Origin of the sequence: Limnohabitans sp. 103DPR2, from assembly GCF_001412575.1 — a bacterium.
Classification (GTDB): domain Bacteria; phylum Pseudomonadota; class Gammaproteobacteria; order Burkholderiales; family Burkholderiaceae_C; genus Limnohabitans_A.
Genome location: NZ_CP011834.1, coordinates 1,641,622 through 2,564,367, shown reverse-complemented (window position 1 = coordinate 2,564,367; position 922,746 = coordinate 1,641,622). Strand labels below are relative to the sequence as shown.

Annotated in this window: 853 protein-coding genes, 19 tRNA genes, 1 other RNA gene, 1 pseudogene and 5 riboswitches (1 of these 879 only partly in view); of the genes and pseudogenes, 483 read left to right on the top strand and 391 right to left on the bottom strand. The window is 52.3% G+C overall.

All coding sequences use genetic code 11. The features are described 5' to 3' along the window. The 6 genes in view from lolA to L103DPR2_RS12340 are tightly spaced (at most 19 nt apart) and all read left to right on the top strand, a layout consistent with a single transcriptional unit that may run on beyond the window. Positions 1-99, top strand: partial view of an outer membrane lipoprotein chaperone LolA gene (gene lolA / locus L103DPR2_RS12365; RefSeq protein ID WP_055362033.1) — the 3' portion only. It extends 531 nt beyond the left edge of the window; 99 of the gene's 630 nt are visible here — the last part of the coding sequence; its start codon lies off the left edge, out of view; the stop codon is at positions 97-99. After that, complete coding sequence (locus L103DPR2_RS12360; protein ID WP_055361353.1) at positions 96-1,397, top strand: replication-associated recombination protein A; 1,302 nt, start codon at positions 96-98, stop codon at positions 1,395-1,397. The genes lolA and L103DPR2_RS12360 overlap by 4 nt, the downstream gene beginning before the upstream one ends. A gap of 13 nt (positions 1,398-1,410) precedes the next feature. Further along, complete coding sequence (locus L103DPR2_RS12355) at positions 1,411-2,340, top strand: branched-chain amino acid ABC transporter permease (protein WP_055361352.1); 930 nt, start codon at positions 1,411-1,413, stop codon at positions 2,338-2,340. Between the two features lie 15 nt (positions 2,341-2,355). Further along, a complete protein-coding gene (locus L103DPR2_RS12350) occupies positions 2,356-3,441 on the top strand; it encodes a branched-chain amino acid ABC transporter permease (RefSeq protein WP_055361351.1) in 1,086 nt (361 codons plus the stop codon). 19 nt (positions 3,442-3,460) lie between these two features. Then, positions 3,461-4,231, top strand: coding sequence for an ABC transporter ATP-binding protein (locus tag L103DPR2_RS12345; RefSeq protein ID WP_156339960.1), 771 nt, complete (start codon positions 3,461-3,463; stop codon positions 4,229-4,231). Position 4,232: 1 nt separating this feature from the next. Then, positions 4,233-4,949, top strand: a complete 717-nt coding sequence (locus L103DPR2_RS12340; protein WP_055361349.1) for an ABC transporter ATP-binding protein — start codon at positions 4,233-4,235, stop codon at positions 4,947-4,949. A gap of 47 nt (positions 4,950-4,996) precedes the next feature. Here L103DPR2_RS12340 and L103DPR2_RS12335 read toward each other — a convergent pair whose 3' ends face one another. Together L103DPR2_RS12335 and L103DPR2_RS12330 are read right to left on the bottom strand one after the other, a co-directional pair. After that, positions 4,997-6,046, bottom strand: a complete 1,050-nt coding sequence (locus L103DPR2_RS12335) for a Bug family tripartite tricarboxylate transporter substrate binding protein (RefSeq protein WP_082466815.1) — start codon at positions 6,044-6,046, stop codon at positions 4,997-4,999. After that, on the bottom strand, positions 6,046-7,092 hold the full coding sequence (locus L103DPR2_RS12330; RefSeq protein WP_055361348.1) for a CDP-6-deoxy-delta-3,4-glucoseen reductase: 1,047 nt from the start codon (positions 7,090-7,092) through the stop codon (positions 6,046-6,048). Before L103DPR2_RS12330 ends, L103DPR2_RS12335 begins: the two co-directional genes overlap by 1 nt. Positions 7,093-7,137: 45 nt before the next feature. On the opposite strand from L103DPR2_RS12330, the gene L103DPR2_RS12325 reads away from it, so the two are divergent. Further along, positions 7,138-8,088: an SDR family oxidoreductase gene (locus L103DPR2_RS12325; RefSeq protein ID WP_055361347.1), complete on the top strand. Its 951-nt coding sequence runs from the start codon at positions 7,138-7,140 to the stop codon at positions 8,086-8,088. 10 nt (positions 8,089-8,098) lie between these two features. Continuing rightward, complete coding sequence (locus L103DPR2_RS12320) at positions 8,099-9,265, top strand: MFS transporter (RefSeq protein WP_055361346.1); 1,167 nt, start codon at positions 8,099-8,101, stop codon at positions 9,263-9,265. Here L103DPR2_RS12320 and L103DPR2_RS12315 read toward each other — a convergent pair. Beyond that, positions 9,231-9,785, bottom strand: coding sequence for a hypothetical protein (locus L103DPR2_RS12315; protein WP_156339909.1), 555 nt, complete (start codon positions 9,783-9,785; stop codon positions 9,231-9,233). The two genes, L103DPR2_RS12320 and L103DPR2_RS12315, sit on opposite strands and share 35 nt — an antisense overlap. Positions 9,786-9,821: 36 nt before the next feature. Next, a tRNA-Leu gene (locus L103DPR2_RS12310) sits at positions 9,822-9,906 on the bottom strand. Between the two features lie 419 nt (positions 9,907-10,325). Between L103DPR2_RS12310 and L103DPR2_RS12305 the strand changes: the two genes are divergently transcribed. Beyond that, complete coding sequence (locus L103DPR2_RS12305; RefSeq protein WP_055361344.1) at positions 10,326-11,207, top strand: LysR family transcriptional regulator; 882 nt, start codon at positions 10,326-10,328, stop codon at positions 11,205-11,207. A gap of 20 nt (positions 11,208-11,227) precedes the next feature. Here L103DPR2_RS12305 and L103DPR2_RS12300 read toward each other — a convergent pair whose 3' ends face one another. Both L103DPR2_RS12300 and L103DPR2_RS12295 read right to left on the bottom strand, forming a co-directional pair. Beyond that, positions 11,228-12,190 (bottom strand): TerC family protein, encoded by a 963-nt coding sequence (locus tag L103DPR2_RS12300; RefSeq protein WP_055361343.1) that lies wholly within the window; start codon positions 12,188-12,190, stop codon positions 11,228-11,230. A gap of 174 nt (positions 12,191-12,364) precedes the next feature. Then, positions 12,365-12,571, bottom strand: coding sequence for a hypothetical protein (locus L103DPR2_RS12295; RefSeq protein WP_055361342.1), 207 nt, complete (start codon positions 12,569-12,571; stop codon positions 12,365-12,367). Positions 12,572-12,667: 96 nt separating this feature from the next. On the opposite strand from L103DPR2_RS12295, the gene L103DPR2_RS12290 reads away from it, so the two are divergent. Beyond that, positions 12,668-14,422, top strand: a complete 1,755-nt coding sequence (locus L103DPR2_RS12290; protein WP_082466814.1) for a cation:proton antiporter — start codon at positions 12,668-12,670, stop codon at positions 14,420-14,422. Between the two features lie 37 nt (positions 14,423-14,459). Here the strand turns inward: L103DPR2_RS12290 and L103DPR2_RS12285 are convergent, their stop codons facing one another. The 3 genes from L103DPR2_RS12285 to L103DPR2_RS12275 form a co-directional block, all read right to left on the bottom strand. After that, complete coding sequence (locus L103DPR2_RS12285) at positions 14,460-15,272, bottom strand: DUF6671 family protein (RefSeq protein ID WP_156339908.1); 813 nt, start codon at positions 15,270-15,272, stop codon at positions 14,460-14,462. Between the two features lie 11 nt (positions 15,273-15,283). Then, positions 15,284-16,249, bottom strand: coding sequence for a sodium-dependent bicarbonate transport family permease (locus L103DPR2_RS12280; RefSeq protein ID WP_055362031.1), 966 nt, complete (start codon positions 16,247-16,249; stop codon positions 15,284-15,286). Between the two features lie 106 nt (positions 16,250-16,355). Further along, complete coding sequence (locus L103DPR2_RS12275; RefSeq protein ID WP_055361340.1) at positions 16,356-16,709, bottom strand: glutaredoxin domain-containing protein; 354 nt, start codon at positions 16,707-16,709, stop codon at positions 16,356-16,358. Between the two features lie 87 nt (positions 16,710-16,796). Between L103DPR2_RS12275 and cysM the strand changes: the two genes are divergently transcribed. The 3 genes from cysM to L103DPR2_RS12260 are packed head-to-tail and all read left to right on the top strand — an operon-like array spanning position 16,797 to position 18,510. After that, a complete protein-coding gene (gene cysM, locus L103DPR2_RS12270; RefSeq protein ID WP_055361339.1) occupies positions 16,797-17,699 on the top strand; it encodes a cysteine synthase CysM in 903 nt (300 codons plus the stop codon). Continuing rightward, on the top strand, positions 17,696-18,244 hold the full coding sequence (locus tag L103DPR2_RS12265; RefSeq protein ID WP_055361338.1) for an NUDIX domain-containing protein: 549 nt from the start codon (positions 17,696-17,698) through the stop codon (positions 18,242-18,244). The genes cysM and L103DPR2_RS12265 overlap by 4 nt, the downstream gene beginning before the upstream one ends. Positions 18,245-18,282: 38 nt before the next feature. Further along, the gene (locus L103DPR2_RS12260; protein WP_197274952.1) at positions 18,283-18,510 is read left to right on the top strand and encodes a sulfurtransferase TusA family protein; all 228 of its coding nucleotides are present in this window, start codon (positions 18,283-18,285) and stop codon (positions 18,508-18,510) included. 45 nt (positions 18,511-18,555) lie between these two features. On the opposite strand, the gene galU is transcribed toward L103DPR2_RS12260, so the two are convergent. From galU to L103DPR2_RS12240, 4 genes are all read right to left on the bottom strand, one after another. Then, positions 18,556-19,443 carry a UTP--glucose-1-phosphate uridylyltransferase GalU gene (gene galU / locus L103DPR2_RS12255; RefSeq protein ID WP_055362030.1) on the bottom strand — a complete coding sequence of 296 codons (888 nt, stop codon included), beginning with the start codon at positions 19,441-19,443 and terminating at the stop codon, positions 18,556-18,558. Between the two features lie 16 nt (positions 19,444-19,459). Then, complete coding sequence (locus tag L103DPR2_RS12250; protein WP_055361336.1) at positions 19,460-22,426, bottom strand: valine--tRNA ligase; 2,967 nt, start codon at positions 22,424-22,426, stop codon at positions 19,460-19,462. A 136-nt stretch (positions 22,427-22,562) separates the two neighbouring features. Next, a complete protein-coding gene (locus L103DPR2_RS12245) occupies positions 22,563-22,742 on the bottom strand; it encodes a DUF2783 domain-containing protein (RefSeq protein ID WP_082466905.1) in 180 nt (59 codons plus the stop codon). 18 nt (positions 22,743-22,760) lie between these two features. Beyond that, positions 22,761-24,470: an FAD-dependent oxidoreductase gene (locus L103DPR2_RS12240; RefSeq protein WP_055361335.1), complete on the bottom strand. Its 1,710-nt coding sequence runs from the start codon at positions 24,468-24,470 to the stop codon at positions 22,761-22,763. 137 nt (positions 24,471-24,607) lie between these two features. Here L103DPR2_RS12240 and L103DPR2_RS12235 point away from each other — a divergent pair, with 137 nt between their 5' ends. The 3 genes from L103DPR2_RS12235 (at position 24,608) to queF (ending at position 26,717) form a co-directional block, all read left to right on the top strand. Further along, on the top strand, positions 24,608-25,030 hold the full coding sequence (locus L103DPR2_RS12235; protein WP_055361334.1) for a rubrerythrin family protein: 423 nt from the start codon (positions 24,608-24,610) through the stop codon (positions 25,028-25,030). A gap of 62 nt (positions 25,031-25,092) precedes the next feature. Further along, a complete protein-coding gene (yaaA, locus tag L103DPR2_RS12230) occupies positions 25,093-25,875 on the top strand; it encodes a peroxide stress protein YaaA (RefSeq protein ID WP_055361333.1) in 783 nt (260 codons plus the stop codon). Next, complete coding sequence (queF, locus tag L103DPR2_RS12225; RefSeq protein WP_055361332.1) at positions 25,872-26,717, top strand: NADPH-dependent 7-cyano-7-deazaguanine reductase QueF; 846 nt, start codon at positions 25,872-25,874, stop codon at positions 26,715-26,717. Before yaaA ends, queF begins: the two co-directional genes overlap by 4 nt. 5 nt (positions 26,718-26,722) lie before the next feature. Here queF and L103DPR2_RS12220 read toward each other — a convergent pair whose 3' ends face one another. From L103DPR2_RS12220 to ppc, 6 genes are all read right to left on the bottom strand, one after another. After that, the gene (locus L103DPR2_RS12220; RefSeq protein WP_055361331.1) at positions 26,723-27,565 is read right to left on the bottom strand and encodes an enoyl-CoA hydratase-related protein; all 843 of its coding nucleotides are present in this window, start codon (positions 27,563-27,565) and stop codon (positions 26,723-26,725) included. Beyond that, positions 27,528-28,772 carry a DNA polymerase IV gene (dinB, locus tag L103DPR2_RS12215; protein ID WP_082466904.1) on the bottom strand — a complete coding sequence of 415 codons (1,245 nt, stop codon included), beginning with the start codon at positions 28,770-28,772 and terminating at the stop codon, positions 27,528-27,530. The genes L103DPR2_RS12220 and dinB overlap by 38 nt, the downstream gene beginning before the upstream one ends. Before the next feature lie 81 nt (positions 28,773-28,853). Then, positions 28,854-30,008 (bottom strand): alpha-hydroxy acid oxidase, encoded by a 1,155-nt coding sequence (locus L103DPR2_RS12210; protein ID WP_055361329.1) that lies wholly within the window; start codon positions 30,006-30,008, stop codon positions 28,854-28,856. A gap of 52 nt (positions 30,009-30,060) precedes the next feature. Further along, positions 30,061-30,576 (bottom strand): hemerythrin domain-containing protein, encoded by a 516-nt coding sequence (locus L103DPR2_RS12205; RefSeq protein ID WP_231717640.1) that lies wholly within the window; start codon positions 30,574-30,576, stop codon positions 30,061-30,063. 9 nt (positions 30,577-30,585) lie between these two features. Beyond that, on the bottom strand, positions 30,586-32,040 hold the full coding sequence (argH, locus tag L103DPR2_RS12200) for an argininosuccinate lyase (protein ID WP_055361328.1): 1,455 nt from the start codon (positions 32,038-32,040) through the stop codon (positions 30,586-30,588). 90 nt (positions 32,041-32,130) lie between these two features. Beyond that, positions 32,131-34,953 (bottom strand): phosphoenolpyruvate carboxylase, encoded by a 2,823-nt coding sequence (gene ppc, locus L103DPR2_RS12195; RefSeq protein ID WP_197274876.1) that lies wholly within the window; start codon positions 34,951-34,953, stop codon positions 32,131-32,133. Positions 34,954-35,029: 76 nt separating this feature from the next. Here ppc and hemC point away from each other — a divergent pair, with 76 nt between their 5' ends. Genes hemC through L103DPR2_RS12175 form a run of 4 tightly spaced genes read left to right on the top strand, consistent with a single transcriptional unit; the run spans position 35,030 to position 39,113 of the window. Further along, positions 35,030-35,959 carry a hydroxymethylbilane synthase gene (hemC, locus tag L103DPR2_RS12190; RefSeq protein WP_082466813.1) on the top strand — a complete coding sequence of 310 codons (930 nt, stop codon included), beginning with the start codon at positions 35,030-35,032 and terminating at the stop codon, positions 35,957-35,959. Further along, positions 35,956-36,759, top strand: coding sequence for a uroporphyrinogen-III synthase (locus L103DPR2_RS12185; RefSeq protein ID WP_055361327.1), 804 nt, complete (start codon positions 35,956-35,958; stop codon positions 36,757-36,759). The genes hemC and L103DPR2_RS12185 overlap by 4 nt, the downstream gene beginning before the upstream one ends. Then, on the top strand, positions 36,756-37,820 hold the full coding sequence (locus L103DPR2_RS12180) for a uroporphyrinogen-III C-methyltransferase (protein ID WP_055361326.1): 1,065 nt from the start codon (positions 36,756-36,758) through the stop codon (positions 37,818-37,820). Before L103DPR2_RS12185 ends, L103DPR2_RS12180 begins: the two co-directional genes overlap by 4 nt. Before the next feature lie 6 nt (positions 37,821-37,826). Beyond that, positions 37,827-39,113 carry a heme biosynthesis protein HemY gene (locus L103DPR2_RS12175; RefSeq protein WP_055361325.1) on the top strand — a complete coding sequence of 429 codons (1,287 nt, stop codon included), beginning with the start codon at positions 37,827-37,829 and terminating at the stop codon, positions 39,111-39,113. 46 nt (positions 39,114-39,159) lie between these two features. Here the strand turns inward: L103DPR2_RS12175 and L103DPR2_RS12170 are convergent, their stop codons facing one another. Continuing rightward, positions 39,160-42,057: an Rne/Rng family ribonuclease gene (locus tag L103DPR2_RS12170; protein ID WP_055361324.1), complete on the bottom strand. Its 2,898-nt coding sequence runs from the start codon at positions 42,055-42,057 to the stop codon at positions 39,160-39,162. A gap of 527 nt (positions 42,058-42,584) precedes the next feature. Here L103DPR2_RS12170 and L103DPR2_RS12160 point away from each other — a divergent pair. From L103DPR2_RS12160 to L103DPR2_RS12145, 4 genes are read left to right on the top strand one after another with little or no spacing between them, the layout of a single operon-like run. Further along, positions 42,585-43,604: an RluA family pseudouridine synthase gene (locus L103DPR2_RS12160; RefSeq protein WP_055361322.1), complete on the top strand. Its 1,020-nt coding sequence runs from the start codon at positions 42,585-42,587 to the stop codon at positions 43,602-43,604. Further along, a complete protein-coding gene (locus L103DPR2_RS12155) occupies positions 43,570-44,244 on the top strand; it encodes an HAD family hydrolase (RefSeq protein WP_055362025.1) in 675 nt (224 codons plus the stop codon). Before L103DPR2_RS12160 ends, L103DPR2_RS12155 begins: the two co-directional genes overlap by 35 nt. Before the next feature lie 40 nt (positions 44,245-44,284). Further along, a complete protein-coding gene (locus L103DPR2_RS12150; protein ID WP_055361321.1) occupies positions 44,285-44,653 on the top strand; it encodes a Rieske (2Fe-2S) protein in 369 nt (122 codons plus the stop codon). Beyond that, positions 44,650-45,669 (top strand): S49 family peptidase, encoded by a 1,020-nt coding sequence (locus L103DPR2_RS12145; protein WP_055361320.1) that lies wholly within the window; start codon positions 44,650-44,652, stop codon positions 45,667-45,669. Before L103DPR2_RS12150 ends, L103DPR2_RS12145 begins: the two co-directional genes overlap by 4 nt. A 19-nt stretch (positions 45,670-45,688) precedes the next feature. Here L103DPR2_RS12145 and L103DPR2_RS12140 read toward each other — a convergent pair whose 3' ends face one another. Both L103DPR2_RS12140 and L103DPR2_RS12135 read right to left on the bottom strand, forming a co-directional pair. After that, the gene (locus L103DPR2_RS12140; protein ID WP_055361319.1) at positions 45,689-46,477 is read right to left on the bottom strand and encodes an SAM-dependent methyltransferase; all 789 of its coding nucleotides are present in this window, start codon (positions 46,475-46,477) and stop codon (positions 45,689-45,691) included. Further along, positions 46,474-47,091: a Maf family nucleotide pyrophosphatase gene (locus L103DPR2_RS12135; protein WP_055361318.1), complete on the bottom strand. Its 618-nt coding sequence runs from the start codon at positions 47,089-47,091 to the stop codon at positions 46,474-46,476. The genes L103DPR2_RS12140 and L103DPR2_RS12135 overlap by 4 nt, the downstream gene beginning before the upstream one ends. Before the next feature lie 25 nt (positions 47,092-47,116). Here L103DPR2_RS12135 and L103DPR2_RS12130 point away from each other — a divergent pair, with 25 nt between their 5' ends. The 19 genes from L103DPR2_RS12130 to L103DPR2_RS12035 all read left to right on the top strand — a co-directional run bounded on the left by L103DPR2_RS12130 (position 47,117) and on the right by L103DPR2_RS12035 (position 63,528). After that, on the top strand, positions 47,117-47,674 hold the full coding sequence (locus L103DPR2_RS12130; protein WP_055362024.1) for a YceD family protein: 558 nt from the start codon (positions 47,117-47,119) through the stop codon (positions 47,672-47,674). A gap of 130 nt (positions 47,675-47,804) precedes the next feature. Further along, entirely contained in the window at positions 47,805-47,987 is a 183-nt protein-coding gene (rpmF, locus tag L103DPR2_RS12125; RefSeq protein WP_005794249.1) for a 50S ribosomal protein L32, read from the top strand. Between the two features lie 89 nt (positions 47,988-48,076). Further along, a complete protein-coding gene (gene plsX / locus L103DPR2_RS12120; protein WP_055362023.1) occupies positions 48,077-49,132 on the top strand; it encodes a phosphate acyltransferase PlsX in 1,056 nt (351 codons plus the stop codon). Next, positions 49,129-50,106: a beta-ketoacyl-ACP synthase III gene (locus L103DPR2_RS12115; RefSeq protein ID WP_055361317.1), complete on the top strand. Its 978-nt coding sequence runs from the start codon at positions 49,129-49,131 to the stop codon at positions 50,104-50,106. The genes plsX and L103DPR2_RS12115 overlap by 4 nt, the downstream gene beginning before the upstream one ends. A gap of 19 nt (positions 50,107-50,125) precedes the next feature. Continuing rightward, positions 50,126-51,076 carry an ACP S-malonyltransferase gene (fabD, locus tag L103DPR2_RS12110; protein ID WP_055361316.1) on the top strand — a complete coding sequence of 317 codons (951 nt, stop codon included), beginning with the start codon at positions 50,126-50,128 and terminating at the stop codon, positions 51,074-51,076. Continuing rightward, entirely contained in the window at positions 51,073-51,828 is a 756-nt protein-coding gene (gene fabG, locus L103DPR2_RS12105; protein WP_197274875.1) for a 3-oxoacyl-ACP reductase FabG, read from the top strand. The genes fabD and fabG overlap by 4 nt, the downstream gene beginning before the upstream one ends. A gap of 36 nt (positions 51,829-51,864) precedes the next feature. Then, on the top strand, positions 51,865-52,101 hold the full coding sequence (acpP, locus tag L103DPR2_RS12100) for an acyl carrier protein (RefSeq protein WP_055361315.1): 237 nt from the start codon (positions 51,865-51,867) through the stop codon (positions 52,099-52,101). A gap of 6 nt (positions 52,102-52,107) precedes the next feature. Further along, positions 52,108-53,352, top strand: a complete 1,245-nt coding sequence (gene fabF, locus L103DPR2_RS12095) for a beta-ketoacyl-ACP synthase II (protein ID WP_055361314.1) — start codon at positions 52,108-52,110, stop codon at positions 53,350-53,352. A gap of 5 nt (positions 53,353-53,357) precedes the next feature. Further along, positions 53,358-53,804: a hypothetical protein gene (locus L103DPR2_RS12090; protein WP_156339906.1), complete on the top strand. Its 447-nt coding sequence runs from the start codon at positions 53,358-53,360 to the stop codon at positions 53,802-53,804. A gap of 38 nt (positions 53,805-53,842) precedes the next feature. Further along, positions 53,843-55,336, top strand: coding sequence for a DegQ family serine endoprotease (locus L103DPR2_RS12085; RefSeq protein WP_055361312.1), 1,494 nt, complete (start codon positions 53,843-53,845; stop codon positions 55,334-55,336). A 454-nt stretch (positions 55,337-55,790) separates the two neighbouring features. Further along, on the top strand, positions 55,791-57,599 hold the full coding sequence (gene lepA, locus L103DPR2_RS12075) for a translation elongation factor 4 (RefSeq protein ID WP_055361310.1): 1,809 nt from the start codon (positions 55,791-55,793) through the stop codon (positions 57,597-57,599). Further along, positions 57,599-58,564 (top strand): signal peptidase I, encoded by a 966-nt coding sequence (lepB, locus tag L103DPR2_RS12070; RefSeq protein ID WP_055361309.1) that lies wholly within the window; start codon positions 57,599-57,601, stop codon positions 58,562-58,564. The genes lepA and lepB overlap by 1 nt, the downstream gene beginning before the upstream one ends. Before the next feature lie 91 nt (positions 58,565-58,655). Next, entirely contained in the window at positions 58,656-59,309 is a 654-nt protein-coding gene (gene rnc, locus L103DPR2_RS12065; RefSeq protein WP_055361308.1) for a ribonuclease III, read from the top strand. After that, positions 59,306-60,220 (top strand): GTPase Era, encoded by a 915-nt coding sequence (era, locus tag L103DPR2_RS12060; RefSeq protein ID WP_055361307.1) that lies wholly within the window; start codon positions 59,306-59,308, stop codon positions 60,218-60,220. The genes rnc and era overlap by 4 nt, the downstream gene beginning before the upstream one ends. Positions 60,221-60,232: 12 nt before the next feature. After that, entirely contained in the window at positions 60,233-60,988 is a 756-nt protein-coding gene (recO, locus tag L103DPR2_RS12055) for a DNA repair protein RecO (protein ID WP_055361306.1), read from the top strand. 7 nt (positions 60,989-60,995) lie between these two features. Further along, positions 60,996-61,742, top strand: coding sequence for a pyridoxine 5'-phosphate synthase (locus L103DPR2_RS12050; protein WP_055361305.1), 747 nt, complete (start codon positions 60,996-60,998; stop codon positions 61,740-61,742). Positions 61,743-61,755: 13 nt separating this feature from the next. Next, positions 61,756-62,151 carry a holo-ACP synthase gene (gene acpS / locus L103DPR2_RS12045; protein WP_055361304.1) on the top strand — a complete coding sequence of 132 codons (396 nt, stop codon included), beginning with the start codon at positions 61,756-61,758 and terminating at the stop codon, positions 62,149-62,151. After that, positions 62,148-63,230 carry a beta-N-acetylhexosaminidase gene (gene nagZ / locus L103DPR2_RS12040; protein ID WP_055361303.1) on the top strand — a complete coding sequence of 361 codons (1,083 nt, stop codon included), beginning with the start codon at positions 62,148-62,150 and terminating at the stop codon, positions 63,228-63,230. Before acpS ends, nagZ begins: the two co-directional genes overlap by 4 nt. Position 63,231: 1 nt before the next feature. Beyond that, the gene (locus tag L103DPR2_RS12035; protein ID WP_055361302.1) at positions 63,232-63,528 is read left to right on the top strand and encodes a hypothetical protein; all 297 of its coding nucleotides are present in this window, start codon (positions 63,232-63,234) and stop codon (positions 63,526-63,528) included. Positions 63,529-63,562: 34 nt separating this feature from the next. On the opposite strand, the gene lysS is transcribed toward L103DPR2_RS12035, so the two are convergent. Next, positions 63,563-65,113, bottom strand: a complete 1,551-nt coding sequence (gene lysS / locus L103DPR2_RS12030) for a lysine--tRNA ligase (RefSeq protein WP_055361301.1) — start codon at positions 65,111-65,113, stop codon at positions 63,563-63,565. Between the two features lie 117 nt (positions 65,114-65,230). Here lysS and L103DPR2_RS12025 point away from each other — a divergent pair, with 117 nt between their 5' ends. Further along, entirely contained in the window at positions 65,231-65,776 is a 546-nt protein-coding gene (locus L103DPR2_RS12025; RefSeq protein WP_055361300.1) for a YggT family protein, read from the top strand. A 35-nt stretch (positions 65,777-65,811) separates the two neighbouring features. On the opposite strand, the gene accD is transcribed toward L103DPR2_RS12025, so the two are convergent. The 10 genes from accD to leuC all read right to left on the bottom strand — a co-directional run bounded on the left by accD (position 65,812) and on the right by leuC (position 76,064). Beyond that, entirely contained in the window at positions 65,812-66,684 is an 873-nt protein-coding gene (gene accD / locus L103DPR2_RS12020; RefSeq protein ID WP_055361299.1) for an acetyl-CoA carboxylase, carboxyltransferase subunit beta, read from the bottom strand. 22 nt (positions 66,685-66,706) lie between these two features. Beyond that, positions 66,707-67,516 carry a tryptophan synthase subunit alpha gene (gene trpA / locus L103DPR2_RS12015; protein WP_055361298.1) on the bottom strand — a complete coding sequence of 270 codons (810 nt, stop codon included), beginning with the start codon at positions 67,514-67,516 and terminating at the stop codon, positions 66,707-66,709. Then, positions 67,513-68,808 carry a tryptophan synthase subunit beta gene (gene trpB, locus L103DPR2_RS12010; RefSeq protein WP_055362021.1) on the bottom strand — a complete coding sequence of 432 codons (1,296 nt, stop codon included), beginning with the start codon at positions 68,806-68,808 and terminating at the stop codon, positions 67,513-67,515. The genes trpA and trpB overlap by 4 nt, the downstream gene beginning before the upstream one ends. Positions 68,809-68,812: 4 nt before the next feature. Then, on the bottom strand, positions 68,813-69,496 hold the full coding sequence (locus L103DPR2_RS12005) for a phosphoribosylanthranilate isomerase (protein WP_082466903.1): 684 nt from the start codon (positions 69,494-69,496) through the stop codon (positions 68,813-68,815). After that, on the bottom strand, positions 69,493-70,275 hold the full coding sequence (truA, locus tag L103DPR2_RS12000; RefSeq protein ID WP_055361296.1) for a tRNA pseudouridine(38-40) synthase TruA: 783 nt from the start codon (positions 70,273-70,275) through the stop codon (positions 69,493-69,495). The genes L103DPR2_RS12005 and truA overlap by 4 nt, the downstream gene beginning before the upstream one ends. Then, positions 70,272-71,618, bottom strand: a complete 1,347-nt coding sequence (locus tag L103DPR2_RS11995) for a type IV pilus assembly protein FimV (protein ID WP_055361295.1) — start codon at positions 71,616-71,618, stop codon at positions 70,272-70,274. Before L103DPR2_RS11995 ends, truA begins: the two co-directional genes overlap by 4 nt. Positions 71,619-71,628: 10 nt before the next feature. Continuing rightward, positions 71,629-72,756, bottom strand: coding sequence for an aspartate-semialdehyde dehydrogenase (gene asd / locus L103DPR2_RS11990; protein WP_055361294.1), 1,128 nt, complete (start codon positions 72,754-72,756; stop codon positions 71,629-71,631). A gap of 72 nt (positions 72,757-72,828) precedes the next feature. Further along, a complete protein-coding gene (gene leuB, locus L103DPR2_RS11985) occupies positions 72,829-73,914 on the bottom strand; it encodes a 3-isopropylmalate dehydrogenase (RefSeq protein ID WP_055361293.1) in 1,086 nt (361 codons plus the stop codon). 37 nt (positions 73,915-73,951) lie between these two features. Then, positions 73,952-74,596: a 3-isopropylmalate dehydratase small subunit gene (gene leuD / locus L103DPR2_RS11980; protein WP_055361292.1), complete on the bottom strand. Its 645-nt coding sequence runs from the start codon at positions 74,594-74,596 to the stop codon at positions 73,952-73,954. 46 nt (positions 74,597-74,642) lie between these two features. Next, positions 74,643-76,064: a 3-isopropylmalate dehydratase large subunit gene (gene leuC, locus L103DPR2_RS11975; protein ID WP_055362020.1), complete on the bottom strand. Its 1,422-nt coding sequence runs from the start codon at positions 76,062-76,064 to the stop codon at positions 74,643-74,645. 169 nt (positions 76,065-76,233) lie between these two features. On the opposite strand from leuC, the gene L103DPR2_RS11970 reads away from it, so the two are divergent. Both L103DPR2_RS11970 and pntB read left to right on the top strand, forming a co-directional pair. Then, positions 76,234-77,865 (top strand): Re/Si-specific NAD(P)(+) transhydrogenase subunit alpha, encoded by a 1,632-nt coding sequence (locus L103DPR2_RS11970; RefSeq protein ID WP_055361291.1) that lies wholly within the window; start codon positions 76,234-76,236, stop codon positions 77,863-77,865. Between the two features lie 17 nt (positions 77,866-77,882). Then, complete coding sequence (pntB, locus tag L103DPR2_RS11965; RefSeq protein WP_055361290.1) at positions 77,883-79,304, top strand: Re/Si-specific NAD(P)(+) transhydrogenase subunit beta; 1,422 nt, start codon at positions 77,883-77,885, stop codon at positions 79,302-79,304. Between the two features lie 76 nt (positions 79,305-79,380). Here the strand turns inward: pntB and gltA are convergent, their stop codons facing one another. The 7 genes from gltA to L103DPR2_RS11930 form a co-directional block, all read right to left on the bottom strand. After that, complete coding sequence (gltA, locus tag L103DPR2_RS11960; RefSeq protein WP_055361289.1) at positions 79,381-80,685, bottom strand: citrate synthase; 1,305 nt, start codon at positions 80,683-80,685, stop codon at positions 79,381-79,383. A gap of 65 nt (positions 80,686-80,750) precedes the next feature. Beyond that, positions 80,751-81,041 (bottom strand): FAD assembly factor SdhE, encoded by a 291-nt coding sequence (locus tag L103DPR2_RS11955; RefSeq protein WP_055361288.1) that lies wholly within the window; start codon positions 81,039-81,041, stop codon positions 80,751-80,753. 28 nt (positions 81,042-81,069) lie between these two features. Next, complete coding sequence (locus tag L103DPR2_RS11950) at positions 81,070-81,774, bottom strand: succinate dehydrogenase iron-sulfur subunit (protein ID WP_055361287.1); 705 nt, start codon at positions 81,772-81,774, stop codon at positions 81,070-81,072. A gap of 18 nt (positions 81,775-81,792) precedes the next feature. Then, entirely contained in the window at positions 81,793-83,598 is a 1,806-nt protein-coding gene (gene sdhA / locus L103DPR2_RS11945) for a succinate dehydrogenase flavoprotein subunit (RefSeq protein WP_055361286.1), read from the bottom strand. 60 nt (positions 83,599-83,658) lie between these two features. Beyond that, the gene (sdhD, locus tag L103DPR2_RS11940) at positions 83,659-84,024 is read right to left on the bottom strand and encodes a succinate dehydrogenase, hydrophobic membrane anchor protein (protein ID WP_055361285.1); all 366 of its coding nucleotides are present in this window, start codon (positions 84,022-84,024) and stop codon (positions 83,659-83,661) included. A gap of 15 nt (positions 84,025-84,039) precedes the next feature. After that, a complete protein-coding gene (gene sdhC / locus L103DPR2_RS11935; RefSeq protein WP_055361284.1) occupies positions 84,040-84,471 on the bottom strand; it encodes a succinate dehydrogenase, cytochrome b556 subunit in 432 nt (143 codons plus the stop codon). Between the two features lie 141 nt (positions 84,472-84,612). Continuing rightward, positions 84,613-85,395, bottom strand: a complete 783-nt coding sequence (locus L103DPR2_RS11930) for a GntR family transcriptional regulator (protein ID WP_055361283.1) — start codon at positions 85,393-85,395, stop codon at positions 84,613-84,615. A 229-nt stretch (positions 85,396-85,624) separates the two neighbouring features. Between L103DPR2_RS11930 and L103DPR2_RS11925 the strand changes: the two genes are divergently transcribed. From L103DPR2_RS11925 to L103DPR2_RS11905, 5 genes are all read left to right on the top strand, one after another. Beyond that, a complete protein-coding gene (locus tag L103DPR2_RS11925) occupies positions 85,625-86,611 on the top strand; it encodes a malate dehydrogenase (RefSeq protein WP_055361282.1) in 987 nt (328 codons plus the stop codon). Between the two features lie 60 nt (positions 86,612-86,671). Next, positions 86,672-87,622, top strand: a complete 951-nt coding sequence (locus L103DPR2_RS11920) for an HpcH/HpaI aldolase/citrate lyase family protein (protein WP_231717733.1) — start codon at positions 86,672-86,674, stop codon at positions 87,620-87,622. After that, entirely contained in the window at positions 87,610-88,182 is a 573-nt protein-coding gene (locus L103DPR2_RS11915) for a hypothetical protein (protein ID WP_055361280.1), read from the top strand. The genes L103DPR2_RS11920 and L103DPR2_RS11915 overlap by 13 nt, the downstream gene beginning before the upstream one ends. Before the next feature lie 54 nt (positions 88,183-88,236). Beyond that, positions 88,237-90,828, top strand: a complete 2,592-nt coding sequence (gene acnB, locus L103DPR2_RS11910; protein WP_055361279.1) for a bifunctional aconitate hydratase 2/2-methylisocitrate dehydratase — start codon at positions 88,237-88,239, stop codon at positions 90,826-90,828. Between the two features lie 104 nt (positions 90,829-90,932). Further along, positions 90,933-92,123: an FAD-dependent monooxygenase gene (locus L103DPR2_RS11905; protein ID WP_055362019.1), complete on the top strand. Its 1,191-nt coding sequence runs from the start codon at positions 90,933-90,935 to the stop codon at positions 92,121-92,123. 44 nt (positions 92,124-92,167) lie between these two features. On the opposite strand, the gene argF is transcribed toward L103DPR2_RS11905, so the two are convergent. Both argF and L103DPR2_RS11895 read right to left on the bottom strand, forming a co-directional pair. Next, positions 92,168-93,103 carry an ornithine carbamoyltransferase gene (gene argF / locus L103DPR2_RS11900; RefSeq protein ID WP_055361278.1) on the bottom strand — a complete coding sequence of 312 codons (936 nt, stop codon included), beginning with the start codon at positions 93,101-93,103 and terminating at the stop codon, positions 92,168-92,170. 5 nt (positions 93,104-93,108) lie between these two features. After that, positions 93,109-94,305 carry an aspartate aminotransferase family protein gene (locus L103DPR2_RS11895; RefSeq protein ID WP_055361277.1) on the bottom strand — a complete coding sequence of 399 codons (1,197 nt, stop codon included), beginning with the start codon at positions 94,303-94,305 and terminating at the stop codon, positions 93,109-93,111. 167 nt (positions 94,306-94,472) lie between these two features. On the opposite strand from L103DPR2_RS11895, the gene L103DPR2_RS11890 reads away from it, so the two are divergent. Further along, complete coding sequence (locus tag L103DPR2_RS11890; protein WP_055361276.1) at positions 94,473-94,787, top strand: DUF3579 domain-containing protein; 315 nt, start codon at positions 94,473-94,475, stop codon at positions 94,785-94,787. Positions 94,788-94,904: 117 nt separating this feature from the next. On the opposite strand, the gene rpsT is transcribed toward L103DPR2_RS11890, so the two are convergent. Then, the gene (gene rpsT / locus L103DPR2_RS11885; RefSeq protein ID WP_055361275.1) at positions 94,905-95,201 is read right to left on the bottom strand and encodes a 30S ribosomal protein S20; all 297 of its coding nucleotides are present in this window, start codon (positions 95,199-95,201) and stop codon (positions 94,905-94,907) included. Between the two features lie 117 nt (positions 95,202-95,318). Between rpsT and murJ the strand changes: the two genes are divergently transcribed. Both murJ and L103DPR2_RS11875 read left to right on the top strand, forming a co-directional pair. Further along, on the top strand, positions 95,319-96,884 hold the full coding sequence (murJ, locus tag L103DPR2_RS11880) for a murein biosynthesis integral membrane protein MurJ (RefSeq protein WP_055361274.1): 1,566 nt from the start codon (positions 95,319-95,321) through the stop codon (positions 96,882-96,884). Positions 96,885-96,899: 15 nt separating this feature from the next. Further along, positions 96,900-97,751 carry a SirB1 family protein gene (locus L103DPR2_RS11875; RefSeq protein WP_055361273.1) on the top strand — a complete coding sequence of 284 codons (852 nt, stop codon included), beginning with the start codon at positions 96,900-96,902 and terminating at the stop codon, positions 97,749-97,751. Positions 97,752-97,755: 4 nt separating this feature from the next. Here L103DPR2_RS11875 and purM read toward each other — a convergent pair whose 3' ends face one another. Further along, the gene (gene purM, locus L103DPR2_RS11870; protein WP_055361272.1) at positions 97,756-98,787 is read right to left on the bottom strand and encodes a phosphoribosylformylglycinamidine cyclo-ligase; all 1,032 of its coding nucleotides are present in this window, start codon (positions 98,785-98,787) and stop codon (positions 97,756-97,758) included. A gap of 133 nt (positions 98,788-98,920) precedes the next feature. Here purM and L103DPR2_RS11865 point away from each other — a divergent pair, with 133 nt between their 5' ends. The 7 genes from L103DPR2_RS11865 (at position 98,921) to L103DPR2_RS11835 (ending at position 105,191) form a co-directional block, all read left to right on the top strand. After that, a complete protein-coding gene (locus L103DPR2_RS11865) occupies positions 98,921-99,997 on the top strand; it encodes an AI-2E family transporter (RefSeq protein ID WP_055361271.1) in 1,077 nt (358 codons plus the stop codon). Next, on the top strand, positions 99,994-100,680 hold the full coding sequence (gene hda, locus L103DPR2_RS11860) for a DnaA regulatory inactivator Hda (protein ID WP_055361270.1): 687 nt from the start codon (positions 99,994-99,996) through the stop codon (positions 100,678-100,680). Before L103DPR2_RS11865 ends, hda begins: the two co-directional genes overlap by 4 nt. Then, complete coding sequence (locus L103DPR2_RS11855) at positions 100,677-101,342, top strand: HAD family hydrolase (RefSeq protein ID WP_055361269.1); 666 nt, start codon at positions 100,677-100,679, stop codon at positions 101,340-101,342. Before hda ends, L103DPR2_RS11855 begins: the two co-directional genes overlap by 4 nt. Further along, on the top strand, positions 101,339-102,829 hold the full coding sequence (gene pcnB / locus L103DPR2_RS11850) for a polynucleotide adenylyltransferase PcnB (protein WP_055361268.1): 1,491 nt from the start codon (positions 101,339-101,341) through the stop codon (positions 102,827-102,829). Before L103DPR2_RS11855 ends, pcnB begins: the two co-directional genes overlap by 4 nt. 20 nt (positions 102,830-102,849) lie before the next feature. Further along, positions 102,850-103,341, top strand: a complete 492-nt coding sequence (gene folK, locus L103DPR2_RS11845; RefSeq protein WP_055361267.1) for a 2-amino-4-hydroxy-6-hydroxymethyldihydropteridine diphosphokinase — start codon at positions 102,850-102,852, stop codon at positions 103,339-103,341. A gap of 177 nt (positions 103,342-103,518) precedes the next feature. Then, positions 103,519-104,166, top strand: coding sequence for a DUF47 domain-containing protein (locus tag L103DPR2_RS11840; protein WP_055361266.1), 648 nt, complete (start codon positions 103,519-103,521; stop codon positions 104,164-104,166). 17 nt (positions 104,167-104,183) lie between these two features. After that, a complete protein-coding gene (locus L103DPR2_RS11835; RefSeq protein ID WP_055361265.1) occupies positions 104,184-105,191 on the top strand; it encodes an inorganic phosphate transporter in 1,008 nt (335 codons plus the stop codon). Between the two features lie 30 nt (positions 105,192-105,221). On the opposite strand, the gene L103DPR2_RS11830 is transcribed toward L103DPR2_RS11835, so the two are convergent. Then, a complete protein-coding gene (locus tag L103DPR2_RS11830; protein WP_055361264.1) occupies positions 105,222-105,743 on the bottom strand; it encodes a GNAT family N-acetyltransferase in 522 nt (173 codons plus the stop codon). A 150-nt stretch (positions 105,744-105,893) separates the two neighbouring features. Between L103DPR2_RS11830 and rpsP the strand changes: the two genes are divergently transcribed. From rpsP to rplS, 4 genes are all read left to right on the top strand, one after another. Then, a complete protein-coding gene (gene rpsP / locus L103DPR2_RS11825; RefSeq protein WP_055361263.1) occupies positions 105,894-106,145 on the top strand; it encodes a 30S ribosomal protein S16 in 252 nt (83 codons plus the stop codon). A 30-nt stretch (positions 106,146-106,175) separates the two neighbouring features. Beyond that, a complete protein-coding gene (gene rimM / locus L103DPR2_RS11820; protein WP_442915087.1) occupies positions 106,176-106,793 on the top strand; it encodes a ribosome maturation factor RimM in 618 nt (205 codons plus the stop codon). A gap of 17 nt (positions 106,794-106,810) precedes the next feature. After that, complete coding sequence (trmD, locus tag L103DPR2_RS11815) at positions 106,811-107,596, top strand: tRNA (guanosine(37)-N1)-methyltransferase TrmD (RefSeq protein WP_055361262.1); 786 nt, start codon at positions 106,811-106,813, stop codon at positions 107,594-107,596. A gap of 207 nt (positions 107,597-107,803) precedes the next feature. Further along, entirely contained in the window at positions 107,804-108,184 is a 381-nt protein-coding gene (gene rplS / locus L103DPR2_RS11810) for a 50S ribosomal protein L19 (protein WP_055362017.1), read from the top strand. Positions 108,185-108,287: 103 nt separating this feature from the next. Here the strand turns inward: rplS and L103DPR2_RS11805 are convergent, their stop codons facing one another. Together L103DPR2_RS11805 and orn are read right to left on the bottom strand one after the other, a co-directional pair. Beyond that, complete coding sequence (locus L103DPR2_RS11805) at positions 108,288-110,279, bottom strand: DEAD/DEAH box helicase (RefSeq protein ID WP_055361261.1); 1,992 nt, start codon at positions 110,277-110,279, stop codon at positions 108,288-108,290. A 280-nt stretch (positions 110,280-110,559) separates the two neighbouring features. Further along, a complete protein-coding gene (gene orn / locus L103DPR2_RS11800; protein ID WP_055361260.1) occupies positions 110,560-111,156 on the bottom strand; it encodes an oligoribonuclease in 597 nt (198 codons plus the stop codon). A 66-nt stretch (positions 111,157-111,222) separates the two neighbouring features. On the opposite strand from orn, the gene L103DPR2_RS11795 reads away from it, so the two are divergent. Continuing rightward, entirely contained in the window at positions 111,223-112,482 is a 1,260-nt protein-coding gene (locus L103DPR2_RS11795) for a M48 family metallopeptidase (RefSeq protein ID WP_055361259.1), read from the top strand. Further along, on the top strand, positions 112,475-113,494 hold the full coding sequence (rsgA, locus tag L103DPR2_RS11790; RefSeq protein ID WP_055361258.1) for a ribosome small subunit-dependent GTPase A: 1,020 nt from the start codon (positions 112,475-112,477) through the stop codon (positions 113,492-113,494). The genes L103DPR2_RS11795 and rsgA overlap by 8 nt, the downstream gene beginning before the upstream one ends. Before the next feature lie 13 nt (positions 113,495-113,507). Here rsgA and L103DPR2_RS11785 read toward each other — a convergent pair whose 3' ends face one another. Genes L103DPR2_RS11785 through L103DPR2_RS11775 form a run of 3 tightly spaced genes read right to left on the bottom strand, consistent with a single transcriptional unit; the run spans position 113,508 to position 116,069 of the window. Next, complete coding sequence (locus L103DPR2_RS11785) at positions 113,508-114,482, bottom strand: CobD/CbiB family protein (protein ID WP_055361257.1); 975 nt, start codon at positions 114,480-114,482, stop codon at positions 113,508-113,510. 7 nt (positions 114,483-114,489) lie between these two features. Continuing rightward, the gene (locus L103DPR2_RS11780; RefSeq protein ID WP_055361256.1) at positions 114,490-115,209 is read right to left on the bottom strand and encodes a CoA pyrophosphatase; all 720 of its coding nucleotides are present in this window, start codon (positions 115,207-115,209) and stop codon (positions 114,490-114,492) included. Positions 115,210-115,238: 29 nt separating this feature from the next. Beyond that, positions 115,239-116,069, bottom strand: a complete 831-nt coding sequence (locus L103DPR2_RS11775; protein ID WP_055361255.1) for a symmetrical bis(5'-nucleosyl)-tetraphosphatase — start codon at positions 116,067-116,069, stop codon at positions 115,239-115,241. A gap of 111 nt (positions 116,070-116,180) precedes the next feature. Between L103DPR2_RS11775 and L103DPR2_RS11770 the strand changes: the two genes are divergently transcribed. From L103DPR2_RS11770 to uppS, 3 genes are all read left to right on the top strand, one after another. Continuing rightward, positions 116,181-117,470, top strand: coding sequence for a hemolysin family protein (locus L103DPR2_RS11770; protein ID WP_055361254.1), 1,290 nt, complete (start codon positions 116,181-116,183; stop codon positions 117,468-117,470). A gap of 95 nt (positions 117,471-117,565) precedes the next feature. Continuing rightward, positions 117,566-117,868 (top strand): H-NS histone family protein, encoded by a 303-nt coding sequence (locus L103DPR2_RS14250; protein WP_082466811.1) that lies wholly within the window; start codon positions 117,566-117,568, stop codon positions 117,866-117,868. A 95-nt stretch (positions 117,869-117,963) separates the two neighbouring features. Continuing rightward, on the top strand, positions 117,964-118,674 hold the full coding sequence (gene uppS / locus L103DPR2_RS11765; RefSeq protein ID WP_335337950.1) for a polyprenyl diphosphate synthase: 711 nt from the start codon (positions 117,964-117,966) through the stop codon (positions 118,672-118,674). Here the strand turns inward: uppS and L103DPR2_RS11760 are convergent. Continuing rightward, entirely contained in the window at positions 118,671-119,933 is a 1,263-nt protein-coding gene (locus L103DPR2_RS11760; RefSeq protein ID WP_055361252.1) for a DEAD/DEAH box helicase, read from the bottom strand. The two genes, uppS and L103DPR2_RS11760, sit on opposite strands and share 4 nt — an antisense overlap. A gap of 62 nt (positions 119,934-119,995) precedes the next feature. Between L103DPR2_RS11760 and rfbA the strand changes: the two genes are divergently transcribed. Both rfbA and rfbC read left to right on the top strand, forming a co-directional pair. Further along, positions 119,996-120,874, top strand: a complete 879-nt coding sequence (gene rfbA, locus L103DPR2_RS11755) for a glucose-1-phosphate thymidylyltransferase RfbA (RefSeq protein WP_055361251.1) — start codon at positions 119,996-119,998, stop codon at positions 120,872-120,874. Further along, complete coding sequence (rfbC, locus tag L103DPR2_RS11750) at positions 120,874-121,431, top strand: dTDP-4-dehydrorhamnose 3,5-epimerase (RefSeq protein WP_055361250.1); 558 nt, start codon at positions 120,874-120,876, stop codon at positions 121,429-121,431. The genes rfbA and rfbC overlap by 1 nt, the downstream gene beginning before the upstream one ends. Before the next feature lie 26 nt (positions 121,432-121,457). Here rfbC and L103DPR2_RS11745 read toward each other — a convergent pair whose 3' ends face one another. Further along, on the bottom strand, positions 121,458-122,462 hold the full coding sequence (locus L103DPR2_RS11745; RefSeq protein WP_055361249.1) for an adenosine kinase: 1,005 nt from the start codon (positions 122,460-122,462) through the stop codon (positions 121,458-121,460). A 317-nt stretch (positions 122,463-122,779) separates the two neighbouring features. Here L103DPR2_RS11745 and L103DPR2_RS11740 point away from each other — a divergent pair, with 317 nt between their 5' ends. Together L103DPR2_RS11740 and L103DPR2_RS11735 are read left to right on the top strand one after the other, a co-directional pair. Further along, a complete protein-coding gene (locus L103DPR2_RS11740) occupies positions 122,780-123,532 on the top strand; it encodes a hypothetical protein (RefSeq protein WP_156339904.1) in 753 nt (250 codons plus the stop codon). A gap of 24 nt (positions 123,533-123,556) precedes the next feature. Then, a complete protein-coding gene (locus L103DPR2_RS11735) occupies positions 123,557-123,883 on the top strand; it encodes a hypothetical protein (RefSeq protein ID WP_055361247.1) in 327 nt (108 codons plus the stop codon). A gap of 56 nt (positions 123,884-123,939) precedes the next feature. On the opposite strand, the gene L103DPR2_RS14420 is transcribed toward L103DPR2_RS11735, so the two are convergent. From L103DPR2_RS14420 to L103DPR2_RS11715, 3 genes are all read right to left on the bottom strand, one after another. After that, a complete protein-coding gene (locus L103DPR2_RS14420; protein ID WP_197274874.1) occupies positions 123,940-124,305 on the bottom strand; it encodes a hypothetical protein in 366 nt (121 codons plus the stop codon). 99 nt (positions 124,306-124,404) lie between these two features. After that, positions 124,405-124,917 carry a lipocalin family protein gene (locus L103DPR2_RS11720; RefSeq protein ID WP_082466810.1) on the bottom strand — a complete coding sequence of 171 codons (513 nt, stop codon included), beginning with the start codon at positions 124,915-124,917 and terminating at the stop codon, positions 124,405-124,407. Positions 124,918-124,982: 65 nt separating this feature from the next. After that, on the bottom strand, positions 124,983-125,855 hold the full coding sequence (locus L103DPR2_RS11715) for a PIG-L deacetylase family protein (protein WP_055361246.1): 873 nt from the start codon (positions 125,853-125,855) through the stop codon (positions 124,983-124,985). A gap of 125 nt (positions 125,856-125,980) precedes the next feature. Between L103DPR2_RS11715 and L103DPR2_RS11710 the strand changes: the two genes are divergently transcribed. Next, positions 125,981-127,012: an ABC transporter substrate-binding protein gene (locus L103DPR2_RS11710; protein ID WP_055362014.1), complete on the top strand. Its 1,032-nt coding sequence runs from the start codon at positions 125,981-125,983 to the stop codon at positions 127,010-127,012. A gap of 42 nt (positions 127,013-127,054) precedes the next feature. Here L103DPR2_RS11710 and L103DPR2_RS11705 read toward each other — a convergent pair whose 3' ends face one another. From L103DPR2_RS11705 to L103DPR2_RS11690, 4 genes are all read right to left on the bottom strand, one after another. Continuing rightward, positions 127,055-128,062 carry a class 1 fructose-bisphosphatase gene (locus tag L103DPR2_RS11705; protein ID WP_055362013.1) on the bottom strand — a complete coding sequence of 336 codons (1,008 nt, stop codon included), beginning with the start codon at positions 128,060-128,062 and terminating at the stop codon, positions 127,055-127,057. Between the two features lie 24 nt (positions 128,063-128,086). Further along, entirely contained in the window at positions 128,087-130,798 is a 2,712-nt protein-coding gene (gene pepN / locus L103DPR2_RS11700) for an aminopeptidase N (RefSeq protein WP_055361245.1), read from the bottom strand. Between the two features lie 50 nt (positions 130,799-130,848). Further along, positions 130,849-131,953 (bottom strand): peptide chain release factor 2 gene (gene prfB / locus L103DPR2_RS14335; protein ID WP_156339903.1). Its coding sequence is split into 2 segments (ribosomal slippage): positions 130,849-131,871 and positions 131,873-131,953, totalling 1,104 coding nucleotides; the frame shifts between segments, so codons are not numbered across the junction. A 67-nt stretch (positions 131,954-132,020) separates the two neighbouring features. After that, positions 132,021-132,935: an alpha/beta fold hydrolase gene (locus tag L103DPR2_RS11690; RefSeq protein WP_055361244.1), complete on the bottom strand. Its 915-nt coding sequence runs from the start codon at positions 132,933-132,935 to the stop codon at positions 132,021-132,023. A gap of 26 nt (positions 132,936-132,961) precedes the next feature. Here L103DPR2_RS11690 and L103DPR2_RS11685 point away from each other — a divergent pair, with 26 nt between their 5' ends. Genes L103DPR2_RS11685 through plsY form a run of 3 tightly spaced genes read left to right on the top strand, consistent with a single transcriptional unit; the run spans position 132,962 to position 136,495 of the window. Continuing rightward, a complete protein-coding gene (locus tag L103DPR2_RS11685) occupies positions 132,962-134,695 on the top strand; it encodes an acyl-CoA synthetase (RefSeq protein WP_055361243.1) in 1,734 nt (577 codons plus the stop codon). Between the two features lie 49 nt (positions 134,696-134,744). Continuing rightward, positions 134,745-135,803 (top strand): aldo/keto reductase, encoded by a 1,059-nt coding sequence (locus L103DPR2_RS11680; protein ID WP_055361242.1) that lies wholly within the window; start codon positions 134,745-134,747, stop codon positions 135,801-135,803. 38 nt (positions 135,804-135,841) lie between these two features. Then, positions 135,842-136,495: a glycerol-3-phosphate 1-O-acyltransferase PlsY gene (gene plsY / locus L103DPR2_RS11675; RefSeq protein ID WP_156339902.1), complete on the top strand. Its 654-nt coding sequence runs from the start codon at positions 135,842-135,844 to the stop codon at positions 136,493-136,495. Positions 136,496-136,563: 68 nt separating this feature from the next. Here plsY and L103DPR2_RS11670 read toward each other — a convergent pair whose 3' ends face one another. Next, a complete protein-coding gene (locus L103DPR2_RS11670) occupies positions 136,564-137,049 on the bottom strand; it encodes a YajQ family cyclic di-GMP-binding protein (RefSeq protein WP_055361241.1) in 486 nt (161 codons plus the stop codon). 40 nt (positions 137,050-137,089) lie between these two features. Between L103DPR2_RS11670 and murB the strand changes: the two genes are divergently transcribed. After that, positions 137,090-138,130 carry a UDP-N-acetylmuramate dehydrogenase gene (murB, locus tag L103DPR2_RS11665; protein ID WP_055361240.1) on the top strand — a complete coding sequence of 347 codons (1,041 nt, stop codon included), beginning with the start codon at positions 137,090-137,092 and terminating at the stop codon, positions 138,128-138,130. Between the two features lie 73 nt (positions 138,131-138,203). On the opposite strand, the gene argG is transcribed toward murB, so the two are convergent. The 4 genes from argG to L103DPR2_RS11645 form a co-directional block, all read right to left on the bottom strand. Further along, complete coding sequence (gene argG, locus L103DPR2_RS11660) at positions 138,204-139,535, bottom strand: argininosuccinate synthase (protein WP_055361239.1); 1,332 nt, start codon at positions 139,533-139,535, stop codon at positions 138,204-138,206. A gap of 26 nt (positions 139,536-139,561) precedes the next feature. Then, on the bottom strand, positions 139,562-139,879 hold the full coding sequence (gene ppnP / locus L103DPR2_RS11655; protein WP_055361238.1) for a pyrimidine/purine nucleoside phosphorylase: 318 nt from the start codon (positions 139,877-139,879) through the stop codon (positions 139,562-139,564). 131 nt (positions 139,880-140,010) lie between these two features. After that, positions 140,011-140,505: a glycine zipper 2TM domain-containing protein gene (locus L103DPR2_RS11650; protein WP_082466901.1), complete on the bottom strand. Its 495-nt coding sequence runs from the start codon at positions 140,503-140,505 to the stop codon at positions 140,011-140,013. A 113-nt stretch (positions 140,506-140,618) separates the two neighbouring features. Then, positions 140,619-140,984, bottom strand: a complete 366-nt coding sequence (locus L103DPR2_RS11645) for an ArsC family reductase (protein WP_055361237.1) — start codon at positions 140,982-140,984, stop codon at positions 140,619-140,621. Positions 140,985-141,028: 44 nt separating this feature from the next. On the opposite strand from L103DPR2_RS11645, the gene folC reads away from it, so the two are divergent. From folC to L103DPR2_RS11600, 9 genes are all read left to right on the top strand, one after another. Further along, a complete protein-coding gene (gene folC, locus L103DPR2_RS11640) occupies positions 141,029-142,318 on the top strand; it encodes a bifunctional tetrahydrofolate synthase/dihydrofolate synthase (RefSeq protein ID WP_055361236.1) in 1,290 nt (429 codons plus the stop codon). Positions 142,319-142,329: 11 nt separating this feature from the next. Then, positions 142,330-143,214 carry an SPOR domain-containing protein gene (locus L103DPR2_RS11635; protein ID WP_055361235.1) on the top strand — a complete coding sequence of 295 codons (885 nt, stop codon included), beginning with the start codon at positions 142,330-142,332 and terminating at the stop codon, positions 143,212-143,214. A 13-nt stretch (positions 143,215-143,227) separates the two neighbouring features. Next, complete coding sequence (locus L103DPR2_RS11630; RefSeq protein ID WP_055361234.1) at positions 143,228-143,716, top strand: CvpA family protein; 489 nt, start codon at positions 143,228-143,230, stop codon at positions 143,714-143,716. Between the two features lie 12 nt (positions 143,717-143,728). Then, positions 143,729-145,249: an amidophosphoribosyltransferase gene (purF, locus tag L103DPR2_RS11625; protein WP_055361233.1), complete on the top strand. Its 1,521-nt coding sequence runs from the start codon at positions 143,729-143,731 to the stop codon at positions 145,247-145,249. 42 nt (positions 145,250-145,291) lie between these two features. Continuing rightward, the gene (locus L103DPR2_RS11620; protein ID WP_055361232.1) at positions 145,292-146,503 is read left to right on the top strand and encodes an O-succinylhomoserine sulfhydrylase; all 1,212 of its coding nucleotides are present in this window, start codon (positions 145,292-145,294) and stop codon (positions 146,501-146,503) included. Between the two features lie 17 nt (positions 146,504-146,520). After that, a complete protein-coding gene (gltX, locus tag L103DPR2_RS11615) occupies positions 146,521-147,918 on the top strand; it encodes a glutamate--tRNA ligase (RefSeq protein ID WP_055361231.1) in 1,398 nt (465 codons plus the stop codon). A gap of 58 nt (positions 147,919-147,976) precedes the next feature. Next, a tRNA-Ala gene (locus L103DPR2_RS11610) sits at positions 147,977-148,052 on the top strand. A 40-nt stretch (positions 148,053-148,092) separates the two neighbouring features. Continuing rightward, positions 148,093-148,168 (top strand) — tRNA-Glu (locus L103DPR2_RS11605). Positions 148,169-148,236: 68 nt separating this feature from the next. Further along, positions 148,237-148,313: transfer RNA gene (locus L103DPR2_RS11600), tRNA-Asp, on the top strand. A 711-nt stretch (positions 148,314-149,024) separates the two neighbouring features. Here L103DPR2_RS11600 and L103DPR2_RS14330 read toward each other — a convergent pair. Both L103DPR2_RS14330 and cadR read right to left on the bottom strand, forming a co-directional pair. Continuing rightward, positions 149,025-149,162, bottom strand: a complete 138-nt coding sequence (locus L103DPR2_RS14330; RefSeq protein ID WP_156339901.1) for a hypothetical protein — start codon at positions 149,160-149,162, stop codon at positions 149,025-149,027. Between the two features lie 97 nt (positions 149,163-149,259). Further along, entirely contained in the window at positions 149,260-149,721 is a 462-nt protein-coding gene (gene cadR, locus L103DPR2_RS14245; protein WP_082466809.1) for a Cd(II)/Pb(II)-responsive transcriptional regulator, read from the bottom strand. Positions 149,722-149,818: 97 nt separating this feature from the next. Between cadR and L103DPR2_RS11585 the strand changes: the two genes are divergently transcribed. The 7 genes from L103DPR2_RS11585 to L103DPR2_RS11555 all read left to right on the top strand — a co-directional run bounded on the left by L103DPR2_RS11585 (position 149,819) and on the right by L103DPR2_RS11555 (position 159,132). Further along, positions 149,819-152,053, top strand: coding sequence for a heavy metal translocating P-type ATPase (locus L103DPR2_RS11585; RefSeq protein ID WP_082466808.1), 2,235 nt, complete (start codon positions 149,819-149,821; stop codon positions 152,051-152,053). 61 nt (positions 152,054-152,114) lie between these two features. After that, the gene (gene czcI / locus L103DPR2_RS11580) at positions 152,115-152,486 is read left to right on the top strand and encodes a cation efflux protein, CzcI family (RefSeq protein ID WP_055361227.1); all 372 of its coding nucleotides are present in this window, start codon (positions 152,115-152,117) and stop codon (positions 152,484-152,486) included. 139 nt (positions 152,487-152,625) lie between these two features. Next, positions 152,626-153,888, top strand: coding sequence for a TolC family protein (locus tag L103DPR2_RS11575; protein ID WP_055361226.1), 1,263 nt, complete (start codon positions 152,626-152,628; stop codon positions 153,886-153,888). 8 nt (positions 153,889-153,896) lie between these two features. Beyond that, positions 153,897-154,484, top strand: a complete 588-nt coding sequence (locus tag L103DPR2_RS11570) for a hypothetical protein (protein ID WP_231717639.1) — start codon at positions 153,897-153,899, stop codon at positions 154,482-154,484. Next, the gene (locus L103DPR2_RS11565; RefSeq protein WP_055361224.1) at positions 154,481-155,605 is read left to right on the top strand and encodes an efflux RND transporter periplasmic adaptor subunit; all 1,125 of its coding nucleotides are present in this window, start codon (positions 154,481-154,483) and stop codon (positions 155,603-155,605) included. The genes L103DPR2_RS11570 and L103DPR2_RS11565 overlap by 4 nt, the downstream gene beginning before the upstream one ends. 1 nt (position 155,606) lies before the next feature. Next, on the top strand, positions 155,607-158,726 hold the full coding sequence (locus L103DPR2_RS11560) for an efflux RND transporter permease subunit (protein WP_055361223.1): 3,120 nt from the start codon (positions 155,607-155,609) through the stop codon (positions 158,724-158,726). A 22-nt stretch (positions 158,727-158,748) separates the two neighbouring features. Further along, the gene (locus L103DPR2_RS11555) at positions 158,749-159,132 is read left to right on the top strand and encodes a hypothetical protein (protein ID WP_055362010.1); all 384 of its coding nucleotides are present in this window, start codon (positions 158,749-158,751) and stop codon (positions 159,130-159,132) included. A 76-nt stretch (positions 159,133-159,208) separates the two neighbouring features. Here L103DPR2_RS11555 and L103DPR2_RS11550 read toward each other — a convergent pair whose 3' ends face one another. From L103DPR2_RS11550 to L103DPR2_RS11510, 10 genes and pseudogenes are all read right to left on the bottom strand, one after another. Further along, complete coding sequence (locus L103DPR2_RS11550) at positions 159,209-159,577, bottom strand: hypothetical protein (RefSeq protein ID WP_055361222.1); 369 nt, start codon at positions 159,575-159,577, stop codon at positions 159,209-159,211. A gap of 72 nt (positions 159,578-159,649) precedes the next feature. After that, entirely contained in the window at positions 159,650-160,453 is an 804-nt protein-coding gene (gene istB / locus L103DPR2_RS11545) for an IS21-like element helper ATPase IstB (protein ID WP_082466807.1), read from the bottom strand. Next, a complete protein-coding gene (istA, locus tag L103DPR2_RS11540; protein WP_082466900.1) occupies positions 160,450-161,952 on the bottom strand; it encodes an IS21 family transposase in 1,503 nt (500 codons plus the stop codon). Before istA ends, istB begins: the two co-directional genes overlap by 4 nt. Positions 161,953-162,201: 249 nt before the next feature. Beyond that, a pseudogene (locus L103DPR2_RS14505) lies at positions 162,202-162,297 on the bottom strand (DUF2789 family protein); the annotation flags it as partial. A 55-nt stretch (positions 162,298-162,352) separates the two neighbouring features. After that, complete coding sequence (locus L103DPR2_RS11530) at positions 162,353-162,712, bottom strand: copper-binding protein (RefSeq protein WP_055362009.1); 360 nt, start codon at positions 162,710-162,712, stop codon at positions 162,353-162,355. Further along, positions 162,699-163,226 (bottom strand): DUF411 domain-containing protein, encoded by a 528-nt coding sequence (locus L103DPR2_RS14235; RefSeq protein WP_231717638.1) that lies wholly within the window; start codon positions 163,224-163,226, stop codon positions 162,699-162,701. Before L103DPR2_RS14235 ends, L103DPR2_RS11530 begins: the two co-directional genes overlap by 14 nt. Before the next feature lies 1 nt (position 163,227). After that, positions 163,228-163,728, bottom strand: coding sequence for a cupredoxin domain-containing protein (locus tag L103DPR2_RS11525; RefSeq protein ID WP_055361218.1), 501 nt, complete (start codon positions 163,726-163,728; stop codon positions 163,228-163,230). A 23-nt stretch (positions 163,729-163,751) separates the two neighbouring features. Next, positions 163,752-165,164, bottom strand: coding sequence for a multicopper oxidase family protein (locus L103DPR2_RS11520; protein WP_055361217.1), 1,413 nt, complete (start codon positions 165,162-165,164; stop codon positions 163,752-163,754). 17 nt (positions 165,165-165,181) lie between these two features. After that, a complete protein-coding gene (locus L103DPR2_RS11515; protein WP_055361216.1) occupies positions 165,182-166,615 on the bottom strand; it encodes a TolC family protein in 1,434 nt (477 codons plus the stop codon). Further along, a complete protein-coding gene (locus tag L103DPR2_RS11510; protein WP_231717637.1) occupies positions 166,612-166,893 on the bottom strand; it encodes a hypothetical protein in 282 nt (93 codons plus the stop codon). The genes L103DPR2_RS11515 and L103DPR2_RS11510 overlap by 4 nt, the downstream gene beginning before the upstream one ends. Positions 166,894-167,075: 182 nt before the next feature. Between L103DPR2_RS11510 and L103DPR2_RS11505 the strand changes: the two genes are divergently transcribed. Continuing rightward, on the top strand, positions 167,076-167,762 hold the full coding sequence (locus tag L103DPR2_RS11505; protein WP_055361214.1) for a heavy metal response regulator transcription factor: 687 nt from the start codon (positions 167,076-167,078) through the stop codon (positions 167,760-167,762). Further along, positions 167,763-169,139: a heavy metal sensor histidine kinase gene (locus tag L103DPR2_RS11500; protein WP_055361213.1), complete on the top strand. Its 1,377-nt coding sequence runs from the start codon at positions 167,763-167,765 to the stop codon at positions 169,137-169,139. 31 nt (positions 169,140-169,170) lie between these two features. Here L103DPR2_RS11500 and L103DPR2_RS11495 read toward each other — a convergent pair whose 3' ends face one another. The 11 genes from L103DPR2_RS11495 to L103DPR2_RS11450 form a co-directional block, all read right to left on the bottom strand. Then, complete coding sequence (locus L103DPR2_RS11495; protein ID WP_055361212.1) at positions 169,171-169,596, bottom strand: hypothetical protein; 426 nt, start codon at positions 169,594-169,596, stop codon at positions 169,171-169,173. Continuing rightward, on the bottom strand, positions 169,593-170,939 hold the full coding sequence (locus L103DPR2_RS11490) for a recombinase family protein (protein WP_055361211.1): 1,347 nt from the start codon (positions 170,937-170,939) through the stop codon (positions 169,593-169,595). Before L103DPR2_RS11490 ends, L103DPR2_RS11495 begins: the two co-directional genes overlap by 4 nt. Beyond that, positions 170,936-171,382, bottom strand: a complete 447-nt coding sequence (locus L103DPR2_RS11485; RefSeq protein WP_055361210.1) for a DUF2924 domain-containing protein — start codon at positions 171,380-171,382, stop codon at positions 170,936-170,938. The genes L103DPR2_RS11490 and L103DPR2_RS11485 overlap by 4 nt, the downstream gene beginning before the upstream one ends. Before the next feature lie 77 nt (positions 171,383-171,459). Next, the gene (locus L103DPR2_RS14560) at positions 171,460-171,849 is read right to left on the bottom strand and encodes an HGGxSTG domain-containing protein (RefSeq protein WP_442915079.1); all 390 of its coding nucleotides are present in this window, start codon (positions 171,847-171,849) and stop codon (positions 171,460-171,462) included. Positions 171,850-171,927: 78 nt separating this feature from the next. Then, positions 171,928-172,305: a hypothetical protein gene (locus L103DPR2_RS14415; protein ID WP_055361209.1), complete on the bottom strand. Its 378-nt coding sequence runs from the start codon at positions 172,303-172,305 to the stop codon at positions 171,928-171,930. 51 nt (positions 172,306-172,356) lie between these two features. Continuing rightward, a complete protein-coding gene (locus tag L103DPR2_RS11475) occupies positions 172,357-174,117 on the bottom strand; it encodes a DNA polymerase (RefSeq protein ID WP_055361208.1) in 1,761 nt (586 codons plus the stop codon). After that, positions 174,114-174,683 (bottom strand): hypothetical protein, encoded by a 570-nt coding sequence (locus L103DPR2_RS11470; protein ID WP_055361207.1) that lies wholly within the window; start codon positions 174,681-174,683, stop codon positions 174,114-174,116. The genes L103DPR2_RS11475 and L103DPR2_RS11470 overlap by 4 nt, the downstream gene beginning before the upstream one ends. Further along, entirely contained in the window at positions 174,676-174,855 is a 180-nt protein-coding gene (locus L103DPR2_RS14555) for an AlpA family phage regulatory protein (RefSeq protein WP_055361206.1), read from the bottom strand. The genes L103DPR2_RS11470 and L103DPR2_RS14555 overlap by 8 nt, the downstream gene beginning before the upstream one ends. Before the next feature lie 94 nt (positions 174,856-174,949). Further along, entirely contained in the window at positions 174,950-175,537 is a 588-nt protein-coding gene (locus L103DPR2_RS11460; RefSeq protein ID WP_055361205.1) for a hypothetical protein, read from the bottom strand. Continuing rightward, entirely contained in the window at positions 175,534-176,778 is a 1,245-nt protein-coding gene (locus tag L103DPR2_RS11455; protein WP_055361204.1) for a tyrosine-type recombinase/integrase, read from the bottom strand. The genes L103DPR2_RS11460 and L103DPR2_RS11455 overlap by 4 nt, the downstream gene beginning before the upstream one ends. 273 nt (positions 176,779-177,051) lie before the next feature. Next, positions 177,052-177,648 (bottom strand): response regulator, encoded by a 597-nt coding sequence (locus L103DPR2_RS11450; protein WP_055361203.1) that lies wholly within the window; start codon positions 177,646-177,648, stop codon positions 177,052-177,054. Between the two features lie 233 nt (positions 177,649-177,881). Between L103DPR2_RS11450 and L103DPR2_RS11445 the strand changes: the two genes are divergently transcribed. The 3 genes from L103DPR2_RS11445 to L103DPR2_RS11435 are packed head-to-tail and all read left to right on the top strand — an operon-like array spanning position 177,882 to position 181,656. Beyond that, a complete protein-coding gene (locus tag L103DPR2_RS11445) occupies positions 177,882-179,576 on the top strand; it encodes a long-chain fatty acid--CoA ligase (RefSeq protein ID WP_055361202.1) in 1,695 nt (564 codons plus the stop codon). A gap of 40 nt (positions 179,577-179,616) precedes the next feature. Next, on the top strand, positions 179,617-180,618 hold the full coding sequence (locus L103DPR2_RS11440; RefSeq protein WP_055362008.1) for an LLM class flavin-dependent oxidoreductase: 1,002 nt from the start codon (positions 179,617-179,619) through the stop codon (positions 180,616-180,618). Between the two features lie 18 nt (positions 180,619-180,636). Beyond that, entirely contained in the window at positions 180,637-181,656 is a 1,020-nt protein-coding gene (locus tag L103DPR2_RS11435; RefSeq protein WP_055361201.1) for a methionine synthase, read from the top strand. A 71-nt stretch (positions 181,657-181,727) separates the two neighbouring features. Here the strand turns inward: L103DPR2_RS11435 and bktB are convergent, their stop codons facing one another. The 3 genes from bktB to L103DPR2_RS11420 form a co-directional block, all read right to left on the bottom strand. Further along, a complete protein-coding gene (bktB, locus tag L103DPR2_RS11430) occupies positions 181,728-182,912 on the bottom strand; it encodes a beta-ketothiolase BktB (protein ID WP_055361200.1) in 1,185 nt (394 codons plus the stop codon). 84 nt (positions 182,913-182,996) lie between these two features. Then, the gene (locus L103DPR2_RS11425) at positions 182,997-183,755 is read right to left on the bottom strand and encodes an SDR family NAD(P)-dependent oxidoreductase (RefSeq protein WP_055361199.1); all 759 of its coding nucleotides are present in this window, start codon (positions 183,753-183,755) and stop codon (positions 182,997-182,999) included. Positions 183,756-183,770: 15 nt separating this feature from the next. After that, positions 183,771-184,427, bottom strand: a complete 657-nt coding sequence (locus L103DPR2_RS11420; protein ID WP_055361198.1) for an RluA family pseudouridine synthase — start codon at positions 184,425-184,427, stop codon at positions 183,771-183,773. Between the two features lie 113 nt (positions 184,428-184,540). Here L103DPR2_RS11420 and L103DPR2_RS11415 point away from each other — a divergent pair, with 113 nt between their 5' ends. Both L103DPR2_RS11415 and L103DPR2_RS11410 read left to right on the top strand, forming a co-directional pair. Then, positions 184,541-185,059, top strand: coding sequence for a GNAT family N-acetyltransferase (locus L103DPR2_RS11415; protein WP_055361197.1), 519 nt, complete (start codon positions 184,541-184,543; stop codon positions 185,057-185,059). 47 nt (positions 185,060-185,106) lie between these two features. After that, positions 185,107-186,162: a tRNA dihydrouridine synthase gene (locus L103DPR2_RS11410; RefSeq protein WP_055361196.1), complete on the top strand. Its 1,056-nt coding sequence runs from the start codon at positions 185,107-185,109 to the stop codon at positions 186,160-186,162. Here the strand turns inward: L103DPR2_RS11410 and L103DPR2_RS11405 are convergent. Then, a complete protein-coding gene (locus L103DPR2_RS11405; protein ID WP_055361195.1) occupies positions 186,140-186,496 on the bottom strand; it encodes an Hpt domain-containing protein in 357 nt (118 codons plus the stop codon). The genes L103DPR2_RS11410 and L103DPR2_RS11405 overlap by 23 nt on opposite strands. After that, on the bottom strand, positions 186,493-187,344 hold the full coding sequence (locus tag L103DPR2_RS11400) for an NUDIX hydrolase (protein ID WP_231717636.1): 852 nt from the start codon (positions 187,342-187,344) through the stop codon (positions 186,493-186,495). Before L103DPR2_RS11400 ends, L103DPR2_RS11405 begins: the two co-directional genes overlap by 4 nt. A 55-nt stretch (positions 187,345-187,399) precedes the next feature. On the opposite strand from L103DPR2_RS11400, the gene L103DPR2_RS11395 reads away from it, so the two are divergent. Further along, positions 187,400-188,311: an SDR family NAD(P)-dependent oxidoreductase gene (locus L103DPR2_RS11395; RefSeq protein ID WP_055361194.1), complete on the top strand. Its 912-nt coding sequence runs from the start codon at positions 187,400-187,402 to the stop codon at positions 188,309-188,311. On the opposite strand, the gene xth is transcribed toward L103DPR2_RS11395, so the two are convergent. From xth to L103DPR2_RS11365, 6 genes are read right to left on the bottom strand one after another with little or no spacing between them, the layout of a single operon-like run. Next, positions 188,308-189,090 (bottom strand): exodeoxyribonuclease III, encoded by a 783-nt coding sequence (gene xth / locus L103DPR2_RS11390; protein ID WP_055361193.1) that lies wholly within the window; start codon positions 189,088-189,090, stop codon positions 188,308-188,310. The two genes, L103DPR2_RS11395 and xth, sit on opposite strands and share 4 nt — an antisense overlap. 4 nt (positions 189,091-189,094) lie before the next feature. Further along, complete coding sequence (locus tag L103DPR2_RS11385) at positions 189,095-189,679, bottom strand: DUF4337 domain-containing protein (protein WP_055362006.1); 585 nt, start codon at positions 189,677-189,679, stop codon at positions 189,095-189,097. A 19-nt stretch (positions 189,680-189,698) separates the two neighbouring features. Then, positions 189,699-190,199, bottom strand: coding sequence for a dihydrofolate reductase (locus tag L103DPR2_RS11380; RefSeq protein ID WP_055362005.1), 501 nt, complete (start codon positions 190,197-190,199; stop codon positions 189,699-189,701). Further along, positions 190,199-191,032: a thymidylate synthase gene (locus tag L103DPR2_RS11375; protein ID WP_055361192.1), complete on the bottom strand. Its 834-nt coding sequence runs from the start codon at positions 191,030-191,032 to the stop codon at positions 190,199-190,201. The genes L103DPR2_RS11380 and L103DPR2_RS11375 overlap by 1 nt, the downstream gene beginning before the upstream one ends. A gap of 52 nt (positions 191,033-191,084) precedes the next feature. Continuing rightward, on the bottom strand, positions 191,085-192,509 hold the full coding sequence (locus L103DPR2_RS11370; protein WP_055361191.1) for an FAD-binding oxidoreductase: 1,425 nt from the start codon (positions 192,507-192,509) through the stop codon (positions 191,085-191,087). Further along, on the bottom strand, positions 192,506-192,946 hold the full coding sequence (locus L103DPR2_RS11365) for a DUF2069 domain-containing protein (protein ID WP_055361190.1): 441 nt from the start codon (positions 192,944-192,946) through the stop codon (positions 192,506-192,508). The genes L103DPR2_RS11370 and L103DPR2_RS11365 overlap by 4 nt, the downstream gene beginning before the upstream one ends. A 21-nt stretch (positions 192,947-192,967) precedes the next feature. Between L103DPR2_RS11365 and L103DPR2_RS11360 the strand changes: the two genes are divergently transcribed. Continuing rightward, entirely contained in the window at positions 192,968-194,191 is a 1,224-nt protein-coding gene (locus L103DPR2_RS11360; RefSeq protein ID WP_055361189.1) for a YihY family inner membrane protein, read from the top strand. Here the strand turns inward: L103DPR2_RS11360 and L103DPR2_RS11355 are convergent. The 4 genes from L103DPR2_RS11355 to L103DPR2_RS11340 are packed head-to-tail and all read right to left on the bottom strand — an operon-like array spanning position 194,181 to position 198,005. Further along, a complete protein-coding gene (locus tag L103DPR2_RS11355) occupies positions 194,181-194,510 on the bottom strand; it encodes a DUF962 domain-containing protein (RefSeq protein WP_055362004.1) in 330 nt (109 codons plus the stop codon). The genes L103DPR2_RS11360 and L103DPR2_RS11355 overlap by 11 nt on opposite strands. 20 nt (positions 194,511-194,530) lie before the next feature. Next, positions 194,531-195,874: a cytochrome P450 gene (locus L103DPR2_RS11350; protein ID WP_055361188.1), complete on the bottom strand. Its 1,344-nt coding sequence runs from the start codon at positions 195,872-195,874 to the stop codon at positions 194,531-194,533. Then, a complete protein-coding gene (locus L103DPR2_RS11345; RefSeq protein WP_055361187.1) occupies positions 195,871-196,680 on the bottom strand; it encodes an alpha/beta fold hydrolase in 810 nt (269 codons plus the stop codon). The genes L103DPR2_RS11350 and L103DPR2_RS11345 overlap by 4 nt, the downstream gene beginning before the upstream one ends. Continuing rightward, positions 196,677-198,005, bottom strand: a complete 1,329-nt coding sequence (locus L103DPR2_RS11340; RefSeq protein WP_055361186.1) for an O-acetylhomoserine aminocarboxypropyltransferase — start codon at positions 198,003-198,005, stop codon at positions 196,677-196,679. The genes L103DPR2_RS11345 and L103DPR2_RS11340 overlap by 4 nt, the downstream gene beginning before the upstream one ends. 113 nt (positions 198,006-198,118) lie before the next feature. On the opposite strand from L103DPR2_RS11340, the gene L103DPR2_RS11335 reads away from it, so the two are divergent. The 4 genes from L103DPR2_RS11335 to L103DPR2_RS11320 are packed head-to-tail and all read left to right on the top strand — an operon-like array spanning position 198,119 to position 201,797. Further along, a complete protein-coding gene (locus L103DPR2_RS11335; RefSeq protein ID WP_055361185.1) occupies positions 198,119-198,589 on the top strand; it encodes a CBS domain-containing protein in 471 nt (156 codons plus the stop codon). Between the two features lie 14 nt (positions 198,590-198,603). After that, complete coding sequence (aroC, locus tag L103DPR2_RS11330) at positions 198,604-199,683, top strand: chorismate synthase (RefSeq protein ID WP_055361184.1); 1,080 nt, start codon at positions 198,604-198,606, stop codon at positions 199,681-199,683. A gap of 9 nt (positions 199,684-199,692) precedes the next feature. After that, entirely contained in the window at positions 199,693-200,895 is a 1,203-nt protein-coding gene (locus L103DPR2_RS11325) for an MFS transporter (protein ID WP_055361183.1), read from the top strand. After that, positions 200,892-201,797 (top strand): alpha/beta fold hydrolase, encoded by a 906-nt coding sequence (locus L103DPR2_RS11320; RefSeq protein ID WP_231717635.1) that lies wholly within the window; start codon positions 200,892-200,894, stop codon positions 201,795-201,797. Before L103DPR2_RS11325 ends, L103DPR2_RS11320 begins: the two co-directional genes overlap by 4 nt. Here L103DPR2_RS11320 and aroQ read toward each other — a convergent pair. After that, positions 201,740-202,189: a type II 3-dehydroquinate dehydratase gene (aroQ, locus tag L103DPR2_RS11315; RefSeq protein ID WP_055361182.1), complete on the bottom strand. Its 450-nt coding sequence runs from the start codon at positions 202,187-202,189 to the stop codon at positions 201,740-201,742. The two genes, L103DPR2_RS11320 and aroQ, sit on opposite strands and share 58 nt — an antisense overlap. Positions 202,190-202,308: 119 nt before the next feature. On the opposite strand from aroQ, the gene L103DPR2_RS11310 reads away from it, so the two are divergent. The 5 genes from L103DPR2_RS11310 to L103DPR2_RS11290 are packed head-to-tail and all read left to right on the top strand — an operon-like array spanning position 202,309 to position 204,849. Continuing rightward, positions 202,309-202,968: a DsbA family oxidoreductase gene (locus tag L103DPR2_RS11310; RefSeq protein WP_055361181.1), complete on the top strand. Its 660-nt coding sequence runs from the start codon at positions 202,309-202,311 to the stop codon at positions 202,966-202,968. A gap of 3 nt (positions 202,969-202,971) precedes the next feature. Then, on the top strand, positions 202,972-203,361 hold the full coding sequence (locus L103DPR2_RS11305) for a thiol-disulfide oxidoreductase DCC family protein (RefSeq protein WP_055361180.1): 390 nt from the start codon (positions 202,972-202,974) through the stop codon (positions 203,359-203,361). Continuing rightward, the gene (locus tag L103DPR2_RS11300) at positions 203,358-204,062 is read left to right on the top strand and encodes an SDR family NAD(P)-dependent oxidoreductase (protein WP_055361179.1); all 705 of its coding nucleotides are present in this window, start codon (positions 203,358-203,360) and stop codon (positions 204,060-204,062) included. Before L103DPR2_RS11305 ends, L103DPR2_RS11300 begins: the two co-directional genes overlap by 4 nt. 26 nt (positions 204,063-204,088) lie before the next feature. After that, positions 204,089-204,262, top strand: a complete 174-nt coding sequence (locus tag L103DPR2_RS14410) for a hypothetical protein (RefSeq protein WP_197274872.1) — start codon at positions 204,089-204,091, stop codon at positions 204,260-204,262. Next, on the top strand, positions 204,259-204,849 hold the full coding sequence (locus tag L103DPR2_RS11290; protein ID WP_082466803.1) for a SixA phosphatase family protein: 591 nt from the start codon (positions 204,259-204,261) through the stop codon (positions 204,847-204,849). Before L103DPR2_RS14410 ends, L103DPR2_RS11290 begins: the two co-directional genes overlap by 4 nt. A 36-nt stretch (positions 204,850-204,885) precedes the next feature. Here L103DPR2_RS11290 and L103DPR2_RS11285 read toward each other — a convergent pair whose 3' ends face one another. Genes L103DPR2_RS11285 through L103DPR2_RS11275 form a run of 3 tightly spaced genes read right to left on the bottom strand, consistent with a single transcriptional unit; the run spans position 204,886 to position 208,755 of the window. Beyond that, the gene (locus L103DPR2_RS11285; protein ID WP_055361177.1) at positions 204,886-206,229 is read right to left on the bottom strand and encodes a DASH family cryptochrome; all 1,344 of its coding nucleotides are present in this window, start codon (positions 206,227-206,229) and stop codon (positions 204,886-204,888) included. An 18-nt stretch (positions 206,230-206,247) separates the two neighbouring features. Continuing rightward, positions 206,248-207,777, bottom strand: a complete 1,530-nt coding sequence (locus L103DPR2_RS11280; protein WP_055361176.1) for a cryptochrome/deoxyribodipyrimidine photo-lyase family protein — start codon at positions 207,775-207,777, stop codon at positions 206,248-206,250. Positions 207,778-207,783: 6 nt separating this feature from the next. Further along, positions 207,784-208,755, bottom strand: coding sequence for a MerR family transcriptional regulator (locus tag L103DPR2_RS11275; protein ID WP_055361175.1), 972 nt, complete (start codon positions 208,753-208,755; stop codon positions 207,784-207,786). Between the two features lie 132 nt (positions 208,756-208,887). Between L103DPR2_RS11275 and L103DPR2_RS11270 the strand changes: the two genes are divergently transcribed. Then, positions 208,888-209,403, top strand: a complete 516-nt coding sequence (locus tag L103DPR2_RS11270; protein ID WP_055361174.1) for an RrF2 family transcriptional regulator — start codon at positions 208,888-208,890, stop codon at positions 209,401-209,403. 6 nt (positions 209,404-209,409) lie between these two features. Here the strand turns inward: L103DPR2_RS11270 and L103DPR2_RS11265 are convergent, their stop codons facing one another. The 6 genes from L103DPR2_RS11265 to L103DPR2_RS11240 all read right to left on the bottom strand — a co-directional run bounded on the left by L103DPR2_RS11265 (position 209,410) and on the right by L103DPR2_RS11240 (position 218,430). Further along, positions 209,410-211,314: a B12-binding domain-containing radical SAM protein gene (locus L103DPR2_RS11265; RefSeq protein WP_231717634.1), complete on the bottom strand. Its 1,905-nt coding sequence runs from the start codon at positions 211,312-211,314 to the stop codon at positions 209,410-209,412. A 66-nt stretch (positions 211,315-211,380) separates the two neighbouring features. Next, positions 211,381-211,866 carry a GNAT family N-acetyltransferase gene (locus tag L103DPR2_RS11260; protein ID WP_055361172.1) on the bottom strand — a complete coding sequence of 162 codons (486 nt, stop codon included), beginning with the start codon at positions 211,864-211,866 and terminating at the stop codon, positions 211,381-211,383. After that, positions 211,863-214,766 (bottom strand): aminomethyl-transferring glycine dehydrogenase, encoded by a 2,904-nt coding sequence (gcvP, locus tag L103DPR2_RS11255; protein WP_055361171.1) that lies wholly within the window; start codon positions 214,764-214,766, stop codon positions 211,863-211,865. The genes L103DPR2_RS11260 and gcvP overlap by 4 nt, the downstream gene beginning before the upstream one ends. Before the next feature lie 59 nt (positions 214,767-214,825). Continuing rightward, a complete protein-coding gene (gcvH, locus tag L103DPR2_RS11250; protein WP_055361170.1) occupies positions 214,826-215,197 on the bottom strand; it encodes a glycine cleavage system protein GcvH in 372 nt (123 codons plus the stop codon). 78 nt (positions 215,198-215,275) lie between these two features. Continuing rightward, positions 215,276-216,433 (bottom strand): glycine cleavage system aminomethyltransferase GcvT, encoded by a 1,158-nt coding sequence (gene gcvT / locus L103DPR2_RS11245; RefSeq protein ID WP_197274949.1) that lies wholly within the window; start codon positions 216,431-216,433, stop codon positions 215,276-215,278. Between the two features lie 14 nt (positions 216,434-216,447). After that, a riboswitch (glycine riboswitch) is annotated at positions 216,448-216,578 on the bottom strand. A 17-nt stretch (positions 216,579-216,595) separates the two neighbouring features. Then, positions 216,596-216,698, bottom strand: a riboswitch (glycine riboswitch). Between the two features lie 34 nt (positions 216,699-216,732). Continuing rightward, positions 216,733-218,430, bottom strand: a complete 1,698-nt coding sequence (locus tag L103DPR2_RS11240) for an electron transfer flavoprotein-ubiquinone oxidoreductase (RefSeq protein WP_055361168.1) — start codon at positions 218,428-218,430, stop codon at positions 216,733-216,735. Between the two features lie 136 nt (positions 218,431-218,566). Between L103DPR2_RS11240 and L103DPR2_RS11235 the strand changes: the two genes are divergently transcribed. Further along, positions 218,567-218,989 (top strand): acyl-CoA thioesterase, encoded by a 423-nt coding sequence (locus L103DPR2_RS11235; RefSeq protein ID WP_055361167.1) that lies wholly within the window; start codon positions 218,567-218,569, stop codon positions 218,987-218,989. 23 nt (positions 218,990-219,012) lie between these two features. Here L103DPR2_RS11235 and L103DPR2_RS11230 read toward each other — a convergent pair whose 3' ends face one another. Further along, entirely contained in the window at positions 219,013-219,615 is a 603-nt protein-coding gene (locus tag L103DPR2_RS11230; protein WP_055361166.1) for a peroxidase-related enzyme, read from the bottom strand. 80 nt (positions 219,616-219,695) lie between these two features. Here L103DPR2_RS11230 and L103DPR2_RS11225 point away from each other — a divergent pair, with 80 nt between their 5' ends. Both L103DPR2_RS11225 and L103DPR2_RS11220 read left to right on the top strand, forming a co-directional pair. Then, positions 219,696-220,403 carry a CoA transferase subunit A gene (locus tag L103DPR2_RS11225; protein ID WP_055361165.1) on the top strand — a complete coding sequence of 236 codons (708 nt, stop codon included), beginning with the start codon at positions 219,696-219,698 and terminating at the stop codon, positions 220,401-220,403. Positions 220,404-220,405: 2 nt separating this feature from the next. Further along, positions 220,406-221,047, top strand: a complete 642-nt coding sequence (locus L103DPR2_RS11220; protein ID WP_055361164.1) for a CoA transferase subunit B — start codon at positions 220,406-220,408, stop codon at positions 221,045-221,047. A 97-nt stretch (positions 221,048-221,144) separates the two neighbouring features. Here the strand turns inward: L103DPR2_RS11220 and L103DPR2_RS11215 are convergent, their stop codons facing one another. After that, a complete protein-coding gene (locus L103DPR2_RS11215) occupies positions 221,145-222,623 on the bottom strand; it encodes an NAD-dependent succinate-semialdehyde dehydrogenase (protein WP_055361163.1) in 1,479 nt (492 codons plus the stop codon). Between the two features lie 97 nt (positions 222,624-222,720). Here L103DPR2_RS11215 and alaS point away from each other — a divergent pair, with 97 nt between their 5' ends. The 3 genes from alaS to L103DPR2_RS11200 all read left to right on the top strand — a co-directional run bounded on the left by alaS (position 222,721) and on the right by L103DPR2_RS11200 (position 226,095). Next, positions 222,721-225,345, top strand: a complete 2,625-nt coding sequence (gene alaS / locus L103DPR2_RS11210; protein ID WP_055361162.1) for an alanine--tRNA ligase — start codon at positions 222,721-222,723, stop codon at positions 225,343-225,345. A gap of 190 nt (positions 225,346-225,535) precedes the next feature. After that, a complete protein-coding gene (locus L103DPR2_RS11205; RefSeq protein WP_055361161.1) occupies positions 225,536-225,802 on the top strand; it encodes a type II toxin-antitoxin system ParD family antitoxin in 267 nt (88 codons plus the stop codon). Beyond that, the gene (locus tag L103DPR2_RS11200) at positions 225,802-226,095 is read left to right on the top strand and encodes a type II toxin-antitoxin system RelE/ParE family toxin (RefSeq protein ID WP_055361160.1); all 294 of its coding nucleotides are present in this window, start codon (positions 225,802-225,804) and stop codon (positions 226,093-226,095) included. Before L103DPR2_RS11205 ends, L103DPR2_RS11200 begins: the two co-directional genes overlap by 1 nt. Positions 226,096-226,104: 9 nt before the next feature. Here the strand turns inward: L103DPR2_RS11200 and L103DPR2_RS11195 are convergent, their stop codons facing one another. Genes L103DPR2_RS11195 through L103DPR2_RS11175 form a run of 5 tightly spaced genes read right to left on the bottom strand, consistent with a single transcriptional unit; the run spans position 226,105 to position 230,757 of the window. Next, the gene (locus L103DPR2_RS11195; RefSeq protein WP_055361159.1) at positions 226,105-227,094 is read right to left on the bottom strand and encodes a pseudouridine synthase; all 990 of its coding nucleotides are present in this window, start codon (positions 227,092-227,094) and stop codon (positions 226,105-226,107) included. Further along, positions 227,072-227,809: a tRNA (guanosine(46)-N7)-methyltransferase TrmB gene (trmB, locus tag L103DPR2_RS11190; RefSeq protein ID WP_055361158.1), complete on the bottom strand. Its 738-nt coding sequence runs from the start codon at positions 227,807-227,809 to the stop codon at positions 227,072-227,074. The genes L103DPR2_RS11195 and trmB overlap by 23 nt, the downstream gene beginning before the upstream one ends. Continuing rightward, on the bottom strand, positions 227,806-228,732 hold the full coding sequence (gluQRS, locus tag L103DPR2_RS11185; RefSeq protein WP_055361157.1) for a tRNA glutamyl-Q(34) synthetase GluQRS: 927 nt from the start codon (positions 228,730-228,732) through the stop codon (positions 227,806-227,808). Before gluQRS ends, trmB begins: the two co-directional genes overlap by 4 nt. Before the next feature lie 6 nt (positions 228,733-228,738). Next, positions 228,739-229,803 carry an NAD(P)/FAD-dependent oxidoreductase gene (locus tag L103DPR2_RS11180; protein ID WP_156339899.1) on the bottom strand — a complete coding sequence of 355 codons (1,065 nt, stop codon included), beginning with the start codon at positions 229,801-229,803 and terminating at the stop codon, positions 228,739-228,741. Positions 229,804-229,812: 9 nt separating this feature from the next. Then, positions 229,813-230,757: a LysR family transcriptional regulator gene (locus tag L103DPR2_RS11175; RefSeq protein ID WP_055361156.1), complete on the bottom strand. Its 945-nt coding sequence runs from the start codon at positions 230,755-230,757 to the stop codon at positions 229,813-229,815. A gap of 108 nt (positions 230,758-230,865) precedes the next feature. Here L103DPR2_RS11175 and L103DPR2_RS11170 point away from each other — a divergent pair, with 108 nt between their 5' ends. Continuing rightward, the gene (locus L103DPR2_RS11170; RefSeq protein WP_055362000.1) at positions 230,866-231,567 is read left to right on the top strand and encodes a pirin family protein; all 702 of its coding nucleotides are present in this window, start codon (positions 230,866-230,868) and stop codon (positions 231,565-231,567) included. 42 nt (positions 231,568-231,609) lie between these two features. Beyond that, positions 231,610-232,143 carry a flavodoxin family protein gene (locus tag L103DPR2_RS11165; RefSeq protein WP_055361155.1) on the top strand — a complete coding sequence of 178 codons (534 nt, stop codon included), beginning with the start codon at positions 231,610-231,612 and terminating at the stop codon, positions 232,141-232,143. Between the two features lie 74 nt (positions 232,144-232,217). Here the strand turns inward: L103DPR2_RS11165 and L103DPR2_RS11160 are convergent, their stop codons facing one another. Next, the gene (locus L103DPR2_RS11160) at positions 232,218-232,973 is read right to left on the bottom strand and encodes a sulfurtransferase (protein ID WP_055361154.1); all 756 of its coding nucleotides are present in this window, start codon (positions 232,971-232,973) and stop codon (positions 232,218-232,220) included. A 45-nt stretch (positions 232,974-233,018) separates the two neighbouring features. On the opposite strand from L103DPR2_RS11160, the gene dnaE reads away from it, so the two are divergent. After that, entirely contained in the window at positions 233,019-236,507 is a 3,489-nt protein-coding gene (gene dnaE, locus L103DPR2_RS11155) for a DNA polymerase III subunit alpha (RefSeq protein ID WP_055361153.1), read from the top strand. A 207-nt stretch (positions 236,508-236,714) separates the two neighbouring features. Here dnaE and tolA read toward each other — a convergent pair whose 3' ends face one another. From tolA to L103DPR2_RS11090, 13 genes are read right to left on the bottom strand one after another with little or no spacing between them, the layout of a single operon-like run. After that, positions 236,715-237,656 carry a cell envelope integrity protein TolA gene (tolA, locus tag L103DPR2_RS11150; protein ID WP_055361152.1) on the bottom strand — a complete coding sequence of 314 codons (942 nt, stop codon included), beginning with the start codon at positions 237,654-237,656 and terminating at the stop codon, positions 236,715-236,717. 38 nt (positions 237,657-237,694) lie between these two features. Then, positions 237,695-238,114: a protein TolR gene (gene tolR, locus L103DPR2_RS11145; RefSeq protein WP_055361151.1), complete on the bottom strand. Its 420-nt coding sequence runs from the start codon at positions 238,112-238,114 to the stop codon at positions 237,695-237,697. 18 nt (positions 238,115-238,132) lie between these two features. Then, positions 238,133-238,864: a protein TolQ gene (tolQ, locus tag L103DPR2_RS11140; RefSeq protein WP_055361150.1), complete on the bottom strand. Its 732-nt coding sequence runs from the start codon at positions 238,862-238,864 to the stop codon at positions 238,133-238,135. After that, complete coding sequence (ybgC, locus tag L103DPR2_RS11135; protein ID WP_055361149.1) at positions 238,861-239,271, bottom strand: tol-pal system-associated acyl-CoA thioesterase; 411 nt, start codon at positions 239,269-239,271, stop codon at positions 238,861-238,863. The genes tolQ and ybgC overlap by 4 nt, the downstream gene beginning before the upstream one ends. After that, positions 239,268-239,801: a transcription antitermination factor NusB gene (nusB, locus tag L103DPR2_RS11130; RefSeq protein WP_055361148.1), complete on the bottom strand. Its 534-nt coding sequence runs from the start codon at positions 239,799-239,801 to the stop codon at positions 239,268-239,270. Before nusB ends, ybgC begins: the two co-directional genes overlap by 4 nt. After that, positions 239,798-240,292, bottom strand: a complete 495-nt coding sequence (ribH, locus tag L103DPR2_RS11125) for a 6,7-dimethyl-8-ribityllumazine synthase (protein ID WP_055361147.1) — start codon at positions 240,290-240,292, stop codon at positions 239,798-239,800. The genes nusB and ribH overlap by 4 nt, the downstream gene beginning before the upstream one ends. Positions 240,293-240,295: 3 nt before the next feature. Beyond that, entirely contained in the window at positions 240,296-241,429 is a 1,134-nt protein-coding gene (ribBA, locus tag L103DPR2_RS11120) for a bifunctional 3,4-dihydroxy-2-butanone-4-phosphate synthase/GTP cyclohydrolase II (RefSeq protein WP_055361146.1), read from the bottom strand. A gap of 10 nt (positions 241,430-241,439) precedes the next feature. Next, positions 241,440-242,105, bottom strand: coding sequence for a riboflavin synthase (locus tag L103DPR2_RS11115; RefSeq protein ID WP_055361145.1), 666 nt, complete (start codon positions 242,103-242,105; stop codon positions 241,440-241,442). Positions 242,106-242,135: 30 nt separating this feature from the next. Continuing rightward, a complete protein-coding gene (gene ribD, locus L103DPR2_RS11110) occupies positions 242,136-243,284 on the bottom strand; it encodes a bifunctional diaminohydroxyphosphoribosylaminopyrimidine deaminase/5-amino-6-(5-phosphoribosylamino)uracil reductase RibD (protein ID WP_055361144.1) in 1,149 nt (382 codons plus the stop codon). 30 nt (positions 243,285-243,314) lie between these two features. Next, positions 243,315-243,770: a hypothetical protein gene (locus tag L103DPR2_RS11105; protein ID WP_055361143.1), complete on the bottom strand. Its 456-nt coding sequence runs from the start codon at positions 243,768-243,770 to the stop codon at positions 243,315-243,317. Next, positions 243,757-244,830, bottom strand: coding sequence for a hypothetical protein (locus tag L103DPR2_RS11100; RefSeq protein WP_055361142.1), 1,074 nt, complete (start codon positions 244,828-244,830; stop codon positions 243,757-243,759). The genes L103DPR2_RS11105 and L103DPR2_RS11100 overlap by 14 nt, the downstream gene beginning before the upstream one ends. Next, a complete protein-coding gene (locus L103DPR2_RS11095; protein WP_055361141.1) occupies positions 244,812-245,360 on the bottom strand; it encodes a hypothetical protein in 549 nt (182 codons plus the stop codon). Before L103DPR2_RS11095 ends, L103DPR2_RS11100 begins: the two co-directional genes overlap by 19 nt. Then, positions 245,354-245,791: a type IV pilin protein gene (locus L103DPR2_RS11090; RefSeq protein ID WP_055361140.1), complete on the bottom strand. Its 438-nt coding sequence runs from the start codon at positions 245,789-245,791 to the stop codon at positions 245,354-245,356. Before L103DPR2_RS11090 ends, L103DPR2_RS11095 begins: the two co-directional genes overlap by 7 nt. A 110-nt stretch (positions 245,792-245,901) precedes the next feature. On the opposite strand from L103DPR2_RS11090, the gene L103DPR2_RS11085 reads away from it, so the two are divergent. Continuing rightward, positions 245,902-246,513 (top strand): GspH/FimT family pseudopilin, encoded by a 612-nt coding sequence (locus L103DPR2_RS11085; protein ID WP_156339898.1) that lies wholly within the window; start codon positions 245,902-245,904, stop codon positions 246,511-246,513. A 79-nt stretch (positions 246,514-246,592) separates the two neighbouring features. Here L103DPR2_RS11085 and nrdR read toward each other — a convergent pair whose 3' ends face one another. The 3 genes from nrdR to L103DPR2_RS11070 form a co-directional block, all read right to left on the bottom strand. Continuing rightward, positions 246,593-247,042, bottom strand: coding sequence for a transcriptional regulator NrdR (gene nrdR / locus L103DPR2_RS11080; RefSeq protein ID WP_055361138.1), 450 nt, complete (start codon positions 247,040-247,042; stop codon positions 246,593-246,595). Further along, entirely contained in the window at positions 247,039-248,283 is a 1,245-nt protein-coding gene (gene glyA / locus L103DPR2_RS11075; RefSeq protein ID WP_055361137.1) for a serine hydroxymethyltransferase, read from the bottom strand. Before glyA ends, nrdR begins: the two co-directional genes overlap by 4 nt. A gap of 56 nt (positions 248,284-248,339) precedes the next feature. After that, positions 248,340-248,503: riboswitch (ZMP/ZTP riboswitch) on the bottom strand. Positions 248,504-248,535: 32 nt separating this feature from the next. Continuing rightward, complete coding sequence (locus tag L103DPR2_RS11070) at positions 248,536-249,228, bottom strand: lytic transglycosylase domain-containing protein (RefSeq protein WP_156339897.1); 693 nt, start codon at positions 249,226-249,228, stop codon at positions 248,536-248,538. A gap of 216 nt (positions 249,229-249,444) precedes the next feature. On the opposite strand from L103DPR2_RS11070, the gene L103DPR2_RS11065 reads away from it, so the two are divergent. Further along, entirely contained in the window at positions 249,445-252,258 is a 2,814-nt protein-coding gene (locus L103DPR2_RS11065; RefSeq protein WP_231717633.1) for a DUF349 domain-containing protein, read from the top strand. 55 nt (positions 252,259-252,313) lie between these two features. On the opposite strand, the gene L103DPR2_RS11060 is transcribed toward L103DPR2_RS11065, so the two are convergent. From L103DPR2_RS11060 to L103DPR2_RS11045, 4 genes are read right to left on the bottom strand one after another with little or no spacing between them, the layout of a single operon-like run. After that, positions 252,314-253,114, bottom strand: a complete 801-nt coding sequence (locus tag L103DPR2_RS11060; RefSeq protein WP_055361135.1) for a UDP-2,3-diacylglucosamine diphosphatase — start codon at positions 253,112-253,114, stop codon at positions 252,314-252,316. Positions 253,115-253,132: 18 nt separating this feature from the next. After that, positions 253,133-253,639 carry a peptidylprolyl isomerase gene (locus tag L103DPR2_RS11055; RefSeq protein ID WP_055361134.1) on the bottom strand — a complete coding sequence of 169 codons (507 nt, stop codon included), beginning with the start codon at positions 253,637-253,639 and terminating at the stop codon, positions 253,133-253,135. 4 nt (positions 253,640-253,643) lie between these two features. Continuing rightward, on the bottom strand, positions 253,644-254,336 hold the full coding sequence (locus tag L103DPR2_RS11050) for a peptidylprolyl isomerase (protein WP_055361133.1): 693 nt from the start codon (positions 254,334-254,336) through the stop codon (positions 253,644-253,646). Positions 254,337-254,340: 4 nt separating this feature from the next. Beyond that, positions 254,341-254,817: a tetratricopeptide repeat protein gene (locus tag L103DPR2_RS11045; protein WP_197274871.1), complete on the bottom strand. Its 477-nt coding sequence runs from the start codon at positions 254,815-254,817 to the stop codon at positions 254,341-254,343. 241 nt (positions 254,818-255,058) lie between these two features. Between L103DPR2_RS11045 and cysS the strand changes: the two genes are divergently transcribed. The 14 genes from cysS (at position 255,059) to L103DPR2_RS10975 (ending at position 269,469) form a co-directional block, all read left to right on the top strand. Next, entirely contained in the window at positions 255,059-256,435 is a 1,377-nt protein-coding gene (gene cysS, locus L103DPR2_RS11040) for a cysteine--tRNA ligase (protein ID WP_055361131.1), read from the top strand. Next, positions 256,417-257,070, top strand: a complete 654-nt coding sequence (locus tag L103DPR2_RS11035) for a DNA-3-methyladenine glycosylase family protein (RefSeq protein ID WP_055361130.1) — start codon at positions 256,417-256,419, stop codon at positions 257,068-257,070. The genes cysS and L103DPR2_RS11035 overlap by 19 nt, the downstream gene beginning before the upstream one ends. A gap of 21 nt (positions 257,071-257,091) precedes the next feature. Continuing rightward, the gene (locus L103DPR2_RS11030) at positions 257,092-258,066 is read left to right on the top strand and encodes an acetyl-CoA carboxylase carboxyltransferase subunit alpha (protein ID WP_055361129.1); all 975 of its coding nucleotides are present in this window, start codon (positions 257,092-257,094) and stop codon (positions 258,064-258,066) included. Continuing rightward, positions 258,032-259,027 carry a tRNA lysidine(34) synthetase TilS gene (gene tilS, locus L103DPR2_RS11025; RefSeq protein WP_082466800.1) on the top strand — a complete coding sequence of 332 codons (996 nt, stop codon included), beginning with the start codon at positions 258,032-258,034 and terminating at the stop codon, positions 259,025-259,027. The genes L103DPR2_RS11030 and tilS overlap by 35 nt, the downstream gene beginning before the upstream one ends. An 83-nt stretch (positions 259,028-259,110) precedes the next feature. Further along, positions 259,111-260,373: an aspartate kinase gene (locus tag L103DPR2_RS11020; protein WP_055361128.1), complete on the top strand. Its 1,263-nt coding sequence runs from the start codon at positions 259,111-259,113 to the stop codon at positions 260,371-260,373. 17 nt (positions 260,374-260,390) lie between these two features. Next, positions 260,391-260,483, top strand: a tRNA-Ser gene (locus tag L103DPR2_RS11015). Positions 260,484-260,606: 123 nt separating this feature from the next. Continuing rightward, the gene (locus L103DPR2_RS11010) at positions 260,607-261,869 is read left to right on the top strand and encodes a D-alanyl-D-alanine carboxypeptidase family protein (protein WP_055361127.1); all 1,263 of its coding nucleotides are present in this window, start codon (positions 260,607-260,609) and stop codon (positions 261,867-261,869) included. A gap of 74 nt (positions 261,870-261,943) precedes the next feature. Beyond that, positions 261,944-263,998, top strand: a complete 2,055-nt coding sequence (locus tag L103DPR2_RS11005; RefSeq protein ID WP_231717632.1) for a prolyl oligopeptidase family serine peptidase — start codon at positions 261,944-261,946, stop codon at positions 263,996-263,998. Between the two features lie 29 nt (positions 263,999-264,027). Then, complete coding sequence (locus L103DPR2_RS11000) at positions 264,028-266,037, top strand: reprolysin-like metallopeptidase (protein WP_082466799.1); 2,010 nt, start codon at positions 264,028-264,030, stop codon at positions 266,035-266,037. A gap of 120 nt (positions 266,038-266,157) precedes the next feature. Next, the gene (locus L103DPR2_RS10995; protein ID WP_055361124.1) at positions 266,158-266,376 is read left to right on the top strand and encodes a DUF4266 domain-containing protein; all 219 of its coding nucleotides are present in this window, start codon (positions 266,158-266,160) and stop codon (positions 266,374-266,376) included. Continuing rightward, positions 266,363-267,562, top strand: a complete 1,200-nt coding sequence (locus tag L103DPR2_RS10990) for a DUF3570 domain-containing protein (RefSeq protein WP_231717631.1) — start codon at positions 266,363-266,365, stop codon at positions 267,560-267,562. Before L103DPR2_RS10995 ends, L103DPR2_RS10990 begins: the two co-directional genes overlap by 14 nt. Continuing rightward, the gene (locus tag L103DPR2_RS10985; RefSeq protein ID WP_082466798.1) at positions 267,562-268,470 is read left to right on the top strand and encodes an FAD:protein FMN transferase; all 909 of its coding nucleotides are present in this window, start codon (positions 267,562-267,564) and stop codon (positions 268,468-268,470) included. Before L103DPR2_RS10990 ends, L103DPR2_RS10985 begins: the two co-directional genes overlap by 1 nt. 67 nt (positions 268,471-268,537) lie before the next feature. Continuing rightward, a complete protein-coding gene (locus L103DPR2_RS10980; RefSeq protein ID WP_082466797.1) occupies positions 268,538-269,011 on the top strand; it encodes a TlpA family protein disulfide reductase in 474 nt (157 codons plus the stop codon). A gap of 47 nt (positions 269,012-269,058) precedes the next feature. Continuing rightward, on the top strand, positions 269,059-269,469 hold the full coding sequence (locus L103DPR2_RS10975) for a hypothetical protein (protein WP_146179235.1): 411 nt from the start codon (positions 269,059-269,061) through the stop codon (positions 269,467-269,469). A 17-nt stretch (positions 269,470-269,486) separates the two neighbouring features. Here the strand turns inward: L103DPR2_RS10975 and L103DPR2_RS10970 are convergent, their stop codons facing one another. After that, the gene (locus tag L103DPR2_RS10970) at positions 269,487-270,386 is read right to left on the bottom strand and encodes a diacylglycerol/lipid kinase family protein (RefSeq protein ID WP_197274870.1); all 900 of its coding nucleotides are present in this window, start codon (positions 270,384-270,386) and stop codon (positions 269,487-269,489) included. A gap of 173 nt (positions 270,387-270,559) precedes the next feature. Between L103DPR2_RS10970 and L103DPR2_RS10965 the strand changes: the two genes are divergently transcribed. Next, entirely contained in the window at positions 270,560-273,214 is a 2,655-nt protein-coding gene (locus tag L103DPR2_RS10965; protein WP_055361119.1) for a zinc-dependent metalloprotease, read from the top strand. A 33-nt stretch (positions 273,215-273,247) separates the two neighbouring features. On the opposite strand, the gene L103DPR2_RS10960 is transcribed toward L103DPR2_RS10965, so the two are convergent. From L103DPR2_RS10960 to L103DPR2_RS10945, 4 genes are read right to left on the bottom strand one after another with little or no spacing between them, the layout of a single operon-like run. Continuing rightward, positions 273,248-285,520 (bottom strand): Ig-like domain-containing protein, encoded by a 12,273-nt coding sequence (locus tag L103DPR2_RS10960; protein WP_055361118.1) that lies wholly within the window; start codon positions 285,518-285,520, stop codon positions 273,248-273,250. 6 nt (positions 285,521-285,526) lie between these two features. Continuing rightward, positions 285,527-286,771 (bottom strand): HlyD family efflux transporter periplasmic adaptor subunit, encoded by a 1,245-nt coding sequence (locus tag L103DPR2_RS10955; protein ID WP_055361117.1) that lies wholly within the window; start codon positions 286,769-286,771, stop codon positions 285,527-285,529. After that, on the bottom strand, positions 286,768-288,816 hold the full coding sequence (locus L103DPR2_RS10950) for an ATP-binding cassette domain-containing protein (RefSeq protein ID WP_082466796.1): 2,049 nt from the start codon (positions 288,814-288,816) through the stop codon (positions 286,768-286,770). Before L103DPR2_RS10950 ends, L103DPR2_RS10955 begins: the two co-directional genes overlap by 4 nt. Further along, a complete protein-coding gene (locus L103DPR2_RS10945; RefSeq protein ID WP_231717630.1) occupies positions 288,813-290,126 on the bottom strand; it encodes a TolC family protein in 1,314 nt (437 codons plus the stop codon). Before L103DPR2_RS10945 ends, L103DPR2_RS10950 begins: the two co-directional genes overlap by 4 nt. Positions 290,127-290,410: 284 nt before the next feature. Between L103DPR2_RS10945 and L103DPR2_RS10940 the strand changes: the two genes are divergently transcribed. The 9 genes from L103DPR2_RS10940 (at position 290,411) to L103DPR2_RS10900 (ending at position 300,295) form a co-directional block, all read left to right on the top strand. Next, positions 290,411-291,610, top strand: coding sequence for a substrate-binding domain-containing protein (locus tag L103DPR2_RS10940; protein ID WP_055361996.1), 1,200 nt, complete (start codon positions 290,411-290,413; stop codon positions 291,608-291,610). An 11-nt stretch (positions 291,611-291,621) separates the two neighbouring features. Beyond that, positions 291,622-292,434, top strand: coding sequence for an ABC transporter ATP-binding protein (locus tag L103DPR2_RS10935; protein ID WP_055361115.1), 813 nt, complete (start codon positions 291,622-291,624; stop codon positions 292,432-292,434). Beyond that, positions 292,434-293,162: an ABC transporter ATP-binding protein gene (locus L103DPR2_RS10930; RefSeq protein ID WP_055361114.1), complete on the top strand. Its 729-nt coding sequence runs from the start codon at positions 292,434-292,436 to the stop codon at positions 293,160-293,162. The genes L103DPR2_RS10935 and L103DPR2_RS10930 overlap by 1 nt, the downstream gene beginning before the upstream one ends. An 8-nt stretch (positions 293,163-293,170) precedes the next feature. Beyond that, entirely contained in the window at positions 293,171-294,151 is a 981-nt protein-coding gene (locus L103DPR2_RS10925; protein ID WP_156339895.1) for a branched-chain amino acid ABC transporter permease, read from the top strand. A 15-nt stretch (positions 294,152-294,166) separates the two neighbouring features. After that, positions 294,167-295,231: a branched-chain amino acid ABC transporter permease gene (locus L103DPR2_RS10920; protein WP_055361112.1), complete on the top strand. Its 1,065-nt coding sequence runs from the start codon at positions 294,167-294,169 to the stop codon at positions 295,229-295,231. Positions 295,232-295,336: 105 nt separating this feature from the next. Further along, positions 295,337-296,383, top strand: a complete 1,047-nt coding sequence (locus L103DPR2_RS10915) for an ABC transporter substrate-binding protein (RefSeq protein WP_055361111.1) — start codon at positions 295,337-295,339, stop codon at positions 296,381-296,383. Next, positions 296,383-298,587, top strand: a complete 2,205-nt coding sequence (locus L103DPR2_RS10910; RefSeq protein ID WP_055361110.1) for an ABC transporter permease — start codon at positions 296,383-296,385, stop codon at positions 298,585-298,587. The genes L103DPR2_RS10915 and L103DPR2_RS10910 overlap by 1 nt, the downstream gene beginning before the upstream one ends. Continuing rightward, positions 298,584-299,651, top strand: coding sequence for an ABC transporter ATP-binding protein (locus L103DPR2_RS10905; protein ID WP_082466794.1), 1,068 nt, complete (start codon positions 298,584-298,586; stop codon positions 299,649-299,651). Before L103DPR2_RS10910 ends, L103DPR2_RS10905 begins: the two co-directional genes overlap by 4 nt. Positions 299,652-299,668: 17 nt before the next feature. Continuing rightward, positions 299,669-300,295, top strand: a complete 627-nt coding sequence (locus L103DPR2_RS10900) for an HAD family hydrolase (RefSeq protein WP_055361108.1) — start codon at positions 299,669-299,671, stop codon at positions 300,293-300,295. A gap of 31 nt (positions 300,296-300,326) precedes the next feature. On the opposite strand, the gene hemH is transcribed toward L103DPR2_RS10900, so the two are convergent. Continuing rightward, positions 300,327-301,427: a ferrochelatase gene (hemH, locus tag L103DPR2_RS10895; protein ID WP_055361107.1), complete on the bottom strand. Its 1,101-nt coding sequence runs from the start codon at positions 301,425-301,427 to the stop codon at positions 300,327-300,329. An 18-nt stretch (positions 301,428-301,445) separates the two neighbouring features. Here hemH and L103DPR2_RS10890 point away from each other — a divergent pair, with 18 nt between their 5' ends. Next, positions 301,446-302,144 (top strand): HAD family hydrolase, encoded by a 699-nt coding sequence (locus tag L103DPR2_RS10890; RefSeq protein WP_055361106.1) that lies wholly within the window; start codon positions 301,446-301,448, stop codon positions 302,142-302,144. Positions 302,145-302,177: 33 nt separating this feature from the next. After that, complete coding sequence (locus L103DPR2_RS10885; protein WP_055361105.1) at positions 302,178-302,828, top strand: glutathione S-transferase family protein; 651 nt, start codon at positions 302,178-302,180, stop codon at positions 302,826-302,828. On the opposite strand, the gene hpnE is transcribed toward L103DPR2_RS10885, so the two are convergent. From hpnE to hpnC, 3 genes are read right to left on the bottom strand one after another with little or no spacing between them, the layout of a single operon-like run. After that, positions 302,825-304,147 carry a hydroxysqualene dehydroxylase HpnE gene (hpnE, locus tag L103DPR2_RS10880; protein WP_055361104.1) on the bottom strand — a complete coding sequence of 441 codons (1,323 nt, stop codon included), beginning with the start codon at positions 304,145-304,147 and terminating at the stop codon, positions 302,825-302,827. The two genes, L103DPR2_RS10885 and hpnE, sit on opposite strands and share 4 nt — an antisense overlap. After that, positions 304,144-304,983 (bottom strand): presqualene diphosphate synthase HpnD, encoded by an 840-nt coding sequence (gene hpnD / locus L103DPR2_RS10875; RefSeq protein ID WP_055361103.1) that lies wholly within the window; start codon positions 304,981-304,983, stop codon positions 304,144-304,146. The genes hpnE and hpnD overlap by 4 nt, the downstream gene beginning before the upstream one ends. A gap of 26 nt (positions 304,984-305,009) precedes the next feature. Further along, a complete protein-coding gene (gene hpnC, locus L103DPR2_RS10870; RefSeq protein ID WP_055361995.1) occupies positions 305,010-305,828 on the bottom strand; it encodes a squalene synthase HpnC in 819 nt (272 codons plus the stop codon). A gap of 79 nt (positions 305,829-305,907) precedes the next feature. Here hpnC and L103DPR2_RS10865 point away from each other — a divergent pair, with 79 nt between their 5' ends. The 9 genes from L103DPR2_RS10865 (at position 305,908) to L103DPR2_RS10825 (ending at position 316,623) form a co-directional block, all read left to right on the top strand. Further along, positions 305,908-307,065, top strand: a complete 1,158-nt coding sequence (locus L103DPR2_RS10865; RefSeq protein ID WP_055361102.1) for an efflux RND transporter periplasmic adaptor subunit — start codon at positions 305,908-305,910, stop codon at positions 307,063-307,065. A 3-nt stretch (positions 307,066-307,068) separates the two neighbouring features. Next, positions 307,069-310,221, top strand: coding sequence for an efflux RND transporter permease subunit (locus L103DPR2_RS10860; protein ID WP_055361101.1), 3,153 nt, complete (start codon positions 307,069-307,071; stop codon positions 310,219-310,221). Positions 310,222-310,314: 93 nt separating this feature from the next. Further along, positions 310,315-310,401: transfer RNA gene (locus L103DPR2_RS10855), tRNA-Leu, on the top strand. Between the two features lie 19 nt (positions 310,402-310,420). Beyond that, positions 310,421-311,734 (top strand): trigger factor, encoded by a 1,314-nt coding sequence (gene tig, locus L103DPR2_RS10850; RefSeq protein ID WP_055361100.1) that lies wholly within the window; start codon positions 310,421-310,423, stop codon positions 311,732-311,734. Between the two features lie 32 nt (positions 311,735-311,766). Further along, a complete protein-coding gene (clpP, locus tag L103DPR2_RS10845; protein ID WP_055361099.1) occupies positions 311,767-312,375 on the top strand; it encodes an ATP-dependent Clp endopeptidase proteolytic subunit ClpP in 609 nt (202 codons plus the stop codon). A gap of 125 nt (positions 312,376-312,500) precedes the next feature. Beyond that, positions 312,501-313,766, top strand: coding sequence for an ATP-dependent Clp protease ATP-binding subunit ClpX (clpX, locus tag L103DPR2_RS10840; protein WP_055361098.1), 1,266 nt, complete (start codon positions 312,501-312,503; stop codon positions 313,764-313,766). Positions 313,767-313,871: 105 nt separating this feature from the next. Continuing rightward, positions 313,872-316,304: an endopeptidase La gene (lon, locus tag L103DPR2_RS10835; RefSeq protein WP_055361097.1), complete on the top strand. Its 2,433-nt coding sequence runs from the start codon at positions 313,872-313,874 to the stop codon at positions 316,302-316,304. 96 nt (positions 316,305-316,400) lie between these two features. Continuing rightward, positions 316,401-316,476 (top strand) — tRNA-Gly (locus tag L103DPR2_RS10830). 73 nt (positions 316,477-316,549) lie between these two features. Continuing rightward, positions 316,550-316,623, top strand: a tRNA-Cys gene (locus L103DPR2_RS10825). An 85-nt stretch (positions 316,624-316,708) separates the two neighbouring features. On the opposite strand, the gene L103DPR2_RS10820 is transcribed toward L103DPR2_RS10825, so the two are convergent. Together L103DPR2_RS10820 and L103DPR2_RS14510 are read right to left on the bottom strand one after the other, a co-directional pair. After that, complete coding sequence (locus L103DPR2_RS10820; protein ID WP_055361096.1) at positions 316,709-317,752, bottom strand: 2-dehydropantoate 2-reductase; 1,044 nt, start codon at positions 317,750-317,752, stop codon at positions 316,709-316,711. A 24-nt stretch (positions 317,753-317,776) separates the two neighbouring features. Then, on the bottom strand, positions 317,777-317,902 hold the full coding sequence (locus L103DPR2_RS14510) for a hypothetical protein (RefSeq protein ID WP_255416920.1): 126 nt from the start codon (positions 317,900-317,902) through the stop codon (positions 317,777-317,779). Between the two features lie 192 nt (positions 317,903-318,094). On the opposite strand from L103DPR2_RS14510, the gene L103DPR2_RS10810 reads away from it, so the two are divergent. Further along, positions 318,095-318,997, top strand: coding sequence for a dienelactone hydrolase family protein (locus L103DPR2_RS10810; protein ID WP_231717629.1), 903 nt, complete (start codon positions 318,095-318,097; stop codon positions 318,995-318,997). Positions 318,998-319,084: 87 nt separating this feature from the next. Beyond that, entirely contained in the window at positions 319,085-319,498 is a 414-nt protein-coding gene (locus L103DPR2_RS10805; protein ID WP_055361094.1) for a VOC family protein, read from the top strand. Between the two features lie 32 nt (positions 319,499-319,530). On the opposite strand, the gene L103DPR2_RS10800 is transcribed toward L103DPR2_RS10805, so the two are convergent. Further along, a complete protein-coding gene (locus tag L103DPR2_RS10800; protein ID WP_055361093.1) occupies positions 319,531-320,580 on the bottom strand; it encodes a serine hydrolase domain-containing protein in 1,050 nt (349 codons plus the stop codon). A gap of 19 nt (positions 320,581-320,599) precedes the next feature. Further along, positions 320,600-321,181: a DUF4337 domain-containing protein gene (locus L103DPR2_RS10795; RefSeq protein ID WP_055361092.1), complete on the bottom strand. Its 582-nt coding sequence runs from the start codon at positions 321,179-321,181 to the stop codon at positions 320,600-320,602. Positions 321,182-321,379: 198 nt separating this feature from the next. Between L103DPR2_RS10795 and L103DPR2_RS10790 the strand changes: the two genes are divergently transcribed. The 3 genes from L103DPR2_RS10790 to L103DPR2_RS10780 all read left to right on the top strand — a co-directional run bounded on the left by L103DPR2_RS10790 (position 321,380) and on the right by L103DPR2_RS10780 (position 325,266). Beyond that, a complete protein-coding gene (locus L103DPR2_RS10790; RefSeq protein ID WP_055361091.1) occupies positions 321,380-322,486 on the top strand; it encodes a TRAP transporter substrate-binding protein in 1,107 nt (368 codons plus the stop codon). Between the two features lie 90 nt (positions 322,487-322,576). After that, positions 322,577-323,236 (top strand): TRAP transporter small permease subunit, encoded by a 660-nt coding sequence (locus L103DPR2_RS10785; RefSeq protein WP_055361090.1) that lies wholly within the window; start codon positions 322,577-322,579, stop codon positions 323,234-323,236. Then, complete coding sequence (locus tag L103DPR2_RS10780) at positions 323,233-325,266, top strand: TRAP transporter large permease subunit (protein ID WP_055361089.1); 2,034 nt, start codon at positions 323,233-323,235, stop codon at positions 325,264-325,266. Before L103DPR2_RS10785 ends, L103DPR2_RS10780 begins: the two co-directional genes overlap by 4 nt. 54 nt (positions 325,267-325,320) lie before the next feature. Here the strand turns inward: L103DPR2_RS10780 and L103DPR2_RS10775 are convergent, their stop codons facing one another. Then, the gene (locus L103DPR2_RS10775; RefSeq protein WP_055361088.1) at positions 325,321-325,785 is read right to left on the bottom strand and encodes a YbaK/EbsC family protein; all 465 of its coding nucleotides are present in this window, start codon (positions 325,783-325,785) and stop codon (positions 325,321-325,323) included. A gap of 72 nt (positions 325,786-325,857) precedes the next feature. Between L103DPR2_RS10775 and L103DPR2_RS10770 the strand changes: the two genes are divergently transcribed. From L103DPR2_RS10770 to L103DPR2_RS10750, 6 genes are all read left to right on the top strand, one after another. Further along, on the top strand, positions 325,858-327,108 hold the full coding sequence (locus L103DPR2_RS10770; RefSeq protein WP_055361993.1) for an MFS transporter: 1,251 nt from the start codon (positions 325,858-325,860) through the stop codon (positions 327,106-327,108). Between the two features lie 82 nt (positions 327,109-327,190). Further along, a complete protein-coding gene (locus L103DPR2_RS14405) occupies positions 327,191-327,361 on the top strand; it encodes a hypothetical protein (RefSeq protein ID WP_194942722.1) in 171 nt (56 codons plus the stop codon). A gap of 109 nt (positions 327,362-327,470) precedes the next feature. Beyond that, positions 327,471-327,563 (top strand) — tRNA-Leu (locus tag L103DPR2_RS10765). An 18-nt stretch (positions 327,564-327,581) separates the two neighbouring features. Next, positions 327,582-328,211, top strand: coding sequence for a DUF6806 family protein (locus L103DPR2_RS10760; RefSeq protein WP_055361087.1), 630 nt, complete (start codon positions 327,582-327,584; stop codon positions 328,209-328,211). Between the two features lie 33 nt (positions 328,212-328,244). Further along, complete coding sequence (locus L103DPR2_RS10755) at positions 328,245-329,516, top strand: MFS transporter (protein ID WP_055361086.1); 1,272 nt, start codon at positions 328,245-328,247, stop codon at positions 329,514-329,516. Then, the gene (locus L103DPR2_RS10750) at positions 329,513-330,031 is read left to right on the top strand and encodes a YgjP-like metallopeptidase domain-containing protein (protein ID WP_055361085.1); all 519 of its coding nucleotides are present in this window, start codon (positions 329,513-329,515) and stop codon (positions 330,029-330,031) included. Before L103DPR2_RS10755 ends, L103DPR2_RS10750 begins: the two co-directional genes overlap by 4 nt. Here the strand turns inward: L103DPR2_RS10750 and murI are convergent. The 3 genes from murI to L103DPR2_RS10735 all read right to left on the bottom strand — a co-directional run bounded on the left by murI (position 330,023) and on the right by L103DPR2_RS10735 (position 333,116). Further along, a complete protein-coding gene (gene murI / locus L103DPR2_RS10745; protein ID WP_231717628.1) occupies positions 330,023-330,901 on the bottom strand; it encodes a glutamate racemase in 879 nt (292 codons plus the stop codon). The genes L103DPR2_RS10750 and murI overlap by 9 nt on opposite strands. Next, positions 330,888-332,441 (bottom strand): fumarate hydratase, encoded by a 1,554-nt coding sequence (locus L103DPR2_RS10740; RefSeq protein ID WP_055361084.1) that lies wholly within the window; start codon positions 332,439-332,441, stop codon positions 330,888-330,890. Before L103DPR2_RS10740 ends, murI begins: the two co-directional genes overlap by 14 nt. Before the next feature lie 63 nt (positions 332,442-332,504). Beyond that, a complete protein-coding gene (locus tag L103DPR2_RS10735) occupies positions 332,505-333,116 on the bottom strand; it encodes a TIGR00645 family protein (RefSeq protein WP_055361991.1) in 612 nt (203 codons plus the stop codon). A gap of 164 nt (positions 333,117-333,280) precedes the next feature. Between L103DPR2_RS10735 and acs the strand changes: the two genes are divergently transcribed. Next, the gene (acs, locus tag L103DPR2_RS10730) at positions 333,281-335,242 is read left to right on the top strand and encodes an acetate--CoA ligase (RefSeq protein WP_055361083.1); all 1,962 of its coding nucleotides are present in this window, start codon (positions 333,281-333,283) and stop codon (positions 335,240-335,242) included. Here acs and ggt read toward each other — a convergent pair whose 3' ends face one another. Next, a complete protein-coding gene (ggt, locus tag L103DPR2_RS10725; protein WP_082466896.1) occupies positions 335,243-337,069 on the bottom strand; it encodes a gamma-glutamyltransferase in 1,827 nt (608 codons plus the stop codon). Positions 337,070-337,114: 45 nt separating this feature from the next. Then, the gene (locus tag L103DPR2_RS10720) at positions 337,115-337,873 is read right to left on the bottom strand and encodes a 3-hydroxyacyl-CoA dehydrogenase (RefSeq protein ID WP_055361081.1); all 759 of its coding nucleotides are present in this window, start codon (positions 337,871-337,873) and stop codon (positions 337,115-337,117) included. Between the two features lie 239 nt (positions 337,874-338,112). On the opposite strand from L103DPR2_RS10720, the gene ahpC reads away from it, so the two are divergent. Together ahpC and ahpF are read left to right on the top strand one after the other, a co-directional pair. Next, positions 338,113-338,676 carry an alkyl hydroperoxide reductase subunit C gene (ahpC, locus tag L103DPR2_RS10715; protein ID WP_055361990.1) on the top strand — a complete coding sequence of 188 codons (564 nt, stop codon included), beginning with the start codon at positions 338,113-338,115 and terminating at the stop codon, positions 338,674-338,676. A 178-nt stretch (positions 338,677-338,854) separates the two neighbouring features. After that, entirely contained in the window at positions 338,855-340,420 is a 1,566-nt protein-coding gene (ahpF, locus tag L103DPR2_RS10710) for an alkyl hydroperoxide reductase subunit F (protein WP_055361080.1), read from the top strand. On the opposite strand, the gene L103DPR2_RS10705 is transcribed toward ahpF, so the two are convergent. Further along, a complete protein-coding gene (locus L103DPR2_RS10705) occupies positions 340,377-340,823 on the bottom strand; it encodes a DUF423 domain-containing protein (protein ID WP_055361079.1) in 447 nt (148 codons plus the stop codon). The two genes, ahpF and L103DPR2_RS10705, sit on opposite strands and share 44 nt — an antisense overlap. Before the next feature lie 45 nt (positions 340,824-340,868). Here L103DPR2_RS10705 and L103DPR2_RS10700 point away from each other — a divergent pair, with 45 nt between their 5' ends. Then, complete coding sequence (locus L103DPR2_RS10700; protein ID WP_082466895.1) at positions 340,869-341,849, top strand: patatin-like phospholipase family protein; 981 nt, start codon at positions 340,869-340,871, stop codon at positions 341,847-341,849. Between the two features lie 105 nt (positions 341,850-341,954). Here L103DPR2_RS10700 and phaP read toward each other — a convergent pair whose 3' ends face one another. Continuing rightward, positions 341,955-342,500: a TIGR01841 family phasin gene (gene phaP / locus L103DPR2_RS10695; RefSeq protein ID WP_055361077.1), complete on the bottom strand. Its 546-nt coding sequence runs from the start codon at positions 342,498-342,500 to the stop codon at positions 341,955-341,957. Between the two features lie 192 nt (positions 342,501-342,692). Here phaP and L103DPR2_RS10690 point away from each other — a divergent pair, with 192 nt between their 5' ends. The 11 genes from L103DPR2_RS10690 (at position 342,693) to L103DPR2_RS10640 (ending at position 354,418) form a co-directional block, all read left to right on the top strand. Next, the gene (locus tag L103DPR2_RS10690) at positions 342,693-343,622 is read left to right on the top strand and encodes a histone deacetylase family protein (protein WP_055361076.1); all 930 of its coding nucleotides are present in this window, start codon (positions 342,693-342,695) and stop codon (positions 343,620-343,622) included. After that, a complete protein-coding gene (locus L103DPR2_RS10685; RefSeq protein WP_055361075.1) occupies positions 343,619-344,083 on the top strand; it encodes an acyl-CoA thioesterase in 465 nt (154 codons plus the stop codon). The genes L103DPR2_RS10690 and L103DPR2_RS10685 overlap by 4 nt, the downstream gene beginning before the upstream one ends. Next, positions 344,080-344,814, top strand: a complete 735-nt coding sequence (locus L103DPR2_RS10680) for a nitroreductase (protein ID WP_055361074.1) — start codon at positions 344,080-344,082, stop codon at positions 344,812-344,814. The genes L103DPR2_RS10685 and L103DPR2_RS10680 overlap by 4 nt, the downstream gene beginning before the upstream one ends. After that, complete coding sequence (locus tag L103DPR2_RS10675) at positions 344,811-346,664, top strand: ABC transporter permease (RefSeq protein ID WP_055361073.1); 1,854 nt, start codon at positions 344,811-344,813, stop codon at positions 346,662-346,664. The genes L103DPR2_RS10680 and L103DPR2_RS10675 overlap by 4 nt, the downstream gene beginning before the upstream one ends. Further along, complete coding sequence (locus L103DPR2_RS10670; RefSeq protein ID WP_082466894.1) at positions 346,661-347,449, top strand: ABC transporter ATP-binding protein; 789 nt, start codon at positions 346,661-346,663, stop codon at positions 347,447-347,449. The genes L103DPR2_RS10675 and L103DPR2_RS10670 overlap by 4 nt, the downstream gene beginning before the upstream one ends. Continuing rightward, a complete protein-coding gene (locus L103DPR2_RS10665; protein WP_055361072.1) occupies positions 347,442-348,125 on the top strand; it encodes an ABC transporter ATP-binding protein in 684 nt (227 codons plus the stop codon). The genes L103DPR2_RS10670 and L103DPR2_RS10665 overlap by 8 nt, the downstream gene beginning before the upstream one ends. 95 nt (positions 348,126-348,220) lie before the next feature. Next, positions 348,221-349,405 (top strand): nicotinate phosphoribosyltransferase, encoded by a 1,185-nt coding sequence (gene pncB, locus L103DPR2_RS10660; RefSeq protein WP_055361071.1) that lies wholly within the window; start codon positions 348,221-348,223, stop codon positions 349,403-349,405. 72 nt (positions 349,406-349,477) lie between these two features. Further along, positions 349,478-350,884 carry a sodium:proton antiporter gene (locus L103DPR2_RS10655; RefSeq protein ID WP_231717627.1) on the top strand — a complete coding sequence of 469 codons (1,407 nt, stop codon included), beginning with the start codon at positions 349,478-349,480 and terminating at the stop codon, positions 350,882-350,884. Next, on the top strand, positions 350,881-351,864 hold the full coding sequence (locus L103DPR2_RS10650; protein WP_055361069.1) for a 2-hydroxyacid dehydrogenase: 984 nt from the start codon (positions 350,881-350,883) through the stop codon (positions 351,862-351,864). The genes L103DPR2_RS10655 and L103DPR2_RS10650 overlap by 4 nt, the downstream gene beginning before the upstream one ends. Before the next feature lie 5 nt (positions 351,865-351,869). Continuing rightward, entirely contained in the window at positions 351,870-353,240 is a 1,371-nt protein-coding gene (rmuC, locus tag L103DPR2_RS10645; protein ID WP_055361068.1) for a DNA recombination protein RmuC, read from the top strand. Next, a complete protein-coding gene (locus L103DPR2_RS10640) occupies positions 353,237-354,418 on the top strand; it encodes an MFS transporter (protein ID WP_156339894.1) in 1,182 nt (393 codons plus the stop codon). Before rmuC ends, L103DPR2_RS10640 begins: the two co-directional genes overlap by 4 nt. Here the strand turns inward: L103DPR2_RS10640 and L103DPR2_RS10635 are convergent. From L103DPR2_RS10635 to earP, 3 genes are all read right to left on the bottom strand, one after another. Then, a complete protein-coding gene (locus L103DPR2_RS10635) occupies positions 354,415-355,239 on the bottom strand; it encodes a TIGR00730 family Rossman fold protein (RefSeq protein ID WP_082466893.1) in 825 nt (274 codons plus the stop codon). The genes L103DPR2_RS10640 and L103DPR2_RS10635 overlap by 4 nt on opposite strands. Positions 355,240-355,337: 98 nt before the next feature. Next, a complete protein-coding gene (gene efp / locus L103DPR2_RS10630) occupies positions 355,338-355,892 on the bottom strand; it encodes an elongation factor P (RefSeq protein WP_055361066.1) in 555 nt (184 codons plus the stop codon). A 113-nt stretch (positions 355,893-356,005) separates the two neighbouring features. After that, positions 356,006-357,085 (bottom strand): elongation factor P maturation arginine rhamnosyltransferase EarP, encoded by a 1,080-nt coding sequence (earP, locus tag L103DPR2_RS10625; RefSeq protein WP_055361065.1) that lies wholly within the window; start codon positions 357,083-357,085, stop codon positions 356,006-356,008. A 39-nt stretch (positions 357,086-357,124) separates the two neighbouring features. Between earP and uvrC the strand changes: the two genes are divergently transcribed. The 11 genes from uvrC (at position 357,125) to L103DPR2_RS10570 (ending at position 368,196) form a co-directional block, all read left to right on the top strand. Then, positions 357,125-359,071, top strand: a complete 1,947-nt coding sequence (uvrC, locus tag L103DPR2_RS10620; protein WP_055361064.1) for an excinuclease ABC subunit UvrC — start codon at positions 357,125-357,127, stop codon at positions 359,069-359,071. Between the two features lie 88 nt (positions 359,072-359,159). Continuing rightward, entirely contained in the window at positions 359,160-359,726 is a 567-nt protein-coding gene (gene pgsA / locus L103DPR2_RS10615; RefSeq protein ID WP_055361063.1) for a CDP-diacylglycerol--glycerol-3-phosphate 3-phosphatidyltransferase, read from the top strand. 26 nt (positions 359,727-359,752) lie between these two features. Further along, on the top strand, positions 359,753-360,676 hold the full coding sequence (locus tag L103DPR2_RS10610; protein ID WP_055361062.1) for a DMT family transporter: 924 nt from the start codon (positions 359,753-359,755) through the stop codon (positions 360,674-360,676). Then, positions 360,673-361,758, top strand: a complete 1,086-nt coding sequence (locus tag L103DPR2_RS10605) for a tartrate dehydrogenase (RefSeq protein WP_055361061.1) — start codon at positions 360,673-360,675, stop codon at positions 361,756-361,758. Before L103DPR2_RS10610 ends, L103DPR2_RS10605 begins: the two co-directional genes overlap by 4 nt. Before the next feature lie 274 nt (positions 361,759-362,032). Beyond that, complete coding sequence (locus L103DPR2_RS10600) at positions 362,033-362,305, top strand: HU family DNA-binding protein (RefSeq protein ID WP_055361060.1); 273 nt, start codon at positions 362,033-362,035, stop codon at positions 362,303-362,305. 13 nt (positions 362,306-362,318) lie between these two features. After that, positions 362,319-362,394, top strand: a tRNA-Val gene (locus L103DPR2_RS10595). An 80-nt stretch (positions 362,395-362,474) separates the two neighbouring features. Beyond that, a complete protein-coding gene (locus L103DPR2_RS10590; protein ID WP_055361059.1) occupies positions 362,475-364,418 on the top strand; it encodes a SurA N-terminal domain-containing protein in 1,944 nt (647 codons plus the stop codon). A 36-nt stretch (positions 364,419-364,454) separates the two neighbouring features. Next, a tRNA-His gene (locus tag L103DPR2_RS10585) sits at positions 364,455-364,530 on the top strand. 148 nt (positions 364,531-364,678) lie between these two features. Beyond that, a complete protein-coding gene (locus L103DPR2_RS10580) occupies positions 364,679-365,755 on the top strand; it encodes a Stealth CR1 domain-containing protein (protein ID WP_055361058.1) in 1,077 nt (358 codons plus the stop codon). Next, on the top strand, positions 365,667-366,071 hold the full coding sequence (locus tag L103DPR2_RS14400) for a 4a-hydroxytetrahydrobiopterin dehydratase (protein WP_082466792.1): 405 nt from the start codon (positions 365,667-365,669) through the stop codon (positions 366,069-366,071). The genes L103DPR2_RS10580 and L103DPR2_RS14400 overlap by 89 nt, the downstream gene beginning before the upstream one ends. Positions 366,072-366,099: 28 nt before the next feature. Beyond that, positions 366,100-368,196, top strand: a complete 2,097-nt coding sequence (locus L103DPR2_RS10570) for a S9 family peptidase (protein WP_055361056.1) — start codon at positions 366,100-366,102, stop codon at positions 368,194-368,196. 20 nt (positions 368,197-368,216) lie between these two features. On the opposite strand, the gene L103DPR2_RS10565 is transcribed toward L103DPR2_RS10570, so the two are convergent. Next, positions 368,217-369,191 (bottom strand): NADPH:quinone oxidoreductase family protein, encoded by a 975-nt coding sequence (locus tag L103DPR2_RS10565; protein WP_055361055.1) that lies wholly within the window; start codon positions 369,189-369,191, stop codon positions 368,217-368,219. A gap of 101 nt (positions 369,192-369,292) precedes the next feature. Between L103DPR2_RS10565 and surE the strand changes: the two genes are divergently transcribed. The 4 genes from surE (at position 369,293) to rlmD (ending at position 373,143) form a co-directional block, all read left to right on the top strand. Next, a complete protein-coding gene (gene surE / locus L103DPR2_RS10560; protein WP_055361054.1) occupies positions 369,293-370,057 on the top strand; it encodes a 5'/3'-nucleotidase SurE in 765 nt (254 codons plus the stop codon). Positions 370,058-370,173: 116 nt separating this feature from the next. Next, positions 370,174-370,836 (top strand): protein-L-isoaspartate(D-aspartate) O-methyltransferase, encoded by a 663-nt coding sequence (locus L103DPR2_RS10555; RefSeq protein WP_231717728.1) that lies wholly within the window; start codon positions 370,174-370,176, stop codon positions 370,834-370,836. 10 nt (positions 370,837-370,846) lie between these two features. Then, positions 370,847-371,707: a peptidoglycan DD-metalloendopeptidase family protein gene (locus L103DPR2_RS10550; protein ID WP_082466791.1), complete on the top strand. Its 861-nt coding sequence runs from the start codon at positions 370,847-370,849 to the stop codon at positions 371,705-371,707. Further along, complete coding sequence (gene rlmD / locus L103DPR2_RS10545; RefSeq protein ID WP_082466790.1) at positions 371,704-373,143, top strand: 23S rRNA (uracil(1939)-C(5))-methyltransferase RlmD; 1,440 nt, start codon at positions 371,704-371,706, stop codon at positions 373,141-373,143. Before L103DPR2_RS10550 ends, rlmD begins: the two co-directional genes overlap by 4 nt. 85 nt (positions 373,144-373,228) lie before the next feature. On the opposite strand, the gene L103DPR2_RS10540 is transcribed toward rlmD, so the two are convergent. After that, on the bottom strand, positions 373,229-373,927 hold the full coding sequence (locus L103DPR2_RS10540) for a Bax inhibitor-1/YccA family protein (RefSeq protein WP_055361052.1): 699 nt from the start codon (positions 373,925-373,927) through the stop codon (positions 373,229-373,231). A gap of 174 nt (positions 373,928-374,101) precedes the next feature. Here L103DPR2_RS10540 and L103DPR2_RS10535 point away from each other — a divergent pair, with 174 nt between their 5' ends. Continuing rightward, positions 374,102-374,509, top strand: a complete 408-nt coding sequence (locus L103DPR2_RS10535; protein WP_055361051.1) for a GlcG/HbpS family heme-binding protein — start codon at positions 374,102-374,104, stop codon at positions 374,507-374,509. Positions 374,510-374,512: 3 nt separating this feature from the next. Here L103DPR2_RS10535 and L103DPR2_RS10530 read toward each other — a convergent pair whose 3' ends face one another. Next, positions 374,513-374,851: a c-type cytochrome gene (locus L103DPR2_RS10530; RefSeq protein ID WP_055361050.1), complete on the bottom strand. Its 339-nt coding sequence runs from the start codon at positions 374,849-374,851 to the stop codon at positions 374,513-374,515. 7 nt (positions 374,852-374,858) lie between these two features. Continuing rightward, positions 374,859-376,571 carry a dihydroxy-acid dehydratase gene (gene ilvD, locus L103DPR2_RS10525; RefSeq protein ID WP_055361049.1) on the bottom strand — a complete coding sequence of 571 codons (1,713 nt, stop codon included), beginning with the start codon at positions 376,569-376,571 and terminating at the stop codon, positions 374,859-374,861. Between the two features lie 130 nt (positions 376,572-376,701). On the opposite strand from ilvD, the gene lgt reads away from it, so the two are divergent. Genes lgt through L103DPR2_RS10510 form a run of 3 tightly spaced genes read left to right on the top strand, consistent with a single transcriptional unit; the run spans position 376,702 to position 380,088 of the window. Further along, positions 376,702-377,502, top strand: coding sequence for a prolipoprotein diacylglyceryl transferase (gene lgt / locus L103DPR2_RS10520; RefSeq protein ID WP_055361048.1), 801 nt, complete (start codon positions 376,702-376,704; stop codon positions 377,500-377,502). Positions 377,503-377,545: 43 nt separating this feature from the next. Beyond that, on the top strand, positions 377,546-378,541 hold the full coding sequence (locus L103DPR2_RS10515; RefSeq protein WP_055361047.1) for a Bug family tripartite tricarboxylate transporter substrate binding protein: 996 nt from the start codon (positions 377,546-377,548) through the stop codon (positions 378,539-378,541). Between the two features lie 2 nt (positions 378,542-378,543). Next, on the top strand, positions 378,544-380,088 hold the full coding sequence (locus L103DPR2_RS10510; protein WP_055361985.1) for a malonate--CoA ligase: 1,545 nt from the start codon (positions 378,544-378,546) through the stop codon (positions 380,086-380,088). On the opposite strand, the gene L103DPR2_RS10505 is transcribed toward L103DPR2_RS10510, so the two are convergent. Further along, positions 380,080-380,523, bottom strand: a complete 444-nt coding sequence (locus L103DPR2_RS10505; RefSeq protein ID WP_055361046.1) for a universal stress protein — start codon at positions 380,521-380,523, stop codon at positions 380,080-380,082. The two genes, L103DPR2_RS10510 and L103DPR2_RS10505, sit on opposite strands and share 9 nt — an antisense overlap. Before the next feature lie 103 nt (positions 380,524-380,626). Between L103DPR2_RS10505 and L103DPR2_RS10500 the strand changes: the two genes are divergently transcribed. The 9 genes from L103DPR2_RS10500 (at position 380,627) to L103DPR2_RS10460 (ending at position 388,451) form a co-directional block, all read left to right on the top strand. Then, positions 380,627-382,936 carry a heavy metal translocating P-type ATPase gene (locus L103DPR2_RS10500; protein ID WP_055361045.1) on the top strand — a complete coding sequence of 770 codons (2,310 nt, stop codon included), beginning with the start codon at positions 380,627-380,629 and terminating at the stop codon, positions 382,934-382,936. Beyond that, positions 382,936-383,073: a cbb3-type cytochrome oxidase assembly protein CcoS gene (ccoS, locus tag L103DPR2_RS10495; RefSeq protein WP_055361044.1), complete on the top strand. Its 138-nt coding sequence runs from the start codon at positions 382,936-382,938 to the stop codon at positions 383,071-383,073. The genes L103DPR2_RS10500 and ccoS overlap by 1 nt, the downstream gene beginning before the upstream one ends. Before the next feature lie 65 nt (positions 383,074-383,138). Then, positions 383,139-384,572, top strand: a complete 1,434-nt coding sequence (ccoN, locus tag L103DPR2_RS10490) for a cytochrome-c oxidase, cbb3-type subunit I (RefSeq protein WP_055361043.1) — start codon at positions 383,139-383,141, stop codon at positions 384,570-384,572. 21 nt (positions 384,573-384,593) lie between these two features. Continuing rightward, positions 384,594-385,220: a cytochrome-c oxidase, cbb3-type subunit II gene (gene ccoO / locus L103DPR2_RS10485; protein WP_055361042.1), complete on the top strand. Its 627-nt coding sequence runs from the start codon at positions 384,594-384,596 to the stop codon at positions 385,218-385,220. Between the two features lie 14 nt (positions 385,221-385,234). After that, positions 385,235-385,375: a CcoQ/FixQ family Cbb3-type cytochrome c oxidase assembly chaperone gene (locus L103DPR2_RS10480; RefSeq protein ID WP_055361041.1), complete on the top strand. Its 141-nt coding sequence runs from the start codon at positions 385,235-385,237 to the stop codon at positions 385,373-385,375. Positions 385,376-385,410: 35 nt separating this feature from the next. After that, positions 385,411-386,322, top strand: a complete 912-nt coding sequence (gene ccoP / locus L103DPR2_RS10475) for a cytochrome-c oxidase, cbb3-type subunit III (RefSeq protein WP_055361040.1) — start codon at positions 385,411-385,413, stop codon at positions 386,320-386,322. A 14-nt stretch (positions 386,323-386,336) separates the two neighbouring features. Then, positions 386,337-387,809, top strand: a complete 1,473-nt coding sequence (ccoG, locus tag L103DPR2_RS10470; protein ID WP_055361039.1) for a cytochrome c oxidase accessory protein CcoG — start codon at positions 386,337-386,339, stop codon at positions 387,807-387,809. A gap of 37 nt (positions 387,810-387,846) precedes the next feature. After that, complete coding sequence (locus tag L103DPR2_RS10465; RefSeq protein WP_055361038.1) at positions 387,847-388,128, top strand: hypothetical protein; 282 nt, start codon at positions 387,847-387,849, stop codon at positions 388,126-388,128. A 17-nt stretch (positions 388,129-388,145) separates the two neighbouring features. Next, positions 388,146-388,451: a hypothetical protein gene (locus L103DPR2_RS10460; RefSeq protein WP_055361037.1), complete on the top strand. Its 306-nt coding sequence runs from the start codon at positions 388,146-388,148 to the stop codon at positions 388,449-388,451. 16 nt (positions 388,452-388,467) lie between these two features. Here L103DPR2_RS10460 and fnr read toward each other — a convergent pair whose 3' ends face one another. Further along, positions 388,468-389,190: a fumarate/nitrate reduction transcriptional regulator Fnr gene (fnr, locus tag L103DPR2_RS10455; protein ID WP_055361036.1), complete on the bottom strand. Its 723-nt coding sequence runs from the start codon at positions 389,188-389,190 to the stop codon at positions 388,468-388,470. Positions 389,191-389,395: 205 nt separating this feature from the next. Between fnr and hemN the strand changes: the two genes are divergently transcribed. Continuing rightward, positions 389,396-390,778 carry an oxygen-independent coproporphyrinogen III oxidase gene (gene hemN, locus L103DPR2_RS10450; RefSeq protein ID WP_055361035.1) on the top strand — a complete coding sequence of 461 codons (1,383 nt, stop codon included), beginning with the start codon at positions 389,396-389,398 and terminating at the stop codon, positions 390,776-390,778. Positions 390,779-390,784: 6 nt separating this feature from the next. Then, positions 390,785-391,459, top strand: coding sequence for a sulfite exporter TauE/SafE family protein (locus L103DPR2_RS10445; RefSeq protein ID WP_055361034.1), 675 nt, complete (start codon positions 390,785-390,787; stop codon positions 391,457-391,459). Between the two features lie 7 nt (positions 391,460-391,466). Here L103DPR2_RS10445 and L103DPR2_RS10440 read toward each other — a convergent pair whose 3' ends face one another. From L103DPR2_RS10440 to L103DPR2_RS10430, 4 genes are all read right to left on the bottom strand, one after another. Then, positions 391,467-392,282 carry a sulfite exporter TauE/SafE family protein gene (locus L103DPR2_RS10440; protein ID WP_055361033.1) on the bottom strand — a complete coding sequence of 272 codons (816 nt, stop codon included), beginning with the start codon at positions 392,280-392,282 and terminating at the stop codon, positions 391,467-391,469. Positions 392,283-392,309: 27 nt separating this feature from the next. Beyond that, a non-coding RNA gene (ssrS, locus tag L103DPR2_RS14550) (6S RNA) lies at positions 392,310-392,489 on the bottom strand. A gap of 36 nt (positions 392,490-392,525) precedes the next feature. Next, a complete protein-coding gene (locus L103DPR2_RS10435) occupies positions 392,526-392,870 on the bottom strand; it encodes a cell division protein ZapA (protein WP_055361032.1) in 345 nt (114 codons plus the stop codon). Beyond that, on the bottom strand, positions 392,867-393,088 hold the full coding sequence (locus tag L103DPR2_RS10430; protein WP_055361984.1) for a hypothetical protein: 222 nt from the start codon (positions 393,086-393,088) through the stop codon (positions 392,867-392,869). The genes L103DPR2_RS10435 and L103DPR2_RS10430 overlap by 4 nt, the downstream gene beginning before the upstream one ends. Positions 393,089-393,138: 50 nt before the next feature. Continuing rightward, positions 393,139-393,379, top strand: a riboswitch (cobalamin riboswitch). Positions 393,380-393,445: 66 nt separating this feature from the next. On the opposite strand from L103DPR2_RS10430, the gene L103DPR2_RS10425 reads away from it, so the two are divergent. Genes L103DPR2_RS10425 through L103DPR2_RS10400 form a run of 6 tightly spaced genes read left to right on the top strand, consistent with a single transcriptional unit; the run spans position 393,446 to position 400,342 of the window. Beyond that, complete coding sequence (locus L103DPR2_RS10425) at positions 393,446-395,329, top strand: TonB-dependent receptor domain-containing protein (RefSeq protein ID WP_055361031.1); 1,884 nt, start codon at positions 393,446-393,448, stop codon at positions 395,327-395,329. A 5-nt stretch (positions 395,330-395,334) separates the two neighbouring features. Next, the gene (locus tag L103DPR2_RS10420; RefSeq protein ID WP_055361030.1) at positions 395,335-396,138 is read left to right on the top strand and encodes an ABC transporter substrate-binding protein; all 804 of its coding nucleotides are present in this window, start codon (positions 395,335-395,337) and stop codon (positions 396,136-396,138) included. Then, positions 396,131-397,051 (top strand): ABC transporter substrate-binding protein, encoded by a 921-nt coding sequence (locus tag L103DPR2_RS10415; RefSeq protein WP_055361983.1) that lies wholly within the window; start codon positions 396,131-396,133, stop codon positions 397,049-397,051. The genes L103DPR2_RS10420 and L103DPR2_RS10415 overlap by 8 nt, the downstream gene beginning before the upstream one ends. Further along, positions 397,048-398,061 (top strand): FecCD family ABC transporter permease, encoded by a 1,014-nt coding sequence (locus tag L103DPR2_RS10410; RefSeq protein ID WP_055361029.1) that lies wholly within the window; start codon positions 397,048-397,050, stop codon positions 398,059-398,061. Before L103DPR2_RS10415 ends, L103DPR2_RS10410 begins: the two co-directional genes overlap by 4 nt. Next, positions 398,058-398,831 (top strand): ABC transporter ATP-binding protein, encoded by a 774-nt coding sequence (locus L103DPR2_RS10405; RefSeq protein WP_055361028.1) that lies wholly within the window; start codon positions 398,058-398,060, stop codon positions 398,829-398,831. The genes L103DPR2_RS10410 and L103DPR2_RS10405 overlap by 4 nt, the downstream gene beginning before the upstream one ends. A gap of 35 nt (positions 398,832-398,866) precedes the next feature. Next, entirely contained in the window at positions 398,867-400,342 is a 1,476-nt protein-coding gene (locus L103DPR2_RS10400) for a cobyric acid synthase (protein WP_055361027.1), read from the top strand. On the opposite strand, the gene nth is transcribed toward L103DPR2_RS10400, so the two are convergent. Next, the gene (nth, locus tag L103DPR2_RS10395) at positions 400,339-400,977 is read right to left on the bottom strand and encodes an endonuclease III (RefSeq protein ID WP_055361982.1); all 639 of its coding nucleotides are present in this window, start codon (positions 400,975-400,977) and stop codon (positions 400,339-400,341) included. The two genes, L103DPR2_RS10400 and nth, sit on opposite strands and share 4 nt — an antisense overlap. A gap of 109 nt (positions 400,978-401,086) precedes the next feature. On the opposite strand from nth, the gene L103DPR2_RS10390 reads away from it, so the two are divergent. From L103DPR2_RS10390 to L103DPR2_RS10380, 3 genes are read left to right on the top strand one after another with little or no spacing between them, the layout of a single operon-like run. Beyond that, entirely contained in the window at positions 401,087-402,289 is a 1,203-nt protein-coding gene (locus L103DPR2_RS10390) for an aminotransferase-like domain-containing protein (RefSeq protein ID WP_197274946.1), read from the top strand. 5 nt (positions 402,290-402,294) lie between these two features. Beyond that, positions 402,295-403,104, top strand: coding sequence for an alpha/beta fold hydrolase (locus L103DPR2_RS10385; protein ID WP_082466891.1), 810 nt, complete (start codon positions 402,295-402,297; stop codon positions 403,102-403,104). Between the two features lie 34 nt (positions 403,105-403,138). Continuing rightward, on the top strand, positions 403,139-404,725 hold the full coding sequence (locus L103DPR2_RS10380; RefSeq protein ID WP_055361981.1) for an alkaline phosphatase D family protein: 1,587 nt from the start codon (positions 403,139-403,141) through the stop codon (positions 404,723-404,725). A gap of 8 nt (positions 404,726-404,733) precedes the next feature. Here the strand turns inward: L103DPR2_RS10380 and serB are convergent, their stop codons facing one another. Further along, positions 404,734-405,453 carry a phosphoserine phosphatase SerB gene (serB, locus tag L103DPR2_RS10375; protein WP_055361024.1) on the bottom strand — a complete coding sequence of 240 codons (720 nt, stop codon included), beginning with the start codon at positions 405,451-405,453 and terminating at the stop codon, positions 404,734-404,736. Positions 405,454-405,456: 3 nt separating this feature from the next. Then, entirely contained in the window at positions 405,457-408,951 is a 3,495-nt protein-coding gene (gene mfd / locus L103DPR2_RS10370; protein WP_055361023.1) for a transcription-repair coupling factor, read from the bottom strand. 203 nt (positions 408,952-409,154) lie between these two features. Here mfd and ispD point away from each other — a divergent pair, with 203 nt between their 5' ends. Further along, positions 409,155-409,931, top strand: coding sequence for a 2-C-methyl-D-erythritol 4-phosphate cytidylyltransferase (ispD, locus tag L103DPR2_RS10365; protein ID WP_055361022.1), 777 nt, complete (start codon positions 409,155-409,157; stop codon positions 409,929-409,931). After that, entirely contained in the window at positions 409,928-410,407 is a 480-nt protein-coding gene (gene ispF, locus L103DPR2_RS10360; RefSeq protein ID WP_055361021.1) for a 2-C-methyl-D-erythritol 2,4-cyclodiphosphate synthase, read from the top strand. Before ispD ends, ispF begins: the two co-directional genes overlap by 4 nt. A gap of 40 nt (positions 410,408-410,447) precedes the next feature. On the opposite strand, the gene L103DPR2_RS10355 is transcribed toward ispF, so the two are convergent. Beyond that, a complete protein-coding gene (locus tag L103DPR2_RS10355) occupies positions 410,448-411,218 on the bottom strand; it encodes a 3-hydroxybutyrate dehydrogenase (protein ID WP_055361020.1) in 771 nt (256 codons plus the stop codon). A 95-nt stretch (positions 411,219-411,313) separates the two neighbouring features. On the opposite strand from L103DPR2_RS10355, the gene L103DPR2_RS10350 reads away from it, so the two are divergent. The 4 genes from L103DPR2_RS10350 (at position 411,314) to L103DPR2_RS10335 (ending at position 415,873) form a co-directional block, all read left to right on the top strand. Beyond that, complete coding sequence (locus L103DPR2_RS10350; protein ID WP_055361019.1) at positions 411,314-412,225, top strand: alpha/beta fold hydrolase; 912 nt, start codon at positions 411,314-411,316, stop codon at positions 412,223-412,225. Then, the gene (locus tag L103DPR2_RS10345) at positions 412,222-414,411 is read left to right on the top strand and encodes a RelA/SpoT family protein (RefSeq protein ID WP_055361018.1); all 2,190 of its coding nucleotides are present in this window, start codon (positions 412,222-412,224) and stop codon (positions 414,409-414,411) included. Before L103DPR2_RS10350 ends, L103DPR2_RS10345 begins: the two co-directional genes overlap by 4 nt. Before the next feature lie 77 nt (positions 414,412-414,488). Further along, positions 414,489-414,565: transfer RNA gene (locus L103DPR2_RS10340), tRNA-Val, on the top strand. An 84-nt stretch (positions 414,566-414,649) separates the two neighbouring features. After that, on the top strand, positions 414,650-415,873 hold the full coding sequence (locus L103DPR2_RS10335; RefSeq protein ID WP_055361980.1) for an MFS transporter: 1,224 nt from the start codon (positions 414,650-414,652) through the stop codon (positions 415,871-415,873). A 167-nt stretch (positions 415,874-416,040) separates the two neighbouring features. On the opposite strand, the gene L103DPR2_RS10330 is transcribed toward L103DPR2_RS10335, so the two are convergent. The 3 genes from L103DPR2_RS10330 to L103DPR2_RS10320 form a co-directional block, all read right to left on the bottom strand. Beyond that, entirely contained in the window at positions 416,041-416,808 is a 768-nt protein-coding gene (locus tag L103DPR2_RS10330) for a class II aldolase/adducin family protein (RefSeq protein WP_055361017.1), read from the bottom strand. A gap of 115 nt (positions 416,809-416,923) precedes the next feature. Next, positions 416,924-417,412: a thermonuclease family protein gene (locus tag L103DPR2_RS10325; RefSeq protein ID WP_055361016.1), complete on the bottom strand. Its 489-nt coding sequence runs from the start codon at positions 417,410-417,412 to the stop codon at positions 416,924-416,926. A 13-nt stretch (positions 417,413-417,425) separates the two neighbouring features. Beyond that, positions 417,426-419,690 carry a TonB-dependent receptor plug domain-containing protein gene (locus tag L103DPR2_RS10320; RefSeq protein WP_082466788.1) on the bottom strand — a complete coding sequence of 755 codons (2,265 nt, stop codon included), beginning with the start codon at positions 419,688-419,690 and terminating at the stop codon, positions 417,426-417,428. Between the two features lie 127 nt (positions 419,691-419,817). Between L103DPR2_RS10320 and L103DPR2_RS10315 the strand changes: the two genes are divergently transcribed. Both L103DPR2_RS10315 and L103DPR2_RS10310 read left to right on the top strand, forming a co-directional pair. Continuing rightward, positions 419,818-420,804 (top strand): Bug family tripartite tricarboxylate transporter substrate binding protein, encoded by a 987-nt coding sequence (locus tag L103DPR2_RS10315; protein ID WP_231717626.1) that lies wholly within the window; start codon positions 419,818-419,820, stop codon positions 420,802-420,804. Positions 420,805-420,809: 5 nt separating this feature from the next. Beyond that, positions 420,810-421,706, top strand: coding sequence for a DMT family transporter (locus L103DPR2_RS10310; protein WP_156339893.1), 897 nt, complete (start codon positions 420,810-420,812; stop codon positions 421,704-421,706). Positions 421,707-421,849: 143 nt separating this feature from the next. Here L103DPR2_RS10310 and L103DPR2_RS10305 read toward each other — a convergent pair whose 3' ends face one another. The 3 genes from L103DPR2_RS10305 to L103DPR2_RS10295 form a co-directional block, all read right to left on the bottom strand. Beyond that, on the bottom strand, positions 421,850-422,494 hold the full coding sequence (locus L103DPR2_RS10305) for an SOUL family heme-binding protein (RefSeq protein WP_231717625.1): 645 nt from the start codon (positions 422,492-422,494) through the stop codon (positions 421,850-421,852). A 75-nt stretch (positions 422,495-422,569) separates the two neighbouring features. Beyond that, on the bottom strand, positions 422,570-423,886 hold the full coding sequence (locus tag L103DPR2_RS10300) for a twin-arginine translocation pathway signal (RefSeq protein WP_231717624.1): 1,317 nt from the start codon (positions 423,884-423,886) through the stop codon (positions 422,570-422,572). A gap of 140 nt (positions 423,887-424,026) precedes the next feature. After that, positions 424,027-424,446, bottom strand: coding sequence for a hypothetical protein (locus tag L103DPR2_RS10295; RefSeq protein ID WP_055361011.1), 420 nt, complete (start codon positions 424,444-424,446; stop codon positions 424,027-424,029). Between the two features lie 127 nt (positions 424,447-424,573). Here L103DPR2_RS10295 and phaR point away from each other — a divergent pair, with 127 nt between their 5' ends. Both phaR and rimO read left to right on the top strand, forming a co-directional pair. Next, the gene (gene phaR / locus L103DPR2_RS10290; protein ID WP_082466787.1) at positions 424,574-425,116 is read left to right on the top strand and encodes a polyhydroxyalkanoate synthesis repressor PhaR; all 543 of its coding nucleotides are present in this window, start codon (positions 424,574-424,576) and stop codon (positions 425,114-425,116) included. Positions 425,117-425,169: 53 nt separating this feature from the next. Further along, positions 425,170-426,591, top strand: coding sequence for a 30S ribosomal protein S12 methylthiotransferase RimO (rimO, locus tag L103DPR2_RS10285; RefSeq protein WP_055361010.1), 1,422 nt, complete (start codon positions 425,170-425,172; stop codon positions 426,589-426,591). 102 nt (positions 426,592-426,693) lie between these two features. Here rimO and L103DPR2_RS10280 read toward each other — a convergent pair. Then, a tRNA-Leu gene (locus tag L103DPR2_RS10280) sits at positions 426,694-426,778 on the bottom strand. Positions 426,779-426,795: 17 nt separating this feature from the next. On the opposite strand from L103DPR2_RS10280, the gene rnr reads away from it, so the two are divergent. After that, positions 426,796-429,114 carry a ribonuclease R gene (gene rnr / locus L103DPR2_RS10275; protein WP_055361009.1) on the top strand — a complete coding sequence of 773 codons (2,319 nt, stop codon included), beginning with the start codon at positions 426,796-426,798 and terminating at the stop codon, positions 429,112-429,114. Between the two features lie 61 nt (positions 429,115-429,175). Next, positions 429,176-429,940, top strand: a complete 765-nt coding sequence (locus L103DPR2_RS10270; RefSeq protein WP_055361008.1) for an SDR family oxidoreductase — start codon at positions 429,176-429,178, stop codon at positions 429,938-429,940. Here the strand turns inward: L103DPR2_RS10270 and L103DPR2_RS10265 are convergent. After that, complete coding sequence (locus L103DPR2_RS10265; RefSeq protein ID WP_055361007.1) at positions 429,909-431,465, bottom strand: bifunctional ADP-dependent NAD(P)H-hydrate dehydratase/NAD(P)H-hydrate epimerase; 1,557 nt, start codon at positions 431,463-431,465, stop codon at positions 429,909-429,911. The genes L103DPR2_RS10270 and L103DPR2_RS10265 overlap by 32 nt on opposite strands. After that, positions 431,462-432,817, bottom strand: a complete 1,356-nt coding sequence (locus L103DPR2_RS10260) for an amidase (protein WP_055361006.1) — start codon at positions 432,815-432,817, stop codon at positions 431,462-431,464. The genes L103DPR2_RS10265 and L103DPR2_RS10260 overlap by 4 nt, the downstream gene beginning before the upstream one ends. Positions 432,818-433,027: 210 nt before the next feature. Between L103DPR2_RS10260 and rpsB the strand changes: the two genes are divergently transcribed. The 18 genes from rpsB to greA all read left to right on the top strand — a co-directional run bounded on the left by rpsB (position 433,028) and on the right by greA (position 452,246). After that, complete coding sequence (rpsB, locus tag L103DPR2_RS10255; protein WP_055361005.1) at positions 433,028-433,780, top strand: 30S ribosomal protein S2; 753 nt, start codon at positions 433,028-433,030, stop codon at positions 433,778-433,780. Between the two features lie 120 nt (positions 433,781-433,900). Next, on the top strand, positions 433,901-434,794 hold the full coding sequence (tsf, locus tag L103DPR2_RS10250) for a translation elongation factor Ts (protein WP_055361004.1): 894 nt from the start codon (positions 433,901-433,903) through the stop codon (positions 434,792-434,794). A gap of 94 nt (positions 434,795-434,888) precedes the next feature. Further along, entirely contained in the window at positions 434,889-435,611 is a 723-nt protein-coding gene (pyrH, locus tag L103DPR2_RS10245; protein ID WP_055361003.1) for a UMP kinase, read from the top strand. A 48-nt stretch (positions 435,612-435,659) separates the two neighbouring features. Further along, positions 435,660-436,220, top strand: coding sequence for a ribosome recycling factor (frr, locus tag L103DPR2_RS10240; RefSeq protein WP_055361002.1), 561 nt, complete (start codon positions 435,660-435,662; stop codon positions 436,218-436,220). Positions 436,221-436,282: 62 nt separating this feature from the next. Beyond that, positions 436,283-437,137, top strand: coding sequence for a phosphatidate cytidylyltransferase (locus L103DPR2_RS10235; RefSeq protein WP_055361001.1), 855 nt, complete (start codon positions 436,283-436,285; stop codon positions 437,135-437,137). A 14-nt stretch (positions 437,138-437,151) separates the two neighbouring features. Continuing rightward, positions 437,152-438,345 (top strand): 1-deoxy-D-xylulose-5-phosphate reductoisomerase, encoded by a 1,194-nt coding sequence (ispC, locus tag L103DPR2_RS10230; protein ID WP_055361000.1) that lies wholly within the window; start codon positions 437,152-437,154, stop codon positions 438,343-438,345. 25 nt (positions 438,346-438,370) lie between these two features. Then, positions 438,371-439,486, top strand: coding sequence for a M50 family metallopeptidase (locus L103DPR2_RS10225; protein ID WP_055360999.1), 1,116 nt, complete (start codon positions 438,371-438,373; stop codon positions 439,484-439,486). 9 nt (positions 439,487-439,495) lie between these two features. Then, on the top strand, positions 439,496-441,796 hold the full coding sequence (bamA, locus tag L103DPR2_RS10220) for an outer membrane protein assembly factor BamA (RefSeq protein ID WP_082466786.1): 2,301 nt from the start codon (positions 439,496-439,498) through the stop codon (positions 441,794-441,796). After that, positions 441,796-442,314, top strand: coding sequence for an OmpH family outer membrane protein (locus L103DPR2_RS10215; protein WP_055360998.1), 519 nt, complete (start codon positions 441,796-441,798; stop codon positions 442,312-442,314). Before bamA ends, L103DPR2_RS10215 begins: the two co-directional genes overlap by 1 nt. A 25-nt stretch (positions 442,315-442,339) precedes the next feature. Then, entirely contained in the window at positions 442,340-443,335 is a 996-nt protein-coding gene (gene lpxD, locus L103DPR2_RS10210) for a UDP-3-O-(3-hydroxymyristoyl)glucosamine N-acyltransferase (RefSeq protein WP_055360997.1), read from the top strand. After that, a complete protein-coding gene (fabZ, locus tag L103DPR2_RS10205) occupies positions 443,332-443,772 on the top strand; it encodes a 3-hydroxyacyl-ACP dehydratase FabZ (RefSeq protein ID WP_055360996.1) in 441 nt (146 codons plus the stop codon). The genes lpxD and fabZ overlap by 4 nt, the downstream gene beginning before the upstream one ends. Positions 443,773-443,784: 12 nt before the next feature. After that, positions 443,785-444,588, top strand: a complete 804-nt coding sequence (gene lpxA / locus L103DPR2_RS10200; protein WP_055360995.1) for an acyl-ACP--UDP-N-acetylglucosamine O-acyltransferase — start codon at positions 443,785-443,787, stop codon at positions 444,586-444,588. A 63-nt stretch (positions 444,589-444,651) separates the two neighbouring features. Continuing rightward, positions 444,652-445,767 carry a lipid-A-disaccharide synthase gene (gene lpxB, locus L103DPR2_RS10195; RefSeq protein ID WP_055361976.1) on the top strand — a complete coding sequence of 372 codons (1,116 nt, stop codon included), beginning with the start codon at positions 444,652-444,654 and terminating at the stop codon, positions 445,765-445,767. Next, positions 445,739-446,371: a ribonuclease HII gene (gene rnhB, locus L103DPR2_RS10190; protein ID WP_055360994.1), complete on the top strand. Its 633-nt coding sequence runs from the start codon at positions 445,739-445,741 to the stop codon at positions 446,369-446,371. The genes lpxB and rnhB overlap by 29 nt, the downstream gene beginning before the upstream one ends. Continuing rightward, on the top strand, positions 446,368-447,138 hold the full coding sequence (locus L103DPR2_RS10185) for a TrmH family RNA methyltransferase (RefSeq protein WP_055360993.1): 771 nt from the start codon (positions 446,368-446,370) through the stop codon (positions 447,136-447,138). Before rnhB ends, L103DPR2_RS10185 begins: the two co-directional genes overlap by 4 nt. A gap of 221 nt (positions 447,139-447,359) precedes the next feature. After that, positions 447,360-448,523 carry a glutamine-hydrolyzing carbamoyl-phosphate synthase small subunit gene (gene carA / locus L103DPR2_RS10180; RefSeq protein ID WP_197274868.1) on the top strand — a complete coding sequence of 388 codons (1,164 nt, stop codon included), beginning with the start codon at positions 447,360-447,362 and terminating at the stop codon, positions 448,521-448,523. A gap of 1 nt (position 448,524) precedes the next feature. Then, a complete protein-coding gene (gene carB, locus L103DPR2_RS10175; RefSeq protein WP_055360992.1) occupies positions 448,525-451,749 on the top strand; it encodes a carbamoyl-phosphate synthase large subunit in 3,225 nt (1,074 codons plus the stop codon). 20 nt (positions 451,750-451,769) lie between these two features. Next, the gene (greA, locus tag L103DPR2_RS10170) at positions 451,770-452,246 is read left to right on the top strand and encodes a transcription elongation factor GreA (protein WP_055360991.1); all 477 of its coding nucleotides are present in this window, start codon (positions 451,770-451,772) and stop codon (positions 452,244-452,246) included. Positions 452,247-452,295: 49 nt separating this feature from the next. Here the strand turns inward: greA and L103DPR2_RS10165 are convergent, their stop codons facing one another. Then, positions 452,296-453,036, bottom strand: a complete 741-nt coding sequence (locus tag L103DPR2_RS10165; protein WP_055360990.1) for a hypothetical protein — start codon at positions 453,034-453,036, stop codon at positions 452,296-452,298. Positions 453,037-453,039: 3 nt separating this feature from the next. Then, the gene (locus L103DPR2_RS10160) at positions 453,040-453,513 is read right to left on the bottom strand and encodes a YhbY family RNA-binding protein (protein WP_055360989.1); all 474 of its coding nucleotides are present in this window, start codon (positions 453,511-453,513) and stop codon (positions 453,040-453,042) included. Between the two features lie 31 nt (positions 453,514-453,544). On the opposite strand from L103DPR2_RS10160, the gene L103DPR2_RS10155 reads away from it, so the two are divergent. From L103DPR2_RS10155 to glmM, 4 genes are all read left to right on the top strand, one after another. Continuing rightward, positions 453,545-454,216: an RlmE family RNA methyltransferase gene (locus L103DPR2_RS10155; protein WP_055360988.1), complete on the top strand. Its 672-nt coding sequence runs from the start codon at positions 453,545-453,547 to the stop codon at positions 454,214-454,216. Positions 454,217-454,345: 129 nt separating this feature from the next. Beyond that, on the top strand, positions 454,346-456,262 hold the full coding sequence (gene ftsH, locus L103DPR2_RS10150; RefSeq protein ID WP_055360987.1) for an ATP-dependent zinc metalloprotease FtsH: 1,917 nt from the start codon (positions 454,346-454,348) through the stop codon (positions 456,260-456,262). A 59-nt stretch (positions 456,263-456,321) separates the two neighbouring features. Further along, a complete protein-coding gene (gene folP / locus L103DPR2_RS10145) occupies positions 456,322-457,170 on the top strand; it encodes a dihydropteroate synthase (protein ID WP_055360986.1) in 849 nt (282 codons plus the stop codon). Between the two features lie 48 nt (positions 457,171-457,218). Then, positions 457,219-458,547, top strand: coding sequence for a phosphoglucosamine mutase (gene glmM / locus L103DPR2_RS10140; RefSeq protein WP_055360985.1), 1,329 nt, complete (start codon positions 457,219-457,221; stop codon positions 458,545-458,547). Here the strand turns inward: glmM and ppsR are convergent. Beyond that, entirely contained in the window at positions 458,544-459,365 is an 822-nt protein-coding gene (gene ppsR, locus L103DPR2_RS10135; protein ID WP_055360984.1) for a posphoenolpyruvate synthetase regulatory kinase/phosphorylase PpsR, read from the bottom strand. The two genes, glmM and ppsR, sit on opposite strands and share 4 nt — an antisense overlap. A 154-nt stretch (positions 459,366-459,519) precedes the next feature. On the opposite strand from ppsR, the gene ppsA reads away from it, so the two are divergent. The 7 genes from ppsA (at position 459,520) to dnaB (ending at position 467,181) form a co-directional block, all read left to right on the top strand. Next, positions 459,520-461,916: a phosphoenolpyruvate synthase gene (gene ppsA, locus L103DPR2_RS10130; RefSeq protein WP_055360983.1), complete on the top strand. Its 2,397-nt coding sequence runs from the start codon at positions 459,520-459,522 to the stop codon at positions 461,914-461,916. Beyond that, complete coding sequence (locus tag L103DPR2_RS10125) at positions 461,913-464,030, top strand: VC_2705 family sodium/solute symporter (RefSeq protein WP_231717623.1); 2,118 nt, start codon at positions 461,913-461,915, stop codon at positions 464,028-464,030. The genes ppsA and L103DPR2_RS10125 overlap by 4 nt, the downstream gene beginning before the upstream one ends. Positions 464,031-464,130: 100 nt before the next feature. Beyond that, positions 464,131-464,496, top strand: a complete 366-nt coding sequence (gene rpsF / locus L103DPR2_RS10120; RefSeq protein WP_055360982.1) for a 30S ribosomal protein S6 — start codon at positions 464,131-464,133, stop codon at positions 464,494-464,496. Positions 464,497-464,514: 18 nt separating this feature from the next. Then, a complete protein-coding gene (priB, locus tag L103DPR2_RS10115) occupies positions 464,515-464,811 on the top strand; it encodes a primosomal replication protein N (RefSeq protein WP_231717622.1) in 297 nt (98 codons plus the stop codon). 15 nt (positions 464,812-464,826) lie between these two features. Beyond that, positions 464,827-465,108: a 30S ribosomal protein S18 gene (gene rpsR, locus L103DPR2_RS10110; RefSeq protein WP_055360980.1), complete on the top strand. Its 282-nt coding sequence runs from the start codon at positions 464,827-464,829 to the stop codon at positions 465,106-465,108. A gap of 11 nt (positions 465,109-465,119) precedes the next feature. Continuing rightward, positions 465,120-465,572 carry a 50S ribosomal protein L9 gene (gene rplI / locus L103DPR2_RS10105; protein ID WP_055360979.1) on the top strand — a complete coding sequence of 151 codons (453 nt, stop codon included), beginning with the start codon at positions 465,120-465,122 and terminating at the stop codon, positions 465,570-465,572. 175 nt (positions 465,573-465,747) lie between these two features. Next, positions 465,748-467,181 (top strand): replicative DNA helicase, encoded by a 1,434-nt coding sequence (gene dnaB / locus L103DPR2_RS10100; RefSeq protein WP_055360978.1) that lies wholly within the window; start codon positions 465,748-465,750, stop codon positions 467,179-467,181. 28 nt (positions 467,182-467,209) lie between these two features. On the opposite strand, the gene L103DPR2_RS10095 is transcribed toward dnaB, so the two are convergent. The 3 genes from L103DPR2_RS10095 to L103DPR2_RS10085 all read right to left on the bottom strand — a co-directional run bounded on the left by L103DPR2_RS10095 (position 467,210) and on the right by L103DPR2_RS10085 (position 469,951). After that, positions 467,210-468,841, bottom strand: coding sequence for a PhoH family protein (locus L103DPR2_RS10095; RefSeq protein WP_055360977.1), 1,632 nt, complete (start codon positions 468,839-468,841; stop codon positions 467,210-467,212). Positions 468,842-468,964: 123 nt separating this feature from the next. Then, the gene (locus tag L103DPR2_RS10090) at positions 468,965-469,441 is read right to left on the bottom strand and encodes a peroxiredoxin (protein ID WP_055360976.1); all 477 of its coding nucleotides are present in this window, start codon (positions 469,439-469,441) and stop codon (positions 468,965-468,967) included. Between the two features lie 132 nt (positions 469,442-469,573). Then, on the bottom strand, positions 469,574-469,951 hold the full coding sequence (locus tag L103DPR2_RS10085) for an Mth938-like domain-containing protein (RefSeq protein ID WP_082466888.1): 378 nt from the start codon (positions 469,949-469,951) through the stop codon (positions 469,574-469,576). An 80-nt stretch (positions 469,952-470,031) separates the two neighbouring features. Here L103DPR2_RS10085 and L103DPR2_RS10080 point away from each other — a divergent pair, with 80 nt between their 5' ends. From L103DPR2_RS10080 to L103DPR2_RS10055, 6 genes are read left to right on the top strand one after another with little or no spacing between them, the layout of a single operon-like run. Continuing rightward, positions 470,032-471,264, top strand: coding sequence for a pyridoxal phosphate-dependent aminotransferase (locus L103DPR2_RS10080; protein ID WP_055360974.1), 1,233 nt, complete (start codon positions 470,032-470,034; stop codon positions 471,262-471,264). Positions 471,265-471,275: 11 nt separating this feature from the next. Continuing rightward, positions 471,276-472,598 carry a homoserine dehydrogenase gene (locus L103DPR2_RS10075; RefSeq protein ID WP_055360973.1) on the top strand — a complete coding sequence of 441 codons (1,323 nt, stop codon included), beginning with the start codon at positions 471,276-471,278 and terminating at the stop codon, positions 472,596-472,598. Next, positions 472,598-474,043 carry a threonine synthase gene (thrC, locus tag L103DPR2_RS10070; RefSeq protein ID WP_055360972.1) on the top strand — a complete coding sequence of 482 codons (1,446 nt, stop codon included), beginning with the start codon at positions 472,598-472,600 and terminating at the stop codon, positions 474,041-474,043. Before L103DPR2_RS10075 ends, thrC begins: the two co-directional genes overlap by 1 nt. A 5-nt stretch (positions 474,044-474,048) precedes the next feature. Beyond that, complete coding sequence (locus L103DPR2_RS10065) at positions 474,049-475,323, top strand: molybdopterin molybdotransferase MoeA (RefSeq protein WP_055360971.1); 1,275 nt, start codon at positions 474,049-474,051, stop codon at positions 475,321-475,323. Beyond that, the gene (moaD, locus tag L103DPR2_RS10060; protein ID WP_055360970.1) at positions 475,320-475,568 is read left to right on the top strand and encodes a molybdopterin converting factor subunit 1; all 249 of its coding nucleotides are present in this window, start codon (positions 475,320-475,322) and stop codon (positions 475,566-475,568) included. Before L103DPR2_RS10065 ends, moaD begins: the two co-directional genes overlap by 4 nt. Positions 475,569-475,571: 3 nt before the next feature. After that, positions 475,572-476,060, top strand: coding sequence for a molybdenum cofactor biosynthesis protein MoaE (locus L103DPR2_RS10055; RefSeq protein WP_055360969.1), 489 nt, complete (start codon positions 475,572-475,574; stop codon positions 476,058-476,060). Between the two features lie 17 nt (positions 476,061-476,077). On the opposite strand, the gene L103DPR2_RS10050 is transcribed toward L103DPR2_RS10055, so the two are convergent. After that, on the bottom strand, positions 476,078-476,629 hold the full coding sequence (locus L103DPR2_RS10050) for a hypothetical protein (RefSeq protein ID WP_055361974.1): 552 nt from the start codon (positions 476,627-476,629) through the stop codon (positions 476,078-476,080). Positions 476,630-476,731: 102 nt separating this feature from the next. Here L103DPR2_RS10050 and clpB point away from each other — a divergent pair, with 102 nt between their 5' ends. Both clpB and L103DPR2_RS10040 read left to right on the top strand, forming a co-directional pair. Beyond that, on the top strand, positions 476,732-479,332 hold the full coding sequence (gene clpB, locus L103DPR2_RS10045) for an ATP-dependent chaperone ClpB (protein WP_055360968.1): 2,601 nt from the start codon (positions 476,732-476,734) through the stop codon (positions 479,330-479,332). Between the two features lie 79 nt (positions 479,333-479,411). Further along, positions 479,412-481,166, top strand: a complete 1,755-nt coding sequence (locus L103DPR2_RS10040) for a thiamine pyrophosphate-binding protein (protein ID WP_055360967.1) — start codon at positions 479,412-479,414, stop codon at positions 481,164-481,166. A gap of 45 nt (positions 481,167-481,211) precedes the next feature. On the opposite strand, the gene L103DPR2_RS10035 is transcribed toward L103DPR2_RS10040, so the two are convergent. Both L103DPR2_RS10035 and L103DPR2_RS14325 read right to left on the bottom strand, forming a co-directional pair. Then, a complete protein-coding gene (locus tag L103DPR2_RS10035) occupies positions 481,212-481,646 on the bottom strand; it encodes an SWIB/MDM2 domain-containing protein (RefSeq protein WP_055360966.1) in 435 nt (144 codons plus the stop codon). 221 nt (positions 481,647-481,867) lie between these two features. Then, positions 481,868-482,104, bottom strand: a complete 237-nt coding sequence (locus L103DPR2_RS14325) for a hypothetical protein (RefSeq protein ID WP_156339892.1) — start codon at positions 482,102-482,104, stop codon at positions 481,868-481,870. On the opposite strand from L103DPR2_RS14325, the gene aceA reads away from it, so the two are divergent. The 10 genes from aceA (at position 482,103) to L103DPR2_RS09985 (ending at position 491,487) form a co-directional block, all read left to right on the top strand. After that, positions 482,103-483,422, top strand: a complete 1,320-nt coding sequence (aceA, locus tag L103DPR2_RS10030; RefSeq protein ID WP_055360965.1) for an isocitrate lyase — start codon at positions 482,103-482,105, stop codon at positions 483,420-483,422. The two genes, L103DPR2_RS14325 and aceA, sit on opposite strands and share 2 nt — an antisense overlap. Positions 483,423-483,538: 116 nt before the next feature. Next, positions 483,539-485,458: a threonine--tRNA ligase gene (gene thrS, locus L103DPR2_RS10025; RefSeq protein ID WP_055360964.1), complete on the top strand. Its 1,920-nt coding sequence runs from the start codon at positions 483,539-483,541 to the stop codon at positions 485,456-485,458. Positions 485,459-485,541: 83 nt separating this feature from the next. After that, entirely contained in the window at positions 485,542-486,138 is a 597-nt protein-coding gene (gene infC / locus L103DPR2_RS10020; protein WP_082466785.1) for a translation initiation factor IF-3, read from the top strand. 157 nt (positions 486,139-486,295) lie between these two features. Next, positions 486,296-486,499: a 50S ribosomal protein L35 gene (rpmI, locus tag L103DPR2_RS10015; protein ID WP_055360962.1), complete on the top strand. Its 204-nt coding sequence runs from the start codon at positions 486,296-486,298 to the stop codon at positions 486,497-486,499. A gap of 24 nt (positions 486,500-486,523) precedes the next feature. After that, the gene (rplT, locus tag L103DPR2_RS10010; RefSeq protein WP_055360961.1) at positions 486,524-486,886 is read left to right on the top strand and encodes a 50S ribosomal protein L20; all 363 of its coding nucleotides are present in this window, start codon (positions 486,524-486,526) and stop codon (positions 486,884-486,886) included. A 91-nt stretch (positions 486,887-486,977) separates the two neighbouring features. Beyond that, a complete protein-coding gene (gene pheS / locus L103DPR2_RS10005) occupies positions 486,978-488,015 on the top strand; it encodes a phenylalanine--tRNA ligase subunit alpha (RefSeq protein WP_055360960.1) in 1,038 nt (345 codons plus the stop codon). Between the two features lie 10 nt (positions 488,016-488,025). Then, the gene (gene pheT / locus L103DPR2_RS10000; protein WP_055360959.1) at positions 488,026-490,440 is read left to right on the top strand and encodes a phenylalanine--tRNA ligase subunit beta; all 2,415 of its coding nucleotides are present in this window, start codon (positions 488,026-488,028) and stop codon (positions 490,438-490,440) included. A gap of 19 nt (positions 490,441-490,459) precedes the next feature. Continuing rightward, entirely contained in the window at positions 490,460-490,789 is a 330-nt protein-coding gene (locus tag L103DPR2_RS09995) for an integration host factor subunit alpha (protein ID WP_055360958.1), read from the top strand. 113 nt (positions 490,790-490,902) lie between these two features. After that, positions 490,903-491,379, top strand: a complete 477-nt coding sequence (locus L103DPR2_RS09990; RefSeq protein WP_055360957.1) for a MerR family transcriptional regulator — start codon at positions 490,903-490,905, stop codon at positions 491,377-491,379. Between the two features lie 31 nt (positions 491,380-491,410). After that, a tRNA-Pro gene (locus L103DPR2_RS09985) sits at positions 491,411-491,487 on the top strand. A gap of 50 nt (positions 491,488-491,537) precedes the next feature. Here L103DPR2_RS09985 and L103DPR2_RS09980 read toward each other — a convergent pair. Then, positions 491,538-491,762 carry a cold-shock protein gene (locus L103DPR2_RS09980; RefSeq protein ID WP_055360956.1) on the bottom strand — a complete coding sequence of 75 codons (225 nt, stop codon included), beginning with the start codon at positions 491,760-491,762 and terminating at the stop codon, positions 491,538-491,540. A gap of 161 nt (positions 491,763-491,923) precedes the next feature. Between L103DPR2_RS09980 and clpS the strand changes: the two genes are divergently transcribed. Next, the gene (gene clpS / locus L103DPR2_RS09975) at positions 491,924-492,301 is read left to right on the top strand and encodes an ATP-dependent Clp protease adapter ClpS (RefSeq protein WP_055360955.1); all 378 of its coding nucleotides are present in this window, start codon (positions 491,924-491,926) and stop codon (positions 492,299-492,301) included. Positions 492,302-492,404: 103 nt separating this feature from the next. Continuing rightward, positions 492,405-494,744 carry an ATP-dependent Clp protease ATP-binding subunit ClpA gene (clpA, locus tag L103DPR2_RS09970; protein ID WP_055360954.1) on the top strand — a complete coding sequence of 780 codons (2,340 nt, stop codon included), beginning with the start codon at positions 492,405-492,407 and terminating at the stop codon, positions 494,742-494,744. A gap of 86 nt (positions 494,745-494,830) precedes the next feature. Here clpA and L103DPR2_RS09965 read toward each other — a convergent pair whose 3' ends face one another. Beyond that, complete coding sequence (locus L103DPR2_RS09965) at positions 494,831-496,369, bottom strand: helicase HerA-like domain-containing protein (RefSeq protein ID WP_055361973.1); 1,539 nt, start codon at positions 496,367-496,369, stop codon at positions 494,831-494,833. Positions 496,370-496,440: 71 nt separating this feature from the next. On the opposite strand from L103DPR2_RS09965, the gene L103DPR2_RS09960 reads away from it, so the two are divergent. From L103DPR2_RS09960 to L103DPR2_RS09920, 9 genes are read left to right on the top strand one after another with little or no spacing between them, the layout of a single operon-like run. Then, complete coding sequence (locus L103DPR2_RS09960) at positions 496,441-497,166, top strand: YebC/PmpR family DNA-binding transcriptional regulator (RefSeq protein ID WP_055360953.1); 726 nt, start codon at positions 496,441-496,443, stop codon at positions 497,164-497,166. Between the two features lie 10 nt (positions 497,167-497,176). Then, entirely contained in the window at positions 497,177-498,472 is a 1,296-nt protein-coding gene (purD, locus tag L103DPR2_RS09955; protein WP_055360952.1) for a phosphoribosylamine--glycine ligase, read from the top strand. Next, positions 498,469-499,128, top strand: coding sequence for a 1-acyl-sn-glycerol-3-phosphate acyltransferase (locus L103DPR2_RS09950; protein ID WP_197274867.1), 660 nt, complete (start codon positions 498,469-498,471; stop codon positions 499,126-499,128). Before purD ends, L103DPR2_RS09950 begins: the two co-directional genes overlap by 4 nt. 33 nt (positions 499,129-499,161) lie before the next feature. After that, positions 499,162-500,079 (top strand): oxygen-dependent coproporphyrinogen oxidase, encoded by a 918-nt coding sequence (gene hemF, locus L103DPR2_RS09945; RefSeq protein WP_055360951.1) that lies wholly within the window; start codon positions 499,162-499,164, stop codon positions 500,077-500,079. Next, positions 500,070-500,672, top strand: a complete 603-nt coding sequence (gene nadD, locus L103DPR2_RS09940; protein ID WP_335337949.1) for a nicotinate-nucleotide adenylyltransferase — start codon at positions 500,070-500,072, stop codon at positions 500,670-500,672. Before hemF ends, nadD begins: the two co-directional genes overlap by 10 nt. Then, positions 500,669-501,352 (top strand): ribosome silencing factor, encoded by a 684-nt coding sequence (gene rsfS / locus L103DPR2_RS09935; RefSeq protein WP_156339890.1) that lies wholly within the window; start codon positions 500,669-500,671, stop codon positions 501,350-501,352. Before nadD ends, rsfS begins: the two co-directional genes overlap by 4 nt. Before the next feature lie 5 nt (positions 501,353-501,357). Beyond that, complete coding sequence (gene rlmH, locus L103DPR2_RS09930) at positions 501,358-501,825, top strand: 23S rRNA (pseudouridine(1915)-N(3))-methyltransferase RlmH (protein ID WP_055360950.1); 468 nt, start codon at positions 501,358-501,360, stop codon at positions 501,823-501,825. A 6-nt stretch (positions 501,826-501,831) separates the two neighbouring features. Further along, positions 501,832-502,422 carry a Maf family protein gene (locus L103DPR2_RS09925; RefSeq protein WP_055360949.1) on the top strand — a complete coding sequence of 197 codons (591 nt, stop codon included), beginning with the start codon at positions 501,832-501,834 and terminating at the stop codon, positions 502,420-502,422. A gap of 11 nt (positions 502,423-502,433) precedes the next feature. After that, positions 502,434-503,246 carry a phytanoyl-CoA dioxygenase family protein gene (locus L103DPR2_RS09920; protein WP_055360948.1) on the top strand — a complete coding sequence of 271 codons (813 nt, stop codon included), beginning with the start codon at positions 502,434-502,436 and terminating at the stop codon, positions 503,244-503,246. On the opposite strand, the gene L103DPR2_RS09915 is transcribed toward L103DPR2_RS09920, so the two are convergent. Continuing rightward, the gene (locus tag L103DPR2_RS09915; protein ID WP_055360947.1) at positions 503,230-505,026 is read right to left on the bottom strand and encodes a gamma-glutamyltransferase family protein; all 1,797 of its coding nucleotides are present in this window, start codon (positions 505,024-505,026) and stop codon (positions 503,230-503,232) included. The two genes, L103DPR2_RS09920 and L103DPR2_RS09915, sit on opposite strands and share 17 nt — an antisense overlap. A gap of 104 nt (positions 505,027-505,130) precedes the next feature. Here L103DPR2_RS09915 and trhO point away from each other — a divergent pair, with 104 nt between their 5' ends. Continuing rightward, on the top strand, positions 505,131-506,762 hold the full coding sequence (gene trhO, locus L103DPR2_RS14530; RefSeq protein WP_055360946.1) for an oxygen-dependent tRNA uridine(34) hydroxylase TrhO: 1,632 nt from the start codon (positions 505,131-505,133) through the stop codon (positions 506,760-506,762). Here the strand turns inward: trhO and L103DPR2_RS09905 are convergent. From L103DPR2_RS09905 to L103DPR2_RS09860, 10 genes are read right to left on the bottom strand one after another with little or no spacing between them, the layout of a single operon-like run. Beyond that, on the bottom strand, positions 506,714-507,664 hold the full coding sequence (locus L103DPR2_RS09905) for an alpha/beta fold hydrolase (RefSeq protein WP_082466784.1): 951 nt from the start codon (positions 507,662-507,664) through the stop codon (positions 506,714-506,716). The genes trhO and L103DPR2_RS09905 overlap by 49 nt on opposite strands. A gap of 23 nt (positions 507,665-507,687) precedes the next feature. Beyond that, the gene (locus L103DPR2_RS09900; protein WP_055360944.1) at positions 507,688-509,163 is read right to left on the bottom strand and encodes a flavin-containing monooxygenase; all 1,476 of its coding nucleotides are present in this window, start codon (positions 509,161-509,163) and stop codon (positions 507,688-507,690) included. A 3-nt stretch (positions 509,164-509,166) separates the two neighbouring features. After that, positions 509,167-509,874, bottom strand: a complete 708-nt coding sequence (locus L103DPR2_RS09895) for a VOC family protein (protein ID WP_055360943.1) — start codon at positions 509,872-509,874, stop codon at positions 509,167-509,169. After that, positions 509,874-510,914: an L-idonate 5-dehydrogenase gene (locus tag L103DPR2_RS09890; RefSeq protein WP_055360942.1), complete on the bottom strand. Its 1,041-nt coding sequence runs from the start codon at positions 510,912-510,914 to the stop codon at positions 509,874-509,876. The genes L103DPR2_RS09895 and L103DPR2_RS09890 overlap by 1 nt, the downstream gene beginning before the upstream one ends. A 34-nt stretch (positions 510,915-510,948) precedes the next feature. Beyond that, positions 510,949-511,719 carry a glucose 1-dehydrogenase gene (locus tag L103DPR2_RS09885; RefSeq protein ID WP_055360941.1) on the bottom strand — a complete coding sequence of 257 codons (771 nt, stop codon included), beginning with the start codon at positions 511,717-511,719 and terminating at the stop codon, positions 510,949-510,951. A 13-nt stretch (positions 511,720-511,732) separates the two neighbouring features. Next, a complete protein-coding gene (locus L103DPR2_RS09880; RefSeq protein WP_055360940.1) occupies positions 511,733-513,013 on the bottom strand; it encodes a TRAP transporter large permease in 1,281 nt (426 codons plus the stop codon). Then, positions 513,010-513,549 (bottom strand): TRAP transporter small permease, encoded by a 540-nt coding sequence (locus L103DPR2_RS09875; protein WP_055360939.1) that lies wholly within the window; start codon positions 513,547-513,549, stop codon positions 513,010-513,012. The genes L103DPR2_RS09880 and L103DPR2_RS09875 overlap by 4 nt, the downstream gene beginning before the upstream one ends. Positions 513,550-513,602: 53 nt before the next feature. After that, positions 513,603-514,577: a TRAP transporter substrate-binding protein gene (locus L103DPR2_RS09870; protein WP_055360938.1), complete on the bottom strand. Its 975-nt coding sequence runs from the start codon at positions 514,575-514,577 to the stop codon at positions 513,603-513,605. A gap of 38 nt (positions 514,578-514,615) precedes the next feature. Then, positions 514,616-514,954, bottom strand: a complete 339-nt coding sequence (locus L103DPR2_RS09865; protein ID WP_055360937.1) for a hypothetical protein — start codon at positions 514,952-514,954, stop codon at positions 514,616-514,618. Between the two features lie 23 nt (positions 514,955-514,977). Beyond that, positions 514,978-515,520 carry a gluconokinase gene (locus L103DPR2_RS09860; RefSeq protein WP_055360936.1) on the bottom strand — a complete coding sequence of 181 codons (543 nt, stop codon included), beginning with the start codon at positions 515,518-515,520 and terminating at the stop codon, positions 514,978-514,980. Between the two features lie 187 nt (positions 515,521-515,707). On the opposite strand from L103DPR2_RS09860, the gene L103DPR2_RS09855 reads away from it, so the two are divergent. Then, positions 515,708-516,787 carry a LacI family DNA-binding transcriptional regulator gene (locus tag L103DPR2_RS09855; protein WP_055360935.1) on the top strand — a complete coding sequence of 360 codons (1,080 nt, stop codon included), beginning with the start codon at positions 515,708-515,710 and terminating at the stop codon, positions 516,785-516,787. Positions 516,788-516,808: 21 nt separating this feature from the next. Here the strand turns inward: L103DPR2_RS09855 and L103DPR2_RS09850 are convergent, their stop codons facing one another. Next, complete coding sequence (locus tag L103DPR2_RS09850) at positions 516,809-517,774, bottom strand: 2-hydroxyacid dehydrogenase (protein ID WP_055360934.1); 966 nt, start codon at positions 517,772-517,774, stop codon at positions 516,809-516,811. Positions 517,775-517,819: 45 nt separating this feature from the next. After that, on the bottom strand, positions 517,820-518,728 hold the full coding sequence (locus L103DPR2_RS09845; protein ID WP_231717621.1) for a Bug family tripartite tricarboxylate transporter substrate binding protein: 909 nt from the start codon (positions 518,726-518,728) through the stop codon (positions 517,820-517,822). Between the two features lie 259 nt (positions 518,729-518,987). Between L103DPR2_RS09845 and L103DPR2_RS09840 the strand changes: the two genes are divergently transcribed. After that, a complete protein-coding gene (locus L103DPR2_RS09840; RefSeq protein ID WP_055360932.1) occupies positions 518,988-520,160 on the top strand; it encodes an MFS transporter in 1,173 nt (390 codons plus the stop codon). On the opposite strand, the gene L103DPR2_RS09835 is transcribed toward L103DPR2_RS09840, so the two are convergent. Then, complete coding sequence (locus tag L103DPR2_RS09835) at positions 520,157-520,501, bottom strand: RidA family protein (RefSeq protein ID WP_055360931.1); 345 nt, start codon at positions 520,499-520,501, stop codon at positions 520,157-520,159. The two genes, L103DPR2_RS09840 and L103DPR2_RS09835, sit on opposite strands and share 4 nt — an antisense overlap. Positions 520,502-520,606: 105 nt before the next feature. Between L103DPR2_RS09835 and L103DPR2_RS09830 the strand changes: the two genes are divergently transcribed. After that, complete coding sequence (locus L103DPR2_RS09830; RefSeq protein WP_055360930.1) at positions 520,607-521,866, top strand: MFS transporter; 1,260 nt, start codon at positions 520,607-520,609, stop codon at positions 521,864-521,866. A gap of 28 nt (positions 521,867-521,894) precedes the next feature. On the opposite strand, the gene L103DPR2_RS09825 is transcribed toward L103DPR2_RS09830, so the two are convergent. Both L103DPR2_RS09825 and L103DPR2_RS09820 read right to left on the bottom strand, forming a co-directional pair. Beyond that, on the bottom strand, positions 521,895-523,097 hold the full coding sequence (locus tag L103DPR2_RS09825) for a pyridoxal-phosphate-dependent aminotransferase family protein (RefSeq protein WP_055360929.1): 1,203 nt from the start codon (positions 523,095-523,097) through the stop codon (positions 521,895-521,897). Further along, complete coding sequence (locus L103DPR2_RS09820; RefSeq protein ID WP_055360928.1) at positions 523,094-525,058, bottom strand: aconitase family protein; 1,965 nt, start codon at positions 525,056-525,058, stop codon at positions 523,094-523,096. The genes L103DPR2_RS09825 and L103DPR2_RS09820 overlap by 4 nt, the downstream gene beginning before the upstream one ends. Positions 525,059-525,186: 128 nt before the next feature. On the opposite strand from L103DPR2_RS09820, the gene L103DPR2_RS09815 reads away from it, so the two are divergent. The 4 genes from L103DPR2_RS09815 (at position 525,187) to L103DPR2_RS09800 (ending at position 528,669) form a co-directional block, all read left to right on the top strand. Continuing rightward, positions 525,187-526,200: a Bug family tripartite tricarboxylate transporter substrate binding protein gene (locus tag L103DPR2_RS09815; protein ID WP_055360927.1), complete on the top strand. Its 1,014-nt coding sequence runs from the start codon at positions 525,187-525,189 to the stop codon at positions 526,198-526,200. A gap of 17 nt (positions 526,201-526,217) precedes the next feature. Further along, positions 526,218-527,399 (top strand): MFS transporter, encoded by a 1,182-nt coding sequence (locus L103DPR2_RS09810; RefSeq protein WP_055360926.1) that lies wholly within the window; start codon positions 526,218-526,220, stop codon positions 527,397-527,399. A 34-nt stretch (positions 527,400-527,433) separates the two neighbouring features. After that, positions 527,434-528,177 (top strand): sulfite exporter TauE/SafE family protein, encoded by a 744-nt coding sequence (locus L103DPR2_RS09805; protein WP_055360925.1) that lies wholly within the window; start codon positions 527,434-527,436, stop codon positions 528,175-528,177. Positions 528,178-528,327: 150 nt separating this feature from the next. Next, positions 528,328-528,669: a hypothetical protein gene (locus L103DPR2_RS09800; RefSeq protein ID WP_055360924.1), complete on the top strand. Its 342-nt coding sequence runs from the start codon at positions 528,328-528,330 to the stop codon at positions 528,667-528,669. Positions 528,670-528,765: 96 nt separating this feature from the next. On the opposite strand, the gene L103DPR2_RS09795 is transcribed toward L103DPR2_RS09800, so the two are convergent. The 5 genes from L103DPR2_RS09795 to L103DPR2_RS09775 form a co-directional block, all read right to left on the bottom strand. Then, positions 528,766-531,003 carry an NADP-dependent isocitrate dehydrogenase gene (locus L103DPR2_RS09795; protein WP_055360923.1) on the bottom strand — a complete coding sequence of 746 codons (2,238 nt, stop codon included), beginning with the start codon at positions 531,001-531,003 and terminating at the stop codon, positions 528,766-528,768. A 157-nt stretch (positions 531,004-531,160) separates the two neighbouring features. Further along, on the bottom strand, positions 531,161-531,595 hold the full coding sequence (locus L103DPR2_RS09790) for an FKBP-type peptidyl-prolyl cis-trans isomerase (protein ID WP_055360922.1): 435 nt from the start codon (positions 531,593-531,595) through the stop codon (positions 531,161-531,163). A gap of 36 nt (positions 531,596-531,631) precedes the next feature. Further along, positions 531,632-531,967 (bottom strand): zinc ribbon domain-containing protein YjdM, encoded by a 336-nt coding sequence (locus tag L103DPR2_RS09785; protein WP_055360921.1) that lies wholly within the window; start codon positions 531,965-531,967, stop codon positions 531,632-531,634. A gap of 81 nt (positions 531,968-532,048) precedes the next feature. Then, on the bottom strand, positions 532,049-533,635 hold the full coding sequence (locus L103DPR2_RS09780) for a glycoside hydrolase family 13 protein (RefSeq protein WP_055360920.1): 1,587 nt from the start codon (positions 533,633-533,635) through the stop codon (positions 532,049-532,051). Between the two features lie 89 nt (positions 533,636-533,724). Then, on the bottom strand, positions 533,725-534,576 hold the full coding sequence (locus tag L103DPR2_RS09775) for a helix-turn-helix domain-containing protein (RefSeq protein WP_231717620.1): 852 nt from the start codon (positions 534,574-534,576) through the stop codon (positions 533,725-533,727). A 114-nt stretch (positions 534,577-534,690) separates the two neighbouring features. Between L103DPR2_RS09775 and pobA the strand changes: the two genes are divergently transcribed. After that, on the top strand, positions 534,691-535,863 hold the full coding sequence (gene pobA / locus L103DPR2_RS09770; protein WP_055360918.1) for a 4-hydroxybenzoate 3-monooxygenase: 1,173 nt from the start codon (positions 534,691-534,693) through the stop codon (positions 535,861-535,863). 4 nt (positions 535,864-535,867) lie between these two features. Here pobA and L103DPR2_RS09765 read toward each other — a convergent pair whose 3' ends face one another. Beyond that, a complete protein-coding gene (locus L103DPR2_RS09765; RefSeq protein ID WP_055360917.1) occupies positions 535,868-536,803 on the bottom strand; it encodes a LysR family transcriptional regulator in 936 nt (311 codons plus the stop codon). A gap of 109 nt (positions 536,804-536,912) precedes the next feature. Here L103DPR2_RS09765 and L103DPR2_RS09760 point away from each other — a divergent pair, with 109 nt between their 5' ends. From L103DPR2_RS09760 to L103DPR2_RS09725, 8 genes are all read left to right on the top strand, one after another. Next, positions 536,913-538,166 (top strand): aromatic ring-hydroxylating dioxygenase subunit alpha, encoded by a 1,254-nt coding sequence (locus tag L103DPR2_RS09760; protein ID WP_055360916.1) that lies wholly within the window; start codon positions 536,913-536,915, stop codon positions 538,164-538,166. A gap of 2 nt (positions 538,167-538,168) precedes the next feature. After that, entirely contained in the window at positions 538,169-538,642 is a 474-nt protein-coding gene (locus L103DPR2_RS09755) for an aromatic-ring-hydroxylating dioxygenase subunit beta (protein ID WP_055360915.1), read from the top strand. Positions 538,643-538,644: 2 nt separating this feature from the next. Beyond that, entirely contained in the window at positions 538,645-538,959 is a 315-nt protein-coding gene (locus L103DPR2_RS09750; RefSeq protein ID WP_055360914.1) for a non-heme iron oxygenase ferredoxin subunit, read from the top strand. 85 nt (positions 538,960-539,044) lie between these two features. Then, positions 539,045-539,257 (top strand): acetyl-CoA carboxylase biotin carboxyl carrier protein subunit, encoded by a 213-nt coding sequence (locus tag L103DPR2_RS09745; protein WP_055360913.1) that lies wholly within the window; start codon positions 539,045-539,047, stop codon positions 539,255-539,257. 3 nt (positions 539,258-539,260) lie between these two features. Further along, positions 539,261-540,016, top strand: a complete 756-nt coding sequence (locus L103DPR2_RS09740; protein WP_055360912.1) for a GntR family transcriptional regulator — start codon at positions 539,261-539,263, stop codon at positions 540,014-540,016. Then, a complete protein-coding gene (locus L103DPR2_RS09735) occupies positions 540,013-541,191 on the top strand; it encodes a CaiB/BaiF CoA transferase family protein (protein ID WP_055360911.1) in 1,179 nt (392 codons plus the stop codon). Before L103DPR2_RS09740 ends, L103DPR2_RS09735 begins: the two co-directional genes overlap by 4 nt. A gap of 18 nt (positions 541,192-541,209) precedes the next feature. Then, complete coding sequence (locus L103DPR2_RS09730) at positions 541,210-542,202, top strand: Bug family tripartite tricarboxylate transporter substrate binding protein (RefSeq protein WP_082466783.1); 993 nt, start codon at positions 541,210-541,212, stop codon at positions 542,200-542,202. Further along, positions 542,199-543,776, top strand: coding sequence for an acyl-CoA carboxylase subunit beta (locus tag L103DPR2_RS09725; RefSeq protein ID WP_231717619.1), 1,578 nt, complete (start codon positions 542,199-542,201; stop codon positions 543,774-543,776). Before L103DPR2_RS09730 ends, L103DPR2_RS09725 begins: the two co-directional genes overlap by 4 nt. 88 nt (positions 543,777-543,864) lie before the next feature. On the opposite strand, the gene L103DPR2_RS09720 is transcribed toward L103DPR2_RS09725, so the two are convergent. Beyond that, a complete protein-coding gene (locus L103DPR2_RS09720) occupies positions 543,865-544,320 on the bottom strand; it encodes a thioredoxin family protein (protein ID WP_055360909.1) in 456 nt (151 codons plus the stop codon). 119 nt (positions 544,321-544,439) lie between these two features. Here L103DPR2_RS09720 and L103DPR2_RS09715 point away from each other — a divergent pair, with 119 nt between their 5' ends. Next, a complete protein-coding gene (locus L103DPR2_RS09715; RefSeq protein ID WP_082466782.1) occupies positions 544,440-546,086 on the top strand; it encodes a B12-binding domain-containing radical SAM protein in 1,647 nt (548 codons plus the stop codon). Here L103DPR2_RS09715 and L103DPR2_RS09710 read toward each other — a convergent pair. After that, entirely contained in the window at positions 546,075-547,703 is a 1,629-nt protein-coding gene (locus tag L103DPR2_RS09710; RefSeq protein WP_055360907.1) for an ABC transporter permease, read from the bottom strand. The genes L103DPR2_RS09715 and L103DPR2_RS09710 overlap by 12 nt on opposite strands. Positions 547,704-547,825: 122 nt before the next feature. Here L103DPR2_RS09710 and L103DPR2_RS09705 point away from each other — a divergent pair, with 122 nt between their 5' ends. From L103DPR2_RS09705 to L103DPR2_RS09695, 3 genes are all read left to right on the top strand, one after another. Further along, positions 547,826-548,884 carry an ABC transporter ATP-binding protein gene (locus L103DPR2_RS09705; RefSeq protein ID WP_055361969.1) on the top strand — a complete coding sequence of 353 codons (1,059 nt, stop codon included), beginning with the start codon at positions 547,826-547,828 and terminating at the stop codon, positions 548,882-548,884. A 77-nt stretch (positions 548,885-548,961) separates the two neighbouring features. Further along, a complete protein-coding gene (locus tag L103DPR2_RS09700; protein WP_055360906.1) occupies positions 548,962-550,041 on the top strand; it encodes an extracellular solute-binding protein in 1,080 nt (359 codons plus the stop codon). 147 nt (positions 550,042-550,188) lie between these two features. Next, positions 550,189-551,679 (top strand): nucleobase:cation symporter-2 family protein, encoded by a 1,491-nt coding sequence (locus tag L103DPR2_RS09695; protein WP_055360905.1) that lies wholly within the window; start codon positions 550,189-550,191, stop codon positions 551,677-551,679. Between the two features lie 65 nt (positions 551,680-551,744). Here L103DPR2_RS09695 and L103DPR2_RS09690 read toward each other — a convergent pair whose 3' ends face one another. The 3 genes from L103DPR2_RS09690 to L103DPR2_RS09680 all read right to left on the bottom strand — a co-directional run bounded on the left by L103DPR2_RS09690 (position 551,745) and on the right by L103DPR2_RS09680 (position 555,776). Beyond that, the gene (locus L103DPR2_RS09690) at positions 551,745-552,800 is read right to left on the bottom strand and encodes a histone deacetylase family protein (RefSeq protein WP_055360904.1); all 1,056 of its coding nucleotides are present in this window, start codon (positions 552,798-552,800) and stop codon (positions 551,745-551,747) included. 397 nt (positions 552,801-553,197) lie between these two features. Then, positions 553,198-554,994 carry an ATP-binding response regulator gene (locus L103DPR2_RS09685; RefSeq protein WP_082466781.1) on the bottom strand — a complete coding sequence of 599 codons (1,797 nt, stop codon included), beginning with the start codon at positions 554,992-554,994 and terminating at the stop codon, positions 553,198-553,200. Between the two features lie 32 nt (positions 554,995-555,026). Further along, positions 555,027-555,776, bottom strand: a complete 750-nt coding sequence (locus tag L103DPR2_RS09680) for a response regulator transcription factor (protein ID WP_156339889.1) — start codon at positions 555,774-555,776, stop codon at positions 555,027-555,029. 15 nt (positions 555,777-555,791) lie between these two features. Between L103DPR2_RS09680 and L103DPR2_RS09675 the strand changes: the two genes are divergently transcribed. After that, positions 555,792-556,433 carry an SOS response-associated peptidase gene (locus L103DPR2_RS09675; protein WP_055360901.1) on the top strand — a complete coding sequence of 214 codons (642 nt, stop codon included), beginning with the start codon at positions 555,792-555,794 and terminating at the stop codon, positions 556,431-556,433. A 15-nt stretch (positions 556,434-556,448) separates the two neighbouring features. Here the strand turns inward: L103DPR2_RS09675 and L103DPR2_RS09670 are convergent, their stop codons facing one another. Then, positions 556,449-556,979, bottom strand: a complete 531-nt coding sequence (locus tag L103DPR2_RS09670; RefSeq protein ID WP_156339888.1) for a hypothetical protein — start codon at positions 556,977-556,979, stop codon at positions 556,449-556,451. Between the two features lie 54 nt (positions 556,980-557,033). Here L103DPR2_RS09670 and L103DPR2_RS09665 point away from each other — a divergent pair, with 54 nt between their 5' ends. Beyond that, positions 557,034-557,213, top strand: coding sequence for a rubredoxin (locus L103DPR2_RS09665; protein ID WP_055360899.1), 180 nt, complete (start codon positions 557,034-557,036; stop codon positions 557,211-557,213). A 65-nt stretch (positions 557,214-557,278) separates the two neighbouring features. After that, a complete protein-coding gene (arsB, locus tag L103DPR2_RS09660; RefSeq protein WP_231717618.1) occupies positions 557,279-558,340 on the top strand; it encodes an ACR3 family arsenite efflux transporter in 1,062 nt (353 codons plus the stop codon). Positions 558,341-558,365: 25 nt separating this feature from the next. On the opposite strand, the gene L103DPR2_RS09655 is transcribed toward arsB, so the two are convergent. Together L103DPR2_RS09655 and L103DPR2_RS09650 are read right to left on the bottom strand one after the other, a co-directional pair. Then, positions 558,366-558,752, bottom strand: a complete 387-nt coding sequence (locus L103DPR2_RS09655; RefSeq protein WP_055360898.1) for a group II truncated hemoglobin — start codon at positions 558,750-558,752, stop codon at positions 558,366-558,368. 1 nt (position 558,753) lies between these two features. Next, complete coding sequence (locus L103DPR2_RS09650) at positions 558,754-559,713, bottom strand: tripartite tricarboxylate transporter substrate binding protein (RefSeq protein WP_197274866.1); 960 nt, start codon at positions 559,711-559,713, stop codon at positions 558,754-558,756. Between the two features lie 200 nt (positions 559,714-559,913). On the opposite strand from L103DPR2_RS09650, the gene L103DPR2_RS09645 reads away from it, so the two are divergent. The 13 genes from L103DPR2_RS09645 (at position 559,914) to L103DPR2_RS09585 (ending at position 574,400) form a co-directional block, all read left to right on the top strand. After that, positions 559,914-561,017: a TauD/TfdA family dioxygenase gene (locus L103DPR2_RS09645; RefSeq protein ID WP_231717617.1), complete on the top strand. Its 1,104-nt coding sequence runs from the start codon at positions 559,914-559,916 to the stop codon at positions 561,015-561,017. Between the two features lie 233 nt (positions 561,018-561,250). Further along, positions 561,251-561,520, top strand: coding sequence for an adenylate/guanylate cyclase domain-containing protein (locus L103DPR2_RS09640; protein WP_082466780.1), 270 nt, complete (start codon positions 561,251-561,253; stop codon positions 561,518-561,520). Between the two features lie 115 nt (positions 561,521-561,635). Beyond that, the gene (locus L103DPR2_RS09635) at positions 561,636-563,549 is read left to right on the top strand and encodes a PhoX family protein (protein WP_055360895.1); all 1,914 of its coding nucleotides are present in this window, start codon (positions 561,636-561,638) and stop codon (positions 563,547-563,549) included. A gap of 17 nt (positions 563,550-563,566) precedes the next feature. Beyond that, on the top strand, positions 563,567-564,574 hold the full coding sequence (locus L103DPR2_RS09630; RefSeq protein WP_082466779.1) for a Bug family tripartite tricarboxylate transporter substrate binding protein: 1,008 nt from the start codon (positions 563,567-563,569) through the stop codon (positions 564,572-564,574). A gap of 110 nt (positions 564,575-564,684) precedes the next feature. Continuing rightward, entirely contained in the window at positions 564,685-565,743 is a 1,059-nt protein-coding gene (gene phnD, locus L103DPR2_RS09625; RefSeq protein ID WP_082466778.1) for a phosphate/phosphite/phosphonate ABC transporter substrate-binding protein, read from the top strand. A gap of 2 nt (positions 565,744-565,745) precedes the next feature. Beyond that, positions 565,746-566,519 (top strand): phosphonate ABC transporter ATP-binding protein, encoded by a 774-nt coding sequence (gene phnC, locus L103DPR2_RS09620; protein WP_055360893.1) that lies wholly within the window; start codon positions 565,746-565,748, stop codon positions 566,517-566,519. 110 nt (positions 566,520-566,629) lie between these two features. Next, positions 566,630-567,319, top strand: a complete 690-nt coding sequence (gene phnE / locus L103DPR2_RS09615) for a phosphonate ABC transporter, permease protein PhnE (protein ID WP_231717724.1) — start codon at positions 566,630-566,632, stop codon at positions 567,317-567,319. Further along, the gene (phnE, locus tag L103DPR2_RS09610; protein ID WP_055360891.1) at positions 567,316-568,128 is read left to right on the top strand and encodes a phosphonate ABC transporter, permease protein PhnE; all 813 of its coding nucleotides are present in this window, start codon (positions 567,316-567,318) and stop codon (positions 568,126-568,128) included. The genes phnE (L103DPR2_RS09615) and phnE (L103DPR2_RS09610) overlap by 4 nt, the downstream gene beginning before the upstream one ends. Positions 568,129-568,229: 101 nt before the next feature. Continuing rightward, positions 568,230-569,573, top strand: coding sequence for an ABC transporter substrate-binding protein (locus L103DPR2_RS09605; protein ID WP_055360890.1), 1,344 nt, complete (start codon positions 568,230-568,232; stop codon positions 569,571-569,573). 16 nt (positions 569,574-569,589) lie between these two features. Then, positions 569,590-571,341 carry an ABC transporter permease gene (locus L103DPR2_RS09600; protein ID WP_055360889.1) on the top strand — a complete coding sequence of 584 codons (1,752 nt, stop codon included), beginning with the start codon at positions 569,590-569,592 and terminating at the stop codon, positions 571,339-571,341. After that, entirely contained in the window at positions 571,338-572,444 is a 1,107-nt protein-coding gene (locus L103DPR2_RS09595) for an ABC transporter ATP-binding protein (protein WP_055360888.1), read from the top strand. Before L103DPR2_RS09600 ends, L103DPR2_RS09595 begins: the two co-directional genes overlap by 4 nt. A 28-nt stretch (positions 572,445-572,472) precedes the next feature. After that, positions 572,473-573,165 carry a phosphoglycolate phosphatase gene (gene gph / locus L103DPR2_RS09590; RefSeq protein WP_055360887.1) on the top strand — a complete coding sequence of 231 codons (693 nt, stop codon included), beginning with the start codon at positions 572,473-572,475 and terminating at the stop codon, positions 573,163-573,165. A 35-nt stretch (positions 573,166-573,200) separates the two neighbouring features. Beyond that, a complete protein-coding gene (locus L103DPR2_RS09585; protein WP_082466777.1) occupies positions 573,201-574,400 on the top strand; it encodes a glycerophosphodiester phosphodiesterase family protein in 1,200 nt (399 codons plus the stop codon). Positions 574,401-574,470: 70 nt separating this feature from the next. Here L103DPR2_RS09585 and L103DPR2_RS09580 read toward each other — a convergent pair. Both L103DPR2_RS09580 and L103DPR2_RS09575 read right to left on the bottom strand, forming a co-directional pair. After that, positions 574,471-574,546, bottom strand: a tRNA-Asn gene (locus tag L103DPR2_RS09580). A gap of 341 nt (positions 574,547-574,887) precedes the next feature. Continuing rightward, a complete protein-coding gene (locus tag L103DPR2_RS09575) occupies positions 574,888-575,934 on the bottom strand; it encodes a ComEC/Rec2 family competence protein (RefSeq protein WP_156339886.1) in 1,047 nt (348 codons plus the stop codon). A 962-nt stretch (positions 575,935-576,896) separates the two neighbouring features. Here L103DPR2_RS09575 and L103DPR2_RS09565 point away from each other — a divergent pair. Then, positions 576,897-577,778 carry a hypothetical protein gene (locus L103DPR2_RS09565; RefSeq protein ID WP_231717616.1) on the top strand — a complete coding sequence of 294 codons (882 nt, stop codon included), beginning with the start codon at positions 576,897-576,899 and terminating at the stop codon, positions 577,776-577,778. A gap of 7 nt (positions 577,779-577,785) precedes the next feature. On the opposite strand, the gene L103DPR2_RS09560 is transcribed toward L103DPR2_RS09565, so the two are convergent. Next, the gene (locus L103DPR2_RS09560; protein ID WP_055360883.1) at positions 577,786-578,742 is read right to left on the bottom strand and encodes a LysR family transcriptional regulator; all 957 of its coding nucleotides are present in this window, start codon (positions 578,740-578,742) and stop codon (positions 577,786-577,788) included. 107 nt (positions 578,743-578,849) lie between these two features. Here L103DPR2_RS09560 and L103DPR2_RS09555 point away from each other — a divergent pair, with 107 nt between their 5' ends. Continuing rightward, positions 578,850-580,280 carry a sulfatase family protein gene (locus L103DPR2_RS09555; protein ID WP_055360882.1) on the top strand — a complete coding sequence of 477 codons (1,431 nt, stop codon included), beginning with the start codon at positions 578,850-578,852 and terminating at the stop codon, positions 580,278-580,280. 18 nt (positions 580,281-580,298) lie between these two features. Next, positions 580,299-581,273, top strand: coding sequence for a Bug family tripartite tricarboxylate transporter substrate binding protein (locus tag L103DPR2_RS09550; protein ID WP_055360881.1), 975 nt, complete (start codon positions 580,299-580,301; stop codon positions 581,271-581,273). 67 nt (positions 581,274-581,340) lie between these two features. Here the strand turns inward: L103DPR2_RS09550 and L103DPR2_RS09545 are convergent, their stop codons facing one another. From L103DPR2_RS09545 to L103DPR2_RS09530, 4 genes are all read right to left on the bottom strand, one after another. Then, a complete protein-coding gene (locus tag L103DPR2_RS09545) occupies positions 581,341-582,369 on the bottom strand; it encodes a tyrosine-type recombinase/integrase (RefSeq protein WP_082466776.1) in 1,029 nt (342 codons plus the stop codon). Positions 582,370-583,248: 879 nt separating this feature from the next. Further along, positions 583,249-583,749, bottom strand: coding sequence for a hypothetical protein (locus tag L103DPR2_RS09540; RefSeq protein ID WP_156339885.1), 501 nt, complete (start codon positions 583,747-583,749; stop codon positions 583,249-583,251). 399 nt (positions 583,750-584,148) lie between these two features. Further along, positions 584,149-584,517: a winged helix-turn-helix domain-containing protein gene (locus L103DPR2_RS14230; protein ID WP_082466775.1), complete on the bottom strand. Its 369-nt coding sequence runs from the start codon at positions 584,515-584,517 to the stop codon at positions 584,149-584,151. Positions 584,518-584,534: 17 nt separating this feature from the next. Next, a complete protein-coding gene (locus L103DPR2_RS09530) occupies positions 584,535-585,503 on the bottom strand; it encodes a GDSL-type esterase/lipase family protein (RefSeq protein ID WP_055360877.1) in 969 nt (322 codons plus the stop codon). 116 nt (positions 585,504-585,619) lie between these two features. Between L103DPR2_RS09530 and L103DPR2_RS09525 the strand changes: the two genes are divergently transcribed. From L103DPR2_RS09525 to L103DPR2_RS09485, 9 genes are all read left to right on the top strand, one after another. Beyond that, a complete protein-coding gene (locus L103DPR2_RS09525) occupies positions 585,620-587,017 on the top strand; it encodes an ATP-binding protein (protein WP_197274863.1) in 1,398 nt (465 codons plus the stop codon). Further along, positions 587,014-587,697 carry a response regulator gene (locus L103DPR2_RS09520; protein WP_055360875.1) on the top strand — a complete coding sequence of 228 codons (684 nt, stop codon included), beginning with the start codon at positions 587,014-587,016 and terminating at the stop codon, positions 587,695-587,697. The genes L103DPR2_RS09525 and L103DPR2_RS09520 overlap by 4 nt, the downstream gene beginning before the upstream one ends. Positions 587,698-587,699: 2 nt before the next feature. Beyond that, positions 587,700-588,974 carry a cytochrome-c peroxidase gene (locus tag L103DPR2_RS09515; protein ID WP_156339884.1) on the top strand — a complete coding sequence of 425 codons (1,275 nt, stop codon included), beginning with the start codon at positions 587,700-587,702 and terminating at the stop codon, positions 588,972-588,974. A 43-nt stretch (positions 588,975-589,017) separates the two neighbouring features. Further along, positions 589,018-589,563 (top strand): RNA polymerase sigma factor, encoded by a 546-nt coding sequence (locus L103DPR2_RS09510; protein WP_055360873.1) that lies wholly within the window; start codon positions 589,018-589,020, stop codon positions 589,561-589,563. Continuing rightward, positions 589,560-590,621, top strand: a complete 1,062-nt coding sequence (locus tag L103DPR2_RS09505; RefSeq protein WP_055360872.1) for a FecR family protein — start codon at positions 589,560-589,562, stop codon at positions 590,619-590,621. The genes L103DPR2_RS09510 and L103DPR2_RS09505 overlap by 4 nt, the downstream gene beginning before the upstream one ends. Before the next feature lie 124 nt (positions 590,622-590,745). Continuing rightward, positions 590,746-593,715 (top strand): TonB-dependent receptor, encoded by a 2,970-nt coding sequence (locus tag L103DPR2_RS09500; RefSeq protein WP_197274862.1) that lies wholly within the window; start codon positions 590,746-590,748, stop codon positions 593,713-593,715. A 94-nt stretch (positions 593,716-593,809) separates the two neighbouring features. Further along, positions 593,810-594,772 (top strand): alpha/beta hydrolase, encoded by a 963-nt coding sequence (locus tag L103DPR2_RS09495; RefSeq protein WP_055360870.1) that lies wholly within the window; start codon positions 593,810-593,812, stop codon positions 594,770-594,772. A gap of 157 nt (positions 594,773-594,929) precedes the next feature. Then, entirely contained in the window at positions 594,930-595,871 is a 942-nt protein-coding gene (locus L103DPR2_RS09490; protein ID WP_197274861.1) for a YHYH protein, read from the top strand. An 11-nt stretch (positions 595,872-595,882) separates the two neighbouring features. Then, entirely contained in the window at positions 595,883-597,034 is a 1,152-nt protein-coding gene (locus L103DPR2_RS09485; protein WP_156339883.1) for a HupE/UreJ family protein, read from the top strand. 19 nt (positions 597,035-597,053) lie between these two features. Here the strand turns inward: L103DPR2_RS09485 and L103DPR2_RS09480 are convergent, their stop codons facing one another. The 9 genes from L103DPR2_RS09480 to L103DPR2_RS09440 form a co-directional block, all read right to left on the bottom strand. Then, positions 597,054-597,320, bottom strand: coding sequence for a VF530 family DNA-binding protein (locus tag L103DPR2_RS09480; protein WP_055360867.1), 267 nt, complete (start codon positions 597,318-597,320; stop codon positions 597,054-597,056). 19 nt (positions 597,321-597,339) lie between these two features. Then, positions 597,340-599,454 carry a TonB-dependent siderophore receptor gene (locus L103DPR2_RS09475; RefSeq protein WP_055360866.1) on the bottom strand — a complete coding sequence of 705 codons (2,115 nt, stop codon included), beginning with the start codon at positions 599,452-599,454 and terminating at the stop codon, positions 597,340-597,342. A gap of 71 nt (positions 599,455-599,525) precedes the next feature. Further along, positions 599,526-599,626: riboswitch (TPP riboswitch) on the bottom strand. Between the two features lie 34 nt (positions 599,627-599,660). After that, positions 599,661-600,728: an NAD(P)/FAD-dependent oxidoreductase gene (locus tag L103DPR2_RS09470; protein ID WP_055361964.1), complete on the bottom strand. Its 1,068-nt coding sequence runs from the start codon at positions 600,726-600,728 to the stop codon at positions 599,661-599,663. Further along, on the bottom strand, positions 600,686-601,015 hold the full coding sequence (gene fdxA / locus L103DPR2_RS14500; protein ID WP_055360865.1) for a ferredoxin FdxA: 330 nt from the start codon (positions 601,013-601,015) through the stop codon (positions 600,686-600,688). Before fdxA ends, L103DPR2_RS09470 begins: the two co-directional genes overlap by 43 nt. An 86-nt stretch (positions 601,016-601,101) precedes the next feature. After that, on the bottom strand, positions 601,102-602,412 hold the full coding sequence (locus L103DPR2_RS09460) for a sulfate adenylyltransferase subunit 1 (RefSeq protein WP_055360864.1): 1,311 nt from the start codon (positions 602,410-602,412) through the stop codon (positions 601,102-601,104). Continuing rightward, positions 602,412-603,356: a sulfate adenylyltransferase subunit CysD gene (cysD, locus tag L103DPR2_RS09455; protein ID WP_055360863.1), complete on the bottom strand. Its 945-nt coding sequence runs from the start codon at positions 603,354-603,356 to the stop codon at positions 602,412-602,414. The genes L103DPR2_RS09460 and cysD overlap by 1 nt, the downstream gene beginning before the upstream one ends. A 16-nt stretch (positions 603,357-603,372) precedes the next feature. Continuing rightward, a complete protein-coding gene (locus L103DPR2_RS09450; protein ID WP_055360862.1) occupies positions 603,373-604,134 on the bottom strand; it encodes a phosphoadenylyl-sulfate reductase in 762 nt (253 codons plus the stop codon). Then, positions 604,131-604,511, bottom strand: coding sequence for a DUF934 domain-containing protein (locus tag L103DPR2_RS09445; protein ID WP_055360861.1), 381 nt, complete (start codon positions 604,509-604,511; stop codon positions 604,131-604,133). The genes L103DPR2_RS09450 and L103DPR2_RS09445 overlap by 4 nt, the downstream gene beginning before the upstream one ends. 17 nt (positions 604,512-604,528) lie before the next feature. Further along, positions 604,529-606,310, bottom strand: a complete 1,782-nt coding sequence (locus L103DPR2_RS09440) for a nitrite/sulfite reductase (protein ID WP_055360860.1) — start codon at positions 606,308-606,310, stop codon at positions 604,529-604,531. Positions 606,311-606,501: 191 nt separating this feature from the next. Here L103DPR2_RS09440 and L103DPR2_RS09435 point away from each other — a divergent pair, with 191 nt between their 5' ends. Further along, a complete protein-coding gene (locus L103DPR2_RS09435; RefSeq protein WP_055360859.1) occupies positions 606,502-607,707 on the top strand; it encodes an ABC transporter substrate-binding protein in 1,206 nt (401 codons plus the stop codon). Here the strand turns inward: L103DPR2_RS09435 and mnmC are convergent, their stop codons facing one another. Beyond that, the gene (mnmC, locus tag L103DPR2_RS09430; RefSeq protein ID WP_055360858.1) at positions 607,708-609,471 is read right to left on the bottom strand and encodes an FAD-dependent 5-carboxymethylaminomethyl-2-thiouridine(34) oxidoreductase MnmC; all 1,764 of its coding nucleotides are present in this window, start codon (positions 609,469-609,471) and stop codon (positions 607,708-607,710) included. Continuing rightward, positions 609,449-609,724: an oxidative damage protection protein gene (locus tag L103DPR2_RS09425; protein ID WP_055360857.1), complete on the bottom strand. Its 276-nt coding sequence runs from the start codon at positions 609,722-609,724 to the stop codon at positions 609,449-609,451. Before L103DPR2_RS09425 ends, mnmC begins: the two co-directional genes overlap by 23 nt. Positions 609,725-609,841: 117 nt before the next feature. Here L103DPR2_RS09425 and L103DPR2_RS09420 point away from each other — a divergent pair, with 117 nt between their 5' ends. Together L103DPR2_RS09420 and L103DPR2_RS09415 are read left to right on the top strand one after the other, a co-directional pair. Continuing rightward, positions 609,842-610,618, top strand: coding sequence for a ferredoxin--NADP reductase (locus tag L103DPR2_RS09420; protein ID WP_055360856.1), 777 nt, complete (start codon positions 609,842-609,844; stop codon positions 610,616-610,618). 30 nt (positions 610,619-610,648) lie between these two features. Beyond that, positions 610,649-611,200 carry a disulfide bond formation protein B gene (locus tag L103DPR2_RS09415; RefSeq protein WP_055360855.1) on the top strand — a complete coding sequence of 184 codons (552 nt, stop codon included), beginning with the start codon at positions 610,649-610,651 and terminating at the stop codon, positions 611,198-611,200. Between the two features lie 22 nt (positions 611,201-611,222). On the opposite strand, the gene argA is transcribed toward L103DPR2_RS09415, so the two are convergent. After that, a complete protein-coding gene (argA, locus tag L103DPR2_RS09410) occupies positions 611,223-612,572 on the bottom strand; it encodes an amino-acid N-acetyltransferase (protein WP_055360854.1) in 1,350 nt (449 codons plus the stop codon). A 163-nt stretch (positions 612,573-612,735) separates the two neighbouring features. Between argA and hrpA the strand changes: the two genes are divergently transcribed. Further along, complete coding sequence (gene hrpA, locus L103DPR2_RS09405) at positions 612,736-616,563, top strand: ATP-dependent RNA helicase HrpA (RefSeq protein WP_231717722.1); 3,828 nt, start codon at positions 612,736-612,738, stop codon at positions 616,561-616,563. A gap of 40 nt (positions 616,564-616,603) precedes the next feature. On the opposite strand, the gene L103DPR2_RS09400 is transcribed toward hrpA, so the two are convergent. The 16 genes from L103DPR2_RS09400 to lexA all read right to left on the bottom strand — a co-directional run bounded on the left by L103DPR2_RS09400 (position 616,604) and on the right by lexA (position 630,326). After that, positions 616,604-617,476: a CoA transferase gene (locus L103DPR2_RS09400; RefSeq protein ID WP_055360853.1), complete on the bottom strand. Its 873-nt coding sequence runs from the start codon at positions 617,474-617,476 to the stop codon at positions 616,604-616,606. Positions 617,477-617,502: 26 nt separating this feature from the next. After that, positions 617,503-618,216 carry an ABC transporter ATP-binding protein gene (locus tag L103DPR2_RS09395; protein ID WP_055360852.1) on the bottom strand — a complete coding sequence of 238 codons (714 nt, stop codon included), beginning with the start codon at positions 618,214-618,216 and terminating at the stop codon, positions 617,503-617,505. 1 nt (position 618,217) lies between these two features. Next, positions 618,218-618,997: an ABC transporter ATP-binding protein gene (locus L103DPR2_RS09390; RefSeq protein ID WP_055360851.1), complete on the bottom strand. Its 780-nt coding sequence runs from the start codon at positions 618,995-618,997 to the stop codon at positions 618,218-618,220. Further along, positions 618,990-619,988 (bottom strand): branched-chain amino acid ABC transporter permease, encoded by a 999-nt coding sequence (locus L103DPR2_RS09385; RefSeq protein ID WP_055361962.1) that lies wholly within the window; start codon positions 619,986-619,988, stop codon positions 618,990-618,992. The genes L103DPR2_RS09390 and L103DPR2_RS09385 overlap by 8 nt, the downstream gene beginning before the upstream one ends. 10 nt (positions 619,989-619,998) lie before the next feature. Beyond that, complete coding sequence (locus L103DPR2_RS09380; protein ID WP_055360850.1) at positions 619,999-620,862, bottom strand: branched-chain amino acid ABC transporter permease; 864 nt, start codon at positions 620,860-620,862, stop codon at positions 619,999-620,001. A gap of 100 nt (positions 620,863-620,962) precedes the next feature. Further along, the gene (locus tag L103DPR2_RS09375) at positions 620,963-622,159 is read right to left on the bottom strand and encodes an ABC transporter substrate-binding protein (protein WP_055360849.1); all 1,197 of its coding nucleotides are present in this window, start codon (positions 622,157-622,159) and stop codon (positions 620,963-620,965) included. Positions 622,160-622,272: 113 nt separating this feature from the next. Beyond that, positions 622,273-622,349: transfer RNA gene (locus L103DPR2_RS09370), tRNA-Arg, on the bottom strand. 49 nt (positions 622,350-622,398) lie between these two features. After that, positions 622,399-622,475 (bottom strand) — tRNA-Pro (locus tag L103DPR2_RS09365). A 126-nt stretch (positions 622,476-622,601) separates the two neighbouring features. Continuing rightward, positions 622,602-623,861, bottom strand: coding sequence for an acyl-CoA dehydrogenase family protein (locus L103DPR2_RS09360; protein ID WP_055360848.1), 1,260 nt, complete (start codon positions 623,859-623,861; stop codon positions 622,602-622,604). A 35-nt stretch (positions 623,862-623,896) separates the two neighbouring features. Continuing rightward, on the bottom strand, positions 623,897-624,982 hold the full coding sequence (locus L103DPR2_RS09355; RefSeq protein ID WP_055360847.1) for a phosphotransferase: 1,086 nt from the start codon (positions 624,980-624,982) through the stop codon (positions 623,897-623,899). 49 nt (positions 624,983-625,031) lie between these two features. Then, entirely contained in the window at positions 625,032-625,751 is a 720-nt protein-coding gene (locus L103DPR2_RS09350; protein WP_055360846.1) for a Crp/Fnr family transcriptional regulator, read from the bottom strand. A 55-nt stretch (positions 625,752-625,806) separates the two neighbouring features. Continuing rightward, entirely contained in the window at positions 625,807-626,586 is a 780-nt protein-coding gene (locus tag L103DPR2_RS09345) for an oxepin-CoA hydrolase, alternative type (RefSeq protein WP_055360845.1), read from the bottom strand. A gap of 4 nt (positions 626,587-626,590) precedes the next feature. Then, positions 626,591-628,111 carry a 3-hydroxyacyl-CoA dehydrogenase gene (locus L103DPR2_RS09340; RefSeq protein ID WP_055360844.1) on the bottom strand — a complete coding sequence of 507 codons (1,521 nt, stop codon included), beginning with the start codon at positions 628,109-628,111 and terminating at the stop codon, positions 626,591-626,593. A gap of 53 nt (positions 628,112-628,164) precedes the next feature. Then, positions 628,165-629,172, bottom strand: coding sequence for a D-2-hydroxyacid dehydrogenase family protein (locus tag L103DPR2_RS09335; protein ID WP_055360843.1), 1,008 nt, complete (start codon positions 629,170-629,172; stop codon positions 628,165-628,167). A gap of 100 nt (positions 629,173-629,272) precedes the next feature. After that, a complete protein-coding gene (locus L103DPR2_RS09330) occupies positions 629,273-629,593 on the bottom strand; it encodes a hypothetical protein (protein WP_055360842.1) in 321 nt (106 codons plus the stop codon). A 61-nt stretch (positions 629,594-629,654) separates the two neighbouring features. Beyond that, positions 629,655-630,326 carry a transcriptional repressor LexA gene (gene lexA, locus L103DPR2_RS09325; protein WP_055360841.1) on the bottom strand — a complete coding sequence of 224 codons (672 nt, stop codon included), beginning with the start codon at positions 630,324-630,326 and terminating at the stop codon, positions 629,655-629,657. 83 nt (positions 630,327-630,409) lie between these two features. On the opposite strand from lexA, the gene L103DPR2_RS09320 reads away from it, so the two are divergent. Beyond that, a complete protein-coding gene (locus L103DPR2_RS09320; RefSeq protein WP_055360840.1) occupies positions 630,410-631,387 on the top strand; it encodes an asparaginase in 978 nt (325 codons plus the stop codon). A 55-nt stretch (positions 631,388-631,442) separates the two neighbouring features. On the opposite strand, the gene adk is transcribed toward L103DPR2_RS09320, so the two are convergent. From adk to L103DPR2_RS09290, 6 genes are all read right to left on the bottom strand, one after another. Further along, complete coding sequence (gene adk / locus L103DPR2_RS09315; RefSeq protein WP_055360839.1) at positions 631,443-632,102, bottom strand: adenylate kinase; 660 nt, start codon at positions 632,100-632,102, stop codon at positions 631,443-631,445. A gap of 105 nt (positions 632,103-632,207) precedes the next feature. After that, the gene (gene kdsB, locus L103DPR2_RS09310) at positions 632,208-632,969 is read right to left on the bottom strand and encodes a 3-deoxy-manno-octulosonate cytidylyltransferase (protein ID WP_055360838.1); all 762 of its coding nucleotides are present in this window, start codon (positions 632,967-632,969) and stop codon (positions 632,208-632,210) included. A gap of 17 nt (positions 632,970-632,986) precedes the next feature. Next, positions 632,987-633,193, bottom strand: a complete 207-nt coding sequence (locus L103DPR2_RS09305) for a Trm112 family protein (RefSeq protein WP_055360837.1) — start codon at positions 633,191-633,193, stop codon at positions 632,987-632,989. 4 nt (positions 633,194-633,197) lie between these two features. Continuing rightward, a complete protein-coding gene (lpxK, locus tag L103DPR2_RS09300; protein ID WP_055360836.1) occupies positions 633,198-634,181 on the bottom strand; it encodes a tetraacyldisaccharide 4'-kinase in 984 nt (327 codons plus the stop codon). A 24-nt stretch (positions 634,182-634,205) separates the two neighbouring features. Then, positions 634,206-634,634, bottom strand: coding sequence for an ExbD/TolR family protein (locus L103DPR2_RS09295; protein ID WP_055360835.1), 429 nt, complete (start codon positions 634,632-634,634; stop codon positions 634,206-634,208). 18 nt (positions 634,635-634,652) lie between these two features. Next, complete coding sequence (locus L103DPR2_RS09290; protein ID WP_055361961.1) at positions 634,653-635,270, bottom strand: MotA/TolQ/ExbB proton channel family protein; 618 nt, start codon at positions 635,268-635,270, stop codon at positions 634,653-634,655. 318 nt (positions 635,271-635,588) lie between these two features. Here L103DPR2_RS09290 and xseA point away from each other — a divergent pair, with 318 nt between their 5' ends. Further along, positions 635,589-636,887 carry an exodeoxyribonuclease VII large subunit gene (gene xseA / locus L103DPR2_RS09285; protein ID WP_055360834.1) on the top strand — a complete coding sequence of 433 codons (1,299 nt, stop codon included), beginning with the start codon at positions 635,589-635,591 and terminating at the stop codon, positions 636,885-636,887. A gap of 117 nt (positions 636,888-637,004) precedes the next feature. After that, positions 637,005-637,586, top strand: a complete 582-nt coding sequence (locus L103DPR2_RS14495) for a superoxide dismutase (protein WP_055360833.1) — start codon at positions 637,005-637,007, stop codon at positions 637,584-637,586. A gap of 67 nt (positions 637,587-637,653) precedes the next feature. Here the strand turns inward: L103DPR2_RS14495 and L103DPR2_RS09275 are convergent, their stop codons facing one another. After that, positions 637,654-638,415, bottom strand: a complete 762-nt coding sequence (locus tag L103DPR2_RS09275; protein WP_055361960.1) for an SDR family NAD(P)-dependent oxidoreductase — start codon at positions 638,413-638,415, stop codon at positions 637,654-637,656. 139 nt (positions 638,416-638,554) lie between these two features. On the opposite strand from L103DPR2_RS09275, the gene L103DPR2_RS09270 reads away from it, so the two are divergent. Beyond that, positions 638,555-639,676, top strand: coding sequence for an NAD(P)/FAD-dependent oxidoreductase (locus tag L103DPR2_RS09270; protein WP_055361959.1), 1,122 nt, complete (start codon positions 638,555-638,557; stop codon positions 639,674-639,676). Between the two features lie 6 nt (positions 639,677-639,682). On the opposite strand, the gene L103DPR2_RS09265 is transcribed toward L103DPR2_RS09270, so the two are convergent. Then, complete coding sequence (locus L103DPR2_RS09265) at positions 639,683-640,729, bottom strand: quinone-dependent dihydroorotate dehydrogenase (RefSeq protein WP_055360832.1); 1,047 nt, start codon at positions 640,727-640,729, stop codon at positions 639,683-639,685. Positions 640,730-640,771: 42 nt separating this feature from the next. Between L103DPR2_RS09265 and rpiA the strand changes: the two genes are divergently transcribed. Then, a complete protein-coding gene (rpiA, locus tag L103DPR2_RS09260; RefSeq protein WP_055360831.1) occupies positions 640,772-641,443 on the top strand; it encodes a ribose-5-phosphate isomerase RpiA in 672 nt (223 codons plus the stop codon). Here the strand turns inward: rpiA and L103DPR2_RS09255 are convergent. The 4 genes from L103DPR2_RS09255 to L103DPR2_RS09240 all read right to left on the bottom strand — a co-directional run bounded on the left by L103DPR2_RS09255 (position 641,440) and on the right by L103DPR2_RS09240 (position 647,643). Next, positions 641,440-643,515 carry a M3 family metallopeptidase gene (locus L103DPR2_RS09255; RefSeq protein WP_055360830.1) on the bottom strand — a complete coding sequence of 692 codons (2,076 nt, stop codon included), beginning with the start codon at positions 643,513-643,515 and terminating at the stop codon, positions 641,440-641,442. The two genes, rpiA and L103DPR2_RS09255, sit on opposite strands and share 4 nt — an antisense overlap. Before the next feature lie 26 nt (positions 643,516-643,541). Next, positions 643,542-644,393 (bottom strand): bifunctional methylenetetrahydrofolate dehydrogenase/methenyltetrahydrofolate cyclohydrolase FolD, encoded by an 852-nt coding sequence (folD, locus tag L103DPR2_RS09250; RefSeq protein ID WP_055360829.1) that lies wholly within the window; start codon positions 644,391-644,393, stop codon positions 643,542-643,544. Between the two features lie 90 nt (positions 644,394-644,483). Then, positions 644,484-645,110: a response regulator transcription factor gene (locus tag L103DPR2_RS09245; protein WP_055360828.1), complete on the bottom strand. Its 627-nt coding sequence runs from the start codon at positions 645,108-645,110 to the stop codon at positions 644,484-644,486. A gap of 22 nt (positions 645,111-645,132) precedes the next feature. Further along, positions 645,133-647,643: a PAS domain-containing sensor histidine kinase gene (locus tag L103DPR2_RS09240; protein WP_442915078.1), complete on the bottom strand. Its 2,511-nt coding sequence runs from the start codon at positions 647,641-647,643 to the stop codon at positions 645,133-645,135. Positions 647,644-647,813: 170 nt separating this feature from the next. On the opposite strand from L103DPR2_RS09240, the gene aceE reads away from it, so the two are divergent. Genes aceE through lpdA (L103DPR2_RS09225) form a run of 3 tightly spaced genes read left to right on the top strand, consistent with a single transcriptional unit; the run spans position 647,814 to position 654,067 of the window. Continuing rightward, positions 647,814-650,510 carry a pyruvate dehydrogenase (acetyl-transferring), homodimeric type gene (gene aceE, locus L103DPR2_RS09235; RefSeq protein ID WP_055360826.1) on the top strand — a complete coding sequence of 899 codons (2,697 nt, stop codon included), beginning with the start codon at positions 647,814-647,816 and terminating at the stop codon, positions 650,508-650,510. Positions 650,511-650,531: 21 nt separating this feature from the next. Further along, the gene (gene aceF, locus L103DPR2_RS09230) at positions 650,532-652,205 is read left to right on the top strand and encodes a dihydrolipoyllysine-residue acetyltransferase (RefSeq protein ID WP_055360825.1); all 1,674 of its coding nucleotides are present in this window, start codon (positions 650,532-650,534) and stop codon (positions 652,203-652,205) included. Between the two features lie 11 nt (positions 652,206-652,216). Then, complete coding sequence (gene lpdA / locus L103DPR2_RS09225; RefSeq protein WP_055360824.1) at positions 652,217-654,067, top strand: dihydrolipoyl dehydrogenase; 1,851 nt, start codon at positions 652,217-652,219, stop codon at positions 654,065-654,067. A 61-nt stretch (positions 654,068-654,128) separates the two neighbouring features. On the opposite strand, the gene L103DPR2_RS09220 is transcribed toward lpdA (L103DPR2_RS09225), so the two are convergent. Beyond that, positions 654,129-654,719: a C40 family peptidase gene (locus tag L103DPR2_RS09220; protein WP_055360823.1), complete on the bottom strand. Its 591-nt coding sequence runs from the start codon at positions 654,717-654,719 to the stop codon at positions 654,129-654,131. Between the two features lie 68 nt (positions 654,720-654,787). On the opposite strand from L103DPR2_RS09220, the gene L103DPR2_RS09215 reads away from it, so the two are divergent. The 8 genes from L103DPR2_RS09215 (at position 654,788) to L103DPR2_RS09180 (ending at position 666,865) form a co-directional block, all read left to right on the top strand. Next, positions 654,788-655,399 carry an isochorismatase family protein gene (locus L103DPR2_RS09215; RefSeq protein ID WP_055360822.1) on the top strand — a complete coding sequence of 204 codons (612 nt, stop codon included), beginning with the start codon at positions 654,788-654,790 and terminating at the stop codon, positions 655,397-655,399. Positions 655,400-655,530: 131 nt separating this feature from the next. After that, on the top strand, positions 655,531-657,426 hold the full coding sequence (locus tag L103DPR2_RS09210) for a propionate--CoA ligase (protein WP_055360821.1): 1,896 nt from the start codon (positions 655,531-655,533) through the stop codon (positions 657,424-657,426). A gap of 223 nt (positions 657,427-657,649) precedes the next feature. Further along, complete coding sequence (locus L103DPR2_RS09205) at positions 657,650-660,520, top strand: 2-oxoglutarate dehydrogenase E1 component (protein ID WP_055360820.1); 2,871 nt, start codon at positions 657,650-657,652, stop codon at positions 660,518-660,520. Between the two features lie 44 nt (positions 660,521-660,564). Then, positions 660,565-661,818 (top strand): 2-oxoglutarate dehydrogenase complex dihydrolipoyllysine-residue succinyltransferase, encoded by a 1,254-nt coding sequence (odhB, locus tag L103DPR2_RS09200; RefSeq protein ID WP_055360819.1) that lies wholly within the window; start codon positions 660,565-660,567, stop codon positions 661,816-661,818. A 19-nt stretch (positions 661,819-661,837) separates the two neighbouring features. After that, positions 661,838-663,265 carry a dihydrolipoyl dehydrogenase gene (gene lpdA, locus L103DPR2_RS09195; protein WP_055360818.1) on the top strand — a complete coding sequence of 476 codons (1,428 nt, stop codon included), beginning with the start codon at positions 661,838-661,840 and terminating at the stop codon, positions 663,263-663,265. Positions 663,266-663,351: 86 nt separating this feature from the next. Beyond that, entirely contained in the window at positions 663,352-664,449 is a 1,098-nt protein-coding gene (gene zapE, locus L103DPR2_RS09190) for a cell division protein ZapE (RefSeq protein ID WP_055360817.1), read from the top strand. After that, positions 664,446-664,805, top strand: a complete 360-nt coding sequence (locus tag L103DPR2_RS09185) for a hypothetical protein (RefSeq protein ID WP_055360816.1) — start codon at positions 664,446-664,448, stop codon at positions 664,803-664,805. The genes zapE and L103DPR2_RS09185 overlap by 4 nt, the downstream gene beginning before the upstream one ends. Continuing rightward, the gene (locus L103DPR2_RS09180; protein ID WP_055361958.1) at positions 664,805-666,865 is read left to right on the top strand and encodes an ATP-dependent DNA helicase; all 2,061 of its coding nucleotides are present in this window, start codon (positions 664,805-664,807) and stop codon (positions 666,863-666,865) included. The genes L103DPR2_RS09185 and L103DPR2_RS09180 overlap by 1 nt, the downstream gene beginning before the upstream one ends. Here the strand turns inward: L103DPR2_RS09180 and L103DPR2_RS09175 are convergent. Next, positions 666,819-667,616, bottom strand: coding sequence for an outer membrane protein assembly factor BamD (locus L103DPR2_RS09175; RefSeq protein WP_055360815.1), 798 nt, complete (start codon positions 667,614-667,616; stop codon positions 666,819-666,821). The two genes, L103DPR2_RS09180 and L103DPR2_RS09175, sit on opposite strands and share 47 nt — an antisense overlap. 70 nt (positions 667,617-667,686) lie before the next feature. Here L103DPR2_RS09175 and L103DPR2_RS09170 point away from each other — a divergent pair, with 70 nt between their 5' ends. From L103DPR2_RS09170 to L103DPR2_RS09065, 22 genes are all read left to right on the top strand, one after another. Further along, positions 667,687-668,664, top strand: coding sequence for an RluA family pseudouridine synthase (locus L103DPR2_RS09170; protein ID WP_156339882.1), 978 nt, complete (start codon positions 667,687-667,689; stop codon positions 668,662-668,664). Between the two features lie 146 nt (positions 668,665-668,810). Then, on the top strand, positions 668,811-669,536 hold the full coding sequence (scpB, locus tag L103DPR2_RS09165) for an SMC-Scp complex subunit ScpB (RefSeq protein ID WP_055360814.1): 726 nt from the start codon (positions 668,811-668,813) through the stop codon (positions 669,534-669,536). Further along, positions 669,508-670,740 (top strand): pseudouridine synthase, encoded by a 1,233-nt coding sequence (locus tag L103DPR2_RS09160; RefSeq protein ID WP_442915077.1) that lies wholly within the window; start codon positions 669,508-669,510, stop codon positions 670,738-670,740. Before scpB ends, L103DPR2_RS09160 begins: the two co-directional genes overlap by 29 nt. Positions 670,741-670,911: 171 nt before the next feature. Beyond that, positions 670,912-671,337, top strand: a complete 426-nt coding sequence (ndk, locus tag L103DPR2_RS09155; protein WP_055360813.1) for a nucleoside-diphosphate kinase — start codon at positions 670,912-670,914, stop codon at positions 671,335-671,337. 57 nt (positions 671,338-671,394) lie between these two features. Beyond that, positions 671,395-672,546, top strand: coding sequence for a 23S rRNA (adenine(2503)-C(2))-methyltransferase RlmN (rlmN, locus tag L103DPR2_RS09150; RefSeq protein WP_055360812.1), 1,152 nt, complete (start codon positions 671,395-671,397; stop codon positions 672,544-672,546). An 89-nt stretch (positions 672,547-672,635) separates the two neighbouring features. Then, positions 672,636-673,343, top strand: a complete 708-nt coding sequence (locus L103DPR2_RS09145) for a hypothetical protein (protein WP_156339881.1) — start codon at positions 672,636-672,638, stop codon at positions 673,341-673,343. Then, positions 673,336-674,016: a helix-turn-helix domain-containing protein gene (locus L103DPR2_RS09140; protein ID WP_055360810.1), complete on the top strand. Its 681-nt coding sequence runs from the start codon at positions 673,336-673,338 to the stop codon at positions 674,014-674,016. The genes L103DPR2_RS09145 and L103DPR2_RS09140 overlap by 8 nt, the downstream gene beginning before the upstream one ends. Continuing rightward, the gene (ispG, locus tag L103DPR2_RS09135) at positions 674,013-675,284 is read left to right on the top strand and encodes a flavodoxin-dependent (E)-4-hydroxy-3-methylbut-2-enyl-diphosphate synthase (protein ID WP_055360809.1); all 1,272 of its coding nucleotides are present in this window, start codon (positions 674,013-674,015) and stop codon (positions 675,282-675,284) included. Before L103DPR2_RS09140 ends, ispG begins: the two co-directional genes overlap by 4 nt. A gap of 5 nt (positions 675,285-675,289) precedes the next feature. After that, a complete protein-coding gene (hisS, locus tag L103DPR2_RS09130) occupies positions 675,290-676,621 on the top strand; it encodes a histidine--tRNA ligase (RefSeq protein ID WP_055360808.1) in 1,332 nt (443 codons plus the stop codon). Between the two features lie 13 nt (positions 676,622-676,634). Continuing rightward, a complete protein-coding gene (locus L103DPR2_RS09125) occupies positions 676,635-677,300 on the top strand; it encodes a YfgM family protein (RefSeq protein ID WP_055360807.1) in 666 nt (221 codons plus the stop codon). Positions 677,301-677,302: 2 nt separating this feature from the next. After that, a complete protein-coding gene (gene bamB, locus L103DPR2_RS09120) occupies positions 677,303-678,433 on the top strand; it encodes an outer membrane protein assembly factor BamB (RefSeq protein WP_055361956.1) in 1,131 nt (376 codons plus the stop codon). A 20-nt stretch (positions 678,434-678,453) separates the two neighbouring features. Beyond that, positions 678,454-679,794, top strand: coding sequence for a ribosome biogenesis GTPase Der (der, locus tag L103DPR2_RS09115; RefSeq protein WP_055360806.1), 1,341 nt, complete (start codon positions 678,454-678,456; stop codon positions 679,792-679,794). 92 nt (positions 679,795-679,886) lie between these two features. After that, positions 679,887-680,135, top strand: a complete 249-nt coding sequence (hfq, locus tag L103DPR2_RS09110) for an RNA chaperone Hfq (RefSeq protein WP_055360805.1) — start codon at positions 679,887-679,889, stop codon at positions 680,133-680,135. A gap of 9 nt (positions 680,136-680,144) precedes the next feature. Continuing rightward, positions 680,145-681,335, top strand: a complete 1,191-nt coding sequence (hflX, locus tag L103DPR2_RS09105) for a GTPase HflX (RefSeq protein WP_055360804.1) — start codon at positions 680,145-680,147, stop codon at positions 681,333-681,335. A 56-nt stretch (positions 681,336-681,391) separates the two neighbouring features. Further along, on the top strand, positions 681,392-682,789 hold the full coding sequence (hflK, locus tag L103DPR2_RS09100) for an FtsH protease activity modulator HflK (protein ID WP_055360803.1): 1,398 nt from the start codon (positions 681,392-681,394) through the stop codon (positions 682,787-682,789). Between the two features lie 12 nt (positions 682,790-682,801). Continuing rightward, positions 682,802-683,713, top strand: a complete 912-nt coding sequence (gene hflC / locus L103DPR2_RS09095) for a protease modulator HflC (RefSeq protein ID WP_055360802.1) — start codon at positions 682,802-682,804, stop codon at positions 683,711-683,713. Beyond that, the gene (locus L103DPR2_RS09090) at positions 683,714-683,905 is read left to right on the top strand and encodes a DUF2065 domain-containing protein (RefSeq protein WP_055360801.1); all 192 of its coding nucleotides are present in this window, start codon (positions 683,714-683,716) and stop codon (positions 683,903-683,905) included. Between the two features lie 50 nt (positions 683,906-683,955). Continuing rightward, positions 683,956-685,131 carry an ATP phosphoribosyltransferase regulatory subunit gene (locus L103DPR2_RS09085; protein WP_055360800.1) on the top strand — a complete coding sequence of 392 codons (1,176 nt, stop codon included), beginning with the start codon at positions 683,956-683,958 and terminating at the stop codon, positions 685,129-685,131. After that, the gene (locus L103DPR2_RS09080; protein ID WP_055360799.1) at positions 685,128-686,507 is read left to right on the top strand and encodes an adenylosuccinate synthase; all 1,380 of its coding nucleotides are present in this window, start codon (positions 685,128-685,130) and stop codon (positions 686,505-686,507) included. The genes L103DPR2_RS09085 and L103DPR2_RS09080 overlap by 4 nt, the downstream gene beginning before the upstream one ends. Before the next feature lie 60 nt (positions 686,508-686,567). Then, positions 686,568-687,092 (top strand): phosphoribosyltransferase, encoded by a 525-nt coding sequence (locus L103DPR2_RS09075; RefSeq protein ID WP_055360798.1) that lies wholly within the window; start codon positions 686,568-686,570, stop codon positions 687,090-687,092. A 15-nt stretch (positions 687,093-687,107) separates the two neighbouring features. Then, positions 687,108-688,334, top strand: coding sequence for a PLP-dependent transferase (locus L103DPR2_RS09070; protein ID WP_055360797.1), 1,227 nt, complete (start codon positions 687,108-687,110; stop codon positions 688,332-688,334). Between the two features lie 64 nt (positions 688,335-688,398). After that, positions 688,399-688,596 (top strand): hypothetical protein, encoded by a 198-nt coding sequence (locus tag L103DPR2_RS09065; RefSeq protein ID WP_055360796.1) that lies wholly within the window; start codon positions 688,399-688,401, stop codon positions 688,594-688,596. Between the two features lie 12 nt (positions 688,597-688,608). Here L103DPR2_RS09065 and L103DPR2_RS09060 read toward each other — a convergent pair whose 3' ends face one another. Beyond that, positions 688,609-689,295, bottom strand: a complete 687-nt coding sequence (locus L103DPR2_RS09060; RefSeq protein ID WP_055361955.1) for an arylesterase — start codon at positions 689,293-689,295, stop codon at positions 688,609-688,611. Here L103DPR2_RS09060 and L103DPR2_RS09055 point away from each other — a divergent pair. Together L103DPR2_RS09055 and rlmB are read left to right on the top strand one after the other, a co-directional pair. Then, a complete protein-coding gene (locus L103DPR2_RS09055; protein WP_055360795.1) occupies positions 689,294-689,971 on the top strand; it encodes an ABC transporter ATP-binding protein in 678 nt (225 codons plus the stop codon). The genes L103DPR2_RS09060 and L103DPR2_RS09055 overlap by 2 nt on opposite strands. Positions 689,972-689,978: 7 nt before the next feature. Beyond that, complete coding sequence (gene rlmB / locus L103DPR2_RS09050) at positions 689,979-690,716, top strand: 23S rRNA (guanosine(2251)-2'-O)-methyltransferase RlmB (protein WP_055360794.1); 738 nt, start codon at positions 689,979-689,981, stop codon at positions 690,714-690,716. On the opposite strand, the gene L103DPR2_RS09045 is transcribed toward rlmB, so the two are convergent. The 3 genes from L103DPR2_RS09045 to L103DPR2_RS09035 are packed head-to-tail and all read right to left on the bottom strand — an operon-like array spanning position 690,713 to position 692,533. Beyond that, positions 690,713-691,315, bottom strand: a complete 603-nt coding sequence (locus tag L103DPR2_RS09045; RefSeq protein ID WP_055360793.1) for a chromate transporter — start codon at positions 691,313-691,315, stop codon at positions 690,713-690,715. The two genes, rlmB and L103DPR2_RS09045, sit on opposite strands and share 4 nt — an antisense overlap. Beyond that, the gene (locus L103DPR2_RS09040; RefSeq protein ID WP_055360792.1) at positions 691,312-691,914 is read right to left on the bottom strand and encodes a chromate transporter; all 603 of its coding nucleotides are present in this window, start codon (positions 691,912-691,914) and stop codon (positions 691,312-691,314) included. Before L103DPR2_RS09040 ends, L103DPR2_RS09045 begins: the two co-directional genes overlap by 4 nt. 7 nt (positions 691,915-691,921) lie before the next feature. After that, on the bottom strand, positions 691,922-692,533 hold the full coding sequence (locus L103DPR2_RS09035; protein WP_055360791.1) for an IMPACT family protein: 612 nt from the start codon (positions 692,531-692,533) through the stop codon (positions 691,922-691,924). 88 nt (positions 692,534-692,621) lie between these two features. On the opposite strand from L103DPR2_RS09035, the gene L103DPR2_RS09030 reads away from it, so the two are divergent. Then, complete coding sequence (locus tag L103DPR2_RS09030) at positions 692,622-694,922, top strand: YgiQ family radical SAM protein (protein ID WP_055360790.1); 2,301 nt, start codon at positions 692,622-692,624, stop codon at positions 694,920-694,922. Between the two features lie 34 nt (positions 694,923-694,956). Here the strand turns inward: L103DPR2_RS09030 and L103DPR2_RS09025 are convergent, their stop codons facing one another. Then, a complete protein-coding gene (locus tag L103DPR2_RS09025) occupies positions 694,957-697,590 on the bottom strand; it encodes a [protein-PII] uridylyltransferase (protein ID WP_055360789.1) in 2,634 nt (877 codons plus the stop codon). Between the two features lie 4 nt (positions 697,591-697,594). Further along, positions 697,595-698,398: a type I methionyl aminopeptidase gene (gene map / locus L103DPR2_RS09020; RefSeq protein ID WP_055360788.1), complete on the bottom strand. Its 804-nt coding sequence runs from the start codon at positions 698,396-698,398 to the stop codon at positions 697,595-697,597. Between the two features lie 131 nt (positions 698,399-698,529). Here map and purL point away from each other — a divergent pair, with 131 nt between their 5' ends. After that, positions 698,530-702,516, top strand: coding sequence for a phosphoribosylformylglycinamidine synthase (purL, locus tag L103DPR2_RS09015; protein ID WP_055360787.1), 3,987 nt, complete (start codon positions 698,530-698,532; stop codon positions 702,514-702,516). Positions 702,517-702,598: 82 nt separating this feature from the next. Here the strand turns inward: purL and L103DPR2_RS09010 are convergent, their stop codons facing one another. The 5 genes from L103DPR2_RS09010 to L103DPR2_RS08990 are packed head-to-tail and all read right to left on the bottom strand — an operon-like array spanning position 702,599 to position 706,159. Continuing rightward, on the bottom strand, positions 702,599-703,372 hold the full coding sequence (locus L103DPR2_RS09010; protein WP_055360786.1) for a peptidylprolyl isomerase: 774 nt from the start codon (positions 703,370-703,372) through the stop codon (positions 702,599-702,601). 24 nt (positions 703,373-703,396) lie between these two features. Continuing rightward, entirely contained in the window at positions 703,397-703,684 is a 288-nt protein-coding gene (locus tag L103DPR2_RS09005; RefSeq protein ID WP_055360785.1) for a BolA family protein, read from the bottom strand. Further along, a complete protein-coding gene (locus L103DPR2_RS09000) occupies positions 703,681-704,253 on the bottom strand; it encodes a septation protein A (RefSeq protein ID WP_055360784.1) in 573 nt (190 codons plus the stop codon). Before L103DPR2_RS09000 ends, L103DPR2_RS09005 begins: the two co-directional genes overlap by 4 nt. 1 nt (position 704,254) lies before the next feature. Beyond that, a complete protein-coding gene (gene msrB / locus L103DPR2_RS08995) occupies positions 704,255-704,668 on the bottom strand; it encodes a peptide-methionine (R)-S-oxide reductase MsrB (protein ID WP_055361954.1) in 414 nt (137 codons plus the stop codon). 21 nt (positions 704,669-704,689) lie between these two features. Continuing rightward, the gene (locus tag L103DPR2_RS08990; protein ID WP_231717615.1) at positions 704,690-706,159 is read right to left on the bottom strand and encodes a protein adenylyltransferase SelO; all 1,470 of its coding nucleotides are present in this window, start codon (positions 706,157-706,159) and stop codon (positions 704,690-704,692) included. Between the two features lie 114 nt (positions 706,160-706,273). Between L103DPR2_RS08990 and L103DPR2_RS08985 the strand changes: the two genes are divergently transcribed. The 17 genes from L103DPR2_RS08985 to L103DPR2_RS08905 all read left to right on the top strand — a co-directional run bounded on the left by L103DPR2_RS08985 (position 706,274) and on the right by L103DPR2_RS08905 (position 726,574). Next, positions 706,274-707,902, top strand: coding sequence for a 3-(methylthio)propionyl-CoA ligase (locus L103DPR2_RS08985; RefSeq protein WP_055360782.1), 1,629 nt, complete (start codon positions 706,274-706,276; stop codon positions 707,900-707,902). Between the two features lie 131 nt (positions 707,903-708,033). Then, positions 708,034-709,269 carry a branched-chain amino acid ABC transporter substrate-binding protein gene (locus tag L103DPR2_RS08980; protein WP_055360781.1) on the top strand — a complete coding sequence of 412 codons (1,236 nt, stop codon included), beginning with the start codon at positions 708,034-708,036 and terminating at the stop codon, positions 709,267-709,269. Between the two features lie 90 nt (positions 709,270-709,359). Then, positions 709,360-710,394 carry a branched-chain amino acid ABC transporter permease gene (locus tag L103DPR2_RS08975; RefSeq protein WP_055360780.1) on the top strand — a complete coding sequence of 345 codons (1,035 nt, stop codon included), beginning with the start codon at positions 709,360-709,362 and terminating at the stop codon, positions 710,392-710,394. A gap of 4 nt (positions 710,395-710,398) precedes the next feature. Next, entirely contained in the window at positions 710,399-711,688 is a 1,290-nt protein-coding gene (locus L103DPR2_RS08970; protein ID WP_055360779.1) for a branched-chain amino acid ABC transporter permease, read from the top strand. Next, positions 711,688-712,458, top strand: coding sequence for an ABC transporter ATP-binding protein (locus L103DPR2_RS08965; protein WP_055360778.1), 771 nt, complete (start codon positions 711,688-711,690; stop codon positions 712,456-712,458). The genes L103DPR2_RS08970 and L103DPR2_RS08965 overlap by 1 nt, the downstream gene beginning before the upstream one ends. Before the next feature lies 1 nt (position 712,459). After that, positions 712,460-713,155: an ABC transporter ATP-binding protein gene (locus L103DPR2_RS08960; RefSeq protein WP_055361953.1), complete on the top strand. Its 696-nt coding sequence runs from the start codon at positions 712,460-712,462 to the stop codon at positions 713,153-713,155. Positions 713,156-713,292: 137 nt separating this feature from the next. Next, entirely contained in the window at positions 713,293-715,404 is a 2,112-nt protein-coding gene (locus L103DPR2_RS08955) for a 3-hydroxyacyl-CoA dehydrogenase NAD-binding domain-containing protein (protein ID WP_055360777.1), read from the top strand. A gap of 15 nt (positions 715,405-715,419) precedes the next feature. Next, complete coding sequence (locus L103DPR2_RS08950) at positions 715,420-716,595, top strand: acetyl-CoA C-acyltransferase (protein WP_055360776.1); 1,176 nt, start codon at positions 715,420-715,422, stop codon at positions 716,593-716,595. A gap of 90 nt (positions 716,596-716,685) precedes the next feature. Then, positions 716,686-718,536 carry an acyl-CoA dehydrogenase gene (locus L103DPR2_RS08945; RefSeq protein ID WP_055360775.1) on the top strand — a complete coding sequence of 617 codons (1,851 nt, stop codon included), beginning with the start codon at positions 716,686-716,688 and terminating at the stop codon, positions 718,534-718,536. Then, positions 718,536-718,865 (top strand): Dabb family protein, encoded by a 330-nt coding sequence (locus L103DPR2_RS08940; protein ID WP_231717614.1) that lies wholly within the window; start codon positions 718,536-718,538, stop codon positions 718,863-718,865. Before L103DPR2_RS08945 ends, L103DPR2_RS08940 begins: the two co-directional genes overlap by 1 nt. Before the next feature lie 19 nt (positions 718,866-718,884). Then, entirely contained in the window at positions 718,885-719,676 is a 792-nt protein-coding gene (locus L103DPR2_RS08935; protein ID WP_055360774.1) for an SDR family oxidoreductase, read from the top strand. A 3-nt stretch (positions 719,677-719,679) separates the two neighbouring features. Then, positions 719,680-720,108 carry a PaaI family thioesterase gene (locus L103DPR2_RS08930; RefSeq protein WP_055360773.1) on the top strand — a complete coding sequence of 143 codons (429 nt, stop codon included), beginning with the start codon at positions 719,680-719,682 and terminating at the stop codon, positions 720,106-720,108. Positions 720,109-720,131: 23 nt separating this feature from the next. Further along, positions 720,132-721,148 (top strand): NADP-dependent oxidoreductase, encoded by a 1,017-nt coding sequence (locus tag L103DPR2_RS08925; protein WP_055360772.1) that lies wholly within the window; start codon positions 720,132-720,134, stop codon positions 721,146-721,148. Positions 721,149-721,176: 28 nt separating this feature from the next. Beyond that, positions 721,177-722,112 (top strand): glutathione S-transferase family protein, encoded by a 936-nt coding sequence (locus L103DPR2_RS08920; RefSeq protein WP_055360771.1) that lies wholly within the window; start codon positions 721,177-721,179, stop codon positions 722,110-722,112. Continuing rightward, a complete protein-coding gene (locus tag L103DPR2_RS08915; RefSeq protein WP_055360770.1) occupies positions 722,109-723,011 on the top strand; it encodes an SDR family oxidoreductase in 903 nt (300 codons plus the stop codon). The genes L103DPR2_RS08920 and L103DPR2_RS08915 overlap by 4 nt, the downstream gene beginning before the upstream one ends. A gap of 69 nt (positions 723,012-723,080) precedes the next feature. Continuing rightward, positions 723,081-725,480 (top strand): Tex family protein, encoded by a 2,400-nt coding sequence (locus tag L103DPR2_RS08910; protein WP_055360769.1) that lies wholly within the window; start codon positions 723,081-723,083, stop codon positions 725,478-725,480. Positions 725,481-725,488: 8 nt separating this feature from the next. Then, positions 725,489-726,574 carry a patatin-like phospholipase family protein gene (locus L103DPR2_RS08905; protein ID WP_055360768.1) on the top strand — a complete coding sequence of 362 codons (1,086 nt, stop codon included), beginning with the start codon at positions 725,489-725,491 and terminating at the stop codon, positions 726,572-726,574. Here the strand turns inward: L103DPR2_RS08905 and L103DPR2_RS08900 are convergent, their stop codons facing one another. Beyond that, positions 726,575-727,711: an iron-containing alcohol dehydrogenase gene (locus L103DPR2_RS08900; RefSeq protein ID WP_055360767.1), complete on the bottom strand. Its 1,137-nt coding sequence runs from the start codon at positions 727,709-727,711 to the stop codon at positions 726,575-726,577. It lies immediately after the preceding gene. 102 nt (positions 727,712-727,813) lie between these two features. Between L103DPR2_RS08900 and L103DPR2_RS08895 the strand changes: the two genes are divergently transcribed. After that, positions 727,814-728,785 (top strand): alpha/beta hydrolase, encoded by a 972-nt coding sequence (locus L103DPR2_RS08895; RefSeq protein ID WP_055360766.1) that lies wholly within the window; start codon positions 727,814-727,816, stop codon positions 728,783-728,785. A 27-nt stretch (positions 728,786-728,812) separates the two neighbouring features. Then, entirely contained in the window at positions 728,813-729,673 is an 861-nt protein-coding gene (locus L103DPR2_RS08890; RefSeq protein ID WP_055361951.1) for a YbgC/FadM family acyl-CoA thioesterase, read from the top strand. Here L103DPR2_RS08890 and ygfZ read toward each other — a convergent pair. Continuing rightward, positions 729,670-730,659: a CAF17-like 4Fe-4S cluster assembly/insertion protein YgfZ gene (ygfZ, locus tag L103DPR2_RS08885; RefSeq protein ID WP_055360765.1), complete on the bottom strand. Its 990-nt coding sequence runs from the start codon at positions 730,657-730,659 to the stop codon at positions 729,670-729,672. The genes L103DPR2_RS08890 and ygfZ overlap by 4 nt on opposite strands. A gap of 128 nt (positions 730,660-730,787) precedes the next feature. Between ygfZ and mltG the strand changes: the two genes are divergently transcribed. The 5 genes from mltG to L103DPR2_RS08860 are packed head-to-tail and all read left to right on the top strand — an operon-like array spanning position 730,788 to position 734,922. Continuing rightward, positions 730,788-731,786 carry an endolytic transglycosylase MltG gene (gene mltG / locus L103DPR2_RS08880; protein WP_231717613.1) on the top strand — a complete coding sequence of 333 codons (999 nt, stop codon included), beginning with the start codon at positions 730,788-730,790 and terminating at the stop codon, positions 731,784-731,786. A gap of 3 nt (positions 731,787-731,789) precedes the next feature. Further along, complete coding sequence (tmk, locus tag L103DPR2_RS08875; RefSeq protein ID WP_055360764.1) at positions 731,790-732,422, top strand: dTMP kinase; 633 nt, start codon at positions 731,790-731,792, stop codon at positions 732,420-732,422. Continuing rightward, positions 732,419-733,423, top strand: a complete 1,005-nt coding sequence (locus L103DPR2_RS08870; RefSeq protein ID WP_055360763.1) for a DNA polymerase — start codon at positions 732,419-732,421, stop codon at positions 733,421-733,423. The genes tmk and L103DPR2_RS08870 overlap by 4 nt, the downstream gene beginning before the upstream one ends. Further along, positions 733,424-734,236 (top strand): TatD family hydrolase, encoded by an 813-nt coding sequence (locus tag L103DPR2_RS08865; protein WP_055360762.1) that lies wholly within the window; start codon positions 733,424-733,426, stop codon positions 734,234-734,236. It abuts the gene before it with no gap. Next, positions 734,233-734,922 (top strand): ankyrin repeat domain-containing protein, encoded by a 690-nt coding sequence (locus L103DPR2_RS08860; RefSeq protein WP_055360761.1) that lies wholly within the window; start codon positions 734,233-734,235, stop codon positions 734,920-734,922. Before L103DPR2_RS08865 ends, L103DPR2_RS08860 begins: the two co-directional genes overlap by 4 nt. A gap of 182 nt (positions 734,923-735,104) precedes the next feature. Here L103DPR2_RS08860 and L103DPR2_RS08855 read toward each other — a convergent pair whose 3' ends face one another. Genes L103DPR2_RS08855 through L103DPR2_RS08835 form a run of 5 tightly spaced genes read right to left on the bottom strand, consistent with a single transcriptional unit; the run spans position 735,105 to position 741,430 of the window. Then, a complete protein-coding gene (locus L103DPR2_RS08855; protein ID WP_197274860.1) occupies positions 735,105-737,549 on the bottom strand; it encodes a penicillin acylase family protein in 2,445 nt (814 codons plus the stop codon). 32 nt (positions 737,550-737,581) lie between these two features. Beyond that, entirely contained in the window at positions 737,582-738,490 is a 909-nt protein-coding gene (locus L103DPR2_RS08850) for an LD-carboxypeptidase (RefSeq protein WP_055360759.1), read from the bottom strand. Beyond that, on the bottom strand, positions 738,487-739,869 hold the full coding sequence (tadA, locus tag L103DPR2_RS08845) for a tRNA adenosine(34) deaminase TadA (protein WP_055360758.1): 1,383 nt from the start codon (positions 739,867-739,869) through the stop codon (positions 738,487-738,489). Before tadA ends, L103DPR2_RS08850 begins: the two co-directional genes overlap by 4 nt. Continuing rightward, positions 739,866-740,495 carry an FMN-binding negative transcriptional regulator gene (locus L103DPR2_RS08840; protein WP_055360757.1) on the bottom strand — a complete coding sequence of 210 codons (630 nt, stop codon included), beginning with the start codon at positions 740,493-740,495 and terminating at the stop codon, positions 739,866-739,868. The genes tadA and L103DPR2_RS08840 overlap by 4 nt, the downstream gene beginning before the upstream one ends. A gap of 14 nt (positions 740,496-740,509) precedes the next feature. After that, positions 740,510-741,430 (bottom strand): GNAT family N-acetyltransferase, encoded by a 921-nt coding sequence (locus tag L103DPR2_RS08835; protein ID WP_055360756.1) that lies wholly within the window; start codon positions 741,428-741,430, stop codon positions 740,510-740,512. A gap of 371 nt (positions 741,431-741,801) precedes the next feature. On the opposite strand from L103DPR2_RS08835, the gene L103DPR2_RS08825 reads away from it, so the two are divergent. Continuing rightward, positions 741,802-743,538 carry a tannase/feruloyl esterase family alpha/beta hydrolase gene (locus tag L103DPR2_RS08825; RefSeq protein WP_082466772.1) on the top strand — a complete coding sequence of 579 codons (1,737 nt, stop codon included), beginning with the start codon at positions 741,802-741,804 and terminating at the stop codon, positions 743,536-743,538. Here L103DPR2_RS08825 and L103DPR2_RS08820 read toward each other — a convergent pair. The 6 genes from L103DPR2_RS08820 to L103DPR2_RS08795 form a co-directional block, all read right to left on the bottom strand. Next, the gene (locus L103DPR2_RS08820) at positions 743,535-744,770 is read right to left on the bottom strand and encodes a DUF1501 domain-containing protein (protein ID WP_055360754.1); all 1,236 of its coding nucleotides are present in this window, start codon (positions 744,768-744,770) and stop codon (positions 743,535-743,537) included. The two genes, L103DPR2_RS08825 and L103DPR2_RS08820, sit on opposite strands and share 4 nt — an antisense overlap. Positions 744,771-744,789: 19 nt before the next feature. Then, a complete protein-coding gene (locus L103DPR2_RS08815) occupies positions 744,790-746,271 on the bottom strand; it encodes a DUF1800 domain-containing protein (protein WP_055360753.1) in 1,482 nt (493 codons plus the stop codon). Between the two features lie 78 nt (positions 746,272-746,349). Then, positions 746,350-747,963 (bottom strand): glutamine-hydrolyzing GMP synthase, encoded by a 1,614-nt coding sequence (gene guaA, locus L103DPR2_RS08810; RefSeq protein ID WP_055360752.1) that lies wholly within the window; start codon positions 747,961-747,963, stop codon positions 746,350-746,352. Positions 747,964-748,012: 49 nt separating this feature from the next. Beyond that, positions 748,013-749,482: an IMP dehydrogenase gene (gene guaB / locus L103DPR2_RS08805; protein WP_055360751.1), complete on the bottom strand. Its 1,470-nt coding sequence runs from the start codon at positions 749,480-749,482 to the stop codon at positions 748,013-748,015. A 66-nt stretch (positions 749,483-749,548) separates the two neighbouring features. Then, complete coding sequence (locus tag L103DPR2_RS08800; protein WP_055360750.1) at positions 749,549-749,902, bottom strand: RnfH family protein; 354 nt, start codon at positions 749,900-749,902, stop codon at positions 749,549-749,551. Next, entirely contained in the window at positions 749,899-750,348 is a 450-nt protein-coding gene (locus tag L103DPR2_RS08795) for a type II toxin-antitoxin system RatA family toxin (protein ID WP_055360749.1), read from the bottom strand. The genes L103DPR2_RS08800 and L103DPR2_RS08795 overlap by 4 nt, the downstream gene beginning before the upstream one ends. A 112-nt stretch (positions 750,349-750,460) precedes the next feature. On the opposite strand from L103DPR2_RS08795, the gene smpB reads away from it, so the two are divergent. Continuing rightward, positions 750,461-750,952, top strand: a complete 492-nt coding sequence (gene smpB / locus L103DPR2_RS08790; RefSeq protein ID WP_055360748.1) for an SsrA-binding protein SmpB — start codon at positions 750,461-750,463, stop codon at positions 750,950-750,952. A gap of 15 nt (positions 750,953-750,967) precedes the next feature. Here the strand turns inward: smpB and L103DPR2_RS08785 are convergent, their stop codons facing one another. From L103DPR2_RS08785 to L103DPR2_RS08725, 13 genes are all read right to left on the bottom strand, one after another. Beyond that, positions 750,968-752,071, bottom strand: coding sequence for an enoyl-CoA hydratase/isomerase family protein (locus tag L103DPR2_RS08785; RefSeq protein ID WP_055360747.1), 1,104 nt, complete (start codon positions 752,069-752,071; stop codon positions 750,968-750,970). Further along, positions 752,064-752,915: a DMT family transporter gene (locus L103DPR2_RS08780; RefSeq protein WP_055361948.1), complete on the bottom strand. Its 852-nt coding sequence runs from the start codon at positions 752,913-752,915 to the stop codon at positions 752,064-752,066. The genes L103DPR2_RS08785 and L103DPR2_RS08780 overlap by 8 nt, the downstream gene beginning before the upstream one ends. A gap of 73 nt (positions 752,916-752,988) precedes the next feature. Further along, positions 752,989-754,812, bottom strand: coding sequence for a translational GTPase TypA (gene typA / locus L103DPR2_RS08775; protein ID WP_055360746.1), 1,824 nt, complete (start codon positions 754,810-754,812; stop codon positions 752,989-752,991). Further along, positions 754,809-755,762: a tRNA pseudouridine(55) synthase TruB gene (gene truB, locus L103DPR2_RS08770; RefSeq protein WP_055360745.1), complete on the bottom strand. Its 954-nt coding sequence runs from the start codon at positions 755,760-755,762 to the stop codon at positions 754,809-754,811. Before truB ends, typA begins: the two co-directional genes overlap by 4 nt. Before the next feature lies 1 nt (position 755,763). Then, positions 755,764-756,138, bottom strand: coding sequence for a 30S ribosome-binding factor RbfA (rbfA, locus tag L103DPR2_RS08765; RefSeq protein ID WP_055360744.1), 375 nt, complete (start codon positions 756,136-756,138; stop codon positions 755,764-755,766). A gap of 24 nt (positions 756,139-756,162) precedes the next feature. Further along, entirely contained in the window at positions 756,163-759,108 is a 2,946-nt protein-coding gene (infB, locus tag L103DPR2_RS08760; RefSeq protein WP_055360743.1) for a translation initiation factor IF-2, read from the bottom strand. A 23-nt stretch (positions 759,109-759,131) separates the two neighbouring features. After that, complete coding sequence (gene nusA, locus L103DPR2_RS08755; RefSeq protein WP_055360742.1) at positions 759,132-760,616, bottom strand: transcription termination factor NusA; 1,485 nt, start codon at positions 760,614-760,616, stop codon at positions 759,132-759,134. Between the two features lies 1 nt (position 760,617). Continuing rightward, positions 760,618-761,202, bottom strand: coding sequence for a ribosome maturation factor RimP (gene rimP / locus L103DPR2_RS08750; RefSeq protein WP_055360741.1), 585 nt, complete (start codon positions 761,200-761,202; stop codon positions 760,618-760,620). Positions 761,203-761,381: 179 nt separating this feature from the next. Then, entirely contained in the window at positions 761,382-763,217 is a 1,836-nt protein-coding gene (locus L103DPR2_RS08745; RefSeq protein ID WP_055360740.1) for an ABC transporter ATP-binding protein, read from the bottom strand. Beyond that, positions 763,214-764,659 (bottom strand): ABC transporter permease, encoded by a 1,446-nt coding sequence (locus tag L103DPR2_RS08740; protein WP_055360739.1) that lies wholly within the window; start codon positions 764,657-764,659, stop codon positions 763,214-763,216. Before L103DPR2_RS08740 ends, L103DPR2_RS08745 begins: the two co-directional genes overlap by 4 nt. A 7-nt stretch (positions 764,660-764,666) precedes the next feature. After that, complete coding sequence (locus tag L103DPR2_RS08735; RefSeq protein WP_055360738.1) at positions 764,667-765,644, bottom strand: ABC transporter permease; 978 nt, start codon at positions 765,642-765,644, stop codon at positions 764,667-764,669. Then, complete coding sequence (locus L103DPR2_RS08730) at positions 765,644-767,890, bottom strand: ABC transporter substrate-binding protein (RefSeq protein WP_055360737.1); 2,247 nt, start codon at positions 767,888-767,890, stop codon at positions 765,644-765,646. The genes L103DPR2_RS08735 and L103DPR2_RS08730 overlap by 1 nt, the downstream gene beginning before the upstream one ends. A 116-nt stretch (positions 767,891-768,006) precedes the next feature. Next, positions 768,007-770,844 carry a TonB-dependent receptor plug domain-containing protein gene (locus tag L103DPR2_RS08725; RefSeq protein WP_197274859.1) on the bottom strand — a complete coding sequence of 946 codons (2,838 nt, stop codon included), beginning with the start codon at positions 770,842-770,844 and terminating at the stop codon, positions 768,007-768,009. 332 nt (positions 770,845-771,176) lie between these two features. Between L103DPR2_RS08725 and fabI the strand changes: the two genes are divergently transcribed. Next, positions 771,177-771,962 (top strand): enoyl-ACP reductase FabI, encoded by a 786-nt coding sequence (fabI, locus tag L103DPR2_RS08720; RefSeq protein WP_055360735.1) that lies wholly within the window; start codon positions 771,177-771,179, stop codon positions 771,960-771,962. Between the two features lie 227 nt (positions 771,963-772,189). Further along, positions 772,190-774,925: a TonB-dependent receptor gene (locus tag L103DPR2_RS08715; protein WP_055360734.1), complete on the top strand. Its 2,736-nt coding sequence runs from the start codon at positions 772,190-772,192 to the stop codon at positions 774,923-774,925. Between the two features lie 63 nt (positions 774,926-774,988). Here the strand turns inward: L103DPR2_RS08715 and L103DPR2_RS08710 are convergent, their stop codons facing one another. From L103DPR2_RS08710 to L103DPR2_RS08700, 3 genes are read right to left on the bottom strand one after another with little or no spacing between them, the layout of a single operon-like run. Next, on the bottom strand, positions 774,989-778,075 hold the full coding sequence (locus L103DPR2_RS08710) for an efflux RND transporter permease subunit (RefSeq protein ID WP_055360733.1): 3,087 nt from the start codon (positions 778,073-778,075) through the stop codon (positions 774,989-774,991). After that, complete coding sequence (locus tag L103DPR2_RS08705; RefSeq protein WP_055360732.1) at positions 778,075-779,190, bottom strand: efflux RND transporter periplasmic adaptor subunit; 1,116 nt, start codon at positions 779,188-779,190, stop codon at positions 778,075-778,077. The genes L103DPR2_RS08710 and L103DPR2_RS08705 overlap by 1 nt, the downstream gene beginning before the upstream one ends. 16 nt (positions 779,191-779,206) lie before the next feature. Further along, positions 779,207-781,480 (bottom strand): arginine/lysine/ornithine decarboxylase, encoded by a 2,274-nt coding sequence (locus L103DPR2_RS08700; protein ID WP_055360731.1) that lies wholly within the window; start codon positions 781,478-781,480, stop codon positions 779,207-779,209. 118 nt (positions 781,481-781,598) lie between these two features. Between L103DPR2_RS08700 and L103DPR2_RS08695 the strand changes: the two genes are divergently transcribed. Both L103DPR2_RS08695 and L103DPR2_RS08690 read left to right on the top strand, forming a co-directional pair. Then, a tRNA-Ser gene (locus L103DPR2_RS08695) sits at positions 781,599-781,689 on the top strand. 44 nt (positions 781,690-781,733) lie between these two features. After that, positions 781,734-782,990: an MFS transporter gene (locus L103DPR2_RS08690; RefSeq protein ID WP_257719789.1), complete on the top strand. Its 1,257-nt coding sequence runs from the start codon at positions 781,734-781,736 to the stop codon at positions 782,988-782,990. Here the strand turns inward: L103DPR2_RS08690 and L103DPR2_RS08685 are convergent. The 4 genes from L103DPR2_RS08685 to L103DPR2_RS08670 are packed head-to-tail and all read right to left on the bottom strand — an operon-like array spanning position 782,987 to position 788,634. Then, entirely contained in the window at positions 782,987-784,759 is a 1,773-nt protein-coding gene (locus L103DPR2_RS08685) for an ABC transporter ATP-binding protein (protein WP_055360729.1), read from the bottom strand. The two genes, L103DPR2_RS08690 and L103DPR2_RS08685, sit on opposite strands and share 4 nt — an antisense overlap. A gap of 26 nt (positions 784,760-784,785) precedes the next feature. Further along, a complete protein-coding gene (locus L103DPR2_RS08680; RefSeq protein WP_055360728.1) occupies positions 784,786-785,844 on the bottom strand; it encodes an ABC transporter permease in 1,059 nt (352 codons plus the stop codon). Positions 785,845-785,868: 24 nt separating this feature from the next. Then, positions 785,869-786,807, bottom strand: coding sequence for an ABC transporter permease (locus tag L103DPR2_RS08675; RefSeq protein WP_055360727.1), 939 nt, complete (start codon positions 786,805-786,807; stop codon positions 785,869-785,871). A gap of 12 nt (positions 786,808-786,819) precedes the next feature. Next, the gene (locus tag L103DPR2_RS08670; protein WP_197274858.1) at positions 786,820-788,634 is read right to left on the bottom strand and encodes an ABC transporter substrate-binding protein; all 1,815 of its coding nucleotides are present in this window, start codon (positions 788,632-788,634) and stop codon (positions 786,820-786,822) included. A 241-nt stretch (positions 788,635-788,875) separates the two neighbouring features. Here L103DPR2_RS08670 and L103DPR2_RS08665 point away from each other — a divergent pair, with 241 nt between their 5' ends. Beyond that, positions 788,876-790,906 (top strand): M3 family metallopeptidase, encoded by a 2,031-nt coding sequence (locus L103DPR2_RS08665; protein ID WP_055360725.1) that lies wholly within the window; start codon positions 788,876-788,878, stop codon positions 790,904-790,906. A 100-nt stretch (positions 790,907-791,006) separates the two neighbouring features. Here the strand turns inward: L103DPR2_RS08665 and L103DPR2_RS08660 are convergent, their stop codons facing one another. The 3 genes from L103DPR2_RS08660 to L103DPR2_RS08650 form a co-directional block, all read right to left on the bottom strand. Further along, entirely contained in the window at positions 791,007-792,173 is a 1,167-nt protein-coding gene (locus L103DPR2_RS08660) for a branched-chain amino acid ABC transporter substrate-binding protein (protein WP_055360724.1), read from the bottom strand. 121 nt (positions 792,174-792,294) lie between these two features. After that, entirely contained in the window at positions 792,295-792,738 is a 444-nt protein-coding gene (locus L103DPR2_RS08655) for a DNA polymerase III subunit chi (protein ID WP_055360723.1), read from the bottom strand. Positions 792,739-792,755: 17 nt separating this feature from the next. Then, entirely contained in the window at positions 792,756-794,225 is a 1,470-nt protein-coding gene (locus tag L103DPR2_RS08650) for a leucyl aminopeptidase (RefSeq protein WP_055360722.1), read from the bottom strand. 23 nt (positions 794,226-794,248) lie between these two features. On the opposite strand from L103DPR2_RS08650, the gene lptF reads away from it, so the two are divergent. The 5 genes from lptF to L103DPR2_RS08625 all read left to right on the top strand — a co-directional run bounded on the left by lptF (position 794,249) and on the right by L103DPR2_RS08625 (position 799,044). Further along, positions 794,249-795,358 (top strand): LPS export ABC transporter permease LptF, encoded by a 1,110-nt coding sequence (gene lptF / locus L103DPR2_RS08645; RefSeq protein WP_055360721.1) that lies wholly within the window; start codon positions 794,249-794,251, stop codon positions 795,356-795,358. Continuing rightward, entirely contained in the window at positions 795,355-796,461 is a 1,107-nt protein-coding gene (gene lptG / locus L103DPR2_RS08640; protein ID WP_055360720.1) for an LPS export ABC transporter permease LptG, read from the top strand. Before lptF ends, lptG begins: the two co-directional genes overlap by 4 nt. A gap of 21 nt (positions 796,462-796,482) precedes the next feature. Next, positions 796,483-796,860 (top strand): sirohydrochlorin chelatase, encoded by a 378-nt coding sequence (locus L103DPR2_RS08635; protein WP_055360719.1) that lies wholly within the window; start codon positions 796,483-796,485, stop codon positions 796,858-796,860. Positions 796,861-796,931: 71 nt separating this feature from the next. Then, positions 796,932-797,873: a CysB family HTH-type transcriptional regulator gene (locus L103DPR2_RS08630; RefSeq protein ID WP_055360718.1), complete on the top strand. Its 942-nt coding sequence runs from the start codon at positions 796,932-796,934 to the stop codon at positions 797,871-797,873. Positions 797,874-797,883: 10 nt separating this feature from the next. Beyond that, positions 797,884-799,044 (top strand): pyridoxal phosphate-dependent aminotransferase, encoded by a 1,161-nt coding sequence (locus L103DPR2_RS08625; RefSeq protein ID WP_231717611.1) that lies wholly within the window; start codon positions 797,884-797,886, stop codon positions 799,042-799,044. On the opposite strand, the gene def is transcribed toward L103DPR2_RS08625, so the two are convergent. Genes def through smc form a run of 4 tightly spaced genes read right to left on the bottom strand, consistent with a single transcriptional unit; the run spans position 799,041 to position 806,346 of the window. Continuing rightward, positions 799,041-799,580 (bottom strand): peptide deformylase, encoded by a 540-nt coding sequence (def, locus tag L103DPR2_RS08620; RefSeq protein ID WP_055360716.1) that lies wholly within the window; start codon positions 799,578-799,580, stop codon positions 799,041-799,043. The two genes, L103DPR2_RS08625 and def, sit on opposite strands and share 4 nt — an antisense overlap. Then, positions 799,567-801,684: an NAD-dependent DNA ligase LigA gene (gene ligA, locus L103DPR2_RS08615; RefSeq protein WP_055360715.1), complete on the bottom strand. Its 2,118-nt coding sequence runs from the start codon at positions 801,682-801,684 to the stop codon at positions 799,567-799,569. The genes def and ligA overlap by 14 nt, the downstream gene beginning before the upstream one ends. 40 nt (positions 801,685-801,724) lie before the next feature. Next, entirely contained in the window at positions 801,725-802,771 is a 1,047-nt protein-coding gene (locus L103DPR2_RS08610) for a cell division protein ZipA C-terminal FtsZ-binding domain-containing protein (protein ID WP_055360714.1), read from the bottom strand. Between the two features lie 47 nt (positions 802,772-802,818). Then, on the bottom strand, positions 802,819-806,346 hold the full coding sequence (gene smc / locus L103DPR2_RS08605) for a chromosome segregation protein SMC (RefSeq protein WP_055361947.1): 3,528 nt from the start codon (positions 806,344-806,346) through the stop codon (positions 802,819-802,821). Between the two features lie 136 nt (positions 806,347-806,482). Between smc and dapC the strand changes: the two genes are divergently transcribed. From dapC to L103DPR2_RS08580, 5 genes are read left to right on the top strand one after another with little or no spacing between them, the layout of a single operon-like run. Further along, the gene (dapC, locus tag L103DPR2_RS08600) at positions 806,483-807,694 is read left to right on the top strand and encodes a succinyldiaminopimelate transaminase (protein ID WP_055360713.1); all 1,212 of its coding nucleotides are present in this window, start codon (positions 806,483-806,485) and stop codon (positions 807,692-807,694) included. Continuing rightward, entirely contained in the window at positions 807,691-808,863 is a 1,173-nt protein-coding gene (gene dapE, locus L103DPR2_RS08595; protein ID WP_055360712.1) for a succinyl-diaminopimelate desuccinylase, read from the top strand. Before dapC ends, dapE begins: the two co-directional genes overlap by 4 nt. Before the next feature lie 12 nt (positions 808,864-808,875). Continuing rightward, positions 808,876-809,802 (top strand): 50S ribosomal protein L3 N(5)-glutamine methyltransferase, encoded by a 927-nt coding sequence (gene prmB, locus L103DPR2_RS08590; RefSeq protein WP_055360711.1) that lies wholly within the window; start codon positions 808,876-808,878, stop codon positions 809,800-809,802. After that, a complete protein-coding gene (locus tag L103DPR2_RS08585) occupies positions 809,799-810,335 on the top strand; it encodes a GNAT family N-acetyltransferase (protein ID WP_055360710.1) in 537 nt (178 codons plus the stop codon). Before prmB ends, L103DPR2_RS08585 begins: the two co-directional genes overlap by 4 nt. Continuing rightward, the gene (locus tag L103DPR2_RS08580) at positions 810,332-812,317 is read left to right on the top strand and encodes an ABC-F family ATP-binding cassette domain-containing protein (RefSeq protein WP_055360709.1); all 1,986 of its coding nucleotides are present in this window, start codon (positions 810,332-810,334) and stop codon (positions 812,315-812,317) included. The genes L103DPR2_RS08585 and L103DPR2_RS08580 overlap by 4 nt, the downstream gene beginning before the upstream one ends. 106 nt (positions 812,318-812,423) lie before the next feature. Here L103DPR2_RS08580 and L103DPR2_RS08575 read toward each other — a convergent pair. From L103DPR2_RS08575 to tolB, 6 genes are all read right to left on the bottom strand, one after another. After that, positions 812,424-812,499: transfer RNA gene (locus L103DPR2_RS08575), tRNA-Lys, on the bottom strand. A gap of 26 nt (positions 812,500-812,525) precedes the next feature. Further along, positions 812,526-813,329, bottom strand: coding sequence for a tRNA threonylcarbamoyladenosine dehydratase (locus L103DPR2_RS08570; RefSeq protein WP_082466878.1), 804 nt, complete (start codon positions 813,327-813,329; stop codon positions 812,526-812,528). 13 nt (positions 813,330-813,342) lie between these two features. Then, positions 813,343-814,446 (bottom strand): YeeE/YedE family protein, encoded by a 1,104-nt coding sequence (locus L103DPR2_RS08565; protein WP_055360707.1) that lies wholly within the window; start codon positions 814,444-814,446, stop codon positions 813,343-813,345. Positions 814,447-814,449: 3 nt separating this feature from the next. Continuing rightward, on the bottom strand, positions 814,450-815,223 hold the full coding sequence (gene ybgF, locus L103DPR2_RS08560) for a tol-pal system protein YbgF (protein ID WP_055360706.1): 774 nt from the start codon (positions 815,221-815,223) through the stop codon (positions 814,450-814,452). A gap of 15 nt (positions 815,224-815,238) precedes the next feature. Continuing rightward, positions 815,239-815,742, bottom strand: coding sequence for a peptidoglycan-associated lipoprotein Pal (pal, locus tag L103DPR2_RS08555; RefSeq protein WP_055360705.1), 504 nt, complete (start codon positions 815,740-815,742; stop codon positions 815,239-815,241). 21 nt (positions 815,743-815,763) lie between these two features. Further along, positions 815,764-817,065: a Tol-Pal system beta propeller repeat protein TolB gene (gene tolB / locus L103DPR2_RS08550; RefSeq protein WP_055360704.1), complete on the bottom strand. Its 1,302-nt coding sequence runs from the start codon at positions 817,063-817,065 to the stop codon at positions 815,764-815,766. A gap of 60 nt (positions 817,066-817,125) precedes the next feature. On the opposite strand from tolB, the gene msbA reads away from it, so the two are divergent. Continuing rightward, entirely contained in the window at positions 817,126-818,943 is a 1,818-nt protein-coding gene (gene msbA / locus L103DPR2_RS08545) for a lipid A export permease/ATP-binding protein MsbA (protein ID WP_055360703.1), read from the top strand. Here msbA and rng read toward each other — a convergent pair. The 5 genes from rng to gcvA all read right to left on the bottom strand — a co-directional run bounded on the left by rng (position 818,940) and on the right by gcvA (position 824,008). Beyond that, positions 818,940-820,415: a ribonuclease G gene (gene rng, locus L103DPR2_RS08540; protein WP_055360702.1), complete on the bottom strand. Its 1,476-nt coding sequence runs from the start codon at positions 820,413-820,415 to the stop codon at positions 818,940-818,942. The two genes, msbA and rng, sit on opposite strands and share 4 nt — an antisense overlap. 20 nt (positions 820,416-820,435) lie before the next feature. Beyond that, on the bottom strand, positions 820,436-820,720 hold the full coding sequence (locus L103DPR2_RS08535; RefSeq protein ID WP_055360701.1) for a DUF4936 family protein: 285 nt from the start codon (positions 820,718-820,720) through the stop codon (positions 820,436-820,438). A 9-nt stretch (positions 820,721-820,729) separates the two neighbouring features. Continuing rightward, on the bottom strand, positions 820,730-821,329 hold the full coding sequence (locus L103DPR2_RS08530) for a UbiX family flavin prenyltransferase (protein ID WP_055360700.1): 600 nt from the start codon (positions 821,327-821,329) through the stop codon (positions 820,730-820,732). Between the two features lie 23 nt (positions 821,330-821,352). Then, positions 821,353-822,984 carry a UbiD family decarboxylase gene (locus tag L103DPR2_RS08525; RefSeq protein WP_055360699.1) on the bottom strand — a complete coding sequence of 544 codons (1,632 nt, stop codon included), beginning with the start codon at positions 822,982-822,984 and terminating at the stop codon, positions 821,353-821,355. A gap of 76 nt (positions 822,985-823,060) precedes the next feature. Further along, entirely contained in the window at positions 823,061-824,008 is a 948-nt protein-coding gene (gene gcvA, locus L103DPR2_RS08520) for a transcriptional regulator GcvA (protein ID WP_082466769.1), read from the bottom strand. Positions 824,009-824,174: 166 nt separating this feature from the next. On the opposite strand from gcvA, the gene L103DPR2_RS08515 reads away from it, so the two are divergent. The 12 genes from L103DPR2_RS08515 to L103DPR2_RS08460 are packed head-to-tail and all read left to right on the top strand — an operon-like array spanning position 824,175 to position 837,469. Continuing rightward, the gene (locus tag L103DPR2_RS08515) at positions 824,175-825,062 is read left to right on the top strand and encodes an FAD binding domain-containing protein (protein ID WP_197274857.1); all 888 of its coding nucleotides are present in this window, start codon (positions 824,175-824,177) and stop codon (positions 825,060-825,062) included. 12 nt (positions 825,063-825,074) lie between these two features. After that, positions 825,075-825,581 carry a (2Fe-2S)-binding protein gene (locus L103DPR2_RS08510; protein ID WP_269465063.1) on the top strand — a complete coding sequence of 169 codons (507 nt, stop codon included), beginning with the start codon at positions 825,075-825,077 and terminating at the stop codon, positions 825,579-825,581. 2 nt (positions 825,582-825,583) lie between these two features. Beyond that, a complete protein-coding gene (locus L103DPR2_RS08505) occupies positions 825,584-827,980 on the top strand; it encodes a xanthine dehydrogenase family protein molybdopterin-binding subunit (RefSeq protein WP_197274856.1) in 2,397 nt (798 codons plus the stop codon). A gap of 17 nt (positions 827,981-827,997) precedes the next feature. Continuing rightward, positions 827,998-828,825 (top strand): alpha/beta fold hydrolase, encoded by an 828-nt coding sequence (locus L103DPR2_RS08500; RefSeq protein WP_055360695.1) that lies wholly within the window; start codon positions 827,998-828,000, stop codon positions 828,823-828,825. Next, positions 828,822-829,553: an enoyl-CoA hydratase/isomerase family protein gene (locus L103DPR2_RS08495; RefSeq protein WP_055360694.1), complete on the top strand. Its 732-nt coding sequence runs from the start codon at positions 828,822-828,824 to the stop codon at positions 829,551-829,553. Before L103DPR2_RS08500 ends, L103DPR2_RS08495 begins: the two co-directional genes overlap by 4 nt. Before the next feature lie 24 nt (positions 829,554-829,577). Next, complete coding sequence (locus tag L103DPR2_RS08490) at positions 829,578-830,222, top strand: SRPBCC family protein (protein ID WP_082466767.1); 645 nt, start codon at positions 829,578-829,580, stop codon at positions 830,220-830,222. A 33-nt stretch (positions 830,223-830,255) separates the two neighbouring features. Next, positions 830,256-831,392 (top strand): ABC transporter substrate-binding protein, encoded by a 1,137-nt coding sequence (locus tag L103DPR2_RS08485; protein ID WP_055360693.1) that lies wholly within the window; start codon positions 830,256-830,258, stop codon positions 831,390-831,392. Positions 831,393-831,408: 16 nt separating this feature from the next. Then, complete coding sequence (locus tag L103DPR2_RS08480) at positions 831,409-833,241, top strand: UbiD family decarboxylase (protein ID WP_055360692.1); 1,833 nt, start codon at positions 831,409-831,411, stop codon at positions 833,239-833,241. Positions 833,242-833,257: 16 nt separating this feature from the next. After that, on the top strand, positions 833,258-834,523 hold the full coding sequence (locus tag L103DPR2_RS08475; RefSeq protein WP_055360691.1) for an aromatic ring-hydroxylating dioxygenase subunit alpha: 1,266 nt from the start codon (positions 833,258-833,260) through the stop codon (positions 834,521-834,523). After that, entirely contained in the window at positions 834,520-835,224 is a 705-nt protein-coding gene (locus L103DPR2_RS08470) for a class II aldolase/adducin family protein (RefSeq protein ID WP_055360690.1), read from the top strand. The genes L103DPR2_RS08475 and L103DPR2_RS08470 overlap by 4 nt, the downstream gene beginning before the upstream one ends. 20 nt (positions 835,225-835,244) lie before the next feature. Continuing rightward, positions 835,245-836,300: an ABC transporter substrate-binding protein gene (locus L103DPR2_RS08465; RefSeq protein WP_231717610.1), complete on the top strand. Its 1,056-nt coding sequence runs from the start codon at positions 835,245-835,247 to the stop codon at positions 836,298-836,300. A gap of 8 nt (positions 836,301-836,308) precedes the next feature. Continuing rightward, complete coding sequence (locus tag L103DPR2_RS08460; RefSeq protein WP_055360688.1) at positions 836,309-837,469, top strand: Gfo/Idh/MocA family protein; 1,161 nt, start codon at positions 836,309-836,311, stop codon at positions 837,467-837,469. Here the strand turns inward: L103DPR2_RS08460 and L103DPR2_RS08455 are convergent. Together L103DPR2_RS08455 and icd are read right to left on the bottom strand one after the other, a co-directional pair. Continuing rightward, positions 837,466-837,783, bottom strand: coding sequence for a hypothetical protein (locus tag L103DPR2_RS08455; protein WP_055360687.1), 318 nt, complete (start codon positions 837,781-837,783; stop codon positions 837,466-837,468). The genes L103DPR2_RS08460 and L103DPR2_RS08455 overlap by 4 nt on opposite strands. 30 nt (positions 837,784-837,813) lie before the next feature. After that, entirely contained in the window at positions 837,814-839,067 is a 1,254-nt protein-coding gene (gene icd, locus L103DPR2_RS08450) for an NADP-dependent isocitrate dehydrogenase (protein WP_055360686.1), read from the bottom strand. Between the two features lie 101 nt (positions 839,068-839,168). Between icd and L103DPR2_RS08445 the strand changes: the two genes are divergently transcribed. Beyond that, positions 839,169-839,654 carry a DUF192 domain-containing protein gene (locus tag L103DPR2_RS08445; RefSeq protein ID WP_055360685.1) on the top strand — a complete coding sequence of 162 codons (486 nt, stop codon included), beginning with the start codon at positions 839,169-839,171 and terminating at the stop codon, positions 839,652-839,654. Between the two features lie 15 nt (positions 839,655-839,669). Here the strand turns inward: L103DPR2_RS08445 and L103DPR2_RS08440 are convergent, their stop codons facing one another. Next, entirely contained in the window at positions 839,670-839,954 is a 285-nt protein-coding gene (locus L103DPR2_RS08440; RefSeq protein WP_055360684.1) for a DUF1840 domain-containing protein, read from the bottom strand. A 71-nt stretch (positions 839,955-840,025) separates the two neighbouring features. Here L103DPR2_RS08440 and L103DPR2_RS08435 point away from each other — a divergent pair, with 71 nt between their 5' ends. Further along, on the top strand, positions 840,026-840,871 hold the full coding sequence (locus L103DPR2_RS08435; RefSeq protein ID WP_055360683.1) for a shikimate dehydrogenase: 846 nt from the start codon (positions 840,026-840,028) through the stop codon (positions 840,869-840,871). 21 nt (positions 840,872-840,892) lie between these two features. Here L103DPR2_RS08435 and L103DPR2_RS08430 read toward each other — a convergent pair whose 3' ends face one another. The 8 genes from L103DPR2_RS08430 to L103DPR2_RS08395 all read right to left on the bottom strand — a co-directional run bounded on the left by L103DPR2_RS08430 (position 840,893) and on the right by L103DPR2_RS08395 (position 850,092). Then, entirely contained in the window at positions 840,893-841,567 is a 675-nt protein-coding gene (locus L103DPR2_RS08430) for a class II aldolase/adducin family protein (protein ID WP_055360682.1), read from the bottom strand. A 47-nt stretch (positions 841,568-841,614) separates the two neighbouring features. After that, positions 841,615-842,604: an ABC transporter substrate-binding protein gene (locus L103DPR2_RS08425; protein WP_055360681.1), complete on the bottom strand. Its 990-nt coding sequence runs from the start codon at positions 842,602-842,604 to the stop codon at positions 841,615-841,617. 142 nt (positions 842,605-842,746) lie between these two features. Beyond that, positions 842,747-844,378 (bottom strand): FMN-binding glutamate synthase family protein, encoded by a 1,632-nt coding sequence (locus L103DPR2_RS08420; protein ID WP_055360680.1) that lies wholly within the window; start codon positions 844,376-844,378, stop codon positions 842,747-842,749. Positions 844,379-844,436: 58 nt separating this feature from the next. After that, positions 844,437-845,435, bottom strand: a complete 999-nt coding sequence (locus L103DPR2_RS08415) for an ABC transporter ATP-binding protein (RefSeq protein ID WP_055360679.1) — start codon at positions 845,433-845,435, stop codon at positions 844,437-844,439. A 5-nt stretch (positions 845,436-845,440) separates the two neighbouring features. Beyond that, the gene (locus tag L103DPR2_RS08410; RefSeq protein WP_055360678.1) at positions 845,441-846,418 is read right to left on the bottom strand and encodes an ABC transporter ATP-binding protein; all 978 of its coding nucleotides are present in this window, start codon (positions 846,416-846,418) and stop codon (positions 845,441-845,443) included. Positions 846,419-846,430: 12 nt separating this feature from the next. Beyond that, the gene (locus L103DPR2_RS08405; RefSeq protein ID WP_055360677.1) at positions 846,431-847,369 is read right to left on the bottom strand and encodes an ABC transporter permease; all 939 of its coding nucleotides are present in this window, start codon (positions 847,367-847,369) and stop codon (positions 846,431-846,433) included. Further along, positions 847,335-848,294 (bottom strand): ABC transporter permease, encoded by a 960-nt coding sequence (locus L103DPR2_RS08400; RefSeq protein ID WP_055360676.1) that lies wholly within the window; start codon positions 848,292-848,294, stop codon positions 847,335-847,337. The genes L103DPR2_RS08405 and L103DPR2_RS08400 overlap by 35 nt, the downstream gene beginning before the upstream one ends. A gap of 10 nt (positions 848,295-848,304) precedes the next feature. After that, complete coding sequence (locus L103DPR2_RS08395) at positions 848,305-850,092, bottom strand: peptide ABC transporter substrate-binding protein (RefSeq protein ID WP_055360675.1); 1,788 nt, start codon at positions 850,090-850,092, stop codon at positions 848,305-848,307. A 133-nt stretch (positions 850,093-850,225) separates the two neighbouring features. On the opposite strand from L103DPR2_RS08395, the gene L103DPR2_RS08390 reads away from it, so the two are divergent. After that, the gene (locus L103DPR2_RS08390; RefSeq protein ID WP_055360674.1) at positions 850,226-851,407 is read left to right on the top strand and encodes a succinylglutamate desuccinylase/aspartoacylase family protein; all 1,182 of its coding nucleotides are present in this window, start codon (positions 850,226-850,228) and stop codon (positions 851,405-851,407) included. Between the two features lie 4 nt (positions 851,408-851,411). On the opposite strand, the gene L103DPR2_RS08385 is transcribed toward L103DPR2_RS08390, so the two are convergent. The 3 genes from L103DPR2_RS08385 to L103DPR2_RS08375 form a co-directional block, all read right to left on the bottom strand. Then, a complete protein-coding gene (locus L103DPR2_RS08385) occupies positions 851,412-851,918 on the bottom strand; it encodes a DUF1993 domain-containing protein (protein WP_055360673.1) in 507 nt (168 codons plus the stop codon). 63 nt (positions 851,919-851,981) lie between these two features. Continuing rightward, positions 851,982-853,169, bottom strand: a complete 1,188-nt coding sequence (locus tag L103DPR2_RS08380) for a M20 aminoacylase family protein (RefSeq protein WP_055360672.1) — start codon at positions 853,167-853,169, stop codon at positions 851,982-851,984. A 20-nt stretch (positions 853,170-853,189) separates the two neighbouring features. Further along, positions 853,190-854,590, bottom strand: a complete 1,401-nt coding sequence (locus L103DPR2_RS08375) for a M20 family metallopeptidase (protein ID WP_055360671.1) — start codon at positions 854,588-854,590, stop codon at positions 853,190-853,192. A 184-nt stretch (positions 854,591-854,774) separates the two neighbouring features. On the opposite strand from L103DPR2_RS08375, the gene L103DPR2_RS08370 reads away from it, so the two are divergent. After that, entirely contained in the window at positions 854,775-855,305 is a 531-nt protein-coding gene (locus tag L103DPR2_RS08370; RefSeq protein ID WP_055360670.1) for a cupin domain-containing protein, read from the top strand. A gap of 1 nt (position 855,306) precedes the next feature. Here L103DPR2_RS08370 and L103DPR2_RS08365 read toward each other — a convergent pair whose 3' ends face one another. Next, the gene (locus tag L103DPR2_RS08365) at positions 855,307-856,248 is read right to left on the bottom strand and encodes a Bug family tripartite tricarboxylate transporter substrate binding protein (protein ID WP_231717721.1); all 942 of its coding nucleotides are present in this window, start codon (positions 856,246-856,248) and stop codon (positions 855,307-855,309) included. A gap of 241 nt (positions 856,249-856,489) precedes the next feature. Here L103DPR2_RS08365 and selD point away from each other — a divergent pair, with 241 nt between their 5' ends. The 6 genes from selD to L103DPR2_RS08335 all read left to right on the top strand — a co-directional run bounded on the left by selD (position 856,490) and on the right by L103DPR2_RS08335 (position 862,215). After that, entirely contained in the window at positions 856,490-857,563 is a 1,074-nt protein-coding gene (gene selD / locus L103DPR2_RS08360; protein WP_055360668.1) for a selenide, water dikinase SelD, read from the top strand. Further along, entirely contained in the window at positions 857,560-858,636 is a 1,077-nt protein-coding gene (gene mnmH, locus L103DPR2_RS08355) for a tRNA 2-selenouridine(34) synthase MnmH (RefSeq protein WP_055360667.1), read from the top strand. The genes selD and mnmH overlap by 4 nt, the downstream gene beginning before the upstream one ends. Positions 858,637-858,658: 22 nt before the next feature. Next, positions 858,659-859,192 (top strand): TlpA family protein disulfide reductase, encoded by a 534-nt coding sequence (locus tag L103DPR2_RS08350; protein ID WP_055360666.1) that lies wholly within the window; start codon positions 858,659-858,661, stop codon positions 859,190-859,192. Positions 859,193-859,328: 136 nt separating this feature from the next. Further along, positions 859,329-860,453, top strand: a complete 1,125-nt coding sequence (locus tag L103DPR2_RS08345) for a transglutaminase-like domain-containing protein (protein WP_055360665.1) — start codon at positions 859,329-859,331, stop codon at positions 860,451-860,453. Between the two features lie 150 nt (positions 860,454-860,603). Further along, complete coding sequence (locus tag L103DPR2_RS08340) at positions 860,604-860,834, top strand: hypothetical protein (protein ID WP_055360664.1); 231 nt, start codon at positions 860,604-860,606, stop codon at positions 860,832-860,834. A gap of 163 nt (positions 860,835-860,997) precedes the next feature. Continuing rightward, entirely contained in the window at positions 860,998-862,215 is a 1,218-nt protein-coding gene (locus L103DPR2_RS08335; RefSeq protein WP_055360663.1) for an MFS transporter, read from the top strand. A 6-nt stretch (positions 862,216-862,221) separates the two neighbouring features. Here the strand turns inward: L103DPR2_RS08335 and L103DPR2_RS08330 are convergent, their stop codons facing one another. Continuing rightward, positions 862,222-863,544 carry a sulfatase family protein gene (locus L103DPR2_RS08330; RefSeq protein ID WP_055360662.1) on the bottom strand — a complete coding sequence of 441 codons (1,323 nt, stop codon included), beginning with the start codon at positions 863,542-863,544 and terminating at the stop codon, positions 862,222-862,224. A gap of 146 nt (positions 863,545-863,690) precedes the next feature. On the opposite strand from L103DPR2_RS08330, the gene L103DPR2_RS08325 reads away from it, so the two are divergent. Continuing rightward, a complete protein-coding gene (locus L103DPR2_RS08325; RefSeq protein WP_055360661.1) occupies positions 863,691-864,668 on the top strand; it encodes a Bug family tripartite tricarboxylate transporter substrate binding protein in 978 nt (325 codons plus the stop codon). Positions 864,669-864,681: 13 nt separating this feature from the next. Here L103DPR2_RS08325 and L103DPR2_RS08320 read toward each other — a convergent pair whose 3' ends face one another. From L103DPR2_RS08320 to L103DPR2_RS08310, 3 genes are all read right to left on the bottom strand, one after another. Further along, positions 864,682-865,671, bottom strand: coding sequence for a DUF1775 domain-containing protein (locus tag L103DPR2_RS08320; protein ID WP_055360660.1), 990 nt, complete (start codon positions 865,669-865,671; stop codon positions 864,682-864,684). A 12-nt stretch (positions 865,672-865,683) separates the two neighbouring features. After that, complete coding sequence (locus L103DPR2_RS08315; protein WP_055360659.1) at positions 865,684-867,987, bottom strand: TonB-dependent receptor; 2,304 nt, start codon at positions 867,985-867,987, stop codon at positions 865,684-865,686. Positions 867,988-868,123: 136 nt separating this feature from the next. Further along, complete coding sequence (locus tag L103DPR2_RS08310; protein ID WP_055360658.1) at positions 868,124-868,504, bottom strand: DUF2946 family protein; 381 nt, start codon at positions 868,502-868,504, stop codon at positions 868,124-868,126. A 23-nt stretch (positions 868,505-868,527) separates the two neighbouring features. Here L103DPR2_RS08310 and purT point away from each other — a divergent pair, with 23 nt between their 5' ends. Continuing rightward, positions 868,528-869,667 carry a formate-dependent phosphoribosylglycinamide formyltransferase gene (gene purT / locus L103DPR2_RS08305; protein ID WP_055360657.1) on the top strand — a complete coding sequence of 380 codons (1,140 nt, stop codon included), beginning with the start codon at positions 868,528-868,530 and terminating at the stop codon, positions 869,665-869,667. Positions 869,668-869,671: 4 nt separating this feature from the next. Here the strand turns inward: purT and L103DPR2_RS08300 are convergent, their stop codons facing one another. Beyond that, positions 869,672-870,307: an NAD(P)H-dependent oxidoreductase gene (locus tag L103DPR2_RS08300; RefSeq protein ID WP_055360656.1), complete on the bottom strand. Its 636-nt coding sequence runs from the start codon at positions 870,305-870,307 to the stop codon at positions 869,672-869,674. A 126-nt stretch (positions 870,308-870,433) separates the two neighbouring features. Here L103DPR2_RS08300 and L103DPR2_RS08295 point away from each other — a divergent pair, with 126 nt between their 5' ends. Continuing rightward, positions 870,434-871,630 (top strand): MFS transporter, encoded by a 1,197-nt coding sequence (locus L103DPR2_RS08295; protein WP_055360655.1) that lies wholly within the window; start codon positions 870,434-870,436, stop codon positions 871,628-871,630. Here the strand turns inward: L103DPR2_RS08295 and L103DPR2_RS08290 are convergent. Both L103DPR2_RS08290 and pcp read right to left on the bottom strand, forming a co-directional pair. Continuing rightward, positions 871,611-873,218: a GMC family oxidoreductase gene (locus tag L103DPR2_RS08290; RefSeq protein WP_055360654.1), complete on the bottom strand. Its 1,608-nt coding sequence runs from the start codon at positions 873,216-873,218 to the stop codon at positions 871,611-871,613. The two genes, L103DPR2_RS08295 and L103DPR2_RS08290, sit on opposite strands and share 20 nt — an antisense overlap. Positions 873,219-873,259: 41 nt before the next feature. Next, positions 873,260-873,916, bottom strand: a complete 657-nt coding sequence (gene pcp / locus L103DPR2_RS08285) for a pyroglutamyl-peptidase I (RefSeq protein WP_055360653.1) — start codon at positions 873,914-873,916, stop codon at positions 873,260-873,262. An 81-nt stretch (positions 873,917-873,997) separates the two neighbouring features. Between pcp and L103DPR2_RS08280 the strand changes: the two genes are divergently transcribed. Then, positions 873,998-874,930, top strand: coding sequence for an NAD(P)-dependent oxidoreductase (locus tag L103DPR2_RS08280; RefSeq protein WP_156339879.1), 933 nt, complete (start codon positions 873,998-874,000; stop codon positions 874,928-874,930). 1 nt (position 874,931) lies between these two features. Here the strand turns inward: L103DPR2_RS08280 and L103DPR2_RS08275 are convergent, their stop codons facing one another. Beyond that, positions 874,932-876,095: an aminotransferase class V-fold PLP-dependent enzyme gene (locus L103DPR2_RS08275; protein WP_055360651.1), complete on the bottom strand. Its 1,164-nt coding sequence runs from the start codon at positions 876,093-876,095 to the stop codon at positions 874,932-874,934. 79 nt (positions 876,096-876,174) lie between these two features. Then, positions 876,175-876,423: a DUF3297 family protein gene (locus L103DPR2_RS08270; protein ID WP_055360650.1), complete on the bottom strand. Its 249-nt coding sequence runs from the start codon at positions 876,421-876,423 to the stop codon at positions 876,175-876,177. A 63-nt stretch (positions 876,424-876,486) separates the two neighbouring features. On the opposite strand from L103DPR2_RS08270, the gene L103DPR2_RS08265 reads away from it, so the two are divergent. Next, positions 876,487-878,220 (top strand): DUF1800 domain-containing protein, encoded by a 1,734-nt coding sequence (locus L103DPR2_RS08265; RefSeq protein ID WP_197274855.1) that lies wholly within the window; start codon positions 876,487-876,489, stop codon positions 878,218-878,220. A gap of 9 nt (positions 878,221-878,229) precedes the next feature. Further along, complete coding sequence (locus tag L103DPR2_RS08260; RefSeq protein WP_055360648.1) at positions 878,230-879,666, top strand: DUF1501 domain-containing protein; 1,437 nt, start codon at positions 878,230-878,232, stop codon at positions 879,664-879,666. Here L103DPR2_RS08260 and L103DPR2_RS08255 read toward each other — a convergent pair. The 8 genes from L103DPR2_RS08255 to L103DPR2_RS08220 form a co-directional block, all read right to left on the bottom strand. Continuing rightward, positions 879,658-881,013 (bottom strand): FAD-dependent oxidoreductase, encoded by a 1,356-nt coding sequence (locus tag L103DPR2_RS08255; protein WP_055360647.1) that lies wholly within the window; start codon positions 881,011-881,013, stop codon positions 879,658-879,660. The two genes, L103DPR2_RS08260 and L103DPR2_RS08255, sit on opposite strands and share 9 nt — an antisense overlap. 7 nt (positions 881,014-881,020) lie before the next feature. Then, on the bottom strand, positions 881,021-881,995 hold the full coding sequence (locus L103DPR2_RS08250; protein ID WP_231717608.1) for a Bug family tripartite tricarboxylate transporter substrate binding protein: 975 nt from the start codon (positions 881,993-881,995) through the stop codon (positions 881,021-881,023). Further along, on the bottom strand, positions 881,992-882,369 hold the full coding sequence (locus tag L103DPR2_RS08245) for a chorismate mutase (protein ID WP_231717607.1): 378 nt from the start codon (positions 882,367-882,369) through the stop codon (positions 881,992-881,994). Before L103DPR2_RS08245 ends, L103DPR2_RS08250 begins: the two co-directional genes overlap by 4 nt. Positions 882,370-882,386: 17 nt before the next feature. After that, positions 882,387-883,406, bottom strand: coding sequence for a Bug family tripartite tricarboxylate transporter substrate binding protein (locus L103DPR2_RS08240; RefSeq protein WP_082466766.1), 1,020 nt, complete (start codon positions 883,404-883,406; stop codon positions 882,387-882,389). A 21-nt stretch (positions 883,407-883,427) separates the two neighbouring features. Beyond that, positions 883,428-884,486: an Ldh family oxidoreductase gene (locus tag L103DPR2_RS08235; protein WP_055360644.1), complete on the bottom strand. Its 1,059-nt coding sequence runs from the start codon at positions 884,484-884,486 to the stop codon at positions 883,428-883,430. Next, on the bottom strand, positions 884,479-885,171 hold the full coding sequence (locus L103DPR2_RS08230; RefSeq protein ID WP_055360642.1) for an aspartate/glutamate racemase family protein: 693 nt from the start codon (positions 885,169-885,171) through the stop codon (positions 884,479-884,481). The genes L103DPR2_RS08235 and L103DPR2_RS08230 overlap by 8 nt, the downstream gene beginning before the upstream one ends. After that, positions 885,171-886,169 carry a Bug family tripartite tricarboxylate transporter substrate binding protein gene (locus tag L103DPR2_RS08225; RefSeq protein ID WP_055360641.1) on the bottom strand — a complete coding sequence of 333 codons (999 nt, stop codon included), beginning with the start codon at positions 886,167-886,169 and terminating at the stop codon, positions 885,171-885,173. Before L103DPR2_RS08225 ends, L103DPR2_RS08230 begins: the two co-directional genes overlap by 1 nt. Positions 886,170-886,257: 88 nt before the next feature. Then, positions 886,258-886,746: a GlcG/HbpS family heme-binding protein gene (locus L103DPR2_RS08220; RefSeq protein WP_055360639.1), complete on the bottom strand. Its 489-nt coding sequence runs from the start codon at positions 886,744-886,746 to the stop codon at positions 886,258-886,260. Between the two features lie 170 nt (positions 886,747-886,916). Between L103DPR2_RS08220 and L103DPR2_RS08215 the strand changes: the two genes are divergently transcribed. From L103DPR2_RS08215 to L103DPR2_RS08195, 5 genes are all read left to right on the top strand, one after another. Then, on the top strand, positions 886,917-887,990 hold the full coding sequence (locus L103DPR2_RS08215) for an ABC transporter ATP-binding protein (protein WP_055360637.1): 1,074 nt from the start codon (positions 886,917-886,919) through the stop codon (positions 887,988-887,990). A 65-nt stretch (positions 887,991-888,055) separates the two neighbouring features. After that, complete coding sequence (locus tag L103DPR2_RS08210) at positions 888,056-889,387, top strand: ABC transporter substrate-binding protein (protein ID WP_055360635.1); 1,332 nt, start codon at positions 888,056-888,058, stop codon at positions 889,385-889,387. 35 nt (positions 889,388-889,422) lie between these two features. After that, on the top strand, positions 889,423-890,325 hold the full coding sequence (locus L103DPR2_RS08205; RefSeq protein ID WP_055361943.1) for a carbohydrate ABC transporter permease: 903 nt from the start codon (positions 889,423-889,425) through the stop codon (positions 890,323-890,325). A gap of 26 nt (positions 890,326-890,351) precedes the next feature. Beyond that, positions 890,352-891,194 carry a carbohydrate ABC transporter permease gene (locus L103DPR2_RS08200; RefSeq protein WP_442915086.1) on the top strand — a complete coding sequence of 281 codons (843 nt, stop codon included), beginning with the start codon at positions 890,352-890,354 and terminating at the stop codon, positions 891,192-891,194. Between the two features lie 58 nt (positions 891,195-891,252). After that, positions 891,253-892,230 carry a Bug family tripartite tricarboxylate transporter substrate binding protein gene (locus L103DPR2_RS08195; RefSeq protein ID WP_082466765.1) on the top strand — a complete coding sequence of 326 codons (978 nt, stop codon included), beginning with the start codon at positions 891,253-891,255 and terminating at the stop codon, positions 892,228-892,230. A gap of 43 nt (positions 892,231-892,273) precedes the next feature. Here the strand turns inward: L103DPR2_RS08195 and L103DPR2_RS08190 are convergent, their stop codons facing one another. Further along, complete coding sequence (locus L103DPR2_RS08190; protein ID WP_055360629.1) at positions 892,274-893,065, bottom strand: SDR family NAD(P)-dependent oxidoreductase; 792 nt, start codon at positions 893,063-893,065, stop codon at positions 892,274-892,276. Between the two features lie 90 nt (positions 893,066-893,155). Here L103DPR2_RS08190 and L103DPR2_RS08185 point away from each other — a divergent pair, with 90 nt between their 5' ends. Both L103DPR2_RS08185 and L103DPR2_RS08180 read left to right on the top strand, forming a co-directional pair. After that, positions 893,156-893,584 (top strand): universal stress protein, encoded by a 429-nt coding sequence (locus L103DPR2_RS08185; protein WP_055360627.1) that lies wholly within the window; start codon positions 893,156-893,158, stop codon positions 893,582-893,584. 79 nt (positions 893,585-893,663) lie between these two features. Continuing rightward, complete coding sequence (locus L103DPR2_RS08180; protein WP_055360625.1) at positions 893,664-893,861, top strand: hypothetical protein; 198 nt, start codon at positions 893,664-893,666, stop codon at positions 893,859-893,861. Here L103DPR2_RS08180 and ylqF read toward each other — a convergent pair. Together ylqF and L103DPR2_RS08170 are read right to left on the bottom strand one after the other, a co-directional pair. After that, positions 893,851-894,786, bottom strand: coding sequence for a ribosome biogenesis GTPase YlqF (gene ylqF / locus L103DPR2_RS08175; RefSeq protein WP_055360623.1), 936 nt, complete (start codon positions 894,784-894,786; stop codon positions 893,851-893,853). The two genes, L103DPR2_RS08180 and ylqF, sit on opposite strands and share 11 nt — an antisense overlap. Before the next feature lie 66 nt (positions 894,787-894,852). Next, positions 894,853-895,671 (bottom strand): endonuclease, encoded by an 819-nt coding sequence (locus tag L103DPR2_RS08170; protein ID WP_197274854.1) that lies wholly within the window; start codon positions 895,669-895,671, stop codon positions 894,853-894,855. A gap of 405 nt (positions 895,672-896,076) precedes the next feature. On the opposite strand from L103DPR2_RS08170, the gene L103DPR2_RS08160 reads away from it, so the two are divergent. The 5 genes from L103DPR2_RS08160 to L103DPR2_RS08140 are packed head-to-tail and all read left to right on the top strand — an operon-like array spanning position 896,077 to position 899,922. Next, on the top strand, positions 896,077-896,970 hold the full coding sequence (locus L103DPR2_RS08160) for an alpha/beta hydrolase (RefSeq protein ID WP_055360617.1): 894 nt from the start codon (positions 896,077-896,079) through the stop codon (positions 896,968-896,970). Between the two features lie 25 nt (positions 896,971-896,995). After that, on the top strand, positions 896,996-897,910 hold the full coding sequence (locus L103DPR2_RS08155) for an alpha/beta hydrolase (protein WP_055360615.1): 915 nt from the start codon (positions 896,996-896,998) through the stop codon (positions 897,908-897,910). 3 nt (positions 897,911-897,913) lie between these two features. Further along, a complete protein-coding gene (locus L103DPR2_RS08150) occupies positions 897,914-898,882 on the top strand; it encodes a Bug family tripartite tricarboxylate transporter substrate binding protein (RefSeq protein WP_055360613.1) in 969 nt (322 codons plus the stop codon). After that, entirely contained in the window at positions 898,840-899,499 is a 660-nt protein-coding gene (locus L103DPR2_RS08145) for an LON peptidase substrate-binding domain-containing protein (RefSeq protein ID WP_335337947.1), read from the top strand. Before L103DPR2_RS08150 ends, L103DPR2_RS08145 begins: the two co-directional genes overlap by 43 nt. Positions 899,500-899,544: 45 nt before the next feature. After that, entirely contained in the window at positions 899,545-899,922 is a 378-nt protein-coding gene (locus L103DPR2_RS08140; protein WP_055360609.1) for a hypothetical protein, read from the top strand. On the opposite strand, the gene L103DPR2_RS08135 is transcribed toward L103DPR2_RS08140, so the two are convergent. After that, positions 899,912-900,307, bottom strand: coding sequence for a hypothetical protein (locus L103DPR2_RS08135; RefSeq protein ID WP_055360607.1), 396 nt, complete (start codon positions 900,305-900,307; stop codon positions 899,912-899,914). The genes L103DPR2_RS08140 and L103DPR2_RS08135 overlap by 11 nt on opposite strands. 271 nt (positions 900,308-900,578) lie before the next feature. Further along, the gene (locus L103DPR2_RS14380) at positions 900,579-900,728 is read right to left on the bottom strand and encodes a hypothetical protein (protein WP_197274853.1); all 150 of its coding nucleotides are present in this window, start codon (positions 900,726-900,728) and stop codon (positions 900,579-900,581) included. 62 nt (positions 900,729-900,790) lie between these two features. Here L103DPR2_RS14380 and L103DPR2_RS08130 point away from each other — a divergent pair, with 62 nt between their 5' ends. Next, a complete protein-coding gene (locus L103DPR2_RS08130) occupies positions 900,791-901,201 on the top strand; it encodes a BLUF domain-containing protein (protein WP_231717605.1) in 411 nt (136 codons plus the stop codon). A gap of 17 nt (positions 901,202-901,218) precedes the next feature. Here the strand turns inward: L103DPR2_RS08130 and L103DPR2_RS08125 are convergent, their stop codons facing one another. Beyond that, a complete protein-coding gene (locus tag L103DPR2_RS08125; RefSeq protein WP_082466763.1) occupies positions 901,219-903,069 on the bottom strand; it encodes a DUF3857 domain-containing transglutaminase family protein in 1,851 nt (616 codons plus the stop codon). Next, positions 903,066-904,805, bottom strand: coding sequence for an SEL1-like repeat protein (locus L103DPR2_RS08120; RefSeq protein WP_055360601.1), 1,740 nt, complete (start codon positions 904,803-904,805; stop codon positions 903,066-903,068). The genes L103DPR2_RS08125 and L103DPR2_RS08120 overlap by 4 nt, the downstream gene beginning before the upstream one ends. Positions 904,806-905,161: 356 nt before the next feature. Here L103DPR2_RS08120 and L103DPR2_RS14545 point away from each other — a divergent pair, with 356 nt between their 5' ends. Further along, entirely contained in the window at positions 905,162-905,464 is a 303-nt protein-coding gene (locus tag L103DPR2_RS14545; protein WP_082466762.1) for a BrnT family toxin, read from the top strand. Next, positions 905,367-905,585: a hypothetical protein gene (locus tag L103DPR2_RS14375; RefSeq protein WP_197274957.1), complete on the top strand. Its 219-nt coding sequence runs from the start codon at positions 905,367-905,369 to the stop codon at positions 905,583-905,585. The genes L103DPR2_RS14545 and L103DPR2_RS14375 overlap by 98 nt, the downstream gene beginning before the upstream one ends. Here the strand turns inward: L103DPR2_RS14375 and L103DPR2_RS14315 are convergent. Beyond that, a complete protein-coding gene (locus tag L103DPR2_RS14315; protein ID WP_156339877.1) occupies positions 905,582-905,731 on the bottom strand; it encodes a hypothetical protein in 150 nt (49 codons plus the stop codon). The genes L103DPR2_RS14375 and L103DPR2_RS14315 overlap by 4 nt on opposite strands. A 221-nt stretch (positions 905,732-905,952) precedes the next feature. On the opposite strand from L103DPR2_RS14315, the gene L103DPR2_RS08110 reads away from it, so the two are divergent. Then, positions 905,953-906,531 (top strand): SprT-like domain-containing protein, encoded by a 579-nt coding sequence (locus L103DPR2_RS08110; protein ID WP_197274852.1) that lies wholly within the window; start codon positions 905,953-905,955, stop codon positions 906,529-906,531. Between the two features lie 149 nt (positions 906,532-906,680). On the opposite strand, the gene L103DPR2_RS08105 is transcribed toward L103DPR2_RS08110, so the two are convergent. Further along, the gene (locus L103DPR2_RS08105) at positions 906,681-907,007 is read right to left on the bottom strand and encodes a type II toxin-antitoxin system HicB family antitoxin (RefSeq protein ID WP_055360596.1); all 327 of its coding nucleotides are present in this window, start codon (positions 907,005-907,007) and stop codon (positions 906,681-906,683) included. Beyond that, positions 906,997-907,221, bottom strand: a complete 225-nt coding sequence (locus tag L103DPR2_RS08100) for a toxin HicA (protein ID WP_231717604.1) — start codon at positions 907,219-907,221, stop codon at positions 906,997-906,999. Before L103DPR2_RS08100 ends, L103DPR2_RS08105 begins: the two co-directional genes overlap by 11 nt. A gap of 266 nt (positions 907,222-907,487) precedes the next feature. Here L103DPR2_RS08100 and L103DPR2_RS08095 point away from each other — a divergent pair, with 266 nt between their 5' ends. Then, a complete protein-coding gene (locus tag L103DPR2_RS08095) occupies positions 907,488-907,724 on the top strand; it encodes a hypothetical protein (RefSeq protein WP_055360592.1) in 237 nt (78 codons plus the stop codon). Positions 907,725-907,726: 2 nt separating this feature from the next. Continuing rightward, positions 907,727-908,689 (top strand): helix-turn-helix transcriptional regulator, encoded by a 963-nt coding sequence (locus tag L103DPR2_RS08090; RefSeq protein ID WP_055360590.1) that lies wholly within the window; start codon positions 907,727-907,729, stop codon positions 908,687-908,689. Positions 908,690-908,846: 157 nt separating this feature from the next. Here L103DPR2_RS08090 and L103DPR2_RS08085 read toward each other — a convergent pair whose 3' ends face one another. Next, entirely contained in the window at positions 908,847-909,083 is a 237-nt protein-coding gene (locus L103DPR2_RS08085) for a hypothetical protein (protein ID WP_055360588.1), read from the bottom strand. Positions 909,084-909,299: 216 nt separating this feature from the next. Between L103DPR2_RS08085 and L103DPR2_RS08080 the strand changes: the two genes are divergently transcribed. Then, positions 909,300-910,277 carry a Bug family tripartite tricarboxylate transporter substrate binding protein gene (locus L103DPR2_RS08080; RefSeq protein WP_055360586.1) on the top strand — a complete coding sequence of 326 codons (978 nt, stop codon included), beginning with the start codon at positions 909,300-909,302 and terminating at the stop codon, positions 910,275-910,277. On the opposite strand, the gene L103DPR2_RS08075 is transcribed toward L103DPR2_RS08080, so the two are convergent. Continuing rightward, a complete protein-coding gene (locus tag L103DPR2_RS08075; protein WP_156339875.1) occupies positions 910,264-910,890 on the bottom strand; it encodes a hypothetical protein in 627 nt (208 codons plus the stop codon). The two genes, L103DPR2_RS08080 and L103DPR2_RS08075, sit on opposite strands and share 14 nt — an antisense overlap. 10 nt (positions 910,891-910,900) lie before the next feature. Next, entirely contained in the window at positions 910,901-912,301 is a 1,401-nt protein-coding gene (locus L103DPR2_RS08070) for a DUF2779 domain-containing protein (RefSeq protein WP_055360583.1), read from the bottom strand. 203 nt (positions 912,302-912,504) lie between these two features. Here L103DPR2_RS08070 and L103DPR2_RS08065 point away from each other — a divergent pair, with 203 nt between their 5' ends. After that, the gene (locus L103DPR2_RS08065; RefSeq protein WP_055360581.1) at positions 912,505-915,600 is read left to right on the top strand and encodes a DUF3427 domain-containing protein; all 3,096 of its coding nucleotides are present in this window, start codon (positions 912,505-912,507) and stop codon (positions 915,598-915,600) included. Positions 915,601-915,602: 2 nt separating this feature from the next. On the opposite strand, the gene L103DPR2_RS08060 is transcribed toward L103DPR2_RS08065, so the two are convergent. Together L103DPR2_RS08060 and L103DPR2_RS08055 are read right to left on the bottom strand one after the other, a co-directional pair. After that, a complete protein-coding gene (locus L103DPR2_RS08060; RefSeq protein WP_055360579.1) occupies positions 915,603-916,532 on the bottom strand; it encodes an endonuclease NucS domain-containing protein in 930 nt (309 codons plus the stop codon). A 34-nt stretch (positions 916,533-916,566) separates the two neighbouring features. Continuing rightward, positions 916,567-918,231: a class I SAM-dependent methyltransferase gene (locus tag L103DPR2_RS08055; RefSeq protein WP_055360577.1), complete on the bottom strand. Its 1,665-nt coding sequence runs from the start codon at positions 918,229-918,231 to the stop codon at positions 916,567-916,569. A 640-nt stretch (positions 918,232-918,871) separates the two neighbouring features. On the opposite strand from L103DPR2_RS08055, the gene L103DPR2_RS08050 reads away from it, so the two are divergent. Next, complete coding sequence (locus L103DPR2_RS08050; RefSeq protein WP_156339874.1) at positions 918,872-919,171, top strand: addiction module antidote protein; 300 nt, start codon at positions 918,872-918,874, stop codon at positions 919,169-919,171. 48 nt (positions 919,172-919,219) lie between these two features. Here L103DPR2_RS08050 and L103DPR2_RS14540 read toward each other — a convergent pair whose 3' ends face one another. From L103DPR2_RS14540 to L103DPR2_RS08035, 3 genes are all read right to left on the bottom strand, one after another. Continuing rightward, positions 919,220-919,519 (bottom strand): type II toxin-antitoxin system RelE/ParE family toxin, encoded by a 300-nt coding sequence (locus L103DPR2_RS14540; protein WP_055360572.1) that lies wholly within the window; start codon positions 919,517-919,519, stop codon positions 919,220-919,222. 4 nt (positions 919,520-919,523) lie between these two features. Continuing rightward, a complete protein-coding gene (locus L103DPR2_RS08040; protein ID WP_055361942.1) occupies positions 919,524-919,781 on the bottom strand; it encodes a type II toxin-antitoxin system ParD family antitoxin in 258 nt (85 codons plus the stop codon). Between the two features lie 132 nt (positions 919,782-919,913). Beyond that, a complete protein-coding gene (locus L103DPR2_RS08035; protein ID WP_231717603.1) occupies positions 919,914-920,513 on the bottom strand; it encodes a type IV toxin-antitoxin system AbiEi family antitoxin domain-containing protein in 600 nt (199 codons plus the stop codon). Between the two features lie 384 nt (positions 920,514-920,897). Between L103DPR2_RS08035 and L103DPR2_RS08030 the strand changes: the two genes are divergently transcribed. Both L103DPR2_RS08030 and L103DPR2_RS08025 read left to right on the top strand, forming a co-directional pair. Further along, positions 920,898-921,677 carry an XRE family transcriptional regulator gene (locus L103DPR2_RS08030; protein WP_055360568.1) on the top strand — a complete coding sequence of 260 codons (780 nt, stop codon included), beginning with the start codon at positions 920,898-920,900 and terminating at the stop codon, positions 921,675-921,677. A gap of 13 nt (positions 921,678-921,690) precedes the next feature. Further along, positions 921,691-921,993: a hypothetical protein gene (locus tag L103DPR2_RS08025; RefSeq protein ID WP_055360567.1), complete on the top strand. Its 303-nt coding sequence runs from the start codon at positions 921,691-921,693 to the stop codon at positions 921,991-921,993. 5 nt (positions 921,994-921,998) lie between these two features. Here the strand turns inward: L103DPR2_RS08025 and L103DPR2_RS08020 are convergent, their stop codons facing one another. Further along, complete coding sequence (locus L103DPR2_RS08020) at positions 921,999-922,322, bottom strand: helix-turn-helix domain-containing protein (protein ID WP_055360564.1); 324 nt, start codon at positions 922,320-922,322, stop codon at positions 921,999-922,001. An 87-nt stretch (positions 922,323-922,409) separates the two neighbouring features. Beyond that, positions 922,410-922,616, bottom strand: a complete 207-nt coding sequence (locus tag L103DPR2_RS14370) for a hypothetical protein (protein WP_197274851.1) — start codon at positions 922,614-922,616, stop codon at positions 922,410-922,412. Positions 922,617-922,746: the final 130 nt, after the last annotated feature.

The following is a 922,746-nucleotide window of genomic DNA, read 5'->3' as shown; positions in this document are numbered from 1 at the left end:
TCGCGCTTGAGTTTTCAAAACTTCGAGGTCAACGTCAAGTTGCCCAACGACAGCTTTCAATTTAAAACGCCTGCGGGTGCACAGGTGATTCGGCCATGAGCGTCAGCGTTCATTTGCAGCAACCTTTGGCAGAGCGACTGCGCCCCCGCAACTTGGGTGAAGTCATTGGCCAGCAACACCTGATTGGTGAAGGATTGGCGCTGCGCTTGGCCTTTGAGTCGGGTCAGCCTCACAGCTGCATTTTGTGGGGGCCGCCTGGCGTTGGCAAAACCACCATTGCACGTTTGATGGCCGATGCGTTTGATGCGCAGTTCATCAGCATCAGTGCGGTACTTGGCGGTGTGAAAGACATTCGCGAGGCGGTTGAAAAAGCGCAGGCCGCACTCGAAGGCCTCCAACCCCAACGCACCATCGTGTTTGTCGATGAGGTACACCGCTTCAACAAAAGTCAGCAAGATGCCTTTTTGCCCCATGTTGAAAGTGGCCTGTTCACCTTCATTGGTGCCACCACTGAAAACCCATCGTTTGAAGTCAACTCGGCTTTGTTGTCGCGTGCGGCGGTGTATGTGCTGCAAGCACTGAACGAGGCAGACCTGAAACAAATCGTTCAGCGGGCGCTAGAGATTGGCGCCATCGCGCCACTTGAAGCCGATGCTGAACAACGCCTCATTGCTTATGCCGACGGCGATGCGCGGCGTTTGCTCAACACCCTTGAAACCTTGGCGGTGGCCGCGCAACGCGAAAAGCTTGAAAGCATTTCGGACGCTTGGCTCTTGAAAGTATTGGGCGAGCGAATGCGCCGCTACGACAAAGGTGGTGAGCAGTTTTACGACACCATCAGCGCCTTGCACAAGTCGGTCAGAGGCTCTGATCCCGATGCCGCCTTGTATTGGTTCACTCGCATGCTCGATGGCGGTGCAGATCCAAGGTACATGGCCCGTCGCTTGATTCGCATGGCAGCTGAAGACATCGGTTTGGCCGATCCCAGGGCTTTGCGCTTGGCCTTGGACGCCGCTGAAGTCTATGAGCGCCTGGGCAGCCCAGAAGGGGAGTTGGCTCTGGCAGAATGCGTCATTTATTTGGCTGTAGCGGCCAAATCCAACGCGGTTTACAAAGCCTTCAACGAGGCCAAAGCCTGGGTCAAAAAAGACGGAACTCGTCCCGTGCCCATGCATTTGCGCAATGCGCCCACCCAATTGATGAAAACCTTGGACTATGGCAAGGGTTATCGATATGCGCACGATGAAGAAGGCGGCTTTGCGGCAGGAGAGAATTACCTCCCTGAAGGCATGCCAGCCCCGGGTTTTTATCGCCCAGTCGACCGCGGTTTGGAAATGAAAATTGCAGAAAAAATGGCCAACTTGCGTGAGATCAATCGCGCACGCGGCGCCAAATAACAGGAGTGACGGTATGGATGTATTTCTTCAACAAGTGATCAATGGACTGGTTCAAGGCAGCATGTACGCCTTGATTGCCTTGGGTTACACCATGGTCTACGGCATCATCAATTTGATCAACTTTGCGCACGGTGAAGTGCTCATGGTGGCTGCGCTCACCAGTTGGTCAGTGATTGGATTGATGCAAGAGTCCATGCCAGGTTTGCCGGGTTGGCTCATGTTGCTGATCTCTTTGATCATTGCCAGTGTGGTGGCCGCAACGCTCAACTTTGCGATTGAGAAAATTGCATACCGTCCTTTGCGCAACAGCCCCAAGTTGGCGCCCCTCATCACGGCCATTGGTGTCAGCATCTTGCTGCAAACCTTGGCGATGATCATCTGGAAGCCCAACTACAAACCCTATCCCACCTTGTTGTCTGCCACCCCCATTCAAGTGGGCGGCGCTGTGATCTCCACCACGCAAATCATGATCTTAGGCGTCACCGCCATTTCCTTGGCCTTGCTCATGTGGTTGGTCAATTCCACCAAGTTGGGCCGTGCCATGCGCGCCACCTCCGAGAATCCACGCGTTGCGGCTTTGATGGGTGTCAAGCCCGACATGGTCATCTCTGCCACCTTCATCATCGGTGCCGTCTTGGCGGCCATTGCAGGCGTGATGTTTGCCTCCAACTACGGCACTGTGCATCACAGCATGGGCTTCTTACCTGGCCTCAAGGCCTTTACAGCTGCGGTGTTTGGCGGCATTGGCAACTTAACGGGCGCTGTGGTAGGCGGTATCTTGCTGGGCCTCATAGAGTCCATTGGCTCGGGCTACATCGGTCACCTGACCGGTGGGGTGTTGGGCAGTCACTATGCCGATATTTTTGCGTTCATTGTGCTGATTGTGGTGTTGACCCTGCGTCCTTCGGGCTTGATGGGTGAACGCGTGGCCGATCGCGCTTAATTGGGAGTTCAAAACATGAATCTTTCTAAAAATACAAAAGCGATGGCCTTGGGTGCGGTGCTCTTGATCTTGCCCTTGGTGTTGCAGCAGTTTGGCAATGCTTGGGTGCGTATTGCCGACATGGCTTTGCTCTACGTCTTGTTGGCCGTAGGTCTGAACATTGTGGTGGGCTATGCAGGTTTGTTAGACCTTGGCTATGTGGCTTTCTTTGCCGTGGGTGCTTACATGTACGGCTTGTTGGCATCGCCCCATCTCTTTGAAACCTTCCCGGCCATTGCAGCCTTGTTTCCGGGTGGTTTGCACATGCCCTTGTGGGTGATTGTGCCGGTAGGTGCAGCGCTGGCCGGTTTGTTTGGCATGCTGTTGGGTGCACCCACCTTGAAGTTGCGCGGTGATTATTTGGCCATCGTCACCTTGGGTTTTGGTGAAATCATTCGTGTGTTCTTGAACAACTTGGACCAACCCGTCAACATCACCAACGGACCCAAGGGTTTGAACCAAATCGACCCCATCCATTTCTTTGGCATCAACTTGGGTAAGAAATTGGATGTGTTGGGTTTAGAAGTGGCCTCAGTCAGCTTGTACTACTACTTGTTCTTGGCCTTGGTGCTGGTCACCATTTTGATTTCCTATCGCTTGGAAATTTCGCGGATTGGTCGCGCATGGATGGCCATTCGTGAAGACGAAATTGCGGCCAAAGCCATGGGCTTGAATACGCGCAACTTGAAACTCATGGCTTTTGGCATGGGTGCCACATTCGGCGGAATTTCTGGCGCCATGTTCGCAGGCTTCCAAGGCTTCATCTCTCCCGAGTCTTTCAGCTTGATGGAGTCGGTCATGATTGTGGCCATGGTGGTGCTGGGTGGCTTGGGTCACTTGCCCGGCGTGGTCTTGGGCGCAGTGCTCTTGTCGGCCTTGCCCGAAATCTTGCGATACGTGGCGGGCCCTTTGCAGTCCATGACCGATGGCCGCATTGACGCTGCCATTTTGCGTCAGCTGCTGATTGCCTTGGCCATGATCATCATCATGTTGATGCGTCCCCGCGGTTTGTGGCCTTCCCACGAACACGGCAAAGCGCTCCAATCCAAAGAGGGAGCCTGACATGAACGCAGAAAATCAAATGAGCAAAACTGTTTTAAAAGTTGCAGGCATCTCCAAACGCTTTGGTGGCTTGCAAGCTTTGTCCGATGTCGACATGACCATTGAACGCGGTCAGGTGTATGGCTTGATTGGCCCTAACGGCGCCGGCAAAACCACGTTCTTCAACGTCATCACAGGCCTCTACACGCCTGACAGCGGCACGTTTGAATTGGCTGGTAAGCCTTATCAACCTACAGCCGTGCACGAAGTGGCACAGGCCGGTATTGCACGCACCTTCCAAAACATCCGCTTGTTTGCCGAAATGACGGCCTTGGAAAACGTGATGGTGGGCCGCCACGTGCGAACCTCTTCAGGCTTGCTAGGTGCTATTTTCAGAACTGCCAAATTCAAACAAGAAGAAGCTGAAATTGCACAGCGTGCACAAGAGTTGCTCGATTACGTGGGCATTGGCAAATATGCCGACTACCGCGCGCGCACTTTGTCCTATGGCGATCAGCGCCGTTTGGAAATTGCACGTGCTTTGGCTACAGACCCCCAACTCATTGCATTGGACGAACCTGCAGCCGGCATGAACGCCACCGAAAAAGTTCAGTTGCGCGAGTTGATTGATCAAATCCGCAAAGACAACCGCACCATCTTGTTGATTGAGCACGATGTGAAGTTGGTGATGGGTTTGTGCGACCGCGTCACAGTACTCGACTACGGCAAAAAGATTGCCGAAGGCACACCTGCTGACGTACAGAAAAATGAAAAAGTGATCGAAGCCTATTTGGGCACCGGAGGACATTGAAATGACAGCCACCTTATTGAAAGTCAAAGGCCTGCAAGTGGCCTACGGCGGCATTCAGGCTGTCAAGGGTGTGGACTTTGAAGTGCACGAAGGCGAGTTGGTATCCCTCATTGGCTCGAATGGGGCGGGCAAGACCACCACCATGAAAGCCATCACAGGCACCTTGCCCATCCACGGTGGCGACATCGAGTACTTGGGCAAGAGCATCGTGGGCCAAGGCCCCTGGGACTTGGTCAAGCAAGGCTTGGCCATGGTGCCAGAAGGCCGAGGCGTTTTCACGCGCATGACCATCATCGAGAATTTGCTGATGGGCGCCTACATTCGCACCGACACCGCCGCCATTCAAGACGACATCGAAAAAGTTTTTCACACCTTCCCGCGCTTGCGAGAACGCAAAGACCAATTGGCCGGCACCATGTCGGGTGGTGAGCAGCAAATGTTGGCCATGGGCCGTGCGCTCATGAGCCGTCCCAAAGTCTTGTTGCTCGACGAGCCTTCCATGGGTTTGTCGCCCATCATGGTTGACAAAATTTTTGAAGTGGTGCGCGATGTCTTTGCGCAAGGCGTCACGGTCTTGTTGGTTGAGCAAAATGCCAGCCGTGCCTTGGCCATTGCCAACCGTGGCTATGTGATGGAGTCGGGTTTGATTTCCATGACCGGCCCTGGCCAAGACTTGCTGAACGATCCCAAAGTTCGAGCCGCCTATTTGGGCGAATGAAAAAAAGGCGCTGAATTCAGCGCCTTTTTTTATCAGGTGTCAAAAGCTCAATCGACCTTGGCACCGCTGGCTTTCACCACCGGTTCGTACTTGGCCAGCTCGCGCTTCATGAACGCTGCAAATTGTTCAGGCGTACTGCTCACAGGCTCGGCCATCATCAAACCAAAACGTGTTTTGGTTTCTGGTGCATTCAAGGCAGCAGCAAAGGCTTGATGCAAACGCGCCACCACAGCAGAGGGCGTGTTGGCTGGGGCCACCAAGCCCCACCAAGTGTCCACTTCAAAACCTTTCAAAGTTTCGGCCATGGCGGGGATATCGGGCAGGGCGCTGCTGCGCTGTGCCGTGGTGACGGCCAGTGCTTTGAGCTTGCCTGCCTTGATGTTGGGCGCTGCGGTGGCCAAGTTGTCGAAGTTGAAATCGACTTGGCCTGACAACAAAGCCAGCTGTGCAGGGTTGCCGCCGTTGTAGGGAATGTGAACCGCAAAGATGCCTGCATCGCGCTTGAACATTTCGGCGGCCAAATGGCCTGCACTGCCATTGCCACCAGAGCCCACGTTCAGTTTGCCAGGATTGGCTTTGCCATACGCAATCAAATCGGCCACAGTGTTGATTTTGAGTCGCTGAGCTGTGTCGGCATTCATCACCAGCACATTGGGCACGCGGACCATTTGCGTGATGGCGGCAAAGTCGGTGGCCGCATTGAAGGGCATCTTGTTAAACAGCCAAGGATTGATGGCGTGCGTGGCCACGGCAGAAATGCCAATGGTGTAACCATCGGCAGGTGCTTTGGCCACAATGTCCACACCCAAGTTGCCACCGGCGCCTGGCTTGTTGTCAATGATCACAACACCCAGCGAGTCTTTGACGCGCTCAGCCAACGCACGTGCGGTGATGTCGATGGGACCTCCGGGTGCATAAGGCACCACCAAACGAATGGGCTTGTTCAACGCAGGCGCGGGTGCGGCCACGGGGGCGGGTGCAATCGCAGGTGCGCTGGGCTGTGTCTGAGCCGAAACAAGGCCGCTGAAAAACGATGAGGCAGCTAAGAAGCCAGCAGACAGCAGCCATGTGCGGCGATGGACAAATGTGTTGCGCATCAATTGGACTCCTTGGCCTTGTCGGCTTCCGTGGTGAATGAATCTGCAAAGAAAGCCTCTTCGGGCAGACCAGCTTTGCCAACGTAATCTGCGCGCGCTGAATCCACCACAATGGGTGCGCCGCAGGCATAAACTTGGTAGCCGCTTAAGTCGGCGTGATCTTGCAGCACAGCTTGGTGCACAAAGCCTGTTCGGCCGGTCCATGCATCTTCTGGCAAAGCATCGGACACCACAGGCACGTATGTGAGGTTGGGCATGGCTTTCACTTGCGCTTCCACCCAGTCGCTCATGTACAAATCGGAGGGACGCCGGCCGCCCCAATACAGGGTGGCTGGACGCGTGATGTTCTTGTGCTGCATGTGCTCGATCAAGGCTTTGATCGGTGCAAAGCCTGTACCCGATGCCAATAAGATGATGGGTGCTTGCGAGTCTTCACGCAAAAAGAAACTGCCGTATGGGCCTTCAATGCGCAAAATGTCTTTTTCTTTCATGGTGCTGAACACCACATCGGTGAACTTGCCGCCGGGCATGTGGCGAATGTGCAGTTCCACTTTGGGTGCTGCAGGGTCCAGGGTGTGGGGTGCATTGGCCATGCTGTAGCTGCGCCGTGCGCCATCGCGCAGCAAAAATTCCACGTACTGACCCGCATGGAATTTCATCACGTCGGTGGCAGGCAGTTGCATGATCACTGACATCACATCGTGAGACTTCTTCTCGAGGCTGACCACACGAACCGGCATTTTCTTGATGGGGAAACTGCCTTCTTCGGTCACTTGGCGGGACTCGAGCACCACATCGCTTTGTGCTTTGGAACAGCATGTCAAGATCAAGCCTTGCGCCTCCTCTTCAGCACTCAAGGCCTTGGCTTGGTGTTCGCCGTGAACCACGGTGCCAGAAATCTTCTTGCACTTGCAAGAACCACAAGCGCCGTCTTTGCAACCATAGGGCAGGCCAATGCCTTGGCGAATGCCTGCCGCCAGCAAAGTTTCGCTGCTGTCAGCACTGAAAGTACGGCCACTTGGCTCAACGGTGATTTGGAAGCTCATGTTTTCGTTATCCTAGGGGGGTCTGAAATTCTTGAACCCCTGATTTTGCCTTCAAACCAAACCCCTTTGGGCGCCTTGCCTGCTCGCTTTCGAAAAGAGCGCGTTTTGATCATCGGATGTGGTGATGTAGGTCAACGTTCGGCCAAACAATGGGTGGGTCGAACCAGGGTGGCCGCCTTGACCTCGAGCCCAGAAAAAGCTGCCAGTTTCAGGGCGCAGGGCATTGTTCCGCTGATCGGTAACTTAGATGCACCCGAAACCCTGCAGCGTTTGTCCGGCTGGGCAACGCGCATTCTTCATTTAGCGCCACCGCCCGCCGACAGAGTGGGCGGCTGGTCGACCGATCCGCGCACCCTGAACCTCGTCAGAGCACTTCAAAAGAGAAGCTTGCCCAAAAGCTTGGTGTATGGCTCAACCAGCGGTGTGTATGGCGATTGTGGTGGCGCCTGGGTGCCCGAAACGCAAACAGTTCAACCCCATACGCCTCGCGCGATTCGGCGTGTGGATGCTGAGCGCATCGTTCGATTTCTTGGCAAAACAGGTGTTCGAACCAGCATTTTGCGAATTCCAGGTATCTACGCAGCCGACCGGCCCAACGGCACACCACGCGAGCGCCTCCTGAAAGGGACCCCGGTGTTGGTCGCGCAGGACGATGTTTTTACCAATCACATCCATGCCGATGATTTAGCCCGGGCTTGTGTAGCCGCTGTGTGGCGTGGGAAACCGCAGCGCGTGGTGCATGTGACTGACGATACGCATTTGAAAATGGGTGATTACTTTGACATGGCAGCTGACCTGATGGGATTGCCTCGTCCACCCCGCGTGAAGCGAACACAGGCACAAGAAACCTTGCCACTGATGCTGTTGAGTTTCATGAGTGAATCACGCAGGTTGCAGAATCAACGGCTCAAATCTGAACTTAAGATTCGATTGCATTACCCGACGGTGAGAGAAGGTTTGCTGCCCTTGGCGGCCAAACTTCCGAAGACAATTTGAAAATCTGCGCATGAAATTTTTCCAAGTTATCGGTTGGAACATGTCTGCCGTTCAACGTGTCTATGCTGCATTTTTTCTTTATGCCTTGGCTTTGGGAGGTTTGTATCCCCGCATGGCAGAGGTGCAGAAAAGCATGGGTGTGGCCGAAGGTGCTTTGGGCTTGGGTCTCATCGGTACAGCGTCGGGCACTCTCATTTCTTTGACCTTTGGAGGCCGATGGATTGAGCGCTGGGGTGCTCAAAAAATTCTATGGGTGGGTCTGCCGCTCGTCACCGTTTTTTATGCTTTGGCTGCATTTGCCACCCATCCCTTTTGGATGTTCATGAGTTTGTTGCCTGCTGGCATTTGCATTGGCGCCATTGAGCAGGTGGTTAATTTAGAAGCTGATCGTGTTGAATTTGCGGTGGGTCGTCGCATCATGAACAGGGCTCATGCATTTTGGAGCATTGGCTTCGCATCTGCGGGTTTGTTAGGGGGTTTGGCTGCGCAAGGGGGCTTGTCACCGCAACTTCATTTGTTGGGCATGGTGGCTGTGGTCACCCTCATGGTGATGATGCTGTTGGGCAGGTTTGAGGCTGCACCTCACAGGCCACGTGTCAGTTCAGAAGACACTCAGGTAAGCGTTCAGTTCGCATGGCCAACGCCTGCTATTTTGATGTTGGTTGTGGCCACCTTTGCGGCCATGCTCATGGAAGGTGCGGGCATTGATTGGTCTGCCATTTACATGCGTGATGTTTTTTCAAGCAGTCCCTTTGTGTGTGGTCTGGCGGTTGCTGCAGGCGCCACAACCCAAGCAGTGACCCGTTTTTTTGCTGATCGTTTGGTGGAGCGATTTCAACCCGTTCGCGTTGCCAGAGGTTTGATTTTGGTTTTAGGTTTGGGTGTCTGCGCTGTCACTTGGGCTCAAGCTGCATGGTTGGCTTTGTTGGGTTTGGCGTTGATGGGTGTTGGCACCAGTGCCATTTTTCCGCTGGCCATGTCTGCCGCTGCACAGCGCACTGACAGACCTGCGGCCGTGAATGTGGCCGCTTTGGCGCAAACTTCATTTGTGATTTTTTTGATTGGCCCACCCTTGTTGGGTTGGGTGGCTGAGTACTTCGGCATTCGCGCCACCTTTGCGGTCAGCTTGCCATTGGTGGCGCTCAGTTTTTGGGCCGCGAAGAGCCTGAAAAATTGAAGCCCCGCTTTTCAAGCGCATCGACCAGCGCTTTTGTGAGGTAAGCGCCAAGCAAAGCACCGTTGAAGTCGCCAACGAACATCCAAGCGGCCTCTTGCAGATCAAAGTCACGCGTAGATTCCAAAATTTGCCAAGAAGTGTGGTGGATCAGTGAATTGCAAACGCAATAAATGAGCGTCAGCGTTATGAGGTCACGCAAATAAGTGAGCTCGACGCGTCTTTTAAAGTAGAGCCTGAAGCCAAAGAGGGCAAGCAATGGCCCGGTCGCTGAGCATGCAATGTTGAAAAGTGCAAAAGCCAGTGCCTCATTGAAGTTGCCCATAAGAAACAGGCCGCCCAGAATGGTTGTGAGCGTTCCGTAAACAGGCCCCAACACCAGCAGATTGAACAGCCGCAAAAAAGCAGGCAAATAGATCAACGAGATATGGTGGTTGATGGTGGCAAAGTCAAACAGCCAACCATTCAGGATGTGCACTGCGGGGTACAGTACAGCTAATGCAATTATTAGCAGGAATAGCATTTCGCAATTAATGTGATTCGATTTGAGAAAAATCGATGGTGCCCGAGGCCGGAATCGAACCGGCACGCCTTGCGGCGGGGGATTTTGAGTCCCCTGCGTCTACCAATTTCACCACCCGGGCAGGATTGCGAAGAACGCGATTATGACATATTTTTTTCGGGTTTTGCATCGGGTCTTTGGTTTTTTGTACTCTGACCGTTGACCGTCATTGCTCTTGATTTTATTTGGCTTATTTGCCCCTTGAGGGGCTTGGGTATTTCAACTTACAGGGCCATCATCATGAATGCGCTGCCACTCAAACTGAGCAGGCCGGTTGCGAGTAACAACTTGGCGTCTTGTTGATTTTCTTTCTGTACTCGTACCAGGCCGCGTACAGAACTGCGACGGCAATGATTAAAACGCCAATGGACATGTCAATTGTTTGGATGTCAGTCATATTCTCTCCATGAAATGCGGGGATTGCGAAGGAAGCTAAGGTAGTTCAGCAAGCGGTTCTGAAAAAGCAGAAAATTCAATAACAACCATCCTTAAAAAACTGTCATGAGCGTCCATTTCAATTACAAGCACCTTTACTATTTTTGGGTTGTGGCCAAGGAGGGCGGCATCACCAAAGCTGCAGACAAGTTGGACATGGCTGTCCAAACTGTCAGCGCACAAGTTCGTGAGCTGGAAAAGTCTTTGGGCTTTGCGCTTTTGAAACCTGCTGGTCGAGGATTGGTGTTAACGGAAGCTGGCACAGCGGCCATGAAACAAGCCGACCTTATTTTTCAAATAGGTGAAGCATTGCCGTCACATGTTAGAAATGCAGCCAGCAAACCAATGGCGCGATTGACGGTTGGCATTTGTGACAGCTTGCCCAAGATGGTGGCGCACCGTTTGTTGCTGCCCATCATGTCGGTGAAGAATCTAAAGCTCACATGTTACGAGGGTGAACTGGAAGACCTGCTTGGGGACTTGGCCTTGCATCGCCTTGATGTGGTGCTGTCAGATCGCGCTGCACCCAGTAACAGCAATCTCAAGTTGTACAGCCATGCGCTGGGCGCCAGTGACATTGCCTTGTACGGGACGAAATCATGGGTCAAGGCGGCGCGCCAACATTTTCCGCAAAGTTTGTCTTCTGTACCCATCCTGCTGCCGACAGCGCATACCGCAATGCGTGATCGATTAGACCGCTGGTTTGAACAGCAGCACATCACCCCCAACGTGGTGGGTGAGTTTGAGGACAGTGCCCTGCTGCAAACATTCGGTGCCAATGGCATGGGCATTTTCCCAGCTGCAGAATGGGTTCAAGAAGACTTGGTGTCGCAGTACGGCGTCAGCAGACTTGGCGCTTGTACCGGTGTTAAAGAGCATTTCTTTGCCATCGGCACAGAGCGAAAAGTACATCACCCCTTGGTTCAGTCGCTGTTGCAACACAAGTGAAAAGGGGGTTGGTTTGAATGTCAGTTGCTGTGACTCTCGGGCTTTGCCGTCTTCACGCTTAGCCACATGGTTGCTGCAAGGACGACCACCACCACAGCCAAAGATGCAACAACAGGTACTTTGTAGACATCCACCAAGCACATTTTGGTGCCAATGAACATCAAAATGACAGCCAAGCCATAGTTGAGTAAATGAAACTTGGAGGCGACATTGGCCAACAAAAAGTACATCGCGCGCAGACCTAAGATGGCAAAAACATTGCTGGTCAAAACGATGAACGCGTCGTCCGTGATGGCGAAGATGGCAGGGATGGAGTCCACGGCAAAAATGATGTCCGTGATGGCAATCAAACAGATGACCATGAACAGTGGGGTCGCTATCTTCTTGCCATTTTCGACTGTCCAAAACTTTTCACCGTCGTAAGACTTGCTGACAGGTATCAGTTTGTTCAGCAACTTGAGGGCAGGGTTGTCATCCAAGCTGGGTTCCTTGCCGGCAGCCCACCACATCTTGATGCCAGTGAGTACCAGGAATGCACCAAATACATAAAGAATCCAGTGAAACTGGGCCAGTAGCCAACCACCGATCAAGATCATGACGGTGCGCAACACAATGGCGCCCACAATGCCAATCATGAGCACCCTTTTTTGATAGTGCGAGGGAACAGCAAAGTAGGTGAAGATCATTAAGAAGACAAAAATGTTGTCAACAGCCAGAGACTTCTCAATCAGATAGCCTGTTAAAAATTCGAGGGCTTTGTCGTTGGCCATTTCAGTGGAGTTGGCAGTGTCTTTCACGGCCCACCACAACAGACCGTTGAACAAGAAGCTCATGACAATCCAAACCACGGACCAGCGCAGCGCATCTTTCATGCTCATGTCTTGAGAGCCTTGTTTTTTGAGCATCCAAAAGTCAATGAACAAGGAGACTAAAACAATGACCACAAAAGTGATCCAAAGCCAAAGAGGGGCAATTGTTTGCATGATGAGAGCGTCTATGTAGGTTGTAGATTCAATGAAATTACAAAAATGCTTTGAGGTTCACTCTGTTTTTTTTGTATTAAATCACAACAATACTTCGGATAATTGGGATGGTTGATTCCTGTTTTCCGGAGTGTTTTCAGTCCAACATCATGCGCGACGTTCTCTGGGGGCTGTTTATGGCAGCACGTTCCCAAACACAATCAACAAAACCACCGCTGCTATCAAAAAGAATTTCAAGATGAAGCCTGATTTGTCTTTGCCTTCGGGCTCATCAGCTTGACGCTTCTGAGTGCCTGCAGGGTTGTCTGTTGATGGCGGTGCTGGCAATGTCAACTTGGATTTCAAGCGACGAATGGCGTTTTGCATGACGACTTGAATCATGGTTGTTCCTTAAAGTTTCTTTGTCAAAGATAACTCTAACCTTGTCCGAATAATCTGATATTTGTCAGGTCTATATCAAAGGGTTAGCATAGGACCATGAGTTCCTTGGACTTAACCCTGCTTTACCTCCTTGCTGCAGTGCTTGGGGTGGCCGCATGTCGGGTTTTCAAATTGCCACCCATGCTTGGCTACCTGGCGGTGGGCGTGGTCATTGGGCCCAATGCGCTGGCACTGGCGCAAAATTCTGAAGGCATACGCCATTTGGCCGAGTTTGGCGTTGTGTTCTTGATGTTTGTCATTGGCTTAGAGTTCAACTTGCCCAAACTCAAAAGCATGCGGCGCCATGTCTTTGGCCTGGGCTCCATGCAGGTCATCCTCACCATGGCCTGTGTCACTGTGGGGTCGATGTTTTTGGCCAGCATGGCGCCATCGATTTGGCAAATGCGTTGGCAAACCGCCTTGGCTTTGTCGGGCGCCTTGGCCATGAGCAGCACGGCCATTGTGATCAAGCTCATGGTGGACCGTTTAGAGCTTGACTCGGAGCATGGCAAGCGCGTGGTGGGCGTCTTGTTGTTTCAGGATTTGGCCGTGGTGCCTTTGTTGGTTCTCATTCCCGCTTTGGGTTCTGCGCCCGAGCAAATGGCCATGTCCTTGTTGTTGGCTGGCATCAAGGCCGCCTTGCTGTTGACGCTTCTTCTCACGGGTGGGCAACGCGTGATGCATGCTTGGTTAACTTTGGTGGCCAGGCGTCAAAGCCAAGAGCTGTTTGTGCTGAACATTTTGCTCACCACATTGGGCTTGGCATGGCTCACTGAAATGGCGGGTTTGAGTTTGGCGCTGGGTGCTTTTGTGGCCGGCATGTTGATTTCTGAAACCGAATTCAAGCACCAAGTTGAAACCGACATCAAGCCTTTTCACGATGTATTGCTGGGCCTGTTCTTCATCACCATTGGCATGATGCTCGATTGGCGCATTGTTTGGGATCGTTGGGAATTCGTGTTGCTGCTGGTCACTGTGCCTGTAGCTTTCAAGTTTTTGCTGATTGCCGCGTTGACAAGGCTGAGTGGCGCCAGTGAAGGTGTTTCTTTAAGGACAGGTTTGTACTTGGCGCAAGCCGGTGAATTTGGCTTTGTCTTGTTGACCTTGGGCAACCAAAATCAACTCATTCCGGCGGATTGGTTCAATCCTGTGCTGGCCAGCATGGTGCTGTCGATGCTGGCAACACCTTTCATTGTGATGAATGCCAACCGCTGGGTCATGAAATGGGCCAACAGCGATTGGTTGCAGCAGTCTTTGCAAATGACCCAAATGGCGCAGCAAAGCATCAGCACGGAGCAGCATGTCATCATCTGCGGCTATGGCAGGTGTGGTCAAAACTTGGCCAGATTGCTGAAAGCGCAAAACATTCCCTACATGGCCCTTGACCTCGACCCCGATCGTGTCAACGGTGCCTTGGCGCAAGGGGATCATGTGGCATTTGGTGACGCCGCCAGATTGCAGTCTCTGATGGCGGTGGGTTTGGCCAGGGCCAGTGCTGTGGTGGTCACGTACCTCGACAATGCGTCATCCTTGCGCGTGGTTGCTTTAACTCGAGAGCACGCACCCAAGGTTCCTGTGGTGGTGCGGACCAAAGATGATCGAGATCTTGAGAAATTTCAAGCAGCCGGCGCGACAGAAGTGGTGCCTGAGTCCGTCGAGGGATCATTGATGCTGGCGACACACGCATTGGCTTTGATGGGCGTACCCATGAAACGGGTGATTCGCATGGTGCAAGCGCAAAGGCAGCAGCGCTATGAACTGCTTAGAGAGCAAACATTTTCTGATGAATCTGAAAACGCAAGTGCCCGTTAACGCATTGGGGAATCAGTACACCCCAGCCATTGGAGGCTTAGGGGTTGCAGACATCACACTGTGCTGCTGAAGCCCAAGTGTTGAGCTCTTTGATTTCCGCGTACCCGCAGTTGGCGCAGGACCATTGCTCGGCTTTGGGCAGTCGCGTAGGGGTGTGGCATGTTTTGCACAAGGCCCCTGCAATGAGTTGGGTCAGGCCGAATCCAGGCAATTGACATTGGGGGCAATGCGAGCCCAACAGCGCCTGAAGTTTTTCTGCAGTTTGCGCAATCACGTTCATGCGTGTGGGGTTCATGTGGGCGCGCATGTCGGTTTCAAGCCATAACGATGAATTGAGTGCCAAGGCGCTCTTCACCAGTTCTTGAAATGCATCCGGGTCTTGAACACCTTTTTGAAAATAAGAATCTGATGGACTTCCCACAATCAAAGCATGGCCAGGAAACCGCGATTGCTTTGCAAATTCTTCAGCCTCTTCAAGTGAGGTAATACGCTGCGAAGCAAAATTGGTGTCTGCCGTGCCGTGCACAGCGTAAATGGCATGCTGATGTGCGGCGTCCCAGAAGGCCAATACTTCGTAATTCCAAGGCAAAAGATGAACCTGAGGATGAGGTCCAAAGGCGCCTTCACTGCCCAATCCAAAAGCATGGCCTGTCAATTCACACGCCAGTTGCGCTTTCTTCAAAGCCGTTTGCATTTGGCTTAATTCGCGGGCTTTCTCGTTGGTGAACGTGCCCAAGCTGTCTGTGTTGAAAGTGTCATGCAGAACGACGTCGAAACCACTTTTCGCCATGGCTGTTTTGACAGCCACATCTTTGTGGTGACAAGTTAAGAATGCGAGGGTGTGCGCCATGTCATGACCGTTCAAGCGACATACTTTTGCGCTATTTGAAAATAGAAGGGAATGCCCAGAATGATGTTTAGCGGAAACGTCAGACCCAAGGACAGGCCAAGGTACAACGTGGGCGAGGCTTCCGGTATGGCCAGTTTCAAGGCGGCGGGCACAGCAATGTAGGAAGCGCTAGCGGCCAGCACCATGAGGAGGAATGAATCACCCAAGGACAGTTGAAGCGCCAGTGCAACCATGAGGGCAATGCCGCTGTGAATCAAAGGGCCCAAAGTGGCGTAGGCCATGAGCCAAGGTGACTGGCCCTTCAGGTTGGGAAAGTTTCTGGCAGTGGTCAAGCCCATGTCCAGTAAGAAAAAAGCCAGCATGCCCTTGAACAAGTCCACCGAAAACGGCGCCATCATTGCTTTGCCTTGGTCGCCCGACAAAATGCCCACCAACATGGCGCCAAGCAACAGAAGTTGCGCGCCATCCGTCAATGACTCGTGGAGGGTTTGACGCAAGCTGTGGACTTGCCCGGTTGAAGTGCTCGCTGCTTGCGTACGCACTGAATTCACCCAAAAAACTGCCAACAAAATAGCTGGCGATTCCATCACGGCCATGGCTGCGGACATGTGGCCTGAATAGGGCACATTTTGACCGTCTAAAAATTGCACACTGGTGATAAAGGTGACGGCGCTGACGGAGCCATATGTGGCGGCAATTGCCGCGGCGTCAAAGGGGCCAGTTAGTTTTTTGAGAACTTGGTAGCCCGCCAAAGGAATGATGATGGCAAGCAGCAGGCCTGCACCTAAACCCTTGACAACCTCGAGTGTCAAGCCAGACTGTGCCAAGGCAAATCCACCTTTGAGGCCCAGTGCCATGAGCAGGTAAAGCGATAAAAATTTGGAAATTGGGGCGGGTATTTCCAAATTCGACTTGACCAAGCCCGCACCAACCCCGAAAAGAAAAAACAAGATGGCTGGGTCCATGAAGTTGTTCAGCATGATCTTGTTTGTTTTTTTATCTTGAAGGCACGAGTGAGCAGATTTTTATGGAATCTCTTTAACCTTTCCTGATGTATGTGAATTGAGCAGGAAGCCGAGCCCTTTAACGCAGTTGGCCGGCTGCCAGCAAATCTTTGACATTGCTGTCGCCGCCGACCAAGACGCCTTCTACAAACACCATGGGGAAGGTGGGCCAGCCGGACCACAATTTGAGGGCATTGCGTTTGCGCCAGTCGCTGAAATAACTGCCGTATTCCAAATAATGATGCTGGATGTTGGCATCAGAAAGGCGTTTGCGAACCGCTTTGCAAACGGGATTTTGGCGCATGCCCACCACGACAACGCGATGTTGGGCGATGGCTGCTTGCACCTCTTCCACCACCTCACGGTGATGGTTGGCAATGAGGCCCTGAATGGCGGGATGAATGTGGGATTCGTTCAAAATGTGTCTTGGCATGGCGCGTCCTCAAAAAAATGAAATATTGGGGCAAAGCCTGATTCTGACGAAATGACAAGGCCTCGATGTTCGAAGGATAATGCGGAAATGACGTACCCAACCCTTGACGAATCCATTGGCAACACACCCCTGGTGAGGTTGCAACGCCTGTCCGCCGAGTTGATGGCCCCCAAAGGCAATGTCATTCTGGGCAAACTTGAAGGCAACAACCCAGCAGGCTCGGTCAAAGACCGCCCCGCGCTGTCCATGATCAAGCGCGCGGAAGAACGCGGCGAAATCAAGCCCGGTGACACCCTCATCGAAGCCACCTCCGGCAACACCGGCATTGCCTTGGCCATGGCCGCTGCCATCAAAGGCTATCGCATGATTTTGATCATGCCCGAAGACCTGTCGATTGAGCGCGCTCAAACCATGAAGGCCTTTGGTGCTGAACTCATTTTGACCCCCAAGAGCGGCGGCATGGAATACGCCCGCGATTTGGCGGACAACATGGCTGCGCAGGGCAAGGGCCGCATCCTGGATCAGTTTTCCAATCCAGACAATCCACGCATTCACTATGAAACCACAGGCCCCGAAATCTGGGCGCAAACCGAAGGTCGCATCACCCACTTCGTGAGTGCCATGGGCACCACCGGCACCATCACGGGGGTGTCGCAGTTTTTGAAAGAGAAGAATCCCAAGGTTCAAATTGTGGGCGCACAACCCAGCGAGGGTTCGCGCATTCCTGGCATTCGGAAGTGGCCTGAAGAGTATTTGCCCAAAATTTACAACCCAGCCAACGTCGATGAGCTGATCTACGTCAGCCAAGACGATGCAGAGGACACTTGCCGTCAGATGGCCCGTGAAGAAGGCTTGTTTGCTGGCATTTCAGCCTCGGGAGCATGCTGGGTGGCGCAGCAAATCGCTGCACGCGAAAGCAATGCCACCATCGTTTTCATTGTGTGCGATCGCGGTGATCGTTACCTTTCAACCGGAGTGTTCCCTGCATGACCGAATATCGCTTTTGCCCTTGTTGCGGTGCGCCGCTGTCGTGGTTGCCGCAAATGGAAGATGGCGGTGAAAAATTGCGCTTGCGTTGCACCGAATGCAGCTTCACGCATTGGAACAATCCCACGCCGGTGTTGGCTGGCATTGTGCAAGTGGGCAATCAAATTTTGTTGGCACGCAACGCCGCTTGGACTGGCCGTAAATTTGCGTTGATCACTGGCTTCATGGAAGCGGGTGAAACACCTGAAGAAGGCATCTCCCGTGAGATTGCAGAAGAAACCAACCTGCAAGTCAGTGCACTCAAACTCATTGGTGTGTACGACTTCCAGCGCATGAACCAAGTCATCATTGCTTATCACGCTTTGGCCTCTGGCAACGTTCGTTTGTCGCCCGAGTTGGCAGAATACAAGATGTTCAACTTTGATGAGTTGGTGTGCTGGCCTGCGGGTACAGGCTATGCGCTGGGCGATTGGCTGCGTACCATCGGCATTGAGCCTAAGTTCATGACTTGGGAAGAGCGAGATGCGCAAGGACGCACTTCGGAATAACAGCCTGAAAAGAAAAAAGAAGAGATTGCAAAATGAGCTTGTCGTTTGACGTTGAACTGGACACCTGTGGTTTGAATTGCCCCTTGCCTATTTTGAAGGCCAAGAAGTCATTGACGGCCATGACCTCAGGTCAAGTGCTGAAAGTGCTGTCCACCGATCCAGGCGCTTTGCGCGATTTTGAAGCCTTTGCCAGGCAAACGGGCAATGAGTTGTTGGCCCAAGAAACAGAAGGCGAACGTTTTTTGATTTGGTTGAAGCGTCGCTGAAAAAAAGCTTCACAGAGTGAGGCTTTTGAGATGTTCGATTTGAGTTCAAAGACTCAAAGTTTTCAGATAGGCTCTGAAAGCTTCACCTACTTGCGGGTGTTCCAAAGCCAATTCAACTGTGGCTTCTAAGAAACCCTCTTTGCTGCCGCAATCGTAGCGTTTGCCTTCGTATTGAAAGGCGTACACAGCCTCTTTGGATTTCAAACGTGCAATGGCATCGGTCAACTGAATCTCGCCGCCAACCCCTGTGGGTTGATTTCGGATCTCATCAAAAATACCTGGGGTGAGAATGTAGCGACCCGCAACACCCATGCGCGAGGGGGCTTGCTCGGGTGCAGGTTTCTCTACAATTTGTTCGACGCGAATCAATTGCTTGCCAGCGGATTCGCCCGCCACAATGCCATAGCGTTTGACGTGCGCTAGAGGTACCTCTTGCACCGCCAAAATAGAGCGACCTTGCTGCTCATACGCTTTGACCATTTGGGCCAATACAGAAGGCCCACCTTTGCGACCTACCATGAGGTCATCTGCCAACAACACTGCAAAAGGTTCGCGACCCACCATGGCTTCCGCACATAAAACAGCATGTCCTAGGCCAAGCGAGCGGGGCTGACGTACATAGGCGCAAACCATGTCGTCGGGCTGCACAGAGCGGACCAATTTCAACAACTCGTCCTTGTGGGCGCTTTCCAATTCGGTTTCGAGTTCGTAAGCGGTGTCAAAGTGATCTTCAATGGCGCGTTTGCTGCGGCCAGTGACGAAGATCATGTGGCGCACGCCTGCTGAGTATGCTTCTTCAACAGCGTACTGAATGAGCGGCTTGTCCACCACGGGCAACATTTCCTTGGGTGCCGCTTTGGTGGCTGGCAAGAAACGAGTGCCCAAACCAGCGACTGGAAAGACGGCTTTGCGAATGCTGGGTTGATTGCTCATGGCTGTGCTTTCATTGTCAAGATTTGGCAGGCGTCGCTTCAAGCTGGCCAAGCTGGGCTTTCACTTTCAGCAAGGTGGCCTCAAAGTCGGCCACGCGCTTTCGTTCTTGATCGATCACTGCGGGTGGGGCTTTGGCCACAAAGGCCTCATTGCTCAGCTTGCCATTGGCTTTGCCAATTTCGCCCTCTAAGCGGGCCACTTCTTTGCTGAGACGAATCTTCTCTGCGGCCACGTCCACTTCCATGAACAAGCACAGACGTGCTTCGCCCACCACGGCCACTGGCGCAGCGGCAGCTGCCTTGGTCCATTCAGCTTCATTGTCGAACACTTTGACTTCATTCAGCTTGGCCAGGGCTTGCAATACGGGTCCAGCAGACTTCATGAATTCTGAATCGCCCAAAACAAACAAAGGCAATTTGGTGGCAGGTGACACATTCATCTCACCGCGCAAATTGCGGCAGGCATCCACCAGCGTTTTGAGCTTGGCCACATGCGCCTCGGCTTGTTCGTCGATGCGCTCGGGTTGTGACACAGGGTAGGCCGCAATGCTCACCGATGGGCCTGCACGGCCCGCCACTGGGGCCACTTTTTGCCACAGTTCTTCAGAGATGAAAGGCGTGATGGGGTGCACCAAACGCAGAATGGTTTCCAAAACGCGAATGAGTGTGCGACGCGTTGCGCGTTGCTGAGAGGCATCGCCCGTGTTGATTTGCACTTTGGCAATTTCCAAATACCAGTCGCAAAACTCGTTCCACACAAAGTCGTAGATGGCGTTGGCCACGTTGTCCAAGCGATATTCTGCAAAGCCCTTAGCCACGTCGGCTTCGACGCGTTGAATTTTGGAAGAGATCCAACGATCGGCTTGGCTGAAAGTCAAATAACCATGTGCAGGTCCACCCACCGCGCATTCGGCTTTGGTGTGTTCCTTCAGACCACAATCTTGGCCTTCGCAGTTCATCAACACAAAGCGTGTGGCGTTCCACAGCTTGTTGCAGAAGTTGCGATAGCCTTCGCAGCGCTTGCTGTCAAAGTTGATGCTGCGGCCCAAGGAGGCCAAAGCGGCAAACGTAAAGCGCAGTGCATCTGCACCGTAGGCTGGAATGCCTTCGGGGAATTCTTTTTGCGTGTTCTTGCGCACTTGCGGTGCCGTCTCGGGCTTGCGCAAACCTTGTGAACGCTTTTCGAGCAAAGGCTCTAAAGAAATGCCGTCAATCAAGTCGACGGGGTCGAGCACATTGCCTTCTGACTTGCTCATCTTCTTGCCTTGTGCATCGCGCACCAAGCCGTGAATGTAGACATGTTTGAAAGGCACGCGACCTGTGAAGTGCGTGGTCATCATGATCATTCGGGCCACCCAGAAGAAAATGATGTCGTAGCCAGTGACCAGCACAGAGGAGGGCAGGTACAAGTCATAGTCTTGTGTTTTGTTGGTGCCTGATGTGGCCACGGCCTCTGGCCAACCCATGGTGGAGAAGGGCACCAAGGCTGAGGAATACCAAGTGTCGAGTACGTCTTCATCGCGCTTGAGTTTCTTGCCTGCACCAGCTTGCGCTTGAGCTTCAGCTTCCGACTTGGCAACGTACACATTGCCTTCTTCGTCGTACCAAGCGGGAATTTGATGGCCCCACCAGAGTTGACGTGAGATGCACCAGTCTTGAATGTTGTTCATCCACTGGTCGTAAGTGTTGACCCAGTTCTCGGGCACAAAGCTCACTTGGCCGGAGTGCACCGCATCAATGGCTTTTTGCGCAATGCTCTTACCTGTGGGGTCTTGGGGGCTGACTTTGTTCACAGCCACAAACCATTGGTCTGTGAGCATGGGTTCCACCACTTGTCCGGTGCGTGCACAAATCGGCAACATCAGTTTATGGGCTTTGATTTCAATCAGCAGACCTTGTGCTTCCAAGTCTTTGATCACAGCCTTGCGTGCCACAAAGCGGTCCATGCCTTGGTAGGCTTTGGGGCCGTTTTCGTTCACAGTGGCCGTCAATGTGAAGATGGTGATCAGCGGCAGGTTGTGTCGCATGGAACATGCGTAGTCGTTGGCGTCGTGAGCGCCGGTGATCTTCACGCAACCTGAGCCAAATTCGCGATCGACAAAGTCATCGGCAATGATGGGGATCTGGCGATCGCACAAAGGCAAATCGACTTTCTTGCCCACCAAATGTTTGTAACGTTCGTCTTCAGGGTGAACCGCCAACGCGCCGTCAGCCATCATGGTTTCGGGACGTGTGGTGGCAATGGTCATGCCTTTTTGCATCACGCCATCAATCAGTTGAGGGCCGTCTGCAAACGGGTACAAGATGTAATGCATCTTGCCGTCGGCTTCGGTGTTTTCCACTTCCAAGTCGGACACGGCGCTTTGCAACACAGGGTCCCAGCTGACCAGGCGCTTGCCGCGATAAATCAGACCTTGCTCGTACAACTTCACAAAGGTTTCGGACACCACTTTGGACAGCTTGTCGTCCATGGTGAAGTACTCGCGCGTCCAGTCCACGCTGTCGCCCATGCGGCGCATTTGCTGCGTGATGGTGTTGCCCGATTGTTCTTTCCATTCCCACACTTTGGATACAAAGTTTTTACGGGCTTCGGCAGGCGTTGGGCCCATGTCGTGGCGGCTGATGCCTTGGCCTTGCAGCTGGCGCTCCACCACAATTTGCGTGGCAATGCCGGCGTGGTCGGTGCCCGGAATCCAAGCGGTGTTGAAGCCCATCATGCGGTGATAGCGCGTGAGGCTGTCCATGATGGTTTGGTTAAATGCATGGCCCATGTGCAGGGTGCCTGTCACATTGGGGGGCGGCAATTGGATGGCGAAGTTGGGGGCGTCAGCCTTGGGCGCTTGGCTGCCGCGATGGCCAGCAATGCCGTAACCGCGTTTTTCCCATTCGGGGCCCCAGTGGGCTTCTAAGGCGGCGGGCTCAAAAGACGTGGACAGGCTTTCAAGGCCGGGTTGCTGAAGGGCGGGGGTGGACTCGTTGCTCATGGGCTGAATGGTTAGAAATTGCCCAAGGGCAATGTCATGAATGTTCTAAAGCCATGATTTTACTGGGCAAGAGCCCTGATTCCCGGCTAATTGCCCATTCCAGTACCCATGAAAGGCAATCCAGGTTGGTTCAGGATCAGTTCTTGGCCGATTCGATGCAATCCCGCAAGACAGCGGCATCGCCCACCTGATTGGCCAGCAGCAAAATCAGGCGCATGTTCAATTGCTCAGACTGCTCAGCGCTGAGGCCCTCATGGGCATTCAGCAGCTGCTCGTAAAAGGTGTCGGCGTCTTGCAGGTTCAGTTCTGTTTTCATGATGATGTCCAAATGTGATCAAAGACCCAAAGACCTGGCCACGGCGCCAACCAACTCACCATTGATCGCTTTGCCTGTGTCGGCCAAATAACCATCAGGTCGAATCAGAGCCCAGCCACCTGATGGCACTGCTGCACAGGCACTTTGCAGGCGGCCTTGCTTGTCCCAAACATGCTCCCGCGCTTGCACGTGATCACCTTGCGTCAAAACTTGCACGCAACGAACAGGGAGACCCGAGAGACTCAGTTCTTGGAGTCGTTTCAAAGACGCTTTGGTTTGCTTACCAAAAACCAAAATGAGCAAGCGGCCATCTGCCCACTGAAGCAGATCATTCAAAGCACCTGTTTTGCCAGGACGCCACTGAATTTTCACGTTTTGAACGGACACGCCGCCGTTGTCACCGCAAATGCGAGAGCCGCGATATGTGTTGGCCACGGCCATGCGGCCCGTGTTCACCAAAGAACGTGCAAAGGGATGCTGTTTGGCCAAGCTGATGGTGGCATTTCTAAACGCGCGCTCAATGCCATCGGCGGGTCGCAAAAATCGGGCTGTACGGCGTGTGACCTTGACGTTTTCTTGCGCCGCTTCAAGGCGTTCGTCGTTGTAGCTTTCAAGGAGGGCTTCATCGGCATGGCCGCGCAATACCGCGGCCAACTTCCAAGCTAAGTTGTCGGCATCTGCTACACCCGTGTTACCGCCGCGTGCGCCAAAGGGGTTCACAATTTTGGCGGTATCACCCATGAAAAATACGCGGCCCATGCGCAATGTGTTGAGGCATTGGCTCTTGTAGGCGTAGGGGCCCACCCACACGATGTCGACCTTCACGTTTTTGCCAAACTGGCGCTCCAAGCGTTCTCGAACAACGTCTTCGCGGCTGATGTAAGCGGCATCGGCATTGGGTTCCATTTGGTAGTCAATGCGCCACACATCATCGGCCATCAAGTGTTGCCACACTGCGCGGTTTTCGTTGAAAGGGGCTTCAATCCAAGTGTGGCGTTCTGTGGGCGGGCGCGTGTCAAAGCGAACGTCCGCAATGCACCAACGGTCATCGCCTTTTTTGCTTTCCATGGTGACACCTGTCCAAGCATGAAAGGGCGTGTGCGAGCCCGATGCGTCGATCACATGATCGGCTTGAATGTCGTAAGAGCCCTCTGGGGTTTCCACACTGAGCGTTGCGAAATCTTTGTTCTGTTTGAAAGCCTTCACACGCGACTGCCAACGCAAATCAACACTGCCCAGTTCTTGAATGCGTTCCACCAAAAAGCCCTCAATGTAGAACTGCTGGATGTTGATGAACGCAGGTTGTTCTGAGAGGCTGAAATTGCTTTGCTGCTTGAGGTCAAAGTTGTAGACCTCGTCATCACCCGCAAAAGTGCGGCCCACACTCCATTGAATGCCCTTCTTGGCGATGCGATCAAAAATGCCCAGTTTGTTAAAAATCTCGAGAGACTTTTGGGTGTAACAAATGCCGCGGGAGGACGCTCCTTTAACCCCCACTGTGTTGTCTTCGTCTAGCAGCACGGCCTTGATGCCCAAATTGGCCAAGGCGCACGCCAAGGTGAGGCCCGTGATGCCGCCACCCACAATGACCACTGCATGGCGCAAGGTTTTGTTGTTGACCAATTCAGGTGGCTTGACGAAGGGGTATTCGGGTAAGGTGTAACCGGTGCCTTCTGTAAATTCATACCCATTGGTGAATTGAACTTCTTTGAAAGTGGGCGTGTTCATCGCTGTCCTTTGGAATGGTGCCTGTCTCAGGTCGCACTTTAACAATTCTGCTGGCCTGATTTATTGACTAAACTACTTTTGTTTTCGTTTCTTTGTTAGAAATGAATTTTGCAGTGAAATCCTTTTAGGAAAATGACATGGCTGAACTCAAAGGCTCTCGCACCGAACAATGCCTCAAAGAGGCTTTTGCCATTGAATCGCAGGTGCAACTGCGTTACATGTACTTTGCCAACAAAGCAGACTTAGAAGGCAAAAGCGATGTGGCCGCCTTGTTTCGGTCCTCTGCCCAAGGCGAAACGGGGCATGCGCACGGCCATTTGGAGTTCCTCGAGCAATCTGGCGACCCCGCCACAGGCTTGCCCATGGGCAACACCCGCCAAAACCTCGCGGCCGCTGTGGCCAGTGAAACGCACGAGTCCACCCATGTCTATCCCGCCATGGCCAAGACGGCGCGGGAGGAAGGCTTTGATGACATTGCCGACTGGTTTGAAACCTTGGCCAAGGCTGAGCGATCGCACACCCTTCGTTATCAAAAAGCACTGAACGACTTGGTGGATTGAAAGACACAAACCTCGCCCGACGGTCACTTGCCAGATAATGGTGTCCTCAAAGGGCTCTGCGCATGTTGTTACTTTTATCACCCGCTAAATCGTTGGACTACGAGACACCCGTGGAAGGCGTGTCACACACCTTGCCTCAATTTGTCAGTCAGTCAGCCGAGTTGATTGAGGTGTTGAAACCCAAAACACCTGCGCAAATTGCAGAGTTGATGGACTTGAGCGACAACTTGGCGGCGCTCAATGTGGCGCGTTATGAAACATGGCGTCCCAAATTCACGGCCAAGAATTCCAAGCAAGCCGTCTTGGCATTCAATGGCGATGTCTACGATGGCTTAGACGCCAAGACACTCAAAGTCAAAGACCTTGAATGGGCGCAAGACCATGTGTGTATTTTGAGTGGCCTCTATGGCGTGTTGCGCCCCTTGGATTGGATGCAGCCTTACCGCTTGGAAATGGGGACTGCTTTGACCAATCCGCGTGGCAAAAACTTGTACCAATTTTGGGGCAGCAGCATTGCGGATTACCTGAATCAGCGACTGAGCAATGACAAAACACCCGTCATCATCAATTTGGCATCGCAAGAGTATTTCAAAGCGGTCGATCTCAAAACGCTGCAGGCCCGCGTGGTGGAATGTGTGTTTGAGGATTACAAAGGCGGTAAATACAAAGTGATCAGCTTTTTTGCCAAACGCGCACGCGGTTTGCTGGCACGCTACGCCATTCAAAAACAAATCAAAAATCCAGAGAAGCTTAAAGACTTTGATGCCGATGGCTACGGTTTTGTGGCTTCTGCGTCTGACGAAAACCGTTGGGTGTTTCGCCGCCGCGTAAAAGGTGTTGTATGAACCAGCCTGAACAATCCCAATTGGGAAAAAACAGCGCGTATGTTGATCAATACGACGCGTCGTTGTTGTTTCCCATTCCTCGATCCGTCAAGCGAGAAGAACTGGGCATTCAAGGTGCGCCCATTTTCTTTGGCGCCGATCTGTGGACAGCTTTTGAGCTGTCGTGGCTCAACTTAAAAGGCAAGCCCCAAGTGGCGCTGGCGCACATCACAGTGCCCGCAGAAAGCACACATATCATTGAAAGCAAATCGTTCAAGTTGTACTTGAACAGTTTCAATGCCACGAAATTTGTGGATGCGCAAGCAGTGCGCGATTGCATGCGCGAAGACTTGGACCAAGCCTTGTGGCATGGGGGCCAAATCAAAGCGCGCTGCGGTGTGAAGATCATCTTGCCCGAAGAATTTGACAAAGAGCCCGTGCACGAATTGGACGGCCTGAATTTAGACCGCATGGACATTGAGTGCACCCAGTATCAACCGGCTCCCGAGTTGCTCACGGCAGAACACAATGAAGCGCCCGTGACAGAAACTTTTGTGAGCCATCTGCTCAAAAGCAATTGTTTGGTGACGGGGCAACCCGACTGGGGCAGTGTGCAAATTTCTTATTCGGGCGCACAAATTGACCAAGCGGGCTTGCTTCAGTACATCGTGAGTTTCAGAAATCACAATGAATTCCATGAGCAATGTGTTGAGCGCATCTTCATGGACATCTGGACGCGCTGCAAACCTCTCAAGCTCACGGTGTATGCGCGGTACACGCGTCGCGGTGGGCTGGACATCAATCCTTGGCGCACCAGCCATCCACAATCGCCTCCGGCCAATATTCGCACGGCCAGGCAGTAAGCGCGTTAGCCGTAGGTTTTAAAACCTTTGAGAGGCGTCAACGGTGGAAAGTTGGCAGGGCGTTTTTCTTTGGCCGCCACAATGGCTTCGCGAATGTGTGGGTTGCTCCAGATGGCGCCTTGCAGCCAACCCATTTGTCGCAGGCTGTCTTCCACACTGTGATCGCGCGCGTAGTTGATGGCTTGCTTGGTGCCCCAAATGGCCACAGGTGGTTTGTTGGCCATCTCTTTAGCGCAGGCCAAGGCGCCTGCCACCATGGCTTCTTGCGTGTCGAACACTTGCGTCACCAAGCCGTGGTTCAAGGCATTTGCCGCGCTTAACCTGCGTCCGGTATAGGCCAACTCTTTGACCAAACCCATGGGCAACAATTTGGGAAGACGCTGCAGTGTGCCGACATCGGCCACCATGCCAATGTTGATTTCTTGAATGCAGAAAAACGCATCCTGCGTGGCGTAGCGAATGCAGCAGGCTGTGACCATGTCGACAGCACCGCCAATGCAGCCGCCATGAATGGCTGCAATGACGGGAATTCGCATGCTTTCCAACAAGGTGAAGGTCGATTGCATGTCGGTGAGCGAGTCATAAATGGCGGCTCGACCTTCAGGGCTGTCGGCATCCATCGAGATGGCGCCTGAAAATGTTTCCAAGGCCATGCCCGCCGAAAAATGTTTGCCGGTGCTGGAAATGACCAAGGCTCTGGCTTTGCCTTCGTTGTTCAGCTGATGCAGAACGGTATCAAGTTCGCGCCAAAACGTGGGATGCATGGTGTTGAGCGATTCGGGCTTGTTCAGTACCAAATGCGCAACGTGGTCATTCATCGTCAAAGAAAAGCAATTGAGTTTGTCCATGGGGATCGGCTTCGTGCAGAGCAGGGTGGGTGGGGTTTTGCGAACTGTAGCTTGCGTTGTTCTCAGGGACTGTCCCGTGTTTGACCAAGGACCCTACACGGACGCCCAGCAGGCGAAGTTTGCGGGTGAGGTCGACGCGCTTTAAGCACAGCCCCGCAAACTTGCGAATTTCTGCAGCATCTTGGGTGTAGAAGCTGAGGGTTTGATCCCGCGTCACGCTTTTGAAGTTGTCGTAGCGCAGCTTGATGCCTATGGTTTTGCCGTCATAGCCTTTGCGCTTTAAATCGGCCGCCAACTGTTGGCACAGACGCGTGAACACTTTGCCCAGTTCTTCTTTGTCGCGTACGGCATGCAGGTCGGTTTCGAAGGTGGTTTCACGGCTGATGCTGACAGGCTCGCTTTCGGTGCTGATGGGGCGGTCGTCTCGCCCCCATGCGGCTTCATGCAGCCAGGCGCCATAAACTTTGCCAAAGTGCATTTGCAACCAAGGCAATTCACAAGCGGCCAACTGGCCAATGGTTTCAATGCCGTGCAGCTTGAGTTTCTCATCGGCCTTGGGGCCCACACCGTTGATCTTGCGGCAACTGAGTGGCCAGATGGCTGTTTGCAAGTCTTCTTCATGAACGATGGAGATGCCGTTGGGCTTGTTGAACTCACTTGCCATTTTGGCAATCAGTTTGTTGGGTGCAACGCCTACCGAGCAGGTCAGCCCTGTGGCCTCAAAAATGCATTTTTGAATGAGACGTGCCAAGACCCTGCCGCCTTCGCGTTGCCCTCCAGGTACCTCTGTGAAATCGATGTAGACCTCGTCCACGCCCCGGTCTTCCATGAGGGGCGCGATGTCCGTGATGATGCCTTTGAAGACTCTGGAGTAGTGCCGGTATTGGTCAAAGTCCACAGGCAGCAAAATGGCTTGGGGGCACAGCTTGGCGGCCTTCATGAGACCCATGGCCGAGCCAATGCCAAATTGCCTAGCGGCGTAAGTGGCCGTGGTGATCACACCTCGGCCTGTGTAGCCTTCGATGCGTGGAAAAAAATCCAGAGGAATTTCAGACAGGTTGTCGGCGGTCCATTCGTAGTCTGGGTGCGCTGCCCGCAGGCGTCCTAGCAAGTCATCTTCCTTGCGCCTGCCGCCGCCAATCACCACCGGCAAGCCTTTGAGTTGTGGGTAACGCAACAACTCGACCGACGCGTAAAACGCGTCCATGTCGAGGTGGGCAATGCGCCGCTTCAGCGGCGATGCAGGTGCTTTGGGGTCGGTCACAAACTCAAAGCAGATTGGCGCGTTTTACTGGGGAAAAGTGCCTGGCAACAAGATGCTCTTGTCGACCGTGTCCATCTGCGTGCGACCGCAAAAGGCCATGGTCAAATCGAGTTCGTTGTGAATGATTTGCAGGGCTTTCTCAACACCCGGTTGGCCCATGGCGCCCAAGCCGTACAAAAATGCGCGGCCAATGTAGGTGCCTTGTGCACCCAGTGCGCGCGCCTTCAGTACATCTTGACCGCTGCGAATGCCGCCGTCCATGTGCACTTCAATTTGCTTGCCCACGGCATCCACAATGGCGGGAAGGGCTTCAATGCTGCTTTGTGCGCCGTCGAGTTGACGGCCACCATGGTTGCTCACAATCATGGCATCGGCACCGCTTTCAACGGCCAAACGCGCATCCTCAACGTCTTGAATGCCCTTCAAAATAATTTTGCCGCCCCAGCGTTTTTTGATCCATTCCACATCGCCCCAATTCAGGCGAGGGTCAAACTGTTGCGCTGTCCACGCGGACAAGGAGCCCATGTTTTCAACGCCCTTAACGTGACCCACGATGTTGCCAAACTCGCGGCGGGGTGTGCCCAACATGCCCAAAGCCCAGCGAGGCTTGGTGGCAATGTTGATCATGTTGGCCAGCGTTAATTTGGGCGGTGCAGACAAACCATTTTTCAAATCTTTGTGACGCTGACCCAAGATCTGCAAGTCCAAGGTGATGACCAACGCAGAGCAATTGGCAGCGCGTGCGCGTTCAATCAAGCGCTCAATGAAATCGCGGTCTCGCATGACGTACAACTGAAACCAGAAGGGGTGACCGTCGGTGCCTTTGGACACATCTTCAATCGAGCAAATGCTCATGGTGGACAGCGTGAAGGGAATGCCAAATTTTTTGGCGGCGCGAGCTGCCAAGATTTCGCCATCGGCGTGTTGCATGCCAGTCAAGCCAGTTGGCGCAATGGCCACTGGCATGGCCACTTTTTGGCCAATCATGGTGGTGGCGGTACTGCGACCTTCCATGTTGACAGCCACCCGCTGACGAAGCTTGATCTTCTGAAAATCGCTTTCGTTGGCGCGGTAGGTGCTCTCAGTCCATGAGCCACTGTCTGCATAGTCGTAGAACATGCGGGGTACACGTTTTTGGGCCAGGATGCGAAGTTCTTCAATGGTGGTGATCACGGACATCTTTAATTTCCAATGCGGATGGTTTTATTGCGGTTTGGGCGATTCAAGTGTATCAACTGCAACTGACGCTGCCACAGCCTGACATGGTGACATTCTTAATCACGGAGGGATCGGCCAGCGTTTCTGTCACGCTGTCAAAGTTCACAGATTTCAAGTGCTGCGCCAAACCTGCATCCATGCTGGCAGCGTGTTGCGGAAACCATTCTGCGAGCGCCTCTGCCAAGCGTGAAATGATCTCATGGTCGCCTTGAACATAATGAGTTTCAACAGCACGCATGGTTTCCAAAATGGTGGCGTGTTGACCTGCATGGCAGTTGTCTTCGCTGAAGCCTGTGGCCAGCATCCAGCGATCTTCTTGGGCGAAATGTTCTACCGTGTGGTTCAGAAATTCGCGGTACAAATTGAGCTGCTCTGTTTGCGGTGTTAGCAGCAAGGCATTCAGCATGGTCACAAACTCTTCGTGAGTGTGGTCCATGCGCTCATCACCTGTGTGCAACTCAGACGTCCAGTTCAGGCCTGCTGCATAGGGCGACACAGAAGTGGCTTTGGTTTGCGTGGCTTCCATCATCTCTACCTTTTAGAAATTCAAACGCGCATGATGACGCGCAATTTGTTGACGCACTTGATCTGGCGCAGTACCGCCTAAAGTTTTGCGGGCATTCAAGGAGCCCACCAAGCTGAGGCACTCAAACACATCGGCTTGAATGGCCGGGTTGAATTGCTGCAAGGTACTTAGTGGCAGTTCGCTCAAGTCCAAGTTTTGGGTTTGGGCTGTTTTGACGGCGTGTGCCACCACCTCGTGCGCATCGCGGAAGGGCAAGCCCTTTTTGACCAAGTAGTCGGCCAAATCGGTGGCCGTGGCATAGCCCTTTTTAGTCGCAGCTTCCATGGCCTCGGCATTGACGGTGATGCCGCCTTCTTTTTGGCCGGTCTGTGCATTGATTTGGCCGCCGATCATTTCGCTGAAGATGCGCAGCGTGTCTTTGAGCGTGTCCACGGTGTCAAACAAAGGCTCTTTGTCTTCTTGGTTGTCTTTGTTGTAGGCCAGGGGTTGGCCTTTCATCAATGTGATCAGGCCCATCAAGTGGCCCACCACACGACCTGTTTTGCCACGTGCCAATTCGGGCACGTCGGGGTTTTTCTTCTGCGGCATGATGGAGCTGCCGGTGGTGAAGCGGTCGGCAATTTTCACAAAGCCGAAGTTTTGGCTCATCCATAAAATGAGTTCTTCACTCAAGCGGCTGATGTGCACCATGCACAAAGACGCCGCTGCGGTAAATTCAATGGCGAAGTCGCGGTCGCTCACGCCATCTAAACTGTTTTGGCTGACGCACGCATTGCCATTTTCATCCACCATGCCAAGGCTCTTGGCAACACGTTCGCGATCGAGCGGGTAAGTTGTACCAGCCAAAGCTGCAGAGCCTAAGGGCAAGCGGTTGGTACGGCGACGCACATCGGCCATGCGTTCGGCATCGCGCGCAAACATTTCGACATAGGCCAACAGGTGATGTGCAAAGCTCACAGGCTGTGCCACTTGCAAGTGCGTGAAGCCGGGCAAGATGACATCGACATTGCGCTCGGCCACTTCGATCAATGACTTTTGCAGGTCGTTCAGCAAGCCGCCAATCAGATCGATTTCGCTGACCAACCAAAGGCGCACATCGGTGGCCACTTGGTCGTTGCGGCTGCGACCTGTGTGCAGCCGTTTGCCTGCATCGCCCACAATTTGCGTCAGGCGCGCTTCAATGTTCAGGTGCACATCTTCCAAGTCCAGCTTCCAGTCAAACTGACCCTTGGAGATTTCTTCGGTAATTTGGGCCATGCCGCGCTGAATGTCGGCAAAGTCTTGGGCGCTGATGATTTTTTGCGCAGACAGCATCTCGGCGTGCGCCAAACTACCCTGAATGTCCGACTGCCACAGTCGCTTGTCGAAAAAGACGCTGGAGGTGTAGCGCTTCACCAAGTCGCTCATGGGCTCGGAAAATAAGGCCGACCAGGCCTGGGACTTTTGATCGAATTGGTTTTTAGACATTCTCAGATTTTATCGGGTTGCCGGGCTTTTAAAACCGGTCACTGACCCTCAAAACAAGCTGAAAATGCCGAAAAACGGTCTCCCTAGGACTTAACCCGTATTTCTCAGTCCGGCGGCAATGCCGTTGATGGAGATGTGAATACCGCGTTGTACCCGTTCGTCGGCCTTGCCTTCGCGATAACGGCGAATCAGTTCCACCTGCAGGTGGTGCAGGGGATCGATGTAAGGGAATCGGTGGCGGATAGATCGTGCCAGGGCTGGATTGTTGGCCAATCGGTGCTTTTCGCCGGTGAGCAGTGTCATGACATCTGCGGTGCGATGCCATTCTGTTTCGATGGCTGCAAATATCTTTTTACGCAATTTAACGTCGCTGACCAATTCACTGTAACGGGAGGCCAAGGCCAAGTCGCTCTTGGCCAAGACCATGTCGATGTTGGACAACAAGGTTTTGAAAAACGGCCACTGCTTGACCATTTTTTGAAGCAAGGCCAAGGCTGCCTTGCGCTCTTTGTCTGTTGGGCGATCTAAGAACTTTTCAACCGCTGATCCAAAGCCAAACCAACCTGGCAAGGTGAGGCGACATTGGCCCCAGCTGAAGCCCCAAGGAATGGCCCGAAGGTCTTCTATTTTTTGATTGGCTTTGCGCGAAGCAGGGCGAGAGCCGATGTTGAGCTCCGCAATTTCTCGAATGGGTGTCGCGCCAAAAAAGTAATCATTGAAGCCGGTTGTTTCATAAACCAAGTGGCGGTAGGCTGCCATGCTGGCTTCAGAGAGTTGAGCCGCTGTTTCCAAAAAATTGCGGGGCGCAGTCTTGGTCGGTTGTAGCAAGGTGGCTTCCAAGGTGGCGGCCACCAAAGTTTCTAAATTGCGTCGACCAATTTCGGGGTTGGCATATTTAGAGCCAATCACTTCGCCTTGTTCTGTGAGTCGAATTTGACCCCGAACAGTGCCTGGTGGCTGCGCCAAAATGGCTTGGTAGCTGGGCCCGCCGCCTCGGCCTACTGTGCCGCCACGTCCGTGGAACATGCGCAACTGAATGTTGTGGCTGTTGGCCAGTCGGTCAAAGTCTTCCACCAGAGCGACTTCGGCGCGATACAGCTCCCAGTTGCTGGTGAAGATGCCGCCGTCTTTGTTGCTGTCGGAGTAGCCCAGCATGATGTCTTGCTCGGCGCCAGATCGTTTGACCAAATTGGCAATGCCTGGCAACGCATAAAACTCGCGCATGATGCTGGCCGAGTTACGCAAGTCTTCAATGGTTTCAAACAAGGGTACCACGATCAAATCGACCAAGGCTTTGTCGTCCAAAGTGCCACGCATCAAGCCCACTTCTTTTTGGAGCAGCAGGACTTCGAGCAAGTCACTCACTGTCTCTGTGTGACTGATGATGTAGTGGCGAATGGCTTCTGCGCCGTATGTGGCGCGGGCTGCAAGTGCGGCTTCAAAAATCGCCAATTCCGATTGGGTGTGTTCTGTGTAGACTGCACCAGGGATGCGCAAAGGTCTTGCGTCGTTCAACAGTTGCATCAGCACAGCGCGTTTGCTGGTTTCGTCGAGCGCGGCGTAATCTTTTTCAATGCGTGCTGTGTGAAGTAATTCATCAACTACTTTTTCGTGCTGGTCTGAACTTTGACGCAAATCCACGGTGGCCAAATGAAAGCCAAAGACCTCAACGGCGCGAATGAGGGGGTCTAAACGCTGAGCGGCCAAAGCCTGCGCATGATGGCTTTTCAATGAGGTTTGAATGATTTTCAAATCTGCCAAAAAACTGCTTGCATCGGCATAAGGATTTTGCGGTTCAACAGCATGCCTCGCTGCATCGCCGCCCGTCAAGGATTTGAGTGTGGCGGCCAAGCGGGCATACATGCCCGTCAGCGCGCGGCGGTAAGGCTCGTCCATGCGGTGTGCATTGGTGTCAGGGGATTTCTCGGCCAAGGCTTTCATCGCGGGCGGAAAATCCACCAACATGGCTGACAGTGACAACTCGCTGCCCAGGTAATGAACCTCGGTGAGGTAATGGCGCAAGGCAACTTCGGCTTGGCGTTTGAGCGCTTGCTGGAGGGTTTGCGCATTGACATTGGGATTGCCATCGCGATCGCCGCCAATCCATTGGCCCATGCGCAGGAACGGTGCAACGGGATGCGTGCCCAAGGCTTCTTCCAAAGACGCGTAAATTTTGGGGATTTCACGCAAAAAAGTGGACTCGTAGTAGCTCAATGAATTTTCAATTTCATCTGCCACAGTTAACTTGGAAAAACGCAGCAAACGGGTTTGCCAAAGTTGCATCACTCTTGCGCGCATGCGTTGTTCGTTGGCCGCCAATTCTTTGGGGGTCAATGCGTCCTTGGTGGCATTGACCACTGCAGCACGTGCTTTGATTTCGTCACGCTCATGCAGCAACTCTGCAATGTCGCGTTCTGCACTCAGAATACTTTGGCGTTGGACTTCAGTCGGGTGGGCTGTGAGCACAGGCGATACAAAACTGTGGGCCAAGGTTTGTGAAATGATTTTGGGCGTGATGCCTGCCCAGCGAAGCCTTTGCAGCGCGACTTCAATGCTGCCGTCTTGGGTGTCGCCTACGCGTTCGTGGATGGCACGTCTGCGAATGTGGTGACGGTCTTCTGCCAAGTTGGCCAAGTGACTGAAATAGGTAAAGCCACGGATGACGCTCACGGCGTGATCGCCTGGCAATCCTTTGAGGAGTTTCTTCAAAGCCTTGTCTGCCGCGTGATCGGCATCGCGCCTGAAAGCCACGGACAATTTGCGGATTTTTTCGATCAACTCGTAAATCTCGGCGCCTTCTTGTTCTCGAATCACATCACCCAAAATTCGTCCCAAAAGCCGAATGTCTTCGACCAAAGGGCGTTCGTTGTCGCGAGAATTGCGTTTCAGAGGGGGAATACTGGCGTTGGGCATGACAAGTCTGAGCGGTGATGGTCTGATGTCATGCTAGCATTTGATTTGATTGAAATATTACGAACAGGTTACCGGTTTGAACCCTTCTGCCCCCACACTGACAAAACGCCCCATCGTCATTGCCACCCGTGAAAGCCGTCTGGCCATGTGGCAGGCCGAGCATGTTCAGGCCATTTTGCAATCGCGTGGTTTTGAAGTGCAGTTGTTAGGCATGACGACGCAGGGTGATCAAATTTTGGATCGCAGCCTTAGCAAGGTTGGCGGCAAAGGCTTGTTTGTCAAAGAATTGGAAGTGGCCTTGTCCGAAGGCCGTGCCGACATTGCAGTGCACTCTCTCAAAGATGTGCCCATGGACATGCCCGAGGGCTTTGCCTTGGCTTGTGTCATGGAACGTGAAGATCCTCGTGATGCTTGGGTATCGAGCCAATACGCCAGTTTGATGGACTTACCCCAAGGAGCGGTGGTAGGCACCTCAAGCCTGCGCAGAACGGTGCTGCTGCGTGCTTTGCGCCCCGATTTGAAGATTGAGCCCTTGCGCGGCAACCTGGACACGCGCTTGCGAAAACTCGATGAAGGGCAATATGCCGGCATCATTTTGGCTGCAGCAGGCCTTAAGCGCTTAAAACTGTCTGATCGCATTCGACATATTTTTGACACGGACCAAATGCTGCCCGCAGCGGGGCAAGGTGCATTGGGTATTGAAATTTGCGAAGGCCGTTCCGATTTGGTGGACGCCCTGCAACCCTTGGTTCACAACACCTCCTGGCTGGCTGTGGCTGCAGAGCGTGCCGTTAGCCGTGCCATGGGCGGCAGTTGCTCGATGCCCTTGGCGGCGCATGCCACTTTGGCAGGCGATGTCTTGAGCTTGAGAGCGGCATGGGGCGATCCAGAGGGCTCTACCCAATTGGTCAATGCGACCCTCTCAGGGGCGGTGAGCAGTCTGCAAGATGCTGAAGCCTTGGGTCTTCAAGTGGCCCATGATCTGAAGCGAGGTGGGGCTCATTGAGCCTGCTCTCCACCGGCATGCAGCAGGTCATCATCACCCGGCCAGAACAAGATGCTGCATCTTGGGCGGGCTCTTTGGAAGAAGCGGGTTTCAAGGTCAGTCTGTTCCCCTTACTCGATTTGTCCGACTTCATGGCGGCACCAGAAGCCAAAAAAGCGGCTGAACTTGTGTTGCAAAGTCAGGCAGTGATGTTTGTCAGTGCCAATGCTGTGCGCTTTTTGGCCAAAGCCTTGGCCGAATCACCCGAATGGCTGACGCACTTTCAACAAGGGGCTCGCGCTTGGTGTACCGGCCCAGGCACTGCGGCAGCGCTCAAAGCTTGCGGTATTCCAGAAAGTCAAATCGATCAACCTTCGAGCCTTGCTGCGCAATTGGATTCGGAGTCGCTTTGGCAAGTGGTTTCTGGCCAAGTGACCCCGGGCATGTGCGTGCTGTTCATTCGGGGGGCCGACGAATCAGGCGCCATTGCAGGTCGTGATTGGTTGGCGCAACAACTTGAAAACGCTCAAGTGAATGTTCAAGCTGTTGCCGCATATCGGCGCTTGCCCACCTTGCTCTCGCCGGTGCTGCAGGCGCAGGCCTCGGCTTACGTGGCCCAGGGTGCGGTGTGGTTGTTCAGCAGCTCCGCAGCCATTGAGAGTCTGATGTCACAGTGCCCCGGCATTGACTGGTCCAAGGCCAAGGCGGTGGTGACACACCCTCGCATGGCCCAATTGGCCCAGAAATCTGGCTGGCAGCAAGTGTCAATTGCTGCGCCGGGTATCCGTTCCATGCTGGCATCTATAAAATCGCTGGCATGAGCACTGAACAACCTACCGCCTCGCCCGATTCTGCAGCCCCATTGCAGCCTGCCCCAAAGGCTGAGTTGCACGCCCGACGCCCAATGACATTTTGGGTGCCTTTGGTTTTAGCGGGTTTGGCCGTTGCCTTCAGTGCTTTGCTATGGGAAAAGTTATCCCGCATTCAAGGTCAGTTGGCAAGGCAAAGTGCCGATGCAGGTCAGCAATCCTTAGAAGCCAAAGCTTGGGCCAAACAAGCACAAGACAGTGTCAAAGACAGTGCGGCGCGAATGGCCTTGGTTGAGTCACGCTTGGGTGAGGCCGCTTTGCAACGTGCGCAATTGGAAGAATTGATTCAATCCTTGTCGCGCTCACGAGATGAAAATCTGGTGTTGGACATTGAATCGTCGCTGCGCTTGGCGCAACAACAAGCGCAATTGACCAGCAGCTTAGAGCCTTTGTTGGGCGCATTGAAAACAGCCCAACAGCGATTGCACCGCGCGTCCAATCCTCGCTTGATGACCATTCAGCGCGCCATTGACCGCGATTTAGAGACTGTTAAATCTGCCCAAATCACAGACTTGCCTGGCATGTTGCTGGTGCTGGACGATTTGGTGGCCATGGCCGATGAGTTGCCTTTGGCCATTGACAACAATCGCCCCCAAACCACGGCCATCAAACCTGTGGAAAACGCAACTGCGGGTATCCCTGTCAATGCCCCTTGGTGGAAACAGGCGTTGGAGCGTGTCTTGGTGGAAGCTCGCGGCTTGTTGCGCGTCAGCCGCATCGACAGCCCAGAAGCCGCATTGTTGGCGCCTGAGCAAGGCTTCTTTTTGCGTGAAAACCTCAAGTTGAAATTGCTCAATGCGCGCTTGAGTTTGCTGGCGCGTCAGGGCGATACAGCCAAGTCAGACTTGCAAGCCGTCTCGGTGTCCCTTAAAAAATACTTCGATCCCAGTGCGCGCAAAACGCAGCAAGCTTTGCAGTTGTTGGACAAAGCGCAAAGCCTCAGCAAGGGCAGCCCCATCCCCCGTTTGGATGGTTCGCTGGCAGCCTTGGCCACTGCGTCAGCTGGAAAGTAAACCACCATGCGTGCTGCTCTTTGGCTCATGAGTTTGTTTGCGGTGGCTGTGGCCTCCGCTTTGTTGGCGTCCAACAATGTGGGCACCGTGTCCATTTTTTGGACCCCCTACCGCGTTGACGTTTCCCTGAACCTGGTCTTGTTTGGACTGGTGCTGATTTTGCTCACCATGCACTGGGCCCAGCGCGCTTTGACGGCACTGTTTGAGCTGCCAAGGCAAGCCAAACGTTGGCGCATGCAACAAAAGGAGCGTGCAGCCCATGCCGCCTTGTTGGAGGGGATGGCGCAATTCATGGAGGGTCGGTTTTTGCGTGCCCGAAAATCCGCTGAATTGGTTTTAGTGCGCGAGAAGTCCTTGAGTGAAACCGGCGAAGTGTTGGAGCATGCCGGCGCACTTCGCAGCGTGGCGCACATCTTGGCTGCAGAATCAGCACACGCGCTGCAAGACAAGGCTGCAAGGCAGGGCCATCTCGATGCGGCCTTGCAAGAACCTATGTCGGGTCATGCAGGGCTGAGGCAATCTCTGATGGAGGGCGCCATGTTGCGCGCTGCGCGGTGGTCACTCGACGATCGCGATGCCGCCGAGAGCCTCCTCTGGTTAGACCGCTTGCCACAAGGCGTCTCACGCCGCACGTTGGCCATGCGTTTGCGTTTAAAGGCGGCGCGATTGGCGGGAGAACCTTCTCAAGCTTTGGACACTGCATTGTTGTTGATCAAACACAGGGCCTTTACAACAGAAGCGGCTGAAAGCATGGTCCGCAGTTTGGTCTTTGAGTTGATTGCCAAAACGCATGAATTGGGTCAGTTGCAAAGACTCTGGACACGCCTGGGTGAAGCGCAGCGGCAGTCCAGCGATTTGGCCATTCAAGCGGCGCAGCATTGGCTCCAATTGAAAGGTGATCCAGCCGTAGCAAGAACCTGGCTCAAACCGATTTGGAACAAACTGCAGCCCAACAACAAAGCATTGTCCAAGGCGCAGCAGCTGAAGCTGGTCCAAACGCTGGATTTGAGTTTCACGGGACAAGACACCCCAGAAGAGCGCGAATGGTTGGTGTCGATTGAGACAGCTCAAAAAGCCAATCCACGTGATGCCTTGCTTCAGTTCTTAGCGGGTCGCTTGTGTCAAAAGCGACAGCTGTGGGGCAAGGCGCAAGTCTTGTTGGCGCAAGCTGCGCCTGCATTGGAAGACCCACAATTGCGGCGCCAAGCTTGGCGTGCGGTTGCAGAATTGGCAGAGCAGCGAGAGGATGTCGCAGCTGCATTGCAAGCTTTGAAAAAAGCTGCGATGGATTGAAAAAAAGGGACCCGAAGGTCCCTTTTTTCATGCCTGTTCTTATGATTTAAAAGGGCAGGTTCAGGTTGTTCAGGTCTTTGCGTGTTTCCACCAAGACCAAGGGACCTTCGTCAATCACCACTGCAGGTGGGCGCTCGCGAGGAACGTGCACAGGCTTGGGTTCTGCGGCAATGGCTGCTTGCGCTTGCGCAATCTTCTCAGGATCTGAGTTGACCCACTTCAAGCCAGAGCCTTCTGCCACTTCAATCAAACTTGCAACGGGCAACACATAGGTTTGCACTTTGGGCAAACCTGCGGGTGCTGTTGTAGGCGAGGATGCAGATGTCGCAGTTGCAGGTGCAGCAGCGGGGGCTGCTGGTGTGATGCTTGTGGATTCTGCAGATTGCACTGAGGCAGGCGTCGTTGCCGCTGCAGGCGCAGACGCGCGATCAAAGTATGAACGCGTTGCAGGCGCTTCTGCTTCGTGTGCCTGATCCGCTGAAGTGTTTTCGGCGGGGGCTGCATGGGCTTCATCAGTTGCGGTGCTGTCAGCGCCGGTATTGCGCTCTCTGCGGTCGCGACCGTAACGATCACGTGATCGACGCTCTCTGCGTTCTGGCGTGCCTTGATTGCCGTCAGTGCGCTCTTCTTGCGAAGTTGCATCTGAGGTGTTGTCGTTGGTCAAGCCTTGGGCGGGTGCCAATGGGTCTGCATTGTCTGCAGATGCATTGGGGCGATTGCCATCTTGGTTGCGTCGCTCGCCGCGATCACCACGCTCACGGCGGCCTTCACCGCGTTCACGACGACCTTCACCGCGAGGTGCGCGTTCACCGCGCGACTCGTTGCGCTGTTCTGAATTGTTCAATTCAGAAGCATCCGCACTGACGTTGCTGGCATCTGCAGATTGGCCGGCAAGGTTGTTGCCGTTTTCACGGCGTTCGCCGCGTTGGCCACCACGCTCATTGCGTTCGCCGCCGCGGCGGTTGCCGCCGTTTTCGCGAGGTGCGCGTGTTTCCTGACCTTCAGTGCGCTCATTGTTGCGCTCACCTTTGTCGCTACGCTCTGCATCGCTGCGGTCGCCACGATCGTTGCGATCACCACGACGGCCGCCACGGCCACCTCGGCCGCCACGGCGTTCGCCGTTGCGCTCGCCACGTTCAGTGCGTTCGCCTTCTTTGCCAGCGCGATCGCCACGCTTGCCAACGTTTTTCGCAGGTTCAGTCTTGGCTTCAGTGTCGCCGCCAAACAAGCGCTTCAACCACCCAAAGAAACCGCCGCTGCTTTCAGCTTTGGCTTCAGCCTTGCCTGCATGAGGCTTGGCGGGTTTGGCCGTCTCAGCTTTTGGCAATGAGGCTGGCGCTGGTGCGTCAGGCAATACGCCTTTGATGACCGGTGTTTGACGGTTAGTGGGCTCTTGTGAGCGACGTGTCACCGTGGTTGGATCTTCGACTTCTTCAGCCATGGTGTAGCTGGCTTCGATGTTGTCCAAACGGGGGTCGTCGTGCTTCAAGCGCTCGAGTTTGTAGTGCGGTGTTTCCAAAGATTTATTGGGCACCAACAACACATTGATGCGTTGTTTCAATTCAATCTTGGCAATTTCAGGGCGCTTTTCGTTCAACAAGAAAGAGGCCACTTCGACAGGCACTTGGGCGTGCACTGCGGCGGTATTGTCCTTCATGGACTCTTCTTGGATGATGCGCAAAATTTGCAAAGCCGAGCTCTCGGTGTCGCGCACATGGCCAGAGCCACCGCAACGAGGGCAGGGGATTGAAGAGCCTTCTGACAAGGCGGGCTTCAAACGCTGTCGGCTCATTTCCATCAAGCCAAATTTGCTGATGGAACCAAACTGAACTCGGGCACGGTCTTGGCGCAATGCATCGCGCAAGCGGTTTTCCACTTCGCGGCGGTTGCGTGACTCTTCCATGTCAATGAAGTCGATCACGATCAGGCCGCCCAAGTCGCGCAAGCGCATTTGGCGTGCCACTTCGTCGGCAGCTTCAAGGTTGGTACGTGTAGCAGTTTCTTCAATGTCGCCGCCTTTGATGGCGCGTGCAGAGTTGACGTCCACTGAAACCAAAGCTTCAGTGTGGTCAATCACGATGGCGCCGCCAGATGGCAGCTGCACGGTACGTGCATAAGCCGATTCAATTTGATGCTCAATTTGGAAGCGGCTGAACAAGGGTGCATCGTCGCGGTAACGCTTCACACGCGGCGCGAACTCAGGCATCACGTGGCTCATGAATTGCTGAGCTTGTTCGTAGATGTCATCGGTGTCGATCAGAATGTCGCCGATGTCGCTGTTGAAGTAATCGCGAATGGCGCGAATCACCAAACTGGACTCTTGGTAAATCAGGAAGGCACCTTTGCCGCCTTGCGTTGCACCATCGATAGCAGACCACAATTTGAGCAAGTAGTTCAAGTCCCATTGGAGCTCTGGTGCGCTGCGACCAATGCCGGCGGTGCGGGCAATGATGGACATCCCTTTGGGATATTCCAACTGGTCCATGGCTTCTTTGAGTTCAGCGCGGTCGTCGCCCTCAATGCGTCGGCTGACACCGCCACCGCGGGGGTTGTTGGGCATCAAGACCACATAGCGGCCAGCCAAGCTGATGAAGGTGGTGAGGGCTGCGCCCTTGTTGCCACGTTCTTCTTTTTCAACTTGCACCAAGAGTTCTTGGCCTTCGCGAATCACATCGTTGATGCGGGCTTGGCTAACAGAAACACCTTCGGCGAAGTATTGGCGAGAGATTTCTTTGAAGGGCAAGAAGCCGTGACGCTCTTCACCGTAGTCAACGAAGCAAGCTTCGAGGGAGGGCTCGACGCGTGTGACAACTGCTTTGTAAATGTTGCCCTTGCGTTGTTCGCGGCCTTCAATTTCAATTTCGTAGTCGAGGAGTTTTTGTCCATCGACGATGGCCAAGCGGCGTTCTTCAGCCTGCGTGGCGTTGATCAGCATCCGTTTCATGATGCATCCCTTCTTTATGTGTCAGCAATACCCACCCCGCCATGCTTGGCGTTGGGGCCGGATCACCTGTTTAACAACCAGCTCTCAAGGAGCCAACGGTGCCGAGACTGACGTTCGAAACGAAGGGAATTGCCAAAAGAGTCCGACATTCATGTGCGCAAATGAGTCGCAGGAATGTGGACAGGGGCGCGTGGAAGCGTCGAGGCTGTGGGTGCGCGCAGGCAATGGTGTCTCCAGTGGCGCAAACAGCCACTGCAGAAAAGACAGCAAAGATCCAAACAACACACTCATTTCGACTCAATCCGTTCAGTAGCTGAAAAGCTACTGAATAAAAATATTCCGTATCTGGGTTTCAAAGCATCGGTCCAACCAAAAAGGTGGTCTGCCACTGTTGGCCCTGGCCTTCAGTCTGCAGATTTCGCTCATGGCGGCATCGAACTTACGGCGTATGTGGGTGGAGAGTGAACTAAACTCCTGTCATCAGGAATTCATTTCCATTCAAATCAACCACTTACAGCACAACGCCGGTGAATCACATTATAGGGCCCCAAGCCTCCCAATCGACCACTTCCCCGAGCACAAATCCGGCTTTGGAAGTGAAATGGTTGACCGTCGATGAAGAGTCGGCGGGCCAGCGGCTGGACAACTTTCTCATTCGTCACCTCAAAGGGGTTCCCAAAACCCACATTTACCGGATCATTCGCAGCGGCGAAGTGAGGATTAACAAGGGCCGCGCCTCGGCCGACACCCGAATTGAGAGCGGTGATGTGGTCAGACTTCCCCCTGTCCGGATTTCCGACAAAGTGGCAGAAAAGGCGGCCAGACCGGCGCCGGGACGTGAATTTCCACTGTTGTTAGAAGACGACGCTTTGATGGCCATCGATAAGCCCGCTGGCGTGGCGGTACATGGCGGATCGGGGGTTAGTTTTGGTGTGATTGAGCAATTGAGGCAGGCCCGGCCGCAGGCCAAGTTGCTGGAGTTGGTTCACCGCCTAGACCGTGAAACCAGTGGAATTTTGTTGGTTGCCAAGAAGCGAAGCGCCTTGAAACACGTTCAAGATCAGTTTCGGGAACGGGAAACTGGCAAGACCTATTTAGCTCTTGTTCAGGGAAGTTGGCCGGAAAAGCTGAAAGTTATCGACAGTTCGCTGCACAAGTACTTGCTTCCTGATGGCGAGCGGCGTGTTCGCGTGACCTCGAATGACGATCCTGATGGCATGCGCTCCATCACCTTGGTCAAGGTGGCGCAGCGCTTGGAAGGCTGTACCTTGCTAGAAGTCACCATCAAAACTGGACGAACTCACCAGATTCGAGTGCATCTGGCCTCGCAAGGTCATCCCATTGCGGGCGATGACAAGTACGGCGACTTTGAGTGGAACAAGAATTTAAACAAGCAAGGTTTGAAACGCATGTTCCTTCATGCCTGGCGTTTGGAATTTACGCACCCTGCCACGGGCAAGCGGGTGTCCTTGAAATCGCCGCTGCCTCCCGAATTACAACTCTATGCAAATCATGTCAAATCAAAATCAACGCCCACGGCAATTTGACCTGATCGCCTTCGATTGGGATGGCACGCTGTTTGACTCAACCGCCATCATCACCCGCTGCATCCAGCGCGCTGTGGTGGATGTAGGGGGCAAGGAGCCAACGAGGGAGGCGGCCTCCTATGTCATTGGCATGGCTTTGATGCAGGCTTTGGCCCATGCAGCCCCTGATGTGCCAGTTGAAAAATACCCCCAACTGGGGGAGCGCTACCGACACCATTACATGGCCCACCAAAATGATTTAATTTTGTTTGAGGGTGTTCTGGAGATGCTGGCCGCACTGAAAGAGCGTCATCATTGGCTCACGGTTGCTACGGGTAAAAGCCGCAAGGGCTTGAATGAAGCCTTGCATGCTGTTGAGTTGAAAGGCGCTTTTGATGGATCAAGAACAGCAGACGAAACGGCCGGCAAACCCAGTCCACTGATGCTGCAGGAGTTGATGCGTGAATTTGGCGTTGAGCCAGAGCGAACACTCATGATTGGCGACACGACGCATGATTTGCAAATGGCTTTGAATGCCGGTTGCGCCAGCGTGGGGGTGAGTTATGGCGCCCACGAACCCGCGGCGTTCCATGATTTGAAGCCGCTGTTTGTGGCGCATTCAGTGCCAGCCTTGCATGAATGGTTGTTGGCGAATGCATGAGGCCCCGGGTGTTTTGATTTGATTCGATAAGAGGTATTTCATGAGCGAAGCAATTCCTTTGTGCAATTCCAAGGACTTGGTTGACAGTGGTTTGGCCGTGCCTTTTGATGTCATTTACGGCGGTCAAACCTGCCGAGCTTTTGCCATTCGCTTCAAGGGGCAGGTGCACGCCTATTTAAATCGGTGCAGTCATGTCGCCATGGAAATGGATTACCAACCCAATCGCTTCTTCGATGCATCTGGACAGTTTTTGATGTGCGCAACCCATGGCGCCATGTACCGACCAGACTCTGGCGCGTGTGCGGGTGGGCCTTGCAATGGCGGCTTGATCCCAATTACCTTGTCCGAGCAAGGCGGTGTGGTTCACTGGCATACTGATTTCAATTTAAAACCTTTTGAGTTCTCATGAGTACTGAACATCCTGAATCTTTCGGTGCATCGGCCACTTCTCTAGAAAGCGGTCCTCATCCTGCAAGCGCTGCTTCGCCATCGCAGGCTGCAAACGCTTGGGAGCGCCAGATGCTTTCTGATTTGGTGCAAGCCAATTTGAAAGAGCAACAAGCCGCACGTCGCTGGAAGATGGGTTTGCGCTTGGCTTGGCTGTTGTTTTGGGTGGTCGTTTTGTGGCAAATTTTTTCGCACAATCAAACGTCAAGCAACATCACCACGCCGCATACCGCATTGGTCAACATCAAAGGTGAAATTGCCGATGGGTCAGACGCCAGTGCCGAGAATGTGGTGGCCGCAATGCGCGCAGCCCTCGAGGACACAGGCTCGCAAGGCTTGATTTTGTTGATCAACTCACCAGGTGGGAGTCCCGTGCAGGCGGGCATCATCAACGATGAAATTGCTCGCTTGAAGGCTTTGCACAAGAAGCCCATTTATGCCGTTGTCGAGGAGTCATGCGCTTCTGCGGCTTATTACATTGCGGCTGCAACCGACAAAATTTATGTCGACAAGGCCAGCATTGTGGGCAGCATTGGCGTCTTGATGGATGGTTTTGGATTCACGGGCTTGATGGACAAATTGGGCGTTGAAAGACGCCTCATGACAGCGGGTGAGAACAAAGGCTTTTTAGACCCCTTCAGTCCTCAAACAGATGCGCAAAGAAAGCACGCGCAGACCATGTTGAATCACATTCACGGTCAGTTCATTGCCGTGGTTAAAAAAGGCCGTGGCGATCGCTTGAAAGAAACACCTGACATGTTCAGTGGCCTGTTCTGGACAGGTCAACAAGCCGTTGAGTTGGGCTTGGCCGATGAGTTAGGAAGTCTTGATCAAGTTGCAAGAGACGTGGTCAAGGCTGAAGAGTTGGTTGACTACTCTCGCCGCGACAATGTGGCCGAGCGCCTGGTCAAACGCTTTGGTGCTGCGATGGGCGAGGGTGCTTGGCGTGCCATGCGCGCCAGTAGCCCCATTCGTTGAACATTTTGAACGCTAGCCTTCAATTGCCAATGGCAAATACGGCGGGCGTTTGATTGTTAAGGCCATCGGGCAATTGACCTGCGGCCAATTTTCGCCAATGCTGAACGGCTGCACTGCGATGCGCGGCATCGGGCAAGGTAATGCCGCTGCTGAATGCCAAGCGCGTATTGCCTTGAAGCGTTTGAACCAGCGCAGACCACAGCGGTGCGTTGCGATAAGGCGTCTCAATGAACAACTGCGTTTGCCCGGTCTTGTGTGCAAGCAGTTCTAATTCTTTGATGCGGCGGCTGCGTTCTTGTGCATCCTGAGGCAAGTACCCCACGAAAGCAAAGTTTTGGCCATTCATGCCGCTGCTGGCCAAAGCCAACAACAGAGACACAGGGCCCACCAAGGCCACGACTTGAATGCCAAGGTCGTGGGCGGCGCGCACCACAGAGCTGCCGGGGTCTGCAACTGCTGGCATGCCTGCTTCACTCACCAATCCCATGTCATGTCCCTGCATTGCCATGGCCAGCAATGGCTTGGCATCAAAGCCACCTTGGTGATCGCCTTTTTTATGAACTTCCCGTGGCAGCTCGGTGATCACTTGAGATTGAATGGGCGCTGAAAGCGGGCAGCTTGCGTCAATGCGTTTGAGATAAGCGCGCGTTGTTTTTGCGTTTTCACAAATCCAGTGGGTGATGTTGGCAGCAGCTTGGACCGTGCCCATTGGCATGACGCTTTCAAGCGCTGCTTCTTGCTTGCAGCCAAAATCCAAAGGCGCTGGCACCAAATAAAGTTTGCCCAAATTTTTACCAGCGTTTGTCATAGCAATTTCACCCCAGCGGCGCTGAGCATGTGACAAGTTCGGATCAAAGGAAGTCCCACTAAAGCGGTTGGATCGTCGTTGTCGATGGCGGCCAACAAGGCAATGCCAAGGCCTTCGCTTTTGGCGCTGCCGGCGCAATCGTAAGGTTCTTCTGCTCTCAGATAGGACTCAATTTCTGCGTCAGTCAAATCTCTGAAGGTCACTTTCACGGCGGCCAAGTCCGTTTGCTCAAAACCTGTGGCCAAACAAATTACCGAGAGCGCGGTTTGAAAAATGACGGTTTTGCCGCGCATGCGTTGCAATTGCTTCACTGCGTTGGCGTAATTGCCTGGTTTGCCCAGGGCTTGTCCTTCGAGGTCGGCCACTTGATCCGAGCCAATCACCACGGCCTCCGGGTTTTTGCTGGCAACCGCCCGTGCTTTGGCCAAGGCCAAACGCAGCGCCAAATCTCTGGGCTTTTCGTTGATGTGGGGTGTTTCGTCCACCTCGGGAGCTGCAACCTCAAAGGGAATGTTCAGCCGGGACAGCAATTCCTTGCGGTATCGTGAGCTTGAACCCAAGATCAAAGTGCGACTTGAAGCGGGGGATAGGTGGGTTGAATTGTCTTTGGACATGCCTCAATTCTCTTACACTGCAGCCATGGATAAAAAAATTGATTTGAAACACTTCAACGTCAAGGCCTTTGCCCGGGACGGCATGAATGCGCAAGGTCAGGAAAGTTTGGCGCATTTTGAGCGTTTGTCAGACTTGTCTTGGTCTGGCGAAGGACAAAAAGCGCCCAGTTCGCAAGTTTCTTGGTCACTGACTGGTGAAATGGTCCCCGTCACAGGGGGGGATGCGCAAATCTGGTTGCATTTGTCAGCCGAGGTCAGTCTGCCCATGCAGTGCCAGCGATGCATGGGGCCAGTGTTGGTAGATGTGTTTTCAGATCAATCCTTCCGCTTTGTGGCCGATGAAGCCACGGCTGAGGCGCAAGATGATGAATCTGAAGAGGATTTGTTGGTTTTAGCCCCTGAGTTGGATGTTGGGGCCTTGATTGAGGATGAGTTGATCATGTCGGCGCCCATCGTCCCCAAACATGAGATTTGTCCTGCTTCGGTAACGCTTTCGGTTGCTGACGAGGCTTTTGAGGAGGCTTTGGCAGCCAAGCCCAATCCTTTTGCCGCCCTTGCACAATTGAAACAAAAACCACACTAAAGCCCTAGAAGGGCTCAAAAGATTGGGCTATAATCAGCGGCTTCGCGTCTTTCAGGGATGTGAGTTCACCATTTAACCCAAAGCTGCGTTGCAAAAATTACGCTGCTTACAACGCCTCTAAGGAGCCATCATGGCTGTTCAACAAAATAAAAAGTCACCTTCCAAACGTGGCATGCACCGTTCACATAACGCACTGAATGTGCCTGGTATCGCTGTCGAGCCAACAACTGGCGAAACACATTTGCGTCACCACATCAGCCCCAACGGTTTCTACCGTGGTCGCCAAGTATTGAAGAACAAGTCAGAAGCCTAACTGACGCTAGACACAAAGGCCCGATGCTACATTCAAGGTAGCCTCGGGCCTTTGTTTTTGCGCTTTTAAGAAACATGTCCTCCAAAGAAATCTTCACGCTGTCTGTCGACTGCATGGGCGGGGATCATGGTCCTCGCATTACCCTGCCGGCGTGTCGTAACTTTTTAGCAAAACATCCTGCAGCCCGACTGTTGTTGGTGGGGCAGCCAGAGGCTTTGGCCGGATTTCAGCATGAGCGTGTTGAAGTCGTCGCAGCCTCCGAGGTGGTGGGAATGGACGACCCGGTTGAGGTTGCGTTGCGCCGTAAAAAAGACTCATCGATGCGCGTGGCCATCGAGCAGCTTAAGTCTGGCGCCGCTGATGCTGCTGTATCTGCTGGCAATACGGGTGCATTGATGGCGATCGCACGCTATGTTCTGAAAACAATGGACGGCATTGACAGACCGGCCATTGCGGGACAAATGCCCAATTTCAAAGGTGGTGGCACCACCATGCTGGATTTGGGAGCCAATGTCGATTGTGCGCCCGAGCACCTGCTTCAGTTTGCAGTCATGGGTTCAGCCTTGGTTTCGGTCTTGCAAGACAACGAAAGCCCCAGTGTGGGTTTGTTGAACATTGGTGAAGAAGCCATTAAAGGCAACGAAATCATCAAAAAAACAGGTGAACTGCTGCGATCTGCCGGCAACTCCGGCGATTTGAACTTTTATGGCAACGTCGAAGGCAATGATATTTTCAAGGGTACTGTCGACATCGTGGTGTGTGATGGGTTTGTGGGCAATGTCGCTCTAAAAACCAGCGAAGGCTTGGCCACCATGATGGGTGGCTTCTTGAAATCTGAGTTTTCTCGCAATATCTTCACCAAAATTGCTGCCATCTTTGCTTATCCTGTTCTAAATTCGTTTAAAAACAGGGTTGACCATCGCCGCTACAACGGCGCTGCTTTGTTGGGTTTGCGTGGATTGGTTTTTAAAAGTCACGGCTCAGCCGACGAGTTGGCCTTCGAAACTGCACTCAACCGAGCGTATGATGCGGCTAGACATCAACTGCTCAGCCGTGTTGCGGCCCGAATTGCCCATGCAGCCCCTTTGTTGGCCTTGCAAGGCGCCTCATCTGAGGATTCGGCTCACGCGGCCGCTACCGAATGACCATTTATTCACGTATTTCAGGCACAGGCAGCTATCTGCCCCCAAGGCGATTGACCAATGCCGATTTGGTGGCCGAATTGGCCGCACAAGGCATCGAAAGCTCTGACGAGTGGATCGTTGAGCGCACCGGCATCCGGGCTCGACATTTTGTTGACGCTGGCGTTGGCAGCAGTGATCTGGGTGCAGAGGCTGCACGCAGAGCCATCGCTGCAGCAGGCTGCCAAGCTTCTGACATTGATCTGATCATCGTTGCCACCTCCACGCCAGACATGGTGTTCCCATCGACGGCCGCATTGCTTCAAAACAAACTGGGCATTGCAGGCTGCCCCGTGTTTGATGTTCAAGCGGTTTGCAGCGGCTTTATCTATGCCATGACCGTGGCCGATGCCATGATTCAAACCGGTACTGCCAAACGCGCTTTGGTCATTGGTGCCGAAGTCTTCAGCCGCATCTTGGATTTCAAAGATCGCACCACTTGCGTCTTGTTTGGTGACGGCGCCGGTGCTGTTGTGCTGGAAGCTTCTGACACCCCGGGTATCTTGGCTACTGACATCCATGCCGATGGCAAATATTCCGACATCTTGTGTGTGCCTGGCCACGTGTCGGGCGGTGCCATTTTGGGTGATCCCGTTTTGAAAATGGACGGTCAGGCGGTCTTTAAGTTGGCTGTTGGCGTGTTGGAAGAAACCGCACGCGCATCCTTGGGTAAGGCGGGCTTGAACGATTCCGACATCGATTGGCTTATTCCGCACCAAGCCAACATTCGCATCATGCAAAGCACGGCTCGCAAACTCAAAATGCCGATGGAAAAAGTCATTGTCACGGTCGATCAGCACGGCAATACGTCTGCTGCATCCATTCCGCTGGCGCTGGACCACGGTGTTCGTTCTGGACAAATTTCCAAAGGTCAAACCTTGATGCTGGAAGGCGTCGGTGGTGGTTTTACTTGGGGATCTGTCCTCTTAAAATATTGAAAAATTCTGTACAGACATCATGAGTGCATTTGCTTTCGTTTTCCCTGGTCAAGGCTCACAATCCGTGGGCATGTTGGACGCATGGGGCGATCATCCTGCCGTCAAGGAAGCCCTCCAAGAGGCCTCCGATGCCATGGGTGAAGATTTGGGTGCGCTGATTCACAACGGGCCCAAGGAAGCACTGGGACTGACCACCAATACCCAGCCAGTGATGTTGGTTTCGGCCGTTGCGGCTTATCGTGCTTGGTTGGCAGAAGGTGGCGCCAAGCCCGTTGTGCTTGCTGGTCATTCTTTGGGTGAGTATTCGGCATTGGTCGCTTCTGGCGTTTTGACATTGGCACAAGCCGCGCCTTTGGTGCGGTTCCGTGCTGCTGCCATGCAAGATGCAGTGGCCGTAGGCGCTGGTGCGATGGCCGCCGTGTTGGGCATGGAAGCTGCCAAAGTCATTGAAGGTTGCGCCCAAGCCCAAGCCACTTTCCCTGCAGGCAGTGGCGAGGTGGTAGAAGCTGTGAACTTCAACGATCCCGGTCAAACCGTGATTGCGGGCAGCAAGGCTGCCGTCGAAAAAGCGTGTGAAGTTTTGAAAGCAATGGGTGCCAAGCGTGCACTCAATTTGCCAGTGTCAGCTCCTTTCCACTCCAGTCTCATGAAGCCTGCGGCAGAAAAGTTGAAAGAAAAGTTGGCGTCAACAACATTTGCCGCCCCCCAAATTCCGGTCGTGAACAACATTGATGTGACGGTGGAAACCGATGCGGATCGGATTCGCGATGCGCTCTATCGCCAAGCATTTGGCCCCGTTCGTTGGGTTGAATGCGTTCAAGCCATCAAGGCCAAAGGCATCACCCATGTGGTGGAGTGCGGTCCTGGCAAGGTCTTGGCGGGCATGGTCAAGCGCATTGACGCCGACATGACAGGCTTGCCTTTGTTCGATCCTGCCTCTTTGGGGGAAGTGAAAGGAGCCTTGGCATGAGTATCGCCACAACAGAATTCAAAGGCCAGGTGGCATTGGTCACAGGCGCTTCCCGCGGCATTGGCGCAGCCATTGCGTTGGAATTGGCCCAACAAGGCGTGCAAGTGGTTGGTACAGCCACCACAGACGAAGGCGCCGCACGCATTTCTGCCGCTTTGTCAGCCTTTCCTGGCTGTCGTGGGGCTAATTTGAATGTGAATGACGCAGCAGCAGGTGAGGCCCTGATCGACGACATCGTTAAATCACAAGGCGGCCTGCATGTTTTGGTCAACAACGCGGGCATTACCCGTGACACTTTGGCCATGCGCATGAAGGACGACGATTGGGATGCCGTGTTGGACACCAATTTAAAGGCTGTTTTTCGCATGAGTCGTGCAGCCATTCGCCCCATGATGAAGCAGCGTTACGGCCGAATCATCAGCATCACCAGCGTGGTAGGGGCTTCTGGCAACCCCGGACAAGCCAACTACGCCGCTGCCAAAGCCGGTGTGGCCGGCATGACGCGTGCCTTGGCCCGCGAGTTGGGCAGCCGCAACATCACGGTCAATTGCGTGGCGCCCGGCTTTATTGCCACCGATATGACGGCTGCGCTGCCAGAAGCACAGCATCAAGCCCTGATGGTTCAAATTCCATTGGGTAAACTAGGTACACCTGAGGACATTGCGCATGCAGTGTCCTATTTGGCCAGTCCGCTGGCAGGTTACGTTACGGGTCAGGAACTGCATGTCAATGGCGGCATGCACATGTCCTGATAAAATCTCCTTTTTCCACAACCCTCAGAGGGAACCATGAGCGATATCGAAGCACGTGTCAAAAAAATCATTGCTGAACAACTCGGCGTTGAAGAGTCACAAGTCACACCAGAGAAAGCATTCGTTGCTGACTTGGGCGCAGACTCACTGGACACAGTAGAGCTGGTAATGGCGTTAGAAGACGAATTTGGAATTGAAATTCCAGACGAAGACGCTGAAAAGATCACCACTGTCAAAGCGGCGATCGACTACGCCCAAAGCAAAAAGGCTTGATCTGAGATGACCCGTCGTCGCGTCGTTGTCACGGGCCTGGGATGTATCAGCCCCGTTGGGAATACGGTGGCGGACGCATGGGCTAATCTCTTGGCAGGCCAATCCGGTATTGGTCTGATCTCTAAATTTGATACCTCCGCTTTCTCTTGCCGCATCGCAGGAGAGGTGAAGGGCTTCAATTTGGAACAGTACATCAGCGCCAAAGAAGCGCGCACGATGGACACCTTCATTCATTTCGGCATTGCTGCAGCGGTTCAAGCTGTAGAAGATGCCGGCTTGCCTACGGGCGAGGCTTTGGACGACGAGTTGGCCACACGCATTGCTTGCGTGATTGGTTCTGGCATTGGTGGTTTGCCCATGATTGAGCAAACCCATGTCGAGTACACCGCTCGCGGCCCACGCCGTATTTCTCCTTTCTTTGTGCCAGCTTCCATCATCAACATGATTGCTGGCCATGTTTCCATGCGTTTTGGTTTCAAAGGTCCCAATTTGGCCGTTGTCACCGCCTGTACCACCGGACTCCACTGCATTGGCGAAGCCAGCCGCATGATTGAGTACGGTGATGCAGACGTCGTGGTGGCGGGTGGTTCCGAAGCCACCATTTCGCCTTTGGGCTTGGGTGGCTTTGCGGCCATGCGCGCCCTGTCTACTCGCAACGACGATCCAGCAGCTGCTTCTCGTCCTTGGGACAAAGACCGCGACGGTTTTGTCTTGGGCGAAGGCGCGGGTGTCATGGTGCTCGAAGAATACGAGCATGCCAAAGCCCGCGGTGCCAAAATTTATGCCGAAGTTTGCGGTTATGGCATGAGCGCCGATGCGGGTCACATGACTGCACCTAGCATGGACGGCCCACGTCGAGCCATGGTCTCGGCCATGCGCAATGCCGGCATCAATGCAGACCAAATCAATTACTTGAACGCACACGGTACGTCCACGCCCTTGGGTGATGTGAATGAAACCAATGCCATCAAGGCGGCTTTGGGTGACCATGCCAAGAAAACTTTGGTCAGTTCGACCAAGTCAATGACCGGCCACTTGCTGGGTGGTGCAGGTGGCATTGAAAGTATTTTCACGGTGTTGGCTTTGCATCACCAAACAGTGCCGCCCACCATCAACTTGGACAATCAAGATCCTGAGTGCGATTTGGATTACTGCGCCAACACCGCTCGCGATGTCAAAATTGACTACGCACTGAAAAACAACTTCGGTTTCGGTGGCACCAACGGCAGTTTGGTTTTCCGTCGGATCTAATTCAGTTGAATTCCAACGCCCCATCGGTTGACTTCCCGGTGGGGCGTTTTTTCATGGGCGTTTACATGGTGATGGCGTTCTCCGTTGTCACGGCTTGCGCTTTTGCCTACAGTTTCTTGTTTGGCGACTTTCAAGGGTGGCGCGCCAATTTGCTGCTGCTTGTTTGGGTTTTCGCCAGTGGACTGTCAATGTGGGCAGTGAGACAAGGTCAGTCACGCTGTTGGTTGTCTTGGAATGGCAATGTCTGGCATGAGTTGCCCATCAACGCGTCCAGCTTCTCGCCAGAAAATGTGTTGGACTGCGGCGTCACCGTTCATCTCGATATGCAGAGGCACATGCTGGTGTCGTTGTACAACACGAATGGTTTTCGCAAATGGTTTTGGGTCAGTCGAAAATCATTTCCTGAGCGTTGGCATGGCTTTCGTTGCGCTGTATATTCGCGTTCCGAATGAAGTCTCTTTCATTGAAAAATTTGGAGCGATCGTTTTCTATGAAATCATTGAATGTAAAAACATCGGGTTCTGGGGTGTCGTTTTTCTTGGCATTGGCATGTGCCTTCAGTCTGCAAATGCCTTTGATGGCCTCGGCGCAACAAGGCATGGTCAAAGGCTTGCCAGACTTCACAGAGTTGGTTGAGCAAGTGGGGCCATCGGTGGTCAACATCCGCACGCTAGAGAAAGTCCGTGCACAGCCGCAAAACGGCGGCGGGATGGACGACGAAACACAGGATTTACTGCGTCGTTTCTTTGGCATTCCTATTCCCAACGTGCCCAACACACCCAACGCGCCCAGACAGGCGCCTAGGCAGGGTCGCACACCCGTGCCTGAAGAATCACAACCCAGAGGCGTAGGTTCTGGTTTTGTACTGACCTCTGATGGTTTCATCATGACCAATGCCCATGTCGTCGATGGCGCCGATGAGGTGTTGGTGACCTTGACCGACAAGCGAGAGTTCAAGGCCAAATTGATTGGTGCAGACAAGCGCACAGACGTCGCTGTGGTGAAAATTCAGGCAACGGGTTTGCCCGCTGTCAAAGTCGGTGATGTGTCGCGACTCAAAGTAGGCGAGTGGGTGATGGCCATTGGCTCCCCATTTGGGTTAGACAACTCCGTGACGGCAGGTATTGTGAGTGCCAAGCAGCGCGATACGGGCGACTACTTGCCCTTCATTCAAACCGACGTGGCCATCAACCCAGGTAATTCGGGTGGCCCCTTGATCAACATGCGCGGTGAAGTGATTGGCATCAACAGTCAAATCTATTCCCGCTCAGGTGGTTTCATGGGCATTTCCTTCGCCATTCCGATGGACGAAGCAATGCGTGTCAGTGAGCAGTTGCGGTCCAACGGACGTGTCACGCGAGGTCGCATTGGTGTACAGATAGAGCCCGTCACCAAAGAGTTGGCCGAGTCAATCGGACTGGGCAAGGCGCAAGGCGCCTTGATCAACCGCATTGAACCAGGTGCGCCCGCAGACAAAGCGGGCTTGGAAGCGGGCGATGTGATCCTCAAAATTGATGGCAAGCAGATTGAGAAGTCGGCAGATCTGCCTCGCTTGGTGGGCAACACCAAACCCGGTACCAAAAGTACTTTAACGGTGTTCCGACGTGGCGCAACCAAAGAGATGAGCATCGTGATCGCTGAACTTGAACCTGAAAAGGTGGCCAAGCGCAGTTCGGAAATTGAAGAGAAGCCAAAGGCCAGCGCTTCTGCGCAAGGCTTGGGCTTGGTCGTGACGGAATTGACCGATGCTCAGAAAACAGAATTGAAAATCAAAGGCGGCGTGCGCGTTGAAAGTGTGCAAGATCAAGCCGCCAAAGCAGGATTGAGAGAGGGTGATGTGATTCTGGCCGTTGGCAATCACGAAGTGACGCAGATGAAAGAATTTGAAGCTGCGGTTGCCAAAATTGACAAGAATTTAGCGGTCAGTGTGTTGTTCCGTCGGGGTGAGCTCACGCGCTTTGCCTTGATTCGGCCGATTCGTTGATCTTTAGAATGTCAAGAGTCCCTTTTGAATCACAGGGTTTTCCAGAATTTAAAAATATTTTTTAGGTTTGTATTCACTAACTTTTTAAGGCTCTGTTTGTCAAAAATGGTTAAAATCTGAGCACTTGAACCAAGATTCATGGCGAAAAAAGCAGGAGTGTGTTCACGATGTGGGATGTCCCACATCAGTCCACCGGTGATCCACAGAACACCCACAAGTTATTCATAAAAGCCCAAGCTAAATTGTGAATAACTTGTTAATAAGTTTTCTGTTGCGAGCTTGCAACGACCTGCAAAGAGCGATTTTGAGGCTGTACGTGTCTGGCTTTTTGCCTACAATGAAGTCCCAACTATCGCAGTTGCCATTGATTGTTGGTTCAGGGCGCGTCCTCATTCGACGCGCCCTTTTTTCTTGTCTAGTCCTTTGAATCTCAAACACTTGTAGCTGGTCCTTGATGAATCACATCAGAAATTTCTCCATCATTGCGCACATCGATCATGGCAAATCGACGCTTGCCGATCGCCTGATTCAACGTTGCGGTGGTTTGCAAGAACGTGAAATGGAAGCGCAAGTTCTCGACTCCATGGACATCGAAAAAGAACGCGGCATTACCATCAAAGCGCAGACAGCTTCGCTGCAATACAAAGCCAAAGACGGCCAAATTTACAACCTCAATTTGATCGACACACCAGGTCACGTTGACTTCTCTTATGAGGTTTCACGCTCCTTGTCGGCCTGTGAAGGTGCATTGCTGGTGGTCGATGCCAGCCAAGGTGTGGAAGCTCAAACCGTTGCCAATTGCTACACCGCACTCGACCTGGGTGTCGAGGTGGTGCCTGTGCTCAACAAGATGGATTTGCCGCAAGCAGATCCAGAGAATGCCAAAGCGGAAGTCGAAGATGTGATCGGCATTGACGCCAGCGAGGCCATTCCGTGTTCTGCCAAAACGGGCATGGGCATCGAAGATATTTTGGAAGCCATCGTTGCCAAAATCCCAGCCCCCAAAGGCAATCCCAACGCGCCACTGCGCGCCATGATCGTCGACAGTTGGTTTGACACCTATGTGGGCGTGGTGATGTTGGTGCGCGTGGTCGACGGTCGTTTGGGCAAGGGCGAGCGTTTCAAGATGATGGCCACAGGGGCTGTGTATAACGCAGACACCATGGGTGTTTTCACGCCCGCCAATGAACCACGTGAGAGTCTCGAAGCAGGTCAAGTGGGTTACATCATTGCAGGCATCAAAGAATTGCAAGCGGCCAAAGTGGGTGACACCATCACACTTGAAAAGAAACTGCCCAACAATTTAGGACCTGCTGAACAAGCGCTTCCTGGTTTCAAAGAAATTCAGCCGCAAGTGTTTGCCGGTTTGTACCCCACCGAAGCCAATCAATACGATTCTTTGCGCGATGCCTTGGAGAAACTCAAACTCAACGATGCCTCTTTGCATTATGAGGCCGAGGTTTCTCAAGCCTTGGGATTTGGCTTCCGCTGCGGCTTCTTGGGTTTGTTGCACATGGAAATTGTGCAAGAGCGATTGGAGCGTGAATTTGACCAAGATCTGATTACCACGGCGCCCAGTGTGGTGTACGAAGTAGTCAAGGGCGATGGCGAAGTCATCATGGTCGAGAATCCCGCCAAAATGCCCGATCAGGGCAAGATGCAGGAGATCAGGGAGCCTATCGTCACGGTGCATTTGTACATGCCCCAAGACTATGTGGGCCCTGTCATGACATTGGCCAATCAAAAGCGTGGCGTGCAAATCAACATGGCTTACCACGGTCGCCAAGTCATGTTGACTTATGAAATGCCGTTGGGTGAGATCGTTTTGGACTTTTTCGACAAGCTGAAGTCCGTGTCGCGGGGCTACGCCTCCATGGACTATGAGTTCAAAGAGTACCGCGCCTCAGATGTTGTGAAGGTCGACATTTTGTTGAACGGCGACAAGGTGGACGCTTTGTCCATCATTGTGCACCGGACCCAAGCTGCCTACCGTGGCCGTGCGGTGGTCGCCAAAATGCGTGAAATCATTAGCCGCCAGATGTTCGATGTGGCCATTCAGGCGGCCATTGGTGCCAACATCATCGCTCGTGAAACCGTCAAGGCCTTGCGCAAAAACGTGTTGGCCAAGTGTTATGGTGGCGACATCACCCGCAAACGCAAATTGCTAGAGAAGCAAAAGGCAGGTAAAAAGCGGATGAAACAAATTGGCTCGGTTGAGGTGCCCCAAGAGGCATTCTTGGCCATCTTGCAGGTAGAAGATTGATGGAAGTTCTGACTGGATTTTTGCTGGCGGCTTTTTGTGGCTACGCTGGTTCTTGGTACTTTGGTTTGATCGAGGGCAATTTTGCTTTGCTCATGCTGATGGCGGTGGTCATCTCTGGCAGCTATTGGCTGGCTGAAAAATTCTATTTCTGGCCTCAGCGACTCAAAGCTGTCGAGCAACTTGACCGAGAAAAAGCAAAGCGCCACCAAGAACTTTCCAAGATGGGCATTGACCGTGTGGACACAGACACTGGAGAGGCACGCGACAGATTGCTCATGCAGCCTTGGTGGCTCGATTGGACAGCCGGTCTGTTTCCCGTCATTTTGGTTGTTTTTGTCCTGCGTTCCTTTTTGTTTGAGCCCTTCAAAATCCCATCGGGCTCCATGATTCCCACCTTATGGGTGGGCGACTTGATTTTGGTGAACAAGTTTCACTATGGCATTCGTTTGCCTGTGGCCAACATCAAAATCACTCAAGGTACCCCCGTGGCGAGAGGCGATGTGATGGTTTTCAGGTACCCACCACGCCCCAGCGTCGATTACATCAAGCGTGTCGTCGGTGTCCCAGGCGATGAAGTGGCTTATTTGAACAAGAAACTCAGCATCAATGGCAAGCCAGTGCCCACAGAAGCGCTTCCTGAGTTTTTTGATGAATCCGTCATGCGCTATTTCAAACAGTCTCAAGAAAAGCTGGGCGACAAAACGCACAATTTGATTGTGGACGACGATCGCCCTGCGTTCATTCCAGGTGCCGATGATTTTGCATTCCGAGACCGTTGCAATTACACCGTGGAGGGTGTTGTTTGCAAAGTACCCGAAGGCCATTACTTCATGATGGGCGACAATCGCGATAATTCTTTGGATTCTCGTTATTGGGGTTTTGTGCCCGATGCCAACATCGTGGGCAGGGCATTTTTTGTCTGGATGAATTTTGGCAATTTGGGCCGCATCGGCTCCTTCAATTGATTAAACCCTTGGGCAAGATCAGGTTTGCACATTTTTAAACATTGAACAGGTCAACAGTTTGAACGACGGTCTAATTCAGTTGCAAGTCCGCATGAACCACAACTTCAAAGACGTGGCTTTGCTTGAACGCGCAATTACGCATCGGAGTTTTTCAGCGGATCACAACGAACGTCTCGAATTTTTGGGCGATTCTGTCTTGAATTTGGCCGTGGCACACTTGCTGTTTGAGCAGTTGCGCGATTTGCCTGAAGGCGATTTGTCTCGTGTACGTGCCAATTTGGTCAAGCAAGAGACCTTGCACCAACTGGCGCTCAAACTCGAAATTCCGGCTTGCTTGAAGCTGGGTGAAGGTGAGTTGAAATCGGGTGGTCAACGCCGTCCTTCTATTCTGGCCGATGCCCTGGAAGCCTTGATTGGCGCCGTTTTCTTAGATGCTGGCTACGATGTGGCGGAAAAATGGGTACATGCTCTTTTTCAAAATGTCGAGATCACGCCGCAAATGCAAGCGGCAGCCAAAGACCCCAAAACAGAATTGCAAGAGTGGTTGCAAGGCCGTAAATTGCAGTTACCCCAATACAGTGTGGTGGCCACCTCAGGCGCCGCCCACCGTCAAATTTTCGATGTCGCTTGCGACATTCCCGAACTCAGTCTCTCACAACACGGCAGCGGTCCTTCGCGTCGTGCCGGTGAGCAAGCCGCGGCAGCTGCCATGCTTGAAATTTTGAAAGTCAAGGCACGCGGATGAACACTGAAACCAACCCCGCCCAACGTTGCGGTTTGGTGGCCATTGTGGGCAAGCCCAATGTGGGTAAATCCACTTTGCTCAATGCTTTGGTCGGTCAAAAAATCAGCATCACGTCACGCAAAGCGCAAACCACGCGCCACCGCATCACAGGCATTCGCACTGAAGGGGCGACGCAGTACGTGTTTGTCGACACACCCGGTTTTCAAACCCGTCACAACACGGCTTTGAATAAGTCTCTGAACAAAACTGTTCTCGGTGCTGTGGGCGATGTGGATTTGGTTTTGTTTGTGGTTGAAGCGGGCATGTTCAACACCGCCGATGCCAAAGTGTTGGCCTTGCTCAAGCCCAATGTGCCGGTTTTGTTGATTGCCAACAAGCTGGACGCCATCAATCGCCGCGAAGAATTGGCGCCTTGGCTCAAAGAAATGCAAGAGCGTCATCCGTTCACTGAGTTTGTGCCCATGTCGGCCAAAAACGCCAAGGACATTGAGCGTTTGATGGGCTACTGCGAGAAGTACCTACCCGAGCAAGCCTGGTGGTATGGCGAAGATGAACTGACTGACCGCAGCGAAAAGTTTTTGGCCAGCGAAATTGTTCGCGAAAAATTGTTCCGATTCACAGGTGATGAACTCCCTTACACCTCCACGGTGGTGATCGACAAGTTCGAAGAAGAACCCAGCCGCTCTGCCAATCGCATGATTCGCATTGCGGCCACCATTGTGGTCGAGCGCGAAGGCCACAAGGCCATGGTCATTGGCGACAAAGGCGAGCGTTTGAAGCGCATCGGAACCGAAGCGCGACAAGAGCTTGAAAAACTCATGGATGTCAAAGTGTTCATCGAGTTGTGGGTCAAGGTTCGCTCTGGCTGGGCCGACGACGAAGCGCGTGTTCGCTCCTTCGGTTACGAATAAAAAGCGCAGGCCATGGCCGCAGTCTTGAAACGAATTTCGGATGAGCCGGCCTATGTGCTGCACCGCTACGATTGGAGCGAGTCCAGTCTCATCCTCGAAGTATTCACGCGTCACCATGGACGTGTCGCTTTAGTGGCCAAGGGTGCCAAGAAGCCCAGTTCCTCGTTCAGGCCCGTCTTGCTGCCCCTTCAGGCCATTCAAGTGGCTTATGGCGGCGACGCAGACATTCGCACTTTGAAGTCGGCCGAGTGGGTGGGTGGTCATGTGATGCCCACTGGCGACGCCTTGCTCTCTGGGTATTACTTGAACGAGTTGCTTCTCAAATTGTTGGCGAGGGAAGATCCTCATCCTTTATTGTTCGACGCTTATGCAGCGACTGTGCGGGTCATGGCCACAGAGCCGGGCGAATTGCTTCAAGCCTCATTGCGCGTGTTTGAGCTTTTATTGCTGAGAGAAATTGGTTTGTTACCGAGTTTGAATTGCCAAACGCTCACCTTGGCCGACTTGGAAGAGACCCGTGACTATTGCTTGGTGCCAGAGGGTGGTTTGCGCTTGGCGCATCGCGATGACCGTCATGCATTGACGGGCGCTCAGTGGACAGCGCTTCAAACTGCCTTGGATGGGGCATCCGCTTTTACAAACACGCTACGTTTGAGTTTGGACATGCTGACGCCACTTCGCACCCAACTTCGCACCTTGCTCAATTACCATTGCGGTGTCGGCACTTTAAAGACCCGTCAAATGATGATCGACATTCAAAGTTTGTGAGCCCCTCATGACCCTTCATTCCAAAACGGCGCTGTCCGTCAACGTCAACAAAGTGGCCTTGCTTCGCAATTCGCGCCACTTGGGAATTCCCAGTGTCCTGAAAGCCGCACAAATGTGCTTAGAGGCTGGCGCACAAGGCATCACCATTCACCCGCGGCCCGACGAGCGCCACATTCGCGCAACAGACGTGGTGGAATTGGCAGAGTTGATGAAACGCTGGCCTGACCGGGAGTTCAACATTGAGGGCAATCCGTTTCATCAACTGATGGACTTTGTCAGAACGTATCGGCCTCACCAAGTGACCTTCGTGCCCGACAGCGAAGGCCAGTTCACCAGTGACCATGGGTGGTCCTTTCCGAAGGACGCAGCCCAGCTCAAACCTTTGATAGATGAATGCAAGTCCTTGGGTGTACGCGTCAGTTTGTTCATGGATCCTGAACCAGAGCAGATGCAAGCGGTGCAGCAAGTGGGTGCAGATCGCGTTGAACTTTATACGGAACCCTATGCCGCGACCTTTGGCTCATCCGCCAATGCAGCTTGTTTGGAAACGTATGTGGCCACAGCCAAAGCTGCCATGGCGCTGGGTTTGGGTGTCAATGCCGGCCATGATTTGAACCAGGACAACTTGCCAACATTTGCACAAGCAGTACCGGGCCTGTTGGAGGTTTCCATTGGTCACGCATTAATTGCTGATGCATTGGAAGTTGGCTATGGGGCCACTGTTCGCGGCTATTTGAAGGCCTTAGGCCGATAGCAGGAGCCAGGCCATGATTTACGGCATTGGGACCGACCTGTGTGACGTGAGGCGTATCCGAGCTAGCTTGGAGAAGCATGGTGATCGCTTTGCTCAAAAAGTCTTGAGTGACGCCGAATTTGTCACCTACAAAGCACGTGGCGCAAGGTGGCCAGAACGTGGCGTGCGCTATGTGGCAACTCGGTTTTCTGCCAAAGAGGCTTTTAGCAAAGCCATTGGCATGGGCATGAGAATGCCCATGACCTGGCGCTCTTGCGAAATTGGCAAACTGCCCTCTGGGCAACCCGTGATTATTTTGCATGGTGCCTTGAAAACGTGGTTTGAGTCCCAACATTTAAAAGCACACATCAGCGTGACGGACGAGGCGGATTACGCCGGTAGTTATTGCGTGGTGGAAAGAACGGCATGAACATTCAAGCACCACTCATCATTGACATTGAAGGTCACGCGCTCACAGCGCAAGACAAAAAGCGCCTGAAAAATCCTTTAACTGGCGGCATCATTTTGTTTGGCCGCAATTGGCAAAGTCGGCCGCAGCTCACAGCTTTGTGTGCTGAGATCAAAGCGGTACGAAAAGACTTGCTCATTTGCGTGGACCATGAGGGCGGCCGAGTGCAGCGCTTTAGAACTGATGGCTTTACGCATTTGCCAGCCATGCGTCGCTTGGGTGAGATGTGGTCACAAGATGGCAAGGGGCTTGAAGGCGAAGGCGTCTTGAAAGCCTGTCAGGCAGCCTCTGCTGTGGGTTACTTATTGGCAGCAGAGTTGCGTGCCTGTGGTGTGGATTTCAGTTTCACGCCGGTGCTCGATTTAGATTACAGCGAAAGCAGTGTCATTGGCGACCGCGCTTTCCACCGCGATCCCAGACATGTGAGCTTTTTGGCCAATAGCCTGATGCATGGTTTGCGGCGTGCTGGCATGGGCAACTGTGGCAAACACTTTCCGGGTCACGGCTATGTCAAGGCGGACTCCCATGTGGACATGCCCATCGACAAGCGCAGCCTCAAAGCCATTTTGAAAGGCGATGCCAAGCCTTATGAGTGGCTGACCAACGAATTGACGGCCGTGATGCCAGCCCATGTGATTTACCCCAAAATTGATTCACGACCTGCTGGTTTTTCTGCCACTTGGATTCAAGGTATTTTGCGAGAGCAGTTGGAATTTACAGGAGCTGTATTCAGTGATGATTTGTCCATGGCTGGGGCGCGAGTATTAGACGGTCAAGCCATCAGCTTCTCGCAAGGTGCCTTGGCTGCACTTCAGGCGGGTTGTGACTTGGCGTTGCTGTGCAATCAATCATTGAAGGGAAGCAAAGTCATCGACGAGGTCTTGGATGGCCTGGCAGAAGCCCAAGTGAAAGGCTGGTGGCAGCCTGATGAAGTCAGTGAAGCACGCCGTTTGGCACTGTTGCCTTCATCGCCTGCACTGGCTTGGGATGATTTGGTCCGCTCGGTCAATTACCAACAAGCCTTAGCCTGCTTGCCCTGATATGCAATTCGTTGCTTGGATTTTCAAAGTCTTCTTCAGTTTGCTGGGGCTGGTATTTGTGCTCGGCATGCTTTGCGTGTTGCTGTTCACTTTGTTGTTTGGCGCCCTGTGGTCCTTGGTGCGTGGCCGCAAGCCTGAAGTGGCTGTGGTGTGGCAACGTTACCAAGACATGGCCCGCAGCAAATCGCCATTTGGTGGCTGGGGCGTTGGCGCAAAAAATGATGCAGATGTGGTGGACGTAGAGGTCAAGGAAGTGCCAAATGTGGCACGCCCACAAGATCAGTTACCTAAGCATTGAAGTACATAAAAAATAGCGCCTGAGGCGCTATTTTTTATTCTTGTTCTCGCTTAAGTGCAGGGAATAAAATCACATCGCGAATGCTCGGGCTGTCAGTCAGCAGCATCATCAAGCGGTCAATGCCAATGCCGCAACCGCCAGCAGGTGGCATGCCGTATTCCAAGGCACGCACAAAGTCGTGGTCAAAGTACATGGCCTCATCGTCGCCGCTGTCTTTGGCATCCACTTGTGCTTGGAAGCGCGCCACTTGGTCTTCGGCGTCGTTCAACTCAGAGAAGCCGTTACCAAATTCACGGCCTGTGATGTAGAGCTCAAAACGCTCGGTCACTTCTGGGCGCTCATCGTTGGCGCGGGCCAAGGGGGAAATTTCGGTGGGGTGCTCCATGATGAACGTGGGCTCCCACAGTTTTTCTTCCACGGTTTCTTCGAAGTACAACACCTGCAAACCGGCCAATGATTTCTTAGACAGGTTGTTCTTGGCTTCACTCATGCCCAGCTTTTGCAGGGCTTGAGTGAGCCATGCCGCGTCGTCCACTTTGTCGCCAGCCTCAGTGTGTTTCACAATGGCTTCACGAATAGTGAGGCGTGCAAATGGCTTGGCCAAGTCGACCGGTTTGCCGGCATAGCTCAGTTGCAAATGGCCCACGGCATTCATGGCGGCATCGCGAATCAATTCTTCGGTAAAGCCCATCAAGTCTTGGTAGTTCCAATACGCCGCATAGAACTCCATCATGGTGAATTCGGGGTTGTGGCGAACGGAAATACCTTCGTTGCGGAAGTTGCGGTTGATTTCGAACACACGCTCAAAACCGCCCACCAGCAAACGCTTGAGATACAACTCTGGCGCAATGCGCAAGAACATTTCTTGGTCGAGTGCGTTGTGATGTGTGGCAAAGGGACGTGCATTGGCACCGCCAGGAATGGGGTGCAGCATGGGCGTTTCAACTTCTAGGAAGTTGTGCTTGACCATGAAGTCGCGAATGCCACTGACAGCTTTGCTGCGCGCCGTAAAGCGTTTGCGCGCGTCTTCGTCCATCATCAAGTCAACATAGCGTTGACGGTATTTGATTTCTTGATCGGCTACACCATGGAACTTGTCGGGCATAGGGCGCAAGCTCTTGGTGAGCATGCGAACACTGGAGGCATGCAATGACAGCTCGCCCATTTTGGTTTTGAACAAGTAGCCCTCAGCGGCCACGATGTCGCCCAAGTCCCAATGTTTGAAATCGTTGTAGGCTTCTTCACCAATGTCGTCGCGTGTGACATAAATTTGAAAACGACCGGTGGCATCTTGCAAGGTGGCAAAGCTGGCCTTGCCCATCACGCGCTTGAGCATCATGCGGCCAGCAATTTTGGCCTTCACAGGCGTGACGCCTTCGCCCTTTAAGGCCTCGGCTGCTTTCTCGCCGTGCGCCAGTGTGAGGGGCTCTGCACGGTCTTCAGGCTTGAAGTCATTGGGGAATGCCACGCCTTTGCCTTGGGCTTGCGCTTCACGCAGGGCTTTGAGTTTGCTGCGACGTTCTGCAATCAGCTGGTTCTCGTCAACGACGGGGGTGGTTTGATTTTCTGCTGGCGTGTCTGACATGAAGTGCACTTCGGTAGGGGGTGTTCAAAACCCGTAAAACGCTGAAGGTCAGCGCGAATCCGTTATTTTACGATTCCTTGGGGCTGCCGCTATCATCCACACACTCGGAGGACTTCTGTGTTTCTACAAATTGTCAATTTGATCTTGGATGTGGCCACTGGCTTGGTGGGCGGCGCATGTTTGATGCGCTTGGTGATGCAATGGCAGCGTTTGCCATTTCAGAACCCCATTGGACGCTTTGTCTTTGCGGTCACAGACTGGTTGGTCATGCCGCTACGGCGTGTACTGCCCGCTGTGGGGCGCTTGGATACTTCCAGTCTTGCGGCTGCATGGCTCATGAAACTCAGTCATGTCACCGCCATGTGGGTTCTGGGCGGCACCCAGGCCGCCTTTGTCGGGGTCTTGATTGCTAGCCTGTTTGGCGTGCTTCATTGGCTGGTTTCTGGCCTGAGCGCCATCATTTTGTTGTACGCCATCCTGTCTTGGGTGCAACCCAACAGTGGCAGCATGATGCTGTTGTCGCGCATCGTAGAGCCTTGGTTGGCACCCATCCGCAATGCCATTCCTCAACCGGGTGGCATCGACCTGTCGCCCTTGGTGCTGTTGGTCATTTTGCAAATTGCGGGCATGTTGCTCGCCGGCTTGCAATACGGCGGGTTTTAAGGGCAGCGGACGGCGTCCGCTGCTTCTGGGCAGGGTTAGCTGACCGCGTCGGCTGACTGGCGTGTCAGCATGGCCAAGGTGTTGGCCACAGTCATCTTCAATTCACGGCGATCGCAAATGAAGTCGATGGCACCTTTTTCTTGCAAAAACTCGGCGCGTTGGAAGCCTTCTGGCAGTGTTACTCGCACGGTGCTTTCAATCACGCGGGGACCAGCAAAGCCAATCAGGGCCTTGGGTTCGGCAATCACCACGTCGCCCATGAAGGCGAAGCCTGCAGACACGCCGCCCATGGTGGGGTCGGTCAATACGCTGATGTAAGGCAAGCCTTTTTTGGCCAAGCGAGTGAGGGCGGCATTGGTCTTGGCCATTTGCATCAAGGACAGCAAGCCCTCTTGCATGCGCGCACCACCCGTGGCCGTAAAACAGATGAAGGGAACTTTTTGTTCGATGGCGGTTTCAACACCGCGCACAAAACGCTCGCCAACGACGGAGCCCATGCTACCGCCCATGAAGTCAAATTCAAAACAAGCGGCCACCACGTTGATGCTGTGGATGGCGCCGCCCATGACCACCAAGGCGTCGGTTTCGCCGGTGTTGCTCATGGCTTCTTTGATGCGTTCGGGGTACTTGCGGCTGTCTTTGAATTTCAAAGCGTCGACGGGCACCACTTCTTGTCCAATTTCGTAGCGGCCTTCGTTGTCCAAAAAGTTGTTCAGACGGGCGCGGGCGCCAATGCGGTGGTGGTGACTGCAAGTGGGGCAAACGTTTTGGTTTTGCTCCAAGTCAGTTTTGTAAAGCACAGATTCGCACTGGGGGCACTTGATCCACAAGCCTTCTGGCACGCTGCGGCGGTCGGCCGGGTCGGTGTGCAGAATTTTGGGGGGAAGCAGTTTTTCGAGCCAACTCATGTCAAGGTCCTTATGGGTTGTTTCAGGCGTCCATGGCCTGACGAATGCCGCGCAAAAAGTCGCCAGCCACAGTGGCAACTTTATCGCGGGGTTCATTTTCTATCAATTGGATGATTTTGCTACCAATCACCACGGCATCGGCCACTTTGGCAATGGTTTGGGCTGTTTGGGCATCGCGAATGCCAAAACCAACGCCCACTGGGATGCTGACTTTTTGGCGAATGCGGGGCAACATGGCTTCCACTTCGTCCGTATTCAGTGCGCCGGAGCCTGTGACGCCTTTAAGCGACACGTAATACACGTAGCCACTGGCGACGTCGGCCACTTGCTGCATGCGCTGATCGGTGCTGGTAGGGGCCAACAAGAAAATCAGGTCCATGTTGTGGGCGCGCAGTTTGGCGGCAAATTCAACGCATTCTTCGGGCGGATAGTCCACTACCAAGACGCCGTCGATGCCAGCCGCTGAGGCGTCACGAATAAAGCCGTCTTTGCCGTGCTTCAGGTCATAGCGTTCAATGGGGTTGGCATAACCCATCAGCACCACGGGCGTGGAGGTGTTGGTTTGTCTAAAGGCTTTCACCATGTTAATGACATGGGTGGTGCCAATGCCAAATGCCAGGGCCTTGTCGCCTGCTTTTTGAATGACAGGGCCATCGGCGGAGGGGTCGCTAAAAGGCACGCCCAATTCGATCACGTCAGCGCCTGCTGCCACCATGGCATGCATCAATTCGGGTGTGACATCTGCAAAGGGAAAACCCGCTGTGACGTACGGAATGAGGGCCTGTCGACCCTTGGCTTTCAGTTGTTCGAAGGTGGCTTCAATGCGGCTCATTTGACGACTTTCACAAATTGCTCGCCCATGGGCAAACCACCTTTGACACCTTGGCCTTGGCAGCTGGGGCGGCAGTAGAAATCGGCTTGGCTCAGGTCGGCCACGGTGCCGATGTCTTTGTCGCCACGGCCTGATAAGTTGACCAAGATGGATTGATCGGGCTTCATGGTAGCGGCCAATTTTTTGGCATAGGCCACAGCATGACTGGACTCGAGGGCAGGGATGATGCCTTCGGTGCGGCACAAGTAATGGAACGCGTCCAGTGCTTCCTGGTCGGTGATGCCCACGTATTCAGCACGGCCAATGTCTTTCAGGAAGGCATGTTCTGGGCCCACGCCTGGATAGTCCAAGCCCGCGCTGATGCTGTGCGTTTCTGTAATTTGTCCGTTGTCGTCTTGCAAGATGTAGGTGCGGTTGCCGTGCAACACACCGGGGCTACCGCGCTGCAAAGAGGCAGAGTGTTTGCCGCTTTCTAAGCCTTCGCCCGCCGCTTCCACGCCAATGAGGCGTGTGTTCTTGTGGTTGATGTAGGGATAGAAAATACCCATGGCGTTGGAGCCGCCACCCACACACGCGATAACGGCATCGGGTTGTTGGCTGTGCAAACCGGTTTGCGCCAAAAGGGTCGGCATTTGCTCAAGGCATTCGTTACCAATCACGCTTTGGAAATCGCGAACCATCATGGGGTAGGGGTGTGGACCAGCCACGGTACCGATGATGTAGAAGGTGTTGTCGACATTGGCCACCCAGTCGCGCATGGCTTCGTTCAAGGCGTCTTTCAGGGTTTTGCTGCCTGATGTCACAGGCACCACAGTAGCGCCCAAGAGTTTCATGCGGTACACATTGGGGCTTTGACGTTTGACGTCTTCGGCACCCATGTACACCACGCACTCAAGTCCGTAGCGCGCGCAGATGGTGGCCGTTGCCACACCGTGTTGGCCAGCGCCGGTTTCGGCAATGATGCGCGGCTTGCCCATGCGCTTGGCCAACATGGCTTGACCTATGGTGTTGTTGATTTTGTGCGCGCCCGTGTGGTTCAGGTCTTCGCGCTTCAAATAGATTTGTGCACCACCCACTTCACGGCTCATGCGAGCAGCGTGATAGATGGGAGAGGGGCGGCCGACAAAGTGCGCCAATTCGTATTGGAACTCGGCCAAAAACGCAGGATCGTTTTGGTACTTGGCATAGGCCTCGCGCAATTCGAGGATGGCGTGTGTCAGAGTTTCGCTGACAAAACTGCCGCCAAAAATGCCAAAGTGGCCAGAGGCATCGGGTTGTTGGTAATTGGACATGGTGTTACTCAATGGCATCGGCTGCTTTGACTGCAGCCACAAATTCTTGGATTTTTCGGGCGTCTTTGAGGCCTTTCTGGCCATCAAGCTCGACACCCGAGCTGACATCAACGGCCAAAGACAGGGCTTTGGGCCGAAGCTGGCGAATGCCATCGGTCACATTTGCAGGCGTCAATCCACCACTCAAAACGAGGTGAGCGTTGACGTTTGGAGGAAGCTGTGACCAATTGAATGTTTTCCCGCCACCGCCATAACCGTCGACATGGGCGTCGAGCAGGATGGCCTGGGCATTTGAGTAATCTTGGCAGAATTTTACCAAGTCAAAGGAGGCGGTGTTGTCGGTGGGAATTCGGGCCGCGCGCCAGTAGGGGCGTTGCACAGCTTGGGCCAAACGGTCGCACTCAAAGGGGGATTCGTCTCCATGAAACTGAAGCAGAGCGTTGGGCACGGCCAGGCAGGCGGCCTCTACTTCCTCTAGGCTGGCATTCACAAACAACAGGACGGGCGTGACATCAGAAGGCAGTAATTTGGCCAACTGTCCTGCACGTTCGGGGGCAACATAGCGTGCACTTGGGGGGTACATCACAAATCCAACTGCATTGGCGCCCGCCGCCACGGAATCCAAAACATCGGCTTCGCGCGTGAGACCGCAAATTTTGACAAAAGTAGGGTGTGCGTCTGAGCTCATGGCAGCCAATGAAAAGGCGGTGTCTCGGTGGGCAAGCCCCATTGAGGGTCGTACACCGGTCCTTGAAAGTACAAACCATCTGGCGAGAAAGTGGGCGCTGCGGCATCGCGGCATTTGCTTTCAATCACTTGTGCCATCCATTCGGGGGGCTGAAAGCCTTGGCCAATGGTCACCATGCAACCCATGATGTTGCGAATCATGTGGTGCAAGAAGGCGTTGCCTTCAAATTCAAAGCGCCAGTAAGGGCCGTGCTTGTGTATGTCCACGCGCAGCATGGTTTTGATGGGCGACAAGGCCTGGCAACTGCTTGCCCTGAAAGAGGAGAAGTCGTGTTCACCCAGCAAGTATTGGGCGGCTTGGCGCATGGCCGTCTCGTCCAAAGCGCGGTAGACCCACCCTGCGCGACCAGACTCCAAGCTGGGCCGAACGGGCGACTCTAAAACGATGTAGGCATACCTTCGGGACAAAGCGCTGCCGCGCGCATGAAATTCAGCTGGAACTTCTTGCGCCCACTGAACTGAAATGTCATCTGGCAAGTAGCGGTTGGTGCCGCGCACCCAAGAACCCATGTCGCGCTCTAGTGGGGTATCAAAGTGAACCACTTGCATCAAGCCATGAACGCCTGCATCGGTTCGACCCGCACACAAGGTGGTGACTTTTTGAGTGGTGAATTCTTTGAGCGCCTTTTCCAATTTATCTTGGATGGTCAGGCCAGTGCTTTGGCTTTGCCAGCCCTGGTAGGGCTGCCCGTTGTAGGTGATGCCCAGCGCAACTCTCACTGAAGTGTCTCGGTGGTTGTGGGCGATCGAAAGTGCCCAGTTGATTGGCTTGCCTGAGTGCTTGGGTTCAGGTTTAAATCCAATGCCGTAATGTCTGCAGGCAATTCCAATTTGATGCCAGGTGTGATGCCGGTAGGCGCAGTGGCCATGTCAGCCGCGGGCATCAAAGTGCTGAGCGTGGGCGATGCACGGCGACCCTGAACACGCAAGCCTGCCCAAACTGCCAACACGCCAAGCAAAGTCAATGCAGCCCACAAGTAGGCGTTTTGATGGGGCGCGTCCAACAAGCGATTTAAGTTCAGCCAGCCCATGGCGGCATCGCTGGCAGCACGTTGGGGTGCGGCAGGGCCAACGGTGATGGGGGCAGGGGCTGTCAGTTGAACCAATTGATCCACATTGCTTTGCAAAGAGGCCAACTGCTTTTGTGCATCTTGTAAAGCACGTTGTGTTGCCAATCGTGTTTCAGCATTTTGCTTTTCAATTTTCGCCTGCGTCAGCTTCAACTGATCGATGGTGGCTTCAGCTGCTTTGAGCGCGGCTTCTTCTTGGCCCACTTTGCCAGACATTTGACGAGAAGGCGCTTGGCCTTTGATCAATTGCGTACTTTGTGCAGCGGCTTGCGAAAAGGCCAGAAACTCTTTTTGCTGCGTGACCAAAAATTGTCGCGCTTCATTGGCGTCAATGGCGTGAACAGCTGTCGCTGAGGGGGCTTTGAGTACAGCACCCGCGCGCAGCAAGTTGACGTTGCCCTCAATGAAGGCGTCGGGTTGACTTTTGAGCAAGGCCACCAGCATTTGCTGGGTGCTCATGTCTTCGGTCAGCCATTGCTGAATAATTTGGCTGGCGCTTTCTCCCTTTTGCACCACGTGCTCTGTGGGTGCGGCAGTGGCTGGTTTGGCCATTGCGCTTGCTGCCGTGGCCAGTTGTATGGGCGTTTCTAATTTGCTGGGCGCAGGCTTCAACATTAATGTGAAGGCCTTGATCCATTTTCCAGAAGCTGTTTGGGCTTCAATCAGAAGATCGACAAAGTTGTCCGAAAAACTTTGGGGACCTGTAATGCGAATGCGCTGCGTGCCATCGCGTGTTTCGTAGGGCTCAGCTTGCAATTGACCCACTGCAGGTGAGTAGATCAGTCCCAGTTGGGCAAACCGCTCTGCTGGCGCAATTTTGACACTCAGTTGGCCCCACTCTTCGGCAGTGGCACTGGCCACGCCGATTTCAGCACGCAAGGGCTCACCTTTGAACGATTGCACCTCAATGCCGGCCAGCGTCAGGGCATGCGCGCTCAAGCACACGCCCAAGGCGCTCATGAAGCCAGCAATAAGGGTGCGGGGACTTGGCATGGGGGCCTGATTAGGCGTCCAACAAAATGCGCAACATCCGACGCAGTGGCTCGGCAGCGCCCCACAGCAATTGATCGCCAATGGTGAAGGCGCCAACGTACTCTGGACCCATGGCCAGTTTGCGAATGCGGCCCACTGGAATGGTCATGGTGCCTGTCACAGCAACAGGTGTGAGGTCTTTCAATGTGGCTTCACGTGTGTTGGGAACCACTTTGACCCACTGGTTGTCGGCAGCGATCATGGCTTCGATGTCGGCCACGGGGACGTCTTTCTTCAGCTTGAAGGTGAGGGCTTGGCTGTGGCAACGCATAGCGCCCACACGAACGCAGAAGCCATCGACAGGAACTGCTGGCGCATTGAAGCCTTCGCCTTGACCCAAAATTTTGTTGGTCTCGGCCATGCCTTTCCACTCTTCTTTGGACATGCCGTTGCCCAGATCTTTGTCGATCCAAGGAATGAGGGAGCCACCCAGCGGCACGCCAAAGTTGGCAGTTTCTTCGCCAGTGAGTGCGCGTTGTTTGGCGATGACTTTGCGATCGATCTCCAAGATGGCGCTCTTGGGATCGTCGAGCAAAGCTTTGACTTCTGAATTCAAGGTGCCGTACTGCGTGAGCAACTCGCGCATGTGTTGCGCGCCGCCGCCCGAGGCTGCTTGATAAGTTTGGGTGCTCATCCACTCGACCAAACCGGCCTTGTACAAAGCGCCCACCCCCATCAACATACAGCTGACGGTGCAATTGCCGCCGACCCAATTCTTGCCACCGTTTTTCAGTGCAGATTGAATGACGGGCATGTTGACCGGATCCAAAATGATCACGGCGTCTTTTTCCATGCGCAATGTGGAGGCCGCATCGATCCAATGGCCGTTCCAGCCTGATGCGCGCAACTTGGGGAAAACTTCGGTGGTGTAGTCGCCGCCTTGAGCGGTGATGATGATGTCGCAACGCTTCAGCGCATCGATGTTGAAGGCATCTTGCAGCGTCGTTTCATTTTTGGCCATGGCGGGCGCTTTGCCGCCAGAGTTGGAGGTGGAGAAGAACAAAGGTTCAATCAAACCAAAGTCGCCCTCGGCTTGCATGCGGTCCATCAAGACGGAACCGACCATACCGCGCCAGCCTACAAGTCCTACCAATTTCATGTCATCACCCTTTCAATTTAATTTTGAGATTCCGACTCGTCGAGCCGGAAGGGCATGACGAGTTGTGAGCTGTTAGCTCTTTGTCGTTTTCGTGATGGCTTTCACAACGGCTTCGCCCATTTCGCGGGTGCTGACCTTTTGTGTGCCTTCGGACCAGATGTCCACTGTGCGCAAACCAGATGCCAAAACAGACTTCACAGCCGTTTCAATGCGATCGGCAGATTCGGCTTGGTTCAATGAAAAACGGAGCATCATGGCAGCAGACAGTATTGTAGCCAATGGGTTTGCAATACCCTGACCCGCAATGTCAGGGGCACTGCCGTGGCTTGGCTCATACAAGCCTTGGTTTTGGCTGTTCAGGCTGGCGGAGGGCAGCATGCCGATAGAACCGGTCAGCATGGAAGCTTCGTCGGACAAAATGTCGCCAAACATGTTGCCTGTGACCACCACGTCGAATTTCTTAGGCGCCTTGACCAATTGCATGGCCGCGTTGTCTACGTACATGTGCTCGAGTTCGACGTCAGGGTATTCTTTATGTACGTCGGTGACCACATCTTTCCAGAATTGGAAAGTCTCAAGCACGTTGGCTTTGTCGACGCTGGTGACTTTTTTGCTGCGTTTGCGAGCGGCTTGGAAGGCCACGTGGGCAATGCGTTCAATTTCGGGGCGCGAGTAGCGCATGGTGTCGAAGGCTTCTTCGGCACCTGGGAAGTGACCGTCTGTGGCAATACGGCGGCCGCGAGGCTGACCAAAGTAGATGTCGCCTGTGAGTTCGCGAATGATGAGGATGTCGAGGCCAGAAATGAGTTCGGGCTTGAGGCTAGAGGCACTGACCAATTCCTCGTAGCAAATGGCAGGACGGAAGTTGGCAAACAGGCCCAAGTTTTTGCGCAAGCCCAGGATGGCTTGTTCGGGGCGTAAAGGTCGGTCGAGTTTGTCGTATTTCCAGTCGCCCACCGCGCCAAACAAAACCGCATCGGATTCTTTGGCCAGTTTCAAGGTGGACTCTGGCAGAGGGTGGCCGTGGGCTTCGTAAGCAGCGCCGCCCACCAAGGCTTCTTCCATTTCGAATTTCAAGTCGAGGACGTTCAAAACCTTGACGGCTTCTGCCACGATTTCGGTACCAATGCCGTCACCCGGCAGAACTGCGATTTTCATGATGATTCTTTTCTCAAACGATGGAGTTGTGACGTTTTTAGGCGACGTGGGCTAACCAAGGCTTGGTGGCCAAGCGTTCGGCTTCATAGGCTTTGATTTTGTCTGCGTAGCGCAAGGTCAAGCCAATGTCGTCCAAGCCGTTCATCAGGCAGTATTTGCGGAAGGCTTGGACGTCAAAAGGGATTTCCTCGCCTTGGGGACGAAGCACCACTTGGCGCTCTAAATCAATGGTGAGTTGGTAGCCGGGGAAGGCAGCCACTTCGTCAAACAATTTGGCCACCACGTTTTCGGGCAAGACGATGGGCAACAAGCCATTTTTGAAACAGTTGTTGAAAAAGATGTCGGCGAAGCTAGGGGCAATGACCGCACGGAAGCCGTATTGGTCAATGGCCCAAGGGGCGTGCTCACGTGATGAGCCGCAGCCAAAGTTTTTGCGAGCCAACAAAATGGACGCACCTTGGTAGCGTGATTGGTTCAACACGAAATCGGGATTGGGTTTGCGGCTTGTGGGGTCTTGGCCAGGGTAGCCCGCATCCAGATATCGCCATTCATCAAACAAGTTGGGGCCGAAGCCAGTCTTGCGGATGGACTTGAGAAATTGTTTGGGAATGATGGCGTCGGTGTCGACGTTCTCACGGTCCATGGGTGCCACGAGACCTTTGTGAACTGTAAATTTTTGCATGTGTATTCCTTGATCGACTGTGTGAGTGCTTCGTTCTCAAATGCACTTAAGCAAATTGACGAATGTCCACAAAATGACCATGAATGGCAGCTGCAGCTGCCATGGCAGGGCTGACCAAGTGCGTGCGTCCGCCTGCACCTTGACGGCCTTCGAAGTTGCGATTGCTGGTGCTGGCGCAACGCTCGCCGGGCTCTAAGCGGTCGGCATTCATGGCCAAGCACATCGAACAACCTGGCTCACGCCATTCAAAACCAGCGGCTTTGAAAATCTCGTGCAGCCCTTCGCGCTCGGCCTGTTCTTTGACCAAACCAGAACCCGGCACCACCATGGCCAACTTGACGGTTTTGGAAACTTTTTGGCCCAAGTTTTTGACCACAGCTGCCGCTTCACGCATGTCTTCAATGCGGCTGTTGGTGCAAGAACCAATGAAAACTTTGTCAACAAAAATGTCGTTCAGCGCTTTGCCGGGTTCAAGGCCCATGTACGTGAGGGCGCGTTCAATGGCGCCGCGTTTGTTGGCGTCTTTTTCTTTGTCGGGATCGGGCACGGTGCCGTTGATGCCCAACACCATTTCGGGTGAGGTGCCCCAAGTGACTTGCGGCACGATTTCGGCAGCGTTGATTTCAACCACGGCATCAAAATGAGCGCCGGCGTCGGATTGCAAGGTTTTCCAATAAGTGACCGCATGATCCCATTCCACACCCGTGGGAGACAACAAGCGACCTTTGACGTACTCGATGGTTTTTTCGTCAACGGCCACCAAGCCAGCGCGTGCGCCAGCTTCAATGGCCATGTTGCAGACGGTCATGCGACCTTCCATGGACAACGCACGAATGGCCGAGCCACCAAACTCAATGGTGTAGCCCGTACCGCCGGCTGTGCCGATTTTGCCGATGATGGCCAGCACAATGTCTTTGCCCGTAATGCCTTTGGCAACCGTGCCTTCGACCTTTACCAGCATGTTTTTGGCTTTTTTGGCCAACAAAGTTTGAGTGGCCATGACGTGCTCCACTTCGCTGGTGCCAATGCCGTGGGCCAAGGCGCCAAAAGCGCCGTGTGTGGACGTATGGGAGTCGCCGCAAACCACGGTCATGCCGGGGAGGGTGGCACCATTTTCTGGGCCAATGACGTGCACAATGCCTTGGCGTTTGGACATGAAGGGGAAAAATGCCGCGGAACCAAATTCAGCAATGTTGCTGTCCAGGGTGGTAATTTGTTCTTTGCTGATGGGGTCGGTGATGCCGTCGTAGCCTAACTCCCAACCAGTTGTGGGGGTATTGTGGTCAGCCGTGGCAACAATGGAGCTGACGCGCCAGACTTTGCGGCCCGCTTGGCGTAAGCCTTCGAAGGCTTGGGGGCTGGTGACTTCGTGCACCAAGTGACGGTCGATGTACAAGACGGAGGTGCCGTCTTCTTCGGTGTGGACGACGTGTTCGTCCCAAATTTTGTCGTAAAGCGTGCGTGCCATGGTGCTTCCTAGGGTCAAGCCCAGCATTTTAAGCTGATAACGCATATTGCCCACGCTGTATTTGCAGGGTAGGATCGATGGAATTGCATCTTGAAAAGCTATAGTGTCGAACAGCCGGTCCTAGAAGCGCAAGCCAGCTACATCAGTTAACTTTTATTGAGACTTTTCCATGACGACTGTCCACCCAAGTGACAATGTTTTAGACGGCAAAGCGGCCTCTAGTCCCCAACGCATTGGCGTACCCAAAGAGGTATTTCCTGGCGAAAAGCGCGTTGCCACCGTACCTGATGTGGTCACCAAGCTGATCAAGCTGGGCTTTTCAGTCGTCGTCGAAAAAGGTGCAGGAGAACTGGCCGACCTGTCCGATCAAGCCTACGAGCAAGCTGGTGCAAGCATTGCGCCCAGCGCTGAGGCACTTTGGCGCGGCAGCGACATCGTCTTCAAAGTCCGCGCACCGACGGCCGAGGAAGTTGCCCTCATGCACGAAGGCCAGACCCTCATCGGTTTCTTGTGGCCTGCTCAAAACCCCGATTTGATGCAACAACTGGCGGTCAAAAAAGTCACTGCCTTGTCCATTGACGCGCTGCCCCGAACCCTCAGCCGTGCCCAAAAAATGGACGCACTGACCTCCATGGCCGGTGTGAGTGGCTACCGCGCTGTGGTCGAGGCGGCAGGTGCTTTTGGTCGCTTCTTTAACGGTCAAATTACGGCTGCGGGCAAAGTGCCGCCAGCCAAGGTGTTCATTGCCGGTGCTGGCGTTGCGGGTTTGGCAGCCATTGGTGCCGCGGCCAGCTTGGGCGCCATCGTTCGCGCCAACGACACGCGTGCTGAAGTGGCCGACCAAGTGGTATCGCTAGGCGGCGAGTTCGTCAAGGTGAACTTTGAGGAAGAAGGCTCTGGCGGCGGCGGTTATGCCAAAGTCATGAGCGAGGGCTTTCAAGCGGCGCAGCGCGAGATGTATGCGCAGCAAGCCAAAGAGTGCGACATCATCATCACCACCGCACTCATTCCTGGCAAACCGGCCCCTAAGCTGATCACGGCTGACATGGTGCGCAACATGAAGCCCGGCAGCGTGATTGTGGACATGGCCGCCGAGCAAGGCGGCAACTGCGAGCTGACCGAGCCAGGCAAAGCAGTGGTCAAGCACGGTGTCACCATTGTGGGTTACACCGACTTGGCATCTCGCATGGCGCGCCAGTCGTCTACGCTTTATGGCACCAACCTGTTTCGCTTAACTGAAGAGCTCTGCAAAACCAAAGATGGCGTGATCAACGTCAACATGGAAGACGATGCCATTCGCGGACTCACGGTCATCAAAGAGGGCACCATCACGTGGCCAGCACCGCCTTTGGTGGTTGCTGCCAAACCTGCGCCAAAACCAGTTGCAGCTCCCGTCGCCAAAAAAGGCCATGGCCATGGCGAACCTTCTGGCCCCATGCCTGCTGGTCAACTGGCCATCGTGGCGGGCATCGCTGCGGTCTTGTTTGTCCTGGTGGGCCTTTATGCGCCGACTGCGTTCCTGTCGCACTTTACGGTGTTTGTGTTGGCCTGCTTTGTGGGCTACATGGTGGTTTGGAATGTCAAGCCTGCCCTGCACACCCCCCTCATGAGCGTGACCAATGCCATCAGCTCCATCATTGCCATTGGCGCACTGGTGCAAATCTCACCCATGGCCAATGCAGCTGCACGCCCAAACACGCTGATCATTGTGTTGGCTTCGCTCGCCTTGGTGCTCACCGCCATCAACATGTTTGGCGGCTTTGCAGTCACTCAGCGCATGCTGGCGATGTTCAGAAAATAATCAGGAAGAAGTAATTCATGACCTCTAACTTGTCTACGGTTGCGTACATTGGCGCAACCATTCTCTTCATCCTCAGCTTGGGCGGATTGTCCAATCAAGAAACCGCTCGCCGTGGCAACCTCTACGGCATGGTCGGCATGACCTTGGCCGTGTTGGCCACTGTCTTGGGCCCTCAAGTGACAAGCGCGGGTACGCCTTGGATTGTGGGCAGTTTGGTGATTGGCGGTGCCATTGGTTTGTACGCTGCACGTGCAGTACAAATGACGCAAATGCCCGAGTTGGTCGCGCTCATGCACAGCATGGTCGGTATGGCCGCTGTATTGGTGGGCTATGCCACCTTCGTCGATCCCGAGGCCACCAAAGGTTTTGAGGGTGCAGCGCACACCATCCACGCCATGGAAATCTACATCGGCATCTTCATCGGTGCGGTCACATTCTCTGGCTCGGTGGCGGCATTTGGCAAGTTGTCAGGCCGCATCGGTGGCAGTCCTTTGCTGCTGCCCGCCCGTCATTGGATCAATTTGGCTGGTTTGCTGGCGGTGGTTTACTTTGGTCGCTTGTTCTTGCAAGCAGAGACCATCGAGCAAGGCATGATGCCGCTGTTTGTCATGAGCGCCATTGCACTTTTGTTTGGCATTCACATGGTGATGGCCATTGGTGGCGCCGACATGCCGGTGGTGGTTTCCATGTTGAACAGTTACTCAGGCTGGGCCGCTGCTGCCACAGGCTTCATGTTGAACAACGATTTGTTGATCGTAGTGGGTGCCTTGGTGGGCTCCAGCGGTGCCATCCTGTCTTACATCATGTGCAACGCCATGAACCGCAGTTTCATCAGTGTGATTGCCGGTGGTTTTGGTACCACCGCTGCAGCCCCCAAGCCTGCTGAAGGTGCAAGTGCCGAGCCGCAGGGTGAGGTGAGTCCCATCTTGGCGGCCGAGACGGCAGAGTTGTTGCGCGATGCCAAGAACGTGATCATTGTGCCGGGCTACGGCATGGCTGTGGCGCAAGCACAGCACACCGTCTTTGAAATCACCCGAACCCTGCGCGAAAAAGGCGTCAATGTTCGCTTCGGTATCCACCCTGTTGCGGGTCGTATGCCGGGGCACATGAACGTGCTGTTGGCTGAAGCCAAAGTGCCTTACGACATCGTCTTGGAAATGGACGAGCTGAACGAAGACTTCCCCGACACTGATGTGGCCATCGTGATTGGTGCCAATGACATCGTGAACCCGGCGGCTCAAGACGATCCAGCAAGCCCCATTGCGGGTATGCCAGTGCTTGAAGTTTGGAAAGCGCGCACCAGCATTGTGATGAAACGCTCAATGGCCAGTGGCTATGCGGGCGTTGACAATCCACTCTTCTACAAAGACAACAACCGCATGTTGTTTGGCGATGCGAAGAAGATGCTGGACGAAGTTCTGGTTTCTCTCAAGAGTTAAAACTTCATCATTCAACAGTTTGAGCAGATAAAAAAAAGCCCGCGGATCACGCGGGCTTTTTTGCGAGGCACTCGGCTTATTTAGCGCCAGGCACGTTACGGCGGGGTGAGCCTGTAAACAGTTGACGGGGACGGCCGATTTTGTACTCGGGGTCACCAATCATTTCATTCAGTTGTGCAATCCAGCCCACTGTGCGAGCCAGTGCGAACACGCCGGTGAACAAGTTCACTGGAATGCCGATGGCGCGTTGCACGATGCCAGAGTAGAAGTCGACGTTGGGGTACAACTTGCGAGACACAAAGTAGTCGTCTTCCAAAGCGATCTTTTCGACTTGCTTGGCCAACTTGAACAAGGGGTCGTTTTCCAAGCCCAGTTCTGCCAAGACTTCGTTGCAAGTCTCTTGCATCAATTTGGCGCGGGGGTCGTAGTTTTTGTAAACGCGGTGACCAAAGCCCATCAGCTTGACGCCAGAGTTTTTGTCTTTGACTTGTTCCATGAACTCGCCCACTTTGGAGATGCCGCCCATTTTTTGGATGTCATCGAGCATGTTCAAGCAAGCTTCGTTGGCGCCGCCGTGTGCAGGGCCCCAGAGGCAAGCCACGCCTGCTGCAATGGCAGCGAAGGGGTTCGTGCCAGAAGAGCCGCACAAACGCACTGTAGAAGTGGAGGCGTTTTGCTCGTGATCTGCGTGCAAGATGAAGATGCGGTCCAAAGCGCGTTCAAGCACGGGGTTCACTTTGTAGTCTTCGCAAGGCACACCAAACATCATGCGCAGGAAGTTGCCTGAGTAGGACAAGTTGTTTTGGGGGTACATGAAGGGCTGACCCACGCCGTATTTGTAAGCCATCGCCACCAAAGTTGGCATCTTGGCGATCAAGCGAATCGCCGCAATTTCGCGGTGCTCAGGGTTGTTGATGTCTGTGCTGTCATGATAGAAGGCAGACAAAGCGCCAACCAAGCCAGTCAAGACGGCCATGGGGTGCGCATCTCGGCGGAAACCGCGCAAGAAGAATTGCATCTGCTCGTTGACCATGGTGTGGTTGTTGACCAGCTTGTGGAAGTCGGTGCTCTGCTTGGCGTCTGGCAAGTCGCCTTTCAAAAGCAAATAGCAGGTGTCCAAATAGTCGCCATGGTTGGCCAATTGCTCGATGGGGTAGCCACGATAAAGCAATTCGCCCTTATCGCCGTCGATGTAGGTGATGCTAGATTGGCAAGAGGCGGTCGACAAGAAGCCGGGGTCGTAGGTGAACATGCCGCTTTGGCCATAAAGCTTGCGAATGTCGATCACATCAGGACCGATGTTGCCGCTGTAGACGGGCATCTCAATGCTGGGGCTGCCGTTACTGAACGACAGGGTTGCTTTGTTGTCAGCAAGTTTCATGATTCAATTTCCTCTAGTCATCATTCAATTCAAATTTGCGTGATTGCGATAATGCATAGCAATCTTTATGCCATCAGCATGTTCAGCGCTTCGCTGACTTCTTCTGTTGCCATTTCAGGCTCAAGGGACTTGCGCTTCATGAGCAAATCCATCAAGTCGTTGTCCGACAAGTCCATCAGTACATACATGCCCCTGGCTTGACCCACGGTCAAGTGGGAGGCATGGCGATTGAAGAATCGCTCAATGAAAAGATCGTTTTCCAACAAGCCACGTCGGCAGCGCCAACGAAGTTTGCTTAAAGCGCGCTCACCCAGAGGGGTGTGGCGATCTAATCCATCAAGCAGTTCATCTCCCATAAAGTTTGGACTCGTCTGTGCTCTCAAATTAGACGGCGCGGCGCACCATCATCTCTTTGATCTTGCCAATCGCTTTGGTGGGGTTGAGGCTCTTTGGGCACACATCCACGCAGTTCATGATGGTGTGGCATCGGAACAAGCGATAGGGGTCTTCTAAATTGTCCAGGCGCTCTGCAGTGCCTTGGTCGCGGCTATCAGCCAAGAAACGATAAGCCTGCAACAAGCCAGCGGGGCCGACAAATTTGTCCGGGTTCCACCAGAAGCTAGGGCAAGAAGTAGAGCAGCTGGCGCACAAAATGCATTCGTACAAGCCATTGAGTTCTTCGCGCTCTTCAGGGCTTTGCAGACGCTCTTTTTCAGGCGGAATGCTGTCGTTGATCAAGTAAGGCTTGATGGAGTTGTATTGCTTGAAGAACTGCGTCATGTCAACGATCAAGTCGCGCACAACGGGCAGGCCTGGCAGTGGTTTCAAAACAATCTTGCCGGGCAATGTCAACATGTTGGTGAGGCAAGCCAAACCATTTTTGCCATTGATGTTCATGGCGTCAGAGCCACACACACCTTCGCGGCATGAGCGGCGGAAGGACAAAGAAGGGTCTACTTTTTTCAGCTTCATCAAAGCGTCAAGCAACATGCGCTCGTGGCCATCCAATTCAACTTGAATGGTTTGCATGTAGGGCTTGGCATCCTTGTCAGGATCGTAACGATAGATTTCAAATGTACGTAGAGTCATGATTCAACCTTCAGTAATTTAGAACGTACGGACTTTGGGTGGCACAGAGTCCACAGTCAGCGGTTTCAAGTTGACGGGCTTGTAAGTCAGGCTGTTGCTTTCGCTGTGCCACAAGGTGTGTTTCATCCAATTGGCATCGTCGCGGCCCAAGGGTGCGATCGGATCATCGGCTGGACGCTCGTAATCGCTCACGGTGTGAGCGCCGCGGCATTCCTTGCGAGCGGCAGCAGACACCATGGTGGATTGAGCGCACTCGATCAAGTTGTCAACTTCCAAGGCTTCAATACGGGCTGTGTTGAAGACTTTGGAGTTGTCGGTCAAACCAATGGTATTGACGCGCTCGCGAATCTCGGCAATTTTTTGCACGCCTTCGTCCATGCTGGCCTGTGTGCGGAACACAGCAGCATGTTTTTGCATCGTTGCGCGCATGTCGTTGGCCACATCTTGGGCGTATTCGCCTTTGCGACCTTCGAGGCGGTTGAGGCGCGCCAGCGTGAAGTCGGCTGCGTCTTTCGGCAAATCTTTGTGCGCTTTGGTTTTGCTGGCAAAGTCAACAATGTGGTTGCCGGCTGCGCGACCAAACACCAACAAGTCGAGCAAAGAGTTGGTGCCCAAGCGGTTGGCGCCGTGAACGCTGACGCAAGAGCATTCGCCCACAGCGTACAAGCCATTGACCACGGCGTTGTGGCTGCTGGCCGTTTGCGTGACCACTTGGCCGTGGACGTTGGTGGGAATGCCGCCCATTTGATAGTGGATGGTCGGCACCACAGGAATGGGTTCTTTGGTGATGTCGACATTGGCGAAGTTGACGCCAATTTCGTACACAGAAGGCAAGCGCTTGTGAATGGTTTCTGCACCCAAGTGGTCCAGTTTCAACAGCACATAGTCTTTGTTGGGGCCGCAACCACGGCCTTCTTTGATCTCTTGGTCCATAGAGCGTGACACGAAGTCGCGAGGGGCCAAGTCTTTCAATGTAGGCGCATAGCGCTCCATGAAACGTTCGCCATTGCTGTTCAACAAAATGGCGCCTTCACCGCGGCAACCCTCTGTCAGCAACACACCGGCACCGGCCACGCCAGTGGGGTGGAACTGCCAGAATTCCATGTCTTCCAAAGGAATGCCAGCACGCGCTGCCATGCCCAATCCGTCGCCGGTATTGATGAAGGCATTGGTTGAAGCTGCAAAGATACGGCCTGCGCCGCCGGTGGCCAACAACACAGTCTTGGCATGCAAGATGTGCAAGTCGCCTGTTTCCATTTCGAGGGCAGTGACGCCCACCACATCGCCTTCGGCGTCGCGGATCAAGTCAAGGGCCATCCACTCCACGAAGAAGCTGGTTTTGGCTTTGACGTTTTGTTGGTACAAGGTGTGCAACATGGCGTGACCGGTACGGTCGGCCGCAGCGCAAGCACGCTGCACAGGCTTTTCGCCATAGTTGGCGGTGTGACCGCCAAAAGGACGTTGGTAAATGGTGCCGTCTGGGTTGCGGTCAAAGGGCATGCCCATGTGTTCAAGGTCGTACACCACCTTGGGTGCTTCGCGGCACATGAATTCGATGGCGTCTTGGTCGCCCAGCCAGTCAGAACCCTTGATGGTGTCGTAGAAGTGGTAGTGCCAGTTGTCATCGGACATGTTGCCCAATGAAGCGCCAATACCACCTTGTGCGGCCACAGTGTGTGAGCGTGTGGGGAATACTTTGGAGAGAACAGCAACGTTCAAACCGGCACGTGCCAGTTGCAATGAAGCGCGCATGCCGGAGCCGCCTGCGCCGACGATCACGACGTCAAATTTACGCGTGGCGATCTTGTCTTTGGTGTAAGTCATGGTGTTTGAATTCTTGTTGAATAAGGATGGGGTTCAGTCTTTAAGCGGATCTGAACGGCATCAAAGACGCCACAAGGCCTGAACAGCCCAGCCAGCGCAACCGATGAGCCAAGCCAATGAAGCAACGTGCAAGAAAAGACGCAAACCCAAGGGTTTGATGTAGTCCATCCAAATGTCACGAATGCCAACCCATGCGTGATAGAGCAAAGAGAGGATGGTGACAAAAGTTAAAAACTTCATCCATTGGGCTGAAAAAATGCCGGACCACTCTTCGTAGCCAATGGGGCCACTGGTGAAAATAACTTGCGCCAACACCACCAAGGTGAAAGAGGCCATCAGGGCTGCTGTAATGCGTTGGGCTAACCAGTCGCGCAGACCGTAGCGAGCGCCTGTTGTGACGCGTTTGGAACCGTAATTGACTGACATGAGTTCTGTTCCTAATTAGTAAAGGCCAAACAATTTGGCAGCGAGAACGACAGTGAGGCCAAGGCTTAAGACCAGCGTGGCCACGGCAGAAGACTTGCCGAATTCTTTGGTCACCGCATGGAAAGTGTCCATGTAGAGGTGACGAACACCCGCAATGAAGTGGTGCAAATAGGCCCAAATGAGGGCCAGAGCGACCAATTTCATGAACCAGCCTGGAATGAAACCAATGCCGACATTGAAAGCGGCCGCAAATGCGGCAAATGAAAACTCAGATGTGATTGAGTTGTCAAACATCCAAATGATGAAGGGCATCAGCAAAAACATCAAAGCGCCGCTGACGCGGTGCAGGATGGACACCCAACCCGCCGCAGGAAGGCGATAGGTAGGCAAATCGCTGATGGCGTTGATGTTGCGAAATTCAGGCCTTTGACGGGCGGTTTCGGTCATTTTTTATTCCTCTTTGGTAACGGCACTGTCATTTTTAAATTCAGTGTTCGCGGATTCTATTGCAACGCAACAAACTGACATGAGGATTTCAGAAAGAAATTACACATCGAGATGTCATTGCTTCAAAAAGTCGCCTGGGCGTCAATTGAGTTCGTTATGGTAATGATGGGTGTCGGTGACATAAAAGCCTCGACGCAATTCCATCGGCGTGTCGTTGTAGGTGTAGGCGATGCGCTCCACGCTTAACAGGGGTGTGTGAGATTTAATCTCGAGGAGCTTGCATTGCGCAGCATCCGGCACCACTGCTTTGATGCGTTCTTCTGCGCGGACCATGCGGACACCAAATTCGGTCTCGAACAGCGCATACATGGGGCCGTCATACTCACTGAGACGTTCTGCTGTGAGGCCTTTGAAGGGATTGCCGGGCAACCACAAGTCTTCCAAAATGGTTGGTGCGCCCGCGAACGAAAGTACACGTCTGACTTGCAAGACGGCGTCGCCGGTGCGCAATGCCAGCGCACGCCCAATGTCGGCATTGGCTCTTAGGCGCTTGCAGTCGATGATTTTGCGTTGCGCTGGACCTTCGCTTTTGGGATCTCCCTCATCGGGCAGTAGTTTGAGGAATCGGTATTGGACTTGTTGCTCGGCGTGGGTGGCCACAAAGGTCCCTTTGCCTTGCCGGCGAACCAAGAGATTTCCATTGGCCAATTCATCAATGGCTTTGCGAACCGTGCCTTGGCTGACGCGGTAGCGGGCCGCCAGGTCCATTTCGCTGGGTATTCCTTCGCCCGGTTTCCATTCGCCCGATTGCAGGCTTTGGAGAATCAGCCCCTTGATTTGCTGGTACAGAGGGCTGAAGGCTGGCGCTGCTGCTGATGCGTCTGGAAAACCGGCGGAATCATCAGAAAAAACTTGGGATGTCATGTCATTGGCCCTTGAAAAGGGCGGGCACAAAAGTGGGGCAATGATATCTTATATAAGACATAAGACAAATTGACTTTTGCGGGTTTTCGCGGGTACACTCGAAAGCTGTTTGCCCGTACTCAGATTTATTTGTGTACCTGTCTGGAAGACCCAGATGACCCGGTCGGCAGTGAATGCACAGATGGGGTCGGCGAAGTCCGTTTTCTTATCACTATCTGGAGTTCACACCATGAGCAAAAAGCCCGTTCGCGTCGCCGTCACAGGAGCCGCTGGTCAAATTGGATACGCATTGTTGTTCCGCATCGCTTCCGGCGAAATGTTGGGCAAAGATCAACCTGTGATCTTGCAATTGCTCGAAATCCCCGATGAAAAAGCCCAAAAAGCTTTGAAGGGCGTGATGATGGAGTTGGACGATTGCGCATTCCCCTTGCTGGCTGGCATGGAAGCCCACTCCGACCCCATGACCGCTTTCAAAGACACCGACTACGCCTTGTTGGTGGGTTCACGTCCTCGCGGCCCTGGCATGGAGCGCGCTGAGTTGCTCGCCATCAATGGCGCCATTTTCACAGCGCAAGGCAAGGCCTTGAACGCTGTGGCTTCACGCAATGTCAAAGTTTTGGTGGTCGGTAACCCCGCCAACACCAATGCCTACATCGCCATGAAGAGTGCCCCTGATCTCAAGCCTGGCAACTTCACTGCCATGCTGCGTTTGGACCACAACCGCGCTGCTTCACAAATCGCCGCCAAAACCGGCAAAGCCGTGGCCGACATTCAAAAGCTGTGCGTTTGGGGCAACCATTCGCCCACCATGTACGCTGACTACCGCTTTGCCACCATCAATGGCGAATCTGTCAAGACCATGATCAACGACCAAGAGTGGAACGCCAACGTGTTCTTGCCCACAGTGGGCAAGCGCGGTGCAGCCATCATCGAAGCACGTGGTTTGTCTTCAGCTGCTTCTGCTGCCAATGCTGCCATCGATCACATGCGCGACTGGGCCTTAGGCACCAACGGCCAGTGGGTCACCATGGGCATTCCTTCACAAGGTTGGTACGGCATTCCCAAAGACGTCATGTTCGGTTTCCCCGTCACATGCGAAAACGGTGAATACAAAGTGGTGGAAGGTTTGGAAATTGATGCGTTCAGCCAAGCTTGCATCGACAAAACTTTGAAAGAGCTGACAGACGAGCAAGCCGGCGTGGCGCACTTGGTCTAATCAGACGTCACTGTTGTGAAGCATCCGCGCGACATTCTGTTGGGCTCACAAGCGGCAAGCATGGTCTTGCCTGTTTGTGACCATTACAGCGGTGTCGAAGTGCGGATGCGCAAAAGCTTGCAACTGCAAGCAGAGATGACGCAAGAGTTCGGTGCTTGCGTCTTCGATGTCACCTTGGATTGCGAAGATGGCGCGCCTGTTGGCGGCGAAATTGAGCATGCCCATTTGGTGAAAGAAATGACAAGCAGCTCAGCGCCAGAAGCCAGGCTTGCTGTCCGCGTTCATCCGGTTGATCATCCTTCGTTTTTCGACGATGTGGACCTGATCTTAGGCCGTGTTCATTCACGCTTGCGACATGTGATGATCCCCAAGGTGGAATCTGTTGCAGATGTTGAGACGGCTGCCAGTGCACTGAACCAAGTGGGTGCATTGAATCTGCCATTGCATGTTTTGATTGAGTCCCCCGCTGCAGTTCACCGCGCGTTTGAAATTGCAGCCCATCCTCGGGTGCAATCTTTGAGTTTTGGATTGATGGATTTTGTTTCTGCCCATGGCGGCGCCATTCCCGCCAGCGGCATGGGCGTTCAGGGGCAATTTACACACCCCTTGGTGTTGCGCGCCAAACTGGAGATCGCCAGCGCATGCCATGCCAACGGCAAAGTGCCATCGCATTGTGTGGTGACTGAATTCAGTGATCTGAATGCCATCAAAGTGGCGGCCACCAAAGCGTCACGTGAGCTGGGCTTTACACGCATGTGGAGTATTCACCCCAGTCAAATCAGACCTGTGGTCGAGGCCCTCGCCCCTAGTGCACAAGAAATTGAACAAGCTGCAGAGTTGATATCGGCGGCCCAACGCGCTGAATGGGCGCCAGTAAGTCATGCAGGTCAATTGCATGATCGCGCCAGTTACAGATTTTTTTGGCAAGTGCTTGAGCGTGCCTATCAAACCGGAAGGCCCTTGCCAGCGTCAGTTCAATCCTATTTTGGAGAGACATCATGCGCAGCTTGAAAATCATCAGCTTGTTTATCTTGAGCTGTCTGCTCGGCGCTCACGTGGCGCAAGCTCAGTCCTCAAGTGCGACAAATGTGGCGAGTAAAAAAGAAGGCAAGGCCAAGCCTGCCGTACAAGCAAGCACTGCCAAATCTCAGAAGAAGAACGAAGCCTCGAAAGCAGTTGTTGCCGACACAGAACTCGCCTTGGCGCCGCAAGAGCTCAGCATTGCAGAGCGCGTGCACGTGGGGCAGCTGCCTTGCGAGTTGGGCGCTACTGTTCGCATGACAGCTGATGCCAATGCCCCTGGGTACTTCAACTTGCAAGGCAAAGGCTACAAATACAGAATGCGACCTGTGACCACAAGTACAGGTGCTATTCGTTTGGAAGATGAAAAAGCAGGCGCAGTGTGGCTGCAGCTTGCCAACAAATCCATGCTTATGGACCAAAAAAATGGACGTCGATTGGCAGATGAATGTGCGCACCCAGACCAGGTGGCCGTCGCCAACGACATGAAAGTCAATCCCCCGCCAGCCTTGATCGATGTCAGCAGTCCTGCGGCATCAGTGCAGCGCTGAATGGAGTCGTTTGAAAATTATTGATTTGTAAATTTATTTAGACAGGAGAAAACCATGTTGAAAGCCTACCGTGAACATGCCGCCGAACGCGCAGCGCTGGGTATCCCCCCGCTGCCTTTGGATGCAAAGCAAACCGCAGAATTGATTGATCTGATCAAGAATCCGCCACAAGGTGAAGATGCCTTCTTGTTAGACCTGCTGACACATCGTGTGCCCCCAGGTGTTGACGATGCCGCCAAAGTGAAAGCTTCTTTCTTGTCCGCAGTTGCGCACGGCGATCTGAATGTTGCATTGATCAGCAAAGCCAAGGCGACAGAGTTGTTGGGCACCATGGTGGGTGGCTACAACGTCAAGCCTTTGATCGATTTGCTCGACGACAAAGAAGTGGGCGCTGTAGCTGCAGAAGGTTTGAAGAAAACATTGTTGATGTTTGACTTTTTCCATGACGTTGCAGAAAAATCCAAAGCCGGCAATGCCAACGCCAGCGCTGTGATCAAGAGCTGGGCCGATGCGGAATGGTTTACATCACGTCCTGAAGTTGAGAAGAAAATCACGGTGACAGTTTTCAAGGTGCCTGGTGAAACCAACACCGACGACTTGTCTCCCGCGCCTGATGCATGGAGCCGCCCCGACATTCCATTGCACTACTTGGCCATGTTGAAAAACACACGCCCTGATGCCGCTTTCAAACCAGAAGAAGATGGCAAGCGTGGCCCCATGGCGTTCATTGAAGAACTCAAGAAAAAAGGTCACTTGGTAGCCTACGTGGGTGACGTGGTCGGTACGGGTTCTTCACGCAAATCTGCCACCAACAGCATCATCTGGGGCTTTGGTGAAGACATTCCTTTTGTGCCCAACAAGCGCTTTGGCGGTGTGACTTTGGGCGGCAAAATTGCACCCATTTTCTTCAACACACAAGAAGACTCTGGCGCATTGCCCATTGAAGTTGACGTTTCCAAATTGGAAATGGGCGATGTGATTGATGTCCTGCCCTACGACGGCAAGATCATGAAAAACGGCACTTTGATTGCAGAGTTTGAAGTGCGCAGCGAGATGTTATTTGATGAAGTCCGTGCGGGTGGTCGTATCAATTTGATCATTGGCCGCTCATTGACCGGCAAGGCACGCGAGTTCTTGGGTCTTCCCACTTCAACTTTGTTCCGTTTGCCTAAAGTGCCAGCTTCGACCCAAGCTGGTTTCACCTTGGCTCAAAAAATGGTGGGCCGTGCCTGCGGTTTGCCAGAAGGTCAGGGCGTTCGCCCCGGTACATATTGCGAACCCAAAATGACCACTGTGGGTTCACAAGACACCACAGGTACCATGACGCGTGACGAGTTGAAAGACTTGGCATGCTTGGGTTTCAGTGCTGACATGGTCATGCAATCTTTCTGCCACACAGCGGCTTATCCAAAGCCTGTTGACGTCAAGATGCACCATGAACTGCCTGCTTTCATGAGCAATCGTGGTGGTGTTTCTCTGAAGCCTGGTGACGGTGTGATTCACAGCTGGTTGAACCGTCTGTTGTTGCCCGACACAGTCGGCACGGGTGGCGACTCTCACACACGTTTCCCTATTGGTATTTCTTTCCCTGCAGGTTCTGGCTTGGTGGCTTTCGGTGCCGCTACTGGCGTGATGCCTTTGGACATGCCCGAGTCCATCTTGGTTCGTTTTAAAGGCAAGATGCAGCCTGGCATCACTTTGCGCGACTTGGTTCACGCCATTCCTTATTACGCCATCAAAGCAGGCTTGTTGACCGTTGCCAAGTCTGGCAAGATCAATGAATTCTCTGGCCGCATTTTGGAAATTGAAGGCCTGCCCGATTTGAAAGTGGAGCAAGCCTTTGAATTGTCAGATGCTTCTGCCGAGCGCTCTGCTGCTGGTTGCACCGTCAAGCTCAATCCTGAGCCGGTCAAAGAGTATCTCAACTCCAACATTGTTCTGATGAAGAACATGATTGCGCAAGGCTACAGTGACAAGCGCGCCCTTGAGCGTCGTATCAAGGCGGTCGAGGCCTGGTTGGCCAATCCCAACTTGCTCGAAGCCGATGCCAATGCGGAGTACGCTCACGTGCTCGAAATTGACATGGACCAGCTCAAAGAACCCGTCATGTGCTGCCCTAACGATCCTGATGATGCCAAGTTGTTGTCAGAAGTTGCGGGCACCAAGATTGACGAAGTTTTCATCGGCTCTTGCATGACCAACATTGGCCACTTCCGTGCTGCATCCAAGCTGCTTGAAGGTCGTCGTGACATTCCAGTGAAGTTGTGGGTTGCACCCCCAACCAAAATGGATGCCGCCGAATTGACCAAAGAAGGCCACTACGGTGTGTTCGGTGCTGCTGGTGCGCGCACAGAAATGCCAGGCTGCTCCTTGTGCATGGGCAACCAAGCTCAGGTGCGCGAAGGTGCGACGGTTGTTTCTACATCCACGCGCAACTTCCCCAACCGTTTGGGTAAAAACACCAACGTCTACTTGGGTTCTGCCGAAGTGGCTGCCATCAGCTCCAAGCTGGGCCGCATTCCAACGGTAGAAGAGTACCAAGCCAGCATGACTGAAATCAACAAAGACGGAAGTCAGATCTACAAGTACATGAACTTCGACAAGATCGAAGAGTACGCAGAAGTGGCCAAAGGTGTTGCTGCTTAATCCAAGCTTTTCAGCTTAGACCCAAAGCCCAAAAGATGTCAGTCTTTTGGGCTTTTTTGATGGCGCGCATGTTGGGCTGAAAACTTCACTGCAAAATGGACCTTGTGAAAAATTCAATACTCATTGTCGGCGGCGGTATCGGTGGCATGGCGGCCGCTTTGGCTTGTGCGCAGCAAGGTGCACAGCCACACGTCGTCGAGCGTGCCCAAGTTTTCAGTGAAGTGGGTGCGGGTATTCAGATGGGGCCCAATGTCACCCGAACCTTGTTCGCGTGGGGATTGGAAAAGTCCTTACAAGAAGTGGTTTTCTCGCCCCATCGTTTGCATGTGCGGGATGCCCATTCAGGCGCTTCCTTGGGTGTCCTGCGTTTGGGTCAAAGAAGTCTTGAGACTTATGGTGCGCCTTACTTCACGGTACATCGTGCAGACCTGCATCAAGTATTGTTGAATCATGTGCTTCGTTCTGGCACATGCCAATTAAGTCTCAACACCCCAATCGATTTGATTCGTGAGGAGACTGACCACCTCTCTGTCAGTGGCCGCGGCCTTCCAGATGGGCGCTTTGAACATGTCACGGCAGAGGCCGTTATAGGCGCGGATGGGCTTTGGAGTGCCACACGTCAATATGTTGTGCCCCAAACCTCGCCTCGCGTCACGGGATTGATAGCCTACCGTGCACTTTTGCCTATGCAAGCCTTGCCTGAAAGTTTGCGAACACAAGATGTCACGGTGTGGGTGGGGCCTCAGGTTCACGCAGTGCTTTATCCCGTCAGGCGTGGAGAATTTTTGAACTTGGTGGTCATTGTGCGGGCCCGTTCGCCAGAGTCACTTGAAGATTGGGATCACGCAGCCAACAAGCGAGATCTTGACTTGGCCATGGACTTTGCGCATGCCGATTTGAAAAAGATTTTGGAAACTGTGTCGGCTTGGCGCATGTGGCCCTTGTGCGATCGACCGCCCGTTGCGGGCTTTCATGAAATGGCCAAAGGCCGAATTGCTTTATTGGGCGATGCGGCGCATCCTATGCGTCCGTTTTTGGCGCAGGGTGCAGGCATGGCCATTGAGGATGCAGCGCAACTGGCCTCTTGTTGGGCAAGAAGCGATTTAAGTGTCGCCGAGCGCTGGCAGTTGTATGCGCAAGCCCGGTGGGCTCGAAATGCCAGGGTTCAACAAAGATCGATTCGAAACGGTGAGATCTTTCACATGCAAGGGCCGTTGCGCTGGGGCAGAAACATCGCCATGCGCATGATGGGGGAGTCCTTGATGGATTTGCCCTGGCTTTATGCGGGCCCCTGAATCAGCCTTGGTCACGGCTAATTCGTTGCTAAATCCACCGCGCTTTAAACTTGGCCCAAAAGTAAAAACTCCATCAGCGCTTTTTGCGCATGCATTCTGTTTTCTGCTTCGTCCCACACGACGGATTGGGGGCCATCAATGACCTCCGCACTGACTTCTTCGCCGCGGTGTGCAGGCAAGCAGTGCATGAACAAGGCATCTGGCTTGGCAACCTTCATCATGTCTTCGTCCACACACCAGTCGGCAAAGGCTTTTTTGCGCGCTTCGTTTTCGGCTTCGTAGCCCATGCTGGTCCAGACATCGGTGGTCACCAAGTCCGCACCTTCGCAGGCTTGCATAGGATCTTTGAAGAACTGTGTGCTGGCGGCGCTTCTGACGCCAACCACCGACGGGTCGACCTCATAACCGCTGGGGGTGCTGAGGTTTACTTTAAAGCCAAGCAAGTCGGCCGCTTGAAGCCAAGTGTTGGCCATGTTGTTGCCATCGCCTACCCACGCGACTGTTTTACCTTGGATGGATCCGCGGTGTTCAATGTAGGTAAAGATGTCTGCCAAGATTTGGCAAGGATGGAACTCATTGGTCAAGCCATTGATCACAGGCACACGTGAGTGTGCTGCAAACTTTTCAATCTTGTCTTGGCCATACGTGCGAATCATCACCAGGTCAACCATGCGGCTGATCACGCGCGCACTGTCTTCAATGGGCTCTGCGCGGCCCAATTGGCTGTCGCCCGTGGTGAGGTGAACCACAGATCCACCCAGTTGGTACATGCCGGCTTCAAAGCTCACACGAGTGCGCGTGGATGCTTTCTCAAAAATCATGGCCAAGGTGCGGTCTGTCAGTGGCTGGTATTTTTCGTAGGCTTTGAACTTGGCTTTGATGAAAGCAGCCCGCTTGAACAGATGCGCGTACTCATCGGCGGTGAGATCGGTGAATTGCAAATAATGCCGAAGTGGCAATGCCTGAGCATTTGTGGCCATTGAAATTACTCCGCTAGAAATGTTTTGATCAAAGGCAACAAAATGTCAGCAACCTGATCTGCTTCGGCTTGCGTCATGATGAGCGGTGGCACCATGCGAATGACGCTGTCTGCGGTGACACTGATCAGCAATCCAGCATCGGCCGCGCGTTGTGTCAAAGCGCCGCAAGCTTTGTCGAGTTCAATGCCCAACATCAGGCCTTGGCCGCGAATTTCTTTGACGCCTTTGACACCCGCCAAGCCTTGCTCAAGGCGCGCTTTGAGATGAGCACCTACATGTGCTGCGTTCTCAAGCAAACCGTCTTTTTCCATGATGCGAATGGTTTCAACACCCGCGCGCATGGCCAATGGATTGCCGCCGAAGGTGGTGCCATGACTTCCAGGTTGGAAAATGTTGGCGGCTTTAGGGCCCGCCACCACGGCTGCGATGGGCATGCCAGAGCCCAAGCCTTTGGCCAGTGGCATCACGTCGGCTTTGATGCCTGCCCATTGATGCGCAAACCATTTGCCTGTGCGGCCCATACCGCATTGAACTTCGTCAATCATCATGAGCCAATCTTTTTCGTCACACAGTGCGCGTACATCGCGCAGGTAGTCCATGTGCATGGGATTGACACCGCCTTCACCTTGAATGGTTTCAAAGAACACAGCCACGACATTGGGGTTGTTGGCGGTGGCTTTTTTCAAGGCTTCTATGTTGTTCACTGGCACACGAATGAAGCCTTCAACCAAAGGTCCAAAGCCTTGTTGAATCTTGGTGTTGCCAGTGGCGCTGAGTGTGGCAATGCTGCGACCATGAAAGGCTTTTTCGTAAACCACGATCTCGGGTTTCTCGATGCCTTTGTCGTGCCCGAACTTGCGTGCCAACTTGATGGCGGCTTCATTGGCTTCTAAGCCTGTGCAGCAAAAAAAGACATTGGTCATGCCAGACAACTCAACCAGTTTGGCGGCCAACTTTTCTTGGTTGGGCACATGGTAGTAGTTGCAACTGTGGATGATCTTGCTCACTTGATCCTGCAGGGCAGGGACCAACTCTGGATGGTTGTGGCCCAAGGTGTTCACCGCAATGCCGCCTAGCGCGTCCAAATATTCTTTGCCATTGACATCCCACAATCGGCAACCTTGACCATGGCTCATTGCGATGGGCAATCGGCCGTAGGTGTTCATGGTGTGCGGCGAAGTGGCTTCAATGAAAGCAGACATGCTGAGAACTCCTCTGAAAAGAAATCGGCCCAACGAAGAGGGCCGCTGAGATGAGATTTTAGAGCCAGAAATAAAGCTTTAAGTCTTATATAAGATACAATAGTTGTGCAATGCAACATTGAGGCGATCCCTGATGTCTGCCCGTCAAATTACCTAACCTCTGATCGATGGTTTCCAATAACGCCAAAGAAGTACTGATTCAAGGAGTGACCTTGGACGGCCGCACATTCAGACCGAGCGATTGGGCTGAGCGTTTGGCTGGCGTGATGGGGCAATTTCGGCCTGGAGGCGCTACACCTGGCAGCCACTTGAGTTACTCGCCATGGTGCATTCCCCAGACCTTGGGTGGCATCAAATGCGTTGTGGTCCACACCGATTTAAGAGACTATGAGCCCATGGCCTGGGACTTCCTCATGAACTTTGCCAAAGACAACAATTTGCAAGTTTCTGAGGCCTGCCTGCTTCCTGATCATCCCCGCTGAGTCGTCAAACGCCCACAAAAAAGCCGTCCTAAGACGGCTTTTTGCTTTTTCTTTGCTGACAGCGCACCCGTTTCAAACGGCGGCACCCTGGTGGGCGCCGGGCTGATGATCAATTGATCAGGCGAGGGCCAAGGCTTTCACCTTGGTTGACAAGCGGCTCTTATCGCGAGCTGCTTTGTTTTTGTGGAAGATGCCTTTGTCAGCAATCGTGTCCACAACGGCTTGCATTTTGGCAAACAGTTCAGTAGCTTTGGTTTTGTCACCAGCCAGAACAGCTTTTTCAACGTTCTTCACGGCGGTGCGGTATTTAGATCGCAGTGAGGTGTTCGCTGCGTTCAGTTTCACGTCTTGACGTGCGCGTTTACGGCCTGATGCCAGGCGGGGGTTCTTTTTCTTGGGTTTTCCAGAAGCCATTTTATTTATCCTAGTTGTCTGAGGATGTTGTCAGCAAAGCCGGCTATTGTAACAGGCTAAATCCCGCCAAGTCGAGTCCCCCTGACAGCCAACCCAATCAGTCGCTACACTCTCGCCGTGAGCCTTCTTAAATCAGCTTCTACTGTCTCTCTTTGGACCCTGGCCTCCCGCATTACGGGATTGGTCCGAGAGCTATTGATCGCCTCCGTTTTTGGGGCCAGTGCGCTCACCGATGCCTTTAATGTGGCCTTTCGTATTCCTAATTTGTTTCGGCGCTTCTTTGCTGAAGGTGCTTTCAGTCAAGCTTTTGTCCCTGTATTGGCAGCTAGCAAGGCTCAAAATGGTGAAGCAGCCACACGACAAGCGATCGACCATGTGGCCACCTTGCTGGCTTGGTCTTTGTTGCTCTTGAGCTTGTTGGGTGTAGCCATTGCACCATTTTTGGTGTGGGCCATGGCCAGTGGCTTGCAACAACAACCCGATTCCTATGCGGCGGCTGTGCTCATGACGCGTTGGATGTTCCCCTACATTGCGTTCATGTCCTTGGTCGCCTTGTCGGCAGGCATTTTGAACACTTGGAAACGCTTTGCGGTGCCCGCTGCAACGCCTGTGTTGTTGAATGTGGCCATGATTGGTGCGGCTTGGCTCTTGGCCCCCTGGTTCAAAAGTCAGGGCATTCAACCGGTTTATGCCTTGCCTGTTGGTGTGATGTTGGGTGGTTTGTTGCAACTGGCCATTCAAATTCCGGCACTTGCAAATTTGGGATTGCTGCCGCGTATCGGTGTGACTTGGCGAGCCATTCAACAAGCCTTGAACGATCCAGCTACACGCCAAATTACAAGCTTGATGTTGCCGGCATTGTTAGGCGTGGGGGTGGCTCAAATATCACTGCTCATCAACACACAGATTGCTTCTCACTTGGCGCCAGGCAGTGTCAGTTGGTTGACGTATGCCGATCGCTTGATGGAATTTCCAACGGCCATTTTGGGTGTAGCCTTGGGTGCTGTTTTGATGCCGCAGTTGGCTGCCGCAAGGGCCAAAGGTGATCAGCTTGAATACGCTGCCATGTTGGATTGGGGATTGCGCTTGGTTGTGTTGTTGGCCTTGCCTTGTGCAGCTGCATTGCTCACTTTCTCGCAAGCTTTGGTGTCCGTGCTGTATCACTACGGCGCATTCACCGACCACGATGTGAAGCAAACGACGATGGCGCTGACGGGCTATGGTGTTGGCTTGATAGGACTTGTGGCCATCAAAGTTCTGGCGCCGGGCTACTACGCCAGCCAGGACATTAAAACGCCGGTCAAAATTGCGGTGCTTGTTTTGTGCTTTACGCAAGCCTTGAATTTTGTGTTGGTTCCTTATTTAGCCCATGCAGGCTTGGCGCTGTCCATCGGTTTGGGTGCTTTGTTGAATGCAATGTGGCTTCTGGTGGGGCTGATTCGAAAAGGCAGCTACAAACCCTTGCCGGGGTGGGGCTGGTTTAGCGCCAAAGTCGCGCTTGCTACCTTGTTGTTAACTGGTTTTTTGATTGTGGCTTCAACCCAATTTGATTGGCTGGGTGGCCGTCAACAAGTGTTAGTGCGACTGGCTGCGATGGCCCTTGTTTTGATCACTTCAGCCCTTCTTTATTTTGGGTGCTTGCGTTTGTGTGGTTTGCGTTTGAAATCCTTTGTTCGTCGCTAAAAAGATGCTTGCACTATGAATTTACAAGCCACCACAGTGACCCCATTGACCTACTTCCAAAGTTTGGTGGCAGCGGACCAGAACTTTCCATTGCTAGAGTCTGCGGCGGCTATTGCGCAGGATGAAGAGCCTGCGTTGGACGTGCAAGAGGTCTTGGCCACTTGTGATGCTTTGTTGGTGCGGCTAAAGCGGCGATTGAAGCGCGAAGCAGAGCCCCTTCAGAAGTTGACGGTGTTGAACCAGTTTTTCTACAACGAACTGGGTTTCGGTGGCAACGCCAACAACTTTTATGCCCCCGAGAACAGTTACCTGAATGAGGTTTTCAGGACGCGTCGCGGCATTCCGATTTCGATTGCGGTCATTTGGTTGGAGTTGGCGCAGGCACTCGACTTGCAGGCTGAAGGCGTCTCTTTCCCGGGGCATTTCTTGGTCAAAGTCACTTTGCCTGAGGGCTTGGTTGTGATGGATCCCTTGACGGGTGATTCCTTGGGTTTGGAGCGCTTGGCAGAGAGACTGGCACCATATCGTCAGCGGGTTGACCTTGCGGATGACGTGGAAGACAGTGACACGCCACTTGGCTTGTATCTGCAGCCAGCCATGCCCCGTGACATCTTGACGCGCATGCTGCGCAATTTGAAAGAAATTTTCTCTAGCCAATCTGATTGGCAGCGCTTGAAGTGCGTCTTGGACCGGTTGATCGTCCTCAATCCCGATGCCATTTATGAGCGACGCGATCGCGGGCTGGCTTTGATGTCCTTGGGCTTGAATGCTGAGGCTCGCGATGACTTGCAGGCTTATGTGAGCCAGGCGACCGATGCCAGTGACGTCGACATCATTCGTTTCCGACTGGCATCCATCGATTCCTAAAAAATTACTTGACGGTCACTTGTGCACCATCAGCCTGCGCAGCAATAACACCAATTTCATAAACTTTTTCGCCAGCTTGGCGCAAAGTGTCTGCACAAGCTGCAGCATTCGCTGCATCGATGACAACGACCATGCCAATCCCGTTGTTAAAGGTGCGGTTCATTTCGATGTCGTCAATGCCTGCCGTGTTTTGAAGCCATGCAAATAATTCGGATTGAGGCCAGCTGCCCTTGACCAAATGCGCCGCAGTGCCTTCGGGCAAAACACGGGGAATGTTTTCCAACAAACCACCACCCGTGATGTGAGCCAAAGCTTTGATGGGGTGTTGTGCCAAGGCGCTCAAGACTGTTTTAACGTACAAACGTGTGGGCGCCATGATGGCTTGCTTGAAATCTTGACCATCGAGTTGGGCGGGCAATTGCGCGCCAGCCCGCTCAATGCATTTGCGAACCAAGCTGAAACCATTGGAATGCACGCCATTGGAGCCCAAGCCCAATACGATGTCGCCTGGTTTGACATCTCGTCCGGTAAGAATTTTTGATTTTTCAACAGCGCCTACTGCAAATCCGGCCAAATCGTATTCGCCTGCGGGGTACATGCCTGGCATTTCGGCCGTTTCACCGCCAATCAGAGCGCAACCGGACATTTCGCAGCCATTGGCAATGCCGCCCACCACGGCAGCTGCTGTGTCCACATCCAGCTTGCCGCATGCAAAGTAGTCCAAAAAGAACAGCGGCTCTGCCCCTTGAACCAAGACATCGTTGACGCTCATCGCGACAAGGTCGATGCCCACGGTGTCGTGCATGTTCCACTCAAATGCCAGTTTGAGTTTGGTACCCACACCGTCAGTGCCAGAGACCAAAACAGGCTCTTTGTAACGTTTGGGCACTTCAAACAAGGCGCCAAACCCACCAATGCCTGCTAAAACACCTTCGCGCATGGTCTTTTTGGCCAGAGGCTTGATGCGTTCGACCAAGGCGTCACCCGCGACGATGTCGACGCCAGCGTCTTTGTAGGAAAGGGGAGTTGAGCTCATGTGAAATATGGGGAAAATGTGGGGAAGAGGGCGAGGGGAGACTAAAATCTAAGCATATTTTAAGGGGCAGTGCTGCTTGCATCTGCCAATGCCGTCAGCTTCTTTTGATTTTCTTTAACCACGAATTGCCAACATGCCCATCCATATCGCCAACAAACGCCTGACTTTAGGGGTGGGCGTCGCTGTTGTGGTGGCCTTGATGCTGTGGGTCTTGGGACCTGTCTTGGTTCCCTTTGCAGTCGCGGGGGTGCTGGCATACGCCCTGCATCCAGCCGTGCTTCGAATGCACAAAGCCGCCCCTTGGTTGCCTCATGTTTTGTGTGTGATGTTGATTGAGTTGTTGGCGCTGCTGGCGGCGATGGGTGTTCTGTTTTTGTTGGTGCCCATTTTGACCCGCGAAATTCCATTGCTTCAGCAGCAATTGCCAACCCTGTTAGACCGATTGGCAGCCTTCTTGAATGCACTGCTGGACAAGTACGGCTGGCGATTGACTTTGGATGTGGCCTCCATCAAGGCACAACTGCTCACCTATTTGAGTGCCAACCGAGGCGATTGGATGGAGCCGTTGGTGGCCTCACTCAAACTGGGTGGCAGCTTTGCCCTGGCGGTCTTGGGTAATTTAATTTTGATTCCAGTGGTTCTTTTTTACCTGCTCAAGGACTGGGACCGTTGGGTCTCGCAAGTCGTTTTGTGGGTGCCCCTTCACTGGCGCCCTGCCTATGACAGTTTCATGCGTGAATGCGATGAAGTCTTAGGTCAGTATTTGCATGGACAAATTTTGGTCATGCTGGCTTTGTCAGTTTTCTACGCCGTCGGCCTGTATGCCTTCGGATTGGATTTGGCATTGCCCATTGGTGTCTTCACGGGTTTGGCCGTTTGCGTGCCTTACTTGGGCTTTGGGCTTGGCCTTATCTTGGCCTTGTTTGCTGGATTTTTACAATTTGCATCCCTCAAGGCTTTGTTGATGGTGGCGGTGGTGTTTGGTGCGGGGCAGTTGCTTGAAAGCTTTTGGCTCACACCCAAGTGGGTCGGTGAACGCATTGGCTTACATCCCTTGGCTGTCATATTTGCTTTGTTGGCATTGGGTCAATTGTTTGGCTTTGTGGGCGTGCTGGTGGCATTGCCAGCCAGTGCGGTGATTTTGGTGGCACTGCGCAGAGTGCGTGATCAATATTTTGAGAGCACCATTTACCAAGGTCCTGACGCATGAAGCAAATGGCCTTAGACATAGGCTTGCAAACAGCGCCCAGCTTGGACAGTTTTTTTGCAGGACCCAATGCCGCAGCACTGCAACATCTCAAACTCTGGACAGCTGGTCAAATGCCCAGTCCCGTCCCTACTTACCTTTGGGGGGAGAGTGGCTCAGGCAAAACGCATCTGCTCAAGGGGGTCTATGCGGCGCTCAAAGATCAAGGATTTTCTGTGGGCTGGCTGGATGCCTCAACCGAAGCGCATCTGAGTTTTGATGCATCTTGGGTTGCTGTGTTGATGGACGATGTGCATCTGTTCAATTTAGAGCAACAGGCCATGGGGTTTAATTGGTTTGTGAATGCACTCACGCCCAAGTCAGGTCAGCCGCGTTGGGTATTGGCGGCCGGCACATTGCCACCTGCAGACCTCAAGTTGCGTGATGATTTACGTTCTCGCTTGGGTTGGGGGCATGTTTATGCACTGCAGGTCTTAAGTGACAACGAGCGACGTGCAGTGTTGCGTCAAGAGGCAGACTCGCGAGGTTTGTTTTTGAGTGATGAGGTGATGTCTTACATGCTCACACGATTTTCACGCGACTTGAGCAGCTTGATGACTTTGCTCAATCACTTGGATCAATTTGCTTTACAAACGCAAAGGGCCATCACCATTCCGCTGATCAAATCCATGTTGGAGAGCACATGAAGTTGACCCTGTTTGATCTCGACAACACTTTGTTGCCAATTGACTCCGATTACGCGTGGGGTGAATTCAGTCAGCACATTGCTTGGACTGATCCAGTCTCTTTCAAAGCACGCAATGATCAGTTTTACGCAGACTATCAATCGGGTGTGTTGGACATTCATGAGTACGTGCGATTTGCAACGGATGCGGTGCGCCTGAAGGGGGCTGAGCAAGCGGAAATCGCGCATCGGCAATTCATGCGCGAAATTATCCTGCCTGCTGTGAAGCCCTCTGCAATCGAATTGGTGAAACAACATCAAGCGGCAGGTGATCATGTCATGATCGTCACTGCCACCAATGAATTCGTCACGCGACCCATTGCCACTGCTTTTGGTGTGTCTGAATTGATTGCTGTTGAATTGGCGCGCGACGCGCAAGGCTGGATCACGGGCGAGATTTCGGGTACGCCGTCATTCAAAGAAGGCAAGGTCACTCGAGTTGCACAATGGTTGGCGGCACGAAATCTGAAGTGGTCAGATGTGCACATTACCTTTTATTCGGATTCAATCAACGATTTGCCACTTCTAGAAATGGCACAAACACCCGTTGCGACCAATCCAGATGCGCGTTTGCGCCAACTTGCGACCGATCGAGGCTGGCGCACACTTCAACTTTTCTCATGATCAAAAAATTCATTCAAAAAATATTAGGCCAGCCCAAAGGCGGGCGAGGCGCTGTTGATTTTGGCAAGCGCGTCGAAATTCCTGCATCCGTTCATGGCATTAATCCAGCCCTGGTTGACGAGCGCGCTCTGAATGTGGTCAGAACTTTGCAAGATGCAGGCTATGAAGCTTATGTGGTGGGTGGCGCGGTGCGCGATTTGCTTTTAGGACTTCGCCCCAAAGACTTTGATGTGGCGACCGATGCCACGCCAGAAGAAGTGAAAAGCTTGTTTCGCCGAGCATTCATCATCGGACGACGCTTTCGCATTGTGCATGTGGTGTACGGTCGTGGCCGCGAGCATGAAGTGATTGAAGTGTCTACCTTCAGGGCCCATTTGGACAACCGCGCAGCAGAGCAGGTCAAGGGTAATGAAAAAACCAGCAAATCTGAACTTGCAGGTATGACGCACGCTGTCGATTCAAGCGGCCGGGTGCTGCGCGACAACGTTTGGGGCCCCCAAGACGAAGATGCAACACGTCGGGACTTCACGGTGAATGCCATGTACTACGACCCGGAGTCTCAGTATTTGGTTGACTACCACGGCGGTATGCAGGATGCCAAAAAGAAAGTCTTGCGCATGATTGGCGATCCCGTTGCACGTTATCGCGAAGATCCTGTGCGCATCATTCGTGCGGTGCGGTTTGCAGCAAAGCTCAGCCCCTTGGGTTTCAAGTTCGAGAGCAAAACTGCCAAGCCCTTGGCGACCATGCTGAACTTGCTGGCCGATGTACCGCAAAGCAGGTTGTTTGACGAGATGCTGAAGTTGCTTCAAACGGGCCATGCTTTGGCCTCTGTGGCGCAATTGCAATCCTTGGGTTTGCACAAAGGCATTTATCCTTTGTTGGATGTGGTGGTTGAGCGTGCTGATACGCCTTTTGTGAAAGCGGCATTGGCCGACACAGATCGCCGTGTAGGTGAAGAAAAACCCGTGGCGCCCAGCTTTTTGCTAGCATGTGTTTTATGGACCGATGTCAAGGCGGGTTGGGATCAGCGTGTTGCCAAACGCATTCCGCCATTTCCAGCCCTGCAAGAAGCCATCGATGAAGTCTTTGATGCGCGCATCGGTGACGTCTCGGGACGCGGTAAATTGGCGGCTGACATGCGCGAAATTTGGATGATGCAGCCCCGCTTTGAAAAACGCATTGGCAGTACGCCATTCAGTTTGGTAGAGCAGCCCCGATTCCGCGCTGGCTTCGACTTTTTACGTTTACGCGCTGAAGTGGCGGATGTCGATTTGACGTTGGCCGATTGGTGGCAAGAATTCAGCATGGCAGACGATGCCGCTCGCGAGGACTTGATGCAACAGGCGAAGTCTGAAAAGGGCAACGTTCCTGCTTCGGGAATTGGCAAAACACGACGTGCGCCGCGTCGCCGAAAGCCAGTGGCGAAAAATGCTTCGGGTGCATCCGGTAACGCCGAGCCAGGACAATCGCCGTCGGGTGAGTAAGGCGACATCAGGGGGCCTTCATGCATCGTGAATGGGTGTCAGTGTTTGTTGGCCTGGGTGCTAATTTGGGCGAAGCGCGCCAGACCCTAGATGCTGCTGTGAAGGCCATTGCCAAATTGCCGCATACCCGAGCCCTCAACTGCTCCTCTTTCTACCGGTCAGCCCCTGTGGATGCGACGGGGCCCGATTACATCAATGCGGTGCTTCATTTGGAAACGCGCCTCAATGCTTATGAAGCATTGAAGGCCTTTCAATCTTTGGAGAACATGGCGGGCCGTGTGCGACCCTATCGGAATGCGCCTCGAACTCTGGACATTGACTTGTTGTTGTTTGGTGATGCAAGCATCCAAAGCCCAGTGCTGACGGTGCCCCATCCAAGGATGCGGGAAAGAGCCTTTGTGTTGAAGCCTCTTTCAGAGCTATCGCCGCAACGGGTGAGCGTGCAAGACTTGCAAAGCGTTCAATCGCAAGCCATTGAAAAACTAGATGCTTCTAGTTCTGATGACGTTTAACCTTCGGTGACAAAGTGCCGAGTTGCAAAGGGCTACGATATCTGCCAATTTGCTGTTTTTGATTGTCTTTTTTCAGACATAAAAATGTCACCGCTTTGCAATATTTACAAGCTTAGGGTTTAAACTCCCGCATGCCTCAATGAGCGAATTTCTCGCTTTTTGTTCACGGAGAATCCTATGTTTTTTGGCAAGCTTTTGCCCAAAGAGGGCAACTTTTTTGAGTTGTTCAACCAGCATGCAGACCGAATCGTTGAAGCGGCACGTGCCTTTTCAAACTTGGTGCTCAATTACACAGACAGTCACCTGCGTGAAAAATACACGCAAGATGTTGACAATGCCGAGCGATCAGCCGATCGCGTGACGCACGAAGTCAATCGCTTGATTCACACCACTTTCATCACACCCATTGATCGCGAGCAAATTCATACGCTCATTAATTTGATGGACGATGTGGCCGACTTGATTCAAGACTCCGCAGAAACCATGGCGCTTTACGATGTGCGCGTCATGACGGAAGAAATTACCCGTTTAACCGATTTGTCCGTCAAATGTTGTGAGCGTTTGCGGGATGCCGTCAATATGCTGGGCAACATTGCAGATCCTGCAACGGCTGAAGCTGCATTGAAGACATGCGAAGAAATTGACCGACTAGAGTCCGATGCCGACCGCGTGATGCGCAGTGCCATGAGCAAGCTTTTCCGCGAAGAGCCTGATGTGCGTGAAGTGATCAAGTTGAAAGCCATTTACGAATTGCTTGAAACCATCACTGACAAATGTGAAGACGTTGCCAATCAAATCGAGGGCATCGTCCTCGAGAACTCCTGATACTTGGAACCTTGAGCATGGACACACAAGCCGCTTTGTGGGTGGTGATGTTGCTGGTGGCTTTGGCGCTGGCATTTGACTTCATGAATGGTTTTCATGATGCCGCCAACTCAATTGCCACGGTTGTTTCAACAGGCGTTTTGAAACCAACGCAGGCCGTTGTGTTTGCAGCTTTCTTCAATTTCGTCGCCATCTTTATCTTCCACCTCAGCGTGGCTGCCACCGTTGGCAAGGGCATTGTCCAACCCGGTGTGGTCGACGTTCACGTGGTCTTTGGTGCCTTGGTAGGCGCCATCACATGGAATGTGATCACTTGGTATTACGGCATACCCAGCAGTTCCTCACATGCCCTGATTGGCGGTATTGTGGGTGCGGTCATTGCCAAAGCAGGTGCGGGTGCTTTGTTGTCTGCGGGTGTTTTGAAAACGGTGACTTTTATCTTTGTTTCGCCGCTGCTGGGTTTCCTTTTGGGTTCCCTGATGATGGTCTTGGTGGCCAATTTGTTCAAGCGCAGCAGACCTTCCAAAGTCGACAAGTGGTTCCGCCGTCTGCAACTCGTTTCAGCAGGTGCCTACAGCTTGGGTCATGGTGGTAACGATGCACAAAAAACGATCGGCATCATTTGGATGTTGCTGGTGGCAACTGGTTACGTCTCGGCTGCAGAAACATCGCCCCCCACTTGGACCATTGTTTCTTGTTACTTGGCCATTGGCTTTGGCACCATGTTTGGCGGATGGCGCATTGTCAAAACCATGGGTCAGAAAATCACCAAACTCAAGCCAGTAGGTGGCTTCTGTGCTGAAACAGGCGGTGCTTTAACACTCTTCTTGGCCACCTCCTTGGGCATTCCTGTTTCCACGACACACACCATCACGGGTGCCATTGTGGGTGTTGGCTCTACCCAACGTGCAAGTGCCGTTCGATGGGGCGTAGCGGGCAACATTGTGTGGGCCTGGATCTTGACCATCCCAGCCAGTGGTTTTGTGGCGGCCATTGCTTACTGGCTGAGCTTGCAACTTTTCTAAACCCGAGAGGGCGGTGCCCTCTCGTCAAACTCAGGCGGGTGCTTGAGTTTGCCCCAGTCCTAGGGCTTTTTCCATCATGACGATGTCTAGCCAGCGTTCAAATTTCCAGCCGCAGCCAGACACAGTGCCGACGTGCTTAAAGCCTACCGACGTGTGGACGCCAATTGAGCCGGCATTGCCAGAGTCGCCAATGACTGCGATCAACTTTCGGATACCGACTTTTTCGGCGGCTTGGCACAGCTCAGCCAGTAGCATGCGTCCCCAGCCTTTGCCGGCGGTGTCTGCGGCCAGATAAATGGAATCTTCGGCTGAGAATCGATAGGCGGGGCGTGGTTTGAACCAGTTGCAATAGGCAAAACCGACCACTTGGCCTTCATTTTCAAGGACCAAATAGGGCAAACCTTTGCTCAAGACGTCCTCCCTGCGGGCCGTCATGTCCTCAAGGGAGGGTGGGTCAATTTCAAAAGTGCCCGTTCCATGAAGGACGTGGTGCTTGTAAATGGCCGTGATGGCGGCCATGTCTGAGGGTTGGCTGGGGCGAATGGTTGGCATTCTTGAACTCCGGGTTATAATCAGCGGCTTTTCAGTGTGTCACTGGCCGGGTGGCCAGTTGCGTGTCTCAAACGCTGGAAGAATTTGTGTCCTTGTTTCATTTCAAATTTTTTGAATTGTGCAATGTGTACACCACCCCTAGGATAAATCATGGTTGTCATTCGTCTTTCTCGTGGCGGTTCTAAAGCCCGTCCATTTTTCAACATTGTTGTGGCTGACAAGCGCGTTCGCCGCGATGGTCGTTTCATTGAGCGCATTGGTTTTTACAACCCTATCGCCAAGGATACAGAAGAAGGCCTGCGCGTTGTGCAAGACCGTTTGACATACTGGACAGGCGTTGGCGCTCAAGTGTCTCCAACCGTTCAGCGTTTGGTCAAACAAGCTGCTGCCAAAGCTGCTTAATTGCTTTTTGGCTTCGCCAAAGGCTTTGCTGTGCTACCCCATTTAGAGTTTGCCGACATGCCGGCAGACGCCATCGAAGTGGGGCGTATTGCAGATGCTTGGGGCATCAAAGGCTGGTTCAAAGTCTTGCCCCACAGCGCCTCACCCGAGGCGCTTTTTTCTTCTAAGCGCTGGTATTTGCTGCCTTCCGATCGCGCTGTCGGTGGTGCAAAGTCGCCAACTGCCAAGTCGGCAGCACCTGCTGCTGGTGGCCCTTCAAAGCCCGTACTGCTCAAAATCAAAGAAGCCAAAGACCATGCCGACACCGTCGTCGCATGTTCACTGGACGTGGCCGACAGAAACCAAGCTGAAGTCCTGAAAGGGGCACGCATTTTTGTACCGCGTTCAAGTTTTCCGACTGCCGGTGCAGACGAGTATTACTGGGTGGACTTGCTGGGCTTGGATGTTGTCAACCGCGAAGGTGTGGCCTTGGGTCAGGTGAAAGACTTGATGTCCACTGGGCCTCAAACTGTGCTGGTCTTGTCGCAAGCTTCAGCAGAAGCAGGCAAGCCACCGGTGGAGCGCATGATTCCCTTTGTCGCAGCCTTTGTCGACAACGTGGACCTGCCTGGTCGCAAGATCACGGTTGATTGGCAGCTTGACTACTGAGCGGGTGAAAGCAAGCCATGCGCTTTGATGTCATCACGCTGTTTCCCGAACTCTTCGCCCCCTTTTTAAGTTCTGGCATCAACCGCCGTGCGTTTGAATCTGGCGCTGTAGAGCTGAAGCTTTGGCAATTGCGAGATTTCTCCGAAGGAACTTATCGCCGTGTCGACGATCGACCCTTTGGCGGTGGGCCTGGCATGGTGATGATGGCTGAACCTTTGGAAAAGTGTTTGCTGGCCATTCGCCAAGACCGCATCGCCCAAAATCCCAAAGAAGCCAAAGTACCAGTCGTCCTTTTTTCGCCCATTGGCCAGACCTTGACCCACGCCGGCGTTGCGTCGTGGTCTCAAAGCGATGGCGCCATTTTGATTTGCGGTCGCTATGAGGGCCTTGACCAGCGCTTCATTGATGCCCATGTCGATGCCCAGATCAGTTTGGGTGACTTTGTTTTATCAGGCGGCGAAATCGCTGCCATTGCGCTCTTGGATGCCGTTGCGCGTTTGCAGCCTGGCGTTTTGAACGATGAGGGCAGTCATCAAATGGACAGCTTCAATCCAGCGCTGGATGGCTTGTTGGATTGTGGACATTACACGCGTCCTGAAATTTGGCATGGTGAAACCGTCCCGCCTATCTTGATGTCTGGCCACCATGCCGATATTGCCCAATGGCGACGTCAGCAAAGTTTGACCTTGACTCAAAAGCATCGGCCAGACCTGATTGAATGGGCCCGGAAGATGGGAAAGCTGAGCGCCAAAGATGAACACTTTTTGGCTCATTTTGAGGTGTCTGCACCTGATAAGACTTAAGCAAAACGCCGAAGTCAGAACATTGGCCTGATGTCAGCGCGAGACTGGCTTTCATTCAGCCATAAAACAAATATATAATCATGGGCTGTCGATCCTCTGCCCGCCGCGGCTGTTGCGCTTGTTCTCGTCTTCATGGTTGAGAGCTCGCAGCATAGAAGCCGCCTTTAGCGTAGCGTTGTGCATGATCGAACGTTGAAAGAGCTCAAAATGAATTTGATTCAAACTCTCGAGCAGGAAGAAATTGCCCGTTTGGGTAAAACAATTCCTGACTTCATGCCTGGTGACACCGTCATCGTTAGCGTCAATGTGGTTGAAGGTAACCGCAAGCGCGTTCAGGCTTATGAAGGTGTTGTGATTGCCAAGCGCAATCGCGGCTTGAACAGTGGTTTTACTGTTCGCAAAATTTCAAGTGGTGAAGGCGTGGAGCGTACGTTCCAAACATACAGCCCCTTGATTGCCAGCATTGAAGTGAAGCGTCGTGGTGATGTTCGCCGCGCCAAGCTGTACTACTTGCGTGATCGTAGCGGCAAGTCTGCACGTATCAAAGAAAAGTTGCCACAGCGCGCTGCCAAAACAGCAGCAGCTTAATCAGCTTCGCAGGTCTCACAAGGCCTGCATGAAAAAACCGCCAAGGCTTTCGCCAAGGCGGTTTTTTTACGCCCCTGTTTGACAGGGGCATGGGGTAGGGGAATTAACCGCGTGTAACTTTCAACACTTTAGCGCCCGTGCGCTTGGGTGCTGCGTGACCGCCAGCGTTGTGGGGTTTGAAGTTGCCTGCACCGATGACTTTGGGGCCACGGGGTGCAAAGCGATCGCCTGCGCCGCCGCGTGCATTGTCGCGACCACCCGGTGCGCGTGGTGCACGGCTGTCACGTGAATCAAAGCGGTCGCCACGGTTGTCAGGGCGCTGATCGCCACGGGGCTCAAATCGACCTTCGCCACTGCGAGGTGCGAAGCTGCGTTGTTCACCGCGGAAATCACCGCGTGGCTCAAAGCGGCCTTCGGGACGGAAATCACCGCGACCTTCAGGACGACCTTCAAAGCGGGGTGAAGGTGCGCCGCGGTTTTCAAAACGGTCGCCACGGCCTTCGAAGCGATCACCACCGCGGTTGCCTTCAAAACGAGGCGCGCCGCGTGATTCAAAACGGTCACCACCGCGATTGCCGCCAAAGCCGCCACCGCCACCACCAAATGAACGGCCACGGCCGCCTCGGTCATTGCCACCACGGCCTGAGCGAGTTTCTGGGAAGTTGAGTTTGGGCTCCATGCCTGGAATCACTTCAGCTTTGAAGGGCTGACGGCTGTAAGCCTCGATGTCCATGATTTTGCGACGGTCGCGAATTTCGGCAAAGGTGATGGCCAAGCCATCACGGCCGGCACGGCCTGTACGACCAATGCGGTGTGTGTAGTCTTCAGCTTTCATGGGCAAGCCAAAGTTGAAAACGTGTGTGATGGTGGGTACGTCAATGCCACGCGCAGCCACATCGGTGGCCACCAAGATTTGAACTTGGCCATTGCGCAAAGCCATCAAGCGACGATTGCGCAAACCTTGGCTTAAAGCGCCGTGCAGGGCAACGGCATCAAATCCATCTTGCTGCAAATCAGCGGCCAAACCGTCGCACTCAATTTGCGTGCTGGCAAACACAATGGCTTGGTTGATGGAGGCATCACGCAACCAATGGTCGAGCAATTTGCGTTTGTGCTGTGCGTTGTCGGCCCAGAACAAAACTTGCTTGATGTTGCTGTGTTTCTCTTGGGGTGAATCGATTTGGATTTTCTGAACAGAAGAACCACCATCGTGCATCACGCGCATGGCCAACTGTTGAATGCGCGGCGCAAACGTGGCGCTGAACATCATGGTTTGCTGGCGCTGGCTGGTGAGTTGGTTGATGTCAGCCAAGTCGTCAGAGAAGCCCAAATCCAACATGCGGTCGGCTTCGTCGACTACCAAGAATTTAACTTTGTCGAGTTTGATTTGCATCGAGCGTTGCAGGTCGAGCAAACGACCTGGTGTGGCCACCACCAAATTGGCATTTTGCAACTTGGCAATTTGCAACTGGTAAGGCATACCGCCCACAATATTAGCGACGCGCAGGCCGCGGCAATGTTTCACCAAATCAATGGCGTCGTGTGCAACTTGCTGTGCCAATTCGCGGGTGGGGCAAACAATCAAGGCACCGGGTGAGGGGGCCTTGAAATTGCGTGCGTTGGTGGGGTCTTTGCGCTTGGGGCGCTTGGGGGCTGGCTCGCCATTGGCGGCGGCGTCGGCACATGCTTTGGCAAATGCAGCGCGATCGGCTTCTTCTTCGGCGGCCAACTCTTGCAACAGGGTGTGCAACACGGGCAACAAGAAAGCGGCAGTTTTGCCTGAGCCTGTTTGACTGGACACCATCAGGTCAATGTATTTGTGGGCTTCGCCCAAGGTTTCTTTGGGGAGTGCCAAAGGAATGGCTTTGAGCTGCACAGAAGTGGGTTGTGTGTAGCCCAGGTCGGCCACAGCTTGAACCAGTTCAGGGGCCAAGCCCAACAGCACGAAACCATTGGGTTGCTCGGGTGTGATTTCAGTTTCTGTGGTTTCGTTCACATTGGCAGCATCAAGCGCCAAAGTTTCAGTCACGAAAGTTTCGTTCGTAGAGGATTGCGCAGACGACAAGTCGTCCTGCACTTCAAAAGCGTCAGTCATATTTTTTTCTCGCACGGACGTCCGCAAGATTTGCGGTGGCGCCGTTCATGGTTAAAAAACATCAACCATCAAACGGAGCTCGGTGCTGTTTGAAGAGAGTGGGCATGACGTGTTGTCATGGCGCCATCTTTTCCAGTCGAGTGACTCTTATCAGTGAGTCAAAGGCATGAAGGGTGATGCACAAGGGCTGCGGCACAAGGCCTGTTTGCAGCTCAGCCGGCGATTATGGCACAGTTTTTTCAGTTTGTGCGGGTTTTCCCTGAAATGATTTGAGCGAAGCTCAAAGCTTGATGAAATGCTCTCTGTAATGCACCAACTCTTCAATCGATTCGTGCACATCGGCCAGCGCCGTGTGCTTCTGTTGTTTCTTGAAGCTGTTGAAAACTTCGGGCTTCCAGCGTTTGGAGAGTTCTTTCAAAGTACTCACGTCCAAATTGCGGTAATGCAAATAGGCTTCCAGCTTGGGCATGAATTTGACTAAAAATCGTCGGTCTTGGCTGATGGTGTTGCCGCAAAGAGGCGATGCATTTTTTGACACGTACTTTTTGATGAATGCCAAAATCTGTTCTTCAGCGTCTTGCTCCGTCGTGGTGGAAGCTTTGACTTTGTCAATCAGGCCACTGCGACCATGCGTGCCCTTGTTCCAAGCATCCATTTTGTTGAGCAGCTCGTCACTTTGATGAATGACGCAGACAGGGCCCTCAACGCGGGGGGTGAGATTAGGGCCGGTGACAACAACAGCAATTTCCAACAGGCGTTCTTTTTCGGGATCTAGCCCGGTCATTTCACAGTCAATCCATACCAAGTTGTCATCTGACTTGGAAAGCGTTGCGTCATGACTTTCTGCTGGGTGATGGTCGGGTGTAGGGCTTGTCATTTCAAAATATGGCTTTTCGTGAAGGTTCTGATTGTCGCTGATGTCAGCTGATCTACACTTCGGTCTATGAATTCGACTCTGACCCTGACTTATTTATTGGTAGGCGCGTTACTGACCAATGTTTTATTGAAACTTTGGTTGAACGCCAGACAAGTGCGCCATGTGGCCAGTCATCGCAGTGAAGTCCCCAGCGCATTTGCCAGTCATATTTCTTTGGCGGAACATCAGAAGGCGGCTGACTACACCTTGGCCAAGGCCAAAGTGTCTCAACTTGATATTTTGATTGATGCCGCGGTATTGGTGGGCTGGACCCTGTTGGGTGGTTTAAGCGCCTTGAATGCCTTGGTGTTGACGTTCATGTCGCCTGGCATTTGGCAACAAGTCGTGTTGGTCTTGTGCTTCACCTTGATCGGTGGATTACTCGACTTGCCACTGTCCTTGTATCAAACATTTGTGCTGGAGCAAAAGTTTGGCTTTAACAAAATGACATGGTCTTTGTGGCTAAGTGATGCAGCAAAAGGTTTGGTGCTGGGGCTGGTACTCGGTGTGCCGCTCGTTGCATTGATTTTGTGGTTAATGCAAGTAGGCGGCGTTTATTGGTGGCTCTGGACTTGGTGTGCCTTGGTCTTCTGGCAATTGTTTTTAATGGCCATTGCCCCCAATGTGATCATGCCCTTGTTCAACAAGTTCACGCCGCTTGAAGATGATGTCTTGAAGGCACGTGTGAATGGCCTGATGCAGCGTGCAGGATTTACAGCAAAAGGTTTTTTTGTCATGGATGGCAGTAAGCGGTCAGCCCATTCCAATGCCTTCTTCACAGGCTTTGGTGCCAGCAAACGTGTGGTGTTTTTTGACACCTTGCTCAAGCAACTGTCGCCCTCTGAAATGGAGGCTGTGCTGGCGCATGAGTTGGGGCATTTCAAACACCGGCACATTGTGAAGATGATGGCCACCAGTTTTGTCACCACCCTGTTGGGACTGGCCGTTTTAGGTTTTGCGTCTCAGCAAGTTTGGTTTTACACAGGATTGGGTGTCATGCCGAATTTGAATTCAGGCAATGAAGCTGTGGCCCTTCTGCTCTTCATGTTGGTGGTTCCAGTCTTCACATTTTTACTGGCCCCGCTGTCTTCTTGGCGCTCAAGGGTGCAAGAGTACGAAGCGGATGCCTATGCGGTTTCACAAACACCTGCGGCTGATTTGAAGTCAGCCTTGCTCAAGCTCTATCAAGACAATGCCTCTACATTGACGCCAGACCCTCTTTATGTGACGTTTTATTACTCTCACCCGCCGGCCAGTTTGCGATTGGCTCGCATGCAAGATGCGTAAACTCCATCAGCGCACACACACCAAAACCAAGGTGGCACAAGCCTTGGCGGCTTCAACGCAAGATGCCCTCAACTTGGGCTTGGTGGTGGCAACACATGGCCGGCATTGTGTTGTGGAGTTGGACGATGGCACTCGCATCATTTGCCATCCGCGAGGTAAAAAAAGTCAGGCAGTCGTGGGGGATCATGTCAGGTGGCAAGTCGCGGGGGATGAAGGCACGATTGAAAGTGTCATGGAACGAAAGAATCTGTTCTATCGCAGGGATGAAGTGCGAACCAAATCCTTTGCAGCGAACCTTGATCAGGTCTTGATCTTGTTGGCGGCAGAACCTGAATTTTCTGAAACCCAATTGTCTAGAGCCTTGATTGCGGCCGAGGCTGAGCACATCAAGCCTTTGATTGTTCTGAATAAAAGTGATTTGGGTGAAGCTTTCACGCAAGCTTGGCAGAGATTGACGGCTTACCGCCAAATGGGTTACAACGTCATGCCTTTGCAGTTGAAGACATCCAACGAAACCAATGACTCATTGCAGCTTTTGCAAGCAGAGATGGCGGGCAAAACAAGCTTGATATTAGGCCCTTCTGGCGCTGGCAAAAGTACCTTGGTGAATGCCTTGGTTCCTAATGCACGTGCGTTGACCGGGGAGATTTCGCAAGCGCTGAATTCTGGCAAGCACACCACCACCAGCACCTCGCTTTACTGGGTGGGTGACAGACCCGCTAGCCTGCAAAAAGAGAATACCGGAACTGCCATCATTGACTCGCCAGGATTTCAAGAGTTTGGTTTGCAGCATATTCCTCAAAATCAATTGGCCTCTTGCATGCTTGATTTAAAGCCATTTATTTCGACTTGCAAGTTCTACAACTGCACGCATTTGCATGAGCCAGGTTGCGGTGTATTGGCTGCCTTGCAAAAGGATGAGTCGCTGGCGCTTCAGCCAACCGAGGTGAGTACCCGGCGTCACCGAATTTATGCCCAGCTGTTCGAAGAACTAGGTCAGCAGCGTTGGTAAAAGTTGGGGCAACTTAGCCCAGCAGGTTTGCCAATGACAGCAAGGCCACCAACACCAACCACATGATCACGGTACGCCAGACCAATCCGACAACCTGCGCAAAATGTGAAAGTTCGGGGGGGCGACCCGGCGTGCTGCTGCTCCCTGGCGAATCGGGTTGCAATGCGGCGCCGCCCAATTGCACATTGATAGCACCTGATGTGGCTGCCAAGATGACCCCATCGTTGTCATCTGGAAACTTTTCAGAATGGTGACGCCATCCGTCCATTGCATCCTCAAAACTGCCCATGATGGCAAAGCCCATGGCCGTCGCTCTGGAAGGAAGCCAATCGATGGCATGCCAAGCTTCGTGGGACACTGACTTCAAAGCGTCACTGATCCAATGGGTTTGGGCGGTATTGCCAGCGATGGACTGTTGCGACAAGCTGGCGGCTGACTCGCTGTAGCGTTTTGCAAATTCAGAAATGCGGTAGACCACTGCGCCTACTGGCCCCAAGCCTATGACCGATAGCAATGCATAGCTGAAGAAAACGCCAAAGACGTGACGGTGTGCAGACAAAATAGAGTGTTCAATGACATGCCGTACAATTTCATTGCGAGGCAGTTCATTGATTTCAACTTGTTGCCATTCAGCCAATAACTTTCGAGCAAGCGATTCGTCGCCGTCGTTTAACGCATCGCGGATGCCCGTGAAATGGTGACTGAACTGTCGGAACCCCAAGGTGACATAGAGCAATGCGACGTTCCAGACGATGGCAAAAAACCATCCTAGAAAAAACGCCAACAACCAGTGAATGAGGACGGCCAAGCCAGCAGGTGCGCCGATCATCAAACCCCAAGCAAGCCAAGCTTGAGGGCGCGTACCACCATCAACGTGCGAGGTGACCCAATCAGCCCACTTTCGCAGCCACTGGTGCAAAAAGTGAGTGGGGCTCATAGGCCTTGCTTGCTCGATGACGAGCGCCAAAAAGATGGAAAAAAAGCTCATAGCCGCATCATAAAGAATTCGCTGCCAATAAAAAGCGATAAAAGTTCCGAATCATGCCTGCCGTCGCGCCCCAAATGAAACGCTCAGTGGGGGGCTGTGTGGGCAAGCCGCTGGGTTCGTGGTACGGCATGGAATACCACCGTCGAGAAACCCCGTCGCGCTCCCACATATGCAAGCGGTGGTTGGCTGGATTCATGAGAAATGCCAGGGGCACTTCAAAAACGGCCTCGACTTCGAAAGCATTGGGCGTGATTTCGTGCTGGGGGGAGACCAGTCCCACCACCGGCGTGATGTGAAAAGCTGTGCCAGTGATGTATTCGGGCAAGGTTCCCAAGATCTCGACAAACTGAGGGGCCAAACCTACTTCTTCTTGGGCTTCTCGGAGCGCAGCAGCCTCAACCGATGAATCTTCTGCATCGACCTTGCCGCCAGGAAATGCAATTTGTCCGGCATGCGAAGACAGGTGCATGGTGCGCTGTGTCAGAAGGATGTGTGGCTCAGAGCCTTGATCGCCTCTGAGCACGATGGGAATGAGAACAGCGGCCGCTTTGGCCGGACGTTGTCCTAGCGCGGGTTCACGTTTAACTTCAGGTGACCAATCAGGCGGATTTTTGAAGACCGCTTTCAATCGATCGGCCACCAAGTGTTCTTGCGACAAGGCGGGCCATTCACCCAAAGGGCTTGTCCATGGTATGTCGCGAGGGTCAAATCCCAATGAGCTTTTCATATGGTGTGTTCAATGGGGTGGCGTGAATTTCAAAATGGTTTTTGATAACTGGGGCACTTGATCTCGATGCGCTTTGGTGGCGCACCGACGTGATCGCGTTGCAATGCTGTAAGGCATCCACCCCAGATGCAACCCGTGTCCAAGGCCCAGATGTCCTGACGCTCAACAGCGCCCAAGGTTGACCAATGACCGAAGGCGATGGTGGTGTTGGCGGTTAGGCGTTGCGGGACTTCAAACCAGGGCATGTAGCCCTGAGGTGCCTTGGCCGCATTCTCTTTGGTCGCAAATTCCATGGCGCCTGTGAGTGAGCAAAAGCGAAGGCGCGTGAAAGCATTAAGTGCACAGCGCCAGCGCGCCATGCCTTGGAGTTGAGCTTGCCATTGTGCGGGCTCGTTGCCGTACATGTTCATGAAAAACGCATCGGCCTCGTCACTTTGCAAAATGTTTTCCAGTTCTCGGGCCAATGACAAAGTTTCTTCCAAAGTCCATTGAGGCAAAACGCCTGCATGAACCATCAAAACATCTTCTTGGTAAATGGCAATGGACTGGTGCTTTAACCAATGCAGCAAGGTGCCCTTGTCTGGCGCTTGAAGAATGTCGTTGAGGGTGTCGGATGCACCAGGCGCTCGCGCACCCGCTGAAAGGGCCAGCAAATGCAAATCATGGTTGCCCAAGACGCATTGAACGCTTGAGCCCAGACTGTAGAGGCGGCGCAAGACCGCCAGAGAGCTGGGTCCACGGTTGACCAAGTCACCCAAGACATAGAGTCGATCGCGGCTGGCTGAAAACCCCACTTGGTCTAGCATTTGACCCAGTGGTTCATCGCAACCTTGAATATCGCCCACCCAAAAAACTGACATTGACTTCCAAAATCAAGCTGAATGCGACATTGTCGATGTATTTCTTGAAGAATTGACCCTTGAAAGAAGAAGTGTGTTTCTTTCGAGTTCGGGCCTTGGCACAATCAGGGGATGGATTTTTTACTGATTGCACTGTTAACCCTCATCAACGGGCTCTTTGCCATGTCCGAGTTGGCCTTGGCCTCCAGCCGCAAAGCCCGACTGGCGGCGATGGAAGAGGCCGGGGATAAAGGAGCAGCCACGGCGCTCAAACTGCTTGAAAACCCAACCCAATTTTTGTCGACCGTGCAGGTGGGCATTACCTCTATTGGCGTCCTGAATGGCATTGTGGGCGAGGCAGCTTTCAGTGGCGATGTTGCCGTTTGGCTGGTTGGCCTGGGAATTACAGAATCCGCTGCTGCCATCACGGCCACGGCCTTGGTGGTCACGGTCATCACGTTCACGACCATCATCTTCGGTGAACTGGTCCCCAAACGCATTGGCCAGCTGTACCCCGAGCCAGTGGCCAGGTTGGTTGCCAGGCCTATGGCATGGCTTGCCGGCATTGCCAAGCCGTTTGTAGGTTTGCTTTCACTGACCACCCATGCCGTTCTGAAAATGTTGCAAATCGACACCCGAGGCAACCGGGCAGTGACCGAAGAGGAAATCACGGCCAGCCTGGAGGAGGGAGTTGATGCGGGCTTGATTGAGGCCCATGAACATCAGATGGTTCGAAATGTATTTCACCTCGACGACCGCCCCCTAACCTCATTGATGGTGCCCCGTTTGGACATTGAATGGTTCGACGGCAGCTTAAGCGTGGCCCAATGTTTGGCAAAAGTCGGCCTTCAAGATGGGGCGCACGGACATTCTTGGTATCCCGTCTGCAAAAGTAGTTTGGACAATGTTTTGGGTGTTGTCAGTTTGGCTCGATTGGTTTCGATCGATTCTCAACAAGACCCTGTTGAAAAATATGCCATTCCCGCTACGTTTGTGCCTGAAACCCTCAGTGGCATGTCATTGCTTGAGCAACTGCGAGGCAAGTCAGGACGCATGGTGTTCGTCGTGGATGAATACGGGGTCGTGCAAGGTTTGTTAACCCCGCGTGATTTGTTAGAGGCCATTACAGGTGAATTGCAACCTTTGCAGCTTGCCGACGCTTGGGCCACTGCGCAAGAAGATGGTTCTTGGCTGTTAGACGGCTTAATGCCCATCAATGAGTTGAAGGCCAGATTGGAAATTAAGCAAATTAATGGCGAAGACCGAGGTTTGTTCAATACCTTGGGAGGATTTATATTGGCGGAATTGGGTTATTTACCTAAGGTTGGTGATACTCTAATTGCTGAAGATTGGCAATTTAAAGTTATTTTGTTAGATGGAAGAAGGATAGATAAGGTAATTGCTAAAAATAATCTAACTTGATTAATAATTTATGATTTTAATAATCAGATTATCGCCTTATTAAAATATAATAAAACATTATCTAACCCTCTAGCATCGATATATTAGGAAAATAAATGACCACTTCATACAAAGAATTGATTAAACAGCGAGATGCTCTGGAGCAAGCGATTGCGCAAGCGCGTGAAAATGAGTTGTCTGAAGCTGTTCGTCAAGTGCGCCAACTGGTTTCTGAATTCGGATTGACCGTTCATGATGTATTTCCATCAGGCCGCGGAGCTTCCAAGCAAAAAAGTAGCACAGGATCAAAGGTTGCCCCTAAATACCGCGATCCAGTTTCAGGTCAAACTTGGACAGGGCGTGGCAAGGCACCTAAATGGATTGACGGCAAAGAGCGCTCTCCCTACTTGATCGGGTAATTCAAACCCATTGATGTTACGAAGGCCACCCTGGGTGGCCTTTTTCATGTCGCCAAACTTGTAAAATCGAAATAAATATTTCAAGAGAAATTAATTTGACGACTCAATCGCCTCCAAGGCATATCGGCATCATCATGGATGGCAATCGACGCTGGGCCAAAAAGCGTTTTTTGCCGACTGCGATGGGGCATGCCGCAGGTGCAAAGCAAGTCCGTGACGTTGTCGAAGCTTGTATCAGGGCAGACATACCCCATTTGAGTCTTTTTGCTTTCAGCACAGAGAATTGGCGCAGGCCAAAAGAAGAGGTGTCCGTGTTGATGAGTCTGTTTGCGAGTTATTTGCAAAAAGAAGTCGATGCGATGGAGGCCAATGGCGTAAGGCTCAAGGTTGTTGGCGATAAAACCAAATTCAGTTCTGAGCTCCAAGAATTAATTCTGCACGCTGAATTGCAAACACAGCACAATGAAAAAATCACGCTGCGTGTTGCGGCCAACTATGGTGGACGCTGGGACATGGTGCAGGCTGCAAAGTCTTGGCAACTTCAAAACCCGGACTTGAACTTTGCGGCGCTGACGGAAGAGGGACTGGCGGCTCACTTGAGCACGGCGGAAGCGCCTGAAATGGACTTGCTCATCCGAACAGGGGGAGAGTCTCGCATCAGCAATTTCATGCTTTGGCAGGCCGCTTATGCCGAAATGTTTTTCATTGACGTTTTGTGGCCAGACTTTTCAGTGAAACAATTTAGCGAAGCGCTGGAATGGTTCTCCAAACGCGATCGTCGATTTGGGTCAGCTGCACCTTTTTAACTTGGTTTGGCACTGGCTGCCATTTGCCGTAATTTGTCTTTTTTGCTGGGGCGTTTACCTTTGATGCCGCCATTGGCAGAGCCTTGCTCTGGAACTGCCTGCGTTGCCTCGAACCCTTGAATGGTTTCAAGCGCGAGTTTCACGTTGTGTCTTTTCTCTATCAAATTCCAATGGTGCAGTGTTTCGGGGCATACAAAGCTGATGGCCAAACCTGCTTCACCCGCACGACCCGTGCGGCCAATTCTGTGTGTGTAGTCGACGGCCGACCGTGGCAGGTCGTAGTTCACCACGGCGGGTAATTTTTCAATGTCCAGGCCGCGCGCAGCCAGATCGGTTGCCAAGACGACTTTCACACGATGCGCTTTGAAGTCGGCCAACACTTGTTGACGTTTCCCTTGGCTTAATTGGCCATGAAAGGGTTCTGCAGCAATGCCAGCGACGCGAAGTTTGGCCGCCACAATTTCGCTGCTGTGTTGAGTGGCCACAAAAACCAACAGTTGTTTCAAATGGTCTGTTTTGATCAGGTGCTTCAACAACTGAGTACGCTGAGGGGTGTCGGTGTAAAAGGCGCGCTGTGCGATGACAGCGGGTTGGAGCGTAGTACTTTCAATTTGAATTTCAAGTGGGTTGTGCAACAAACTTTGCGCCAAGGATTCGATGCTATTGGGACGCGTGGCGGACAAAAATAAATTCTGTCGTTTGTGAGGCAACTTCGCCAATATCTGGCCCAACTCATCTTGAAAACCCAGTTCCAATAATTTGTCGGCTTCGTCCAATACAAGCGTTTGAACTTGTGAAAGTTTCAATGCATTGTGATCCAGCAGGTCCAGTAGACGACCTGGCGTGGCAATCAAAATGTCAGTGCCACCTCGCAAGCCCATCATTTGGGGGTTGATGGAAACACCACCAAAAACCACCGTGACTTTGCAAAGTTTGCCCAAATGTGCCGACAAACTCATGAAAGTTTGTCCAACTTGAATGGCCAATTCACGGGTTGGAACCAAAACCAAGGACTGAAGTGCTCTTTGATTTCTTCCCTCTTGGATGCTTTGGGAAGGGTCAGACCGGGTCAGCTTCTCAATCAGGGGCAAGGCATAGGCGACTGTTTTGCCAGAGCCTGTGGGCGCAGTGACCCAGATGTCCTGGCCGGTGAGCGCTGCAGGAATGAATTCCTGTTGAACCGGGGTTGGGGCTGGATAGGTTTTGGGTTTAAGTGCGCGAAGCAGCTCGGGCGAAAGGCCCAGATCGTTAAAAGACATAGAGCTCAAGCATAAGTGCATATGGCTTGATATACCAGCAGGGCGTGGCAAAATCATGCACTATGAATACACGCAAAGGCATTATTTTGGCAGGGGGGTCGGGTACCCGTCTGTATCCCGTGACACAAGCGGTCTCCAAGCAGTTGATGCCGGTGTACGACAAGCCTATGGTCTATTACCCCTTAACAACGCTGATGTTGGCTGGCATCAAGGATGTGCTGTTGATCAGTACACCGCAAGATACACCTCGGTTTACGGCGTTGTTGGGCGACGGCAGTCAATGGGGCATGAACATTCAATACGCAGTTCAGCCAAGTCCTGATGGCCTGGCACAGGCATTCATCATTGGCCGTGAATTTGTGGGCGCAAACCCGAGTGCTTTGGTATTGGGTGACAACATTTTTTATGGTCATGACTTGGTCAAACTGATGCAGCGCGCTGATGCACAAACCAAAGGAGCCAGTGTTTTTGCTTATCACGTTCACGATCCCGAACGCTATGGTGTGGTGGCGTTTGACGGTCAGCAACGAGCGCTGAGCATCGAAGAAAAACCCTTGAAGCCTAAAAGCAACTACGCGGTAACGGGTTTGTATTTTTACGATTCACAAGTCTGTGACATAGCAGCCAACATCAAGCCCTCTGCGCGCGGTGAATTGGAAATTACCGACGTCAACCGTTGGTACCTTGAACACCACCAACTCAGTGTGGAAATCATGGGCAGGGGGTATGCTTGGTTGGACACAGGTACGCACGACAGTCTGCTGGAAGCTGCAGGCTTTATTGCAACACTTCAAAAGCGCCAAGGTTTGATGGTCGCTTGCCCAGAAGAAATAGCATTTGCCCAAAAATGGATTGATGCTGCGCAGCTTCAAAAGTTGGCATCGCCTTTGGCTAAAAACAGCTACGGTCAGTATTTGTTGAATCTGATAAAGGCAAATTGATGCCCTATACCGTCACGCCCACCAATTTGCCGGAAGTTTTGATTTTGCAGCCTCAAGTATTTGGGGATGCACGTGGCTTTTTCTTTGAAAGTTTCAATGCGCGCGATTTCGCCAAAGTGACTGGCCTAGAAGTTCAATTTGTACAAGACAATCACAGCCGATCGGCGCAAGGTGTTTTGCGAGGCTTGCATTACCAAATTGAACATGCGCAAGGCAAACTGGTTCGTGTTACCCATGGAGAAGTTTTTGATGTCGCTGTTGACATGCGCAAGTCATCCGAAAATTTTGGAAAATGGACCGGCTGTCATTTAAGTGCCGCAAATGCAAAGCAAATGTGGGTGCCTCCCGGATTTGCGCATGGCTTCCTAGTACTGAGTGAGTCAGCCGAGTTTTTGTACAAAACTACGGATTACTGGTACCCAGAGCACGAGCGTAGCCTTTTGTGGAGTGACCCCGCGCTCGGCATTGAATGGCCTTTGCCAGAGGGGCTTCAAACGCCTTTGCTGGCTGCAAAAGATGTGGCAGCTGTGCCGCTATCACAAGCACAATCCTATTAACTCAAGCCGATGAAGCGAGAGTCTCTTTATTTGAGAGGCGGAAGCGCGTAAGCTTTGATGGCACTGAGTTGTCCCAGTGTTAAACGGTTGCCATGTTGGCTGGCCACAGCGGCTGCAGCGTGATTGCCCAGCGTGGCAGCTTGATTGGGGGCGTAGCCCCTCGTGACGGCATACAAGAATGCACCGGCAAACATGTCGCCAGCGCCGTTGGTGTCAATGGCTTTGACTTTTTCAGCTGGCACATGCCACGACTGATCGGCCGTCAATACTTCGGAACCTTCGGGACCGCGTGTGAGGCAAATTATTTTGGCCAATTTCTTCAAAGTGCTGCGAATAGTTTCCAGATCTTCGGTGCCGCACCACACCTGGGCTTCTTCTTGGTTGCAGAACAAATAATCAACACCATCACCTAGCATGGCATCTAAGCCAGCTTTGCAAAATTGAATCATGCTGACATCACTGAGGGTGAGCGCCAAGGCCACGCCTGCTTCGCGTGCAATCTGTCGCCCTTTGAGTGCTGCACTCAAACCTGTAGGTGATGCAGCTAAGTAGCCTTCCATGTAATAAATCTTGGATTTGACAATGTCTTGGGCGTGCAGGGCAGCGTCGTCCAGTTCTGCTGAAACCCCCAGAAATGTGCACATGCTTCTTTCAGCGTCGGGGGTGACCAAGACCATGCAGCTGCCGGTTTGTCCCTCCGAAGCGCGTGTGTGCGTGAGGTTGGTATCAACGCCTTGGGCTTGAAGGTCTTTGACGTAAAAATCGCCCAAATTGTCGTGCGCTACTTTGCAGGAATAGAAAGCTTTGCCACCCAATTGCGCCAAAGCCACCACCGTGTTGCCGGCAGAGCCGCCGCCAGTTTGCCTGGGTTGGAGGTGGGTGACATGGGCCAACAACTCTGCGCGACGGGGGGTGTCGATCAGTGTCATGTGGCGCTTGCTGATGCCCATCTTTTGAAGCAGCGCGTCAGAAACTTCGTATTCGGAGTCGACCAAGGCGTTGCCAATGGCGTAGAGATCGTAGTGGGACATGGAAGGGCGTAGATCTAAATCAAAGAATAGCCAAGTTTAATGCCTTTGTCTGCGCTCGCATCGTTAAAATAGACTCATGGGTTCGCAGACCCGCTACGTGTGGACAAGCTGATGCGCTTGTCCTTTTATGACTTATTTTAGGGATCAAGCCTGCGATGAAACGCGATTATTTTTCTCATGCTTCCAAAGAAGCCCATCGAAGACATCAAGATAACCCTGCGCAACGATGTATTGCACTCGTTGATGCACGCTATTTGTCATGGCTAGCGCAGCATGCCCAAACAAAATCCAAGCAGGAAAGTGTGAACAGGCAGGGCTTGTCCCAATTTTTGGGCGATGCGTTGTCACAAGCAGGTTTGGACCTCGATGTCCAAAGAATTTATTGGTACTCTGAAGATCAAGAGACATTGGATGTGGACGGTCAAATTGTTCGCAGAGTTCTGTCGCACGATGCCGATGGCGGCGTGTCACTGCTCCAAAGCATGGGCCAAGATTTGAGCCGTTTGGCCCAGCACGGTGCTTGTGATCATGTGCTGTTGGCGTCAGACGACGAACGCTTGTTGACTGCGATTGACAACGCACAGCTGACGGGGATGTTTGTCCACATTCTGGCGGATGATGCCGCTCGCAACATGCCTAAATTGCACCAAACTGATCCTGGATGGGGTCGCTTGTTGTCGCAGGCCGACCGGCGTATTGTGGTTCAACCCAAAGCACTGGCCGAAATTCTCCAGGGTGTGGTGTCCAAGGAGGGCAATGCAGTGCCTGAGGCCCCAGAAGTGATTCGCCAGACCATGACCGAGGTGATTCAGTCATGGTGGGCAGAAGAGCCAGAAGATAAGCGTGAAGAGTTGCGCGACGAGCTTCACATCAATCGCGGAATTCCGCAAGAGGTTGATCGCCAGTTGCTGCTCCGCATGCGCCATCGATTAACGCGAGCGCTTTCCTTGCCCGAGAAAAAAATGCTCCGTGAAATTTTCAGAGCCGTTGCATTTGACACTCTCTCTGCAGATTCAGTTCAAACGCCAAGCACGCAACCGGTTGTTCCATCGATTGAAGAGCCTATTTAACGAAGGCCCGAAAAGGAGTACACCATGTGGCAAAAGGTCTTTGGTATTGCGCTACTGATCGGTGGAGGGATTCCTGCTGTTGTAAATGCTACAGAAGAGCATCAACGCATCGCAGCTGAATTGTTGCCCATGTCCTTGCAAACGAGTTGGAACGCCAACAAGCCGCATCTAGGAAAGTTTGGACATTGTGCGGCTGCTTTTGATAGCCGAACGGACGACAGCAAAATGGCCTTTGCGTGCTCTATTTATGTCAAATTATCTGCGGTAGCGCAGCGCAAAGCCATCCAACATTGTGACGAGCAGCGTGAAGCCCGTCACATCAAGGCACCGTGCCAATTGATTGGCAACTAAGGCATCAGACCCAAAATGCTGCCATGCATGCGCACTAGATTTTCAATTGCCCCGCTTTATTTCTTGGGCAAGGTCCCGCCGCTCTTCACGCACTCGTCAAGTGATTTGAAGGGCGTGAATTTCTGAGTTTTTTCGTAGCTGGCGCTGCTTTTGTCGTGGCAGATGCCGCTGTCCGACTTTTTGACAACAACTTCGGCTACTGCGGCATTGGCAGGTGCACGGCCACCACTTTTCAAGCAAGCTTCCATGTTGGGAAAGGCTTCGAATTTCTTAGTGGTGCCATAACTGGTGCTAGATTTGTCATGACAAATGCCAGCCTCAGATTTTTTGACGGCAGGATCTGCTGCTTGGGCAAATACTGCACTGGCACTGAGCAGCGTCAGGCAAGAGGCGATCAATGTGAGGGTTGAACGAGTTTTCATTGAGGTCTCCTAAGTTGGATGGCGTAAGTTGCTGCAAGCGTGCAATCAATTGCAATCACTTTTCACGATTGGCATGCTATCGCATCTGGCAAAGTTTGCTTAGTTTTGCGTTGTTTTTTCGAGTCGACTGACGTCAAAACCCATCAAAGACAGCCGTTGCGTCAAAGCCTTGTAGGAAGCGTCTGAAATTTGAGGGGTGCGCGACAAAATCCAGAGGTATTTTTTACTGGGATCGCCCACTGCGGCAAGTTGGTACTGCGGGTCTAAGTCCAGCACCCAGTAATCTCCCCAGACCAGGGGCATCCATCCCAGCCAACTGGGCGCAAAGCGCACTTCAAGCTGCGCTGGCAAGCCATTGGCGCGGGGTCTGGCCATGCCCAAGGCTTGGATCATGTCACCATTGGCTGCTTGGCATTGATTGAGAACTTGAATTTCTGCTGGGTTGATCAGCTTGTATGTCGCTTTGGTGTTTTGAGCGCAATTGCGTTGAAACCAGTTGGGTAGTTTGGCAATTTCATACCAAGGCCCCATGTATTGGTTGATGTCGAGTTGGTCAATTGATTTCACTTGGGCCGCCTGTGTCGCAATGGGAATGGCTAGACTCAAACCCATCAAGCAACAACAGAAATGCTTGAAAAAAAGTACACCAATTTGTTTTGTCACATCAAGCCTCAAAGTCAATTAGGAGGATAAGTTGACGATAAAAAATCTGGCATGGTGTCGCCAATCTTCACCAAGGCCTTGGGCCCTTCTCGCAACGAACCATCCCAGATTAACCAGCCATACAAAGCAGCCATGGTCATGCCTGTTGCAGCTTGGCCAGGCAAGCCAACACGCTCTGCGCCTCTGCGAGCACCGTCGATGAGCCAAGCTGGAAGGCTTCGGTGGTAAGGGTTGCGCATCACTTCGCCGGTGTGCATCGCAGTTGCCGTCATCATTTGTCCCACTTCAGTGGGACTCAAGGCCAGCATCAGTCGAGGCGAGAGTTGCGTATTCCAATATTCAGAAAGCAACAAGTGACAGCTTTCTGTGAGTTTGGCCAAAGGCAAAGCCTGCATCAACAAATGATAGGTTGCGCAATGGGTGGTGTGGCCGTCCATGGCATGTGGAACAATGATCATGCGCGGCTTGAAGACTTGGAGTTGAATGGCCAGATTGGCAACGCAGTTGAGCCAATGCGGACTTTGTGCCTCAAATGCTTGGAGTGTGATGTTCTCAAAAGCATGCGCCTGAATTCCCAAGGGGCTGGCCAAATCAAACCCCAAATAGTTGCAAGCGGCTTGGGCTTCATGCCAGCGCGCTTGTCTGCGATCCGTTTGACTGCCTAGCGTGATGGACAAGTTGACCACTCGCCAAGCTTCTTGGTGTCGCATTCGAAGCGCCAAGCCACCCACCAGCGATTCGTCATCGGGGTGAGGGGCGCAAATCAGACAGCAAGGGGCGTCTTCTGCAGGTGCTTGAGATGAAATGGGCGCGATAGCAAGATTTGGCTCAGGTGAGCTCAAAGCTTGCAGATAAGCATTGACCATGTCATCAAAGGGTGTGCTCATGCTGAATGGTAATTCAAGTTCACAAAGAATGGATGACTGTATCTACGAGACAAACTCGTTTGGACGATTTTCTGGGTACCATTATGATGAAAAGTATCCTATCTGAGAGAGCCGATATGACATTGATGACTTCAGTTCGCAGTTTGTTTGCAGCCGCCGCATGCTTGCTGAGCGCTTATTCCCCCGTTGCAAATGCACAAGAGCAACAATTGAACATTCTGTGTTCTGTGCAATCTGATTGGTGTAATTTAATCCAAGTGACTTTTCCTCGGGTGACGGGCATCAAAGTGAATATTTTGCAGCGCAGTACGGGGGAGGCCTTGGCCCAAGTGAATGCAGAAAAAGCCAACCCGAAAATTGACATTTGGTTTGGGGGCACCGGCGATCCTCATTTGGCTGCTGCACAGTTGGACTTAACGGCGGTCTACCAGTCGCCTGCGCTGGCCCAATTGCACCCTTGGGCCAAGGCGCAATATGAGCAATCTGGGGGGAGGTCTGTCGGTTTGTACTTGGGGCCTTTGGGTATTTTTTACAACAAAGAAGTTTTGGCCAAGCGCAAGTTGCCAACACCCACCTCTTGGGCTGATTTGCTCAAACCAGAATACAAGGGTGAAATTCAAATGGCCAATCCAGGTTCGAGTGGCGCTGCCTACACGGCCTTGGCCACTTTGGTTCAATTGATGGGTGAGTCGCAAGCTTGGGACTACATGGCCAAACTGCACCGCAACATGAGCGGGTACCCCCGTTCAGGTGAAGCCCCTATCAAGGCTGTATCGCGTGGTGAAGCAGCCATTGCGATTGGCTTCATCGCTTTGGCGCCTGGAGAAAAGGCTGCAGGCTTTCCCATTGAAGCCTTCACGCCTGCGGAAGGAACTGGGGCAGAGATCGGCAGCATGTCCATCATCAAAGGTGCGCCTCATTTGGAGGCTGCAAAACGTTTTTATGAATGGGCTTTGACACCTCAGGCGCAACAATTTGCATTTGCTGCCAGGGGTTTCCAAGTGCCTTCGAACATGGCAACCGTTGTCGATCCACGCGTGCCAGACATTAAAAAAATCAGGCTCATTAAGTACGATTACAACAAATATGGGCAGGCGGCTGAACGCAAACGGTTGATTCAACTTTGGGAAGACAAAATCAAATCCTTGCCTCAATGAAAAAAGGGACTCAATGAGTCCCTTTTGCTGAGCCATGGTCGATTATTTTTCCAAGTGGTAGCGTGTGACACGCTCTACCTCATTTTTGGAGCCCAGGATCACGCTGACACGTTCGTGCAGTTGTTGAGGTTGAAGGTCCAAAATTCTTTCGCGGCCGTTGGTCGCGGCACCACCGGCTTGCTCGATGAGCCAACTCATCGGATTGGCTTCGTACATCAAGCGCAACTTGCCTGCTTTGTGGGGTTCACGCTTGTCCCAGGGGTACATGAAAATACCGCCGCGCGTGAGAATGCGGTGAACATCGGCCACCATGCTGGCAATCCAGCGCATGTTGAAGTCTTTGCCGCGAACACCCTCTTTGCCTTGCAAACACTCGTCCACATAGCGCTTGACTGGGGCATCCCAGTGGCGCATGTTGCTCATGTTGATGGCGAACTCTTTGGTGTCTTCGGGAACTCGAACGTTTTCTTGGGTGAGCACAAACGAGCCTTGCTCACGGTCTAAAGTGAACATGGCCACGCCATCTCCCACGGTAAGAACCAGCGTCGTTTGTGGACCGTAGATGCAGTAACCAGCAGCGACTTGTTGGTGGCCGGGTTGTAAGAAGTCTTCTTCGCTAAGAGCCTGTTGGCCTTCCGCTTTTTTAAGCACACTGAAAATAGTGCCAATGCTCACATTCACATCAATGTTGCTAGACCCATCCAAAGGGTCAAACATCAACAGGTATTCACCTTGGGGGTAACGGTTAGGGACCAAGTGAATGGTTTCCATTTCTTCGGACGCCATGGCCGCCAAATGACCACCCCATTCATTGGCTTCGATCAACACTTCATTGGCAATGATGTCCAGCTTTTTCTGAATTTCACCTTGAACGTTTTCAATGTCAGCACTGCCTAAGACGCCACCCAAGGCGCCTTTGTTGACCGCGTGGCTGATGCTTTTGCATGCCCGCGCAACCACTTCAAGCAAGAGACGCAACTGCGAAGGAATGTGACCCTTGCTTCGTTGTTGCTCCACCAAATAACGAGACAATGAAATTTTTTGGGACATGGACATGACTCCGGTAGAAGGGTGTTATTCGGCCAAAGCGCGGGTGACAACTTCGCGCACATCGTCGCTCAAGTCAGATTTTGCGGCAACGCGCTCAATGGCTGCTTTGGCTGCTTGGCGGTACGGTTCCGTCAGCTTTCTCCAGCGGTCCAAGGCACGAGCCAGGCGCGCTGCAACTTGTGGATTGATGGCATCCAATTCAATGACACGCTCGCTCCAGAAGACATAGCCTGCTGCATCGCTGCGATGGAAGCCGCCAGGGTTGGCGCTGCAATAGCTGAAAATCAAACTGCGTGCGCGGTTGGGGTTGCGCAAGTTGAAGTCTGGATGCTGCATGAGTTGGCGAACGATAGGCAAAATATTGCCGCCTCGGTCGGGCGTGCTGGCTTGCAATGCAAACCATTTGTCGATGACCAAATCCTCGTTCTTGAACAGCGCATGGAATTGCGCCAAGGCCGTTGATGCCAATTCATGTCCGCTGCCCACCAGTGCAGCTAAAGCATTGAAGCGGTCGGTCATGTTGTGGGCATCTTTGAACGCTTGGAGGGCTTTGCTTGGCCAAACGGATGTGTCTTGGTGCTGTGCAACCAAGCACAACATGTGGAGGGCCATGCCGCCGAGTGAGCGTTTGCCACTTGAAATGGCATCTGGGGAGTAAGCACCCAGGACGCGGTTTTGCTCGTAGCAGGTTTCCCATTGCGCAAACAAACTGGTCGCCAATTGCAATTTCATGGCTTCACGAACGGAGTGAACTTGTTGCGGATCAACCGATTCCAACTGTTCAGAAATGTAGGTTTCTGAGGGCAGTGTGAGTACCAATTCTTTGAAGGCGGCGTCCAAGTCAGGATGTTGAAGGACAGCACGCATGGCGTCAATGAAGTCAGCGCCCAACACCTTGTCTGTTTGCGTGTTGCCGCCGCTGCGAATGAATCGAAGCGCGGCTTGAACAGCCAAGCGTTGCCCCGCTTCCCAGCGATTGAAAGCATCAGGGTCGTGTGCCAGTAAAGTGAGCCATTGCGTGTCTGTCAATGCGCAGTCTAAGTTAACGGGTGCGCTGAAGTTGCGAAGCAATGAGGGGGTCGGCGCGCTTTCAATGTTTTCAAAAACAAAGCTTTGAGACGCTTGGTTAAGCACCAAGGTTTTGCTTTGGTTCGCCGTGCCGGATTCGCCTTGCAATTGAACATTCAAGGACTGTCCGGTTTCGCTCAAAAGACCCACAGTGACGGGGATGACAAAGGGTTCTTTCACAGCTTGATCGGGTGTTGGCGCGCAGCTTTGTGAAAGCGTCAAGGTGAAGGTTTTCGCTTCACTGTCATAGGAACTGTTGGCGTGAACACGCGGCGTACCAGCTTGGCTGTACCAGCGTTTGAACTGCGTCAATTGTTGCGCCAAGTGTGAGTGGGGGTTGGCATCTGCAATGGCTTGTGCAAAGTCATCGCAGGTCACTGCCTGACCATCGTGGCGCTCAAAATACAGCTTCATGCCCTTGGCAAAACCTTGCTTGCCATCTTCGTCTCCCGGTGCGCTGAGCAGGGTTTGCATCATGCGAACCACCTCGGCGCCTTTTTCATAAATGGTGACGGTGTAGAAATTGTTGATTTCTACGTAGGCATCTGGCCTGACTGGGTGCGCCATCGGACCTGCATCTTCCGGAAATTGAACCGTACGGAGAACGCGTACATCTTCAATGCGTTTGACGGCGCGGGCACTGGCAACGCCAGCCATGTCTTGGCTGAATTCTTGATCGCGGAAAACAGTTAAGCCTTCTTTGAGAGAGAGTTGGAACCAATCTTGGCACGTGATGCGATTGCCCGTCCAGTTGTGAAAATACTCATGACCCACAACGCTCTCGATACCTGCAAAGTCGGCATCCGTCGCCGTGGCAGGACTGGCTAGCACAAATTTCGTGTTGAAAATGTTCAGGCCTTTGTTTTCCATCGCGCCCATGTTGAAGTCGCTGGTGGCCACAATCATGAAGCGCTCTAAATCGAGAGGCAAACCAAAACGCGCCTCGTCCCAGGCCACACTGGCCATCAGTGAGTTCATGGCGTGTTCGGTCTTGTCCAAGTCGCCAGGGCGCACGAACACTTGCAGCAAGTGCTCCTTGCCTGAGCGCGACACGATGCGCTGTTCACGCGCCACCAATTTGCCTGCAACCAATGCAAACAAGTAGCAAGGCTTCTTGTGGGGGTCAACCCATCTGGCAAAGTGACGACCGTCGTCCAGGCTGCCTTGTTCCACCAAGTTGCCGTTGGACAACAAGACGGGGTATTGCTGTGCATCGGCACGCAAGGTGACGGTGTAGCTGGCCATCACATCAGGTCTGTCGAGAAAGTACGTGATGCGGCGAAAGCCCTCGGCTTCACATTGCGTGAAGAAAGAATCACGGCTGACGTACAGGCCAGACAGTTGTGTGTTTTTAAGCGGATTGCAAGTGGTGAAAATTTCCAAGTCAAAAGCGTCGTGGCCTTCGGGTAAATTTTCAAGGACCAGCTGGTTGCCGTCCATTTTGAAGGAGGTACCTCCGCCATTGACCATGACGCGCGCCAAGTTCAACTCTTCGCCATCGAGGCGCAGGGCTTGGGGTGCTACATCAGGGTTGCGGCGTACACGCATTTTGTTGAGCACGCGTGTTTTGGTGGGGTCTAAATCAAATGTCAAATCGACGGTGTCGATCCAAAACGCCGGCGCTGTGTAATCTACACGGCGGATGGCTTTTGCAGGGGCTTCAAGCATCACAAAAAATCTCCATGGGTCGGTGCAACACGCTGGCAGGGCCAGCTGTGTCAGACACCTTGTTTGAGCGAGGCTTCAATGAACGCGTCCAAGTCACCGTCCAACACTTTTTGGGTGTTGGACATTTCAACGTTGGTGCGTAAATCTTTGATGCGACTTTGGTCGAGCACGTAGCTGCGAATTTGGTGACCCCAACCTACATCGGTCTTGGTGTCTTCCAACTTTTGCTGTGCTTCCATGCGCTTGCGCATCTCAAAGTCGTACAAACGTGAGCGCAGGCGTTTCCAGGCGACATCACGGTTGCTGTGTTGGCTGCGGCCGTCCTGACACTGCACCACAATGCCTGTGGGAATGTGCGTCAAACGAACGGCAGAGTCGGTCTTGTTGATGTGCTGCCCCCCCGCGCCACTGGCACGGAAGGTGTCGGTGCGAACGTCGGCCGGATTGATGTCAATCTCGATGGAGTCGTCCACTTCGGGGTACACAAAAATACTGGCAAAGCTGGTGTGACGGCCGCCAGATGAGTCAAAGGGTGACTTGCGCACTAGACGGTGCACGCCTGTTTCTGTGCGCAGCAATCCAAAGGCGTATTCACCTTCAAACTTGAGTGTGGCGCCTTTGATGCCTGCTACGTCGCCAGGCGACTCGTCTTCAACGGTGACTTTGAAACCTTTGCGTTCTGCGTATTTCAAGTATTGGCGCATTAGCATGCTGGCCCAGTCGCAAGCTTCTGTGCCGCCTGCACCGGCTTGGATGTCCAAGAAGGCGTTGCAGGAATCTGCTTCATTGTTGAACATGCGACGGAATTCAAGCTCTTCCACAATGGTGGAAAGCTTGTTGGCCTCAACTTCAATGGTAAGCAAGCCAGCGTCATCACCTTCCTCTTTGCTCATCTCAAACAACTCGTTGTTGTCTGAAAGCTCGAAGGTGAGGGTGTTCAGTGTGACCACCACACCGTCAAGGGCTTTTTTTTCTTTGCCGAGCTCTTGGGCTTTTTTGGGGTCGTTCCAGACCGTGGGATCTTCGAGCGATGCGTTAACGGTTCTTAGGCGTTCTGATTTGGCATCGTAGTCAAAGATACCTCCGTAAATCTTCGGTGCGGGCGGCCAAGTCGACCAATTTCGCGCCAATTTGATTGATGTGTTCTGCGTCCATGAGGAAGGGTGTCCGAATCTATGAAAGATGGGATTTTCTCATGCCTAGAGGTCTCTTGCGAGTCAAATCAAGCCAAAAAGTCTTCAAGCAGCTTTGCCAGGGCCTCTGCTTGGTCGTGGTGCAGCATGTGACCTGCATCTTGCAGGGTGGCCATTTTCAAATTGGCCACCGATTTCAGGCGTTCGTGGAACTCTTCGAGCGTGAATTTGCCTTTCCACCATTGTGAAAGGGAGTCGTCGGATGCCTCGACCACCAGCGTTGGCGCGCTGATGCGTTTGTAGATTTCAAGTACCTCGTCAACCCTGTAGAGGTACGGGTTGACCACTTTGTGGGCCGCATCGCCCAAAATTCGCCATTGTCCTTGGTCGTCTGCTTTGGCCCAATGCTGGGCCAGCCAATCGGCTTTGTCTTGTGACAATCGGTGATTGGTCTTCATGAGTCGCTGCGCCACGGCCGCCACATCGGGGTAGGGCTTGAGGTCCAGATCACCTTTTTCGAGGGCATGAAGCTCGTCCAGCCATTGACCCAATCGCCCTGGTGCTTGGGAGGGTCGGGTGGCGGCCATGCCAAAGCCTTCTAAGTTCACCAGACGGCGAATGCGATCTGGCCGCGCGCCGGCATACATCATGACCACGTTGCCGCCCATGCTGTGACCCACCAAATCGATGGGCTGGTCTGGACACAACTGGCGAAGGAGGGCATCGAGGTCGCCAAGGTAGTCAGGCAGCCAGTAACTGTCGGTGGCGGGGCCTGTGGTCAAGCCATAGCCACGCCAATCGGCTGCCAAGATGCGCCGATTGTTGAAAAAAGTCTCTGTCAACGACTCCACCATGAATTGCCAGGAAGCAGCGACATCCATCCAACCGTGGGCCAAGACCACGGGGGGCAATGAAGACTGCGGATTGCCCCATTCGCGGACATGGTAGTGGTGCCCTCGCAATGGGACGAAATGGCTAGTAGAGTGGCGTTTAACTTGGTACATACTGCGAGATCATAAGGAGGCAGGGAATGAGTGTCAGTCACCGGAACGACGCTTACGAGACGGTTCATCGCCAATTCGCTTGGCAAGTGCCCGACAAGTTCAACATGGCCGAGGTGTGCTGTGGCCGATGGGCTCGGTCACCACAGCACCAAAACGCAACGGCTATTTTGGCGCATCAGCCAGATGGAAAGACCCCCATGGCCTGGACTTTTGCGCAATTGCAGGCTGCCGCAAATGTGCTCAGCCAGCAACTGAAAACTTTGGGTGTCAAACGAGGCGACCGTGTGGCCATCGTGATGCCGCAGCGATTTGAAACAGCGGTCTCTTACATGGCCGTGTTGCAAATGGGGGCTGTGGCCATGCCTTTGTCGATGTTGTTTGGGCCTGATGCTTTGGCCTTTCGGGTCGAGGACAGTGGTGCCGCCGTGGCCTTGTGTGATGAGGTGTCTGCACCTGTCTTGCAGGCTTTGAGAAAAGAATGTCCAGCCCTGACAAACATTTTGGAAGTACCTAGCGCCTTGCGTATGGCGCAGTCCCATGCGTCAGCTAAACATGACTACAAATCGGTTAGCACGCGAGCTGATGACCCCGCCATTTTGATTTACACCAGTGGCACGACGGGCAACCCCAAAGGCGCCCTGATTCCACACAGGGCCTTGGTCGGTAATTTGACGGGATTTGTGTGCAGCCAAAATTGGTTTGGTTTTGAGCCTACAAGGGCTGACTTTCATGGTGATCTGCCAACGGGCTCTGACGCTGTTTTTTGGTCACCTGCCGATTGGGCTTGGACGGGGGGCTTGATGGATGCCTTGCTGCCATCGCTTTATTTTGGAAGGCCGATCGTGGCCTATCAGGGGCGCTTCAGTCCAGAAATTGCTTTTGAAATTTTGCATGCACATGGCATTACCCACAGCTTTTTATTTCCGACGGCATTGAAGGCGATGATGAAAGCGCAGGCCCATCCGCGCAAACATTTCAAGTTGAAATTGAAGGGCTTGATGAGTGCAGGGGAGGCCGTGGGTGATGCGGTATTCGCTTATTGCCGAGACGAATTGGGTGTGGTCGTCAATGAGATGTTTGGTCAAACCGAAATCAACTACGTGGTGGGCAATTGCCAAGTATTTTGGCCCTCAAAGCCTGGCAGCATGGGACGAGGCTATCCTGGTCATCAAGTGGCGGTGATTGACGATCAGGGACAGATTTGTAAACCAGGCGAAGCCGGTGAAGTTGCTGTTAACCGATTTGATCGCCATGGTCATCTCGACCCTGTTTTCTTTTTGGGGTATTGGAAAAATCCTATGGCAACACAGGCCAAATACACAGGCAACTGGTGTCGAACAGGCGATGTGGCCATCCAAGATGAAGAGGGGTACCTGTGGTACCAAGGCCGCACAGATGACATGTTCAAAGCAGCGGGTTATCGCATTGGTCCTGGTGAAATTGAAAACTGTTTGGTGAAGCATCCCGCCGTGGTGAATGCGGCTGTGGTGCCGAAACCCGATGCGGATCGCGGTGCATTGGTCAAGGCCTATGTGGTGTTGTCACCAGACTATGTGGCCCAAAGGGCTTCAGCGCCCAACGTTCAGAAATTTGAAAAGACGCTCATTGAAGATTTGCAACGTCACGTTCGCGGATTGTTGGCGCCTTACGAATATCCCAAGGAAATAGAGTTCATTGACCAATTGCCCATGACAACCACTGGCAAGGTGCAGCGACGCTTCTTGCGTTTACAAGAGGAGGAGCGGGCGCGTCAGTGTTAAATAAGTTTTACACTCAGTGCCATCCATTTTTTAAAAGTTTTGAAACAAGATGAACAAAATCACGCTAGGTACATCCGACCTGCAAGTCACACCCATTTGTTTGGGCACCATGACGTTTGGAGAACAAGTTGCAGAAAAGGAAGCGCATCAAATCTTGGATCGCTCTTTGGCGTTAGGCGTCAACTTCCTGGACACGGCCGAAATGTACTCGGTGCCTGCAAAAGCAGAAACCTGCGGTTCAACAGAGCGCATTTTGGGCAATTGGTTTGCGAACAACCCAGGCGTGCGTCAAAAAGTGGTGTTGGCCACCAAAGTGGCAGGCCCCTCACGCGGCATGCCTTGGATTCGTGAAGGCGCTGGCATGACGCCACAGGATATTTTGAATTCGTGCGATGCCAGTTTGAAACGTTTGAAAACCGACGTGATCGATCTCTATCAAATTCATTGGCCTGAGCGCCATGTGCCCGCTTTTGGCATGATGTATTTTGATCAGACCAAAGCCAAAATTGAAACCTCATTGCATGCGCAATTGGAAGCCATGGCCAAGTTGGTCAAAGCAGGCAAAGTGCGCCATGTGGGTCTCTCTAACGAAACGCCTTACGGCACCCACGAGTTCATCCGCTTGGCTGAGCAACATGGTTTGCCACGGGTGCAAACCGTTCAAAACCCTTATTGCTTGGTCAATCGAACCTTTGACAATGCGATGGACGAAACGTGCCACCAATTGAATGTGTCCTTGTTGGCCTACTCGCCTTTGGGCTTTGGCTCATTGACAGGCAAATACGATCAGACAGGACTGGACGGTGAAGGCGCTCCCATGGGACGCTTGGCCAAATACGAGTCGATGCGCAAGCAACGCTGGGCACGTCAAACAACCTTGGATGCAGCCCGCTTGTACAACCAATTGGCGCGTGACCATGGCATGACGCCGACACAAATGGCCTTGGCTTTTTGTTACACACGTTGGTCGGTGGCCAGCACCATCATTGGCGTGACTTCGGTGGCGCAATTGGAAGAAGACGTGAAGGTTTGGGGTACGCAATTGTCTACAGAAGTATTGGCCGAGATTGATGCGATTCGCTTGGTGCACCGTGACCCTGCAACCTGATGCGCCATTTCAAGTCCAATCAAGTTTAAGATCGACGCATGTCTGAAAATTTGTTGAACGTTCTGCTGAGCCCTCTCAGTGTGGTGATCTTGGCCTACCTCTTGGGCTCTTTGAGTTTTGCTGTCATCGTCAGCCGTTTCATGGGGCTGTCTGACCCACGCTCTTATGGCAGCAAAAATCCAGGCGCCACCAATGTGCTCCGCTCGGGCAATAAAAAGGCGGCCGTTTTGACGCTCTTGTTTGATGCCCTCAAAGGCTGGTTGCCTGTGTTTGGGGTGGTGCAGTACGGTGCTGCTTTGGGCTTGGGTGAGGGCACGGCTGCGGCAGCAGGTGTTGCGGCTTTCTTGGGGCACTTGTACCCTGTGTTTTTCAGATTCCAAGGCGGTAAAGGTGTGGCCACAGCGCTGGGCGTGTTGATGGGTGTCAATCCATTGCTGGGTTTGGCCATTGCCTTGACCTGGATGGCTGTGGCTTGGTTCTTCAGGTATTCGTCCTTGGCTGCTTTGATGGCCGCCATACTTGCGCCTGTTTATTACACTTTGGCTGGTGACGTCTTGTGGCCCTTGCAAGGGCCCATGTTGGGCTTGTTGTGCCTCATGGGGATCTTCTTGGTGTGGCGACACCGAGACAATGTGAATCGCTTGTTGGCGGGCACTGAATCCAAATTGGGTGCCAAAAAAGAAGCCACCTAAGCTTGTGAAATGGGCGCAGATGCGCCATGAAAAAAGCGCCTGGATGTGAACCCAGGCGCTTTTTTGTTTCAGTCGCGGAAGTTGTTGAAGCTGATCGGGACTTCGGTGATGTCCTTCTTCAGCAGGGCCATGGCCGCTTGCAAATCATCGCGTTTGGCGCCGGTGACGCGAACCGCATCACCTTGAATGGAAGCTTGTACTTTGAGTTTGCTTTCTTTCAGTACTTTTTGGATTTTTTTGCCATCTTCGGTGGCAATGCCATTGCGGACCTTCAAGACTTGCTTGACTTTGTCGCCGCCCATTTTTTGCACGTCGCCTTTGTCTAGGAAACGCACATCGACGCCTCGCTTGGCCATTTTGTTCAAAAGTACTTCGTCAATTTGAGTGAGCTGAAAGTCGGCATCGCCATACAAAGTAATTTCTTTATCTTTCAGTTCGATGGCGGCCGAGGTGCCTTTGAAGTCAAAGCGGGTGGCAATTTCTTTGGCGGTGGTGTCGACTGCATTTTTCACTTCAACCAAGTTAGGTTCGCAAACGGTGTCAAAAGATGGCATGGGATTCAATAATCAAGTAAGAGAATGCGACAATTCTCCCATGAACGTGACCCAAAACGTAGCCCTTCAGACTTACAACAGCTTTGGCATTGTGGCCAAGGCCTATTCCTTGGTGCGAATTCGCTCTGTGGAGGAGGCCGTTGCGGTTCAGCAGGACCTGAAAAATCACCCTGAGGGCCACTGCGTGTTGGGCGGGGGGAGCAACATCGTCTTGACGGGTGATGTCAAGCCGCTGGTCCTCAAAATGGAAATCATGGGCAAGCGCTTGGTCGGTGAAACAGAAAAAGCATGGATTGTGGAGGCGGGTGCTGGAGAGAACTGGCATGAGCTGGTCACTTGGACGCTGGAACAAGGCTGGCCCGGGTTGGAGAACATGGCTTTGATCCCAGGTTCGGTGGGTGCCTCTCCCGTTCAAAACATTGGTGCTTATGGTGTCGAACTCCAAGACCGCTTTGAATCTCTGGATGCCCTCGACTTGTTGACGGGCCAAGTCTTTAGCCTCAATGCGGCACAGTGCGCCTTTGGCTATCGTGACTCCGTTTTCAAACACACCAGCAGCGGGCCCAATGGCATGGGCTTGGGCGGCCGCGCCTTGATTCTGCGTGTTCGTTTTAATTTGCCCAAACTCTGGAAACCTGTCCTGGGCTACTTGGACTTGGAAAGAAAAATGGCCGAGACCGGCATTGCAAATCCATCAGCCCAGCAAATTTACCAATGGGTGTGTGACATTCGTCGCCACAAGTTGCCCGACCCCAAGGTCTTGGGCAATGCTGGCAGCTTTTTCAAGAACCCAACCGTCACGCCTGAGCAATGTGCCGACATCATTGCGCGTGATCCCAAAGTGGTTCATTACCCCATGCCTGATGGCACCATCAAATTGGCAGCCGGCTGGCTGATCGATGCTTGCGGTTGGAAAGGGAAGAGCGTGGGCAATGCGGCTGTGTACGAAAAGCAAGCCTTGGTGTTGGTCAACCGCGGTGGCGCGACAGGCGGCGAAGTGGTCACCTTGGCCAAGGCCATTCAAACCAGTGTCTACGAGCGGTTCGGCATTCGTTTAGAGCCTGAGCCCGTTGTGATTTAAACCAAAGTACAGACGAAAAAAGAGCCACGCGAAGTGGCTCTTTTGCATTGAAGCAAATTGCTTCATGTGGCGTTTATTTGCCGCCTTCAAGTTTGAGCATCTCGGCGCCTTCGCCCAAAGACAACAAACCTGTTTGTGCATAGATGCCCAACTTGGCGCGTGTGTCGACAATGTCCAAATTGCGCATGGTGAGTTGACCAATGCGGTCCAAAGGTGTGAAGGTGGATTCGCCTTTTTCCATCGTCAAACGCTCTGGGTGGTAGGTGAGGTTAGGCGATGTGGTGTTCAAAATGGAGTAGTCGTTGCCACGGCGCAGTTCAATGGTGACCTCGCCTGTAACGGCACGCGCCACCCAACGCTGCGCTGTTTCGCGCAACATCAAAGCTTGTGAATCAAACCAACGACCTTGGTACAACAGGCGGCCCAGCTTGCGGCCGTTGTCGCGGTATTGTTCGATCGTGTCTTCGTTGTGAATGCCTGTGACCAAGCGCTCGTAAGCGATGAACAACAAAGCCAAGCCAGGGGCTTCGTAAATGCCACGGCTCTTGGCTTCAATGATGCGGTTTTCAATTTGATCGCTCATGCCCAAACCATGTCGGCCACCAATGCGATTGGCTTCCAAAATGAGTTCAACAGGATCTGAGTAACTCACGCCATTCAAAGCCACGGGCTGGCCTTCTTCAAAGCGCACAGTCACTTCTTCGTGTTTGACCACGCAGTCTTCGCGCCAGAAAGGCACACCCATGATGGGCTGCACAATTTTCATACCGCTGTTCAAGTGCTCCAGGTCTTTGGCTTCGTGTGTGGCGCCCAACATGTTGGAGTCGGTGGAGTAGGCCTTTTCAGCCGACATCTTGTAGCCAAAGCCGTGTTGCGTCATGAACGCAGACATTTCGGCGCGGCCACCCAGCTCGTCAATGAACAGCTGGTCTAACCATGGCTTGTAAATTTTGAGTGAGGGGTTGGTGAGCAAACCGTAGCGGTAGAAGCGCTCGATGTCATTGCCCTTGAAGGTGCTGCCGTCGCCCCAGATGTTGACGTCGTCTTCCTTCATGGCGGCCACCAACATGGTGCCTGTGACGGCGCGGCCAATGGGGGTGGTGTTGAAATAGGTGACGCCCGCTGTTGAGATGTGGAAGGCGCCACATTGCAAAGCGGCAATGCCCTCGTGCGCCAATTGCTTGCGGCAGTCGATCAGGCGCGCTTGCTCTGCGCCGTATTCTTTGGCCTTGCGAGGAATCTCTTCGTAGTCGGGTTCGTCTGGCTGACCCAAGTTGGCTGTGTAGGCGTAAGGCACAGCGCCTTTTTGGCGCATCCACAGCAAGGCTGCACTGGTGTCCAAGCCGCCAGAAAAGGCAATGCCTACTTTTTGACCAGCGGGAATGTGTTGAAGAATGGTGGCCATAGAAGTACTTTCAAATGCGTTACGAATCAACCAAAGTGGCAGATGTAGTGATAAGCCTCAGTGACGCGAATCTCAAAGCTGGATTGGCCTGGCACACTGAATTTTTCGCCAGCTTTGGAGCTGACCCAGTCTTGGCTGCCTGCCAATTTGTATTCGCAAGAACCCCCCACGCACTCCATGATTTCGGGCGCGCCAGTGTTGAATGTCAAAGTGGAGGGCAGGACCACGCCCACAGATTTTTTGGTGCCGTCTGCCAGCGTGATGTTGTGGCTGACGCATTTGCCATCAAAGTAAACGTTGGCTTGGGTGGTCACGGAGACGTGGTCGATTTTCTGGGTGGTCATGGTGAAATCTAGAGTGGGTTGTCCTGACCAACCCATCCGGGCAGCCATGTAGGACGAAACAAAACCCTAGATTTTAGGCGATTGCGGGGCGATCAGGGGCCTCATGAACCCCATGAGCCCATCGCTCGCACTTAATTGACTGGTGTGATTTGCAATTTGATTGTGGGGCCAGGGTCTTTGGGCCATTGAACGGTGTATTGCTTGCCTGCAAATTCGTAGACCACGTTGTAGCCCATCAAGCGATTTTCGTAAACCTGCTGTGTGGTGCAAGTTTGCTGAGTTTGGGTCTGACTTTGGGGCCCTTCCACTTTGTCGCCGGCAATGGCGCCGCCGATGACTCCAATCATGGTGGCGATGGCTCGGCCTTCACCTTTGCCCATGGCGTTGCCAATGGCCCCGCCCGCAATGGCGCCCATGGCGGCGCCTGCGCCCGACGTTTGGGCGGGAGAAGTCACTTGCGTTTGGGTGCAAACCTGACGCGGGACCGTGACTTGCTGATAAACCGGCGTGCGGCTGATGACCTGGCCCACTTCTTGGGCTTGCGCAGGGCTGATGGCCAAAAAGGCGAGCAGGCTGCCAGCCAAACAGGGGGTCCAACGGGTAACTGAAAGAGAGCGAACTGTCATGGATTGCATTTCTAGGGTTAAAAGCCAAGTTCAATTTTAGAGCGGCGCTAAAGCTGTACCGTGAAGCCTGCGTAAAGTTGCCGCTCTGAAGGCAGATGACTGCCTTGCAACACTTAACGCGTCAGCCACTGTTCTGGTTGATAGCCCACCGTGATGTCAGTGCCTTTGGCAGATTGCCACTCAATGACGGGTCTTTTGACCAAGCTCGGGTTGGCAAGCAAAAAGGGTTTGGCGGAAGCGGCACTTGTCACGCTGGCTTGGTCTTCAGGGCTGAGCTTGCGCCAACTGGTGCCTTTGCGGTTGACCACGGTTTCCCAGCCAAGCGCTTTCAGCCAGCTGTTCAGGGCATTTTCGGGCAAGCCTTGTTTTTTGAAGTCGTGGAAAACATACTCAAACCCTTGATCGGTCAGCCATGCACGGGCTTTTTTGACGGTATCGCAGTTGGGGATGCCGTAAAGGGTGATGCTGGTGTATTTCATGATGTCCTGTAAGTCGATGCAGTCTCAGCGACAATCTTACCCATATGAAAACATTGAGTGAATGGCTCGCCCATTGCGAGCAACTGCACCCCCAAGCCATTGACATGGGCCTAGACCGTGTGCGTCAAGTGGCCCAACGCATGAACTTGAGTCTGACCATGCCTGTGATCACCGTCGCAGGTACCAATGGCAAAGGTTCAACGTGTGCCTTGCTGGAGGCCATTTACCTTCAAGCGGGCTACAAAACGGGCGTTTACACATCCCCACATTTGGTTCATTTTGAAGAGCGTTGTCGCTTGGTGGGCGAGTCGCCTCAGGCAGAAGTCTTTGCCTCGGCCTTTGAATGTGTCGAGTCTGCGCGCCATGACACCAGCTTGACCTATTTTGAATTCAGCACTTTGGCCATTTTGAAAATGATGTCGGATGCCGAACTGGATGTGGTGATTTTGGAGGTGGGCTTGGGGGGGCGCTTGGATGCCGTGAACATCATTGATCCCGATTGCGCCATCATCACCAGCATTGATTTGGACCACACCGCCTTGTTAGGGGCAGACCGCGACAGCATTGGCCTTGAAAAAGCCGGCATCATGCGCGCCGGCCAACCCGTGGTGATCAGTGACCCGATGCCACCAGAGAGTGTGGTGAAACAAGCGCAAGCTTTGGGAGCGGATGCTTGGTTACTTGGCAAAGATTTCAATTTTTCAGGGGATCAGCTTCAATGGTCTTGGGCGGGGAGGGGGCGTCGGTACAGTGGGCTGGCTTACCCGGCGCTGCGTGGCGCCAATCAATTGCTCAATGCTTCTGGCGTGTTGGCTGCTTTGGAGGTCATGCGCCCGCAATTGCCCGTCACAGCACAGGCCATCCGAAATGGCTTGGCCATGGTGGAGTTGACAGGTCGTTTTCAAATTGTCCCAGGCGAGCCGGTTTTGGTCTTGGATGTGGCCCACAACCCGCATTCTGTGGCGGCTTTGGCTGCCAATTTGGACGCCATGGGGTTCTATCCCACCACCCATGCCGTTTTTGGCGCCATGGCCGACAAAGATTTGGAGAGCATGCTGAAAAAGCTACTGCCCTTGGTCGATGCTTGGTATTTCACCGATTTGCCGCTTCCCAGAGCCAGCACGGCCCAGCAATTGGCCACAGATTGGGCTGCCTTGAACACCCGCAAGGATGTTCGTTCCAGTGTGCATGAAACGCCTCAAAAAGCCTTGGATGCCGCCATCTTGGCTGCAGACCCCACTGATAGAATCTTGGTCTTTGGTTCGTTCTATACGGTGGGCGGCGTTTTGCAGCAGGGCATCCCCAAGCTGCACGCCAAGCACCTGCGTAATTGAGACTTCACCGCATGGCTTTTTTCAAGCTTCGATTTCCTGGCCGTCAGTCGGCCAACACCGGCGCAGATGCGCTGTCCAGTACGCCTGCTGAGAGCGTGGAGGTGATTCGCAAGCGCGCTCGTCATCGCTTGATGGGCTCTGTCGTTTTGGTGTTGGGTGCAGTTGTCGGCTTACCCTTGCTGTTTGACAGTCAGCCTCGTCCGGTCGCCATCGACACACCCATCGTCATTCCAGATCGTAACCAAGCAGCGCCATTGGCCACACCGGGCAACAGTTCCAAATCGACGCAAGCCAAAGAGCGTCCCGTGCTGGTGCCCTCAGCGCCTGAGCAGCCTGCTGTGACACCTGCCAAAAGTGCTGTTGCCAACGTGGCAGCTTTGGACCCTCACGAAGAGGTGGTCACCAAAGACACAAAGACTGAAATCAAGTCTGAAACCAAGACTGAAGCCAAGCCCGAGGTCAAAGCTGAATCCAAACCAGAAGCTAAGCATGAGGTGAAGCCTGAAGCAAAGCCGGAAGTCAAAGCGGATACCAAAGCTGACCCCAAGACTGATAAAAAACCCGATGTCAAATCCGACAAAAAGTCGGAGACCAAATCAGAGTCCAAAGATGGAGCCAAGGCCAAAGCCTTGTTGGATGGCAAAGACGCTGCCAAGTCATCTGAGGCTGTGAGGTCTGTGGTGCAGGTGGGTGCTTTTGCGGATGCAGCCAAAGCCAAGGAAGCGCGCACGAAGTTGGAACAAGCAGGCTTGAAAACCTACACGCAAGAAGTTGATACCAAAGAAGGCAAACGCATTCGCGTTCGTGTTGGACCCTTTGCGACCAAAGAAGAAGCTGACAAAGCCGCTGAAAAAATTCGCAAACTGAACCTACCCACTTCTGTCTTAAAGCTCTAAGCAAGGGCCAGACATGTCCTCCACCGATTGGATCCTACTGACCGTGCTTGTAGCATCTATGTTGGTAGGTGCATGGCGCGGCTTGGTCTATGAGGTCTTGTCGGTCATGGGCTGGATTGCTGCTTTCTTGTTGGCCCAATGGCTGGCGCCTGAAGTGGCCGAAAAATTACCCATGCAAAGCTCAGGCGAAACGCTGCGATATGCGGCGGCATTCGTTTTGGTTTTCATTGTCAGTGTCTTTGCGGCGGGACTCATCTCTGCCCTGATGAAGCGTTTGATTTCTGCCGTAGGTTTAAGACCTGTGGACCGTATTTTGGGGGCCGTGTTTGGCCTGTTTCGTGGTTTGATTTTGCTCTTGGCCTTGAGTGTGGTGGTTCACATGACGGCATTGCAAGAGAGTGATTGGTGGCTCGAGTCCAAGGGAGCCCCCATGCTGATCACGATGCTCAAAGGCTTGCGCCCCATGTTGCCTGAAAAGTTTGGGGCCTTTTTGCCCGTCTGAATGGATTGACTTATGTGTGGAATTGTTGGCGTTGCAAGCAACGCACCTGTGAACCAACTGATCTATGACGCGTTGCTGTTGTTGCAGCACCGTGGTCAAGATGCGGCAGGCATCGTGACGCAGATGGACCGCAAGTTTCACATGCACAAAGCCAAAGGCATGGTTCGTGACGTGTTCAGAACACGCAACATGCGCTCACTGCCAGGCAATTGTGGTCTGGGCCAAGTGCGCTATCCCACTGCAGGCAATGCTTTCAGTGAAGAAGAGGCGCAGCCGTTTTATGTGAATGCGCCATTTGGTTTGGTCTTGGTGCACAACGGCAACTTGACCAATGCCAAAGCACTCAAGGCAGAATTGTTTTCAACTGATCATCGTCATATCAACACAGAAAGTGATTCGGAAGTTTTGCTCAATGTGCTTGCACATGAGTTGGAAAAAACCACACGAGGTTTGCCACTGACCCCAGCTGATGTCTTCAAGGCAGTCCAGGGCGTTCATCGCCGCGTGAAGGGTTCTTACGCTGTCATTGCACTCATTGCCGGACATGGTTTGCTGGCATTTCGTGATCCCTTTGGCATTCGTCCTCTGTGCATTGGCAAAGGCAAGGACGGCACATACATGTTGGCCAGTGAATCGGTGGCACTTGAAGGCACACTGCATCAATTTGAGCGCAACATTGATCCGGGTGAAGCAGTGTTCATTGACATGCAAACCCAACTGCACAGTCAGCAATGTGCAGATACGCCCCAACTAAGTCCGTGCATTTTTGAATACGTTTATTTGGCCCGTCCAGACTCCACCCTGGACGGTATTTCTGTTTACCAAGCACGTTTGAACCTGGGTGAAACTTTGGCCAAGCGGGTCATCTCAACTGTTCCACCTAGCGACATTGATGTGGTCATTCCCATTCCAGAATCGAGTCGACCCAGCGCCGCACAATTGGCGCAGTTGTTGGGCTTGCCTTACCGTGAAGGCTTTGTGAAAAATCGCTATGTGGGCCGCACGTTCATCATGCCGGGCCAGGCAGTTCGCAAAAAATCAGTGCGTCAAAAACTCAATGTGATTGCCAGCGAATTCAAAGGCCGCAATGTTTTGTTGGTCGACGATTCCATTGTGCGCGGCACCACCAGCCGCGAAATTGTTCAGATGGCAAGAGAAGCTGGTGCGCGCAAGGTGTACATGGCCAGTGCTGCACCCCCTGTGCGGTATCCCAATGTTTACGGCATTGACATGCCCACCTCAGACGAGTTGGTTGCGCACAACCGCACGGTTGACGAAATTCGTCAAATCATCGATTGCGATGCTTTGATATACCAAGATGTCGACGCGATGAAATTGGCAGTGGCCAATGCTGTCTTGCCGGGATTCCCCAAAGTCAAAGGTTTTGACGCCTCTTGCTTTGACGGTATTTATGTCACGGGCGATGTCTCTGCAGAAGACATTGTGCGACTCAATGAAAACCGACCTTCGCAACAAGATGAATTGGAAGCCGACGCAGATCGCTCACGCTTGGCCTTGCCCAATGCCACCTAATTTCATTGCCTCCCTACTACCTGAAAAGCAGCTAAGACCGACATGAGTCAACATCCTTTGCCCGACAATTTGCACATCGACACTTTGGCCGTACGCGCTGCTGTAGACCGCAGCCAATATGGTGAAAATTCAGAGGCGATGTATCTGACCAGTGGCTATGTGCAGCCCGATGCCGAAACTGCAGCGCGCCGTTTTGCAGGCGAGGAGGAGGGCTACACCTACGCTCGATTGGGCAACCCCACTGTCAGCAGTTTTGAAATGCGCTTGGCGGCCTTGGAAGGCGCAGAGGCTTGCATTGCGACCTCGACAGGCATGTCCGCTATTTTGTTGATGTGTTTGGGCTTGCTCAAAAGTGGTGACCATGTCATCTGCTCGCATTCCTTGTTTGGCTCCACCATCAAATTGATTGGCAGCGAGTTTGCCAAATTTGGCGTGCAAACCAGCTATGTGTCACAAACCAATGTGGCTGAGTGGAAAGCGGCCATGCAGCCCAATACTCGCCTGTTGTTTGCTGAGACACCCACCAACCCCTTGACCGATGTGTGTGACATTCAGGCCTTGGCAGACATTGCGCATGCTGGCAATGCTTTGTTGGTGGTCGACAACTGTTTTGCAACCCCCATCTTGCAACGTCCTTTAGAGATGGGTGCCGATTTAATCGTGCATTCGGGGACCAAGTACTTGGATGGTCAAGGTCGCGTCATGGCGGGTGCTTTGTGCGGCTCAAAAGCATTGATCGACGATGTCTTTGGACCTGTGATGCGCAGTGCGGGTATGACCTTGTCGCCTTTCAATGCCTGGGTGGTTTTGAAAGGCTTGGAGACGCTTGGCATTCGCATGCATGCGCAATCTCAACAGGCAATTGCACTGGCGCAATGGCTAGAAGCACAGCCGCAAGTGGCCCGTGTTTACTATCCTGGTTTGAAAAGCCATGCGCAACACACGTTGGCCATGAAGCAGCAGTCGGGCTTGGGTGGCGCGGTGTTGTCCTTTGAGGTTAAGGCCAACTCGCCTGAGCAAGGCCGCGAGAACGCCTTCAAAGTCATGAATGCCACACGCACAGTTTCTCTCAGTACCAATTTGGGGGATGTGAAAACCTTGGTGGCCCATCCAGCCAGTACCTCGCATGGCCGTTTGTCCGAAGCACAACGGCAAGTGGCAGGTATTCAGCAAAGCTTGATCCGTGTGGCAGTGGGCCTGGAACATTTGGATGATTTGAAAGCTGATTTCATCCGCGGCTTTCAAGCCCTTTAATTTCGAAAACAACAACAATGTCGTCATCAAATCAACCGGTTCGCACACGCTTTGCGCCATCGCCTACGGGCTTCATTCACTTGGGCAACATTCGCTCTGCCTTGTACCCTTGGGCATTTGCCAAATCGCAAGGTGGTACGTTCATTTTGCGCATTGAAGACACTGACTTAGAGCGGTCTAACCAGGCTTCTGTGGATGTGATCTTGGAAGGCATGGCTTGGTTGGGCATGAACCCTGACGAAGGTCCCTTCTATCAGATGCAGCGCATGGACCGATACAAGCAAGTGTTGGCTGAATTGCAAGCCACAGGGCAGGTCTACCCTTGCTACATGAGCATTGAAGAGTTGGATGCCTTGCGTGAAAAGCAAATGGCGGCCAAGGAGAAACCCCGTTACGACGGTACATGGCGTCCTGAGCCAGGTAAGACCTTGCCACCTGTGCCTGAAGGTGTGAAGCCTGTGTTGCGTTTCAAGAATCCCATCGAGGGTGTTGTGGCTTGGGATGACAAGGTCAAGGGCCGCATTGAAATCAGCAATCAAGAGTTGGACGACTTGGTGATCGCACGTCCCGATGGCACGCCCACTTACAACTTTTGCGTGGTGGTGGATGACATTGACATGCAGATCACGCACGTGATTCGGGGCGATGACCATGTCAACAACACCCCACGACAAATCAACATCTTCAAAGCACTGGGCAAAGAAGTGCCGGTGTACGCACACTTGCCCACCGTGCTGAATGAGCAGGGCGAGAAGATGAGCAAACGCAATGGTGCCAAGCCCGTCACGCAGTACCGCGATGAAGGTTACTTGCCCGATGCCATGGTGAACTACTTGGCGCGTTTGGGTTGGAGTCACGGTGATGATGAAATTTTCAGTCGCCAGCAATTCTTGGACTGGTTCGATCTTGACCACTTGGGTCGCAGCGCCGCGCAGTTTGACGATGCCAAATTGCGATGGGTCAATGCCCAACATCTGAAAGCCACTGACGATGCCAAATTGGCAGCGTGGGTGAGTGACATCTTGCGTCAGCGCGGTATTGCGTCAGACGACCGCTTGGCGGCCATTTGCGGCTTGTTCAAAGACCGCTGTGACACCTTGTGTGTATTGGCCGATTGGGTCACAGCTTTCTATGGCGATGTGGTGCCGAAGGAAGAAGAGAAGACGCAACACGTGACAGACGCTGTGAAGCCCGCGCTGGCTACCTTGGTGGACAAGTTGTCTGGTGCTGACTGGGACAAGGCCAGTATTGCGGCTGTGATCAAAGAGGTCTTGGCGGCGCACGGCCTGAAAATGCCTCAATTGGCCATGCCTGTGCGCGTCTTGGTGATGGGAACAGCGCAGACCCCCTCCCTGGATGCTGTCTTGTCTTTGTGCGAAAAGCAAAAAGTTTTAGACCGCTTGAAAAAGGCCTGAAAATCTGTCTATAATCCATTTCTCGACACCAACGAGGGATGTTTAAAAGCATCACAAAGGGGGTATAGCTCAGCTGGGAGAGCGCTTGCATGGCATGCAAGAGGTCAGCGGTTCGATCCCGCTTACCTCCACCAAAGTGTCGAGAATGAGTTGTTAAAACTCAGTCCAGGTTATGACCCTATCGTCTAGAGGCCTAGGACATCACCCTTTCACGGTGAGTACCGGGGTTCGAATCCCCGTAGGGTCGCCAAGTTTTGTTGCACTTGGCTCTGTTGCTAGCGAAAGCTAAGACAGTAGAGCAGAAGCTTCAAGCTACCAGGAGTGGTAGTTCAGTTGGTTAGAATACCGGCCTGTCACGCCGGGGGTCGCGGGTTCGAGTCCCGTCCACTCCGCCATTAAGCTAGTAAACACGCGCCTTCGGGCGCGTTTTTCGTTTCTACCCGCCTATTCACCCACCATTAAAACTATGCTGGTACAGGCTGGACAATCAGCTCCTATGCGTTTCAGCAAAAACAAACATCTTGAAAATATGTATTTTGCCGATCTCTCGTTAGCAGCTGTGATTACGACTTTACCCACTTTGATGCTCAAGATAATTTTTGGTAATCCTGACACCATACCGTACCCCCACCCCCAGTTTATCGGTGAGGCCCCTCCAGACAGGTTAATCACTGTTCAGTAAACGCAATATAAAAATCCAAGAACCTTTGTCAAACGTTGGACAACAGGGCAGTATGAGCATGTAATCCGGCAAAGTCGGAAAGAGACTGACCTTTCATCCAGTCGATTGAAAAAATTTGAATTGCCTGATACATTGAATTCATGGTCTGGTTCGGCTCTATATTGAGTTGTGACTCGCGGTAAGGCTTGGCAGGTAGAACCTGTCGTTCATGAATAGGCACCAGACCAAATGTTCATGACGGCTTAATTTTTAAAAGGATTGAGCTATGAATGCCAAAAACAATCAAGCGTTGATGCAGCGAATCAACCGTCGCTTAGATGGTCTAAGAGTTAGAGTGTGTAGACACGATTCAAGGGATTTTCTGAACTTGGGACGTTATTACATTACTGACTCAAGCAAATTGCTGCGAGAACGTAACGTTGACTTAAACCAGTTGGCCAAGGAGCTTGGACTGACTTGACCTTAACGCCCCAATAACAATGGGGCGTTTTTGTTTGCGCGCGGCAAAGTAGGTTTTGCGGCGCAGCTTCAGCATAGTGCCGGCTATGAAAAATTCAGCCATGCTTGCCCCCTGCGTATTCCAGTGATGTTGACCAATCAGTCCAGCAACGTGACCAGCGCGTCCAGTTGTATTGACCAATTAATGTCCATCTCAGACATTACAAGCTTTTTGAGTGCAATCCACCAATGTGCCCTGAAACGCTTTTTGATTTCAAAGTTGCTTGGCGTGGATGTGCAGATAACTCAGCAAGAATGCCGCATTGGTTTGTTGCCCGCGCTTCCATACAAGTTTCGCGTAATTCTTTGAGTTGGCGCTCAAGTGTTCGCAACTCTTTTATCCTTGACGCAACGTCCGCCATGTGTGTATCGATCAGTTCATTCACACCATCGCAGTCACCTTGCTGTGCGTCCTTGAAAGCCAGTAAGGTTCGAATTTCGTTCAGTGTCATATCCAGACTTCTGCAGTTACGGATAAAAGACAGCCGAGCCGCATGTTCGGGGCCATAAATTCGATAGTTTCCTTCCGAGCGCAGCGGTGAAGGTAGCAACCCTTCTCGCTCGTAATACCGAATCGTCTCCACCTGTGTTTGGGTAGATTTAGCTAGTTCACCGATCTTCATGTGGCATCTTTTCGAACTGATTTGAAGGTCAAATTTTATGCGCTTGACACTGTAGTGACTATAGGGTTTCTAATCTACCCAACTAGGAGTAACAGTTATGTCAGTCACTGAGCAAGTACAACAAATTAAAACTCAATTGTCCTGCGGATGCGGGACGACCTGCGCTTCAACGCCCGTCACTGTTGAGCACCCCAGTGCAGTTGGTTTAAGCAACGATGATCAGCGTTTTCGCATTGCCAATATGGACTGCGCTTCTGAGGAGTCGGAAATTCGTCAAGCGTTGGTAGCGATTCAAGGCATTCGAAGTTTGCGCTTCGATCTGACTGCTCGCGAATTGACGATTGCCGCTGATCCACAAGTTGTGGCCGAATCTATCGATGCCATTCGCAGAGTGGGTTTTAAACCAGAGCCGTTGATCGACGAGCGTGACAAAGCAAATGCAAAAGGCGTTGCCTCGCATAGATTTTGGGACTCATGGGGCAAGTTGATTTGTGCTTTGATATTGTCTTTAGCCGCCGAGGGCTTGGCTTTTGCATTGCCCGATGACTTGGCTTCAAAAGGATTAGGCATGGCACTTGCCGCCTGTGCGATCGCCTTAGCGGGCTTTTCGGTCTACGGCAAAGGTCTTTCTGCTTTGGTTCGAGGGCGCTTGAATATGAACGCACTCATGACCGTCGCTGTCACAGGTGCATTCCTGATCGGACAATGGCCAGAGGCCGCTATGGTGATGGCACTGTATGCCATTGCTGAAGCGATTGAGGCCCGAGCAGTCGACCGTGCTCGCAACGCCATCAAAAGCCTGCTGGCACTTGCACCAGAACACGCCGAAGTTCTGCAAACTGATGGGCAGTGGGTGCCGTGCCCTGTGAAGACCGTTGAAATAGGCGCAACTGTGCGTGTGCGTCCGGGCGAACGCGTCGCCCTAGACGGCGTCGTCAAATCAGGTAGCAGTGCTGTCAATCAAGCCCCTGTCACTGGTGAAAGCTTGCCAGTCGATAAAACTGCTGGTGATGAAGTCTATGCAGGCACCATCAATCAATCAGGATCATTGGAAATTCAGGTCACGGCACTGGCCTCGGACAGTACCTTAACTCGCATCATCCACGCCGTCGAACAAGCGCAAGCATCACGTGCCCCAACCCAACGGTTTGTGGATAAATTCGCAACTATTTACACACCAGCCGTCTTTGTTTTAGCTGTTGCTGTGGCTGTACTGATGCCTTGGCTTGCAGACTGGACTTGGATTCAAGCGCTCTACAAAGCCTTGGTGCTTTTGGTCATTGCTTGCCCTTGTGCCTTGGTCATTTCCACCCCAGTCACGGTCGTCAGTGGTTTAGCTGCAGGGGCACGTCGAGGCATTTTGATCAAGGGGGGTGTTTATCTTGAAGAAGCCAGAAGCATCAAGGTGGTAGCCCTAGACAAAACAGGAACCATCACACAAGGTAAACCGAAATTAGTGGCGTTTGAACCCATCGATACAAGCTTAGATTTTGCAAACACTCAAAGCATTGCCAAAAGTCTTGCTGCTCGTTCAGACCATCCCGTGTCCAAAGCCATTGCCGAAGGTCTCACCGCAGACCTAAGAGATGTCACTGAATTTCAAGCAGTTGCAGGTCGTGGCGTACAAGGTGTCATTGAGGCGCATCCCTATGCGTTGGCCAATCATCGTTGGATCGAAGAGCGCCAACAATGCTCTGCCGAACTTGAGAATCGCCTCAAAGTTCATGAAGAAGCGGGAAGAACCGTCACCATTTTGACCAATGCCAATCGTGTGATGGCTTTGTGTGCTGTGGCCGACACCATCAAACCCTCGTCCACACAAGCGGTGGCTGAGTTGAAGTCCATGGGCGTGACACCCGTGATGTTGACGGGTGACAACATTGCCACAGCGCATACCGTAGCAGCGAAAGCAGGGATTGATGAAGTTAGAGGCAACCTGCTGCCAGAAGACAAACTAGATGCGATTGCTGAGCTTCAACAGCGGTTTGGCGTCACGGCCATGACAGGTGACGGCATCAATGATGCACCTGCCTTGGCAAAAGCTAATATTGGTTTTGCCATGGGAGGCGCTGGCACGCACACCGCAATGGAGGCGGCTGATGTGGTGGTGATGAATGATGACCTGCGCCGTCTGCCAGAAACCATTCGATTATCCAAACGAACCCATGCTGTGCTTTGGCAAAACATCAGCTTGGCGCTCGGTATCAAGGCCGTATTTTTAGCGCTGGCGATTTTTGGCGATGCAACCATGTGGATGGCAGTGTTTGCCGACATGGGTGCCAGTCTGATGGTCGTTTTCAATGGCTTGAGGCTTTTGAAAGCCCAGCATTGAAGATGGGGCATTCAACGAAACACCAACTTTGTCTTCCAACTTTGCTGATATACTTCCGCCCATGCGTCGCTTGATTGCCATTTTCTTGCTGGTCTTTATGCCATTGCAGCTCTCTTGGGCTGCAGTGAGCGGTTATTGCCAGCATGAAAGCGATGTCAGCTCGCAAGCGCAACACCCCGGTCATCATGAGCACGAGCACAAGTCTAGCGACTCCATGTCCGACACCAAAGCGCCTACCTCAAAGGTAAGTAATCTGGACGGTAGTGATACAGATTGCGCCAGTTGCCATGCCGGTTGCTGCGCTGCGTTGGTTACTCAGACGCAAATGCCTTCATCACAAGGCCCCGAGCACGTGACGGCTACTCAAGCCGAATTCCTTTTCCGTTCTGCAATAGAACGACCAGAACGACCTCAGTGGAACCACCTCGCCTGATCGGTGAGGTTAGTTCAATCCATCCCCGCTTCAGCCGACTTCTTGAGAACTGAGCTTCAGTTCTGAAGCGGCTGTGCGTGTCGATCCAGCTTCCTTACCGATCTCCATGTCATGGTTATTCACAACCTAGGAGAGTCGGATGTACCGAACCAAAAAATGGAATTTCAAATGGCGCCTGAGTGCAGTAGCTGCCATTTCAGTGTGCAGTGTCTTTCATGTATTTGCGCAAAATACCAACCAGCCACGGCCAGTTCAGAGCGTCAAAGATATTTTTGATGCCACCTGGGCGCGTCAACCAGAAGCACAAGCGTTAGAGACTCGTCAGCAAGCATTGCAAGCCCAAAAGCGTGCAGCTGCAGCATGGACACCAGAGCCAGCAGCCGTAGAGCTGAACTCAAAATCTGATCAGTGGGGCAGAAATTTGGGTGAACGAGAGCAGCAAATTGCAATCGCAGTTCCGATGTGGCTCCCCGGTCAACGAAGCAAAAGTTCTGCTCTCGCAGAAGCTGAGGTCAACGCTTTAGATCATCAAATTAAAGCAAATCAACTGCGTGTTGCCGGACAAATCCGAGAGGATTGGTGGAATTTGCACCGTGCTCGCATCGAAAAAGATGTCACCACGGATCAATTGAACAATGCGAAACGCTTAGCTGAAGATGTTTCTAAACGGGTGAAGGCGGGTGATTTAGCTCAATCGGATCAACACCAAGCTGAAGGTGCCGTTGCGGTGGCTGAGTCTGCGTATGCCATGGCGCAAGCAAATTTGGAACTTGCCATTCAGATGATCAAAGCATCGATTGGTGCGACAAGTTTTTCAACGCTGACTTTGTCAGATAGCCCAGAGTTACTCCCTTCAGCTGAATACCCACGCAACCATGCTGCATTGATGGAGCTGCAAGCGCGCTCAGATGTTGCCGAGCGCGCGATGGCACTGGCCGCAACCAGAACAAGGGCGAACCCAGAATTCACGATTGCCAAATCCAGAGATCGTGGCAATCTTGCAGATCCCTACAGCTCAAAAATAACGATAGGCATTCGACTTCCGTTTGGCGGTGGCCCTAGGTATGAGGCGGTTGTAGCTCACGCCCAAGCTGAAGCAACACAAGCCCAAGCGCAATTGACCTTGGAGCGCGATCGGACACAGTCCCTGTGGCACTTTGCTCAAGCAAAAGTCAATGCTGCACAGGCTCAACTCAAAGCGGCGGAGCGCAGAGCCAAATTGGCTTTGGAGTCCCGCACCTTCTTTGAGAAATCGTTTCAGCTTGGTGAATCCGATTTGCCAACCCGACTGCGCATCGAGGTAGAAGCCGTTGAGGCACAACGTCAAGCTGCTTTAAGTCGTATCGAGTTCTTTGCGTCTATCTCAGCGCTACGTCAAGCCGCTGGACTATTGCCGCAATAAGGTGTGCTATGAATCAATCAACATTACAGAAAATTTCAATGACTATTTCATCAGGAATCAGAACCATTGGACTGGCCATCGGCTTGGCTCTTTCCAGTCTGAGTTGGGCAGGGGAAGGGCACGATCATGGCGATGCCAAGGCAGCCACATCAGCCCCCTCCACCCCCCGTTTTACAGCAGTTTCAGATGCACTCGAATTGGTCGGTGTGCTGAACGGAAAGCAAATCACTCTCTATTTAGATCGCCTTGAAACCAATGCGCCTGTCAAAGATGCACAAATTGAGCTGGATTTATCTGGCGTTAAATTTGTAGCGCAAAAGCACGGTGAAGGTGAGTTTGAAATTGTGCTCCCCTCTGAGCCGAAACCCGGCGTTATCAGCGTGACTGCGACTGTCACGATCGACAAAGAAGTTGATTTGTTGGCTGGGGAGCTGGACATTCACTCAGATTTGAATGGACAAGGTAGCGCTTCAAAAAATGAATGGAAAAAGTGGCTCAGCTGGGCTTTGTTTTCTGCCGCTGCTCTCATGGCGCTGATTTTTATTCGCAAGCGCCTACAGACTCATCAAGCTAATCGCACCGGAGGTGCCGCATGACTTTCAAAACCACTCTTTCAACACTGACTGTCGTGATGGCCGCAGTGACTGCCCTATCTCCGGTGACCAGCACTTGGGCTGGTGAAGGCCATGACCATGGCGGTATATCTGCTACTCCCAACATGAACGGGCCTCAGCGCTTACCCGATGGCAGCGTCTTCTTACCAAAGCCAGCCCAACGTCAATTGGCTATTCGAACTATCAAAGTGGAAGTTACAGACTTGCCGAGGTCAATAGAACTCAACGGCAAGGTCAGCATGGACCCCAATGCTGGTGGCAAAGTTCAAGCCATCAATGCTGGTCGAATCGAAGCCGGTCCTAAAGGTCTGCCAAATCTCGGTACTGCAGTGCGCAAAGGGGATGTTCTTGCTTATCTTGTGTCTTCACTTGCGCCTATTGAGCAATCCAATCAGTTTGCACAGTTGGCAGAACTCAAAGCAGCTAAATCTCTTGCAGAAAAACGACTGGCACGATTTAAGGAACTTTCCGATACCGTGCCACGCAAAGACATCGAAGCAGCTGAGAGCGAGCTACAAAGCTTGACTGGCCGCGTCTCGGCAATTAGCACAGGACTGAACCACCGAGAACCTTTGGTGGCACCCGTTTCTGGTGTGATTGCCTCAGCAAATGTGGTGGCAGGACAAGTGATCGATGCGCGAGAGTTGGTGTTTGAAGTTGTGGACCCAGCACGCCTGCGAATTGAAGCCTTGGCCTTTGACACCTCTCTCATCGCCAGCGTGGACAAGGCGTTCATGGCAGTGAATGGCCAACAAATTTCGCTGCAGTTTTTAGGGGCAGCACGCAACCTACGGGAGCAAGCACTGCCCATGAATTTCAAGGCTCAGGGCGAAGAACTGAGCGCATTGGCTCTCGGCGAGCCAGTCAGGGTGGTGATTCAGACCAAAGACAAGGTGAAAGGCATGGCTGTTCCAGTTTCTGCGCTGATGAAGAACCCAGCCAATCAATCCATTGTTTGGGTCAAAACAGCTGCTGAGCGATTCACACCGCGCACCATCACTTTTGAACCCTTGGACGGTACACGGGTTGCTATTACATCGGGTCTTGAGGTGAGCGATTTGATCGCTACGCAAGGCGCAACATTGATTAACCAAGTGCGTTGATATGTTTAAGTGGTTACTTGAAAACAGTTTAGCCAATCGATTGCTGGTGATCATCGCCAGTGTCGTATTGATGACCTACGGCGCATTCACATTGACAAAAACACCAGTGGATGTTTTTCCTGATTTGAATAAACCCACGGTCACCATCATGACCGAATCAGGTGGCATGGCGCCAGAGGAAGTTGAGCAACTCATCACCTTCCCCCTAGAGACCGCCATGAACGGTTTGCCTAGCGTTGAATCCGTCCGGTCTATATCTTCAGCCGGGTTGTCATTTTTATATGTGACTTTCAAATGGGATACAGACATTTTCCGTGCAAGACAGTTGGTATCTGAGCGACTGTCAGCCATGGAAGACGGTATGCCTGCTGGCGTAATGCCGCGCATGGGACCAATCAGCTCGATCATGGGCGAGATCATGCAAATCGCTATTCCAGTCGATTCGCAGAAGATTTCGGCTATGGCTGTCCGAGAGTACGCAGACTGGGTTTTGCGTCCACGCCTTCTGTCGGTTTCTGGGGTTGCCCAAGTTATTCCAATTGGTGGCGAGGTGCGTCAGTTTCAGGTGCAACCCAACACGGCTCGTATGGCTGAGTTGGGCATCTTACACGATCAAATGGAAGCTGCGCTGAAAGGTTTTTCTGCCAATACCTCCGGTGGCTTTTTGGAACTCAATGGACGGGAATACCTGATCCGCAACCTCGGACGAACTTCCCGTTTAGATGATCTGAAAAATCTGGCACTGACCACAAAAAATGGGCAGCCAATCTTGTTGCGTCAAATTGCCGATGTTACTTTTGCTGCAGCGTTGAAGCGTGGTGATGCAGGGTTTGAGGGGAAACCGGCAGTTATTTTGGGTATTCAGAAACAACCCACAGCAGACACGATTGCTCTTACCCGTGCAATTGAGGATGCGTTGGTAGGTTTGAAATCATCCTTGCCAGCTGGCATGGATGCCCCTCGCGTCACATTCAGACAGGCCAGCTTCATCGAAGCATCCATCAATACGCTACAAGGCAAATTGATTGGTGCATCCGTCTTTGTCGCTGTGATTTTGTTCTTTTTCTTAGGTACGGTTCGACCCACCATCATCGCCTTGACAGCGATTCCCGTATCCATCTTCATCACCTCTTTGGTATTCAAGTACTTTGGCTTGTCTATCAACACCATGACTCTTGGAGGATTGGCCATTGCCATTGGCGGTCTGGTCGACGATGCGGTGGTCGACGTAGAGAACATTCTGCGACGGTTGAAGGAAGATCGCATAAAACATCCGCAGCATCGGCTTCATCCGTTGGAAGTTGTAGCGAAAGCCTCAATGGAGGTTAGATCTGCCATTTTGTATGCCACGGTGATCATCGTCCTCGTTTTCATTCCGTTGTTTGCATTGCCCGGCTTGGAGGGAAAGCTCTTTGTTCCGTTGGGCATTTCATTCATCGTTTCAACTCTGGCTTCATTGCTTGTTTCGGTCACCATCACCCCCGTGCTGAGTTACTACCTTCTGCCATCCATGAAAAACTTGGATCATGGGGATACCAAGGTCTTGATTTGGCTCAAAACACGCTATGCAAACAGTCTTCAAAGCGTTTTACAAAAACCGAAGATAGCATTGATTGCCTCTGGATTCGCCGTGCTGACGGCAATTGCAGCAGTACCATTTTTCCCGACGACTTTCTTGCCGCCATTCAGCGAAGGAACATTGTTGATCGGATTGCGCTTGAACCCCGGCGTGACTTTGTCCGAAACCACTACATTGGCCAGACAAGCCGAGGTCTTGGTCAAGCAAGTGCCAGAGGTCACACATGTCGGTCGTCGAAGCGGACGAGCTGAGCTTGATGAGCACGCAGAAGGGGTTCACGTGAGTGAGCTGGACGTGGGCCTCAAACCAACGGGTGAGCTGACGCGCAGTATGGATGAAATCAAAGCGGACATCCGTGCTCGTCTTGTCAATTTGCCTGCTGCCCTAGAAATTGGTCAACCCATTTCCCACCGCATCGATCACATGTTGTCTGGTGTGCGCTCGCAAATCGCCATCAAAATCTTTGGTGACGATTTGGATGGATTGCGTGGGCAAGCTGACTCGTTGAGGGCACGATTAGCGACTATTCCCGGCGTTGCTGATCTGCAAATCGAAAAGCAAGTGCTGGCACCGCAAATCAAGGTTCGTATTGACTATGCCGCAGCAGCTCAATACGGAATTGCTGCGCCACAAGTGCTCTCGACTTTGCAAAGCTTGGTCGAAGGCGAAAAAATCACCCAGATTGTGGAGGGCGGTCGTCGTTTTGCATTGGTCGTGCGCTTGCCTGAATCTGCTCGTTCGGTTGAGGGCTTGAATCAAATCTTGATTGAAACTCCCAACGGTCGAGTGCCATTGTCAAAGTTGGCGACGATTGAAGATGGAGATGGTCCGAACCAAATCAGCCGCGATGATGGCAAACGCCGCATCGTTTTGTCCGCAAACGCGTCCGGTCGAGCTTTGTCAGAGATTGTTGCGGATATTCGCGCTGTGGTGGCCGACACAAAACTCCCCGAGGGGTACTTCATCACGCTAGGCGGTCAGTTTCAAGCTCAAGAGGAAGCTTCACGACTTGTGGGGCTGCTCTCAATCGTGTCACTGGTCTTGATGTTTGTCGTTCTGTACAGCCGCTACAAGTCAACGCGTCTTTCCGCGTTGATCATGGTGAACATACCGCTGGCCTTGGTTGGTGCAGTTCTCGGACTGTGGTTGTCAGGACAGCCGTTGTCTGTGGCTGCTTTGGTGGGATTCATCACGCTAGCTGGAATTTCAGTCAGAAACGGCATCTTGAAAGTCAGTCATTACATCAACTTGATGCGATTTGAAGGCGAGAACTTTGATCACAAGATGATTCTTCGCGGTTCACTCGAACGATTAAGCCCTGTGTTGATGACCGCGTTGGTCACCGCATTTGCATTGGCTCCTTTGCTTTTTGAAGCAGAGCGCCCGGGGACTGAGGTTCTACACCCAGTTGCGGTGGTCATTTTTTCAGGGCTGATCAGCTCCACGTTGCTTGATACGTTCCTGACCCCTGTCATGTTTTGGCTCTTTGGTCGTCGAGATGCCGAACGCTTGTTAGAAGACAAAGACGCCGAAGCACTTTAATTTGATACTGAAAGGATTGGAAATGAAAATTCAAAAAATCGCTATTGCATTGAGTCTGCTTGTCAGCACAGCCGGATTTGCAGCTGGGGAAGGCCATAGTCATGGTAATGCCAAGCCAATGCACGGAGGTGTGGTGGCAGAGGTGAAGGACATTGAATATGAATTTGTAGCTAAGACCGATGTTCTACAACTTTATTTGCGAGATCACGGAAAGCCTGTCAATGTCAGCACGGCTACGGCCAAAGTCACGATGCTTTCAGGCTCTGAAAAACAAGAGGTTGAATTAAAACCGGTAGGTGAGAAGCTTGAAGCCACTGGAAAATTCAAAGCGCTTGCAGGAGCGAAAGTAGTCGCGCAAGTCAGCAACAACGCCAAAGTGGCGACAGTGCGATTTACACTCAAATAATTCGTTAACAAACCATTTGCATTGGCATCTGTTCAATGCGAATTGATGTTTATTCGTGGAGGTCATTTTTTTGAAGTTAAGGAAACTCTCTCGTAAAGATGACCACCTCCATTCGCCACTCTGGTGAAGGATAGATCCAGTGCTTGCAATTCAAATCAATTGCATGAAACAGCTCTTCTGCTATCGGTGCAATTTCCGGCACTTCTCGTAGCCATTGCTGGCAATGGTGATAGGCGTTGAGAACCATTGATCTCAACTCGTGCGATGAAATCAACTCCGATTTCTTGACCAGCAAGATGAGTGCGGTCAACGCTTCAAATGTCCCAATTTCAGCCAGACGATAGGCCGCTTCCTCGTCAAATTTTCGGAACCGCTCAGGGTCAGGATTCTCCTGAAGGAATGGAGGGGCAGATACATTAAGAATTTCTGCAATCTCAGGACTCATTGTTGAATTGCAACGCAAAGTGAGCCACTATTTGCAACCAATATTGAGCCACCAGTTTTTAAATAATTTGGCCTAGTCGGTTGTGGATAAGTTTAACTGTTCTGCATTTTTTGCTCCTTTCCCTTTTGATTTCTTTGACTGTTGAGTGCTCGCTTGGGACTGCTTGAAGCGCCAACTCTCATTGCCAGTTTCAACAATGTGGCAGCGATGTGTCAGTCGGTCTAGAAGTGCCGTGGTCATCTTGGCATCTCCAAACACATTGGCCCATTCAGAGAAGTTCAGGTTGGTTGTGATGACCACGCTGGTTCTCTCATAAAGCTTGGACAGCAAATGAAACAGCAGTGCGCCTCCAGACTGCGTAAACGGCAAGTACCCCATCTCATCCAGAATAACAAGATCCACGTACATCAAGCGGTGAGCCAGTTGGCCGTGTTTGCTTTGAGACTTCTCTAGCTCCAGCGCATTAACAAGCTCCACTGTTGAGAAGAAGCGAACCCGTTTACCTTTGGCCCGCACCGCTTGAATGCCAAGGCTTGTTGCAAGGTGCGTTTTGCCAGTGCCAGGGCCGCCCACAAACACCACGTTTTGCGCCGTGTCCATAAACTGTAAATCATGCAGCTGCTTCACAAGTGCTTCGTCCACATGCGCTTGCTCAAACTCAAAGCCCACCAGGTCCCGGTGCGCGGGGAACCTGGCCGCTTTCATTTGATACGCCATCGAGCGATCTTCCCGCTGCGCCGTCTCAGACTTAATGAGCTGGTGCAGCACCACCTCGTGATCTAGCGTCTTCATTCTGGCAGTGCCCAGAATCTCTGGCCAAGCACTGGCCATCCCATGCAAACTCAAAGACTTGAGTCCATCAATGACATCGCTCATGATCCAACCTCCTGCTCGTTCCTGAGCGCGTCGTAGCGCTCAAGGTTTGCCTGTGCGGGAGTGTTCAGATGTAGCGGTGTTTCAATTTGCAGCCGCTCGAGGGTTGGCTCCTTGAGTCTGCCCAGCACATTCAGAATGTGCTCGGCGCTGACGCGCCCAGCTTGCAGTGCCAACTCGGTTGCCACCAACACCGCCTCAAGTCCGTGTAAGTTAACAGCCCCCAACACCTGTGCCATCACGCGATCACCACCGGGGTGTTTGAGCAATTGGCGCTGGAGCTCCTGCAAGGCAGCAGGCATCTCTTTGAATGGCGCCCCATTGCGAAGAGCTCCGGGCTTACGCTGAATCAGCTCAATATAGTGCTGCCAGTCGTAGATGGTTTGATCACGCTCAAAGCTGCGGGTCAGCCTCACGAGGCTGCCGTCTTGGGCCACCACCAACAAAGTGTCTGGATACACACGCAAGCTCACCATCTGGTGGACCCACTCACACGGCACGCTGTAGCGATTGCGCTGGAATGTGATCAAAGACGTGGAGCTCACCCGCACCGGTTGCTCCACATAGCCGTCAAAGGGTCTCGGGCATGGCATTAACCGAGCAGCTTCGTCTTGCCACACATCGGCAATGGTGAGCTCTGGCCACTGAGGATGGGCCAGCTCGCTCCAAGCGGTTTTGCATGCGATTTGAAGCCAATCATTGAGCTCTGCCAAGCTGGTCCAGTGCCTCTCGGCCGCTTCTCGCAGAACGCCCCGGCGCCGGTCTTGCACGTTCTTCTCAACAATGCCTTTCTCCCAACCGGCGGCTCTGTTGCAGAACTCGTGCTCGAACAAGTAGTGGCCCGTCATCGCCTCAAAGCGGGCGTTAACGATACGATCTTTGCCTTGGCCCACTTTGTCGACAGCCGTTCTCATGTTGTCGTAGATGCCGCGCTTGGCCACACCGCCAAAGACGGCAAAGCCTCTGGCGTGTGCATCAAACAGCATCTCGTGGGTTTGGATGAAGTAGGCCACCAACAAGAATGCGCGGCTTGCCGCCAGTTTGATGTGGGCCACATCAAGGCGCCTTCTTAAGCCGTCAATGACCAGGTACTCACAGCTCCAGTCAAACTGGAACGCTTCGCCCAGCTCAAAGTGCATGGGCACAAAGCCAGCGCCCCGGGGCTTGCTTTGCTCCTCGCGCCAATCCTTTGCAAATCGGTAAACCATTGTGCTGCTGCCTGAATACCCCATGGCCTGCAGCGCTTCATACAAAGCTTTGACGCCGCGGCGCTCTCGCTTGTTTCGATAGCTGTCGGCTTTGAGCCAATTGCTCAATTGATCCTTGAAGGGATCCAGAACACCGAAGGTAGGTTGCCGCTTCGGGTATCTGGGCACCGTGACCTCTGCCGCCTGAAGCCACCGGGTTGCGGTGTTGCGAGAGATGCCAAGTTGACGGCTAGCTTGCCGGATGGAGACCTTGTCGCGAAGGACAAGTCTGCGTAATTTGCTCAAAGTTCCCACGTTGATCACTCCTTGCCCATCCTTGCTCAAAAATTAAGCAGGATAGGCGATTGGGGTGGCTCAAATTTGGATGCAAATTCTCTTCAAAATGGCTCAGTTTTGGATGCCATTCAACAACCTACGCCTATACAACACCATGACCGAACTTCCCGACAACATCCTTCACCTGCCGCAATACCAAGTACTGGGCTGCAAATCAACCGACGACGAAATGCACTTCCAGGTGGACGTGCCCGATCCCATCGCCTGCGAGTGGCGTTCAATGAAAGCCCTGATGGATGAAGCATCTGAGGCTAAGCCAAGCTGTGCAAACAACTCCGAAAATCGGTGATAAGGTTTTTCCATTGTGCTAAGACCCCTCAGTTAATGGTGATGCAGAGGAATGCGCTCGTGAAGCAGTTCATTGTGCGGGCGTAATGGCCGTTACGACCATCTTCCCGGCCTCATCAACCACCATGAACTTAATCTTATCCCCTGGCTTCACATCGGTGAGCAAGCCTTTTTCCTTGGCAGTGAAAACCATTGTCATGCTCGGCATGTCCAAATGCTTGATGTAGCCGTGCCGGATGGTGATCTTGCCTGTCTCTAAATCGACCCTTCTGACTTCGCCATCCGACATTGAAGGAATTGTTTGTGAGGTCTCGGGCTTAACGTGATCCATCTTGCTGTGGTCCATGCTGGACTGTGCATTGCCCGCGAAAGGAATGCTCAAGAGGGCAGAGGCGGTGCACACTGCAAAAGCCTGTTTAAGAACTTGCACGTTTTTCTCCTGGATAAGATTTAAAGACCTTTGATGTTCCGTCTTTCTGCACCAATAGAACATCAAAAGCATCCCGCCGATTGCCGTAAACCGATCCATCCATTCCTGGTGATCCGACTGGCATTCCTGGGACAGCTAGCCCTAGGGCGCTCGGTCTGACTTTGAGCAAATACAGAATTTCTGATGCTGGAACATGCCCTTCAATCACATAACCTTGAATCAAAGCAGTGTGACAAGACCCAAACTTCTGCGGCATGCCTAGCTTGCTACGTATGCCGTTGTTTCCCTGTTCGAGAATCGTTGCGGTGAACCCAGATTTTTCAAGGTGATCGACCCAGTCCTTACAGCATCCGCAATTTGGATCCTTCCAAATCTGAATCGCAAGTGACGGATTCTTTTGCGCAAAAATAATCGGCGTAAAGCCTGCTGCTGCCAGACCGATAACTAGCTTTCGTCTTGAAAAGTTCATAGCCTTGAGCCAGTCACTTTTCGTCGGATGAACGTTCGTACCCAACTTACTTCTTTGCGACATTTATCGTCCCCCGCATGCCTGCCTCGTAATGACCAGGCAATAGGCAGGCGAAATCAAATTCGCCCACTCTGTTGAACGTCCAGACAATCTCCCCCTTTTTTCCAGGTTCGACGTGAGCCATATATGGCTCGTCATGCTCCATATTGGGAAATTTCTTCATCAAGGCTGCGTGTTCATCCAACTCCCTCTTGGTGCCGAGAACGAACTCATGCATCACCTTTCCGGCGTTGACCACCACGAACCGAACCGTTTCGCCCAACTTGACATCAATTCGATTGGGCGCAAAGCGCATGTTGTCAGTCATTCGCACTTCAATGGTGCGGGTCGCTTTTGACGAGGGGGCGCCGATTCCCCAGTCTTTCTGCTCTAACTTGATTTCCCCCGCAGGTTTGCCGTGATTTTGATTCCCGTGAGCCCAGGTGGGAACGGCAACGACAGATGCAAGAGCCAGTACAACACCCGGAAAAAGTTTTGCTTTGATCATTAAAGTTCTCCGTTCAATGAATTTCAATGAGATCCGTGCGATGCAGGCTTTCGCACTCGAACCTCAGTTGCGGCTTCAGGCTTTTGAGTACGAGGCATCGATTGCCCCCCCTCAGCCTTAAATCTGGCTGGTTCGGCGAGTGGGCCTGTGTACTCATGCGCGACAGTGCCGTCTGGATGCTTGAACCAGCCTGGATCCTTATAGTCACCGGGCTTTTGGTCTTTGCGTACCTTCAGGACACTGAACATGCCGCCCATTTCGACTGATCCAAAGGGGCCGTCGCCAGTCATCATCGCTGCGGTGTTCTCAGGCAGAGGCATCTCCATTTCAGCCATATCAGCCATACCGCGCTCACCCATCACCATGTAGTCTGGAATTAACTTATTGATTTTTTTGGCGACCCCGGAGTGGTCGACACCTATCAATGTGGGCACGTTGTGACCCATAGCGTTCATGGTGTGATGGCTCTTGTGGCAATGGAAGGCCCAATCTCCCTCCTCATCTGCCAGGAACTCAATCTGGCGCATTTGGCCGACAGCCACATCTGTTGTTACTTCGTACCACCGAGTGCTTTTGGGCGTTGGCCCCCCATCGGTACCGGTAACAAGGAATTCATGTCCGTGCAAGTGAATCGGATGATTGGTCATCGTTAAATTACCGATCCGGATACGCACCTTGTCATTGAGTCGCACATTGAGCGAGTCAATGCCGGGGAAGATGCGACTGTTCCAACTCCACAAGTTGAAATCGAGCATCGTCATGATCTTTGGCGTGTAGCTGCCAGGATCGATGTCGTAGGCACTGAGCAAGAAACAAAAATCGCGGTTGACTTCATCAATCAATGGGTTCTTGGCTTTGGGATGCGTGACCCAAAAACCCATCATGCCCATGGCCATCTGTGTCATTTCATCGGCATGCGGGTGGTACATGAAGGTTCCCGGGCGTCTTGCAACAAACTCATAGACAAAGGTCTTTCCCGGTGAGATTGCGGGCTGATTCAACCCGGCCACCCCGTCCATTCCGTTGGGCAATCGCTGGCCATGCCAATGAATGCTGGTGTGTTCAGGCAACCTGTTGGTCACAAAGATACGAACTCGATCTCCTTCAACGACCTCGATCGTCGGACCGGGGCTTTGTCCGTTGTAACCCCAGAGATGAGCTTTAAAGCCCGGCGCCATTTCGCGAACCACTGGCTCAGCAACTAGATGGAACTCTTTCACTCCCTGGTTCATTCGCCATGGCAGCGTCCATCCGTTCAAAGTCACGACGGGGTTGTAGGGGCGTCCGGTATTTGGGATCAAAGGCGCCATGGTCTGAGCCGAAGTTTGAATCATCGGCTCTGGCAATGCCGCCATAGCGGCGCGGCTGACCGAACTCGCCGCAACGGCACCGCCAGCGATACCTGCAAACTTAAAAAACTCTCGTCTGGATGTCATTTGAGACCGTCCTTCAATCAATGGGGGGCCGCGGCAGTAGGTGCTGCTGCAGCCGCAGGTGCTATAGCCATAGTTGTAGGCCTGCCGATGACCGAGGCCTTCAAAGCAGCGTCTGCCAGCCAAAATTGCTGCTCAGCATTGATGGCTGCTATGACTGTGCTGACTTGATCTTTTGCATCAGCCAACAACTCAAATACGCCGATGATCATTCCGTTGTATCGGAGCTGGTTTTCTTCTGATATGACCTTCCGGATTGGCACCACCTCATCGCGGTGGTGTCGAGCGATGTCATAGGCAGTCCTATATGCCGAATAGCTCTCCCTGAGGTTGGACCCTGCTGAGCGTACAGCGGCCTCAAGGTTATGGGCTGCAGCAATCGTGCGTGCATTCCACGCACTTCGTTGCATGTCCCCCCAATCGAAAATCGGCAATCGGATATCGACTTCAAAACCTCGGGCAGTGCTTCTGCTACCGGACGCGTTGTCAAAGGTGGTGTTGCGTCGTGCAATCAGTTCAATATCAGTGAAGCTTGTGATCTTTGTGATCCCTTGTGCTTTCGCAGCCGAGTTGATGCCGTTGAGCGCCAGCTGAATGTCCAAGCGAGTTCTTGTGGCCATACTTCCGATCGCAGTGGCATCGAGAGCTTCTCTAGGCAAATCAGGCAAGCGCTGCGGGAGTTGCAGTATGTTTGCTTGAGCTTCATCCAGGCCGAGGAGTCGGACTAGTTCTTCTCTGGTTGAGGTCACCTGATGCTGGGCAGTCGCTAAACGGGTGGCAGCGTCTGCGTAAAAAGCCTGTTCGCGAGCGCGGTTTAGTCGATTGAAATTTCCAGCCGCCTGCATGCGCCGAGCCAACTCGGAACTTGCTTCTGCTGCCTCAACAATTTGCTGCGCGTAATTGAGAGTCTGCTGCGCTGCGACTGCGCGAACCCATGCCTGGCGTACGCGCGTAACGTGATCAATGACCTGACCAGACAGTTGCAATTGCGCCTGTTCAATTCGCTGTCGTGCCAGGTTTTGACGCACTGGCAGGGTCAGCACATCAAGAAGGCCAAACGATAAAGCGCGCCCCAACTCGAGCTCATCGCCTTTGACCATTCGCTCAAAGCTGAATGCAGGGTTAGAAATGCGCCCGCTTTGTGCGCCAGCAGCGGCGTCAGCCCATCCCTGAGCCAGCAATGCTTGTAGTGATGCACTATTCAATAAGGCCAGCTGTACGGCTTCCTTCTGCCCCAAGGGAGACCGAAGCAGTTGTGAGGCAGCCAGGTCCCGTTCTTTGCGTTCAGATGCATCCCGCGCAAGCTGAACCTGTCCGCCAGAAAAGGCGGCAGTTTCCTGGTTAACTCGATGCAAGTTCTGCTCGAGGCTGACGCTGGCACAACCGGACAGAACTCCGATGCCAACGAGCGCCGCTGTGAGTTTCAAGCCACGAGGAGAGGTCAGCCGCTTCATCGCTGGGTCCCTTTGTGGTGGCCGGCGTGCGGGTCGGCGGCAGGCTGAGCGTTCGAGGCGGGTTGCTCGGCTATTTCTTTGGCATAAGCTCGCCAGCCTCCGACTTGACCCACCCGGTCATTTGCACCACGCCAAGACTGCACAGCCTGGTCGGTGTAGCCTTTGTAGTTAGTCAGGCTGGACGTGTAGCGAAGTTCGCTGGGCAGTGGCTGGAGCTGGGTTTTTTCCTCAGGGGCAGCAACTGCTACGCCGGAAACGATCAAGCACGACCATGACACCAGGGCTCCGGAGATGTTGAATTTGGTGAGCATCAAGGGTTTTTCCGAGGGTGGTTAAGACTGCGTAGTGTTGGCTATCTCATCTGTCGAGAAGATGATCTGAAGATGACAAATTTGTCATCTGCGCGTCACTTCCCTGGTTTTCTGGCAGACTTCCCTTACGCGGGACATGGAGCTAACTCTTGAAAATACTCATCGTTGAAGACGAGCCGAAGACCGGCGAATATTTGCGCCAGGGACTGAATGAGGCTGGATTCGTCGCGGATTTGGCTGTCAACGGCACCGATGGGCTGCATCTGGCCCTGCATAGTGAATACAACTTAGTAGTTCTTGACGTGATGCTTCCCGAACTCGATGGCTGGCAAGTGTTGGCCTCATTGCGTCGGCGCGGGTTGGACATGCCGGTGCTATTTTTGACCGCACGCGACCAGGTCGAGGATCGCGTCAAGGGTCTTGAACTGGGGGCTGACGACTATCTGGTCAAGCCATTTTCTTTTGCGGAGCTTTTGGCACGGGTGAGAACAATTCTTCGCCGTGGGCGCGGAGGTGGAGTGGATAGCAACACCCTGCGCACGGCGGATTTAGAACTGGATTTGCTGCGACGTCGCGTTACGCGAGGTGGGCGCCGGATAGATCTGACCGCAAAGGAATTCGGTCTCCTCGAATTGCTGATGCGCCGACAAGGTGAGGTATTACCACGCTCCTTGATTGCGTCTCAAGTGTGGGATATGAACTTCGATTCCGACACGAATGTCATCGAAGTGGCAATGCGACGCTTGCGAATCAAAATCGACGATGGGCAAGCGGTCAAATTGATCCAGACAGTACGGGGCATGGGATACGTGCTTGAAGTGCCGCAGGAGCCCTGAGTGTTGCCTCGTCTATCGTTGACCCACCGGCTTACGCTTTTTTTTACCCTGGTGGCCTCCAGCGTGGTGCTGGGTTTGGGCGGGCTATTCATGGCTGCGGCGGATCAACACTTTGTTGACCTTGATCGCGGTGCACTGCAAGACAAGCAACATCTCATTGGCGAAATCATCGCAAGTAGCAGATCCTCCAAAGATTTGGATCGCCGGCTCGACGAATCGCTCAATCATCACCACGGACTTTTCGTGCGCGTCAGCAGTGGTGATGGGCGAATCCTCTTTCAGACCGAGGGTTATCCTGCGGCTGATCGTCTGCAGTTGCCTCCGGATGTGAATCCTTTAATGGCTTTGATGTGGTGGCGTCGCGGACAGCAGGAATTCCGACATCAGCAATTTCAGGCAGAGGCGCAGTACGCGCCAGGAATTCAACTCACGGTCAGCCTTGCCATGGATACGGCCCACCATCAGCATTTTCTAAATGAGCTTTTGAACGCACTAGGCTTGTATGCGCTAGCAGCAATCGTCGTCAGCGGTTTGCTTGGATGGGCAGCGGTCTATTACGGCCTCGCTCCACTAAGAGCCATTAAGGCGCATGCTGCTGCCGTAACCGCCCAGCGTTTGCAGCCTTGCATGCCGGTTCAGTCTGTGCCAATCGAGATGGCTGATTTGGCGAAGACGCTCAACCAGATGCTAGAGCGGCTCCAGGATGACTTTCAGCGATTGTCTGAGTTCTCTTCCGACTTGGCTCATGAACTTCGGACGCCAATCAGTAACCTGCTCACTCAGACTCAGGTTACTTTGACTTCCAAGCGTGAGAACGAGGTTTACAAGGATGTTCTTGCTTCAAACGCCGAGGAGTTGCAGCGACTGGCTCGCATGGTGTCTGACATGTTGCTGTTGGCTAAAACCGAACGCAGGGTGGACCTACCGCACAAAGAAGACTTCATGGCCGCAGATGAAGTCCAAGCGTTGATCGACTTCTACGAGGCTGTGGCAGACGACAAGAGTATTGCTCTAACCCTGGAGGGGAACGGCCCGGTGCAGGGCGACCGCCTTATGTTCCGGCGTGCATTGAGCAATCTCATGTCGAATGCGCTACGTTACGCGCCTTCAGGCAGTTGCGTAAAAATCACTGTTGCCAGTCGGACGAACTGCACCGACATCTCAGTTGAGAACAGCGGCGAAGACATTGATCCGCTCTTGATGCCACGATTATTTGACCGCTTCTATCGCGTGGACCAAGCGCGCTCGCATCTCGGCTCAGATGGGGTGGGGTTGGGACTTGCCATCACCAAGGCGATAGTGGAAGCACATGGCGGCAGCGTCTACGCCAGCTCTGCCCGCGGCATCACTCGATTTACCTTGACGTTTCCTCATTGAATGAACCCGCCGGAGTCGTTTGATTGACGTCTTAGTATTCGGAGGTTAGATTGCTTTCTTCGAACCGAGCAAGAAACTTTTTTTCCTGTAGTTGCCAGTCCATGGGGAACGGCTCCAGCAGATCCCTCATGGTCAACCAAGCTGGGTGTGATCCGTCAAGGATTGCCTGAACCACTTTGGGCGACAAGTAGGCCAGCCGCAGGATACGGCTGACGTAGGATGGGTTGATCTTCTCCGCGGCAGCCAGGTCTTCGATGGTGGCGTAGGTCCCGTCATAAAGCAGGCGCTGCCACCTGAACCCGCGTGCAATCACCTTGATCATGGTGTTGTCGATCGTTGCCTCGCGGCGCACCAAACCACGCGATCCATCGGGCAAGACGATGACCGTTTTGCCGCCCCGCGGTCGAAAGGTCATTGGGATGTGGGTCGTCTCCGGCATTTGCGCAGCTTGAGTCATGCAGCCTCCTTGTAGGCCTGTTGCATGACCGTGTCGCGAAGCAGTTTGGTCATGCCGGTGGACTTCCACTTGATGTCGATACCGTCCGTGCGAACCGTGATCCGCTCGATCAGCGCTTTAGCGATGCATGCCTGCTCAGCCGGAAACAAGTTATCCCAAACCTGGTCAATGGACTGGAGTGTCTGGATGGCATCGGCCTCACTGATGTCTGGCCGAGACAAGGTGACTTCCCGGACCGCTTCGGCCAGGATTTCTGGCGCTCTCAAAACGCCGCGCAACTGCTCGACCACAACCCCTTCGATTTCGCCAGCCGGCACACGTCGGACTTCGCAGGCTTCTTTACCAAGCTTGGTGGCGTCGGTGTTTATGTAGTAGCGGTACTGCTTGGGCCCCTTGCTGGTCCAGCCCGGCGTGAAGGCGCGGCCTTCCGGGGAAAAGATCAACCCGCGCAACATGGACGGCGCCTTGGTCTCGCGCATCCCGGCCCCGCCCTTGACATGCTTGTCGCCCGCTTTGAGCAGTTCTTGCACCGTATCCCAGACCTCTTGATCGATGATGGCGCTGTGTTCGCCCGGGTACTGCTGCCCCTTGTAGGCGGCCATACCGATGTAGACAGGGTTCTTGAACACCTTGTAGACGTAGCCCTTGGTGATCAGCTTGCCTTGGCGTTCGATCCCCTTGGCGGTAGTCCACGACTTGGATGTGACGCCCTTGGCGCGCATATCTCTCACGAGCGTGGCCATCGATGACATCGCGGCAAACCTCGTGAACATTTCCCGGACGATCTTCGCTTCTTGCGGGTTGGGAATCAGCTTGCGGTCTGAAACGTCATAGCCCAGGGGTGGCATTCCACCCATCCAGATACCGCGCTGGCGTGAGGCAGCAATCTTGTCGCGCACCCGCTCGCCAGCCAACTCGCGCTCGAACTGGGCAAAGGACAGCAGGATGTTCAACGTCAGCCGGCCCATGGAAGTGGTGGTGTTGAAGGCTTGCGTCACCGATACGAAGGTGACCTTGTGCTCATCAAAGATCTCGACCAGCTTGGCAAAGTCGGCGAGTGATCGCGACAGCCGGTCGATTTTGTAGACGACGATGATGTCGACCATGCCGCTGCGGACGTCGTCCAGCAGTTTTTTGAGGCCCGGGCGCTCCATGTTGCCGCCGGAGTAGCCCCCGTCGTCGTAGCGCTCCCGCGCCATGAGCCAGCCCTCTGATTTTTGGCTGGCGATGTAGTTCTCACAGGCATCACGCTGCGCGTCCAGCGAGTTGAAGTTCTGGTCGAGTCCCTCTTCTGTGGACTTGCGCGTGTAGATGGCGCAGATCAGGCGTCGCTCTGCCGTCATGCGGTGCTCCTTGCCGAGCTTAGCCCGAAGAAGGCCCACCCGTTGCGGTTGGTGCCAGTAATGGCGCGCGCGATGCTCGACAGAGATTTGTACCGCCGGCCCTGGTAGTCGAAGTGGTCGACACCCACCACGACCTCGCAAGGTGTGCCTTGCCATTCGCGGATCAGTCGAGTCCCGGCGATCGGGCGGTTGTCCAGCCGACGGCGCCGGACCTCCTGCTTGCCGCCATCGAGTTGTTCGCCCAGCAGTTCAAGGCGCTTTGCAGTCTCGCGCTTCAGGCCTCCGTAGGCCAACTCCTGGATGCGGTACGCCAGGCGTGTTTCAAGGAAGCGGCGGTTGAACGGGGGCGCGTCCTGGTGGAAGAGGTCCCGCCACATCTGCTTGAGCTCGGCGGTACTAGCGGTTTTGAGGGCGGCCACGCGGGCCACGACGGGTTCAGTCACTGGGGTTCTCCTTGGTGGCCAGCGTATGGCCTCAAACTTGCGCGTTCAGGCCGCTACAACAGGTCGTCCAAAACTTTCTATGGGTAATTTTTCGCGTATGTTCGAAGCAAGATTTGGCACACTGCTTGCTGAAGCTCTAACTCAACCTCATCCATACGGACGGGTTTCGGTCCTCGAGTACGGGGGCCATGCATGATCTGCAGCGAGTGACCGGCCCACTCTAGTACCGCCAATCGGGCGCTGGCGAGGCTGCGATTTTTTCGATTTCTGGCAGTTTCTTGCCCGTGTACCAGTCGTGCCTCAGCGCAACGCTGTCGGCCTTCCAGAGTCTTGGGACCCGTGGAATTACCGCCATGTAGTTTGCAAACACGCTTGCCACTAGTTGCAGGTCGTCGGCACTGTTGCTGGGTACTCTTGGCCAGCGCTTGACATTGAGTGCAGCGGATGCGCCCTCCAGCAGTTGTCATTGTCAAGTTCCTAGACATCGATTTGCATAGTAATAGGGGGGTCAAACGAGGCGACGAAAAATTAATTAACCAAGGACCTCAAGGACCGGGTTCAGTTGCTTGGGTAATGTGGTGAGCAATCTCGACTTGCGCACGCTGTCCCGGAGCACGCCAAACCTTGATTAACCCCGCCTCTTCCAATCTTGGCAGTGCGTCTCTGTAGGCGTCATCCGAGACGTTGAAAAGGTTCTGGGCCTGACGCGTCATCTTGACTTTGCCCTGTGGCTTCATGCCAGCAAGCCAGAAGAGCGCTAATGCCACATGGAACCCCTTACCCGGCAGCTTTGCTGCTGAAGAAAGCCATGACATCGGAATTGGCCCTTTGATAAACAGTCCCTCGCGTTTAGTAGCTTGGAACCCGTTAGCCGCTGAGTAATTCAACTTTACAGTCGGCACTAATCGGTCATTGGGGTACATATATATCTAAGACAAATAAATAGATTGGACGGGGAGGGGAGTAAGCCAGTGCTACCCTTGGCACTCAGCCAGTGGTTTCGTATTGGCGTGTTCGATTAAGCCCATCACCTTATTCCACATTAATTCGCCTCGCTCATCCATGAATCGGGCTGGGTACCGAATGATCTTCACATCGCTGTTTAATTCGAAGCCTCCGAGGACGGCAGCGCTTGCTTCGGCCATAAGTTTTTGAGCCTCGGCAACGGTTGCGTCGAGTACATCTAAGGTGGATTCGATCATTAATGCATCGTGCACCGGGGCGCATACTCGGATGCCGGCTTCAGTGAGGAAGATGCAAGCAAGCCGAAGCATCTCTGCGCCGTTTGCTTGCATGGGAAAGTTGCGCAAGCTTCTTGGGTTGAACGGGTGTGATGGGCGTATTTCCCAGCCAAACACAGTCCAGAGGCGACCGTTGAGCTGTGCCTCATCTACTGTTGCATCTGACCACCTCCAAAACTTTGGATAGGTGCGGCGGTGTAGTTCAAGTAATTGTCTAGCGCGGGCGACAGGTTGACCAATTCGCTGCGCCAGTGCCTCCGCCCCCATGCCATATTGAACGGCAAGAACACAAGCTTTGAACTGCTCTCGCTCAGAAGCATGTGTTTTCTTTGTTGCGTGCAACGGAACTGCACCAGCTTGCTTTGCAAATGCAAGATAAGGGTCACCACTTCTATATGCTTCTTGCATTGCAAAGTCGTCGGAAAGTGCCGCAGCTATCCCAAACTCTTGCTGGGCGTAGTCAATGTACGCTACCCCAAATCCAGGTCTTGGTTTGATGAGTGACCGCATCCAGACAGATGGGCCAAAAATAAACTTTGAGTTTGATGGTTGATTTCTGCCGGTACGCGAGGCGAAGGGTGAGAGCAAGCAGCGATTTCGGCCATCGCACCCAACGGTAAGGCTTGCAAGTCGCATTTCTGACAATGCCGACCGTAACTCTCGAATGGGTGCAACCTGTGGAAACGCCTTTGATTGCTGACGAAAAGTTTCATCATCTAGGGCGAGAGAGCCCGAATCCAATCGGGGCCACTGGATATTGTTACGTTCGAGATATGCGGCCCAAAGTGAAGCTTTGAAAGTTTGCCCATCAAACACACCGTAGTCAGAATCAATGCTCGCAATCAGCTTCTCTTTTATGACATCCCAGTTTTCTATGCATGCCCGCAAGGCCTCTGTATCAATAGGTACGCCGACTGACTGCATTCTTGCTACAGCTTTCATGTAACGACCTCGGTGTAGCGCGCGGGGCCAATCGATTTGCGAATAAAGAAATCTTAAAAGTGGGCGCATCGCATCGACATCGCTTTGGCAGTAGTCTTGGATCGCTTTTTTATCTTCAGCTTCCCAAGGCCCCCCACTCAGTACAAGCAAGCGCATTTCATCTTTTTGTGCAGACTCCATTGTGGGGAAACCATAGAACGTCAGCGCCCCCACCAAGCCGGCACCATATGGGGTCGGTTGCCCATTGGTTCGCGAGCGAAACTCTACATACAGGTCAAGTAGGTTGAGCGGCAATTCCCAACTTAGTGCTATGAAGCAATCCATCTCGGCACTAGCAAAGTAGGCAACTGTCAACGCCCCTTCCCTACAAGGGAAGGGGGCCTCTTTCATGACTTGTAATTCGTCGCCCCAATACCGCCAAACTCTCCCGGTGATGTACTCCCTGACAGCAAGACACACTGGTCTAGGTGGATTGCCTTCGCGATGATCCACGGGGTGAAACTCGAAGTCGATAAGGTAGATGCCTTTGGGGAATCGGTCAATCGCTTTCATACCTTACCCTGCAACGCTTGGATCACGGGGTGTTGGATGGTATCGATGATTTTTCCACCGAAAGCGATCTGCACGATTGCATCCATTTCCATATCTGGCCACTCGGGAGGGGGCAAATCTGCCGAAGCTACAAACAGGTCATATACGCCAGCAGTCATGTTGGCCGCAATCCGTACCCAATCCGTTTTCGACTTTTCAACGGCCATGGCTAAAGATTCGTGCCACGGGTACCTTGACCCGTTAGGACCGGGTAGCGGGACGGGAATCAAAAATGGGTTACCCCTTCTGTCCACGGCAAGATATAGAACGACCGGCTTAGCCAGTCGGCCGAGTGCATCGCCCAATGCTGGTAGAACAACATAAACGTCCCGTGAACTTTTATCTTCGTAGATCAAGCTTTCAAACTGCATTGACACGGAAGGGTGTGCCCGAAAAAATCGTTCTGCTCCGGGCTTACTCACAGGAATGTGGGTAATCAATTTCTTTACGCCCAGTGTTTCCCCAAAATTCTGGGGCAACCGTAAAGTGCTTACGTCAAATTTTGGGGTGGGTTGCAGGTCACTCATGCTGACCTCCCTTTTCTGTGCGAGAAATCAACCAGCCCTCAATGTCCCCAAGAAGCCAGCCAGCAGCTCGCCCTCCAGGGGTGATTTTGAAGGGAGCCGGAAATTTTCCGGTTTGAACCAGACCGTAAATGGTGCTGGGGGCAAGAGATACCCGTTCAGTTACCTCTTGCATACGAACTACGCGCAGTGAATTAGGTTTCGCATCCATGTTTCTTGCCCTCCTTTAAGGCTTAGCTAAACATGGGTGGGACTTTAGGTGTCCATTTCTACGGCGTCAGATTACTCTGCATATTTTTACGAAGATCAAATAAATCAAGCCACCACCTTTTTGTTCGGCGAAGACCAATCAGGTCTTCATAGGGAGTGCCGACGAGTTCGTTACAGAGAGGGCTGCTTTGGTTTTCGAGGTTGGTTTTTATCCAGTCGATTACGCGCGTAGTACTGAGCGCGGCCCTAGGGCCAAGATGTTGATTTGCTGACCAATATTCTTGGCCGATTACTGTTGATAACGCTTTGTCAGCAAGCTTAAGCAATGCTTGTGTGCGGTGCGTGCCCTGAAGAGTCGCATTCTTTGGCTTTACCTTCACTACTGTATTGTGCTTAAGCAGTCGCTGGACACGTTTTCGATTCATGTGATGCAGAATCCCGGGCAGTCCTGCGTTTGGTATCAAACGCATTTCGACAGCTACTGCAATGTCAATGAGCCCATCGGATGAGCTGGCCGTTTTTTGTCTGCCGGTTTTGGCGTTTATTTTTTTATTCACCAGAACATAGCGATCGTTTTCGGCAACTATTGGCACTTGCTTACTAGTGCCGTGCCCGAGTTGGTTTGGCCATCTGAAGTTAGTCGTCATCTTTTTTTAGTTTGCAGGGAAATGATCGATGGCGGTTGGTTGGCGGTTTCAATGTGCTGCTGCCACTGCTGCATTAATTTCGCCCGCTTTTCAAGTTGGTCCTGTCGCCTGTAAGCCGCCTCGGCCTTGTTTTTGATGGTGTGTGCAAGGGCTAATTCCAACGTTTCGTTATGAAACTGAGTGCGCTCAGAGGCCCAGTCACGGAAGCAGCTTCGCAGGCCATGTGGCGTGTAGCCCTTGAACTTCGGAAGCCGGTTGAAGACCGCCAAGAACGCACCCGTTGAAAGGTGAGGGTTCTTCTGGATCGAGTGTCCCGGGAACACGAAGTCGTTCTGCTGCGCGGCCTGCATGGTTTTCAGAATCTCTACCGCACGACTACAAAGCGGCACCCGGTGTTCTCTGCCCGCCTTCATGCGTTCAGCAGGCACCGTCCAGACCTTGGCTGCCATGTCAATTTCATCCCAGCGGGCACCGACCGCTTCGCCAGTTCTGGCTGCCGTCAGCAACATGAATTCCAGTGCCAGCGGGGCAGTGCCAGACATGGCATGCAATGCCGTAACAAACTCGTGCACTTGTGTGTAATGGATAGCAGCATGGTGTTCTACCTTCTTGATTTTCTGCGCCTTCGGGAGCAACTCGCCTAGGGCACCCTTCAGGCGCGCTGGATTCTCGCCATTGAAGTAGCCTCGGGCTTTGCACCAGTCCAACACAACTTCAATACGCTGACGCACACGCGTTGCTGTTTCCGTCTTGGTGACCCAAATAGGCTCCAAAACCTTGTATACCAAGTCAGTGGTAATCAGTTCAACCGGCTGCTTACCCAGTAACGGGCTTGCGTAGGTTGTAAGGGTATTGATCCACTGTTGCCCGTGCTTGACGTTTTTCCACTCCAGCGACTTGGTCTCTAGACATTTGCTCACGGCTTCATCAAAAGTGATACGGTGAGCGCGCGCAGCCACCGCCACAGCTCGTTGCTTGTCTCGCTCATCTTTGGGGTCTTGACCATTGAGCACCTGAAGACGGTAGTCATTTGCCAGCTTTCTGGCGTCTGCTAGTGAGCGCACTCGGGTTGAGCCCAGCCCAAGTTCCCGACGTTTTCTGGTGGTGGGAGATGTATACCGAAACACCCAGCTTCGTGTGATTCGGCTTTGACCTTTAGCCACTTGAAGGTTCAAGCCCGGACATGCGCCATCGGCGTAATAGCCGTCATGCTTTTCGCTCTCGACTTGCTTGGCAGTCAATGGTTTTGCGGCAATCCTACCCACCTATTTACCCTCCACTATGATCGAGATTTTATTGGAGCTTGCTGGATCCTGCAAGAGTTAATTACCAATGAAATGGCCTGTTTCAGAGGAAAAATAGAGCTTAATGGAGTTTGGTGAGTATGGATGCGTAAGACGTCCACTCCGCCAAAAAGCAAAAACGCACCTTCGGGTGCGTTTTTCATGGGCGTTTCATTTGCACTGTGTTTGCGACACCTTTGCAACGCCTTTGAAGTTTGGTTGCTCTAGGCTTCACACCCGCGTTTGGGGCGACATCATGCCCAGCAAATACCCCTTTAACCATCCCAGGTCGAGTGGCTTAGGCAAGAAACTTGCGTCTTTCGGAGGCCCACCTCGCTCTTGGAGTTCATCCGGACTGAGTGCCGAGTAGGTGAATATTTGAACATTCGAGTAATCTTCCTTGAGTTTGACTTGTCGAACCATTTCCCAACCATCAACCTGGGGCATCAGCAAGTCCAAAAAAAGGATGTGGGGTTTGAACAAGGGCAATTGAAGCAGGGCCTCAATGGCAGAGGCCCACGCACTGCAGTCGATTTGGGTGTGGACCGCTAGGCAAGTGTCTTGCAACATGTGCCGGGTAACGTCGTCGTCGTCGACCACCATGACCCTGAGGCGGTCGTTGATGAGCCGCTCGAGGGCGGGCAACTTTTGCTGCTGAACCTGATAGTTGTGAATGGATTCAAGTGAGATACGCCGATGGCCCCCTTCAGTGACCCAGGCGTTGAGGATGTTTTTGTCGACCAAGCTTTGGACCGTGCCGACCGAAAGCTGAAGCAGTTCAGCGGCTTTGCTGGTGCCGCAGCAAGCGGGTGTGGGGTGAGAGTCCATGCATGTCTTCTTTGGAAAGCCTCAATTTATCGCGAATGGAGTTCCTTGTCTCTTGCAGATGCATACATTGACTTTCATTTGCGCTCTTCTACGTGATGAAGCTTTCGTCTCCTTAGGGACTCTGGGGATGTTCCATTCACTCATACGGCATTAGGATGTCTTGTGCAAAATGGCGTAAGCCATTGCAAGAACAATGAATTGCCCTGTTTCGTATTCTGTTGGAGACGCACTGAATGCCCGCCCATCATGCTTTTTGGCCCAAACGTTTGCCCCATCAATTGACGGCACCGCAAACATCTTTGTGGATGAATTTGCAAATCAGTGCTTTGCGTTTTCCAAGCAAAGAGGCCTTGGTGTTCATGGGCCAAACATGGACCTATGCGCAATTCATGCACCAAGCCGAAAGCATTGCGTCCGCTCTGCGCAAGATAGGCGTCCAAAAGGGCGACCGCGTGGTGTTGGACATGCAAAACTGTCCTCAATTGGTCATCACGCACTTTGCAATTTTGCGACTCGACGCTGTTGTCGTGCCCGTCAACCCCATGAACCGCATGGAAGAGTTGAAGCATTACATTCTGGACCCTGATACCAAAGTGGCTGTGACCACGGCCGACCTGGCTTCAGAATTGGCGGCCGCCAGCAATGCCTTGGAGAAGGATCAACGACTTCATCATTTGTTGGTGACACAATTCACCGATGTTTTTGACCCTAAGGGAATGGGGCCGGACGACTTGCCCAACGCTTGGAAAGATTGGCTATGCACTGTGCATGCTTTACCAGTATTAGACGGCGGACAAGTCCATGCATGGACCGAGGCGTTGCAAACCGCCATCGACTTGGGGCCTGTGACCGCCAAGCCAGAAGATTTGGCTGTGTTGCCCTACACCAGTGGCACCACGGGTTTGCCTAAGGGTTGCATGCATACCCACGGCACCATCATGCACAACGCCATGGCCAGCGGCATTTGGGCGGCTGGTACGCCCGAGAACAAAACGCTTTGCGTGGTGCCGATGTTTCACATCACGGGCATGGTCAGTGTGATGCATTCATCGATTTACATTGGCGCCACCTTGGTCTTGATGCCTAGATGGGACCGTGATTTGGCCGGACGTCTCATTTCCAAATGGAAGATCACGCATTGGACCAACATTCCCACCATGGTGATTGATTTGTTGGGCAGCCCCAACATGGCGCAGTTTGATCTCAGCAGTTTGGTCAACATTGGCGGCGGCGGCGCCGCCATGCCCGAAGCGGTGGCGCAAAGATTGTTGGATCAGTTTGGCTTGAAATACATTGAAGGCTACGGTTTGACCGAGACCGCTGCACCTTCGCACACCAACCCTCCCGATGCGCCCAAGAAACAATGTTTGGGCATTCCTTTCATGAGTGTTGATGCGCGCGTGGTGGACCCCGAAACACTGAGGGAATTGCCGCAAGGTGAGTCGGGCGAGATTGTGATTTCGGGCCCGCAGGTTTTTAAAGGTTATTGGAAACGCCCCGAGGCCACAGCCAGTGCATTCTTTGAACGTGATGGCAAATCGTTTTTCCGATCGGGCGACATGGGCCGAATTGATGAAGAAGGTTATTTCTTCATGACCGACCGGTTGAAGCGCATGATCAATGCCAGTGGTTTCAAGGTGTGGCCTGCAGAAGTTGAAGCGCTGATGTTCAAGCATCCTGCCATCCAAGAGGCTTGCATCATTTCGACCAAGGATGCCTACCGCGGTGAGTCCGTCAAGGCCGTGGTGGTGCTGCGCAGCACGCACAAAGGGCAGGTGAGTGAGCAAGACATCATCGATTGGTGCCGTGAGACGATGGCGGTCTACAAAGTTCCGCGCGTGGTCGAGTTCATCGATGCGCTGCCCAAGAGTGGCAGTGGCAAAGTGATGTGGCGTGCCTTGCAAGAGGCTGAAATGGCCAAGGCCTGAATTTTATTTTGCCCATGTTGCGAGTCATTTTTCAATGAGTTTGAAGCTTTCTGTTTTGGATCAATCGGTGGCCATGGCGGGTCGTGGTCAAGATGCGTCCATTCGGCAAACACTGGCGTTGGCTCAGGCTGCCGAGCGTTTGGGGTACGCTCGCTTTTGGGTCAGTGAGCACCACGCGCACCCCAGCATTGTGGGCACTGCGCCTGAGATTTTGATGGCGGCCATCGCCACCCAAACGCAGCGTATTCGCATCGGCAGTGCCGGCGTCATGCTGCCGCACTACGCATCGCTCAAAGTTGCAGAACAGTTCAGGGTGCTCGATGCGTTGGCACCCGGCCGCATCGATTTGGGCGTTGGCCGTGCGCCAGGCAGTGATGGCAAAACCGCACAGTTGCTCAATCCCGATCGCTACGCCAGCGAAAATTTTCCGCAGCAAGTAATGGAACTCCAAGCCTGGGTGAAGGGGCAGCCCTTGCCTGTGGGTCATCCGGGGCATGGTGTCTTTGCCTATCCGCAATCGGCCACCTCGCCAGACATTTGGATGTTGGGCAGTTCGGATTACGGCGCGCAGTTGGCAGCTCATTTGGGTTTGCCATACGCATTTGCTTGGTTCATCACTGACGGGCAAGGTGCCGAGCAAGCTTTGCACATGTACCGTGAGACCTTCCGGCCCAGCGCCAGTTTGGACAAGCCCAAGGCCACTTTGTGTGTTTGGGCTTTGGCGGCGGATACCGATGAACAAGCTTGGCATTTGTTCAAAAGCCGTGCGCGCTGGCGCATGGACCGCAACTTGGGTCGCATTGGTCCTATGTTGCCCCCAGATCAAGCCGAGCGTGACTATTCGCCCGCTGAGCAGATGGCCTTGGACGCGTTGAAGGCCAATGCCTTGGTAGGCAGTGCCGCTACAGTCAGCAACAAGCTGCGTGCATTGGCCGACAGACTGGCATTGGACGAATTGGTGGTGATCACGTGGACCCACGACCCTCAAGCACAGCTGCACTCTTACGCGTTGTTGGCGCAAGAATTTAATTTAAAACCGTGAATTTTCAGGAGCACATGAATGTTTGAAACCGCAATTGCAGGCAGTTTGCCGAAACCCGAATGGTTGGCCGAAACCAACAAACTTTGGCCTAAATGGATGGCCGAAGGCGACAGCCTGAAGCAAGCCAAGGCCGATGCCACGCTGCTGTGGATCAAAGCGCAAGAAGACGCAGGTCTGGACGTTGTGGGCGATGGCGAGCAATCGCGACAACACTTTGTGCATGGCTTCTTGGAGCAGGTCGAAGGCATTGACTTTGAAAACAAAGTGACCATGGGCATTCGCAACAATCGCTATGACGCGCAAGTGCCGCAAGTGATTGCCCCGCTGAGATTGAAAGGCCGTGTGCACGCATTTGAAGCGCAACTGGCACGTGCCCACACCCAGAAAAAATTGAAGTTCACCTTGCCTGGCCCCATGACCATTGTGGACACCGTGGCCGATCGTTTTTACGGTGACAAAGTGAAGATGGCCATGGCCTTTGCAGAACTGTTGAACCAAGAAGCATTAGCCCTGCAAGCTGATGGCGTGGACATCGTTCAGTTTGACGAACCTGCTTTCAATGTGTACATGGAAGAAGCCGCCGATTGGGGTGTGAAAGCTTTGGAGCGCGCGGCGCAGGGCCTGACTTGCACCACGGCTGTTCACATTTGCTACGGCTATGGCATCCAGGCCAACATCGATTGGAAAAACTCATTGGGCCACGAGTGGCGTCAGTACGAAAAAGTTTTCCCCGCCTTGGCCAAGAGCAGCATTGATCAAGTGAGCTTGGAGTGCTTCCACTCGCATGTGCCTATGGATTTGATGGCTTTGCTGGAAGGCAAAGACGTCATGGTGGGTGTGATTGATGTGGCCAGCGATGTGGTGGAGACGCCGGAAGAAGTGGCAGACACCATTGGCCGCGCACTTCAGTTTGTGCCCAAAGCGCGCATTATTCCTTGCACCAATTGTGGCTTGGCACCCATGAGCCGTGAAGTGGCTGAGAAAAAATTGCAAGCCCTGGCCGAAGGGGCACGCATTGCGCGTGAGCGTTATCGCTGAAATTCAATCAGCATGCTGCAACAAAAAAGGCCATCTTTCGATGGCCTTTTTCTTGCGTGAACGCTTTGAAATTACATGCGTTCAAAAATAGCGGCAATGCCTTGACCGCCGCCAATGCACATGGTCACCAAGGCGTAGCGACCGTTGACGCGCTGCAACTCGTGTAAAGCTTTGACGGTAATCAGCGCGCCTGTGGCACCAATGGGGTGACCCAAAGAAATGCCAGAGCCATTGGGGTTGACCTTGGCAGGGTCCAAGCCCAAGTCGCGTGTGACGGCGCAGGCTTGCGCAGCAAAGGCTTCGTTGGCTTCAATCACGTCCAAATCATTGACTGTGAGGCCCGCTTTTTTCAAAGCCAACTGTGTTGCGGGTACAGGGCCAATGCCCATGTACTTGGGGTCAACGCCGGCGTGTGCGTAGGCCACCAAACGTGCCAACGGCTTGGCGCCGCGTGCTTTGGCAGCACCTGCCTCCATCAACACCACTGCCGCTGCAGCGTCGTTGATGCCCGATGCGTTGCCTGCAGTCACGGTACCGTTTTCTTTGACGAACACGGGCTTGAGTTTGGCCAACTCTTCCACGGTGCAGCCAGGTCGGAAGTGTTCGTCGGTGTCATAGGCCACTTCCCCTTTGCGTGTTTTGAGCATGACCGGCATGATTTGGTCTTTGAAGTAGCCCGCTTGCGTGGCGCGCTCTGCGCGGTTGTGACTTTCAACGGCCAACTTGTCTTGGTCTTCGCGGGTGATGCCCCACTTGGCGGCAATGTTCTCGGCCGTCACGCCCATGTGAATGGTGTGGAAAGGGTCGTGCAAGGCGCCAACCATCATGTCGATCATTTTGGTATCGCCCATGCGCGCACCAAAGCGTGTGGCCAGACTGGCATAAGGCGCACGGCTCATGTTTTCGGCGCCACCACCAATGGCCACATCGGCGTCGCCCAACAAAATGGACTGGCTGGCTGAAATGATGGCTTGCAAGCCAGAACCGCACAGGCGGTTCACATTGAATGCGGGGGTGCCTTCTGCGCAGCCACCGTTGATGGCCGCAACGCGCGACAAGTACATGTCTTTGGGCTCGGTGTTGACCACATGGCCGAACACCACATGACCCACATCTTTGCCATCGGTGTTGGCGCGCTTCAGCGCTTCGCGCACCACTTGTGCGCCCAATTCTGTGGGGGCAATGTCTTTCAGGCTGCCACCAAAAGTACCAATGGCGGTGCGAACACCGCTGACAACAACAACTTCACGACTCATCTCAGTCTCCTTTGAATTGAATGGGGATCAGCCTCAAAGTTTGCCCATTCAAGGCTACAGGGGGCTGACACGGGGGGTACGTGTTCAAGCGTCGCGCACGTCGCTAACAGGCTGGCTGCCAAAGTCGGGTCGCGCCATGTAATCGAGGATTCGCTTGGCGGCATCGGCTGGCGATGTGAGCATGCCCGTCGCTTTGAGCTGCTGGAAACCGTTTTGATCTGGGAAGTTTTCAGGGGCAGCGCCCCGCAATTGCACTTGCATATCCGTGTCAATCACGCCCGGGGCCAAAGAGGTGACTTTGGCGCCATTGGGCTTGAGGGCTTCGTCCAGCGCCAAGCAACGGGTGAAATGGTCCATGCCGGCCTTGGCAGCGCAGTAGCCGGCTTGCGAGGCCATGGCGCGGCGGCCAAGACCGGAGGAAATGTTGACCACCTTGCGGGGGACAGGCCAATTTTCAGTGGCGCCTAAAAACGCTGCACACAATTGCATCGGTGCTTCTAAACCCACGCGCAATGCCATGGCCAAATTGTGAGGATCGGCTTGACTGAGGGGCCCAATATGCGGAATGACTCCCGCATTGTTGATCAGTGTGGCACTTTGAAAAGCTTGAACGGTTTGTTTCTCAAGCCAAGCTTTCAGCGCCAAACTGGCCGTGGCGCCATCGGCCAAGTCATGGGTCCATTGCGCTAGGTGCGCGCCCGTCTGTTGGGCCTTGGCTGTCAAGCTGGCTTGTTGATTGCGAGAGATGCAAATGAGGGTGTTGCCAGCTTGCAGCAATTGTTCTGCAATGGCCAAGCCCATGCCGCGAGAGCCACCCGTGAGGATGTAGAGATGTTGTTTCATGTTGAAAAAGCCTTGTTAGAACGGAACGGCCATTTCAAATGATAGCCATTCTTGTGTGAGTGGGTGATGGAACTGCAATTGGCGTGCATGCAGCAGCAGCCTTGGGGCGCGTGCACAAACTTCGGGGCTGGCGTAAAGCGTATCCCCCAAAATGGCATGACCCAAGGCCATCATGTGCAAACGCAATTGATGTGTTCGACCGGTGATGGGATGAAGTTCGAGACGTGTTGCACCTTCGATCACCGGGCCGGCTTTGCGACGCCAATGGGTCTGACTGGGTTTGCCGTGCGTCCAATCGACTTTGCTTTTAGGGCGGTTGGGCCAATCGATCAAGAGGGGCAATTGAATGTCCTGCCAGCCTTCTGGTGAAGTTGCATTGGACAGATCCTCGGGTGGGCTGCCATCGACCACGGCTTCGTACATTTTGTGCACCTTGCGCTCTGCAAAGGCATGGCTAAGCATGCGCTGCACCTCGGGCCCGCGCGCCACCACCACCAGTCCTGAGGTGGCCATGTCCAGCCGGTGAACTGTAAGGGCATCGGGCCACACACTTTGAGCACGGGCGATCAGGCAGTCTTGCTTGTCGTCACCGCGTCCCGGCACGCTCAGAAGACCCGAGGGTTTGTTGAGCACCGCCAAATGCGCATCGGAATAGACCACATCGAGGTTCATGCCTCAAAGATAACGCCAAAAAGTGCCATTTGCAGCCGCGAAAGCCTTTGAATTTTGAAGGCGGGTCAGATCAGGCGACAATCTAGGGTTTTCTGACTCACCCATTGACCGCTATGTCTGATTTTGAAGTTCGATTTGCCACCAAGAATGAAGCCGCCGCCGTGGCGCAATTGCATTGGATTGCCAGCCGTGCAGCTTACGCTGGGCAGGTGCCCGAGGCACATTGGGACGCCACACCCATGGCCAAGCGTGTGTCCTATTGGAAGGAGGCGATCGAGTACGGCGAACCTCAAGTGATGGTGGCGCTGGAAGGCGGCAGCATTGTGGGCTTTGTCGGTTTTGACCGCTCGCGCGATCCCAAATCCAAAAACACCATGGGTGAGATTTGGGCTATTTACGCAGATCCTGATCGTTTGGGTGAGGGCGTCGGCTTGGCGCTTTGGGATGCCGCCCGCGAAGGGCTGCTGGACGAAGATTGTACCGATGTCAGCATCTGGGTGCCTTTGCTGAACGAGCGTACGGTGCGCTTCCATGAATTGGCCGGCTTCAAGCGCGAGATGAACACTGCACGTACCGTTCCGATTGGCGGCGTGAAGGTGGAAGAAGTGCGCATGAAGCGTTCTTTGGCTTAAACCAGCCATCGCGCTTGAGTTAAGTCACGTCAAAAGCAGCAAGCAGCATGAGAATCCTGTTGGCGCCGATGGAAGGGCTGTTGGACCACAGCCTTCGCGATACGCTGACGCGTGTGGGCGGCATTGACTTGTGCGTGTCTGAATTCATCCGTGTCACGGATGCCGTTCTCCCCAAGCGTGCGTTTTACCGAGTTGTGCCTGAACTGCTCAACAACGGAAAAACAGTGGCGGGTGTCCCCGTTAAAGCGCAACTGCTGGGCTCAGATCCACAGGTGTTGGCTGAGAACGCAGCGCGTTTGGCCAAACTTCATCCTGCGGGCATCGATTTGAATTTTGGTTGTCCTGCCAAAACAGTCAATCGGCATCGGGGTGGGGCGGTGTTGTTGGACGAGCCCGAACTGATTGGCCAAATTGTGGCTGCAGTGCGCCGCGCTGTGCCCGCCAATGTGCCGGTGTCTGCCAAGATGCGTTTGGGTTTCAACGACGATTCCCGCGCCGAAGATTGTGCACAAGCCATTGAAGGCGCAGGTGCGGATGAGTTGGTGGTGCATGCGCGGACCAAGGCCCATGGTTACAGGCCCCCTGCGTATTGGGATCGCATTGCGGATGTGCGTCAGTGCGTCAAATTGCCCATGGTGGCCAATGGTGAAATTTGGACCGTGGCTGATGCCGTGCGTTGCCGAGAAGTGACCGGTTGCCAAGATTTAATGATTGGTCGCGGCATGATCAACAACCCTGGCTTGGCGTTAGAGATCAAGTACCACGATGCGCAAACGAAGGGACTGACATTGGCCAACATGCCGCAGTCGTTTTCTTGGGAACAGCTGTGGCCTTTGCTCAGTGTTTTCTGGCATCGAATGAGTTTGCATGTGGCGCCGCGCCATCGCGCGGGCCGTTTAAAGCAGTGGCTCAATTATTTGCGCAGGCACTATCCAGAAGCACAACAAGCGTTTGACACACTTCGATTGGTTCATGATCCCAAAGTGATGCAGGCTTGGTTGCAGCAGTCGCCTGCGACCCACGCTTCAGTCAGTGCGGCTGCAAGTGAAGCCGCCATCTCGTATGAATCTGCTGAAGCGCTCAAGACGCTCGTTGCGCTTTAACTTCAGTCAACAATTCTTGTAAATGGATCAACAACTGCGCGCTGGCGTTCAGCGCGGCCGATTGTTCTTCCTGAAGTTGAATGCGTTTACAAAGTGTTTCGGTTTGGACAATTTCAGCCACCAACTGATCATGGCAAAACACAGGTGCAAAGCCTTTGAGTTGGTGCCAAATTTTTTGAAGATGTGAAAAATCCTGGCTTTCAATGGCGGCGGCGATGCTTGGCACTTCTGTTTCCAGCGTGCTTTCTAGCGTGCCTAGCAGTTGCTGGGCATTGCTGGGGTCCCCCAGATAGTCAATGGCCTTGGCCATGGACAAAAAAACAGCTTGGCTCATAGGGGGCCGTGCAACAAAGCTTCCAAACCACCATCGGGTTCAAAACGTTTGTTTCGATATTGCAGTCGGGTTGGACCCGGCAGGGCTTTGTGGGCAACAGGGTGCCGTGGGTCGCCTGGATAGCAGATCACGCGCATACCGTCTTGGTCAAATGGCTCGGGCATGATGACGGGCGGTTTGCGTTGGGCGGCCTCTGTCATGACATGCTCTACGGAGTTGAACAAGCACAAATGCGAGAGGCTCATGATTTGCGGGGGCGCCAACACAATCTCTCCTTGCCAATATTGAACAAGGGCATTGCGCGGTGTGGTCCACAAAATTTCAGTGGTTTCATGGTTGTCGTGAACAGCTGTTTGCGCAAGCGGTGCCCGCGCTAAAAAGAAGCGCGTATCAAAGCGCTTGGACATCAAGGAAGGCATGCGCGGTGTAATCCAACGTGACCAGGCTTGCAGGTCGGTTGCTTGAATTTGCAGTCCGCATTCCTCGCGGGCTTCACGCAGCGCAGCGACAAACAAACTGGCTGCATGATCCATGCTGATATCGGATTCTCCCAATTGCGCATGCAAGCTGGCTGCATCTTTTTGCAATGCGGCCAAAGCCGTTGGCGAGCCATCTGCTTCGTCACGTTTTCCACCTGGAAACACAAAGGCACCACCCAAGTCTTTGGAGTCTGTGTGCCTTTTCAGTAGCAAAACCTCCATGCCCTTCTCGCCTTCGCGCAGCATGAGCACAGTGGCTGCGTCGCGGGGTGGGGTGTCAACGATGTGCGAGGTGATTTCCATAGGGGTCCATACTTTGCGGTCCATTGTCTCCATGCGGACAACTGTCAATCTGGTAACACTTGCCATGGAGGCCATGGTTTAAAGTGACATCATCACAAGGCTATCAGATTGAGGAATCCAAATGAGCATTGATTTTCACGGACGTGTCGCCATTGTCACAGGTGCTGGCGGTGGATTGGGCAAACAACACGCTCTGGCTTTGGCCAAACGAGGTGCCAAGGTGCTGGTGAACGACCTGGGTGGCAACGTTCATGGCGAGGGTGGCTCGGTCAGTGCGGCGCAGGCCGTGGTGGACGAAATTATCAAAGCGGGAGGCGAGGCCATTGCCAATGGTGCTTCTGTGACCGACTACGAAGCCGTGCAGGGCATGGTCAAGCAGGCCATGGACAAGTGGGGGCGTGTGGACATTTTGGTCAACAACGCTGGCATCTTGCGGGACAAAAGCTTTTCCAAAATGGACATCGCCGATTTTCGGTTGGTGATGGAAGTGCACGTAATGGGCGCCGTGCATTGCACCAAAGCAGTTTGGCCCATCATGCAAGCGCAAAACTATGGCCGTGTCATCATGACCACGTCTTCCAGCGGTTTGTATGGCAACTTTGGCCAGTCCAATTATGGTGCTGCCAAGATGGCCTTGGCCGGCATGATGCAAACCTTGTCCATCGAGGGTGAGAAGTACAACATTCGTGTCAACTCCTTAGCGCCCACTGCGGCCACGCGCATGACAGAAGGTCTGATGCCAGAAGCCGTGCTCAAAGCCTTGGAGCCACAAGCCGTTGTGCCTGCCATGCTGGTGATGGCATGCGAAGATGCGCCCAATCGCACCATCATGTGTGCCGGTGCTGGCAGCTTTGAAGTGGCCAACATCACGCTCACGCAAGGCGTGCATTTGGGTGTGTCAGACGACACACCAGAACAATTGTTGGCGGCCATGTCTCAGGTGACTGACCGTACGGGTGAATTGGTGCCTGGTTCGGGTTCGGGGCAGGGATCATTGGAAGTGGGCAAGGCCATGGCCGCCCACAAAAGCTAAATCGTTAGCACCACGGGCGTGTGGTCACTGGGTCGCTCATTTTTGCGCGGCACTTTGTCGATCACACACGCAGTGGCTTGTGCTTTCAAAGCATCGGTCACCAAAATGTGATCGATTCGCAGGCCTCTGTTTCTGCGGAAACCAAAGTCGCGGTAGTCCCACCAGCTGTAGCTTTTCTCGGGTTGTTCAAACAACCTGAAGCTGTCGTGCAAGCCCAAGCCAATCAGGCCATTCAAGTGCGCACGCTCTTCGGGTGTGCAATGAATGGTGCCTGCCAAGGCCACAGGATCCCATACATCTAAATCGTCAAAGGTGATGTTGTAGTCGCCCATGAGTGCCAGCTTGGGGTGCCGGGCCATCTCTTGCTTGACCCATGTTTTGAGGGCCTCTAGCCAACGCATTTTGTAAACAAATTTGTCGCTGTCAGGTGCTTGGCCATTTGGAAAATAACCCCCAATCACGCGCACATCGCCAAAGGTGCCTGCAATGATGCGCGACATGTCATCTTCAAAGCCTGGAATGTTTTTGACCACATCCACCGCAGGTGTGCGAGAAATGAGTGCCACGCCGTTGTAGGTTTTTTGACCAAACCACTGTGCGTGATAGCCGGCATCGGTAAAGGCTTGATGCGGAAACTTGTCGTCCGTCATCTTCAACTCTTGCAAAGCCAACACATCAATGGCTTGGTCTGCGCCCAAGGCTTCTTGTGCTTTGAGCCAATCAATCACCTGCGGCAAGCGCACGGTGAGAGAGTTGACATTCCAGGTGGCAATTTTCATATTTTTAAATGTGCAGCATGGCCAATGCGCCAATGGCAACGCCCACTGCGCCCATGCCATACATCGCCACTTCGAGCCATTTTTTTCGCGTCATGAGAGCAATGGCGGCCATGGCAATGGCCACTTGCAGCGCGGTGGTGGCTTGGGCCCAGCGATGGTGCAAATGCATTTCGTTTTCAGACTTGTCGTCCCAAGCTTTGGCTTCGGCTTCTAATTTTTCTGCGCCTTGTTTGATCTCAGCTTTTTCAGATTTGTAGCGTTTGATTTCGTCTTGGTAAAACTCTTTTTTGGCAGCGGGTGCCAGTTCAATGGCCAGCTCGCTCAAGTTTTGTTTAGAGCTCTTGGCTTGGTAGTAGTTCCATTGATTAGAAGCTTCTGTCTTTTTGATGGCTGCATTGTTCTTGAACAGGCCTGCATTGGCTTGGGTGGCGCCGCCCATGTAAGAGAAGATGGCGCCCACGGTGGCAATGATGGCGGTGAACATGGCAATCGAGTTGGTGTGACTGCCGCCTTGCTCTGCATGACCTTGCGTAGCGTGTTCAATTTCGTGATCGTGAGGACCGTGGACGTGAAAGCCGTGACCTGACATGGGTGCTTGCTCCAAAAGTTCAGAGGGTTTGACGATAAGTGACAAAGCTGTATTTCAAGCCTGTCGTAGAAACATGAGATTCGCGTGACACTTCGTGCCAAGTGGCGCCGAGTGTGGGTGCAAAGGCATCGCCTTCGAAGGTAGCGTCAATTTCAGTGACCACCGCTTCTTCTGCGATGCTGGCAGCTTGTGCATAAATTTCTGCGCCGCCCATCACCCACAAATCTTTGCCTTCTGGGCAGTGCGCCAAAGCCAAGCTCAAACCTTCTTCCAAAGAATGAACCACCAAAGCGCCTTCAGCGTGCCAATTGAGTTGGCGTGTGATGACCAAGTTGGCGCGACCAGGCAGCGGTCTGAATTTGGCAGGGATGGATTCCCAAGTTTTGCGTCCCATCAACACGGGGCAGCCGAGTGTGGTGCGTTTGAAATGTGCCAAATCTTCTGGCAAGTGCCAAGGCATTTGGTTGTTGAGGCCAATGACACCGTTGGCCGCGCGCGCATAAATCAGCTTGAGTTTCATCAAACCGCCACGGGTGCTTTGATGGCTTCGTGACATTGATAGTCAAGCACTTCAAAGTCTTCGTATTGGTAGTCAAAAATCGAAGCCGGTTTGCGCTTGATGTTCAAGGAGGGGTAAGGGAATGGTTTGCGGCTCAGTTGCAAAGCCACTTGGTCTTTGTGATTGCTGTAAATGTGGCAATCGCCACCTGTCCAAATGAAATCGCCAACGTCCAAATCACATTGCTGCGCCACCATGTGCGTGAGCAACGCGTAACTGGCAATGTTGAAGGGCACACCCAAGAAGATGTCGGCGCTGCGTTGATACAACTGACAGCTCAGTTTGCCTTTGCCACCGGGTGTTTGCGCGGGGGCTACATAAAACTGAAAGAAGGCATGGCAAGGCATGAGCGCCATCTTGGACAACTCAGCCACGTTCCATGCGCTCACAATGATGCGGCGTGAATCGGGGTTGGTTTTGAGGGTGCGAATCACCTCTTCGATTTGGTCAATGTGGCCGCCATCGGGGGTGGGCCAACTGCGCCATTGCACGCCGTAAACGGGACCTAGATCGCCGTCTTCCCGTGCCCATTCATCCCAAATGGTGACACCGCGTTCGCGCAACCAATTGTTGTTGCTAGAGCCCGTGAGAAACCACAAGAGCTCTTGGATGATGGAGCGCAAGTGTACTTTTTTGGTGGTGACCAGTGGAAAGCCTTCGTTCAAATCAAAGCGCATTTGGTGGCCGAAGACACTGGTGGTCCCTGTGCCGGTGCGATCAGCCTTGAAAACGCCGTGCTCGTTCACATGGCGCATGAAATCTTCGTATTGCGAGCGGATAGGACGTGAGGTCATGGGCAGGTCATTTGAAATGAAGGAGGGCTTTGAGTTCAATCTCGGCTGAGGCCTAAATTTTAATCACTCTGCCGGGGTTCATGATGTTTTGAGGGTCCAAAGCTTGTTTGATCGCTTTCATCATGGCCAAAGCTGTTGGATCCTTGTAATGCGCCAGTTTGTCGGCTTTCAGGCTACCCACACCATGTTCTGCGCTGATGGAGCCTTCAAAGGCCTTGACCTGATCGAAGACCCAGGTGTTGACAGTGTCCTCGTAGTCACGCAAAAACGCTGCGCCATCCGTCCCATTGGGGGCTTGCACGTTGTAGTGCAAATTGCCGTCGCCCAAATGGCCGAAGTTGACAAGTCGTATGCCCGGAATTTTGGCTTGCAGTAACGCGTCGGTTTCAGCCACAAACTGAGGAATGCGAGACACGGGCACGCTGATGTCGTGTTTGATGTTCAAGCCTTCGTCGGCTTGTGCCAGCGGAATGGTTTCGCGAATTTGCCAAAGCACTTGGGCTTGGGTCAAACTTTCAGCCACGACCGCATCGGTGACCCAGCCTTTGTCCATGGCCGTTTCCATCAAGCCTTCAAAGCCATGGCGGGCGTGTTCTTCAGACTCGTGGTCGGAGTTTTCCAGCAGCACGCAGTAAGCTGTGTCCTTGTACAAAGGCACGCGCAATTGCGGGTGGTGTTTGTTCACCAAGCTCAATGCAAATTGGCCCATCACTTCAAAACCGGTCAGGCCTGCGCCAAGTCGTTCATGGGCCAAACCCAACAAGTCCACTGCCGCTTGCATGCTGGGCACGGCCGCCCACGTGGTCAATTGCGCTGCGGGTTTGGGGTAGAGCTTCATGCAGGCTGCGGTGATGATGCCCAAGGTGCCTTCACTGCCGATCATCAGATTGCGCAAGTCGTAGCCGGTGTTGTCTTTGCGAAGGCCCGACAAGCCGTGCCAAATTTCTCCTCGCGCCGTCACCACTTCAAGGCCTAAACAAAGCTCACGGGTGTTGCCAAAGCGAACCACTTGGGTGCCGCCTGCATTGGTGCCTAAATTGCCGCCTAAGGTGCAGCTGCCCTCGGCCGCCAAGCTGAGGGGGAATAGAAAACCGGCGCGGTCAACGTGCGCTTGCACATTTTGCAAAATGCAACCCGCTTCTGCGATGACGGTCAGGTTGGCTGCATCGACAGACCGAATTTGATTCATGCGCTGCAGACTCAACACCACTTGTTGGCCAGAAGCGTCGGGCACAGAACCCACCACCAAGCCTGTGTTGCCGCCTTGGGGCACGATGCTGGTGAAAGTGTTGGCGCAGGCCTTCACAACGGCTGCGACTTCTTGCACGTTGGCAGGACGAACCACCGCCAAGGCGCGACCTTGCGCGCGTTTGCGCCAGTCGCGCTCCCATGCACTTAAGTCTGTGCTGGGGTCGTCATGGGTGAGGACGTTGGCATCGCCACAGATGCGACGCAAATTTTCGATCAAAGCGCTCATGGGGTCTGCTCTGGAGGTGCTTGCGTTTCAGAAGGTTCTGGCAGGGCATTGGCCTTGGCCATTTGAAATCGCCAACGCACGTGAAGGGCGCATGCTGCAAACAAGCTGATGCACAAAAACGTTTGTGCGCCAGCCAGGCCAGCAGACCAGCCCTTGTCGCCCCAAGCGCGCACCACGCCCTCAATGAAATAAAGCCAAACCAACAAACTGACCCAGCGGTAGGTGTACATCCTGTTTTTCAGCAAACCCGCCAATGGCCAGCACAAAGGCACTACTTTCAGGGCCCACAAAGAGCCGCCTGGGCGCAGTGGGGCCAGCCAAAGTTCCCATGCCAAACCGACAAATATAAGGGCCACCAGGCTGCCAACGGCCACCCAACGGGTCAATTCGATGGTTTGAGGGCTTAGAAAAGAGGATTTTGTGTGTGAGTCGTTCATGGCGATGGCATCATACCGGTCATGAACCCGATTGAATCTCTTCGTGCCGCATTGAATGAATTGATGCAGTTTCCTTGGCAGCCCATGGGACGCACTTTATGGAGCCGTTTTCGCGAGGTTCGCTTGGGCATGACGGCCAGTTCATTGACTTTCACGACTGTCTTGGCGCTGGTGCCCCTGTTTACCTTGGGTCTGGCCATTTTTACGGCGTTTCCCATCTTTGCCAAAGTTCAGGACCAATTGCAACGTTGGTTGATTGACAGTTTGGTTCCCGAAAGCATTTCCCGCCAAGTTTTGGGGTCATTGACCCAGTTTTCCAAGAAAGCCAACCGATTGGGCTTGGTGGGCTTGATTGCCGTGGTCATGACATCTTTGGCATTGCTGGTCACCATTGATCGCACCCTGGGCCAAATTTGGCGTGTCAACCGCCCCAGACCCTGGGGGCAGCGTGTGTTGATTTATTGGGCTGGCTTGACGCTGGGGCCTTTGTTGCTGGGGGGGAGCCTGGCCATATCGTCCTACCTCTTCACAGGTTATTTGTCAGACTATGCCGATTGGTTACCCGTGACGGTTCGCAGTTTGCTTGACCTGGTTGAGTTTGGCTTGCTGGCCGCAACGGTCACAGGCCTTTATTACTATTTGCCCAATACGCGAGTGGATTGGCGCCATGCATTGACGGGCGGGTTGGCCGTGGCACTGGGCTTGGAATTGGCCAAAAATCTGCTGGCCATTTATTTGGCGCAAATGCCCACATATTCGGCCATTTACGGTGCCTTCTCTGCCGTGCCGATTTTGTTGGTCTGGATTTATGTGGCTTGGGTGGTGGTTTTATTGGGTGCGGTGTTAACGGCCAGCTTGCCAGAGATCGGTCGACAAGCCAAACGCCCCGTCGATGGGCCGGGGTGGTCGTTTCGATTGGCGCTGGAAACCCTGGGACTTTTGCGCGATGCGCGCGTCAATTCACCCCAAGGGCTTCGCCTCATTGAGATGGCCAGTCAGTTGAAAATTGAGCATCGCCATGCAATTCGTGTGATGGATGCCTTGCACGAGTTGGGCTGGGCAGGGCGCATTGAGCAAGCGGATGCCAAGACCGACAGCGCTTGGGTTTTGCTGATCGATTTGTCAACAACGCCCTTGGCACCTTTGGCAGAAAAACTCTGGCTGGCGCACCCAAGCGAGGCTGATGTGATTTGGCAAAAAACCCATTTGGACCAATTGACCGTGGCCGATGTGATCAAAACTTGATCTTGCCTGTCCACATGTCTTTGTACATCACCCAGTCGCCCATGAAACTGTAAAGCGGGCGTTTGAAACTGGCGGGTTTGTTTTTCTCAAACACGAAGTGGCCCACCCAAGCGCACCCATAGCCACAAAGCAAGCCGTATAAAAAATACTGCGGCTTGCCGGTGATGGCCAGCATGGCCAAACACACCAATGACAAACTAGAGCCGACAAAGTGCAAACGACGGCAAGTGCGGTTGCTGTGTTCGTTCAGGTAAAAAGGATAGAACGCTGCAAAGCTGTCAATGACGCTTGCATCTTGGATCTCGTTGGTGTTGTTCATGGTGTCTCCTGTTTTGAAGTTCACAGGCCCGTGGCAAAGGGCGCATGCAAAAAGCCACGAAACCTGGCGCGCCCACCGCGGGTGGGGGTGGCCGTTAAATGGTAATTGGGAAAGCGTTGCAGAAAACGACCCAAGGCAATGCGGCCTTCTAGGCGTGCCAAACTGAGTCCGGCACATTGATGCACGCCAAAACCAAATGACAAATGGCGATTGTCAGCGCGTTTTAAATCAAGCACTTCAGGGTTTGGAAATTGTGCGGGATCGCGATTGGCAGCGCCAATGCACAAGGTGACGAGTGCGCCTTCTGGCAGGTCAACGTTGCCGATGCGGGTGGCAACAGTGGCTCTGCGATTGCTCAGTTGATTGGAGGCTTCAAAACGCAAAAATTCATCGACGGCCGTGTTCAGAATGGGGGTTGCTGCATCTTCATGTGATCCGCTTCGGGTTGTTTGAAGGTCTGCCATCAAGGAGGCCTTTTGTGCAGGATGCTCAAGCAAACTCAGAAGTGCGTTGCCAATCAAGTTGGTGGTCGTTTCATGACCTGCGTTCAATAAAAAGATACAGTTTTGAAGCAACTCCGTTTCACTCAAAACGTCTGCACTGTGTTCGGAAGATTCGCCTTGAATCAAGCGCGTCAGGACATCTTGCTCGGGGTTGCCAGGATGCCGTCGGCGGTCGGCGACCAGATCACGCAGGTAGTTTGAAAATGCTTGCACACTGCGATGACCCAAAGTTTCTTGCTCAGCGGTAAGTCGTGGTTCCAAAGCGCCCAAGATGGCCAAGGACCAGCCTCGCAAGGGTCCGCGATCGGCATGCGGAACGTTGAGCAAATTGCCGATCACTTCGACGGGGATGGCCGATGCAAAGTCTTCAATCAAATCACCGTGTTGGCGTGCTTCGAGTTGATCGAGCAAGCTGTCCACCAACTGAATCAAACCCGTCTCCATGGCGTCAATGGAACGACGCGTCAGGGCGCCCATGATGAGCTTGCGCACACGTGTGTGGCGCGGCGCATCGTTGAAGACCAAGCTGTTGGTGTGGTGCTCGAACAGGGGTGCATCTTGGCCAGGCTTGGCAAAGGGGGCTTGGTTGAAAGGCTCGTGGTTGTACTTGGGCGCAAACTCTATGCGCTTGTCTGAACTGAACTTGGCGGCATCTTTGTAAACTGTCACCAAGTCTGCGTGACGGGTGAGAAAAAACGAACCATCCGGCATTTGCTTGATCGGCGTGGTTTCGCGCAAGGCTGCGTAGACGGGGTAAGGATTGGCCAAAAAATCTGCGGGTAAATTTCGCAAATCAAATTGGCTGCAGATGTCTTGCACACGCTGTGCACTAAGAGCAGGTGTTTGCCAAGTGATGCTCATGATTTTTTGCAAAAGGCCAGCATGGCGTCCAAGCATTCTTCAGGTGCTTCCACCATCATTTGATGTCCGGCATTGACCCATGCCACATGGCCGTCGCGTGCCTTTTGAATCAAACTTTGCGCCGCCTTGGGAGGGGTCATCTGATCTTTCTTGGCGAGCAGGAACAAGGTGGGGCACATGACCTTGTCAATGGCTATTTCGCCCTGATCGTATTGGTCGCAAGCTTTGAAACCGATGTTGAAAATGTTCTCGTGTAGGTTACTGGCCAAGACGCGCCGCATGAGCGCTTTGCTGCCGCCCAACAGCCATGTGCCTGGCCCCAAAGCGCTGGGTGGAGGGGCCAAGGTGGAATGGGAAAACACATTCACCATGTCGATGGCTTTGTTCGGATTGCTGATGGAATTTTCTAGCAACGCGGGGGAGACTCGCATGGGGTAAGCCGTGCCCACCATCACCAATTGGGAGACGCGTGTAGGGTGCTCAGCAGCAGCCTGCATGGCGATGAGGGAACCCAAACTGTGGCCCATCAAGATGGCCTTGTCGACACCCGCTGCGTCCAACAAGGCAATCACGCTCTGAGCCGCTTCTTGCACCGTTGTTGGCGCTTTGCCGCCACTGCGACCATGGCCTGGCAAGTCAATGGCCAGAACATTCCAGCCGTGGTTGGCAAAGTAGCGGGTTTGCAAAATCCAGACACTGTGATCGTTGAGCACGCCGTGAATGAACACCGCAGTCGGTTTGCTGGGGTCAAATTCTTTGCCGCCGGTGTAGGCATACAAAGGGGCGCCTTGAACTGTGTAAATCATGCGGCACCTCCAGATGTTGGTGATGCTTTTTCAGCGGCCCGCAGTGCACGTTTTAAATCGTCGATCAGATCCTCAGGGTCTTCAAGGCCAATCGACAAGCGCACCGTGCCTGGCCCAATGCCAGAAGCTTTCAAGGTTTCGTCATCCACTCGGAAATGCGTGGTGCTGGCAGGGTGAATCACCAAGGACCTGCAATCGCCCACGTTGGCCAAGTGACTGAAAACTTGCAGCGCTTCAATGAAGGCTTGTCCTTGTTGGCGTGTACCCCGAATGTCAAAACTGAAAACCGAGCCAGCGCCGCGGGGTAGCAACTGCTTGGCCAGTGCATGGCTGGGGTGACTTTCAAGCATAGGGTGACCTACGCGGCTTACCATGGCATGCGATGCCAAAAAGGCCACCACCTTCTCGGTGTTGCTCACATGCCTTGCCATGCGCAAAGGCAAGGTTTCGATGCCCTGCAAAATGAGCCATGCGGTGTGCGGACTCATGCATGCGCCAAAGTCGCGAAGTCCTTCACGGCGTGCGCGAAGTAAAAAAGCCCCAATGGTGCTTTCTTCGTTGAACACCATGTTGTGAAAGCCCGCATAGGCTTGGGTCAGCTCTTCAAATTTGCCTTGCGTATGCGGTCCTGACCAATCAAAACTGCCGCCATCGACCACCAGTCCGCCTATGACGGTGCCATGACCCGACAAGAATTTGGTGGCGGAATGAACCACCAAGTCTGCGCCATGTGCCAAGGGCTTCATAAGCCAAGGGGAGGTGAGGGTGGCATCGACCAGCAAGGGGACGCCTGCTTCATGGGCAATTTGACTGACCGCTGGCAAGTCCAGCACATCCATGCCTGGGTTACCGACGGTCTCGCCAAAAAATAATTTGGTGTTGGGTTGAACGGCTTGGCGCCAAGCCTGCAAATCACCCGGCGCAACGAAGGTGGTCTCAATGCCAAATCGACGCAGTGTGTAGTGCAACAAATTGTGCGAGCCACCATACAAGGCAGAAGACGCCACGATGTGAGAGCCCGCGCCCATGAGGGTGGTGATGGCCAGATGCAAGGCAGCTTGACCGCTGGCTGTGGCAATGGCGCCAATGCCGCCCTCTAGGGCCGCAATGCGTTGCTCTAGCACCGCATTGGTGGGATTGCTGATCCGACTGTAAACATGGCCTGCACGCTCCAAGTTGAAAAGCGAGGCGGCTTGGTCGCTCGACTCGAAAACAAACGAGGTGGTCAGGTGAATGGGCACAGCGCGCGCGCCTGTGGTGGGGTCGGGCGCCGCACCGGCGTGCAGGGCCAATGTGTCAAAACCAGGATCGGAGTAGCCGGGCATGAAATGTCTCCAAAGAGAAGCTGAAAGTTTCAGGCAAGAGCCTAAGGGTAAGCTTTTACTATTCTTAGTCAAGATTGTGGGCTATATTCAAACACCCACTAGGAGAACTTCTCATGAAAGTCAGTGACATCCTTCGCGTCAAGGGTCATAGCCTGATCACCGTCACACCCGATGAAACTTTGGCTGTTGCCATCCAAATCATGTCTGAAAAGGACTTGGGTTCATTGGTCGTGATGGAACATGGCGACTTGGTGGGCATGCTGACATTTCGTGAGGTGATGCAATGTTTGGCTAAGAACGGGGGCTCCATAGGCAGCGTCTCCGTGCGAAAAGCCATGGACGATGCGCCCATCACCTGCACCAGCGAAACCGACATGGACGAGGTTCGGCGCATGATGCTCAACAACCACGCCCGCTACATGCCTGTGATGGACAAACGCATGTTGATGGGGGTGATCAGCTTCTATGATGTGGCCAAAGCGGTGGTCGACAGTCAGAATTTTGAAAACAAAATGCTGAAAGCCTATATTCGCGATTGGCCAGAGGGCGATGACAAAGCCGGCAAAGAAGCGCCCACGCTCTGAGATAATGGGTGCCTATGAGCGGTAATACCTTCGGCACCCTATTTTCTGTCACCAACTTTGGTGAATCCCACGGCCCAGCCATTGGCTGCGTGATAGACGGGTGCCCACCGGGCATGCCGCTGTCAGAGGCTGACATTCAGCCAGACCTCGACCGCAGGCGGCCTGGCACTTCCAAATTCGTCACCCAGCGCAACGAGCCCGACACCGTGCAAATTCTGTCCGGTGTTTACCAAGGCTTGACCACGGGGACGCCCATTGCACTGCTGATTCAAAACACCGACCAGCGCAGCAAAGACTACGGCGACATTGTTCAAACCTTTCGCCCTGGCCATGCCGACTTTACCTACTGGCGCAAATATGGTTTGCGTGACCCTCGGGGTGGTGGCCGCTCTTCGGCACGTTTAACGGCCCCCATGGTGGCGGCTGGCGCTGTGGCCAAAAAATGGCTGGCGCTGCAATACGGCACCACCTTCAAAGGTTGCATGACCCAAATTGGCGAAGTGCCCATTGGCTTTGAGAGTTGGGACCATGTGCACACCAATCCCTTCTTTGCACCTGTGGCCGATGTCTCTGCACTCGAAGACTACATGAACGCTATGCGTAAATCTGGTGACTCCTGTGGCGCGCGTTTGCGCGTGGTGGCGCAGGGCATGCCTGTCGGTTTTGGTCAACCCCTGTTTGACAAACTCGATGCCGACATTGCTTACGCCATGATGGGCATCAACGCCGTCAAGGGTGTTGAGATTGGCGCTGGCTTTGCATCTGTCACACAAAAGGGCAGTGAGCATGGTGATCCCATCACACGTGATGGATTTGTGGGCAACAATGCCGGCGGTGTGTTGGGCGGTATCAGCACAGGCCAAGACTTGGAGGTCTCGATTGCTGTCAAACCCACCAGTTCTATCCTGATACCACGGCCTTCCATTGACACTCAGGGTCAAGCCGTGGAAGTGCTCACCAAAGGGCGTCACGATCCGTGTGTTGGCATTCGTGCCACACCCATTGCTGAAGCCATGTTGGCTTTGGTGGTGATCGAGCATGCCCTGCAACACCGCGCACAGTGCGGTGACGTGGTGCCGCCGGCCCACCTGTAAGGGGCCTTCATGCCCAATTCGTCCGCGGCCCAACGCCGTCAATTGATTCCGTTTGCCGCGGTTTCTGCCAGCTACTTTGCGCACATTGGATTTTTCAATCCTTACTTGCCTTTGTGGTTGAAGGAGCTGGGCTTTGGTTTGGTGGCCATCAGCATCTTGACCTCGGTGCAAGCCGCGACGCGTTTGTTTGCGCCCTACGGCTGGGGTTGGCTCAGTGATCACACCGGCGAGCGCGTCAAGTTGCTGCGCTACGGCGCCAGTATGGCCTTGATTTGCGCCTGCATTTTGTTTTTTGACCTCGGGCCTGTGGGCTTGGGCTTGGTGCTCTTGGTGATGTTCACGCACACCAGTTCCATGATGCCCATGAGCGAAGCAGCCATGGCCCATTTGGTGAGTCAAGGTGGCGCGTTTGATGCCAAACGTTATGGCCGTGTTCGCCTATTTGGCTCTTTGGGATTTTTGGTCACCGTATTTATGGCCGGTGCTTGGTTTGAACACTTTGGCATGAAACATTTTCCAGGCTGGACCGTGCTGAGCTTGGCGGCTGTCACGGCCAGTGTTTGGTGGTTGCCAGATTTGAAAGAAGCTGTGCCAAAGCACGAAGCCAAAGTGTCCGTCTGGCCAGTGCTCAGGCAACAACCCGTGATGTGGTTTTTCATCACCGCTTTTTTTCATGTGCTCTCGCACATTGGGGTCTACGTGTTTTTCTCCTTGTACCTCGACGCCTTGGGGTACAGCAAAGTTTGGATTGGCATGCTGTGGGCAGTGTCGGTCATTGTTGAAATTTTTTGGTTTTTCACGCAAGCCAAGTGGATGCCTAAGTTGCCCCTCACGGGATGGTTGGTGGTGTGTTCCGCTGCCATGACCTTGCGCATGGGCATGACGGCGCAATGGGCCGATGTGCTGTGGGTTTTGTTGCTGGCGCAAGCGCTACATGCTTTGACGTTTGCGGCCAATCACACGGTTTGCATTGCCTTGTTGTCACATCATTTTCCTGGGCGTTTGCGCGGTCGTGGCCAAGCTTTGTACACCGTCATTGCGTATGGCTTTCCTGGTGTGCTGGGTGGCTTGTTAGGCGGGTTGATGAGCGATCGTTGGGGCTTGCAAAGTGTCTATTGGGTGTCGATGTGCACAGCCGCCATCGCCACTGCAGCCGCTTACAAAGTATGGCGATTGCAGCACCCCAAGCAAAAGGTGGAAAGTCTGGCGTGAGCTATTCCACCGAGCCCATCGTCATAGAACCCTCGGTGCTGACCCTCTTGGATGCGGGTACCGTTGAGGTGTTGCGCACAGGTCAAAAATTGACTTTGCCAGGGCCTATGGTGTGGCACGCTTGGGGCCCGCTTGAGGGGCCTGTGATCTTGCTCTTGCATGGCGGCAGCGGCAGTTGGATGCATTGGATTCGCAACATTGCACCGTTGGTGGCGCAAGGCCATCGTGTGCTAGCGGTTGACTTGCCCGGCTTTGGTGATTCAGCAGCACCAGCGCAGGGGGGTGATGTGGACGCCTTGATTGAACCTTTGCATGCGGCTTGGCAGATGCTCAAAGGCCCAAACCTTGATGCTGCATTTGTTGGATTTTCATTTGGGGGAATGACAGCCGCTTTGTGGTTGGCCGCATATCCTGAAGACGCAAAACAATTGGTGATGGTGGGCTCGCCAGGTTTAGGTCTGACGGTGCCAGATCGCATGCCACTCAAAGGGTGGCGGCATTTGCCCACCGAAGCTTTGCAGGCCGAAGCGCATCGTCACAACCTGATGGCTTTGATGTTGAAGCACGAGCGCAGCTTAGACGATCTGGCCATGGCTGTGCACGCTGCCAACGTCAAACGTGATCGCATGCCGCGTCGACGCTTGTCATCAACGCCCATCGTGGCGGGCGCTTTGCCACAGATTCAGTGCCCACTGCATGTGATCTATGGCGAAGGGGATGCGCTGTACAAAGGGCGCTGGCTGGAAGTGCAGGCTCTGTTCAAAGCCCAAGCGCCTCATTTGACCTCATGGCATTTGGTGCCAGATTCAGGACATTGGGTTCAATACGAACGAACGGATGCGTTTCAGTTGGCTTTGTTGGCTTGCACCGCAGAAACAGCCGCTCTGAGTCCCAACAAATAACTGTCCACCCCAAAGCCTGCAATCTGACCTTTGGCAATTTCAGCAATCACAGAGTGATGGCGAAAAGCTTCGCGTGCATGAATGTTGGACATGTGCACTTCAATGATGGGGCACTTCAAAATGGCCAAGGCATCTCGTATGCCATAGCTGTAGTGGGTCCATGCACCCGCGTTGATCATGACGGCATCAATGCCGTCCGTGTGGGCCTGGTGAATTTTTTCTGCCATGGCACCTTCAAAGTTGGTTTGAAAGCACTCCACGCTGGCGCCCAATTCTTGGCCGAGCTTTTTCACTTGTGCATCAATTTCTGCCAAGGTGATGGTGCCGTATTGGGCGGGATCACGCTTGCCAAACATGTTCAAGTTGATGCCGTTCAAACACAAAATTTTCATGATCGTCCTCAAAGGTCGGGCTGGCAAAGATCCCTTGTGAAACCATGGAATCTGCGCCCTGAGCCCCGATTTTCCAATATTTGAGGCAATATCACGCTTTTATTTCAAAACTTTTTGCCATGGCCGCTACCTTGAAAATTGATTTCGTCTCTGACATTGCCTGCCCTTGGTGTGCTGTGGGTCTGGGCGCATTGGAGCAAGCCCTGGGTCAATTGAAGGGTGAGGTTGCGGCTGATTTGCACTTTCAGCCCTTTGAGTTGAACCCGCACATGGGGCCTGGCGGCCAAGACTTGGGCGAGCACTTGACCGAAAAATACGGTTCGACCCCAGAGCAACAAGCTCAAATTCGCGCCACCATTGCGGCCCGGGGCGAAGAAGTGGGATTCAAGTTCAATCCGGGTGGGCGCGGCCGCGTCTACAACACCTTCAATGCGCATCGTTTGTTGCATTGGGCGGGCGTGAAGGGGCCAGAGGGCAGTCAGCACGCTTTGAAGCGTGCGTTGCTCGAGTCTTACCAAGGCCGCGCTGAAGCCGTTGAATCGGATGAGGTGTTGTTGGCAGTGGTGGCCTCAGTGGGTTTGGATGTGTCTGAAGCGAAAGGCATTTTGGCCTCCGACGCCTATGCCCAAGAAGTTCGTGAGATTGAACAGTTCTACCAACAAGCAGGGATTCATTCTGTACCAGCCGTCATCATCAATGACAAGCACCTGATCTCTGGTGGCCAGCCTGCTGCGGTGTTTGAACAAGCGCTGCGACGCATTGCGGCCGGCGAAGTTTGACGCATGCCACCCCTGACCATTTACTACGACGGCAGCTGCCCCTTGTGCAGACGTGAGATTGCTTTTTACAAAAGCAATCCTGACGCTGCGCAGTTGGTGTGGCATGACGTCAGTGTGAATTTTCAAGCCAATGACGATGCCAGCTTGGGCGATGGGCTGAATTGCCAACGCGCCATGGCGTACTTTCATGTGCGAGATTCAGCAGGGCAATTGTTTGAGGGCGGTGCAGCCTTTGCACGCCTTTGGTTGGAGTTGCGAGGCTGGCGATTGGCTGGCCGCGTGTTTTCAGTGCGACCCTTTAGTTGGGCCATCAGCCTGGGTTACAAAATGTTTTTGCCCATTCGGCCCACCGTGCAAAAGTATTTGCTTAAATGGGACGCGCGACATTCATGAGTCGTTATCAAGCTTTGATTCTGGGTGCGAGTGGTGCCATTGGGCAGGCTTTTTTAACGCATTTTCAAAACGATGCGCAGTGTGCCTTGGCTGTGGGCTTGTCGCGACAAAGCGTGTTGCGCTTTGAATTGGAAGATGAAGATAGCATGGCGCATTGCGCAACTGCTTTGCGCCAAACATCAGGACCGTATGGAGTTTGTGAATTCAAATACATTGTGGATGCCACAGGTGCTTTAACGCTGGATGGGCAAGGTCCCGAAAAGCGTTTGCAAGCTTTGAATGCCAAGCAGCTGTTGCGTCAGTTCGAGGTGAATGCCGTTGGCCCTGCATTGCTCATCAAGCATTTCTCGCCTTTGCTGGTGACGCACGAGGCTGCTTGTTACGCCACCTTGTCTGCTCGGGTTGGCAGCATTGAAGACAACCACAAGGGTGGATGGTATGGCTATCGTGCAGCCAAAGCTGCTCGCAACATGCTTCTGCAAACAGCGGCCATTGAGGCCTTTCGACAAAAGCCTTTGGCCATTTTTGCAGCCTTACAGCCGGGTACCGTTCAATCGGGTTTGTCGGCCAAGTTTGTAGCAGCAGAAGATGCCATGACACCTGAAGATTCGGTGTCGCAGATGATGCGTGCTTTACAAAGCCTCAAGCCAACGGGTCGCGCACAATTTGTGGATTACGCAGGGCACACCATTCCATGGTGATGACCATTTTTTCTAAGGGGGTAGACATGAACGAAGATCCAAGGTGCTGTGGCACAGGAACCTGCATCATCGATCCTGAGGGCCGATGCTGGTGTGGTCAGCAATGGGATGGCGAAAAGATGGCAATGCCCAAACTCGACACTTCCACGGCTGAACGCCCAACAGACAACCCGGTTGCCGAAGGCAAGACCGCGAAATGAGTGACCGCAACTTGAAGATGCTCTTGAAATGGCTGTGTGCGGTGTTGTTAGGGATTGGCCTGACGCAGGTCAATGCCAATGCCAGCGAACTGTCCGATCTGCTCAAAAAGTCGGACCACGTGTTGCTGATGCGACATGCCTTGGCGCCGGGTGTGGGTGATCCCGCGGGTTACACACTGCAAGATTGCAAAACCCAACGCAACTTGGATGGCAAGGGGCGTGAGCAAGCGCAGCGCATCGGTCAATGGCTGAAAGCACAAGGTGTTAAAGAAGCAATGGTGTTCAGCAGCGCTTGGTGTCGTTGTAAAGAAACGGCAGAGAAGCTTGGCTATGACGCCCCCGTACACGAGCCGTCACTGAACTCGTTTTTTGACGACATGCGTCAGGGGCCTCAAAGCAATGTGCGTCTTCAGACCTTCATTGCCAAACAACTGAAATTGAAGTCCGACAAAGCTTTGATCTTGGTGACGCACCATGTGAACATTGCAGAATTCATGGGCGAAAACGTGGGCTCTGGCGACATGGTGTTGGCCAAGGTTAGTCCTCAAGGCAAACTCTTGTCCTACAAAATTTACCCCAGTCCTTGAACGCCTTGGGCAATTGACACCAGAGGTCTTAGGACCTCAGTGACGCCACAGCGCCCGGTAGCTGCCTTCAGGGTCATAGTCCTTGGCTTGCTTGTCCGGGTTGAACCTTCTGCCACCTCGCGGGTCAGTGCCGCAGCCACTGAGGTACAGCCAATTGCCCTGGTTGCTGTAAACATCAAAGTCAATCAAGTGCGTTTCAAACCAAGCGGCACCTGCGCGCCAATCGCAGCCCAAGTCATGGATCAAATAGCTCGCCAAGTTTTGGCGCATGCGGTTGGACAAGTAGGACGTGGTGGTGAGCTCGCGCATGCCGGCGTCGATGAAGGGGTGTCCGGTTTTAGCGGCGCACCAAGCTTCGAAATTTTCAGGTGAGTGTGCTTTGTGCACCTGTGTTTCTGTGGTCAGGCCATGACGTCGATAAAGCTTGTGTCCGTGTTTCAAATGCAGCCAGCGAAAGTGATCACGCCAAAGCAATTCGAATCCAATCCAGTAGGTGCTGTCATTGGCGCCGTGCATTGCTTCATAGGCTTTGACTGCAGCCCAGGCTTGCCGCGCTGAGAGCGCGCCATTCGCCAACCAAGGCGACCATTTGGTGGAGTAGTCAACGCCCATCAAACCATTTCGCGTGAGTTTATAGGTGCTAGGCAATCTGCTCTTGCAGTAATGATCTAGGTGCGCCAATGCCGATGTTTCGCCACCCTCGAAGCCGGAGGGGCCCCATGGAAATGCCGAGCGCGGGTCGATGCAGATAGCTTGCGCAGGGGAGGAGCATGTCGCTTCAATTTGAGTTTTCAGCTTCGTCTGCAATCCTGATACATCGGGCAAAGCTGGCATCGAAGCGATCACGGGCAATGGATCTTGGACAAGAATCGTGGGGCGCTCAATCAGTTGCCTGAACGTGGTGAATTGATCGGGTACTTTGCGCACGTCAAATGGCAAATCAGCAGGGCACATCAATGTGGACTGCCAAACTGTTTGAACTTTCAGCTTGGCATCCTTCAATTGTTGGATGTGCGCCTGTTCATAGGGTGCTGCAATGTCTTCACAGACGATCCATGACTCTTGGAAGTGATGGCTTAAAGCCTGCAAGATTTCAACAGGCTTGCCCTTGAGTTGAAACAGTTGGCTATTGAATGCGCTCAACTGTCGAGCCAAGTCCTGCGCAGCCATCTGTGTCCATGCGATTCTTTGAGGTGATGTTCTGGCAAAGCCCCATGGCGTCTGTGCCTCTAGCGCATCGTCGTGAATGTAGACGGGTAGAAGCCAAGTTTGCAATTTTGTGGCGAGTTCTATCGCGCTTTGCAATGCAGGCTGATCATGCAAGCGCAAATCGTTTCGAAACCAATAGATGACGCCTGCGCTTGAATGATGGGATGACATGTGATGGCGATTTCTATTTTAAAAATCAAAGCCCATTTGCGAACTGGCGGCTTGGGATTTGGTGCTGGTGCGGCGTGTTGAAAAAGTTTTGCGCGAAGCGTGTTTGTCGATCACAGCCTTTTTGCCGGCTCGAACTTTGTCATTCTTGCGAAGTGCGTGCAATCTTTCTTTCGCACTGCGGGTCGCCGAACTGAGGTCCACCAAGGGTGTGTGGATTTGAATGGATGATGCGGCGTCAGTGCCTTTAGGCTGACGAACGTTGTCCGGCATTTTCCAGGGCTCAAAAAGCCAGCTGTCTGGGACATTGCGCATGGCTGGTAGCCATCTCCGAACAAACAGCCCTTGCGGGTCGTGGTCTTGTGCTTGCTTGATGGGGTTGTAGACGCGCGTGGTGTTGATGCCTGTCGTGCCCGATTGCATTTGCAATTGACTCCAGTGAATGCCTGGTTCGTAATCTAAAAATTGAGTGGCCAGCCACTCTCCGACTGGCTGCCAGTGGAGCCAGAGGGGGTAGGCTGCTACTGACACCAGCATGGCCCGCATTCGAAAATTGAGCCAACCTGTCTCGCGCAGCATGACGACCGAAGCATCCACCATGGGCCACCCCGTTTGGGCGTTTTTGAGGGCTTCAAAAAATGCCTCGTTGAACGATTCTTCACGCAAGCCGTCATAGCCGCGGTGCATGTTTTGCCATTCAATCTCGGGCTCGCTTTCTAGCTTTTGAATGAAATGACAATGCCAGTAAAGGCGACTCATGAAGGCCTGCAGACCAGCCCGGTGCCGTGAGGCTTGCGGGGGTAATTCTTCAATGTGGGCGCGCGTCATTTGCACCACTTCGCGCATGCTGATGCAGCCATACGCCAGATAAGCCGAAAGTCGCGAGCAGGCATCCGGTGCAGACAAGGGCGATGAAATGCCGCCTCGGTAACCTAAGCTTCGGGCATTCAAGAAGCTACGCAAAACTGCCAGTGCCAAGGGTCGTCCGCCGCGTTGACGGTGGAGGGGATTGTGTTTTAAATGCGCAGGCGCATGCATTGAAAACGGCAAGCTGTTGACTTTGCTTGCAAAGTGAATGTCCTTGGGCTTTTCCTGCGGTGCTTGCATGTGTTGTTCCCATGCGGCTTGCCACTGGTTCCGATTTTTCAAGCGTCTCACCACACCAAATTGCGCATACTCGTGCCACGGGATGCGATGTGTTTCGCACCAAGCCTTAACGTGAAGGTCTCTGGCATAAGTCCATGCATTGCCCGTTTCTTCGTGCGAGTGAATTTCTGTGAAAGACGTCTCTTTCAGTAGGCGATCAAAAACGTCAACAGCTTCGCCTGTGTGAATTTCAACGCAACCGCCCAAGGTCTGCAAATGCGAATTCAAAGCCTGCAATGATTCACGAATGAATTCGAAGTGCTGCAGTGCTGTATCGTTGAGCTGCCAGTAGCCAGGTTCCACAATGTAAATGCAGCGAACGGGTCCACGCGCGGCAGCTTGTGCCAGTGCAGCGTGATCTTGCCAACGCAAGTCACGCTTGAACCAAACGATTTGGCAAGTCATGGGGCGTTAATTTCCCAGTGACTGGAGGTCAATGCCTTCGTGCTGTGCCACCATTTCCAGGGCGTCTTCAAACATGGCGCGCGCCGTACCCGAAATGGCGCTCAGATGGGCATGAATGCGTGCGTCTTCACTGGATTTGTTCAGGCAATCGAGGCTGTATTGTTCAAACCTGGCCAGTTGCATGATCAGCTCGGCCACGTGCTTAGGGCATTCGCACAAGACTTGCGTTGAGATGCCGGTGACGCGCATCAAGGCCATGTCGTCGTATTTGCGAGCTGGAATCGCCGCATGTTCAGCACCCCGGTTGATGGGGCTTGGCAAGTCAACCCTGAGTGTGGCCAATATCAACTCACTCAGCTCTGACTCTGGCAGCGGCTCTCTGCGAACAATCATGCCCCACTGCTTCAAGCTTTCAATCACAGGTGCTTGCCCAAAACTGTAAAGCACGATGACGTGTGAGGCTTGGCTTTTGTCGACCAAGCGACGGATGTCCACTTGCACGCCTGCGTGAAGTGAGTGGCACTGAATGAGCAGCAATTCAGGTTGTTCTTGAAGCTGAGCCTGCAGCATCTCTTCAGTCGAACCAAAGATGTCGGAGATACGCAGCTGAGTAGGGGCCATCTGTTCTGTGAATCTTTTGGATTCCACTCGACTGGCCAAAGGCAACCCCACGATGGCAACTGTGGCAAAAGGTGTTGACCTGTTGGCCGCGTTGGCCTGTTGTCCCAGACCTTGATGTTGTTGGACCAGTTGATTGAGTTCCTGCAAACTGCTCTGAGCAATTTGGCTCACGCTGTGCCCTTGCTCTGTGAGTCTTTTCATGAGCGTGGCTTTGAGAACGTCATCGTCTGAATACAAGCGATGTCGGCTGGCAGTTTTCAAAGGTGAGAAGCATTGGTAGCGCGCCTCCCAAATGCGCAGGGTTGGCGTGGGAACCCCGCTTAAACTTGAAACAGCACCAATTTTGTGGAGATTCATAGGAACTGACTGTTCAGAAAATATTTTATGAATAAGTATTGAGTAGGTAATATTGAATATTTTAAGCGTATTTCTGAGATATTGAATAGATATGCTAAATTAAAGCTGTTCAATAACTAAACAAGGTGTCCTATGCTCAGTCAACGCGCTCATCAAGGCATTTTGGCCATGGCCCATGTCGCTCAAACACCGGCCCATAGGTCGGTCACTGTGGCCAGCATTGCCCAATTTCTAGAATTGTCTGTGTCTTACACAGAAAGCTTGGTCAAAGTCTTGAAGCAAAACGACTTGTTGCAAGCTTCAAGGGGACCTGGCGGCGGTTACCAGTTGAAGAGAGATTTGCAAACCTTGACGGCATGGGACGTTGTGAAGTGCTTCGAAATCAATGACCCATCTGATCACGAAAAGAGACCCAGTACCGAGACAGTGGCAGTTGATCTCTTGTACGAAGAGTATTTGAGAATTGAACAGGACTTTTTGAAAAACTTCTCATTGAGTGCGCTGGTCAGTGCGGTGCCCGCTAATTCGCAGGTTCAAAAAGTGAACAATTTACCGTTCAACTTCAAGCCCTTGCCCAAAGGCTTGATGCCGGTTGCACCCAACTCGGTGTTCGACCTGTCGAAGTTCATGCAACTCACGCACGCTTGAATTTTTTCAGTGCCCTAAGGCTTGTTCAATTTTACGGCGTGAAACGGTGCTCTTGGGAATCTTGAAGGCGGGGGCTTTACCGCCTGCATGTTCCATCAGTGCATCTTGAAACCATGTGCGCACATCTTCTTCCAAGCCAATGCCATGCATGAAGTTGTAGATGGCTTTCTTCAAACCAAGGCCAAGTAGGTCATGGTCAACACCCGTGCGATCAATGAAGCCAATGTCGTTCTTGCCAAATGAAACAGGCGGCAAGGGAATCAATTCGATGCCGTAGTCTTCAGGATTCAAACCCACGGGGGAGTGAACGGTACAGGCAAAGCGATGGAAGAAGCCACTTTGGATACAGCCATTCTCAAAAAGCTGCCGCACGTACTCCAACGCATCCACCGTGTCTTGCACCGTTTGGGTTGGAAAGCCATACATGAGGTAGGCGTGGACCAAGATGCCTGCTTCTGAGAAGCCCTTCGTGACCTGCGCCACCTGTTCTACTGACACGCCTTTTTTCATCAACGTGAGCAAGCGGTCGGAGGCCACTTCCAGGCCACCCGACATGGCGATGCAGCCACTCTCGGCCAACAATTCTGCCAATTCAGGTGTGAAGGTTTTTTCAAATCGGATGTTGCCCCACCAAGAAATGTGCACCTTTCTGCGAATCAATTCTTCGGCCAAAGCTTTGAGGGCTTTGGGAGGTGCGGCTTCGTCGACAAAGTGAAAACCTGTTTGGCCGGTTTCTTTCACAATGGTTTCAATTCGATCCACCAGCAATTGGGCAGAAGCTGTTTCGTAGCGAGAGATGTAGTCGAGGCTGACATCACAGAAGCTGCATTTTTTCCAATAGCAACCATGCGCAACTGTGAGTTTGTTCCAACGACCATCGCTCCACAATCGGTGCATGGGGTTGAGCATGTCGAGCAAAGACAAGTAGTCGTTCAAAGGCAAGCCATCCCAAGTGGCGGTGCCCACTTCTTCGAAGGGCACATCGGGTTCTGACCAGTTCATCAATTGAACGGTGCCAGTGTCTGGTTTGCGAACAAAGGTTCTGACCAAACGTCCTGTAGCACGCTGACCTTGCAAATGTTCAAGCAAGGCCAACAAAGGACGTTCGCCAGAATCTAAGGTCACAAAGTCGACGAAGTCAAACACGCGAGGCTCTGTAAGTTCGCGCAGTTCGGTGTTCACAAAACCACCGCCCAGTGCAATGTGAATGTGCGGGTGATGCTGCTTGATGCACTGCGCAATTCGGAATGCGGCATAGACCGCGCCAGGAAAGGGCGCGGACAGCAGAACCAAAGACGGCTGATGCTGTTCAATGGCCTTCAGGGTGAGTGCTTGCAGTGTCTCGTCCATCAATGTCAACGGTGCGGCCAAGGCTTCAGCCAAAGGCTCAAACGTGGCCTGGCTGCCCGCCAAGGATTCACCATAACGCACAAATTCAAAACGGCTGTCGACGGCGTCGCGCAGCACATCGGCCAAGTCGTTCAAGTACAAAGTGGCCAAATGGCGTGCACGGTCTTGTTGACCTAGGGCGCCAAAGGCCCAGGCCAAGGGGTCGGCTGATTCGCCATCGTCGTAAGCGTCCAGCGCTGTAAAGCGTGGCCCTTCGGGCAAGAAGCCTCTGCCTGCAATGCGGTGGCTGAGGGTGCTGTCCTTGCCTTGCAAGAAAGCAATGGTGGGGGCGATGGTGTTTTCGTAGCGCTCAAAGAAATCCAAGAAAAAATTAACGCTGGCACTGCGCTTGGCTTCTGGCAGCAAGAGTGCTTTGTCGCGAATTTGCGCCATGCCATGTGGCGTGAACAAATTCAAGACCAGCTTGAGGGCCAAATCTTCTTGTGTTGCAGCCACCCCGCGCGAACGTAAAAAGCCCGTCAGATAGGCCGTCGACGGGTAGGGCGTGTTGAGCTGCGTCATCGGGGGGATGACGCTTAAGACGCTAAAAGGCTTTGAATTCGGTGAGGGGTTCATGCACCCGTGACTTTACAGCCACTTTTGCATGAATTGAGCTTGTCCGGCAGCTGGATCGAGTTCGTATTGTTCAAAACCAAAGCGTTTGTAGCTTTGCATGGCTGGTGCGTTGCCACTTAAAACCTCCAGGGTGAGCTTGCAGCAGCCTCGCGAAAGGGCATGGGCTTCGGCGGCTTGAAGCAGCGCTTGGCCAACACCCTGGCCACGGTGACCGTCCAAGACGGCAATGTCGTGCACGTTGAGCAAGGGCTTGGCTTTGAAGGTGGAGTAGCCTTCAAAGCAATTGATCAGGCCAATGGGTTGGCCGTCTAACCAAGCAATGAAACTGGCAGCGCCTGGAATTCGTGCCATGTCTGCGCACAAACGCTCAGTAGCCTCTTGCTTGAGTGCCTCGCCGCCGCCCATCGGATCTTGCGCATAGGCGTCGAGCAAAAAGACCAGTGCTTTTGCATCATTTTCGTTGAGGTAATCAACGCGTTGAACTTGTAAAGTGCTCATGAGGCGTAGTCGCTCATGGGCACGCAGTTGCAGAACAGGTTGCGATCACCGTAAACGTTGTCCACACGGCCCACTTGCGGCCAGTACTTCACGCTACTCAATGGGCGTCCTGCTTGCGCAGCACCCACTTCGCGCGAATAAGGACGGTTCCAATCTGCGGCCATCAAACTGGCGGCTGTGTGCGGTGCATGCTTGAGGGGGTTGTTGTCTTGTGGCCAATCGCCGTTTTCAATTTGGCGCACTTCGTTGCGAATCGCAATCATGGCGTCGATGAAGCGATCAAGCTCTTCCAGGGTTTCGCTTTCGGTTGGTTCCACCATGAGAGTGTTGGCCACTGGGAAGGAAAGTGTCGGTGCGTGGAAGCCATAGTCCATCAAGCGCTTGGCCACGTCTTCGGCCATCACGCCGCTGGTCTCTTTCAAGCCGCGCAAATCCAAAATGCACTCGTGGGCCACGTGACCCGCTTTGCCGTTGGCGCCGACGCTGGCATAAAGCGTTGGGTAGTGATCTGCCAGGCGTTGGCTGATGTAGTTGGCAGCCAAGATGGCGGCTTCTGTGGCGTGCTTCAAACCTTCTGCGCCCATCATGCGGCAATACATCCAGCTGATGGGCAGCACGGCAGCATTGCCCAAAGGCGCCGCAGACACAGCACCTACGCCGTTGACTTTCAAGCCGCCGGTGGCATGACCTGGCAGGTAAGGGACCAAATCTTCGACCACACAAACAGGGCCTACACCTGGGCCGCCACCGCCGTGCGGAATGCAGAATGTTTTGTGCAAGTTGAGGTGGCTCACATCGCCGCCAAATTCGCCAGGCGCTGCAACGCCCACCAGCGCATTCATGTTGGCGCCGTCCACATAAACGCGGCCGCCGTGTTGGTGTACCAGTTCGCACAGCGCTTTGACTTGCGTTTCAAAAACACCATGCGTGCTGGGGTAGGTGATCATGACCGCCGCCAAATTGGCGCTGTGCTGTTCACACTTGGCTTGGAGGTCCGCCATGTCGACATTGCCTTGCGCATCGCAAGCCGTCACGACCACTTGCATACCCGCCATTTGAGCGCTTGCGGGATTGGTGCCGTGGGCGCTGGAGGGGATGAGGCAGATGTTGCGATGGCCTTGGCCCTTGGCTTCGTGGAAAGCTTTGATGACCAACAAGCCAGCGTATTCACCTTGTGAGCCTGCGTTGGGTTGTAAGCTGATGCCTGCGTAGCCGGTGGCTTGGCACAACCACTCGCGTAGCTGTTCATCTAGCAGGGCATAGCCCTTGAGTTGATCGGCGGGTGCGAAGGGGTGCACGTTGGCAAACTCAGGCCACGTGATGGGAATCATCTCGCTGGTGGCATTGAGCTTCATGGTGCAAGAGCCCAGCGGAATCATGCTGCGATCGAGGGCCAAATCTTTGTCGCTCAACTGGCGGATGTAGCGCAGCATGCCTGTTTCGGAGTGATAACGATTGAACACAGGGTGCGTGAGGTACGCACTGGTGCGTCGCAAGCCAGTAGGAATGAGGCTGGCGCGACCCTTCTCAAAAGGTGTCCAGTCGGGCAGGGCTTGGCCACCTTCTGCAAAGCTAGACCAAAGGGCTTCAATATCGTTGCGCGTTGTGGTTTCGTCCAAAGACACGGCAATGCTGTCGGCTGAGAGCTTGCGAAGGTTCATGCCTTTGAGCAAGGCTTTTTGTAACACGGCATCTGTGCGTGCGCCGGTGATCACTTGCAAAGTGTCGAACGCAGATTTGTGCGCCAATTTGCAACCCAGTTGTTCTAAGCCCTCTGCCAAAACGGCTGTGTAACTGGCCACGCGTTGCGCGATGCGCTTCAAACCGACGGGACCGTGATACACAGCGTACATGCTGGCCACCACGGCGGGCAAGACCTGTGCCGTGCAAATGTTGGAGGTGGCTTTTTCGCGGCGAATGTGTTGCTCGCGGGTTTGCAAAGCCAAGCGATAGGCTGGGTTGCCATGTGCGTCGACACTCACGCCCACCAAGCGGCCAGGCATGGAGCGTTTGAAATCGTCACGACACGCAAGGTAAGCTGCGTGCGGGCCACCGGCGCCCATGGGCATGCCAAAACGTTGGGTGGTGCCCACCACAATGTCGGCATCCAATTCGCCGGGGGGTGTGACCAAGGTGAGGGCCAACAAATCTGCGGCAACGATAAAGGCGGCTTGCGCAGCGTGGGCCTGTGCAATGACATCTTTCAAATCGTGAATCATGCCCGCTGTGGAAGGGTACTGCGCGACCACTGCAAAGTAGTCGTGTTGCTTCATCAACTCAGGCGCAAAGCCCACCAACACATTCAAGCCCAATGGCGCAGCACGTGTTTGAATCACCTCAATCGTTTGCGGATGGCAATCGCCCGCCACAATGATGTTGTTGCTTTTGGATTTGACCGATCGTTTGGCCAGGGTCATGGCTTCGGCAGCTGCTGTGGCTTCGTCCAGCATGGAGGCATTGGCAATGGGCATGGCCGTTAAATCGCAGACCATGGTTTGGAAATTCACCAAAGCTTCCATGCGGCCTTGGCTGATCTCGGCTTGGTAGGGCGTGTAGGCCGTGTACCAGGCTGGGTTTTCCAAAATGTTGCGAAGGATCACGCCGGGTGTGTGATTGCCGTAATAGCCCTGGCCAATGAAACTTTTGAGAATCTTGTTTTGTTGCGCCATGGCTTTGAGCTCTGCCAATGCGCTGGCTTCAGTCACTGGCGCAGGCAACTTCATGGCTTGGCTGCGCGCAATCGAAGCTGGCACGATGCTTTCAATCAAAGCACGCCTAGATGCCACACCAATGACGGACAACATGTGATGCTCATCTGCTTCACTGATGCCAATGTGGCGTGCAATGAATTCACTGTCGTTTTCGAGTTGGCTTAAAGGGGTGGCAGATGACATCAACATGGTAGGGCTTTCAAACGCAAAGTTCGATCAATACAAGCAACAAAGTTTCAATTCAGATTTCAGTGGGATGCCGCAAACGCTGTGTACGCTGTTTCGTCCAACAACGCATTCACTTGAGATGCATCTGACAACTTCACTTTGAAGAACCAACCGGCACCCAGGGGATCGGTATTGGCCAAAGAGGGATCTTCACGCAGGGCTTCGTTCACTTCTGTAATTTCACCGCTGATGGGCATGTACACATCGGCTGCAGCCTTCACAGACTCGACCACGCCAGCCACAGCTTTCTGTTCAAAGCTACTGCCAACTTCTGGCAACTCCACAAACACCACATCACCCAAAGCGTCTTGCGCATGGTGCGTAATGCCCACAGTGGCCACATCGCCTTCAACCTTGATCCACTCGTGCTCTTCGGTGTACTTCAAACTCATTTTTCTCTCCTTGAATAAATTAATTGGGGTCAGATCAACATTAATTATCGGGGTCAGATCACAATTGTTGGGTGCTATTTAGCCGCGGTAATAACGATTGGGAACAAAAGGCATGGCACTGACCGTCATGGGCACAGCTTTGCCGCGCACCATGGCATTCACAACCGTGCCCATTGCAGCATTGGCTGCGTCCACATACCCCATGGCCACAGGCACATTGGCGGTGGGACCTAGCAAACCACTGGACACTTCACCGATCTTGACGCCCTGCAAGCTTTGCAGTTCCACATGTTCGCGAACGGGCACACGTTCTTGCGCAATCAAACCCACACGTTTGCGAGTCAGGGGATGCGTGCCATCCAATTGGCCCAACACGATGGTGGCACCAGGGAAACAGCCAGCGCGTGCGCCGCCTGTGCGACGTACTTTTTGAATGGCCCAGTTGAGACCTGCTTCGATGGGTGTGGTGGTGGTGTCGATGTCGTTGCCATACAAACACAATCCCGCTTCGAGGCGCAGGGAATTGCGAGCACCCAAACCAATGGGCTTCACTTCCACTTGCGCTAACAAAGCGCGGGCGAACGCATCCACTTCGGTGTTGCCGACAGAAATTTCAAAGCCATCTTCACCGGTATAGCCAGAGCGTGTGATGAACAGATCCGCACCTTGCCATTCAAACGCTGCGCCAGTCATGAACACCAACTTTTCAACGCCTGGCACCATGCGTGACAAAGCATCAACCGCTTTAGGACCTTGCAAAGCCAAGAGGGCGCGCTCGGGCATGGGAATGACTTTGCAACGCGAACCAATGCGCGCTTGAATGTGCGCAATGTCGCCCGCTTTGCATGCACCGTTCACAATCACAAAAATATCGGTGCCACGGTTCACAAACATCAAGTCGTCAATGATGGTGCCTTCGTCGGTGAGCAGCAAGCCATAGCGCTGCTTGCCCACTGGCAAATCGATTACATCGACAGGCATCAAGGATTCAAATGCCGCAGCAGCATCGGGACCGACCAAACGCAATTGACCCATGTGCGACACATCAAACAAGCCCGCTTCGGCGCGTGTGTGATGGTGCTCTGCCATCAAACCCATGGGGTATTGAACAGGCATGCTGTAGCCCGCAAAGGGCACCATGCGTGCGCCAAGTTCGATGTGCAAAGCATTAAGGGGGGTGTTGAGCAAAGCGGTGTCAGCGGACAATTCAATTCTCCAAGGGCAAAGTAAAACCATGACCGAAATCATGGGTTGCCCTCGCTGTCCGCTTTACCTGAGCGATTCGCCGGTTGTGTCTTTCGGGGGAAAGACTCACTGCGGGTTGCGCCTTCGGTGGAGGGTTCGACCGGATGGTCCGCCCTCTCTCTCCAGTGAGGATGCGTTGCTAAACAAAGTTAACAACGTTTGTCAGTCCTGGGTACCTGAGCGTTCAGAAATATAAAAATTTCCTGCGCCTTCGGTGGCAGTCTTTTACAAGCCTGCACTCTCCTGACGGCTCAAATTATAAACAGGTCTTTTGAACCTGCCAGCACTTTTTACATGCCTGAGTAGTTGGGTCCGCCACCGCCTTCTGGTGTGACCCAGACGATGTTTTGCGTAGGATCTTTGATGTCGCAGGTTTTGCAATGCACACAGTTTTGCGCATTGATTTGCAGGCGATCGGATTGGTCTTCGTTCTTGACGTACTCGTAAACGCCAGCAGGGCAATAACGCGCCTCGGGGCCTGCAAATTTGGCCAAGTTGATGCCCACCGGCACGCTGGCGTCCTTCAAGGTGAGGTGCGCTGGTTGATTCTCTTCGTGGTTGGTGTTGCTGATGAACACACTCGACAATCGATCAAACGTGAGCTTGCCATCGGGCTTGGGATATTGAATGGGTTGGCATTCGGCAGCAGGCTTGAGGTAAGTGTGGTCGGCCGCTGCACGGCGAAGCGTCCAGGGCACATGGCCGCGCAACACAAATTGCTCCACACCGGTCATGAGCGTGCCCACTGTGCGGCCTTTTTTGAACCACTGCTTGAAGTTGCGGGCCTTGTTCAACTCGGTGTGCAACCAGCTGTTCTCGAAAGCTTCTGGGTACGCGCTGAGTTCGTCATGCGCGCGTCCAGCTTGCAATGCGTCATAGGCCGCTTCGGCTGCCAACATGCCAGTCTTGATGGCTGCGTGGCTTCCTTTGATGCGGCTGGCATTGAGATACCCCGCATCGCAACCTACCAAGGCGCCACCTGGGAACACTGTTTTGGGCAAAGACAAGAGTCCGCCTGCCGTAATGGCACGCGCACCATAAGAAATGCGTTTGGCCGGCGCAATGCCTTTGGCCTCGTCGCCTTCAAAGTACCAACGGATGTTGGGGTGCGTTTTGAAGCGTTGGAACTCTTCAAAGGGGCTGAGCCAAGGGTTGGTGTAATCCAAGCCCACCACAAAACCCACCACCACTTTGTTGTCTTCCATGTGATACAAGAAAGAGCCGCCGTAAGTGTTTTCGTCTAAGGGCCAACCGGCGCTGTGCAAAGCCAAACCAGCTTTGTGACGTGCAGGGTCAATTTCCCAAAGTTCTTTGATGCCAATGCCGTAGCTTTGTGGATCTTTGCCATCGTCCAATTTGAATTTGGCAATCACTTGCTTGCCCAAATGGCCGCGTGCACCTTCGGCAAACACGGTGTACTTGGCGTGCAGTTCCATGCCCAATTGGAAATTGTCGGTGGGCTCGCCATCTTTGCCGATACCCATGTTGCCAGTGGCCACACCCTTGACGGAGCCGTCGGCGTTGTACAAAACTTCTGCCGCTGTAAAGCCAGGGAAAATTTCCACGCCCAAGGCTTCGGCTTGTTCGCCTAACCAGCGGGTGAGGTTGCCCAAGCTGATGATGTAGTTGCCATCGTTGTGAAAGCAGGGTGGCAGGGCGAAATTGGGGACGCGTGTGGCGCCGTTTTCAGTGGTCATCAAGAAGATGTCTTCCGTGACCGGTTGATTTAAAGGGGCGCCCATTTCTTTCCAGTTGGGAAAGAGTTCAGTCAGGGCAATGGGGTCCATGATGGCGCCCGACAAAATGTGCGCGCCGGGCTCGGAACCTTTTTCCAACACCACCACAGAAACTTCCGTGCCTTTTTCTTGGGCCAATTGCTTCAAGCGAATGGCCGTTGACAAACCTGCTGGGCCACCGCCCACAATCACCACGTCGTATTCCATGGATTCGCGGGGACCGTGTGTATTCAAAATCTCTTCGGGTGTCATGGTGGACTCACATCAAGTTGAAATTTAGGGGCCAAATATGGCAATCTGTCCATTTTAAGCGTGGAAGAGGCAGAATCTGCCTTCATCAAGTCACCTAAATGATGACTTAGGCCAATGCAATTAGTCGAGATGAACGATGAAATTTGAAATACCAGAGATCAAGAAAAAAGTTCACGAAATGATCATCCCCATTCGGTGGGGTGACATGGATGCCATGGGGCATGTCAACAACACGGTTTACTTTAGATATCTGGAAACCGTGCGCATTGATTATTTTCAGTCGATTGGCTGCGAGCCTAATCCGCAAGGGCAGGGGCCCGTCATCGTGAATGCCTTTTGCAATTTCTACAAACAGCTGGAATACCCAGGGAATGTGCTGGCCAAAATGTATGTTAGCGACCCTGCGCGCACCACTTTTGAGAGCTGGTGCACCTTGGAGCTGGTGGACAAGCCTGGTGTGATTTACGCGGCAGGCGGCGCCACCACAATTTGGGTGGATTTCCCTTTGCAAAAAGCCGTGAACTTGCCGGACGAAATCAGGGCTCGCGTGACGCCCTGAAAAAGCAAGCCGCCGAGAGCCTGTTATTTTTGTTTGGGCACGCGACCCATCAAGTAAAACTCAGGATTGGGCATCATGTTGCTGAAGCTGGCCATGCGGTTGGACAAACCAAAGAAGGCTGTAATGGCCGCAATGTCCCAAATGTCTTCGTCGTCTAAGCCATGCGCATGCAAAGGCGCAAAGTCGGCATCTTCAATTTGGTCGCTGTGCAAACACACCTTCATGGCGAAATCGAGCATGGCGCGCTGCCGCGGTGAGATGTCTGCTTTGCGATAGTTGACCGCCACTTGATCGGCCACCAAGGGCTTCTTTTCGTAAATGCGCAGGATGGCGCCATGGGCCACCACGCAATACAAACAGTTGTTGGCCGCACTGGTGGTGGTGACGATCATTTCGCGATCGCCTTTGGTCAGGTTGCTGGTGCGACCTACAGACTCGGGCACCATGAGGGCGTCATGGTAAGCAAAGAACGCGCGCCACTCTGCGGGTCTGCGCGCAAAAGCCAAAAAGACTTGCGGCACAAAACCAGCCTTTTCTTGCACCTCCAAAATCTTGGCGCGAATGTCTTCGGGAACATCTTTGAGCTCAGGTACGGGGTAGCGTTGGGCTTTGGCGGTGCTGGTCATGGTCAATCCTTGTCAGTTTTCCGATTCTATTCACCTATTACACTATGGGTTTTAAGTCTTTCCCCTCTTAGGAGTGCCCTGTGAACAAGATTTTCCCCTCTGCGGCCGAGGCGCTGAAAGGCGTCGTGGCAGATGGTCAACTGCTTGCTGTGGGTGGCTTTGGCCTCTGCGGTATCCCTGAAGCCCTGATTGATGCGCTGCGCGACTCTGGATGCAAAAACCTCACCGCCATTTCGAACAATGCGGGTGTCGACGGTTTTGGCTTGGGCAAGTTGCTTGAAACACGTCAGATTAAAAAAATGATTTCATCCTATGTGGGTGAGAACAAAGAATTTGAGCGTCAGTTTTTGGCGGGTGAATTGGAATTGGAATTCACCCCCCAAGGCACGCTGGCTGAAAAGCTGCGCGCCGGCGGTGCGGGCATTCCAGCCTTCTTCACCAAAACAGGCGTGGGCACAGTGGTGGCAGATGGCAAAGAGCTGCGTGAGTTTGATGGCGAAACTTACGTGATGGAGCGCGCTTTGGTGCCTGACGTGTCTTTGGTGAAAGCATGGCGCGCCGACAAATCAGGCAACTTGCAATTTCGCCTAACAGCGCGCAACTTCAATCCTGCGGTGGCCATGGCCGGCAAGGTGTGCATTGTGGAAGTTGAAGAGATTGTGGAAACCGGCGACATGGTGCCCGATCAAATTCACTTGCCTGGCATTTATGTTCATCGCTTGGTGCTCAACAAGCACCCCGAAAAGCGCATTGAAAAACGCACCATCACAGAGAAAGCAGGAGTCTGAGCATGAGCTGGAATCAAGACCAAATGGCGGCGCGTGCTGCCCACGAATTACAAGACGGCTTTTATGTGAACTTGGGCATTGGCATTCCCACTTTGGTGGCCAACCATGTGCCCAGCAACATTGAAGTGTGGCTGCAATCTGAAAACGGCATGCTGGGCATTGGCCCATTCCCCACAGAAGATGAAGTCGACGCCGACTTGATCAATGCGGGCAAACAAACAGTGACCACCATCAAAGGCTCTTCCATCTTTGGCAGTCATGACAGCTTCGCGATGATTCGCGGTGGCAAAATCAATTTGTCCATCCTGGGCGCCATGCAAGTGAGCGAAAAGGGCGACCTGGCCAACTGGATGATTCCAGGCAAGATGGTCAAGGGCATGGGCGGCGCCATGGACTTGGTGGCGGGCGTGAAGCGCGTCATCATCTTGATGGAACACGTGGCCAAGAAAAAAGACGGCACCGAAGATTTGAAAATCTTGCCCCAGTGCACATTGCCTTTAACGGGTGTGGGCGTTGTGGATCGCATCATCACTGATTTGGCTGTGATGGATGTTGTGCCTGAAGGTTTGAAGGTTGTGGAGATGGCCCCCGGTGTGACGCAAGAAGTTTTGCAAAGTAAAACGGGTGTGAAGCTAATTTTCTAAACCCCATTAGAAAATTCTCCCAACAAAAAAGCCGCTGTGAAGCGGCTTTTTTGTTGGTGTCACATCTCCTTGGTGGAGATGCGGTGATGCATTTCTATCACTTTAAAATATCGCCCATGCACAAGTACTTCATCTCGAGGTACTCTTCCATGCCATGGTGTGAGCCCTCGCGGCCCAAGCCCGATTGCTTCACGCCGCCAAAGGGCACATGCTCAGTGGCAATGATGCCCACATTGATGCCCACCATGCCGTATTCCAAACCTTCACTGACGCGGAAGATGCGGCCCACATCGCGGCTGTAGAAATAACTGGCCAAGCCAAACTCGGTGTTGTTGGCGGCAGCTATGGCTTCTTGCTCTGTTTTGAATTTGAAGACCGGTGCAAAGGGACCGAAGGTTTCTTCGCGCGCGCACAGCATGTCGGATGTGGCATTGCCAATGACGGTGGGTTCAAAGAACTGACCGTTCAAAGCTTTGCCACCTGCCAACACCACACCGCCTTTGGCTTTGGCATCTTCGACGTGACGTGTGACTTTTTCCAAAGCAGCGGGTTCGATGAGTGGGCCTTGCACCACACCCTCTTCAAAACCGTTGCCCACTTTCAAGGCTTTGACTTTGGCGGCAAACTTTTGCACAAAGGTGTCGTACACCGACTCTTGCACGTAGATGCGATTGGCACATACGCAGGTTTGTCCTGCATTGCGGTATTTGCTGGCCATAGCGCCTTCTACAGCGCTATCGATGTCGGCGTCATCAAACACGATGAAGGGCGCATTGCCGCCTAATTCCAATGAGAGTTTCTTCACAGTGGGTGCCGATTGCGCCATCAAAATACGACCCACTTCGGTGCTGCCTGTGAAGCTGATGTGGCGCACGATGTCGCTAGAGCAGAACACCTTGCCGGCTGCAATGCTGTTGTCTGAATCGGCGGTGAGCAAGTTGATCACACCAGCGGGAATGCCAGCACGCATGGCCAATTCACCAGCGGCCAAAGCCGTCAGAGGGGTGAGCTCTGCTGGCTTGATGACAACGGTGCAACCGGCGGCCAATGCAGGCGCCACCTTGCGAGTGATCATGGCCAATGGGAAGTTCCATGGCGTGATGGCAGCACAAACGCCGATGGGTTGTTTGATGACCAAGAGGCGACGTGTGTTGTCAAACTGGGGCAGTGTTTCGCCATTGACGCGTTTGGATTCTTCTGCATACCACTCTACAAAGCTGGCGCCGTACATCACTTCGCCCTTGGCTTCTGCAAAGGGCTTGCCTTGTTCTGCAGTCATGATGCGACCCAAATCTTCGACATTGGCCATCAGTAAGTCGTACCATTTGCGCAGCAAGATGCTGCGCTCTTTGCTGGTTTTGCCGCGCCAGGCGGGCAGGGCGGCATTGGCCGCTGCAATGGCGGCCTCTGCATCTTGGGCGCCCAGGTTGGCCACATCGGCCAATTTGGCACCTGTGGCGGGGTCATTGACATCAAAACGGCTGCTGCCTTTGACCCACTGGCCATTGACCAATGCGTCGGTTTTGAGCAGGGTGGGGTCCTTCAACAGGGCCAAAGGGGATGTTTTCATGTCCATAGGGGTCTCCAAGAGAGTTTTGAGGCGCGATTCGCAGCATCGGCAATCTTATAATGGAAAGTTAGGCCAAGTAAGGCTTTCATAAAGATACCCTGCCATGAGCACACCTGTTATTTCTGTTGCTGAGATTCGCAAAACCTTCCTCGACTTTTTTGCGTCAAAAGGTCACACCGTGGTGGCGTCCAGCCCCTTGGTTCCCGGCAACGACCCCACCTTGATGTTCACCAACTCTGGCATGGTGCAATTCAAGGACGTGTTCTTGGGCACCGACAAACGCAGCTATGTGCGCGCAGCGTCGGTGCAAGCTTGCTTGCGCGCGGGCGGCAAGCACAACGATTTGGAAAACGTGGGTTACACCGCACGTCATCACACCTTCTTTGAAATGTTGGGCAACTGGAGCTTTGGCGATTACTTCAAACGCGACAGTTTGAAGTGGGCCTGGGAACTGCTCACCCAAGTTTACAAATTGCCCGCTGAAAAACTGTGGGCCACGGTCTACATCGAAGACGACGAAGCCTACGACATTTGGACGAAAGAAATTGGCCTGCCACCCGAGCGCGTGGTGCGCATTGGTGACAACAAAGGCGGACGCTACATGTCCGACAATTTCTGGATGATGGCCGACACCGGCCCCTGCGGTCCTTGCTCTGAAATCTTCTACGACCACGGCCCCGAAATTCCAGGTGGTCCCCCCGGCAGCCCAGAGCAAGACGGCGACCGTTACATTGAAATTTGGAACAACGTGTTTATGCAATTTGACATGCAGCCCGATGGCAGCGTGAAGAACTTGCCTGCACCTTGCGTTGACACCGGCATGGGCCTTGAGCGCTTGGCAGCCATTCTCCAGCACGTGCACAGCAACTATGAAATCGACATATTTGATTCATTGATCAAAGCTGCGTCGCGTGAAACAGGCTGCAAAGATTTGGAAAATAAGTCATTGCGAGTCATTGCCGACCACATTCGCGCCACCGCATTCTTGGTGAGCGATGGCGTGGTGCCCAGCAACGAAGGCCGTGGTTATGTGCAGCGCCGCATTGTGCGCCGTGCTATTCGCCACGGTTACAAGCTGGGTCAAAAAACACCGTTCTTCCACAAGCTGGTGCCCGACCTGGTGAAGTTGATGGGCGCGGCTTATCCCAGTTTGGCCTCACAAGAAAAACGCATCACTGACATCTTGAAGGCTGAAGAAGAGCGCTTCTTTGAAACCTTGGAAGTGGGCATGCAAATTTTGGACGCAGCGCTGGAAGGCGGCGTTAAAGTGTTGCCCGGCGAAGTGGCTTTTAAATTGCACGATACCTATGGCTTCCCCTTGGACTTGTCGGCCGACGTTTGCCGCGAGCGCGATTTAAGCGTGGACGAGGCCGGCTTTACCGCGGCCATGGAACGTCAAAAAGCCCAAGCCCGTGCGGCCGGTAAATTCAAAATGGACCGTGCGTTGGAGTACACCGGCGCAGGCAACACCTTTGTGGGTTACGACGAACTGCAAGCCACCGCCAAAGTATTGGCTTTGTATGTGGAAGGCACGCCTGCTACAGAACTCAAAGCCGGTCAAAACGGCGTGGTGGTGTTGGACACCACACCTTTTTATGCAGAGTCGGGCGGCCAAGTGGGCGACCAGGGCTTGTTGCAAACAGCAGGCGCCAAGTTTGAAGTGGCCGACACCTTGAAGATCAAGGCGGATGTGTTTGGTCACCATGGCGTGTTGCTGGAAGGCAGCCTCAAAGTGGGCGACGCAGTACAAGCCCAAGTGAATACCGACGTGCGCGCCGCCACTGTGCGCAATCACTCGGCCACACACTTGATGCACAAAGCTTTGCGCGAAGTGCTGGGCGACCACGTCCAACAAAAGGGCTCCTTGGTGAATGCCGAGCGCACACGATTTGACTTTGCGCACAACGCCCCCATCACCGATGAACAAATCTTGGCCATCGAAGCCAAAGTGAACCAAGAAATTTGGGCCAACCCCGCTACGCAAGCGCGAGTGATGGACATTGAGTCGGCACAAAAAACCGGCGCCATGATGTTGTTCGGCGAGAAGTACGGCGAAACCGTGCGCGTGTTGGACATCGGCTCTAGCCGTGAACTGTGCGGCGGTACCCACGTGCACCGTACCGGTGACATTGGTTTGTTCAAAGTGGTTGCTGAGAGCGGTGTCGCCGCAGGCGTGCGCCGTATTGAAGCTGTGACCGGTGGCAATGCTTTGGCTTACTTGCAGTCTTTGGAAGCCACCGTTTCCAAAGCAGCTGGCAGCTTGAAAGCAGCGCCTTCAGAACTCAACAGCCGCATCGCCCAAGTCTTGGACCAAGTGAAATCCTTGGAAAAAGAAATGGCCGCGCTCAAAGGTAAATTGGCTTCGTCACAAGGCGATGAGCTCATAACGCAAGCGACTGATGTGAAAGGCGTGAAAGTCTTGGCCGCCTTGCTGCCAGGTGCTGATGCCAAAACATTGCGCGACACGATGGACAAATTGAAAGACAAACTGAAATCCGCTGCCATTGTGTTGGCTGCTGTGGACGGTGACAAAGTTCAATTGGCCGCAGGCGTGACCGCCGACACCACAGGCAAAGTGAAGGCTGGTGAGTTGGTGAACTTTGTGGCCCAGCAAGTGGGCGGCAAGGGCGGTGGTAAGCCCGACATGGCCATGGCGGGTGGCACGGATGCAACCCACCTCAATGCTGCATTGGCCAGTGTGCAGGCTTGGGTGACCGAGCGTTTGTGATATTTCAAATGCACTGACGATTTCGTCAGAAATTTGAGTTTGAAGAAAGCCCCGTTAGGGGCTTTTTTCATGGTCGATTGCAAGTGAATGGCAAAGTCTTTGTTGGGAGAATGTTTAAGCTCATGTGCATTCACTTGACTTGTCTGGGTGATTCAAAAATAATAACTGTTAATAATAGTTAGGATGTCAAATGCCAACCAGTGTCGCCCTCAGTCCTCATTTCGAATCCTTCATACGAGATCAAGTTGAAAGTGGTCGCTACAACAACGTCAGTGAAGTTGTTCGGGCAGGTTTGCGTTTGCTGGAAGATACAGAACGCCAGAAAGACATGCAGCTTCAGGCGCTAAAGGCTGAGTTGGAGGCTGGTAAGGTCAGCGGCCCAGCTCAGAATGCAGCCCCTGTTTTTGATCGATTAAAAAGCAAATACGCTAAACAAGCCAAATCAAAAAGTCATTGATGCTGTTAAGCATCACGCCTTTAGCGGCTCAAGATTTAGAGGAAATTGGCGACTACATTGCACAAGACAATCCATTGCGTGCTGTTGAATTTTTAACAGAGTTGCAATCGCACTGCGAAACGATTCTTCGCAATCCTGAGGGATATCGACTGCGACAAGAGTTATCAAAAACAATGCGTTCGTGTTCTCATGGCAACTACGTGATTTTTTATGAGTCTGACCAGCGAGGGGTCAGCATCGTACGTATTCTGCATGGTGGACGTGACTTACCAAAAATCTTCGATGTCACTTAACGGGGGTCGCTAAGGGCGTGTCAGTCTAAGAGTCCTACGACTTTCAAACCTTCGTTCAACACCCGTCAGTGGATCATGGAAAGCTATCGTTTTTGCCAGAAGCTGCAAAGGCGCTTCGAAATCATCCAGGGAATCCGCAGCGCGCTTGACCACCGGATAAAACTGATCGCCCAACAAGGGCAAGCCAAGCGCGTTCATATGCACACGCAATTGATGGCGTTGGCCTGTGATGGGTTTCAAAACATAACGCGCCAGGGCTGGCGGCGATGAGGTGACGGTTGGCATGGCTGAAGCGTTGCCATCCAATCGATCAACACAGTCAATCCAAGTTTCGCTGTTCGTTGTTTTGCCATCCTGTATTTCATCAGCGTCCAATTCACGCATCCTGAAAAACTGAACATCTTCCACCATCCTGCTTTTGTGTGTCAGTGGAAATTCAAGCCTCAAGGGAGAGGACTCGGGCGCTGCCGCAATCCCCTCGTATGTTTTATCAACTTCTCGAAGCCTGAACAAGGCTTGGTACGCATCACGGTCTTGCGCTCGAACACTGAACACCACAAGACCTGCAGTCTCTCGATCAATGCGGTGAATAGGTGAGAGCTCTGGCAAATTCAATTGCTGCTTGAGTTGCACCAGCAAACTTTGTTGCACATACTGACCGCCTGGCGTGACCGGCATGAAGTGCGGCTTGTCGGCCACCACCAAGTGCGCGTCTTGAAAAATGATCTGCGCTTTGAATGGTAAGGTGGGTTCATCCGACACCTCGCGAAAGTAGTGCAAGTGCGATTCGCTTAACAAACGCTGCCCGGGTTCAATGCGTTGCCCGATGGCATTCAGCACGCGGCCTTCGTCAAATCGCTTTAGCCACACTTCGCGTTGAACGGCCGGAAATCTTGCGCACAAAAAATCAAGAGCTGTCAGCTGCGTGTTGGCAGGCACGCCCACTTTGCTTGCGCTGACGCCATTGACGAGCAGCTTAGACGCGTTGGAAGACGACATCCCACACACCGTGCCCCAATTTCAAGCCGCGGTTTTCAAACTTGGTGAGCGGGCGGTAGTCTGGCTTTTGAGCGTAGCCGCCATTGGATGCATCTGCGGTGTTTTTCAGCAAAGGCTCTGCACTCAGCACTTCCAAAATTTGAACCGCATACGGCTCCCAATCGGTGGCGCAGTGAATGTAAGCGCCAGGTTTCAGGCGTGCCGCCAGTTTGGCAATCAAAGGTGTTTGAATCAGTCTGCGTTTGTTATGACGCGACTTGTGCCAAGGATCGGGAAAGAAAATGTGCACGCCGTCTAGCGACGACAAAGGCAACATGTTGTCGATCACTTCCACGGCATCGTGTTGCAAGATGCGGATGTTGTGAATGTCTTGTTCGCCAATGCGTTTGAGCAAGGCGCCCACACCGGGTTCATGGACTTCGCAGCACAAAAAATGGTCGTGTGGGCGAACTTTGGCAATGTGTGCGGTGGCCTCACCCATGCCAAAGCCAATTTCCAAAATGACAGGCGCTGGCGCGGCGTCTTGGCCGTTCAAGCCAAAGGCTTTTGTCATGTTCAATGGCTCGGGCGCGTACTGCAGCAAATACTGAGGACCCCACACTTCAAACGCTTTGGCTTGACCGGTGGTGGTGCGGCCGGCGCGCTTTACGTAGCTTTTGATGTTTTTGGGAAACGCCACATCTGCGGGCGCTTGGTTGGAGGTGTCTGAGGTCATGCCTCGATTTTAGTGGCTTCGCGACGTGCCCATTCATCTGTCCACTGCGCAAGCACTGAAGGCAGCTGGCTCATGGCCGTGAAGGTATCTGAAGCAGTATGAAGGTCCAAGCTCGATGCGGCCAGCCTCATGGTGTTGCATATCGCTGCCTCGGTGCTCAAGTCCAAAGCCTTGGCGCCATTTTGCTTCGACAGTTTTTCGCCATTGGGTCCCAACACCAAGGGGGTGTGCAAATAGTGGGGGCGCGCAAGCCCCAAGGCTTCTTGCAACATGATTTGTCTGGCCGTGTTGTCGGCTAGATCTTGACCGCGCACCACATGGCTGATGCCTTGCGCCGCATCGTCTACCACCACAGCCAGCTGGTAGGCCCATAAACCATCTGCACGTTTCAATACAAAATCGCCCACTTCGTCTAAAACGTTTTGCGTTTGTGCGCCTAAGCGTCTATCTGTCCAATGGACCCATGGGCTGCCGCGCTTTGCGCTCCAGGCTTGGGCATTGAATCGCCAAGCTCTGGCGGATTTGCCTTGCAGGCCATCGCGGCAGGAGCCTGGATAAACGGCCGCTTTGTGACGTTCTAAGTTCAACCCCATCAGGGCCTGACTTTCTTCAATTTCTTTGCGCGTGCAGCCGCAGGGGTAGACCAAACCTTGTGCCAACAATTGATCTAGCGCACCTTGATACAAGCTGTTTCGTTGGGATTGGTAGGCAATTTCGCCGTCCCATTGCAAGCCACATTGCTGCAGCTGTTGCATGATGGTTTGGTCGGCACCAGGTACACATCGAGGGCCATCGATGTCCTCCATGCGAACCCTCCATTCGCCCTGGTGAGCGCGCGCATCCAGGTAGCTGGCCAGTGCGGCCACCAATGAGCCGGCGTGCAATTCACCCGTGGGTGAGGGCGCGAATCTGCCGCGATACATTCAGACTTAAATGACAGCGAGGGCCAATTCCAAACCGGAGATGAACGCATCTTCGACGCGATGTCCTAAGCACCAATCGCCGCACACACCAATGCCTTGCTTGGGGCTGTGCATGTAGGGTGCACCCAAAGCTTGAAGTGTTTTGGCATAGCGCCAACGGTGCACTTCTGCGTGGGCAGGTGTGGCCCGGATGCCCGTGATTTCTGAAAATGCTTTGATCAATTTGGCTTGCACACGCTCTGGAGCATCTTCCAAATGTTCTTGTGACCATGCGGCACTGGCTTGGACGGTCCAGCGCTCAATGTGATCACGACCTGGTTTAGATGATTCACGTGCCAACCATGCCACGCGGTGGTGGACGCTGCGCGCAGCATTCCATTGGGGGCCCAAGGTGATCAAACCCGGTTGAGCCGCATTGGGGAAGGCCACCATCAAGGTCCAGCAGGGCGCCACTTGAACTTTGTTCAAGGCGGCGGCTTGTTCCATTTTGATGTTGGAATTGCGAAGTAAATCAATGGCTTGGTCTGAGGGGATGGCCAAGAGCACTTGGTCAAAACCACTGAACACCGATTGCGCACCTTCGGGCTCTTCGCTGTGCAGTTGCCAAAGTTCAGGATGCAAGGTGTCGCGCTCGATTTTGAAAACACGCGATTCAAAGTGCACGGCATCGGCTTGAATCAAAGGCTGCGCCCAGGCTTTGACCAAGGCGTTCATGCCGGGGGTGGCCACCCAGTGCTTGTCTTGTGTGTTGCGTGCGGCTTCGACCACGCGGCCCATGGCATCGAGCACGCGCACGGCATTGGCGCTCCAGGGCTTGCAAATTTGAGGGGTGGTGGCCAGCGCTTGTGCGAATCGATCATCGCGCACGGTGAAGTATTGCGCACCATGGTCGAAGCTGCCAAAGCTGGACGCGCGCGTCGACATGCGGCCGCTGGCGCCTTTGCTTTTTTCAAAGACGGTGACGCGATGGCCGGCTTGCACCAAGGTGCGCGCGCAGGCAATGCCTGCCATGCCGGCACCCACGATGGCGAAATTTTGAACGGACTTTGTCTGGGTATTTGTTTTTGTCATGGGGCTACTCTACACGCGATAGTGGGGTTGGAGCAATGCCTGTTTGGTGCGGCTTTGTTGTAACTGCGACAGCCACCAACTGAGCGCATGGCCCAGCGGCTTGCCGTGAGGATTGCGCCATGCAAATTCAACTTGGTTGATGCGTTGCAGTCGGCTGACTTTTTTGGCAACCAAGCGACCGCTGTCCAAATAAGGCTGGGCCATGCTTTCGGGCAAGAAACCACCGCCCAATCCGCGCAATTGGGCTTCCAATTTGCTGGGCATGTCTGGCACTGTCAAAACATCTTGGCCGCCCAAAAGGCCAATGGTGACGCCTTCGCCGCGTTGCACAGAGTCAGCGACGGCCACTGCACGATGTTCTTGCAGGACAGCGTCTGACAGGGGTTCGGGGGCGGTGGCCAAAGGATGGTGGGGCGCAACGGCGTAGACAAATCGCACTTCACCTAAGCTTTCGTGCATCAATTCTGCATGGCTGGCAGGCGTGATTAAAACGCCAATGGCCAGATCGGCTTGGCCTGATTTGAGCGCAGCCAAGGTACCCGACAAAGTTTCGTAACGAATGCGCAATTGAGTGGGCGGCTTGAGGGCTAAAAAAGTTTCGCTCAATTCCATCACTACCGATCTGGCAATGATGCTGTCCACGGCTACTGTGAAGACCGACTCCCAGCCAGTGGCCACGCGTCTCACGCGATTGGCGATGGCATCAACGTCCTGAAGCAAGCGCTGGGCTTCGCGCAACAAGGCTTTGCCTGCCTCGGTGGGCTTGGCTTGGCGGCTGCTGCGATCGAACAACAAGACGTCCAGCGCATCCTCGATTTGCCGAACTCGGTAAGTGAGGGCACTGGGAACCAAGCCTTTCTGCCTGGCTGCCGCTGCAAAGCTGCCAGTTTCCTCGATGGCCAGCAGCATGCTGAGGGCGTCGGGGGTAAGGAGGTCGCGTGCGTTGGCGCTCATGTTTGATGATTCAGTATTTTTGAATGATGACTGCAAATTATGCCAATCTTATTGAAATCATTGCAATTTAAAGTTGCGCTATCTAATTCTCTGAAAGTGAGTCACGCCATGATCCAAATCCGCCGTTCCGCTGAGCGTGGTTATGCCGACCATGGTTGGCTTAAGTCATTCCACAGCTTTTCATTTGCAGGCTACTACGACCCCAACTTCATGGGCTGGGGCAATTTGCGTGTGATCAACGAAGACCGCATTGCGCCTGGCACTGGCTTTGGCACCCACGGCCACAAAGACATGGAAATCATCAGCTATGTGTTGTCGGGCAACTTGGCGCACAAAGACAGCATGGGCAATGTCAAGGGCATTCCACCCGGCGATGTGCAGCGCATGAGTGCAGGCAGGGGCGTGATGCACAGCGAGTTCAATCACGCTGAAGGTGAAACGACGCACTTCTTTCAAATTTGGATTGAGCCCAACGTGATGGGTATCCAGCCAAGCTACGAGCAGAAAACTGTGCCACCCATTAGCAAACGCGGTGCCTTGAAAGTCGTGGCCTCGCCCCAAGGTGAGGGTGATGCGGTGAAGATTTCTGCAGACGCAAGTTTGTACGCGGGTTTGCTAGATGGGGACGAGAAGGCCTCGCTGGCTTTGGATCCCGCACGCAAAGCCTATGTTCACCTCATTCGCGGCGAACTGCAAGTGAATGGACAGGCATTGAAGGGCGGCGACGCAGCCCTCATCCAAGCCGAAACGAATCTTGAACTGACCTATGGCAAAGATGCCGAGGTCTTGGTTTTTGACTTGGCTTCTTAATTCAAGTGAAGCTCTATTTTTAATTTCTTTAGGAGAACTCTCATGGCTAAAACAGTCGTTATTTACCACTCAGGTTACGGTCACACACAGCGCGTTGCGCAATTCGTGGCACAAGGCGCCAATGCCGCATTGATCGCCATCGATGCCGACGGCAACATCACCGATGCCGATTGGGAAACTTTGGACGCAGCTGACGCGATCATCTTTGGCTCACCCACCTACATGGGCATGGCCTCTTGGCAGTTCAAGAAATTTGCAGATGCAACGTCTAAGCGTTGGTTCACCACAGCCTGGAAAGACAAAGTGGCCGGTGGTTTCACCATCTCTGCCAGCCCCAGCGGTGACAAGCTGTCAACCATTCAGTACTTCATCACCTTGGCCATGCAACAAGCCATGGTGTGGGTGGGTCAGCCCTCAATGAACGATGGCACGATCAACCGCATTGGTTCTAACTCGGGTGTGATGGCGCAAGTGGGTCCTACCAGTCCCGCAGAAGACATTCCACAAGGCGACTTGGACACAGCCAAGGCTTATGGCGCGCGTGTGGCGGCTGTGGCCGCCAAGTTGCGTGGGTAATTAAAAGTTAGCGCAAATTTTTGCGCTAACCTTCACGTTGAAAAGCAGTGCAGTCCTAGTGGCTGCACTGCTTTTTATTTGGGGTGCTTTTCAGTGGGCTGGACTGTTTTTAAAGCGACGTCCACCGCGCGTCTTTCATCAAACACAAAGCAGCCGCCGTCGTAGTGCGAGCCGTCGGTCTCTTCAAAGTATTTCAAAATACCACCCTCTAATTGGTAGGTGTGGGGCAGACCGTTTTGCTGCATGAAGATGGCCGCTTTTTCACAGCGAATGCCGCCGGTGCAAAAGCTGATGATGGTTTTGTCTTGCAGTTCTTCTTTGTGCGCCCGAAGGGCATCTGGGAATTCTGTGAACTTGGTCAGGCGCCAGTCAATGGCGCCTTTGAAAGTGCCTTCGTCCACTTCGTAATCATTGCGGGTGTCCAAAATGACCACCGGGCGACCGTTGTCGTCATAACCCTGGTCTAGCCAGCGTTTGGCCGTGGCCGGGGTGACCGCAGGGGCGCGGCCTTCGGCGGGGCGTATGGTGGGGTGGTTCATGCGAATGATCTCGCCTTTGACCTTCACCAGCATCTTTTTAAATGGAACGGTTTCCGACCAGCTTTCCTTGGGGGTGATGTCTGAAAACCTAGGATCTGTGTGCAGTTCCGAGACAAAACCTCTCACAGCCTCGGCAGGACCTGCCAAGAACATGTTGATGCCTTCTTCGGCCAGCAAAATCGTGCCTTTCAGGGCGCGAGCCAAGCAGCGCTCTAGCAGCACGGGGCGTAGTTCTTTGGCATCCAGCAGGGGGACGAACTTGTAGCAGGAAATGTTCAGAATATTGTTCACCCCCGTATTGTAGAAAACATCCGATGCAGCTTCTACAATGGGCCCATGTTTGTTCATTTGCGCCTTCATTCCGAGTTTTCCATTGTCGATTCCACCTGCCGCATTGACGATGTGGTGCAGGCTGCGGCAGACGACCATCAACCCGCTTTGGCCCTCACCGACCTGAGCAATTTGTTTGGTGCCATCAAGTTTTACAAGGCCGCGCGTGGCAAAGGCGTTCAGCCGATTTTGGGCGCCGAAATCTTCTTGGAAGGTTTGGGTGCAGATCCTTTGGCTTTGTCGCGCGTCATGGTGCTGGTGCAAAGTTCGCAAGGTTATTTGAACCTGTCCGAGTTGCTGGCGCGGGCGTGGACGCAGAACATGGTCAAAACCAATGCCGTGGTTAAACTGGCTTGGCTTCAAGAACTTTCTGAAGGTTTGATTCTGTTGTCGGGTGCGCAAGCTGGCCCGGTCGGTCAAGCCTTGGTGCAAGGCGATACATCACGCGCTGCTGAAATTGCGTTGCAGTTGGCCTCTATTTTTACGCACCGTTTTTATTTGGAAATTCAGAGAGCGGGACGACCAGAAGACAATGCCCACGTGGTGGCGGCCGTTAAGTTGGCGGCACGTTTGAGTTTGCCTGTGGTCGCCACCCATCCCGTTCAGTTTTTGGCGCAAGACGATTACGAATCGCACGAAGCACGGGTGTGCATTTCTGAAGGCGAAATTTTGGGCAACCAGCGCCGCGTGCGCAAGTTCACGCGCGATCAATATTTCAAGTCGTCTGCTGAAATGCAAGCCTTGTTTGCCGATGTACCCAGTGCCTTGGCCAATTCGGTTGAAATTGCCAAGCGCTGCAATTTGTCTTTGGTCTTGGGCAAGCCCCAGTTGCCCAATTACCCCACGCCCATCACCGATGGCAAGCCCATGCCCATCGAGGACTATTTCCGTTTGTTGTCGGTGGAAGGCTTGGAAGAGCGCTTGGTGCATCTGTACCCAGATCCTGCCAAACGAGAAGCAGAGCGTCCTCGCTACGCAGAGCGTTTGGAGTTTGAGATCAACACCATTTTGAACATGGGCTTCCCTGGTTACTTCCTGATTGTGGGTGACTTCATCAACTGGGCTAAGAAAAACGGCTGCCCAGTGGGACCCGGTCGTGGTTCAGGTGCAGGTTCTTTGGTCGCTTATTCTTTGAAGATTACCGACCTTGACCCGCTGCAATACAACTTGCTGTTCGAGCGTTTCTTGAACCCAGAGCGGGTGTCCATGCCCGACTTCGACATTGACTTTTGCCAAACCAATCGCGATCGCGTGATTGACTATGTGAAAGACAAATATGGCCGTGATGCCGTCAGTCAAATTGCCACCTTCGGCACCATGGCGGCGCGTGCCGCCATTCGGGACGTGGGTCGTGTGCTCGACATGAGTTACACCTTCTGCGACGGCATCAGCAAACTCATTCCCAACAAGCCAGGGCAGCACATCACCATCGATGGCGCCATCAAGGCCGAACCCATTTTGGCTGAACGCTTAGAAAAAGAAGACGAAGTCAAAACGCTGCTGGCGTTGGCACAAAAATTAGAAGGTATGACCCGCAACGTGGGCATGCACGCGGGTGGTGTTTTGATTGCGCCAGGCAAGCTCACCGATTTTTGTCCTCTTTATCAGCAACCCGGCAGCACGTCTGCTGTGAGTCAGTACGACAAAGACGACGTGGAAGCCATCGGCTTGGTGAAGTTCGACTTCTTGGGCTTGGCAACATTGACCATTTTGGAGTTGGCGCGCGAGATGATCGTCAAGCGCCACAAAGGCCAAGAAAACTTTGCCTTTGAAAACATTCCACTCGACGACACAGCCACCTACAAATTGTTTGCGGACGGTCGCACCGAATCCGTGTTCCAGTTTGAAAGCCGCGGCATGCAGGGCATGCTGAAAGATGCGCGGCCCTCACGCTTGGAAGATTTGATTGCGCTCAACGCCTTGTACCGTCCCGGTCCCATGGATTTGATTCCCAGTTTTGTGGCGCGTAAACACGGCCGTGAAGTGGTGGAGTATCCGCACCCCTTGGTTGAGAAAGTGCTGTCTGAAACCTACGGCATCATGGTGTACCAAGAGCAGGTGATGCAAACCGCGCAGGTCTTGGGTGGTTACAGCTTGGGCGGTGCCGACTTGTTACGCCGCGCCATGGGTAAGAAAAAAGCCGAAGAGATGGCCGAACACCGTGCCATCTTCCGCAAAGGCGCAGAAGCCAATGGTTTGTCGGAAGCCAAAGCCGACGAAGTCTTTGACTTGATGGAAAAGTTTGCGGGTTATGGTTTCAACAAATCACACGCCGCGGCGTATTCATTGTTGGCGTATCACACCGGTTGGTTGAAGGTCCATTTCACGGCGGAATTTTTCTGCGCCAACATGACCATCGAAATGGACGATACCGACAAGCTCAAAGTCTTGTTTGAAGATGCTTTGAAGTTTGGCATGAACTTCGATCCGCCCGATGTCAACCGCGGCACGCACCGTTTCGAGCCCGTGTCCGACAAAGTGATTCGCTATGGCTTGGGCGCCATCAAGGGCACCGGCCAGCAAGCCATTGAGGCCATTGTGAAAGCGCGCGAGGAGGGCGGCCCTTTCACCAGCTTGTTTGACTTCTGTGTGCGCGTTGACCGCAGCCGTTTGAACAAGCGCACCGTGGAAGCTTTGGTCAAGGCGGGTGCTTTTGATTCTTTGCAACGCAATCGTGCTGCACTGGCAGCGTCCATTGACCGTGCTTTCGAGTTCTCCAATGCCACTGTCGCCAATGCCAACCAAGGCGGCTTGTTTGACATGATGGGCGACGATGCGCATGGCTCCAGCACGCAAGAACCCGATTTGGTCGATGTATTGCCTTGGGGTGTCAAAGAGCAACTGACGAACGAAAAAACTGCCGTTGGCTTTTACTTGTCAGGCCATTTGTTTGATGCGGTTGAGCGTGAAGTGCGTTTGTTTGCGAAGCGCAAAATTGACGACCTGATTTACAGCCGCGAGCCGCAATTGTTGGCGGGCATTGTCAGTGACTTGCGCATCATCAATGGCCAACGCGGTAAACTGGCCATCTTTAAGTTGGACGACAAAAGCGCGGTGATGGAGGCAACAGCCGATGAAGCGATGATCAACGCCAATCGCCATTTGCTGAAAGACGACGAGTTGGTCATTGTGATGGCCAAGATGCAACCCGACCGTTTCTCGGGTGGTTACCGTTTGTCGATTCAGCAAGTGTGGGATTTGCCATCAGCCCGATGCCGCTTTGGCAAGTTTTTACGTGTAGCCGTCAATGGCCGCGCGCCTGAGGTGGCCAAGTTGGTGAAAGCCTTCCCGCCGCAACGGGAGATGACAGAGCAGGGCGAGTTGTTACGCGGTCTACCGGTGCGTTTGAAACTAGAGCGCAAAGTCGACAACGTGGCCGCCAGTGCTGAGTTGCTCTTGGGCGAGCAAGCCAAGTTTTTCCCAAGCGATGCAGCCCTTTCCAGCTGGATTGCCCAAGCCGATCAAGGCAAAGCAGAGATCGTCTACGAAATTTAATTGGGGTCAGATCAACATTAATTTCCAATCTAAAGGGCTAAAGGCTAAGGGGGGCTGACAATAAATGGGGTCAGATCAACATTAATTTTCTGCGGTTCAAAGTGAACAATGCGGCGAAAAAATTAATGTTGATCTGACCCCAATTATTGAGCCCCCCTTAGCCTTTAGCCCTTTAGATTGACCAAATTAATGTTGATCTGACCCCAATTAATCTTTGGGGCGGAAGCTGATTTCTAAGACAGGGGGGACCCGGCCGTCTTCGTCGCGGGGGAGGACGGCGGTTTTGTCGATGGCTTTGAGCACAGCTTCATCCCAAGCTTTGTTGCCGCTGCTGGACAACAACTTTCTGCTCAAAATGGTGCCATCTGGTGAGGTTTTGACCTCTACTTCCGCTTTGGGATTGCCCGCCACATCGTCCGTGAAGGTGATGTTTGGTTTGATGCGTGCACGAATGCGGCCTGCATAACTGGCAGAGGGGCCCGAAGATTTCAAGGCTGTGCCCTTGGCGTTTTCATCGCCTGACGCGCCTGCCATGCCTTGCATGCGTTTCAAGTTTTCGCTGCGAAGTGCGGCGGCACGTTTTTCTTCAGCAGCTGCCTTCTTCGCGTCTTCTTTCGCCTTTGCAGCAGCCTCTTCCTTCTTCAAAGCTTCTTCTTTTTTCTTTTTCTCAAGCTCCTTGGCCTTTTCCTTTTCTTTCTCTTTGGCCTTCTCTTTTTCCTTATCGAGCTTCTCTTTCTCAAGCTTCTTTTTCTTCTCTAAGTCGGCCGCTTTTTTCTCTTCGAGTTTCTTCTTTTCTTTTTCTTTTTTCAAGGCAATGTCGGCCGCTTCACGCTCAGCGGCAGCATTCACTTTGGGCGGCGCAGGGACCGGTTTGGGTTCAGGTTTTGGTTCTGCCTTTTGAACAGGCTCAGGCGGCTTGACGGGTTCAGGTGGTGTAGGTTCAGGCTCAATGGCTGCAGGGGCCGCTTCAGCCGGCACCGCCGACCACAATTCAGCCGAAGCCGACAAGGTGTTGGGTTCGGTCTTCCATTGAATGCCCCATGTCAAAGCAGCCAACAGCAGCAAGTGCATGAACAAGGCAAACGACAACGAACGTCCAAAGCCACCCACGGGTGGTGGCGCAAATTCGTTGTATGCAGTGGCGTTCATGGACTTCAAAAATCTAGCAGCTCAAAAGCAAAAGCCAGTTAAGGCGCTAATTGCACCGACAGGCCAACACGCTGAATACCTGCGCGCTGCAAAGTGTCCATCACCTTGACCACCGTTTCGTACTTCACGTTGCGATCGGCGCTGATGACCACGGCCGAGTTGGCCTGACCTGTTTGTGCCATTCGAACCGTATTGGCCAAATTGTCCATGTTGATCTTTTGCGTTTTGCTGTCGTTCACCATCTCCAAGCTGTCGTCCTTTTGAACCACAATTTGAATCACTTGATCGGGCTGCTTGGCCGCTTTGCCAACACTGGGTAAATCCACCATGCTGGGTGTGATCATGGGCGCGGTGACCATGAAAATAATCAGCAGCACCAACATCACATCGATGAAAGGCACCATGTTGATTTCATTGATGGTGCGCCGACCTCGGCCACGTGAAGAAACAGCAGGCATGTGGTAGCTCCCTGAATATCAGTGACCAGAGGCCGAAGGACCTGCACCCGTTGGAATGCTGCCAGAGGCGCCGGTAGAGCCGCCCAAACTTCTTTGCAGAATGTTGGAGAACTCTTCAATGAAGGTTTCGAGTTTGATGGCCACGCGGTCAATGTCGCGCGCAAATCGGTTGTAGGCCACCACGGCAGGGATGGCAGAGAACAAGCCGATGGCCGTCGCCACCAAAGCTTCGGCAATGCCGGGCGCCACAGTGGCCAAAGTTACTTGCTGCATGCTGGCCAAACCTGTGAAGGCATGCATGATGCCCCACACCGTTCCAAACAAACCGACATAGGGGGAAACAGAGCCTACGGAAGCCAAGAAAGCCAATTGAGATTCTGCAACGTCCATCTCTCGTTGGAAGCTGGCACGCATGGCGCGGCGTGCACCGTCGAGCAAAGTGCCAGCATCTGAAATGCGGCGCTCGCGAAGCTTTTGATACTCACGCATGCCACTGGCAAAAATGCGCTCCATCGGACCGGCCAGTTTGGAATTCTGAATGGCCGCTGCAAACAAATCATTCAGGCTGGTGCCCGACCAAAACTGTTGCTCGAATTCTTCGTTCAAAGTTTGGATGCGCTTGATGGCTGTGAGCTTGCGCACAATGGCGGCCCAACTGGCAATGGAGATGGCCATGAGAATGAGCATGACCAACTGCACCACAAAACTGGCATGCAACACGAGTTGGATGATGGACATGTCTTGGTTCATTGAAGTGCTTCCAAAATGGCGGCCGGAATGCGGCCAGGTTTCAAAGTGTTGCTGTCGACCCATCCAATGCGAATGGTGCCTTCGGCCAAAAGTTTGCGTTCGCCGTCAAGGGTCAGCCATGCTTGCTGGGCCAAGACCAAACTGGCGCGACCGGCTTCAGCGGTATGCGCTGTGACTTCTAACAAGTCATCCAAGCGAGCAGGCGAGAAGTATTTGATTTGCGTTTCACTCACCACAAACATGCCGCCGCTTTCTTCTTTCAAAACTTGCTGCTGAATGCCCAATGAGCGCAACCATTCAGTGCGCGCGCGTTCGAAAAACTTGAGATAATTGGCGTAGAAAACAATGCCACCGGCGTCGGTGTCTTCCCAGTAAATGCGAATGGGGAAAACAAAGGGTGTTGTCATGCGCGTGCGCGGCCGGCTTGTCGGTCGGCTTGTACTTCGTGGGGACGTAGCTGCGGTGCCAGACCCTCCAGCACCGCGTTCACATACTTGTGGCCATCGGTGCCGCCAAACTCTTTGGCCAACTCGATGCATTCGTTCAAGCTGACGCGCCAAGGCACATCAAGGCAATGCTTCATCTCGAACACGCCAATCCACATGGCGGCGCGTTCAATGGGTGAGATCTCGGCCATGCTGCGGTCTAGCAAGGGCAGAATTAACTTGTCCAATTCAAGGGCTTGTTCAGCGCAGCCGTACAACAAGGCATCGTAGTGCGCAGAGTCGGCTTTGTGAAAGCCAGACAAGTCTCGCGTGAAGACATCAATGTCAGCGGCTTCGTTTTTGCCCACGATGACTTGGTACAAAGCTTGTAGCGCAAACTCACGTGCGCGACTGCGTGCCGACTTGCTGGCCGATTTGCCAGGCTTGCGGCCAGCGGGTTTGGTGCTGCTCGGTTGCGCGTCGTCGCCAGGAGATGCGTGCTGCTCGCTCATGCCAATTCCTCGTCGTCCAAATCTTCTTCGCCAATCGACAAGTCTTCCATCAGCATCGCCATTTCGACGGCCACGCGCGCGGCATCACGGCCTTTTTCTGTTTGACGTGCAATGGCTTGTTCCAAGTTCTCGGTGGTGAGAATGGCGTTGGCAATTGGCACGTTGTAGTCCAGCGCAATACGGCTGACGCCTGCGCCCGATTCATTGGCCACCAATTCGAAGTGGTAGGTTTCACCGCGAATGATGCAACCTAAAGCGACCAAGGCGTCGTACTCGCCGCGCTCGGCCATGGCTTGCAATGCAATGGGCACTTCCAAAGCACCTGGCACCAACACGTGGTCGATGTCGTGGACGCCTAAGTCTTCCAATTCACGAATGCAGGCCACTGCCAATGCGTTCGTGATGCCTTCGTTGAAGCGCGCCTGCACGATGCCGATGTGCAGCCCCAAGCCGTCTAATTCTTGCTCAATACCTTTGTCTGCGCCTTGCATGATTTATTCCTTAGGGATGTATCCGGTAACTTCCACGCCATAACCCGCCATGCTGGGCATGCGTCGGGGTTGGCCCATCAATTTCATTTTGTGCACACCGCACTCGCGCACAATTTGGATGCCAACACCGTAGGTGCGCAAGTCCATTTTGCTTCGGTTAGGGGCTTGGGCGGAGCGGGCGCGACCTTCAAACTGCGCCAACAATTGCTCGGCGCTTTCGCCGCAGTTGAGCAGCACCGCAACGCCTTGACCTTGCTTGTTGATGTAGTCGAGGCTGTTCTCCAAACTCCAGGAGTGCATGCGGCGACCCACTTCCAATACGTCAAATACCGACAAAGGCTCGTGCACGCGAACGGGCACTTCGGTGTCGACAGACCAAGAACCTTTGACCAAGGCCAAGTGCAGGGACTGACTGGGTTTGTCTTTGAAGGCGTGAACCGTGAATTCGCCGTGCGCTGTTTGCATCACGCGGGAGCCGACGTTTTCAACCAAAGACTCTGTGCGATTGCGGTATTCGATGAGGTCGGCAATGGTTCCAATTTTCAAACCGTGTTCAGCAGCAAAGATTTGCAGATCAGGCAGACGGGCCATGGTGCCATCGTCTTTCATGATTTCGCAAATCACGGAAGAGGGGCTGCAACCGGCCATGGTGCCCAAGTCGCAACCGGCTTCGGTGTGACCTGCACGCATCAACACGCCACCGTCTACTGCTTGCAAAGGAAACACGTGACCGGGTTGAACCAAGTCGGTGGCCTTGGCATTGGCCGCCACGGCGGTTTTGACGGTCAGTGCTCGGTCGGCGGCAGAAATGCCGGTGGTCACACCTTCGGCCGCTTCAATGGACACGGTGAAAGCCGTGCTGTACACGGTGCCGTTGCTGGCTGCCATGGGGGGCAACTTGAGGTGTTCGCAACGCTCACGGGTAAGCGTGAGGCAAATGAGGCCACGGCCAAAGCGCGCCATAAAATTGATGGCCTCTGGCGTGACATGGTCGGAAGCAATCAGCAAATCGCCTTCGTTTTCGCGGTCTTCGTCGTCCACCATGATGACGATGCGACCTGCGCGCAAGTCGGCCACGATGTCTTCAACGGGAGAAATTTGGACAGGCGTCAAGGGTGCGCCAGAATTCGTGCTCATGTCTCTACTTTCAATGTTGCTGGCCAGCCTGAAAGGCAGAAGCCGCGGAGTTGGCTGAGGCGTCGTTGCTGAGCATGCGCTCAACATACCTTGCGATCAAATCGATTTCTAAATTCACAGCGCTGCCTTGTTGCAAAGTACCAAGGGCTGTGTTGTCCACGGTGTGGGGAATGAGGTTGATGCTGAACTCGCAGCCTGCATCTTTGTCAGTCACTTTGTTCACGGTCAGGCTAACGCCATTGACGGTGATCGAGCCTTTGTAGGCCAAGTACTTGCCCATGCCGACAGGGGCTTGAATGCGCAGTTCCCAGCTTTCGCCTACTTGTTCAAAGTGCGTGACGTGGCCAATGCCATCCACATGGCCAGACACGATGTGTCCGCCCAAACGGTCGTGCGCGCGCAAAGCTTTTTCCAAATTGACCTTGCCCATTTTGTCCAAGCCGCAAGTTTTGTCGAGCGATTCGGCGGAGATGTCGATGGTGAATTGGTTGGCCGCCAGATCGAAGGAGGTGACGGTCATGCAGGCGCCATTGATGGCAATGCTGTCACCCAGGCCAACGTCATCCAGGTAGCCCGGAGGCACCTCAAGAGTGAGTCGCTTGCCATGGCTTAAAGAGCTGCCCAGGTCGTGGAGGGCGGCGATACGCCCCACGCCGGTGATGATTCCGGTAAACATGGCGCGTATTTTCGCAGGGATTGGTGCTGTTTAGGGCAGGACCCTGGCCAAAACCCGTAAATCTTTGCCGATTAACTGGGTTTCTGTGAAGGTGAGGGCCACACCCTGTGACAAGTCCTCCAGAGGCCCCCATTGCGCCATGCCTTGGCCGATGCCCAGCATTTGGGGGGCCAGGTACACCAAAAACTCGTCAATGCAGCCTTCTCGAATGAGTGAGCCATTGAGCTTGTGTCCCGCTTCGACGTGAACTTCATTGACTTCGCGTCGCGCCAAATCGCTGATCAGCGCGGCTAAATCGACCTTGCCCTGCGCGTTCGGCAACAGGGTGACATGAGCACCCTGGGCCTCCAGTGCGGCTCTTTTGTCAGCGTTGTCGACCGCGCCATAAATCCAAATTTGACGGGGCGTTTGCGCCAATGGGCCTGTGTGCTGAAACAACTTGGCGTGCAGAGGCGTTTCTAGCCTGCTGTCCACGACGACCAAATGCGGCATTCGGGGCGGTTTTTCCAAATCCTTGCAAAGTCGCAGGTCCAACAGGGGATCGTCTTCTAGAACGGTGCCAATGCCAGTGAGGATGGCGCATGCGCGGGCGCGCCAAGCATGGCCATCGGCGCGTGCCTCGGGCCCGGTGATCCATTGACTTTGACCGTTGGTGAGGGCTGTTTGGCCGTCTAAGGAAGCTGCAATCTTCATTCTCACCCAAGGCTTTTGATGCGTCATTCGGCGCAGAAACCCCGGGTTTTGAACGGCCGCTTGCGCAGCCCCGTCGCCTATTTGGACTTCAATGCCTGCCGCTTGGAGGCGCTCAAAGCCTTTGCCAGCCACCGCGGGGTTGGGGTCGGAGAGTGCTGCCACCACTTTGCCCAATTGGGCATGCACCAGCGCGTCGCAACAAGGGCCGGTGCGGCCCTCGTGTGCACAAGGCTCTAGCGTGACATAGGCTGTGGCGCCTTTGACGGAATGTCCTTTGGACTGAGCGTCTTGCAGGGCCATGATTTCGGCATGCGGACCGCCGGCACGTTGGGTATGACCTTGTCCCAATACCTTGCCCTGCGCATCCACAATGACGCAGCCCACCCGCGGATTGGGCGAGGTGATGCGCATGGCTTGTGCGGCCAAATCGAGCGCCCATTGCATGGGCTGGCTGGGTGGCAGAGAGCTGTTGAGGTGGGCGTCCATGGTTGCAAGGATACGATAAGTTGCTGTCATTTAGCGGCCCACCCACAACGGCGTGCTGGCTCGGCGATGTCGCCACTCAATTTGCATGGCTTGCTGGTCTTCATGCCACGTGACGGCGATGCGCAATTCTTGCAAGTGCGCAGGCGGCATGTCGGCCATCGGAATGCTGATGACTTGCCAAGTACGCACGAAGGCCAAGTCGGGGTGGGTGGCGATGGGATAAAGCAGGTCCTTCGATTGAAACAGGTGTTGGCACGTGGGCGTTTGAACACCCCAGCATTCCGTCAAATCTTGCGCCAAGCCACTGGCCACATCCACATGGCGACTCAGTTGGCTTGCGTTCAATGTGGCCACGCTGAAGCGCACGGCGCCTGCCAAGCCAAACGCCAGCATGGCGCTGGCCATGACCGCTTCCAACACAGTGAAGCCCGCATGAACCTGCCGCGCTTGAATGCTTGGCGGAAGTTTGGCGTCAGTACCCCGCATTTTTCCAAGTTCCAGCCACGCGCTGCACACGCGATGCTTGAACACCCGCAGGCCAGTCGAAATTGAAGGCGGCATGTGCGTTGGTGGTGCCAGTGAGCCCAAGCTGGCCACTAAGCAAAGCCAACTTCAGGTTGGGTGCCAAGCTGGACTCCGCCCCCAACTGCCCCGCAATGATGCCGCTTTGCCAGTTCAACATCTTGCTGGCTTGGCATTGATTTTGAAAGAACACCGTGCCCACCACTTGCGTTGAACTGGCCAGAGAGGGGCAAAGAATGGCGCAGGCCTCTGAGGAAAAAACCAAGACCACGGGGGATGCGGCGGTGCCGATGCTTTGGGTCCAAAGTTGAGGACTGTCAATCCAGTACACGTTGCGCGAAACTTGGCTGTCGGCAGTTAAGCCATTGCGCAACTGAAGCGCAGACAAGGCTTTGACTTGCGACGGTGTCAGTTCGCCAAACACGGATTGCCATGCCAAAGGATTGCACTGTGGGGCATCAGCGCTCAGCACTTGTTCGTTCAAGACAAGGGAGGGGAGTAGGGCGTCAGGCGAGTTAGTCGAGGCATTGACTACCAGGGGTGCGCTGAGTGGAACGTAGACACTTTGCTGCACCGTGGCCCGACTGCCTGCGCCGGGATGCAGTTCATTCAGCTTGGCATCGACCATGACTTGAATGCGGTGGGGTGCATTGCGAACATCGCGGACCATGCGGACCTGCGATGCAGTCTGGTGCGTCCACTCAGGCAAAGGCAATTGGGTCAACGGCCACAGCGTGCACTGCCACTGAGGGGGTGCTTTGCCTGCAGGGCAGTGGATCGCCGCGCTGGACAACCAAATGCGTGCATCAGCTTCGAGGCTGTCTTTGCCGTAGGCTTGCTCTAGATGCGCCAAAGTTGTTTCTAAAAGGGCTTCCGAGTTGGCCAGTGCTTGGGCTGCATGCATTTGCTGATGACTGCGAAGCTTCTCGACATTAACCGCTTGCAAACAGAGCCAGCCCCACAAACCTGTGAGGATCAGCAGCACGGTGCTGGCCCAAAGTGTGGCTAAGCCGCGCTGGTGCATGACGCTGTTGTTGGGCGCGTGCGCGCATGCACATTGCGCATGCGAACATGTCGTTGCCAAGTGGCGGGTACGGGCTCTTGGGTGGCCTGACTCCTTATTTCAAGAGAGAGCAAGTCGCCTTGACTGTTGCTGTCAGCGTCACATTCCCATTGAAAATTAAGCGCCAAAATTTGCAAACTCCGGTTGTCATTCAAGCTGGTCCACACCGCGGGTTGACAAGAGGTTTGTGTTTGCAAAATGGTGCCGTTCAATCGAAAGCCACTGCATTCGTTGTTGTCGCGCAGGGCGTTGTCGTTGCGATTCACAGTGAACAATATTTGATGAGGGCTGATCTGCAGATCTTTGGCTTCACCTTGAAATTGTGCGCGCCGAAGGTCGTGCACCAAGGTGTCCATCAAGGCGCGAAGTTCTTGCTGGGTTTGGCTGCGCTGCACAATGTGCCGATCGCTGCGCCATTGCAATGCAGCCCAGGTACTGGCGGCTGCAAGCAGGCTCAAACCCAAAGTCAGGCCTAAGAGCAGGTTCACCATGGCCAGCACCGCCCTGGATCTGAATTTTGGAGCTTGCTAGTGCGTTGCACAATGCCCTCTGCGTCCCAACGCAAACTGATGACAAGACACGGTTCATCACGCGCTTGCAAGCCAACGGCAGTTGCCTGCAATTCAAAACTTTGTGCGTTGGCGTTTTGCACCTTGAGTGTGTAGTGTCCTGCCGTTGACGTAGCGTTGGGCCAAGACAATTCCGACAAGGTGCTGGCGTATTGCGTGTGCAAACCGCGCCACTGCAATTGACGCAGGTGCAATTGTTCCAATGCGTTGTGGGCATCTTGCCGCCGAGTTTTGAGCCATTGCTGTTCAAGGCTTGGCAATGCAATCCCTAACAAGATGGCCAGCAGCGCGATGCTCAAGACGGATTCAATCAGCGTGAAGCCTTGAAGCTGAGGTTTGTTGCTTGGATGCATGTGTGAAGCATCTCTCAAACGGAAGACGCAAGGCTCACAAGTGCTTGCAGACAACGCGTGATGTGGGGCGATGCAATGGCGCAGCCAACTGTGCAAAGCACCATCCTGCCATGTCACAATTTTCGAATCAAAGAGGCCACAGTTTGCTAGACACGCTGTTTGTACTTTTCATTGTGGTTTTATTGTGTGGTGTGGCGGCTTCCGCCCTGCAGGGCTTGCAAACCAGCGCCCACCTTCAAACCGCTGCACAAGATTTGCACAGTGCCGTTCTAACAAGCAGAACCCAAGCCTTGCGTTTGGAAAAGCGCGTCACGCTGTGTGCAGCGGCCAAAAGTACAACGAGCAACTCGGCACTTGGCAGTGGTAGCACTTTGCTGCGCTGTCATGTGAGCAGCGATGGCCCTTTTGCCAACGTGTGGCGCCAAGGTTGGTTGATGTTTGAGGATGACAACAACAACGGCATTTGGGATGAAGGGGAGCTGCGCTTGGCGCAGCACGAAACTTTGCATCGCACTGTTTCAGCCAGTGGCAATGCCACGGTCAATCGTTTTATCTCGTTTGGTGCGAGTGGCCGCAGTTTGGCTTTGAATAGCGCATTTCAAGCGGGCACCTTAACGGTCTGTGAGCGGCAAACAAAGAACAGCACTGGCTGGCGCGTGGTGGTCAATGCGGTGGGTCGTCCGCGCCTGGAGAAATTGTTGATCGAGGATTGCCCGGGCTAATGAGCCCCTGCACTGGCGCGGCAAGAAGCTTACGAACCTGCCAGTCTTGGCGATGACTGTGTAGAAAATTAAAGTGAAATTACTTGCTAACTTCGTCTACCAACAATTTGAAATCGTCGATGTCTTCGAAACTGCGGTACACGCTGGCAAATCGAACGTAGGCCACTTTGTCGAGTTTCTTCAGCTCGCGCATCACCAACTCACCAATTTTGTTGGATGCAATTTCGCGTTGCGCTAAGTTCAGTAGCTTTTCTTCAATGCGCTCAATGGCCGAGTCGACTTGTTCGGTACTGACGGGACGTTTGCGCAAGGCCAAGTTCATGCTGGCGCGCAACTTCACGCGTTCGTACTCAATTCGGCGACCATCTTTTTTAACGATGGCCGGAAAAGTAACTTCCGGGCGCTCGTAGGTGGTGAAGCGTTTTTCGCACGCCGCGCATTGGCGGCGGCGGCGAATCAGGTCGCCATCTTCAGCCAGCCGCGTCTCCACCACTTGGGTGTCGTTGTGGCTGCAGAAGGGGCACTTCATTTGTAAACAGGGAAACGGGCGGTCAAGGCGTTGACCTTGGCGCGAACGGCTTCAATGTTGGCGGGATCGTTTGGATTGTCGAGCACATCGGCAATGAGGTGAGCCGTGATGCGCGCTTCTTCATCCTTGAAGCCACGCGTGGTCATGGCGGGTGTGCCAATGCGCACGCCGCTGGTGACCATGGGTTTCTCGGGGTCGTTGGGAATCGAGTTTTTGTTGATGGTCATGTGCGCTTGGCCCAGGGCGGCCTCGGCCACTTTGCCGGTAATGCCTTTGGAGCGCAGGTCGACCAACATCACGTGGCTTTGTGTGCCGCCGCTCACAATGCGCAAGCCGCGTTGGGTGAGAACTTCTGCCACGATTTGGGCATTCTTCACCACTTGTGCTTGATACGCCTTGAACTCAGGTGCCATGGCTTCTTTGAAAGCCACAGCCTTGGCTGCAATGACGTGCATGAGCGGGCCGCCTTGCAGGCCAGGGAAGATGGCGCTGTTGATGGCTTTTTCGTGCTCGGCCTTCATCAAGATGATGCCGCCGCGAGGGCCGCGCAAGCTCTTGTGGGTGGTGGATGTGACCACGTCGGCGTGGGGCACAGGGTTGGGGTACACACCGGCGGCAATGAGGCCTGCGTAGTGCGCCATGTCGACCAAGAAAATGGCACCTACATCTTTGGCCACTTTGGCAAAGCGAGCAAAGTCAATGTGCAGGCTGTAGGCCGAAGCGCCGGCAATGATCAGCTTGGGTTTGGTTTCGTGCGCCTTCTTTTCCATGGCGTCGTAGTCAATGGCTTCGTTGGCATCGAGGCCGTAGCTCACCACGTTGAACCACTTGCCGCTCATGTTGAGGGGCATGCCGTGCGTGAGGTGACCGCCTTCTGCCAAGCTCATGCCCATGATGGTGTCGCCAGGCTTCAAGAAAGCCAAGAACACCGCTTCGTTGGCGGAGGCGCCGCAATGGGGTTGCACGTTGGCAGCTTCTGCGCCAAAAATTTGTTTGATGCGGTCGATGGCCAATTGCTCGGCGATGTCGACATATTCGCAGCCGCCGTAATAGCGCTTGCCTGGGTAGCCTTCAGCGTATTTGTTGGTGAGCTGAGAGCCTTGCGCGGCCATGACGGCGGGCGAAGCATAGTTCTCGCTGGCGATCAGCTCGATGTGGTGCTCTTGGCGAGCGTTTTCGGCTTGAATGGCCGCAAAAATTTCGGGATCGGTTTGTTCAATCAGAATGTTTCTTGAATACATGGCAGGCCTTCAAATGATGGTTCCTTGCTGCGCTGGAAGAAAAGTTCCAACATGGCATGGGCTGCCCAGGCGAACGGCTGAAACCTTGTGCCACAACACCTGCGCAAGGTGCACGCTCCCCAGTGGTTTTAAGAGGGGCAAAGCCCTTTCGTATCCACGTCAGAGGCTGGGGGCATTGAATGCCAACACCAGGCTCCTATCGCCAGTTGCGTACCCCTAGAGTGTAGCCTAGGAGAGGGCCTGGGGAGGGGCTTATTTGGCCGCTTTTGGCCCGCTCGATTTGACGGGGGCTGGGGGCTTTGGAAGGGCGTCTTTGAGGCGGTTTTGCTCGGCCTGGACCCGCGCAATGTAGTCTGTTTCAAGTGAAATTGACTCTTCCCCAGCCTTGTAAAGGCGCAGGCCTTCAACCAAACTGCCCGACTGGTTGATGCATTCCTTCAAAATTTTGACGCCAATGCGCAAATTGGTTTTGGGGTCAAAAATGGCCATCGGTCCGCCATAGGGCTCGAACTGATCAGAGTGCGTGTCGGGCGACACTTGCATCAAACCTTTGGCGCCGGTGGGGCTGTTGGCAAAAGGGTTGTAATTGGACTCGACGCCAATCACCGCCAATATGAGGGTGGGGTCGAGATTGCCGCGGTTGGCCAAGTCGAAAACTTCCAGGATCAAAGCGTTCAGCGGTTCGGGTGCAATGCGGTATTTGCTTCGGATGGCTTGAACCAAGGCCAATTGATCGGGATCCAGGTCGGTGGCCGGGGCCGCTAGGCTGCGCAGCAAAACCTGTTGTCGCTCATCTTCAGCATCTGAGATGTGCAGTCGGGTGTAAAGCCAGCCCTGGATGCTTTGAACCGTTTGAATTCTGATTTCAGGTCGCGCCAAGGCCAGCATGCTGATCAAAACAGCCATCAGTCCCAGCAGCGCAAAGCTGTGATGGGAAATGTTCACAAACCCCCGTGCAATGTCGCCCACAAATGTTTTCAGTCCGCGCCAAAAGCGGCCTGTCCAAAGACTGGCAGATTCCTGAAAGGTGAGGGAAGTCAAAGTACGTGTTGGAGTGGCGGAACCGAGAATTATAAAAAAAATCGAAAATAGATGCTTTTGGCATATTGCACCTAGCCAACCTCGGTGAAAATAGCTTCTTTATCTTTTTGTGTTCTGACTGTGACTCCTTCATCCCCCAAGACCCCCGATGTTCAAGCGCTTGATAACTTGACTGGCGGTGCTTTTGCCGCGCAAACCTCTGGCGAGCGTGCCGCCAAATTGCGTGATTGGTTGTTGACTGAGCCTTCGCAAGAAGATCTGCAGCACGTTTACAAAGAAATTTCAACGCGAGACAAAGGCGCCGCCAAAGTCTTGAAAGAAAAAATGGACGAGCTCAAGCGCTCCCAAGGTCAAGATGTGTTGGCCACTGAATGGGCCGAGCGCGCTACAGCCATGCTTCATGCCAGTCGTTTGAACATTGCCGATGCCATGGCCTGGCAACGTGATGCCGCTAAAGCTGGCGCACCCTTGTCACGCGAACCCTTGGCCAGCTTGAAAACGCAATTGGCAGAAAAAGTCAAAGCGGTTGAAGATTTGCAACACCAAGTGATGGTGCAACGTGAAACAGCCGTGTTGCTGGCCCAGCGCATTGAAGTGCTGTCCACCAAAAGTTTGAAAGAAGCCGATGCGGCCAACGAGGTTTTGCAAGCGGACGTGTCACAGTGGTTGCAGCAAGCCCATGCGCTCACTGAAGATGCCGCATGGCAAAGTGTTGATTTGAAATTCCCGCCCCAGTTAGACGCATCCCGTCATCAACTGAGCAGCGTATGGGAAGCCTTTGAGGGTGCCTTGTCACAAGCCAAAGCAGCACGTGATGATGAAGCACAAGCTTTGCCATCGGTGCCGGTCTGGGCTGAAGAAATTCGCGTTGCGCGCGGTGGTCAGCCTGTGGCTGTCGCACCTGCAGAAGGTGCAACGGCTGGCTCGCAAGAAGCCCATACCAGCCCATCGGGTGCCGACGCTAAACCCGCCAAAACGCCCAAAGTCAGCATCACCAAAATGGACCCCGCGCAGCGCCAAGCCTTGCGTGAAGCGGCCAATCAAGCCGTCACAGGTGCATTGACATTGTTGGCTGCAGAGTCCAATGAGGCCAATCTCTTGGCCTTGCGTCAAACGCTCAAGGACCATGGGCGAAACATGGACACCAACATGGATGCCAAAGTGCATGAGGCGCTGCTTGCGGCCGGCGATGCAGACGGCTGGCAGCGACATGTGGCCGATCAAAAGCGCTTGGCCTTGGTCTTGAAAGCGGAAGCCCTGTTCAAAAAAGTCCCTGTTAAAACAGAAGAGACCTCAGCAGAAACTGCCGAGGCACAAGAAGCGGCCGACGTTGAGGCTGCAGGTCAAGCCGAAGAAAAAGCGCCCCAAGAAGTTTTCCACCTCGAGCCCGTCTTGGGTGGTCGCAAGATGCAAGAAGCCTTGCGTCAATTGCGCGAGGAGTGGAAGCAAGCCGACCAAGGTGGCCTGCCCAACCATTCGCTTTGGAAACGTTTTGATACGGCGTGCAACAACGCCTACAAAGTGGTTCAAACTTGGTTAGACAAAATCAAGCACGAAGCCAGTGAGCACCGTGCTCAGCGTTTGGCCCTGATTGAAGAGGTCAAAGCTTGGGGCGAAGCCAATGCGCAAAACAACGACTGGCGCGCACACCTGCGTGCTTTGCATCAGTTCGGCGATCGCTGGCGCAATGCGGGCCACTTGAGTGAAAAGGCCTTCGCAGAATTACAACCTTTGTGGAAGCAAGCATTGCATGCGGCTGCCGCGCCCTTGGAGGCTGCACAAAAAGCCAGTACGGCCCGCCGTCAAGCCCTTATTGCAGAGGCCGAGCAATTGGGTGCTGCGCCTGTGCTGCGTGTGGATGCTGTCAAAGCTTTGCAACACAATTGGCAAACTGAAGCGCAAAGCGTGCCGATGGACCGCCGCATTGAGCAAAAAATGTGGGAAGCTTTCCGCAAGCCATTGGACGAAGCCTTCAGCCGCAAAACCAGTTCACGCGAACACACTTCTTCAGCGCCTCTTTCCGCCCACGATCGTCTGGTGCTGGATGCGTCCAATGCGTTGAAGGCGGCCAATGCCTCTGGCGATGTCCAAAAAATCAAAGTGGCCATGGCTGCTTTGGATGCGGCCATCAAAGGCCAAGCGCAAGCTGTTGCTGCCGAGGCAACATCGGCTACAAGTGATGCGCCTGCTGAAACTTCAGCTGAAGCTGAATCTTCGGATCAGCCAGCACCTGATGTCGAGGCTGTTGTCAGCAAAGCGCCAGAAGCGCCCAAACCCGTACGTCCCTTGGTGGCCATGCGAGGTGACGACCGACCCGGTCAAAAGAAAGCAGTGCCCGCAACGGCAGGTCGTCCTGGCGATCGCCGCGACGGCAAAGGCGGTCCGCGTGGTGACAAACCTGGCTTTGGTGACAAAGCAGGTGGCCGCTTTGACCGCGCCGACAAAGGCGACCGTTTTGAGCGCCAAGACCGTGGCCCACGTTTGAGCGATGCGGCCTTTAGAGCGCAACGCGATGCCAAAGAGCATGCCGAAATGGCACTGCGCAAATTGGCGGCACAAGCCCATGGCGAATCTTTGACGAACTTGCTGGCGGCATGGGAAAAACGTCAAGCTGATCTAGTGCCCACACCGCAAGAGTTGGGTCGCAATGTCAACGCAGCTGCGCGTGCGGCATGGTCGCAAGCGGTCAGCCAATCGCCCAAAGCCGATGCAGGCGAAGCCATCTTGCGTTTGGAAATGGCGGCTGAAGTGCCAACACCAGCTGAGAATTTGAACGAGCGTCGGGCTTTGCAATTGCAATTGTTAACCCGTAAAAACCAACCGGGTCCTCAAGACACATGGGCACTGGACGTGACGTCTGTTTTGTCGTCGGCCCACGATCCCAAAGTGGCGCGTCGTTTGCAAAACGCATTGAAAAATTTGCTGCGACGTTGAAGCTGGGTCTAAGCCTTAGGGTTCGTGATAGAACCCATCGAGTTGTGGATCCAAGTTATCGACTTGTTCGCTGATCCAACAGGTTCACGCGCTCAACCAGACCACTGGCATGCCAACGCAAAACCTCCGCGCGAGGTTTTGTGCTTTGAGCGTCCCAATCACTCAATACCCGACGTTGCAATTGTGCTGAGTCTTCCAGCAGATGGTCACCCGGCCGATGTGTGTGGCCATGCAGAAGGCAAGTGCAGTGAGATTGCTTCAATGCCTTTTCTGCCCATGCGTTGTCGACGTCTGCATAGACTGTGGCAGGGTCGTTTTTGTGCTGCTGGCTTTGCATGCGCAATTGACGGGCGATGTCTTCACGCTCTGTAAGGGGTTTGGCCAAGAAACTTTGTTGCCAAGCCGGTTGCCGCACGGTGCTTCGGAAGGCTTGGTAATCCACATCGCCCAAGCAACCTTCATCACCGTGGGACAGCAGCCAGCGCTGACCTGCAAAATTCAACACAGTGGGGTCAGTTAAATCGCGAACACCGCAAGACTTTAGAAATTCAGAACCCACCAGAAAATCGCGGTTGCCACGCATGAAGGCCACATGGCGCTTTGCGGCGCAGTGGCTTAACTCAGCGGCGCATTGCTGCAAAAAGGGGTGATGTTGTGCGGCATCGTCGCCCACCCACACTTCAAACAAATCCCCAAGAATCCACACCGCATCGGCTGTGGTGGTTTGCATGTAGTGCTGCCAAAGCTTGAAGGTGGCGAGGTCTTTTTCCTGCAAATGCAGATCTGAAATAAAGTCAACCGTGCGCCAATGTTCAGGTGCTTCAATCACCTGAAACGGCAACACGGTTGCTGTCATGGAAAGTGCAGGGCTGAATTAAAGCGCCACAGCCTTTTCAATGATCACAGCTTCTTTGGGCACGTCGTCGTGGAAACCATTGCGACCTGTTTTGACGCCTTCGATGGCATCCACAATCTCGGTGCCCGACACCACGTGGCCAAACACGGCGTAACCCCAGCCTTGCAAGGAAGGTGCTGTGTGGTTCAAAAATTCATTGTCAGCCGTGTTGATGAAAAACTGGGCAGTGGCTGAATGAGGCGCTTGTGTGCGCGCCATGGCCAAGGTGTACTTCTTGTTTTTCAAACCATTGTTGGCTTCATTTTGAATAGCAGCATCAGAATGCTTTTGTTCCATGTTGGGTTCAAAGCCACCGCCTTGAATCATGAAGCCTGGAATGACGCGGTGAAAAATGGTGTTGTCGTAATGACCTTTGTTCACGTAGTGCAAAAAATTCTCAGTGCTCAAGGGTGCTTTTTCGGCATCGAGTTCAATGAGGATGACGCCTTTGCCGGCGATGTGGAGTTCGACTTGAGGATTGCTCATGTTGTTATTGCACCAAAGTGATTGAAAGAATAGTGACAGGGGATTTGGGAACGTCTGTTCTGAAAGGTCCGCCCATGCCCGTCGGGGTTGTTCTGATTTTATTCACAACATCCATGCCAGAGGTGACTTTGCCAAAAACCGTATAACCGAAAAGTTGTAGGGCATTGAGCAAGTTCTCGCGAGGCACGTTTTCATAGACCTGACCGCGGTATTCAAAACGCTTCACAGGGTCGCCGTCCGGAATGGGCGTTGGGTCTAAGAATGCATTGTCGACCGTGTTGATGAAAAACTGGGCTGTGGCCGAGTGAGGGTCGTTGGTACGTGCCATGGCCAAGTAACCGGTTTGATTTTTCAAACCGGCCACAAATGCTTGACGGCCTTCGTGTTGCACGGGCGCTCGGGTGTTGCGCTCTTTGTATTGCGCGTCATAGCCACCCCCTTGGATCATGAAATTGGGAATGACGCGGTGAAAAATAGTGCCATCGTAGTGCTTGTCTTTCACGTACTGCAGAAAGTTGGCCACTGTTTTGGGCGCTTTGTCGGGGTAAACCTCCACCATGATGTCGCCCAAGTTGGTGGCAATTTTGAGCTTAGGGGCTTCTTGGGCATGGCCGAGGAGCGGTGTGACCAGCGCCAATATCATGGCCAGGGTGCTGGCCAGTTGCAAACTTTGACGACGCAAATGACTGAAGTTCATGGTGTTACCGCAAAGTGCGTGTGTTGGTTGAGGTGGTGGTGTGTGCCGCGGGCTTGGGCAAAGGGAGCAGCCCATTGCCATTGCTGGCATTTTTGGCTTGACCGTAGGCTTGCTGGGCCAGGGCGGTGTACAAGTCGCCTAGGTTCTGAAGCGCTACTTTGTAATTGGGACGGGCTTGAACAGCCGTCTGCAAGGCCGCGACGGCTTCCTCCAATTGGCCTTGGGCTGCCAGCAAAACGCCTAAGTTGTTGTAAGGCTCGGGCAGCTCGGGGAACTCTTGAATCAGGGCTTGAAGCACATCGATCGCTTCTTGGCGCTTGCCTTGCCCAGCCAGGACTTGGCTGTTCAGAATGCGCCATTGGGGAGATGCGGCTGTTTTGGGGTTTTGCTGCGCAGCGGACTGCAGGCGCTGCTGGGCTTGGGCCCACTGTTTGTTTTGGATCAGTTCTTCCAACTCGGCTGTGGCGTCAGCCCACGACAAACTGCAAAAAAAGCAGAGCACGAGGGGTAAAACGCGGGCAAGAACCCTTTGAATCGGCATATGGGGCAGCTTTTGGGGGGTAAAAAGGCGCCACCGACTGTGGGTCATCCAGCTTTGTCAGTGACTTATTTGGGCCTTATACTGGGGCAAATTGTAACGGAGGCCTTGCGTTCAGGCTGACCTTGCAATGTCTATGGGGCTGCGGCCCCTTTTTGCACCCGAACAACAAAAACAGTGATTCATGAGCTTGCGCATTTACAACACGCTCTCCCGCGCCGTCGCCGATTTTTCGCCTCTTGAGCCTGGCCACGTTCGCATGTACGTTTGCGGTATCACCGTTTACGACATGTGCCACGTCGGTCATGCGCGCTCCAATGTGGCCTTTGATGTGGTTCAGCGCTGGCTCAAAGCCAGTGGCTACAAAGTCACGCACATCCGCAACATCACCGACATTGACGACAAGATCATCAAGCGTGCGGTTGAAAACGGCGAAACCATTCGCGCCCTCACAGACCGCATGATCGATGCCATGCATGCCGACTTTGATGCTTTGGGCATTGCGCGTCCCACTGCCGAACCCCGTGCCACAGAGTTTGTGCCCCAAATGCTCAGCATGATTGGGACCTTGGAAGAAAAAGGCTTGGCCTACCGCACGCCCCAAGGTGACGTGAACTATGCCGTTCGCAAGTTTCCAGGCTACGGCAAGTTGTCTGGCAAGTCCTTGGACGAATTGCATGCCGGCGAACGTGTTGCAGTGTTGGATGGCAAAGACGACCCCTTGGACTTTGTGTTGTGGAAGGGTGCCAAAGCCACAGAGCCTTCTGAAGTGAAATGGGACAGTGCGTTTGGCTCGGGCCGACCCGGTTGGCACATTGAGTGCTCGGCCATGGCCTGCCAAATGTTGGGCAACAGCTTTGACATCCATGGCGGCGGCGCTGACCTTCAGTTTCCGCACCACGAAAACGAAATTGCCCAAAGCGAAGGCGCCACAGGCGAGCCATTTGCGAAGTTTTGGATGCACAACGGCTTCATCAATGTGGACAACGAGAAGATGTCCAAGAGCTTGGGCAATTTTTTCACCATTCGCGATGTGCTCAAGGCCTTCGATGCTGAGACAGTGCGTTTCTTCTTGGTTCGCAGTCACTACCGCACACCCTTGAATTATTCCGACGTGCATTTGAACGATGCGCGTGGTGGATTGAAGCGCCTGTACACCGCTTTGCAAGCGGCCATTCCTGCCGAGGTTCAAATCGATTGGACCAATCCTTATGCCGCACGCTTTAAAGCCGCCATGGACGAAGACTTTGGCACGCCAGAAGCTGTGGCTGTGTTGTTCGATTTGGCGGGTGAAGTCAATCGCAACAAATCTGCCGAACAGGCTGGTTTGTTGAAAGCCTTGGGCGGTATCTTGGGCTTGCTGCAATCCGATCCGGTGGCCTATTTGCAATCTGGCGCAGGGCTGGACGAGGCCGCCATTCAGGTACACATTCAAGCCAGGGCCGATGCCAAGGCGGCCAAGAACTTTGCCGAAGCCGATCGCATTCGCAAACTGTTGCTAGAGCAGGGCATTGTGCTCAAAGACTCTGCCACAGGAACCACATGGGAAGCGTCTCAATGACCAAAGCCGACGAGGTGATGACGCCAGCCTATTGGGCTGCTGCTTGCGCACATCTGTCTAAAAAAGACAGGGTGATGAAGCGTCTGATTCCTCAGTTTGGCGATGCGTGTTTGGTCTCACGCGGCGATGCGTTTGTCACGCTGGCACGTAGCATTGTGGGACAGCAAATATCTGTCAAGGCTGCGCAATCGGTTTGGAATAAATTCGCCGCTTTGAGTAAAAAAATCACACCAGCGGGTGTGCTGAAGCTTAAAGTGGACGACATGCGCGCGGCAGGTTTGTCGGCTCGCAAAGTAGAGTACCTGGTCGACTTGGCCTTGCACTTTCACGGCAAAACCGTGCACGTCAAAGAATGGCAAAGCATGGACGATGAGGCCATCATTGCCGAATTGGTGGCCATTCGCGGCATTGGCCGCTGGACGGCCGAGATGTTTTTGATCTTCCACCTCATGCGGCCCAACGTTTTGCCGCTAGACGATGTGGGCTTGATCAATGGCATCAGCAAGAACTATTTTTCAGGCGAACCGGTCAGCCGCAGCGATGCGCGTGAAGTGGCCCAAGCCTGGCAACCCTACAGTACCGTTGCAACTTGGTATATTTGGCGGTCGCTTGACCCCTTACCGGTTGAGTATTGAGATCGATAAAGGAGGCCCATTTTGGCCAAACGCACATTCCTAGACTTTGAGCAGCCCGTGGCTGAACTTGAAGGAAAAATTGAAGAACTGCGCTACGTGCAAAGCGAATCAGCCGTCGATATTTCGGAAGAAATTGACCAGCTCAGCAAAAAGAGCCACCAGCTGACCAAAGACATCTATTCGGACCTGACGCCTTGGCAAATTACCAAAATTGCCCGTCATCCGGAGCGTCCTTACACCATGGATTACATCCGTGAAATTTTCACAGACTTCGTGGAAATGCATGGCGACCGTCACTTTGCCGACGACTTGTCGATTGTGGGCGGCTTGGCCCGCTTCAATGGTTCGCCTTGCATGGTCATCGGCCATCAAAAAGGCCGCGACACCAAAGAACGCACCCTGCGCAACTTTGGCATGAGCAAGCCTGAGGGTTACCGCAAAGCTTTGCGCCTCATGAAGACGGCCGAGAAATTCAAATTGCCAGTGTTTACTTTTGTGGACACACCAGGTGCCTATCCCGGCATTGATGCCGAAGAGCGCAGCCAGTCTGAAGCCATTGGCCGCAACATTTTTGAAATGGCCCAACTCGAGGTGCCCATCATCACCACCATCATTGGTGAAGGCGGCTCTGGCGGTGCTTTGGCCATTTCCGTGGCCGATACGGTGCTCATGTTGCAGTACGCGGTTTACTCCGTGATCAGCCCTGAAGGCTGTGCTTCCATTTTGTGGAAAACATCTGAAAAAGCTGAGGAAGCTGCAGAAGCTTTGGGCATCACCGCCCATCGTTTGAAGGCGCTCAATTTGGTCGACAAAATTGTGAACGAACCCGTGGGCGGTGCCCACCGCGATCATGCCCAAATGGCTGCTTTCCTCAAGCGTGCCTTGGGCGATGCATGGCGCCAAGTGACCGATTTGAAACCCAAAGAATTGGTCGAGCGCCGCTACGAGCGTTTGCAAAGCTATGGCCGTTTCACCGACACCAAAGTCAGCAAATAATTCTGCAGGCGGCGCAGGTTTGTTGCCGCTCAGTTTTCAGCCTTCCTTGCCAATCGCCGTTGCGTTCAGCGGCGGTGCCGATTCAACCGCCTTGCTTTTGGCTTGTGTCCAAAAATGGCCAGGGCAGGTGAGGGCTGTTCACATTCACCATGGCCTGCAAGAGGCTGCTGACCAATTTGCAAAGCATTGCCAACAATTGTGCGACCAATGGCAAGTGCCCTTGGTTCAATGCAAGGTCAACGCCCAACATGTGCCAGGGCAGAGCCCGGAGGATGCGGCGCGCAAAGCGCGTTATGCGGCCCTTAGCGAGGCAGTGCATTCGCATCCAGATTTGAAGGGCGTGAAAGACGTGGCGCTGGCGCAGCATGCCGATGACCAGGTGGAGACCTTGTTGCTGGCGCTGTCGCGTGGCGCAGGCTTGCCCGGTTTGGCCAGCATGCCTGCGCAGTGGGCGCGTGGCGGTTTGAAGTGGCATCGCCCTTTGTTGAAGGTGCCAGGTGCGAAGTTGCGTGCGTACCTTGTTGATGCGCAAGTGGCATGGGTCGAAGACCCCACCAACCAAGACCAACAGTTCACCCGCAACCGCATTCGTGCGCAACTTCTGCCGGCACTGGACCGTGCTTTCCCTCAATTTCGTGACACCTTCGCGCGAAGTGCTGCCCATGCTGCCGAGGCGCAAGAAATTTTGGATGAGGTGGCTGAGGCTGACTTGCAAAGGGTGTTGGTGGGCGGTTTTCCCGGAATCAAGGCTTTGCAGTCCCTCAGTTCGGCCAGGCAGTCCTTGGTGCTGCGGCATTGGCTGAAAGCGGCGCATCAAACCACGCCCAGTACTGTGCAGTTGTCCGAGTTGCTGTCTCAAATTTCGGCTTGCACCACGCGCGGGCACCAATTGCATTTGAAGGTGGGGCGGGGCTTTGTACGGCGTGATCAGGGTGTTTTGGTGTGGTCGGCTGAGGGGTAGCCTTTTTGAAACCCTCAAAATCAGGGTTCTCCCGGGTACAATCGTCGGGTTTTGCTGAAATTTCCCTTTTATAACTTTTAAAAATGGCACTGATCGTTCACAAATACGGCGGCACTTCCATGGGCTCTACAGAGCGCATTCGAAATGTGGCCAAACGCGTCGCCAAATGGGCAAGGGCTGGCCACCAAATGGTGGTGGTGCCCAGCGCCATGAGCGGCGAAACCAATCGCTTGTTGGGCTTGGCCAAAGAATTGGCGCCTGCCAAAACAAACACGTCTTACGACCGCGAACTCGACATGTTGGCGGCCACGGGCGAGCAAGCTTCATCTGCTTTGTTGGCCATTGCTTTGCAATCGGAAGGCATGGAATCGGTCAGCTATGCCGGCTGGCAAGTGCCTATCAAAACCAACAGCGCATATACCAAAGCCCGTATCGAATCCATTGACGACGTTCGCGTGCGCAAAGATTTGGCCGCTGGCCGAGTGGTCATCGTGACCGGCTTCCAAGGCGTGGACCCTGATGGCAACATCACCACCCTGGGTCGCGGCGGTTCTGACACTTCTGCGGTGGCAGTGGCTGCAGCCATGAAAGCCGACGAGTGCTTGATCTACACCGACGTGGATGGTGTGTACACCACCGATCCCCGTGTAGTGCCTGAGGCCCGTCGCCTCACCACAGTGAGCTTTGAAGAGATGCTGGAAATGGCGTCGCTTGGCTCCAAGGTTTTGCAAATTCGCTCAGTTGAATTTGCCGGTAAATACAAAGTGCCTATGCGTGTGTTGTCTAGCTTCACACCTTGGGACATCGACATCAATGAAGAAGCCAAATCTGGCACGCTGATCACTTTTGAGGAAGACGAAAAAATGGAACAAGCCGTAGTCTCCGGCATTGCCTTTAACCGCGATGAAGCCAAAATTTCTGTGTTGGGCGTGCCTGACAAGCCAGGCATTGCATATCAAATTTTGGGTGCAGTGGCCGATGCCAACATTGAAGTTGACGTGATCATCCAAAACCTGAGCAAAGACGGCAAAACCGATTTCAGCTTCACCGTGCACCGCAATGACTTTGCTCGCACCATGGACTTGCTGAAAGAAAAAGTGGTGCCTGCTTTGGGCGCCACCGAAGTTAGCGGCGATGCCAAGATTTGCAAAGTGTCCATCGTGGGCATTGGCATGCGCAGCCACGTGGGCATTGCCAGCAAGATGTTCCGTTCTTTGAGCGAAGAGGGCATCAACATTCAGATGATTTCCACATCAGAAATTAAAACTTCTGTGGTGATCGACGAGAAATACATGGAATTGGCCGTTCGCGCATTGCACAAGGCTTTTGACCTCGACCAAGCCTGATATAATTTTCGAGTGCTGGAAACGTGACCGAGTGGCCGAAGGTGCTCCCCTGCTAAGGGAGTATGGGGTGTAGAGCCTCATCGAGGGTTCGAATCCCTCCGTTTCCGCCAGCACAACCTAAAGCCTCCAAAGAGGTTTTGCAACAAGCCCCGCAAGGGGCTTTTTTGTTGGGGGTGTCGCAGTGTTTTTGAAACCACTTCGGCGACAATTGGTGCACTGTTTTTAAAAGTGCCATGAAAACCTACACATCTTCCAAAATTTCCATCGCTTGTGCCATCACATTGGCATCTTTGTTCGTCACGCCCATCTCTTTCGCAGCCAAACAGCATGCTGCAAAACATGCGGCCACCAAAAAAGCCGAAGCTTCCAAAAAATCAGAGGCGTCTGCTAGCGCCGTACCCCCTTTGGCAGCTCAGGATTCATTGGCGCCCAATGCGCCTGCTATTGCCGCCAAAGCTTGGCTCTTGATGGATTTTGATTCCGGCGAGTTGTTGGCTTCGGCCAATGTAGACGAGCCCCTTCCACCCGCATCGCTCACCAAGATGATGACCAGTTACATCGTCGAGCAAGCATTGCGATCCGGCAAATTAAAGCCAACTGATTTGGTCTCGGTCAGTCAGAACGCTTGGTGCCGCGGCACCAACACCGAGTCGTGCATGTATTTGCCGTTGAACAGCCAGGCAACGGTGATCGATATCTTGCGCGGCATCATTGTTCAATCGGGCAATGACGCATCCAAGGCAATTGCAGAACATATGGCAGGCTCTGAAGAAGGCTTCGCCAAGTTGATGAATGCTGAAGCTCAGAAGCTGGGAATGACCAAGACAAACTTTGTGAACCCCACAGGTTTGCCTGATCCTGCGCACAAATCTTCTGCGCGCGATTTGGCCATTTTGGCGCGCGCCATCATTCGCAACAGTGCAGACTATTACGCTATTTATGCTGAGCGTGAATTCAAGTACAACGGCATTAAGCAAGGCAATCGCAATGCACTGCTTTACACCGATCCCACTGTGGATGGTTTGAAGACGGGCCACACACAAGAGGCTGGCTATTGCTTGGTGACTTCTTCGGTACGCAATGGCATGCGTTTGATCACTGTGGTGTTGAATGCGGGCAGTGCAAAGTCGCGTGCTGATGAGACCCGAACTTTGTTGGGTTGGGGTTTCAGCAGTTTTGAGAAAATCACGCCCATTCAACCCAATGCGGTGGTGAGTTCAGTCAAGGTCAGTTTTGGCAAAGCCGATACAGTGCCCGCAGTTCTTGGCGCACCGTGGTTGGTGACGGTGCCACGTGGTCAACAAATTCAGACTGCTGTTGAAGTCAAGGCAGGGCTTGAGGCGCCTTTGACCAAAGGTGCTGTGGTGGGCAAGGTGATTGCGACTTCAAATGGAAAGACGGTGAGTGAAGCGTTGTTGGTGGCGCAAGCCGATGTGGAGAGGTCTGGATTGTTGCTGCGTGGGTGGCAGCATGTGACCAAGTTGTTTGGGAAGTGAGTATGTCGTTCGGTCGTCGCTGTGCTATGGGCGCAGTCACGTTGTTGTGCGCATTTTTTGCAAAGGCCCAGCCTGTGAATTCAGCTTTAAATGATCCTTATCTTTGGCTAGAAGAAGTGCAGGGCGACAAAGCTTTGGCTTGGGTCCGCGAACGCAATGCGGTTTCTACATCGCTGCTTCAAGCGCAGCCCTTGTTTGCAGACAATAAGGCCAAAGTTTTAGCGATTCTCAATAACCGCGATCAAATTCCGGGTGTCACCCGCAGGGGAAATCACCTCTACAACTTCTGGCGAGACGACAAGAATCCAAGAGGGCTGTGGCGCCGCACCAGCTTGGAAGAATACCGAAAGCCTCAGCCGCTGTGGGATGTACTACTGGATCTCGATGCACTTGGTAAAACAGAAAACGAAAACTGGGTTTGGGCGGGCGCAGATTGCTTGGCGCCAGATTACAACCGGTGTCTGATTTCTTTGTCGCGCGGTGGTGCGGATGCCAAAGTGACGCGCGAGTTTGATGTTTCAAGGCGTGAATTTGTCAAGGATGGCTTTGTTTTACCTGAGGCAAAGTCGCAATTGGATTGGGTGGACATTGACACGTTGTTGGTGGGTACAGATTTCGGCCCTGGCAGCATGACAAAGAGTGGTTATGCGCGGGTCATCAAGCAATGGAAGCGGGGTACGCCTCTGTCCTCCTCTGTCATTATCTTTGAAGGGCAAGAAAGTGATGTGTCTGCTTTTGCTAGCGTAGACATGACACCTGGCTTCGAGCGAACCATCGTGGGTCGGTCCACAGATTTTTACAATACCGAAATCAGTTTGTGGGTCAATGGCCGCTTGGTCAAAATTGACAAACCAAGCGATGCGTCATTGTCTTGGCACCGTGAGTGGGCTTTCCTGCTTCTCAAACGTGACATGCAAGTTGACAATCGCACTTACAAAAATGGCAGTTTGTTGGCCATTAAATTTGATGAATTGATGGATGGCAAGCGCAGCTACCATCTGCTTTTTGAACCCACAGGCACACGTTCTTTGTCACGTGAAGGTTTCAGCACCACACGCGATCACGTGTTGCTGAATATTTTGGACAATGTGGCCGGACGAATTGAAGAGCTTCAATTCAAAGAGGGTCGATGGCAGCGGCGCGATGTGAAAGTGCCCTTAACAGGCACGCTCAGTGCCAGGGGCATGCACGATCCCTTTGTGAAAGATGATCCCCTGGCCAATCATTACCTGATGTCGTACCTCGACTTCTTAACCCCAGCCAGTTTGTATCTGGGTAATGCTGGCAGTGATGAGCGAGAGTTGTTGAAAAGCAATCCAGTGTTTTTTGATTCACAAGGCATGCGCACCGAGCAGCGCTTTGCAACTTCAAAGGACGGTATCCAAGTGCCGTACTTTGTGGTCTACCCCAAGAACTACAAAACAGATGGCGCCAACCCCACCGTGTTGTACGGCTATGGCGGTTATCAAATTTCCATGGCGCCGTTTTACAGTGGCGGCTGGGGCACCACGTGGTATCAGCGCGGTGGCGTTTTCGTGGTGGCCAACATCCGTGGTGGTGGCGAGTTTGGCCCTGCATGGCATCAAAGTGCCATCAAGCAGAACAAGCAAAAAAGTTACGATGACTTTGCTGCAGTGGCAGAGGATTTGATCAAGGCGAGCATTACCCAGCCGAAGCATTTAGGCATCATGGGTGGCAGTAATGGCGGCCTTTTGGTAGGTGCGGTGATGGTGCAGCGGCCCGAGTTGTTTGGCGCTGTGGTGTGCAGCGTGCCTTTGTTAGACATGCAGCGTTATCACAAACTGCTGGCAGGTAACAGTTGGATGGCGGAGTATGGAGACCCGGACAAGCCTGAGGAATGGGCCTACATCAGCAAATACAGTCCTTATCAGAATGTGAAGCAGGGTGTGAAGTATCCCAAGGTGCTCTTTGCAACTTCCACGCGAGATGATCGGGTGCACCCAGGGCACGCGCGCAAGATGGCTGCTCGCATGATCGAGCAAGGTCATGAAGTGCTGTATTTCGAGAACATCGAGGGTGGTCATGGCGGGGCTGCTGATAACGCGCAGCGGGCTAATTTGGTGGCGCTAGAAAATACCTTTTTGTGGCAAGCCTTAGGCGGAAAATAATGTTGATCTGACCCCAATTAAGAATTTCCATGCCGATCAAATACGGAACCAATGGCAATGACAACCCTCTAAGAGGGACGTCGGGAAATGATTCTCTGTACGGTTTGGCAGGTGATGACTTTATTTTGACTGAGGATGGTGAAGACTATGTTGAGGCGGGTGATGGCGACGATGAAGTCAACGGCTATGACGGCGTAGGCGGTTCCTACACCTACTATCCTGTGGCTGGTATCAAAACCATACACGGAGGCAACGGCAACGACTTTCTTGTGGGGGGCTCCGCTGGCGATGTTCTTTACGGCGATGAAGGCAACGATCAACTCTACGGCCGTGGTGGCAATGACATTTTGAGCGGTGGTCCGGGTGCCGATTACTTGAATGGCGGCCCTGGTGACGACACCTATTACGTGTCCGACATTCACGATGTGATCGAAGACGTTTCAGGCACTGACACGGCCTATGTGGCCACCAGTTTCGTCAAAATTCCAAGCAGTATCGAAAAAGTCATCTACACAGATGGTGCGCAATCTTTGCCTTATTGGGTAGATGCGTTGTTGCCAGACGAAGCTGCTGGCAATGCATTTGAAAGCTTGCTTGGTAGCGCACACACCTATTTCTACACCTTCCCAACATCGTTGCCCACCTACGACACCAACTACAGCCATGGTCTTGGCTTCAAGCCATTTACCAGCACGCAAATGGCCAGGGCCGAAGCAGCTTTAAGTATTGTGTCTTCTGTGATTGATGTGCATTTTCAGAAGACCAACAACCCTGGCGTTCTCAACACTTTTGTGTTCGCGAACAATGATCAACCCTCCTCCGCAGGTTCAGGCAATTTCCCGAGCGACTACATGATTGGCAGCGATCTGTACTTCGATAACTCATCGCTCAATGCCGCCTTCGCTGACCGCACTTACGGCGCCCTAACTCTGATTCATGAAATTGGTCATGGTCTGGGTTTAGAGCATCCTTTTTCACACGCGCAGGCGGGCAGTAGCAGCGTGTCGGATCCGCCTTATCTGACGGGTACAGAGGAGTCCACAGCTTGGACAGTGATGAGCTACAACGACGCTCCGGCGCAGTATTACCTCAGCTTCAGTCCACTTGACATTGCGGCATTGCAGTACATCTACGGACCCAGCAAAACCTCGCGCACTGGCAATGACACTTACAAAGTATCTGCGACAGAGCCCAACTTCATTTGGGATGGTGCGGGCGTGGACACCCTCGACGCGTCGAATTTGAACCAAGGCTCAACACTCTATTTGACACCGGGTTATTGGGGTTATGTCGGCAATAACAAAGCCACCAACATCACAGCGGCGGGACAAGTGACCGTGAATTTCGGATCAGCCATTGAAAACCTGACGGGCAGCTCATTTGCTGACAAGTTGTACGGCAACGAACTGGGCAACCAAATGTCAGGGGGCATGGGAAATGACTGGTTGGAAGGCTGGGCCGGCGATGACACTTTGGTGGGCGGGCAGGGCGATGATCAGTTGCAAGGCGGTAGCGGAATTGACACTGCGCTATTTGGCGGTGCCTATGCCAGTTACACCTTTGAAAACACTTCAAGCACTTTCAGTGTGAAAGACAAACGCGCCAATGCTGATGGCATCGATGTATTGACTTCTGTTGAGCGCTTGAAGTTTTCAGACAAGTCTGTGGCCATTGATTTGGATGGCAATGCAGGCATTGTTGTCAAAGTGATTGGGGCAGTGCTCGGTAGCGATGCCGTCAAGACCCCTGGCATTGTTGGAACAGGATTGCGTTACGTCGACAACGGCATGAGTTATGCCGACCTAGGTTTAACGGCCCTGAATGCTGTAGGTGCCATGACACCTGACGCCATTGTCTCCACCTTGTGGCGCAACGTGGTGGGTAGCATCGCATCAGCAACCGAGAAAGCGCCTTATTTAAAAATGCTGGCGGACGGCACCAAGCCCGGCGACCTGGTGGTATTGGCTGGAGACTTCTCTTTGAACATGAACAAAATCGGTTTGATGGGCCTAGCCCAAACAGGTATTGAGTTCAGTTAGCAACCTAAAGAGTGCCAAAGAGTTTCGCAAAGAAATGAAACTAGCCCCAGCTAAGCCCCCTTGAATTCCCTAAAATTAATGTTACTCTGACCCCAATTAAATTTAACAAGGACAAGCTGCATGTGTGCCAAAGTCTTGGCGTTAATGGCCCTGTTGGTCTTGCAAGCGTGCTCGCACATTCAGCCTGTGGCGGCATGGCAAAAGGGTAATTTGGCATTGCCAGAAATGACCTTTGATGACGACCCCCTAGAGCGCGGTTACAAAGAGCACATTTACAGCAGCAAAGAAGCATCGGCAGGCGGGTCGGGCGTAAGCGGAGGTGGCTGTGGCTGCAACTAAAACCCCTGTACAAAGCACAGAACTGGGCGCTGCATTGTTGAGCGCCGCCATGGCCTTGCCCTGCGTGATGGGTGTGGCCCATGCCGAAACGGCCCCAGAAAAAGGCAGTCTCACTTTCAAATACCTCAACTACCAAGAACGTCAACAAATTGCCAGTGAGGCCAGCGCAGGTGGTAGCAACTCGGGTTACAGCAAATCAGGTGCCTCGGCCTTCGACGATCGCATTCGCGTCAAAGCCAGTGCCACCAACCTGATGGTGCCACTCAACGCCGAATGGTCCGCATCGGGCACACTCATCACCGACAGCATTTCAGGTGCATCGCCTGCGTATCACACGCAAGCTTTGTCTGGCATGAAAGATTTTCGGCGTGCAGTTGACACTTCGCTCACACGTTACTTGCCGAACGGCACCTTCACAGTGGGGATGAGCCACTCAGGCGAAAATGACTACGTCTCGCGGGCTGTGTCTGTGTTGGCCACCCAAGTGTCAGAAGATAAAAATACCACTTGGACTGCGGGTCTGGGTTTAAACCGAGATGCAATTCAACCTGCCAACTACATTGTCGCCCACGAACAAAAGAAGGGTGCAGACCTTTTGCTGGGTGTGACGCAAGTGCTCAGCATGGACGACATCGTGCAAGTTAACCTGGGCCACTACAGCGGCCGTGGCTACTTTTCAGATCCCTACAAAATCTACGACGAGCGCCCCAGAGAGCGTCAACACCAAACGTTTCAGGCCCGATGGAACCACCATGTTTCAGAATGGCGCGGCACATCTCGCTTGGCCTATCGTTACTACACAGACACGTGGGGCATCCGATCACACACCTTAGATGCTGAATGGGTGCAACGCTTTGGCAGTGATTGGCGCGTTGCGCCTCAGTTGCGTTTGTATTCGCAAAATGCGGCCCGCTTTTATGTGGAAGTTGACCCGCGCATTGCACCTTTTCCACCAAGTCCATTGCCCAATGCTGTCCATTTTTCTGAAGACCAGCGACTCAGTGCCTTTGGTGCCATCACCATGGGCCTTAAATTGACGCGTCAATTGAGTTTAGACACCGCAGTCGATGTGAAGGTAGAGCAATACGGACAAAAGGCTGTCTGGAAGTTCACGGGCTCGGGTAGTCAGGGGTTAGCGCCGTTTTATGCGCGCAGTATTCAAGTGGGCATCACACATACATTTTGATGACGCGCACAGTTTCAAGTTGGTCTGTTCACAGGTGCCCCTTCAGGGCCATGGGCAGTGCTTGTGAGGTCGTGTTGGCGGCCAGCAGTGTGTATGATGCCCAACGCTTGGCGCAGATGGCCATCGATGAAGTGCTGCGCATAGAAAGAAAATACTCACGCTATACGACCGAATCATTGATTGCCAACATCAATCAGCAAGCTGGTCTGAGGCCCGTGGTATGCGACGATGAAACTTGGGCTTTGTTGCAATATGCATCTAAATTGCACGAACAAAGTCAGGGCTTGTTTGACATCACGTCGGGTGTGTTTCGGCAAGCTTGGAATTTTCAAGTGCCCGCAATACCTTCTACTGATACGTTAGATGCTTTGCGGGCCAAAGTAGGGTGGCATAAAGTGGTGCTGAAAGATCAAAGCATTGCCTTGCCTTCTGCTGGAATGGAAATTGACTTGGGCGGCTTTGGCAAAGAGTATGCTGCCGATAGAGCTGCACAAGTGCTGCAAGCACAGGGCGTGGTCAGTGGGTATGTGAACTTGGCAGGCGATATGCGATTTCTAGGGCCTAAACCAACGGGTGAGCCCTGGATGATTGGCATTCAAGACCCAAGGCATGCCAATCAAGTGGTGGCCACTTTGCCTATCATGCAGGGTGGTTTAGCCACCAGTGGTGACTATGAACGCTATTTTGAATTGAACGGCGAGCGCTACTGTCATGTGCTTAATCCTTTCACAGGGCAGCCTGTCAAGTATTGGCGTAGTGTGAGTGTGACGGCGCCTGCGGCCGTGGTGGCGGGATGTACCAGCACCATGACCATGCTGAAAGAAGAAGAAGGTCTGGCATTTTTGCAGGCTACTGGGTTTGACTTCTTTGCGATAGATCACGCTGGCAAAGTACACATGCGTCAGTAGGCGGCTTAGAGGGGATGCGTTTAAAAAATGTCGTGACCCTATGCCTTGCACCATTAAACTGCTTCATATGAAATTCAAATTGATTGCTACTCTGTTGCTGGGTCTGACTTTGCAGGCCGGTCGCGCCTTCGCCATTGAACCTGGAAAGAGTTTGCCTGCTCTGGGTTTGGCAGAAGTGCAATCTGCGCCAGGGCAGTTTGTGTACATTGACTATTGGGCCTCTTGGTGCGGTCCTTGCAGGCAATCCTTTCCTTGGATGAATGCCTTGCATGCCAAGTTAGGCCCCAAAGGTTTGAAGGTGGTGGCCGTCAATGTGGATGCCAAACGCGCCGATGCCGATAAGTTTTTGGTGCACACGCCAGCGCAGTTTACGGTGGCTTATGACCCACAGGGTTTGTCGGCCAAGACCTTGGCCATTAAGACCATGCCAACTTCCATGCTGGTGAGTCCGGAGGGGAAGGTGTTGTTTGTGCACTCAGGGTTCAGGACGGAAGAGACCGGGCAGTTGGAGGCTAAGATTTTGGCTTTGATGGGGCTCTGATAACCTGTCCAGTTATGATGCCAAGCAAATTCTGGAGAGCTTGCGTCATGCGCCGATTTGTCAGCTTGATTGGTTTGTTGGTAACGGTTTTTCTGTCTGTGAATTTGACTGGCTGTGCCAGCCAAACGCGCAACATGGCGGAGAGCATTAGCCCCCATGGCCCGCAATACAAAGACGCCGCATGCCAGCGCTCATTTGAGTTGGCGCCTTTGCACGACGACATCAAACTAACACGGTCCATTGCAACGCCCACCTTGTTGTTGCTGAGTGGGGGCAGCTATTTGTTGCCCCTGTTGGGTGTGAACATGGGCCTGGATGCGCTGGACCATTTGGATGCGTCCCATGTCTCAAAAGCTTGCGGTGGGTTGGGCACGCCTTCTGAGAACATTTTGGAGAAGGTGGTGCTGGGGGCTGGGTTCAGTTTGTTTACGGGCAATGTGAAGTTGGGTGCCAATTAATGTTGATCTGACCCCAATTAAGTCTTCTTGACGACTTGTAATGCACCGGGCAGCAACGTAATTTGAATGTGTGTTGCAAAGCCCAGGGTCTCGCCATCTGCTGCCACGGGCACAGGCGCAGGGCATGTGAGGGTGGCCTCAGTAAAGGCCACGCATTGAATGCGCGCATGGCCCAAGTGCTTGCCAATTAACAAACGCGGCAACATCAACAGCGTTTGCCAACGGTTAAAGCTGCCACCTACCAACAAGTTCAGCTGGCCATCGTTCACCATGGCATGCGGCACAGCCGGCATGCCGCCGCCATAGGTAGGGGTGTTCAAAGCAGACGCCAGCAAGCAATTGCCTTCATGCACCACATGACCATCAGCTTGAACCTTCAAAGGCCAGTTTTTTAAATGCAATAGTTCGCGCAATGTGGCCAACAAATACCTTGGCAGACCTCTTAAAAACTTAGGGCCCGCCAAAGCGCGATTGCCCACAGACGCATCAAATCCCACCGCCAAGCTGGAGTGGAAATAATGCGGATCGCGATGGTTCAATTGAATGCGCCCCACATCGATGGCACTCGCTGGACCACTCAATGCAAAGGACAGTGCGTCCTGCCAAGACAACTTGTGCAAACCCCATGCACGCGCGCAGTCATTGCCACTGCCATAAGGCACCAAGCCAATCACGTGCTTGCCGCTGATCAGGATGGGCAGCATTTGGTTCAGGGTGCCATCACCACCCACCACCACAATCATTGACCCTTGGGGGCGCTTGGCAATCGCATGGTGCGCCTCGTGCAAACTTTCGGGCATCACGATGTCGGGCTTCTGCGCAAGTCCAAGCGCAGTGAGCCAAACATCCAAAGGCAGCAACAGCCGCCGGGCCCGCCCGCCTGCCGCATGAGGGTTGATCATGATGAGTGTCGACATGCCTGGATTGTGCAAGTTTGTGAGCCAATGCATGAGACGTGCAAACCCTTTTTTTTCACGATGAGGTCACCACTGATGCAACTTAACCCTAAGCCCATCAGGGCTTGGTATTAACCCCAGTCAAGGTCTCTTTAGAATGCGCAAATCATTCAAATTTTGAACTTGGACTTCTCATGGCTCGCATTGCATGTCAATTAAACCGTTTTAAATATTCACTGTTGTCGGCAGCTTGTTTGAGTTTATGGGCCTGGTCTTCAGTGCAAGCGCAATCGCCTGCTGCGCCTGCAACACCGCCAGCCAACGCGTCGGCACCCACTGCCGCGTCTGCCACACCGCCAGCCGCTCCCGGTGCTCTAAGGCCTATGAAAGACATTTTGAAAGACGCTAAGTCCACGCCTGGTTTTTTCACATTGCACCAAAAGGACGACAAGGTTTGGATTGAAATCTTACCTTCTCAATTAGGCAAGCCTTTCTTCTTTTCCTACAACGTGCCACGCTCCATTGGCGAGCGTGGTTTGTATGGCAGCCAAATGGGCGGCTCCAAGTTGGTGGAGTTTCAAAAGGTGGGCAATCAGGTTCAGTTGATTGCCAAGAACACACAGTTTTTTGCCAAAGAGGGCACACCGCAAGCGCAGTTTGTGTCTGAGTCTTTCTCTGACAGTTTGATGAGCAGCGCGGCTGTCGTGTCAGCACCGAATCCTGAAACCAAATCTATTTTGATTGAGGCTAACGCGCTGTTGTTCTCGGACATTCCTGGTTATCAAACGGGCTTGGAATACGCGTTTCGCATGCCATTCAGTCTTGATACTCGAAACACCTCGTTCAGTTCTACCAAGAACACGCCATTACTAACAGGTTTGGAAGTAAGAGCCCATTTTGCAGTGCCTAAGTTATCGGCGCCACCGATGATGCCTTCGCCTGTGCCATCGCCGCCTCCGCCCACTGCCACGCCAGACCCTCGCAGCATGTTTGTATCTTTCTATTACAGCATGATGCCATTGCCTGATCCCATGGCTACAAGATTGGCAGATGAGCGAGTCGGCTTCTTTACTGTTGCTCGTTCTGACTTAACTTCAGATGCCAAAATTAAATCGAAAACGCATTACTTGAAACGTTGGCGATTGGAAAAGAAGGATCCTTCTGCGGTTGTTTCTGAGCCTAAAGAACCTATTGTTTATTGGCTTGATAAAAACATACCTTTGAAATATCGAGCAACTGTGACAGAAGGTGTTCTTGAATGGAACAAGGCTTTCGAAAAAGCAGGTTTTAAAAATGCGTTGGTTGTAAAACAACAGCAAGACAATGACGACTTCAATAACATGGATGCACGTCATGCATCCATTCGGTGGTTTACGGGTGCAGATGTAGGCTTTGCAATAGGACCTTCGCAAGCAGATCCGCGAACCGGTGAAATCTTAGATGCTGACATTGGCATGTCAGATGGTTTTACGCGCAGTGCACGACGGTGGGTCGTTGATGATTTGGCCAGACCTCGTGGGCAGGATGGTGAAATGTGTGAGGAGGCTGAGACTTCTGCGCAAGAGCTCAATTACGCTTTAGATTTGTTGGAGGCCAGAGGTGTTGACTTGGATGGTCCAGAGGCTGAAGCTTTGGCAAAAGCATATTTGAAGAGAACCATCATGCATGAGGTCGGCCACACCATCGGGTTACGCCATAACTTCAGGGCTTCTACATTGAATGACCTGAAAAAAGTTCACGACGCGGAGCATACAAAAATCCATGGCATTGCTGCATCTGTCATGGACTATTCGCCATTCAACATTGCGCCCAAAGGTGAAAAGCAGGGCGAATATGTCATGTCTACTTTAGGTGTTTATGACTATTGGGCTGTCGAATTTGGGTACAGACAATTTCCGCCTGGACAAGAGTCTGAAGGGCTTGCGCAGATTTTGGCAAAGTCAACTCAACCTGAATTACAGTTTGATACTGACGAAGACGCCGGTTACGGTAATGTGATTGGAATTGATCCCATGGTTAATCGTTTTGACCTAGGGTCTGATCCACTCGCCTATTACAAACTGCGCATGAAACTATCTAGAGAGTTGTGGGATCGTTTGCAAAATATGAATTTGGCTACCGGCGACAGTTACGAACGCCTTACGCGAAGCTTCCGAAGTGGGTTTGCACAAGTGGCGAATGTGGCCCCCCTCGCTGCAAAATACATTGGCGGTGTTCATACTAGACGTGTAAGAGCTGGCACTTCGAAGCCGATGTTTGAACCTGTAGCAGCCGCTAAGCAGCGAGAGGCTTTGAACTTGATTACCAAAGATTTTTTGGGTGTTGAAAGTTTTAAATTCAAACCTGAATTCATTGCACGGCTTGCAACAGACAGATTAGAGCGCATCGATAATCCAAGTAACTTGCAAACTTCGGTCGCCTCTTTGGTCGCTAACGTCCAAAAAGGCATCCTAGACCATGTGTACTCTCCCTCAGTCGCCAATCGTTTGGCAGAGGTCGGTATGAAGGTCAACGACCCTAAGGAAACTTTAGGCTTGGCCGACGTCTATGACACCTTGCAGGACGCCATTTGGTCTGAAGCCAAAACTGGCCAAGAGACCAGCCTCATTCGTCGTAACTTGCAACGCGAGCAGCTGCGCCGTATGACGGATGTCTTGGTCAAACCAGCCGGACCCTGGCCAGCAGATGCCCGCAGCATCATGCGAGAGAACGCGCGCCAATTGGTCAGCTTGTTGGAGAAGGCCATCGCTAAACCAGGCATTTCCAAAACAACGCGCGCGCATTATGCAGATGCACTGGATTCATTGAATGCCACCTTAAAGGCCTCGATGCAGCGCGCCGCACCTTGACCTTCTCAGAGCAAAGCCATTCAGCAGCAGTTCTTACAAAATGCTGCTGCGCTGAATGTCTGTTTGCACCAGCAGCATGGCCGGTGCGCCGTTGCTGGCGGTGTAAACGCTGTAGTAAATGCCAGATGAGCTGTCACGCACATTGCCCGTAGTGTCCAAGGTCCAGCCGGTGGTGCTCACTTTGTCGTTGGTGCCACCCGTCACGGCCACTTGGTGGTAGTTCATCACATTGGCATTGATGCCGGTCGAGCCGGCAGAGGTTTCCCAACCCCCCGCACCCTGGCTGTTCAATGCCGTCAAATTGGCCCAGTTGCTGCCGGCCATGTCGAGCACATCGGCCACGCGAATGGTCAATTCATTGGCGCCGGTGTTGGTGCTCATGTCAATGCGCTCGATGCTGTTGATGCGGCTGCTGCCTTCGATATTGCCCACAGAGGTGTTGCTGAACAAAGAAAGATTCAAGTTCAGGGTCGTTGTGCCGCCTAGGCGAAGGGTGTCAATGCCAGCACCGCCATCGATCTTGGCCAATTGTGTGGTGTTGCCACCTGCACCAAAATTACTTTGAAGGGCAGTGATGGTGCTTTGGTTCAAGATGAACGTATCTTTGCCCATGCCGCCCAGCAACACGTCAGCGCCACTGGAGGTGAAGGTGTCATTGCCCGTGCCAGCAGAATTGCTGCCGCCTGCCAATGTTTGCGCACCTGTTGAGGTGAGTGAGTCGTTGGCACTGGTGCCAGTGTTGTCCACCGCTGTGCCTGCCGCAAAGGCGCCTGTTTTGCTGCCAAAGATGACATATGAGCGACCCGTTTGAACACTGCCATGTGCGGCGTCATATCCCGGTGCACCCACAATCAAATCGGCCAAGCCGTCGCCATTCAAATCACCCGCAGCGCCAACGGAATAGCCGCTCAAATCTTGAGCGCCTTGGCCAATGATGGCAAAACCGCCAATGTTGTTGACCACATCATTCAGACTGACGTTGGTGTTACTCGCCTTGCCGTAAACCACAAAGCTGCGGCCGGTGCTGGCACCTGTGCCCACTGGGCTGAAAGGTGCGCCCAAAATGATGTCGGCCAGACCATCGCCGTTGATATCGCCCGCGCTGCTGACACTGTGGCCACTTTGCTCCACGGCCGTGGTAGACAGAATGGCGAAGCCGCCATTCCCTGCAACAATTTGACCTAAATCGATGGTGGCATTTGCCGTGGTTCGGCCAAAGACGACATAGGTCTTGCCGCTGTCGACATTGGCATTGCCACTGCCCCCAATGACGGCGCCAATCAAAATGTCACCCAAGCCATCGCCGTTGATGTCGCCGCCACTGCTCACCGACACGCCGCTCATGTCTTGGCCGTTTTCTCCCAAAATCACAAAGCCGCCAGTGTTGTTTTTGATATTGGCCAAGTCGACGGCGGTGTTGCCTGTTTTGCCCAAGATGACATAAGTGGCACCGGCTTGGCTACCTGCGGTGTCGTTGAAATAGGCACTCACCAGCAAGTCGGCTTTGCCGTCGCCATTGAAGTCGCCCGCGCTGCTGACTGAGGTGCCACTTTCTTCGCCGGCTTGCCAACCCGAAATCACAAAGCCTGGCACCGTACCACCCACATTGCCCAGTGAGATGGTTTGCAATGCCGACAAGGCCGCGCTGCCATAAACCACATAGCTCTTGCCAGTGTTACCCACAAGGCCACTCACTGTTTGAAAGTGCGCGCTGATGATCATGTCGATCCAGCCGTCTCCGTTGACATCGCCCGCACTGCTGACTGAAAAGCCTGCCGTGTCAAACGTACTGGTGATGCTGAGCGCATCAGGCGTGGTGCTCAACGCTGAAATATCTTTTTGATATTCCGCCAAACTGCCTGTCGTTGAGTTTGCCTTTCCATAGACCAAGAAAGCGCCGCCAGGATTGCTGCTGGCGGCATCTTGCGGCATGCCAATCAACAGATCGGCCAGACCGTCGTTGTTCATGTCGCCTAAACCTGCCACTGAGAAGCCCAACCAACCTTTGTTGACGCTGTAGGTGTAGTAGTGGCCATTGACCTGTCCTGTGCCGCTGTAACCTTTGGGCACCAGGCTGGTGTTCAGGCCGCCTTCGTACAACACGGCGCCACCGCCTTGAGTGCGCAAGGCCGTGTCGGTGAAGGTGTTGAGTGGTGCGCCCATCACCACATCGCCATACCCATCACCGTTAAAGTCGCCTGCCAAACTGACCGCAAAGCCAAAGTACGAACCGGTATTCGGGGCTTCAATGGCGTAACCCCCAATGTTGTTGGCAATGTCGTCCAAGTAGATGGCATTTTTGAAAGTGTTGACATTGAGGGTGGGGGTCGTGCCAGCAAGGCCAGCATTGCCTGCTGTGTCCGTGTAGTTGCCTGCAGCGACTGTGATGCTGGCGGCAACCAATGGTGTATCCGCAAAGGGTGTGAACACGGCCGTCCGCGTGAGGCCTGTGCCAGAAATAGCACTCAGCGTGCCTTGCGTCACCACCACATCGCCGGTAGTGCCATCCCAAGCAAAGGTGCTGCCAGGATCTTCGCTGAACGTGAACGTGATGTTGGCCGTTTGGCCCATGCCGACCGTTGTTAAATTGGACGTGATGGCCACCGTGGGCACGGCTGTGTCGTAACGGACCGTGACGGTACCGCTGGCAGACCCCAAATTGCCCGCTGCATCTTGATAGCTGGCATTCTTCACACTGATCGTGGTGGTGCCTGAATTGGTGTTGGCAGGGGGTGTGAAATCAAAGCCCCTTTCTACGCCCACTTGTTGACCTGGCACGCTGCTGATGACCAAGTTGCCCGCGCCAGTGAAAGTCAAATCTCCAACGCTGCCATCCCACGTGAAGCTGGTCCCTGGGTCTTCACTGAAAGTGAAATAAACTCGAGTGGTTTGTCCAGCAATGAGGCTGCCAGAATTGGCTCGACCTGCAACGGTGGGTGCCACCGTGTCAAACAACATATAAGGCGTGATTCCAGCTGTACCAAAATTACCCAAGGCATCCTGATAGCTGCCGGCTGCCACATTGAAGGTGGGATTGCCGCTGCTATTGGCGGTGGGTGTGTAAACAGCAGTTCGTGTGAGCCCAGTGCCACTGATTGCGCTCAAGGTGCCGCCTGTCACAGTCACATCACCTGATGTGCCATTCCAAGCAAAACTGGTATTGGGATCTTCACTGAACGTAAAAGTGATGGTGGCCGTGTCACCTGATTTCAAAGTTGTTTTGCTGCTCGAGATCACCACCGTCGGCGCAATCATGTCAATGTTGATCAAAGGTGTTAAGCCCGCAAGGCCATTGTTGCCGGCCAAATCTTGATAGCTGTTTGCTGTCACAGTGATACTGGCTGTGCCGCTGGACAAGTTGGCAGTCGGTGTGAAGGTGGCTGTGCGTGTGAGCCCGGTGCCGGCTAAATTGCTGAGCGTGCCATTGGTGATTGCCACATCGCCCAGCGAAAAACTGGTGCCAATGTCTTCACTGAATGTGAAGCTGATGGTGGCCGTTTGACCCACCAGAATAGCGCTGATGTTGGAAGTTATGCTAACCGTTGGAAGCGTGGTGTCGACTCGATAGCTGCCTACTGTCCAAGCGCTATATACGTTGCTTGCATTGTTACCATACTCATCTTTGAAAACTGAACCGTTGAAACTCAAGCCGTTGGCGTTGAACATCACGCCATCCGTGTCGTTTTGGCCAGCCAAAATGGTGTAGCTGAATTGCAGGGTTGAGTTGGTGTAAGACGCATAGCTGGCTTGTACCACTGTGCTACCAATGGTCAGTGCCAACGTGGGGGCGCCATTGGTGATGTCCAACACCATGGTGCTTTTATTCATGAAAACAGTTAGCGTGACCACATCACCCTCGTTCAAACGACTATTGAGGACACCGGGGCTGGTGATACTCAATGAATTGGGTGTGGGGGTGGTGCTGTCAATGCTGTAAAGGGGTCCTGTACCTGCTGTACCGTTGTTGCCGGCAGCATCAACATAACTGTTTGCCAAGACGGTAATGCTGGCATTAGAAGCAATGGTATTTGCAGAGGGTCTGAACGTTGCAGTGCGCGTCAGTCCCGTACCGCTGATGGCAGTCAAGGTGCCAGACGCCAAGGTCACGTCACCCGAGGTGCCATTCCATGTGAATGAATTGCCCGGATCTTCTGAAAATGTAAATGTGACCAAGCTGGTATCGGTGTTAGACAACAAAACATCACTCATGGTGATACTGACCGATGGGGCAGTGGTGTCCACTTTGTAGAGAGGGTTGTCAATGCGCGACGTTGAAGTGATGAGCGCGTTGTTGCCAGCACTGTCTTTGATCGTGCCGCCATTGAGCAGCAGTGCGTTGTCGGCATAACTCACGCCATTGGTGTCGTTTTCGCCGGATGACACGGTGTAATTGAACAGCAAGTCGGTGGTGCCTGAACCCGATATATAAGTGGCTGAGCTGCTACTTCCGCCCACATTCAAAACCACCTTGGGATTCCCGCCTGTGGCATTCACAATGACGGCTTCGCTGAACACAGCGGTGATTTGTAAGACATCGCCAGCATTCAAGGTGTTGCTCAGACTGCCGCTGGCACCAGTGATGTTCATGCTTGTCAGGGATGGCACATTGGTGTCTATGGCCACACTTGCACTAGCGCCCACTTGGCCCGAATTTCCTGCCAAGTCTGTATAGGCAGCAGAAGCGGTTGATACAACACCGAGCATAGTACTTCCCGCCGTAGGTGTGAAGGTGGCTGTGCTGACATAGTTGGCACCACTCAATACAAATGGGCTGAGTGAGCCGAGTGTTCCGCCGGTGACGGTTAAGTCGCCAGAGGAGCCATCCCAAGAAAAGCTGTTACCTGTTTTATCGTTGACAGTCACTGTCAAGGTTGCGGTTTCGCCGGCTTTAAGGGAAGCTACATTGAATGCCACAGACACTGAAGGCGTAAGCGTGTCGACCATGTAAGCGCTGTTGCTACTTACGGCAGCCGAGGCGGGTGTCGATGTGTTGCCGGCGGCATCTGTCAGTACGGCGCCATTCAAGCTCAAAGCATTCAGTGCAATGGCAATGCCATCGGCATCGTTTTGACCTACGGCAATGGTGGTGGTGAACACCAAGGTGTTGCTGCCAGCGCCTGATACATAGGTGGCCTGCACCGTGCTGCTGCCCACCAACAAGGCCACTGTGGGCGAGCCGCCCGCCAGACTCAAATTGACCACTTCGTTGAAGGTCACAGTGACGTTGGCGGTATCACCTTCATTCAAATAAGTGTTGAGAATACCGGTTGAACCGCTGAGTGCAATTGCAGAAATGGTGGGTGCCAGAGTGTCCAGGGTGAGGCTGGGTGTGCCGCCTGCGCTGCCGTTGTTGCCAGCAGTATCTTGGTAAGCACCTGCGCTGACAGAAATACTCGCGGTACCTGAGTTGACGCCAGCGGTTGGTGTGAAGACTGCCGTGCGGGTGGCGCCAGTGCCAGAGATGGCGCTTAAAGTGCCATTGCTAAGGGTTACATCGCCCGTGGTGCCATTCCACACAAACGTGTTGCCCGGATCTTCGCTGAAGGTGAAGGTGATGTTGGCAGTTTCACCCATTTTCACTTGACCCACATTGGAGGTAATGCTTAAAAATGGCGCCGTGGTATCAACGGTGAAGTTGCTGTTGTCAGCTGTTGCTGGCACGCTGAGTGTGGTGGTGTTGGTGCGCGGATCCTTTAAGGTACTGCCATTCAATGACAAGGCGTTGGCACCCAAAGCGATGCCATCGGCATCGGTTTGTCCTGCAAGGATGGTGTAGGTGAACAACAAGTCGGCAGTACCTGCGCCTGAGGCGTAAGTGGCATTGACCGTACTGCCGCCAATTTGCAAAGCCACAGTGGGCGAGCCCGCGGTGGCGTTGAGTGTTTGGGCTTCAGAAAAGTGGGCGGTGACAGTCACCACATCGCCTGCATTGAGGGCATTGTTTTGCACACCCACTGCGCTGGTAATTTGTACATCCATCAAAGTGGCAGGTGAGGTGTTGACCACCAAACTGCCTAGCGTGTTGCCCACGCCTAAATTGCCTGCGCTATCGGTGAACAGATCGTTGTTGACAGTGATGCTGGCACTGCCGCCCGTCAAACCTTGCGTGGGCAAAAACGTGGCGGTGCGGGTGAGGCCTGTACCGCTGATGGCCGACAAGGTGCCATTGACCAGCGTCACATCGCCCGCGCTGCCGTTCCATGTGAAAGTGCTGCCAGGGTCTTCGCTGAATATGAAAGTGATGAGCGCTGTTTCGCCACTCAAGAAGGTGCTGCGACTGCTGCTGATGCTGACCACGGTTGGCGCAGTGGTGTCAACCAAATAGTTAGCGTTGTCGGCCGCGGCTGCAAAGCTGAGCGTGGGCGTGTTGCCTGCTGTATCGGTGACTGCTTTGCCGTTTAAGCTGAAGCTGTTGGCATTGATGGCAATGCCATTGACATCGGTTTGGCCGTTCAGAATGGTGTAGATGAAAACCAGTTGCGCGGTGCCAGCGCCCGACACATATTGCGCGCTGACCACGGTGTTGCCAATGGTGAGGTCAACGCTGGGCGTACCAGCATTGGCATTCAAGAAAACAGCTTCCGTGAAATTGACCGCCACCGACACCACGTCGCCTTGGTTGAGTAAGCTGTTTTGAATGCCCGTGGCACTGAGCAAGGCCACACTGGCAACGGTGGTGGTGCTTGTGTTGACACTGATGTCAGCCGATTTGTCGGTGACGCCTGCCGAGGCTTCTTGACCGATGTTGCCAGCGGCGTCGGTGTAGCTGTTGAGTGAAATAGCCACATTCGCGGTGCCTGCACTCACACCAGACGTGGGCGTTAAAAGTGCGGTGCGCGTCAGCGGATTGCCCGTGGTGCTGAGCGCACCCAAGGTACCGCCTGTGACGACCAAGTTACCGCTGGTGCCGTTCCAAACAAAGCTAGTGCCCGGGTCTTCACTGAAGGTGAATGTGATGGTAGCGGTTTGGCCAGAAATCAATGCGCCGGTGCTGCTGGTGACAGTGGCCGTTGGACGGGTGGTGTCAACCAAATACTTGCCGTTGTCGGCCACAGCCAAGGACGTGATGCTGCTGTTGTTACCAGAGGCATCCTTCAAAGTGCCGCCATTCAGGCTGAGTGCATCTGCGTTAAGGGCCACACCATTGGTGTCGTTTTGTCCGTTGGCCACTGTGGCCGTGAAGACCAAGGCATTGCTGCCAGAACCGGATACGTAAGTGGCTTGAACCGCTGTGCCGCCCACATTGAGAGCCAAGGTGGGCGTGCCACCAGTCGCATTGACGGTGATCACATCATTGAAGGTGACGGTGGCACTGAGCGTATCGCCAGCGTTCAAATTGTTGACGGAGGCGTCTGACGCACTGGCCACGCCGTCTGTGGAACTGCTTAAAGCTAAGCTTGAGAGGGTGGGTGCCAGGGTGTCCAAATTGAGCGTGTGTGTGGTGCCTGCTGCGCCATTGTTGCCTGCAGCATCTTGGTAGCTGTTGCCCGCCACGGTGATGCTGGCCGTGCCATTGCCTTGGTTGGCAGCAGGTGTGAACACCGCTGTGCGCGTCAGGCCTGTGCCGCTGATGGCACCTAAGCTGCCGCCAGCTATGACCACATCACCTGTCGTGCCATCCCATGCAAAGCTGGTTCCTGGGTCTTCAGAAAATGTGAAGGTGACGGAGGCTGTGTCCGTTGAATTCAAACTTGATTTGTCAGAGGCGATGACCACGCTGGGTGCCGTGGTGTCCACCAAATAGTTGGCGTTGCTGCTGACGGCGGCAGACGTGATGCTGCTGGTGTTGCCATTGGCATCTTTGAGGGTGGCGCCGTTCAATGTGAGTGCATTGGCGGGCAGGGCAACGCCATCGGTATCGGTTTGTCCACTGACGATGGCGGTGGTGAAGACCAAGGCGTTGGTGCCTGAACCCGACACATAGGTGGCTTGCACGGTGCTAGCGCCTACAAGCAAGGCCAAAGTAGGCGATCCGCCATCGGTGTTGATTGTGATCACATCGTTGAAGGTGGCCGTGACATTCAAGGTGTCGCCTGTGTTCAAGGTGTTGTTCAAGCCGCCCGTTGAACCGCTCAAAGCCACGCTGCTGATCGTTGGTGCCAAGGTGTCCATGCTGATGCTGGGCGTGGTGCCCGCTGTGCCCAGATTGCCCGCCACGTCGGTGTAGCTTAAGTCGGCCACCGTGATGCTGGCCGAACCACTGGCCAAGTTGGCGGTTGGCGTGAAGGTGCTGCGGCGCACATTGCCAAAGCCTGTGAGTGCGCTGAGGGTGCCGCCGGTCACGGTGACATCTGCCAAAGAAAAACTGGTGCCTGGATCTTCTGTGAACGTGAAGCAAATGAGGCTGGTTTCACCTGTTTTCAAACTGGAGGCCGAGGAGGTGATGAGCACGCTGGGGGCTGTGGTGTCGACCGGGTACAAAATGTTGTCGGCTACGCTGACATTGCCCAAGGTCACGCTGTTGCCGGGCACGCTTTTCAAAGTGCTGCCGTTGAGGGTGATGGCCGCCGAGGGAATCGAGATGCCATTGGCATCCTCTTGCCCTGCCAGGATGCTGTAGCTGAACACAAAGTCGAAGGTGCCGCTGCCAGACGCATAGTCCGCCTGAACGACGCTGCTGCCGATCATCAGACTCAAAGTGGGTGAGCCCCCTGTGGCATTGAGCACAATGGCTTCGCTGAAAACCACCTTGGCGTAAATCACGTCGGCCGCATTGAGCAAGTTGCTCACAGCCCCCGTGGCGCTGCTCAGGCCCACCTGGCTGACGGTGGGTGTGGACGTTGAATAGGTAAGTGAAGGTGTGGTACCAGCGCTGCCTGTGTTGCCTGCGGCATCTGTGTAAGTACCTGAATTGACAGATATGTTGGCCGTGCCTGACACCACATTGGCGTTGGGGGTGAACGTGGCTGTGCGCGTTAAGCCGGTACCGCTGATGTTGCTTAAAGTGCCGCCACTTAAGACGACATCGCCCGTGTTGGAAGCCCAGACAAAACTGCTGCCGGGATCTTCGCTGAATGTAAAAGTGATGGCGGCAGTTTCACCCGATTTCAAAGTGGCCAAATCCGAGGTGATGCTGACGCTGGGTGCTGTGGTGTCGACCATATACAAAGGGTTGTTGGCTTCAGCGATTGACGTGATGACGCTGGTGTTCCCCGCACTGTCTTTCAAGGTGGCGCCGTTCAAGCTGAGCGCGTTGATGGAAATGGCCACACCATCGGTGTCTGTTTGGCCGCTGGCAATGGTGGTGATGAACACCAATTCGCTTGTGCCTGAGCCCGACACATAAGTGGCTTGCACCGTGCTGCTGCCAATCTCCAAGGCCAGCGTGGGCGATCCTGCGGTGGTGTTGAGCGTGACCGCTTCATTGAAGCTGACGGTGGCGCTGAGGGTGTCAGCGGCATTGAGCAGTTTGACGGTGGCATCCTGCGGGCTGGCCACAGCGCCAGTGGCACTGCTGAGGGCAAGACTTGCAATGCTGGGTGTAAGGGTATCAAGGTTGAGGTTTGATGAGACGCCGGTGCTACCGTTGTTGCCCGCAGCATCTTGGTAACTGTTGGCGGTGACGGTGATGCTGGCATTGCCAGAAGCCAAATTGGCTGTGGGGGTGAACACCGCTGTGCGCGTCAGTCCTGTACCGCTGATGGCACTCAAAGAACCACCCGTGACTGACAAGTCGCCTGCGCTGCCATCCCATGCAAAACTGGCAAGAGGTGCTTCTGAAAATGTGAAGGTGATGCTGGCAGTTTCGCCAGCTTTGAGTGCGCTTACCTCCGATGTGATGTTGACGCTTGGCGCGGTCGTGTCCACCAAATAGGCCGGATTGCTGGCCACCGCAGAAGATGTGATGGTCGCTGCATTGCCTGAAGCATCTTTCAAGCTGGCGCCGTTCAAGTGAAGGGCATTCAGTGCAATGGCCACACCATCGTTGTCGGTTTGGCCATTGACAATGGCCGTACTGAACACCAATGCGTTGGTGCCTGAGCCCGAGACATACGTGGCCTGCACAGTGCTGCTTCCCAAGGTCAATTCGAGGGTGGGTGAGCCCGCGGTGATGTTCAACACAATCACTTCGCTGAAGGTCATTGTTGCAAGTAGCGTGTCACCCGCATTGAGCAGGGACACAGTGGCATCACTGGGGCTGAGAATGGCGCCAATGGCGCTGGTCAGCAACACATTTGTCAAGCTAGGCGCCACGGTGTCCAGGCTGAACGAAGGCGATGCGCCCGCAGCCCCCAAATTGCCCGCTGCGTCCTCATAACTTTGTGCCGTGACGGTGATGCTGGCACTGCCGCTGGCCAAATTGGCGTCGGGTGTGAACACGGCCGTGCGCGTGAAACCCGTGCCTGTGAGTGCGCTCAACGTGCCGCCGGTCACAGCGACATCGCCGGTGCTGCCATCCCATGCAAAACTGCTGCCAGTTTCTTCTGACAATGTGAACGTGATGTTGGCCGTGTCACCCGCTTTCAATACGCTCGTGTCGGAAGTGATCACCACCGTGGGAACGGTGGTGTCCACCAAAAACAGCGGGTTGGAGAGAACCACCGCACTGGTGATCACACAAGCATTGCCGGCGGCATCGGACAAGATGGCACCGTTGAGGGTCAAGGCGTTGAGTGGCAATGACACGCCGTCGGTGTCGTTGAGGCCTGCCACGATGGCGGCAGTGAAAGTCCAAGTGTTGGTGCCTGTGCCCGACACATAGGAGGCCTGTACTACGCTGCTGCCAATTTGCAAAGCGAGGGTCGGTGAGCCACCCGCCGCATTCAGTGTGACCGCATCGTCAAAGCTGACGGTGGCGCTGAGTGTGTCGCCGGCATTCAAGATGCGGTTCACAGCACCTGTGGCGCTGCTTAGAACAATGCCTGTGAGATTGGGCGGCGTGGTATCTGAAGGCGGTGGCGGTGGCGCAGACGGCGGTGTTGGTGGCGGAGGAATTGGAGGAGGTGGCGGAGGTGCTGGATCTGGTGTTGGTGGCGTGGGTGTCGGTGGCGTGGGCGGCGGCGGCGTGGGTGTTGGGTCTGCTGTGACTTCAAAGGATTCAGCACTGCGCACCGAGACATTGCCCGCCAAGTCAACGGCGTAGAGATGGTACACAGCTGCAGGCAGGCCACTCAGAGAAATGGGGGTGTTGCTTTGGACGATGTCAATGGCCACACTTTTGGAAACAAGCGGGCTGAGATTTTCCAAATCACCCAAGTTGAGAATGATGCTGGTGCTAGGCACCACATAGGCTTTACCCAGTTCATTGCTTTGAACTTGGAGGGTGCCTGACTGTGTTTGTGTCAGCGTGAGCGAGCCAGCCTCAAGTTTGGAGATAGGGGCCGTGGTGTCCACCAAGTGCAAAGGGTTGCTCAGAATGGCACTGGCCGTGTTGAGGGTGGCTCTGCCTAAGGTGTCTTGAAGACTTGCACCATTCAACTGAAGAGCGTTGCTTGCAATGGCCACACCGTCCAGGTCGGTTTGACCATTCACGATGGTGGTAACAAAGACCAGCGCGTTGGTGCCCGATCCCGATTCATAGTGCGCTTCGACACTTTGAGTGCCAACGATCAATTGAAGCGAAGGACTGCCACTGCGTGTGTCTAAGTTGACAACCCCGCTGAATGTGACAATGGCTGTGAGCGTGTCATCAGCGTTCAAGCGATGGTTCATCTCACCCGTGGCGCTGGTCAGCGCCATCGACGTGATGGTGGTTGGAGGGATCACTGGCGGGGGTGCAGGTGGTGGTGGCGTTGGAGTTGGAGTGGGTGTGACAGGCGTGTCTTTGCCGCCACCACTCAAGGCAATCACGCCCAGTACAGCGCCAGAAATATCCGCCAAACCAATGCTTGCTGCAACAGGTGCGGCTGGCAACAGCGCCATCACAGTACCAGGATTGAGCAAAGCCACCTTGCAATCGAGCGCATCGTCGCGCTCGGTCCAAACTAAACTTTCAGGGACGTCCAGTGTTTCCTTGGGCAAATGCGCGGTGACCTGAACTTCTTCGCAGGCTTGGTTTTGCAGTTTGTAAACCGGTGCATTGGGTACAGGGACGCTGCTGGCCACAAAATAATCTTGCAACTCCACTGCCACTTGATCTTCTACTAACACTTGAAGGTTTTTTTGCGAGCGCAGCAGCTTTTGCCCTTTGAGGTGACCGCCTGCTTCTTTGTCGATCAGTTTGTATTCATAGCCGGGTTGTGTTTTCACAAGCAGAGGCTTGATGACCGTAGAGGGTGCATCAGGTGTTGTGTTCAACTTGGCCAGTTGAATGGTTTGAACGCGACCATCGGGTGTGGTGGCTTGAAGTTGAACGTCGTTGATCATGCTGATTTACCGCTCGTGAAGTGCGCCGGAGAAAGCTTTTTGGACAGGTTTGGCAAGGTACTGAAGGACCGACCTGGAGCGAGTTCGTATATCGAGTGTGGCCGTCATGCCAGGCTTGAGATCACTTAGCCGCAAGCGATGAGCGGCTTGGTTTGAATAAAGTGAAGCATTGCCAAGTGTTTGAGCCGACTCAGAAGGCGTGTTGGGATCGATTTGCACCTGAATACGGTAAAAGACTTGTGTGGCACCCGAGGCGGTGCTGTCGGTGAAGGTGTCTGAACTGATGTAGCTGAGGGTGCCGTTCAGCATGCCATACACGCTGTAATCGAATGCATCCAACTTCAAACTCACGGGCTGACCGATGCGAAGTTCACCAATGTCGCTCGGGTTGATTTTGGCTTCGACAATGTAGCCACCCGTGCTGGGTGAAATGTGCATCAACTCATCGCCTGCGCGCAAAACGCCCCCCACTGTGTTGATCCGCATGAATTTGACAACGCCATCCACCGGTGTTGTGAGTACGCTGTGGTCCAACAAACTTTGGCGTTCGTTCAGCTTGAATTGGTTGGTGGATATTTCTTCCTGCAAGCGAATCACATCTTGCTTGGCGTCTTGCAGATATTTGTTTTGAACGCCTGCGATGCGGCCTTGCGTTTCATGCACCTGACGTTGCGCGCGCATCATCTCCAGTTGACTGACATCGCCAGTTTTCAAAAGCGATTGGCTCATGCGCAACTCATCCTCAGAAAGTTCTAAGCCAGCGCGTAGAAGTTTCAATTCATCTAGGTGGCCCTGTTTTCTTTGCAGATAGACCTGCGCTTGGCCTGATTGAAAGGCGGTGTTCACAGCATCATTTTTGTGAAAAGCCAGAGCCTGACCTGAGGACTCTGCGTTAGCCCTGGCCAATGCAGCGTGCAAAGCACTCAGCTTGGATTTGACTTCTTGGTAACTGGCTTCAGTGCGCGTGGTCTCTAACATTGCAAGCGCTTGGCCAGCATGCACCTGTTGGCCTTCGGTCACCAGCAATTTGGTTAACACCCCACCATCAGCTGCTTGGATGATTTGATTGCGCGATGCGGCAATCACTTGGCCATTGCTTCGCACAGTTTGGTCCATGTGCGACAAGCTGGCCCAGCCTAAAAAGCTTAGCAAACCCAAAAGTAGCAACCGCGTGCCTGTGAGTTGTTGTTGACATCGCGTGAGCCACTCCTCAAAGAAGGGGCGGCCAGACTTGGAGGTTGGTATGTTCATGCTTGAAGTTGTCTGAGCACTTGCTCTTTAGGGCCATCCAGCAAAACCTCGTGTTTGGCGATGACGACCAAGCGATCGACCAGCGTCAGCATTTCTGGCTTGTGCGTGACCAACACCAAGGTGTCTTGCGGTCGAAGGGCTTGTTGAATGGCTTGCGTCACGTGATCGGCCAGTTGACGGTCCATCGCAGCTGTGGGTTCGTCCATTAGCCAAATGCGGGGTCGCCTTAAAAACACGCGCGTCAAATTAACCAGCTGGCGCTGTCCACCCGACAAGCCATGGCCACCTTCTTGGATGGGCAAGTCAAAGCCCATGGGGTGGTGGGCCAATACAGCATGCTGAAGTCCTGTTTGCTGTGCCACGCCATTCAAAATGTCGTCACCTGGATCGGTCATGCCCACCAGCAAGTTGTCGCGCAGCGTGCCCTCAAACAAGCGACCTTCTTGCTGCAGATAGCCCAGTTGTTCTGCCAGCAAAGGTTTGGCAATGAACGCCAAATCGACGCCATCGAGGGTGATGCCACCCACTTGCGGTTTGTACATGCCACTGAGCAATCGCAACAATGTGGTTTTGCCAGCACCGATCGGTCCTAAGACACCAATTTTTTCACCGTTGCGGATGTGCAGTGTGTTCACTTTAAAGGCCGCCTGCTGCCCGTACCCGTACCCGTACATCACTTCTTTGAGGGTGTAATTGCCTTGCACCGCATCCAAAACCACAGGTGTTTGACCATGATGGTCGTCAGGCAGTTGCCAGATTTGATCGAGGCCTTGAAGTGCCGATTGACAATGCCCCCATTGAATGAGTTGAGAAGGCAAGGCTGCAATTGGCTGCAGGATGCGGTTGGACAAAATGGAGCAGGCAATGAGGCTGCCCATGCTGAGCTCACCTCTGGAAATCATCAGTGCGCCCGATGCCACCAACACCACATAGGCAATTTGCTGCAGCGCTTGCAGATGGTGTAGGGCAGATTCGCTGATTCTTCGCAAGCGCAACTCTTCGCCGCGCGCGGTGTCCGAAATGTTCTGCCACAAACTGAGTTGGCGCCAACCCCCTTGGCCAGACTTCAAGGTTTCTGCGCCTTCAATGGCCTCTACCAGCAGGCCTGTTTTTCGCATGTTGGCCAACGCCACCTGGTGACTGCGTTTTTCAATTTCCCGCAGACCTTGCAAACCGACCATCAAGGACAACAACAAAAACACCGCAGGAATCAAGGCCAGCCAGCCCGCCATGGCCCACAAAGCGAAGGTGAATACCAAGGCAAAAGGGGCATCGATCAACATTTGCGTGGCCGACCCCGTTAAAAATGCGCGCACACTTTCATAGGCCTTGATTTGGCCAGCCAGGCTGCCCACGCTGGTGGGCAATTTGTCCATGCGAACTTGTAGCAGTCGCATGAACACGTCACGCCCCAAACGCTGATCGACAGCTTCAATGATTTTTTCGTTCAAATCAGAGCGCAAGCGCCGCGCCAACCATTCAAACGCAATGGCACCCAACACGCCCAAACTCAAAACCCACAAAGTGGCACTGGCACCTGTGGGCACCACGCGGTCGTAGATTTGCATGCTGTAAAAGGAAATGCCCAGCGCTACAAAATTCAACATGACGCCGTTCAGACTGGCATCGATCAAGGTACTTTGATGCTTTTGAATTTCCAGTTTGATCAAGCGCCAAACAGGACTGTTCGATCGCTCAAAGGGCATTCTGAAATCGACCTTGACCAAAGCCAAAGAACTTAAGTGGTGTTGCGTGGACTCGCCATCTGCCGACTCCAACACCCATTGCGATTGGCTGTTGTAGCTTTTAACAACACGCCAAGTGCCTTTATGGTCGACGGCGAGGCAGGGCAGTTGAGAGGGATCGATGCTGGCGTTGTTGAGCCATTGCACAGATTTCCAATTCAGCTGCGACTTTAAAAGTTGCAAAGTTTTTTTCGCTGAGTGAGCCTGCGCCTTGTCGATGGATGCGAGCAACGCATGCTTGTCCAAACTTTGGCGTTGCAGTTGCGCCAAGCGTTGCAGTGCAGCTTGCATTGAATTCATGGTGCAGACCCCGCATACGCCAAAGGGGTGCCATGTGCTTGAATGTGCAATCGTCCAATGCTTTGCAGCCAAGCCATCTCGTTTTCGATGACGGCCAATTCAGCCTGCGAAGTTTCTCGGGCAGCATTCATCACATCGATCCAAGTTTTCTTGCCATTGATAAATTGACGCTCCCAAGCAGCTTGAATTTCTTGGGAAGACTCTAGATTGAGAAGCAGCATCTCCGCCTTGCTTTGCCTTGCATTGGCATTCAAAAAATCGCTTTGAACGGCTTCCAACACACTTCTGCGAGCAGCCACAATTTCTTGCAGGGCGCCATCGTGTTTGTTTTGCAAGGCCGCCAGCTGGTATGACAAACCAAAGCCAGCACCGGTGCTGGCACTGAAACCTACAAACACCCGATTGGTGTTGGGCGTGTTGGCGTAGGTGTAGTTGCCACGTTGGTGTTCTGCGCGAACATAAACTTCAGGCTGCAAGGCTGCGCGTTTTTCGGCCACCTCGGCCAATTGCAGTTGAGCAACGTGTTCAAGTCGACGGATCAATGGCGAGTTGTCTAGGCTGATGGTTTCCCAGTGCGGCAAAGCTTGCTTCAATGCAAGTCCATCCAGCGTTAGCATTTGAATGTTGGGATGGATCAGTTTGAGATCCAGGCTTTTGGCCTCTGGCACCCATTGCGACAAACGAATCCAAGCTTGGTTTTCTTGCTGCAAGGCATTGAACCGATCTTGACGAACTTGCACCAAGCGCAAGTTGGCATAGTTGACTTCGTTCAGGGGCGACAGGCCTTGTTCAGCGCGGCGCGTGATTTTCAGAAGCAGTTGCGTTTGAACCGTTTCACTTTTTTCCAAGACTTGTTGCTGGCGCTGCGCCATGACCACCTCCATCCAGGCTTGAAGCGTTTTCAAAGCCAAGCCCTGTTGGATTTCAATCAGGCGTGCATGTTCGATGGCTTGTGTGGCGATCGCTTTGTCAGATTGCGCCGTCAGTCGGCCGCCTGTCCAGAGGGGCTGTTGGAGTCTGAAGCTGAGAACCTGGGGTGAGCCTGTGTAGGCAGGATCGGGTGATTGCGTTTGCACGCGTTCCATGGAGATGGAGGGGGTAGGCCAATACGCTTGCTGCGTGACCTTCAAATCCATGCCTGCAGCTTGCAAGTTCTGGATTTGACTTTGGACCTGGGGATGTTCGGCTGTGACCTTCTGCAAAAGAAGGGGTAGCAGGGGGGATACGGTAGAAAAAACAGACGGCTGTGCAACCAAGCCAAATTCAGGATCTTTTGCGTTGGAATAAAGCGGCTGTGCGCTTATCAACACAAAAATACATAGCAGGGGAAGCCTATATATTCTTTTGTATTTGTGAAAATTAATCAATAAAACTTTAAGTTGTATTTAATATTAGCATGTTTCAAGCGCTTGTCTTGGGGGTGCAGGTTCTATTTGCGAGTGAACATCTCGTTCAACTTTGTTTTTCGTCATTGGCCTTCTAAGAGGGTTATGATGGAAATTAGCCCTGTAATTTGCAGGACATTGTGTGAATCAAATGTGAATATTTTGGTATTCATTTTGATGATTTTATGCCAACTCTTTTGGAGATGCTGATGCAACGTCGTTTTGTTCTTCCCATCCTGGTTTCTGCTTTGACTGGTTTCGCCGCTTTGTCTGCAGCGCCTCTTGCCATGGCCCAGGCCAAAGATTTGAAAATTGCCCACATTTACAGCAAAACAGGTCCCTTAGAGGCTTACGGCAAGCAAACTCAAGTGGGTCTGATGATGGGCCTGGACTACGCCACCGGTGGCACCATGCAAGTGGGCGGTCGCAAGTTGGTTGTGATTGAAAAAGACGACCAAGGCAAACCTGACTTAGGCAAAAACCTGTTGGCAGCTGCTTACGGTGACGACAAAGTTGAGATTGCAGTGGGCCCAACGGCATCGCCTGTGGCCTTGGCCATGTTGCCTGTTGCCGAAGAGTACAAAAAGATTTTGCTGGTGGAGCCTGCCGTTGCCGACTCCATCACGGGTGACAAGTGGAATAAATACATCTTCCGAACAGGTCGCAACAGCAGCCAAGATGCCATCTCCAATGCTGTTGCGTTGGACAAAGCGGGTTACAGCATCGCCACCTTGGCACAAGACTCAGCGTTTGGTCGTGATGGTGTGAAGGCTTTCCGAGAGTCCTTGAAAACTGCGAAGCTGGTGCATGAAGAATACTTGCCACCCGCCACCACCGACTTCACAGCCGGTGCTCAACATTTGATCGACAAGCTCAAGTCGCAGCCCGGTCGCAAAATCATTTTCATCATTTGGGCGGGTGGCAATCCATTCAAAATTGCCGACATGGACTTGAAGCGCTACGGCATTGAAATTGCCACAGGCGGCAACATCCTGCCCGCCATGGTGGCTTACAAGCAGTTCCCTGGCATGGAAGGTGCGGCTTACTATTACTTCGGCATGCCCAAGAACACGGTCAACGATGCCATGGTGGCGCGTCATTACACGCAGTTCAAATCGCCCCCTGACTTCTTTACAGCGGGTGGCTTTGCATCGGCCATGGCCTTGGTCACTGCTTTGAAGAAAACCAATGGCAACACAGATGCCAACACGTTGATCAGCACCATGGAAGGCATGAGCTTTGACACCCCTAAAGGCAAGATGACCTTCCGCAAAGAAGACCATCAAGCCATGCAAAGCATGTACCACTTCAAAATTAAAGTAGACCCCGCGTTTGCGTGGGGTGTGCCAGAGTTGATTCGCGAAATCAAACCTGAAGAAATGAACGTGCCCATTCGCAACAAACGCTAAGGTGAGCTCCCTTGGGCGTTTTGCAAACGCATGACCTCACCATCCGCTTCGGCGGACACGTGGCGGTCAATGCGGTCTCTTGTCGTTTTGAGCCAGGCACCTTAACGGCCATCGTGGGTCCTAACGGTGCTGGCAAGACAACTTACTTTAATTTGATATCGGGTCAATTGCCGGCCAGTGAAGGGCGCGTCTTTTTAGAGGGCCAAGAGCTGACAGGCATGAGTGCCTCGGCCAGAACCCGTGCAGGTCTGGGCCGTGCGTTTCAGTTGACCAATTTATTTCCCAATTTGTCGGTGCTTGAAAATGTGCGCTTGGCTGTTCAGGCAACTGAATCGGGTGCGCATTTGCGGGGTCTCAATTTGTGGTCAATTTGGCAAGACCACGCGCAACTGACTCAGCAAGCGCAGGACATCTTGCAACAAGTGGCCATGATGCATCAGGCGCAAGCCACCGTGTCCAGTTTGCCGCACGGCGATCAGCGCAAATTGGAAGTGGCATTGCTCATGGCACTCAAACCCTCGGTGTACATGTTTGACGAACCCACGGCAGGCATGAGCCAAGATGAGGCGCCCGTGATCTTGAACCTCATTCGCCAATTGAAAAGTGACAAAACCAAAACCATTTTGTTGGTCGAGCACAAAATGGATGTGGTGCGCGAATTGGCCGATCGCATCATTGTGTTGCACAACGGCCAGTTGGTGGCCGATGGCGAGCCATCAGAAGTCATGGCCTCTGCCGTGGTGCAAGAAGCTTACTTGGGTGCCAAACCAGCGCAGACACATCCCCAACCCCATGTCAACGCCAGTGCAGAGGAGGGCGTGTGATGTCTTCCAATGTCTTGCTTGAATTGAATGAGGTGCACACACACATTGGGGCTTATCACATCTTGCATGGCGTCAATTTGCAAATCCCTCGGGGTGAACTCACGTTGTTGTTAGGTCGCAATGGCGCAGGCAAAACCACCACGCTCAGAACCATCATGGGTTTGTGGCAAGCCTCACAAGGCACAGTGAATTTCAATGGACATGACATCACGCACATGAGCACGCCCGACATTGCGTCGCTCAACATTGCTTACGTGCCTGAAAACATGGGCATTTTTTCAGACCTCACAGTTGAAGAAAACATGTTGTTGGCTGCACGCAAAGCCTCGCATGCGCAGCAAATGGACGCAGACCGCTTGGCCTGGATTTACGCCATGTTTCCTGCAGTTGAAAAATTTTGGCATCACCCCGCAGGCAAGTTGTCGGGCGGACAAAAGCAAATGCTTGCCGTGGCCCGTGCCATGGTCGAGCCCCGAGATTTGCTCATCGTCGATGAACCGAGCAAAGGCTTGGCACCAGCCATTGTGCAAAACATGATCGATGCCTTTCAAAAAATGAAAGCCAGTGGCGTGAGCATTTTGTTGGTGGAGCAAAACATTCATTTTGCGCAGCAGCTGGGTGACAGCGTGGCGGTGATGGACAACGGTCGTGTCATCCATGCAGGCAGCATGGCCGCGCTAAGTGCCGACCCGGCTTTGCAACAATCTTTGTTGGGCTTGGCATTGTGATGGTGAACATGAAAACAAGTTTAGACATCAAGCCTTTGCTCTTGGTTCCGGTTTTGGCTTTGTTGGCCTTGCCGCTCGTTGGCTCGGTCGATACTTGGCTGACCCTGAGTGTGGCGGGCTTGGCGATGGGCATGATCATCTTCATCATGGCCTCGGGCCTTACTTTGGTCTTTGGTTTGATGGACGTCCTCAATTTTGGTCACGGTGTGTTCATTGCATTGGGGGCTTTTGTGGCCACCAGCGTGATGTCGGGCATGGCCGATTGGACGCAGTCGCAAGAACTCTGGCGCAATTTGGTTGCGGTCGGCTCGGCCATGGCGCTGGCCATGGTGGCGTCTTCAGTCATTGGCTTGGCGTTTGAGCGATTCATCGTGCGGCCCGTTTATGGCCAGCATCTCAAACAAATTTTGATCACCATGGGTGGCATGATCATTGGTGAGGAAATCATCAAAGTTATTTGGGGCCCCTTGCAAATTGCCTTGCCATTGCCTGAAGCCATGCGCGGGTCATTGTTGTGGGGCGATGCCTCGCTTGAAAAATACCGTTTGATGGCGGTGGTGGTGGGGCTGCTGGTGTTCGCTTTGCAGGCCTGGACCTTGAGTCGCACCAAGGTGGGCTTGCTCATTCGCGCTGGCGTGCAAGACCGCGAAATGGTCGAGTCTTTGGGCTACAAAATTCGCCGATTGTTTGTGGGCGTGTTTGTGGTGGGCAGTGGCTTAGCGGGTTTGGGCGGTGTGATGTGGGGGCTGTACCAACAAAATGTGGTGCCGCAAATTGGCGCGCAAGTGAATGTGCTGATTTTCATTGTCATCATCATGGGCGGCTTGGGCTCGACTGGCGGTGCGCTGATCGGTGCCTTGATGGTGGGCCTGATGGCCAACTACACTGGGTTCTTGTTTCCTAAGCTGGCGTTGTTTTCCAACATCGCGCTCATGGCCGCCATTTTGTTGTGGCGCCCACAAGGGGTCTACCCCGTGGCCAATCGCTGAACGAAAGCGCACGACATGTTGAAACGCTTACTTTCTCATGACATGCCCCGCAGCACTTGGTTGGCCTGGATGCTGGCGGCGGTGCTGCTTGGCTTGGCCTTTGCGCCTTTTCTTTTTCCGGGTGTCAAAGCTTTGTCAGTGGCTGCCAAGATATTGGTCTTTATCGTCTTGGTGGCCAGTTTCGATTTGCTGTTGGGCTATACCGGCATTGTCAGTTTTGCCCACACCATGTTCTTTGGCATTGGTGCGTATGGCGTGGCCATGTCGTCTAACCATTGGGGGGCAACTTGGACGTCACTGGGTTTGGGCATTGCAATTGCGCTTATGCTCACGTTGGTATTGGCCTTACTGATTGGTCTTTTTTCTCTGCGCGTGAGGGCCATCTTTTTTGCCATGATCACTTTGGCCGTGGCGGCAGCATTCCAAACCTTGGCTTCTCAATTGTCTGAATGGACGGGGGGTGAAGACGGCTTGAGTTTCAAGTTGCCTGCCTTGTTATTGCCCAGTACCGAGTTCAGTGATACACCTTTCTGGGGGGTAAACTTGGACGGACGCTTGCTGTGCTACTACCTCTTGTTTGCGGCCGCGTTGCTTCAGTTCCTGATGTTGCTGCGCATTGTGAATTCGCCGTTTGGCCGTGTATTGCAAGCCATCCGAGAGAACGAATTCAGGGCGGAAGCCATTGGCTATCGCGTGGTGGTGTACCGCACGTTGTCCAGCGTGTTGTCGGCTTTGTTTGCTTGCATGGCAGGCGTGATGCTGGCGCTTTGGTTGCGCTACAACGGGCCTGATACGTCGCTCAGTTTTGAAATCATGATGGACGTGTTGTTGATTGTGGTGATTGGGGGCATGGGCACCATCTACGGCTCGGCCATTGGTGCGGTTCTCTTTTTATGGGCGCAAAGCTATCTGCAAGATTTGCTGCGCTGGGCCAGTGAAGCTGTCTCGGCTTGGCCAGTGCTTGCTGCGCTGCTGTCGCCCGATCGTTGGTTGCTGTGGTTAGGCCTGCTGTTTGTGTTGTCGGTTTATTATTTCCCAACAGGTATCGTGGGCCGACTGAGAGCCAAAGCCTTGCGCTGAAACGCATCCATCTGGTATTTAAACATCCCAAATGAGTGCTTTCCCTGTTGTTCCAAGCACTTTAATTGCGCAAGATATCGTCACTTGAATTTGAGAGTATTTCCAATGAAAAAATCATCCTCTACGCGCGCCAGTCAATTGGCCCTTGCCCTTGCTGCCACTGGCCTCATGGCCAGCAACTCTGCCTTAGCTCAAAGCGGTGAAGTCAACGTCATTTGTTCCGCGCAAGCTGCTTGGTGCAGCATGATTGCCGTCACCTTTGAAAAGAGCCAAGGCGTCAAGGTCAACATGACCATGAAGGGTTCTGGCGAAGCCATTGCCCAAATCTTGGCTGAAAAAGCCAACCCCAAAACGGACGTGTGGTTCGGTGGTACTGGCGACCCTCACCTGCAAGCCGCTGAGCAAAACCTCACCCTTGAGTACAAATCCCCCACTTTGCCCAAACTGCACGATTGGGCGCAGCAACAAGCTAAACAATCTGGCTACAAAACGGTCGGTATATATTCAGGCCCCTTAGGTTTTGGTTATAACACCGAGTTGTTAGCAAAGAAAAAACTGGCCATTCCCAAAACTTGGAATGACTTGCTCAAGCCCGAGTACAAAGGCGAAATTCAATCGGCCAATCCATCGTCTAGTGGTACGGCTTACACCATGATTGCCACCTTGGTGCAATTGATGGGCGAAGACCAAGCCTATGAGTACCTCAAGAAGCTCCACAAAAACATCAGTACCTACACACGTTCAGGCACTGGGCCCATCAAGGCAGTGGCGCGAGGCGAAACTTCTGTCTCTATCAGTTTCGTTCACGACGGCCCTGGTGAAAAAGCCCAAGGTTTCCCCATTGAAACCATCACACCTGCCGATGGCACGGGCGCCGAAATTGGCTCCATGTCCATTGTCAAAGGTTCACGCAACCTGACCGCAGCCAAGCAGTTTTACGAATGGGCATTGACGCCTTCGGCGCAAGCTTTGGGTGCTGCCACATTGCAGTTCCAGTTGCCTTCGCACAAAGAAACCAAAGTCGATCCACGTGTGCCTGATTTCAAAAAAATCAAGCTCATCAATTACGACTATGCCAAGTACGGTCAAACTGCAGAGCGCAAGCGTTTGATTCAGCGCTGGGAAAAAGAAGTTAACAGCCTGCCGCAATAATGACTGCCGCGCTGCGCACGCAGCGAGCCTTAACGATGTGGGCCCTGTTGGGCCTGCTCAGTTTTGGTTTTCTGCCTTGGTACTTTCTTCAGCAAGGCTCTTTGGCTGCTGTCATGCCCGCTGTCTGGGCTGGCCCAGAAACAGCCAGTGCCCTGATGCAAGCCCTCCAACACGGCCGTCCTTGGTTGTGGTTTGGTTTTGCAGGTTTGTTCACTTGTTTGATCGGTCTCATCGCGCCCGTGGCGGTGTATCCCAAACGCCAAGGGGTGTTGTTGGTGTGCGGTGCCATGTTGGGCTTGCTCGGTATCACCCTCAGTGGTTTTGCCATCGGTGCTGTGGGCTGGTCATTTGAATTCCTTGAGCAATCGTTTGGTCCCATCGCGCAGGGTCAGTACGGCATGGGGTGGGGCGCTGCAGGCGTCTTGTTGTCGCTGACCATTTTGCTGGGGGCAGGTTTGGCGCGTTTGGGCTATTGCAGAGGCGATGTGTTCATTGCCAGTGCCGTCACTTTGTGTGTGATGTTGTTGGCCTTGTTTGTGGTTTATCCCGTTTGCCGTTCCTTGGTCTCCGCTTTTTATACAGAAGCCAACGAGCTGAGCCTGATGGCCGTATGGGACCGCATTGGGACGCCACGCATTTGGAGTTTGAATTGTTTGAATGCGACGGGACGCTGTGGCGTGGCTTGGAACACTTTGGGCTTGGCCTTGGCGACTGCAGCGGGCACCACCTTTTTAGGAACACTCATTGCCTTGTGGGCCGAGCGCAGCGGCACGCGTTTGGGCAAGCCGCTCAACGCATTGGCCCTCATGCCCATCATCACGCCGCCCTTTGTGGTGGGTCTGGGCTTGATCTTGCTGTTTGGCCGATCAGGCTTGGTCAACCAAGCCTTGGAGTGGGCCTTTGGCATTCCGCCCACACGATGGTTCTATGGTGTCTTTGGCATTTGGTTGGCCCAAATGTTTGCCTTTACGCCCATCGCTTTCATGATCATGCGTGGGGTGGTGCAGGGTGTCAGTCCTTCTTTGGAAGAAGCGTCTCAAACTTTGCGCGCAACGCGCATGCAAACTTTTTGGCGCATCACTTTGCCACTTCTCAAACCGGGTTTGGCCAATGCCTTTTTGGTAGGCTTCATTGAAAGCATGGCCGACTTCGGCAACCCCATCATTTTGGGGGGACAGTTTTCTGTGCTATCGACTGAAATCTTCTTTGCCATTGTGGGCGCTGCCATCGACCCCGGCATGGCAGCAGCCTTGTCATTGGTCCTCACCGTATTTGCATTGGCCGTTTTTGTCATTCAACGTCAAGTGCTCAGTGGTGCGCAGTTCACCACCGTGTCGGGCAAAGGTGATGCGGGCATTCCCCTCAACTTGCCCCCTGCAGTTTTGAATGTGTGCCGCGGCATTGCAGGGCCTTGGTTGGCTTTCACTTTGGTGGTGTATGTCTTTGCCTTTGCCGGAGGGTTCGTGCAAACATGGGGCCGGGATTACACTTTCACCTTGAACCATTTCAAAACAGCCTTTGATGTGCAGTGGGGCGAATTCGGTTGGGTCTGGGCAGGCACAGCTTGGAACTCCTTGTTCAACACTTTGAGTTTGTCGGCCATGGCCGCGCCTGTGTGTGCAGGCCTGGGCTTGCTGATGGCGTGGCTGCTGGCGCGCACCGAGTTCAAAGGCAAGAATGCGTTTGAGTTTGCTGCGCTGCTCACCTTTGCCATTCCAGGCACGGTGCTGGGCGTGAGTTACATCTTGGCCTTCAATGTGCCGCCTGTGGAGCTCACAGGCACGGGCTTGGTCATTGTGCTGTGCTTTATTTTTCGCAATTTGCCAGTGGGTGTGCGTGCGGGCACCGCAGCTTTCAAGCAACTCGATCGCTCACTCGATGAAGCATCGGTCATGTTGCGCGCCAGTACGCTCACCACCCTTCGTGAAGTGGTGTTGCCATTGCTCAAACCTGCATTGGTTGCAGCACTCATCTACAGTTTTGTTCGTTCCATGACCACCGTCTCGGCCGTGATTTTTTTGGTGACGGCCAAGTACGAATTGGCCACCACCTACATCATTGGCCGCGTGGGCAATGGTGACTATGGTGTGGCCCTGGCGTATTGCACCGTGCTGATGGCGCTCATGGGATTCATCACGGTGCTCATTCAACGTTGGGTTGGCAGCCGCGAGTTAGGCCGCAGAGAAATGAAAGCAGGAACATGACCTCTAATTCAACACCCGCCGTGGCCGGCATTGAGTTTCGCCAAGTCACCAAACGCTATGGTGAGGGCAACGCGCCTTTGGTAGTCAAGGGCATTGATTTTGTGGTGCCCAAAGGCACACTCACAACCTTGCTGGGCCCTTCGGGTTGCGGCAAGACCACCACCTTGCGCATGATCGCAGGCTTGGAAACTGTCAGTGGCGGTCAAATTTTGATCGATGGGCAAGATGTCACCAACTTGGGTCCAGCCGAGCGCAATGTCAGCATGGTGTTTCAAAGTTATGCGCTATTTCCGCACATGACCGTCATTGACAATGTGCGATATGGTCTCAAGGTCAGTGGTGTTTCGGTATCTGAAGCAACAGCGCGTGCGCATGTGGCTTTAGAAAACGTGGGCCTCAAAGGCTTTGACAACCGTCTGCCCAGTGAACTCTCTGGAGGGCAACAACAGCGCGTTGCGGTGGCACGTGCCTTGGTGCTCGAGCCTTCTGTGTTGTTGTTTGATGAGCCGCTGTCTAATTTGGATGCACGTTTGCGCCGCTCGATGCGCGACGAAATTCGCAGCCTTCAACAGCGCTTGGGTTTAACGGTCGCTTATGTCACCCACGATCAAAGTGAAGCGCTGGCTGTCAGCGATCAAATCATTGTGATGGACGCGGGCACCATTGCGCAGGCTGGCTCTCCTGAAGATTTGTACGAACGACCTGTGTCCGAGTTTGTAGCTGGTTTCATGGGTGAAGCCATGCTGTTTCAGGGTGAAGTCAATGCGCAGGGGCAGGTCCGTGTGGGTCCTCTCACGTTTCAAGCGCGTCAGCAAGTTCAAGAAGGTGCAATTACCGCAGCCATACGGCCAGAAGCCTGGACCTTGGTGTCTGCGCAAGGCGCCGCACTGACCGGTGTATTGCAAAAGAAAGCCTACTTGGGCAGCACCTTGGAGCTCACCTTTGACACCGCCTTGGGCCCCTTGTTTGTTGTCACTTCTGATTTGTCGCAAGAGTGGCCGTTGCACATCACGCTGGGTTTGTCACTGACAGGCCGCGGTGTGTCGGTGGTCTCGCGTATTTAATTTTTTGAAAGTAATTCATGGCGATTGTGTTTGACCTTGGCGGCGTGGTTTTCAAATGGAAACCCCTTGAGCTGTTGCAAAATATATTCCCGGAACGTGCCCCCAATGAAGTGGCTGCCAAACAATGGGCCGATCAGATTTTTGAAAGTTTCAACCCGCTGAGCGATTGGGCGCAGTTTGATTTAGGCCTCATTGAGCCCGATGCTTTGGCTGCCAAAATTTCAAAACGTGTGGGCATTCCCGAAGCCGATATGCATTTATTGATTGCCAGCATTCCACCGCACATGGTGCCGCAAGTGGGCACCGTAGACATCATTTCCGATTTGAAAGCAGCGGGACATCCGCTTTACTTTTTGTCCAACATGCCAGCGACTTATGCGGATCATTTGGAACGTTCAAATGATTTTTTCCGACATTTTTCGGATGGCATTTTTTCGGCGCGCATTCAGCAAATCAAACCGCAATTGCCTATTTTTCAAAGCGCCAATGAGCGCTTTAAGGTGTCAGGCAAAGAGACTGTGTTCATTGACGATGTTCAGCACAACATCGACGCTGCGCATGCCCATGGTTGGACGGGCTTGCGCTTTGATGAGCCGGCCCAAGTGCGGCGTGACTTGGTGGCCATGGGCCTTTTGAAGGCCTAAGCCAAGCCACCAGATCGCTTGAAGGAAAGGCTTAGTCTTTGGCGCCTAGCGCCAAGGCCAGCTGGCGAGAATTCGCTGAAGCGGCGGCCTGCGCACTGACAGCTTGAGCTGATGTGGGCCAACCTTGCAAGTGTTGCTCGCTGATGTTGGCCAAGGCATCCATCCAAGTGGGCTCATCGTTCAAGCAAGGGATGTAGTTGAATGTTTTGCCGCCTGCATGCAAAAAGGCCTCTCGGGCTTCCATGCTGATTTCTTCCAGGGTCTCTAAACAATCACCTGTAAAGCCTGGGCACACCACATCGACACTTTGCATGCCGGCTTGTGCCATGGCAATGAGGGTTGGCTCGGTGTAGGGCTCCAACCACTTGGCCTTGCCAAAACGTGATTGGAAAGTCACTTTGTATTGTGTTTTGTCGAGACCTAATTTTTCAGCCAACAAGCGACCCGTTTTGTAACATTCGCAGTGGTAGGGGTCTCCCAATTGCAAGGTGCGTTCGGGCACGCCGTGGAAGCTCATCACCAGCTGATCTGCTTTGCCATGCGCTGCCCAGTGTTTTTGGATGCGTGTGGCCAAAGCCTGGATGTAGCCTGCGTCATCGTGGTAACGGTTCACAAACCGAAACTCGGGTAAATTGCGCGTGGTCAGGCCCCATCGATAAACCGCATCAAAAACGGGTGCCGTGGTGGTGCCGCTGTACTGAGGGTAAGCCGGAACGATCAAGATGCGTGTGACACCCTCAAGGCGGAGCGCGTCAATTTGCGAAGCCACACTGGGCTGACCATACGTCATGGCGTATTTCACCAGCACATCGTGGCCACGTTGCTTGAGTTTCTCAGCCAAGCCTTGTGCTTGTTTGTCTGTCCATACGCGAAGCGGGGAGCCTTCGGTGGTCCAGATGCTGGCATATTTGGCTGCTGATTTGGCGGGGCGCACACGCAAAATGATGCCGTGCAAGATGAGCCACCAAATGGCCTTGGGAATTTCGACAACGCGTGCATCACCCAAAAATTGGGCCAAATATTGGCGCAAAGCGGGTGCGGAGGGTTCAGCGGGTGTACCGAGGTTGCAGTACAACACGGCTGTTTTTGCAGATTGTCCGTGTTGAAAAGGGGGTTCTTTTTGGAAAGCCATGCGTTATTCTCTCCCACCATGATCGACTTTTCAAAAATTAAAGCTATCTCCCTTGATTTAGATGACACTTTATGGCCCGTTTGGCCCACGATTGGCCGGGCCGAGGAGACACTGGCCCAATGGTTAGCCGAAAAAGCCCCCCTCACAGTCCCCTTGTGCGCCATTCCGGGCTATCAGCGGCAAATTCGTGAAGAGATGCCATCCTTGCGGCCCGACCTTGGCAATGACCTGTCGGCATTGCGCCGCGAAGCCATTCGAGTGTTGTTGCAAAGGGCCGGCGAAGACCCCAACTTGGCCGAGCCAGCGTTTGAGGTGTTCTTTGAAGCACGTCAAAAGGTGGTTTTTTTTGACGATGCGCTTCCTGCGCTGCAGTTTTTGAATGCCAAGTTCCCCATGGTTGCATTGTCTAATGGCAATGCCGACATTCACAAAGTGGGACTGGCTTCTTTTTTTAAAGCGGCTTTCAATCCCATTAACTTGGGTGTTGGCAAGCCCGATCCCCACATGTTTCATACGGGTGCACAGGCTTTGGGCGTCTTGCCTGCGGAAGTGCTGCACATTGGCGATGATCCTCATTTGGACGTTTTGGCCGCCCAACGTGCGGGCCTGCAAGCCGTGTGGGTGAATCGGGAAGAAAAACCTTGGACTCACGACGTTCATCCTGCGCCGTTCACGGTGATCAGTTTGAAGGCTTTGTGCGAGTCTTGGCCCGTCTGAAAAACCAATTTCAAAAGACAACAGGAGCAATACATGACATTGAAGATTTATGGCATTGGCGCGTCACGCGCAGTGCGGCCTTTGTGGGCGGCAGCAGAATTGGGTTTGACCTTCGAACATGTGTCCGTGCCCTATCAAGGTGGTGCTACGCGCACACCCGAATTTTTGGCACTCAACCCCAACGGTCACATCCCCGTCATTGAAGACTTGCGACCTGAAGGCAAAGTCACCGTATGGGAAAGCATGGCGTGTGCTTTGTACCTTGCCAAGGTTCATGGCAAAGCCGATGGGCAGTCCATCACCCCAGCCAACGCACAAGAAGAAGCCGATGCCTTGCGCTGGAGTTTTTGGACCGTGACCGAAGTGGAGAAGGATGCGTTGACCGTCTTGATGCACCGCTTGGCCATGCCCGCCGAGCAACGCAAACCCGATTTGGCCGACGCTGCAGAGCAAAGGCTGCGTGTGCCTTGCCGAGTGCTGGAGGCGCATTTGAAATCACAAGCCAAGGCGGGGGCGCATTACGTGTCGGGTCAGCGTTTTACAGTAGCGGATTTGTGTATGGCCAGTGTGTTGGTTTGGGCCAAGTCATCCGAGCTGTTGATGACTGAATTTCCCACAGTCAAAACCTGGTTAGATGCTTGTGTGGGCAGGCCTGGATTTGCAGCGTCTCGAAAATTGGCTTAAGCCTCGCTAGGCTGCCCTGCCTGTTGGCCCGCGGCAATGCCAGACAAAATGGCGCCCTCCAGGGTTGCAGGGTAAGGGCCCGCCACGTAATCACCGCACACACTTAAACCTTGGACCGGATGAGCACTGGGCCTGCGCAACTGAGGTGTGCAGGCAAAGGTTGCCCGTTTTTCAATCACTGTTTGCAGCACTTGCATTGCGCTCAAGTTGTCTGGTCCTGGGCGCAATCGGTTGAGTAAACCCAGCGCTTGTTGCAACACTTTGGCTTCCAATGTTTGCTTGGACGTTTCTGCGGCGCTGACCACGAAGGCGAGCAATCCTGGCGTGTTGCCTTGCAACATCATTTGCCCACGATCAAAGACAAACTGCGCTGGCGCTTCTTTGCTAGATGGCAAAGACAGCATGGGCTGAGGCAATTTGAAATCGACTGGCATCTGAATGTAGACCGTGGCAATGGCTTCGTGCCTTAGTGCGCTGGCGGTTTGCGACCAAGCAGGGTTCAGGGAGGCCATCAAATGCGCTGCATCCCATGCAGGTGTTGCTAGCACCACATGATCAAAAATTTCATCCAAAATTTGCCAGCGTCCGTTGCCTGTCTTGTCGATTGAAAGCCCTTCAACGCGCGAGCCAAGTTGGCACTTGGCGTGACGCGCCTCAAGCCAGCGAATGGCTGCGTGCGGAAAGATCTGGCCTAAGTCTTGTCGAGGTAAAAGAAGGTCTGCGCTGCCAGGGGGGCCAAACACCGCGTCCTTCAAGACGCGCAAAAACACAGTGCCGCTGGCCTGGTGTGCTGGGGTGTTCAAAGCCGAGACACACAAGGGCTCAATCAAGTCACGCCAAATGGCAGGCGACAAACCTTGGCACACATCGTGCACAGAGAGAGCCTCGTTGCATTCAAATTTCATGCGTTGCCAACGCCATGCGATTGTCAACAATGAGAACTTGTCTGACAAGTCCCATCCCTTTGCATTGGCGATGCCCCACAAAAGATTCAAAGGGAATGGCGCATCGGGAAGTGACAAGCCATTGCCGTTCAAGTCTTGCAACTTGAGTGGCATTCGCCACAAGGCTTTCTCAATGTTGACGCCCACCGTTTGCATCAGTTTCAATGTTTGCTGGTAAGCGCCAATCAGAATGTGCTGGCCGTTGTCCAAAGTGGGCGCATCTGTTTGGACAGGGGGCAAAGCACGTGCACGGCCACCCCAATGGCGGCTGGCCTCTAACAAGCTGACCTGATGGCCTTGCTCTGTGGCCGTGATGGCCGCAGCCAATCCAGCCCAGCCTGCGCCAATGACCGCAATCTTGCGAGTGGTTTTCAAAGCCGTCCCAGCGCTTGGACTTTCCAAGCAAGCCAGAGCTTTCTCAAAGGGGTGAGTGAAACGCGCTGGTGCAACACTTGAAAGTTGTCGGCTTCGATCTCGCGCAACAAGGTGCGGTAAATGCTGGCCATCATGAGACCAGGTTTTTGCGCGCGTTTGTCTGCTTCTGGTAAGAGCTCAAAGGCTTCGTCGTACAAGCGGTGCGCACGGGCCGCTTGGAATTTCATGAGGGCTGTGAAACGCTCTGAGTATTGACGTTGCATCAGGTCTTGCGCCTTGACGTCAAACTGTTTGAGTTCATCGATGGGCAAATAAATGCGGCCGCGCAATGCGTCTTCGCCGACATCACGCAAGATGTTGGTCAATTGAAATGCCAAGCCCAAGGTGTGTGCATATTGCGTGGTCGCTGGGTCGGTTTGGCCAAAAATTTTGGCGGCCACTTCGCCCACCACACCCGCCACCAAGTGGCAATAGCGTTGCAAGCCCGGGTAGTCCAAATAGCGTGTTTGGGTCAGGTCCATTTGGCAACCTTCAATCACGGACAACAAATGATGCGATTCAATGCCATAGGCTTTCACGTGCGGCATCAAGGCATGCATGACAGGATGCGTTGGGTTGCCCTCGAAAGCCTGAACCACTTCTTTTTGCCACCATGCCAAGGTGCTTTGGGCTACGCTAGGGTCAGAGATTTCATCCACCACATCGTCTACTTCGCGGCAAAACGCATAGAAAGCCGTGATGGCAGCTCGACGTTCGGTGGGCAGGAAAAGAAAAGCGTAATAAAAACTGCTGCCCGAGCTGGCGGCTTTTTGTTGGACGTACTCTTGGGGTGTCATGGTTTTCGATTCTCCCACTGTCTGGCCTACATCCAGAGGCTGCGCCACAACATCAAGGGAAGATCCCAAGGGCGCAGACGCGGCCGCGAGTGCAGGGCACGGGGGCCAAGTTGCCTCACTTTTTCTAAGATGCGCATGCCGCCTTGTACGACCAAGCGAAGCTCCCAACCCGCGCGACCTGGTACCTTGTGGACCAAGGGTGTGCCCGACATCATCAGTTGATGTGCGTGCTGGCAAAGGAATTCAAGCAGTTCTGAGTTGGACAGTTTGGCGGCCAGATCTTGCGGCAAGTAATAGCGACCTCGCGGAACGTCTTCGCTTATGTCTTGCCAGAAATTGATCAATTGAAGTGCACTGCAAATGGCATCGCTCTGCGCAAGAGACGCCTCATCTTGAACGCCATACAAATGCAGAAGCAGGCGGCCAACGGGGTTGGCTGACAGTTTGCAATAGCTCAGCAAGTCATTCATGTCTGCATAGGTCGAAGCATTTGCACTGGCTGTCACATCTTGCTCAAAGGCTTTCAGCAAATCATCCAACAAGCCCACTGGCAAAGCCTTCAAGGCAATGACTTGATGAAGCGGTTCAAAAATTTCTGGGTGGAAGTGGGGGGCCTGCGCCGGATGCTGCAAGGCATGACGAAACGCTTGAAGCAGCGCCAGTCTCTCTGCGGCAGGCATCTCTCCCTCGTCGGCAATGTCATCGGCTGCACGCGCAAATGCATAAATGGCTGCAATGGCTGGACGCAGAGCAGGCGGACACAACCAAGACGCCACCGGAAAGTTTTCGGGGTGGGTCACCGGAAGCGCTTGGACAGTGGTTGGATGGCCTGGATGAGGTGTCATGAATCCAAGCATTTTCGCTTGACAAGCCTCATGGATTACCCTAAATTACTAACCAGTCAGTCATTAATTTTGGATCACCATGCCACATCTCTCTGTGCGCCACCTTTGGCCAGCGACATTCAAGACAGCTTTTCCGATGGGACGCCGTATTGGGCTCATTGGTGTTCTGAGCGCTTTATTGGTTCTGGCGGCTTGTTCTGGCAAAAAGGAAACGCCCGAACCCATTCGTTCTGTGAAATTGATCACGGTGGGCGCTTCTGACTTGAATGTCCAAGGTGAGTACGCGGCAGAGGTCAAGGCTCGCGTTGAAAGTCGCTTGAGCTTTCGCGTCGGAGGCAAAATTTTGGTCCGTCAAGCCGAGGCAGGACAACGCGTTCAAGCGGGCCAAGTTTTGGCTGAGGTTGATGTGCAAGATTACGCTTTGGCCGCACAGGCTGCTCAAGCACAAGTCATTGGCGCTCGGTCCCAACGCGATTTAGCGGCTGCAGACTTCAAGCGCTACGAAGCCTTGTTGGCGCAAAATTTCATCAGTGCGGCCGAATTAGAGCGTCGCTCTGCAACACTCAAGGCTGCACAAGCAACGCTTGATCAAGCCTTGGCCCAAGCACAGTCTCAAAGCAATCAAGCGAGCTATGCCAAATTGTTGGCCACTTCATCTGGCGTCATTACGGGGGTGGAAGCTGAACCCGGCCAAGTCGTCTCTGCTGGCCAGCCAGTGGTCCGCTTTGCACAAGATGGCCCCCGCGATGCCGTCTTTGCGGTGCCAGAACATGTGGTGGGGCGCTTGAAGTTGGGTCAAAAAATGACCGCGACTGTTGGCAACGGCAATCAAACCGTCCAAGGCCAAGTGCGTGAAATTGGTGCCAGTGCCGATCCTGCAACCCGCACTTTCACAGTCAAGTTGGGCTTGGAAAGAGCCGAAGCCTTGCCCTTGGGCATCACCTTGAATGTCCACGCGCCGCAATTGGCGGGTAGTCAAGCCAATGTTATCAAGGTACCCACCAGTGCCTTGCGTCAGGAAGGTCAGCAAACCACCGTGTGGTTGTTTGATTCAGCAAGCAGCACGGTCTCATCGCAAGTGGTTCAAGTGGCTACAGCCGATGGCAATGACGTGGTGATCGCCTCGGGCCTCAAGCCAGGTCAACAAATTGTGAGTGCCGGTGTGCATGTTTTGTCGCCGGGTCAAAAAGTCACGGTTTACAACCCCGAAGCCCTCACGCCACCTGCGAGCAAATAAACCATGCGTACCGAACCCAAAGCAGGTTTCAACCTGTCCAAATGGGCGCTGGACCATCCGGCGCTCACTCGTTATTTGATGTTGGTGTTGATGCTTTTGGGCGTCTTTGCTTTCTTCAACTTAGGTCAAGACGAAGATCCACCGTTCACCTTCCGCGTCATGGTCGTTCGCGCCTATTGGCCCGGTGCCACAGCGCAGCAAGTGGCTGAACAAGTCACTGACAAATTGGAGCGAACGCTTCAAGAAGTACCCTATGCCGACAAGATTCGCAGCTATTCCAAGCCGGGTGAATCGCAAATCATTTTTCAAATCAAAGACTATTCCAAGCCAGCCGAAGTGGCCAATGTTTGGTACACCGTCCGCAAGAAAATTGGCGACATGCGCGGCAGCTTGCCTTCGGGTGTGGTCGGGCCCTTCTTCGTGGATGATTTTGGCGATGTGTATGGCGTCATTTATGCATTGCAAGCCGAGGGCTTTACGCCCGCTGAAGTGAAAAAGTTTGCTGACGATGTGCGGCAAAAGATCTTGCGCGTTCAGGACGTTGCCAAGGTCGAATTGTTTGGCGTGCAGGACGAAAAAGTATTCGTTGAAATTTCGCAAAAGAAATTGGCAGCGATGGGCCTCGACATGGGCGCCGTCATCGCACAGTTGGGTCAACAAAACGCGGTGGAATCTGCAGGCACGTTGAATTTGCCTAAAGATGCCATTCAGTTGCGTGTCAATGGCCAGTTCAACAGCCTCGAGGCCTTAAGGCAAATGCCCATTCGCGGTGCTTCTGGCCAGCAAATCAAATTGTCTGATTTGGGCACAGTCAAACAAGACTACATCGATCCACCTTCCGTCAAAGTGCGACACAACGGCGAGCAGGTCATTGGCCTGGGTGTGTCGATGGCCAAAGGGGGCGACATCATTCAATTGGGCAAAGCACTCAAGGCCAGCGCACAAAACATTGAGGCCACCTTGCCCGCAGGTGTGAAGCTGATTCAAGTGCAAGACCAACCCAAAGCAGTGTCAAAGTCTGTGAATGAGTTCTTGCAAACTTTGGTGGAGGCCGTAGCCATTGTGTTGGCTGTGAGTTTCTTGTCACTGGGTTTGCACAAGCGTCCGGGCATTCATCCTTTGTGGCGCCGTTGGACTTTGGACATTCGACCCGGTTTGGTGGTGGGCATCACCATTCCCTTGGTGTTAGCGGTTACGTTTTTGGCCATGGACTACTTCAACATTGGCCTCCACAAAATTTCGCTGGGTTCGCTCATCATCGCCTTGGGTTTGTTGGTAGACGATGCCATCATTGCCGTTGAAATGATGGTTCGCAAAATGGAAGAGGGCTATGACAAAGTTCGCTCGGCCACCTTTGCATACGAGCTCACGGCCATGCCCATGCTCACGGGCACCTTGATCACGGCAGCCGGTTTCTTGCCCATCGGATTGGCCAAGTCCATGACGGGTGAATACACCTTTGCCATCTTTGCTGTCACGGTCATTGCCTTGCTGATCAGTTGGGTTGCCTCCGTTTACTTTGTGCCTTATTTGGGGACCTTGTTGTTGAAGGCGCCACCGCATGTGGCTGAATCTGGCGAAGCTGTCGTCCATGAAATGTTTGACACGCCTTTTTACAAAAAATTCCGAACTGCTGTCACTTGGTGTGTTTTCAACAAATGGAAAACCATCGCCATTACCTTGGCCTTGTTTGTGTTGGGCATTGTGGGCATGGGCAAAGTGCAGCAGCAGTTTTTCCCAGACTCAAGTCGCCCTGAAATCATGGTGGATGTTTGGTTGCCCGAGGGTTCCAGTTTTGCAGCCAGTGATGAAGTTTCAAAGCGCATTGAAAAGCGTTTGATGGCGGAGGAGGGTGTTACGTCCGTCAGTACATGGGTCGGTTCTGGTGTGCCGCGCTTTTACCTGCCCTTGGACCAGGTGTTCCCCCAGTCCAATGTGTCACAGTTGATTGTGCTGCCCAAAGATTTGAAAGTGCGTGAATCACTGCGCATCAAACTGCCAGCTTTGTTGGCCACCGAGTTCCCAGAGGTTCGCGGCCGCGTGAAGCTGTTGCCCAATGGACCGCCAGTGCCTTACCCCGTTCAATTCCGGGTGGTGGGTGCCGATCCTTTGGCCCTGCGCTTGAAGGCCGACGAAGTCAAGGCCACCATGCGCGCCAATCCCAACACGCGCGGCGTGAACGACAACTGGAACGAATCGATCAAGGTCATCCGTTTGGAAGTTGATCAAGCCAAAGCACGTGCATTGGGTGTGACCAGTCAATCCATTGCGCAAGCGTCGCGCACCATGGCTTCCGGATCTACGGTGGGTCAGTACCGTGATGGTGACAAATTGATCGACATCGTGTTGCGACAACCGCAGTCCGAGCGTGATGCCATCACCGATTTGGCTGGCGCTTATGTGCCGACTGCAACGGGCAAATCCATCCCCTTGATGCAAATCGCCAAGCCTGTGTTCAATTGGGAACCCGGCGTCATGTGGCGTGAAGGTCGCAACTACGCTATCACCGTCAATGCCGACCTGATTGAAGGCATTCAGGGTGCCACTGTTACCAACCAATTGCTGCCCGAACTCAAAAAGATTGAAGCCGCATGGCACGACGCAGGGTTCAATGACTATCGCATTGAGGTCGCGGGTGCTGTGGAGGAGAGTTCCAAAGGATCTGCTTCCATTGCTGCTGGCATGCCCTTGATGCTCTTTGTTACCTTCACGCTCTTGATGTTGCAGTTGCAAAGTTTCAGTCGTGCTTTGTTGGTGTTCCTCACCGGCCCCTTGGGTATGGCGGGCGTGGCGGGGGCCTTGCTGGTGCTTGATCGTCCTTTTGGCTTTGTTGCTTTGCTGGGCGTGATTGCCCTGATGGGCATGATTCAGCGCAATTCGGTCATCTTGATCGACCAAATTGAGCAGGACCGTGCCGCGGGCGTGCCAGCTTGGGAGGCCATCGTGGAATCCGCCGTCAGACGTTTGCGCCCCATCGTGCTTACCGCAGCGGCGGCTGTTTTGGCCATGATTCCCTTGTCCAGAAGCGTGTTTTGGGGGCCCATGGCCGTTGCCATCATGGGCGGCCTCATTGTGGCCACAGCCCTGACCTTGCTGGCTTTACCGGCCATGTATGCGGCTTGGTTCAAGGTTTCGCCCCCTGCCAAATCCGCCTAAAGCAGGCCTTGACTTGGGGGCTTCAACCTAGAAGCCCCCACTTCCATGGTTAAAATAGAAGGTTGACCGATTCAACCCATATCGATGGGACCCGCGCGGGTGGCGAAATTGGTAGACGCACCAGGTTTAGGTCCTGACGGTAGCAATACTGTGCGGGTTCGAGTCCCGCCCCGCGCACCACTTACTAAAAGAGAAGACCATGGCAGTTACTGTAGAAACATTGGAAAAATTGGAACGCAAAATTACCTTGTCACTGCCTGTGACTGCAATCCAATCTGAAGTCGATGCACGTTTGAAAAAATTGGCACGCACCGTCAAGATGGACGGTTTCCGTCCAGGCAAAGTGCCCATGAATGTGGTGGCACAACGTTACGGTTACTCAGTCCAGTACGAAGTGATGAACGACAAAGTGGGCGAGGCCTTTGCCATTGCCGCCAACGAAGCCAAAGTGCGCGTTGCTGGCCAGCCCCGCATTTCTGAAAAAGAAGGCGCACCAGAAGGTGAATTGTCTTTTGAAGCCATTTTCGAGGTGTATCCCGAAGTTAAATTGGGCGACCTGAGCACGGCCACCGTTGAAAAACTTAGCGCTGAAGTGACCGACGAAGCCATTGACAAAACCGTCGACATCTTGCGCAAGCAGCGCCGCACTTTCTCTCAACGTCCTGCTACTGAAGCAGCAGTCGACGGCGACCGTGTGACGGTTGACTTTGAAGGCAAAATTGACGGTGAGGTGTTCTCTGGCGGCAAAGCCGAAGACTTCCAATTCTTGGTTGGCGAAGGCCAAATGTTGAAAGAATTCGAAGAAGCTGTTCGCGGCATGAAAAATGGCGAAAGCAAAACCTTTCCATTGGCCTTCCCAGCCGACTACCACGGTCAAGACGTGGCCGGCAAAACAGCCGACTTCTTGGTCACTGTGAAGAAAATTGAAGCAGCCCACTTGCCCGAAGTGAACGAAGCCTTGGCCAAGTCTTTGGGCATTGCAGACGCCTCCGTTGAAGGCCTGCGCACTGACATTCGCAAAAACCTCGAGCGCGAAGTGAAATTCCGCTTGCAAGGTCGCAACAAACAAGCCGCCATGAATGCGCTGGTTGAAAAAGCCGAGCTCGACTTGCCCCAATCTGTGGTGCAAAACGAAATTGAGCGTTTGAAAGACGGCGCACGTGCCGATCTCAAGCAGCGCGGCATCAAAGACGCCGACAAAGCCCCAATCCCTGACGATATCTTCCGTCCTCAAGCCGAAAGCCGCGTGCGTTTGGGCTTGGTCGTGGCCGAGTTGGTCAAGGCCAACACCTTGAACGCAACAGAAGCGCAAATCAAAGCCCACATTGAAGAACTGGCTTCTAGCTACGAGCGTCCCGAAGACGTGGTGCGTTGGTACTATGGCGACAATCAGCGCATGGCTGAAATTGAAGCTGTGGTCATTGAGTCCAATGTCTCCGACTTCATTTTGTCTAAAGCCAAAGTGACTGAAAAAGCCATCACATTCGACGAATTGATGGGCCAACAAGCCTGATCACTTTGAACCCTTTGCAGTTTGGAAACACCATGAACTCACTCGATATTCAAGCCTTGGGCAATGTGCCCATGGTGATCGAAACGTCAGGACGCGGCGAACGCGCTTATGACATTTACTCCCGCTTGCTCAAAGAGCGTGTGATTTTCTTGGTGGGTGAGGTCAACGACTACACCGCCAATTCTGTGGTGGCTCAGTTGTTGTTTTTGGAGAGCGAAAATCCTGAAAAGGACATTTCGTTCTACATCAATTCGCCTGGCGGTTCAGTCAGTGCTGGCATGGCCATCTACGACACCATGAACTTCATCAAACCCGATGTGTCCACTTTGTGCACGGGCATGGCTGCCAGCATGGGCGCGTTCTTGTTGTCCGCTGGCGCTAAAGGCAAGCGTTTCTCCTTGCCCAATTCCAAAGTCATGATTCACCAGCCTTTGGGCGGTGCGCGGGGTCAGGCTACCGAAATTGAGATTCACGCCCGTGAAATCCTCAAAACCCGTGAGCAGTTGAACCGCATCCTGGCCGAAAATACGGGCCAACCCCTCGAAAAGATCCAATTGGACACTGAGCGTGACTACTATTTGTCCGCCGATGAGGCCAAAGATTACGGTCTGATCGACCAAGTGATCGCAAAACGTCCCTGAGACGCAACACAACAGGGTGGAAATTGAGGTTTCAGCCCTGTTTTTTGAAGACGGCGCCCCCATTCTGGGAGAGCGCCGTTTTTCTTTCGTTATCATTGGGAAAATAGAACCACAAGGCGTCGTTTATGGCCGATAAAAAAGGCTCGGTTACCGAAAAGAATTTGTATTGCTCCTTCTGCGGCAAAAGCCAGCACGAGGTCAAGAAGCTCATCGCAGGCCCTTCGGTCTTCATTTGCGACGAGTGCATCGACTTGTGCAATGACATTATCCGTGATGAATTGCCCGCTACCGAAATTGCCAAAGACACCAAAAACGGATTGCCCACACCTTTGGACATCAAGTCCAATTTGGACAACTACGTCATCGGTCAAGAAAAAGCCAAGCGAACTTTGGCGGTGGCTGTGTACAACCACTACAAGCGTTTGAAGCACAAAGAAGGCGCCAAAAAAGAAGACGTCGAATTGGCAAAGAGCAACATCTTGCTGATTGGCCCCACTGGGTCTGGCAAAACTTTGTTGGCCCAGACTTTGGCGCGCATGCTCGATGTGCCTTTTGTCATGGCCGATGCCACCACTTTGACTGAAGCCGGTTATGTGGGTGAAGACGTTGAGAACATTGTTTCCAAGTTGCTGCAAAGCTGCAACTACGACGTTGAGCGTGCACAGCGCGGCATTGTGTACATCGACGAGATCGACAAAATCACACGCAAGTCTGACAACCCCTCCATCACGCGCGACGTGTCAGGTGAGGGTGTTCAGCAAGCCTTGCTCAAGCTCATTGAAGGCACCATGGCCAGCGTGCCACCCCAAGGCGGCCGCAAGCATCCCAACCAAGACTTCTTGCAAATTGACACCACCAACATTTTGTTCATTTGCGGCGGTGCTTTTGCTGGCTTGGAAAAAGTCATTGAAAACCGCACTGAAGCCTCAGGCATTGGTTTTGGCGCCGTGGTGAAAAGCAAGAAGCAACGTTCACTCACAGAAGTCTTTACGGAAGTTGAGCCAGAAGACTTGATCAAGTTTGGTCTAATTCCCGAACTGGTGGGTCGTATGCCTGTGGTCGCCACGCTGGCCGAATTGACTGAAGAAGCGCTGGTTCAAATTTTGACCGAACCCAAAAATGCGTTGGTCAAACAGTTCGGCCAGTTGCTCAACATGGAAGGCGTCGAACTCGAGATTCGACCCGAAGCTTTGCACGCCATTGCCAAGAAGGCGCTGGCGCGTAAAACCGGTGCCCGTGGCTTGCGTTCCATTTTGGAGCAAGCCCTCATCGACACCATGTTCGAATTGCCCAATGCCAGCAATGTCGAAAAAGTGGTGGTGGATGCGTCCACCATCGAAGAAAACCATGTTCCTTTGTTGGTCTACCGAGAGTCGGCCAAACAAGCTTGAATTTTTTCCAGCCCACCCCCTGAAATCCAATGAATACCCCTACATCACTTGGGCTTGAAATTGAAAATTCAGGGGCCATCTATCCCCAATAATTTAGGGAATCTCATGTCTGGACATACACCACTCCCCGCCGAATTGCTCGACCTGCCGATGTTGCCATTGCGCGATGTCGTGGTCTTTCCGCACATGGTCATTCCACTTTTTGTGGGCCGTCCCAAAAGCATCAAGGCCCTTGAGAGCGCCATGCTCACCGACCGCCGCATCATGCTGGTGGCACAAAAAACAGCGGCCAAAGATGAGCCTGAAGCCACCGACATGTTTGAAGTCGGTTGTGTCTCCACCATCTTGCAAATGCTCAAGCTGCCAGATGGCACCGTGAAGGTGTTGGTAGAAGGTCAGCAGCGTGCCAAGGTGCAGTCCATCGCCGATGGTGAAGCGCATTTCGTGGCCACGGTCATGCCGGTTGAAGCCTCTGTTGAAAAGGCCGAGCAAAGCAGCGAAATTGAAGCCCTGCGCCGCGCGGTCATGCAGCAGTTTGACCAGTACGTCAAACTGAACAAAAAGATTCCGCCAGAAATTCTCACATCGATCTCTAGCATCGATGAGCCCGGTCGTCTGGCTGACACCATTGCGGCGCACTTGCCACTCAAGTTAGAAAACAAGCAAGTGGTGCTCGACTTGGCCAGCATCCGCGATCGTTTGGAAAATCTTTTCACACAACTTGAGCGTGAAGTTGACATCCTGAATGTTGATAAAAAAATTCGTGGCCGCGTGAAGCGCCAGATGGAAAAGAATCAGCGCGATTTCTATTTGAACGAGCAAGTCAAGGCCATTCAAAAAGAACTCGGTGAAGGCGAAGAGGGCGCCGACATCGAAGAGATCGAAAAGAAAATCAAAGCTGCCAAAATGCCCGCAGAAGCGCGCAAAAAGGCCGATGCCGAGTTGAAGAAACTCAAGCTGATGTCGCCCATGTCGGCTGAGGCCTCAGTGGTGCGCAACTACATTGAAGTGCTTACGGGATTGCCTTGGAGCAAGAAGACCAAAATCAAACACGACTTGGGCAATGCTGAAGTGGTGTTGAACGAAGACCATTACGGTCTGGAAAAAGTCAAAGACCGCATCATGGAATACCTGGCGGTTCAGCAGCGTGTTGACAAAGTCAAAGCACCTATTCTTTGCTTGGTTGGCCCTCCTGGCGTGGGTAAAACATCCTTGGGTCAGTCCATTGCCAAAGCGACGGGCCGTAAGTACGTGCGCATGGCCTTGGGTGGCATGCGAGACGAAGCCGAAATTCGCGGTCACCGTCGCACTTACATTGGCGCCATGCCAGGCAAAGTGCTTCAAAGCCTGAACAAGGTGGGCACACGAAATCCTTTGTTCTTGCTCGACGAGATCGACAAACTGGGCACAGATTTCCGCGGTGACCCTTCTAGCGCTTTGTTGGAAGTGTTGGACCCCGAGCAGAACCACACTTTTGGCGATCATTACGTTGAAGTCGATTTTGATTTGAGCGACGTCATGTTCGTGGCTACATCCAATTCGATGAACATTCCTTCTGCGTTGTTAGACCGCATGGAAGTGATCCGTTTGTCAGGCTACACCGAAGACGAAAAAACCAGCATCGCCATCAAATATTTGCTGCCTAAGCAAATGAAAAACAATGGTGTGAAGGCTGAAGAGCTGAGCGTCAGCGATGCCGCTGTGCGCGATGTGGTTCGTTATTACACACGTGAAGCAGGTGTGCGTTCTCTCGAGCGCGAGCTCTCCAAAATTTGCCGCAAGGTGGTCAAGAGTTTGTTGCTCAAACAAATGACTGCACCGGTGCTGGTCACCCCCGACAATCTGAACGATTTCTTGGGTGTGCAGAAATACACCTACGGCCGTGCAGAGGCGCAGAACCAAGTGGGCCAGGTGGTTGGCTTGGCCTGGACCGAAGTGGGTGGCGATTTGCTGACCATCGAGGCCGCACTCATGCCAGGTAAGGGTGTGATCACCCGCACGGGCTCTTTGGGTGACGTGATGAAAGAATCTGTCGAAGCAGCACGCACTGTGGTTCGAAGCCGTGCCCGCATGCTGGGTATCAAGGACGATGTCTTTGAGAAAAAAGACTTGCACATCCACGTACCCGATGGCGCAACGCCCAAAGATGGCCCCAGTGCTGGCGCTGCCATGACCACCGCCATGGTGTCTGCCATGACGGGCATTCCTGTGCGTGCCGATGTGGCCATGACGGGTGAAATTACGTTGCGCGGTGAAGTGACTGCCATTGGTGGTTTGAAAGAAAAACTGTTGGCTGCACTTCGCGGTGGTATCAAGACGGTTCTGATCCCCGAGGACAATGTCAAAGACTTGCAGGACATTCCTGAAAATGTCAAAAACGGCCTTGAAATCGTGCCCGTGAAATGGCTCGACAAAGTGCTGGAAGTAGCCCTGGAAAAGATGCCACAACCCCTCCCAGAAGAGGAGGCTGTGGCTGCCTCTGCGCCTGTCTCGGCCGATGCCAAAACAGACGCCAAAGAAGGGGCGGTCAAACATTGATAGATTTTTTTTGGGGACTTTAAAAATTCTCAAAAATTGCGCTACAATTCGTCCAACGCAAACAAATCGGCATACAATGCTGAGTTGATTGCAAATGCGGGATTAGCTCAGTTGGTAGAGCGATACCTTGCCAAGGTATAGGTCGAGAGTTCGAGCCTCTTATCCCGCTCCAAACATTGAAAGATGTACCAATATCTTTCAGCAATTTAGGGAAGCAACAGCTTCCCTTTTTTGTCGCAAAAAATGGCGCGGTAGCAAAGCGGTTATGCACCGGATTGCAAATCCGTGTAGGTCGGTTCGACTCCGGCCCGCGCCTCCAAATTTCTTTTTTGAAATTAACAAGACAGCCCCGCAAGGGGCTTTTTGTTTGGTGAGGCCAAAATTGAACCGTCAAGTTGCAAATGTCATGGGGGCGACGTCAAGTTTTGAAGTAAATCTTTTCCTGTGAGAGCTTTAACTTTGCCTTGCTCTGCTTGTTGGATCAAAGCCACCATCCGAGCATTGCGTGGTGCACTTATGCCAATTGACTTGGCCAAATCAACCACAGCCCCATTCAAGGCAGTGACTTCAGTTGTTCTTTGATTTTGCAAATCTTCCCACATTGAAGATCTGGCCATCTCATCAATTTTGAGCATGCTGGCGGCCAATCTTTTGAATACAAAGTCGGGCGTTCTCAAAATGTAGGGCAACAGCTGCGCTGATACTTTTGAAACTTTGGCTGGATGAATGCCTGCTTGCGACAAGACCGTTAAAGTTTCACTGATCAGGAGCGCTAAACATTTGCGATAGGCGTGTTGAGACAGCTCTTCTTTAAGAGGTAGATCTGATATTGCATTGACTGCATTGTTCAAATTTAAAATCAACTTGCCCCATTGAATTTCTTTGAAGTTTGTAAATTGCTGCAACGGTAATCCTGCTTTTTCAAAGAACGTGTTCAGTGGACTTAACACGGCGTTGCTTTCAGTGCAAAGTTGTCCCTCAGTGCCACAATGTAAATGTCCGTTTGGCAAGGTCACGACATTGAAAGGCACCATCCCCGCAACGACCTTGAATTGTGGCAAATGATTCGCCAATGCCTCTGCATTGCCAACACCATTTTGAAAGCTGATGATGGTCACATTCGGTTTGGCATGCATACGAAGCAACTCGGCTGCCGCAAGCGTGTCACGACTTTTGACAGCCACCAAAACAAAGTCTGCCAGCTTCAATACCTTGGCGTCGGTAGTGAAATGAATTTCAGAGGGCGCGAGCTTGGAATGACGTCCGTATAAATCTGTCAATCTGTACCCGTGGGTCTTCACGATGTCAAGCATCTTAGTGCGACCCAAGAAGCTGACGTTAGCGCCTGCAACTGCCAAGCAGCCTCCGATGTAACCGCCAATGGCACCAGCACCCAAGACAACAATGTGCGGAGTGCCTTGATCCAGAAAGCCTATGTTGGTGTTCATCAAGTTACAAGCGTAAAGCGCCAATTAGGTCTTGGCTGCATTGACTGGCTTGGGGTCGAAGCCAAAGCATGGGCGTCCGTCTGAGTTCATCACTTGAATGCTGGGCAAGACTTGTGACTTGAATCCCAACAACTTGCAGCTGTATGGCATTTTGGGATCCCAGCTGGTGGCAAAGTGTTTGCACTTCCAACAATTAACTGGACTGAGGGTTGTGGAACTTGGCAAGAGACGAAGGGGCTAAATCAAATGGATGTCTCATCATAATAAAAAGAAGCAGATGACGTCGACTTCAGCAAATTTGAGCCCCTTGAATTAACATGACTCAAACTTCAAGGAGTGATCGTGCATCAACCTCAAACAACTGTTCAGCCGGCCACCATTCATCCCAAAATTTATGCGCTTTACGATGAGTACTGTCATGGCGCCATGGACCGACGTGAATTTCTGGCCAAAGCCAGTGCCATCGCTGTGGGGGGCATGGCCATGGCGCAAGCCCTCTTTCCGCGGTATGCCAACGCCCAAACCATTTCGTTTACCGATCCACGGATCAAGGCCAGTTATGTGAAATATGCCTCACCGGGCGGCAGTTCTGGTGAGATGCGTGGCTATCTGGTTCAACCGACTTCGCCAACCGCCACGCAATTTCCAGCGGTCTTGGTGATTCATGAAAACCGCGGTTTGAACCCTTACATTGAGGATGTGGCACGTCGTTTGGCTGCCGCAGGCTTTTTGGCATTGGCGCCCGACGGGCTTTATCCAGTGGGTGGTTACCCAGGCAATGACGAAGAAGGCAAGTTGTTGCAAGACAAGCTCAACCCCTCGAAGCTTCAAACCGACATGTTGAACAGTGCCATTTTCTTGAAAAACCATGCGCTGTCGAATGGCAAATTGGGGGTGACTGGTTTTTGCTGGGGCGGTGGCATGACCAATGAAATTGCTGCGGCTTTAGGTGATGGCGTCAAAGCCGGTGCGCCTTATTACGGCATCGCCCCTTCTGCAGACAAGGTGAGCAAAATCAAAGCCGAAATGGTCTTGCATTTTGCAGAAAATGATCCGCGCATCAATGTCAGTTGGCCTGCCTTTGAAGCGGGCCTCAAGGCGCAGGGCACGGCCTATGCCGCACATCTCTATGCAGGCACGCAACACGGCTTTCACAACAACTCGACGCCCAGGCATCAACAGGCCGCAGCCGACTTGTCTTGGAGTCGTACCTTGGCCTTGTTTCAGAAAACTTTGAAAGCCTAAGCGGGTCACTTTGACTCACATCGCCCACTACACCGCTGGCTCAGCTTGAGGCAGAATGTGGTTTTATTTGTATCAACTTGAATCAACATGCAACCCTTTCACCTTGCTTTTCCAGTTACTTCTTTGGCCACAGCGCGCTCTTTCTATGGCGACTTGTTAGGTTGCCCAGAAGGTCGTTCCAGTGACGAGTGGGTTGACTTCAATTTTTACGGCCATCAAATCGTTGCCCATTTGTCGCCAGATGAGGCCGGCCATCGCAACACCAGCGCGGTCGATGGGGACAATGTGCCTGTTCGCCACTTTGGTTTGGTGATGGAAATGGGCCAGTGGGAAGCGCTGGCTGAGAAGCTGAAAAAAGCCGGCATCAAATTCGTCATTGAACCGCACATTCGCTTCAAAGGTCAGGTGGGCGAGCAGGCCACCATGTTCTTTTTAGACCCGTGCGGTAATGCGGTTGAATTCAAAGCCTTTGCAAATCCAGCCAGCTTGTTTGCCAAATGAAGACTTGCTGAAGGCTCCAAGCCTTCAGTGATTTACATCGACAACGACTGCATCACTTTGGCGATGCAGTCGTTTGTTTTTGGGGCATCAATCCAGCGCATCACGCAAACCAATTCAAGTTGCGGGTCGACCCATGTCACAGAGGAACCTGCGCCAATGGCAAACCAAGAAGTACGGGGTGCATCTTTGAACAACTGGCCATCTTGGTTGAGCCAAATCAAATAGCCGTAGTAGGGTGCAATGTCACAGGCCTGCTGCATCATCTCAAGCCATTGATGAGACAGTACTTGCTTTCCGTTCAATTGGCCATTGCCCATGAGCATGAGGCCTATTTTGGCCTGGTCCATGGCCGAGATGGACACGCCGCCACCCCAGTGGCTGCCGCCTGGTACAGACATCATTCGTTGACCTGCCACTTGGGTCCAGCCCTGTTCGTAACCTTGCCATTGAAAGGGGTCTTGGCATCCCACGGGTTGAAGGATGGATTCTTCAAAGACTTCAGGTAAAGGGCGCTTGAACAAATGCAAAAGTGCCAAAGACAACTGGTTGATGCGCACATCGTTGTACTCAAACCGCGATCCAGGTTCGCCAAGCGGTCTGGCGTCGCCTTTTTTACCGTCGGCCTGACCTGGTTGATAGGACACCCACCGGTACCGATCGACTTGCTCGGGAATTCCCAGACAGGTGCCTTCCCATTCGCTGGTTTGCTGTAGCAGATGGTGCCAGGTGATTCGTGATAAACGCTCGCCTTCAAAGCCGATGCCTGGACATTTTGCAATGACAGGTTCGTGCACATCGCTTAAAAGGTCGCGATCAAAAGCAACACCTGCCAACAAGGCCAAATAGGTTTTGGCCACGCTGAAAGTCAGGTCCGATTTTCGAGGCTCACCCCAAGCAGCCAGCAATTGGTGCTTGTGATAAATGATGCCAGAGACGGGGCCCCGGCCGTGTACAGGCCCATACAAACGGTTGTAGGGGGCCGGATCAACATCGTGAATGCCCCATGGCGCAGAGGTGTCTCGCGACCAAGGCGTTTCGCAAGATTGAATGAAGTCGATGGCCGATTGAAGAGAGGGCGTCATGCTTGTACGTCAGCAGGAATTAGAAAAGTAAAAAGTAGCCGTTGATTGTGCTGAGAAAGCCTAAGGCCCCTAAAACAGAACCCGCCCAATAAAGTGCTGGCACAGAGGCCACAATGGAAACCGACAGCAACACAATGGCGATTTGCAACATGCCTTCTGCATAGTCAAACCAGGGGTCTTGCCGCATCGCATGGTCTCTGCTTGCTTCATGTTCTTTGGCGCGAGCCATCAACTCCTTCTTGCCTTCCTTGGTGTCGGGTTCCGACTCATAACGCTCAACCGTTTTTTTGTAATCCTCTATCTTTTTATCAAACATGGCCTTGGCATTGGCATTCATGTTGGGCTCTCGCGCCATTTGCAGTTCTAAATCGGCAACTGCCAACTTGTATGTGGTTTGACGAATGTTTTTGGCTTGGTAAAAAGCATAGGCATTGGCTGCCAAGATGTTTTCTTGTGTGGCCTCTTTCATCGCATTGGAACCGCCCAAACTGGCAATGGCCAGAACCATGGCCAAGATGGAGATGGTGAGCGCAGATCGGTTTTGCGATTTGTCGCCGTGGCCCGTTTGTTCGATCAGTTCTGCGGTTTCTTGTGCTTCCATGGTGTCTCCATTGATGACCTGCCTATTGTGCCTAGCACGAGGGAAATTAACGGTGTATTACTTGGGATATTTTGTCTATTTTGATTGACACTTTGAGAAAATATTCTCATCAAATTCGGTACTAACCCTGAGTTGTGAAATCCATGTCCTGTGCATCATTTCTGGTGGATTTGATTTGGTCAACTTAAGGAAATAACCATGACAGAAAAGAAAACATCATCTTCTCGCCGCGGCCTTTTGAAAGGTGCTGTTGCAGCAGGCGCGTTAGCCGCTCCCATGATCTCTAAAGCAGACACGGTCAGCTTGCGCTTCCAAAGTACTTGGCCTGCCAAGGACATCTTCCATGAATACGCGAACGACTTTGCCAAAAAAGTCAACGACATGGCCAGCGGTCGCTTGAAGATTGAAGTGTTGCCTTCTGGCGCCGTGGTGCCAGCCTTCCAATTGTTGGACGCGGTGAACAAGGGCACACTCGATGGTGGCCACGGTGTGTTGGCTTACCACTATGGCAAAAGCTCTGCCTTGGCTTTGTGGGGTTCTGGCCCTGCCTTCGGTATGGACCCCAACATGGTTTTGTCATGGCACAACTACGGCGGCGGCAAGCAGTTGCTCGAAGAAATTTACAAGTCATTGAACATTGACGTGGCGTCTTATGTCTACGGCCCTATGCCAACGCAGCCTTTGGGCTGGTTCAAGAAGCCGATTGCCAAAGTGGCTGACTTGAAAGGCTTGAAGTACCGTACGGTTGGCTTGGCTGTCGACATCTTCACAGAACTGGGTGCTTCCGTGAACCCCTTGCCAGGTGGCGAAATTGTGCCTGCCTTGGACCGTGGATTGATTGACGCGGCCGAGTTCAACAATGCTTCTTCAGACCGTGTGTTGGGTTTCCCTGATGTGGTTAAAAACTGCATGTTGCAAAGCTTCCACCAAAGCGGTGAACAATTTGAAATCTTGTTCAACAAAGGCAAGCTCAATGCATTGCCCGCAGAGTTGAAGTCCATCATTGAATATGCCGTGCAAGCCTCTTCAGCAGAGATGAGCTGGAAAGCCATCGATCGCAACTCCAAAGATTACACAGAGATGAAGAAGCAGGGCATCAAGTTCTACAAAACGCCTGACGCCATCTTGAAGGCGCAGCTCGATGCGTGGGACAAAGTGGTTGCCAAGAAGTCTGCTGAAAACCCATTCTTCAAGAAAGTCATGGACTCACAAATGGCTTTTGCGCAGCGTGCAGGTCAGTGGCAGAACGACTACATGGTCGACTTCAAGATGGCGTACAACCGCTACTTCAACAAAAAAGCCTAAGATACTTTCGTTTTTTTAGAGCTTGCCCATCCTGGTTTGAGTCAGGATGGGTATTTTGCTTTTGGTTGTTAATTTTTTTATCGGTTTTATATGAATACGCAAACACTGCTACACACAGCTGACCAAATCAGCACGTGGGTAGGAAAAGCATTTGCCTGGCTGATCGTTGGGCTTATGTTGTTGGTGGTTGTGGAAGTTTTCAAGCGCTACGCATTGAATGCCCCCACAGCCTGGATTTTTGATGCCAGTAACATGATGTATGGGACGCTCTTCATGATGGGCGGCGCCTATACCTTATGTCAGGATGGTCATGTGCGCGGCGATTTTTTCTATGGCAGTGCCAAACCCAAAACACAAGCTTGGCTTGATTTGGTGTTGTACATCTTGTTCTTCATCCCCGGCGTGATTGCGCTCACCTGGGCAGGTTGGAACTATGCAGCCGACTCATGGGCCATCCATGAGCAAACATTCAACGCCGATCCATTGCCTTTGTATCCCTTCAAGTCGGTCATTCCGCTGGCGGGCCTCATTGTTTTCATGCAAGGTTTGGCTGAAATTCTGCGTTGTGCTGTCTGCATACGCACCGGCGAATGGACGCCACGACTGAAAGATGCAGACGAGATTGACGTTGTGGAGCAGCAGTTGGCAAGCAGCACATTGGTAGACCATGACGCGGCAATGGAAGCCATTGCCAATGCCAAAAACATTGAAGAATCTGCCCACCAACGCGCGAAAGGAGGCCAAGCATGAGCGATCCCGCACTCGGTCTCTTGATGCTCTCACTCATCGTGGTGGTGATCATGTTGGGCTTCCCAACAGCATTCACCTTGATGGGTTTGGGCATGGCCTTTGGCTTTGGCGCTTTCTACGATCCGTCGGCCCCATGGTTTGACAACAAAATTTTCAACCTCATGGTTCAGCGCACCTTTGGTGCCATGACCAATGACACCTTGCTTTCTATCCCGCTCTTTGTGCTGATGGGGTATGTGATGGAGCGGGGCGCCTTGGTTGACAAAATGTTCCACAGTGTTCAATTGGCCTTCCGCAAATTGCCAGGCTCATTGGCGGTGGCCACTTTGGTCATTTGCACCTTCTGGGGTATTGCCAGTGGTTTGGTGGGCGCTGTGGTGGTGTTGATGGGCGTGATTGCCATGCGTCCTATGCTCAACGCTGGGTATGACACTCGCTTGGCAGCAGGCGTCATCACCGCGGGCGGAACTTTGGGTATCTTGATTCCGCCTTCGGTGATGATCATTGTGTACGCGGCGGTTGCCGGACAGTCGGTGGTGAAGTTGTATGCGGCGGCTATGTTCCCAGGATTTTTCTTGGCAACCTTGTACCTCATCTACGTCATTGGCTGGGTATTGATCGATCCCAAAGTCGCGCCCAAACTGCCAGCTGAGCAAACACGCGCGAACATTTCGCCAGAAGTGCAAAAAATTGCGGACCATTACGCGCCCAAATATTTCTTGGCACTTTTTCAAGCGCTTTTGTCACCTGGCAAAGTTTTGAAGAAATCTGCTGACAGCGTGGTGGTGACATGGGGCTTCATCGCCAAAAGTTTTGTCATGAGTTTGGTTCCCATCTTGATGACGGTGGCCACCATGGGTGCTGTCTGGTGGTATGTGGTCATTCATTCTCAAGAAGAAAACAATGCGGCTGCGGCCCAAGTGGTGGCAACACAAACGGCTCAAGCGGAAGCCCCAACTGCTGCACCTGCAGGTGAGGCCAATGCCGCTCCTGCGCCCGTTGCAACGGAGCGCTCTGGGGTGCAAGAGCCACCAGGCGCTAGCGACTTGAAGGAGCCACCTGGTGCTGGTGGATTGCAAGAGCCTCCAGGTTCACAAGGTGTTCAAGAGCCCCCAGGGGCAGAAACTGTGAAGACAGCGTCATCTTCGCAAGGGGTTCAATTGCCGCCTGGCGCAGAAAGCACTTCAGCCAAGGCTGAAGAGTCAGATGCGCCGTTGCAGGCTTTGGGTGATGGCGACACATCTGATGCACCCAAAACAGAACCCGTTCCTGAAGGCTTTTACCTAGGCTTCTGGATTGCGTGTGGTTTGTGTGCTGCCATGCTGGCTTACTACTACTGGCACTTTGATGCTGAGCAGTATGAAATTCTGAACATGTTGGTTCGCTCTGTCATGCCTTTGGGCATTCTCACCTTCGTGGTGCTGGGCGTCATTTTGTTTGGTATCACCACAGCCACTGAATCGGCTGCGGTGGGTGCAGCAGGTGCATTCTTGATGGCGTGGTCTGCCGGGACGCTGGATTTTGAAAAAATCAAACAAGCAGTGTTCTTGACAGCCAAAACCACCTCCATGGTGTGCTGGTTGTTTGTGGGCTCAGCCTTGTTCTCTGCCGTGTTTGCTATTTTGGGTGGTCAGCGTTTGGTCGAGGAATGGGTGATGGCGTTGAACCTCACGCCCATTCAATTCCTGCTGCTTTCTCAAGCCATCATTTTTGTCTTGGGTTGGCCATTAGAGTGGACCGAGATCATTGTGATTTTTGTGCCCATCTTTTTGCCACTGCTGGCCCATTTCCAGATTGATCCCATGCTGTGGGGTGTGATGGTGTTTGTGAACTTGCAAGCCGCATTCTTGTCGCCACCGGTGGCCATGTCTGCGTTCTATCTGAAAGGGGTGTCGCCACCTCACGTCACCATCAATCAGATCTTTGCAGGCATGATGCCTTACATGTTCATCGTGATCTTGTGCTTGATCTTGATGTACATCTGGCCAGAGCTCACGCTGTGGTTGCCTAACTATTTGTACGGCAAATGATGTGTTTCAAATGAAGTGAACGCTTAATCTTTGAAGCCTGATCCCTTCAGGCGCTCATTGTGATTGGCAGACATCGACCCATTCTGCTTGGGTGATGTCTGCCATTTTTTCTGGGCTGATGCGAACGGCACTGTTGATGGAACCTGCAGCTGGGATGACTTCTTCGTAAATTTTCAAAGAAACGTCCAAGTAGACGGGCAGTGGGGACGTCAACCCAAAGGGGCAAACGCCGCCAACCGGATGGCCGGTGATCTCAGCCACTGCATCAAGGCCTAGCATTTTTCCCTTGCCCAACGCATCTTTGAATTTTTTGTTGTCAATCCGTGCATCACCCTTGGCAACGACCAAAGCCACACGGCCATCGCTTAACTGAAAGGCCAATGTTTTGGCAATCTGACCCGGTTCGACCCCATGGGCTTCAGCCGCCAGCGCAACCGTGGCTGTGCTGACCGGTAGCTCAATGATGTCAATGTCGATTTGACGATTGGAAAAGAAGTCTTTGACAGATTGAAGGCTCATGGCGTGTGTGGAAATCAAGGCAAAATGAAGGCCTGAAGATAGCAGACAAAAGCCCAGCCAAAAATGTCCTCGATGAACTCAAATTCAAACGCCTTGCCTTCCGCGTTTCACAAGCTGGCGTTCTCCAATCTCATGGCGCAATCGGCTGAGCAGTTGACCTTGGCTGCTGTGCCCATCGTGGCGGTGCTGATGCTCAAAGCAGGCCCTGGCGAAATTGGCGTCATTGCAGCGGTTCAATCGCTGCCTTTTTTATTGCTCTCTATTCCCTTGGGATTGCTTGCCGATCGCATGTCGCGCAAGAGGCTCATGTTGATGTCTGAGGTGCTGCGTGTTTGTGCCCTTTTGGTTCTCATTGTGGCGATGTTGCTAGAACAAATCAGCGTGCCCTTGTTGGCTTGCGTTGGATTTTTGGCGGCAGTGGGTACTGTGGGCTTCAGTGTGAGTGCGCCATCTTTGGTTCCTGCATTGGTGGGCAGTCAACAATTGGCACAAGCCAATGGTCGTTTGGAGTTGGCTCGAAGCATGGCGTTTGCGGGTGGTCCTGCCTTGGCGGGCGCTTTGATTGCTTGGATGGGCGCTTCAACTTCTTTCGTTTTGTCCTTGATGTTGTCTTTGGCCGCTGTTGGGTTTTTAAGGCAAATTCAAGAACCCGTTCGACAGGCTGCACCCGATCGTCACCCTTGGTTAGAGCTTAAAGATGGCGCGCATTTTGTGTGGTCTAGCCATTTGCTTCGACCTATTTTGTTGACCTCGATTGCCTGGAATATTTCGTGGTTTGTATTGCAAGCCATCTATGTACCCTATGCCATCCGCACACTGGGCATGGGTTCAAGTGAAGTGGGGCTGACCATGGCCTGTTATGGCGTGGGCATGATCGCAGGCTCCTTAATGGCATCGCGCATTGTCTCGTTGATGCCTTTTGGCCAAGCCATCTTGCTCGGTCCGTTTTTCTCGGTCGCGGCTGCCTGCGTGATGGCCTCAACGCATTGGTTGCCTTCGGTGCTGGTGGCATGTTTTGCTTATTTCCTGTTTGGTTTTGGTCCCATCATTTGGACCATCACGTCGACCACGCTGCGACAAAGCGTCACCCCCAATCCCATGATGGGCCGAGTGACGGCCATCAACATTGTGGCTGGCACAGGTGCCCGTCCACTGGGTGCCTTGTTGGGGGGCTTCGTGGGTGAAATGGGCTCCGATCTGGCCAGTTTGCTGGTTGTGGTGGCTGGCTTTGCGGTTCAAGCCATCGTGATCACGTTTTCGAGGGTGAGAAGCCTGAAATCGCTCAGTGAAGCCCAGGAAGCGTCGCAAGGTCGTGAAGATTGAAGGCTAATTTCGGGTGTTGAACCGGAGAGGCCTCGAATCTGTGGCTTAATATCGCCTTGAACTTTTTTTCCTGGAGCCATAGATGGGCAATAAGATCGTTACCGAAGCTGACCGTAAATTCACACCTCCTTTGAAGCCACTGCCTGGCGTCACTTTGCCCACCAGCGGCCGTGGTCAGCGCGTCAGCCTTGAGCGCGGTGTTGCAACTCGCAGCAAAAAGAACCCAGGCAAGCGTGCCAAAAAAGGCGGTTGATACCTCTTCTTCTTTGATTCTGAAGTTTTCACTTTAGACTCAAGAAAAGCCCTCTTTGGAGGGCTTTTTAATGCCAGAAAGCTCAACTTGAAGGCACAATAGAGCTTTAGCCCCGGTGGTGAAATTGGTAGACACATCGGACTTAAAATCCGCCGCTTCGTTCATAGCGGGCGTGCCGGTTCGATTCCGGCCCGGGGCACCACTGACCAAGTAGACAGCCATGACATCCTTCAGTACCCCCTTTGAAATTCATGTTCATGGTGAAGTCCTGTTGCGAGACGATGTCGACTTCAAAGCCTTGCAAGAAGCCACCAAGCCCCTTTGGAAATACGCGGGTGGCCGCTCTCTGACGGAGGGCGCTCAAAGTCTCTACGAAGAAGAACCCGGCATTCGCTTTGATGCAGAAGCGCACAAACTTCAGCTGTGTTGGACAGTTCGTGGCGACGACGATTTTCGGCAAGTCCTCGACGATTTGTGCATGAACATCAACGAAGTTTCGGCTGCAGGCGCACAGCTCGAGGTTACTTTCTACGATACTGAATTTGACGACGAAGAAGAAACACGCGGTACTGAATCACGCGATGATTTCGTTATCTTGTTTGTGGGTCCCGATCCTGCCGCCATCATGCAAGCTCAGCGCGACTTGCTGGTCCAAGATGTGGTGGGTCTCATGGAGCGTCACTTTGATGGTGCTGAATTGGGTGGGGTGGTCCACGAAATCGACAAACTGTTTTCTCAACGCTTTGACAACTTGGTCAGCTCTCTCGAGTTGGGCAAGCCACCCAAAGGCAACAGCGGTGGCCCTTCCGGCGGTCATGGTGGCGGCCGTAGACCGCGTCATTTGCATTAAATCAGTTCTTCATCAAGCACAGGCCCCATTGCCATGCTGAATTCAGGTGTCAAACGCAGAGAAGTCTTTGGCTGGGCCATGTACGACTTTGCCAACTCAGGTTACACCACCGTGGTCATTACGGCTGTGTTTGCCGCTTACTTCGTGGGTGCAGTGGCCGACAAAGCCGAATGGGCCACCCTGGCATGGACCAGCGCCCTGAGCTTTTCCTATGCCATCGTCATGTTCACCATGCCAGCCTTAGGTGAATGGGCTGACCGGCATGCAGCCAAGAAAAAACTTTTGATGCTGGTCACTGCGGCTTGCGTGCTCAGCACGGCTTCACTGTCGTGGGTTGGACCAGGGCAAGTGGCCTTGGCCATTGTCTGCATAATCGTCTCCAACACTTTTTATTCATACGGTGAGTCGTTGACGGCTGCCTTCCTGCCCGAGTTGGCCAAGCCGGAGGCCATGGGGCGCATCAGCTCTTGGGGCTGGGCTTGGGGCTATTTAGGAGGCATGCTGACCTTGGGCATTTGTTTGGCCTACGTGCTCTGGGCGCAAGGGCAGGGGCAAACTGCAGGGCAATTTGTGCCCGTCACCATGTGGGTGACTGCGGTCATTTACGCATTGGCTGCCTCGGTCACGTTTGCCTTGATGAAAGAGCACGCCAAACCTCAAATGCACCGCGTCAAGGCCAGCAGCCAATGGCAGCAGCTGCGCCAAACATTTCAAGAAGCCAAGGCCTACAAAGATTTCATGCAGTTGATGGCTTGCGCTGTGGCCTATCAGGGCGGCGTTGCCGTGGCCATCACGCTGGCAGCCATCTATGCCGAGCAAGTCATTGGTTTTCAGCCTCAAGAAACCATGGTGTTGATTTTTGTGTTGAACATCGCAGCCTTTGTCGGTGCTTTGGTCTTTGGTCATGCGCAAGATCGCATAGGGCACAAATTGACCTTGTCGCTGACCTTGGTGGGTTGGAGCATCACCTGTGTGATGGCAGCACTGACCAGCAGCAAGGAAGTCTTTTGGTGGGCGGCTGCTTTGGCCGGTATTTGCATGGGCTCCAGCCAGTCCACAGGCAGAGCCATGGCAGGTTTGTTCATTCCAGCGCATCGCTTGGCCGAATTTTTTGGCCTTTGGACTTTCGCCATCCGACTGGCCAGCATTGTGGGTCCCTTGGGCTATGGTTTGATCACTTGGGTAACAGACGGTAACCAACGCTTGGCCATCGCATCAACCACCGTTTTGTTTGTGGTGGGGTGGTTGTTGTTGCTGCCTGTGAATGTTCAGCGAGGCCAACGCCAAGCGGCCAGTCCATCGTGACCTCAAGGTTCAAATACCTTCAAGCCTATCCAGAGTCGCTGCTGCAGCAGGTGCAAAAAATCAGCGATGGCCCAGGCCTGGGTGCTTGGCTGTTGTCACGGCATCCGCAGGCGCATGGTGTTCGCACCGATAGCACGCTCTATGCCTATGTGATGGATTTGAAAAATGAATTCTTGCGCCAAGCCGATCCCATCAACAAAGTGACATTTGACAGCAAGCTGCACATCATTCAGCACGCATTGGGCTTGCACACCAGCACCTCCCGTATTCAGGGCAGCAAGCTCAAAGCCAAGCGTGACATCAAAGTGGCTGCTTTGTTCAAAGACACCCCCATGGCTTTTTTGCAGATGATTGCAGTGCATGAACTGGCGCATTTGAAAGTTCGCGAACATGACAAAGCTTTTTACAAACTGTGCCATCACATGGCGCCAGACTATGCGCAATCAGAGTTTGAACTTCGTGTTTACCTCACGCACCTAGACGCCGGTGGTGAGCGTTTATGGGCTTCAGCTTAACGGACTGTCCACCGGCGCAAGGTGACAGTGCGCGGCAGTTAAACCTAACCAGCGACTGGCTGCGGCTTCAAGCGCGTGCAATGAACCAGTGGTCCAAAGCTGAACATCGCCTGATTTGTTGTGAAGGGCTTGCATCCTGTTGACGTCGGGCAACAAGCGATGTGTTTGTTTGGCGACGGCTTCGCCCGTTGAAATGATTTGGACTGCGGGGCCAACCCACTTGCGCAAGATGTCTTCTACAAACACATAGTGTGTACAGCCCAAGACCAGCGTGTCCATTTGACCAGCGTTTTGTCCAAATGGCCCCATGGCCTGTAGATGCTGTTTGCACAAATTTTCAAGGGCCAGTGTGTTGCTGAGTGCTTTGACAGTTTGTTGTTCAATGGCCAATGCCAAGCCTTCACAAGCTTGCATCACAAATTCACACGATTTGGGAGAGGCCTCCGCCAGAACCATTTGCCTTAGCTTCTCAATGCGACTGCTGTTCAATGTGCCTTGTGTGCCCATCACGCCAACCCTGCCTGTGCGAGTCAGTGCAATGGCAGGTTTCAGCGCTGGCTCCACGCCTACAAATGGCACCTGAGGGTAGGCCGCTCTTAAATGCTCAATGGCTGCTGCTGTGGCCGTGTTGCACGCCACCACAATGGCTTTGACTGGGCCTTGTGCCATCAACTGTTGCGTGATGCGCATGCAGCGTTCAATCACAAACGCATCGCTGCGCTCACCGTAAGGCGCATGGCCACTGTCGGCCCAGTAAACAAAGCGCTCTTGCGGCATTTCTGCACGCAAGGCTTGCAACACACTCAGGCCGCCAATGCCGCTGTCAAAAACGCCAATGAAGCCCGAAGTGTTAGGTTCAGTTGCTGGCAACTTTGATGCCTTTGAATTCACCCGTTGCGATGCGTTTTTGCCACTCGGCGGGGCCTGTAATGTGCGCGCTGGTGCCACCAGAGTCCACCGCCACTGTGACGGGCATGTCGACCACATCGAATTCGTAAATGGCTTCCATGCCCAGGTCGGCAAAGCCCACCACCTTGGCATGTTTGATGGCTTTGGAGACCAAGTAAGCAGCACCGCCCACGGCCATCAAATAAGCAGACTTGTGCTTTTGAATGGCTTCAATGGCAACAGGGCCGCGCTCTGCTTTGCCCACCATGGCAATGAGGCCGGTTTGGGCCAGCATCATCTCTGTGAACTTGTCCATGCGCGTGGCGGTCGTTGGGCCTGCAGGACCCACAGCTTCGCCCTTGATGGGATCCACGGGGCCAACGTAGTAGATGACGCGGTTGGTGAAGTCGACCGGTAACTTCTCGCCCTTGGCCAACATGTCTTGAATGCGCTTGTGGGCAGCATCGCGGCCTGTCAGCATCTTGCCGTTGAGCAGCAGGGTTTGACCAGGTTTCCAGCTGGCCACTTCGGCAGGCGTGAGGGCGTTCAGGTCAACGCGCTTGCTCTTTTCTGTGTCAGGCGTCCAGTTCACATCTGGCCACAAATCGAGTGATGGCACATCCAAATAAACAGGACCAGAGCCGTCCATCACAAAGTGCGCGTGACGTGTAGCCGCGCAATTTGGAATCATGGCCACTGGCTTGCTGGCTGCGTGGGTAGGGTACATCTTGATCTTGACGTCGAGCACGGTGGTGAGGCCGCCCAAACCTTGCGCGCCAATGCCCAATGCATTGACCTTCTCGTAAATTTCCAAGCGCATGTTGTCGACTTGCGTCAGCTTCTCGCCCTTGCTTGATTTCTCAAGCAACTGGTACATGTCCAAATCGTCCATCAAACTTTCTTTGGCCATCAACACGGCTTTTTCAGCTGTGCCGCCAATGCCAATGCCCAACATGCCTGGCGGGCACCAGCCTGCACCCATGGTGGGCACTGTTTTCAAGACCCAATCAATCACGCTGTCACTGGGGTTGAGCATGACCATCTTCGACTTGTTCTCACTGCCGCCACCTTTGGCTGCCACTGTGATGTCCAATTTGTTGCCGGGAACGATTTGCGTGAAGATGACCGCGGGGGAGTTGTCTTGCGTGTTCTTACGGGCAAATTCGGGGTCGGCGACGACAGATGCGCGCAGCATGTTGTCAGCATAGTTGTAACCGCGTCGGACACCTTCGTTGATGGCGTCTTCCAGGCTGCCTGTGAAGTTGTCGAACTTGATGTCCATGCCGATTTTTAAAAACACATTGACAATGCCGGTGTCTTGGCAAATTGGGCGGTGACCAATGGCGCTCATTTTGCTGTTGGTCAAAATTTGCGCAATCGCGTCTTTGGCAGCTGGGCTTTGCTCGCGGTGATAGGCACTGGCCAAATGTGAAATGAAATCGGCAGGGTGGTAGTAGCTGATGTATTGCAGGGCCGCTGCAACGGATTCAACCAGGTCTTCTTGTTTGATCAAAGTCGTCATGTCAGTCTTTCACGAGGTCTATTTGAATTGGATAAGGAGTCTCGGCAAATTCAGCTTGCCGATTCAATGCGTTTCAACTTTGTCATGGTGCGACATCAGCTTGTCGGTGTATGCAATGGCGATGGCGCTGAGCAAAAAGGTGATGTGAATGATGGTTTGCCACATCAAAACTTTTTCGCTGTAGTTGGCCGCATTGATGAAGGTTTTGAGCAAATGAATGGAACTGATGCCAATGATGGCGGTTCCCAATTTGACTTTCAAAACGGAGGCATTCACATGGTCCAGCCATTCAGGCTGGTCGGGGTGCCCCTCTAAATTCATGCGGGACACAAAGGTTTCATAGCCGCCCACAATGACCATGATGAGCAAATTGGAAATCATGACCACGTCGATCAGGGCCAAAACCACCAACATGATGACGGTTTCATTGAGGTGGGTCACGGGTGCGTCGGCTTTGTAGCCGATGCTGGAAATCAGGGCTTCCAACGCGGCCTGACTGCCAAAGGCGGCCTCCAGCAAATGAACCAGCTCAACCCAAAAGTGAAAAGCGTAGACAGCTTGGGCTGCAATCAGGCCAAGGTACAAAGGCAGTTGTAACCAACGACTGGCGAAGATCAACTTGGGCAGAGGGCGAAGGGGCGTGGCTGCAGGGTTGAGTTTGGGTTTGTCGGCCATGGTGATGCTCATTGAGGGTAATTCCGGATTTTAAGGGGCGTTCCTACCCCTGAGGGCTATCTGTGGCCCGACCCTTGAAAGAATGGTGTCAGTCAGGGGTATGTAAGAGCCAAGACCGACATTCATGGTGATTATTTCGAACAAGTTCCCCTAGGAGACACAGAATGAGCGCCACCGTTTACCAACCCAGTGCTGACTTCGTCAAAAATGCCCATATTTCAGGCATGCCTGCTTACCTTGCCCTGTGCCAAGAGGCTGAAACCGACTACGAAGGCTACTGGGCACGTTTGGCCAAGGAGCTGATTACTTGGAAAACGCCTTTCACCAAAGTTCTGGACGAATCCAAGGCGCCATTTTTCAAGTGGTTTGAAGATGGCACATTGAATGCCTCCTACAACTGCTTGGACCGCAACATTGAAAAAGGCCTCGGCAACAAAACTGCCTTGATTTTTGAAGCCGACGGCGGCGAAGTCACGCGCATCACTTACAACGAATTGTTGGCCAAAACGTGCCAAATTGCCAACGGCCTCAAGTCCATTGGCATCCAAAAGGGTGACCGCGTTGTCATCTACATTTCCATGTCCATCGACGGCGTGGCAGCCATGCAAGCCTGCGCGCGCATTGGCGCGACACACTCTGTGGTGTTCGGTGGCTTCTCTGCCCAGTCATTGCGCGATCGCATTGAGGACACAGGCGCCAAAGCCGTGATCACAGCTGACCACCAAATTCGCGGTGGCAAGCAGTTGCCCCTCAAATCCATTGTGGACGAAGCTTTGTCATTGGGTGGTTGCGACAGCATCAAGAATGTCCTGGTCGTCAAACGCAGTGGCGCTGTTGTGGCCATGACTGCTGGCCGCGACACTTGGATGCACGACTTGATCGCCAAGCAAGCAACAACTTGCGAGCCAGAGTGGGTGAGCGCAGAGCATCCTTTGTTCTTGTTGTACACCTCTGGCTCAACGGGTAAACCTAAAGGCGTTCAGCACTCTACGGGTGGCTACTTGCTGCACGCAGCACTCACCACCAAATGGACTTTCGATTTGAAGCAAGACGATGTGTTCTGGTGCACGGCCGACATCGGTTGGGTCACGGGCCACACTTACATCACCTACGGCCCCTTGGCTTTGGGCGGCACTGAAATTGTGTTTGAAGGTGTGCCCACCTACCCAGACGCAGGTCGCTTCTGGAAAATGATTCAAGACCACAAGGTTTCCATTTTCTACACAGCACCAACTGCCATTCGTTCCTTGATCAAAGCCGCTGAAGCCAACGATGCAGTGCATCCAAAGAGCTACAACCTCAGCAGCTTGCGTTTGCTCGGTTCTGTGGGCGAGCCCATCAACCCCGCCGCGTGGGAGTGGTATCACCAGCACGTGGGCGGCGGTCGTTGCCCCATCGTCGACACCTTCTGGCAAACCGAAACCGGTGGTCACATGATCACGCCATTGCCTGGTGTGACACCCATGGTGCCCGGTTCCTGCACACTGCCTTTCCCAGGCATTCAAGCCGCCATCGTGGACGAAACGGGCAAAGACATGCCCAACGGCCAAGGTGGTATCTTGGTGGTTAAGCGCCCCTGGCCCTCCATGATTCGCACCATCTGGGGTGACCCAGATCGATTCGTGAAGAGCTACTACCCCGATGACTTTAAGGGCAAGTACTACTTGGCCGGCGACGGTGCCATTCGTGATGCCGAATCAGGCTACTTCACCATCACCGGTCGCATTGACGATGTGTTGAACGTGTCGGGTCACCGCATGGGCACCATGGAAATTGAATCTGCCTTGGTCAGCTGCACCGAGCTGGTGGCCGAAGCCGCTGTGGTGGGTCGTCCGGATGACACCACAGGTGAGGCCATCTGCGCGTTTGTGGTTCTCAAGCGCCCCTTGCCAACAGGCGACGAAGGCAAGGCCATTGCCAAACAACTGCGCGATCACATCGCCAAAGAAATTGGCCCGATTGCCAAGCCCAAAGACATTCGTTTTGGCGAGAACTTGCCCAAGACACGCTCCGGCAAAATCATGCGCCGTTTGCTGCGCAGCTTGGCCAAAGGCGAAGAAATTACGCAAGACATCAGTACCTTGGAAAACCCAGCGATCTTGGGACAACTGGGCCAAGCGTATTGATCAGGGCTTGGGGCCCATGACAACACCTTCGCGTCTTGGGTCAGCGCCGCCAAAGAAGCCTGTTGGCGTCACTTCAATCGCTTGAAGGCCACTGGGCAAGGGCGTTTCACGCACGTCATGCCCTTTGCCCTGCAGAGCCTTGATCGTGCTTTCTGGAAAACGTTTCTCTTCCAAAATGGTGGGGCCGTTCAATGAACTGAAGTTGGGCAAGCTGATGGCTTGCTGGGTGTTCAAGCCCCATTGCAAAGTGCCAATCAACAGCTTGCCGGTGTAGTGAATGATCACGGCGCCGCCTGGACTGCCCCCGGTCATTTTCAGTTTGCCTGAGTCCTTTTCAAACACCAACGTAGGCGACATAGAAGAGCGTGGACGCTTGCCAGCTTCCACGCGATTGGCAATGGGCAGGCCCTGCGCATCGGTGGGTGAAAAACTGAAGTCGGTCAGTTCGTTGTTGAGCAAGAAACCGCCATGGCGACCTTTTCCAGAATTGACCATCAACCTAGAACCAAATACCGCTTCAATGGTGGTGGTCATCGCAACTGCGTTGCCGTCCTTGTCGATCACACTGATGTGACTGGTGCCGTATTCTTCTTGCGCTGGCATGGGTCCAAAAGCGGTTCTGGTGCCAGCAGGATTGCCGGGCTTTGCCACCTTCATGCTTTGGTTCCCAATCAAGCTGCTGCGTTGTTTTAGATAAGTCGGATTCAGCATGTTTTTCCAATCGCCGCCTGGCGCTTGGACAAAGTCGGGGTCGGCCACAAATTGACCACGGTCTGCAAATGCCAATCGTGCAGCTTCTGTGTAGAAGTGCAACCAATCAGAGGACGGCAGTCCTTGTTCAAGCGGCATCTTGCCTGCGGGCGTATTGTTCAAAATCCCCAACATTTGACCGATGGCCAAGGTGCCTGAACTGGGAGGTGGAAAGCCGCAGAGCTGGTAGGTTTTGCCTGTGGTTTGCACTGCGTGATCAAAGCACAAGGGCTCGCGTTTTTTGGCTTTGTAATTTGCCAAGTCTTGCAGCGTCATGCTGCCCGGACGTGTGGGGTGCTGCCGGACTTTTTGCACCAAAGCCTCGGCCACTGGGCCTTGCTTTAGAGCTTGCGATCCTCGAGCTGCAATGTCACGAAAGACGGCTGCCAATTCTGGATTTTTCAGTACATAGCCGACAGGATGTGGCTTACCTTGATGATCATAAAAGTAACTTGCAGCCACCGGGTCTTTCATGAGGAAATTTTCAGAAAGCAGTGCTCTGTGCAAGTGCGGGCTCAACTTGAAGCCTTGCTCAGCCAGCTGAATGGCTGGTTGCATCAATGTGGCCCATGGTAATTTGCCATGTTCTTTGTGTGCCAATTCTAAAACGCTCAGGGTTCCTGGAACGCCAACAGACAAGCCACTGAGAACACCTTCGATGAAGGGGAGTGGCTTGCTTTGCGCATCTAAGAATAATTTGTCTGTGGCAGAAGCAGGCGCGCTTTCACGGCCGTCATAGGCCTCTACTTTTTGACCGTCGTGGTGCAATACAAATGAACCGCCGCCAATGCCACTGGATTGAGGTTCTACCAGTGTCAATACCATTTGAACCGCAATAGCAGCATCGATGGCCGAGCCACCTGCCTGCAATACTTGATATCCTGCATCAGTGGCCAATGGATTGGCTGCGGCGACAGCAAAGCTCTTGGTGGCCCAACCAGGTTTTTCTCGATATTCAAGCGAGCTAACTTCGATGTCTGGCGCGTTGTAGTTGAACGCGACTTGCTTAGAGGCGCAAGCGCTTAAACCTGACACCAAAATGGCAACAGCAGCCCAAAGGCTGCTACGGTACTTCATGGACTTCATACTGCACTCCGTTGATGGAAGTGCAGAGTGTATGACTTACTTCGGTGCGAGTCGAATGGCGCCGTCCAAGCGAATCACTTCGCCATTGAGCATGTCATTGACCAGTATGTGCTTGACCAATTTGGCGTAGTCGTTGGGGGTACCCAAACGGCTAGGGAAGGGGACAGAAGCTGCCAATGAGTCTTGTACTTCTTGCGGCATGCCGAACATCATGGGCGTGCCAAAAATCCCGGGTGCAATGGTCATGTTGCGAATGCCATTGCGGGCTAAGTCACGGGCAATCGGCAATGTCATGCCCACCACGCCACCTTTGGATGCGGAATAGGCCGCTTGACCAATCTGGCCGTCGTAAGCAGCCACAGAAGCCGTGGAGATCATCACGCCGCGCTCGCCAGTTGCTTCAGGTTCGTTTTTGCACATGGCTTCAGCGGCCAAACGAATCATGTTGAAACTGCCGATCAAATTGACAGTGATGGTTTTGCTGAACACGGCCAGGGAATGGGCGCCATTTTTCCCTACTGTTTTTTCTGCGGGTGCAATGCCTGCACAGTTCACCAAACCCACCAATTTGCCCATGGCGACAGCCTTGGCAACCACAGCTTGGCCATCGGCCTCGTTGCTCACATCGCATTTCACAAATGCGCCGCCCAATTCTTTGGCAATGGCTTCGCCTTTTTCGGCTTGCATGTCGGCAATGACCACTTTGCCGCCGTTGGCCGCTAGCATGCGGGCCGTGCCTTCGCCCAGACCTGATGCCCCGCCTGTCACGATGAAAACTTTGCCTTGAATGTCCATGGTTCACTCCTGTTTTTAGTTGACGTTACGTAAACGTCAATTATGCACTTTTGCCCTATTGAGAGGAAGCTTTTGGCCAGGTTGTCAGCTGATTTTTGTACGCTTTTTCAGGGCGTTTGTAACCTCAGGCTATCGAGGTCATAAAAACTACCAATCATGCGAGTCTTCATTCGCGTTTAGCATTGAGCCCAATGAGTTTTCTCATTAACCCTTTTGTTCAACCAACCTTAAGTAAAACCATGTCACTCATCAACACACAAGTTCAGCCCTTCAAAAACCAAGCTTTCCACAATGGCAAGTTCATTGAAGTTACAGAAGCCAGCCTCAAAGGCAAGTGGAACGTCTTCATTTTCATGCCAGCTGCTTTCACCTTCAACTGCCCCACAGAAATCGAAGACGCTGCTGAAAACTATGCAGCTTTCCAAAAGGCCGGTGCAGAGGTGTACATCGTGACCACCGACACACACTTCTCACACAAAGTGTGGCACGAGACATCCCCTGCAGTGGGCAAAGCCAAGTTCCCATTGATCGGCGACCCTACACACAAATTGACACGTGCATTTGGCGTGCACATTGAAGAAGACGGCCTGGCTTTGCGCGGTACCTTCGTGATCAATCCAGACGGCATCATCAAGACCATGGAAGTGCACTCCAATGAAATCGCACGTGACGTGTCTGAAACACTGCGCAAGTTGACAGCTGCTCAGTACACAGCCGCTAACCCCGGTCAAGTTTGCCCCGCTAAGTGGAAAGAAGGCGCTAAGACTTTGACACCTTCTTTGGACTTGGTCGGCAAGATCTAATTTCCAAACCTTCAATGCCCTGGTAACAGGGCGTTGTGGGAAGGGCATCTGGCCGTTGAATGGCTGTGTGTCCTCCCCTCAACCCATTCCCACATGAAGTCCCAGCTTTAAGACCTGCGTTCTAGCGTGGGTCTGGCAGCGCATCGACTTGAAACAGACACAGCATCAGGAGAAATACATGTTAGACGACACACTCAAATCGCAATTGCAAACCTACTTGGGCATGTTGCGAAACCCCATCCGATTGGTCGCTACTTTGGACGACAGCGAAACAGGTGTGGAAATGCGCAGCCTGCTCGAAACCATTGTGAGTTTGTCAGACAAAGTGTCATTGGACACCTCCGGCAGTGACGCTCGTAAACCATCCTTTGTGGTGGCGCGTGAAGGCGAAACACAGGGTGTGCGTTTTGCTGGCTTGCCATTGGGTCACGAGTTCACCTCTTTGGTCTTGGCTTTGCTCTGGACGGGTGGCCATCCACCCAAGGTTGAGCAAGACGTGCTCGATGCCATCAAAGCCTTGGATGGCGACTTCAATTTTGAGGTCTACATGTCTATGTCTTGCCACAACTGCCCAGACGTGGTGCAGGCTTTGTCGCTGATGGCCATCTTCAACCCTAAGGTCAAGACCGTTGTGATTGAAGGCGGTGCTTTTCAGCAAGAAGTCACCGAACGCGAAATCATGGCCGTTCCCATGGTGTTCTTGAACGGCAAAGTCTTTGGTTCAGGTCGCATGAGTGTGGAAGAGATCGTGGCCAAATTGGACACGGGCGCAGCAGACCGTGAAGCCGCCAAACTGAGTGCCAAAAAAGCCTTTGATGTGTTGATTGTGGGCGGCGGTCCTGCAGGCGCTGCTGCTGCAGTTTATGCTGCACGCAAAGGCATTCGCGTGGGTGTGGCGGCAGAGCGATTTGGCGGTCAAGTGAACGACACCATGGCCATTGAAAACTACATCTCTGTTTTGGAGACAGACGGTCCCAAATTTGGCGCGGCCTTAGAGCAACAAGTTCGCCACTACGGTGTCGATATCATGAATTTACAGAAGGCAGCCAAAGTGGTACCCGCCACAGAGCCTGGCGGCCTGATTCAAGTACAAATGGAAAATGGCGGCGCATTGAGTGCACGCACCGTGATTCTTTCAACCGGCGCTCGCTGGCGCAATGTCAATGTACCTGGCGAGCAAGAGTACAAAAACAAAGGCGTGGCGTACTGCCCACATTGCGATGGTCCTTTGTTCAAGGGCAAGCGTACTGCGGTCATTGGCGGTGGTAACTCTGGCATTGAAGCGGCCATTGATTTGGCTGGTATCGTGGCCCACGTCACCGTCATTGAGTTTGCCGATCAACTCAAGGCCGATGCGGTGCTGGTGAACAAGCTCAAGAGCTTGAATAACGTCACCATTCACACCAACGCGCAAACCACCGAAATTACCGGCGACGGCAGTGTTGTCAATGGCATTCGTTTCAAAGATCGTGTGTCTGGAGAAGAACACCACGTGGCCTTAGAAGGTGTGTTCGTTCAAATTGGTTTGATCCCCAACACCGAGTTTTTAAAGGACACTTTTGAGCTAAGCAAATTCGGTGAGATTGTGGTGGATGCCAAGGGTCATACCAACGTGCCAGGCGTGTTTGCCGCGGGCGATTGCACCACCGTGCCGTACAAACAAATTGTGATTGCGGCCGGTGAGGGTGCCAAAGCAGCCCTCAGTGCGTTTGATCACCTGATTCGGACCCCTGTGGCGGCTTGATGTTTTTTTCCTTGCGAACATAAGCCAAGACCAAAGCCAACCAGCCTAAGATGAAACAGGTGCCACCCCATGGCACCAAGGCCCGGAAAGTTTGAATGTCATGCCAGGCGCGAAGCAAAATGTTGCAAGAGAACAGAAGGATGCCCAGCATGAACAAAACGCCTGCCACCCGCAGGCGTTTTTCTTGAAGCCTGAATTGGCTTAAAACACCGACCATGATCAAACCCAGTGCGTGAAATTGCATCAATTGCAATGCCGATTGAACCATGGCAGGTGAGCTGCCGTATAAACTCTGACCATGCGCAGCGTATGCGGCACCAATCACTGAAATGGCGGCTGACAAAGCGCCGAAGACGATGAAGCCTGTTGTCCAGCGTGATGCTTGACCCGTGCTGTGTTCCATAGTTTGATTCCTCAATGTACTTTCATCATTATGCAAGTGAAGCTTATGTCTGAGTGGCGGTTGAACTCTTTAGGTGCTTGGCTGTTTCAGCGCTCGGCATGCTTGGGGCTTTTAAGCGCTATGTTGTTGGCGGGCTGCGCCAGTGTGAAAGCGCCAGATCTCAACGCGACCAAGGCACCTCAAAGCCAAACAGACAGCACCACTGTCTCGGCAGTGGGCGAGCCTCCCATAGCGCCTAAGGTATTGCACCTTGGCTTGGCTTTAGGCGGCGGCGCTGCGCGTGGTTTTGCACACGTGGGTGTGATTCAAGTTTTAGAAGAAGCAGGCATACAACCAGACTTGGTTGTGGGTACTTCTGCAGGCAGCTTGGTTGCTGCCTTGTATGCCAGCGGCAAAAACAGCGTCCAACTCAAGCGCGTTGCTGAGACCATGGAGGAGGCTGAAATTACCGATTGGATGATGCCCATTTTGAACCGCGGTGCATTGCGCGGCGAAGCTTTGGCGCGCTATGTGAACACCCAGGTGGGCGGTCGTTTGATTGAGCAAATGAAATTGCCTTTGGGCATTGTGGCGACCGATCTGCACAGTGGTGAACCTGTCTTGTTCAGACGCGGCAACACGGGTTCAGCGGTCCGTGCCTCTAGTGCGGTTCCCGCCGTGTTTCAACCCGTCAAGATTGGTGCCCGAGAATATGTGGATGGTGGTTTGGTCTCACCCGTGCCTGTTCGACAAGCCCGCGACATGGGCGCCAATGTGGTGATTGCGGTGGACATTTCAACGGACCCGGAGGGTAGCCCTGCCTCCGACACTTTTCAAATTTTGATGCAGACCTTCAACATCATGGGTAAAAGTTTGAACACTGTCTTGTTGAAAGATGCGGATGTGGTGGTCAAGCCTTCTTTGATGGGCGTTAAAAGCGCCGATTTTGCAGCGCGACGTCGATCGATCGAAGCGGGCAGGGAAGCCATGCTGAAACAGTTACCGCGCTTGAAGGAAATCTTGGCTGGTTATGCTGTGAAGCCATGAGCTGCAAACCTTGTTTGACGTGACCATGAAAAAAGCCGGTGAGTCACCGGCTTTTTTTTGTATCACACAGCCCCGACTCGAAAGTCAGGGTTGGCAATTGGCTGTTTAACGCTTTTTAGAAGCTGTCTTAGCTGTGTTCACAGCTGTGTTGGTCACAGCGGCGATGTTGGCTTCGGCCATGTCAGTGGCTTGCTTCACAGCTTTTTGAACTGATTCGTAAGCGTTGTTGGCAGCAGACACGGCGCTCTTCATCACGGCAACAGCAGTTTCGGAACCAGCAGGTGCGTTGGAAGTGGCAGAGTCCACCAAGTTAGCGAACTGCTTTTGTGCAGCAGCTGTTTGGGCTTCGAAAGCTTTGGTGAATTCGTTAGAAGTACCAGAAGCGATGTCATAGAGGTGACGGCTGTAAGCAGCTGTCTTCTCAGCCAAAGGCTGGAACAAGTTGGCTTGCAAAGCCAACAATTCTTGGGCGTCTTTCACGCTCAAAGCAGCTTTAGTGCTTTGTGCAGACTCGCTCAAGGCAGCTTTGGTGGCTGTCAAGTTCAATTCGACCAATTTTTCAACGCCTTCGAAGGCTTTGGATGTCAAACCGAAGAGGGTTTCAACATTGGCTTTGTGGGATGCAACGATTTGTTCAGTAGTCATCATGATTTCTCCATTAATTTAAAAAAGTTTCAAGGGACTGCGCCGAACCGGCTTTGCTTGACGCTTGGCCTAACTTCTTGTTGCAGTGCAGCATGGTTTGGATTTTAGGGACTCCAAAGCCAATTACAAGGGGTTTTTGTTGCGTTGCAGCATTTTAGAGTCGGCGTTCTAGAAATTGAAATTCGTCACAATTGGGTCATGAAGGCCTTTTATTCAGACCATTTTGTACTGCCGCTGCCAGAGGGACATCGCTTTCCCATGGCCAAGTACAGCATGCTCCGAGGGCGTGTTGCCCGAGAGCTTTTGGGGGTTCGGCTGCTGGAGGCGCCCGCGGCAACAGAGGGCGAGTTGGCATTGGCCCATGCACCAGACTATGTTTTGGCCGTCAAAACGGGGAGTCTGAGCGCCCAAGCTCAGCGCGAAATTGGGTTTCCTTGGACACCAGCCATGGCGGAGCGCTCATTTCGGTCTGCAGGGGCCTCGATCGCGGCGGGCAGAGTGGCCATGCGGGAAGGTATTGCAGGCAATTTGGCAGGGGGAACCCACCACGCCAGCGCTAACCAGGGTGGGGGCTTTTGTGTGTTCAATGACATCGCTGTCACGGCCCGCGTACTTCAAATGGAGCATTTCAGGGCGACCAAGCTGGGCTTGCAGGTTTTGGTCATTGATTTGGACGTCCATCAGGGCAACGGCACAGCCGACATTTTTGCGACGGATTCGAGTGTTTTCACCCTGTCGCTTCACGGCGAAAAGAACTTTCCCTTTCGCAAAGTCAACAGCGATTTGGATGTGGGTTTGCCTGATGGCTGTTCAGATGAGGCCTATTTAGAGGCATTGGACGACGCGCTGGCGCAAGTTTCGCAACGCTTTCAACCTCAATTTGTCATTTATTTGGCCGGAGCTGATGCCCATGAGGGAGATCGTTTGGGGCGACTTAAGCTCACGGAAGAGGGGATGAAGCGGCGAGATCAAAGGGTCTTTGACTGGGTTCGGGCGCAGGGTCTGCCCATGCTCATTTGCATGGGCGGCGGTTATGGGCATGATTTGTCCCAGACCGTTCAAGTGCAAATGAACACCTGGCAACTTGCGATGGACCATTGGCTTCACTGGCAAAATCGAGGCTTATGACTTCTAACGCCTCTCAGTTGCCCCAAGCCGATGCCAAACCGGCGCCCTTGCCACGCAGTGCCTATCGCGTCTTCCGTCCCATCACCACCCGATGGATGGACAACGATGTGTATGGCCACGTGAACAATGTTGTGTACTACAGCTGGTTTGACACGGCTGTGAATGCGCACCTGATTGAACAAGGTGTGTTGGACATTCATCAAGGTGACACCATTGGTTTGGTGGTTGAAACACAATGCAACTACTTTGCACCTTTGGCATTTCCCCAAACCATTGAGGCTGGCATTCGCGTCGCTCATCGCGGAACGTCCAGTGTGCGCTACGAAGTGGGCTTGTTTGCGCAAGGCGAGCCCTTGACCGCTGCACGTGGCCATTTTGTGCATGTGTATGTGAACAAAGCCTCGCGCCGTCCTCAGCCCTTAACTGAACCCTTTATTCAAGTCTTGGAGACCCTTTCATGAAAGAACTGACATCCTCTCAAGTGAGCACGGTGGTAGCAGATGCCGATAGCGTGGATGCTGCCATCTTGAGCCGCTTTTCTGCACGCGCATTTTTAGACAAGCCCGTTCAGAAATCGGTGCTGGAAGAATTGTTGCAAGTCGCAGCACGTGCCCCCAGTGGCACCAACACGCAACCTTGGAATGTGTATGTGGTGCAAGGCGCCACCAAGGACAAATTGGTGAACGAGGTCTGCGATGTGCACAACGCCATGGCAAGCAATCCTGCTTTGGCTGCCGAGCACGCAGAGGAATACGACTACTACCCCAGCAAATGGGTGAGTCCCTTCATTGACCGCCGACGTGAATGCGGTTTCGGTCTTTATGGCGTGCTGGGCATTGGAAAAGGCGACAAAGAAAAGATGCATTTGCAACATCAGCAAAACTACCGTTTCTTTGGCGCACCTGTGGGTTTGATTTTCACCATTGACAAGGTCATGGGCCGCGGCAGTTTGCTGGACTACGGCATGTTCTTGCAAAGCGTCATGGTGGCCGCCCGTGCGCGCGGTTTGCACACCTGCCCGCAAGCGGCTTGGAATAATTTTTCTAAAATTATTTTCAAGCACGTTGGCGCAGGTGACAACGAAATGATGGTGTGCGGTATGGCACTGGGTTATGCCGATGAAACGGCATTGGTCAACACGTTCAAGACAACGCGTGTGGATGCACGCGACTTCACGCATTGGGTTGAATGAGTTTTTGGTTCATTCAATGCTTGAATGGCCTCAGCCACGCAAGCACGCTGTTCATGATGGCGGCCGGCCTGACCTTGGTCTTTGGTGTCACCCGCATCGTGAATTTTGCGCACGGCAGTTTTTACATGCTTGGCGCCATGCTCGCGGGCCATTTGCTAACACAGTGGGTGCCGTCTTGGTCTGAACAAGCGCACCTGTATGTGTTGGCCATATTGACCGGTGCCTGCGCCGCCGCACTGTTGGGGGCGGCTGCAGAGTGGTGTTTGTTCAGACCCCTTCGAGCTTCTCCGCCCCTTTACCCCTTGGTGGCCACCTTTGGTTTGAGCCTGGTGGTTCACGACGTATTGCTTGCGTGGATGGGGCCTGCAGAAGTTTTTGCACCCCGTTTTCCTGGCCTCAAAGGCTCGATTCAAATCGGTGAAGACTTTTTTCCACAATGGCAACTGGTGACTTTGTTGTTAGGCCCTTTGGTTTGGCTGGCTTTGCATTTGTTGCTCACGCAAACGCGATGGGGTCGACAAGTTCGTGCGGCCACACAAGACCGTGACATGTTGGATGCCTTGGGCGTCAATCCTGCGCCTCTGATGATGGGCGTGGTGGTGTTGGGTTGTGGCTTGGCGGGCTTGGCTGGCGCTCTGCAATTGCCCCGTGAGCCCGCCAATTTGCAGATGGATTTGCAAATGGTGGTCGAAACTTTTGTGGTGGTTGTCATGGGCGGGCTGGGCAGCATCTCTGGTGCCTTATTTGCGGCTGTGCTGATCGGTTGTGTTCATGCCTTTGGCATTTATTTTTTCCCGCAAGCCACTTTGGTGTTGATCTTTCTCACCATGGCCATGGTCTTGGCATGGCGTCCGCAAGGCTTGATGGGCGAGTTGCCAGGCGCTGCACCCCGTGAAGAAGTGGCGGCTTTCAAGGGCTGGACTTCGCAGCGTGTTTTGATCTTGTCGACAGGCCTGGCTTGGCTGGTGCTGAGTGTGTTGATGGTGTGGGTCGATGATTACACGCAGCATGTGCTTGAAGATGTTTTCATCATGATGCTGTTTGGCATCAGCTTACAGGCCATGATGGCCTTGTCGGGTTGGGTCAGTTTTGGCCATGCCGCGTATTTTGGTTTAGGTGCCTACGCGGCGGCCTTGAGTCATTTGCATTGGGGTTTCAATGCGTGGCAGGCCGCCCTCAGTGGCATGTTGTGTGCGGGTTTGGCGGCCTATGCCATGTCGGGCTTGTTGCAAAGAAGTGCAGGGGTTTATTTGGCGATGTTGTCCTTGGCCTTTGCGCAGATGGTATGGGCAAGTGCAAGTCAGTGGATCAGCTTCACCGGAGGTGACAACGGACTGATTGGATTGCAGCTGTTGCCCAGGACATCACGTACGGCGTTTCAATGGGCCTTGATCACTCTGAGTGCGCTGTCTGTGCTGGGGCTGGCACGTTTGGTCCGATCCAGCATGGGGGCTGCGCTGCAGGCTGGCCGCGATGCACCTTTGCGTGCCACAGCGAGTGGTTTGAATGTGCGGACTTTGAACAATCGTGTGTTTTGGTTAAGTGCCAGCCTGGCAGGGTTGGCAGGCAGTTTATGGGCGATCAGCAAAGGGGCTGTTTTCCCATCGGTGGCATCGGTTGCAAACTCTGTGGATGCATTGATGATCGTGTTGCTTGGCGGGGTTCACCATTTGTTAGGCGCCTTGTCTGGCAGTGCTTTCTTGGTGGGTGTGGGATCCGAAATGGGCCGACACTTTGAATACTGGCGTGGCTTCCTGGGCTTGCTCATCATGTTGCTGATGGTGTTTGCGCCTGAGGGTATTTGGGGGTGGCGCCGTCGAAAGGATCCATGGCGCGGAGGCCACACATGAGCGCTGTGCTGTCAGTTCAAAATTTGCAACACCAGTATGCGGGCGTTCATGCCTTGCGAGGTGTCAGCTTCGAATTGCAACAGGGTGAATGCGTTGCTTTGATCGGCCCCAATGGTGCTGGCAAGTCAACCTGTTTTGCTTGCCTTGCGGGTCAACAAAACGCCACCTCAGGACAAGTTGTTTGGCGCCATCAAAATTTGAAACAGGTGTCTGTCACTGAGCGCCGTGCCTTGGGCATCGGCAGAACTTTCCAGGTTGCACAAGTCTTTGAAGCACTTACCGTCATTCAAAACCTGCAATTGGTCTTGAAGGCAAACAAGGCTGTGTCTGCTTTGGACAGCTTGGACGATTGTGAGCACGAGGCTGCACTTGCTTGGGCCCAGACCATGGGCTTGGAAGAATTGGGCTTGGAAGCGCTTCATGACGCTGCGGCGCATTTGTCTTATGGCAACAAAAAACGTTTGGAGTTGGCCATGGCCATGGCAGGTTTGCCCAATCCTGAACAAGGCTTGCTGCTGCTGGACGAGCCTGCAGCGGGCTTGTCGCCTGAGGAGCGACTTGACATGATGGCGCGTATTCGCAAGCTGACCCAACAAGGCACAACAGTGCTGTACACCGAGCACAACATGGACGCCGTGTTTGGTGTGGCCGATCGTGTTTTGGTGTTGATGGAAGGCCAGCTGCTTGCGCAAGGCTTGCCCGAAGACATGGCGGCACATCCTGAAGTTCGCGCTAGATACTTAGGCGCTGGTTTTGCCCTGACTGAAAGGGGGCGACATGCTTGAAGTCAAGCATCTGAATGCTTTTTACGGTGAAGCGCAGGCTTTGTTTGATGTCTCGTTTTCAGTGCCCAGTGGCAGTCTGGTCTTGATCCATGGCTTGAACGGTGCTGGCAAGTCAAGCTTGATGAAATCCATCATCGGACTCATGCCCAATGTGCAAGGCCATATCTCGTGGCAGGGTCAAGTGCTGATGAATTTGCCGCCTTACCAACGATCAGAATTTGGCTTGGGCTATGTGCCTGAAGATCGGCGCATTTTCACGGCACTCACGGTGCGACAGAACTTGGAGATTGCCGTGCCAAAGGGCAAGATGCGAAACAAGCCGCAAAAGGCTTCTGTCAATGTTCAAGACATTCTGGATTTGTTTCCTGCTTTGGCAGGCATGTTGGAGCGACCTGCTGCCCAAATGAGTGGCGGAGAACAGCAAATGTTGGCCTTGGCCAGAACCCTGATGACGCAGGCCAAGATGTTGTTGCTGGATGAACCTTGTGAGGGCATTGCACCTGTTCTGGTGCAGTCCATTTCGAATGCTTTGGCACGCTTGAAACAGGAGGGCTATACCCTGTTGATTGCTGAGCAAAATCGGACTCTGAACCCCCTGGCTGACCAGATCTTGAACTTGGCAGGCGGGGCCTTGAGTTCTCCTGAGGCGTCATTGGCGCTTTCTGAGCTTAAATAGGGCAGAAAAGCCGCGTTTATCCTGAGCCCCCAAGCCTCTGAAAGAGACTGGCTTCACGTACACTGCAGGGTCATCTTCTAAGCCCCATTTTCGACATGATCATTACCAGTTTGCTGGACACGGACCTCTACAAGTTCACCATGATGCAGGTGGTTCTGCATCAATTTCCCGGTGCACAAGTTGAGTACCGTTTCAAATGCCGAAATCCTGGCGTCGAACTGGCACCTTTCGTTGAAGAAATTCGAAGCGAAATTAAATCACTTTGCAGCTTGCATTTCAAAGAAGATGAGCTGGCTTATTTGCGCTCTTTGCGCTTCATCAAAAGCGACTTTGTTGATTTTTTAGGCTTGTTCAAGCTGAATGAAAAATACATTCAGGTCACGCCCAATTTGGCGGGTGAAATTGACATCGTCATTCAAGGACCTTGGCTGCACACCATCCTGTTTGAAATCCCCGTGTTGGCCATTGTCAACGAGGTGTACTTTAGAAACACTCAGCGATTGCCCGATTTGATGCAAGGCCGTAGCCGTCTCGACACCAAAATCAAACAACTGCAAGCGGACGATCTGAAATCATTGAAGATTGCCGATTACGGTACACGTCGCAGATTTTCTCGTGCCTGGCATGAAGAAGTGTTGCGTGTATTGATTGGCCGACTGGGTTCAGGTCCAAATGGCCAATTTGCAGGTACCAGCAATGTGCATTTTGCATACATGCTGGGCCTCACGCCTTTGGGCACCATGGCGCATGAGTACTTGCAGGCTTGTCAAGCTTTGGGCCCACGACTGCGCGACAGCCAAGTCTTTGCCTTTGAGTCTTGGGCCCGCGAGTACCGCGGCGACCTGGGCATTGCATTGAGCGACGTCTATGGCTTCAATGCCTTCCTGCGTGACTTTGACATGTACTTCTGCAAGTTGTTTGATGGTGCGCGTCACGACAGTGGGGACCCCTTCATTTGGGGGGAGCGCATGATTGCGCATTACCGTGCCAACCGTGTTGACCCGCTTACCAAAACGCTGATTTTCAGCGACGGCCTGACCGTGCCCAAAACCATTGACTTGTTCAGACAATTCAACGGCCGTTGTCTGCTGGCATTTGGCATTGGTACCAACCTCACCAATGATTTAGGTTATGAGCCTTTGCAAATTGTGATCAAGATGACTCGATGCAATGGGCAGCCAGTCGCTAAACTGTCAGATACACCCGGTAAAGGGATGTGTGACGACGAAAAATACTTGGCATATCTGGCGCAAGTTTTTGAAATTTCGCCCATCAATTGATACGACGCTATTCAGTACAAACAACTCTAAGTTTTATTTTTAGGTGCAAGATTTATGAATTTAAATAGACACATGCGCTTCATGTGCTTGTTGGGAAGTTTGCTGATCCTGCCGGGCATTGCGAATGCTGCCGAGATGAATGGCGCTGAACTGAGTCCTCTTTGGGGAATTCCATTTGCTGGGATCTTGTTGTCAATTGCACTTTTTCCGTTGATGGCGCCACAATTTTGGCATCACCATTTTGGTAAGGTGACTGTGGCGTGGTCTTTGGCTTTTTTGGTGCCATTTGCATTGCTTTATGGCGTCGAACTTGCTGGTGCTAACATGATTCACGCCCTGTTGGCGGAATACATTCCATTCATTATTTTGTTAACTGCCTTGTTCACAGTATCAGGTGGAATTTTCATTCGTGGAAATTTACATGGCAGCCCTGGACTGAATACCAGTATCCTGGGCATTGGTGCAGTTTTGTCCAGTTTCATGGGTACAACAGGGGCATCCATGTTGATGATCAGGCCACTTATACGTGCCAATGACAATCGAAAGCATGTTGCGCACGTGGTCGTTTTTTTCATTTTCATTGTGGCCAACGCAGGTGGTTCATTAACGCCCTTGGGTGACCCCCCCCTGTTCTTGGGGTTTTTAAAGGGTGTTGATTTTTTCTGGACAGTTAAAACACTGCTTCCAGAAACGCTTTTCTTGGTAGGTTCTTTGTTGTTAATTTTCTACCTGCTCGATTCCTGGTTTTATCACAGGCGAGAAGAATTGCTACCTGTCGATCCAACACCCGACTCGCGTCAAATCGGATTTGATGGAAAGGTTAATTTTGTATTGTTAGGTGGTGTTGTCTGCTTAGTGCTGATGAGTGGACTTTGGAAATCTCCTGTGGTTTTTACCATTGTGGGTGCTGAAGTGGCATTGCAAAGTATTGTTCGCGATCTTGGTTTGGTTTTGATCATCTTCTTGTCTCTAAAACTAACACCTTCCCAAGTTCATTCTGATAACCAATTTAGTTGGGGGCCAATTCAAGAAGTTGCGAAATTGTTTGCAGGTATTTTTCTCACCATCATTCCTGTCATTGCGATGTTGAAAGCCGGTGTCAGCGGTCCGTTTGGTCCTGTGGTTGCGGCCGTTACCCAACCAAACGGTTCACCTGATGTGATGATGTATTTTTGGATCACTGGTTTGTTGAGTTCATTTTTAGACAACGCTCCAACTTACTTGGTTTTTTTCAACACAGCCGGTGGCAATGCACAAGAATTGATGACCACCATGTCCAGCACTTTGGCGGCAATTTCTGCAGGTGCTGTGTTCATGGGGGCCAACAGCTACATTGGTAACGCACCCAACCTCATGGTCAAGGCTATTGCTGAGGATCGCGGCATCAAAATGCCCAGCTTCTTTGGCTACATGGCTTGGTCTCTGTGTGTGCTGATTCCCTTGTTTGTCGTTATGACTTTTATTTGGTTCCGTCAATGAAAAAACCCGCTATCTTGGTCGCTCGTGCCATATTCCCAGAGACATTGGCGTATTTGTCGCAGCACTTTGAAGTTGAAAGTAATCAAGCTGATGAAGTGTTAAGTCCTTCTGAACTCTCAATGCGTTTACAAGGCAAAGTTGGCGCACTTACCACTGGCAGCGAACGAATTGATGGCGCCGTCCTGAAAGTCAATCCTCAATTGAAAATCGTTGCCAATATGGCTGTGGGTTTTAATAACTTTGATGTGCCGGCTATGACGGCTTCTGGTGTCTTGGCCAGTAACACGCCTGATGTATTGACAGAAACAACCGCTGACTTTGGTTTTGCGTTGCTGATGGCAACAGCCCGCCGAGTGACAGAGAGCGAGCACTATTTGCGTGCTGGTCATTGGCAAAAATGGAGTTATGACATGTTTGCCGGCGCTGAAGTTCATGGCAGCACCTTGGGCATCATTGGCATGGGGCGCATTGGCCAAGGTATCGCGCGCCGTGGTGCTTTGGGCTTTGGCATGAAAGTCATTTATCACAACCGCACCCAGTTGTCGCCGCAATTAGAAGCTGAATGCGAAGCCACCTATGTGTCGAAAGAGGCCTTGCTCAAAACTGCTGACCATGTGATGTTGGTGGTACCTTACAGTGCGGCGTCACATCACACCATCGGTGCCGCCGAATTGGCTTTGATGAAACCCACCGCGACTTTGGTCAACATTGCCAGGGGCGGCATCGTGGACGATGCGGCATTGGCCAAGGCATTGGCTGCGCGTCAAATTGCGGCCGCCGGCTTGGATGTGTTTGAGGGTGAGCCCACAGTTCATCCCGATTTGCTCAAAGTACCCAATGTGGTTCTCACGCCGCACATTGCCAGTGCCACCACCAAAACGCGTCTGGCCATGGCGCAATTGGCGGCAGACAACTTGGTGTCGTATTTCACCAAGGGGCATGCTTTGACACCGCTCAATCAAGTTGCTAGCGCAAGCTAACTTCCATGGAATTCTCATTGTTCATGGCTGTGTTGTGTGCTGTCTTGCTGGCTGTGCTGGCGGGCGTTTTCTTGATTTGGCGCCAACTGAAGTTGCAAGCCCATGACAAGCAAGAGCTTGCGCAACTGACTGCCGCGTTCAATGCAGCCAACGAACGCCTTGAGCGTGAATTGCGCAATGCCATTTCAGAGTCTGCAAGGGGTGGTCGTCAAGAACTGATTCAAACGCTAGGTACTTTCCAGCAAAGTTTGGTTCAGCAAAGTGCTGAAGCCACCCGGACGCAAAACAGCCAAATGGATGCTTTTGCGCAGCAGTTGTCCTTGTTGCAAAAAACGCTGTCGGACACGCTCACTTTGCAAGTGCAGCAACTTTCAGAAGCCAATGCAAGGCGCTTGACGGAAATGCGTGGCACCTTGGAAACACAATTGGCGCAACTCCAACAAAGCAACACGGCCAAGTTGGATGAAATGCGCCAAACTGTGGATGAAAAATTGCAAACCACTTTGCAAGCTCGCTTGGGTGAAAGCTTCAAGCAGGTGGCGGATCGCTTGGAGCAGGTGCACAAAGGTTTAGGCGAGATGAACACCTTGGCGCAAGGTGTTGGCGATCTGAAGCATTTGCTGACCAACGTTAAAACTCGGGGCATGTTTGGTGAAGCGCAGTTGGCATCCTTGCTAGAACAGGTGATGGCGCCTGATCAGTATTCAGCGCAATGTGCGACCCGACCTGGCAGTAAAAATCGGGTCGACTTTGCCATTCGCTTACCAGGCAAGTCTGAGGATGGCCAGCCAGTCTGGTTGCCCATCGATGCCAAGTTTCCAAACGAAGACTACGAACGCTTGCTCGACGCACAATCTCGCGCCGATGCCATTCAGGCGGAGTTGTGCAGCAAAGCACTAGAAGCCCGGGTTCGCTTGGAAGCCAAATCGATCACCGAAAAGTACATCGAACCCCCGTTCACCACCGACTTTGCCATCTTGTTTTTACCCACTGAAGGTTTGTATGCAGAAGTTCTGCGTCGACCTGGCTTGATTGAGTCTTTGCAGCGCGATTACCGCGTGACGCTGGCTGGCCCCACCACCTTGATGGCCATGCTCAACTCCTTGCAGATGGGTTTTCGCACACTGGCTTTGGAAAAACGCTCCAGCGAAGTCTGGCAAGTGCTGGGTGCCGTCAAAACAGAGTTTGGGAAATTTGGCGATGTGCTGGCCAAAGTCAAAGAGCAGACCCAAACGGTGCTCAACACCTTAGACAAAGCGCAAACGCGTAGCAATGTGATGCACAGAGCACTGAGGCAAGTGGAAGCCATGCCGGAGGGGCAGGTGCCTGGCTTGTTGTCTCAGGCGGCAGAAGAAAGTGATGGCGAGTCTCTGTGAAGCGAGAACTTGCCAGACTGATCAGCGGCCAAATTTTTTTGCATGCCTGCATGACGGGCATGCGAATGGCCACGCCCCTGTTGGCATTGCAACAAGGCTACAGTGCCATGGCGGTCGGTGTGTTGCTGGCCTTGTTTTCATTGACGCAAGTGTTCATGGCCATTCCCGCAGGCCGCTTCACAGACCGCCATGGCTTGAAAAAGCCCGTACGCTTCAGTGTCGTGGTGGCATGTGTAGGTGCGGGCTTGGCCATTGTGTGGCCCATTTTCCCTGTGCTTTGCTTTGGAGCCTTGACAACTGGTGGTGCCACAGGCATTACCGTTATTGCACTGCAAAGACATGTGGGGCGCATGGCCAGTGACGCCAATCAACTCAAAGAGACCTTCAGCTGGTTGGCCATTGGGCCTGCCATCTCCAACTTCATGGGCCCCTTTTTTGCGGGCTTGCTGATTGACCATGCTGGTGCGACGCCTGCAGATGCAAGTGGTTTTAGAGCGGCTTTTGTCATGTTGTCCATCATGCCGTTGGTGGCATGGTTTTGGATCCGCAAAGTTCAAGAGAAACCCGTTGAGCCTGTGCTCCCAGAGCATGCCAACAACCGTGTGTGGGACTTGCTGCACGAGCCCCTCATGCGTCGTTTGTTGTTGGTCAATTGGTTATTGTCTTCTTGCTGGGATGTGCACACTTTTGTGGTGCCCGTTCTGGGCCACGAACGCGGCTTGAGTGCGTCAGTGGTGGGAACCATCTTGGGATCTTTTGCGGTGGCCTCAGCCATGATTCGGGTCGTGCTGCCATGGATTGCGAGGCGTTTGCAAGAGTATCGGTTGCTGACCGGTGCGATGGTTTGTGCCAGTTTGATCTTTGCCGTCTATCCCTTGTTTGATTCAGCCTTGGCCATGGGCATTTGTTCCGTTTGTTTGGGTGTGGTTTTGGGGGTGGTGCAGCCCATGATCATGAGCACCTTGCACCAAATCACGCCGGATCACCGGCAGGGCGAAGCGCTTGGCTTGCGCATCATGACGGTCAATGCGTCCAGCGTGATCATGCCTTTGATTTTTGGCGCAGCAGGGGCAGTGGCGGGCGTCTCTGTGGTGTTTTGGGTGGTGGGGACCTGCGTTGCCAGTGGCACACCTCAGGCCTGGCGGCTCAGGCCAAAGCACGCAAGTCACCCAAGTTAACAGGGCAGCAGCTTTTTAATTTCTTCGCAAGCTTCTTCTGGCGAATCAACATATTTGAAGCACGCCAAATCTTCTTTGGCGATGGTGCCCGACGAGACCAGCCAGTCGAAGTCAATCAAGCGTTTCCAAAAATCCGAGCCATAAAGCAAAACGGGCGTCGCTTGGACTTTGCGTGTTTGAACCAAGGTGAGGATTTCAAACAATTCGTCCAATGTGCCGAAGCCGCCTGGAAATGAAATCAGTGCTTTGGCACGCATTGCAAAATGCATTTTGCGCAAAGCAAAGTAGTGAAACTGAAAGCTCAAGCCGGGTGTGACATAGGGGTTGGGTGCCTGCTCGTGGGGCAGTGAAATGTTCATAGCGACCGACGGGGCGCCGGCTTCCATGGCGCCTCGGTTGGCGGCCTCCATGATGCCGGGGCCACCCCCCGTGCAAATGGTTAAACGGTCTTTTTTGGGGTGAGAGGCGCAAGCTTGAGACACCAAGTGCGCAAACTTTCTGGCCGCTTCGTAATAGCTGGCATTTTCTAAATCACGCAGTGCCAGTGCCAACAACTCTGTGTTGGGGGCGGATGTAGGCAACTGCATCACTTCTTGGTAACGCCGCTGCGCCTCCTCTAGGCTTTTGAAGCGCGCACTGCCGAAGACCACCACCGTGTTGTGTATGCCTTCCTCGGTTTGAATCAGTTCTGGCTTGAGCAATTCAAGCTGAAAACGGATGCCGCGAGTTTCAGGGCGTCTTAAGAACTCGGGGTCATTGAATGCCAAGCGGTAAGCATCGGCCACTTCTTTGGATTCGTTCAGGTCTTGGGTTGATTGCATGACACCATTGTGAAGCATGCATGCTGAATTTCAAGCAAAAAAAGACCTCCGAAGAGGTCTTGATGGGGCAAAACTGGACTTTCGTCACAGCCTTTGCATTAGACGCGCTTGCGGTATTCGCCAGTGCGTGTGTCAATTTCAATTTTGTCGCCTTGGTTCACAAACAGAGGCACAGGTACTTCAAAGCCTGTTGCAATTTTGGCGGGCTTGAGCACTTTGCCGGATGTGTCGCCTTTGACGGCGGGCTCTGTCCAAGTGATTTCACGCTCTACGCTGGTAGGCAACTCAACAGAGATGGCCTTGCCATCATAGAACACCACTTCAACAGCCATGCCGTCTTCGAGGTAGTTCATGGCATCGCCCATGTTTTCGGATTCAACTTCGTATTGGTTGTATTCGCTGTCCATGAAAACATACATGGGGTCGGCGAAATAAGAGTAGGTGCATTCTTTTTGGTCCAAGATGACTTGGTCCATTTTGTCATCGGCTTTGAAGACCACTTCAGAACCCATGTTGCTCAACAAAGCTTTGAGTTTCATACGGACGGTGGCTGCACCACGGCCGCCACGGCTGTATTCAGTGCGCAAGACGATCATGGGATCTTTGCCTTGCATGATCACGTTGCCAACGCGGATTTCTTGAGCGATTTTCATAAGGTGTCCAGTGGTGCCTTTGTCAGGCGTTGAGTTGCTTTGAGTAAGTTGCTAAAAAAGATTTGTAATTTGTTTAAGGGCAAAGGCTGAAACTTTGCCCAAAGCCCAAGATTTTAGCGCTTTTCGGCCACAAATTGAAGAATTTGGCTGACCAGGTCCATTTGGGCCATCAATCGAGTGCGTGCAGACAGGACGCAGGCTTGCCAGAGGGGCAAGTCGATGGGGGGCAGGGGGTCTTGCGTGAGGTCATTCCAGCGCAGATGGTATGAACGCAAACTAGCAGGCGCCTCCAGCCAGTCCAAGAAAGCCCGTAGCTTGGGGCCGTGTGCGCCGTCCTCTTGGGGGTAAATGTGCCAAATGAAAGCTTGACCGGCCCAGATGGCCCTGACCAAGGAGTCTTCACCGCGAACGAAATTCAGATCACTTTGTGCCAATTGCACATCAAAGCTTGGTTGCGGTATGGGTGGGAGGATTTGAAATTGGGGCCTTTTGTAAGGAGGCAACTTCGTTAACGCATTTTCAAACGCAAGAGCGCCTCTGCCGTGTGCAACATGCCAAACGTTGGCGGGAGAGTGGCCCACGAGTTGGTCAATGGCTTCATGGAGCGCATCGGGCTCGTAGCAAAACAGAAAAGTTTTTTGTGGGACCAACGGCGCAGCGGGCGCTTGAGCGGGGAGGCGGTTTGCGACATGGGGTTCCCGAAGCAGGCCGCCTGTTTTCTCAGTGAACCCTGGATAGAAGAACCACTTGGTTCGTCCTTTGAGCGGACCGCTCATCACAGGCGAGGGCAGTTTATGGCTTCTCTCGACATAGGATTCGGCACTCAGATACTCCAGGTTCAGCCAAACAGGCGCTTGGGCTTCGGGCATGACTTTCAACTGACTGGAGGCCCAATCGACAAAGTGCTCGGGCAGATCGCATCCAAAGGCTTCTATCCAAATCTGGGACGCAAGGGATTTGTCGTTCAAGGGGCTTGACCAAGGTCGAACTTCAATCTGCCCCTTTTCAGATGCCAGTTGCCCCCAGCCCTCGGCATTCAAGTTGGCTTCGGGCGCCATCCAGGTGAGGGCGCTGGCGTCATCTACCCACAGTCGAATTTGATGCCCGCGCGACGCCAGATCGACGCTCAGGCGCCAACTGACCCCCAAATCTCCATGGTTGTCGATGACGCGGCAAAATATGTCCCAAAGCATGCGTGATATTGTCGCGCGCTTCAAGACACAATAGCGAGCATGTCGAGCGTTCACCCAGAATCTTTGTTGGCCGAAGTGGCTGCACTCCCCAGTTTGCCGGGGGTCTATCGCTATTTCGATGCCGAAGACCAAGTGCTGTACGTGGGCAAAGCACGCAATTTGAAGAAGCGCGTCAGCAGCTATTTCCAAAAAGACCACGGCGGCACACGCATTGGTCACATGGTGAGCAAGATTCGGCGCATGCAAACCACCGTGGTGCGTTCAGAAGCAGAGGCCTTGCTGCTTGAAAACAACCTGATCAAAACGCTCAGTCCCAAGTTCAATATTTTGTTCAGGGATGACAAAAGTTACCCTTACCTCAAAGTTTCTGGAACCGGCAGCGTTCGCAGCAACAAGTCGGATGAGGGCGTCAAGCCAGACGCCTATTCACGCATTGCCTATTACCGTGGTGGGGTTGAGAAAAAGCACCGCTACTTTGGACCCTATCCCAGTGCCTGGGCTGTCAAAGAAACCATCCAGCTCTTGCAAAAAGTCTTCAGGCTAAGAACCTGCGAAGACACTGTCTTTGCCAACCGCACCCGACCTTGTTTGCTGTATCAAATCAAACGCTGCTCTGGCCCGTGCGTTGGTGTGATTTCCGTTGAGCAATATGCCGATGACGTAGCGCATGCAGAGGCTTTTTTACGCGGCGAAACGCAATCGGTTTTGAAGGCGATGGAAGCCCGCATGATGGCGCATTCCGACAAACTGGAATTTGAATTGGCAGCCGAGGTGCGCAATCAGATGACCGCGTTGTCGCGTGTGTTGCATCAACAATCAGTGGACACAGTGACCGACACCGATGTCGACATCTTGGCCGTCAAAGTGCAGGGCGGACGTGCCTGTGTCAATTTGGCCATGGTGCGTGGGGGGCGGCATTTGGGCGATCGGCCCTATTTTCCATCGCATGTTGAAGATGGACATGCCATTGGCGGCACTGCACTCGAAGATGATGAGGCAGCCGCCTTGCCCAGCTTGGAAGTCAAAGTGCTGGAAGCGTTCATTGCGCAGCATTACCTTCAAATTCCTGTACCCCCCGCACTCATCACCAGCGAAAAAATTGACGCCAAAGTGATAGAGGCCATTTCATCCCAGACGGGCATCAAAGTGACGGCGGTTCACAACCCGCGGGAGCAGCGACGTGCTTGGCTGGAAATGGCCGAAAAAAATGCGGCGATTCAACTGGCCAGATTGTTGGCAGAAGAGGGCTCGCAACAAGCGCGCACGCGTGCGTTGGTCGAAGCCTTGGACTTGGCGCCCGATGACATCGATGCCTTGCGAATGGAGTGCTTCGACATCTCCCACACCTCGGGTGAAGCCACCCAAGCCTCTTGTGTGGTGTTTCAAAATCACAAGATGCAAAACAGCGAATACCGTCGTTACAAAATCGAGGGCATCACGCCGGGCGATGATTACGCTGCGATGCGCCAGGTGCTGATGCGCCGCTATGGCAAGGTGGCTGAGGCGATGAAGTCGGGCGAAGCGGACAACAAAATTCGCATGCCCGATGTGGTCTTGATTGACGGCGGTAAAGGTCAAGTGTCGATGGCACGCGAGGTCTTTGAGAGTTTGGGACTCGACCTGTCACTGATTGTGGGCGTGGAAAAAGGCGAAGGCCGAAAAGTCGGCCTGGAAGAGTTGGTGTTTGCAGATGGCCGCGACAAGGTTTATTTGGGCAAAGATTCCGCTGCTTTGATGCTGGTGGCCCAAGTGCGAGACGAAGCACACCGATTTGCCATTACGGGTATGCGCGCCCAACGTGCAAAGGTCCGGGTGGGCGGTGGCCGATTAGAAGAAATTGGCGGCATTGGTCCTAAAAAACGGGCCAAACTTCTTCAGCGCTTTGGTGGGGTGCGAGGCGTCGAAGATGCCAGTGTTGAAGATTTAATGTCGGTGGATGGCATTTCCCGAGAATTGGCTGAAACCATTTACCAGGCTTTGCATTGACGAAAACCCTCGGGCGGTAGACGTTTTCTCGGGTGCTTTGAACGGCTGTGTCAGCGAAAAGTCGTCAAGGCATGCCACAATAAGGGCCATGTTTTTCACCATTCCCACGCTCATGACCTGGACACGCATTGTTGCGATTCCATTCATTGTGGGAGTGTTTTATTCTGACCTGCCGCTGGAATCGCGCAATTTCTTGGCCACCACCATGTTTGTGATTTTTGCCATCACCGACTGGTTGGATGGCTACTTGGCGCGCAAACTCAATCAAACGTCTTCCTTTGGCGCGTTCCTCGATCCGGTGGCCGACAAATTTTTGGTCTGTGCGTCCTTGTTGATGTTGGTTCATCTGCACCGTGCTCACGTGTTGGTGGCCCTGGTCATCATTGGCCGTGAAATTGCCATTTCCGCCTTGCGTGAATGGATGGCCCAAATTGGTGCCAGCAAAAGCGTTGCCGTGCATTTTGTGGGCAAGCTCAAGACCACTGTTCAAATGGTCGCCATTCCCTTTTTGCTGTACAACGGTCAACTGTTCGGTGTCATCGATACCCACTTGTGGGGAACGGTGCTCATTTGGGCCGCAGCCATCCTGACCATCTGGTCCATGATTTACTACATGCAAAAGGCTTTGCCTGAAATACGTGCTCGCGTGAAATGAACCTCATTGCGGCTGAATGAGCGTTCATGAATTCAAATGATTCAACAGCTTCCTGGGTGAAGCACATGCCAGCAGTGTTCGTGCTCATTTGGAGCACGGGTTTCATTGTGGCGCGCTTTGGCATGCCCAATTCCCCCCCATTCTCTTTTCTGTGGTTCAGGTACTTGTTTTCAATCACCTGTTTTTTGGCTTGGATTCAATGGGCGCGCGTGAAATGGCCGCAAGACAAACGCGAATGGCTGCATTTGTCGGTCACAGGCGTCTTGATGCATGCAGGCTATCTGGGTGGTGTTTGGGCTGCTGTGAAGGCAGGCATGGGGTCGGGTCTTTCGGCCTTGATTGTTGGCTTGCAACCCGTACTGACAGCCATCTGGTTGTCAACCCATGGTGGCGCAGCACACAGCGCTGTCAGCCGCCGTCAGTGGATGGGCTTGTTGTTGGGTTTTTGTGGCTTGCTGTTGGTGGTCTGGCGAAAGCTCACGCAGGGCAGCGCCTTGGACCATGTGACGGCAGTTAACTTGAGTTTTGCAGTGATGGCCTTGTTTGCCATCACCTTGGGCACCTTGTATCAAAAAAGTTTTGTCAAACCTTGTGATGTTCGAACAGCCAATACAGTGCAACTGATGGCCGCCATGCTGGTGACCACGCCGCTGGCCTTGTTGGAGACTGAACCCATGCAATGGAATCAAGAATTGATGGGCGCCATGGCTTGGTCGGTTTTGGGTCTGACGCTAGGCGGCAGCTCATTGCTTTACTTGTTGATTCAAAAAGGCGCAGCCGCCTCAGTTTCCAGCTTGATGTACCTGGTGCCCCCTTGCACAGCCATGATGGCTTGGGTATTGTTTGATGAGCCGATCACTGTGGTGACATTGATGGGCATCGCGCTGACGGCATGGGGTGTCAGTTGGGTGGTTCGACCTGCCAAAATTCCTGAAGGAGAAAGAACATGAGTCAAAAACGAATTGCTGTGATTGCCGGTGATGGCATTGGTAAAGAAGTGATGCCCGAAGGCTTGCGCGTGATGGAAGCAGCGGCCAGCAAGTTCAATCTGGATTTGAAGTTTGATCACTTCGATTTTTCCAGTTGGGATTACTTTGAAAAGCACGGTCAAATGCTGCCCGACAACTGGAAAGACCAAATAGGGGGTCACGACGCCATCTACTTTGGCGCTGTGGGTTGGCCAGAGAAAATCGCTGACCATGTCTCACTCTGGGGTTCGCTGTTGTTGTTCCGCCGCGAGTTTGATCAATACATCAATTTGCGTCCTGCGCGTTTGATGCCCGGCATCATTGCCCCCGTGGTGCGCCGCGATGGCTCGCCTCGTCAGCCCGGTGAAATTGACATGTACATCGTGCGCGAAAACACAGAAGGTGAGTATTCCAGCATCGGTGGCCGCATGTTCCCTGGCACGCAGCGCGAGATTGTGATGCAAGAAACAGTCATGTCACGCGTGGGTGTGGATCGGGTGCTGAAGTTTGCTTTTGAATTGGCGCAGTCGCGTCCTAAAAAGCATTTGACCAGTGCCACCAAATCCAACGGCATTGCCATCACCATGCCTTATTGGGATGAGCGTGTGGTTGAGATGGCCAAGAACTATCCCGGCGTCAATGTCGACAAGTTCCACATTGACATTTTGACGGCCCACTTTGTGCAACGCCCCGACTTTTTTGATGTGGTGGTGGCCAGTAATTTGTTTGGCGACATCTTGAGTGATTTGGGTCCGGCCTGCACGGGCACCATTGGCATTGCGCCCAGTGCCAATTTGAATCCCGATCGCACCCATCCTTCTTTGTTTGAACCTGTGCATGGATCAGCCCCTGACATTGCGGGCAAAAACATTGCCAACCCCATTGGCCAAATTTGGTGTGGCGCCATGATGCTGGAATTTTTAGGCTGCAAACCCGCGCACGATGCTGTGTTGGCTGCCATTGAAAAAGTTTTGGCGCCCAATAGCGGTGCACCCCGGACGGCGGATATTGGGGGAAGTGCTAATACGCAGGACGTTGGCAAAGCCATTGCGGCCGCATTGTGAGAACTTTTCGGAACTAGTTTATATATTTAAAAAAAATTTTTCAGTCAAGCCCTCATTGCCATTGAGTTTGCGTCTAGAATTCGTTTCGCTTTGCGGTTTGTAGACACAAATTCATTTGACAGACGCGGTTTGTCTGCCTAAATTGAAGTTGACAAATTGCATCGCGGAGACAATGCTTTGTCTAAGAAGTTTCAGAATCTTCAAAAAACAAATTTTTAACATGATGAGTCACTCATTCATTTGAGTGCTCAAATTTTTTTCTAAGGCTCTTTGTATGAACAAGACAGAATTGATCGAGCACATTGCTAAACAAGCAGACATTTCAAAAGCTGCTGCCGGCCGCGCATTGGAAGCCACCATCGGCGCCGTTCGCACCACATTGAAAAAGGGCGGCACAGTTGCCCTGGTTGGTTTCGGTACGTTCGCCGTCACCAAGCGTGCTGCTCGCACTGGCCGCAACCCACGTACTGGCGCTGCCATCAAGATCAAATCTGCCAAGGTGCCTAAATTCCGTCCAGGTAAGGCCTTGAAAGACGCCTTGAATTAATCTTTGATCAAGGGGGTGATTAGCTCAGTTGGTAGAGCGGCGCCCTTACAAGGCGTAGGTCGGCGGTTCGAGCCCGTCATCACCCACCACCCCTCAAGCAAAGGCGAACAAATTGTTCGCCTTTTGTCTTTCAAGACTTTGACCGCGAAACTTTACTGAGAGTTCTCACATGTTTGATTTTGTCCGTAACAACACCAAGATCATGATGGGCTTGTTGTTCTTGCTCATCATCCCGTCCTTTGTGATGTTTGGCATTGAGGGCTACAGCCGCTTCAATGACAAAGGTGCCGTGGTGGCCAAAGTCAATGGCAACAAAATTGTGCAAGCCGAGTGGGATGCAGCGCACAAGCGAGAGGTTGACCGTATTCGTGCTTCCATGCCCAACATCGATGTCAAAATGTTTGACACGCCAGAGGCCAAATACGCTACCTTGGAGCGATTGGTGCGTGAGCAAGTGATTGCCGCCGCTGCACAAAAACTGCAATTGGTCGCCAGCGACACACGCCTTGCCCGTGAGTTGCAGCAAAGTCCTGCAATTGCCGCACTTCGCGGACCCGATGGCAAGTTAGACATGGAGCGTTACAAGCAATTGGCCGCTTCACAAGGCATGACCCCCGAAATGTTCGAATTGCAAGTGCGCGCAGATTTGTCCAGCCGCCAAGTGATTCAAGGTGTTCAAGCTTCAGCCTATGCCACGCCAGCTCAAACGCAAACGGCCATGAATGCGTTCATGCAGCGCCGTGAAGTTCAAATTTTGAATTTCCCAGCTGCAGACTTTCTGAACAAAGTAAGCATCACCGATGCAGAGTTGCAGGCGTTTTACGAAAAAAACACAGCTCAATTTCAGTCTGCAGAAACTGCAGACATTGAATATGTGGTGCTGGACACCGACAGCTTGAAGCAACTTGTCACGGTCAATGAGCAAGATCTCAAAACATATTACGAACAAAACTTGCAGCGCTTGTCAGGCAAAGAAGAACGTCGTGCCAGTCACATTTTGATCACTGCAGCCAAAGACGCACCTGAAGCGGAGAAAAAAGCGGCCCGTGCAAAAGCAGAGGCTTTGTTAAAAACCGTCAAGGCCAAGCCTGCCAGCTTTGCCGAGCTGGCGCGCAAAAACTCGCAAGACCCCGGTTCTGCCGTCAAGGGTGGTGACCTCGATTTCTTTGGCCGTGGTGCCATGGTCAAAGCCTTTGAAGATGCTGCATTCAGCATGAAAAAAGCAGACATCAGCGATGTGGTCGAATCCGAATTTGGTTATCACATCATTCAATTGACAGACATCAAGGCGCCCAAAGCACCCAGTTTTGAGTCATTGCGTCCTTCGCTCGAAGCCGATTTGAAAAAGCAACAAGCACAGCGCAAATATGCTGAGCTGGCTGAAACATTTTCCAACACGGTTTATGAACAATCAGACAGTTTGAAGCCTGTTGCTGAGAAGTTGAAGCTCAGCATTCAACAGGCTTCTAAAGTGGGCCGCAACCCTGCGCCAGCAACTTCGCAAACCAAGAACCCCATCAACCATCCTGGTTTGTTGCAGGCTGTGTTCAGCGAAGCATCTTTGCAAAAGCAGCGCAACACAGAAGCCATTGAAGTGGCACCCAGCACCTTGGTGGCGGCGCGTGTTGTCAAATACCATCCTGCTGCAGTGTTGCCCTTTGCCGAAGTCAAAGACATCGTCAAGCGCAATGTGACGCAAGAAAAGGCCGCTTCGTTGGCCAAAGCGCAAGGTGAACAACGTTTGGCCGCATTAAAGAACAACACAGGGACAGATGGCCTGCCCAATGCCATTGTCTTGTCGCGTGAAAAAACGCAAAGACAATTGCCCCAAGTGGTTGACGCTGCTTTGAAGGTCGATCCTTCCAAGCTTCCTGTAGCGCAAGGGGTTGATTTGGGCACACAGGGTTACGCAGTCATTCGCGTCACCAAAGTCTTGCCACCAGAATCTGAGAACAAGGACTTGATGGTGCAAGCCCAGCAACAATTCACACAGCTTTGGGGTTCGGCCGAAACGCAAGCGTATTTGGCACAGCTCAAATCCATGTTGAAGGCCGAGATTTTGGTCACCAAACCAAGCCCTGAAAAAGCCAAATCGGAAGCGCAGGGCGCCTGAATTTGAAATTCTTTGGGCTATAATCCCGCTTCTACGGTGGCTGTAGCTCAGTTGGTAGAGTCCAGGATTGTGATTCCTGTTGTCGTGGGTTCGAGCCCCATCAGCCACCCCAAAGATTCAAAAGGCTTGCAAGTTTTCTTGCAGGCCTTTTTCTTTGTATCGACGCCGACCGATGTAAAACATGTGTTCAGTAACCCCCTTTGCAACAGTGCGTTTGAAATTTAGGTTTAATTGCAAACTCCGATTTTCATCATTCCATCTTGATTCAATTGTCAAACCAAATCAAAAGCCCAATTGACATCGTTTACCTGTGGGTCAACGGCAAAGATGATGAATGGCGCGCAAAGCGTGAGAAACATGCGCGTGATCTGGCCGCTGTAGACACTGCCAGCGTTGCCATCTTTGGCAATGTTGAAGGCCGGTACCGCGACAATGATGAATTGCGCTTCAGTTTGCGCGCACTTGAAAAATTTTTCCCGCAGCACGGTCACATCTACATCGTGACGGATGGGCAAGTGCCCGATTGGTTTCAGGCTTCCAATCACATCACTTTGGTTGATCACCATCAACTCATTCCCCATTCCGCATTGCCCACCTTCGACTCTGGCAACATTGAGTCCTACATTCACCACATTCCAGGCCTGTCTGAGCGCTATTTCTATTTGAACGATGACGTGTTCTTCGGTGCGCCGGTTTGTTTGGACGATTGGTTCTACGAAGATGGCTTTTATGTTTCTTGGTCTGACGAGCCTGAAGTTGAAGGCAGCCAATTGCAGCTTGAATCAACTTCTCTGGAAAATGCCAGTCGCTTGTCCAAAGAGTGGCTTCAAAGTAAAGTTGATCAATCGTCATCGAACAAGGCGCCAATGGCCCGTTCGCCAGACTTTGATTACCAGCACACACCCAGAACGTTTTCGCACTCTCCAAGGCCCATGTTGAAGTCCGTGCTCTTGGAGATCGAGCGCGATGCGCCAGAATTATTTGAGCAAGTGCGATCAACCGTGTTTCGGACTTGGAACAAGCCCACCATCGTTTCAGACTTCGTGCTGCGTTGGGCTCTGGCGCATGGTTTTGCGAAAACCATCGACCACTCGCACCTCTACATTGCAACCGGCGACGTGTTGCAAACGCAGACCCTCCAACAACTTCAAAGCCTGTTTGGCCGACTTCATTTCTTTTGCATCAACGACACGACAGACGATGCGCACGACGGCGATCCGCGGTTGAAGGCAGTTCGTGAAACTTTGAATGCGCTCTTGCCCATGCCATCGCGTTGCGAACTTGAATTCAAGGATGGCGCCATGCACAGAATGCAAACCCAATTCAGCAACGAATAAGGCATTGGCACACATGACACTCGAACGACTTGATCCTGACCAAATTGAAGCGTGCATGAAAAACCTCCATCAATGGCAGCATGCTGTATCGGAATCCTGCATCACCAAGGAGTGGCGCTTTGCAAACTTCAAAACAGCCATTGCGATGTTGGTCAAGGTGAGTGAGTTGGCTGAACAACACAATCACCATCCAGAAATGGTATCGGCCTATACGACCGTTCGCATCAAGTTGTGGACGCACGATGTGCAGGGCCTGAGCACCAAAGACTTTGAACTTGCACAGGCCATTGACAATTTGGTTGCGCAGGTTTTTTAACAGATTCACAAAAGGGGAGTTTTTGAACATGGCTGTTTCACAATCGACATCTACGACCAAGGTCTCTCGCTCACAACTCACCGTGGAGTTGATGTGGCAACTCAAGCGCCTTGGCGCACCCAGCATCAGCCCTGATGGTGCGCAAGCTGTCTGTGCGGTGGCGCAACCCTCCGTCAAAGAAAACAACATTCAAAGCGCCATTTGGCTGTTGTCCACATTGGGTGGGAAGCCGCGTCAGTTGACCCAATGTGGCGACAAAGACGGGCGGCCGCAGTTTTCTCCGAATGGGGACTGGATCGCTTTTGTGGCCAAACGTGAACAGAACGGTCAAAAAGACCAAGAGCCTCAGCTTTACCTCATCCCACCCGACGGGGGTGAGGCGCGCCGTGCGGGTCATGTGCCCACCGGGGTCAATGACTTCAAGTGGTTTCCAGATGGCCAACGCATTGCCTTTGTGACCTGGGTCTGGCCCCACTTGAAAGGTTTTAAAGCGCAAGCCGACAAACTCAAAGAAGTGTCGGCGGTCAAAGACACTGCTTTCGCCACGGAAGATGCGGTTTACAGACATTGGGATCACAACCTGCCCATGAACCGCGTGCCGCATTTGTGTGTTTTGGACATTGCAACAGGCAGTGTGCACGACTTGTTGGAGGGCAGCGATTTTGAATTGCAGCGCCGCGACACAGGTGCGAATGATTTTGTCATTGCACCCAACGGCAAAAGCATTGCCTTCGTGCACGATCCAGACCGCGGTCAAAATCCAGCCCCTCGCATGGCCTTGGCGCAAATTGAATTGCGCGGCAACAAAGCGCAACGCATTCAAAGTGTGTTGAATGACCGCGCCTGGGATTTTTCTGCACCTGTTTACAGTGCAGATGGTTTGCAATTGGCCTTCTTGGCCTCGCACCAGAAAATCAGCAACACGCAACCCAATCGCTTGGCTTGCATGAGGTTGCCAACAAGTTCGGGTGCAAGCCAGCGTGCACTGGCTTGGAATATTCTCAGCGACAAGTGGGACCGTGAACCCCAAGCGCCGTTGATGTGGACCAACGACGGCAGCGCCTTGCTGTGCAAGGCAGAAGACCAAGGTCGTCAGCATGTTTGGCGATTCGATGTGGCCAGCCACAAGGTCAGTCGCGTGGTTGAAGGCGGCACGGTGCATGCCTTTGACATGGCGGCGGGTCGTTTGGTGTCTTTGTGCGACAGGGCCATTCATCCTGGACGCATTCATGTTCAAGGTGTTGATGAGGCAGGCCATGCGGCAGCACCAGTCTCGGCCAGGATGGAGTCTTTCAATGACGATCTCTTGAATGGCGTTGCCATGGGTGATACCGAAGAGCACTGGTTCAAGGGCGCCCAAGGTGACGATGTTCAGGTGTGGCTGCACTTTCCACCTGGCTTCAAGAAGGACAAAAAATACCCCTTGCTGCATACCATCCATGGCGGTCCTCACACCGGACCGGGCGATGTTTGGCATTGGCGCTGGAACTACCATGTGTTTGCAGCGCAAGGTTATGTGGTGGCCAACGTCAACTACCACGGCTCATCGGGTTTTGGTTTCAAGTTCTTGGATGCCATCACGCACAAGTGGGGGCAACTCGAGTTGCAAGACATGGAAGCGTGTACCGATTGGTTGCGCAAAAAACCTTGGATTGCCAAAGAGCGGGTCTTTGCCACAGGTGGCAGCTACGGCGGCTACATGGTGGCCTGGATGAATGCACATGTGAAGCCTGGCCGTTACCAAGCCTACGTGTGCCATGCAGGTTGTTTTGACTGGGTGGGCATGTTCTCAGACGATGCCTACGGTTGGCATCCGCAAGAGCTGGGCGCATCCTATTGGGACAACATGAAGAAGATTCATGCGCAAAGTCCCCATGCGTTTGCCGCCACCATGAAAACGCCCACCTTGGTGATCCATGGCGCCAAAGATTACCGCGTGCCCGACGCGCAAGGCTTGGCCTACTACAACACGCTCAAAGCCAAAGGTGTGGACGCAAGGCTGCTTTGGTACCCTGACGAAAACCACTGGATTTTGAAGCCCGCCAACAACGTGGTGTGGTACCACGAGTTCTTCAATTGGCTTCGTCGCTACGACCCTGCTTTTCAAAAGAAAAAGCAGGGCTAAGCTGCTCGAAGGGTGAGGCCTTAGTTGACCATCACCAATTTGCCCATCACACCGCGTGAGCCCATGTGCGCATAAGCGGCCTTCAGGTCGCTCATGGGCATGGTGCGGTCAATGGCGGGTTTGACTTTGCCTTGGGCATACCACTGTGCCAATTCGGCCATCATGGCGGCATTGGCTTGGGGTTCGCGGCGCGCAAAGTCGCCCCAGAACACACCCACAATGGAGGCACCTTTGAGCAAGGCCAAGTTGAAGGGCACGGCAGGGATGGGGCCGGCTGCAAAGCCCACCACCAAGTAACGACCGCGCCAAGCAATGGAGCGGAAAGCCGGCTCTGCAAAGTCACCCCCCACAGGGTCGTAAATGACATCGGGGCCTTTGCCTTCCGTGAGGGTTTTCAAAACCTCACGCATGTTTTGTGTGGTGTAGTTAATGGTTTCATCGGCGCCTAAGGATTTGCAAAGCGCACATTTTTCATCGGTTGAGGCAGCTGCAATGACGCGCGCACCTGCGGCCTTGGCAATTTGAATGGCCGCTGTTCCCACGCCGCCCGCAGCTCCCAAGACCAACACTGTTTCGCCCGCTTTGAGGGCGGCTCGGTCGATCAGGGCGTGGTGCGAGGTGGCGTAAATCATAATGAAGGCTGCGGCGTCGACAGCGGGAAAACCAGCAGGGAGGGGCATGCACAACTTGGCCGGAGCCAAGGTGTGGGTGCCAAAGCCACCGGTGCCCGACAAACAGGCCACGGATTGACCGACCTTGAGGTGGGTCACGCCTTCGCCAACGGCTTCAATCACACCGGCATATTCCGACCCTGGCACAAAGGGCAGGTCGGGTTTCATTTGGTACTTGTTTTGAACGATCAAGAGGTCTGGAAAGTTCAGACTGGCCGCTTCAATGCGGATCAGGACTTGACCGGCCTGCGGACTTGGCGTGGGCAACTCTTTCCAAGTTAAAGCCTCAACGCCGACGGGATTTTCACAAAGCCAAGCGTGCACAGAAATTCTCCTCAAAAACACACAATTCCTTGAATATAAAGGCCCAGGTCGTCATCGGGATGTCTCGGTAGCGACCTACAATTGAGGGCTAGGACACCCCCATGAAAATTCTCATTTCCAACGACGACGGATACCGTGCTGACGGCATTGTGGCGCTTTACCACGCCCTCAAACAAGTGGCCGATGTTGAAGTGGTGGCGCCCGAGCACAACAACAGCGCCAAGTCCAACGCTTTGACCTTGCATTCCCCGCTTTATGTTCGGCAAGGCGAAAACGGTTTTCGATATGTCAACGGAACGCCTGCAGACTGTGTGCACATTGCATTGACGGGTTTGTTGGGCTATCGCCCTGACTTGGTTGTCTCTGGCATCAACAACGGTGCCAACATGGGCGACGACACCCTTTACTCTGGCACCGTAGGCGCAGCCATGGAAGGGTACTTGTTTGGCATCCCTGCGCTGGCGTTTTCACAAACTGAAAAGGGTTGGGCTCACTTAGACCAAGCGGCCGAGTTTGCCAAAAACATGGTGGCGCAATTTGAAGAAGCGCAGTTGATTGGCAAGTCACCGTGGCTCTTGAATGTCAACATCCCTAACACTTCGGCCCATTTGAAAAATGCCAAGCTGTGCCGTTTGGGCCGACGGCATGCTGCCGAACCCGTCATTACACAGCTCAGTCCGCGCGGCGAAACCATGTACTGGATTGGCAATGCGGGTGAAGCCATGGACGATGGCGAGGGCACCGATTTCCATGCTGCTAAAAATGGTCACGTCACCATCACGCCTTTGAAGGTCGATTTAACGGACCATGAGAACGTCGGCATGTGGTCGCAAAACTTGTCCAAGTTAAAGGTCTGGGGTGCTTGATGGCGCAACGACCTGGGTTTCCGCTTAAGTTAGAGAAGGCCTCGCCTGCGCCTCGCTCGCTGAAAACCAATGCGCCAGTGAAAACGGCACTTCAATCTGACATCAAGCCTGCGCCCATGCTGTCTCAAAACTTGGGCATGGACTCTAGCGCTGTGCGACAGCGCATGGTGCAAAAGTTGGCAGCGCAAGGACTGCAGGACCCCATGGTTTTGCAAGCCATGGGCACGGTTGAGCGTCATCGGTTTGTCGAAAGTGCCTTGGTCGCGCAAGCCTACGAAGACACGAGCTTGCCCATCGGTTTGGGGCAAACCATTTCCAAACCCAATGTGGTGGCTCGCATGATCGAGCTGTTGCGCGAAGGCGCCGATGGCAAGTTGGGTCGCGTGCTGGAAATTGGCACGGGTTGTGGTTATCAAGCGGCAGTCTTAAGTCATGTGGCCACCGAGGTCTATAGCATTGAGCGATTAAAAGGTTTGCACGAAAAAGCGCGTGCCAATTTAAGGCACTTTCGTTTGGCCAATGTGCACCTGTTGTTTGGCGACGGCATGCTGGGGTATCCCAAAGGTGCGCCCTATGCTGCGATCATTTCTGCAGCGGGAGGCGAGTCTGTGCCTCAAGCTTGGCTCGATCAATTGGCCGTTGGTGGCCGTTTGGTTGCGCCGACTGTGACTGCCAGTGGTCAGCAAGCTTTGATGGTGATCGACAAGACCCCCCAGGGCTTCAAGCAAAACGTGCTCGAAGCCGTTCACTTTGTCCCTCTAAAATCGGGTGTCTCCTGAAGGATTTGGCATGAAATTGATAGGTGTCCGTCACGTTTTGACGGTAGTTTGTTTTTCAGCATTGGCTACGTTGGTGGGCTGTAGTTCAAAGCCGCGTGGCCCTATTCCTGTAGAAGACCGTGTGGCTGGCCAAAGCAGTTCGCGCACTGCCAAAGCCCCTGCGCCTCAAGCCAATCCAAGCACGGGTGCTGTCAGCACGCCTATTTCGATGGGGGCATCCTTGCCCGGTTCTGAGAATGCAGGCAAGCCAGGCTACTACAGCGTTCGACCAGGTGACACCCTGACCAAAATTGCCCTGGACCATGGACAAGCTTGGCGCGACATTGCCAAATGGAATGGCCTAGACAACCCCAACGTGATTGAAGTTGACCAGGTCCTTCGTGTGGCACCTTTGCCTGTAGAGACCAAAGTGGCTGCTGCCCCAAAGCCTGCTGCCGCACCTCCCCAACAAAGCCCCCAGCCTGCACCCCAAGCGCCTTCAACATCCAACAATGCCGAGGATGGTTTGACTTTTGCATGGCCGCATTCGGGTCAAATCTTGGCTGGCTTTGATGAAGCCAAAAACAAGGGTCTAGACTTTGCAGGCAAGGCGGGCGACCCCGTGCTGGCAGCTGCCGACGGTAAGGTGGTGTATGCGGGTTCGGGCCTCAGAGGTTATGGCAACTTGGTGATCTTGAAGCACAACAACACCTACCTCACAGCCTACGCGCACAACCAAAGTTTGCTGGTTAAAGAAGATCAAGCCGTGGTCAAAGGTCAACGCATTGCAGAGATGGGAAGTTCGGATGCCGATCGTGTGAAGTTGCATTTTGAAATTCGCAAGCAAGGCAAACCTGTCGACCCTTCTAAATTTTTGCCTTCACGTCCATGAGCAAACAAAGCGATTCTTCGAGAGAAGAACAAACACAAGAGATCGTCTTTGGCCGCACTGATTTGCCTGAAGGTTGGTTGCACATTGATGCGCTCGACATGGAGGCCCAAGGCATTGCCAGGCGCCCTGATGGTAAAGTTGTTTTTGTAGAAGGCGCACTGCCGTTTGAGCAAGTGTCTGTCAATGTTCATCGCAAGAAAAACAATTGGGAGGCGGGTGTTGTCACTGCCGTTCATCATGAATCTTCACAACGTGTGAAGCCTGGCTGTCCGCATTTTGGATTGCATGCGGGTGCATGCGGTGGTTGCAAAATGCAGCACCTGGAAGCCAGTGCGCAAGTGGCGGTCAAGCAACGTGTCCTCGAAGACAACTTGTGGCACTTGGGCAAAGTCAAACCTGAAAATTTGCTGCGTCCTATGGAAGGGCCCAGCTGGGGTTACCGATACCGTGCCCGCATGTCGGTCCGATACGTTCACAAAAAAGGCGAAGTTTTGATCGGCTTTCACGAGCGCAAGAGTCGCTATGTGGCCGATATCAAAACCTGCCGCGTTTTACCGCCCAACATCAGCGCCATGCTGATGGCTTTGCGAGAACTTATTTTTGGCATGGATGCGCGTGAAACTGTGCCCCAAATTGAATTGGCCCAAGGCGACACGGTCACTGCCTTGGTGCTGCGACATCTCGAGCCACTCACACAGGCCGATCAAGAACGCTTGCGTGCGTTCGCAAAACAACATGACGTTCAATGGTGGTTGCAAATCAAAGGCCCGGACACCGTGAAGTTGATGGACGAGGGTGGTCCTGAATTGTCATACGACCTGCCCGATTTTGGCGTTCACATGCCTTTCAAGCCCACCGATTTCACGCAGGTCAATCCTCACATCAACCGAGTCTTGGTGACACGCGCTTTGCGTTTACTCAAGCCTGAAGCTCAGGAACGCGTGATCGATTGGTTTTGTGGCTTGGGTAATTTCACATTGCCGATTGCCACCACGGCCAAAGAAGTGGTGGGCATCGAAGGATCAGAAACCTTGGTGGCGCGCTCACGCGACAATTTTGCGCGCAATCAAGGCATGCGAGGTGCGGGCAAGCCGTTGGCACCAACCCAATTCATTGCGCGCAATTTGTTTGAAATGACGCCCGAGATGCTGATGGCCGATGGCATTGCTGACAAGTGGCTGATCGATCCGCCCCGAGAGGGTGCTTTTGCTTTGGCCAAGTCTTTGGCTGAGTTGCACGAAAACACCGAATTGCGCGGTCAATGGCAATTTCCAAAACGCATTGTGTATGTCAGCTGCAACCCCGCCACCTTGGCCCGTGATGCGGGCCTGTTGGTCCACAGAGCTGGCTACCGTTGCCTCAGTGCCGGCGTGATCAACATGTTTGCACACACCGCCCACGTGGAAAGCATGGCGGTATTTGAGCGAATTGATTGAAAAAAAGCATCTGAGCCTTTGACAACTCAGATGCTTTGACAGTGACCAAGCCCAAAGGCTTGGCGCTATGTGCCCTTAGTCGCTCTTAGTCGCGCTCGCCGCCCATGATGCCCAACAAGGCCAGCAGGCTTTGGAACACGTTGAACAAGTCCATGTAAAGCATGAGGGTGGCGCTGATGTAATTGGTTTCACCACCATCCAAAATTTGCTTCAGGTCGTACAACATGTAGGCGCTGAAAATACCGATGGCAGCCACCGACAAGGCCATCATGCCAGCTGTAGAGCCTACAAAGATGTTGACGATGCCACCGACCATCAAGACCAAGGCGCCGACAAACAACCACTTGCCCATGCCAGACAAGTCGCGCTTGATGACGCTGGCCAAAGTAGCCATCACAGCAAACACGCCTGCAGTGCCCGCAAAGGCCGTCATGATGAGGTCTGCGCCGTTTTTAAAGCCCAGCACCATGGCAATCATGCGAGAAAGCATGAGGCCCATGAAGAACGTAAAGCCCAGCAAGACAAACACGCCTGTGGAGGAGTCTTTGGTCTTCTCGATGGCAAACATAAAGCCAATGGCACCGCCCAAGAAGACGACCAAACCTAGGCCACCACCCAAAGACTGCGTGATGCCTGTGGCCACGCCAAGCCAAGCGCCCAAGACGGTTGGCAAGAGGCTCAGTGCCAACAACCAATAGGTGTTGCGCATGACCTTGTTGCGCTCTGCTGGCGTGCTGACTACGTCGCCCCAGCTGGGTTGTTCAATGTTTTGAAGATCGCTCATGTGTGAACTCCTAATAATCCACCCTGTATCGGGTATGCAAATTGTAGGGCTTGTAACCCAAAATGCCCTATTTGCCGAAGTATTCAGGGTCTTTTGTGTAGTGACCTGAGTGAATGCAATGAGATCCCTTGCCTGAGGTATCCTTGCGGATCATTTTTTCACCTCCACAGAACCATGAAAACTCAATCCAGCCTCGAACTGTCAGACATCCAAGCCATTGCAGCCGCTGCCCAAGCGGAAGCCCAAAAGAACAATTGGGCTGTGAGCATTGCCATTGTGGATGCGGGTGGCCATTTGTTCCATTTCCAACGTTTGGATGGCGCGCCGCCCATTTCCGCACACATTGCACCTGCCAAAGCCAAAACAGCAGCCTTGGGTCGCCGTGAAAGCAAAATTTACGAAGATGTGATCAATGGCGGTCGCGTGTCCTTTTTGTCAGCACCTGAAGTTGAAGGTTTGCTGGAAGGTGGCGTGCCGATCATGAAAGATGGCTTCTGCTTGGGTGCTGTGGGCGTCAGCGGCGTGAAGTCCAACGAAGATGCGCAAATTGCCAAAGCCGGCATTGCGGCCATCGGCCTTTGAAGATTACTTCAAGCTGAGAATCCAAGAGGCCAAAGTTTTGGCCTCTTTTTCATTGACTTGCGGATTGCTGGGCATGGGCACAGGCCCCCAAACACCGGCGCCACCTTGTTGAATTTTGAGCGCCAGTTTGTCAGACGCATTGGGGTCGGCTGCATATTTTTTAGCAACGTCTTTGTAAGACGGTCCGACCATTTTCCGTTCTAAAGCATGGCAACCCATGCAGTTCTTTTTGCTCGCCAAAGCTTGGTCTGCCCAAACGGGCAAGCACACTGTGCAGGCGAGGGCTGACGCTGTCAAACCCCACCGCACACTTTGAAAGCAAGACCTTGCAAAGTTCGCCATGTGCCGATCAATACAAATCAAGCACAGCGCCTTTGCTGGCGCTTGAAGCATTGAACGCAAACTTGGCTTGCACACCCCGTGTGTAACGCGGTGCGGGCGCAGTCCAGTTGGCACGGCGCTTGGCAATTTCTGCCTCAGGCACGTTCAATTCCAAAATCAGTTTGTGGGCGTCGATGGTGATGGAGTCGCCTTCGTTGACAAACGCAATGGTGCCGCCAGCTGCGGCTTCAGGGGCCACGTGACCTACCACCATGCCCCAGGTGCCGCCAGAGAAGCGGCCATCGGTAATCAGGCCCACGCTTTCGCCCAAACCGGCACCAATGAGCGCGCCTGTGGGGGCCAACATTTCGGGCATGCCGGGGCCGCCTTTGGGGCCAAGGTAACGCAAGACCATCACGTCACCAGCTTTGATCTTGCCGTCCAAAATGGCTTGCAATGCAGACTGCTCATCGTTGAACACGCGGGCAGGGCCTGTGATGACAGGGTTCTTTAAGCCGGTAATTTTGGCCACAGCACCTTCTGGTGATAAGTTGCCTTTCAGAATGGCCAAGTGGCCTTCTGCGTACATGGGCTTGTCGATGGGGCGAATGACATCTTGGTCGGCGCGAGGTGCGTCTGGAATGTCTTGCAAGTTTTCGGCCACTGTTTTGCCGGTGATGGTGATGCAATCGCCATGCAATAAACCTGCCTTCAGCAAGACCTTCATGACTTGCGGAATACCGCCGGCGCGGTGCAAGTCAACGGCCAAATATTGACCGCTTGGCTTCAAGTCGCAAATGACGGGAATCTTTTTACGCATGCGCTCAAAGTCGTCAATGGTCCACTCCACTCCGGCGGTGTGAGCGATGGCCAAGAAGTGCAACACCGCGTTGGTCGAACCACCAGTGGCCATGATCACTGCCACTGCATTTTCAATCGATTTTTTGGTGACGATATCGCGGGGCTTCAAGTCATTCTTGATGGCTTCAATCAGAACCTTGGCTGATGCTTTGGCCGAGTTTTTGGTCTCGTCATGGGGGTTGGCCATGGTGGAGGAGAATGGCAGTGACATGCCCAGTGCTTCAAACGCAGAAGACATGGTGTTGGCCGTGTACATGCCACCGCATGAGCCGGTGCCAGGAATGGCGCGCTTTTCGATTTCTTTCAAATCGAAGTCGCTCAAATTGCCCGCAGCGTTTTGACCCACAGCTTCAAACACGCTCACGATGTTGAGGTCTTTGTTTTGATAGCGGCCTGGCAGAATGGTGCCGCCATACACATAGATAGCTGGCACATTGGCGCGCAAGATGCCCATCATGCCGCCGGGCATGTTTTTGTCACAGCCACCCACCACCAAGACGCCGTCCATCCATTGGCCTTGCACGCAGGTTTCGATGCAGTCGGAAATCACTTCGCGGCTAACCAAGGAATACTTCATGCCTTCGGTGCCCATGGCCATACCATCAGAAATGGTGGGCGTACCAAAAATCTGAGCGTTGCCACCGGCTTCTTCAATGCCTGCCACTGCAGCGTCTGCCAGTTTTTGTAAACCGCTGTTGCAAGGGGTGATTGTGCTGTGACCGTTGGCCACGCCCACCATAGGTTTCACAAAATCACCTTCTTCGTAGCCCATGGCGTAGTACATCGAGCGATTGGGCGCCCGTGATTTGCCTTGCGTGATGTTGGCACTGCGGCGATTGATGGCGCCAGCGGGTTGGATGGGGATGATTTTTTCGCTCATGTTAGGTGTCTGATTGGGTCAAGAATTTAAGCCTAGGGTGGTCATTCTAAGGGAGAGTCAGGAAGAACCCCTAGAACTTAGGGCATATAAGGGTGCATCGGGGTCCATGAACAGGGCACAATCTCCCCCCATGTTGATTCACCCCCAAATTAACCCTGTGGCGCTGCAAGTGGGGCCCATTGCTGTTCACTGGTATGGCCTGACCTACCTTGCCGCATTTGGCTTGTTTTTCCTTTTGGCCAGCAAACGTCTTCAGCACGAGCCCTATTCGCGCTTACCCCAATGGACCCTGAGGGATGTGGAAGACATCTTGTTTGCGGGTGTTTTGGGCGTGGTGTTGGGTGGCCGCATTGGTTATTGCTTGTTTTATCAACCCGCCTACTATTTCTCGCACCCCCTCGAAGTGGCCTATGTTTGGCAAGGCGGTATGAGTTTTCATGGAGGCTTGTTGGGTGTGATGGCGTCCATGGTGTGGTTTGCCAAAACACGACAACGCCCTTTTTTCCAGGTGATGGACTTTGTGGCGCCCTGTGTTCCAACGGGTTTGGCAGCCGGACGCATCGGTAACTTCATCAATGGTGAGTTATGGGGGCGCCAAGCGGATGCCGACTTGCCTTGGGGCATGGTTTTTAGAGGGGCAGGAGACTTTCCCAGGCATCCTTCGCAAATTTACCAATTCTTGCTAGAAGGCCTGCTCCTGTTTGTGGTGATGTGGCTCTTTGCGCGCAAAGACAGGCCCATGGGTCAAGTATCGGCTGTGTTTTTGATGGGCTATGGCAGCCTTCGCTTCATTGCCGAGTTTTTCAGAGAGCCCGATGCGCACCTCGGCTTGTTGTCGATGGGGCTCAGCATGGGGCAGTGGTTGTGTGTGCCCATGATGTTGCTGGGTGTGATTTTGTACGTTGCGGTGAACAAGCCAAAGAATGCTTGACACTTATCGGTGGGTCGGTTTCATTTGATCAAAGGAGACAAACATGCAGTTTTCAAAAGACGGTATTCAAAGACGCTCGCTGTTGCAGTGGGCCGCGGCCACATCCGCAGCACCGCTGATGCCCGCATTGGCCCAATCTGCTTGGCCAACCAAACCGGTCAACATGATCGTGCCTTTCCCTGCAGGCGGCGGCACGGATGCATTTGCCAGGCCCTTGTCGGCCATTTTTTCAAAGCAAACCGGCAAGCAACTGATCATTGACAACCGAGGTGGTGCGGGCGGTACCTTGGGTGCAGGCATTGCAGCCAAGGCAGCCCCTGATGGCTACAACTACTTCATGGGTGCGGTTCACCATACCATCGCGCCTAGCATGTACCCCAAGCTTGATTACGACCTTGAACGTGATTTAGTGCCTTTGATTTTTGTGGCAGCCGTGCCGCAGGTTTTGGTGGTCAACCCTAAAAAAGTCGCCGCCAACAACATGAAAGAGTTTCTGGATTTCGTGAAGAAAAATCCAGGTCGACTCAATTATGGTTCTGCTGGTGGCGGTACCTCGCATCATTTGGCGGGGGAGCTGTTCAAGCTGCAAACGCAAACCTTCATCACCCACATTCCATACCGCGGTGCAGGCCCAGCTTTGCAAGATTTGATTTCTGGCAATGTCGACATGATGTTTGATGGTTTGGGTTCTTCGGCAGCTCACATCAAGGGTGGCAGAATCAAGGCGCTGATGGTCTCTGGTACCAAGCGCAATCCTGCATTTCCAGATGTACCCTGTTCATCTGAAGTCGGCTTGCCTGATTACACGGTGAGTACTTGGTACGGAATCTGGGCGCCCAAAGGGACGCCCTCAGAGGCGCAAGGGCGCATGATCGAAGAAGTGCGCAAAGCTTGTCAAAGTGATGATGCCAGGGCTGTTTGGGCAGCACAAGGCGCAGATTTCCCCAATTTGACGGGTGCACAATTTGACGCGTTCATCAAATCTGAATTACGTAAATGGAGCCAAGTGGTGAAAGCCTCTGGCGCAAAACTGGATTAAAAATGGCTCAAGAGAATTTGTTTGCGGCCCTGCGTGCGGCATTTCCATCCAACCTAGATGCCATCGCAGTTGAAACAGACCATGGCTTGAATTACAGCTGGCGCGACCTGGACCGTGCCAGTGCCATGATGGCCAATCTGTTGGAGGGCTTGAAGTTGCCCAAAGGCAGTCGCATTGCGGTACAGGTTGAGAAGTCAGTGGAAGCTATGATGCTGTACCTGGCCACACTGCGGGCAGGGTATGTCTTTTTACCATTGAACACAGCCTATCAAAGCGCTGAGATTGAATACTTCATTGGCAATGCCGAACCTGCTGTGGTGGTTTGCACCAGCGCCAATTTTGGATGGGTCAGCAAGATTGCTTTCAAGGCTGGCACGCAACACGTCTTCACCCTGAACGACGATCGCACGGGCAGCCTGCTTGAGCGCGCCGTTCACCAAAAAGACCAGCACAAGATTGCCGTCAAAGATGCTGATGATTTGGCCGCCATTTTGTACACCAGTGGCACCACGGGCCGCAGCAAAGGCGCCATGCTGACGCACGGCAACATGTTGAGCAACGCCCAAACACTCAAGACCTATTGGGGTTGGAAAAAGGGCGATGTGCTCATCCATGCATTGCCTATTTTTCATGTGCATGGCTTGTTTGTGGCCATTCATGGCGCGCTCATCAACGGCAGCAAAATGATTTGGATGGCCAAGTTTGACCCCAAATTTGTCATTGCCAAAATGCCCGAAGCCACTGTCTTCATGGGTGTGCCTACTTTGTATGTGCGCCTCTTGGCTGAGCCTGGTTTGACAAAGCAAGCTGCACGCAACATGCGCTTGTTCATTGCAGGCTCTGCACCTTTGTTGATTGAAACTTTCACTGAGTGGCAACAACGCACAGGGCACACCATTTTGGAGCGTTACGGCATGAGCGAAACCGTCATGCTCACCTCCAATCCTTATGCAGCAGACAAACGCCATGGCGGCCAAAGCGAGCGACGCGGCGGTACCGTAGGTTTCCCATTGCCTGGCGTGAAGTTACGGGTGCAAGGCGACGATGGCAAGGCTTTGCCTGTGGGTGAGATTGGCAACATTCAGGTCAAAGGCCCGAACGTGTTTCAAGCCTACTGGCGCATGCCCGAGAAAACCAAAGAAGAATTCACTTCAGATGGTTATTTCAAAACAGGTGATGTGGGCAAAATCGACGAGCGTGGCTATGTGACCATTGTGGGGCGCAGCAAAGACTTGATCATCAGTGGAGGCTACAACGTTTACCCGGCCGAGATTGAAGGCTACATCAATGAAATGCCAGGCGTGGCTGAAAGCGCCTTGGTGGGTGTGCCCCATCCAGACTTTGGCGAAGTGGGTGTGGCCATTGTGATTGCCAAGGCAGGTGCGCAATTGAATGCAGATCACATCATTGCCACTTTGAAATCGCAATTGGCCAATTTCAAGATCCCCAAAAAGTGTTTCGTGGTGCCGGAGCTGCCACGAAACACCATGGGCAAAGTGCAGAAAAATTTATTGCGCGATCAGCACAAAAATTTATTCTCAGCGTAAGACCAAGACTGGCACATGGCAGTGTGTCAGCACTTGTTGCGTCTCACTGCCCAGCAGCAAACGCTTGATGCCTTTGCGGCCATGTGAGGCCATCACCACCAAATCAGCTTTGTGTTTTTTGGCGGCTGCAATGATGGCGTCGGAGACGATGTCGGAGCGGCTGACCACGCCCTTGGCTTTGACGCCTTTGGCAGATGCCGCTTTTTGAACAGCATCGACTGCTGCTTGCGCCTCGTCTGTCCATTGGGCCTCAATGCGGGCCACATCTTTGGCATTCAGGGGGATGCTGCCTTCAAAGTAGGCCTGGGGATACCGGGGCACCACCTTCAGGGCAATCAGTTCTGCGCCGCAGGTGGCAGCCAAGCCAATGGCGTCGGCGACTGCTTTTTTGGACAAGGTTGAGCCATCGGTGGCAACAAGAATACGTGCATACATGTTGTGCTCCTTTTAAAGTGATGACCAAAGTCTAAAACTCTCAATTTCGCCCGCCTTGATGTAAATCAAGTTTCATGAAAGCTTGTGCCCTTATCTTCAAGGCATGGCTCAGCAAGCACTCCTTCCCGACTTAGAGGTTCTGACCTCTCAATGGTCCTTGCTAGATCATGCCCAGGAATGGTCCGATTTCAGTCAAGCCAGTGCCCAGGAACCCAGCCAATGGACTTCCAGTGTGGTGTTTGAAGGCATGCATTGCACCGCGTGTGCGATCAACATTGAAGAGGCATTGATGTCTGTGCCCGGTGTCAAGTCGGCGCAAATCAGTGCAGCGAGTCACAGGGGCCGGGTGGTCTGGTCGGCCGATCAAACCCAGCCTTCGCAGTGGATGAGGGCAGTTGCTCAGTTGGGCTATCGCACTGTCCCTGCCAATGATGCCTTGGCCAATGAAGCGCGCCGGGAAGACGCTCGCAAAATGCTGTGGCGCTGGGGTGTTGCGGGACTTTGCATGATGCAGGTCATGATGTACGCCACCCCTGTTTACATGAGTGAGCCCCAGGACATCGCACCTGACATGGTGCAGTTGTTACGCTGGGCTTCATGGGTGCTGTCGCTGCCTGTTTTGTTTTTTTCTTGCAAGCCTTTTTTCAAAACGGCATGGCTCGATTTGAAGCAGCGAAAAATCAGCATGGACCTGCCCGTGGCCATTGGCATGGGCGTGACCTTTGTGGTGAGCACCATGGGCACGTTCGAGCCACAGGGGCCTTTTGGTGCAGAAGTTTATTTTGACTCCTTCACCATGTTCGTTTTCTTTTTGCTCACGGGTCGTTGGTTAGAGCTCAGGTTGCGCGACAAAACGGCAGGAGCGTTAGAGGCCGTCATGAACAGACTGCCGGATGCCGTGCACCGAAAGTCCCTGAATGGCCTCTGGGAGTTAACGACCCTGCGACATTTGCGCGTGCAAGATGTCATTCAAGTCAGGCCTGGTGAAGCTTTTGCGGCGGATGCCAACATCGTGCAGGGTGAAACGCAAGTGGATGAAGCGCTTTTGACGGGAGAGTCAAAACCCTTGCCGCGATCGCCAGGAGAGCGCGTGTTGGCGGGCAGTTTGAATTTAACGGGTACGGTGGAAGTGCAAGTCTTGTCGGTGGGCAAGCAAACCCGATTCGGTCAAATGGTGACTTTGATGGAAGGTGCTGCGGTTTCAAAACCCAGCATGGCCTTGTTAGCGGATCGGGTGGCCAAACCCTTTTTGTGGGGCGTCTTGTTTGTGGCCGCACTGGCCGCAGCTTGGGGTTGGCAATACAGTCCTGCGCATGCGTTGATGGTGGCGGTCTCGGTGTTGATCGTGACATGTCCTTGTGCCTTGTCGCTGGCAACGCCGGCTGCCATGTTATCTGCTGCAGGTGCTTTGGCCCGCGCTGGGGTTATGTTGCGCGGCTTGCAAGCACTTCAATCCTTGTCCCAAGTTGATACGGTGATCTTTGATAAAACGGGTACCCTGACCGAGGAGGACTTTAGTCTCCAGCGCATTCTCACCCGAGACGGTGTGTCAGAACAGTATGCCTTGTTTTTGGCGGCTGGATTGGCGAAGCACTCCCTGCACCCTGTGTCCAGGTCTTTGGTGCGCGCTAATGTTCACACGTCGGATGTTCAGCCTCAGTTGGAGAACATTCAAGAATTTGCGGGGCAGGGCGTTCAAGCGACATGGCGTCAAAGCGACAACAGGGGCAGTGTCGACAATCGAAACGAGCTGCGTTTGGGCTCAGCAGCGTTCTGCGGCTTGCCATCCATGCAGGGTGATGTGTTGCTCGCCTGCCTCAGCGACCATGCGGGTTGGTTGGCCACCTTCGAGTTTGCCGAAACACCTCGCGAGGAAGCGTCAGCGACGTTGCAAGCTTTGATGCAAATGGGTTTGCGCGTTCGCGTGTTGTCCGGAGACGGTCAAGCGTCTGTATCGCATCTTGCTGCGCGCTTGAACATTGCCGATGCAATGGGTGCTTGTTCGCCTGAAGAAAAGCTCAAACAAGTGAAACTGGAACAGGCCCAAGGGCATCGGGTTGCGATGGTGGGCGATGGTCTGAATGACGGGCCTGTGTTGGCAGGGGCTGATGTGTCTTTTGCACTGGGTCAGGCGCTGCCATTGGCGCAATCCAAGGCTGACTTTGTGTTCATGGCCAGTGATTTGAAGCCCTTGGTGGCCACCTTTTTCTTGAGCCGAAAAACGCTCCAAATTGTGCGTCAAAACCTCATTTGGGCGGCGGTCTACAACTTCTCTTGTGTGCCGTTGGCGGTGTTGGGCTTTTTGCCGGCTTGGTTGGCAGGCCTAGGCATGGCATGCAGTTCTCTGGGTGTGGTGTTGAACGCCATGCGATTGTCCAAAACCCTTCAGTTTGATGTGAAAGGATTTGCCTGATGGACATCCTGTATTTGTTGATCCCTTTGTCGGTGGCCTTGGTTTTTTTCATCCTGGCAGGCCTCTGGTGGGCTGTGAACCGCGGTCAGTTTGAAGACATAGAAGCAGAAGGGGAGCGAATTCTTAGAAATGATTGACTTAAGTCAACCTAAGCGTTTGCCCTAACTGCGACACTAGATTCGTATTTTTAGAAGAGGTAAAAATGAAATTTGCCAACGAACAGGCAGGCGTCTACAGCGATACCGTTGTCAGACAATTTGCCATCATGACGGTGGTTTGGGGTGTAGTGGGCATGCTGGTTGGCGTGATCATTGCAGCTCAATTGACTTGGCCAGAGCTCAACTTTGGCATTCCATGGCTCAGTTACGGTCGTTTGCGTCCTTTGCACACCAATGCCGTGATTTTTGCGTTTGGCGGTTGCGGCTTGTTCGCTTCGGCCTATTACGTGGTTCAAAGAACCTGCCATGTTCGCTTGTTTGCCGAGAAGTTGGCTTCCTTCACCTTTTGGGGTTGGCAGCTGGTTATCTTGGCGGCAGCCATCACTTTACCTTTGGGTTACACCAGTGGCAAAGAATATGCCGAACTCGAGTGGCCCATTGACATCCTGATCACACTGGTCTGGGTGTCTTTTGCCATTGTGTTCTTTGGCACGGTTGGCACCCGCAAGGTGCGCCACATTTACGTGGCCAACTGGTTCTTTGGTGCCTTCATCATTGCCGTAGCCTTGTTGCACTTGGTCAACAGCGCGGCCATGCCTGTGGGTCTCATGAAGTCTTACTCTGCTTACGCCGGTGTGCAAGACGCCATGGTGCAATGGTGGTACGGTCACAATGCGGTGGGCTTCTTTTTGACCGCAGGCTTCTTGGGCATGATGTACTACTTCATTCCGAAGCAAGCAGAGCGCCCCGTCTACAGCTACCGCTTGTCGATTGTTCACTTCTGGGCACTCATCTTCACCTACATGTGGGCGGGCCCTCACCACTTGCACTACACCGCATTGCCCGACTGGACTCAGTCTTTGGGTATGGTGTTCTCGCTCATTTTGTTGGCACCCAGCTGGGGCGGCATGATCAATGGTGTCATGACCTTGTCTGGCGCATGGCACAAGTTGCGTGACGACCCTGTGCTCCGCTTCCTGATTGTGTCCTTGTCCTTCTATGGCATGTCCACCTTTGAAGGCCCCATGATGTCCATCAAAACAGTGAACGCTTTGTCGCACTACACAGACTGGACTGTGGGTCACGTGCACTCGGGCGCCTTGGGTTGGGTGGGCTTGGTCACCATGGGCACCATGTACTACCTGATTCCCCGTTTGTTCGGTCAGAAAAAGATGTACAGCGTGAAGGCCATTGAAGCGCACTTCTGGATTGCCACGATCGGCATCGTGATTTACATCGCGGCCATGTGGATTGCTGGGGTCATGCAAGGTTTGATGTGGCGTTCTGTCAATGCAGACGGTACCTTGACTTACACCTTTGTTGAGTCTGTCAAAGCCACTTATCCCTTCTACATGTTGCGTTTGTTGGGTGGTTTGTTGTACTTGGGCGGCATGTTGATCATGTTGTGGAACACGCTGAAAACAGCCACCAATGGCCGTGCCGTTGATGTGCAAATTCCAGCACCCGCACACGCCTAACAGCATCAGGAGAAAAATAAGATGTCCAATCCTTCAAATTCCGGTGGCATGTCCCACGAGAAAATTGAAACCAGCAACTTCCTGATGATCGTTCTGATCTTGGTGGTGTTGTTGTTCGGCGGTATGGTCGAAATCGTGCCGTTGTTTTTCCAAAAATCAACCACCGAGCCTGTGCCTGGTTTGAAACCCTACACAGCCTTGCAAGTGGCGGGTCGCGATATTTATGTGCGTGAAGGTTGCTACAACTGCCACTCCCAAATGATTCGACCCTTCCGCGCTGAAACATTGCGTTACGGTCCTTACTCCGTGGCGGGTGAGTTTGTGTACGACCATCCCTTCCAATGGGGCAGCAAGCGCACAGGTCCCGATCTAGCGCGTGTCGGCGGCAAATACTCAGACGACTGGCATCGCATCCACCTGATCAACCCACGTGATTTGGTGCCTGAATCCAACATGCCTGCGTACGCATGGTTGGAAAAAGCGCCCGTCGATGGTGACAGCTTGCCGGCTCACATGAACGGGCTTCGCAAGCTCGGTGCGCCTTACAGCGACGAAGAAATTGCCAAAGCCACGGAAGACGTGAAAGGTAAAACTGAATTGGATGCTGTGATTGCCTACCTGCAAGGCATGGGCATTCACCGCAAATAAAGGGAGCACAGAACATGGATGTCAACACACTTCGATCGGTTGTGACCGTGCTTACCTTCATCTTGTTCCTTGGAATTTTGGTGTGGACACTGTCTAAGCGTCGTTCAGCAGACTTTGAAGAGGCGGCCAAGCTGCCCTTCGGTCAAGACGACTGAAGACCCCAGATCAACGAATAGAAAGAGAATCTGAAATGAGTGACTTCACAAGCAATTTCTGGTCTTTGTATGTGGCCGGCATTGCGTTGGTCGGCATCGTGGCATGTTTGCTGTTGCTGTACTTCAGCGGCAAAGCCAAAGCCATGACCGCCCACGACAACACCACAGGGCACGTTTGGGATGGCGATTTGCGTGAAATGAACAATCCATTACCACGTTGGTGGGTGGGCCTGTTTTTAATCACCATCGCATTTGCGTTGGGGTATCTTGTGCTGTACCCAGGTTTGGGTAACAGTGCGGGCAAATTGGGCTGGTCATCAGCGGGGCAATACGATGCAGAAGTGGCCAAAGCCAATCAAGCGCTTGAACCTTTGTACGCCAAATTTGCTGGCATGCCGCCAGAAGACGTTGCCAAAGATCCCCAAGCCATGGCCATTGGCGATCGATTGTTCATGAACAATTGTGCGCAGTGCCACGGCTCTGATGCGCGAGGTGGCAAAGGCTTCCCCAATTTGACCGACAAAGATTGGTTGCACGGCGGTACCCACGAAAAAATCAAAGAAACATTGGTGAAGGGGCGCATTGGCAATATGCCTCCCATGGCTGCTGCTGTGGGATCCGCTGACGATGTTCGCAATGTGGCGCACTATGTCTTGAGTTTGTCCAACAGCCCGCACGATGCGTTACGCGCTTCTCTGGGTAAGCCTAAGTTTGTCGCCTGTGCGGCTTGTCACGGCCCAGATGGCAAAGGCAATCAAACCATTGGTGCCCCTAACTTGACCGACGACATCTGGTTGCATGGCTGGGGTGAGAACGCCATCATTGCCATGGTGAACAACGGCAAGGTCAATCAGATGCCTGCGCAAGCCGGCAAACTGACCGAAGCGCAATTGCATGTGCTGGCTTCGTATGTTTGGGGCCTCTCCAATCAGCCTGCTGCTAAATAATATTGAGGGTTGTTTTGGAATCCGCAGACCAGACGACGCGTAAAGTCATTCCCATCGTGCCCGCGCCAGTCGGCGCGGAAGATACCTCGGAAGAGGGCGCATGGGGAGAGCTTTACGCAGCCCATCAAAAAATTTACCCCCGAAGTGTCCAGGGCATTTTTGCCAAATGGCGCTGGGGGTTCGTTTTTTTAACGCAAATTATTTTTTACTGCTTGCCCTGGCTAGAGTGGGGGCAGCGCCAAGCGGTGCTCTTTGATTTGGGTGTCAGGCGCTTTTATATTTTTGGCATCGTTCTCTATCCACAAGACTTCATTTATTTGACAGGCTTGTTGGTCATCTCCGCATTTTCTTTGTTCTTATTCACCGCCATCGCGGGGCGTTTGTGGTGTGGCTATGCATGCCCTCAAACCGTCTACAGCGAAATTTTCATGTGGATAGAGCGCAAAGTGGAGGGCGATCGCACAGCGCGCATGCGCCTTGACTCTCAAGACATGTCTTTGGAGAAACTGGTCAAGAAATGGTACAAACATTTCCTTTGGATTGGTTTGTCCATTTGGACTGGCTTTACCTTTGTTGGTTACTTCACACCAATCCGTGAACTGGGCATGGAATTCTTTTTGGGCAACATGTCGTCCTGGGAAGTGTTTTGGGTCTTCTTCTACGGCTTTGCCACCTACGGCAATGCCGGCTTCATGCGCGAACAAGTTTGCAAGTACATGTGCCCCTATGCGCGCTTTCAAAGCGCCATGTTTGACAAAGACACCCTGATTGTCACGTACGACGCAGAGCGCGGTGAACCGCGGGGCGCACGTTCCAAAAAAGCAGATTTGGCCACCCTGAGTTTAGGTGCATGCGTTGATTGCACTTTGTGTGTGCAAGTTTGCCCCACAGGCATCGACATTCGCAATGGCTTGCAATACGAATGCATTGGCTGTGGCGCATGTGCCGATGTCTGTGACACCGTGATGGACAAGGTGGGATATCCACGGGGCTTGGTGAAATATTCCACCCAACATGCGATGCAAAACAAGTGGACTGCGTCGCAAACCTTGAAGCACATCTTCAGGCCTCGGGTGCTCATTTATACAGGTATTTTGTTGTTGGTCGTGGCCTTGTTGTTTGGCAGTTTGCTGACGCGAAAGTCCTTCAAAGTGGATGTGGTTCGCGACAGGGCAACATTGGCGCGGATCGTCAGCGGCGGCAACATTGAAAATGTGTACCGTTTGCAGATCATGAATGCCGCTGAAAAACGCCAACATTTCAAAGTGACGGCAGAGGGTATGTATGAACTGAAAGTGCTCACAGACTCCGAAGATTTGACGGTGGAGTCCACCCAATCACGTTGGGTTTCAGTTCGACTTCAAGTTCCTTATGATTCTGCCGTGCCTGGTTCATACCCTGTGCGATTTACCATTGAAGCTTCGGATGACAACGAAACAGGCCATACGCTGCTTGAAGAGAAGTCTGTCTTTTTAATTCCGCGATAAGCTTCATCCGACACACACATCAAGAAACGAGCGCTTCATGAATACAAACACTTTGACGCATTCAAAAGTGAGCCAAGCCAAGCCTTGGTGGTCGTTTGGCATGGTCTGGATGATCATTGCTGGCCCAGTTGTGGTGGTGGTGGCGGCTTTTGCGACGCTTTACTTGGCGATCACCATTCCCGACCCGGTCCTGCCAACTGAGGCACTGAACCCACGCAATGCCATTGAAAATCAAGAAAAATTAGACGCTGCCATGGCCCCTGCGCTGCAAGCTCGAAACCACGCAGCAACGGGCGTCGTTCCAGCCTCGAAAAAATAACAAAACTGGAGACAAACATGCTGGCTCAAAGACTGATGTGGATTGTGTGGCCCGCCTTTTTGGTGGCAGGCTTGCTAGAGTTGGTGGTGTTTGGCATGTTTGACCCCGAGGACATGCATTGGTTCGGTCAGCAAATGACCCTGTCAAGGCAAGGCGTGTACACCGTGTCATTTTTTGTGTTTTGGGCATTGGCCATGGTGTCGAGTAGCCTCACCACGCTGTTGTCCATGTCACCCTTCGAGGTCAATCGATGTCCTGTGCCGGTGGACAAACGCCCCCCCAATTGCACGCAAGGTGCAGAGGGCGACAAGGGTTGCTGCTAAGTCTTTGAGCTGTGCCTCAATGGCATTGAGGCTGCGTATTCACCATGCGCTGTAGCGCCTCGGTGTCCAAAATTTTCACGTGGCGTTGTTTCACTTCGACAATGCCATCCTCGACAAATTTGGAGAAAGTGCGGCTGACTGTTTCAAGTTTGAGACCCAAGTAACTGCCAATTTCTTCTCGTGTCATGCGCAGAACCAATTCTGACTGTGAAAAACCGCGTGAGTGCAAGCGCTGCACCAAGTTCAACAAAAAGGCCGCCAAACGTTCCTCAGCACGCATGCTGCCCAACAACAGCATGACGCCATGTTCGCGCACGATTTCTCGGCTCATGATTTTGTGGACATGGTGTTGCAAGGCGGTTACCTCGCGGGAAATTTCTTCAATGCGATCAAAGGGCATGACGCAAACTTCGGCATCTTCTAAGGCCACTGCATCGCAGCTGTGACGGTCGTTCACGATGCCATCCAGGCCAATGATTTCGCCGGCCATCTGAAAGCCTGTTACCTGGTCGCGGCCATCTTCAGAAGCCAAGCAGGTTTTGAAAAACCCGGTGCGAATGGCATAGAGCGAAGTGAACTTTTCGCCGTTGCTGAAGAGGGTGCTGCCGCGTTTGATTTTGCGGCGAGTGGCCACGACTTCATCCAAGCGTTCCAGGTCATGGTCAGACAGACCCATGGGCATGCAGAGTTCGCGCAAGTTGCAGTTGGAACATGCGACTTTGATCATTTCGGGTTTCATGGCGTTCTCAATTCAAAAAATTGACATTGCGACAAGTCAAGTCATTAGCTTATACCTACTTGACGCAATTGACGCATCTCAAGCTTTCATGAATCTTTTTTTCAGGCCCTGAATGGCAAAAATTTGATTTAAGTCAAGTTTAAATGGTGTCACAAAAGGCACATTAACTAAAACCTACAAATATGCCAGTCTTGGGAATTGCCGCATGTCCTTTTTGACACCAGAATTACTGACGCGCTTTGACGTGCCGGGCCCGCGCTATACCTCTTACCCGACAGCCGACCGTTTTGTCGAGGCTTTTTCTCAAGAAGATTTGATCCAAGCCCTTGCGCTTCGAAACCAGGGTGTGGGACAAAAAAACAGACCCCTGTCGATCTATGTTCACATTCCGTTTTGTGAATCGCTTTGCTATTACTGCGCATGCAACAAGATCATCACCAAGCATCACGAAAAAGCTGAACCTTATTTGCGCTATTTGGCCAAAGAAGTAGAGATGTACACCTCGGCCATGGGCCTTGGCCAGTCGGTCAGTCAGTTGCACCTAGGGGGCGGCACGCCCACATTTTTGAGCAATGAAGAGTTGCGTGAATTGATGGCTGTGCTCAAGCGCAGTTTCACATTCGTGGCGGGCGGAGAATATTCCGTCGAAGTGGACCCGCGCACTGTCAGCGATGAGCGCTTGGCTTTGTTGTTTGAATTGGGCTTCAACCGCTTGAGCTTTGGCGTTCAAGACTTTGACCCTGAGGTGCAAAAAGCAGTTCACCGAATTCAACCGGCTGAACAAGTTTTTGCATTGGTGGCCGCTGCACGCAAAATTGGTTTTGAATCGGTCAATGTTGATTTGATTTATGGCTTGCCCAAGCAAACACCTGAATCATTTGATCGAACGTTGCAGCAAGTGAACGAGCTGCGGCCAGACCGCATTGCGCTCTATGCCTATGCGCATTTGCCAGAACGTTTTAAACCACAGCGTCGCATCCTGGCGGCAGAGTTGCCTGTGGCTTCAAGCAAGATTGCCATGCTGTCAAGGTCTATGGATGCGTTGATGAATGCGGGCTATGTGTATGTCGGCATGGACCACTTTGCGTTGCCTGAAGATGCGTTGGCAGTGGCCAAACGGCAAGGCCGCTTGCATCGTAACTTTCAGGGTTACAGCACACAACCCGATTGCGACTTGATCGGCTTGGGCGTGTCGGCCATTGGCCGCATGGGGGGCACCTACAGCCAAAACGCCAAGACCATGGAAGAGTATGTGGACATGCTCGACACCGGCCAGTTGCCCATCGTGAAGGGCTTGGCCTTGTCACGCGATGACCTGATTCGCCGTGCCTGGATCATGGCCATCATGTGCCAGGGCCATGTTCAGTACGATGCCTTCAACGAAGCTTGGCTGATCGATGCCAAAAAATACTTTGCCAGTGAATTGAGCCAACTTGAAATCTTGCAGACGCAAGGTTTGGTAGAGTTGTCGGATGGCGGATTGCAAGTCACACCCATGGGCTGGTTTTTTGTTCGGGGTGTGGCCATGGTCTTTGACAAGTATTTGCAAGCTGACCGCAACCGAACTCGCTTTTCTAAAATCATCTAACGCTGCATGCAGAATTCCTTAGCCCTCACGGCTTTGATCATGGGATTGGCCGGTGGGCCACATTGCGTCGCCATGTGCGGCGCTGCCTGTGCAGGCATGGGGCAGGTGGCAGGCGCAAATCAAAACAGGGCGCTGTTGTCCTTCCAAATAGGACGCTGGCTGGGCTACAGCCTGATGGGCGGCTTGGCGGCCCTCAGTGTCCAAGCCTTGGGCTGGCTGACTGTTGAGTCAGCGGCCTTGAGGCCCGTCTGGAGCATGTTGCATGTGGCGGCCGTCGTCTTGGGCCTCTTGTTGATTTGGCAGGCCAAACAACCCGTTTGGCTCGATCAAAGTGCGCAGCAACTCTGGGCCAAAATTCGGCGCTTGAATGCCCATTGGGGAAAAATTGCACCTTTGGCCGTTGGTGTTTTGTGGGCCCTGATGCCCTGCGGCCTGCTTTATTCAGCCCTCATGGTGGCGGCCCTCACGGGCAATGTGCTTGACGGTGCACTCACCATGGCTTGTTTTGCGCTGGGCAGTGGCGTGAGCTTGGGATTGGCGCCCTGGTTGCTCTTGAAGCTGAAAACCCTTGGGGACGGTGCTTGGGGCATTCGCCTGGCGGGTCTGGCACTGGCCTGCACATCGGGCTGGGCCTTGTGGATGGGCTTGGCGCACAACCAAGCCCCTTGGTGCGTGACCTGACGGTGATTTAGGCCGTAAAACCTTTGTACAGCATGTAAGCGGCCAGCAAATACAGCACGAATGCAAATGTGCGCTTCAATTGTTTAACAGGAAGTTTGTGCGCCGCACTTGCACCCATGGGGGCCATGAACACGCTGCAGCTGGCAATGACCACCAAACCTGGCAGCCACAAATAACCAAAACTGTGCTCAGGCAAATTGGGAACGTCTTGTCCTGCAACCACATAGCCAATGACATTGGCCAAAGCAATGGGGAAGCCCAATGCTGAGCTGGTGGCCACGGCATTGTGAATGGCCACGTTGCACCAAGTCATGAAGGGCACGCTGACAAAACCGCCGCCGGCACCTACCATGCCCGACAAAAAGCCAATGACACCACCAGCGCCTAACAAGCCGGGCGTGCCTGGCACTTGGCGATTGGGGGCTGGTTTTTTGTCCAAGAACATTTGAGTGGCAGAGAAGCCGACAAACAGCGCAAAAAACAGCGCCAAATAAGAACCCTTGAGGGCAGCAAAAGCACCCATGCTGGCCAAGAAGCTGCCCATCACAATGCCCGGGGCCAGTCCTTTGACCAGATCCCAACGCACAGCACCTTTTTTGTTGTGCGCACGGACACTGGAGATGGAGGTGAAGATGATGGTGGCCATGGAGGTGGCAATGGCCATCTTGACGGCCAAATCGGCGCTAACCCCTTGGTTACCCAGCATGAGGGTGAGAAAGGGCACCATGACCATGCCGCCGCCAATGCCCAACAGCCCCGCCAAAAAGCCAGTGACCAGTCCCAATGCGGCCAGTTCTGCGATGAGGGTAGGTTCTAAAAACATAAGAAGGGCTTTGAGAAATGTTTGAATAAGGTGTCTGCAAGTGCCACTGGACCGGCATCCTGAACCGGGGTTCAGGTGGGCGAGGGCAGACTGGCGTTGGGTTCATCTGACGCGAGACGATCACGCTCACCAGACAATGTACCAAGCCCGGGCTCTAAGAGCATTGGTTCAAGGAAATATAAAGCCCAGCATGCACTGCAGACAGCGCGATTGTAGGCTTAACTCAAAGCAGGGCTTGTGAGACTAAATCAGTTGACCATCTTGGTGGAGGGCCTGATCCAGTTTTTTCAACAGCTGACCCAAGCGTTCGTGATCAGAGTCACTCAGGGCTGAGGTGGTTTCGGTGGTTTCAGGAGCGGTGGCTTGCTTGTCAGCTGGAGGCGGGGCTTCGGCTTGTTCAAAGGCCAGATTGAGGGCTGCCAAAACCGCGATGCGGTCACGCGCTTTGATTTTGCCGGCGTCGCGGACCTTGCACATGGCTTGGTCGACTTTGTCAACGGCAGCCAACAGGCGATCTTCTCCCCCCACTGGGCAGCCCAGCAGGTAGCTTTGGCCCATGATTTGAACTTCAAGCTGTTTGGTGCTCATGCGTCGGTGTCAGAAGAGGTGTTTTGGGGCAGTCGCTCAATCAGGGCGTCTACGCGAGAACGGGCAGCGGCCAACTTGGACTTGAGCAAGTCGCGCTCGTGGGAAATTGCCAGCACCTGCTGCTGTAGCAGTGCATTGGTCTTTTGCAATTCTTCGTGCCTGAGCAAGAGGTGCTCGACGCGTTCTGCAATCTGGTCGACGGTAGTGGGGTTCGTCATGTCAGAGCCATTGTAATTTCTAGCATTGTAGGCTTGGTGCAAGGTGACATCTTACAATGTACTTTGTTGGTGCTCGAGACTTGGTTCGCAAGTTTCAGTTCAACGGGAAGCAGGAGAGCCATCCCCCTCGGGGTTAACTCCACCTGCGCTGCCCCCGCAACGGTCAGCAGACGGGCTTTTTCAAAGCCCCGCTTTCATCAATCGCCACTGAGTGCCCTGAAACAGGCATTTGGGAAGGTGATGGAGGTCGATCTGCTTAGCCCGGATACCGGCCAACAAGGTGGTTCTCCCCTGGGGGAGCCTTACGTTCATGCACTGTCGGGGAAGGCGGTGAGAACATATTTCGAGCTTTTATTTATGAAAAATTCCAAATCTTTTGGCCGCATTGCCTCTGCGCCTGCTTTGTCCTTGATCGCTTTGGCCGTTGCCGTTCAAGTTCAAGCGCAAGTCCTAGAAATTAACCCCGTGGTGATCTCTGCCACACGAATGGCGCAGCCTTTGTCGGAGGTGCTTGCCTCGGTGTCTGTGATCACGCGTCAGGACATCGACAAGTCCCAAGCTGCAAGCTTGGCAGATTTGTTGCGCGGAGAAGCTGGCTTTGAGTTCGGTAGGTCGGGTGGACCTGGATCAACCACTTCGTTTTTCTTGCGCGGTCAAGAAAGCAAGAACGTCGTGCTCATGATTGACGGCGTTCGATCTCAGACCGATGGCATTGGTGCTTTGACGATGACCCATGTGCCCTTGTCTCAAATTGAGCGGGTAGAGATATTGCGTGGCAATGCAGGCGCTTTGTACGGCGAGGCAGCCATTGGCGGCGTGATCAATGTGACCACGCGTGCAGGTGCTGGCGAACCCAAAGCCTACGGGACAGCCATGATGGGTTCTCGCCAAACAAGTGAGTTGACTGCAGGCTATGGCGGTAAAGTGAACGACATTACGTTTGATGTGAATGCTGGCGCTTCTGAGTCTGTGGGCTTTTCAGCCATGAATCCCGCTAAAAATGCCACTGTGAACCCTGACCGCGACGGCACCCGTGACCAGTACGTCGCAGCCAGCGTGAGTCAAAAAATGGATGCAAGCTTGCGCCTTGGACTCAGAGCCAATGCCAAGACTTCTAGAACAGACTATGACACAGACAACAGCTGGTCGGGGCTCAAAACTGATACGAATCAGTTTCAGATTAAATCAGACTCGGTGGGTGTCTTTGCGAACAAGCGATTCTCTGATCAATGGACGATGGATGTTGATCTGGCGCAAACGCATTTTGCGTATGAAGCCATCAAGAACGGCACCGTGGCCACCAATGCACGGTATGAGGGGCGCCAAGATGTGCTGCGCTTGGCCAGTACCTATGCGTTGCAAGATACGACACTTTTGAATGTGGGCATTGACCGCGCCAATGAGGCTTTCAATCAGCGCACTGTGTATGACATGAAGCGTGACTCGCAAGCGGTGTTTGCTGGCGTCACCACACAAATCAACCGCTGGAATTTTCAGGCCAATGTGCGCCGCGATGAACTGACAGTGGACCGCAACAGCAGCGCATCAAGCTTGCAGAAAAACTATGTGAACCACAATCATTTGCTGGGTGCTGGCTACCAGTTGTCACCTGAATGGCGTTTGACTTCCACGCTGTCAACCGGCTTCAGAGCCCCCGCTGCAAATGATTTGGTAGGAGCCTACGGCAATCCTAATTTGCAGCCTGAGACTCACCGCGCCGAAGAGTTGGGTTTGGTCTACAACGTGAGCAATGCCTTGATGCGTGTGGTCTATTTTCAAACTCAGACGCAAAACACCATTGCCTACGACAGCCAATACAAGCCGCAAAATACGGGTGAAATGAGCAACAAAGGTCTGGAGTTGAGCACTCGCTCACAAATCTGGGGCAACCAAGTCAAAGGTGCTTTGGTGCTTCAAGATCCTTGGAATGTGACGGGTGGATTTTTGCCAGGCCGACGTGCCAAGCAGTATGGTTCTTTGGATGTGTCGCGCGGCTGGAACGCTTATGACATTGGTTTGAAAATGAATGCTTCTTCATCGCGTTCAGACTTCAGTTATGCAGGCTCGCCCATGTTGGCGGGATATGCCACACTGGATTTGTATGTCAGCCGTCGATTGAGCGAATCATTGATGCTGCGCGCCAAATTGGAAAATGCATTGGACAAGAAATATGAATTGGCGGGAGGTTACAACACACCCGGTCGAGGACTGTTTATCACTTTGCAATATCAACCCAAATAACGGCCATGCAGAACCTGTGCCCACAGCGAATTGTTTGCTTGACAGAGGAGGCCACCGAGTGGCTTTATATGCTGGGCGAAGAGGCGCGCATTGTGGGCATTTCAGGTTACACCGTGCGACCTCGTCGGGCCAGGGATGAGAAACCCAAGGTGAGTGCCTTCTTGAGTGCCAAGATCGATAAGATTTTGGCACTCAAACCAGATTGTGTGTTTGGTTTTTCTGATCTACAGGCAGACATTGCAGCTTTGTTAATTCGGCAAGGCATTCAGGTCACCATCTTCAATCAGAGAAGCGTTGATGAAATTTTTTCAATGCTGTACCAGGTCGCAGCCACGGTGGGACAAGCGGAGCGCGGTCTTCAAATCTTGCAGAAAATGCAAGATGATTTGATGCAAATTCAAGCGAATGCCAAATCCTTTAAACGGCGTCCTAAAGTTTATTTTGAAGAATGGGATGTCCCTCACATCAGTTGTATCCGTTGGGTTTCTGAACTGATTCAGTTAGCCGGAGGCGATGATTGTTTTCCCGAACTGGCCCTGATGCCCATGGGCAAGGACCGAATCATTGCTGAAAGTCAAACCATCATTGAGCGAGCACCTGACATCATCATTGGCTCTTTATGCGGCAAAAAATTTAGACCCGAAAAGGTCCTTGAACGGGAGGGCTGGCAATCTGTTCCCGCTGTTCTCAACCGCCAAATTTTTGAAATCAAGTCGGCTGATATTTTGCAACCGGGACCTGCTGCATTGACGGATGGTGTTGGCCAGCTGGTAAAAATTTTCCAGACTTGGGAGCATGCACATGCTTGAACTTCAGCTTGAACTTCATTCAAGGCGCCCCTCCAGCCTGGTGCTTGTATTGCTGTTGATGTGGGCCTTCGGGTTTCATGAAGCCAATGCCTTGACCGTTCGCGATGACCGCCAAATTGAAGTCACCATCGTCAAGCCGCCTCAACGCATTGTCAGCTTGTTACCTTCTTTGACAGAGACCGTTTGCGCTTTGGGCGAATGCCAAAAGTTGGTGGGCGTTGACCGTTACTCCAATTGGCCTCAAAGCATTGGCAAATTGCCGCGCATGGGCGGCGGCATTGATCCCAACATTGAAAGCGTGGTCGCTGCAAAACCCGATGTGGTGTTGATGGCCACCTCTGCCAGAGGCGCAGACCGCCTAACCGCTTTGGGGTTGACGGTCGTCTCATTGGAGCCCAAGTCGCATGCCGATGTGCAGCGTGTATTGGGTGTAGTTGCCAATGTGCTGGGTTTGCCGCCGCAAGAAAGTGATCGCGTATGGCGTCACATTGATGCGGCGGTGAGTGCTGCGGCGCAGGCCATGCCAGCACAATCCAAAGGTCAACGTGTTTATTTTGAGGTTAGCAGTGCGCCTTATGGTGCCAGCGAATCTTCCTTCATTGGCGAAACTTTGTTGCGCTTGGGCGCTCGCAACATCTTGCCTGGTCATTTGGGGCCTTTCCCCAAAATCAATCCGGAGTATGTGGTGCGTGCGCAGCCTGACATCATCATGGTGAGCGAGAATAATATTGCAGACATGGCGACGCGTCCAGGATGGCAGAATTTGCGTGCCATGCAAGGTAAACGCATCTGCAATTTCAAGAAAGAAGACGCCGACATGCTGGTGCGAGCGGGCCCAAGAATGGCAGAAGCTGCACGCTTAATGGCGCAATGCATGATGGATGTCAGCGCCAAAAAAGGCTCACCTTCATGAGTTCGCTCAAACCTCAATCTGCAGTGCAATGGTTGGCCTTGGTGTTGACCCTTTTGTGCCTGTTGGGCGTTGCCATCGGCAGCGCCATTGGTAGCACAGGGCTTGAAAGCTGGTTGAACATTTGGCAAGACCCCACGGCCTTCCAAATTGTGTGGGATATTCGCTTACCAAGATCCTTGGGCGCTTATGCCGCAGGCGCATTGCTTGGTTTGGCGGGCGCCTTGGCGCAAGGTTTGTTTCGCAACCCCTTGGCCGATCCTTATTTGTTGGGCAGTGCTGCAGGTGCTTCTCTTGGGGTGGCCGTGGCCATGGCTTTGTTTGGCAGCAATCCCTTCACCTCAGAATTTTTGGGGCGCTTGGGTCTAACAGGCGCTGCATTTTTGGGTGCTGTCTTTGCAGTGTTGTTGACGCTTTTGCTGGCTCGCGGCGTTCAACACACTTTGCGATTGCTGTTGGCGGGCGTCATTGTGGGGGTTGTGTTGGGCGCCATGGCATCTCTGATTACACTCATGCGACCGGATGTTCTGCAAGGCATGCAGGGCTTTCTGCTGGGCTCAACCAGTTTCATTGGTTGGAACGCTTGCTTGTTGATGCTGGCCATACTTGTGTTTTGCTTGGTGGTGGCCTTTGTGTTCAGTCGTGTCCTTGATGCCTTGAGTTTGGGCGAGGCCACTGCAATGAGTTTGGGTGTGCCTTTGGCCGTCACGCGCATGGGTTTGATTGCTGTCCTTGCATTGGCGACGGGCACCGCTGTGGCGCAAACTGGCTTGATTGCGTTTGTGGGTTTGGCTGCACCGCATTTGGTGCGCTCGGTTGTGAAAACGCCCTACAACTGGATGGTCTTGCTGTCTGCTTTGATGGGCGGCGTTTTGTTGTTGATGGCCGATTTGTTGGCGCGCATGCTGTTGTCCCCCCAAGAAATGCCCGTGGGCGTGTTGACGGCTGTTTTGGGCGGTGGTTATTTGTTGTGGCTGATGTACCGCCAACCGCAAAGAGGTGATGCGTCATGACCATTCAGTCGACCGCATTGCGAACCCGAGATTTGCATTTGAGCTTGTCGGGCCATCCCGTTCTCAGAGGCATTGAGTTAAGCATCCGAACCGGCCGATGGACCAGCATTGTGGGGCCCAATGGCGCTGGGAAATCCAGTTTGATGAAAGCGCTGGCGGGCTTGTTGCCTTATTCTGGTAAAGTGTTTTTGTCCGAGCGAGATCTGACATCGGTGCCGCACAAGCAGCGTGCGCAGCATTTGTCTTGGTTGGGTCAAAGCGAAGCAGCGTCGGACGACCTGTCCGTTTGGGACGTGGTCATGCTGGGACGCATACCTCATCAAGATTGGTTGGCTGCACCCAGTGCACAAGACCATGAGGTGGTCGAAACGGCCCTGCGTGCCACTCAGGCCTGGGACTGGCGCGCCCGATCATTGGGGCAACTTTCTGGAGGGGAGCGCCAACGCGTGTTGCTTGCGCGTGCGCTGGCAGTGCAGGCGAAAGTGTTGCTGATGGACGAGCCGCTGGCCAATTTAGATCCTCCGCATCAAGCCGATTGGTTAGAGCAAGTCCAATGTTTGACCTCCCAACATACAACCGTGGTCAGTGTGCTTCATGAAGTGGGCATGGCTTTGCATGCGGACGACATGGTGGTCATGCAAGCGGGGCGCGTGGTGCACCAAGGGGAATGCGCAGATCCTGCCACCCATCGTGCGGTAGAGGCGGTGTTCGAGCATCGAATTGCCATTCACAAGTTGGAAGGCCAATGGGTGGCCATCCCCAAGATTTGACGGGTGTAACAAGGATTAGGACTAGGAACAATGACATGACAGCACACTGCGTGATGGTCTTGGGAACGTCCAGCGGTGCTGGCAAAAGTTGGTTAACCACTGCACTGTGCCGGTGGTATGCACGACAGGGTCTGAAAGTAGCGCCTTTCAAGGCGCAAAATATGAGCAACAACGCGCGCGTGGTGGCCTCGGTCAATGGCCTGGGAGAGGTGGGCTCTGCGCAATACTTCCAGGCGTTGGCTGCCAAAGCTGTGCCTGATGTGCGCATGAACCCCTTGTTGCTCAAGCCTGAAGCTGACACGCACAGCCAGGTTGTGTTGTTGGGGGAGGTCAATCAAGCCCTGTCTCAAACACCATGGCGCGAACGCAGTGAAAAAGTATGGCCGCACATTGCTGCTTCATTGGATGCGCTGTGTGCTGAAAACGATGTGGTGGTCATTGAAGGTGCCGGCTCACCCGCTGAAATTAACCTCATGGACAGCGACATTGTGAACTTGCGTGTGGCGCGTCATGCCCAGGCCGCCTGCTTATTGGTAACCGACATCGACAAGGGCGGTGCCTTTGCACATTTGTATGGCACATGGGCCTTGTTGCCGCCAGATGATCAAGCTCGCATTCAAGGGTTTGTGCTGAACAAGTTTCGTGGCGATGCAAGCCTGTTGTCACCAGCGCCAGAGATGCTTCAAGCGTTAACAGGTGTACCTACTTTGGGCGTTTTACCCATGTGGTGGCAGCATGGCTTACCAGAAGAAGATGGTGTGTTTGATGATCGCAGTCGTGCCGTAGGCAAGATCACACAAACAGTGGCGGTCATTGCATATCCGCGCATCAGCAATTTGGACGAATTTCAAGCGCTCAAAAATGTGCCAGGTCTGCGATTACAGTGGGTTCGCAGTCCTGCCGATTTGGCTGCTTTGACATTGCACGACTGGATGGTTCTGCCTGGCTCTAAACATACCAGTAGCGATTTGAAATGGTTACGTCAACAAGGCTTGGATGCCGTTATCGTCAAGCACGCCCAGCAAGGCGGTGCAGTGCTTGGCATCTGTGGCGGCTTGCAAATGTTGGGCGAGGCCTTAATAGACGAACACGGCATCGACGGCAACGCACCGGGCCTTGGTTTGTTGCCCCTGGTCACTCAATTTGCAGCCCAAAAAACAGTCTTGCGTACGCAAGCTGAATTCACCAATGTGAGCGGTCTGTGGTCAGCCCTCTCGGGGGTTAAGGTTCGTGGGTATGAAATTCACCACGGCCAAACCAAAGCGCATACGGCCATGGCCGCTCAGGGTAATGTAGCGAATGAAGTCATGCACCAATTGGCCTGGCAAAACAGGGCAGGCAATATTTTGGGAACTTACTTGCATGGCATGTTGGAAGAGCCTGCCGTGATGCAGGCGCTGTTTGGCATGCAAGCCGCCACACTCGAAACGGTCTTCGAAGGCTTGGCGGATTACATCGAGCAGCACATTGGCGCGCCCACTTTGCGCAAGCTGTTGAGACCTTCAAATTAAGAAGCTGTTGTTTTGGGCTTGTAATCGCAATAAGCCGACACCGCGCATTGATGGCACAAAGGTTTGCGTGCTTGGCAGACGTAGCGGCCATGGAGAATGAGCCAGTGGTGTGCATCGACCAAATACTTTGGCGGAATGCGTTTCAATAATTTCAATTCCACGGCCAATGGGGTTTTGCCCGGCGCCAAGCCAGTTCGGTTGCCCAATCTGAAAATGTGCGTGTCAACGGCCATGGTGGGTTCACCAAAGGCCACATTCAGCACCACGTTGGCGGTTTTGCGGCCCACCCCTGGCAAGGACTCTAGTGCGTCGCGTGAACGGGGGATCTCGCCTTGGTACTGGTCCATCAAAATTTGGCAGGTTTTCAGCAAATTGCTGGCCTTGTTGCGATACAGGCCGATTGTCTTGATGTAACTTTCAAGGCCCTCCTGGCCCAGTGCCAAGATGGCTTGCGGGGTGTTGGCCACTGGAAACAATTTGCGCGTGGCTTTGTTCACGCTCACATCAGTGGCCTGTGCAGACAAAAGGACGGCTGTGAGCAACTCAAACACCGAGGTGTAGGCCAGCTCGGTGGTGGGCAGTGGATTGGCCTCTTTCAACGTATGAAAAAAGAGTTCGATGTTGTGTGCGTTCATGAGAGAAAATATCAGCTGAATGAGGCTGCTGACTTGTGATTTCAAGTCAGAATAGTCGCTTGCCAGCTGTTTTGTTATCAAAGAGTTTTGTGGAAGATACACCATGTCCTTGCAATTTGCCGATCGTTTGAACAATGTCGAGACCTCCGCCATTCGGGAGTTGTTCAAACTTCTGGGCAAGCCCGGCATCATCAGCTTTGCCGGTGGCTTCCCCGACAGCGCCATGTTTGACGTTGAAGGCATTCGCGAAGCTTCGTCGCAAGCCTTGTCTCAAGAACCCGGTGCTGCATTGCAATATGGCGCAACCGAAGGCTACGGCCCCCTGCGCGAGCAGTTGGCGCACTTCATGGCACAAAAGGGCGCGACTGGTTTGGCCGCCGATCAATTGATCGTGACCACTGGCAGCCAGCAAGCACTCGACTTGCTTGGCAAAACCATGATCAGCCCTGGCGACAAAGTGATTGTGGAAGGCCCCACATTTTTGGCCACCATTCAGTGCTTCAGGTTGTATGGTGCCGAGCTCGTTTCTGCACCGGTCGATGGCGAAGGTGTCGACACCGTTGCATTGGAAAAACTCATTGCCGAACATCGCCCGAAGTTTGTGTATGTCATCCCCACATTTGGCAACCCGACCGGTGCCTTGCTCAGTTTGGCGCGTCGCAAAAAGTTGTTAGAGCTGGCCGTCAAATACCAAACCCTGATGGTGGAAGACGACCCCTACGGCGATTTGTATTTCAACGAGGCACCACCGCCCAGTTTGTTGGCCCTAAGTGCACAGGTGCCTGGTAGCCGAGATTGGTTGGTGCACTGCGGCTCCTTGTCCAAAGTACTCAGCCCTGGCCTGCGCGTGGGTTGGATGATTGCGCCTTCTGAGCTTTTAAGTCGCGCGGTCATGTGCAAGCAATTCAGTGATGCGCATACCAGTACGTTTGCACAAGCCACAGCCGCGCACTACCTCAAAACAGGCCGCATGCCTGCCACCTTGGACAAAGTGCGCAAAGTGTATGCGGATCGCGCGCAAACCATGTGCGATGCACTTCGCAAAGATTTGGGCAACGCCATTTCATTTGTACAGCCACAAGGCGGCTTGTTTGTGTGGGCCCATCTCACGGGTGCCAATGGCAACGTGAATGATGGCAACACCTTTGCCAAAATGGCCATCGACCAAGGCGTGGCCTTTGTACCTGGCGCACCGTTCTATTGTCAAAACCCAGACCACAGCACCTTGCGTTTGAGTTTTGCCACCGTGGGCGAAGACAAAATCTTGGAAGGTGTGGCGCGTTTGAAACAAGCCATGGCGTCGTCCCATTGATGCCCATGAACATTCAAGGCGTCGACATTCACATTGAAGGCAATGGCCCCGACACATTGCTGATGTTGCATGGCTGGCCCGACACGCTGGCGCTTTGGAATGACACGGTTTTAGCCCTTCGCGACACACATCGCTGCGTGCGCTTCACATTGCCAGCATTTGATGCCAATGCGCCGGTGGCCCCCAAGTCGCTGATCGAAATGGTCAGCTTCATCAACGACGTTGTCAATGCTGTGAGCCCCGACCAGCCAGTCACCTTGGTCTTGCACGATTGGGGTTGTGTTTTTGGTTACGAGTACGCTGCCGTTCATCCCAACCGCGTCCATCGCATGGTGGCTGTGGATGTTGGCGACCACAACTCAAAAGCGCTTCATGCCTCTTTAAGTGGCAAGGCCAAGTGGGGCGTGTTCAGTTATCAAATTTGGTTGGCCTTGGCTTGGCAACTGGTCAACATCTTTGGTGCTATGGGACGCCCATTGGCGAATCGCATGACACGTTACATGGCCAAAGCTTTGCGTTGCCCCAGCCCATTAGGGGACATGCATGTGGGCATGAACGTCCCCTATGCCATGAAGTGGATGGGCACCTTGGAAGGTTTTGAGTTGGCTTGCAACGCGCTCAAAATTTTGCCAACAGCACGGCCCATGTTGTACATCTACGGCAAACGCAAGCCCTTCATGTTTCACTCAGAGCGGTGGCTTGAAAAAATTGCGGCACACCCCGGCTCCAGGGTTGAAGGCTTTGACACAGGTCACTGGGTGATGAGCAACAAGCCAGAACAATTCAATGAATTGCTGAAAGAATGGTTGGGTTGATTTGAAAAAATCCGATACATCTTCTGCATCCTTTTTGAATTCATATTCAAGGCGAGACTGGCTCAGGTGGTCGGTTGCCGCTGCTGCGCCACTCACCTATGCAGTGTCCTCTGCGCAGGCACCTCTCAAGCACAATCCATTCAGTTTAGGTGTGGCCAGCGGTTCCCCCAATCACCACTCGGTGGTGTTGTGGACACGCCTCATGCCCGAAGGCGGCAGCGGCACATTGCCTTTGGCGTTGGGGGATGTTTCGGTCACTTGGGAAGTGGCCGATGACGAACACTTCAAACTCAACCGCCGCACAGGGCAGGTGATGGCCTTGGCAGCATTGGCCCACTCGGTTCATCTAGAGTTAGAAGGCTTGCAGAGCGATCGTTGGTATTTCTACCGCTTTCAATTTGGCAATGCACAAAGCGCCATCGGACGCACCCGAACCTTGCCACACCCCGAAGCCATGGTGCCAAAACTCCGTGTGGCTTATGCGTCCTGCCAGCGTTGGGAGCACGGCTACTTCAGTGCTTACGAGCACATGGCCCAAGAAAACCTCGACATGGTCTTGTTCTTGGGTGACTATATCTACGAATACGCGGCAGCCGCCAATCCAGTGCGCTTGCCCACTGGCGGTTGGGTGACCAGTTTGTCGGATTACCGCAATCGGTATGCGCTGCACAAAAGTGAAAAGAGTTTGCAAGCCATGCACGCCCAATGCCCATGGCTTGTCACATGGGACGACCACGAAGTGTCCAACGACTACGCAGGTTTGGTGCGAGGTTTCAGTGGCAACATCACGATTGATTTTGAGGCGCAGCGTGCCCAAGCTTATCAAGCGTTTTACGAGCACATGCCGCTGCGTGCCAGTGCACTCACGCGCTCGCTTGAAGGTTTGGCGCGCGGGGCTGAAATGCGCATTTATGGTCAAGTGGCTTACGGCAAATTGGCCAACATTTATTTGCTCGACGATCGACAATACCGCGATCGGCAAGTCTGCAACAAAGGCTTGGGATTTGGCTCGGGTTGGGTCGATCCAGCCCAATGCGAAGAATGGCTCAACCCACAAAGAACCCTGCTGGGTTCCTCGCAAGAGCAGTGGCTCCATCAATCCTTTGCCAACGCGCGTAGCGATCAACGCGTATGGAATGTCCTTGCCCAACAGACGCTGTTTGGCCGGCGTGATTACAGGCAAGGCGCTGGACAGTATTTGTGGAACGATGGCTGGGATGGCTATGCAGCGGCCCGCCTACGCATGACGCAGTCCATGCAAAACAATGCTTTAAAGAATCCTGTTCTCATTGGCGGCGATGTGCACGAAAACTGGGTAGGTCATGTCATGGCTGATGCCAATAAGGACGACAGTGCCAAATTGGGGGTGGAGTTTTGTGGTGCTGGTATCACGGCGCGCTCTGCTGGCAACGCCAAATTGGCAGAGCGTTTGGCTGAAAATCCTCACTTCATTTTTGCCGACAGCGAGCGCAAAGGCTACGGTGTGGTGGAGTTCACGCCCAAGCAAATTCAAACCGAATTGCGCGTGGTCGACGATGTGCGTCAACCCCAAACTAAGATTGAAACCTTGGCCAAGTTTGAGGTAGAGGCGGGGGTGCCTCAGGTTCACCGCAAAGCTTAAGCCGCAGCTTACGCAGCTTTTTCAAACACTTCCAGCAAACGGTCCAAGCCGCCTTCTTCAATGGCCACCATGGCTTGCTCACGCACCTTGGGCTTGGCGTGATAGGCCACCGACAAGCCCGCCACACCCATCATGGGCAAGTCGTTGGCACCATCGCCCATGGCAATGGCTTGAGAAGGCGCAATGCCCATTTGCGCACAGGTTTGCAACAACATCTTGCGCTTTTCTTCGCCGTCGCAAATGTCGCCCCAGTCTTGGTCCACCATGCGGCCGGTCAACTCGCCATTCACCACTTCCAACACATTGGACCGTGTCCAGTTGATGCCAAGTCGGTCACGCACATGGTCAGTGAAGAACGTAAAGCCCCCTGAAACCAACAGCACTTTCATGCCTGCAGCTTGGCAAGCCTTCACCAGTTTTTCTGCACCAGGGTTCAATTGCAGTCGGTTGTTCAAAACCTCTTCCATGTGCGCCACGGTCACGCCTTTGAGCAAGGCCACCCGCTTGCGCAAACTGTCTTTGTAATCGGTAATTTCGCCGCGCATGGCGGCTTCGGTGATGGCCGCCACTTCTGCTTTGCGCCCTGCGGCATCGGCAATCTCGTCCACACATTCAATGTTGATGAGGGTGGAGTCCATGTCAAAGGCAATCAATTTGAAATGGCTCAGTTGCAAGGGCGGTGTGAAGCCCTTCAGAGTCATGCCCTGAAGTGATGGGGTGTTGCTCATTCTTTATCCTTCCACTGTCTCAATTTTAGGTTGTCCCAATGACCTCAAAATGTCTCGCACCATCTGGGCTCGTGCTTTTGGATCGGGCAGCTCACGTTCAATTCGCAACTTGTCGTTGCCGGCCAATTGAATGTGCTTGTTCTTTTGAATCAACTCAATGATGCGCATCGGCTCAATGGGTGGATTGGGTTTGAAGCTGATCACAATCACGTTGGGTGTGGCGTCTACCTTGACCACGCCATAAGGCACGCTCATGACGCGCAAACGATGCACATCCATCAGGGTTTGAGCTTGCGGTGGCAGCTTGCCAAAGCGATCGACAATTTCTTCCAACAGGCCATCGATTTGGTCGGTCGTTTTGGCTGTGGCCAATTTCTTGTAGAACGACAAACGCAAATGCACATCGCCGCAGTAGTCATTGGGTAGCAGGGCAGGGGCGTGCAAATTGATGTCGGTGGCGGCAGACAAGGGGCTGAGCAAATCGGGTTCCTTGCCAGCCTTCAAGCAACGAACCGCTTCGTTCAACATTTCGTTGTAAAGCTGAAAGCCAATCTCCATCATGTTGCCGCTTTGGTTTTCACCCAACACTTCACCGGCACCGCGAATTTCCAAATCGTGCATGGCCAAGTAAAAACCGCTGCCCAGCTCTTCCATTTGTTGGATGGCGTCTAAGCGCTGCGACGCCTGTTTGGTGAGGCCATCCATGTCAGGCACCATCAAATAAGCATAGGCCTGGTGGTGACTGCGTCCCACACGGCCGCGCAATTGGTGCAACTGCGCCAGGCCAAATTTGTCGGCGCGCGAAATCACAATGGTGTTGGCGGTGGGCACATCAATGCCGGTTTCAATGATGGTGGAGCAGAGCAAGATGTTGTAGCGCTGCGCCACAAAGTCGCGCATGACTTTTTCCAAGTCGCGCTCGGGCATTTGGCCGTGGGCCACTGCAATGCGTGCTTCCGGCAATATCTCTTCCAGCTTTTGACGGCGGTTCTCGATCGTCTCAACTTCGTTGTGCAAGAAGTAAACCTGACCACCGCGTTTCAATTCGCGCAAAACGGCCTCGCGGATCACCCCGGTGCCTTCATTGCGCACAAAGGTTTTGATGGCCAAGCGGCGTTGCGGCGCCGTGGCAATCACGCTCAAATCACGAATGCCTTCTAGTGCCATGCCCAAGGTGCGCGGAATGGGCGTAGCCGTCAGGGTCAGCACATCCACTTCAGCGCGCATGGCCTTCATGGCCTCTTTGTGACGCACACCAAAGCGGTGTTCTTCGTCAATCACCAGCAGCCCCAAGTTCTTGAACTTGGTCGATTCACTCAGCAGTTTGTGTGTGCCCACCACAATGTCCACGGTGCCATCGGCCAAACCTTTGAGCGCCTCATTCACCTCTTTGGTCGAGCGAAAGCGCGACACCTCGGCCACCTTCACGGGCCATTTTGAAAAGCGATCTTTCAGTGTCTGGAAATGTTGCTCGGCCAGCAAGGTGGTGGGCGCCAGAATTGCCACTTGCTTGCCACCCGTCACGGCCACAAAGGCTGCGCGCAAGGCCACCTCGGTTTTGCCAAAGCCCACATCGCCACAAACCAAACGGTCCATGGGGCGGGGGCTGATCATGTCTTGAATCACGGCATGAATTGCGGCGTTTTGGTCGGCTGTTTCGCTGAAACCAAAGTCATTGGCAAAGACTTCGTAGTCTTGTGGGCTGTATCTGAAGGGATGGCCTTCGCGCGCTGCGCGGCGCGCGTAGATGTTGAGCAGTTCTGCGGCGGAGTCTCGCACTTGCTCGGCCGCTTTTCGTTTGGCCTTTTCCCACTGACCACTGCCCAAACGGTGCAGCGGCGCTTCATCGGCACTCACACCGGTGTAACGGCCAATCAATTGCAATTGGCTGACGGGCACATACAGCGTGGCTTTGTCGGCGTATTCCAAATGCAAAAACTCTTGCAAGGCGGGCGTGCCGTCTGGGTTCTTCTCACCCAAGTCCATGTTCACCAAACCGCGGTAGCGGCCAATGCCGTGGGCGTTGTGCACCACAGGGTCGCCCACGTTGAGCTCGGACAAATCTTTGATCAGCGCTTCAACATCGCTGACTTGTTCTTGTTTTTTACGGCGACGCGTGGTGACACCTGCTGCAAACAATTCGGTCTCTGTGACCAAATCAATGCCTGCTTCAAACCAGTGGAAACCAGCATTCAAGGCGGCCGTGGCAATGCCTATTTTTTCGTCACTGGCTTGAAATTCTTGCAGATCATCAAAGGCCGGAGGGCTGACGCCGCCAGTTCGCAAAAAGTCGAGCAAACTTTCTCGTCTGCCAGCGCTCTCGGCCAGAATCAAGACGCGATGGGGTGTGCTTCGAATGTGCGCTTGAAGTTTGGCCAAAGGTTCTTCCGCACCGCGTACCACCGTGAGGTCGGGCAGGGCTTGCGCCAGTGTGTTGTCTGCGCCGGCATCTGCACCTTGCCTGAGCGCCAATTGCGCATGCTGGTGAGTGCCTGTGTAGAACTGCTCAGCCGATAAGAACAATGCTTCGGGTGGTAAGGCTGGCCGTTCTGGGTCGCCTTGCACCAATCGATAGCGGTCTTTGGTGTCTTGCCAAAAACGTTGAAAGGCAGGCTCTAAATCGCCGAGCAAGACCAAGGTGGCCGGCATGTCCGTGCCTGCACCCAGATAGTCAAATACCGTGGCGGTTTCTTCAAAGAACAGCGGCAAATAATATTCAATGCCGGCCGTGGCGACGCCATTGCCCATGTCTTTGTAGATGCGGCTTTTGGTGGGGTCGCCTTCTAGCAATTCGCGCCATCGGCTGCGAAACTTGGCGCGCGCGGCTTCGTCCATGGGGAACTCTCGACCCGGCAGCAAACGCACTTCGGGTACGGGGTACAAGCTGCGCTGTGTGTCGGGGTCGAAGGTGCGAATGGAGTCAATTTCGTTGTCAAACAAATCGACACGGTAGGGCACCTGAGAGCCCATGGGGAACAAATCAATCAGGCCACCGCGCACGGCATATTCGCCCGGGCTCACCACTTGGCTAACGTGGCTGTAACCGGCCAAAGTGAGCTGCGACTTGAGCTTGGCTTCGTCCAGCTTTTGTTTGGTTTTGAATTGAAAGGTGTAGCCCGCCAAAAACGAAGGTGGTGCCAAGCGGTACAAGGCTGTGGTGGCCGGGATGAACACCAAGTCGGCCCCTTCGGCTTTGTCGCGCTGACTGATGCGCCACAAGGTGGCCAAACGTTCGCTGATCAGATCTTGGTGGGGCGAGAAGGTGTCGTAGGGCAATGTTTCCCAGTCGGGAAAAATGGCAATGCGAAGGCCCGGTGCAAAGAAGGCCACCTCGTCCATCAGCCTTTGTGTGTCGGCCGCATCCGATGTCACCACGGCCGTCAGGCGGCCTTGTGCTTTCTCTCGTTCGGCCAGTTGGGCCAACAGCACAGCATCTGCCGAGCCGATGGGGCGGGGCAGGGTAAAGCGTTTTCCTAAGCTCAGCGCGGGTAATTGCATGAAACACCAATGGCAAACACCCCCCGCCGAGATGGAGGGGGGTGTGAATAAAACTTGGTTCGTATTTTAAGAGGGCTTGTTGTGTTGACGCAGCTTGCTGCTAAAAAGTCCTTGAAAGTCTCCAAATCTGCTTGAAGTCCTTCAAAATGTGGGCTTAGGCTTCCTGTGAAGTCACTATCTAGACATTGAAAAAGCAACAGGCCGTGAATTCCTCTGAAAAAGACAGTCCTCCCAGCACTGACAGTCGTTCGCCCGTTGCGCGCTGTTTTGCATTGGTGCCCTGTGCGGGCTCGGGCTCGCGCGCTGGCACACTCAAGCCGAAGCAGTACGAGCTGATTGCTGGTCAAAGCATGGTGATGCACACCTTGGCTGCTTTGGGATCCGTTGAACGCCTGCAGCAAGTGCTTGTGGTGGTGTCACCCAGCGATTCACATGTGTGGCCAGAAGGGCCAGAAGGACAACGGGGTCGCCGTCCTTTTGAGCGCATTGCCTGTGGTGGTGATACCCGCGCCGAATCAGTTTTCAATGGCTTGTCTTACTTGCTCAAAGAGGGTGAGCACAAGCCTGAGGGTGTTCAAGCGAACGACTGGATCTTGGTGCATGACGCAGCCCGCTGCCTCATCACTGAATTGGAAATCAACCGCCTGATCGATGCCTGCATCGACGACGACGTGGGCGGCCTGCTGGCTTTGCCTTTGCCCGACACCTTGAAAGCAGCGGTCAATGGCCGCGTCAGTCAAACCTTGCCGCGCCAAGACAAATGGTTGGCCCAAACGCCCCAAATGTTTCGAGCAGGTCAGTTGCATGCCGCATTAAAGGCCAAGCAAGCTGAGAATTTTGAAGGCATCACCGACGAAGCCAGCGCCATGGAAATGGCGGGCTTTGCGCCCAAGTTGGTGGTCGGTAGCCCCCACAATTTCAAAGTCACTTATCCACCCGATTTCGCTTTGGCGGAAGATTTGCTGGGGAGCAGAACATGAACATTCGAGTTGGCGAAGGTTGGGACACACACGCCTTGGTTGAAGGCCGACCCTTGATGCTGGGTGGCGTTCAAATTCCACACGACAAAGGCCTGCTGGGGCATTCCGATGCAGACGTCTTGTTGCATGCCATCACCGATGCCTTATTGGGCGCTGCAGGCTTGGGCGACATTGGTCAGCATTTCCCAGACACCGATGCCACCTACAAGGGTGCCAATTCTGTGGTGTTGTTGAAAAAAGCCTACGACCACGTCAAGCAACTGGGCTGGCACTTGGGCAATGTCGATTGCACCATCGTGGCCCAAGCACCCAAGTTGTCGCCACATCGCTCAGACATTCGATCGTCCATTGCCAAGGCTTTGGGTGTGCCCGAATCCCATGTCAACGTGAAAGCCAAAACGGCTGAAAAAATGGGGCCAGTGGGCGAGGGCCTCAGCATGGAGGCCAGGGCCGTGGTGTTGATTCACAAGTCCTGAAGAAAAATGCCACCTTGAAGGTGGCATTTGTTTGGGAGGCTTATTGCGCAGCCCAACCGCCGTCCATGTTCCAGGCCACGCCGCGAATGTTGTTGCCTGCAGCGGAGCAGAAAAACACCGCCAACTCACCCAGTTCTTCAGGCGTAGTGAATTGCTTGGAGGGTTCTTTTTCACCCAACAACAATTCGGTGGCGGCTTGGTTGCTCAAGCCCAAAGCCTCGGCTTTGGCATCCACTTGTTTTTGAACCAGAGGCGTGAGCACCCAGCCAGGGCAAATGGCGTTGCAGGTGACGCCCGATGTGGCGTTTTCCAGGGCTGTGACTTTGGTCAATCCCACGATGCCATGCTTGGCAGCCACATATGCTGATTTTTCGGCAGAGCCCACCAACCCGTGCACTGATGCCACGTTGATGATGCGACCCCAGTTGGCTTTTTGCATGGCGGGCAAGACTGCACGCGAAGCATGGAAGGCGCTGGACAGGTTGATGGCGATCACGGCATCCCAACGCTCAACGGGGAAGTTTTCAACACGCGCCACATGCTGAATGCCAGCGTTGTTGACCAAGATGTCAACACGTCCAAATTTGTCTTCAGCAAACTTCACCATGGCCTCGATTTCGGCGGGTTTGCTCATGTCTGCGCCGTGGTAGGCCACTTTGGCGCCCAAAGCCGCAATTTCGGCCTCTGGGCCCGCATGGTCGCCAAAGCCATTCAAAACGATGTTGGCGCCTTGTTTTGCCAAGGCTTTGGCAATGCCCAGGCCGATGCCACTGGTCGAGCCAGTTACGAGTGCGGTTTTGCCTTTCAGCATGGTGTTCTCCGAATGATTTACGATGTGGAAAAGTGAATTATGGCGCGGCCAGGCCACGTGGGCCTGACAGCGGTCAGTCAATCAAATGTTTTTGTATGTCCGAACCTGTTCTTGAGTATGTCAATTGCCCTGATGCAAAGGGCTCTCACCGCATGGCTTATGCCTCGTGGGGGCCTGCCACGGCCTCACATGTGGTGTTTTGCGTGCATGGACTAACCCGACAAGGACGCGACTTTGACTTGCTGGCCCAAGCCTTGGTAGGCGCTGCCGAAGCAGCCAAATTACCATCGGTTCGCGTCATTTGCCCCGATGTGGTGGGACGAGGCCGCAGCGATTGGCTGACGGACCCCATGGCTTACCAATTTCCGCAATATGCATCCGACATGGCTGTCTTGATTCAAAGCTTGAACAGCCAACACCCCATTCAAAGACTTGATTGGGTGGGAACCAGCATGGGGGGCGTCATTGGCATGTTGTTGGCCGCGCAAGAGTTGACCGTGCCAATTCGCAACTTGGTGCTGAACGACATTGGCCCCCCCGTGTCATGGAAGTCCATTCAAAACATGCAGACCTATGTGGGAGAGGTGGGCCGCTTTGCAACGGTGCAAGACGCCGCCAATGCCATGTGGGAGATTTCAAAATCTTTTGGTCCACATTCAGATGCCGAGTGGTTGGCCTTGTCGCAGCACATGGTGAGGCGCTTAGACGATGGCGCGTACTGTTTGCACTACGACCCGCAGTTGAGGGTGCCCATCAGCGCCGTCAGTGAAGAAGCTGCCAAGGCGGGTGAGGCAACACTGTGGCACATCTACGATGCCATTCGTTGCAAAACTTTGCTGATTCACGGCGCTGAATCAGAACTGTTAAGCAGGGATGCCGTGCAAGCCATGACCGAGCGCGGACCGCGCGTGCAAGTGGCCACTGTGCAAGGTGTCGGCCACGCGCCAACCCTTACGCACCCAGATCAAATCGACTTGGTGCTGGCGTTTTTGGGGCTGCTTGCATGAGCGAATCTTCTGAAGACATTCTGGTTCGTGCAAGGTCCTTTGCAGAACCCTTCTTGTCTGGTGAGTTGTTAGACACCGGCGAAAACCTGCTCGCGCACGCCGATGCTGTCGTAGCCATTTTGGACTCCATGAACAGCGGCAACGATGTGAAGGCGGCCAGTTATTTGGTCTACACCTGCCCACACCTCAGCCGCCCGCATGAGGTCATTGCCAAAACCTTTGGCGATGAGTTTGCATCGCTGGCCGTAGAAACCACCAAATTGGTGCAAGTGCAACGTCTGTCGCGCACGGCAACGTCGGCTGCGCAATTGCAAGATGATCCGCGCGCGCAAACAGAAAACGTGCGCAAAATGTTGCTGGCCTTTAGCAAAGATTTGCGCGTCATCATGTTGCGCTTGGCATCGCGTTTGCAAACGCTGCGCTACTTTGCCAGCAGCAAACAAGCGGTACCGGCCAGCCTGGCCAAAGAGTCTTTGCAGGTGTTTGCGCCTCTGGCGAATCGCTTGGGTATTTGGGAAATCAAATGGGAACTGGAAGATTTGTCATTCCGGTTCTTGGAGCCAGACACCTACAAACAAATTGCCAAACTGCTAGACGAAAAACGCGTGGAGCGCGAAAGCAACATGGAGCGTTTGCGCGAACAAGTACAAACCGAATTGGCAGCGCAAAACATCAAAGCCTCTGTGCAAGGCCGGCCCAAACACATCTACAGCATTGTGAAAAAAATGCGCGGCAAGTCACTCGACTTTTCGAAAGTGTTTGACATCCGTGCCATGCGCATCATTGTGTCCAATGTGGCCGATTGCTACGAGGCACTCAGCTGGGTGCATTCCAGCTTTGCCCCGATCACGTCCGAATTTGACGACTACATCGCCAAGCCCAAGCCCAATGGGTACCAGTCATTGCACACCGTGGTGCGTGATGCGTCAGGTCGACCCATTGAAATCCAAATTCGCACGCAAGCCATGCACGACCATGCAGAGCATGGCGTTGCGGCGCATTGGGCCTATAAAGAGGCGGGTGCCAAGGGTTATGTGGGCGTCAGTGCCAACAGTGATTACGACGCCAAAATTGCAGTCTTGCGGCAGCTCTTGGCTTGGGAACGCGAGATGTCTTCCGAGGTTTCTGGGCCTGCAGGTGCTTCAGAAAAAGCAGGTGCAGGACAATCTGCCGAAGAGACTGCGCTGTTTGACGATCGCATTTACGTGCTCACACCCAATGCCGCCATTGTGGAGTTGCCCAAAGGGGCAACGCCCATCGATTTTGCGTACACCGTGCACACCAACTTGGGCCACAGATGCAGAGGTGCCAAAGCCGATGGCGTGATGATTCCATTGAATACGCCTTTGCAGAACGGCCAGACCGTCGAAATCACCACCGTGAAGGAGGGTGGCCCTTCCCGCGATTGGATGAACACCGAGCTGGGCTTCTTGGCCAGCCACCGGGCGCGGGCCAAAGTGCGTGCTTGGTTCAATGCACAAATCACGCATGAGAACATTGCCAAGGGTCGCGAGGCTGTTGAGAAAATTTTGCAGCGTGAAGGCAAGACGTCGATCAAGTTAGAAGACCTGGCCTCAGATTTAGGATTCAAGTCGTCTGAGGCCTTGTTTGAAACAGTGGGCAAGGATGAATTTTCCTTGCGCAACATCGAGGTGTTCTTGCGGCCGCCAGAGCCCGTGATGCAGCCCGATGATTTTGTACTGCTTAAAAAATCACGCGTGGTGCCGCCCAAGTCGCAATCGGGTGTGTTGGTGGTGGGCGTGGATTCATTGCTGACGCAATTGTCCAAGTGCTGTAGGCCTGCACCGCCCGATGCCATCAGTGGCTTTGTGACCCGAGGCAAAGGGGTCAGCATTCACCGGGATGACTGCCGCAACTTTCAGTCTTTGTTGGCCAAACACAGCGAGCGGGTCATTGAAGTTCGATGGGGTGTTCAAAAACCAGGTCAGACGCTTTTGTATCCCGTAGAGGTTTCTGTAGAAGCTACCGACAGACAGGGCTTGCTTCGTGACATTTCAGAGGTCTTTGCCAAGGAAAAAATGAACGTTGTTGGCGTGCAGACCCAGTCGGTCAAGGGGACGGCTTGGATGACTTTTACGGTTGAAGTGGCCGATGCGTCGCTCTTGAAGCGGGTGATGCAAAGTGTGAAGTCGGTGGCTGGGGTGGGGCAGGTAAGGCGAAATTAGGGCTGGGACTTTGATTTAGCCTCCTCAGTGCTCAAAAAGTGCCTATTTTTTGATGCTACAATGCGGGCTGAATTTGTAGGCGCGTAGCTCAGCTGGTTAGAGCACCACCTTGACATGGTGGGGGTCGTTGGTTCGAGTCCAATCGCGCCTACCAACATTCTCAGAATATCAAGCACCTTGTCAGGGTGCTTTTTTTTCGCCCCTCAAGTACGGCTTGGCATTGAGAAATTGGAGCACCATGAAGAAAACAGATTTATCGCCCCTTCAAATTGGGAGCATTCTGGGTGGTGCAGCCATCATGTTGAGTTTGGCGATGGGCATGCGGCAAAGTTTTGGCTTGCTCCAGCCGCACATGATTCGAGACATTGGCATCACAGCCGCTGATTTTTCATTGGCCGTTGCCTTGCAAAACATTGTGTGGGGCGCAACGCAACCTTTTGTAGGCATATGGGCCGATAAATATGGCACACGACCTGTCGCTCTTTTGGGTGTGCTGATTTACATCATCGGTTTGGTGTTTTTACGATTTGCAGACGCCACTTGGATGGTCACCATGGGCGTTGGATTTTGTGTGGGCATTGCGCTGTCTTGCACGGCCTCTAACATCGCCATGAACATCACGGCGCGCACAGTCAGTGCCACCAAGCGCGGTGCTGCAATGGGCGCTGTCTCTGCCATTGGCTCCTTAGGCCTGAGCATTGCTTCGCCCATGACGCAGTCGCTCATTACCAATATGAATTGGCAAATGGCCGTGGTTGGATTCTTGGGTTTGGCCTGTGTGATGTTGCCGGCCGCATTCATCGGCACACGTGCTGACCGCATCGAGCCTGATGCAGTGGTCGGCATCCCTCAATCTGCCAAAGAAGCCATTGTTGAAGCACTGGGTCACAAAGGCTATCGCGTGTTGGCCATTGCGTTCTTTGTGTGTGGCTTGCAATTGGTTTTCATCACCACACATTTGCCTGCTTATCTTGACATTTGCGGCATCGACCCTTCAGTCGGTAGCACCACCTTGGCGTTGATCGGCTTGTTCAATGTGATCGGCTCCTATTTGTTCGGCTGGCTGGGCGACCGATACTCAAAGCGCATGCTGCTGGGTGGCATCTATGTGATGCGCTCGCTTGCATTGCTGATGTTCTTTGCGGTGCCACCTACACCCATTTCCACTTTGGTCTTTGGCGCGACCATGGGCACATTGTGGTTAGGCGTAGTGCCTTTGGTGTCCGGATTGATCGTTCACTTGTTCGGCTTGCGCTTCATGGCCACCTTGTCTGGCATTGCGTTCATGAGCCATCAAGTGGGATCGTTTTTGGGCGCCTGGGGTGGTGGTTACATCTTCAGTGCATTTGGCAATTACGACCTGGCCTGGAAATTGGCTGTGGCCATTGGCTTGGCTGCGGGCCTTTTCCAAATGACCATGAACATCCAGCCTTCTGAAAGAATTCGACTTCAGTCTGCATAGCCAAAAAATTTAATTGGGGTTAGATCAACATTAATTTCTAATCAGTGAGGGCAAAGGCCTATAGGGGGCTGAACGATTTCTGGTACTCCAGTATGAGGAAGCCCCCTATAGGCCTTTGCCCTCAATGATTAACAAAACTAATGTTGATCTGACCCCAATTAAATGACTTAGTCAGCGTAGCCGGGGTTGGTGCGGTCTAGGATGCGCATGTTGGCTTCGAAGTAGAGTCGTTCACGATCACCGCGTGGATGGCGATCGGCGCCAGACGGAGTGAGTACGCGTTGAATGACATCGTCGCTGAGGATGTTCAAAGCTTTGCCCGTGCTCATCGCCAACACTTGCGTTTGGCAAGCTTTTTCAAGTTTGTACAGTCGGCGATAGGCTTGTGCAACAGTATCACCAACAGTGACCACACCATGGTTCTTCATGAACAGCACTGTTTTGTCACCCATGAGGCGAGCCAGACGTTCACCTTCTTCCAACGACGAGGCCAGACCTGTGTAGGTATCGTCGTAGGCAATTCGACCGTGAAAGAAGGCCGCAGTTTGCGTTGCGGGTAGCAAGCGATTGTCTTGTAGCATGTTGAGGGCCGTGGCCCAAGGTTGATGCGTGTGCAGAACAACTTTGGCGCCCGTGATTCGGTGCAAGGGGGCATGAATGCTTTGCGCCGAGAGTTCAACAACGCCTTGGCCTTCCAGGGTTTGACCCGCCTCATTGAAAATCATCATGTCGCTGGCTTTGGCTTCAGACCAGTCCAAACCAAATGGCAACACAAAGTATTGGTCCGTACGGCCAGGTACGCAGGCAGTAAAGTGATTGTCGATGCCTTCTTCAAAACCATCCAAAACAGCCATGCGCAGTGCAGCGGCCAAGTGGACTTTGACTTGTTGAACAGCATCGATCGAGCTGGATGTGTGAAGTGCGTGGACAGTCATGGTGAACTTCAAAGTAAGGTTTTACGAGGATCTAAGACTAAGTCAACTGGCCAAAATTTCAATCGGCATTACCCTAGTGTTGGGCAATTCAATGGGCATGCCCAGGCCCGGGCACTTACTTGTTCTGCTGCCTGAACGACCAAGGCGGGGTGGGGAATTTGTCTTTCCACAAGCCAACGGATTGTGAGCGGGCTGTCAATTCTGCCTGTGCATAAATATCGCGGTCTTCTGGTGCTTGTTCATTGGCATATTGTTTGTAGTGCCAAGCCATGCCGCGTTTGACTTGTTCCAAACAAACATCGGTGTTGTTCACCAAAACCTTGCCAACGGTTCGGCCGTATTTGTCTTTTTTCTGAAAATCAACTGTGACTTCTTTGCCGTGAACCATCTCGTGCAAGGATTGTTTTGACTTGTTGCCAAAGGCCTGCGCTTTTTCAGGGGCGTCAATGCCCTGCAGTCTAATTTTGTGCTGATTCTTTTGCGCATCCAACAGCGTCACGGTGTCGCCGTCGGCAACGCCAATTACCTTGCCTTGAAGCGTGGCCGCATTCAAGGCTCCCCCTAAAAGCAGCAGTGCACAAATTGTCAGTTTGACCCAATGCATGCAGGCATCCAAATTAGAGGCGCATATCAAGCGATAGATTCAGTTGTGGTTTGGCGTAACGCTCATTGCGTGTGTAGTCGCCGTTGCTCAGCAAATTGAGGGTACTGCCATTGGGTGGTCCAAATTGCTGCACACCAGCGCTGGCGGCAGCCCTGAAGGACAGGGTGGGACTTAAAGGCATCATGGCAAAGACATCAATGCCACGAGAAATTGTGCGCCTCAGCAGCAGCTCTGAAGTCTGTCGGGTGTCGTACCCGGGTGTCAGGCTCAAGTTGCCGCCCACGCTCAGCGGCAGGCCGCTGATGCGCTGATCAAACCCAAGGTTGGCCGACCAAGGTTGCTGACCGTCCAGCCGATTGTCTGGGCCTGGCAGTGCAGCAATTCGAGATCTGTAAACGCTCAAGGAACTCCGAATGTTCAGTGCTTTCACGTTGCTAAACAATTGTGGCAAAAGATCTGCGGCACGGCCACGCAGTTCAAACTCAACGCCGCTGGTGACCGCATCGGAAAAGTTTTGTGGCTGTGAAATCCAACGCGGTGCGTTGGCCCAACTGACTTGGCGCAACTCAGTCAGATTCCTGACGACATTGTTCAAATTGCGGTGAAACAGGCCCACGCTGAAGATGCCATCGTTGGTCAAATAATTTTCGTAGGCAATGTCCAGACCTGTGGCCAGTTCAGGCGTGAGGGCAGGGTTGCCAAGCCGGTCTGGTGCCAAGTAAGTATTGGTGAGATTGGTGTTGGTGTAGGCGCCGTTGATCACTGGGCGAGCCAACAAGGCATTAAGGCCCGGTGCTTTGTAACTGCGCGTCAAACTGGCGCGCACCATGTCTCTGCTTTTGGGGTCAAACTTGTAAGTGACGTGTGCAAGGGGTGACAGCACACTGCTGACATTGGAAACGGGGGTTGATGCGTTGGTGCTTTCAGAAGCGATGCGTTCATTGCGCAATCCAATGTAGAGTTGCCATTGGGGCGACAAATCCCACTCATCTTGAATGTAAAAAGCCTGCCTGCGCATTTGCGCTTCGAAGGGCTGACCTTCAAAGCTTGGCAACAAGGCTTGACCCATTGAATCGGTGGTGGTGCGTTGCTCTCGTCTGTTTCTGTTCTCTAGGTCCCAGCCGGCTGTCAAGGTGTGTGCAGTGCCCAGCAGTTGGCTGTATTTACCGGCTTGCGTCACGGCGTCGTCTAGGTTGTTGCCTCTGGTTTGCAATTGCATGGAACCTGCGCGCAGATTGCGAAAATCAAAACCAGAACGAAATTGCTGCACACCTGCTTTGATCTCGATGCGCTGGTCTTCGCTGAACCGATTAATCCAAGTAATGTTGCCGCGGCGGTTTTCCCAGAAGCCGCCTTGCAGTGTGTCATCGTCAAAAACAGGCAAACCTGATACAGCGCGATTGACGTAGTCGGTGCGGTAATTCCAATAACCTTTTTGGAAAAAAGTCGCCAATGACAAGGTTTGTTCGTCGCTGATTTTGTAGTTCAAGCGCGGTGCCAGGTTGTAGCCCCATCCATCTGATCTGCTGGTGCCTAGTTGTTGCGACACGGAAGACAGGCCATCCGAGCCTGCCATCTTGCGATCAATGGTGTTGCGTACTTGTCGATCCCATTCAAACAGGGAAACAGGCAGGGACAAGTTGAAAGGCCCTGTCGATTCACTGAGTGAATAATTGAGGTTGCCTAAGGGTCTGTCACCACCTGAAGCCAAGCCCACTCGCAGCGTGCTGAGGGAGCGACGTGATGTTTCTTTCAAGATGACATTGATGGTGCCGGCAATGGCCTGGGCGCTTTGATCTGCCGTAGCGGCTTTGATGACTTCAATGCGCTCAATTTGTGAGGGACTCAGCTGGTCCAAATTGAAGCCCTGAGGCGCGGGGTCACCGTTGATCAAAATTTGTGTGTAGCCAGCGCCCAAGCCTCGCATGCGAGGGCCGCCTGTGTCTACGTTAACACCGGGCAGGCGTCTTAGGAAATCCAAGGTGTTGGTGTCGCCGTAGCGGTCCAAGTCATCACGGCCATAGATCTGTTTGGCCACACTGGCGGCACGCCTCAATTCGGTGGAGCCTTGACGCGCCACAATTTCAACGCGCTGAACGACGCTGGGTTGAGCGCCGCTGGTGGTTTCCGATTGCCCACCAATGGCGGCATCTTGCGCCAGGGTACTCAGTGGGGCGCTAGTCCAACACAACACCGCCAAATAAGTCGCACTGAGTTGAAGTGGGGTTCGGATTGGAAATGCCCGATGCCTAGGGCTGTGTTTGGAGGGGCATTTCATAGGTGGCCAAGTCTCAAAGATTGAGCCGTATCTTAGTCAGAATTTGAAAATGCCTGCCTGTGAAGGGCTGTTATCAGCGTTAATAGGGATAGGCTGTGGCGGCCATGTTGGCTAACATGGTCAGAACATGGAGAAAATGACTGTGAAGCCTCTGCAATTTGCCTGTTTAAAGTGGATGTGCGCTGCATCCTTCATTTTGGTGGGCAGTGCCGCCCTGGCTCAAAGTTGGCCCACCAAACCCATCAAAGTGATTGCACCTTATCCACCGGGTGGCCCTAGCGATTTGGTGATGCGTACGGCGTCTGAACGAATTCAGGCCATTTTGAAGCAGCCCATCGTCATTGAAAACCAGCCCGGTGCCGGTGGCAACATCGGCGCGGCTGCTGTGGCCCGTGCTGCGCCCGATGGCTATACGTTTCTCATTGCCACCGACACGCTGCTAACTGTCAATCCGCATGTCTACAAGTCGATGACCTTCAAATTGGACGATCTCAAGCCCATCAGTGTGTTGTCTTCTTTCAGTCAAACCTTGGTGTGCAACCCATCCTTGGGCGTGAAAAATTTGAATGAGTTGATCGCCAAATCAAAAACCACTCCCTTGAGCTACGCCTCGGGCGGTGCGGGTGTGCCCGGTCATTTGTCGACAGAGTTGTTATTGAACATGACGGGCATGCAGATGACGCACATCCCCTACAAGGGCCCAGCGCCCGCGATGCAGGATGTGCTGGCAGGCCAGGTGCCGTGTGGTTTGTTGGCGGGGCCAACTGTGTTGCCGCATGTGAAGTCTGGGAAATTAACGGCTTTGGCTGTCTCTGGGCATGGTCGTTCGCCTACGCTACCGGACGTGCCGACCATTGCCGAAGCCGGTGTGAAAGGGTATGAGGCCGATTTCAGTTTGATTTTGTTGGCACCTCGTCAAGTACCCGATGACGTGGTCAATAAATTTCGCATGGCGGTTGTCGAGGCTTTGCGCATGCCCGAAGCTGCTGAGCGCCTTAAAGCCACCGACCAAATTGTGATTGGCAGCACGCCAGAAGAGGCCGTTGTCAAAGTCAACAAAGACTTTGCCAAGTGGGGCGCTGTGGCCCGCAAAATTGGCCTCAGTCTGGATTGACGTCATTGGGGTCAGATCAACATTTAAGTGACACAGCGCGAAATCGTCAAATCGGCATTGCGCTGGTCACCGCCACCACCTTGATGTTTGCGGTGCTCGACACCAGTGCCAAGTGGTTGGTGCAAACGGTGCCTGTGTTGCAAGTGGTATGGCTCAGGTTTGTGTTTCACACCTTGTTGACCACTGCCATCTTCATGCCATCGATGGGTGTGGCGTTGTTCAAAATTCACAATCCGCGATTGCAATTGCTTCGGGGGGTGATGTTGGCCCTCATGACGGGGCTGAACTTTTTTGCATTGCAGTATTTGCAGTTGGCCGAAACTGGGGCTGTGCAGTTTTCAGTGCCTATTTTGATTGCGCTCATTTCTGCTTTGTGGCTGCATGAACGGCTGGACGCCAAAAAGTGGATGGCCATTTGCATGGGATTTGTTGGCGTGCTTGTGATCATTCGACCAGGAAGTCACGGCTTTCATCCGGCAATTTTGTTGAGCATTTTGAATGCTTTGCTTTATGCCGCCTTCAATTTAATGACCCGCCGACTGGCTGGCAGTGATCATCCCGTTTCGACCCAACTGGCTTCGGCCACGGTGCCTTCTGTGGTGCTGGCCCCGTTTGCAATTGGGTACTGGCAAACCCCCGACTCATGGCAAGTTTGGTGTGTTTTGGTTTTGGCGGGTTTAACGGGCGGCTTAGGTCACACAGCCTCTGCATTGGCTCATCGCTACGCGACAGCTGCCGTGCTCGGCCCCTTTTTGTATCAGCAAATTATTTACATGAGCTTAGGTGGCTGGCTTGTCTTTGGCCAAATTCCAGACGCCGCAGTTGTGCTGGGTGCTGGCATTGTCGTACTCAGCGGCCTGTACCTCTTGTGGCGAGAATTCAGCTTGGCACAAAAAAAATAATTGGGGTCAGATCCACATTAATTTCCATTCAAAGGGGCTGAAGGCTAAGGGGTGCTGAACGATTTCTGGTACTCCAGTATGAGGAAGCATTCCTTAGCCTTCAGCCCCTTTGAATGACCAAATTAATGTTGATCTGACCCCAATTATTTTTCTACCTCAACCATGATTTCATTGCGCCTGAACATGGGCAATGTCCAGGGCGGGTCGTAGCGCGAGAGTTGAGGGGCGCCAATGGCGTTGAAGTTTTTTTGCTGCAACCATGAGAGCAGTTCATCGGTTTTGCTTTGAACTTTAGCCATCGTATTGAACCCGGTGTAACTGTGAACAGCCATCAACTTTCCGGGCACTTCCTTGAGCTTCACATCAGGGTTGTTCGGTTGAGGGATGCTGCTCAGGGTGTATTGCGAAGGCATCACAAAATGCACACGCCAAAGTTTGGCTTCTCGCATGTCCTTGGTGGCTGCGCTCATCGTGACTGGCGCTGTCATGGCAATCTTTTCAGATTGCGGCTCTACCGTCACGGGAGCCGTCATGGCAATCTTGGCGCTGCTGCCAGACTGAGCAGCGCGATTGTTGCCAAAAATATAGTCTGCGATGCGTCGAAAACCTTTGTTAGACGCCTCGTCCATGTCGCCCTCAACCAAGGTTTCTGCAATCAGCGTGGGTGCATACTGACGGACCTCAAAGACGTCGGCCTTCAGGGTGACTTTGAACGCGGGTTCTTCAATGGCCATGGCAGATTGCCCCATCATGAAAGCGGTTAACAGAAACAAAGTTCGTATAGTCATGGTGCTCTCATTTGTGAAAAATACAATGGGCTGATGTCATCGAATTCAAATATTCTTGAATTGGCCTTGCCGCAATCAGTAGGTGAGTTCTAACACGGTGATGTGACCTTGTGAAGCGGGCCAAGTCAAACCCTTCAGTTGTTCACCGTTGAATTCAGCTGCAACAGACCGTTGTGGCGATTCATCCATCCGGATTCTGACGCTTGAAATGCCTGCACTCATACCTTTGGCGACACCAGGGATGTCGGTTTTTCCATCCAACATCATTGTGTCGCGGTTGGCATCAAAGTAGCCTCTGGGCCGAGTCCATATGACCAAGGATTGCGTCGTGCGATCCGATGCCGCCAATCGCTCGGGGCGCATGTGAACGATGTTGCTAGATCTTGCGAAGGGGCTGCGATAGATGTGGGTGGTTGCATAGCCGTCTGCAGTCAATTCAAATTCGTAGGCTGCGCGCGAGTTGGCTTTGAAGGGGCCCCAATGGCCATCTGTGGAAATGCTTGATTGGTGGACTGCTGCGCCTCGTCGTTGACCTGTGTGGGTGTGCGTTTCGTAGATGCTCAACTTGGCACCTTGCAATGGCAAATTGTTCACAAAGTTGCCGCTGTCTGCTTGAAGAGGGTTCACGCCCAAGCCAAATACTTTGCCATTCAGTTCAATCTGCGATTGCGTCGTCATGTTGTGCAAGGGGGCATGTCCCGTCAGGAATTGATAGCTGGCTTCAAAAGCCGCAGGCGAAAACGAAGTTTCGCGGTGATCAATTTTGGGGATCACGACATTCAAGGCGCCTTTGAGTTCGGGCCCATCAAAACCAACCAAGGTGGCGCGGCCCTTCATGCCAAGCCAAAGACCATCAGGCTGCGCATACTTGTCGTTGGTGTCCGAGCGAATGGTCATCCATTGAGTTGGGCCACATACCTCATCGCCTTTGTGATTTTTTGGGGCATTGAGTTGCCTGAGAAATGGGCCAGCGCCTGAAAATTCGCTGGCATCGTTCAAGCCTGGAATCGCCTGTACCCCGTGATGGGTTCCACCTCCAATGATGGCATGGCTAACCCGCTGAGCACCTCCGCCGTTGCAAATGTAGTTGCGAATGGCGTTACCACCTCTTGAATTGCCAATCAAGATGACTTGTTTGGCACCTGTTTGTGCCAATACAGCATCCACCTTGTCTTTGAGCACTTGCATGTGTTCGGCGGTCGAACTGCGCCCAGCTTGCGGTTTGTCGTCTGCTTCTCGTGCGAGGGGATAGGGGACATCTATGGTATGAAGCAAATTAGCAGGCCAACCGTTTGATTCAAAACGCCAAACTGTGGTTAGCCAAAGCGCTGCCGAATCTCCATTGCCATGAACAAAAACGACAGGCTTGTATTGCAAATTTTGTATAGACATTGGCGTTGTGCATGCACTCATCAAGAGTCCTGTAAAGGCTAAGAGCCAACGATGAATAGTTTGCAATGGTGTACTTTGTGAGGTGAAGAGTTACAAGTCTCTGTTCAGCATGCTTTTAATTGTGATCTGACCCCAATTAATTAAATTAAGCTGAGAGAACCCAGGACTGTGAAGAGTTGGGTGGCGTTGATCAAAATGGCGGTTTTGTGAATTTTTCTAAATTCAGGGATGGCCATCAGGTTGCTGTTGTCGCGTATTTCAAAGCCAATTTGTTCCATTTTGGGAATGAACTTGAAGCGGAGCAGCAAAGTCAGGGTTGCAATGATGGCGGCTTCTAGGGTCAGCATGGGTTTGGCGGCCAGTGCGTAACTGAGGGTCGCTGCAGTGGCCACCACAATCGCAAACTTGAAATAGGTGGTGTAGAAGGACTTGATGAACTTGGCGTCCATGGTGTTGTCGTGCTTCAAAATGAGCAGAGGGATGGACCCAAACAGGAAATAGGTGGTGACCGCCAGCATGGCCACAGTAAAAAACAGCGCTGCGTGATTGGCATTCAGCATGATTGAGGGTAACTCCTCGTAGAAGTCGGCAGGGTGGTAACTTTAGAATCTGTTGCGGTGCAGCATACTGTGGTTCATTGTTGCACCCCATTAAATTGCACCGTTACTTTTGTGAAGAGTCTAAATCATGGCCCGTCAATCAGCCAAATCTGCCGCCGACACCACCCGTGGCAATTCCGAAACCGAAAAGACCGCCAAGGCTGCCAAGTCGGCCAAGACAGCCCAAGCTGGCAATGCCGCCGATTCTTCTGAAGGCAAGCCACAACGGGTCATCAAAAAATACCCCAATCGCCGGCTTTATGACACCACAACCTCCAGCTACATCACTCTGACAGAAATCAAGCACTTAGTGATGGACGGGCAAACTTTCGCGGTCAGAGATGCCAAAACGGGGGATGACCTGACCCGCAGCATCCTGTTGCAGATCATTTTGGAAGAGGAGTCAGCCGGTGCGCCCATGTTCACAGAGGCTGTGCTGGCCAACATCATTCGCTTTTATGGCCACGCCATGCAAGGCTACATGGGGTCTTATTTAGAGAGCAATTTGCAGTCTTTGATGCAAATGCAATCAAAAATGGGCCATCAGTCGACCAACATCGTGAGCCAAATGCAAGAACAGATGCAAAAGCAAACCGCTCAATTCTTCTCTGCTTTGGGTCTGAAGCCCTGAAACTGTGAACCCGGGGCCGTCTGAGGCGATCGATTTACTGGGACAATAGCCCCATGAACGAAATTGCAAGCACCGGCCAAGGCGCCGCTACTGAAACCACCTCATCGGCCGCCCCTAAAGTAGGCTTTGTCAGCCTAGGCTGTCCCAAGGCGCTGACGGACTCAGAGCTGATCCTGACGCAGCTCAGTGCTGAGGGTTATCAAACTTCCAAAACTTTCGAAGGTGCCGATCTGGTGATCGTCAACACTTGCGGCTTCATTGACGATGCCGTGAAGGAAAGTCTGGACACCATTTCAGAAGCCTTGAACGTCAATGGCAAAGTCATTGTGACCGGTTGCCTGGGTGCCAAGGAAGCAGAAGGCGGTGGCAACATGGTGCGCGCCATGCACCCCAGTGTGCTGGCAGTCACAGGACCTCACGCCACCCAAGAGGTGATGGATGCCGTCCATGCGCATTTGCCCAAGCCGCACGATCCCTTCCTGGATTTGGTGCCCAATGCCTTTGGTGAAGCGGGTCTCAAGCTCACACCCCGTCACTATGCTTATTTGAAAATCAGTGAAGGCTGCAATCACCGCTGCACCTTCTGCATCATTCCCTCGATGCGTGGCGATCTCGTCTCACGTCCCATTGGCGATGTCTTGAAAGAAGCGCAAGCTTTGTTTGAAGGCGGCGTCAAAGAGTTGTTGGTGATCAGCCAAGACACTTCTGCCTATGGCGTGGATACCCAATATCGCATGGGTTTTTGGGAGGGTCGTCCCATCAAAACGCGCATGTTGGAATTGGTTCAGACACTGGGTGAAATGGCGCAAAAGCATGGCGCTTGGGTTCGCTTGCACTATGTGTACCCTTACCCCAGCGTCGACGACATCTTGCCGCTCATGGCCACCGGCTTGGTCTTGCCGTATTTGGATGTGCCATTGCAGCACAGCCACCCCGATGTGCTCAAGCGCATGAAGCGTCCCGCCAGCGGCGAGAAGAATTTAGAGCGCATTCAAAAGTGGCGCGAAATTTGTCCTCAACTGGTCATCCGCAGCACCTTCATTGCAGGATTCCCTGGCGAAACAGAAGAAGAGTTTGAGCACTTGCTCAACTTTGTGCGAGAAGCACAAATTGACCGTGCCGGTTGTTTTGCGTACAGCCCTGTCAAAGGTGCCACTGCCAATGACTTACCAGGCATGCTGCCGGAGGCCGTGCGCGAAGAACGCCGTTCACGCTTCATGGCTGTGGCCGAAGAGGTGTCCATCCAGCGTTTACATCAACGCGTGGGTGCCACCATGCAAGTCTTGGTTGATTCTGCTTCGGCCATGGGCAAAAAGGGAGGCATTGGCCGCTCCTATGCGGATGCGCCCGAGATTGACGGCTTGGTACGTTTGTTACCGCCAGAAAAGATCAGCAAAACCTACAAGGTGGGTGAATTCACTCGCGCACGGATTGTGGGCGTTGAAGGCCACGACCTGATCGCGGTGCCCATTTGATTTGCAATCGCCCTAGAAAAGCATGTGTGACGCCTCTTGGACTGTGAATTTGCAAATGATGCGCATAAAAAAAGCCGCATCACGTGCAGCTTTGTTTAAACTTGGTGCCCAGGAAGGGACTCGAACCCCCACGAAGTTACTCGCTAGTACCTGAAACTAGTGCGTCTACCAATTCCGCCACCTGGGCTTTCAGGAAAAAAAGGATTGTATATCAAAAAAATTAGCCACCCCTCAGGACTGCTCGATGAGATCGAAGGCAGTGTGCAAGGCCACCGCGATGGACATGGCTTTCTCATTCGTGACGATGGTGATGGCGATATTTTCTTGTCGCCCAACGAAATGCGTGCCGTGTTGCACAAAGACCGCGTCAAAGTTCGCATCGTCCGACAAGACCGAAAAGGCAGACCTGAAGGTCGTGTCGTTGAAATTTTGGAGCGTCCCGCTCAGCCCATCATCGGCCGCTTGCTCAATGAAGGCGGCATTTGGATTGTGGCCCCTGAAGACAAGCGCTATGGCCAAGACATTCTGATTCCCAAAGTAGGCATTGGCGCAGGTAAACCTGGGCAGGTGGTGGTGGTTGAATTGACGGAGCCACCTGCTTTGTTTGGTCAACCGGTTGGACGCGTCAAAGAAGTGCTGGGAGAGATTGACGACCCAGGCATGGAAATCGACATTGCTGTTCGCAAGTACAGCGTGCCGCACGAGTTCTCTGCCGCATGTTTGAATTTGGCGCGCGAGCTACCCGACAAGGTTCGCCCTCAAGATTCCAAAGATCGCATCGACCTTACTGACATTCCGTTGGTCACCATCGACGGTGAAGACGCTCGCGATTTTGACGATGCGGTGTATTGCGAACCCGCCAAGATTGGCAAAGCAAAAGGCTGGCGCTTGTTGGTGGCCATTGCCGACGTCAGCAATTATGTTGAAACAGGCAGTGCCATCGACATCGACGCTTACGACCGTGCAACCAGCGTTTACTTTCCGCGCCGTGTCATTCCGATGTTGCCGGAAAAACTCTCCAATGGTTTGTGTTCACTGAACCCCGAAGTAGAGCGCTTGTGCATGGTCTGCGACATGTTGATCACGGCCAAAGGCGAGATTCACGCGTACCAGTTTTATCCTGCCGTGATGTACAGCCATGCGCGCTTTACGTACACCGAAGTGGCCGCCATTTTGGCCAACACACGTGGCCCGGAAGCCATCAAGCGCAAAGCACGTGTCAACGATTTGCTCAACTTGCACGATGTGTACCGTGCGCTGTTGTCATCACGTGCTGTTCGTGGTGCAGTCGATTTTGAAACCACCGAAACGCAAATTATTTGTGACGACAACGGCCGCATCGAAAAAATCGTACCGCGTGTTCGCACTGAAGCACACCGCCTGATTGAAGAGGCTATGTTGGCAGCCAATGTCTGCAGCGCCGATTTCATTCAAAGCAGCAAGCATCCCGGCTTGTTCCGTGTGCACGAAGGCCCAACGCCCGAGAAGAAAGATTTGTTGCGCAATTACTTGAAGTCATTGGGCTTGCCTTACACCGTGAGTGATGAGCCCAAACCCAGCGAGTTTCAGCACATTGCACAGGCCACCAAAGACCGGCCCGATGCCCAGCAAATTCACACCATGCTGCTGCGCTCCATGCAGCAAGCCATCTACACGCCCATCAACAGTGGTCACTTTGGCTTGGCCTATGAGGCTTACACGCACTTCACCAGCCCCATTCGTCGCTACCCCGACTTGCTGGTGCACCGTGTCATCAAGGCCATCTTGGCGCACAAGAAGTATCAGCTGCCAGCATTGCCATTGCCCGGAGAGGCCCATGCCAAGCTCGCCAAGCGCTTGCAGAAAAACAAGGCTGGCGCACAAATGGATGACGCGCCGCGCATCAAAATGTCGCCTGCCGAACAACAAGCTTGGGAAGCCGCAGGTCTGCATTGCAGTGCCAACGAGCGCCGCGCCGATGAAGCCAGCCGCGATGTAGAGGCTTGGCTTAAATGCAAATACATGCGCGAGCATTTGGGCGAAGAATATTCAGGCGTGGTCACTTCGGCCACCAGCTTCGGAATTTTTGTGACCTTGGACAATTTGTACGTTGAAGGCTTGGTTCACATCACCGAGTTAGGCGGCGAGTATTTCCGTTTTGACGAAGCACGACAAGAATTGCGAGGCGAGCGAACTGGCATTCGATATGCCATTGGTACTCGCGTTCAAATTCAAGTCAGTCGCGTCGACTTAGACGGACGAAAAATTGACTTCCGTTTGGTGAATCCGGCTGAAGAATTCAGTGTTCGTCAGATGCGTGACAAAGGTCCTGGCAAACAAGGTGCCAGTCGCAATGACAACGGCAACACGCGGGGTTCAATGGGGGGCGCAGAGGGTGCTAAATCCAAGTCGCGTCCTTTCAATGCCCGCCAAGCGGAAGGCGGCAAACCCAGTACCCGGCATGGCAAGGTCAGTCCCAAAGGGGCGCCATCCAAGTCGTCGGGCGCTAAGAAGTCCAGTCAATCGCGAAAGAGTCGTCGCTGAAGCTAGGCCTTCGAGTCCCATCCCATTTTCCAATTCAACATTCAAGCAGGAGACAGAATTCATGACACACGCTTCAAAAATTGCCATCGTGACAGGCGCTGGTTCTGGCATTGGCAAAGCAACGGCGTTGGCTTTGCTGAAAGACGGCTGGTCCGTCGTTTTGGCGGGTCGTCGATTGGCCAACTTGGAAGAGGTGGCGGCAGAAGCCAAAGCGCTCAACGCCAATTACCAAGTGTTGGCAGTTCCGACCGATGTCACGCAAGAAGACTCTGTGGCCAATTTGTTTGCGCAATGCGTGAAAGCATTTGGCCGTGTCGATTTGCTGTTCAACAACGCGGGCGTGAGCACACCGGCCATCCCAATTCATGAACTGAGTTTGGACATGTGGAAAGGGGTGGTCGACACCAACCTGACCGGCATGTTCTTGTGCATTCGTGAGGCTTTCCGTGTGATGAAAGACCAGAAGCCCATGGGCGGTCGCATCATCAACAATGGTTCGATCTCGGCCACCACACCACGCCCGTTCTCCATTGCCTACACCTCCACCAAGCATGCCGTATCTGGCCTCACCAAAACCGCTTCACTCGACGGACGTCAGTACGACATCGCTGTGGGTCAAATTGATGTGGGCAACGCTGCAACCCCCATGGCCATGAAGATGGCCAAAGGTGTGCCACAAGCCAATTTGGAAATCAAAGCAGAGCCCTTGATGGATGTGGCTTTGGTAGGTACTTCCGTGGTGTACATGGCCAGCTTGCCATTGGAAGCCAACGTGATGTTTCACACCGTGATGGCTACCAAGATGCCATTTGCGGGCCGCGGATAAGCGCTGCCAGTTTGCCTGCTGTGAGGGTGGGCAAATTTATTTCATCGGCTACCAGGCCGTGTTCAAACACGGCCGCGCAAGCGGCTTCAAATTCGCTCAGGCCTTGGGCTATGCGCGCGCCCAGTAGGCCTGCCAATACATCGCCTGTGCCGCCAGTTGCCAGGCGCGCATTGCCTGTGAAGTTGACAACAGGTACTTCACCTGATTTGGCGATCACAGTGCCAGAGCCTTTCAGCACCACGGTGCACTTCAGATCATGGGCCAGCGTTTGCGCCGCACTCAGCCGATCGTATTGAACCGAGCCACTGTCTGAGCTTAGCAAGCGAGCGGCTTCAAGTGGGTGAGGTGTGATCACAGTGTGCTTGTTTTGCGTAGCGCGTTGACGCAGCAGTTCACGCAGCCAAGGGTCTTGTGAAATGGCATTCAAAGCATCGGCATCCAGAACCAAGTGCATGCTTTGCTGCAGAACTTGCGGCAACACTTTGCGCACAGTGGCACCGCCACCGCAGCCGCACACAATCACGCCTGAATGCAACTTCAATGCGGAAAATTCGCGCTGCATGATTTCTGCCAAACATGGCCTTGCTTGGTTTGACTTGAGATCGTCCGTCAAATAACAAGCCATCACGCGGCCAGCGCCCGCATGCAGTGCGGCGGAGGCGGCCAGATCGACTGCACCCGTCATGCCCATGCCGCGTACGTCAACTGCTTCACCGCCAATCACAGTCACGTCTCCGAAGCTGCCTTTGTGGCTGGCGTGTTGCCGCTTCACAGGCGTTTGCAAACGGCTGTTCAATTGGGCTGCGGGGTTGAGGCTTTGCTGCAAATCTTCGCAGCCCAAAGTGTCGAGCCAAAGCGTGCCGCATGCATCTCTGCCATGTGCTGTCATGCAACCTGGTTTTGCGGTCAGAAGCTGCAAGGTGTGTTGCGCTTGAATGTCTTGCGGCACCACCTTCGTGTTTTGAAACTGACCTGTGTTGGCATTCAATCCCGAGGGCGTGTCGACAGCCAAAACATCTGCGCCCAATTGGTAGATGCTGTGTATCCAAGAATGCAATGCTTGCTCGGCTTCTAACGTGGCGGCCTCATGTGCCTCCGTTGTGCTTGAACGCAAGCCAATGCCCAGCATGGCATCGATGCACAAGTCATGATGACTGACATCACCCTGTGCTGGCCGTGTTGCTTGAATGGAAATGCCCAATGCTTTGACTTTGCCTAAGGCCAGCGTTGCATCTGACGGTCGCTTTGCTGAAGGCTGCCAAAGCACGACTCGAACTTGTTGCCCCCATTGGTGCAAATGGGTGGCTGCTTCCAAGCCGTCGCCACCGTTGTTGCCGGGACCACAAAAAATCCAAAAGCAGGGCGCGCACGGCTTGATGGCCATGGCCAACTTGGCCACCGACAAGCCCGCTTGTGCCATCAAACTGGGACCGCTGCCAATCCTTGATATGGCCAAGTTTTCAAGCTGGCGTGTTTGCGCCACATCGAACAATGCCAGCGGTTCTTGCCAGTTGAGTTTTTTCAAGCCGTCCTCAATGCGCTTTCAATCGCCAATGAAATGTTCAGCACATCATCGTCTTTCATGGGGCCTTGCCACACCATCAAACTGGTTGGCAATTCGCCGGCATGGTGCATGGGCAGTGACAAGGCGCAACCATCGAGCATGTTGACCACGCTGGTGTTGCGCAGCAACAAGCCGTTGGCGGCAAAAAATGCGTCGTCCCGTTGGGCGCCGGGTGCCACACTGGCCAATGTGGGGCCTTCGATGGGGACAGTTGGGGAGAGCGCTGCATCGACACCGTGGAGTGCCGCTTGCATGCGTGCAATCCAGGTCGCACGGCCTGCTTGCAAATCCAAGTATTCGAAGGCCTTCATGTTGGCGCCTTTCAGAATTCGCGCAGCCACACGGGGGTCGTACTGCGCTTCGCCTTGGGCCAGCAAGTGTCTGTGCCAGGTGTAGCTCTCTGCCGCACTGAAACCGCCCGTGGCCAAAAGCCCAGCCAACTCTTTGATTTCAAGCAGAGGAATTTCAACAATTTGAGCACCCGCTTGAGACAACTTTTGCAAGCTTCGTTCCCAAGCTTTTTGCACGCCGGCTGTCATGCCGTCCAGCATGAGGCTGGTGGGAACGGCCAAACGATAGCTGGAGAGTCCTCGGGAAGCCCGGGCTACTTTGCGGGATGCCAAGATTTCATGCGCCAACACAGCATCTCGCACACTGCGCGTCATTGCGCAGGCAGTGTCCATGGTGGTTGACAAAGGAACGGCGCCCGCAGTGGGCACCAATCGGGCTGTATTTTTAAAACCCACAATGCCATTCAAAGCAGCAGGTATGCGAATGGAGCCGCCCGTGTCAGAGCCCAAACCAATGAAGGCGGCGCCAGTGGCCACAGAAACTGCGGCGCCTGATGACGAGCCGCCTGGCACATGACCTTGACCGTTACTCAGGACAGGCTTGTCTGAAATGGCGTCCCAAGCGGCTGGTGTGCCGAAATGGGGATTGTTGCCAATGCCAGAAAAGGCAAACTCCACCATGTTGGTGCGGCCTAAAAAAGCGCCCCCCGCGTGGTTCATCCGTGCCACAGCAGGGCAGTCAAATGGTGCCGCTGGCGTGCCTTGGAGGACCGTGGAGCCCGCCAAAGTAGGGCTGCCCGCCACATCAAACAGGTCTTTGACCGAGAAAGCCAAGCCTTTGAGTGGGGCATTGACCACGCTGGGTTCCTGCAAAAGCGCTGGAATGGGGCTTGTCTCTAGCGTCAAAAATACTTTGTCACATGCAGAACTTTGAGCCAAGGCTTGGCTTTTTTCCCATTCAGTCAGTGGCGTGGTCTTTTGAGCTGAGATGGCTTCTAGGGTGGCAATCAGGTCTGGGCGCATGGCGTGGGGAGGGTGTGTAAAGAGTGTGAAGGGGCTAGAAAAAGTGGGTTTTGGGATGCTATACTCGACAGGCTTAGCAGGAATTTCCCTGCAAGTAAATCGCAAACCGGCTCCTTCAAGGTGTTGGCTGTTTGCTCAAGGCCCTTTCAGGGTTTTCACAAACAACCGATGTGTGAGCCGGATTTTAGACCCAACCTTCGGAGAAACAATATGTCCGTTACCATGCGCGAAATGCTGGAAGCCGGTGTCCACTTTGGTCACCAAACTCGCTTCTGGAACCCCAAGATGTCCCCCTTCATCTTCGGTCACCGCAACAAAATCCACATCATCAACTTGGAAAAATCGCTGCCGATGTTCCAAGACGCATTGAAGTTCGTCAAACAACTCTCTGCAAACCGCGGTACCGTCCTCATGGTGGGTACAAAGCGTCAAGCCCGTGAAACCGTGGCTGCTGAAGCTCAGCGCGCTGGCGTTCCTTACGTTGACCAACGCTGGTTGGGCGGCATGCTCACGAACTTCAAAACCGTCAAGACTTCCATCAAGCGCTTGAAGGACATGAAAGCTCAACAAGAAGTCGGCCTCGACTCTTTGAGCAAAAAAGAACAACTCATGTTCAAGCGTGAAATCGAGAAGCTTGAAAAAGACATCGGTGGCATTCAAGACATGGCCACATTGCCTGACGCGATTTTCGTGATCGACGTGGGTTACCACAAGATTGCCATTTTGGAAGCCAAGAAATTGGGCATTCCATTGATCGGCGTGGTGGACTCCAACCACTCACCTGAAGGCATCGACTACATCATCCCAGGTAACGACGACTCTTCTAAAGCCGTTACTTTGTACGCTCGTGGCATTGCCGACGCGATCATTGAAGGCCGTGCAAACGCCGTTCAAGACGTGGTGAATGCTGTGGCTGCTGAAGGCGCAGACGAATTTATTGAAGTGCAAGAAGCTTCTGCTTAATGCCCTCTCAACCAGAGAAAAGGGGCTTCTTGCCCCTTTTTTTTAACCTGAGTCTCACTGAGTTTTTATCAATTTTTATTTAGTTCGAACCTTAATTCGAAGACGAAACGGAGAAATCAAATGGCTGCTATTACCGCAAGCATGGTCGCTGAACTGCGCGCTAAAACCGATGCCCCCATGATGGAATGCAAAAAAGCTTTGACCGAAGCCGAAGGCGACATGGCCAAAGCAGAAGAGTTGTTGCGCGTTAAATTGGGTACAAAAGCTGGCAAGGCCGCTTCCCGCGTGACCGCCGAAGGCGTGATCGTTGCCTACACAGAAGGCAACACGGGCGCCATGCTTGAAGTCAACTGCGAAACCGACTTCGTGACCAAAAACGACAGCTTCTTGGCCTTGGCCAATGCCGCTGCCAAGTTGGCCGCATTGCACAATCCAGCCGATGTGGCTGCTTTGGGCGAGTTGCCTTACAGTCAAGACGGCTTCGGTCCTACATTGGAAGAAGTTCGCAAAGGCCTGATCGGCAAGATCGGCGAGAACATGAGCTTCCGTCGCTTCAAGCGCGTGGCCGGTGGCGCCCAAATTGCAACCTACTTGCACGGCACCCGCATTGGTGTGTTGGTCGAGTACGAAGGTAAAGACACAGCCGCCAAAGACGTTGCCATGCACGTTGCCGCTATGAAGCCAGTGGCTTTGACCAGCAACGATGTCCCTGCTGACCTGATCGAAAAAGAGCGTTCAGTGGCAACAGCCAAGGCTGCCGAGTCTGGCAAGCCTGCCGACATCGCAGCCAAAATGATCGAAGGTTCCGTTCAGAAGTATCTGAAAGAAGTGTCTTTGAACAACCAAACTTTCGTGAAAAACGACAAGCAAACTGTTGAGCAAATGCTCAAAGCCGAAGCCACCCAAGTCAAAGCCTTCACTTTGTACGTGGTGGGCGAGGGCATTGAGAAGAAGGTCGACGACTTTGCTGCTGAAGTGGCTGCTCAAGTGGCTGCTGCTCAAAACGCAGGTTAATCTGCCGCTATCAGGGTTAAAACCCGGGTAAACAGGGTCGCCCGAAAGGGCGATTCAACGCTAAACTTAATTCTGTCTTTATGAGGAGCCCGTCATGACCATCGCCAAACCAGCCCATAAGCGTATTTTGCTCAAGCTGTCCGGCGAGGCGTTGATGGGTGATGATCAGTTTGGTATCAACCGCGCCACCATTGTGCGCATGGTTGAAGAAATTGCAGACGTCACGCGCCTGGGTGTCCAGGTCGCTGTGGTGATCGGCGGCGGCAACATCTTCAGGGGTGTGGCCGGTGGCTCTGTCGGTATGGACCGTGCCACTGCGGATTACATGGGCATGTTGGCCACCGTCATGAACGCGTTGGCCTTGGCCGACACCATGGACAAAGCGGGCCTCACTGCGCGCGTCATGTCGGCCATCGCCATTGAGCAGGTCGTCGAGCCCTATGTCCGTCCCAAAGCCCTTCAATATCTTGAAGAAGGCAAGGTGGTCATTTTTGCCGCAGGCACTGGCAATCCATTTTTTACCACCGACACAGCTGCAGCATTGCGCGGCGCAGAAATTGGTGCGGAGTTGGTCCTCAAGGCCACCAAAGTAGACGGTGTTTACACGGCTGATCCGAAAAAAGACGCTGCTGCCACGCGTTACAGCAAGCTTTCGTTTGACGAAGCCATCTCTCAAAACCTCGGCATCATGGACGCAACAGCGTTTGCACTGTGCCGTGACCAAAAATTACCTGTCAAAGTGTTTTCGATTTTCAAGCATGGGGCCCTCAAGCGAGTGGTCATGGGCGAAGACGAGGGCACTTTGGTGTATGCCTAATTCTTGTACCCGCCACTGAACCAGCTTCATTTGGCCCCGGAGAATCTCATGAGCTTAGAAGACATCAAGAAAACCACGCAAACCAAAATGGACCAGTCCATTGCGGCTTTCAAAAACAACCTCACCAAAATTCGCACAGGCCGTGCCAATCCCGCAATTTTGGACACCATCCAAGTGGATTACTACGGCTCTATGGTGCCTTTGTCCCAAGTGGCCAACGTGTCTTTGATTGACTCGCGCACCATCAGTGTTCAGCCCTGGGAAAAAAACATGGGCGCCAAGATTGAAAAAGCCATTCGCGAAAGCGATTTGGGTTTGAATCCTGCCGCCATGGGTGATTTGATTCGTGTACCTATGCCGCCCATGAGCGAAGAGCGTCGCAAGGAAATGACCAAGTTGGTTCGCACCGAAGGCGAAAACGCCAAAATTGCTGTGCGCAATTTGCGCCGCGACGCCAACGAATCCGTGAAAAAGTTGGTCAAAGACAAGCTGGCTTCTGAAGACGAACAAAAACGCTCAGAAGCCGAAGTGCAAAAAGTCACCGACAAGCACATTGCCGAAATCGACCAATTGGTCACAGGCAAAGAACAAGAGATCATGGCCGTTTAAGGCCTTGATAACTGTTCCGATGCATCGAATCATCCCATCTCTCAAGATCATCGGTTGATTCGATGCTCAAGCAACGCATCATCACTGCTTTGGCCTTGCTGGCCGTTTTGTTGCCAGCCTTGTTTGCCGACTCACCTCAGCCTTTTTTGCTTCTGTCCATCCTCATGATTGGGGCTGGCGCTTGGGAGTGGGGCAACATGAATGGCATGTCCAGTCGCCAGGCCATTCTCTCGGGCGTCATCTGTGTTGACCTGTGCGTTTTTGCATGGTGGGCCGGTTGGACCACCAGCACGGATGCGTGGGTATGGTGGATGGCGGGTGCCAGTTGGGTCGGCTTAACGGCTTGGATGCTTCAGCGGGGTGTTCAAGGTTGGGCCTTGTGGCATCGCGATTTGCGTTGGCTTCTGGGGCTGTTCATGCTTTGGTTAGCTTGGCTCGCCATGGCGCAAGCCCGCACAGCCAGTGTTCAATTGCTTTTGTCTATTTTTTGTGTGGTGTGGGCTGCGGATGTGTTCGCATATTTCTGCGGCAAAGCTTTAGGGGGACGCATCATCCATCGCAAATTGGCCCCGACGGTCAGCCCTGGCAAAAGTTGGGAAGGCGCCATCGGTGGTTTGTTGGGTGTATTTGTGCTGGCGTGGGTGTGGATGCAACTTGAGCAAACCTATCAATGGCCGGGTACCAGCTTGTTCACACACATGATGACGCACGGTGTTTTCTTGTGGGCACTCAGTTTGATTTTCATCACCACCATGAGTGTGGTGGGTGATCTTGTTGAGTCTCTGGTCAAGCGCAGTGCCGGTGTGAAAGACAGTTCCAATTTATTGCCTGGCCATGGTGGTGTCCTCGACCGCTTGGATGCCTTGCTGCCTAGCTTGCCCATTGCCCTCATGTTGCTTCACTGGCCAACTGCATAAACTGCACTCGCGTTATGAAACAAAACATCACCATCTTGGGTTCTACCGGTTCGATTGGCGCCAACACTTTAGATGTGTTGTCACGTCATCTTGATCGATACCAGGTTTTTGCGCTGACAGCTTCTGTTCAAGTAGATGCCATCCTTGCGCAATGCGTTCAATACAAACCGCGCTATGCCGTGATGGCGCAAGAAAGCGCGGGTCGCTTGCTTGCAGACCGCGTCAAGGCCGAAGGTTTGTCTGTTGAAGTTTTGTGGGGTGCGCAAGCGCTGGACACGGTGGCTTCGCATCCAGATGTCCATGCCGTCATGGCCGCCATTGTGGGCGCTGCAGGTTTGTCTCCCTGCTTGGCTGCAGCAAACGCAGGCAAGCGTCTGTTGCTGGCCAACAAAGAGGCGTTGGTGGTGGGGGGTGAAGTTTTCTTGAGCGCCGTCAAAAAAGGCGATGCTGTTTTGTTGCCCATTGACAGCGAGCACTCTGCCGTCTTTCAGTCCTTGCCCGAAAATCCTTCAACCTGGGCCGATCGGATTGAGCAAATTATTCTGACTGCGTCGGGTGGTCCCTTCAGAACCAGGGATGTCTCAAGCCTGCGCGATGTCACACCAGAAGAAGCTTGTGCCCACCCCAACTGGGTGATGGGTCGCAAAATATCGGTCGACTCTGCCACCATGATGAACAAGGCACTCGAAGTGATCGAGGCGCGCTATTTGTTTGGTGTAGCGCCCGAGCAATTGAATGTGGTGATTCATCCCCAAAGCATCATTCATTCGATGGTGAAGTACAAAGACACGTCCGTGGTGGCGCAATTGGGCACACCCGACATGCGCGTTCCCATTGCCTATGGCCTCAGTTGGCCAGAGCGCATCACATCAGGTGCGCAAGGTTTGGATTTTCACAACCTCAAGCCAATGACCTTTGAAGCCATTGATGACCATGGCCACGAAGCACGCTTTCCGGGTTTGAAATTGGCATGGCAATCTTTGAAGGCTGCTCCGGGCACCTGCGCTGTCCTCAATGCAGCCAATGAAATTGCGGTAGAGGCATTTCTCAACAAGCAAATCAGGTTTGATCAAATCCACCAAGTCAACATGGAAACATTGGCCAAGGTGGTGCCCTCATCGCCCCAAAGCTTGAGTGACCTTTTAGCGCTAGATGCGCTCAGCCGTGCGCAAGCCGTCGAGCTGGTTGGCCGCATCGGTGTAGCCTGAAAATCTTTTTGAATTTACGGCGCTCGTGCTCACGCTTTTAGCTTTTTTGTTTGCACTGACACTGCTCATTGCAGTGCATGAATATGGCCATTACCGCATGGCGGTGGCCTTTGGTGTGCCTGTACTGGTTTTCTCAATAGGCTTTGGCCACACCCTTTACCGCTGGCGTCCCCAAAATCAGAAGCCAGGTCAAAACACAGAATTTCGAATTGGCGCCTTGCCCTTGGGTGGTTTCGTTCAGATGTTGGACAGCAGAGAGGGTGATGTGCCTTCTTCACAACTTGCCTTGGCCTTTGATCGTCAGAGCGTCAAGGCGCGGGCATGCATCGTGGCGGCCGGGCCATTGGCCAATTTATTGTTGGCCGTTGTCTTGTTCAGTGCGTTGGCTTGGTGGGGTCACCCCAAAATTCTGCCCATCATCGGCCGAGTTGAGGCAGGTGCTCCCGCCGATTTGGCCGGTTTGCAGGCGGGTGATCGCGTCTTGAAGGTGGGTTTGCAAGAGGTCAAGGATGCCCAACATCTAAGGGCTTTGATTCGAGGGGACGCTGACCCGCAGGATGACGTCAAAGAAACCGAGAAAGGCTCAATCCAAGACGCAATCTGGGAAATTGACCGACAGGGGCAGCGCCTGTCCTTGGCCGTCAAACCCGTGCTGAAGGCATTGCCTGGTCAGCCTGAAGCCAGTGCGGTCAAACGAATTGGGGCGGTTGTCGGCGTTCCCTCCGACACAGAATGGGTCAAAGCTGGTTTTTGGGAGGGCTGGGTACAAGGTTTTGGGCAAGTTGCTCAAATTACGCAAATGACGGGCCAAATGATCGGTCAAATGCTCATCGGAGAGGCCTCTTCGAAGCATCTCAGCGGTCCTTTAACCATCGCCGAGCAGGCTGGGCAGTCGGCTCAAAGGGGGTGGCCTTCTTATGTGAGCTTTTTGGCCCTGATCAGTGTCAGTTTGGGTTTGCTCAATCTCCTGCCTTTGCCCATGTTGGACGGGGGTCACCTGATGTATTATCTTTGGGAGTCACTCACCGGCAAGCCGGTTTCCGTTGCTTGGCAGCGGGGTTTGCAGAAAGTGGGTTTGGCTTTATTGATTGGCGTCATGAGCTTGGCGTTTTTCAATGACCTGACACGACTCTTTACTTAATTCAAACGCATGAACTTTCTCCCTCAACAGTTTCGCTTGCAGCCTTTGTGTGTCCTCATTGCAGCGGCACTTGGCAGCATGTCCGCTTGGGCCATTGAGCCCTTCAAATTGAAAGACATTCGCGTCGAAGGTTTGCAGCGCATTGAGTCTGGTACCGTTTTCGCCTCGTTGCCTTTTCGTGTTGGCGATCTTTACAACGATGAGTCTGGTGCGGCTGCCATTCGCGCCTTGTTTGCTTTGGGGTTGTTCAAAGATGTGCGTCTCGATGCACAAGGCGATGTGCTGGTGGTCATTGTGGAAGAGCGTCCCTCTATTTCTGAAGTCGAGTGGGTGGGCCTCAAAGAGTTTGACAAAGACGTGTTGGTCAAAGCGCTGAAAGAAGTGGGCATTTCTGAAGGTCGTCCCTTTGACAAAGCACTTGCAGACAAAGCCGAACAAGAACTCAAGCGTCAGTACATTACTCGCAGTTTGTACGGCGCTGAGGTTGTCACCACGGTCACCCCTGTAGAGCGCAATCGCGTCAAGCTCACCTTCACAGTGACGGAAGGTGGACCTTCCAAGATCAAAGAAATTCGCATCACAGGCAACCAAGCTTTCACGGAAGACACGCTGAAAGACCAGTTCAATTTGGATGTCGGAGGGTGGCTGAGTTGGTACACCAAATCAGACCGTTACTCACGCACCAAGCTCAATGCCGATTTGGAAACCTTGCGCTCTTATTATTTAAGCCGCGGGTTTTTAGAATTTCGCATCGACTCGACGCAGGTCGCCATTTCGCCTGACAAGCAAGACATCTCCATTGCCATCAACGTCACTGAAGGTGAGCGTTTTGTCGTGTCTGGCGTGAAGCTTGAAGGCAACTACTTAGGCAAGGACGATGAGTTCAAGGCTCTGGTCAAAATTGGATTGGGTCAGCCCTACAACGCAGAAACAGTGGCTGAAACCACCAAAGCCTTTACCGATTATTTCGGTAAGTTTGGTTTTGCATTTGCACGCGTTGATGTGCGTCCTGAAATCGATCGACTCAACAACCGTGTCAGTTTCGTCTTGCAGGCAGAGCCTTCACGCCGTGCATATGTGCGCCGCATCAATGTGGCAGGCAACAACCGCACACGCGATGAAGTCATTCGCCGAGAGTTCCGTCAATTGGAGTCGGCTTGGTACGACGGTGACAAAATCAAGTTGTCGCGCGACCGTGTCGACCGCTTGGGCTTTTTCACCGAAGTCAACATTGACACACAAGAGGTGCCGGCCACCACCGATCAAGTTGATTTGACCATCAATGTGGTCGAGAAACCCACGGGCAGTGTGACGCTGGGTGCCGGCTTTTCCTCCACCGAAAAAGTGGCTTTGAGCTTCGGTATTCGCCAAGAAAATGCGTTTGGATCTGGTAATTATTTGGCCACAGAGATCAATACCAGCAAGTACAACCGAACCATTGTGATCAGTACCACCGACCCGTACTACACGCCTGAAGGTATATCAAGAACCATTGACGTTTTTCACCGCACCACGCGACCTTACTTGGGCGATTTGAACGCCTACAGTTTGGTCAGTTCTGGCGCTGGCATGCGCTTCGGTGTGCCGTTCAGTGAAATTGACACCGTGTACTTTGGCGCAAACCTAGAGCAGACGTCCATTCGTCCAGGAACCAACTTGCCCAATGCCTATGTGGAATACATGCAGCAGTTTGGCTACACCAGCAATTCCTTGCCATTGACCGTTGGTTGGGCAAGGGATGGCCGAGACAGTGCTTTGGTGCCAACGCGTGGCATGTTGCAGCGATTCAATTCTGATTTGAGCATGGCAGGCGATGCCCGTTATGTACGAACCAATTATCAAATTCAGCAGTACACGCCGCTGACTAAAAAGTATACTTTAGCACTCAATGCCGATTTGGGCTGGGGTCAAGGGCTGTCCAACAGACCTTATCCCTTGTTTAAAAACTACTTTGTAGGTGGCTTGGGCAGTGTCCGTGGCTTCCAGCAATCAACATTGGGACCTTCGGACAGCACCAACAGCTTGTATTTGGGCGGACCCAAGAAAATTGTCATGAATGCAGAATTGTTGGCACCATTCCCTGGTGCTGGCAACGACCGTACTTTGAGATTATTTGCCTTTACCGACGTCGGCCGAGCCTTTGGCGAGAATGAAAAAATCAGCCTTTCCGAGCTCAGATCCTCCTACGGCGTTGGCTTGAGCTGGATTTCGCCCATGGGTCCTCTGCGCTTTTCCTATGCCATGCCAATGCGACGCCAGGTTACGGATAAAATCCAGAGATTGCAATTCCAAATTGGAACTTCTTTTTAATGAAAACACTTCGCCATTTCTCACAAGTCTGTTTGTTGGCTCTCGGCGCTTTGGGCGCCACTGCCGCCAGCGCACAGGAATTCAAAATTGGTTTTGTGAACACCGATCGCATTTTCCGCGAAGCCAGCACGGCCAAAAATGCCCAAGCCAAGTTGGAGCAAGAATTTGCCAAGCGCGAAAAAGACTTGGTGGATTTGGGCAACACCATCAAAACAGCTTCAGACAAGTTTGAGCGCGAAGCCCCCACTTTGTCCGAAACGCAGCGCAACACGCGCCAAAAACAGTTGATGGACCAAGACCGAGAGTTCCAGCGCAAGCGTCGTGAGTTCCAAGAAGACTTGAACACGCGCAAGAACGAAGAGCAGCAAGTTGTGATTGAACGCGCTAACCGCGCTGTAAAGCAAGTTGCCGAAGCAGAAAAATACGATGTGATTTTTCAAGAGGCCGTTTACATCAATCCCAAGCACGACATCACTGACAAAGTCATCAAGTCACTCAACGCAACCGCTGGCAAGTAATTGCTGAGCGCATTGGACCTGTGTTGTGCTGCAGCTTGGTGAAATTGTTGAAGCTTTAGGCGGCAGCCTTCACGGCAGTCCACAAACTCCCATTGCGCAACTGGCCCCGCTAGAAACAGCGGGTCCTCGTGACCTGAGTTTCCTCAGTCACCCCAAATACCAATCCCATTTGAAGCAGTCCCAAGCGGCCTGTGTCATCGTCACACCTCAATTCAAGGAATTGGCCCTTGAGCGCGGTGCATGCATTGTTTCGGACGATCCATACTTTTACTTTGCACGATTGACGCAACTTTGGAAAAAGAAAACCAGGCCAGTCCCTGCGCATCGAATTCATCCCAGTGCCGTCATTGACCCCACAGCCTTTGTTCACGAGACGGCCATCATCGGTCCTTTGTGTGTTGTAGAGCAGGGCGCCAAAGTGGGCGCGCATACGCAACTCAAATCCAGAGTCACACTGGGCGAAAATTGCCAAATTGGTGAACGTTGCATTGTTCACGCTGGTGTGGTCATTGGCGCCGATGGTTTTGGTTTTGCCTTGCATCAAGGTGCTTGGGAAAAAATTGAACAGCTTGGTGCAGTCACGATTGGCAACGATGTCGAAATCGGTGCCAACACCTGCATTGACCGTGGTGCATTGCAAGACACGGTCATTGAAGACGGTGTCAAGCTCGACAACCTCATTCAAATTGGCCACAACGTTCACATTGGCAAACACACAGCCATGGCTGGCTGTGTGGGTGTGGCGGGCAGCGCGCGCATTGGTGCCCACTGCACCGTGGGTGGCGGTGCCATTATTTTGGGTCACTTGAGTTTGGCAGACGGTGTGCACATTTCTGCCGCTTCCGTCGTCACGCGCTCTATTCAAAAACCTGGTCAATACACCGGCCTGTTTCCCATCGATGACAATGCATCCTGGGAAAAAAATGCAGCCAGCCTCAAGCAATTGCATCAACTTCGCGACCGTATCAAAGCGCTTGAGGCGCATCGCCCTCAGCCTCCCATTTCAGGAAAATCATCATGATGGACATTTATCAAATTCTCAAACAATTGCCACACCGGTTTCCCATTTTGTTGGTTGATCGCGTCTTGGAAATTGAGAAGGGCGTGCGCATCAAGGCATTGAAAAATGTCTCCGTCAACGAGCCTTATTTCACGGGCCACTTTCCCTCACGCCCTGTCATGCCTGGCGTATTGATGCTGGAGGCCTTGGCGCAAGCCGCGGCTTTGTTGGCCTTTGACACCATGGGCGAAACACCTGACGAAAATACCGTGTACTACTTTGCGGGCATTGATGGCGCGCGTTTCAAGCGTCCCGTCGAGCCAGGCGATCAACTGATTTTGGAAGTCGAATTGGACCGCATGAAAGCGGGCATTTTCAAATTCAAAGCGCGCGCCAAAGTGGGTGAAGAGATTGCGGTAGAAGCCGAGTTGATGTGCACCATGCGCAAGGTTGCTTAATTTCAGAAGCCTATGACCACCGTGTCTCGCATTCACCCAACCGCCATCATTGACCCCTCGGCCCAACTGGACAGCAGTGTCACGGTAGGCCCTTACACGGTCATCGGTCCACATGTTCGCGTTGATGCTGGCACCACCATCGCCAGTCACTGCGTGATTGAAGGCCACACCACCATTGGCAAAGACAACAAAATTTTTCAGTTCAACTCTTTGGGCGCTGTGCCGCAAGATAAAAAATATGCGGGTGAGCCCTGTGAGTTGATCATCGGTGACCGCAATTCCATTCGGGAATTTTGCACCTTCAACATTGGGTCACCCGGCGATACAGGTGTCACCAAGTTGGGCAATGACAACTGGATCATGGCTTACGTGCATTTGGCACACGACTGTGTGGTGGGTAATCACACCATTTTTGCCAACAGCTCTCAACTGGCAGGCCATGTGCATGTTGACGATTGGGTGATCTTGGGCGGCTTTACGGTCGTGCATCAATTTTGCAGATTGGGTGCCCACAGTTTCACGGCCATGCATTCATTGCTCTTTGCCGACTTGCCGCCCTTTGTGATGGCGCAGGGTCAACCTGCACAAGCACGCTCCATGAACTTTGAAGGCTTGCGCCGTCGCGGTTTTTCTGCAGAGAGGATTTCTGCGGTCAAGGCCATGCACAAAAGCCTTTATCGGCAGCAACTCACTTTGTCGCAAGCACAAACAGAAATTGAGTTGCTCACTCAAAAATACCCAGAAGCCAAGGCCGACGTCGACATGATGCTCAGCTTCTTGCAAGCCACATCGCCCGAGCGCGGCATTGTGAGATAACAGGTGCAACACTTGCCAATTGTTTCGCTTTCAAAAGCCCCTGATGGGGCTTTTTCCATGGCCATGGTGGCCGGCGAAACTTCGGGCGATCTTTTGGCGGGCTTGATGATGCAGGGTATTCGCGCGCAATGGCCCGATGCCAACTTGTATGGCATTGGGGGACCCAGAATGCAAGCGCAAGGCTTTCATGCTTTGTGGCCTTCGGAGAAATTGGCAGTGCGCGGCTATGTCGAGGTGTTGCGTCACTATCGCGAAATTGTGGGCATTCGCAATCAACTCAAAGCACAACTTTTGGCCAAACCACCCGAAGTGTTTGTGGGTGTCGATGCACCCGATTTCAATCTCGACTTAGAGCGCGATTTGAAACAATCCGGCATTCCCACCGTGCATTTTGTCTGCCCCTCCATTTGGGCCTGGCGTGCCGAGCGGATTGAAAAAATCAAACAAAGCGTGGACCATGTGCTTTGCATATTTCCATTTGAAACGCAATTGCTGCATCAACATGGCATTGCGGCCACGTATGTCGGACATCCCTTGGCGCAGGCCATTCCCATGCATGTGGACATGCTCAAGGCCAGACGCGAATTGAACCTGGACCCAGAGCGTCCGGTTGTGGCCCTGTTGCCTGGCAGCCGTGAATCTGAAATTACGTACCTGGCCGAGCGGTTTTTTCTAACGGCCCAATTGCTGGCTCAGCAGCAACCGCAATTGCAATTTGTGCTGCCCGCGATGCCTTCTATGATGGCTCGCATTGAGAACCTGCGCGATCAAGTCGGTGCCTCACAGGTTCAGATCTTGAAGGGACAGTCGCATGCTGCATTGGCCGCTTGTGATGTCACGCTCATTGCCAGTGGAACCGCCACCCTTGAAGCGGCGCTCTTCAAAAAACCCATGGTCATTGCGTACAACATGAACTGGCTCAGTTGGCAAATGATGAAGCGCAAAAAGCTCCAGCCATGGGTGGGCTTGCCCAATATCTTGGCGCAAGAAATTTGTGTGCCTGAGCTTTTGCAAGAACAGGCCACACCCCTCAACATGTCGAATGCCGTATTGGATTGGCTGCGCTCGCCCGAGAAAGCCCAAGCCTTGGCACGTCGTTTTGAAACCCTGCACGCATCTTTGTTGCGTGACACCCCTACATTGGCCGCCCATGCGATCCAAACGCTTGTCAAAGCCTGAGCAAGTCAGCTTGGCTTGGGATGTCCCTGGCTTGTTGGCTGGCGTGGACGAGGCTGGGCGCGGTCCCTTGGCTGGCCCTGTGGTGGCTGCCGCGGTGATCTTGGATGAGCTCAAACCCATCAAAGGCTTGGCCGACTCCAAAAAATTAACGGCCAAGACACGGGAGCGCTTGTTCGATGAAATTCGAGCCAAGGCTTTGTGCTTTGCCATTGCTGAAGCCAGTGTCGAAGAAATTGACACCCTGAATATTTTGCAAGCGACGATGTTGGCCATGCAAAGGGCTGTAGAGGCATTGAGGTTAAAACCAACTCTGGTGTATGTAGATGGCAACCGCCTGCCTATTTTGGACGTACGCGCCGAGGCCATCGTGAAGGGTGATGAAAAGGTGCAAGAAATTTCTGCGGCCTCCATTTTGGCCAAGGTCCACCGCGATCGACTGTGCGACGACATGCACAGCCAGTTTCCAGAATACGGCTTTGATGCCCACAAGGGATACGGCACCGCGGTTCATTTGAAGGCACTCCAAACTTGGGGTGCAACCCCTTTTCACCGCAAAACTTTTGCACCCGTGACGCAAGTGCTGCAAGCATCGCCAAAATCATGAAACTGATTACTTCGCGGGACAATCCCCGTCTGAAAACCATTCGCCGTTTGGCACAAGACTCGCAAGCCTATCGCAAGCTGGGTTTGGTGTGGATGGAAGGCGACCATTTGTGCAGAGCTGCTTTGTCACGAGGTGTCAAACCCGAGCTGGCTGTTTTTTCAGAAGCCATCTGGCAAGCCTCAGAGTTTGAGTGGGCCCAGTGTGCAGAAGAAGTTTGGGTGGTACCTGACGATCTGTTTTCGGGCTTGAGTGCGCTGGAGTCGCCCTCCAAAATGGGCTTTTTAATGACGTTGCCATCAACTCCTGATTTAGACCCACAAGCCGCCACGGTGGTTTTGGATCGGCTTCAAGATGCGGGCAATGTGGGGGCCATTTTGCGCAGTGCCTCCGCTTTTGGCTTCAAACAAGTCGTGGCCATTAAAGGGTCGGCAGGTTTGTGGTCGTCTAAAGTACTGCGCGCAGGCATGGGCGCGCATTTTGGAATGGGGCTAATCGAATCAGCCAGTTTGGACGACTTGAAAGGTCTGCAGGTTCCTTTGTTGGGAACCGATGTGCATGAAGGTCCTTTTTTGCATGAATTGATTCAACAGGGCAAGCTGCCAAGGCGGTGTGCATGGGTGATGGGCCACGAGGGGCAGGGGGTTTCACCAGAGCTGATGGCGCTTGTTGCCCTAAAGGTTCGCATCGCACAGCCTGGCGGGGAAGAGTCCCTGAACGTGGCCACAGCGGCGGCCATTTGTTTGCATGCCAGTGCCACCTCTAATTGACGGATTTTGATCCGACCAGTTCAGCCGCCTAAATTGAAAAAATCGATGGTTGAGCCGGCGGTCTTGCAAAGAGACACGGCTATAATGAGAGGCTTTCCCGCATCAACCTGTACGCACCCGCTCACAACAAGCCATTTCCCTTCAAAAGCAGCCAAAAAGTGAACCTTTTAAGGTGAATCTTGCGCGTGCTGGGGCGTACCCGAACCATACCGGAGAACCCAGTGCTTTTGTCTCTTCAGGGAACCTTCCCCTTAGCCATTTTGGCGCTTGCAGACGGCACAGTCTTTGTCGGCAATTCCATTGGAGCTCCTGGCTCCACTGTTGGTGAGGTGGTTTTCAATACCTCCCTCACAGGCTATCAAGAAATCCTCACAGACCCCAGCTACTGCCAGCAGATCGTGACCCTCACGTATCCGCACATTGGCAACTACGGCGTCAACCCCGAGGATGTCGAATCCGACAAAGTCCATGCTGCTGGCCTGATCATCAAAGATCTGCCCATGGTCGCAAGCAATTTCCGCTCAACCGAAACGCTCTCGGCCTACTTGTCACGCAGTGGCACTGTGGCCATCGCCAACATTGATACCCGCAAACTCACGCGGCTCTTGCGCACCAAGGGTGCCCAAAATGGCGCCATTGTGGCTTTGGCTGCAGGTCAGGCTGTCACGCCCGAACTCACGGCTCAAGCTGTGCAAGCTGCCAAAGCAGCACCTGCCATGGCAGGCTTGGACTTGGCCCAAAAGGTCAGCGTTTCAGCTTCCTACGCTTGGACCGAGTCCGAGTGGAAGTTGGGCAGTGGTTATGGCCAACAAACTGCCCCGCGTTTCCACGTGGTGGCTTACGACTTTGGCGTCAAGAAAAACATCTTGCGCATGCTGGCCGAGCGTGGCTGCAAAGTCACTGTGGTGCCGGCCAAAACGCCCGCCGCTGAAGTGCTCAAGCACAAGCCCGATGGCATCTTCTTGTCCAACGGCCCAGGCGATCCAGAGCCTTGCGACTACGCCATTGCTGCAGCCAAAGAATTGATCGAAACCGGCATTCCTACTTTTGGAATTTGCTTGGGTCACCAAATCATGGCCTTGGCCAGCGGTGCCAAAACTTTCAAAATGAAGTTTGGTCACCACGGTGCTAACCATCCGGTCAAAGACCTCGACTCGGGTCGTGTGTCCATCACCAGCCAAAACCACGGCTTTGCCGTGGACGAAAAGTCTTTGCCCTCTAACTTGCGTGCGACGCACGTGTCTTTGTTCGACGGCACACTGCAAGGTTTGGCCCGCACCGACAAACCCGCGTTTTGTTTCCAAGGTCACCCCGAGGCCTCACCGGGTCCTCATGACATTGCTTATCTCTTCGATCGCTTCATCAACTTGATGGAGACCAAATAACATGCCAAAGCGCTCCGACCTTAAAAGCATTCTCATCATTGGCGCTGGCCCCATCATCATTGGCCAGGCCTGTGAGTTCGACTACTCTGGCGTGCAAGCTTGTAAAGCTTTGCGCGAAGAGGGCTACAAAGTCATCTTGATCAACAGCAACCCTGCCACGATCATGACCGACCCCGCCACTGCGGACGTTACCTACATTGAACCTATCACTTGGCAAACGGTTGAGAAGATCATTGCCAAAGAGCGACCCGACGCCATCCTGCCCACCATGGGCGGCCAAACAGCGCTTAACTGTGCGCTAGATCTATGGCACAACGGCGTGCTCGACAAGTACAAAGTCGAGCTGATTGGCGCCACACCCGAAGCCATTGACAAAGCTGAAGATCGCTTGAAGTTCAAAGACGCCATGACCAAAATTGGTTTGGGCTCTGCGCGCTCGGGCATTGCCCACAGCATGGAAGAGGCGTGGGATGTTCAGCGCAAAGTGGGTTTCCCCACCGTCATTCGCCCTAGCTTTACCTTGGGCGGCACAGGCGGCGGTATTGCCTACAACCCAGAAGAATTCGAGACCATTTGCAAACGCGGTTTGGAGGCTTCTCCCACCAATGAACTTCTCATTGAAGAGTCTTTGTTGGGTTGGAAAGAGTACGAGATGGAAGTGGTTCGCGACAAGGCGGACAACTGCATCATCATCTGCTCCATCGAAAACTTAGACCCCATGGGTGTGCACACCGGCGACTCCATCACGGTTGCGCCTGCACAAACATTGACGGACAAAGAATACCAAATCATGCGAAATGCCAGCTTGGCAGTGCTGCGTGAAATTGGTGTTGACACCGGTGGTTCCAACGTTCAGTTCTCCATCAATCCCAAAGACGGCCGCATGGTGGTCATTGAGATGAACCCACGTGTGTCACGTTCCTCTGCATTGGCTTCTAAAGCAACAGGCTTCCCCATTGCCAAAGTGGCAGCCAAGTTGGCTGTGGGTTACACACTCGATGAATTGCGCAATGAAATTACAGGCGGCGCAACACCCGCCAGTTTCGAGCCCAGCATCGATTACGTGGTGACCAAGATTCCACGTTTTGCCTTCGAAAAATTCCCCACAGCCGACAGCCGCCTGACCACTCAGATGAAGTCGGTGGGCGAGGTGATGGCCATGGGCCGCACTTTCCAAGAATCTTTCCAGAAAGCCTTGCGTGGTTTGGAAGTGGGCGTCGATGGCTTGAACGAAAAAACACAAGACCGCGAAGTTCTTGAAAAAGAATTGGGCGAGCCAGGACCCGACCGCATTTGGTATGTGGGCGATGCTTTCGCCATGGGCCTGACGGTGGATGAAGTGTTCAACCTGACCAAAATTGACCCTTGGTTCTTGGTGCAAATTGAAGACATCGTCAAGATCGAACTTGAACTCGAAACCACCAACTTGAAAGCCATCACGGCAGACGAACTGCGCGCTTTGAAGAAAAAAGGTTTCTCAGATCGCCGCTTGGCCAAGTTGCTCAAAACAACCGAGCACGAAGTGCGTGCGCAGCGCCACGCCATGAATGTCCGCCCCGTTTACAAACGTGTGGACACTTGCGCGGCCGAGTTCTCTACCGACACGGCTTACATGTATTCCACTTACGAAGATGAGTGCGAAGCAGAACCCACCACCAACAAAAAGATCATGGTCTTGGGTGGCGGACCTAACCGAATTGGTCAGGGCATTGAGTTTGACTATTGCTGCGTGCACGCCGCTTTGGCCATGCGCGAAGATGGTTATGAAACCATCATGGTCAATTGCAACCCGGAAACCGTTTCAACCGACTACGACACGTCAGACCGCTTGTATTTCGAACCGCTGACGCTAGAGGACGTGCTTGAAATTGTGGACAAAGAAAAGCCCACCGGCGTGATCGTTCAATACGGTGGTCAAACACCTTTGAAATTGGCCCTCGGTTTGGAAGCGGCGGGCGTGCCCATCATCGGTACCAGCCCCGATATGATTGACGCCGCAGAAGACCGCGAGCGTTTCCAAAAATTGTTGCACGAATTGGGCTTGCGTCAGCCGCCCAATGCCACAGCGCGAACAGAACCAGAAGCTTTGGAAAAAGCCGCTGCCTTGGGTTACCCCTTGGTGGTTCGCCCCAGCTACGTGCTGGGTGGCCGTGCCATGGAAATTGTTCACGAGCAACGCGACCTCGAGCGCTACATGCGTGAAGCGGTCAAGGTTAGCAACGATTCACCCGTGCTGCTCGATCGCTTCTTGAACGACGCCATTGAGTGCGACGTTGATTGCTTGCGCGACCCCGAAGGTAAAACCTTTATTGGTGGCGTGATGGAACACATCGAACAAGCTGGCGTACACAGCGGTGACTCTGCTTGCTCTTTGCCCCCTTACAGCTTGAGCGCTGCCACTGTGGATGAACTCAAACGTCAATCCGCCGCCATGGCCGGTGCTTTGAATGTGGTGGGTTTGATGAACGTTCAGTTTGCCATTCAGCACGTCGATGGCAAAGATGTCATCTATGTGCTCGAAGTGAACCCCCGTGCATCACGCACGGTGCCATATGTTTCGAAAGCCACGGGCATTCAGTTGGCCAAAGTGGCCGCACGTTGCATGGCCGGTCAATCATTGGCATCGCAAGGCATCACCAAAGAAGTCACGCCCCCTTATTTCAGCGTCAAAGAAGCGGTGTTCCCGTTTGTGAAGTTCCCTGGCGTCGACACCATCTTGGGCCCAGAAATGAAGTCCACCGGTGAAGTGATGGGTGTGGGCAAAACCTTTGGCGAAGCCTTTGTGAAAAGTCAAATGGGCGCAGGTACCAAATTACCCAGAGAAGGTAAGGTATTTTTGACGGTGAAGAATGGTGACAAACCTCGTGCCGTTAAAGTTGCCCGTGATTTGGTGGCTTTGGGTTTCCAGATCTTTGCAACCAAAGGCACGGCTGCGGCCATCTCTGCTGAAGGCGTTACTGTTCAGGCAGTCAACAAAGTCACGGAGGGTCGTCCTCACATTGTGGACATGATCAAGAACAATGAAATTGCTTTGGTCATCAATACGGTTGAAGAGCGCCGCAATGCCATTGCAGATTCGCGTGTCATTCGCACTTCTGCTTTGCTGGCGCGCGTGACCACATTCACGACCATTGCTGGCGCTGAGGCTGCTGTTGAAGGCATGAAGTACATGGACAAACTGGATGTCATTTCTGTTCAAGAAATGCATGCCATGTTGACCGCTTAAGAAAAACTCGGAGACATTACGTGGCTACTATTCCAATTACCCTGCGCGGTGCTGAAAAGCTGAAGGCAGAGCTTCACCAATTGAAAACGGTGGAGCGTCCTTCAGTGATCAATGCCATTGCAGAAGCGCGCGCTCAAGGCGACTTGAGTGAGAACGCTGAATACGAAGCTGCCAAAGACCGTCAAGGTTTTGTGGAAGGTCGAATTCAAGAGGTTGAAGGCAAACTGTCTGCTGCGCAAATCATCGACCCTGCATCTGTCGATGCGGGTGGCCGTGTGGTGTTTGGTGCGACTGTTGAGTTGGAAGAAGAAAGCACTGGCGAAGTGGTTAAGTACCAAATCGTGGGTGAAGACGAGGCTGACCTCAAATTGGGCTTGATCAACATCAGCAGTCCGATTGCCCGTGCACTCATTGGCAAAGAAGAGGGTGATGTGGCCGTGGTGCAAGCACCGGGTGGCGAGAAACGTTACGAAATTGTGGCGGTGTCTTACATCTAAGTTCAGACTGACATGAACCGAAAAAAGGCGCTCTGTGGAGCGCCTTTTTTTATTCCTTCCAGTGATCAGCCACCCAAAGGGCAGGCTTGATGAATCTGAACTTTCGATTGCGTTTGCCGGCCAGGGCATCTGGCGGGTTGCATTCGCCGTGGAAAATCACAATGCGGGCATCTTTGGGAATGAAGGGCGCTGTCCAGTAATTGGTGGGCCATGCAGGGATGCTGTGGTACTTGAAACTGGGGCACCACTCAGCGGGCCAGTAAGCCAGCTTGCCTTGACGGTGCAAAAAGTCCGACAGATAGGCTTGTTCGTTTCTGAACTGTTTGCGAATGCTGTCAAAGTTGTTGCGGAAATACGCCAGCACATCGGGGTGTGCACCTAACTCGTATCTGTAAACAGAAGAGTTGCCCGTGATGCGCCAAGGCCGTTTGTAGTCATGGATGATCATGAAGTCACCGGGTGCTTCAAAAAAGCCATCCATGTTGCCCACGATCACCACATCCACATCCAAAAACAAAGCGGTACCTCGCAAGCCGTGCAGGTCTTGTGCAAAGGATGCTAATTTTGTCCAACCGCGTTCAGGAATGCCGGGCGGCAAATCCAATGCAGGGATAGGCAAGCACTGCACCTCACTGCGAATGCCATGGGCATCGTCGGTGAGGCACACCATGTTGAAATCGCCGGTCAGGTGCCTGCGCACCATGGCGTACAAACGGTTGACGTACTCGGGGCCGTACTTGGTGCCCCATTTCATGCAGATGATGTGGCGTTGAGCAGACTGCGCGGTCATGACTTAGGCTTGATTGCGCTTTTTGATCGACTTTTGCTTGACCTTGGCGCGCTTGACTTGACCGCCCGATGTCAGGCGTTGATTGCCCAAGACGCGCAATGTTTTGACTTCAGGGCGTTGGCCGCCGCGGCTGCTGTACTTCAAGACCTTAAAATCGCGGGGTCCGGCCATGCGGTCTTCTGAAACGGTTTTTTCCTTTTCAGGCACAGGGCGCCACAACACCAGCAATTTGCCAATGTGTTGAATGGGCGCAGCGTTAAGGTCTTCGGCCAGCTGGTTGAACATGGCTTCGCGGGCGGCACGATCGTCGCCTAGAACACGAATTTTGATCAAGCCGTGCGCCTTGAGGGCTGCGTCGGTTTCTTTGACAACGGCTGGCGTGAGGCCATCGTTGCCAACCATGACAACGGGGTCGAGGTGGTGCGCTTCGGCTCGGTGAACCTTGCGTTGAGCGGGAGTCAATTGAATTTGAGGCATGGCGCTATTATCCCTGCTTGAACGGAAGAACATGAAAGTAAAAACCAAAAGTAAAAAAGTCAATAAGTCGTGGTTGAACGACCACGTCAATGACCCCTACGTCAAATTGGCCAAAAAAGAGGGCTACAGGGCGAGGGCTGCCTACAAATTGAAGGAAATTGACGAAACCTTTGGCTTGATCAAACCGGGTAACCTGGTGGTGGATTTGGGGTCTGCCCCAGGGGCGTGGAGTCAATACGTGCGCCGACGCTTATCGCCCCAGGGGGCTGCCGCTGGTGACTTGAATGGCACCATTTTGGCGGTCGATTTGTTGCCAATGGAGCCCGTAGAGGGCGTTCACTTCATTCAGGGCGACTTCACGGATGCAGAGGTGCTGGCGCAGTTGCAGGCCATTGTGGGTGACCGTCCCGTTGATGTGGTGGTCTCTGACATGGCGCCCAATTTGTCGGGCATTGACTCTGTGGATGCGGCCCGAATTTCGCACCTCATTGAGCTGGCCGTTGAATTTGCCCAAATGCACCTCAAGCCCCAGGGCGCCTTGGTGGTCAAGGTGTTTCACGGAAGCGGCTACAGCCAATTGGTGAAGCTTTTCAAGGATTCTTTCAAGGTGGTCAAACCCATCAAACCCAAGGCCTCTCGAGACAAATCATCCGAGCAGTTTTTGGTGGGAATCGAGCCTAAAAACAGACCTGTTCCCCTGTGACTGTTGCTTCCACGGTGCGAGAGAACCAATTTCCCTGCACTTTTAAGGCTTAGTCAAGTGAAATTAGATGTTCTGGGCTTTCAAAAGCCTAGAATGAAGACCAATTAGACGTTTTGATGGGAGCTCTTCTTGAACAACCCCTGGTTTTCCAAGATTGCCGTATGGCTGGTGATTGGCATGGTGCTTTTCACCGTATTCAAACAATTTGACAACCGCACCGGTGCGGGATCTGGCTATTTGGGCTACTCCGACTTCCTCGAAGAAGTTCGCAGTAACCGCATCAAAACGGCCACCATCCAAGAAGGTCAAGGCGGCACAGAAATTGTGGCCACCACCACCGATGATCGCCGCATCAAAACAACTGCGACGTACCTCGACCGCGGCTTGGTGGGTGACCTCATTGCCAATGGCGTCAAGTTTGATGTGAAACCTCGCGAAGAGGGTTCCTTGCTGATGAGCTTGCTGGTCAGCTGGGGCCCCATGCTGCTCCTCATTGGTGTTTGGATTTATTTCATGCGCCAAATGCAGGGCGGCGGCAAAGGCGGGGCTTTCAGCTTTGGAAAAAGCAAAGCGCGCATGCTGGATGAAAACGCAAATCAAGTGACCTTTGCCGATGTGGCGGGTTGTGACGAAGCCAAAGAAGAAGTGAAAGAGGTTGTGGACTTCTTGAAAGATCCTCAACGCTTCCAAAAACTGGGTGGACGCATTCCGCGCGGTTTGCTGTTGGTCGGCCCTCCGGGTACCGGTAAAACCTTGCTGGCCAAGAGCATTGCAGGCGAAGCCAAAGTGCCTTTCTTCAGCATCTCGGGTTCAGACTTCGTTGAAATGTTCGTTGGTGTGGGTGCTGCCCGTGTTCGCGACATGTTTGAGAACGCCAAGAAAAATGCACCTTGTATCATCTTCGTGGACGAAATTGATGCTGTCGGCCGTCAGCGCGGCGCTGGCCTTGGCGGTGGCAATGACGAACGCGAACAAACCCTCAACCAAATGTTGGTTGAGATGGACGGATTTGAAACCAACTTAGGTGTCATTGTGGTGGCCGCTACCAATCGCCCCGACATCTTGGATGCTGCCTTGTTGCGCCCAGGTCGTTTTGACCGCCAGGTGTATGTCACTTTGCCGGACATCCGTGGCCGCGAGCAAATCTTGGCTGTGCACATGCGCAAAATCCCAATCGGCCAAGACATGAACCCTGGCGTCATTGCCCGCGGAACACCTGGCATGAGCGGTGCCGATTTGGCCAACCTCTGCAACGAAGCCGCCCTCATGGCTGCTCGCCGCAACGCTCGCGTTGTGGAAATGCAAGACTTCGAAAAAGCCAAAGACAAAATTCTGATGGGCCCAGAGCGCAAGAGCATGGTCATGCCTGAAGAAGAGCGTCGCAACACGGCTTATCATGAGTCGGGACACGCCCTCATTGGCAAGCTCTTGCCCAAGTGCGATCCTGTGCACAAGGTCACCATCATTCCTCGCGGCCGTGCCTTGGGCGTCACCATGAGCCTGCCTGAAAAAGACCGCTACAGCTACGACAGCGAATACATGTTGAACCAAATCAGCATGTTGTTTGGTGGTCGTATTGCTGAAGAAGTGTTCATGAAGCAAATGACCACAGGTGCCAGCAACGACTTTGAGCGTGCCACCCAAATTGCACGCGACATGGTGATGCGTTATGGCATGACCACAGCCCTTGGCCCCATGGTCTATGCTGAAAACGAAGGTGAAGTGTTCTTGGGACGTTCCGTCACCAAAACCACCAACATGTCAGAGTCGACCATGCAAAAGGTTGATTCCGAAGTTCGTCGCATCATCGATGAGCAATACAACTTGGCGCGCCGCTTGATTGAAGAAAACAGCGACAAGATGCATGCCATGGCCAAGGCTCTGTTGGAATGGGAAACCATCGATGTCACGCAGCTTGACGACATCATGGCTGGCCGCGAACCCACCGCGCCCAAAGACTGGACACCGCGCATTCCGCCCTCGGGCAATGACGATGCCGGCGGCACGCCAGCTGTCAAAACGGATCCTGAGCCCAACGCGGCCTGATCGTTCTTGATTTTCTACGGGGCTTCGGCCCCGTTCTTATTTTGAATCAACCTTAGCGCATGACGACCCCAGTTTGGCAAACCGCTCGATTCAGCATTGACCTGACCCAGCCCAAAGTCATGGCCATTGTGAATCTCACGCCCGATTCCTTTTCGGATGGGGGGCAGCACACGAATGTGAAACATGCGTTGGACCACGCGCAAACGATGTTGGCGCAAGGTGCAGACATCTTGGACATTGGTGGTGAATCTTCAAGGCCTGGCGCGCAGGCCGTTAGCGTGGAAGAAGAGCTGGCCCGTATCGTGCCCTTCATCAAAGAAGCCGTGAAATGGCAAGTGCCTTTGTCAGTGGACACCGCCAAGCCCGACGTGATGAAGGTGGTGTTGGACATAGGCGTTGACATCATCAACGACATCTGGGCCCTGCGCCAAGCGGGTGCTTTAGATGTGGTCGCCCAGCATGCAGGTTGCGGTGTTTGCCTGATGCACATGCACCGCGATCCTCAAACCATGTTCGAGCAACCCATGCAAGGTGATGCACTTCAGGAGGTCAAAGATTTTCTATCTCAAAGGCTGCAGGTCTTGTTAGCGCAGGGTGTCGATCCAAGCCGCATTGTCTTGGACCCCGGCGTTGGGTTTGGCAAAACTTTAGACCAAAACCTCAGCTTATTGACCCGGCAAGCTGAACTCCTGAGCTTGGGCCGTCCGGTGTTGGCGGGCTGGTCGCGCAAAGGCACACTGGGCAAGTTAACGGCAGTCAATGGTGTGATGCCAGAGCCTCACAACAGGGTGGGTGCCAGCGTAGGCGCTGCACTGATGGCTGTTCAAAATGGCGCTTCGCTTGTGCGTGTGCACGATGTTCTAGAAACCGTGCAAGCCTTGCGATTTTGGCAAGCTGCAAAGGCCTAAAATAAAGGCCACACTGCGCTGACAAGCAGGCCTTTAAAGTAGACAAACATGACACGACGGTATTTTGGAACAGACGGTATCCGAGGCACGGTGGGTCAAGCGCCCATCACGCCAGACTTTGTGATGCGCTTGGCACACGCCGTAGGACGTGTCTTGCGTCAGACCGAAAAACATCCTGTGGTGCTCATTGGCAAGGACACACGCATCTCGGGCTACATGCTAGAGAGTGCACTCGAGTCGGGGTTCAATTCTGCTGGCGTTGATGTTGTGTTGTTGGGGCCGGTGCCGACGCCTGCGGTGGCATACCTCACACGAGCCCAACGTGCATCATTGGGTGTCGTGATCAGTGCAAGTCACAACCCCTACGAAGACAACGGCATCAAATTTTTCAGCGCCAAAGGTGCCAAACTCAGTGACGAGTGGGAAACCAAGGTGGAAGCCTTGGTAGAAGAGCCACCAGTTTGGGTCGCCTCCGCAGAATTGGGCAAGGCCAAGCGCCTAGACGACGCGGCGGGTCGTTACATTGAATTTTGTAAGAGCACTTTCAGCAATGACTTTACCCTCAAGGGCATGAAAATTGTGGTGGATGCAGCCAACGGGGCCGCCTATCAAATTGCACCCAAGGTGTTTCATGAATTGGGTGCAGATGTCGTTGCGATTGGCTGCTCTCCTGATGGCCTGAACATCAACAAAGGCGTGGGCGCAACGCACCCCGAAGCCTTGGTGGCAGCCGTGAAGCAGCACGGCGCAGATTACGGCATCGCTTTGGATGGCGATGCCGACCGCCTTCAAGTGGTTGACAACACAGGCCGCTTGTACAACGGCGATGAGTTGCTTTATTTGATGGTCAGCGATCGCATTGCACGCGATGAAGTTGTGCCTGGCGTGGTGGGCACCCTCATGACCAACATGGCCGTTGAAGTGGCATTGAAACGCAAGGGCATCGAATTCATTCGAAGCAAAGTCGGCGACCGATACGTCTTAGAAGCGCTGCTTGAAAAGTCTTGGTTACTGGGCGGTGAGGGTTCAGGTCACTTATTGGCATTGGACAAGCACACCACGGGCGATGGCCTGATCAGTGCGCTGCAAGTTTTGCAAGCCTGCGTCGCTACGGGGCAGACCATGTCGCAATTGTTGGCCGAAGTCACTTTGTTCCCTCAGGTGCTGATCAATGTGCGCATTGCCAAAGACCAGAACTGGAAAGACAGTCCTCAATTGGCTGCAGCCATTCAAACTGTGGAGGCTGAGTTGGCCGATACGGGGCGTGTGCTCATTCGTGCCAGTGGTACAGAGCCTTTGGTCCGTGTGATGGTGGAGGCCAAAGATCTCGACTTGGCGCAGCGCTGTGCAGAAAAAATAGCGGCAACCCTGCGTTAATAAATCAAGCGCTCGGGTTTGATTTCTTGCAGGATGGTGGTGGCGATTTCTTCAATCGATTTGTGCGTGGTTGAAAGCCACCGGATGCCAGACCTGCGCATCATGGATTCCGCATCGGCCACTTCTTGAATGCAGTTTTGCAAGCTGGCGTATTTGGAGTTAGGGCGTCTTTCACTCCGAATCTCTGACAAACGCTCAGGGTGAATGGTGAGTCCAAAAATCTTTTTCCGGTGGGGCACCAATGCAGGGGGCAATTGCTTGCGTTCAAAGTCTTCCGGAATGAGGGGGTAATTGGCTGCCTTCAGGCCGTGCTGCATGGCCAGGTAAAGGCTGGTTGGTGTTTTGCCACTGCGGCTGACGCCCACCAAGATCACTTCAGCAGACTCCAGGTCCCGGCTGGTTTGGCCATCGTCGTGAGACAAAGAGAAGTTGATGGCCTCGATGCGGTCGTGGTATTCCTTGCTTTTACTGACATCTGAAAAGCGCCCCACCCGGTGGTGCGACTTCAAGCCCAGTTCTTGCTCAAGTGGGTTCACAAAGGTGCCAAACATGTCCAAAAGCATGCCTTTGCAACCGGCCCGAATGACATCCAAGACCTCCATATTGACCAAAGTGGTGAACACAATGGGCTTGATGTTCTCAATTTCAGCCGTGTGATTGATTTGCCTGACGGCCTGGTGTGCCTTGTCTGCGGAGTCCACGAAAGGCAGTCTGACATGCCTTGTTTTCATCTCAAACTGGGCCAAGATGGCGTTGCCAAAGGTTTCGGCCGTGATTCCAGTGCCGTCGGAGATGAAAAATACGGTTCTATGGGGCATTGTTGAAATTCTAAGGTTGGAGGAGGGGCGTTGCGTCCTAAAATCACATCCATTATCTACCGCCTGCTGGCGCTCAAGAATCAAATCTAACAACAACCAAGATTCTGAGAGTTGGTTCAGGCTGCACTGCCGATTTTTTAACTTTGGAGCTTTTATGTCTAACCTTTTTGCAAAGGACGCCTTGGTCGTTCCCTTTGAGCAACTTCGAATGACGGACGTCGAGTCTGTGGGCGGTAAAAACGCCAGCTTGGGTGAGATGATTTCTCAGTTGCCAGGCGGTGTTCGCGTGCCTACAGGTTTTGCCACCACCGCTTTTGCTTTTCGTGCTTTTTTGAAGCACGACGGTTTGGTTGACCGCATCAACCAAAAACTGGACGCCTTGGACGTTGAGGACGTCCGCGCATTGGCAACGGTTGGCGCAGAAATTCGTGCCATGGTCGAAGCCCAGCCTTTTCCGGCCGATTTGGAAAAAGCCATTCGCGACCAATTTGCAGAGCTGAGCGCGGGCAATGCGCAAGCTTCTTTTGCGGTTCGTTCTTCAGCGACAGCAGAAGATTTGCCTGATGCTTCTTTTGCAGGTCAGCAAGAAACCTTCCTCAATGTGGTTGGTATTGAAGACGTGTTGCACAAAATGAAAGAGGTGTTTGCGTCCCTCTACAACGACCGCGCGATCAGTTATCGCGTGCACAAAGGATTTGCGCACGCCGAGGTGGCATTGTCAGCAGGTGTGCAGCGCATGGTTCGCTCCGACTTGGGCGCTGCCGGCGTGATGTTCACCATCGACACAGAAACTGGTTTTGAAGATGTTGTTTTCATCACGTCCAGTTACGGCTTGGGTGAGACGGTGGTGCAGGGTGCGGTGAACCCCGACGAGTTTTATGTTCACAAGCCCATGTTGGCCGCTGGAAAAAATGCTGTCATTCGTCGCAACCTTGGTTCTAAATTGATCCAGATGGTTTTCTCAACGCCTGAAGAAAAGGCCAGCTCAGGCAATTTGGTCAAAACGGTTGACGTTGGCATGGAGCTGCGCAACCGTTATTCCCTTAGCGATGCAGACATCACCCAGTTGGCGCAATACGCCATGGTCATTGAGAAACACTATGGCCGCCCAATGGACATTGAGTGGGGCAAAGATGGCACGGATGGCCTCTTGTACATCTTGCAAGCGCGTCCAGAGACTGTCAAAAGCCAGTCCAAAGGTACCGCAGAGTTGCGCTACAAACTCAAAGGCAAGGGCGCCGTATTGGCAGAAGGCCGTGCCATTGGTCAGAAAATTGGCACGGGCCCTGTTCGGTTGGTTCACAGCATTGCCGAAATGGACCAAGTTCAACCTGGCGATGTGCTGGTCACCGACATGACGGATCCCAATTGGGAGCCGGTCATGAAACGCGCCAGTGCCATTGTGACCAATCGCGGCGGCCGTACTTGCCACGCTGCCATCATTGCGCGCGAGTTGGGCATTCCTGCTGTGGTCGGTTGCGGTCACGCTACCGAGCAATTGAAAGATGGTACCTTGGTCACGGTCAGTTGCGCTGAGGGTGACACAGGACACATTTACGACGGACTGTTGGAGATGGAAGTGACCGAGGTGTCACGCGGTACCATGCCTGAGATTGCCACCAAAATCATGATGAACGTGGGCAACCCGCAATTGGCATTTGACTTTGCGCAATTGCCCAATCAGGGTGTGGGCTTGGCGCGTTTGGAGTTCATCATCAACAACAACATTGGTGTGCATCCCAAAGCCATTTTGGATTACCCCAACATTGATGCCGACTTGAAGAAGGCTGTTGAATCTGTGGCACGTGGCCATGCATCACCCAAAGCTTTTTACATCGACAAAGTGACAGAAGGCGTGGCCAGCATTGCTGCTGCGTTCTGGCCCAAGCCTGTGATTGTTCGCCTGTCCGATTTCAAGAGTAACGAATACAGAAAACTCATTGGTGGCAGCCGATACGAGCCAGAAGAAGAAAATCCCATGCTGGGTTTCCGAGGCGCAGCGCGTTACATCAGTGAAGATTTTGGAGAAGCCTTTGCGATGGAGTGCGAAGCCATCAAACGCGTTCGAGGCGAGATGGGTTTGACCAATGTGCAAGTGATGGTGCCCTTCGTGCGCACTTTGGGTCAAGCCGATCGCGTCACACAATTGTTGGCCAAGCATGGGCTCAAGCGGGGCCAAGACGATCTCAAAGTCATCATGATGTGTGAAGTACCCAGCAACGCCATCTTGGCCGACAAGTTCCTCGAGTACTTCGATGGCTTCTCCATTGGCTCCAACGACCTTACCCAACTCACTTTGGGCCTGGACCGTGATTCGGGCTTGGAGTTGTTAGCGCTTGACTTTGATGAACGTGACTTGGCCGTGCAAACGCTCATTGCGCAAGCCATCAAGGCTTGCTTGAGTCAAGGCAAGTACGTGGGCATTTGCGGTCAAGGACCTAGTGACCATCCCGACTTCGCTAAATGGTTGATGGCGCAAGGCATCAGTTCAATTTCTTTGAATCCTGATACGGTGGTTGAAACCTGGACGCAACTCGGAAAAGCCGATTGAATTCAATCACGTCCTTTCAGAAGAAGTACGCCATTTACAAATGGCGTTTGCATCGCAATGTTCTGTTGTTCCTTGCTTTGCTGCTGAGTCTGATTGGCGTGATGGGTTATGCGGAGCATGAGGGTCTTTCAAGGAATTTGATTGGCCCCATTTTTTTGTTCTCAACCGTGATGCTGTATGCGTTGATTGGTGTGGCGGGCCGCACCACCAACGCTGAAGAATATTACGTTGCGGGCCGCCGCATTCCCGCTTTCTACAACGGCATGGCCACTGCAGCTGATTGGATGAGCGCGGCTTCCTTCATTAGCTTGGCGGGTGCGTTGTATTTGCAGGGCTTTTCGGGTAGCGGTGGTCAAGCAGGTGGCTTGGCTTACGTGATGGGATGGACCGGCGGTTTTTGTTTGGTGGCTCTGTTGATCGCGCCGCATTTGCGCGCCATGAATTTGTACACCTTGCCTGATTTTTTCAGCCAACGCTATGGTGGAAGGTGGCCACGGTTGTTGGCGGCATGGGCTGCAATTTTGTGTTCCTTTACCTACGTTGTGGCGCAAATTTATGGCATTGGCTTGATCGCTTCGCGATTGACTGGCGTGCAGTTTGAAATAGGCATTTTGTTAGGTCTAGGCGGCGTCTTGTTGTGTTCGTTCTTAGGCGGCATGCGGGCCATCACTTGGACCCAAGTTGCGCAGTACATGATTTTGCTGATGGCATTTCTAATTCCAGTTTCATGGCTGGCTTATCAACAGTTGGGCACACCCCTGGCACCCCTTGCATACAGTGCACAGTTGTCAAAAATTACGGAGCTTGAACAACGCCTGATTTCTGATCCCGCTGAGGTTGCCGTTCGCCAAGAGTTCCAGCTTCGGGCTGAAGCCTACAAAGCACGTCTGGTCAATGTTGAGCAATCTTTGCTGCAAGAACGACAAGTCTTGACCCAAAGGGTGAGTGATTTGAAATTGCAAAATGCAGAGTTCTCACTGATTGCACAGGCTCGTCGCGAGCTCCAAGCGCTGCCGCAGAATGCAGTGACAGCCAAAGAAACATGGCAACGCGCCATGAATGAAAATGCCGAAAGAGCCAAACCGCTAGGCGGCATGCCTTTGCATGGTTCGGCATTTCAGGGTGATCCCCATGGCACGGCGCAAGAACAAAATGTGTTCAACCAATCGCGTCTCAATTTTGTGGCGCTTATCTTTTGCTTGATGGCTGGAACGGCTGGCTTGCCCCACCTGTTGACACGTTTCTATACAGTGCCCAACGAGGCTGAAGCCAGGCTGTCGGTGGCTTGGTCGCTTTTCTTCATTGCCATTTTGTACCTGAGTGCCCCCGCCTTGGCTGTGCTCGTCAAATTTGAAGTGATGAACAATTTGGTGGGCAGTCGTTTTTCAGAACTGCCGAATTGGCTTGCGCAATGGTCTCGCGTGGACAGCGCTTTGGTCGAGGTGGCCGATGTCAACCTCGATGGCATCTTGCAATTTGGTGAATTGAAGTTGGGTGCTGACGTGGTGATGCTGGCAAGTCCTGAAATGGCCGGCTTGCCCTATGTCATTTCTGGTCTTGTGGCAGCAGGCGGATTTGCCGCAGCCCTGTCCACCGCAGACGGTTTGTTGCTGACCATCAGCAATGCTTTTGTGCATGACATGCGCCTTGGCACCAAAAACGGCGTGGAAACTGCAGAGGGCAGGGTGATCTTGTCCAAATTTGCGCTGTTGGCGGTGGCCATGTCAGCCGCATTGGTGGCGGCGTGGAAGCCCGCTGAAATCCTTGCGCTGGTTTCAGCCTCCTTCTCGCTGGCTGCCTCTGCTTTCTTTCCCGGCATGGTGATGGGCATTTTTTGGAAGCGAACCAGCCGTCAAGCAGTTGTTTTGGGCATGTTGACGGGCTTGGGGGTGACCATGACTTACATGATCTTCAATGCCCCCTCGGTAAGGGTGTTATGGGGTTTGACACCTTTTGGGGGCATGGTTGGCGGTATTCAACCCATTTCAGCGGGAATTTTGGGGGTGCCTGTGGGTTTCTTGGTGATTTGGCTGGCAAGTTGGGTGTGGCCACATGTCGAGTCCTCTGGCGATACGTCTCCTGAGCGTTCAGATAACCCCTTTCCAGGGCTCTAAAACCTGGGCTATAATTGCGGACTGACCTTGCTGCACCCCGTCCGACGCTGGGGGTAGCTTTTTTCAAATACCTTCAAGGTAAAACCCAAAAGGAGTCTCAATGCGTCATTACGAAATCATTTTGCTGATTCATCCGGATCAGAGCGAACAAGTTCCAGCCATGCTGGAGCGTTACAAAGGCATGATCGTTGCCGGCGGTGGCAAGATTCACCGTGTCGAAGACTGGGGTCGCCGCCAGTTGGCCTACCAAATCAACAAGTTGGGCAAAGCCCACTACTTGTGCGTGAACATTGAAGCTGATCAGGCTGTGATGGCCGAACTCGAACACGCCTTCAAGTTCAACGATGCCGTTTTGCGTCACATGACTGTTCTGAAGAAGAAAGCCGAAACAGGCCCATCTTCCATGATGAAACAAGTCGAGCGCGAAGAAGCTCGTAAAGCCCAACAAGCCGAATTTGCAGGCTAATCACATTTGTCGTCGGGAGTGACAGAACAAAATCACGTTGAATTGACCGCTGGTATCGCAGAGCAAAAAGCAATTCGATACACACCGGCTGGCTTGCCAGTCATTGACTTGGTCCTAGAGCACAGCTCAAGCATTCAAGAAGCGGGAACTCTCAGACAGGTCAAAGCCACAGTCAAGGCTGTCGCCATCGGATCTGTTGCAGAGCGAATTCAAACCCAGCCTATTGGCAGCGTTTGGAGATTCAGCGGTTTTTTGGCCACCCCCAAAAACGGAAAAAATGTGATTCTGCATATTCAAGAATTCAAGACACTTTAATTTTCAGGAGGCCCCATGGCCACTTTCAAAAAATTCAACAAAGACAAGCGCCCTAAGCGCAACACCCAGTCATTGCTGTTCAAGCGCAAGCGTTTCTGCCGCTTCACAGTCACAGGCGTGGAAGAGATTGATTACAAAGACGTCGACACATTGCGCGACTTCATCGCCGAAAACGGCAAAATCATCCCCGCACGTTTGACAGGCACACGCGCTATTTATCAGCGCCAATTGAACACAGCCATCAAGCGCGCTCGCTTCTTGGCCATGTTGCCTTACAGCGACCAGCACAAAGTTTAAGGAGAACAACCATGCAAATTATTCTGCTCGATAAGGTTGTGAACCTTGGCAATTTGGGTGAAATCGTTAAAGTTAAAGACGGTTACGCTCGCAATTTCTTGATCCCCAGCGGTCGTGCACGTCGCGCCACTGAAGCCAACAAGGCCGAGTTCGAAGCACGCCGTGCCGAACTGGAAAAAGCAGCAGCTGCCAAATTGGCCGAAGCACAAGCTCAAGGCGAAAAATTGGCTGGCGCAGTGGTTAAGATCACTCAGAAAGCTGGCGTTGACGGTCGTTTGTTTGGCTCTGTCACCAACCACGACATCGCTGAAGAGTTGAACAAATCTGGCTATGGCTTGTCCAAAGCTCAGATCCGTATGCCTAACGGCCCGATCAAAACGGTGAGCGAATCTTCCGTGGCTGTGGCATTGCACACTGACGTGGTGGTGGAAGTGACTGTTTCTGTTTACGGCGAAACAGCTTAATTACCAAGCGCTTCAAAAAGCCGCCTGTCGCATGACTGGCGGCTTTTTTCTTTTCTGCCAGAATTTCTTATTTATTCACAAGACTTTCTGCACTTACCAACGACTTATCCACAGGCTTGTCCCATGACCAAGTGCCGATCCGTGCGTAAGATCGAGCATTCAATTTAGAACGTCCATGTCAGCACTTTTCCCTCCACAGTCGCACTCAGAATCCGAGTTGGGTTTTTCAGCCCCTACCCAAGATCAACAGATCGCGCAACTTCGAGTTCCACCCCATTCCATTGAAGCAGAGTCCAGCGTTTTAGGCGGCTTGCTGCTCGACAACAGCGCATGGGATCGCATGGGAGATTTGTTGTCGGAAAATGATTTTTATCGACATGAACACAAGCTGATCTTCAGTGCCATTTCGAGCTTGATCAATGGCTCCAAACCAGCAGATGTCATTACCGTCTTTGAGCAATTGCAAAATCAAGGCAAAGCCGAAGGCATGGGCGGTTTAGGTTATTTGAATTCTTTGGCGCAATACGTGCCCAGTGCCAGCAACATTCGGCGCTATGCAGAAATTGTTCGCGAGCGTTCCATCTTGCGTAAATTGGTCACTGCCAGCGATGAAATTGCCACCAATGCGTTCAGCCCACAGGGTCGTGCGGTTGAAAAAATCTTAGACGAGGCTGAGCAAAAAATCTTCAACATCGGTGAAGAGGGCTCACGCATGAAACAGGGCTTTCAGTCCATGGACACCTTGGTGGTGGACCTGATGGACCGTGTCCAAGAGATGGCTGACAACCCCAATGACATTACCGGTGTCCCCACAGGTTTCTACGATCTCGACCGCATGACTTCGGGCTTGCAAGCGGGCGATTTGGTGGTGTTGGCGGCGCGTCCCTCTATGGGTAAGACGGCTTTCGCGATCAACATTGCGGAGCATGTGGCTTTGAATGAAGGCTTGCCAGTTGCTGTCTTTTCAATGGAGATGGGCGCGGCTCAATTGGCTGTGCGTGTGGTCGGCTCGATTGGCCGGATTGACCAAGGTCACCTGCGTACAGGCAAATTGACCGATGAAGAGTGGCCTCGGCTGACAGATGCCATTGAGCGCTTGCGTACGGTGTCGTTGCACATCGATGAAACACCAGGCTTAACGCCTAGCGAACTTCGCGCCAATGCCAGGCGCCTGGCACGAAAGTGCGGCAAGCTAGGTTTGATTGTGGTGGATTATTTGCAACTCATGAGTGGTTCGTCCGGTGGTGATGGCGACAACCGTGCAACAGAGTTGGGTGAAATCTCACGCGGTTTGAAGATGCTTGCCAAAGAACTGCAGTGCCCAGTGATTGCTTTGTCGCAGTTGAATCGAGGCGTCGAGCAGCGAACCGACAAGCGGCCCATGATGAGTGACCTGCGCGAGTCGGGTGCCATTGAGCAAGATGCAGACATCATCATGTTCATTTACCGCGACGACTATTACAACAAAGACTCCAAAGACCCAGGGACTGCCGAAATCATCATCGGCAAGCAGCGAAACGGCCCAACAGGCGCCGTTCGCCTGACGTTCTTGAAACCGCTCACTCGCTTTGAGAGTTTGGCCTCAGGCGGTGACAGTGGCGATTATTAAAATCGCTGCCCTCATTCACCCATGAAGATCAAAGTACTTCGCTGGCAAAGTCGGCAAGTCGTGAACGCTCGCCGCGTGCCAATGTGATGTGGCCACCATGCGCCCATCCCTTGAAGCGATCAACCGCATAGGTCAAGCCTGATGAGCCTTCAGTGAGATAAGGTGTATCAATTTGGGCCAAGTTACCCATGCAAATGATCTTGGTGCCGGGGCCTGCACGGGTGATCAAAGTTTTCATTTGTTTGGGCGTTAAGTTCTGCGCCTCGTCAATGATCACGTATTTGTTCATGAAAGTGCGGCCGCGCATGAAGTTCATGCTCTTGATTTTGATGCGGCTGCGAATGAGTTCGTTGGTGGCTGCGCGGCCCCATTCGCCCGCATTGCCGCCATCGCCTTTGGCCAAGAACTCCAAGTTGTCGTCCAATGCACCCATCCAAGGGCCCATTTTTTCTTCTTCGGTGCCTGGCAAGAAACCAATGTCTTCGCCCACGCTGACGGTGGCACGCGTCATGATGATTTCGGTGTAGCGGCGATCGTCCAGGACTTGTGTCAAGCCTGCGGCCAGTGCCATCAAGGTTTTGCCGGTGCCAGCGGTGCCCGCCAAAGTGACAAAGTCAACTTCTGGGTCGGTCAACATGTTCATGGCAAAGTTTTGCTCGCGGTTTCGGGTGGTCACACCCCACACTGCATTTTTGGCATGGCCAAAATCTTTGAGTGTTTTCAGCACAGCGGTCTTGCCTCGAATTTCTGTCACCCGGGCGTAGAGGCTGGGTTCGCCCGGCGCTTCAAGGTACACAAATTGGTTGATCAAGAGGCTTGGCACCAAGGGGCCACTCAAGCGATAGAAGGTGTGACTGCCTTGTTGCCAGCTCTCGATGGCTTTGCCGTGGCGGTTCCAAAAGTCAGGGGGCAGGGCCATGGCGCCGGAGTACAGCAGATCGCCATCTTCCAGCACTTTGTCATTTTGGTAGTCCTCGGCTGCCAGGCCCAATGCGCGGGCTTTGACGCGCATGTTGATGTCTTTGGAAACCAAGACCACTTCCCTGGGGGCGTGCAATTTGCCCAAGGCTTGAACCACACCCAGAATTTGGTTGTCGGCTTTTCCCTGAGGCAAGCTCATGGGCAAGCTGACATCCATGATTTGGGTTTGGAAAAACAATTTGCCGCCAGAGTCGATGTGACCTGTGGCATTGAGTGGCAATCCCAGTTTGATGTCAGAGCCAGGGGTTGCAGCCAATGCATCCAAGAAACGACTGGTTTGACGTGCATTGCGCGCCACTTCTGTCATGCCTTTTTTGTGGCTGTCCAGTTCCTCTAAAACAATCATTGGCAGATAAACGTCGTGCTCTTCAAATTGAAAGAGGCACATGGGGTCGTGCATCAGAACGTTGGTGTCCAAGACGAACAATTTCGTGGGGCCTTGGTTCTTTTTAGACGCCTTGGTTTTCTTTGGCGCTTGCTGGGGAACAGGCTCACGCGAGTAAGAGGGTGTAACGCTTTGTTCTTGCAGCTCAGGTATTGCTTTTTTCGCAATGGGTTTCTTGGTCACGTTGTCATGCGGCATTGATTTGGCAGGTGCACTGATGGCACTTTCTGTTTTAGCGAGCGCTTTAGAGGAGATCAATGATGCGCGCTGTGTGGGAGCGGGGGGCAATGGCATGAAGTGTGGCCTCTGGTGAAAAGTTAAAAACTAGAATGCAAAGAAAAAGCCGCCTGGAGGCCAAGGCGGCTTTGCTTTAGGGGTGAATCTGGATGGGGCTGTAATTTCAGCGGCATGGTGCCATTATGCGGCTTTTTTCAGGGCCTTAACGGCTTTTAGAACTTCTTCAACGTGGCCTGGGACTTTCAGGCCACGCCATTCTTCTTTGACCAAACCGTCTGGGCCAATCAAGAAGGTGCTGCGCTCAATGCCTTTGACTTTCTTGCCGTACATGATTTTGTTTTTGACAACGCCAAACATGTGGCACATTTTTTCTTCTGTGTCGGCAATCAACTCGAATGGCAGTTCCAACTTGGCCTTGAAGTCGTCATGAGACTTCATGTTGTCGCGGGATACGCCAAAGACGGTAGCGCCAGCTTTGGCGAAGTCTTTGTATTTGTCGCGAAACTGCATCGCTTCGGTGGTGCAACCAGGGGTGTTGTCCTTCGGGTAGAAGTACAAAATCATGATTTTGCCGTTGTGAGATGTGTTTGAAACCTTCAGGCCGCCCGTTGCGTTTGCTTCAAATTCGGGAAGGGGTTTGTTAACAACGATCGCCATAGAACTAATCTCACGTGACAGAAATGAACCGCATAACCGATCAGGTGCTGAGTAGCAACATCACCGGACGGCAATCGCGTATTTTATCCTGAAACTCGAGGGGGTTTTGAAATAGTCCGCAAAACCACCCAATCAAGCCTCGTTCAGAGGCAGATAGGCCAAAACGACGTGCCGTCCCTCACCGGCCAACACGTTAAAGGTGCGGCAGGCAGCCCCGCTGTCCATGGTTTCAACCCCAATGCCCTGACGAATCAGGCCTTGGAGCAGCTTGGGGGAGGGGAACCGCAGCCGTTGACCGCTGCCAAAAATCACCAATTCCGGCCTAAAGGCCAGCAATTCATCAAAGGTGTCTTGTGTCAGGTCTGCAAAAGATGCTGCGGACCATGTTTGAGGGCCCTGGATGGCGCACAATTTAATGGGGCCAGTTTGCAGTTTGCCGTTGACGACAACACCTTCAGCGCCATAGCTTTGAATCGAATAAGCGTTGCTGGCATCAGGATGGAGTTTCATGCGGTATTGTTTCTTAAAAAGGGCCAGTTCTGTGGTCAAATTATAGGTTTTCCCCAGCGCCAACACCCCTCGGAGGGATTTTGAAAACTATCCAAAAATCAGCCAAGCTTGCCAACGTTTGTTACGACATCCGCGGCCCCATCATGGACCGCGCCAGACAAATGGAAGAAGAGGGCCACAAAATCATCAAATTGAACATCGGCAACTTGGCGGTGTTCGGCTTCGATGCGCCCGAAGAAATTCAGCAAGACATGATTCGCAATCTGCCCAATTCGGCGGGTTACTCGGACAGCAAGGGGATTTTTGCCGCTCGCAAGGCGGTGATGCATGAGACTCAAAAGCAGGGCATCAAAGGCGTCACATTGGACGACATTTATCTGGGCAATGGCGCCAGTGAATTGATTGTGATGGCCACCAATGCGTTGCTCGACAACGGCGACGAGCTGTTGTTGCCAGCGCCCGACTATCCCTTGTGGACAGCTGCGGCCAGCCTTTCAGGTGGAACCCCCGTTCACTACCTTTGCGATGAGAACAAGGGCTGGATGCCCGACCTGGCAGACATTCGCGCCAAAATCACAGCCAAAACCAAAGGCATCGTGGTGATCAATCCCAACAACCCAACGGGAGCGCTTTACTCCGACGAGTTGTTGTTGGGTATCGTGGCAATTGCACGTGATCACGGGTTGGTGATTTTTGCAGATGAAGTCTATGACAAGGTTTTGTACGATGGCGTGAAGCACACGCCTATCGCCAGCCTCAGCCAAGATGTCCTCACCATCACATTCAACTCATTGTCGAAAAGTTACAGATCGTGCGGATACCGCGCGGGTTGGATGTTTCTGACGGGTGACAAGCGTCCCGCCAAAGATTACATCGAGGGTTTGAACATGTTGTCCAACATGCGCCTGTGTGCCAATGTGCCGGGACAGTGGGCCATTCAAACAGCCTTGGGTGGTCATCAAAGTATCAATGAATTGGTGAACGAGGGTGGACGTCTGCGCAAGCAACGAGACCTTGCTTATGAGTTGATCACAGCCATTCCTGGCGTGACATGTGTGAAGCCCAGTGCGGCCCTTTACATGTTCCCCAAACTCGATCCCAAAATTTATCCGATTCAAGACGACCAACAGTTTTTCCTGGAAATGTTGCAAGAGACCAAAGTGATGTTGGTGCAAGGTACTGGTTTCAATTGGACCGAACCTGATCATTTCCGAATTGTGTTCTTGCCTCATTTGGATGATTTGCGTGAAGCCATTGCAAGAATGGCCAAGTTTTTAGAAAAAGCGCGTCTGCGTTTTGGTACTGCGGTTTAAGTGAGAGAGTTATGAATCCAATACAAGTCGGCCTGATGGGCATGGGCACAGTCGGTAGCGGCACATTCAATGTGCTCAAGCGCAATCAAGAAGAAATTAAACGACGCGCCGGTCGCGGCATTGCGATCACCATGGTGGCTGATCTGGATGTGGCCAAGGCCCAATCGCTGTGTGGTGATCATGTGAAAGTGGTGAACGATGCGCGCCAGATCATTGCCAACCCCGACATTGACATTGTGGTTGAACTGATCGGCGGCTATGGCATTGCAAAGACGTTGGTGCTTGAAGCCATTGCTGCGGGCAAACACGTGGTCACGGCCAACAAAGCATTGCTGGCCGTTCACGGCACAGAAATCTTTGCTGCTGCGCATGCCAAGGGCGTGATGGTGGCTTTTGAAGCAGCCGTAGCGGGCGGCATTCCCATCATCAAAGCGCTGCGCGAAGGTTTGACGGCCAATAGCATTCAGTGGGTGGCGGGCATCATCAACGGCACCACCAACTTCATCTTGTCTGAGATGCGTGAAAAGGGCTTGGACTTTGATGTGGTGCTCAAAGAGGCTCAGCGATTGGGCTACGCAGAAGCCGATCCGACCTTTGACATTGAAGGTGTTGACGCAGCACACAAAGCCACACTCATGAGTGCTTTGGCATTTGGCATCCCCGTTCAATTCGACAAAGCCTATGTTGAAGGCATTACCAAATTGGGTGCGGCCGATATCAAATACGCCGAGCAATTGGGTTACCGCATCAAGTTGTTGGGCATTACCAAGCGCACCGATGCAGGTGTTGAATTGCGTGTGCACCCTAGCTTGGTGCCCACACAACGCCTGATTGCCAACGTTGAAGGCGCTATGAATGCCGTGATGGTGCAGGGCGATGCCGTCGGCACCACGCTTTACTACGGCAAGGGTGCAGGGTCTGAGCCAACGGCCAGTGCTGTGATTGCTGATTTGGTCGACATCACGCGCTTGCACACAGCCGACCCTTTGAACCGCGTGCCCCATTTGGCTTTCCAACCCAATGCTATGAGCAATTTGAAAATTTTGCCCATGTCCGACGTTGTGACCAGTTACTACTTGCGCTTGCGCGTGGCAGATGAGGCGGGCGTTTTGGCCAAGTTGACGGGCCTGTTGGCAGAGGCCAACATCAGCATTGATGCGGTGCTTCAACGCGAAGCCGATCAGGTCAGCCAAGCGGGTGAAAACCAAACTGATGTGATCATCCTCACGCACGATACGGTTGAGGGCAAGATGAATGAAGTGTTGGCGCAAATGCAAGCATTGCCCACGGTGATGGCGCCCATTACCAAAATCCGTAAAGAAGAGCTGAACTGATGCGCTACTTGTCTACCCGCGGTCATGCTGATCGCAAACGTTTTTGTGAAATTTTGCTGGAAGGCCTGGCGCCCGACGGTGGTTTGTATTTGCCCGAAACGTACCCCCAAATTACAGCAGACACCTTGATGCACCTGCGCCAAGTTTGGCAAACCAAAGGCTATGCAGCGTTGGCGTTCGAAGTGCTTTCTCTGTACATTGATGACATTCCATCCAATGATCTGCAAGCCCTTTGCCAAAAGACCTACACAGAAGCCGCTTTCGGTACCCCCGAAATTGTGCCTTTGAAGTCCCTCAAAACCAAAGCGGCGCCTGGCGCACAAGTGAGTTTGGAAGCTTTGTCAAATGGTCCAACGTTGGCATTCAAAGACATGGCCATGCAACTGTTGGGCAATTTGTTTGAGTACGAGTTGGCGCGTCGCAATGCCGAGTTGAACATTTTTGGTGCAACTTCCGGTGACACGGGCAGTGCTGCAGAGTACGCCATGCGCGGCAAAAAAGGTGTGCGTGTGTTCATGACCAGCCCACAAGGCCGCATGAGCCCATTTCAACAAGCGCAAATGTTCAGCTTGCTCGATGAGAACATTCACAACATTGCCATCGAAGGAGTGTTCGACGATTGCCAAGACATTGTGAAAGCTGTCAGCAACGATTTGGATTTCAAACGCAAGTACAAAATTGGGACCGTCAATTCCATCAACTGGGCTCGTCTACTGGCGCAGGTGGTGTACTACTTTGCGGGTTACTTTCAGGCCACGCAAGACAACTCACAAAAGGTTAGCTTCAGCGTACCCAGTGGCAATTTTGGCAACGTGTGTGCCGGTCATGTGGCGCGCATGATGGGTTTGCCCATTGACCAATTGGTAGTGGCTACCAATGAAAATGACGTGCTCGACGAGTTCTTCAGAACGGGTGTCTATCGCGTTCGAGGCACAGCCGATACCCACGAAACATCCAGTCCTTCGATGGACATTTCCAAGGCCAGCAACTTTGAACGCTTTGTGTTTGACTTGCTTCAGCGCGATGCTGTTCGAACCAAAGATTTGTTCTATGACCAATTGAATCAAAAAGGTCAGTTTGATTTAGGTCACGACCCTTTGTTTGCTACGGCCAAAACCAAATTCGGTTTCATCAGCGGTAAGAGCACACATGCTGATCGACTCAAAACCATCCAAGAGGTTTTTGCAGACAATCACATCATGATCGACACGCACACAGCCGATGGCTTGAAAGTGGCTGTGCCGCTGGCCAAACCAGGCATTCACATGCTTGTATTGGAAACGGCTTTGCCCATCAAGTTTGCTGCCACCTTGGTGGAAGCCTTGGGACGTGAACCCGATCGGCCAGCCAAATTTGAGGGCATTGAGGCCTTGCCCAAGCGGGTTCAAGTGATGCCCAAGTCTGTCGACGCCGTTAAAAAGTACATTGCGCAGCACTGCGACTGATCCCGATGGCCACCGACAACACCCCCAAACGCCCACCCCTGATGTCCTTGGACGATGCCTTGGACCATGTGTTGAAAGGGGCCATCGTCATCCCTGAACACGAGTCAGTGCCCAGCTTTGAGGCTGACGGTCGTGTCTTGGCTGAAGACCTGGTGTCGCAACTCCAGGTGCCGCCGCAAGACAATTCTTCGATGGATGGTTATGCCATTCGCTTAGAAGATGTGCCAGTTGTGGGTGCAAGATTGAAAGTGACCCAACGCATTCCAGCGGGTCACAACGGTCAGGCGCTTCAAGCCGGTGAAGCCGCGCGCATCTTTACAGGTGCACCCATTCCGCCAGGTGCCAATGCAGTTGTGATGCAAGAGGATACCCAACTCGATTCATCCACTGAGGTCCCTGAAGTCGCTGTCCAAGTGATACCCAGCCAGGGTCAATGGATCCGGCGAAGTGGCGAAGATGTGACTCGCGGTGCAGTTGTGTTGCCTAAAGGCACGAGGCTAGATCCTGCCGCATTGGGTTTGGCCGCCAGCATTGGCGTTGCCAAAGTGAAAGTGGTCCGCCGTCCACGCGTGGCCTTGTTTTCGACGGGCGATGAGTTGGTGATGCCTGGCGACGTTGAGCCGCAGAACATGCGACCTGGCGCGATCTACAACTCCAACCGATTTTTCCTTCGCGCCTTGTTGGTTCGTGCTGGCTGCGACGTCACTGATTTGGGAATCGTGCCAGACAACTTGAGCTCAACCCTTCAAGCGATGAAGACTGCAGCTGCCAACCATGATTTGATTTTGACCAGTGGCGGCGTGTCTGTGGGTGAAGAAGATCATGTCAAGCCAGCGGTCGAAGCCTTGGGTGGTTTGAATTTGTGGCAAATTTCCATGAAGCCCGGTAAACCATTTGCCTTCGGTTTTCTCAATCCACAGGGCGCCTCCGCTTCCAATAAAACATATTTCATGGGACTGCCTGGTAATCCAGTTTCAAGCTTTGTGACTTTCCAATTGTTGGTTCGTCCCTTCTTGTTGGCTTTGCAAGGTGTGGCGGCAGTTCGCCCAACGCCCTATCGTCTGCAAGCTCATTTCGATCTTCCTAAACCTGATAAACGGCGCGAATTTTTGCGTGTCAAACGCAATGCCCAAGGCGGGGTAGAGTTATTCCCCAATCAAAGCTCTGGTGTTTTGACTTCCGTCGTTTGGGGTGATGGTGTGGTGGACAACCCAGGCGCGCAAGCCATTCAAGTGGGTGATTGGGTGTCGTTTTATCCCTTTGCGGAGTGGCTGCAATGAAACTCCGTTTGCGTTACTTTGCTTCATTGCGAGAGTCGCTTGGAAAGTCTCACGAAGACTTCCTGACCGATGCGCAAACAGTGGGCGAGTTGAGAGATCAACTGCTTGCGCAAGGCGGTGCGTATTTGTGTTTGGCGCGCGGCAAAGCTGTCCGAATGGCTTTGAACCAAGTCATGGTGGAGGAGGATGCGCCCATCACGGACAACGCCGAGTTGGCTTTTTTCCCGCCGGTGACAGGGGGCTGAAACATGCAGCCTCGTGTGGTCATTCAAACTGAAGACTTCAATGTGGCTGAAGTGCTGGCTGCGCTTCGCGCCAATGACCTGAGGGTGGGTGCAGTTTGTTCTTTTGTAGGTACGGTTCGCGATACGCGCATGCTCACTGGGCAAGCAGTAGATGAGGTTGTTTCAATGACCTTAGAGCACTATCCTGGCATGACCGAGTCTTCCATCGAGGCCATGATTGAAGAGGCGCATCAGCGTTTTGATTTTTACCAAGCCAAGGTCATTCACCGAGTGGGCGACTTGAAACCTGCCGATCAAATTGTGTTGGTTGCTGTCACCTCGGCACATCGCGGCGAAAGCTTCAAGGCCTGTGAGTTTTTAATGGACTACTTGAAAACGCAGGCGCCCTTTTGGAAAAAAGAGGAAACCCCCGAAGGTGCGCAATGGGTTGATGCGCGGGTCAGTGATGACCAAGCCCTGGCTCGCTGGGGTATCAAGTCAAGCAACGCTTAACGGATGGATAGATGCAGTCAGTGTTGGTAAGCTGGCCGCTCAGCACTGGCAGGGTCCAAGTTGTCGGGACGCTGCGAAAAATCAGGTTGCTGCCATTGCGCTTTTTTCAAAGCTTGTTCAATGAGGTGCAACAAGCCATGCAACAAAGCTGCCTGAAGATTGAATTCACAAGATGCACCACTGGCATTCTCGCCACTCTTGTCTTGAAATAACAAATTCAAACTGCCGCTGTTGTGCAAATTCAGTTGAACATCGGTCACCAGCATGGGGGTGGGGCCCAGCGGTAAGCTGAGGTTTTGCGATACAAAGGGCGTTGAAAAATCGGCTTGTGATAGAAAGTTCTCGCGCTTTAACTCAGCCAACATTTGTTGAGCCGTTGTGTCTGTCGCCATCACTTGGGGGTCGCGGGCTTCAAGTTGAACCACGGAGGCCTGCAGATGTGGCAGCAAGCGCAGTGTCATGGCCCTTGTGAGCCACAGCCTGAACTCCTGACTGTCTTGATTGCTGACCCGCAAGGCCAAGCGATCTTGACGTTCGTCATATTGGACCGACATTTGGTGAATGTTCATACTTGACATTCTAGAGGCTCTGGGCAGGGCAGTAGCTCAATTTGGTCGCCCTCTTGAAAAATAGCCACAACGGCCCAAAATGGATCTCAATAGGAGATTCAAATGCGAATTGACAAACTGACCACCAAATTTCAAGAAGCGCTTGGCGATGCCCAGAGCTTGGCCTTGGGCAAAGACCATGCATACATCGATCCTGCACACGTCTTGTTGGCCATGCTGCAACAACAGGATGGCCCCAAGGCTTTGTTACAACGGGCTGGCGTCAACCTGACAGCCTTGATGTCTACCGCCACATCGGCTGTCGAACGATTGCCCCAGGTCACGGGTCAAGATCAGGTTCAAGTGGGCCCAGATCTGGTCAAACTGTTGCAGGCTGCAGAAAAAGAATCACTGAAACGCGGTGACTCTTTTGTGGCCAGCGAACTTTTTTTGTTGGCCTTGGCAGACAGCAAGTCTGAGTTGGCTCGGAACGCCAAAGCGGCGGGCTTGAGCCGTCAAAGTTTAGAAACTGCAGTCGATGCAGTGCGTGGAGGACAAAACGTGAACAGTGCAGAAGCTGAAGGACAACGTGAGTCCTTGAAAAAATATTGCCTTGATCTAACCGAGCGGGCGCGCATGGGCAAGCTCGATCCCGTGATTGGCCGCGACGATGAAATTCGCAGAGCCATTCAGGTTTTGCAGCGACGCACCAAAAACAATCCCGTCTTGATCGGTGAACCTGGTGTTGGCAAAACGGCCATCGTGGAAGGTTTGGCGCAGCGCATTGTGGCCGGCGAGGTGCCCGATTCATTGAAGGGTAAGCGGGTCTTGTCTTTGGACATGGCCTCTTTGTTGGCGGGTGCCAAGTTCCGCGGTGAGTTTGAAGAGCGTCTTAAGTCCGTCCTTAACGAGCTTGCCAAGGACGAAGGCCAAACCATTGTGTTCATCGATGAACTGCACACCATGGTGGGCGCAGGCAAGGCCGAGGGTGCTATGGACGCAGGCAACATGCTCAAGCCTGCATTGGCACGCGGCGAATTGCATTGCGTGGGTGCCACCACCTTGGACGAATATCGCAAATACATTGAAAAAGACGCTGCACTAGAGCGTCGTTTTCAAAAGATCTTGGTGGGCGAGCCCAGCGTGGAGGCCACCATCGCCATCTTGCGGGGCTTGCAAGAGAAGTATGAAATCCACCATGGTGTGGACATTACCGACCCTGCCATTGTGGCGGCGGCAGAACTCAGTCACCGCTACATCACCGATCGATTTTTGCCCGACAAGGCCATCGATTTGATTGATGAAGCAGCTTCCAAAATCAAAATTGAAATTGATTCCAAACCTGAGGTGATCGACAAGCTTGATCGACGTTTGATCCAGTTGCAGATTGAACGTGAGGCTGTCAAAAAGGAAACCGATGAGGCCTCTCAAAAACGCTTGGGTCTGATTGAAGAAGAGATTGTGACGCTGAAAAAAGAAGCCGCCGATTTAGAAGAAATTTGGAAGACCGAAAAAGCGCAAGCACAGGGCAGTCAAAACGTTCGCGAAAAAATTGACCAATTGCGTCAACAAATTGAAGAACTCACCCGCAAAGGCGACTTCAACAAGGTTGCAGAGTTGCAATATGGAAAATTGCCTGAACTTGAAAAGCTCTTGTCTGAGACACAGGCTAAGGAATTGAATCCAGAAGCGGGTTCTGCGCCACGCTTGTTGCGCACGCAAGTGGGTGCTGAAGAAATTGCCGAAGTGGTCAGTCGTGCCACTGGCATACCCGTGTCCAAAATGATGCAGGGTGAGCGTGAAAAACTGTTGCAAATGGAAGTCAAGTTGCACGAGCGTGTGGTGGGTCAAGACGAAGCCATCGCTGCTGTCTCGCATGCCATTCGCCGTTCACGCTCGGGCTTGTCCGATCCGCAAAGACCCACAGGTTCCTTCTTGTTCTTGGGCCCAACAGGCGTTGGCAAAACAGAGTTGTGTAAAGCCTTGGCGGGCTTCTTGTTTGACAGCGAGGATCACCTGATTCGCATCGACATGAGTGAGTTCATGGAGAAGCATTCGGTTGCCCGTCTCATTGGCGCGCCACCTGGTTACGTCGGCTACGAAGAGGGCGGCTACCTCACGGAAGCCGTGCGCAGAAAGCCTTACTCGGTTTTGTTGCTTGATGAGGTTGAAAAAGCGCACCCTGATGTCTTTAACGTGTTGCTTCAAGTGTTGGACGATGGGCGCTTGACGGATGGTCAAGGCCGCACAGTCGACTTCAAAAACACAGTCATTGTGATGACGTCCAACATTGGCTCTCACTTGATTCAGTCCATGGTGGGAGAGTCCAATGACGACATCAAAGAGGCTGTTTGGGGTGAATTGAAGAATCACTTCCGTCCCGAGTTTTTGAACCGCATCGACGAGACGGTGGTCTTTCACAGTTTGGACGCCAAGCACATTGAATCGATTGCCAAAATTCAACTCCAAATTTTGGAAGCTCGTTTGTCGAAGATGGACTTGCACCTTGAGGTCTCGCCTGCGGCTTTGGCGGAACTGGCCAAGGTGGGCTTTGACCCTGTGTTTGGTGCCCGTCCCTTGAAGCGAGCCGTGCAGCAAAGGATTGAAAACCCGCTGTCCAAACTGCTCCTTGAGGGCAAGTTCTTGCCAAAGTCGGTGATCCCTGTGGATGTCGACCCAGTGAAGGACCCAGGCGTTTTTAAATTTGACCGTGTGGTGAGCTAAAGTGAATCACCAGGTGACCTTGCTTCGTCTGAAGAATTCGCTTTGAAAGTATCATGCGGCCTTGATCACAAGAGGCTGTATGAGCAATCTAAACGACAAACAAGCTGAAACTGGCTCCAAGACTCAAATGGGAGGTCACCTCCTGGTGGAGTGTTTGGTGGCGCAAGGCATTTCCCACGCCTTTGGTGTCCCTGGTGAAAGTTACTTGGCCGTCTTGGACGGTTTTCACAAATACAAAGATCAGATTCAGTTTGTGACTTGCCGGCAAGAGGGTGGCGCGGCCTTCATGGCGGATGCCCAAGGTCGTTTAACGGGCCGTCCTGGCGTTTGTTTCGTGACCCGAGGCCCCGGTGCCACCAATGCCTCCATTGGCGTTCATACGGCGTTTCAAGACTCTACGCCCATGGTTTTGTTTGTGGGCGATGTGGCCACCGATACACGTGACCGCGAAGCCTTCCAAGAAGTCGATTTCTGTTCTTTTTTTGGACCCAGCACCAAGGGCATGGCCAAACGCGTCGAGCGCATCGACGATGCCAAGCGTATACCTGAATACGTGGCACGCGCATTTGCCACCGCTATGAACGGCCGACCCGGTCCCGTGGTTCTGGTTTTACCTGAAGACATGTTGACCCACGAGGTGACGGCCCAACCCTTGCCAAAGCTAGAACCCGTGGAGGCTTGGAGTGATCCCGGTAGTTTGCGTCAACTGCGAGAAATGTTGTTGGCGGCCAAACGGCCATTTGTGATTGCCGGCGGCGGCGGTTGGACCCCGCAAGCCGCACAAGCGCTGCAAAGGTTCGCGGAAAATTGGCAATTGCCCGTTGGCAATGCCTTCCGATTTCAAGACACCTTTGACAACTTCCATCCTTTGTATGCGGGTGATGTCGGGATTGGCATCAATCCCAAACTGTCGCAGCGCATCAAAGACAGCGATTTGATTTTGGCCATTGGCCCCCGATTGGGAGAAATGACCACCAGTGGCTACACACTTTTGGAAGTTCCGAAACCCAAGCAAAAGCTCGTGCACATTCACGCAAGTGCTGAAGAGCTTCACCGTGTGTATTCGGCAGATTTGGCCATCTGTGCCACCATGAATGCCGCCGCACGAAGCCTTGAAGTGTTGACCGCGCCGCCGTCAGTGCCTTGGTCGGACTGGACGGCACAGGCCAATGCGGATTACCGGGCCAATATTCAGCCACAGTCTTTAGCCGGCCTGCCACACGACTCGGCCCAGGGCTTGGTGAACATGCCCGAGGTGGTTGCTGCATTGCAGCGGCATTTACCGGCAGATGCCGTGCTGACCAATGGTGCAGGTAATTTTGCAAGTTGGGTCCACCGTTATTACCAGCACCACGGCTTGAGCAAAGGCTTGAAGACGCAATTGGCGCCAACGGTGGGTGCCATGGGGTACGGCGTGCCTGCAGGTATCGCCGCTTCTATCGTGTCCAAGCGAGTGGCATTCACCATTGCAGGTGACGGTGATTTTTTAATGAATGGCCAAGAGTTGGCAACAGCCTGTCAGCATGGCGCCAAATCGATTGTGGTGCTATTGAACAATGGCATGTACGGCACCATTCGCATGCATCAAGAGCGCGATTTTCCGACCCACAACATGGGCTCCAACTTGAACAATCCGCACTTTGCCAATTTGGCCAAAGCATATGGGTATGAAGGCATTCGAATTTCCAAGACGGAAGAGTTTGAGCTTGCACTGATCGAGGCGCTTCAACGTGAGCAGGGTACCTTGATTGAAATCATGTTGGACCCGGAAGTCATTACCACCCGAGGCACGCTCTCGGCCATCACACAAAATGCTTTGAAATCGAAGTCATAAAAAAAGCCGGGATGCCCCGGCTTTTTTCATTCGAGAAGCATTGAATTACTTCAAGTGCTTGCCGATCAGGCCGGCCATCTCGAACATGCTGACTTGGGCTTTGCCAAAGACTGCTTTGAGTTTGTCATCAGCGTTGATGTTGCGCTTGTTGACTTTGTCTTGCAGGTTGTTTTTCTTGATGTAAACCCACAGCTTGCTCACGACTTCAGTACGTGGCAGTGGGGATGCACCCACCACAGCAGCCAAAGCGGCGCTAGGTGTCAAAGCCTTCATGAAAGCGGCATTAGGTGTGCGCTTTTTTGCGGGGGCTTTTTTGGCTGCAGGCTTTTTAGCTGGTGCAGCTTTCTTTGCAGGAGCAGCTTTTTTAGCGGGTGCTGCTTTTTTTGCAGGTGCCGCTTTTTTCGCTACGGGTTTTTTGGCGGGTGCTGCCTTCTTTGCAGGAGCAGCTTTTTTTGCCGGAGATTTTTTTGCAGTTGCCATTTTGAAATTCCTTAAGTCGGAAGTTGGTTCGCAGCCGGAAACTTATTTATCCGGCTGAGCGGATGCTACTGGAGAAAGTGCGTGTTTCCAAGGGGCAATTAAGTTTTTTTAAGCGTGATGTTGCAGATATCCCTCTTGCAAAAAAATCATTGTTTGACTTGGATGAGCCATTGATGTGGTGATTTGAGAAAAAGCGGCATTTGCAGTTTGGAAATTTAATTTCACAATACAAAATATAGTAGTGTTGCACCGCAATAATTTTTCTCAATATGAGAGATGATATTTTGCAATGAGAAATTAATTGCATAACGCATTGAATTTAAACATAAAAATAATTGTCTTATATAAGACATAAGATGTTTTTTTGGTCTTCTATAAGACTTAGAATTTTCCCCAGTGCCAAAGATTTCTGGGAATGAATTGGCCTCAACTTCAACCACACTTAAGGAAAACGTCATGCCACAAAATCTCGTTGAACAACTCAGCCGTGAACAACAAATTGCCGCTTTGGAAAAAGATTGGGCCACCAACCCCCGTTGGAAGGGCGTCAAACGCGGCTACTCAGCTGCCGATGTCGTGCGTTTGCGCGGTTCTTTCCCCATTGAGCACACATTGGCTCGCCGTGGTGCTGAAAAACTGTGGGATCTGCTTCACACAGAAGACTACATCAATTGCTTGGGCGCATTGACGGGTGGTCAAGCCATGCAGCAAGTGAAAGCTGGCATCAAAGCCATCTATTTGTCTGGCTGGCAAGTTGCAGCTGACAATAACTCTTATGCATCAATGTACCCCGATCAATCTTTGTATCCAGTGGACTCTGTGCCAAAGGTTGTGGAGCGCATCAACAACAGCTTCCGCCGTGCTGATGAAATTCAATGGTCTAAAGGCACCAACCCTGGCGACAAAGAGTACACAGATTACTTCGCGCCCATTGTTGCCGATGCTGAAGCCGGTTTTGGTGGCGTGTTAAATGCCTTCGAATTGATGAAAGCCATGATTGCGGCAGGTGCGGGTGGCGTTCACTTTGAAGATCAATTGGCTTCTGTGAAAAAGTGCGGTCACATGGGTGGCAAAGTTTTGGTGCCAACCACTGAGGCTTGCCAGAAATTGATCGCAGCCCGCATGGCAGCTGACGTTTGCGGCGTACCCACTTTGGTGATTGCACGTACCGATGCAGAAGCTGCTGACTTGCTCACCAGCGACTACGATGAAAACGACAAGCCTTTCCTGACAGGTGAACGCACAGCGGAAGGTTTCTACAAAACCAAGAAAGGCATGGAGCAAGCCATTAGCCGCGCAGTGGCCTATGCGGAATACGCCGACTTGGTGTGGTGTGAAACCGGTACCCCCGATTTGGAATTTGCCCGCAAGTTTGCTGAAGCTGTTCACAAGAAACACCCCGGTAAATTGTTGGCCTACAACTGCTCACCTTCTTTCAACTGGAAGAAAAACTTGGACGATGCGACCATCGCCAAATTCCAGAAAGAACTCGGCGCCATGGGTTACAAATACCAGTTCATCACTTTGGCTGGCATTCACTCCATGTGGTACAACATGTTTGACTTGGCACAAGCCTACGTTCAGCGCGGCATGTCTGCCTATGTTGAGAAGGTGCAAGAACCTGAGTTCGCAGCGCGCGATCGTGGCTATTCCTTCGTGTCGCACCAACAAGAAGTGGGCACCGGTTACTTCGACGAGGTGACCACTGTAATCCAAGGTGGCCGCTCTAGCGTCACAGCTTTGACCGGTTCAACCGAAGAAGAACAGTTCCACTGATCGAAAAAGACCTCGGGCACAGCGTAAAATCTGGCCTGAGCGTTTGAAAACGCGGCAAATGCCGCGTTTTTCATTTCTGGCGCCAAAAGGGCGCCTTTCCTTTTTTCAGTTCGAACATGGTTCAGATCACACTTCCAGACGGTTCATTGCGTGAGTTTCCCGGTCCCGTCACCGTGGCAGAGGTTGCAGCCTCCATTGGCGCTGGCTTGGCCAAAGCGGCTTTGGCAGGCAAAGTTGATGGCAAAGTGGTGGACACGAGTTTCACCATAGCGGCCAATGCGCAACTGGCCATCATCACGGGCAAAGATGCAGATGGCTTGGAAGTGGTTCGACATTCAACGGCGCACTTGTTGGCTTATGCCGTGAAGGATTTGTATCCTGATGCGCAAGTCACCATTGGCCCCGTGATTGAAAACGGTTTTTACTACGACTTTTCCTACAGCCGTCCGTTCGACTTGGACGACTTGGCCGCCATTGAAAAGCGCATGTCCGATTTGGCCAACAAAGACGAGCCTGTGGTTCGTCGTGTGCTACCTCGTGATGAGGCTGTTGCGTATTTCAAAGGCATGGGTGAGCACTACAAGGCCGAAATCATTGGCAGCATTCCCTCCAATGAAGATGTGAGCTTGTACAAAGAGGGCGCGTTCGAAGACTTGTGTCGCGGCCCCCACGTCCCCAGCACTGGCAAGCTCAAGCATTTCAAGCTAATGAAGGTGGCAGGTGCGTACTGGCGTGGCGACAGCAAAAACGAAATGCTGCAACGCATTTACGGCACGGCATGGACCAGCAAAGAAGATTTGCAAAACTACCTTACCCAATTGGAAGAGGCAGAAAAACGTGATCACCGTAAATTAGGTCGCGAGCTCGATTTATTCCATATTGATGAGCATGCACCCGGCTTGGTTTTTTGGCATCCTAAAGGTTGGTCTGTTTGGCAGAAGGTTGAGCAGTACATGCGTGCGGTCTACCAAGACAACGGTTACCAGGAAGTCAAAGGTCCGCAAATCATTGACAAGTCCTTGTGGGAAAAAACGGGCCACTGGGACAAGTACCGCGACAACATGTTCACCACAGAGTCTGAAAAGCGTGACTACGCTTTGAAGCCTATGAACTGTCCTGGCCACATCTTGATTTTCAAGCAAGGCATGAAGAGCTACCGCGATTTGCCTTTGCGCTACGGCGAATTTGGTCAATGCCACCGCAATGAACCTACTGGCGGCTTGCACGGCATCATGCGCGTGCGCGGCTTTACACAAGACGATGGCCACATTTTCTGTACCGAAGATCAAATCTTGGCTGAAAGCGTTAACTTCACAACGCTCTTGCAAAAGGTCTACAAAGATTTCGGCTTTACCGACATCATTTACAAAGTTGCGACGCGTCCTGCACAGCGCATTGGCTCCGATGAAATTTGGGACAAAGCCGAGCATGCCCTGATGGAGAGTTTGCGTGCCTCCAACTGTGACTTTGAAATTGCCCCTGGCGATGGCGCCTTCTATGGCCCCAAAATCGAATACACCCTGAAAGACGCTATTGGCCGTCAATGGCAGTGCGGCACCATTCAGGTTGACTTCTCTATGGCTGAACGACTCGATGCCGAGTACGTTGGAGAGGACGGCAACCGCCATCGTCCCGTCATGTTGCACCGCGCCATCGTGGGCAGCATGGAGCGATTCATCGGTATTTTGATCGAGCAGCACGCTGGTGCCTTGCCTGTTTGGCTGGCCCCAATCCAGGTGGTGGTGTGCAACATTACCGATTCCCAGGCCGATTACTGTCGTGAAATTGCCCAAAAAATGCAAAAACTGGCGGGAAATCAAGGCCTTAGGGTCGATTTAGACCTCCGGAACGAGAAAATCACGTATAAAATACGCGAGCATTCATTGCAGAAGCCGCCTTACATCCTTGTCGCTGGCGACAAAGAAAAGGCTGCGGGTACTGTCGCAGTACGCGCCCGAGGTAACAAAGACCTCGGTGTCATGTCTGTTGATGCGTTCATTGAACTCGTCCAATCAGACATTGAATCTAAAGTTTGAAGGTATTTTCCGATTGCTTTAGCTTGACGCTTGCTCGTCGGTTTGGGCTGCCTTGTGCAGTTTTTATTAAAAGGATTTGAACCATCGCTACCACCGAATTTCGTGACCGCCGTCAGCGCGAAGAGCGTAAGCATCGCCTGAACCGTGAAATCACTTTCCCTGAAGTCCGTTTGTCCGGACCCGAGAACGAGCCCTTGGGCATTGTTTCTTTAGCAGATGCTTTGCGCATGGCGGGAGAGTTGGATGTTGACTTGGTTGAAATTGCAGCCACCGCAACACCACCGGTTTGCCGATTGATGGACTACGGCAAGTTCAAATACCAAGAACAAAAGCGTGCTGCCGAAGCCAAAGCCAAGCAGACGGTCATTGAGATCAAGGAAATTAAATTCCGACCCGGTACCGATGACGGTGACTACAACATCAAGATGCGCAACATCCGCCGCTTTTTGGCAGATGGTGACAAGTGCAAAGTGACCTTGCGTTTTCGCGGTCGCGAAATTACCCACCAAGAGTTGGGCATGGCACTGTTGCAGCGTATTCGCGATGACTTGGGTGATCTGATTGTGGTTGAGCAGTTTCCAAAGTTGGAAGGCCGCCAAATGATCATGATGATTGCACCAGGTCGCAAAAAACCGGCTGGTAAAACAGCCAACGAAGGTGCTCCGGCAGCTTCAGAGTGAGTTTGAAGAGTTCCTTCGGGAGCTCTTACAAATGAGGTTGTCACCAACCTCAAACAGCAAAACACTTCGGTGAAGTGCTGATTAAAAGTGGCTCGGGGCCAACAAGGCTGCAAGGAGTTTGCAGACGCCTCACGAGCACAAAATAAGGAGCAGTCAAATGCCCAAAATGAAGACCAAAAGCAGCGCCAAAAAGCGCTTCCGTGTTCGTCCTGGTGGTACCGTTAAACGCGGTCAAGCCTTCAAGCGTCACATCTTGACGAAGAAGACAACCAAGAACAAACGTCACCTCCGTGGCCCAGTAGGTGTGCATGAGACCAACATGGGTCACATGGCACAAATGCTGCCATCGGCTGGCCTGTAATTCACTGACGAACAAGGAGAAAATATGCCTCGCGTAAAACGTGGTGTTACGGCACGAGCCCGTCACAAAAAAGTATTGGCCCTGGCCAAAGGTTTCCGCGGTCGCCGCGGTAATGTCTTCCGTATCGCTAAACAAGCGGTGATGAAGGCCGGTCAGTATGCATACCGTGACCGTCGTGCCAAGAAACGTGTGTTCCGTCAGTTGTGGATCGCGCGTATCAACGCAGCGGCCCGTGAATGCGGTCTGACATACAGCCAATTCGCAAATGGCCTGAAAAAGGCTGCCATTGAAATCGACCGTAAAGTGTTGGCGGACATCGCCGTGCACGACAAGGCCGCTTTTGCTGGCATCGTGAACCAAGTCAAGGCCAAGTTGGCCGCAGCTTAAGTACTCACGCAGTCAATCAAAGGGGTTGAGGCTTGCGAAGGCTTCAATCCTTTTTTCATTTTGAATTTAAGTTCCTTTTAAAGTTTCCACCATGACCGAGTTGGACAGTTTGGTTGAAGCGGCTCGCGCCAGTTTTGCGCAGGCCCAAACCCCCGCCGATCTTGAGAATGCCAAAGCCCTGTACTTGGGCAAGTCAGGCCGCATCACTGAAATGATGAAGGGCATGGCTGCTTTGAGCGTTGAAGAGAAAAAAACATTCGGCGCAGCGGTGAACGTTGCCAAGCAGGGCATTGAAGCAGCGCTCACGGCGCGCCGCCAAGCTTTGGCCGATGCCGAGTTGGCTGTTCAACTGAAAGCGGAAGCTTTTGATGTCACCTTGCCAGGTCGCCCCCTGACGCAAGGCGGTCTGCACCCTGTGTCACTTACCTTAGAGCGCATCGAGCAAATTTTTGGCTCCATGGGTTTTGAAGTGGCACAAGGCCCCGAAATTGAAACCGACTGGTTCAACTTCACGGCCCTCAACACACCCGAAGATCATCCCGCACGCTCGATGCACGACACCTTCTATGTCGAAGGCGGTCATTTGCTGCGTACCCACACCAGCCCCATGCAAATTCGCCATGCAGTCCAACACGTCAAGCGTTACAAAGCGCAATTGGATGCAGGGCAGGGCATGCCCGAAATTCGTGTCATTGCACCTGGCCGCACCTACCGCGTCGACAGCGATGCCACGCACTCACCCATGTTTCATCAGTGCGAAGGTTTGTGGATTGGCGAGAACGTCAGCTTCAAAGATTTGAAAGTGGTGTTCACCGATTTTTGCCGTACGTTTTTTGAAAGCGACGACTTGGTGTTGCGCTTCCGTCCCAGCTTTTTCCCCTTCACAGAACCCAGCGCCGAAATTGACATTCAATTTCAAACAGGCCCATTGGCGGGCCGTTGGTTGGAAGTGGCGGGCTCCGGTCAAGTGCACCCCAACGTGGTTCGCAACATGGGCCTCGACCCCGAAAAATTCATTGGCTTTGCCTTCGGCATGGGCCCCGACCGTCTCACCATGCTCCGATATGGCGTGAATGATTTGCGCTTGTTCTTCGACGGCGACGTTCGCTTCTTGAGTCAATTTCAATAATTAAAAGACCATGCAATTTCCTGAATCCTGGCTGCGTGAGTTTTGCAACCCACCCCTCAATACAGAACAACTCGCTGAAACGCTCACCATGGCGGGCTTGGAGGTTGAAGAACTTCAACCAGTGGCGCCGCCATTTTCGAATGTGGTGATTGGTGAAATCAAAAGTGCAGAGCAGCACCCCAATGCAGACCGCTTGCGCGTGTGCCAAGTGGATGTGGGGCAACCGACATTGCTCAACATTGTTTGCGGTGCGCCCAACGCACGCATTGGTATTCGCATTCCCTGCGCCATGGTCGGTGCAGAGTTGCCGCCTGGCGAAGATGGCAAGCCTTTCCTGATCAAAGTGGGCAAGCTGCGCGGCGTTGAAAGCCAGGGCATGTTGTGCTCCGCCAAAGAGTTGAAAATTGCGGATGACCATGGCGGCTTGCTTGAGTTGCCAGCAGATGCGCCCTTAGGCCAAAGCATTCGAACCTATTTGAAGTTGGACGATACCTTGTTCACATTGAAGCTGACGCCTAACTTGGCGCACTGCTTGAGTGTGTACGGCATTGCACGTGAAGTCTCGGCGCTCACTGGTACGCCTTTGCAGGCGCCGGTGTTCAATGCTTTGACAGCCCAAGTGCAAGACAAATTGGCCGTCAAGGTTGAAGCCACCGACTTGTGCGGCCGCTTCAGTGGCCGCGTGGTGAAAGGCGTGAATCCCAAAGCCCAAACACCCGCCTGGATGGTGGAACGCTTGGCACGTTGTGGCCAACGCAGTGTCAGCCCGTTGGTCGACATTTCAAACTACGTGATGTTTGAGTTTGGCCGTCCTTCACACATTTTTGACCTCGACAAAATTCATGGGGGCCTGCAAGTTCGATGGGGCCGTGCAGAAGAATCACTCAAGCTGCTCAACGGCAACACAGTGACCGTGGACGACAAAGTGGGTGTGATTGCCGATGACTCACAAGTGGAGTCTTTGGCGGGCATTATGGGCGGCGATGCCACCGCCGTTTCTGACGACACTCAAAACATTTACATCGAAGCTGCTTACTGGTGGCCTAAAGCCATTGCAGGTCGCTCACGTCGCTACAACTTCTCGACCGATGCCGGCCACCGATTTGAACGAGGAGTCGACCCAGAAGGCACAGTTGAGCACATTGAGCGCATTACGCAGTTGGTGATTGACATTTGCGGCACGCCAGCCACCCAAGTCGGCCCTGTGGACGACCAAAAACTGAACATGCCTGTGCGCAAACCTGTGACCTTGCGCGTGGCACGTGCAGTCAAGGTGATTGGCATGGCGTTGACACAAAAGCAGTGTGCCGATGCACTACGCGGTTTAGGTTTTGAAGTGAGCGAGGCGGAAGGCTTGGTCACGGTCAACCCACCCAGTTGGCGCTTCGATTTGGAAATTGAAGAAGACCTCATTGAAGAGGTTGCGCGCATGGTCGGTTATACCCAGTTGCCGACCACGCCGCCATTGGCACCTATTACGGCCAAGATTCGCAAAGAAAATGTGCGGGGTCCCTTTGCTGTTCGCCGCAGCATGGCGGCATTGGGCTACCAAGAAACCATCAACTTCAGTTTTGTTGAAGAACGCTGGGAGCATGAGTTGGCAGGCAACGCCAACCCGATCAAGTTGCTCAATCCCATTGCCAGTCAAATGAGTGTGATGCGAACCAGTTTGCTGGGCTCTTTGCTGCAAGTGGTGAAATTCAATACCGATCGCAAAGCGGATCGTGTCCGTGTCTTTGAACTGGGCCGTGTGTTTTTGCGTGATGCCTCGGTCAAAGACAGCGATAGCACCGTCGAAGGCTTGAATCAGCCCATGCGCGTTTCCGGGGTGGCTTATGGCCCGGTCAGCACCACCTCTTGGGGTGGCAAAGTTCGCAATGTTGATTTCTTTGATGTCAAAGGTGAGGTGGAGGCTTTGCTGTCACCGGCCAAGCCAGTGTTTGAAACGGCTGAACATCCTGCCATGCACCCTGGTCGCTGTGCGCAAGTTTTGCTCAACGGCCAAGTCATTGGCCATGTGGGCGAGTTGCATCCTCGCTGGCGCCAGACTTGGGACTTGCAACAAGCCCCCATCATGTTTGAGTTGGACTTGGATGCGGTGCTACAGCGCGAAGTGCCTGTGGCACAAGGCGTTGCGCGATTCCAGGCTGTAGAGCGTGACATTGCCGTCATCGTGGCTGAAAAAGTGACGCACGGCGAGCTCATGTCGGCCATTCATGCGGCGCCTACAGAAGGTCTGTTGAAAAATGCCGTGTTGTTTGATGTGTTCCGCCCACAGGCCACACAAGGCATTGAGAAAAGCTTGGCAGTCCGCTTGACTTTGTACAGTGACGAAGCAACATTGACCGACGTTCAGATTGAAGCCACAGTCAAAGCCGTGTTAGACCATTTGGCGACCAAGTTGTCAGCGCGCTTGCGCTCTTAATTGAAAGCAGAAAGTACCTATGGATTTTTCTGTTGAAAGTCTCGAAACACCTGCGCTGACCAAAGCGCATCTGGCCGATTTGTTGTTTGAACAAATTGGATTGAACAAGCGCGAGTCCAAAGACATGGTGGACTCTTTCTTTGATTTGATTGCAACGCAGTTGGTTCAAGGAACGGATGTCAAAATTTCCGGATTTGGTAATTTCCAAATCCGTGAAAAAGCACCACGTCCAGGCCGCAATCCCCGTACGGGTGAACTGATTCCCATTGAGGCGCGGCGCGTTGCCACCTTTCACGCCAGTCACAAGCTCAAAGATGTGATCCAAGGTGACGAATCTGGCAAGGCTTAACACTTGCTGACAATCAGCGATCAGAGATCTAACAAAATATTCAACTGAGGCCTTTACGGAGTGCCTCGGCTTAGAGTAAGCTAGTAAGTTCCCCTAGCAAGTTTGTGATTTCAATGGAGAACTCCCTCCCATCTATTCCCGCCAAGCGCTACTTCACCATTGGTGAAGTAGGCGAGCTCTGTGGCGTCAAGCCGCATGTGCTCCGTTATTGGGAGCAGGAGTTCACACAGCTTCGTCCTGTGAAGCGACGCGGTAATCGCCGCTATTACCAGCACCACGAGGTGCTCATGATTCGCCGCATTCGTGATTTGTTGTACGAGCAGGGCTTCACCATCAGTGGGGCTCGCAACAAAATGCAGGAGCTTGCGCAGTCTCAAAAAGGCTATCGCAAGGAGCAGCTTGCTGCTGCCGATGCGGACATCGATTTTCCTGAAGATCTTGACCTTGATGATGAGATGTCAGAGGAAGAAAGTGCGCTTCCCAAATTGGCCGTAGAGAGTGCACAAAGAGCGGGCGCACTTCAAGCCACCAGCAGCTTGCCTAGCTTGCGACGCGAATTGATGGATATTCGAGATTTGCTCTCAATTTGACCAAATTCTCGGGCTATAATTTAAAGCTTGTCGGCGTGTAGCGCAGCCTGGTAGCGCACTTGCATGGGGTGCAAGGGGTCGCGAGTTCGAATCCCGCCACGCCGACCATTCAAAAAGACCAAAGCCCTTGAGATGAACTCTCAGGGGCTTTTTTCTGTCTACTCTGCGGGTGTTGCTCTACCTTCTGATTGAATGTTGATGGCCATGGGGCCTTTGGGGCCCTCGGTCAGCTCAAAGCTCACTCGGGCGCCTTCTTTGAGGCTTTTGAAGCCCTCCATGGCAATGGCTGAGAAATGCGCAAATGCATCGGGCCCGCCCCCATCTGGCTGAATGAATCCAAATCCCTTCGCGTCATTGAACCATTTGACTGTTCCACTGGGCATGCTTGTCTCCATCATTTTAAAGCTGTATGGAACATTTAAATCAGGCTTTTTGCGCTTGTCAATTCAAGGTTTACCCGACTGATGCCGAATGTTGCAGTGCGGCATAAGGACTTTCCGCAAAGTGTTCGCAGAAGCGCCTCAGGCATCGATAGAATGAAAACATGGCAACAGAGAAACCAAAACAACCATTTCAGCCGAAAAGCCCAGGGTCAGAGGGCGACCTCACTCGTACACCAGCAAATGCCGATTCTGTGGTTTTAGAAAGACGCACAGCCAAAGTCGGTCCGCCCCAGATGTACCAAGTGGTGATGTTGAACGACGATTACACGCCCATGGAGTTTGTGGTTTTGGTGCTTCAGGAGTTTTTCAACAAAGACCGTGAAGCGGCCACCCAAATCATGTTGAAAATTCATTTGGACGGCAAAGGCGTTTGTGGTGTTTTCACCCGCGACGTCGCAGCCACCAAAGTGGACCAAGTCTTAGATGCCGCAAACCAGGCAGGTCATCCTTTGCAATGTGTCAGTGAACCTGTCGCATGAGTGTTGCAAACTTTGATCCAGAATGTGGCATAAAGCAGTTGAAATTCAACAAAACTACCCAACTTAATATTTTTCACCTCCGCAAGGCATTTAAGGAAATCACATGATTGCCCAAGAATTGGAAGTCAGTTTGCACATGGCCTTCGTTGAGGCGCGACAGCAGCGTCACGAGTTCATTACCGTGGAGCATTTGTTGTTGGCATTGCTAGACAACCCCAGCGCAGCAGAAGTGTTGCGTGCGTGTTCAGCGCAAGTCGACGATTTGCGTCAATCGCTGTCGTCGTTCATCAAAGACAACACGCCGCAAGTCGCAGGCACTGAAGAAGTGGACACACAACCCACGCTAGGTTTTCAGCGTGTCATTCAACGCGCCATCATGCATGTTCAATCGACGGGCAGTGGCAAAAAAGAAGTGACCGGCGCAAACGTGCTGGTGGCCATCTTTGGCGAAAAAGATTCTCACGCTGTTTACTATTTGCACCAGCAAGGCATTACGCGTTTGGATGTGGTGAATTTCATTGCACACGGCATTCGCAAGAGTGATCCGCCAGAAGCTAGCAAAGGCAGTGACGCTGCACCCGCACCCGAGAGCGAAGAGGGTGCAGGCGGTGGCGAGCGCAATGAAAAAGCCTCACCACTGGAGCAGTTCACTCAGAACCTGAATCAGATGGCCAAAGAAGGCAAGATTGATCCGCTCATCGGTCGTGAATACGAAGTTGAGCGCACCATTCAAATTTTGTGCCGTCGCCGCAAAAACAATCCTTTGTTGGTTGGCGAAGCTGGCGTTGGCAAGACCGCCATTGCTGAAGGTTTGGCATGGCGTATTACGCAAGGCAGCGTGCCCGAAATTTTGAACGAAGCGGTGGTCTATTCGCTCGACATGGGCGCACTGTTGGCAGGTACCAAATACCGTGGTGACTTTGAGCAACGTCTTAAAGGTGTTTTGAAAGCCTTGAAGGACAAGCCACACGCTGTGTTGTTCATCGATGAAATTCACACTTTGATTGGTGCCGGTGCTGCTTCCGGCGGTACGTTGGATGCGTCGAACTTGCTCAAGCCCGCATTGTCTAGCGGTCAGTTGAAATGCATCGGCGCCACCACCTTCACGGAATACCGCGGTATCTTCGAAAAAGACGCAGCTTTGTCACGCCGCTTCCAAAAGGTTGACGTGGTCGAGCCTACGGTGCCCGAAACTGTGGACATTTTGAAGGGCTTGAAGTCTCGTTTCGAAGAGCACCACAGCGTGAAATACGCCAACGCAGCGCTGCAAGCTGCTGCCGAGTTGTCTGCCAAGTTCATCAACGACCGTCAGTTGCCCGACAAAGCCATTGACGTGATTGACGAAGCCGGCGCTGCGCAGCGTATCTTGCCGCCTTCCAAGCGCAAGAAAACCATTGGCAAAGCCGAGATCGAAGACATCGTGGCGAAGATTGCGCGCATTCCGCCCGCCAATGTTTCGAATGACGACCGCAGCAAGCTGCAAACCATTGAGCGCGATTTGAAGAGCGTGGTGTTTGGTCAAGACAAAGCCTTGGAAGTGTTGTCATCGGCCGTCAAAATGGCGCGCTCCGGTTTGGGCAAAACAGACAAGCCCATTGGCGCCTTCTTGTTCAGCGGCCCCACAGGCGTCGGCAAAACAGAAGCGGCCAAACAATTGGCCTACATCATGGGCATTGACCTCATTCGCTTTGACATGTCGGAGTACATGGAGCGCCATGCGGTGAGTCGCCTGATTGGTGCGCCTCCAGGCTATGTGGGCTTTGACCAAGGTGGTTTGCTGACAGAAGCCGTCACCAAGAAACCGCATTGCGTGTTGCTGCTCGACGAAATTGAAAAAGCGCACCCCGACATTTTCAATGTCTTGTTGCAAGTGATGGACCACGGCACTTTGACAGACAACAACGGCCGCAAAGCCGACTTCCGCAACGTGATCATCATCATGACCACGAATGCGGGTGCCGAGACCATGAACAAAGCCACCATTGGCTTTACCAACCCGCGTCAAGCTGGTGATGAAATGGGCGACATCAAGCGCTTGTTCACCCCTGAGTTCCGCAACCGTTTGGACGCCATGGTCAGCTTCAAGGCTTTGGACGAGCAAATCATTATGCGCGTGGTCGACAAGTTCTTGCTGCAACTCGAAACACAGTTGTCAGAGAAGAAGGTGGATGTCACGTTCAGCGACAAGTTGCGCAAGTTCTTGGCCAAAAAAGGTTTCGACCCGCTCATGGGCGCTCGTCCTATGCAGCGTTTGATTCAAGACACCATTCGCAAGGCCTTGGCCGATGAGTTGCTGTTTGGTCGATTGATCGACGGCGGTCGTTTGAGTGTTGACTTGGACGACAAGGACGAAGTGCTTTTGGACATTACGCCTTTGCCTAAGAAAGAAGGGCGCAATTCCAAATCTGAGCCGCACGAGCCTGAAGAGGTCACGGCCAGCTAAAGCCTTCACAAAAAAGCCGGATGATCTCCGGCTTTTTTTTCGTCCCCCATTTGAATGAGGGACTGATGCTGCGCAACTGGCAGGGCTCAGCGTTTGCGGCCGCCCAAGATGCCGCCCAACACACCACGCACAATTTCACGCCCCACGCTAGACCCGATAGTTCGAACCGCAGACTTGACCATGGCCTGCGCCAAGCCATCGTGTTTAGCGCCCCTAGGACCTGTGCGACCGAATAAAACCTCGCCAAGGCCGTTTAACAGGGCGTTGCTGCCACTCTCTGCATCGGTCGAGCTTGCGCTGGTTCCGGCATTGGTCGGAGTTTGTGCTTTTGATTCTGAATTGGACGATGCGTGCGCGCCTTTGAGCACTTCGTAGGCAGACTCACGGTCGATGGTATTTTCATAGACACCCGCCACCAAAGAGTTCTCGAGCAGTGCCTTGCGTTGTTCTGGGGTAATGGGGCCCAGTTGGCTGCCAGGCATCATCACAAAAGCTTGTTCTGTGATGCCGGGGCGGCCTTTTTCATCGAGGAAACTGACCAAGGCTTCACCGACACCTAATTCGGTGATGGCTTTTTCGATGTCCAAATTGGGATTGGCTCGCATGGTTTGGGCGCTGGCTTTGACGGCTTTTTGATCGCGCGGTGTGAAAGCGCGAAGGGCGTGCTGAACCCGATTGCCCAGTTGTCCCAAAACCGTTTCTGGCACATCCAAGGGGTTTTGTGTGACGAAATAAACGCCTACACCTTTGGACCGAATCAGGCGTACCAACAACTCCATGCGTTCGATGAGCACCTTGGGCGCTTCGTTGAACAACAAGTGGGCTTCGTCAAAGAAGAACACCAGCTTGGGTTTTTCAGGATCACCAATTTCGGGCAATTGCTCAAACAATTCGGACAGTAACCACAGTAAGAAGGTGCCATAGAGGCGAGGTGCATTCATCAATTCACTGGCACACAGCAAATTGATGACGCCTTTGCCTTTGGCGTCGGTTTGCAAAAAGTCTTGGATGTTGAGCATGGGCTCGCCAAAGAACTTGTCGGCGCCTTGGCTTTCAATTTCTAGCAAACCCCGTTGAATGGCGCCCACGCTGGCGGCGCTGACGTTGCCGTACTCGGTGGTGAACTGACTGGCGTTTTCCCCCACGTGTTGCAGCATGGCGCGCAGATCCTTGAGGTCAAGCAGCAAAAGACCCTGGTCATCGGCAATTTTGAAGACCAAATTGAGCACACCGGCTTGTGTGTCGTTGAGGTTCAACATGCGGCCTAATAGCAAAGGGCCCATGTCTGAGACTGTGGCGCGAACGGGGTGGCCTTGTTTGCCAAAAACATCCCACAGGGTGGTTGGGCAGCTTTGGGGGCTGGGTTCGTCCAGCTGGCGTTCTTTCAGAATCCCCTTGATCTTGTCGCTGAGGTGGCCCGTTTGACTGATACCGACCAGATCGCCTTTGACATCGGCCATGAAGACCGGCACGCCCTGATTGGAGAAGTTTTCAGCCAGAGTCTGCAAACTCACCGTTTTGCCGGTGCCTGTGGCCCCTGTAATCAGGCCATGGCGGTTGGCCATGCCCATCAGAAGGTGGCAATCTGTGGTTTTATTGCGGGCAATCAAGAGCTGATTTGGCATGAAAAAGGGTCCCCCCATCTAGAAAAGTAAAATCTCACCCAGTAGATTAAATCAACATCAAGGAATTTGAGATGGCTGGCCACAGTAAATGGGCAAATATTCAGCACCGCAAGGGCAGACAAGACGAGAAACGCCAGCGCATTTGGACCCGAGTGGTTCGAGAAATCATGGTGGCAGCCAGAACGGGCGGCGGCGACCCTAGCGCCAACCCCCGTTTGCGCTTGGCCATTGAAAAAGCCAAGGCGGCCAATATGCCCGCCGATACCGTGAAGCGAAACATCGACAAAGCCACGGGCAATCTAGAAGGCGTGACTTACGAAGAAATTCGTTATGAAGGCTACGGCATAGGTGGCGCGGCCATCATTGTGGACACCATGACCGACAACCGTGTACGCACAGTTGCCGAGGTGCGCCATGCTTTTAGCAAGCATGGTGGCAACATGGGCACGGAAGGCTCTGTGGCCTTTCAATTCAAGCATTGTGGTCAATTGATTTTTGCACCGGGCACTTCTGAAGACAAAGTGATGGAAGTTGCTTTGGAGGCGGGTGCCGAAGATGTGATCACGGACGAGGAGGGCGCCATTGAAGTGCTAACGTCCCCTGCAGATTTTGAAGCGGTTAAAAATGCATTGGAAGGTGCAGGCTTCACGGCCGAAATGGCCGAGGTCACGATGCGCGCCGAGAATACCATTGACATGGTGGGCGACGATGCCGTCAAAATGCAAAAACTCTTGGACATCTTGGAAGATTTGGACGATGTGCAAAACGTTTTCCACAACGCAACCATTTCTGAATAAGGCTTGATCGATGAAAGTATTGGTAATTGGCGGTGGCGGACGAGAACATGCCCTGGCCTGGAAGTTGTCGCAATCTGAGCGCATTCAAAAAGTTTATGTGGCCCCTGGAAATGGCGGCACAGCCCGTGACCCTAATTTGGTCGATGTTCCCATCACTGATGTAAAAGCTTTGCGTGTATGGGCGCAACAAGAAAAAATTGAACTGACGGTGGTTGGCCCCGAGGCGCCATTGGCAGCAGGTGTCGTCGATGAATTTCGTGCGCATGGCATGCGCATTTTTGGCCCAACTCAGGCCGCTGCACAGTTGGAAAGTTCCAAGGCTTTTTCCAAAGCCTTCATGCATCGCCATGGCATCCCAACGGCCGTCTACGAAACCTTCACCGACCCCGTTCAAGCCCATGCCTACATCGACAAAATGGGTGCCCCCATTGTGGTGAAGGCTGACGGTTTGGCAGCAGGCAAGGGCGTGGTGGTAGCCATGACGGCTGCTGAGGCGCACGAAGCCATTGACTTCATGCTGCTTGACAACCAATTGGGCGTGGTTCACAACGCCGGCGCCGACGGTGCAGCAGTGCCACGCGTTGTCATTGAAGAATTCTTGCAAGGGGAAGAGGCCAGCTTCATCGTGTTGTGTGATGGCCAAAACGTGGTGGCCTTGGCCACCAGCCAAGATCACAAACGGTTACTAGACCATGATGAAGGTCCCAACACCGGCGGTATGGGCGCATACTCGCCAGCGCCCGTCGTGACTGCACAAGTCCATGCGCGCGCCATGCGTGAAGTCATCATGCCCTCCATCAAGGGCATGGAAAAAGATGGCATTCCCTACACAGGTTTCTTGTACGCAGGCTTGATGATCGATGCGCAAGGCATGCCCAAAACTTTGGAATTCAACTGCCGCATGGGAGATCCAGAAACACAACCGATCATGATGCGTTTGAAAACCGATTTGGTCGAGGTGATGTTGGCGGCAACGAGCGGTAAGCTCGACACCCTTGAGTTGGAGTGGGATCGCCGACCCGCTTTAGGTGTGGTGATGGCCGCTGCAGGTTACCCCATGAACCCGCGCAAAGGGGATGTAATCACGGGACTGCCCAAAGACGAGCCCGACGCGATGGTGTTCCATGCAGGCACGGCAGCAGTCAACGGTCAAACTGTCACTTCAGGTGGCCGTGTTTTGTGCGTCACTGTACTGGCCGATTCGGTCAAGCAAGCCCAGCAAAAAGCCTATGAGGTGGCCAAAGGTATTCACTTCGACGGACAACAGTACCGGAAGGACATTGGCTACAGGGCAATCAAATCGTGAGCGATTTAAATTCTCAAAATTTGCCTCAACCTGAAGTCATTTCAGGCCCTTATCCCATTCAGTTCAAGGGACATGCTTGGGCCGCATGGTTGTTAAAACTGATTGGTTGGAAGGTTGATTTTCAAGGTTTGCCTGGTTTGCAAGGTATTGCCATCGTCTATCCGCACACCAGCAATTGGGATTTCCTCACGGCGATGTTGTGCAAATGGACCATAGGCTTGCCTGTTCATTTTTGGGGCAAAGACTCATTGTTCAAATACCCTTTGTTTGGTCGCTGGTTAAAGTGGATTGGCGGTTTGCCCATTGACAGATCCTCCTCACGAGGCGTTGTGGGTGCCATGACAGAAGTGTTTGCGGAGCACCAACGCGCTGGAAAATTCTTGTGGTTAGGTCTTTCGCCAGAAGGTACTCGAAAGAAAACAGAGGGTTGGCGAAGTGGCTTTTATCAATTGGCCGTTGCCACGAATTTGCCGTTGGCTGTTGTGCGCTTTGATTACGGTAACAAAGTGTTGAAGTTTGAAGGCTTTATCAAACTCACAGGCAATGTCGAGGTGGATTACGCATGCCTTCAAAAAATGTACGAAGGTGTTGAAGGCTTTCACATTGACCAAGCGGCGCCCATTCGGCCATTGCCAACCAAAGAAGTTAAAAAGTAAAAGATGCCCCAGGCATTCAGAGAAAGTCACTCCATGGACCTGCATCAAGCTCAAACTGTTCGAGACTACTTGATTCAGTTGCAAGCCAACATCACGCGGGCCTTGCACGATGTGGACGGCACAGACTTTGTGGTGGACCCCTGGCGCAAGCCTGAAGGGGAAATGCTTCAAGGTGATGGCATCACTCAAATCCTAGAGGGTGGCCCGGTGTTTGAACGCGCCGGTTGTGGTTTTTCTCATGTGAGTGGCCCCAAGTTGCCACCATCCGCCACACAACATCGCCCAGAGCTGTCGGGTGCACCTTTTGAAGCCATGGGCGTTTCCTTGGTTTTTCACCCCCGCAATCCTTATGTGCCCACCGTGCACATGAACGTCCGCATGATTGTGGCCAAACCAGAAGGGAAAGAGCCCGTTGCGTGGTTTGGCGGTGGGATGGACCTCACGCCTTATTATGGTTTTGAAGAAGATGCCGTGCATTTTCATCAGGTTTGTAAAGACGCTGTTGCCCCCTATGGGGCTGATTTACATCCGCGCTTTAAAAAGTGGTGCGATGACTATTTCTTCTTGAAGCATCGCAATGAAGCTCGCGGTGTCGGTGGCATTTTTTACGATGATTTTTCCGAACTCGGTTTCGAAAAAGGCTTTGCGATGATGCAAGACGTGGGCAACGGGTTGCTTAAAGCCTACATGCCCCTTGTGATGCGTCGCAAAGATACGCCCTATGGTGAGCGAGAAAGAGCCTTCCAGTTGTATCGGCGCGGTCGGTATGTTGAGTTCAATTTGGTGTGGGACCGTGGCACACATTTTGGTTTGCAATCAGGCGGACGAACGGAATCAATTTTGTTGTCTATGCCTGCTTTGGTCAGTTGGTCATACAACCGGGTCGATGCCCCGGATTCTGACGAGGCCCAATTGACCGCTCACTTCTTGAAGCCAAGGGATTGGGTTTGAGGCCTCAACGCATTGGCATTCTGGGTGGGGCGTTTGACCCGCCCCATGTTGCCCATGTGGCCATGGCAGAGGCTGCCTTGGCGCAATTTCAGTTAGACGCACTGCTCATCATTCCAACCGGTGATGCATGGCACAAGGCGCGCGATTTAAGCAGTGGGTCGCACCGTGCCGAGATGGCGAAATTGGCGTTTGGCCATTTGCCGGGTGTCACCATCAATGACATGGAATTGGCGCGTCAAGGTCCCAGCTACACCGTCGACACACTTAGAAGCTTGGCTTTGCAATACCCCGGTGCAGAATTTTTCTTATTTATCGGGGAAGATCAGGGCAAAGCCTTGGGAACATGGCGTGAAATCGAAGAAATTTCGAGGCGGGCTATAATTTGCGTTGCTGAACGTGAGATGCCTAGCCCGCTAGGCCCAGACGTTCCCAGCCATGACATCCCCACACAAGTCTTGAAATTACCCCATTTGCCTCACAGTGCAACGGAAGTTCGAGCGCGGGTGGCCCATGGTCAACCCATCGACGCACTGGTTCCCAAGACCGTTGCGCTGTATATTTACCGCCATCACCTTTACCAGCCTGCACGATGACTGACACTTCTGCCAAAAAAGACACCCAAAAACTCCAGCGCGCCATTGTGGATGCGTTGGAAGATGTGAAAGCGCAAGAGATTGTGGTCTTTGACACAGAACACATGTCACCCTTGTTTGAACGCGTCATCATTGCGTCTGGTACCTCCAATCGCCAAACCAAAGCCCTTGCAGCCAGTGTTCGCGATAAAGTGCGCGAAGCTGGCTATCCCAAACCGCGCATTGAAGGTGAAGACAACGGCGAGTGGATCATTGTGGATTGCGGCAGCGCCGTTGCTCACATCATGCAGCCCACCATTCGTTCTTATTACAACCTCGAAGAAATTTGGGGTGACAAACCAGTGCGTTTGAAACTGGGCGCTCCCAAGCCTGCTGAACCTGTTCGCAAGCCTGTTGCCAAAAAGAAGGCCAACGTCAGCGCCGGTCGCACGCCAACACGCCGCGATTCAGTGCCTGTGGGTCCGATGGGCTCCGAAGCCCTTAAACCTACCCGCAAAGCGCCACCAAAAGCGCCCACCAAGGCCTCAACTAAGGTCCCAACTAAAGCGCCCAGCAAATCGGCAGCCAAGCCAGCTACAAAGTCAGCCAAACCTGCAGCAAAGACAAGTGCTAAGCCAGCAAGCAAATCTGTCGGCAAACCAGCCGCCAAAGCCGCAAGCAAGGCCAAGCCAAAGGCCTAAAGCCCATGAGGCTGCTGATTGTGGCAGTAGGGCAGCGTGTCCCTGATTGGGCTCAGTCTGCTTGGGATGATTACGTCAAGCGCTTTCCACCCGAAATCAAAGTGGAGCTCAAAGCGGTCAAAACTGAGCCTCGCGGCTCTAAGACCTACGAAACCTTGGTGGCTGCTGAACGCCAGCGCATTGAAGCTGTCATCCCTCGTGGCACTCGCATTGTGGTGCTAGACGAGCGAGGAACCTCGTTGCGGACTTTGGCCTTGGCCCAAAGACTGAAAGATTGGCAGTTAAGCGGTGACGATGTGGCGCTGATCATTGGCGGCCCCGATGGTCTTGAGCCTGCGTTTCGCGACGCGGCCCACGAGCGCATTCGTTTGTCCGATTTGACCTTGCCCCACGCAATGGCGCGTGTGTTGTTGATTGAGCAGTTGTACCGTGCATGGTCAGTGAACGCCAATCACCCTTATCACCGTGAGTAAGACGGCATGAACAATTTTGTCTATTTGGCCTCGCAAAGCCCACGCCGCAGGCAGTTGCTTGAGCAAATTGGCGTGCACTATGAATTGCTGTTGCCAACGCCTGAGGAGGATGCTGAAGCCTTGGAGCAGGTCTTGCCTGGCGAAGCACCTTTGACGTATGTGCAGCGAGTGACGCTTCTCAAGCTTGAAGCTGCCATGACCCGTTTGAAAACGCGTAGCTTGGCAAAAGCACCTGTGATCTGCGCTGACACCACCGTTGCCTTGGGGCGGGAGATATTGGGCAAACCAAACAACGCGCAAGATGCTCTGCGGATGTTGAAAAAACTTTCAGGCAAAACCCACCGCGTACTCACCGCCGTTGCGATTGGCAAGGGAACCCAAAGGGTGTCTGCGGTGTCTATTTCCAGTGTCACATTTGCACACATGTCTCTGACTGAAATGAAAGCCTATGTGGCCAGTGGCGAACCCATGGGCAAGGCCGGCGCGTATGGTGTACAAGGTTTGGCAGCCAAGCACATTGCGGTCATCAAGGGCTCGTACACAGGCATCATGGGATTGCCTGTGTTTGAGACTGCAGAACTGCTCAAACGAATTTAAGCGGGGTGGCCATGTCGCGTACTTTGATGCTCTCTTCTCAGACTGTTCAAGACTATGCCCAATTGGGTGCAGTGGTCTTAAGAGGTGTCTTGAATGCAGAGGAACTTCAAACGCTAGAACAGGGTATTGAGCACAACTTGTCACACCTCAGCCCCTTAGCTCAAGTGGCCAGTCGTGCAGACGATCCAGGCCGATTCATTGAAGACTTTTGTACTTGGCAATCCAATGCGGCTTACGAAAAAATTCTGCGCGATTCAGCCTTGCCGCACATCGCTGCCCAGTTGATGCAGTCGCAAACCGTGCGCGTTTATCACGACCATTTGTTGGTCAAAGAGCCTGGCACCAAGCAGCCCACACCCTGGCATCAAGACCAACCGTATTACAACGTCAGCGGCCGACAGAACGTGAGTTTTTGGATTCCTGTGGATCCTGTGTCAGAGGCCAGCACCTTGCGATTTGTCGCCAAGTCACACCTAGGAACCTGGTACATGCCTCGTACATTCCGTGACCAGCAGGCCAAATGGTTTCCTGAAGGTAGCTTGGCTGAATTACCACCGATCGATGCTGAACCGCATCACTACACACAGTTGGCTTGGTCTTTGGATCCCGGCGATTGTGTTGCATTCCAGATGCTGGCCTTGCATGCGTCCAATGGCGTGGGCCCAACTGAGCGACGCAGGGTTTTTTCGGCTCGTTACCTGGGTGACGACACGCGCCATGCAGTGCGCCATTGGCGCACTTCACCCCCTTTTGAAGGTTTGGCAGAGCGATTGCCCGAGGGGGCCGAAATGAACGATCCTTTGTTTCCTAAGGTGTGGGGTTAAAGCCCCAGGCCACACCATCGCGGCGAGGATCTGCCGCGCCGATCCAGCCAGTGCCTGAACGCTTGAGGAACCCCATGCCGCTGTTCATGGGAACGACTTCCACCTGATGTCCTTTGGCTTGCAATGCTTCGGCCAACTGAGCCGCTGCCGTGCCTTTTTCCAGTTGCACCCTTTGAGGGATGGCCGTGGACACATGCCCTTGTGAAAGCGCTTCCACAGGTGATTGGTCCAAGGCCAGCATGCGAATCAAATTGGCCGTGACATAGTCCACAATTTGACCGCCACCGGCAGAGCCACCCAGAGTGACCAACTGGCCTTTGTCGTCAAAAACCATCACAGGCGCCATGGACGTGACGGGTCGTTTGCCAGCTTCCATCTTGTTGGGCGAAATTTCACCTGGTTTGGGATTGGTGACGAAGTTGGTCATGGCGTTGTTCAGGATGTAACCTTGTGTCAGCAGACGCGAACCAAAATTGAGGTTGTTGGTGGTGGTCATGGTGACTGCATTGCCTGCAGCATCGACAACAGCCAACTGACTGGTGGCATCAGAACTGGGCGCTGCAGGTGTGACGTTGCTCAATACGACTTGCGAAGCCGCAACGGGCTGTCCAGCAGGGTAGTTGGGCAGTGTTCGTTCTTGAATGAGCTGCGCACGCTGCTGGGCATAGTTGTTGGCAATCAAAGCCGTGGCAGGCACTTGAAAAAAGCCTGGATCGGCGATGTAGCGTTGACGATCACTTTGCGCCAGTTTGCCGGCTTCAGCGTAGAAGTGAGCAAACTCTGGCTGGTTGAAATTGAAACCTTGGGCAGTTTTGGCTTCGAGCATTTGAAGCATCTGCAGGACCACGACACCCCCAAAAGATGGCGGTGCCATCACGCAGACAGTAAAGCGAAGGTAGGGGCTGCACAAAGCTTGTCTTTCTTCTACTTTGTAATTTTTCAAATCGTCCAAAGTGATCAGGGATGCCCTGTAACCTTTCTGAATAGTTGTCATGAAGGCGGCGCCTTGTTCGCCCGTCCAGACTGCAGAGGGCCCTTGCGCGGCGATTTTTTGAAGAATTTGTGCGTAGGCCTCGTTCACGATGGGGGTGCCAATGGCTTTGACTTTTTGCTTCTCGTCAAAATACAAATTCAAAAGTTCTGGATGCGCTTCTGCCGATCCAGGCGCTGCCAAAATTTGGTGCATGTAGGCGGGCATTGGAAAGCCCTTGGTGGCCACTTCAATGGCCGGCACAAACAAACTGGCCCAAGGCAGCTTCCCGTATTGAGCGTGGACTTTGGCCAACAAGGGCAAGGTGCCGGGAACGCCAGCACTTCTGCCGCCGCGAGACAGTTGTGCGTAGGGTAGTTTGCTGCCATCCACATCGGTGGTCAGTGAGTCAGTGACTTTTTGAGGGGCCGCTGCCAACCCATCGAAACTGGTCAGGTTTTTTTTCTCTGCATGCCAGTGCATGAAAAAGCTGCCACCGCCTAGTCCCGACGATTGAGGTTCTACCAAGCCCAGCATCAGTTGCGCTGCAATGGCTGCATCCGTGGCACTGCCGCCTTGTTTCAACATTTTCAGAGCAGCTTCTGTTGCCAATGGATGGGCTGTGGTGGCGGCAATAGAGGCCTTGCTTTGGGTGAGATCAAGGTAGGTCTCTTGCGCAAAGAGGCTCAGACTTGAAACAGTCAAGCCAAAGCACAGGCTGACTTTAAGAAGGACTGCTTGCCATGTTTTGCCTGCAGTTGCTTTGATCAAAATCAAACGGAGTGGGGTGAGGAAGCCTAGACGTTTCATACTGCGAAGTCTGCTTGGGGTTACTGCTGAAATGAGCCCAATGATTTTGCGAGTTCCTAGCGATTGTGGCTATTGGGGTATGCCAGTGCGTGCAAAATACAGGCATGCGCACCGATTTATCTACCCCTGTTTATCTCACTGCTGCTTTTTATAAATTTGTTGATCTGCCAAATTTTGAGGATCGACGTGCCCCTCTGCTGGCCTTTTGTGAGGCACACAATGTCAAGGGGCTAATTTTGTTAGCGCGTGAGGGCATCAACAGCACCATTGCCGGTGCACCCGCCGACGTGCATGCTGTGTTGGCGTATTTGAGAGCCGATCCTTTGTTGGCAGATTTAGAGCACAAAGAGTCCTTTGCTGACAAGCCACCTTTTCACCGCATGAAGGTGCGCCTTAAAAAAGAAATTGTCACCTTGGGTGTCCCAGGTATCAGTCCCACGCACCGTGTCGGTCAATACGTGAAACCCAAAGACTGGAATGCACTGATTTCTTCCCCCGATGTGGTGGTGGTCGACACACGCAACGATTACGAGGTAGAGATTGGCACTTTCAAAGGGGCACTCGATCCCAACATTCAGAGCTTTTCGCAACTGCCAGATTGGGTTCAGCAGGCCAAGGAATTGGAAGCGCGCAATGGCAAGAAGCCCAGAGTGGCCATGTTTTGCACAGGCGGCATTCGCTGCGAGAAATCAACCTCATTGATGCTAGATCAGGGCTTTGAAGAAGTCTTCCATTTGCAAGGCGGAATTTTGAAATACCTTGAAGAAGTTCCACCGGAGCAAAGTTTGTGGGAGGGGGAGTGCTTTGTATTTGATGAGCGCGTGTCTGTCGGTCATGGCTTGAAGCCTGGACCCCATGAACTCTGCCGTTGCTGCCGCGAGCCTTTGCCTGCGGGTGCCAAAGCCTCACCCTTGTTTGAGTTGGGCGTCAGTTGCCCACGATGCCATGGCCAAACCAGCGAGGTTCAAAAGAACAGTGCACGGGAACGCCAAAAGCAATGGGAAATTGCCAAAGCCCGTCAGATCAATCACATTGGTACGCCTCAACGTCAAGAAAAGGTGGCTGCTTTGTTGCCTCAAGATGCGCCCATTTTGTATTCCTTCCGCCGTTGCCCTTATGCCATGAGGGCCCGCATGGCTTTGCTGGCCAGTGGGATTCGATGTGAGATGCGTGAAATTGCGTTGTCGCAAAAACCCGAAAGCATGTTGGCTGTGTCACCCAAAGGGACCGTTCCTGTGCTGGTGTTGAAAGACAAAGTGATGGAAGAAAGCTTGGACATCATGCATTGGGCACTGGCGCAAAGTGATCCCGAGCGATGGTCTACCGAAGGGCAGTCCAACGATGCCCTTGCACAAGAATGGGTTCGTTCATGCGATGACGAATTTAAGAAAAATTTAGACCGTTACAAATACCCCAACCGATATGCGCTGACTGACGGTTTGGCGCATCGAGAAATGGGTTCAAATTTCTTGATGAAATTGAATGCGCAACTGGAAAAATCGTCCTACGTGATGGGTGATCAATGGTGCTGGGTGGATGCAGCCATTGCGCCGTTTGTGAGGCAATTTGCACGAACAGACCGAGACTGGTTTGATGCCCAGGCTTGGTCGGCGCTGAAAATTTGGTTGGAAAACTTTGAGCAGTCACCTGCTTATTTAGAAGTGATGCACAAATACAAAGTTTGGCATCAAGGCGCTAAGCCTGTTGCTTTTCCCGCCACGCCGGCAATGAATTGACAGGTGACCTCAGCTTGCGTCACTGGCAGCATGTGACCGCCATTGATCAGGGTGAGCTGCGTGCCAGGAAGGCGCTGAGCTAAGTCTTCGCCATTGAGTTTGGCGCTCAGAATACGGTCTTCTCGGCCATACAAAACGTGAACAGGTGTGGTCATGCTGGCATAGGCTGCTTCGATGTTGGGCATGCATGCTTTCACCTGCTGTAGGTCACTGGATGCCGTGATGAATGTTTGGGGCTTAAGCGCCATAATGCCGCCGCCTCGAATGGCGAAGTCTGCTGGGGCCTTTTCAGGGCCGAAGATGAACTTCAAGCTGGTGGACATTCTGAGAAGTGTGCCAGGCACTGCAAATGTCCAGCCGATCAATTTGCGAAGCACAGGCGATGGAATATCAAGCGGCTTGAAAACAGGTGCTGGGCTCTCAGGTTGGTGGGTGAGGGGCGCAATGAGTGCCAGTGCTTTGATGCGTGACGGATGGCGTTGCGCCGCTGCCAAAGAAATAGCACCGCCCAAGGAGTGGCCTACAAAAACAGCCGATTCAATTTTTAAATGGTCCAGCAATTCAATCAAAGTATCAGCTTGCGCCTCCAGACTGGCGTCTGCATGGGGATTGCGTTTTGAGTAACCACAGCCAGGACGGTCCACTGCGATGACGCGATACTGCGCAGACAATGGCTTGGAGACGCCATAGGTGAAATTGTGAAAATTGCCGGCAAGGCCGTGTACAAGCACAACAGCTGTGCCTTGACCTTCATCAAGGTAATGAAGCGTCCCTTGACTCAGCTTGGCAAACTGCCCAGCGGGCGGTAAAAATTGCTCTGCTTTTTTGTTTGAAAAGCTGGCAAACAGAACCAAACCCAGCATGCTCATGAAGAACAAAAATAGAAGCCATAAAACTAGCATTTCAAATACCTCGGGTGCTCACATTAACTGAACTTCATGACGCCATCGTTCAGACGGCCATATTTGATCAAGAGGATGTCTTTTAAATAATTTTGATTCACTTGCCAAGGTGCTTTGGTGCCTTGCTTCGGCAGCACATTGCGTGCACGTTGCACGTAGCCAGAAGTAAACGACAAGTAGTCGGCTTCTTGAATGCTGGGGTCTTTCACCGGAATTGCTTTTTTGTAACCGTGCTTGTTCATGTAGTTGAGCAGGCGGCAGGTGTACAAGGCCGTTAAGTCAGCTTTCAAAGTCCAGGATGCATTGGTATAGCCAAAGGTCATGATGGCATTGGGCAAGCCCGACAGCCACATGCCGCGATAGGCCATTTGTTCAGAAGCCTTGAAGGGCAAGCCATCGACTTGAATTTGAATGTCACCCAAAATGTTCAAGGACAAACCTGTGGCAGACACAATGATGTCTGCTTCTAATGTTTTTCCGCTGCTCAATTGAATGCCATTGGGCAAAATGCTTTGAATGGTGTCCGTCACCACGCTGGCTTTGCCATGTCTGATTTGCCGGAACAAATCGCCATCTGGCACAACACACAAGCGCTCGTCCCAAGGTTTGTATTTGGGTGAAAAATGTTGGGCGGTTTGATCAGAGTGCAATTGCCGAGCTGCCATTTTGACCAAATAACGTTTTACAAACTCAGGTCGCCGGCGCGCCAATTGGTAGGTCAACATGCCCATGACCACGTTTTTCGTTCGTGTGATTTGATAAGCTAATTTCGCAGGCAAGTATTTTTGCAACCACAAAGACATCGTGTCTTCGCCGGGCCTGGCGATCACATACGTGGGCGATCTTTGCAGCATGGTGACATGCGCCGCAGTCTTGGCCATTTCGGGTACCAAGGTGACTGCAGTGGCACCGCTGCCAATGACCACCACTTTTTGATCGGCGTAGTTCAGGTGATCGGGCCAGAACTGCGGATGCACCCATTTGCCTTGAAAAGATGCGTGGCCAGGAAAGTCGGGTTGATGACCGTTTTTGTAGCTGTAGTAACCACAACAAAAGTACAGGAAGCGCGCTTTGAAAATCACCGGTTCAGAAACCTGAGATTTATTAGCGGTGACTGTCCAACATGCATCTGCCGTGGACCAGCTGGCTTGCGTCACGGCGTGTCCGTGCTTGATGTGTTGTGTGATGCCGTTTTCGTCGGCGGTTTCTTGGATGTACTGTCGAATGGTTTTGCCATCTGCGATGGACTTGTGATCAACCCAAGGCTTGAAAGCGTAGCCTAGGGTGTACATGTCGGAGTCAGAGCGAATACCAGGGTACTTGAATAAATCCCAAGTACCCCCGATGGCTTCGCGTGCTTCTAGGATGCACCAATGGGTTTGGGGGCAATGCATTTGCAGATGTCTTGCAGCACCAATGCCCGATAAACCAGCGCCCACAATGAGGACATCCATGATGGCTGACTCGCCGCCAGACTGACCCTGTTGCGAGTGTGGCATGGTTTAGATTCCTAGGCTTTCTAAGGTGACCAAGCCCTTGGGCGTTTGCAAAGTGGCAACTATGTTTGCGGGGCCTTCAGCAACACTGATGTTGGCAAGCCCAATTGCATCATAAGCATCTTGTAATTTGCCAGCGCTTGCATGCTGAACCGATAAGCTCTTCAGCGAAATGCCAGAGCGAGGTAAATGATTGCGTGGATGCAACTTCATGGGATCAGCAGCCTCAGGCTTGCCCCATTGAATGAGTGTGGGCAGGGTGCCGTTGAACAAACGCTCGCCATCTGGGCGTACCGTAATTTGCCACTGCAGCAAGCCTTTCGGCGTCTTGCGGCTGGCGTGAATGATGGGGCCGCGATCAATGCTTTGTGCCTTCCAAGCATGACGCGCATCTTGGATGTTCTCGGTGTTGGCCACAAAGTGAATGAGCCTGGGCGATTTGATCAACTCAGCTTGAAGCGCTTTGTTGTCTAAATCAAACCATCTGGTAGGAGGTGGTTTTTTTTCGATGACGGCATCTGGGTTGATGGCGATGATTTCGAAATATGCCACTGGAAAAGTGGGCGTGGCGATTTTGAACAATCGATTGTGCGTGCCGTACTTTTCGTGCTCACCACCCGCTGCCGGTGTGATACCTAAAACGGATTCACACCATTCAACACCTTGTTGCAAGCTGTGGGCTGCAAGCACCAAATGGTCAATTTGGCTTTTCATCAAACGACTTCGAAGTCGATTTGAACTTTCAAGGATTGCGATTTGTCGCAAGCCAGTTCAAAGGCATCCACCGCTTTGTCCATGGGCAAGATGCCCGTGATCACAGGTTTGCCATTGATCAAACCTGAATTGAGGAATTGAACGGCATTGGCAAACTCTGCATGGAATCGGAAGGTACCGCGCAGGTCCACCTCTTTGGCAACCAGTTGGGTCATTGGAATGCTCATGTCGCCACCCATGCCCACAGAGACCAACACGCCGCGCGGCATGATGACATCCAGACCCGCACGCAAAGCGGGTTCACTGCCAGAGGCTTCAAAGACAGCTTCAAACTGGCCTTTGTCAACTTTGTATTTTTCGAGCAACTCAGGTTGCGTCTTGAGGTTGATGGTTTCATCGGCACCCATCTCTTGAGCGCACTTCAAGGGCAGGTCGGCAATGTCGGCGGCCACAATGCGGGCCGCTCCTGCACGACGCAATGCGCCGATCAGCAAGGATCCAATGGGGCCGCAGCCAGAGACAAACACTTGCTTGCCCAACACGCCGCCAGCACGTTGGATGGCGTGCAAGCCAACAGACAAGGGCTCGGCCAAGGCAGCCTCCGAAAGGCTAAGGTGTGCACCGATGGGATGCGCTTGATAGCCTTCGATGATGAGCTGCTCAGCAAATGCACCTTGAATGTGGGGGAAGGGCATGGCGCTGCCAAAGAAGCGCATGTGGAGGCAATGGTTTTGCTGACCCAATTGGCAGTAGCGGCATGAACCGCAAGGTCGCGACGGAGAAATGGCAATGCGTTGACCGACGGCCAGATGCTTCACGTTGGCACCCAGGCCATCCACCACGCCTGAAATTTCGTGGCCTAAGGCCATCGGCTGCTTGATGCGAACCGTGCCAAAACCACCGTGTTGGTAGTAATGCAAATCGGAACCACAAATACCACCAAAGGCAACTTTGACGCGAACTTGGTCCGGCCCCATGGCGGGCAGTTCAGTGGTTTCAATTCTTAAATCTTTGGCGGAGTGGCAGATCAGTGCGCGCATAGGAGAGCCTTATGGGGAATCTTCGTTTCAATGCTTAGAGTGTAGCCGTGACACCGCCATCCACGTACAGGATGTGGCCATTGACAAACTTGGAGGCATCGCTGGCCAAAAAGACGGCTGCGCCGCCTAAATCCTCAACATCGCCCCAACGTCTGCTGGGTGTGCGTCCTACCAGCCAAGAGGAAAACTGCGGGTCGTCCACTAGTTTTTGGTTCAGTTCTGTTTTGAAATAGCCTGGGCCGATGCCATTGACCTGAATGCCAAATTGTCCCCAATCAATGGCCATGCCTTTGGTGAACATTTTGACGGCACCTTTGGAGGCCGTGTATGGCGCAATGCCTGGACGACCTAATTCACTTTGGACGGAGCAGATGTTGATGATCTTGCCGCGACCACGCGGAATCATCTTTTGGGCCACCGTTTTGCCCACGTAGTAAACACTGTCGAGGTTGGTTCGCATGAGCGTGTGCCAATCTTCGTCCTTGTATTCATGCAAGGGTCCTCGAATTTGCATGCCGGCGTTGTTGACCAAAATGTCGATGGCACCCAATTTGGCTTCAATGTCATTCACTGCCGTGGTGACGGATTTGGCGTCGGTGACGTCAAATACGGCCTCGCTGACATTCAAGCCTTCGTCTTTGAGTGCTTGAGCTGCCGCCGAAACTTTCTCAGCATTGCGACCATTGATCACGACATGCGCACCTGCTTCACCCAATGCGCGTGCCAATGCAAAGCCAATCCCTGCGGAAGACCCTGTAATGAGGGCCAATTTGCCATTCAATTGAAATGTGCTGAGAACTGTCATAACTTCACTCTGTTTAACTCGATAACCATTTAAGCGGGCCCATCACCAAAATGGGGAAAGCAATCAAGAGACCCATGACCACGACTTGAGAGATCAAAAAGGGCATGACGCCCCGAATCACTTCATGCATGGGAATACGGCCAACGCCGCACACCACGTTGAGCACCGTACCTACCGGAGGGGTGAGCAAACCAATGGCGTTGTTGATGATGAACAACACGCCAAAGTAGACCGGATTGATGCCCGCTTCACGCACCAAGGGCATCAGCACTGGCGTCAAAATTAACACGGTGGGTGCAAAATCGAGCGCTGTCCCGACCACGAGCACCACTAGCATCAACATGATCATCAAGAGAGTGGGGTTGTCGATAAAAGGACGCAGCATTTCAACCACTTGGGCAGGAATGTTGGCGATGGTGATCAACCAAGCTGAAACCAAAGCTGCGGCTACCAAGAACATCACCACGGACGACGTTTTGGCGGCTGCCAAAATAATGCCGTACAAATCTTTAACTTTGATTTCGCGGTAAACAAACAAACCAATGAACAGCGAGTAAACCACGGCCACAACAGCCGCTTCGGTGGGCGTAAAGATACCCATCTTCATGCCGCCAATGATGGTGATGGCTAACAGGTAACACCAAAAAGCATCAATCGTGACGCGAACTTTTTCTTTCATGGCGACACGTTCAGACACTTTGACATTGTCTTTACGCGCCACGATCCACCAGGTCACGAGCAAGGCAACACCCATCAAGATGCCAGGAAAGATGCCCGCCATGAAAAGTTTGGAAATGGACACGCCACCAATCACACCAAACAAAATAAAGCCAATGGATGGGGGTATGACGGGGGCAATGATGCCGCCAGCGGCAATCAGACCTGCAGAGCGGTCCATGCGGTAGCCTGCCTCTCGCATCATGGGCATCAGCACTGCTGCCAAAGCGGCTGTATCAGCTACCGCAGAGCCAGACAAGCTGGCCATGATGATGGCCGCAAATACAGCTACATAGCCCAGCCCCCCTTTAAAATGCCCAACCCACACCAATGCTGAGTTGACAATGCGTCGGCTCATGCCGCCGGCATTCATCAATTCGCCAGCCAACATGAAGAAAGGGACGGCCATCAATGGAAAGTTGTCTGCACCATTGATTAAATTTTGTGACACGATTTGCGTGTCAAAGTTGTCCAAGTGCAGCATGAGCGCCACACCTGAAACGATCAGGGAGAAGGCCAGGGGCATGCCCAAAGCCATGGCAGCCAACAAAGAGCCAATGAATACTAAGACAGTCATTTGGCGCTCCCTTGCAAATGGGGTTTAGCGTCTTCTTCAGAGTCGGTGACTTGAATCAGGTCTGCTTCGTTGAAGTCGCCTTTGGCCAGTCTGACCAATTTGCCTACGATCATGAGGCCCATGGCAATACTGGTGATATAGCCTACACCGTAAACCCAGCTCATGGGCAATTCTGTCACGCCTGAGCGTGTGGTGGCATTGATACCGTGCTGTTTGAAAGTGCCGTAAAACATGAGAACACAGCAACCGAGCATCAGCAGATTCGAAATACCGAAAGCAATTTTTTTTCCGGTCAAACTGAGCTTTCGAACGACGGAATCTAGCCCCAAATGCGCATTGTCACGCATGGTCACAATGGCGCCCAAAAATGTAATCCAGATGAACAAAAATCGCGACAGTTCTTCAGAACTGATGATTCCGTCATTAAAGCCATAACGCAAAACCACATTGCCAAAAACCATGATGACCATGGCGGTCAACATGATGACCAAGGTGAACTCGGCGAGGCGAAAAAACAAGTCGTTGATTTTTTTCATAAGACACACATTGAAAAGCCCTCTTCAAGAGAAGAGGGCTTTTGGATCACACATTACTTCGTGTTTTCAATGGCTTGCAACAAAGCTGGGCCATTTTTTTCACCAAATGTTTTGGCAATTTCGGCAGACACAATTTTCTGGAAAGGTGCCATGTCGACGTTCTCAATGACTTGCATGCCAGATTTTTTCAGTTCTGCAACCACTTTGCCTGCATTGGCTGCATTCAAACCGCGTTGGTACTTGGCAGCTTCGCGAGCAGCTTCAACCACAATGGCTTGATAGTTGGCGGGCAAGGAATCGAATTTCCCTTTGTTCATGGCAACAATCAGGGGAGAGTAAACGTGGTTACTTACTGTCAAGTGCTTTTGAACTTCGTAAAATTTAGAAGACCAAGTGACGTTGATGGGGTGTTCTTGTGCGTCAAACGTACCTGTTTCCAAAGCGGTGTACAGCTCAGCAATCGGCATAGGTGAAGGATTCATACCCAAAAGTTTGAAGGCCTGAATGTGATAGGGGTTGGGGGTCGAGCGAATCTTCAAACCCTTCAAATCTTCAGGCTTGTTGACTGGACGTTTGTTGTTGGTGAAAGCACGCCAGCCGTTTTCCCAGTAGGCCAAGCCCTTCATGCCATGAGGTGCCAGTTCGTTCAAGACGCCAGTTCCCACAGCGCCATCCAGGACGGTGTAAGCATGTTGTGCGCTACGGAATACAAAGGGTAATTCCATGGCAGCTGTGTTGGGCACAATGCCGTTGTAGTTGGAGGCGCCGCTAGACACGATGTCGATGGTGCCACCGCGCACGCCGTTGATCATGGCAGCATCGTTGCCCAATTGATTGGCGGGGAAGATGGTGATTTCAACATCACCATTGGTGCGTTGCTTGACCAATTCGGCCAATTTGAGCGCTGCTGCGTGTTGGCCGTCTGTGGTGTTCACAGCGTGGCCCATTTTGAGGTTGAACTTGGCTGCAAATGCGGCCGAGCCCATGCTGGCGATCAAGCAGGCAATGAGAATGCGAGAAATTTTCATGGTTGAGTCTCCTGTGGTTTTAACGTGGGTGAAAAAAATCAATCGGTGGGCAGTGCATATTCGTCAGCACTGAATACCGTGTGAAAAACATTGCCATCAAACATGGCAATCAAATCTTTAGAAACTTCGCGGCTCTTTAATCGAACTTCAGAAGCCAATGCAACTTCAATCGACTCCCGCGTGGGGTAACGAACTGAGAGCACCATGCCAAAGTGAGGATCTGTGACATCACTTTCAACTTGACGCAAAACGCGGACTTCTTGAGCGCCAGGAAAGCGAGTCCATAAGGGGACCAGTTCTTTTCGGATGTAGTCATTGAAGGCTTGTTCTTTGCCCGGTTTGACATTGCCTTGAAAAAATGCGCATCGAATGAACATGGGAATCCTATGTGGTTTAAAAATTAGGTCAGCACATTGAGTGTTGAAGCGCGCAAAGCGTGAAGGGCTTGCTCAAGTATTAGGGAGACAGGTTGATCGATGTCGAGTGTGATGACATCTTTTTCATCTGCTGTCGGTTTTTGCAGTGTTTGCAATTGACTGTCTAGCAAGCCTGCTTGCATGTAGTGCCCCACGCGTTGCTGCATGCGTTGTCGAATCAGATCTGGATGGCCATCTAAAAATAAAAACACCACAGGCCCAGCATGATCTCGAATGCGATCCCGGTAAATGCGTTTGAGCGCCGAGCAGGCCACAATGCCGCCTGTTCCTGTTGGGTCGCCACTGCCTGTTAAGTAGTCTGCAATGCGATCAAGCCAAGGCCAACGGTCTTCATCTTGCAGTGCAATGCCCGCACTCATTTTGGCAACGCTTTCTGGCAGGTGAAGCTCGTCTCCGTCTTTCATTCGCAGTTGCAATGCGTCGCTAAGGCTGTGCGCTAAGGTTGATTTTCCAGAGCCAGACACGCCCATCACAATGATTCTCAGTGTTTGATCTTCAGATGACATGAGATTTTGAGTTTGAAGAGTGCCAGCTTGGACAGCGCTGTCCTAATATGTAAAAAAAGAGAAACTTGCGGTTCATCAATTTTTCATTAGGGAAATCGAGGGCTGATGAATGTGTTGAAATGCGATTAAATTCTTTGGATAGCGCTATCCTAACGACAATGATTTCAGTTCCTCTCCGGAATAACCCTTGAAGACCTCCTTAAGCCGTCCCAAACATCACAGATCGACAGGTCGCATTACCCTGAACGATGTGGCACAAGCTGCAGGCGTCAGTCCGAGTACGGTTTCTCGTGCTTTGAGGGGGGAACGCGCCGTTGACCCTGACTTGGTTCAACGGGTCATGGCTGTTTCTGAAAAGCTGGGTTATGTACCAGACCCTGCGGCGCGGGCCTTGGCATCTCAACGCAGTGACCACGTCACCATTTTGATTCCCTTGCTGACGAATGCCTTGTTTGTGGACTTGCTAGAAGCGGCGCAAAGAACCTTGCGCGCAGCGGGCTTCCAAACCTTGATGGGCGTCACGCACTACAACGCCAGTGAAGAAGAGCAACTGCTCAGGGAGCAAATGCACCATCGACCTGCAGGCATGTTGATCACCGGTTTGGATCACAGCCTCAGTACGCAAAAACTGATGGCACGGAGCAATGTCCCTTGCGTGCACTTGATGGACTTGCCTGAAGAATTGGGATCAACTTCTGCAGCTTTTGCTGAAGGAGAATCAATCACTTCAGGGCCGTATTGCGTTGGTTTTCGACAAGTTGATGCGGGGGAGGCCATGACACAGCATCTTTTGGCGCAAGGAAAAAAACGCATCGTCTTTGCGGCGGCACAGCTCGATCCTCGGGTCATGCAAAGATTGCAAGGTTGGCGTAAAGCCCTAAAGGCCAGTCAAAAGTACGACCCCAACTTAGAGTGGCTGAACCCTGCGCCTTCATCTTTGGCCTTAGGCGGCTTGATGTTTGAGCAAATCGTGAAGCAAAATCCAGCCGTCGATGCCATTTTCTTTTGCAACGATGACTTGGCGCAAGGCGCTTTGTTGGCAGCCATGCGTCTCGGTATCTCTGTGCCACAGCGAGTGGCCATTGCGGGCTTCAATGATTTAACGGGGAGCGATCAAATGTGGCCACCCCTCACCACTGTTCGAACACCCCGAGCACAAGTGGGGGAGGCTGCAGCCCAGATGCTGTTGCAGTTGATCCATGGTGAAACGCCTGAGCAAGCGCAGCTTGATTTGGGTTTTGAGATCGTTGTAAGGCAAAGCACCTAGCGAGTCACGCTAGAACTCCACTCAACTCAAGACATTGAGCAGAGGCTGACCTTGAGACAATCGATTGATATTGTCTGCAATGCTTTGCTTTCTTCTTTGCACCGTACCTGTCGTCCATCCAGACATGTGCGGCGTCATCAGCACGTTGGACAGGCTGGCAAAGTCATACTGAGAGGGCGCGCAAGTGGCTTGCTCGGTACTTGGGTATTGGTACCAAGTGTCGATGATGGCGCCAGCAATGTGCTTCGCGTGAAGTGCTTGATAAAGGGCTGCTTCGTCGATGACCGCGCCTCGTCCAACATTGACAATGACGGCATGGCTATTCATGCAAGCCAGCGCCTTTGCATCGACCAAACCTCGCGTGTTGTCGGTCAATGGCAGTGTCACAACAACTGCGTCGCAAATTTGCATGAAAGAATGCAAATCTTCCAGCTTGAAGCTTTGATCGACATCTGCGCTGGTGACGTCACTTCGATTGGCCACGACCACACGCATGCCGAACGCTTTTGCACGGTGGGCCAGGGTTTTGGCGATGTGACCAAAACCGATCAAACCCATGGTTTGGGCCCCAAGTTCAGTTCGCAGGGCACCCGGTCGCCCTGCAAAAAATGGCCATTCTTCTTTGCGCAAGGCGCGATCTGCTTCATGCAAAGGTACATGTCGCAACAACAGCGCCGCCATCACATATTCAGCAATGGCATTCTCATGGCCAAAGCAATTGGCCAATTGCGCATGGGACGGAAGGCAACTGCGTTGAATGCCATCGGTGCCAGCCGCGGGGGCTTGAAGCAGTCGCATTTTGTGGGGGTGGGGCATGTCCGCGTTCAAGGTCACGCCAACCACCACATCGGCAGTTTCAAAATGCGCTTTGTCTTCAGGCCCCTCAAACTCTTGTGAGATGGTCACAATCTGATGAGAACCTTGCAGCAAATCTTCCAAGCCTGGGCGGAAGTTGGCTGCATTGTCGCCATGAAAAACAATTTTCAAATTTCACTCAACTTTCTATGTGACGTCCTTGCAGGGGCTCAATCTTTAATCTGCTTTTGCGCCAGAGGCTCTGACAATGGGGCCCCAACGCTGGACTTCAGCCTTGTTCATCTCCGCCATGGTCTCAGGACTTGTACCGTAAATGATGTAACCTAGTTCGGTCATGCGTTTCACGAACTCGGGTGACTTGGTGCCCTTAACAACTTCCGCATTGAGTTTGTTGACGATTTCTCGAGGCGTGTTGGCCGCCACCATCAAACCAAACCATACGCCAGATTCGTAACCCGCCAAGCCAGCTTCTGCAATGGTCGGTACATCGGGCAAGGATGGGTCACGCTTGGCACCTGTTGTGGCCAGTGCTTTGAGCTTGCCTGCTTTGATATGGGGGAGTGCTGATGGAATGTTGTCGAACATCATCATCACTTGACCACCCAATAAATCGTTCATGGCTGGTGCGCTGCCCTTGTAAGGAATATGCGTCATGGTGATGTTGGACAGTGAACGGAACATTTCACCCGACATGTGAGTGCTGGTGCCGCTGCCACTTGATGCGTAATTGATGAAGCCTGGTTGAGCTTTACCCATGGCAATGACTTCGGTCACAGAGTTGGCCTTGACGGAAGGATGCAAGACCAGCACATTGTTCAAGGAGACCAAGGCCGAAACAGGTGCCAAGTCTTTGCTGGGGTCAAAGGGCATCTTGGCATACAGCGCGGGATTGATGGCCTGAATGCCGCTGGTGGTCATGAGCAAGGTATAGCCATCAGGCGCAGAACGCGCAACTTCGGCACCACCAATGTTGCCGCCAGCGCCTGGCTTGTTGTCAACAGTCACGGGTTGGCCCAAGTTCTTTGACAACTCGAGTGCAATTGCGCGTGAGGCGATGTCAACAGCGCCGCCAGGGGGGAAGGGGCAAACCAATCGAATGGGTTTGCTTGGGAAAGTTTGTGCCATGGCTGCTGGAGAGATCGTCAGAAGGCCTGTCAGACTTAAGGAAAGCGCTATGCCTGAAAGTAGTGTTATGGCTGAACGGCGTCGAGGAAAAGCAGTTTGAGAAGTTGTCATGATTTACTCCACAGTCAAAATCAAGCTATAGCCTATGAGAATTTTTAGAAACTCCCCACAGGATATTCCCTTGTTTGTGCGCTTGCCACCCCTGACAGAGACCCTAAATCGCGGTTTAATTCAGTTTGCTTTCACGGTTTGGATCCCAATGCCCAAAATTGCTTCTTTGTTATTGAACCTTGGTCACGCGCTTGACCATTTGTTTTTATTGATTTTCGCCACAGCCGTCAGTGCCATCGCCACAGATTTTGGCGTGGGGCGGTGGGAGGACATGATGCCCTACACGGTCGGTGCCTTTGTGATGTTTGGCTTGGGTTCCATTCCAGCTGGCCGCTTAGGTGACCTGTGGGGACGTCGCCAAATGATGTTGGTCTTCTTTTTTGGGATGGGCTTGTCAGCCATGGGGGTAGCGCTGACGCAAACGCCCTTGCAAATGGGGATTGCGCTGACGGTATTGGGAGTTTTTTCTGCCATCTACCACCCCGTGGGCATTCCCATGTTGGTTCAAAAAGCTGAGCGACCAGGACTGACCATCGGCGTGAATGGATTGGCAGGAAACTTGGGCATTGCCATGGCTGCCTTGTCCACCGGCTTTTTAGTGGCTTGGCAAGGATGGCGCATGGCCTTCATTGTGCCTGGGGTGGTGTCTATCTTGTGCGGCTTTCTTTTTGCATGGACCGCGCCCAATGAAACTTCAGCGCCAGCCAAGAAAAAATCAACGGTCGTTCAGTTACCGAAACAACTGGCTTGGCGCACTTTTGCAGTCATGGTGGCCACCTCCACGACCACCAGTTTGCTGTTCAATATCACCACCAATGGCAACACCCAGTTGTTGGCTGAACGCTTGGACGGGCTGGTCAACGATCCGACCCGCTTAGGTATGCTGTTGGCCGTGATTTATGCTGTTGCATCTTTGGCCCAATTGGTCGTCGGTCGATTGCTCGATTGGCTGCCAGTCAAACCTTTGTTCTTTGCAGTTTTGTTTTTGCAAATTGTGAGTTTTGCACTGGCGTCTCAAACCACGGGTTGGGTTTGGTATGTTGCTGCAATTGGCTACATGGTGATGGTCTTTGCAGCCATTCCATTTAGCGACACCATGGTGGTCCGCTACATTGACGATGCCATGCGCTCGCGCGTCAGTGGTACGCGGATTGCCATTTCATTCGGCATCAGTTCATTGGCTGTTTATTCGCTAGGACCCTTTGTCAAGGCGTCAGGTTTTACGCAATTGATGGTAGCGGCCTCTTGTGTGGCAGCCTTGGGTGCACTGATTGTGTTGTTTCTGCCCAATGAAGCTCAAATGAAGCCATCGGCCGATTAAAGGGCAGCCGTGGCCACCACTTCTAAGCGCCATTTGGGTGAGGCTAAATTCGCTTGAACTGTGGCACGTGGTGGCGTGTGACCAGGAACCACCCAAGCATCCCAGACTTTGTTCATCCCCTCAAAATCTTGCAGGTCGACTAAAAAGATTTGCACCATCAGCAGCTTGCTTTTGTCAGTGCCTGCGCGTGCAAGTAATTTGTCAATCGCATCCAAGACTTGTTGGGTTTGACCTTCAATGCCCAGGTTGGGATCCTCTGGTATTTGTCCTGCCAGATACACCACGCCATTGTGGATGGCCATTTCGGACAAACGCGTGCCGACATCAAATCTTTGAACCATGTGAATGACCTTGTTTGTGAGGTTTTGGAATAGAACGCATTTTGCCACTGCACAAGACACTAGAATGAAGTTTCATTGTCGACCCCTTGCTCAGGATGTAAACCCATGAAACTACCGAACAGTCTGCGTGCGCTTAAGCACCGGAATTTTCGATTGTTCATCGTGGGGCAGGGCACTTCGCAAATTGGCAACTGGGTCCAATTGATTGCCACCAGCTGGCTGGTCTATCGCTTGTCTGGCTCCACCTTGATGCTGGGGCTTTCAGCGTTCAGCTTGCAAATTCCCATGCTGGTCATCACGCCCTTTGCGGGCGTTCTGATTGATCGCATGGACGTTCGTCGTGTTTTGTTTGCGACCAATTCTTTGGCCATGATGCAATCCCTGGTGATGTTGGCCCTCATGGTCAGTGGTCAGATTGAGGCTTGGCATGTCATTGCAGGCAATGCTGTACTGGGACTGGGCAATGCATTTGATGCGCCTGCCAGGCAAGCCTTGATCTCTAAATTGCTGCCCAACCGGCAAGAACTGACCAATGCCATTGCCTTGAATTCAACGGTGATGAATGGCGCGCGTTTCATTGGCCCCATGTTGGGTGGAGTGGTTACGGCAACATTTGGCGAGGTTTGGAGTTTTGCCACCAATTGCACCATGCGCCTGGCCGTGCTGTATGCCTTAAGAGCAACAGAGATCTCCAAGCATGTTGCGCGCAGCCATCATGCCGGCATCGTTCGCCAGTTGATGGTGGGTCTTCGCTACGCTTATGGCTTTTTCCCCAGTCGCTGTGCATTGATTTTATTGGCCATCAGCAGTTTTTGTTTGCAGTCCTACGGTTCATTGATGCCCTGGTTTGCGAGTGAGCGATTTCATGGTGATTCTCGCACCCTAGGCCTTCTCTACAGTGCCGCAGGTCTGGGGGCTGTTTGCGGCATGCTTTATTTGGCCTCACGCACCAACATTCGAGGCCTGTTCAAAGTCATTGGACGAAGTGCCGCGGGGGCCAGCCTTGCCTTGATTGCCTTTTCGTTCGTGCCCAGTTTGTGGTTGGCCTTGCCCATGTTGTTCATCTCGTCGATGTGCATGATGTTGACAGCGGCTTCTACCAACACAGTGCTTCAAAGCATCGTGCCAGACGAACTGCGTGGCCGTGTGGCGGCGCTGTATGTCATGTCATTTTTAGGGATGTCACCCTTGGGCTCTTTGTGTTCAGGTTGGCTGGCCAGTTTGATCGGCAGCCAAAATGCCTTGGCCTTGTTTGGGGCGATCGCTGGCCTTGCCGCATTGATTTATGCGCAGTACTTTCAGCGCATTCGCACAGAAATTTTGCCCCTTTACGAATCCATGGACATACCCCATCACACTTCTTAAATTTGTGTGATGGAGCACCTCTGATGCGTCAGGGGGTGTGCTGTGCGAGGTAGGCAATGGCCGCAGCCATGCCGTTAGGGCCGTAAGGGATTTTTTGCACGGTCATGGCAGCTTCAATGCCAGCCAGTGCACCCAATATCATGGGCTCATTCATGTCGCCCAAGTGGCCAATGCGGAACACGCGACCGGCCAGGGGCCCAAGTCCACCCGCCATGGCCACTTGAAATTTCTCGCGAGCCACCACGCGCAAGGCCTCTGGGTCAATGCCTGGGGAAACTTCAACCGCCGTGACTGAAGTGGAAAATCCCAGTGGATCTTTGCAATGGAGTTTGACGGCCCCAGCCGTGGCCCAGCAGCGCACAGCCGCTTGGACTGCGCCGCCCAAGCGTTGATGCCTTGCATGAACAGCCTCCAAGCCTTCTGCTTTGAGTAAGCCTAAAGAAACTTCGAGTCCAGCCAAGTGGGCCAAGGGTGGCGTACCGCAAAATTTGGCAGATTGGTTGTCGGTTTTGCGCTCTTGCCAGCTCCAATAGAAACGTGGCTTGGCGTGTTGGATCGACCACGCGAATGCTTTGGCATTGGCCGCTACAAACCCCAAGCCTGGGGGCATCATCAATCCCTTTTGCGAGCTGCCCAAGCACACATCAACGCCCAATGCGTCCATGTCAAATGGCGCGGCAGCCAAAGAGGCCACCACGTCCACCACATACAGTGCCGGGTGACCCGTGCGATCAATGGCTTGGCGAATGGCAGCCAAGTCGCTGGTCATGCCACTGGCGGTGTCGGTGTGAACGGCCATCACCGCTGAAATGCGATGCGCCGTATCGGCTTTCAACGCGGCTTCAATGGCGCTGACATCAATGCGCTGGCCATCTTGGTGAGGGGTGCGTATCACGGACAAACCCAAGCCTTGGGTTTGAATGGCCCATTGATCTGAAAAGTGCCCTGAACCGGCAATCAACAAGCTGTGATTGTCTGAACCTAAGTTGGCCGCCACGGCTTCCCAAACACCGTGCCCATTGCTGGCGTAAAAATACACATCCGAGCTGGGGGAATTCAACAACTCTTTCATGCCTTTTTCGCATGCAACGATCAGAGCCGCTACGCGAGGATCGGCCAAGTCGGTCATGGGTCGCTGCATGGCGTGCATCACTTCATCGGGCACACGTGTGGGTCCGGGGGAATGCACAAAACGAATGCCTGGCAAGCGCGGCGTGATGGAAGAATTCATGTGTTGTACTTTCTTTTCAATGCTTCAAAAGAAGTGAGGGAACCGGCCAACGCGCTGGCCATTACAGTGGGTGGACTGGCCAACCAAACTTGCCCAGGGCCAGAACGGCCAGGGAAATTTCGATTGATCGCACTGACAGTGACTTGGTCGGACGACGTTGAAGAGCCTGGGCCGCAATTGGCACAGGCACCACAGGAGGGCTGAAGAATCCGCACCCCCATGGCTTTGAAGGTGGCATCGTAGCCCTTTTTTTGACAATGATCACGAACAGCGGTCGTGCCGTATTGCAAGAACACTTGGACATGGGGCGGGAATCTCAGGTTGCGCTGGTTGGCCCATGACAAGACCTCATGGTAGTGTTCAAAATCCTCGCGTTTACCCGCCGTGCAGGAACCGCCATAAGCCATGTCGATGCGAACGGCTTGTTTCATTGAATTCAAGGGAATGCCATTGCCGGGATCTCCGGGCGAAGCCACCATTGGGCTGAGTGCTGTCAAGTCAACTTTGAGCGTATCCGCGTAGACAGCCTCTGGGTCGCTGTGCATCCAATTTTCCAATTCAAAATCGATACCACGTCGCTCTTTGAGAAAACGCACGGTTTCCTGATCAGGCGCGATGATGCCCGTCAAACCACCTAGTTCGGCGGTCATATTGGTCAATGTGGCGCGTTCATCCGTCGAGAGGGTTTGAATGCCAGAGCCGGAAAATTCGAAAACCTTGCCGACACCCTGACCACTTTTGATCTTCGGTGTTGCCAGAAGGTGCAGCATGACATCTTTGGCGGTGATGCCCGCTGGCATCTGTCCCTCAAGATCAATTCGAAAGATTTGAGGGGAGGTCAGTCGAACGGCACCTGTCACAAAGGCGTTGGCCATGTCAGTGGTGCCCACCCCGAATGCCACACAACCCAAGGCGCCACTGTGAGGCGTGTGGGAGTCTGTGCCAACCACAATTTGCCCTGGCAAAGCATAGTGCTCTGTCATCATGGCGTGTGAAATGCCTGCACTGTTGCGGCCATCGTCCTGCGCCGCTTCGTCGTCCGTGAGTGTTTGATGGAATTTGAGCTGGTGCCTTTTGACGAATGCACGCTGTGCCTGTGACATGGCCTGCATGTTGGAAATCAGCCCGTTTTTCACATGTGCCGGGCTTTCGTTCACATACGAGGAGTGGTCTTCAAAAACCACAATTTGATCGGGATTGTGCAGCTCAAAATTCGGCCCCAAAGCAGACTGCATGAGCGTGTTGGCCATGCCCGTGTAGTACTCGTGAATGAAGCGCCAATGGGCTTGCACGAACATGCCTTCGCCTTGCTGCGGTTCGCGAGGTGTAAACGGCGCAATGAGTTGATGGCGATGAAGAATTTTTTCAAACAAACTCATTGCTTTGGCTTGCGCAGGCACTGCTGCGGACTGAAGCGTTTGAAGGTGTTGCTGTCCCCAACGAAGTAAACCACCTTCACTCAAAATGGCCGCGGCCAAAGGTTCGCGACCCTGGATGAGTGGTGGTGTTGGAATGTGCGTGAGGCTTGTCAGCGTCTCAAGCAACTCAAAATTGGTGCTAGTGAACAGGCCAATGTTGTCAGCGTTTTGTCTGTAGATGCGCTCAAAACTCTCAGCAATGATGCATTGCACACCAGCCATTTTTTCGGCGGTGGGGCTGTGTTCTCTGGAAGACCCTTTTCCATAGCGCTTGCCCGCAACAATGACCTGAAAACACGCAGCTTTCAGAACCCCTTTGCCAATTGGAAGGATGCCTTGGCATTGTGTTCCTGTGTGCGCATAGTTGCCCAATTGATCGTCGTAGTGGCTCAAGATGGCCACAGGCGTGATCTCGTCTGTTGAGACATCATCGCGCAGGGGGCGTGCTTGCGCCAACGTGATCACTTCGCCATTCAGTTGTCTTTGAATGAGTTGGGGGTCTTGACTTAAATAAAGGACGCGGATCGGAGCAGGATGGGTCATGTTGCGCGGAATTGATCAGGCAGAGCATAAATTGACTTTGGCCCGCTTGGGCGCATCATGGAGAAAAAGTCATAAGGGCGAAAAAAATACTAAACTAGCATCAAGACAAATGTATCAAGGAGACCCGCATGAACCGCAAAACAACTCAATCAACAAAGACTGCCACCCTTCACAAGCGACGCGCTGCGCTGGGACATCTGGCAACTATAGGTGCTCTGGCTGCGATGCCTCAGTGGGCCTTAGCTCAATCTGACCGTCCCTTGCGCTTGGTATTGCCAAATGCAACTGGATCGGGTGTTGATGCCATTACCCGTGCAGCCCAGCCTGCACTGTCAAAAGCCTTGGGCACCACCGTGGTTGTTGAAAATCAGCCAGGTGCTGGCGGTGTGGTGGGCTTGCAGACACTGTCCAAGGCTGCACCCGATGGCTTTACTTTGTCTGTGGTTTCCAACAACGTGGTGATTTTTCCAAGTGTTTTGAAGTCATTGCCTTTTGACATGCCTGGCGATTTCACACCCATCGCCATGATGGGTAGCACGCCCATGGTCTTGGTGGTTAACCCGCAGAAAGTGGCTGCTACCAACAGCCGCGAGTTCATTGCTTTGCTGAAGAACAAACCAGGCGAGTTGAACTTTGCTTCGGGTGGCAATGGCACCATTTTGCATTTGGCCGCTGAAATGTTCTTGGACGAGTCCAAGACCAGTGCCAAGCACATTCCCTACAAAGGTGTGGGCCCTATGGTGACCGACCTGCTTGGGGGTCAAGTTGAATTCGCAACTGTGGCGCTGCCCAGTGTGCAGCAGCACATCAAATCGGGTGCTCTGCGTGCCATTGGCATGTGCGGTTCACAGCGAGTGGCTGCTGCGCCAGAGATCCCAACCTTCATTGAGCAAGGATTGACTGGGTATTCTGTGGAAGCATGGTTTGCTGTCATTGGTCCCAAAGGCTTAAGCCCCGCCAACGTTAAGAGAATTCATGATGGCATCGTGGCTGCTTTCAACGATCCGACGGTGAAAGAAACCATGGCCAAGCAGGGCAACACCATCAACATCAGTTCACCTGAGCAAGCGCAGGCGGCATTTAAATCTGAAATGGCCAAGTACGCAGCCTTGGTTAAAAAAGCCAAACTCGAACCACAGTAAGCGGCGACCATCACATCATGGTGGAGTCCCGCAAAGCTTGGGTGGTGGTTTGGGCAACCTTTGTATGCTTGGCCACCATTTTTGGCGTGTCTTATTCGTTTGCTGCATTTTTTGAAAACTTCACCAAAGAATTCAATGCGCAGCGCGCCGACGTCTCCTGGATCTTTGGACTTTGTGGCTTGGTCTATTTCATCTTGGGAGCCTTTGGTGGCATGCTGGCAGACCGATGGGGGCCGCGCGTGGTTTGCATGCTGGGCATGGGCTTCATTGCGCTTGGCCTGTATGTCACCAGTCAGGCACAGTCTCTTTTGACTTTGTATTTCAGCTACGGTCTTTTGGTGGGATTGGGCATTGCATTGGTCTATACCCCGGCAATTGCCGCTGTGCAGCCCTGGTTTACAACGCGTCGTGGATTGGCTTCAGGCATTGCCAGTTCAGGTGTTGGCGCTGGTACGCTGGTGCTGCCTGTCGTCGTCAGTTATTGGATGACCCAAATGACTTGGCGTGAAACCCTTCAGTCCTTGTCTTTGGGCGTCGCTGTCGTTGGATTGCTGGCCGCATACTTATTAGAAAGAGCACCTCAAGCGGGGCAAGGACTTAAGCATGCCATGGCAGGTCTCAGCCTTGGAGAAGCCCTGAAAACGCCTGCTTTTCGTTGGCTGTATCTGGGGACGCTTTTCGGTGCGCCGGTCATGTTCATTCCCTTTGCGCACATTTCTGCCGCGGCGCGGGATGCAGGCGTTCCCGAAGCACAAGCGGTTGGCTTGGTGGGGCTGATTGGCATTGGCAGTTTGGTCGGACGTTTTGCCATTGGTTGGCTGGCCGACAGGTTGGGTCGTGTGAAGACGCTCATGCTGATGCAATGTTTGATGGGGCTCTCGTACTTGGTGTGGGCCGTTGCGGAAGATCGAATCGCGTTTGCCATCTTTGCGATGTGGTTTGGCCTCAGCTATGGCAGCATTGTTTCTCTCTTGCCTGCCATTTGCATGGATTTATTCGGTGGCAAAGCGGTCTCAGCCATCATTGGCACCCTGTACACAGGTGCTGCGTTTGGTAACTTGTTGGGGCCTGTTTTAGCGGGCCAGGTTTTTGACTTAACGGGGCAATACAACTGGGTCATTGGGATCACCCTTTGCATTGCAGCGGTGGCAACTTTCAGCTGCTGGCGCGTTTTGAAATATCCACAACACGCGAATTGACCTGCCGACTTTCGGCCCAATTTCCGAGGACTTCATGGAACTGAATCAGTATCTGGTTTTGGCCAGTTTTGCGGCCGTACTCATTGGCATGTCCAAGGGGGGATTGCCTTTGGTAGGCATGCTGTCGGTGCCCGTGTTGTCTTTGGTCATGTCGCCTGTTAAGGCTGCCGTTTTGTTGTTGCCGCTTTTCGTCATTTCAGACGCAGTTGGCGTCTGGCTCTATCGCAAGAGCTACAGTTGGGTGAATTTGAAAATATTGGTGCCTGCAGGCATTGCTGGCGTTTTGATTGGCTGGTTGACGGCCGCCATGATTTCAGAGCTGACCATCAAATTCCTGATTGGACTGGTGGGGGTGAGTTTTTGCTTGCAGACTTGGTTCAAACGAGGTCAATCAGATATTCCCCAGCCGGCATCACTTCCAAAAGGCATTTTTTGGGGTGGCGTAGCGGGGTTTACCAGTTTCATTGCGCATGCGGGTGGGCCACCTTTTCAGATTTTTGTCTTGCCTCAAAAATTGCCGAAAGCTGAGTTTGCCGGAACCGCAACCATCTTGTTTGCCATCATCAATCTGTCCAAGATTGCGCCATATCAAAATCTCAGTCCTTACACAGAAGAAGATTTCTGGAAGGTTCTTGTTTTGGTGCCGTTCGCATTGTTAGGTACTTTCCTTGGGGCCTATCTGACCAAGCGGATTGCGGATGCATGGTTCTTTCGACTGGTTCAAGCTGGTTTGTTTTTACTTTCCTTGAAGTTGATTTGGGACGCGGTGGCAACCTAAATCATTGATTGCCAACAGTTTGTCAATTAACTAAGCGTTGTTTAACAAGTTGTTAAATGGCATAATGTTGCTCAACATATTGTTACTTGACTAGAGTTTTAGATGAACAAAGTTATTTTGCGCGCGATTACGGCATATTCAAGGACGGATATGAAAAATGCCTCCGATGCAGCAGTCACGGTAAAGGGGCGGGAAGCTGTTTATTTGGGCAAGGAATACGTCATCCTAGAAGATGATGCATCCCAAAAACTGGTAGCCGTTTACAGATGTATGAATCGGGGTGAGCTCAAGCGCTTGAAGCGTTGGCCAGCCGGCCTCACTGAGCCCATTGCTTTGCCTGTTGAAAAAGTGATTGCGTCCCGCTTGCCGGCCATCTTGGAGCTGTCGCCCATCAAAGATGCGGCCAAATCAGATCTGGCCACCAAAACTAAAAAACAAAGAAACCTGAAAGCCAAGGATTCGAATCTGAATCAAACCGATCTTTTCGAATAAACCTGTCAGAGCCATTAAAAAAAGCCGCATCTGCGGCTTTTTTTGAACTCAACCAACACTGAACTGGGTTCGAGTGTTGGTTTTTGTGAGCTGCATTCAAGCTTTGGCGGATTGAATGATGGCGTTGAATGTTGGACTTGGGCACATGACCTTCTCTAGCAACTCAACAGAGGGCTTGAAGTAGCCACCAATGTCGACAGGCTTGCCCTGAACCGCTTTCAACTCTTCAACGATTTTCTTTTCGTTTTCTGTCAGAGCTTTTGCAATCGGTGCAAACTTGGCTTGCAATTCCTTGTCATCAGTTTGCGCTGCAAGTTCTTGAGCCCAGTACATGGCCAAGTAGAACTGGCTGCCACGGTTGTCCAATTCGCCTGTTTTGGGTGAGGGATTTTTGTTGTTTGCCAACAAAGTGCCTGTGGCTGCATCCAAAGTTTTGGCCAACAGTTTGGCTTTGTCGTTGTTGGTTTTGATACCCAAGTCTTCGAACGAAACGGCCAAAGCCAAGAACTCGCCCAAAGAATCCCAGCGCAAGTGATTCTCTTCCACCAGTTGCTGCACGTGTTTGGGGGCAGAACCGCCAGCGCCTGTTTCGTACATGCCACCTCCAGCCATCAAGGGCACGATGGACAGCATTTTGGCACTGGTGCCCAATTCCATGATGGGGAACAAGTCGGTCAGGTAGTCGCGCAAAATGTTGCCGGTGGCACTGATGGTGTCCAGGCCGCGAACAACACGCTCAAGTGTGTAACGCATGGCGCGCACTTGGCTCATGATTTGAATGTCCAAACCGTTGATGTCATGCTCGTGCAGGTACATCTTCACTTTGCGGATCAATTGGGCTTCGTGCGGACGGTATGCATCCAACCAGAACACAACAGGCATGCCAGAGTTGCGTGCACGGCTCACCGCCAGTTTGACCCAATCACGAATGGCAGCGTCTTTCACCTGGCACATGCGCCAAATGTCGCCTACTTCAACGTTTTGACTTAGCAAAACTTCACCGGTTTCCAGGTCGGTGATATTGGCCACGCCATCTTCTGGAATTTCAAAAGTCTTGTCGTGAGAGCCGTATTCTTCAGCTTGTTGCGCCATCAAGCCCACGTTGGGGACAGTACCCATTGTTTTGGGATCGAAAGCACCATGCCATTTGCAGAAATTGATCATTTCTTGATAGATGCGGGCGAAAGTTGACTCGGGCATAACTGCCTTCACATCTTTCAAGCGGCCATCAGCCCCCCACATCTTGCCACCATTGCGAATCATGGCAGGCATAGATGCATCGACGATCACATCGTTCGGTGAATGGAAGTTGGTGATGCCTTTTGCTGAGTCGACCATCGCCAGTTCTGGACGATGCTCATGACATGCGTGCAGATCGCGCATGATTTCTTCACGCTTGGAGTCGGGCAAGGTCGCAATTTTGTTGTACAGGTCAACCATGCCGTTGTTGACGTTGACGCCAAGGCTGTCAAAGAGCTCTTTGTGCTTTTTGAAGGCATCTTTGTAGAAGATCTTGACGCAGTGACCAAACACGATGGGGTGTGAGACCTTCATCATGGTGGCTTTAACGTGCAAGGAGAACATCACGCCAGTTTTGTGCGCGTCTTCAATTTCGCGCTCGTAGAAAGCTTCCAAAGCTTTCTTGCTCATGAACATGCTGTCAATCACTTCGCGGTCAACCAAAGAGACCTTTGGTTTCAACACAATAGTCTTGCCACTCTTGGTGATGAGTTCCATTTTCACGTCACGTGCACGCTCAACGGTCATGGATTTTTCGCCATGGTAGAAGTCGCCATGATGCATGTGCGACACGTGTGAGCGGGATGCTTGGCTCCACTCGGCCATGCTGTGTGGGTTTTTGCGCGCAAATTCTTTCACAGCGCGTGGTGCACGGCGATCTGAGTTGCCTTCACGCAAGACAGGGTTGACTGCAGACCCAGTGCACTTGGAGTAACGGGCTTTGATTTCTTTTTCTTGGTCGTTTTTAGGATTGTCTGGGTAGTCGGGCAGGGCATAGCCTTTGGACTGCAATTCTTTGATTGCACTGTTCAATTGGCCAACCGACGCGCTGATGTTGGGCAGCTTGATGATGTTGGCTTCGGGGCGGAGGGTTAATTTGCCCAAAATGGCCAAGTTGTTGGGGATGCGCTGCTCTTCTGGGAGCATGTCAGAGAACTCACCCAAGATGCGTCCTGCAAGCGAAATGTCGCTGGCTTCAACTTCAATCCCCGCAGGCGCCGCAAACGTGCGAACAACTGGCAGAAATGCCGATGTGGCCAGCAAAGGGGCTTCATCGGTCAGGGTGTAGATGATTTTGGATTTTTGATTAGACATTGTGTCCTCGTTTTTGTTGTGCAACAGTAAATCTCGAAAGCCAGTATTAGATCCTAAAAGAGAAGTCTGACACTGTGCTGATCTGAGAGAAAGTCGAAAAATTCAAGCCAAATTTCGCAAGGTGAAATATGGCTTGCGCCTAGGTTGCGGCGGTGTTTTATTGGATGGCAATCAGCTCCACATCGAACACCAAGGCCGCATTAGGCGGAATCAGGCCGCCACCGGCGCCAGAACTGCCATACCCTAAGGCGCTGGGGATGATCAGAGTCCGTTTTCCGCCCACCTTCATGCCCACCATGCCTTGGTCCCAACCGGCAATGACTTGGCCTGCTCCGAGTTTGAAGCTAAAGGGGGCACGGCCAACGGAAGAGTCAAACTGTTTGCCATGATTTTGTGCGGCTGTTGCATCGTAAAGCCAGCCGGTGTAGTTGACTGTGAGGGTGTTGCCTGCAACAGCGCTTGCGCCGGTACCTACTAAAGTGTCTGTGGTTTGCAAGAGCGTGGGGCCTGAAGGTGTGTTGTTACTGCCACCCCCACAGCCGGTTAACAAAGTTGCAAGCGTCAAGGTCAAGCAGAAAAAGATTTTTTTCATGGCGGCGTAAAAATAGGATTCAGTTTTGTGAAGGAGTCAGGCTTTGCGAACAAATTCCGTTTTGAGTTGCATGGCACCAAAACCTTCAATTTTGCAATCGATGTCGTGGTCGCCATCGATCAAACGAATGTTTTTCACTTTGGTGCCCACTTTGATCACACTTGAAGAGCCTTTGAGCTTGAGGTCTTTGATCAAGGTCACGGTGTCGCCGTCTTGCAAGACATTGCCGGAGGCATCTTTGAAAACCTTGCTGGTTTCAACTTCCGCTTGAACATGTTGAGGCCATTCGTGCGCACATTCTGGACAGATGAAATTTTCGCCATCTTCATAAGTGAATTCTGATTGGCACTGAGGGCAGTTGGGAAGAGTCATGTATGTCTAAAAGGTTTGCACTAGGTTTGAACTTTAGCACTTGGTCAAGTGTGTTTGATAGGTCCTCATAAAGATCATGCTTCATGGATATCGTTTGTATCTGCTGTACCCACCTAAATCCCGCTCAACAGGCTTCAGGACCATCACTGTTTGAGCAGGGACAGTGATGCGCATGAGGCCTGGCCCCATGGTGGTGATGTGTTTTTGTATGTCTGCGCCCAACAAGTCGACAAAGGGGGTGTCGTCCATCAAGCCTGCATTGGCAACCATGATCGTCTCAGAAACATCTGTTTTGCTGGGATTGGCCAAAACCAGTCGAGTCTCAAGCGTTTTGTCAGTGTATCTTTCAAAGGCAAACAGTCGTTCACTTTCGATTCGGCGATAGTTGCCCACGCGCAGCGCTCTGTTTTGCTGATGCAGGTCGATCAGTTTTTTGAGCCAAATCATTTCTGGGTGGTCAGTGCCAACCCAATCCCATCGCATTGGGTTTCGATTTTCAGGATCACCACCACCGGTCATCCCGATTTCAGTACCGTAATACACATTGGGGGAGCCCGGCAAAGTAAATTGCAAAGATTGAACCCAACGGCGTTGTTTGGCGTCAGGAAACTGCGTGGCAATTCTAGGAATGTCGTGGTTGTCAATGATGTTCCAAGATTTCAACATGGGTTCAATGCCTGCATCTTGGATCATGCGTTCGATCATTCGCGCAGTTGTCACAGCACTGATCTCACCTTTTGCAAGACCCAAAATCATTTCTCTCAAAGTGAAGTTCATGACGCCATCCATCGCGGTCAGCCACTGATCGGGGTAATTGACTATTTCGCCAACGACCAAAGCGTCTTTTTTTTCTTGGCGTGCTGCTTTTGTGAGGGCGCGCATGTAGGGCAGACCCAGTTCGTAAGCAGTGTCCAAACGCCAGCCGTCTGCCCCATCACGGAGGTAGCCGCGAACCACGGAATCGGGGGCTTCATACAAATATTGGCGAACTGCAGGGTTTTCTAAATTCAATTCAGGTAAATTTTGAAAGCCTGTCCAAACGCGAGCGCCTCCTTTGTATTGCGCACCGATTGCAAACCAATTGCGCCAAGGGCTGTTGGGGTTGACCATGGCGTCTTTAAACTGTGGTGAGTTGCGGCCCATGTGATTGAACACACCATCTAACACCACTTTTAAACCTAGTTGATGGGCATGCTTTGCAAATTCTTTGAAGTCCTTGCGGCTACCAAATTCTGGCGAAATGGCTTTGTAGTCCAGAGCGTCGTATTTGTGATTGGTCCATGCTAAGTGAATAGGGTTCAAGTAAATTGCGGTGGCACCCAGTTGCTTGACATGGTCGAGTCTGGTCCCAGCGCTTTGAATGTCGCCTCCCCAAAATTCAAGCTCTTGACTGTTGAGCTTTTGGGCTTCTAACTCGGTGCCGCGCTGAGGCTGTTCATGCCATTCTTTGAGAACCTTGGGTGATGGATAGAGGTGTTTTTTTGCTTCTAAATGATCAGAAGGTACAAACCGATCGACAAGAATTTGATAAACGATGGCGCCATTTCGCCAGTCCATTTCGCGAGCCTCAAAAGTTTTGCCATTTGGCAAGACTGGGGTGGCTTGCGATGCAAATACATTCCAAAAAATCAGGGTGACGACAATGCGTGAAGGGCTGAGGGTGCTCATTAAATTCTTCTATTCTTTTAGATTGATGACTGATTATCGGATTGAACCCGACATGTGAGAGTTCCACGAGATTCATTCGAATTACCAAATTAAATCTGCGCTCGAAATGCCTTTGGTGAAATGCCTGCGTCACGTGTGAAAACGCGAGAGAAATAGGCGGGATCTGTAAAGCCCAGTGTGTAGGCAATGCTGGAGATGCTGAGGTTCGTATAAGCCAAATTTCGACGTGCTTCGCGCATCAGTCGGGCTTCAATCATGCGCAGTGCGCTGCTTCCATTGGCAGCGCGCGTGAGCCGGCTCAAATGGGTTGGAGAGATAGACAAGGCTTTGGCATACTGGCTCACAGACCAATGGGCTTTAAAGTTGAGCTCAATCAACTCTTTAAACCGCTGAACCAATTCCGAGTCATTGAATTTGGCGTCCGCCAATGTGCTCTGGGCAAGTTGTCTTGCAACCCAGCCCAACAACACGCCACTCAGTCCTCGCAGCACCAGCGCGCGGGCTTTTTCTTGCGCGGAGAACTCAAGCCATATCTGATGAACAGTTTGGGTGACGAAGGTGTCAGCGGACAGCACACAGGCCTGATCAAGTTCAGAACGAAGGGTGCCTCCGCCCACCAACAGTTCGTCCAGTAATTCATCGGCCAAGGTAGTGACCCAACCGCGCGTGTCTTTTTCAAATCGAAAGGAGTGGACATGTTCGGGTGGCACATTGACCAAGGAACCTGTGGGCAAGGCCTGGGTTTTCCCATCTAAGGTTGCCCAACCACCGCCGTTCGCTATCAGCAAGACTTGATGCAAACGTGCATGTCGATGGGGTGCCAACTCCCAGTCGTGCAGTTCAGAACGGTCTGCAATGGTTTCGCAGTGCAACACGTCTGGCAAATGTGTCGATTCGCCAAATAGACTGTAGCTCTGTACATGGGCAAGTGTTTTTTCCATGTTCGAAATGTACAAGTTTTTGCCAGTTTCAGCCATTCCTGTCTGGTCGCTTAAGGGTTATCTTCAGGAACGTTTTGGCAAATTGCCTTAGATCAAGTTTTAAGGAGACAACAAATGAAAACCCAAGTTTGCATCATCGGTGGCGGGCCATCTGGCCTGATGCTCTCCCAGTTGCTTCATCTCAAAGGCATTGAAACGGTGGTTTTGGAGCGCCAAACACGGGATTACGTGCTCAGTCGCATTCGTGCCGGTGTTTTGGAAAATGGCTTTGCCAAACTCATGCGTGAAGCCCAGTGCGGTGAGCGCATGGACCGAGAAGGTGAAATTCACGATGGATTTTTCTTGGCGCATGCCGACAAACTGAATCGGGTTGATTTGCACAAATACAGCGGTGGGAATTCCGTGATGGTGTACGGTCAAACGGAGTTGACGCGCGATTTGTATGAAGCGCGGGACCGCATGAACGGCATCGTGATTCACAGCGCAGAAAACGTTCAACCGCACGATGTGAAGTCCGACATGCCTTACGTCACCTACAGTGTGGGCGGTGAGGAAAAACGCGTTGATTGCGATTTCATCATTGGTGCTGACGGATTTCACGGTGTGAGCCGCAAATCCATCCCAAGCGACGTCATCAAAGAATACGAAAAAGTGTATCCCTTTGGTTGGCTGGGCGTCTTGTCTCGAACCAAACCAGTTTCGCCTGAGCTGATTTACGCCAAGCACCCGCGTGGTTTTGCACTGTGCTCTTTGCGCTCACAAGTTTTAAGCCGTTACTACATCCAAGTGCCACTGACTGATTCAGTTGAAGATTGGTCGGATGAGGCTTTTTGGGCGGAGTTGAAACGTCGTTTGCCCGCAGAAGTGTCTGAGCAATTGATCACAGGTCCCACCATCGAAAAGTCCATTGCACCGCTGCGATCTTTTGTGGCTGAACCCATGCGTTACGGCAACATGTTTTTGGCAGGTGATGCGGCCCACATTGTGCCGCCCACTGGTGCACGGGGTTTGAACACTGCAGGGTCTGACATTTACTACTTGTACCATGGCTTTGTGGACCACTACCAAAAGGGTGACAGCACAGGTTTGGACAACTATTCCGAAAAGGCGCTGTCCCGCGTTTGGAAAGCGCAGCGCTTTTCATGGTGGCTCACAACCTTGTTGCACACATTCCCAGATTCAATCGAATATGACCAAAAGCTGCAAGAAGTTGAGATGGCCTATTTGTTCTCATCCGATGCAGCCCAAAGTTCTCTGGCAGAAAATTACGTGGGATTGCCTTTCTGATCCATCAGATCGCTAGTTCCTCGTCTGCTGTGGAACGGTCACCAAAGAGTTCGCGCATCAATTGGCGCAACCATTGGTGACCTGGGTCGCGGTGCAGGCGACCATGCCAACACTGTTGAATGGCGCTGTTTTCCACTTTGATGGGTAGATCGCGCATGACCAAATCAAAAGGTTTGACAATGCGTTGAGCAAATCGCTCGGGCACCACAGCAATCAAGTTGGCATTTTGAAGTACGTCACCTAAGGCGACGTAGTGGGGCACTGTAAGCCTCACTTGCCGCGAATATTTTTGTTGGTCCATGGCCGCATCTACTTTGCCATGTCCTGTGCCGGTTGCTAATACCCGAACGTGTTCTGAGGCAAACAAAGCTGCCACTGAAATGCTTGTCGTCTGGGTTAACGGATGTTTTTTGCGCATCAGGCAAACATATTTTTGCTTGAACAAGGATTGTTGAAAGAAGCCCGCTTGGAGTTGCGGCAGCAATCCCATGGCCAAATCAATTCGACCCGTTGACATGTCTTCTTTGAGCGCCGATTGCGCCACGCTCACAATTTGCAAAGTGACGCCGGGTGCTACTTTGGCCAGGACATTGACCAGTACAGGTAAGAAATACATTTCACCAACATCCGTCAGCGCAATGGTGAAGTTTCGACGGCTGGTCTTTGGATCAAAAGCGCCGCGCACATTCAGAGCTTGTTGCAATCCATTCAGCGCCATGGCGATTGGTTCTGCCAGTTGAAGGGCATAAGGCGTTGGGGTCATACCTCCCTGGGTCCGAATGAATAAATCGTCGTTCAAACTGCTGCGGAGCCTGCCCAAAGCACTGCTCACGGCAGGTTGGCTCATGTTCAAGAGATTTGCGACGGCAGAGACGCGTTTCAAAATGAGCAAATGGTGAAAAACCAAGAGCAAATTGAGGTCGAGTTTGGCCAGTTCCATGGATGATTAAATATTTGATTTTCAAATAATAATTATATTTAAAATCCGATTTACTAATTTAATACGGATGGCATGATGTACTTTAAACATCTTGTGGAGACCAGCAAACATGCTAGATCAGCCAATTCATTGGGAAACGCCTGGCACCAGCCGAATTCCATTTGCCGTCTACACGCAGCAGACCACGCATCAGAAAGAGCTAGAGCGGTTTTTTTACAAGGCCCATTGGAGTTATGTAGGTCTCGAGGCTGAAGTGCCTAATGCGGGTGATTTCAAACGCACCGTCATTGGCGAGCGGTCAGTCATCATGACCCGCGCCCAAGATGGCCAAATTCACGTGGTCGAAAATGTGTGCGCGCACCGTGGGATGGCTTTTTGCCGAGAGCGGCATGGAAATAAAAAAGAATTGGTATGCCCTTACCATCAATGGAGCTATGCCTTGGATGGCAAGTTACAAGGGGTCCCCTTTAGACGCGGTGTGCGGCAAGATGGCAAGGTCAATGGCGGCATGCCTGCCGATTTTGACCCCAAAGACCATGGCTTAACTTCGTTGAAAGTGGCCATACGGGGTGGCGTTGTGTTTGCTTCTTTTGATCACCAGGTTGAGTCTTTGGAAGACTACATGGGGCCGGTAATCCTGAAGTACTTTGACCGATTGTTCAATGGTCGACAGCTCAAGATATTGGGCTACAACCGCCAGCATATTCCAGGTAACTGGAAATTGATGCAAGAGAACATCAAAGATCCTTATCACCCAGGCTTGTTGCACACTTGGTTTGTGACCTTTGGACTTTGGCGCGCTGACAATAAAAGCGAATTGCGCATGGACGACAAGCATCGTCATGCCGCCATGATTTCCACGCGCGGCTCTGCAGGACAAGCAACGGGTGGGGCTTCAGATGTGACGCAGGTCAGTAGTTTCAAAGCCAGCATGGAACTCAACGACCCCAGTTTCTTAGACATCGTGCCCGAGCCTTGGTGGGAGGGGCCTACGGCTGTCATGATGACGCTATTTCCCAGTGTGATTTTTCAGCAGCAGGTCAACAGTGTTTCTACGCGCCACATTCAGCCTGACGGTCATGGCGCATTTGATTTCGTGTGGACACATTTCGGCTTTGAAGACGACACGCCAGAGATGACTGAGCGCCGCTTGCGACAAGCCAACTTGTTTGGCCCTGCAGGATTTGTCTCAGCCGATGATGGTGAAGTAATTGAATTTTCGCAGCAGGCCTTTGAATCTAAATCTCAGCACCGCGCGCTTGCTGAGTTGGGCGGTAAAGATGTAGGCGACACCGATCATATGGTGACCGAAACCCTGATCCGAGGGATGTACGAATACTGGCGAAATGTGATGGAGGATTGATCATGGTGGACATGCAAACTTGGTTTGGCATCCAGCAACTTTATGCCGATTACGCCAGTGCCGTCGACAGTGGGCAATGGAATTTATGGCCTGACTTCTTCACAGAGCAGTGTGTTTACAAATTACAACCCCGTGAAAATCACGAGCGCGGATTTCCCTTGGCCACATTGACATTGACCAGCAAGGGTATGTTGAAAGATCGCGTGTATGGCATCAGTGAAACCATCTTTCACGACCCCTACTATCAGCGACACATGGTGGGCGCACCCATCGTTCGAAAAGTAGAAGAAGGCCGCATTTACAGTGAGGCCAACTACGCGGTGTTTCGTACCAAGTTGGACAAAGAAAGCACCGTCTTCAACGTGGGACGTTATCTTGACATCATTGTGTCGACACCCGAAGGATTCAAATTCGCTGAGCGTCTGTGCGTTTACGACAGCGAGATGATTCCCAATTCTGTGATCTACCCCATCTAACCATGAACAACTGGATTGACGTGGCCGCAGAGGCCGATTTGTTTGAAGGTGCAGGCATTGCTGTCACCCCTCAAAATCATGACATCGCTGTTTTTAAATTGGAGGATGGCGTGTATGCGATCAACAATGAATGCAGCCACGGCAACGCCAAATTGTGCGATGGGTTTGTGGAGGGTCACCATGTGGAATGTCCATTCCATCAAGCGTTGTTTGATGTTCGTGATGGCTCTGTCCAGTGTGCTCCTGCTACCGAGCCTGTCAAAGCTTGGCCTGTGAAGATTGAGAACGGGCGTGTGTTCTTAGATCTCCAAACTTAAGGCATTTTGTTTTGCTAAGGGTTATTGCCGATAGGCGACTTGGCTTTTAATTTCATAATATTGTTAACAATCTTGGAATTAACAAATGTTGAAAATCAAATCAGAAGTCACCGGAACTGTTTGGAAAGTGCTCGTCAGCGCAGGGCAAAGCGTAGAAGCCGATGAGGTTTTGGCGATCGTAGAGTCCATGAAGATGGAAATCCCCATTTCAGCTGAGCGCGCAGGGCAAGTGTCCGAAGTCTTGGTTGCAGAGGGCGACCCAGTTGCCGAAGATCAAGTTGTCATTCATCTGGTGTAAGCCATGCATGTGAAAGACCTACCAGACGATGCATACCGTGCTGCCGAAAGTACTGTGGCATTTCGATTGTTTGCAGACCAGGACATTCCCACGTTAACAGTTCCAGAGCAGATTGCAGCCAAATTAGGTGACCGCATCTTGTCAGGTCTCATGCCAGCAGGTAGCCGAATTGGTGAAGTGGAGGTTAGCGAAGAGTTCAAAGTCAGTCGGGGACCAGTTCGAGATGCATTGAGAATTTTGGAAAGAGAGGGGCTGGTGACCTTGTTGCCAAGGCGGGGTGCCATCGTGACTGAATTGACTGTCTCCGAACTCGACGAATTGATGGAGATTCGGGCGGGTCTCTTTGAGGTTGTGATTCGCAAAATTAGCAGCTCTTCTTCAGAGGAGTGGCTGAAAATTTTAGCCTCAGGTACTGAGCGGCTTGAATTATTAGCGGCCGATCCTTTGAGTGGGGATGAGTATGCCGAAACGACTTATCGACTCATCATTTTGTGCGCACGCATAGCAGGCAATCAAAAACTTCATCGATTGCTCACAGGCCTGTCTTTGCAAACATTGCGGTACAGCAAATTGGGTTTAGCCACCATTGAGCGTCGTCAACGTTCTGCCAGTTTGTGGCGAATGGCTTTGGACGCGCAACGCAAGGGCGATGTTGAAAGCTTGGTGTCTCTTGCTCGGACACGCATCTACGAATCTAGTCAAGAATCTACGCGGCAAATGATGGCACTTGCCAACATAAAAGCAGGAGATTTGAAATGAGCAATGTCAAAGTGACTGAAGCCACAGGCCCGTTGCGGGGGCTGCTTGTGATTGAGATTTGCTCAACCATTGCTGGTCCGGCCTGCACACGCTTAATGGGCGACTTTGGCGCCGATGTGATCAAGATCGAACCGCCTGAAGGCGATCCAGTGAGACAAATGGGGCAACATGTCGATGATGTCTCGCTATATGCCGCTTCGCTGCTGCGAAATAAAAAATCCGTCGTGCTGGATTTGAAAAATACAGAAGACCTGCGTGTGGCCAAGTCCATGATTGCAAGTGCTGACATATTGGTGGAGAACAACCGGCCCGGTGTCATGGAGCGACTGGGTTTGGGCTATGAAGAACTTTCTAAATCAAATCCAGGTTTGGTGATGGTTCGCATCAGTGGCTTTGGACAAACGGGACCTTATGCGCCAAGACCTGGGTATGGCGCCATTTGTGAAGCCGTCGGTGGTGTTCGCCACATGACGGGTGATCCAGATCGTCCTCCGGCACGTGTCGCCTTGGCTACGACAGATTACTTGACGTCCACCTATGCAGCCTTTGGCGCGTTGGCGGCACTGCGTGAAAAAGACAAGACAGGCTTAGGTCAAGTTGTGGATGTGGCGCTTTACGAAACGGCATTTACTCAATTGGAGCCCATCGTTCCGGCCTATGAAAAGCATGGCACTGTACCCAAACGTGAAGGCGCAAATTTGCCGCGCATGGCCCCCAACAGTTTGTACCCAACAAAAGATGGTAGCTATATTTTGATTGCAGCCAACAGCAACCCTACCTGTGAGCGGCTGATGCAAGCCATGGATCGCCTTGATTTGATGCAAGTGCCCGAATTTGCAAACATCCGTGCTAGAGGCGAACCCGCCAATGCGCGAGCACTAGACCAAATCATCGCTGACTGGACACGACAGTATCTTTGCAATGAATTGGCTGAGATGCTTGAGGACGCTGGCGTTCCGAATACGCGTGTTTACACCATCGCCGATATTTACCAAGATCCTCATTTCTTAGAGCGGAACATGTTGGTTAAAGTGCCGCATCCAAAAATTGGTCATACCACTCAAATGGGTGTGGTGCCGCGACTATCTCGTACACCTGGCTCTATCCGGCATACGGGTCACGAGCTGGGACAAGACACAGCAAATTTACTTGCGGCATTTAAGTCGTCTAAGTGATTAAAACGGAGACACACCATGAACCTGAAAAGACGTGAATTTACAATAGCGATGGCATTAGGCTGTATTGGAATGGAGGCGTCAGCGCAAAGCAGCAGTTGGAAACCGACAGACCGAATCACTTACGTTTTGGGCGTCACCCCCGGAGGATCAGTAGACATCTATGCGCGCGGCATTCAAGATGCCTTAACCCAATTGAATTTGATCCAAGGTAAAACCATGTTGATCGATTACAAGCCGGGTGGTGCAGGCATCATTTCTTTGCAGCAATTGCAACGCAATTCGGGCAATGCTCATTGGCTAGGAACATTTCACACCAGCACCTTGGTAGCCATTGCTGCCGGCATGTTGAAGGCTGATTTGAAAGACTATCCTCCCGTCGCCATGATGGTTGAGGAAACTCAAATGGTCGCTGTGCGAGCTGACTCCAACATCAAATCAGCGACTGAGTTGGTCACAGCTTTGAGCAAGGATGTGACCTCACTCAAAATTGGCGTTGCACCTGCATTGGGCTCAGGTACACATTTGTCTATCGCCAAACCATTAAAAGTTGCCGGTGTCGACATTAAAAATCTGACTGTTGCACCCTTCAAAGCTTCAAGCGAAACAATGGGGGCCTTGCTGGGCGGCCACATTGACGTCATTTCGGCTACAGCACCAGTCATCATGCCGCAAGTCGCAGCAGGCAAAGTGCGTGTCCTGGCCAGTGCGTCACCCACACGCGGTTCAGGAGCTTTGGCACAAGTGCCAACTTGGCGAGAGCAGGGCATTGCAGCCGACTTTGTGACCTATAACGGACTGCTTCTTCCGCCGAATATGTCAGCTGCACAAATTGCTTTTTGGGAAGACGCTTTGCGCAAAGTCTCTCAACACCCTGCATGGTTGGCTTTGGTCGAAAAAAATGGCGGTAGACCTGTATACAGAGATCATGCTGAGTCCATGAAATACATGGTATCCGAACAAAAATCGATCAATGAGTTGGTTCAAGAATTGGGATTGGTTTCGAAGTGAACAAGATTCAACACCCCGCACGTTTCTTACCCAAAGGTGAGTGGCAAGAAGAACTAAGCGAATTAGAAAGTCGCAGAAATCAAGCTTTGGGAATGGGAGGTCCGCAAGCGCTGGCCAAATTGCATTCAGCAGGACGAATGGATGTCCGGCAGAGAATTAATAGTTTGTTAGATGCCAATTCGTTTCAAGAGATGGGCTGCATTGCGGGTAAAGGCCATCAAGACTCAGAAGGTAAGTTTGTTCTGCTGGATCCTACCAATACAGTGACTGGAACTGGACGCATTGACGGTCGCAAACTGGCCATCCATGCAGATGATTTCAGCATACGCGCTGGTTCATCCGAGGCCACAGTTGCAGAAAAATGGATTTACATAGAACGCTATGCGCATCAAATGCACATGCCTTTAGTCCGCTTGGTTGACTCTGCAGGTGGTAGTGTGAAGTTGTTGATGCAACTGGGCGGCACGAAGATTCCTGGTTACCCTACCTGGCCAGCCAATGAGTTGCTAAAGACTGTTCCTGTAGTCGGCGTGGCTTTAGGATCTTGTGTCGGTTTGGGTGCCATCAAAGTGGTCTCCTCGCACTTCTCGGTCTTGGTAAATGACCAGGCTCAAGTGATGGCAGCAGGGCCTCATGTGGTTCGTCAAGCCTATGGTGTGGAAATCGATAAAAATGATTTGGGTGGGCACAAGGTTCAGCGGAAAAATGCTGTGGTACACAACGAGGCTGTAGATGAAGCAGATGCTCTGCTACAAGTGCAAAAATTCTTGTCTTACATGCCGAGAAGTATTCACCATTTGGCACCTGTGACAGCTTGTAACGATTCACCTAACCGTGCTGACGACTGGCTAAAAGATGCGATTCCAAAAGATCGCCGACAGATTTTTGATCCACGTAAAATATTGAAGAGTATTTTTGATTTGGACACTGTCTTTGAAATTGGGAAATTTCAAGGAGGCTCCGTGATCACAGCTTTGGCCAGGCTCAATGGCTACCCTGTGGGTGTTGTTATCAACGACCCCAAAGTTCAGGGCGGTGCCATGACGGTACAGGCTGCCTACAAAATGGAGCGTCACGTTAAATTGTGCAGTCAATTTGGATTGCCCATTGTGAATCTGGTTGATCAGCCGGGCAATGCTACAGGTCTTGAAGCTGAATTGGCAGGTACCTTGCTGGGCGCAACGCGCGTGGGTCAAGCTGTCCATGAATGTGAATCACCGTGGGTATCAATTATCATCAGGCGTTGCTTTGGTATGGCCGGCGGAATGCATGCACCTAAGTATGGAGAAGCGTTGAATCACAGGTATGCGTGGCCATCTGCACGCTGGGGTTCGATTCCCATTGAGGGGGGAGTGATGGCAGCGCACAAAACTGAAATTGAATCTGCTGTGGATCCACAAGCCAAACGACTGGAATTAGAGAAGTTTTATCTCAACTTGTCTTCACCTTTCAAGACAGCAGAAAAATTTGGAATTCTTGACATCATTGATCCAAGAGAGTCACGGGCAATCTTGTGCGAATGGGTTGAAGACGCATGGGAGTTGGTGAAAATAAAACGGCTAATTTCTGCTTAGCATGCCTTCACATCTCTCATATACCTTGAATGTGAGAAAGTCCTCTAAACGATTTTGCTATGGCCGCATCAGCTTGAAATTTTCGTCATCATGGTTTGGTTGATGCCACTTTGACGAAAAAATCATAAATGGCGGTGTCGCCCATGTTGCGGGCGTCCGCCAACTCGCCAGTTTTGGTAGCGTAAATTACTTTGCCATCGATTGACAAGATGGCTACTGCAGGAATGCCTTTTTTAAGCGGCACACCGTAGGCTTCTGCAATGTCGAGGTTGCGGTCAAATTTGCCAACATTGACTTTGACCATTTTGAAATGCTGCTGAATCAATGGGGCACTAGGCCCAGTTTTCAAAGACATGTCCAACACTTTGCAATCGCCACACCAGTTGGCACCAAAGACCACCAGTACGGGTTTGTTGGTGACTTTGGCCTCTTGAAGGCTTGTCTGAATCTGTGCAGGTGCATTGGCTAATTCGTCGTAAGGGGCCGTCGCAGCGTTGGCACTGAACGCAACTGCCAGCAATGACCATGTGAATGTTTTTAACATCTTGTGACTCCTAATTTGAGGGGTAGCCAGCAATGCCTGCTGGAAAACGGGCTCAATATACAGCTTATTTCCGATTTGGCTTGTGCACTGAGTTTCTGTTTGCGCAGGATAATCTACACATGCCCGACTCTGTGACTTCGAAGCCCTCCATCATCCTTTGCACTCTGAACGCGAAGTACATCCACGCGTCTTTGGGCCTACGCTATCTGATGGCCAACATGGCGCGTCACGGTAGCCAAGCGCTGGCAGATCAAACAGCATTGCTTGAATTCACCTTGTCGAAGCCATTGCCAGACATGGTATTGCAATTGTTGAACACCTTGGGCGAAGAGCGCCCAGGTCAAACACAAGTCATCGGTTTCGGTGTTTACATTTGGAATGTGCTTCAGACCACAGAGCTGATTCGTTTGCTTAAATGCCAGCGCCCCCGCTTGAAAATTGTTTTGGGTGGTCCCGAAGTAAGTCACGAAACCGACCAGCAAGACATTGTGAAATTGTCCGATCATGTGATCACAGGCTGGGGGGATGTGAGCTTTCCGAAACTTTGTTTGCAATTGGTTCAGGGTCCGCCCCCGCTCATGAAGGTGATCCCAGGCGAACAACCGCCAATGGATCAGATTGCTTTGCCATACCAACACTTTTCGGATGCCGATTTGGCCAACCGTTTGTTGTATGTGGAAGCTTCAAGGGGATGTCCATTCAAATGTGAGTTTTGTCTCAGCTCTTTAGATAAAACGGCGTGGGCTTTTGAGTTGTCGCCGTTCTTGCATGAGCTCAAAATTTTGTATGAGCGTGGCGCCCGAAACTTCAAATTTGTCGATCGCACTTTCAATCTGAAAATTGAAGCATCTGTTCAAATTCTCCAGTTCTTTTTGGATCGATTGAATGAACCCGGTGCAGAAGGTTTGTTGGTGCATTTTGAGGTCATCCCAGACCATTTGCCAGACAAGTTAAAAGCTTTGATTGCGAAGTACCCTCCTGGGGTGCTGCAATTTGAGGTGGGTATTCAAAGTTTCAATGAAACCGTTCAAAAACTGATTTCTAGGCGGCAAGACAACATCCAGACAGAAGCCAATTTGCGATGGTTGATCAATGAGTCGCATGCACACCTTCACACCGATTTGATTTTTGGTTTGCCTGGTGAAACACTGGACAGCTTTGCAGAAGGTTTTGACCGACTGATGGCCATTGGACCGCAAGAAATTCAATTGGGTATTTTGAAGCGTTTGCGTGGAACGCCGATTGCAAGGCACACCGTGCCTTTTGAAATGGTCTATGACGATCAACCACCTTATGTGGTGCGAAAAACCAAGGACTTGGATGCGTCAAGCTTGGAGCGCTTCACCCGCATGGCCAAGTATTGGGACTTGATTGCCAATTCGGGACGCTTCAAAACTAGCTTGCCCTTGATATTGACGCCTATTGGACAGCCTGCTTCTGCGTTCCGATTCTTCATGCATTTTTCCGATCATGTTTGGCTGTCTACTGGAAAAACTTATGGGTTGACACCCGAGGATTTAGTAGACGCTGTCTTTCATTATTTGACAGTGGTAAGAGAGATGGATTCATCGCCTGTTCGTGCATCCCTGCTCCAAGACTATTTGGCAAGTGGTGCCAGGGCACGGCCAAAATGTTTGGCGCAGGAACGCTTGCCCTTGGGGGGTGAGCCTACAAATCAGAGCTCACATGAGCAATCAGTCAGCACTGCGCACAAATTGCGTGGGCGACAAGACCGTCATGGGGTCACAACCGCATCAACAGATTGATGAGGCTGAACTTGATTTTTTCATGGCACGGCTAAGATACATCACAGGCAACAAGCCCACCAAAACCAAAGCCAAACTGGGCAATGCGGCTTCGCCCAATCGTTCGTCTCTTGCCAGTTGATAAGCCATTACAGCCAGTGTGTCAGTGTTGAAGGGGCGTAACACCAAAGTGGCTGGCAGCTCTTTCATCACATCCACAAACACCAGCAGTGTGGCAGCAAAGATGGAACGCTTCAACAAAGGCACATGCACGAGGGTAAGCAGTTTGACCCCAGATATCCCCAGCATACGCGAAGAGTCATCTAGGCTTTTGGGAATGCGTGTGTAGCCACTTTGCACAGTTTGCAAGGCGACTGCACAAAAACGAATCATGTACGCCCAAATCAGACCCAACACCGTTGCCGTGAGCCAGAAACCAATTTGGGAATCTGGCCAGCGTTGTTGTTGCCATGTGACCGGCAATAACAATCCCACCACGACCACAGCCCCTGGAACCGCGTACCCCAATCCGATCAATCCCGTTGCCATGCGGGTGGCGAGGTCTTTCTTGGTCCTTAAGCTGTACGACAACACCAGTGCCAATGCGACAGCGAGCAGTGCAGTCATGAGTCCCAATCGAAGACTGTTCAACGCCCAATCGATGAATCGAGCCCATGGCACATCGAGATCAGAGTCCATCAAGGGTCTCAGCATTAACAGCACGGGTAACAAAAATCCAAAGAACAGGGGCAGGGCGCACCAAGTACTCATGCCGATTGCGGACAGGCCAGTTAAAGAAGTTGGCTGCGCATCTGATGACGGTGCATGAGAACGCAGGCTTGAAAAACGCATTCGGGCCTGCGCCATTTTTTCAAGTTGTAGCAATACAAGAACTGTGCCCAGCAACAAAGTGGCCAATTGCGCTGCGGCAATTCGGTTGTCCATGACCAACCAAGCTTTATAAATGCCAGCCGTCAAGGTTTGAATACCAAAATAGCTGGCAACGCCATAGTCCGCTAACGTTTCCATCAAAGCCAGTGCAACTCCTGCGGCAACTGCCGGCCTGGCCAAAGGCATTGCGACTTCTAAAATTCGACGTTGAAGGGGCGCCCCTAGCATGCGCGCTGCCTCCATCAATTGCGATGCACGCTCACTCAGCGCTGTTCGCGCTAACAGGTAAACATAGGGGTACAGTGCCAGAGAAAAGACAAGGATGGCCCCACCCAAACTTCTCACTTCTGGCAAAACACGGCCCTCAAGGCCAGTTTGGCTGCGAATGAAATTTTGCAAGGGTCCGCTGTATTGCAAAAAGTCCGTATAGGCATAGGCAACCACATAAGCGGGTATGGCCATGGGCAGCAGCAATGCCCATTCAAAAAAAGATTTTCCGGGAAACTTGAACAAGGTCACCGCTGCGGCTGTGCTGGTGCCCAGCAAGGTGACACCCACCGCAACGCCAAGGCAGAGCAACAGGCTGGTGATCGCATAGCCTGGCAAAACAGTCTCGATCATCGCCGTCAGGACGCCCGCAGAACTGGCATTCCACTCGAGCCATGAACTGACCAATGCCACCAGGGGTAAACAAATGATCAACGCCAACAGGCTGAGTAAAACCGAACGAATTCGGAGGGTGGGCATTCGCAGAATCCAATGAAAGTCTAGGGCAAAGCTTGTCGGAACAAGCACATCTTCTTAGGAATTGTAAGGATGATCATGAGGTCATGAATGCCACGGGGTCTGCCTGTCCTTACAATTCGGCCATGTATTTGACACTTCAACAAGTTGACGTTCGCTACGCAGGCCAACCAAAGTCTGCGGTACACGGTGTTTCTTTAAAGCTTGAGGCTGGCCAAATTGGCGTCTTGATTGGTCCCTCTGGCTGCGGTAAAACCAGTTTACTTCGCGCCATTGCCGGTCTTGAGCCAGTGGCGGCTGGTGAAATTCAGTTGTCAGATCGCGTAGTCAGCCGCTTAGGCTTTTCGGCCGCGCCAGAAAATCGCCGCATGGGCATGGTCTTTCAGGATTACGCTTTGTTTCCTCATCTCACAGTGGCGGGCAACATTGCTTTTGGTCTTCACGGTCAAAGTTCCGAATTCAAGTCATCGCGTATCAGCGAGGTGCTCCAGTTGGTTGGGCTTGCAGATGTGCAAGACCGCTATCCCCATGAATTGTCGGGCGGGCAGCAGCAACGCGTTGCACTGGCGCGAGCATTGGCACCTCAGCCCGATTTACTTTTATTGGATGAGCCTTTTTCAAACCTGGACGTGGACTTGAGAGAGCGACTGGCATTGGAAATCAGAGGTATCTTGAAAGAGGCCAAAGCAACTGCTTTGTTTGTGACACACGATCAAATGGAGGCCTTTGCCATTGGTGATGTCATTGGTGTCATCCAAGAGGGGCGCCTTGCGCAATGGGATGATGCCTATCACCTGTACCACCGTCCGGCCTCACGTTTCGTGGCTGAGTTCATTGGTCATGGTGTCTTTATTCCTGGTCACCGCAAGGTGGTAGGTGCAAGGGTGGAAGTGGCAACGGTTTTGGGCTTTCTGACAGACGACCTTGACGCTTCTCTGGTGGGTGGGTTGGATGACCGTGCATGCGATGTTTTGCTTCGGGCAGATGACATCGTCCACGACGACGAAGCACAGGTGAAAGCCGAAATTATTCGAAAAGCATTCAGAGGATCTGAATTTCTGTACACATTGCGTTTGCAGTCAGGTGACATTGTGTTGGCGCACGTGCCCAGTCACCACGACCACAAGTTGGGTGAGTGGATTGGTATTCGAGCGGAAGTGGACCATGTGGTGACCTTTGATTGAAGAAAAGCTTCTTTGCAAATGAGAATCATTCTTATTTGATGTAGAATTTGCTCAAATTAACATTTTGAGGTGTCAATATGAGCAATAAATCATTCAAAAAAGGCCTTCGCCATCCGTTTGCATTTCTAGCCTTAGCGGTTTTGAGCGCCACTTTTCTCACATCAGAGGCACAAACGGGCAGTGCTTCGATCAATATCTATTCGGCGCGTCATTACCCAACCGATGAAGCCCTCTACAGCGATTTCACCAAAAGCACAGGCATCAAAATCAACCGTGTCGATGCGGACGATGCCGGCATCCTGACGCGACTGAAAGCCGAAGGCAATGCATCTCCAGCCGATGTGATTTTGTTGGTGGACGCAGCCAGATTGTGGCGAGCAGAAGTCGATGGCTTGTTTTTGCCCATCAAATCCAAGGTGTTAGAGGACGCGATTCCTGACAATCTCAGAGCCAAGCGCACTGACACTGGCGGAATTGCTTGGTTTGGTTTGTCAACACGTGCACGTGTCATCGTTTACGACAAAGCGAAGTACAAAAAATCGGATGTGGATACGTACGAGAAATTGGCTGATCCAAAGTTCAAGGGCAAACTCTGCATTCGCTCTGGTTCCCACCCCTACAACCTGAGTTTGTTTGGTGCCATGACAGAACATTTGGGCACCACACAAACAGAGGCATGGTTAAAAGGCTTGGTGGCCAATATGGCACGCAATCCTGCTGGTGGCGATACTGATCAGATCAAAGGCGTTGCTTCTGGCGAATGCGGTGTGGCCGTCACCAACACGTATTACATGGCCCGCTTGCTGCGATCCACCAATACGGCAGAGAAGGAGATGGCTGAAAAAGTGGGTGTTGTGTTTCCCAATCAGGGCAGCTGGGGCACTCATTTGAATGTTGCTGGCGGTGCGGTTGCTAAAAATTCAAAAAATACCGACAACGCAATTAAATTCTTGGAATATTTGGCCAGTACGTCTGCTCAAAACCATTTTGCAAATGGCAACAATGAATGGCCTGTTGCGAAAGGTGTGAGCTTTGACAATCCTGCCCTGAAGGCCATGTCGGGTGGTAGCTTCAAAAGCGAAGTGTTGCCTATCAGCGCTGTGGGTATGAATCAAATCAAAGTACAGCAAATGTTGGACCGCGTGGGTTTTAAATAGAATTTGGAGGTACTTTTTCTTTGGAAAGTACCTTTCATTAGGGTTTTCGATAGAAATTTTGTCTTTCAAATTGTATACAGTTTGGTGTGCAGTTGGCGTTCGTCAAATTAACGTCACGCCTTAAACCTCTGTGATTGGAAGAGCCCTATGACTACCGTATCCCTTCATCCTGTCGATGAAAAACTACCAACAGGCAAGCTGGCTGCATTGGGTTTGCAGCATGTATTGGTCATGTATGCAGGTGCAGTCGCTGTGCCGCTGATTGTGGGACGTGCCCTCAAACTCAGTCCACAAGATGTGGCATACCTCATCTCTGCAGACTTGTTTTGCTGCGGTTTGGTGACACTGATTCAGTCTCTGGGTGCTACACAATGGTTTGGCATTCGCTTGCCCGTCATGATGGGCGTGACCTTTGCCTCCGTGGCCCCCATGGTGGCCATGGCCAATGCAAACCCTGGAGAAATGGGTGCTCAATTGATCTTTGGGGCCATTATTGGTGCAGGCGTGATCTCCATCCTCATCGCGCCAGTGGTCAGTCGCATGCTGAGATTCTTTCCACCGGTAGTGACTGGCACCATCATCGCTGTGATTGGAATCAGCTTGATGCGCATCGGCATCAATTGGATTTTTGGCAACCCAGTTGGTCCCACAGCACCAAGCATCGTCAACCCAGAACACAAGCAATGGCTGGATGCAGCTGCGGCCGCCGCAAGCGCGCCAGGTTCAACATTGCCTGCCATTCCCAAAGACCTGGCTTTGTTACCGAAAATGCCCAACCCCAAGTATGCAGATTTAACGGGCGTTGGCATTGCAGGCTTGGTGCTGGTCACCATCATGTTGATTTCTAAGTATGCCAAAGGCTTTGTGGCCAACATTTCCGTTTTGTTGGGCATCGTGGTGGGTGGCGTTGTGGCCGCAGCGATGGGCTTGATGAACTTTGACAAAGTGGGCAAGGCCGCATGGTTTGACGTCGTGATGCCATTCCATTTTGGTGCTCCGGTGTTTGAGCCTGTGCTGATCTTGACCATGACGCTGGTCATGATTGTGGTGATGATTGAATCTACCGGCATGTTCTTGGCGCTTGGCGAGATGACCGATAAAAAAGTTGACCAGGCTGCACTGACGCGAGGTTTGCGCACCGATGGCTTGGGCACTTTGTTGGGCGGTATCTTCAATACCTTTCCCTACACCAGCTTTTCACAAAACGTAGGTCTGGTTGCCGTGACAGGTGTGAAGAGCCGATTTGTTTGTGTTGCAGGTGGTTTGATTTTGTTGGCGCTTGGTTTGCTGCCCAAAATGGCGGCCTTGATTGAATCCTTGCCAACTGTGGTGTTGGGAGGCGCTGGCTTGGTGATGTTTGGCATGGTGGCTGCGACCGGAATTCGCATCTTGAGCAATGTCGATTTCAAGAACAATTCCTACAACGCCATGATTGTGGCCATCTCCATTGGCATAGGCATGATTCCATTGATTGCACCTAATTTCAAACAATGGATGCCTCATAACTTGCACCCCTTGATTGAGTCAGGTATTTTGCTGGCTTCTATCAGTGCAGTACTTTTGAACTTGTTCTTCAATGGTGCAAATGGCGATACGCGAGATGCTGTTGAAGCGGCCAAGCAAGTGGATTCGCATTGAACGGTGAGTTGTCAGAGAAAAAAAGGCCAGCATTTGCTGGCCTTTTTTTTCGGGTCATAGCCAAGTCAAATCGACTGAAACCCTTCCAAGACATTGACTGTGTTGCGGCCAAAGTCTGCTACAGCATAGCCGCCTTCTAGGGTGAACACAGTGGGCAAGCGCAAAGAGGCAAGGGCACGGCCCACCTGCAGGTAATGCACTGATTTTAATTTGAAACCGCTGATGGGATCGCCTTCGTAGGTGTCCAAGCCCAGAGGCACAAGCAAAGCTTGAGGCGAAAAATCAGCGATAACCTGCAAAGCCTTTTGCAAAATGTCATACCAAGTTTCAAAGGCCGTACCTTTGGGCAAGGGGAAGTTCAAGTTGTACCCCTCGCCAGCACCCGTCCCGCGCTCATCGGCATGCCCTAAAAAGAAGGGGTACTCGGTTTGCGGATCACCGTGAATTGAAACGGTATAAACATCAGAGCGTTCATCAAAGATAGCTTGTGTGCCATTGCCATGGTGGTAATCAATGTCCATCACAGCAATTCGTTGCAGACCTTGAGAGCTCAAGTGTTGCGCCGCAATGGCGGCATTGTTCAGGAAACAGTAACCACCCATGTATGCTTTGCCAGCATGGTGTCCGGGTGGCCGCGTTAAAGCCACGGCGGATGATTCTCCCTTGCTCACTGCCTGAGCTGCGGCGAGGGCGCAAGCAGCACCTTCGCGCGCCGCTGTCCAGCTGCCTGACATAAGCGGTGTACCTGCATCGAAGGCATATTGCCCTAACTTGGCTGCAAAATTGAGGGGTGGTCTGTCCGTTCGGAAAGCCTGATTGCCAGGCAATGGCCAAACAGAGGGCAGTGCATCGCGGCTGACATTGTCTGGACTCAAACTAACCCATTCATCCCATGCTGTTGAAAGGAAGGTCAAGTATTCTGGTGAGTGCACGCGGAGAAGCGCTTCATCGAGTGGAAGATCGCCTGATGGCGTTAGCAACTCACCAACGGGTCGACGCTCAAGCTCACTCAATACATGTTCGAGGCGTTGTGGAACTTCATGGCAATCGACCAGCCGGCCCCTGAACATTTCTTGCCGACCTTTGTGTAAATGGTGCAGCTGGTTACTGAATATTTTCATGGTAGGTGTTTATTCAATGCTGGTATCAGAGCTTTGGTTCTAGAGCGTTTGGATGATTGTGGCTCGAGGCTGACGTCCTTAGCATGTCAAACATCGGTTGAATTATGGCGCAAATACATCTTGCGCAAACTCAATTGATCGGTTCGTTGAATAGTTAACCAACTCAAAAACAATGCGATACATTGCGACAGAGTACAAATACTCAGACAAGCCTACAGGCAGTCAACTGGGGCATCCTTTGGTTGAGTTGCTTGAAAGTTTGCACTCTCAGGGATCGATTGGAGAGGCAGCCAAACATCTAGGCCGCTCATACAGACATGTCTGGGGAGAGCTCAAATTTTGCAAATTAAAAAGCAAGTTTTAAAAAATACCAAACTGATTGAAAAGTCGCGTACTTTTACAACTTCTGCTTCGGCGGTAGGCTCTTTGCGATGAATGCTTCAATCGACTGAATGTCGATTGGTTTGTACAACACTTGAATGTTCAGTTTGTCAAACAGCTGCAAATGCTGGGGTGAAGTGTCCGCTGTCACAATGCAAGCAGGAATTTCTTCGTTGAATTCTTCACGCAATTTTTGGATGAAGAAGATGCCATTTCTTTCACCCAGTCGGAAATCGCTCAAAATAAAGTGCAACTCAGGAAGCTCTGCGAGGTATTCTGTAAACTCGTTCTCGTCATGCGGAATCAAATACACAGAATAGCCTGCACGTGTGAAATACTGTGCATATGCATTTTTGAGAGAGTAGTCGTTCTCAATGATGCCCAGATTCACACCAACCGAAGAGTGAAGCACTTCGTCGATCAATGCCGTCGGCTCAGCGCTGCCGTGAATTGCAGTCTGTGAGCCCACTCTATTTTTGAGCAACGCGTTGCCTTGCGTTACAGGGTAGCGTGTTTGAATTGTGAAAAGAGAGCCAACCCCAAGTTCTGAGTTGACAGTGCACTCGCCGCCAATTTTTTGAACAATGCGATTGACAATCGACAGGCCTAAGCCCAGGCCATCGTGATGTGATCGAGAGTGCTCAGAGCGAAAAAACTCTTTGAATATCACTGGCAAATCTGCGGCTGGAATGCCATGCCCCGAGTCTTTGACACTGAATTTAAGTTGGCCCTGTTCACTGTCAAATGCAACAACAATACTTCCAGTATCTGTATATTGAATGGCATTGAACAATAAATTTCTGAGAATTTGCTCTAGAAGTTGAGGGTCACCTTTCGCAAAAATGTTTTGGTGTTTGACCGTGAAAGAGAGGTTCTTCTCTTTGCACAAATCAGAAAAACTAACTTCCAGATCGTGTGCCAATTGCGCAATTGAAAACTCAATGTTTCGTGGAGAAACACCTGAATCAAGTTTGCTGATGTCTAACAGTGTATTGAACATGTTATTAAGGACGGCGATGCTATTGCGCATGCGTGCAAATACCCGGTTTTCGTACTCGGGTAGATTTTTGGCGTCAATCATGTCTACAAAGATATTGATCGATTGCATGGGTTGACGCAAATCATGGCTGGCTGTGGCAATGAACTCAGATTTGGCAACGTTGGCCGCAATGGAGGCATTCTTTTCAGCGACCAGTTGATCAATCATGGCGTCATTCTTAAGTCGCAATGAAAACGACTTTTCCCATGATTGAGAAAAAAGCATGGCCATTTTGATGGCCAAATAGAATGCCACCATGGAGCCAATTGGAATGGGCCAAAAAATGAATTCGTAGTGCGTGACGATGAAAAGCAACTCAGGTAGTTTGAGCGGCAACACAAAGTAAGTGAAAGATTTCCAACTGACACAGTAGCCCACCATGCCAACAAACAAAATCGTTAAGCTGATGATTTGATAAATCAAGTAATTGGCTGGGTCTGCAGTGTCCACAAAAATGAACCAGCCAATGCCCCAAACAAAAGTCACAGTTCCTAATGCAATGTTAAGAAGCAGCAAGTTGGTTTGAACATTTGCCTTGACATCAATTTTTTTAATCAGGAAAAAACGTCCGATGACCACCACGGCCATCATCGCAAACCAAGCATTGATCAGCAGGTTGTCAGTGGTCCTCCAGTAAAGAGGGATGCACAAAATGGGCGCCAGTACAGTGGCAATGGTGCTGGATTTGGCGAAGCTGTGCATGTATTGCAGCTTCTCAGTCGCCACAAGCTGCTCAAAATTTGGAAACTCAGCTTGTAGATTTTCTTGATTCATGTATTTATTGCTGAGCAGTGATGCATGTGGCGTTAATTGCTCAACAACTGATATTTTTGAGCTTTAAGAACCGCCTGCGTGCGATTGAAAACCCGCAATTCTTTGAATATTTGATTGATGTGAATTTTGACTGTCTGTTCTTTGATTTCCAGATAGTCAGCAATGATTTTGTTGGGATGGCCCAGCGATATTAGATGCAGCACTTCCAATTGCCTTTGAGTCAGTCGGAAATCAGGTTGTTCTTCTGCCGTTTGAACAACAGATGGCATGCTACTCACTCTAAATAGTTTTTGCATCTTGTTGTAGATGCTGATGGACGTGTTGTTCTTTGAAACAAACAATGTTGCACCTGCAGCCACTGCACGTGGTTCCCAGGTTGGTGATTCAAGACCTGATATGGAGACCACATGTTCTACGTTGCTTTTTTGTTTGAATACCTTAATGCCAGCCAGTCCGCTTAGTCCAGGCATTTTGACATCGAGTAACACAACCCATGTTTTGTCCATGGCATCGACCAAATCAAGCCCCTCACTGGCGTTGCTGGCTGTATAGACACCGATGCCCAAGTTGCTGAATTCTCGTGTGAGAATCTCGCCTAATGCTTCCCGGTAGACTGGGTGATCGTCGATGATCAGAAGTGCATTGGAGTATTGATGGGTCATAGCTCGTTTGATCTTAGCCGCTGCCCTGCGATTTTCAATGAAACTTAGGTTATAGATGGTGCAAAATGCGGCTGAAAATAGTTTCTCACAATTCGCTGTTCTGGCAAAAAGTTCACTCAACCTCCATCCTGAAGCATGTGCACCAATTTCACACCCATTCAGAAACCCCAATGGGTCAAGGATGCTTTTGGTGTCGATGTGCCGGCTGGGTACCCAAGTGAGGCCTATCCTGGCTTTGAAGCCCCCGTCGTTGTGCAGAGTCATCAAACATCTAGAGTGGCTTGTGGGTTGGCCAAATTCGGTTTAATACCCGCTTGGGCAAAAGACGACAAAATAAGCCGCCATACCTACAACGCACGTAGCGAAACAGCAGCCGAAAAGCCCAGTTACCGAGCTGCGTGGCGAAATCGCCAATACGGCTTGGTACTGGTTGAAAATTTCTATGAGCCCAGTTACGAATCGGGTAGGGCAGTGCGTTGGAAGATTGGTTTGGCCTCGGGCGATCCGTTTGGCATCGCATGTTTGTGGGACCGATGGACAGATCCCACTTCTGGTGAATTGGTGGTGAGTTTTTCGATGCTCACGGTCAATGCCGATGCGCACCCTGTGATGAAGCAGTTTCACAAGCAAGGTGATGAAAAGAGAACGCCTGTGATCATTCCGCCGAATCTGCACAGTTCTTGGCTAGCCTCCTCCACAGAAAGCGCGGCAAATTTGATGTCATGGCAGCACATGCCGCCACTGCTTGCAGAGCCTGCACCTGTCAAACGACTTTAAAGATAAGCGCTTCATTCATGGCTCATTTTTTTGAGTCATCTGGTTTCGGACTTTTTCCAAGTACGCCTCAAAATCAAAATCGGGTCCTTGTTCAAAGGCAATGGCCTGCCAATGTTTGTGCGTTGCGATGAGGTTTTTCTCTTTGTGTTTAACAGGACAAAAGTAAGCTTCTGTGGCTTTGATAATTTCTTGAACATAAGCTGCCACACCCACGCCATAAGCACAGTAAGTGCAGTGAAACTTTGACACCCAGTCCAAGTACTTCAACTCTTGTCTGTCAAAAATAATGTAGTCTTTTCTGTTGAACTTTGTAATGCCATAAATGGGAAAACAGGTCCATTGGTAAAACGAGACACAAAGATCAAGGAGCATGATGGGAAATACCATGCTGTAAATGATCGGTCCCGTAATGAGGTTGATGGGTCGCGATCGTTTGATCAGTGCAATGAGACCGATTTGATGGTTTGTTGGCATACGGGCGCCTTTCATTAGGGAATTGAATATCAATTTATCCCCATACCAAAACGGCAGCTTGACATATGTCAACCTAATTCATGTGACAATCATTTCAGTTTGAGAATCACAACTTTGAAATAAATCATGAGCAACATCAATTTCAAAACCTATATCTGCATCGTTTGCGGCTTTGTCTATGACGAAGCCGAAGGTCGGACCGAAGATGGCATTGCACCTGGTACTTTGTGGGCCGATGTTCCAGAAGACTGGACATGCCCGGATTGTGGTGTTGCCAAAGCTGACTTTGAGGTTGTCGTTATCTGAGGGTTTTGTGAAGCTAGTTTGGACGTGTCATCGTTCAGTCATATGTTTTAAGTAAGCTTGTAAGAATGACACAAGACAAAACAGTTGCACCAATGAGTGTTTTTGAGCGATACCTGACGGTATGGGTTTTTCTGTGCATCCTGGCTGGTATTGCACTGGGACAATTTTTCCCGCAGGTTTTCCAAGCCATTGGCAGCATGGAAATCGCCCAAGTTAATTTACCGGTCGGTTTGCTCATTTGGGTCATGATCATTCCCATGCTGGTGAAAGTAGACTTTGCTGCCTTGCATGAAGTTCGCAAGCACATCAAGGGCATTGGCGTTACCTTGTTTGTGAATTGGTTGGTCAAGCCGTTCTCAATGGCCTTGTTGGGTTGGTTGTTCATTCGGCATTGGTTTGCACCTTTGCTTCCACCAGATCAAATTGACAGTTACATTGCTGGCTTGATTTTGTTGGCGGCCGCACCTTGTACAGCCATGGTGTTTGTGTGGAGCCGGCTCACAGGCGGTGACCCCTTGTTTACCTTGTCGCAAGTGGCGCTGAACGACAGCATCATGGTGATTGCCTTTGCACCCTTGGTCGCTTTTTTGCTAGGCATTTCGGCCATCACTGTTCCTTGGGATACTTTGCTTGCCTCAGTTGTTTTGTACATCATCATTCCCGTTGCCCTGGCGCAATGGCTTCGGAAAATTTTGTTGTCTAAGGCTCAGCAAGTCTTTGATGATGTGATGGCGAAAATAGGACCCTGGTCTATTGCAGCCTTGCTTGCAACCCTGGTACTGCTGTTTGCATTTCAGGGTGAAGCCATATTGAAACAGCCTTTGATCATTGGACTTTTGGCCGTCCCCATTTTGATTCAAGTGTTTTTCAATGCGGGGCTGGCCTATTGGTTAAATCGTGCTGTTGGCGAGAAGCACAACATAGCGTGCCCGTCAGCACTGATTGGAGCTTCTAATTTCTTTGAGTTGGCTGTGGCTGCTGCCATCAGTTTGTTTGGCTTTAATTCTGGTGCGGCACTGGCCACTGTGGTGGGGGTACTGATTGAAGTACCGGTGATGTTGCTGGTGGTTTACGTCGTGAACAACTCAAAAAATTGGTACGAGAAGTCCAACGAAGCCAATCATTAAACTGCGATGAATGAGGCTTGGGGGTTCAATGTGAATTGATCATGTGACTGGCCAGCTCGCTAAACTGGTTCAGCAAAGCTTGCCGAAATTCTTCATCGCCGACTTGTTCGGTTAAAGCTTGTGTCATGCACAGCATCCACTCATCGCGTTCTCTAGCGCCAATGTTGTAAGGCGCATGACGCATGCGCAGTCGTGGATGCCCCTTCTTTGCGATGTACAGGTTGGGCCCACCTAGCCAGCCCGACAAATACTCAAAGAGCATTTCTTCGCTGCCTGCCAAACTTTCAGGGTGAAGCTGACGAACAGCATAGGCTTCCGGCAACTCTTCCATCAACTCGTAGAAGCGATGGACCAGTTTTTTGACAGCAGGCTCGCCGCCGATCAGTTCGTAAGGGGTGATTGATTTTTCCAATTTATTCCATCTTGGCGCCAGACTTCACAATCACCTGTTCCCATTTGTCAATTTCTGTTTTGACAAATGCACGAAACTCATCAGGACTGTTGCCTACGGGCTCTGCGCCTTGGGCTTCCATTTTGTCCTTGATGTCTTGGGTTTGAAGCGCTTTGGTTGCAGCATTGTAAAGTGCAGCAACGATGTGTGGAGGCGTTTTAGCGGGCGCAAACAAGCCGTTCCAACTGGACACCTCAAAGTCTGGCAAGCCTGCTTCGGCCATGGTGGGGACATTGGGCATCGTGCCCATGCGCTTTTTACTGGCCACCGCAATCACGTTCAGTTTGCCACTTTTCAAATGGGGAATGGCCGACAAGGCCGTCTGAAAACTCATTTGAACTTGACCGCCCAAAAGGTCGGCTATGGCCGGTGCCGCGCCTTTGTAGGGCACGTGAATCAAATCAATGTTGGCTCTCATTTTCAACAATTCGCCGGCCAGGTGAGGGGAGCCGCCATTGCCACTTGAAGAGAACGCAAATTTGCCAGGATTTTGTTTAGCGACTGCGATGAACTCTCGAAGGTTCTTGGCCGGCACAGAAGGATGAAGCGTAAGCACAGAGGGTGCCGTCATGAACTGCGTGATGTGAACAAAGTCACGCATCGTGTCGTAGCCCATGTTTTTGTAGGCGGTCATGTTGGTGGCATTGGCAATGGTGCCCAGGAGGAGGGTGTAACCGTCGGGCGCACTGCGCGCTACAAATTCGGAAGCAATGTTGCTACTGGCACCCGCTCGGTTTTCCACAATGATGGGTTGGCCAAGTGTTTCTTGCATTTTGATGGCGATGCTTCTGGCAACGATGTCCGTAGCACCCCCTGGGGCATAGCCCACCAACAGCTTGATGGGCTTGACAGGATAGTTGCTGTCTTGCGCGTAACTTGTCAGTGAAAAACATGCCAAAACAACGGCCCAAATTCGACGCATACGCAACCCGTTCATAGTCATTGATCAACTTTGAAGTTTAGAGACTCTTGACGGTCACATGCAAGGCGTATGGATTGGTAGAGACCCTAGGGTGAATTTTCTTCATGCTTTCTTCAGTAAGATGGCTCAATAAAATCAATGTCCATGGCACTGGACAGTTACCAGTGGGCATTTGATTGACCGAATTGGAGTTATGCGTTGTGAGTACATTCATCCAAACCAATCTAGAGAAGCCTCGCGCATGGTTTCCACAAGAACTGTCGCGAGATTCCTCTTGGATTCATTTTCTAAGTCGTGAGGCCGTGACTGAAATTGAGGAAGCGCTTCAGCATGCCAAAGCAACGGGGAAAAATTGGCTAGAAATGACAGCCAACGACTTCCCCTTGAAGCGACACGCCAAGCAAGCCATCGATCAAGCCTTTGCAGTGACTCAGACGGCGTATGGCATGTGCTTGCTCAAGGGTTTTCCAGTTGAACGTTGGTCGGTAGAGGACGCGCGCTTAGCGCATTGGGGCATTGGCCTCAATGTTGGCGTGGCCAGAACACAAAACATTGCCAGCCAAGTGATGAACGATGTTCGCGATGAAGGTGGTAGTTACAAGGTAAAAAATGGCCGTGGCTACAACACCAATGCAGGTTTGGATTTTCACGTTGACTCATGCGATGTGGTGGCCTTGTTGTGCTTGCAAACAGCAAAATCTGGCGGCACCAGCAAGGTGACTAGCTCGATAGCCGTGGTTGATGAAGTGAAGCGATTGCGACCGGACCTGATTCCTGTGATGCAGCAACCTTTCTATTACAGCTACCAAGGCACCAATGACGCCAGCCAACCGCCTTTTTACAAATGTCCCATTTTGGGTGATGACCCAGAGTTTTTCGCTTTGCGTGCCAATCGAAAAAATGTCACGGCTGCGCAACGCGATTTTCCTGAAGTACCTCGGTTAACCTCAGCGCAAATTGAGTTGCTGGACCTACTGGATGAACTGCTGCCCGATGATAAGTTTTGCTATTCCATGCAACTTGACAGAGGGGATATGCAGTTGTTGAACAACTATGTTGTGATCCACTCGCGCACCAATTTTGAAGACCATGAAGAGCCTGAGCGTAAGCGTCACTTGCTGCGACTGTGGCTCAGTATTCCTCAAGGGCAGCGGTTGCCACCCCTTTGGAAAGAGTACTTTGGGGACATTGAAGCGGGTTCTGTGCGCGGTGGTGTTCGAGGCAGTCAAATCACAGAAGCATTTTTGGCTTATGAGAAGCGTCAAGCAGAACATTTGGGGATGACGCTGCGGCGCGCCACATGATTTAAATTTTTTGACGTGCATTGAGCACCTATGAATTCAGTTCAAATTGATCCAACGCTGCGTCAAGAGCCCTCGGCAGAAGTTCTGGGTTTTTCTTTGAACTTTCCCATCGAGACTTTATCTGAAATCGACCGATTGGGAAAATCTTTTCTCCAAGGGCTGGGTGTTGAGTCGTTCGATTCAACATTGTTTTACCCTTATGAGTACAGATTAAATATAACCACCAACATCAGATGGCACTTCAAATGCGCATTGGCATCAATTCGGGTCCTGTGGTTGCGGGTGTCATTGGTCACACCAAGTTCTCATATGACCTATGGGGCAATACCGTTAACACCGCCAGCCGCATGGAGTCAACTTCTTTGCCCGGCAAAATTCACATTTCTCCGAGTACCTATTTGCAGGTGAGGGAACACTTTGACATTCGGGAGCGTGAATTGGTTGAATGCAAAGGACTTGGGAAAATCATGACATATTTTGTCAATGGTCACTTGTCGGATTGAATTGCTCACAATGAATACATTGAATTTACAAGCTATCACGCCAAACCCTAGCGCCTGATCCCAAGTACTTCTTCAAGTGTTAGGGTTAGGAATTTTGACTTTATATTGATTCAGCATGGCCAAAAACTTCAGTGAAATGGAAGACAGCAATCGCTCTTCAAATCTCAGTATCCATGCGGTCATTGAAACATCAAGAAGAACTTTTCTAAGAAACGGTGCGGCAGTTTCATTGGCCACCGTCTTGGCGCCTTTGTCTGGCTGCGCAGTTCTCGCAGGACCCTCCAATAAAATTGGCTTCAAACCCATTCCAGTGGGTATGGGCGATCAGTTGGTTGTTCCGGAAGGTTACACCGCGACTCCCTTTGCCCCTTGGGGCGATCCAGTGGGTATTGCGGGTCGTATGCCTGCTTTCAAAATGGATGGCAGCAATTCTGCGGACGATCAGGCGGTGCAATTGGGCATGCACCACGACGGTTTGGAATATTTCCCTCTGCAGGGTTCTAGCCGTGGTTTGTTGGCGATCAATCATGAATACACCGATGACGGCTTACTTCATGTTGGCGGTTTCAATCCAATGAATCCGGAGAAAGTTCGAAAAGCCCAAAACGCGCACGGCTTGTCTGTCATTGAAGTTGAAATGAAAAATGGTCGATGGAACATGGTGCGCCCATCGCCCTATGCGCGACGCGTGACTTTGAGCACGCCTTTTAGAGTAGCAGGACCAGCTGCAGGTCATGCACTGATGCGCACCTCGGCTGATCCTCAAGGACTCACAGTTTTAGGAACCTTGAACAATTGCGCCAGCAGCAAAACACCATGGGGTACCTATTTGTCGGGCGAAGAGAACTTTGCTTTCTACTTTGGTGCAGGCGACAAGCCCACTCAAGATCAGCAGCGCTGGGGTGCCCCAAAGTCTGGTTTCTTCGCTTGGGACAAGCATGACCCGAGATTCGACCTGCAAAAAAATCCCAATGAGTTTCACCGATTTGGTTGGGTGGTCGAATTGGACCCCATGGATCCAAACAGCACGCCAGTGAAAAGAACCGCGTTGGGACGTGCAGCGCACGAAGGTGCTTGGGTGGGTATGACCAAGGATGGCAGAGCCGTCGTTTATTCTGGTGAAGATGCTCGCTTCGAATACATCTACAAATTTGTCAGTCGCGACAAAATCAAACAGGCAGGCAACGGTCTGACGCAGGCGCAGGCCAACAAAGATTTGCTAGACCATGGCGTCTTGTACGTCGCAAGATTTGATGCCGATGGCAAGGGGCAATGGATTCCGCTAGTGCATGGCCAAGGCCCACTGACTGTCACCAATGGGTTTGCCGATCAAGGTGAAGTGCTCATTAAATCAAGACAAGCCAGTGACTTGTTGGGTGCCACCAAGATGGATCGCCCAGAGTGGCTCAGCATCGACCCTCTCTCGGGTTGGGTCTACTGCACCCTGACCAACAACAGTCAACGAGGTATCGCTGGAAAACCTGGTGTCGATGCTGCAAATCCCAGGGTCAACAATGTCATGGGTCAGATCATTCGTTGGAAGGATGCGAATGACTTTGATGGCCGCACATTTGAATGGAACCTGATGGTTTTAGCTGGCGATCCAGCCAATGAACGAGCAGAGGCCAAAGGCAATATCAAGGGTGATATCTATGCATGTCCGGATGGCATTACTTTTGACAAGCAAGGCGTTCTTTGGATTCAAACCGATGCGCATGCAACTCAAATGTACAAAGGCGAGTTGTCACGTATTGGCAACAATCAAATGTTGGCTTGCGATACTGCTACAGGCGAAACCCGTCGTTTTTTAACAGGGCCGACCAACTGCGAGGTGACGGGCGTTACTTTTACCCCCGACAGCACCACCATGTTTGTAAGCATTCAACATCCTGGAGAAACGCCTTCGGATCGCAGTGATCCCTCCAAACCAAGGCGATACTCCAATTGGCCAGACTATGCGCCCAATGGGCAACCTAGGTCCGCCTTGGTGGCCATTCGCAAACTAGATGGCGGTATTATTGGAACGTAACAACTTAGGTGTAAAAAATGCAGAATTTAATATTTCGCAGTCAAACGTTTTTATCAAAGCGAAAATTCGCGCAAGCCTTCTTCTTAATTGCCTCATTGAGTTGTGTAAATTTAGTACTTGCGCAATCTCTCTCTGACTATCCAAACAAGCCAATTAAGTTGGTTATCCCATTTCCAGCGGGTGGTAGTTCGGATGGAATCGGTCGACAAGTCGCAGACAAGTTGTCCGGCGTTCTGAAGCAAACTGTCGTCGTTGAAAACAAGGGCGGTGCAGGCGGCATCATTGGCGCTGATGCTGTGGCCAAGTCGGCTCCAGATGGCTATACCTTGGTATTGGTCGACGTGTTTCATACAAGTACGCCCATTTACACACGCAAAATGCCTTACAACGCAGTGAAAGACTTCACACCGGTTTCCCTGATTGGTCGTTCACCAGCATTTTTAGTGGCCAGTGCAACTTTCGAGCAAAAGACTGCTAAGGATACTTTGGCTTTTGCAAAAGCCAATCCGCAAAAATTGACCATGGCCATCGCAGGAACAGGTAGCGTGGTTGTTGACTTGTTCAAAGCGCGGTCGGGCTTAGACTTCATGAGCGTGCCCTACAAAGGATCATCACCCGCCATGATTGACTTAATCAGCGGACAAGTGAATGTCATGATTACCACCATGGCCAGTGCGGGTACACACGTTAAATCTGGCAAATTGAGAGCCTTAGCAGTTACTGGCACCAAAAGAAACGCTGATTTTTCAGACATTCCTACTTTTGCTGAACTAGGAATTCAGGGTATGGATTACGAGCAATGGTTTGGCATCATGGGCCCCGCCAATCTGCCCAAACTTATTGTTGACAAGCTTGCCAATGCAATGGAGCAAGTCTTGCGTATGCCAGATGTTCGTGAGAGATTGGCAGGCATGGCCTTGGAGGTGGCATCGCCAGCACCAGATGAGATGCGTCGAAAAGTGGAGGGGGATGCAGCTCGGTGGGTCAAGCTAGCACAAGAACTGGACATCAAGCCGATAGATTAGTCATGCCAATTTTGCGCCAGCTTGGGGCTAACCATAGTTTAAAGGGTGCTTGTGTAATGCTAGGATGATTAACAAAATTACCACTGCTACTTCTATTCGGAGGCATTCTCATGAATCCTAAGGCATCTTTTTCTTGCGCCCGTTTTGTAATTCTGCCCGCTGCTTTGTTGACGCTCTGCGGTTTATCCGCGGCACAAGACGCTTGCCCTCATCGTGGTCAATTAGACAATGCGTATTGCGACGCAAACAACGATCTGGTTGCGGACTTACCAACCAACAAAAGCAAGCACCGTGATCCGTCAACATTGGTTTGGGCCTATACGCCCGTAGAGGATCCCGCAATTTATGCGAACATCTTCAAGCCATTTACCGACCACCTTGAAAAGTGCGTTGGGAAAAAGACGGTTTACTATCCAGTACAGTCGAATGCGGCTGAAATTGAAGCGATGCGTTCTGGCAGATTGCACTTTGCAGGTTTTTCAACCGGGCCCACAGGATTTGCCGTCAACATGGCGGGTGCAGTGCCTTTTGCCGCTAAGGGAGTGGGTACTGAGGTCCGCGGCTACAACCTGCTTGCAATCGTCAAGTCTGGCAGTACATTTCAAAAACTGGGTGATCTCAAGGGCAAAAAAGTTGCCCATACAGCACCTTCATCGAACTCTGGAAATTTAGCGCCTCGTGTGCTGTTTCCTAGCTTTGGCCTCACACCAGACACAGACTACAAACCCATGATGTCTGGTGGACATGACAAGTCTATTTTGGGTGTTGTTTCTGGTGACTATGACATGGCTGCTGTTGCCTCTGACGTTTTTGATCGCATGATCACTCGGGGTACAGTGAAAAAAGAAGATTTTCGAGTCATCTACAAAAGTGCAACTTTCCCAACGTCGTCTTTCGCCTATGCACATGACCTGAAACCTGAACTGGCAAGCAAATTGCAACAATGCTTTTACAGTTTTAGGTTCACGGAATCCATGCAAAAAGAATTCAATGGTGATGACCGTTTCCTTCCAATCTCTTACGCTAAAGATTGGGCTGTTGTTCGGGATGTTGCCGAAAAATCTGGTACGCCCTATAACAAAGCCGCATACGAAGCTGAGTCCAAACGCGAAGCCGAAGCGGCTGCTGCCAAGCGTGCTGCTGCTGCCAGCGCCGAGAAAAAGCCTTGAACATGAATGTTGCAGGGGCAGCATTGCTGTCTATCAAGGGACTGTACAAGGAGTACCGTCCAGGCGAGCCAGTTCTTAAAAACATCAATTTAGAAATTGAGGCCTCCGGTTTAACTGCCATCATCGGTCCATCGGGTACAGGCAAGTCTACCCTGATCCGTTGCATCAATCGGCTGATAGACCCCACGGCGGGTCAGATTAAGTTGAGAGGTGAAGACCTTGCTCAGCTAAAAGGCAAGTCCTTGCGCGAGGCTCGTTGTCACATCGGCATGGTGTTCCAAGAATATAACTTGGTTGAACGGTTGACAGTGATGGAAAACGTGCTTTGTGGAAAGTTGGGTAAGTTGCCCATTTGGCGTCCGTTGCTCCGCAAGTTTTCGGAAGAAGACATTTCTCGCGCTTTTGAACTCATTGATTCTGTCGGGTTGTCGCAAGAATTTGCATCGCGTCGTGCAGATGCATTATCGGGTGGGCAGCGGCAGCGAGTGGGCATTGCACGAGCCCTGATGCAAGAGCCCGGTCTTATTCTTGCCGATGAACCTACTTCTTCTTTAGATCCGAAAACCTCTGTTGAGATCATGGAGTTGCTCGATCAAGTTTCTAAAGATCGAGATGTGCCTGTCATTGTCAATATTCACAATGTGGATTTGGCGCGTCGCTTTGCTTCTCGCATCATTGGCATGTCTGCTGGCCAAGTGGTTTTTGATGGTCCGCCTGATGCATTGCAAGACAAGCACCTTAATGACATCTATGGCGGAGAGGACTGGCAAGCGTGAGTCAATTGGCGTTTAGTTCAAAGCCTCGTCCTGTTGCTTTCGATGTGCATTGGCCCAGCCGACTGGCTTGGAGCGGGTTTGCGCTTTATGCGCTATACGCCGCAGGCCAAGTGAATTTTTCATGGGATCGCTTTGTAAGCGGTTTGCCGCAGGCTTACAAACTCTTTGGACGGATGTTTCCGCCCAACATTGCACCCGACAAGCTGGATTTGATCAGTACGGGCATGCTGGAAACAATTCAAATTGCGATCATCGCCACCACTGTTGGGGTTTTCTTGTCTTTACCTTTGGCGGTCATGGCCGCGAGAAATTTATCACCTTCTTGGCTAGCAGCCAGCGCGAGAGTTTTCATTGCTGTGTGCCGTTCATTTCATCCAGTCATTGTCTCTATCTTGTTTGTGAAGGCGGTTGGCTTTGGTGCGTTGGCCGGTGTTTTAGCCCTCATTGTTTCTAGCCTGGGGTTCATCGGCAAACTGTTCGCAGAAGTACTTGAGGAATTGAACGAAAAGCAAGTTGAAGCTGTGAGATCAACAGGCGCTGGTTTTTTCAGCGTGCTGATCATGGCTGTGATGCCTCAAGTTTTTGCGCGTTTCATTGGTTTGAGTGCCTATCAGTTTGACTCAAATTTACGCAATTCCACCATGGTTGGCATAGTGGGGGGCGGTGGAATTGGTGCTGCGTTGTTCACCGCTTATCAACGATTTGATTATGACGTGGTCCTCACAATCCTGATCTTGATCATTGCGTTGATCATGTTCGCAGAGTTGCTGTCTAATATTTTGAAGAGAATATTCCGGTGAACCGATCTCTACAGATTGTGAATGCGCAGCATTGGGAGCGCTTGTCTGCAACAGAGCGAATGGGTCGCGCTGTTTTTTACATCATCACTGTGGTAGCTTTTATTTGGGCGCTTAAGAAAATTGAAGTGATTCCAGAGTTTTTGTACGATGCACCAGAGCAGACAGCTGATCTCTTCAAACGCATGTGGCCATTCGACTGGAATTTTTATCCAGAAAATATCCATCCAGCGCTGATTGAAACTTTTCACATTGCCACACTTGGCACACTTATTTCTCTGCTGATTGCTGTGCCTTTGGCTTTTTTGGCTGCCCGCAATTTCACCTCGAGTAAAACACTCAACTGGACAGCTCAGTTTATTTTTGTTTCAACCCGCTCGGTCAATTCTTTGATTTGGGCTTTACTGTTCGTGGCCATCTTTGGACCCGGGGCTTTGGCAGGCGTTCTTTCTATCGCTTTTCGATCCATTGGTTTTGTCGGGAAGTTATTTGGCGAGGCCATTGAAGAGGCCAATCGCGGTCCAATTGAGGCGCTCACTTCATGCGGTGCCCCTCGCAGTATTCTTTTGGTAAAGGGTTACTGGCCTCAAGTCAGTCCAGCTTTTTGGTCAGTTGCTTTGTTGCGTTGGGATATCAACATTCGCGAGTCAGCGGTGCTGGGTCTTGTTGGTGCCGGCGGAATCGGTGTGGCGCTTGAAAGCGCCATGAACAACCTTTACTGGGATCAGGTTGGATTGATATTGGCCATCATTTTCATGGTCGTCATCGTGACTGAGATTGTGACGTCTAGCATTCGTTCAAGGATTATTTAAGAATTGCTAAGCATGCCCTCATCATCGTAATCCTGAATAGTCAGGTTGTGACTATTTTCGTAACATCAGATTTTCCATAGCCACTTCCATTGGACCGACCCATGAAATCAAAATTTATTTCGCAATCTATTTTGACAGTTGCACTGACTTTTTTGGGTTATGGCACTCAGTCGGCGATAGCAGGCACCGTCACTGTGATCACCTCATTTCCCAAAGAACTGACTCAAATTTACAAATCGGCCTTTGAAAAAGCCAACCCGGACATCAAAATCGAGATCTTGAATAAAAACACGGTGCAGGGTATTTCATATGTTCGCGAATTGCCTGTAGGCCAGCGGCCAGATGTCTTTTGGGCCTCAGCGCCTGATGCCTTTGAAGTGATGTCGGGTCTGAAGTTGCTAGAGCCCATTGGCGATTTGGCCAACAAAGCAACGCCCGCCAAAGTGGGCGCCTATCCCATCAACGCGCCTGACAACATGTACCTAGGACAGGCCTTGGCAGGTTACGGTTTGATGTGGAATACGCGCTACATGGCCGCCAACAAACTTTCTGCACCCAAACAATGGGCTGACCTGACCAAGCCTGAATATTTTGGCCATGTGGCCATGAGTTCTCCTTCACGTTCTGGAACAACGCACTTAACAGTTGAAACCTTGTTACAAGGGGAGGGCTGGGAAAAAGGCTGGCGTCAATTGCTGCAAATTTCGGGCAACAGTGCAGCCATCACCGAGCGCAGTTTTGGAGTGCCCGATGGTGTGAACAATGGCCAATTCGGCATTGGCCTGGTGATTGATTTCTTTGGCTTGGCTGGCAAGTATTCTGGTTTCCCAGTTGAGTTTGTTTACCCAGATGTCACGGCAGTTGTGCCTGCCAATATTGCCTTGGTTGCCGGCAGTAAAAATGCTTCTGAGGCCAAAAAATTCATCAGCTACACCGTGTCACAACAAGGTCAAGAACTGCTCTACAACCCCAAAATTTCACGCTTGCCCATCTTGCCACCCGAAGCCATGGGTGGCAAAACTCCTGCTGGCTATCCCAATCCTTTTGAAATTGCCAAGCGCGCCAAGGTTCAGTTCAACTCTGACTTGTCTGAGGCGCGCTACAACGTGGTTTCTGCACTGTTTGATCAAACCATCACCTTTCGTTTGAAAGAGCTGCAAGCTGCAACCAAGGCCATCCATGCCGCTGAAGCTGCCTTGGCCAAAAAAACCAACGCCAATGCATCAGAGCTTCTCAAGCAAGCCCGTGAAGCAGCTTTCAGCCCTGTGGTGAATGCGCAGAAAGCAGCTGACAAAGAGTTTTTGGCTTTGTTTGCGGCTAACAAAAAAGATGCAGCAGTGAGCAAAAGCGTGACGGGTTTAGAGAACTACTGGAACAACAGCGCGCGTCAGAACTATGAGCGTGCAAAAAGCCTGGCAGAGCAAGCATTGGCTGCTGTCAAGTAAGCCCTAGGGCAGCAGCATGACCATCAATGGCCAAGCAGCCAACCAACTTCAAGTGAGCCCGCAACCTCAAATTGGGTGGGCCACCATACGCCCCGGTGTTTGGCTCGCCGGTGGATTGGTGTTGGTGTTCTTGCTGTTGTTTTTTGCTTTGCCCGTTGCGCGGGTTTTCATCACTGCTTTTTTGGATGGCGATAACAGCTTTACTCTGGGGCATTTCAGCGCGTTCTTTTCGCAAGACTTGATGCGCGAGTCATTCATCAACAGTCTGTACGTGGCTGTGATGTCGGCTATTTTTGCAGCACTGATTGCCGTTCCTTTGGCTTACTTTACCGTCCGGTTTGATTTCAAAGGCGCGCTTCTCATTCAAACTTTGGGCGTTCTGCCGCTTATCATGCCGCCCTTTGTGGGGGCTGTCGCGTTGCAACTGATTTTTGGGCGTTCAGGCACCTTGAATCTGTTGTTGAACGATGCATTTGGTTTTACGCTGCCCATCATGGAGGGTCTCAATGGCGTCATTTTTGTAGAAGCCATTCATTACTTCCCCTTCATTCTCATGAACCTCACCGTTGCGCTGCGCAACATAGACGGCGCCATGGAAGAGGCCGCCATGAATCTGGGATGCAAAGGTTGGCGTTTGTTTTGGCGCGTTATTTTCCCGCTCGGACTGCCAGGTTTTGTGGCGGGTGCATCTTTGGTATTTGTCAAAGTGTTTGATGATTTGGGCACGCCCTTGGTCATGGGCCAAACCAACATGCTGGCACCTCAAGCCTACTTGCGCATCACGCAAGTGGGCCTTGAAGATCCCATGGGTTATGTCATCAGCGTTCTCATGATTGTGTTTTCGATTTGCGCCATGGTCATTTCTGCCAGAGCTTTAAAAGGTCGTGATTTTTCTACCCTGCAAAAAGGTGGGGGCAGCATTCAGCGTCGCCAACTTTCACCTTTAGAAAGCGCACTGGCTTATCTTTGGATTGGTGTCATCTTGCTGATTACTTTGTCGCCCCATTTGGGTGTTTTGTTGTTGTCATTTGCAAAAGTTTGGAGCTTTTCACCACTACCTGATGCCTACACGCTAGAACATTACGCCACAGTGTTTCAAGACGCCAGCGGCATGATTCAAAACACCTTGATTTACTGTGGACTGGCTGCGGGATTGGATGTTTTACTAGGCGTGACCATCGCTTATTTGATTTTGCGCACCCGATTGCCAGCACGCCAATGGCTGGATTGGGTAGCCACCGCATCGCTGGCGGTCCCTGGCATTGTGTTGGCCATTGGCTTCTTGCGCATGTTCAAAGGTGTCAACGTACCAGGCACCGATGTCTTGCTCACGGGCACTTGGGTGGCCATCATGTTGGCCTATGCGGTACGCCGGTTGCCCTATGCTTTGCGAAGCTGCATGGCCGCTCTGCAACAAGTTCACATCTCTCTTGAAGAAGCGGCCGAGAGTGTGGGTGCCAACAAAATGCGCAGCATTCGAAGGGTGCTGGTCCCACTGATGACGGGTGGTATCTTGGCCGGGTTTGTCACAAGCTTCATCACAGCCGCTGTCGAGTTGTCGGCCACCATCATGCTGGTATCGGCAGACTCGCAAGCGCCTATGAGCTATGGCATTTACTTGTACATGCAAAGTGTGGCGGGTCGTGGACCCGGAGCGGCCCTTGGTGTACTGGCCATCTTGGTAGTGGCCATTGGCACTTATTTGTCACACCGCGTGGTTGAACAGACGGCAAGCCGCTTGGCCCCTCGTAAGGAATTTTCATCATGAAAAAAGTCAGCGTTCAATGTCGCAACATCCGTTTGGCTTACGGCAGCACGGAAGTGCTCAAAAACGTCAACCTCAACATTCAGCCCGGTGAATTTTTTGCATTGCTGGGTCCGTCAGGATCTGGCAAAAGTACATTGCTTCGCTTGATTGCAGGGTTCAATAAACATCAACACGGCGAGTTGTTGGTGGATGGTCGCGACATTGGGCAACAAGAGCCATGGGATCGCAACATTGGCATGGTGTTTCAAAGCTACGCCCTGTGGCCTCATTTGTCCGTATGGGACAACGTAGCTTTTGGTTTGGTTGAGCGCAAAGTCGATAAAGCCACTCTCCAAAGCAAAGTGGCTGCAGCGCTCGAGTTGGTCGGCTTGTCGGCCTTTGGTCAGCGCAAACCCAATCAACTCTCGGGCGGACAACAGCAACGCGTTGCATTGGCGCGCACCATTGTGATTGAACCCCAAGTTTTGCTGCTGGACGAGCCCTTGTCTAACCTTGATAAAACCTTGCGCGTGCAAATGCGCCAAGAGCTGTTGGCGCTGCAACGTCGCTTGGGCATCACCACCATCTTCGTGACGCACGACCAAGAAGAGGCCATGACCACCGCTGATCGCATGGCGGTACTTGACCAAGGCGTTGTGCAGCAAGTGGGCTCTCCCGTCGAACTCTACGATGAACCTGTGAATGCTTTCGTGGCCAACTTTGTAGGCACCATGAACATGCTGGATGCCAAAGTACTTAGCCAACATGCAGACCACTTGGAACTGAATGTCATGGGTGTTGGGCAGGTTACGCTGCCCGTGGCCTCCGAAGTTGCCGTAGCTTTTAATAAGTTTGCCAACGGTCAGTCTGTTCAACTGAGCTTTAGGCCGCATGCCGTGAAGTTAGACGTGAACGCGTCGACTTCTGATCAGAACGCCATTCGCATTCAAGGCACAGTTGAGGCCAGCGAATTCATGGGCGAGTCGACGCGTTATCGGGTGCGGGTGGGGCAGCATTCTTTGTCTGTCGATCAAGCACACTATGCTGGCGTGCCTAAACTGGCTGTAGGCACACCATTGAATTTAAGCTTACCGCCATCCCAAGTCAGACTGTTTGCTGTTTGATTTTTCGATTTCTATTGCAGTACACACCATGAAAAAACTTAATTTACAAGCCGTCATGATTGACCTAGACGGCACCATGGTCGACACCATCGGTGACTTTGAGGTTGCCTTAAACCGTGCCCTTGCAGACTTACAAGTCCCCACAGCAAACCGCACGCTCATTGAGCGCAGTATAGGCAAAGGCTCTGAACACCTCATTCGCACGGTACTCAAACACCAACTGGCATTGCCTGAAGTGGCTGGCAATGCGCGGGAGGTTGAGCAATTATTCACGCCAGTTTGGGAACGCTACGAACACCATTACCTCAGCATCAATGGAGAGTTCTCCAATGTATTTCCAGGCGTAATGGAAGGCTTAGAACAAATAAAAGCCTTGGGCTTGCCAATGGCCTGCCTTACAAACAAGCCTGTGTCTTTCACATTGCCTCTAATTCAAGACAAAGGACTGGCACCTTACTTTACAAAAGTCTTTGGTGGTGACAGTTTTGAGCGAAAAAAACCAGATCCATTGCCTTTGCTTAAAACTTGTGAGGCCTTGCAGAGCCTACCACCGCAAACTTTGATGGTGGGTGATTCAAGTAACGACGCGCAAGCGGCTGATGCGGCAGGGTGCCCTGTGGTTCTCATGACCTATGGTTATAACCATGGAGAGCCTATTCAAAATACACCTGCCTTGGCATGGTTGGATTCTATGGTGCAGTTGAATATCAATAAGTCCTGAAAGGGTCTTCTCAAACTTAAAACACTGGGATTTCTATGACACTTGAAATTTTAAGTCGTCGCTTGTTTTTAACTGTCGTGCCAGCATTGTTTTGCTTTAACAAGATTCATGCTCAGGGCGTTGTGTATAAGACATTAAATGGCCATGCCCCTCTGCTGATTGCGCACAGAGGTGCCTCCGGTTATCTTCCCGAACACACCTTGGCAGCCTATTCCCTCGGGATTGATCAAGGCGCTGACTTCATCGAACCCGATCTGGTGCTCAGCAAAGATGGCGTGCTTCATGCAAGGCATGAGCCCATGCTTGCCAGAGTGCAATTAGAGGCTGATGGACGTACCATTAAGCGTAACTCTGATGGAAAGCCCGAGTTGCACCGCAGTGACACAAGTACCAATGTCTGTCAACTTGACAAGTATGCAGATCGACTTGTGATTAAGCAGCTGGATGGTAAGCCTACAGCTGGCTGGTTTGCAGAAGACTTTACTGCCGCAGAACTTCGAGCTGATGTTCGCGCGCAGGAACGCTTGCGTGACCTACGCCAGGCCAACAATGCATTCAACGATCGATATCCCATCCCAACACTAGCTGAGGTCATTGAATTGGCTCAGCGGCGCAGTAAAGAATTAAATCGCACCATTGGCATTTATCCTGAAACAAAGCATCCTAGCTACTTCAAAAGCTTCACCGATGCCAAAGGTTTGCCGCGTATGGAAGACGTGCTTCTAACCCAATTGCACGCTGCATATGGTGACAAAAGAGATGCGCCAGTATTCATTCAGTCCTTTGAAGTGAGTAATCTTCAGTATCTGCGTCCTCGCACGGCGATGCGGCTGGTACAGATTCTGAGCGCTAATGGAAAGCCTTACGACTTTCAACTCTCGGGGGATTCTCGTGGATATCAAGACTTGGCTCTTGCTCCGGGCTTGGACTTCATCAAGGGTTATGCGGATGGTATCGGTGCTCACACTCAGCTGATTGTGCCCACCGATGGTCGACGTTTGCTACCACCCACAGAGTTGATCAGTGAAGCCCATGCCCGTAGCTTGTTAGTTCATGGCTGGACGTTTAGAGCTGAGAATCTATTTCTTCCTTCTGAACTAGCCCTCGGTTCCAACCCTGCGGCAAAAGGTGACATGGCAGCACAATTGAGGGCCTTTGTGGAGGTCGGAATGGATGGCTTCTTTACGGATCATCCAGACCTGGGGCGAGAGGCCCTCACCGCCTTGGCTCGTTAAATATTGGATAGAAATGAGGCACTCAAAGAAAAAACCCCTTCGGCATATCTGCTGAAGGGGTTTTTTATTTTGGCTCCTCGACCTGGGCTCGAACCAGGGACCTACGGATTAACAGTCCGGCGCTCTACCGACTGAGCTATCGAGGAATATTCGGTTACTAGCAAAAAGTACACAAAAATTCAGAGTCTTTAGGACTAAGAGAGACTGTGCTGTTTCGCTAAGCCTCGCATTGTAGCAAAAAAAATGCGGTTTTTCGAGGGGAAAACTGTTTTTTTGGCTTGAGCTAACTTAGCTTTGAACGAAATCAATCAAGTGGACAACTTCAATAAGACGAAACAAAGCAAAGCGTCCAGAATCTGGACGCAAGAGGCGCTCTGGACGGTACAAAGCGTCCAGCTCTGGACACTTGACTTGGTCTGGACGGTCAGGGGGTGTCCAGAGTCTGGACGGTATAGACCGCTTTAGGCTGAAAGCGGTCTGTGATGAACTATGAACTGCTGACGTAGCCGTACCGGCGGTAACCGAGGACAGGATGCCGCAATATATCGTGCGGCGATTTTGCGATAGCAAAGCTCTCGTTTTCGACGAACACGTCTAGCCTCTGTTCGCTAACCTCGATTGAGATGTTGCCCGCTTGGTTGTTGGTGATCTTGAAAAGCCCTCGTTTGTTCCATGCCTCGTAAGCGAGGTGCTCAGATCGCGCGACACCAAACAGCGTCAACTTCGGGCGAAGGACGTCAAGAAAATCCCATTGTCGACCGGAATCTCTGCCGTGATGTGGGGCAATCAGAACATCACAGTTCGCCACATCCTCGGCGTGATGAGTGAGGATGTGCTCCCAAGTGTCGTCGTGAGAATCACCAGCGAAGATGATCCGGAAGGATTCCGAGCAGTAGAGGATCACGTACGAACCGTCGTTCGGGTCTTCTGTCTGGTTCGCTTGGGCAATCAACTCCGGAGTCGGTGCAAGGATGTGAAGACCGTCACCCCAACCATGGCCCGTGTCAGTCTGGTTGGCATAGGCAAATCTGTCCCCAGCAAGAACCAAGCGGGAGTTCGCTTCATCCCGTCCGGCTTTCACCTGTTCGTAGCGGTCCCAATCCACTTCCTTGTAGTGTGAGATTCCACCGAACGATGGTTTCTCCCTTATAGCACCTGAATGCCAGAAATTGTGCACTGTGAACTCATTGAATAACGCATCGAATCCGTCAAGGTGATCCATGTCTGGGTGAGTCAGTATGAACCGCCAAATCTCTGATATCCCGAGTTCGCGTAGGTAATCTTGCGGACGCGTGGGTTTCGTTCCCATGCCCAAGTTACCTCGTAGTCCAAGCCCCGCAAGTGCCCCTTGCGCTAAGGCGTTCGGAGGAGGTCGCAGACCTAAACCTAGACCTGCCAAACCACCTTGCGCGAATGCGTTGGATGGCGCATCCATGTTGCCGGAACAGATGTCGATCATCGAGACCCGGCCGCTCCCATGCTGTATGACGATGCAATCGCCGTTGCCGACGTTGAGAAAATGAACAGCGGGCATGTCTACGGCTTGTTGGACGGATGCGCATTGCTACTTGCCGCTGACACGCCCGACGATCTTGACTGCCTTGAAGGCTCGACTCCCCATGCTGTGGAACCGATCTCCTCAATCTTTGCTAGGAAGCGATCCACGTTAAGACCTGCAATGAAAGCGAGTGCCCAGATGCCAAGCGGAGGCCCATTCACAGTCTGTGCAGACCCCAGTAATAAGAGGCCAGTTTTGACAAACAGAAAGCTAACCCCGCCTAGTATTAGGCTCACGACAGGACGGAGGACATACCACGGCAGCCAGCCGACATCCCACTGCTTGCGCACGCATGCATTTAGGTAGACGCCTCGCAGGCAGTATGTAATGCCTCCTAAGCCGCCAAATAGGACGCATAGGACTGCCACGCGCAAATCGCCTGCGAGCCATGCGGCTTCATCTAGAGCAAGAGAACCGAGCGCCCAAACGGCTGCAAACAGCTCAGCCCCGAGTATGAACGAAACGAACCATACAGATAACGACGGCATATTGGTCTCTCCCTAGTCACAATCTTTAATATGATCAGTTTAATGCCACGCCACCTGCAGGCCAAGATGTCTCTTCAGTCGTGAACACTGGTGACTGCTGGTGCAGAAAATCTGCTTCAAAACGAAACTGCTCGCTTGGCGACAAGCGCCTGGATGTCGCCTTACGCTGCATACCAGTCGTTTCAAGTTTATAGATTCTTCAGAGAAATTGCATCTCAATTAAGCTTGAGGCGGTTCGACTCCGGTATCCGGAGTAAGGCACGTGTTGTTACGTGCGTTGGAGCTCATGAAATCAGACCTCAATCGTTTAAATGACCTGTAGCTTTTGCTCGAGCGAGTAGGCGACGCTGCCATAAACAACAAAATCAGTTTGTCAGCGAACATCCCCGGTAAAGTCCTGGGCAAAGGAAATGGGATACTTGAATCAAGAGATAACCCTATGAGCTTTATTTGGATTTTCCGTTAGATTGGGTTATCCATGAAAGGGAAATGATGTTCAGTTCTACGTCCAAATTTTTCGTTATGTTGTTGGCGGCGTCATCTATGATTGGTTGCGCAAGCTTTAGTCCAATAGATTTAGTGAGCCAGTCAAAGCCACTTCCCAAAGTTACGGAAGTGAAATCCATGCTCTGGGTGGGCAATAGTTTCTTCTATTACAACAACTCTATGCATGGTCATGTGACACAGTTGTTAAGCGCTGCAGGTCAAAAGGGTCACCGGTCTTCATCAGCCACCATCAGCGGCTCAGGAATTAATTGGCACGATGTTGCGGCGCATTTCAAGCCAAACGCAGTGGGGAGCTATTCATTTGTTGGAGATAACGAGGTCCAGTTCAACACATTTGACAGGCCCTTTGATGCCACCATGATGATGGATTGCAGTCAATGTCCAATCCATCCAAAACTACAACCAATTTTTTATGAGTTTGCCAAAAAGCACAGCGACACAGTCCGCAAGTTTGGTTCTGAGCCTATCCTTTTCATGTCGTGGGCCTATGCTGACAAGCCTGAAATGACAGAGCCATTGGCTGTTGAATACATTAAGGCGGGAAAACTCAATAACGCTTTGGTGGTGCCTGCCGGCTATTCATTTGCAAACTCCCTAGCAAAGCGTCCAGAGTTGGGACTGTTGGTCGCTGACAAACGTCATCCCAACATGGCGGGTACTTATTTGGCAGCCAGTACAGTTTTGGCTTCGGTCTACAAAATCAATCCTATTGGGAACAAGTACACCGCCGGGTTGCCTGCGGATGTTGTGAAGCATTTGCAAACAGTGGCTTGGGAGACTTCGCAACAGTTTCACGCCAAAGAAGGCAGGGGAAGCATGCCCTGAATTGATTTCACTCACTTTGAATGGCACCCTGTAGGGCTTGCAGGGTTGCATGAGGAATCAAATTTTGCTTCATGGTCACAAGATAAATATCAGGTAATTTGATTTTGGGTTGAATTGGCAATATCACTAAACTCTTTGCGCGAGCTTCTTCTTTTGCTTGATGCTCGCGCATTATTCCAAGTAAGTTGTCATCAAATTGAATCAGCCCTTTCATCGTGACTGCTGACATCGACTCAATGACGGGTGAAATGTCTGGGTAGTCCATTTTCTTAAGTGCATACATCAACTCCTTGGTCATCAAGGCGTCTTTGGGTGGCAACGCCCACCGAAGCTTAATTACATCTGACCAATGAACGGAACGTTTGTTTGATAGCGGGTTTTTTAAAGAGGCAACGATGCAAATGTTGTCTGAAGAAATAGACTGTAGCCTCAAAGATTTAGTTCTCTCATCCGCCATCATTTCTCTTGAAAAACTGGTGACAACACAATCGAGCTGGTGGTTAATTAGCGCGTTAATTAATTCTTGTGGTGGGCTCTCCTGAATTTGCACCTTGAGATCCGGTAGTTTTTTCATGAGGTTGGTCACCAGCTTGGGGAATATGCTGGTCGTGGAAAAAGAGCCCATTCGAAGCAGGCCACTTGCGCCTTCCTCGAGAGCGTTAATTTCTAGAAGAGATCGATCAAAACTTTGCACCATGTCACAAGCCTGACGAATCAGTAGGGTGCCTTTTTCATTAGCTGATATACCTGTTCTGCCTCTTCTAAATAACGTTGCATGGCAGATTGTTTCAATTTCCGTAATCATTTTGCTTACCGCAGGCTGCGTGAGGTTGAGCTTCATAGCGGCTGAGCTCACTGTGCTCTCTTCTTTTAAATGGCAGAGCAGTTCTAAATGTCGCATTCGAAGCCTTCTGAGTGCAGACATCGTATTGGGGCTGATTGACTTCAATTTAATTTGATCCATGGCAACACCTTTCCATTCCAAATATTAATGGAAAGATCAAAAAATATCACTATTTATTTGAATGATAGAGCGCTAGCATGATCTTTTAAAACCAATCTGCGCCTCTGATGACTATGAAGCAACCACACATCATTTTTATCATCACAGATCAACAGCGCTATGACACCATTGCTGGGCTTGGATATCCTCACATGGAGACGCCTAACTTGGACAGGCTCATTAAAGAGGGAACGCACTTTACCCAGTGCCACGTGGCTGGGGCCTCTTGTGTCCCAGCAAGGTCTAGTCTCTTTACGGGTTACTACGCGCACACCACAGGGATCTTGAAAAACGCTGACACATGGCGTCATACATGGGTAGAAAATTTGGCACAAGCCGGGTATACGTGCATCAATGTCGGCAAGATGCATACATGGCCTTTGGATACCTCTGCTGGTTACCATCAACGCTATGTTGTCGAAAACAAGGATCGCTTCCTTGAAGGTCGATTTTTCTTTGATGATTGGGACCGATCGCTTGCGGCAAGAGGCCTGGTTAAGCAGCAAAGGGTTCAGTACAGGCAGTTTCCAGACTATCGTCAACGGCTTGGCGCTTTTGAGTGGCTGCTCCCAACGGAAACCCATTCTGATAATTTTGTAGCAGACAGGGCATGCTGGTGGATTGATACTGCACCTAAAGCAGAGCCTTTGTTTTTACAAATTGGATTTCCTGGGCCTCATCCTCCTTATGACCCAACCCCTGAATATTTAGACAGATACATTGACAAGCAATTGCCAATTGCAAAAGTGAGCGACTCAGATCTAGACGGTCAGCCCCAACCGTTTCATGATCTACGCCAACACAACGTTGAGATCGATCACGATTCAGTGGTGCATCAACTTGAGCCATCGGATGAACATCGCCATCGTCAACGTGCACATTACATGGCCAATGTCACCATGATTGACGATGCTGTTGGAAAGATTGTTTCTTCACTCGAGAAAAAGGGCTATTTGGACGATTGCATCATCGTATTTACGTCAGACCATGGTGACTGTTTAGGCGATCATGGGCACAGCCAAAAATGGACTATGTACGAGCAAGTTACAAGAGTGCCTATGATCCTTTGGGCTCCAGGAAAAGTTCCCGAGGGTCAGAAGTCTGGTGCATTGATTCAAGCCATGGACATTGTGCCGTGGCTGCTTTCGCAGGCGCAGGCTAAATTGCCTGAGGGGATAGAAGCCGAGTCTGTTGAGCCTGCATTCAAAGATCCCTCATGGGTAGGCCGTGACGCTGTCTTTTGTGAACAAGGTCGAGACAACATTTTGACTGAGGTCCAGTTCATGACCATGGTTAGGACGCAGCGTTGGAAGTTGGTTCATTTTTTAAATGAAAGTTTTGGCCAGCTCTTTGACCTCGAAAACGATCCAGAAGAAAACAACAACCTCTGGTCTTCGCAAAATCACGGCGCCGTTCGTCAAGAACTGATGGACAGACTGTTGCTTTGGCGAATGGAGAGTCAAATTAAAACGCAAAACGTTTTTCGTGAACACCGTTAAACTAATAGGGAGACAAGCATGAACTTCAAAAAAATTGGAATTTTTTTGACACTGTTAGGCAGTGCTATTTTGGGTCAAACAGCTGTTGCTCAAGATTTCCCTACCAAGCCGATTCGCATGATAGTTGGATTTCCGCCGGGTGGTGGCATCGACCAACTGGCCAGAGTATTGGCCGAAGGTATGTCGAGTCAATTAGGGCAAAACATTGTTGTAGACAACAAGCCTGGTGCTGGAACGGCCATTGCTTCTGCAGAAATTATGCGTGCTCCAAACGACGGGTACACCATTGGTTTGGGAAACGTGGGTCAGTTTTCAGTTTTAGAACATATCTCAAAACAACCCATTGTTGACTTACCCAGCAAGTTGGCACCAATAGGGCAGGTGGGGTACGCACCGTTGGCTCTTTTTGTGCCTGCTACTTTGAATGTCAATTCAACAGCCGACTATTTAAATTTGTTGAAGTCTCAACCCAACGCGTTGAGCTATGCGTCTGGCGGTAATGGACAAATTACTCACCTTGCTTTTGAAATGTTGAAATCTGAAGCACAAGTCAAAATTCAACACATTCCCTACAAGGGAAGTGGCCCAGCTTTAATTGACTTGATGGCGGGCAGGGTGGTTGGCATGATTGACGCGTTAGGCGCTGGTATGCCGCATGTCAAAAGTGGAAAGCTTAAAGTTTTGGCTTTGACCGCAGCTGACCGCGCACCAGAGTTTCAAACCATTCCAACTTTTAAAGAGTCAGGTTTGAAAAATTACGTGGTGACAGGCTGGCAGGGAATGGTGGCGCCTTTGGGTACACCACCTGCCGTTGTGCAAAAACTCAATCGTGCATTGAATGAGACTTTGAATAAAAAGGAGATTCGAGAGAAGATGGTTGGTTTAGGTTATTACCCAACGCCTACTACCGCTGATCAGTTTGGTACTTTCATGAAGGCAGAATCAATTCGCTGGGGAGCGCTTTGTAAGGAACTCAAGATTGAGGCTGATTAATCGATGAAGTTCAATTCCCGTTTCCTGGAGTAAGGCACTAGATGTCAAGTGCCTTGAACTCTTGAAATTAGACAGCAATCTTTTGAATGACTTCTAGCTTTTGCTCGAGGGTGTAACCAACACTGCCATAAACCGCGAAGTCAGTTTGCCCACGACCGTGTCCAGTAATGCTTTCCGCTAAAGGCAATGGAATGTCATTTCTTGCTTTGAGTCTATCGATGAACGCATGCCTGAACATGTGACTGCGAAACTCAAAGGGTCGCAGATTTTTGTTCAAGATGGCTGAGCATGCACAGCCGCCAAATTCCTTTGCGTACTGAGGCAGTAACCAAGCAGATCCAAGTTGTTTGGCCCGAGTGTGCAACACCTTTGCAGCTTGCAAGGAAATACCTACAAGTGGAACTGCTCTGATGCTGGCCTTGGTTTTTCGGTCTGTGAGGCTGTTTTTCCTAACCCAAAGGTGAGGTATGTCATGCTCGAGCACAAGGTCATCTAGTCTGGCCAGTGTGGGCTCTGAAATGCGCATACCTGTATTGAGTTGGATGAGCCCGACAAGACTTGCCGGTGTATTGAGCTTCACTAATCGGTTTTTAACAAGTTCAAGTTTCTCTGGCGTGATGGGTGGGATAGGGCGAATGTTTTCCCCTTCACCCTTTATCTTCAGTCCCCTGAAGGGGCTAAGCCTGTCAATGTCCAAATGCTTGAATGCCATGTTGATCATGGCATTGAGGATGTTGTTGTGTTTGCGGATGCTATTTGGATGCAGTCCCTGAGTCAGCAGCGTGTCACGGTATTGAGTGATGTGCCAATGCTTTAGCTCGTCGAGATAGAGGTCGCCAAATATTGCGACAAACCTATTGAAGTATTGATTGGCATTGAGCTTGAACTTTCTGCGATGCGCGGAAGTGTTCTCTGCCATGTAGATTTCAAAGGCGTCGGTGAGAGTGGGACGGTGCTTGCTGTCATTCGCTTTCAAATGTTTGATGAGCAGTTCTTTGACGAAGTCTTCATCAACATCGATGCCACCAACTGAAATGCGCTTTTTGACAAGTGTGCTCAGATGGGTGTTGTGAGCAATTTGAATTTCATGTGTCATGTGTTTGATCAAAAGTTGCTGAGCCTAAGCAATCGCAACAATGAGTTCTTGTGACACAAATTTAGTTTCAGACCTCAGGATTGGACAACCGTGGTTTGGTGTCCCGATGCATTGGAAGGGCTTGGGGCAGGAAACAGGTGCGTCCAGAGTCTGGACGGTAGCAGGGCGTCCAGAGCACTTGTCGCATTAATATTTAATCAATTTCCGGATTAACTTTGACTTAAAAAAATAATATCAAAAAGAGATTTAATTAAATTAATTAAAAATCAATCCATTAATTATATTGATAATCTAAATAATGAAAAAATTGAAAGCGTCCAGAGTAATTTAATGATTAACTCGAGCGACCTTTAAATAAAGCTGTGTAATATATGTGTAATTGATATTTTACATCATTAAACCGTCATAACTTATTGTTTTTAAACGAAAAAAAGCCTCTTCAAATTTCTTGAAAAGGCTTTAATGTGGATTAACAGTCCGGCGCTCTACCGACTGAGCTATCGAGGAATATTCGGTTTGTTAGCTTAAAAGTACACAGAAATTCAGAGTCTTTACGACTAAGAGCGTCTGTGGCATTTCGCTAAGCCTCGCATTGTAGCAAAAAAAAAGCAGTTTTTCGAGGGGCGACAGTTTTTTTGGCATGAGCTCGTTTGGGCATTGAATAATCATCTGGCCAAATGCAATAAGACGAAACAAACCGTCCAGAAACTAGACACTTGTGTTGCTCTGGACAGGTAAGGGGTGTCCAGAGTCTGGACGGTAGCGATACTCTGGACGGTTGATAGCGTCAAGAATCTTGACTATAGAGCTGCAAATGGATTACGGAGTCAAGAACATATAGATCAATAGCAATATACCCAATGCTACGTCCAAGAAGCCTTAAACAGAACGATCTACCAAATTTCCAGTGCTGCCTAGCAAATCACTTGCATTCTGAAGAATCTGGCTAAGCTCATTTTTAGTCATGCCATCTTTGGAAGAATCTTCTGAATTTGTAGTTAATGATGCAATGAGCGACGTCAAATATTCGCCCACATCAATTTTAGTTGAATTTTTATCAACCATCGACGGAGGAGGCGGTTGATTACCTGCCTGGGGTCCTCCTGGAGGCATTGCCGAACCAAATGCAAGTTGCCCAACCTGCCTTGCATCGAATCCAGAAGCTGCCATCGCAGTTTCCAAGTCTTTGCCTGGCTGAACACCTAACTTTTTGAATTCTGAAGTGATCTGTTTGGCATCATTGGCTGTCAGATTTTCTGCGTCAAAATTTTTTAATACGGATTGGATGCCATTTTTTTGATCTGTTGTAAGACCTGAAGCCGATCGCGAATAAGCAGCACTCATTGCAACATTAGTTTGAATTCCACCAATAGCAGACATAAATTTCTCCAGTTAAGTGATTGATGAAATTAACAAGCAAAAAACATGTCAAGTTTGTCTTTGATGCTCAATATTTTTATCAATTTTTGTTAAGAAAGATTAAAAAATTTTTCAACAAAAAATTTTTCTAAGATTAATTATTCTTAGCATCAATCAAAACAAATAATTGGAATAAAAAGAACACATGAAAACTTCTTAACCGGCAAAAAACTACCGCTCAATTGGCAAATGACATTGATAGCGGAAGTTAATTGCCGTTGATGACATATCACCACTTTTTTTGCTCATTAACTTTCAAGCGCGCCCAATACACGCTGCTTTAGGAATCGGCAGAAGTGTTGAGAACTCCAGATGAAAAAATGTTAAAAAAGATAAATGCTATGGGTATATCACTGGCTTTTATGCAATCAAGAATTGAAATCCTTGTTTGTGGATGGTCTGAATGACAGCCATACCGTCGGCATTGGGGCCCATTTTTAAACGCAACCGATGAATGTGAACATCAATGCTTCGGTCAAACTTTTGGAGAGGTTTATGCAAAGCCTCTAATGACAATTGCGATTTGCTAACTGTTTTGCCACTGTGTTGAGTCAAAACAAAAAGCAAGTTAAATTCTGTCGCTGTAAGCTTTAAAGATTTCCCACGCCACACAACGCTGCGATTGCGAGAATTGATACAGAGATCACCAACCTCATAAATTTGAATATGATTGGAATATGAATCTATGTCAGTGACCTGTGGAGAAGAAGCGTTCAATGAATTTGTCATGACATGACTTCAGAAAATTACTGCGTTTGCGTAACTCGCACTTTCGTCAAAAATTCAAGCAACTTATCACGCCAAACTTTGTAGCCTTGATCGTTGGGATGTAGACCATCAGCAAAATATGGCGCAATTTGACGGCCATCAGCATCAATGTAATAAGGGTATAGATTTAAAAATACTACAAACTTAGAAAATTCAGGAGTTGCAACCAACGCTTGCAGACGCTGATTCACAATTAACACGAGTTCTTTGTTTTTCGAAGTGTCGTTGGTTGGTAATAAAGATTGCAAAACGATGCGAGATTTAGGCTTCAGGTCGCGCAATGCTCGCAAATTTGCCAGAATGCCTTGGTAAACGCTCTCAGCCACAGGCGACTCTACAGCCCAACTGTTGTTGATGCCAAGCATCAAAATTATAAATTCGGGGTTAAGTTCATTCGAATCTAACTGGCCCAATCCGCCTTGTGATTTTGGCAAGATGCGATACAAAACATGCTCGAGTCGATCGCCTGAAATGCCCATGTTGAACGAAAAATTTTTGTCACCTTTGACATTAAAGCTTTCGTTCCAAATCTTTCGGCCGTACTTTTGTCCGCTGACCCACGGATTGTCGTCAAACAGCCAAAAGTCAGTAATTGAATCGCCTATGAACAACAGTTTCACTTCGTTCAAGTCATTTGAATTTTGAAGAAATTGATTGATTTCTTGTTGTCTCTTTTGAAAATGCTCAACGCGTGCCGTTGGTTTCGTGGAACGGAAAGTATCGTCTGCATACGAGTGCTGCGATACAAAAAGATTCAATAATGCAATAGTCAGTGCAAAAAATAAATTTTGACTTTTCGATGCGCCTGTAGATTGAATAAGGTGGGACATAAATTTGATGTGAAATTTTGAAAAGCACGAAAAATAGAACGCAAAGAGGCTACTTTTTTTCATTATCAAGTTCAATTGTGTGCAAATTGTGAATTGAATGACCAGTATCGCATCCATGATGAAACTTCACATTCCAAACACAATCTTCGTGTTAAATAGGCAAGATGAGAATTCGCCTAGTACACAAACAAGCGCTGTTGTTAGTCTCCAGTGTGTTGATCACAGTGGTTGCCATGGGTTCTCTTACGGCTTGGAATTTGCGAGATGGTTTTTCAGAATATCTGGCAGGAAGAGATATAGAGAGACTCGAGCAATTTGCCGATTTAGTTGCCATGACTGCAGAGAAGTATGGCGGTGTCGAAAAAATGGAAGCCAGCGGTACCAATTTGCATGATTTGCTTCATGAATTCGCAAAAATACACGGTGCATCTCCTATTAGAGCCCTGAAAGATGTTCTGCCAGGAAAAGAACTCAATGCTGCCTTGGGTTTTAAACCACCTCCCAGACCGATTGACAGTATTGATGCATTCAAAGATCGGATTGCTGTCTACCACGCTGACGGACATCCCATACTTGGAACACCTGCACTTAGTCAATCCGCTCAAACAATAGACAGACCCGTCACTCTTGGTAATTCAGTTGTTGCATTTGTCCGAATGGCCAAACTAAAGCCGGTTCCAAACGAAGTTGAATACAGATTTCTTGCGATGCAATACAAAAGCACCTTAGCAGTTTCTTTTCTTCTGCTGGTGACGGCACTGATGCTTGCCCTTTGGATTTCGAAGCAATGGGTTAAGCCGTTGATAGAAATACAAGGCGCAAGTGAGCTGATAGCAAAAGGAAAATTGCAGACACGCTTAAAGACAAATCGGACCGATGAAATAGGTGATGCGATGGCCAACATTAACGCAATGGCCAGCAGCTTAGAAATACTTGAAAAAACAAAACGTCAATGGCTTGCTGATATTTCGCATGAATTGCGTACGCCACTCACAATCTTGCGTGGTGAAATTGATGGTTTGATAGAGGGTGTTATTGATTATTCACCAACGTCTATGAATTCATTGCGTGAGGAAGTATTGAAGTTAAATTCTCTGGTAAATGATCTACACCTTTTGGCGCTTTCAGACCTTCAAGTTTTGCCTTGTTATTTTGAAGAATTAAATTTAAAAAAATTAATTTCACAAATAGTTGACAGATTTCAACGTCAGGCTGCTACCAAAGATATTCATTTAAATGTGCAATTCATTGAGATTGAGGAATTGCAAGTTCGTTGGGATAGCAGAAGAATTGATCAACTTGTTGGCAACTTGATTGACAATAGTCTTCGCCACACAGACTCACCAGGTAAGGTCTTTGTCACGGTTCAATTGAAAAACCCTTTTGCTGTGTCAATTGACATCAATGATACGGCCCCTGGCGCATCTGAAAATGACTTGAAGCACCTTTTTGATCCACTTTTCCGTGCAGACACTTCACGTTCGAAGTGGACTGGTGGCAGTGGATTGGGGTTATCAATTTGTCAGCAAATTACAAATTCGCATCATGGGTTATTGAAGGCAAGTCATTCTGAATTAGGTGGTATCTCTATGCACCTTGAATTGCCAATTGATGGAGATGCTACAACATGAATATCAATGCATCTCACACAATTTTAGTTGTAGAAGATGATCAAAAAATTTCGGATCTACTGATTAATTATTTAAAGGCCAATCAATACCGCGGCATTGCTGCCTACGACGGACGCACTGCATTGCAATTTGCAAAGGATGAAACATTTGATGCCATCATTTTGGACTGGATGCTTCCCGAATTAAATGGCATTCAGCTATGTCAAGAAATACGCACTTTCAGTGACGTTCCTATTCTAATGCTGACTGCGAAAGTCGAAGAAGTTGATCGACTGTTGGGATTAGATACGGGCGCAGACGACTATGTCTGCAAACCTTTCGCGCCCCGTGAAGTGATCGCAAGAATCCGAGCCTTACTTCGCCGCTCAGAGGGGAAGCTTATAGCAAACGCTAATCCATGGTTTGTAGACGAAAACGCTTTCAGAATCCGTTTGAAAGGTGAATGGCTTCCACTGACGCGCGTTGAATTCTTGATACTTAGATTGCTGTTGAGTCGCTCTGGTCGCGTTTTTTCAAGAGATCACCTTTTGAACACCATTCACGCTACTCAAAAAGATATCAGTGACAGAGCCATTGATACCCATGTCAAAAATTTGCGCAAAAAAATTCAAAAAATTGATCCTAACTTTGATGGCATCGTTTCTGTGTATGGCGTGGGATACCGATTTGATTTGCCCTAAGAGTGTGTCAAATTTCAAGTAATTCTCAAAAAAATTTTTCAAATAAAGTAGTTAAAAATATGAAATTAATTTTGAATTTGATTGCATGCCTGTCTGTTTCTGTCTTGATCTCAGCATGTGGCGGGCAAATCGATAATCCTTCGAAATCCAATGTTCTGTCTGCTAATTCACAAAATGGTAGTGAAGGTTTGGCAGAGTTAGGGAAAATAATATTCAATGACATCAACCTTTCAGAACCACGTGGTACCGCTTGCGCTAACTGTCATCAAGATAAGTTGGGTTTTGCAGGAAACAATGGCGGAAAAAATGGAGTTGCTATCGGTAGCTTAGCCACTTCAGTCGGCTCGCGCAACGCAATGACCAACAGCTATTTAGGACTCATACCAAGTCGCCTTTCTTTTGTGACTGCCAACAATGAAACTGAAGCTGTTGGTGGATTTTTTTGGGATGGTCGTGCTGACACACCGGAATTGCAGGCACTAGGTCCTCTGCTCAATCCATTGGAGATGAACAATCAAAATTCTCAAAGTGTTGTTGCGCAAATTGCAAGCTCATCGTATTCAAATTTATTTCAACAGGTATTTGGCTCTCAGATTTTCAGTGATACGGATAAAGCTTTTAGTGCCATTGGGGTTGCTATTGCAGCGTTTGAATTAAGCAGATTGCAGCCCTATAACTCCAAATACGATGCAATGGTTCGCAAGGAGTTAAGTTTCAACCAAACAGAAACATTTGGCATGAACCTGTTCATGGACCCTCTAAAGGGAAACTGTGCTGCTTGTCACTTAATGAACCCAACAAGTGGTAACCCTAAAGACTCACCATTTTCTGAGTTTACTTACTACGCAAGCGGTATTCCGCGTAACACCGCCATTCCCAAAAGTACAGACCCTACTTTCTATGATCTTGGTCTTTGTGGGCCGGACAGAGCATTGCCAACATTGCCTTTAGATGTTGCTCCCAACATCACAATTGAGAATTTTTGCGGAAAATTTCGAATGCCAAGCTTACGTAATGTTGCAGACCGTCCTGCATACATGCACAACGGTATTTTCAAAGATTTAGAAACTGTTGTTCGTTTCTACAGCACACGAAATAGCAATCCGCATTTTTGGTATGGTCAATCAGTGAGCAATGATTTACCCTTGAAGTATTTGAAAAATATTGAAGTTGCAAAGGCTCCTTTCAATAGACCATCTGCGGCTGGTCCAGCATTGAGTGAGGATGAAATTAACGCAATCGTTGCTTTTTTGAAGACGCTGAGTGATCGCCAATGAAACTGGCAAATGATCGTTCAATGGAAATTCATATGAGTCAAGTATGAAATTGCTTGAGCTCTATCTGCTGCATCAAAAAACACTTGAAAAATACTTGCGTAGATTGATTGGCAATCGAGAAGATGCCGCAGACATTTCACAGGAGGCCTTCTTGCGTGCTTACGCGTCTGAGGTTGGTCAGGCTACGCCATTAAGTCAAGCATTAATTTACACTGTAGCTAAAAACTTAGCTTTGTCAGAGCTAAGGAAACGGACTTTTCGAGCAACTGATTCAATGGGTGATTTATCTCAATTTGAAATTTTTGATGCTGGAAATAGTCCAGAAGCGCTGATTCAGCAACAGCAAATGATTGCTGCAATTGAAATAGCGATGACACGAATGCCTCCAAAATGTTTAGAAGTTTTTCACCTTAGAAAAATTGAAGGAATTTCACATCAAGATATCGCCAAACAACTTTCAATATCTACTAAAACTGTAGAGCGGCATATTACGAGAGCATTGCAACTGTGTCAGGAAGCGTTGATTGAAAATACGACGCATAAAAATGGTCTTTCCAAAGTTGAATTTCCACAAAGGCATCAGCAATGAAAGAAAATGTTTTTTCATTTCCCATTGCCAACAGTTCTGCCAGCAAGGCACAAGAGTGGATTGTTCGAATTGATGCAGGTCCGTTAACATCGCAAGAGCGGAGTGACTTACAAGCTTGGTTAAGTGAAGACCCTCATCATGTCGAATTACTTGATACTTTGGCATTGATTTGGAGTGAGGCTGCTCGGGCCGAATTTCCTGCCCAATCATTTTTATCTTCAACTGCTCTTAATCCCCAAAAGAAGTTCATTTTTGGTCGCATATTCGAATTGGCTGACATCAGCCTAAGTTGGAAACTTTGGGTTGGTGTTTCTGCTTTCTTCGCTATGTGTTTTTTCTTTTTGCTATCAAATCAAACTTCTACATTGTCCGAGCATGTCCGACCTGTTCATTCAGAAATCATGACGTCAGTCGCCACTGAAATCGGTCAGAATCTGGAGCTGCCTCTAACTGACGGATCGCGTGTTCGACTCAATACTGCTTCAACTATTCGGGTTGAATTCACTAAGAAAAATCGCAGAATTTTGCTGGAAAGGGGTGAGGGTCTTTTTGATGTGGCAAAAGATGTCCACCGTCCATTCGAAGTTATTGCGGGTCAAACAACTGTACGTGCAGTCGGTACAAAATTCTCCGTCGTTCATTTTCCAGATGGAAGAACTGACGTTACCGTTTTCGAAGGCATTGTGGAAGTATTGACATCTCAATCTCATGTAACTTCACAGCCGCTTCGATTAGGCGTAGGTCAAACACTGACAGTTCAATCAGAACAAATTGCATTGCAACAATTGTCTATGGCTACTTTAGGAAATAAATTGGCCTGGACAGACGATCGGATTATTTTTGACAACACCTCACTTTTAGAGGCTGTGACTCAAGTCAACCGATATTCTTCTGTTCCTTTCCGCATCACTGATCAAACCTTGTTGAATTTACATATATCAGGCGCATTTTCAACGCCTGATATTCAGGTTTTTATTCGAAGCTTGGAACAAGGTTTTGGCTTGCATGTAGAGAAAACAGCTGATGCCTATCTCATTCAAAAAGAGAATTTGAAGTAAGAAAAGTTGCAATGTAGAGCGAATCAAGGGTTTCTCCCATGGGGGATATGGGGTTGTCGCGCGTCTTACTCATGACTCTTCTGCGTTTGCAGCCCTCCATGCATCGTTCTACCTAGGACCACCAATGCTTTCTTCTAAATACTTTCTACGACCTGTATCTTTTGCCGCCACTCTGTTATGCGCCAGTCTTTCACTGACCCAAACTGCCATGGCCCAATCTGCGCCTCAAATCATAGCGATTGAGATTCCATCTCAATCAGCCGAACAGGCCCTGAAAAAGTTCGCTGAAGTTACCAAGTTTCAACTGATATTTGCGCCTGAGATCGTACGTGGTTTGGTCACCAAACCAGTTTCGGGAACAATGTCGCCTAGGGACGCATTGAATCGCATGCTTGAAGGCTCAATGGTCACGATTGTTGACACTGGCAATAATGCAGCTACGCTTCGCCTCAAAATTGCTGCGTCACAAGTGGGTGACAAAAATGACACCGACGTTGTGACCGTCACAGGAATTCGTAAGGGCGTTGAAGGTGCTATATCCGTTAAAAAAATATCCGATAACATCGTTGAAGCCATAGCTGCTGAGGACATTGGAAAATTACCAGATGTCAGCATTGCTGAATCCCTTGCACGACTGCCTGGATTGTCCGCACAAAGGGTTGCAGGCAGAGCGCAGACCATCAGCATCAGAGGTTTATCGCCTGACTTTTCAACTACTTTGCTGAATGGCCGCGAACAAGTCAGTATTGGTGACAATCGCAGTGTCGAGTTTGATCAATATCCCTCCGAGCTCATGAGTGGTGTCACGATTTACAAAACCAGTGATGCTGGATTGGTGGGTCAAGGTTTATCGGGAACGATTGACATGCAAACAATTCGTCCACTGTCACTCAAAGAGCGAACTATCTCAGTCAATGCGCGCGGCGAAAATAATTCCTTGGGGACTATTGCTGACGCAAAATCCAGTGGCAAACGATTAAGTGCCAGCTATATTGATCAGTTTGCGGATGGGACTCTCGGTGTGGCTTTGGGTTATGCGCACTTGGACTCACCAATTTTGTCGCAGCAAAATGCAATGTATTTGCCTTGGTCAACTACAAGTCGACCAGGTGTTGCAACCGGTGTTACGTCCCCTAGTGGCATTGTTTCAACAGCACGTGGAGGAGCTAATTCGCGTGATGGTGTGATGGCCACATTGGAATGGCGGCCCAGCAGCACTTGGACAAGCGTTCTGGATGCCTATGCATCAAAGTTTGTTCAAACTCAGACTGACCATGTTTTGGAGTTACCTTTAACTGCGAGTGCTGCATATGCGCCGGCATTCAAATACCTTGCTACCAATGTGACTAGCGATAATGTACTGACTGGAGGGACTGTCTCAGGGACATCACCGCTTGTGAGGGGTATCTTTGCCAATCGCGAGGACACCATCAAGTCAGTAGGTTGGAACAATAAGTTCAAATTTGATGGGTGGTCCTTGCTTGCAGATTTAAATTTTTCTAAGGCACAACGTGACGAAAAGACACTCGAAAGCAATGCCATGCTTCGAGATGCAGCTGGAAAACTTTTGAGTGATACATTCAATGTGAATTGGGCTGCTGGTACGAACCCCATGATCAAACCTAGTTTGAATTATGCCGATCCAAGCAAGCTGTTCATCGGAACAACCCGATTTGGCGCTGGATATGGAACAGTCACTCATGTAGAAGATGAACTGCAAGGTTTTAAACTTGTTGCCAACACTTCGGTTCCTGATTCACTTGCAGGATTTTTTAGTGATGTAGACCTTGGTTTTAACTATTCTTCACGAACAAAGAACAAGTCACAGCCATCGGGATCAATTACTGCGCAGTCATCCATGACTGGTGGTACTTCATTGATTTCTAGCGATTTGCTAGGCAACGCCGTCGACATGAGTTTTTCAGGTTCTGGCTCAATTGCAAGCTGGAACGTGCCAAACACAACAGCGAAGTACATGAATTTTTCGCCCTCAACCAATGCTGGATCTTTTCAAGCAGGTTCAATTTGGGAGGTTAACGAGCAAATTACGGCTGCATTTGTCAAGGCAAACATTGACACTCAGTGGAACTCTGTACGAATTCGGGGCAACACCGGTGTTCAAGTTCAAACCACCGAACAATCTTCCAGTACACGTGTATGGGATTCAACTGCAGCCGCAGGAAAAAACTTTAAACCATTTTCGGATGGCGACAGTTATACAGATGTCTTGCCCAGTTTGAATGTTGTCATGGGCTTGCCAGATGATCAGATCTTAAGAATGGGTGTTGCAAAGCAAATTGCACGTCCACGAATTGATCAATTGGGTAGTGGCTCCACATTTGCATTGTCCCCATCAACTTTGATTCCCAGTGGCAGCGGAGGAAATGCCAAACTTTTACCATGGCGAGCAAATTCAATTGATGTGTCATTTGAAAAATATTTTGCCAAAAAAGCTTACATCTCAGCTGCAGCTTTTTACAAATCACTCACCAGCTATATTTACCAAATTACACAGACTGATCATGATTTTTCGAGTTTGATTGCAGGGACCAATGCATCTTCACCAATTGGAAACTACACATCCCCATTCAATGGTGAAGGTGGTAAATTGAGTGGTGTTGAGTTGACGGCTTCAATTCCGTTGAACATGGCTTCTGAAATACTGGATGGATTCGGCATCATTGCTAGCACGTCAGTCACAAACAGTTCCATCAAAATTCAAGATCCAAATAGCAGTATCGGCAGCAACTTGCCCTTGCCTGGCATGTCAAAAAATGTGTACAGTTTGACCGCTTATTATGAGAAAGAAGGGTTTTCCGCTCGTTTAAGCGAACGGAAACGGTCAGACTTTATCGGGGAAATTACGGGATTTGGTGCGGCTAGAACGCTTCGATATGTGAAGGGAGAAAGCGTTGTTGACATGCAAATTGGTTATAACTTCACTCAAGATCAACTCAAAGGTTTAGGTTTGATATTGCAGGTCAATAACTTGACAAATGCGGCCTATCAAACTTACTCTGGAACACCGGACAAAATTGTCGATTTTGCAAAATATGGTCGCACAGTGTTAATGGGTGCTAATTACAAATTCTGAAGTCATTAACTGATGCTTTAACCATCCCGATAGCCTCTTGGTACAGAGGCAGTTCGAGGATGGTTTTTGATTTGAATTCAATAAAAGAAAAAATATGCAAAGAAAGTGCTTCTTAAAATTATTGACTTGGTTTTTATTTTTCCTTTTTTCGAATCATTCATATGCCGAAGCATTGGGTACTCCGCGTTTGCCTTCTGTTTCAAAAGGCTACGTCGAACGAATTGAAAATTTTCAATCAAAATTTGTCCAATCACGCCATATAGATATTTGGCTGCCAAGTGATTACGCTTCAGAAAAAAAATATGCAGTCATCTACATGCTTGATGGACAAGGTCTATTTGATGCAAGCCAAGCTTGGAACAAGCAAGCTTGGAATGTCCATTTGGCAATTGATAAATTAACCAATGAGAAGAAACTTCAAGACACCATAGTTGTTGGCATTCCGAATGGCGGGAAATACAGATACAGCGAATACTTCCCTGAAAAATTTCTGTCATTTTTACCAAAAGAAAATAGAGATGAATACATACAGCGTGCACAACTGGGTAAGCCATTGGCAGATGCTTTTTTGAGATTTCTGGTTGAGGAGATCAAGCCTGTCATTGATAAAAAGTATGCAACGCAGGATGGCCCGGATGGGACTTACATCATGGGCTCTAGCATGGGAGGTCTCATCTCAATTTATGCACTGTGTGAATACCCTCATATTTTTGGTGGAGCCGCAGGTCTTTCAACCCATTGGGTTGGTAAACCAAGTTCTTGGGGTACGCCTCAGAAAATCAGAAACGCAAGCATTCCAATTGCTGCATTCAACTATTTAAAGCTTCATCTACCGACTGCAAATTCACGTCTGGTGTACATGGACCATGGCACACTTGGCATCGATTCAATTTATGGAAATTATCAATCTATCGTCGATGAGATTGGCAGTGAAATTGGATATGACAACGCTCATTGGAAAAGTCTTGTATTTCAGGGCGCGCGGCACAGCGAAGTCGATTGGTCGGCTCGATTAGAAGTGCCGCTATTATTTTTACTCGGCAAAAGTAAAGGGTGACGCATTTAGTTGATTTAATCTCTATCGATCACCACTTTGCCGTGGCGCAAATCAAGCGTCTAAGTCTATAGATTGAGTAGAAATTATGGCAATTTGCCCATATTTTCAACACATTTCTTTTCAATAATTGTGCACAAACATCAATGAAAGGATCACTGTGCACAAAAAGAACTCACTCAAGTTTGCTACGGTTATTTTGCTAACTATGACATTAACCGCTTGCGGTGGAAGCGATAGCACCAGCGTCATTAGTGCTGTGAGCAGCAATGTCAGCACTGTGGGTGTACTTTGCAACTACGCCACCAATTTTTTCAACAATTCACCATCCGTGAATGCGACTGCAACGGCCACCTGGTCATGTAGCAACACCTTGCGCTCAATCGTATCGAATGGACTCCCTGACCACGCAGTTGGCACTTTCCCAAATCCGGAGAATCCGAACACCATCACGGCTCAAAAAATTGCTGTATCGACTACTTTAACGCCAACAAAAACCAACGCAATTACCACATTTGGTCCTGGTACGACAAAGCCAGGCATTGCACTGAATGGTGTTGTTTTTGATCCTGGAACTGCAGGCACATGTAACAATTCTGGCAATTCCTGCAGCCCAGGTGGCGCCCCAGTCGGCTCCTGGACAATGGAGGCGCTTGGACAATCATCGTTCAAATTTGGTACTGACATGAACAATGCACACGTACAACCTGATGGGGTGTATCACTATCACGGTGTACCTGAGGGCATTGTTGCGAAATTCAATCTAGGTAAAAAAATGACGCTCATCGGTTGGGCAGCAGATGGTTTTCCAATATACGCACGTTATGGCTATAGCGCCGCCACCGATGCGAACTCAGCAATCAAAGTCATGACACCTAGTTTCAGACTCAAAGCTTCACCTGATGTCAACCGACCAGCAACCAACATTTTTCCTATGGGGGCATTCACACAGGACTATGAGTACGTGGCCGGCTTAGGAGATTTAGACGAGTGCAATGGTCGTTCAGGTGTAACCCCTGAATTTCCCAGTGGCATCTATCATTACTTTGCGACTGATACCTTCCCATACCTTCAGCGTTGCGTGAAGGGGGCAATTTCGTAACAGGTCGTCTTGTGCTCAAGATTGCAAACAAGCTTGCAAAAATACTGGTGCTTTTCTTAAGCCTGGTATTCTTGAATGCAGCAAAAGCACATTTTGTTGCAAATCAAAAAGGTACTTTGAATATTGCCCGCAATTCGGCATTTCTGGTTATCTCAATACCAATTTCGGCTTTTCAAGGGGTCGACGATGATCTAGATGGGCTACTGTCTAAGCCTGAACTGAAAGTGCATTTTGATGCGATTGAACAAAAGGTAAAAGAAGGTATTTTGCTATTTGCTTCAGGTGGTGCAATTCCGCTGAATTGGGTGATGATTGACATTGATCATTCGACAAGCACAGCTGCAGATTTGCCTGCAAGCCATTTGATCGTACTTGGAAGATACGAATCAAACCAAATTGGCAATGATGGAAGTGAGCACAATTCTTCATCGCTAAAAAATTTAGAAATGCACTTTACCTTGTACGGCCGAGGCGCAAATGAACAGGTTGAAGATTTGACAATTACGCGGCAACATGAAACTCAGTGGTTGCGATTCTCTTCAGAAAATTCTCGCCAATCGCTTCTGCCCAGTGTCGCTTTGATCTTTTATAGCTACATGAAAAACGGTGCAATACATGTACTGAAAGAACCAGACCATTTGCTATTCCTGCTGGTTGTATTGTCTGCTGGAGGGACTCTACTCAATCTGATCGGATTGCTAAGCAGCTTTACTTTGGGTCATGCCGCAACACTTTTTGCTAGTTTATGGGGTGGTGTATCAGTTTCTGATCAATTGATTGAACCAGGAATAGCAGCCACGATTTTCTGCATGGCTGCATTTGATGGATGGCATCACTGGCAACAAAAAGTTTCTCCCGCCTATATCAGGCTGTTTTTAGTATTTTGTTGTGCAATGGTTCATGGACTTGGATTTTCAAATTCTCTGGGTAACTTAACTCAGTGGCCTTTGGGAACCCTGCCTTTTTTAAGCGCCATTGTTGGATTCAATGTTGGCATTGAATGTGCACAAGTTGTAGTAGCCTTTATTGCGGGCTTGATGATGCTTACCCTGAAACACGCAGGTTTCAAATTGCATCAGACACACAATTCAGCGTATGTCTCATCAGTTGTCATGGTGATTGGTTTTGTATGGTTCTTTGAACGAGTTTTCTACGCATCTTGACTTGCAGACTAAATTCGACTTAAACCTTAGTTTTGTGCTTTCGGGATTGAGAGTTCCGAAGCATGAACAAATAAAGTCCTTCCACCTTTTCTCTTGCCCAAGGTGTTTTCCTTAAAAACTTCAAGCTGGAATTGACGCTTGGGTCATGCGTAAAGCATCTGATGGGAATCTGATGCCCAAGCTCTTCCCAGCCAAAGTACGCTTCAAGTTCGCGAACAATTGCCTCTAATGTCACACCGTGCAGTGGATTTAGAGGCTGATCATTCATACCGTTTGAAGCGTTCATGCATTCATTTTCGCTCAAATCAGAAGAGCGTTCTAACCGTCAGGCGCAAGTTTCTGGGTGCACCCGCATACAGGTAGTAATGGCTAAACTGTTTAGGTGACTCTCGCCAGTAAGCGCGGTTTGTCGCATTCTCCAAAGCCAGTGTCCAATCAGTATCTTGACCCGCCACCTTGGTGCTGTAATGAGCCGCCAAATCAGCTGTGGTCCAAGCCGGTAAGGTCATGACGCCGCCTTCCATCAAGTCGCGCTGGCCTTCATGGCTCAAACGGACTGATGTTCGAAGACCTGGTACTTGAGCCCAGCGGTATTCGGCTGCAGCCCGCACCACCAAGGAGGGCACGTTCAAAGGACGCTGACCGTTTTGGCTGGGGTCGATCACTGCATCCGCACGTTTGGCATTCAGCCACGTGGCGGCTGAGTCCAATTTCCACTGAGTGCTGCGATAGCCCATGCCCAATTCCACGCCTTTGTGTGCGGCCACACCATCCAATTTGCGTGTGCAAGAGTTGGCTTCTTCACATGCGCCTTGGTCACCCCACACAGGTCGTGTGATGTCAAACAATGCGGCGTTCCAAAGCCATGCACCTTGTGCACCTTTGAAGCCCAATTCTTTTTGGGTGCTCTTAGCCGAGGGAAGTGCCACCCCCGCGTTGGTGTAACGGATGCGGTTGGGTGTAACTTGTGCCTCTACGCCTTGGCCATAGCTTGCATAGCCTGTGGTGTTGAAAGGCAACTTGTGGCTAAAGGCTAACCAAGGCGTGGTGATGGTGCGATCGTCGTGCGTTGCGCGGCTGCCATCCGTTCGTTGGCTGTCGCGTTGAATGTGACTGGTGCGGAGTCCCAGCCACAGGTCTGCAAACTGATTCACATGAATGCGATCTTTGGCGCTGATCTCGGTTGAGTATTCTTGGCGGTTGGTGTTCAAGTCATAAGGCTCAGGCGCTGCGGCACTGTCGCTGACACCCGACAAGCTGCCGGTGCCTGCCCAGTTGTAGGCTTGCATGGGTGAGAGCTTGTCAATTTGACGCTGACGTAACCAAGAGAAGCTCACGTCGTGCTGCAAGCCAGCCAGCTGCACTTGGCCTGTCAATTCTGTTTGCAGAGCATCGTTGATGCGACGTTCGTTCTCGCTGCGGTAGTCGTACAGGTCAAATGTTTTGTCGCTGCAAAAACGATCGTAATTGCCTTCTGCATAGCAGCCATAAGCGTAGCTGAGGCGGTCGTCTGTTTTCAAGCGTTGAGCGCCCACTTGGGTGGTCCACAGCCAACCATTTTCAAGTTTCTGCTTCAGGCGCATGCTGCCTGTCAGCCCATCGAATACGCCAGGTACAGACCAGCTTTGTTTGGAGAAATTGTTTTGTCCGTAAACAGGCGAGGGCAATGTGTTGCCTGTGATGCTGGCGGCATTCACGCCCATTTGTTGACGGTTGCTGCTTTCAACTTCCCATTCAAGTCGGGTGTTGCTGCTGATACGCCAATCCATGGCCAAGGCCAAAAGTTGACGGTGACCTTTTGCGTTTTGAACATACGGGTTAAGGTCCTCGTAGGCTGCATTCACGCGATAGCCCAAAGCATTGTTGTCGCCAAATCGACCGCCTAAGTCCAAGGCAACAGAACTGTTGTTGCCATTGCCGTAACTGACTGTGAGACTTCTGCTGCCCGTTTCAGCGGCGTTGGGTGGACGCTTGACTACATAGTTGGCCAAACCACCCGGGGCACTGGTTCCCGCTTGAATGCCGCTGGTGCCTTTGAAGAGTTCGATGCGCTCTTTGTTGTCCATGGGGATCATGGTTTCAGCGCTGATGGGCAAGCCTTCGCGGCGGTAGTTGTAGCGGTTGTCCAAGGTGAAACCGCGCACGCTCAAAATGTCCCAATAAGCTGGCGAGTTGTAGCTGTCAGTGACGGAGGAATCCAAACGCAGTGCGTCTGAAATTCTTTGCGCACCCAAATCTCGCAGCGTAGCGTTGTCGATATTGGTGGCGCTGAACGGTGCTTCGCGCAGGCTGAGGTTTTCAAAACCACTGACTTGTTGGGCGGCAGGGCTGGTTACCAAGACGGTGTTGTTTTGGGCGATGGCAGAGGCACTGGCAAGCAGCAGTGCGTGGCAAGTCAATTTTGGCAAATGGTGTGCCATTGCGTTTTCCTTCAACGAAATGGCAGGTCGGCTGGATCATTCAACGAATGTTGGCAATTGAGTATTTGCCTCGTTGTTTAGACAAGCTTCCCTGCGCGAGGATTACCTCAATCAGGTTCAAAGGGACTTTCTCAGTCTTGGCTGGTCAGCCAAAACACCCCTAGCGGATGTGGCAACAAACAAGGTTTGTTGCCACGGGTTGTATTCTACGACACGCCCAAGAGTTTGTGCAGGTGTGTGGACGTTGTGGTGTATTGAAGCAGGGTTTTTTGGTCTGGACGCAACAGAGCTGAGGCTCCAAAAGCGGCCAAAGTGGCCTCATGAAAGCCGCACAAAATCAGTTTCTTTTTACCGGGGTAGGTATTGATGTCGCCTATCGCAAAGATGCCGCGCGCTTCAGTGGCATAGGTCTCTGTATTGACCGGAAGTTGTTTGCGTTCCATGGCCAAACCCCAATCACTGAGTGGGCCGAGTTTGGGTGAGATGCCTAGGCACAAAAGCAAAGCGTTAGCAGGTAAAACCTCTGTGTCCCCTTGGGCATTCAGAATCTCTAGTCCTGTTAACTGACCATTGGCTTGAACGAGGCCAGTCGGTTGACCTGCTACAAAGCGCATGGTTTGGTTGGCGCAGGCCTTTCTCATGTCTTCGATGGTTTGAGGCACCGCTTGAAATTGGTCACGTCTGTGAACCAACGTGACGCTGGCCGCTGCATCAGGGCTTTCACGCCAATGTGCGCAAGCCTCTAGCGCAGCATCGTTGTCGCCCAGCACGATCAAGTGCTTGCCTTTGAATGACGAATGCTTGGGAGCCGCGTGAAAAATTTGCTTATTCAAAAGCTCGTCAAAGCCTGGCAAGCTGAGGCCGCGTTTGACGAAGGCGCCAACGCCAGCTGCAATGAACACGGTGGCTGCTTTGAACTGGGTGCCTTTGTCTGTTTGCACATGCCACTGACCGTCTTCAGTGGCTTTCAGTTCACTGACCAATTCTTGAAGATGAAACTGCGGTGCAAAGGGTTTGACTTGCTGTTGCAGTTGGTCAATCAGCTCTTGTCCCGTGCAAAGTGGAATGCCAGGAATGTCGTAGATGGGTTTGTTTGCGTAAAGTTCTACGCATTGTCCACCCACTTGGGGCAGTGCATCCACTACGTGGCAGCGGATGTCTTGAAGCCCTAGCTGAAACGCTTGGAACAGACCCACCGGGCCCGCCCCAATGATCAAGGCTTCGGTTTGAATCAACGTTGCAACTCGCTCAGTTTGCCTGTCTTGTCTTTCCAGTCGTCGGCATCTGGCATGGGCGCTTTGCGCTTGGTGATGCTTTTCCAAGTGGGCAGCAAGGCCAACTCGGCGTTGAGCTTGGTCATGTGAACTTGGTCGGCGGGCAGGTCTTCTTCTGCATAGATGGCATTGACGGGGCATTCGGGAATGCACACGGCGCAATCGATGCACTCGTCGGGGTCAATGGTCAGGAAGTTAGGGCCTTCGCGGAAGCAGTCGACTGGGCAGACATCCACGCAGTCGGTGTATTTGCAACGGATACAGGATTCGGAAACAACGTGGGTCATGTCAGTTTGAAGTGGCTAGAGCGTTAAAGAGCTCAATGGTCTTAGAGCCCGAAAATGGGGATTTTAAGGTACTTAAGGGCTTTGTCTCAATTCACCAACACTGCGCCTGAGGTCTTATGGCTGGCCGTATCGACCAAAATGAGGGCGCCCAAGATGCGAGATTTGGCAAATGGCAGGGTGATCAGGGGTTCTTGGAAGGCCAAAGTCACGTGGCCCACAGAATTTGCTGGCAGTTCGGAGGCTTCTTCCTTGGCCAAGGTGTTGATGTTCAGCCGGTTCACCACGCGCTGAACCTTGGCCTTGACCCAACGATGTCCATGCAAAGCCCAATACAGACGGCCTGCTACCAAGGGTTCGTCGTCCATCCAAGCAATGGTTGCATCAATTTGACGCTGACCTTCTAGGCCAGCGTCTGCGGCCACAATCCAGTCGCCACGCGACACATCGACTTCACGGTCTAGCACCAAGCCTGCACTTTGGCCCGTGACCTCAGACTTTTCTTGGCGAGTGGCAGACAGTACCTGCGCCACCGTGGCTGTTTGACCACTTGGAAAGACTTTGACGCTTTGACCCACGCTCAAATTGCCCGTGGCCACACGGCCCCAGAAAACGCGGCGGCCTTGGTGCGTGACGTTGGAGTCGTGGAATTTTTCAACCCATTGAACGGGGAAGCTCAAGGCCACATCGGCTTCTGCAGGTGTGCTGGGCAGTGTTTCCAAAATTTGTAACAAATTAGGGCCTGTGTAAGCACACCAGTTGGCATGACTGTCCACCACGTTCCAGCCCTTGAGTGCAGAAACGGGCACCCAAGCTTTGACGTTGATGCCGGCTTCGGTCGCAAATTTGGCCAAGGCGCCTTGAATGTTTTGATAAGCCAAGGTGGCGTCTTCAACGGCGTCCAGCTTGTTGATGGCAAACACCACAGAGGGCACGCGGAGCAACTTCAAAAGCAGGCTGTGGCGTCGTGTTTGAGGCAACAGGGTGAGTTGAGCGTCGTGCCAATCGAGTTTGGTGGCATCGACCAACACCACGGCTGCATCGGCACTGGATGCCGCTGTCACCATGTTGCGGGTGTATTGCTCATGGCCTGGCGCATCGCCAATGATGAACTTGCGCGTTTCGGTACTGAAGTAACGGTAGGCCACATCAATGGTGATGCCTTGTTCGCGTTCGGCCGACAAGCCATCGGTGAGCAAGGCCAAGTCTGTCTCGCCTTGACGTTGCACGCCGGCCAAGTGATCTTGCAACACCGCTTTGGTGTCGACCAGCAAGCGGCCAATGAGGGTGCTCTTGCCGTCGTCCACCGAACCGCAGGTGATGAATTTCAGGGCGTTGGCATTGGGCGCGAAATGTGGAACTGCGTTAATGGCAGCGTCGAAGTTAGCAGTCGTGGTCATTAGAAATATCCGTCTTTTTTGCGTTTTTCCATGGAAGCGTCAGAGGTCTTGTCGTCCATACGCGTGGCGCCGCGTTCGCTCACTTCGGCGGCCAATGTTTCAATCACAATTTCTTCTGGTGTGGCGGCCGTGCTTTCTACGGGGCATGTGCAGGTGATGTCGCCCACGGTGCGGAAGCGCACATCGCGCACTTCCACTTGTTCACCATCCTTAGGCGGTGTGAGTTCTGTGACAGGCACCAGCAAACCGCGGCGATCGACCACTTCGCGTTTGTGCGTGTAGTAGATGGACGGCAGAGCAATGTTCTCGCGGGCAATGTATTGCCACACATCAAGTTCGGTCCAGTTGGAAATGGGGAACACACGGAAGTGCTCGCCAGGTTGCAATTTGGTGTTGAACAATGACCACAACTCGGGGCGCTGTGATTTGGGCTGCCATTGGCCAAAGCTGTCACGGTGACTGAAGATGCGTTCTTTGGCGCGGGCTTTTTCTTCGTCGCGTCGTGCACCGCCAATGAGGGCGTCAAACTTAAACTCTTCAATGGCTTCGAGCAGGGTCACCGATTGGTGAACGTTGCGTGATTCGCCAGGGTGAGCCAAGCGCACAGTGCCACGCTTCATAGAATCTTCAACGCTGCGCACAATCAGTTCAGCGCCCAATTCATTGGCGCGAAAGTCGCGGAAGTCTGTCACTTCTTTGAAGTTGTGACCCGTGTCGATCATGAGCAAGGGGTAGGGAATGCGGCCGCCCTTTTGTTTGTCGACAAAGGCTTTCTCGGCGCACTTGAGCATCACCAAAGAGTCTTTACCGCCAGAGAACAGCAGGGTGGGGCGTTCAAAAGCTGCAGCCACTTCGCGCAGGATGAAGATGGTTTCTTCTTCCAAAGCGTCGAGATGGGCATTGCTCAAGTGATGGAGCAGTTCGGGTTGCGTGCGTGCGTTCATGGTCTTCTTCAATGCTTTATTTCTTGGCGTGCAAGCCACACTCTTTGGCTGCTTCGTCTTCCCACCACCAGCGTCCTGCGCGAAATTCTTCGCCTAAGCTGATAGCGCGGGTGCAGGGTGCGCAGCCGATGCTGGGGAAAAATTGATCGTGCAAGGGGTTGTAGTCCACTTCGTGGACGTCGATGTAATGCCAAACATCCCCCCACGTCCAATTGGCCAAAGGATTGAGTTTGAATTGGCCTTTGGTCAATTCGTCTGCACGGTCAATCAACGGCACCTCTGCGCGGTTGTTGGATTGCTCGCGGCGCAAACCTGTGACCCATGCGCGCTGGCCTTTCAGTGCCTCGGCCAAAGGTTCGAGCTTGCGCACCTGGCAGCAGGCTTTGCGCAGTTCCAAACTTTCGTACATGGCGTCTTGGCCATGGGTTCTCACGAAAGCAATGACTTTTTCAGAAGACGGACGATAGACTTTGACGGGGGCAACCGAATGTGCTTGTGTCCGTTCAAGCAAGGCCAATGTTTCGCGGTGCAGTGCGCCTGTTTCCAAAACAAACACAGGAATGTTCAGTGCGTTCTGATTGATCAGGTGCGTGATGACCACGTCTTCTGCGCCCAAGCTGGAAGCTTGCGTCACTGGGGCGAACTCAGAAACAGCTTGCTTCAGCAATGCGATTGTTTCTGCAAGCTTCTCTTTAAAGTCGGCACTGGCCTTGGCATTCAAGGCGATGGCGTTGTATGCCTTGGCGGCGTTGCCTGCGCTGATGGAGGATTTCGTCATGCTGCTGCTTTTGCAAACAAAGGCTGCGTTTCGACCGCGGAACCTTGGTAGAACGCAGGAAAGCGATCGAATTGACGTTGTGCTGCACTTGCATCCAAACCTTGACGCAAAACCGCAACATCAAAACCAGTGCGAGCCATGGCCACCAATTGGTCAATGAGCACATCGCCAGTGGCGCGAATTTCACCTTGAAAACCCAGTCGGCGGCGAAGCAAAAAGGCTTGGCTGTAGGCTCGGCCATCCGTGAATTTGGGAAAATTCAAATCGATGCGTTTCACGCCATCTAGAGATACGGTGCGCGGATCGACATCATTGGCCAAGCTGATGGTGCTGCTGTCGAGACCCGTTGAGTGATCGTTGAAAGACAAAATTTTCATGACATTCAATCTGTTGTTCAGGCGAGCTCGGGCTCAGGATGACGCGCTGCATTGGCCACTTGCTTGAAAGGATCTTGGCCTACACGGCGCAAGGTTTCAATGAAGTGCTCGGCACGACCCTTCGCTTCTTGCGATGGCAAACGCAATTCGAGGTACTTGTTAATGACGGCTTCAATCACGCCAGGCACTTCGGCTGCAGAGAATGAAGGGCCTACCACTTTGCCAGGACCGGCTGCGCCTGACAGATTGGATCCATCAGATCCACCCAAGGTCACTTGGTACCATTCCTTGCCATCTTTATCCACACCCAAGATGCCAATGTGGCCGCTGTGGTGGTGACCGCATGAATTGATGCAACCGCTGATGTGCAGGTCGATAGGTCCCAAGTCGTCCAACTCGTCCAAGTCTTGGTAGCGTTCTGAGATGGCTGCTGCAACAGGGATGGCTCGTGCATTGGCCAACGCGCAATAGTCGCCGCCTGGGCAAGCAATCATGTCATTGAGCAAGCCAATGTTGGGGCTGGCCAAGCCCAAAGATTTGGCTTCTTGCCAAAGGTCAAACAATTGGTTTTCAGGCACCCAAGGCAGCACCAAGTTTTGAGAGTGCGTCACACGTGCTTCGCCTCGCGAGTATTTGGCCACCAATTGTGCTGACGCTTCAAGTTGCTCAGCTGTGGCATCACCAGGTGCCAAGCCCAAACGTTTGAACGACAGTGTCACTGCACGAAGTAATGGATTTTTGTGCGCCACCACGTTTTGATGGACCCAACGTTGGAACGCGGGATCTTCTGAATTACTGTTAGTAGCGGCATGGCTGCTGGCAGGTGCTGGCGGCTCGACAAAGCAAGCTGCAACACGATCGAACTCGGCTTGGGTGATGGTGTGGGGGCCGCCGTCTTTGTGAACGACGTCGTTGAACTCTGCTTCAACTTCATCGATGTAGCGCTGGCCTTCGGCTTTCACCAAAATTTTGATACGCGCTTTGTACAAGTTATCGCGTCGACCCCAGCGGTTGTACACGCGCACAACAGCTTCGAGGTAGTTCATGATCTGTTGCCATGGCAGAAACTCGCGAACCAAGGTGCCGATGATGGGCGTTCTGCCCATGCCACCGCCCACCCAAACTTTGAAGCCTATTTCACCAGCAGCATTTTTAACCAGCTGCAAGCCCACATCGTGCCAACCAATGGCGGCGCGATCTTCTGTAGCGCCAGTGATGGCGATTTTGAATTTGCGAGGCAGAAAGGCAAACTCAGGATGCAGCGTGCTCCACTGACGCAAAATTTCTGCGTAGGGTCGTGGGTCCACCACTTCATCGACAGCAACGCCTGCCAATTCATCGGTGGTGATGTTGCGGATGCAATTGCCACTGGTTTGAATGCCATGCATGTCGACCGTGGCCAAGAGGTCCATCACATCGGCTGATTTGTCCAAGGGAATCCAATTGAACTGGACGTTTTGGCGCGTGGTGAAGTGACCATAGCCTTTAATCAGGCGAGGCGACTTGCCTGGCAACAAATCCTGTTGCGCTTGGGCTTTCGCAAACAGTTCTGCATTGGGTTGGTCGTACTCTTTGGCAATTTGGGCCAAAACGCTCAGTTGTTTGCTTGAGATTTCGCCGTAAGGTACCGCTACCCGAAGCATGGGGGCGTAGCGCTGCACGTACCAGCCGTTTTGAAGACGGAGGGGGCGAAATTCGTCATCGGCCAATTGGCCTTTTTGCCAACGCTCAAGCTGATCTCGGTGCTGTGCCGCGCGAAGTTTCACAAACTGGCGGTCAAATTCTGTGTATTGGTACATCTGAGGTAGGGGGGATGCGGTCATTGCCGATTAAGTCGGGAACTTTAATGGCTCTTTATGACCAAACAAACTATTTATTCGTTTTACATATATGCTTATTGATCATAAGAGCTTGACCGTAAGGACTAAATTGTCTCCAAAGTGACTGGTTTTTAGCTTGCTGATACAGTTCCTTTTTTCAGGAGATAGGCATGAAGTCTTGGGCTCAGGTGGGTGTTGGCTTGGTTTATGTTTGGGCTGCGATGTCAGCAGGCGCGCAGACCCCCATTCGCATTGGCGAAATTAACAGTTATTCCGCAATGCCTCAATTCACCCAACCCTACAAACAGGGCTGGCAGCTGGCTGTCGAAGAAATCAATGCCGCCGGTGGCTTGTTAGGCCGCAAGGTTGAGGTGATTGCGCGCGATGACGCTGGCAAGCCAGAAGACGCCCTGCGTCATGCGATTGAATTGACCAGTCAAGAAAAAGTCGATGTACTGGCTGGTGGCTTTTTGTCCAATGTGGGATTGGCTTTGGCTGACCATGCTGCCAAAAACAAACGTTTGTTTGTGGCCAGTGAGCCTTTGACGGATGCCTTGGTCTGGGACAAAGGCAATCGATACACCTTCCGTTTACGCCCCAGCACTTACATGCAGTCTGCCATGTTGGTGGAAGAAGCAGCGAAGTTGCCCGCCAAACGTTGGGCGACGTTGGCCCCCAATTATGAATACGGCCAAAGTGCAGTTGCCAGTTTCAAAGAGCTCTTGAAAGCCAAGCGGCCTGATGTGGAATTCGTGGGTGAACAGTGGCCTGTGCTTGGGAAGATTGATGCGGGAAGCAGCTTGAGCGCACTGATGCAAAGCAAGCCGGATGCTATTTTCAATGTGACTTTTGGTGCCGACCTCGCCAAGCTGGTCCGCGAAGGCAATCAACGTGGAATTTTTCCAAAAGTACCCGTGGTGTCCTTGCTGTCAGGTGAACCCGAGTATTTGGAAGTCTTGAAGGACGAAACGCCCAAGGGTTGGATTGTGACGGGCTATCCATGGGACCAGATTGACGCCAAAGAACATGCCGCATTCGCAGCCAACTACTACCGCAAATTCAAAGAAAACCCCAAAGTAGGTTCCGTGGTGGGTTATGCCACCATGCAAGCCATCTTTGCTGCCATTAAAAAGGCAGGCAGCACAGACAATGAAAAGCTGGTGCTGGCCATGCGGGGTTTGAAATTCAGCACACCTTTTGGCCCTGCAGAATTTCGAGCCATTGACCAACAGTCCACCATGGGTGCTTTTGTGGGCAAGTTGGAACTTCGCGGCAATCAGGGCAGCATGACGCAATGGCGATATGCCGATGGTAAAAACTACCAACCCACAGATGCTTACGTGAAGTCACGCCGACCTGCAGCTGCGCAGCAGTAATTATCCGAATCGCGAAGCGGCCATCAGCTTCGCCAGGGAGGCTGCCATGGGCAGGGGCTCGTGATTCAAGTGCGCGGCCAACAGTTCTCCGCACAGCACAGACCAACTGATGCCACGGGCACCCATGCCGGTACAGACTTGCAAGCCCTTAAAGTCTGGGTGCTTAAATTCTCCAACGGCTGGGACGCGATCTGGTAGGGCAGATCGTATGCCGGCCCATGATCGGGTTTTAGAAAGCTCAATGCCTTGTTGGATTTCATCTGACAAGGCGGGCATCAGTTCTGCCCATTGTTGTATGTTGCTGACCACATCTTCATGTCGAGGGGTGACGTCAAAATCATTGCGTTGAAAACTAGATCCCACGATCCAATAGTCTTCTGCATCTGTGCCTAGGCTTTGCAAAGTTTTGAGTTGGCCAATGAAACTGCCATGACCGTTGACCGGAAATGAGGGCAGTTTCTCCCGGAGTGTTGGCGGCAGCATGGCCATGCTGCCCAAAGTGACTTGGCCTCTTAAGGCAGTGGCTGGCAGGTGAGGGCGCTGGTTGATCTTTTCGTGTTCAGTGCATTGCACTGTGTCCAGCAAAGCTTGGCACTGATGTGCATTGGCCAATACCATGTGCTTGGAGGTGGCCAAGCATTGGCCATGTGCATCGAGCGCTTGCCATTCAGAATCGATGCGTTGAAGTTGGGCCACATTGCAGCGACCTCGCCAGCTGATATTGGGGTGGGACAGCTGCGCTTTGACAAACGCGTGTGTCTGAATCCAACCCGCCATGGCATGCCACAACGCGTCAGAGTTTTCTTGCAATCCGCCAGCTACTTTTTGGGGTGTTTGCGCATTGGTGCTCCATTCGTGTCCCGCTTCAGGCCACAATGCCCCACTGGGCAATTGGCGCTTGCCAGCATATCGGTGTTCAAGCAATTCAGACACTTGCCATTGTGTCCCTTCTAATCGCAATTGTTTTGCGCGCTGCAATGTGGCGCGCACGCCATCGCGCGTAATGCGAGACAGCACGTTGTTGTCGGGCGATACGTGCGTGGCAAAGATGCCTGCAGGCAAGCCGGAAGCGCCTGCACCTAAGTTCTCGCCTTGGTCCAAAACCTCCACAGTCCAACCTCGGCCGGCCAAACTGTGTGCCACGGCGGCACCTGACAAACCGGAACCTATGACCACAGCATGCCTGTTGGCAGCATCGTTGGGCAGATGAAAGAGTGTCGAGGAACTTGGACGCAGTGAAGTTTTGGGTGTCCATTGCGGTTGGTACACGCCGCTTTGAGGTGGGTCATTGATTTGGATGCCGATCTGCTGCAATTCCTTCAGCAGAGGGGACGCTGTGTATGACCAAGCCAAGCAGGTACCACGCTTGCACAAGCGCGCAATGCTTTTGGCACCCCATTCTTCAAGCGAGTCGGTATAAAAACTGTCTGCGGCAATGTCTACTTCACGCGCTATGACTGGCGCTGGGCCAATGCACAAGGTCAGTTGGACTTTGTTGTTTTCCAGCGCGATGCGGTGAACGCCTGGTAACAAGCCAAAGAGGTGGCCTGCTATAAGTGGTTCAAGGTGGGATGGCGATTCATTTGCAAACGCCGTGAAGAACAGCGTTGCAGGTGCATTGGCATCTTGCTGCCATGCTTGAAGGGTGTGGAGAAAGGATTCTCCACGTCCAAATGAAGTTTCAATTGCGTGCCAGGTGGTTTGCCACGCGGGTCGGTGTTGCCAATGACTCGCGTGAAAATTAGGCGCTGGGGGGTGGGACATAACCTTGGGCAGCGTCTGCACCTGTGCCAAAGAAATGGTTTTCCATTTGGCGAGCCAAATATTGACGCGCACGAGCGTCGGCCAAGTTCAGTCGGTTTTCGTTGACCAGCATGGTTTGGTGCTTGAGCCAAGCAGCCCATGCCTCTTTGCTGACACTTTCCCAAATGCGTTTGCCCAGCTCACCAGGGTAGGGAGGGAAGTCCAAACCTTCGGCTTCTTGTTCTAATTTGATGCATTTAACAGTACGCGCCATGATGTTCCTTGATGAAGCTTAAGATTGCTTGTCTATACAGATATAAAATTATTGTATTTCCAATACATGCGAATCAGGCCGAAAATAGCCTGTTTTGTTTTAATTCCCCTAGGTTTTATGAGTGCATTTTTAGAAGAAAAAGTCCTGAGTGTTCATCACTGGACTGATCGCTTGTTCAGCTTTACCACCACGCGTGATCAAGCGCTGCGCTTTTCAAACGGGCATTTCACCATGATTGGTTTGCGCGGCGACAACGGCAAACCTCTTTTGCGTGCTTACAGCATTGCCAGTGCCAATTACGAAGAACACTTGGAATTCTTGAGCATCAAAGTACAAGATGGCCCCTTAACCTCCAAGCTGCAACACATTCAAGTAGGCGACACGATTGTGGTGGGCCGCAAGCCCACAGGAACTTTGCTGATCGACTACCTCACACCGGCCAAACGTCTTTACCTGATTGGGACGGGCACGGGCTTAGCGCCTTTCATGAGCATCATTCGCGACCCAGATACCTACGAACGTTTTGAACAAGTGGTCTTGTTGCACGGGGTGCGTGAAGTGAAAGAGTTGGCGTACCACGACTACATCACCAAAGAGTTGCCTCAAAACGAATTTTTGGGCGAGATGGTCAGTAAGCAATTGCTGTATTACCCCACCGTCACCCGTGAGCCCTTCATTCACCAAGGTCGCGTGACAGATTTGCTCGAGAACGGCAAGATCAGCGCCGACCTGGGAATTCCTGCGCTGAATCCAGAAGAAGATCGCGTCATGATTTGCGGTAGCCCCGAGATGTTGCGTGACCTCAAAGCATTGTGCGAAAAACGTGGCTTTGTTGAGGGCAACACCAGTACGCCGGCACAGTTTGTCATTGAACGTGCATTTGTCGAGAGCTGATCATTCAAAGCCTTGACTTCGAAAGACACCATGCCCATCACGCTTGAAACATTGAAACAATTGCCCGCCCGCGCTTGGTTGGCCATTGTGGCGCTGGGTTGCACTTGTGTGCTCTCGTTTGGTATTTTTTACTTGCAAAATTTTTTAGGCATGGTGCCTTGTCCGATGTGCATCGTTCAGCGCTACGCCATGATCGGTGTCATTGTGCTGTGTGTTGTCGGTGCACTGGGTGGCTCGGTCTTGCGAACCCTGTTGTCAACCTGGCTGGTTTTGTTTGCGGCAGGTTTTGGTGCATTTGTTGCAGCCCGTCAAACTTGGTTGCAATGGTATCCACCCGAAGTTGTTTCATGTGGCCGTGACTTCTACGGCATGATCGAGAACTTTCCTTTGCAGCGCCTTGTGCCCATGATCTTCAAAGGCAGTGGCGACTGCACCAAAGTCGATTGGACCTTCTTGGGAGGCTCCATTGCCAACTGGTCCTTCGTCGCGTTTGTCTGCATCGCGCTGTTGATGTTGGCCATTCGCTGGCGAGATGGTTGGTTCAAAACGACCGATACACATTCCAGCCCATTGGCTGATTGATGCTGCGTTGGCCTTCGGCCACTTAGCTCAGCTTTTTCATCAGCACTTGGCTGCGACGATCCCAGTTGTATTTGCGCTTACGAGCCTCTGGCAACCAGTCCGGGTCCATCTGGACAAAACCGCGTTTGATGAACCAGTGCATGGTGCGCGTGGTGAGCACAAAAATGCTTTGAAGGCCCATGGCCCGGGCACGCTGCTCGATGCGTTTCAAAATCTTTTCGCCATCCCCCTGGCCTTGTGATTGAGGTGAAACGGTGAGTGCTGCCATCTCGGCAGTTTTAGCTTCAGGGTAGGGGTACAGGGCAGCGCAGGCAAAGATTACGCCATCGTGTTCAATGATGGTGTAGTGATCCACATCGCGCTCAATCTCTGTGCGATCGCGTTTGACCAAGGTGCCATCGTTTTCAAAGGGCTCGATCAATTGCAAGATACCGCCCACATCGTCGTGTGTGGCTTCGCGCAGCTCTTCCAGTTTTTCATCAATCACCATGGTGCCAATGCCATCGTGCACATAAATTTCCAGCAGCAGCGCGCCGTCCACAGCAAAGGGCAAGATGTGGCTGCGTTCCACGCCTTCTTTGCAGGCTTTGACGCAATGCTGCAAGTAGAAGGCATGGTCGGTTGGTAGCAAAGCTGCAGGCAATTCATTGAGCCACTTTTCGGCAGTGGCCAATGGCAACTCCGTATCGATGGGATTGTCTTCAGACTCAGGGGCTTCTGGGTTGATGCGCAGACCCGGAATTTCAGTCAAGAAAATAAGTTTGTCGGCTTGCATTTCGATGGCCACACTAGTGGCCACTTCTTCCATGGACAAGTTGAAAGCTTCCCCGGTGGGTGAAAAACCAAAGGGTGAGAGCAGCACCATGGCACCCATGTCCAGGGTTTGGGTAATGCCCGCCACATCAACTTTGCGGACCAAACCCGAATGTTTGAAATCGACCCCGTCCACAATGCCCACGGGTCGCGCAGTTAGAAAGTTGCCGCTGATGACGCGCACCGTTGAGCCTGCCATGGGCGTGTTGGGCAAGCCTTGGCTGAAGGCCGCTTCAATTTCGTAGCGCAGCTGGCCAGCAGCTTCTTGTGCGCAATCCAAGGCCACTTCGTCTGTGATCCGGATACCATGGGAATACTTGGGCTCATGGCCTTTGGCCAGCAACTGGTCGTTGACTTGCGGTCTGAAACCGTGAACCAACACAATTTTGACGCCCATGCTTTGAATCAAGGCCAAGTCTTGAGCCAAGTTTTGCAATTTGCCAGCGGCAATGGCTTCACCCGCGATGCCCACCACAAAGGTTTTTCCGCGGTGCATGTGAATGTAGGGCGCCACCGAGCGAAACCACGGTACGAAGGTGAAGTTAAAGACAGTGGACATGGGCTAGTGGTTCTCTTGAAAGGGGGCCAAGACAGCGGATAATTCAGGCCTTACGCCATCCCTGATTTTTACAGAAGTTTTGCCATTGTCCGCCACCCCCTTGAAAATCGAGTTTCCTGAATCTTTGCCAGTGTCGGCAAAGCGCGACGAAATTGCGCAGGCCATGGCGGATCACCAGGTCATCATCGTCTGTGGCGAGACCGGATCAGGCAAAACCACCCAACTCCCCAAGATTGCCCTGGCTCTGGGCCGCGGCAAGCTCAATGCTGCCCCCGGCCAACGTGCAAAGTGGATTGGCCATACCCAACCCAGGCGAATTGCCGCCAGCAGTGTGGCCAAGCGCATTGCAGAGGAGTTGAAAACGCCCTTGGGCGATGTGGTGGGTTACAAGGTGCGGTTTCAAGACCGCTTGTCCAAGGATGCTTCAGTCAAATTGATGACTGACGGCATTTTGTTGGCCGAGACGCAAAACGACCCGTTGCTCGAAGCCTACGACACAATCATCATCGATGAAGCGCACGAACGCAGCCTGAACATTGATTTCTTGTTGGGCTACTTGCGCCAGATCTTGCCCCGTCGTCCCGACTTGAAAGTGGTCGTGACGTCGGCCACCATCGACGCAGATCGTTTTGCGCAGCACTTTGCTTCCAGCAAAGGTCCTGCCCCGGTCATCATGGTGTCGGGACGCACTTTCCCGGTTGAAATGCGGTGGCGTCCCTTTGAGGAATCGCGTGACCGCGATTTGAACGATGCCATTGCCGAGGCGGTGGATGAACTTTGGACCGGCCATGCTGCTGGCGACATCTTGGTATTTTTGCCAGGCGAGCGTGAGATTCGCGAGGCCAATGACCATCTTCGAAAGCATTTGTCGCACAGCGCTGTGACGCGTGGGGCAGAAGTCTTGCCTTTGTTTGCGCGTTTGTCTCAATCTGACCAAGAGCGCGTGTTTGAAAGTCACAACGGGCGCCGTATCGTATTGGCCACCAACGTGGCCGAAACATCTTTGACGGTGCCTGGCATTCGTTATGTGATCGATGTCGGCACTGCACGTGTGAAGCGGTACAGCCTGCGCAGCAAGGTGGAGCAATTGCTGGTGGAGCCCATCAGCCAAGCGGCGGCCAATCAGCGCGCTGGCCGTTGCGGCCGTGTGGCCAATGGCATTTGCATCCGTTTGTACGACGAGAAAGATTTCAACAGTAGGCCACGTTTTACCGATCCGGAAATTTTGCGCTCCTCGTTGGCAGGCGTTATTTTGCGCATGAAGTCTTTGCACTTGGGTGTCGTGGACGATTTCCCTTTCATTGAAGCGCCGTCCAAGCGCGCCATTACCGATGGGTATCAGTTGCTGGCCGAGCTTGGCGCCGTGAACGATGCCAATGAGTTAACCCGCACAGGCGTAGAGTTGGCGAAGCTGCCACTAGACCCACGCGTTGGCCGCATGATCTTGGAAGCGCGTGACCGACAGGCTTTGGACGAAGTGTTGATCATTGCCAGTGCCTTGTCGGTGCAAGATGTGCGCGACAGACCCTTGGATGCGCAAGCACAGGCCGATCAGGCGCATGTGAAGTTTGACGACGAAAAGAGTGAATTCACAGGCTATTTGAAATTATGGAAGTGGTTATCCGAGGCGCGTGGCGGCAAGTCCGCTGCAGGCTCTGAGCACAAGCTGAGCAATCGTCAATATGAACAACTCTTGCGTCAAAACTTTGTGAACGTTCGCAGAGTTCGTGAATGGCGCGATACGCATACGCAATTGCACACGACGGTTGCTGAGCATCGATGGGTCCTGAATGCCAAACCTGCGAGCTATGAACAAATCCACTTGTCGATGTTGGCGGGTTTGCTTGGCAATGTGGGCTGCAAGCTGGACGATGAAGACGTTTACTTGGGCGCACGTGGCATCAAGTTTTATCGTCACCCAGGTGCGCACTTGTCTAAAAAGCCTGGCCGCTGGACGGTGGTCTCTGAATTGGTGGAGACCACACGCTTGTTTGGTCGTGGCATTGCCAACATTGAACCTACTTGGCTTGAGCAAGTGGGAGGTCATTTGCTGCGCAAGCAACTCTTAGATCCGCACTGGGAAAAGAAGTCTGGCGAGGTCATTGCACTAGAGCGGGCCACGCTTTATGGCCTGGTGGTGTACAGCGGTCGACGCGTGCCCTTTGGCAAAGTGGACCCTCAAACTGCACGTGAAATTTTCATTCGCGAGGCCTTGGTGCAAGGGCAGTGGGAAACACAACTGCCGTTCTTGGCGGCCAATCACAAGATGATTGCCAAGGTCGAAGAGTTAGAGCACAAGTCGAGACGCCAAGACGTTTTGGTGGACGATGAGCTGATTTATGCTTTTTACGATCAGCAAATTCCAGCCGATGTGTGTTCGGGGCGTTTGCTTGAAGCTTGGTATCGCAACGAAGTGATGCGCCAACCTAAGTTGTTGGTGCTTAGCCGTGAAGAGTTGATGCGTCATGAGGCTGCAGGCATTACCACGCAGGCTTTTCCCAAAACGATTCGCCTCGGTGGCACGGACTGCAATGCCACCTATCTGCACGAACCGGGTGATGCGCGCGATGGCGTGACGGTGACCGTGCCTTTGTTTGTGCTGAACCAAGTGAGCGAAGAGCGTTGCGAATGGCTGGTGCCCGGTTTGCTCAAAGACAAAATTCATGCATTGCTGAAAAGCTTGCCTCAAAAACCACGCTCTAGGTTTGTACCTTTGCCCGAGTCGGCTTCGAAGTTGGCTGAGGTATTGGGAGCCCCCGATGTTTTTGGCGCAGGCTCTTTAACCGACGCCTTATTGAAGAAGGTACGTGACATCACCAGTTTGGATGTGAAGCGCGCTGACTTCAAGCTGGACATGCTCAGCCCGCACTTGTTCATGAACTTGCGTGTGGTCGATGAGCATGGCCGCCAATTGGGCATGGGGCGCAACTTGGGAGCGCTTAAGGCCGATTGGGGATCGCAAGCGCGAGGCGCATTTCAGGCATTGGCGCAGCTCAAGGTGCAACCTAGTGCGGGTCCAGTGGCGGTTTCCCAGTCGGGATCTGTCAATGCGCAACAACGTGCATCAGGTACGGCCGGTGCTGCTACAAAGGCCGCATCAGCTTCATCAGCGAATCCATCCCAAAAGACACCTGCTGTCTCGCAGCAACGCTACACCGCTTGGACTTTTGGTGATTTGCCTGAACTCATGGAGATCAACAAAGGCGGTCAAAGTCTGATTGGCTTTCCTGCATTGGTGGACTTGAACGATGCGGTGCAAATTGAGGTCTTTGACGAACCCGAGGTGGCAGCGCAAAAACACCGAGAAGGCTTGCGTCGTTTATTCGCATTGCAAATTAAAGATGCTTTGAAGTATTTGGAAAAAAACATTCCCGATTTGCAAAAGATGGCCGTGGCCTACATGCCTTTGGGCACGGCCGATGAATTGCGTCAGCAAATCATTGAAGTTGCTTTGGACCGTGCATTTCTCATGGACCCTTTGCCGGCAGATGAGTTCAGCTTCAAGAAACGCATTGATGAAGGAAGAGGGCGCCTGACCCTGATTGCGAATGAAGTGGCGCGCTTGACCGGCATCATCTTGCTTGAATTTGCGGCTGCCACTCGCAAAATCAAAGATACCAAGAATGCACCCGACGCCACAGCCGATTGTTCGCAGCAATTGCAACGCCTGATGCCCAAACGTTTCATGGCGTTCACACCTTGGACGCAACTGCAGCACTATGCCCGTTATCTAAAAGCCATCGTGTTGCGCTTAGACAAATACCGCGCTGATCCTGCGCGTGATGCTGCGAAGTTGTTGGAACTCAAGCCACAAGAACAACGCTATTGGCGCTTGGTCGCCGAGCGCAAAGGTGCTGTCGATGACCGAATGCTGGAATTTCGGTGGTTATTGGAAGAGCTGCGGGTGAGTTTCTTTGCGCAAGAGCTTCGCACACCTCAACCGGTCAGTGTGAAGCGCCTTGACAAAGCTTGGGCACAGTTGAACCACTGAGGCCTTTGCTTGAGTTCGCTTGCTGGCGTTTAATAGCGCTTTATGTCACTTTGGGCAAAGTCATCAGGGGGATGTCTTTGTCTGCTGCTAACTTCTCGAGTTGCTGTCTGGTTTTGCTGAGCAAAAATGCCGCGATGGCCTCATGGGTTGACTTTGCAAACAAGGCCTTCATGTCTTTCACCTCAATGCCTGCTGCATTGCAAAGTGACTTTGCAAAATGAGGCTCTAAGGCCGCCACTGCGACACGACCATTTTTACAGGCATACATTTTGTAGCCTGCATGGGCACCACCGACCGCACCCTTGGGCAAGGTCATGCCCCAATGTCTGGGCAACGCTAACCATGCCGCAGCATCGCTCAAGGCCACTTCGTGAAAGCTGCCTTTGCCGGAAGTGCGTTGGGTCAACGTAGCCTTGAGCACGGCTTCGCTGGCCATCATGGCGCCGCCCATGTCGGCAAACAAGCTGGCAGGCAAATCCATGCCAGGCACTAAATCGACTTCAGCTTGGTACGTTAAATCATGACCTGGAATTTCTGCCAATGGGCCAGGTGCACCCACCACGCTGACCAAGCTGAGGCCAGGGTATTGTTTGTGCAATGCTTTCCAGCCAAGTCCCAATTTATTGAGCGCGGAAGGTCTGAAAGAAGTGAGCAGCACATCGGTGCTTGCCAGCAAGGCATGCAATGCTTGCTGACCTTTGGCATCTTTCAAGTCACAGGTGATTTGTTTGACACCTTTGTGCAAGGTGTCATAGCCCTGGGGTGTGTAATGCGCCATCGGATCGCCAGCAGGTGGGTTCACTTTGGTGCAGGTCGCTCCCATTTGCGCCAAGCGCATCAAGGCTGCAGGTCCTGGCAGGTTAAGTGCCAAGCTGACAACACGAACACCGCGCAATGTGGAATCTTTGGCCATGACTGAAAAGATGCTTGTTGAATGAATTAAACGCCCAAATGCTGAGCCATGATGTCGGGTTGCGATTGCAGCATCGCTGAACTGCCTTCAAACACCACTTCACCTTTGACCAAGATCACATTGCGATCGGTAATTTGAGTCACGTGTTTCCAGTTTTTGTCCACGATGATGCTGCTGATGCCGCTGTCTTTGATGACGCTGCAGATGCGCCAAATTTCGCGGGCAATGAGGGGCGCTAAACCTTCCGTGGCTTCATCCAAAATCAGCACGTCTGGGTTGGTCATCAAGGCCCGTCCAATGGTGAGCATTTGTTGTTCGCCGCCAGACAGTTGTTGACCGCCATGACCTAAGCGTTCCTTTAAGCGAGGAAAGGTTTCAAGCACCCGGTCGTACGTCCAATCGTTTTGGCCTTGTGTGCCAGGACGCGCAGCCATCTTCAAATTTTCAACCACGCTCAGGTTGCCAAAAATGCCACGGCCTTCGGGCACATAGGCAATGCCTTGTTGTGCCACTTCGAAAATGGCGCGATCGTTGGTGCGAACCCCTTTGATGTGTACGTCGCCAGAGCGCGGCGTCACGATGCCCATGATGGATTTGAGCAGGGTGCTTTTGCCCATGCCATTGCGCCCCATCAGTCCAATGGTTTCGCCGCGCTTCACTTCAAAATCAATGTTGCGAAGAATGTGGCTGGCCCCGTAATAACTGTTCAGGCCCTTCACTTGAATCAATGTATCGCTCATTTCAGTGATCCTCACCCAAGTACGCGGCTTGCACACCGGCGTCAGCACGAACGGCTGCGGGCAGACCGCTGGCAATCACAGTGCCATTGACCATCACGGTCAGTTGATCGGCCAAGGTAAAAATGGCATCGATGTCGTGTTCGACCAGCATCATTGCGTGCGATGGTTTCAGGCGCAATAGCAGCTGAACCATGCTGTCGGCTTCGGCAACACCCATGCCCGCCAAGGGTTCGTCTAGCAGCAACACTTGAGGCTCGGTGGCCAGTGTCATGGCAATTTCCAATTGGCGTTGCTCGCCATGGCTGGCGGCACCGGCCAGGGTGTGGCGTCTGTTTTGAAGGCCAGCCAATTCAATGGCGCGTTCGGCACGTTCATTCACATCGTGCATGTGCTTGGCTTGCTGCAACCATGCGAAGGGATTGAAGGGCATCGGTTGGCTGCGCGATTGCGCCGACAAACGCACGTTGTCCCAAACCGTAAAGCTTTTAAAGATGTTGGTCTTTTGATAGCTTCGACCCAGGCCATGTCGCGAGATTTTTTCCGGCGTCCAGCCCGTGATGTCTTGCCCGTTCAAAGCCACATGGCCAGAAGTGGCGGGCAGGTCGCCTGTGAGTAAGTTGGTCAGCGTTGATTTGCCTGCGCCATTAGGTCCAATGACGGCATGAATTTCACCCAGACGCAAATCGACTGACACTTCATTGACAGCCGTCAGACCCCCAAACTTTTTGGTGATCTTGTTGGAACGTAGTAACAAGTTGTGATTTGAATGCGCTTCAGTCATGAGCTTGCTCCTTGCCTTTGAACAAGGTGGCAAACAATCCCAAAATACCGCGGGGCGCCAATACCACCAGTGCCACAATGAAAAGGCCCATCCAAAGTTGCCAATGTTTGCCCAAGTTAAAACCGCCAAACTCAGGCAAGTCCTTGAACACATGCAACAAATACTCGAACGAGAAAGCGCCCACAATGGCGCCTGCAAAGTTGCCCATGCCGCCTAAGATCACCATCATGATGACGTGCGCACTCATGTGAAAACCCATCAGTTCAGGATTGACGTAGCCCGACTGTGCACCCCATAAAAAGCCTGCCAAGCCAGCCAGTGCGCCCGCCAAGGTGAACGCGGCCAATTTATGGCTGAAGGTGCCATAGCCCAAGGCGCGCATGCGGTGCTCGTTCACGCGGATGCCTGCCAGCGCACGGCCGAAAGGACTCCACAACAGGCGTCTTAAGAAAACATAGACCAAGACCATGAGTGCCAGTGTGAAAAAGTAAAAAATGGTTTTGTTCTCTAAATCAAACAGCATGGCATCTGGTTTGAAGTTGATGTACAAACCATCCGAGCCGCCCAAAGCCTTGTTGTCAAAGAAGGCGTAGAACACCATTTGCGCAAAGGCCATGGTGACCATGATGAAATAAATGCCATGGGTTCGGACCACCAGAAAACCGATGATCAGCGCCAGCAAGGCCGATGCACCAATGGCCACCGGCATCGCCACCCACAAGGCAATAGGCTCTCCAGGCGGCGTGATGAAGGCCAGTGCATAACCTGCCACACCAAAGTAGGCGGCGTGTCCCAGAGAGACCAATCCAGTGACGCCTTGCAGCAAATCAAGGCTCATGGCAAAGATGGCCAAGATCATCATGCGCGTGACCATTTGCAAGTAATAGTCAGAGCCTACAAATGGAAATGCCGCCAGGGCCAACAGCGCGGCACCTAGCAAGATGTTCAAACTGCGTGGCAGTGTTTCAAGTGGAGCGTGTGAGTTGCTCATGCCATCCACCTTAGTTCTTGAACAAGCCTTCAGGCTTGTAAAGTAAAACAAGGGCCATCAGCACGTAGACCAACATGCCAGAAACTTGGGGCAACAACACTTTGCCAAATGTGTCCACCAATCCCACCAACAAGGCAGCAATCAGTGCGCCTTTGACAGAGCCAATGCCGCCAATCACCACCACCACAAAACACATGATCAGAACTTGCGAGCCCATGTTGGGGTAGACGCTGGAGACAGGCGCTGCCACCATGCCCGCAATGGTGGCCAGGCCAACACCGAGCGCGAATACCAGAGCATGAATCAGTTTGATGTTGACGCCCAGTGCTTCAGTCATTTCATGATTAAAAGCGCCCGCACGAATTTTCATGCCGAGGCGTGTTTTTGAAATGAGCAAGTAAAGGCCCAAAGCCAAGATCAAACAAACGCCCGACATGAACAAGCGATAAACGGGATACGACAAAGTGTCTGTGAGAGGAATCGAAGCGCTTAAGACATCGGGAATGGTGACACCATGCACATCGTCGCCCCACAAAATGGAACGCATTTCTTCAAAAATGTAGATCAAGCCAAAGGTCAGCAGCACTTGGTCAAGGTGGTCTCGTTTGTAAAAGTGTCTGAACAGCAGCCACTCCAATATCAAACCAAACAGCACGGACAGCAGGGTGCCCAACAAGATGGCCATCGTCAAGCTTTGTGTCAGAGCGGCCAGAGAATACGCGAGATAGGCGCCTAGCATGTAGAAGCTGCCATGGGCCAAATTGACCACGCCCATGATGCCAAAGATCAGCGTGAGGCCAGCAGCCAACATGAACAGCAACAACCCATACTGAACACTGTTCAGCAATTGGATGAGGAAATTGACGAAATCCATAAGGAGGAAAGAATCACACAGATGCGATGAGCATAGCGCGCCCATCTAGGCAGAAAAAAAGCGGCGGATCGCTCCACCGCTTTGGCATCGTGAGCTGCAATTAGCCCATTCGGCAGCCTGTACCAGGATCGGCCAAGGCTTTGGCTGCAACGCCGATCACTTTGTTTTCGCCTTTTTCCGCCACACGCAAGTAGATGTCTTGCACGGGGTTGTGGGATTTACTCATGGTCCACTTGCCACGTGGGCTGTCAATCACAGCGCCTTCCATGGCTTTGTAGAGCTCCGATTTCTTGGACAAATCGCCTTTGACAGCGTTGGCGCCTTGGAGCAATAACAAGCCAGTGTCGTAACCCTGAACGGCATACACGTCAGGTTGCATTTTGAAGGCTTTGGCGTATTCCAAGCGGAACTTGTTGTTGCGAGGTGTGTCCAATGAGTCGCTGTAATGCAGCGTGGTCATGACTCCATCTGCTGCGGGGCCAGCGGCTTCCAGTACGCCTTCTGTCAAGAAGCCAGAACCGTACAAAGCGATCTTGCCTTTGAGGCCAGCTGCTGCAAAGTCTTTCATGAACTTTGCGCCAGAAGGACCCGCAAAGAAGCAAGCGACTGCATCAGGTTTGAGGGCCGCAATTTCGGTCAGCAAGGCCTGGAATTCAACGTTGGGGAAGGGCAAGCCCAACTCTTTGACGATGGTGCCGCCTGCTTTGGTGTAGCTCTCTTTGAAGCCTTCATAGGCTTCATCGCCCGCTGCGTATTTCCAAGTGATCCAAACAGCCTTCTTGTGACCTTTGGCGACCATGGCTTGACCCAAAGCCAATGTGGGTTGGCTGTTAGAAAAACTGGTGCGGAACACATTGGGTGCGCACAAAGCACGCGTAGCAGCATGGACACCTGCGTTGGGAATGAGGGTCAGCACGCCAGAGTCGCGTGCAACTTTTTGGATGCCCATCTGAACGCCAGAGTGAACCGTGCCGATCAACACATCCACTTTGTCGCGCTGAACCAATTTGTTGGCGTTTTCAATGCCTTTGGAAGGTTCTGATTCATCGTCAACTTTGAACCATTCGATTTCTCGACCTGCCAATTTGCCGCCTTGCTCATTGATGGCCATGCGCACACCATTTTCAATGGCCACGCCCAAGGGAGCGAAGGCGCCTGAATACGGCAACATCAAGCCAACGCGAATTTTGCCGGACTGGGCCAGCGCCCATTCAGGCAACAACAAACCAGAACTGGCAGCACCAACCAAAGCGGCACTGCGCGTTAAAACCAGGCGACGTGAGGGGGAATTAGTCATGAGAAATCTCCTTGTGAGATGCATTATGTTGCATATTGAGGAGGGGAAAAGCTAGGCAAAACCCTGATGCCTGCAATGGCATCATGAAAACAAAAGAGGGGAAAGTTTGTAGGTGGCCTGCCCGGAGGGACTCGAACCCCCGACCTACGGCTTAGAAGGCCGTTGCTCTATCCAGTTGAGCTACGGGCAGATAAAAAAGGCCCTAGAACCAAGAAGGTAGGGCCTTTAATTGAAATGAATGGTCGGAGCGAAAGGATTCGAACCTTCGACCCTCTGGTCCCAAACCAGATGCGCTACCAGACTGCGCTACGCTCCGACAAGCCTCATATTCTAATGCGGGATCGGGCCAAAACTTGAAATTGGATGAAAAAGTTCATGCATTTTTCAACATTCGCTCTGATGCGGTAGGTAAGCGCATGGGATCACCTACCGCGTAAGTCGATCAGCTGCCGCGTGTGACAGGCATTTCAACTTCGCCCGGCATCAGCAAGTGTTTGGCCAATTCGAGCTTGGCCAAAGAGTTGCGGTGCACTTCGTCCGGACCATCGGCCAAACGCAAAGTACGCTGGTGCGCATAGGCATAAGCCAAGGGGAAGTCTTGTGAAACACCGCCGCCGCCGTGCGCTTGAATCGACCAGTCGATGATTTGGCAAGCCATTTGAGGTGCCACAATTTTGATCATGGCGATTTCAGCCTTGGCCACTTTGTTGCCGACCGTGTCCATCATGTAAGCCGCTTTGAGCGTGAGCAAGCGCGCTTGTTCAATCATGCAGCGTGATTCTGCAATGCGTTCTTGCCACACTGTTTGGCGTGCGACTTCGCGACCAAACGCTACACGTGAGTTAAGGCGCTTGCACATCAACTCCAAGGCGCGCTCGGCAATGCCGATGGTGCGCATGCAGTGGTGAATGCGTCCAGGGCCTAAGCGGCCTTGGGCAATTTCAAAACCACGACCTTCGCCGAGCAGCAAGTTACTGGCTGGTACACGCACGTTTTTCAAGACCACTTCCATGTGACCGTGGGGTGCATCGTCGTAACCAAACACCGACAAGGCACGGACCACGGTAATGCCAGGCGAATTGGCGGGCACCACAATCATGGACTGTTGTTCGTGACGACCTGCATCCGGATTTGTTTTGCCCATGACGATGTAAACGGCGCAACGTGGGTCTCCCGCACCAGACGACCACCACTTGCGACCGTTGATCACGTACTCATCACCCTCACGGCGAATTTCACATTGAATGTTGGTGGCATCCGACGAGGCCACTTCAGGTTCTGTCATCAAGAAGGCGGAACGAATTTCGCCGCGCAACAAGGGCTCAAGCCAAATGTCTTTAAGTTCTTCGCTGGCATAACGCTCCAGCGTTTCCATGTTGCCCGTATCGGGTGCAGAGCAATTGAAAATTTCTGCAGCAAATGGCACACGACCCATGATCTCGCACAAGGGCGCGTATTCCAAGTTGGACAGGCCTTGAGGTGCACGAGGCGACTTGGGCAAAAACAAGTTCCACAATCCTGCAGCCTGAGCTTTGGGTTTGAGTTCTTCCACAATTTTGGTAGGAACCCATGCATTGCCTTTGGCGCGGTTGTCCTCAATCTCCTTAAAGAAACGTGCCTCGTTGGGATAGATGTGCTCGTCCATGAAAGCCAGCAAGCGTGCTTGCATGGTTTTGACTTTGTCTGAGTATTCGAATTGCATTGAAGGTCTCCTGTTGAATTTCGATAGGGGGTGGGTCAGACTTGGCTGGCGAAGTGCCACGCCATTTCCGCCATGGGTTTGGCGCCAGCGCCCGAAGCTTTTGCTTGTTCACTCGATGCCGTTCCGTCTTCCACGCGTTTGGCAATGCCTTGCAAAATGGCGGCGATGCGGAAGAGGTTGTAGGCCATGTAAAAGTTCCAGTCTGTGGCCAACTTTTCAGGGGTGGTAAAACCAGTGCGCTCGCAGTAGCGTTTGATGTACTCGGCTTCATCAGGAATACCCAAGGCTTTGTGATCCAAGCCGCCAATGCCACGGAATGAGCCTGGCTTGATGTGCCATGCCATGCAGTGATAGCTGAAGTCGGCCAATGGGTGCCCCAGTGTTGACAGTTCCCAATCCAACACCGCTAACACTTTGGGCTCGGTGGGATGGAACATCAGATTGTCTAAGCGGTAGTCGCCATGAACGATGCTGACCAAGGATTCATCTTTGGCGCTGCTTGGAATGTTGGCGGGTAACCAAGCCATCAATTTGTCCATTTCAGGAATGGCTTGCGTGACCGAGGCGACGTATTGTTTGCTCCAGCGTCCAATTTGGCGCTCGATGTAACTGCCAGGTTTGCCATAGTTGGCCAAGCCTTGGTCCGCAAACTTCACGGTGTGCAGCGCAGCAATGACGCGGTTCATTTCGTCGTAAATTTCGCCACGCTGTGCGTTGGTCATGCCGGGCAAAGATTGATCCCACAACACGCGACCCGCCACAAATTCCATGACATAAAAAGCGCGGCCAATGATGGCCTCGTCTTCACAAAGCACATGCATTTTGGCAACTGGCACGGCTGTTCCGGCCAAACCTTTCATGACCGCAAATTCGCGCTCAATCGCGTGTGCTGAAGGCAGAAGTTTGGCAACAGGGCCAGGCTTTGCGCGCATGACATACGAACATGCGGGTGTGAGCAGTTTGTAGGTGGGATTGGATTGGCCACCTTTGAACATTTCAACTGTTAAGGGGCCTTGAAATCCAGGCATGTTGGCTTGGAGCCATGCCTCAAGTGCTGGCACATCAAAGGCGTGTGTGCCGGTGACGGGGCGGGTGCCCACGAAATGATCAAACTGGCTCATGTGGGAGTACCGCCGTATGTAAACAAACTTGGTTTTTTAAAATCGCTGCTCAGTCGTCCGAATCCACGATTTTCAGAAGTGCTTCTCTGTCGAGAACCGTCAGGCCACCAGGCTCGATTTTGATGACATGTTCGCGCTCCATTTGCTTGAGCTCTTGGTTGACGCGCTGACGTGATGCGCCCAGCAGTTGCGCCAATTCTTCTTGCGCCAATTGCAAGCTGATGCGAATGGCTTTGGCATCCGACAGGCTGGGCACACCGTAGCTGCGCAGCAAGTGGTTCAATTGTTTGGCCAGTCGCGCGCGCAATGGCAAGGTGTTCAAGTCTTCGACCAAGCCAAACAGCTGGCGAATGCGCCGAGCGTGCAGTCGAAGCATGGCGTCGTAAAGCTCTACATGCGAGGAGAGAATTTTTTTGAAATCCGCTTTGGCTACGTTGAGCGTGGTGGTCTCTCCGTGAGCATACGCATCGTGCGTGCGTCTGTCGCCATCGAATATTGACACGTCGCCAAACCAAATGCCTGGCTCGACGTAGGTGAGGGTGATCAGTTTGCCCGAGACCGATGTGGAACTGACGCGCACGGCGCCCTTGGCGCACGCGATCCATTGCTCCGGCGGCTCGCCGCGGGCTGCAATCAGTTCGCCGTCTTTGTAACGCTTGACGTAGGCACATCGAAGAATGTCGTGTCGGAGTGAAGGTGAAAGGGTAGAAAACCAACGTCCTGCGTTGATTGATTCTCTTTCCTCCATCGTAAGAATGGGTTCGTCCATAGTCTGTCTTTTGCGTGACTGGGTTGGTGAAAATTGTCGCCTGTGAGACCCGGTCTTATTCGTAGCGCGGTGTTTCTTTGTTCAAAAAGGCTGAAATGCCGATGCCAGCGTTGGCATGGTGCAAATTTTTAACGAAATGATCACGTTCTTGGGCCAATTGGTGGTTCAAGCTTGAACCATCCGCTTCGTTTAACAGTTCTTTGATGCTGGCCAATGCATTGGGTGCACGCTGGTTCAACTTGCTGGCCATGGTGAGTGCTGTGCCCAAGGCTTGCCCAGGCTCGCACAATTTGTTCACAACGCCTAATTCGTGTAACCGCTCGGCGCCCACTCGATCACCCAACATCAAGAGCTCTGTGGCCAATTGACGGGGCATGACGCGCGACAAGCTCCATGTACCGCCGCCATCCGGCGACAAAGCGATGTTGCTGTAGGCCATGACAAAAATGCTGTTGCGTGCTGCCACAATCATGTCGCAGGCCAATGCCAATGAAAAACCAGCGCCAGCAGCGGGTCCTTCAACGGCCGCAATGACGGGTTTGGGAAAAGTGCGAATGGCTTCAATCCAGTTGTGCAAACCCTCAATGCTTTGGGCTTGGTGCTCTGGCGGTTTTTGACGGTTGTCGTTCAGGCGCTGCAAATTGCCACCGGCACTGAACAAACCACCGTCACCCGTGATCACCACACTCTTGACCTCTGAGCTGGACTCGGCCACGCTAAGCGCTTCGACGCCGGCTGCATACATTTCTGGGCCCAGTGCATTCCTGTGTTCAGGATTGCTGAGGGTCAAAATGAGTGTGGCGCCTTCGCTGGTGCTGAGCAGTTGTGCTGACATGAGATCAGTCCTCGGTTTGCAAAAGAGACAAACCAATGGCACCACGGCGACGCAACCATGGACTCGGGCGATAACGTGGGTCGCCATAGACGGTTTGCAGGTTGAACAGCACTTCTAAAACATTGGTGGGGCCTAGCTTGTTACCCAGGGCAAGTGGGCCGACAGGGTAGCCCAGACCTAAGGTGACTGCAATGTCCAAGTCTTGCGGCGTGCACACGCGTTGTTGGCACATGTCGGCTGCAATGTTCACAATATTGGCCACCACACGTTGCGTGATGAAGCCACCGCTGTCGCGAACCACACTGACAGCTTTGCCATCCTTGGCAAACAAGGCATGGGCTGCGTCGCGCATGTCGCTGCGTGTGGCAGGATTGGTGGCCAAGACGCGGCGCTTGGTGGCTGCATCGTCAAACAACATGTCGATGCCAACCGTGCGGGCAGGGTCCAAACGCTCAACCACAGCCACAGTGGTGACATCAAAGCCCAATGGCGCTACCAGCGTCAGCGCTTGTGGAGAAGGCGATGCCCCTGTTTCAATGGTGGCACCCAAGTCCTTCAACAGCTGAAGAAGCTCAAGCCTTCTGGAGGCGCGAGGCGAAACCCAGACAGGTGGGAATTCTTTAACCTCGGGTACTGGCGGCTCGGGCGCAATCACGGGCTTGCCTTCTACATAAGTGTAAAAACCTTCACCTACTTTTTTGCCAACGACACCGCCTGCAAGACGCTGGGCTGTGATGACGCTGGGTCTGTAGCGTGGTTCTTGGTAGTACTGGTTGTAGATGGATTCCATAACAGGATGTGAGACATCCAATGCCGTTAGATCGAACAGTTCGAAGGGGCCTAATTTGAAGCCGACTTGGTCTTTCAAAATTCGATCGATGGTGGCGAAATCGGCCACGCCCTCGGACACAATGCGCAGCGCTTCAGTGCCGTAACCACGGCCCGCATGGTTGACGATGAAACCAGGCGTGTCATTCGCTTGGACGGGTGTGTGGCCCATTTGCGTTGCAAATTCAGTGAGACGTTCGCAAACTGCTGGGTTGGTTTTCAAACCTGCGATGACTTCCACAACCTTCATCAAGGGAACAGGATTGAAGAAGTGATAACCCGCAAAATTGGCTGGTCGCTTTAAGGCTGCTGCAATGGCGGTGACGGACAGTGAAGAGGTGTTGGTGACCAGTACAGCCGTCTCAGGCAACAAGTTTTCAAGTTCAACGAACAATGATTTTTTGATGTCTAAGCGTTCAACGATGGCTTCAACAACCAACTCACACGACTTCAAATCATTCAGGGTGCTGGCACCGTTTAAACGTGATTTGTAGGCATTGACGGTGTCTGCATCCAGTCGCCCTTTGGTGGCCAGTGATTCCCAGACTTGGAAGACGGCTTCTTTGGCTTTTTGAATGGCGTCTGCTTGCGTGTCATAAAGCCAGACTTGGCTACCTGCTTGTGCGGCAATTTGAGCAATGCCGCGGCCCATAGCGCCTGCGCCAATGACGGCCACTTGATTGAATGCGATGGTCATTTGTTGAATTCGAATTTGTAAAAAAAAGTTACTGCATCCGCGCAGTGTGTTTTTCAGCGACGAACTTGAAGTGCGCCGGGATTGACGATATTGGTCGGTGTGCCTTTGATGAAGTTCACGACGTTGTCAAACGCTGCACCAAAGTACAACTCGTAATTGTCTTTTTCGACGTAGCCAATGTGAGGTGTACAGATGCAATTCTCGAGACGCAGCAAAGCATGACCCTGCAAGATGGGTTCATGTTCAAAGACATCAATGGCAGCCAAGCCAGGACGACCACGGTTGAGTGAACTGATGAGTGCATCGGGTTCAATCAGTTCTGCGCGCGATGTATTCACAATCATGGCGCTGGTCTTCATGCGTGACAAGTCGTCGAGCGTGACGATGCCGCGTGTGGCATCGTTCAAACGCAAATGCAAAGAGATCACATCACTTTGTTCAAAAAAGGCTTCACGTGTGGTGGCTGGAATGTAGCCGTGCTGTGCTGCTTTTTCCCTTGAGGCTTCACTTCCCCAAACTACAACTTGCATGCCAAAGGCCTTGGCGTAACCTGCGACCAGCTGGCCAATCTTGCCGTAGCCCCAGATGCCCATGGTGCGGCCGCGCAAAACCGTTCCCATTCCAAAATTGACAGGCATGGATGCAGACTTGAGGCCTGATTGTTGCCAAGCACCATGTTTGAGGTTGCCAATGTATTGCGGCAATCTGCGTGCCGCAGCCATGATCAGTGCCCATGTGAGCTCGGCCGGTGCGTAAGGTGATCCGGTGCCTTGGGCCACAGCAATGCCTCGCTCGGTGCAAGCTTCTAAATCAATGTGAGAGCCTGCATGGCCAGTCTGTGAAATGAGTTTAAGTCGAGGCAACTTTTCAATCAGTTGTCTGCTGAGGTGTGTGCGTTCGCGAATCAAAACCAGAATGTCTGCGTCTTTAAGTCGCACAGACAATTGGCCCAAACCCTTGACGGTGTTGGTATAGACCTTGGCGCTGTAGGCATCCAATTTGGACGCGCAATCTAGTTTTCGGACGACATCTTGGTAGTCGTCAAGGATCACAATGTTCATAGGCACTATTGTGCCTTGCCCGAAGGCTTCTATGGCCTTCTGAATTCAAATTTTGAGCACCAAAATGCACTGCATAAATGGCAGCAATGGTGCAGGGGGATTAATGGGGCAGGGAAGGCTTGCTTTTGGCTTCTAAAGCAACCAAACGGTCGAGTTCGGCGCAGACGTCGGCCATGCGGCCAGAAATGACCATTCGACCTGCGCAAGAGGCGGTTTCGCCTTGCTCTGACACGCGAAGGACGCGAAGTGCACGTTGTTGTGCTTGTCGAGGCCCCAAGCTTGAACTTGGACTTGCACCAGAAATGCTGACTTTGTGACTTGGCTGGGCCTTTTCAAATGGGTTGTCCAAGTTCATTGAAGAGCTGAGGAATTTTTGAAAACCGTTGTAAATGCTTGTGATGCCGAGGAGTGCGATGGTCATATCTAATCTTTGAAAATGGATGAGCGAATCAAATAATGCGGTGGACAGGGCAATGAGAGATTTACATCAGCAGCGTGTTGCGGATGAGACCCACAGCCAAACCTTCGATGTCAAAGGGTTCGCCAGGTTGAACCAAAATGATGGGGTAGTCGGGGTTTTCGGGCAGCAGTTCAATGCGATCGGATTGGCGACGCAAGCGCTTGACGGTGACTTCTTCACCAAGTCGTGCAACCACAATTTGGCCATTTCGTACCTCTTTGGTGGCTTTCACGGCCAGCAAGTCGCCGTCCATGATGCCTGCATCGCGCATGGACATGCCACGAACACGAAGCAAATAATCGGGTTGCTCTTGGAACAGGTGAGTTTCGACGTGATAGGTGCGATCGACATGTTCTTGGGCCAAAATAGGTGAGCCGGCAGCAACACGTCCAATGAGTGGCAATGCCAATTGGGCAAAACCTGGCAATGGCAGGCTGAACAGGTCGCCAGAGTTGCGCAGGCTGTCTCGTGAGTTGCCTTTGAGACGAATACCGCGGGATGTACCGCTGACCAAATCGATGGCGCCTTTGCGTGCCAAAGCTTGCAGGTGTTCTTCGGCTGCATTGGCAGATTTGAAACCCAATACCTGTGCAATTTCTGCGCGTGTTGGCGGTGCGCCAGTTTCAGCGATGGTTTTTTGGATGAGCTCCAAAATTTGTTGCTGACGGGCTGTGAGCTTGGGTTGATCGATCATGGTGCGGTCCTTGAAAGGTGGCTGAGTTGACAGATAACTGTTTTCTTATCCAGTAACTGTATTTTTAACCAGTCTTTTTTGAAATGCAAGCAAAAAATCAAAAAATTGTTGTTTTAGGCACCGGCGGCACGATTGCGGGCGAGTCCAGTTCGGCTTCTGAGGGGCTCAGTTACAAGGCTGCTCAGAGGGGGATTGATGTCTTGCTCCAGTCTGTTGCAGAAATCGGACAGGGTCTTCCAGAGGCCTTGAGCGGCTACCAATTTGAATCTGAACAAGTGGCGCAGCTGGACAGCAAAGACATGGACTTTGCCACTTGGTATCACTTGGCTCAGCGTTGTGAGGCTTGGCTATCGCAGGATGATGTGGCGGCGGTGGTGATCACCCATGGCACGGATACGCTGGAGGAAACGGCTTATTTCTTGTCCCGTGTCATTGCCAATGAAAAACCCATTGTGCTGACTTGTGCCATGCGTCCTGCCAATTTCAAAGATGCCGATGGCCCCCAAAATTTGCGAGACGCATTGACGTTGGCATCAGTTGCCAAAGGCGCTGGTGTTTGGATGGTGGCAGCTGGCGAAATACACCACAGTCAGCATGTTCAAAAAGTACATCCCACGCGGTTGAATGCCTTTGACTCGGGCGAAGCTGGCTTGGCAGGCACAGTCATTCAGGACCATGTGACATGGCGTTCAGAGTTTGCGCCAGTGGCTCAGCCCAACAAAATCAAGCTTTCTCACTTACCTGATCCCGCATCATGGCCATGGGTTGAAGTCATCATGAACCATGTGCAAGCCAGTTCTAAGCTGGTAGATCTGCTAATCAATGCCGGCGTACGAGGCATCGTGCTTGCAGGAACAGGCAACGGCTCTGTCAGTACCGATTTGAAGGAAGGGCTGCTGCGTGCGCAAGATGCGGGCGTGCAAATTCGTGTTGCCAGTCGGTGCAACCAAGGGCCTGTGATCGTGACGGCGTCACACATCTTCCCTGTGCTGTCAGGATTGAGCCCAGTCAAATCAAGAGTGGCTTTGATACTGGACATGGTGTCCAAGCCAACCGACTGATTTACCCAAAAAAAATCCGGCCTCAGCCGGATTTGGACATCGCACGTGCGCGTGATCAGGCAGCGCCCAAAGCTTGCATGGCGCGCTGGGTAATGTCCTCCACTGAGCCCATGCCGCTGATGGCGCGGTACTGAGGCGCAGCGTGTGCTTCAGCTTTAGCCCAATCGGAGTAATAGGCCACCAAGGGGCGTGTTTGTTGGCTGTAGACGTCCAAGCGCTTTTTGACGGTTTCCTCTTTGTCGTCTTCGCGTTGAACCAAGGGTTCGCCGGTGACATCGTCTTTGCCTTCCACTTTGGGTGGATTGAATTTGACGTGATAGGTGCGGCCAGACGCAGGGTGTGAGCGACGTCCGCTCATGCGCTCAATGATGGCATCAAAGGGCACATCAATTTCGAGCACGTAGTCGAGTTTGACGCCTGCGGCTTTCATGGCATCAGCTTGGGGAATGGTGCGAGGGAAGCCATCAAACAAGAAGCCATTGGCGCAATCTGCTTGCGCAATGCGTTCTTTGACCAAGTTGATGATGAGGTCGTCGCTGACCAGGCCGCCCGATTCCATGACGGCTTTGGCTTGAAGACCGAGCGGGGTGCCCGCTTTTACAGCGGCACGCAACATGTCGCCTGTGGAGATTTGCGGGATGGAAAATTTCTCGCAAATGAAGGCCGCTTGCGTACCTTTGCCCGCACCAGGTGCGCCTAAAAGAATCAGTCTCATGGAAGTTCCGAATAGTTGTTAAATCTTTCGCCACAGCCTGCATGGCTCTCACTGGAGAATAGCATGGGAATCCCAAATTTTCCTGACGCCAGCCCTTCGCGGGGATCAGGCCTTGAAAAGTTCACGAACGCGTGCCAGGTCTTCGGGTGTATCAACGCCTGGGCCTGGGGCTTTTTCTGTGACGTGGACTGCAATTTTGTGGCCATGCCACATGGCGCGCAACTGTTCCAGTGCTTCGCAGCTTTCAATGGGAGCAGGGGGCAACTGGGGGAAGGCTTTTAAAAAACCCACTCGGTAGCCATAAATGCCAATGTGCCTGAGTGGCGCGGGGGACGGCAGTTGTTGAATGCCTTGGGTGTTGCCATCGCGCCACCAAGGAATGGGCGCACGGCTGAAATACAAGGCCAGTTGCGCCTGATCCAGAACCACTTTCACCACGTTGGGGTTGGTAAATTCTGCAAGTTGGTGGATGGCATGGGCTGCGGTGCTCATGCTGGCCGAGGGGCGTTGAGCCAGCAAAGAGGCAACTTGGTCGATCAAATCTGGGTCGATCAGGGGTTCATCGCCTTGCACATTGACCACCACATCGTCGTCTGTCAATCCGAGCAAGGTGCTGGCTTCTGCCAACCGATCGCTGCCACTGGGATGATCAATGCGGGTGAGCAAAGCTTTAATGCCATGAGCTTCGCAAGCAGAAACAATGTCTGGACTGTCTGCTGCAACCACCACTTGCGATGCGTTGGACAATGCAGCACGCTGCGCAACCCTGACCACCATGGGCAAGCCTTGAATGTCTGCCAAGGGTTTGTTGGGTAGCCGTGTTGACGCTAATCGCGCGGGAACCAGGACTGTGAAAGAGCGACTCATGTCAGTGGTCGGGCTGTTTAGACCAAAGGCGTACGGGGTTTAAGTGATTCCAATTCTTCGTCACTGAGTGTGCGTGCTTCGTTTTCTAGCAAGATCGGAATGCCATTTCGAATGGGGTAAGCCAAACGCGCACTGCGCGACCACAGCTCTTGCAATTCGCGTTGCACATCCAAATGGCCCTTGGTGACTGGGCAAACCAACAGTTCGAGTAATTTCGTGTCCATGGCTTCAATGATAACGGTGACGGGTGTTGACGAGTGCATCGAATGCCTGCCAGAACGACAATTCTGGCTCAAACAGCAGAGGAACCGCAAAAGCTTCAGGGTGAGTTGCCCAAAGCTTGATGGCGTCTTTCTCTGTGCACAGCAATTTCAAATGGGGATGGGATGCGTGCCAGTTTGAAAAGTTGGCGTGATCGGGCAGGGCATGGAATTGTGCAATTTGAATGCCGCGCTCTTCCAGCATGTGGGCGAAAGCCTTTGGTTTCGCAATACCACACACCACTTCAACAGATTGATTTTGGAGCGCAGTCAATTCGATGGATTGACCCAAGCCATTGATGGCCTGCGCACTGAGTTGGCGAGTGGACTCGAAGCCTTCAGCCAAAGTTCTGCGCTGCGTGTGAAGCAACAAGTCGACAGTTCTGGGCCAAGACTCTCGCAAGGGGCCGGCCGGTAGCAGGTGCCCATTGCCGATGCCCATGCTGTCCATGACGCAAATTTCGATGTCCCTTTGAAGCGCTGCATGTTGCAAGCCATCATCGCAAACAATGAAGCGGATGTTGGGGTACTGATGCAAGAGCTGCTGTGCCGTAGCGACGCGATTGGCGCCTACTGCGACGGGGACTTGGCACTTCTGAAAAATCAACAAGGGCTCATCACCTACTTGATCGGCTGAACTTTGCGCGTTGACCAGCTGAATTTGATCTTGCGTGCGTCCGTAGCCTCTGGACACCACACCCACTTGATGACCTTGTTGTGTCAAGCGTTGCACGATGGCCATCGTGAGCGGGGTTTTGCCGCCGCCTCCCGCCACCACATTGCCCACCACAATGACAGTGGCATCAAGCTTGTGTGTTTGAATGAATCCCAAGGCGAACAATGAGCGCCGAACAAACCAGGCCAATTTGTAAAGCAGTTCGATGGGCCACAACAAATAGGTGATGACTGAAGTGGTTTGCCAATGGCGTGGCAGTTGATGAAGCCATTGCATGGTGCGTCGCTCAGCGAATAACGCTTATGGCTTGGTCAAGTTGTTGCCAGACGCATTTTGCGTGGCAAACGAAATTTTGGAAATGCCTTGCATGCGCGCTGCTTCAAGGACATTGACCACGGCTTGATGAGAAGCGGATGCATCGGCTTTGATCAACAAGGTGGCGTCTGATTTGTTCATGCTGCTGAGTGCCGTGCCAATGTCTTGCGGTGTTTTGCCTTCGAGTTTTGCACCATTGACAGCGTACATGCCTTGCGCATTGACTGACACCACCCAAGTTTGGGGTGTGCCTGAAGACTGTTGCGAATTGGCTGATGGCAAGCTCAAGTTCATTTCATTGAACTTGGACCACGTGGTGGTGAGCATCAGAAAAATGAGGATGACCAGCAAGACATCAATGAACGGGATCAAATTGATGTCGGGTTCGGCTGGTGCGGTGGTTTTGAATTTCAAGGCGGGCCTTTTGAAAAATCAATCGCGCATGGCGGCCAAATGTCTTGCAAAACGCTCGGATGCCCACTCCATTTGGAGCACCATGCGATCGACCTTGGCTTTGAAAAAACGCCATGCCATGAGGCAAGGAATAGCGACCAACAGGCCCAATGCCGTGTTGTACAGCGCCACCGAAATGCCGTGGGCCAGTTCAACGGGTTGTTGTTGTCCAGGCGATTGCAAACCAAACAATTCAATCATGCCAATGACGGTTCCCAACAAGCCAAGCAAGGGTGCCGCAGACGCCAATGTGGCCAAAGCGTTCAGGTAACGCTCAAGTCCTTGCGCCGCCATTCGGCCTTCCATTTCCATGCTTTCTCGCACGTCTTGGTGACTGGCGGAGGGATTGAGCGCCAATGTCTGAAGGCCCGCTGCAAAAATGGGTCCAACGGAACCCATTTGGGCCAATTCTTGAAGGCTTGCATCGGAGGGGAAGCCTTGTCGTGTGCTGTCGATGGCTTTGGTTAGCGCGTTTGCTGGCAGCACTTTGGACGTTCGCAAAGCAAAGATGCGCTCGAAAATGATAGCGAGTGCAAAAATGGAGCAGAGGATCAAAGGCCAAATGGGCCAACCTGCGGCTTGTATGATGCTTAACAAAATCAATCTTTCTACTTCTGGTTTCAGTTTTAATTATGGCTGATGGAATTGTTCCGTCATTCTGTGGATAACTTTGTGAAGAACATGGCCAGAACGGCCTTGTAAACCGCATGAATCCTGGGTTTCTTTTGACTGCTTATTATTTGATCAATATTTTTTTCAATGATATCAATGACTTACAAGAATGAATGCATTTGTTTGGCCGTTTATTCAGTGAACCGCCTTGCTAATCCGAAACTGTGGACTGTTTCGGATTGAAATTAAAGGCTTGGCTGTAGAAATGCTTCTAAAACCCGCAAAAAATAAGGCTTTTTTGTCATGCGCGTAGATTCTGAGCCACGTGTTTGGTCGGTTGGTGCTTTGTGCCTTGCAATTGCAGACACTTTGAATGCGCGCTTCAATCCTGTTGCGGTCAAGGGCGAAATTTCTGGCTTTGCGCGCGCAGCCAGTGGCCATTGTTATTTCAATCTCAAAGACAACAGCGGGCAAATACGCTGTGCCATGTTCAAAAGGGCCGCCAGTGCTTTGGGCTTTGTACCGCGCGATGGCGAGTTGGTTGAAGTTCGCGGCAAATTGGGCGTTTACGAAGCCAGAGGCGACTTGCAGTTGATTGTCGACAGCATGCAGCGGGCTGGGCAAGGCGATTTGTTCGCCCAGTTTCTCAAGCTCAAAGCCACGCTTGAGGCAGAAGGCTTGTTTGAACCATCTCGCAAGCAAGACATCCCCGCGCAACCTCGTGCCATCGGCTTGATCACATCTTTGGGGGCTGCGGCATTGCACGATGTGGCCTCAGCCTTGCAAAGGCGTGTCCCGCACATTCCTGTCATTTTGGCGCCGGCCTCAGTTCAAGGTGCCAACGCCCCCTTGGAGTTGCTGCGCAGTCTTCAGCAGTTGGTCGGCTGGCAAGGTCCGACAACAAACGCATCACCCCAAGGGCTGGCCGTGGATGTCATCTTGATGGTACGCGGTGGTGGTGCCATGGAGGATTTATGGGCCTTCAACGACGAGTCTTTGGTCCGAGCGATTGCCTCGTGCCCGATTCCCATTGTGTCGGGTGTCGGTCATGAAACTGATTTCACGCTCGCAGACTTCGCCGCTGATTTACGCGCGCCAACGCCCACAGCAGCTGCTGAAATGGTGGCCACTGAAAGAGCCCAGTTGTTGGGGGAACTGGATGCATTCCAAGAAGAACTCGCGTCTGCACTGAACCTCACTGTCGACAGAATGAATCAACGACTCGATTGGATAGCAGGGCGTCTAGGTCGACCTTCTTCGCGCTTGAGTGACCAAACCCGCCGTTTGTCGAGAATTTCTCAGGCCATGATGTTTGGCCTGAAAGGCCAGGTTCAACGCAATCAGCAAAAATTGCAGCGACTGGCGGAGTCCATGCCCCGAGCGCGTCAACAAAACCTGAACGATGCGCATCGACAGCTTCAAAATTTCGAAACGCGCCTTGGGTTGCTAGACCCCCACTTGGTTTTGGACAGAGGCTATGCGTGGCTGACGGATGAGGCGGGACAGGCCTTGACCAAGGTGGGCAGTTTTCAAACTGACCAGCGTGTGACGGCCACCTTGGCTGATGGCGAGGTGCTACTGCAGGTTAAATCCCAAAGCTAGCACCCCGTTAGAGGCAACCCTTGAAGGCGTGAGCTTTTTGCGGGTCTGACGCAGACAAATGTGCCTGATCAACCTACAATAGTCTTTTGATTTTTATTGCACTTTTACGAGGACACCATGGAACATACCCTGCCAGCACTGCCTTATGCCATCGACGCATTGGCCCCTCACTACAGCCAAGAAACTTTGGAATTTCACCATGGCAAGCACCACAACGCTTACGTTGTGAATTTGAACAATTTGCAAAAAGGCACTGAATTTGAATCAATGTCTTTGGAAGAAATCATCAAGAAATCCAGCGGCGGTATCTACAACAATTCCGCTCAAATCTGGAACCACACCTTTTTCTGGAACTGCATGAAGCCCAACGGCGGTGGTGAACCTACAGGCGCTTTGGCTGCTGCCATTAACGCCAAATTTGGCTCCTACGCTGCGTTCAAAGAAGCTTTTGTCAAAAGCGCCGTGGGCAACTTCGGCTCTGGCTGGACATGGTTGGTTAAAAAGGCTGACGGTAGCGTCGACATCGTCAACATGGGCGCCGCAGGCACACCCCTGACAACAGCCGACAAAGCCTTGTTGACAGTGGACGTTTGGGAACATGCTTACTACATTGACTACCGCAACATGCGTCCTAAGTTTGTTGAAACATTCTTGGACAAGTTGGTCAACTGGTCTTTCGCAGAAGCCAATTTCGCTTAATTTGCGAATTGCCAAGCTGCAAAAAAAAACAGCCCCTTGGGGCTGTTTTTTTTTCGTACGCTGAAGCTCAGCGAATCATCATGCCACCATCGGCCACGATGGTTTGACCCGTGATGTATTTGCCCGCGGCACTGGCCAGCAAAACGGCAATGCCGCCAATGTCATCGGGTTCACCAATGCGGCGCAAGGGCGTTTCGTTTTCAACCATGCCCGCTTTCACGGGGTCGTCTGTTAAGGCTTTGGCAAAGTCAGTGCGAATGAGGCCTGGCGCGATGCAGTTGACGCGAATGTTGTCGGGACCCCATTCAACTGCCAAGTTGCGAGCCAGTTGCATGTCGGCTGCTTTGGAAATGTTGTAAGCCCCAATGACGGCGGAGCCGTGCAAACCACCGACCGATGACACCAAGACAATGGCGCCATCTTTGCGAGCCTTCATGTCTGGATAGACCATGTTGCAAAGCCAAGTGCTGGACAACACGTTGTTGTGCATCACTTTGTTGAAGATCTCATCGCTCATGCCGGTAGCAGGGCCGTAGTAGGGGTTGCTGGCGGCATTACAGACCAAGATGTCGATCGGTCCCCACGTTTCTTTGGTTTTTTGAATCATCGCCTGCAGTTGGTCCTTGACTGCAATGCTGGCGCTGATGGCCATGGCCGTGCCGCCTTCGGCTTGAATTTCCTTGACCACCGCTTCGCAGGCGTCCAATTTACGGCTCGACACCACCACTTTGGCGCCTGCGCGGGCCAATTGAAATGCGATGGATCGGCCAATGCCGCGGCTGGCGCCTGTGACGATGGCAACTTTGCCAGTGAGGTTGAACAGTTTCATAGGTCTCCTTGGATGTGAAGGGTTGATGTCCCAAACCAAAAGTGTGCCTTTAAATGGGCCATTGAACTGTCGTGCGTGTGTCAGCGACAATGGCGTTTGAACAAATGCAATGAGCAAACTAAACCATTTGAGCATGTCAATGGATCGAATACAAACAGTGGTGATCGGGGCTGGGGTGGTGGGCCTGGCGGTTGCGCGCAAGCTGGCGCTTGAAGGTCAAGAGGTCCTGCTGCTCGAGTCTGCAGATGCCTTTGGCACAGGCACCAGCTCGCGCAACAGTGAAGTGATTCACGCCGGTATCTATTACCCCCAAGGGTCCCTCAAGGCGCAACTTTGCGTGCAGGGTCGCCAACGTCTTTATGCCTACTGTCGTGAGCGCAACATTGCGCACCAACAGTGTGGCAAATTGATTGTGGCGACTTCGCCCGAGCAAGTGGCGCAATTGAGTGCAATTCAAGCCAAAGCGACGGCCAATGGCGTTGTGGGGGCGGATGCGCTGCGGCTGTTGACTAAATCGGAAGCCTTGGCCAAGGAGCCGGCTTTGAATTGTGAAGCCGCCTTGTGGTCGCCTAGCACCGGCATTGTGGACAGCCATGCTTTGATGCTGAGCTACTTAGGTGATTTTGAAAATGCTGGCGGTTTGTTGGCACTGAATTCGCGCTTTGAATCCGCGCAAGTGTTGCAGCAAGAGGGTGCCACTCAGTTTTTAGTCCGCACCGTCGATGGCACTGAGTTGTTGGCGCAAAGTGTGGTCAACGCAGCTGGTTTATCAGCCCCCGATGTGGCTCGGAAATTCTTGGGCATGAACACTGCGCATTTGCCCAAGGCTTATTACGCCAAAGGCAATTATTTCAGTTTGTCTGGCAAGTCACCATTCAAGACGCTGATCTATCCGGTGCCCGAAGCAGCAGGCTTGGGTGTGCACTTAACTTTGGACTTGGCGGGCCAAGCGAAGTTTGGACCTGATGTGGAATGGGTGGACTCTCCTGATAATTTAGAGGTTGATCCGCGCAGAGGGGATGCGTTTTATGCCGAGGTACGAAAGTACTGGCCTGGCTTGGCCGACGGCGCTTTGCAAGCTTCTTATGCCGGCATACGGCCCAAGATCAATGCGCCTCATAAAGCCGCGGCAGACTTTGCCATACTGGGCCCGCAAGCCTTGAAAGTGAATGGATTGGTTCACTTGATGGGAATTGAGTCACCCGGCCTGACAAGCTCATTGGCCATTGCTGAGCGGGTGTGTACTTTGCTTCAGCGGTGATGCTGGTTAAGACTTGCTCAATTGCTGCAAGGCCTTGGCCACTTCATGGACCAATGTAGGGCCTTTGTAGATGAGACCCGTGTAGATTTGCACCACATCGGCACCGGCTTCAATTTTACTGACGGCGTCGTAAGCGCTGAGAATGCCGCCCACGCCAATGATGGGAAATTGTGAGCCTAAGTGTTGCCTTAACAATCGAATGACACGGTTGCTGCCTGCCAACACAGGGGCGCCCGACAGGCCGCCCATTTCATCGCCGTGCGGCATGCCCTTGACGGCATCGCGCGACAAGGTGGTGTTGGTGGCAATGACGCCGTCAATTTGATGTTTGCGCAAACTGTTGGCGATAACGGCCACTTGTTCGTCGTCTAAATCGGGTGCGATTTTGAGGAACACGGGAACGCGTTTTTGATGCTTCTCGGCCAAGGCTTGTTTGCGTTCATTGAGCGCCGACAAGAGTTGGTCCAAAGCCTCGTCGGTTTGCAATGAGCGCAAGTTTTTGGTATTGGGACTGGAGATGTTGACCGTGACATAGTCGGCGTGTTCGTAGACGCCGCTGAGGCCAATGAGGTAATCGTCGGTGGCGCGTTCAATGGGCGTGGCGGCGTTTTTGCCAATATTCAAGCCCAGCAGGCGACCTTGGCTTCTGAACCTGGACTTTTTGACGTTACTCACAAACGCGTCCAGACCTTCATTGTTGAAGCCAAGCCGGTTGATGAGGGCTTTGGCTTCGGGCAGTCGGAACATGCGCGGCTTGTCGTTGCCTGGCTGGGGGAGTGGGGTGACCGTGCCGACTTCGACAAAGCCAAAACCCATGGCACCCAGACCATCGATGCACCGGGCATTTTTGTCTAGACCTGCAGCCATGCCTACGCGGTTGGGAAATGTGAGACCCGCCAGTTGGACAGGGTCGGCAATCCATGGCTGGCGGTAGGCACGGTCTAGAAAAGTGTTTTGGGTGCGGGCCAACTGTTGCAAGGTGAGGTCGTGCGCAGCCTCGGGGTCGAGGTTGAATAAAATTGGGCGGGCGAGGGCATAAAGGTTCAGGGACATTGGATAATCTCGTTCAATACAAGCATTGTCTCAAAAAAGCATATGACGCAAGACGAATTGAAAGCATTGGTAGGCCAAGCCGCATTGCAATACGTGGTCCCTGGTGAAATTGTGGGTGTGGGAACCGGCTCAACCGTGAACAAATTTATTGACGCATTGGCCTCCATGAAGGACCAAATTAAAGGCGCTGTGTCGAGTTCTGAGGCTTCTACGGTTCGCCTCAAAGCGCTGGGCATTCCCGTGTTTGACAGCAACGATGTGGCCGAGTTGGCGGTGTACATCGACGGTGCGGATGAAATCAATGGTCAAGGCCACATGGTCAAAGGCGGCGGCGCTGCGCTGACACGTGAAAAAATTGTGGCCGCGCAATCGAAGATGTTTGTGTGCATTGCCGACGAATCCAAATTGGTCGATCACTTGGGCACATTTCCATTGCCTGTTGAAGTAATCCCCATGTCCAGCGCCCGCATCATGGCGCAATTTGCCAAGATGGGCGGCCAAGCACAAGTTCGATTGAAAGATGGCCAGCCACTGGTGACAGACAACGGACAGCACATCATTGATGTGAAGGGTTTGACCATTTCAGACCCCGTGGCCTTTGAAGCTGAAGTCAGTCAGTGGCCAGGTGTTGTCACTGTCGGCGTGTTTGCCTATCAGAAGGCCCAGGTTTGTTTGCTGGGCACTTCTTCAGGCGTTAAAACACTCAAGTTTTAAGTTTTTAAACTTGAAGCTTGCGGTGCCATCATGCCTTGATGGCGAAGCAATGCATTCAAAGACGGTTCACGGCCTCTGAAGGCCACAAAAGAGGCCAATGCAGGTCGGCTGCCGCCAGCTTCCAAAATGGCTTCACGGTACCGTCTGCCTGTCTCCAAGCTAGGAGAGCCATCAGCTTGTGCCGTTTCCTCAAATGCTGCGTAGGCATCTGCTGAAAGAACCTCCGCCCATTTGTAGCTGTAATAACCGGCTGCATATCCACCGGCAAAAATATGGCTAAAAGTGTGTGCCATGCGGTTGAAATCGGGCGCTTGAATCACAGCCACTTCAGCACGAACCTTTTGCAACACGGGCATGAAATCGTCTTGCGGGCGGTGCTCGCTGTGCAAGAGCATGTCCATCAATGCAAATTCAATTTGACGCAAGGTCTGCAGACCACTTTGGAAGTTTTTGGCGGCCACCATTTTGTCGAACAATTCACGCGGTAAAGCTTCCCCTGTTTTGACATGGGCTGACATGTGCTTCAGTACATTCCATTCCCAGCAAAAGTTCTCCATGAATTGACTTGGTAGTTCCACGGCGTCCCATTCAACGCCACTGATGCCAGACACATCGCGCTCGTTCACTTGCGTCAACATGTGATGCAGGCCATGACCAAACTCATGGAACAGCGTGATGACATCATCGTGCGTTAGCAAGGGAGGCTGACCATCGACGCCCTCTGCAAAGTTACACACTAAATGCGCCACGGGCGTTTGCAATTGTTGCGTGTCGGGCCTGAGCCAACGAGCACGAACATCGTCCATCCAGGCACCGCCTCGTTTGCCTGCACGTGCAGGCGGATCTAGGTAGAACTGACCTACCAATTGACCATTGCGTTCAAGGCGATAAAAGCCCACGGCAGGGTGCCATACTGGCGCTTGATCTTCTCGAATGCTGACTTCAAACAATCTCTCAATGATTTTGAAGAGGCCCTGCAATACTTTCGGCGCTGTAAAGTATTGCTTCACTTCCTGCTCGCTGAAACTGTATCGGGCCTCTTTCAGTTTTTCCCCGATGTAAGGCCAATCCCAAGCTTGCGGATTTGGCATGTCCAAGTGGTCTGCGGCAAATTGACGCATGTCTGCCAAGTCTTTTTCTGCGTAAGGACGCGCACGCTGAGCGAGATCGCGCAAAAAAGCAATGACTTTGGCAGGTGAGTCAGCCATCTTGGTGGCCACGGACACTTCCGCGTAATTTTGATAACCCAAAAGCTTTGCTTCTTCTTCGCGCAGTTGCAAAATTTCTTGAATGATGGCGCTGTTGTCAAGCGCTGCAAATTCTGCAGGTGCTTGGTCTGAAGCCCGGGTGACATAAGCGCGGTAAAGCTGATGACGCAAATCGCTGCTTTTGGCAAATTGCATCACTGGCAAATAACAAGGCATTTTGAGGGTTAACTTGTAACCTGCCTTGCCTTCTTTTTCTGCAGCTTCGCGTGCTGTATTTTGAACATCTTCCGGCACACCCTCTAATGCCTCTTTTTCGACATAAAGTGAGAATTTGTCGGTGGCATCCAAAGCGTTTTCACTGAATTTTTGGCTCAATTCCGCCATGCGCTCTTGGATGGCTGCATACCTGGTTTTAGCTTCACCCTGAAGCTCGGCACCGCCCAGAACGAAATTGCGCAATGCATTCTTCAGTGCTTGCTGTTGTGCCGCATCCAATGACGCTGGGTTGACTGCTTTGTATTTGGCATAAAGGCGTTCATCGGCGCCAAGCTTTGTCCAAAATTCAGTAACCTTGGGCAAGACTTCGTTGTAGGCCGCACGCAACTCGGGGGTATCGGCAACGCTTTTCAAATGGCTCACGGCGCCCCAGGCGCTGCTCAAGCGCTCGGTGCTGACATCCAAGACTTTGGCAATGGCTTGCCATTGCGCTGGAAACTCGGGGGCGGTCACTGTTTCAAGTGCTTCAGATGCAGCTGTCAATAAAACGTCGATGGCTGTGCTGACATGTTCGGGTTTGATTTGGTCAAACAAAGGCAAGCTGCCCAGTTGAAGCAATGGGTTGTTTGCGTGAGAAGAAGTTGTCATGGCGTGGTTAAATTTTGGTTCAATGCTCAAGCCGCAGTACGTTCAGCAGCTTCTAAAGTGTTCACCAACAACATGGTGATGGTCATCGGGCCAACACCGCCTGGCACAGGCGTGATGTAGCTGGCAACTTGCTCAACGTCTGCAAAGTCCACATCGCCACACAACTTGCCTTCGTCATTGCGGTTCATGCCAACGTCCAACACCACGGCACCCGGTTTGACCATGTCAGCGGTTAAGACGTTTCGTTTTCCAACGGCAGCCACAATGACATCAGCCTGAAGCGTCATGGCTTTGAGGTCCTTGGTTGCACTGTGGCAAATGGTCACGGTGGCATTTTTTTGCAAGAGCATCATGGCCATGGGTTTGCCCACAATGTTGCTACGGCCAATGACCACGGCATGTTTGCCCTTCAAGTCGTAGCCAATGCTTTCTAACATTTTCATGCAGCCGTAAGGCGTGCAGGGCCAAAAGCCTGGCATGCCTGTCATCAGAGCGCCGGCACTTGCAATGTGAAAGCCATCGACATCTTTGGCGGGTGAAATGGCCTCAATGACCTTCTGTGCATCAATGTGCGCAGGTAAGGGTAATTGCACCAAAATGCCGTGAATGCTGGGGTCGTTGTTTAGAGCTTGAACACGTGCCAATAAATCGGCTTCGCTCATGCTGTCTGGGTATTTTTCTAAAACTGAATGCAGGCCGCTGTCGTGACAGGCCTTCACCTTGTTGCGCACATAGACCTGGCTGGCAGGGTTCTCGCCAACCAACACCACGGCTAGACCTGGTGTGATGCCTTTGGCTTTCAGCGCTGTTGTGCGCGTAGCAACTTCTGCACGCAGTTGTTGGGAGAGGGCGTTGCCATCAATGCGTTGTGCGGTCATGTTGTGTCTCTCAAAAATTGAAATACCGAGTTTGAAGTAAAAACGCCCGCGATTTGAAAATTCACGGGCGTTGTAAAAGCGCTGAAGCCTTTAAGCTTTGGGTGCGTTTTGTCCCAATGCAATTTTGAGCAGATCTGCCACTGTGTTGGCATTCAATTTTTCCATGATGTTGGCGCGATGTGCCTCAACTGTTTTGATGCTGATGCCTAAGTCGTCGGCGATCTGTTTGTTCAAACGACCCGCCACAATGCGCTCAAGGACTTGGGCTTCACGACCGGTCAGTTTAGACAGCAGCGCATCACGATTGGCAGCGTTTTGATACTCCGAGAAAGACTCACGCGCGCTGTCCAGCATGCGTTCAACCAAACTCACCAATTCGTCTTCTTTGAATGGCTTTTGAATAAAGTCCATCGCACCTTTTTTCATGGTGTTGACTGCCATGGGCACGTCGCCGTGGCCAGTGATGAACACAATGGGCAAAGGAGAGCGACGCTCGACCAGCTTGTCTTGCAATTCAAGACCCGTCATGCCGCCCATGCGGATGTCAACGATCAGGCAAGCAACCTCACGCGGGTCGTAGCGGCTGAGAAATGATTCAGCAGAGTCAAAGCATCGAACACGGTAATCTTTGCCTTCTAACAGCCACTGAAGTGAATCGCGAACGGCCTCGTCGTCGTCGACAACGTAAACAGTTCCTTTTTTGGGTATCAAACTCATGTGGGGTCCCAATGTTACTAAATCAAATCAAAGTCGTTCCGCCGGATGGGATCCAAAAGGAAAAACAACATCCAACTACCTCGTCGGCATTGTAGAGGTTCTCGGCGGCAATTCTGCCTTTGTGAGATTCCACAATGGTCCGGCATAAATTCAGGCCAATGCCCATGCCTTCCGATTTGGTTGAGAAAAAGGCCTCGTAAAGCCTGTCCATGACCTCAGGTGGCAGGCCTTTTCCGGTGTCGGTGACAGAAAAATAAACCGTATTTTGTTGGTCTACTACCTTGGGAACCACACGTAGCTCAACATGGCGCTGTCCAACGGGGCGTTCAGCATTGTCAATGGACTCTGCTGCATTTTTCATCAAGTTGACCAACACCTGTTCAATCAGGATGGGGTCGACTTGAAGCTTGGGCAAGCGGGATGCGACGTAATGCGAAAGTCGCACATTACGGCGTCTCAATTCAATTTCAGCCAACTCAACGGCTTCATTGACCATGGTTAGGACGTCAGATTCAGTCCTGTTCGGTTCGCTGCGTTTGACGAAGGATCGAATGCGATGAATGATTTGACCCGCACGTTGGGCTTGGTGTGCTGTCTTTTCTAGGGCCCAAACAAGGTCTTTCTCTTCAATTTGTTGGCCTTTGATGCGTGACAACATGCCATTGCAATAGTTGGTGATGGCTGTCAGAGGTTGATTGAGTTCATGGGCCACACTGGAGGCCATTTCACCCATGGTGATCAGGCGGCTGGCGTTTTGCGCGCGTTCTGCTTGCTGCGCTGCCAATTCTTCAGCTTGCCTTCGTGTCGTGATGTCGGTTGCAATGACCAATTGCGCCAGTCTGCCATCAGCCCAGTTGATGTATCGCGTGCGAATTTCAAGCCATTTGCTGAGGTGCGAAACATAAATTTCGGCCCGTTCTGCTGGGGCGACCGTCAAGCTTTCAGTGGGTAATCCCGCCAAAGCGTCAACATCATCCAATTCGAGTTCGGCATTGCGAATGTCTAACATGCCTGCTTTTTCAACCAAACTCAAATGGCCATTCGTGTCTGTGCCAAACCACTGGCGGTAAAGTTTGTTGGCAAACAATAGTTCTTCACTGCCAAGAGGTGCAACAGAGACAGACGCATCCAAAGCTTCCAACACAATTGTGAAGCGTTCGTAGGATGCTGCCAATTGCTCTCGGACTCGGTTGGGTTCCGTGATGTCGGTCATGGAAGTCATCCAACCGGTTTGTTGACCCATGGCATCAATCAATGGAGAGACGTACAGACGGGCATCAAAAATGCTGTTGTTTTTGCGTTTGACGCGAACTTGAAAACCACCGGCAATTTGTTTGCCGCTCATCTCCTCTTCCAATCGGGCCATCAGTTGGTCGCGGTCCTCATCGGGCCAGTATGGAAAGGGCGCCACGGCGCCAATGAGTTCGTTTTCTTGCCATCCGGTCATCTGACAAAAAGCCAAATTGACATACGTGATCCGACCTTCCATGTCGAGCGCACGCATGCCCGTCAGCATGGAGTTTTCCATGGCGCGGCGGAAGTTGGTTTCTGCCATCAATTCTTTTTGTGTTTGCTGACGCTTTCGTGTGTGACGCCAATTGCCAATCAACATCCATGCTGTGAGTAAACTCAAAGAACTGACCAGCCAGAATAAGCCGCTGCCCACCAAATCTTGCGAAGTTTTCCAAGTTTGTGCACGCAATATCAACCCATTGCCGACAGGCGAGACCGGCACTTCAAACTCATTGTTTTGGTTCAAGATACCAGGTATGAAATTCCAGATGCTGGTTCGCTTTGGAATGGTCTGGCCTGCAATCAAATTGCCCTCGCTGTCAAGCAATGAGACGGCATACTTCGCCAAAATTTCTGTTGGCACGCCATAGCGCAACAAACTTTCTACTGCATATTCCGCCATCACAACACCATTGAAGCGGCCTTGTGAATTGGTCAACGGTGTGTGCAGTTGTAACACCACGTTGCGCGCGTAATTTTCTTGTCCAGCACCAGGACTTCCAATCGACAAGCTTCCATCGTCTTCTTGAGAATAAACAGGTTGCATCAAATCTCGAGCCAAGCTGTAGCTGTTTTCGGATTCGCCCCATTTCAGAACTTCGCCAACGCGCCACTTTTGACTGACCAAGACGCTGGGTGCCGTTTGACTGGCCAATATTTTTCGTTTGTCATCAACCCACGCCACAGTTTGCAGTTCTGGGTTTTTCATCACCAAGGATTCAGCCCTTCTTGTGAACTCTTTGATGTCGATGTCTTTGTTGGATGCGTCCCTGGCCAAACGCATGATTTGTTCTTGGCGTTCCAATAACCGCAGGCGCAGACGTTGCTGGCTGTATTCCACATCGCGTTTCACAGCCTCTTGTTCGCGGTCAATTTCCTCTACGCGCAAGTACCAAAACGAAAAAATGATGGCACTTAAGAACAGAAGAACAGAAGCAATAGGGGCCAAACTGGCAAAACGGTCTTGGCGAACTGGATTCTGGCGTTTCCACCACCGGCGCCACCAGTTGGTAGGTTTCATCGCCTTTAAGGCTATTGCTGCGTTTTGCGACTTCATCCCTTAGAGTTTAGGGGAAACACTTTTTATTAAATTTCACAATACAAAATGTAAAAGCACAATTTGAAATTTATAAAACTTTGTGCGAGAATTCCGAAAAAATAGATCAACCACGGCCTACAAAGGAGACAAACATGTCAGCCGTTCAGCCTAATAACGTCCTCAATGACTTGGACGCCATTGAAACCCGTGAATGGATGGACGCACTGTCCGCCGTGATTGAAAAAGAAGGGGGTGAGCGCGCCCACTTCTTGTTGGAACAACTCCTTGAACATGCCCGCGAAAACAGCATTGACATGCCGTTTTCTGCCAATACGGGTTATGTGAACACCATCGAGCCTGATCAAGAAGCCCATTGCCCAGGCAACATTGAAATTGAAGAGCGTCTGCGTGCTTACATGCGGTGGAACGCCATGGCCATGGTGGTCAAGGCCAATCGCCACAACCCTGAAGATGGTGGTGATTTGGGCGGCCACATTGGCTCTTTTGCCTCATTGGCTCACATGTTCGGTGCTGGTTTCAATCACTTCTGGCATGCTGAAAGTGAAAACCATGGTGGTGATTGCTTGTACATCCAAGGCCACGTGTCACCTGGCGTTTATGCCCGTGCCTATTTGGAAGGCCGCTTGACAGAAGAGCAGTTGCTCAATTTCCGTCAAGAAGTAGACGGCAAAGGTTTGTCCAGCTACCCACACCCCAAATTGATGCCTGAGTTCTGGCAGTTCCCCACGGTGTCCATGGGCCTGGGTCCATTGATGGCCATCTACCAAGCCCGCTTTTTGAAGTACTTGCATGCCCGTGGCATTGCCAATACCGAAAATCGCAAAGTGTGGGTGTTCTGTGGCGACGGTGAAATGGACGAAGTGGAATCCCTAGGTGCCATTGGTTTGGCTGCGCGTGAAAAGCTGGACAACTTGATCTTCGTGGTCAATTGCAACTTGCAGCGTTTGGACGGTCCTGTGCGCGGCAACGGCAAAATTGTTCAGGAGCTGGAAGGCGAATTCCGCGGTTCTGGCTGGAACGTCATCAAGCTCTTGTGGGGCAGCGAGTGGGACAAACTCTTGGCGCGCGACAAAGATGGTGCACTGCGCAAGATCATGATGGACACCTTGGACGGCGACTTCCAAGCTTTCAAAGCCAACGATGGCGCCTATGTCCGAAAGCATTTCTTTGGACGTGATCCACGCACCCTAGAAATGGTGGCGCACATGAGTGACGACGAAATTTGGGCCTTGAAGCGTGGCGGACATGACCCCCAAAAAGTCTATGCGGCTTATCACGCAGCAGTGAACACCAAAGACCAACCCACCGTGCTCTTGATCAAAACGGTGAAAGGTTTTGGCATGGGCAAAGCCGGCGAAGGCAAGAACAACGTTCACCAAACCAAGAAACTGACAGACGAAGACATTCGCTACATGCGCGATCGCTTCAACATTCCAGTGCCAGACAGCGAATTGTCCAAGGTGCCTTTCTACAAGCCGGCCGATGACACCCCCGAGATGCGCTATTTGCATGAGCGTCGCAAAGCTTTGGGTGGCTACTTGCCACACCGTCGCACCAAGGCGGACGAAAGCTTCACGGTGCCTTCTTTGGAAGTATTCAAGTCCGTGATGGAGCCCACCGCCGAAGGTCGTGAAATTTCCACCACACAAGCTTATGTGCGCTTCCTCACGCAACTGTTGCGTGATCAAGCCTTGGGTCCACGTGTGGTGCCTATTTTGGTGGACGAAGCCCGTACCTTTGGCATGGAAGGTTTGTTCCGTCAGGTTGGTATTTACAACCCAGCAGGTCAGCAGTACACACCGGTCGACAAAGACCAAGTGATGTACTACAAAGAAGACAAAGCAGGCCAGATTTTGCAAGAGGGTATCAATGAAGCGGGCGGTATGTCTAGCTGGATTGCTGCGGCCACCAGCTACTCCACCAGCAACCGCATCATGGTGCCGTTCTATGTGTACTACTCGATGTTCGGCTTCCAGCGCATTGGCGATTTGGCCTGGGCTGCGGGTGACATGCAAGCCCGCGGTTTCTTGTTGGGCGGCACATCAGGCCGTACAACATTGAACGGCGAAGGTTTGCAACACGAAGACGGTCACAGCCACATCTTGGCGGGCACCATTCCCAATTGCATCAGCTATGACCCCACCTTCGCCCATGAAGTTGGCGTGATCTTGCACCATGGCTTGAAGCGCATGGTGGAGAAACAAGACAACGTTTTCTACTACCTCACTTTGTTGAACGAAAACTACGCCATGCCAGGCCTCACGCCCGGCACGGAAGAGCAAATCATCAAGGGCATGTACTTGTGCAAAGCGGGTGGCAAGAACAAGACACGTGTTCAATTGATGGGCTCTGGAACCATCCTGCGTGAGTCATTGGCTGCGCAAGAGTTGCTGGCCAAAGACTGGGGCATTGCGGCGGATGTGTGGAGTTGCCCAAGCTTCAACGAACTGACGCGCGATGGTCAAGACGCCGAACGATTCAACATGTTGCACCCCTTGGAGACTCCGCGTGTGCCGTTTGTGGCTCAGCAGTTGGCCAAGCATGACGGTCCCGTCATTGCCTCCACGGACTACATGAAAAACTACGCTGAACAAATTCGTCCGTTCATTCCCAAAGGCCGCACTTACAAAGTGTTGGGAACCGATGGTTTTGGTCGAAGCGATTTCCGCAGCAAATTGCGCGAGCACTTTGAAATCAATCGCCACTACATCGTTGTAGCTGCACTCAAAGCCTTGAGCGAAGAGGGCGCAGTGCCAGTTGCCAAAGTTGCAGAAGCTTTGAAGCAATATGGCATCAAGACCGACAAGGTCAATCCTTTGTACGCTTAATCACAAGACTTGGAGACACACATGGCATTGGTAGAAGTCAAAGTTCCAGACATCGGTGATTTCGATGAAGTGGCCGTCATTGAACTGTTGGTCAAGGTAGGGGATACCGTGAAGGCCGAACAGTCCTTGATCACTGTTGAATCCGATAAAGCGTCGATGGAAATTCCGTCCTCAACGGCAGGCGTGGTGAAAGAACTGCGCGTGAAGTTGGGCGACAAAGTGAAAGAAGGGTCAGTGGTGTTGATGGTGGAGGCCAGTGGCGATGTCGCCGCGTCCCCAAGCGCATCTTCAGCAGCTCCCGCAGCAGCACCTGCCGCCGCACCAGTGGCAGCGGCACCTGCAGCTGCACCTGCCACTGTGACCGCCGCATCCTCAGCCAGCGGCCCCATCGAAGTTCATGTGCCTGATATCGGCGATTTCAAAGACGTTGCTGTCATTGAAATTTTCGTCAAGCCCGGTGATGCCATCAAGATGGAGCAATCCCTCATCACGGTGGAATCGGACAAAGCTGCGATGGAGATTCCATCCTCAGCGGCCGGCGTGTTGAAAGAACTGAAGGTCAAGATTGGCGACAAAGTCAACATTGGTGACCTGTTGGCTATATTGGAAGGCAGTGTTGCGGCTGCAGCACCAGCTGCTATTTCTGTTGCCGCCGCTAGTTCAGCTGCACCCGTGGCTGCCGTAGTTTCAGCGCCTGTCGCTGCACCAGTCACCGCAGCTGCTGCAGTGGCTGCACCCGCGCACAATCCTGGCGCATCTACCTTGGGCTTGCCACACGCATCGCCTTCTGTGCGCAAATTTGCGCGCGAATTGGGTGTGCCTTTGGAAGAGGTTAAAGGCAATGGCCCCAAAGGTCGCATTACCCAAGACGACGTTCAAGCCTTCACCAAAGCGGTGATGGCCGGTGCCACGCAAACCAAAGCGCAAGCGGCCAAAGCGCCTGCAGGCGGCGATGGCGCGGCATTGGGATTGATCCCATGGCCGAAGGTTGACTTCGCCAAGTTCGGTCCCATTGAGCGCAAAGAAATGGGCCGCATCAAGAAGATCAGTGGCGCCAACTTGTTGCGCAACGCCATCATGATTCCTGCGGTGACCAACCACGACGATGCCGACATCACAGAATTGGAAGCCTTCCGTGTGTCGACCAACAAAGAGAACGAAAAGTCTGGCGTCAAAGTCACCATGTTGGCTTTCTTGATCAAAGCTTGTGTGGCTGCACTCAAGAAGTACCCAGAGTTCAACAGCTCCTTGGACGGTGACGCCTTGGTCTACAAAAACTACTGGCACATTGGCTTTGCGGCCGATACGCCCAATGGTCTGATGGTGCCCGTGATCAAAGACGCCGACAAAAAAGGTATTTTGCAAATCAGCCAAGAAATGGGCGAGTTGGCCAAGAAGGCCCGCGATGGCAAGTTGAGTCCTGCAGAAATGACAGGTGCCACCTTCACCATCTCCAGTTTGGGTGGCATTGGCGGCAAGTATTTCACGCCCATCATCAACGCGCCTGAAGTGGCCATCTTGGGTGTTTGCAAAAGCACACATGAACCCGTTTGGGATGGCAAGCAATTTGTTCCGCGTTTGATGTTGCCTTTGTCATTGACATGGGATCACCGCGTGATCGATGGCGCCGCTGCAGCACGCTTTAATGCGTACTTGGGTCAAATCCTTGGCGACTTCCGCCGTGTCTTGCTTTGAGAGGCTGAACCATGGCATTAGTTGATATCAAAGTACCAGACATTGGCGACTTCGACGAAGTGGCGGTCATTGAGTTGTTGGTCAAGGTGGGTGATACCGTCAAGGCCGAACAAAGCTTGATCACCGTGGAGTCTGACAAAGCCTCGATGGAAATTCCTTGCTCACAAGCAGGTGTGGTGAAAGAGCTCAAAGTAAAGTTGGGCGACAAGGTCAAAGAAGGCTCAGTGGTCTTGGTGTTAGAAGGTGAGGCTTCATCTGCCGCAGTAAGCGCACCAGCTGCTGCGCCTTCACAAGCCAGTGCACCTGCTGCCAAGCCCGCAGCACCTGCAGCAGTTACCGTTGTTGCCAACAACCCCAATGCATCTTCCTACAGCGGTGCAGTTGACATTGAGTGCGACTTGCTCGTTTTGGGTGCGGGACCCGGTGGTTATTCTGCAGCCTTCCGTGCAGCGGATTTGGGTCTCAAAGTGGTGATCGTTGAACGCTATGCAACTTTGGGCGGTGTTTGCTTGAACGTCGGTTGCATTCCCTCCAAAGCTTTACTCCACGTTGCAGCCGTCATGGACGAAGTCAGTCACATGGCCGATTTGGGCGTCGACTTCGGAGCCCCCAAGGTCGATATTGCCAAGCTTCGCACGCACAAAGAAAAAGTCATTGGCAAATTGACCGGTGGCTTGGCGGCCATGGCCAAGATGCGCAAAGTGACCACCGTTCGCGGTGTGGGCGAATTTGTCAGTGCCAACCACGTGATCGTGGAAGAAACAACTGGCACGGGTCAAGAAAAGACCGGTGTGAAAAAAGTAGTGGCTTTCAAGAACTGCATCATTGCAGCAGGCAGCCAAGCAGTCCGTTTGCCGTTCATGCCCAACGATCCTCGCGTGGTCGACAGCACCGGTGCACTTGCGCTGAAAGAAGTGCCCAAGCGCATGCTGATTTTGGGCGGCGGCATCATTGGCCTCGAGATGGGCACTGTCTACAGCACTTTGGGCGCACGTTTGGATGTGGTGGAAATGATGGACGGTTTGATGCAAGGCGCTGACCGCGATTTGGTCAAGATCTGGCAAAAAATGAATGCCCATCGTTTTGACAACATCATGCTCAAAACCAAAACCGTGGGTGCCAAAGCCACCAAAGCTGGCATTGAGGTGACCTTTGAATCTGCAGAGGAGGGCGTTGCGGCCCCAGCACCACAAGTTTATGACTTGGTCTTGCAAGCTGTGGGGCGCACACCCAACGGCAAAAAAATTGCAGCAGACAAAGCTGGCGTAACTGTCACCGATCGTGGCTTCATTCCAGTGGACATTCAAATGCGCACCAACGTGCCCCACATTTTTGCCATTGGCGACATCGTGGGTCAACCCATGTTGGCGCACAAGGCGGTACACGAAGCGCACGTGGCGGCAGAAGTCATTGCGGGTGAAATTCAAGGCAATAAAGAATTGGCGGCCAGCGCCTTCAATGCACGTGTCATTCCAAGTGTGGCCTACACCGATCCTGAAGTAGCTTGGGTGGGTCTCACGGAAGACCAAGCCAAGGCTCAAGGTATCAAAGTCAAGAAGGGCCTGTTCCCTTGGACGGCTTCGGGACGCGCCATTGCCAACGGCCGCGACGAAGGCGTCACCAAGTTGTTGTTTGATGATTCACCCGAGGCGCATGGTCACGGCAAGATCTTGGGCGGCGGAATGGTCGGCACACATGCAGGCGACATGATTGGCGAGATTGCATTGGCCATCGAGATGGGCGCTGATGCGGTGGACATTGGTAAGACAATTCATCCGCACCCCACACTGGGAGAAAGCATTGGCATGGCGGCCGAAGTGGCCCATGGCAGTTGTACTGATTTGCCACCTTCAAAGAAATAAGCTTTGAAATGGTCCACAAAAAAACCGCCTTCGGGCGGTTTTTTGATAAGTGAGATTTCTGTCAATTCTGAGCGGGTTCAGCCTGAAGCTTGTCGGATTGAACCCTGCGTGCACCATTGAAACGCTTTTGCCAATAAGCTTCGCGCATGTCGTCGACGCGCACAGCTTTGCCTGGTCTGGGTGCGTGAATGAACTTGCCGTCGCCAACGTAGATGCCGACGTGGCTGAACGTGCGTTTCATGGTGTTGAAGAACACCAAGTCGCCTGGCTTGAGTTCACTGCGATTAATTTCTTCGGTCACTTTGGCTTGTTCTTCGGCCCTGCGAGGCAAGACCAAGCCGACAGACTTTTCAAACATGTGCCTCACAAAGCCGCTGCAATCAAAACCTTTTTCTTCGGACATGCCGCCGCGCTTGTACGGGACACCCAGTAAACCCATGGCTTGAATGACCAATTCAGAAGCTTTGCCGCCAAAGGTGCTGCGGGCTGTTTGTAAGGGGCCGCTGAATTGATTTGAGATTTGTTGAGACAATTGATCGGTGATCTGATTGATCAAACCGCGTTCTTTGAGCATGCGGTCGAGGTCGTCTTCAACGGGCGCCGAAACGGCGACTGTTGTCCAGATTACCAATCCACATAGAATCCATCTCATAGTTGCTCAGTTTAATGCCTTCAAACGGTATTCGCGAGTGAACCCGTTTTTCCTAAGAAAGTTGCACCATGTTGCTAGAAGTCGAAGCTTCCCAATTGGTTTTGGTGGATTACCAGATCAAACTGATGCCTGCCATGAAAGACGCACAAGCTGTGTGGCAGCGTGCAGAGTTACTGGCCAAAACAGCCAAACACCTGCAAGTTCCGGTTTGGGCCACAGAGCAAAACCCATCAGGTTTGGGTGAGACAAGCCCTGAAATCAGACAACATTGCAAACGTGTGCTTTCAAAAATGGCTTTCAGCGCCGTTGAAGAAGGGCTTGGTGAATGGCTGAGCCCGCCCGCGCCGGCTGTTACCAAAGGCAATGCCAGAAGTTTGCCAAGACATTTGCAAAAGCCCGTTGAGCCTGAGGTCGGTCCCTCTGTTGTCATCGCCGGGTGCGAAGCCCATATTTGTTTGTTGCAAACCGCTTTGGATTTGCTAGAAGATGAGTTTGATGTGTGGGTCGTGACCGATGCTTGTGCGTCTCGTTCAGACCGAGACCGTGACGCAGCGTTTGACCGCTTGGCAGGCGCAGGCGCTGAGCTGCTCACCACCGAGATGGTGATCTTCGAATGGCTTCGTTCTGCAGAAAATCCTGACTTCAAAGAAGTTCAGTCTTGGGTCAAAGCGCTGACTTAAAGTCAGTTTGCCGCAAGTCCCTCATGAATAATTATGAATTCAGAAGGCGAGACCGGCTGACTTAAAGTGTGTCCAAAGCTCGCCAGCAATGTATTGCAGCTTGCTGCGATTGAGCGGCTTTAGGAGACACCATGGGTCAATATGCAGAGTTTCACAAACGTTCCATTCAGGACCGTGATGCGTTTTGGGCTGAACAAGCCAAGCAAATCGATTGGCACAAACCGCCTCAAGAAATTTGTGATTACAGCAATCCACCTTTTGCCAAATGGTTCAAGGGGGGCGAAACCAATCTCTGCCATAACGCAATTGACCGGCATTTAAAAGACCGTGGCGATCAAGCTGCTTTGATCTTTATTTCTACCGAAACAGATCAAGAAGTCACCTACACCTACAAGCAATTGCATGCCGAAGTTCAGCGCATGGCTGCTTCGCTCTTGTCATTGGGCGTCAAAAAAGGTGATCGTGTTTTGATATACATGCCCATGATTGCAGAGGCTTCCTTTGCCATGTTGGCTTGTGCGCGCATTGGTGCCATTCACTCCGTGGTATTCGGTGGCTTTGCGTCGGGTTCTTTGGCTTCTCGCATTGAAGATGCCAGCCCCAAAGTCATTGTGAGTGCCGATGCAGGCTCACGCGGCGGCAAAGTGGTTGAATACAAGCCCTTGTTGGACGAAGCCATTCGTTTGTCTGCGCACAAACCCAACTCTGTTTTATTGGTAGACCGTGGCCTTGCCAAAATGGCCATGACAGAGGGTCGTGACTTGCTTTGGGCGAACTTGCGCGACCAACATTTGAATGATGTGGTGCCTTGTGAATGGGTGGATTCGACGCACCCAAGCTACACCTTGTACACATCGGGTACAACTGGCAAGCCCAAAGGTGTGCAGCGTGACACAGGTGGTTACACGGTCGCATTGGCTTCCAGCATTCCCAATATTTTCTGCGGCAAACCCGGCGAAACCTTTTTCTGTACCAGCGACATTGGTTGGGTGGTCGGCCACAGCTACATCATCTATGGTCCCTTGATTGGAGGCATGGCCACCATCATGTACGAAGGTCTGCCCACAAGACCCGACGGCGGCATTTGGTGGAGCTTGGTTGAGAAATACAAAGTGACCGTGATGTTCAGTGCACCCACAGCCATTCGCGTTTTGAAAAAGCAAGATCCTGCGCTGCTGAGCAAATACGACTTGTCCAGCTTGAAGGCATTGTTCTTGGCAGGCGAGCCCTTGGATGAACCGACGGCCAAATGGATTTCAGAAGGTCTGGGCAAACCCATCATCGACAATTACTGGCAAACCGAAACGGGCTGGCCCATTTTGACGGTCTGTAACGGCATTGAAAAAACGCCCAGCAAGTTTGGATCACCTGGCAAAGCGGTCTATGGCTATGACGTCAAACTGCTGGACGATCAAACGGGTGAAGAACTCACGCAGCCCAACCAAAAAGGTGTGGTTGCCATTGAAGGTCCCTTGCCACCCGGTTGCTTGCAAACCGTGTGGGGTGACGATGATCGTTTCGTCAAAACCTACTGGACCACAGTACCCGGCAAGATGGTTTACTCCACTTTTGACTGGGGTATCAAAGACGAAGACGGTTACTTTTTCATCTTGGGCCGTACAGACGATGTGATCAATGTGGCGGGTCACCGATTGGGCACCCGCGAAATTGAAGAGAGTATTTCAGGTCATGCCGCTGTGGCCGAAGTGGCCGTGGTGGGCGTGGCCGACAACCTCAAGGGTCAAGTGGCCATGGCGTTTGCGGTACTCAAAGACGGATCGCTGCTGAATGATGCGCCTGCTTTGTTGAAGCTTGAAGGCGAGATCATGAAGGTGGTCGACAATTCCTTGGGAGCTGTTGCCAGACCGGCACGCGTTCGTTTTGTGGCCGTGTTGCCTAAAACGCGCAGCGGCAAACTGTTGCGACGTGCGATTCAGGCGGTTTGTGAAGGTCGCGACCCTGGCGATTTGACCACCATGGACGACCCAAGTGCCTTGCTCCAAATTTCTGATTTGGTCAAAACATAAGATGTTTTTTCTAAGCTTGGCTGACATATGACTGACGGGGAGGATGCAAATTTTCCCCGTTTTCACATAAAAACCACCCGCGGACCAAGAATCAATGTGATAATCCGCGAGTTACTTAGGCCCTTCCCATGCCACAGTCGCATCCGCCAACCGGTTCAGCCGTGTCGCGGAAGGTAATTCAACCAACTAATGTTCCCTGAAGGGGAGCGAAGGTCAGCGAAATATGAGTGAGACTAAATCCGTCTACACCGCCTACCAAGGCAATACCTATCTCTTCGGAGGCAATGCGCCTTACGTTGAGGAAATGTACGAGAACTACCTGGCCAATCCAGGCAGCGTTCCCGACAGCTGGCGCGAATACTTCGACGCCTTGCAACACGTTCCTGCAGTCGATGGTTCATCTGCCAAAGACGTTCCCCATTTGCCCGTCATCAATGCTTTTGCCGAACGCGCCAAACAAGGTGGCACCAAAGTCGTCATGGCCAGTGCCGATGCCGAAATGGGTCGCAAGCGGACCGCTGCACAGCAGTTGATTGCGGCTTATCGCAATGTGGGCCAACGCTGGGCCGATCTTGACCCCTTGAAGCGCACTGAGCGCCCCAACATTCCCGACCTCGATCCAGCCTTCTATGGCTTTACCGATGCCGACCAAGAAACCGTGTTTGACACCAGCAACACTTTCTTTGGTAAAAATTCCATGCCCCTGCGCGAATTGCTCAATGCTTTGCGCGAAACATATTGCGGCACTTTGGGCGCCGAATTCATGTACACCACCGAGCAAGCTGAAAAGCGCTGGTGGCAACAAAAGTTGGAGAGCATTCGCAGCAAGCCCAACTTCAATGCAGACCAGAAAAAACACATCCTCGAACGCTTGACAGCGGCAGAAGGTTTGGAGCGTTTTCTCCACACCAAATACGTTGGACAAAAACGCTTCTCATTGGAAGGTGGCGAAACTTTCATCGCCGCCATGGATGAACTGATTCAAGCCGCTGGTGAAAAAGGCGTTCAAGAAATCGTGATTGGCATGGCCCACCGGGGTCGCTTGAATGTGTTGGTCAACACCATGGGCAAGTTGCCCAAGGATTTGTTTGCTGAATTCGATCACACAGCGCCCGAAGATTTGCCAGCAGGTGACGTGAAGTACCACCAGGGTTTCAGCTCTGACATCAGCACACGCGGTGGCCCTGTTCACTTGTCATTGGCGTTCAACCCTTCACACCTTGAAATTGTGAACCCTGTGGTTGAAGGTTCTGTGCGTGCCCGTATGGACCGCCGTGCCGACCCACTGGGCAAGCAAGTGCTGCCCGTGTTGGTGCACGGTGATGCTGCGTTTGCAGGTCAAGGCGTGAACCAGGAAACGTTGGCGCTGGCCCAAACCCGTGGTTACTCTACAGGTGGTACGGTTCACATCATCATCAACAACCAAATTGGTTTCACCACATCCGATCCTCGCGACATGCGTTCTACGGTGTATTGCACGGACATCGTGAAGATGGTGGAAGCGCCTGTGTTGCACGTCAATGCAGACGATCCAGAGACTGTTGTGTTGGCCACGCAAATTGCGCTCGAGTACCGCATGACCTTCAAAAAAGACGTGGTGCTCGACATCATCTGCTTCCGCAAACTGGGTCACAACGAGCAAGATACGCCTAGCCTCACACAGCCGTTGATGTACAAGAAAATTGCAGCACATCCCGGTACGCGCAAGTTGTTTGCCGATCGTTTGGCGGCACAAGGCTTGGGTGACACATTGGGTGATGACATGGTCAAAGCCTGCCGGGCAGCTTTGGATGCGGGCAAGCACACCGACGAAGACGTTGTGTTGACCAACTTCAAAACAAAGTTCTCTGTGGACTGGGCGCCTTTCTTGAATCAGAAATGGACTGATGCTGGAAATACGGCAATTCCATTGGCTGAATGGAAACGCATTGCCGAAAAAATCACCACCTTGCCTAGCACTGTGACACCTCATCAATTGGTGAAAAATGTGTATGACAACCGTGCCGCCATGGGCCGTGGCGATATACCAGTCGATTGGGGCATGGGTGAACACATGGCCTTCGCCTCCTTGGTGGCCAGCGGTTACCCCGTCCGTTTGTCTGGAGAAGATTGTGGCCGCGGTACCTTCACGCACCGTCATGCTGTGATTCACGATCAGAACCGTGAAAAGTGGGACACAGGTACTTATGTGCCTTTACAAAACGTCACAGAAAACCAAGCGCCCTTTGTAGTGATCGATTCGATCTTGTCTGAAGAAGCAGTGCTCGGTTTTGAATACGGTTACGCCTCCAACGACCCCAATACCTTGGTGATCTGGGAAGCCCAGTTCGGCGACTTCGCCAACGGCGCACAAGTGGTGATCGACCAGTTCATTGCTTCGGGTGAAGTGAAGTGGGGCCGTGTGAATGGCTTAACACTCATGTTGCCTCACGGTTATGAAGGTCAAGGCCCAGAGCACAGCTCTGCGCGCTTGGAGCGATTCATGCAGTTGGCGGCCGACACCAACATGCAAATCGTTCAGCCCACTACCGCCAGCCAAATCTTCCACGTGTTGCGTCGTCAAATGGTTCGCAATTTGCGCAAGCCATTGATCATCTTCACACCGAAGTCTTTGCTGCGCAACAAAGATGCCACATCACCTTTGTCTGAGTTCACCAAGGGTGGCTTCCAAACCGTGATCCCCGAAAACAAAGCACTCAAGGCCGACAAGGTGAAACGTGTGTTGGTGTGTTCAGGCAAGGTCTACTACGACTTGGTGAAAAAGCGTGAAGAATTGGGCGCTGACGACACGGCCATTTTGCGTGTCGAACAGTTGTACCCATTCCCACACAAGGCTTTTGCTGCCGAAATGAAAAAGTATCCCAATGCTACAGAGTTGGTGTGGACGCAAGACGAGCCACAAAACCAAGGTGCATGGTTCTTTGTTCAACATTACATCCACGAGAACATGACAGAAGGTCAGCGTCTGGGTTACTCCGGTCGTGCGGCTTCCGCATCGCCTGCTGTGGGTTACTCACACCTCCACCAAGAGCAACAAAAAGCTTTGGTCGACGGCGCATTCGGCAAACTCAAAGGCTTTGTGTTGACCAAATAAGGTCAGACGCAAACATCGATTGAACCTATTTAGAAAGAATTGAAATGGCTATCGTAGAAGTTAAAGTTCCGCAGTTGTCTGAGTCCGTGGCTGAAGCCACCATGCTGCAATGGAAAAAGAAAGTGGGCGACAGTGTTGCTGCCGACGAAATTTTGATCGAGATTGAAACCGACAAAGTGGTGTTGGAAGTGCCTGCACCTTCTGCGGGTGTTTTGTCTGAAATCTTGGTGGGCGACGGCGGTACCGTCACCGCTGAGCAACTCATTGCACGCATTGATACAGACGGCAAAGTGGCTGCCGCAGCACCTGCCGCCGCCGCTGCGCCAGCACCTGCCGCCAGCGCACCTGCTGCAGCACCCGCTGCTCAAAGCACCAGCATGGCGGGTGTGGCAATGCCTGCCGCAGCCAAGCTGATGGCCGACAACAACTTGGCCGCTGGCTCTGTTGCTGGTTCTGGCAAAGATGGCCGCGTCACCAAGGGTGATGTGTTGTCCGCAGTTGCCGGTGGTGCTAAACCTGCTGCGCAAGTGTCTATTCCAACTGGCGTGCCCACATCGTCATTGCCACAAGTGGCGGCACCTGCAGTCAACTTGGGTGATCGCCCAGAGCAGCGCGTGCCCATGACACGTTTGCGTGCCCGTGTGGCCGAGCGTTTGTTGCAATCGCAATCGACCAATGCCATCTTGACGACATTCAACGAAATCAACATGGCGCCCGTTATGGAAATGCGCAAGCGCTTCCAAGACAAGTTTGAAAAAGAACACGGCATTAAGTTGGGCTTCATGAGCTTCTTCGTCAAAGCTGCGGTTCATGCTTTGAAGAAGTTCCCTGTGCTCAATGCATCCGTTGACGGCAACGACATCGTTTACCACGGCTACTTCGACATTGGTATTGCTGTAGGTTCACCCCGCGGTTTGGTGGTACCTATTTTGCGCAACGCCGATCAAATGAGCTTTGCCGACATCGAGAAGAAAATTGCTGAGTTTGGTGCAAAAGCCAAAGACGGCAAGTTGGGCATTGAAGACATGACCGGCGGTACGTTCTCCATCTCCAATGGCGGCACCTTCGGCTCCATGATGTCCACCCCCATCATCAACCCACCCCAGTCTGCCATCTTGGGTGTGCACGCCACAAAAGATCGCGCCATGGTTGAAAACGGTCAAGTCGTGGTTCGCCCCATGAACTATTTCGCCATGTCTTACGACCACCGCATCATTGACGGCCGTGAAGCTGTCTTGGGCTTGGTGGCCATGAAAGAAGCGTTGGAAGATCCATCACGCTTGTTGTTTGACATCTAAGAACTGATTAGGAATAAGCATGAGCAAACAATTTGATGTGGTCGTCATTGGTGGCGGCCCTGGTGGTTACATCGCCGCCATTCGTGCTGCCCAATTGGGTTTCCAAGTGGCGTGCGTCGACGAATGGAAAAACGCCGCAGGAGGTCCAGCGCCTGGCGGTACGTGCACCAACGTTGGTTGCATTCCTTCTAAAGCTTTGCTGCAGTCTTCCGAGCACTTCGAGCAAGCCAACCATCACTTTGCCGATCACGGCATTGAGATGAAGGGTGTCAGCATGGACGTGGCCAAGATGATTGCCCGCAAGGACAATGTTGTGAAGCAAAACAACGACGGCATTTTGTACTTGTTCAAAAAGAACAAAGTGTCTTTTTTCCACGGCCGCGCTGCATTCAGCAAAGCGGTTGAAGGTGGCTACGAAGTGAATGTGACTGGCGCAGCCAACGAAACTTTGGTGGGCAAGAACATCATTGTGGCCACAGGTTCCAATGCACGCGCTTTGCCAGGTACACCCTTTGACGAAGTCAATGTGTTGTCCAACGACGGCGCTTTGAAAGTTGGCGCAGTCCCCAAGAAATTGGTGCTCATCGGTTCCGGTGTGATTGGTTTGGAAATGGGTTCTGTCTGGCGTCGTCTGGGCTCAGAAGTCACCATCCTCGAAGGTTTGCCAACCTTTTTGGGCGCAGTGGACGAGCAGATTGCCAAAGAAGCCAAAAAAGCATTTGACAAGCAAGGTTTGAAAATTGAACTCGGCGTCAAAGTCGGTGAAATTCAAAACGGCAAGAAGGGCGTCAAAGTGGCCTACACCAATGCCAAGGGCGAAGCCCAGAGCATTGATGCAGACAAGCTGATTGTCTCCATTGGCCGTGTGCCCAACACCATTGGTTTGAACACCGAAGCAGTGGGCCTCCAATTGGATGAGCGCGGTGCCATTGTGGTTGACGCTGATTGCAAAACCAATTTGCCAGGCGTTTGGGCTGTGGGCGACGTTGTGCGTGGTCCTATGTTGGCACACAAAGCCGAAGAAGAGGGCGTTGCTGTGGCCGAGCGCATAGCGGGTCAGCACGGACACGTCAACTTCAACACCATTCCTTGGGTCATTTACACCAGCCCTGAAATTGCATGGGTGGGGCGCACTGAGCAGCAACTCAAGGCGGATGGCGTGGCTTACAAAGCGGGTACGTTCCCATTCATGGCAAACGGTCGTGCACGTGCCTTAGGTGATACCACCGGTATGGTCAAGTTCTTGGCTGACGCCAAGACTGATGAAATCTTAGGCGTTCACATCGTGGGCCCCATGGCCAGCGAGTTGATCTCTGAAGCCGTTGTGGCCATGGAATTCCGTGCCAGCGCTGAAGACATTGCCCGTATTTGCCATGCGCACCCCTCATTGAGTGAGGCCACCAAAGAAGCTGCTTTGGCAGTGGACAAACGGACCTTGAACTTCTAAGTTTTTGAAGTCTCGTTAAACTACGAAGCCCGGGCCAGTCCCGGGTTTTCTCATTCCAAAGATCCATTCAAACAAAGCATTTGCCCATGTCCGTTCGCTCAGCCTATGACCAAGAACTTCTGAACAGAGGCTACCAGGCGGACCCTGCACAACTTCGTGCCGTGGACGCTTTAGAGCGCTGTGCGCAAGAATGGGCGGCTTATCAAGAAAGCATCAAAAGCCCGCTGCGGTTTTTAAAGAAAAAACCTGAGTTGCCACGTGGCGTTTACATGTTTGGGGGTGTGGGTCGCGGCAAAAGTTTTTTGATGGACTGCTTTTACAACGCGGTTCCCGTCAAAGATAAAACGCGCTTGCATTTTCACGAGTTCATGCGCGAAGTTCACCGTGAGTTGGCCTTGATGCAAGGCACCGTCAATCCCTTGGATGAACTGGGTCGACGCATGGCGAAACGTTACCAACTCATTTGTTTTGATGAGTTCCACGTGGCCGATATTACCGATGCCATGATCTTGCACCGTTTGCTGGTCTCGCTTTTTGAAAATGGCGTGAGCTTTGTCACCACCTCCAATTTCAAACCCGACAATTTGTACCCCGATGGCTTGCACCGAGATCGATTGCTGCCAGCCATTGCGCTCTTGAATCAGCGCATGGAAGTGCTGAATGTCGACAATGGCACCGACTATCGTCGCCGTACCCTAGAGATGGTGAAGCTTTACCACTGTCCATTGGGCTTAGAGGCTGATGCTGAAATGGCGGAAGCTTTTACAAGACTGGCCAGTGGCCCTGATGAAGATCCGATTCTTCACATTGAAGCGCGCGAAATCACCAGCAAACGACGCGCCGGTGGCGTGGTTTGGTTTGACTTCAGAGCCTTGTGTGGCGGACCACGTTCTCAAAACGATTATTTGGAAATTGCCACCCAGTTTCATACCGTTCTTTTGAGTAACGTGCCCATGATGCCGCCCCGCTTAGCATCAGAAGCAAGAAGATTTACATGGTTGATCGACGTTCTGTACGACCGTCGTGTTAAATTGATCCTTTCCGCCGAGGTAGAGCCTGAAGCGCTCTACACCGAAGGACCTTTGGCCCACGAGTTCCCGCGAACCATTTCACGCTTGCATGAAATGCAGTCTTCTGAATTTTTGGCACTGGAACACCGAACCGTCGATACGCACATCACATGACATTGACATTTCCACTGCGTCACCTGATTGGCATGCTGGCCTTGTTTGGCGGTGTTGCTGTGTGTGCACAGTCAATCAATGTCACAGCACCAGAGCTTGGTGACATTCAAGCGCAGCGGGCTGCCATTGAGCAAGAGAAAAAGCAAGTTCTCGATCTATTTCAAAGCACATCAAAAGCCTGCTGGCAAAAGTTTGCGGTGAACGACTGCTTGGCGCTCGCCAGACGCCAAAAATACCAAGCCTTGGCGCCTTTGGATCAACGCGAGATTCAACTCAATGCCAAAGAGCGAGAGTTGAAAGAGCTAGACCGTCAACAACGCTTGTCGGACAAGGCCAGCAGCAAAGGCGCTAATTGATTTCTTACATTGAATCAGTTGCCAGTGCCTTCACGCCAACAGGCGTTTTGGCGAATGCCAATTCGCAATTCAAACCGAGGGCAGGGCAAACAGAGATGGCCTTGGCTGTGGCTGAAACCATCGCCGCAGGGGGCGAGTTGGTTGTTGAAGCAGGTACCGGCGTCGGTAAAACTTATGCTTACTTGGTACCAGTTCTTTTAAGTGGTCAACGTGCCTTAGTGTCCACGGCCACCAAAGCACTTCAGGATCAACTGTTTTCACGCGACATTCCCAGACTGATTGATGCATTCAACCTGCCCATCCGAGTGGCCTTGCTCAAAGGTCGTGGCAGTTATTTGTGCACACAGCGCTTGTCGCAGGCGCGGCAAAGCAGCGATGCCTCCTTGCGCGTTCATGCGCATGCACTCAGCAAAATTGAAACGTGGGCTCAGTCCACGCGCACGGGCGATTTGTCAGAACTGTCTGGCCTAGACGATCGATCACCTGTTATTCCATTGGTCACCTCCAATCGAGACAACTGTTTGGGATCGCCGTGCCCTCAATTCAAATCTTGCCATGTGAACCTTGCCCGCAAAGAAGCCATGGCAGCCGACGTGGTGGTCATCAACCACCATTTGTTTTTTGCAGATTTGAATGTTCGCGAAACCGGTATGGCTGAACTGCTGCCTTCTGTTCAAGCTGTGGTGTTTGACGAAGCACACCAACTCAACGAAATTGGCATCAATTTTTTAGGTAGGCACCTAAGCACCAGCCAACTGCTGGAATTGACACGCGATATTTTGGGTGCGGGTGTGCAATTGGCCAGAGGTTTGGTTGATTGGAATCTCATTTGCAGTGTGCTCGAAAAGTCCACTCGCGATTTGCGCCTGACGGCGCAACACGCCAGACCCGGCTCTCGCTTGCGATGGGCAGAGCCCATTCCCGATGAGATTGAAACGGCAGACTGGCTCACAGCCATGGCGCAATTGGAGGTGGCCTTAAATGCCGCACAAGCAGCCTTGGACACTGTCAGCGAAATGGCCCCCGACTTTGTGCGCTTGCATGAACGGGTTGGTTTGCAATTGAAGTTGTTACAAGATTTCCAAGCGCCTTGTGCTGAAGGTTCAGTTCGCTGGGTGGAGGTCGGTACTCAGATGCGCTTGGTCGAGTCTCCACTGGACATTTCGCGAGCGGTTCAGACGCACATGATTCAGCGTGTTGAGCAGGCTCCAAGCCTTGAAAAAACGCAAGATGTAGCCTCACCAACTCAAGCGCAACGTGCTTGGGTCTTCACGTCTGCCACTTTGGGTGAAGATGCGCAAATGCGCTGGTTCACCGAGCCTTGCGGACTTGGGGATGCGCGCAAGCTTCGAGTGGCCAGTCCGTTTGATTATGAGTTGATGTCTGCACTTTATGTGCCGCAGGGCATGCCCAAACCCAACGATTTCAACCACACGCGCAGCGTGGCCAGTTGGGTCGAAAAATACGCCAGACAATTGGGCGGCCGCACCTTGGTCCTCACCACCACCTTGAATGCCATGCGCAATATTGGTGAAGCCCTCACTGCTTCTTTAGGGCACAGTGGTGAATTGGAAATTTTGGTGCAAGGCCAAGGCCCTAAACGACGCTTGATGGAGCGATTCAGGGAGGGCGCCAGCCAAGGCGGCTTGGGTTGTGTGTTGGTCGCTTCAGCCTCTTTTTGGGAAGGCTTTGATGTGCCAGGAGACGCACTTCAATTGGTGGTCATTGACAAATTGCCGTTTCCACCGCCCAACGACCCTTTGGTTGAGGCGCGTTCACTGCGCCTTGAACTGATGGGGAAAAGCTCGTTTTCAGATTACAGCGTGCCAGAGGCCGCAGTGGCATTGAAGCAGGGCGCTGGTCGTTTAATTCGAAGTGAAACCGACACAGGTTTGCTGGTGGTGTGTGACCCCCGCCTGACGGGCATGTCCTATGGCAAACGACTGTTGGCTTGTTTGCCACCCATGCGCAAAATCAGCAACGAAGCAGATTTTGAATTGGCATTGACTCAACTCACCAAAATTTCCACCACGATCCCGACTTCTGATTCACAGGTGTAGGAGGCGTGGGGAAATTTTTGTCCAATACACGTTGGGCATCTTCCTTGAGGTTTTGCATTCCCAATGCGTCATAAGACTTGATCAAAATGTCCAAGGCTTCTTTGATGGCAGGAACGCCCGGGTAATCTGTGATGGCCAATTGCGCACGGTTCACGGCGGCCACATAAGCACCTTTGCTGTAGTAGTAGCGCGCCACATGAACTTCGTAGGAAGCCAGTGAATTGACGATGTAGGTCATTCGCTGGCGTGCATCAGGGCTGTATTTGGAATCAGGAAAGCGCGTGATCAATTCTTTGAAAGACTCAAAGGAATCTTTGGCAGCCTTTTGGTCACGCTCGGACAAGTCTTGTTTGGTAATGAAAGAGAACAGTCCCAAGTTGTCGTTGAAATTAACCAAGCCTTTGAGGTACAAGGCGTAATCGACGGCGGGGCTGGCGGGATGCAATTTGAGAAACCGATCCAGTGTGGCAATGGCCTGCACTTTTTCTGTGGCGCGGTATTGCGCATAAGCTTTTTCAATTTGAGCTTGCTGCGCCAATGGCGTACCTGCAGCGCGGCCTTCCAATTTATCGAACAACATGGCTGCGCGGTCCCATGCCCCGGCATTGACCTCATCACGGGCCTCGCTGTAAATCTTTTCGGGGGCCCAAGCCGCCGTGGGATCAGCAGGCGTGCTTGAACATCCTGTCAGGAATGTGGCGGCCAAGCCAACAAGCGTAAGCGCAAGCACCGATAATCTGATCTTCAACATCTGGCAACCTTGGAAATAAACCAAATTGATTATATCGAGCCCCTCAGATCTAGACGAGACTGATGATCTTGTGGACGAAGCCTTGGCGGAGCAGGGTGCTCATACGCCGCAAGTCGAGATTCGCGACATCGTGGTGGGCCCTGATTTCCATGGGCAGCGGATCGACCGCCTGTTGGTTTCTGCTGTGCCTGAGTTTTCCAGAAGTTATTTGCAGCAGCTTTTAGAGGATGGTGCCGTCACCCGTGCTGGCCAGCCCGCCCTGAAATCATCGCTGAAGGTCAAAGCCGGCGAGGCTTGGACCATCGAACTCAGGGCCACGCCCCAGTCTCAGGCCTTCAAGCCAGAGCAAATGGATCTGAAAGTTGTCTATGAAGATGCCCACCTCCGGATCATTGACAAGCCTGTGGGCATGGTGGTTCACCCAGCGCCTGGGCATTGGTCAGGGACATTGATGAATGGGCTTTTGGGTCTTGATTCCCAATTGATGGATTTGCCCAGAGCGGGCATCGTGCACAGGTTAGACAAAGACACCAGTGGTCTGATGGTGGTGGCCAGGACGCGCCAAGTCATGGATGCCTTGGTTAAAAAAATAGCGGCACGGGAGGTGAAACGTCAGTACTTGGCCATCAGTGACAAAGCTTGGTCAGGTTCTAAACAAAAAACTGTGGATTTGCCCATCGGGCGCGATCCTGCGCAGCGCCTTCGCATGGCGGTGGTGGATTTGGCCAAAAACTCGGGAAAAACAGCCACCACCCATTTCCATGTGCTGGCCCAAAGTGAGCAGGGCGTCTTGGTGCGTTGCATTCTGGAGACGGGGCGTACGCACCAAATTCGGGTCCATATGGCCTCTCTTCAATTGCCTTTGGTCGGCGACAGCCTCTATGGCGGTAGCGCAGAGCCCCTGATGCCAAGGCAGGCCTTGCATGCAGAGCAACTCGCCTTTGAACACCCCATCACTGCTGAAAAACTGAGCTTTCAGTCTGCCTTGCCCTTTGATTTTCAAGATTTGCTGAAGGCTTGGTCGCTCAGTTACAATGAAAATACCTGATTCCAGGCCCGAGTGGTTCTTCTGAATGGCTCGAATTCTTTTGATGTCTCGCACCGAGTGGCCTTGTGCCCTTGTAGGTTTTTTACCTCACACCGTGTGCGTTTCAGTTCGCGCTCTATGCGCATTTATCCCGGAAGACTGACACCATGAATACGGCTCAGGCCAAGCGTGTCCTTGAAACAGCGTTGCTTTGCTCAACACAGCCCGTCACAGTTCGTGACATGCGCGTGTTGTTTGAAGACGCTCTAGGCGCTGACACCCTTAAAGTTCTTTTAGAAGAGTTGCAACTTGACTGGGCCGAGCGTGGCTTGGAACTGGTCTCTGTCGCCACTGGATGGCGCTTTCAAAGTCGCCCCGAACTTCGCATGTATCTGGACAGGCTCAATCCTGAGAAGCCCCCCAAGTACACCCGTGCCGTCATGGAAACCCTGGCCATCATTGCCTACAGACAGCCAGTGACACGTGGCGACATGGAAGGCATTCGCGGTGTCACCATCAACACCCAAATCCTGAAGCAGTTGGAAGATCGCGGATGGGTTGAGGTGATTGGTCACCGAGAGTCTGTTGGACGGCCTGGTCTCTATGCAACCACGCGTCAATTCCTTGACGATTTGGGCTTGTCATCCTTGGACCAGTTGCCTTTGTTGAGCAGCGTCGAAGGACAAGCTGCTGTGTTGGCCACTTTAAATCCAGCAGACGAAGACGGTACCCAAACTTCCTTGTCTTTGGATGAGGCCTTGGTTGCAGTTGAGACGACAGCAGATACGGTTGTGGATACGGCTTCCCTCAGCCATGACGCAGCCGAAGCCATTGATCCTACCGACACCCATGCGCCATCTGCGGATGCGCCAGAAAGCCCACCCCATGACTGAATTGCCTGAGGCACCGGATTCGCCCAATGAGCCAGACAGTTCTGAAGCGCTCAATTCTGCAGTTCAACCACAGGATGTGGATCACGACATCTTCCGGCCGATCGCCATCGAAGACGTGGTGTCTGGACAATTTGACCAAGCGGCTGAAGGCCTTGTTTCACCCCTTTTAACCAAGCGTGTCTTGGCGCCCCAAGCCGAGTCGCCCAAGCTTCACAAAGTCTTGGCACAAGCCGGTTTAGGTTCTCGCTTAGAGATGGAGCAGTTGATCTTAGAGGGCCGTATTTCTGTGAACAATGAGCCAGCGCACATTGGTCAACGCATACAGTTTGGCGATCAGGTCAAAGTCAATGGCCGTCCCATTCGTGTCCGCATTGATCCGCCGCCACCCCGGGTCATTGCTTATCACAAGCCTGCGGGTGAAATCGTGTCGCACGATGACCCTAAAAACCGACCCACCGTGTTTCGCAAGTTACCGCGTTTGCAGCAAGGCAAATGGCAGTCTGTGGGGCGCCTTGACTTGAACACAGAAGGTTTGTTGCTGTTTACCAATTCAGGTGAGTTGGCCAACCGTTTAATGCATCCACGTTTTGGTTTAGAGCGCGAATATGCAGTGCGCGTTTTGGGTGCACTAAGCAACGAGGAAAAGCAAAAATTGTTAGACGGTGTCATGTTGGAAGACGGCATGGCCCAATTTGGCTCGATTGAAAACGGCGGGGGTGAAGGCTCCAACTGTTGGTACCGAGTCACCATTTCCGAAGGCCGCAACCGAGAAGTGCGCCGCATGATGGAGGCTGTTGGACATGCGGTCAGTCGCTTGATCCGCATTCGCTACGGCGCCATGGTCCTGCCTCACGGCTTGCGCCGGAGCACCTTCATGGAACTGGACGAAGCAGACATTCGTGCGCTAACGCATGCCGCCAACAAAGCGGGTGCTGCACGCGATGTGGAGGACGCCCTAACGGCCAAACCTGCACGTCCTGAGGGTCGGCGAACCCAAAATCCGCGCAATCGTGCATTTGGCGCCAAAAAACCTGGCCAAGGCGCAGGAGGCCAAAGACGTGGTCAAGCCCAAGGCGGACAACCTGACCCCATGAAAACATCTGTTGGCTACATTGGTGCCGACAGTTTCAGCCGGCAGCGCAAGGAACAAGGACCTGGCGGCCGCTCTGGGGGGCCACGCCGCAACGGTGGACGCAGCCGCTAAGCTTTTTGAAGTCGGCTTTTCAAAGGGCAGCCCACATTGGCTGACAAATCCTTTTCACCTATGGGGAAACCCCTAGGTCGGGTTAGAATAGCAGGCTTGCTTTAGTGCAACCCCGCTTTAAAAACTCAGTTTTTAAGATCCATTTTTAAAATAAATTTGAGGAATCTCATCATGGCAATCGAACGCACACTGTCCATCATCAAGCCTGACGCAGTCGCTAAAAACGTCATCGGTCAAATCTACGCTCGTTTCGAAGCTGCTGGCCTCAAAGTTGTCGCCGCCAAAATGGCACATTTGTCACGCGGTGAAGCGGAAGCCTTCTACGCTGTTCACAAAGAGCGTCCTTTCTTCAAAGATTTGGTTGACTTCATGATTTCCGGTCCTGTGATGATTCAGGCTTTGGAAGGCGAAGGCGCCATCTTGAAAAACCGCGACCTGATGGGCGCTACAGATCCTAAGAAGGCTGCTCCTGGCACCATTCGCGCTGACTTCGCTGACAGCATCGATGCCAATGCCGTTCACGGTTCTGATGCCGCTGAAACCGCTGCTGTTGAAATCAGCTTCTTCTTCCCAGGCATGAACGTTTACTCACGTTAAGAACTGCTGAGTTTTTTCAGCCCTTTCCCAGCGGCATAGAAACTTCATTCTTCCGCGATGACGGCCAACCTTCTTGATTTTGACCTTGAAGGCTTGGCCGTTTTTTGTGAAGGGCTGGGCGAAAAACGTTTTCGCGCCACCCAACTCTTTCGCTGGATTCACCAGCGCGGCATGTCCCAGTTTGACGACATGTCCGACCTTGCCAAGTCCCTCCGAGAAAAGCTCAAAGTACATGCCCATGTGGCGGCTTTGCCCATTCTTTCTCAACAAATTTCCAAAGACGGCACCATCAAATGGTTGTTTGATGTGGGCAATGGTGATGCTGTAGAAACCGTTTTCATCCCTGAAGATGACCGTGGTACTTTGTGTGTTTCTTCGCAAGCGGGGTGTGCGGTAGGCTGTCGGTTTTGCTCAACGGGACATCAAGGCTTCAGCCGCAATCTCACCACTGCAGAAATACTGGCGCAACTTTGGTTTGCCGAACATTTTCTGCGCAATTATCTGAAGCAAACTGACCGTGTCATCTCCAATGTGGTCATGATGGGAATGGGCGAGCCTTTGCAAAATTATGCTGCCCTTGTTCCCGCATTGAAAGCCATGCTCGACGATCACGGCTATGGCTTGTCAAGGCGTCGCGTCACCGTGTCGACCTCGGGCGTGGTGCCCATGATGACGCGTTTGTCTCAGGATTGTCCTGTGGCATTGGCCGTTTCTTTGCACGCACCCAACAACGTGCTGCGAGACAATTTGGTCCCTCTCAATCGCAAATATCCTTTGGATGAATTGCTTTCCGAGTGCACGCTTTATTTGGCCAAAGCACCACGCGATTTCATCACGTTTGAATATTGCATGTTGAAGGGCGTGAACGATCAACCTGTACACGCACAAGAATTGGTGCAGTTGATCAAACGCCATGCCGCGCTGGGTTTGCGTTGTAAATTCAACTTGATTCCCTTCAATCCCTTCAAAGAATCTGGATTGTTGCGGTCAGACGATGTCACTGTCGCCAAGTTTGCTGAAGTCCTCATCCAAGCAGGTTTTGTTACCACAGTTCGAAAGACGCGGGGCGATGACATTGATGCGGCTTGCGGTCAACTGGCGGGTGATGTCAAAGATCGAACCGACGTGGCCAGCCGGATTGCCCAGCAGCGCGCAGTGCCGGTTCAGTGGGTTTCAAAACCCACAACCCCAAAACCCGATCTGTCTTGATGCCTTACAGCTTGCCAACCCCCTCATTGAAGGGGGGTTTTGGCATTGGGCTCTTGCATTTGCTTTCAAACTGTTTGCTTTCTCTGTCATTGAGCCTCCTTCTGGCGATCCCTGCAAAAGCCCAGACAGACGCCCAAATTCAAGCGCGTTTGGCTTTGGCAACGGCTTATTTGCATGCAGAACTGTTCTCGCTGGCCATGCTGGAAACAGACCAAGTCTTGACACTTTCGCCTCAACTGCCCGAGGCTTTTGGGCTGAAAGCGGTTATTTATCAAAAACAAGGTCGTTTGGCCTTGGCGGGCAGTTTTTTCCAGAAAGCCAGTCATTTAGCGCCTCGAAGTGCTCAAATTGCCCATAACTGGGGCGTTTTTGAATGCGAACAGGGGCTTTTTGAGTCTGCTTTTTTGAAATTTGAGCTGGCGCAACGCCATTCTGAGGGTTTGGAAAGAGACAAAAGCTTGTGGATGTGGGGCATTTGTTTGCTTCAAAACCAGCAATGGGAAGCGGCGCATTTGAAAATGAATGAGTCGTTCCAACGTCAGCCCAGCTTTATTTCTGAAGCGCTTGTTTTGGCCAGTCTCAAAATTCAGCTAGGAAGAGACGCAGAAGCTGAGAAAATTCTAGACAAAGTGAACGATTCTCCCTCTGTCAGTGCACAATCGCTATGGTTGTCTGTGCAACTCGCACAACGGCAAAATCAAGCAGTTAAAAAGAACCATTGGGGCAAGATGTTAGGACTTCTATTTTCAAATTCAGTGCAATGGCGCGCATACCAAGTGGAGGCATCTCATGACTGAATCCTTGAAAGACGCCGTCATGCCGCTGATGCCCGCTTCGCCAGGTGCATTGATCAAAGCGGGTCGTGAGCGTGCAGGAGTGCACATGGCTGTGTTGTCAGTCAATTTGAAAGTCTCGATCAAACAGCTTGAGGCGCTTGAAGCTGACCAGTTTGAATTGTTGTCGGGCCCCGTTTTTGCCCGTGCCTTGGCTGCCAAGGTGTGTCGTTTTGTCAAAATTGATCCTGATCCCGTGTTGGCCCTGATGCCAGCCGCCACCAATGGTTTGAAGCCATTGCATATTTTGGGGGCAGACACTTCGCCTTCGTATCAGTCAAGTCCCAGCGCTTCCAATCCCAATTCCATGGGAATGGGATTGAAACTGGGGCTATTGGCTTTACTCTTGATTCTCTCAAGTTTGGTCTTTGGCACGCGTTGGATTGTGACTTCATTCAACCTGGACAGTCTGTTTGTAACCAACGAGGTGGTGCCAACCATGCCGCCGGTTCAAGAGCCCGTTTCAACGGATGCGGCACAAACAGATTTGCCCAAAGCCATGGTGTACGACAGCGCAACGCCGTCGGCTGTTGCGCCGCCTGTTGCGACATCCCCCTCAGTTGCAACGCCCACGGCTGGATCCACGTCAACTGCAAGCCCATCTTCTTCCAACCCGCCATCAGAGACAAACAAATGAAAGAGCCCGTCGCTATTCCAGCCGCCTCACCTTTGCCTCGACGCAGTTTGCAAGCCATTGTCCAATGGGGGCAACGCATTGTCACGGTGGGTGGCAATGCACCGGTACGTGTGCAATCGATGACCAACACAGACACGGTGGATGTCATTGGCTCAGCCATTCAAGTCAAGGAATTGGCTCTGGCGGGATCTGAAATGGTGCGCTTGACCGTCAATACACCTGAAGCTGCTGAGGCCGTACCGCACATTCGCGATCAACTCGACAAAATGGGCATTGATGTTCCCCTTATTGGCGACTTCCATTACAACGGACATCGCTTGTTGAACGATCATCCTGCGTGCGCAGAAGCCTTGTCCAAATACCGCATCAACCCTGGCAACGTGGGCAAGGGCGACAAGCATGATTTGCAATTTGGCCAAATGATTGAAGCGGCCATGAAGTGGAACAAGCCCGTTCGCATTGGCGTCAATTGGGGTAGCTTGGACCAAGAATTGCTGGCTTCGTTGATGGACCAAAACAGCCAACGCGCAACGCCTTGGGAATCTCGTCAAGTGATGTACGAGGCACTCATTACTTCGGCCATCACCTCTGCCAACAAAGCCCATGAAATGGGCATGGCACGCTCGCAAATCATCTTGTCTTGCAAAGTTTCTGGCGTGCAAGATTTGATTGCTGTTTATCGAGAGTTGGCCCGACGCACTGACTATTCTTTGCATTTGGGTTTGACCGAAGCCGGTATGGGCACCAAAGGCACCGTGGCATCTGCCACAGCCTTGTCCATTTTGCTGCAAGAAGGCATTGGTGACACCATCCGTGTATCACTGACGCCCCAGCCCGGAGAAGCCCGCACGCAAGAGGTGGTCATCGCCTCTGAAATTTTGCAGTCCCTGGGCTTGCGAATTTTCGTGCCCAGTGTGACCGCCTGTCCTGGTTGCGGCCGCACCACCAGCAGCACTTTCCAAGAATTGGCCAAACAAATCGACGATTTTTTACGTGCACAAATGCCGGTGTGGCGTTCGCAATACCCGGGCGTTGAGAACTTAAAATTGGCCGTCATGGGTTGCATCGTGAATGGCCCCGGCGAAAGCAAGCATGCCGACATCGGCATCAGTTTGCCTGGCACAGGCGAAGCACCCGCTGCACCGGTCTTCATTGATGGCGAAAAGAAACTCACCTTGCGGGGTGACAACATTGCCCAAGAATTTCAAGAACTGGTGTCTAAGTACATCGAGCAAAGGTTTGGCAACACCACAAGCACTGCCCATTGAATTTTATGTCTGACAAGAAATCGATCGAGGCCAGCCCCAAGGCTGCAGCTTTCAAAAAACTCACTGCCGTCAAAGGCATGAACGACATCCTTCCAGGTGAGTCTGGTAAGTGGGAATGGTTAGAAGGCACCGTACGAGATTTGATGGCGCGCTATGCCTATCGGAACATTCGCACGCCCATCGTCGAGCCTACCGCCTTGTTTGTGCGTGGCCTGGGTGAGGTCACTGACATTGTCGAAAAAGAGATGTACTCTTTTGAAGACAGGCTCAACGGTGAGGCCCTCACATTAAGGCCCGAAAGTACAGCGGGTGTGGTACGTGCTGTAGTTGAGCACAACATGCTCTACGAAGGCGGTAAGCGCCTCTACTACATGGGCCCCATGTTTCGTCACGAACGTCCCCAGCGCGGGCGCTACCGACAGTTCCATCAAATTGGCGCAGAAGTCTTGGGCTTTCAGGGTCCTGAAATTGATGCAGAAGTGATTTTGCTGGCCCACGATTTGTGGAAAGCCATTGGCTTGAAAGATGTTCGCCTTGAGCTCAACAGTTTGGGCCAACCGCCCGAGCGCTTGGCTCACCGCGCAGCGCTCATTGCACATTTCGAAAAACACCAAGAAGTGTTGGACGAGGATGCCAAGCGCCGTCTGTATTCCAACCCATTGCGAATTTTGGACACCAAAAATCCAGCCATGAAGGATGTGGTTGAAGCCGCGCCTCGCTTGATGGACTTTTTGGGTGAGCAGTCTTTGGCGCATTTCAATGCCTTGCGGCAAATCTTGGACGCCAATGGCGTTCAATATTCTTTGAACCCCCGCTTGGTGCGGGGCATGGACTACTACAACTTGACGGTGTTTGAATTCATCACCGATCAACTCGGTTCTCAAGGCACGGTTTGTGGCGGTGGTCGATACGACTATCTCATCGAGCAAGTCGGTGGCAAGCCTGCGCCGGCGGTGGGTTGGGCTTTGGGCATCGAGCGGGTTTTGGCATTGCTGGAAGAGCAGGGGGCAGCAGTGCCCACGGCCGTACCACACGCCTATGCCATCGTGCCTGATGCGCAAAGCTTGCCAGTTGTCTTGAAGCACTTGCGTCAATTGCGCGCCTTGGGTGTCCACGTTCAAATGCATGCGGGATCGGGTGAGGGAATTGGCAGCATGAAGAGCCAATTCAAGAAAGCCGATACCAGTGGCGCACATTTCGCCCTCATTTTTGGGGCCGATGAGCTGGCTCAAAACACGGTTTCTGTGAAGTCACTGCGGGACGGCGGTGGCGCACAAAGAACAGAATCATTGGAAAACCTGGGTGCTTGGGCACACAGCCTACAATTGACCTCTTGATACAAAGCTGAATATGTCCTCACATCTCGACCTCGAAGAACAAGAACAACTTGACGAACTCAAGCACTTTTGGAAGCAATACGGCAATGCCATAACCTGGGTGCTGATTGCCGTGATGGGTTCCTATGTCGGCTGGAATGGTTACCAGTATTGGCAACGCCAGCAGGCGACCAAGGCATCCGCTTTATTTGATGAAGTCGAACGTACAGCTGCATCAGGTGACGTTGCCAAACTGGAGCGCTCTTGGGGGGACATGAAAGAGCGTTTCCCACAAACCACCTATGCAGCCCAGTCAGCACTTTTGGCGGCCAAAGTATTTCAACAAAATGAAAAGATGGAAGCAGCTCAGTCTGCTTTGAAATGGGCCAGCGAGAATGCAGCCGATGAGGCCAGCGCTCAATTGGCTCGCATTCGATTGGCCAATTTGCAAGCGCAGCAAAAAGCCTACGATGAAGCACTCAAAACATTGTCCAAGCCTTTCACACCAGCTTTTGCAGGCTTGGCGGCTGATGTCCAGGGTGACATTGGTGTTGCTCAAAACAAACCTGCAGAAGCAGTCAAAGCTTATTCGGACGCATGGACGCAGCTTGCAGACAATGCTGAATACCGCCGTTTGGTTGCGGCCAAATTGAATGCTTTGGGTTTTGATCCAACCCTCGCCAAGGGTGCGACGAAATGACCATGTCACTTCACAAACGATTAGTCGCTTTCGCAGCTTTTGCCGCCACGGCATTGCTCTTGGGTGCTTGTTCAAGCACGCCAGACAAGCCGACGCCCACAGCCTTGGGCGATTTCAAGGAGCAGCTTAGCGTCAGCAAGCTTTGGTCAACTCAGATCGGACCCGTCTCTGCGCCTCTCACAGCTCAATTGAACGGCACTCAATTGGCCCTTGCAAGCGCAAATGGTTTGCTGAGTTTGGTGAATGCTGAAACAGGCACCGAGGCATGGCGCTTCGCATTGAACACATCGCTGTCTGCGGGTGTTGGAACCGATGGCAATCGCCTGTCTGTCATCACCAAGTCCAACGAGTTGGTGACAGTTGCCGATGCCAAAGTTTTGTGGAAAGTGAAGTTGCCAGCTTTGTCCTTCACTGCGCCCTTGGTGGCAGGTGGCCGTGTTTTTGTACTCACAGCTGATCGAACTGTGATCGCTTTTGATGGCGCTTCGGGCCAAAAGCTTTGGAGTCAGCAGCGCACGGGTGATGCCCTGGTCCTGAAGCAAGCGGGCATCTTGACCAGTTATCAAGACAACTTGCTGGTGGGTCTTTCAGGTCGACTGGTGGCCATGAACCCAAGCAATGGCGTCACACGTTGGGAGGTCACCATTGGTTCATCCCGCGGCACGAACGAAGTTGAACGTTTGGTTGACTTGGTCTCGGGTGTTTCGCGCGTGAACAACGTCGTTTGCGCGCGTGCTTTCCAAACTTCAGTGACCTGCGTTGACGCACAAAGAGGAAGCAACCTTTGGACCCGTGCTTCACAAGGTCATGTCGGTGTGAGTGGTTCACAGGCAGCTCTTTTTGGTGCTGAGTCCGACGGCAAATTGGTGGCTTGGAACCGTGCAGGCGGTCAAGTCTTGTGGCAATCTGAAGCCTTGCGTTTTCGTGGCCTGACTGCACCAGTTGCAGCCGATGGACAGTTGGTGGTGGGCGATGATTTGGGTTGGTTGCATTGGATGGATGCAGGCAATGGACAAACGCTTGCGCGAATACAAATCGATGCTTCTGGCATTGCCATGCCGCCCGTTCCTCATGGAAAAACTTGGGTTGTGATCACGAAGAGTGGCTTGGTTCAAGCCCTGCGTGCCAACTAACACCCAACTGAAAGATTGATTTGAAACCCGTACTGGCTTTGGTCGGACGCCCCAATGTAGGCAAGTCCACGCTCTTTAACCGTCTTACCAAAAGTCGCGATGCTATCGTGGCCGATTTTGCAGGACTGACCCGCGATCGTCATTACGGCCAAGGCCGGCAGGGCCGCTACGAGTACATCGTCATTGACACAGGCGGTTTCGAGCCCGACGCCAGTTCTGGTATCTACAAAGAAATGGCCAAACAAACGCAACAAGCTGTCGCAGAGGCTGACGTGGTTGTGTTTGTGGTGGATGCTCGCGCTGGTGTGTCAGCGCAAGATCACGACATCGCCAAATACCTTCGAAGAATTGGCAAGCCCTGTTTGTTGGTGGCCAACAAAGCCGAAGGCATGCGAGAAGGCGTCCAAATCAGTGAGTTTTACGAATTGGGTCTGGGTGACGTGATTCCTGTATCGGCCGCACATGGTCAAGGCGTCAGAAGCTTGGTCGAGCTGGCGCTGGACCCGCTCATGTTGCCTGAAGACGATGAAGATTCAGAAGTTGACACGACAATCGTGAAACTGGCAGTGGCGGGGCGCCCCAACGTTGGCAAATCAACGCTCATCAACACTTGGTTGGGAGAAGAGCGCTTGGTCGCTTTTGACATGCCTGGCACCACGCGAGACGCCATCACGGTTCCATTTGAGCGCGATGGTCAAAAATTTGAACTGATCGATACGGCGGGTCTGCGGCGCAAAGGCAAGGTTTTTGAAGCCATTGAAAAGTTTTCCGTGGTGAAGACTTTGCAAGCCATTGAATCTGCCAATGTTGTCTTGCTGTTACTCGATGCCACACAGGGTGTGACCGAGCAAGACGCCCACATTGCCGGATTTATTTTGGAAAGCGGTCGAGCCGTGGTCTTGGCAGTGAACAAGTGGGATGCCGTTGATGAGTACCAGCGTGAATTGGTGCACCGCTCCATCGAGAACCGATTGCCATTCCTCAAGTTTGCCAACCTGCACACCATTTCTGCCAAAAAGCGTCAAGGTCTGGGTCCTGTTTGGAAGTCCATTTCCCAGGCGCACAAATCTGCCATGGTCAAAATGTCCACACCGGTTTTGACACGATTGCTGTTGGAGTCGGTGCAGTTCCAAAGTCCACAGCGTGGCGGTATGTTCCGTCCCAAGCTGCGATATGCCCATCAAGGCGGGATGAATCCGCCGGTCATTGTGATTCATGGCAATTCACTGGAGCATGTGACTGAAACCTACAAGCGTTACTTGGAGGGGCGCTTTAGAAAGCACTTTGACCTCTCGGGGACACCCCTTCGAATTGAGATGAAAACGTCGCAAAATCCCTACGCCGACAAAGATTCGGACTGATTTGTAAGGTTTTTAAAGATTGCAATTCTCAATGCCTTCCAAGCTTGTGTTAAGGTAAAACCCTTAATTCATTTCAGAACACGGAGAATATCGTGAACAACAAAGGGCAACTTTTGCAAGATCCCTTCCTCAACGCCTTGCGCCGCGAGCATGTGCCAGTTTCCATTTATTTGGTCAATGGCATCAAGCTTCAAGGCCAAATTGAGTCTTTTGACCAGTACGTCGTTTTGCTTCGCAATACCGTCACTCAAATGGTCTACAAGCACGCTATTTCCACCATTGTCCCTGGTCGCGCAGTGAACCTTTCCGGTACTGACGCTGCTGAAGACACGCCTGCTTAAATTTTTCCTTTGAGCAAAGAATCGGTGGATTCAACGCCGGCCTTGTTGGTCGGTGTTGATTTTGGTTTGCCACATTTCGATGGTGAACTGGATGAACTTAGCCAATTGGCCCTCACTGCGGGCATGCAGCCCGTGGCCAAAATAACCTGCAAGCGCAAAGCCCCCGATGCGGCATTGTTTGTGGGTTCAGGTAAGGCAGACGAAATTAAATTCATGGCCGAGCAAATGGGCGCTCGTGAAATTCTGTTCGATCAATCGCTCAGCCCAGCGCAACAGCGCAACCTAGAGCGTCACATGGGTCTTCCAGTCAACGATAGAACGCTCCTTATTTTGGAGATTTTTGCGCAACGCGCGCGCAGCCATGAAGGTAAATTGCAGGTTGAGTTGGCCCGCCTGCAGTACCTCAGCACGCGCTTGGTTCGACGTTGGTCGCACTTGGAGCGGCAGCGTGGCGGCATTGGCACACGGGGTGGTCCTGGCGAGACTCAAATCGAATTGGACCGGCGCATGATCAGTGACGCCATCAAGCGCACCAAAGAGCGCTTGACCAAAGTCAAAAAACAAAGGTCGACGCAAAGGCGTCAGCGCGATCGTCGTAACGCTTTCAATGTTTCTTTGGTGGGTTACACCAACGCGGGAAAATCAACTTTGTTCAATGCCTTGGTCAAGGCAAGAGCTTATGCCGCTGATCAGTTGTTTGCCACCCTCGACACCACCACACGTCAGCTGTATCTGGGTGAGGCGGGCCGCAGTGCTTCGGTCTCAGACACGGTGGGTTTCATTCGTGATTTGCCTCATGGTTTGATCGATGCGTTTCAAGCCACCCTGCAAGAGGCTGCTGATGCCGACTTGTTGATTCACGTGGTGGATGCATCCAATCCCAACTTCCCAGAACAAATGACGGAAGTTCAGCGTGTTTTGCATGAAATCGGGGCCGATCACGTGCCTCAATGGCTTGTATTTAACAAAATAGACAACCTTCCCCCAGAGCGTTGTCCTTTGGCTTTTCAAGACGAATACGAAGTGGATGGCCAGGCACTGACGCGCATTTTTGTCAGTGCGCAGTCTGGCGAAGGCTTGCCGTTGTTGCGTCAATGGCTGGCCCAAGAAGTCATGAAGGACTCGGCAGAGCCTACGCCAGCAACAGATCCACGTTTTGCCCTTGATAATTTCGGGGAAAATTCAGACGACCTCCCATAATTCACACTGGGATTGGGCACAATGAGTGCAAGCAGATCAATCAGCTAGAAAAACAAATGAACTTTAATCCCCGTGCTTTAGGCTGGACAGCCATTCCGCAACGCATTCGCGGCATGTTCAATTTGAACGACCCGCGCTGGGGTCGTGGAGACGACAAGCCATCCCAAGAGGGGCAAGACGGCTCGCATCCTTCTGCGCCGCCCTCTGGCCAGTCTCAACAACCCCATGGCAATCCTTCGGGTTCATCTTCCAACAAACCGGGTGCCCAATCGGGCCCCCCTGATTTGGACGAACTTTGGCGTGATCTGAATCGCAAGCTGTCTCAGTTCTTGGGTGGCAAAAATGGCGGACCACCCCACAAAGGTCCACCCAACGGCGCTTCTCCTAATGGCATTCCCCCTGTCTTCAGGAATTTAGGTGTTGGCGTTATTTTGGGCGCTTTGTTGCTGATCTGGATGGGCACAGGCTTCTTCATTGTGCAAGAGGGTCAACAAGCTGTGATCACGCAGTTTGGCAAGTACAAAGCCACTGTCGGTGCTGGTTTTAATTGGCGCTTGCCTTATCCCATTCAAAAGCATGAGTTGGTGTTTGTGACTCAAATTCGTTCAGTTGACATTGGCCGCGACAATGTCATCAAGGCCACCGGTTTGCGTGAATCTGCCATGTTGACGGAAGACGAGAACATCGTCGAAATAAAATTTGCAGTGCAGTACCGTTTGAACGATGCACGCGCCTATTTGTTTGAAAGCAAAAATCCCACCGAAGCTGTCGTTCAAGCTGCTGAAACAGCTGTGCGTGAAGTGGTCGGCAAAATGAAAATGGACTCAGCCCTTGCAGAAGAACGAGATCAAATTGCACCGCGCGTTCGTGCGCTGATGCAAAACATTTTGGACCGTTACAAGGTGGGCATTGAAGTGGTTGGCATCAACTTGCAGCAAGGTGGCGTGCGTCCACCCGAGCAAGTGCAGGCTGCATTCGACGATGTGCTCAAAGCGGGGCAAGAACGTGAACGCGCTAAAAACGAAGCGCAAGCTTACGCCAACGATGTGGTGCCACGTGCTGTGGGTGCAGCGTCACGTTTGAAAGAAGAGTCGCAGGCCTATCGCGAGCGAATTGTGGCGCAGGCCGAAGGTGACGCACAACGCTTCAAAGCGGTGTTGCCCGAGTACCAAAAAGCCCCTCAGGTGACGCGTGATCGCATGTACCTTGACGCCATGCAGCAGATTTACACCAACGTCACCAAGGTGGTGGTGGACAGCAAACAGGGTTCCAACCTGATGTATTTGCCCTTGGACAAATTGATGCAAGTCACTAGTTCACCCTTGGCCCCAGGCGCTTCGCCGGAGGTCAATGCCAACGGCAATGCCGCGTCAGCTGCCCCTGCTCAAGTCGCGCCACCTGTTGACCCCAGATCTCGAGACAGCCTTCGCTCTCGTGACCGTGATATTCGTTAAGGACTCAGCAAAATGAATCGTATTGGAATGTGGGCCTCGTCCCTGTTGCTGGTCTTGGCTTTGGCCAGTTCAATGTTGTTCGTGGTGGATCAACGCCAATTTGGCGTGGTTTATGCACTCGGTCAAATCAAAGAAGTGATTACTGAGCCAGGTCTGAACATCAAGTTGCCACCGCCCCTTCAAAATGTCACCTACATCGATAAACGTTTGTTGACTCTGGACAGCCCAGACACCGAACCCATGTTGACTGCAGAAAAGCAGCGTGTGGTCATTGACTGGTACGTGCGTTGGCGCATCACCGATCCAATGGCCTACATTCGAAACGTTGGCCTGGACGAAAAGTCAGGTGCCAACCAATTGAACCGCGTTGTTCGAAATGCTTTTCAAGAAGAAATTAACAAACGCACGGTCAAGGATTTGTTGTCTTTGAGCCGCGATGTTCTGATGAACGACGTCAAACGTGAAGTCTTGGAAAAGGTGCGGGGCGACAAGCCTTGGGGTGTTGATGTGGTGGATGTGCGCATCACGCGCGCTGACTATGTCGATGCCATCACTGAGTCTGTCTACCGACGAATGGAGGCCGAACGCAAACGCGTTGCCAATGAGCTTCGTTCAACCGGTGCGGCCGAGGGTGAAAAAATCCGAGCCGATGCGGATCGGCAACGCGAAGTGACCATTGCCAATGCTTACCGCGAAGCCCAAAAAATCAAAGGGCAGGGCGATTCTCAGGCAGCACGCATTTACAACGAAGCTTTTGGACGTGATCCTCAGTTCGCACAGTTTTATCGCAGCTTAGATGCTTATAAAGCCAGCTTTGCCAAGAAGAGCGATGTCATGGTCTTGGACCCTAGCAATTCAGACTTTTTCAAAACCATGCGGGGCAACGTAGCACCTGCACCCGTTGCAGCACCTGCTAAGAAATAAGTGGACTTTGGGGCCTCCATCCTGGCGGCAATCGCCCTGGTTTTGATTTTTGAGGGGCTTTTGCCCCTCATTTCACCCACCCGATGGCGTGAAATGTTCACCCAGTTGTTGCAACTACAAGACGGTCAAATTCGATTTTTTGGCTTGGCCATTGTCTTGCTTGGCTTCTTTCTTTTAATTTGGCTCATTTAGACCCTGTTTGAACCGGTAAAATCCCTGTTTTAACAGCCCCCTTATTTGCCATGTCCGCTTGGGTCCTCCCGGATCACATCGCCGATGTCTTGCCTTCAGAAGCCAGACACATCGAAGAACTCCGAAGATTGCTTTTAGACACAGCCCGAAGCTATGGCTTTGAGTTGGTGTCGCCGCCCCTGCTGGAGCACATTGAGTCTTTGCTCACTGGCACAGGCAAGGCCCTTGACCTTCAAACCTTCAAACTGGTCGATCAAATATCAGGTCGCATGATGGGTTTGCGTGCCGACACCACGCCACAAGTTGCGCGCATTGATGCGCATTTGCTCAACCGCCAAGGCGTCACTCGCCTTTGTTACTGTGGCCCCGTTTTACACACCCAACCCGACCGTCCACACGCCACACGCGAGCCTTTGCAATTGGGTGCCGAAATTTTTGGCCACTCTGGCCTAGAGGCCGATTTAGAAGTCTTGCAATTGGCCCTTGATTGTTTGCATGCAGCGCAAATGGGTGAAGTGCTGGTGGACTTGGCCGATGCGCGAATTGTCAGCAGCTTGCTTGAAGGCTTGTCTTTGAATGAAGCAACGCGGGGCGATGTGTATGCCGCCTTGGCGTCCAAAAATTCTTCTGCCCTTGCTGAATTGACTCAAAAATTTCCAACGGACATTCAAGCTGGATTGATGAGTCTGATTGATTTGTACGGCGATGCATCTGTCTTGAACCGTGCACTGGCCATATTGCCCGCCAAGCCCCAAATTCAATTGGCCATTGATCAGTTGAAATGGCTCAGTGAACAACTTCCGCAAGTTCAATTTAAATTTGATTTAGCCGACGCTCGTGGCTATGCGTATTACAGCGGTCTGCGATTTGCAATTTATGCCAAAGGTGCCAGTGACGCAGTGGTTCGCGGTGGTCGCTATGACGGTGTGGGTGCTGTGTTCGGCCACGAAATCAGCCGAGATCGGCCAGCTGTCGGTTTCAGTTTGGATCTGAAGCAGTGGGTCGGTGCAGTGCCTCAACTCACGCTCAAGGCGGCCATTCGCGCACCTTGGGGAATGTCGACTGATTTGCGTTTGGCCATTGCCAAACTTCGCCAGCAAGGCGAAACAGTTGTCTGTATCTTGCCGGGACACGACAGCGAAATTGATGAATTCCAATGCGATCGCCAACTCATCGAAGTGGCGGGGCAGTGGGTAGTTAAAGCCATTGAAAACAAAGCAAAATGAACATGACCAAAGGACGTAACGTTGTCGTTGTGGGCACCCAGTGGGGTGACGAGGGCAAGGGTAAATTAGTGGACTGGCTGACTGAAAGTGCACAAGGTGTTGTGCGCTTTCAAGGCGGTCACAACGCAGGCCACACCTTGGTGATCAATGGCGTCAAAACAGCGCTGCATTTGATTCCCAGTGGCATCATGCGCCCTGGCGTGAAGTGTTACATCGGCAATGGTGTGGTGCTGTCCGCTGGGAAGTTGTTTGAAGAAATTGCGGGCCTGGAAAAAGCGGGTGTTGAAGTGCGCTCGCGTTTGCGCATCAGCGAAGCCTGTCCTTTGATCTTGCCATTCCATGCGGCCATTGATGTGGCACGCGAAGCGGCGCGCGAACAGGGTGGCGCTGAGAAAATTGGCACGACAGGTCGCGGCATTGGCCCTGCCTACGAAGACAAAATTGCGCGTCGTGCACTGCGTGTTCAAGACTTGAAATATCCAGAACGCTTTGCAGGCAAGCTTAAAGAGTTGTTGGACTTGCACAACCATGTGCTAACCTCTTTCTTGGGTTCAGAGAAATTCACTTTTGGTGATGCCCTCAAGCCATATATTCAAAATGGCCAAGTTCAGTTTGACGTGGTTTACAAAGAGGCGATGGAACACGCAGCGCTGCTCAAACCCATGATGGCCGACGTGTCTCGCGAACTCAATGATGCACACCGCTTGGGTGCCAACTTGCTGTTTGAAGGTGCACAAGGTACTTTGCTCGACATCGATCACGGCACTTATCCTTATGTCACTTCCAGCAATTGCGTGGCAGGCAATGCCGCAGCGGGCTCAGGTGTCGGCCCTGGCATGTTGCACTACGTGTTGGGCATTACCAAAGCATATTGCACACGCGTCGGCGGCGGTCCTTTCCCGACCGAACTTGAATGGGAAAAAGAAGGCACACCCGGTTGGCACATGAGCACGGTGGGCGCTGAAAAAGGTGTGACCACTGGCCGCAGCCGCCGCTGTGGTTGGTTCGATGCCGCTTTGCTCAAGCGCAGCGCACAAGTCAATGGCTTGTCGGGCTTGTGCATTACCAAGCTGGATGTGTTGGATGGCTTGAAAGAGTTGCAACTCTGCACGGGTTACGAACTCGATGGCGAAGTTGTCGACATTCTGCCGATGGGGGCCGATGACATTGCCCGTTGCAAACCCATTTATGAAACCATTCAAGGCTGGACTGACAGCACGGTCGGTGTGACGCAGTTGGACAAATTGCCAGTCAATGCCCGTTTGTATTTGCAACGCATTGAAGAGGTCACGGGTGTACCCATTCACATGGTCTCCACCAGCCCAGACCGTGATCACACCATCTTGATGCACAACCCCTTTGCGGCCACTCATTAATTCATTTTCAACACCTCATTGCACTTTGGCGTGCAGTGAACAAACCATCGGAGAACATTCATGCTGACTGAAGACGGCAAACACCTGTACGTAAGCTACGACGAGTACCACAACCTGATTGAAAAGCTGGCCATCAAGGTGCACCAATCCGGCTGGGAATTTGACACCATCTTGTGCTTGGCCCGTGGCGGCATGCGTCCAGGCGACATTTTGTCGCGCATTTTTGACAAGCCTTTGGCCATCATGTCGACCAGCTCTTATCGCGCAGATGCAGGCACTGTTCAAGGTCACTTGGACATCGCCCGTTTCATCACAACTCCTAAAGGCGAGATCGCTGGCCGTGTTTTGTTGGTAGATGATTTGGCCGACTCGGGTCACACCTTGAACGCGGTGGTCAACATGCTCAAAACCAACTACAAGCCCATCACTGAATTGCGCAGTGCCGTGATTTGGACCAAGGGTGTTTCCGGTTTTCAGCCTGATTACTCGGTTGACTTTTTGCCTACCAACCCTTGGATTCATCAACCATTTGAAGGCTATGACAGCCTCAATCCAGAAAAATTGATGGAAAAGTGGAAAGTCTGAAGGTAGGATATTGGGATGTCTGAAAAAAACACATCCCACACGTCAACCCAACTGATACACCACGGCTACACGCCACCGGCTGAGTTCCAAGCACCTCAGCCGGGTATTTTCAAAGCCTCAACGGTTTTCTTTCCCAATGTGGCCGCCATGCGCCAGCGGGAATGGAAAGACAAATCCGCCTACACCTACGGCACCCACGGCACTCCCTCATCCTTCACCTTAGAAGAACGCCTTTGCACCTTAGAAGGTGGCAAACATTGCGTGCTCACGCCCAGTGGTTTATCCGCATTGGCGGTGGCAGCATTTGCAGTTCTGAAAACTGGCGACCATGTGCTCTTGCCAGACAATTCATATGGCCCCAACAAAACATTGGCGGAAGGTGAATTGCAGTCCTTTGGCATCACGCACACGTACTACGATGCCATGAACCCCAAAGACCTGGCTGACAAAATTCAAGCCAACACCAAGCTGGTTTGGCTGGAGGCGCCAGGCTCTGTCAGCATGGAGTTTCCTGACCTCATTGCGTTGGTTCAAACATGCAAAACGCACTCGGTGATCACGGCCTTGGACAACACTTGGGGCGCAGGCTTGGCTTTCAAGCCCTTTGATTTGTTAGGCGACGGCAGCCTGTCTGTTGACATGACAGCCCATGCGTTGACCAAGTACCCCAGTGGGGGTGGCGATGTCCTGATGGGCAGCGTCATGACCTGTGACGATGGTTTGGCCATGAAGCTCAAACTGACCATGATGCGATTGGGCATTTGTGTAGGGCCCAACGATGTCGAGTCAATTTTGCGTTCACTGCCCACCATCACCTTGCGCTACGAGGCTCAAGATCAAACGGCTCGAAAATTGGCCACTTGGTGGCAATCACAAACGGCGTGTGTGCAAGTGATGCATCCTGCCATTGAAGGCTCGCCTGGCCACGCTCACTGGAAAGCTTTGTGTGCCCCTCATGGGGGGGCCGGTCATGCGGCGGGTCTGTTCAGTGTCATGCTAAGCCCCAAACTGACGCAAACTCAAGTGGATGCGTTTTGCGACACTTTGAAGCTCTTCAAAATTGGCTACAGTTGGGGCGGCCCTGTGAGTTTGGTGGTGCCTTACAACATCGCCAGCATGCGCTCCGATTGGCCTGCACAGTTGCAGCCAGGCTTCTTGGTTCGATTCTCTACGGGATTTGAATCTGCCGATGATTTGATGGCTGATTTGTCACAAGCCGCAACGCACTGCTTGAATATTTGATCAATTTGCCAAGAGATGGATGGCAAGCTGATACAGTGGATGCCATTCATTAGAAAGAAACATCTTGGCAACTCCCAATTACGGCTACGAAAAACGTCAAAAAGAATTGGCGAAGAAGCGCAAGAAAGAAGACAAACTGAAAGCCAAAGCTGAGCGCAAATTGGACTCGCCCGACGGTGAGTCCAATGACCCAGAACTGGGTCAAGATTCAGATTCGAATTCAGAGCCCCATACTTCTCAGCCCAATTTGCCACAGCCCTGAATTGCTTTTCTTTTAAGGCTTTGCCTGTAGCATTTTTTTCAATTGCGGCCACACATTTTTCATCATCAAGGGCTGTGCTTTTTCGTTTGGATGAATGCGGTCGGCCTGAAACCACTTCAAGGGATCGGGGTCGTCTGCAACGCCTTTGAGAAACTGCTGGTTCAAGGCTGCTCCCGTCGACTTGCTGACCTTTTCATAAGCCGTTGACATTTGCTTCAGGTAATTGGCGCCGTAGTTGGGCGGGACTTGCATCGCAATCACCAACACCTTGGCACCCGTTGCTTGACTGGCTTTGATCATCGTCAACAAATTGCTTTGGGTCAGGTTCATGTCCAAGCCTCGCAATGCGTCGTTGCCCCCCAGCTCAATGATGACCACATGGGGTTGGTGAAGTTTGAGCAGCGAGGGCAGTCGCGTGACGCCCCCTGAAGTTGTGTCACCACTGATGCTGGCATTGATCAATTGAACGGGCGTTGATTCGCGCTGGGCTTGTTGGGCCATGTGATCGACCCAGCCTGTGCCACGCGTCAGTCCATACTCGGCACTCAGTGAATCTCCCACGATCAAGACTTTGGGGGCTTGTGTGGGTGTCTGTGTTGAGGTGTTTTGCGCAAAGCTCGTCGCAACAGATAAACCCATGGCCAACAAGCCCACAACAAGGCGGTTAAAGTGTCGAAATCGCAATAAAGGTAGGTGCATGTCAGAAACAATCATTTCAATCCAGCACGTCAGCAAAGCCGTACAGGATGTCAGCGGAACGCTGTCTATTTTGCGTGATATTGATTTCACCGTAAAAGCTGGGGAGACTGTGGCCATTTTGGGCGCATCCGGCTCGGGCAAAAGTACTTTGTTGTCATTGATGGCGGGCCTTGACACGCCTACTGAGGGGCGTGTCATGTTGGCGGGCAAATCTTTGTTTGACATGTCAGAAGACGAACGTGCAGCATGGCGCGGTCAGCAATTGGGATTTGTCTTTCAGAATTTTCAACTCATGGGCCATTTGACTGCACTGGAAAACGTCATGTTGCCACTAGAGCTGGCGGGTCATCGAGACGCATCTCGATTGGCCAAGGACATACTGACCCAGGTTGGCTTGTCGCAGCGTTTGACGCATTTCCCTAAAGTGTTGAGTGGTGGAGAACAACAACGGGTTGCATTGGCCAGGGCTTTTGTGGTTCAGCCTCAGCTTCTGTTGGCGGATGAGCCGACAGGCAGTCTCGATGCGCAAACCGGTGAAAGCATCATGGATTTGATGCTCTCCATGAATCAAGCCCGAGGGACCACCCTCATTTTGGTCACACACGACCACAAATTGGCCCAGCGTTGCCATAGAACGCTCACTTTGCAAGCTGGACAGCTCATATCCCAAGGATAATCGGGGCATGTCTTCTCCCAAAGTTCTTTTCGGCTTCCATGCCGTGGGTGTCCGTTTGAAAACGGCACCGCAATCCATTGTTGAAATTTATTTCGAGTCCACCCGCCGCGATGCTCGCATGCGCCAATTCATTGAACGCGCTCAAGAGGCCGGTGTTCGACTCATTGAAGCAGACAGCATGCGTTTGGCCAAGTTGGCCGGCAGCCACGGCCACCAAGGCGTGGCTGCGCGCGTAGAAACACTGCCCCAAGCGCATTCCCTCGACGATTTGTTAGATCAAGTTCAAGGGCCACCTTTGCTGTTGGTTTTGGATGGCATCACGGACCCCCATAACTTAGGTGCATGCTTGCGTGTGGCCGATGGCGCCGGTGCGCATGCCGTCATTGCCCCAAAGGACCATGCTGCTGGCATCAATGCCACAGTGGCCAAGGTGGCCAGTGGTGCTGCTGAAACAGTCCCTTATTTCATGGTGACCAATTTGGCGCGCACTTTGGGTGAATTGAAAGAACGCGCCATTTGGGTGATTGGTACCAGTGGTGACGCGTCCAAAAATATTTACCAGGTGGACCTCAAAGCGCCTGTTGCGTTGGTGCTGGGTGCAGAAGGTCCAGGCATGCGTCAATTAACGCGCAAGACCTGCGATGAGTTGGTTAGCATCCCGATGCAAGGCGCGGTTGAAAGCCTGAATGTGTCTGTGGCAAGTGGTGTTTGCTTGTTTGAAGCCGTGCGGCAACGTCTGGCTTAAAGCAGGCCAGCACCACCCAAAACGCCACCAATGGCAATCATCCACAGCAGATGCAAATTGGTTCTAAGCATTAACACGGTTGCAGTCGCTGTCACCAACCAAAGCTTCCAGTCTTGCTGAAAGTCTCGGTGAGCGGCTGACAGCAACCAACCTGTCGACACCAACAGACCAATGACAATGGGGGCCATGCCAGATTTGAAGGCGCGCACAGAGCGTAAATTTCGATTTTTATGAGTCCATTGAGTGGCTTGGTACGTCAAGATGGAGGAGGGCAGCATGATGCCCACCATGGTGATCAACACGCCCAACATGCCTAACGCCCATGCATGCGGACCCGCAGACAATCCGCCACCCGCATTGAGGCCAATGTTCCATCCCATCAAAGCCACAAACAACACATTGGGGCCAGGGGCAGACTGGGCCAATGCAATTGATGAGGAGAATGAGGCATCGGTCAGCCAATTCTTCTCGTCCACCAAATACCGATGCATTTCAGGCGCGGTGGTGATGGCACCTCCCACGCCAAGCACTGACAGCAGGGCAAAGTGCGTGAACAGACTCAGCCAATCCTGAGGACTTAAATTCAAGACCTCATTCATTTGGTGTCAGCCTCATGCAGCTTGGATGTGATCCCCAAAGCACGGTAAGTGAGTAGGCAAGCGAGCAGCCCTAAGCCGAGCAAGACCCAAATCAAAGAAATGCGAAAAATACCAACCGCCGCGAAAGTGATAAGGGCAAAGGTAATGGCCAGCCAAAGCCCGAGCGGGTTTTGAGGCATTGTCTTGGAGAGTTTCAAGCCTGTTGCAATGATCAAGCCGCCCGACACAGCCCCCATGCCTTTGAGCGCACCTTGTGCCACAGCACTGTCTGACACGCCACCGAACAAAATGGCCAAGGTCAAGACCAGCAGCATGGGCGCCATGATCAGGCCACTGACTGCAGCCAGTGCACCCGCGAGACCAAAATATTTGCCGCCCAACATCAAGCAAAGGTTGACCACATTGGGGCCTGGCATGACTTGCGCTACCGACCATTCCTCCACAAATTGCGCTTGTGTGAGCCACTTTCGACGGTTGACCAATTCGTGTTGAACGATGACCAAGACGCCGCCAACACCCTGAAGAGCCATCAGGGTGAAAGCCACGAAGAGTTCGGTCTTTGATTGGGGCTGTCGAATTTCAGATTCTTCAGAAGTCATGCGTCAATTATCCTTGAGACGCAGAACGGGTATTTGCATCTGCCCAGACCAATTTGCCTTGGCCCAGATCGTTCAGTGCCTGTTGCCACTCCACTGACTGAACTTTGGGAATTTCAAGTACAAATTGAACCAAACTTTCATGGCTGACACTCAAAATACTGACTTCCGCCATTTGAGCTTGGCGTCGAAGCCAGCCCTCCATGTCATAGGGGACCCAACATGTCAGTTCAATTTTGGGGACGATGGGTGACTTTTCAGCGACCAGAAGTGCTTGTGCAACAGCATCGGTATAGGCTCTGACCAAGCCGCCCGCACCCAGTTTGATACCCCCAAAATACCGAACCACGGTGGCCACCACCCCGTCCAAATCTTGATGCCGCAAGACTTCCAGCATCGGTCTTCCTGCAGTGCCGCTGGGTTCGCCATCGTCTTGGGCCGCAGAATCACCTCCGGCCAACATGGCCCAACAAACATGAACGGCATCGGGGTGGGCTTGCTTGAGGTGCAAAACGAGTGCTTGCGCCTCTGCACGATTCTTGACCGGCTGAACACGGGCCAAAAAGCGGCTTTTTTTAATGACCAACTCATGGTCCACCGGCGCTAGCAAAGTCATGGGCATGGCTCAATTATCGGATGAGAAAGACCTTTCAACCGACACAGACCTTGTAGAGGCTCTAAACTCGGGGAATTCCTCTCCAGATTGGTTCATGAACGCCTTCGTCGATGTCTCCTTTTTTCCGCGTGAAGCGAAACCCCTGACCAGTTATCGCAAGTTCTGGGCAGCGCGCTTTGGCACGGCCCCGTTTTTGCCCATGAGCCGTTCAGAAATGACCCAGCTGGGTTGGGACAGTTGCGACATCATTTTGGTCACAGGCGATGCCTATGTTGATCACCCAAGCTTCGGCATGGCTGTCATTGGCCGCATGCTTGAGGCGCAAGGTTTCAGGGTCGGCATCATTGCCCAGCCTGACTGGCAAAGCGCTGAACCATTCAAAGCCTTGGGCAAACCCAATTTGTTTTGGGGCGTTACGGCTGGCAACATGGATTCCATGATCAACCGGTACACGGCGGATCGCAAAATTCGTTCTGATGATGCCTACACCTCCGGCGATATCGGTGGAAAACGCCCCGACCGTGCTGCCATTGTCTACAGCCAACGATGCCGTGAAGCGTTTCCAGATGTGCCCATTGTTTTGGGTGGCATCGAGGGTTCTCTGCGCCGCATTGCACACTACGATTACTGGTCAGACAAGGTTCGCCGCTCCATCGTGGTTGACAGCAAATGTGACTTGTTGTTGTATGGCAATGCCGAGCGTGCTGTGGTTGAAATTGCGCACCGTTTGGCCGCCAAAGTCCCTGTGCAAGAAATTACGGATGTTCGAGGTACTGCGTTTGTGCGCCGTCAAACGCCTGAAGGCTGGTTTGAAATTGACTCTACCACCGTTGATTCTCCAGGGCATGTCGAAGCACACATCAATCCGTATTTGATGATTTCGGAGCAGGCCAAAAGCAATGGCGCCAGTTGTGCCCGTGAGGATGAAGCACAGGCTGTGGCAAATCAAGAGAATGCCAAAGCCAGCCTTTCGAATTTGAAAACAGAACAAACCCTTCAGTTTGTGTCTAACCCCAACATGCCAGCGCTCAAAGGCAAAGGCTTGCACAAGGTGCCTCCCCGAGATCGAAGTGTGATTCGCTTGCCCAGTTATGAGCAAGTTAAAAGCGATCCCGTCTTGTATGCGCACGCCAATCGTGTGTTGCATTTGGAGACCAATCCGGGCAATGCACGTTGTTTGGTTCAAGCCCATGGCGAAGACCATACAGCGCGTGATGTGTGGATTACACCCCCCCCTATTCCTTTGACAACGGCTGAAATGGATGCGGTGTTTGACTTGCCCTATGCACGCAGTCCTCATCCCAGCTATGCAGACGAAAATGGTTCGCACGATGGAGCAACCAAAATTCCTGCATGGGAGATGATTCGCTTTTCGGTCAACATCATGCGAGGTTGCTTTGGCGGGTGTACTTTCTGTTCAATCACCGAACACGAAGGTCGCATCATTCAAAGTCGAAGTGAAGCCTCCGTGCTGCGAGAAATTGAAGACATTCGAGACAAAGTCAAAGGCTTCACGGGGGTTATTTCAGACCTCGGCGGCCCTACGGCCAACATGTACCGATTGGGATGCAAAAGTCCCGAGATTGAAGCGGCGTGTCGCAAACCCAGTTGTGTGTTCCCCGGCATTTGCAGCAACCTCACCACCGACCACGGTCCCTTGGTTCAGATGTACCGCAAAGCCCGCAGCATCAAGGGCATCAAGAAAATTCTGATTGGTTCTGGTTTGCGTTATGACTTGGCCGTTCAGAGTCCAGAGTACGTTAAAGAGTTGGTGACGCACCATGTCGGTGGCTATTTGAAAATTGCGCCTGAGCACACCGAGACGGGTCCGCTGTCCAAAATGATGAAGCCCGGCATTGGCACTTACGATCGCTTCAAAAGCATGTTCGACAAGTTCAGCGCAGAAGCGGGCAAGAAACAATTTTTGGTGCCTTATTTCATTGCGGCTCATCCAGGCACCAGTGACGAAGACATGATGAATTTGGCCATCTGGCTCAAGAAAAACGGTTTCAGAGCAGACCAAGTTCAAACTTTCTACCCCAGTCCGATGGCAAGCGCCACGGCCATGTACCACACCACACGCAATCCGCTGCGCAAAGTGACACGCGACAGTGAAAAAGTGGATGTTGTGAAAGGGGAGAAGCGTCGTCGTTTGCACAAGGCTTTCTTGCGTTACCACGATGCCAATCACTGGCCCTTGTTGCGGGACGCCTTGAAAGCAATGGGCCGTGCTGACTTGATTGGCAATGGCAAACACCACCTCATTCCTACGTGGCAACCTTTGTCGGATGAGTATCAGAGTGCGCGCCGCAAGAACAGCACCCCCACGGGTTCACCCCGCAAGGGCCAAGTGCTGACCCAGCATACAGGTTTGCCACCGCGCAAAAAGCGCTAAGCAAGGCCTGATCCGATGCGGCGACTAGGCAGCTTCAAGCCTGCAAGACTTGCAACAACTCGGTCTCAATTTCAATTTGCTCACGGTTGTGTTGCAAGGCTGATCCTTCAATTAAGAAGGTGTCTTCGACACGTTCACCCAAGGTACTGATCTTGGCCAACTTGAGGCTGATACCGTGCTTTGCCAGCACGGTTGCCACGCTGTAAAGCAAACCCAGTCGATCGCTTGCCGAAATACCCAAGAGCCAGCTTTGGGCTTTTTCGTCGGGGTGCAAGGTGATGCGGGGTGCAATGGGGAAATTTTTCACACGCCGAGAGACACGTCCTTTTGTAGGCGCGGGCAGAGTTCCTTGACGGTCAATGGTGCTGCACAACCCAGATTCCACCATGGTGATCAACTCACGGTAATGCTCCGGGAGCAAAGACGTCACCACTTGGAATGTATCGAGGGCGTAGCCATTGTTGGCGGTGTGAATTTTGGCATCCAAAATGCTAAATCCGGCTTGATCAAAATAGCCGCAAATGCGCGCAAACAAATCGGGTTGATCGGCGGTGTAAACCAAAATCTGCAAGCCTTCGCCGATGGGGGAGATGCGTGCGCGAACGATGCTTTTGCCATCTAAGTTGGCTATGGCGGTTTCTCCAGGTTTAGCAACGTAGCGCGACAGTTGGCGTGCATGCCAAGCAATTTCGCTGGCATCATGGCGCATAAAGTAGCCCACGTCCAAGGTATCCCATAATGCCTTTTGGCCATCGTGCGGTTCGGAGTGACGTGCCAATTCAATCAAGGCATCACGTTTACGGGCTTCAATTTCGGCATTGGCATCAGGCGCACGACCGCCCAACACGCGCAAGGTGTATCTGTACAAATCTTCGAGTAACTTGCCTTTCCAGGCATTCCACACTTTGGGACTGGTGCCACGAATGTCGGCCACTGTCAGCAGGTACAGGGCCGTTAAATGACGTTCGTTGCCCACACGTTTGGCAAACGCTGCAACGACGTCCGGATCGCTCAAGTCTTCCTTTTGAGCCACATGGCTCATGGTCAAGTGCTCCCCGACCAAGAAAGCAATCAGCTTGGCATCTTCTTTGGGGATACCGTGTTGCCTGCAAAATTGTTGAACTTCAGCCACACCCAACTTCGAGTGATCGCCACCGCGCCCTTTGGCGATGTCGTGAAACAGGGCGGCTGTGTAGAGGATGTAGGGCTTGTCCCATCCTGCTGCAAGTTGAGAGCAAAATGGGTACTCGTGCGCATGGTCTGCAATGAAAAAACGGCGGACGTTGCGCAAGACCATCATGATGTGCTGGTCCACGGTATAGACGTGAAACAGATCGTGCTGCATCTGACCCACAATGTTTCTGAACACCCACAGGTATCGACCCAACACGGAAGTTTGGTTCATCAAGCGAAGTGCATGCGTGATGCCTTGGCTTTCCTGCAAAATTTTCAGAAATGTAGCGCGGTTGACAGGATCGCGCCGAAACTTGGCATCCATGACGTTGCGAACGTTGTAGAGCGCACGCAAGGTTTTGGCTGACAGGCCCTTCACGCCGTGCGTTTGCTGGTACATCAAGAATGTCTCAAGAATGGCGTGTGGGTGCTTTTGGTACAAGTCATCTTGTGCCACTTCCAACAAACCATTGCGTTCGTCAAAATGATCGTTCAAACGCCTCACTTCAATGCGAATGTCGCCGCGTTGCGCTTGCAGATACGCTTCGATGTTGAGCATCAAAATTTGGTTCAACTGCGTCACGGCCTTGGCAGCCCAGTAGTATTGACGCATCAGCACTTCACTGGCGCGCTGGGTGTGCTTGCCCTCTGGTGTACTTTTGGCTTGATACCCAAAACTTTCGGCCAGTGCATGTTGCAAATCAAAAACCAAGCGATCTTCTCGACGTTTGGCCAGCAAATGAAGCCTTGCGCGGATGAGGCTTAAAACGGCTTCGTTGCGTTTGATCTGCTTAACTTCTAAAGGAGTGGCCAAACCTTTGATTGCCAAATCGTCCCAAGTACTTCCCAAGCCTGCAGCCCGTGTGACCCACAAGATGATTTGCAAATCGCGCAAACCACCAGGTGATTCTTTGCAATTGGGCTCAAGAGAATAGGGCGTGTTTTCAAATTTGTTGTGGCGCTGCTGAAGTTCCAGTGATTTGGCTACAAAAAAAGCATGGGGGTCCATGGCGGCTTGGTAGCTACTTTGAAACTTCGCAAACAAAGATTTGCTGCCGGTGATGTAGCGGCTCTCGAGCAGCGAAGTTTGCACCGTGATGTCTTTGGCAGACTCCTCTAGGCAATCCTTGAGGGTACGGACACTCGACCCAATTTCCAAACCGCTGTCCCAGCAACTGCCGATGAAATTCTCAAGTTTGGTTTTGAGTTCTTCTGACGCATCAGGATTGGCGTGGTCGGGCAACAAGACCAGGACATCCAAGTCGGAGGAGGGGAACAACTCGCCCCGTCCAAAACCGCCGACGGCAATGAGGCTTTCACCATTGTCAAAGCCAGCTTGGTTCCACAGTTGGATCAATAATTTGTCGGCCAGCGTGGCCAATCGCATCAGGCTGCGTTTCAAGCCACGGCCATTGGCTGCGCTGTTGGCAATGTTGGCCCACAGCGCCTGCTTTTCTTGACGATAGGAGTCTCGAAATGCCGACAAGTCAGCCATGGTCTTAGCCCTTGATGAAAGCGGGAACGGGTGGGCTTCCTGCTGACAAAGTCAGGACTTCGTAGCATGTATCCGTCACCAAGATGGTGTGTTCCCACTGGGCTGACAAAGAGCGGTCTTTGGTGACGATGGTCCAACCATCGCCCATTTCCTTGATCTCGCGCTTACCAGCGTTGATCATGGGTTCAATGGTGAAGGTCATGCCCGGCTTGAGTTCCTCCAAGGTGCCAGGTTTTCCATAATGCAAAACTTGAGGCTCCTCATGAAACACGCGCCCAATGCCATGACCGCAAAACTCACGAACAATGGAAAAGCCCATGTTCTCAGCGAATTTTTGAATGGCCCAACCAATGTCGCCTAAGCGAGCGCCCGGTTTGACTTGCGCAATGCCATGCCACATGGCTTCGTAGGTGGCGTTGCAAAGTCTTTTGGCCGCAATGGAAACGTCGCCCACCATGAACATGCGGCTGGTGTCGCCATGCCACCCATCTTTGATGACAGTGATGTCAATGTTGACGATGTCACCTTTTTTCAAGGCTTTCTCATTGGGGATGCCGTGGCAAACCTGATGGTTAATGGAAGTGCAAATGGATTTGGGATAGGGCGAATAACCTGGGGGCTGGTAGTTCAGTGGGGCTGGAATGGTGCCTTGAACATTGACCATGTAATCGTGGGCCAATTTGTCCAGTTCGTTGGTGGTGACACCTGGCACCACAAAGGGTGTCAAATAATCGAGTACTTCGGAAGCCAGTCGGCCGGCGACTCGCATGCCTTCTGCGCCTTGGGGGTCTTTGGGGGTGATCGTCATGGGGGGTGATTATCCCATCCAACGGATAACTTTGCTCAAAATGGACTTGTCAGCGGTTAAAATAAGCACTCGTTCAGTGCCCCAGTCAGCGGCATTTGAGACACTTTCCCTACTGCCCTCAAGGCCACCCTGTGACCCTGCAAACTCTCATCTTGGACGGCGGCAACGCCCTCAGCGAATTCCGTATTCAGCAACTTCTGCCGCGCCTGCAGGTCATTTGCCCCGATGTGACGGGTCTGTCTGGCCACTTCCTCCACCTCGTTGCCAGCGAGTCGCCCCTCTCAGACGATGCACAGAAGGTTCTAGCTTCCCTGCTGACTTACGGTGACCCTGCAGTGCCCACGGCCAACAGCAAATTGGATTGGCACCTTTGTGTATCGCCTCGTTTAGGGACAGTGTCACCATGGGCATCCAAAGCCACGGACATTGCACACAACTGTGGCCTGACGGTTCGCCGCATCGAACGCTTGGTTGAATACCGCTTGCAAATGCGTTCTGCATCTCAGGTGCAAAACCTGCAGCCACAAATTCAGTTGGCTTTGGCCGATTTGTTGCACGACCGCATGACAGAGTCCATCCTTGCAAAACGCGAAGATGCATTGGCCCTGTTCACAGAACTTCAAGCGCAACCCCTTTTGCATGTGGATGTGATGAAGGGTGGACGCACAGCATTGGTCAAGGCCAATCAAGAATTTGGCTTGGCCTTAGCCGAGGACGAAATTGATTATTTGCTCAATTCATTTCAGCAACTGGGGCGCAATCCTACGGACGTTGAGTTGATGATGTTTGCGCAGGCCAACAGCGAGCACTGCCGTCATAAAATTTTCAACGCCCAATTCACCATCGATGGACAAGCCCAATCTCATAGCTTGTTTGGCATGATTCGCCATACCCATCAGCAAAACCCTCAACACACTGTTGTGGCGTATTCAGACAACGCGTCCATCATGACGGGCCATGAAGTTGAACGCTTTGTCGCGAAAAATGGTGGCGCCTATGCCAAAGAAAAAGCGCTTCACCATGTGTTGATGAAAGTTGAGACGCACAACCATCCCACCGCCATTTCGCCTTTCCCTGGCGCTTCAACCGGGGCAGGTGGTGAGATTCGTGACGAAGGTGCGACAGGACGAGGCTCCAAACCCAAAGCCGGTTTAACAGGATTTACAGTCTCCAAATTGTGGAACAGTCCACACGGTAAACCTGATCACATGGCCAGTCCGTTGCAGATCATGACCGAAGGCCCATTGGGGGGCGCAGCGTTCAACAATGAATTTGGCCGTCCTAACTTGTTGGGTTACTTTCGTGAATATGAACAAGAAGTGGACGGTGTTTTGCGGGGTTATCACAAGCCCATCATGATTGCGGGAGGCTTGGGCGTCATCGACGACATTCAAACCCAAAAGATCCAATTTCCTGCGGGCACGCTGCTGATTCAATTGGGCGGCCCAGGCATGCTGATTGGCATGGGAGGCAGTGCGGCCAGTTCCATGGCATCCGGCACCAACGCAGCCAACTTGGATTTCGATTCTGTTCAACGTGGCAATCCTGAAATTGAACGTCGCGCGCAAGAGGTCATCAACCATTGCTGGGTGATGGGCAAAGACAATCCTATTTTGGCGATTCACGATGTGGGGGCCGGCGGTTTGTCCAATGCCTTCCCAGAACTCACCAACGACGCAGGTCGTGGGGCGCGTTTTGATTTGCGCGCAGTGCCTTTGGAAGCTTCTGGCTTGTCACCCAAAGAAATTTGGTCCAACGAAAGTCAAGAGCGCTACGTCTTGGCCATCGCACCTGAATCTTTGTCTCAATTCAAAGCCTTTTGCGAGCGCGAGCGTTGCCCATTTGCCGTCGTAGGTGTTGCCACTGAAGAGCGACAATTGATTTTGGCCGATGACCAAGCCACATCGCCTGAAACCGAAAATCCTGTCAACATGCCGATGAATGTGCTGTTGGGCAAGCCGCCCAAAATGCACCGTGATGTGAAGTCGCTCAAGCGCAATATCACGCCGCTCAATCTCACCGGTGTTGATTTGCAAGACGCAGTGGTTCAAGTCTTGAGCCATCCTACTGTGGCTTCCAAACGTTTCCTCATCACCATTGGTGACCGCACCGTGGGCGGCTTGACGCACAGAGATCAAATGGTCGGTCCATGGCAAGTGCCCGTGGCCGATTGCGCAGTCACCTTGGCCGACTATCAAAGTTTCCAAGGTGAGGCCATGAGCATGGGCGAACGCACGCCATTGGCCAGCGTTGACGCAGCGGCATCGGGTCGTATGGCCGTGGCTGAAGCCATTACCAATTTGTTGGCGGCACCCATTGAACTCGACCGAGTCAAACTCAGCGCCAATTGGATGGCAGCTTGCGGCGAACCGGGTGAAGATGCTGCGTTGTATGAAACCGTCAAAGCGGTTGGTCTTGAACTGTGCCCCGCACTGGGTGTGTCAATTCCCGTGGGCAAAGACAGTTTGTCGATGAAAACCCAGTGGGCCGTGGATGGTCAAACACGCAAAGTGACGTCGCCAGTCAGTTTGATTGTCAGTGCCTTCGCCAGTTTGCCGGATGTGCGTAGAACGCTCACGCCTCAATTGAATGCCACCTTGGATGACACGTCGCTCATTCTGATTGATCTCAGCCATGGCCAATCGCGCATGGGTGGCAGCATCTTGAGTCAGGTGCTCAATCAATCGGGCGATCAGGTGCCTGATTTGGAAACGCCCGCCAATTTGGTCAACTTGGTCAAAGTGATCAATCAATTGCGCGCCCAAGACAAACTGCTGGCGTATCACGATCGCAGTGATGGCGGCTTGTTCTGTGCCGTGGCTGAAATGTGTTTTGCCGGACAAGTGGGCGTAGCGCTTAATTTGGACATGCTGGTGACAGAGGGCGATGGCATTTCAGACAGCCGTGCCGACCATGGCGATGCCAAAAACTGGGCTCAACAAGTCAGCGCTCGTCGTCATGAATTGACACTCAAAGCCTTGTTCAATGAAGAACTGGGCGTGGTGATTCAAATCAACACCCAAGATCGCGGGGAAGTGATGCAAGCCTTGCGTGATCATGGCTTGTCCAAACACAGCCACGTCATTGGTAAAACGCGCCCTGTGCAAGCAGCGGTTCAAAAAGGTGTTGGCGAGATCAGCATTTGGCGTGACACCCAAGAGATATTTTCTGCCAAATTAGAAGACCTCCACCAAGTTTGGGACAGCGTCAGTTGGAAAATTTGCCAACAGCGTGACAACCCCGTTTGCGCAGACAGCGAACACGCTTCAGCAGGTAACCCTGCCAATCCTGGTTTGCACGTCGCTTTGACATTCAAGCCAGAGGAGAATGTAGCGGCACCCTGGTTGAATTTGGCCAAACCCAAAGTGGCCATTCTGCGTGAGCAGGGCGTCAACTCGCATGTGGAAATGGCCTATGCATTCGCAGAAGCCGGTTTTGAATCGCACGATGTTCACATGACAGATTTGCAAAGGGGTCGGGTCAGCTTGAAAGACTTTCAAGGCTTGGTGGCTTGCGGGGGTTTCAGTTACGGTGACACCTTGGGCGCAGGCATTGGTTGGGCCCGCAGCATCACATTCAATCCCGCCTTGTCAGAACAATTTAAATCTTACTTTGCGCGCCAAGATACCTTTGGCTTGGGTGTTTGCAATGGTTGCCAGATGTTTGCTGAGTTGGCAGACATCATTCCTGGCGCACAAGATTGGCCACGCTTCACCACCAACCAAAGTGAACGCTTTGAAGCGCGTCTCTCCATGGTGGAAGTCTTGCCGTCGCCCAGTCTGTTTTTCCAAGACATGGCCGGTAGTCGTTTGCCCATCGCAGTGGCGCACGGTGAAGGCTATGCAAATTTCAAATACCGCGGCAATGCTAACAGAGCGATTGGCGCCATGCGTTTCGTGGACAACTGGGGTGCCGCCACAGAAGCCTACCCCGCCAATCCCAATGGCAGTCCTGCTGGCTTGACGGCAGTGACAACGGCCGACGGTCGCTTTACAGCCATGATGCCGCATCCTGAGCGTGTGTTCCGCAACGTTCAAATGAGTTTCACCACGGGTGATATTTCATCGCACAGCCCATGGTTGCGCATGTGGCAAAACGCGCGTCGCTGGCTGAAATAAAAAAAAGCACTGACACCTTTCGGTGTTCAGTGCTTTCTTCCGAGAAGAACCGCGTCGCGGATGCGTTGCAGTTCTGCTTGTCTTACTGAACCTTGGCTTTAGCGCGCAAGTCTTCTTGGAATTTACCCAGCTTAGATTGCGTCAATTGCTGGGTGATTTGGGGTTTCACTTCATCCAATTTAGGCAATTGAGCTTCGCGCACATCGTCCACACGAATGATGTGAAAACCAAACTGGCTTTTCACTGGCGCATCTGTCATCTGACCTTTGTCAAGTTTCACCATGGCATTTGAAAACTCGGGTACATAGCTGGCCGCATTGGCCCAATCGAGGTCACCGCCATTGGCACCAGAACCTGGATCTTTAGAAGCCTTTTTGGCCAGATCTTCAAATTTGCCACCTTTTTTGATCTCGGCAATCAGGGCCTTGGCTTCATCTTCTTTCTCAACCAAGATGTGACGCGCACGGTATTCCTTGCCGCCATTGGCTGCCACGAACTTGTCGTATTCAGCTTTGATTTCGGCGTCAGTGACGGGGTTCTTTTTCTGGAAGTTGGCAAAGAGTTCACGAATCAACAGGCTTTGGCGTGCCAATTCAAGTTGTGCTTTGTAATCTTCGCTGGCATCGAGACCGCGCTTACGGGCTTCTTGCATGAAAATTTCGCGGGCAATCAGCTCTTCTTTGATCTGGGCCAAGATTTCGGGGGTGACAGGTCGGCCAGAGCGTTCAACTTGCTGCTTCAGGGCTTCTACGCGTGAGCTGGGAACAGGCTTGCCATTCACCACAGCCAAGTTCTGTGCCCAGGCAGACATGCTGAATGCCGCCACCAAACTCAGGGCCAATTTAGAAATTTTCATCGGGATCCTCAAATCAATTAAAAGTTATCGAAATTCTATGGCCAGGGCATGAAGACCGTTGTCTAAGAATTCTTGGAGCGAATCATACACAAGACGATGGCGCTGAACGCGGCTGATATTCTCAAAATGAGAAGAAGCGATGCGAACCCTAAAATGACTGTTCATGCCGCTGTCGGTGGCACCTGAATGGCCCGCATGCTGTGAACTTTCATCGATGACTTCGAGAAAAGTCGGCTGAAATCGCTGCCGCAAAACCTGTTCGATCAGGGGTTGCCAAGGCTCATTGTTTTGTAAAGTTAAGGGCTTGTTCATGGCGAAGGAGGCGTGTCACCGGGCTTAACAGAAGTCTCAGCCTCTTCAGAAGGAATGTGCTTTGCAATGTAAATGCCTGTTCCAACGATGAACATCAATGGAAAGACATAACCCCAAATTTTAAAATTAACCCACTCTTCGGTCGTAAATTCAATGGCGACGTAAGCGTTCAATGCGGCCATGAAAAAGCAATACATCGTCCAAGCCACACTGAGGGATTGCCAATTGGCATGAGGCAAGTTAACTTGCGCACCCAACATGGTCTTCAGAAAGTTCTTTTTGAACACAAACTGCGACACCCATAATCCGAGGCCCAAGCAGCCATAAAGCAGGGTGGGTTTGAATTTGATGAAGCGTTCATCGTGCAAGAAAAGGGTGAGGCTACCAAAAACCAGAATCAAGCCCAGCGTTGCTTTTTGCATGGTGGCCAACTTGCCGTCTAGCTTGTACATCCACAAACTTTGAATGACGGTGGCGGCCATCAAGACAGCCGTGGCCGCGTAGATGTCCGCAAATTTGTAAGCCCCAAAAAATAACAAGATGGGAAATAAATCGAGTGCAATTTTCATCTTATTTTTTTTCGAAATTCAAAGAAGCTGAATTCATGCAGTAACGCAAACCTGTGGGTTCGGGACCGTCTTCAAACACATGGCCAAGGTGTGCGCCACATTGGGCGCAAACACTTTCAACGCGCACCATGCCGTGACTTCGGTCGACCTTTTGTGCAATTGCATTTTCATTGGCGGCTTGGTAGAACGAGGGCCAGCCGCATCCTGCATCAAACTTGGTTGTGGCATCGAACAATACCGCATCGCAGCAGATACAGGTGTATTGACCTGGTTCCCAATGTGTTTCGTATTTGCCTGTGAAGGGGCGCTCTGTTGCCGCTTTGCGCGTCACTTCGAAAGCCAATGGCTCTGCATTGCGCGCGCGCAGCCAAGCGCGCCATTCATCGTCGGTTTTGGGTAAGTTGGAACTTGTCATGTTCATTCACTCCATGTCACATTAAGAAGAGCAACTGATTTCGATCTCAGAGGCCCAAGAGGGGGGCAAGTTGGCATAGGCTTCAAACTCGGGTTGTTCGTCAAACGGTGACTGCAACAATTTGAAGAGTTTAGCCACCTCAGAATGGTCGCCTAACTTGGATTTTTGGATGGCCAATTCCACCAAGTGGTTGCGCAGCACGAACTTGGGATTGACAGAGAGCATGCCTTGCACGGCTTCGATATCGCCTTGGTGCTGCAAATGCGCCATGTAGTTGTTTTGCCAATCTTGAAACTTGCCTGTGTCTAAGAATAAATCCTTCACAGCTTGCCATGCGTCGTGCGACTGCTGGGTCTGAGATGCCGCATGACTGAGACGGCGCCAAAGCAGCGTGAAGTCTGTTCTTTCTGTCGCCATCATTTGTAGCAAGGATTGAATCAGGGCCATGTTGGCGGCATCGTCTTCTTCATTGACTTGTGACAAGCCCAGTTTCATGCAGAAGTTGTGTGTCCAGTGGGCTGTGTAAGCTTCTTTGTAGGGCTCTAATGCCTTCATGGCCAATTCTTGATCGTCGATCAGAGGCATCAACGCTTGACCTAAACAAAACAGATTCCAGTAGGCGATTTGCGGTTGCTTGTCGTAAGCGTAGCGGCCTGAATGGTCAGAATGATTGCAGATGTGGTGCGGATGAAAACCGTCCATGAACTGGAAGGGGCCATAGTCCAAAGTCAGCCCCAAAATGCTCATGTTGTCGGTGTTCAAAACACCATGACAAAACCCTATGGCTTGCCATTGCGCCACCAATTGCGCTGTTTTCAAACTCACTTCATGTAGCAAGTCTGCATAAGGATTTCCCAAGCTGATTTCTTGACCTTCAAAATGATGTTCAATGACAAAATCGGCCAAATGCTTTAAGGCATCGGGATGGGCCGATTGATTTGCAAAATGTTCAAAGTGACCAAAGCGGATGAAGCTGGGCGCAACGCGCGTCACAATGGCCGCTGTTTCAGGTTCTTCCCTAAGTACGGGCAATGAAGAGCCGGTTAAGCACAGTGCCCGTGTGGTGGGTACACCCAAGCCAGCCATGGCTTCACTGCACAAGTACTCTCGAATGCTAGACCTTAAAACGGCGCGCCCATCCCCCATTCTGGAAAACGGTGTTTGACCAGCGCCTTTGAGCTGAATTTCAAATGAGCCTTGAGGCGTTGCAAACTCCCCTAGGCTCAAGGCACGGCCATCACCCAATTGTCCAGCCCAATGGCCGAATTGGTGACCGCTGTAAACACTGGCGCGCGGCGCCATGCCTTCCCATAACCCATTCCCACTGAAAACCGCCAAGGCTTCTTCGGAGTCAAGCCATGCGTCTGGCAAGCCACAAGCCTTCAAAAAGCTTGGATTTTGGGCCACCCAGTAGGGGGCTGGTACAGGTGTGGGCAAGACTTCTACTGTGAAGGCAGGTCCCAAGGCAGCATATTGGTTGATCCAGGTCATTTTCGGATTGTCGGTGTCTTTGGATGAACCCATCGAGATACAGGGTATACACCAAGCACCAAGGTCTCATGCTAAAAAGCGATTTGTTGTTCATTTTGAGATGTAAAGGCAGATATGTTCGGACTCATGCAACAGCAATCTTTGCTGATTTCTTCTTTGATTGATTTTGCTGAACGCCACCATGGCGACGGTGAAGTAGTTTCTCGACGTGTTGAAGGCGATGTGCATCGCTATACCTGGGCTGATGTGGCGAATCGATCTCGGCAATTGGCCAATGCCTTAGACGGCTTGAGGCTGATGCAGGGCGATCGTGTTGCCACGTTGGCATGGAATGGCTACCGTCACCTTGAGATGTATTTTGGGGTGAGCGGCTCTGGACGCGTTCTGCATACGCTGAACCCCCGATTGCATCCAGATCAGGTGGTGTGGATTGCCAACCATGCAGAGGATCAAATTCTCTGCTTTGACATGACATTCTTACCTTTGGTGCAAGCGGTTCATGCGCGTTGCACGACCGTGAAGCACTGGGTTGCTCTTTGCGATGCCGATAAATTGCCAGCGGACACAGGCATCCCGAATCTGACCAGTTATGAAACTCTGATTGGACAACAAGCAAAGACTTATGTTTGGCCGCAATTAGATGAAAACTCTGCGTCTAGCATGTGCTACACCAGCGGCACCACAGGCAACCCCAAGGCGGCTTTGTACAGTCACCGATCGACTTTGCTCCATGCCTATGCAGCTGCCTTGCCTGATGTCATGTGCATTTCAGCGCGCGATGCGATCTTGCCTGTCGTGCCCATGTTCCATGTGAACGCATGGGGTATTCCCTACAGCGCAGCCATGACAGGCGCTAAATTGGTCTTTCCTGGCCCTGCCTTGGATGGCAAGTCGGTCTATGAATTGATTGAAGCAGAGAAGGTGACCTTTGCTGCGGGCGTACCCACCGTTTGGCAAATGCTGCTGGGTCACATGAAACCTGCCCATTTGAAATTCAGTTCATTGAAGCGAACTGTGATTGGGGGTTCAGCTTGCCCGCCCGCCATGATCAATGCTTTCCGTGATGACTATGGCGTTGACGTTTTGCACGCATGGGGCATGACTGAAATGAGCCCCTTGGGCACGCTTTGCACATTGAAAAACAAACACCTCAGTTTGCCTGCAGAAGCACAAATGAAATTGCGCTTGAAGCAAGGCCGCGCCATCTTTGGTGTTGACATGAAAATCGTCAACGATGCTGGTGAGACATTGCCGCACGACGGAAAAACATACGGTGATTTGCTCGTCAAAGGACCTTGGATCATTCGTGAATATTTCAAGCAAGAAGGCCCACCCCCATTGATCGACGGATGGTTCCCAACCGGTGATGTGGCCACCATCGATGAAGATGGCTTCATGCAAATCACAGACCGAAGCAAGGATGTGATCAAGTCCGGCGGAGAATGGATCAGCTCCATTGACATTGAAAACATTGCCATGGCCCATCCCGACGTCGCCATGGCGGCTTGCATTGGCATGCCGCATCCGAAGTGGGACGAAAGACCTGTGGTGTGCGTGGTCAAAAAACCCGGCAGCGCCTTGAGCTCGGCAGAAATGCTCAAATTTTATGAGGGCAAAACTGCGAAATGGCAAATACCAGATGACGCCATTTTTGTCGAAGCAATCCCTTTGGGCGCAACGGGAAAAATGCTGAAAACAAAACTGCGTGAACAACTTTCAGGTTACAAATTGCCTAGCCTTTGATGGACGTCAAGCTTGGTGCTTTTGTGTGAGTCACGTGGGCGATACCGCCTAGGGCAAACCCCGACCAGTAAAACTTACAAAAGCGTTACGCTGACACCCGTTAGAGTTTTTCATAACAGTTGGAGCTAAATATGAAATTTGCAGTTCGTTCTATCGCTGTTGCCTCTTTGGCAATGTGTGCTTTCGGTGCTTTTGCTCAAAAGGGCGAAACCGTCAAAATCGCATGGATTGACCCCTTGTCTGGCCTCATGGCACCTGTGGGCAACAATCAACTCAAAAGCTTCCAGTTCTTTGCTGAGAAATACAGCAAGATCAACCCTGCAGGCGTGAAGTTCGAAGTGGTTGGCTTTGACAACAAGCTGAGCCCCGCTGAAAGCTTGAACGTGTTGAAGGCCGCAACCGATCAAGGTATCCGTTACATCACACAGGGCAATGGCTCTGGTGTGGCGGGTGCACTCATTGAAGCTGTCAACAAACACAACGAACGCAACCCTGGTAAAGAAATCATTTTCTTGAACCACTCAGCGGTGGATCCCGACTTCACCAACAGCAAGTGCAGCTATTGGCACTTCCGCTATGACGCAGACACATCCATGAAGATGGAAGCCCTGACGACCTTCATGAAGGATCGTCCTGAAACCAAGAAAATCTTCTTGCTGAATCAAAACTATTCACATGGTCACCAAGTGGCCAAGTTCTTCAAAGAGGGCATCAGCCGTAAGCGTCCTGACGTTCAAATCGTGGGTGAAGATTTGCACCCCTTGGCGCAAGTTCGCGACTTTGCTCCCTACATTGCCAAAATCAAAGCTTCTGGCGCAGACACTGTTGTGACGGGCAACTGGGGCTCTGACTTGGCATTGCTAGTGAAGGCAGCCAATGAAGGCGGTTACAACGGCAACTTCTACACTTACTACACAGGTGTCACAGGTACGCCTACAGCTTTGGGCAAAAACGGCGAAGGCCGAGTCTTCCAAATCGCCTACGGTCACTACAAAATGGGTGGTCAGATGGACAAATGGCAAGATGAATTCAAAGCCAAGTTCAATGACGACTTCTACACCGGCTCAGTTCACAGCATCTTTGCAACCTTGGGTGATGCCATGGCCAAAGCCAAGTCGACAGACCCTGTGAAAGTTGCCGCTGCCCTTGAAGGTATCAAGAGCACCAGCGTGTTCAACGGTGAAGTCGAAATGCGCAAAACCGACCACCAACTGCAGCAGCCCCTGTACCTCACCGTCTGGAGCAAAGTTGACAAGAAATACAACTACAGCGTTGAGAACACAGGCATGACCTTGGTTCCAGTGAAGGAGTTCCCTTCCTACATTTCAAGCACGCCCACAAGCTGCCAAATGAAGCGTCCAGGTTAATTGATGTAAGTCTTCGGAAGGGCCCGCTCCTCAGGGGGTCGGGCCCTTCTTGTTTGTTGCGACTTGCCATGGATGGCGGAAAGTAGTTTTATGGAGTTCTTCATCATCTCCATGCTCAATGGATTGAGCTACGGGTTGTTGTTATTCATGCTGAGTTCGGGCTTGACCCTGATCTTCAGCATGATGGGCGTTTTGAATTTCGCCCATGCATCTTTCTACATGATTGGTGCGTATTTTGGTTACACGCTTACCAGCGTCATAGGTTTTTGGCCTGCTTTGTTGGTAGCACCTATTTTGGTTGGCGGGGTTGGCGTTGTATTTGAACGCCTGACCTTGCGAAAAGTTCACAAGTTTGGTCACGTCCCCGAACTTCTGGTGACATTTGGTTTGTCCTACATCGTCTATGAGTTGGTGCAACTCATTTGGGGTCGAACAGCCGTAGAGTTTGTACCGCCCGAATTACTTAAAGGCTCTGCTTTCACCTTGGTCAATCATTCAATCCAAGGTATGCAATTGGTATGGGGTGCAGCGCCGGCAGAAATGTGCAAATCTGCAGACGCTGCCGTTCGCTTGGTGTGCACACCATTTCCAGCAACTCGAGGCTTCATGATGATCGTTGCCTTGCTCATGCTGTTGTCATTGTGGTTGCTACTCACCAAAACTCGCATTGGCTTGGTCATTCAAGCCGCTTTAACGCACCCAGAAACAGTCGAGTCGCTTGGACACAATGTGCCGCGTGTGTTCATGATGGTCTTTGGCGCAGGCACTGGTTTGGCGGGTCTGGCTGGCGTCATCGGCGGAAGCACTTTTGTCACTGAACCTGCCATGGCGGCCACGGTGGGATCCGTTATTTTCGTGGTGGTGGTGGTGGGCGGCATGGGCTCATTGTCTGGCGCCTTTTTGGCTTCCGTCCTCATTGGAGTGATTCAAACCTTTGCCATCGCATTTGACTATTCGTTCATCAGCGTTGCCAAAAATTTGGGCTTCAGCTTGTCCGAAGCCCTGATGAACAACCCCATCTTGAAACTGACCGTGTCGCAAGTGGCGCCCATCTTGCCGTACTTGTTCTTGGTTTTGATTTTGATTTTCCGTCCAAAGGGACTCTTAGGGACCCGAGAAGGATGATGTCATGAGCAGTACCTACAAATTCAAACCTTACAACGTTGGCAGATGGGTGATCTGGAGCTTGTTTGCCATTGTCTTGATCTTTGCCCCTCTGGTCTTCACCAGCAATTTGTCCGGCACCATGCTGGCTCAAATGGGCATTGCCATCATTGCTTGCTTGTCCTACAACATGTTGTTGGGGCAGGGCGGCATGTTGAGTTTTGGCCATGCGGTTTACACAGGCCTTGGCTCTTTTGTCGCCATTCACGCGTTGAACTCAATCAGTGGCGGTCATTCCCATATTCCTGTGAGCCTCATCCCATTGGTGGGCGGGCTTGCGGGTATTGGCTTTGCTGTGCTTTTGGGTTATGTCACCACCAAAAAGGCGGGCACCCCCTTTGCCATGATCACTTTGGGCGTAGCAGAACTGGTGTTTGCCATGTCCTTGATGTTCTCTGAATTCTTTGGTGGTGAAGCCGGCATCTCGGGCAACCGTGTTGCAGGTCAAGCTTTCATGGGCATCACCTTTGGTCCGCAAATCCAAATTTATTATTTGATTGCCATCTACACCTTTGTGTGTGTGGCCTTGATGTATGCCTTTACGCAAACACCTCTGGGCCGCATTTTGAATGCCGTGCGCGACAACCCTGAACGTGTCGAATTCATTGGCTACAACACACAACGTGTGCGTTACTTTGCCTTCATCATTGCTGGCTTTTTCGCGGGCATTTCAGGTGGCCTCGGCGCACTCAACTTTGAAATTGTCACTGCGGAAGTGGTCGGGGCTGGCCGCTCAGGCGGTTACTTGCTCTTTACCTTTTTAGGGGGCGCCACCTTCTTCTTTGGACCCATCATCGGCGGTGTACTCATGGTCCTGGCATTTGTGCTCTTGTCTGAGTTAACCAAAGCCTGGCTCTTGTACTTGGGCTTGTTGTTCTTGTTCATGGTGATGTATGCGCCTGGTGGTATAGCCAGTCTGATCATGATGAACCTGCGCGTTGCTGCGTTTGGCAAACTCAAACAAATTTGGGTCAGTTATTTGGGTCTCTTTGTCACAGCCTTTGTTGCGCTGATTGGTGCGGGTGCCATGATCGAAATGGTTTACCACCTGCAACTGAACTCTGCTTTGGGTGACACCTTGAAGTTCATGGGCGTCACTTTGAATGCCAAAGGTGTTGACAGCTGGTTTGGTGCTGCATTTGTCATGCTCACTGGCTTGGGCTTGTTTGAAGCAGCACGCCGTCACTTCTTGATTGAATGGGGCGACATCCAAATCGACATTGAAAAAGAAATTAAACGTCGGGAGACAGCGTGATGTCTTATGCGCTAGAACTCATAGATCTCCGAAAAAACTTCGGAAAAACAGAAATCATTCGCGGTGCCAATTTGGCGGTGAACGCGGGTGAGCGTGTTGCCATCATTGGTCCCAATGGCGCTGGCAAATCAACCTTGTTCAATTTGATCAGTGGACGATTCGGCCCAACCAGCGGTGAAATTTTGCTCAATGGTCAACGCATCGATCACAAAGCCCCCTACGAAATCAATCGCATGGGCTTGTCGAGAAGTTTCCAAATCACCAACATCTTTCCAAAACTCAGCGTGTTTGAAAACTTGCGTTGTGCGGTGTTGTGGAGCCTAGGTTACAAGTACACCTTCCTGAAATTCTTGTCAGGTTTGAAAGACGCCAACGAACTGGCTGAGAAGTACATGGAAATGATCCGCCTCGACAAAAAGCGTGATTTGCTCGCCATGAACCTGACCTATGCAGAACAACGTGCGTTGGAGATTGGCATCACCATCGCGGGTGGTTCCAATGTCATTTTGCTAGACGAACCCACAGCGGGCATGAGCAAAAGTGAAACAAGTCGCTTCATCAGCTTGATCAAAGAAGTGACCGTTGGCAAAACGCTGTTGACGGTGGAGCACGACATGGGTGTCGTGTTTGGATTGGCAGACAAAATTGCTGTGGTGGTCTATGGCGAGGTGATAGCCTTTGATACACCCGAAGCTGTCAGGTCGAATGCGCGTGTCCAAGAAGCTTATTTGGGCTCTCACGTGGCTGATGAACAAGCGGGAGGCCACTGACATGTTGCACATTGATAATCTTCACGCTTTTTACGGCAAAAGCCATGTGTTGCATGGCGTTAGCTTTGGTGTCAAACCTGGTGAAATTGTGGCGCTTTTGGGTCGAAACGGTTCTGGCAGGTCGACAACCGCAAAGGCCATCATGGGCTTGGTTGATTGCCAAGGTCAAATTGATTGGAAGGGGCAAGCCATTGTTGGCAAAAAAGCCTTTGAGATTGCGCACTTGGGCTTAGGTTACGTTCCAGAAAATCGCGACATTTTCCCCAAACTCACGGTTCATCAGAATTTACTGTTGGGGCAGAAGGGTTCAGGCAAAGGCAGTCGTTGGAGTTTTGACGACATGTACCAAATGTTCCCTCGTTTGTTGGAGCGTCAGCACACAGAGGCGGGCGTATTGTCGGGTGGCGAGCAGCAAATGCTGACCTTGTGCCGCACCCTGATGGGCGACCCTGATCTCATCATCATTGATGAACCGACAGAGGGTTTGGCGCCCAAAATTGTGGAGTTGGTTGGCCAATACCTCAAAAAGCTCAAGGATCGTGGCATTTCCGTTTTGCTCATCGAGCAAAAGCTCACCATCGCCATGAAAATCTCAGACCGTGCTTTGGTCATGGGCCATGGCAGCATTGTGTTTGAAGGTACGCCAGACGAACTGAATGCCAATACCTACATCCGCAAGGAGTGGTTAGAGGTTTAAGGCGCTTTGATGGGGCGAAAAACAAGGTCCCATGAGCGACAAACCCCCTACACACACACGCCGAAACACCCTAGAATTAGCCAAAATAGAACGCCCGTTCTATTTTGGGATTGACACCACCTTTAGAGGAAAACAGCATGACCGCTGAATACAAAGTCATTGGCGATGTGGCCGTGATTACCATGAGCAACCCTCCCGTCAATGGGCTAGGACTTGCAACTCGCGTCGGCATCACCAACGGCTTGACCCAAGCCAACAGTGACGCTGCCGTTAAATCCATCATCATCACGGGTGCTGGCAACGCTTTTTCTGGCGGTGCCGACATCAATGAATTTGGATCACCCAAAGCGATCCAAGAGCCCAACCTGCTCAGCGTCATTCGCGCCTGCGAAAACTCTGCCAAGCCCGTCTTGGCCGCTGTTCACTCCGTTGCCATGGGCGGTGGTTTGGAGTTGGCATTGGGTTGCCATTACCGCATAGCAGCACCTGGCTGCAAAGTGGCACTGCCTGAAGTGAAGTTGGGCCTGATTCCCGGCGCTGGCGGTACACAGCGTTTGCCACGCGTGTTGGGTGTCGAACCAGCCCTCAACATGATTGTCAGCGGTGAACCCATTAACAGCGAAATGCTGGCCATGTTGCCAGGTCAAAAGTTGTTTGATCGCATGGCCACTTCTGCCGAGTCTTTGGCCGCTGAAGCAATGGCCTACGCTAAAGAATTGGCTGCACAACACGCTGACGGTTCTGCGCTGCCATTGGTTCGCAATTTGCCTTGCAAACACCCCCAAGGTGACGCTTACTTCCAGTTCGCTCGCAACATGGTCAAAGGCATGGCCAAAAACTACCCAGCGCCACCCAAGTGTGTGGATGCGGTTGAAGCGGCTACGAAGAAAAAATTTGAAGACGGCATGGTCTTTGAGCGTGAAATCTTTACCAACCTCATGTGGACACCTGAGTGCCGTGCATTGCGCCATATTTTCATGGCCGATCGCGCCGCATCCAAAATTCCAGATGTGCCAAGTGACACACCCAAGCGCACCATCGCGTCTGTGGCCGTCATTGGCGCGGGCACCATGGGTGGCGGCATTTCCATGAACTTCTTGAACGCAGGCATTCCTGTCAAGATGCTCGAAATGAAGCAAGAAGCTTTGGACCGCGGTGTGGCCACCATTCGCAAGAACTACGAAGCGCAAGTGAAGAAGGGCAAGTTGAAGCAAGACAAATACGAACAGCGTATGGCTTTGCTCACCACCACTCTGAGCTACGACGACATTGGCAGCGCCGACTTGGTCATCGAAGCCGTGTTTGAAGAGATGGGCGTGAAAGAAGCTGTCTTCAAGAAACTCGACGAAGTGATGAAGCCTGGTGCTATTTTGGCCTCCAACACATCGACTTTGGACGTCAACAAAATTGCATCTTTCACCAAGCGTCCAGAGGACGTGGTGGGCATGCACTTCTTCAGCCCTGCCAACGTCATGAAATTGTTGGAAGTCATTCGCGGTGCCAAAACCAGCAAAGAAGTGCTGGCCACCGTGATGGCTTTGGGCAAAAAAATCAAGAAGACAGCCGTGGTGTCCGGCGTGTGCGACGGTTTCATCGGCAATCGCATGATTGAGCAATACAGCCGTCAAGCTGGTTTCCTGATTGAAGAAGGTTGTACGCCTGCACAAGTTGACAAAGCCGTTGAAAAGTTCGGTTTCGCCATGGGCCCATTCCGCATGGGCGACTTGGCCGGCAACGACATTGGCTGGGCCATTCGCAAGCGCCGCAATGTTGAGCGTCCTGGCATGAAGTACAGCAAAACAGCCGACCTCTTGTGCGAGATGGGCCGCTTCGGTCAAAAGACAGGCGCAGGCTGGTACGACTACCAAGCAGGCAAACGTGATGCCATTCCCAGTGCCTTGGTTGTGGAGATGATTGAAAAACACCGTGCTGCTGAAGGCATTACACCGCGCAAAATTTCAGATGAAGAAATCGTGCAGCGTTTGGTGTTCTCCTTGGTGAATGAAGCAGCACACATTTTGGAAGAGGGCATTGCCAGCAAGGCTTCCGACATCGACATGGTCTACCTCACCGGTTATGGTTTCCCCATCTTCCGCGGCGGCCCCATGTTGTACGCAGACCAAGTTGGTTTGTTCAATGTGGCCGAAGCCATGAAACGCTTTGCCAAAAACCCACGCGACGATGCCGCTTTCTGGCAACCCGCACCGCTGCTTGCCCGTTTGGTGGCAGACGGCAAAACATTCAACTGATCAGAGGTATTCAATATGACCAACGCCGTCATTGTTTCGACCGCTCGCACACCTCTGGCCAAGAGCTGGAAAGGTGCTTTCAACATGACCCATGGCGCCACATTGGGTGGCCATGCAGTTCAACACGCCGTTCAACGTGCTGGCATTGATGCCGCAGAGGTTGAAGACGTCATCATGGGTTGTGCCACACCAGAAGGTGCCACAGGCGCCAACATTGCACGTCAAATTGCATTGAAAGCGGGTCTGCCCATTTCTGTGTCCGGCATGACCGTGAATCGTTTTTGCTCTTCAGGCTTGCAGACCATTGCTTTGGCTGCCCAGCGCATCATTGCTGGCGAAGGTCAAGTTTATGTAGCCGGTGGTGTTGAAAGCATTTCTTGCGTTCAGCAGGAAATGAACCAGCACATGTTGCAAGATTTGTCCTTGGCCAAGATGAAGCCAGAAATTTACTGGAACATGTTGCAGACGGCAGAACAAGTGGCCAAGCGCTACAAAATTGGCCGTGACCGCATGGACGAATACGGTGCGGCCAGCCAACAAAAAGCTTGTGCAGCCCAAGCCGCTGGTTTGTTCAACGATGAAATTGCACCGATCACGGTGTCTGCAGGTGTCATCGACAAAACCATGGGTCTCATGACCAAGCAAGTGACCGTGAGCGTCGACGAAGGTTTGCGTGAAGGTACAACGGTTGAAGCCATTTCAGGTCTGCGCTCAGCCTTGCCTGGTGGTTTGATTTCTGCTGGCAACGCCAGCCAATTTTCAGACGGCGCAGGCGCTTGTGTCTTGATGGACGAAAAATTGGCCGAGCAACGCGGCTTGAAACCTCTGGGCCGCTTCTTGGGCTTTGCGGTTGCCGGTTGCGAACCTGACGAAATGGGTATTGGCCCTGTCTACGCAGTTCCCAAAGCATTGGCACGTTTAGGTTTGAAAGTTTCCGACATCGATTTGTGGGAACTGAACGAGGCCTTTGCGGTGCAAGTTTTGTATTGCCGCGACACATTGGGCATTCCCCCCGATCGCCTCAACGTCAACGGTGGCGCCATTGCCGTCGGTCACCCTTACGGTGTCAGCGGACAACGCCTCACAGGCCACGCATTGATCGAAGGCAAACGCCGCGGTGCCAAGCGTGTGGCTGTCACCATGTGCATTGGGGGTGGCATGGGTGCTTGCGGTATTTTTGAAGTGCTCTAAACGCACACGCTCAGCATCCACTAAGCAACCACGGGCGACCCGCTATCCATGCAGGCCGCCCGCTTTCATTTTCACTGAGATCAATTTGACATGAGCCTTCGGACTACGCTGGATTTTTTGTTGTACGAATGGTTGGACGTTAACCAACTGCAACAACGCGAACGTTTTGCGGACCACAGCCAAGAAACTTTTGATGCCGTACTGGACACTTGCGAGCGAATTGCCCGCGAAAAATATGCGCCTTTCAATCGCCTTGTCGACACAGAAGAACCGCGCTTTGACGGCGAAAAAGTGATCTTGCCGCAAGCCACGCACGATGCGCAAAAAGCTTACGCCGCATCCGGCATGCTCAGCGCAGCGCAAGACTACGAGATTGGTGGCATGCAGTTGCCCTACACCGTAGAAGCAGCTGCCAATACATTCTTTGCGATGGCGTCCGTCAGCATGGGCTCGGGCCTGTTAACTGTGGGCAATGCCAATTTGCTGATGGCGCACGGTTCGGAATTGCAAAAGAAAGTGTTTGCACTCAACGAATTTTCAGGCCGCTGGTCTGGCACCATGTGTTTGTCTGAACCTCAAGCAGGCTCTTCATTGAGCGATGTCATGACACGCGCTACGCCTGATGGTGCTGCATTTCAACAAGATCCTTTGGGTGCGCGCTATCGCCTCAAAGGCAACAAGATGTGGATCTCGGCGGGTGAACATGAACTCACCGAAAACATCATTCATTTGGTTTTGGCCAAAATTCCGGGTCCTGATGGCAAGTTGATTCCTGGCGTTAAAGGCATTTCCTTGTTCATCGTGCCCAAGAAAATGGTGAACACCGAAGGTCAATTGACGGGTGTTCGCAACGATGTGGCCCTGGCGGGTTTGAATCACAAATGCGGATGGCGTGGTACCACCAACACACTGCTGAATTTTGGCGAGGGCAAGTTCAAAGTTTCGACCGACAACACAGACTCAGATGGCTCGGGTGCTGTTGGTTACTTGGTCGGTGAACCAGGTCGTGGTTTGGGCTACATGTTCCACATGATGAACGAAGCACGGATCGGCGTGGGCTTGGCAGCCACCATGTTGGGCATGGCTGGCTATGAGGCCAGCTTGGAATACGCCAAAAACCGCCCACAAGGTCGTCCCGTTGCCGGTGGCTCACAGAAGGTGGTGAAGGATGCTGCGCAAGCGCAGGTTCGCATCATTGAACACGCCGACATCAAGCGCATGTTGCTGGCCCAAAAATCTTATTGCGAAGGTGCGTTGGCACTAGAGTTGTATTGCGCCAAATTGGTGGATGAACAGCACACGGGTACAGCTGTAAATGCCGACGAAGCTCGCCTGCTGCTAGAAGTGTTAACGCCCATTGCCAAAAGCTGGCCCAGCGAATGGTGTCTGGAAGCCAACAGCTTGGCCATTCAAATTCATGGTGGCTACGGTTACACCCGAGACTTTCCAGTAGAACAGTACTGGCGCGACAACCGTCTGAACATGATTCATGAGGGCACTCATGGCATTCAAGGCATGGACTTGTTAGGCCGCAAAGTCTTGATGGAAGAGGGCAGAGGCGTGAAGCTCCTGGCCGCACGCATGATGGCGACAGCTCAAAAAGCACAAGCACTCTCTGATTTGGCCGATGATGCCAAAGCCCTGACTTCTGCACTTCAAAAAGTCATTCAAGCCACCCAGTCGGCTTGGTCTACCGGACAGCCACAAGAGGCCTTGGCCAATGCGGTACCGTATTTACAAGCCTTCGGTCATTTGGTATTGGCCTGGATCTGGTTGGACGTAAGCGCCTCATGCAGGGGTGAGGCTTCGGCTCAACAAACAGGCCGACAAGCAGCTGCAAAATATTTTTACCGCTATGAACTGCCCAAGATTGATGCTTGGCTCAATGTGGTTAGCAATCGCGACATGACGTGTGCCAACTTATCTGAAGAGGCATTTTGATGAATCACATGAAAAGCATGCCTCAAGGTTTGCGTCACATTGTGATGTGGACTTTGAAGGAAGAAGCAGAGGGTCAGACCAAAGCGCAGAACATGCTGAAAGCGCGTGAAGTGCTCATGAGTTGTTCCAGCTTGGTGCCCGGCATCGAATTATTTGAAGTGGGCCTCAAATCAGAGGGTCTCGATTGCACTTGTGATGTCATCTTGAATTCTGTTTTCAAGGATGCAGCTGCATTGAACGCTTATCAAAACCACCCAGATCACATCGCCATCAAACCTTTCATGAAAGCCATTGTCGCGAAGCGACAGTGCATGGATTTTTGGAACTAATTTTTACAAAGGATTGAACATGACACGTACCGTCAAACAACTCTTCGACTTAACAGGTCAAACGGCTTTGGTCACAGGTGGCTCACGAGGTCTGGGTCTGCAAATGGCCCACGCACTGGGTGAAGCCGGTGCACGTTTGATGTTGAGCTCGCGCAAAGCGGATGATTTGCAAGAAGCCGTGGCTGAACTCAAAGCGGCAGGCATTGAGGCAGACTTCATTGCAGCAGACTGCGGTAAGGAAGAAGACATTCGCCGTTTGGCACAAGAGACCGTGAAAAAAATGGGTCGCATTGACATCTTGGTTAACAACGCAGGCGCCACTTGGGGTGCTGCTGCTGAAGTTCACCCAGTCTCCGCTTGGGACAAAGTGATGAACCTCAATGTGCGAGGCTATTTCATCTTGGCACAAGAAGTGGCCAACTTGTCCATGATCCCAAATGGTCGTGGCCGAATTTTGAATGTGGCATCGATTGCGGGCTTGGCCGGTAACCCACCTGAGATGCAAACCATCGCCTACAACACCTCCAAAGGTGCTGTGGTCAATTTCACCAAGGCGCTGGCAGGTGAGTGGGGTCAACATGGCATTACCGTGAACGCCATTTGTCCAGGCTTCTTCCCCAGCAAAATGACCTACGGCTTGCTCGAAAAAATGGGCGCAGATCGCATGGCGAGCCACGCACCTTTGCGTCGTTTAGGCGATGACGAAGACTTGAAAGGCTTGACGCTGTTGTACGCCAGCGAGGCCGGCAAGCACATTACAGGTCAATGGCTGGCTGTTGACGGTGGCGTGAGTGCCATCATTGGTGGCTAAGCAATGAGCATTCCCTTTGGCGTCCACATTCCCTTTGTGGACAACCTTGGCTTCACATTAGAGAAGTTCGAGAACGGCACATCAGAGTTGCACTACAGCCCTCGTGCGGAGCATCACAATTCTTTCGCCATTACCCATGGCGGGGCTGTGATGACTTTGCTCGATGTGGTGATGGCCACGGCTGCACGCAGTGTTGAACAAGAGATGGGCGTCGTCACGATTGAAATGAAAACCAGTTTCATGCGCCCCGCCAAAACCACCGGCGATGAGCATCTGTTGGCCAAAGGTTTGCTACTGCATCGCACCAAAACCATGGCCTTCACAGATGGCAAAGTGTATGACGCGGATGGTCAACTGTGTGCCCATGCCACAGGGACCTTCAAGTACGTTAAGCGTACCCCGTCAGTGTCTTCGCCCATTTCGACTGATTAATCAATTTCAAGCAAGAGACAAACATGCCGACCAATCACATCATCGTTTTAGACAATCGTCCTGAAGGCGAAGCAACAACTTCCAATTTCAAATTGATCACCGCAGAAACACCTGCTTTGCAAGACGGACAAGTTTTGGTTAAACACCATTACTTGAGCCTTGACCCTTATATGCGCGGTCGCATGAATGCTGGCAAAAATTATGCACAGCCCCAACCATTGGGCGAAGCCATGATTGGTGGCACTGTGGGTGAAGTTGTAGAGAGCAAGCACGCCAAATTCACGGTGGGTCAAACCGTGTTGTGCATGGGCGGCTGGCAAGAGTACAGCGTGATCAACGCTGATGCCGTGGGTGCGCTCAAGCATGTGAATGCAGAGAAAATTTCGATCAGCCATTACCTGGGTGCCGTGGGCATGCCCGGCGTCACAGCCTGGTATGGTTTGGTCAAAATCATTCAAGCCAAACCTGGCGCCACCGTCACAGTGAGCGCTGCCAGTGGCGCTGTGGGCAGCGCGTTTGGCGCGTTGGCCAAAGCACGTGGTTTTCGTGTGGTGGGCATTGCCGGTGGCAAAGCCAAATGCGATTACGTGGTCAATGAGTTGGGCTTTGATGCTTGCGTTGACTACAAAGAACACACCGATTACATCTCTTTGTCCAAAGCACTGCGAGATGCCTGTCCCAATGGCATTGATGGCCATTTTGAAAACGTGGGCGGCATGGTGCTAGATGCCGTGATGTTGCGCGCCAATGACTTTTCCCGCGTCGCTGTGTGCGGCATGATTGCAGGCTACAACGGAGAGCCTTTGCCCATGACCAACCCTACGTTGATCCTGAAAAGCCGTATGACCATTGAAGGCTTCATTGTGAGTGAGCACATGGAAGTGTGGCCTGAAGCCTTGGCTGAATTGGCTGAACTCATTGCCAGTGGCAAATTCAACCCACGTCAAACCATTGCGCAAGGCATTGCTTCTGCACCTGAAGCTTTCTTGGGCTTGCTCAAAGGTCAAAACTTTGGCAAACAACTGGTGAAACTGGTTTAAATCTATACCCATTTACGAAAGCCAAGCCATGAGCCAACTGATTCTTCACCATTACCCAACGTCACCTTTTGCAGAAAAAATTCGTTTGATTTTGGGTTATAAAAAGTTGGCCTGGCAAAGCGTGATCATTCCGATGATCATGCCCAAACCCGACCTCACGTCTTTGACGGGTGGTTATCGTCGAACCCCCGTGCTGCAAATCGGTGCCGACATTTATTGCGATACCGCTTTGATTGCGGATGTTTTAGAGAAATTGGCGCCTGCCCCCAGCCTCTACCCATCACCCGTCAATGGCGCTTCCAGAATTGTGGCGCAATGGGCCGACAGTCAGGTATTTCCAGCAGCCATGGCTTATAACTTTCAACCCGCCGGTGTTGCCGATGTTTTTGCAGGTGCCCCTGAGGCGGTGGTTCAAGCTTTTGTCGCCGATCGCGCAGCCATGCGAGGTGGCGCGCCCAGAATGTCATTGGGCGAGGGCACCAGCACTTACAAAAGTCAATTGCGCCGCTTGTCAGACATGCTGACAGAGCACCCTTATTTGATGGGGGAGGTACCCACCATTGCCGACTTTTCTGCTTATCACCCCATGTGGTTTACGCTAGAGCGAACACCCAGTGTGGCGGGCATCTTAGACGCGACACCTTTGCTTAAAGATTGGATGGCGCGCATGAAAGCCATCGGTCATGGTCAGCACGACAAGATGAAGTCGGATCAGGCCGTTGAGGTGGCCAAGAATGCAACACCCGAAGATGTTTCACAGCTTGCATTTGTGGACGATCATGGCATTGCCTTAGGTTCCGAAGTCACCATCACTGCAGATAACTTTGGTTTAGAACCCACCCCAGGTATTTTGGTTGCAGCGACCAAAACCCGACTCACATTGCGCCGTGAAGATGAGCGTGCAGGCACGGTTCATGTTCACTTTCCCCGTAACGGATTTATTTTGAAGAAGGTCAAATCATGATTCGCAATTTCGAAAATAAAACAGCTGTCTTAACAGGCGGTGGCTCTGGCTTTGGTTTGGAATGTGCACGCATTGCAGCCCGCCTGAAAATGAATGTGGTTCTGGTGGATGTGCAGCAAGATGCACTCGACAAAGCAGAAGCTGAAATTAAAGCGACCGGCGTGAAGGTTTTTGCGAAGCGCGTGGACGTTTCCAATGCGGATCAAATGGACGCCTTCGCCAAGGATGTTCAAGCGCAATTTGGCGCGCCACACTTTGTTTTCAACAACGCTGGTGTGGGTTCAGGTGGCTTGGTTTGGGAGAACACCGTGGCCGATTGGCAATGGGTCTTGGGTGTGAATGTTTGGGGTGTGGTGCACGGCGTGCGTTTGTTCACGCCCATGATGCTAGAGGCCGCCAAAAAAGATCCAGCCTACGAAGGCCACATCGTGAATACCGCCAGCATGGCCGGTTTGCTCACGGCTCCCAACATGGGCGTGTACAACGTCAGCAAACATGCGGTGGTCGCTTTAACTGAAACCCTGTACCAAGATTTGAAACTGGTGACCGACCAAGTCAGTGCCAGCGTTTTGTGCCCTTACTTTGTGCCCACAGGCATTAGCCAAAGCCACCGCAACCGTCCGGCGGATTTGCCGCATCAAAAGGCCACCAAAAGCCAATTGATTGGCCAGGCGATGAGCGACAAAGCGGTCAGCAGTGGCAAGGTGTCTGCCGCTCAAATGGCCGAAATGGTGTTTGAGTCTATTGCCAACGATCAGTTTTACATCTATAGCCATCCTCAAGCTTTGGGCAACGTCCAAACCCGCATGGAAGCCATCGTTCAGCAGCAAAACCCGCCCAATCCTTTTGCCGCACGCCCTGACATTGGCGAAAAACTCAAAGCCGAACTGCGCAGCTAAAAAACAGCCACCGGAGTGTGGCAAACTCGTCGGTTGAGTTTTAGAAATCCATAGAAGTTAGCCGACGAGATGCAGAAAATATTGGGCCAATTGGCCACTGAAATCAAAATCCGCCCTGAGCAAGTACAGGCGGCCGTGAGTTTGTTAGATGGCGGTGCCACGGTGCCGTTCATTGCCCGTTACCGCAAAGAAGTCACCGGCGGCTTGGACGACATCCAATTGCGTGAATTGGAATACCGTTTGGGCTACTTGCGTGAGATGGAAGAGCGCCGCGCCACCATCCTCAAAAGCATTGCCGATCAAGGCAAGCTCACCCCCGATTTGCAATTGGCCATTGACCAAGCCGCTACCAAGCAAGACTTGGAGGATTTGTACTTGCCCTTCAAGCCCAAGCGCCGGACCAAAGGCATGATTGCCAAAGAGGCTGGCATCGAACCCTTGGCTGATGCGTTATGGGCGAATCCATCGCTTGATCCTCAAGTTGAAGCGCAGGCTTATTTGAAACCAGCCGATGCCATTGAAGGTGCTGATTTTTCAAGCGCAGGTGCTGTTTTGGATGGCGTTCGCGACATTTTGTCTGAGCGCTGGGCAGAAGACGCCTCCCTCATTCAGGCCCTGCGAGAGTGGCTTTGGAAAGAGGGCTTGTTCACCAGCCACTTGGCTTCGGGCAAGGACGAGAACCAAGCGGAGGTGGCCAAGTTCAGAGATTACTTTGATTACAGCGAACCTATTGGCCGCGTCCCATCTCACCGAGCTTTGGCCGTGTTCCGCGGTCGAGCTTTAGAGTTTTTGGATGCCAAGCTTTCTTTGCCGGAACCTGAAGCGATTGGTGCAACAGCAGCCCCCTTAACGACCACTGCGGCCGCTCAAGCAGCCAGTGCAATGGCAGAAGGCCGGATAGCTTTGCACCTCAACTGGTCCCACAGCGCCAGACCATCCGATGACCTCATTCGAAAAACCATTTTGTGGACTTGGCGCGTCAAGCTCAGTTTGTCATTAGAGCGCGATCTCTTTGCGCGCTTGCGTGAAGAGGCCGAAAAAGTTGCCATCAAAGTTTTTGCAGATAACTTGCGTGATTTGTTATTGGCTGCGCCTGCTGGACCTCGTGTGGTGTTGGGCTTGGATCCAGGCATTCGCACTGGCGTCAAAGTAGCCGTTGTAGATCACACTGGCAAGTTGGTTGAAACTGCCACGGTCTATCCCCACGAGCCTCGCAGAGACTGGGATGGCTCTTTGTTTACGTTGAATAAACTGTGCCAAAAACATGGTGTTAATTTGATCGCCATTGGCAATGGCACTGCCAGCCGTGAAACCGACAAATTGGCGGCCGATCTCATCAAGCAACTCAAAACACCCGACAGCCCCGAAATTCAAAAGGTCGTGGTGAGCGAGGCGGGCGCTTCTGTGTATTCCGCCAGTGAATTTGCCAGCCAAGAAATGCCCGATGTCGATGTGAGCTTGCGCGGTGCGGCCAGCATTGCACGCCGCTTGCAAGACCCCTTGGCCGAGTTGGTCAAAATTGATCCGAAGTCCATCGGTGTAGGACAGTACCAACACGACGTCAATCAAACAGAATTGGCGCGCACCCTGGAAGCCGTGGTGGAAGATTGCGTGAATGCTGTCGGTGTTGACTTGAACACCGCCAGTGTGCCTTTGCTGTCTCGCGTTTCTGGTTTGTCCGGTGGTGTTGCCAAAGCTGTTGTGCGGTGGCGTGAGGCCAATGGTGCTTTCAAAAATCGTCAAGACCTGCTGAAGGTCACAGGACTTGGCGCTAAAACTTTTGAGCAAAGCGCAGGCTTCTTGCGCATTCGCGGGGGTGACAATCCATTGGACATGACGGGCGTACACCCCGAAACCTATCCCGTGGTGGAAGCCATCATGGCCAAGGTGGCACAGCCGGTTGAAAACGTCATGGGCCGCGCAGACATGCTTAAAACCTTGCGCCCAGAATTGTTTGCCAATGACAAGTTTGGTGTCATCACGGTCAAAGACATTTTGGTTGAGTTGGAAAAACCAGGCCGTGACCCACGGCCCGATTTCAAGGTGGCGCGTTTCAATGATGGTGTTGATGACATACGCGATTTGAAAGAAGGCATGATTTTGGAAGGCACCGTGAGCAACGTCGCGGCCTTTGGCGCCTTTGTTGATTTGGGTGTCCACCAAGATGGCTTGGTTCACGTCAGTCAACTCAGCAACAAATTCATCACCGACGCGCGCGAGGTTGTTAAGACGGGCGATATTGTCAAAGTCAAAGTGACTGAAGTGGATGTGGCGCGCAAACGGATTGGCCTCACCATGAAGCTCAGTGATGCATCACCATCAGCTTCGCAACGTGGTCGAGAAAATAAATTTGAAGGTGGTCCCCGTCAAGCTCATCAGCACCAACGTTCACAAGGCCCTGCTCAATCTGGCAATTTAGGCCAAAGTGCCATGGCCTCTGCATTTGCCAAATTGCAAAACAAGGGTTGAGGGATCGCATGAAAGCCCTTGCCATCTATGTCGGCCCTCAAGCCAAGCAGCACCTGGCTTTGCATGGGCTGAGTGCATCCGATGTGAAGGTGATTCCTGCTGCCGCAGGAGGACCCAAGGGCTTAATCCTTGGCCCACTTGATCGATTCATGTTCAACCAGTGGTTGCCGACCAGTCAGCAAACGATTGATTTGGTGGGCGCCTCCATTGGTGCATGGCGCATGGCTACGGCCTGTTTACCCGAGAGTCGCGCTGGCTTGTTGAGACTGGAGCACGATTACATTCATCAACACTATGAATTGAAACCCGGCGAAAAATTTCCCAGTGCGCAGCAAGTCAGCGATTCGTTCCGTGAAAATTTAGATTTGTTTTATGGCGGCCTGGTTGAGCCGCTGTTAAATCATCCACGTTTTCGTCTTCATGTGTTGACGTCTCGTGGCAAGGGTCTGCTTCATCGAGAGCACCCAGTCCTCAGTCCCTTAGGCTATGGTGGTGCATTTTTAAGCAATCTGATCCGTCGCAAAGCCATGGGTGCATCTTTAGAGCGCGTGGTGTTTTCATCTGCAGGTGCATTGCCTTTTGGTACGCACGATTACGCAACACGGCAATTGCCTATGACGACTTCAAATTTCATGGATGTGCTGCAAGCCAGTTGTGCCATTCCCTTTGTTTTGAAGGCTGTGCATGACATTGAAGGCGCGCCGCGTGGCGCTTACTGGGATGGTGGCATCACGGATTACCACTTGCACCTTGATTGGCGCAATGCTTCAAATGACACAGCACCTGGTGGTTTGGTTGTGTATCCGCATTTTCAAAAAGCGGTGGTACCCGGTTGGCTCGACAAAGCCCTGAAATGGCGGCACAAAGCCAGCGCCTTTCTCAACAACACCTTGGTGTTGGCACCACGGCCCGAGTGGGTTCAAACATTGCCGAATGGCAAATTGCCCGATCGAACTGACTTTGCCACTTATGGTCAAGATTTGCAGGCGAGGGTCAAGGTTTGGCAAGCCGCTACATCAGCCAGTCAACAACTGGCGGATGAGTTTGCCGCCTGGCTGGAAAAACCAGACATGGCCTGCGTGCAAGACCTTTGATTACATCGAGGCCGAGAGCATCTCTCTATATTCGTCAGGGCTTGCAATGCGGGGGTTGGTTTTGTGGCAGTGATCGGCCATCGCCCCTTGAATCACAGCATCAAATTGCGATTCAGTGACGCCCATGGCCTTCAGGCCTGAAGGCAATCCTAGTCGCGCACTCATGTCTTGAATGGCATGCGGAATGTCAGAACCGGAAGCTAAGCCCATCACCTGCGCCATGCGGTTTAAGCGGTTTTCTTTTTGCACGGTTTCAGCAAGGGCATTGAACTGGACCACTGCTGGCAAGAACATCGCATTCAAAGTACCGTGGTGGAGGCGGGGATTGACACCGCCCAAACTGTGGCTGAGCGAGTGAACGCAACCCAGGCCTTTTTGAAAGGCCATGGCGCCTTGCATCGAGGCACTCATGAGGTGCATGCGGGCCTCTTTGTCTTGGCCATTTTTCGTAGCGCGTTCAATGTGCGCCCAAGCGCGTTGCAGACCATCCAAGCCAATGCCATCGGCAGGCGGGTTAAAGGCCGGTGCCATGAAAGTTTCCATGCAGTGGGCAATGGCGTCCATGCCTGTTGCCGCAGTGAGCATGGGCGGCAAACCAAAGGTCAGCTCCGGGTCACAAATGGCGGCTTTGGGAACGATGAACCAGGAGTGAAAGCCCAGCTTTCGACCATCGTCCACTATCAAAATGGCGCCACGCGCCACTTCGCTACCGGTGCCACTGGTGGTGGGCACTGCAATGAGCGGTGCGACACGGTCTGTAATTTTGAGTGAGCCGCCTTCAATGGTGGCGTAGGTTTTGAGGGGGCCTTCGTGCGTGACGGCAATGGCCACACATTTGGCGCAATCTATGGAGGAGCCACCCCCCACCGCAATCAAGCCATCACAACCCTGGGCCTTGTAGACCTCGCTGGCCGCACGCACAGCGGCTTCTGTGGGATTGGAGGGGGTTTGGTCAAATACAGCCACCTGAATGCCAGGCAGCGCATCTAAGGCTTTCTGCAAAATGCCTGCGGCCTTCACCCCTTGGTCGGTCACGATAAGAGGTTTGTGGATGCCGACGCGTTCGCACTCTTGTTTTAAAAGTTGGATCGCGCCGAAGTCGATCTGAATCTGGGTGACGTAGTTGATGAAAGCCATGGTATTTTCTCTGAATGCGTTACGATCAACTCTACTGCAAGACGCGTTTCAAGTCAGCCTCTACAACCCTGAAAAAGTCACATTGGCGATAAAAAAGCCACCATGAGCTCACACCACAACCCTCACAGCCGGCTGACCGAATCCATGCGCTTGGTTCTGCGCAACATTGAACGGGCAGGACGCCCACCGATGTATTTGTTGAATGCGCAACAAGCGCGTTTGTTTTATGAAGTGTCGGCCAGCATTTTGGATTTGCCTGAACCCCCAATGGCCAGGGTTGAGGACTTGCGGATTCCCATGCGAGATGGTCAATTGGTCCAAGCCAGATTGTTTGCACCTTATTCAAAATCTCATGCATCCCCTAGCCCAACGTTGGTGTATTTCCATGGGGGTGGCTTCACCATTGGCAGCATTCAAACGCACAATGTGTTGTGCCGTGAATTGGCGCGCATCGGGCAATGCGCTGTGATTTCTGTGGACTACCGTCTTGCACCCGAGCATCGCTTTCCCGTTGCAACCAACGATGCCTGGGATGCACTCCAGTGGGTTTCAAAATTTGCAGAATCGATGGGGCTGCAAGCCAACGCATTGGCTGTGGGAGGCGACAGCGCTGGCGGCACTTTGGCTGCCGTTTGCGCCATTCACGCCAGAGATGTAGGCTTGAAATTGGCCCTTCAACTGCTCATTTACCCAGGGACTGCCGCACGCCAAGAAACCACGTCCCACAACACCTATCAATCAGGTTTCATGCTCGACAAAGCCACCGTTGATTGGTTTTTTGACCACTACATTGATGCCAAAGATCGAGACGATTGGCGTTTCGCACCCATGCTGGCAGAGCGACATGACGGTCTTGCACCGGCTTGGATTGGTTTGGCAGAATGTGACCCGTTGGTCGATGAAGGTGTTGCCTATGCCGATATGCTGCGCATGGCGGGTGTGAAGGTTGATCTTGAGATTTACCATGGGGTGGTTCATGGCTTTGTCAACATGGGGCGCGTCATACCAGAAGCGCGTCAAGCCCATCAGGATGCAGGTCGCGCATTGAAACATGCCTTCGCTTTAGGCCAATGATTTTTGTTTGTCAGAAAGAACTTTTTCATGAAACGCAGTGACTTCCGATTCTTCCATCGCCTTCGCGTGCGGTGGGCTGAAATTGACATGCAAAAGATTGTGTTCAATGGCCATTACCTCACCTACATTGACACCGCTGTCACTGCGTATTGGGGGCGTGTGGCCTTGCCTTACGAAACTGCTTTTCACATCTTGGGTGGAGAGCTGTATGTCAAGAAAGCCACCTTGGAGTACCACGCATCAGCGCTCATGGACGATGACCTGAGTGTGGGCATGAAGTGCAGCCGACTTGGCAAGTCGTCCATGGTGTTTGAGGCAGGCATTTTTCGCGGTGACAAGTTGCTGATCAGTGGCGAATTGATCTATGTGTTTGCCGACCCACTCACGCAAACTTCCAAGCCCATTCCAGAAGCGTTGCGCAACATTTTGTTGATTTATGAGGCCGGTGAATCAGTGGTGGATTTGAAGATAGGCAGCTGGGATGCGTTGAAGGAAGGGGCCGCTGCTTTGCGCACAGAAGTATTTGTGCATGAGCAAGAAATTCCGCAGGAACTTGAATGGGACGAACATGATGCGAAGGCCGTCCATGCAGTGATCTGGAACAAACTGGGTCAGCCTGTTGCAACAGGTCGTTTACTGCAACCCAAACCACAGGTTTCGCAAATTGGCCGCATGGCTGTATCCAAACCTTTGCGAGGTGGTAACTTAGGCCGCCAAGTGATTGAGGCATTCATTGAGACCGCTCGTCAACGTGGCGACAAAGAAGTGATCTTGCATGCGCAATGCAGTGCGGAAGGTTTTTACCGTCGATTGGGATTTCAAGCACATGGCGACATCTTTCAAGACGCCGGCATCGATCACATTGAAATGAGTTTGAAACTCGCTTAAATGTCTTCAAGCAAAGGGTAGGGCAAAGCACTGAGATGCAATTCGGGCCCCTCTGGATTCCCCAAGTGCAAGACTTGTGACGTCGCATTAATTTGCATCGACACAATGCCCCACCACTTTGCGGCGTCTTCTTTGGAAGTACTGTCATTTTCGGCAACACTGGCCACAGTACCGCAAGCTTGCTCTATGTCATCGGCTGAAAAAACCTCTTGTCCAACTTGCATGGGCGAATGGCAAGCCACAATGAAAGCGCGTCGTTTCAAGGTGCCTCGAAACTGGCTTCTGGCCACCACTTCTTGCCCTGGGTAGCAACCCTTTTTAAAACTCACGCCTTCCACCGATTCGTAGTTCAGCATCTGTGGCACAAAGGCTTCGGAAGTGGCTGTTTGAACCCTGCTGATGCCCGCTAAAACTTCAGCCAATTGCCATTCGTTTTCAGTTGCGGGGGGTAATGACTGACCTAAAAAAGCAAGAGAAGAGGGCGCGTCTTTCAAACCAATCCACAGAAGGCGTGAAATATTCAAACCAGAATTCTTGGCACTGTGCAATTTGATGAAATGGCCTTCGCCCTCCTGTATGGCATGCCATGGCAATTCAGATTGCAATGCTGGGCAGGCTTGATCTGCCGTCGCTCCCAAGACACCCCGCAGTTCATATTGGGTTGTGACATCCGTGAGCTTGAGCTTGGCGCGCATCACAAACATGGACAAGCGCTTGAGGGTGCTTTGCAACAAGTCTTGATGACAGGCCAACAGGTACTTTTCTGCGCTGAGTTTGAGCACCACAAAACTGGCCATCAATCGGCCCTTGGCCGAGCAATAGCCAGCAAATCGCGCTTGTCCCACTGGCAAAAGCAAGACATCGTTGGTCAATTGACCTTGCAAAAAGCTGCCCGCATCAGGCCCCTCGGCCAAAATAAGCCCCCAATGTTGCGGGGCCAAAATACCGGAGGGTGAGAATTTCAAATCAGGTTCAATCAGGTCCATGCCTGAATTATGATCTCCTCTGAAAAACCCAAAGGATCCAAGGTTTGAGTCGACCTGCTTCAAAAGCCAAAAAAAGCAAAAATTCACGAAAAAGACACTCGTGGGGGGCTTTTCTGTCCCTGTTTGCTTTGTCGGTCATAACCGTACTGGCTGCAGCGGTGTACTGGCTTCAAAGTCCAATGGGTTTCAAGCCCTCGTATTTGAATGCGTCCCCCAGCGTTCAAGTGCTTGATTTGGCCATCGAACCAGGCACTTCCCCCAAAGGCGTAGCGCAAGCCATTGCCGATGCTGGGGCAGATGTGTCGCCGGAATTGTTGCGATTTTGGTTCAGGGTCTCAGGTCAAGACAGGGCCATCAAAGCGGGCAGTTATGAAATAACCCCAGAGATGTCGCCTCGTGTTGTGCTCAACATGCTGGTTCGTGGTGAAGAAACACTCAGAACGATCACGTTGGTCGAGGGCTGGACTTTCAAGCAATTCAAACAAGCCCTGGCCAAGTCCGACAATTTAAAGCTCAGCACGCAAGGCATGAGCGACGCAGAGATCATGGCGCAATTGGGTCGCCCCAACCTCCATCCAGAAGGTCGCTTTTACCCCGACACTTATTCCTATGCCAAGGGTTCTACCGATATAGCGGTGATGCAAAGAGCACTCAAAGCCATGGACCGCCATTTGACCAAAGTATGGAATCAAAGGAAAAGCAATTTACCTTTAACCCATCCCGATGAATTGCTGACGCTGGCCAGCATCGTTGAAAAAGAAACGGGCCGAGCCAGCGATCGTCCGCTTATTTCAGCAGTGTTTCACAATCGACTCAAAATGGGCATGCGTTTGCAAACAGACCCCACAGTCATTTACGGTTTGGGGGATGCGTTTGACGGCAATTTAAGGCGGGTCGATTTGCGCACCGATACACCTTACAACACCTACACAAGAGGCGGCTTGCCTCCTACACCCATTGCTATGCCTGGTAAGGCGGCGTTACTTGCAGCCATCGATCCTGCGCCTTCCAACGCCCTTTATTTTGTGGCAAAAGGTGATGGCACTAGCCATTTCAGTCAATCGCTGAACGAGCACAATAACGCGGTCAACAAATACCAACGCGGTTTATCCAAACAGGGACAATGATCTATGAAGTCGGCCTGGTTTATCAGTTTTGAGGGCATCGACGGTGCTGGAAAATCAACCCACATCGAAGGTCTGGCGCAGTGGTTCAAAAGCCGTGGCCATGTGGTGACGCTCACGCGTGAACCTGGTGGTACGCCCTTGGCGGAAAAGTTTCGTGAATTGGCTTTGCACGAAAGCATGGACCCTTTAACGGAAGCTTTGGTCATGTTCGCAGCCCGACGCGAGCACTTGGTTCAAGTCATCGAGCCAGCCTTGGCAAGGGGCGAAGTTGTTTTATGTGATCGTTTTACAGATGCCACTTTTGCCTACCAAGGCGGTGGCCGCGGTTTTGATTGGAATGTACTGAAAGCACTTGAGCAAATGGTGCAAAAGGTTCCTGCAACAACGCTTCGTCAACCTGATCTCACCATTTGGTTTGATTTAGACCCAGCCATCGCTGCGCAACGTTTGAGCACGGCTCGCGTTCCCGACAAGTTTGAATCTCAGCCTCAATCTTTTTTTCAAGCCGTCCGTGATGGCTACGCCAAACGCATGCAGGAATCACCCTTGCGTTTTGTACAAATTGCGGCTGATCAGTCGCGTGAAGGCGTCTGGTCAGAGGTATTGAGGGCCGTTGAATTGGCATACGCAAAATGACCGCAACTGCACCCTGGATTGAAAGGCAAAGCTTGGCCTTGCTGTCGCAGCAAGGTCATGCTTGGCTGTTGCAAGGCCCGTCTGGATTGGGTCAATACGAGCTGGCCACGTCGATGGTCAGCGCATGGTTGTGTGAGTCAGCGACGGCACTGTCTGATGGCGCTTGTGGGCATTGCGGCAGTTGTCATGCTTTGAGTGTGCACACCCATGCTGACTTGATGGTGCTGATGCCAGAAACCATTTTGCTAGAACTGGGCTGGCCCTTGAGCGAAAAAGCCCAATCTGAAATCGACAACAAAACTCGAAAACCCAGCAAAGAAATTCGCATTGAAGCCATGCGCGATGCCATTGAGTTTTCACAGCGTACCAATGCAAGAGGTAAAGGCAAGGCCGTTTTGGTTTATCCGGCAGAGCGCATGAACCATGTTACGGCCAATGCACTGCTTAAAACCTTGGAAGAGCCACCAGGCGATGTGAAATTTGTCTTGGCCACTGAAGCTGCACATCAGTTGCTTCCTACCATTCGCAGCCGGTGCTTGATACATACAATGGCATGGCCTTCGGAAACAGAAGCAGTTCAATGGTTAGAAACGCAATCACTCTCCAAGGATGACGCTATCGCTTTGCTCAAAGCGGCAGGAGGTCGACCTGACGAAGTTCTGAAGCAACGCAATTTGGGGCAGTCAATGCAATGGTGGTCAAAATTCCCCAAGGCCATGTTGGCGGGAGATGCCAGCTATTGCTCGGACTTACCAGCCTCTGAAGTCATTGATGCGCTTCAAAAACTGTGTCACGATTTATTGATGCTTCAAACACACGCGACATTACGGTATTTCAATGAAGTGGATCTTCCCAAGCTCAAAGTTTCATCAGCGCAACTCACTGCTTGGTTTAAACGGTTGTCGCAGGCTGCCAAAACGTCTGAACATCCTTTCAACGCGGGCCTGATGCTAGAAGCCCTTTGTACTGAAGCACGTGAAGTGCTGAACAGCTCCTCCTAGATGTACACCGATTCCCATTGCCATTTGTCATTTCCTGAGCTCGTCTCTCAGTTGCCAGACATCCGTCAAAAAATGAACGACGCCAATGTGACTCGTGCCTTGTGCATTTGCACCACCATGGAAGAGTTTGACAACGTGCATGCACTGGCCACGAACTACGATAATTTTTGGAGCACCGTGGGTGTTCACCCAGACAACGAGGACATCTACGAGCCATCGGTGGCTGATTTGGTTGAAAAAGCCAATTTGCCACGCGTGGTAGCCATTGGCGAAACGGGTCTGGACTATTACCAAATGGAAGAGCGCAAGGGCGGCCGCACCATTCAAGACATGGAATGGCAGCGGGAGCGTTTTCGAACCCATATTCGAGCCGCACGTGCTGTCAACTTGCCCATGGTGATCCACACCCGTGCCTCCTCAGACGATACCTTGCGCATCCTGAAAGAAGAGGGTGAAGTAGGGGACGCAAACAGTGCAGGGGGTGTCTTTCACTGTTTTACTGAAACGATGGCGGTAGCCAAAGCTGCTCTCGATTTGGGTTTTTACATCTCTTTTTCTGGTATTTTGACCTTCAAAACAGCCCAAGATCTGCGTGACGTAGCAGCCTGGATGCCGCTAGATCGCATGCTCATAGAAACTGACAGCCCATATTTGGCTCCCGTGCCTTACCGTGGAAAGACCAATAATCCGTCTTATGTGCCTTTTGTGGCCAAATTGCTGGCTGAGTTGCGCGGCATGTCACCTGAAGCAATGGGCGAGTTGACCAGTCACAATTTTGATCGCCTTTTTACTAAAATTAAAGCGACATCATGACCCCTGTATTTGTCATAAATAACTTTAATAAAGTAAAAAAGTATATTGTTTTTATTGGATTTTCAGCATTTTCTGCCTTGTCAGCTGCGGGGTCCTATGAGGACTTTTTCATTGCCATCCAAAACGACCAAGTTAAAGTTGTTTCTAGCTTATTGAGCCGGGGTTTTGATCCCAATACAGTCAATTTAAAAGCGGAACCCGCATTGCTCAACGCGTTGAATGTCGGCGCATTCACCAGCGCAGAAGTTTTGGTTCGCCATCCCAAGATCAACGTCAATGTTCGCAATGTGCATGGCGAAACGGCATTGATGCTGGCTTGCCTCAAAGGCCATCTTGCCTTGGCCAAGTTGTTAATATCGAAGCAAGCCGATATCAACCAGCCAGGCTGGACGCCACTGCATTACGCTGCAACTGGCGGACATGTTGAATTGATTCAACTTTTGCTTGAAGAAAGTGCATATATCGATGCGGAATCACCAAATGGCACGACGCCTTTGATGATGGCTGCACGTTATGGCTCAGCGAAAGCAACGCAGTTGTTGATTGATGAAGGTGCTGATATTCAAGTTAAGAACCAACTTGGCTTAACGGCTTTGGATTTCGCAAAGCAAGGCAATCGTCCGGATGCGTTGGAAATCATCTCCAAGGCAATGAATCAAGTCAAAACTGATAAGAAGAGTCAGTAAGCCATTTGGGTTGGGTGATTGAGCTGATCTTCAAGCCCTAGATCGGCATTCATACATCTTATTAACTTCATACGATGTATATTATGTTAAGTATAGTAAATGGATCATAAAGCCAATCAGCAGCTATTCAATAGAATTACTCACCCCAAATAACAATGGCACTTTTCAGGGCCTTCTGTCATTCAAGGCGTTAAGTGCAGAACTTGCGTAGGACCCGCAGTTGTCATCCTCAATGGACGGTACTTCACTTGGCCCCATTCATCTTTCATGTCCTGATAGCGCGAGGAAAATGGATGGCCACTTTGACCCGTCTGATAAATGAAACCCGACTCGTCCAGATTGGCCAAATCGTAGACAGCACGCATGGAGGCCGCATGCCGTGTGGCAAATGGCAATGTGGCGCTATTTGTCCAGTACTGTCCCACATTAACCGTAAAGCCATCGCCGCCACTGGGCCCCACAACATCAAAGAAGCCCGCTAAAACTTTGACGTTGCCAAAAGGTCTGTGAGAACTCAGTGCTGGGTGTGCGCGTCCCCAGTTCCAGGCAGAAACCTTGTCACCTTGCATGGTGACAATTTTGTCCAAAGCTGTATCAAGCGCTTTGTTCATCAAGGCCTGGCAGCCGGCCACGCCGCACCATGATTGATCTTGCGTCGCCAAAATGCCTTCAACGGCTGGACGGAATGAGCGTTTGCCAAACAATGCTTTGAAACGAGTCTCACCCAATTTGGGAACCAGAATGGCGCGGGTCACCTCGTCAATCCAAACAGCGTAGATCAAAGCGCCTGCTGAATCACGCGACATGTCACCTTTGAAGGACTTGAGCAAAGGCAAGGCTTCTGCTGCCTTGACATGTTGTGAGGTCAAAGTTTGAAGGTATGGCAACAAGCGATCGGCCGCCAATGAATGCACATCCGCCTGAATGCTTTTCATTGTGTTGGCATCTAACTTTGTACCTGATGACAAGAGTTGTGCAATGCGATCAAAACGCTCAGGACCCGTCCAGTCGTTGGTTAAGAATTGCGCATAGCCTGGGGGCAAAATCTTTTGGTTGGCTGTCGCATGCCATCCTCTTTTTTCAATGTCTGATTGTGAAACTTCAGGCGTTTGGTCATAAGGAATCCAAGATTGCCAATCGTATTGCGCAAGCCAGCCAGGTGCAGGCACCATGCCGTTCAAATCGTTGCTTGAAGCACGCACTGGCACTTTGCCAGCAGCCTTGAAAAGCACATGCCCGTTGGCATCCGCCATCACCACATTTTGCATGGGTGAATGATTCTTAGAAAAAGCTTTGCGCAAATCGGCAACTGACTTTGCAAAGTTGGCTTCCATGCCTGCAACGATGGTTTGGTTGTCCGGGTCCAATGCCGACCATCGAATGGCAATGGCATATTTGTCTTTGTTTAAAAATTGAGCGTAGGCAGGTTGAACGTCAGAGATGACAGGACCATGGCGTGTGGACCTCACTTGAATGGCAACATCGCCCTTCCCTTTGACTTTCATCACCTCGTTACGAGTTTCAAAAGTCTGTTGTCCTGAAGGTGTTCTGTAGCTGTCTTTACCCTCCAGTGCTTCCAAAAATAAATCCTGGACGTCAGGACCCGTATTGGTAAAACCCCAAGCTGCTTTTTGAGTTCGGCCCAAAACAACAAATGGCAATCCTGGCAAAGTGGCGCCAACCACATTCAATTCATCGTGCGTTTGACCATCTGGCAATTTGCCTGCGGGCGCATGCAAGCCTGCAAAATACCAAACGGCAGGCGCACTTAAGCCTAGGTGGGGATCATTGGCGAGCAAGGGCAAACCAGATTGGGTGTTGTGACCTGGTAGTACCCAGTTGTTACTGCCCTTGCCTTCTAACACCCCAATGTCAAGAGTGCTAGAAGCCAACAGCTGTTGATTGGCCATTGCGGTGGCTTGAGGTGTCGATGGCTTGGCGTAGACGCCCAAGTTTTGATAGAGCGCCGCAATGTCAACTTTCGTGCCCCTGGCCTCCCCAGGATATGGCGGTAGCAAAGTCCAAAGTTCATCGGTGCTGAGTGTTTGCAGCGCCATCAAACGTGCAAATTCATTGCCCCAGTTACCGCCCAAATCCAAAGCCATCATGAGGGCCCAACCGACACTGTCAACGGCTGTCCAGGGCTTCATGTCTTTGCTGGGATTGATACCGAGAATGAGGAATTCTGGCGCTCGCCATTGGGCACTGGCGTAGCCTGATTGAACACCTTGCGCATAAGCTTCTAGGGCTTTTTGTGTGTTCAGAGGCAACTTGTCAAATTGGGCTTGAGCGGCTTTGATGATCCCCAGTGTGCGCATTAATTTGTCTGTTTCCAAGCTGGGCTCTCCAAGCCATTCAGACAATTCACCATGCATCACCTGCCGATTGAAGGCCAATTGCCAACCTCTTTCTTGCGCATGGACATAGCCAATGGCGCGCCACGCATCGATAGGATTCTGCGCGTGGATGTGCGTCACATCAGATGCATCGCGTTTGATCTCTACGGCAGCAGATAAGCCGATCAGTTGCGCATGGCCATTCAAAGGGGCAATGGACTTCAGGACGTAAATTTGAAAAGCGCCAAAGCCCAGTAATGCCAACAAGACAATGGCCAAAAGTGATCTCAAAAGCCAACGGTTCCATCGAATATTTTGCGCCATCAGATGTGTCCCCAAACCAAGAAGGCATCGCGTCCTTCCGTGGCCAAATCAACTTTGGCACCGATGGGCAAGAGGACTTTGGTGGGCACGTGGCCAAAAGGCAAGCCTGTCAAAACGGGAATCTTCAATTGCAAACGCAAGCGGTCTATCACTGTTTTCAATTTAAAACCTTTGTCGTGTGAGACCAATTTGTAGGCGGTGAATTGTCCAAACACAATGGCCTTCTGCTGCTGAAGTACACCCGCATTGAACAACTGCGTCAGCATGCGCTCAACTTTGTATGGATGTTCGCCCACATCTTCTAAAAACAAAACACCGCCTTTAACGGTGGGGAAATAAGGTGTGCCCAACAAGGAGGTAAGGACCGCTAAATTGCCACCCCACAAATCGGCATTGTTGACTTTGACAGGTTTGGTGAGCTCATCGGCAGGAAATCGCCAGCCGGTGCCCTCCCCTTGTTCCAAACACAAATCATCAAAACAAGCTTGCATGATGTCATCGGGCTCATGCTCTGGCCCAAAGTCTTCACCCAAGGCAGGGCCTTGCCATGTAATTCGCTGCGTTTTGGCATAGACAGCCAATTGGAAGGCTGTGAAGTCGCTCAAACCGACAAACTGCGTGCCTTTGTCGATGGCCTTGGCGATGGCCTTATAGGGCAGCTGCGTTAGAAGTCTTGTAAGCCCATAACCACCCCGAGAAATCATGGCAATGTCAGCGCCACTGGCCGCCGCACGCGTAATGGCGTTGAGGCGTGTTTCATCATCACCCGCAAAGCGCATGCTGCTGCTCAGCGCATCTGCATCAATGTCGACTTGATGACCTTGTGCTTGAAGGCGCTTCACACCTCTCTTGAATGCTGCTTTGTCGCGAACCGCACTGGACGGTGAAAAAATGTAGATGTGGCTCATGTCTTGTTATATTTGAAAAGCTGAACAGCAGCTTCAGCAATGGATTGTCCATGTTCTTGAACGAAATGCCCTGCTTCTGGCAACAGCATGGGCTCGGGGCAATTTCGAATCTTCTGGCGCAGAGCACGCATGACGGATTCACCCAATACAGGATCTTGCATGCCGATGGCCATCAATGATTGTCCTTGCCATTGATGTTGCCAAAACTCAGCAGCTTGGCGTGCAATGCTGGCACCAGGGCTGTCGACATGTTCTGGCACCATGGGCGGGAAAGCATGCAATGCAGCTCTGTGGCCTTTGTCAGTAAAGGGACGGTTGTAGGCTGATATTTCGCTGGCAGACAAGTGTCGATTGCCTCGCCCCAAAAGTTTGCCAACATCAAAGTCTGGGTTGGCTTTGCACCAAGCACGCCAACTCAAGAAACCTTCTGACAACGGTTCTTCGCCGGTGGTCAAGATGGTGTTCATGACCAGCAAACCCGAAAAGCGCTCGGGCATGACCATGGGCAATGTGAGACCCAGAATACCGCCCCAATCTTGGACCACCAACACGATGTTGCGAAGGTCTAAGCGCTCAATGAATTCAATCAAAATTTGTCGATGAAAGTCAAATGTATGTGCAGATGATTTTTTCAACTTGTCACTCTTGCCATACCCGATCAGGTCCGGTGCCACAACACGATGACCATACGATGTGAAAACAGGGATCATCTTGCGGTACAAATAACTCCAAGCTGGATTGCCGTGCAAGCACAGGTAAGTCAGTTGATGGCCATGGGGCTGGCTTTGGTTTTCATCCAAATAGTGAAGTCTCAGTCCACCCAAGGCGGGTAAATCGGAAAGGTAATGTGCTTGCCACGGGTAATCGGTCAAACCTTCAAACCATTCATCCGCAGGCCTGAGTGCGTCATCTCTTAAGGGGTTGCTGTTCAAGCGTTTAGGTTTGAAAAACTGCTGCATGAGCAGACGACACTCGTTTGCCAAAACACCCCGTGTCACTTGTGTTTGATGATTGATCGTGGCGTTGGCAAAGACGTCTAAGATGGAACCGGCCGCACCTGTTCGAGGTTCAGAAGCACCATAAACTACGCGCGCCAGTCGAGCGTTCACAATGGCACCAGCGCACATGGTGCAAGGCTCTAGAGTGACATACAGCGTGCAGTTTTCCAATCGATAGTTGCCGAGTGTGTGGGCTGCATCCCTTAAGGCCATTACTTCAGCGTGTGCGGTTGGATCCTTAGAGCCTACGGGGCCGTTGCGGCCACGACCCACAATCGCACCGTTTTGAACCACCACAGCGCCAACAGGCACCTCCCCTGCTTGCCCTGCTTGTTGCGCCAATTGAATGGCTTCTTGCATCCATTGCAGGTCAGTGGTCATGCCACCATTCCAAGACGACGCATCCAAAGGGCCAATTCTTTTTCAGACGGGTTGCCAGCCTCGTAGGCGGTATGCATTGCAGCATGAGATTCGGGACGGTGTTGATTCAGTTTAACTTTGGTTTGAATCTTCAAGACGCGCATTTCAAAGGCCACGATGGCATTCAGCATGGGTTCTGTGTAGCTGCTGGGCAATTGTCGCCACTGTTGCGCGTAGGAAGGTTCATGGTCTGAAATCAGTTGTTTCAGGATGCCATCTTTGGCTTCTTCACCTTCCAACATACGAACTTGCGCTTTGACATGCACGGCCAGATAGCTCCAAGTGGGTACTCGAACCAAATCGGGGTAAACAGACGGTGACATGTAAGCATGAGGCCCCATGAAGACCAATAAAACGTCAGGGCGTTGCTTCAAATAATTGGCATGTGGATTGCCCTTGGCCACATGTCCCAGTAGCAAGTCGCTTGATACATCGTTCTCATCGGTGGTGCTGGGTTGCAACTTGATGGGAAGGTGCGTCACAAACGGGAAACCATCGTCATCGTTTGAAATCAAACTGGCAAATGGATTCTCACGAATGATGGTTCGTGCATGGGAGGGGTGATCAAATTGCTTGGGCAGGTACATGGTCTGATACCTTTTCAGATGTATGTTCCAGCCAATGTAAGAACCTTGCCACCCGTGCTCATTTTGAAACGTGCAATGCCAGCACTTCGAATGGTGTTGACGCCGCCCAAGTCAAGCATGCGAATGCCTCTTTCTTTCAGGGATTCAATGCCTTTCCACAAAATCAAATTGTGCGCATGCAAGTCACGTCCTTTGTCTGACGTCCATCCCACTTGATAGGTGGCCGCTTCGCCATGAATTAAAAACATCATGGCTGCGATGCGGTCGCGACCCACATCGGCCCTTAAGGTCAAAATGTTCTTGGCAGGCTGCTTGCGTGAGTCAACGTAAAGGTCAAAGAACTGAACGGGCAAGCCATCTAGTTTTTTGTCTGCGCGCTGCTTCATTTCTGCATCCAGCAACCAACGATACTGACCTGCATTGGTGCCAACTCGATGGACTACCATTTCACTGTTTTCTCCACCGACCAATCGGTGGCGCCACCGGCGATCAAGCTGAGCGCGCAATTCTTCAAGCGAGGGTGTAATGTCCAACATGACCGTGGACATGCCTGACATGATTCGGCGCATGGGATTTAAACCATGCGGCTCGCCTTGCGCCACTTCAGGTGTGATCGCCATGAAACGAATGCCAGAAAGTGGCAATGACTTTTTCATCGCAGCATAAACTTGGGCTTCTTCTTTGGGCGCCAAGGGATGGGACCAAACAGGCCCCCGCGTGCAAAGCGCCATGGCCCCTAAGCTGCCCCATTTGCGAACAATGAATTGCGCTTGGGCGATCTGCTGGCCATCACGAAGAACACGCGCACGCAGCACAGGAACGCCCAACATCGCCAAACTTGAACCGTAGGCCCAATCTTGTTGCAGTGCAGCAGCGGCGGATGTGTGGACCGCATCCCATGTCGCGATATCGTGACCATCCCAATGGACTATCATTGGCACACTCCTGCATGTTGCGCAGAGACGGACTGAGTCATGTTGAAGAAATTCCTTGAAAAACGCCGTGCCCAAGTTGTGATGGGCCACAAACTGAAAGAAGCACGTCCTACCTGGCAGGCCGGATTTTGGGCTGCTGTGTATTTTGGGTTGCCATTTTTTCTGTTCACGGTTTTGATCGATGTTGCGATTGAGTGGTTTTCAGGCAAATGTTACGGATTGTGGTGCTATTTTCAATGAAGATGGCGCACATTGAACACCGAAATAAACCGCCACTTGTTATTTTCTGCATTAAACCAAATTCTGACTCGGATTAACGATGATGGTTGAACCAAACGAGTGCCCTTCAATCACGTTCTCCTTCATGAAAGATGCAAATGACTTTCAAATTCAGTATCGTCACGGTGCTTTCTTGCACCATTTTGTCCGCGTGCACTTTACTGAAGGCTGGAGATTCTTCGATTCAATTAAAACCTGCAGCATCAACTTTACTAAACCAGTGCGATCAATTAAGCAAATTTAACTACCCCCATACTGCCATCACGTCCGCTCGGATGGTTGCCTCGGGGGGCCTCACCAACGCTGGACAGCCCGTTTCTGAGCATTGTCTGGTGTCGGGACAAATGAACCGTCGCATCAGTTCAATCGATGGCGAAACCTATGCCATTGGTTTTGAAATGCGTCTTCCCATCGATTGGCGTGGCCGTTTCCTCTACCAAGCCAATGGTGGTACCGATGGGTTCATCGTGACAGCCGATGGCGGCGCATCCTTGGGAAGCGGCGGCGTCTTACGCAATGGACTGCAACTGGGATTTGCAGTCATCAGCTCCGATGCCGGACACAATGCGTCACAAAATCCACTCTTTGGACGTGACCCACAAGCTCGCCTAGACTATGGCTATCAAGCCATTGGTTCCTTGACTCCCATGGCAAAGGCCTTGATCAAAGCAGCTTACGGCAAAGAGCCTGATCGCTCCTACATCGCAGGTACTTCGAATGGTGGCCGCCAAGCCCTTGTTGCAGCGTCTCGATATCCAGAGCATTACGATGGCATTTTGGCCAACGCACCAGGCATCTACATGCCTCGCGCCTCTGTTGCCAATTTGTCACATGTCAAACGATGGGATTCTGTTGCATCAACGCGAGTCGTCAATGGCTTGCCAGACTATGAATCGTCATTGCCGATGGCAGAAAGGCAATTGATTGCCAGCGCCATTTTGGAACGATGCGATGCACTTGATGGCATGGTGGATGGCTTGGTCCAAGATACAGAAGCTTGTCGTTCTGCCTTTAACCTCAACAGAGATATACCAACTTGCAAAGCCAACCGCGATGGTACGTGCCTCAGTGCAGAACAAAAAAATGTGATCAACGCTGTTTATGCACCCGTCAAATTGCCCAATGGCGAACAGTTTTATCCAGGTTTTCCTTACGACCCGGGCATTGCACATCCGGGATGGGGGGAGTGGAAATTTAGAAACTCAGTACGGACAGCGCGTAACCCGGTTTCAGTAGGATTTATTTTCTCCACCCCACCCTCTTCAGACCTGACTTTGGCAAAGGACACCTCGCGTGCGGCACTTTTTGCGCTGAACTTTAATTTTGAAATAGAAATGCCAAAGATCTTTGCAACAGACAATGTTTACAAAGAAAGTGGCATGTCTTTCATGTCCCCTCCCAACGCGACTCAATTGGACAGACTTCGTCAGCGAGGTGGAAAAATAATTGTTGTTCATGGTACAGCTGACCCTATCTTTTCCATTGACGACACTGCCGCTTGGTACCGTGGTCTGGATGTTCATCATGGCGGGCAAGCGAATCGCTTCGCAAGATTTTTCCCAATCCCAGGCATGGGACACTCACGGGGTGGTCCCGCGACTGACCAATTTGACGCCCTAAGTGCCTTAGTGGATTGGGTGGAATACGGGAAAGCACCTGATCAGATCTTTGCAACTGTCAGAGGCACTGGTAATCCGGGAGGTCTCAATCCTGATATCCCGAGCAATTGGCCTAGCCATCGTTCGCGTCCCCTTTGCCCTTACCCATTGGTTGCCAGATATCAATCGGGTGACAAAGAGTTGGCCGCTAGTTATGCGTGTGTTCGTTAGCTTTTGAACAACGTATCCAAAGCAGAATCCCATTGATAAGTTGGAAAAATTTCCTGAATTTTTCCCTTTGATACGCCCACAGAATGCGTTAATGCTTGAGCGAACACGGCTCTGAAGTCGTGATGAACTGGCAGGTCTCGGCCCTCGTTGAGCTTGTCTGCCGCCAAGCCGTCCCAGCGACCATGCCACCGCCCCCCTTTGACGCCATTGCCCATGAGCCACATCACGTTGCCGTGACCATGGTCAGTTCCGCGCGTGCCATTTTCTGCACAGGTGCGACCAAACTCACTGGCCACGATCACCACATCCTTGGGCTCACTGAAAGCGGCCCGCAGCTGCAACAAAGTATTAGACAGGTTGGACAAATTGTTCGCCAATTGACCTGTGACGCTGCCTTGGTTGATGTGGGTATCCCAACCACCGGATGACAAGAAACCCAACTGCAATTGTCTGTTTTGTCGCATCAGGGTCCCAAGGTGTTTAGCATCCAATGCCAGACCCTGAGGTGAACCGGCACCATTGTTAGCAGCTTGTTGTTCATTGACCATGTTGGCTGGTTTCAACATGGCGGCGGTGGCCATGCGGTTGTTCGCCCCCTCCATCATGGTACTGGCCAACTTCTCATCACCTGCATACAACTGCCGCATGGCTTCGCGTGTTTTCGATTCTGCAAGGTAGCCTGGCCGAGTCGCCGATAAGCCATTGCCAACCAGTTGAACCGAATGAGGACCTGACAAAATTTTGGGGCCGCTTTCACCGACACCCATTGCACGCAGGGCATGACCCTCCCCCAACATGCCTGACACCACATTGAGCCAGCCCGCAGAAGGTGAACTAGAACCAGGCTTGCCAGTTTCCCAATGGTATTGCGCATCAAAGTGCGAACGACTTGGGTCAGGTGATCCGGCGCAAGGGATGGCAGCCAAAACACCTTGCTGCCAAAGTGGCAGCAGTCCAGAACATGCTGGATGCAAGCTAAAGGTGTCGTCCAATGTCAAAGCGGATTGGAGAGAGCCATCGGGTTTGGGAATGCCAATGGTAGGTCTGATTTGCGCGTAGCGTGGATCGCCATGGGGCACCAACATGGACAGACCATCGTAAGCACCTCGCAAAAAGACAAGCACCAAGCGACCTTTGGGGTCTTCATCTGCGGCCATGGCATGCAGACCCTGTAGCGCAAATGCGCCGGCACTCAATGACTGCAAAATGGCTTGTCGTCGCGTTTGCATCATGTGAATTGCACCACCCTTGCTACTTGAATACAAACTCTGAACTGCCCAAGACAAAGCCCATTCTCTGTGCTGGTGGCTGTTTCATGACAGCCTGAAGACTGCTGTCACTCAAGTAGCCATAGAGGTCTGATCGCTCTGGTGTATTTCTGGCAATGTTGAGTGAAAAATCAATGCGCCGTGTCAGCGCTTCTGGGGTCAACCATGTCGCAGCGTTGAAGGCATACCCATCCGGTGTGAGCCAATTTTGAATGCCTTGCCCCGCCACTGCCGCATAGCCAAAGGCTTGTAACCACTTGGTTCGATCTTGACCTGCATTGAGAACGCGCAAACTGGCGCACGCAAAATCAACGGGTGTTCTGTACAGTTTGTGCTCAGGATTCCAAAAGGCATCGTGGTTCAGCATCACCTTCATCACTTCGTAGATGTCCCCCCCCGAAGACAAGAATTTTTGTGTCATGGCTTTCACCAAGTCTTGCGGCGGTACATCGGCTACAAAATATTCAGCCAACCGTTGGGCGACACGTTGCGCTGTAGAGGGGTGATTGGCCAAAAAGCGGATGATCTGTTCGCCTTCTTGTTGACCCATCTTCTGCGCTGAACTCGGCACGCTTTGACCCATGACAGTTTTGGTACCCGATTCGTGCAAACGCATCACAAATTGAAAACCATTGGGAGCGCGGGGCGCAACGGTCCATCCCGTCAAAACCTTGGCCAGCTCTCGCACGTCATTTTGAGTATAGCCACCGTTGACGCCGAGGGTATGAAGTTCCATCAACTCACGCGCATAGTTTTCATTCAGTCCGCGAGCATTTTGTCCTGCCCTCGCCGCTTGCGGACTGACACTGAACCACTGGTCGAGGTAATAGAGCATGGCGGGATGTTTTGCACTGGCCATTACCAAATCTTCAAACTTGCCCAATGAATGGGCCCGTGCAACATGGAGGGTATAGTGCCCCACAAAGGGACGCACCGTTCCCTTTTGTTGATAAACGTTGAAATGGTTGAACCAGAATTCAGTCATTCGGGCCAACAAGGGCTGTTCAATTTCATCGCTGCTGCAACTTGCCAAACGCCACGCAATGGCCTTGTTCACTTGCGTTCTGTTGTAAAACAAGGGGTCGGTGGGTTCTGTGAATTGAAAGCGTTTTTCATTCACGACCAGTTCATTGATTTGCGTACCAGCAGGCACTGCTGCGCGTGCTTCTCGCTCCTGCCTAGCGCCGTCAAAAATAGCGGGCAAGCTGGCATTGATGGACGCCAAATCAGGTGGCAGATTGGCAGGCGCTAAACTGGCTTGGCGAGCTGCATCGAGTTGGCTCAAAGCCCACGCTTTAGGTTGACCATGGGCCTTGAGATCGGCCAACAACGCAGGTGTTGGCCCATAACTCAAACGATTGAGGACGCGCCACTCAGCCGCTTTGCCTTGGGGTTTGAGATTTCCGGAAATGCCGGGAGAATCAATTTGTGAAAGTGGCCCTTGTGCGCATCCCCACAAACCCATCAAACAACAAGTTAATCCAACAAGCCACAACGGCTTGATACCCTTGAGACTTGTTGATCTAATCATGATGCTTGAATGTTATTCCCACTCAATGGTTGCTGGTGGCTTGCTGCTCACGTCGTAAGTGACACGGTTAATGCCGCGCACTTCGTTGATGATACGGCCCGACACTTTTTTCAGCAAGGCATACGGTAACTCAGCCCAATCTGCCGTCATAAAGTCAGATGTTTGAACGGCGCGCAAGGCCACTACGTAATCGTAAGTTCGGCCGTCGCCCATCACGCCAACACTCTTCACGGGCAAGAAAACCGTGAAAGCTTGACTGGTTAGGTCGTACCAAGACTTACCTGATACGTCTTTAAAGTTGCGTAACTCTTCAATGAAGATGGCATCTGCGCGTCGCAGCAAGTCGGCATACTCTTTTTTAACTTCACCCAAGATGCGCACACCCAATCCAGGGCCAGGGAAAGGATGGCGATAAACCATCTCGCGAGGCAAACCAAGTGCCACACCTAACTCGCGCACTTCGTCTTTGAAGAGTTCACGCAGAGGCTCGAGAAGCTTCAGACCCAATTGCTCTGGCAAGCCACCCACGTTGTGGTGGCTCTTGATGGTGACAGCTTTCTTGCTTTTGGCGCCACCTGATTCGATGACATCAGGATAAATGGTGCCTTGTGCCAAGAAGCTCGCGCCTTTGTGGCCGCCAGTTCCCGCTTTCAATTTGGCAGCTTCGTCTTTGAACACATCGACAAACAATCCACCAATGATTTTGCGTTTTTGCTCTGGCTCACTAACGCCTGCCAATTTCCCCAAGAATAAATCGGCTGCGTCCACACGAATCACACGGGCGTGCAATTTGCCTTCAAACATTTCCATGACCATGTCGCCCTCGTTCAAGCGCAAGAGTCCATGATCCACAAAGACACACGTCAATTGATCGCCAATGGCGCGGTGAATCAAGGCAGCTGCCACTGAGGAATCAACGCCGCCTGACAAGCCTAAGATGACTTCTTCGTCGCCCACTTGTTCACGAATTTTGGCAACGGCTTCTTCAATGTAGTTGCCCATGATCCAATCTGGACGGACTTTGCAAATGTCCAACACAAAGCGATTCAAAAGCGCTTGGCCTTGAACGGTGTGTGTCACCTCTGGGTGAAACTGAACTGCATAAAAGCGGCGCGCTTCATCGGCCATGCCAGCGATGGGGCAAGCAGGCGTAGAGGCCATCACTTTGAAACCCTCAGGCATTTGCGTTACTTTGTCGCCATGGCTCATCCAAACCTTGAGCATGCCGTGGCCTTCTGCCGTGGCAAAGTCTTCAATGCCCTTGAGCAATTCGGTATGGCCATGCGCACGCACTTCGGCATAACCAAATTCACGGGTGTGACCTGCTTCTACCTTGCCGCCCAATTGTTGCGCCATGGTTTGCATGCCGTAGCAAATGCCGAGAACAGGAATGCCCAACTCAAACACTGCATCAGGGGCCCGATCGTCGACTTCATAAACGCTGGCGTGTGAGCCGGACAAAATGATGCCCTTCAAGTTGCCATCTTTGGCGTAATCACGGACCCATTCACTGGTGACGTCGCAAGGATGCACTTCACAAAAGACATGGGCCTCACGCACGCGACGTGCGATGAGTTGGGTGACTTGGGAGCCAAAGTCAAGAATCAGAATTTTGGAATGCTGCATGGAATGGGGTCAATTCAAAGGGGCTAATCTGCGGTGAACGAATGTTCAATTAATCGGCGCGGTAATTGGGGGCTTCTTTGGTAATTTGGACGTCATGCACGTGGCTTTCGCGAATTCCGGCCGATGTAATTTCGACAAACTCTGCCTTGTTGCGCATGTCTTCAATGGTGGGGCATCCACAGTAGCCCATGCTGGCACGCAAGCCACCCGCCATTTGGAACAGAATGGCCACCACCGAACCTTTGTAGGGCACGCGTCCCTCAATGCCTTCTGGCACCAACTTATCGGCATTGGGATTGCCCGTACTGGACTCTTGAAAGTATCGGTCGGCACTGCCCTGTTGCATGGCGCCAATGCTGCCCATGCCGCGATAACTCTTATAGCTTCGGCCTTGGTACAAAATCACTTCGCCTGGCGCTTCTTCAGTTCCTGCAAACATGCCGCCCATCATCACGGTGCTGGCACCTGCAGCAATGGCTTTGGCAATGTCGCCGCTGTAACGAATGCCACCGTCTGCAATGAGGGGTACACCCGTGCCTTGCAAGGCAGTGGCAACGTTGTCGATGGCCATCACTTGTGGCACACCCACACCGGCCACAATGCGCGTGGTGCAAATGGAACCAGGGCCGATGCCCACTTTGACGGCATCTGCACCCGCTTCGACCAACGCCAAGGCCGCAGCACCAGTGGCAATGTTGCCGCCAATCACTTCAATTTGCGGATAATTTTTCTTGACCCATCGCACACGCTCGATCACGCCTTGGCTGTGACCGTGGGCTGTGTCAACCACAATGGCGTCCACACCCGCTTTGACCAGTGCTTCAACGCGGGCCTCTGTGCCATCACCAACGCCAACGGCTGCACCAACCAACAAACGACCCGAGGCATCACGGGCGGCTAAGGGAAAGTTCAACTGCTTGGTGATGTCCTTGACCGTGATCAAGCCTTTGAGTTCAAAGGCATCGTTGACCACCAAGAGGCGTTCCAATTTGTATTTGTTCAAAAGCGCTTTGGCTTCTTCTGGCGTGGTGCCTTCTGGCACCGTGATCAAGCGGTCACGCTTGGTCATGATCTCGCTGACTGGCTGGTCGTAACGTGTTTCGAAGCGCATGTCGCGTCCCGTCACAATGCCCACCACTTTGCCACCTTCACAAACGGGGAAACCAGAGACGCCCAGTTCATCGGACAGTGCCATGACCTGGCGGACTTTGGTGTCGGGTGTGATGACCACGGGGTCGCGCAATACGCCTGACTCATAGCGTTTGACTTTGGCAACCTGGGCTGCCTGTTCTTGAGCGGTCAGATTCTTGTGAACGATGCCAATGCCGCCTTCTTGGGCGATGGCAATGGCCAAACGTGCTTCGGTTACAGTGTCCATGGCCGCAGAGACCAAGGGCAGGTTCAATCGCAGTTTGCGTGTGAATTGAGTGGCAAGAGATGTGTCCTTGGGCAGGACTTGGGAGTAGGCAGGCACCAACAACACATCGTCGAAGGTGAGGGCTTTACCGAGCAGGCGCATAAGGGAGGGCTCCAAAAAAAGGATTGTACCCTCGTCAAAGCTGGCTTTGAAGCCGAAATGTCGGCTTCAATAGCCCGCAACAGCCCCAACACGGCGCCGGGCAAAAAGTCCCGTTCTGCCCTTGCCCTGGCGCTTAAATCGCTGTTTTCGGGCTAATTTAGGGTCAACCTGCAGGGCGCGGTAGATTTCAAGGCGATCCCCATCTTTGAGCACTTGGTGGCTGGTGACCATGCGACCCCAAATTCCTTGTTTCAAAGGCATTTCAGGGGGGTGCTTCAAGGCGGCTAAGTAGGAGAGCCATTCAGGTGATTGGTGCAAGGTCGCAAGGGCATCTTTGACCAAGCTGCCTTCAGGCAAAGACAGATACATTTGCACCACCCTCCTGGGCGCGGGACTGAACAGGCAGTCGACCTGAATCATGCTACTGTGCCGTAGATTTGATCGGCGCGCTTGACAAACGCATCCACCAAAGTTGCGGCAATTTTGTCAAACACGGGGCCCACCACAGCCGCCAAGGTTGCGCTGGAAAAGCCGTATTCCAAAGTGAGAGTGACCTTGCAGGCCCGTTGAGAGTTGTCGCCCACAGGATCAAATGACCAAGTGCCATCTAAATTTGAAAACGGACCTTTGACCAGTTTCATTCGAACTTCGCGGTTTTCTATGTGGGTGTTGTGCGTGACAAAGATTTGTTTGACGCCAGCCATGCCAATGCCGACTTCGGCGTCCATCTCTAAACCTTGAACATCCAACACTTTGGAGTGATTGCACCAAGGTAAAAAATGCATGTACTGATCGACATCTGTTACCAGGCGAAACATTTCCTCTGGCGAGTACCAGATTAAAACGGATTTGATCAGTTTCTTCATACAATAAGGCTTCTGAGACACATTGTAATTTCTCTAAGAGGCTCCTTGCTCAATCAAGCGCAAATTCAAGCGCCAAAGCAAGACGGGCCAACGCCCTCCTACTATCACTGTCATGGCCACGCCACCCAAAAAAACCAAAGGATCTGGTAAGTCAGGTCTCATTGCCGAAAACAAAAAAGCAGCCTTCGACTACTTTTTTGAAGAGCGGCACGAGTGCGGCATGGTCTTGGAAGGCTGGGAAGTGAAAGCCGTGCGCGAAGGCAAAGTTCAACTCACCGATGGCTATGTGGTCATTCGCAACAAAGAGATGTTCATCATTGGTTGCCTGATCAATCCGCTTAAAACGGCTTCGACTCACGTCAATCCAGAAGCGGCCCGTACTCGCAAGTTACTGCTTAAACGAGATGAAATCGATCGCCTCACCAGCAAGGTCGAGCAAAAAGGTTTTACCTTGGTGCCCATCAATTTGCATTGGAAGGCGGGTTTCATCAAGTGCGAAGTTGCGCTTGCAAAAGGCAAGGCCGAACACGACAAACGTGACACCATCAAAGACCGCGAAGGCAAGCGCGAGGTAGAACGCGCCATGAAAAGCCGCAACCGCTAAGGGCGGCAGCTTGGACTAATTCAGGTGGCGCAGTGGGTGCGTCTCTGGACTCCAGGGACTCTCAAAAAACGCAGGCCATTCAGTTGGCGCTACATCGGCCAACTGCCCGTGAGCCCATTGGGGCTGATGATCTTTGTCAATGGCCAAGGCACGAATGCCTTCAACGGTTTCGCTGCGTTCTCGCAAGTGGAAGCAATGGTGAACCAAATCACGCTCCATGCGCAAGTCATCGGCCAAACTCATGTTGCGTGCTTTGCGAATTTGAGCCAACACCACATGCACCATCAAAGGGGATGCCTTGGTCAAACTGGTCAGGGATTGCTGAGCCCATTCAGAATTGTCTTGCGCCAAAGCAAAGCTGATTTCTAAAGGCGAAGACAACGCAAAAATTTGATCGATCTCAGCCTTATGAGGGAAAGAAGAAGTTTCCAATTTGGTGAACTGACTTTGAATCCATCGCTCAATCGCTTCGCCACTTTCAAAAGGTGTGCTCAACAAGGTGTTCCAAAGTACAGGCAAGCGTTGCACCTCAATCAACCCATCTGCCAAACCGGCCTGAATGGCTTGCAGACCATTGATTTTTTGACCAGTCAGACCCAAGTACTCACCAATCCGACCAGGACAACGACCTAAGAAATAGCCGCCGCCTACATCAGGAAACAAACCAATGTGTGTTTCGGGCATGGCCATTTGCGTTTTGTCAGTCACGATTCGAACGCTGGCACCTTGGCTGATGCCCATGCCGCCGCCCATCACAACACCGTCCATGAATGCGATATAGGGCTTTGTATAGGTGTGAATCAAATGATTCAATGCGTATTCTTCTGTAAAGAAATCTGCCAGACTCTTATCGCCAGCCAAAGCTGCCTGGTGAAAGAATCGAATATCACCACCGGCACAAAAGTGTCCGAAGGGACTTTCTTTGCCGTGGCCGCGCACCAGCACAGCCAACACTTGGGGATTGTTCTGGAACTCTATCAAGGCTTTCGTCAAATCGCGAACCATGTCAAGCGACAGCGCATTCAATGCTTTGGGACGGTTGAGCGTGATGCACCCTACTCGGCCGGTAACTTCCTTGATGATCAAAGAACTGGCGATGCCAGCATTCATGTCAGACATTGCGTTGTCTCCATCCAAACCATTCATTTCCAAACAAAGCAGCAATCACCATGCTGCCACCCACCAACACACTCAGGTGCGGTTCTTCACTGGCACCCCACCAGGCCAAGGCAATGCCAAAAATAACTTCTAACAAAGCGAGCAATGAAACCTCAGGCGCCTTCAAGGATCTGGCACAAATGACCGACAGCGTACAAGGGATGGCCAATTGCACAAAACCCAACAAAGCCAGCAAACCCAAATCGTGAGGGCTCGTTTGCAAGGGCCAGGCCAATGGCAATGTGAGCAGTGAAGAAATCACGGCCCCTAATAAAACCGAGGGCACCAGGTCAATGGACGTGCCTTGAGACTGACTTTTCTGTGTCAAGTTCCATTGCGTAGCGCCTGCAAGCGGAACACACAATGCCACAGCGGCACCCATCAGAAAGTTGGGATCACCCAATTGCAGTTGGCTGAAAAACATCAATGCAATACCAGCACCTGCGAATGCAATGGCAAACCACGTTCTCAGTGGCAGTCGGTGAGATATAAAAAGCCAAGAGCCAAGCGCTGTCAGCAAGGGACCACAAGCCATGGTGATCAAGACATTGGCCACTGCAGTCAGTGTCAATGCCATCATGAACGCTGTGAACATGATGCTCCAGCACAAGCCCGACAACCAAAAATAAGGGCTGCGCCAAGGCAGCCTTTTCCAAACACCCACGCCTTGCCAGAGGGTCAGGATGAGGGTCAAGCCCAGAACCGTGAAAGCACTCCGCCAAAAAGTGATCTCAAAGCCGCGCGCGCTTTCTAAGTGGCGTGATACCACGCCAGCGATTGACCACAAAGCGGTCACGAGCACCATCAAGGCAACTGCGTGACCGTGTTTGAGTTTGAGCACTTTGGGTGCTTACGAGTCTTAAGCAACCGGTCGCAAATTACGCGCGACCAGCTTTCTTACGCTCGTGCTCTTTCAAGAAACGTTTACGCAGACGAACGCTCTTCGGTGTGATTTCCACCAATTCGTCATCGTCAATGAACTCAACGCCGTATTCCAACGTCAGGTCGATGGGCGGTGTGATCTTGATGGCGTCTTCTTTGCCAGACACGCGGAAGTTGGTCAGTTGCTTGGTACGTGTGGCGTTGACCACCAAGTCGTTGTCACGGCTGTGGATGCCCACAATCATGCCTTCGTACACAGGGTCATTGGCCTTCACAAACATGCGGCCTCGGTCGTCCAATTTGCCCAAGGCGTAGGTGAAGATTTCACCATCGTCCATTGAAATCAGCACGCCATTTTTACGACCACCAATTTCACCTTTGTGAGGTTCGTAGCTGTCAAAGATGTTGGAAATCAAACCGGAGCCACGTGTCAAGTTCAAGAATTCGTTGGTGAAGCCAATCAAACCACGAGCAGGAATGCGATATTCCAAACGCACACGGCCGCGGCCATCGGGTTCCATGTTGACCAATTCGCCTTTGCGCTCGCCCAAGGCTTGCATGACGCCGCCTTGGTGTGTTTCTTCAATGTCGGCTGTGACCAATTCGATTGGCTCGTGACGAACACCATCAATGTCGCGGAACACAACGCGTGGCTTTGAAACAGCCAACTCATAACCTTCGCGGCGCATGTTTTCCAACAAGATGGTCAAGTGCAATTCGCCGCGACCTGCTACGTCAAACACGCCTTCTTCGTCGGTTTCCTTCACGCGCAGCGCTACGTTGTGTTGCAGTTCTTTTTGTAGACGATCCCAAATTTGACGGCTCGTAACGTACTTACCTTCGCGACCGGCCAAGGGGCTGGTGTTGACACAGAAATTCATTGTCAACGTGGGCTCGTCGATCTTCAGCATTGGCAGTGGTGCAGGATTGACGGGGTCAGTGACAGTCACGCCGATGCCCAAGTCTGCAATGCCATTGATCAATACGATGTCGCCAGGGCCAGCTTCAGTAACTTGAACTCGGTCCAAGCCACGGAAGGTCAAAACTTGGTTGATGCGGCCTTTGAAGGAATTGCCATCAGGGCCTTCCATCACTTGCACATCCATCATGGGTTTGATGGTGCCTTGGCTGATACGGCCCACACCGATGCGTCCCACAAAGGTAGAGAAATCAAGCGCTGAAATTTGCAATTGCAAAGGCGCATCTGGATCACCTGCTTGTGCGGGCACGTGCTTCAACACCGTGTTGAAAAGCGCAGACATATCAGGGCCCCACTGCTCACCTGGTGCACCCTCTTCTAAAGACGTCCAACCATTGATGCCAGAGGCATACACCACGGGGAAGTCGAGTTGTTCGTCTGTTGCGCCCAATTTGTCAAACAAGTCAAAAGCTTGATTGACCACTTTGTCTGGGTTCGCACCGGGCTTGTCTACTTTGTTCACAACCACGATGGGCTTCAAGCCCAAGGCCAAAGCCTTCTTGGTCACGAAACGCGTTTGGGGCATAGGACCTTCTTGCGCGTCAATCAGCAAGACCACGCCGTCCACCATGGACAATGCGCGCTCCACTTCACCACCAAAATCCGCGTGGCCTGGGGTGTCAACGATGTTGATGTGCGTACCTTCCCAGCTGACGGCACAGTTTTTGGCCAAGATGGTAATGCCACGTTCACGCTCAATGGCGTTGTTGTCCATGACGGTGTCGACCACTTTTTCGTGTTCGGCAAATGTGCCAGACTGACGCAGCAGTTGGTCAACCATGGTGGTTTTACCGTGGTCAACGTGGGCGATGATCGCGATGTTACGAATTTGTCTACTCATGCTAAGGCCTTCTCCAAAATTGATTGAATTTCTAGGGGGCTTAATAAGCGCCCCGGAATCAGTTCACCAGCTTTCACGTGCGCAGTGCCCAAGAGCGCGCGCGGTGAATCGCCGTACACAGCAACATGCAGGTTGTCGGGCCAATCGCCACGACGGCGCACGCCGCTTAAGAATCTGCCCGCATCATCTGGGGGCAAGGTGACAGGGGTATGACCATCGAGCAAGGCATCGACAGCTAACAATTTCATTTCACGCTCTGCTTCAGGCAAAGCTTCTAGCGCTTGAATGCTGATGCATTCAGCTTCTACAAACGGACCCGTTTGAATGCGCCGCAAAGAACTAAGGTGTCCACATGTTCCTAAGGCAATGGCAATGTCTTCACCCAAGGTGCGAATGTAGGTTCCCTTGCTGCAAGTCACTGTGACTTTCAATCGTCGGTGGTCATTCTCGGGCGCAACTTCTTCCAATGCCAAAGCATGGATCACGATGTGGCGAGCTTCTCGTTCCACTTCAATGCCTGCACGAGCGTAGTCATACAAAGCTTTGCCATCCTTTTTCAAGGCGCTGTACATGGGTGGAATTTGATCAATCGGCCCAGTGAACTTGGTTTGCACTTGTTGAAGTTGATCCGCTGTGAAGCTCACAGGCATTTCAGAAACCACTTCACCTTCCAAATCACCCGTGCTGGTTTGGACACCCAAAACAACAATGGCTTCGTAAGACTTATCTGCATCCAAGTGCAGCTGGCTGAACTTGGTGGCTGCACCAAAACACAAAGGTAAAACACCCGTGGCCAAAGGATCCAAGGTACCTGTGTGCCCTGCCTTTTCGGCGCGCAGCAACCACTTGGCTTTTTGCAAAGCATCGTTACTGGACATACCGTATGGCTTGTCTAACAACAGCACCCCATGCACAGGGCGCCGTTGCACCCTGGTGCGTGGCGCGTTCATATCACTCCTCGTCCTTTGAACGTGAAGCGACGGCCTTGGAGATCAAGGCATTCATGTCGGATGCACGCTCAGTGGTGCGATCAAAAATGAAATGAAGCGTGGGAACTGTGTGAATTTGCAAACGCTTGAACAAACCATTGCGCAAGAAACCTGCGGCAGCGTTTAAACCTGCTGTCGCTTCTTCTGGCTTGCCCGTAATCAAGCTGAAAAACACCTTGGCATGTGCGTAGTCAGGCGTAACTTCCACCGCATTCAAAGTGACCATGCCCACACGCGGATCTTTCAGCTCGCGCGCGATCAGCTCCGACAGATCACGTTGGATCTGGTCGGCCACGCGAAATCCGCGGTGGGCTGAGCTAGTCGGTTTGCGTGCCATGAACGGATGGACCTGGTTCTGTGATTAGAGCGTACGTGCAATCTCTTTAACTTCAAAGAATTCCAGTTGGTCGCCCACTGCAATGTCGTTGTAGTTTTTGAGTTTGATACCGCACTCGAAACCTTCTTTGACTTCGCGAACGTCGTCTTTGAGGCGTTTGAGGGAGTCGATGTCGCCGGTGTAAATGACCACGTTGTCGCGCAACAAACGGAATTTGGAAGAGCGCGTAACTTGACCATTGGTAACCATACAACCTGCCACCGTACCAATTTTGGAAGCCACGAACACTGTGCGGATTTCGGCCATACCAATGACTTCTTCCTTCTGCTCGGGGGCCAACATGCCAGACATGGCGGCTTTCAATTCATCGACAGCGTCATAAATGATGTTGTAGTAATGAATGCTGACACCATTGCCTTCGGCTTGTTTGCGCGCGCCGGCATCGGCTCGCACGTTGAAGCCAATGACCACCGCTTTGGACGCAATGGCCAAGTTGATGTCGGACTCGCTGATACCCCCCACAGCTGCGTAAACCAATTGAACCTTGATCTCGTCGGTTGACAGTTTGAGCAATGAAGCGGCCAAGGCTTCTTGCGAACCTTGTACGTCGGCTTTGACAATGATGGGCAAAGTTTTGACTTCGCCAGCACTCATGTCGCTGAACATGTTTTCCAACTTGGCGGCTTGCTGCTTGGCCAGCTTGGTGTTGCGGAACTTACCAGCGCGGTAAGTGGCAATTTCACGAGCTCGACGTTCGTCGCTGAGAACCATGAATTCGTCACCTGCTTGCGGTACTTCCGTCAGACCCTGAATTTCGACAGGGATGGAAGGGCCCGCAGTTTTGATGGGCTTTCCGTTTTCGTCCAACATGGCGCGAACACGGCCAAATGTTTGACCTGCCAACACCACGTCGCCAGTAGACAAAGTACCCGATTGAACCAGAACGGTGGCCACAGGACCACGCCCTTTGTCCAAACGCGCTTCAATGACCAAGCCTTTGGCGGCTGCATCAACCGGCGCTTTCAACTCAAGCACTTCAGCTTGCAAGAGGACTTGTTCGAGCAATTCGTCAATGCCGGCACCGGTTTTAGCGGACACGCCTACGAAGGGTGAATCGCCACCGAATTCTTCAGGCACCACTTCTTCGGCAACCAACTCACCCTTCACGCGGTCGAGGTTGGCATCAGGTTTGTCGATCTTATTAATGGCCACAACAATCGGTACACCCGCTGCTTTGGCGTGCTTGATCGCTTCTTTGGTTTGTGGCATCACACCGTCATCAGCGGCAACAACCAAGATCACAATGTCGGTCGCTTGAGCACCACGTGCACGCATGGCCGTGAAGGCCTCGTGACCTGGCGTGTCCAAGAAGGACACCATGCCACGGGCAGTTTCAACGTGATAAGCACCAATGTGTTGCGTGATACCCCCTGCTTCGCCAGAAGCCACTTTGGCTCGGCGGATGTAGTCCAGCAGAGACGTTTTACCGTGGTCAACGTGACCCATCACTGTCACCACTGGGGCACGTGACAACAAAGGCGCATCGCTTTGTGACACTTCCTCGTCGGTAAATGCTTCTGGATCGTCAAGCGCAGCAATGACAGCTTTGTGGCCCAGCTCTTCCACCACAATCATGGCGGTGTCTTGGTCCAAAGGCTGATTGATGGTGACCATCTGGCCTAGTTTCATCAATTGTTTGATAACTTCAGAGGCCTTGATGGCCATCTTGTGCGCCAACTCAGCCACTGTGATGGTTTCGGGCACGTGCACCTCAATAACGCGCGCCTCGACGGGTGCTGCTTGGGTGTGTTCTTCACGATCACGGTCATTGCCACGACGGTTTTTAGGTCCGCCGCGCCAGTTGTTGCGGCCAACACCACCACTGGTGTCGCCACGCGTTGGGATGGCTTTCTTTTTGGTCGCTGGATCACCAGCCCAGCTTGAAGAAAGCTTGGCTGATTTAATTTCTTTGTTACCACCAGGCGCCGCATCTTTGGCATCCGTCGAAGCAGGCGCGCGTTTGGCGGTAGCACCTGCGACCTGAGCCGGTTTGTGCAAAGTGCCTTTTGCGGCTTTGGGATCCGCTTTGGGTTCTTCTTTGACTGGGGCTTTTTTGGCCGGACCACTCATCATGGCGCGAATGGCTTCCGCCTCCGCCAATGCTTTGTTACGGCGCAAGTTCAAATCACGTTCGCGTGCAGCTTCATCAGCCACAACGGCTTTGGCTTCGAGCTCTGCCTGATCTTCAGCGGCTTTTTTCTGCGCTGCTTTTTCAGACAATTTGACTGCTTCAGCATTCACACGTTCGGCCTCAGCAGATTGTGCAATGCTGGGGTCAACGGGTTTAGAGGCTGCGTTGATACTGTCAGCTTCATGTTGAGCGGCTGCAGCTTTGGCGCTGCGAATGGCTGCAGCCTCTGCGGCAGTTTCTTCGGGCGTTTTTTGAGCTGCGTTAGCAGCCAATTCGGCTTCTAGAGCTTGCGCTGCTAAGCGTTTGGCCTGTTCTTTGGCCTCGCGCTCGATCCGCTTTTCTGCAAGCGCTTCCTCTTGTCGACGAAGCAATTCGGCTTGGCTGCGTGCTTCTTCTTCACGGCGCGCCAATTCAGCATGATCGATCAAGGGTGCAGCTGGCTCTGCAGCTGCGGGCGTTTGTTCAGTTTCTAATTCGTCATCGCGTTTGATGAACGTGCGTTTTTTGCGAACTTCAACTTGGATGGTGCGCGCTTTACCTGTTGAATCAGCCTGTTTGATTTCACTGGTTGATTTTTTAACCAAGGTGATTTTTTTACGCTCACCTGTGGCGGTGCCATGGCTCGCTTGCAAATAACTCAGAAGCTTTTGCTTGTCTGTTTCAGTCAACGCATCGGATGGCGCTGACTTGTTGACACCTGCAGAGCGCAATTGCTCAAGCAAAGTGTCGGGTGATTTTTTGAGTTCGCTGGCGAACTCGGCGACGGTATTACTGGACATATGGGGTTCTTGCCTCCTTGAATTTAGGCCTGACCAGTGAACCAATGTTCACGGGCTTTCATGATCAGGGCGGTGGCTTCACCATCGGTTTGTCCGGTGATGTCAGTGAGTTCGTCGGTGGCCAAATCGGCCAAGTCGTCGCGAGTGTGAACGCCTGCCTCAACCAATTTGGCAATGAGGTCGGGTGTTAAACCCTCGAGGTCACGCAAATCTTGCGAGACGTCTTCCACGCTTTCTTCGCGTGCAATTTCAAGTGTGAGCAAGGCATCTTTGGCACGTGAACGAAGTTCGTTGACCGTGTCTTCGTCAAAGCTTTCAATTTCCAACATTTCTTGCAAGGGCACGTAGGCCACTTCTTCCAAGCTGGTGAAACCTTCTTCGATCAAGATGTCGGCAATTTCTTGGTCCACATCAAGTTTGTCCATGAACAAAGCGCGAATGCCCGTTGTCTCTTCGGCTTGCTTTTGAGCAGACTCTGCAGCATCCATGATGTTGATTTTCCAACCGGTGAGGTCGGAAGCCAATCGGACGTTTTGACCGCCACGGCCAATGGCAATGGCCAAGTTTTCTTCATCAACCACCACATCCATGGCGTGCTTTTCTTCGTCCACCACAATGGACTGAACGTTGGCCGGTGCCAAAGCACCAATGACGAATTGTGCGGGGTCTTCACTCCACAAAACAATGTCAACACGCTCACCCGCCAATTCGTTGGTCACGCCATTGACGCGTGTACCGCGAACGCCCACGCAAGTGCCAATAGGGTCAACACGTTTGTCGTGAGACAACACGGCAATTTTGGCGCGAGAGCCTGGGTCACGGGCGCAAGATTTGATTTCAAGAAGGCCCTGTTCAATTTCGGGAACTTCTTGACGGAACAATTCAATCATGAACTCGGGTGATGAACGCGACAAAATGATGGGCGCACCACGCAAAGTCAGGTCCACTTCCATGATCATGGCGCGAACGCGGTCGCCATTTCGCAAATTTTCCTTGGGGATCATTTCGCTGCGACGCAAACGACCTTCAACACGGCCAGACTCGACAATGATGTCGCCCTTGTCCATGCGCTTCACAGTACCGACCAAGATTTTTTCGCCGCGTGCCATGAATTCGTTGAGCAACATCTCGCGCTCAGCGTCACGGATCTTTTGCAAGATGACTTGTTTGGCGGCCATGGCACCAATGCGGCCAATGGGCAAAGACTCGACGCTCTCTTCGATGTATTCATCAACTTCGATGTCAGGAATTTGCTCGAGTGCTTCAAACAAGAGAATTTCTTGATCAGGCAACTGCAAACCCGCTTCATCAGGCACCACGTGCCAGCGGCGGAAGGTTTCGTAATTGCCGCTGTCGCGGTCAATGGCAACACGAATGTCCACATCGCCTTCGTAAAGTTTTTTGGTGGCTTGGGCCAATGCAGACTCCACAGCACCGAACACGATGTCACGCTCCACGTTCTTTTCACGTGAGATAGCTTCAACCAGCATCAACAGTTCGCGATTCATGTTAATTCTCTCCTAAGTCTATTTTGGGCTTACGGCCCTTGAAATCAACCACTGGCGCAAGACGCGCCTCTCTTAATTCGTCTAACCTGAAACCCAGCACTTGCATGGGAACTGGCGGTCTCTTTTTACTGACACGCGCACCAGGCTTGGGCTCTGGCGCATCGGACCACACAATTTGCCATGTGTTCTCGGCATCTGCTTTTTCCAAGGTGCCCCGAAACTTTTTGCGCAAAGCGTTGACCAATCCAGCCGCAGCTTCGCCCATGGGGGCCTTCAGGGTGATGTCAATCAACTCACCTTCAAAGCGAGCCAAATCGCGGTCATTTCGCAATGGACGGTCAATGCCGGGGGAAGACACTTCAAGACGGCGATATTCAACACCGTCAACTTCCAAAGCAAACATCAATTGCCTGTTTACTTTTTCGCAGTCTTCCACCGTGACAAAGGGAATGTCCATTCGGTCAACGCCTTCTGCCCAGATGTTGTCGATGGTGATGCGCACAAGGCCTCCGGCAGAGCGTTCAATCTCTACCAGCTCGTAACCCAGTCCGGTTACTGTTTCTTCAACAATCTGCTGCAATGCCACGCGAAATCAGTCTTTTCATTCAGGTTTCAGGACTTGAAAAATGACAGGTAATTACCCTGCTCATTAATCGATCGACCAAAAAAAACGGGCGGTGAAAACCCGCCCGTTTGGTCGTGAAGCTCGCATTCTAATCCATAAATCCTTGATTTGGAACGATTTTGTTGGAAAAAAGCGCCAATTTAAGACAGTGCCGTGTTGAGTTGCGGCACGGCTGAAAGCAAGGATTTTGTGTAGGCATGCTGTGGATTGTTCAAAATTTGAGAAGCATCCCCCATTTCGACCATTTCACCAGCATGCATCACGGCAACACGGTCAGCCAAATAGGCGACCACCCCAATGTTGTGTGTGACAAACAAATAGCTCACGCCCAAATGGTCCTGCAATTCACGCAGCAAATTCAAAATTTGGGCCTGCACAGAGACATCCAAAGCAGAAGTTGGCTCATCACAGACAATCAGGCTGGGCTTGACAGCCAGAGCGCGAGCAATGGCAATGCGTTGGCGTTGCCCGCCAGAAAACTCGTGGGGGTATCGGTCCAGAGCATCTGCTCGCAAGCCCACTTGATCCATCAGAATCTTCAAGTCTGCTTTTCGTTGGTCCACCGACCATTCGGGGTGAAGACTCTTCATGCCCTCCTCCAGAATTTCCTGAACACGCATGCGGGGATTCAGTGAAGCAAATGGGTTCTGGAAAATGATTTGCATTTGCTTGCGGGAAGCTTGCAATGCCTGTCCCTTGAGTTGAAACAGGTCTTGTCCTTGCAAGATGGCTTGTCCCGTCACTTGGGTCTGTGGTGTCAACAATTGCAGCAAGGATTTACCGATGGTGGTCTTGCCACAGCCAGACTCCCCCACCAACGCCAAGGTCTGCCCCCTTTGGATGTCAAAACTAACGCCCTTCACTGCTTGGAAAGTTTTTTTGCCACCCAAAACGCCACCGCCCATTGAATAAGTCACCGACAAATTCTTGACAGACAGCAACACGGCGTGGTCCAAAGAGGTCGCTTGGGCTCGCTCCAACAAAGGAGGCAAACTCAAAGACTGCAAACTGGCATCATGCACCCGAACACAGCGAACATTGTGCGTATCAGACAAGGCGGTCATAGCGACAGCTTTGTCTGTACAAACTTCAGTTTGGTAGGGACAACGTGGCGCAAAGCGGCAACCTGTGAAGGTTTGCGTCAGAGGCGGCACCGTGCCATGAATGGCTGCCAATTGACGACCTCTCAAATCTTCACCTGGCAAAGCTTGCAACAACAATTTGGCATAAGGGTGCGAGGGACGGACAAAGAAGTCAGCGGCAGAGGCCACCTCCACAATTTGTCCCGCGTACATCAAGGCCACTTGATCAGCCATGCCACTGACAACGGCCAGGTCATGGGTAATCAAGAGCATGGCCATGCCACGTTCTTGTTGAAGGCTCTTGAGCAAGTCCAAAATTTGCGCCTGAATGGTGACATCCAAAGCGGTGGTGGGTTCATCCGCAATCAAAAGATCGGGTTCAGCGGCCAGGGCAATGGCAATCATCACTCGCTGCAATTGTCCGCCCGACAATTCAAATGGGTAACTGCCCATTCTCCGTTCGGGTTCTGGCAAGCCTACTTTTTGAAGCCACTCGATGGCCCTCTTTCGAGCCTGTTCTGCTTGGAGGTCGGTGTGCTGAAAGATCACTTCCAAAATTTGATCACCCACAGTCATCACGGGATTCAAACTGGTGGAGGGCTCTTGGAAAATGATGGAAATGCGGCGTCCGCGGATGGAACGCATTTGTTTTTCACTCAGGTCAAAAACATCGACATCGTTCAAATTGACTTTGCCGTTTTGAATGACCGCGTTGTCGGGCAACAAGCGCAGCAAAGACAACGCTGTCATCGACTTGCCACAACCCGACTCACCGACCAAAGCAAAAGTTTGACCTTTTTGCAAGGTTAAATGAAGGGCATCGACGGCCCTCGCCATGCCTTGCTCGGTTTGCAAGTCGACCACAAGATTCTGAACGTTCAACTGCTGACTCATGCGGCCACCTCTTGCGTTGTGTTCGCCACGGAACTGGCACTGCGTAAACGGGTTCGGGGGTCAAAAGCATCCCGAACTGCATCGGCCAACAAATTGGCACTGAGCACAATCAGAAACATGAACCCAAATGCGGTGGCCAAGGTCCACCAAACCAAAGGCGTCGCGGCCAACTCAGCACGCGCTGTGTTGATCATGACGCCAAAACTTGCCGTCTTAGGATCGACGCCAACACCGACGTAAGACAGAACGGCCTCAGCCAATACAAAACTTGAAAATTGCATCACCGTATTGATCAGCACCAAATGCATCAAGTTGGGAACAATGTGCCGCCAAAGAACTCGGGGTGTTGAAACGCCAAAAGCACGTGCCGACTGGATGTACTCCAACTCTCGCAATTTCAAGGTTTCACCGCGAACCAAGCGGCATAAACCTGTGAAGGATGTGATGCCCAAGATTAAACACAAGAAGAACAAACGTGCGTCAGCGCGTTCGAGTGAGGTTTCAAAAACACCTTGATTCTTGTCGATGAACACTTGCAACAACAAAACGGATGCAGCAATCAGCAGCACATCCGGAATGGATGCCAGCAAGGTGTACAGGTATTGAATCGCTTCATCCACCCAGCCCCGTAAATAACCCGCAGTGACGCCGAGTAGCAATGCCAAGGGCAGTACGACGAGCGTGGTGAGGCCGCCTATGACCAAAGCCGTCCTGACGCTTTTCAATGCAAACACCAAAACAGAGTTGCCTGTTCTGTCAGTGCCAAAAACATGGTAGCCCTGCGACAGCATCACAACCCACGTTATTGACATGACCAGAACCGCAAACGTGATGGTCATGGATCGCCAAGGCCAGAGGGTTTGGCCATTTCGAAAGCGCGTCAAAACGACAGAGAAAGATTGACCTGTTTGAGCCATTGCAAGAGCTAATCCCAGCAACATCAAACTCACAACGATGGCCGCCCCCAATCCCAGTGCAGTCCACGATTTGCGCGAGACATCTGCAGAGAGCTCGGAGGCTGGATCTTGCAAATGTTTGCCGCCAAATCGCAAGCGCGGATAGTCACGCACCGAGACGCCATCGCGCTCAAAGGTTTCTTTTCTAAAAGCCACAGCAGACAAGGGCTCTGAATAACTGCGCTCTCGTGCTGTCGCCAAGGGCTTCAACAAGTTGTCTAAAAGAGAGCTGGCCTCAGAGGAATACTGTGTGCTTGTTTGCCCTGTGGAAGCCGGCAATGCTTCTCTGTAATGAACAGAGTCGGCCAAAGCAATGACCAAGAAAAAGCCCAGCACTATGCTGCTGACCATGGAGACGGGGCGTTGCATGGCCAAGCGCCAATTGGCCCTTAAATTGCGGTCGGAGCGCACTCGCCACATGTACCAAAGTACAAACAGCAAAATGGCATAAACGAATAAATCGGTGAGTAAAAATACAGGTTGCATGGTGCGCTTATTGCAAACGAATGCGAGGATCAGCCAAGGTATAGCTGATGTCGGTCAATATCAAACCAACGATGTACAAAAAGGAGCCTATGAAAACCATGGCTCGCACGATGGCAAAGTCTTGGCCCGCAATGGCTTCAATCAAATAACTGCCTAGGCCAGGAATGGCAAAAAATGACTCCGTGATGAGACTGCCCATGAACAGAAGCGGAATGACCGCTACAGAGGCACTCAAAATGGGAATCAAGGCATTGCGAAGCACGTGCACCAACAACACACGCGCTTCAGACAAGCCTTTAGAACGTGCTGTACGCACATAGTCCTTGCCAATTTCCTCCATGAACAAGGTGCGATTGAATCGCACCTCGCCCCCCAAGCGCGCCAAGATTCCAACGGCAATGGGCAGCACCAAAAACCGCCAAGCATCCATGCCAGGCGCAAAGCCAGAAACAGGCATCAATTGAAAAACCCTAGAGAACATGAACTGTCCCATCACAATGAAAAACAAGGAGGAGATGGACATGAACACCACGCACAAAACGGTGCCCCAAAAATCCAAATAGGTGGCCCGGAAAAAAGCCAAGCCGAGGGCCAGCACAATCGAAATGCCCAAACCCACCACAAATGTTGGTAAAGCCAAAGCGATGGAAGGACCCGCACGTCGGACAATTTCAGAAGCAATGTCGCGTCCGCTGTCTGCACGACCAAAGTCAAAAGCAAACATGCGCAGTGAACTGTCCAAAAATAAGGTGTTGGTCACTTGAGCCACGCCCTGCTCTTTTTCATTGAAAAACAGAGGTCGGTCGTAGCCGCGTTCAGCTTTCCATTTTTCAATGGCATCGGGCGTGACGCGTTTGCCACCGAGCTGCATGCGTGCCATGTCATCCGGCGTATTTACTTTGAAAAACAAGACAAAGGTTAGCAAGTTGATGCCAATGAGAATGGCAAAACCGTAGGCCAATTTTCGGGTTAAAAATCTGAACATCACATGCTCCTTGTTGAGGTGGCAGAACCTTGAACGGCTCGCTGTGACTGTCGCCGACGCCAGGCTTTCCATGCAGGCCATGCAACGGCCAATAGCAGCAAGGGCAGGATGGCCAAAGGCCACCAAATGGCTTGGTTCCATTCTTTGATTTTGCTGGTTCTCAGTTGGGGGTCAATGCGCAAATAGGGCAAGCTGTCACGGATGATGTTGGAAGGCTTGCCGTTACCTACCCACTGGTGATAAGCCCCACCAAACTCTTCTGACCAACCGTACAACATGGGCATTTCGTCCTGCATGATCTCAATCATTCGACCAATTAGGGCAGCGCGCTCGGGCGTGTCGTCCAGGTCCTTCATGCGATCAAAGAGTTGATCGAATTCAGGATGCGCAAAATTGCTAGAGTTTTCACCATCAAATTTGGCCTTCGAATTAGGGCCGTACAACAAGAACAAGAAGTTCTCAGGATCTGGGTAATCGGCCAGCCAACCCCAGAAGAAAAATTGCGCGGAACCTTTGCGCATCTTGTCTTGAAAACGGTTGTAGTCTGTGTTGCGAATTTCTATTTGGATGTTCAACTTGGCAAATTGCTTGGCCACCCAATCCAAACGAGCTTTGTAACCTGGACCCACACCCTGCGTGTCGTAATTCAAAACCAAAGGCTGCCCTGTTTTAGAGTCGCGGCCCTCTGGATAGCCTGCTTCAGCTAGCAGCTTTTTGGCAACCTCAATGGATTTGCGTTTGTATTTGCCATCGGCCGCAATGTCGTAAACCACAGGATTGGGTTTTGACAAGTTGTTGCCAAACAAGCCTGGCACCACAACACTGTGATTGACCTGCGCACGGTCATCTTCAAAAATGGACACGTACTCTTCAAAGTCAAAAGCAATGGCCAATGCTTGGCGTAACTTCTTATTGCGAACACGGTCCTCTGGCGTTTTGCCGAGTCCCACGACGGGGTCGAGCCAATTGAAACCAAAATGCCAAAAACCGACTTGAATGGTGCTGGGCAATTGAATTTTGCGCTCCAACAATTCTTTGGCGCGACCTGTACCATCTTGAATCGACACTTGATAACCAATGCCAGGCTCACCACGTTCTAATTGAGGAATGTCGTAATAACCTTGGATGAATTTGGTCGCAACCGAAGTGGCTTCCTTTTCGATCACCGAGACCACCTTGTCCACGAAGGGGGTTTTAAGACCACAGTCTTTCAACAAGCCCTTTTCTTTGTCCCCCTCTTCGCCTTCACAGGGATAGGGAACGCCTCGGTAGTTGGGGTTGCGCACCAGTTCCATGCGCGAATTGGGAATGTATTCGGTCAGCATGTAAGGGCCCGTACCCACGGGCCAGGTGTCTGGGTTCAAGTTGCGACGAGACATTCCCGCTTGTGCATAAAACGCATCGACTTCCCATGGAATGGGCGCAAAAAAGGTCATGGCCAACCAATATTTGAATTGCGGGTATTTGCCCACCACTCGAATTTTCAAGGTGTGCGCATCAAGCACTTCAACGCCAGTCAGTTTGTGTTCTCTGAAATCTAGCCAAGGCAAATGACCGAAAGGTCCCACCTCTCGCGCTGACTTACCCTCTTTGAGTTTTTCATTGAAAGCTTTGATCTCTTTGCCATAATCTGCCAAGCCCACAATCTTTTCTGACAAGAAACCAAACGAAGGTGACTTGATGCGAGGTGTAGCCAAACGTTTGATGGCGTAGGCATAGTCTTCAGCCAGCAATTCTCGCGTGCCCATGTGCTCAAAATCGTAGGGACGGCGCTTGCCCTCTAAATCGGATTCTTTCAATGACAAGTACCGATGCTTGCCATCAGGCGTCTTTGCAAATGCAGGGTGCGGTTGGTATTGAATTCCGGGCTCAATTTTCAGCTCAAAGACACTTTCAGCAATTTGATCAGCTGGTGTTTGAAGAGGCACTTCACGACCATCTTTGCCCACAAACTTGACACTGGGCATGTCGGTCAAGGTGCGAGGCACCAACTCATAGGGGCGCTTCAAGTAGTGGTACTTGAGTGGCGGTTCATACACCGCATAAGTCCAAGGCGTTTCATTGTTGCTGTACGAGGACGTTGAATCCAAATACTTAGGTGATTCTTGATAAGAGCTGAAGAGGACATTCTCAGCCAACAGTGCTTTGGGCACAGGTTCATTGGAGACGCCACCACAAGACTGGAGCACAAAGGCAAGCCCGCAGATGGCAGCAAAACGCTGAAGTCGATGAATTGAACTGAACATGATGATTGTTTTTGAAAGATGGCGTACTTTATCTCAAGCGACATGAACTTTTCGCCAGCGCCCTCTAAAGAAAAACGCCTCGAAATCGAGGCGTTTTTAGTGGATATCAAGACAACTTAGTTAAAGATGTACTTGGCAGTCAAGCGCGAGTAGCGACCTGTGTTGTTGTACAAACTAGAAGAATACCCCTGTTGCACCGTGGTGCTGGTGTTGGAGCCAGGATAGTAAGGCGCTGGCTTGTCAAACACGTTGGAAATGTTCAAGCCCAATTGCAGGTTTTTGATGCCGTTGTACATGTACCCCACGTCAAAGGTTTTCCATGAAGGCACTTTGCAGTCAGGGTAGTAGGTGTTGTACAAAGCAACGCCACCCAAAGATGTCGCTGTTTTGGGCTGACCTGAACCATAGTGGCAATAAGCAACAGGGTACTCAGTGGCACCGTCATAACGACGCATCATGGAAATAGACGTGGTCATTTTCATGGCGGCCAAGAAGATGTGTGAGCCTTGCTCTAAAGCTGTCGACAAAGTGAAACGATTGCGTGGAATGGCGCCAACAGAAGTTGCCCAGTCATTCAAACCACCAGCAGTGCCTACGGCATTGCGCATGAAGTCGCCAGGCGCTTCGGCACGCATGTAAGACATCAAGTGCGTCATTTTGAATGATGAAGTCAAACGACCATACTCACCCAAGTTGTTGCGTGACTTCAATTCCAGGTCAATACCCGTGATCTCTGTGGCACCTTGGTTAACCCAAGGTGTTTTGACAGCAATCAAAGGACCTGTACCAGGAATAGGATTGCCATTGGCATCCTTCAATTGGTTCAACGGATTGGTGTCGCGTGTGATGGCGTCTGCGGGGAAACGATCGGGGTGCTCAAGCAGGTAGGTTGCGCTGCCCAAGGCCACTTCGTTCTCTTGACGAACCTTGTAGGTATCGATCAATACATCGATGTCTTTTGTAGGCGAATAGATCATGCCCAATGAGAAGCCTTTTGATTTCTCTGGTTTCAGATCTGGGTTGGAACCGCCCACACCAGAGACGCTCTTGGAACAATCAGCTTGTTCTGCACCAGCAACGGGTGTTACGCCATCAGGACAACGAATAGGATCAACTGTACCATTCAAGAAGAATTGTGCACCACCAGAAGCTACCTGAGACAGGGCGGGCGCACGGAAGCCTTCTGAGTAAGTACCCCGGAAGGCTAAGCCCTCATTGGCAATCCACTTGGCGCCAACTTTAGGCACAAAATTTGTTTTGAAACTTGGATATTTGTCAAAACGACCGGCAAAGTCCATTTCAAAGGTTTTTGAGAACGGCGTACGCACTTCGAAGAAGGAAGAGACGACATCGCGTTTACTTTGAATGGCAGTTGTAGAAAGCCCCAAAATATCCCCGCGAGCATTGGCGGGATCTGGATCGATGGAAAGCCGCTCTTGGCGAGCTTCAACGCCAACAGCCAAACCAATTTTGCCACCCGCCAACTGGCCAAGCTCAGTCGTAGCTTTTGCATCCCATTGAGCAATTTCAGCAATGCCGACATTGGTCAAATCTTTGGTGATGGTGGGATCTGCCGCCAAAGATGCTAACGAGCGCTTGTCAGTGATCAGCTTGCGCAATGTTGGCAAGTACAAGAAGCCGTAGGCTGTTTCTTCACGGCGAGATTGGTTCCAGAGTACTGCGCTCTCCCAATCCCATGCACCTTGAACGCCCTTCAAGCCGCCCAATAAGCGGACGTTTTGATTCAGTAAGTCGTTACCTGTTTTAAGATTTTCAAATCGATAAACGACGGCTGAACGTGCATCTGTGAAAGGATTGTCTGGATGGCCAATTGGTAAAATCGCTTGGAAAGGCTCTGCAATACCACCAACTAAGAAGTTGGTGGTTGGCGATGTACCGCTAATGGTTCGTGCAGGAGCGCGATATGTGCGACGTGTGTCATTGAAAGCAAATTCACTGAATGCAGACAAATTTTCATTGATTCTGAACTTGCCGATTCCTAGCAAGCTGAAATCTTCGCCCTCGGTTTGCACATCGGTAAATGCATCGCCATCGTAGTTACAGAATGTTCGGCCAAACAAGAAACTGGACGAAGCAATACCGTATGCGGCACTGCCCACCAATTGCTTGGATGGATCACAGTTCAGTTTGTTCAAGATGTTGGGCGAAGTCGCATTTCCAGTCGTGAAGAACGATTTGGAATTGAGTGCACGCTCTTTGAAGAAAAAAGGCTGATCTGTTGCGTAGCTGTAATACGGGATCAAACGGTTGTTCATTGCTGCGTATTCAGAGGCACGGATGTCAAATGAGCCATCACGCACCGTTGTCTTGTTTTGAGAAGACAAATCGAATGACAACATCAGGCTTTTGCCATCTGCTTTGTAATTGCCCATGCCTACAGTGCCATTGACATTACGACGACCAAATTCTTGGTTGTCATTGGCACCAATGCTGGTTGAAATTTCGCCACCCACAAAACCGGTTTTGGTGATGAAGTTGATCACACCCGCCATGGCATCAGAGCCATAAACGGCTGAAGCACCGTCCTTGAAAATCTCAATGCGCTCGATGGCAGAGACTGGGATGCTGTTCAAGTCATACAAGGTCGATTGACCATTGTTGGGATTGGCATACGCGGAGGGCGTCATGCGACGGCCATTCAGCAAAATCAATGTAGAGGTAGAACCCAAAGCACGCAGAGATGCGGTGGCCACGCCACGTGAGAAACCATTTTGATCCGGTGTGTCGTTGTAACCACCCACGCCCATTGAAGGGACTGCCTTCAACAATTGCAAAACACTGGTGGCACCCGATTGCTGAATCTCTTGGGCAGAGATTGTTTGAATGGGAGATGTTCCCTCTTTATCAGCACGCTTCAAGTTCGAGCCAGTGATGGTGACTTCCGCAAGACCCGATTGCTGGGCGAATGCCATGGGCGAAACACCAGCAGTCATGAGAACCATAACAGCCAGGCTAATTTTGGATGGCTTAAACATCAAGCGACCTTTCAAATCAAAAAATAATAGATTTGATGTTTTTAGTCGAAAAGTTACTTTTGTTAACTTGGGAATTACACGAGTAGGGTCTTGATGACGACAAACCTTCGTTTTCTATAGAATTCAAAATATACAGACAACGAATACTTGATAATTACTTTAAAAATAATATTGATTCATTGAATCAATTCAAAAAGTTAGAAATGTTGCAAGCAACCAACAAAGAGCGTCATCGTCTAGGACAGGCCAGCATGTCAAAATGTCGAATTAGATAACTTTCCTTTCACACCATGAGCTTCCTTGCTGGCAAAAAAATCCTGATCACAGGCGTTCTCTCCAACCGTTCTATCGCTTACGGCATCGCCAAAGCTTGTCATGAACAGGGTGCTGAATTGGCTTTCAGCTATGTGGGCGAGAGATTCAAGGACCGCATCACAGAATTTGCGGCTGACTTTGGCTCCAAGCTGATCTTTGACTGCGATGTGGGAGACGATGCGCAAATTGACAAATTGTTCAAAGATTTGTCGCAACACTGGCCACAATTTGACGGTTTTGTTCACAGCATCGGCTACGCCCCCAGGGAAGCCATCGCCGGCGATTTCATTGAAGGCCTCAGCCGTGAAGGCTTCAAAATTGCGCACGACATCAGTGCGTATTCATTTCCAGCCATGGCCAAGGCAGCCCTCCCATACTTGCGCGAAAACGCTGCTTTGCTCACCTTGACCTATTTGGGCGCCCTCAAAGTGGTACCAAACTACAACACCATGGGTTTGGCCAAGGCATCCTTGGAAGCCTCTGTGCGCTACTTGGCAGACTCTTTGGGACCCAAGAAAATTCGCGTCAACGGCATCAGTGCCGGACCCATCAAAACTTTGGCCGCCAGTGGCATCAAAGACTTCGGCAAAATTCTGAGTGCTGTTGCAGCCGCATCCCCCATTCGCCGCAACGTCACCATTGAGGATGTTGGCAATACAGCCGCATTTCTGATGAGTCCTTTGTCAGCAGGCATCTCTGCCGAAATTGTGTATGTCGATGGTGGTTTCAGCCATGTTGTGGGTGGTATCGGCGAAGCTTAATTTTCTAGTCGCATCCCCTCCCAAAAACAACGTCCTAGGGCGTTGTTTTTTTTTAACATTACCAAAAATCAGAATAGCAATTTTCACAAATTTGTCAGATATTTAGAGGATGAGTAACTGAAATGTAACTTTTGGTCTTTTCTCAGCCGTACACGAGTGTCTGGTTGTTCCGAAAAGACCATTTTTCACTTCATTCTCATATTCATTTAGTTACAAAAGGATTAAAAATGCCAAATTTTAAAGTCAGTCCGATACACCTTGGCGTCATTGCATTGATTGGATTTTCAAGCTTAAATGCAGTTGCTCAGCAAAAGGTAGAAGAAGTATTCGTTACTGGATCAGCTATCCGTCGAATTGTTTCAGACGAAGCTTTGCCAATTCAAGTTGTCACCAAAGAAGAAATCAAGTCTTTTGGTGTGAGCAACACCGAGGAGTTGATGAAGTTTATGCCTATTGCCCAATCAATGGGAGGTACGCATAGCTCACTTGATGGCGCTGGCGGTGTTTCTAATTATGGTCAAGCAACAATTTCACTCAGGGGAATTGGAGACCAATACACACTTGTTTTGGTAAATGGACGCCCAGCAAATGGCAACCTGAACCTGATACCTTTGGCAGCTATCGAAAGAATTGAAATTCTTCAAGACGGCGCATCAAGCACCTATGGGTCGGATGCGATTGCAGGTGTTGTCAATTTCATCATGACTAACAATTTCCAAGGCGTGGAAGTTTCTGCGAACGTTGGCACCCCAACTCGACCTGGTGGTGGTCAAAGGAAAACATTTGGCGTGACGGTTGGCAAGGGAAATTACGCTACTGACGGCTTTAACATTACGGGTTCTTTCTCAGCTGAGACTGAAAAAGAGCTTTATGCTGGAGACCGTGATTTTGCAAAAACTGGAAATGTATTTCCCTACCTAGTAGGCGCCGCAACTGGACAAGGCAACATCGAAGGCGGCTGGATTCCTGGCGTTGGAAAAGCATCGACTTTTAAAGGTTCTACTTGGTACGGAAACCCCTTGGCAGCAAGTGGTAACTGTGCGGACATTTCCATGTTCTTATATCCAAGCCTTTCCGGAGGTAAAGCGCCCTATTGTCTCTACGACAGTGCAAAGGATGTGAGATTGGTCCCAGAACGTGAAGCACTCAGCGTTTCTTTCTCCGGGAAATACAAGTTAAATAATTCTGTTCAGTTGTTCGGTGACGCAATCATTTCGCAAACTGATTTGACTTCTCGCTATCAACCGAGCCCTGTCAGATATTCTTTCCTGACAACTGATAGCCTATTTGCGGCTCAAAAAATTGATCCGGCGCTATTGATCAGCCCATCCAATCCCAATTACAAAATAGCAGCAGATTACTTAACCAAACAAGGATTCGGCTCACTGGTTGGTCAATCGTTGGCGATTACATCTCGCGTATTCGACTTTGGGCCACGAACAAATACCAACAATTTGAATGATTCTCGATTTGTTGCCGGTGCTAGAGGTGATCTGAATGGGCATGCATGGGAAAGTGCCGTCTATTCAATGACTTCCAAAGTTGACTCTGGCGTAGCTGATGGCTATTTTTCACAAGTCAAGTTTGCTCAAATCGTCAATTCGCGTAATGACTGGAATCCTTGGGCTCCAGCTTCTGCACAAACCGACGCTTTTAAGCAAGCAGTCCAAGCTGCAAAATATACAGGTTCGACCATTGGCATCAACACCAAAACAGTTGGTGGAGATGCAAAGATAACGGGACCAGCATTTAATGCACCAGGCGGTGAAGCCATGTATGCAGCAGGCGTTCAGTATCAAAAATACGAACTTGAACGCAATCCTGACTCAGCACTCGCTTCAGGCGATATTGCTGGATTGGGTGGTGCCCAACTGGCTTTGACCAAAGATCGATCCAACACTGCTGCATTTGGCGAACTCTCAATTCCTGTTAGCAAAACACTGGAATTGAATACGTCTGCGCGCCACGATAACTACAGCGACTTTGGTGGTGCAGATACATACAAAGCAAATGCACGCTGGAAAGCAAGCAACATTGCCGTCGTTCGCGCGTCAATGGGCACTGGTTTCAGAGCTCCATCACTTACCAGTTTGTGGACTCCGCAGACTACTGGAACATCGGCACAGTTTACGGATCCAAAATTCCCAAACATGCCGAATCAACAGGTTCAAGAAGTCAGTGGTGGCAACCCGAATCTTCAACCAGAAAAATCTAAGCAAAAATCAATTGGTTTGGTACTAACGCCTGTTAAGAATCTAACAATTGGTATTGATGCTTGGAACATTGAGATCGATGGAAAAATTACCAGTGCATCCGCACAAGAAACTGTTTCTCGCTTCCGATCTGGTGACGCAGCTTACGCGGGGTTAGTAACCCTGAACCCATCAACTGGAATGGTTGATCAAGTTAAGAGTGTTTTTGCAAACATTGGATCCGCATCATATTCAGGCATTGATTTGAATGCTGCTTATAAGATGAATTTGGAATCAGGGACTCTTGGGCTTTCAATGTATGGCACATACATGAACAAAGCTGACGAAACGTCACCAAGTGGAACAATTTCAAGAAAAGTTGGAACCATGGTTGAGTCCAATGGCGATCCTGTCATTGGCGCTGATAGCGGTGGCGTCATTGTTAAGTGGAAACATTTGCTCACAGTTTCGTACGAAACAGGCCCATGGCGCTATACCCTCGGTCAAAACTTTTATACTGGTTACAGGACTGGTGACAGAATGTTGGACGGAGAACCTAACTATGTTCCAAATCAAACAACCTATAACGCTCAAGTTTCTTACAGCGGTGTAAAAAACCTCAAACTGACTTTGGGTGTGAAGAACTTGCTTGACAAGAACCCTCCAATTTATGTGCCTGCATCGAATCAATTCGCATCAGGCTATGACATCTCTATGTATGATCCCCGTGCACGATTCGTGTACTTGTCAGCCAACTATAAATTTAATTAACTTGTAAGTTGCTGCTAAAAACCGCTCCTCGGAGCGGTTTTTTTTGCCTGGTCAAATTGAATATTAAGTCGCATCGTCTTTGACAAGGTAAGAGTAAATCACGGGCACCACCACCAAGGTTAAAAAAGTAGACGTCAATACACCACCAATGATGGCGCGTCCCATGCCTGCTTGTAATTCACCGCCTTCGTTCAGCGCCAAGGCCAAGGGCAGCATGCCAAATATCATTGCAAAGGTGGTCATCATGATGGGTCGCATGCGAACCTGTCCAGCTTCAAGCAATGCATCTTTCACTGAAAGGCCACGCCTGCGCGATTCATTGGCAAAGTCGATCAACAAAATGGCGTTTTTGGTCACCAAGCCCATCAGCATCACCATGCCAATCATGGAGAACAAGTTCAATGTTGTTTGAGTGAGCCACAAAGAAAGCATCACGCCCATCAAGGCCAAAGGCAGCGATGCCATGATGGCAATCGGCTGTTTGAAACTGTTGAATTGACTGGCCAACACAATGTAAATGAAAAGCACGGCCATCAACATGGCACTCAAGATGGCCGAGAATGCATCTTGCTGATCTTTGGTCGATCCTTGCAAATCAAAGTAAATGCCTTCCGGCGGTGTAGTGGCTTTCATCATGGCTTGAACATCAGCGCCTACATCACCAGCTGGACGGCCTTCAACACTTGCAAAAATGGCTTCGCGGCGCATCAAGTTTTGGCGCCTGATCACTTCTGGGTTGGCTGTGGGTTCAATGCGCGCCACTCTGGCCAATTCAATGGCTTGGCCTTCTTTGGTATACGCAACGGGCAATTTGTGCATTTGCACCAAATGCTGACGATCGAGTTCAGGCAAACGTAAGACCACCTGAACCTGCTCACCATCACCTGCCAGCCAGTTTGTGGCAACTTCACCATTGACATAGGCTCTCAGCGTCTGCGCCACTTGCGAAGCGTTCAAGCCCAGTTCACGAATGGCCAATGCATCCAGTTTGACGCTGTAGGCTGTCAGTCCAGGCTTGACGGAAAGGTCCACGTCCACAATGCCTGGAATGCTTTTGATCTTTTCAGAAAAGTCTTTGCTGAATTGCGCCAAACGTTCGGCATCGTTGCCCAACACCGCAATGTAGATCGGCCTGTCCAAGCCAATGGCCACTTCAATGCCTGAGATGGGCTGCGTCAACTTCCGAAGAACTTCTTCAATTTGCTTTTGCGTGCGTTGCCGTTCATGTTTGGGTTTTAAGACAATGTTGACGGCCGCCTGATTTCGACCCACCAAAAATCCAGCATCACTGCCACCAATCACGGTCACCACCGTTTCAACTTCAGGCACAGATCGAATGGCCGCCTCAACTTGGGCCAACTTTTCGCTACTGCGTGGCAAGCTAGACCCCACCGGCAAGCGCATGGTGATTTGAATCAGTCCACGGTCTGTCTGTGGAATGAATTCTGTTCCAACCACTTTGGTCAGTAAAAATGCAATCACCAAGCTCAATACCGCACCCCAAAGCACCAACGCACGATGCGACAGCCTCAACCCTGGAACGAGTTCAAACTTGCGAGTGTCAAAAATCCAGTGAACCAAAGACTCGTAAGATGCGTGGCATCCTGCCATGAAACGATCGACCCTCGCAATCAAATAGCCGAGCACGGGCACCCGGTCCAAATTGGCATTGGCGGGCTCTGGCCAAACACTGGACAACATCGGATCCAAGGTAAAACTGACCAACAAAGAGATGATCACTGCGACAACCACCGTGATTCCGAATGGGAAAAACAAGCGACCTGTGATGCCATCCATGAAAGCCATCGGCACAAATACAGCACAAATCGCAAAGGTCGTCGCCAAAACGGCCAAGCCAATTTCTTGAGTGCCTTCCAGAGCCGCTTGGACATGCGATTTGCCCATGGCCAAATGCCGCACAATGTTTTCACGCACCACAATGGCATCGTCCACCAGCAAGCCGATGCACAGTGACAAAGCCATCATGGTCATGAAGTTGAGTGTGAATCCAAAAGCCTGAACGGCGATGAAACTGGAAATGACCGAAATGGGCAGGGTCAATCCTGTGATCACCGTGCTTCGCCAAGACTTCAAGAAAAGCAACACAATGGCCACCGTCAACAAAGCGCCTTCAATCAGCGTTCTTTGGACGCCCACCAATGAAACCTTGACCCAATCGCTGTTCAAGCTGATTGTGCGAATTTCAACATCTGCGGGAATTTGATTCTTGAGTTCAGCCAAGGCCTCTTTGATGCCCTCGCCTGTGCTCACAATGTTGGCGTCTTGCTGTTTAAACACTTCAATGCTGATGGCACGCTGACCGTTGATACGCGCCAAGGATTCAAGTTCTTTTTCACGCAGGTAAAGATTGCCAAGATCTGCCACAGTCACAGGCAATCCGCTTCGTTGCTGAACCACGGTAGCGTTCAAGTCCAAATAATTTTTGGACCGACCTTCCATTCGCAAAATGCCATCCTGAACGTCATTGGATATCAAGCCAATGGGTGCATCTTGATTTTGAGCTTTGAGGGCATTGCTGATGTCTATGGGAAGAACAGCATTGGCACGCAATTTTTGTTGGTTCAAGTCGATGCGAATTTCTCGCGTGGCATTGCCAGAAATTTTGATGAAGGCAATGCCATCAATTCGTTGCAAACGTCGAACCACTTGCAATTCCGCCAACATCGACACATCGCGATGCGTCTTGGATTGCGACAAAACCCCAATCACCGCCACAGGCTCTGAGGCCTCATTGTTAACGCGCAAAACCAAGGGGGTTTTGGCATCTTTTGGAAATGCGGCCTGCACAGCTGCTATTTTGTCCCGCACATCTTGCATGCCACGGGCCATGTTGGCATTCAAATTGAATTCGACACTGGTTTGGCTGCGACCTTCGAAAGAGCGTGATGTGATGCGTTTCACACCGGCAATGCCATTGAGTGCTTCTTCAATTTTTTTAGTGATTTCTTCCTCCACCGATTGCGGCGACGCACCTGGGTAAAGCACATCGACATAGGCAATCGGCAAGTTCAAATCAGGCAGTTGTTCTACCCCCAACTTGACATAAGAAAAGATGCCTAGGACACACAAGGCAATCATCACCATGACCGCAAAGACAGGCCTTGCAATCGATACACGCGTAACCCACATCAGCGCTTGACCTCAACCTTGGTGCCCTCTTTCAGGCCCTCAAATCGAAGCGCCAACACAGCGTCAGTGGTTTTCAGGCCATCCAAGATGTATATGCGCTGACCTTGTGAATCCTTCATACCAGTCGTGACGGTCTGACGTTTGAGCACGCCCTCTTGAATGACCCAAACGATGCTCTTGCCACCTTCTTCTTGGACGGCAGTGATCGGCAAGGTCAAACCCTCTTTGCTTAATGCATAGGCGTATTGCGCCATGCCCATCAAACCCGGGCGAAGCATGGGTGGCAAACTTGCCTGCTCTAGCGTGAGATACACAGGAAGTGCGCGGGATCCTGCATCGTTACCAGGACCCATGCGATCCAAACGAAGCATAACGGCCTGACTGACGCCTTCAAATTGAACGGGCATCTTCAAGCCAGGTTTGAGAAATTGACTTGCAGCTGCGTCAACCATGGCCTTGAACTCCAAGCGGGCTGGGTTCAGCAATTGAAGCACTTCTTGTTCTTGCGAAATTTTTTCACCTGCGTTAACCAACCGACGTGCCACAACCCCGGCAAAAGGTGCCGTGATCGCAGCATCAGCAACTTGTTTTGAATGTGCCATGGCGGCCGACTCGGCTGCTTTCAACTGCGCTAAATTAGCGGCCAAATTAGCCTGCGAAGAAGCCAAAGCCGTTTCTGAAATAAAGCCTTGTCGTGACAAATCTTGATTGGCTTTGTGCTGCGACAAGCTCAACTGGTAGGCCCGTTGAGCCGAACTCAGTGCTGCTTCACGCTCCTCAGTTCTTGAACTTAAGTCACGTACATCTACTTCAGCCAGAATTTGGCCTTTTTGAACCGTTTGACCTTCGGCAACATTCAAACGGAGCAAAGTCCCTGCCGTTTTACTGCGCAATGTGGCTGTTTCAGAGGCAATCAACACCCCCGACATTTCAATCCGTCCAGACAGCGCCTGCAATTGGGCTTGCGTCACCTCAGAGGCTTGGAATACTTTCACCAGGACATCTTTGACTGGCGCTGCTTTGGCCCTTTGATGCTGCCAATACCAAGTACCGCCACCCAAAGACAGCAGCACGATCAAAGCAAGAAATAAGTGGGTTCGTGATTTGAAGTTCATTCAAGGACAGCAGTGATCAATCGACGCGAACGCAATCAGCGTAGTAACGCTTTACACCGTCTTCGCCCTTCTCTTCCACCAAACCATGAATGTCGGTTTCAAAGCCAGGACACTGTAGATTGAACTCACGAGAGAACTTCAAATAATCCACGATCTTCTTGTTGAAGACCTCACCGGGCACCAACAATGGAATGCCTGGAGGATAAGGTGTCACCAATCCCACGGTGATGCGGCCTTCCAATTCATCGATGGCCACGCGCTCTGTTTTACGACGGGCAATTTGCGCATAGGCATCTGCTGGCGTCATGGCAGGCGTGAGGTCGGACAAATACATTTCCGTGGTCAAGCGTGCGATGTCGTATTTGGCGTACAGCGCGTGAATGTGCTGGCACAAATCACGCAAGCCCATGCGCTCATATTTGGGCTGCTTCTGGCAGAACTCCGGCATGATGCGCCACATGGGCTGGTTGCGATCGTAGTCATCTTTGAATTGCTGCAAGGCTGTCAGCAAAGAATTCCAGCGACCTTTGGTGATGCCAATGGTGAACATGATGAAGAAGCTGTAAAGGCCGGTCTTCTCAACCACCACGCCATGCTCTGTCAAGAATTTGGTCAACACGGAAGCCGGTATGCCCGCCTTGTCAAACTTGCCATCCAAATTCAAACCAGGGGTCACGATGGTGGCCTTGATAGGGTCCAGCATGTTGAAGCCATCGGCCATCTGACCAAAGCCATGCCACTTGCTGCCCTTTTTGCGTGAATCGCTGCGAATGATCCAGTCCTCAGCGCGTCCAATGCCCTCATCGACCAAGTTCTCGGGGCCCCACACTTTGAACCACCAGTCTTTGCCGTACTCGTCATCCACTTTGCGCATGGCACGACGGAAGTCCAAAGCTTCGGCGATGCTCTCTTCCACCAAAGCTGTACCGCCAGGAGGCTCCATCATGGCCGCAGCAACGTCGCAGCTGGCAATGATGCTGTACTGAGGGCTGGTGCTGGTGTGCATCAAATAGGCTTCATTGAACAGGTGCCTGTCCAACTTTGTATTTTGAGAATCCTGAATCAACACATGGCTGGCTTGGCTGATACCCGCCAACAGTTTGTGAATGGATTGCGTGGCATAGACCACAGAATTCTTGGGACGTGCGCGCTTCTTGCCCATGGCGTGGTAGGTGCCATAAAACGGATGGAACGCTGCATGAGGCAACCAAGCTTCGTCAAAGTGGAGGTTTTCAACATAGCCATCCAGCATGCCCTTGATGGTCTCGGTGTTGTACAGCACACCGTCATAGGTCGACTGCGTCAGCGTCATGACGCGTGGCTGGACCTTTTTAGCATCAATGCCTTTGAGCAAGGGGTTGGCCTTGATCTTGGCTTGGATGTTGCTCACTTCAAATTCACTTTGAGGGATAGGACCAATGATGCCGTAATGGTTGCGAGTGGGTTTAAGGAAAACAGGAATCGCGCCAGTCATGATGATGGCGTGCAAAATTGATTTGTGACAGTTGCGGTCAACCACCACCACATCGCCAGGTGCCACGGTATGGTGCCAAACCATCTTGTTGGACGTGCTGGTGCCATTGGTCACAAAGAAACAGTGGTCGGCGTTGAAGATGCGCGCCGCATTGCGTTCGCTCTCGCCAATCGCGCCGTTGTGGTCCAACAACTGGCCCAATTCTTCAACAGCATTACAGACGTCAGCACGCAACATGTTTTCACCATAAAACTGGTGGTACATCTGGCCTACAGGACTCTTCAAAAAGGCGACGCCACCTGAATGGCCTGGACAGTGCCATGAGTACGAGCCGTCTTCTGCATAGTCGAGCAGGGCTTTGAAGAAAGGCGGTTGAACACCTTCCAAATAACTTTTGGCTTCACGGATGATGTGACGCGACACAAACTCAGGCGTGTCTTCAAACATGTGAATGAAACCATGCAATTCACGCAAGATGTCATTGGGAATGTGGCGTGAGGTTTTGGTTTCACCATAAATATAGATGGGCACATCTGCATTCTTGCGACGCACTTCTTCAATGAAAGCGCGCAAACTCAAAACGGCAGGGTCAAGGTCTGGGCCTGGTGTGAACTCTTCATCGTCAATCGACAAAATGAAGGCACTGGCACGTGATTGCTGCTGCGCAAACTGTGACAAGTCACCATAACTGGTCACACCCAAGACTTCAAAGCCCTCGGTTTCAATGGCCTGAGCCAAGGCACGGATACCCAAACCTGAGGTGTTCTCAGAGCGGTAGTCTTCATCGATGATGACGATCGGAAAACGAAATTTCATAGGGGACCTGCCTTGGGTCAAAAATTGGACAACAGGGGCGAAGTGTAATGAATAAACGGGCCATCAGAAGCGGTTTGGGTCAAGAATGTGCCTCTAAACTGCTATACTTGCGGGCTTCGGAGCGGTGGATGAGTGGTTTAAGTCGCACGCCTGGAAAGCGTGTGTGGGTTCATAGCCCACCGCGGGTTCGAATCCCGCCTGCTCCGCCAAATTCAAACCCCGCTAGAACCTTGTTTTAGCGGGGTTTTTCCTTTTGAACATCTTTCGCAGTCCCCTCTTTCAAATTCCCGGCTACCGACGGATGTGGCTCTCCATTTTGTTCAGCAATTTGGGAGGTCAAATCACCATGTTGGCTTTGCCCCTCACAGCGGTGTTCCTGTTAGACGCCAGCCCCACCCAAATGGGCCTGCTCACGGCCATGGAAATTGCCCCCTTTGTGTTGCTCTCACTGCCAGGTGGCGTGCTCATTGATCGCATGCAAAAACTTCCCCTGTACATTGCCGGTGAAATTTTCATGGGCTGTACCTTGCTTCTCATTCCACTGGCGTGGGCGCTGGACATGCTTAACATGCCCTTGATGTATGCGGTCAGCTTTGCACTGGGCACTGTTTACACCATCGCCGGATCGGCCTCTCAAATTGTTCTGACCCAACTTGTCGGACGTGAAAAACTGGTTGAAGCCTATTCACAAAACGCCATTGCTGGCTCTATGGCAGAAGTACTGGGCCCTGGCATGGCAGGTTTGTTGATACGCGTGTTTGGTGCGCCCTTGGCGTTGGTCATGGATGCTTTACTTTTGATAGGTTCGGTGGTGATGTTGCGTGGCATCCGAATTCACGAAGTAGTTCCACCTCGGTCCACCTGGAAAGACCGATCATTCAAAGATGAATTGATGAAAGGTGTGAACTTTGTCAAATCACAAAAAATGCTCATCGAAATGGCAGCCACAGTGGGTGCTTGGCAATTTTTTGCGCAATTGGCTTTGTCAGTTCAAATTATTTTTGCTGTCAAAGACTTAGGCTTAGACGAAACCTTGGTCTCAATGAGTTTTGTCGCATTGGGCATTGGTTCTGTGTTGGGCGGCATGGCGGGGCCCAAATTGTCATCGCGCTTTGGTCCTGGACCCGCGCTCATCTTGGGAATCGCCATCACATCGTTTGGATGGATCAGCTTGTTGGCCCTAGAAAGTTACTTGCCAAGTTTGTTTTTGTTCTCTTGGATGCTTCTTTGTTTCAGTTGGGGCGCCACCTTGCTCTTTGTGAATTTCTTATCGCTTCGGCAATCATTTACGCCAACAGAACTCTTAGGCCGCATGACCACCACCATGCGTTGGTTGATTTTGCTACCAGCAGGTCCTGGCGCCATTTTGGGAGGCTGGATGGCCGAGCACTGGGGCATGCGAAGCTCACTCGGCGCAGCAGGCGCAGGCACGCTTCTGGTGGCACTGATCGCCTATTCAAGGCCTTATTTGAAAAGCCTTAAGGCCTTGCCAGACGCTAAGAGTGCTTAAACAGCCATCGCATGCTGAACTTTGGGAACGGCAGCCAGCAGGGTTTGTGTGTAACTGTGCTGCGGCTTGGCATAAATGCTTAGCGCATCACCTTGCTCCACCACTTGACCCTTGTTCATCACCAACAAAGTGTCAGACATGTAACGCACCACTTCCAAATCGTGCGATATGAACAAATAGCTGAGCCCAAGGTCTTTTTGCAAGTCCTTCAAGAGATTCAAAACCTGCGCTTGGACAGAAACATCCAATGCCGATACAGCCTCATCCAAGATGACCACCTCTGGTGACAAGCTGAGCGAACGCGCAATGGCAATCCGCTGACGCTGGCCACCTGAGAACTCAAAGGGATAGCGCTTCAGCGCTGACGCAGGCATGCCAACTTTGTCTAGCAGCGCCAAAGATTGCTTTTCCCAATCGGCAGAACCAGCGCCAATGCCGTGCAACTGCATGGGCTCGCTCAAAATTTCACCCACGGTAAACCTTGGGTTTAAAGATGCATAAGGATTCTGAAAAACAATTTGAAGACGACGCTTGTATTTGGCAAACGCCTGATTCGACATCTCTAGCAAGTTCTGACCATCAAATAGCACCTTGCCTGCCGTGGCTTCATGCAAGCGCAACAAACACAGCCCCACCGTTGTTTTGCCAGAGCCCGACTCCCCCACCAAACCAACCGTTTGACCGCGCTGTAGTTTGAAGCTGACATCTTCAACGGCGACAAAATCATCACTCTTGAACCAATTGCCAGAACGTTTGAATACTTTGCGTAAATTTTGAACTTCAAGCAAAGCATGCTCAGAGGCACTCATGGGAGCAGCCGCTGCAGAGGCTGTGATGGTCACAATTTCAGGATTGTCTGAATTGTTTTGAGGTAGATGAGAGGTGGGTTGGGCCGACATCCAATCATCAATGGTTAACAAACGTTTGCCTTGTCGTTCTGCACTGGGTCTGCAACTGAGCAAGGCCTTGGTGTAGGGGTCTTGAGGCGCACTGAAAATGGTTTTAACAGGACCGGCCTCACGAACCGTTCCTTTGCGCATCACCACCGCATGATCGGCCACTTCACTGACCAAGCCAAGGTCATGGGTAATGAACAACATGGCCATTCGGCGTCGCTCGCGCAGTTCAGCCAACAGCATCATGATTTGACGCTGCACAGTGACATCCAGCGCTGTGGTGGGTTCGTCTGCAATCAACAACTCTGGCTCACAAGCCAAGGCCATGGCAATCATGACGCGCTGCTGCTGTCCACCTGACAATTCATGCGGATACGTATGGATGCGTTTCTGCGGTTCTGGAATACCCACCTCCTCCAGCAAGTCGCGCGCACGGCTTAAGGCTTCTTTGCCGCTGATGCGCTTGTGAATTCGGAGCATTTCAGCCAGCTGATAACCCACGGTGTAAACAGGGTTGAGCGACGTCATGGGATCTTGGAAAATCATGGCGATTCGAGAACCGCGAATCAACTGCCACTCGGGGCGGCTGAGATTCAACAAGGAGCGTCCGTCGTAGTCAATTTTGGAGTGAATCGCCACCTTGGCATTTTGACTTGGCAAGAGCCCCATGATGGCCAAGGCGCTGACAGACTTGCCACTTCCAGATTCACCGACCAAGGCCACAGTGCGTTCACGTGGAATGACGAAAGAAACTTCTTCGACAGCTCTGACCGGTGCTTTGGATGCACTGATGAAATCAACTGTGAGATTTTTAACCTCCAACAAATTGTCGGAGATGTTGGCAATGGGTGGGGGTGTGCGACGTGTAGCCATGCTTGAAATAGTCTCTCAATATCGTCTCAATGAATCACTTTGGGATCGAGTGCATCCCGCAGTGAGTCTGTCAGCAGTGACAAGGCAGTCACAAAAATCGACATGGCCAATGTTGCTGCCAGCAATTGCCACCAAATGCCAACCAGCAAGTCATTTTGGGCTTCCGTCAACATGGTGCCCCATGACACACCATCCACTGGTACGCCAAAACCTAAGAACGACAAAATGACTTCGGCTTTGATGCATGAAACAGTCAGCAACGAAAATTGGACCAAGATCACGTGACTGACATTGGGCAAAATGTGCACAAACATGCGGCGGTTGTTGGATGCGCCAATGGCGTCTGCCGCCCTCACATAATCACGGTTTCGATGCTTCAGATATTCCCCACGCATCAGTCGATATGTACCAGTCCAACCCGTAGTCCCTAAAATGATGACCACAGCCATGGTGCCTTTGGTATTGAGGACAGCGGCAATTGCCAAGATCAACAAGATGCCTGGAATGGAGTGAAATACGTTGTACAGCCAATTACTCAAATCATCCACGATGCCGCCGTACCATCCCGATACCGCACCCAACACAGAACCCAAGACGGTTGCCATGAGCGCTGCGGCCAATCCCACCAAAATACTGGTTTCAGCGCCTTTGATGGTTTTCGACAGCACATCCCTGCCCCATTTGTCAGACCCCATTGGCAAGCTGGTGGCCAATGCATTGACTTTGTCACCACTGGGCTTCACGGCTTTTTGAGCGGACTCCCATTGGGCGGCAATAGGATCGACGATGTCAGTGGGTGTAGGTTCATACAGCACAACTTCTGGCATTGATTTGGCGTTGTTTGCTGATTGAATGTCGCCCAGCGCCCAAGAAGGTGGTGCATGACTGACGGCCACCTCTTTTTCCCAATCGTGTGCAACAGAGCCCAACAAGGTCGACAAGACCAGCAGCAAACTGAGGACAACGGTGATGCCACTCCAGACCCCTACTTTGTCTGACTTGAAACGGCGCCAAGCTAAGGCCCAAGCACCTTCACTGGCGGCGATCTGCGGTACAGCAACCGCGTTTGAAATAGATGTTTGCATACAAAAATGAAATTCAATGATGCATCAGCGAAGCTGAACGCGTGGGTCCGTGATGCGATAGAGAACGTCGCCGATCAAGTTGAAGACCATGGTGGCAATGGCCACATAAATCGTGACGGCCTTGATGACCGGAAAGTCGCTGCGTTCGACCGCCAAAATGATTTCACGTCCCACACCAGGAATGCCAAAGAAGCGCTCTAACAAAAACGCTCCCAGCAACAAACCTGGCAAGTTTGAAATGACAAACGTGATCACAGGGATCAGCGCGTTGCGCAGCACATGGATGAACATCACCCGAGGCTCAGACAAGCCTTTGGCGCGCGCAGTGCGAACGTAATCTTGGTCAACTTCGTCGAGCACAAAGCTTCTGAACAAACGCGTATTGGGCGCAATGCTGACCAACAAGCCCAACAGAATGGGAAGTGGCGCATAGGTTGTGATGTTCTTCCAGTAGTTGTCACTCCAACCTTGAACTGGAAACCAACCCAATCGATAAGCCAACACATATTGGCCCAGAATGATAAAGACCAAAATACTGACCGACATCAACGCCGTGAAAACGACCATGGTGCCACGATCGATTGAAGATCCACGGACCCAGGCCAATCCTACTGCCAGCACCAAAGCGATCAGTGTTTCAATGACCAGCAAAGGCGCCATCAACGTCAGTGACGCGGGCAGTCGTGTGGCAAAAATATCGGCCACCGATTCCCCAGTGGTCCAACTGTTGCCAAAATTGAATGTGGCCACTTGTTGAACGAAGATCCACAACTGAATGTGCAAGGGTTGGTCCAAGCCCAATTCTGCGCGAATGCTGTCTATTTGCTCTTGATTGGAAAACAAACCAGCCAACACGTAGGCCGGGTCACCACCGATCCAATTGAACAAGAAAAAAACCAGCAAAATAACACCCGCCAAAGTGGGAATCATTTGCCATAAACGGCGAAGGATGTAGGCACTCATGCTCAATCCCTCTTAAGGTTTTTGAATGTCATAGTAAATCCAATCACCCAAGATCAAGGGGTGTTTGCGGTAGCCCTCCACCCGCTGATGACTGAGGCGTGTGGCAATGCCCGTTGAACTGAGTCCCAACACACCATTGACTTCCATCAAACGGTACAAGTTGTGCAGAACTTTGGTTCGTTCAGGGCCATCTGGCAAACGTTTGAGTTTTTCAAAATTAGCGTCGTACTCGGCATTTTCAAAGCATGCGTAATTGTTTTGCCCAATGGTTTTGGAATACAGCAACTTCATCACAAACTCAGCTTCAGATGAACGCGTCCAGCCCAATGCCCAGGATGGAATGGCACACTGCTTACCCTGCTTCAGCATTTCTGGAAACTTGTCTTTTTTGACTTTGAGTCGAATGCCAATGCGGTCCATGGATTTTTTCCAAAGTTCATCGCGCTCACGGTCAATGGAAGAAGTCGAGGAATAAATGGTGAAGACCAAGGGCTTGCCATCGGGCATGCTGCGGTAGCCTTTGGCGTCTTTCTTGTAGCCAAACTCGTCAAGAAGTGCATTGGCAGACAGAGGGCTGAATTTCACCAAGCTTTTGTAATTGGGGTCGTGACCCGCAATCACGGGCGACACCATTTGCTGCGCTTTCACTGCTTGACCTTTGCGAATTACCCGAATTTCTTCATCCACATCAAAGCCCATGATAATGGCACGTCGCAGCGCAATCTTCTCGGGTGTGTAACCCCCAATGACAGGGTCTTTCATGTTGAAGAATTGGTAGCGAATGTCGGGCTCAACACTTCTGTACATGTTGACGCCTTGCGCTACCCATGTTTGCTGCAAATCATTTTTGGGCGTTAAAGCTTTTTCGATGAAGGAAGGCGGCACCGCCACCACGTCAATTTCTTTACCACTGAAGGCCAACCACATCGATTGCGGCTCTTCAATGATGCTCACCTCAACGCGACCCACTTGAGGCATTTTGCGACCTTGCATTTGACTGGCAATGCGCAGCTCTACAGGGTTGTTAGCAGGCGGTTCAAAATCCCAAACAAAGCCAGGGTACTCTGGGTTGGCTTTGAGAATGATCTTGGAACCACGCACCCATTTTTCGAGGATGTAAGGGCCCGTGCCCACCGGATTGGCCATCAACTCTTCAAATCCATATTTCTCCACCACTTCTCGCGCCATGCCGCCGGCAAAGGGATTGGTCAAGAGGGAAAGAAAATTGCGATCGGGTTGGTTCAGTTGAATGGCCAAGGTGTAACGATCAATGACATAAATGCCAGGATGTCGTTGGTCATAATCAAATTTGCCGCTGGCAACAGCTTTTTTGCGGGCATCCGCAAAGCCGAAAATTTTGTCATCGAAATCTGAGACTTGGGGACTTCTGTTTTTAGGGTCTGCGTGCCTTAACAAGGTGTAGACAAAATCTTGCGCGATCAACTCACGGCGTTGGCCCTTGAAGGCTTCATGGGGCGTAAAAAACAAGCCCTTCTTGACTTTGAAGGTGTAAGTTCTGCCATCAGCAGAAACCTCTGGCATGGCTTCTGCAGCGTGCGGAACAATGCGCGTCGGCATGGCCATCCAGTCGTATGTCACCAGGGGCTGGAAAATGGCTGCGGTAATGGTGTTGGAATACAGATCATTGACACGAACGGGATCAAATCCAGTTTCGGTGCTTGGGAATGCAATTTTCAGAACCTTGTCTGGATCTGCCGGATTGGCTTTGGGATTTGGCGCCGGATTGGCAATGGCCAACTGCGCGCAACAAAGCCCTACCAGGCCTAAGAAAGACAGGTGTTTTTTGAATTTCAGTTTCAAAAGCATGCCCCATTGATCCAATAGATCTAATCGCGTCGAAAACTCCACAGCCATCCTCTACAACAATGTTAAGACACAGATTCAGACACCGATAATGGGTCAAATTATTCAGCCTTGGAGAATAATCTAATTCAAAGAAATTCCCTTGAACTTTTTAAAATTGAAGGGCTATTTCAGGGGCTTTGCCCCACACCTCAGGTAAACCCTTAAAGTCAAAATTCCGTTCGCACTCATCAAAAATACCGACATGACCAATCCTTTATTGCAAACATGGCAAACGCCTTTTGGCATGCCCCCCTTTGAGTCAATTCAAGCGTCTCATTTTGAAGAAGCCTTTGACAAAGCCTTGTTGCAGCATCAGGCAGAAATTGCCGCCATTTCTAACAATTCTGAACCCCCAACGTTTGAAAACACATTGATTGCGCTTGAAGCCAGTGGCGATTTGTTGAATCAAACCTCCAATGTTTTTTTCAACCTCAGCGCCTCCCACAGCTCGCCTGACATTCAAAGCCTTGAAAGAAATCTTGCGCCCAAATTGGCAGCGCACAGTGCAGCGCTGTACCTGAATGCAGCCCTCTTTCAGCGCATTGATGCACTGAATCAAACCAAACATCAGCTTCAATTGGATGCTGAATGCATACGTTTGATTGAACGTTATCACTTGGACTTTGTGCGAGCAGGTGCCAAGCTCCAAGCAAAAGACCGCGAAAGCTTCGCTCAAAACAGCGAAAAGTTGGCCAGTCTGTTTACACAGTTCTCGCAAAATGTCCTGGCGGACGAGTCCAGCTTTTGCCTCACACTCACCAAAGACGAGGAGCTTCAAGGCCTGCCTTCCTTTGTGCGTCAATCTGCGCAAAAACTTGCAAAAGACAGAGGTCTGACAGAACCCAACGCACATGCATTCACTTTGTCGCGATCTTCCATCACGCCCTTCATGACGTTTTCGGAGCGACGGGACCTTCGCAAAACCATGTGGAACGCATGGTGCCAGCGGGGTGAGCATGCGGGTGCGCACAACAACGAGCCCATCATGAAGGAAATTCTCAAGCTGCGATTGGCGCAGGCTCGGCTACTGGGTTACAAAGATTTTTCGGAATATGCACTGGCTGACACCATGGCCGGTAGCGCCCAACAAGCGCGTGACTTGCTGATGCGCGTCTGGCAACCCGCTCGCTTGAAAGCTTTGCAAGAACGTGAAGACTTGAAAAAACTGTCTGGCTTGAATGACCTTGAAGCTTGGGACTGGCACTTCTGGACAGAACGCGTCCGAAAAGAAAAATTTGATTTGAACGAAGCTGAAATCAAGCCCTATTTGCAACTGCACAAACTGATGCAAGCCATGTTTCATGTGGCCAACCGTTTGTTTGGCGTGAATTTCAAAGAAGTCAGCAACATTGCCAAGTACCATGACACTGTGACGGGCTGGGAAGTCACAGATGCCAACGGCCAACATGTGGGCTTATTTTTAAGCGACAACTTTGCGCGCAGCACCAAACGCTCTGGTGCGTGGATGAGTACCTACCGGGATCCGATGCACCTCAGTACGTCAATCAGGCCCATCGTTGTGAACAACAACAACTTCTCCCAAGGCCCTGAAGGTCAACCCACCTTGCTCAGCCTAGATGACGCCAGAACCTTGTTCCATGAATTTGGACATGGCTTGCACGGTCTGTTGTCACAAGTGCGTTTTCCAAGATTGTCTGGCACCAGTGTGTTGCGAGACTTTGTCGAATTTCCTTCTCAGGTCTACGAAAACTGGTTGATGCAGCCTCAAATTTTGAAGGAATTTGCGTTGCATGCTGAAACCGGGCAAGCCATGCCCGACGACTTGATTCAAAAGATTTTGGATGCTCAAACTTTCAACCAAGGCTTTTCAACAGTCGAGTATGTTTCCTCTGCGCTGGTAGACCTGGCTTTGCATGAAACCACCGACCTAGACTCTTTGAACTTCAAGGACTTTGAAGCCCGCACGCTGAAGGCCATCGACATGCCACCGGCCATTGGCATGCGCCATCGCTTGCCGCATTTCTCTCACCTGTTTTCATCCAACAGTTATGCATCTGCCTATTACGTTTACATGTGGGCAGAAGTTTTGGACGCTGATGGCTTTGACGCCTTTTTGGAAGCCGGTGATTTGTTTGCACCCGAACCAGCCCACAAGCTTTACGAGCACATTTACTCAGCGGGCAACAAGCAAGATCCAATGCAAGCCTACATTGCGTTCAGAGGCCGTGCGCCCACTGTGACCCCCTTGCTAACCAAACGCGGATTGGCCTGATCAGCAGCCAAGATCCAACAAAAAAGCCCCGACAGTGTCGGGGCTTGATAGGTGCAAAAAGTGGGGCTTGAAGGCCCTACTTTTTTGAACCGGCTATGGCTTAACGAACCACAGCGATTTGTTCGCGCTTGCCGCCTTTGTAAGTGTACAAAGTCAAAGCGCCGTTTTTGATGTCGCCTTTTTCGTCAAATGCGATGTTGCCAGTGACACCTTTGTAGTTGATCGCTTTCAAAGCGGGCAAGTACTTGGCTGGATCGGAAGAACCGGCCGTCACCATGGCTTGTGCCATGACTTTCACAGCGTCATAAACGTAAGGTGCGTACACCTGCACGTCAGCGTTGAACTTGGCTTTGAAGTCAGCACGGAACTTGTCCATGCCAGCTTTTTGTTCGCCTTCAACACCACCGGCTTCAGCGCAGAAAACGTTTTCGTCGGACATGCCTTCTGCAGCCAATTTGGCCAATTCTGAAGTGCAGATGCCGTCGCCACCCATGAACTTGGCGTTGATGCCCAGTTGTTTCATTTGCTTGAGCATGGGGCCTGCAACAGCGTCCATGCCACCGAAGAACACGACGTCAGGCTTTTTGCCTTTGAGTGTGGTCAAAATGGCATTGAAGTCAGAAGCTTTGTCAGTTGTGAACTCGTGACCCACCAAGTTGCCACCAGCCGCCTTGACTGCTTTTTCGAATTCTTCTGCAACGCCTTGGCCGTAGGCAGTACGGTCGTCGATCACGGCAATGTTTTTGCCTTTGAGTGTTTCAACAGCGTACTTGCCCAATGTGCCACCCAAGTGCACGTCGTCAGCCACAACACGGAAAGCACCAGCGTAACCTTGGCGTGTGTACTTGGGGTTTGTAGCGGAGGGAGAAATTTGGGGAATGCCAGCTGCGTTGTACAACTGTGATGCAGGAATGGTGGTACCAGAATTGAGGTGACCGATCACGCCTTGAACTTTGGCATCGACCAATTTTTGAGCAGCTGCAGTACCTTGCTTAGGATCGGCTGCATCGTCTTCTGCCAGCAATTCAAATTTGACAGCTTTGTCGCCAATTTTGATGCCAGCTGCATTCAACTCTTCGATCGCCATTTTGGCGCCGTTTTCATTGTCTTTACCCAAGTGGGCAATGGCACCGCTGGTTGGGCCAACGTGACCGATTTTGATAACTTGAGCGTCATCGCCACCTTTTTTGCCACAGGCAACAAGTGTCAAAGCAACAGCGGCTACAGCAACAGCTGTCAGAGGGGTCTTAAGGGAAGACAAGTTCATTCAAAGCTCCGAAATTAAAGTGGATTTGCTTCAATCAAGCAAGCCGTAACAATACCGCAAAAATGGGGGCTGTCAAAGGGGCTTTTCATGGATAAAGGCGCTTTTTTGACAAAAACCAAGCTCAGACGGGCCCCCTGCTCGCCAAATCGTAACGATTGATTTGAAATCCAAGTTGGGTGTAGTGCTTCCAGCGCTGTCTTGCTGAGGCTTTGTCCTCATCGTCAGGGCCGACCACCTCAATCAATCGAGGCACTTGGTTCAAATCATGTGGGACAGAATGATTCAAATTTAAATAAACATCCAAGCCTTGCAAGCTCCGAAGTTGGACCCAATCTTCAGCCATGACAACAGTTGAACGATCAACACATTCGGGGGCTTCGCTGATCCAACAATGGGGCACAAAATCAGTTGGCCCCAGCTGCCACAAGTCTTGATTGAGACGCTGAATCTTTGCGGACTCACCCCAAACACCCACACGTTTTCCTTGGGCATTTGCTTTGCGCAACAAACGGCTGAGGTACAGCCATTTGTCGGGCGCATTGAAATGAAAGTCAACTTGCGTCATTTGCAAATCTCATTGATTTACTTGGCGCGCGCTTTGGTCTTGCCTGTGGTTTCTTGAGACAACACATAGTTCAGCAAGAGGCCAACTGGACGCCCTGTAGCGCCTTTGGCCGCGCCACCCTTCCACGCCGTTGCGGCAATGTCCAAGTGGGCCCAAGGATATTTTTGAGCAAAGCGGTGCAAAAATTTGGCACCAATGATGGCGCCACCGGGTCGACCACCCACATTGGCGACATCGGCAAAGTTGCTCTTCAAAGTCTCTGCATATTCGTCATCTAGAGGCATTCTCCAGCACAGGTCCATGGCGTCATCGCCAGCTTTTTGCAAAGCATCTGCCAGGGCATCTTCTGTGGCAAAGAGGCCAGATCGAACAGCGCCTAGCGCAATCACGCAGGCGCCCGTCAGAGTGGCAATGTCAATCACCGCCTTGGGTTTAAAGCGCTCTGCGTACGTTAAGGCGTCGCACAAAATAAGTCGCCCTTCAGCGTCTGTGTTCAAAATCTCGATGGTTTGACCGCTCATGCTGGTCACGACATCACCAGGCTTGATGGCTGTGCCATCGGGCATGTTTTCGCAGGCAGGAATGAGGCCAACCACATTGACCGCTGGTTTCAAAATACTGAGTGACTTGAATACGCCAAGTACGCTGGCTGCGCCGCCCATGTCAAACTTCATCTCATCCATTTCTGGCGCCGGCTTCAGTGAAATACCCCCTGTGTCAAAGGTAATGCCTTTGCCAACCAAGACGGTCGGCGCTTCGGTTTTGGCAGCGCCTTGGTATTTCAACACGATGAAACGCAGAGGTTCGGCCGAACCCTGAGCCACAGCCATGAAGGATCCCATGCCCAATTTGGCCACTTCCTTGGGGCCGAGGACTTCACAGGAGATATGACTCGCTTTGGCCAAAGTTTGTGCCGCCTTCGCTAGCAGTGTGGGGGTGGCGTGGTTGGCTGGCCGATTGGCCCATTCTTTTGCGAATTCGATGCCTTGCACCATGGCAATGCTTGTTGCAAAGGCATGCTGAAGCGTGGCATTGGCGCCCACAAGGCCCAAGTCAACTTGTTTTAAGTGACGCGCTACTGGATTCGATTTTGTGCTTGTGTAAACATAGGTTGAATCCGCCAAAGTCAGCACCGCGGATTGCAGGGCCTCTGCGGTCGTCGCTTCTGAAAAAACCATCACCGCATTGGCTGTTTTTGCTGTTTTGAGATGCGCAGCAACAGCCGCCACCGCTGTTTTTACGTCGGCCGCACGGGCTTCGCCTATTCCGACCATCAGAATCTTGGCGGCCTTCACGCCAGGTAACGCGTAGGCATTGAGCAGTTTCCCCGCCTCGGCTGACAGGTCCTTGGCCTTGATGGCTTTGCCAATCAAGTCAGAAAGAGGGTCTTTCCCTGCTTTAAAGTGCTTAGAAATGAGGACAATCAGGGTGTCCGTCGAAGATTTGGCAGCAGCTGCCAAGGAAAGTGTTTTTAATTCGAAGTTCATAATTGAGGTTTAGTAGCGCAGCAATGTTATTCCATTCTTCCATTCGAAAAGACTTGGCTCGAAGTTTTGGTGCCACGGTCGTGGTTTTGGCCACCATCGTGATGACCATTATTTTGATCCGAACGCTGGGTCAAGCTACGCGCGGGTCGGTCAATCCCTCAGAAGTCATGTTGGTGATGGGCTTGACAGTCATCGGTCATCTGACCACGATTTTGACGCTGAGTTTGTTCATTGCAGTGGTGTCTACCTTGTCTCGCATGTATGCAGACAGTGAAATGGTCATTTGGTTTTCGAGTGGCAGAGGCCTCGTTTCTTTTTCAAAGCCGCTGTTGAGATTTGCATGGCCTATCTTGTTGGCCATTGCTTTGTTAGCCTTGTTTGTCTGGCCCTGGAGCAACCAACAAATCCAAGACCTGAGAGATCGCTACGAACAACGCAATGACATCGAGCGCGTCGCACCCGGTCAATTTCAAGAATCCGCTGGTGGCAAGCGCGTATTTTTCATCGACAAGGACAGTCCTAACAATCAGACGGGGCGTCATGTTTTTGTTTCAAGCATTGAAGGTGCCATCGAAACCATCACCACGGCCCAGCAAGGTCAAATTGAATGGCATCAGGGCGAACGTTTTTTAAGCCTGCAGCAAGGCCAGCAAATGTTGCGCAATCATCAAACAGGTGAAGTACGCATCACCGAATTCAAAGATTACCAATTGTTGATCGACCCCACGTCCAAGTTGGTCAACACCGATGTTCAAAGCCGCATGATCAGCACCTTAGGATTGTTGAAAGCACCCACGGCCATCAACCTGGGTGAATTGTCCTGGCGCCTCGGATTGGCCTTTGCGGCTTTCAACCTGATGATCATGGGCTTGGCGGTGGCCAGCGTCAATCCTCGCGTTGGTAAAAGTTATCACCTGGCTGTGGCCTTGTTTTGTTTTGTGGGCTACTACAACATGGTCAATGTGGGCCAAAACTGGATCGCATCGGGCAGAACCACCCTGCCCGCCTTCATGCTGCTTCTCCATGGCGGTGCTTTTTTGCTCGCCATCAGCTGGCTCACAGTTCGCCATCTGAATTTGTCTTGGCGAAGTTTGTTCACGCTGGTCCAGCCGAAAACCAGGAGTACGGCATGAAAACCGTCCGTAAACTCATTCACAGCGAAATCATTCGCGCGGTCAGTTTTGTCGCTTTGGGCTTCTTGGCTTTGTTCGTCTTTTTTGATTTGGTAGACCAACTTCAAACCCTGAGCAAAAACAAGTTACAAGGCTATCAGCTGCAACATGCCTTGATGTATGTGGCCTTGCTGATTCCCAATCACTTGTATGAGTTGCTGCCTATCTCGGTCTTGATTGGCTCTATCTTTGTCATGGCGCGATTTGCGCAAAGTTCCGAGTTCACCATCCTTCGAACTGGGGGACTTGGACCTTGGCGGGCGCTGCAAACCTTGTTTCAACTGGGCCTGATTTTTGTCACAGTGACTTTTATTTTCGGGGATTACATTTCGCCTTGGTCCGATCGGCAAGCTCAACTTTTGAAGGCCAACTACCAAGGCCAAATCACGGTCGGTCAAACGGGCGCTTGGCTGCGTGAAAAACAGACTGATTCACAATTTGCTGTCAACGTTCGCGGCCTTAGCAGCACCGGACAGCCAGAGAACATTCGCATCAGCGAGTTTGACAACGATGGACGTTTGAAATCGATCACCTTGTCTCCTCGCGCTGAATTCACTGACGACGGTGCGTGGCTGCTCAAGCCTGTCGATCGACGTGTGTTCCACATGACCCGTGGCGATGAAGCGCGCATTGAGGTCATTCAATTGCCTGAATGGAAATGGCAAACCGAGATCACTTCAGAAATGATCAGTGCAGCGCTACTGAGTCCAGATCGCATGAAAACGATTGATCTGTTTCAGTACATGCGCCATTTGGCGGCCAATGGTCAAAGCGCACAAAAGTACGAAATTGAATTTTGGCGAAAAGTTTTCTACCCACTCAGCTGCTGGGTGATGTTGACCTTGGCTTTGCCATTTGCTTATTTGCACTTTCGCTCGGGCAACATTGCTGGCTATGTTTTTGGTGGCGTAATGGCAGGCATTAGTTTTTACCTCTTGAACAATGTCTTCGGTTTCATGGGCAATCTGCAAAACTGGCAACCTTGGCTCACAGCTGCGGCACCGGCCATGATTTACAGCATCATTTCTTTGGCCACTTTTGGGTGGTTGGTTCTCAGGCAGTAAGGCTGCGTTGATTGGCAATTCATGACAACACCATCCCAAGGCATTATTTTGTTTGCGCATGGCTCACGCGATGCCCTCTGGCGCTTACCCATTGAGGCCGTGGCTCAACGTATACAAACCGTGTCGTCCCAAACCGATGTCGCTTGCGCCTATCTGGAATTAACAGAGCCTGACTTGCCCACCACTGCGGCCATGATGATTGCGCGCGGCATTCAACACATCGTCATCGTTCCCATGTTTTTGGGGGTGGGAAGGCACGCCCGTGAAGACCTGCCCGTTTTGGTACAGCAACTCCAAAAAGATCACCCAGACGTTCAGTTTGAACTAAGGCGTGCCATTGGCGAGGAACCCCAGTTAACGCAGGCCATGGCCAACATTGCCTTGTCTTCCTTGCCCTGATTGAACCAGCAAAGCACGTCAGCTATAGATCTGTAAGGCATAATAAACCCATTCTTACAGGGTTTATTGATATGAACTTACATCAATTCCGATTTGTACAAGAAGCTGCACGGCGCAACCTCAACCTGACCGAGGCGGCCAAAGCGCTGCACACCTCACAACCAGGCGTCTCCAAAGCCATCATCGAGCTTGAACAAGAACTGGGCATCGATATTTTTGCCAGGCATGGCAAGCGACTCAAGCGGATCACAGAACCTGGCCAGCATGTGATGAAAAGCATTGAAGTCATCATGCGAGAAATCGGCAACCTGAAGCGCATCGGTGAGCAATACAGCGCGCAACACAACGGCACGCTGTCGATTGCCACAACGCACACGCAAGCCCGCTATGTCTTACCTGTGCCCGTTGCACGCCTGCGCGAACAATACCCTCAAGTCAACATCAGTTTGCACCAAGGATCACCCGATCAGGTCGCACGCATGTTGTTGGATGACACGGCAGAAATTGGCATGGCCACAGAATCATTGGCCGACTATGATGATTTGGTCACATTGCCCTGTTACGAGTGGCAACACATGTTGGTCTTGGCGCCCGACCATCCTTTGGCCAAGAAAAAACACCTGCATTTGGAAGACATTGCCAAAGAACCTTTGATCACTTACCACCCTTCATTCACAGGCCGCACACGCATTGACGCAGCGTTTGAAAGCAAAAAGTTGCATCCCAGAATTGCCCTGGAAGCCATTGATTCAGACGTGATCAAAACATATGTGCGATTGGGACTCGGCGTCGGCATCGTGGCTGAAATGGCTGTCAAAGACGATCCTGTCGGAGATTTGGTGGCGAGGCCTTTGGGCGACTTGTTAGGCAAAAATGTGGCGCGCGTGGCCTTCAAACGTGGCGCTTATTTGCGTAACTTTGTTTATCAGTTTGCCGAATTGTTGAGTGACCGATTGACGGCTGCTTTGGTTGCAAAAGCCATGACAGGCCATGTGAACGACTATGACATGTGAGGCAGCCATCATGACACCGCAAGTAACTTCCAAACATCCCAAGATGGGCACCACCATCTTCTCCGTCATGTCGGCCTTGGCGGCTGAAACTGGTGCTGTCAATTTAGGCCAAGGCTTTCCAGATTTTGAATGCGACCCCCACTTGGTCGATCAAGTGACGCAGGCGATGAAAGAAGGCCTGAACCAGTACCCGCCCATGCCGGGCGCGGCGCCCCTTAGAGAAGCAGTCTCCCAAAAAATTGAAGCCTTGTATGGTCGTCATTACGACCCTCAAAGCGAGATCACGGTCACCGCAGGTGCCACCCAAGCCATCCTAACGATCATGTTGGCTGTGGTTCATCCAGGTGATGAAGTCATTGTTTTAGAACCTTGCTATGACTGCTACGTACCTAACATTGAGATGGCAGGCGGCATAGTTGTACGTGTGCCGCTAACGCCTGGCACATTCAGGCCAGACTTCGTCAAAATTCAAGCAGCCATCACACCCAAGACCCGCGCCATTTTGATCAACTCACCGCATAACCCCAGCGGCATGGTCTGGCGTCACGAGGACATGCTCAAGCTTCAAGACATTTTGGCGCCCACCCAAGTGCTGTTGATCAGCGATGAGGTCTACGAACACATGGTGTACGCCCCATTGAAACATCACAGCGCTTCTAGTTATGCAGGTTTGGCGGCAAGGGCTTTTGTGGTGTCTAGCTTTGGCAAAACATACCATGTCACTGGCTGGAAAGTAGGCACAGTTGCAGCACCCGCATCATTGACCGCTGAGTTTCGCAAAGTGCATCAGTTCAATGTCTTCACAGTGAACACACCGGTTCAGCATGCACTGGCCAGGTACATGCAAAACCCAAGGCCTTACTTGGATCTTCCGCAGTTTTACCAACGCAAGCGCGATTTGTTCAGAGACGGACTGGCCAAGACGAACTTCAAGATGTTGCCTGGTGAAGGCACCTATTTCCAATGCGTCGACATCTCTGAACTGTCTGTACCGGAAAAGAATTTGGGAGAGTCCCAATTCTGTCAATGGCTAACGCGGGAAATTGGTGTGGCCGCCATTCCCATGTCGGCCTTCTATGGCGATGGCTTTGACCAAAACGTGATCCGGTTTTGTTTTGCCAAACAAGACAGTACTTTGCAGTCTGCGTTGGCACGTTTAGCAAAGCTTTAAGCCGATTTTTCAGGGGCCAACTCGGGGAACAAAACTGAATTGAATCCAAACTTAGAAAAATCACGAACGCGCTGAGGGTACAAAATACCCATCAAATGGTCACATTCATGTTGGACCACTTTGGCATGGAAGCCCTCAGCGGTTCGTTCAATGGCGTTGCCCAATTCATCAAAACCTGTGTAGCGAATACTTTGCCAGCGAGGCACCACAGCGCGCAAGCCAGGCACAGACAAACAACCTTCCCAATCGTTTTGCAACTCTTCACTCAATGGTGTGATGATGGGATTGATCAGCACGGTATAAGGTACTGGCGCAGCGTCAGGATAACGTGGGATGACTTGACCCGTGCCAAAAATAACCACTTGCACATCCCAACCGATTTGAGGTGCTGCCAAACCGGCGCCATGGGCCGCCAGCATGGTTTCTTTCATGTCTGCCAAACCTTGAATCAATTCGGGCGTGTTGAACTTTTCGATAGGTTGTGCAACTCGCTGCAAACGGGGATCGCCCATTTTTAATATTTCACGCACTGTCATCTTGATTTCCTTGAAGCAATTGAATCAAGCCCGCCTCATCCAAAACTGGAATGCCAAGGGCTACCGCTTTGTCTAATTTACTGCCGGCTTCTGCACCCGCCACCACATAACTGGTTTTTTGGCTAACGGAACCCGCAACTTTGGCACCCGCAGCTTCCAGCATTTCTTTGGCTGCATCACGGCTGAGGGTAGGCAAAGTTCCGGTCAATACCACCGTTTTACCCGACAAAATTTGCAACTGTCGTTCTGCTGGTGGCCCCTCATCCCAATGAACACCACATGCACGAAGTTGGGCCACGATTTCTTGATGGTGGGCTTGTGCAAAAAAAGTGATGACACTTTTGGCAACCACAGGGCCGACATCTGCAACTTGCAAAAGTGACTCTTCATCGGCATTCATGAAAGCATCCAGGGTACCGAAGTGCCTTGCAAATTCTTTGGCTGTCGCCTCACCGACGTGACGAATACCCAAGCCGTAAATGAAACGTGGCAGCGTCGTGGACTTTGAAGCTTCTAATGCCTTGAGTATGTTGAATGCTGACTTTTCAGCCATTCTATCGAGTTGAACCAAGGCGGTCAGACCCATCTTGTACAAATCAGGCAAGGTATTGACGATCCCTGCGTCGACCAATTGATCAATCAATTTTTCACCCAAGCCGTCCACCTCTACGGCGCGGCGCTGGGCGAAATGCAGGAAGGCCTGTTTTTGCTGAGCTTTGCAAAACAATCCACCATTGCAACGGTAGTCTGCTTCACCCTCATCCCTCAGTGCAGGACTGCCGCAAACGGGGCAAATTTTGGGCATGGTGAATACCAGCGCTTCGGGCTTGCGCTGGTCCAAGACCACGCTAACCACCTCAGGAATCACATCCCCCGCACGGCGAACAATGACCGTATCACCTATTCGCACATCTTTGCGACGGGCTTCATCTTCATTGTGCAAGGTTGCGTTGGTCACAGTGACACCACCCACAAACACGGGGGCCAATTTGGCGACGGGTGTTAACTTGCCAGTGCGTCCCACTTGGACATCAATGTCCAATACCTGTGTCATTTCTTCTTGGGCTGGGTACTTGTGTGCTACAGCCCATCTGGGCTCGCGCGTCACAAACCCCAACTGCGCTTGAAGCCCAAGAGAATTGACTTTGTAAACCACGCCATCAATGTCATAGGGCAAGGCATCTCTTTCAGCGGCAATTTGCGCATGAAATTCAATCAAACCTTCCGCGCCTTGAACGCAGCGCGTTTGTTCTGCGACAGGAAAGCCCCAGCGTTTTAGGCTTTGAAGCAATTCATAGTGCGTTTGAAAGGCTTGAAATGCTGACGAGCCCTCTTTAACCTCGCCCAAACCATACGCAAAAAAACTCAAAGGACGCTGTGCAGCGATGTTGGAGTCCAACTGGCGAACAGCCCCTGCAGCGGCATTGCGTGGATTGACAAAAGTTTTCTCCCCTTTGGCGCCTTCCGCAATTTTTTGACGCTGCCGCTCATTCAAGGACTCAAAGTCATCACGGCGCATGTAAACCTCGCCACGAACTTCCAAAACATCTGGAACGTCTGATGGCAGTTGCAAAGGTATTTGACCGATGGTTCGAATGTTGTGCGTCACATCTTCACCAAACTCACCATCACCGCGTGTGGCGGCTTGAACAAGCACACCATGCTCGTAACGCAAGCTCATGGCCAAGCCATCAAACTTCAATTCAGCAACATAGTCAACTGCAGGATCGGCATCGCTCAGGGCCAGTTCTTTCCGCACCCGTGTATCAAATGCAATGGCGCCGCTGGATTCGGTATCGGTCTCTGTGCGGATGCTCAACATCGGGACTTGATGTCGAACTGTCTGAAATTCTGGCAACACCGCGCCGCCGACGCGTTGAGTCGGTGAATCGGGTGTTCTCAGGTGGGGGTGCGCAGACTCTAAAGCTTGCAAAGCACGAAACAAACGATCGTATTCAGCATCAGGTACCTCGGGCGCATCGAGGGTGTAATAGCAATGCGCGTGATGGTGAAGCTGTCTTCTTAAGTTCGCTGCTTGCTCAGCGACATCCGCAGCAGGTGACGCTTTGCCATCGTTAGGATCTGAAAATAAATCTAGATTCACGGTCTAACCATGCCGAGTCTGAGGGGCAAAACGCAAACGCTTAGGAGAACAAGCGTCGTGCTTGAGGCGAACCTGCAGAAAGCTCTCGCTGATCGAGGGCGTCGTACAGTTGCTCCAAGTCGGCTGCAATGGCGTTCAAGTCATCGTCAGTTAATGCGTGTCCTGCACCGTCTGTGATCACGCCATCCATTTCGTTCCCCAAGATGCGGGCTGCTTCACGCAAGCGAGCAAACGCATGCTCATCACGAGGTACTTGTGGTACATCCAAGCTCAAAGTGAACTCACGAATGGCAGACAAGGCAGGGTCATCGGCCATGGCAGCCTGAGAATCAAAGGACAAAGACAAAATGGGTGGCAAGCCTTGTACAGGCGCAGCCAACACCATGCGGCCGGGAATAACGCCCGCCACAAAACCCCATCGCGCAGCATGCTGTTGAATGTAGCCAGGACTCCAAGCAGATGACGTTGCACAAATGGTGAAGCTCAGTTGTGCGTCATGCTCACTGGCAAATTGATCCAACTCGCGCCCACGTGCCACCTCTTCCAACATGTCTGGAAACTCAGGGGCACCATTGATAGCGTCGGCAAAAGCTTGGGCTTTGATGACGAATTCAGAAAATTCAATTTCGTTCAAGGGGCCCACGCGATTGGCCAATTGCACACCCGCTTGAAATGAGTGATATCGGCGGCCTGCAACAGGGGTCTCCCATTCACCACTGGTGTCACTCAGTCCTTCAACGGCAAATGGCTTTGTTCCGACACGGCGGGTAGCAGGCAAGGCTGCCAAGGCTGCATCGCCAGACACTGCCGCGTCGACTTCAATGGGAGCAATGACGTCGATCAGCGCATCCAAAGGTGGCTTTTTATCGGGAACAGGCAAAACATCCAAAGCATCGTCCAAGAAGCTGGGATCCTTGGGTCCAGCGGATGGATCTGGCTCGTGAATTTGAAGGCCAGGGTCTTGCGCGGCAGAATCTGGATCAGCTTGCCTCGGTGCATTTTGGCGTGCTGTCCAAAAGTTGTACAAAACAACTCCCACAAGTGTCAAACCACCGACCAAGGCCAAACTGTTTTGCAATGAGCTCATGTGTGATGTGCGTAAGTGAAGGTTGAAACAGGTGCGCTCATTTCAATTCAAGTGAGCTCGGCCATCGAAACCGCAGCTTCCATGTCCACAGCCACGATGCGAGATACACCCTGCTCTTGCATCGTGACGCCAATGAGTTGCTCTGCCATTTCCATTGCGATCTTGTTGTGGCTAATGAACAAGAACTGTGTTTCCTTGCCCATGCTTTTCACCAGTTTGGCATAGCGCTCGGTGTTGGTATCGTCGAGTGGCGCGTCCACCTCGTCGAGCAAACAGAAAGGTGCTGGATTGAGCTGGAAAATGGCAAACACCAAGGCAATGGCTGTGAGGGCTTTTTCGCCACCCGACAACAAGTGAATGGTTTGGTTCTTTTTGCCAGGCGGCTGAGCCATCACCTGAACACCCGAGTCCAAAATTTCGTCACCCGTCATCACCAAGCGCGCGTTACCGCCCCCAAACAATTCAGGGAACATGCGGCCAAAGTGCTCATTCACAATTTTGAAGGTACCACCCAACAAGTCGCGTGTTTCAGCATCAATCTTCTTGATCGCGTCTTCCAAGGTGGTCATGGCTTCCGTCAAGTCAGCCGTTTGCGCATCTAAGAAGACTTTGCGTTCGCGCGCCGCAGTCAACTCGTCCAAAGCCGCCAAGTTCACAGCACCCAAAGCCGCGATTTCTCGGTTTAAACGGTCAATCTCAGACTGAAGGCCCGTCAATCGAACATTGCCTTCTTCAATCGATTTGGCCAAGGCTTCAAGATCAGCCTCTGCATCGACCAGCAACTGCGTGTATTGCTCCAGACCTAAGCGAGAGGCTTGCTCTTTCAATTGCAACTCAGTGATGCGTTGTCGCAAGGGGTCCAGTTCGCGCTCAAAACTCATACGACGCTCATCGCTGGCGCGCAACCTGGCAGTCAGGTCGTCGTATTCACTGCGTTTTGCACCCAAGACCTGCTCGCGCTCCATCTTCATGGCGAGGGCATTTTGCAGACCTGCTTGTGCAGCTGCATCGGTCAGGCGAGACAGTTCATCTTTCGCACGTTCTTGTTCAGCCGCTATGGATTGGATTTGTTGTGCGGCTGTTTCAAGTCCACGTTGCAACTCTGAACGACGCGCATCCAAGCTGCGCTGTGAAAACGTGGCTTCTTGCGCCAAACGCTCCAAGGTCCGTTGTTGTTCGCGGCACTCTGACAATTTGCGTTCGGCTTCAATGACACGTTCGTCCAATTGGGCGTGACGCTCCTGGCTGTCGGCCAATTGCATGTCGAGTTCTTCAAATCGTCCTTCCGCGGTCATGCGGCGTTCTTGCAAATCTTCAAGGCTCAAGTCGACCTCGGCCAAGTCGCTGGCAATTTGATCACTGCGTGCACGGGTTTGCTCAGCCCACTGGGACAAGCGCAAAGTTTCAACTTGGAGTTCGTACGCTTTAGATTGGGCTTCAGAAGCCTCTTGACGCACAGACACCAAACGTTGTGACGCATCTGAGTAAGAGGCTTCTGCGCGGACAGAAGCCGATCTGGTTTCCTCCGCAATCAGTGTTTGTGCACGCAATTGTTTTTCGAAATTTTCAATGTCTTGCGCACGGGCTAACAGACCAGCTTGTTCAGAATCTGGTGCGTAAAAACTGACACTGTGTTTGCCAACCGCATGACCCGCCTGAACCACAAAGCATTCGCTGCCTTGCAGTTGATCGCGCCAAGCCATGGCATCTTCCAAAGAAGGCGCCGTGAAACAACCTTGCAACCAATCCGTTAACAGTGCAGACAAACCTGCATCGGAGAGGCGCAACAAATCAGACAAGGGTCGGCAGGCTGAGGGCAAGCCTTTGCGAGCCACAGTGGCAGTGCCATTGGGAGGCGCATAAAAAGACAGCTTGGCAGGTGGAGCGTCTGAAGCAAAGGCCTTGACCATGTCGAGGCGAGAAACCTCAAGGGAAGACAAACGCTCACGAAGCGCAGACTCCATGGCATTTTCCCAGCCGGGCTCCATGTGGATCTTGCTCCACAAACCTTGCAAATTGTCCAAGCCATGCTTGTTCAACCAGGGCTTGAGCTTGCCGTCGGTTTTTACCTTTTCTTGCAAGGATTTAAGCGCCTCGATCTTGGCAGACAGATCGGCCAACTTGGCAGACTCATCGTTGACTGCTTGCTGCTTGTCACGACGTTCTTGGTCCAAGCGCGGTGTTTGTTCTTCGAGTTCCTGCAAGCGTGCACTGGACTCTTTGGCCAATTCTTCGGCTTGTCCCAATTGCGCTTGCAAATTCAGCAAGCGCTGTTCGTCAGGGGCGTCCAAGGCATTGCGATCAGCAACCAAGCGCTCACGGCGCATGGTCAGTTGGCGGGTTTGGTCTTCAATGTTGCGTTGATCTGCGGCCAACACTTGAATTTGCTGCTGGACTTGAACCACACTGCTGCGCTGTTCGTTGGCTTTGGCTTGCGCTTGGCGCAGAGCTTCTTCCAAATCTGGCAAGGCTTGGGCTTGCTCTTCGACTTGAGCGGCCAAAGTGAGGGTTTGATCTTCGGCTTGGAGGGCTTGCTCTGCCAAAGACTCCAACTCGGCTTGGGCTTGAACTTGACGGTCTGACCAATCGGCCGTTTGTTCTTGCAATTGCGCCATTCGCTGTTCAGCGCGCTGACGACCTTCCACCACAAATCGAATTTCGGCTTCCAAACGGCCGACTTCTGCGCTGGCCTCGTACAGCAAACCTTGAGCTTGATTGACTTGATCACCTGCGGCGTAATGCGCTTGACGAACTGTTTCCAGATCGGCTTCAACGTGCCGCAAATCGGCAATGCGGGCTTCTAAGTCAATGACAGCTTTGTCAACGTCGGCCTTGATTTTGACTTGATCAGATTCGGCATCTGCACGTTTGAAATACCACAGCTGCTGTTGCTTTAATGTGCTGTCGGACTTCAAGTCATTGAAGCGCTGCGCAACTTCAGCTTGCTTTTCCAACTTCTCAAGGTTGGCGTTGAGCTCCCGCAAGATGTCTTCAACACGCGTTAAATTCTCGCGCGTGTCAGACAATCGATTTTCAGTTTCGCGTCGACGCTCTTTGTATTTGGACACGCCAGCAGCCTCTTCCAAAAAGAGGCGCAACTCTTCAGGGCGAGACTCAATGATTCGGCTGATCGTGCCTTGGCCGATGATGGCGTAGGCGCGGGGTCCCAAGCCTGTCCCCAAAAACACGTCTTGAACGTCGCGGCGTCGAACAGGCTGGTTGTTGATGTAGTAACTGCTGTTGCCATCGCGCGTCAGCACACGTTTCACTGCAATTTCTGCAAACTGGCCCCACTGACCACCCGCACGGTGATCTGCATTGTCAAAGACCAACTCCACGCTGGCGCGGCTGGCTGCTTTACGGGTATTGGTGCCATTGAAGATCACGTCTTGCATGGACTCGCCACGCAACTCAGACGCTTTGGACTCGCCCAAAACCCAGCGGCATGCGTCCATGATGTTGGATTTGCCGCAACCATTAGGGCCAACAACTCCCACCAATTGGCCAGGCAGCACAAAATTGGTGGGTTCTGCGAAGGATTTGAATCCTGATAATTTGATGGAATTAAGGCGCACAGCAGTCAGAAAATGGGTCAAAAGGCACACCTTGTGCCTCAAGCCTCCATGTTAACCGACCCGAACCAAGGATCTGACGCAGATTTCCCCTCAAATTGGGGAGAAATTGACCACAACTATCCCGGATAATTGAGGAATGAATCCATTATTGGCCACCCTTCAGCCCTACCCCTTCGAGCGCCTCCGTCAGTTGTTTGCCGGTGTCACCCCCCCAACCAACCGCAGCCCCATCAGTTTGGGCATTGGTGAGCCCAAACATGCAACGCCCGAATTCATCAAAACAGCCCTGATTCAGTCCCTTGATACCGCCCTGTCTGGCTATCCCGCCACCTTGGGTGAGTTGCGCATGCGTGAAGCCTGTGCCCAATGGCTCAAGCGTCGTTATGCCATTGAAGTCAACCCAGCCACTCAAATTTTGCCGGTCAATGGCTCGCGAGAAGCCTTGTTTGCGTTGGCGCAAGCCGTGCTAGACCCCACCAAGCCGGGCGCGAAGGTGATCAGCCCCAACCCCTTCTACCAAATCTACGAAGGCGCGACGCTTTTAGGTGGTGCTGAACCGTTTTACGTGGCCAATGCGCCAGAAACCGACTTTTCAGCCAATTGGGACGCCGTGCCCGATGCCATTTGGGCCCAAACCCAGCTGGTCTTTGTTTGCTCCCCGGGCAACCCCACAGGCAAGGTCATGCCGCTGGCAGAGTGGAAAAAACTGTTCGAGTTGAGCGAAAAATATGGCTTCGTCATTGCCTCCGACGAGTGCTACAGCGAAATCTATTTCCGTGATGAGCCGCCATTGGGTGGCTTGGAAGCTGCCAGCCAGTTGGGTTACAAAGAGTTCAAACGTCTGATTTCATTCACCAGCCTGTCCAAGCGCAGCAATGTGCCTGGCCTGCGAAGTGGATTTGTGGCAGGTGACGCAGCCATCATCAAAGACTTTTTGCTTTACCGCACTTACCACGGCTGCGCCATGAGTGGCGTGGTTCAAGCTGCCAGTGTGGCTGCTTGGAATGATGAAGCCCATGTGGTGGAGAACCGGAACATGTATCGCACCAAGTTTGCCCAAGTCACCCCGGTCTTGGCTGAGGTGATGGACGTTCAATTGCCCGACGCCAGTTTTTATTTATGGGCAGGTGTGCCATCTGCTTGGAACAACAGCGATACTGACTTTGCACGTGAACTCTATGCAGCAGAAAACGTCACTGTTTTACCCGGCAGCTACATTGGCAGAACTGCCAACGGCCTGAATCCCGGACAGGGACGTGTTCGCATGGCCCTGGTTGCTGAAACCGAAGAGTGCTTGGAAGCCGCCCACCGCATCGCACGCTTCATTCGCGCGGGGCGAACAGCATGAGCGCCACTTTGCGATTGGCAGAGCAATTGATTGCACTGCCCTCCGTCACACCAGAAGACGGCGGCTGCATTCCATTGATCAATTCACACCTTGAGCCTCTGGGTTTCAAATGCGAAGTGATCGATTTGGGTCCCGAGAATTTCCGCGTCAGAAACTTATGGGCCAAAAAAGCCGGTTCGTCGGGTCACACATTGGCCTTTGCGGGTCATACCGATGTGGTGCCTACTGGCCCACTGCAAAAGTGGACCAGCGACCCCTTCACCCCTACGCACCGCGATGGCAAATTATTTGGTCGTGGCGCCAGTGACATGAAAACCTCATTGGCTGCCATGGTGGTGGCCACACAAGAGTTTTACCAAGAATGCCCAGAACCTGCTTTGGGCATTGCATTCCTCCTGACCAGTGATGAAGAAGGCCCAGCGCTGGATGGCACTGTGCGCATTTGCGACATGTTGCAGCAGCGCCATGAAACGCCAGACTTTTGCATTGTGGGTGAACCCACTTCGGTCAACCAATCTGGCGACATGATCAAGAACGGGCGCCGCGGATCTCTCAGTGGCAAACTGATCGTCAAAGGCATTCAAGGTCACATTGCTTACCCGCAGTTGGCAGACAATCCCGTTCACCGTGCAGCACCCGCTTTGGCTGAATTGGCCAGCATGGTGTGGGATGAAGGGAACGAATTTTTTCCACCCACCAGCTGGCAAATCAGCAACGTACAAGCCGGCACTGGTGCCACCAATGTCATCCCGGGCGAAATGGTGATTGATTTCAATTTCCGCTTTTGTACCGAATCAACAGAGGCCACTTTGAAACAACGACTCACAGATGTCTTGATCAAGCATCAGTTGAAGTTTGAGATTGAGTGGACATTGGGCGGGCTGCCATTTCTCACCACACCAGGCACCTTGGTCAAAGCCGTACAAGAAGCCATTCTCGAGGTGACAGGTTTGAACACAGAGTTGTCCACAACGGGCGGCACCAGTGATGGCCGGTTCATTGCGCAAACCTGTCCTCAAGTGATTGAATTAGGCCCCCCCAATGCCACCATTCACAAGATTGACGAGCACGTGGCATTGGCTGACATTGAGCCTCTGAAAAACATTTACAAAAAAGTATTGCTGAACTTGAATCAGGCTTGCGCACGCCAACATGGCAAGACACCTTAAAACACGCACGTCATGGATTTAAAACAACTCATCCAAAACAGTGCCCAGCAATTAGAACAAGCCAAAGTGGCTTATGGTCACGGCACCTTGAATGCACAAGATGAAGCCACTTGGCTTGTGTTGTGGCAACTCCAATTGCCCTTAGACCTGGACTTTTCAGACGATACACAAGAACTACAACAGCAAGTTGGCGCATTGAACCCCTCCCTCCATGTTCAAGACATTTCACAAGCGCATATTGCAGCTTGCCAAGCCCTCATTGAACAACGCATTCAAACACGCAAACCAGCGGCCTACCTCACCCGAGAAGCTTGGCTTCAAGGCATTCCTTTTTATGTGGATGAACGCAGCATTGTGCCGCGCAGTTTCATTGCAGAGCTGATTGCCGATGGCGCGTTTGATGGTTGGCTTTCGGAAAACTCGCATTCTTTTTTGGACCTCTGCACTGGCAACGGCAGCTTGGCCGTGTTGTGTGCCATGGCTTATCCAGATATTCAAGTCACTGGCGCTGACATTTCGTCAGAGGCATTGGCAGTGGCCAAAATCAATGTCGAAAAACACCAACTGACTCAACGCATTCAACTCATCGAGAGCGATGGCCTCAAAGGGCTCCAGCAAAAATTCGATTGCATCATTTGCAACCCGCCTTATGTTTGCGAAGCCAGCATGCAGGCTTTGCCTGACGAATACAAAGCAGAGCCACTGTTGGCATTGGCTGGTGGCTCTGACGGCATGGACTTTATTCGGCAGTTGCTGCAAGACTTGCCTCATCGCATGAACGACAAAGCCATCTTGGTTCTTGAAATCGGCAATGAAAGAGAACACTTCGAAACCGCATTTCCAAGACTTGAAGCCGTTTGGCTTGAGACGAGTGCCGGCGAAGACCAAGTCTTACTGCTGACCAAAGAAGCGATTGAAAAAGTATCCCCTTTGTCATGAGCGCGCAGTTAGACCCCTCTCATTTGTCGACACGCCTCATTGAATCAACGCAAGATTGGCAACAATTCGACAAGCTCTTGAGAACCTATGCTGCGACCGATTTGGACCAACCCCACCTCAGCAGCATTTGGAAGGACCTCGATGATCTACCAGCACGTTATGGCCCGCCGCATGGCGCAGCCTTCCTGCTGATCGCTCAGAGCAATACAGATCTGGAGGCAGAGGTCATTGGCTGCGGCGCACTCGCATCCACAAAAATGCAAGGTGCATGCGAAATCAAACGACTCTTCATTCAGCCAGCATTTCGGGGCCAAGGCGGCTCCAAGGTCTTAATTCGAGACCTTTTAGAAAAAGCCCAAGCCGAAGGCTATGATCAAGCGGTTCTCAGTACATGGCAAAGCAATTCAACGGGTTTGGCCCTGTACCAAGCTTTAGGCTTCTTGCCAGTCCCTTCTTTTAAATCACACCCTAATTCAGAATTGATCTTTCTCGGCCGCTCTTTGCGAGCAACCGACGCTCATACTTCTCCATGATTCAACTGAAAAATGTCACGCTGCGCCGTAGCGCCAAAGTGTTGCTCGATGCTGCCTCGGTCACCATCAATCCTGGTGAAAAAGTAGGCTTGGTCGGCCGCAATGGCGCAGGCAAGTCCACGCTATTTGCCCTCTTTAACGGCACCCTGCACGAGGACGGTGGCGACTTCTCCATGCCCAAGCAATGGCGATTGGCGCAAGTTGCTCAAAACATGCCAGAGACAGATGAAAGCGCAACGGATTTTGTTCTGGGTGGCGACACACGATTGGCCGAATTGCGAGCTGCGCTGCATGCAGCCGAACTTTCTGAGGATGGCATGGCCATGGCCCATGCGCACGTTGACCTGGCAGATGCTGGAGAGCACGATGCCGTGCCCAGAGCACAGTCATTGATCTTAGGTCTCGGTTTTCGATCGGCCGAATTGAACCAGGCCGTCAACAGTTTCTCTGGTGGCTGGCGCATGCGTCTGCAATTGGCCCGCGCTTTGATGTGCCCTTCTGACTTGCTGATTCTGGATGAACCCACCAACCACTTAGACTTAGATGCCTTGGTTTGGCTAGAAGCATGGCTAAAGCGGTACACAGGCACCATGATTGTGATCAGCCACGACAGAGAGTTTTTAGATGCGGTCACCGATGTCACCCTGCACATTGAACACGCTAAGTTAAATCGATACGGTGGTAACTACAGTGCCTTTGAAACACTGCGGTCTCAACAACTTGAACTTCAGCAAGCCTCATTTGCCAAGCAACAAGACAAGATTGCACATTTGCAAAAGTTCATTGACCGCTTCAAGGCCAAGGCCAGCAAAGCCAAGCAAGCACAGAGTCGCGTCAAAGCGCTTGAGCGCATGGAGAAAATTGCGCCGGTCTTGGCAGATGCAGATTTCACCTTTGAATTCAAAGAACCTCAAAACTTGCCCAACCCCATGCTGGCCATTTCAGATGCCAACTTGGGTTATTCGGTAGAGGGCCAAGACAAAGTCATTGTCAAACAAGTCAACAAGTCGGTGCTCGCTGGACAGCGTATCGGCATTTTGGGTGCCAACGGTCAGGGCAAGTCAACCTTGGTCAAAACCATTGCGCGAAGCATCAAGGCGCTGTCAGGCGAATTGACCGAAGGAAAAGGTTTGAACATCGGCTATTTTGCACAGCAAGAATTAGACGTCTTGCACCCAGCCGACAATCCGCTAGAGCACATGATCCGCTTGGTCAAAGAGCTGGGCAGCATTCCGGGTCAATCCTCACGTGAGCAAGACTTGCGTAATTTCTTGGGCACGTTCAACTTCACCGGCGACATGGTGAAGCAAAGTGTTGGCTCAATGAGCGGCGGTGAAAAAGCGCGTTTGGTTTTGGCCATGATTGTGTGGCAGCGTCCCAACTTACTCCTACTGGACGAACCAACCAACCACTTGGATTTGGCAACGCGCGAAGCTCTGTCCATGGCGCTCAATGAGTTTGAAGGCACGGTGATGCTGGTCAGTCACGACCGTGCCCTGCTACGCGCTGTGTGTGATGAGTTCTGGTTGGTGGGTCGAGGCGAAATCAAACCCTTTGACGGTGATCTTGATGATTACCAACGTTACTTGCTTGAAGAGTCTAAGCGTCTGCGCGAAGAAGCCAAGGCCAATGATGCAGCAGCTTTGTGGGTACCGGTTGCGCCCATCGAAGTGGCCGTCAAACCAACTGCGCCTTTTCAAAACAGAACAGCAGAGCAAAAAAAAGAGGATGCCTTGCTGCGTCAGCAGCGATCAGCACTGACCAAACCTCTGAAAAAATCCATTGAAAAAGCGGACGCTGAATTGATTCGACTTCAGACAGAAAAAACTGCGCTGGAAGAGAAATTAACGCAAGCCTTGTCACCAGCGGACATTGCCGAAACTGGCAAGCAATTGAAGACGGTCAACAATTCGTTGGAAGCCTTGGAGGCACAGTGGTTGGCATGGTCCGAAGAGCTTGAAAAACTCGAACAAAGCACATAAAGCCCTCACTTGCAAGGTGCATTGCGAGGTGCAAAAATACCTTGACCCAAGAAAAAACCCCACAAAGCGAAAGCCTTGCGGGGTTTTTGAAATGGACATGAGTTATTGGTGGGTCGGGCGAGATTCGAACTCGCGACCAACGGATTAAAAGTCCGCTGCTCTACCGACTGAGCTACCGACCCCCCTACTCAAGCCTTAAATTATAGCGTCATTTTTTGGTTTTTTCAAACCCTGTTGCAAGAAAATTCAATATCAATGATGCTGCCACCATGCCAAAGCTAGCAGTAACCGTGACAACGGATCCGTAGCCATGACAATTCAAGCTGCCATCGCCTTCGATGTTGCATGAGGCATCAGGTGGCGCCACATTTTCTCGACTGAAAACACAATGGACCCCCATCTTTTTGCCATCCTTGGGCGCACCTTTTTCTTTGCGCAGACGGTAGCGCAATTGGGCCAACAAAGGATCGTGCGTGACCAACGATAGATCGCCCTGCTCTACACGATGAGCCTCTCGCTTGCCGCCTGCAGCCCCTAGAGTTACCAAAAACTTCTTGTGTCGAATGGCCCAGTCGGCCATGGTCACTTTGGCTTTCACTTGGTCACATGCATCGACAACAGCCATGATGGGTGATTGACAAGAGGGATCGGATTGAACTTGGTGCAAAATTTCAATCCAATTCTCAGGTGAAACAAAATCGTCCACCACATGAACACAACATTCAGGGTTGATTTGGGCAATGCGTGCCTTCATGGCCAAGACCTTGGCTTGGCCTACGCTGGATTCAAGTGCGTGAATCTGCCGATTGATGTTGGACTCTGCAATGTGGTCCATGTCCACCAAGGTCAACTCGGTTACACCACTTCTGGCCAAGGATTCTGCAACCCAGGAGCCAACCCCGCCAATGCCCACCACCATGACATGTGATTGCGCAACCCTGGCTGCGCCGCCAACACCATAAAGTCGGGTCATTCCGCCAAAGCGACGGTCATTGAGAGAGGCTTGCGTCATGAAATCTTGCGCGTCACGCTTGCTGCATGTCTCGCCAGAGTGCCGCATAGGCACCCAACAACATGCCCAAGCATGCAATCAGGCTTGCCAAACTGAAGGTGGACATGCCGCTTAAGCCTTGACCGATGGAGCATCCCATCGCCAGGACCGCGCCTACCCCCATCAAGCACCCACCACCAAGGTGCCTCAATAAATCAGCTTTGTTGACAAAGGCTTCCACCCTGAATGTGCCAGACCAGCGCGCACTGAAAAATGAACCCATGCAAATGCCAAGCACACTCACCATGCCCAAAGTGAGACGCTTGGTGCCATCGCTGAAATACAAGAGTGCATCCAAGTTCATTGCGACGGGTGCCGTCAGGCTGAGGGCTTCCATTTTTCGACTGGTGGTCGCCAAAAAGAATTCATCCAAGGTATCGGGATGTTCCAAGCCATGCCCCCATACGCCTGAAATGAACCATACCGCACAAATTACCAAGCCGACAGACAAACCAGTCCCTACATTGAAAGACGTCAAAAAGCTTCGATCTTTGAAAATCCAGAAGGACAGTAAGACGCTTCCAAACACAGCAGCCATGAATACGCCCGAGGCCAATTCAACTTGAAAAATGGATGAGAACCACTGGCCTGCAAAAACACCCTGCGTGGGCGCCCAAGTCAGTGCTTCTAAATAATGAACGCGCGGATAGGCCAACATGCCTTTCATTGCCACCAAGGCTGAAAGACCCATGGTGAGCAAAACAAGCAAAGACTTTAAATTGCCTGCACCCAAGCGTACCAAAGCCTTGGCGCCGCAACCCGAGGACAACACCATTCCCCAGCCAAACAGCAGGCCACCAAAGAGTGAGGAAAACCAATAAATGACGGGCGTTGCATAAACCGACTTGAGGGGCGAGATCAGCCCCGCCAACGACATAAACCCAAAACCCAACAATGCAACCACCAAGGCCAATGCCAGCTGACGCAAGCGGTCAAAATTTTGCATGACCACCGCGTCACTCACAGCGCCCATGGTGCAAAAGTGGGTGCGGTGCATCAAAGCACCCAAGAACACCGAGACGAGGCCCGTTGCGCCCAAGACCATCCACTGCAACTGTGCAAGTTGATCTTGGGTCATGCTTTAACGCAAACGTGCCAATCGGTCTTTGGCTGTTTGAGCAGCCTCAGACGTGGGGTACTGCTTGACCAAATCTTCCATGGCTTTTTTGGCGGCTTTGATGTCTTTCAGTTCCACCAAACAATTGGAAATGGCCAGCATGGCCTCAGGTGCGCGAGCGTGTTGCGGCGCGATGCTGAGCAGTTTTCTAAAATTGACAATGGACTCTTTGTAGTCCTTGGTTGCGTACTGCGCGTTGCCTAGCCAAAACAAAGTCGATGACGCGTAACCACTGGTGGGGTACTTGCGCAGAAAGGCCAACAAACTGTTTTGTGCCGCTGCAAAGTCACCTGTTCTGAACACAGCCAAAGACGCCTCAAACTCTCTCTTTTCTGCCGGGTCAGCCTGAAACTCCAAGCCATCCAACACAACTTTGACGGGTTCAAACTTACTGAGTCGCGTGTCGACAGTCTGCAACACATCTTTTTGTTTCAACTGAATCTCAGTTAACTCACGCAGCAATTGCTCGTTGGCACCTCGGAGTGCAGACTGTTCTGCTTTCAATGCCTCAATTTGATTTTGAAGTTCAAACAATGCTCTGCGCAACACAGCAATGTCTTCAGTTTGGGACTTCAAACCTTGCTGCGTGACATCCAGCTTTTGGCGCAAATCCAAAATGGCGCGACGCGCTTCATTGTCTTCAAACAAAGCCGCGTGGGCAATGAAACTGAAGCCCGCCAGGAGACCTACCAAACCCAATTGAATGGCGCGATAGAACACCGAGTGTTTCAGGGTCATGACTTCAGCTCAAGATCAGTATTTGATTTCAACGCGGCGGTTCTTGGCAAACGCTGCCTCGTCAGAGCCGCTGGCTGCTGGTTTTTCTTTGCCAAAACTCACAGCTTCAAGTTGTGCGTCACTGACACCCAACAAGGTTAAAGCGCGGCGAACTGTTTCGGCACGCTTTTGACCCAATGCCAAGTTGTATTCACGGCCACCGCGCTCATCGGTATGACCTTCCAGTTGCACTTTGAATTGCTTGTTGGCTTGCAAATGCGCAGCATTGCGCTCCAAGACGGCACGCGCTTCAGGCTTCAATGCAAAACTGTCGTAATCAAAATAAACCACATTGACGCCAGCGGGTGCAACTCCTTGTGTGCCAGCCTTGCCGCTCACGACAGCAGCGACGCTGCTTTGTGCACCGTCAGCACTAGAGGCGTTTTTGTCTTCAACGGGTACATCGCTTAATTTGACGCCTGAAGAACAAGCTGACAACACGGCGGTGAGCGCCAAAATCCAAAGACTGCGTTTGATCATGAAAAAACTCCAAAAAGAAAATTATCGGTAAGGACCCCAGGCAGGCTCACGAATGTCACCACTTTGTCCGGACAACTTGGCTTTGATCTTGCCGTCCAGTGTGCTGGTCATGAGCGCCTCACGTCCTTGAAACACGGTGGCAAAAACAATCAACTTGCTGTTGGGTGCAAAGCTAGGGCGCTCATCTGCTGTGGTGTCAGTGATGGCGCTGGACTGGCCGGTGCTCAAGTTCATCACTTGAACTTTGAACTGCCCCCCAACGCGGCTGATGTAAGTCAACCACCGCCCATCTGGGCTAAGTGCGGGTGAGATATTGTAACTTCCACCAAATGTCACTCTTTCGACCGAGCCGCCTGTGGCTGACATTCTGTAAATCTGGGGGCTGCCACCACGGTCGGACACAAAATAGATTTTGGAGCCATCCTGGGTGTAAGTGGGTTCGGTGTCGATGCCTGCATTTTGGGTCAGCCGTTTGGCCTCGCCTGAACTCACATCAATTTGGTACAACTGTGAACCACCATCTCGGCTCAGTGTGGCCAACAGAGTGCGACTGTCTGGCGACCAAGCAGGGGCACTGTTGGAGCCCTTGAAATTGGCCATGACCTTGCGCTTGCCCGTGGCCAATTCGTGAACATAAATAACCGGCTTGCGCGACTCAAAAGAAACATAAGCCAGTTGCGTGCCCTTAGGAGACCAGGATGGCGAAATGATGGGCTCTGAGCTTGTTAAAGCCGACTGTGCGTTTTCACCGTCTGAGTCGGCAATCCAAAGGCTGTACTTTCCCGTGGTTTTGGTGATGTAGGCAATTCGAGTTGCGAAAACACCCTTCTCTCCGGTCAGTTTTTCATAGACCCAATCGGCCAGGCGGTGGGATGACAGTCTCAGATCAGCAGCAGCAACCGTTTCACGGTAATCCCCACGGTCTTGACCCGCCACCACATCCCATAATTTGGCGCGAACCTCATAACGTCCATCGGCCAATCGCGTGGCGCTTCCGGACACCAAGGCATCCGCATTTTTTTGCCGCATCTGAGGAAAATCGGGACGGCTTAATTCGTCCATTGCGACCCCAGTCATGGGGATGGCTCTGAATTGGCCGCTTCTCTCCAAATCGGCCAAAACGATGGCAGAGGTTTTCTGCGGTGCCGCATCTTCACCTTTGAATGTGGCAATGGCAATGGGTACTTGTGTCATCCCAACGCCTGACACTTCAACTTTGAACTGCGCCAATGCCGCCGTTGAAAAACACAACAAGGCCAGGCTCAAAATGCCCAACTGCCGCTTGGAATGAGAAAAATGGGTCAAAAGTGAGGTCTTCTTCATACGTAAAGTCTGCCAAAACACCGCTAATTTAGCATTGTGACACGCAGTAAAATCAAAATAATGACACAAGCTGCCACAGAGACCGCATCCAAGGAAATTTCATTCCTCAAAAGGATGCTTCGCCTATGGCCCTTTTTTGGCCAACAACGAGCCGTTTGGTTCTTGGCCATCACTGCCACCGTCGTGGCAGCCTGCACTGAGCCCCTGATCCCCGCCCTTTTCAAACCCCTACTGGACGAGGGATTTTCAGAAAAATCGCTGCCACTCTGGTGGGTGCCCATTGCCGTGATTGGCATCTTTCTCATTCGCGGGCTGGCTTTTTTTGTGTCGCAATATGCCTTGGCCCGAATCGCCAACGATGGCATGCAAGCATTGCGTGAAGCCTTGTTTCAGCGACTGATTCAAGCCGAAATGTCTATTTTCGGCAAACAATCTGCCAGCACGCTCTCCAACACCCTGGTCTACGAGGTGCAAAACGGCGCTACGCAATTGATTTCTGCACTGCTGGGTTTGTCGCGCGACGGCTTTACCTTGCTTGCCTTGATTGCTTATTTGATGTTCCTTAATTGGAAGCTGACCTTTGTTGTGTTTGTGGTGGTCCCCGGCTCAGCCTGGATCATGAAGAAGCTGTCCAAGCGACTCTACGGACTCACGCGTGACAGTCAGGCCGCTACCGATGAGTTGGCCTACGTGGTGGAAGAAAACGTCTTGGCGCACCGCATCATTCGACTTCATGGCGCTCAAAATTCACAAACATCCAGGTTTCAAATTCTCAGCCAACGCCTCAGAAGCTTGGCACTGAAATCCACCATTGCGTCAGCCGCCATGTCGCCTTTGACGCAATTGATGGCTGCTGTGGCCCTGTCTTCCGTGCTGGTGATTGCACTGATTCAAAGTCGCAGTGGCCTTCAAGGCGCCACAGTTGGCGGTTTTGTGGCCTTCATCACGGCCATGCTGATGCTGGTGTCTCCCATCAAACGACTTGCCGACATTGCCACACCCATCACAAGAGGTTTGGCTGCCCTTGAACGAGGCTTGCAACTTCTAGAAGAAGTGGCAGTTGAAAGCGAATCCGCCGACGAGACCAACGCGGGGCAGGCTTCAACGCAAAAGGCTTTCAATGCCGCGTCGCAGCCCATTGAATTTGAAAACGTCACCGTACAGTATCCCGGTGACGCACCTGCTGCGCTTCTCAATTTCAACTTGAAAATAAATGCCGGTGAAACCATTGCATTTGTCGGCCCATCGGGATCTGGCAAAACCACCTTGGTGAATTTGCTGCCCAAGTTTGTGCTGCCATCCCAAGGGCAAATCAAGCTCAGTGGCGTCGACATCGCAAGCTGGCCATTGACGGCATTGCGATCCCAATTTGCCATGGTGAGCCAAGATGTGGTGATGCTCAATGACACGGTGGGTGCCAACATTGCACTGGGCCAAGAGATCGACAAGCAACGGGTCATGGCATGCTTGAAAGCGGCCAATCTGTCCGAACACATTGAGCGACTTCCATCCGGAATCGACACGGTGCTAGGCCACAATGCCACGCAGCTTTCGGGCGGTCAAAGACAACGTTTGGCCATTGCACGGGCGCTTTACAAAGACGCCCCCATTTTGATTTTGGATGAGGCCACCTCTGCACTCGACAATGAATCAGAACGACTGGTGCAAGAAGCCTTGCACAACCTGATGAAGGGTCGTACGACCTTGATCATTGCGCACCGCTTGTCGACCATTGAGCATGCCGATCGCGTGGTGGTCATGGCCCAAGGTGAAATTGTTGAACAAGGGCGACATGCCGACTTGATTAATTCAGGCGGTGCTTATTCAAGACTGCAACGCAAAGGCGACATGGGGTCATCGCCAAATGAGACACATTAGAGCAAGACAATATCGTATTGCTCTTGTCCCATGACCGACTCACTTTGCAATGAAATCGGTTTTGCAATGAAGTCAGAAAGCGCAGCCAAATGTTGGCTTTCTTCGTCCAGCAACATTTCCACCACCGATGGCGAAGCCACCACCCTGAACTCGCGTGGATTGAACTGTCTGGCTTCACGCAAAATTTCACGCAGGATGTCATAGACAACGGTTCGCGTTGTTTTAACACTGCCCTTGCCTTCACAACTGGGGCAAGGCTCGCACAGCATGTGCGATAAAGATTCACGTGTGCGTTTGCGCGTCATTTCCAGCAAACCCAACTGTGAAAAACCACCTGCCATCGTTTTAACGCGGTCTCTGGCCAATTGCTTTTTGAACTCATCTAACACTGCGCTCTGATGTTCTTCGCGGGCCATGTCGATGAAGTCAACAATGATGATGCCACCTAAATTTCGAAGACGCAATTGGCGAGCAATGGCATGCGCAGCTTCTAAATTGGTTTTGAAAATGGTGTCGTCAAAATTGCGCGCGCCCACATAAGCACCCGTGTTGACGTCCACCGTGGTCAATGCCTCGGTTTGGTCAATGATCAAATAACCACCCGATTTCAAATCCACCCTTCGACCCAAAGCTTTGGCGACTTCTTCGTCAATGGCGTACAAGTCAAAGATGGGGCGCTCACCCTTGTACAGTTGAAGGCGCGCAGCAGCAGCAGGCATGAATTCTTTGGCAAATGTCAGCAAGCCATCAAACTGCTCTTTGGAATCAATGCGAATGGTTTGCGTTGACTCAGACACCAAATCACGCAACACCCGTTGCAGCAAAGTTAAATCTTGATGCAACAAAGACTGAACAGGAAGCCGCGTCGAAGCATCTTTGATGCGGGCCCACGTTTTTCGCAGATAAGCAATGTCATCGGCAAGCTCTGCGTCACTGGAGTCCTCAGCATTGGTTCTGAGGATAAAGCCACCGCCTTGATTGCCGACCAAGTTTTGCAAACGCTGACGAAGCGCATCCCGTTGTTCAGTAGGGATTTTTTGTGAGACCCCAATGTGATCATCTTGCGGCAAGAAAACCAAATGTCGCCCGGCAATACTGATTTGGGTGGAGAGCCGTGCGCCTTTTGTGCCAATGGGATCCTTGACCACTTGAACCATCAAGGCCTGCCCCTCAAACACTTGTTTTTCAATGGGCACCAAAGGCTGCGAACTTCTGGCAACTTGAGGGGGCTCGCCCTCGGGTTGCCTTTGCCAGACATCGGCCACATGAAGGAAGGCCGCACGCTCAAGGCCAATGTCGATGAAAGCCGACTGCATGCCCGGCAAGACCCTTGCCACTTTGCCTAGGTAAATATTGCCCACCAAGCCACGCTCGAGGGACCGCTCGACATGCAGTTCTTGAACAGCGCCTAATTCGACCACGGCAACGCGTGTTTCCTGCGGGGACCAATTGATCAAAATGTCTTGTTGCATGCTGCTTTTCTAACAGATTTTTATCGCAATGGGATAAAAAACTCAGCCATTCTTTTTGGCGGTAAGCCATGCGCAATGGCCAAAGCTGCAATGCTGTCCATGATTTCTTGCGTGACGCCTTTTTCGTGGCTGTAAATTTCCATCCAAGTTTCAATGCCCTCTGGCGTGGCTTCTGGTCTTTGCATCAACGATGTACTGAGGCCAGACCACTTTTGCCTCAGTTCATTTTGGAAAGCTTCAACTTGGGGTCGCCACTTATCGTGTTCTGTGACTGGCAATTTGTAATACACGAACAAGGTTTGCATGGTGACTCTTTATTTGTTTTGGCCCATGCCAGCCCAGCGGCTGACCAGCGCGGTTTCGATGTCAAACAAATCCAAGCAACGGCCCACGGTGTGATTGACCATGTCGTCAATGGAGTTGGGGCGTGCGTACAGCGCTGGCACAGGCGGCATCAAGATAGCCCCGTTTTCAGAGGCTTGAAGCATGGTGCGAATGTGACCTGTATGAAGCGGTGTTTCGCGAACCAACAAGACCAAGCGACGACGCTCCTTGAGAACCACATCCGCGGCACGAGACAACAAACCACCCGTCATGCCATACGCAATTTCTGACAAAGACTTGATGGAGCAAGGTGCGACCACCATGCCCATGGTTTTGAAGGAACCCGACGAGATGGTGGCACCAATGTTTTTGGCGCTGTGGACTTCTGTGGCCAAGGCTTCAACCTCTTTCACACTCATGTCCAACTCGGTGGCCAAGGTCATGCGAGCCGAGTCACTCATCACCAGGTGCGTCTCAACGTCAGAATGCTGCAGAACCTGCAGCAAGCGAACACCATAAACAATGCCAGAAGCACCACTGATGCCGACGATCAATCGTCTTTTTGTTGAGGAGTTTGTGGTCTGTGTCATGGTGTTTCAGGGTTCTGTGACATTCAAACTTCGTCAGGTCTGAATTTGGACTCAGCTTTGACATCGTTGCGCTGATGTTTCAAGCTGATCTTGCCATTCTCTAAATAACGGCCTGTGGCTGCCCGTTCTGCGGCTTCGTCCCACTGGGGCAACCAATCGCCCAAAGAGTAACCAAACCATGGCGCTTGCGGGCGTAATTTGGGCAAGCCCAATTCTTCCCAAATGGCTTTGGATCGCTCCATGTAGGGCTGAGTCGGCAAAGCCAAAGGCGGCATGTCGCCTTTCATGGTGGCGTCCATCAGCAAAGTCGAATCTTCTTCGCCATCGTTTTCGCGCTTAGGGCCATGACCTTGTCCACGGTGGTCCAAAGTACGAACGTCAGCAACGGGGTTCATTCGGTAAGCCATGGCCCAAAGCAAAGCATCCGCGTTGTCTGGATCGATGTCTTCATTGACCGCAATCACAATCTTGCCGCAGTCGCCTTTGAAAAAAGCAGCGCCATACAAGGCGCGCCAAATTTCTGTTTTGGGGGTGGTCTTCTCAAAGGTCACGATGGTGACGCGCAGCAAACCCGTGAGGGGTTCATGCAAAGACACCTTCTTCACGCCGCGAATGCCCAAAGAACTTCGCAAATGTGCCAAGAACAAAGGCTCGTAGGCCACGCGCTTGATCACGCTGGATTCGCTTGGCGCCACTTGGCTGATGTAAGAAGGAATGACTGGCTTGAATCGATGTGTGATGGCCGTGATTTTCATGGGAAGGTTGTACTCTTCCAACGCAACGTGGCCATGTGATTCACCAAAGGGTGCCTCAGGCTCGAGCATGTCCAAGTCGATCTGGCCTTCGATCACAATTTCAGCTTGAGCGGGAACACGCAAATCAACGGTGCGGCCCTTGGTGATTTGAATGGGGACGCCAGCCAAGCCGCCAGCCACATCAAATTCATCCATGCCAATTGGCAATTTTTGCGGCCCCATAAAAGCCACATAAGGCGGACATCCCAAGACCACTGCACAAGGCATGGTTTTGTGACCCGCTTTTTTCCAAGCTTGGTAATGCAAATAACCCCCTGCACCCCCAACACGAGTGGCCATGCGAACCACCATGCGGTCGGGCGCCTTCAAGGCGCAACGGTAGGTGCCCATGTTTTGAACACCTGTTTCGGGATCGACCGTGATCACATTGGTCGCCGTCAAAGTGGGCGCACTGTCGAAACCAGGGGTTGAGATAGGAATGGGCAACATGTCAAGGCCATGTCCCTCACCTTGCAGATCATCGCCTTCATGGATCACTTCCTGACACTCGGCTTTGTCCACCATTTGCGGTGGAATGGGATTGGCGATGGCCTTGTCCCAACGCGCTTGAATGTCTTCGACTGAAGACCCCATGCCCACACTGTAAATTTCGCGGTTGGCAGCCAAGGCACCGACCACCACGGGAATGTCGTAACGGCGACCCTGCGCGTTGACGATGTTGGTAAAGAGAAAAGCTTTGCGTTCCGCTTCATCCATGCCACCCACAAATTGCCAACGAACCAGGGGGTGTAATTCTGAGTCTTTGTCGATGGGACGATCAATGACTTGCAACAAGCCTCGTTGTTTCAGGCTTTCCAAATGATCGTGGAGGTCGGGGTAACCGGTTTGTGTTTGACTCATGACTGCAAATTCAAAATGAAGCTTAAATGATGCACGCAATGTTTTTGAAATGCATCAGACCAAACCCGAGAAATACTCACACAGCTGAATGGCCAGCGATGGTCCATCCCATGGTCTCTGCCAATTGATCAATTGACTGTTCAGTGTCTTGACCCTCTTTCAGCAACCATTCGCAGAAGCCTTCAATGACAGGGCTTTCTTGTGAGCTGAGGGGCGCATTGGCGTAATAGCGACGCTGTCGAGCACCTAACAAACCAAAGGGCGCACAAAGTCGACCTGCAATGATGTCGTCAGCCACCAAAAAGAGCGGCACCAACACCACGCCCAAACCTTCTGCAGCGGCCTGCAATGCAAAGTACATCTGCTCAAACTGCAAAGTATGTGAAACGCGCAAATCGGCCTGTCCCGCCATCGGCAACCATTCGGCCCAAGCCATGGGTTCGGTGTCGTAACTGATCAGGGTGTGATCTTTCAAACTTTGCGGGTCTGACAACCTGTCTTGTTCCATGAGGTCTGGGTGACAAATCGGCACAATGGTTTCCGTCATGAAGGGCACCGACAGCATGCCAGGCAAAGGCTGATGAGAGCCCCGAATGGCAACGTCGTAAACACGGTCCTCAAAATTAACGGGTGCAGTTGATGTGGTGAGCTTCACTTCCACCCCACCCCTGCGCCTTTGGAACGCAGAAATACGGGGAATGAGCCAACGCATGGTGAAAGTGGGCGGTGCACTGATGCGCAAAGCAGTTGGCTCGGTTTGCTCCAGCAATTGCATGGACGTGACGGCAATTCGGTCCAATGCAGGCGTGACCGCCGCCAAAAAGGTGCGCCCTGCATCGGTCAGGCTGAGCTGAGACTGCGCACGATTGAACAACGTGGTGCCCAACCAGGTTTCCAGTGTGGCCACTTGTTTACTGACCGCACCGTGTGTGACAAAAAGTTCTTTGGCGGCTTTCGTGAAGCTGACATGGCGTGCGGCCGCCTCAAAAGCCCGCACCGCATTCAAAGGAGGAAGTTTTCTCATACCGCTATCTTACATAAGCTTTAGATTTCTTGCTTGGATGTGAGTTTTCCTCGAAGTCGGTGAAATAAACTGATTTGCATCGCCCTTTTAATGGGCTGAAACTGTCAAGACATTCAAAGGAGTCCTGCGTGAGAAAAAGCAAGTTGTCGAAAAGGAGTGCATGCGCATGAAAGCCGCACCCTTTGACTACGTGAGAGCTGACTCACTGTCTCACGCCTTAGAGACATTGAACCAGTTCGGCGGAGACGCCAAGTTGATAGCGGGCGGCCAAAGCTTGGTGCCCATGATGGCCATGCGACTGGCCAGGCCCACCTGCCTAATTGACATCAACCGCTTAGACAGCCTGAAAGACATCCAATTGCAAGCGCACGAAGTGAAACTGGGCGCAGGCGTGAGGCAACGTGATTTGGAGTTTCACCCCCAACTGAACTCCCACTTGCCATTGATCGCAAAAGGCATTCAATGGGTGGGTCATGAGCAAACTCGCAACCGCGGCACCGTGGGTGGCAGTTTGGTCCATGCCGATCCTTCCGCAGAACTGGCATTGGCCGCTTTGGTATTGGATGTGCGATTGCAACTCGAATCGCAAACGGACGGCGTGCGAACACTTCAGGCAGCTGATTTCTTTTTAGGCCCCATGTTCACCGCAGTAGGAGAAACAGAAGCATTGACCGACATCACTTGGCCCGTGTGGCAAGGAGGTCGCATCGGCACAGCCTTTGAAGAAACGGCCATCCGAAAAGGTGATTTTGCAATGGCCTCCGCGGCTTGCCAAATTCAAACCACAGCTGATGGCGCCATCTCAAAAATCAGTTTTGGGCTGGGTGGTGTCGATGGTACGCCTTTGGTTTACCCAGAATTGGCCGCCTCGCTGATGGGTCAAAACATGACCCCAGAACTTGCGCAGCACATTGCACATGCAGCTGCACAGCAAAGCCAGCCCGGTAGCGACATGCACGCATCGGCTGAATACAGAAAACATTTGGCGCAAGCCCTGTTGACACGCGCCCTGCTGAGCGCCTACCAGGAATCAGTGAATGCGCAAGTCGCTTAAAGATCGATGACCATGAGCACCCCTACAAGTAACAACACACGCATCGACAAGAAGCCGATTCAAATTCAAGTGAACGGCGTGATGCAACAACGACACGTTGAACCTCGAACCAGCTTGGTCGATTTCCTGCGCGATGAACTGGGCCTCACTGGCACGCATGTGGGTTGTGAGCATGGCGTTTGTGGCGCATGCACCGTAATGCTCAATGACGAACCCGTTCGCTCTTGCTGCATGTTTGCAGTTCAAGCCGATGACATGCGTGTCACAACCGTTGAAGGCTTGGCACCTGAGCGTGGCGTCATGACCAAAATTCAAGATGCCTTTTGCGAGAAACATGCCCTGCAATGCGGCTACTGCACCCCTGGCATGCTGATGGCTTGCCACGCGTTGGTTGCCCACACTCCGCACCCAACTGAAGATCAAGTGCGCGATGCCATCAGCAGCAACATCTGCCGCTGCACTGGTTACCAACAGATCGTGGATGCCGTGATGTACGCCACGCAAGTTGAGAAGAAATGACCATGAACAAAGCACCTTTTCGATTCATTGGCAAACACCGCAGAGCGGTAGAGCACAAACGCTTTGTCGTGGGCAAAGGCCGGTATGCTGCCGACATTCAATTGCCCGGCATGTTGCACATTGCTTTGGTGGCTTCCCCCTATGCAAGCGCCAAAATCAAAAACATCGATGCATCTGAAACCTTGGCCATGCCTGGCGTTCATGCCGTATTAACAGGGGAAGAGTTATGCCGTCACATCGACGCCATGCTCCCTGGCGTCGATGCCCCTCAAGTGACACGTTACCCCTTGGCATTCGACGTGACGCGTTACGCGGGTGAATGGGTTGCGGCTGTTGTGGCCGACAGCAGAGCTTTGGCAGAAGATGCCGCCGAGTTGGTCAATGTCGATTACGAACAATTGCCATGTGTTGTGGATCCGCAAGAAGCCTTGAAACCCAACGCAACTTTGGTGCACCCTGCACATGGAACCAACGTCATTTTTCACAGAAAATTTGTCTGGGGCCCCGTTGAAGAAGATTTCGCCAAATGCGACCATCAACTGAGCTACCAAGTCAGCTGGGCGCGCAATGCCACCGTGCCCATTGAAACCTTTGCTGTTGCCTGCCAATGGAATGATTCAACAGGCATTCTGGATGTATGGGCGTCCATTCAAATGCCGAAGTTTCCTGACCAAGTGGCCAAGGCATTGCGCTTACCAGGCAATGCCGTTCGCGTGCACTTTGATGTGGATGTCGGTGGCAGTTATGGCGTGAAACGCGGCTTGAAGCATTCCGTTTTGGTTGGCTATTTGGCCAAAAAATTAGGACGCCCAGTCAGACTGGTTGAAGACCGATTAGAAAACATGCGCGGTGGCGATATGCAGGGCCCTGATCGCGTGTTCGATGTCACGCTGGGTTTTCAAAAGAACGGCGAAATCAAATCCATGAAGATGCGCGCAGTCGATGACATTGGCGCTTATTCTGGCAGGTCCCCCCTTCAATTGGGCAAACCCGTTGGCGCCATTGTGGGCCCTTATCGAATCCTGAGCGTGGAATATGACGCCATGGCTGTGATGACCCACAAAACGCCACAAGAGGCGGTGCGTGGGTTTGGACAAGCACCGACCAATTACGCCCTAGAAACGGGCATCGACAAAGTAGCGCGTTTCCTCAACATGGACCGCATTGCTTTGCGCCGTGTTAATTTGATTGGCAAGGATGAGTTTCCTTACCTCATTCCTAGTGGCACCCACTACGACTCGGGTGACTACGACACGGTCATGACCAAAGCTTTGAACACAGCGGCTTTCGAAGACTTGCTGAAAGAGCGTGATCACTTGCGCTCACAAGGCCAATTGGCAGGCATTGGCATTTCCACATGCTTGGAGCCTTCTGGCGGCAACTCCTCTTTCGAGCCTTTGTTCAATCCTAAAAACCAAACCACCACTTGGATGGACTCGTGTTTGGTGCGTGTCGATTTGTCGGGTGCCATCACGGCGTTGATGGGCACATCTACTTCGGGTCAAGCCCACGAAACCATGGTGTCAACTGTGGTGGGCGAAGTCTTGCAAAAAGAGCCCGATGGCATTCGCGTGTTGCATGCTGACTCGCTCAACGCCCTGCCCTCCAACAGTCCAGTAGGCAGTCGCATGGCCATCATGTTGGGTGGTGCGGCCGCTGGCGCTGCCAAAAAAATCAAACAAAAACTTTTGACAATTGCCGCACACAACTTGGGTGTTACGGCTGAAGACTTGGTCTATGAAGACGGTCATGTGCAAGCCACAAACAACCCATCTCAAAAAATGTCATGGGATGCCTTGGTCGAAATTGCACACCGTCACTTTCACAAGCTCCCCGAAGGCATGGAACCAGGACTGCAAGAAAAGTTTGTATGGGAAGTTCCCACTGGCGGCATGCTGCCGACTGAAGATGGTCGCGTACAAATGTACCCTTGCCATTCATTTGAATCGCATGTGGTGTTGGCCAGCATCGATCCAGAAACTTTCAAAGTTAGCATTCGCAAATATGTGTGCGGTCACGATTGCGGCGTGATGATCAGTCCCGACGTGGTGCATGGCATGACCTATGGCGGCATTGCCCATGGCTTGGGTGCGGCGCTGATGGAAAAGTTTGCATTTTCCCCCGAAGGCCAGTTGTTGTCGGGGACCTTCATGGACTACCTGTTGCCATCCTCTGCAGAGGTGCCCGCCATCACCATCGTGGACCACTGCACCCCCTCACCGCTCACCGAGTTTGGCCAAAAAGGCTCTGGTGAAGCCGGCTATTTGGGAAGTCCAGCCGCCATTGCGAGCGCCGTGAACGACGCCCTGTCGACACAAGGCGCCAAGATCGACCACTTGCCCATGACACCGCAAGCCATTTGGACCGCGCTGAATGTTGCGCGATCTGCACAAGCTTAAAAGGACAGTTGATTGAAATGACACATCAAAGTCAAACACAATTTATTTCGGGACCTGCAGGAAAAATTGCAGTTCACACGCAAGGTCCTGAAACAGGTCCAGCGGTCATCCTGACACATTCCATCCTGTCGTCCAGCATGATGTGGCTTGAGCAAGCCTATTTGCTCTCGTCAACGGGCTGGCGAGTCATCGCCATCGACACACGAGGCCATGGCCAATCCGAATGCCAGTCAGTGATGTGCACCATGGATGACTTGGTGGCCGATACGCTGGCCGTGATGGATGCGATGAATATTTCCAAGGCCCACTACATGGGCTTGTCGCTGGGCGGCATGAGCGGTGTGGGTCTGGGCATTCAACATGCCGATCGCTTGCTGAGCATGGTGCTCTGTGATTGCAGAGCCGACATGCCCTCCCCGATGGGCGATGTTTGGAATGATCGAATCACGAGCGCCATCACAGAAGGTTGCCAGTCATTGGCCGTCGCCACCACAGAACGATGGTTTGGTGTGCCCTTCATTGAAGCCAATGAAGTGGTTGGAAAAGCCTTCCGTCAAACCATTGCAAGCACCACAGCCTCAGGCTTTGTCAGCTGCGCCCGTGCCATTCAAGGTCTCGACTATTTAGATCAAGTGTCACACATCAAGGTGCCCACCACCTTGATTGTGGGCGCCAAGGACGGTCCTTTGCCGCAGGCCATGCAAGACATGCAACAGCGAATTGCGGGTTCTAAGCTCGAAGTCATACCGGATGCAGGCCATCTTCCCAACATCGATCAGTCCGTTTTATTCAACGCCGCAATGATGCGTCACTTTTTTCAAAACCCAGCATGGAGTCAAGCATGAGCGATCAAATCCAAATTCAACAAGATGGCCGCATTTTGCGCATCACTTTTAACCGCCCAGATGGCAACGGTGTGTCCGACAGCATGGCCGCGGCCTTGTCGGATGCCGTCATGAAGGCACATGAAACATCCGATTGCGTGGTCCTTCGCAGCGTAGGTCCTGACTTTTGTACCGGACGAGTTCGTGACGCAGACTTCCCACCTTCACCAGAAGCTTACTCACGTCGCCCCGAATACGATTCGATTTTCAACAGCTACAAAGCATTGCGCAGTTGTTTGGTGCCAGTGATTGGCGTCATTGAAGGCAAGTGCATGGGCTTTGGAACCGCCATTGCAGCTTTGTGCGATGTTTCATTTGCCAGCGACAAGGCCACCTTCAACATCCCCGAAATTGCGCACAACGTGATGCCCACCATGGTGATGTCCGCCATCTACGACCGCATGAATCGCAACGCCATTTTGTACATGGCCTATTCAGCTGACTTCATCAGCGCGGCGCAAGCTCAGTCTTACGGCATCATCAGCAATGTGGTGCCCGAAGCGCAATTGGATGCAGAATTGAATCGATTCTGCGACTTATTGCTCAGCCGTCCTCGCCCTGCCATTTTGGGCTTGAAGGAGTATTTGCGTGTGGCACCCCGCATGGACGAACAAGGTGCCATTGACTATGCGCGCAGCTTGCATTCCATGGTCAACACTTCCGCGGCCATGAAGAAAAAAGCCCACTGATTTTTTTGACACAGAAAGCACGCCATGGAAATACTGGGCCAACAACTGATTGCAGCGCCACGCCAAAGGGTGTGGGATGCATTGAACGATCCCGTCATTTTGAAGGCCAGCTTGCCGGGCTGTGAGTCCGTCGAGCGCGTCACACCAGACGAGTTTCGTGTGGTCATCAAAACGGCCATTGGCCCATTGAAGGCGCGCTTTCAAGGTTCTTTGAAAATAGCCGAAGCCTCGCCGCCAGAATCTTGTGTCATGCAATTTGAAGGCCAAGGTGGTGCAGTTGGATTTGGCAAAGGCACATCTACCGTCACGCTCAAGGAAGTCCCTGAAGGGACTGAATTGTCGTATGAAGCAAAAGCACAAATTGGCGGTAAGTTGGCACAAGTGGGCTCACGCCTGATTGACAGTGTTGCCAAAAAAATGGCCGATGACTTTTTCAAGGCATTTCAAAACGAGTTGTCACCCCAAGACAACAAGACCTCTGCAACTGAAGCACCTGCAAGTGCTTCAGCAGCGCCAACGGTTGCCAATCCTTCGAAACAGCCTGTCACCACGACCTCCCTCCAACAAGGGACGTCTGCAGAAAACCCAAAGGTACCGGCTTGGTGGCTTTTTCCTGCCGCCTTGTTTGGCGCCGCGCTCATGCTGGCCGGCTCTCGCTGGATGCATTGACTTGTTTCACTGATCGTTTGAAGGAGTTACACCATGCAACAGTATTTCAACGAGCACCACACCTTGAAGCATCGCAATGCCAAGTCTTGGCAAAGCGGCAGCCTTTTTCTCAAGGCCCTTGCATTGTCGGCATTCGCTGCCGTGTCATTCTCGGCCATGTCCCAATCGGCCAGTCCAGCAGCAAGCGTTGTCATTGCAAACAGCTTGATGCAATACGACAAACCCGATCGTGCAGAAAAGATTTTGGAAGCCGCCAGCAAAGAAGGCACCCTGACGCTTTACACGGCATTCAGACCTCAAGATTTGCCTCTGATCTTGGGACCCTTTGAGGCCAAATATGGCATCAAAGTGAAAGCTTGGCGCTCTGGCAGTAACAATGTGACACAGCGCGTGGTCCGAGAAGCCGCAGGCAAAAAACCCGAGGTCGATGTGATCATGATGCCCGCCAGTGAGATGGAGGCCGTCTATCGCGAGAAATTGCTCCAACCCGTCACATCACCACTGGTCAAGGACCTGATCCCCAGTGCCACCGTTTCGCACAAACAGTGGTCGACCGTCTTCATGAACGTCACCGTTCACTCTTACAACACCCAGTTGATCAAAAAAGAAGATTTACCAAAGTCCTTCAACGACTTGTTGGATCCCAAATGGAAAGGCAAGTTGGGCGTGGAGTCCAAAGCCGAAGAGTGGTTCAGCAAAGTGGTCACCGTGATGGGTGAAGAGAAAGGCACCAAATATTTTCGAGAATTGGTCACCAAAAACGGCATGTCAGCACGCTTAGGCGCATCGCTGCTGCACAACCTGGTCATAGCGGGTGAAGTGCCATTGGCCTTAACGGTTTACATCGACTTGCCCGAGAAAGATAAGCGTGCTGGCAAACCGGTCGATTGGTTTGCACTCGACCCTGTTGTCGCGCAAGGCTTCAACATGGCCATTGCCCAAAAAGCACAGCATCCTGCCGCTGCGCTTCTTTTTTATGACTACATGCTGTCGCCAGAGACGCAAAAATTATTGGCCTCGTTGCATTACTACCCCGCCAGCACCAAAGTTGCCAACCCTTATACCAACATGAAAATTGAAGTGATTGACCCCGTGGTCACCATGGACAGCTTTGCCAAGTGGACCAAGTCTTTTGATGAGATCGTGATCAAAAATTCCAGTTCCAAATAAACACGCCAATTGACCTATGAAAAAAAGTACCCAACCTGCGTCTAAAACAGCCAAAGCGGCAAAGACGTCGAGCACGATAACACCCCAACGTGGCTACCGTGATTTGCACGAGCATTTGGCCGATCTCGATAAACAGGGTTTGTTGGTCACCATCGATCGCCCGATCAACAAAGACACCGAATTGCACCCCTTGGTTCGCTGGCAGTTTCGCGGTGGCATTGCCGAACCTGATCGCAAAGCTTTTTTGTTCACCAACGTGGTCAACGGCAAAGGCAAGAAATACGACATTCCCGTGGTGGTGGGCGCCTTGGCCGCTACTCGCAAGATTTACAGCGTGGGCATGGGCTGCAAGATTGAAGACATTGGCAAGACTTGGAGCCACGCCATTGCCAACCCCATCAAACCCCATGTCATGAAAGAAGCCCCTTGCCAGGAAATTGTGGTTCAGGGCAAAGAACTCTTAAAGCCAGGCAAAGGCGTCGACAGTTTGCCCATCCCCATTTCCACACCGGGTTGGGACAATGCGCCCTACACCACCCTCTCGCAGTACATCACCAAAGATCCCGAAACTGGCATCCAGAACATGGGCATCTACCGGGGTCAAGTGAAGTCGCCTACGCGCTTAGGCATGAACCCCTCTTTGGAAAATCAACCTGGCATTTACACCCATTGGGAAAAAGCCAAAGCCAAAGGTCAGAAATTACCAGCGGCCATCATTTTGGGTTGCCCTCCCTGCGTGGCCTTCACCTCTGCGCAAAAACTGTCGGAAGACACAGACGAGTTGCATGTTGCAGGCGGTTTGGCTGGCGCGCCAATCAATGTTGTCAAATGCAAAACCGTTGACTTGTTGGTCCCGGCAGAAGCAGAAATTGTGATTGAAGGCTACATCAACACAGAGTGGCTTGAACCCGAGGCGCCCTTTGGTGAGTCACATGGCCACGTGAACTTGCAAGAGTTCAACGCCTACATGGAAGTCACGGCCATCACACGCCGCAAAAACGCGATTTTGACGTCCATCATTTCGCAAGTGACACCTTCCGAATCAAGTTTGATCAAGCGCGTGGCCCTCGAGCCTGTTTTCCTCAATCACTTGAGCAAAGCAATGGGCATCAAAGGCGTCAAAAAAGTGGTCATGCATGAGCCACTGACCAATTTGCGCAAAGTGATCTCCATTGTGGTCGACCGAAAAATGCCACAAACAGAAGTATGGCGTGCCCTGTATGGCGCGGCATCCTTGCTGCGCTCTGGCGGCAAAATGGTCATCGCCGTCAACGAGGACATTGACCCAGACAATGCAGATGCACTGCTGTGGGCCATGAGCTACCGTGCCAATTTCGCACTCGACTTGCAGGTGCTGCAAAACCGAGATCCAGGCCACGGACCTCGCAGTCCGCGCAATGGCGGCATGGACTCTTCTTTGTTGATCGATGCCACACTCAAAGATGACTTCCCACCCATTGCATTGCCCAAGAAAGAATTCATGGAGAACGCCAAAGCCATTTGGGAAGAATTGGGCCTGCCCAAATTGAAACCAGAATCCCCTTGGTTTGGTTATTCTTTAGGCGACTGGAGCGAACGCAACGAACAAATGGCACAGCGTGCGGTCAAAGGCGACTACTTCATCACAGGCGAAGAAATTGCCAAAATGCGTCGCAATGACGTGCCCATGAACACTGAAATCAAGCACGTCATGGCCAATGAAGGTCGCAAAGCTTTGCCCGAGAAATCAAAGACGAAGGTTCAGGCTAAAGCTAAAACGCCAACGAAAACAGCAGCGAAGGCGCCATCTAAAACTTTGGCTCAAACCAGCGCAAAATCAGTGGCTCAAAAGAAGACCACCCAAAAATAACAGGTAGAGGTGAGACATGGAAAGCGCGAAGCAAAACAAGCTACTGACCGAAGTTGGCAAAGGCACGCCCATGGGCAATTTGATGCGCCGATACTGGCAGCCCATTGGCGCATTGGTTGATCTTGAGAACAAGTGGACCCGACGAATCAGGCTGCTGGGCGAAGATCTGGTCTTGTTCAAGGACCGGCAGGGCCGCTTGGGCTTGATTGCCGAGCAATGCCCGCACCGACGCGCTTCATTTGCCCACGGCATTCCCACCCAAGACGGCATTCGTTGCCCCTACCATGGCTGGGAATACAACGCGCAAGGCAAATGCATCAACCAGCCTAACGAGCAAGACAAATGCGGATTCAGAGACAAAGTCAGCACCGACGCTTACCCCGTTGAAGAAATGGGCGGCATGCTTTGGGCCTACATGGGTCCCCAGCCACAACCTTTGCTGCCCCGCTGGGATGGCTTTGTGGCAGAAGGCACCATTCGCATCATGGGTCGCACCATTTTGCCGATCAATTGGTTGCAAATTATGGAGAACTCGCTAGACCCAGTTCACACCGAGTGGTTGCATGGTCATCACTATGAATTCTTGAAAGAGCAAGAAGGCGTGAAGGTGGCGATCAGCGCACGCCACCTCAAAATCGACTTCAAAGAATTTGAATATGGCATGACCAAGCACCGCTTGTTAGAAGGCCACTCTGAAGACGGTGACGACTGGAAAGTAGGCCATCCCATTGTGTTTCCCAACATGCTGGCCGTTGGCAATGGCGATGAAAAATCGCGCTATTACTCATTCCAAATGCGCGTCCCAGTGGATGACACCCACACCATGCACCTTTGGTTCAATGCTTATGTACCACCGAAGGGTGTGGAAGTGCCAAAGCACCTTTTGGAAAAAGTGCACACCTACGAAGTTCCCTTCATGGATGCACAAGGTGAATACATCGTTGACAACGTCGATGGTCAAGACATGATGGCTTGGATTAGCCAAGGCCCCATCGCCGATCGAACGCTAGAAAACCTGGGTGCAACTGACAAAGGCGTTGTGATGTACCGTCGCATGCTCAAACGTGAAATGGAGAAAGTGCAAGCCGGCATTGACCCCATGGGTTTGGTTCGTGACAGCAGCCGCAATCAATGCATCGATTTGCCGAATGAAAAGAAAAAGCACCACAACAGTGACGGCTTTACCAGCTTCATGATGCGCACACACGCCAAATACTCACCCATTGCCAACGACCTGTCTCAACTGTTCGAACCCCACCTTCACAAAGCGACAACACCATGAACTTGAACGAACTCAAGCAGCGCCTGATTGACGCTGGTCACATTTTGGAAAATGCAGGTCAAGGTGATTTGACGCGTGGCCATGTGTCCATTCGTTCACCCGAAGACCCCTCCCTCTTCATCATGAAGCCTCACAGTTATGGTTTCGATGAAATCACACTGGAGAACATCGTGGTGTGCAACATGGATGGCGTGAAAATTGATGGTGGCGGTAGAAGACACAGCGAAGTGTTCATCCATTCGGAAATTTACAAAGCGCGTCCGGACGTCAATAGCGTCATTCACACCCATCCCACCTATGCTGTGGCTTTGTCTGCTACAGGTCAGGCGCTGGAGCCCATCAGCCAACCTGCGGTGGCTTTTGCAGACGGCCTGCCTTATTTCAGCCGAGCCATTGATTTGGTTCGCAGCCAAGACCTCGGTGCCGCTGTCGCCAGCGCCTTGGGCCAGCACAAGGCGGTCTTGTTGCGCAACCATGGGGCCGCCATTGTGGGGGCCAATGTTGAGGAAGCCACCATTTTGTCCATCATGCTAGACAACGCCTGCCAAATTCAATTGGCCACCATGGCCGCAGGTGGCATCGGTGAAAAGTTCACCCCAGAGCAAGTGAGCAAATTGCACCATGACATTACAAGGCCAGAGCAATATGTCATCAATTTTGAATACTTAAGAAGACGAGCACTTCGCCAATTAGGCCGCTGAACCTACAACAAGGAGACAACATGCGCTATGTAAAATTTTCGGTGATGGCCACTTTGATGTTGGCGCTGATGGGACAGGCCTCAGCGCAAGTTGTTGATGCATCCAAGCCAATGTCGATTGCCGAATTGGCTGTCTACCAAGGACCTGACAGGCAAGCCAAATTGATTGAAGGTGCGAAGAAAGAATCTGGACTGTCGGTCTATCACGTCTACCCTGCTTTGACCAACATCATGAATGAGTTTGGCAAGAAGTACAACATCAAGGTGAAGTCTTGGCGAGCAGGATCAGAGGCTGTGCTGCAACGTGTGACCAGTGAAAACCGAGGCAACAAATTCGATGTCGACATCGTTCAAAACAATGCACCAGAAAACGAAGCCGCCTTTCGCGAAAAGTTGCTGCAAGAAGTGAAGTCGCCCTATCACAACGATTTGTTGCCACAGGCCGTTCCTGCGCACAAGCAATGGGTTGGCATCACCGTGGACATTTGGACAGCGGCCTACAACACCGAAAAAATCAAAAAAGAAGATTTACCCAAATCCTACAAAGATTTGCTCGATCCCAAATGGAAAGGCCAACTGGGCATTGAAGGCAACAACCACGCATGGTTTGGCGCCTTGATGGGCAAAATGGGCGAAGAAGAAGGCCAAAAGCTGTTTGCCAACATCGCCAACACCAACGGCATCTCCAATCGAAAAGGCCATTCCTTGCTCACCATGATGGTGTCCTCTGGCGAAGTCCCCTTGGCCCTGACTGTCTACAGCTGGAACCCTGAGCAACTTAAAGTCAAAGGGGCACCGGTTGAAGGCTTGGCGCTGCAACCCTTGATGGCACAGCCCAGCACCATTGCCATGCTGAAAAAAGCACCCAACCCTTATACAGCTTTGCTCTTTTATGACTACATGTTGACCGAGGGTCAAAAGCAGTTGCATGACTTGAAGTTTGTGCCGACCAGTAAAAAGTTTGAGCTGCCATTTCCTAAAGTGCCTCTGAACTTCATTGATCCCGCCATGGCCCTAGACCAGCAAGCCAAGTGGTTCAAGATGTTTGAAGACACGGTGATCAAGCGCTCCAAATAAAGCCCGCCATGGCCCATCCTGAAGCTCAGCGCCCCTTGCAAATTGCCATCGTTGGATTTGGGGCTGCTGCGCAGGCCTTTGTTCCCGCTCTGCAAAACAACCCACAATTTAGCTTGGTTGCCATTGTTGAAAACAATGCACAAGTTCAAAGCAGTGCGAAGGCCATGGGCGTGCCCGTTTTCAGTCAACTTGAAGACTTAAAGCAGATTGAGCATCTAGATGGTGTGTACATTGCCACACCCACACCGAGTCATGCCGAGCAATGCATTCAAGCCCTTGCCAATGGCTGGCATGTGTTGGTTGAAAAGCCCATGTGCAGCAATTCAGCAGAGGCCTTGCGCATGGTGTCTGCCGCCCAACAGTTTGGCAAATCAATCACAGTGGGTCATTCACACAGCTTTGATGCCCCCATTCAGGCCATGCGACGCATCATTCAGAGTGGTGAAATGGGAGCAGTTCAAATGGTCAACACCTGGTGTTTTACCGATTGGGTCTATCGACCCCGCAGACCCGAAGAACTCGACCCCGCGTTGGGTGGGGGTGTCACCTTTCGGCAAGGTGCCCATCAAATAGACATCTTGCGTGCGCTGTGCGGCCCCAAAGTTCAAACCGTCAAAGCCAAAGTCTTCAACACAGACCCAAACCGAAACACGCCTGGCGCACACGCCATCTATTTAGATTTTGAAAACGGTGCGGCAGCCACGGCCATCTACAACGGCTACGCAGGACTCTCCAGCATGGATTGGACGCAAAACGTTTCTGAGTGGGGATTTTTACAAACCGCAGAGCAGCGCCCCTGGAAAAGGCGGCCTTTGCAGCAATCCACGGCTGAACAAGAATTGGCATCCAAACAAGAACGCGCCAAAACAGCCATTCCAGGTTCGGCGCCATTGCAACCCCATTTTGGCTTGACCGTGGTCAGTTGCGCATTGGGAGATATGCGCCAAACGCCAGCGGGAATTTTGATCGCAACTGCAGACGGCGAACGCGAACTCAAATTACCGCATCACCAAAGTCCACGCGACTTGGTCTTGGAAGAAATTGAAGAAGTTTGGCGAGGCACAGGTCCCGGATGGCACGACGGCCAATGGGGTTACGAAAACTTGAGAATTTGCGAAGCGGCCATTGCATCAGCGCACAGCGGCCGCGAATGGGTGATGACGCCTTAAGCCCAGGTTGACTCGGGCAATGGCCAGCCCAACAACTCGGCCAATCGGCAGACCACCCAAAAGGACTCGGCACCATTCACCAAGTCTGGTTGCGTCTGCAATCCTCGCCAACATTTTTCTAGCGCGTCGTCTTCTGTAATGCCCAATTGAAATTGCTGCGTACTGACTGTGTCAACCAGCATATTGGCCAGGTCTTCACAAAGCTCATAGCGCCGTGTCAATTCAGCGCGCGGCAAACTGGGCTTGTGCTGATGCGGCTTGACGTAGAGCTTCATGAACGACTCTGGAATTTCGCTTTGATTTTCCTCGTACATGTCAGGCCGCACATTGCATCTTGAATTTGCTCACATGTGGTCGATGATCACTTGACCAAAGCCTGAACAACTGACTTGCGAGGCCCCTTCCATGAGGCGTGCAAAATCGTGAGGCACGCGTTTGCTTTGAATGGCCTCTTCCATGGCACGAATGATGATGTCTGCGGCCTCCGTCCAGCCCATGTAGCGCAGCATCATTTCGGCAGACAATATTTCAGAACCCGGATTGACGTAGTCTTTGCCTGCAAATTTGGAGAGTGCGTCCACCGTTGCTTCAAAACAAGCGACGCTGTCGGACATGTTGGCGCCTGGGGCAATGCCAATGCCGCCCACTTGAGCAGACACCGCATCCGAAATGTAATCGCCATTCAAATTGAGCGTAGCCACCACCGAGAACTCTTGAGGACGCATCAAAATCTGTTGCAAGAAGGCATCCATCGCAATGTCTTTGATCGTGATGGTTTTGCCTGTTTGAGGGTGCTTGATGGCGCACCAAGGGCCATCGTCAATCAACTGGGCACCAAACTCTTCTTGGGCCAATTCATAGGCCCAATCTCGAAACGCACCTTCGGTGTATTTCATGATGCTGCCTTTGTGAACCACCGTGACGCTGGGTTTGTCATGGTCGATGGCGTATTGAATGGCCTTTCGAACCAAGCGCTTGGAACCTTCACTGGAAACTGGCTTGATGCCGATACCCGACGAACTTGGAAAGCGAATGCTGTGGGCACCCAATTCTTGCGTCAGGAAGGCAATGAGTTTTGTGGCTTCTGGGCTGTTGGCCGCATATTCAATACCGGCATAAATGTCTTCTGAATTTTCTCGAAAGAGCGTGATGTTTGTCTTTTCAGGTTCACGCACAGGTGAAGGCACACCTTTGAAATATCGCAAAGGACGTAAGCAAACGTACAAATCCAGTTCTTGGCGAAGCGCCACATTGAGTGAGCGGATGCCACCACGGGACGGCGAACTGAGGGGGCCTTTGATAGACACCACATAGTCTTTGAGCGCAGTCAGTGTTTCTTCTGGCAGGTATACATCGGGGCCATAAAGCGCAACCGCTTTGTCACCGGCAAAGACTTCCATCCAATGAATGTTTCGCTGCCCCTTGTAGGCCTTTTGAACTGCCGCATTGACCACTTGGATCATGACCGGCGTGATGTCGACACCTGTGCCGTCTCCCTCGATGAAAGGGATGATGGGGTTGGCCGGAACATTCAACGAATTGTCTGCGTTGACGGTGATGGCGGCGCCCTCTGCGGGAATCTGAATGTGTCGGTACATGGAACTGGTCTCCGTTATTTCATTCTATCGATAAATCAGTCACAATCCATCGTCCATCGAGTACGTCACACACCTACCGCAACCCTTCCTACCTAGCAGCAATGAACATCCTGCAACACATTCGGTCAAAGCTGGCCATCTGCACATTCGCATTCAGCAGTTTGATCGCGGCCGCCCTGGTGCCATCCAAGGCGCATGCCGAAGGCGTACCCCAAACACAATTGCCCAGAACCACGCTGAATGCAGGCATGCACCTCCTCCAAGTGCAACTGGCACAAGATTTTGAACAGCGCCAAATCGGCTTAATGTGGCGCAAGGAGATGCCTCAAAACGAAGGCATGCTGTTCATTTTTGAGCAGCCCGCCGTTCAATGTTTTTGGATGCGCAACACTTACCTACCCTTGACAGCAGCATTTGTCGCAGACGACGGCACCATCATCAACTTGGCCGACATGAAGCCCATGAACGACAGCTCACATTGCTCGCACAAGCCCGTTCGTTTTGTCTTGGAAATGAACCAAGGCTGGTTTGCCAAACGCAACATTCAAGCGGGCTTCAAACTCACTGGACCCGTCTTCAGCAAGTAAAGGCCAGGCGCTACCTTAAACGCCCCAAACCACGTCAGCTGATTTGTCCTGACACATCTTGAGCATTTTCAGCATCGGTTGACTGCGTTGACGCAAGGACACCAGCTTGGGGTCTTGCAGTCCTTCAGACTCCTCCAAGGCAATGGCTTGCTGTAGAGAATCGATGGCCGCTTGGATTTGAGTTGACAGGAATATGCCTTTGACCTGGTCCTCACGTCCCATGATTTTGAGCAAGCGCTTGGCATCGGGTTCGAGCATGATGAGGTCACCCGTGACTTTGGATTTGAATTTGTACAGCATGGCAAAGTGTCCTTTTGCAGGTTCAACGCTTGTCGAAAATCTCACAAGAAATAAATATATAGTACACCTCCATGAACCTCCAAGATCGTTTCCTGATGGCCGGTGTCATGGGCTGGCCCGTGATGCACTCTCGTTCTCCCTTGATGCACAACCACTGGTTTGCCCAAGAAAAACTAAAAGGCGTCTATGTGCCTTTGGCCATCCAGCCCGAACATTTAGAACGTGCATTGCGCAGCCTGCATGGCCTCGGATTTTCTGGCTGCAACTTGACCATTCCACACAAACAGCAAGCCCTGAAAATCGTGGATGAGATTGATCCTGTTGCGCTCAAAATGGGCGCCATCAGCTGCGTGGCAGTCAAAGAAGATGGCCGTTTGATCGGCAGCAACAACGATGCAGCAGGCTTCATACGCAATGTCAAAGAATTTCAACCGGACTGGAAAGCCAGCAGAGGCCCCATCGTGGTGATCGGCGCTGGCGGGGGCTCTCGGGCTGTTTGCCAAGGTTTGATTCAAGAAGGTGCTACCGAAATTCGCTTGGTCAACCGGCACTTAGAACGTGCGCAAATCGTCCAGTCAGAGCTGGGGGGTGTCATTCAAGCGCATGCTTGGAAAGACCGTGCTGACCTGATGGCCGGTGCCAGCATGGTGGTCAATACCACCAGCCAAGGCATGGTGGGACAAACGCCACTGGACATTCAACTCGACACATTACCCGTGGATGCCTTGGTCACAGACATTGTCTACACACCGCTTGAAACACCCTTTTTGGCACAAGCCAGAATGCGTGGCAATCGCACCTTGAATGGCCTTGGCATGCTGCTGCATCAAGGCCCTTTAGGCTGGAAAGCGTGGTTTGGGATTGAGCCCAAAGTGACCCCTGAGCTTCGAAAATTACTTGAGCAAAGTCTGACCTAAGTCAAACTTCAGGGGCGGTGTTCAGCCCAATTTGGCTTTGAAGTGGTCCCAGCAACGCTGGAACAAAGCTTCGTTCCACAGTTTTTCGCGGCACATTTGAATTTCGTGCTCGCTGAATGAATACGGGGTTCCCAATTGCATGGCCATGTATTGACGGTGTGCATTTTCTTCCATGTAACTGGCCAGCACAAATGCCTCGCGAATGCTTTGACCCACTGTGACCGCACCGTGTGACTTCATCAAGGCGGCAGGTCGGTCGCCCAAGGTGGCTGCCAAGCGATCGGCCATTGGCTTGTTGTTGATGGAATTGGGTGAATCCAGCAATGGCACTGGATAGACCAAAGCGCCTTGGCCATATACAGGCAAATAAGTTTGCCCGGCCATGGTGAGGTAAGTAGACCACTTGGGATGGGCATGAACAACCGCTTTGAGGTCGGGCCGTGCGCGGTAAATACCGGCATGCAAATGGAATTCCAAGGGCGGCTTGCCATGGCCCTCGACCACCTGACCTTCCATGTCAATGGTGCAGATGTCGTCCACCGTCAATTGACTTCTCTGGCACGAACCGATGTTGATCAACATCTGGTTGTTGGGCAAGCGAATGCTGGCATGGCCGTTGTAATCAATGATGTCTTGCGACTCCAGCATGCGGATGCAATCCACCAGTTGCTGTTTCAATTCAAGTGTGTCAGTCATGGTACTGTGCTTTTCTAAATATCAACCCGCAAACGAATGGCTTGCCCTTAGATCACCACTTTGGTCATCATGCCCTGGGGGAAAATTTCCTCGGGTGTGAATTCTCGATGGGCAATGCCTTGCTGGAAGGTGTACTTGGCCATCAACTCCCATGTCGGACGATTTTCTTCAATGCCATAAGGAAAGGTGTCACCTTCAAACTTGTCGCGCATTTTGCGCGCATAGGTGGCCAACCAAGGTAAGGGATAACGGGAGACCGCGGGGTCCATCAGACGTTCAATGCTGCGGCGTTTGGATTCCAAAAAGGCATTGAACAGATTGCGTGGCACCCATGGATTTTCTTCCACCACACTTTTCTTCATGGCAATGATGTGCATGATGGGCCAGACTTTGGTTTTGGCAAAGTACTCGTCTTCCATGTCCAAGAAGTCAGGGAAGAGACGAACCACATCGGGATGGCCTTCCAAGAAGCATGTGGGGGGTCGCGCAATGATGGCGCAATCAATTTCGCCAGAGGCCAACATTTCGCTGAGGGATTTGTCGGCAACGCGGGTTAACTCAACACCCTCAGGCAATGTGATCTCGACCTTTTCTTCACGACCTGGCGCATTGGCGCCTGCTTGATACCACTTGACGTCTTGCAATTTCACGCCCATGTCGTTGTGCAACCAGCCGCGCATGTAGACCGCTGCGGAATGCGCCCATTCAGGCGAACCGACTTTTTTGCCAATCAAGTCTTTGACCGACTTGATGCCTGATTTTTTGTTCACATAGAAAGAGCTGAAGCGAAACAAGCGTGAGCACACGATGGGCAAACCAATGATGTCGCTGTCGGGGCGTGTCACTTGCGTCGTGAATTTGGCGAAAGACAATTCTGAAATATCAAATTCACGATTGGCGGTGAAACGTGCAAAGCACTCATGGTGACCCAAATTCAACCAATTCAAATCAATGCCTTCGGGTTTGACAAAACCCATGCGGATGTCGCGAAAATGATCGTAATCGGTGGTTGCAATCGACAGGTTCAGCAATGACATAAATTGGCTCTCAACAGAAGGGAAATGAGCTGGCCAGTTTATCTGAAGCTGTCTATCGCTGTGTGAGTGGCCGGCACAAGCATGGCGCACCAGGCCCTGCGCACAGCGCCCTCACATCGGTGCGACAGGGTCCGTGGGCCGCTCAGGCCTTGGCAGATGCGCTTAGATGAAAGTGCTCTGCGCTGGCCAGTTGCCAATATTGGGCAAACAAGCCCTCTGGCAGGACGCCTTGGTTCAAGGCACCTTCAGACACACTGGGCATGAGGTCAGCCAAATTCTGGATTTCGTGCTCACTGATTCTGCGCATGATGTGACGCAATTGCAGCTCAGAAGGCCCTGACAGACCCGTGGCTTGCAACATCTCACGAACAGACTCGAGCGTTTGAAGGTGAAAATTTCTCACGCGATCGGCTTTACTGGGCACCACCAAGGCCACTTGGCGATGAGGATCTTGGGTGGTCACCCCTGTAGGGCAATTGCCGGTGTGGCATGTTTGGGCTTGAATGCAGCCCAAAGCAAACATGAATCCGCGGGCGCTGTTGCACCAATCTGCACCCATGGCCAAAGTTCGAATGACGTCAAAGCCACTGATGATCTTGCCGCTGGCCCCCAAGCGAATGTGCTGACGCAAATTCAATCCCACCAAGGTGTTGTGAACCAAACGCAGGCCTTCAATCATGGGCATGCCCATGTGGTCTGTGAACTCCACGGGTGCCGCGCCCGTACCGCCCTCAGCACCATCCACCACAATGAAGTCGGGGTAGATGCCAGATTGCTGCATGGCTTTGGCAATACCAAACCACTCCCATGGATGACCAATGCACAGCTTGAATCCGACGGGTTTGCCATCACTGAGTTCGCGCAGTCTTTGTACGAACTGCAGCAATCCCAATGGCGTTTCAAAACTGCTGTGACCTGCCGGCGAGACACAGTCCACACCCACAGGCACACCCCTCGCCTCTGCAATTTCCGGCGTCACTTTGGGGCCAGGCAAAACACCCCCGTGGCCTGGCTTGGCGCCCTGACTCAGCTTGATCTCAACCATTTTGACTTGCGGAGATTGCACATTCGCTTTGAAGCGATCAGCATTGAAAGTGCCGTCGTCGTTGCGGCAACCGAAGTAACCGGAGCCAATCTCCCAAATCAAATCACCGCCATGCTCCTGGTGGTAACGCGAAATAGAGCCTTCACCGGTGTCGTGTGCAAAGCCGCCCTTCTTGGCACCCAAATTCAGTGCCATGATGGCATTGGCACTGAGTGCGCCAAAACTCATGGCAGACACATTGAACAAGCTGATGTCATAGGGTTGGGTGCATTGGGCACCGCCCACATGCACTCTGAAATCGTGCGAAGCAATGACCGAGGGACTGATGGAATGGGTGAGCCATTCATAGCCTGCTTCTCTGACATTCATTTGCGTGCCAAACGGCCGCTTATCGGATTCACCTTTGGCCCTTGCATAAACCAAAGAACGCTGTGATCGAGAAAATGGGACGGCCTCACCATCGCCTTCAATGAAGTATTGGCGCAGCTCAGGTCGAATGAATTCCAGCAAAAAACGAAAGTGCCCAATGATGGGATAGTTGCGCAAGATGGCATGGCGAGTTTGCTGCAAGTCATGAATGCCCACGCCGACCAAAACAGTGAGCAACAGCACCCAAGCCAAACTGGCCTGCCCCACCACCAATTGAAGCGCAGACAAAACCCAAAGGGCCACCACTGCAAAAAAAGCCAAATACCGAACAGGTACACGCTGATCAATCCAATTCAACATCGATAAGTCTCCAGGTGACAGCCAAAAATAGCAAAGCCCTTGAAAAAGGGCTCGCAGATCAATCGTTCAAATGACAAGCGGCTTGATGCATGAAGCCAACCGTTTTCAATTGAGGTTCTTCAACTTTGCAACGCTCGGTGGCCTTAGGGCAACGGGGGTGGAAGTGGCAGCCTGTAGGCCGATTGACGGGATTGGGGACATCGCCCGTCAACACGATGCGCTTCTTCTTGGCCGTTGGATCCGGTATCGGCACAGCCGACAACAAAGCTTCGGTATAGGGGTGCTTCGGTTGGGTGTACAGCTCTCGTGAGGTGGCAATCTCAACAATGCGGCCCAAGTACATCACAGCAACACGGTTGCTGATGTGCTCCACGACAGACAGATCGTGCGCAATGAACAAATATGTCAAGCCCATCTTGGCTTGCAAGTCTTCCAACAAGTTGATCACTTGTGCTTGAATGGAAACGTCCAAAGCTGAAACAGGCTCATCGCACACAATCAGCTTGGGCGATACGGCCAATGCACGGGCAATGCCAATGCGTTGACGCTGACCACCCGAAAATTCATGTGGAAAACGCTTCATGTGGTCGGCATTCAAGCCAACTGTTTCAAGCAAAGACACAATGCGCGCCCGATATTCTTCAGGCGAATGGGTGAGTTTGTGAATGGTCAAGGCCTCGCCAATGATGGCTTCAACGGTCATGCGCGGATTCAAAGACGCAAAGGGGTCTTGAAAAATAATTTGCATGTCACGGCGAATCTCGCGCAGTGCATCGCTGCCCATGGTGCTGACGTTTTGACCATTGAACTTGACCTCACCCGAGCTGGGTTCGATCAAGCGCAAAATGCATCGGCCGGTGGTGGACTTGCCGCAACCCGACTCGCCCACCATGCCCAAAGTTTCGCCGGCATCGATGTGAAAGCTCACACCATCGACTGCGTGAACGCGATCCACCTCGCGCCCAAAAATGCCACCTTTGATTGGAAAGTGTTTGGTCAAACCTTTGACTTCCAGCAAAGGCGTTGAAGGGGTAGACAGGGTCGTTTGATCTGACATGGGATTTAGAGTGAGAAGTGGCAAGCCACTTTGTGCCCCGTTGCAATCTCTCGCAACTCCGGCATTTCTTGGATGCATCGATCGCTGGCATGCTGGCAGCGCGGTGCAAAACGACAACCTTTTGGCGGGTTGATCAATTTGGGAACAGCGCCAGGAATGGCTTCTAACCTTTGCTTCTGCGCACTGTCAAAATCGATGCGCGGAATAGACCGAATCAAACCTTGGGTATAAGGATGCGCAGGGGACGCAAACAAGTGCTCAACGGTAGCCTCTTCAACCACCCTGCCCGCATACATCACCACCACGCGTTGTGCCGTTTCGGCCACCACGCCCATGGCATGGGTAATCAGCATGATGGACATGCCCATCTGCGATTTGAGATCGTTCAGCAAATCGAGAATTTGCGCTTGAATGGTCACGTCCAATGCAGTGGTCGGCTCATCCGCAATGAGCAGTTTAGGCTTGCAGGCCAAGGCCATGGCAATCATGACGCGTTGTCGCATGCCACCCGAAAACTGGTGCGGATAGTCATTGACACGCTGTTCGGGCTTGGGAATGTTGACCAAGCGCAGCATTTCAGTGGCTTGAGCCAGGGCTTGCTTGGGCGTCAGTCCTTCGTGCAAACGCAAGGATTCGGCAATTTGCTCACCCACACTCAACACGGGGTTGAGTGAGGTCATGGGCTCTTGGAAGATCATGGCGATTTCTTTGGCACGCAAACTGCGCATGGCTTGCGCATCCACTTGAACCAAGTCCTGCCCTTCAAACCAAATTTGGCCATTGGCAATGCGGCCAGGCGGCATGGCCAACAACTTCATGATGGTCATGGCTGTGACACTTTTGCCGCAGCCCGACTCACCCACCACACCCAAAGTTTCGCTGCGGTCAATGTGAAAGTTCACACCATCGACCGCATGCAAGACACCATCATCGGTGTCAAAGTGCACCTTCAGGTCTTGAATTCTCAACAAGGGGTTGGACATTCAGAAACCTCTTTACAGCACACGGCGTGGATCATAGGCATCGCGCAAACCGTCGCCTATGTAATTGATGGTAAGCACAGTGATGAAAATCAGCGCGCCAGGAAATAAAGCCCAATGAACGGCAACGTCCATGTGATCTTTGGCATCAAACAAGATGCGTCCCCATGTGGGAATGTCGGGGGGAAAACCCAAACCTAAAAAAGACAAGGTGGATTCGGCAATGATGGCCGCAGCCACGTCAATGGTGGCCGCCACAATGACCGGCCCCATGGCGTTGGGCAAAATGTGCACGGTCACTTGACGCCACTTGCTGGCACCCAAGGCACGAGCTGCCTCCACAAATTCTTTTTCACGCAAAGTGAGAAACTGCGCACGAACCAAACGCGCCACAGGCATCCAACGCAAACCGCCAATCACGGCGACCACCAAGATGAAAACACCGGCTTCAGGGCCAATCAATTTTTTGAGGGTGTCGTTGAAGAGGTAAAAGATCAACAACAACAAAGGCAATTGAGGCAATGACAAAAACAAATCGGTAACCCACATGAGGAATACATCGACGGGTCCTTTAGACATACCAGCCACCGCGCCAATGACCACCCCAAAAGTGATGGCAATCAGCATGGCCGCCAAGCCAACGGCCAAAGAGATTCGGCCACCATAAAGCATTCGCGCCAAGAGGTCTTGGCCTAAATCATCGGTGCCCAATGGATGATTCCAAGAAGGGCCCTGCATTCGCGCATCAAAGTCAATGGCGTTGATAGGCACTTGCCATACCCAAGGTCCCAACAAAACAGCTAGCACGATGATGCTGAGCACCACCGTGCACAGCACAGCCAATTTGTGACGTTTAAAACGACGCCAAGCTTCTTTGCCTGGTGAGTGAACTACTGCTTTGGGCCCAGAGGCCTTGGCATCAGTTGAAGGAGATGCGAGGGTCGAGCCAGCCATACAAAATATCTGCCAAAAGATTACACGCAATCACCAACGTGGAGAAAACAAAGGTTACAGCCATCACAACGGGTGTATCGTTGGCCAGCATCGAACTGATGATGAGTGAACCAATGCCAGGAATTCGGAAAATTTGCTCTGTGACAATGGCACCGCCAAAAATGGCGGGCATCTGAAGGGCCACCAAAGTGACAACTGGAATGAGCGCATTGCGCAGCACGTGTTTGGTAATCACCACTTTTTCAGCCAAACCTTTGGAGCGCGCAGTGGTGACGTAATCCAAACGAATCACGTCCAGCACAGCCGAACGAACGTAGCGAGTCCAGGCGCCAGCTTGGAACAAGCCCAGCACTGTGACGGGCATGATCATTTGCTTGAAGTGCTCCCAAAAAAAGTTGACTCCCGTATCAGGTATGTCTGCACGATAAACAAATGGAAGCCAGTCCAGGTGAATGCTGAAGAACAAGATTAGCAAAATACCAGTAAAGAACGTTGGAAGCGAAAAGCCAATGAAGGCCAACGTGCTGGCAACTTGATCAAACAGCGAGTATGGGCGTGTGGCGGCGTAGACGCCGACAGGAATCGCAATGCACAAAGCCAAAATCTGCGACGATCCAATCACCAACAAGGTAACTGGGATGCGCTGCATGATGAGGGTTTCAACGTTGATGCGACTGATGAACGAGTAGCCCCAGTCGCCTTGGACCATGGCGGTGAGCCAGTTCCAGTAGCGAACCAGGAGCGGGTCGTTCAAGCCAAACTTTTCTCGCAAGGCCTCGGCCACTTCGGGTGGGATATTGGGGTTGGAGACCAACTCCGCAAACGGGTCACCCGGCGCCATGGCCAAGACCGTGAACAGCACCAAACTGATGCCCAGCAAGCTGGGCACGGCGATCATCAACCGCCGCAGGATGTAACGAAACATAGGGCTTTGATTAAGATTTGTACCAGTCTTTCAACAGCCACAAGTCATTGTCCCAACCGGACAAAGGAGCTACCAAGTTTCTAACGAGACCCGCTGTTCGGGGACGATAGACCAGCGGAATGATAGCGATGTCATTGACAGGCATGTCGTTCATCTTCACAAACATGTCTGCACGCTTGACAGGGTCCATTTCTGATTGGGCTGCCAAATACGTTTTGTCGTATTCGGGATTGTTGTAGCGGGTTGAGTTTCTGCCCAACCACTTGTTGGCTTTGGTTGCGAACTGCGAAGTCAAGTACTGATTCATGAAAATTTCAGGATCAGGCTGAGGCATGGTGGTCGTGAACATCTGCACGTCTGCAAAGAACTTGGTGTAAGTGTCTGGGTTGGCAGGATCAGATGAGAAGTAAACCGATGCAGGCACCGATTTCAATTCAAAATCAATACCGGCTTTTTGCGCAGCTTGCTTGATGATTTGCTGTGTCTTTTGGCGAGGACCGTTGATGGAGGTGGAGAACACCAACTTCAACTTCTTGCCACCTTTTTCACGAATACCATCAGGGCCCTTTTTCCAGCCTGCGTCTTCCAACACCTGAGCTGCTTTTTCAACGTTGTATTCAAACTTGGTGTTTTTAGACACAAAGCGTTGAGGGTTGTTCAAGAAGTTGGAGGTGGCAATTCCTGTTCGACCGTAAATGTACTTTTGGACACCCGCACGGTCGACCACCAAGCTGATGGCTTGGCGCACGGCAAATTCGGACAAGATGGGGTGCTTGGACTTGGCGTGAGCGCGCTCACCCTCAATTTCCGTCCAAGGATCGGCCATGTTCAGTTGGATGAATTCGATGTTGCCACCTGGCGTGATGGTGGTTCTGCCTTTGCCACCTTGTTCAAGGCGCAATAACAACTCGTCTTCGACTTGCAAGTTCCAAGCGTAGTCGTATTCACCGGTTTGCAGCACAGCGCGCGCTGCAGAAACGGCGTCACCACCACCCTTCATCTCAATGCTGTCGAAATAAGGACGGTTGGGTTCATGGTAATCGTTGTTGATCACACCACGCAGCATGTCACCGGGTTTGAAGTCGGTGAATTTGTAAGGACCAGTGCCAACGGGCTTCAAGTTGGCAGGCGCATCACGCGAAGCGCTACCTTTATAAGATTCAAAGATGTGCTTGGGAATGATCATGCCAGCAGCGCTGACAAAAGGATCGGCCCAGAAAGGCGATGCCTTGGTATATTCAACTTTAACCGTATGGGAGTCAACTTTAGTGACTTTGACGTCAGCATAAGAGCCCCGTGTGTATGCTGAAGTGGCAACATCTGCTGCATAGGCTGCCGTAAACACCACGTCATCTGCTGTGAAGGGTTTGCCATCGTGCCACAACACATTCTTTTTAAGCTTCCATGTAATGGTTTTGCCATCTTTTGAAACACCACCGTTGGCGGCTGAAGGAACCTCGGCAGCCAAAATTGGCACCATGTTGCCATCGTGATCCCAAGCGCCCAGTGGTTCGTAAAAAATACGCGAGCCTTCTTGGTCTTTGGTACCGCTGGCAAAGTGAGGTTGCAGCAAAGTGGCACCTTGCCACCACAGCAACTTCAAAGGACCGCCTCCGCCACGCTTGGTAGGTTTGTAAGTCGAGGCTGTTTGAGCTTGTGCCAAGCCAGAGGTCAAGAGCATTTGAGCGGCCATTGGCACGGTCAAACCGACACCCACCATGTGGCGGATGAATTGCTTGCGGGTCACTGAATTGTCTCGGACCTGGTCGATTAGACCGCGAATTTCGCTCTCGTTCATCTTGCTCTCCTGAAATAAAAAATGAGATGTTTGATAACAAATCGGACACTAACTCTAATCTATAAATTCAACATTAGGGTTTTGCTTTAGACGGAATCGACATAAACTAATTTCTTTCCAACAAAGGATTGACATGGCCATCAAAAAACGATCAGTTCAACTGCCCAGCATGACGCCCGGTACGCACCGCACTGTTTCTGTGCTCAGCTTTGGCAAATCTGGTGCACGTCCCAAGGTGTACATGCAAGCCGCCATTCATGCCAATGAGATGCCTGGCACCATGGCACTTCACCATTTGATGCCCATGCTGGCCGAAGCCGACAAAAAGGGCTTGATCAAAGGTGAAATCATTTTGGTGCCAACCGTGAATCCGATTGGACAGTCACAGTTGGTAGGCAATTCTCATGCCGGCCGTTATAACCACCTCAGCAACGAAAACTTCAATCGCAATTGGATTGATGTCTCTGAAGGTGTGGCCGAAAAAGTTTGGAAAAAAATTGGCAGTGATCCCCATGCCAACGTCAAAATGATTCGCAAGGCCGCGCTGGAAACCCTCAACGCCATGAAGCCTGCCAACGAATTGCAAACCCTGCGGGTAGAAATGCAAAAACTCAGCACAGATGCCGACTACGTGCTCGATTTGCACTGCGACATTTATGCGGCATTGCACTTGTTCACGGCGCGCAATGACTGGGTCAAAGACCGCCACGGCCCCTTGGACAATCAAGGTGCCGTGCAAGCCTTGGCAGCCGACTTGGGCGTTGAGGCCACCATGTACAACGACCCCTACCCTAGCACCCTCACCTTTTCGGGTGTCAACAGCGCCTTGTGGGCACGCTTGCAAGACAAGTTCCCTGATGCGGCCATTCCGCAAGCCTGTATGTCGGTCACTTTAGAAATGCGCAGCCAACACGATGTCAGCGATGCCCTTGGCAAATCCGATGCAAGCAATTTGTACCGCTGGTTGATTCGCCAAGGGGTGGTGGGCGGCAAAGCAGCCCCCCTCAAAAAGATGAAATCAGCGCCAGCCCCCATCAGCGGTATGGATGTGGGCTACAGCTCCGGCACAGGCTTCTTGGTGTTCCATGTCAAACCGGGCGCCAAAGTTAAAAAGGGTCAACCCATTTGCGATGTGATCGACCCCGCCAACCCTCACGGCCCCAAAGGCCGAACCACTTACAAGAGCGCCACCGACGGCATTGTGTTCTCGCGCCGTTTGGATGGCTATCTGTCGTGGCCAGGCCAAGTGATGTACCGCATTTCGGGGCCCAAGCCCCTGGCACACCGCATTGGCATGTCGGGCTTGGACGATTGAAGGCTTAAATTTTGCCGAGGTAATCGGCCTTGCCAATTTCCACGCCACTGGCGCGCAGCATGCTGTAAGTGGTGGTGGTGTGGAAGTACAAATTGGGTAAACCGTGGCCCAACAAAAACTGCATGCCCTTGTAGTGCGTCTCTTTGTCGCCGCGCTTCACGATGATGTCTTTGTCTTCGGTACCGTCGATCTGCTCGGGCTTGAAGGTTTCTAAAAAGGCAATGGTTTTGGCAATTCGCGCTTGCAAATCCTTCAAATCTTTTTCGGTGTCTTCGTGTGCCGGAATCTCCACACCGGCCAATCGTGCAACCAAACCTTTGCTCACATCGCAGGCAATTTGAACTTGTCGGCTGAGCGGAAACATGTCAGGGTAAAGACGCATCGTGGCAAACACCACAGGGTCAATTTTTTTGGCTTCCGCATGAGCCTGCGCTTTGCCCAAAAGGTGCGACAAATTGGTCAAGCCATTGATCAAACGTGGCACGCTGGCTTGGTACATTGAAATCGTCATAGAGTCTCCGTTGAAAAAATATTAAAAAGTCGCCATGAGAAGTGCATCGCTCAAATAATCAGTTCAAGCAGCATCTAAAAATCGTTCGACAAGGCGCGTCCAATAGGCCGCCCCGTAAGACAGGTTTTGATCGTTGAAGTCGTACTTGGGGTTGTGCAGCAAAGCGCTGTCGGTGCCATTGCCCAAGCGCAAAAAGCAACCAGGCTTGTGTTGCAAATAATACGCAAAATCTTCACTGCCGGTCACGGGGCCAAAAGGCGAGACCACCTTGTCTTCCCCCACCAACTCCACGGCAACTTGACGCGCAAATTCCGTTTCTGCAACAGAGTTGATCACCACGGGATAACCGCGCTCGTAAATGATCTCCACCTCACCGCCAAACGATGCCACCTGCGCAGTGACCAGATCTTTGATGCGTTGCTCCAAACGTTCGCGAACTTCAGGACTGAAGGATCGAATGCTCATCGACAAACTGGCGGTATCGGGAATGACATTGGAGACACTGCCGGCATGCGCCGTGCCGATGCTCACCACCGAAGTTTGCAAGGGGTCGATGTTGCGCGACACCACCGTTTGCAAACTCATGATCAAACTGCCCATGATGACCACGGGGTCCACCGTCTGATGCGGTCTGGCGGCATGGCCGCCCTTGCCTTTGACTTTGATGTAGCAGGTATCAGAAGCGGACATGAAAGCGCCAGCACCAAACATGAACGTACCCACCTCCACGCCAGGATGGTTGTGAATGCCAAAAATGGCATCGCAAGGAAAGCGCTCAAACAAGCCATCTGCAATCATTTGCTGGGCACCGCTGTCCTTGCCTGCTTCTTCCGCAGGTTGAAACACCAAGTGGACTGTGCCTTTGAAATTTTTGGTTTTGGCCAACTGTTGTGCAGCGCCCAACAACATCGCCGTATGGCCATCGTGGCCACAGGCATGCATGGTGCCAGGGTGTTCGCTGGCGTAGGGCTTTTGCGTTTCTTCTTGAATGGGCAAGGCGTCCATGTCTGCCCGTAAAGCAATGGCCTTGCCTTCTCCGTTCTTCAATGAGGCGACCAAGCCGTGCCCCCCCACATTGCGGGTGACCTTGTAGCCCCATCCTTCCAACTGATCGGCCACCCATTGAGCGGTTGATTTTTCTTGAAAAGACAGTTCAGGAAAACGGTGCAAATGTCGACGCGCTTCACTCAAGGATTCTTGAGCTCCCACAAGGTCTGACAGTTTGCAAAAACAATCGTAACGAGCGTTCATCGTGGTGTCCTTTGAGCGGTTCAAGCCTTGGAGGCAACGTAAGGTGTCTGTGCGGTACCCAAGTCCCAATACAGACCTGTCATCACCTGCAAAGCTTCTTTGAGCAGCTCTGGTGGCAAGTGCTCATTGGGCGCATGCTGAGAACAGCCTGGATAAGAATGGGGCACCCAAATGGTTTTCAAGCCCAACACGTCGGTGAAGATGTCATTGGGCAAAGATCCGCCCAAATTGGGCAAGATGGCCGGTTTTTTCTGGGTGGTGCTTTGCAAGGAGTTTGCAGCCCAGGTGACCCAGGCGTCATCGGGGTCAATGCGCGTTGCCTTGAAAATTTCGTCGCGGGCGGCCGCAATTTGCACATAGCCAAAGCCATGACTGTCCAAGTGTCTGCGCAAAGCGCCCAAGATGTCTGAGCTGTCGATGCCCACCACAAAGCGCAACTGGCATGTCGCCTTGGCTCTGGGCGGAATGGCATTCACGGGGTTTTCGGGGTTGCCTGTTTTGAATGCCAGCACTTCAAACGAGCACCAACCAAAGACTCGCTCTGCGGGGCTTAAGCCAGGTTGTCCCCAATCGGGTTCAATTTGAGGGCCATTGGGCCCGCCGTCAACTTCGCAATCAGCCAACACCCGGCGCACGGCATCTGGCAAAGCCTTAGGGCGCCATTCCGGTACTTTGATCTCGCCATGGTCTGTCACCAAGCTGGCAATGGCATGGGCCAATTGAATACCGGGATTGGAGATCAAGCCGCCCCAATTGCCTGAGTGATGCGCCCCCGAACGCGATTCAATGCTCAGCTCAAAATTGATACTGCCTCTGGAGCCTAGAAAGATGGTGGGACGTTCCGCTCGCAAACGTGGCCCGTCTGATGCAATCAGCAAATCGGCTTTGAGCAAGTCGGCGTGTTCTGCACAAACCTCCTTCAGGCCAGGTGAGCCCGTCTCCTCGCCCATCTCGATGATGAATTTGGCATTGAAGCCCAAGTGGCCTCGCTCTGCCAAAACACAGGCCATGGCTTGCAGGTTGACCGAGTGTTGGCCCTTGTTATCGGCAATACCGCGGCCATACCAACGGCCCTCCAATTCGGTCAAGTCCCAAGGCGTCACGCCTTCACGCCACTCGGTCTCGAGGCCGCGTATGACATCGCCATGGCCATAGCCCAGAACCGTGGGCAACTGGGCCCCCTCGATGCGCTGTGCAAACAAAAATGGCGCCTTGGCTTTGGAATGCTCTATCAAGCGGCACTCAAACCCCATGGCTTCAAGCGCTGGTCGAATTTCCTCTTGCAAGTAAGCTGGCAACTCAGCCGCTCTGGCGGGGTTTTGACTCTCTGTAGGACGCTGAATGCGGCGTTGAAGGGTCGCCTTGAAAGATCCGTCGTCAAATGCGGTGGTTGCACGTTGCAGGGCTGCCTGTCGGGTCATGGTGATCTGTGATGGACTGCTAAAAACATCAGACTACCTCAATTTGAACAACTGAGAATCCAGAGGCTGTACAAACACGCAACACTTGAAGCAAAATTGAGCCAAATTCTCACACCACAAGTCACAACAATTGGTTATTCAACCTATAGTTGAATAACAAGTAGTTTAAAAACAGGTAGTTTATATGAGCCATCATCATCACGACGATCAAAAACCCCATTCCCACGGCCATTCTTATGAACATGAGCACAGCCATGCACCATGGAAACATAACGGCGTGCGTGTGGTGCCCGGCAATCAATTGGACGGCAATGTACCCTCCACACCCGGTATGGACCGAAAAGCCGCGATCAATTTCGCGCGCGTGGGCGCTGAAAAGTTGTGGGCCGGCACAGTCACCATCCACGCCAACGCCAAAACTGGCGCCCACCATCACGGCCATTTAGAGAGTGTGATTTACGTCATCAAGGGCCGTGCACGCATGCGCTGGGGCGACCAACTGGAATTCACAGCAGAAGCAGGACCTGGTGACTTCATTTATGTGCCACCCTACGTGCCGCACCAAGAAATCAACGCCAGCCCCACTGAAGTTTTGGAATGCGTTTTATGCCGAAGCGATGGCCAAGCTGTGTCCATCAACCTGGACATCGAGCCCGTCGAAAAACCAGAGCAAGTTTTGTGGATCGACCCCACACACCCCAGCGGCGGTGTTTGAATCAATCCAATTTGGCGCCTGAATCCTTGACGATCTTGGCCCAACGCACCAAATCGCTTTTCACAATTTGGGCCAATTGATCCCCAGTGCCTTTGAAAGGCTCGCAGCCCAAGGTGGCCAAACGGTCTTGAACGTCTTTGGCATCCAAAGCTTTGGCCACATCGTTTTGAATTTGGAGCAAGATATTTTTAGGCGTGCCCGCAGGCGCAAACATGCCATACCAAGGCGTCGCACCAAACCCTGGCACCGTCTCCCCAATGGTGGGTGAATCGGGCAAGGCTGCCAAGCGTTTTTCATTCACAACGCCCAACACTTTGAGCTTTCCGGCGCGAATGAAGGCGATCGATGAAGGCATGCTTTGGACAGACAATGGCACTTGTCCACCTACCACATCGGTGGCCGCTGCAGCTGCTGCTTTGTAGGGAATGTGCAGCAATTGAATATCGGTCGCCTTCTGAAGCATTTCCCCAATCAAATGGTTCAAAGTGCCATTGCCCGCAGACGCAATAGACAAGGTGCCTGGCTTTGATTTGGCCAAGGCAATCAGCTCGGCCACATTATTGGCAGGCAAGGCAGGGTTGGCCACCAACACATAGCCCGCTTTGGCCAGAGGCGCCACAGGATCGAAGTCTTTGACGGAGTCAAAACCCGTTTTGGCGTACAAAAATGGATTGATTACCTGCGCACTGTCTGCATTGACCAGCAAGGTGTAGCCGTCGTTTTTGGCTTTGGCCGTATAGGCAGTGCCCACATTGCCACCTGCTCCCGGGCGATTCTCCACAATGACAGACTGCCCCCACTGCTCTGACAACTTTTGCGCCACAACCCTGGCAATCGCATCGTTGGCACCGCCAGCAGCTTGGGGCACCACCAATGTCACTTGGCGAGAAGGAAACTTTTCATCGGCATGGCTGATGCCTGTGAGGCAGATGGCCAGCGCCATCAACGTTGATTTCAAGGGGGTCAACAGCTTGTTTTGCATGGCACTTCACCTTACGTTTGGGTACTCACATGCGGCATCTCGGTGCACCGACACTGTGCTGAAGACCATTGTTCCGAGAAAACGAGCGAACTCCAAGTCGGGTTTGCCATAATCAAGCGCATCGAATGGCTTACAGCCTAAGCTCAAAGACTTTTCAAAGACTTCTCAAAACCGTCTCAACGACCCCTTACTGACTGTCAGCATGACCCAAGATTTCAAAGCCAGCCCTCGTTTGACCAGCCTGTCTCATGGCGGGGGTTGCGGCTGCAAAATTGCACCCGGCGTTTTGAGCGAAATTCTGCGCTCCACGACAGCCATGCCCTTGCCTCCCGAATTGCTGGTGGGCATTGAAACGGCTGACGATGCCGCCGTTTACAAGCTGAACGACAGCCAAGCCCTTGTGGCCACCACCGACTTCTTCATGCCCATCGTCGACGACCCCTTTGAGTTTGGTCGCATTGCAGCCACCAACGCCATCTCCGATGTGTACGCCATGGGCGCACAACCGATCATGGCCTTGGCCCTGGTGGGCATGCCTGTCAATGTGCTGCCATTGAGCGTGATTGGCCAAATTTTGGACGGCGGACAAAGCGTTTGCAGAGCTGCAGGCATTCCGATTGCTGGCGGACACACGATTGACTCAGTTGAACCTATTTATGGCTTGGTCGCTTTGGGCCTGGCCCACCCCGATCACATCAAGCGCAATGCCGATGCCAAAGTGGGTGATGTGCTGGTCTTGGGCAAACCGATTGGCGTGGGCATTTTGTCTGCCGCTCTCAAAAAAGAAATGCTGCCAGACGAAGGCTACAAAGCCATGATCGACAACACCACAAAGCTCAATACAGCGGGCCCCGACCTGGCCAAACTCAAAGGCGTTCATGCCTTGACCGACATCACTGGCTTTGGCTTGGCAGGCCACTTACTGGAAATGGCGCGCGGTGCCAAATGCACTGTTCAATTAGATTGGGACAAAGTGCCATTGCTGCCAGGCGTTAAAGCATTGGCTGCGCAAGCTTGCATCACTGGAGCATCCGGTCGCAACTGGCAAGGGTACGGTGCTGAAGTGGCACTGCCCGCCAACTTTGCGTCGGTCGACCAAAGCTTGATCACCGACCCCCAAACCAGTGGTGGCTTGTTGGTCTCTTGCGCGCCGACTGAAGTGGCCAACGTCATGGCCACATTCAAAGCGCATGGTTTTGATCATGCCGCGGTGATCGGTCAAATCTGCGCGCCAGAATCACATGCCTTGCGCGTCACACAGGCAGGTGCTGCGTGAGCGTTCATCCCGTCAGCGCGCAAGAAGCCATGTTGCGCATGGCCACACCCATTGGCACGCCCGGTGGTTACAGTGCCATCATCGATGCACGCACCGAAGATGAGTTTGCGCTTGACCATTTGCCGGGTGCCGTGAACTGGCCCTCACTGGACAACGAACAGCGCATCACCATTGGTACCTTGTACAAACAAGTGAACCCGTTCGAAGCCAAGAAACGTGGCGCCGCATTGGTGGCTGCCAACATTGCAAAACACATTGAGCGCCATGTGATTGACCTGCCACGCGATTGGCAACCCTTGGTGTACTGCTGGCGCGGCGGCAAACGCAGTGGCTCTCTGGCGTTAATTTTGGGCCAAATTGGTTTCAAAGTGTCCATCATTGAGGGTGGCTACAAAGCATTTCGCAGCCAAGTGATAGAGGCCATCCCGCCCTTGGCGCAGCGGCTTCAGTGGCGCGTTATCTGCGGCCCAACGGGCGCTGGCAAAACACGCTTGTTGCACTGCTTGCGCGAGCAAGGTGCACAGGTTTTGGACTTAGAAGGTTTGGCAAATCACCGAAGTTCCGTTCTGGGAATCATTCCAGGCCAAGCACAGCCCAGTCAAAAACACTTTGATACCTTGCTCTGGAACGAGCTTCGCCAATTTGACACACTCAAGCCTGTTTACATTGAATCTGAAAGCCGCAAAGTGGGCAATTTGGCGGTGCCAGAGTCTTTGATCTTGGCGATGCGCGCCAGTCCCTGCTACCAGTTGGAATTGCCCGAGGACGAGCGTGTGCAATTGTTGTTGGAAGACTATGACTTCTTTGTCAAAGACCCCGACTTGTTTTGCAAACGCCTGGATGCGCTGGTGGCCATTCGCGGCAAACAGGTGGTGGACGAATGGCAACGCTTGATCCACTTAGGCGAGATCAATACGGTGGTGCGTGAACTCCTCACCACCCATTACGACCCAACCTACTATGCCTCCATGAAACGCAACTTTGACCAAATCGACCAAGCCCAAGTCATCGCTGCGCCCGATCGTTCGCATCAAAGCATGACCGTCTTGGCCAAAGCTTTGGCCTTGACTTGAGTTCAAGCAAAAAAGCTTCCTCATGCAACGCTCTGCGTCTTTCATCATGTTGTACAAAGTCATTCTGAATTTGCTTTTGGCTGGGTTTTTATCAAACCTGAATTTCGCCTATGCACAGTATGAAAAAACACCCTGGACTGGCACCCCCAAACTACTGAGTGGCGCTTTCAAAGACAGCTCGGGCCAAGCTGTGACTGCAGAATCGCTGAAGGGCAAAAAGGTGGTCATGAACTTTTGGGCCACATGGTGTGCACCTTGCAAAGAAGAGCTGCCCACTTTGCAAGTGTTCTCTGATTTGCAAGATCCCAGCAAAACAGTCATCCTCACGGTCAACGTGAAAGAGCCGCCTAGCCGTGCTTTGCGCTTCATGCAAAACAACCAAATCACCCTGCCCTTGATTCCCGATCCCCAAGGCGAATGGGCCAAACACTTTGGCGTCAAAGTCTTTCCCACCACCCTGCTGGTGGCACCGTCTGGGCAAATACAGTGGCGCATTGTGGGTGAAGTGGATTGGTCAGCTCAAACGCCGCAATCTTGGCTCGATAGCCTGCGATAATCAGAAGGTTGCGAAACGCTTTTGTGGCGCAATGACCTGCCTTCGGGGCATTGTCTGAAATTGCGCGAGATGCTGTCGTGCAAGACACAGGCTCTTATGTGCCGACAGGTCTAACCTTCATTTCGGAGATCTCTTAATGACCCCCGCTCGTCGCTCCCTTCTTCAGGGCGCTGCGTCCCTTGGCGCACTCTCCTTGGCGCCTTGGTCCACAGCAACCGCACAAACAGCGCAAACTGCTGCTCGCACGTTCTCACCACAGCCTGGTGACTGGTGCACCTTTGAAGTTACCACCCGCGTGGACATTCCCAAAGCCAACGGCGTCACACGCGTTTGGTTGCCAGTGCCCAGTGTCAACTCATCTTGGCAAAAATCAGAAGCTAGTTCATTCACCAGCAACGGCATCACCCGCATGCGCAGCGATGGTTTGCAAGGTGTGCAATTTTTATACGCAGAGTTTGCCGCCAACATCGAAAAGCCTTACGTCGAAATCACCAGCCGTGTTCAAACGCAAAGTCGTGCACCGATTGCAAAAGGTCAAGCGGCCGCTCCAGCAGAGGACGCCGCAACACTGCAGTACTTCACACGCGCAACGCACTTGCTGCCGACTGACGGCATTGTGAAAACAACGGCGCAAAAAGCCATTCAAGGTGCTAGCACCGATCTCGAAAAAGTTCGCGCCATCTACGATTGGGTGGTCGCCAATGCATGGCGCGAACCCAAAGTTAGGGGTTGTGGCGAAGGCGATATCAAAACCATGCTGGAAACAGGCAACTTGGGCGGCAAGTGTGCCGACATCAACGCGCTGTTTGTGGGCTTGTGCCGCTCTGTGGGAATTCCTGCACGCGATGTTTACGGCATTCGCTTGGTGCCCTCGGCCTTTGGTTACAAAGAACTCTCAGGCAATCCGGCCAGCCTCAAAGGTGCGCAGCACTGCCGCGCGGAAGCCTATGTCAAAGGACAGGGCTGGATGGCCATGGACCCTGCCGATGTGGCCAAGGTGATGCGACTTGAAACGGCCGAATGGCTCAAATCCACTGACCACCCCGTGGTCAAGCCTGTTTACAACACCTTGTTTGGTGGCTGGGAAGGCAACTGGATGGCCTACAACACGGCGCACGATTTGACATTGCCCCAAAGCAAAGGCGATCGCATTGGCTTCTTCATGTACCCCACTGCAGAAAATGACGAAGGTCGTTTTGACTCCTACGCACCTGATGATTTCAAATATCAAATCACGGCCAAAGAGTTGAAAGCGACTTAAGCCTCACGGCAAAGTGCGCCGATATCAACGCCGATACATGTTGAAAGTTGACAAAAATAATTAAATATTTCAGTCAACAAGCGTGTCTTCCCTGCCGTTGAATGATCACTCCCGATCGGTGGAGTTTTCAAACAACATGAAGGAAACATCATGACTAAACTTCTCGCAACATTGATCATTGGCGCATTCTCTGCCGCAGCATTTGCAACCACACCTGCCACGCCTGCAGCGCCCGCAACACCTGCTGCTCCCGTCAAAGCGGAAGCCAAAGTAGATGCCAAGGCTGTCGCTAAAACAGAAGTCAAAGCTGAAGCAAAACCTGAAGCCAAGAAAGCAGACAAAGCAGCCAAAGAAGTTGCCAAAGACGCCGCCAAGAAATAATCATTTCATCGGCATGAACCTTCATTGAGCGGCTGCTCAATGAGACCTCCACAGAGCCCTCTTCAACAGGGGCTCTGTTTCTGTTTGAGGCGCACAAAAGTCATGCACGGCAGAAAAACGGATGATCGAATAAGATAACCCGTCTTTTCCATTCGAAGTTTGTATGTCTTTATTCCCCAGCATGAACCACCGCGGTGTGTGGTTCACCACCCTCATGGCTTCGGCTATCCTCATGATCACCATGGGTACGCGTCAGTCGATGGGGCTTTACGTGGGGCCACTCAACACGGACACCGGTTTGGGCATTGTCACCATCAGCCTGGCCATGGCCGTTGCACAATTTGTCTGGGGCGCCATTCAACCCTTTGCAGGTGCATTGGCCGACAAGTATGGCCCGCGTCCTGTCTTGCTTTATGGCTTGTTGATCTTGGTCATCGGATCAGCCCTGACGCCCTTCGTCACCAGCGGCCTCGGCTTGATCTTGACGCTGGGCATCCTCACAGCCATAGGCTCTGGCGCATGCAGCTTTTCAGTTTTACTGGGTGCCGCAGCACAACGCATGCCCACAGAGTCACGCGGCGTGGCATCAGGCATCATCAATGCAGGTGGCTCCTTTGGCCAGTTCGTCTTTGCGCCCATCATTCAAAAGCTCATTCAATGGATTGGGTGGATGGGTTCAATGTGGTCCATGGCCGCTGTGGCTTTGCTGGCCATTCCTCTGTTGAACCGCTTAACTAGCGAGACACACGCACCCGCCAAAGCACCCGACCCCGAGGGTGGACTTAAAAAGGCTGTGCAAGACGCACTGAAATCACCCAGCTATTTGCTTTTGCACCTTGGTTTTTTCACTTGTGGCTTTCACATTGCATTCCTGGTAACGCATTTACCCACTGAAGTGGGTCTGTGCGGCTTGAGTCCAACTGTGGCCAGTTGGTCCTTGGCCATCATTGGACTGGCCAACATTGCCGGCAGTTTGTTCGCAGGCTCTTGCATCAATGCCTATCGCAGCAAATACATTTTGGCCATCATGTACAGCTCGCGTGCCGTTTTCGTGTTGCTGTATCTGCTCGCCCCCAAAACCGATTGGACTTTTTATGTCTTCGCCGTGGGTCTGGGCTTTACTTGGTTGGCCACGGTACCCCCCACAGCGTCATTGGTGGGCAAACTCTTTGGGGTTCGCTACTTGGCCACGCTGTTTGGTCTTACCTTGCTGTCACACCAAGTGGGTGGATTCCTTGGCGCCTATCTTGGCGGCTTGGCCCTCACCATGAATGGCGACTACCAGTGGATGTGGTATGCCGACATTGCCCTGTCTGCGATGGCCGGCGTGATCAACTTGCCCATCAAAGAAGCTCCCATCGCCAAATTGCAAGCGGCTTAAACGGCTTTACCGCTGCGGCATGTCTTTGGTAGAGAAGCCCAAGCTGATGGTGGCATCTTCTGGAATGGGTGGCATGGTGTCATGCCATGCTTCCCACTGCGCTTTCATGGCCGCCAATCGATCAGGCTCTTGCTTGGCCAAATTGGCGCGCTCCCGGGCATCTTGAACGATGTTGAACAGATAGTCGGTGCCGTCCACACGCAAATACTTCCAATCACCTGCGCGCAAAGCACGTTGACCTCTGTGATTCATGCGCCAGTACATGGGGCGATCGAATGTGGCATCGGGCGACTTCAGAATGGGTGCCAAAGAAACCCCATCAAATGGATACTCTGGGTGGGCATGGCCACCGCCCAGCTCAACCATCGTGGCTGACCAGTCCATGGTCATGCAGTGCTGATCCGTGATACGGCCTGGCTGCACTATGCCTTGAGGCCAGTGCGCAATCCATGGCACGCGAATGCCCCCTTCTGTCAGGTCCATTTTGCCGCCCACCAAGGGCCAGTTGTCGCTGAAACGTTCACCACCGTTGTCACTGGTGAACACAATCAAGGTGTTGTCGAGTTGTCCTGCTTCCTTGAGCGCATCCACCACCCAACCAATGCCCTCGTCCATGTGGTGAATCATGCGATGGTAGGTGTGAATGTTGCCACCTTGCAAATGGAAAATATTGTCCTTGATGCGATCGGCCAAGGCATGGTCTTCACGCGTCTCCCAAGGCCAATGCGGGGCGGTGTAGTGCATGCTCAAGAAAAAGGGCTGATCGGGCGTGGCCGTCATGCGCTTCACAAAGTCGACGGATTTGCGAGAAATTAAATCAGTCAAATAGCCTTCGTGGGGCTGCGTTTCTTCACCCACCCACAAATCATGATCACCTGTTGAGGCGCAATGTGTAAAGTAATCGACACCGCCAGCCATCGGTCCAAAAAATTCGTCATAGCCTGAGCGCAAGGGACCAAACGCAGGCGGATATCCCAGGTGCCACTTGCCAATCAAGGCGGTGCGATAGCCCTGCGCTTTGAGCAAGGACGGCAAGGTGGGATGGCTGGTGGGCAAGCCCAAGGTGGTACTGGTTTTGGCTTTGCTGTTGATGGGCTCTTCTGCGGCGCCGCGCAAGCGGTATTGGTACCGCGCAGTCATTAAGCCAAACCGCGTAGGCGAACACACGGGTGAATTGGAATAACCATCGCTAAAGCGAAGGCCATTGGCCGCCAATGCGTCAATGACAGGCGAGACTTTGCCGAACTTGGCATCCCGGCCGCCATAACATCCCAAATCGGCAAAACCCAAGTCATCGGCCACGATGAAGATGATGTTCGGACGCTGCATGATTTTTTCCTACTCAAGCAAAAGAGAGATTTTCACACGGTTCTGCCCTCTCATGGTTGTACCCGTTGACAAGGGTTTTCTGCCTTTTAAACTGAATTCAAACGCTCATCCAAGAGCCACCTTCACAACCGCACATTGGACACCTCATGAAAATTCGCACCAGTTTTTGGCTTGCTTGCCTGGCTTGTCTAGCTTGGACAGGCCTGGCCTTGAATGCCAACGCACAATCGTTTCCACAAAAGAGCATTCAAGTGGTGGTGCCCGTCGCCGCAGGTGGCGGCACTGATTTGTTGGCGCGCAATTTAAGTCAGCGCGTCAGTGAAATTCTGGGGCAGCCTTTGGTGGTCGACAACAAGCTAGGTGCAGGCGGCAACATTGGCGTGGAGTACGTCATGAAATCCAAACCCGATGGCTACACCCTCTTGGTGAGCCCCGCTACCATTGCCACCAACGTGGCCGTCTATCGCAAACTTCCTTACGACCTGATCAAAGACCTGCAGGCCATTACCTTGATCGGTCAAACCGGCGTGGTACTGGTCGTGCACCCATCCGTCAAAGTCAACAACCTCAAAGAATTCATTGAATTGATGAAGGCCAAAAACGGCGACATGAATTACGGCTCAGCGGGCATGGGCAGTCCGCAGCACTTGCAGGCTGAGTTCTTCAACCAGTTGGTGGGCCTGAAGTCCAATCACATTCCCTACAAGGGCCAAGCCCAAGCCATGAACGATTTGATTGGCGGCCAATTGCAATACATGTTCAGCCCCATACAAAATGCCTTGCCTCAAATTCAGCAAGGCCGCCTGAAAGCGTTGGCGGTGGCCTCTGCAACGCGACACAAAGCCATGCCACAAGTGCCGACCCTCAATGAACAAGGCTACCAAGGCGTGGAACTCACCAATTGGTTTGCGGTCTATGCCCCCATCAACACGCCGCCCGCCGTTGTGAAAAAACTCAACGCCGCTTTCATTCAAGCGGGCAAGGAGCCCAAGATGAAAGAGAAGCTGGACACACTCGGCTTCGAAAGCTTTTTCACCACTTCTGAAGAGGCCACCGATTTCATGCGCTCAGAAATTGTTCGGTGGGCCCGGGTGGCTGCATACGCAGGCATCAAGGCCGAGTGAGTCCCTTGGCCATTCAATGGTGATGCTGATGCCCGCCAGCTGCGGGTGCGCCTGCCGCAGGCATTGAAGGCATGGCGGCGTCCAGCGTCAGATCAATCTGAAACTTGGCGCCCTTGCCGTCCTGAAACTTCAGCGTGACAGGCACTTTGGCGCCCTTTTCTAAAGGTGACTTCAAGTCCATCAACATCAAATGAAAGCCACCCGGCTTTAACTCAACCACCTTACCGGCTGGCAAATCCAAAAAGGGAATGGGTGCCATTTTCATGACGTTGCCTTCCATTTTCATTTCATGAATTTCAGCCACGCCAGCAATGGGCGTGCTGACGCTCAAGAGCTTGCTGTTTTCTTTGGCCACCAACTTCAAGAATGCACCCGTGGCTTTTTGACCCGTGACAGTAGGCCTCACCCAAGCGTCCGAGACGGCGACATTGGCGTTGCCCGCAGGGGCTCCTGCCGTGCCTTCCGCTTTCAAAGTCAGCAAGGCCGCAGGGTATTTCATGCCCTTTGTCGATGTGCCTGTTGCAGGAATCTCGGCCCAATCGTTCTGACCTTTCTCGCAAGTTTGCAAAACACGCAACCACACAGGACCGGCCTTTTCAGGCAATTTGGTCATGAAGGCGAACTCGTCCGAAGTGCCATCTGGCAATGAGGCCTCCTTGCTGCTGGCAACCCATTCCAACTCCACCAAATCCTCTGTCACTGTTTTGCCCTGACTTTGGTAAGGCTCTGCCAATTTGCCTTTCTTCATTTTGATCACCCAACCATTCTTGGGCTGGGCTTTGAAGGCTTCAAAACCAGAGGGAACATAAACTTTGACGCCCGTGGTGGCCGAGCCCTCGCAGCCATGGCCAATGCGCACAGCCCCTTTGTAGTAACTGCCTGCCAAAGCGGATGGCTCGGTGAGCACTGCGTGCGCATGAACGCTGGTTGGCAAGGCAACTGTTGCTAGCGTAGCAGCGCCAAAAAACGCAATTTTGTGAGAGATGTTCGAAAAGTGTGTCATGTTGTTCTAGCCTTATTGGATGTCGTATTTAATTTCAGCGTGCAAGGTACGCTGTGTGTAAGGATGGAAATTCCAGTACTTGTCGTTGTTGAGATTATCGATGCCCACGGCCAGGCTTGTTTGCGCATCGTATTTGTAACGAAGGCGTGCATCCACCGTGAAGAATTTGCTCACACCCATGTAGGTGAAACCATTGACATCGGCATTGTTCAGCGTACGGTACTGCGGGCCACTGTAACGTGCTGCCAAGGTACCGGTCCAAGCAGGCGACATGCGATACGTGGCCACAGCCGTGGCACGCCAACGCGGAATGTTCGGCTGCTGTTTACCCAAAGTGTCACCCGCAACAGCCACAAAGCCAGCGTTCTCTTTGATGATGGAGTCGGTGTAGGTGGCACTGCCCGCCAGGTCCAAGCCTTGGAGGCCCAGATCTTTCGCAGTCATCGATGTTTCTAAACCTTGCGTTGCAATGCGGCCTACATTTTGAACGCGTGAGATGCTGGCATTGGCAACAGGGTCAAAGATGCTCTGGGAGAACAAACCGTCATGCGTAGACTCTTGGAAATAAGTCAATCGCCAGTTGGCTTTTTGCCATTCTTTTTCGTAGCTGAGTTCGGTCGTCAATGTACGCTCTGGCTTCAAAGCAGGGTCATTGATATAGCGCGAGTTGGTGGTAGAAGTTGCACCATACAACTCAAACACCGTGGGCATGCGAACAGCACGGCCCGCAGATGCTTTGATGACGCTGTCGGGCGTTAGTTGAAAGGCCAAGGCCGCTTTAGGCGACACAAAATTTTCTTCGCGATTGGCCCAAACTTGGTTGTAGCCGTTGGCCGCAATCTGCGTTGTGCCTTTGCTGGCACGCCAAGTTTCTGAGCGCAAGCCCAACACACTCGTCCAACCCGGAGCTATGCGCCATGTGTCTTGCGCGTAGAGGCTTTGAGTTTGTGTTTGTCCGCACACAAAACTCGACTTGGCACCGGCTGCATCGGTGGTCCAATTGACAGCGATGTTGGAGGTCAAATAGTTCAATGTGTAATTGTCTGATTGGTAACCGAAGTCAAGCACATGCGCGCCCTTCAAGCCCATGGGGCGCCATGTACCTCGCAAGGCCAAGTTGTTCCAACCTGTACCGGCGCCATCGGCCAATGTGCCAGCGCCACCCGTTAACGCAGATGGCAAGGTGGCCGTGGCTGCGTTCTGACGTTTTTGATCTTTGTTGTAATCGTACAAGCTGCCCGCAATTTCCCAATCAAATTCGCCCTTGGTGTTGGACTTCAAAGACACGCCATGCATAAAGTGGGTGATGCTTTCGTTGGTGAGCGGAAAGTCACCACCCGTGAGCGCTGCATATTGCTTGCTATTGATCACAATGGGTCCACTGGTCACAGGTGCGCCCGTCGCTGCATTGGTGAGGTAAGACACAGGGCGGCCTTCAGAAAAGTTTTGCCAAGTGCCCAAGGTGTAAGTGGCGCGCAAAGTACTTGAAACGTCGTAGGCCACTTTGATCTTGGCGTGGTCTTGTTGGGTGCTGTATTGCGTGCCGAAACCAATGTAGTAGATGTCTGCATTGGCCGTATTTTTATCGGCCAACCAGCCGTTGACTGCCACGCCATTGGTGGGCGTTGTGCCTGTACTCACGGTGCGTGTGGCAAAGGTCAAAGGCTGACCGGAACTGTTGGTGTGATTCAGGTTAATGAACCATGACCAGTCGCCATTTTTATTCCCCATCGATGCACTCGATTGCCATGCACGGTAACGCGTATCAGTGTTGTACAACTGAAAGCCTTGGTTTGAATAACCCACTTTGACATGCGCTTCAAAACTTGTTGGCATGCGCGTTACAAAGTCCACCACCGCACCCACCGAGTTGCCAGGATACGCGGCAGAAAACGGGCCGTACATCACATCCACGCGCTCAATTTCTTCAGGCGTGACCATGCCCCAACGCGGTGGGAAACTCAGGCCACTGATGCTGTTGCCCAAGTAATTGGACAGCAAGATGCCGTCCGCATAGACCGCTGATCGTGCGGGATTGCCCGTACCCGAAGCGCGGCTGGACAAAATGGCGTGGTTGTAATCGCCTTCATAGCGCTTGCGGACCAGCAAGCTTGGGAAATACTTCAATGCATCTTCACTGTCCGTGGCATTGATTTTCTCTTGCACTTCAGAGCCCTTGATGCTTTCCATCGTGGTGGGAATGTGCGTTGGCAACGACGAAGGACGACCTGATTTAATGGTCACCACGCCCACTTCTTTCACGGGCTGCTGTTCTTGGGCCATCACGGCGCTTGAAAAGGCCACAGACAAAGCCATGACCAGAGGTTTCACCTCAAATCTTGATACTGAATTCACTTTGAATTTCCAAAAAATAAACAAGGCGATGCACAACCCCTTGGGGGTGTACAGCCAACAAAGTCAACGCATGCGCGCGTTGATCCGTGGGTTGATTTCAGGAAATAGAAGGCGGGCCGCGTGACGGCAGAGGGGGCGCCGTGACCGACGCAATGTGCGCTGCGGCAAGCGGCCGTAGGGCATGCGCTAGAGCGCTGGGTTTTTCAAATGCAAGGGAATCAGTGTGCAGTGGGATGACAACGGCCGCACACAAGGGGCAGTCCATGCTGGTAGTGGCCTGTGTGTCTGTCCCCTCTTCACCCACGGCCACCATTTTCATGCCGCCCATGCCGCTACACACCATTTGCGTCTCTGTGGGGTGCACGATTGGCGCGGCAATGGCCGCACCAATGAACAAAGCAAACCATACCAGCACCAGGCGGGCGATGAATTTGTGGGTTTGCGCGTTGAACATGTGGCGTATTATCGCTGAAGCCATTCCATCCTTCAGCTTCTCGCATTATGAAAAAAATACTCCTTTTGGGCTCAGGCGAACTGGGCAAAGAATTCGTCATCAGTGCCAAACGTTTGGGCTGCCATGTCATTGCCTGTGACAGTTATGCCGGCGCACCCGCCATGCAAGTGGCCGATGAATGTGAAGTGTTCAGCATGCTGGACGAAGCGCCCTTGCGCGCCGCCATTGCCAAACACCAACCCGATTTGATCGTGCCCGAGATTGAAGCCATCCGCACCGAGGTGTTGTTGGACGTTGAAAAAGAAGGCTTCGAGGTGATCCCCAGTGCACGCGCAGCCAACCTCACCATGAACCGCGATCGCATTCGCGATGTGGCGGTGGGTTTGGGCGTTCGCACGGCCAAATTCAACTACGCCGAATCCAGTGAAGAACTGCTTGCTCAGGCCAAAGCCATTGGTTTTCCGGTGGTCATCAAACCTGTCATGAGTTCATCGGGCAAGGGGCAAAGCGTTGCCAAAACCGAAGCCGACATTCAAGCCAGCTGGGACTATGCGTGCGCCGGCATGCGCGGTGATCGCAAAAAAGTCATCGTTGAAGAGTTCATCAACTTTGAGTTTGAAATCACCCTCCTCACCATTCGGCAACGCAATGGCCAAACTTTGTTCTGCCTGCCCATTGGCCATGTGCAAGAACGCGGTGATTACCAATACAGCTGGCAACCACAGGCCATGGCGCCTGATTATTTAAAAGCAGCTCAAGAGATGGCCGAAAAAGTCACCGCAGATTTAGGCGGTGCCGGCTTGTTTGGTGTGGAGTTTTTTGTCACTGCCAAAGAAGTCATCTTCAGCGAACTGAGCCCCCGTCCGCATGACACCGGCATGGTGACCTTGATCAGCCAAAATCTCAGTGAATTTGATTTGCACGCTCGCGCAGTGTTGGGTTTGCCCATTCCTGTGATTGAGTGCGTGGAAGGTGCCAGTGCCGTGGTACTGGCCGACCGTGAAGGCAAGAACCCCAGTTACGCGGGTGTGTCGGCTGCTTTACAAGAACCTGGCGTGGATGTCCGCATTTTCGGTAAACCGACCACGCGTCCTTTTAGGCGCATGGCGGTGGCCTTGGCCAAGGGCGATAAAGCCTTAGAGCGCGCTCGCGCAGCAGCCTCCAAAATCAGCGTGCACGTGTCTTAAGGATTTACTTCACTTCAGTGATGAACTTGTCGTTGGTGCGACGCACCTTCTTCATGTTGACCAACCAGTCTTTGTCGGCTTCGCGGTAGCCCAAAGGCAAGATAACTGTGCTGCGCAATCCACGTGCAGCCAAGCCCAAGATTTCATCCACAGCAGCGGGATTGAAACCTTCCATGGGCGTCGCGTCGACTTCTTGCTCGGCTGCAGCGATCAAGGCTGTGCCCAACGCAATGTAAGACTGCTTGGCGGCGTGTTGGAAGTTCACCTCGGGGCCTTTGGCTGGATAGTTGGCCAGCAACATCTTGCGATAGTTCTCAGCACCTTCGTTCACAAAGCCGCGCACTTCATTGTTGTAGTCAAACATCATGTTGATGCGCTCGGCGGTGTAATCGTTCCAAGCGGCAAACACCAAAAGGTGTGAACCTTCTGTGATTTGCGCTTGGTTGTTGGCAGCCGCTTGAATCTTGGCGCGAACTTCAGGATTGGTCACCACGAACACTTCGTAAGGTTGCAGACCACTGGAAGTGGCTGTCAGGCGAATGGCTTCCAAAATGCGTTGCACTTTGGCTTCGGGCACGGACTTGGTAGGGTCCATTTTTTTGGTGGCATAACGCCAGTTCAGGGCTTGCAGCAAATCCATTTGGGAATGTCCATCTAAATAAAAACAAGGCTTGAGTTTAAACGCCTTGGTGCATTTATTCAGGCGCAACGCGATTAAGTCTCACATGCGCCCAAACGGCTCGATTCGAACAGTTAGGATTGGCGCATGTCCAATTGGCTCCCTCTTCTCGCTACGCTGTCCATCCAAGCCATGGTGGCCATGGCCCTGCTCACCCTGCCGGTGATGGCCCCTGTGGCCGCCAAATCCTTGAGTGTGTCGCCTGCGCTGGTGGGCGTCTACGTGGCCATCACCTACGCGGGCGCTATGTTTGCCAGCCTGACCTCGGGCACCACTGTCAGCAGGCTGGGACCCATCAGGGTGAGTCAATGGGGCCTGATGCTTTGTGCCACAGGCCTATGTCTGTGCGCTGTACCTTGGTTGCCCGCCATTGGCTTAGGTGCCCTCATGATTGGGTTGGGCTATGGGCCCATCACACCGGCCAGCTCGCAAATTTTGGCCAGGACCACACCGCCTTCCCAAATGGCTTTGGTGTTTTCAATCAAACAAACTGGCGTGCCCGTGGGCGCCATGTTGGCCGGCGCCATCGTGCCCTCCCTCATGCTGCGCATTGATTGGCAATGGAGCTTGGTGGCGGTCGCCTTGGCTTGCGTGGCAAGTGCCGTCATGTCGCAACCCATGCGAGAAGGCATGGACGATCTGCGGCAACCGCAACTGCCATTTCAAATGGGCACCCTCACCACGCCCCTGCGCATGGTGCTGGGTCATCGCGCACTGAGCACCATGGCTGCGTGCTCTTTCATCTTCTCCATGGTGCAAATGTCCTTGACCACTTACTTGGTGACCTATCTGCACGATGACTTGGCCTATGGCATGGTCAGCGCAGGTTTGCTCTTGTCTGTGACGCAAATGGGCGGCATTGGTGGACGGATTGCATGGGGTGTGGTGGCCGATCGTTGGATGGGGGCTCAAAAAACATTGGCCTTGTTGGCGTGCTTGATGGCTTTGAGCGCACTGGCAACCGCATTGCTGTTGCCCATCATGCCCGTTTGGGGCATTTGGGCCATCTTGTTGGTGTTTGGCGCATCGGCCATTGGCTGGAACGGGGTGTACTTGGCCGAAGTGGCCAGACAAGCCCCTGAAGGCAAGGCCAGTGTGGCCACAGGCGGCACCCTCGCCTTTACTTTTTTGGGCGTGGTGATTGGTCCGCCCCTGTTTGGCGCTTTGTCCTCTGCTTTTGGCACCTACCGTGCAGGCTTCTTGGCCTTGGTGGTGACTTCCAGCTTGTGCGCTTGGGTGCTTTACCGGTTAAAGCCTAGTGCGGTTATGCCTGCGCCCGAATAAAGTCGACACCCTTTTCTGCAATCATGATGGTGGGCGCATTGGTATTGCCCGACACCAAATGCGGCATGACCGACGCATCAATCACACGCAGACCCTGAAGGCCATGCACGCGCAACTCTGAATCAACCACCGCCAAGGGGTCATGGGATGGGCCCATTTTGCAAGTGCCCACAGGGTGATATTCGGTATCGGAGTGATCTCTTAAAAAGTTTTCAACCTGCGCTGGATTGTTGGCGTCAAAGGGGTAAAGCATTTCACCTCGGTAGGCAGCCAAGCCATCAGATTGCATGATGCGCAAGCCCATTTGGGTGGCCGACATCATGGTCTGCAAATCTTCTTTTTCTTTAAAGAAGGCCGGATCGATCAAGGGCTTGTCCATAGGATCATGGCTGGCCAAGGTGACACTGCCACGGCTTTTGGGTCGCATCAAGGTGACATGCAAGGTGTAGCCATGACCCCAATGCATTTTGCGGGCGTGATCGTCCACAATGCCGGTGCACAGAGCCAATTGAATGTTGGGGTAATCGGTGTTGCCTTCGGTCGACACAAAGCCTTGCGTCTCGGACACATTGGAAGTGATCCAGCCTGTGCGTTTGTCACGCCACTCCAGCATGGCCTTGATCATGTTCCAAGTGCCCTTCAAAGAAAATCCCATGGCGTCGTTGATTTTGTGCGTTTTGTAAATCAACACCGTGGTGACATGGTCTTGTAAATTCTGACCCACGCCTGGCAACTCGTGCACCAACGGAATGCCCATGTCTTGCAGATGCAATGCAGGCCCAATGCCAGACAACATCAGCAACTGCGGTGTGCCAAACGCACCGCCCGACAAAACAACTTCTTTGCGCGCACGCACTTCATGTGACACGCCATTGACCATGTAGCGAACACCCACTGCACGCTTGCCTTCCATCATCACTTGCGTGGCATGTGCATGCGAGATGACGTGCAAATTATCTTGATGGCGATGCGGATCGAGGTAAGCCCTTGCGGCATTCCAACGTTCGCCGCCCTTTTGTGTCACCTGGCCTGGCGACACCCCAAATTGACGCTCGCCGTTGTAGTCTGGATTGAAAGGAATGCCTTGCTCTTGGCAGGCTTGGATGAAAGCTTGGTTGACAGGACTGGGGCTGCGCAAATAACTGACGTTCAAGGGCCCGCCAACACCGCGGTAGTCATTGGCACCAAAGCATTCATTGTTCTCTGATTTTTTAAAGTACGGCAAGACATCTTGGTACGACCATCCCGAATTGCCCAAGGCCGACCAATTGTTGTAGTCGTGCGCATTGCCACGGGTGTACACCATGGCATTGACCGAAGAACTTCCGCCCATCACTTTGCCGCGTGGCTGAAATCCTTTGCGGCCCTTAAAGCCAGCTTGCGGAATGGTGTTGTAACCCCAGCTGTTGATGTTCAAGGATGCAGTGGCCGCAAAGCCCAAAGGCGCACGCACAAACACCGAGTCATCGGGGCCACCCGCCTCCAGCACGCACACTGTCAGCTTCGCATCTTCACTCAGCCGGCCTGCCACACAGCAGCCCGCTGAACCACCGCCCACCACCACATAATCAAATTCGGATTGCGACATGAGATGCCCTTTTGCGTGTTAATCATTCAGGTGAACGGGCATCAATGATTGGCACCCATGCCCCATTTGATGTCACGTTCATCGCTTTGCAGATGTTGCACCAAGACCTCGATGGCGCACAACAGGGCTTGTGCTAATGTCTCCGAACTCATGCTGGCCAAGGAAGCACCGCCTCTGGCTGCCACTTGCGATGGCAACAAGGGCACATGCACAAAACCACTGAGCACTGGCGTGTTGCAAAGCAGGTGCTGCAAACCGTAAAACACCTGGTTGCATACAAACGTACCGGCCGTTTGAGAGATGGCGGCAGGATGGCCTTTCGCCTTGAGATGCATGGCCATTTTTTTAATGGGCAAGCTGGAGAAATAAGCGGCGGGTCCTTGCGCAATCACCGGCTCATCAATGGGTTGCGCACCTTCGTTGTCTGGAATTCTGGCGTCGCATACATTGATCGCCACGCGCTCAATGGAAAAATCACTGCGACCATCCGCTTGACCCAGCGCAATCACAGCCCGCGGTTGATGCAATTGAATGGCGGCGGCCAAAGCGTCTAAGGATTTCGCAAAGACACATGGCAATTGAGCGACCACCAAGCTTGCCCCCTGCACTTGTTGCCCCGCCAGCAATTGGGCAGCCTCCCAAGAAGGGTTGACCGTTTCGCCGCCAAAGGGTTCAAACCCTGTGATCAAAATTTTCAATGAAGTCTCCCTCTGGAAGCTGTGATGAGCACGCTCAACAGCATGGTGGTATTTGAATTCATTTTAGGGAAGAATGTGTGCATGAAAAACACCTCTCCACACGACTTCTTCTCACCTGTTACCCCATCATCGGTCATCGGCTTTGTGGGCATTGGCAACATGGGATTTGCCATGTTGGCCCGACTGCTGGATCAAGGCTGGCCATGTGCCAGTTACGACATTGACCCCCTTCAAAACCGCAAGGCACAAGAAGCGGGCGCACAGCTTGTGAATAAGGCGTCAGACATTGGGGCGTTGTGTCGCATCAGCTTTGTGGTCGTGGTCAATGCAGACCAAGTCCGAGACGTACTTGAAGGCGATCATGGCCTGCTGACAACAGCTCAAGCGGGTGATGTGATTTACTTGTGCCCGACCTTAGGCCCCGTTGACGTTGGGCAGTTTGCACAACGCGCCCTTGGCAAAGGGGTTCATGTGATGGACTCGCCCATGTCGGGCGGACCCGTTCGCGCGCGCCAAGGTCAGATGAGTTTGATGCTGGCCGGCCCCAGCCACATTCTGGCTCAACACCAGCCATTGCTAGATGCCATCACGACGCAGTGCTTTGTCATCAGCGAGACGCCCAGTGATGCTGCCAAAACCAAACTTGCCAACAACTTGCTGGCCGCCATTCATTTGGCTGGCGTCAGCGAAGTGCTGGCCATGGCACAAGCCTGGGGCTTGAATGCCCAAACCACCTTGGATGTGATGCAAGCCAGCAGTGGACAAAGTTGGATTGGCCAAGATCGCATGCAAAGGGCATTGAACAATGACTTTGCACCACGTGCGCACACCTGCTTGTTGGCCAAGGACACGCGATTGGCTTTACAAGCTTGCGATGAATTGAAAGTCAGTCCGCCAGCACTTGGCCAACTGGCCACGCAGCAATTTGAGCAAGCTTGTGCCCAAGGCTTTCAAGAGATGGACGACGCCAGCCTGTTTTTGCAAGCTGGCGGCAAACCCTTGTCAGGGCTTTGAATTACGCCATCGCTGGTTCGGGCGCTTTCACTGCAACGTAGCCCATCTCGTCCAATGCGGCAGCCAAATGTTGCACGCTGCGAGCTGGGTTGTGCAGTTTTTCAAGGCCGAACAAACCGATGCGGAAAGTCATGAAGTCTTTGGGTTCGTCACATTGCAAAGGCACGCCTGCTGCTGTTTGAAGGCCCAAGGCTAAAAACTTTTTGCTGTTGTGAATGTCGGCATCTTGGGTGTAACTGACCACCACACCAGGTGCTTGAAACCCTGTAGCAGCCACACTTTTAAAACCACGCGATACCAACAGTGCACGAACTTGGTTGCCCAACACCAACTGTTCTTGTTTGACTTTGTCAAAACCGTAGGCTTGCGTTTCCTTCATGACTTCACGCAACTGCGCCAATGCATCGGTGGGCATGGTGGTGTGGTACATGTGCGTGCCGGCTTCATAGACTTCCATGATGTTCAGCCACTTCTTCAAATCACAAGCAAAGCTAGAGCTTTGTGTGGCATCAATCGCTTTGCGCGCACGTTCACTGAGCATCACCATGGCACAGCAAGGTGAGCCGCTCCAGCCCTTTTGCGGCGCGCTGATCAAGATGTCAACGCCGGTGGCTTTCATGTCTACCCACATGGCACCGGACGCAATGCAATCCAACACAAACAAGCCACCTACCGCGTGCACGGCATTGGCGACGCGTGTGAGGTAATCGTCTGGCAGCATCATGCCGGCAGCGGTTTCCACGTGAGGTGCAAACACCACAGCAGGCTTTTCACGCGCAATTTGTGCTTCAACTTCTTCAATGGGGCAAGGCGACCATGCCGACTTGGTGTCTGAAGACAGTTGCTTGGCTTTCAAAATGACAGATTCAGCAGGAATAGAACCCATGTCAAAAATCTGCGTCCAACGGTAGCTGAACCAACCATTGCGAATGACCATGACTTTTTGGCCATGCGCAAATTGGCGCGCCACAGCTTCCATGCCAAAGGTGCCACTGCCAGGCACCAAAACCACCGAATGAGCCTTGTAGACATCTTTCAAGATCGATGAAATGTCTTTCATCACGCCTTGAAAGCGTTGGGACATGTGGTTCAGTGCACGGTCTGTGTAAACCACAGAAAACTCGAGCAAACCATCGGGGTCGATGTTGGGCAATAAAGCGGGCATGGCAATTCTCCTAGGGCCGGACAGTCTGTCACCCTTTGCGTTCTATTTCAAGGGTCTGGACCGAAATAAGCGAAAAGATTCAGACGTAATAGGCTTCGACTTTGCCTTTGAGCTTCAAAAGCAAGGGATTACCCTTGCGATCAAGCGTCTTACCGGAAGGCACTTTGACCCAGCCTTCGCTGATGCAATATTCCTCCACATCGTGGCGTTCTTTGCCATTGAAGCGGATGCCAATGTCGTGCTCAAAAACAGCAGCCACATAAAAAGGACTGCGGGCATCAATGGACAAATGGTCCGGTAGTTCGGGGCGTGAGTTTGTGTCGCTCATGTTGTTGAAATGAAATTAAAACAGAATAGACTGCAATTCTCCAACATTTCGGGGTAATCAGGCATGACCGAGTCTAGGATGGACGAGCCGATCTTCAAAACTGAGGTGGGCCTGGCCGCATTGGCATCTTCTGCAATGCTCACAGCTTGCGGCGGCGGTGGAAGCAGTAGCCCCTCTGCGGTGCCTGACCCTAGTAGCCCTAGCACGGGCACCGGAACAGGGAGCAACACCACACCCCCTGTCACTTCACCTCTTAACACGGCCGCTCAAATTGATGCGTCTAGATTCTTGCGCCAAGCAAGTTGGGGCGGCACCGCTTCTGAAATCAAAGATGTGGCCGCCATTGGCCCTGCTGTTTGGCTAAACGGTCAGATGAACCAGCCGCTGAGCAACAACATGACCCGTTGGTTGATCACCAAGGGCTTCAACGACAGCACCAACAACAGCAACGTCAATGGCGACGGCGGTTGGGTTCAAATGATGTGGTGGAAGCTTTTCAGCGCGCCCGATTTATTTCGGCAAAGGGCAACACTGGCCCTGTCGGAATTGTTTGTCGTGTCGCATGTAGGTTTGCCCATCTCTTGGCGCAACTTTGTCATTGCCAACTACTGGGAAACTTTGGAAACCCATGCATTGGGCAACTTCAGGAATTTGCTAGAGGCCGTCACCTTGTCGTCGGCCATGGGCACTTACCTGAACATGAAGGGCAATCAAAAGTACGATGCCAAAACAGGTCGCTCGCCCGACGAAAACTATGCACGTGAAGTGATGCAATTGTTCACCATTGGGTTGTACCAACTGAACATCGATGGCACCTTGAAATTAGATGCCACTGGCAAGCCCATCGAGACCTACGACAACACCGACATCCAAGGCTTGGCCCGGGTCTTCACGGGCTGGAACACGGCCACAGGCACCGACCCGGCAGGCGAATTGGCAGCGGCCGCCTATCGCCACGGTTTGCCCATGGCACTCAATGCCAGTCTGCACAGCCCCGAAGAAAAAAAGTTTTTGGGGACCACCATTCCGGCCGGCACCTTGGGCATTCCAAGTCTCAAGATTGCATTGGACACCTTGTTTCAGCATCCCAACACGGCGCCCTTTGTTTGCAAACAATTGATTCAACGACTGGTCACCAGCAATCCCAGTCCCGCTTATGTGGCGCGCGTCGCCCAAGTTTTTCTAGACAACGGCAAAGGCGTTCGAGGCGACATGAAAGCCGTTTGGGCCGCCATTCTGCTTGACACAGAAGCACGCCAAACCACAGGCTTGGCCACCTACGGCAAGCTTTCCGAGCCCATGGTTCGATTGCTGCAATGGGGTCACACATTCCAAGCGACCTCGACCGATGGGGCTTGGACCTTGGGCTACACCGACTCCGACACCACGCTGGGTCAAATGCCCATGCGATCGCCAACGGTCTTCAATTATTTCCGTCCTGGCTACGTGCCGCCCAACACCCAGTTGGCTTCTCAAAATTTGGTCGCGCCCGAATTCCAAATTTTGACCGAGCCCACTGTGGTCAGTTACGTGAACTACATGGCTGGCACTGTCAACAATGCGCGTAACATCAAAGCCGATTACACCTACGAAAAAACCATTGCCGCCGACGCCACGGCCTTGGTCAATCATTTGAACCTTTGCTTGGCATCCGGTGCGCTGACGACGGCCAATCAAGGATTGATTGTTTCCGCTTTGAACACCATCGCCACGGCCACAGACACAGGCTTGCTCAACCGCATCTACGCCGCCATTTTGCTGGTCATGAGCAGCACTGACTTCCTGATTCAAAGGTAAGGATCGACCATGACACAACACGACTCGCAATCGATCAGCCGCAGAACGCTTTTGAAGCGCAGTACCGCGCTGGCACTGCAACGGGTGTCCATTCCGATGGCCACCAGCCTAGGCCTGATGGCCGATGCAGCCGCCCAATCCGCCAACGACTACAAGGCCTTGGTGTGCATCTTTTTGTACGGTGCCAATGACCACTACAACACGGTCATCCCCTACGACTTGGCCACCCACACCAACTACTTCAACATTCGCAAAGGTACGCCTGTGGCGGGCACCATTTACGACGGCATTGCCATTGGTCGCGATGCATTGAGTGCCACGGCCCTCAGCCCCAGTTTGAGTGGCGGCAGACAAATGGCCCTGAATCCAGAGATGACCGCCCTGAAAACATTGTTTGACAGCAAGCGTGCCAGCATTTTGATGAACGTGGGGCCCCTGATTGTGCCCACCACGCGGCAGCAATACGACAACAAGTCGGTGCCCTTGCCGCCCAAATTGTTCTCACACAATGACCAGCAGGCCTATTGGCAATCGTCCTTCCAAACCGAAGGCGCTGCCACGGGCTGGGGCGGCCGGGCGGCCGACTTGATCATGAGCAATAACAACCGCTCTTCGCTCACCTGCGTCTCGGTCAATGGCAACGCCCTCTTCCTGTCAGGTCAAAGCGCCATCTCATATCAAATGAGTGCCACGGGTGCCACCACGGTCAATGCCATCAAAGGTAAATCGCTGTTCTCATCGGCGGCATGCGCCACAGCTTTGCAAACATTGATGACGCAAAGCAGTGCCACCCCCATGGGCAGCGAGTACAACGTCGTTGCTAAACGTGCACTCGACACCTACGACGGCATTGTGGCGGCCATTGGCGCCAACCCCAGCGCCGCCTTGAATGCCTTGTTTCCAAGCGCCGCCAGCAACACCTTGTCGGCCCAACTCAAAATGGTGGCGCGCTTGATTGAACAGCAAGCAACGTTTGGCATGAAACGCCAAGTCTTCATGGTGGGCATGGGCGGGTTTGACCTGCACGACTTCTTACCGGCGCAACACCCCGCCTTGCTGCAAAAGCTCAGCTCGGCCATGAAAGAGTTTGACGACGCCATGATCAGCATGGGCAAAGACGCTCAGGTCACTGCATTCACCGCCTCCGATTTTGGCAGGACCCTGGCTTCCAATGGCGACGGCTCAGACCATGGTTGGGGCAGCCATCACTTTGTAATAGGCGGCGCTGTTGCCGGTGGTCAGTTTTTGGGCACGGCCCCCGAAATTGGCCTGACCCACAACGAGCAAGTTGGCAGCGGTCGCTTGTTGCCCAGCACCTCAGTTGACCAATTGGGCGCAGAACTCGCCAACTGGTTTGGTGTCAGCCAAACGGATGTGAAAACGGTGTTGCCCAATGCCAGCCATTTCGATCTGTACAAGTTGGGCCTGTTTAAAAAACTAGCCTAAATAGCACCCGTCCGTAAGCAAGCGCTGTTGCAGCGCTTGCACCGAGATGTCTGAATAACTTTCGCCTTGATTCAAATGGGCGGCTGCAGTGCCAGCAGCTTGCCCCATGACAAAGCAGCCCCCGCTGACACGGGCCGCCGATTGACCTTCATGGGTCATGGAAGCACATCGCCCTGACACCAACAAATTGTGAATGCCTTGCGGTACCAACATGCGCCAAGGCAGTTGGTTGTAGAGCCGTTGGTGGGGACCCACAGGCTTCTCTGGAAAACGCCATTCAATTTTGCCCTGCGCATGCATTTCCATGGGCCAAGCATTCACGCCTATGGCATCCTCAAACGAGGCACACGTAACGATGTCGTGACCTGTTAAGGCATAAACGCCTTGAATGCGACGACTTTCACGAATGCCCACTTGGGGGGCAATTTCTGTAATTTGCGCTTTGGCAAATCCTGGCACTTCATTTTTAAGAAATTTGAAAAATTCCCCCACTTGCTGACGACCTTCCAACTCACCTTGACTGAGTTGACGCGCATCGGTAGCGTCCATGGCCATGCCATTGGGCTGCGCAATTTGCGTCACATTGGCGCGCCATTCACTTGGATTTTTTTGAGGCCGCAAAATAGCGCCCTCACGCGGAAATTGATACTGTCCTGGCTTTTCAGCTTGGACCTTTTTCATCAGCAAATTGATGGCCTGAAACTCACCCACAGCGGCCAAGGCTTGTTCCGAATTGACATGCGCAATGCGAAACATGGTAGTGGGATACAGGCCGCTGCCCAGCCCATCACCCACTTCAAAGGTCACACCAGCGAAAGCGGCCACATCGGCATCGCCCGAACAATCGATGAAGGATTTGGCCAGCACAGTTTGCCGACCCGATTTGGTTTCAACAAACAAAGCTTGAATGCGGCCGTCTTCGACGTGGACTTGCGCGGCCCATGCGTGAAACAAAATTTCCACGCCCACATCACGCAGCATTTGATCGGCCACACATTTGTAGGCCGACATGTCGTAGGACCTGACGCGAATGCGGCCTTGCATGCCGTCTTGGGGATCGTTCAAACCGTCTGCAGCAGAAAGCCGATCAAAGATCTCGTCCACCACACCGTGAACCACTTGCTGCATTTGGCCTTGGCGAATGCCATACAGGCCTGCAAAATTGGTCACACCACCGGCGGTGCCCATGCCACCCAAAAAACCATAGCGCTCAATCAACAGCACCTTGGCGCCATGCTTGGCTGCGCTCCAACTGGCCGCAATGCCAGCAGGCCCACCGCCCACCACCACCACATCAAAGCTGCCATAAACAGGCAGTTGCCTGGCAGGCTCGGTCCAAAGCGCCATTGGCTTCTTAATCAATGGTGACGCCTGTGCGCTTGATCACGGGTGACATCACGCGCAGCTCTTGCAGCATGAAGCTTTTCAACTCTGACTCTGTGCCGCCAATGGGCTCCATGTACTGGCCATAGAGTTTTTCTTTGACGTCGGGCATGGCCAAGATGGCATTGATTTCCTGGTTCACGCGTTGCACGATGTCTGATGGCGTCGTGGCCGGCGCCATGACGGCCATCCATGCCACGTTTTCAATGCCCGTAAAACCGGCTTCTTTCATGGTGGGCACATCCGGCAAGAATTGACTGCGTTTGGCCGTAGAGACCGCCAAAGCACGCATTTTGCCGGCCTTCACTTGGGGCAACACCGCAACGGCAGGCACGCATGCAAACTGCACATCACCTTGCAACACGGCCATGATGGCCAAGGGCGAAGAAACATAAGGAATGTGCACGGCAAAGGTGTCGGTCTTGACCTTCAACAATTCCACACCCAGCTGCGACAAACTGCCGATGCCTGTGGAGGAAAAGTTGAACTGGCCCGGTTTGCTGCGCATGGCATTGACCAAATCTGTCAGGGTGTTGATGCCCGTATCACTTCGCACAGCGCAAACATTGGATTGGCCACCGGCCAAAATAACGGGGCGCAATTCTGTGAAGGGGTCGTAGCTGAGCTTCTTGTACAGCACGGTGTTGTAAACCAAAGGGCCGTTGGTACTGATCACAAAGGTATAGCCATCACCTGCTGCTTTGGCCACAGCGCCGGTACCCGTGTTGCCACCCGCGCCAACTCGGTTGTCGATGATGACGGGCTGACCCAAACGCGTTGCAAGTTTTTCAGAAATGATGCGCGCAATGACATCGGGCGAAGAGCCAGGGCCATAAGGCACAACCAATTTAATGGGGCGCGCAGGCCAGTTGGCTTGCGCCAATACCGCAGAGCACATGAGCCCAAAGGCCATGCCAATGAGCCAACTTCTAGACAAAAACTTCATGGTGTCACTTCTTCCGTTTGCGAGAACAAGGTTTGCTCAGCCGCAATGAATCCAGCGACCAGGCTTCGGTATGCAGATTCAACAATGTCCTCAAATCCCGGAAAGTTGTCTGCATGCTCAGAGGCTAAGTTTCGCACTTTTTTGAACACCTCGGCTTGTCTGGCAGGGGCAGCCACCTGAAATGCGTCTTTTTTAAACCGCGTGGCATCGCGAACTCGCAAAGATCTGGCGGCCATCAAGGCCACAATCTGACGGTCTAAATCGTCAATTTCATCGCGTAGCGTCTGTAAATTGGGTGCCAATTCAACATAAGCAGGATCCTTGAATCGTCTGACGGCTTGACCTGTGGCCAGTGGCTCTTGTGAGTTTGTCATGATCGCTTGGGAGGCCATCAATCGGCCGTGATGTTGGCCTGCTTGATCAGGTTGCCGTATTTGGCAAACTGAACTTTCAAATCAGCGGCCAATTCGTCTGGGCTGGTGCCTTTGGGGCTCAAACCCAAGCCAAACAGCTGCTCCTTGATCGCTGGATCTGAAATGGCTTTCACAATTTCAGCATGCAATTTTTGCAGGATGGGTTTGGGTGTGCCTGCAGGCGCCATCATGGCGTACCAAGAATTGAACTCAAAACCACTCAAGCCAGACTCAGACACTGTGGGCACATCGGGAAATTGCGGCAATCGCTTGGGCGTGGTAACGGCAATCAAGCGCAACTTGCCGGCCTTGATCAAAGAACTGACCGTTGCAATACCTTGAAACGCAACTTGGACTTCATGACCCGCCACACCCACAGCGGCTTGCGTCGCGCCTTTGTAAGGCACATGCGTCAGTTGAACGCCTGCTTGCGAAGCAAACAAAGCCATGGCAATGTGTTGCGGGCTGCCATTGCCACCTGAACCATAGTTGAGCTGGCCTGGTGATTTTTTGGCCGCTGCAATCAAGTCTGCAGCAGTGCGAATGGCGGAATCAGCGGGCACCACCACGCCCCACTCGACGGTGGCCACCAAAGAAATAGGTTCAAAATCTTTTTGAATGTCCCAAGGCATTTTGGCCTGCAAGTTGGGCAGCATGGTCATGATGCTGTCGTTGAAGCCGCCCAAGGTGTAACCATCTGGGACCGACTTGGCCACCCTGTCGGCACCAATCAAACCTGCCGCACCCGCTTGATTTTCAATGGCAATGCCCGTCCCCATGTTGGTCGCCACTTTTTGCATGACGATGCGCGCCGCATTGTCCACCGCACTGCCTGCAGCCAAAGGCACGATCAACTTGATGGGCTTTTGCGGATAGTTGCCTGTTTGCGCTTGAACTGAAGCGCTCAGCAAAAAAGCGATGCCCACCAAAGCGGTGCCCAGTTGGCGCGCAGAGGTCCGCAGTAAAGGGGTCGAAATGAAAAATGAAGTTGCGGTCATGACAAGGCCTTTTGGAGTGGGCTATAAAAATTGAAGCGGTGCGATTTGACGTTCTGCTGCCAACTCGTTCAGTTGTTTCACCAAGCCGGGTGCCAACACAACGCCATGCGTTTCATGGTCCAGGCGTTTGTGATGGCTTTGCTCGCCTGGCAACCAAATTCGATCCACACCCGGCATGCGCTCTGCAGTGCGCAGTTCTTGAATGAGTCGGTCGATGTTTTGTTTGAAGTCATCAATGTCGCCAAAAGCCGCAGGGTCAATCACGGCAATGGCCTGACCCGTGTTGGTGGTGCTGACGAAATCTTTGTTGAAGTCAATCACCTGACTGCCCATCGCAGCACCATTCAAGGTGCCCGCCAAAATGCCCACCACCAACGACAAACCATAACCTTTGTAGCCGCCTATGGGCAACAAGAAACCTTCGTCGCTTTTGGTTGGATCCAGTAAGGGCTTGCCTTGGCGGTCAATCATCCAACCTTCAGGCATCATTTCTCCGCGCTGCGCTTTGGCTTTGACTTTGCCGTAAGCCGCCACCGTGGTGGCCATGTCGAGCACAATGGGAACTTCCTTGCCACTGGGAATGGCCGCAGCAATCGGATTGGTCGACAACAACATGTCCAAGCCGCCCCAGGGTGGCAAGTGATTGGCATTGCCCACCGCAAAATACAAACCGATCATGTCGTGTTGCAAAGCCATGCGTGCGTACAGGGAAGCTGGGCCTGCATGGTTGCTAAGGCGACTGCCCACCCAAGCGATGCCGGAGCTTTTTGCTTTTTGAATGGCCAATTCAGTAGCACGCTTCATGACCAAATGGCCCATGCCATTGTCGCCATCGATCAAGGCCATGGCCGTTCGTTCTTGCACCACACGAATGTTGGGCTTTAAATTCATGCCGCCCGCCAAGATGCGTTTGGCATAAGGCACCAAGCGAATCACACCGTGGCCGTCCGAGCCTTGCATGTCGGCTTCGGCCATCAAATGGCCCACCGTTTTCGCATCTTCTGGAGGCAAGCCCAATGACACCATGGCTTGCGTGATGAACGATTCAAGCTGGGAGAAACTGACTCTGAATTCAGACATTTTTCATCCGTTGTTGGAGTGCGATCACAGCACAGTCAGGACTGGTCAACACTGGGGCACTGGTTTTGGTTTGCGCGAGAGATTGCGCAGCGGCCATTGAAAATTGTGCCAGCATGATGACATCACACGTGGGCATGTTTTCAATGCCCACGGCAATGCGTTGATCGTGCTCTTGCGCTTGGCCTTTGGCCAAAGCTTCCATGGCCAGCGGCACATGCACACCATGCAAATTCACAACTCGATTCAGGTGCGCGGTCATGGCCATGAACTCTTCGCGCATGGAATCTATTGATGCCGCAAACGTGGCCACCAAGCCGATGTTCAAGGCGTCTTCTGAATGAGGTTTGGCTTTTTGAGCAACTTGCATGGCTTCCTCAAACATGGCCTCATTGGGCTTCAGTGTGGGAATGCCTGTGGCAACGGCGGCAGCTTCAATGGCTTCACCAAACGCAGAGCAAGTGAACAAAATACCTTGGCAGCCGACACGCTTGGCGTATTGCGTCAGATCGATGAAACGCTCGACCATGTCTGCCGTCAAATGCCCAACTGCCGCAAGGTCTCGCGACAAACTGTCGTCCAAAATATTTTGCAACTTGGCTTCAGGCCAAAGCTTTTGGAAAGAAGTGTTGACCGGTTGAATGGCCAAGGGTGTGGCATGAATGAGTGCGATGCGAGGCGCACTCATTATTCAATCCGCAAGCCTGTTTTTTCAATGACAGGCTTCCAGCGCATCATCTCTTCTTTGATGTACTCCGTGGCCGATTCGGGTGTGGAGTCGGTGGGCTCCATGGCCAACTGTTTCAGTTGCTCCACCAAGCCAGGATCTTTCAGAACCTTGGCGGTGGCGGCGGCCAAAATGTCGATCACGGCTTTGGGCGTGCCAGCAGGCGCAGCAATGCCGTTCCACAACACCGCCTCAAAACCTTTGATGCCCAAGGCTTCGTTCACGGTGGGCACATCAGGTGCCAAGCTGGAACGTTTGTTGGCAGCAATGGCCAAAATTTTGGCTTGTCCGCCTTGGTGCAAGGGCAAGGCTGAACCCAGAGCGTCCACCATGGTTTCGGTTTGTCCGCCCAGCAACGCAGGCTTGGCCTGTCCGCTGCCCTTGTAGGGAATGTGCTCAATTTTGGCGCCCGATTCCAATAAGAAACGCTCCATCGACAGGTGCAGGTAAGTGCCCTGCCCTGGCGAGCCGTATCTGAACTTGGTGGGATTGGCTTTGGCTTGATCAATCAAGGCCTTGAGTGTTTGAGGTGACTCTTTGTTCGACATGATCACCACAGCAGAACCACCCACCACAGCCACCGTGGTGAAGTCTTTCAAATAATCGTATTGAGGCTTTAGGGCCATCAAGTTGTAGAGCGCTAAGTTAGAAGCCGTTCCAAACAGCAAGGTATGGCCGTCGGGTTGACTTCTCTTCACTTCCAATGAACCAATGGCACCGCTGGCGCCGGCCTTGTTGTCCACAATGACGCTTTGGTTCAGCACCCGCGACAAACCAATCGCATATTGGCGAGCAAAGATGTCGGTCGGTCCGCCCGCAGGGAATGGCACGATCAACCGAATGGTTTTGGTGGGAAAGTTGGTTTGCGCCAAAGCGCTGAAGGGGGCTGCGGCTGCAAAGCCCAAGCATGCGACGGCGGCAAACAATGCGCGACGTTTGACGTGAAGAAAATGAACCACTTTGTCTCCCTTGAATCAGGCTTGTTGCAGGTCAGCACCTGTGCGCCAACCCTCTTGTGGGAGCATCATAAGTGCATCCCGTCTGCGCTTACAAGCCAGCGTTCCGCCATTCGGACTGGTATGACGTAGGCTCACACCCAAGCCCTACAAAATGAATCGCCTCGATGGCGCAGTACTCATCGCGATCAGAGGCATCGCCACTGACACCCACCGCGCCAATCACGGCCGATTGGGCATTCAAGATGAGGACACCCCCTGGCACGGGAATAAAACGGCCGTCGGACGCGGCGGCCAATGCCCCCTGGAATGCAGGCCGATTGGCCAAGCGGTCGCGGATTAAACGCGTGGACATGCCCATGCCCAAGGCCGCCCAAGCTTTACCGAATGCAATGTCATATCGGAGAATGCCGCAGCCATCCTCTCTTTGAAACGCCACCAGCTGCCCGCCGGCATCCAACACCGCCACCGACAAGGGCAACAAGTTTTCGCGCTGCCGAATGGCCAAGCATTCGTTGACGATGGCATTGGCCAGACTCAGGCTCAGGCTTGTAAGGAGGGGTTTCAGTTGCTCGCTCATGGGGTAAGTACCTGTCTGTTTTGTGATTTGGTTTCAGCGGCCATTTGGTCAGACCAATTAGGGTTAGCTTGGATAAGAAATTACCACCAAGAGTGTGATACTGCAAATCAGTTTGAGTGAATTGAATTTGCTCAGTCGTTTGCCTGCATGCTTTATCTAGGGATTTTCTAATGGCCAGTGTATCGATCCGATCCGTCAAAAAGAATTTTGGCGAAGTTCCCATCCTTCACGGCGTCGACATTGAAATCAAGGACGGCTCGTTCACTGTGCTGGTGGGCCCCTCCGGTTGCGGCAAGTCCACATTGCTTCGCATGATAGCGGGCTTGGAAGAAGTCAGTGGCGGCGAAATCCTCATTGGCAACAACCGCGTTAACGACCTGCCCCCCAAAGCGCGTGACATCGCCATGGTGTTCCAAAACTATGCGCTTTACCCCCACATGACGGTTGGCGAGAACATGGCCTTCTCGCTCACTTTGGCCAAACGCCCCCAAGCCGAAATCGACCAAAAGGTTGCAAGGGCTGCCGACATTCTGGCCCTTGGCGCTTTGCTCGATCGCTACCCCCGTCAACTCTCAGGTGGCCAACGCCAACGCGTGGCCATGGGCCGCGCCATTGTTCGCGACCCCCAAGTGTTTTTGTTTGACGAGCCCTTGTCCAATCTGGATGCCAAACTGCGCGTTGCCATGCGCAGCGAAATCAAAGAATTGCACCAGCGCTTGCAAACCACGTCCATCTACGTCACACACGATCAAATTGAAGCCATGACCATGGGCGATCAAATTGTGGTGATGCGCGACGGCCGCATTGAACAAACTGGCTCACCCCTCGAGCTTTACGACTTCCCTGCCAACCAATTTGTCGCGGGCTTCATCGGCTCACCTGCCATGAACTTCTTGCCTGGCAAATTGCTGGTCAATGGCGGCCAATGCCAAGTTGAACTGCATGACGGCCTCAAACTCAATTTGCCCCACCCTGTGAAGGGTCAGAATGGCCAGCCCGTTGTTTTTGGTACGCGCCCCGAACACCTGACTTTGGTCGACAGTGGCGGCATTACAGCGCACGTGGCCGTGATGGAGCCCACCGGCATGGACACCTTTGTGGCCTGCCGCCACGAGGGCGTGGAGTTTTCAGCGGTGTTCCGCGAGCGCCACGAATTCCAATTGGGCAGCACCATCAATTTGCAACCCGACATGGACCGCGCCCACGTATTTGATGCCTCAACCGGCATGCGTTTGGTTGCTTGAACAAACCATCAGCATTTAATTTCGTTTCTTTCTCGTCGCTAACCCACTCAAACAGGAGACATTTCATGACAAAACTGAATCGACGCGACTTTCTGGAAAGCTCAGCCGGCGTAGCGGCAGCTTCCACCACACTGGGCATGGGCGCTATGGCGGTCAGCCCAGCAGTCCAAGCGCAAAACCTCAGCTTCAAGCCAGAAAAAGGTGCCAAGCTGCGCGTCTTGCGATGGAGCCGTTTCGTGCAAGGCGACATTGACGCCTACATGGCCAACGTCAAGAAGTTCACAGAACTCACCGGCGTTGAAGTTCGCGTTGACAACGAAGGTTGGGAAGACGTTCGCCCCAAGGCTGCTGTGGCTGCCAACACCGGCGCTGGCCCCGACATCATTTTGTCCACCAACGACGACGCCAACCTCTACCCAGAAAAATTGCTGGACGTCACAGACTTGTGTGAATACTTGGGCAAGAAATACGGCGGCTTCTTCCCAGCTTGCCACGCATACCTCAAGCCCGATGGCAAAAAATGGATTGGTGTACCACTGGGTGCTGCAGGCGCCATGTTGGTTTATCGCCAAAGCCAAGTCAAAGCGGCTGGCTTTGACACCTTCCCCAAAAACACAGACGATTTCTTGAAATTGCTCAAGAAGCTGAAAGAGAACGGCACACCTGCTGGCTTCGCCTTAGGCAATGCCACAGGCGACGGCCTCTGGTGCAACTGGCTCATTTGGGCTTTTGGTGGCAAATTGGTTGACGCCAACAACAAGGTGGTCATTGACAGCCCCGAAACTCTCAAGGCCTTGGAATACGCCAAAGAGATGTATGCCACCTTCATTCCTGGCACGCTGTCATGGCTCGACCCCAACAACAACAAAGCGTTTTTGGATGGCCAAATCAGCTTGACCAACAACGGCATCTCCATTTACTACGCCACCAAAACATCGCCCGATGAAAAAGTGCGCGCATTGAATGCAGACGTGCAGCACGCACCCTACCCTGTTGGCCCCGTTGGCACGCCTACCGAGTCACACTTGTTCTTCAACCAAATGATCATGAAGTACACCAAGTACCCCAATGCAGCCAAAGAGTTCTTGCGCTTCATGATGGAAAAAGAACAGTTCGATCCATGGCAGACAGCGGCCGGCGGCTACATTGCACCACCACTTGACGCCTACACCAAAGGTGCCATCTGGACATCTGATCCCAAGCACACAGCCTACCGCGACCCTGTCAAAAACATGCGTCCCGCTGGCTATGCAGGCAAGTTGGGCTACGCATCTGCCGGTGCAGGCGCCGACTTCATTGTGGTCAACATGGTGGCTGAAGCTGCTAGTGGTGCCAAAACACCCAAAGAAGCTGCAGAACGCGCACAGAAACGTGCCGAGCGTTACTACAAAGTTTGATCATCTCTCTTAACTGAAAAGTACCCATGACACCCTTGCTCGAGAGAATTCAGAACAGCCGCAATGTGCTCGGCTTCATCTTCATGTTGCCAGCAACACTGTTGTTGCTGCTGTTTCTGACCTACCCTCTCGGCTTGGGTGTTTGGCTTGGTTTTACCGATACCAAAATTGGCCGTGGTGGCGAATGGATTGGCTTAGAAAATTACATTTTCTTGTTGGGTGACAGCGTCACACAATTGGCCCTGTTCAACACCATGTTCTACACCACCGTGGCCAGCGTGCTGAAGTTTTTCTTGGGTCTGTGGCTGGCTTTGTTGCTGAACAAAAACATTCGTTTTAAGTCTTTTTTCCGTGCAGTGATTTTGCTGCCTTACATCGTGCCCACGGCACTTTCCGCCATTGCGTTTTGGTGGATTTTTGATTCCCAGTTTTCCATCATCAGCTGGGTGCTGATGAAAATGGGCTGGATTGATTCCTACATTGATTTCTTGGGCACACCCTGGAATGCCCGCTTGGCCACACTCACGGCCAACGTTTGGCGCGGTGTGCCCTTTGTGGCCATCACTTTGTTGGCGGGTTTGCAGACCATCTCGCCCTCCTATTACGAAGCGTCAGCCATTGACGGTGCCACACCCTGGCAGCAGTTTTGGCATGTCACTTTGCCTTTGCTGACCCCCATCATTGCAGTCACCATGACCTTCTCGGTGCTGTTCACCTTCACCGACTTCCAACTCATCTACGTGATCACACGGGGTGGACCGCTCAATGCCACACACCTGATGGCCACCCTGTCATTCCAGCGCGCTATTCCGGGCGGCGCATTGGGTGAAGGTGCGGCCATTGCCATCGCCATGGTGCCCTTCCTGTTGGCCGCCATTCTCTTCAGTTACTTCGGACTTCAACGCCGTGCATGGCAACAAGGCGGCAGCGACAAATGAGCAAAGACAATCAAGACAACGGCGGCATGTCCTATTTGGACACCACCTCCACCAAACTTCTCAAGACCTATTTGCCACTGGGCTTGTTCTTGTTCGTGTTGCTCTTTCCTTTTTATTGGATGGGCGTCACCACTTTCAAACCCGACAATGAACTGCTGTCGCGCGATGGCAATCCGTTTTGGATCATCTCGCCCACCATGGCGCACATTGAAAAGTTGTTGTTCAGAACAGAGTACCCCCAGTGGATGTGGAACACGGTGGTGGTGTCTGTCACTTCTACTTTCTTCTCTTTGTTTGCCTCGGTGTTGGCAGCCTACGCCATTGAGCGTTTGCGCTTCAAAGGTGCCAAGCAAACCGGTTTGGCCATTTTCTTGGCCTACTTGGTGCCGCCTTCCATCTTGTTCATTCCTTTGGCTTCGGTCATTTTCCAGTTGGGATTGTTTGACACGCGCTTGGCCCTCATCCTCACCTATCCCACGTTCCTCATCCCCTTTTGCACATGGCTCTTGATGGGTTACTTCCGCTCCATTCCTTTTGAGTTGGAAGAATGCGCCATGATTGACGGTGCCAACCGCTGGGAAATTTTGGTCAAAATCATTTTGCCTTTGTCAGTTCCTGGTCTTATTTCAGCAGGCATCTTTGCCTTCACCTTGTCGTGGAACGAGTTCATCTACGCCCTCACCTTCATCTCCTCCAGTGAAGTGAAAACGGTGCCAGTGGGTGTGGTCACAGAACTTGTTGAGGGCGATGTGTATCACTGGGGTGCCCTCATGGCAGGCGCCCTGTTTGGCTCCTTGCCAGTGGCCTTCATTTATTCCTTCTTTGTTGAGTACTACGTGTCGGGCATGACCGGCTCTGTCAAAGAATAAGCATCCAGGCCCACTGCTGCAATCCTTCAGTGGGCGTTCCTATTGGTTTGGAGACGTGATGACAACTTTGAAATGGTTACCTAGGCTGATCTGCGCAAGCATGGTGGCCATCAGTCTGAGTGCAACGGCCCAAAACTGGCCCACCAAACCCATCAAACTCATCACGTCATCACCCCCTGGCGGCGTGGTCGATATCTACGCCAGACGCCATCAACCGCACTTGCAAAATGAGTTGGGCCAACCTGTGATGGTGGACAACAAACCCGGTGCTTCAGGCGCGATTGCCGGTGATGCCGCAGCCAAAGCCGATGCAGACGGTCACACGCTCTTCATGGGAAGTCAAAATGAATTGGGACTCATAGGCCAACTGGGCGTCCCCGTTCGGTACGATCCCGTGAAAGACTTTTCCACAGTGGGCCTCACCATTGCAGGCTACCCCATCCTCTTGGTCAATTCACAATTAGGCGTTAAAAACGTGGCCGAGTTGGTGGCGTACATCAAAGCCAAAAACACAACACTCGATTGCGGCGGCAGTGGCAATGCAACCATTGGTCACTTTGTGTGCGCCGCATTTGCAGTACGCACCGGCTCCAAAATTCAGTACGTTCCCTACAAAGGCAATGTGCCGGCCATGACCGATGCCGCCTCCGGACAAGTGCAATTGGTCTCTGCTTTTTACAGTGAAGTGGCACCCTTCTTAGCGTCGGGCAAACTCATACCAATTGGCGTATTTGGCGCCTCCCGCTTGCCACTGTTGCCCAATGTGCCCACCATGGAAGAACAAGGCTTGAAAGATTTAGAACTTCAAAGCTACACAGTTTATGCCGTGCCCACAGGCACACCGGTTGCCGTACAGCGCAGACTCAATGCCGCCATTGTGAAAGCCGCCAATCACCCTGATGTGATGGACAAAGTGAAAGCCGCTGGCGGTGTTTACTTCGACATGAACTTAGAAGAAACGCAAGCTTGGCAAAAACGCATTCAGTCTCGCTGGAACAACATCGTTCAAGAGACTGGCATCAAACTCGACAAGTAACGCTGCGCACCTGCGCAGCAGGTCACCGGTCGGTCACCGCGTTTCACTGACCCGCATTTTTGGCGGGTACCGTCACGGCTTTGCCCAAATGCAAACCAGAGTCTAGAAGGATGGTTTCGCCCGTCACTGTGCGGGCACCGTCCACCAACCAAATGATGGACTCTGCTACATCTTCTGCGGTGCAAGCGCGTGCCAAGGGCGTTGTTTGCTCGTATTGCGCCTTCAGCTTCTCAAAGTTTTCCTGACCCACACCGTCCACAAACCAACGCGTGGTGATCATGCCGGGACACACCGCATTCACCCGCACCTCTGGTGCCAGTGTGCGCGCCAAATGCAGCGTCATTGAATTCATGGCACCCTTTGAAGCGATGTACGGAATGCTAGAGCCAATGCCCAAGGCACCAGCGACAGAAGACACATTGACGATGCAACCTTGCGCAGCCTTCAAATGCGGCACACAGGCGCGCACCATTTGAAAAGTGCCCAACACATTCACTTCAAAAATGCGTTGAAAAATTTCCGCATCCAAAGCATCCCAGTTGGATCCAGCAAACGCGGTGATGCCCGCGTTGTTGACCAAGGCATCTATGCGTTGCCATTTGGCCAGTGTGGCTGCCACCATCGCTTTGCAGGCCGCATCGTCCGACACATCGCCTTGGACCAACAAAGTTTCTGCGCCTACCGCCTGACAGGCCGCCTCAGAGGCTTTGGCCTCTGTTTCACTTTTGGAATAGTTGATGACCACGTTGTAGCCACGTTGCGCCAAGCCCAAAGCGGTTGCGGCACCCACACCCGTTGCCGAACCTGTGACCAATGCCACTTTTTTGTTTGTCATCGTGTTTTCCTTGCTTGCTAAAGCCTTGATCTGTATCAAGTCTGAATGTAATCAGTTCCCTATCATTTCACAACACTTTGAAAGTTCACTATGAAAATATTGGTCGCAACCGACGGTTCAAAAGCTTCAGAAGGCGCCGTGAAATATGCAGCCCGACTCTTCAAGAGTTTCAGCGCAAACAGTCACATCACAGTGATCACCGTGCAAGATGACAGCAGCTTGAGGTTTTTTAAAAAACATACCCCCAAGGGCGCTGTCGAAGATTACCTTCGCGAAGTTGCTGACAAAAATTTGGCTTGGGCGGTCAAATACCTGAACAAAATCAAATTGCCGCATGACATGGCCATTCGCTACGGTCATCCCAGCGAGCAAATCATCAATGAGGCCAAGGCAGGCAAGTTTGACATGATCGTCATGGGCACCAAAGGTCGTTCCTCTTGGTCCGACACTGCCATTGGCTCAGTGGCCCAGCGCGTGGTGGGCACCTCAAAGACACCCGTCTTGTTGGTCAAAGACTGAAACAAATTAAGGCCTGCTGGCTGGCCTCATTGCCTGCTCGTTTTTTGAATTATCCTTAGCGATTGTTTAAGGATTTTTCATGAAAATCTCGAGGTTGTTTCAACCCAAAAATCCTATTTTCTGGATTTTGGTAGCGCTCAACTTGCTCTCGTTGGCACTGTCGCACATTGCCCAAAATTACCCACTCAATACCTTGGGCACATGGGTCATTGCGGTGTGCGCCTTGCTTAATGCCCTTGTCAGTGCTTTGTTGGCCTGGCGACTGGTCAACTCTTAGTCTTGCGCAAAGATTTTTTCTCTTTTTGAAGCGCTGCTTTTTTCTCAGCGCGTTCAGCATCCGCCTTCAGGCCCGATGCTAACCATTGCGAAAACTCAGCAGGCGTTTCGAGGGTCAATCGGCCCAATGCTGCAGAACGAAAATCATGGATCACAATTTCAGCGGCCTTGGTGGTGTTCACCCGTCCTCCACTTTGAATGGCGCCGCGATAGCGTGCAATGGCCTCTAACAAGGTTTCATCGGTGTGTTCCGACACGTTTTGAACTTTGTAGCGCGCCGTGATGGCTGCGGGGTAATTGGCAATCAAATAATGCAGCAACTCTAGGGCCACTTCTTCATCGTCAAAGGCATTGACACCAATGGCACCACTGGCGGCCAAGTTGTAGCCACTCTTTTCAACAATGATGCGCGGCCAGAGCACGCCGGGCGTGTCGTACAAATAAAAGTCATCGGCCAAGGTGATGCGCTGCTCTAATTTGGTCACACCTGCTTCGTCCCCTGTTTTGGCTGCACGCTTGCCCTTCAAGGTATTGATGAGGGTGGACTTGCCCACATTGGGAATGCCGCAAATGAGCACCCGCATGGGCTTGGCCATGCCGCCTCGGTTGGGCGCCAACTGATGGCAAGCATCAATCAATGCTTTGGCCGGCGACACCATGCTGGTGTCCAACCCAATGGCCCGCACATTGGGCATGGCGTTGTAATGGTCCAACCACAACTGCGTGCGTTCAGCATCCGCCAAGTCTTGCTTGCTGAGCACCTTCAAACCTGGCTTGCCCTGAATCAACTGCGCCAACATCGGATTGGCACTGGACCCCGGCAACCTGGCGTCCAGCATTTCAATGACCACGTCAATGTCTTTGATGCGCTCCTCAATCGCCTTGCGCGTGAGGTGCATGTGCCCCGGAAACCATTGAATAGCCATAAACTGAAATGCGAACCAAAAACCCCATTGTCCAACACTTCCCCCTTAATTGGGGTCAGATCAACATTAATTAACGCTTTCCAAGCGCGCCGTGCCCAACATGATGGGCTTGACCAATATTTTGTAAGTGTCCAAATCAAAGCTTTGCTGCAATGTCACGGGCAACTGCGCCGACTTGGAACACCAAGTTCCCAAGTAGCGCCAGTTTTCTAGTCGATGACGCTGTACCCAGCCTTGGCTTTCCTCCACCAAATCAATGGCCCCCGCAAACGGCCACGCATGCACCTTCATGTCCTCCAAAGCTGATAGCAGGCGTTGGTCATGCGCCAAGCGCTCTTCTTTACCAACGCAAGCGCCCAAACATGTTTTAACTTGCAATCCAAAGCAGCCACGGGCGCTGAGCTTTTCCAGGCCCAGCAAACCTTGGCACAAATTGTGTTGATCGGCCAACTCGCGCAATTTGGCTTGCGCCGCGTGCCTAGAACTGAACAGCCCATACAAGCCCTCCACCTGACCCAGGCCCAAGTCTTTGCCGGTCACAATTTCGGGCACCCAGGCACCGGCTTGGTCGTGCAGTTGAATGCTGCACAAGTTGCGAAGCCTGCGCAGCCTGATGTTGTAAAGCGGGTTGAGCGTTTTGATCAGGTGCGACTCTAAAAGCAAAGCACCAATCTCCCCTGCCGTCTCGATGAAATCCACACGCCTTGATTGCGACATCATCTCGGCTTCATCTTCAGCGCGCAAATGCGCCAACACCCGGCTGCGAATGTCGACACTCTTGCCGATGTAAATGGGCAACTTGCCGTCACCCCTGAAGATGTAAACGCCCGGTCCGCGTGGCAAGGCCGCTAGCGAAGCAGCATCCAAAAAAGAGGGTTCCTTCACGCGGTCAATTCAAGTCGTTGCGAGCATGTGCGCGGAGGGTGGGAAATTCGGCCGTTTTTTCGAGTTTTGACGCTAAAACGGCATGGCTGGGCAGAAGATCAATCAGAAATTTTTTCACAAGGGCCTCCTGCAGGTGTTGTAAGCTTAATTCTAGCCAAAGCCAATTGCGAATACATTGAAACAAAGCTAAGCAGCCTCCACGACATGAAAGGGTCACCATGACAACATGCTTCACACGCGCACTTGCCGCCACGGGTTTTGCATTCCTCAGCCCTACCTCAATTATTTATATCAAACCAAGGTAAATCCATCATCCGTGAAAAGGGCATGATGGCGTAAAAAACACCCATCTGTTTGACTCGGGTATCGTCATTTTTTTTAACCTTCTCAACAAGGCGCATTATCGTGATCTGGTCTCAAGAATATTTTGTTAACCGCGAAGACGTTCGTTTGTATGTTTACCGCAAGCGTGCCACAGCACCCGTCGCTGGCGAAGCCGCCAAGCCCGTTTTGTTGCTGGTGCATGGCTCCACAGTTTCCGGCCGCAACACTTACGACTTGCAAGTTCCCGGTGGCAAAGACTATTCCGTCATGGACTATTTTGCAGAACGCGGCTACGACTGCTGGACAGTCGATCACGAGGGCTACGGCCGCTCTAGCTGGTCGGGCCGTGGCAACAGCGATGTGCGCACAGGCGCCAAAGACTTGGCCGCTGTGGTGCCCTTCATTTTGCAAGAAACTGGCGTTCAAAAAATCAACATCTTTGGCTCTTCTTCAGGTGCTTTGCGTGCGTGCGTCTACACCGAAGCCCATCCCGACACCGTGGCCCGTTTGGGCCTGTCTGCCTTGGTGTACACCGGCGCCGGCGCGCCCACCTTAGAGCAACGCCGCAAAAAGCTGCCTGAGTACAGTGCAAGCCCCCGCCGCAAGGTTGACTTGGCTTTCTACGAAGGCATGTTCAACCGCGACAAGCCAGGCTCTAGCGAAGACAGCGTGCCTAAAGCCATTGCCGCCGCCGAACTGCCTTTGGTCAGCGAAGTACCGACAGGCACCTACGTCGACATGTGCGCCAATTTGCCCTTGGTCGAACCCGAAAAAATTCCCTGCCCCACCCTGGTCATTCGCGGTGAATACGATGGCATTGCGGCAGAACCCGACCTGCTCGATTTCTTCACCCGCTTGCCCACCAAAGACAAGCAGTTTGTGGTGCTCTCAGGCATTGCACACAACCCCATGATGGGCGTGGTGCGCAACAAGTTCCACCACGCGCTTGAGAATTTCCTCAAAGCGCCTTTGTAAAACAAACCTCAAGGAACACCCTCGCATGACTAGCGTTCAATGGACAGGTGGCACAGAGCACTGGACTCACAAAGGCGACATCCGTCTGTTTTTGTGGAACAAACCAGCCCACGCGCATGTGCCCAAAGTCGGGACCATTTTGTTTGTGCACGGCTCCTCGATGGCCTCACAGCCCACCTTCGATCTCAGCGTGCCCGGCAGGCCACATTCATCCGTGATGGATTGGTTTGCCGAGCGCGGCTTTGACACTTGGTGCATGGACAACGAAGGCTATGGCCGCTCGGACAAAAGCCGCCCCATCAACTTTGACATTGCCAACGGCGCCGAAGACTTGGCCGCTGGCAGCGAGTACATCCTGAAAACTACAGGCGCTCAAAAGTTGATGGTGTATGGCATTTCGTCCGGCGCGTTGAAGGCTGCTCTGTTTGCGCAGCACCACCCCGAGCGCATTGCCAAACTGGCCTTGGATGCCTTTGTCTGGACCGGCGAAGGCAGCCCCACTTTGGCTGATCGCAAAAAGAAACTGCCCGAGTTTTTGGCCAAGAATACGCGCCCCATTGACCGCGCATTTGTGCACAGCATTTTCAACCGCGACCATGGTGCCTGTGCCGACGAAGCCACCAAAGATGCCTTTGCCGATGCCATCCTCACATTGGACTCGGCCATGCCCACCGGCACTTATGTCGACATGTGCTCCAAGCTGCCCCTGATCGACCCCGCCAAAGTCACCTCGCCCACGCTCATCATGCGCGGTGAGTACGATGGCATTGCCAGCCTTGATGACTTGTTGAACTTCTACAAATTGCTGCCTAGCCGTAGCAAACAGTTCAGCATCATGGAAGGCATTTCACACGCCAGTTTCCAGCAGAAAAACTACCTGATGGTGTATCAAATTCTGCACAGCTTTTTTTCCCAACCCGAACCCACTTTCCGAGGTTAAATCATGAAGAAGCTTTTGAGCATTGTGTGCACAGCCACTTGCCTGACTTTGTCTGCGGGTCAAGCCGTGGCCCAGGCCTATCCCACCAAGCCCATCAAAATCGTCGTGCCGTTTGGCCCCGGTGGTTTTACCGATGTGGTGGCGCGCATCTTGGGCGTCAAGCTGGGCGAAAGCCTGGGGCAATCGGTGGTGATTGAAAACAAACCGGGCGCTGGCTCCATGATTGGCACCGACCAAGTGGCCAAATCGGCACCCGATGGTCACACCTTGTTGATTGTGTCTTCTACGCACGTCATCAGCCCTTGGATCTACAAAAGTGTTCCCTACGATCCCATCAAAAGTTTCGCACCCGTCACCAAGCTGGTCGACTCGCCTTATGTTTTGCTGACCAACCCCAAGGTGCCTGCCAAAAACGTGCAAGAGTTCATTGCACTGGCCAAAGCCAACCCCGACAAAATTCACTTTGCATCTTCTGGCAACGGCAGCGCGCAGCACTTGATTGGCGGTATGTTTGCCTCCATGACCAAAACGCAACTGAAGCACGTGCCCTATCGCAGCAGCAATTTGGCCACCACTGACGTTGTGGCGGGTGTGGTTGAGAGCAGCTTTGCCGGCGTGCCCAATGCCTTGTCGCAAGTGCCCAATGGCCGTCTGAACGCATTGGCTGTGACCAGTGCCAAACGCATTCCTCAATTGCCCAACGTGCCCACCATGCAAGAAGCGGGTGTGCCCGGCTACGATGCCACCATCTGGCTGGCTTTGTTGGCACCTGCTGGCACGCCAGCCCACATCGTGAACAAGCTCAACGCTGAGGTTGCCAAAATCATGAACACGGCAGAAACCAACAAAGCCATGTTTGAGGCCGGCGTGGAAGTGAGCTTGTCCACGCCCGAGGCTTTGACCCAACTCATGACCTCTGAAATGAGCAAGTGGGGCAAGGTGGTCAAAGACGCTGGCATCAAGTTGGAATAAACCGCCAAGGCCTTGTGACCGACACCCTGCCCCTTTTTCCCCTGTCACAGGGCCTCATGCCTGATGGCATGCTGCACCTTCAAATTTTTGAAGTTCGCTACCTCGACCTCATCAAACGTTGCCATCAACAGCAACTCCCCTTTGGCGTGGCCTGGCTTCAAAAAGGCAGTGAAGTGCAAGTGCCTGGCGAAGTGCCCTCGCTGCATGCCTACGGTTGTGTGGCCCACATTCGCGAAATGGACATGGTGCAGCCCAATTTTTATCGGGTGGTTTGCCAAGGCGGTTTGCGATTTCAATTGAACGAAGTGCGACCTGGCCCTTTGGGTGTGTGGCAAGGCCAAGTCAGCTATTTGCCACAAGACCCTGAAGTGGCCATTCCCGAGCACCTTCAGCCCTTGGCAGACCGCTTGGGCAAAGTGATTGCCTCTGCGCAGCAACAAGGTGTGATGGACCGATTACCCATCTTTGCGCCATACCAACTTGACCAGTGCGGCTGGGTGGCCAACCGCTACGCTGAAGCCATGTCTCTGAGCGATGCCGACAAGCTGGCCTTGCTGGCACAACTTGATCCCTTAGAGCGGCTTGAGTCGGTCTCGCGCCATATGCTGGCTTCTTGATCTGATCGGTAGGTTGGCGCAGGTTCTTGTGGCTAGAATGAACCCATGACCTCACCTCTTCTCCAAAAGATTTTCACCCGCTTGGGATTTGCTGTTCTCAGCGTGCTATTGGCCTTTGCCCTTTACATCTGGGCCGTGCTGTCGTGGAGTTACTCCGAAGGCGAACGCGCAGGCTTTCTGCAAAAAGTTTCTTACAAAGGTTGGATTTGCAAAACTTGGGAGGGCGAATTGTCTTTGGTGGCCATTCCAGGTGCCGCCCCCGAAAAGTTTTTGTTCACCGTGCGCGATGAAGCGGTGGCCCAACAACTCAATGAAGTGGCTGGCAAGCGCGTAACCTTGAAATACGAGCAACACCGCGGCCTGCCCACCTCCTGCTTTGGCGACACCGACTATTTTGTGGTGGACGTGGCGGTTATCGAGTAAGCAGCACCAATGCAAAGGCCAGAAATATCACGGCCCAAATGGCCTTGGAATTGCGGCCAATGAACTTCAAACCTTTCTCTTCCATCGAGATCTCTCTGGGGCCTGTTGGCTTGGGCGGCTCTAGCAGCTGAACCTCGGCAACGGCTTCGCCCCATGCGGTGGCATCTGGGTTTAGAAATTCCGTGAAGGTGCCGCTGGCAGCTTGGCCAGGGTTTTGTGCCGCTTGCAACAGCATCACTCTTTGCGTCAGCAAATAGGCCGCATAGGGCTGGGTTCTGAAGGCATCGGCAATCAGTTTGGCAGCCGTTTCGTCGTAAATACGGGGCTTGGTTTGGATCATTTCGCGTAAAAACTGCATCAATGCATCGCGTTCACTTCCCGTCATGTGGGTTCCTTGGCTGCTGAAGATGTTTGCAAGGGTGCGCCCATTTGGCTAGAATTTTTACTAGGTCTAACCCCAAGGCCCAACTGATGGCAACCGGCCTTCAGACAACATATGCAAGGAGACTCTCATGCCACACGTCATGGTCGTTATTGACCTGTTTATTTTGGTTGCCATTGTTTGGGCTTTTTCAGAGAACAATCGCCAGCTCAAATTGCTGAAAAAAGCCAAAGAAGCCAAGCACCACTGATTGGCGCATTCCCACTGCAATGGCTCACCCTTCTGGTGAGCCATTGTTGTTTTTGGCGGCCTCTTCGGCTTGCTTGCGTTCGCGTTTGAGCTTTTCTTGCTTCAAATCGTTAAACTGGTGAATGGCAAAAACAAACACCAACGCAAAAACGCCCATTTCAATCCACATGCCCATTTGCGACTCCTGAGTTTTGAGAAACTGCGGTCAATGTTACGATGAGTGAACGGAGACAAGCCATGCTCATTCGACTTTTGTACATCAGCCGGGCCGCAGGCGCCATCACTTCCACTGTGACGGGTTCGATTTTGGAATCGGCCAGGGTGCACAACCGCGTGGCAGGCATCACGGGCATTTTGTGTCAAGGGCAAGGCTTGTACATCCAAATATTGGAAGGCGAACGAGCCAGCGTCAATCGGCTTTATGCCACGCTGATCAAAGACAAGCGGCACCAAGATGTGGAGTTGGTGTCAATTGAAGAAATTCAAACGCGAAAGTTTCCAGAGTGGTCGATGGCGCATGTGATCATTTCCGAAAGCGATCCCATCGTGCAACTCAAGCACCCCGAGTTCGACCCCTTCACGGCATCAAGCGCGCAGTTGATGTCTTTGATCGATGACCTGCTGAAACACGCCACCCCCATCCATTAATTGGGGGAATTAATTTCTCACTCGAAGAAGACTTGCTGGCGAAGGTCTCTGCGCAGCACTTGGGTGAAATCAGAAAATGCTTTGTCTGATTCTGCGCCGCACAGCGTTTCGGTTCTGCGGGAAGCGTAAACCCGTTTGATTTTCAATACATGGCCCGATAACGCATAGGTGGACTGGTATCGCAGGGTGCCCTTGGCAAACGTCACGCCTTTTGGAACGCGGGTGATCTTCATGTCTTTGGGAAAAGCCAAGTCAATCCATTCCTCGTGCTGGGTTGAGTTGCAGTAAGTTGGAAACCTTCTGTCCTTGGGCAACACCACATCGGCAAAGCCCTTCAAGCGTCCGGGCGCCAAGCCCACCGGAATGGCCATGGCGCTGGGGCCAGGCACGTTGACCACGGGGTCGAGTTCAAAAGTGGAGTTGACTTGCCACGGTACGCTGAAGTTGGTGGGTTCGGTTTTGGCAATCTCGCCCCAGCCTGTTTCTTGAAACCTCGACAGCAGTCGGTTCACCACATTCGATTGCTCTTTGTTTTGGTAATTGAACTGCGAGTTTCTAGAGGCCACTTCAAAAACGCCAAACATCTTGGCTTGGCTTTGACCTTCAATGCTGCCGTCCCGTGTGAGCTTCATTTGAATGCGCGACTCGGTGCGGTCTTTGATGGTTTGCGTCATGGGTGTACGGCTGAGGGCTCCTGTGGCCGTGAGCACCACAGACTTGCCCATGTCACCTAAGGGCAAAGTGCCCAAGGGTGCAAACCGGCTGGTGGAGTCTAAGAATACGTTGAGACTGGGCACGTAAGTGATGACGTGGTCAAAAATGCCTGGCGTAGGTAACTTAGGCAGCAAGAATGCCGTGCCCGAATTGATCAAGGCCGGCGAGCTGTCAATGCCCACGGCGGCCAGCAAAGACTCCAAGATCACCACATGGTCTTTGCAGTCGCCATAGCGGTTGTCTAAGATGCTTTGCGCATCGTGCGGCACATAGCCGCCCGCGCCCACATAAATGCCCAAGTAACGAATGTTTTGCGCCACCCAGTGGTGCAGCACTTTCACTTTATCGAGGGTAGTTTGGGCATTGGCTTTTTGAACCAACGCTTGGGCCAACGCTTGGATGGCCGGTGTCACAGCAGCCTTCTCTTTGGCACGCACGTGATAAGCCTGGCCTACATCGGCATACGTTTTAAACGTACTGGCAGCAAAGTGCGGTGCGAAGTCAGGCAAGTCGACGCGCGAATCTTCATTGGGATAGGCCGTGTCTTGGCTGAAGGTGAATTTGTAAGCCACTGTATGGGGTTTGGGCGGCATGTCGAGCTTGCCCCCCTGCATGCCCTTGGTGCTCACGCCCACTTCAATGCCCACATCGTGAACCAACTCCACGGTGACGTTTTCGTAGCGAACATGGGGGCTGTAGTGCTCCCACAAAAAGAAGTGCCCCGGAAACTCGGGCGTGTGCTGCACCGACTTTGCCCGGTAATACACCTGGCTGCCCACCTCCAACTTGGGATAAATGATGACCTTGGATTTGCTGTCGCTGTAAATGGCACCATCGTCGGCCGTTTCGTCTTGCGTGCGGATTTTGTCGAGCGGCACGCCAATGCGCGTGCCATCGGGTTGAATGGTGTACGCCTCAAGTACTTCGACATTTTCGAGGGTTGAGTTGTAGGTGATCTTTCGTTCGCCCAACATGCGCACGCCTTGTGGCGTGTCAACGCGGGCTTGCTCTTCCAAGTGTTGGGTGTAAGAGGCGTCTGGGTTGACCTCGAACTTGGAGCTGCTTTTCACCACCGTGTAAGAAGGTTTGTATTGCGCCAATGCCGCAGTGCAAACACACATTACACCCACCACCATCCATTTTTGAAACGTCATTCTTTGTTGTCCTTGTCGACTTGCTTGGCATCATCGCTTGTTTTGGGTGCTTCCAAGTTGTCTTCGGGCATTTCTTGAATGCCTTTCTTCAAATCTTGAAGCCAACTGGGTTGGTTGGGGTAGTTTTCGTTCACCCACTTGATGGCATCTTCTTGGCCTAACGCTGCAGCTTTGAACATCCAGTATTTCACTTTTTCGGGGTCGGCTTCTACGCCATCGCCTTCCATGTAAAAAGTGGCCAACTCGTGCATGGCTTCTGCATTGCCCAGGTCGGCGGCCTTTTGAAACCAGCTGGCACCCAGTTTGTAGTTAACAGCCACGCCATCGCCCGACATGAGTGTGGCACCCAACACAATCATGGCGTCGGTGTGGTCGGCGTTGGCGGCTTTTAAGAGCCACTTCACCCCTGCTGGTTTGTTTTTGGCTACGCCATGGCCGCGCATCAACGCCCTGCCAATGCGGAACTGCGCACCTGGAAACTCTGCCTCGCTGGCTTTCATAAAACACTCAAACGCTTTGGCGTGATCTTGCTTAACGCCATCGCCGGCTTCGTAGGTAATGCCCAGCAAGTACATGGCCCACAGGTCGCCTTGCAAGGACGCAATTTGAAACAAATCGTGGGCGCGTTCTTTGTCAATTTCTACTTCGTCGCCGTACATATAAGAGATGCCCAAGTAGCACTGGCATTCGGAGTTGCCAAGGGCCGCACCCTGCTCTAGCAAATCGTGCGCAGCTTTGTTGTCTGCCTCAATGCCTTTGCCTTTGCGCATGGCGTCAGCCAATGCATACATGGCCGATGCATGGCCTTGCGCCACGCTGCTTTGTAGCCATTCGATGCCTGTTGATTGCTCTTCATATGACTTGCCACGACTGACCAACCAGCCGCCATAAAAACCTTGCCCCACTTTGTCGCCCAACATGCAAACCGCCATGAGATAGCCCTCGGCTTCTTCTTCTGAGACGGGGTCGTAAAGAAACCTGTTGGCAAACCACATGAGTGCGCCAATGTCACCGGTGTCGCAGCCCATACGGCACCATTCTTTGACGGTTTCTAAGGTGGTGTCAGACCCGTCGCCTTCGTTGAAGTGGTGCATGGCCACGAACAGCGCGGCATAACCGTAGCCCTTCTTGGCGGCCTTCTCCATCCAGTGCAGGTGGCTGGCTTTTTCTTCATCGGTTTTGGCGTGGCGCTGGAGGTAATGGCCGTAGGCGTAGTCGGCGTAAGACTCGCCAGATTGCAAGGCGTTTTTGAGGTGCTCGAGTTCGTTTTTAGGGTCGAGGTCGGCCAGGTGGCTATAGCCGCTGAGCTCGCCCATTTCAATGGCCATGTAAAAGTGCGCAGCGGCTTTGTTGGGGTTGGATTTCCAGCAAAGCCTGCCAAGTCCGGTGTGGCCTTTACCGTCATTGAGATCGGCAGCTTTTTGGTACCACTTCTCTGAGAGCTCAAGGTCAATGGGCACGCCAGAGCCTAGTCTGTACCATCGGCCTAAGTGGGCCATGGCGGCGGTGTTGCCACTTTCGGCAATGGCTGTTACGGCGGCCAGCGCTTTGGGAAAGAAGGCTTCTGAGGCGGGAGCTTTCCAGTATTGTTTGGCCAGTTTGAGTGCGTCTTTTTGATGCGCCTTGAAGCCCATCATGGTTTTGACGTAACTTAGATAATCTTGAGCGTTTTGGCTGCCCTGCAAGCAATTCCAAACCACGGTGTCGATGTCTTCAAATGTGTAGGTCTCGTTCATCTCTCTCTCCTCGGTCCCTACACTCTGCCCTCCCCCAGGCTCGCCACATGAGCCCGCTTTGGGGGGAATTTAATTGGGGTCAGATCAACATTAATTTGGTCAATCAGTGAGGGCTTAGCCTGAGGGGGGCTTCCTCATACTGGGGTACCAGAAATCGTTCAGCCCCCCTCAGGCTAAGCCCTCAATGATTGGGAATTAATGTTGATCTGACCCCAATTAAATTTTGGAGTGCGAAGAATTTCTAGAGGTCTGGTGCAAGTCAATGTCTGACACGTTATTGCAGGTAGCCAAGAAAATAAACCTATCAAAGCCAACTGAGAACATGTGTTCAATTCGATTGATTACATCTAGAATGAATGAACACAAAATTAACGTGGGATCATAGAAAACGACAAAGCAATCTTTTGAAACATGGCCTTGATTTCGAACACGCTGACGAAGTACTCAGCTCTAGGTTCTGCCTCCATTTACACATCAGCAAACTGGATGAGCCGCGTGTCATTTCATTCTCATATGTCTTAAGTCACTTATGCGTACTTGCACTTGTACACAACCAACGCCATGAACAAATCAGACTCATCAGTTTTCGCAAAGCAAGCAAAGAAGAAACCATCGCTTACTTCCGGTGGCTTGAGCACGAACGCATTGACCCAACATGAAGTGCTAGAAAAAATACGTCAAATCAACCCAGACAATTTTTATGTCTGGAATGGTCTTGATCTAGACGACCAACCACTCACCCCAGAACAATTAGCGCAATTGGGGTCAGATCAACATTAATTTGGCTTGATCATCACTTTGCGCCATTGAATGGGGCCGCCTACGGCATTGTTAACGCCAGCCCCAAATTGAAGTGCGAAGGGTCCGCTGGGGAATTTATTGTTGTTCAAAGTGGCCGTAACATTGCCATTGAGTTTGACGGTCATCAAAGGGCCAAGCTGGAAGTTAAGAGGGTGCTGAGGATGAGTAATCGGCGGTTCATTGAAAGTCTCCTTGATAGGTTCAGTCAATTTCATTGGGCCTGAAACTGCATATTTCTTATACAAGGGCTTTTACTAGGACTGTCAAAACGATCAGTCCCTCTGGCTCAATCCATGAGCTTTTCGGCTTGCATATTGACTCTTCCTTAGTGTTGATGAATGCGTCCATGACAACCCACCCCACTCGCGAAGCCTGGTTACTTGCAGCCGTTGAAATGCTGCGTCCTTTGTTCAAATCCAAAAGTCACATCATTCCGGACAACTGCCAAGTGTCTTGCGGATTTGCCAGCACTGGCAGCAAGCATCACATTGGTCAATGTTGGTCGCGCAGAAGCAGCGTGCATGATCAAAATCAGATTTTCATTTCGCCTGCATTGTTAGACCCTGTGACAGTGTTAGACACGTTGGTCCATGAGCTGGTGCATGCCGTAGACGATTGCCAACACAAGCACGGCAAGGAGTTCAAAAAGATTGCCACCAGCTTGGGGATGGTGGGGCCGATGCGAAGCGCTGGTGCAGGACCTGAGCTCAAGGCCAAGTTGGCAGAGCTTGCCAGCCAATTGGGTCCTTATCCTCATGGTGGTTTGCACATCTCGATACGTTTGGTGAAACGCTCCCCACGACCACGGGCCAAATGCAAGGACTGTGGATTTGAAGTGCCGATGTACAAAAAGTTCCTGGCCTTCGGCCCGCCTCTCTGTCCCCAACACAAAACCGAAATGGAACCACTGGGTGAGTGGGAGTGAATTTAATCGGGGTCAGATCAACATTAATTTGGTCAATCAGTGAGGGCTTAGCCTGAGGGGGGCTTCCTCATACTGGGGTACCAGAAATCGTTCAGCCCCCCTCAGGCTAAGCCCTCACTGATTGGGAATTAATGTTGATCTGACCCCGATTAAATTGTTGCCAACTTAGCGGAAACCAATCGGTTCATGCTCACGCCCTGCTCTGCGGCTTGCATGGCCAGCAAGCGATGAACGTCGGCTGGAACACGAACCACAAACTTACCACTGAAGGTCTTCTCTGAAAGAGCTTCAGGAATAGTTTCATTGGCCTTCAGCATTTCAACGACTACTTCATCAACTACTTTACGAATTCCTTTGAGCGCTTTCTCAGGCGAGGTTGCAATCCAAGACAGTGAGGGAAATTCGGCGCACAGGCCAACGTGCGCCTGATCAGAAGAGGACCATGTCACGCGGTAGGTATATCGATCAGTTTTCATTCTGTTTTAACAATTTATCGATGGCACTCAAAACTTGCCTGACTTGGTATGGCTTGGCTTTACCTTGAAAATTTTGAATATTGATTCTTGGATCACCCAGCCAAGGCATTTTGAAAACCACATGACTCCCTGATGCCAGTCTTGGCTTTCCAAAATAATGAACACAGACCTTTTGTAAATCTATGAACCTCACATTGGCTGGTTGGTCGCTCATTTGCGTTAGCAGCTTCAAAATACTACTCATAGAATAGTATCACTTATGATATCAAAGTTAAATTCAATTGATGAGTCTCCACGCTCTTAGTGCTTTGACTTTGAAGGAGACAAAGGACTCATAGGGAGACATTCACTTGCACAACAAATTAATGTTGATCTGACCCCAATTAAATTCCCTGTACAAACGATCAGCCCAGCAGGCTCAAGGGCTGAGCCTCTGGTGGCTCAAAGTATGGTTTTCTGACTGAACCAACGCCACACAAGATGTTTTTGCCCTTCCTGCTTTCTGCCTCGCTCTGGCTGCCCCTTGGGGGCGTTTACACGCAACTGGCCCAGCTGCCGCCTGTGTTTAAACAGCAACCCTCGTATAAACCCAACGAGTTCCAGGCTTTGAACATCCAACTGGATTACGGCAGTTCACCAGAACCCAAAAGACTCAGTCGAAGAGAAAAAATTGCTCTTAAACTGACACAAATTACAAAAACTATTAACAAAGACTAACCATGGCAGAAATAGACCGCTACTACGCCTACCAAACCTTGTTCTCTGGCCGCAAGGCTGTGCCCAAGATGGAGTTCTTGAAGAAGTTGGAGATCTCTCCAGCCACGTTTAAACGCGACCTGGCCATGCTGCGCGATCGTTTAAACACACCCATCTTGTACGACCGCGATTTGGGCGGCTACCGATTAGAAAACCCCGACGCATTTCAACAACTTCCTGGCCTGTGGTTTAGCCAAGAAGAAGCGCTGGCCCTCATGACCATTCAAACCATGATTGGGCAACTCGAGCCTGGACTGTTGGGCCCGAAACTCAAACCTTTGCAAACGCGCCTGAACAAAATTTTGGAAACGCAAGGCGCAGATGCCAATGTTTTGTCACAAAGAATTCGTGTGGTACACGCAGGCAAACGTCGCATGCCATTGAAGTCTTTTGAGTTGGTGGCCAAGGCTACTGTCGATCGAAAGCAAGTGGAGATTGTTCACCTCAACAGGCAATCGGGTGAGTCTGTGAAGCGCATCATTTCGCCGCAGCAATTGATTCATTACCGCGACAACTGGTACGTGGATGCTTGGTGTCATTTGCGTGGCGGTGTGAGAAGTTTTTCGATTGATGCCATTGAGCATTGCTTGTTGCTGGAGCATGATGCGAAGGACATTGATCGTGAGCAGTTGCTGAAGACGATGCAAAGCGGCTACGGTATTTTTGGTGGCCAGGCCAATGCGTGGGCTGAGTTGAAGTTCACGCCTGAACGTGCGCGTTGGGTGCAACATGAAGAGTGGCATCCCGACCAAAAAGGCACGTTGCACAAAGATGGCAGCTACACGCTCCAGGTGCCCTACTCTGATGAACGCGAGTTGATAGGCGACATTCTGCGCATGGGCCCCGACGTGAAGGTGCTTGGCCCTGCACCCTTGGTGAAACAAATGAAAGACGCTTTGCAGAAAATGCAGAAGCAGTACGCCTGAAGAAATAAATGGGGTCAGATCAACATTAATTTCTAATCATTGAGGGCAGAGCCTCAGGGGGCTTCCTCATACTGGATTACCAGAAATCGTTCAGCCCCCTGAGGCTCTGCCCTCACTGATTGACAAAATTAATGTTGATCTGACCCCATTTATTCAGTTAATCCCGCCCAAACACCGCGCCCAGCCCAGTAGCCACAGACCCCATGCGCGTGCTGCCGTCTGAGCTAAAGCACCCCTGCTGAATAAACACAGAACCATCAGACCCCACCGTGGTCAAACCCATGGTGGTGTATGACGTGCCGTTGGTTGAAACGCTGAGGCTGTCAGAAATTTTGTGAACGGTGTCGCCAGAGTCAGAAACTGCAAAACTACCCAAAATTTGCCAAATAGACATGGTGTGCTCCTTAGAAAAAACTTTTGATGCCACGACTATGGCTCACCAAAAGCTCACCAAATGAGCCACCCAAAATAATTTGCTTCAATTAAGGGCTCAACGCCCACATGCCTTGCAAATTTCAAACTTGTAGCCCCTAACATGTCAAGTTAAACTGAGTGCAAGCTCACAGCCTGCCATGCAAGCTCAAACAAAAACCCTGTTGACGGTACACCCATGAACAAACGCCACTTACTCAGCGCTATCGCCTTGGCCACTTCTGCCCTGTTACTGCCTAGCTTGGCCAGTGCGCAAGATTTTCCGCCAAAGCGCCCAGTCACTTTGTATGTTGGTTTTGCACCCGGTGGCGCAGCCGATGCCGCAGCCCGATTAATTGCCAAAAAGCTCACAGAAAACATCGGTCAAAACGTGGTGGTGGAAAACAAAGCGGGTGCTGGCGGCAACATCGTTCACCAGCAAGTGGCCAACGGGGTGGCAGATGGCTCCGTCATTTTGCTAGGCTCCATTGGCCCCATGGCCATTGCGCCTCACATGATGAAAGTCGGCTATGAACCCTTCAAAGATCTAGCGGCCATCTCTGGCGGCGTGAACTTCCCCAACATGTTGGTGGTCAACAAAGAGTCTGGCATTAAAAATTTGGCTGACTTTGTGGCCCTCGCCAAAAAAGCGCCAGACACCGTGTCCTTCGCCTCTACTGGCGCTGGATCTGCCTCTCACCTCACAGGCGAGTTGTTTGCCATTCGCACCAACACAGACATGCTGCATGTCCCCTACAAGGGCGGCGCACCGGCCATGCAAGATCTTTTGGCCAATCGTTTCACAGGTTATTTTTCGGCACCGCCCACCTCCATTCCCCACGTTGAGTCTGGCAAGTTAATCGCCATTGCAACCACGGGCCTCACACGTCCAAGCTATCTGTCTAATGTGCCCACCGTGGCCGAGTCTGGCTACCCTGGCTTTGAAGCCCTGAACTGGTATGCCTTCTTGGCTTCTGCCAAAGTGCCCTCACCCATACTGGACAAATGGAATGCTGAAATCGTCAAAGTGCTCAACGATCAAAGCACCAAGGACGCACTGACCAAACTAGGACTCTCTGGTGCGCCATCTACAAGGGCTGAACTGACCAGCTTCATGCAGAAGGAATCAGAGAAATGGGGCAAGCTGGTGCGTGAGAAAAAAATTACGGCTGAATAAGCCCCCGCCACCCCTGCACAATCATCACCATGGCCAGGGTGTCTAGCTCGCAATAACGCAGAAGGGCCTCTCGAATTTTTAAACGCGTTGCCGCATCCACATCTTCAAACTGCAACCTGGCATAAGCCGTGGCGGCCGCACCGCCTTCGGTAATGGCCAACTCATCGGGGTCCTCGCCTGCCCTTACCTCTTCGCCCAACAAATCGGCGCCATACCTGCGCAGCAACTCATAAGGCTCTACAGGCACTGACGGGTTAGAAGCCTCGGGCACCCACCACGCAAAGTCTTTGAAGTTCTTGCTGAACATAGGCGCAGGCAAAGCACCCGCCACCGCACTCCCATAAACCTTCCCGCTATACAAACCCTTCAACACCTCAGACCGCTTCATCAAAGAAGGCAACACCTTCTTAATCGAACTGCTGCCCTTAATGCCTTCCGCAAAATACGCCTTCTTACTCAGCGCACACAAATCCACCATAGCCCGACTGCCGTCCTGCACAAGCGACGACAAAAACTCAATCAACTCAGCAGCATCCGCCGGCGCAGGCAATCCAGCCACCCCATAACTCCCCCCCTCCACCACCACCTTCAACTGATCCACAATCTTGTTCAAAATCGTATTCTCATGCGGGCTCCACATGAACACCGTACCCCCCATCCCCCTCTAACTCCGCCTTAAGCGCCCGCGCAAACTCAAAGTTGGGAAACACCACCGGATCGGTTAACAAAAACTCTCCCACATGCGCCAAAGAACCATCGGCCTGCATCACGTGGTGAGAAAACTGAAACGCCACCGCCTCATAAGGCCGCATGCCCGCATGAAACGGAATGGCCACCGTGCTGGTTTCAAAATCGATGAAGTGATACGGATACTGCCAAGTGCGCATCGCCTCCCGAATCACCCCATCGGCCAACCAAATGCCGCCCAGGTTCTCTGCAGCGGGAATGCCGTTCACTTGCATCCACTGCCGCTCCGACAGACTGAGGTGCGGGCCCTCGTCCTTCACCTTGATGGCATCCGTGCCCACCACTTCAGGACGCAAGCGAACCCGCGCATCACGAATCAACCTGTCCTTGACCGAGGCATTCAAATAATAAATGTCCAACACCGTGCCCTCGTCAATTTGCGAAGGCGACAAACCATACTTCTTACCCCAACATTCATAGAAGCCACTTTGCAGCGTATCGCCCGGGCGGGTTTTAAATTCACACTTGCCACACTGACTGCCCGGACTGGGCTCGATCTTCTGGTCCGCCTTGTAGGCCGCAGCCCACCTGGCCGCCAAATCGGGCAGCGGCTCCTTCACGCCTAGGCTCTTCACCCCGTCTTGCATCACCCTGTGCACATACTCGTCCACCGGCACCAAGGCCAGCAAAGCTTTGACGCCTACATCTTGAAAGGCTTGCACCGCTTGCTGCGCCTGCGCACTGGCCCTTACCTTAGAGCGTCCATTGGCACGCTCTATCTTGAACAACTGATTCAAGCCACTCACAGGCGCCCGCACCGACTTGTCGGGCATCATCAAAAAACACTTGACCGTGGCCTGAGGCCAAAAAGACCGCAGCACAAACGCTTGAAAGGCCACGTCTTCAATGTAGGGGCGCATATCGGACAGCAAGTCGCCACGGGCACCCACAATTTCTGGGGCGCTTGAGTTGTAAGACTTGGCCTTGACCTCAATGAGTTGAAAGTGATTGCCGTCTTTGACCAAAATGTCGACGCGCACCAAATAGTCGTTGAAGCGAATGGCAGGCTCAAACAACACCACTTGGTCTTGCTTTAACAAGGCTTGGGTTTGCGCTTCGGCTTCTGCGCTGTTGAGGAAAGAAATTTCAATGCCAGCGGGATAGAAACACTTGGCCAACTCGCCCACCTGGTAGCCCCCATCGGCCAGCATGGCCAGGAAGCTGTCTTCTTGCTTGAGGTTTCGGTAGAGATGCGGCTTGCCGGTGTAGAAGAGCTTGGTGGGGCACTCTGCGGCTAGTTTGAAACGGGATTTGGTTAGGTACCTTGGGGGGCGCATATCGAATAAAGCCTTAAGTAAGACATAGTCAAACGATTAGTCCTAAGACTATTCCTGAACACTGAGACAACTATACGACTGCAACAAAGAATTCACCAGTAAACCAACCCAACAAGTAACTCAATGAAAGGCGCACTAGGCTCACTAAAAATGAGCCTACCAAAACCTTTGAAACCCCAGTCAAACTGAAATAGACTGTGCAAATGAATGAAATTGACCGTGGCCTTTATCAGTCATTGCTAACAGAATCTCTAGTTCAGCAATTGCAAGAACTAGACGCCCGCCTCACAGCGCGCCATTCAGACTTGCACGTAGAAGAAGCCCCCGACCGACTGGCCATGCACTTGGCAAAGGTCATTCAAACTGCCATTGCATCCCTCAGCAAGGACAAACGAATTGAAGTCGGCGGAGAACTGACTCAAAAACTAATTCAACTTCTGGTCGACTCCACCCCAGCCAACGACCTACTAACAGAAAAGCTGTCACTCCCTCCAAGGATGCTGAAGGCCATCGATGGCAGGAATCCCGACGGCACACCAGATCAAGTTGCAGAACCGTTAATCGACCTACTCGATACAACCCTGTTAACCAACGCCAATGGCGAACCCCGCATCGGCAGTCAAATCATCAGCGAAATTCCATCAGCCGAGCGCATCTACTTGGTCATGGCCTTCATCAGAAAGAGTGGCATCAGGCCCATGATGGACGCCCTTCGCTTTCATTGCGAATCAGGCAGATCACTCAGAGTATTGACCACCACATATACCGGCTCCACAGAAGCAGCCGCCCTAGAAATGCTTGCCAGCATAGGCGCAGAAATTAAAGTCTCCTACGACGAATCCAACACCAGGCTTCACGCCAAGGCTTGGCTATTCAAACGTAACTCTGGTTTCTCCACCGCATTCATAGGCTCATCCAACCTCACTCATTCAGCCCAAGTAGTCGGTTTGGAATGGAATGCCAGATTCTCTGGCTCCAGAAACCCAGACGTAGTTAACAAAGTAGACGCCGTCTTTGAAAGCTACTGGAACAGTGGCGACTTTGTGCGCTACAACCGAGAGCAGTTTGACGAGCGTACCCAGCGAATCGAAAACAACGGTCCACAAATATTTCTAAGTCCCATTGAAATCAGGCCAGAGCCCTTTCAAGAAAGGCTTCTTGAGCAAATAGAGTTGGCCAGACAGCAAGGCCACCACAGAAACCTCTTGGTATCGGCCACAGGCACCGGCAAGACAGTTATGGCGGCCATTGATTACGCAAGACTGAAAGCCAGGCTGCCAAGAGCACGCTTGCTCTTTGTAGCTCACCGCAAAGAAATACTGGATCAATCCATGGCCACTTTTAGGCACGCCATGCGAGACCATCAGTTTGGCGAAATGTGGGTAGATGGCCATAGGCCCACTCGCTTTGAACACGTTTTCGCATCTATTCAAAGCCTGAATGCAGCAGGCTTAGACAATTTAGAACCCAATCACTTTGATGTTGTCATCATCGATGAGTTTCACCATGCCGCCGCAAATTCATACAGAAAAGTTCTGAACCACCTAACCCCCATTGAGCTACTAGGCCTTACCGCAACACCAGAGCGATCAGACGACCTTTCCATCTTTGAATACTTCGATGGCCGCATAGCTGCAGAGCTAAGACTGTGGGATGCAATTGATAGGCACCGATTGGTGCCATTTGCTTATTTCGGCATTCACGACGGCCAAGATTTATCCCTGTTACCTTTTAAGCGCGGTACGGGATACGACATCGAAGCCTTGACCAATGTTTACACAGGCAACGACTCATGGGCTAAAACAGTCATTCAAGAAGTGGTCAACCGTATAGGTGATGTACATCAAATTAGAGCGTTAGGATTTTGCGTCAGCATTGTTCACGCCCAATTTATGGCGCAACGATTCAATGATGTGGGCATCAATTCATTGGCCATCTGGTCAGACACTCCCGCTGAAGAACGCAAGTCTGCATTGCAAAAATTGGCCAACAAAGAAGTCAACGTGATCTTTTCAGTTGATTTGTTCAACGAAGGCGTTGATGTGCCATCGGTGGACACCCTCCTCATGCTTCGCCCCACAGAAAGCCCCACTCTCTTCTTGCAACAGTTGGGGCGTGGCCTCAGAAAACATGAAACCAAATCTGTCTGCACGGTTTTAGACTTTGTTGGCAGGCAGCACCAAGACTTTAGATTTGACGTGAAGCTGCGCGCCCTTCTGGGAGGCACACGAAAACAAGTAGAGCAACAGATCAAAGACAACTTTCCCTACTTGCCAGCTGGCTGCCACATGGAGCTAGACAGAGTAGCTAGCGAAATCGTGTTGAACAGTATCAAGCAGTCTGTACCCAATAGGTGGATGGCTAAAGTTCAAGAATTGCGAATTTTGGCAGTAAACAATACCGATGTTTCAATTGCAGAGTTCCTTAATGAAACAGGTTTAGATTTAGAAGATATTTACACCAGCAGCAAAAGTTGGACAGAACTTCAAAGAGACGCTGGCCTAAGCACACTAGAGCCAGGGCCTAATGAAGAACCATTGCTTCGAGCAGTTGGAAGACTTCTACACGTAGACGACCCGGATCGCCTTGCAACCTACAAGCTATTGGCAGATTCAAACACTGCCCCCGATATTGCAAACTTATCCATCAAGGACAAGCGCTATTTGCGTATGCTCATCGCTTCCCTAGTCGATCAAGTTGTGGGCAAAGACGCCACACTTGAAGAATGTATTGAGTTACTATGGCAACACCCGCAAGTCTTAAAAGAATTGAGTGCACTTTTTGAATATCTGACAACACGGGTTTCGCATCTTGCAAAAACTGTAGACCAGCTTTCAGACGTACCACTTTCAATTCATGCAAGGTATACGCGAATTGAGATCCTGGCTGCTTTTGGTGTCGGCAATAACGCCAGAACACCAACATGGCGTGAAGGCGTGCTTTGGGCCAATGAAGCAAAAGCTGACCTAATGGTGTTTACCTTGGACAAGACCAGTGGTCACTTTTCACCAACGACTAGATACCGCGACTATGCAATTAGCCGTGACTTAATTCATTGGGAAAGTCAAGCAGGCACAAGGGCTGAAAGCAACACAGGTAAGCGGTATCAAAACCATGCAAAGCAAGGATCAAAAATCATGTTGTTCTCTAGGATCAACTCTGATGAAAGATCTTTCTACTTTTTAGGTGCTGCCAAGTATGTTCGGCATGAATCTGAAATGCCGATGGCTATTACTTGGAAATTAGACAGCGCACTTCCAGGAGATTTATTTACAAGTTTTGCGGCTGCTGTAGCCTAAGCTCAAGCATTTTTAATTAATTTAAATGAAACTTCATATCGATAGAAACTAATATCGGGCGTCATAGCCAAAGCTCTACGAATTCTAGTGTCGTCTTCTAAAGCAATGATTACTCCGCGAACAGTTTGACTCTCCTCTGCCAATTCTTGTTTTACGTAGCCCATATATCGAAGTACCTGGCCAACTACCGCATCACTAGCGCGACCCTTCTTCAATTCAACGACAAGAAGTTGCGACTTATCTTTTTTGATTGCCAAAATATCCATAGGACCAGTGTCAGATTGATACTGCTGGCCAACGAGTTCACCATCTTCTTCATAAATATCAAACTCTTTACCAAGATCAGTTTGTTTCCAGTTTTTAACCAAAAAATCTTCAAGATGTTTTTCTAAGGCGAATTCCGATGGGTCTTCGATGTTTGGATCAGTTGAAGTTATCGGTGACTTGTATTCACCAGCGATCAGCGACTCTATCTCTGCAGCATAGCTACTAATGTTGCTTAAGGTGCCAATTGAACCTGTGCTATTTTTTAAAGCATCCGACATTTGTTCACGTTGAATGCGTTTATTTTCCCACCGGACACTTCTACGATGCGGCAATATTGATCCTGGAACATACTGATAATTTCCAGTCACTAATCCAACGTGGTATGCGCCATAACCATCGGGGCAGAGAACTGTATCGCCAATTTTTATTCCTTTCGATACAGTCCAAAGAAACCCACAAGCCAAACCTGCACCAACATTCGTCTTACCTGGATGATTGGAAAGATATATGTTTCGAAACTTGGCATTGAAGTCTCTCCAATTTTCAGGTAAGTCATTGGATAGATCTTGATTGATTTCAAAATCAGCCCCAATAAATCCTTCGTTAAAACAAGTTTCGGCAAAAATTGATTTCTTGCCCAGCATCACACGGTAATAACTCTTCATTAAAACTCCCTTGAGTTCACATTTTTTTGTGCATTTAAATTCCAGCCCAACGATTCACGCCGCGCTGTAATGCGGTCATTTCAATAGCAGCTGACATCTGACCAAACAAAGCATTCTGCCAATTCGACTCCGGCAAAGCTAAAAGTGTCTCAGCTTCTTCCCTGAACTTTGCATTTTCAAGCTGATACAAAACTTCCCAATATCCAAGGATGAAGTCTTTTCGCCTCCTTAAAAGATCCGTGGATGGAAGCTTGTTTGATTTACTTATATTGGCTGTTTTCGAGGCCGGCAGCAAATTCCACGAGTCGTTATTGCGCCAAAGATCAAAGGGTATGACGTGATCGACTTCAAATTTACCCTTCAAAGGTTTACCACTCCATACACACTCAATACTTTCCAAGTTTGCAAACAACTTGCGTGCAGAATCAGTACTTCGAACATCCTCTTTATCTAGCAGTAGTCCTACTACAGAAGCCACATCAATACCTTTACCCAAGCTAGTAGTCTTTTCTGCCCATTGAAGAATCACAGCCTGGCTCACCCAATAGCCTAAGTGACTCAATTCAATCCAAAGGTCATTCGGAATCAGGACGCTCTTAGTAGCCGAGTCATAGTCAAACACTCGCCCAGTAACCAAGGCGTCCCCGGCATACTTGACTGGCCCAGTCACTATGGCAGAAGCAATGTCTGACATCACTTGTTTCAACAGCTTTTGTTTGTCAGCAGACAAAGCACCTTTGTTTCGTTCAATCCGAAACCCGCTGTAGCCACCTGCCTTCACATAAAGACTTATGAGTGCACCAAGGCTGCGTCTGAACTTAATCCAGTTGTCTGCGTCTGGCGCCTCAGCATTGATCTGCGGCATAAACACTTTAGATTCAATCAGAGGCCAGTAGTACTGCAACCACTTCTCTGCCACATACCTAACGGGCAATGCCACTTTGCCATTGGCCAGCCACTTAACGTTGTTTGGGCTTTGTGTCGCAATCTCTGCCAGTGCGCGAAACAACGCAAACTTGTAAGTGGCTGTCTTCTTATCGTGATTCAGCACGCCTTCAATTTGATCAATAGGCCTGGTGTTGGCTTCAGACTTCAATTGAAATAACAAGGACACCCATTCAATGCCTTGGCGAGTCATGGCATCTGAGTTACCCCATTCGTCTATGAGGCTAAAACCCAAGCGCTCAAAAATCAGGCGTAGGTAGGCGGATGGATATGTTTTAAATAGGCGGCCGTTTGCATCACGCTCACCATCACCTGTATCAGACCTTTGGCTAGGCACAGAGATTAACAACCGACCATTGACCTTCAAGCAACGCTTGATAGACAAGGCTGCGTTAAACAGCTCTGTTGAATCAATGTGCATGAGAACGGCACAACACAAAACGCCATCAAACTCACCGCCAAAGGGAGTGGGCAGATCAGGCAACAAACCTTTCACCACCCTGCCCTTGAGTTCTGGGTGAAGCATCTGGGCTAGTTGAACGAACTCTTCGGTGCCATCTACACCGTAGGGTTGGAAGCCTTGCTTGTGGAGTTGGGCTAGGTCTCGGCCTGAGCCGCAGCCTATGTCTAGGATGCGGCCACCTGCGGAGAAAGATTCGGCGAAGCGGTGGGCTAATGGACTGGGGGCAACTTCATAGCGCTGCGCTACTTCACTGGCGTGAAGGGCGTAGTAGTCTAGGGTTGGTTTGTCCATTTAGTGCGTCGAATTTGTTGAATCAAGATAATTGTGAATTCTGTTAAAGCCTATAGAAAGCATAACTGAAACAAGGTGGGCGGTGAGCTTTTTTATCTAGCGTTGACGTTCCAATTTAGGATCAAATTCTGGATGTGATTTGAGCCTTGCAACCATCAGAGCCCCTCCTGCAACAAATATTCCTCATAAGGCTTAATGCTTAAGCTGCACAAATCCAATAGATCACCATCCCTGCTGATCTTCAATTGATTCAACACGTTCTTAAGAAACCTCTTGCGATCAAAGTCTTGGGTGGACGGAATGTCCTCTAGATTCATGCTACTGTGTGTTTTTTAATTGGAGGCAGATCAACATTACTTACCAATGAAGGGCTCATGGGGCTAAGTTAGAGGTGAGCCTTTGAATGGGGTTGGGTGCAAATGGATGAATGACATCTAGCCCAATTGGCACTTAATCTCGGCAGTTGGCATCCAATTTAGATTGACCAATTGTCATCGATCGGATACATGTTATGAAATACACACTCACTAAGCTAGATGAAATTTTTCGTCTTATTGCTGAATGGTGGTGATAAATCTTCGCAAACAGCAGACATTGCTATTGCAAAGCAGCTGGCAAGAAATTTAAAAGGATGCCTTCAATGAAAAATTTCAAAAATATCGCGAATGTTTCACCATTCGACGTAGCCGAATTTCTTCAATCCGATGAAGACATTGCTAAATACTTAAACCAAGTCTTAGCCGACAACGACGCAGGCGAACTTGCCGCTGCACTAGGTTACATAGCCAAAGCCAAAGGAATGGCTGAAATATCCAAAGCCAGCGGCCTTACCCGCGAAGCCCTCTACAAAGCCCTCAGACCCGACTCTCAGCACAGGCTAGACACCATTAAACGGGTATGTACGGCCTTGGGCGTTAAGTTGAATGTTGTGACGGCTTGATTAATTGGGTCAGATCAACATTATTTGGGTTGACTTCCATAACGTCAATCACACGTCAAAATACTTGGAATCGATGAACATGCTTTGATGCAGAACTCGAACAACCGTAATACCATGAGGCTCAGGTAAATAGTAGATAGCGTACGAGGTAGATGAAGGCCACCATCTGAGCTTTGGTAGCAGGTCTGGCCTAGAGCGTCCCATGAGAGGTTGTAAAGCCAAGATTTCGGACTCCTGTGCAATTTCATCAAGAACTGAGTCGGCACTTATTGAATCGGCCGTTGCAACGAAGATCCAAATTTCTTCTAAATCAATTTCTGCTAGGTGACTTAGAAGAACGTTGGACATGAAATCACTTTTGGGTAGAACGAGCCTTTCGTTTTATCGCATTCATGTCCATCTTTTTCACACGTCCACTTTCAATATCTTTCATCCCCTTTGCAATTTCAGACTGCAAGCTACTCAAGTTAGAAGATTGAATTTGTTGATAAGTTTCAAAAAGCCGAAGTGCTTCCCGTATCACTTCACTCGCAGAGCCGTAGCGCCCAGAAGCAACTTGTTCACGAACGCGATCCTCTAAGGCTTTAGGCAAAGAAACGTTAAGGGTCATGAGAATTCCTAAGTGGCAATAATTGCCATATATTGCCATACTTTAAATAGATTGCGTGAAACTTTTATTGGGGTCAGATCAAAATTAGTGGTGGATTGCGGGAGCTCAACGTTGCTAAAGAAATTGATAGAGTCATACCAAGCTCTCCATGTAGGGGCGCATGACGTTATGAACACGACAATGTTCTGCCGCTAGCCAGAGTTCATCCATCGTGACTTTATTTTGCTTCCAGGCATCTCTCAATGCTTCAAGTGCAACATCGATCCCAATCTTGTTTCTGAATTTAAAACAGTCAGCAACTGTTTTAGCAACGTTAGTGACATGAATCGAAATGCCACCATCAACAACAAGTGTTGTGAGGCCAAAACTTAGGTCACTCATTCTGATAACGTGAAGTGGAGGAAAGTCAAGCTTTGGGGCGCGTGCCTTTTGTCCAATCGCCACCCAAAGCTGATGTGTCAACTGTGTTGTGAGTTCGTGCATTTGAAGTGCAGTCAGAAGGCAAAAAACAATCTGTGGAAATTTAAGTGCGACAACAGCGTGGTCAATCTTCTCGGTAAACATTAGGTTGGCTGGTATGTAGACGCCCCTGCTTATTCTCACTAACTGATCTGTTTCAAGCAGCTTCTGAAGGACTGCACCAGAGGCTCTGAATTTGGAGAGTTCACTTGCACGAATCAAGCCTTTTTCGCGTGCGCGAAGTACAGCGGGATGAACAGGTTTTGAAGTCACATGAATGTATTTATGTTTGCGTCTGTATTTATTAATAAATACAGACGAAATAGAAAAATAATTGAGATCAGATCAATATTGTTTTAGCTTCAATGAAGGCTTCTTGCAATGACTGATTCATAGTGCCACGCTTCTTATGTCTGCGACTCACATAACGTATAAATAATATCTTAGCGACAAAAATTTATCGGCAATTTCTACAAATTTATCAATAACTTCATTTCTAAGATGATCGTCGAATTTATTTACAAAAAGATTGATCCGCTATAGATTGATTTGCAAGAAAAATAGGTACAAAAAATTGGATTCATGCCACACTGAATTCCGTTTCAAATGCAGTGGTTGCATTGAAGTTTTGTATCAGCAACTTTTTAGGTACTCACTATGAGTAAAGCAACCATTCGCATAGGCAGCACTAAAGAATTTTTTGCACGTGCACAATTGGTTGGTCAAAAAATAGATCGCGGCGATCAGATTGAAGAGCTCTTCACCCTCTCCTTTGGAGATCCAGAAGATTTTCTGGACATTTTCCGTGAACCTCTACGCCAAATTCTGATCGCTTTGCGTCACCCCAAAAGCATAGAAGAGCTGGTTGATGAACTCAGAGGCAACTCCAGCGACTTACATCAAAACCTCAATAAATTAACAGAGCTTGGACTTGTAGTACGGAGTCAAATTGCTACCACCAGCGTTGTGGACCGTAAGGCATATCAACGTGCTCATAAAGACGTTGTTGTAGAACTACTTTGTGAGGACCCCGAGTTGGCAGAGATTTACCTTACAACCGCTTTAGAAGAATCATATTTGCCAGGAGGTCAGGAAGCGTTGATGAATGCTCGCAAGTATGTTGCTGAAGCGGAGGAAATATCAGCTCGTAGCATAAGGTTTCAAAGTGTCTGGCAGGCTATTGCGGCAACACCAAGTGATGCAGCCAGCATGCAAGCTCGCTCAATGCTGATGATGGAAATCAGCAGTTTTGTTGAGAAGCTTGAAATGACTCATGGAGATGTTGCTGCTTTGCTTGGTGTCTCTAAGTCAGATATAGCCAAACTGATAGAAGGCAATTTCAATCATTTTGATTTAGACATGCTGCTAGACATGGCGGCACTTGCTGGACTGTCACCAAAGGTAAGCCTGGGTGAGCCTAAGTTTCCGTTGGCTTAAGTGGCTTGGCACCATGACCAAAATAACTGATCTTCACAAGCTATGGCTTAAGCGAACTGGCTATAGAAAAGTTTTCAATAATTCTGAAGCCAAATTTAAATTGGCTCGGAAGCTTATTCAAGCTAGAAATAAAAATGTGAAGACTTCTGTGATTAAAAATTTTATTCAAACTGACGAAGAGCATGACCTTGCGTTGAAAGAGCTTTCAAAACTTTTCGATCTGAATCCTGAGATGGGTTCGCCTGATGGGGATAGGCTGGAAGAGCTCGTTTCTCTGGTTCATGCATATGAGGCACTTCAATTCCCAATGAAGTAGGTTTCTTAAGCAAGTACAGAAAGCCCATGCTTGTTAACGATGTCCAATAACTTAAGCGCCATGCCACTTGGGTTCTTGGTACCCGCCTCCCACTTCTGAACAGTAGACTCACTTGTGTTTAGGTACCTCGCAAAAATTGACTGACTGACTTTGACACGCTTTCTGATTTTTTTGATTTGCACAGGTTTTAATTTTGGAGTTTTAACAGTGCACTTTTCATCAAACTTGCTCATGGTGGCTTTATCAATTGCGCCCACCAGATAGAGAGCTGAAGCCGACTGATGAGCTGACTCAAATATGTCGCTTTTAAAGATCGTTTTAGTTTTCATTACTTTGGATATGGTCTGCTACTCATAGGATATTTGAATTGCAAAAATATTTGTTGTGGCCATAGACTGAAACACCACAAAATGACTTCATCGTGAATTTGCTTCATCACGATCAAAAGTAAAGTTGTGTGTAATTTCAGACCTAAGATTTCGAACATCTGCCAATATCTCCATCTTGCTAGGCTCTTCACCGACATACATCTCTGTTACATGTCCCTTTCGAATCACAGTTTTTTTAAACTCTAATTCATCACCTACTTTCAAGCCTAATGCGTTGACCAATTTGGCGGACAATATGACTGCAACGTTACTACCCCATCTTGTAACTTGCTTTAGTAGCTCACAAAATTTTTTCATAAATAAATGCGCAATTTATCGAACCCTGATACAAGCAAACAATCGTATGAAGTAAACGAATTTTCAG

Bases quoted from the DNA above. Each gene is read 5' to 3' on its own strand.
- L103DPR2_RS12360 (WP_055361353.1), top strand. From the start codon at position 96: ATGAGCGTCAGCGTTCATTTGCAGCAACCTTTGGCAGAGCGACTGCGC.
- L103DPR2_RS12355 (WP_055361352.1), top strand. From the start codon at position 1,411: ATGGATGTATTTCTTCAACAAGTGATCAATGGACTGGTTCAAGGCAGC.
- L103DPR2_RS12350 (WP_055361351.1), top strand. From the start codon at position 2,356: ATGAATCTTTCTAAAAATACAAAAGCGATGGCCTTGGGTGCGGTGCTC.
- L103DPR2_RS12345 (WP_156339960.1), top strand. From the start codon at position 3,461: ATGAGCAAAACTGTTTTAAAAGTTGCAGGCATCTCCAAACGCTTTGGT.
- L103DPR2_RS12340 (WP_055361349.1), top strand. From the start codon at position 4,233: ATGACAGCCACCTTATTGAAAGTCAAAGGCCTGCAAGTGGCCTACGGC.
- L103DPR2_RS12335 (WP_082466815.1), bottom strand. From the start codon at position 6,046: ATGCGCAACACATTTGTCCATCGCCGCACATGGCTGCTGTCTGCTGGC.
- L103DPR2_RS12330 (WP_055361348.1), bottom strand. From the start codon at position 7,092: ATGAGCTTCCAAATCACCGTTGAGCCAAGTGGCCGTACTTTCAGTGCT.
- L103DPR2_RS12320 (WP_055361346.1), top strand. From the start codon at position 8,099: ATGAAATTTTTCCAAGTTATCGGTTGGAACATGTCTGCCGTTCAACGT.
- L103DPR2_RS12315 (WP_156339909.1), bottom strand. From the start codon at position 9,785: ATGCTATTCCTGCTAATAATTGCATTAGCTGTACTGTACCCCGCAGTG.
- L103DPR2_RS12305 (WP_055361344.1), top strand. From the start codon at position 10,326: ATGAGCGTCCATTTCAATTACAAGCACCTTTACTATTTTTGGGTTGTG.
- L103DPR2_RS12300 (WP_055361343.1), bottom strand. From the start codon at position 12,190: ATGCAAACAATTGCCCCTCTTTGGCTTTGGATCACTTTTGTGGTCATT.
- L103DPR2_RS12295 (WP_055361342.1), bottom strand. From the start codon at position 12,571: ATGATTCAAGTCGTCATGCAAAACGCCATTCGTCGCTTGAAATCCAAG.
- L103DPR2_RS12290 (WP_082466814.1), top strand. From the start codon at position 12,668: ATGAGTTCCTTGGACTTAACCCTGCTTTACCTCCTTGCTGCAGTGCTT.
- L103DPR2_RS12285 (WP_156339908.1), bottom strand. From the start codon at position 15,272: ATGGCGCACACCCTCGCATTCTTAACTTGTCACCACAAAGATGTGGCT.
- L103DPR2_RS12275 (WP_055361340.1), bottom strand. From the start codon at position 16,709: ATGCCAAGACACATTTTGAACGAATCCCACATTCATCCCGCCATTCAG.
- cysM (WP_055361339.1), top strand. From the start codon at position 16,797: ATGACGTACCCAACCCTTGACGAATCCATTGGCAACACACCCCTGGTG.
- L103DPR2_RS12265 (WP_055361338.1), top strand. From the start codon at position 17,696: ATGACCGAATATCGCTTTTGCCCTTGTTGCGGTGCGCCGCTGTCGTGG.
- galU (WP_055362030.1), bottom strand. From the start codon at position 19,443: ATGAGCAATCAACCCAGCATTCGCAAAGCCGTCTTTCCAGTCGCTGGT.
- L103DPR2_RS12250 (WP_055361336.1), bottom strand. From the start codon at position 22,426: ATGAGCAACGAGTCCACCCCCGCCCTTCAGCAACCCGGCCTTGAAAGC.
- L103DPR2_RS12245 (WP_082466905.1), bottom strand. From the start codon at position 22,742: ATGAAAACAGAACTGAACCTGCAAGACGCCGACACCTTTTACGAGCAG.
- L103DPR2_RS12240 (WP_055361335.1), bottom strand. From the start codon at position 24,470: ATGAACACGCCCACTTTCAAAGAAGTTCAATTCACCAATGGGTATGAA.
- L103DPR2_RS12235 (WP_055361334.1), top strand. From the start codon at position 24,608: ATGGCTGAACTCAAAGGCTCTCGCACCGAACAATGCCTCAAAGAGGCT.
- yaaA (WP_055361333.1), top strand. From the start codon at position 25,093: ATGTTGTTACTTTTATCACCCGCTAAATCGTTGGACTACGAGACACCC.
- queF (WP_055361332.1), top strand. From the start codon at position 25,872: ATGAACCAGCCTGAACAATCCCAATTGGGAAAAAACAGCGCGTATGTT.
- L103DPR2_RS12220 (WP_055361331.1), bottom strand. From the start codon at position 27,565: ATGGACAAACTCAATTGCTTTTCTTTGACGATGAATGACCACGTTGCG.
- dinB (WP_082466904.1), bottom strand. From the start codon at position 28,772: ATGGACGCGTTTTACGCGTCGGTCGAGTTGTTGCGTTACCCACAACTC.
- L103DPR2_RS12210 (WP_055361329.1), bottom strand. From the start codon at position 30,008: ATGTCCGTGATCACCACCATTGAAGAACTTCGCATCCTGGCCCAAAAA.
- L103DPR2_RS12205 (WP_231717640.1), bottom strand. From the start codon at position 30,576: ATGATGGAAGCCACGCAAACCAAAGCCACTTCTGTGTCGCCCTATGCA.
- argH (WP_055361328.1), bottom strand. From the start codon at position 32,040: ATGTCTAAAAACCAATTCGATCAAAAGTCCCAGGCCTGGTCGGCCTTA.
- ppc (WP_197274876.1), bottom strand. From the start codon at position 34,953: ATGCCCAACGCCAGTATTCCCCCTCTGAAACGCAATTCTCGCGACAAC.
- L103DPR2_RS12180 (WP_055361326.1), top strand. From the start codon at position 36,756: ATGAGCACTGAACAACCTACCGCCTCGCCCGATTCTGCAGCCCCATTG.
- L103DPR2_RS12175 (WP_055361325.1), top strand. From the start codon at position 37,827: ATGCGTGCTGCTCTTTGGCTCATGAGTTTGTTTGCGGTGGCTGTGGCC.
- L103DPR2_RS12170 (WP_055361324.1), bottom strand. From the start codon at position 42,057: ATGAAACGGATGCTGATCAACGCCACGCAGGCTGAAGAACGCCGCTTG.
- L103DPR2_RS12155 (WP_055362025.1), top strand. From the start codon at position 43,570: ATGTCAAATCAAAATCAACGCCCACGGCAATTTGACCTGATCGCCTTC.
- L103DPR2_RS12150 (WP_055361321.1), top strand. From the start codon at position 44,285: ATGAGCGAAGCAATTCCTTTGTGCAATTCCAAGGACTTGGTTGACAGT.
- L103DPR2_RS12145 (WP_055361320.1), top strand. From the start codon at position 44,650: ATGAGTACTGAACATCCTGAATCTTTCGGTGCATCGGCCACTTCTCTA.
- L103DPR2_RS12140 (WP_055361319.1), bottom strand. From the start codon at position 46,477: ATGACAAACGCTGGTAAAAATTTGGGCAAACTTTATTTGGTGCCAGCG.
- L103DPR2_RS12135 (WP_055361318.1), bottom strand. From the start codon at position 47,091: ATGTCCAAAGACAATTCAACCCACCTATCCCCCGCTTCAAGTCGCACT.
- L103DPR2_RS12130 (WP_055362024.1), top strand. From the start codon at position 47,117: ATGGATAAAAAAATTGATTTGAAACACTTCAACGTCAAGGCCTTTGCC.
- rpmF (WP_005794249.1), top strand. From the start codon at position 47,805: ATGGCTGTTCAACAAAATAAAAAGTCACCTTCCAAACGTGGCATGCAC.
- L103DPR2_RS12115 (WP_055361317.1), top strand. From the start codon at position 49,129: ATGACCATTTATTCACGTATTTCAGGCACAGGCAGCTATCTGCCCCCA.
- fabD (WP_055361316.1), top strand. From the start codon at position 50,126: ATGAGTGCATTTGCTTTCGTTTTCCCTGGTCAAGGCTCACAATCCGTG.
- fabG (WP_197274875.1), top strand. From the start codon at position 51,073: ATGAGTATCGCCACAACAGAATTCAAAGGCCAGGTGGCATTGGTCACA.
- acpP (WP_055361315.1), top strand. From the start codon at position 51,865: ATGAGCGATATCGAAGCACGTGTCAAAAAAATCATTGCTGAACAACTC.
- fabF (WP_055361314.1), top strand. From the start codon at position 52,108: ATGACCCGTCGTCGCGTCGTTGTCACGGGCCTGGGATGTATCAGCCCC.
- L103DPR2_RS12085 (WP_055361312.1), top strand. From the start codon at position 53,843: ATGAAATCATTGAATGTAAAAACATCGGGTTCTGGGGTGTCGTTTTTC.
- lepA (WP_055361310.1), top strand. From the start codon at position 55,791: ATGAATCACATCAGAAATTTCTCCATCATTGCGCACATCGATCATGGC.
- lepB (WP_055361309.1), top strand. From the start codon at position 57,599: ATGGAAGTTCTGACTGGATTTTTGCTGGCGGCTTTTTGTGGCTACGCT.
- rnc (WP_055361308.1), top strand. From the start codon at position 58,656: ATGAACCACAACTTCAAAGACGTGGCTTTGCTTGAACGCGCAATTACG.
- era (WP_055361307.1), top strand. From the start codon at position 59,306: ATGAACACTGAAACCAACCCCGCCCAACGTTGCGGTTTGGTGGCCATT.
- recO (WP_055361306.1), top strand. From the start codon at position 60,233: ATGGCCGCAGTCTTGAAACGAATTTCGGATGAGCCGGCCTATGTGCTG.
- L103DPR2_RS12050 (WP_055361305.1), top strand. From the start codon at position 60,996: ATGACCCTTCATTCCAAAACGGCGCTGTCCGTCAACGTCAACAAAGTG.
- acpS (WP_055361304.1), top strand. From the start codon at position 61,756: ATGATTTACGGCATTGGGACCGACCTGTGTGACGTGAGGCGTATCCGA.
- nagZ (WP_055361303.1), top strand. From the start codon at position 62,148: ATGAACATTCAAGCACCACTCATCATTGACATTGAAGGTCACGCGCTC.
- L103DPR2_RS12035 (WP_055361302.1), top strand. From the start codon at position 63,232: ATGCAATTCGTTGCTTGGATTTTCAAAGTCTTCTTCAGTTTGCTGGGG.
- lysS (WP_055361301.1), bottom strand. From the start codon at position 65,113: ATGTCAGACACGCCAGCAGAAAATCAAACCACCCCCGTCGTTGACGAG.
- accD (WP_055361299.1), bottom strand. From the start codon at position 66,684: ATGAGTTGGCTCGAAAAACTGCTTCCCCCCAAAATTCTGCACACCGAC.
- trpA (WP_055361298.1), bottom strand. From the start codon at position 67,516: ATGAGCCGCATTGAAGCCACCTTCGAACAACTGAAAGCCAAGGGTCGA.
- trpB (WP_055362021.1), bottom strand. From the start codon at position 68,808: ATGTCCAATTACCAACAACCCGATGCCTCTGGCCACTTTGGCATTTTT.
- L103DPR2_RS12005 (WP_082466903.1), bottom strand. From the start codon at position 69,496: ATGAGCTCAGACGCACACCCTACTTTTGTCAAAATTTGCGGTCTCACG.
- L103DPR2_RS11995 (WP_055361295.1), bottom strand. From the start codon at position 71,618: ATGCCAAGTCCCCGCACCCTTATTGCTGGCTTCATGAGCGCCTTGGGC.
- asd (WP_055361294.1), bottom strand. From the start codon at position 72,756: ATGAAATTGGTAGGACTTGTAGGCTGGCGCGGTATGGTCGGTTCCGTC.
- leuB (WP_055361293.1), bottom strand. From the start codon at position 73,914: ATGAAAATCGCAGTTCTGCCGGGTGACGGCATTGGTACCGAAATCGTG.
- leuD (WP_055361292.1), bottom strand. From the start codon at position 74,596: ATGCAAAAATTTACAGTTCACAAAGGTCTCGTGGCACCCATGGACCGT.
- leuC (WP_055362020.1), bottom strand. From the start codon at position 76,064: ATGGCACGCACGCTTTACGACAAAATTTGGGACGAACACGTCGTCCAC.
- L103DPR2_RS11970 (WP_055361291.1), top strand. From the start codon at position 76,234: ATGACGACTGTCCACCCAAGTGACAATGTTTTAGACGGCAAAGCGGCC.
- pntB (WP_055361290.1), top strand. From the start codon at position 77,883: ATGACCTCTAACTTGTCTACGGTTGCGTACATTGGCGCAACCATTCTC.
- gltA (WP_055361289.1), bottom strand. From the start codon at position 80,685: ATGAAACTTGCTGACAACAAAGCAACCCTGTCGTTCAGTAACGGCAGC.
- L103DPR2_RS11955 (WP_055361288.1), bottom strand. From the start codon at position 81,041: ATGGGAGATGAACTGCTTGATGGATTAGATCGCCACACCCCTCTGGGT.
- L103DPR2_RS11950 (WP_055361287.1), bottom strand. From the start codon at position 81,774: ATGACTCTACGTACATTTGAAATCTATCGTTACGATCCTGACAAGGAT.
- sdhA (WP_055361286.1), bottom strand. From the start codon at position 83,598: ATGACTTACACCAAAGACAAGATCGCCACGCGTAAATTTGACGTCGTG.
- sdhD (WP_055361285.1), bottom strand. From the start codon at position 84,024: ATGTCAGTCAATTACGGTTCCAAACGCGTCACAACAGGCGCTCGCTAC.
- sdhC (WP_055361284.1), bottom strand. From the start codon at position 84,471: ATGACCGAAACCGCCCGTCAAAGGCCTGAATTTCGCAACATCAACGCC.
- L103DPR2_RS11930 (WP_055361283.1), bottom strand. From the start codon at position 85,395: ATGACATCCCAAGTTTTTTCTGATGATTCCGCCGGTTTTCCAGACGCA.
- L103DPR2_RS11925 (WP_055361282.1), top strand. From the start codon at position 85,625: ATGAGCAAAAAGCCCGTTCGCGTCGCCGTCACAGGAGCCGCTGGTCAA.
- L103DPR2_RS11920 (WP_231717733.1), top strand. From the start codon at position 86,672: ATGGTCTTGCCTGTTTGTGACCATTACAGCGGTGTCGAAGTGCGGATG.
- L103DPR2_RS11915 (WP_055361280.1), top strand. From the start codon at position 87,610: ATGCGCAGCTTGAAAATCATCAGCTTGTTTATCTTGAGCTGTCTGCTC.
- acnB (WP_055361279.1), top strand. From the start codon at position 88,237: ATGTTGAAAGCCTACCGTGAACATGCCGCCGAACGCGCAGCGCTGGGT.
- argF (WP_055361278.1), bottom strand. From the start codon at position 93,103: ATGGCCACAAATGCTCAGGCATTGCCACTTCGGCATTATTTGCAATTC.
- L103DPR2_RS11895 (WP_055361277.1), bottom strand. From the start codon at position 94,305: ATGTCTGCTTTCATTGAAGCCACTTCGCCGCACACCATGAACACCTAC.
- L103DPR2_RS11890 (WP_055361276.1), top strand. From the start codon at position 94,473: ATGGTTTCCAATAACGCCAAAGAAGTACTGATTCAAGGAGTGACCTTG.
- rpsT (WP_055361275.1), bottom strand. From the start codon at position 95,201: ATGGCTTCTGGAAAACCCAAGAAAAAGAACCCCCGCCTGGCATCAGGC.
- L103DPR2_RS11875 (WP_055361273.1), top strand. From the start codon at position 96,900: ATGAATTTACAAGCCACCACAGTGACCCCATTGACCTACTTCCAAAGT.
- purM (WP_055361272.1), bottom strand. From the start codon at position 98,787: ATGAGCTCAACTCCCCTTTCCTACAAAGACGCTGGCGTCGACATCGTC.
- L103DPR2_RS11865 (WP_055361271.1), top strand. From the start codon at position 98,921: ATGCCCATCCATATCGCCAACAAACGCCTGACTTTAGGGGTGGGCGTC.
- hda (WP_055361270.1), top strand. From the start codon at position 99,994: ATGAAGCAAATGGCCTTAGACATAGGCTTGCAAACAGCGCCCAGCTTG.
- L103DPR2_RS11855 (WP_055361269.1), top strand. From the start codon at position 100,677: ATGAAGTTGACCCTGTTTGATCTCGACAACACTTTGTTGCCAATTGAC.
- pcnB (WP_055361268.1), top strand. From the start codon at position 101,339: ATGATCAAAAAATTCATTCAAAAAATATTAGGCCAGCCCAAAGGCGGG.
- folK (WP_055361267.1), top strand. From the start codon at position 102,850: ATGCATCGTGAATGGGTGTCAGTGTTTGTTGGCCTGGGTGCTAATTTG.
- L103DPR2_RS11840 (WP_055361266.1), top strand. From the start codon at position 103,519: ATGTTTTTTGGCAAGCTTTTGCCCAAAGAGGGCAACTTTTTTGAGTTG.
- L103DPR2_RS11835 (WP_055361265.1), top strand. From the start codon at position 104,184: ATGGACACACAAGCCGCTTTGTGGGTGGTGATGTTGCTGGTGGCTTTG.
- L103DPR2_RS11830 (WP_055361264.1), bottom strand. From the start codon at position 105,743: ATGCCAACCATTCGCCCCAGCCAACCCTCAGACATGGCCGCCATCACG.
- rpsP (WP_055361263.1), top strand. From the start codon at position 105,894: ATGGTTGTCATTCGTCTTTCTCGTGGCGGTTCTAAAGCCCGTCCATTT.
- trmD (WP_055361262.1), top strand. From the start codon at position 106,811: ATGCGCTTTGATGTCATCACGCTGTTTCCCGAACTCTTCGCCCCCTTT.
- rplS (WP_055362017.1), top strand. From the start codon at position 107,804: ATGAATTTGATTCAAACTCTCGAGCAGGAAGAAATTGCCCGTTTGGGT.
- L103DPR2_RS11805 (WP_055361261.1), bottom strand. From the start codon at position 110,279: ATGACTGACGCTTTTGAAGTGCAGGACGACTTGTCGTCTGCGCAATCC.
- orn (WP_055361260.1), bottom strand. From the start codon at position 111,156: ATGACAAGCCCTACACCCGACCATCACCCAGCAGAAAGTCATGACGCA.
- L103DPR2_RS11795 (WP_055361259.1), top strand. From the start codon at position 111,223: ATGAATTCGACTCTGACCCTGACTTATTTATTGGTAGGCGCGTTACTG.
- rsgA (WP_055361258.1), top strand. From the start codon at position 112,475: ATGCGTAAACTCCATCAGCGCACACACACCAAAACCAAGGTGGCACAA.
- L103DPR2_RS11785 (WP_055361257.1), bottom strand. From the start codon at position 114,482: ATGAGCTTTTTTTCCATCTTTTTGGCGCTCGTCATCGAGCAAGCAAGG.
- L103DPR2_RS11780 (WP_055361256.1), bottom strand. From the start codon at position 115,209: ATGAAAAGCTCATTGGGATTTGACCCTCGCGACATACCATGGACAAGC.
- L103DPR2_RS11775 (WP_055361255.1), bottom strand. From the start codon at position 116,069: ATGTCAGTTTTTTGGGTGGGCGATATTCAAGGTTGCGATGAACCACTG.
- L103DPR2_RS11770 (WP_055361254.1), top strand. From the start codon at position 116,181: ATGGATTTTTTACTGATTGCACTGTTAACCCTCATCAACGGGCTCTTT.
- L103DPR2_RS14250 (WP_082466811.1), top strand. From the start codon at position 117,566: ATGACCACTTCATACAAAGAATTGATTAAACAGCGAGATGCTCTGGAG.
- L103DPR2_RS11760 (WP_055361252.1), bottom strand. From the start codon at position 119,933: ATGTCTTTTAACGATCTGGGCCTTTCGCCCGAGCTGCTTCGCGCACTT.
- rfbA (WP_055361251.1), top strand. From the start codon at position 119,996: ATGAATACACGCAAAGGCATTATTTTGGCAGGGGGGTCGGGTACCCGT.
- rfbC (WP_055361250.1), top strand. From the start codon at position 120,874: ATGCCCTATACCGTCACGCCCACCAATTTGCCGGAAGTTTTGATTTTG.
- L103DPR2_RS11745 (WP_055361249.1), bottom strand. From the start codon at position 122,462: ATGTCCCACTACGATCTCTACGCCATTGGCAACGCCTTGGTCGACTCC.
- L103DPR2_RS11735 (WP_055361247.1), top strand. From the start codon at position 123,557: ATGTGGCAAAAGGTCTTTGGTATTGCGCTACTGATCGGTGGAGGGATT.
- L103DPR2_RS14420 (WP_197274874.1), bottom strand. From the start codon at position 124,305: ATGAAAACTCGTTCAACCCTCACATTGATCGCCTCTTGCCTGACGCTG.
- L103DPR2_RS11720 (WP_082466810.1), bottom strand. From the start codon at position 124,917: ATGGGTTTGAGTCTAGCCATTCCCATTGCGACACAGGCGGCCCAAGTG.
- L103DPR2_RS11715 (WP_055361246.1), bottom strand. From the start codon at position 125,855: ATGAGCACACCCTTTGATGACATGGTCAATGCTTATCTGCAAGCTTTG.
- L103DPR2_RS11710 (WP_055362014.1), top strand. From the start codon at position 125,981: ATGACTTCAGTTCGCAGTTTGTTTGCAGCCGCCGCATGCTTGCTGAGC.
- L103DPR2_RS11705 (WP_055362013.1), bottom strand. From the start codon at position 128,062: ATGTCCCAAAAAATTTCATTGTCTCGTTATTTGGTGGAGCAACAACGA.
- pepN (WP_055361245.1), bottom strand. From the start codon at position 130,798: ATGCTTGAAGCCCCTGCAAAAGCCATCCGCCGTGTAGATTACACAGCG.
- L103DPR2_RS11690 (WP_055361244.1), bottom strand. From the start codon at position 132,935: ATGTACCAAGTTAAACGCCACTCTACTAGCCATTTCGTCCCATTGCGA.
- L103DPR2_RS11685 (WP_055361243.1), top strand. From the start codon at position 132,962: ATGAGTGTCAGTCACCGGAACGACGCTTACGAGACGGTTCATCGCCAA.
- L103DPR2_RS11680 (WP_055361242.1), top strand. From the start codon at position 134,745: ATGAACAAAATCACGCTAGGTACATCCGACCTGCAAGTCACACCCATT.
- plsY (WP_156339902.1), top strand. From the start codon at position 135,842: ATGTCTGAAAATTTGTTGAACGTTCTGCTGAGCCCTCTCAGTGTGGTG.
- L103DPR2_RS11670 (WP_055361241.1), bottom strand. From the start codon at position 137,049: ATGCCATCTTTTGACACCGTTTGCGAACCTAACTTGGTTGAAGTGAAA.
- murB (WP_055361240.1), top strand. From the start codon at position 137,090: ATGAACGTGACCCAAAACGTAGCCCTTCAGACTTACAACAGCTTTGGC.
- argG (WP_055361239.1), bottom strand. From the start codon at position 139,535: ATGGCCACCATTCTTCAACACATTCCCGCTGGTCAAAAAGTAGGCATT.
- ppnP (WP_055361238.1), bottom strand. From the start codon at position 139,879: ATGACCACCCAGAAAATCGACCACGTCTCCGTGACCACCCAAGCCAAC.
- L103DPR2_RS11650 (WP_082466901.1), bottom strand. From the start codon at position 140,505: ATGACAGTTCGCTCTCTTTCAGTTACCCGTTGGACCCCCTGTTTGGCT.
- L103DPR2_RS11645 (WP_055361237.1), bottom strand. From the start codon at position 140,984: ATGAAATACACCAGCATCACCCTTTACGGCATCCCCAACTGCGATACC.
- folC (WP_055361236.1), top strand. From the start codon at position 141,029: ATGAAAACATTGAGTGAATGGCTCGCCCATTGCGAGCAACTGCACCCC.
- L103DPR2_RS11635 (WP_055361235.1), top strand. From the start codon at position 142,330: ATGGCTTTTTTCAAGCTTCGATTTCCTGGCCGTCAGTCGGCCAACACC.
- L103DPR2_RS11630 (WP_055361234.1), top strand. From the start codon at position 143,228: ATGTCCTCCACCGATTGGATCCTACTGACCGTGCTTGTAGCATCTATG.
- purF (WP_055361233.1), top strand. From the start codon at position 143,729: ATGTGTGGAATTGTTGGCGTTGCAAGCAACGCACCTGTGAACCAACTG.
- L103DPR2_RS11620 (WP_055361232.1), top strand. From the start codon at position 145,292: ATGAGTCAACATCCTTTGCCCGACAATTTGCACATCGACACTTTGGCC.
- gltX (WP_055361231.1), top strand. From the start codon at position 146,521: ATGTCGTCATCAAATCAACCGGTTCGCACACGCTTTGCGCCATCGCCT.
- L103DPR2_RS14330 (WP_156339901.1), bottom strand. From the start codon at position 149,162: ATGGCTGAATTTTTCATAGCCGGCACTATGCTGAAGCTGCGCCGCAAA.
- cadR (WP_082466809.1), bottom strand. From the start codon at position 149,721: ATGAAGATCGGTGAACTAGCTAAATCTACCCAAACACAGGTGGAGACG.
- L103DPR2_RS11585 (WP_082466808.1), top strand. From the start codon at position 149,819: ATGTCAGTCACTGAGCAAGTACAACAAATTAAAACTCAATTGTCCTGC.
- czcI (WP_055361227.1), top strand. From the start codon at position 152,115: ATGCGTCGCTTGATTGCCATTTTCTTGCTGGTCTTTATGCCATTGCAG.
- L103DPR2_RS11575 (WP_055361226.1), top strand. From the start codon at position 152,626: ATGTACCGAACCAAAAAATGGAATTTCAAATGGCGCCTGAGTGCAGTA.
- L103DPR2_RS11570 (WP_231717639.1), top strand. From the start codon at position 153,897: ATGAATCAATCAACATTACAGAAAATTTCAATGACTATTTCATCAGGA.
- L103DPR2_RS11565 (WP_055361224.1), top strand. From the start codon at position 154,481: ATGACTTTCAAAACCACTCTTTCAACACTGACTGTCGTGATGGCCGCA.
- L103DPR2_RS11560 (WP_055361223.1), top strand. From the start codon at position 155,607: ATGTTTAAGTGGTTACTTGAAAACAGTTTAGCCAATCGATTGCTGGTG.
- L103DPR2_RS11555 (WP_055362010.1), top strand. From the start codon at position 158,749: ATGAAAATTCAAAAAATCGCTATTGCATTGAGTCTGCTTGTCAGCACA.
- L103DPR2_RS11550 (WP_055361222.1), bottom strand. From the start codon at position 159,577: ATGAGTCCTGAGATTGCAGAAATTCTTAATGTATCTGCCCCTCCATTC.
- istB (WP_082466807.1), bottom strand. From the start codon at position 160,453: ATGAGCGATGTCATTGATGGACTCAAGTCTTTGAGTTTGCATGGGATG.
- L103DPR2_RS11525 (WP_055361218.1), bottom strand. From the start codon at position 163,728: ATGATCAAAGCAAAACTTTTTCCGGGTGTTGTACTGGCTCTTGCATCT.
- L103DPR2_RS11520 (WP_055361217.1), bottom strand. From the start codon at position 165,164: ATGACATCCAGACGAGAGTTTTTTAAGTTTGCAGGTATCGCTGGCGGT.
- L103DPR2_RS11515 (WP_055361216.1), bottom strand. From the start codon at position 166,615: ATGAAGCGGCTGACCTCTCCTCGTGGCTTGAAACTCACAGCGGCGCTC.
- L103DPR2_RS11495 (WP_055361212.1), bottom strand. From the start codon at position 169,596: ATGACTCAAGCTGCGCAAATGCCGGAGACGACCCACATCCCAATGACC.
- L103DPR2_RS11490 (WP_055361211.1), bottom strand. From the start codon at position 170,939: ATGACGGCAGAGCGACGCCTGATCTGCGCCATCTACACGCGCAAGTCC.
- L103DPR2_RS14560 (WP_442915079.1), bottom strand. From the start codon at position 171,849: ATGACAACTGCTGGAGGGCGCATCCGCTGCACTCAATGTCAAGCGCTG.
- L103DPR2_RS14415 (WP_055361209.1), bottom strand. From the start codon at position 172,305: ATGTACCCCAATGACCGATTAGTGCCGACTGTAAAGTTGAATTACTCA.
- L103DPR2_RS11475 (WP_055361208.1), bottom strand. From the start codon at position 174,117: ATGAAAGCGATTGACCGATTCCCCAAAGGCATCTACCTTATCGACTTC.
- L103DPR2_RS11470 (WP_055361207.1), bottom strand. From the start codon at position 174,683: ATGAGTGACCTGCAACCCACCCCAAAATTTGACGTAAGCACTTTACGG.
- L103DPR2_RS14555 (WP_055361206.1), bottom strand. From the start codon at position 174,855: ATGCAAGAGGTAACTGAACGGGTATCTCTTGCCCCCAGCACCATTTAC.
- L103DPR2_RS11460 (WP_055361205.1), bottom strand. From the start codon at position 175,537: ATGACGACTAACTTCAGATGGCCAAACCAACTCGGGCACGGCACTAGT.
- L103DPR2_RS11450 (WP_055361203.1), bottom strand. From the start codon at position 177,648: ATGGACTCTCACCCCACACCCGCTTGCTGCGGCACCAGCAAAGCCGCT.
- L103DPR2_RS11445 (WP_055361202.1), top strand. From the start codon at position 177,882: ATGCCCGCCCATCATGCTTTTTGGCCCAAACGTTTGCCCCATCAATTG.
- L103DPR2_RS11435 (WP_055361201.1), top strand. From the start codon at position 180,637: ATGTTTGAAACCGCAATTGCAGGCAGTTTGCCGAAACCCGAATGGTTG.
- bktB (WP_055361200.1), bottom strand. From the start codon at position 182,912: ATGAGTCGTGAAGTTGTTGTTGTCAGCGGTGTTCGCACCGCCATTGGT.
- L103DPR2_RS11425 (WP_055361199.1), bottom strand. From the start codon at position 183,755: ATGAAACAACATCTCTACATCCTCACGGGTGGCTCTCGCGGCATGGGC.
- L103DPR2_RS11420 (WP_055361198.1), bottom strand. From the start codon at position 184,427: ATGAACCTCGATGTGGTCTATTCCGATGCGCATTTGGCGGTGCTCAAC.
- L103DPR2_RS11415 (WP_055361197.1), top strand. From the start codon at position 184,541: ATGTCTGATTTTGAAGTTCGATTTGCCACCAAGAATGAAGCCGCCGCC.
- L103DPR2_RS11410 (WP_055361196.1), top strand. From the start codon at position 185,107: ATGAGAATCCTGTTGGCGCCGATGGAAGGGCTGTTGGACCACAGCCTT.
- L103DPR2_RS11405 (WP_055361195.1), bottom strand. From the start codon at position 186,496: ATGAGCCAAGCTGTTTTTTTGTCCATGGCCAAGGCCATTGACTATCTG.
- L103DPR2_RS11400 (WP_231717636.1), bottom strand. From the start codon at position 187,344: ATGGCAAGTGTTACCAGATTGACAGTTGTCCGCATGGAGACAATGGAC.
- L103DPR2_RS11395 (WP_055361194.1), top strand. From the start codon at position 187,400: ATGAGCATTGATTTTCACGGACGTGTCGCCATTGTCACAGGTGCTGGC.
- xth (WP_055361193.1), bottom strand. From the start codon at position 189,090: ATGAAAATTGCCACCTGGAATGTCAACTCTCTCACCGTGCGCTTGCCG.
- L103DPR2_RS11385 (WP_055362006.1), bottom strand. From the start codon at position 189,679: ATGTCAGGTCACGGCTTTCACGTCCACGGTCCTCACGATCACGAAATT.
- L103DPR2_RS11380 (WP_055362005.1), bottom strand. From the start codon at position 190,199: ATGAAACTCAAGCTGATTTATGCGCGCGCGGCCAACGGTGTCATTGGC.
- L103DPR2_RS11375 (WP_055361192.1), bottom strand. From the start codon at position 191,032: ATGACCTCACGTCCTATCCGCTCGCAATACGAAGATTTCATGCGCCAT.
- L103DPR2_RS11370 (WP_055361191.1), bottom strand. From the start codon at position 192,509: ATGAGCGCTTTGATCGAAAATTTGCGTCGCATCTGTGGCGATGCCAAC.
- L103DPR2_RS11365 (WP_055361190.1), bottom strand. From the start codon at position 192,946: ATGAACGACTCACACACAAAATCCTCTTTTCTAAGCCCTCAAACCATC.
- L103DPR2_RS11360 (WP_055361189.1), top strand. From the start codon at position 192,968: ATGAACCCGATTGAATCTCTTCGTGCCGCATTGAATGAATTGATGCAG.
- L103DPR2_RS11355 (WP_055362004.1), bottom strand. From the start codon at position 194,510: ATGAACAACACCAACGAGATCCAAGATGCAAGCGTCATTGACAGCTTT.
- L103DPR2_RS11350 (WP_055361188.1), bottom strand. From the start codon at position 195,874: ATGAGCATCACTTGGCAAACACCTGCTCTTAGTGCACAGCGTGTGCAA.
- L103DPR2_RS11345 (WP_055361187.1), bottom strand. From the start codon at position 196,680: ATGATTTACACAGTTCAAGGCGCCCCTTTGTATGCCTACACCGGCGGC.
- L103DPR2_RS11340 (WP_055361186.1), bottom strand. From the start codon at position 198,005: ATGCCCGGCTACTCCGATCCTGGTTTTGACACATTGGCCCTGCACGCC.
- L103DPR2_RS11335 (WP_055361185.1), top strand. From the start codon at position 198,119: ATGAAAGTCAGTGACATCCTTCGCGTCAAGGGTCATAGCCTGATCACC.
- aroC (WP_055361184.1), top strand. From the start codon at position 198,604: ATGAGCGGTAATACCTTCGGCACCCTATTTTCTGTCACCAACTTTGGT.
- L103DPR2_RS11325 (WP_055361183.1), top strand. From the start codon at position 199,693: ATGCCCAATTCGTCCGCGGCCCAACGCCGTCAATTGATTCCGTTTGCC.
- aroQ (WP_055361182.1), bottom strand. From the start codon at position 202,189: ATGAAAATTTTGTGTTTGAACGGCATCAACTTGAACATGTTTGGCAAG.
- L103DPR2_RS11310 (WP_055361181.1), top strand. From the start codon at position 202,309: ATGGCCGCTACCTTGAAAATTGATTTCGTCTCTGACATTGCCTGCCCT.
- L103DPR2_RS11305 (WP_055361180.1), top strand. From the start codon at position 202,972: ATGCCACCCCTGACCATTTACTACGACGGCAGCTGCCCCTTGTGCAGA.
- L103DPR2_RS11300 (WP_055361179.1), top strand. From the start codon at position 203,358: ATGAGTCGTTATCAAGCTTTGATTCTGGGTGCGAGTGGTGCCATTGGG.
- L103DPR2_RS14410 (WP_197274872.1), top strand. From the start codon at position 204,089: ATGAACGAAGATCCAAGGTGCTGTGGCACAGGAACCTGCATCATCGAT.
- L103DPR2_RS11290 (WP_082466803.1), top strand. From the start codon at position 204,259: ATGAGTGACCGCAACTTGAAGATGCTCTTGAAATGGCTGTGTGCGGTG.
- L103DPR2_RS11285 (WP_055361177.1), bottom strand. From the start codon at position 206,229: ATGTCATCCCATCATTCAAGCGCAGGCGTCATCTATTGGTTTCGAAAC.
- L103DPR2_RS11280 (WP_055361176.1), bottom strand. From the start codon at position 207,777: ATGACTTGCCAAATCGTTTGGTTCAAGCGTGACTTGCGTTGGCAAGAT.
- L103DPR2_RS11275 (WP_055361175.1), bottom strand. From the start codon at position 208,755: ATGAATCTCCACAAAATTGGTGCTGTTTCAAGTTTAAGCGGGGTTCCC.
- L103DPR2_RS11270 (WP_055361174.1), top strand. From the start codon at position 208,888: ATGCTCAGTCAACGCGCTCATCAAGGCATTTTGGCCATGGCCCATGTC.
- L103DPR2_RS11265 (WP_231717634.1), bottom strand. From the start codon at position 211,314: ATGACGCAGCTCAACACGCCCTACCCGTCGACGGCCTATCTGACGGGC.
- L103DPR2_RS11260 (WP_055361172.1), bottom strand. From the start codon at position 211,866: ATGAGCACTTTACAAGTTCAACGCGTTGATTACCTCAACGAAAATGAT.
- gcvP (WP_055361171.1), bottom strand. From the start codon at position 214,766: ATGTTGATGTCATCTGCCACCCCTTTAAGCCAACTCGAAAACGACAGT.
- gcvH (WP_055361170.1), bottom strand. From the start codon at position 215,197: ATGAGTTTGAAGTACACCGAAGAGCACGAGTGGATCAAGGTTGAAGGC.
- gcvT (WP_197274949.1), bottom strand. From the start codon at position 216,433: ATGGTTTTACTTTGCCCTTGGAGAATTGAATTGTCCGCTGACACCGCT.
- L103DPR2_RS11240 (WP_055361168.1), bottom strand. From the start codon at position 218,430: ATGACACCCGAAGAGATTTTGAATACACACGGTCCCCGCGAATCCATG.
- L103DPR2_RS11235 (WP_055361167.1), top strand. From the start codon at position 218,567: ATGAAATTTGAAATACCAGAGATCAAGAAAAAAGTTCACGAAATGATC.
- L103DPR2_RS11230 (WP_055361166.1), bottom strand. From the start codon at position 219,615: ATGACCAGCACCGCCAAAGCCCAACGCTACCCCGTACCTGAGCTCAAA.
- L103DPR2_RS11220 (WP_055361164.1), top strand. From the start codon at position 220,406: ATGAGCTGGAATCAAGACCAAATGGCGGCGCGTGCTGCCCACGAATTA.
- L103DPR2_RS11215 (WP_055361163.1), bottom strand. From the start codon at position 222,623: ATGGACATGAAAACATCCCCTTTGGCCCTGTTGAAGGACCCCACCCTG.
- alaS (WP_055361162.1), top strand. From the start codon at position 222,721: ATGAGCACACCTGTTATTTCTGTTGCTGAGATTCGCAAAACCTTCCTC.
- L103DPR2_RS11205 (WP_055361161.1), top strand. From the start codon at position 225,536: ATGCCAACCAGTGTCGCCCTCAGTCCTCATTTCGAATCCTTCATACGA.
- L103DPR2_RS11200 (WP_055361160.1), top strand. From the start codon at position 225,802: ATGCTGTTAAGCATCACGCCTTTAGCGGCTCAAGATTTAGAGGAAATT.
- L103DPR2_RS11195 (WP_055361159.1), bottom strand. From the start codon at position 227,094: ATGTCGTCTTCCAACGCGTCTAAGCTGCTCGTCAATGGCGTCAGCGCA.
- trmB (WP_055361158.1), bottom strand. From the start codon at position 227,809: ATGACCTCAGACACCTCCAACCAAGCGCCCGCAGATGTGGCGTTTCCC.
- gluQRS (WP_055361157.1), bottom strand. From the start codon at position 228,732: ATGTATCGCGGCAGATTCGCGCCCTCACCCACGGGTGAATTGCACGCC.
- L103DPR2_RS11180 (WP_156339899.1), bottom strand. From the start codon at position 229,803: ATGACAAAAACAAATACCCAGACAAAGTCCGTTCAAAATTTCGCCATC.
- L103DPR2_RS11175 (WP_055361156.1), bottom strand. From the start codon at position 230,757: ATGAGCGCCAACGCACGCGACCTCCTTACCCCCGACGCCCTCAGCATG.
- L103DPR2_RS11170 (WP_055362000.1), top strand. From the start codon at position 230,866: ATGATCCAAATCCGCCGTTCCGCTGAGCGTGGTTATGCCGACCATGGT.
- L103DPR2_RS11165 (WP_055361155.1), top strand. From the start codon at position 231,610: ATGGCTAAAACAGTCGTTATTTACCACTCAGGTTACGGTCACACACAG.
- dnaE (WP_055361153.1), top strand. From the start codon at position 233,019: ATGTTTGTTCATTTGCGCCTTCATTCCGAGTTTTCCATTGTCGATTCC.
- tolA (WP_055361152.1), bottom strand. From the start codon at position 237,656: ATGAACGCCACTGCATACAACGAATTTGCGCCACCACCCGTGGGTGGC.
- tolR (WP_055361151.1), bottom strand. From the start codon at position 238,114: ATGCCTGCTGTTTCTTCACGTGGCCGAGGTCGGCGCACCATCAATGAA.
- tolQ (WP_055361150.1), bottom strand. From the start codon at position 238,864: ATGAACCAAGACATGTCCATCATCCAACTCGTGTTGCATGCCAGTTTT.
- ybgC (WP_055361149.1), bottom strand. From the start codon at position 239,271: ATGACAACACCCTTTGTTTTCCCCATTCGCATTTACTGGGAAGACACC.
- nusB (WP_055361148.1), bottom strand. From the start codon at position 239,801: ATGAGCGAGCAGCACGCATCTCCTGGCGACGACGCGCAACCGAGCAGC.
- ribH (WP_055361147.1), bottom strand. From the start codon at position 240,292: ATGCAAGGCGCAGACAAAGGTATTGAGCAAGAATTAGACGGCTTGGGG.
- ribBA (WP_055361146.1), bottom strand. From the start codon at position 241,429: ATGAGCACGAATTCTGGCGCACCCTTGACGCCTGTCCAAATTTCTCCC.
- L103DPR2_RS11115 (WP_055361145.1), bottom strand. From the start codon at position 242,105: ATGTTTACCGGAATCATCACCGGCGTGGGGCGTATCGCCGCCCTCCAC.
- ribD (WP_055361144.1), bottom strand. From the start codon at position 243,284: ATGGACGCCCACCTCAACAGCTCTCTGCCACCCAGCCAGCCCATGCAA.
- L103DPR2_RS11105 (WP_055361143.1), bottom strand. From the start codon at position 243,770: ATGCGGGGTACTGACGCCAAACTTCCGCCAAGCATTCAAGCGCGGCAG.
- L103DPR2_RS11100 (WP_055361142.1), bottom strand. From the start codon at position 244,830: ATGCACCAGCGCGGCTTAGCCACACTTTGGGCCAGCACCGTGCTGCTG.
- L103DPR2_RS11095 (WP_055361141.1), bottom strand. From the start codon at position 245,360: ATGGTGAACCTGCTCTTAGGCCTGACTTTGGGTTTGAGCCTGCTTGCA.
- L103DPR2_RS11090 (WP_055361140.1), bottom strand. From the start codon at position 245,791: ATGCATCCAAGCAACAAACCTCAGCTTCAAGGCTTCACGCTGATTGAA.
- L103DPR2_RS11085 (WP_156339898.1), top strand. From the start codon at position 245,902: ATGTCACAATTTTCGAATCAAAGAGGCCACAGTTTGCTAGACACGCTG.
- nrdR (WP_055361138.1), bottom strand. From the start codon at position 247,042: ATGAAGTGCCCCTTCTGCAGCCACAACGACACCCAAGTGGTGGAGACG.
- glyA (WP_055361137.1), bottom strand. From the start codon at position 248,283: ATGTATTCAAGAAACATTCTGATTGAACAAACCGATCCCGAAATTTTT.
- L103DPR2_RS11060 (WP_055361135.1), bottom strand. From the start codon at position 253,114: ATGACAGCAACCGTGTTGCCGTTTCAGGTGATTGAAGCACCTGAACAT.
- L103DPR2_RS11055 (WP_055361134.1), bottom strand. From the start codon at position 253,639: ATGAGCAATCCTCAAGTCGAACTCCACATCGCCGGCAAAGGCGTCATC.
- L103DPR2_RS11050 (WP_055361133.1), bottom strand. From the start codon at position 254,336: ATGAACTTCAGTCATTTGCGTCGTCAAAGTTTGCAACTGGCCAGCACC.
- cysS (WP_055361131.1), top strand. From the start codon at position 255,059: ATGAGCTTGCGCATTTACAACACGCTCTCCCGCGCCGTCGCCGATTTT.
- L103DPR2_RS11035 (WP_055361130.1), top strand. From the start codon at position 256,417: ATGGGAAGCGTCTCAATGACCAAAGCCGACGAGGTGATGACGCCAGCC.
- tilS (WP_082466800.1), top strand. From the start codon at position 258,032: ATGGCCGTTTCACCGACACCAAAGTCAGCAAATAATTCTGCAGGCGGC.
- L103DPR2_RS11020 (WP_055361128.1), top strand. From the start codon at position 259,111: ATGGCACTGATCGTTCACAAATACGGCGGCACTTCCATGGGCTCTACA.
- L103DPR2_RS11010 (WP_055361127.1), top strand. From the start codon at position 260,607: ATGAAAACCTACACATCTTCCAAAATTTCCATCGCTTGTGCCATCACA.
- L103DPR2_RS11000 (WP_082466799.1), top strand. From the start codon at position 264,028: ATGCCGATCAAATACGGAACCAATGGCAATGACAACCCTCTAAGAGGG.
- L103DPR2_RS10995 (WP_055361124.1), top strand. From the start codon at position 266,158: ATGTGTGCCAAAGTCTTGGCGTTAATGGCCCTGTTGGTCTTGCAAGCG.
- L103DPR2_RS10985 (WP_082466798.1), top strand. From the start codon at position 267,562: ATGACGCGCACAGTTTCAAGTTGGTCTGTTCACAGGTGCCCCTTCAGG.
- L103DPR2_RS10980 (WP_082466797.1), top strand. From the start codon at position 268,538: ATGAAATTCAAATTGATTGCTACTCTGTTGCTGGGTCTGACTTTGCAG.
- L103DPR2_RS10975 (WP_146179235.1), top strand. From the start codon at position 269,059: ATGCGCCGATTTGTCAGCTTGATTGGTTTGTTGGTAACGGTTTTTCTG.
- L103DPR2_RS10970 (WP_197274870.1), bottom strand. From the start codon at position 270,386: ATGTCGACACTCATCATGATCAACCCTCATGCGGCAGGCGGGCGGGCC.
- L103DPR2_RS10965 (WP_055361119.1), top strand. From the start codon at position 270,560: ATGGCTCGCATTGCATGTCAATTAAACCGTTTTAAATATTCACTGTTG.
- L103DPR2_RS10960 (WP_055361118.1), bottom strand. From the start codon at position 285,520: ATGATCAACGACGTTCAACTTCAAGCCACCACACCCGATGGTCGCGTT.
- L103DPR2_RS10955 (WP_055361117.1), bottom strand. From the start codon at position 286,771: ATGAACATACCAACCTCCAAGTCTGGCCGCCCCTTCTTTGAGGAGTGG.
- L103DPR2_RS10950 (WP_082466796.1), bottom strand. From the start codon at position 288,816: ATGAATTCAATGCAAGCTGCACTGCAACGCTTGGCGCAACTGCAACGC.
- L103DPR2_RS10940 (WP_055361996.1), top strand. From the start codon at position 290,411: ATGCAACGTCGTTTTGTTCTTCCCATCCTGGTTTCTGCTTTGACTGGT.
- L103DPR2_RS10930 (WP_055361114.1), top strand. From the start codon at position 292,434: ATGTCTTCCAATGTCTTGCTTGAATTGAATGAGGTGCACACACACATT.
- L103DPR2_RS10925 (WP_156339895.1), top strand. From the start codon at position 293,171: ATGAAAACAAGTTTAGACATCAAGCCTTTGCTCTTGGTTCCGGTTTTG.
- L103DPR2_RS10920 (WP_055361112.1), top strand. From the start codon at position 294,167: ATGTTGAAACGCTTACTTTCTCATGACATGCCCCGCAGCACTTGGTTG.
- L103DPR2_RS10915 (WP_055361111.1), top strand. From the start codon at position 295,337: ATGAAAAAATCATCCTCTACGCGCGCCAGTCAATTGGCCCTTGCCCTT.
- L103DPR2_RS10910 (WP_055361110.1), top strand. From the start codon at position 296,383: ATGACTGCCGCGCTGCGCACGCAGCGAGCCTTAACGATGTGGGCCCTG.
- L103DPR2_RS10905 (WP_082466794.1), top strand. From the start codon at position 298,584: ATGACCTCTAATTCAACACCCGCCGTGGCCGGCATTGAGTTTCGCCAA.
- L103DPR2_RS10900 (WP_055361108.1), top strand. From the start codon at position 299,669: ATGGCGATTGTGTTTGACCTTGGCGGCGTGGTTTTCAAATGGAAACCC.
- hemH (WP_055361107.1), bottom strand. From the start codon at position 301,427: ATGGCTTTCCAAAAAGAACCCCCTTTTCAACACGGACAATCTGCAAAA.
- L103DPR2_RS10890 (WP_055361106.1), top strand. From the start codon at position 301,446: ATGATCGACTTTTCAAAAATTAAAGCTATCTCCCTTGATTTAGATGAC.
- L103DPR2_RS10885 (WP_055361105.1), top strand. From the start codon at position 302,178: ATGACATTGAAGATTTATGGCATTGGCGCGTCACGCGCAGTGCGGCCT.
- hpnD (WP_055361103.1), bottom strand. From the start codon at position 304,983: ATGACACCCCAAGAGTACGTCCAACAAAAAGCCGCCAGCTCGGGCAGC.
- hpnC (WP_055361995.1), bottom strand. From the start codon at position 305,828: ATGACACCTCATCCAGGCCATCCAACCACTGTCCAAGCGCTTCCGGTG.
- L103DPR2_RS10865 (WP_055361102.1), top strand. From the start codon at position 305,908: ATGCCACATCTCTCTGTGCGCCACCTTTGGCCAGCGACATTCAAGACA.
- L103DPR2_RS10860 (WP_055361101.1), top strand. From the start codon at position 307,069: ATGCGTACCGAACCCAAAGCAGGTTTCAACCTGTCCAAATGGGCGCTG.
- tig (WP_055361100.1), top strand. From the start codon at position 310,421: ATGGCAGTTACTGTAGAAACATTGGAAAAATTGGAACGCAAAATTACC.
- clpP (WP_055361099.1), top strand. From the start codon at position 311,767: ATGAACTCACTCGATATTCAAGCCTTGGGCAATGTGCCCATGGTGATC.
- clpX (WP_055361098.1), top strand. From the start codon at position 312,501: ATGGCCGATAAAAAAGGCTCGGTTACCGAAAAGAATTTGTATTGCTCC.
- lon (WP_055361097.1), top strand. From the start codon at position 313,872: ATGTCTGGACATACACCACTCCCCGCCGAATTGCTCGACCTGCCGATG.
- L103DPR2_RS10820 (WP_055361096.1), bottom strand. From the start codon at position 317,752: ATGAACACCAACATAGGCTTTCTGGATCAAGGCACTCCGCACATTGTT.
- L103DPR2_RS14510 (WP_255416920.1), bottom strand. From the start codon at position 317,902: ATGCCATACAGCTGCAAGTTGTTGGGATTCAAGTCACAAGTCTTGCCC.
- L103DPR2_RS10805 (WP_055361094.1), top strand. From the start codon at position 319,085: ATGCAACCCTTTCACCTTGCTTTTCCAGTTACTTCTTTGGCCACAGCG.
- L103DPR2_RS10800 (WP_055361093.1), bottom strand. From the start codon at position 320,580: ATGACGCCCTCTCTTCAATCGGCCATCGACTTCATTCAATCTTGCGAA.
- L103DPR2_RS10795 (WP_055361092.1), bottom strand. From the start codon at position 321,181: ATGGAAGCACAAGAAACCGCAGAACTGATCGAACAAACGGGCCACGGC.
- L103DPR2_RS10790 (WP_055361091.1), top strand. From the start codon at position 321,380: ATGACAGAAAAGAAAACATCATCTTCTCGCCGCGGCCTTTTGAAAGGT.
- L103DPR2_RS10785 (WP_055361090.1), top strand. From the start codon at position 322,577: ATGAATACGCAAACACTGCTACACACAGCTGACCAAATCAGCACGTGG.
- L103DPR2_RS10780 (WP_055361089.1), top strand. From the start codon at position 323,233: ATGAGCGATCCCGCACTCGGTCTCTTGATGCTCTCACTCATCGTGGTG.
- L103DPR2_RS10775 (WP_055361088.1), bottom strand. From the start codon at position 325,785: ATGAGCCTTCAATCTGTCAAAGACTTCTTTTCCAATCGTCAAATCGAC.
- L103DPR2_RS10770 (WP_055361993.1), top strand. From the start codon at position 325,858: ATGAACTCAAATTCAAACGCCTTGCCTTCCGCGTTTCACAAGCTGGCG.
- L103DPR2_RS14405 (WP_194942722.1), top strand. From the start codon at position 327,191: ATGGGCAATAAGATCGTTACCGAAGCTGACCGTAAATTCACACCTCCT.
- L103DPR2_RS10760 (WP_055361087.1), top strand. From the start codon at position 327,582: ATGACATCCTTCAGTACCCCCTTTGAAATTCATGTTCATGGTGAAGTC.
- L103DPR2_RS10755 (WP_055361086.1), top strand. From the start codon at position 328,245: ATGCTGAATTCAGGTGTCAAACGCAGAGAAGTCTTTGGCTGGGCCATG.
- L103DPR2_RS10740 (WP_055361084.1), bottom strand. From the start codon at position 332,441: ATGACGACTTTGATCAAACAAGAAGACCTGGTTGAATCCGTTGCAGCG.
- L103DPR2_RS10735 (WP_055361991.1), bottom strand. From the start codon at position 333,116: ATGGCCGACAAACCCAAACTCAACCCTGCAGCCACGCCCCTTCGCCCT.
- acs (WP_055361083.1), top strand. From the start codon at position 333,281: ATGAGCGCCACCGTTTACCAACCCAGTGCTGACTTCGTCAAAAATGCC.
- ggt (WP_082466896.1), bottom strand. From the start codon at position 337,069: ATGAAGTACCGTAGCAGCCTTTGGGCTGCTGTTGCCATTTTGGTGTCA.
- L103DPR2_RS10720 (WP_055361081.1), bottom strand. From the start codon at position 337,873: ATGGACATTCAAGGCAAAGTTTTCATCGTGACAGGCGGGGCATCAGGT.
- ahpC (WP_055361990.1), top strand. From the start codon at position 338,113: ATGTCACTCATCAACACACAAGTTCAGCCCTTCAAAAACCAAGCTTTC.
- ahpF (WP_055361080.1), top strand. From the start codon at position 338,855: ATGTTAGACGACACACTCAAATCGCAATTGCAAACCTACTTGGGCATG.
- L103DPR2_RS10705 (WP_055361079.1), bottom strand. From the start codon at position 340,823: ATGGAACACAGCACGGGTCAAGCATCACGCTGGACAACAGGCTTCATC.
- L103DPR2_RS10700 (WP_082466895.1), top strand. From the start codon at position 340,869: ATGTCTGAGTGGCGGTTGAACTCTTTAGGTGCTTGGCTGTTTCAGCGC.
- L103DPR2_RS10690 (WP_055361076.1), top strand. From the start codon at position 342,693: ATGAAGGCCTTTTATTCAGACCATTTTGTACTGCCGCTGCCAGAGGGA.
- L103DPR2_RS10685 (WP_055361075.1), top strand. From the start codon at position 343,619: ATGACTTCTAACGCCTCTCAGTTGCCCCAAGCCGATGCCAAACCGGCG.
- L103DPR2_RS10680 (WP_055361074.1), top strand. From the start codon at position 344,080: ATGAAAGAACTGACATCCTCTCAAGTGAGCACGGTGGTAGCAGATGCC.
- L103DPR2_RS10675 (WP_055361073.1), top strand. From the start codon at position 344,811: ATGAGTTTTTGGTTCATTCAATGCTTGAATGGCCTCAGCCACGCAAGC.
- L103DPR2_RS10670 (WP_082466894.1), top strand. From the start codon at position 346,661: ATGAGCGCTGTGCTGTCAGTTCAAAATTTGCAACACCAGTATGCGGGC.
- L103DPR2_RS10665 (WP_055361072.1), top strand. From the start codon at position 347,442: ATGCTTGAAGTCAAGCATCTGAATGCTTTTTACGGTGAAGCGCAGGCT.
- pncB (WP_055361071.1), top strand. From the start codon at position 348,221: ATGATCATTACCAGTTTGCTGGACACGGACCTCTACAAGTTCACCATG.
- L103DPR2_RS10655 (WP_231717627.1), top strand. From the start codon at position 349,478: ATGCGCTTCATGTGCTTGTTGGGAAGTTTGCTGATCCTGCCGGGCATT.
- L103DPR2_RS10650 (WP_055361069.1), top strand. From the start codon at position 350,881: ATGAAAAAACCCGCTATCTTGGTCGCTCGTGCCATATTCCCAGAGACA.
- rmuC (WP_055361068.1), top strand. From the start codon at position 351,870: ATGGAATTCTCATTGTTCATGGCTGTGTTGTGTGCTGTCTTGCTGGCT.
- L103DPR2_RS10635 (WP_082466893.1), bottom strand. From the start codon at position 355,239: ATGCAATCAACCCAAGACCTGAACGAATCCAAAGAAGTGGCCGATGCT.
- efp (WP_055361066.1), bottom strand. From the start codon at position 355,892: ATGAAAATCGCTCAAGAAATCCGCGTTGGCAACGTGATCATGCAAGGC.
- earP (WP_055361065.1), bottom strand. From the start codon at position 357,085: ATGCTTTGGGACATATTTTGCCGCGTCATCGACAACCATGGAGATTTG.
- uvrC (WP_055361064.1), top strand. From the start codon at position 357,125: ATGTCGAGCGTTCACCCAGAATCTTTGTTGGCCGAAGTGGCTGCACTC.
- pgsA (WP_055361063.1), top strand. From the start codon at position 359,160: ATGTTTTTCACCATTCCCACGCTCATGACCTGGACACGCATTGTTGCG.
- L103DPR2_RS10610 (WP_055361062.1), top strand. From the start codon at position 359,753: ATGAATTCAAATGATTCAACAGCTTCCTGGGTGAAGCACATGCCAGCA.
- L103DPR2_RS10605 (WP_055361061.1), top strand. From the start codon at position 360,673: ATGAGTCAAAAACGAATTGCTGTGATTGCCGGTGATGGCATTGGTAAA.
- L103DPR2_RS10600 (WP_055361060.1), top strand. From the start codon at position 362,033: ATGAACAAGACAGAATTGATCGAGCACATTGCTAAACAAGCAGACATT.
- L103DPR2_RS10590 (WP_055361059.1), top strand. From the start codon at position 362,475: ATGTTTGATTTTGTCCGTAACAACACCAAGATCATGATGGGCTTGTTG.
- L103DPR2_RS14400 (WP_082466792.1), top strand. From the start codon at position 365,667: ATGCGCTCTTGCCCATGCCATCGCGTTGCGAACTTGAATTCAAGGATG.
- L103DPR2_RS10570 (WP_055361056.1), top strand. From the start codon at position 366,100: ATGGCTGTTTCACAATCGACATCTACGACCAAGGTCTCTCGCTCACAA.
- surE (WP_055361054.1), top strand. From the start codon at position 369,293: ATGAAAATTCTCATTTCCAACGACGACGGATACCGTGCTGACGGCATT.
- L103DPR2_RS10555 (WP_231717728.1), top strand. From the start codon at position 370,174: ATGCTGTCTCAAAACTTGGGCATGGACTCTAGCGCTGTGCGACAGCGC.
- L103DPR2_RS10550 (WP_082466791.1), top strand. From the start codon at position 370,847: ATGAAATTGATAGGTGTCCGTCACGTTTTGACGGTAGTTTGTTTTTCA.
- rlmD (WP_082466790.1), top strand. From the start codon at position 371,704: ATGAGCAAACAAAGCGATTCTTCGAGAGAAGAACAAACACAAGAGATC.
- L103DPR2_RS10540 (WP_055361052.1), bottom strand. From the start codon at position 373,927: ATGAGCGATCTTCAAAACATTGAACAACCCAGCTGGGGCGACGTAGTC.
- L103DPR2_RS10535 (WP_055361051.1), top strand. From the start codon at position 374,102: ATGAAAACTCAATCCAGCCTCGAACTGTCAGACATCCAAGCCATTGCA.
- L103DPR2_RS10530 (WP_055361050.1), bottom strand. From the start codon at position 374,851: ATGGCGAACTTTGCAAGGTCTTGCTTTCAAAGTGTGCGGTGGGGTTTG.
- ilvD (WP_055361049.1), bottom strand. From the start codon at position 376,571: ATGAGCGAAAAAATCATCCCCATCCAACCCGCTGGCGCCATCAATCGC.
- lgt (WP_055361048.1), top strand. From the start codon at position 376,702: ATGTTGATTCACCCCCAAATTAACCCTGTGGCGCTGCAAGTGGGGCCC.
- L103DPR2_RS10515 (WP_055361047.1), top strand. From the start codon at position 377,546: ATGCAGTTTTCAAAAGACGGTATTCAAAGACGCTCGCTGTTGCAGTGG.
- L103DPR2_RS10510 (WP_055361985.1), top strand. From the start codon at position 378,544: ATGGCTCAAGAGAATTTGTTTGCGGCCCTGCGTGCGGCATTTCCATCC.
- L103DPR2_RS10505 (WP_055361046.1), bottom strand. From the start codon at position 380,523: ATGTATGCACGTATTCTTGTTGCCACCGATGGCTCAACCTTGTCCAAA.
- L103DPR2_RS10500 (WP_055361045.1), top strand. From the start codon at position 380,627: ATGGCTCAGCAAGCACTCCTTCCCGACTTAGAGGTTCTGACCTCTCAA.
- ccoS (WP_055361044.1), top strand. From the start codon at position 382,936: ATGGACATCCTGTATTTGTTGATCCCTTTGTCGGTGGCCTTGGTTTTT.
- ccoN (WP_055361043.1), top strand. From the start codon at position 383,139: ATGAAATTTGCCAACGAACAGGCAGGCGTCTACAGCGATACCGTTGTC.
- ccoO (WP_055361042.1), top strand. From the start codon at position 384,594: ATGTCCAATCCTTCAAATTCCGGTGGCATGTCCCACGAGAAAATTGAA.
- L103DPR2_RS10480 (WP_055361041.1), top strand. From the start codon at position 385,235: ATGGATGTCAACACACTTCGATCGGTTGTGACCGTGCTTACCTTCATC.
- ccoP (WP_055361040.1), top strand. From the start codon at position 385,411: ATGAGTGACTTCACAAGCAATTTCTGGTCTTTGTATGTGGCCGGCATT.
- L103DPR2_RS10465 (WP_055361038.1), top strand. From the start codon at position 387,847: ATGAATACAAACACTTTGACGCATTCAAAAGTGAGCCAAGCCAAGCCT.
- L103DPR2_RS10460 (WP_055361037.1), top strand. From the start codon at position 388,146: ATGCTGGCTCAAAGACTGATGTGGATTGTGTGGCCCGCCTTTTTGGTG.
- fnr (WP_055361036.1), bottom strand. From the start codon at position 389,190: ATGAAACCCGAAATGATCAAAGTCGCATGTTCCAACTGCAACTTGCGC.
- hemN (WP_055361035.1), top strand. From the start codon at position 389,396: ATGTCCTTTTTGACACCAGAATTACTGACGCGCTTTGACGTGCCGGGC.
- L103DPR2_RS10445 (WP_055361034.1), top strand. From the start codon at position 390,785: ATGCAGAATTCCTTAGCCCTCACGGCTTTGATCATGGGATTGGCCGGT.
- L103DPR2_RS10440 (WP_055361033.1), bottom strand. From the start codon at position 392,282: ATGTTTTTAGAACCTACCCTCATCGCAGAACTGGCCGCATTGGGACTG.
- L103DPR2_RS10435 (WP_055361032.1), bottom strand. From the start codon at position 392,870: ATGAGCACCAAACAGCTTGAAGTTCAAATCATGGGCCAAAGCTACCTG.
- L103DPR2_RS10430 (WP_055361984.1), bottom strand. From the start codon at position 393,088: ATGACGAACCCCACTACCGTCGACCAGATTGCAGAACGCGTCGAGCAC.
- L103DPR2_RS10425 (WP_055361031.1), top strand. From the start codon at position 393,446: ATGAAAAATTCCAAATCTTTTGGCCGCATTGCCTCTGCGCCTGCTTTG.
- L103DPR2_RS10420 (WP_055361030.1), top strand. From the start codon at position 395,335: ATGCAGAACCTGTGCCCACAGCGAATTGTTTGCTTGACAGAGGAGGCC.
- L103DPR2_RS10415 (WP_055361983.1), top strand. From the start codon at position 396,131: ATGCTTGAACTTCAGCTTGAACTTCATTCAAGGCGCCCCTCCAGCCTG.
- L103DPR2_RS10410 (WP_055361029.1), top strand. From the start codon at position 397,048: ATGAGTTCGCTCAAACCTCAATCTGCAGTGCAATGGTTGGCCTTGGTG.
- L103DPR2_RS10405 (WP_055361028.1), top strand. From the start codon at position 398,058: ATGACCATTCAGTCGACCGCATTGCGAACCCGAGATTTGCATTTGAGC.
- L103DPR2_RS10400 (WP_055361027.1), top strand. From the start codon at position 398,867: ATGACAGCACACTGCGTGATGGTCTTGGGAACGTCCAGCGGTGCTGGC.
- nth (WP_055361982.1), bottom strand. From the start codon at position 400,977: ATGAACGCACACAACATCGAACTCTTTTTTCATACGTTGAAAGAGGCC.
- L103DPR2_RS10385 (WP_082466891.1), top strand. From the start codon at position 402,295: ATGAACATTCAAGGCGTCGACATTCACATTGAAGGCAATGGCCCCGAC.
- serB (WP_055361024.1), bottom strand. From the start codon at position 405,453: ATGAGCAACACCCCATCACTTCAGGGCATGACTCTGAAGGGCTTCACA.
- mfd (WP_055361023.1), bottom strand. From the start codon at position 408,951: ATGCAATTACCCGCGCTGAGCTTAGGAAAACGCTTTACCCTGCCCCGC.
- ispF (WP_055361021.1), top strand. From the start codon at position 409,928: ATGAACATTCGAGTTGGCGAAGGTTGGGACACACACGCCTTGGTTGAA.
- L103DPR2_RS10355 (WP_055361020.1), bottom strand. From the start codon at position 411,218: ATGCTGAAAGGCAAAACCGCACTCGTAACTGGCTCGACCAGTGGCATC.
- L103DPR2_RS10350 (WP_055361019.1), top strand. From the start codon at position 411,314: ATGTCCGAACCTGTTCTTGAGTATGTCAATTGCCCTGATGCAAAGGGC.
- L103DPR2_RS10345 (WP_055361018.1), top strand. From the start codon at position 412,222: ATGAGCGAATCTTCTGAAGACATTCTGGTTCGTGCAAGGTCCTTTGCA.
- L103DPR2_RS10335 (WP_055361980.1), top strand. From the start codon at position 414,650: ATGAAGAAAACAGATTTATCGCCCCTTCAAATTGGGAGCATTCTGGGT.
- L103DPR2_RS10330 (WP_055361017.1), bottom strand. From the start codon at position 416,808: ATGACTGTCCACGCACTTCACACATCCAGCTCGATCGATGCTGTTCAA.
- L103DPR2_RS10325 (WP_055361016.1), bottom strand. From the start codon at position 417,412: ATGCATTGGGTCAAACTGACAATTTGTGCACTGCTGCTTTTAGGGGGA.
- L103DPR2_RS10320 (WP_082466788.1), bottom strand. From the start codon at position 419,690: ATGAAATGCCCCTCCAAACACAGCCCTAGGCATCGGGCATTTCCAATC.
- L103DPR2_RS10315 (WP_231717626.1), top strand. From the start codon at position 419,818: ATGGAGAAAATGACTGTGAAGCCTCTGCAATTTGCCTGTTTAAAGTGG.
- L103DPR2_RS10305 (WP_231717625.1), bottom strand. From the start codon at position 422,494: ATGACTATACGAACTTTGTTTCTGTTAACCGCTTTCATGATGGGGCAA.
- L103DPR2_RS10300 (WP_231717624.1), bottom strand. From the start codon at position 423,886: ATGTCTATACAAAATTTGCAATACAAGCCTGTCGTTTTTGTTCATGGC.
- L103DPR2_RS10295 (WP_055361011.1), bottom strand. From the start codon at position 424,446: ATGCTGAATGCCAATCACGCAGCGCTGTTTTTTACTGTGGCCATGCTG.
- phaR (WP_082466787.1), top strand. From the start codon at position 424,574: ATGGCCCGTCAATCAGCCAAATCTGCCGCCGACACCACCCGTGGCAAT.
- rimO (WP_055361010.1), top strand. From the start codon at position 425,170: ATGAACGAAATTGCAAGCACCGGCCAAGGCGCCGCTACTGAAACCACC.
- L103DPR2_RS10270 (WP_055361008.1), top strand. From the start codon at position 429,176: ATGACACACGCTTCAAAAATTGCCATCGTGACAGGCGCTGGTTCTGGC.
- L103DPR2_RS10260 (WP_055361006.1), bottom strand. From the start codon at position 432,817: ATGCGCCCAGACCTGATTGCCACCCTAGAAGCCATCTCAGCTCAAAAG.
- rpsB (WP_055361005.1), top strand. From the start codon at position 433,028: ATGTCCGTTACCATGCGCGAAATGCTGGAAGCCGGTGTCCACTTTGGT.
- tsf (WP_055361004.1), top strand. From the start codon at position 433,901: ATGGCTGCTATTACCGCAAGCATGGTCGCTGAACTGCGCGCTAAAACC.
- pyrH (WP_055361003.1), top strand. From the start codon at position 434,889: ATGACCATCGCCAAACCAGCCCATAAGCGTATTTTGCTCAAGCTGTCC.
- frr (WP_055361002.1), top strand. From the start codon at position 435,660: ATGAGCTTAGAAGACATCAAGAAAACCACGCAAACCAAAATGGACCAG.
- L103DPR2_RS10235 (WP_055361001.1), top strand. From the start codon at position 436,283: ATGCTCAAGCAACGCATCATCACTGCTTTGGCCTTGCTGGCCGTTTTG.
- ispC (WP_055361000.1), top strand. From the start codon at position 437,152: ATGAAACAAAACATCACCATCTTGGGTTCTACCGGTTCGATTGGCGCC.
- bamA (WP_082466786.1), top strand. From the start codon at position 439,496: ATGAACTTTCTCCCTCAACAGTTTCGCTTGCAGCCTTTGTGTGTCCTC.
- L103DPR2_RS10215 (WP_055360998.1), top strand. From the start codon at position 441,796: ATGAAAACACTTCGCCATTTCTCACAAGTCTGTTTGTTGGCTCTCGGC.
- fabZ (WP_055360996.1), top strand. From the start codon at position 443,332: ATGATGGACATTTATCAAATTCTCAAACAATTGCCACACCGGTTTCCC.
- lpxA (WP_055360995.1), top strand. From the start codon at position 443,785: ATGACCACCGTGTCTCGCATTCACCCAACCGCCATCATTGACCCCTCG.
- lpxB (WP_055361976.1), top strand. From the start codon at position 444,652: ATGGTGGCCGGCGAAACTTCGGGCGATCTTTTGGCGGGCTTGATGATG.
- rnhB (WP_055360994.1), top strand. From the start codon at position 445,739: ATGCGATCCAAACGCTTGTCAAAGCCTGAGCAAGTCAGCTTGGCTTGG.
- L103DPR2_RS10185 (WP_055360993.1), top strand. From the start codon at position 446,368: ATGAAACTGATTACTTCGCGGGACAATCCCCGTCTGAAAACCATTCGC.
- carB (WP_055360992.1), top strand. From the start codon at position 448,525: ATGCCAAAGCGCTCCGACCTTAAAAGCATTCTCATCATTGGCGCTGGC.
- L103DPR2_RS10165 (WP_055360990.1), bottom strand. From the start codon at position 453,036: ATGACCGCGCAGTCTGCTCAACGCCACATCATCTGCATGAAATGGGGC.
- L103DPR2_RS10160 (WP_055360989.1), bottom strand. From the start codon at position 453,513: ATGCCTCAAATTCAATTGACTCCCGCTCAACGCAAGGTTCACCGAGCC.
- L103DPR2_RS10155 (WP_055360988.1), top strand. From the start codon at position 453,545: ATGAAAGTAAAAACCAAAAGTAAAAAAGTCAATAAGTCGTGGTTGAAC.
- folP (WP_055360986.1), top strand. From the start codon at position 456,322: ATGACGACCCCAGTTTGGCAAACCGCTCGATTCAGCATTGACCTGACC.
- glmM (WP_055360985.1), top strand. From the start codon at position 457,219: ATGACACGACGGTATTTTGGAACAGACGGTATCCGAGGCACGGTGGGT.
- ppsR (WP_055360984.1), bottom strand. From the start codon at position 459,365: ATGCCCCATAGAACCGTATTTTTCATCTCCGACGGCACTGGAATCACG.
- ppsA (WP_055360983.1), top strand. From the start codon at position 459,520: ATGTCTAACCTTTTTGCAAAGGACGCCTTGGTCGTTCCCTTTGAGCAA.
- rpsF (WP_055360982.1), top strand. From the start codon at position 464,131: ATGCGTCATTACGAAATCATTTTGCTGATTCATCCGGATCAGAGCGAA.
- rpsR (WP_055360980.1), top strand. From the start codon at position 464,827: ATGGCCACTTTCAAAAAATTCAACAAAGACAAGCGCCCTAAGCGCAAC.
- rplI (WP_055360979.1), top strand. From the start codon at position 465,120: ATGCAAATTATTCTGCTCGATAAGGTTGTGAACCTTGGCAATTTGGGT.
- dnaB (WP_055360978.1), top strand. From the start codon at position 465,748: ATGTCAGCACTTTTCCCTCCACAGTCGCACTCAGAATCCGAGTTGGGT.
- L103DPR2_RS10095 (WP_055360977.1), bottom strand. From the start codon at position 468,841: ATGCCATTGCCCCCCGCTCCCACACAGCGCGCATCATTGATCTCCTCT.
- L103DPR2_RS10090 (WP_055360976.1), bottom strand. From the start codon at position 469,441: ATGGCGATCGTTGTTAACAAACCCCTTCCCGAATTTGAAGCAAACGCA.
- L103DPR2_RS10085 (WP_082466888.1), bottom strand. From the start codon at position 469,951: ATGAAACTCCATCCTGATGCCAGCAACGCTTATTCGATTCAAAGCTAT.
- L103DPR2_RS10075 (WP_055360973.1), top strand. From the start codon at position 471,276: ATGAATCCAATACAAGTCGGCCTGATGGGCATGGGCACAGTCGGTAGC.
- thrC (WP_055360972.1), top strand. From the start codon at position 472,598: ATGCGCTACTTGTCTACCCGCGGTCATGCTGATCGCAAACGTTTTTGT.
- L103DPR2_RS10065 (WP_055360971.1), top strand. From the start codon at position 474,049: ATGGCCACCGACAACACCCCCAAACGCCCACCCCTGATGTCCTTGGAC.
- moaD (WP_055360970.1), top strand. From the start codon at position 475,320: ATGAAACTCCGTTTGCGTTACTTTGCTTCATTGCGAGAGTCGCTTGGA.
- L103DPR2_RS10055 (WP_055360969.1), top strand. From the start codon at position 475,572: ATGCAGCCTCGTGTGGTCATTCAAACTGAAGACTTCAATGTGGCTGAA.
- L103DPR2_RS10050 (WP_055361974.1), bottom strand. From the start codon at position 476,629: ATGAACATTCACCAAATGTCGGTCCAATATGACGAACGTCAAGATCGC.
- clpB (WP_055360968.1), top strand. From the start codon at position 476,732: ATGCGAATTGACAAACTGACCACCAAATTTCAAGAAGCGCTTGGCGAT.
- L103DPR2_RS10040 (WP_055360967.1), top strand. From the start codon at position 479,412: ATGAGCAATCTAAACGACAAACAAGCTGAAACTGGCTCCAAGACTCAA.
- L103DPR2_RS10035 (WP_055360966.1), bottom strand. From the start codon at position 481,646: ATGGCAACTGCAAAAAAATCTCCGGCAAAAAAAGCTGCTCCTGCAAAG.
- aceA (WP_055360965.1), top strand. From the start codon at position 482,103: ATGCCACAAAATCTCGTTGAACAACTCAGCCGTGAACAACAAATTGCC.
- L103DPR2_RS14325 (WP_156339892.1), bottom strand. From the start codon at position 482,104: ATGACGTTTTCCTTAAGTGTGGTTGAAGTTGAGGCCAATTCATTCCCA.
- thrS (WP_055360964.1), top strand. From the start codon at position 483,539: ATGGTTCAGATCACACTTCCAGACGGTTCATTGCGTGAGTTTCCCGGT.
- rpmI (WP_055360962.1), top strand. From the start codon at position 486,296: ATGCCCAAAATGAAGACCAAAAGCAGCGCCAAAAAGCGCTTCCGTGTT.
- rplT (WP_055360961.1), top strand. From the start codon at position 486,524: ATGCCTCGCGTAAAACGTGGTGTTACGGCACGAGCCCGTCACAAAAAA.
- pheS (WP_055360960.1), top strand. From the start codon at position 486,978: ATGACCGAGTTGGACAGTTTGGTTGAAGCGGCTCGCGCCAGTTTTGCG.
- pheT (WP_055360959.1), top strand. From the start codon at position 488,026: ATGCAATTTCCTGAATCCTGGCTGCGTGAGTTTTGCAACCCACCCCTC.
- L103DPR2_RS09995 (WP_055360958.1), top strand. From the start codon at position 490,460: ATGGATTTTTCTGTTGAAAGTCTCGAAACACCTGCGCTGACCAAAGCG.
- L103DPR2_RS09990 (WP_055360957.1), top strand. From the start codon at position 490,903: ATGGAGAACTCCCTCCCATCTATTCCCGCCAAGCGCTACTTCACCATT.
- L103DPR2_RS09980 (WP_055360956.1), bottom strand. From the start codon at position 491,762: ATGCCCAGTGGAACAGTCAAATGGTTCAATGACGCGAAGGGATTTGGA.
- clpS (WP_055360955.1), top strand. From the start codon at position 491,924: ATGGCAACAGAGAAACCAAAACAACCATTTCAGCCGAAAAGCCCAGGG.
- clpA (WP_055360954.1), top strand. From the start codon at position 492,405: ATGATTGCCCAAGAATTGGAAGTCAGTTTGCACATGGCCTTCGTTGAG.
- L103DPR2_RS09965 (WP_055361973.1), bottom strand. From the start codon at position 496,369: ATGCCAAATCAGCTCTTGATTGCCCGCAATAAAACCACAGATTGCCAC.
- L103DPR2_RS09960 (WP_055360953.1), top strand. From the start codon at position 496,441: ATGGCTGGCCACAGTAAATGGGCAAATATTCAGCACCGCAAGGGCAGA.
- purD (WP_055360952.1), top strand. From the start codon at position 497,177: ATGAAAGTATTGGTAATTGGCGGTGGCGGACGAGAACATGCCCTGGCC.
- hemF (WP_055360951.1), top strand. From the start codon at position 499,162: ATGGACCTGCATCAAGCTCAAACTGTTCGAGACTACTTGATTCAGTTG.
- rsfS (WP_156339890.1), top strand. From the start codon at position 500,669: ATGACTGACACTTCTGCCAAAAAAGACACCCAAAAACTCCAGCGCGCC.
- rlmH (WP_055360950.1), top strand. From the start codon at position 501,358: ATGAGGCTGCTGATTGTGGCAGTAGGGCAGCGTGTCCCTGATTGGGCT.
- L103DPR2_RS09925 (WP_055360949.1), top strand. From the start codon at position 501,832: ATGAACAATTTTGTCTATTTGGCCTCGCAAAGCCCACGCCGCAGGCAG.
- L103DPR2_RS09920 (WP_055360948.1), top strand. From the start codon at position 502,434: ATGTCGCGTACTTTGATGCTCTCTTCTCAGACTGTTCAAGACTATGCC.
- L103DPR2_RS09915 (WP_055360947.1), bottom strand. From the start codon at position 505,026: ATGAAACGTCTAGGCTTCCTCACCCCACTCCGTTTGATTTTGATCAAA.
- trhO (WP_055360946.1), top strand. From the start codon at position 505,131: ATGCGCACCGATTTATCTACCCCTGTTTATCTCACTGCTGCTTTTTAT.
- L103DPR2_RS09905 (WP_082466784.1), bottom strand. From the start codon at position 507,664: ATGCTAGTTTTATGGCTTCTATTTTTGTTCTTCATGAGCATGCTGGGT.
- L103DPR2_RS09900 (WP_055360944.1), bottom strand. From the start codon at position 509,163: ATGCCACACTCGCAACAGGGTCAGTCTGGCGGCGAGTCAGCCATCATG.
- L103DPR2_RS09895 (WP_055360943.1), bottom strand. From the start codon at position 509,874: ATGAAAAGCCAAATTGACCATTTGGTGCTTGCAGCCCACAGCTTGCAA.
- L103DPR2_RS09890 (WP_055360942.1), bottom strand. From the start codon at position 510,914: ATGCGCGCACTGATCTGCCACTCCGCCAAAGATTTAAGAATTGAAACC.
- L103DPR2_RS09885 (WP_055360941.1), bottom strand. From the start codon at position 511,719: ATGACAGTTCTCAGCACATTTCAATTGAATGGCAAATTGGCCCTCATT.
- L103DPR2_RS09880 (WP_055360940.1), bottom strand. From the start codon at position 513,013: ATGACTGTCTTAGTATTCATTGGCTCTTTGTTGGCTGCCATGGCTTTG.
- L103DPR2_RS09875 (WP_055360939.1), bottom strand. From the start codon at position 513,549: ATGAAAAAAATCAACGACTTGTTTTTTCGCCTCGCCGAGTTCACCTTG.
- L103DPR2_RS09870 (WP_055360938.1), bottom strand. From the start codon at position 514,577: ATGAAAATTTCTCGCATTCTCATTGCCTGCTTGATCGCCAGCATGGGC.
- L103DPR2_RS09865 (WP_055360937.1), bottom strand. From the start codon at position 514,954: ATGTTCATTCGATGCGCATTTTTTCAAGGCAATGTCAAACCGGGCAAA.
- L103DPR2_RS09860 (WP_055360936.1), bottom strand. From the start codon at position 515,520: ATGTCATCTGAAGATCAAACACTGAGAATCATTGTGATGGGCGTGTCT.
- L103DPR2_RS09845 (WP_231717621.1), bottom strand. From the start codon at position 518,728: ATGGCACAAACTTTCCCAAGCAAACCCATTCGATTGGTTTGCCCCTTC.
- L103DPR2_RS09840 (WP_055360932.1), top strand. From the start codon at position 518,988: ATGCCCAAAATTGCTTCTTTGTTATTGAACCTTGGTCACGCGCTTGAC.
- L103DPR2_RS09835 (WP_055360931.1), bottom strand. From the start codon at position 520,501: ATGGTTCAAAGATTTGATGTCGGCACGCGTTTGTCCGAAATGGCCATC.
- L103DPR2_RS09830 (WP_055360930.1), top strand. From the start codon at position 520,607: ATGAAACTACCGAACAGTCTGCGTGCGCTTAAGCACCGGAATTTTCGA.
- L103DPR2_RS09825 (WP_055360929.1), bottom strand. From the start codon at position 523,097: ATGAATTCTTCCATCACGCCGCGCTTGCCAGGCATTCGTTTTGTGCAT.
- L103DPR2_RS09820 (WP_055360928.1), bottom strand. From the start codon at position 525,058: ATGACCCATCCTGCTCCGATCCGCGTCCTTTATTTAAGTCAAGACCCC.
- L103DPR2_RS09815 (WP_055360927.1), top strand. From the start codon at position 525,187: ATGAACCGCAAAACAACTCAATCAACAAAGACTGCCACCCTTCACAAG.
- L103DPR2_RS09810 (WP_055360926.1), top strand. From the start codon at position 526,218: ATGGTGGAGTCCCGCAAAGCTTGGGTGGTGGTTTGGGCAACCTTTGTA.
- L103DPR2_RS09805 (WP_055360925.1), top strand. From the start codon at position 527,434: ATGGAACTGAATCAGTATCTGGTTTTGGCCAGTTTTGCGGCCGTACTC.
- L103DPR2_RS09800 (WP_055360924.1), top strand. From the start codon at position 528,328: ATGAAAAATGCCTCCGATGCAGCAGTCACGGTAAAGGGGCGGGAAGCT.
- L103DPR2_RS09795 (WP_055360923.1), bottom strand. From the start codon at position 531,003: ATGTCTAATCAAAAATCCAAAATCATCTACACCCTGACCGATGAAGCC.
- L103DPR2_RS09790 (WP_055360922.1), bottom strand. From the start codon at position 531,595: ATGAAAAAAATCTTTTTCTGCTTGACCTTGACGCTTGCAACTTTGTTA.
- L103DPR2_RS09785 (WP_055360921.1), bottom strand. From the start codon at position 531,967: ATGACTCTTCCCAACTGCCCTCAGTGCCAATCAGAATTCACTTATGAA.
- L103DPR2_RS09780 (WP_055360920.1), bottom strand. From the start codon at position 533,635: ATGAGCACCCTCAGCCCTTCACGCATTGTCGTCACCCTGATTTTTTGG.
- L103DPR2_RS09775 (WP_231717620.1), bottom strand. From the start codon at position 534,576: ATGGAAAAAACACTTGCCCATGTACAGAGCTACAGTCTATTTGGCGAA.
- pobA (WP_055360918.1), top strand. From the start codon at position 534,691: ATGAAAACCCAAGTTTGCATCATCGGTGGCGGGCCATCTGGCCTGATG.
- L103DPR2_RS09765 (WP_055360917.1), bottom strand. From the start codon at position 536,803: ATGGAACTGGCCAAACTCGACCTCAATTTGCTCTTGGTTTTTCACCAT.
- L103DPR2_RS09760 (WP_055360916.1), top strand. From the start codon at position 536,913: ATGCTAGATCAGCCAATTCATTGGGAAACGCCTGGCACCAGCCGAATT.
- L103DPR2_RS09755 (WP_055360915.1), top strand. From the start codon at position 538,169: ATGGTGGACATGCAAACTTGGTTTGGCATCCAGCAACTTTATGCCGAT.
- L103DPR2_RS09750 (WP_055360914.1), top strand. From the start codon at position 538,645: ATGAACAACTGGATTGACGTGGCCGCAGAGGCCGATTTGTTTGAAGGT.
- L103DPR2_RS09745 (WP_055360913.1), top strand. From the start codon at position 539,045: ATGTTGAAAATCAAATCAGAAGTCACCGGAACTGTTTGGAAAGTGCTC.
- L103DPR2_RS09740 (WP_055360912.1), top strand. From the start codon at position 539,261: ATGCATGTGAAAGACCTACCAGACGATGCATACCGTGCTGCCGAAAGT.
- L103DPR2_RS09735 (WP_055360911.1), top strand. From the start codon at position 540,013: ATGAGCAATGTCAAAGTGACTGAAGCCACAGGCCCGTTGCGGGGGCTG.
- L103DPR2_RS09730 (WP_082466783.1), top strand. From the start codon at position 541,210: ATGAACCTGAAAAGACGTGAATTTACAATAGCGATGGCATTAGGCTGT.
- L103DPR2_RS09720 (WP_055360909.1), bottom strand. From the start codon at position 544,320: ATGTTAAAAACATTCACATGGTCATTGCTGGCAGTTGCGTTCAGTGCC.
- L103DPR2_RS09715 (WP_082466782.1), top strand. From the start codon at position 544,440: ATGCCCGACTCTGTGACTTCGAAGCCCTCCATCATCCTTTGCACTCTG.
- L103DPR2_RS09710 (WP_055360907.1), bottom strand. From the start codon at position 547,703: ATGCCCACCCTCCGAATTCGTTCGGTTTTACTCAGCCTGTTGGCGTTG.
- L103DPR2_RS09705 (WP_055361969.1), top strand. From the start codon at position 547,826: ATGTATTTGACACTTCAACAAGTTGACGTTCGCTACGCAGGCCAACCA.
- L103DPR2_RS09700 (WP_055360906.1), top strand. From the start codon at position 548,962: ATGAGCAATAAATCATTCAAAAAAGGCCTTCGCCATCCGTTTGCATTT.
- L103DPR2_RS09695 (WP_055360905.1), top strand. From the start codon at position 550,189: ATGACTACCGTATCCCTTCATCCTGTCGATGAAAAACTACCAACAGGC.
- L103DPR2_RS09690 (WP_055360904.1), bottom strand. From the start codon at position 552,800: ATGAAAATATTCAGTAACCAGCTGCACCATTTACACAAAGGTCGGCAA.
- L103DPR2_RS09685 (WP_082466781.1), bottom strand. From the start codon at position 554,994: ATGAATCAAGAAAATCTACAAGCTGAGTTTCCAAATTTTGAGCAGCTT.
- L103DPR2_RS09675 (WP_055360901.1), top strand. From the start codon at position 555,792: ATGTGCACCAATTTCACACCCATTCAGAAACCCCAATGGGTCAAGGAT.
- L103DPR2_RS09665 (WP_055360899.1), top strand. From the start codon at position 557,034: ATGAGCAACATCAATTTCAAAACCTATATCTGCATCGTTTGCGGCTTT.
- arsB (WP_231717618.1), top strand. From the start codon at position 557,279: ATGACACAAGACAAAACAGTTGCACCAATGAGTGTTTTTGAGCGATAC.
- L103DPR2_RS09650 (WP_197274866.1), bottom strand. From the start codon at position 559,713: ATGCGTCGAATTTGGGCCGTTGTTTTGGCATGTTTTTCACTGACAAGT.
- L103DPR2_RS09640 (WP_082466780.1), top strand. From the start codon at position 561,251: ATGGCACTTCAAATGCGCATTGGCATCAATTCGGGTCCTGTGGTTGCG.
- L103DPR2_RS09635 (WP_055360895.1), top strand. From the start codon at position 561,636: ATGGCCAAAAACTTCAGTGAAATGGAAGACAGCAATCGCTCTTCAAAT.
- L103DPR2_RS09630 (WP_082466779.1), top strand. From the start codon at position 563,567: ATGCAGAATTTAATATTTCGCAGTCAAACGTTTTTATCAAAGCGAAAA.
- phnD (WP_082466778.1), top strand. From the start codon at position 564,685: ATGAATCCTAAGGCATCTTTTTCTTGCGCCCGTTTTGTAATTCTGCCC.
- phnC (WP_055360893.1), top strand. From the start codon at position 565,746: ATGAATGTTGCAGGGGCAGCATTGCTGTCTATCAAGGGACTGTACAAG.
- L103DPR2_RS09605 (WP_055360890.1), top strand. From the start codon at position 568,230: ATGAAATCAAAATTTATTTCGCAATCTATTTTGACAGTTGCACTGACT.
- L103DPR2_RS09600 (WP_055360889.1), top strand. From the start codon at position 569,590: ATGACCATCAATGGCCAAGCAGCCAACCAACTTCAAGTGAGCCCGCAA.
- L103DPR2_RS09595 (WP_055360888.1), top strand. From the start codon at position 571,338: ATGAAAAAAGTCAGCGTTCAATGTCGCAACATCCGTTTGGCTTACGGC.
- gph (WP_055360887.1), top strand. From the start codon at position 572,473: ATGAAAAAACTTAATTTACAAGCCGTCATGATTGACCTAGACGGCACC.
- L103DPR2_RS09585 (WP_082466777.1), top strand. From the start codon at position 573,201: ATGACACTTGAAATTTTAAGTCGTCGCTTGTTTTTAACTGTCGTGCCA.
- L103DPR2_RS09575 (WP_156339886.1), bottom strand. From the start codon at position 575,934: ATGCCCGCTGTTCATTTTCTCAACGTCGGCAACGGCGATTGCATCGTC.
- L103DPR2_RS09560 (WP_055360883.1), bottom strand. From the start codon at position 578,742: ATGGATCAAATTAAATTGAAGTCAATCAGCCCCAATACGATGTCTGCA.
- L103DPR2_RS09555 (WP_055360882.1), top strand. From the start codon at position 578,850: ATGACTATGAAGCAACCACACATCATTTTTATCATCACAGATCAACAG.
- L103DPR2_RS09550 (WP_055360881.1), top strand. From the start codon at position 580,299: ATGAACTTCAAAAAAATTGGAATTTTTTTGACACTGTTAGGCAGTGCT.
- L103DPR2_RS09545 (WP_082466776.1), bottom strand. From the start codon at position 582,369: ATGACACATGAAATTCAAATTGCTCACAACACCCATCTGAGCACACTT.
- L103DPR2_RS09540 (WP_156339885.1), bottom strand. From the start codon at position 583,749: ATGTCTGCTATTGGTGGAATTCAAACTAATGTTGCAATGAGTGCTGCT.
- L103DPR2_RS14230 (WP_082466775.1), bottom strand. From the start codon at position 584,517: ATGACAAATTCATTGAACGCTTCTTCTCCACAGGTCACTGACATAGAT.
- L103DPR2_RS09530 (WP_055360877.1), bottom strand. From the start codon at position 585,503: ATGGATGCGATACTGGTCATTCAATTCACAATTTGCACACAATTGAAC.
- L103DPR2_RS09525 (WP_197274863.1), top strand. From the start codon at position 585,620: ATGGGTTCTCTTACGGCTTGGAATTTGCGAGATGGTTTTTCAGAATAT.
- L103DPR2_RS09520 (WP_055360875.1), top strand. From the start codon at position 587,014: ATGAATATCAATGCATCTCACACAATTTTAGTTGTAGAAGATGATCAA.
- L103DPR2_RS09510 (WP_055360873.1), top strand. From the start codon at position 589,018: ATGAAATTGCTTGAGCTCTATCTGCTGCATCAAAAAACACTTGAAAAA.
- L103DPR2_RS09505 (WP_055360872.1), top strand. From the start codon at position 589,560: ATGAAAGAAAATGTTTTTTCATTTCCCATTGCCAACAGTTCTGCCAGC.
- L103DPR2_RS09500 (WP_197274862.1), top strand. From the start codon at position 590,746: ATGCTTTCTTCTAAATACTTTCTACGACCTGTATCTTTTGCCGCCACT.
- L103DPR2_RS09495 (WP_055360870.1), top strand. From the start codon at position 593,810: ATGCAAAGAAAGTGCTTCTTAAAATTATTGACTTGGTTTTTATTTTTC.
- L103DPR2_RS09480 (WP_055360867.1), bottom strand. From the start codon at position 597,320: ATGAACGCTTCAAACGGTATGAATGATCAGCCTCTAAATCCACTGCAC.
- L103DPR2_RS09475 (WP_055360866.1), bottom strand. From the start codon at position 599,454: ATGGCACACCATTTGCCAAAATTGACTTGCCACGCACTGCTGCTTGCC.
- fdxA (WP_055360865.1), bottom strand. From the start codon at position 601,015: ATGACCCACGTTGTTTCCGAATCCTGTATCCGTTGCAAATACACCGAC.
- L103DPR2_RS09460 (WP_055360864.1), bottom strand. From the start codon at position 602,412: ATGACCACGACTGCTAACTTCGACGCTGCCATTAACGCAGTTCCACAT.
- cysD (WP_055360863.1), bottom strand. From the start codon at position 603,356: ATGAACGCACGCACGCAACCCGAACTGCTCCATCACTTGAGCAATGCC.
- L103DPR2_RS09450 (WP_055360862.1), bottom strand. From the start codon at position 604,134: ATGACGAAATCCTCCATCAGCGCAGGCAACGCCGCCAAGGCATACAAC.
- L103DPR2_RS09445 (WP_055360861.1), bottom strand. From the start codon at position 604,511: ATGAAAATTTTGTCTTTCAACGATCACTCAACGGGTCTCGACAGCAGC.
- L103DPR2_RS09440 (WP_055360860.1), bottom strand. From the start codon at position 606,310: ATGTACCAATACACAGAATTTGACCGCCAGTTTGTGAAACTTCGCGCG.
- L103DPR2_RS09435 (WP_055360859.1), top strand. From the start codon at position 606,502: ATGAAGTCTTGGGCTCAGGTGGGTGTTGGCTTGGTTTATGTTTGGGCT.
- mnmC (WP_055360858.1), bottom strand. From the start codon at position 609,471: ATGTCCCACCCCCCAGCGCCTAATTTTCACGCGAGTCATTGGCAACAC.
- L103DPR2_RS09425 (WP_055360857.1), bottom strand. From the start codon at position 609,724: ATGGCGCGTACTGTTAAATGCATCAAATTAGAACAAGAAGCCGAAGGT.
- L103DPR2_RS09420 (WP_055360856.1), top strand. From the start codon at position 609,842: ATGAGTGCATTTTTAGAAGAAAAAGTCCTGAGTGTTCATCACTGGACT.
- L103DPR2_RS09415 (WP_055360855.1), top strand. From the start codon at position 610,649: ATGCCCATCACGCTTGAAACATTGAAACAATTGCCCGCCCGCGCTTGG.
- argA (WP_055360854.1), bottom strand. From the start codon at position 612,572: ATGTCCACTGTCTTTAACTTCACCTTCGTACCGTGGTTTCGCTCGGTG.
- hrpA (WP_231717722.1), top strand. From the start codon at position 612,736: ATGGCGGATCACCAGGTCATCATCGTCTGTGGCGAGACCGGATCAGGC.
- L103DPR2_RS09400 (WP_055360853.1), bottom strand. From the start codon at position 617,476: ATGGCCAAAGATTCCACATTGCGCGGTGTTCGTGTTGTCAGCTTGGCA.
- L103DPR2_RS09395 (WP_055360852.1), bottom strand. From the start codon at position 618,216: ATGAGCGATACATTGATTCAAGTGAAGGGCCTGAACAGTTATTACGGG.
- L103DPR2_RS09390 (WP_055360851.1), bottom strand. From the start codon at position 618,997: ATGACTGAAGCGCATTCAAATCACAACTTGTTACTACGTTCCAACAAG.
- L103DPR2_RS09385 (WP_055361962.1), bottom strand. From the start codon at position 619,988: ATGAGCAACTCACACGCTCCACTTGAAACACTGCCACGCAGTTTGAAC.
- L103DPR2_RS09380 (WP_055360850.1), bottom strand. From the start codon at position 620,862: ATGGATTTCGTCAATTTCCTCATCCAATTGCTGAACAGTGTTCAGTAT.
- L103DPR2_RS09375 (WP_055360849.1), bottom strand. From the start codon at position 622,159: ATGACTAATTCCCCCTCACGTCGCCTGGTTTTAACGCGCAGTGCCGCT.
- L103DPR2_RS09360 (WP_055360848.1), bottom strand. From the start codon at position 623,861: ATGCAATTCGAATACTCAGACAAAGTCAAAACCATGCAAGCACGCTTG.
- L103DPR2_RS09355 (WP_055360847.1), bottom strand. From the start codon at position 624,982: ATGAGCCAGTTTGATCATTTCGTGGGCACCCGCCCCGTCACCGGCACA.
- L103DPR2_RS09350 (WP_055360846.1), bottom strand. From the start codon at position 625,751: ATGGACGAACCCATTCTTACGATGGAGGAAAGAGAATCAATCAACGCA.
- L103DPR2_RS09345 (WP_055360845.1), bottom strand. From the start codon at position 626,586: ATGTCAGCACAACTGCTCAGCACCAGCGAAGGCGCCACACTCATTTTG.
- L103DPR2_RS09340 (WP_055360844.1), bottom strand. From the start codon at position 628,111: ATGACCATCGCATTCAATCAAGTGGCCGTCATTGGCGCAGGCGCTATG.
- L103DPR2_RS09335 (WP_055360843.1), bottom strand. From the start codon at position 629,172: ATGAACATTGTGATCCTTGACGACTACCAAGATGTCGTCCGAAAACTA.
- L103DPR2_RS09330 (WP_055360842.1), bottom strand. From the start codon at position 629,593: ATGACCATCGCACTCCTCGGCATCACAAGCATTTACAACGGTTTTCAA.
- lexA (WP_055360841.1), bottom strand. From the start codon at position 630,326: ATGATCGATCAACCCAAGCTCACAGCCCGTCAGCAACAAATTTTGGAG.
- L103DPR2_RS09320 (WP_055360840.1), top strand. From the start codon at position 630,410: ATGCAAGCAAAAAATCAAAAAATTGTTGTTTTAGGCACCGGCGGCACG.
- adk (WP_055360839.1), bottom strand. From the start codon at position 632,102: ATGAGACTGATTCTTTTAGGCGCACCTGGTGCGGGCAAAGGTACGCAA.
- kdsB (WP_055360838.1), bottom strand. From the start codon at position 632,969: ATGAGTCGCTCTTTCACAGTCCTGGTTCCCGCGCGATTAGCGTCAACA.
- L103DPR2_RS09305 (WP_055360837.1), bottom strand. From the start codon at position 633,193: ATGGACACGAAATTACTCGAACTGTTGGTTTGCCCAGTCACCAAGGGC.
- lpxK (WP_055360836.1), bottom strand. From the start codon at position 634,181: ATGCAATGGCTTCATCAACTGCCACGCCATTGGCAAACCACTTCAGTC.
- xseA (WP_055360834.1), top strand. From the start codon at position 635,589: ATGCGCGTAGATTCTGAGCCACGTGTTTGGTCGGTTGGTGCTTTGTGC.
- L103DPR2_RS14495 (WP_055360833.1), top strand. From the start codon at position 637,005: ATGGAACATACCCTGCCAGCACTGCCTTATGCCATCGACGCATTGGCC.
- L103DPR2_RS09275 (WP_055361960.1), bottom strand. From the start codon at position 638,415: ATGAAACTGTTCAACCTCACTGGCAAAGTTGCCATCGTCACAGGCGCC.
- L103DPR2_RS09270 (WP_055361959.1), top strand. From the start codon at position 638,555: ATGGATCGAATACAAACAGTGGTGATCGGGGCTGGGGTGGTGGGCCTG.
- L103DPR2_RS09265 (WP_055360832.1), bottom strand. From the start codon at position 640,729: ATGTCCCTGAACCTTTATGCCCTCGCCCGCCCAATTTTATTCAACCTC.
- rpiA (WP_055360831.1), top strand. From the start codon at position 640,772: ATGACGCAAGACGAATTGAAAGCATTGGTAGGCCAAGCCGCATTGCAA.
- L103DPR2_RS09255 (WP_055360830.1), bottom strand. From the start codon at position 643,515: ATGACAACTTCTTCTCACGCAAACAACCCATTGCTTCAACTGGGCAGC.
- folD (WP_055360829.1), bottom strand. From the start codon at position 644,393: ATGACCGCACAACGCATTGATGGCAACGCCCTCTCCCAACAACTGCGT.
- L103DPR2_RS09245 (WP_055360828.1), bottom strand. From the start codon at position 645,110: ATGAGTTTGATACCCAAAAAAGGAACTGTTTACGTTGTCGACGACGAC.
- L103DPR2_RS09240 (WP_442915078.1), bottom strand. From the start codon at position 647,643: ATGAAACCTACCAACTGGTGGCGCCGGTGGTGGAAACGCCAGAATCCA.
- aceE (WP_055360826.1), top strand. From the start codon at position 647,814: ATGTCAGCCGTTCAGCCTAATAACGTCCTCAATGACTTGGACGCCATT.
- aceF (WP_055360825.1), top strand. From the start codon at position 650,532: ATGGCATTGGTAGAAGTCAAAGTTCCAGACATCGGTGATTTCGATGAA.
- lpdA (WP_055360824.1), top strand. From the start codon at position 652,217: ATGGCATTAGTTGATATCAAAGTACCAGACATTGGCGACTTCGACGAA.
- L103DPR2_RS09220 (WP_055360823.1), bottom strand. From the start codon at position 654,719: ATGAGATGGATTCTATGTGGATTGGTAATCTGGACAACAGTCGCCGTT.
- L103DPR2_RS09215 (WP_055360822.1), top strand. From the start codon at position 654,788: ATGTTGCTAGAAGTCGAAGCTTCCCAATTGGTTTTGGTGGATTACCAG.
- L103DPR2_RS09210 (WP_055360821.1), top strand. From the start codon at position 655,531: ATGGGTCAATATGCAGAGTTTCACAAACGTTCCATTCAGGACCGTGAT.
- L103DPR2_RS09205 (WP_055360820.1), top strand. From the start codon at position 657,650: ATGAGTGAGACTAAATCCGTCTACACCGCCTACCAAGGCAATACCTAT.
- odhB (WP_055360819.1), top strand. From the start codon at position 660,565: ATGGCTATCGTAGAAGTTAAAGTTCCGCAGTTGTCTGAGTCCGTGGCT.
- lpdA (WP_055360818.1), top strand. From the start codon at position 661,838: ATGAGCAAACAATTTGATGTGGTCGTCATTGGTGGCGGCCCTGGTGGT.
- zapE (WP_055360817.1), top strand. From the start codon at position 663,352: ATGTCCGTTCGCTCAGCCTATGACCAAGAACTTCTGAACAGAGGCTAC.
- L103DPR2_RS09185 (WP_055360816.1), top strand. From the start codon at position 664,446: ATGACATTGACATTTCCACTGCGTCACCTGATTGGCATGCTGGCCTTG.
- L103DPR2_RS09175 (WP_055360815.1), bottom strand. From the start codon at position 667,616: ATGTTGAAGATCAGATTATCGGTGCTTGCGCTTACGCTTGTTGGCTTG.
- scpB (WP_055360814.1), top strand. From the start codon at position 668,811: ATGAATACGGCTCAGGCCAAGCGTGTCCTTGAAACAGCGTTGCTTTGC.
- L103DPR2_RS09160 (WP_442915077.1), top strand. From the start codon at position 669,508: ATGCGCCAGAAAGCCCACCCCATGACTGAATTGCCTGAGGCACCGGAT.
- ndk (WP_055360813.1), top strand. From the start codon at position 670,912: ATGGCAATCGAACGCACACTGTCCATCATCAAGCCTGACGCAGTCGCT.
- rlmN (WP_055360812.1), top strand. From the start codon at position 671,395: ATGACGGCCAACCTTCTTGATTTTGACCTTGAAGGCTTGGCCGTTTTT.
- L103DPR2_RS09140 (WP_055360810.1), top strand. From the start codon at position 673,336: ATGACTGAATCCTTGAAAGACGCCGTCATGCCGCTGATGCCCGCTTCG.
- ispG (WP_055360809.1), top strand. From the start codon at position 674,013: ATGAAAGAGCCCGTCGCTATTCCAGCCGCCTCACCTTTGCCTCGACGC.
- hisS (WP_055360808.1), top strand. From the start codon at position 675,290: ATGTCTGACAAGAAATCGATCGAGGCCAGCCCCAAGGCTGCAGCTTTC.
- L103DPR2_RS09125 (WP_055360807.1), top strand. From the start codon at position 676,635: ATGTCCTCACATCTCGACCTCGAAGAACAAGAACAACTTGACGAACTC.
- bamB (WP_055361956.1), top strand. From the start codon at position 677,303: ATGTCACTTCACAAACGATTAGTCGCTTTCGCAGCTTTTGCCGCCACG.
- hflK (WP_055360803.1), top strand. From the start codon at position 681,392: ATGAACTTTAATCCCCGTGCTTTAGGCTGGACAGCCATTCCGCAACGC.
- hflC (WP_055360802.1), top strand. From the start codon at position 682,802: ATGAATCGTATTGGAATGTGGGCCTCGTCCCTGTTGCTGGTCTTGGCT.
- L103DPR2_RS09085 (WP_055360800.1), top strand. From the start codon at position 683,956: ATGTCCGCTTGGGTCCTCCCGGATCACATCGCCGATGTCTTGCCTTCA.
- L103DPR2_RS09080 (WP_055360799.1), top strand. From the start codon at position 685,128: ATGAACATGACCAAAGGACGTAACGTTGTCGTTGTGGGCACCCAGTGG.
- L103DPR2_RS09075 (WP_055360798.1), top strand. From the start codon at position 686,568: ATGCTGACTGAAGACGGCAAACACCTGTACGTAAGCTACGACGAGTAC.
- L103DPR2_RS09070 (WP_055360797.1), top strand. From the start codon at position 687,108: ATGTCTGAAAAAAACACATCCCACACGTCAACCCAACTGATACACCAC.
- L103DPR2_RS09055 (WP_055360795.1), top strand. From the start codon at position 689,294: ATGTCAGAAACAATCATTTCAATCCAGCACGTCAGCAAAGCCGTACAG.
- L103DPR2_RS09060 (WP_055361955.1), bottom strand. From the start codon at position 689,295: ATGCACCTACCTTTATTGCGATTTCGACACTTTAACCGCCTTGTTGTG.
- rlmB (WP_055360794.1), top strand. From the start codon at position 689,979: ATGTCTTCTCCCAAAGTTCTTTTCGGCTTCCATGCCGTGGGTGTCCGT.
- L103DPR2_RS09045 (WP_055360793.1), bottom strand. From the start codon at position 691,315: ATGAATGAGGTCTTGAATTTAAGTCCTCAGGATTGGCTGAGTCTGTTC.
- L103DPR2_RS09040 (WP_055360792.1), bottom strand. From the start codon at position 691,914: ATGACTTCTGAAGAATCTGAAATTCGACAGCCCCAATCAAAGACCGAA.
- L103DPR2_RS09035 (WP_055360791.1), bottom strand. From the start codon at position 692,533: ATGCCCATGACTTTGCTAGCGCCGGTGGACCATGAGTTGGTCATTAAA.
- L103DPR2_RS09030 (WP_055360790.1), top strand. From the start codon at position 692,622: ATGAACGCCTTCGTCGATGTCTCCTTTTTTCCGCGTGAAGCGAAACCC.
- L103DPR2_RS09025 (WP_055360789.1), bottom strand. From the start codon at position 697,590: ATGGCTGACTTGTCGGCATTTCGAGACTCCTATCGTCAAGAAAAGCAG.
- map (WP_055360788.1), bottom strand. From the start codon at position 698,398: ATGACGATCACCCCCAAAGACCCCCAAGGCGCAGAAGGCATGCGAGTC.
- L103DPR2_RS09010 (WP_055360786.1), bottom strand. From the start codon at position 703,372: ATGAAAATTTCTAAATTGGCCCTGAGTTTGGTGGCGGCATTCAGCATG.
- L103DPR2_RS09005 (WP_055360785.1), bottom strand. From the start codon at position 703,684: ATGAACAAGCCCTTAACTTTACAAAACAATGAGCCTTGGCAACCCCTG.
- L103DPR2_RS09000 (WP_055360784.1), bottom strand. From the start codon at position 704,253: ATGAAAATTGCACTCGATTTATTTCCCATCTTGTTATTTTTTGGGGCT.
- msrB (WP_055361954.1), bottom strand. From the start codon at position 704,668: ATGACAAGTTCCAACTTACCCAAAACCGACGATGAATGGCGCGCTTGG.
- L103DPR2_RS08990 (WP_231717615.1), bottom strand. From the start codon at position 706,159: ATGACCTGGATCAACCAATATGCTGCCTTGGGACCTGCCTTCACAGTA.
- L103DPR2_RS08985 (WP_055360782.1), top strand. From the start codon at position 706,274: ATGTTCGGACTCATGCAACAGCAATCTTTGCTGATTTCTTCTTTGATT.
- L103DPR2_RS08980 (WP_055360781.1), top strand. From the start codon at position 708,034: ATGAAATTTGCAGTTCGTTCTATCGCTGTTGCCTCTTTGGCAATGTGT.
- L103DPR2_RS08975 (WP_055360780.1), top strand. From the start codon at position 709,360: ATGGAGTTCTTCATCATCTCCATGCTCAATGGATTGAGCTACGGGTTG.
- L103DPR2_RS08970 (WP_055360779.1), top strand. From the start codon at position 710,399: ATGAGCAGTACCTACAAATTCAAACCTTACAACGTTGGCAGATGGGTG.
- L103DPR2_RS08965 (WP_055360778.1), top strand. From the start codon at position 711,688: ATGTCTTATGCGCTAGAACTCATAGATCTCCGAAAAAACTTCGGAAAA.
- L103DPR2_RS08960 (WP_055361953.1), top strand. From the start codon at position 712,460: ATGTTGCACATTGATAATCTTCACGCTTTTTACGGCAAAAGCCATGTG.
- L103DPR2_RS08955 (WP_055360777.1), top strand. From the start codon at position 713,293: ATGACCGCTGAATACAAAGTCATTGGCGATGTGGCCGTGATTACCATG.
- L103DPR2_RS08950 (WP_055360776.1), top strand. From the start codon at position 715,420: ATGACCAACGCCGTCATTGTTTCGACCGCTCGCACACCTCTGGCCAAG.
- L103DPR2_RS08945 (WP_055360775.1), top strand. From the start codon at position 716,686: ATGAGCCTTCGGACTACGCTGGATTTTTTGTTGTACGAATGGTTGGAC.
- L103DPR2_RS08940 (WP_231717614.1), top strand. From the start codon at position 718,536: ATGAATCACATGAAAAGCATGCCTCAAGGTTTGCGTCACATTGTGATG.
- L103DPR2_RS08935 (WP_055360774.1), top strand. From the start codon at position 718,885: ATGACACGTACCGTCAAACAACTCTTCGACTTAACAGGTCAAACGGCT.
- L103DPR2_RS08930 (WP_055360773.1), top strand. From the start codon at position 719,680: ATGAGCATTCCCTTTGGCGTCCACATTCCCTTTGTGGACAACCTTGGC.
- L103DPR2_RS08925 (WP_055360772.1), top strand. From the start codon at position 720,132: ATGCCGACCAATCACATCATCGTTTTAGACAATCGTCCTGAAGGCGAA.
- L103DPR2_RS08920 (WP_055360771.1), top strand. From the start codon at position 721,177: ATGAGCCAACTGATTCTTCACCATTACCCAACGTCACCTTTTGCAGAA.
- L103DPR2_RS08915 (WP_055360770.1), top strand. From the start codon at position 722,109: ATGATTCGCAATTTCGAAAATAAAACAGCTGTCTTAACAGGCGGTGGC.
- L103DPR2_RS08910 (WP_055360769.1), top strand. From the start codon at position 723,081: ATGCAGAAAATATTGGGCCAATTGGCCACTGAAATCAAAATCCGCCCT.
- L103DPR2_RS08905 (WP_055360768.1), top strand. From the start codon at position 725,489: ATGAAAGCCCTTGCCATCTATGTCGGCCCTCAAGCCAAGCAGCACCTG.
- L103DPR2_RS08900 (WP_055360767.1), bottom strand. From the start codon at position 727,711: ATGGCTTTCATCAACTACGTCACCCAGATTCAGATCGACTTCGGCGCG.
- L103DPR2_RS08895 (WP_055360766.1), top strand. From the start codon at position 727,814: ATGAGCTCACACCACAACCCTCACAGCCGGCTGACCGAATCCATGCGC.
- L103DPR2_RS08890 (WP_055361951.1), top strand. From the start codon at position 728,813: ATGAAACGCAGTGACTTCCGATTCTTCCATCGCCTTCGCGTGCGGTGG.
- ygfZ (WP_055360765.1), bottom strand. From the start codon at position 730,659: ATGGACCTGATTGAACCTGATTTGAAATTCTCACCCTCCGGTATTTTG.
- tmk (WP_055360764.1), top strand. From the start codon at position 731,790: ATGAAGTCGGCCTGGTTTATCAGTTTTGAGGGCATCGACGGTGCTGGA.
- L103DPR2_RS08870 (WP_055360763.1), top strand. From the start codon at position 732,419: ATGACCGCAACTGCACCCTGGATTGAAAGGCAAAGCTTGGCCTTGCTG.
- L103DPR2_RS08865 (WP_055360762.1), top strand. From the start codon at position 733,424: ATGTACACCGATTCCCATTGCCATTTGTCATTTCCTGAGCTCGTCTCT.
- L103DPR2_RS08860 (WP_055360761.1), top strand. From the start codon at position 734,233: ATGACCCCTGTATTTGTCATAAATAACTTTAATAAAGTAAAAAAGTAT.
- L103DPR2_RS08850 (WP_055360759.1), bottom strand. From the start codon at position 738,490: ATGAGCCACATCTACATTTTTTCACCGTCCAGTGCGGTTCGCGACAAA.
- tadA (WP_055360758.1), bottom strand. From the start codon at position 739,869: ATGACCACTGACCTGCAATGGATGCAAGAAGCCATTCAATTGGCGCAA.
- L103DPR2_RS08840 (WP_055360757.1), bottom strand. From the start codon at position 740,495: ATGTACCTGCCCAAGCAATTTGATCACCCCTCCCATGCACGAACCATC.
- L103DPR2_RS08835 (WP_055360756.1), bottom strand. From the start codon at position 741,430: ATGATAGTCCATTGGGATGGTCACGATATCGCGACATGGGATGCGGTC.
- L103DPR2_RS08825 (WP_082466772.1), top strand. From the start codon at position 741,802: ATGCAAATGACTTTCAAATTCAGTATCGTCACGGTGCTTTCTTGCACC.
- L103DPR2_RS08820 (WP_055360754.1), bottom strand. From the start codon at position 744,770: ATGATGCAAACGCGACGACAAGCCATTTTGCAGTCATTGAGTGCCGGC.
- L103DPR2_RS08815 (WP_055360753.1), bottom strand. From the start codon at position 746,271: ATGGGTTTGTGGGGATGCGCACAAGGGCCACTTTCACAAATTGATTCT.
- guaA (WP_055360752.1), bottom strand. From the start codon at position 747,963: ATGCAGCATTCCAAAATTCTGATTCTTGACTTTGGCTCCCAAGTCACC.
- guaB (WP_055360751.1), bottom strand. From the start codon at position 749,482: ATGCGCCTGCTCGGTAAAGCCCTCACCTTCGACGATGTGTTGTTGGTG.
- L103DPR2_RS08800 (WP_055360750.1), bottom strand. From the start codon at position 749,902: ATGATTCAGGTCGACTGCCTGTTCAGTCCCGCGCCCAGGAGGGTGGTG.
- L103DPR2_RS08795 (WP_055360749.1), bottom strand. From the start codon at position 750,348: ATGAAGAAACTGATCAAATCCGTTTTAATCTGGTACTCGCCAGAGGAA.
- smpB (WP_055360748.1), top strand. From the start codon at position 750,461: ATGGCCACGCCACCCAAAAAAACCAAAGGATCTGGTAAGTCAGGTCTC.
- L103DPR2_RS08785 (WP_055360747.1), bottom strand. From the start codon at position 752,071: ATGTCTGACATGAATGCTGGCATCGCCAGTTCTTTGATCATCAAGGAA.
- L103DPR2_RS08780 (WP_055361948.1), bottom strand. From the start codon at position 752,915: ATGGTGCTCGTGACCGCTTTGTGGTCAATCGCTGGCGTGGTATCACGC.
- typA (WP_055360746.1), bottom strand. From the start codon at position 754,812: ATGAGTAGACAAATTCGTAACATCGCGATCATCGCCCACGTTGACCAC.
- truB (WP_055360745.1), bottom strand. From the start codon at position 755,762: ATGAACGCGCCACGCACCAGGGTGCAACGGCGCCCTGTGCATGGGGTG.
- rbfA (WP_055360744.1), bottom strand. From the start codon at position 756,138: ATGGCACGCAAACCGACTAGCTCAGCCCACCGCGGATTTCGCGTGGCC.
- infB (WP_055360743.1), bottom strand. From the start codon at position 759,108: ATGTCCAGTAATACCGTCGCCGAGTTCGCCAGCGAACTCAAAAAATCA.
- nusA (WP_055360742.1), bottom strand. From the start codon at position 760,616: ATGAATCGCGAACTGTTGATGCTGGTTGAAGCTATCTCACGTGAAAAG.
- L103DPR2_RS08745 (WP_055360740.1), bottom strand. From the start codon at position 763,217: ATGAGTCAGCAGTTGAACGTTCAGAATCTTGTGGTCGACTTGCAAACC.
- L103DPR2_RS08740 (WP_055360739.1), bottom strand. From the start codon at position 764,659: ATGCAACCTGTATTTTTACTCACCGATTTATTCGTTTATGCCATTTTG.
- L103DPR2_RS08735 (WP_055360738.1), bottom strand. From the start codon at position 765,644: ATGTTCAGATTTTTAACCCGAAAATTGGCCTACGGTTTTGCCATTCTC.
- L103DPR2_RS08730 (WP_055360737.1), bottom strand. From the start codon at position 767,890: ATGTTCAGTTCAATTCATCGACTTCAGCGTTTTGCTGCCATCTGCGGG.
- L103DPR2_RS08725 (WP_197274859.1), bottom strand. From the start codon at position 770,844: ATGACTGCTGGTGTTTCGCCCATGGCATTCGCCCAGCAATCGGGTCTT.
- fabI (WP_055360735.1), top strand. From the start codon at position 771,177: ATGAGCTTCCTTGCTGGCAAAAAAATCCTGATCACAGGCGTTCTCTCC.
- L103DPR2_RS08715 (WP_055360734.1), top strand. From the start codon at position 772,190: ATGCCAAATTTTAAAGTCAGTCCGATACACCTTGGCGTCATTGCATTG.
- L103DPR2_RS08710 (WP_055360733.1), bottom strand. From the start codon at position 778,075: ATGTGGGTTACGCGTGTATCGATTGCAAGGCCTGTCTTTGCGGTCATG.
- L103DPR2_RS08705 (WP_055360732.1), bottom strand. From the start codon at position 779,190: ATGAACTTCAAATCACGAACCCACTTATTTCTTGCTTTGATCGTGCTG.
- L103DPR2_RS08700 (WP_055360731.1), bottom strand. From the start codon at position 781,480: ATGAAATTTCGTTTTCCGATCGTCATCATCGATGAAGACTACCGCTCT.
- L103DPR2_RS08685 (WP_055360729.1), bottom strand. From the start codon at position 784,759: ATGGCTACACGTCGCACACCCCCACCCATTGCCAACATCTCCGACAAT.
- L103DPR2_RS08680 (WP_055360728.1), bottom strand. From the start codon at position 785,844: ATGCAAACATCTATTTCAAACGCGGTTGCTGTACCGCAGATCGCCGCC.
- L103DPR2_RS08675 (WP_055360727.1), bottom strand. From the start codon at position 786,807: ATGAGTGCCTACATCCTTCGCCGTTTATGGCAAATGATTCCCACTTTG.
- L103DPR2_RS08670 (WP_197274858.1), bottom strand. From the start codon at position 788,634: ATGCTTTTGAAACTGAAATTCAAAAAACACCTGTCTTTCTTAGGCCTG.
- L103DPR2_RS08665 (WP_055360725.1), top strand. From the start codon at position 788,876: ATGACCAATCCTTTATTGCAAACATGGCAAACGCCTTTTGGCATGCCC.
- L103DPR2_RS08660 (WP_055360724.1), bottom strand. From the start codon at position 792,173: ATGAACTTGTCTTCCCTTAAGACCCCTCTGACAGCTGTTGCTGTAGCC.
- L103DPR2_RS08655 (WP_055360723.1), bottom strand. From the start codon at position 792,738: ATGACGCAAGTTGACTTTCATTTCAATGCGCCCGACAAATGGCTGTAC.
- L103DPR2_RS08650 (WP_055360722.1), bottom strand. From the start codon at position 794,225: ATGAACTTCGAATTAAAAACACTTTCCTTGGCAGCTGCTGCCAAATCT.
- lptF (WP_055360721.1), top strand. From the start codon at position 794,249: ATGTTATTCCATTCTTCCATTCGAAAAGACTTGGCTCGAAGTTTTGGT.
- lptG (WP_055360720.1), top strand. From the start codon at position 795,355: ATGAAAACCGTCCGTAAACTCATTCACAGCGAAATCATTCGCGCGGTC.
- L103DPR2_RS08635 (WP_055360719.1), top strand. From the start codon at position 796,483: ATGACAACACCATCCCAAGGCATTATTTTGTTTGCGCATGGCTCACGC.
- L103DPR2_RS08630 (WP_055360718.1), top strand. From the start codon at position 796,932: ATGAACTTACATCAATTCCGATTTGTACAAGAAGCTGCACGGCGCAAC.
- L103DPR2_RS08625 (WP_231717611.1), top strand. From the start codon at position 797,884: ATGACACCGCAAGTAACTTCCAAACATCCCAAGATGGGCACCACCATC.
- def (WP_055360716.1), bottom strand. From the start codon at position 799,580: ATGACAGTGCGTGAAATATTAAAAATGGGCGATCCCCGTTTGCAGCGA.
- L103DPR2_RS08610 (WP_055360714.1), bottom strand. From the start codon at position 802,771: ATGAGCTCATTGCAAAACAGTTTGGCCTTGGTCGGTGGTTTGACACTT.
- dapC (WP_055360713.1), top strand. From the start codon at position 806,483: ATGAATCCATTATTGGCCACCCTTCAGCCCTACCCCTTCGAGCGCCTC.
- dapE (WP_055360712.1), top strand. From the start codon at position 807,691: ATGAGCGCCACTTTGCGATTGGCAGAGCAATTGATTGCACTGCCCTCC.
- prmB (WP_055360711.1), top strand. From the start codon at position 808,876: ATGGATTTAAAACAACTCATCCAAAACAGTGCCCAGCAATTAGAACAA.
- L103DPR2_RS08585 (WP_055360710.1), top strand. From the start codon at position 809,799: ATGAGCGCGCAGTTAGACCCCTCTCATTTGTCGACACGCCTCATTGAA.
- L103DPR2_RS08580 (WP_055360709.1), top strand. From the start codon at position 810,332: ATGATTCAACTGAAAAATGTCACGCTGCGCCGTAGCGCCAAAGTGTTG.
- L103DPR2_RS08570 (WP_082466878.1), bottom strand. From the start codon at position 813,329: ATGACGCAAGCCTCTCTCAATGACCGTCGCTTTGGCGGAATGACCCGA.
- L103DPR2_RS08565 (WP_055360707.1), bottom strand. From the start codon at position 814,446: ATGACCCAAGATCAACTTGCACAGTTGCAGTGGATGGTCTTGGGCGCA.
- ybgF (WP_055360706.1), bottom strand. From the start codon at position 815,223: ATGACCCTGAAACACTCGGTGTTCTATCGCGCCATTCAATTGGGTTTG.
- pal (WP_055360705.1), bottom strand. From the start codon at position 815,742: ATGATCAAACGCAGTCTTTGGATTTTGGCGCTCACCGCCGTGTTGTCA.
- tolB (WP_055360704.1), bottom strand. From the start codon at position 817,065: ATGAAGAAGACCTCACTTTTGACCCATTTTTCTCATTCCAAGCGGCAG.
- msbA (WP_055360703.1), top strand. From the start codon at position 817,126: ATGACACAAGCTGCCACAGAGACCGCATCCAAGGAAATTTCATTCCTC.
- rng (WP_055360702.1), bottom strand. From the start codon at position 820,415: ATGCAACAAGACATTTTGATCAATTGGTCCCCGCAGGAAACACGCGTT.
- L103DPR2_RS08535 (WP_055360701.1), bottom strand. From the start codon at position 820,720: ATGCAAACCTTGTTCGTGTATTACAAATTGCCAGTCACAGAACACGAT.
- L103DPR2_RS08530 (WP_055360700.1), bottom strand. From the start codon at position 821,329: ATGACACAGACCACAAACTCCTCAACAAAAAGACGATTGATCGTCGGC.
- L103DPR2_RS08525 (WP_055360699.1), bottom strand. From the start codon at position 822,984: ATGAGTCAAACACAAACCGGTTACCCCGACCTCCACGATCATTTGGAA.
- gcvA (WP_082466769.1), bottom strand. From the start codon at position 824,008: ATGAGAAAACTTCCTCCTTTGAATGCGGTGCGGGCTTTTGAGGCGGCC.
- L103DPR2_RS08515 (WP_197274857.1), top strand. From the start codon at position 824,175: ATGAAAGCCGCACCCTTTGACTACGTGAGAGCTGACTCACTGTCTCAC.
- L103DPR2_RS08510 (WP_269465063.1), top strand. From the start codon at position 825,075: ATGAGCACCCCTACAAGTAACAACACACGCATCGACAAGAAGCCGATT.
- L103DPR2_RS08505 (WP_197274856.1), top strand. From the start codon at position 825,584: ATGAACAAAGCACCTTTTCGATTCATTGGCAAACACCGCAGAGCGGTA.
- L103DPR2_RS08500 (WP_055360695.1), top strand. From the start codon at position 827,998: ATGACACATCAAAGTCAAACACAATTTATTTCGGGACCTGCAGGAAAA.
- L103DPR2_RS08495 (WP_055360694.1), top strand. From the start codon at position 828,822: ATGAGCGATCAAATCCAAATTCAACAAGATGGCCGCATTTTGCGCATC.
- L103DPR2_RS08490 (WP_082466767.1), top strand. From the start codon at position 829,578: ATGGAAATACTGGGCCAACAACTGATTGCAGCGCCACGCCAAAGGGTG.
- L103DPR2_RS08485 (WP_055360693.1), top strand. From the start codon at position 830,256: ATGCAACAGTATTTCAACGAGCACCACACCTTGAAGCATCGCAATGCC.
- L103DPR2_RS08480 (WP_055360692.1), top strand. From the start codon at position 831,409: ATGAAAAAAAGTACCCAACCTGCGTCTAAAACAGCCAAAGCGGCAAAG.
- L103DPR2_RS08475 (WP_055360691.1), top strand. From the start codon at position 833,258: ATGGAAAGCGCGAAGCAAAACAAGCTACTGACCGAAGTTGGCAAAGGC.
- L103DPR2_RS08470 (WP_055360690.1), top strand. From the start codon at position 834,520: ATGAACTTGAACGAACTCAAGCAGCGCCTGATTGACGCTGGTCACATT.
- L103DPR2_RS08465 (WP_231717610.1), top strand. From the start codon at position 835,245: ATGCGCTATGTAAAATTTTCGGTGATGGCCACTTTGATGTTGGCGCTG.
- L103DPR2_RS08460 (WP_055360688.1), top strand. From the start codon at position 836,309: ATGGCCCATCCTGAAGCTCAGCGCCCCTTGCAAATTGCCATCGTTGGA.
- L103DPR2_RS08455 (WP_055360687.1), bottom strand. From the start codon at position 837,783: ATGTACGAGGAAAATCAAAGCGAAATTCCAGAGTCGTTCATGAAGCTC.
- icd (WP_055360686.1), bottom strand. From the start codon at position 839,067: ATGTACCGACACATTCAGATTCCCGCAGAGGGCGCCGCCATCACCGTC.
- L103DPR2_RS08445 (WP_055360685.1), top strand. From the start codon at position 839,169: ATGAACATCCTGCAACACATTCGGTCAAAGCTGGCCATCTGCACATTC.
- L103DPR2_RS08440 (WP_055360684.1), bottom strand. From the start codon at position 839,954: ATGCTGTACAAATTCAAATCCAAAGTCACGGGTGACCTCATCATGCTC.
- L103DPR2_RS08435 (WP_055360683.1), top strand. From the start codon at position 840,026: ATGAACCTCCAAGATCGTTTCCTGATGGCCGGTGTCATGGGCTGGCCC.
- L103DPR2_RS08430 (WP_055360682.1), bottom strand. From the start codon at position 841,567: ATGACTGACACACTTGAATTGAAACAGCAACTGGTGGATTGCATCCGC.
- L103DPR2_RS08425 (WP_055360681.1), bottom strand. From the start codon at position 842,604: ATGTCATTGCTGAACCTGTCGATTGCAACCACCGATTACGATCATTTT.
- L103DPR2_RS08420 (WP_055360680.1), bottom strand. From the start codon at position 844,378: ATGTTGAATTGGATTGATCAGCGTGTACCTGTTCGGTATTTGGCTTTT.
- L103DPR2_RS08415 (WP_055360679.1), bottom strand. From the start codon at position 845,435: ATGTCAGATCAAACGACCCTGTCTACCCCTTCAACGCCTTTGCTGGAA.
- L103DPR2_RS08410 (WP_055360678.1), bottom strand. From the start codon at position 846,418: ATGTCCAACCCCTTGTTGAGAATTCAAGACCTGAAGGTGCACTTTGAC.
- L103DPR2_RS08405 (WP_055360677.1), bottom strand. From the start codon at position 847,369: ATGGCTGGCTCGACCCTCGCATCTCCTTCAACTGATGCCAAGGCCTCT.
- L103DPR2_RS08400 (WP_055360676.1), bottom strand. From the start codon at position 848,294: ATGTTTCGTTACATCCTGCGGCGGTTGATGATCGCCGTGCCCAGCTTG.
- L103DPR2_RS08395 (WP_055360675.1), bottom strand. From the start codon at position 850,092: ATGAACGAGAGCGAAATTCGCGGTCTAATCGACCAGGTCCGAGACAAT.
- L103DPR2_RS08390 (WP_055360674.1), top strand. From the start codon at position 850,226: ATGGCCATCAAAAAACGATCAGTTCAACTGCCCAGCATGACGCCCGGT.
- L103DPR2_RS08385 (WP_055360673.1), bottom strand. From the start codon at position 851,918: ATGACGATTTCAATGTACCAAGCCAGCGTGCCACGTTTGATCAATGGC.
- L103DPR2_RS08380 (WP_055360672.1), bottom strand. From the start codon at position 853,169: ATGAACGCTCGTTACGATTGTTTTTGCAAACTGTCAGACCTTGTGGGA.
- L103DPR2_RS08375 (WP_055360671.1), bottom strand. From the start codon at position 854,590: ATGACCCGACAGGCAGCCCTGCAACGTGCAACCACCGCATTTGACGAC.
- L103DPR2_RS08370 (WP_055360670.1), top strand. From the start codon at position 854,775: ATGAGCCATCATCATCACGACGATCAAAAACCCCATTCCCACGGCCAT.
- L103DPR2_RS08365 (WP_231717721.1), bottom strand. From the start codon at position 856,248: ATGGCGCTGGCCATCTGCCTCACAGGCATCAGCCATGCCGATGAAAAG.
- selD (WP_055360668.1), top strand. From the start codon at position 856,490: ATGACCCAAGATTTCAAAGCCAGCCCTCGTTTGACCAGCCTGTCTCAT.
- L103DPR2_RS08350 (WP_055360666.1), top strand. From the start codon at position 858,659: ATGCAACGCTCTGCGTCTTTCATCATGTTGTACAAAGTCATTCTGAAT.
- L103DPR2_RS08345 (WP_055360665.1), top strand. From the start codon at position 859,329: ATGACCCCCGCTCGTCGCTCCCTTCTTCAGGGCGCTGCGTCCCTTGGC.
- L103DPR2_RS08340 (WP_055360664.1), top strand. From the start codon at position 860,604: ATGACTAAACTTCTCGCAACATTGATCATTGGCGCATTCTCTGCCGCA.
- L103DPR2_RS08335 (WP_055360663.1), top strand. From the start codon at position 860,998: ATGTCTTTATTCCCCAGCATGAACCACCGCGGTGTGTGGTTCACCACC.
- L103DPR2_RS08330 (WP_055360662.1), bottom strand. From the start codon at position 863,544: ATGCAGCGTCCGAACATCATCTTCATCGTGGCCGATGACTTGGGTTTT.
- L103DPR2_RS08325 (WP_055360661.1), top strand. From the start codon at position 863,691: ATGAAAATTCGCACCAGTTTTTGGCTTGCTTGCCTGGCTTGTCTAGCT.
- L103DPR2_RS08320 (WP_055360660.1), bottom strand. From the start codon at position 865,671: ATGACACACTTTTCGAACATCTCTCACAAAATTGCGTTTTTTGGCGCT.
- L103DPR2_RS08315 (WP_055360659.1), bottom strand. From the start codon at position 867,987: ATGGCTTTGTCTGTGGCCTTTTCAAGCGCCGTGATGGCCCAAGAACAG.
- L103DPR2_RS08310 (WP_055360658.1), bottom strand. From the start codon at position 868,504: ATGGCTTCAGCGATAATACGCCACATGTTCAACGCGCAAACCCACAAA.
- purT (WP_055360657.1), top strand. From the start codon at position 868,528: ATGAAAAAAATACTCCTTTTGGGCTCAGGCGAACTGGGCAAAGAATTC.
- L103DPR2_RS08300 (WP_055360656.1), bottom strand. From the start codon at position 870,307: ATGGATTTGCTGCAAGCCCTGAACTGGCGTTATGCCACCAAAAAAATG.
- L103DPR2_RS08295 (WP_055360655.1), top strand. From the start codon at position 870,434: ATGTCCAATTGGCTCCCTCTTCTCGCTACGCTGTCCATCCAAGCCATG.
- L103DPR2_RS08290 (WP_055360654.1), bottom strand. From the start codon at position 873,218: ATGTCGCAATCCGAATTTGATTATGTGGTGGTGGGCGGTGGTTCAGCG.
- L103DPR2_RS08280 (WP_156339879.1), top strand. From the start codon at position 873,998: ATGAAAAACACCTCTCCACACGACTTCTTCTCACCTGTTACCCCATCA.
- L103DPR2_RS08275 (WP_055360651.1), bottom strand. From the start codon at position 876,095: ATGCCCGCTTTATTGCCCAACATCGACCCCGATGGTTTGCTCGAGTTT.
- L103DPR2_RS08270 (WP_055360650.1), bottom strand. From the start codon at position 876,423: ATGAGCGACACAAACTCACGCCCCGAACTACCGGACCATTTGTCCATT.
- L103DPR2_RS08265 (WP_197274855.1), top strand. From the start codon at position 876,487: ATGACCGAGTCTAGGATGGACGAGCCGATCTTCAAAACTGAGGTGGGC.
- L103DPR2_RS08260 (WP_055360648.1), top strand. From the start codon at position 878,230: ATGACACAACACGACTCGCAATCGATCAGCCGCAGAACGCTTTTGAAG.
- L103DPR2_RS08255 (WP_055360647.1), bottom strand. From the start codon at position 881,013: ATGGCGCTTTGGACCGAGCCTGCCAGGCAACTGCCTGTTTATGGCAGC.
- L103DPR2_RS08250 (WP_231717608.1), bottom strand. From the start codon at position 881,995: ATGAAGTTTTTGTCTAGAAGTTGGCTCATTGGCATGGCCTTTGGGCTC.
- L103DPR2_RS08245 (WP_231717607.1), bottom strand. From the start codon at position 882,369: ATGACAAACTCACAAGAGCCACTGGCCACAGGTCAAGCCGTCAGACGA.
- L103DPR2_RS08240 (WP_082466766.1), bottom strand. From the start codon at position 883,406: ATGACCGCAACTTCATTTTTCATTTCGACCCCTTTACTGCGGACCTCT.
- L103DPR2_RS08235 (WP_055360644.1), bottom strand. From the start codon at position 884,486: ATGTCTGAATTCAGAGTCAGTTTCTCCCAGCTTGAATCGTTCATCACG.
- L103DPR2_RS08230 (WP_055360642.1), bottom strand. From the start codon at position 885,171: ATGAGTGCGCCTCGCATCGCACTCATTCATGCCACACCCTTGGCCATT.
- L103DPR2_RS08220 (WP_055360639.1), bottom strand. From the start codon at position 886,746: ATGAGCGAGCAACTGAAACCCCTCCTTACAAGCCTGAGCCTGAGTCTG.
- L103DPR2_RS08215 (WP_055360637.1), top strand. From the start codon at position 886,917: ATGGCCAGTGTATCGATCCGATCCGTCAAAAAGAATTTTGGCGAAGTT.
- L103DPR2_RS08210 (WP_055360635.1), top strand. From the start codon at position 888,056: ATGACAAAACTGAATCGACGCGACTTTCTGGAAAGCTCAGCCGGCGTA.
- L103DPR2_RS08200 (WP_442915086.1), top strand. From the start codon at position 890,352: ATGTCCTATTTGGACACCACCTCCACCAAACTTCTCAAGACCTATTTG.
- L103DPR2_RS08195 (WP_082466765.1), top strand. From the start codon at position 891,253: ATGACAACTTTGAAATGGTTACCTAGGCTGATCTGCGCAAGCATGGTG.
- L103DPR2_RS08190 (WP_055360629.1), bottom strand. From the start codon at position 893,065: ATGACAAACAAAAAAGTGGCATTGGTCACAGGTTCGGCAACGGGTGTG.
- L103DPR2_RS08185 (WP_055360627.1), top strand. From the start codon at position 893,156: ATGAAAATATTGGTCGCAACCGACGGTTCAAAAGCTTCAGAAGGCGCC.
- L103DPR2_RS08180 (WP_055360625.1), top strand. From the start codon at position 893,664: ATGAAAATCTCGAGGTTGTTTCAACCCAAAAATCCTATTTTCTGGATT.
- ylqF (WP_055360623.1), bottom strand. From the start codon at position 894,786: ATGGCTATTCAATGGTTTCCGGGGCACATGCACCTCACGCGCAAGGCG.
- L103DPR2_RS08155 (WP_055360615.1), top strand. From the start codon at position 896,996: ATGACTAGCGTTCAATGGACAGGTGGCACAGAGCACTGGACTCACAAA.
- L103DPR2_RS08150 (WP_055360613.1), top strand. From the start codon at position 897,914: ATGAAGAAGCTTTTGAGCATTGTGTGCACAGCCACTTGCCTGACTTTG.
- L103DPR2_RS08140 (WP_055360609.1), top strand. From the start codon at position 899,545: ATGACCTCACCTCTTCTCCAAAAGATTTTCACCCGCTTGGGATTTGCT.
- L103DPR2_RS08135 (WP_055360607.1), bottom strand. From the start codon at position 900,307: ATGACGGGAAGTGAACGCGATGCATTGATGCAGTTTTTACGCGAAATG.
- L103DPR2_RS14380 (WP_197274853.1), bottom strand. From the start codon at position 900,728: ATGGGCATGTGGATTGAAATGGGCGTTTTTGCGTTGGTGTTTGTTTTT.
- L103DPR2_RS08130 (WP_231717605.1), top strand. From the start codon at position 900,791: ATGCTCATTCGACTTTTGTACATCAGCCGGGCCGCAGGCGCCATCACT.
- L103DPR2_RS08125 (WP_082466763.1), bottom strand. From the start codon at position 903,069: ATGACGTTTCAAAAATGGATGGTGGTGGGTGTAATGTGTGTTTGCACT.
- L103DPR2_RS08120 (WP_055360601.1), bottom strand. From the start codon at position 904,805: ATGAACGAGACCTACACATTTGAAGACATCGACACCGTGGTTTGGAAT.
- L103DPR2_RS14545 (WP_082466762.1), top strand. From the start codon at position 905,162: ATGAACACAAAATTAACGTGGGATCATAGAAAACGACAAAGCAATCTT.
- L103DPR2_RS14375 (WP_197274957.1), top strand. From the start codon at position 905,367: ATGAACAAATCAGACTCATCAGTTTTCGCAAAGCAAGCAAAGAAGAAA.
- L103DPR2_RS14315 (WP_156339877.1), bottom strand. From the start codon at position 905,731: ATGACCGTCAAACTCAATGGCAATGTTACGGCCACTTTGAACAACAAT.
- L103DPR2_RS08110 (WP_197274852.1), top strand. From the start codon at position 905,953: ATGACAACCCACCCCACTCGCGAAGCCTGGTTACTTGCAGCCGTTGAA.
- L103DPR2_RS08105 (WP_055360596.1), bottom strand. From the start codon at position 907,007: ATGAAAACTGATCGATATACCTACCGCGTGACATGGTCCTCTTCTGAT.
- L103DPR2_RS08100 (WP_231717604.1), bottom strand. From the start codon at position 907,221: ATGAGCGACCAACCAGCCAATGTGAGGTTCATAGATTTACAAAAGGTC.
- L103DPR2_RS08095 (WP_055360592.1), top strand. From the start codon at position 907,488: ATGTTTTTGCCCTTCCTGCTTTCTGCCTCGCTCTGGCTGCCCCTTGGG.
- L103DPR2_RS08090 (WP_055360590.1), top strand. From the start codon at position 907,727: ATGGCAGAAATAGACCGCTACTACGCCTACCAAACCTTGTTCTCTGGC.
- L103DPR2_RS08085 (WP_055360588.1), bottom strand. From the start codon at position 909,083: ATGTCTATTTGGCAAATTTTGGGTAGTTTTGCAGTTTCTGACTCTGGC.
- L103DPR2_RS08080 (WP_055360586.1), top strand. From the start codon at position 909,300: ATGAACAAACGCCACTTACTCAGCGCTATCGCCTTGGCCACTTCTGCC.
- L103DPR2_RS08070 (WP_055360583.1), bottom strand. From the start codon at position 912,301: ATGCGCCCCCCAAGGTACCTAACCAAATCCCGTTTCAAACTAGCCGCA.
- L103DPR2_RS08065 (WP_055360581.1), top strand. From the start codon at position 912,505: ATGAATGAAATTGACCGTGGCCTTTATCAGTCATTGCTAACAGAATCT.
- L103DPR2_RS08060 (WP_055360579.1), bottom strand. From the start codon at position 916,532: ATGAAGAGTTATTACCGTGTGATGCTGGGCAAGAAATCAATTTTTGCC.
- L103DPR2_RS08055 (WP_055360577.1), bottom strand. From the start codon at position 918,231: ATGGACAAACCAACCCTAGACTACTACGCCCTTCACGCCAGTGAAGTA.
- L103DPR2_RS08050 (WP_156339874.1), top strand. From the start codon at position 918,872: ATGAAAAATTTCAAAAATATCGCGAATGTTTCACCATTCGACGTAGCC.
- L103DPR2_RS14540 (WP_055360572.1), bottom strand. From the start codon at position 919,519: ATGTCCAACGTTCTTCTAAGTCACCTAGCAGAAATTGATTTAGAAGAA.
- L103DPR2_RS08040 (WP_055361942.1), bottom strand. From the start codon at position 919,781: ATGACCCTTAACGTTTCTTTGCCTAAAGCCTTAGAGGATCGCGTTCGT.
- L103DPR2_RS08030 (WP_055360568.1), top strand. From the start codon at position 920,898: ATGAGTAAAGCAACCATTCGCATAGGCAGCACTAAAGAATTTTTTGCA.
- L103DPR2_RS08025 (WP_055360567.1), top strand. From the start codon at position 921,691: ATGACCAAAATAACTGATCTTCACAAGCTATGGCTTAAGCGAACTGGC.
- L103DPR2_RS08020 (WP_055360564.1), bottom strand. From the start codon at position 922,322: ATGAAAACTAAAACGATCTTTAAAAGCGACATATTTGAGTCAGCTCAT.